791 protein-coding genes, 18 tRNA genes, 3 other RNA genes, 10 pseudogenes and 2 riboswitches (2 of these 824 cut by a window edge) are annotated in these 922,746 nt (G+C 66.1%); of the genes and pseudogenes, 512 read left to right on the forward strand and 310 right to left on the reverse strand.

Annotated features, from left to right (window positions below; genetic code table 11):
• The 5 genes from H7A86_RS03335 to H7A86_RS03355 all read left to right on the forward strand — a co-directional run.
• A protein-coding gene (locus tag H7A86_RS03335; RefSeq protein WP_119130668.1) for a quinoprotein dehydrogenase-associated putative ABC transporter substrate-binding protein crosses the window boundary here: on the forward strand, positions 1–1,535 show its 3' portion. 241 nt of this gene lie to the left of the window's left edge; 1,535 of the gene's 1,776 nt are visible here — the last part of the coding sequence; the start codon falls outside the window, past its left edge; its stop codon occupies positions 1,533–1,535.
• Between the two features lie 25 nt (positions 1,536–1,560).
• The gene (locus H7A86_RS03340) at positions 1,561–2,217 is read left to right on the forward strand and encodes a c-type cytochrome (RefSeq protein WP_166767622.1); all 657 of its coding nucleotides are present in this window, start codon (positions 1,561–1,563) and stop codon (positions 2,215–2,217) included.
• Positions 2,214–3,275 carry a beta-propeller fold lactonase family protein gene (locus H7A86_RS03345; protein WP_119130670.1) on the forward strand — a complete coding sequence of 354 codons (1,062 nt, stop codon included), beginning with the start codon at positions 2,214–2,216 and terminating at the stop codon, positions 3,273–3,275. The genes H7A86_RS03340 and H7A86_RS03345 overlap by 4 nt, the downstream gene beginning before the upstream one ends.
• A gap of 35 nt (positions 3,276–3,310) precedes the next feature.
• Positions 3,311–4,417 carry an S-(hydroxymethyl)glutathione dehydrogenase/class III alcohol dehydrogenase gene (locus H7A86_RS03350; protein WP_119130726.1) on the forward strand — a complete coding sequence of 369 codons (1,107 nt, stop codon included), beginning with the start codon at positions 3,311–3,313 and terminating at the stop codon, positions 4,415–4,417.
• Between the two features lie 151 nt (positions 4,418–4,568).
• The gene (locus tag H7A86_RS03355; protein WP_180708026.1) at positions 4,569–6,860 is read left to right on the forward strand and encodes a TonB-dependent receptor; all 2,292 of its coding nucleotides are present in this window, start codon (positions 4,569–4,571) and stop codon (positions 6,858–6,860) included.
• 69 nt (positions 6,861–6,929) lie between these two features.
• Here H7A86_RS03355 and H7A86_RS03360 read toward each other — a convergent pair whose 3' ends face one another.
• Together H7A86_RS03360 and H7A86_RS03365 are read right to left on the reverse strand one after the other, a co-directional pair.
• Positions 6,930–8,903, reverse strand: a complete 1,974-nt coding sequence (locus H7A86_RS03360; RefSeq protein WP_119130672.1) for a sigma-54-dependent Fis family transcriptional regulator — start codon at positions 8,901–8,903, stop codon at positions 6,930–6,932.
• A 447-nt stretch (positions 8,904–9,350) separates the two neighbouring features.
• Positions 9,351–10,283 carry a carbohydrate kinase family protein gene (locus H7A86_RS03365; RefSeq protein WP_104583767.1) on the reverse strand — a complete coding sequence of 311 codons (933 nt, stop codon included), beginning with the start codon at positions 10,281–10,283 and terminating at the stop codon, positions 9,351–9,353.
• A gap of 286 nt (positions 10,284–10,569) precedes the next feature.
• Between H7A86_RS03365 and H7A86_RS03370 the strand changes: the two genes are divergently transcribed.
• The 9 genes from H7A86_RS03370 (at position 10,570) to H7A86_RS03410 (ending at position 22,875) form a co-directional block, all read left to right on the forward strand.
• The gene (locus H7A86_RS03370) at positions 10,570–11,616 is read left to right on the forward strand and encodes a rod shape-determining protein (protein WP_006452025.1); all 1,047 of its coding nucleotides are present in this window, start codon (positions 10,570–10,572) and stop codon (positions 11,614–11,616) included.
• Positions 11,617–11,788: 172 nt separating this feature from the next.
• Positions 11,789–13,021 (forward strand): rod shape-determining protein MreC, encoded by a 1,233-nt coding sequence (mreC, locus tag H7A86_RS03375; RefSeq protein ID WP_119130673.1) that lies wholly within the window; start codon positions 11,789–11,791, stop codon positions 13,019–13,021.
• Positions 13,018–13,503 (forward strand): rod shape-determining protein MreD, encoded by a 486-nt coding sequence (gene mreD / locus H7A86_RS03380; RefSeq protein ID WP_104583769.1) that lies wholly within the window; start codon positions 13,018–13,020, stop codon positions 13,501–13,503. Before mreC ends, mreD begins: the two co-directional genes overlap by 4 nt.
• 3 nt (positions 13,504–13,506) lie before the next feature.
• Positions 13,507–15,567, forward strand: a complete 2,061-nt coding sequence (gene mrdA / locus H7A86_RS03385) for a penicillin-binding protein 2 (RefSeq protein ID WP_119129563.1) — start codon at positions 13,507–13,509, stop codon at positions 15,565–15,567.
• A complete protein-coding gene (gene rodA / locus H7A86_RS03390) occupies positions 15,564–16,682 on the forward strand; it encodes a rod shape-determining protein RodA (protein ID WP_104583771.1) in 1,119 nt (372 codons plus the stop codon). Before mrdA ends, rodA begins: the two co-directional genes overlap by 4 nt.
• 318 nt (positions 16,683–17,000) lie before the next feature.
• The gene (locus tag H7A86_RS03395; protein ID WP_119130674.1) at positions 17,001–18,401 is read left to right on the forward strand and encodes a glycoside hydrolase family 28 protein; all 1,401 of its coding nucleotides are present in this window, start codon (positions 17,001–17,003) and stop codon (positions 18,399–18,401) included.
• 418 nt (positions 18,402–18,819) lie between these two features.
• Complete coding sequence (mltB, locus tag H7A86_RS03400) at positions 18,820–20,007, forward strand: lytic murein transglycosylase B (protein WP_119130675.1); 1,188 nt, start codon at positions 18,820–18,822, stop codon at positions 20,005–20,007.
• Positions 20,004–21,410: a septal ring lytic transglycosylase RlpA family protein gene (locus tag H7A86_RS03405; RefSeq protein ID WP_119130676.1), complete on the forward strand. Its 1,407-nt coding sequence runs from the start codon at positions 20,004–20,006 to the stop codon at positions 21,408–21,410. Before mltB ends, H7A86_RS03405 begins: the two co-directional genes overlap by 4 nt.
• Positions 21,411–21,669: 259 nt before the next feature.
• Positions 21,670–22,875: a D-alanyl-D-alanine carboxypeptidase family protein gene (locus H7A86_RS03410; RefSeq protein WP_104583775.1), complete on the forward strand. Its 1,206-nt coding sequence runs from the start codon at positions 21,670–21,672 to the stop codon at positions 22,873–22,875.
• Between the two features lie 142 nt (positions 22,876–23,017).
• Here H7A86_RS03410 and H7A86_RS03415 read toward each other — a convergent pair whose 3' ends face one another.
• Positions 23,018–24,079, reverse strand: coding sequence for a lipid A deacylase LpxR family protein (locus H7A86_RS03415; RefSeq protein WP_104583776.1), 1,062 nt, complete (start codon positions 24,077–24,079; stop codon positions 23,018–23,020).
• A gap of 287 nt (positions 24,080–24,366) precedes the next feature.
• On the opposite strand from H7A86_RS03415, the gene H7A86_RS03420 reads away from it, so the two are divergent.
• From H7A86_RS03420 to H7A86_RS03440, 5 genes are all read left to right on the forward strand, one after another.
• Positions 24,367–25,350, forward strand: a complete 984-nt coding sequence (locus H7A86_RS03420) for a CsgG/HfaB family protein (protein WP_104583777.1) — start codon at positions 24,367–24,369, stop codon at positions 25,348–25,350.
• A 127-nt stretch (positions 25,351–25,477) separates the two neighbouring features.
• Entirely contained in the window at positions 25,478–25,756 is a 279-nt protein-coding gene (locus H7A86_RS03425) for a YbeD family protein (RefSeq protein WP_104583778.1), read from the forward strand.
• An 89-nt stretch (positions 25,757–25,845) separates the two neighbouring features.
• Entirely contained in the window at positions 25,846–26,442 is a 597-nt protein-coding gene (lipB, locus tag H7A86_RS03430; protein ID WP_243840453.1) for a lipoyl(octanoyl) transferase LipB, read from the forward strand.
• 15 nt (positions 26,443–26,457) lie between these two features.
• Positions 26,458–27,471, forward strand: a complete 1,014-nt coding sequence (gene lipA / locus H7A86_RS03435) for a lipoyl synthase (RefSeq protein WP_104583780.1) — start codon at positions 26,458–26,460, stop codon at positions 27,469–27,471.
• Between the two features lie 381 nt (positions 27,472–27,852).
• Positions 27,853–30,012, forward strand: a complete 2,160-nt coding sequence (locus H7A86_RS03440; RefSeq protein WP_180496985.1) for a carboxy terminal-processing peptidase — start codon at positions 27,853–27,855, stop codon at positions 30,010–30,012.
• 187 nt (positions 30,013–30,199) lie between these two features.
• On the opposite strand, the gene H7A86_RS03445 is transcribed toward H7A86_RS03440, so the two are convergent.
• Positions 30,200–30,943: a sulfite exporter TauE/SafE family protein gene (locus H7A86_RS03445; protein ID WP_119130677.1), complete on the reverse strand. Its 744-nt coding sequence runs from the start codon at positions 30,941–30,943 to the stop codon at positions 30,200–30,202.
• Positions 30,944–31,138: 195 nt separating this feature from the next.
• Here H7A86_RS03445 and H7A86_RS03450 point away from each other — a divergent pair, with 195 nt between their 5' ends.
• Positions 31,139–32,023, forward strand: a complete 885-nt coding sequence (locus H7A86_RS03450) for a LysR substrate-binding domain-containing protein (RefSeq protein ID WP_119130678.1) — start codon at positions 31,139–31,141, stop codon at positions 32,021–32,023.
• 54 nt (positions 32,024–32,077) lie between these two features.
• Here the strand turns inward: H7A86_RS03450 and H7A86_RS03455 are convergent, their stop codons facing one another.
• Positions 32,078–32,944, reverse strand: a complete 867-nt coding sequence (locus H7A86_RS03455; RefSeq protein WP_119130679.1) for an endonuclease/exonuclease/phosphatase family protein — start codon at positions 32,942–32,944, stop codon at positions 32,078–32,080.
• Between the two features lie 162 nt (positions 32,945–33,106).
• Between H7A86_RS03455 and H7A86_RS03460 the strand changes: the two genes are divergently transcribed.
• The 8 genes from H7A86_RS03460 (at position 33,107) to gnd (ending at position 41,719) form a co-directional block, all read left to right on the forward strand.
• Positions 33,107–34,162, forward strand: a complete 1,056-nt coding sequence (locus H7A86_RS03460) for a bifunctional nicotinamide-nucleotide adenylyltransferase/Nudix hydroxylase (RefSeq protein WP_119130680.1) — start codon at positions 33,107–33,109, stop codon at positions 34,160–34,162.
• 125 nt (positions 34,163–34,287) lie between these two features.
• On the forward strand, positions 34,288–35,691 hold the full coding sequence (locus H7A86_RS03465) for a nicotinate phosphoribosyltransferase (RefSeq protein WP_119130681.1): 1,404 nt from the start codon (positions 34,288–34,290) through the stop codon (positions 35,689–35,691).
• Between the two features lie 46 nt (positions 35,692–35,737).
• Positions 35,738–36,811: a hypothetical protein gene (locus H7A86_RS03470; protein WP_425509748.1), complete on the forward strand. Its 1,074-nt coding sequence runs from the start codon at positions 35,738–35,740 to the stop codon at positions 36,809–36,811.
• Positions 36,804–37,868 (forward strand): DNA methyltransferase, encoded by a 1,065-nt coding sequence (locus H7A86_RS03475; RefSeq protein ID WP_119130682.1) that lies wholly within the window; start codon positions 36,804–36,806, stop codon positions 37,866–37,868. Before H7A86_RS03470 ends, H7A86_RS03475 begins: the two co-directional genes overlap by 8 nt.
• Before the next feature lie 74 nt (positions 37,869–37,942).
• Positions 37,943–38,743 carry a DUF2242 domain-containing protein gene (locus tag H7A86_RS03480; protein ID WP_180708027.1) on the forward strand — a complete coding sequence of 267 codons (801 nt, stop codon included), beginning with the start codon at positions 37,943–37,945 and terminating at the stop codon, positions 38,741–38,743.
• 121 nt (positions 38,744–38,864) lie between these two features.
• Positions 38,865–39,245, forward strand: coding sequence for a glycine zipper 2TM domain-containing protein (locus H7A86_RS03485; protein ID WP_104583789.1), 381 nt, complete (start codon positions 38,865–38,867; stop codon positions 39,243–39,245).
• Positions 39,246–39,386: 141 nt separating this feature from the next.
• Positions 39,387–40,757 carry a hypothetical protein gene (locus H7A86_RS03490; RefSeq protein WP_119130684.1) on the forward strand — a complete coding sequence of 457 codons (1,371 nt, stop codon included), beginning with the start codon at positions 39,387–39,389 and terminating at the stop codon, positions 40,755–40,757.
• Positions 40,758–40,777: 20 nt separating this feature from the next.
• Positions 40,778–41,719, forward strand: a complete 942-nt coding sequence (gene gnd, locus H7A86_RS03495) for a phosphogluconate dehydrogenase (NAD(+)-dependent, decarboxylating) (protein ID WP_104649208.1) — start codon at positions 40,778–40,780, stop codon at positions 41,717–41,719.
• Positions 41,720–41,915: 196 nt separating this feature from the next.
• On the opposite strand, the gene H7A86_RS03500 is transcribed toward gnd, so the two are convergent.
• Entirely contained in the window at positions 41,916–42,983 is a 1,068-nt protein-coding gene (locus H7A86_RS03500) for an oxidoreductase (RefSeq protein WP_119130685.1), read from the reverse strand.
• Between the two features lie 151 nt (positions 42,984–43,134).
• On the opposite strand from H7A86_RS03500, the gene H7A86_RS03505 reads away from it, so the two are divergent.
• From H7A86_RS03505 to folK, 5 genes are all read left to right on the forward strand, one after another.
• Entirely contained in the window at positions 43,135–43,506 is a 372-nt protein-coding gene (locus H7A86_RS03505) for a BON domain-containing protein (RefSeq protein WP_180708028.1), read from the forward strand.
• 285 nt (positions 43,507–43,791) lie between these two features.
• Entirely contained in the window at positions 43,792–45,603 is a 1,812-nt protein-coding gene (locus H7A86_RS03510) for a sensor histidine kinase (protein WP_104649206.1), read from the forward strand.
• The gene (locus H7A86_RS03515) at positions 45,600–46,040 is read left to right on the forward strand and encodes a response regulator (RefSeq protein WP_104583792.1); all 441 of its coding nucleotides are present in this window, start codon (positions 45,600–45,602) and stop codon (positions 46,038–46,040) included. Before H7A86_RS03510 ends, H7A86_RS03515 begins: the two co-directional genes overlap by 4 nt.
• 3 nt (positions 46,041–46,043) lie before the next feature.
• The gene (locus H7A86_RS03520) at positions 46,044–47,546 is read left to right on the forward strand and encodes an ATP-binding response regulator (RefSeq protein ID WP_104583793.1); all 1,503 of its coding nucleotides are present in this window, start codon (positions 46,044–46,046) and stop codon (positions 47,544–47,546) included.
• A gap of 92 nt (positions 47,547–47,638) precedes the next feature.
• The gene (folK, locus tag H7A86_RS03525; RefSeq protein ID WP_119130686.1) at positions 47,639–48,151 is read left to right on the forward strand and encodes a 2-amino-4-hydroxy-6-hydroxymethyldihydropteridine diphosphokinase; all 513 of its coding nucleotides are present in this window, start codon (positions 47,639–47,641) and stop codon (positions 48,149–48,151) included.
• A 12-nt stretch (positions 48,152–48,163) separates the two neighbouring features.
• Here folK and H7A86_RS03530 read toward each other — a convergent pair whose 3' ends face one another.
• Entirely contained in the window at positions 48,164–48,901 is a 738-nt protein-coding gene (locus H7A86_RS03530; protein WP_119130687.1) for a pteridine reductase, read from the reverse strand.
• Here H7A86_RS03530 and H7A86_RS03535 point away from each other — a divergent pair.
• Both H7A86_RS03535 and H7A86_RS03540 read left to right on the forward strand, forming a co-directional pair.
• Entirely contained in the window at positions 48,900–50,153 is a 1,254-nt protein-coding gene (locus H7A86_RS03535) for a class I SAM-dependent methyltransferase (RefSeq protein ID WP_180496884.1), read from the forward strand. The two genes, H7A86_RS03530 and H7A86_RS03535, sit on opposite strands and share 2 nt — an antisense overlap.
• Complete coding sequence (locus H7A86_RS03540; protein ID WP_119130688.1) at positions 50,141–50,557, forward strand: VanZ family protein; 417 nt, start codon at positions 50,141–50,143, stop codon at positions 50,555–50,557. Before H7A86_RS03535 ends, H7A86_RS03540 begins: the two co-directional genes overlap by 13 nt.
• A 1,280-nt stretch (positions 50,558–51,837) precedes the next feature.
• On the opposite strand, the gene H7A86_RS03545 is transcribed toward H7A86_RS03540, so the two are convergent.
• Entirely contained in the window at positions 51,838–52,698 is an 861-nt protein-coding gene (locus H7A86_RS03545; RefSeq protein WP_119130690.1) for a 2OG-Fe(II) oxygenase, read from the reverse strand.
• 189 nt (positions 52,699–52,887) lie between these two features.
• Here H7A86_RS03545 and H7A86_RS03550 point away from each other — a divergent pair, with 189 nt between their 5' ends.
• The 25 genes from H7A86_RS03550 to H7A86_RS03670 all read left to right on the forward strand — a co-directional run bounded on the left by H7A86_RS03550 (position 52,888) and on the right by H7A86_RS03670 (position 88,769).
• Positions 52,888–54,366: a hypothetical protein gene (locus H7A86_RS03550; RefSeq protein WP_119130691.1), complete on the forward strand. Its 1,479-nt coding sequence runs from the start codon at positions 52,888–52,890 to the stop codon at positions 54,364–54,366.
• 78 nt (positions 54,367–54,444) lie between these two features.
• Positions 54,445–57,096 (forward strand): TonB-dependent receptor domain-containing protein, encoded by a 2,652-nt coding sequence (locus tag H7A86_RS03555; RefSeq protein WP_119130692.1) that lies wholly within the window; start codon positions 54,445–54,447, stop codon positions 57,094–57,096.
• A gap of 158 nt (positions 57,097–57,254) precedes the next feature.
• The gene (locus tag H7A86_RS03560) at positions 57,255–58,070 is read left to right on the forward strand and encodes a type II secretion system protein N (protein ID WP_119130693.1); all 816 of its coding nucleotides are present in this window, start codon (positions 57,255–57,257) and stop codon (positions 58,068–58,070) included.
• Entirely contained in the window at positions 58,067–60,148 is a 2,082-nt protein-coding gene (gene gspD, locus H7A86_RS03565; RefSeq protein ID WP_119130694.1) for a type II secretion system secretin GspD, read from the forward strand. Before H7A86_RS03560 ends, gspD begins: the two co-directional genes overlap by 4 nt.
• 4 nt (positions 60,149–60,152) lie before the next feature.
• Positions 60,153–61,640 (forward strand): type II secretion system ATPase GspE, encoded by a 1,488-nt coding sequence (gene gspE, locus H7A86_RS03570; RefSeq protein WP_104583803.1) that lies wholly within the window; start codon positions 60,153–60,155, stop codon positions 61,638–61,640.
• Complete coding sequence (gspF, locus tag H7A86_RS03575; RefSeq protein WP_119130695.1) at positions 61,627–62,823, forward strand: type II secretion system inner membrane protein GspF; 1,197 nt, start codon at positions 61,627–61,629, stop codon at positions 62,821–62,823. The genes gspE and gspF overlap by 14 nt, the downstream gene beginning before the upstream one ends.
• 28 nt (positions 62,824–62,851) lie before the next feature.
• Positions 62,852–63,316, forward strand: coding sequence for a type II secretion system major pseudopilin GspG (gspG, locus tag H7A86_RS03580; RefSeq protein WP_104649727.1), 465 nt, complete (start codon positions 62,852–62,854; stop codon positions 63,314–63,316).
• Positions 63,317–63,343: 27 nt separating this feature from the next.
• Complete coding sequence (locus H7A86_RS03585; protein WP_119130729.1) at positions 63,344–63,826, forward strand: GspH/FimT family pseudopilin; 483 nt, start codon at positions 63,344–63,346, stop codon at positions 63,824–63,826.
• Positions 63,810–64,190: a type II secretion system minor pseudopilin GspI gene (gspI, locus tag H7A86_RS03590; protein WP_119130696.1), complete on the forward strand. Its 381-nt coding sequence runs from the start codon at positions 63,810–63,812 to the stop codon at positions 64,188–64,190. Before H7A86_RS03585 ends, gspI begins: the two co-directional genes overlap by 17 nt.
• Positions 64,187–64,810 (forward strand): type II secretion system minor pseudopilin GspJ, encoded by a 624-nt coding sequence (gspJ, locus tag H7A86_RS03595; RefSeq protein ID WP_119130697.1) that lies wholly within the window; start codon positions 64,187–64,189, stop codon positions 64,808–64,810. Before gspI ends, gspJ begins: the two co-directional genes overlap by 4 nt.
• Entirely contained in the window at positions 64,807–65,799 is a 993-nt protein-coding gene (gene gspK, locus H7A86_RS03600) for a type II secretion system minor pseudopilin GspK (RefSeq protein WP_119130698.1), read from the forward strand. The genes gspJ and gspK overlap by 4 nt, the downstream gene beginning before the upstream one ends.
• Positions 65,796–66,884 carry a type II secretion system protein GspL gene (gene gspL / locus H7A86_RS03605; RefSeq protein WP_119130699.1) on the forward strand — a complete coding sequence of 363 codons (1,089 nt, stop codon included), beginning with the start codon at positions 65,796–65,798 and terminating at the stop codon, positions 66,882–66,884. Before gspK ends, gspL begins: the two co-directional genes overlap by 4 nt.
• Entirely contained in the window at positions 66,881–67,357 is a 477-nt protein-coding gene (gspM, locus tag H7A86_RS03610) for a type II secretion system protein GspM (RefSeq protein ID WP_104644878.1), read from the forward strand. Before gspL ends, gspM begins: the two co-directional genes overlap by 4 nt.
• A 32-nt stretch (positions 67,358–67,389) precedes the next feature.
• Positions 67,390–68,073, forward strand: a complete 684-nt coding sequence (gspN, locus tag H7A86_RS03615; protein ID WP_425509749.1) for a type II secretion system protein N — start codon at positions 67,390–67,392, stop codon at positions 68,071–68,073.
• A 724-nt stretch (positions 68,074–68,797) separates the two neighbouring features.
• On the forward strand, positions 68,798–71,506 hold the full coding sequence (locus tag H7A86_RS03620) for a TonB-dependent receptor (protein ID WP_119130700.1): 2,709 nt from the start codon (positions 68,798–68,800) through the stop codon (positions 71,504–71,506).
• A 168-nt stretch (positions 71,507–71,674) separates the two neighbouring features.
• A complete protein-coding gene (gene galA / locus H7A86_RS03625; RefSeq protein ID WP_119130701.1) occupies positions 71,675–74,569 on the forward strand; it encodes a beta-galactosidase GalA in 2,895 nt (964 codons plus the stop codon).
• Positions 74,566–77,001 carry an alpha-N-acetylglucosaminidase gene (locus tag H7A86_RS03630; RefSeq protein ID WP_119130702.1) on the forward strand — a complete coding sequence of 812 codons (2,436 nt, stop codon included), beginning with the start codon at positions 74,566–74,568 and terminating at the stop codon, positions 76,999–77,001. The genes galA (H7A86_RS03625) and H7A86_RS03630 overlap by 4 nt, the downstream gene beginning before the upstream one ends.
• Before the next feature lie 121 nt (positions 77,002–77,122).
• Positions 77,123–78,289, forward strand: coding sequence for an acyltransferase family protein (locus H7A86_RS03635; RefSeq protein ID WP_119130703.1), 1,167 nt, complete (start codon positions 77,123–77,125; stop codon positions 78,287–78,289).
• Positions 78,290–78,546: 257 nt separating this feature from the next.
• Positions 78,547–79,269: a GntR family transcriptional regulator gene (locus H7A86_RS03640; protein WP_164739039.1), complete on the forward strand. Its 723-nt coding sequence runs from the start codon at positions 78,547–78,549 to the stop codon at positions 79,267–79,269.
• Between the two features lie 47 nt (positions 79,270–79,316).
• Positions 79,317–80,594, forward strand: coding sequence for a sugar MFS transporter (locus H7A86_RS03645; RefSeq protein WP_104583815.1), 1,278 nt, complete (start codon positions 79,317–79,319; stop codon positions 80,592–80,594).
• Positions 80,595–80,634: 40 nt separating this feature from the next.
• Positions 80,635–81,702, forward strand: a complete 1,068-nt coding sequence (locus H7A86_RS03650) for a LacI family DNA-binding transcriptional regulator (protein WP_104583816.1) — start codon at positions 80,635–80,637, stop codon at positions 81,700–81,702.
• A gap of 5 nt (positions 81,703–81,707) precedes the next feature.
• Positions 81,708–82,736: an SIS domain-containing protein gene (locus H7A86_RS03655; protein ID WP_119130704.1), complete on the forward strand. Its 1,029-nt coding sequence runs from the start codon at positions 81,708–81,710 to the stop codon at positions 82,734–82,736.
• Positions 82,737–82,738: 2 nt separating this feature from the next.
• Positions 82,739–83,893, forward strand: a complete 1,155-nt coding sequence (nagA, locus tag H7A86_RS03660; protein WP_119130705.1) for an N-acetylglucosamine-6-phosphate deacetylase — start codon at positions 82,739–82,741, stop codon at positions 83,891–83,893.
• 221 nt (positions 83,894–84,114) lie between these two features.
• Positions 84,115–85,485 (forward strand): S41 family peptidase, encoded by a 1,371-nt coding sequence (locus H7A86_RS03665; RefSeq protein ID WP_180708029.1) that lies wholly within the window; start codon positions 84,115–84,117, stop codon positions 85,483–85,485.
• A gap of 752 nt (positions 85,486–86,237) precedes the next feature.
• The gene (locus H7A86_RS03670; protein ID WP_119130706.1) at positions 86,238–88,769 is read left to right on the forward strand and encodes a TonB-dependent receptor; all 2,532 of its coding nucleotides are present in this window, start codon (positions 86,238–86,240) and stop codon (positions 88,767–88,769) included.
• Positions 88,770–88,951: 182 nt separating this feature from the next.
• Here the strand turns inward: H7A86_RS03670 and H7A86_RS03675 are convergent, their stop codons facing one another.
• Entirely contained in the window at positions 88,952–90,184 is a 1,233-nt protein-coding gene (locus H7A86_RS03675; protein WP_119130707.1) for a multifunctional CCA addition/repair protein, read from the reverse strand.
• Between the two features lie 821 nt (positions 90,185–91,005).
• The gene (locus H7A86_RS03680) at positions 91,006–92,979 is read right to left on the reverse strand and encodes a transglycosylase SLT domain-containing protein (protein WP_180708030.1); all 1,974 of its coding nucleotides are present in this window, start codon (positions 92,977–92,979) and stop codon (positions 91,006–91,008) included.
• A gap of 265 nt (positions 92,980–93,244) precedes the next feature.
• Here H7A86_RS03680 and H7A86_RS03685 point away from each other — a divergent pair, with 265 nt between their 5' ends.
• Entirely contained in the window at positions 93,245–96,124 is a 2,880-nt protein-coding gene (locus H7A86_RS03685) for a TonB-dependent receptor (protein ID WP_119130708.1), read from the forward strand.
• Positions 96,125–96,955: 831 nt separating this feature from the next.
• On the opposite strand, the gene betA is transcribed toward H7A86_RS03685, so the two are convergent.
• From betA to H7A86_RS03720, 7 genes are all read right to left on the reverse strand, one after another.
• A complete protein-coding gene (gene betA / locus H7A86_RS03690) occupies positions 96,956–98,626 on the reverse strand; it encodes a choline dehydrogenase (protein ID WP_119130709.1) in 1,671 nt (556 codons plus the stop codon).
• Between the two features lie 172 nt (positions 98,627–98,798).
• A complete protein-coding gene (betB, locus tag H7A86_RS03695) occupies positions 98,799–100,271 on the reverse strand; it encodes a betaine-aldehyde dehydrogenase (RefSeq protein ID WP_119130710.1) in 1,473 nt (490 codons plus the stop codon).
• Positions 100,272–100,311: 40 nt separating this feature from the next.
• The gene (gene betT, locus H7A86_RS03700; protein ID WP_119129605.1) at positions 100,312–102,291 is read right to left on the reverse strand and encodes a choline BCCT transporter BetT; all 1,980 of its coding nucleotides are present in this window, start codon (positions 102,289–102,291) and stop codon (positions 100,312–100,314) included.
• A 136-nt stretch (positions 102,292–102,427) separates the two neighbouring features.
• Entirely contained in the window at positions 102,428–103,165 is a 738-nt protein-coding gene (locus tag H7A86_RS03705) for an endonuclease/exonuclease/phosphatase family protein (RefSeq protein WP_104533297.1), read from the reverse strand.
• A gap of 49 nt (positions 103,166–103,214) precedes the next feature.
• Complete coding sequence (locus tag H7A86_RS03710; RefSeq protein WP_016902612.1) at positions 103,215–104,030, reverse strand: thiol:disulfide interchange protein DsbA/DsbL; 816 nt, start codon at positions 104,028–104,030, stop codon at positions 103,215–103,217.
• A 91-nt stretch (positions 104,031–104,121) separates the two neighbouring features.
• Complete coding sequence (locus H7A86_RS03715; protein WP_104586010.1) at positions 104,122–104,772, reverse strand: thiol:disulfide interchange protein DsbA/DsbL; 651 nt, start codon at positions 104,770–104,772, stop codon at positions 104,122–104,124.
• Between the two features lie 96 nt (positions 104,773–104,868).
• Complete coding sequence (locus H7A86_RS03720) at positions 104,869–105,669, reverse strand: c-type cytochrome (RefSeq protein WP_180708031.1); 801 nt, start codon at positions 105,667–105,669, stop codon at positions 104,869–104,871.
• Positions 105,670–105,813: 144 nt separating this feature from the next.
• Between H7A86_RS03720 and yihA the strand changes: the two genes are divergently transcribed.
• The gene (gene yihA / locus H7A86_RS03725) at positions 105,814–106,437 is read left to right on the forward strand and encodes a ribosome biogenesis GTP-binding protein YihA/YsxC (RefSeq protein ID WP_024939454.1); all 624 of its coding nucleotides are present in this window, start codon (positions 105,814–105,816) and stop codon (positions 106,435–106,437) included.
• 72 nt (positions 106,438–106,509) lie between these two features.
• Here the strand turns inward: yihA and H7A86_RS03730 are convergent, their stop codons facing one another.
• Positions 106,510–107,484, reverse strand: coding sequence for an MBL fold metallo-hydrolase (locus H7A86_RS03730; RefSeq protein WP_119130733.1), 975 nt, complete (start codon positions 107,482–107,484; stop codon positions 106,510–106,512).
• Between the two features lie 104 nt (positions 107,485–107,588).
• On the reverse strand, positions 107,589–108,425 hold the full coding sequence (locus tag H7A86_RS03735; protein ID WP_104649709.1) for a helix-turn-helix transcriptional regulator: 837 nt from the start codon (positions 108,423–108,425) through the stop codon (positions 107,589–107,591).
• A 312-nt stretch (positions 108,426–108,737) separates the two neighbouring features.
• Between H7A86_RS03735 and H7A86_RS03740 the strand changes: the two genes are divergently transcribed.
• Positions 108,738–110,102 (forward strand): glutamate--cysteine ligase, encoded by a 1,365-nt coding sequence (locus H7A86_RS03740; RefSeq protein ID WP_104586009.1) that lies wholly within the window; start codon positions 108,738–108,740, stop codon positions 110,100–110,102.
• Between the two features lie 127 nt (positions 110,103–110,229).
• Here H7A86_RS03740 and H7A86_RS03745 read toward each other — a convergent pair whose 3' ends face one another.
• Entirely contained in the window at positions 110,230–111,753 is a 1,524-nt protein-coding gene (locus H7A86_RS03745) for an ATP-binding protein (RefSeq protein ID WP_119130711.1), read from the reverse strand.
• The gene (locus tag H7A86_RS03750) at positions 111,750–112,469 is read right to left on the reverse strand and encodes a response regulator (protein WP_104649706.1); all 720 of its coding nucleotides are present in this window, start codon (positions 112,467–112,469) and stop codon (positions 111,750–111,752) included. Before H7A86_RS03750 ends, H7A86_RS03745 begins: the two co-directional genes overlap by 4 nt.
• A gap of 137 nt (positions 112,470–112,606) precedes the next feature.
• Between H7A86_RS03750 and H7A86_RS03755 the strand changes: the two genes are divergently transcribed.
• The 7 genes from H7A86_RS03755 (at position 112,607) to fghA (ending at position 121,435) form a co-directional block, all read left to right on the forward strand.
• Complete coding sequence (locus H7A86_RS03755) at positions 112,607–113,707, forward strand: glycosyltransferase (protein ID WP_119130712.1); 1,101 nt, start codon at positions 112,607–112,609, stop codon at positions 113,705–113,707.
• Positions 113,708–113,941: 234 nt separating this feature from the next.
• Positions 113,942–114,241 carry a hypothetical protein gene (locus H7A86_RS03760; RefSeq protein WP_119130713.1) on the forward strand — a complete coding sequence of 100 codons (300 nt, stop codon included), beginning with the start codon at positions 113,942–113,944 and terminating at the stop codon, positions 114,239–114,241.
• Positions 114,242–114,605: 364 nt separating this feature from the next.
• Positions 114,606–118,175 (forward strand): PAS domain-containing sensor histidine kinase, encoded by a 3,570-nt coding sequence (locus H7A86_RS03765; protein WP_232099238.1) that lies wholly within the window; start codon positions 114,606–114,608, stop codon positions 118,173–118,175.
• A gap of 278 nt (positions 118,176–118,453) precedes the next feature.
• A complete protein-coding gene (frmR, locus tag H7A86_RS03770) occupies positions 118,454–118,729 on the forward strand; it encodes a formaldehyde-responsive transcriptional repressor FrmR (RefSeq protein ID WP_016902624.1) in 276 nt (91 codons plus the stop codon).
• A gap of 63 nt (positions 118,730–118,792) precedes the next feature.
• Positions 118,793–119,902, forward strand: coding sequence for an S-(hydroxymethyl)glutathione dehydrogenase/class III alcohol dehydrogenase (locus H7A86_RS03775; RefSeq protein ID WP_104585998.1), 1,110 nt, complete (start codon positions 118,793–118,795; stop codon positions 119,900–119,902).
• Positions 119,903–119,970: 68 nt separating this feature from the next.
• Positions 119,971–120,546, forward strand: coding sequence for an S-(hydroxymethyl)glutathione synthase (gene gfa, locus H7A86_RS03780; protein ID WP_104586020.1), 576 nt, complete (start codon positions 119,971–119,973; stop codon positions 120,544–120,546).
• A 58-nt stretch (positions 120,547–120,604) separates the two neighbouring features.
• Positions 120,605–121,435 (forward strand): S-formylglutathione hydrolase, encoded by an 831-nt coding sequence (gene fghA, locus H7A86_RS03785; protein WP_119130715.1) that lies wholly within the window; start codon positions 120,605–120,607, stop codon positions 121,433–121,435.
• A 577-nt stretch (positions 121,436–122,012) separates the two neighbouring features.
• Here the strand turns inward: fghA and H7A86_RS03790 are convergent.
• Entirely contained in the window at positions 122,013–123,422 is a 1,410-nt protein-coding gene (locus H7A86_RS03790; protein WP_104586018.1) for an aminotransferase-like domain-containing protein, read from the reverse strand.
• Between the two features lie 372 nt (positions 123,423–123,794).
• On the opposite strand from H7A86_RS03790, the gene H7A86_RS03795 reads away from it, so the two are divergent.
• The gene (locus tag H7A86_RS03795; protein ID WP_119130717.1) at positions 123,795–124,721 is read left to right on the forward strand and encodes a DMT family transporter; all 927 of its coding nucleotides are present in this window, start codon (positions 123,795–123,797) and stop codon (positions 124,719–124,721) included.
• 39 nt (positions 124,722–124,760) lie between these two features.
• Here H7A86_RS03795 and H7A86_RS03800 read toward each other — a convergent pair whose 3' ends face one another.
• Positions 124,761–125,099, reverse strand: a complete 339-nt coding sequence (locus H7A86_RS03800) for a hypothetical protein (RefSeq protein WP_166762394.1) — start codon at positions 125,097–125,099, stop codon at positions 124,761–124,763.
• A 1,094-nt stretch (positions 125,100–126,193) separates the two neighbouring features.
• Here H7A86_RS03800 and H7A86_RS03805 point away from each other — a divergent pair.
• The 6 genes from H7A86_RS03805 (at position 126,194) to H7A86_RS03830 (ending at position 134,261) form a co-directional block, all read left to right on the forward strand.
• Positions 126,194–126,286 carry a potassium-transporting ATPase subunit F gene (locus tag H7A86_RS03805; RefSeq protein WP_006452907.1) on the forward strand — a complete coding sequence of 31 codons (93 nt, stop codon included), beginning with the start codon at positions 126,194–126,196 and terminating at the stop codon, positions 126,284–126,286.
• A 15-nt stretch (positions 126,287–126,301) separates the two neighbouring features.
• Positions 126,302–128,116: a potassium-transporting ATPase subunit KdpA gene (gene kdpA, locus H7A86_RS03810; protein ID WP_119130719.1), complete on the forward strand. Its 1,815-nt coding sequence runs from the start codon at positions 126,302–126,304 to the stop codon at positions 128,114–128,116.
• 11 nt (positions 128,117–128,127) lie between these two features.
• The gene (gene kdpB, locus H7A86_RS03815; RefSeq protein WP_115676095.1) at positions 128,128–130,176 is read left to right on the forward strand and encodes a potassium-transporting ATPase subunit KdpB; all 2,049 of its coding nucleotides are present in this window, start codon (positions 128,128–128,130) and stop codon (positions 130,174–130,176) included.
• Positions 130,177–130,179: 3 nt separating this feature from the next.
• Positions 130,180–130,833: a potassium-transporting ATPase subunit KdpC gene (gene kdpC, locus H7A86_RS03820; protein WP_119130720.1), complete on the forward strand. Its 654-nt coding sequence runs from the start codon at positions 130,180–130,182 to the stop codon at positions 130,831–130,833.
• A gap of 61 nt (positions 130,834–130,894) precedes the next feature.
• Complete coding sequence (locus H7A86_RS03825; protein WP_119130721.1) at positions 130,895–133,555, forward strand: sensor histidine kinase; 2,661 nt, start codon at positions 130,895–130,897, stop codon at positions 133,553–133,555.
• Positions 133,545–134,261, forward strand: a complete 717-nt coding sequence (locus H7A86_RS03830; RefSeq protein ID WP_104584534.1) for a response regulator — start codon at positions 133,545–133,547, stop codon at positions 134,259–134,261. Before H7A86_RS03825 ends, H7A86_RS03830 begins: the two co-directional genes overlap by 11 nt.
• 10 nt (positions 134,262–134,271) lie before the next feature.
• Here H7A86_RS03830 and H7A86_RS03835 read toward each other — a convergent pair whose 3' ends face one another.
• Genes H7A86_RS03835 through H7A86_RS03850 form a run of 4 tightly spaced genes read right to left on the reverse strand, consistent with a single transcriptional unit; the run spans position 134,272 to position 138,316 of the window.
• The gene (locus H7A86_RS03835) at positions 134,272–135,660 is read right to left on the reverse strand and encodes an FAD-binding oxidoreductase (RefSeq protein WP_119130722.1); all 1,389 of its coding nucleotides are present in this window, start codon (positions 135,658–135,660) and stop codon (positions 134,272–134,274) included.
• A complete protein-coding gene (locus H7A86_RS03840) occupies positions 135,657–136,196 on the reverse strand; it encodes a metal-dependent hydrolase (protein WP_119130723.1) in 540 nt (179 codons plus the stop codon). The genes H7A86_RS03835 and H7A86_RS03840 overlap by 4 nt, the downstream gene beginning before the upstream one ends.
• Before the next feature lie 16 nt (positions 136,197–136,212).
• The gene (locus tag H7A86_RS03845; protein WP_104584541.1) at positions 136,213–136,581 is read right to left on the reverse strand and encodes a YraN family protein; all 369 of its coding nucleotides are present in this window, start codon (positions 136,579–136,581) and stop codon (positions 136,213–136,215) included.
• Positions 136,582–136,585: 4 nt separating this feature from the next.
• Entirely contained in the window at positions 136,586–138,316 is a 1,731-nt protein-coding gene (locus H7A86_RS03850) for a penicillin-binding protein activator (RefSeq protein ID WP_119130724.1), read from the reverse strand.
• Positions 138,317–138,398: 82 nt separating this feature from the next.
• Here H7A86_RS03850 and rsmI point away from each other — a divergent pair, with 82 nt between their 5' ends.
• Positions 138,399–139,220 (forward strand): 16S rRNA (cytidine(1402)-2'-O)-methyltransferase, encoded by an 822-nt coding sequence (gene rsmI, locus H7A86_RS03855; RefSeq protein WP_104649691.1) that lies wholly within the window; start codon positions 138,399–138,401, stop codon positions 139,218–139,220.
• A 163-nt stretch (positions 139,221–139,383) separates the two neighbouring features.
• An RNA gene (gene rnpB, locus H7A86_RS03860) (RNase P RNA component class A) lies at positions 139,384–139,810 on the forward strand.
• A 667-nt stretch (positions 139,811–140,477) separates the two neighbouring features.
• Here the strand turns inward: rnpB and H7A86_RS03865 are convergent.
• On the reverse strand, positions 140,478–141,233 hold the full coding sequence (locus H7A86_RS03865) for an NRDE family protein (protein ID WP_119130734.1): 756 nt from the start codon (positions 141,231–141,233) through the stop codon (positions 140,478–140,480).
• A gap of 313 nt (positions 141,234–141,546) precedes the next feature.
• Between H7A86_RS03865 and mraZ the strand changes: the two genes are divergently transcribed.
• The 15 genes from mraZ to lpxC all read left to right on the forward strand — a co-directional run bounded on the left by mraZ (position 141,547) and on the right by lpxC (position 159,204).
• On the forward strand, positions 141,547–142,002 hold the full coding sequence (gene mraZ / locus H7A86_RS03870) for a division/cell wall cluster transcriptional repressor MraZ (protein ID WP_016903087.1): 456 nt from the start codon (positions 141,547–141,549) through the stop codon (positions 142,000–142,002).
• Between the two features lie 14 nt (positions 142,003–142,016).
• On the forward strand, positions 142,017–143,072 hold the full coding sequence (gene rsmH / locus H7A86_RS03875; protein WP_180708032.1) for a 16S rRNA (cytosine(1402)-N(4))-methyltransferase RsmH: 1,056 nt from the start codon (positions 142,017–142,019) through the stop codon (positions 143,070–143,072).
• Positions 143,069–143,332 (forward strand): cell division protein FtsL, encoded by a 264-nt coding sequence (gene ftsL, locus H7A86_RS03880; RefSeq protein ID WP_005991913.1) that lies wholly within the window; start codon positions 143,069–143,071, stop codon positions 143,330–143,332. The genes rsmH and ftsL overlap by 4 nt, the downstream gene beginning before the upstream one ends.
• 79 nt (positions 143,333–143,411) lie before the next feature.
• Entirely contained in the window at positions 143,412–145,280 is a 1,869-nt protein-coding gene (locus tag H7A86_RS03885; RefSeq protein ID WP_119130736.1) for a peptidoglycan D,D-transpeptidase FtsI family protein, read from the forward strand.
• An 8-nt stretch (positions 145,281–145,288) separates the two neighbouring features.
• Positions 145,289–146,764 (forward strand): UDP-N-acetylmuramoyl-L-alanyl-D-glutamate--2,6-diaminopimelate ligase, encoded by a 1,476-nt coding sequence (locus tag H7A86_RS03890; protein ID WP_180708125.1) that lies wholly within the window; start codon positions 145,289–145,291, stop codon positions 146,762–146,764.
• Positions 146,761–148,254: a UDP-N-acetylmuramoyl-tripeptide--D-alanyl-D-alanine ligase gene (locus H7A86_RS03895; protein WP_119130738.1), complete on the forward strand. Its 1,494-nt coding sequence runs from the start codon at positions 146,761–146,763 to the stop codon at positions 148,252–148,254. The genes H7A86_RS03890 and H7A86_RS03895 overlap by 4 nt, the downstream gene beginning before the upstream one ends.
• Complete coding sequence (gene mraY, locus H7A86_RS03900) at positions 148,244–149,329, forward strand: phospho-N-acetylmuramoyl-pentapeptide-transferase (RefSeq protein WP_104538520.1); 1,086 nt, start codon at positions 148,244–148,246, stop codon at positions 149,327–149,329. Before H7A86_RS03895 ends, mraY begins: the two co-directional genes overlap by 11 nt.
• Positions 149,329–150,699 (forward strand): putative lipid II flippase FtsW, encoded by a 1,371-nt coding sequence (ftsW, locus tag H7A86_RS03905; protein ID WP_119130739.1) that lies wholly within the window; start codon positions 149,329–149,331, stop codon positions 150,697–150,699. Before mraY ends, ftsW begins: the two co-directional genes overlap by 1 nt.
• Complete coding sequence (murG, locus tag H7A86_RS03910; protein WP_119130740.1) at positions 150,696–151,967, forward strand: undecaprenyldiphospho-muramoylpentapeptide beta-N-acetylglucosaminyltransferase; 1,272 nt, start codon at positions 150,696–150,698, stop codon at positions 151,965–151,967. Before ftsW ends, murG begins: the two co-directional genes overlap by 4 nt.
• Entirely contained in the window at positions 151,964–153,397 is a 1,434-nt protein-coding gene (gene murC / locus H7A86_RS03915) for a UDP-N-acetylmuramate--L-alanine ligase (protein WP_104584564.1), read from the forward strand. The genes murG and murC overlap by 4 nt, the downstream gene beginning before the upstream one ends.
• Positions 153,394–154,350, forward strand: coding sequence for a D-alanine--D-alanine ligase (locus H7A86_RS03920; RefSeq protein ID WP_119130741.1), 957 nt, complete (start codon positions 153,394–153,396; stop codon positions 154,348–154,350). Before murC ends, H7A86_RS03920 begins: the two co-directional genes overlap by 4 nt.
• 106 nt (positions 154,351–154,456) lie before the next feature.
• Positions 154,457–155,293: a cell division protein FtsQ/DivIB gene (locus tag H7A86_RS03925; RefSeq protein WP_119130742.1), complete on the forward strand. Its 837-nt coding sequence runs from the start codon at positions 154,457–154,459 to the stop codon at positions 155,291–155,293.
• Entirely contained in the window at positions 155,290–156,525 is a 1,236-nt protein-coding gene (ftsA, locus tag H7A86_RS03930; RefSeq protein ID WP_003485272.1) for a cell division protein FtsA, read from the forward strand. Before H7A86_RS03925 ends, ftsA begins: the two co-directional genes overlap by 4 nt.
• A gap of 290 nt (positions 156,526–156,815) precedes the next feature.
• The gene (gene ftsZ, locus H7A86_RS03935; protein ID WP_115045533.1) at positions 156,816–158,060 is read left to right on the forward strand and encodes a cell division protein FtsZ; all 1,245 of its coding nucleotides are present in this window, start codon (positions 156,816–156,818) and stop codon (positions 158,058–158,060) included.
• Between the two features lie 232 nt (positions 158,061–158,292).
• Entirely contained in the window at positions 158,293–159,204 is a 912-nt protein-coding gene (lpxC, locus tag H7A86_RS03940; protein WP_104584571.1) for a UDP-3-O-acyl-N-acetylglucosamine deacetylase, read from the forward strand.
• A 186-nt stretch (positions 159,205–159,390) separates the two neighbouring features.
• Here the strand turns inward: lpxC and H7A86_RS03945 are convergent, their stop codons facing one another.
• A complete protein-coding gene (locus H7A86_RS03945; RefSeq protein ID WP_104543326.1) occupies positions 159,391–159,837 on the reverse strand; it encodes a DciA family protein in 447 nt (148 codons plus the stop codon).
• On the opposite strand from H7A86_RS03945, the gene H7A86_RS03950 reads away from it, so the two are divergent.
• From H7A86_RS03950 to H7A86_RS03970, 5 genes and pseudogenes are all read left to right on the forward strand, one after another.
• A complete protein-coding gene (locus H7A86_RS03950) occupies positions 159,838–160,782 on the forward strand; it encodes a M23 family metallopeptidase (RefSeq protein WP_104649684.1) in 945 nt (314 codons plus the stop codon). It begins immediately after the preceding gene.
• Between the two features lie 155 nt (positions 160,783–160,937).
• Positions 160,938–163,676 (forward strand): preprotein translocase subunit SecA, encoded by a 2,739-nt coding sequence (gene secA, locus H7A86_RS03955; protein WP_115676116.1) that lies wholly within the window; start codon positions 160,938–160,940, stop codon positions 163,674–163,676.
• Between the two features lie 470 nt (positions 163,677–164,146).
• Positions 164,147–164,514: pseudogene (locus tag H7A86_RS03960) on the forward strand (VOC family protein).
• A 138-nt stretch (positions 164,515–164,652) separates the two neighbouring features.
• Entirely contained in the window at positions 164,653–165,600 is a 948-nt protein-coding gene (locus H7A86_RS03965; RefSeq protein WP_119129629.1) for a Nudix family hydrolase, read from the forward strand.
• Complete coding sequence (locus tag H7A86_RS03970; RefSeq protein WP_119130932.1) at positions 165,597–166,115, forward strand: P-loop nucleotide/nucleoside kinase family protein; 519 nt, start codon at positions 165,597–165,599, stop codon at positions 166,113–166,115. The genes H7A86_RS03965 and H7A86_RS03970 overlap by 4 nt, the downstream gene beginning before the upstream one ends.
• A 119-nt stretch (positions 166,116–166,234) precedes the next feature.
• On the opposite strand, the gene H7A86_RS03975 is transcribed toward H7A86_RS03970, so the two are convergent.
• Together H7A86_RS03975 and metF are read right to left on the reverse strand one after the other, a co-directional pair.
• Positions 166,235–166,831, reverse strand: coding sequence for a hypothetical protein (locus tag H7A86_RS03975; protein WP_104584619.1), 597 nt, complete (start codon positions 166,829–166,831; stop codon positions 166,235–166,237).
• A gap of 144 nt (positions 166,832–166,975) precedes the next feature.
• Positions 166,976–167,803 carry a methylenetetrahydrofolate reductase [NAD(P)H] gene (metF, locus tag H7A86_RS03980; RefSeq protein ID WP_119129630.1) on the reverse strand — a complete coding sequence of 276 codons (828 nt, stop codon included), beginning with the start codon at positions 167,801–167,803 and terminating at the stop codon, positions 166,976–166,978.
• Positions 167,804–168,013: 210 nt separating this feature from the next.
• On the opposite strand from metF, the gene H7A86_RS03985 reads away from it, so the two are divergent.
• On the forward strand, positions 168,014–168,250 hold the full coding sequence (locus H7A86_RS03985; RefSeq protein ID WP_115676119.1) for a hypothetical protein: 237 nt from the start codon (positions 168,014–168,016) through the stop codon (positions 168,248–168,250).
• A 326-nt stretch (positions 168,251–168,576) separates the two neighbouring features.
• The gene (locus H7A86_RS03990) at positions 168,577–169,554 is read left to right on the forward strand and encodes an NAD(P)H-quinone oxidoreductase (RefSeq protein WP_119130744.1); all 978 of its coding nucleotides are present in this window, start codon (positions 168,577–168,579) and stop codon (positions 169,552–169,554) included.
• 135 nt (positions 169,555–169,689) lie between these two features.
• Here H7A86_RS03990 and H7A86_RS21155 read toward each other — a convergent pair.
• Positions 169,690–169,800: pseudogene (locus H7A86_RS21155) on the reverse strand (VOC family protein); the annotation flags it as partial.
• Between the two features lie 220 nt (positions 169,801–170,020).
• Between H7A86_RS21155 and H7A86_RS03995 the strand changes: the two are divergent.
• Positions 170,021–170,956 (forward strand): Gfo/Idh/MocA family protein, encoded by a 936-nt coding sequence (locus tag H7A86_RS03995; RefSeq protein WP_104584583.1) that lies wholly within the window; start codon positions 170,021–170,023, stop codon positions 170,954–170,956.
• A gap of 138 nt (positions 170,957–171,094) precedes the next feature.
• Here H7A86_RS03995 and H7A86_RS20890 read toward each other — a convergent pair whose 3' ends face one another.
• Both H7A86_RS20890 and H7A86_RS04010 read right to left on the reverse strand, forming a co-directional pair.
• Positions 171,095–172,765: a histidine phosphatase family protein gene (locus tag H7A86_RS20890; RefSeq protein ID WP_232099240.1), complete on the reverse strand. Its 1,671-nt coding sequence runs from the start codon at positions 172,763–172,765 to the stop codon at positions 171,095–171,097.
• A gap of 414 nt (positions 172,766–173,179) precedes the next feature.
• Positions 173,180–174,550 (reverse strand): alpha-amylase family protein, encoded by a 1,371-nt coding sequence (locus tag H7A86_RS04010; RefSeq protein ID WP_180708126.1) that lies wholly within the window; start codon positions 174,548–174,550, stop codon positions 173,180–173,182.
• 384 nt (positions 174,551–174,934) lie between these two features.
• Between H7A86_RS04010 and H7A86_RS04015 the strand changes: the two genes are divergently transcribed.
• Complete coding sequence (locus tag H7A86_RS04015; protein ID WP_115676123.1) at positions 174,935–175,480, forward strand: DUF2058 domain-containing protein; 546 nt, start codon at positions 174,935–174,937, stop codon at positions 175,478–175,480.
• 57 nt (positions 175,481–175,537) lie between these two features.
• The gene (locus H7A86_RS04020) at positions 175,538–176,095 is read left to right on the forward strand and encodes a DUF3228 family protein (protein WP_119130746.1); all 558 of its coding nucleotides are present in this window, start codon (positions 175,538–175,540) and stop codon (positions 176,093–176,095) included.
• Between the two features lie 232 nt (positions 176,096–176,327).
• Here H7A86_RS04020 and ahcY read toward each other — a convergent pair whose 3' ends face one another.
• Positions 176,328–177,770: an adenosylhomocysteinase gene (gene ahcY, locus H7A86_RS04025; RefSeq protein WP_115676125.1), complete on the reverse strand. Its 1,443-nt coding sequence runs from the start codon at positions 177,768–177,770 to the stop codon at positions 176,328–176,330.
• A gap of 31 nt (positions 177,771–177,801) precedes the next feature.
• Positions 177,802–177,916, reverse strand: a riboswitch (S-adenosyl-L-homocysteine riboswitch).
• Between the two features lie 174 nt (positions 177,917–178,090).
• Between ahcY and H7A86_RS04030 the strand changes: the two genes are divergently transcribed.
• The 6 genes from H7A86_RS04030 to H7A86_RS04055 all read left to right on the forward strand — a co-directional run bounded on the left by H7A86_RS04030 (position 178,091) and on the right by H7A86_RS04055 (position 189,183).
• Positions 178,091–180,568 carry a S9 family peptidase gene (locus H7A86_RS04030; protein WP_425509750.1) on the forward strand — a complete coding sequence of 826 codons (2,478 nt, stop codon included), beginning with the start codon at positions 178,091–178,093 and terminating at the stop codon, positions 180,566–180,568.
• Between the two features lie 436 nt (positions 180,569–181,004).
• Positions 181,005–183,719 (forward strand): phosphoenolpyruvate carboxylase, encoded by a 2,715-nt coding sequence (ppc, locus tag H7A86_RS04035; protein WP_119130748.1) that lies wholly within the window; start codon positions 181,005–181,007, stop codon positions 183,717–183,719.
• Positions 183,720–183,837: 118 nt separating this feature from the next.
• Positions 183,838–184,410 carry a TetR/AcrR family transcriptional regulator gene (locus tag H7A86_RS04040; RefSeq protein ID WP_119130749.1) on the forward strand — a complete coding sequence of 191 codons (573 nt, stop codon included), beginning with the start codon at positions 183,838–183,840 and terminating at the stop codon, positions 184,408–184,410.
• Entirely contained in the window at positions 184,407–185,444 is a 1,038-nt protein-coding gene (locus H7A86_RS04045; RefSeq protein WP_119130750.1) for a DUF4105 domain-containing protein, read from the forward strand. The genes H7A86_RS04040 and H7A86_RS04045 overlap by 4 nt, the downstream gene beginning before the upstream one ends.
• Positions 185,441–187,462 carry an esterase/lipase family protein gene (locus H7A86_RS04050; RefSeq protein ID WP_119130751.1) on the forward strand — a complete coding sequence of 674 codons (2,022 nt, stop codon included), beginning with the start codon at positions 185,441–185,443 and terminating at the stop codon, positions 187,460–187,462. The genes H7A86_RS04045 and H7A86_RS04050 overlap by 4 nt, the downstream gene beginning before the upstream one ends.
• Positions 187,463–187,776: 314 nt before the next feature.
• Positions 187,777–189,183, forward strand: coding sequence for a histidine-type phosphatase (locus H7A86_RS04055; protein ID WP_425509736.1), 1,407 nt, complete (start codon positions 187,777–187,779; stop codon positions 189,181–189,183).
• A 780-nt stretch (positions 189,184–189,963) separates the two neighbouring features.
• On the opposite strand, the gene metK is transcribed toward H7A86_RS04055, so the two are convergent.
• The gene (gene metK / locus H7A86_RS04060) at positions 189,964–191,175 is read right to left on the reverse strand and encodes a methionine adenosyltransferase (protein ID WP_104584603.1); all 1,212 of its coding nucleotides are present in this window, start codon (positions 191,173–191,175) and stop codon (positions 189,964–189,966) included.
• Positions 191,176–191,620: 445 nt separating this feature from the next.
• On the opposite strand from metK, the gene H7A86_RS04065 reads away from it, so the two are divergent.
• A complete protein-coding gene (locus H7A86_RS04065) occupies positions 191,621–192,427 on the forward strand; it encodes a UDP-2,3-diacylglucosamine diphosphatase (RefSeq protein WP_119129641.1) in 807 nt (268 codons plus the stop codon).
• A 223-nt stretch (positions 192,428–192,650) separates the two neighbouring features.
• The gene (locus tag H7A86_RS04070; RefSeq protein WP_119129642.1) at positions 192,651–193,739 is read left to right on the forward strand and encodes a metal-dependent hydrolase; all 1,089 of its coding nucleotides are present in this window, start codon (positions 192,651–192,653) and stop codon (positions 193,737–193,739) included.
• A gap of 58 nt (positions 193,740–193,797) precedes the next feature.
• On the opposite strand, the gene H7A86_RS04075 is transcribed toward H7A86_RS04070, so the two are convergent.
• The 4 genes from H7A86_RS04075 to H7A86_RS04090 all read right to left on the reverse strand — a co-directional run bounded on the left by H7A86_RS04075 (position 193,798) and on the right by H7A86_RS04090 (position 198,511).
• Positions 193,798–194,625: a methyltransferase domain-containing protein gene (locus tag H7A86_RS04075; protein WP_119130754.1), complete on the reverse strand. Its 828-nt coding sequence runs from the start codon at positions 194,623–194,625 to the stop codon at positions 193,798–193,800.
• Between the two features lie 28 nt (positions 194,626–194,653).
• Positions 194,654–195,652 (reverse strand): tRNA dihydrouridine synthase DusB, encoded by a 999-nt coding sequence (gene dusB, locus H7A86_RS04080; protein ID WP_119130755.1) that lies wholly within the window; start codon positions 195,650–195,652, stop codon positions 194,654–194,656.
• A gap of 526 nt (positions 195,653–196,178) precedes the next feature.
• Positions 196,179–197,135, reverse strand: a complete 957-nt coding sequence (locus tag H7A86_RS04085; RefSeq protein ID WP_104584613.1) for a ribokinase — start codon at positions 197,133–197,135, stop codon at positions 196,179–196,181.
• A gap of 77 nt (positions 197,136–197,212) precedes the next feature.
• Positions 197,213–198,511 (reverse strand): NupC/NupG family nucleoside CNT transporter, encoded by a 1,299-nt coding sequence (locus H7A86_RS04090; protein ID WP_016903833.1) that lies wholly within the window; start codon positions 198,509–198,511, stop codon positions 197,213–197,215.
• A gap of 1,351 nt (positions 198,512–199,862) precedes the next feature.
• Here H7A86_RS04090 and H7A86_RS04095 point away from each other — a divergent pair.
• The 5 genes from H7A86_RS04095 (at position 199,863) to H7A86_RS04115 (ending at position 205,357) form a co-directional block, all read left to right on the forward strand.
• A complete protein-coding gene (locus H7A86_RS04095; protein WP_115676145.1) occupies positions 199,863–200,831 on the forward strand; it encodes a potassium channel beta subunit family protein in 969 nt (322 codons plus the stop codon).
• Between the two features lie 312 nt (positions 200,832–201,143).
• Positions 201,144–201,383 (forward strand): hemin uptake protein HemP, encoded by a 240-nt coding sequence (hemP, locus tag H7A86_RS04100; RefSeq protein ID WP_024938306.1) that lies wholly within the window; start codon positions 201,144–201,146, stop codon positions 201,381–201,383.
• Positions 201,384–201,535: 152 nt separating this feature from the next.
• Complete coding sequence (locus H7A86_RS04105) at positions 201,536–203,767, forward strand: TonB-dependent hemoglobin/transferrin/lactoferrin family receptor (protein WP_119130756.1); 2,232 nt, start codon at positions 201,536–201,538, stop codon at positions 203,765–203,767.
• Between the two features lie 5 nt (positions 203,768–203,772).
• Positions 203,773–204,405: a ChuX/HutX family heme-like substrate-binding protein gene (locus tag H7A86_RS04110; RefSeq protein ID WP_119130757.1), complete on the forward strand. Its 633-nt coding sequence runs from the start codon at positions 203,773–203,775 to the stop codon at positions 204,403–204,405.
• 28 nt (positions 204,406–204,433) lie between these two features.
• Entirely contained in the window at positions 204,434–205,357 is a 924-nt protein-coding gene (locus tag H7A86_RS04115; protein WP_119130758.1) for a DUF6607 family protein, read from the forward strand.
• A gap of 403 nt (positions 205,358–205,760) precedes the next feature.
• Here H7A86_RS04115 and H7A86_RS04120 read toward each other — a convergent pair whose 3' ends face one another.
• From H7A86_RS04120 to H7A86_RS04150, 7 genes are all read right to left on the reverse strand, one after another.
• On the reverse strand, positions 205,761–206,114 hold the full coding sequence (locus tag H7A86_RS04120; RefSeq protein ID WP_024938302.1) for a DMT family protein: 354 nt from the start codon (positions 206,112–206,114) through the stop codon (positions 205,761–205,763).
• 186 nt (positions 206,115–206,300) lie between these two features.
• Positions 206,301–207,185, reverse strand: coding sequence for an ABC transporter permease (locus H7A86_RS04125; RefSeq protein WP_119129651.1), 885 nt, complete (start codon positions 207,183–207,185; stop codon positions 206,301–206,303).
• Positions 207,182–208,021, reverse strand: coding sequence for an ABC transporter ATP-binding protein (locus H7A86_RS04130; RefSeq protein ID WP_115676154.1), 840 nt, complete (start codon positions 208,019–208,021; stop codon positions 207,182–207,184). The genes H7A86_RS04125 and H7A86_RS04130 overlap by 4 nt, the downstream gene beginning before the upstream one ends.
• 3 nt (positions 208,022–208,024) lie before the next feature.
• Positions 208,025–209,071: an ABC transporter substrate-binding protein gene (locus H7A86_RS04135; RefSeq protein WP_119130759.1), complete on the reverse strand. Its 1,047-nt coding sequence runs from the start codon at positions 209,069–209,071 to the stop codon at positions 208,025–208,027.
• 85 nt (positions 209,072–209,156) lie between these two features.
• Entirely contained in the window at positions 209,157–210,074 is a 918-nt protein-coding gene (locus H7A86_RS04140) for a TauD/TfdA dioxygenase family protein (RefSeq protein WP_119130760.1), read from the reverse strand.
• Positions 210,075–210,269: 195 nt separating this feature from the next.
• Positions 210,270–212,753: an ABC transporter permease gene (locus tag H7A86_RS04145; RefSeq protein ID WP_119130761.1), complete on the reverse strand. Its 2,484-nt coding sequence runs from the start codon at positions 212,751–212,753 to the stop codon at positions 210,270–210,272.
• Positions 212,750–213,349, reverse strand: a complete 600-nt coding sequence (locus H7A86_RS04150) for an ABC transporter ATP-binding protein (RefSeq protein WP_119130762.1) — start codon at positions 213,347–213,349, stop codon at positions 212,750–212,752. The genes H7A86_RS04145 and H7A86_RS04150 overlap by 4 nt, the downstream gene beginning before the upstream one ends.
• Positions 213,350–213,458: 109 nt before the next feature.
• Here H7A86_RS04150 and H7A86_RS04155 point away from each other — a divergent pair, with 109 nt between their 5' ends.
• The 3 genes from H7A86_RS04155 to H7A86_RS04165 all read left to right on the forward strand — a co-directional run bounded on the left by H7A86_RS04155 (position 213,459) and on the right by H7A86_RS04165 (position 216,361).
• Positions 213,459–214,127: an arylesterase gene (locus tag H7A86_RS04155; RefSeq protein WP_180708127.1), complete on the forward strand. Its 669-nt coding sequence runs from the start codon at positions 213,459–213,461 to the stop codon at positions 214,125–214,127.
• 104 nt (positions 214,128–214,231) lie between these two features.
• Positions 214,232–214,945: a response regulator transcription factor gene (locus H7A86_RS04160; protein WP_002811889.1), complete on the forward strand. Its 714-nt coding sequence runs from the start codon at positions 214,232–214,234 to the stop codon at positions 214,943–214,945.
• A 144-nt stretch (positions 214,946–215,089) separates the two neighbouring features.
• The gene (locus H7A86_RS04165; protein ID WP_119130763.1) at positions 215,090–216,361 is read left to right on the forward strand and encodes a sensor histidine kinase; all 1,272 of its coding nucleotides are present in this window, start codon (positions 215,090–215,092) and stop codon (positions 216,359–216,361) included.
• Between the two features lie 230 nt (positions 216,362–216,591).
• Here the strand turns inward: H7A86_RS04165 and H7A86_RS04170 are convergent, their stop codons facing one another.
• Entirely contained in the window at positions 216,592–217,293 is a 702-nt protein-coding gene (locus H7A86_RS04170) for an SGNH/GDSL hydrolase family protein (protein ID WP_104649655.1), read from the reverse strand.
• A gap of 320 nt (positions 217,294–217,613) precedes the next feature.
• Between H7A86_RS04170 and H7A86_RS04175 the strand changes: the two genes are divergently transcribed.
• The 7 genes from H7A86_RS04175 to H7A86_RS04205 all read left to right on the forward strand — a co-directional run bounded on the left by H7A86_RS04175 (position 217,614) and on the right by H7A86_RS04205 (position 222,600).
• Positions 217,614–217,994 carry a diacylglycerol kinase gene (locus H7A86_RS04175; RefSeq protein ID WP_119130764.1) on the forward strand — a complete coding sequence of 127 codons (381 nt, stop codon included), beginning with the start codon at positions 217,614–217,616 and terminating at the stop codon, positions 217,992–217,994.
• 258 nt (positions 217,995–218,252) lie between these two features.
• Complete coding sequence (locus H7A86_RS04180) at positions 218,253–218,885, forward strand: LemA family protein (RefSeq protein ID WP_119130933.1); 633 nt, start codon at positions 218,253–218,255, stop codon at positions 218,883–218,885.
• Positions 218,886–218,912: 27 nt separating this feature from the next.
• Complete coding sequence (locus H7A86_RS04185; RefSeq protein WP_115676158.1) at positions 218,913–219,812, forward strand: TPM domain-containing protein; 900 nt, start codon at positions 218,913–218,915, stop codon at positions 219,810–219,812.
• A complete protein-coding gene (locus H7A86_RS04190) occupies positions 219,812–220,303 on the forward strand; it encodes a TPM domain-containing protein (protein WP_164739227.1) in 492 nt (163 codons plus the stop codon). Before H7A86_RS04185 ends, H7A86_RS04190 begins: the two co-directional genes overlap by 1 nt.
• Before the next feature lie 54 nt (positions 220,304–220,357).
• Entirely contained in the window at positions 220,358–221,248 is an 891-nt protein-coding gene (gene lgt, locus H7A86_RS04195; protein WP_119130767.1) for a prolipoprotein diacylglyceryl transferase, read from the forward strand.
• Positions 221,245–222,039, forward strand: a complete 795-nt coding sequence (locus H7A86_RS04200) for a thymidylate synthase (RefSeq protein ID WP_104649447.1) — start codon at positions 221,245–221,247, stop codon at positions 222,037–222,039. The genes lgt and H7A86_RS04200 overlap by 4 nt, the downstream gene beginning before the upstream one ends.
• Positions 222,040–222,105: 66 nt before the next feature.
• A complete protein-coding gene (locus H7A86_RS04205) occupies positions 222,106–222,600 on the forward strand; it encodes a dihydrofolate reductase (RefSeq protein ID WP_119130768.1) in 495 nt (164 codons plus the stop codon).
• A 73-nt stretch (positions 222,601–222,673) separates the two neighbouring features.
• Here H7A86_RS04205 and H7A86_RS04210 read toward each other — a convergent pair whose 3' ends face one another.
• The 9 genes from H7A86_RS04210 to H7A86_RS04250 form a co-directional block, all read right to left on the reverse strand.
• Positions 222,674–223,636 carry a symmetrical bis(5'-nucleosyl)-tetraphosphatase gene (locus tag H7A86_RS04210; RefSeq protein WP_104584972.1) on the reverse strand — a complete coding sequence of 321 codons (963 nt, stop codon included), beginning with the start codon at positions 223,634–223,636 and terminating at the stop codon, positions 222,674–222,676.
• Positions 223,637–223,664: 28 nt separating this feature from the next.
• Positions 223,665–224,048, reverse strand: coding sequence for a Co2+/Mg2+ efflux protein ApaG (gene apaG, locus H7A86_RS04215; protein ID WP_104532996.1), 384 nt, complete (start codon positions 224,046–224,048; stop codon positions 223,665–223,667).
• 36 nt (positions 224,049–224,084) lie between these two features.
• Positions 224,085–224,873: a 16S rRNA (adenine(1518)-N(6)/adenine(1519)-N(6))-dimethyltransferase RsmA gene (gene rsmA, locus H7A86_RS04220; protein WP_104584976.1), complete on the reverse strand. Its 789-nt coding sequence runs from the start codon at positions 224,871–224,873 to the stop codon at positions 224,085–224,087.
• Positions 224,874–224,986: 113 nt separating this feature from the next.
• Positions 224,987–225,955 (reverse strand): 4-hydroxythreonine-4-phosphate dehydrogenase PdxA, encoded by a 969-nt coding sequence (pdxA, locus tag H7A86_RS04225; RefSeq protein WP_119130769.1) that lies wholly within the window; start codon positions 225,953–225,955, stop codon positions 224,987–224,989.
• Positions 225,956–225,959: 4 nt separating this feature from the next.
• Positions 225,960–227,351, reverse strand: coding sequence for a peptidylprolyl isomerase (locus H7A86_RS04230; RefSeq protein ID WP_104584983.1), 1,392 nt, complete (start codon positions 227,349–227,351; stop codon positions 225,960–225,962).
• Complete coding sequence (lptD, locus tag H7A86_RS04235) at positions 227,348–229,780, reverse strand: LPS-assembly protein LptD (protein ID WP_104584987.1); 2,433 nt, start codon at positions 229,778–229,780, stop codon at positions 227,348–227,350. Before lptD ends, H7A86_RS04230 begins: the two co-directional genes overlap by 4 nt.
• A gap of 125 nt (positions 229,781–229,905) precedes the next feature.
• The gene (locus tag H7A86_RS04240) at positions 229,906–230,814 is read right to left on the reverse strand and encodes a histone deacetylase family protein (RefSeq protein WP_104584989.1); all 909 of its coding nucleotides are present in this window, start codon (positions 230,812–230,814) and stop codon (positions 229,906–229,908) included.
• A gap of 37 nt (positions 230,815–230,851) precedes the next feature.
• On the reverse strand, positions 230,852–231,409 hold the full coding sequence (locus H7A86_RS04245) for a cob(I)yrinic acid a,c-diamide adenosyltransferase (protein ID WP_119130770.1): 558 nt from the start codon (positions 231,407–231,409) through the stop codon (positions 230,852–230,854).
• Between the two features lies 1 nt (position 231,410).
• Positions 231,411–231,989, reverse strand: coding sequence for a hypothetical protein (locus tag H7A86_RS04250; protein ID WP_119130771.1), 579 nt, complete (start codon positions 231,987–231,989; stop codon positions 231,411–231,413).
• A 287-nt stretch (positions 231,990–232,276) separates the two neighbouring features.
• On the opposite strand from H7A86_RS04250, the gene ubiH reads away from it, so the two are divergent.
• The 5 genes from ubiH (at position 232,277) to H7A86_RS04275 (ending at position 237,178) form a co-directional block, all read left to right on the forward strand.
• Positions 232,277–233,485: a 2-octaprenyl-6-methoxyphenyl hydroxylase gene (gene ubiH / locus H7A86_RS04255; RefSeq protein ID WP_119130772.1), complete on the forward strand. Its 1,209-nt coding sequence runs from the start codon at positions 232,277–232,279 to the stop codon at positions 233,483–233,485.
• Positions 233,482–234,663: a UbiH/UbiF family hydroxylase gene (locus tag H7A86_RS04260; RefSeq protein WP_119130773.1), complete on the forward strand. Its 1,182-nt coding sequence runs from the start codon at positions 233,482–233,484 to the stop codon at positions 234,661–234,663. The genes ubiH and H7A86_RS04260 overlap by 4 nt, the downstream gene beginning before the upstream one ends.
• 115 nt (positions 234,664–234,778) lie before the next feature.
• On the forward strand, positions 234,779–235,501 hold the full coding sequence (locus H7A86_RS04265) for an alpha/beta fold hydrolase (RefSeq protein ID WP_104649456.1): 723 nt from the start codon (positions 234,779–234,781) through the stop codon (positions 235,499–235,501).
• A gap of 82 nt (positions 235,502–235,583) precedes the next feature.
• Complete coding sequence (locus H7A86_RS04270) at positions 235,584–236,015, forward strand: nuclear transport factor 2 family protein (RefSeq protein ID WP_119130774.1); 432 nt, start codon at positions 235,584–235,586, stop codon at positions 236,013–236,015.
• A 128-nt stretch (positions 236,016–236,143) separates the two neighbouring features.
• On the forward strand, positions 236,144–237,178 hold the full coding sequence (locus tag H7A86_RS04275) for a SphA family protein (protein WP_119130775.1): 1,035 nt from the start codon (positions 236,144–236,146) through the stop codon (positions 237,176–237,178).
• Between the two features lie 196 nt (positions 237,179–237,374).
• Here H7A86_RS04275 and H7A86_RS04280 read toward each other — a convergent pair whose 3' ends face one another.
• Positions 237,375–238,049, reverse strand: a complete 675-nt coding sequence (locus tag H7A86_RS04280; protein ID WP_104585007.1) for a GntR family transcriptional regulator — start codon at positions 238,047–238,049, stop codon at positions 237,375–237,377.
• 235 nt (positions 238,050–238,284) lie between these two features.
• Between H7A86_RS04280 and H7A86_RS04285 the strand changes: the two genes are divergently transcribed.
• From H7A86_RS04285 to H7A86_RS04295, 3 genes are all read left to right on the forward strand, one after another.
• A complete protein-coding gene (locus tag H7A86_RS04285) occupies positions 238,285–239,190 on the forward strand; it encodes a gallate dioxygenase (RefSeq protein ID WP_115676184.1) in 906 nt (301 codons plus the stop codon).
• Between the two features lie 10 nt (positions 239,191–239,200).
• Entirely contained in the window at positions 239,201–239,560 is a 360-nt protein-coding gene (locus H7A86_RS04290; RefSeq protein WP_039523676.1) for a protocatechuate 3,4-dioxygenase, read from the forward strand.
• Between the two features lie 66 nt (positions 239,561–239,626).
• Positions 239,627–240,628, forward strand: a complete 1,002-nt coding sequence (locus H7A86_RS04295; protein ID WP_104585011.1) for a LysR substrate-binding domain-containing protein — start codon at positions 239,627–239,629, stop codon at positions 240,626–240,628.
• A 186-nt stretch (positions 240,629–240,814) separates the two neighbouring features.
• Here H7A86_RS04295 and H7A86_RS04300 read toward each other — a convergent pair whose 3' ends face one another.
• The 7 genes from H7A86_RS04300 to H7A86_RS04330 form a co-directional block, all read right to left on the reverse strand.
• Entirely contained in the window at positions 240,815–242,293 is a 1,479-nt protein-coding gene (locus H7A86_RS04300; protein ID WP_119130776.1) for an AMP-binding protein, read from the reverse strand.
• A 206-nt stretch (positions 242,294–242,499) separates the two neighbouring features.
• A complete protein-coding gene (locus H7A86_RS04305) occupies positions 242,500–243,969 on the reverse strand; it encodes an aldehyde dehydrogenase (protein WP_119130777.1) in 1,470 nt (489 codons plus the stop codon).
• Positions 243,970–244,052: 83 nt separating this feature from the next.
• A complete protein-coding gene (locus tag H7A86_RS04310) occupies positions 244,053–244,880 on the reverse strand; it encodes a p-hydroxycinnamoyl CoA hydratase/lyase (RefSeq protein WP_016900748.1) in 828 nt (275 codons plus the stop codon).
• Between the two features lie 34 nt (positions 244,881–244,914).
• Complete coding sequence (locus tag H7A86_RS04315; RefSeq protein WP_104585082.1) at positions 244,915–245,388, reverse strand: MarR family winged helix-turn-helix transcriptional regulator; 474 nt, start codon at positions 245,386–245,388, stop codon at positions 244,915–244,917.
• A 133-nt stretch (positions 245,389–245,521) separates the two neighbouring features.
• Positions 245,522–245,917 carry an EF-hand domain-containing protein gene (locus tag H7A86_RS04320; protein ID WP_119130778.1) on the reverse strand — a complete coding sequence of 132 codons (396 nt, stop codon included), beginning with the start codon at positions 245,915–245,917 and terminating at the stop codon, positions 245,522–245,524.
• 208 nt (positions 245,918–246,125) lie between these two features.
• Positions 246,126–246,848, reverse strand: a complete 723-nt coding sequence (locus H7A86_RS04325; RefSeq protein ID WP_119130779.1) for a hypothetical protein — start codon at positions 246,846–246,848, stop codon at positions 246,126–246,128.
• 81 nt (positions 246,849–246,929) lie between these two features.
• The gene (locus tag H7A86_RS04330; RefSeq protein ID WP_119130780.1) at positions 246,930–247,832 is read right to left on the reverse strand and encodes an SMP-30/gluconolactonase/LRE family protein; all 903 of its coding nucleotides are present in this window, start codon (positions 247,830–247,832) and stop codon (positions 246,930–246,932) included.
• 262 nt (positions 247,833–248,094) lie between these two features.
• Between H7A86_RS04330 and H7A86_RS04335 the strand changes: the two genes are divergently transcribed.
• Positions 248,095–249,204: a Gfo/Idh/MocA family protein gene (locus tag H7A86_RS04335; RefSeq protein ID WP_115676190.1), complete on the forward strand. Its 1,110-nt coding sequence runs from the start codon at positions 248,095–248,097 to the stop codon at positions 249,202–249,204.
• Between the two features lie 351 nt (positions 249,205–249,555).
• On the opposite strand, the gene rlmM is transcribed toward H7A86_RS04335, so the two are convergent.
• From rlmM to H7A86_RS04365, 6 genes are all read right to left on the reverse strand, one after another.
• On the reverse strand, positions 249,556–250,599 hold the full coding sequence (gene rlmM / locus H7A86_RS04340; RefSeq protein WP_119130781.1) for a 23S rRNA (cytidine(2498)-2'-O)-methyltransferase RlmM: 1,044 nt from the start codon (positions 250,597–250,599) through the stop codon (positions 249,556–249,558).
• Positions 250,600–250,635: 36 nt separating this feature from the next.
• On the reverse strand, positions 250,636–251,196 hold the full coding sequence (locus tag H7A86_RS04345) for a nucleoside deaminase (RefSeq protein WP_104585025.1): 561 nt from the start codon (positions 251,194–251,196) through the stop codon (positions 250,636–250,638).
• Positions 251,196–251,609, reverse strand: coding sequence for a hypothetical protein (locus tag H7A86_RS04350; protein ID WP_104649466.1), 414 nt, complete (start codon positions 251,607–251,609; stop codon positions 251,196–251,198). The genes H7A86_RS04345 and H7A86_RS04350 overlap by 1 nt, the downstream gene beginning before the upstream one ends.
• Positions 251,610–251,781: 172 nt before the next feature.
• Positions 251,782–252,033 carry a hypothetical protein gene (locus tag H7A86_RS04355; RefSeq protein ID WP_126946864.1) on the reverse strand — a complete coding sequence of 84 codons (252 nt, stop codon included), beginning with the start codon at positions 252,031–252,033 and terminating at the stop codon, positions 251,782–251,784.
• Positions 252,034–252,094: 61 nt separating this feature from the next.
• Positions 252,095–253,024, reverse strand: coding sequence for a DMT family transporter (locus H7A86_RS04360; protein ID WP_119130782.1), 930 nt, complete (start codon positions 253,022–253,024; stop codon positions 252,095–252,097).
• Positions 253,025–253,242: 218 nt separating this feature from the next.
• Complete coding sequence (locus H7A86_RS04365) at positions 253,243–254,982, reverse strand: glutamine--tRNA ligase/YqeY domain fusion protein (RefSeq protein WP_119130783.1); 1,740 nt, start codon at positions 254,980–254,982, stop codon at positions 253,243–253,245.
• A 324-nt stretch (positions 254,983–255,306) separates the two neighbouring features.
• On the opposite strand from H7A86_RS04365, the gene H7A86_RS04370 reads away from it, so the two are divergent.
• Together H7A86_RS04370 and H7A86_RS04375 are read left to right on the forward strand one after the other, a co-directional pair.
• The gene (locus H7A86_RS04370; RefSeq protein ID WP_119130934.1) at positions 255,307–255,948 is read left to right on the forward strand and encodes a glutathione S-transferase family protein; all 642 of its coding nucleotides are present in this window, start codon (positions 255,307–255,309) and stop codon (positions 255,946–255,948) included.
• A gap of 1 nt (position 255,949) precedes the next feature.
• Positions 255,950–256,180, forward strand: a complete 231-nt coding sequence (locus H7A86_RS04375; protein WP_039409981.1) for a putative signal transducing protein — start codon at positions 255,950–255,952, stop codon at positions 256,178–256,180.
• 269 nt (positions 256,181–256,449) lie between these two features.
• Here H7A86_RS04375 and H7A86_RS04380 read toward each other — a convergent pair whose 3' ends face one another.
• The 3 genes from H7A86_RS04380 to H7A86_RS04390 are packed head-to-tail and all read right to left on the reverse strand — an operon-like array spanning position 256,450 to position 259,525.
• Positions 256,450–256,914 carry a response regulator gene (locus H7A86_RS04380; protein ID WP_104585035.1) on the reverse strand — a complete coding sequence of 155 codons (465 nt, stop codon included), beginning with the start codon at positions 256,912–256,914 and terminating at the stop codon, positions 256,450–256,452.
• On the reverse strand, positions 256,911–258,821 hold the full coding sequence (locus H7A86_RS04385; protein ID WP_119130784.1) for an ATP-binding protein: 1,911 nt from the start codon (positions 258,819–258,821) through the stop codon (positions 256,911–256,913). Before H7A86_RS04385 ends, H7A86_RS04380 begins: the two co-directional genes overlap by 4 nt.
• A complete protein-coding gene (locus tag H7A86_RS04390) occupies positions 258,818–259,525 on the reverse strand; it encodes a helix-turn-helix transcriptional regulator (RefSeq protein ID WP_119130785.1) in 708 nt (235 codons plus the stop codon). The genes H7A86_RS04385 and H7A86_RS04390 overlap by 4 nt, the downstream gene beginning before the upstream one ends.
• A gap of 124 nt (positions 259,526–259,649) precedes the next feature.
• On the opposite strand from H7A86_RS04390, the gene H7A86_RS04395 reads away from it, so the two are divergent.
• Complete coding sequence (locus H7A86_RS04395) at positions 259,650–260,165, forward strand: SgcJ/EcaC family oxidoreductase (protein WP_104649472.1); 516 nt, start codon at positions 259,650–259,652, stop codon at positions 260,163–260,165.
• A gap of 82 nt (positions 260,166–260,247) precedes the next feature.
• Positions 260,248–260,898, forward strand: a complete 651-nt coding sequence (gene msrA, locus H7A86_RS04400) for a peptide-methionine (S)-S-oxide reductase MsrA (RefSeq protein WP_104585043.1) — start codon at positions 260,248–260,250, stop codon at positions 260,896–260,898.
• A 352-nt stretch (positions 260,899–261,250) separates the two neighbouring features.
• Here the strand turns inward: msrA and H7A86_RS04405 are convergent, their stop codons facing one another.
• The 6 genes from H7A86_RS04405 to ahpC all read right to left on the reverse strand — a co-directional run bounded on the left by H7A86_RS04405 (position 261,251) and on the right by ahpC (position 267,494).
• Positions 261,251–261,820 carry a type 1 glutamine amidotransferase family protein gene (locus H7A86_RS04405; RefSeq protein ID WP_119130786.1) on the reverse strand — a complete coding sequence of 190 codons (570 nt, stop codon included), beginning with the start codon at positions 261,818–261,820 and terminating at the stop codon, positions 261,251–261,253.
• Positions 261,821–262,216: 396 nt separating this feature from the next.
• Entirely contained in the window at positions 262,217–263,185 is a 969-nt protein-coding gene (tal, locus tag H7A86_RS04410; protein ID WP_119130787.1) for a transaldolase, read from the reverse strand.
• A 75-nt stretch (positions 263,186–263,260) separates the two neighbouring features.
• Entirely contained in the window at positions 263,261–263,683 is a 423-nt protein-coding gene (gene rnk, locus H7A86_RS04415; protein ID WP_016900728.1) for a nucleoside diphosphate kinase regulator, read from the reverse strand.
• 416 nt (positions 263,684–264,099) lie between these two features.
• The gene (locus H7A86_RS04420; protein WP_104649474.1) at positions 264,100–265,041 is read right to left on the reverse strand and encodes a LysR substrate-binding domain-containing protein; all 942 of its coding nucleotides are present in this window, start codon (positions 265,039–265,041) and stop codon (positions 264,100–264,102) included.
• A gap of 79 nt (positions 265,042–265,120) precedes the next feature.
• Positions 265,121–266,713 carry an alkyl hydroperoxide reductase subunit F gene (gene ahpF, locus H7A86_RS04425; protein ID WP_104585049.1) on the reverse strand — a complete coding sequence of 531 codons (1,593 nt, stop codon included), beginning with the start codon at positions 266,711–266,713 and terminating at the stop codon, positions 265,121–265,123.
• A gap of 217 nt (positions 266,714–266,930) precedes the next feature.
• Positions 266,931–267,494: an alkyl hydroperoxide reductase subunit C gene (gene ahpC / locus H7A86_RS04430; RefSeq protein ID WP_003488826.1), complete on the reverse strand. Its 564-nt coding sequence runs from the start codon at positions 267,492–267,494 to the stop codon at positions 266,931–266,933.
• Positions 267,495–267,694: 200 nt separating this feature from the next.
• Between ahpC and prmC the strand changes: the two genes are divergently transcribed.
• Both prmC and pip read left to right on the forward strand, forming a co-directional pair.
• Positions 267,695–268,558 carry a peptide chain release factor N(5)-glutamine methyltransferase gene (prmC, locus tag H7A86_RS04435; protein ID WP_119130935.1) on the forward strand — a complete coding sequence of 288 codons (864 nt, stop codon included), beginning with the start codon at positions 267,695–267,697 and terminating at the stop codon, positions 268,556–268,558.
• Positions 268,559–268,814: 256 nt separating this feature from the next.
• A complete protein-coding gene (gene pip / locus H7A86_RS04440; RefSeq protein WP_104585053.1) occupies positions 268,815–269,756 on the forward strand; it encodes a prolyl aminopeptidase in 942 nt (313 codons plus the stop codon).
• A gap of 248 nt (positions 269,757–270,004) precedes the next feature.
• On the opposite strand, the gene H7A86_RS04445 is transcribed toward pip, so the two are convergent.
• Genes H7A86_RS04445 through H7A86_RS04460 form a run of 4 tightly spaced genes read right to left on the reverse strand, consistent with a single transcriptional unit; the run spans position 270,005 to position 272,889 of the window.
• Positions 270,005–270,790 (reverse strand): N-formylglutamate amidohydrolase, encoded by a 786-nt coding sequence (locus H7A86_RS04445; RefSeq protein WP_119130789.1) that lies wholly within the window; start codon positions 270,788–270,790, stop codon positions 270,005–270,007.
• A complete protein-coding gene (locus H7A86_RS04450; RefSeq protein ID WP_005988855.1) occupies positions 270,783–271,334 on the reverse strand; it encodes an NUDIX hydrolase in 552 nt (183 codons plus the stop codon). The genes H7A86_RS04445 and H7A86_RS04450 overlap by 8 nt, the downstream gene beginning before the upstream one ends.
• Complete coding sequence (locus H7A86_RS04455; RefSeq protein ID WP_119130790.1) at positions 271,331–272,317, reverse strand: 5'-3' exonuclease; 987 nt, start codon at positions 272,315–272,317, stop codon at positions 271,331–271,333. The genes H7A86_RS04450 and H7A86_RS04455 overlap by 4 nt, the downstream gene beginning before the upstream one ends.
• A complete protein-coding gene (locus H7A86_RS04460) occupies positions 272,314–272,889 on the reverse strand; it encodes a nitroreductase family protein (protein WP_119130791.1) in 576 nt (191 codons plus the stop codon). The genes H7A86_RS04455 and H7A86_RS04460 overlap by 4 nt, the downstream gene beginning before the upstream one ends.
• 130 nt (positions 272,890–273,019) lie before the next feature.
• Here H7A86_RS04460 and H7A86_RS04465 point away from each other — a divergent pair, with 130 nt between their 5' ends.
• Together H7A86_RS04465 and H7A86_RS04470 are read left to right on the forward strand one after the other, a co-directional pair.
• The gene (locus H7A86_RS04465; protein WP_119130792.1) at positions 273,020–275,272 is read left to right on the forward strand and encodes a DUF1631 domain-containing protein; all 2,253 of its coding nucleotides are present in this window, start codon (positions 273,020–273,022) and stop codon (positions 275,270–275,272) included.
• 221 nt (positions 275,273–275,493) lie between these two features.
• The gene (locus H7A86_RS04470; protein ID WP_119130793.1) at positions 275,494–277,851 is read left to right on the forward strand and encodes a DUF1631 domain-containing protein; all 2,358 of its coding nucleotides are present in this window, start codon (positions 275,494–275,496) and stop codon (positions 277,849–277,851) included.
• A gap of 159 nt (positions 277,852–278,010) precedes the next feature.
• Here H7A86_RS04470 and H7A86_RS04475 read toward each other — a convergent pair whose 3' ends face one another.
• On the reverse strand, positions 278,011–278,874 hold the full coding sequence (locus H7A86_RS04475) for an alpha/beta hydrolase (RefSeq protein ID WP_119130794.1): 864 nt from the start codon (positions 278,872–278,874) through the stop codon (positions 278,011–278,013).
• A gap of 125 nt (positions 278,875–278,999) precedes the next feature.
• Here H7A86_RS04475 and H7A86_RS04480 point away from each other — a divergent pair, with 125 nt between their 5' ends.
• Together H7A86_RS04480 and H7A86_RS04485 are read left to right on the forward strand one after the other, a co-directional pair.
• Positions 279,000–279,599 carry a TetR/AcrR family transcriptional regulator gene (locus H7A86_RS04480; protein WP_119130795.1) on the forward strand — a complete coding sequence of 200 codons (600 nt, stop codon included), beginning with the start codon at positions 279,000–279,002 and terminating at the stop codon, positions 279,597–279,599.
• A gap of 119 nt (positions 279,600–279,718) precedes the next feature.
• A complete protein-coding gene (locus H7A86_RS04485; protein WP_119130796.1) occupies positions 279,719–280,810 on the forward strand; it encodes an NAD(P) transhydrogenase subunit alpha in 1,092 nt (363 codons plus the stop codon).
• Between the two features lie 188 nt (positions 280,811–280,998).
• On the opposite strand, the gene H7A86_RS04490 is transcribed toward H7A86_RS04485, so the two are convergent.
• From H7A86_RS04490 to H7A86_RS04500, 3 genes are read right to left on the reverse strand one after another with little or no spacing between them, the layout of a single operon-like run.
• Positions 280,999–281,490 (reverse strand): DUF3106 domain-containing protein, encoded by a 492-nt coding sequence (locus H7A86_RS04490; RefSeq protein WP_119130797.1) that lies wholly within the window; start codon positions 281,488–281,490, stop codon positions 280,999–281,001.
• A 5-nt stretch (positions 281,491–281,495) separates the two neighbouring features.
• Positions 281,496–281,840 (reverse strand): hypothetical protein, encoded by a 345-nt coding sequence (locus H7A86_RS04495; RefSeq protein ID WP_119130798.1) that lies wholly within the window; start codon positions 281,838–281,840, stop codon positions 281,496–281,498.
• The gene (locus H7A86_RS04500; RefSeq protein WP_115676227.1) at positions 281,837–282,400 is read right to left on the reverse strand and encodes an RNA polymerase sigma factor; all 564 of its coding nucleotides are present in this window, start codon (positions 282,398–282,400) and stop codon (positions 281,837–281,839) included. Before H7A86_RS04500 ends, H7A86_RS04495 begins: the two co-directional genes overlap by 4 nt.
• Before the next feature lie 123 nt (positions 282,401–282,523).
• On the opposite strand from H7A86_RS04500, the gene H7A86_RS04505 reads away from it, so the two are divergent.
• Positions 282,524–282,829, forward strand: a complete 306-nt coding sequence (locus tag H7A86_RS04505) for an NAD(P) transhydrogenase subunit alpha part 2 (protein ID WP_115676228.1) — start codon at positions 282,524–282,526, stop codon at positions 282,827–282,829.
• Positions 282,826–284,283, forward strand: coding sequence for an NAD(P)(+) transhydrogenase (Re/Si-specific) subunit beta (locus H7A86_RS04510; RefSeq protein ID WP_119130799.1), 1,458 nt, complete (start codon positions 282,826–282,828; stop codon positions 284,281–284,283). The genes H7A86_RS04505 and H7A86_RS04510 overlap by 4 nt, the downstream gene beginning before the upstream one ends.
• A gap of 748 nt (positions 284,284–285,031) precedes the next feature.
• Here the strand turns inward: H7A86_RS04510 and H7A86_RS04515 are convergent.
• Positions 285,032–285,451 carry a hypothetical protein gene (locus tag H7A86_RS04515; RefSeq protein ID WP_119130801.1) on the reverse strand — a complete coding sequence of 140 codons (420 nt, stop codon included), beginning with the start codon at positions 285,449–285,451 and terminating at the stop codon, positions 285,032–285,034.
• Between the two features lie 174 nt (positions 285,452–285,625).
• Between H7A86_RS04515 and sufT the strand changes: the two genes are divergently transcribed.
• The 5 genes from sufT (at position 285,626) to H7A86_RS04540 (ending at position 293,128) form a co-directional block, all read left to right on the forward strand.
• Complete coding sequence (gene sufT / locus H7A86_RS04520; RefSeq protein ID WP_104649488.1) at positions 285,626–286,180, forward strand: putative Fe-S cluster assembly protein SufT; 555 nt, start codon at positions 285,626–285,628, stop codon at positions 286,178–286,180.
• 64 nt (positions 286,181–286,244) lie between these two features.
• The gene (locus H7A86_RS04525) at positions 286,245–287,330 is read left to right on the forward strand and encodes a branched-chain amino acid aminotransferase (protein WP_119130802.1); all 1,086 of its coding nucleotides are present in this window, start codon (positions 286,245–286,247) and stop codon (positions 287,328–287,330) included.
• 316 nt (positions 287,331–287,646) lie between these two features.
• Positions 287,647–289,392 (forward strand): S8 family peptidase, encoded by a 1,746-nt coding sequence (locus tag H7A86_RS04530; RefSeq protein WP_104582242.1) that lies wholly within the window; start codon positions 287,647–287,649, stop codon positions 289,390–289,392.
• Between the two features lie 261 nt (positions 289,393–289,653).
• Positions 289,654–291,063, forward strand: a complete 1,410-nt coding sequence (locus tag H7A86_RS04535) for a S8 family peptidase (RefSeq protein ID WP_180708033.1) — start codon at positions 289,654–289,656, stop codon at positions 291,061–291,063.
• Positions 291,064–291,427: 364 nt separating this feature from the next.
• Positions 291,428–293,128 (forward strand): S8 family peptidase, encoded by a 1,701-nt coding sequence (locus H7A86_RS04540; protein WP_119130803.1) that lies wholly within the window; start codon positions 291,428–291,430, stop codon positions 293,126–293,128.
• A gap of 202 nt (positions 293,129–293,330) precedes the next feature.
• Here the strand turns inward: H7A86_RS04540 and ybaK are convergent, their stop codons facing one another.
• From ybaK to wrbA, 4 genes are all read right to left on the reverse strand, one after another.
• Positions 293,331–293,804: a Cys-tRNA(Pro) deacylase gene (gene ybaK / locus H7A86_RS04545; protein WP_119130804.1), complete on the reverse strand. Its 474-nt coding sequence runs from the start codon at positions 293,802–293,804 to the stop codon at positions 293,331–293,333.
• A gap of 4 nt (positions 293,805–293,808) precedes the next feature.
• A complete protein-coding gene (locus tag H7A86_RS04550) occupies positions 293,809–294,294 on the reverse strand; it encodes an asparaginase domain-containing protein (protein WP_016900703.1) in 486 nt (161 codons plus the stop codon).
• A gap of 86 nt (positions 294,295–294,380) precedes the next feature.
• Positions 294,381–294,725, reverse strand: a complete 345-nt coding sequence (locus tag H7A86_RS04555) for a DUF2069 domain-containing protein (protein WP_119130805.1) — start codon at positions 294,723–294,725, stop codon at positions 294,381–294,383.
• Positions 294,722–295,318 carry an NAD(P)H:quinone oxidoreductase gene (gene wrbA, locus H7A86_RS04560; protein WP_119130806.1) on the reverse strand — a complete coding sequence of 199 codons (597 nt, stop codon included), beginning with the start codon at positions 295,316–295,318 and terminating at the stop codon, positions 294,722–294,724. The genes H7A86_RS04555 and wrbA overlap by 4 nt, the downstream gene beginning before the upstream one ends.
• Before the next feature lie 111 nt (positions 295,319–295,429).
• Here wrbA and H7A86_RS04565 point away from each other — a divergent pair, with 111 nt between their 5' ends.
• The 4 genes from H7A86_RS04565 (at position 295,430) to H7A86_RS04580 (ending at position 298,889) form a co-directional block, all read left to right on the forward strand.
• On the forward strand, positions 295,430–296,707 hold the full coding sequence (locus H7A86_RS04565) for a YihY family inner membrane protein (RefSeq protein WP_104582248.1): 1,278 nt from the start codon (positions 295,430–295,432) through the stop codon (positions 296,705–296,707).
• Positions 296,704–297,312: a TlpA family protein disulfide reductase gene (locus H7A86_RS04570; RefSeq protein ID WP_104582249.1), complete on the forward strand. Its 609-nt coding sequence runs from the start codon at positions 296,704–296,706 to the stop codon at positions 297,310–297,312. The genes H7A86_RS04565 and H7A86_RS04570 overlap by 4 nt, the downstream gene beginning before the upstream one ends.
• Positions 297,312–297,578, forward strand: a complete 267-nt coding sequence (locus tag H7A86_RS04575) for an acylphosphatase (RefSeq protein ID WP_119130807.1) — start codon at positions 297,312–297,314, stop codon at positions 297,576–297,578. The genes H7A86_RS04570 and H7A86_RS04575 overlap by 1 nt, the downstream gene beginning before the upstream one ends.
• Positions 297,579–297,662: 84 nt before the next feature.
• Positions 297,663–298,889 carry a hypothetical protein gene (locus H7A86_RS04580; protein ID WP_119130808.1) on the forward strand — a complete coding sequence of 409 codons (1,227 nt, stop codon included), beginning with the start codon at positions 297,663–297,665 and terminating at the stop codon, positions 298,887–298,889.
• Here H7A86_RS04580 and ppk2 read toward each other — a convergent pair.
• From ppk2 to hemA, 5 genes are all read right to left on the reverse strand, one after another.
• On the reverse strand, positions 298,871–299,653 hold the full coding sequence (gene ppk2, locus H7A86_RS04585) for a polyphosphate kinase 2 (protein ID WP_119130809.1): 783 nt from the start codon (positions 299,651–299,653) through the stop codon (positions 298,871–298,873). The two genes, H7A86_RS04580 and ppk2, sit on opposite strands and share 19 nt — an antisense overlap.
• A 30-nt stretch (positions 299,654–299,683) precedes the next feature.
• Positions 299,684–300,202: a molybdenum cofactor biosynthesis protein B gene (gene moaB / locus H7A86_RS04590; RefSeq protein WP_039530503.1), complete on the reverse strand. Its 519-nt coding sequence runs from the start codon at positions 300,200–300,202 to the stop codon at positions 299,684–299,686.
• 499 nt (positions 300,203–300,701) lie between these two features.
• Positions 300,702–302,408, reverse strand: coding sequence for an O-linked N-acetylglucosamine transferase, SPINDLY family protein (locus H7A86_RS04595; protein WP_119130811.1), 1,707 nt, complete (start codon positions 302,406–302,408; stop codon positions 300,702–300,704).
• Positions 302,405–303,490 (reverse strand): peptide chain release factor 1, encoded by a 1,086-nt coding sequence (gene prfA / locus H7A86_RS04600; protein WP_119130812.1) that lies wholly within the window; start codon positions 303,488–303,490, stop codon positions 302,405–302,407. Before prfA ends, H7A86_RS04595 begins: the two co-directional genes overlap by 4 nt.
• The gene (gene hemA, locus H7A86_RS04605; RefSeq protein ID WP_104582255.1) at positions 303,468–304,766 is read right to left on the reverse strand and encodes a glutamyl-tRNA reductase; all 1,299 of its coding nucleotides are present in this window, start codon (positions 304,764–304,766) and stop codon (positions 303,468–303,470) included. Before hemA ends, prfA begins: the two co-directional genes overlap by 23 nt.
• A 65-nt stretch (positions 304,767–304,831) precedes the next feature.
• Between hemA and H7A86_RS04610 the strand changes: the two genes are divergently transcribed.
• The 55 genes from H7A86_RS04610 (at position 304,832) to H7A86_RS04880 (ending at position 349,055) form a co-directional block, all read left to right on the forward strand.
• A complete protein-coding gene (locus H7A86_RS04610) occupies positions 304,832–306,520 on the forward strand; it encodes a tetratricopeptide repeat protein (RefSeq protein WP_104582256.1) in 1,689 nt (562 codons plus the stop codon).
• Entirely contained in the window at positions 306,517–307,170 is a 654-nt protein-coding gene (gene lolB / locus H7A86_RS04615) for a lipoprotein insertase outer membrane protein LolB (protein WP_104582257.1), read from the forward strand. The genes H7A86_RS04610 and lolB overlap by 4 nt, the downstream gene beginning before the upstream one ends.
• Positions 307,152–308,039 (forward strand): 4-(cytidine 5'-diphospho)-2-C-methyl-D-erythritol kinase, encoded by an 888-nt coding sequence (gene ispE, locus H7A86_RS04620; protein ID WP_119130936.1) that lies wholly within the window; start codon positions 307,152–307,154, stop codon positions 308,037–308,039. The genes lolB and ispE overlap by 19 nt, the downstream gene beginning before the upstream one ends.
• A gap of 3 nt (positions 308,040–308,042) precedes the next feature.
• Positions 308,043–308,119 (forward strand) — tRNA-Gln (locus H7A86_RS04625).
• Positions 308,120–308,272: 153 nt separating this feature from the next.
• Complete coding sequence (locus tag H7A86_RS04630; protein ID WP_104582258.1) at positions 308,273–309,232, forward strand: ribose-phosphate diphosphokinase; 960 nt, start codon at positions 308,273–308,275, stop codon at positions 309,230–309,232.
• A gap of 110 nt (positions 309,233–309,342) precedes the next feature.
• Positions 309,343–309,978 (forward strand): 50S ribosomal protein L25/general stress protein Ctc, encoded by a 636-nt coding sequence (locus H7A86_RS04635; protein ID WP_104582259.1) that lies wholly within the window; start codon positions 309,343–309,345, stop codon positions 309,976–309,978.
• A gap of 49 nt (positions 309,979–310,027) precedes the next feature.
• Positions 310,028–310,606 carry an aminoacyl-tRNA hydrolase gene (gene pth, locus H7A86_RS04640; protein WP_104582260.1) on the forward strand — a complete coding sequence of 193 codons (579 nt, stop codon included), beginning with the start codon at positions 310,028–310,030 and terminating at the stop codon, positions 310,604–310,606.
• 77 nt (positions 310,607–310,683) lie between these two features.
• Complete coding sequence (ychF, locus tag H7A86_RS04645; protein WP_104582261.1) at positions 310,684–311,775, forward strand: redox-regulated ATPase YchF; 1,092 nt, start codon at positions 310,684–310,686, stop codon at positions 311,773–311,775.
• Between the two features lie 154 nt (positions 311,776–311,929).
• Positions 311,930–312,015, forward strand: a tRNA-Tyr gene (locus H7A86_RS04650).
• A gap of 29 nt (positions 312,016–312,044) precedes the next feature.
• Positions 312,045–312,118, forward strand: a tRNA-Gly gene (locus H7A86_RS04655).
• A 33-nt stretch (positions 312,119–312,151) separates the two neighbouring features.
• Positions 312,152–312,227 (forward strand) — tRNA-Thr (locus H7A86_RS04660).
• Between the two features lie 46 nt (positions 312,228–312,273).
• Positions 312,274–313,464, forward strand: coding sequence for an elongation factor Tu (gene tuf, locus H7A86_RS04665; protein ID WP_104582262.1), 1,191 nt, complete (start codon positions 312,274–312,276; stop codon positions 313,462–313,464).
• 106 nt (positions 313,465–313,570) lie between these two features.
• Positions 313,571–313,646: transfer RNA gene (locus H7A86_RS04670), tRNA-Trp, on the forward strand.
• Positions 313,647–313,695: 49 nt separating this feature from the next.
• The gene (gene secE, locus H7A86_RS04675; RefSeq protein ID WP_104560438.1) at positions 313,696–314,106 is read left to right on the forward strand and encodes a preprotein translocase subunit SecE; all 411 of its coding nucleotides are present in this window, start codon (positions 313,696–313,698) and stop codon (positions 314,104–314,106) included.
• Positions 314,107–314,119: 13 nt separating this feature from the next.
• A complete protein-coding gene (nusG, locus tag H7A86_RS04680; protein WP_016900683.1) occupies positions 314,120–314,677 on the forward strand; it encodes a transcription termination/antitermination protein NusG in 558 nt (185 codons plus the stop codon).
• A 199-nt stretch (positions 314,678–314,876) separates the two neighbouring features.
• Positions 314,877–315,305: a 50S ribosomal protein L11 gene (rplK, locus tag H7A86_RS04685; RefSeq protein WP_016900682.1), complete on the forward strand. Its 429-nt coding sequence runs from the start codon at positions 314,877–314,879 to the stop codon at positions 315,303–315,305.
• 3 nt (positions 315,306–315,308) lie between these two features.
• On the forward strand, positions 315,309–316,007 hold the full coding sequence (gene rplA / locus H7A86_RS04690; RefSeq protein WP_104582263.1) for a 50S ribosomal protein L1: 699 nt from the start codon (positions 315,309–315,311) through the stop codon (positions 316,005–316,007).
• A gap of 549 nt (positions 316,008–316,556) precedes the next feature.
• Positions 316,557–317,090, forward strand: a complete 534-nt coding sequence (rplJ, locus tag H7A86_RS04695; protein ID WP_104582264.1) for a 50S ribosomal protein L10 — start codon at positions 316,557–316,559, stop codon at positions 317,088–317,090.
• Between the two features lie 54 nt (positions 317,091–317,144).
• The gene (rplL, locus tag H7A86_RS04700; protein WP_008574194.1) at positions 317,145–317,510 is read left to right on the forward strand and encodes a 50S ribosomal protein L7/L12; all 366 of its coding nucleotides are present in this window, start codon (positions 317,145–317,147) and stop codon (positions 317,508–317,510) included.
• Positions 317,511–317,804: 294 nt separating this feature from the next.
• Positions 317,805–321,956: a DNA-directed RNA polymerase subunit beta gene (rpoB, locus tag H7A86_RS04705; protein WP_104535790.1), complete on the forward strand. Its 4,152-nt coding sequence runs from the start codon at positions 317,805–317,807 to the stop codon at positions 321,954–321,956.
• Positions 321,957–322,056: 100 nt separating this feature from the next.
• Entirely contained in the window at positions 322,057–326,271 is a 4,215-nt protein-coding gene (rpoC, locus tag H7A86_RS04710; protein WP_104582265.1) for a DNA-directed RNA polymerase subunit beta', read from the forward strand.
• Positions 326,272–326,493: 222 nt separating this feature from the next.
• Positions 326,494–326,868 carry a 30S ribosomal protein S12 gene (gene rpsL / locus H7A86_RS04715; RefSeq protein ID WP_002811712.1) on the forward strand — a complete coding sequence of 125 codons (375 nt, stop codon included), beginning with the start codon at positions 326,494–326,496 and terminating at the stop codon, positions 326,866–326,868.
• A gap of 12 nt (positions 326,869–326,880) precedes the next feature.
• The gene (gene rpsG, locus H7A86_RS04720; protein ID WP_005993356.1) at positions 326,881–327,348 is read left to right on the forward strand and encodes a 30S ribosomal protein S7; all 468 of its coding nucleotides are present in this window, start codon (positions 326,881–326,883) and stop codon (positions 327,346–327,348) included.
• Between the two features lie 137 nt (positions 327,349–327,485).
• Entirely contained in the window at positions 327,486–329,603 is a 2,118-nt protein-coding gene (gene fusA, locus H7A86_RS04725) for an elongation factor G (RefSeq protein ID WP_046345811.1), read from the forward strand.
• 48 nt (positions 329,604–329,651) lie between these two features.
• Entirely contained in the window at positions 329,652–330,842 is a 1,191-nt protein-coding gene (gene tuf, locus H7A86_RS04730) for an elongation factor Tu (RefSeq protein WP_104582262.1), read from the forward strand.
• 463 nt (positions 330,843–331,305) lie between these two features.
• Entirely contained in the window at positions 331,306–331,617 is a 312-nt protein-coding gene (gene rpsJ / locus H7A86_RS04735) for a 30S ribosomal protein S10 (protein ID WP_003486723.1), read from the forward strand.
• Positions 331,618–331,628: 11 nt separating this feature from the next.
• On the forward strand, positions 331,629–332,279 hold the full coding sequence (gene rplC / locus H7A86_RS04740) for a 50S ribosomal protein L3 (RefSeq protein ID WP_006450633.1): 651 nt from the start codon (positions 331,629–331,631) through the stop codon (positions 332,277–332,279).
• Between the two features lie 12 nt (positions 332,280–332,291).
• A complete protein-coding gene (gene rplD / locus H7A86_RS04745; RefSeq protein WP_016900669.1) occupies positions 332,292–332,897 on the forward strand; it encodes a 50S ribosomal protein L4 in 606 nt (201 codons plus the stop codon).
• Complete coding sequence (gene rplW, locus H7A86_RS04750; protein WP_002811694.1) at positions 332,894–333,193, forward strand: 50S ribosomal protein L23; 300 nt, start codon at positions 332,894–332,896, stop codon at positions 333,191–333,193. Before rplD ends, rplW begins: the two co-directional genes overlap by 4 nt.
• A gap of 10 nt (positions 333,194–333,203) precedes the next feature.
• Positions 333,204–334,031, forward strand: coding sequence for a 50S ribosomal protein L2 (gene rplB / locus H7A86_RS04755; RefSeq protein ID WP_003486715.1), 828 nt, complete (start codon positions 333,204–333,206; stop codon positions 334,029–334,031).
• Positions 334,032–334,037: 6 nt separating this feature from the next.
• Entirely contained in the window at positions 334,038–334,307 is a 270-nt protein-coding gene (gene rpsS, locus H7A86_RS04760; RefSeq protein WP_005993369.1) for a 30S ribosomal protein S19, read from the forward strand.
• 13 nt (positions 334,308–334,320) lie between these two features.
• A complete protein-coding gene (rplV, locus tag H7A86_RS04765) occupies positions 334,321–334,656 on the forward strand; it encodes a 50S ribosomal protein L22 (RefSeq protein WP_002811686.1) in 336 nt (111 codons plus the stop codon).
• A 17-nt stretch (positions 334,657–334,673) separates the two neighbouring features.
• Positions 334,674–335,408 (forward strand): 30S ribosomal protein S3, encoded by a 735-nt coding sequence (gene rpsC, locus H7A86_RS04770; RefSeq protein WP_102252623.1) that lies wholly within the window; start codon positions 334,674–334,676, stop codon positions 335,406–335,408.
• Positions 335,409–335,413: 5 nt separating this feature from the next.
• Positions 335,414–335,827 (forward strand): 50S ribosomal protein L16, encoded by a 414-nt coding sequence (gene rplP / locus H7A86_RS04775; protein ID WP_011036127.1) that lies wholly within the window; start codon positions 335,414–335,416, stop codon positions 335,825–335,827.
• The gene (gene rpmC / locus H7A86_RS04780; RefSeq protein ID WP_006450638.1) at positions 335,827–336,012 is read left to right on the forward strand and encodes a 50S ribosomal protein L29; all 186 of its coding nucleotides are present in this window, start codon (positions 335,827–335,829) and stop codon (positions 336,010–336,012) included. Before rplP ends, rpmC begins: the two co-directional genes overlap by 1 nt.
• 11 nt (positions 336,013–336,023) lie before the next feature.
• Complete coding sequence (rpsQ, locus tag H7A86_RS04785) at positions 336,024–336,293, forward strand: 30S ribosomal protein S17 (protein WP_102252624.1); 270 nt, start codon at positions 336,024–336,026, stop codon at positions 336,291–336,293.
• 14 nt (positions 336,294–336,307) lie between these two features.
• A complete protein-coding gene (gene rplN, locus H7A86_RS04790) occupies positions 336,308–336,676 on the forward strand; it encodes a 50S ribosomal protein L14 (RefSeq protein ID WP_003486699.1) in 369 nt (122 codons plus the stop codon).
• 15 nt (positions 336,677–336,691) lie between these two features.
• On the forward strand, positions 336,692–337,009 hold the full coding sequence (gene rplX / locus H7A86_RS04795) for a 50S ribosomal protein L24 (RefSeq protein WP_003486696.1): 318 nt from the start codon (positions 336,692–336,694) through the stop codon (positions 337,007–337,009).
• Positions 337,010–337,020: 11 nt separating this feature from the next.
• Positions 337,021–337,563, forward strand: a complete 543-nt coding sequence (gene rplE, locus H7A86_RS04800) for a 50S ribosomal protein L5 (RefSeq protein WP_010371090.1) — start codon at positions 337,021–337,023, stop codon at positions 337,561–337,563.
• Positions 337,564–337,581: 18 nt separating this feature from the next.
• A complete protein-coding gene (gene rpsN, locus H7A86_RS04805) occupies positions 337,582–337,887 on the forward strand; it encodes a 30S ribosomal protein S14 (RefSeq protein ID WP_005917137.1) in 306 nt (101 codons plus the stop codon).
• A gap of 205 nt (positions 337,888–338,092) precedes the next feature.
• Positions 338,093–338,491: a 30S ribosomal protein S8 gene (gene rpsH, locus H7A86_RS04810; protein WP_010371096.1), complete on the forward strand. Its 399-nt coding sequence runs from the start codon at positions 338,093–338,095 to the stop codon at positions 338,489–338,491.
• Between the two features lie 15 nt (positions 338,492–338,506).
• Positions 338,507–339,034 carry a 50S ribosomal protein L6 gene (gene rplF, locus H7A86_RS04815; RefSeq protein WP_104608441.1) on the forward strand — a complete coding sequence of 176 codons (528 nt, stop codon included), beginning with the start codon at positions 338,507–338,509 and terminating at the stop codon, positions 339,032–339,034.
• A gap of 88 nt (positions 339,035–339,122) precedes the next feature.
• Complete coding sequence (gene rplR / locus H7A86_RS04820) at positions 339,123–339,482, forward strand: 50S ribosomal protein L18 (protein WP_016900655.1); 360 nt, start codon at positions 339,123–339,125, stop codon at positions 339,480–339,482.
• 158 nt (positions 339,483–339,640) lie between these two features.
• Positions 339,641–340,183, forward strand: coding sequence for a 30S ribosomal protein S5 (gene rpsE / locus H7A86_RS04825; protein ID WP_003486682.1), 543 nt, complete (start codon positions 339,641–339,643; stop codon positions 340,181–340,183).
• Positions 340,176–340,367, forward strand: coding sequence for a 50S ribosomal protein L30 (rpmD, locus tag H7A86_RS04830; RefSeq protein WP_104582267.1), 192 nt, complete (start codon positions 340,176–340,178; stop codon positions 340,365–340,367). The genes rpsE and rpmD overlap by 8 nt, the downstream gene beginning before the upstream one ends.
• Positions 340,368–340,371: 4 nt before the next feature.
• Entirely contained in the window at positions 340,372–340,815 is a 444-nt protein-coding gene (rplO, locus tag H7A86_RS04835) for a 50S ribosomal protein L15 (protein ID WP_016900650.1), read from the forward strand.
• 7 nt (positions 340,816–340,822) lie between these two features.
• Positions 340,823–342,190, forward strand: coding sequence for a preprotein translocase subunit SecY (gene secY, locus H7A86_RS04840; protein ID WP_016900648.1), 1,368 nt, complete (start codon positions 340,823–340,825; stop codon positions 342,188–342,190).
• A 349-nt stretch (positions 342,191–342,539) separates the two neighbouring features.
• Complete coding sequence (gene rpsM, locus H7A86_RS04845) at positions 342,540–342,896, forward strand: 30S ribosomal protein S13 (protein ID WP_003486672.1); 357 nt, start codon at positions 342,540–342,542, stop codon at positions 342,894–342,896.
• Between the two features lie 10 nt (positions 342,897–342,906).
• Complete coding sequence (rpsK, locus tag H7A86_RS04850; protein ID WP_003486671.1) at positions 342,907–343,299, forward strand: 30S ribosomal protein S11; 393 nt, start codon at positions 342,907–342,909, stop codon at positions 343,297–343,299.
• 15 nt (positions 343,300–343,314) lie between these two features.
• Positions 343,315–343,941: a 30S ribosomal protein S4 gene (gene rpsD / locus H7A86_RS04855; protein ID WP_002811641.1), complete on the forward strand. Its 627-nt coding sequence runs from the start codon at positions 343,315–343,317 to the stop codon at positions 343,939–343,941.
• A gap of 53 nt (positions 343,942–343,994) precedes the next feature.
• Positions 343,995–344,993 (forward strand): DNA-directed RNA polymerase subunit alpha, encoded by a 999-nt coding sequence (locus H7A86_RS04860; protein ID WP_002811635.1) that lies wholly within the window; start codon positions 343,995–343,997, stop codon positions 344,991–344,993.
• Between the two features lie 180 nt (positions 344,994–345,173).
• Positions 345,174–345,557 (forward strand): 50S ribosomal protein L17, encoded by a 384-nt coding sequence (gene rplQ / locus H7A86_RS04865; RefSeq protein WP_003486665.1) that lies wholly within the window; start codon positions 345,174–345,176, stop codon positions 345,555–345,557.
• A gap of 326 nt (positions 345,558–345,883) precedes the next feature.
• Complete coding sequence (locus H7A86_RS04870; protein WP_115676249.1) at positions 345,884–346,402, forward strand: disulfide bond formation protein B; 519 nt, start codon at positions 345,884–345,886, stop codon at positions 346,400–346,402.
• A gap of 48 nt (positions 346,403–346,450) precedes the next feature.
• Positions 346,451–347,842: a class II 3-deoxy-7-phosphoheptulonate synthase gene (locus tag H7A86_RS04875; protein ID WP_104582269.1), complete on the forward strand. Its 1,392-nt coding sequence runs from the start codon at positions 346,451–346,453 to the stop codon at positions 347,840–347,842.
• A gap of 85 nt (positions 347,843–347,927) precedes the next feature.
• A complete protein-coding gene (locus H7A86_RS04880) occupies positions 347,928–349,055 on the forward strand; it encodes a mechanosensitive ion channel family protein (RefSeq protein ID WP_104582270.1) in 1,128 nt (375 codons plus the stop codon).
• On the opposite strand, the gene H7A86_RS04885 is transcribed toward H7A86_RS04880, so the two are convergent.
• The 3 genes from H7A86_RS04885 to typA all read right to left on the reverse strand — a co-directional run bounded on the left by H7A86_RS04885 (position 349,045) and on the right by typA (position 353,081).
• On the reverse strand, positions 349,045–350,655 hold the full coding sequence (locus H7A86_RS04885; RefSeq protein ID WP_180708128.1) for an amidase: 1,611 nt from the start codon (positions 350,653–350,655) through the stop codon (positions 349,045–349,047). The two genes, H7A86_RS04880 and H7A86_RS04885, sit on opposite strands and share 11 nt — an antisense overlap.
• A 106-nt stretch (positions 350,656–350,761) precedes the next feature.
• Positions 350,762–351,181: a DUF2127 domain-containing protein gene (locus tag H7A86_RS04890; RefSeq protein ID WP_180708129.1), complete on the reverse strand. Its 420-nt coding sequence runs from the start codon at positions 351,179–351,181 to the stop codon at positions 350,762–350,764.
• A gap of 70 nt (positions 351,182–351,251) precedes the next feature.
• Positions 351,252–353,081 (reverse strand): translational GTPase TypA, encoded by a 1,830-nt coding sequence (gene typA, locus H7A86_RS04895; protein WP_104560414.1) that lies wholly within the window; start codon positions 353,079–353,081, stop codon positions 351,252–351,254.
• A 218-nt stretch (positions 353,082–353,299) separates the two neighbouring features.
• Here typA and H7A86_RS04900 point away from each other — a divergent pair, with 218 nt between their 5' ends.
• Together H7A86_RS04900 and H7A86_RS04905 are read left to right on the forward strand one after the other, a co-directional pair.
• Positions 353,300–353,794 carry a peptidylprolyl isomerase gene (locus tag H7A86_RS04900; protein WP_016904578.1) on the forward strand — a complete coding sequence of 165 codons (495 nt, stop codon included), beginning with the start codon at positions 353,300–353,302 and terminating at the stop codon, positions 353,792–353,794.
• Positions 353,795–353,910: 116 nt separating this feature from the next.
• Positions 353,911–354,897, forward strand: a complete 987-nt coding sequence (locus tag H7A86_RS04905; protein ID WP_104582273.1) for a malate dehydrogenase — start codon at positions 353,911–353,913, stop codon at positions 354,895–354,897.
• Between the two features lie 191 nt (positions 354,898–355,088).
• On the opposite strand, the gene H7A86_RS04910 is transcribed toward H7A86_RS04905, so the two are convergent.
• The 5 genes from H7A86_RS04910 to H7A86_RS04930 form a co-directional block, all read right to left on the reverse strand.
• Positions 355,089–355,703, reverse strand: a complete 615-nt coding sequence (locus H7A86_RS04910; RefSeq protein WP_119130814.1) for a glutathione S-transferase family protein — start codon at positions 355,701–355,703, stop codon at positions 355,089–355,091.
• Between the two features lie 63 nt (positions 355,704–355,766).
• Complete coding sequence (locus H7A86_RS04915; protein ID WP_104582275.1) at positions 355,767–356,228, reverse strand: cell wall hydrolase; 462 nt, start codon at positions 356,226–356,228, stop codon at positions 355,767–355,769.
• 1,054 nt (positions 356,229–357,282) lie between these two features.
• A complete protein-coding gene (locus H7A86_RS04920; RefSeq protein ID WP_232099324.1) occupies positions 357,283–358,581 on the reverse strand; it encodes an MFS transporter in 1,299 nt (432 codons plus the stop codon).
• 311 nt (positions 358,582–358,892) lie between these two features.
• Positions 358,893–360,932, reverse strand: coding sequence for an NADPH-dependent 2,4-dienoyl-CoA reductase (locus tag H7A86_RS04925; RefSeq protein ID WP_119130816.1), 2,040 nt, complete (start codon positions 360,930–360,932; stop codon positions 358,893–358,895).
• Between the two features lie 543 nt (positions 360,933–361,475).
• Complete coding sequence (locus H7A86_RS04930) at positions 361,476–362,498, reverse strand: zinc-binding alcohol dehydrogenase family protein (RefSeq protein WP_119130817.1); 1,023 nt, start codon at positions 362,496–362,498, stop codon at positions 361,476–361,478.
• A gap of 416 nt (positions 362,499–362,914) precedes the next feature.
• Between H7A86_RS04930 and H7A86_RS04935 the strand changes: the two genes are divergently transcribed.
• From H7A86_RS04935 to H7A86_RS04945, 3 genes are all read left to right on the forward strand, one after another.
• Complete coding sequence (locus H7A86_RS04935) at positions 362,915–364,012, forward strand: OmpA family protein (protein ID WP_104532906.1); 1,098 nt, start codon at positions 362,915–362,917, stop codon at positions 364,010–364,012.
• A gap of 189 nt (positions 364,013–364,201) precedes the next feature.
• Complete coding sequence (locus tag H7A86_RS04940; RefSeq protein WP_024938551.1) at positions 364,202–364,717, forward strand: hypothetical protein; 516 nt, start codon at positions 364,202–364,204, stop codon at positions 364,715–364,717.
• Between the two features lie 17 nt (positions 364,718–364,734).
• Complete coding sequence (locus H7A86_RS04945; protein WP_119130818.1) at positions 364,735–365,586, forward strand: pseudouridine synthase; 852 nt, start codon at positions 364,735–364,737, stop codon at positions 365,584–365,586.
• On the opposite strand, the gene H7A86_RS04950 is transcribed toward H7A86_RS04945, so the two are convergent.
• Positions 365,540–365,929 carry an HNH endonuclease gene (locus H7A86_RS04950; RefSeq protein ID WP_119130819.1) on the reverse strand — a complete coding sequence of 130 codons (390 nt, stop codon included), beginning with the start codon at positions 365,927–365,929 and terminating at the stop codon, positions 365,540–365,542. The genes H7A86_RS04945 and H7A86_RS04950 overlap by 47 nt on opposite strands.
• Positions 365,929–367,137 carry a glycine C-acetyltransferase gene (gene kbl, locus H7A86_RS04955; RefSeq protein WP_119130820.1) on the reverse strand — a complete coding sequence of 403 codons (1,209 nt, stop codon included), beginning with the start codon at positions 367,135–367,137 and terminating at the stop codon, positions 365,929–365,931. Before kbl ends, H7A86_RS04950 begins: the two co-directional genes overlap by 1 nt.
• A gap of 89 nt (positions 367,138–367,226) precedes the next feature.
• Here kbl and H7A86_RS04960 point away from each other — a divergent pair, with 89 nt between their 5' ends.
• The 5 genes from H7A86_RS04960 (at position 367,227) to H7A86_RS04980 (ending at position 372,189) form a co-directional block, all read left to right on the forward strand.
• Entirely contained in the window at positions 367,227–368,327 is a 1,101-nt protein-coding gene (locus H7A86_RS04960; protein ID WP_180708034.1) for a sulfate ABC transporter substrate-binding protein, read from the forward strand.
• A 3-nt stretch (positions 368,328–368,330) separates the two neighbouring features.
• Positions 368,331–369,191, forward strand: a complete 861-nt coding sequence (cysT, locus tag H7A86_RS04965; protein ID WP_119129705.1) for a sulfate ABC transporter permease subunit CysT — start codon at positions 368,331–368,333, stop codon at positions 369,189–369,191.
• Complete coding sequence (gene cysW / locus H7A86_RS04970; RefSeq protein ID WP_104649508.1) at positions 369,188–370,141, forward strand: sulfate ABC transporter permease subunit CysW; 954 nt, start codon at positions 369,188–369,190, stop codon at positions 370,139–370,141. The genes cysT and cysW overlap by 4 nt, the downstream gene beginning before the upstream one ends.
• A 7-nt stretch (positions 370,142–370,148) precedes the next feature.
• Positions 370,149–371,180 carry a sulfate/molybdate ABC transporter ATP-binding protein gene (locus H7A86_RS04975; RefSeq protein ID WP_119130939.1) on the forward strand — a complete coding sequence of 344 codons (1,032 nt, stop codon included), beginning with the start codon at positions 370,149–370,151 and terminating at the stop codon, positions 371,178–371,180.
• Between the two features lie 292 nt (positions 371,181–371,472).
• A complete protein-coding gene (locus H7A86_RS04980; protein ID WP_119130821.1) occupies positions 371,473–372,189 on the forward strand; it encodes a TorF family putative porin in 717 nt (238 codons plus the stop codon).
• Between the two features lie 613 nt (positions 372,190–372,802).
• Here the strand turns inward: H7A86_RS04980 and tdh are convergent.
• The gene (gene tdh / locus H7A86_RS04985) at positions 372,803–373,837 is read right to left on the reverse strand and encodes an L-threonine 3-dehydrogenase (protein ID WP_180496889.1); all 1,035 of its coding nucleotides are present in this window, start codon (positions 373,835–373,837) and stop codon (positions 372,803–372,805) included.
• 672 nt (positions 373,838–374,509) lie between these two features.
• Positions 374,510–376,843, reverse strand: a complete 2,334-nt coding sequence (locus H7A86_RS04990; protein ID WP_119130822.1) for a TonB-dependent receptor — start codon at positions 376,841–376,843, stop codon at positions 374,510–374,512.
• A gap of 194 nt (positions 376,844–377,037) precedes the next feature.
• Here H7A86_RS04990 and H7A86_RS04995 point away from each other — a divergent pair, with 194 nt between their 5' ends.
• From H7A86_RS04995 to H7A86_RS05045, 11 genes and pseudogenes are all read left to right on the forward strand, one after another.
• On the forward strand, positions 377,038–379,119 hold the full coding sequence (locus H7A86_RS04995) for a phosphocholine-specific phospholipase C (protein WP_119130823.1): 2,082 nt from the start codon (positions 377,038–377,040) through the stop codon (positions 379,117–379,119).
• 11 nt (positions 379,120–379,130) lie between these two features.
• Positions 379,131–379,325: pseudogene (locus tag H7A86_RS05000) on the forward strand (S46 family peptidase); the annotation flags it as partial.
• Between the two features lie 92 nt (positions 379,326–379,417).
• A complete protein-coding gene (locus H7A86_RS05005; protein WP_104582476.1) occupies positions 379,418–380,062 on the forward strand; it encodes a histidine phosphatase family protein in 645 nt (214 codons plus the stop codon).
• A gap of 88 nt (positions 380,063–380,150) precedes the next feature.
• Positions 380,151–380,660, forward strand: coding sequence for a hypothetical protein (locus tag H7A86_RS05010; RefSeq protein ID WP_104582288.1), 510 nt, complete (start codon positions 380,151–380,153; stop codon positions 380,658–380,660).
• Positions 380,661–380,794: 134 nt separating this feature from the next.
• Entirely contained in the window at positions 380,795–382,087 is a 1,293-nt protein-coding gene (folC, locus tag H7A86_RS05015) for a bifunctional tetrahydrofolate synthase/dihydrofolate synthase (protein WP_119130824.1), read from the forward strand.
• A gap of 59 nt (positions 382,088–382,146) precedes the next feature.
• The gene (locus H7A86_RS05020; RefSeq protein WP_119130825.1) at positions 382,147–383,205 is read left to right on the forward strand and encodes an SPOR domain-containing protein; all 1,059 of its coding nucleotides are present in this window, start codon (positions 382,147–382,149) and stop codon (positions 383,203–383,205) included.
• 221 nt (positions 383,206–383,426) lie between these two features.
• Positions 383,427–384,173 (forward strand): CvpA family protein, encoded by a 747-nt coding sequence (locus tag H7A86_RS05025; protein WP_119130940.1) that lies wholly within the window; start codon positions 383,427–383,429, stop codon positions 384,171–384,173.
• 30 nt (positions 384,174–384,203) lie between these two features.
• Positions 384,204–385,670: an amidophosphoribosyltransferase gene (purF, locus tag H7A86_RS05030; RefSeq protein ID WP_104582292.1), complete on the forward strand. Its 1,467-nt coding sequence runs from the start codon at positions 384,204–384,206 to the stop codon at positions 385,668–385,670.
• Between the two features lie 277 nt (positions 385,671–385,947).
• Entirely contained in the window at positions 385,948–386,751 is an 804-nt protein-coding gene (locus H7A86_RS05035) for a ferritin-like domain-containing protein (RefSeq protein ID WP_104582477.1), read from the forward strand.
• Positions 386,752–387,202: 451 nt separating this feature from the next.
• Positions 387,203–388,456 (forward strand): zinc-dependent metalloprotease, encoded by a 1,254-nt coding sequence (locus H7A86_RS05040; protein WP_104582293.1) that lies wholly within the window; start codon positions 387,203–387,205, stop codon positions 388,454–388,456.
• Between the two features lie 132 nt (positions 388,457–388,588).
• Positions 388,589–389,008 carry a hypothetical protein gene (locus tag H7A86_RS05045; protein ID WP_119130826.1) on the forward strand — a complete coding sequence of 140 codons (420 nt, stop codon included), beginning with the start codon at positions 388,589–388,591 and terminating at the stop codon, positions 389,006–389,008.
• Between the two features lie 248 nt (positions 389,009–389,256).
• Here the strand turns inward: H7A86_RS05045 and lpxH are convergent, their stop codons facing one another.
• The 8 genes from lpxH to H7A86_RS05085 form a co-directional block, all read right to left on the reverse strand.
• Positions 389,257–390,000 carry a UDP-2,3-diacylglucosamine diphosphatase gene (gene lpxH / locus H7A86_RS05050; RefSeq protein WP_119130827.1) on the reverse strand — a complete coding sequence of 248 codons (744 nt, stop codon included), beginning with the start codon at positions 389,998–390,000 and terminating at the stop codon, positions 389,257–389,259.
• Between the two features lie 188 nt (positions 390,001–390,188).
• Positions 390,189–390,731, reverse strand: coding sequence for a phosphatase PAP2 family protein (locus H7A86_RS05055; protein WP_016902233.1), 543 nt, complete (start codon positions 390,729–390,731; stop codon positions 390,189–390,191).
• Positions 390,712–391,848, reverse strand: a complete 1,137-nt coding sequence (locus H7A86_RS05060; RefSeq protein WP_119130828.1) for a glycosyltransferase family 4 protein — start codon at positions 391,846–391,848, stop codon at positions 390,712–390,714. Before H7A86_RS05060 ends, H7A86_RS05055 begins: the two co-directional genes overlap by 20 nt.
• A gap of 216 nt (positions 391,849–392,064) precedes the next feature.
• Entirely contained in the window at positions 392,065–393,585 is a 1,521-nt protein-coding gene (gene ppx / locus H7A86_RS05065; protein WP_026064255.1) for an exopolyphosphatase, read from the reverse strand.
• A gap of 62 nt (positions 393,586–393,647) precedes the next feature.
• The gene (gene ppk1 / locus H7A86_RS05070) at positions 393,648–395,750 is read right to left on the reverse strand and encodes a polyphosphate kinase 1 (protein ID WP_104582478.1); all 2,103 of its coding nucleotides are present in this window, start codon (positions 395,748–395,750) and stop codon (positions 393,648–393,650) included.
• 121 nt (positions 395,751–395,871) lie between these two features.
• Positions 395,872–397,200: a phosphate regulon sensor histidine kinase PhoR gene (gene phoR / locus H7A86_RS05075; RefSeq protein ID WP_164739231.1), complete on the reverse strand. Its 1,329-nt coding sequence runs from the start codon at positions 397,198–397,200 to the stop codon at positions 395,872–395,874.
• 77 nt (positions 397,201–397,277) lie between these two features.
• A complete protein-coding gene (phoB, locus tag H7A86_RS05080; protein ID WP_104582300.1) occupies positions 397,278–397,967 on the reverse strand; it encodes a phosphate regulon transcriptional regulator PhoB in 690 nt (229 codons plus the stop codon).
• A gap of 172 nt (positions 397,968–398,139) precedes the next feature.
• Positions 398,140–399,786 (reverse strand): M48 family metalloprotease, encoded by a 1,647-nt coding sequence (locus H7A86_RS05085; protein WP_119130942.1) that lies wholly within the window; start codon positions 399,784–399,786, stop codon positions 398,140–398,142.
• Positions 399,787–399,934: 148 nt separating this feature from the next.
• Between H7A86_RS05085 and grxC the strand changes: the two genes are divergently transcribed.
• The 3 genes from grxC (at position 399,935) to H7A86_RS05100 (ending at position 402,013) form a co-directional block, all read left to right on the forward strand.
• A complete protein-coding gene (grxC, locus tag H7A86_RS05090; protein ID WP_104582301.1) occupies positions 399,935–400,243 on the forward strand; it encodes a glutaredoxin 3 in 309 nt (102 codons plus the stop codon).
• The gene (locus tag H7A86_RS05095) at positions 400,240–400,635 is read left to right on the forward strand and encodes a carboxymuconolactone decarboxylase family protein (protein ID WP_104582302.1); all 396 of its coding nucleotides are present in this window, start codon (positions 400,240–400,242) and stop codon (positions 400,633–400,635) included. The genes grxC and H7A86_RS05095 overlap by 4 nt, the downstream gene beginning before the upstream one ends.
• Positions 400,636–401,005: 370 nt before the next feature.
• The gene (locus H7A86_RS05100) at positions 401,006–402,013 is read left to right on the forward strand and encodes an isocitrate dehydrogenase (RefSeq protein ID WP_104532882.1); all 1,008 of its coding nucleotides are present in this window, start codon (positions 401,006–401,008) and stop codon (positions 402,011–402,013) included.
• A gap of 143 nt (positions 402,014–402,156) precedes the next feature.
• Here H7A86_RS05100 and H7A86_RS05105 read toward each other — a convergent pair whose 3' ends face one another.
• Positions 402,157–402,918: a Bax inhibitor-1/YccA family protein gene (locus tag H7A86_RS05105; protein ID WP_104582303.1), complete on the reverse strand. Its 762-nt coding sequence runs from the start codon at positions 402,916–402,918 to the stop codon at positions 402,157–402,159.
• 152 nt (positions 402,919–403,070) lie between these two features.
• On the opposite strand from H7A86_RS05105, the gene H7A86_RS05110 reads away from it, so the two are divergent.
• The 4 genes from H7A86_RS05110 to H7A86_RS05125 all read left to right on the forward strand — a co-directional run bounded on the left by H7A86_RS05110 (position 403,071) and on the right by H7A86_RS05125 (position 405,551).
• Positions 403,071–403,147: transfer RNA gene (locus H7A86_RS05110), tRNA-Pro, on the forward strand.
• 42 nt (positions 403,148–403,189) lie between these two features.
• A tRNA-Arg gene (locus H7A86_RS05115) sits at positions 403,190–403,266 on the forward strand.
• A 165-nt stretch (positions 403,267–403,431) separates the two neighbouring features.
• On the forward strand, positions 403,432–404,544 hold the full coding sequence (locus H7A86_RS05120) for a ParB/Srx family N-terminal domain-containing protein (protein WP_232099243.1): 1,113 nt from the start codon (positions 403,432–403,434) through the stop codon (positions 404,542–404,544).
• Positions 404,541–405,551 (forward strand): hypothetical protein, encoded by a 1,011-nt coding sequence (locus H7A86_RS05125; RefSeq protein WP_180708036.1) that lies wholly within the window; start codon positions 404,541–404,543, stop codon positions 405,549–405,551. The genes H7A86_RS05120 and H7A86_RS05125 overlap by 4 nt, the downstream gene beginning before the upstream one ends.
• Here the strand turns inward: H7A86_RS05125 and H7A86_RS05130 are convergent.
• Positions 405,526–406,419 (reverse strand): DNA adenine methylase, encoded by an 894-nt coding sequence (locus H7A86_RS05130; RefSeq protein ID WP_119130830.1) that lies wholly within the window; start codon positions 406,417–406,419, stop codon positions 405,526–405,528. The two genes, H7A86_RS05125 and H7A86_RS05130, sit on opposite strands and share 26 nt — an antisense overlap.
• The gene (locus H7A86_RS05135; protein WP_232099245.1) at positions 406,416–407,654 is read right to left on the reverse strand and encodes a site-specific integrase; all 1,239 of its coding nucleotides are present in this window, start codon (positions 407,652–407,654) and stop codon (positions 406,416–406,418) included. The genes H7A86_RS05130 and H7A86_RS05135 overlap by 4 nt, the downstream gene beginning before the upstream one ends.
• Before the next feature lie 404 nt (positions 407,655–408,058).
• On the opposite strand from H7A86_RS05135, the gene H7A86_RS05140 reads away from it, so the two are divergent.
• The gene (locus H7A86_RS05140; protein WP_119130832.1) at positions 408,059–408,538 is read left to right on the forward strand and encodes a hypothetical protein; all 480 of its coding nucleotides are present in this window, start codon (positions 408,059–408,061) and stop codon (positions 408,536–408,538) included.
• Positions 408,539–408,548: 10 nt separating this feature from the next.
• On the opposite strand, the gene H7A86_RS05145 is transcribed toward H7A86_RS05140, so the two are convergent.
• The 10 genes from H7A86_RS05145 to H7A86_RS05190 all read right to left on the reverse strand — a co-directional run bounded on the left by H7A86_RS05145 (position 408,549) and on the right by H7A86_RS05190 (position 412,206).
• Entirely contained in the window at positions 408,549–408,725 is a 177-nt protein-coding gene (locus H7A86_RS05145) for a hypothetical protein (RefSeq protein ID WP_180708037.1), read from the reverse strand.
• A complete protein-coding gene (locus H7A86_RS05150) occupies positions 408,722–409,021 on the reverse strand; it encodes a hypothetical protein (protein WP_119130833.1) in 300 nt (99 codons plus the stop codon). Before H7A86_RS05150 ends, H7A86_RS05145 begins: the two co-directional genes overlap by 4 nt.
• Positions 409,022–409,032: 11 nt before the next feature.
• Complete coding sequence (locus H7A86_RS05155) at positions 409,033–409,332, reverse strand: hypothetical protein (RefSeq protein WP_119130834.1); 300 nt, start codon at positions 409,330–409,332, stop codon at positions 409,033–409,035.
• Position 409,333: 1 nt separating this feature from the next.
• Positions 409,334–409,522, reverse strand: coding sequence for a hypothetical protein (locus H7A86_RS05160; protein ID WP_119130835.1), 189 nt, complete (start codon positions 409,520–409,522; stop codon positions 409,334–409,336).
• Complete coding sequence (locus tag H7A86_RS05165; RefSeq protein WP_232099247.1) at positions 409,519–409,734, reverse strand: hypothetical protein; 216 nt, start codon at positions 409,732–409,734, stop codon at positions 409,519–409,521. Before H7A86_RS05165 ends, H7A86_RS05160 begins: the two co-directional genes overlap by 4 nt.
• A 59-nt stretch (positions 409,735–409,793) precedes the next feature.
• Positions 409,794–410,066 (reverse strand): hypothetical protein, encoded by a 273-nt coding sequence (locus H7A86_RS05170; RefSeq protein ID WP_119130837.1) that lies wholly within the window; start codon positions 410,064–410,066, stop codon positions 409,794–409,796.
• Entirely contained in the window at positions 410,063–410,275 is a 213-nt protein-coding gene (locus H7A86_RS05175) for a hypothetical protein (RefSeq protein WP_119130838.1), read from the reverse strand. Before H7A86_RS05175 ends, H7A86_RS05170 begins: the two co-directional genes overlap by 4 nt.
• A gap of 347 nt (positions 410,276–410,622) precedes the next feature.
• The gene (locus H7A86_RS05180) at positions 410,623–411,360 is read right to left on the reverse strand and encodes a DUF1828 domain-containing protein (protein ID WP_119130839.1); all 738 of its coding nucleotides are present in this window, start codon (positions 411,358–411,360) and stop codon (positions 410,623–410,625) included.
• Positions 411,357–411,860, reverse strand: coding sequence for a hypothetical protein (locus H7A86_RS05185; RefSeq protein WP_119130840.1), 504 nt, complete (start codon positions 411,858–411,860; stop codon positions 411,357–411,359). The genes H7A86_RS05180 and H7A86_RS05185 overlap by 4 nt, the downstream gene beginning before the upstream one ends.
• 16 nt (positions 411,861–411,876) lie before the next feature.
• Positions 411,877–412,206: a helix-turn-helix domain-containing protein gene (locus tag H7A86_RS05190; protein WP_119130841.1), complete on the reverse strand. Its 330-nt coding sequence runs from the start codon at positions 412,204–412,206 to the stop codon at positions 411,877–411,879.
• 488 nt (positions 412,207–412,694) lie between these two features.
• Here H7A86_RS05190 and H7A86_RS21220 point away from each other — a divergent pair.
• Positions 412,695–412,847: pseudogene (locus H7A86_RS21220) on the forward strand (hypothetical protein); the annotation flags it as partial.
• Here H7A86_RS21220 and H7A86_RS20900 read toward each other — a convergent pair.
• Entirely contained in the window at positions 412,810–413,049 is a 240-nt protein-coding gene (locus tag H7A86_RS20900; RefSeq protein ID WP_232099249.1) for a hypothetical protein, read from the reverse strand. The pseudogene H7A86_RS21220 and the gene H7A86_RS20900 overlap by 38 nt on opposite strands.
• Here H7A86_RS20900 and H7A86_RS05200 point away from each other — a divergent pair.
• Positions 413,048–413,311: a hypothetical protein gene (locus tag H7A86_RS05200; protein WP_119130943.1), complete on the forward strand. Its 264-nt coding sequence runs from the start codon at positions 413,048–413,050 to the stop codon at positions 413,309–413,311. The two genes, H7A86_RS20900 and H7A86_RS05200, sit on opposite strands and share 2 nt — an antisense overlap.
• A 170-nt stretch (positions 413,312–413,481) precedes the next feature.
• Here H7A86_RS05200 and H7A86_RS05205 read toward each other — a convergent pair whose 3' ends face one another.
• Positions 413,482–413,742, reverse strand: a complete 261-nt coding sequence (locus tag H7A86_RS05205; RefSeq protein ID WP_147421303.1) for a hypothetical protein — start codon at positions 413,740–413,742, stop codon at positions 413,482–413,484.
• Positions 413,743–413,888: 146 nt separating this feature from the next.
• Positions 413,889–414,068, reverse strand: a complete 180-nt coding sequence (locus H7A86_RS20905) for a hypothetical protein (RefSeq protein ID WP_232099252.1) — start codon at positions 414,066–414,068, stop codon at positions 413,889–413,891.
• 71 nt (positions 414,069–414,139) lie between these two features.
• Here H7A86_RS20905 and H7A86_RS05215 point away from each other — a divergent pair, with 71 nt between their 5' ends.
• The 7 genes from H7A86_RS05215 (at position 414,140) to H7A86_RS05245 (ending at position 420,965) form a co-directional block, all read left to right on the forward strand.
• Positions 414,140–414,670 carry a hypothetical protein gene (locus H7A86_RS05215; protein WP_119130844.1) on the forward strand — a complete coding sequence of 177 codons (531 nt, stop codon included), beginning with the start codon at positions 414,140–414,142 and terminating at the stop codon, positions 414,668–414,670.
• A gap of 1 nt (position 414,671) precedes the next feature.
• Positions 414,672–415,034: a hypothetical protein gene (locus H7A86_RS05220; protein WP_119130845.1), complete on the forward strand. Its 363-nt coding sequence runs from the start codon at positions 414,672–414,674 to the stop codon at positions 415,032–415,034.
• Positions 415,035–417,446, forward strand: coding sequence for a DUF5906 domain-containing protein (locus tag H7A86_RS05225; protein ID WP_119130846.1), 2,412 nt, complete (start codon positions 415,035–415,037; stop codon positions 417,444–417,446).
• Positions 417,447–417,783: 337 nt separating this feature from the next.
• Positions 417,784–418,365 carry a hypothetical protein gene (locus H7A86_RS05230; protein ID WP_119130847.1) on the forward strand — a complete coding sequence of 194 codons (582 nt, stop codon included), beginning with the start codon at positions 417,784–417,786 and terminating at the stop codon, positions 418,363–418,365.
• A 193-nt stretch (positions 418,366–418,558) separates the two neighbouring features.
• Positions 418,559–418,744 (forward strand): hypothetical protein, encoded by a 186-nt coding sequence (locus H7A86_RS05235; protein WP_119130849.1) that lies wholly within the window; start codon positions 418,559–418,561, stop codon positions 418,742–418,744.
• Positions 418,741–420,651: a phage terminase large subunit family protein gene (locus H7A86_RS05240; RefSeq protein WP_119130850.1), complete on the forward strand. Its 1,911-nt coding sequence runs from the start codon at positions 418,741–418,743 to the stop codon at positions 420,649–420,651. The genes H7A86_RS05235 and H7A86_RS05240 overlap by 4 nt, the downstream gene beginning before the upstream one ends.
• A complete protein-coding gene (locus tag H7A86_RS05245; RefSeq protein WP_147421304.1) occupies positions 420,651–420,965 on the forward strand; it encodes a hypothetical protein in 315 nt (104 codons plus the stop codon). The genes H7A86_RS05240 and H7A86_RS05245 overlap by 1 nt, the downstream gene beginning before the upstream one ends.
• Here the strand turns inward: H7A86_RS05245 and H7A86_RS05250 are convergent.
• A complete protein-coding gene (locus H7A86_RS05250; RefSeq protein WP_147421305.1) occupies positions 420,952–422,193 on the reverse strand; it encodes a HEPN domain-containing protein in 1,242 nt (413 codons plus the stop codon). The genes H7A86_RS05245 and H7A86_RS05250 overlap by 14 nt on opposite strands.
• 161 nt (positions 422,194–422,354) lie before the next feature.
• Here H7A86_RS05250 and H7A86_RS05255 point away from each other — a divergent pair, with 161 nt between their 5' ends.
• From H7A86_RS05255 to H7A86_RS05380, 26 genes are all read left to right on the forward strand, one after another.
• Positions 422,355–422,570: a primosomal replication protein PriB/PriC domain protein gene (locus H7A86_RS05255; RefSeq protein ID WP_119130851.1), complete on the forward strand. Its 216-nt coding sequence runs from the start codon at positions 422,355–422,357 to the stop codon at positions 422,568–422,570.
• Positions 422,570–424,159: a phage portal protein gene (locus tag H7A86_RS05260; RefSeq protein WP_119130852.1), complete on the forward strand. Its 1,590-nt coding sequence runs from the start codon at positions 422,570–422,572 to the stop codon at positions 424,157–424,159. Before H7A86_RS05255 ends, H7A86_RS05260 begins: the two co-directional genes overlap by 1 nt.
• 2 nt (positions 424,160–424,161) lie before the next feature.
• Positions 424,162–426,378 (forward strand): ClpP-like prohead protease/major capsid protein fusion protein, encoded by a 2,217-nt coding sequence (locus tag H7A86_RS05265; RefSeq protein WP_119130853.1) that lies wholly within the window; start codon positions 424,162–424,164, stop codon positions 426,376–426,378.
• Positions 426,379–426,435: 57 nt separating this feature from the next.
• On the forward strand, positions 426,436–426,792 hold the full coding sequence (locus H7A86_RS05270; RefSeq protein WP_119130854.1) for a DUF2190 family protein: 357 nt from the start codon (positions 426,436–426,438) through the stop codon (positions 426,790–426,792).
• An 80-nt stretch (positions 426,793–426,872) separates the two neighbouring features.
• Complete coding sequence (locus H7A86_RS05275; RefSeq protein WP_119130855.1) at positions 426,873–427,301, forward strand: structural protein P5; 429 nt, start codon at positions 426,873–426,875, stop codon at positions 427,299–427,301.
• The gene (locus H7A86_RS05280; protein WP_119130856.1) at positions 427,301–427,762 is read left to right on the forward strand and encodes a hypothetical protein; all 462 of its coding nucleotides are present in this window, start codon (positions 427,301–427,303) and stop codon (positions 427,760–427,762) included. The genes H7A86_RS05275 and H7A86_RS05280 overlap by 1 nt, the downstream gene beginning before the upstream one ends.
• Positions 427,759–428,037 (forward strand): hypothetical protein, encoded by a 279-nt coding sequence (locus H7A86_RS05285; RefSeq protein ID WP_119130857.1) that lies wholly within the window; start codon positions 427,759–427,761, stop codon positions 428,035–428,037. Before H7A86_RS05280 ends, H7A86_RS05285 begins: the two co-directional genes overlap by 4 nt.
• On the forward strand, positions 428,034–428,534 hold the full coding sequence (locus H7A86_RS05290) for a hypothetical protein (protein ID WP_119130858.1): 501 nt from the start codon (positions 428,034–428,036) through the stop codon (positions 428,532–428,534). Before H7A86_RS05285 ends, H7A86_RS05290 begins: the two co-directional genes overlap by 4 nt.
• On the forward strand, positions 428,534–428,842 hold the full coding sequence (locus H7A86_RS05295; protein ID WP_119130859.1) for a hypothetical protein: 309 nt from the start codon (positions 428,534–428,536) through the stop codon (positions 428,840–428,842). Before H7A86_RS05290 ends, H7A86_RS05295 begins: the two co-directional genes overlap by 1 nt.
• Positions 428,839–429,669, forward strand: coding sequence for a hypothetical protein (locus H7A86_RS05300; RefSeq protein WP_119130860.1), 831 nt, complete (start codon positions 428,839–428,841; stop codon positions 429,667–429,669). Before H7A86_RS05295 ends, H7A86_RS05300 begins: the two co-directional genes overlap by 4 nt.
• Positions 429,666–429,992 carry a hypothetical protein gene (locus H7A86_RS05305; RefSeq protein WP_119130861.1) on the forward strand — a complete coding sequence of 109 codons (327 nt, stop codon included), beginning with the start codon at positions 429,666–429,668 and terminating at the stop codon, positions 429,990–429,992. The genes H7A86_RS05300 and H7A86_RS05305 overlap by 4 nt, the downstream gene beginning before the upstream one ends.
• Positions 429,985–430,419, forward strand: a complete 435-nt coding sequence (locus tag H7A86_RS05310; RefSeq protein ID WP_119130862.1) for a hypothetical protein — start codon at positions 429,985–429,987, stop codon at positions 430,417–430,419. Before H7A86_RS05305 ends, H7A86_RS05310 begins: the two co-directional genes overlap by 8 nt.
• A 30-nt stretch (positions 430,420–430,449) precedes the next feature.
• Positions 430,450–431,205, forward strand: a complete 756-nt coding sequence (locus H7A86_RS05315) for a phage tail tube protein (RefSeq protein ID WP_119130863.1) — start codon at positions 430,450–430,452, stop codon at positions 431,203–431,205.
• Complete coding sequence (locus H7A86_RS05320; RefSeq protein ID WP_180708038.1) at positions 431,202–431,678, forward strand: hypothetical protein; 477 nt, start codon at positions 431,202–431,204, stop codon at positions 431,676–431,678. Before H7A86_RS05315 ends, H7A86_RS05320 begins: the two co-directional genes overlap by 4 nt.
• Positions 431,675–431,839: a hypothetical protein gene (locus tag H7A86_RS05325; protein WP_180707848.1), complete on the forward strand. Its 165-nt coding sequence runs from the start codon at positions 431,675–431,677 to the stop codon at positions 431,837–431,839. Before H7A86_RS05320 ends, H7A86_RS05325 begins: the two co-directional genes overlap by 4 nt.
• Positions 431,840–434,629 (forward strand): phage tail length tape measure family protein, encoded by a 2,790-nt coding sequence (locus H7A86_RS05330; RefSeq protein WP_119130864.1) that lies wholly within the window; start codon positions 431,840–431,842, stop codon positions 434,627–434,629.
• Entirely contained in the window at positions 434,629–434,985 is a 357-nt protein-coding gene (locus tag H7A86_RS05335; protein WP_119130865.1) for a hypothetical protein, read from the forward strand. Before H7A86_RS05330 ends, H7A86_RS05335 begins: the two co-directional genes overlap by 1 nt.
• Entirely contained in the window at positions 434,982–435,443 is a 462-nt protein-coding gene (locus H7A86_RS05340) for a DUF1833 family protein (protein ID WP_104582067.1), read from the forward strand. The genes H7A86_RS05335 and H7A86_RS05340 overlap by 4 nt, the downstream gene beginning before the upstream one ends.
• Positions 435,443–435,835 (forward strand): NlpC/P60 family protein, encoded by a 393-nt coding sequence (locus tag H7A86_RS05345; protein WP_119130866.1) that lies wholly within the window; start codon positions 435,443–435,445, stop codon positions 435,833–435,835. Before H7A86_RS05340 ends, H7A86_RS05345 begins: the two co-directional genes overlap by 1 nt.
• The gene (locus tag H7A86_RS05350; RefSeq protein ID WP_119130867.1) at positions 435,826–440,271 is read left to right on the forward strand and encodes a host specificity factor TipJ family phage tail protein; all 4,446 of its coding nucleotides are present in this window, start codon (positions 435,826–435,828) and stop codon (positions 440,269–440,271) included. Before H7A86_RS05345 ends, H7A86_RS05350 begins: the two co-directional genes overlap by 10 nt.
• Positions 440,268–440,579: a hypothetical protein gene (locus H7A86_RS05355; protein WP_119130868.1), complete on the forward strand. Its 312-nt coding sequence runs from the start codon at positions 440,268–440,270 to the stop codon at positions 440,577–440,579. Before H7A86_RS05350 ends, H7A86_RS05355 begins: the two co-directional genes overlap by 4 nt.
• Positions 440,579–441,256 carry a hypothetical protein gene (locus H7A86_RS05360; protein WP_119130869.1) on the forward strand — a complete coding sequence of 226 codons (678 nt, stop codon included), beginning with the start codon at positions 440,579–440,581 and terminating at the stop codon, positions 441,254–441,256. The genes H7A86_RS05355 and H7A86_RS05360 overlap by 1 nt, the downstream gene beginning before the upstream one ends.
• Positions 441,257–441,285: 29 nt before the next feature.
• The gene (locus H7A86_RS05365; protein ID WP_147421306.1) at positions 441,286–441,552 is read left to right on the forward strand and encodes a hypothetical protein; all 267 of its coding nucleotides are present in this window, start codon (positions 441,286–441,288) and stop codon (positions 441,550–441,552) included.
• Positions 441,549–442,202 (forward strand): hypothetical protein, encoded by a 654-nt coding sequence (locus tag H7A86_RS05370; protein ID WP_119130871.1) that lies wholly within the window; start codon positions 441,549–441,551, stop codon positions 442,200–442,202. The genes H7A86_RS05365 and H7A86_RS05370 overlap by 4 nt, the downstream gene beginning before the upstream one ends.
• A gap of 144 nt (positions 442,203–442,346) precedes the next feature.
• The gene (locus tag H7A86_RS05375) at positions 442,347–443,141 is read left to right on the forward strand and encodes a DNA adenine methylase (RefSeq protein WP_119130872.1); all 795 of its coding nucleotides are present in this window, start codon (positions 442,347–442,349) and stop codon (positions 443,139–443,141) included.
• Between the two features lie 143 nt (positions 443,142–443,284).
• A complete protein-coding gene (locus H7A86_RS05380; protein WP_119130873.1) occupies positions 443,285–443,641 on the forward strand; it encodes a hypothetical protein in 357 nt (118 codons plus the stop codon).
• Between the two features lie 286 nt (positions 443,642–443,927).
• Here H7A86_RS05380 and H7A86_RS05385 read toward each other — a convergent pair whose 3' ends face one another.
• Positions 443,928–444,131, reverse strand: coding sequence for a hypothetical protein (locus H7A86_RS05385; protein ID WP_119130874.1), 204 nt, complete (start codon positions 444,129–444,131; stop codon positions 443,928–443,930).
• Between the two features lie 60 nt (positions 444,132–444,191).
• Between H7A86_RS05385 and H7A86_RS05390 the strand changes: the two genes are divergently transcribed.
• Genes H7A86_RS05390 through H7A86_RS05400 form a run of 3 tightly spaced genes read left to right on the forward strand, consistent with a single transcriptional unit; the run spans position 444,192 to position 445,732 of the window.
• The gene (locus tag H7A86_RS05390) at positions 444,192–444,416 is read left to right on the forward strand and encodes a hypothetical protein (RefSeq protein WP_119130875.1); all 225 of its coding nucleotides are present in this window, start codon (positions 444,192–444,194) and stop codon (positions 444,414–444,416) included.
• A 9-nt stretch (positions 444,417–444,425) separates the two neighbouring features.
• Positions 444,426–445,364 (forward strand): SOS response-associated peptidase family protein, encoded by a 939-nt coding sequence (locus tag H7A86_RS05395; RefSeq protein ID WP_119130876.1) that lies wholly within the window; start codon positions 444,426–444,428, stop codon positions 445,362–445,364.
• Positions 445,361–445,732: a hypothetical protein gene (locus H7A86_RS05400; protein WP_119130877.1), complete on the forward strand. Its 372-nt coding sequence runs from the start codon at positions 445,361–445,363 to the stop codon at positions 445,730–445,732. The genes H7A86_RS05395 and H7A86_RS05400 overlap by 4 nt, the downstream gene beginning before the upstream one ends.
• 269 nt (positions 445,733–446,001) lie before the next feature.
• Here H7A86_RS05400 and H7A86_RS20910 read toward each other — a convergent pair whose 3' ends face one another.
• Entirely contained in the window at positions 446,002–446,256 is a 255-nt protein-coding gene (locus tag H7A86_RS20910; RefSeq protein WP_232099254.1) for a hypothetical protein, read from the reverse strand.
• A gap of 568 nt (positions 446,257–446,824) precedes the next feature.
• On the opposite strand from H7A86_RS20910, the gene H7A86_RS05410 reads away from it, so the two are divergent.
• The 3 genes from H7A86_RS05410 (at position 446,825) to H7A86_RS05420 (ending at position 447,717) form a co-directional block, all read left to right on the forward strand.
• Positions 446,825–446,901, forward strand: a tRNA-His gene (locus H7A86_RS05410).
• Between the two features lie 83 nt (positions 446,902–446,984).
• Positions 446,985–447,060 (forward strand) — tRNA-Lys (locus tag H7A86_RS05415).
• Between the two features lie 210 nt (positions 447,061–447,270).
• Positions 447,271–447,717 (forward strand): hypothetical protein, encoded by a 447-nt coding sequence (locus H7A86_RS05420; protein WP_232099256.1) that lies wholly within the window; start codon positions 447,271–447,273, stop codon positions 447,715–447,717.
• 125 nt (positions 447,718–447,842) lie between these two features.
• On the opposite strand, the gene H7A86_RS05425 is transcribed toward H7A86_RS05420, so the two are convergent.
• On the reverse strand, positions 447,843–449,138 hold the full coding sequence (locus H7A86_RS05425; RefSeq protein ID WP_119130879.1) for a sensor histidine kinase: 1,296 nt from the start codon (positions 449,136–449,138) through the stop codon (positions 447,843–447,845).
• A gap of 267 nt (positions 449,139–449,405) precedes the next feature.
• Between H7A86_RS05425 and H7A86_RS05430 the strand changes: the two genes are divergently transcribed.
• The 10 genes from H7A86_RS05430 to H7A86_RS05475 all read left to right on the forward strand — a co-directional run bounded on the left by H7A86_RS05430 (position 449,406) and on the right by H7A86_RS05475 (position 458,722).
• A tRNA-Leu gene (locus tag H7A86_RS05430) sits at positions 449,406–449,490 on the forward strand.
• A gap of 201 nt (positions 449,491–449,691) precedes the next feature.
• Positions 449,692–450,984, forward strand: a complete 1,293-nt coding sequence (gene tig / locus H7A86_RS05435; protein ID WP_119130946.1) for a trigger factor — start codon at positions 449,692–449,694, stop codon at positions 450,982–450,984.
• 98 nt (positions 450,985–451,082) lie between these two features.
• Positions 451,083–451,709 carry an ATP-dependent Clp endopeptidase proteolytic subunit ClpP gene (clpP, locus tag H7A86_RS05440; protein WP_002806026.1) on the forward strand — a complete coding sequence of 209 codons (627 nt, stop codon included), beginning with the start codon at positions 451,083–451,085 and terminating at the stop codon, positions 451,707–451,709.
• A 124-nt stretch (positions 451,710–451,833) separates the two neighbouring features.
• A complete protein-coding gene (gene clpX, locus H7A86_RS05445) occupies positions 451,834–453,120 on the forward strand; it encodes an ATP-dependent Clp protease ATP-binding subunit ClpX (protein WP_119130880.1) in 1,287 nt (428 codons plus the stop codon).
• 145 nt (positions 453,121–453,265) lie between these two features.
• Positions 453,266–455,737, forward strand: coding sequence for an endopeptidase La (gene lon, locus H7A86_RS05450; RefSeq protein WP_104582307.1), 2,472 nt, complete (start codon positions 453,266–453,268; stop codon positions 455,735–455,737).
• Between the two features lie 214 nt (positions 455,738–455,951).
• Entirely contained in the window at positions 455,952–456,224 is a 273-nt protein-coding gene (locus H7A86_RS05455) for an HU family DNA-binding protein (RefSeq protein ID WP_024938423.1), read from the forward strand.
• 11 nt (positions 456,225–456,235) lie between these two features.
• Positions 456,236–456,310: transfer RNA gene (locus tag H7A86_RS05460), tRNA-Val, on the forward strand.
• A 28-nt stretch (positions 456,311–456,338) separates the two neighbouring features.
• Positions 456,339–456,415, forward strand: a tRNA-Asp gene (locus H7A86_RS05465).
• 95 nt (positions 456,416–456,510) lie between these two features.
• Positions 456,511–456,587 (forward strand) — tRNA-Asp (locus H7A86_RS05470).
• A gap of 164 nt (positions 456,588–456,751) precedes the next feature.
• Positions 456,752–458,722, forward strand: coding sequence for a peptidyl-prolyl cis-trans isomerase (locus H7A86_RS05475; protein ID WP_119130881.1), 1,971 nt, complete (start codon positions 456,752–456,754; stop codon positions 458,720–458,722).
• 632 nt (positions 458,723–459,354) lie between these two features.
• On the opposite strand, the gene H7A86_RS05480 is transcribed toward H7A86_RS05475, so the two are convergent.
• Positions 459,355–460,539 carry a lytic transglycosylase domain-containing protein gene (locus tag H7A86_RS05480; RefSeq protein WP_119130882.1) on the reverse strand — a complete coding sequence of 395 codons (1,185 nt, stop codon included), beginning with the start codon at positions 460,537–460,539 and terminating at the stop codon, positions 459,355–459,357.
• Entirely contained in the window at positions 460,536–461,303 is a 768-nt protein-coding gene (gloB, locus tag H7A86_RS05485) for a hydroxyacylglutathione hydrolase (protein WP_119130883.1), read from the reverse strand. The genes H7A86_RS05480 and gloB overlap by 4 nt, the downstream gene beginning before the upstream one ends.
• Positions 461,304–461,315: 12 nt before the next feature.
• Between gloB and H7A86_RS05490 the strand changes: the two genes are divergently transcribed.
• From H7A86_RS05490 to dnaQ, 3 genes are read left to right on the forward strand one after another with little or no spacing between them, the layout of a single operon-like run.
• Entirely contained in the window at positions 461,316–461,972 is a 657-nt protein-coding gene (locus H7A86_RS05490) for a hypothetical protein (RefSeq protein WP_104582311.1), read from the forward strand.
• A 31-nt stretch (positions 461,973–462,003) separates the two neighbouring features.
• A complete protein-coding gene (rnhA, locus tag H7A86_RS05495; RefSeq protein ID WP_104560340.1) occupies positions 462,004–462,456 on the forward strand; it encodes a ribonuclease HI in 453 nt (150 codons plus the stop codon).
• A gap of 12 nt (positions 462,457–462,468) precedes the next feature.
• Positions 462,469–463,203 carry a DNA polymerase III subunit epsilon gene (dnaQ, locus tag H7A86_RS05500; RefSeq protein WP_119130884.1) on the forward strand — a complete coding sequence of 245 codons (735 nt, stop codon included), beginning with the start codon at positions 462,469–462,471 and terminating at the stop codon, positions 463,201–463,203.
• Between the two features lie 598 nt (positions 463,204–463,801).
• Here the strand turns inward: dnaQ and H7A86_RS05505 are convergent.
• Complete coding sequence (locus H7A86_RS05505) at positions 463,802–464,506, reverse strand: PP2C family protein-serine/threonine phosphatase (RefSeq protein ID WP_024938430.1); 705 nt, start codon at positions 464,504–464,506, stop codon at positions 463,802–463,804.
• 198 nt (positions 464,507–464,704) lie between these two features.
• On the opposite strand from H7A86_RS05505, the gene H7A86_RS05510 reads away from it, so the two are divergent.
• Positions 464,705–464,795, forward strand: a tRNA-Ser gene (locus H7A86_RS05510).
• Between the two features lie 256 nt (positions 464,796–465,051).
• Positions 465,052–465,456, forward strand: a complete 405-nt coding sequence (locus H7A86_RS05515) for a DUF6165 family protein (protein ID WP_104582314.1) — start codon at positions 465,052–465,054, stop codon at positions 465,454–465,456.
• Between the two features lie 226 nt (positions 465,457–465,682).
• Here the strand turns inward: H7A86_RS05515 and H7A86_RS05520 are convergent, their stop codons facing one another.
• Positions 465,683–466,732 (reverse strand): glycosyltransferase family 9 protein, encoded by a 1,050-nt coding sequence (locus H7A86_RS05520; protein ID WP_119130885.1) that lies wholly within the window; start codon positions 466,730–466,732, stop codon positions 465,683–465,685.
• Positions 466,733–466,752: 20 nt separating this feature from the next.
• Here H7A86_RS05520 and H7A86_RS05525 point away from each other — a divergent pair, with 20 nt between their 5' ends.
• The 6 genes from H7A86_RS05525 (at position 466,753) to H7A86_RS05550 (ending at position 470,543) form a co-directional block, all read left to right on the forward strand.
• Positions 466,753–467,502 (forward strand): 3-deoxy-D-manno-octulosonic acid kinase, encoded by a 750-nt coding sequence (locus H7A86_RS05525; protein WP_104582316.1) that lies wholly within the window; start codon positions 466,753–466,755, stop codon positions 467,500–467,502.
• Complete coding sequence (locus H7A86_RS05530; protein ID WP_119130886.1) at positions 467,502–468,251, forward strand: MBL fold metallo-hydrolase; 750 nt, start codon at positions 467,502–467,504, stop codon at positions 468,249–468,251. The genes H7A86_RS05525 and H7A86_RS05530 overlap by 1 nt, the downstream gene beginning before the upstream one ends.
• Complete coding sequence (gene moaA / locus H7A86_RS05535) at positions 468,251–469,282, forward strand: GTP 3',8-cyclase MoaA (protein WP_115676283.1); 1,032 nt, start codon at positions 468,251–468,253, stop codon at positions 469,280–469,282. The genes H7A86_RS05530 and moaA overlap by 1 nt, the downstream gene beginning before the upstream one ends.
• A gap of 75 nt (positions 469,283–469,357) precedes the next feature.
• Positions 469,358–469,855 (forward strand): cyclic pyranopterin monophosphate synthase MoaC, encoded by a 498-nt coding sequence (moaC, locus tag H7A86_RS05540; RefSeq protein WP_119130887.1) that lies wholly within the window; start codon positions 469,358–469,360, stop codon positions 469,853–469,855.
• A complete protein-coding gene (locus H7A86_RS05545; protein WP_104582320.1) occupies positions 469,852–470,097 on the forward strand; it encodes a MoaD/ThiS family protein in 246 nt (81 codons plus the stop codon). The genes moaC and H7A86_RS05545 overlap by 4 nt, the downstream gene beginning before the upstream one ends.
• Positions 470,094–470,543, forward strand: coding sequence for a molybdenum cofactor biosynthesis protein MoaE (locus H7A86_RS05550; protein WP_180708039.1), 450 nt, complete (start codon positions 470,094–470,096; stop codon positions 470,541–470,543). Before H7A86_RS05545 ends, H7A86_RS05550 begins: the two co-directional genes overlap by 4 nt.
• Before the next feature lie 48 nt (positions 470,544–470,591).
• Here the strand turns inward: H7A86_RS05550 and ffs are convergent.
• Positions 470,592–470,688, reverse strand: an RNA gene (ffs, locus tag H7A86_RS05555) — signal recognition particle sRNA small type.
• Positions 470,689–470,757: 69 nt separating this feature from the next.
• Positions 470,758–470,850, reverse strand: a tRNA-Ser gene (locus tag H7A86_RS05560).
• A gap of 235 nt (positions 470,851–471,085) precedes the next feature.
• On the opposite strand from H7A86_RS05560, the gene dnaX reads away from it, so the two are divergent.
• The 4 genes from dnaX to H7A86_RS05580 all read left to right on the forward strand — a co-directional run bounded on the left by dnaX (position 471,086) and on the right by H7A86_RS05580 (position 474,585).
• Positions 471,086–473,113 carry a DNA polymerase III subunit gamma/tau gene (gene dnaX, locus H7A86_RS05565; RefSeq protein WP_119130889.1) on the forward strand — a complete coding sequence of 676 codons (2,028 nt, stop codon included), beginning with the start codon at positions 471,086–471,088 and terminating at the stop codon, positions 473,111–473,113.
• 6 nt (positions 473,114–473,119) lie between these two features.
• Positions 473,120–473,440, forward strand: a complete 321-nt coding sequence (locus H7A86_RS05570; protein WP_005913896.1) for a YbaB/EbfC family nucleoid-associated protein — start codon at positions 473,120–473,122, stop codon at positions 473,438–473,440.
• Positions 473,441–473,537: 97 nt separating this feature from the next.
• Positions 473,538–474,131, forward strand: a complete 594-nt coding sequence (gene recR, locus H7A86_RS05575) for a recombination mediator RecR (protein WP_119130890.1) — start codon at positions 473,538–473,540, stop codon at positions 474,129–474,131.
• 103 nt (positions 474,132–474,234) lie between these two features.
• On the forward strand, positions 474,235–474,585 hold the full coding sequence (locus H7A86_RS05580) for a histidine triad nucleotide-binding protein (RefSeq protein WP_104582323.1): 351 nt from the start codon (positions 474,235–474,237) through the stop codon (positions 474,583–474,585).
• Positions 474,586–474,694: 109 nt separating this feature from the next.
• Here the strand turns inward: H7A86_RS05580 and H7A86_RS05585 are convergent, their stop codons facing one another.
• From H7A86_RS05585 to H7A86_RS05600, 4 genes are read right to left on the reverse strand one after another with little or no spacing between them, the layout of a single operon-like run.
• Complete coding sequence (locus tag H7A86_RS05585) at positions 474,695–475,228, reverse strand: Slp family lipoprotein (protein ID WP_024938444.1); 534 nt, start codon at positions 475,226–475,228, stop codon at positions 474,695–474,697.
• Positions 475,225–477,177 (reverse strand): transglutaminase TgpA family protein, encoded by a 1,953-nt coding sequence (locus H7A86_RS05590; protein ID WP_119130891.1) that lies wholly within the window; start codon positions 477,175–477,177, stop codon positions 475,225–475,227. Before H7A86_RS05590 ends, H7A86_RS05585 begins: the two co-directional genes overlap by 4 nt.
• Positions 477,170–478,126 (reverse strand): DUF58 domain-containing protein, encoded by a 957-nt coding sequence (locus tag H7A86_RS05595; protein WP_119130892.1) that lies wholly within the window; start codon positions 478,124–478,126, stop codon positions 477,170–477,172. The genes H7A86_RS05590 and H7A86_RS05595 overlap by 8 nt, the downstream gene beginning before the upstream one ends.
• A gap of 5 nt (positions 478,127–478,131) precedes the next feature.
• Positions 478,132–479,085, reverse strand: a complete 954-nt coding sequence (locus tag H7A86_RS05600; protein WP_115047984.1) for an AAA family ATPase — start codon at positions 479,083–479,085, stop codon at positions 478,132–478,134.
• A 36-nt stretch (positions 479,086–479,121) separates the two neighbouring features.
• Here H7A86_RS05600 and H7A86_RS05605 point away from each other — a divergent pair, with 36 nt between their 5' ends.
• The 3 genes from H7A86_RS05605 to H7A86_RS05615 all read left to right on the forward strand — a co-directional run bounded on the left by H7A86_RS05605 (position 479,122) and on the right by H7A86_RS05615 (position 483,799).
• The gene (locus H7A86_RS05605; RefSeq protein ID WP_180708040.1) at positions 479,122–480,963 is read left to right on the forward strand and encodes a glycosyltransferase family 39 protein; all 1,842 of its coding nucleotides are present in this window, start codon (positions 479,122–479,124) and stop codon (positions 480,961–480,963) included.
• 8 nt (positions 480,964–480,971) lie between these two features.
• Positions 480,972–481,946: a glycosyltransferase family 2 protein gene (locus H7A86_RS05610; protein ID WP_180708041.1), complete on the forward strand. Its 975-nt coding sequence runs from the start codon at positions 480,972–480,974 to the stop codon at positions 481,944–481,946.
• Between the two features lie 266 nt (positions 481,947–482,212).
• On the forward strand, positions 482,213–483,799 hold the full coding sequence (locus H7A86_RS05615) for a glycosyltransferase 87 family protein (RefSeq protein ID WP_119130948.1): 1,587 nt from the start codon (positions 482,213–482,215) through the stop codon (positions 483,797–483,799).
• A gap of 14 nt (positions 483,800–483,813) precedes the next feature.
• Here H7A86_RS05615 and H7A86_RS05620 read toward each other — a convergent pair whose 3' ends face one another.
• A complete protein-coding gene (locus tag H7A86_RS05620) occupies positions 483,814–484,389 on the reverse strand; it encodes a Maf family protein (RefSeq protein ID WP_104649815.1) in 576 nt (191 codons plus the stop codon).
• 110 nt (positions 484,390–484,499) lie between these two features.
• Here H7A86_RS05620 and H7A86_RS05625 point away from each other — a divergent pair, with 110 nt between their 5' ends.
• From H7A86_RS05625 to H7A86_RS05690, 14 genes are all read left to right on the forward strand, one after another.
• Positions 484,500–485,009, forward strand: a complete 510-nt coding sequence (locus H7A86_RS05625; RefSeq protein ID WP_047130404.1) for a YceD family protein — start codon at positions 484,500–484,502, stop codon at positions 485,007–485,009.
• A gap of 97 nt (positions 485,010–485,106) precedes the next feature.
• The gene (rpmF, locus tag H7A86_RS05630; protein WP_003483870.1) at positions 485,107–485,301 is read left to right on the forward strand and encodes a 50S ribosomal protein L32; all 195 of its coding nucleotides are present in this window, start codon (positions 485,107–485,109) and stop codon (positions 485,299–485,301) included.
• A gap of 90 nt (positions 485,302–485,391) precedes the next feature.
• Positions 485,392–486,369, forward strand: a complete 978-nt coding sequence (locus H7A86_RS05635) for a beta-ketoacyl-ACP synthase III (RefSeq protein ID WP_047130405.1) — start codon at positions 485,392–485,394, stop codon at positions 486,367–486,369.
• A gap of 60 nt (positions 486,370–486,429) precedes the next feature.
• The gene (locus tag H7A86_RS05640) at positions 486,430–487,212 is read left to right on the forward strand and encodes a BUD32 family EKC/KEOPS complex subunit (RefSeq protein ID WP_119130894.1); all 783 of its coding nucleotides are present in this window, start codon (positions 486,430–486,432) and stop codon (positions 487,210–487,212) included.
• A gap of 103 nt (positions 487,213–487,315) precedes the next feature.
• On the forward strand, positions 487,316–488,260 hold the full coding sequence (fabD, locus tag H7A86_RS05645) for an ACP S-malonyltransferase (RefSeq protein ID WP_119130895.1): 945 nt from the start codon (positions 487,316–487,318) through the stop codon (positions 488,258–488,260).
• 82 nt (positions 488,261–488,342) lie between these two features.
• A complete protein-coding gene (gene fabG, locus H7A86_RS05650) occupies positions 488,343–489,086 on the forward strand; it encodes a 3-oxoacyl-ACP reductase FabG (protein WP_047130408.1) in 744 nt (247 codons plus the stop codon).
• A 156-nt stretch (positions 489,087–489,242) separates the two neighbouring features.
• Positions 489,243–489,482 (forward strand): acyl carrier protein, encoded by a 240-nt coding sequence (gene acpP / locus H7A86_RS05655; RefSeq protein ID WP_002814322.1) that lies wholly within the window; start codon positions 489,243–489,245, stop codon positions 489,480–489,482.
• Positions 489,483–489,623: 141 nt separating this feature from the next.
• On the forward strand, positions 489,624–490,859 hold the full coding sequence (gene fabF / locus H7A86_RS05660; RefSeq protein ID WP_119130896.1) for a beta-ketoacyl-ACP synthase II: 1,236 nt from the start codon (positions 489,624–489,626) through the stop codon (positions 490,857–490,859).
• Between the two features lie 182 nt (positions 490,860–491,041).
• Positions 491,042–492,397, forward strand: a complete 1,356-nt coding sequence (locus tag H7A86_RS05665) for an aminodeoxychorismate synthase component I (protein WP_119130897.1) — start codon at positions 491,042–491,044, stop codon at positions 492,395–492,397.
• Positions 492,398–492,457: 60 nt separating this feature from the next.
• Complete coding sequence (gene mltG, locus H7A86_RS05670; RefSeq protein ID WP_119130898.1) at positions 492,458–493,522, forward strand: endolytic transglycosylase MltG; 1,065 nt, start codon at positions 492,458–492,460, stop codon at positions 493,520–493,522.
• The gene (locus H7A86_RS05675) at positions 493,519–494,478 is read left to right on the forward strand and encodes a DNA polymerase III subunit delta' (protein WP_119129162.1); all 960 of its coding nucleotides are present in this window, start codon (positions 493,519–493,521) and stop codon (positions 494,476–494,478) included. The genes mltG and H7A86_RS05675 overlap by 4 nt, the downstream gene beginning before the upstream one ends.
• Positions 494,475–494,828: a PilZ domain-containing protein gene (locus tag H7A86_RS05680; protein WP_026064467.1), complete on the forward strand. Its 354-nt coding sequence runs from the start codon at positions 494,475–494,477 to the stop codon at positions 494,826–494,828. Before H7A86_RS05675 ends, H7A86_RS05680 begins: the two co-directional genes overlap by 4 nt.
• 227 nt (positions 494,829–495,055) lie before the next feature.
• A tRNA-Val gene (locus H7A86_RS05685) sits at positions 495,056–495,130 on the forward strand.
• A gap of 308 nt (positions 495,131–495,438) precedes the next feature.
• Positions 495,439–495,765 carry a hypothetical protein gene (locus tag H7A86_RS05690; protein WP_119129163.1) on the forward strand — a complete coding sequence of 109 codons (327 nt, stop codon included), beginning with the start codon at positions 495,439–495,441 and terminating at the stop codon, positions 495,763–495,765.
• A gap of 187 nt (positions 495,766–495,952) precedes the next feature.
• On the opposite strand, the gene prpR is transcribed toward H7A86_RS05690, so the two are convergent.
• A complete protein-coding gene (prpR, locus tag H7A86_RS05695; protein ID WP_119130899.1) occupies positions 495,953–497,560 on the reverse strand; it encodes a propionate catabolism operon regulatory protein PrpR in 1,608 nt (535 codons plus the stop codon).
• A gap of 146 nt (positions 497,561–497,706) precedes the next feature.
• On the opposite strand from prpR, the gene prpB reads away from it, so the two are divergent.
• Together prpB and prpC are read left to right on the forward strand one after the other, a co-directional pair.
• The gene (gene prpB, locus H7A86_RS05700; RefSeq protein WP_104582336.1) at positions 497,707–498,603 is read left to right on the forward strand and encodes a methylisocitrate lyase; all 897 of its coding nucleotides are present in this window, start codon (positions 497,707–497,709) and stop codon (positions 498,601–498,603) included.
• Positions 498,604–498,678: 75 nt separating this feature from the next.
• A complete protein-coding gene (gene prpC, locus H7A86_RS05705) occupies positions 498,679–499,833 on the forward strand; it encodes a bifunctional 2-methylcitrate synthase/citrate synthase (RefSeq protein ID WP_119130900.1) in 1,155 nt (384 codons plus the stop codon).
• A 23-nt stretch (positions 499,834–499,856) separates the two neighbouring features.
• Here the strand turns inward: prpC and H7A86_RS05710 are convergent, their stop codons facing one another.
• On the reverse strand, positions 499,857–500,051 hold the full coding sequence (locus H7A86_RS05710) for a hypothetical protein (protein ID WP_180708042.1): 195 nt from the start codon (positions 500,049–500,051) through the stop codon (positions 499,857–499,859).
• A gap of 35 nt (positions 500,052–500,086) precedes the next feature.
• On the opposite strand from H7A86_RS05710, the gene acnD reads away from it, so the two are divergent.
• The 13 genes from acnD (at position 500,087) to pbpC (ending at position 523,516) form a co-directional block, all read left to right on the forward strand.
• The gene (gene acnD / locus H7A86_RS05715) at positions 500,087–502,678 is read left to right on the forward strand and encodes a Fe/S-dependent 2-methylisocitrate dehydratase AcnD (protein WP_119130901.1); all 2,592 of its coding nucleotides are present in this window, start codon (positions 500,087–500,089) and stop codon (positions 502,676–502,678) included.
• Positions 502,679–502,769: 91 nt separating this feature from the next.
• Complete coding sequence (locus H7A86_RS05720; RefSeq protein WP_065047537.1) at positions 502,770–503,012, forward strand: type II toxin-antitoxin system ParD family antitoxin; 243 nt, start codon at positions 502,770–502,772, stop codon at positions 503,010–503,012.
• Positions 503,013–503,032: 20 nt separating this feature from the next.
• On the forward strand, positions 503,033–503,326 hold the full coding sequence (locus tag H7A86_RS05725; RefSeq protein WP_202397434.1) for a type II toxin-antitoxin system RelE/ParE family toxin: 294 nt from the start codon (positions 503,033–503,035) through the stop codon (positions 503,324–503,326).
• Positions 503,327–503,419: 93 nt separating this feature from the next.
• Complete coding sequence (gene prpF / locus H7A86_RS05730) at positions 503,420–504,619, forward strand: 2-methylaconitate cis-trans isomerase PrpF (RefSeq protein ID WP_119130902.1); 1,200 nt, start codon at positions 503,420–503,422, stop codon at positions 504,617–504,619.
• Positions 504,620–504,807: 188 nt separating this feature from the next.
• Positions 504,808–507,024, forward strand: a complete 2,217-nt coding sequence (locus H7A86_RS05735; protein ID WP_104582343.1) for a TonB-dependent receptor — start codon at positions 504,808–504,810, stop codon at positions 507,022–507,024.
• 106 nt (positions 507,025–507,130) lie between these two features.
• Positions 507,131–508,102 (forward strand): nucleoside hydrolase, encoded by a 972-nt coding sequence (locus H7A86_RS05740; protein ID WP_119130903.1) that lies wholly within the window; start codon positions 507,131–507,133, stop codon positions 508,100–508,102.
• A 677-nt stretch (positions 508,103–508,779) separates the two neighbouring features.
• Complete coding sequence (locus H7A86_RS05745; RefSeq protein ID WP_180708043.1) at positions 508,780–513,681, forward strand: alpha-2-macroglobulin family protein; 4,902 nt, start codon at positions 508,780–508,782, stop codon at positions 513,679–513,681.
• A gap of 313 nt (positions 513,682–513,994) precedes the next feature.
• On the forward strand, positions 513,995–514,891 hold the full coding sequence (locus H7A86_RS05750) for a beta propeller repeat protein (RefSeq protein ID WP_119130905.1): 897 nt from the start codon (positions 513,995–513,997) through the stop codon (positions 514,889–514,891).
• 420 nt (positions 514,892–515,311) lie between these two features.
• On the forward strand, positions 515,312–515,788 hold the full coding sequence (locus H7A86_RS05755; RefSeq protein WP_119130906.1) for a DUF6795 domain-containing protein: 477 nt from the start codon (positions 515,312–515,314) through the stop codon (positions 515,786–515,788).
• A 212-nt stretch (positions 515,789–516,000) separates the two neighbouring features.
• A complete protein-coding gene (locus H7A86_RS05760; RefSeq protein WP_119130907.1) occupies positions 516,001–518,967 on the forward strand; it encodes a TonB-dependent receptor in 2,967 nt (988 codons plus the stop codon).
• Between the two features lie 157 nt (positions 518,968–519,124).
• Positions 519,125–520,072 (forward strand): glycerophosphodiester phosphodiesterase family protein, encoded by a 948-nt coding sequence (locus H7A86_RS05765; protein WP_180708044.1) that lies wholly within the window; start codon positions 519,125–519,127, stop codon positions 520,070–520,072.
• A gap of 136 nt (positions 520,073–520,208) precedes the next feature.
• On the forward strand, positions 520,209–520,985 hold the full coding sequence (locus H7A86_RS05770) for a CPBP family glutamic-type intramembrane protease (protein ID WP_232099325.1): 777 nt from the start codon (positions 520,209–520,211) through the stop codon (positions 520,983–520,985).
• A 110-nt stretch (positions 520,986–521,095) separates the two neighbouring features.
• Positions 521,096–523,516 carry a penicillin-binding protein 1C gene (pbpC, locus tag H7A86_RS05775; protein WP_119130908.1) on the forward strand — a complete coding sequence of 807 codons (2,421 nt, stop codon included), beginning with the start codon at positions 521,096–521,098 and terminating at the stop codon, positions 523,514–523,516.
• Between the two features lie 307 nt (positions 523,517–523,823).
• Here the strand turns inward: pbpC and H7A86_RS05780 are convergent, their stop codons facing one another.
• Together H7A86_RS05780 and H7A86_RS05785 are read right to left on the reverse strand one after the other, a co-directional pair.
• Complete coding sequence (locus H7A86_RS05780; RefSeq protein WP_104649799.1) at positions 523,824–524,381, reverse strand: ferritin-like domain-containing protein; 558 nt, start codon at positions 524,379–524,381, stop codon at positions 523,824–523,826.
• A gap of 43 nt (positions 524,382–524,424) precedes the next feature.
• Positions 524,425–524,907 carry a peroxiredoxin gene (locus tag H7A86_RS05785; protein ID WP_104582349.1) on the reverse strand — a complete coding sequence of 161 codons (483 nt, stop codon included), beginning with the start codon at positions 524,905–524,907 and terminating at the stop codon, positions 524,425–524,427.
• A gap of 162 nt (positions 524,908–525,069) precedes the next feature.
• Here H7A86_RS05785 and H7A86_RS05790 point away from each other — a divergent pair, with 162 nt between their 5' ends.
• The 9 genes from H7A86_RS05790 to H7A86_RS05830 all read left to right on the forward strand — a co-directional run bounded on the left by H7A86_RS05790 (position 525,070) and on the right by H7A86_RS05830 (position 535,870).
• Complete coding sequence (locus H7A86_RS05790; protein WP_104582350.1) at positions 525,070–525,546, forward strand: Hsp20/alpha crystallin family protein; 477 nt, start codon at positions 525,070–525,072, stop codon at positions 525,544–525,546.
• 140 nt (positions 525,547–525,686) lie between these two features.
• Positions 525,687–526,577, forward strand: a complete 891-nt coding sequence (locus H7A86_RS05795; RefSeq protein ID WP_115676307.1) for a DnaJ C-terminal domain-containing protein — start codon at positions 525,687–525,689, stop codon at positions 526,575–526,577.
• A 527-nt stretch (positions 526,578–527,104) separates the two neighbouring features.
• On the forward strand, positions 527,105–527,491 hold the full coding sequence (gene pilH / locus H7A86_RS05800) for a twitching motility response regulator PilH (RefSeq protein ID WP_115676308.1): 387 nt from the start codon (positions 527,105–527,107) through the stop codon (positions 527,489–527,491).
• 586 nt (positions 527,492–528,077) lie between these two features.
• A complete protein-coding gene (gene hflK / locus H7A86_RS05805; RefSeq protein WP_119130909.1) occupies positions 528,078–529,217 on the forward strand; it encodes an FtsH protease activity modulator HflK in 1,140 nt (379 codons plus the stop codon).
• Positions 529,217–530,080, forward strand: coding sequence for a protease modulator HflC (gene hflC, locus H7A86_RS05810; protein WP_039523939.1), 864 nt, complete (start codon positions 529,217–529,219; stop codon positions 530,078–530,080). Before hflK ends, hflC begins: the two co-directional genes overlap by 1 nt.
• A gap of 430 nt (positions 530,081–530,510) precedes the next feature.
• Complete coding sequence (locus tag H7A86_RS05815) at positions 530,511–530,975, forward strand: REP-associated tyrosine transposase (RefSeq protein WP_119130910.1); 465 nt, start codon at positions 530,511–530,513, stop codon at positions 530,973–530,975.
• 165 nt (positions 530,976–531,140) lie between these two features.
• Positions 531,141–531,326: a DUF2065 domain-containing protein gene (locus H7A86_RS05820; protein WP_039407247.1), complete on the forward strand. Its 186-nt coding sequence runs from the start codon at positions 531,141–531,143 to the stop codon at positions 531,324–531,326.
• 413 nt (positions 531,327–531,739) lie between these two features.
• A complete protein-coding gene (locus tag H7A86_RS05825) occupies positions 531,740–533,032 on the forward strand; it encodes an adenylosuccinate synthase (RefSeq protein WP_046341959.1) in 1,293 nt (430 codons plus the stop codon).
• Between the two features lie 174 nt (positions 533,033–533,206).
• Entirely contained in the window at positions 533,207–535,870 is a 2,664-nt protein-coding gene (locus H7A86_RS05830; protein WP_119130911.1) for a M1 family metallopeptidase, read from the forward strand.
• Positions 535,871–535,939: 69 nt separating this feature from the next.
• On the opposite strand, the gene H7A86_RS05835 is transcribed toward H7A86_RS05830, so the two are convergent.
• From H7A86_RS05835 to bdcA, 4 genes are all read right to left on the reverse strand, one after another.
• Complete coding sequence (locus tag H7A86_RS05835; protein ID WP_180708045.1) at positions 535,940–537,262, reverse strand: Smlt3024 family type IV secretion system effector; 1,323 nt, start codon at positions 537,260–537,262, stop codon at positions 535,940–535,942.
• Between the two features lie 23 nt (positions 537,263–537,285).
• Positions 537,286–538,149 carry a Smlt3025 familytype IV secretion system inhibitor gene (locus H7A86_RS05840; protein ID WP_119130912.1) on the reverse strand — a complete coding sequence of 288 codons (864 nt, stop codon included), beginning with the start codon at positions 538,147–538,149 and terminating at the stop codon, positions 537,286–537,288.
• A 201-nt stretch (positions 538,150–538,350) separates the two neighbouring features.
• A complete protein-coding gene (locus H7A86_RS05845) occupies positions 538,351–539,214 on the reverse strand; it encodes a Smlt3025 familytype IV secretion system inhibitor (RefSeq protein ID WP_119130913.1) in 864 nt (287 codons plus the stop codon).
• Positions 539,215–539,468: 254 nt separating this feature from the next.
• Positions 539,469–540,182, reverse strand: coding sequence for an SDR family oxidoreductase (gene bdcA / locus H7A86_RS05850; protein ID WP_119130914.1), 714 nt, complete (start codon positions 540,180–540,182; stop codon positions 539,469–539,471).
• A gap of 71 nt (positions 540,183–540,253) precedes the next feature.
• Between bdcA and H7A86_RS05855 the strand changes: the two genes are divergently transcribed.
• The 9 genes from H7A86_RS05855 (at position 540,254) to H7A86_RS05895 (ending at position 550,028) form a co-directional block, all read left to right on the forward strand.
• A complete protein-coding gene (locus H7A86_RS05855) occupies positions 540,254–540,850 on the forward strand; it encodes a TetR/AcrR family transcriptional regulator (protein WP_119130915.1) in 597 nt (198 codons plus the stop codon).
• Positions 540,851–540,980: 130 nt separating this feature from the next.
• Positions 540,981–541,517, forward strand: coding sequence for a MarR family transcriptional regulator (locus H7A86_RS05860; RefSeq protein ID WP_119130916.1), 537 nt, complete (start codon positions 540,981–540,983; stop codon positions 541,515–541,517).
• 109 nt (positions 541,518–541,626) lie between these two features.
• Positions 541,627–544,641 carry a type I restriction endonuclease subunit R gene (locus tag H7A86_RS05865; protein WP_119130917.1) on the forward strand — a complete coding sequence of 1,005 codons (3,015 nt, stop codon included), beginning with the start codon at positions 541,627–541,629 and terminating at the stop codon, positions 544,639–544,641.
• A 13-nt stretch (positions 544,642–544,654) separates the two neighbouring features.
• The gene (locus H7A86_RS05870; protein ID WP_182487929.1) at positions 544,655–545,986 is read left to right on the forward strand and encodes a restriction endonuclease subunit S; all 1,332 of its coding nucleotides are present in this window, start codon (positions 544,655–544,657) and stop codon (positions 545,984–545,986) included.
• Positions 545,983–547,101: an AAA family ATPase gene (locus H7A86_RS05875; RefSeq protein WP_119130919.1), complete on the forward strand. Its 1,119-nt coding sequence runs from the start codon at positions 545,983–545,985 to the stop codon at positions 547,099–547,101. Before H7A86_RS05870 ends, H7A86_RS05875 begins: the two co-directional genes overlap by 4 nt.
• 1 nt (position 547,102) lies before the next feature.
• On the forward strand, positions 547,103–547,627 hold the full coding sequence (locus tag H7A86_RS05880) for an ATPase (RefSeq protein WP_119130920.1): 525 nt from the start codon (positions 547,103–547,105) through the stop codon (positions 547,625–547,627).
• Positions 547,624–547,821: a hypothetical protein gene (locus H7A86_RS05885; RefSeq protein ID WP_119130921.1), complete on the forward strand. Its 198-nt coding sequence runs from the start codon at positions 547,624–547,626 to the stop codon at positions 547,819–547,821. The genes H7A86_RS05880 and H7A86_RS05885 overlap by 4 nt, the downstream gene beginning before the upstream one ends.
• Positions 547,818–549,425: a type I restriction-modification system subunit M gene (locus H7A86_RS05890; protein ID WP_119130922.1), complete on the forward strand. Its 1,608-nt coding sequence runs from the start codon at positions 547,818–547,820 to the stop codon at positions 549,423–549,425. The genes H7A86_RS05885 and H7A86_RS05890 overlap by 4 nt, the downstream gene beginning before the upstream one ends.
• A 333-nt stretch (positions 549,426–549,758) precedes the next feature.
• On the forward strand, positions 549,759–550,028 hold the full coding sequence (locus H7A86_RS05895) for an XAC0095 family protein (protein ID WP_119130923.1): 270 nt from the start codon (positions 549,759–549,761) through the stop codon (positions 550,026–550,028).
• A 5-nt stretch (positions 550,029–550,033) separates the two neighbouring features.
• On the opposite strand, the gene H7A86_RS05900 is transcribed toward H7A86_RS05895, so the two are convergent.
• Positions 550,034–550,663, reverse strand: coding sequence for a TetR/AcrR family transcriptional regulator (locus tag H7A86_RS05900; RefSeq protein WP_119130953.1), 630 nt, complete (start codon positions 550,661–550,663; stop codon positions 550,034–550,036).
• Positions 550,664–550,836: 173 nt separating this feature from the next.
• Between H7A86_RS05900 and H7A86_RS05905 the strand changes: the two genes are divergently transcribed.
• From H7A86_RS05905 to H7A86_RS05915, 3 genes are all read left to right on the forward strand, one after another.
• A complete protein-coding gene (locus H7A86_RS05905; RefSeq protein WP_119130924.1) occupies positions 550,837–551,625 on the forward strand; it encodes a histidine phosphatase family protein in 789 nt (262 codons plus the stop codon).
• A complete protein-coding gene (locus H7A86_RS05910) occupies positions 551,625–552,494 on the forward strand; it encodes an NAD(P)H-hydrate dehydratase (RefSeq protein WP_119130925.1) in 870 nt (289 codons plus the stop codon). Before H7A86_RS05905 ends, H7A86_RS05910 begins: the two co-directional genes overlap by 1 nt.
• Positions 552,495–552,938: 444 nt before the next feature.
• Positions 552,939–554,396: a glycoside hydrolase family 30 protein gene (locus tag H7A86_RS05915; protein ID WP_425509751.1), complete on the forward strand. Its 1,458-nt coding sequence runs from the start codon at positions 552,939–552,941 to the stop codon at positions 554,394–554,396.
• Positions 554,397–554,707: 311 nt separating this feature from the next.
• On the opposite strand, the gene H7A86_RS05920 is transcribed toward H7A86_RS05915, so the two are convergent.
• Positions 554,708–555,610, reverse strand: coding sequence for an SDR family oxidoreductase (locus tag H7A86_RS05920; RefSeq protein ID WP_119130928.1), 903 nt, complete (start codon positions 555,608–555,610; stop codon positions 554,708–554,710).
• 183 nt (positions 555,611–555,793) lie between these two features.
• On the opposite strand from H7A86_RS05920, the gene H7A86_RS05925 reads away from it, so the two are divergent.
• Complete coding sequence (locus H7A86_RS05925; RefSeq protein WP_119130929.1) at positions 555,794–556,501, forward strand: DUF429 domain-containing protein; 708 nt, start codon at positions 555,794–555,796, stop codon at positions 556,499–556,501.
• Between the two features lies 1 nt (position 556,502).
• Here the strand turns inward: H7A86_RS05925 and H7A86_RS05930 are convergent, their stop codons facing one another.
• On the reverse strand, positions 556,503–558,857 hold the full coding sequence (locus tag H7A86_RS05930; protein ID WP_119130954.1) for a GH92 family glycosyl hydrolase: 2,355 nt from the start codon (positions 558,855–558,857) through the stop codon (positions 556,503–556,505).
• 309 nt (positions 558,858–559,166) lie between these two features.
• Between H7A86_RS05930 and H7A86_RS05935 the strand changes: the two genes are divergently transcribed.
• Complete coding sequence (locus H7A86_RS05935) at positions 559,167–559,796, forward strand: alpha-ketoglutarate-dependent dioxygenase AlkB family protein (RefSeq protein ID WP_119130955.1); 630 nt, start codon at positions 559,167–559,169, stop codon at positions 559,794–559,796.
• A 440-nt stretch (positions 559,797–560,236) separates the two neighbouring features.
• Positions 560,237–561,931, forward strand: coding sequence for an FAD-dependent oxidoreductase (locus H7A86_RS05940; RefSeq protein WP_104649775.1), 1,695 nt, complete (start codon positions 560,237–560,239; stop codon positions 561,929–561,931).
• A 193-nt stretch (positions 561,932–562,124) separates the two neighbouring features.
• Here H7A86_RS05940 and H7A86_RS05945 read toward each other — a convergent pair whose 3' ends face one another.
• Positions 562,125–562,871 carry an EAL domain-containing protein gene (locus tag H7A86_RS05945; protein ID WP_115676327.1) on the reverse strand — a complete coding sequence of 249 codons (747 nt, stop codon included), beginning with the start codon at positions 562,869–562,871 and terminating at the stop codon, positions 562,125–562,127.
• A 148-nt stretch (positions 562,872–563,019) separates the two neighbouring features.
• Between H7A86_RS05945 and H7A86_RS05950 the strand changes: the two genes are divergently transcribed.
• Together H7A86_RS05950 and H7A86_RS05955 are read left to right on the forward strand one after the other, a co-directional pair.
• The gene (locus tag H7A86_RS05950; protein WP_119130930.1) at positions 563,020–563,658 is read left to right on the forward strand and encodes an HD domain-containing protein; all 639 of its coding nucleotides are present in this window, start codon (positions 563,020–563,022) and stop codon (positions 563,656–563,658) included.
• 1,109 nt (positions 563,659–564,767) lie between these two features.
• Positions 564,768–567,320: an excinuclease ABC subunit UvrA gene (locus tag H7A86_RS05955; protein ID WP_119132571.1), complete on the forward strand. Its 2,553-nt coding sequence runs from the start codon at positions 564,768–564,770 to the stop codon at positions 567,318–567,320.
• Between the two features lie 511 nt (positions 567,321–567,831).
• Here the strand turns inward: H7A86_RS05955 and H7A86_RS05960 are convergent.
• The gene (locus H7A86_RS05960) at positions 567,832–570,114 is read right to left on the reverse strand and encodes a glycoside hydrolase family 3 N-terminal domain-containing protein (protein WP_119132528.1); all 2,283 of its coding nucleotides are present in this window, start codon (positions 570,112–570,114) and stop codon (positions 567,832–567,834) included.
• A gap of 171 nt (positions 570,115–570,285) precedes the next feature.
• Here H7A86_RS05960 and H7A86_RS05965 point away from each other — a divergent pair, with 171 nt between their 5' ends.
• A complete protein-coding gene (locus H7A86_RS05965; RefSeq protein ID WP_119132529.1) occupies positions 570,286–570,792 on the forward strand; it encodes a DUF421 domain-containing protein in 507 nt (168 codons plus the stop codon).
• An 84-nt stretch (positions 570,793–570,876) separates the two neighbouring features.
• On the opposite strand, the gene H7A86_RS05970 is transcribed toward H7A86_RS05965, so the two are convergent.
• Genes H7A86_RS05970 through H7A86_RS05990 form a run of 5 tightly spaced genes read right to left on the reverse strand, consistent with a single transcriptional unit; the run spans position 570,877 to position 578,615 of the window.
• Entirely contained in the window at positions 570,877–572,040 is a 1,164-nt protein-coding gene (locus H7A86_RS05970) for an SGNH/GDSL hydrolase family protein (protein WP_119132530.1), read from the reverse strand.
• A 35-nt stretch (positions 572,041–572,075) separates the two neighbouring features.
• Complete coding sequence (locus H7A86_RS05975) at positions 572,076–572,828, reverse strand: SDR family NAD(P)-dependent oxidoreductase (RefSeq protein WP_104582383.1); 753 nt, start codon at positions 572,826–572,828, stop codon at positions 572,076–572,078.
• 50 nt (positions 572,829–572,878) lie between these two features.
• Positions 572,879–574,186, reverse strand: coding sequence for an MFS transporter (locus tag H7A86_RS05980; protein WP_119132531.1), 1,308 nt, complete (start codon positions 574,184–574,186; stop codon positions 572,879–572,881).
• Entirely contained in the window at positions 574,183–576,426 is a 2,244-nt protein-coding gene (locus H7A86_RS05985) for an oligoalginate lyase (protein ID WP_119132532.1), read from the reverse strand. Before H7A86_RS05985 ends, H7A86_RS05980 begins: the two co-directional genes overlap by 4 nt.
• On the reverse strand, positions 576,423–578,615 hold the full coding sequence (locus H7A86_RS05990; RefSeq protein WP_232099258.1) for a polysaccharide lyase 6 family protein: 2,193 nt from the start codon (positions 578,613–578,615) through the stop codon (positions 576,423–576,425). Before H7A86_RS05990 ends, H7A86_RS05985 begins: the two co-directional genes overlap by 4 nt.
• Before the next feature lie 364 nt (positions 578,616–578,979).
• Here H7A86_RS05990 and H7A86_RS05995 point away from each other — a divergent pair, with 364 nt between their 5' ends.
• The 3 genes from H7A86_RS05995 (at position 578,980) to H7A86_RS06005 (ending at position 582,777) form a co-directional block, all read left to right on the forward strand.
• Positions 578,980–581,763 carry a TonB-dependent receptor gene (locus H7A86_RS05995; RefSeq protein ID WP_232099260.1) on the forward strand — a complete coding sequence of 928 codons (2,784 nt, stop codon included), beginning with the start codon at positions 578,980–578,982 and terminating at the stop codon, positions 581,761–581,763.
• Between the two features lie 83 nt (positions 581,764–581,846).
• Positions 581,847–582,590: a FadR/GntR family transcriptional regulator gene (locus H7A86_RS06000; protein ID WP_104582388.1), complete on the forward strand. Its 744-nt coding sequence runs from the start codon at positions 581,847–581,849 to the stop codon at positions 582,588–582,590.
• Positions 582,591–582,594: 4 nt separating this feature from the next.
• Positions 582,595–582,777 carry a hypothetical protein gene (locus H7A86_RS06005; protein ID WP_119132535.1) on the forward strand — a complete coding sequence of 61 codons (183 nt, stop codon included), beginning with the start codon at positions 582,595–582,597 and terminating at the stop codon, positions 582,775–582,777.
• A gap of 75 nt (positions 582,778–582,852) precedes the next feature.
• Here H7A86_RS06005 and H7A86_RS06010 read toward each other — a convergent pair whose 3' ends face one another.
• The 3 genes from H7A86_RS06010 to H7A86_RS06020 are packed head-to-tail and all read right to left on the reverse strand — an operon-like array spanning position 582,853 to position 586,786.
• On the reverse strand, positions 582,853–585,150 hold the full coding sequence (locus H7A86_RS06010) for a xanthine dehydrogenase family protein molybdopterin-binding subunit (protein ID WP_119132536.1): 2,298 nt from the start codon (positions 585,148–585,150) through the stop codon (positions 582,853–582,855).
• On the reverse strand, positions 585,147–586,235 hold the full coding sequence (locus tag H7A86_RS06015; RefSeq protein WP_180708046.1) for an FAD binding domain-containing protein: 1,089 nt from the start codon (positions 586,233–586,235) through the stop codon (positions 585,147–585,149). Before H7A86_RS06015 ends, H7A86_RS06010 begins: the two co-directional genes overlap by 4 nt.
• On the reverse strand, positions 586,208–586,786 hold the full coding sequence (locus H7A86_RS06020) for a (2Fe-2S)-binding protein (RefSeq protein ID WP_115676337.1): 579 nt from the start codon (positions 586,784–586,786) through the stop codon (positions 586,208–586,210). The genes H7A86_RS06015 and H7A86_RS06020 overlap by 28 nt, the downstream gene beginning before the upstream one ends.
• Positions 586,787–587,060: 274 nt before the next feature.
• On the opposite strand from H7A86_RS06020, the gene H7A86_RS06025 reads away from it, so the two are divergent.
• From H7A86_RS06025 to H7A86_RS06040, 4 genes are all read left to right on the forward strand, one after another.
• Positions 587,061–588,392 (forward strand): DUF763 domain-containing protein, encoded by a 1,332-nt coding sequence (locus H7A86_RS06025; protein WP_119132538.1) that lies wholly within the window; start codon positions 587,061–587,063, stop codon positions 588,390–588,392.
• Complete coding sequence (locus H7A86_RS06030; RefSeq protein ID WP_104649762.1) at positions 588,389–588,979, forward strand: GIY-YIG nuclease family protein; 591 nt, start codon at positions 588,389–588,391, stop codon at positions 588,977–588,979. Before H7A86_RS06025 ends, H7A86_RS06030 begins: the two co-directional genes overlap by 4 nt.
• A 69-nt stretch (positions 588,980–589,048) precedes the next feature.
• Complete coding sequence (locus H7A86_RS06035) at positions 589,049–589,390, forward strand: cupin domain-containing protein (RefSeq protein WP_119132539.1); 342 nt, start codon at positions 589,049–589,051, stop codon at positions 589,388–589,390.
• Positions 589,391–589,524: 134 nt separating this feature from the next.
• Complete coding sequence (locus H7A86_RS06040; RefSeq protein WP_119132540.1) at positions 589,525–590,166, forward strand: DNA-binding protein; 642 nt, start codon at positions 589,525–589,527, stop codon at positions 590,164–590,166.
• An 80-nt stretch (positions 590,167–590,246) separates the two neighbouring features.
• Here H7A86_RS06040 and H7A86_RS20915 read toward each other — a convergent pair whose 3' ends face one another.
• Positions 590,247–590,630: a hypothetical protein gene (locus H7A86_RS20915; RefSeq protein ID WP_425509737.1), complete on the reverse strand. Its 384-nt coding sequence runs from the start codon at positions 590,628–590,630 to the stop codon at positions 590,247–590,249.
• 79 nt (positions 590,631–590,709) lie between these two features.
• Between H7A86_RS20915 and lexA the strand changes: the two genes are divergently transcribed.
• The 11 genes from lexA to H7A86_RS06100 all read left to right on the forward strand — a co-directional run bounded on the left by lexA (position 590,710) and on the right by H7A86_RS06100 (position 613,643).
• Complete coding sequence (gene lexA / locus H7A86_RS06050) at positions 590,710–591,315, forward strand: transcriptional repressor LexA (RefSeq protein WP_115676342.1); 606 nt, start codon at positions 590,710–590,712, stop codon at positions 591,313–591,315.
• Position 591,316: 1 nt separating this feature from the next.
• Positions 591,317–591,970 (forward strand): translesion DNA synthesis-associated protein ImuA, encoded by a 654-nt coding sequence (imuA, locus tag H7A86_RS06055; protein ID WP_180708047.1) that lies wholly within the window; start codon positions 591,317–591,319, stop codon positions 591,968–591,970.
• 9 nt (positions 591,971–591,979) lie between these two features.
• Positions 591,980–593,398, forward strand: coding sequence for a Y-family DNA polymerase (locus H7A86_RS06060; protein WP_119132541.1), 1,419 nt, complete (start codon positions 591,980–591,982; stop codon positions 593,396–593,398).
• 166 nt (positions 593,399–593,564) lie between these two features.
• Positions 593,565–596,816: an error-prone DNA polymerase gene (locus H7A86_RS06065; RefSeq protein WP_180708048.1), complete on the forward strand. Its 3,252-nt coding sequence runs from the start codon at positions 593,565–593,567 to the stop codon at positions 596,814–596,816.
• A 271-nt stretch (positions 596,817–597,087) separates the two neighbouring features.
• Positions 597,088–599,058 (forward strand): OPT family oligopeptide transporter, encoded by a 1,971-nt coding sequence (locus H7A86_RS06070; RefSeq protein WP_119132542.1) that lies wholly within the window; start codon positions 597,088–597,090, stop codon positions 599,056–599,058.
• A gap of 832 nt (positions 599,059–599,890) precedes the next feature.
• Complete coding sequence (locus tag H7A86_RS06075; RefSeq protein WP_425509738.1) at positions 599,891–600,736, forward strand: transporter; 846 nt, start codon at positions 599,891–599,893, stop codon at positions 600,734–600,736.
• Positions 600,737–601,037: 301 nt separating this feature from the next.
• Positions 601,038–603,464, forward strand: a complete 2,427-nt coding sequence (locus tag H7A86_RS06080) for a glucose/quinate/shikimate family membrane-bound PQQ-dependent dehydrogenase (RefSeq protein WP_232099262.1) — start codon at positions 601,038–601,040, stop codon at positions 603,462–603,464.
• Between the two features lie 233 nt (positions 603,465–603,697).
• Complete coding sequence (locus H7A86_RS06085) at positions 603,698–604,984, forward strand: carbohydrate porin (RefSeq protein ID WP_119132543.1); 1,287 nt, start codon at positions 603,698–603,700, stop codon at positions 604,982–604,984.
• 175 nt (positions 604,985–605,159) lie between these two features.
• Positions 605,160–607,280 (forward strand): alpha/beta hydrolase family protein, encoded by a 2,121-nt coding sequence (locus H7A86_RS06090; protein ID WP_119132544.1) that lies wholly within the window; start codon positions 605,160–605,162, stop codon positions 607,278–607,280.
• A 432-nt stretch (positions 607,281–607,712) separates the two neighbouring features.
• Entirely contained in the window at positions 607,713–610,454 is a 2,742-nt protein-coding gene (locus H7A86_RS06095; protein WP_119132545.1) for an RHS repeat domain-containing protein, read from the forward strand.
• Positions 610,455–610,541: 87 nt separating this feature from the next.
• On the forward strand, positions 610,542–613,643 hold the full coding sequence (locus H7A86_RS06100; RefSeq protein WP_180708049.1) for an RHS repeat domain-containing protein: 3,102 nt from the start codon (positions 610,542–610,544) through the stop codon (positions 613,641–613,643).
• A gap of 336 nt (positions 613,644–613,979) precedes the next feature.
• Here H7A86_RS06100 and H7A86_RS20920 read toward each other — a convergent pair.
• Positions 613,980–614,174, reverse strand: a pseudogene (locus H7A86_RS20920) (hypothetical protein); the annotation flags it as partial.
• Positions 614,175–614,448: 274 nt separating this feature from the next.
• Between H7A86_RS20920 and H7A86_RS06110 the strand changes: the two are divergent.
• Positions 614,449–614,916: a hypothetical protein gene (locus H7A86_RS06110; RefSeq protein ID WP_104582400.1), complete on the forward strand. Its 468-nt coding sequence runs from the start codon at positions 614,449–614,451 to the stop codon at positions 614,914–614,916.
• A gap of 130 nt (positions 614,917–615,046) precedes the next feature.
• Positions 615,047–615,772: an AraC family transcriptional regulator gene (locus tag H7A86_RS06115; RefSeq protein ID WP_104582401.1), complete on the forward strand. Its 726-nt coding sequence runs from the start codon at positions 615,047–615,049 to the stop codon at positions 615,770–615,772.
• Positions 615,773–616,310: 538 nt separating this feature from the next.
• Here the strand turns inward: H7A86_RS06115 and H7A86_RS06120 are convergent.
• The 4 genes from H7A86_RS06120 to gcvP all read right to left on the reverse strand — a co-directional run bounded on the left by H7A86_RS06120 (position 616,311) and on the right by gcvP (position 624,428).
• The gene (locus H7A86_RS06120; RefSeq protein WP_119132547.1) at positions 616,311–618,419 is read right to left on the reverse strand and encodes a catalase; all 2,109 of its coding nucleotides are present in this window, start codon (positions 618,417–618,419) and stop codon (positions 616,311–616,313) included.
• A gap of 206 nt (positions 618,420–618,625) precedes the next feature.
• Positions 618,626–619,480 (reverse strand): aldo/keto reductase, encoded by an 855-nt coding sequence (locus tag H7A86_RS06125; protein WP_119132548.1) that lies wholly within the window; start codon positions 619,478–619,480, stop codon positions 618,626–618,628.
• 21 nt (positions 619,481–619,501) lie between these two features.
• Positions 619,502–621,199, reverse strand: a complete 1,698-nt coding sequence (locus tag H7A86_RS06130) for a carboxylesterase/lipase family protein (protein WP_232099264.1) — start codon at positions 621,197–621,199, stop codon at positions 619,502–619,504.
• A 355-nt stretch (positions 621,200–621,554) separates the two neighbouring features.
• On the reverse strand, positions 621,555–624,428 hold the full coding sequence (gcvP, locus tag H7A86_RS06135) for an aminomethyl-transferring glycine dehydrogenase (RefSeq protein ID WP_180708050.1): 2,874 nt from the start codon (positions 624,426–624,428) through the stop codon (positions 621,555–621,557).
• 89 nt (positions 624,429–624,517) lie between these two features.
• Positions 624,518–624,632: riboswitch (glycine riboswitch) on the reverse strand.
• Positions 624,633–624,899: 267 nt separating this feature from the next.
• Between gcvP and H7A86_RS06140 the strand changes: the two genes are divergently transcribed.
• Positions 624,900–626,153 (forward strand): multidrug effflux MFS transporter, encoded by a 1,254-nt coding sequence (locus H7A86_RS06140; protein ID WP_119132551.1) that lies wholly within the window; start codon positions 624,900–624,902, stop codon positions 626,151–626,153.
• A gap of 16 nt (positions 626,154–626,169) precedes the next feature.
• The gene (locus H7A86_RS06145; protein WP_119132552.1) at positions 626,170–626,571 is read left to right on the forward strand and encodes a hypothetical protein; all 402 of its coding nucleotides are present in this window, start codon (positions 626,170–626,172) and stop codon (positions 626,569–626,571) included.
• 119 nt (positions 626,572–626,690) lie between these two features.
• On the opposite strand, the gene H7A86_RS06150 is transcribed toward H7A86_RS06145, so the two are convergent.
• From H7A86_RS06150 to H7A86_RS06170, 5 genes are all read right to left on the reverse strand, one after another.
• Positions 626,691–628,625, reverse strand: coding sequence for an XVIPCD domain-containing protein (locus H7A86_RS06150; protein ID WP_119132577.1), 1,935 nt, complete (start codon positions 628,623–628,625; stop codon positions 626,691–626,693).
• A gap of 131 nt (positions 628,626–628,756) precedes the next feature.
• The gene (locus H7A86_RS06155) at positions 628,757–630,775 is read right to left on the reverse strand and encodes a M2 family metallopeptidase (protein WP_119132553.1); all 2,019 of its coding nucleotides are present in this window, start codon (positions 630,773–630,775) and stop codon (positions 628,757–628,759) included.
• 895 nt (positions 630,776–631,670) lie between these two features.
• Positions 631,671–633,326, reverse strand: a complete 1,656-nt coding sequence (locus H7A86_RS06160; protein WP_119132555.1) for a phosphoethanolamine transferase — start codon at positions 633,324–633,326, stop codon at positions 631,671–631,673.
• Positions 633,323–634,087 carry a phosphatase PAP2 family protein gene (locus tag H7A86_RS06165; RefSeq protein WP_119132556.1) on the reverse strand — a complete coding sequence of 255 codons (765 nt, stop codon included), beginning with the start codon at positions 634,085–634,087 and terminating at the stop codon, positions 633,323–633,325. The genes H7A86_RS06160 and H7A86_RS06165 overlap by 4 nt, the downstream gene beginning before the upstream one ends.
• Positions 634,088–634,187: 100 nt before the next feature.
• Complete coding sequence (locus tag H7A86_RS06170; protein WP_180708051.1) at positions 634,188–635,933, reverse strand: ArnT family glycosyltransferase; 1,746 nt, start codon at positions 635,931–635,933, stop codon at positions 634,188–634,190.
• 136 nt (positions 635,934–636,069) lie between these two features.
• Between H7A86_RS06170 and H7A86_RS06175 the strand changes: the two genes are divergently transcribed.
• Together H7A86_RS06175 and H7A86_RS06180 are read left to right on the forward strand one after the other, a co-directional pair.
• Positions 636,070–636,786 (forward strand): response regulator transcription factor, encoded by a 717-nt coding sequence (locus H7A86_RS06175; RefSeq protein ID WP_119132557.1) that lies wholly within the window; start codon positions 636,070–636,072, stop codon positions 636,784–636,786.
• On the forward strand, positions 636,779–638,062 hold the full coding sequence (locus H7A86_RS06180) for a sensor histidine kinase (protein ID WP_119132558.1): 1,284 nt from the start codon (positions 636,779–636,781) through the stop codon (positions 638,060–638,062). The genes H7A86_RS06175 and H7A86_RS06180 overlap by 8 nt, the downstream gene beginning before the upstream one ends.
• On the opposite strand, the pseudogene H7A86_RS21160 reads toward H7A86_RS06180, so the two are convergent.
• The 6 genes and pseudogenes from H7A86_RS21160 to H7A86_RS06210 all read right to left on the reverse strand — a co-directional run bounded on the left by H7A86_RS21160 (position 638,059) and on the right by H7A86_RS06210 (position 642,204).
• A pseudogene (locus H7A86_RS21160) lies at positions 638,059–638,863 on the reverse strand (sugar phosphate isomerase/epimerase family protein). The gene H7A86_RS06180 and the pseudogene H7A86_RS21160 overlap by 4 nt on opposite strands.
• Positions 638,864–639,192: 329 nt before the next feature.
• On the reverse strand, positions 639,193–639,684 hold the full coding sequence (locus H7A86_RS06190; protein ID WP_119132559.1) for a hypothetical protein: 492 nt from the start codon (positions 639,682–639,684) through the stop codon (positions 639,193–639,195).
• A 67-nt stretch (positions 639,685–639,751) separates the two neighbouring features.
• Positions 639,752–640,009 (reverse strand): cell division topological specificity factor MinE, encoded by a 258-nt coding sequence (gene minE / locus H7A86_RS06195; protein ID WP_005994583.1) that lies wholly within the window; start codon positions 640,007–640,009, stop codon positions 639,752–639,754.
• Positions 640,010–640,011: 2 nt separating this feature from the next.
• Complete coding sequence (gene minD, locus H7A86_RS06200; RefSeq protein ID WP_046342008.1) at positions 640,012–640,821, reverse strand: septum site-determining protein MinD; 810 nt, start codon at positions 640,819–640,821, stop codon at positions 640,012–640,014.
• Between the two features lie 36 nt (positions 640,822–640,857).
• A complete protein-coding gene (minC, locus tag H7A86_RS06205) occupies positions 640,858–641,604 on the reverse strand; it encodes a septum site-determining protein MinC (RefSeq protein WP_104650286.1) in 747 nt (248 codons plus the stop codon).
• A gap of 3 nt (positions 641,605–641,607) precedes the next feature.
• Positions 641,608–642,204, reverse strand: coding sequence for a GNAT family N-acetyltransferase (locus H7A86_RS06210; RefSeq protein WP_104582421.1), 597 nt, complete (start codon positions 642,202–642,204; stop codon positions 641,608–641,610).
• A 224-nt stretch (positions 642,205–642,428) separates the two neighbouring features.
• Here H7A86_RS06210 and H7A86_RS06215 point away from each other — a divergent pair, with 224 nt between their 5' ends.
• The 5 genes from H7A86_RS06215 (at position 642,429) to H7A86_RS06235 (ending at position 646,965) form a co-directional block, all read left to right on the forward strand.
• Entirely contained in the window at positions 642,429–643,625 is a 1,197-nt protein-coding gene (locus tag H7A86_RS06215; RefSeq protein ID WP_104582422.1) for a sensor histidine kinase, read from the forward strand.
• Positions 643,625–644,266, forward strand: a complete 642-nt coding sequence (locus tag H7A86_RS06220) for a response regulator (protein WP_005990002.1) — start codon at positions 643,625–643,627, stop codon at positions 644,264–644,266. Before H7A86_RS06215 ends, H7A86_RS06220 begins: the two co-directional genes overlap by 1 nt.
• A gap of 373 nt (positions 644,267–644,639) precedes the next feature.
• Positions 644,640–645,821, forward strand: a complete 1,182-nt coding sequence (locus H7A86_RS06225) for a polyketide cyclase (protein ID WP_119132560.1) — start codon at positions 644,640–644,642, stop codon at positions 645,819–645,821.
• 95 nt (positions 645,822–645,916) lie between these two features.
• The gene (locus H7A86_RS06230) at positions 645,917–646,288 is read left to right on the forward strand and encodes a DUF423 domain-containing protein (RefSeq protein ID WP_104582424.1); all 372 of its coding nucleotides are present in this window, start codon (positions 645,917–645,919) and stop codon (positions 646,286–646,288) included.
• A 2-nt stretch (positions 646,289–646,290) separates the two neighbouring features.
• The gene (locus H7A86_RS06235) at positions 646,291–646,965 is read left to right on the forward strand and encodes a DNA-3-methyladenine glycosylase family protein (RefSeq protein ID WP_119128894.1); all 675 of its coding nucleotides are present in this window, start codon (positions 646,291–646,293) and stop codon (positions 646,963–646,965) included.
• A gap of 67 nt (positions 646,966–647,032) precedes the next feature.
• Here H7A86_RS06235 and H7A86_RS06240 read toward each other — a convergent pair whose 3' ends face one another.
• The 5 genes from H7A86_RS06240 to H7A86_RS06260 form a co-directional block, all read right to left on the reverse strand.
• Positions 647,033–647,833, reverse strand: coding sequence for a M15 family metallopeptidase (locus H7A86_RS06240; RefSeq protein WP_119132579.1), 801 nt, complete (start codon positions 647,831–647,833; stop codon positions 647,033–647,035).
• 173 nt (positions 647,834–648,006) lie between these two features.
• Complete coding sequence (locus tag H7A86_RS06245) at positions 648,007–648,186, reverse strand: DUF4177 domain-containing protein (protein ID WP_104582426.1); 180 nt, start codon at positions 648,184–648,186, stop codon at positions 648,007–648,009.
• The gene (locus H7A86_RS06250; protein ID WP_104582427.1) at positions 648,183–648,362 is read right to left on the reverse strand and encodes a type II toxin-antitoxin system antitoxin; all 180 of its coding nucleotides are present in this window, start codon (positions 648,360–648,362) and stop codon (positions 648,183–648,185) included. Before H7A86_RS06250 ends, H7A86_RS06245 begins: the two co-directional genes overlap by 4 nt.
• Complete coding sequence (locus H7A86_RS06255; protein ID WP_115676364.1) at positions 648,359–648,643, reverse strand: hypothetical protein; 285 nt, start codon at positions 648,641–648,643, stop codon at positions 648,359–648,361. The genes H7A86_RS06250 and H7A86_RS06255 overlap by 4 nt, the downstream gene beginning before the upstream one ends.
• 9 nt (positions 648,644–648,652) lie before the next feature.
• Entirely contained in the window at positions 648,653–649,510 is an 858-nt protein-coding gene (locus H7A86_RS06260) for an SPFH domain-containing protein (RefSeq protein WP_104582429.1), read from the reverse strand.
• Positions 649,511–649,639: 129 nt separating this feature from the next.
• Here H7A86_RS06260 and purT point away from each other — a divergent pair, with 129 nt between their 5' ends.
• Positions 649,640–650,842, forward strand: a complete 1,203-nt coding sequence (gene purT / locus H7A86_RS06265) for a formate-dependent phosphoribosylglycinamide formyltransferase (protein ID WP_119132580.1) — start codon at positions 649,640–649,642, stop codon at positions 650,840–650,842.
• A 107-nt stretch (positions 650,843–650,949) separates the two neighbouring features.
• Here the strand turns inward: purT and H7A86_RS06270 are convergent, their stop codons facing one another.
• Together H7A86_RS06270 and H7A86_RS06275 are read right to left on the reverse strand one after the other, a co-directional pair.
• Positions 650,950–652,179: an endonuclease/exonuclease/phosphatase family protein gene (locus H7A86_RS06270; protein ID WP_232099266.1), complete on the reverse strand. Its 1,230-nt coding sequence runs from the start codon at positions 652,177–652,179 to the stop codon at positions 650,950–650,952.
• Between the two features lie 52 nt (positions 652,180–652,231).
• The gene (locus tag H7A86_RS06275; protein ID WP_164740859.1) at positions 652,232–653,146 is read right to left on the reverse strand and encodes an arginyltransferase; all 915 of its coding nucleotides are present in this window, start codon (positions 653,144–653,146) and stop codon (positions 652,232–652,234) included.
• Between H7A86_RS06275 and H7A86_RS06280 the strand changes: the two genes are divergently transcribed.
• Positions 653,037–653,774 (forward strand): EF-hand domain-containing protein, encoded by a 738-nt coding sequence (locus tag H7A86_RS06280; protein ID WP_425509739.1) that lies wholly within the window; start codon positions 653,037–653,039, stop codon positions 653,772–653,774. The two genes, H7A86_RS06275 and H7A86_RS06280, sit on opposite strands and share 110 nt — an antisense overlap.
• 196 nt (positions 653,775–653,970) lie before the next feature.
• Here H7A86_RS06280 and H7A86_RS06285 read toward each other — a convergent pair whose 3' ends face one another.
• From H7A86_RS06285 to H7A86_RS06300, 4 genes are all read right to left on the reverse strand, one after another.
• Complete coding sequence (locus tag H7A86_RS06285) at positions 653,971–655,164, reverse strand: RNA polymerase sigma factor (RefSeq protein WP_119132563.1); 1,194 nt, start codon at positions 655,162–655,164, stop codon at positions 653,971–653,973.
• Positions 655,165–655,285: 121 nt separating this feature from the next.
• Positions 655,286–655,798, reverse strand: a complete 513-nt coding sequence (locus H7A86_RS06290) for a putative signal transducing protein (RefSeq protein WP_104650275.1) — start codon at positions 655,796–655,798, stop codon at positions 655,286–655,288.
• Between the two features lie 148 nt (positions 655,799–655,946).
• Positions 655,947–656,861, reverse strand: coding sequence for an acyl-CoA thioesterase II (gene tesB, locus H7A86_RS06295; RefSeq protein ID WP_104582435.1), 915 nt, complete (start codon positions 656,859–656,861; stop codon positions 655,947–655,949).
• 71 nt (positions 656,862–656,932) lie between these two features.
• Complete coding sequence (locus H7A86_RS06300) at positions 656,933–657,703, reverse strand: enoyl-CoA hydratase/isomerase family protein (RefSeq protein WP_104582436.1); 771 nt, start codon at positions 657,701–657,703, stop codon at positions 656,933–656,935.
• A 65-nt stretch (positions 657,704–657,768) separates the two neighbouring features.
• On the opposite strand from H7A86_RS06300, the gene H7A86_RS06305 reads away from it, so the two are divergent.
• Positions 657,769–658,197 (forward strand): copper chaperone PCu(A)C, encoded by a 429-nt coding sequence (locus tag H7A86_RS06305; RefSeq protein ID WP_119132581.1) that lies wholly within the window; start codon positions 657,769–657,771, stop codon positions 658,195–658,197.
• 262 nt (positions 658,198–658,459) lie between these two features.
• On the opposite strand, the gene H7A86_RS06310 is transcribed toward H7A86_RS06305, so the two are convergent.
• Together H7A86_RS06310 and uvrA are read right to left on the reverse strand one after the other, a co-directional pair.
• Positions 658,460–658,867 (reverse strand): acyl-CoA thioesterase, encoded by a 408-nt coding sequence (locus H7A86_RS06310; RefSeq protein ID WP_104582437.1) that lies wholly within the window; start codon positions 658,865–658,867, stop codon positions 658,460–658,462.
• Entirely contained in the window at positions 658,867–661,833 is a 2,967-nt protein-coding gene (uvrA, locus tag H7A86_RS06315) for an excinuclease ABC subunit UvrA (RefSeq protein ID WP_104650273.1), read from the reverse strand. The genes H7A86_RS06310 and uvrA overlap by 1 nt, the downstream gene beginning before the upstream one ends.
• Before the next feature lie 291 nt (positions 661,834–662,124).
• Here uvrA and rplU point away from each other — a divergent pair, with 291 nt between their 5' ends.
• The 3 genes from rplU (at position 662,125) to obgE (ending at position 664,018) form a co-directional block, all read left to right on the forward strand.
• Positions 662,125–662,445 (forward strand): 50S ribosomal protein L21, encoded by a 321-nt coding sequence (gene rplU, locus H7A86_RS06320; RefSeq protein ID WP_016901712.1) that lies wholly within the window; start codon positions 662,125–662,127, stop codon positions 662,443–662,445.
• A 12-nt stretch (positions 662,446–662,457) separates the two neighbouring features.
• Entirely contained in the window at positions 662,458–662,718 is a 261-nt protein-coding gene (gene rpmA / locus H7A86_RS06325) for a 50S ribosomal protein L27 (RefSeq protein WP_003484326.1), read from the forward strand.
• Positions 662,719–662,968: 250 nt separating this feature from the next.
• Positions 662,969–664,018 (forward strand): GTPase ObgE, encoded by a 1,050-nt coding sequence (gene obgE, locus H7A86_RS06330; RefSeq protein ID WP_104582439.1) that lies wholly within the window; start codon positions 662,969–662,971, stop codon positions 664,016–664,018.
• Positions 664,019–664,109: 91 nt separating this feature from the next.
• Here the strand turns inward: obgE and rpsT are convergent, their stop codons facing one another.
• Positions 664,110–664,379 (reverse strand): 30S ribosomal protein S20, encoded by a 270-nt coding sequence (gene rpsT / locus H7A86_RS06335; protein ID WP_002807888.1) that lies wholly within the window; start codon positions 664,377–664,379, stop codon positions 664,110–664,112.
• A 116-nt stretch (positions 664,380–664,495) separates the two neighbouring features.
• Here rpsT and murJ point away from each other — a divergent pair, with 116 nt between their 5' ends.
• The 13 genes from murJ to H7A86_RS06400 all read left to right on the forward strand — a co-directional run bounded on the left by murJ (position 664,496) and on the right by H7A86_RS06400 (position 681,071).
• The gene (gene murJ / locus H7A86_RS06340) at positions 664,496–666,100 is read left to right on the forward strand and encodes a murein biosynthesis integral membrane protein MurJ (RefSeq protein WP_119132564.1); all 1,605 of its coding nucleotides are present in this window, start codon (positions 664,496–664,498) and stop codon (positions 666,098–666,100) included.
• Positions 666,101–666,316: 216 nt separating this feature from the next.
• Positions 666,317–667,387 (forward strand): bifunctional riboflavin kinase/FAD synthetase, encoded by a 1,071-nt coding sequence (locus tag H7A86_RS06345; protein WP_119132565.1) that lies wholly within the window; start codon positions 666,317–666,319, stop codon positions 667,385–667,387.
• Positions 667,388–667,393: 6 nt separating this feature from the next.
• On the forward strand, positions 667,394–670,225 hold the full coding sequence (gene ileS / locus H7A86_RS06350; RefSeq protein WP_119132566.1) for an isoleucine--tRNA ligase: 2,832 nt from the start codon (positions 667,394–667,396) through the stop codon (positions 670,223–670,225).
• Between the two features lie 309 nt (positions 670,226–670,534).
• Positions 670,535–671,047 (forward strand): signal peptidase II, encoded by a 513-nt coding sequence (gene lspA / locus H7A86_RS06355; RefSeq protein ID WP_104582443.1) that lies wholly within the window; start codon positions 670,535–670,537, stop codon positions 671,045–671,047.
• Between the two features lie 77 nt (positions 671,048–671,124).
• Positions 671,125–672,075 (forward strand): 4-hydroxy-3-methylbut-2-enyl diphosphate reductase, encoded by a 951-nt coding sequence (gene ispH / locus H7A86_RS06360; RefSeq protein WP_115676372.1) that lies wholly within the window; start codon positions 671,125–671,127, stop codon positions 672,073–672,075.
• 177 nt (positions 672,076–672,252) lie between these two features.
• Positions 672,253–672,328: transfer RNA gene (locus H7A86_RS06365), tRNA-Thr, on the forward strand.
• A gap of 359 nt (positions 672,329–672,687) precedes the next feature.
• Positions 672,688–673,623, forward strand: a complete 936-nt coding sequence (cyoA, locus tag H7A86_RS06370) for a ubiquinol oxidase subunit II (RefSeq protein WP_104650267.1) — start codon at positions 672,688–672,690, stop codon at positions 673,621–673,623.
• The gene (gene cyoB, locus H7A86_RS06375) at positions 673,623–675,623 is read left to right on the forward strand and encodes a cytochrome o ubiquinol oxidase subunit I (RefSeq protein ID WP_119132567.1); all 2,001 of its coding nucleotides are present in this window, start codon (positions 673,623–673,625) and stop codon (positions 675,621–675,623) included. The genes cyoA and cyoB overlap by 1 nt, the downstream gene beginning before the upstream one ends.
• Positions 675,620–676,249, forward strand: a complete 630-nt coding sequence (gene cyoC, locus H7A86_RS06380) for a cytochrome o ubiquinol oxidase subunit III (protein WP_180496907.1) — start codon at positions 675,620–675,622, stop codon at positions 676,247–676,249. Before cyoB ends, cyoC begins: the two co-directional genes overlap by 4 nt.
• On the forward strand, positions 676,249–676,584 hold the full coding sequence (gene cyoD / locus H7A86_RS06385) for a cytochrome o ubiquinol oxidase subunit IV (protein ID WP_006450195.1): 336 nt from the start codon (positions 676,249–676,251) through the stop codon (positions 676,582–676,584). Before cyoC ends, cyoD begins: the two co-directional genes overlap by 1 nt.
• Before the next feature lie 188 nt (positions 676,585–676,772).
• The gene (locus H7A86_RS06390; RefSeq protein ID WP_180708052.1) at positions 676,773–678,653 is read left to right on the forward strand and encodes a M61 family metallopeptidase; all 1,881 of its coding nucleotides are present in this window, start codon (positions 676,773–676,775) and stop codon (positions 678,651–678,653) included.
• 342 nt (positions 678,654–678,995) lie between these two features.
• Entirely contained in the window at positions 678,996–680,387 is a 1,392-nt protein-coding gene (radA, locus tag H7A86_RS06395; RefSeq protein WP_104650266.1) for a DNA repair protein RadA, read from the forward strand.
• 297 nt (positions 680,388–680,684) lie between these two features.
• A complete protein-coding gene (locus H7A86_RS06400) occupies positions 680,685–681,071 on the forward strand; it encodes a DUF805 domain-containing protein (protein ID WP_104582448.1) in 387 nt (128 codons plus the stop codon).
• A gap of 410 nt (positions 681,072–681,481) precedes the next feature.
• Here H7A86_RS06400 and H7A86_RS06405 read toward each other — a convergent pair whose 3' ends face one another.
• Positions 681,482–682,261 (reverse strand): winged helix-turn-helix domain-containing protein, encoded by a 780-nt coding sequence (locus H7A86_RS06405; RefSeq protein ID WP_104582449.1) that lies wholly within the window; start codon positions 682,259–682,261, stop codon positions 681,482–681,484.
• A 911-nt stretch (positions 682,262–683,172) separates the two neighbouring features.
• On the opposite strand from H7A86_RS06405, the gene H7A86_RS06410 reads away from it, so the two are divergent.
• From H7A86_RS06410 to H7A86_RS06455, 10 genes are all read left to right on the forward strand, one after another.
• Positions 683,173–684,528 carry a helix-turn-helix transcriptional regulator gene (locus H7A86_RS06410; RefSeq protein ID WP_180708131.1) on the forward strand — a complete coding sequence of 452 codons (1,356 nt, stop codon included), beginning with the start codon at positions 683,173–683,175 and terminating at the stop codon, positions 684,526–684,528.
• 222 nt (positions 684,529–684,750) lie between these two features.
• Complete coding sequence (locus H7A86_RS06415; protein WP_180708053.1) at positions 684,751–686,619, forward strand: ATP-binding protein; 1,869 nt, start codon at positions 684,751–684,753, stop codon at positions 686,617–686,619.
• A gap of 24 nt (positions 686,620–686,643) precedes the next feature.
• Positions 686,644–688,968 (forward strand): tetratricopeptide repeat protein, encoded by a 2,325-nt coding sequence (locus H7A86_RS06420; RefSeq protein WP_119132569.1) that lies wholly within the window; start codon positions 686,644–686,646, stop codon positions 688,966–688,968.
• Between the two features lie 1,490 nt (positions 688,969–690,458).
• Complete coding sequence (locus H7A86_RS06425; RefSeq protein ID WP_104582453.1) at positions 690,459–691,301, forward strand: STAS domain-containing protein; 843 nt, start codon at positions 690,459–690,461, stop codon at positions 691,299–691,301.
• Position 691,302: 1 nt separating this feature from the next.
• Positions 691,303–691,665, forward strand: coding sequence for an STAS domain-containing protein (locus H7A86_RS06430; protein ID WP_104582454.1), 363 nt, complete (start codon positions 691,303–691,305; stop codon positions 691,663–691,665).
• Complete coding sequence (locus H7A86_RS06435) at positions 691,662–692,057, forward strand: ATP-binding protein (RefSeq protein ID WP_104538234.1); 396 nt, start codon at positions 691,662–691,664, stop codon at positions 692,055–692,057. The genes H7A86_RS06430 and H7A86_RS06435 overlap by 4 nt, the downstream gene beginning before the upstream one ends.
• Entirely contained in the window at positions 692,048–693,058 is a 1,011-nt protein-coding gene (locus H7A86_RS06440; RefSeq protein ID WP_104582455.1) for an ATP-binding protein, read from the forward strand. Before H7A86_RS06435 ends, H7A86_RS06440 begins: the two co-directional genes overlap by 10 nt.
• Positions 693,055–693,930 (forward strand): sensor histidine kinase, encoded by an 876-nt coding sequence (locus H7A86_RS06445; RefSeq protein WP_104582456.1) that lies wholly within the window; start codon positions 693,055–693,057, stop codon positions 693,928–693,930. The genes H7A86_RS06440 and H7A86_RS06445 overlap by 4 nt, the downstream gene beginning before the upstream one ends.
• Positions 693,920–695,878 (forward strand): response regulator, encoded by a 1,959-nt coding sequence (locus H7A86_RS06450; RefSeq protein ID WP_180708054.1) that lies wholly within the window; start codon positions 693,920–693,922, stop codon positions 695,876–695,878. Before H7A86_RS06445 ends, H7A86_RS06450 begins: the two co-directional genes overlap by 11 nt.
• Before the next feature lie 405 nt (positions 695,879–696,283).
• On the forward strand, positions 696,284–698,653 hold the full coding sequence (locus tag H7A86_RS06455; protein WP_119132584.1) for a TonB-dependent receptor: 2,370 nt from the start codon (positions 696,284–696,286) through the stop codon (positions 698,651–698,653).
• A 156-nt stretch (positions 698,654–698,809) separates the two neighbouring features.
• Here the strand turns inward: H7A86_RS06455 and trxC are convergent, their stop codons facing one another.
• From trxC to H7A86_RS06485, 6 genes are all read right to left on the reverse strand, one after another.
• Positions 698,810–699,256: a thioredoxin TrxC gene (trxC, locus tag H7A86_RS06460; RefSeq protein WP_104582459.1), complete on the reverse strand. Its 447-nt coding sequence runs from the start codon at positions 699,254–699,256 to the stop codon at positions 698,810–698,812.
• A gap of 181 nt (positions 699,257–699,437) precedes the next feature.
• Positions 699,438–699,803, reverse strand: coding sequence for a DUF1428 domain-containing protein (locus H7A86_RS06465; protein ID WP_104582460.1), 366 nt, complete (start codon positions 699,801–699,803; stop codon positions 699,438–699,440).
• A gap of 372 nt (positions 699,804–700,175) precedes the next feature.
• Complete coding sequence (locus H7A86_RS06470; protein WP_104582461.1) at positions 700,176–701,306, reverse strand: hybrid sensor histidine kinase/response regulator; 1,131 nt, start codon at positions 701,304–701,306, stop codon at positions 700,176–700,178.
• Positions 701,303–701,890, reverse strand: coding sequence for a chemotaxis protein CheB (locus tag H7A86_RS06475; RefSeq protein ID WP_119132585.1), 588 nt, complete (start codon positions 701,888–701,890; stop codon positions 701,303–701,305). The genes H7A86_RS06470 and H7A86_RS06475 overlap by 4 nt, the downstream gene beginning before the upstream one ends.
• The gene (locus H7A86_RS06480) at positions 701,887–702,738 is read right to left on the reverse strand and encodes a CheR family methyltransferase (RefSeq protein WP_180496911.1); all 852 of its coding nucleotides are present in this window, start codon (positions 702,736–702,738) and stop codon (positions 701,887–701,889) included. Before H7A86_RS06480 ends, H7A86_RS06475 begins: the two co-directional genes overlap by 4 nt.
• Positions 702,711–705,878, reverse strand: coding sequence for a response regulator (locus H7A86_RS06485; RefSeq protein ID WP_119132586.1), 3,168 nt, complete (start codon positions 705,876–705,878; stop codon positions 702,711–702,713). Before H7A86_RS06485 ends, H7A86_RS06480 begins: the two co-directional genes overlap by 28 nt.
• A 156-nt stretch (positions 705,879–706,034) precedes the next feature.
• Here H7A86_RS06485 and H7A86_RS06490 point away from each other — a divergent pair, with 156 nt between their 5' ends.
• Together H7A86_RS06490 and H7A86_RS06495 are read left to right on the forward strand one after the other, a co-directional pair.
• Positions 706,035–707,198 (forward strand): PAS domain S-box protein, encoded by a 1,164-nt coding sequence (locus H7A86_RS06490; RefSeq protein WP_119132587.1) that lies wholly within the window; start codon positions 706,035–706,037, stop codon positions 707,196–707,198.
• A complete protein-coding gene (locus H7A86_RS06495) occupies positions 707,191–707,559 on the forward strand; it encodes a response regulator (RefSeq protein WP_104582466.1) in 369 nt (122 codons plus the stop codon). The genes H7A86_RS06490 and H7A86_RS06495 overlap by 8 nt, the downstream gene beginning before the upstream one ends.
• A gap of 96 nt (positions 707,560–707,655) precedes the next feature.
• On the opposite strand, the pseudogene H7A86_RS06500 reads toward H7A86_RS06495, so the two are convergent.
• A pseudogene (locus H7A86_RS06500) lies at positions 707,656–709,005 on the reverse strand (glycoside hydrolase family 16 protein).
• A 414-nt stretch (positions 709,006–709,419) separates the two neighbouring features.
• Complete coding sequence (locus H7A86_RS06505) at positions 709,420–709,695, reverse strand: DUF2798 domain-containing protein (protein WP_104582468.1); 276 nt, start codon at positions 709,693–709,695, stop codon at positions 709,420–709,422.
• Between the two features lie 135 nt (positions 709,696–709,830).
• Between H7A86_RS06505 and H7A86_RS06510 the strand changes: the two genes are divergently transcribed.
• Entirely contained in the window at positions 709,831–710,802 is a 972-nt protein-coding gene (locus H7A86_RS06510) for a LysR family transcriptional regulator (protein ID WP_104650253.1), read from the forward strand.
• A gap of 171 nt (positions 710,803–710,973) precedes the next feature.
• Here H7A86_RS06510 and H7A86_RS06515 read toward each other — a convergent pair whose 3' ends face one another.
• Positions 710,974–712,557 (reverse strand): alpha-N-arabinofuranosidase, encoded by a 1,584-nt coding sequence (locus H7A86_RS06515; RefSeq protein ID WP_180708055.1) that lies wholly within the window; start codon positions 712,555–712,557, stop codon positions 710,974–710,976.
• A 241-nt stretch (positions 712,558–712,798) separates the two neighbouring features.
• Here H7A86_RS06515 and H7A86_RS06520 point away from each other — a divergent pair, with 241 nt between their 5' ends.
• Positions 712,799–713,848, forward strand: a complete 1,050-nt coding sequence (locus H7A86_RS06520; protein ID WP_119132588.1) for an aldose epimerase family protein — start codon at positions 712,799–712,801, stop codon at positions 713,846–713,848.
• 52 nt (positions 713,849–713,900) lie between these two features.
• On the opposite strand, the gene H7A86_RS06525 is transcribed toward H7A86_RS06520, so the two are convergent.
• Positions 713,901–714,692: a cytochrome C assembly family protein gene (locus tag H7A86_RS06525; RefSeq protein WP_104582471.1), complete on the reverse strand. Its 792-nt coding sequence runs from the start codon at positions 714,690–714,692 to the stop codon at positions 713,901–713,903.
• A 334-nt stretch (positions 714,693–715,026) separates the two neighbouring features.
• Here H7A86_RS06525 and ffh point away from each other — a divergent pair, with 334 nt between their 5' ends.
• The 7 genes from ffh to rplS all read left to right on the forward strand — a co-directional run bounded on the left by ffh (position 715,027) and on the right by rplS (position 720,725).
• Positions 715,027–716,403 carry a signal recognition particle protein gene (gene ffh / locus H7A86_RS06530; RefSeq protein ID WP_046342053.1) on the forward strand — a complete coding sequence of 459 codons (1,377 nt, stop codon included), beginning with the start codon at positions 715,027–715,029 and terminating at the stop codon, positions 716,401–716,403.
• 171 nt (positions 716,404–716,574) lie between these two features.
• The gene (locus H7A86_RS06535) at positions 716,575–717,645 is read left to right on the forward strand and encodes an NAD(P)H-dependent flavin oxidoreductase (protein ID WP_119132589.1); all 1,071 of its coding nucleotides are present in this window, start codon (positions 716,575–716,577) and stop codon (positions 717,643–717,645) included.
• Positions 717,636–718,433 carry an aminotransferase class IV family protein gene (locus H7A86_RS06540; protein WP_119132610.1) on the forward strand — a complete coding sequence of 266 codons (798 nt, stop codon included), beginning with the start codon at positions 717,636–717,638 and terminating at the stop codon, positions 718,431–718,433. The genes H7A86_RS06535 and H7A86_RS06540 overlap by 10 nt, the downstream gene beginning before the upstream one ends.
• Before the next feature lie 98 nt (positions 718,434–718,531).
• A complete protein-coding gene (rpsP, locus tag H7A86_RS06545) occupies positions 718,532–718,792 on the forward strand; it encodes a 30S ribosomal protein S16 (RefSeq protein WP_011036396.1) in 261 nt (86 codons plus the stop codon).
• Between the two features lie 43 nt (positions 718,793–718,835).
• Positions 718,836–719,348: a ribosome maturation factor RimM gene (rimM, locus tag H7A86_RS06550; RefSeq protein WP_104541368.1), complete on the forward strand. Its 513-nt coding sequence runs from the start codon at positions 718,836–718,838 to the stop codon at positions 719,346–719,348.
• A gap of 66 nt (positions 719,349–719,414) precedes the next feature.
• On the forward strand, positions 719,415–720,173 hold the full coding sequence (gene trmD / locus H7A86_RS06555) for a tRNA (guanosine(37)-N1)-methyltransferase TrmD (protein WP_104585470.1): 759 nt from the start codon (positions 719,415–719,417) through the stop codon (positions 720,171–720,173).
• Positions 720,174–720,317: 144 nt separating this feature from the next.
• Positions 720,318–720,725 (forward strand): 50S ribosomal protein L19, encoded by a 408-nt coding sequence (gene rplS / locus H7A86_RS06560; protein WP_005989873.1) that lies wholly within the window; start codon positions 720,318–720,320, stop codon positions 720,723–720,725.
• Between the two features lie 336 nt (positions 720,726–721,061).
• On the opposite strand, the gene H7A86_RS06565 is transcribed toward rplS, so the two are convergent.
• A complete protein-coding gene (locus H7A86_RS06565; RefSeq protein WP_104585472.1) occupies positions 721,062–722,546 on the reverse strand; it encodes an MATE family efflux transporter in 1,485 nt (494 codons plus the stop codon).
• A gap of 289 nt (positions 722,547–722,835) precedes the next feature.
• On the opposite strand from H7A86_RS06565, the gene H7A86_RS06570 reads away from it, so the two are divergent.
• A complete protein-coding gene (locus H7A86_RS06570; protein WP_104650531.1) occupies positions 722,836–723,243 on the forward strand; it encodes an RNA-binding S4 domain-containing protein in 408 nt (135 codons plus the stop codon).
• Between the two features lie 567 nt (positions 723,244–723,810).
• Here H7A86_RS06570 and katG read toward each other — a convergent pair.
• The 3 genes from katG to mutS all read right to left on the reverse strand — a co-directional run bounded on the left by katG (position 723,811) and on the right by mutS (position 729,812).
• Positions 723,811–726,057, reverse strand: a complete 2,247-nt coding sequence (gene katG, locus H7A86_RS06575; RefSeq protein ID WP_119132590.1) for a catalase/peroxidase HPI — start codon at positions 726,055–726,057, stop codon at positions 723,811–723,813.
• A gap of 360 nt (positions 726,058–726,417) precedes the next feature.
• Positions 726,418–727,032 carry a DUF937 domain-containing protein gene (locus H7A86_RS06580; protein ID WP_119132591.1) on the reverse strand — a complete coding sequence of 205 codons (615 nt, stop codon included), beginning with the start codon at positions 727,030–727,032 and terminating at the stop codon, positions 726,418–726,420.
• Between the two features lie 224 nt (positions 727,033–727,256).
• A complete protein-coding gene (mutS, locus tag H7A86_RS06585; protein ID WP_425509740.1) occupies positions 727,257–729,812 on the reverse strand; it encodes a DNA mismatch repair protein MutS in 2,556 nt (851 codons plus the stop codon).
• 814 nt (positions 729,813–730,626) lie between these two features.
• Here mutS and H7A86_RS06590 point away from each other — a divergent pair.
• The 4 genes and pseudogenes from H7A86_RS06590 (at position 730,627) to H7A86_RS20935 (ending at position 732,650) form a co-directional block, all read left to right on the forward strand.
• Entirely contained in the window at positions 730,627–731,196 is a 570-nt protein-coding gene (locus tag H7A86_RS06590; RefSeq protein WP_119132594.1) for a TetR/AcrR family transcriptional regulator, read from the forward strand.
• A 49-nt stretch (positions 731,197–731,245) separates the two neighbouring features.
• Positions 731,246–732,166, forward strand: coding sequence for an oxidoreductase (locus H7A86_RS06595; RefSeq protein WP_119132595.1), 921 nt, complete (start codon positions 731,246–731,248; stop codon positions 732,164–732,166).
• Positions 732,167–732,225: 59 nt separating this feature from the next.
• Positions 732,226–732,351 (forward strand): annotated as a pseudogene (locus H7A86_RS20930) (hypothetical protein); the annotation flags it as partial.
• A gap of 83 nt (positions 732,352–732,434) precedes the next feature.
• Positions 732,435–732,650 (forward strand): hypothetical protein, encoded by a 216-nt coding sequence (locus H7A86_RS20935; RefSeq protein ID WP_232099356.1) that lies wholly within the window; start codon positions 732,435–732,437, stop codon positions 732,648–732,650.
• A gap of 214 nt (positions 732,651–732,864) precedes the next feature.
• Here the strand turns inward: H7A86_RS20935 and H7A86_RS06605 are convergent, their stop codons facing one another.
• Positions 732,865–735,120, reverse strand: coding sequence for a methyl-accepting chemotaxis protein (locus H7A86_RS06605; protein ID WP_119132596.1), 2,256 nt, complete (start codon positions 735,118–735,120; stop codon positions 732,865–732,867).
• 298 nt (positions 735,121–735,418) lie between these two features.
• Between H7A86_RS06605 and H7A86_RS21165 the strand changes: the two genes are divergently transcribed.
• Positions 735,419–735,952 carry a hypothetical protein gene (locus tag H7A86_RS21165; RefSeq protein ID WP_321186582.1) on the forward strand — a complete coding sequence of 178 codons (534 nt, stop codon included), beginning with the start codon at positions 735,419–735,421 and terminating at the stop codon, positions 735,950–735,952.
• 215 nt (positions 735,953–736,167) lie between these two features.
• Here H7A86_RS21165 and H7A86_RS06615 read toward each other — a convergent pair whose 3' ends face one another.
• Positions 736,168–737,124 (reverse strand): GAF domain-containing protein, encoded by a 957-nt coding sequence (locus H7A86_RS06615; RefSeq protein ID WP_119132597.1) that lies wholly within the window; start codon positions 737,122–737,124, stop codon positions 736,168–736,170.
• Positions 737,125–737,540: 416 nt separating this feature from the next.
• Between H7A86_RS06615 and H7A86_RS20940 the strand changes: the two genes are divergently transcribed.
• From H7A86_RS20940 to H7A86_RS06625, 3 genes are all read left to right on the forward strand, one after another.
• Complete coding sequence (locus H7A86_RS20940; protein WP_232099270.1) at positions 737,541–738,542, forward strand: sensor histidine kinase; 1,002 nt, start codon at positions 737,541–737,543, stop codon at positions 738,540–738,542.
• Entirely contained in the window at positions 738,539–739,261 is a 723-nt protein-coding gene (locus H7A86_RS06620) for a LytR/AlgR family response regulator transcription factor (protein WP_232099273.1), read from the forward strand. Before H7A86_RS20940 ends, H7A86_RS06620 begins: the two co-directional genes overlap by 4 nt.
• 89 nt (positions 739,262–739,350) lie before the next feature.
• Complete coding sequence (locus H7A86_RS06625; protein ID WP_119132599.1) at positions 739,351–740,676, forward strand: acyl-CoA thioesterase/bile acid-CoA:amino acid N-acyltransferase family protein; 1,326 nt, start codon at positions 739,351–739,353, stop codon at positions 740,674–740,676.
• A 78-nt stretch (positions 740,677–740,754) separates the two neighbouring features.
• Here H7A86_RS06625 and H7A86_RS06630 read toward each other — a convergent pair whose 3' ends face one another.
• Entirely contained in the window at positions 740,755–741,672 is a 918-nt protein-coding gene (locus tag H7A86_RS06630; protein WP_232099274.1) for a LysR family transcriptional regulator, read from the reverse strand.
• 96 nt (positions 741,673–741,768) lie between these two features.
• On the opposite strand from H7A86_RS06630, the gene poxB reads away from it, so the two are divergent.
• The 4 genes from poxB (at position 741,769) to H7A86_RS06645 (ending at position 744,673) form a co-directional block, all read left to right on the forward strand.
• The gene (poxB, locus tag H7A86_RS06635; protein ID WP_197944265.1) at positions 741,769–743,481 is read left to right on the forward strand and encodes a ubiquinone-dependent pyruvate dehydrogenase; all 1,713 of its coding nucleotides are present in this window, start codon (positions 741,769–741,771) and stop codon (positions 743,479–743,481) included.
• 7 nt (positions 743,482–743,488) lie between these two features.
• On the forward strand, positions 743,489–744,025 hold the full coding sequence (locus H7A86_RS06640) for an FUSC family protein (protein WP_180708056.1): 537 nt from the start codon (positions 743,489–743,491) through the stop codon (positions 744,023–744,025).
• 45 nt (positions 744,026–744,070) lie between these two features.
• On the forward strand, positions 744,071–744,238 hold the full coding sequence (locus H7A86_RS20945) for a hypothetical protein (protein ID WP_232099275.1): 168 nt from the start codon (positions 744,071–744,073) through the stop codon (positions 744,236–744,238).
• Positions 744,239–744,367: 129 nt separating this feature from the next.
• Complete coding sequence (locus H7A86_RS06645; protein WP_166761659.1) at positions 744,368–744,673, forward strand: hypothetical protein; 306 nt, start codon at positions 744,368–744,370, stop codon at positions 744,671–744,673.
• 189 nt (positions 744,674–744,862) lie between these two features.
• Here the strand turns inward: H7A86_RS06645 and galA (H7A86_RS06650) are convergent, their stop codons facing one another.
• The 4 genes from galA (H7A86_RS06650) to H7A86_RS06665 all read right to left on the reverse strand — a co-directional run bounded on the left by galA (H7A86_RS06650) (position 744,863) and on the right by H7A86_RS06665 (position 753,235).
• On the reverse strand, positions 744,863–747,430 hold the full coding sequence (gene galA, locus H7A86_RS06650; protein WP_119132602.1) for a beta-galactosidase GalA: 2,568 nt from the start codon (positions 747,428–747,430) through the stop codon (positions 744,863–744,865).
• On the reverse strand, positions 747,427–748,638 hold the full coding sequence (locus H7A86_RS06655; RefSeq protein WP_119132603.1) for a glycoside hydrolase family 53 protein: 1,212 nt from the start codon (positions 748,636–748,638) through the stop codon (positions 747,427–747,429). Before H7A86_RS06655 ends, galA (H7A86_RS06650) begins: the two co-directional genes overlap by 4 nt.
• Before the next feature lie 157 nt (positions 748,639–748,795).
• Entirely contained in the window at positions 748,796–751,480 is a 2,685-nt protein-coding gene (locus H7A86_RS06660; protein ID WP_119132604.1) for a TonB-dependent receptor, read from the reverse strand.
• Between the two features lie 369 nt (positions 751,481–751,849).
• Positions 751,850–753,235, reverse strand: coding sequence for a short-chain fatty acyl-CoA regulator family protein (locus H7A86_RS06665; protein ID WP_119132605.1), 1,386 nt, complete (start codon positions 753,233–753,235; stop codon positions 751,850–751,852).
• A gap of 122 nt (positions 753,236–753,357) precedes the next feature.
• Between H7A86_RS06665 and H7A86_RS06670 the strand changes: the two genes are divergently transcribed.
• The 6 genes from H7A86_RS06670 to H7A86_RS06695 all read left to right on the forward strand — a co-directional run bounded on the left by H7A86_RS06670 (position 753,358) and on the right by H7A86_RS06695 (position 761,678).
• On the forward strand, positions 753,358–754,863 hold the full coding sequence (locus H7A86_RS06670) for a CoA-acylating methylmalonate-semialdehyde dehydrogenase (RefSeq protein WP_119132606.1): 1,506 nt from the start codon (positions 753,358–753,360) through the stop codon (positions 754,861–754,863).
• Positions 754,864–754,873: 10 nt separating this feature from the next.
• Entirely contained in the window at positions 754,874–756,055 is a 1,182-nt protein-coding gene (locus tag H7A86_RS06675; protein WP_104650514.1) for an acyl-CoA dehydrogenase family protein, read from the forward strand.
• Positions 756,052–756,849, forward strand: a complete 798-nt coding sequence (locus H7A86_RS06680) for an enoyl-CoA hydratase (protein ID WP_119128960.1) — start codon at positions 756,052–756,054, stop codon at positions 756,847–756,849. The genes H7A86_RS06675 and H7A86_RS06680 overlap by 4 nt, the downstream gene beginning before the upstream one ends.
• Positions 756,834–758,021: an enoyl-CoA hydratase/isomerase family protein gene (locus tag H7A86_RS06685; RefSeq protein WP_425509741.1), complete on the forward strand. Its 1,188-nt coding sequence runs from the start codon at positions 756,834–756,836 to the stop codon at positions 758,019–758,021. The genes H7A86_RS06680 and H7A86_RS06685 overlap by 16 nt, the downstream gene beginning before the upstream one ends.
• 173 nt (positions 758,022–758,194) lie before the next feature.
• Positions 758,195–759,082, forward strand: coding sequence for a 3-hydroxyisobutyrate dehydrogenase (gene mmsB, locus H7A86_RS06690; protein WP_119132607.1), 888 nt, complete (start codon positions 758,195–758,197; stop codon positions 759,080–759,082).
• Between the two features lie 1,627 nt (positions 759,083–760,709).
• Positions 760,710–761,678, forward strand: a complete 969-nt coding sequence (locus H7A86_RS06695; RefSeq protein WP_119132405.1) for a cation diffusion facilitator family transporter — start codon at positions 760,710–760,712, stop codon at positions 761,676–761,678.
• Positions 761,679–761,749: 71 nt separating this feature from the next.
• Here H7A86_RS06695 and H7A86_RS06700 read toward each other — a convergent pair whose 3' ends face one another.
• Entirely contained in the window at positions 761,750–763,831 is a 2,082-nt protein-coding gene (locus H7A86_RS06700; protein ID WP_119132404.1) for a 3-hydroxyacyl-CoA dehydrogenase NAD-binding domain-containing protein, read from the reverse strand.
• Positions 763,832–764,066: 235 nt separating this feature from the next.
• Here H7A86_RS06700 and rpoE point away from each other — a divergent pair, with 235 nt between their 5' ends.
• The 9 genes from rpoE (at position 764,067) to recO (ending at position 773,061) form a co-directional block, all read left to right on the forward strand.
• The gene (rpoE, locus tag H7A86_RS06705) at positions 764,067–764,687 is read left to right on the forward strand and encodes an RNA polymerase sigma factor RpoE (protein ID WP_043908138.1); all 621 of its coding nucleotides are present in this window, start codon (positions 764,067–764,069) and stop codon (positions 764,685–764,687) included.
• Positions 764,684–765,571 carry a sigma-E factor negative regulatory protein gene (locus tag H7A86_RS06710; protein WP_119132403.1) on the forward strand — a complete coding sequence of 296 codons (888 nt, stop codon included), beginning with the start codon at positions 764,684–764,686 and terminating at the stop codon, positions 765,569–765,571. The genes rpoE and H7A86_RS06710 overlap by 4 nt, the downstream gene beginning before the upstream one ends.
• 109 nt (positions 765,572–765,680) lie before the next feature.
• Entirely contained in the window at positions 765,681–767,261 is a 1,581-nt protein-coding gene (locus H7A86_RS06715) for a DegQ family serine endoprotease (protein ID WP_119132402.1), read from the forward strand.
• A 186-nt stretch (positions 767,262–767,447) separates the two neighbouring features.
• Positions 767,448–769,238: a translation elongation factor 4 gene (lepA, locus tag H7A86_RS06720; protein WP_161960003.1), complete on the forward strand. Its 1,791-nt coding sequence runs from the start codon at positions 767,448–767,450 to the stop codon at positions 769,236–769,238.
• A gap of 104 nt (positions 769,239–769,342) precedes the next feature.
• Positions 769,343–770,143, forward strand: a complete 801-nt coding sequence (gene lepB / locus H7A86_RS06725) for a signal peptidase I (protein WP_011036465.1) — start codon at positions 769,343–769,345, stop codon at positions 770,141–770,143.
• Positions 770,144–770,171: 28 nt separating this feature from the next.
• Positions 770,172–770,549, forward strand: a complete 378-nt coding sequence (locus H7A86_RS06730) for a DUF4845 domain-containing protein (RefSeq protein WP_119132401.1) — start codon at positions 770,172–770,174, stop codon at positions 770,547–770,549.
• Positions 770,539–771,219 (forward strand): ribonuclease III, encoded by a 681-nt coding sequence (gene rnc / locus H7A86_RS06735; RefSeq protein ID WP_104585872.1) that lies wholly within the window; start codon positions 770,539–770,541, stop codon positions 771,217–771,219. Before H7A86_RS06730 ends, rnc begins: the two co-directional genes overlap by 11 nt.
• Positions 771,216–772,115: a GTPase Era gene (gene era / locus H7A86_RS06740; protein ID WP_104585851.1), complete on the forward strand. Its 900-nt coding sequence runs from the start codon at positions 771,216–771,218 to the stop codon at positions 772,113–772,115. The genes rnc and era overlap by 4 nt, the downstream gene beginning before the upstream one ends.
• Before the next feature lie 223 nt (positions 772,116–772,338).
• A complete protein-coding gene (recO, locus tag H7A86_RS06745; protein ID WP_119132400.1) occupies positions 772,339–773,061 on the forward strand; it encodes a DNA repair protein RecO in 723 nt (240 codons plus the stop codon).
• A gap of 151 nt (positions 773,062–773,212) precedes the next feature.
• On the opposite strand, the gene H7A86_RS06750 is transcribed toward recO, so the two are convergent.
• Positions 773,213–773,935 carry a response regulator gene (locus H7A86_RS06750; protein WP_104585847.1) on the reverse strand — a complete coding sequence of 241 codons (723 nt, stop codon included), beginning with the start codon at positions 773,933–773,935 and terminating at the stop codon, positions 773,213–773,215.
• 157 nt (positions 773,936–774,092) lie between these two features.
• On the opposite strand from H7A86_RS06750, the gene rlmD reads away from it, so the two are divergent.
• The 10 genes from rlmD (at position 774,093) to H7A86_RS06800 (ending at position 783,645) form a co-directional block, all read left to right on the forward strand.
• Positions 774,093–775,427: a 23S rRNA (uracil(1939)-C(5))-methyltransferase RlmD gene (gene rlmD / locus H7A86_RS06755; protein WP_119132399.1), complete on the forward strand. Its 1,335-nt coding sequence runs from the start codon at positions 774,093–774,095 to the stop codon at positions 775,425–775,427.
• 87 nt (positions 775,428–775,514) lie between these two features.
• Complete coding sequence (locus H7A86_RS06760) at positions 775,515–776,012, forward strand: CYTH domain-containing protein (protein ID WP_119132398.1); 498 nt, start codon at positions 775,515–775,517, stop codon at positions 776,010–776,012.
• 142 nt (positions 776,013–776,154) lie between these two features.
• The gene (locus H7A86_RS06765) at positions 776,155–776,838 is read left to right on the forward strand and encodes a DsbA family oxidoreductase (protein ID WP_119132397.1); all 684 of its coding nucleotides are present in this window, start codon (positions 776,155–776,157) and stop codon (positions 776,836–776,838) included.
• A 38-nt stretch (positions 776,839–776,876) separates the two neighbouring features.
• On the forward strand, positions 776,877–777,884 hold the full coding sequence (locus H7A86_RS06770; protein WP_119132396.1) for an NAD(P)/FAD-dependent oxidoreductase: 1,008 nt from the start codon (positions 776,877–776,879) through the stop codon (positions 777,882–777,884).
• Between the two features lie 4 nt (positions 777,885–777,888).
• Complete coding sequence (locus H7A86_RS06775; RefSeq protein WP_180708058.1) at positions 777,889–779,454, forward strand: cryptochrome/photolyase family protein; 1,566 nt, start codon at positions 777,889–777,891, stop codon at positions 779,452–779,454.
• Between the two features lie 139 nt (positions 779,455–779,593).
• The gene (gene nagZ / locus H7A86_RS06780; protein ID WP_119132395.1) at positions 779,594–780,598 is read left to right on the forward strand and encodes a beta-N-acetylhexosaminidase; all 1,005 of its coding nucleotides are present in this window, start codon (positions 779,594–779,596) and stop codon (positions 780,596–780,598) included.
• Complete coding sequence (locus H7A86_RS06785; RefSeq protein WP_016903731.1) at positions 780,598–781,152, forward strand: hypoxanthine-guanine phosphoribosyltransferase; 555 nt, start codon at positions 780,598–780,600, stop codon at positions 781,150–781,152. Before nagZ ends, H7A86_RS06785 begins: the two co-directional genes overlap by 1 nt.
• An 86-nt stretch (positions 781,153–781,238) precedes the next feature.
• Complete coding sequence (locus H7A86_RS06790; protein ID WP_104585835.1) at positions 781,239–781,991, forward strand: S-methyl-5'-thioinosine phosphorylase; 753 nt, start codon at positions 781,239–781,241, stop codon at positions 781,989–781,991.
• 87 nt (positions 781,992–782,078) lie between these two features.
• Positions 782,079–782,285: a transcription antiterminator/RNA stability regulator CspE gene (gene cspE, locus H7A86_RS06795; RefSeq protein ID WP_003488188.1), complete on the forward strand. Its 207-nt coding sequence runs from the start codon at positions 782,079–782,081 to the stop codon at positions 782,283–782,285.
• 94 nt (positions 782,286–782,379) lie between these two features.
• Positions 782,380–783,645, forward strand: coding sequence for an FAD-dependent oxidoreductase (locus tag H7A86_RS06800; protein WP_119132394.1), 1,266 nt, complete (start codon positions 782,380–782,382; stop codon positions 783,643–783,645).
• Between the two features lie 32 nt (positions 783,646–783,677).
• On the opposite strand, the gene pdeM is transcribed toward H7A86_RS06800, so the two are convergent.
• The 9 genes from pdeM to H7A86_RS06845 form a co-directional block, all read right to left on the reverse strand.
• Positions 783,678–784,322 (reverse strand): ligase-associated DNA damage response endonuclease PdeM, encoded by a 645-nt coding sequence (gene pdeM, locus H7A86_RS06805; RefSeq protein ID WP_119132393.1) that lies wholly within the window; start codon positions 784,320–784,322, stop codon positions 783,678–783,680.
• A complete protein-coding gene (locus H7A86_RS06810) occupies positions 784,312–786,804 on the reverse strand; it encodes a ligase-associated DNA damage response DEXH box helicase (RefSeq protein WP_119132392.1) in 2,493 nt (830 codons plus the stop codon). Before H7A86_RS06810 ends, pdeM begins: the two co-directional genes overlap by 11 nt.
• Positions 786,801–788,405 carry an ATP-dependent DNA ligase gene (locus H7A86_RS06815; RefSeq protein ID WP_119132391.1) on the reverse strand — a complete coding sequence of 535 codons (1,605 nt, stop codon included), beginning with the start codon at positions 788,403–788,405 and terminating at the stop codon, positions 786,801–786,803. Before H7A86_RS06815 ends, H7A86_RS06810 begins: the two co-directional genes overlap by 4 nt.
• Positions 788,402–788,635: a hypothetical protein gene (locus tag H7A86_RS06820; protein WP_119132390.1), complete on the reverse strand. Its 234-nt coding sequence runs from the start codon at positions 788,633–788,635 to the stop codon at positions 788,402–788,404. The genes H7A86_RS06815 and H7A86_RS06820 overlap by 4 nt, the downstream gene beginning before the upstream one ends.
• Positions 788,632–789,642 (reverse strand): ligase-associated DNA damage response exonuclease, encoded by a 1,011-nt coding sequence (locus H7A86_RS06825; protein WP_119128982.1) that lies wholly within the window; start codon positions 789,640–789,642, stop codon positions 788,632–788,634. The genes H7A86_RS06820 and H7A86_RS06825 overlap by 4 nt, the downstream gene beginning before the upstream one ends.
• Before the next feature lie 361 nt (positions 789,643–790,003).
• Positions 790,004–790,369 (reverse strand): hypothetical protein, encoded by a 366-nt coding sequence (locus H7A86_RS06830; RefSeq protein WP_119128983.1) that lies wholly within the window; start codon positions 790,367–790,369, stop codon positions 790,004–790,006.
• Positions 790,366–790,923, reverse strand: a complete 558-nt coding sequence (locus tag H7A86_RS06835; RefSeq protein WP_104650541.1) for a bactofilin family protein — start codon at positions 790,921–790,923, stop codon at positions 790,366–790,368. The genes H7A86_RS06830 and H7A86_RS06835 overlap by 4 nt, the downstream gene beginning before the upstream one ends.
• 96 nt (positions 790,924–791,019) lie before the next feature.
• Positions 791,020–792,729, reverse strand: a complete 1,710-nt coding sequence (locus H7A86_RS06840) for a diguanylate cyclase (protein ID WP_119132389.1) — start codon at positions 792,727–792,729, stop codon at positions 791,020–791,022.
• 116 nt (positions 792,730–792,845) lie between these two features.
• Positions 792,846–793,172 carry an XAC1346 family secretion chaperone gene (locus H7A86_RS06845; protein WP_104585817.1) on the reverse strand — a complete coding sequence of 109 codons (327 nt, stop codon included), beginning with the start codon at positions 793,170–793,172 and terminating at the stop codon, positions 792,846–792,848.
• On the opposite strand from H7A86_RS06845, the gene H7A86_RS20950 reads away from it, so the two are divergent.
• On the forward strand, positions 793,156–793,404 hold the full coding sequence (locus H7A86_RS20950; RefSeq protein WP_232099279.1) for a hypothetical protein: 249 nt from the start codon (positions 793,156–793,158) through the stop codon (positions 793,402–793,404). The genes H7A86_RS06845 and H7A86_RS20950 overlap by 17 nt on opposite strands.
• Before the next feature lie 7 nt (positions 793,405–793,411).
• Here H7A86_RS20950 and H7A86_RS06850 read toward each other — a convergent pair whose 3' ends face one another.
• The gene (locus H7A86_RS06850; protein ID WP_104585815.1) at positions 793,412–793,753 is read right to left on the reverse strand and encodes a hypothetical protein; all 342 of its coding nucleotides are present in this window, start codon (positions 793,751–793,753) and stop codon (positions 793,412–793,414) included.
• Positions 793,754–793,875: 122 nt separating this feature from the next.
• Complete coding sequence (locus tag H7A86_RS06855) at positions 793,876–795,051, reverse strand: thiolase family protein (protein WP_119132388.1); 1,176 nt, start codon at positions 795,049–795,051, stop codon at positions 793,876–793,878.
• A 184-nt stretch (positions 795,052–795,235) separates the two neighbouring features.
• On the opposite strand from H7A86_RS06855, the gene H7A86_RS06860 reads away from it, so the two are divergent.
• Complete coding sequence (locus tag H7A86_RS06860; RefSeq protein ID WP_119132387.1) at positions 795,236–798,085, forward strand: S8 family serine peptidase; 2,850 nt, start codon at positions 795,236–795,238, stop codon at positions 798,083–798,085.
• 76 nt (positions 798,086–798,161) lie between these two features.
• On the opposite strand, the gene H7A86_RS06865 is transcribed toward H7A86_RS06860, so the two are convergent.
• The 3 genes from H7A86_RS06865 to H7A86_RS06875 all read right to left on the reverse strand — a co-directional run bounded on the left by H7A86_RS06865 (position 798,162) and on the right by H7A86_RS06875 (position 801,383).
• A complete protein-coding gene (locus tag H7A86_RS06865; protein WP_115676429.1) occupies positions 798,162–799,262 on the reverse strand; it encodes a Glu/Leu/Phe/Val dehydrogenase dimerization domain-containing protein in 1,101 nt (366 codons plus the stop codon).
• A 156-nt stretch (positions 799,263–799,418) separates the two neighbouring features.
• Positions 799,419–800,669: a 2OG-Fe(II) oxygenase gene (locus H7A86_RS06870; RefSeq protein WP_119132386.1), complete on the reverse strand. Its 1,251-nt coding sequence runs from the start codon at positions 800,667–800,669 to the stop codon at positions 799,419–799,421.
• Positions 800,670–800,855: 186 nt separating this feature from the next.
• Positions 800,856–801,383, reverse strand: coding sequence for a M48 family metallopeptidase (locus H7A86_RS06875; RefSeq protein WP_104583449.1), 528 nt, complete (start codon positions 801,381–801,383; stop codon positions 800,856–800,858).
• A 175-nt stretch (positions 801,384–801,558) separates the two neighbouring features.
• Here H7A86_RS06875 and H7A86_RS06880 point away from each other — a divergent pair, with 175 nt between their 5' ends.
• Positions 801,559–801,732, forward strand: a complete 174-nt coding sequence (locus H7A86_RS06880) for a DUF1328 domain-containing protein (protein WP_003489471.1) — start codon at positions 801,559–801,561, stop codon at positions 801,730–801,732.
• A gap of 174 nt (positions 801,733–801,906) precedes the next feature.
• Here the strand turns inward: H7A86_RS06880 and H7A86_RS06885 are convergent, their stop codons facing one another.
• Positions 801,907–802,161 (reverse strand): DUF2789 domain-containing protein, encoded by a 255-nt coding sequence (locus H7A86_RS06885; protein WP_115676431.1) that lies wholly within the window; start codon positions 802,159–802,161, stop codon positions 801,907–801,909.
• A 131-nt stretch (positions 802,162–802,292) separates the two neighbouring features.
• Between H7A86_RS06885 and H7A86_RS06890 the strand changes: the two genes are divergently transcribed.
• Positions 802,293–802,559 (forward strand): DksA/TraR family C4-type zinc finger protein, encoded by a 267-nt coding sequence (locus H7A86_RS06890; RefSeq protein WP_115676432.1) that lies wholly within the window; start codon positions 802,293–802,295, stop codon positions 802,557–802,559.
• Positions 802,560–802,732: 173 nt separating this feature from the next.
• Here H7A86_RS06890 and H7A86_RS06895 read toward each other — a convergent pair whose 3' ends face one another.
• From H7A86_RS06895 to H7A86_RS06915, 5 genes are all read right to left on the reverse strand, one after another.
• Positions 802,733–803,326 (reverse strand): mechanosensitive ion channel family protein, encoded by a 594-nt coding sequence (locus tag H7A86_RS06895; RefSeq protein ID WP_180708059.1) that lies wholly within the window; start codon positions 803,324–803,326, stop codon positions 802,733–802,735.
• 313 nt (positions 803,327–803,639) lie between these two features.
• The gene (locus H7A86_RS06900; RefSeq protein WP_010366034.1) at positions 803,640–803,825 is read right to left on the reverse strand and encodes a hypothetical protein; all 186 of its coding nucleotides are present in this window, start codon (positions 803,823–803,825) and stop codon (positions 803,640–803,642) included.
• A 189-nt stretch (positions 803,826–804,014) separates the two neighbouring features.
• Positions 804,015–805,391, reverse strand: coding sequence for an Hsp70 family protein (locus H7A86_RS06905; RefSeq protein ID WP_119132384.1), 1,377 nt, complete (start codon positions 805,389–805,391; stop codon positions 804,015–804,017).
• Between the two features lie 124 nt (positions 805,392–805,515).
• The gene (locus H7A86_RS06910; RefSeq protein ID WP_047130752.1) at positions 805,516–805,989 is read right to left on the reverse strand and encodes an FKBP-type peptidyl-prolyl cis-trans isomerase; all 474 of its coding nucleotides are present in this window, start codon (positions 805,987–805,989) and stop codon (positions 805,516–805,518) included.
• 284 nt (positions 805,990–806,273) lie between these two features.
• Positions 806,274–807,326, reverse strand: coding sequence for a cation diffusion facilitator family transporter (locus H7A86_RS06915; protein ID WP_104583444.1), 1,053 nt, complete (start codon positions 807,324–807,326; stop codon positions 806,274–806,276).
• A gap of 98 nt (positions 807,327–807,424) precedes the next feature.
• Between H7A86_RS06915 and H7A86_RS06920 the strand changes: the two genes are divergently transcribed.
• Positions 807,425–807,760, forward strand: coding sequence for a zinc ribbon domain-containing protein YjdM (locus H7A86_RS06920; RefSeq protein ID WP_047130753.1), 336 nt, complete (start codon positions 807,425–807,427; stop codon positions 807,758–807,760).
• Positions 807,761–807,871: 111 nt separating this feature from the next.
• On the opposite strand, the gene H7A86_RS06925 is transcribed toward H7A86_RS06920, so the two are convergent.
• The 4 genes from H7A86_RS06925 to H7A86_RS06940 all read right to left on the reverse strand — a co-directional run bounded on the left by H7A86_RS06925 (position 807,872) and on the right by H7A86_RS06940 (position 811,489).
• On the reverse strand, positions 807,872–808,660 hold the full coding sequence (locus H7A86_RS06925; RefSeq protein ID WP_232099280.1) for a hypothetical protein: 789 nt from the start codon (positions 808,658–808,660) through the stop codon (positions 807,872–807,874).
• A gap of 231 nt (positions 808,661–808,891) precedes the next feature.
• Entirely contained in the window at positions 808,892–809,947 is a 1,056-nt protein-coding gene (locus H7A86_RS06930) for a L,D-transpeptidase (protein ID WP_104648550.1), read from the reverse strand.
• 326 nt (positions 809,948–810,273) lie between these two features.
• A non-coding RNA gene (locus H7A86_RS06935) (sX9 sRNA) lies at positions 810,274–810,336 on the reverse strand.
• 58 nt (positions 810,337–810,394) lie between these two features.
• Complete coding sequence (locus H7A86_RS06940) at positions 810,395–811,489, reverse strand: alkene reductase (RefSeq protein ID WP_104583441.1); 1,095 nt, start codon at positions 811,487–811,489, stop codon at positions 810,395–810,397.
• A 246-nt stretch (positions 811,490–811,735) separates the two neighbouring features.
• Between H7A86_RS06940 and H7A86_RS06945 the strand changes: the two genes are divergently transcribed.
• The 6 genes from H7A86_RS06945 to H7A86_RS06970 all read left to right on the forward strand — a co-directional run bounded on the left by H7A86_RS06945 (position 811,736) and on the right by H7A86_RS06970 (position 817,188).
• Complete coding sequence (locus H7A86_RS06945; RefSeq protein WP_180708060.1) at positions 811,736–812,944, forward strand: MFS transporter; 1,209 nt, start codon at positions 811,736–811,738, stop codon at positions 812,942–812,944.
• A 600-nt stretch (positions 812,945–813,544) separates the two neighbouring features.
• Positions 813,545–814,000: a PA2169 family four-helix-bundle protein gene (locus tag H7A86_RS06950; RefSeq protein WP_016903501.1), complete on the forward strand. Its 456-nt coding sequence runs from the start codon at positions 813,545–813,547 to the stop codon at positions 813,998–814,000.
• 253 nt (positions 814,001–814,253) lie between these two features.
• A complete protein-coding gene (gene thpR, locus H7A86_RS06955) occupies positions 814,254–814,856 on the forward strand; it encodes an RNA 2',3'-cyclic phosphodiesterase (RefSeq protein WP_119132382.1) in 603 nt (200 codons plus the stop codon).
• Positions 814,857–814,891: 35 nt separating this feature from the next.
• Positions 814,892–815,500 carry an HD domain-containing protein gene (locus H7A86_RS06960; RefSeq protein WP_119132381.1) on the forward strand — a complete coding sequence of 203 codons (609 nt, stop codon included), beginning with the start codon at positions 814,892–814,894 and terminating at the stop codon, positions 815,498–815,500.
• Between the two features lie 62 nt (positions 815,501–815,562).
• Positions 815,563–815,745, forward strand: a complete 183-nt coding sequence (locus H7A86_RS06965) for an oxidoreductase-like domain-containing protein (protein WP_104648309.1) — start codon at positions 815,563–815,565, stop codon at positions 815,743–815,745.
• Positions 815,746–815,814: 69 nt separating this feature from the next.
• A complete protein-coding gene (locus tag H7A86_RS06970; protein ID WP_119132380.1) occupies positions 815,815–817,188 on the forward strand; it encodes a virulence factor in 1,374 nt (457 codons plus the stop codon).
• Between the two features lie 1,006 nt (positions 817,189–818,194).
• On the opposite strand, the gene mprF is transcribed toward H7A86_RS06970, so the two are convergent.
• Positions 818,195–820,759, reverse strand: coding sequence for a bifunctional lysylphosphatidylglycerol flippase/synthetase MprF (gene mprF, locus H7A86_RS06975; protein WP_119132378.1), 2,565 nt, complete (start codon positions 820,757–820,759; stop codon positions 818,195–818,197).
• A gap of 261 nt (positions 820,760–821,020) precedes the next feature.
• Here mprF and H7A86_RS06980 point away from each other — a divergent pair.
• Together H7A86_RS06980 and H7A86_RS06985 are read left to right on the forward strand one after the other, a co-directional pair.
• A pseudogene (locus H7A86_RS06980) lies at positions 821,021–821,727 on the forward strand (DUF998 domain-containing protein).
• A 10-nt stretch (positions 821,728–821,737) separates the two neighbouring features.
• Positions 821,738–822,085 (forward strand): RidA family protein, encoded by a 348-nt coding sequence (locus tag H7A86_RS06985; RefSeq protein ID WP_104583431.1) that lies wholly within the window; start codon positions 821,738–821,740, stop codon positions 822,083–822,085.
• A gap of 231 nt (positions 822,086–822,316) precedes the next feature.
• On the opposite strand, the gene H7A86_RS06990 is transcribed toward H7A86_RS06985, so the two are convergent.
• From H7A86_RS06990 to gloA2, 18 genes are all read right to left on the reverse strand, one after another.
• Positions 822,317–823,387, reverse strand: coding sequence for an SAM-dependent methyltransferase (locus H7A86_RS06990; protein ID WP_119132377.1), 1,071 nt, complete (start codon positions 823,385–823,387; stop codon positions 822,317–822,319).
• Positions 823,388–823,404: 17 nt separating this feature from the next.
• Complete coding sequence (locus H7A86_RS06995) at positions 823,405–824,187, reverse strand: DUF1295 domain-containing protein (protein WP_119132376.1); 783 nt, start codon at positions 824,185–824,187, stop codon at positions 823,405–823,407.
• Positions 824,184–824,729, reverse strand: coding sequence for a DUF2878 domain-containing protein (locus H7A86_RS07000; RefSeq protein WP_119132375.1), 546 nt, complete (start codon positions 824,727–824,729; stop codon positions 824,184–824,186). The genes H7A86_RS06995 and H7A86_RS07000 overlap by 4 nt, the downstream gene beginning before the upstream one ends.
• 8 nt (positions 824,730–824,737) lie before the next feature.
• A complete protein-coding gene (locus tag H7A86_RS07005; RefSeq protein ID WP_119132374.1) occupies positions 824,738–826,021 on the reverse strand; it encodes an SAM-dependent methyltransferase in 1,284 nt (427 codons plus the stop codon).
• Positions 826,018–826,923, reverse strand: a complete 906-nt coding sequence (locus H7A86_RS07010) for a DUF1365 domain-containing protein (protein ID WP_119132373.1) — start codon at positions 826,921–826,923, stop codon at positions 826,018–826,020. The genes H7A86_RS07005 and H7A86_RS07010 overlap by 4 nt, the downstream gene beginning before the upstream one ends.
• The gene (locus H7A86_RS07015) at positions 826,923–828,173 is read right to left on the reverse strand and encodes an NAD(P)/FAD-dependent oxidoreductase (protein WP_119132372.1); all 1,251 of its coding nucleotides are present in this window, start codon (positions 828,171–828,173) and stop codon (positions 826,923–826,925) included. Before H7A86_RS07015 ends, H7A86_RS07010 begins: the two co-directional genes overlap by 1 nt.
• Positions 828,170–829,168, reverse strand: coding sequence for an acyl-CoA desaturase (locus H7A86_RS07020; RefSeq protein ID WP_119132371.1), 999 nt, complete (start codon positions 829,166–829,168; stop codon positions 828,170–828,172). The genes H7A86_RS07015 and H7A86_RS07020 overlap by 4 nt, the downstream gene beginning before the upstream one ends.
• 226 nt (positions 829,169–829,394) lie before the next feature.
• Positions 829,395–830,225 carry an anti-sigma factor gene (locus H7A86_RS07025; RefSeq protein WP_180708061.1) on the reverse strand — a complete coding sequence of 277 codons (831 nt, stop codon included), beginning with the start codon at positions 830,223–830,225 and terminating at the stop codon, positions 829,395–829,397.
• Positions 830,222–830,785, reverse strand: a complete 564-nt coding sequence (locus H7A86_RS07030; RefSeq protein WP_104583421.1) for a sigma-70 family RNA polymerase sigma factor — start codon at positions 830,783–830,785, stop codon at positions 830,222–830,224. The genes H7A86_RS07025 and H7A86_RS07030 overlap by 4 nt, the downstream gene beginning before the upstream one ends.
• A 58-nt stretch (positions 830,786–830,843) precedes the next feature.
• Positions 830,844–831,215, reverse strand: coding sequence for a DUF4345 family protein (locus tag H7A86_RS07035; protein WP_104648322.1), 372 nt, complete (start codon positions 831,213–831,215; stop codon positions 830,844–830,846).
• A gap of 85 nt (positions 831,216–831,300) precedes the next feature.
• On the reverse strand, positions 831,301–832,089 hold the full coding sequence (locus H7A86_RS07040; RefSeq protein ID WP_119132369.1) for a hypothetical protein: 789 nt from the start codon (positions 832,087–832,089) through the stop codon (positions 831,301–831,303).
• A 378-nt stretch (positions 832,090–832,467) separates the two neighbouring features.
• Complete coding sequence (gene rnfB / locus H7A86_RS07045; RefSeq protein ID WP_119132368.1) at positions 832,468–832,899, reverse strand: Rnf electron transport complex subunit RnfB; 432 nt, start codon at positions 832,897–832,899, stop codon at positions 832,468–832,470.
• 1 nt (position 832,900) lies between these two features.
• A complete protein-coding gene (locus tag H7A86_RS07050) occupies positions 832,901–833,491 on the reverse strand; it encodes an HAD family hydrolase (RefSeq protein WP_119132367.1) in 591 nt (196 codons plus the stop codon).
• Positions 833,492–833,680: 189 nt separating this feature from the next.
• On the reverse strand, positions 833,681–835,765 hold the full coding sequence (gene metG / locus H7A86_RS07055) for a methionine--tRNA ligase (protein WP_119132366.1): 2,085 nt from the start codon (positions 835,763–835,765) through the stop codon (positions 833,681–833,683).
• Positions 835,766–836,030: 265 nt separating this feature from the next.
• Complete coding sequence (locus H7A86_RS07060; protein WP_104583415.1) at positions 836,031–836,480, reverse strand: DUF2147 domain-containing protein; 450 nt, start codon at positions 836,478–836,480, stop codon at positions 836,031–836,033.
• Between the two features lie 268 nt (positions 836,481–836,748).
• Complete coding sequence (locus tag H7A86_RS07065; protein ID WP_119132365.1) at positions 836,749–840,339, reverse strand: ABC transporter permease/M1 family aminopeptidase; 3,591 nt, start codon at positions 840,337–840,339, stop codon at positions 836,749–836,751.
• 12 nt (positions 840,340–840,351) lie between these two features.
• Positions 840,352–841,245, reverse strand: coding sequence for an ABC transporter ATP-binding protein (locus tag H7A86_RS07070; RefSeq protein WP_119132364.1), 894 nt, complete (start codon positions 841,243–841,245; stop codon positions 840,352–840,354).
• 143 nt (positions 841,246–841,388) lie between these two features.
• Positions 841,389–841,778 carry an SMU1112c/YaeR family gloxylase I-like metalloprotein gene (gloA2, locus tag H7A86_RS07075; protein WP_104648328.1) on the reverse strand — a complete coding sequence of 130 codons (390 nt, stop codon included), beginning with the start codon at positions 841,776–841,778 and terminating at the stop codon, positions 841,389–841,391.
• 379 nt (positions 841,779–842,157) lie between these two features.
• Here gloA2 and mmuP point away from each other — a divergent pair, with 379 nt between their 5' ends.
• Both mmuP and mmuM read left to right on the forward strand, forming a co-directional pair.
• Entirely contained in the window at positions 842,158–843,555 is a 1,398-nt protein-coding gene (gene mmuP / locus H7A86_RS07080; protein WP_119132363.1) for an S-methylmethionine permease, read from the forward strand.
• The gene (mmuM, locus tag H7A86_RS07085; RefSeq protein WP_119132362.1) at positions 843,552–844,514 is read left to right on the forward strand and encodes a homocysteine S-methyltransferase; all 963 of its coding nucleotides are present in this window, start codon (positions 843,552–843,554) and stop codon (positions 844,512–844,514) included. The genes mmuP and mmuM overlap by 4 nt, the downstream gene beginning before the upstream one ends.
• Before the next feature lie 187 nt (positions 844,515–844,701).
• Here mmuM and H7A86_RS07090 read toward each other — a convergent pair whose 3' ends face one another.
• On the reverse strand, positions 844,702–846,642 hold the full coding sequence (locus H7A86_RS07090; RefSeq protein WP_119132361.1) for a DUF885 domain-containing protein: 1,941 nt from the start codon (positions 846,640–846,642) through the stop codon (positions 844,702–844,704).
• 226 nt (positions 846,643–846,868) lie between these two features.
• Here H7A86_RS07090 and H7A86_RS07095 point away from each other — a divergent pair, with 226 nt between their 5' ends.
• Positions 846,869–847,666 (forward strand): AraC family transcriptional regulator, encoded by a 798-nt coding sequence (locus H7A86_RS07095; RefSeq protein WP_232099282.1) that lies wholly within the window; start codon positions 846,869–846,871, stop codon positions 847,664–847,666.
• Here H7A86_RS07095 and H7A86_RS07100 read toward each other — a convergent pair.
• The 3 genes from H7A86_RS07100 to H7A86_RS07110 form a co-directional block, all read right to left on the reverse strand.
• Entirely contained in the window at positions 847,630–848,232 is a 603-nt protein-coding gene (locus H7A86_RS07100; RefSeq protein ID WP_166761703.1) for a LysE family translocator, read from the reverse strand. The genes H7A86_RS07095 and H7A86_RS07100 overlap by 37 nt on opposite strands.
• A 220-nt stretch (positions 848,233–848,452) precedes the next feature.
• Entirely contained in the window at positions 848,453–849,229 is a 777-nt protein-coding gene (locus tag H7A86_RS07105; protein WP_104583407.1) for a queuosine precursor transporter, read from the reverse strand.
• Between the two features lie 4 nt (positions 849,230–849,233).
• Positions 849,234–849,908, reverse strand: a complete 675-nt coding sequence (locus H7A86_RS07110; protein ID WP_053046264.1) for a DUF502 domain-containing protein — start codon at positions 849,906–849,908, stop codon at positions 849,234–849,236.
• 449 nt (positions 849,909–850,357) lie between these two features.
• Between H7A86_RS07110 and H7A86_RS07115 the strand changes: the two are divergent.
• A pseudogene (locus H7A86_RS07115) lies at positions 850,358–851,718 on the forward strand (hypothetical protein).
• Positions 851,719–852,027: 309 nt separating this feature from the next.
• Here H7A86_RS07115 and H7A86_RS07120 read toward each other — a convergent pair.
• A complete protein-coding gene (locus tag H7A86_RS07120; protein WP_180708063.1) occupies positions 852,028–853,563 on the reverse strand; it encodes an alginate export family protein in 1,536 nt (511 codons plus the stop codon).
• Positions 853,564–853,909: 346 nt separating this feature from the next.
• Between H7A86_RS07120 and H7A86_RS07125 the strand changes: the two genes are divergently transcribed.
• Positions 853,910–854,269, forward strand: coding sequence for a PadR family transcriptional regulator (locus tag H7A86_RS07125; RefSeq protein ID WP_119132358.1), 360 nt, complete (start codon positions 853,910–853,912; stop codon positions 854,267–854,269).
• A 264-nt stretch (positions 854,270–854,533) separates the two neighbouring features.
• On the opposite strand, the gene H7A86_RS07130 is transcribed toward H7A86_RS07125, so the two are convergent.
• Together H7A86_RS07130 and H7A86_RS07135 are read right to left on the reverse strand one after the other, a co-directional pair.
• A complete protein-coding gene (locus H7A86_RS07130; protein ID WP_016904270.1) occupies positions 854,534–855,841 on the reverse strand; it encodes a polyhydroxyalkanoate depolymerase in 1,308 nt (435 codons plus the stop codon).
• A gap of 441 nt (positions 855,842–856,282) precedes the next feature.
• Positions 856,283–856,885: a methyltransferase gene (locus tag H7A86_RS07135; RefSeq protein ID WP_164739072.1), complete on the reverse strand. Its 603-nt coding sequence runs from the start codon at positions 856,883–856,885 to the stop codon at positions 856,283–856,285.
• 74 nt (positions 856,886–856,959) lie between these two features.
• On the opposite strand from H7A86_RS07135, the gene H7A86_RS07140 reads away from it, so the two are divergent.
• Complete coding sequence (locus H7A86_RS07140) at positions 856,960–857,406, forward strand: CopD family protein (protein ID WP_104583405.1); 447 nt, start codon at positions 856,960–856,962, stop codon at positions 857,404–857,406.
• 395 nt (positions 857,407–857,801) lie between these two features.
• Here H7A86_RS07140 and H7A86_RS07145 read toward each other — a convergent pair whose 3' ends face one another.
• From H7A86_RS07145 to lpxD, 7 genes are all read right to left on the reverse strand, one after another.
• Positions 857,802–858,761 carry an acetyl-CoA carboxylase carboxyltransferase subunit alpha gene (locus tag H7A86_RS07145; RefSeq protein WP_119132355.1) on the reverse strand — a complete coding sequence of 320 codons (960 nt, stop codon included), beginning with the start codon at positions 858,759–858,761 and terminating at the stop codon, positions 857,802–857,804.
• Between the two features lie 156 nt (positions 858,762–858,917).
• A complete protein-coding gene (gene dnaE / locus H7A86_RS07150) occupies positions 858,918–862,502 on the reverse strand; it encodes a DNA polymerase III subunit alpha (RefSeq protein WP_119132354.1) in 3,585 nt (1,194 codons plus the stop codon).
• 286 nt (positions 862,503–862,788) lie between these two features.
• The gene (locus H7A86_RS07155) at positions 862,789–863,514 is read right to left on the reverse strand and encodes a ribonuclease HII (protein ID WP_119132353.1); all 726 of its coding nucleotides are present in this window, start codon (positions 863,512–863,514) and stop codon (positions 862,789–862,791) included.
• Positions 863,511–864,830 carry a lipid-A-disaccharide synthase gene (gene lpxB / locus H7A86_RS07160; RefSeq protein WP_232099283.1) on the reverse strand — a complete coding sequence of 440 codons (1,320 nt, stop codon included), beginning with the start codon at positions 864,828–864,830 and terminating at the stop codon, positions 863,511–863,513. The genes H7A86_RS07155 and lpxB overlap by 4 nt, the downstream gene beginning before the upstream one ends.
• A complete protein-coding gene (gene lpxA / locus H7A86_RS07165) occupies positions 864,827–865,618 on the reverse strand; it encodes an acyl-ACP--UDP-N-acetylglucosamine O-acyltransferase (RefSeq protein WP_104583403.1) in 792 nt (263 codons plus the stop codon). Before lpxA ends, lpxB begins: the two co-directional genes overlap by 4 nt.
• A 23-nt stretch (positions 865,619–865,641) precedes the next feature.
• Positions 865,642–866,103: a 3-hydroxyacyl-ACP dehydratase FabZ gene (gene fabZ, locus H7A86_RS07170; RefSeq protein WP_053045245.1), complete on the reverse strand. Its 462-nt coding sequence runs from the start codon at positions 866,101–866,103 to the stop codon at positions 865,642–865,644.
• On the reverse strand, positions 866,100–867,113 hold the full coding sequence (lpxD, locus tag H7A86_RS07175; protein ID WP_053045244.1) for a UDP-3-O-(3-hydroxymyristoyl)glucosamine N-acyltransferase: 1,014 nt from the start codon (positions 867,111–867,113) through the stop codon (positions 866,100–866,102). The genes fabZ and lpxD overlap by 4 nt, the downstream gene beginning before the upstream one ends.
• 128 nt (positions 867,114–867,241) lie before the next feature.
• Between lpxD and H7A86_RS07180 the strand changes: the two genes are divergently transcribed.
• Positions 867,242–867,436, forward strand: coding sequence for a hypothetical protein (locus H7A86_RS07180; protein ID WP_104583401.1), 195 nt, complete (start codon positions 867,242–867,244; stop codon positions 867,434–867,436).
• 72 nt (positions 867,437–867,508) lie between these two features.
• Here H7A86_RS07180 and bamA read toward each other — a convergent pair whose 3' ends face one another.
• The 16 genes from bamA to H7A86_RS07260 form a co-directional block, all read right to left on the reverse strand.
• Positions 867,509–869,926, reverse strand: a complete 2,418-nt coding sequence (bamA, locus tag H7A86_RS07185) for an outer membrane protein assembly factor BamA (protein WP_180496925.1) — start codon at positions 869,924–869,926, stop codon at positions 867,509–867,511.
• Between the two features lie 83 nt (positions 869,927–870,009).
• Entirely contained in the window at positions 870,010–871,356 is a 1,347-nt protein-coding gene (gene rseP, locus H7A86_RS07190; protein ID WP_119132352.1) for an RIP metalloprotease RseP, read from the reverse strand.
• A 26-nt stretch (positions 871,357–871,382) separates the two neighbouring features.
• Complete coding sequence (locus H7A86_RS07195; RefSeq protein WP_104583398.1) at positions 871,383–872,573, reverse strand: 1-deoxy-D-xylulose-5-phosphate reductoisomerase; 1,191 nt, start codon at positions 872,571–872,573, stop codon at positions 871,383–871,385.
• A 2-nt stretch (positions 872,574–872,575) separates the two neighbouring features.
• A complete protein-coding gene (locus H7A86_RS07200; RefSeq protein WP_104648341.1) occupies positions 872,576–873,403 on the reverse strand; it encodes a phosphatidate cytidylyltransferase in 828 nt (275 codons plus the stop codon).
• A complete protein-coding gene (uppS, locus tag H7A86_RS07205; RefSeq protein WP_180708064.1) occupies positions 873,400–874,161 on the reverse strand; it encodes a polyprenyl diphosphate synthase in 762 nt (253 codons plus the stop codon). The genes H7A86_RS07200 and uppS overlap by 4 nt, the downstream gene beginning before the upstream one ends.
• A gap of 17 nt (positions 874,162–874,178) precedes the next feature.
• Positions 874,179–874,736, reverse strand: a complete 558-nt coding sequence (gene frr / locus H7A86_RS07210) for a ribosome recycling factor (protein ID WP_104532588.1) — start codon at positions 874,734–874,736, stop codon at positions 874,179–874,181.
• Positions 874,737–874,934: 198 nt separating this feature from the next.
• Positions 874,935–875,657 (reverse strand): UMP kinase, encoded by a 723-nt coding sequence (gene pyrH / locus H7A86_RS07215; RefSeq protein ID WP_024940374.1) that lies wholly within the window; start codon positions 875,655–875,657, stop codon positions 874,935–874,937.
• A 106-nt stretch (positions 875,658–875,763) separates the two neighbouring features.
• Positions 875,764–877,287 (reverse strand): sensor domain-containing diguanylate cyclase, encoded by a 1,524-nt coding sequence (locus H7A86_RS07220; RefSeq protein WP_119132350.1) that lies wholly within the window; start codon positions 877,285–877,287, stop codon positions 875,764–875,766.
• Positions 877,288–877,566: 279 nt separating this feature from the next.
• Positions 877,567–878,445, reverse strand: a complete 879-nt coding sequence (tsf, locus tag H7A86_RS07225; RefSeq protein ID WP_104583393.1) for a translation elongation factor Ts — start codon at positions 878,443–878,445, stop codon at positions 877,567–877,569.
• A 169-nt stretch (positions 878,446–878,614) separates the two neighbouring features.
• Entirely contained in the window at positions 878,615–879,436 is an 822-nt protein-coding gene (rpsB, locus tag H7A86_RS07230) for a 30S ribosomal protein S2 (protein WP_026064294.1), read from the reverse strand.
• A gap of 411 nt (positions 879,437–879,847) precedes the next feature.
• The gene (locus H7A86_RS07235; protein ID WP_119132349.1) at positions 879,848–880,555 is read right to left on the reverse strand and encodes a fimbrial biogenesis chaperone; all 708 of its coding nucleotides are present in this window, start codon (positions 880,553–880,555) and stop codon (positions 879,848–879,850) included.
• 2 nt (positions 880,556–880,557) lie between these two features.
• Positions 880,558–880,890 carry a hypothetical protein gene (locus H7A86_RS07240; RefSeq protein WP_104583391.1) on the reverse strand — a complete coding sequence of 111 codons (333 nt, stop codon included), beginning with the start codon at positions 880,888–880,890 and terminating at the stop codon, positions 880,558–880,560.
• 48 nt (positions 880,891–880,938) lie between these two features.
• Positions 880,939–881,973 (reverse strand): Csu type fimbrial protein, encoded by a 1,035-nt coding sequence (locus H7A86_RS07245; protein WP_164739658.1) that lies wholly within the window; start codon positions 881,971–881,973, stop codon positions 880,939–880,941.
• Positions 881,970–884,321 (reverse strand): fimbria/pilus outer membrane usher protein, encoded by a 2,352-nt coding sequence (locus tag H7A86_RS07250; protein WP_119132348.1) that lies wholly within the window; start codon positions 884,319–884,321, stop codon positions 881,970–881,972. Before H7A86_RS07250 ends, H7A86_RS07245 begins: the two co-directional genes overlap by 4 nt.
• Before the next feature lie 16 nt (positions 884,322–884,337).
• Positions 884,338–885,108: a fimbrial biogenesis chaperone gene (locus H7A86_RS07255; protein ID WP_104648346.1), complete on the reverse strand. Its 771-nt coding sequence runs from the start codon at positions 885,106–885,108 to the stop codon at positions 884,338–884,340.
• Between the two features lie 8 nt (positions 885,109–885,116).
• Positions 885,117–885,641: a Csu type fimbrial protein gene (locus H7A86_RS07260; RefSeq protein WP_164739076.1), complete on the reverse strand. Its 525-nt coding sequence runs from the start codon at positions 885,639–885,641 to the stop codon at positions 885,117–885,119.
• A gap of 318 nt (positions 885,642–885,959) precedes the next feature.
• Here H7A86_RS07260 and map point away from each other — a divergent pair, with 318 nt between their 5' ends.
• The 8 genes from map to asnB all read left to right on the forward strand — a co-directional run bounded on the left by map (position 885,960) and on the right by asnB (position 894,598).
• Positions 885,960–886,736, forward strand: a complete 777-nt coding sequence (gene map, locus H7A86_RS07265; protein WP_039520326.1) for a type I methionyl aminopeptidase — start codon at positions 885,960–885,962, stop codon at positions 886,734–886,736.
• Positions 886,733–889,342: a [protein-PII] uridylyltransferase gene (locus tag H7A86_RS07270; RefSeq protein ID WP_119132347.1), complete on the forward strand. Its 2,610-nt coding sequence runs from the start codon at positions 886,733–886,735 to the stop codon at positions 889,340–889,342. The genes map and H7A86_RS07270 overlap by 4 nt, the downstream gene beginning before the upstream one ends.
• Before the next feature lie 29 nt (positions 889,343–889,371).
• A complete protein-coding gene (gene dapD / locus H7A86_RS07275) occupies positions 889,372–890,541 on the forward strand; it encodes a 2,3,4,5-tetrahydropyridine-2,6-dicarboxylate N-succinyltransferase (RefSeq protein WP_180708065.1) in 1,170 nt (389 codons plus the stop codon).
• Positions 890,538–891,011 (forward strand): hypothetical protein, encoded by a 474-nt coding sequence (locus H7A86_RS07280; protein WP_119132346.1) that lies wholly within the window; start codon positions 890,538–890,540, stop codon positions 891,009–891,011. The genes dapD and H7A86_RS07280 overlap by 4 nt, the downstream gene beginning before the upstream one ends.
• The gene (locus tag H7A86_RS07285; protein WP_104583385.1) at positions 891,008–891,364 is read left to right on the forward strand and encodes an arsenate reductase; all 357 of its coding nucleotides are present in this window, start codon (positions 891,008–891,010) and stop codon (positions 891,362–891,364) included. Before H7A86_RS07280 ends, H7A86_RS07285 begins: the two co-directional genes overlap by 4 nt.
• A 111-nt stretch (positions 891,365–891,475) precedes the next feature.
• Positions 891,476–892,609 (forward strand): succinyl-diaminopimelate desuccinylase, encoded by a 1,134-nt coding sequence (dapE, locus tag H7A86_RS07290; protein WP_119132345.1) that lies wholly within the window; start codon positions 891,476–891,478, stop codon positions 892,607–892,609.
• Positions 892,606–892,770, forward strand: a complete 165-nt coding sequence (locus tag H7A86_RS07295) for a hypothetical protein (protein WP_166766015.1) — start codon at positions 892,606–892,608, stop codon at positions 892,768–892,770. Before dapE ends, H7A86_RS07295 begins: the two co-directional genes overlap by 4 nt.
• 133 nt (positions 892,771–892,903) lie before the next feature.
• Complete coding sequence (gene asnB / locus H7A86_RS07300; protein ID WP_119132344.1) at positions 892,904–894,598, forward strand: asparagine synthase B; 1,695 nt, start codon at positions 892,904–892,906, stop codon at positions 894,596–894,598.
• Positions 894,599–894,667: 69 nt separating this feature from the next.
• Here the strand turns inward: asnB and hpaM are convergent, their stop codons facing one another.
• From hpaM to H7A86_RS07315, 3 genes are all read right to left on the reverse strand, one after another.
• Positions 894,668–895,717, reverse strand: a complete 1,050-nt coding sequence (gene hpaM / locus H7A86_RS07305; protein WP_119132343.1) for a type III secretion-associated outer membrane-bound protein HpaM — start codon at positions 895,715–895,717, stop codon at positions 894,668–894,670.
• Between the two features lie 231 nt (positions 895,718–895,948).
• Positions 895,949–898,093, reverse strand: a complete 2,145-nt coding sequence (locus H7A86_RS07310) for a TonB-dependent siderophore receptor (protein ID WP_119132342.1) — start codon at positions 898,091–898,093, stop codon at positions 895,949–895,951.
• Positions 898,094–898,585: 492 nt separating this feature from the next.
• Positions 898,586–901,009 (reverse strand): penicillin acylase family protein, encoded by a 2,424-nt coding sequence (locus H7A86_RS07315; RefSeq protein ID WP_180708066.1) that lies wholly within the window; start codon positions 901,007–901,009, stop codon positions 898,586–898,588.
• A 149-nt stretch (positions 901,010–901,158) separates the two neighbouring features.
• Between H7A86_RS07315 and bfr the strand changes: the two genes are divergently transcribed.
• Positions 901,159–901,644 (forward strand): bacterioferritin, encoded by a 486-nt coding sequence (gene bfr, locus H7A86_RS07320; protein WP_039511630.1) that lies wholly within the window; start codon positions 901,159–901,161, stop codon positions 901,642–901,644.
• 285 nt (positions 901,645–901,929) lie between these two features.
• On the opposite strand, the gene H7A86_RS07325 is transcribed toward bfr, so the two are convergent.
• The 3 genes from H7A86_RS07325 to H7A86_RS07335 all read right to left on the reverse strand — a co-directional run bounded on the left by H7A86_RS07325 (position 901,930) and on the right by H7A86_RS07335 (position 906,346).
• Positions 901,930–902,586, reverse strand: a complete 657-nt coding sequence (locus H7A86_RS07325) for a thiopurine S-methyltransferase (RefSeq protein ID WP_119132340.1) — start codon at positions 902,584–902,586, stop codon at positions 901,930–901,932.
• A 604-nt stretch (positions 902,587–903,190) separates the two neighbouring features.
• The gene (gene parC, locus H7A86_RS07330; protein WP_119132339.1) at positions 903,191–905,434 is read right to left on the reverse strand and encodes a DNA topoisomerase IV subunit A; all 2,244 of its coding nucleotides are present in this window, start codon (positions 905,432–905,434) and stop codon (positions 903,191–903,193) included.
• Between the two features lie 60 nt (positions 905,435–905,494).
• The gene (locus H7A86_RS07335; protein ID WP_119132338.1) at positions 905,495–906,346 is read right to left on the reverse strand and encodes an AraC family transcriptional regulator; all 852 of its coding nucleotides are present in this window, start codon (positions 906,344–906,346) and stop codon (positions 905,495–905,497) included.
• A gap of 123 nt (positions 906,347–906,469) precedes the next feature.
• Here H7A86_RS07335 and H7A86_RS07340 point away from each other — a divergent pair, with 123 nt between their 5' ends.
• The 5 genes from H7A86_RS07340 (at position 906,470) to H7A86_RS07360 (ending at position 911,670) form a co-directional block, all read left to right on the forward strand.
• Complete coding sequence (locus H7A86_RS07340) at positions 906,470–906,910, forward strand: MarR family winged helix-turn-helix transcriptional regulator (RefSeq protein WP_104583375.1); 441 nt, start codon at positions 906,470–906,472, stop codon at positions 906,908–906,910.
• A 23-nt stretch (positions 906,911–906,933) separates the two neighbouring features.
• A complete protein-coding gene (locus tag H7A86_RS07345) occupies positions 906,934–908,421 on the forward strand; it encodes an AdeC/AdeK/OprM family multidrug efflux complex outer membrane factor (protein WP_164739082.1) in 1,488 nt (495 codons plus the stop codon).
• Between the two features lie 10 nt (positions 908,422–908,431).
• Complete coding sequence (locus tag H7A86_RS07350) at positions 908,432–909,625, forward strand: HlyD/EmrA/EmrK family protein (protein ID WP_104583373.1); 1,194 nt, start codon at positions 908,432–908,434, stop codon at positions 909,623–909,625.
• Positions 909,626–909,631: 6 nt separating this feature from the next.
• A complete protein-coding gene (locus H7A86_RS07355) occupies positions 909,632–911,212 on the forward strand; it encodes a DHA2 family efflux MFS transporter permease subunit (protein WP_104583372.1) in 1,581 nt (526 codons plus the stop codon).
• Between the two features lie 281 nt (positions 911,213–911,493).
• Entirely contained in the window at positions 911,494–911,670 is a 177-nt protein-coding gene (locus tag H7A86_RS07360) for a hypothetical protein (protein ID WP_180708067.1), read from the forward strand.
• 21 nt (positions 911,671–911,691) lie between these two features.
• Here the strand turns inward: H7A86_RS07360 and H7A86_RS07365 are convergent, their stop codons facing one another.
• From H7A86_RS07365 to H7A86_RS07380, 4 genes are all read right to left on the reverse strand, one after another.
• On the reverse strand, positions 911,692–912,597 hold the full coding sequence (locus tag H7A86_RS07365) for a DUF2884 family protein (protein ID WP_232099285.1): 906 nt from the start codon (positions 912,595–912,597) through the stop codon (positions 911,692–911,694).
• 170 nt (positions 912,598–912,767) lie between these two features.
• Positions 912,768–912,854: transfer RNA gene (locus tag H7A86_RS07370), tRNA-Leu, on the reverse strand.
• Positions 912,855–912,996: 142 nt separating this feature from the next.
• Positions 912,997–915,234 carry a beta-glucosidase family protein gene (locus tag H7A86_RS07375; protein WP_119132337.1) on the reverse strand — a complete coding sequence of 746 codons (2,238 nt, stop codon included), beginning with the start codon at positions 915,232–915,234 and terminating at the stop codon, positions 912,997–912,999.
• A 118-nt stretch (positions 915,235–915,352) separates the two neighbouring features.
• Positions 915,353–917,122, reverse strand: coding sequence for a M14 family metallopeptidase (locus H7A86_RS07380; protein WP_119132336.1), 1,770 nt, complete (start codon positions 917,120–917,122; stop codon positions 915,353–915,355).
• Between the two features lie 320 nt (positions 917,123–917,442).
• On the opposite strand from H7A86_RS07380, the gene H7A86_RS07385 reads away from it, so the two are divergent.
• Together H7A86_RS07385 and H7A86_RS07390 are read left to right on the forward strand one after the other, a co-directional pair.
• Positions 917,443–919,008: a POT-type proton-dependent oligopeptide transporter gene (locus H7A86_RS07385; protein ID WP_119132453.1), complete on the forward strand. Its 1,566-nt coding sequence runs from the start codon at positions 917,443–917,445 to the stop codon at positions 919,006–919,008.
• Positions 919,009–919,015: 7 nt separating this feature from the next.
• A complete protein-coding gene (locus tag H7A86_RS07390; RefSeq protein ID WP_104532558.1) occupies positions 919,016–919,624 on the forward strand; it encodes a rhomboid family intramembrane serine protease in 609 nt (202 codons plus the stop codon).
• A 141-nt stretch (positions 919,625–919,765) separates the two neighbouring features.
• Here H7A86_RS07390 and H7A86_RS07395 read toward each other — a convergent pair whose 3' ends face one another.
• Positions 919,766–919,966, reverse strand: coding sequence for a hypothetical protein (locus tag H7A86_RS07395; protein ID WP_119132335.1), 201 nt, complete (start codon positions 919,964–919,966; stop codon positions 919,766–919,768).
• 217 nt (positions 919,967–920,183) lie between these two features.
• Here H7A86_RS07395 and H7A86_RS07400 point away from each other — a divergent pair, with 217 nt between their 5' ends.
• The 3 genes from H7A86_RS07400 (at position 920,184) to H7A86_RS07410 (ending at position 921,928) form a co-directional block, all read left to right on the forward strand.
• Positions 920,184–920,468 carry a GNAT family N-acetyltransferase gene (locus H7A86_RS07400; protein ID WP_119132452.1) on the forward strand — a complete coding sequence of 95 codons (285 nt, stop codon included), beginning with the start codon at positions 920,184–920,186 and terminating at the stop codon, positions 920,466–920,468.
• Between the two features lie 47 nt (positions 920,469–920,515).
• On the forward strand, positions 920,516–921,361 hold the full coding sequence (locus H7A86_RS07405; protein WP_119132334.1) for a DUF3298 and DUF4163 domain-containing protein: 846 nt from the start codon (positions 920,516–920,518) through the stop codon (positions 921,359–921,361).
• Positions 921,362–921,427: 66 nt separating this feature from the next.
• Entirely contained in the window at positions 921,428–921,928 is a 501-nt protein-coding gene (locus tag H7A86_RS07410) for a MarR family winged helix-turn-helix transcriptional regulator (protein ID WP_104583365.1), read from the forward strand.
• 100 nt (positions 921,929–922,028) lie between these two features.
• Here H7A86_RS07410 and H7A86_RS07415 read toward each other — a convergent pair whose 3' ends face one another.
• Positions 922,029–922,746 carry the end of a M3 family metallopeptidase gene (locus H7A86_RS07415; RefSeq protein ID WP_180708068.1) on the reverse strand. It continues 1,481 nt past the right edge of the window, so only the last 718 of its 2,199 coding nucleotides appear in the window; the start codon falls outside the window, past its right edge — the gene reads right to left on this strand; the stop codon is at positions 922,029–922,031.

Genomic DNA, 922,746 nt, shown 5'->3' on the forward strand with positions numbered 1-922,746 from the left:
CTGCGCCCGATCCCGCGGTGCTGCGCGTGTGTGCCGACCCGGGCAACATGCCGTTGTCCAACAAGGCTGGCGAAGGCTTTCAAAACAAGATTGCGCAGGTGGTGGCCGAGGCCATGGGCCGTCGCCTGGAATACGAGTGGCGCACCTACTACCAGCGCGGGCTGGCGCGCAGCACCATCACTGCCGGCCGCTGCGACGTGCTGATGGACCTCAACAGCGACTTCGAGCAGGGCCTGACCACGCGCCCGCTGTATCGCTCGGCCTATGTGCTGGTGACGCGCAAGGGCCTGGATCTGCTGCCGACCTCGCTGGACGACCCGGCGCTGAAGAAGCTGCGGCTGGGCGTGTTCCAGAGTTCGCCCGCACGCCAGGCCCTGTACGAACACGGCATCAGCGGCGAGGTGCAGTACCTGTTCTACGACTCGGCTACCGCGCCGGAAGAACATCCCGGCAAGCTGGTCGAACGCGTCGCCGCCAATGAACTGGATGCGGCCGAATCCTGGGGCCCGGTGGCCGGCTACTACGCCCAGCGCCACGGCCTGGGCGTGGTGCCGCTCAATACCATCGACGATGCAGTGCTGGAGTATTCGATGGCGTGGGCGGTGTCACGCAAGAATGCGCAGCTGCGCGATGCCCTGAACACGGCGATGCAGCAGAGCGCGGCAAACATCGCGCAGATCCTGCGCAGCTATCACGTGCCGCTGGTGCGCTGCAGCGAGTGCGTGGTGAGCGGCGATCTGGCTGCGCATGGGCCGTATGCCACGCCGACGCCAGTGTCCAAGGCGCCAAGCCCGGCCGCATCCTCGCAGCAGCTGGCGCAGCTGCAACTGCGCATCGCCGACGGTGCCGACCCGAACCAGGAGCTGGCGCATGCGCTGGATGCTGGCGATGGCGTGCGTGCGGCGTGGTTGTTGCGGCATGGCGCCGATGTCAATCGGCCCAACCTGCTTGGCGAGCCGCCGTTGCACCAGGCCATCCGCAATCAGGAACCGGAGCTGGTCGGTCTGTTGCTCGATGCCGGTGCAGCCCTGGATGCACGCGATGCCAGTGGCTGGACCGCGTTGATGAAAGCCGCATGGGCCAACGATGCAGACAGTGTGGCCAGGTTGCTCGGCAAGCGTGCGTCGGTGGACACCGTCTCCGGCGACGGCTGGAGCGCGCTGGAGCTGGCGGTGGCCTACGCCGATGTCGGCGTGGTGCAGGCATTGCTGAAGGCAGGGGCGGACGTGCGGCGTTCCAATCCCGCCGGCTTCACCCCGGTGATGTTTGCGGTGGCGCGCGAGGACCCGGCGATTCTCGATGCGGTGCTGGCCGGCGGCGCCGAGGTCGGCCACGCGAATCAGGCTGGTGTCACTGCATTGATGCTGGCCGCCGCGGCCGGGCGCGAGGCGGTGGCCAGGCGCTTGCTGGCGGCCGGCGCAGACCCGTCCGCACGCAATCGCGACGGCAAGACCGCCGCCGCATTGGCGCAGGCACGCGGCGATGGCGCGCTGGCCGCGCTGCTCACCCAGGCCAGGCACCCGTCCCGGCAATGACTGTGTCACCCGCCGCGCGCACGGGGTGCGCGGTGTTCCCTCCGACCAGAAAGGTTCGTTCATGCGCAAGTCCACCGTGGGTTGTTCCGATCGTTCCGTCCGCGCGCCGTTGTGCGCGGTGATGCTCAGCATGCTGCTGGCCGCCTGCGGCAAGGACGCACCGCCGCCAGCGCCCGCGTCCGAGGCCGCCGCTCCGCCGGCTGCCAGCACGCCTGCGCCGGCCACCGGCGCCGCCGCGCCGGCGCCCGCAGCGACGCCCGCCGGGATGCCCAACCCGTCCGCCGGGCCTGCGCCGGATCCGGCCACCCCGCCCGCAGCGCCGGCTACCGTCGTGGCGATCCCGAAGGGGCCGGAGGTCAAGGTCACTCCCGAACTGATCGCCGAAGGCAAGAAGATCTATTTCTCGGCCGGCTGCAATGCCTGCCATGGCGGCACCGGTGGCGGCGGCATGTGCCCGCCGTTGACCAACGACATCTGGGTGTATGGCAGCGACGACGACACCTTGCGTACGCTGATCAGCGAGGGCACCGCCGCGATGATCACCCACGGCAAGACCCGCATCGGGCATGAGAAGGTGGTCGGGCAGATGCCGCCGTTCGCGCCGGTGCTCAAGCCGGGCGACACCGAGAAACTGCTCGCCTTCATCCACTCGATCAACAAGACCGCGGGCAAGGCGCAATGAGGCCAGCGCCCATCGGGTGGCAGCGCGTCCTGGCGACCACCGCGCTGGGCGTGCTGCTGGGCCTGGCCGGTTGCCGGCGCGATGCGCAGCCGCCCGCGGCAAACGCTGCGCCGGCGACAACGACGACTGCGGCTCCTGCAGCAACACCGGCGCCATCGATGCCGCCGGTGTTTGCGTATGTTCCCAATCAACGCAGCGGTACGGTATCGGTGATCGATACGCACAGCGATACGGTGGTGCGCACGCTCAGCGCGCAGGGGCAACTGGGCAAGCGCTTGCAGCAGGTGTTGCCGGGCCCGCACGGGCATCTGTACCTGATCGATGCCGAGCATCATCGCCTGATCGAACTGGATACCGAAAAGGACGCGGTGCTGCGCAGCGTGCAGATCGGCGAGAACGCCGAGGGCATCGCGCTGTCGCCGGACGGCAGGCAGTTCGCGGTGTGCGTGGAAGGGCAGAACCAGGTGATGCTGATCGATGCGGCGCAGTTCCGCGTGCAACAGGTGATCGCCACGCGCGGGCAGGCGCCGGAGCATTGCGCCTACACGCCGGACGGGCAGTGGTTGCTCACCAGCAACGAAGGTTCCAACGACATGGACGTGATCGAGCTGGCCACCCATCGATCGCGCGGTGTGGTCGCCACCAGCGGCCATCCGCGCGGCATGGCATTCGCACCGGACGGGCACAGCGTCTACATCGCGCAGGAGACCGCCAACGTGGTGGACGTGATCGACCTGCAGACGCGCCGACGCCGCGCCAGTCTGCCGGCCGGCGTACGCACGGCGGGCGTGGCGTTGTCGGCCGATGGCACGCGGCTGTATGCGTCCAACGGCGGTGCCGGCACGGTCAGCGTGATCGATACCCAAAGCGCGCGCAGGCTTGCCGAGATCACGGTGGGGCTGCGGCCGTGGAATCCGGCACTGACCCCGGCCGGCGACAAGCTGTATGTCGCCAACGGGCGCTCGAACACCGTGAGCGTGATCGACACCGTCGCATTGCGCGAGATCAAACAGATCCCCGTCGGCGACCTGCCGTGGGGCGTGGTCATCGCGCGCTGAGCGGCGGCCATGCCGACGCGCGCCAGGGGGGCCGGATGAAGACACGCGCTGCGGTGGCATGGGGTCCGCATCAGCCGCTGACCATCGAAGAGGTGGACCTGCAGCCGCCGCGGCCCGGCGAGGTGCTGGTGCGCCTGGTTGCCACCGGTATCTGTCACGGCGATGCGCATGCGTTGGCGCACGGGCAGGCGAGCAGCTTTCCGGCGATCCTGGGGCAGGAGGGCGCGGGCATCGTCGAGGCAATCGGCATCGGCGTCACCAGCGTGCGGCCCGGCGATCACGTCATCCCGCTGTACATGCCCGAATGCGGTGTGTGCAAGTTCTGCCGCTCCGGTCGCACCAACCTGTGCCAGGCGATCCGCAGCAGCCAGGAGCGCGGCCTGATGCCCGATGGCAGCAGCCGGTTCTCGTTGCACGGGCGGCCGATCCTGCACCACATGGGCACCAGCACGTTTTCCGAATACACCGTGGTGCCGGAGATCGCGGTCGCGCGGATCCCGCCGGATGCACCGCTGGATCAGGTCTGCCTGCTTGGCTGCACGGTCACCACCGGCGTCGGTGCGGTGCTCAACAGCACGCATGTGCGGCCCGGCGACTGCGTGGCGGTGTTCGGCCTGGGTGGCATCGGCCTGTCGGTGGTGCAGGGCGCGGTGCTGGCGCAGGCCGGGCGCATCATCGCGGTGGATATCGACCCGGCCAAGTTCGCGCTGGCGCGTGCCCTGGGCGCCACCGATTGCCTGGATCCGCGCGACTACGGCGCGCCGATCCAGCAGGTGATCGTGGACCTCACCGATGGCGGCGCCGACCACAGCTTCGAATGCGTGGGCGATGTCGGCGCGATGCGCGCGGCGCTGGAGTGCTGCCACAAGGGCTGGGGCGAGAGCGTCATCCTCGGCGTGGCCGACGACGCGCAGGAAATCAGCACGCGCCCGTTTCAGCTGGTGACCGGGCGGGTGTGGCGCGGCAGCGCGTTCGGTGGGGTGAAAGGGCGCAGCGAGCTGCCCGGCTATGTCGCGCGCTATCTGCATGGCGATCTGCAGCTGGCCCCGTTGATCACCCGCATCCTGGCGCTGGACGACATCAATCAGGCGCTGGCGGATCTGCGCGCGGCGCGTGGCATCAAATCGATCGTGCTTTATTGAGGGAGACGACATGAGGTCGACGCATCACTTACTGGGGTATCGCAGCACACCGCCGCTTCGCGTCGCACACCATGGCCGCGATGCATTGCAACGACATCGGCTTGCCTGCGCCTGCGCAGCGCTGCTGTGCGCTGGTACGATCGGCACTGCGATGGCCGAAGACGCGCCGCAGGTGACCTGGCTGGACCGCATCGAGGTCACCGCCACGCCGATTCCCGGCACCACCATCGACGCGGCGCAACTGCCTTACATGGTGCAGTCGGCCACCGACAGCGCGTTGTCGCGCGGGCGCAGCAACAACCTTGGCGACCTGCTGCAGCGGCGCTTCGTCGGCGTGGATGGCAACGACGTGCAGGGCAGCGCGTTCCAGAACGATCTCACCTTCCACGGGTTTCGCGCCTCCGCCTTGCCGGGCGCCTCGCAGGGCGTGTCGGTGTATCTGGATGGGGTGCGTTTCAACGAACCGTTTGCCGACATCGTCAGCTGGGACATGCTGCCCGAGTCGGCCATCAATGCGGTGACGCTGATGCCAGGCTCCAATCCCTTGTTCGGGCCGAACACGCTCGGTGGCGCGGTGGTGCTGTCCACCGCATCGGGCCTCACCGCGCCGGGATTGCAGGGCGAAGCGAGCATCGGCAGCGGTGCGCGCAAGCGACTGGATGCCAGTTACGGGCTCGCCAGCCAGGACGGCTGGCATGGGCTTGTCGCGGTCACCGGCTTCGACGAGAACGGCTGGCGTGATGCCTCCGAGGGCCGCCTGGGCACCGTGTTCGGCAAGGTCGGCAAGCAAGGCGAGCAGACCGACTGGAGCCTGTCGGTGCTGCACGGGCGCAGCCGCCTGATCGGCAATGGCCTGCTGCCGGATACGCGTTATACCGACGATGGCCCCGAGCCCGGCCTGTATCGCGCCGACCGCCGCGCGGTGTACACCTCGCCCGATCTCACCCGCAATCGCACTACGCTGTTCACCGCGCAACTGGACCATCGTTTCGATGCGGACACCGCATTGCATGCACTGGCTTATTCGCGGGTGGGCCGCCGCGACACCGTCAATGGCGATATCGGCGAGGACTACGAGGAATTCGTCGAGGAATGCGCCTCCGGTTACGCTGCCGACGGCAGTGCGCTGGATGCCGAGTGCGATGTCGCACGCGCCGATGCCGACGCCCTGCCCACCGGCGCGCTCAACACCACCCAGATGCGCCAGGAGGCGCAGGGGCTTGCGCTCAACCTGAGCAGGCAATGGGGCACGCATGCGCTCAGCACCGGCGTGACCTTCGATCGTGGTCATGTGCGCTATCGGCAATTCGCGCGCGATGGCTGGGTGCAGCCGGACCGCTCGGTCGCTGCCGATCCGGATGCCGGGCGTGCGTTCTTTTCCGGCGTGCGCGGCAGCACCAAGACGCTGGGCGTGTTCGTCGCCGACACCTGGGCGCTGGACGAGGCCACCCATCTCAGCGCCGCAGTGCGCTGGAACCATGTGGTGGTGGACAACATTCTCTCCACTGCCGACGACGGCGACCGCCCACGCGAGCGCTTCGTCTACGCCAAGGCCAACCCGTCGTTGGGGCTGACCCATCGGCTCGCTTCGGGGCTGACGCTGTACGGCTCGGTCGCACAGAACAGCCGTGCGCCTACCGCGATCGAACTGGGCTGCGCCGATCCCACCCAGCCGTGCCGATTGCCGACCGGCCTGCAGGCCGATCCGCGCCTGGAGCAGATCGTTTCGCGCACCTACGAACTGGGTGCGCGCTGGACACCGTCGACCGACAGCAGCGCGAGCGTGTCGGTGTACCGCGCCGACAATCGCGACGATATTTTGTTCCTGCGCGCACCGGATACGCAGCTGGGTTACTTCGACAATGTCGGCCGCACCCGTTACCAGGGCGCGGACCTGGCGCTGCGCCTGCACAGCGGCAACTGGCACTGGTCGGCCGGCTACAGCTTTCTGGAGGCGACCTACCGCAGCGATGGCGAGCTGCTGTCCGGCGAGCGCGTGATCGCCTTGCGGCCAGGCCTGCGCATCGCCGCGTTGCCGCGCCACAACCTCAAGCTCGGCGTGGAATGGCAGCGCGATGCGCTGACGCTGGGCGCCGGGGTGCGTGCGGTGTCTGGGCGCGTGGCCAGCGGCAACGAGGATGGCCAGGTCGACAACGCCGAAGACGGCGAGCCCGCGCCTGCGCGCATCGACATCGGCACCGCCGGCTATGCGCTGGTGGACATGCAGGCGCGTTGGCAAGTCAGTGCGCGGCTGTCGCTGTTCGCCCGCGTCGACAACGTCTTCAACCGCCGCTATGCAACCTACGCGGCAGTGGCCGAAGACGTGTTCCCCGATGGCGAACTGGCGCGCCCGCAGGATGCGCCGGTGGAAACCGGCCCGGCGCGGTTTCTCGCACCGGGCGTACCGCGGCAGTATCTGATCGGGGTGCGTTGGGCGCTCTGATCGCAGAGGAATTGGGAATCGGGAATAGGTGAGTGCAGGGCGTTAGCTCTACGATTCCCCATTCCCCATTCAACCGGTATCCAGGCCGTGCTTGCGCAGCTTGCGATACAGCGTATTACGGCTGATACCCAGGGCATCGGCGGTGCGGCTGACGTTCCAGCGGTGGCGTTCGAGTTGTTGCTGCAGCACCAGGCGTTCGGCCTGGTCGAGTGCGGCGCGGCCGGGCATGTCGTCGGCGGCCACCGCGCGGCCATCGACCAGGCACGGTGCGCTGCCGGCATCGACGATTTCCTGCGGCAGGTTGGGCAGGCGGATCACCCCGTCGCTGCACAACACCGCCGCCGTGCGCAGCACATTGCGCAACTGGCGCAGGTTGCCCGGCCATGCGTAGCTCAGCAGTTTGTGCATCGCTTCTTCGCTGATGCGCACGCTGTGCTCGCTGTTCTCCTCGCGCAGCAGGGTGCGGATCAGCTCGGCCTTGTCGCTGCGTTCGCGTAGCGGCGGCAGATGCAGCACCACGCCATTGAGCCGGTAATACAGGTCCTCGCGAAACTCGCCGGCCGCCACCCGCTGCGCCAGATCGCGGTGGCTGGCACTGATCACGTGCAGCTCCAGCGGCACCGCGCGTTCGCTGCCCAGCGGGGTGACGCATTGTTCTTCCAGGACACGCAGCAGGCGGCTCTGCAACGGCAGCGGCATGTCGCCGATTTCGTCCAGGAACAGCGTGCCGCCGCTGGCCTGCAGCAGCTTGCCGTGGCGGCCTTCGCGCGCGGCATCGGTGAATGCGCCGCGCGCATACCCGAACAATTCGCTCTCGATCAACGCCTCGGGAATCGCCGCGCAGTTGATCGCCACGAAGGCGCCGCCGGCCCATGGCGAGCCACGATGCACTGCCTTGGCGAATTCCTCCTTGCCGGTGCCGGTATCGCCACGCAGCAGGATCGATACGCGATGTGCGGCCAGCTTCAGCGCATTGGCCAGGTTGTGGCGCATGCGCGAATCCGAGCCGACGTGCTCGCCGGGTTGCAGCTCGGTATCGGGCGCCAGCTGCGCCGGCCCGCCCACCGCCGGCAGCGCGGGGCGCGCACGCGGCGGGCGCACCAGCGCGTAGAAGCGCCGCCCGTGGCAGGCGCAGCGGATCGACCACAAGGTGCCGGCATCGCTGCCGGCGCGGTGTTCGAGGGTGTCGAAATCCAGCTGCATCACCTGCGCGATGTTGCGGCCCACCAGCTGGCTGCGATCGAGCTTGCCCAGTTGCTCCAGCACCGCCTCGTTGACTGCCAGCACGCGACCGTCGGTGTCGATCGCAATCAGCGCCTCGTGCAGCAGGCCGGCGAACTCGGGCCGGCTATGGAAGCGCAGGATGAAGGCATGGCCGAACTGGTTGAGGAAGTGCGAGCGCGAGATCTGCGCCGCCGACATGCTCACCAGCGCCACGGTGTGGCGCTGGGTCTGCTTGCCGTCCTGCGCATTGGGGGTGGAGGCATCCAGCACCGCCAGCAGGCCGCCGTGCGGGTCCAGGATCGGCGCGCCGCTGCACGACAGCGGCAGATGGCGGGTCAGATAATGTTCGCCGCGATGCACGCTCACCGCAGTGCGCTCGGCCGCGCAGGTGCCCAGGCCGTTGGTGCCTTGATGGCACTCGGCCCAGCTGGCGCCGCAGAACAGACCGGCCTGGCGGAATTCGCGCAGCAGGGTCGGGTCGTGCACGCTGTGCAGCACGGTTGCCTCGGCGTCGGCAAAGATCACCGCATAGCCGCTGCCAGCGATCTGCTCGTAGAGATTTTCCATCTCCACCTTGGCAATGCGCAGCACATCGCCCAGGCGTTGCTGGCGCTCGCGCACGTGCAGCGCATCGTGCACCAGCGGCTCGGGGGCTGCCTCGGGCAACAAGGCGTAATCGTCCAGGCAGCGCCGCCACGAGCGCGACAGTGGTGCGGCAAGCGGCGCAATGTCGCGCAGCCGGCGGATCTGCCGGAGCGCATCCGGTTCGATCTCGGGCAGGGCGATGGACGTGGCGGCGACAACGCTTGGCTCTGACATGGGCCAGCGTTCCTCAGTGGGCGCGAAGCGTCAGTAGAGGCACAGATCGCTGCCATGCTCAAACTGCATTGCAGCAAATTGCGGTGCAGACGAGCCCCTTTCCTGCGGGAGAGGGGTTGGGGTGAGGGGACGGTGCGAAGCCTTGTGCCGTTCAAACTGCACGAGGCTTCGCTCGTACCCTCATCCGCCCCTGCGGGGCACCTTCTCCCGAGGGAGAAGGGGTGTGTGAGCTCGACGCTGCAGATCAGGCCAGCGTCAGAGCGCGTAGCCGAACTGCTGCTTGAACTGGTCGTTGAACTGCGCCAGGCGTCAACCCGGACAACCCAGATGTCCCGCCGTCGCCACGGCCCGCGATCTCAGGCGACCGACCTTTGCTGCGGCCTCAACACTCCAACGTCGATGCGCACCTGCGGCGCCGATGCCGTCTCAGAGGGCGCAGATGCCGTCTCAGAGCGCGTAGCCGAACTGCTGCTTGAACTGATCATTGAACTCGCTGAAATCGAACCGCTGATTCTGCGTGCCCGGATGCTCCACCTTCAGCGCACCCATCAGGTTGCCCATCCGCCCGATCGTCAGCCAGTCGTAGCCGCCCTGGATGCCGTAGATCAGCCCGGCGCGGAAGGCGTCGCCGCAGCCGGTCGGATCGACCACGCGGCGCTCGTGCGCCGGCGGGATGTCGTAGGTCTTTTCCGGCGTATGTACCAGCGCTCCCTTCGGGCCCTGGGTGGTGATGTAGGCCTGCACGCGCGAGACGATGTCCTTTTCGTTCCAGCCGGTGCGTTCCTGCAGCAGGTTGGACTCGTAGTCGTTGACCACCACGTAGTCGGCCTGTTCGATGAATTGGCGCAGTTCCGGGCCGTTGAACAACGGCATCGCCTGGCCGGGATCGAAGATGAAGGGAATGCCGGCGGCAGCGAACTCTTCCGCATTTTGGATCATGCCCTCGCGCCCGTCCGGGCCGACCAGGCCCAGGGTCACGCCCGGCACGTCCTTCACATGGTTTTCGTAGCTGCGCATCATCGCGCCCGGATGGAAGGCGGTGATCTGGTTGTTGTCGTGGTCGGTGGTGATGAAGGCCTGCGGGGTGAACAGCTCGTCGATGATCTTCACCCGCGACAGGTCGATGCCCAGCGCCTCGAAGTGTTCGCGATACGGGCCGAAATCCTGGCCGACGGTGCCCATCGGGATCGGCGCGCCGCCGAGCAGATGCAGGTTGTAGGCGATGTTGCCGGCGCAACCGCCGAACTCGCGGCGCATGCGCGGGACCAGGAACGACACATTCAGGATGTGCACCTTGTCCGGCAGGATGTGGTTCTTGAACTGGTCCGGAAACACCATGATGGTGTCGTAGGCGAGGGAACCACAGATCAGTGCGGACATCGAGTCGGGCCTTTGCGTTGGGAAATACCCGCCAGTTGCCGGCATGGCGGCGGGACGGCGCGAGCGCCGCGGCGCAAAGGGTAACGGCTGCGATCGATCAGGGCCACAACCGCATGCCATGCCCGGCGTGACCGGCACATGAAAACCACGCCGAAACGGCCGATTTTTCCTTGCCCGCACCGGGGGGGATTGCTAGGCTAGTGGACTTCGTTTTCTGCCCGCTTATCGACCAGTTGGTTCTGCATCGGCGACAGGGCAAGCGACTCTTTCAGGAACGGCTCCCTCGATGTTCAAGAAACTCCGCGGCATGTTCTCCAACGACCTGTCCATCGACCTGGGCACGGCCAATACGCTGATCTACGTGCGCGGACAGGGCATTGTGCTGAATGAACCTTCGGTGGTGGCGGTGCGTCAGGACCGCGCCATCGGCGGCACGCGCTCGGTGGCTGCCGTCGGCGCCGAGGCCAAGCAGATGCTCGGCCGCACCCCGGGCCACATCACCACGATCCGCCCGATGAAGGATGGCGTCATCGCCGATTTCACCTACACCGAGGCAATGCTGAAGCACTTCATCAAGAAGGTGCACAAGTCGCGCTTCCTGCGCCCGAGCCCGCGCGTGCTGGTGTGCGTGCCGGCCGGTTCCACCCAGGTCGAGCGCCGCGCCATCAAGGAATCGGCGGAAGAAGCCGGTGCACGCGACGTCTACCTGATCGAAGAACCCATGGCCGCGGCGATCGGTGCCGGCATGCCGGTGACCGAGGCGCGCGGTTCGATGGTCATCGACATCGGCGGCGGCACCACCGAGGTGGCGGTGATCTCGCTCAACGGCATCGTCTACTCGCAGTCGGTACGCGTGGGCGGCGACCGCTTCGACGAGTCGATCACCAACTACGTGCGCCGCAACCACGGCATGCTGATCGGTGAAGCCACCGCCGAGCGCATCAAGCTGCAGATCGGCTGCGCCTACCCGCAGGACGAGGTGCAGGAGATGGAAATCTCCGGCCGCAATCTTGCCGAAGGCGTGCCGAAGATGATCAAGATCAACTCCAACGAGGTGCTCGAGGCGTTGCACGAGCCGTTGTCGGGCATCATCTCGGCGGTCAAGCTGGCGCTGGAACAGACCCCGCCGGAACTGTGTGCCGACGTGGCCGAGCGCGGCATCGTGCTCACCGGCGGCGGCGCGCTGCTGCGTGACCTGGACCGCCTGATCTCCGAGGAAACCGGCCTGCACGTGCAGGTCGCCGACGACCCGCTCACCTGCGTGGCCCGCGGCGGCGGTCGCGCGCTGGAGCTGGTGGACATGCATGGCAACGAGTTCTTCGCGCCGGAGTGAGGCCTTCGGGAATCGGGAATCGGGAGTAGGGAATCGTGAAAGCATTCCCTGCCCGCGCTCCTGAGCGGTTGCGACGCGGTCCCGCCCATGTGAGTTTTCGCCTCAACCGTCTCGGGGGCAGCACACTGCTTCCCGATTCTCCATTCCCGATTCCCCATTCCCGGCCCTGACAGTGCCCTCCTACGCCGGTCCTCCCGTCGCCTCCCGTCCGGGCGAAGTCACCTCCACGCTGCGGCTGCTGGTCTATCTGGTGCTGGCGATCGTGCTGATCGCGCTCGATAGCCGGGGGGGCTGGCTGAGCCAGGTGCGCCTGCAGGCCAACCTGCTGATCCAGCCGATCTGGGCCGTGGCCGGGTTGCCGGGGCGGATCGGCTCGCAGGTGCGCGACAACGCCGCCACCCACGCGCAGCTGGTGGAAGAAACCCGCGACCTGCGCAACCAGCTGCTGGTGGCCAATGCGCGCCTGACCCGGCTGCAGACCGCCGCGCTGGACAATGCGCAGCTGCGCGAACTGCTCAACGTGGCCGAGCGCCGCGGCCTGGACGTGCAGCTGGCGCCGATCCTGGATATCGACCTGGACCCGACCCGGCAGCGCCTGCTGCTTGACGCCGGCAGCCGCGATGGTGTGCTGCTGGGCCAGGCGGTGATCGATGCCGGCGGGCTGATGGGCCAGGTGATCGAGGTGACCCCGCTGCATTCGACCGTGCTGCTGCTGACCGACCCCGACCACGCGGTGCCGGTCAGTGTGGCGCGCAACGGCGTGCGCCTGATCGTCTATGGCCGCGGCGACCGGCTGGAACTGCGCGACATCCCGCTCAGTGCCGGCGTGCAGGTGGGCGACGAGATCGTCACCTCCGGCCTCGGTGGCCGCTTCCCGGCCGGCTTTCCGGTCGGCAAGGTGTCCGAACTGCATCCGGACGATACCCACGCCTTCCTGGTCGGCGAACTGACCCCGGCCGCCAAGCTCGATCGCGGCCGCGATGTGCTGTTGCTGCGTGCCGGCAAGCCGCTACGCGTGGCGCCGGGAATCGGGAGTGGGGAATCGGGAATGGGGAGTGGCAACGGCGCCGGTGCTGCATCGGTGCCGGCCTCGACGCCGACCGGACAGGCCACTCCCGTTCCGCCGCAAGGAAGTGCGCCTGCCAAGCCGTCGGGAATGGGGAATGAGGGAGCGGGAATCGGCAACGGTGCTGCATCGATGCCGTCCTTGCGATTGACCAGGCAAGGCGCAGCATCTGCATCGTCGCAAGGGGCCGCTCCTACCGATTCCCGATTCCCGATTCCCAATTCCCGTCCCCGAAACAACCAGGGCGCAGCCACCGCAACGCCGCAGCGTGGCGCTCCTACCAATTCCCGATTCCCTATTCCCAATTCCCGTCCGTCTCCGAAGGAGACGGAGCAATGACCCGCATGCGCAACACCTGGATCCTGCCGGCGAGCATCCTCATCGCGCTGGTGCTGGGCCTGCTGCCGCTGCCGGTGGTGGTGCAGCCGCTGCGTCCGTACTGGCTGGCGCTGGTGCTGGCGTACTGGGTGATCGAGGAGCCGGACCGGGTCGGGCTGGGCATCGCCTTCGTGGCCGGTGTGCTGGCCGACCTGCTGTATGGCGGGCTGCTCGGCGAACAGGCGCTGCGGCTGGTGATCATGACCTTCATCCTGCAGCGCTTCCGCGCGCGGATGCGCTTCTTCCCGGTCTCGCAGCAGGCGCTGGCGATCGGCGGGCTGCTGCTCAACGACCGCATCGTCTCCTCGGCGGTGCATCTGGCGGTGGGCGAGCCGACCCTGCCGTGGAGCTACTGGTGGGCGCCGCTGCTGGGCATGGCGCTGTGGCCGCCGCTGTTCGTGTTGCTGGATGCGGTACGGTTGGGCAAGCGGAGCAAGAAGTAAGCCATGCACGGGCGTCGTCACCCCAAGAACCCGCACGCGGAGGCCGAGCAGTTCCGCCGGCGTGCGGTGCTGGGCTTTGTGATGGTGGTGATCTGCCTGGTCGGCCTGGGCGGCTGGTACTTCAAGCTGCAGGTGCTCGACCACGAGGTCTACGCCACCCGCTCGGAAGCCAACCGCATCAAGCCCAAGCCGGTGGTGCCCGGGCGCGGCATGATTTACGACCGCACCGGCCGGCTGCTGGCCGAGAACGTGCCGGCCTTCCGCCTGGACGTGACCCCGGACAAGGTCACCGACATGAACGCCATGCTGGCCGCGCTGGGCAAGGTGATCCCGATCGCGCCGGAGGACCTGGAACGTTTCAATCGCGAGCGGCGCGCGCGGCGCAGCTTCCTGCCGGTCACGCTCAAGCTGCGCATGAGCGATGAGGAAATGGCGCGCTTTGCGGTGGAGCGCTGGCGCTTTCCCGGCGTGGAGCTGGAGCCGTACCTGACCCGGCGCTACCCGTACGGCCCGCTGTTCGCGCACATCATCGGCTACGTCGGCCGCATCGACGAGAAGGACCTGGCGGTGCTGGGCGAGGGCAATGCCGCGCTCACCCACATGGGCAAGTCCGGGCTGGAGCGCTACTACGAGCAGGACCTGCGCGGCCAGGTCGGTTACGAGCAGGTCGAAACCAATGTGCAGGGGCGGGCGATCCGCACCGTCGGCCGGGTCGCGCCGCAGTCGGGCGCGGACCTGCGGCTGTCGGTGGATGCCGACCTGCAGCGCGCGATGGTGGCCGCGTTCGGCGAGCACGAAGGCGCGGCGATCGCGATGGACCCGCGCACCGGCGAGATCCTGGGTATGGTCAGCCTGCCCAGCTACGACCCCAACCTGTTCGTCAACGGCATCTCGCATACCGACTTCAAGATGCTCAACGACAACCCGTCGCGGCCGCAGTTCAATCGGCTGGTGCTGGGCGGGGTGGCGCCGGGCTCCACGCTCAAGCCGCTGATCGCGCTGGCCGGGCTGGACAGCGGCCTGCGCCGGCCGGAAGACCGGGTGCTGTCCACCGGCATGTTCTACCTGCCCGGGGTCAGCCGCGGCTGGGGCGACTCGCACCGCGGCGGCCATGGCTGGACCGATCTACGCAAGTCGATCGCCCAGTCGGTCAATACCTACTACTACCGCCTGGCGGTGGACATGGGCATCGACCGGTTCGACCACTACATGGGCGAGTACGGTTTCGGTCAACCGACCGGGGTGGACCTGCTCGGCGAGATCGGCGGCATCCTGCCGTCGCCGGCCTACAAGTACAAGACCCGCAAGGAACGCTGGTACCCCGGCGACACCGTCAACATCGCCATCGGCCAGGGTGACTGGAAGGTCACGCCGCTGCAGCTGGCGCGCGGGGTGTCGGCGATCGCCAGCGGGCTGCTGCTGCGCCCGCACCTGGTGCTGGAGGAGCGCACCGGCTTCGACCACCCCTGGCAGCCGATGATCCAGCCGCCGGGCAAGCCGATCAGCCCGAGCGCGGCGCACCTGCAGGTGGTGCGCGAGGGCATGATGGACACCATGCGTCCGGGCGGCACCGGCTATGCGATCACCCCCGGCGCGCCGTACCAGATGGCCGGCAAGACCGGCACCGCGCAGGTGGTCAGCCGCAAGGGCGTGGCCGCGGTGGATCCGCGCAGCCTGCCGCTGCATCTGCGTCACCGTGGCCTGTTCGTCGGCTTCGCCCCGGCCGACAACCCGGTCATCGCGGTGGCGGTGGCGGTGGAGGGCGGCGGGTTCGGCACCAGTTCGGCCGCGCCGATCGCACGCAAGATCTTCGACGCCTGGCTGCTCGGCAAGCTGCCCGCCGGCCTGGAGCCGCTGGACAGCGAGCTGGGCATGACCGCCGTGGGCGTCAACCAGTTCGAAGCCGGCGCCACCGATGCGCGCCAGGCCGGCGATGCGGCCGCGGCCACGCTGGACGAGCTGCCGGTGGTGATCGGCCAGACCGCGGTGGCCCTGGACCCCAATACGCCGGCGCAGCCGGTGGTGCCGGATGTGCCCGATGCGGTCCAGGAGACCGACCATTGAGTGACATCCTGCGCTGGCTGGTGGACATGGTGGCGCGCTTCACGCGCAGCCTGGACTGGGTGCTGTGCCTGGCGCTGGGTGCGCTGATGGTGATCGGGCTGTCGGTGCTCAAGAGCGCCGGCGGCGCCGCCAACGGCGATCACCTGGTGATGGCGCAAGCCGTGCGCTTTGTCATCGGCCTGGCTGCGATGTGGGGCATTTCGCGCATGTCGGTGCTGCGCCTGCGCGCCTGGACGCCGTGGGTGTACGGCCTGTCGATGCTGCCATTGCTGGCAGTGTTCGCGCTGGGCACCGGCAAATACGGCCGCCAGTGGCTGGATCTGAAACTGTTCTACCTGCAGCCGGCCGAGTTGCTCAAGATCAGCCTGCCGATGATGGCGGCCTGGTATCTGCACCGCATGCCGTTGCCGCCGCGCATCTCCACCGTGCTGGTGACCGGCGTGATCATCGGCGTGCCGACCGCCCTGATCATGCTGCAGCCGGACTTCGGCACCGGCGTGCTGATCGCCGCCAGCGGGGTGTTCGTGCTGCTGCTGGCCGGCCTGCCGTGGTGGTGGGTGGCGGTGGGCGTGGGTGGCGTCTCGGCGGCCGCGCCGGTGGCCTGGTTCTGGCTGCTGCGGCCGTACCAGAAGGACCGCATCATGATGTTCCTCAACCCGGAAAACGATGCGCTGGGCGCCGGCTGGAACATCATCCAGTCCAAGATCGCGATCGGTTCCGGCGGCTTCGACGGCAAGGGCTGGGGGCTGGGGTCGCAGTCGCACCTGAACTTCATCCCCGAACAGACCACCGACTTTGCGTTCTCGGTCCTCAGTGAAGAATTCGGCTGGATCGGCGTGGCGACCGTGCTCAGCCTGTACCTGATCGTGATCGCGCGCTGCCTGTGGATCGCCTCGCAGGCGCGCGACACCTATTCGCGCCTGGTCGCCGGTGCCACCGGGCTGGCGTTCTTCGTCTACGTGCTGGTCAACGGCGGCATGATTTCCGGCCTGCTGCCGGTGGTGGGCGTGCCGATGCCGCTGATGAGTTACGGCGGCACCTCGGCGGTGTCGCTGCTGGCCGGCCTGGGCCTGGTGATGGCGGTCAAGACGCACCGTCCGGTGCACGGGTACTGAGCCGGCGCGTGCTGCAGCCCAGAGTGGCAGGCGTACCCGCCTCGCCAGAACGAATCATGGCCAACCAGGTGCACCGCGCCGCGTGCGACAGGCGCATGACACGCCGCTGACACTGCGCAGGACGCGTGCGGTTGTGCGTGCTGCGTTGCAATGACGACACGCCGACGCAGGGCCGCTTCGCACGTGCGGCACCGGGTTCGCTCGCCTTCTGTGGGTGAGGGCGTTGCGCCGTAGAGTCCGATGCGCCGCTGTCTGCCCGCGGCTGCGTCGCGTTGCAGCTGCAGGCGCGCACCATTCCTCTTTCCGGTGACCTCTTCCATGAAATTGCTAAGCGCCGCCCTCGGCGGTGTCTGTCTGACGTTCGCTGCACACGCCGGCGCCATCACCCTTGCCAGCGGCGATGCGCGCGCCGTGTCCGAGCCGGCGATTCCTGCCACCTGCCAGGCGGTGAGCGCCAGCCACACGCCGAGCGGGCGCCTGTTCGATGCCGCGCTGGAAAGCGCGCCGCCTGATACCAAGACCATCCAGGCCGCGTTGACGGCCTGCACCGGCAAGAACGGCAGCGTGCTGCTCAAGGCCGGCACCGGCGACGCGTTTCTCAGCGGCCCGCTGACGATTCCCACCGGCGTCACCCTGGTCGTCGATCAGGGCGTGACCCTGTACGGCTCGCGCAATCCGGCCGATTACGGCAGCGGTTGCGGCGTTGCGGGCGCCAAGAGCGGTGGCTGCCTGCCGCTGATCGGCATCAAGGGCGCCAGGTCCGGCGTGATGGGCGTACGCACCGGCGGGCGGCAGGGCACGATCGATGGGCGTGGCGACCTGCCCATGCTCGGCAGGACCACCACCTGGTGGCAATTCGGCGAAAACGCCAAGACTGCCGGCCAGGTGCAGAACAGCCCGGACCTGATCAAGGTGCAGAACTCCACCACGTTCACCCTCTACCACGTCAATCTGATCAACGCGGCGTACTTTCATTTCTTCGCGCACATCGTCGATGGCCTGACCATCTGGGGCGTGCGGGTGAAATCGCCGGCCACCAGCCCCAACACCGACGGCCTGGACCTGGACAGCGTGGTCAACGCCAGCCTGGTCGACAACGATGTGATGGGCGGCGACGACTGCGTGGCGATCAAGACCATTGCGTCCAGGTCCGGCAACATCAGCGTGCGCGACAACCGCTGCTACGGCACCCACGGCATCTCGATCGGCAGCGAGGTGATGTCCGGGGTCAACAACGTGCTGGTCGACAACAACGCCATCACGGCCAGCGACGATGCCGGCAATCGCAGCACCGACAACACCGGGCTGCGCATCAAGACCAGCCTGGCCAAGGGCGGCCCGGTCAGCCTGGTGACCTATCGCAATACCTGCCTGTACGGGGTGACCAGCCCGCTGGTGATCAACCCGTTCTATGCGACCGGCGGCAGCGGCACCAAGCCCAGCTTCAGCGACATCGTCGTCAACGGCCTGCGCACCACCGGCGATGCCGGCCTCAAGGGCAAGGGCTGGATCCTGAGAGGTTTCGATGCGCAGACGCCGCTGGACCTGACACTGGCCAACGTGGCCACCGGCAATACCGCGGTCACCGCCAGCGACGCGCGGATCGGGCTCAGCAACAGCGCGCTCACCCCGACCGGCAGCAATGTCACCACGCCCACCGTGCAACTCGGCGGCAGCGTGCCCACCTGCTCGACCGCACCGCGCTTCCCGGCCCTGTAATCAACCAGGCGCGGCCACCCGGCCGCGCCTGACGGCCGGATCGACATCAAGGGACCAAAGCCGGCCGCTAATGCCCTCAGATGAAGAAGCCAGAAGCAGGCCCACGGCATGCCGCCAAACGCAAAGCCTCGCCAGCGCCTGGCCCGGTCCACCAGACAGCCCCGGTCGGCGCACGAGCACCCCGCACCCCCGCACCAATCCCGACTCCCCAATCCCCATTCCCCATTCCCCATTCCCCACTCCCCACTCCCCACTCCCCACTCCCCACTCCCCACTCCCCACTCCCCATTCCGCGCGGCACCGGCCAATCCCCAATCCCGAATCCCGAATCCCGAATCCCGAATCCCTGCCACTCAAAGCTCTTTCCTTTCATGGCCTTATTGCCAGAAGTTCATCTGTTCTCTGTTACCCTCGGCCGATGATTCGACGCACTTTGACCTGCCTGCTCACTCTCGGCCTTGTCGCCTGCGCGACCCAGCCCAGCCCTCCGACCCCGCCGCCGGCCGCCAGCGCGCCCCCGGCCAAGCCGCCGAGCACCCCGGTCGCGCTGGCCGCCAGCGCGCCCCCGGCCAAGCCGCCGAGCACCCCGGTCGCGCCCGTCAGTGCGGCTGCCGAAGCGCCCGCGCTGCCGCCGGTGGACCTGACCCCGGTGCCGTTCGAGATCGCCCGTGCCAACTTCGTGCGCGACACCGCTGCCAAGTACGGCATCGACGCCGCACAGATCGAAGCGGTGCTGGCGCAGGCGCAGTTCAAGGACGCCATCGTCACCGCGATGTCGCGCCCGGCCGAGCGGGTCAAGCCGTGGAACGAATACCGCCCGATGTTCATCACCCAGGCGCGCATCGATGGCGGCCGCAAGTTCCTAGCCGAACATCGTGCAGAGCTGAGCAAGGTCGAAGCAGCCACCGGCGTGCCGGCGCAGGTGATCGTGGCCATCATCGGGGTGGAAACCAGTTACGGCAGCAACGCCGGCAAGTACCGCGTGCTGGACGCGCTGTACACGCTGGCGTTCCGCTACCCGCGTAGCGGCGACCCGGCCAAGCTCGAACGCGAAGTGCGTCGCGAGCTGTTCTTCCGCGATGAACTCGGCCAGCTGTTCGCGCTCGGCAAGGAAGAGCAGCTCGATGTCACCACGCTGATCGGCAGCTATGCCGGCGCGATGGGCATGGGCCAGTTCATGCCGTCCAGCTACCGCCAGTTCGCCGTCGATGGCGATGCCGACGGCAAGCGCAACCTGTTCACCGACCACAACGACGTGTTCGCCTCGGTGGCCAACTACTTCGTCAAGAAGGGCGGCTGGGTGCGCGGTGGCCAGGTCGCGGTGCCGGCCACGCTGGCCGCAGGCCACGAGGAATTCAATCCCACCGACTGGTCGCCGGTGCACACGCTGGCCGATCTGTCCGCGCGCGGCTACCACCCCGATGCGCCGGTGGTGGCCGGCACTACCGCCACGCCGATCACCCTGGACGATGCCAACGGCAAGCAGTACTGGCTGGGCTTCCAGAATTTCTACGCGATCACCCGTTACAACATTTCCAAGATGTACGCGATGGCCGTGTTCCAGCTGTCCGAGGCCATCGCCGGCAAGGAGTTACCCCCGGCATGAACAGCACGACAGGCCCCAAGTGGCTGATCCCGATGGCGCTGATGCTCGGCCTGGCGGCCTGTAGCAGTGCACCGAAGAAGAGCGCCGGCACTGGCGGAAGCGGCGCCATCAAGGGCGTCAAGGTCGACGGCAAGGGGCCGGCGTATGTCGCCACCGGTTGCCCCTCGACCTCGCCGTACGCGGCCGCCAAGGAAGACCCGTCCACGCGCGGCGACTACACCGCCGGCGGCCTGTACAAGCCCGGCGTCAAGGACACCACGCCGGACCATGTGCCCAACGTGGCCTGCATCCCCGAACCGCTGGTCACCAACGAGCCGCGCTCGGCGGTGGGCAACCGCTCGCCGTATGAGGTGCTGGGCAAGCGCTACGTGGTGATGGACAGCCCCGGCGACTATGTCGAACGCGGAACCGCCTCGTATTACGGCAGCAAGTTCCACGGCCGGCTGACCTCCAACAAGGAGGTCTACGACATGTACGCCTTCACCGCCGCGCACAAGACCTTGCCGCTGCCCAGCTTTGCGTTGGTGACCAATACCGACACCGGCGATTCGGTGGTGGTGCGCGTCAACGACCGCGGCCCCTTCCACGACGGGCGCGTGATCGATCTGAGCTACGCCGCCGCGGTCAAGCTGGGCATCACCGGCAAGGGCACCGGCAACGTCGAGGTGCGTGGCCTGACCGAAGCCGACAACGGCAATCTGCTGGCCAAGCGCCGCAGCGGCAGCGCACCGGTCAGCACCGCGGTGGCCGCCGCACGGCCGGCCGCCAGCGCCAGCCAGATCGATGGCCTGGTGCAGCGTCTGCCTACCCGCACAGTGCCGTCCGCCGCTCCGCGCGCAGGGGCCGCCAGCGCCGCCGCTCCGGTCGCCGCCGCAGTGGCAAGCAGTGCCGGGACTGCTGCGGTTCCCGCGGGCGAGCGTTGGCGCTACCGCGTGGCCGACTCGCGCCAGCCCGGCAATGCCGACAATTTCGATGCCTGGATGAAGGCGCAGGGCGTGCGCGTGGCCACCGGCAAGCCGTCTGCCGCCGCGCCACGGCCGGCCTCGTCCGTTCCGGTGGCGGCCGCGCCGGTCGCGGTCGCGGCGGTCAAGCCCGCCGACAGCGCCCCGACACGTCCGCTCAGGAGCGAGCCGGCGCCAGCCAAGGCGCCGAGCGTGGCCGAGGCGGCATTGGGCGACATCCTGCTGCAGGTGGCCAGCTTCGCCAGCCGCGAAAACGCCAACCGCGCGCTGTCGCAGCTGGCCTCGGCCGGCATTGCCGGCGCCAGCGTCAGCGACATCGTCAGCGGCGGCCGTACCTTGTGGCGGCTGCGCGTCAACGCGCGTGACCACGCCAATGCCTCGGAAATCGCGCAGCGCATCGCCGGCCTGGGCTTCGGGCGTCCGCAGATCGTTGCCAACTAGGCCGGGTCGAACTGTCTGCCAAGGCGTCGGCGGAGGGTCCGGCGCCTGACTTCGCAAGCTGTCGTCGAGCAACCGTGATCCCTGCGCGCCCTGTTCGCGCGCCCGATGCCCGGGTGCTGTCAGCCGCACTCGGCACGCCACCTGCCACCATCGCTGAACTGCGCAGGCGCGCGCGGCCGCTGGCGCGTCGCCCTGATCGCCGCGGCGCCTTACAATTTCGCATTACCCAGCCTTCGGGCCCGTCAGGAGTCGTTCTTCAATGAAATTCCGCTTCGCCGCCGCTGCGGTGGCCACGTTCGCCTTTGGCCTGGTCTGCGCCCAGACGCCTGCGCCGCAGCCGACGCCTGCCGTTGCCGCTGCGCCGGCCGCCGTCCCGGTTCCGCCCGCACCCGCCCCGGCCGTGTCCAAGTCGTGGATCCTGATGGATTACGCCACCGGGCAGGTGCTGGCCGGTGAAAATATCCACCAGCAACTGGCGCCGGCCAGCATCACCAAGGTGATGACGTCCTACGTGGTCGCTGCCGAAATCAAGAACGGCAAGGTCAAGCGCGACGACCAGGTCATGATGAGCGAGCGCGCCTGGCGCGAGGGCGGCGCCGGCACCGACGGCAGCTACAGCGGTTTTCCGGTCAACCAGACCGCGCGTCTGGAAGACATGGAAAAGGGCATGGCGATCCAGTCCGGTAACGATGCCGCGATCGCATTGGCCGAGCATGTGGCCGGCAGCGAAGAGGCCTTCGCCTCGCTGATGAACAGCTACGCCGCCAAGATCGGCATGAAGGACTCCTACTTCGTCAACGCGCACGGCCTCAGCGCCGAAGGCCACCATTCCACCGCCTATGACCTGGCCATGCTGGGCCGGGCGATGGTGCGCGACTACCCGGAGACCTACGCCTACAACAAGATCAAGGAATTCCAGGTCGGCAGCATCAAGCAGAACAACCGCAACCTGCTGTTGTGGCGCGACCCGGCGGTGGACGGCATCAAGACCGGACACACCTCCGAGGCTGGCTACTGCCTGCTGAGTTCGGCCAAGCGCGGCGACCAGCGCCTGGTGGCGGTGGTGATGGGCGATTCGTCCGAGCGCCAGCGTGCCGACGACAGCCTGGCCCTGCTCAACTGGGGCTTCCGCTTCTTCGAAACCCACAGCCTGTACGCGCCCGGCAAGGTCGTGACCAAGCAGAAGGTCTGGAAGGGCGAGCAGGACGAAGTGCAGCTCGGCGTGGCCCAGCCGCTGCTGGTCAGCCTGCAGCGCGGCCGCTACAACGACCTCAAGCCCAGCATGGAAGTGGCCAAGAACCTGCAGGCCCCGATCAAGCAGGGCCAGCAGATCGGCACCGTCAAGGTCAGCCTGGACGGCAAGATCATCGCCCAGGCCCCGCTGGTCGCCATCAATGCCGTGGAAGAAGGCGGATTCTTCAAGCGCCTCTGGGATGCGTTCTGGATGTGGTGGGAATCGGAGTGATCCAAAGAAAAAGCCGGCGAAAGCCGGCTTTTTTCTTTTGAATCGGGAATCGGGAATCGGGAATCGGGAATCGGGAATCGGAGAGGCGGGGTGTCGCTCTTGTTCTACCTATTCCCTTTTCCCAATTCCCGATTCCCAGCCCTCAAAGCATCCGACTGATCGTGAAACTGCCATACACCGGCGTTTCGCGCTGGGTGTCGAATTCGCGGGTGCGGTGGTAGCGGGCGATGGCGAACTTCCAGCGGCCGTACATCACCGCCAGGCCGTAGCCGACATCGCCCACGAACGCACGCTTGTCCACGCTGTGGCTGTTGCGGAAGGTGTTGCCGTCCAGGGTGATGTCGCGCAACACCCAGCGCGCATCGGTGGTCACGAACAGATGGCCCGACCAGCCGCTGGCGCGCCCGAGCCGGCTGGGGGCGGTGTTCTCGCCGGCCGGGCGGGTCGGGGTGCTGCCGAAGTCGTCCGGCAGTTTCCAGCCAAAGCGTGCCTCGCCACCGGCATTCAGATGCGTGGCCATGTTGCCGACCGAGCCGCCCCAATGCGAAATGAAGTCCCAGCCGAAGCCGTCTGCATTGACCGCCGCATCGCCCGGCCAACGGCGCATGCGCTCGTGGACCAGGTTGATCAGCGGCTCGTTGTGCAGCTGGTTGTCCCAGCCCTGAAACTTCTCGTCGCCCAGGATGTCGTGGATGGCGTCCTGCGCTTCCTGCGCAAACGCCCATGGGCCGACCACGCCGATCTGCAGCTGGGTGGTGCGCAGCTGCGCATCGTTGCGCGCGTTGTAGCCGAAGCTCGCCAGCAGGATGCCCGCATACGGGCGATCGTCGGGGATCACATCGCGGCGGGTCGGATCGGTGGGGGTGAAAATCGCCTGCCCGATCGAGAACACCATGTTCTGCTGCTCGAACTCGCCCGGATGCAGGCGCTCCAGGTAGCCGTTGACCCAGCGCGCGGTGCGCGGCAGGCAGGGGTCGTCTGTGTAGTCGACCAGGTTGGGCGAGACCAGCGTCAGTACCGCACCATTGGAGTAGCCCTGATCCTGGTCCTCCCCACCGAACAGGTCATTGTCGACCCGGAAGTTCACCGCCGGCGGGGTCCGGCTCATTCTGCTGGAGTCGCACTGGTCGGCGGCCAGGGCCGGCATCGACAGCCCGGAAAGAGAAAGCAGCAGGGCAGCGGTCAACGCGCGCGGTCGAAGCATGGAGGGCCTGGGAAGGTAGGAAGGACGATGTGGGGCAAAGGTGCCTGCGGCCACGGCTGCGCCGCGTGAATGTGCAGGAGGGATCATGCCCGAGCCGCCTGGATGCAGCGGCGGGGTCTGGAACACCAGTCCGTTCCATTTGCGGTATGACGGCCATGAAAAGCTCGCGCGAATAGCATATGATCCGCCCCCGGGGAAACCAGCCCCAAGGAACGGCGGCCTTTTCAGGCCGTTTCATCACAACGGATCGCGTTTGCCGACGGCAGCGCAGGTGTCAGGGGAACAATATGAGCAAGACGATTTCTGTGAGCGCAGCGCTGTTGTCCGGCGTGGTGGGCATTGCACTGGCCAGCGTCAGCGCGCCGGCCCTGGCCGGACTGAAGGATGCCTTCAAGGGCTCCGCACAGGATCAGCGCAAGGATGCCGTCGCGCAGATCCCGGTGTGTGCCAAGCCGCTGGGCAGCCTGTCGGTGATCGAGCCGGAGGACGCAGTCAACTGGTGGTCCGGTCAGCAATTGCCGGCGCCATCCAAGTTGATCAAGGTCTTCGTCAACCGTTCCCGCTGCTTCACCCTGGTGGACCGTGGCGCGGGCATGGCGGCATCGCAGCGCGAGCGCGATATGGCGGCAAACGGCGATCTGCGCGCACGTTCCAACGTGGGCAAGGGCCAGATCCGCGCAGCCGATTATGTGATGACGCCGGACCTCATTTCGCAGAACCACAATGCCGGCGGCAGTGCCATTGCCGGCATGCTGGGCGGCCTGGTGGGTGGCAATGCCGGCAACCTGGTCGGTGGCCTGAACCTCAACAAGAAGACCGCTGACGTGGTGCTGACCATCACCGATGTGCGCTCCTCCGAACAGGTCGCCATGGCCGAAGGCAACGCCAAGAAGACCGACCTGGGCTGGGGCGCGCGTGGCAACGTCTTCACCGGCGGCGACTACGGCGCGGCCGGTGCCGGCGGTTATGCCAACACCGAGATCGGCCAAGTGATCACCCTGGCCTATCTGCAGGCTTACACCGACGTCGTCACCCAGCTCGGCGGTCTGTCCGGCAACGCGGCTGCATCCAATGTGCAGCAGGCTGTGACCGTGACCCGTGCGGGGCGTCTGTTGGGCAATGCCAAGGGCACTGGCGCAGCCGTGCGCACGCTGGAGCCGGGCATGATGCTGTACCCGACCGGCACCAAGGAAGGCGTCATGTGGGAAGTCGAAGACGAAATGGGCAATCGCGGCTGGGTCTCGTCGGCCATGCTGGAACTGTCCAAATAAGCAATTAGCGCCATCCATGCCGGGCGTGACGCGTCTGGCGTGAAACAACGGGGCCCCGGTGGCCCCGTCGTTCTTTCCCACGTACTGCGGGCTTGGGTTTGTCCGCCATCGTCCCGATAATGGGCGGATGGAAATCAGCACCGACAACCCCGATCACGGCTTCCAGTTTCCCGGCACCTTCGAGCTCAGCGCCATGGGCGCGGCCGAGCGCGGGCTGGAAAGCGAACTTCCGCGCCTGCTCGCCGCCACCGGCGTGGAGCTGCTGGAGGAAAGCATCAGCTGGAAGCATTCGTCCAGCGGCAAGTATGTCTCGGTCAAGATCGGCTTCCGCGCCGAAAGCCGCGCGCAGTTCGACGCTGCGCACCAGGCGCTGCGCGACCATCCGGAAGTGAAGTGGACGCTGTAGCGGTGCAGACGCTGGCGGGCCCGGTCCCCGCCCTGCCGGCGCAGTGGCGCGATCTCGGTCGACAGGAGTACGCGCCGGTGTGGCGCGCGATGCAGCGGTTCACCGATGCGCGTGATGACGCCACGGCCGACGAGGTCTGGGCGGTCGAACATGCGCCGGTGTTTACGCTGGGCCAGGCGGGCAAGCCCGAGCACGTGCTGGCGCCGGGCGAGATTCCGGTGCTGCAGGTCGATCGTGGTGGCCAGGTGACCTACCACGGCCCGGGCCAGCTGGTGGTCTATCCGCTGCTGGATCTGCGCCGGCTCAGGATCGGCGTACGCGATTACGTGTGCAAGATCGAGCAGGCGCTGATCGACACGCTGGAAGAGTGGAACATCGTCGCCGAGCGCCGCGACGGCGCGCCGGGCGTGTACGTGGGCGGGGCCAAGATTGCCGCGCTCGGCATCCGGGTGCGGCGCGGCTGCACCTTCCACGGCCTGTCGTTCAACGTGGCGATGGACCTGGAGCCGTTCCACCGCATCAATCCCTGCGGCTACCAGGGCCTGCAGGTGACCTCGGTGCTAGACTTGGGCGGCCCCTCCGGGATGGACGCCGTCAAGGCGGTGCTGCTCGATCAGCTGGCGCGCCAGTTCGGTCTCGTCCTGCAGCCCGCGTCCGCGTTGCCCGACCTTTCGCTTCCGGCCTGAGCGCCCGTTATTGCCATGACCCAGCCTATCGCCCGTTCCATCCCCTTGCAGGTCGTCTCCGGCGACTCCGCCGCACCTGCGCCGTTGCAGACCGGCGTCAAGCAGATCGGTGGCGACAAGATCAATCGCTCGCCGGTGCAGTTCGTCGATGCGCCGGTGCTGCGCAAGCCGTCGTGGATCCGCGTGCGGATTCCGTCCGGCAATGCAGTGCAGAACCTCAAGGCCAAGCTGCGCGAAAACCGCCTGGTCACGGTCTGCGAGGAAGCCAGCTGCCCGAACATCCACGAGTGCTTCAGCCACGGCACCGCGACCTTCATGATCCTGGGCGAGGTGTGCACGCGGCGCTGCTCGTTCTGCGATGTGGCGCACGGTCGGCCCAAGCCGCCGGATGCAAACGAGCCGGCCAGCCTGGCCACCACCGTGGCCGACATGGGCCTGAAGTACGTGGTGGTGACCAGCGTGGACCGCGACGACCTGCGCGACGGCGGTGCCCAGCATTTCGTCGACTGCATTGCGGCCATCCGGGTCAGTTCACCCAAGACCCGCATCGAGATCCTGACCCCGGACTTCCGTGGCAAGGGCCGCATGGACCGCGCGCTGGAGATCCTGGCGCTCAGCCCGCCGGACGTGTTCAACCACAACATCGAAACCGTGCCGGACCTGTATCCGAACGTGCGCCCCGGTGCCGACTACCAGTGGTCGCTGACCCTGCTGCAGCGCTTCAAGGCGCAGCATCCGTCCATCGCCACCAAGTCCGGCATCATGCTCGGCCTGGGCGAGACGATGGAACAGGTGCAGGCCACCTTGCGCGACCTGCGCGCGCACGATGTGGACATGATCACCATCGGCCAGTACCTGCAGCCGACGCCGCACCACCATCCGGTGATGCGCTACTGGACGCCGGAGGAATACAAGGCGCTGGAGGAGTACGGCAATGCGCTGGGCTTCAGCCACGTCGCCTCCGGACCGATGGTGCGCTCGTCGTACCACGCCGACCGGCAGGCGGCCGGCGCCGGCGTGGCTGCCTAAGGCAGGCGATCGCCCTGTGCCCGTGCTCGGGCGGCCGCGGTCGCCCGCCCGGGCGGATGCACCGTCTGGCACCGCAGCTGCGTGCTGGCCGGGCGCATCCCACGTGGCAACTGCGTGCGAGCGGTTGTAACGATTTCGATGCCGAGCGACGCACAAGACCCCGCCTCTTGCGGGGTCTCGTCGTATCCGGCCGTTGCGTTCTGGCCTGCAGGGTACGGTCGCGTTCACAATCCGCTACAGGCCCGGCGCTAGGCTGATTCAGCCAGCGGATGACAACGCCAGCAACTTTCGGCACTGTCATGCTGTCCGATCCGTTCACCGCCTTTCTTTCGTCGGCCCTGTGCCGAGAGCCATTCGATGACCTACAACGTTTCTGCGTCCATGAAGGCCGGCCTGCTGGCGCTGGTGTTGACCACCCCGATGGCATTGCTCGCACGCGCCGATACGGCGTTGCCGGCCGCAGCCACGCCCGACCAGGCCACCGCGACCAAGCTGGTCTATGGCCTGCTCTCCGATAGCCGTTACGCCTACCGTCCGCGCACGCTGGACGAGGCGATGACCAAGGACGTGTTCAAGCGTTATCTGGAAACCCTGGACGGCAGCAAACAGTTCTTCACCCAGACCGACATCACCGGCTTCGCGCCGCTGGAAGCGGGCGTAGGCGATGCGCTGCGCGGCGGCAAGCTGGATCCGGCGTTCCAGGTGTTTTCGGTCTACAAGAAGCGTGTCGATCAGCGCGTCAAGTACGCACGCGACCTGCTCAAGCAGGATTTCGATTTCACCGGCAGCGACAAGTTCGAGTACGACCGCAAGGACGTGCCGTGGGCCGCCGACGACAAGCAGCTGGACGTGCTGTGGCGCCAGTCGGTGATGAACGACTGGCTGCGCCTGAAGCTGGCCGGCAAGAAGCCTGAGGACATCCGCAAGACGCTGGACAAGCGCTATGCCGCGCTGGCCGATTCGGTCAATGAGTTGAAGGCCGAGGACGTGTTCCAGTTCTTCCTCAACGCCTACACCAATGCGGTCGATCCACACACCGATTACTTCACCCCGCGCACGGCCGAAAACTTCAATCAGCAGATGTCGCTGTCGCTGGAAGGCATCGGTGCGCAGCTGCAGAAGCAGGACGACATGGTGGTGATCCGCGAGGTGATCCCGGGTGGTCCGGCGGCGGTGGATGGCACGCTCAAGCCGGGCGATCGCATCGTCGGCGTGGGCCAGGCCAAGAACGGCGCGATCGAGGATGTGATCGGCTGGCGCATCGACGATGTGGTGGCCAAGATCCGCGGCAGCAAGGACACCCAGGTGCGCCTGGAGTACATCCCGGCCGAGTCGGGCATCGACGGCAAGCACCGCACGGTGACGCTGACCCGGCAGAAGGTGCGCCTGGCCGAACAGGCCGCCAAGGGCGAAACCATCACCCTGCCGGCCAAGGGCAGCGAGCCGGAGCGTCGCATCGGCATCATCAAGTTGCCGGGCTTCTATCAGGATTTCGAGGGCCGCCGGCGCAACGCGACCGACTATGCCTCGGCAACGCGCGACGTCGCCAAGCTGCTGGCCGGCTTCAAGACCGACAAGGTCGACGGCGTGGTGCTGGACCTGCGCAACAACGGCGGCGGTTCGCTGGACGAAGCGATCGAGCTCACCGGCCTGTTCATCGAGCAGGGTCCGGTGGTGCAGGTGCGCGAATCCGGCGGCCGCGTCACCGTCAATGGCGATAGCAATCCCAAGGTCGCCTGGGATGGTCCGCTGGGCGTGTTGATCAATCGCGGCTCGGCGTCGGCGTCGGAGATCTTTGCCGGCGCCATCCAGGATTACGGTCGCGGTCTGGTGATCGGTGAAACCAGCTTCGGCAAGGGCACGGTGCAGAACATCGTCGACCTGGACCGCTGGCCGGCTGCGGAAGGCCAGCGCTATGGGCAGGTCAAGCTGACGATCGCGCAGTTCTTCCGCGTCAGCGGCTCCAGTACCCAGCACAAGGGCGTGGTGCCGGACATCGCATTTCCCGCCAGCGTGGATGCCACCGAGTTCGGCGAGAGCACCTACGACAATGCGCTGCCGTGGACGCGCATTGCCGCCGCGCCGCATACCCAGTACGGCAACTTCGCGCCGCTGCTGCCCAAGTTGCAGGTCCTGCACACCGCGCGTATCGCCACCGACAAGGAGTTCCAGTGGTGGGAAGAGGACGTCAAGCAGTTCCGCGATGAGAAGGCCAAAAAGTACATCTCGTTGAACGAGGCCGAGCGCGTTGCCGAGCGTCAGAAGCAGGATCAGCAGCGCAAGGACCGCCAGCAGTTGCGCAAGCAGCTGGGCCTGCCGCTGGATCCGCTTGCCGAAGACAGCGATGACGGCCTGACCGGCAACGAGCGCGATATCGTCAAGGACACCGCACGCGAAAAGGCCGCGGAGAAGCGCCCGGACCCGTTGCTGCACGAATCGGCTGCCATCCTGGCCGATGCGCTGGGCCTGCTGTCGCAGGACCAGCCGCTGTCGGCGCAGGTGCTGCCGCAGTCGACCGCACCGGGACGTTGGGCCGACTGATCGTCTGCCGAGCACCCGGCGACTCCATCGGGTTGAAGGAATAAAAAAATGCCACCGCACTGCGGTGGCGTTTTTGTTGGCCGACCCTGCATATCGGTCTTGCCGGCGCGAGCGGGTGTGATTGCCGATCGATCTTTCGGCTGCCGTACCGGTATGCCTTGCAGTGCTCAGTGCGTCCGATGTGACCTTACGCCAGTGCCTGCCAGATGCCTTGCAGGCCCAGCACCAGCAGCGTGGTGAAAAAGAAGCGCCGGAACGTCTCGGCGGAAATGCGATGGCGTACCCAGGCACCCAGCCACATGCCGGTGGCGGTGGGCAGCAGCGCCCACAGTGATGGAGCGATCGCCGCACCCGGTAGCGCGCCGTGCCAGGCCAGGGCGATGGCCAGCGCCAGCGTCGCAACGCCGAAACACCAGCCCAGAGACCGGATCAACGACTCGCGCGGGAGCTGCAATGCGCTGAGGTAAGGCAGCGATGGCAGCACGAACACGCCGGTGGCGCCACTCAACAGGCCGGTGACCAGCCCGGCCACTGGTCCGGCCCAGGGTTCGTGACGCGCCTGCAGCGTCCACTGGCGGCGGGCCAGCCCAAGCAGGGCATACAGCGCCAGCAGCACACCCAACCCGGCGCGGACCAAAGTGGGATCGGCGCCTGTCATCACTCCTGCGCTCAGCCAGGTGCCGAGCGTCACGGTTGCCAGCAATGGCCACAGGCGCCGCAACAGGGCGAGCGTGTCTGGTCCCCAGGCTTGCTGCACATTCGTCACCAGCGAAGGCAGCGCCAGTAACGTCGCTGCCTCGGCAGGTGTCAGCCATAGACCCAGCAGCCCCATTGCCACGGTCGGCAAGCCCATCCCGGCCACGCCCTTGACCCAGCCAGCCAGCAAGAAAATACCTGCGATCAGATACCAATGGGTGTGCAAGGTCTCCATGCAGGCAAGGATCCGGGCTTGTTCCGCCGCGGACAATGCGGGATTGTTTGATGCAGGCTTCGGTACAGCCGAAGGCTGAGGCACGGGACGCGGGGGCGTGGAAGGATCCATGGCCAGCTAGGTGGCGGTTTGACCAAGCTGCCTTTTCGGCGGCCGGTGCACATCGATTGACGTACACGTGCCTGTGGAGCGCTCATGCATCTGGAATTTGTCGATCTACGCTTGTTCATCGCGGTGGTCGAGGCAGGCAGCATCACTGCCGGCGCGCAACGGGCGGCGTTGTCGTTGGCGGCTGCCAGCGCGCGGATTCGTGCGCTGGAGCTGCAAGTGGGCGCCGTCCTGCTGGAACGCGGGCGCCGCGGTGTCAGCCTGACCCCGGCTGGCGGTGTGTTGCTGCGGCACGCACGGCAGTTGCAGCGGCAGACCGAGGCGTTGCAGCTGGAGCTGGGCGGCTACGGTGGCGGCGGGCAGGTGACGCTGCGGCTGGCGGCCAATACCGCGGCGTTGTCGGCATGGCTGCCCGAACGGCTGGCGGATTTTCTCATCGCACACCCGCAGCTGGATCTGGCGTTGACCGAGCAGGGCAGCGACGAAGCCGCCGATGCGGTGCGCGAGGAACGCGCCGACATCGCCGTGGTCGCAAGCCATGCCGATGTCAGTGGCCTGCAGGTGCTGCCGTTCCGTGAGGATCGGCTGGTGCTAGTGATGGCTGCCACGCATCCACTGGCTGGCGCCTCGACGCTGCGATTGAACGAGCTGGCCGGAATGGACACGCTGGGCCTGGCCGGCGACAGCGCCCTGCAGCGGCACCTGCGCGTACACGTGAACCGCGCCGGCGTGCAGTTGCGCACCCGTGCAAAGGTGCAAGGCATCGACGCGTTGTGCCGCATGCTCGCACAAGGCATGGGCGTGGCGATTCTTCCGCACGCCGCAGTGCAACGCTCATGCGTGCGCGATCAGCTAGTGACGGTGCCCCTGGATGAAGCCTGGGCACCTCGGCAACTGTCGATCGTGCTGCGTCACGGGCCCGCGCCATCGACCATGCTGCAAGCGCTGGTCGATTGGCTGCAACGCGATTGACCTATGTGCTGTCAGACGGGCCGGCATCGTGACAGCGTCACCTCGCCGGCACGATCAATGCGGCCAGGCGAATTCGGCCAGCACCGGGTAGTGGTCGGAGGGCAACACACCGCCTGGGCGGGTATCCAGCGTGGAAAAGCGTGTTGGTGTCAGGCCACGGAACAGGATCCAGTCGATGCGTCGGGTCGGTTGCGTGGTGAAGTCCTGGAAGGTTTTTTCCGGGCCTTGCGGTGCCGAGACGCGGGCACGTGCATCGCCAAGCGTGGCGGTGAGGATGCGGTAGGTGCCTTGGTCAGGATCGCTGTTGAAGTCACCGGTCAGCACCACCGGAATGTCGGCCGGCAGCGACGCGATGCGCGACAGGATGACGCGCGCGCTGTGCTCGCGGGCGGCCTCGTCCTGGTCGCGGTGGGCGAAGTGCGTGTTGAGCAGATAGAAGCGGCGCTTGTCGCTGCGGCGCTCGAACAGGGCCCAGGTCACCATGCGTGGCAGGTCGGTATTCCAGCTGCGGCTGCCGGGCACCTGTGGCGTTTCCGATAGCCAGAAGTCGCCCGATTCCACAACCGACAACGTGCGGCTGTCGTAGAACACACCCATGTGTTCGCCGTTGCCGTCGGCGTCGCGGCCCTTGCCGAACCAGCGGTAATCAGGCAGCTGTGCAGCCAGATACTGCGCCTGTTCCTGCACCAGTTCCTGCATTCCGAAGACGTCCGGGTGCGCTTGTTCGATCGATGCCACCATCGCCGTGCGGCGCACGTCCCAGCGCTTGTCACCGTCGGTGTCCACCGGCACGCGCACGTTGAACGACATCACCCGCAAGGGCGCAGGCGCGGGTGCGGCCAATGCAGGCAGGGCGATGCACAGCAGCGCGAGTGCGGCGAGCAAGGAACGTGAGATAGCGCGAAAGGACAGGCGTGGCATGCAGGCGGATTCCTAAGGACCAATCGGCGAGTCTAATCGGCCTGCATGACCGAAAGATCATTGTCACACCGCGCCGGCTTGACGTCGTCGCGTATCGGCGTAGCATTTACAGCAAGCCAGCGGATAGACCGTTGGCTGCCTAATCAACCGTGAGGGATTCTCATGGCATTGCAGTACGATTATCTCGTGTTTATCGGGCGTTTCGAGCCCTTTCATAACGGCCACGCCGCCGTCGCCCGCCACGCGCTGGGCAAGGCGAACAAGCTCATCGTATTGATCGGTTCTGCCGACACGCCCCGCACCATTCGCAATCCGTGGACCGTCGCCGAACGCGCGGTGATGATCGAGTCCGCGTTGCCGGGCGAGAGCCCGCGGCTGATCCTGCGCCCGTTGCGCGACCATCTGTACAACGAAAGCCTGTGGATTGCCGAGGTGCAGCGGCAGGTTGCCGAGGCCGTGCAGGCTGATGGCGGCACGCTCGATGCACGCATCGGCCTGATCGGCATGGACAAGGACGCCAGCAGCTATTACCTGCGCGAGTTTCCGCAGTGGCCGCTGGAAGATGTGCAACATACCGCCACGCTGTCGGCGACCGAATTGCGCCGTTATCTGTTCGAGGCCGGCGAGATTGGTTTCCACGGTGGGCTGCTGATGCTGCGTGGCAATGTGCCGGCGCCGGTGTACGACATGCTGGACGCGTTCCGGCGCAATTCGCCGAGCTACGCACAGCTGGTGGCCGAATACCGCTTCATCGAGCAGTATCGCGCCGCGTGGAAGGACGCCCCGTATCCGCCGACCTTCGTCACCACCGATGCGGTAGTGGTGCATTCGGGCCACGTGCTGCTAGTGCGTCGACGTGCCGAGCCGGGCAAGGGCCTGTGGGCATTGCCGGGCGGTTTCGTCGGCCAGGACGAAGGCCTGCTGGACGGCTGCCTGCGCGAGCTGCGCGAGGAAACCCGGCTGAAAGTGCCGGTGCCGGTGCTCAAGGGGTCGTTGCGTGGGCGCCAGGTGTTCGATCACCCCGAGCGCAGCTTGCGCGGGCGCACCATCACCCATGCCTTCCACTTCGAGTTTCCGGCCGGCGAGTTGCCTGCGGTGCGCGGGGGCGACGATGCCGACAAGGCGCGCTGGATTCCGCTTGCCGAAGTGATGGCGATGGGGCCGCGCCTGTACGAAGATCATCTGCATATTCTCGAATTCTTTCTGGGTCGCGGCTGAGGGCGACAACGGGTGCGTGCCGTCGTCCACCAAAGGCATCCGCGCGCAATCCAAGATCGGCTCGAACCGTAGCCTCCCGCCGGCGGACAGACCGCCGGTTCACCCGACGCGAAGGAGCTTCCGTCATGCATTACCTCGATAACCTGCTGCTCAACACCGACAGCTACAAGGCCAGCCACTGGCTGCAGTATCCACCTGGCACCGATGCGGCGTTTTTCTATGTCGAATCGCGCGGTGGCGTCTACGACCAGACCGTGTTCTTCGGCCTGCAGTCGATCCTGAAGGAGGCGATCAACCGGCCGGTGACGCATGCCGACATCGACGATGCGAAGGCCTTGCTGGCCGCGCATGGCGAGCCGTTCAACGAAGCCGGCTGGCGCGACATCGTCGATCGTCTCGGCGGGCAACTGCCGATCCGCATCCGCGCCGTGCCCGAAGGTGCGGTCGTGCCCACGCACAATGTGTTGATGACGATCGAATCCACCGATGCCAAGGCGTTCTGGGTGCCGTCGTATCTGGAAACACTGCTGTTGCGCGTGTGGTACCCGGTGACGGTGGCAACGGTGAGCTGGCAGGTGAAGCAGGTCGTGCGCGATTACCTGCAGCGCACCAGCGACGATCCGGAAGGGCAGTTGCCGTTCAAGCTGCATGACTTCGGCGCGCGTGGTGTCTCCAGTCTTGGCTCGGCCGCGCTGGGTGGTGCGGCGCATCTGGTGAACTTCCTTGGTACCGATACCTTGTCGGCGTTGTTGCTGGCGCGTGCGCACTACCACACGCCGGTGGCGGGGTATTCGATTCCCGCCGCCGAGCACAGCACCATCACCAGCTGGGGCCGCGAGCGCGAGGCCGATGCGTACCGCAACATGCTGACGCAGTTCGCGCGTCCCGGCTCGCTGGTGGCGGTGGTGTCGGACAGCTACGACATCTACCACGCGATCCGCGAGCATTGGGGCACCACCTTGCGCGAGCAGGTGATCGCCTCCGGTGCGACGGTGGTGATCCGCCCGGATTCGGGCGACCCGGTGGACGTGGTCGAGCACTGCCTGGCGCTGCTGGACGAGGCCTTCGGCCATCGGCTCAACGGCAAGGGCTACAAGGTGCTCAACCATGTGCGGGTGATCCAGGGCGATGGCATCAATCCACAGTCGCTGCGCGCGATCCTCGAACGCATCACCGCTGCCGGGTATGCCGCCGACAACGTCGCCTTCGGCATGGGCGGTGCGCTGTTGCAGAAGGTGGATCGCGATACGCAGAAGTTCGCGCTGAAGTGCTCGGCCGTGCGCGTGGACGGGCAATGGGTCGATGTCTACAAGGACCCGGTCACCGACAAGGGCAAGCAGAGCAAGCGCGGTCGGCTGACCTTGCTGCGCAACCGCGGCGATGGCAGTTATCGCAGCGCGTTGCTGGACGACGTCGGCACACATGCAGACAGCGACGATGCGCTGGTGACGGTGTGGGAAAACGGCGTCATGCAGCAGGAGTGGACCCTGGAACAGGTGCGCGCACGTGCCGACGCCGCGCGCCGCTGACGTTCGCCACGCAGGCACCGCCATGCGCGCGATCGATGACAACGCGTTGCTGTCTGCCTCGCCGCTGCTGGCCGGATTGCGCGCCGCCGCACCCAGCCTGTGGCGGCGCGTGCCGGAGCAGGGCGAGAGCGGCCGATGGCATGCACTGCGCATCGGCGCGCGCGCGTACCGGGTAGCGCTGCCGATCACGTTCACTCCGTATGCGTCGGTACGGCCGTGCTCGGCGCGTTGCGGATTCTGCTCGGAAAACCTGCGCCAGCATCATGGTGGCGCGGCGGCAGCGATGTTGCGGCCAGGGCCGGACTACTTTGCGCAGTTGCGCGCTGCCTTGCAGCTGCTGCACGAGGTGCCGTTGTCGTATTCGTTGTCCGGCCTGGAGATGACCGACGATCCGGACTGGTTGCAGACCCTGCTGCAGACCCTGGCGACGACGCCCAACGGCCCGCGCGTGGAGCAGCGCGTGCTGTACAGCAATGGCGCAGGCTTTGCGCGCGCGCAGGGGGCACAGCTGATCGATGCCCTGGTCGAGTTCGGCCTGTCGTGGATCGAGCTGTCGCGCCACCACCCGCTGCAGGCCGGCAACGATGCGATCATGCGCTTTCGTCCCGGCGAACCCATTGCCGATGCAGCTACTTTCGCGCGCACGGCGCAACGCCTTGCAGCGCGCCTGCCGGTGCGGCTGGTCTGCATCGTGCAGCGGGGCGGGGTGGACACTGCCGATGCCGTGGCGCAGTACCTCGCGTGGGCGCGCAGCTGTGGCGCCACACAGGTGATCTTTCGCGAGTTGTCGCGTCTGGACGATGCGTACCGCAGCAACGGCACCTGGCGGTACATCGCGCAGCATCGCATCGGCATGGAGCGCTTGTTGGCGGACTGCATGCAGCAGCGGTGGTGGTCGCGCTGGCAGGCGGATGGCATGACCGAGGGCTATTACTTCTGGAATCTGCGCATGCGCAGCGACGACGGCCTGGACGTGGTGTTCGAAAGTGCCGACTACGCGGCCATGCACGCACGCCATGCCACCGGCGACCTCTACAAGCTGGTGTTCTTTGCCAATGGCCGCCTGTGTGCGGGCTGGGACCCGGATGCCGATGTGCTGTGGGAGCCGGCCGGTGGATGAGCTCGATCAGCGCAGCTGGTGGACGCCCACACCGGATGACCCGTCCTGGGCACTGCCCGAGGCGTTGCGCGCAGCCGATCCACTTGGCGGGCGCGACTGTGGCTGGGTCAACCAGATGCGCCCGTTCGTGCGGCACTTCAGCGCGCCGGGCGCGCAGGTGTTCGACCCGTTCTGCGGATTCGGCAGCACGCTGCTGGCGGCCACGCTGGAAGGGCGTGGCGCGCATGGCATGGAGATCGATGCCGCACGCGCGCAACTGGCACGCACGCGCCTGCAGCGGCACGGCGTGCAGGCGCCGGTGGTGGTCGGCACGCTGGTCGACACCGCGCCTGCCGCGGCGATCGACCTGTGCCTGACCAACGTGCCGTATTTCGGTTGCCGCTGGCACGGTGAGGCGCTGCCCGGGCAGCTGTACGCCAGTGCCGATTACGCGGGCTATCTGTCCGGCATGCGCGCGGTATTGCATGCGCTGCGCAAGCGGTTGCGACCGGGTGGGTTCGGTGTGGCGATGGTGGAGAACGTCGTCGTCGGCGGGCGGGTGATCCCGCAGGCCTGGGATCTGGGGCGGATCCTTGCCAGCCTGTTCACCCTGCGCGAGGAGCGGGTGCTGTGCTACCGGCGGCCGGGCGCAGCGCTGGCGCCTGCAGGCACGCAGAGCAATCGCAGCCACGAGTACGCACTGATCTTCCAGCACTGCCGTGCGCGGCTGGACCTGCAGCAGGCAGCGCAGCTGCTGCACGCGTTACGAGCAAACGGTCTGCCGGTGGAGGTACACGGCAGCTACGCGCGCTGGCTGGAGTCGCCGGCGTCGGTGCCGGAGGGGCCGGCGGATCTGGACCTGATCCTGCAGGCCGAGCAGCCGCTCTGGGACCGCCTCACCGTGTGGCTGCAGGCGCAGGGATTCGCCCTGAGCCTGTGGGGCGAGCCGTGCCGGGCGCCGGTCGCGCTGGCGGCGGTGCGTGCGCACCACTATCTGCGCGCCGAGCGCATCGGTGCAGACGGCAGCCGCCTGCAGCTGGACCTGCAACTGCCAGCGGATGAACCGCCGTTGCCCTGAGCCGGCCAGGCGACGCCGCGCGCACATGGGTTGCGACTATGCTCTGTGCCGGTTTTGGATGCCGGAATGTCTCCATGTCTCGTTCTTCCCTGATTGCGCACGGCGCCCTGCTTGGCGCGCTGGCAACCCTGGCTGGCTGCGGCGGCAGCAAGGGCGACACGATGCTGATGCGCGAGTCGTTCAATTCCGACGACACCTATTCGCGCAATGTGGCAGCCACCTCGCCGCAGGCCTGCGAGGCCGCGCGACGGGTGTTGTTGAGCCAGGGCTATGCGGTGACGCGTGCCGATGCCGCCGCGGTGGAGGGCAGCAAGAACTTCCAGCTCAAGGAAGCCGAGCAGAGCGAACAACTCAACCTGCGCATTTCCTGCGCCACGCAGGACGGCGGCAAGGCGCAGGTGTTCGTCAGCGCATTGCAGGACCGTTACGCGCTGAAGAAGAGTTCGACCTCGGCCAGCGTCGGGGTGGGCGTGCTCGGCTCGCTGTCGCTGCCGGTGGGCAGCAGCGGCGATTCGCTGGTGCGCGTATCCAGCACCACGGTGCAGGACGCGGCCTTCTACAAGCGGTTCTTCGATCGTCTGAATTCGTATCTGCCCAAGGTCACCGAGGCGGTGTCGGCGGCTGCAGCTGCGGTGCCGCCATCGCCTGCGCATGCAATGCCAGTGTCACCGGCGGCCCCCATGCCTGCGGCGACTGCGGCCGCTCAGACGGGCGAGGCGACCAACACGCCCGCTGCCGCGCCGTCACCGGTTGCAGCGCCGGTCGCTCAGCCCCCTGTCGCGCAGCCGCCGGTGGCACCGTTGCCGGTGGAAGCGCAAGACCCGCCACCGACGCCGGCCGAGGTGCCGCAAACCGAGCCGGCAACACAGCCGTGAGGACGTGATTCAGGCTCTGTGCCAAAGCCTGAATCGCTGGCCGCACGCTTCACGTTGCGTTCTCGACCAACTGGCGAAAGTGGAACCATGACTCGCCGAAGGGGCGAGATGGAGACAGACGATGAAGATGCGCAATTCCCTCGTGGGTATGTCCCTGATCGCGTTGATGGCAACGAGCACCTTGGCGCAGGCGCAGACGCGGTCGCATCAGCAGCGTTATACCGAAGCAGATGAAGGCCGCAAGTTCGGCGACGGAACGCGCGTGCGCTGCCGCAATGTCGAAGTGCAGAAGAACTCGACCGATCCCAACCGGATCGGCGGCACCGTCGCCGGCGCTGCCATCGGCGGACTGCTCGGCAATCAGGTCGGCGGCGGCAACGGCAAGAAGCTGGCCACCGTGGCTGGCGCGGTCGCCGGTGGTGCAGCGGGCCGCACCATCCAGGGCAACCGCCAGCAGACCAATGGCAATCGTCAGGTCGAGCGCGTTTGCGAACGTCGCTGAGAATGATGTATTGAATCCAGCGAGCCCCGGTCCTGCCGGGGCTTTCTACGTCTGAGGGTGCAGCGCCTTGCTGCCGATCCGCGTCACCGCAACTAGATGAGTGTTTTACGCAGCTCCCGCAAGCGATTGCAGGCAGGACGCATGCGGCTTGCGTTCGCAGCCGCACCTGCGGCTGCACCGCATGGACGGCGTGGTCGCCTTGGCGTGCGCCTGTGCGCTGCCGCGTTGCTCGCCGCGCAGCTGCTGCAGTCCGCCTTGGCCACGCCGAGCGAGGCCGCGCGCAAGGCCCCGGTGGACTGCGTCGATATCCTGTTGCGCCAGCTCGGTTGGGAGATCGGCAACGCGGCGGTGAGTGCGCCGGTGATCCAGCGCGGCAAGCCATGCACGCGCGCGTCGCTGGCGCAGGCGCGCGCGGCCGGCGATCTGCAGCTGACGCTGCCGGCCAGCTGGAACGCGCAACAACGCGCTGCCACGCTCGTGGCCTTGCTGGACGATACGGCGACCCAATGCGCGTACGCGTTCGAACTCGGTGCGGCCACGCGGCGCGCCGCCACACGGCTGCAGGACAACCCGGGCTACCGGTTTTCGGCGCTGCAACTGGGCTGGATCGGCTTCGGCTGGCGCGGCGCGGCGTCGCAGGGCTGGAGCGGCTTTCGCAGTTTCGGGCGCGGCTATCAACCGCGCGGCAGCAATGCGCAGGCGCTGGATGCGTTCTACCGCGGCCAGGTGCGTTCCGAATGCGGGGTGGGACGGCAGGTGGCCCAATTGGCCACGCAGCGCGAACTGTATGGCGATGCGGGATTCGATCAGGTGTTCAGCGCCGGCGAGTTGTCGATCGGCACCTTTTTGACCCTGCACGACACCGACAGCATCCTGCTGGGTGCGCATGCCGGCGACTTCTTCGCCGACGGCAAGGCGGTCAGGACCGCGCAGCTGGGGCGCCAGGCATTTGTCGGCGCGCCGGGGTTCATTGCGCATGTGTTCGACAAGTCGTCCCTGGACGACATCCACAACCAGGCCGAGAACTTCGTGGTGGTGGATGTGAGCGACGCAGCCGCGCAGGCGCTGGCCCAGCACGGCGGCTTTGCGCATTACGACGCGCGCAACCGGCAGATCTGGGAGCTGGCCAGGGAGCTGCGCGGGCCGGGCAAGCGGCGCTTCGAGCGGCTGCTGTACGAACGCGATGCGCAGCTGCGCGCCACGCTCGATGCGCAGCAGCAGGCACGCCTGCAAACGCTGCAAGGCCTGCTGGACGACCCGTTCTACCAGGGCTTTCTGGTGTACGTGCATCCCAAGGGCATCAAGCCGATCGGGTACCACGTGGCGCGCCTGCTCGATCGCAACCCGCGCACGCCGTATGCCATCGATCTGACCTTGCACAACCTGCGCAGCACCCTGTACTGGCGCTGGATCGACTGGCAGCTGCAGCAGTGCGGCGCCGGCACCGCCGCGGAACAATCCATTGAGAATTCCGCCACGCCGGCGTACGCCGGGCGTGGCACCCTGCACTGATCAGATCATGAGGAGCGATTATGGAACTGGGTATGGTGGGTTTGGGCCGCATGGGCGCCAACATGGCCGAGCGCCTGGTGCACGGCGGACACCGCGTGCATGGCTACGATCCGGGCGAAAGCGCGCGTCGCAGTGCGCAGGCCAAGGGCATTGTCACCGCTGATGCGCTGGCCGCGCTGGTGTCCGCGCTGCCGAGCCCGCGCGTGGTGTGGTTGATGGTGCCGGCGGGCAAGATCGTCGACGACACCCTGGCGCAGTTGCTGCCGCTGTTGCAGCCTGGCGACATCGTCATCGACGGCGGCAATTCGTACTACAAGGATTCGCAACGCCGCGCCGCGTTGTTGCAGGCCAGCGGTATCGCCTTTGTCGACTGCGGCACCAGTGGCGGCGTCTGGGGTCTGCAGGAAGGCTATAGCCTGATGGTGGGCGGCGACGAAGCGGCGGTGACCACGCTGCATCCGGTGCTGGCCACGCTGGCGCCGGCCGCGGACAAGGGCTGGGGCCGGGTCGGTCCGAGCGGTGCCGGCCACTTCACCAAGATGGTCCACAACGGCATCGAGTACGGAATGATGCAGGCCTATGCCGAGGGCTTCGCGCTGATGCAGCACAAGACCGACTTTGCGCTGGACCTGCACCAGGTCGCCGAGATCTGGCGCGACGGCAGCGTGGTGCGTTCGTGGTTGCTGGATCTCACCGCCGATGCGCTGGCGCACAATCCGACCATGGCGGGTATCGCACCGTTCGTGGCCGATTCGGGCGAAGGCCGCTGGACGGTGGCCGAGGCGATCGACCTGGAAGTGTCGGCGCCGATCATCACCTTGTCGCTGATGGAGCGCCTGCGCTCGCGCGACAAGGATTCGTTCACCGACAAGCTGCTGGCCGCAATGCGCAACCAGTTCGGTGGTCATGCGGTCAAGACCACCACGGAAGCCGCGCCGACGATCGGCAGCAAGGACGTCTGAGCGATCGCGCCGACGCCTGCACGGCGCGCAGTGCAGGTCTGTTCCATCGCGTCTGTGTCTGGCGACTGCCGGCGTGCCCGCTGACTGAGTGCGGTGCGCATTGATGCGGTGCCCGCACGTGGCACCGCAGGACGCGGGCGCGTCATTGCCGATGCCGAATATCGGCTGGGCGCCTGCACCGGCGCCCGGCCGTGCATCAGCCGCGCGAAGCCGCGCTCGCGTCTTCCAGCCATTGCACCTGGCCCGAGGCGGCACTGCGTTGCGCCAGCTCCAGCAGCTCCATCACCTGCACCGCGTCGGCGCCACTGACCGGCGCCTGGCCGGTGCCTGCCAGGGCATCGCGGAAGGCGGCGTAGCACTGCCGGTAGTCGCCCGGCGTGGTGTCGGGTTGATGGGTGTGCACGCGGCCTTCGTCGTCCACGCGGGTCAGCGTGCCCGGGAGTGGGTCCACCCCCCAACCGGCCGTTCCGGGGCGGCGTCCGGCGCGTAGCTGGTCTTCCTGCGTGTCCAGCCCGTGCTTGAGATAGCTGCCACGGGTGCCGTGCACGGCAAAGCGCAGGCCACTGTCGGCCACCAGCGAGCCGGCATGCAGGATCACGCGCAGCCGCGGATACCGCAGGGTGACGTGGAAGTAGTCGTCGCTGCGCGCCTGGTTGCGTTGACGCTGCAGATCCGCTCCGATCGCCTGCGGCGTACCGAACAACTGCAGCGCCTGATCGAGCAGATGCGGCCCCAGGTCGTACCAGAGACCGGCGCCGGGGATGTCGCTCTCGCGCCAGCGGTCGCGCACCTGCGGCCGGAAGCGGTCGAAGTGCGAATGGAATTCCACCACTTCGCCCAACTGGCCTTCCTCGATCAGCCGGCGCACGGTCAGGAAGTCCGCATCCCAGCGCCGGTTCTGGAACACGCTGACGATGCGTCCTGCCGCTGCGGCGGCAGCCACCACCGCACGCGCCTGCGCGGCGTCCAGCGCGAAGGGCTTGTCGACCAGCACATGCTTGCCGGCTGCCAGGGCCTGCAACGCGAACGGCGCATGGGTCTGGTTGGGAGTGGCCAGCACCACCGCATCCAGCGCGGGATCGGCCAGTGCCGTGTCCAGATCGGCAAGCACGGCGACCTCGGGAAAGTCGGCCTGTGCCTGCTGCGGCTTGGACGACACCACGCTGTGCAGTGTCAGGCCCGGAGTGCTGGCGATCAGCGGGGCATGGAAGGTGCGGCCGACATAGCCATAGCCGACGACGGCCAGATTGAACGGTTTAGGCATTGAAAACGGTTCATCGCAACGACGGAAGAGGCCTGCATGGTATTGCACACACCCGTGTGCGCCGGGTTCACAACCCCTGCATCCGGCAGTCACGTGTGCACGACGAGCGCCACTGCAGACTCCAGCCACATTCAACAGGAGGGACTATCCGATGAAGAACATCACACAGGTACGTAAGCTGCTGGCCGTGGCGCTGTCGCTGGGTCTGGCGCTGGGCGCCTCGCAGGCATTTGCCGCGCCGCAGGAACACGCCGACCACAAGGACCATGCCGCCGGCATGAACGACTCCAAGAAGCCGGTCACCGACACCTGGATCACCACCAAGGTGAAGGCCGACCTGCTGGCGACCGACAATGTGTCGGGCACCGACGTCAAGGTCGAGACCAAGAACGGCATCGTCACCCTGACCGGCACGGTTGCTACCAAGGCCGAGCACGACAAGGCCGTGGCAGTTGCCAAGGGCATCGAAGGCGTCAAGAGCGTCAAGTCCACCGGTCTGAAGGTGGTCGCTGCAAAGATGTAAGTGCAGCGGTAGCGAATGCCGGGCCAGCCGAGGCGAGGCGGCTGATCCGAGCACGAGGCGCACTCCCAGGAGTGCGCCTTTTTGTTGTCTGCGCCCGACGCAGGCAGGCCGACGGGCGGCGGGGCGCTCGCGCCATTTTCACGTTTACTGCACTTATCATATGCCCATTCAGCTATGTCGCCATCGGAGTGACCAGGCTGAATCGTTAATCTCATCTTTGGCCTGATCGGACACAATACCGACTTGCCTTCGGGGCCCTGGCAGCGAGCGGACACAGACCTAGCAATGCAGACAACGGTCCAAGCAGACAAATGGGATCGCTGGCGCCTGCCGTTACTGGCGGTTGCCGTGTTCCTGATTGTGGTGGTGCCGTCGTTGCTGCTGCAGCAGATGGCGCACAACGCCAACCAGGCCGCAGTGTGGGTCTCGCATAGCCAGGACGTGCAGGAGACTGCCCAGCGTCTGGAAGCGGCGATGCGCGACACCGAATCGGCGGCCTTGATGCGCTCGCATGGCGTGCAGCGCCCGGCCCTGCTGGAACGCATGCGGCGCGGCCGGCGCGAGTCAATGGACGCGGTGCAGCGGTTGATCGTGCTGACCAAGGACAACCCCGCGCAACAGGTGCGGATGGGGCGTATCCAGAGCACCATCGAGCGGCGCCTGTTGCTGGCCGAGCGGGTTGCGGTGACCACCGACCCGGAGCAGATCCGCGCGCTGATCAACGACATGACCCTGAACAACCCGATCCGCGTGCTGATCGACGAGTTGCAGGAGGCCGAGGGCAAGCTGCTGGAGTTGCGCAACGTGCGTGCCGAGACCGAGCGGGCGCATTACGCGGTGTTGAGCTGGGCCACGCTGGTGGTGCAGCTGCTGCTGCTGGGCACGGTGACCTGGTTGCTGCAGCGGCAGATCCGTCGCCGCCTGGCGGCCGAGCAGGAATACCTGCGCGCCAACGGCCGCGCCTCGTCGGTGTTGCAGACCGTGCGCGAGCCGATCGTGCTGCTGGATTCCAGTCAGCGCATCCTGCTGCACAACCCGGCGTTTGCCGAGCTGTACGGGCTGGAGGAGCGCGGCAACGAATCGATGGCGCTGGACGACGTGGGCGAAGGCGTGTGGCGCGATGCGCAGATCCATCAGCGGCTGGCCGACGTGCTGCTGCGCGGCCGCGAGTTGTGGGATTACGAACACGAGCAGCGCGCCGCCGATGGCGTGCTGCGCACCATGCTGATCAACGCGCGGCGCATGCCGCTGCCGGACACCAGCGATGAAGACGTGGTACTGATGACGGTCAGCGACATCAGCCTGCAGAAGGCCTCGCAGCTGCGCATCCAGGAGCTCAACCGGCAGATGGAAGGCAAGGTGGAGCAGGTGTCGGAGGTCAACCGCGAGCTGGAAGCCTTCAGCTATTCGGTCTCGCACGATCTGCGCGCGCCGCTGCGCCATGTGGCTGGATTCTCCGACAAGCTGGCGCGCCATCTGGGCGATGCGGCGGACGAGAAATCGCGTCACTACATGGAAGTGATCAGCAGCTCGGCGCGGCGCATGGCCTCGTTGATCGACGATCTGCTGGTGTACTCGCGCCTGGGCCGCAGCGCGCTGCGGCTGCAGGCGGTGGACATGCAGTCGCTGGTGTCGGAAACGCGCGCGATCCTGGATTCCAACGTGCAGAGCGAGAACACCGGCCACCGGGTGGACTGGCATATCGCGCCGTTGCCGGTGCTGGTGGCCGACGAAAACATGATGCGCCAGCTGTGGATGAACCTGCTTGGCAACGCGGTGAAATACAGCGCCAAGCGCACGGTGGCCAGGATCGAGGTCACCTACACGCCGATGGCCGACGGCGGCCATCAGTTCAGCGTGCGCGACAACGGCGCCGGCTTCGACATGGAGTACAGCGCCAAGTTGTTCGGTGTGTTCCAGCGCCTGCACAAGGCCAGCGAATACGCCGGCACCGGCATCGGCCTGGCCAGCGTGCGGCGCGTGCTGACGCGTCACGGCGGCCGGATCTGGGCCGAGGGCGCGGTCGATGAAGGCGCCACGTTCTATTTCGTGCTTCCCCCTGCGCTTGAAGCGCCCAACCAAGAGTTCACTGTATGACCGCCATCCGTACCATTCTTCTGGCAGAAGACAGCCCGGCCGATGCGGAAATGGCCGTCGATGCCTTGCGCGAAGCCCGCCTGGCCAATCCCATCGTGCACGTCGAGGACGGCGTGGAAACCATGGACTACCTGCTGCGCCGGGGCATCTTCGCCGATCGCGAGGAAGGCCTGCCGGCCGTGTTGCTGCTGGACATCAAGATGCCGCGCCTGGACGGGCTGGAAGTGCTCAAGCAGATCCGCAGCGAGGAGACGCTCAAGCGCCTGCCGGTGGTGATCCTGTCATCCTCGCGCGAAGAGAGCGACCTGGCCCGCAGCTGGGACCTGGGCGTCAATGCCTACGTGGTCAAGCCGGTGGACGTGGATCAGTTCTTCAACGCAGTCAAGACGCTCGGCACCTTCTGGGCGGTCATCAATCAGGCACCGGAGCTGGACTGACCCATGCTGCATGAGGGGGGCAAACTGGAGCAGCTGAAGATCCTTCTGGTGGAAGATTCACCGGAAGACGCCGAGCTGTTGTCCGACCAGTTGCTCGATGCCGGGCTGGATGCGGCATTCGAGCGCGTGGACAGCGAGCCGTCGCTGCGCGCTGCGCTGGATGCATTCCAGCCGGACATCGTGCTGTCGGACCTGAGCATGCCCGGTTTTTCCGGCCATCAGGCACTGCGCCTGGTGCGCCAGAACGGCGCCACGCCCTTCATTTTCGTCTCCGGCACCATGGGCGAGGAGACTGCGGTCAAGGCGCTGCAGGATGGCGCCAACGACTACATCATCAAGCACAACCCGACCCGCCTGCCGAGCGCGGTGATCCGTGCGATCCGCGAGGCGCGCGCCGACCTGGAACGCCAGCGCGTGGAAAGCGAGCTGATGCGCGCGCAGCGGCTGGAAAGCCTGGCGATGCTGGCGGCCGGCTTGAGCCACGACCTGCGCAATATCCTGCAGCCGTTGCTGATCGTGCCCGACCTGCTGGCCGGACGCACCGACGATCCGCAGCTGCGCCAGCTGGCCAACGTGGTGGCCGAATGCGGCCGGCGCGGGCATGAGATGGCCGAGTCGATGCTCTCGTTCGTGCGTGGCTCCAACAAGCCGCGCGAGCAGGTGTCGATCGCCAGCCTGTTCCAGGCGGTGCAGATGTTGCTCAAGAGCAGCCTGCCCGACGGCGTGCGCCTGCAGATGGAAACGATCCCGCTGGATCTGACCATCGAGGCCAACTACACCGAGTTGCAGCAGTGCCTGCTCAACCTGGGCCTGAACGCGATCCAGGCGATGCCCGGTGGCGGGATGTTGACCCTGTCGGCCGATCGCCACGATGGCACGCGGGTACGCATGAGCGTGGCCGATACCGGCGTGGGCATGAGCGATGACACCCGCGCGCGCCTGTTCAGTCCCTTCTTCACCACCAAGGCCGATGGCACCGGCCTGGGGCTGATTTCCTGCAAGCGCATCGTGGAAAGCTACGGCGGCAGCATCGTGGTCGACAGCCGCCTGGGCGAGGGCACGCGCTTTGACATGATCGTGCCGATGCGTGCGGCCGCAGTGACGGTTGCCGACACCGAGCCGCCGCTGGCGTTGGGGCATGGGCAGCGCGTGCTGCTGGTGGATGGCGAGGCCACGCGCCTGTCGCTGCTGGGCAATGCCTTGTCGAGCCAGGGCTACCAACCGCAGCTGGCCAGCGATGGCGCGGCGGCGCTGCAGCTGGTGCAGCAGCACGCGATGCCGGACCTGGTGATCATCGACAGCGACATCATCCAGCTGTCGGCGGTGAGCGTATTGCTGAGCATGCAGGAGCTGGGCTATCACGGCCCGGCGATCGTGCTCGAAGATGTCGGCGCGCCGCTGCAACGTTCGTACTTTCCGCCGGATATCCCGGTGCATGTGCTGCGCAAGCCGCTGGAGATGCGCCGGGTGTTCCGCGCTGTGGCGCACGCGCTCGAAGTGGCCTGAGGCCAGGGTTTGGCGCGTTGCGGGCGGGCATGGGCGCATGCGGCACGATGGCAACAGTTGACGCTGATGCGGGCTGCATGCGCGAATAACGCATGACCACCGTGCTTCTCAGCCTCGGCAGCAATGTCCAGCCGACTCACTACCTGCGCCTGGCCGTCGACGCCTTGCGCGCGCGCTTCGGCCCACTTGCCATCTCCCCGGCGTATCGCACGCCGGCGGTGGGCTTCGACGGGCCAGACTTCGTCAACAACGCCGTTGCGCTGGACACGGACATGGACCTACCGGCGCTGGACCACTGGCTGCATGCGCTGGAAGATGCGCACGGCCGTGATCGCAGCGGCCCGCGTTTCAGCGACCGCACCCTGGATGTGGACGTGGTGTTCTTCGGCGATTGCATCGTCCAAGGCCCCGGACATCTGCGCATCCCGCGGCCCGAGCTCAAGCATGCCTTCGTGTTGAAGCCGCTGGCCGATATCGCGCCGGACTTCGTCGACCCGCTGAGCGGGCAGACCCTGGCCGCGCTGTGGCAGGCGCATCCGCAGCACGGCGTCGCGTTCACGACGGTGCAGCTGGATCCGGCCCCGGCGCTGGATGTGGCGCGCTAGCGTCGTTGCAGCTCAACTGAGCTGGCGGCCGCCATCCACATGCAGGGTGTGGCCGGTGACGAAGCCGGCATCGTCCAGCAGCCAGCGCACCGCCTCGGCGATTTCCTCGGGCGTGCCGATGCGCGCCAGCGGCGTGCGCGCCAGCAGCGCCTGCCTGGCGTCTGCAGACTTGCCTTGCTCCGGCCACAGGATCGCACCGGGCGCGACCGCGTTGACGCGCACCTCTGGGGCCAGCTCCAGCGCGAGCGAGCGGGTGAGCATCTCCAGCGCGCTTTTGGACGCGCCATACAGCGGATGGTTGCGCATCGGCTGCTGCGCATGCAGGTCGGTGAGGTTGACGATGGCGCCGCGGTGCTGGCGCAGCTGCGCGGCGGCCGCCTGGGCGATGAAGAACGGCGCGCGTGCATTGACGGCGAACAACTCGTCCCATTGCGCGGCTGTCGCTGCGCCGAGCGCGGTGGGATAGAACGCGGAGGCATTGTTGACCACGCCATCCAGGCGGCCGAACGCGGCGATGCAGTCGGCAACCAGCTGCGCCGGCGCCTCCGGCAAGCGCAGGTCGGCGCGCAGGGCCTGCGCACTGCCGGCGCGCTGCGCGCAAAGCTCCGCTACACGCGCGCCGAGCGCCTCGCCGGAGCGGTGCGCATGCAGGGCGACGCGGTAGCCGGCCGCATGCAGCGTGGTGGCGATCTGCGCGCCGATACGGCGTGCTGCACCGGTGATCAACACCACCTTGGAACTGTCTGTCATGGCGTACTCGCTCGGCGTTGCAAAGGGCTCGGCTATCCTGTGCATTGTCCCCGCAACCGGTGCCCGCATGCACGCCGACCTTCCTATTCCCGATCCGGACGCCCTGGCGCACAGCGAGCAGCTGGCCGCGCATCTGCGCGCCGAGATTGCCGCCGCCGGTGGTGCGATTCCGTTTTCGCGTTTCATGGAGCTGGCGTTGTATGCGCCGGGCCTGGGCTATTACAGCGCCGGCTCCAGCAAGTTCGGCGAGGCCGGCGATTTCGTCACCGCGCCGGAGCTGGGACCCTTGTTCGCGGCCACTGTGTCCGGTGCGCTGGCGCCGGTGCTGCAGCAGCTCGGGCCGCAGGCGCGCGTGCTGGAAGTGGGCGGTGGCAGCGGCGCATTCGCCGAAGTCACGCTCAAGCGCCTGCTCGAGCTGGATGCGCTGCCGGAGCGTTACGCGATCCTGGAGCCAAGCGCCGACCTGCGCGAGCGTCAGCGTGAGCGTTTGGGACGCAGCCTGATCCCGCCGGTGTTCGACCTGGTCGAATGGCTGGACGGTCCGTTCCCGGACGATTGGGATGGGGTGCTGTTCGCCAACGAGGTGATCGACGCATTGCCCACGCCGCGCTTCACGCTGCGCGACGGCGAGGTGTATGAGGAAACCGTGGTGCTGGATGCGCAGCAGCAGTTCGCGCGCGGCGAGCAGCCGGCCGACGCATTGCTAGGCGCGGCGGTGCGGCATCTGGAACGCTATCTGGAGCAGCCCTTCGCCGATGGCTATCGCTCCGAGTTGCTGCCGCAGTTGCCATACTGGATCCAGGCCGTGGCCGGCGGGTTGAAGCGCGGCGCGATGCTGTTCGTCGACTACGGTTACCCGCGTGGCGAGTTCTATCGTGCGCAGCGCGAAGACGGCACCTTGCGCGCGTTCTATCGCCATCGCATGCATGAGGATCTGTATCGCTGGCCGGGCCTGCAGGATCTGACCGCGTCGGTGGACTTCACCGCGTTGGCCGAGGCCGGCACCGGGGCCGGTTTCGAGTTGGCTGGCTACTGCACGCAAGCCAGCTTCCTGCTCGGCAACGGCCTGGATGCGTTGCTGGCACAGGCCGATACGCGCACCGATGAAGTAGGGCGCATGCGCTTGCGCGAGCAGATCAAGCGGCTGACCTTGCCCAGCGAAATGGGCGAGCGCTTCCAGGTAATGGGGTTTGCGCGCGATGTCGATTTTGCGCCGGCATTTCTGGCGGGCGATCTCACATGGCGGTTGTAAGCCCGGCGCTGCGGCCGTTCCATCGACCACGGTTGTGGGTAGGCGTGTGGATCGCCGCAATCCTGGTGGTGATTGCAGTGTGCATGGGACCGCCGCCGGAGTTTCCGGAACTGCCGTCCAACAGCGACAAGGGCGAGCACTTCTTGACGTTCGCGTTGTTGTGCTGGGGGGCGGTGCAGCTGTTCGCCACCCGGCGCGCGCTGTTGTCTGCGGCATTCGGATTGGTACTGTTGGGGATCGGCATCGAGATCGCGCAAGGGGCACTGACCACCAACCGCAGCGCGGATCCTTATGATGCGTTGGCCGATACGCTGGGCATCCTCGCAGGCTTGTGCCTGGCGTGGACGCCGCTGCGGTGGGTGATGCTACGGATGGACAAGCGCATGTTCGGGCGGCGCGGATAGGTCTCGTGTAGAGCGGTTGATTCGTGGTTTTTCTGCAGGATCCTTGCCCGCCCAGCATCGCGGGACACGCTGCAAGGAGGAGTGGCCGATCGACGGCTCTGCGGATAGATCAGCTGTGGAGCGGGTGATGTGCGTTTTTTCTGCAGGGTCCTTGCCCGCCCACCCTCGCAGGACACGCCGCAAGTACGTCCGTGTAGGCTCTTACGCGGCATCCATGCCGCGTAAGGTCCCGCGACGGTGAGCGGGCAAGGACCTGTGGAGAGGGTCGGTATGCGCAGTTACAAGCAGGGCATGGCGTGCCTTGTTTCAATCACGTTGCGTCCGATCCGTTCCTCGCGCAGGCCGAGCGGCAGACAGGCTTCCAACACGCAACCTGCAAACGTCTTGTCTGCTCACCGCAAGCCCAGTAACACGCTTTCAAGAAAGCAGCCGATTAACCCTCTGGTGCGGTGCCCTCGCCGGTTGCGGGACCGTGTGGCGGCATGGATGCCGCCACCGAGCCCCCAGGGACGGGTTCACGGCGTGTCCCGCAAGCGGTGAGGGCGCCGCGCCCTCGACTCACCGTGCTTTTGATTCAAATATCCGATCGCGACTGAAGAACCATGCCGTTGCAGATCTCGGCTGCTTTGTACGTCGTGTATCTGAGGGCTTGGAACGTGCGGATGGATCAGCGGTAGAGCGGTCGATCTGACGCTTGGTTGCAGGGCCCTTGCCCGCCCACCCTCGCAGGACACGCTGCAAGTACGTCCTTGTAGGCTCTTACGCGGCATCCATGCCGCGTAAGGTCCCGCGACGGTGAGCGGGCAAGGACCTGTGGAGATGGTCGGTGTGCGCAGTTACAAGCAGGGCATGGCGTGCCTTGTTTGAATCATGTTGTGTCCGATCCGTTCCTCGCGCAGGCCGAGCGGCAGACAGGCTTCCAACACGCAACCTGCAAACGTCTTGTCTGCTCACCGCAAGCCCAGTAACACGCTTTCAAGAAAACAGCCGATTAACCCTCTGGTGCGGCGTCCTCGCCGGTTGCGGGACCGTGTGGCGGCATGGATGCCGCCACACGGTCCCAGGGATGGGTTCACGGCGTGTCCCGCAAGTGGTGAGGGCGCCGCGCCATCGACTCACCGTGCTTTTGATTCAAACATCCGATCGCGACTGAAGAACCATGCCGTTGCAGATCTCGGCTGCGTTGTACGTCGTGTATCTGAGTGGATCTGCATGGGGATAATCCGGTTGCATCACGATCATCGACGACCGGGCGATTACGTACGTCTGTGACGCCGCTCTCAGCCGGGCAGGCGGACTGCACGCTCGCGCAGCCACTTGGTCGCGACCCACTTTTCGCCGGCCAGTACCGGCGCGCCGGCGTGCAGGCTGCGTGTCATCGGATGCGGGCGGTCGTAGCTGAAGAACACTGCGTTGCCCTTGACGGCGGCCACGTCCAGGTGCGCATCGGGAAAGCGCGTGGCGCCGCCGCGTTCTGGCGTGTTGAGATACATCACCAACGATGCGACGCGCTGACCACCGGCCTGCAGCAACACCGGTGTGCCTGCGGCAGCAGGGTCGAAGTAATCGTAGTGCGGCTGATATTCGGCGCCGGTGGCATAGCGCAAGACCTGCAGTCCTTCGCCGTGGTCGACCGGCCAGTCGAGCAGGCGTGCGATGCGTGCTTCGACGCGTTGGCACAGCGCGTCCTGCCCCAGCTGCAGGCACATGCTGTGGCTGGTGCGCGCGGCATGCACGATCTGCGCGCCGTTGTCGTTGTCCACGGTGCGCGAACGCACCAGGCGTGGCTGCGCCAGCGCGATCAATGCATCGCATTCGGCATCGGACAGAAAATCGCCCAGCACCACCACGCGCGGCAGCAACAGGCTGACCAGCACGCGTACCTGGCGATCGCCCAGGTCCAGCAACGAGGCATCGTTGTCCCGTAGCACCGCCGGCACGCGCACCGGCACCGGCAGGCCATGTGTCTGCGCGTGGTGCTGGATGTGGTTACGCAGCAGGGCTTCGACTGCGTCGATGGCGTCCTGTTCGTTCCAGCCCTGATCCAGGAGCGGCTGTAGCGCCTGTTCGGGCGGTTGGCCGGCCATTGCCTGCGCAATGATCCAGTCGCCCAGTGCGGCGGGGATGGTGGTCGAGGTCATCCCGCTACAGTGCATGTCACTGTGTGGCAGGCATATGTCAATTGTGTCGTGGTAAGACAAATGACACAGACACCCCCTATAAAAGTGACGGGGATCTAGAACGTGCTCGCCACTGCAGTGGGCGGAACGCAGCCAATTCTTGACGACTCCTCTTCATACCGGACCTTTTTTGACCTGGAGATCAGCCGCATGTCCGTTCGCAATAGCAGCAAGACACTTCTCATGACGTTTGGTACCGCGCTGGCGTTGTCGGCCTGCGGTGGTGGTGCAGATCGTGTCGCCTCGCCCGGCGAGGGCGCATTTCCGCCGGCACCGACGCCGGCTCCCGCACCGACTCCGGCGCCCACGCCGGCACCGACGCCGGCTCCGGCACCGACCGGCCCGGCCGCCGATTGCCCGACCGGTTTTTCCAATGTCGGCACCATCGCCAACAACACGCTGCGCGCCTGCCAGCTGCCGGACACCATCAACGGCAATCTGGTGGTGCCGGCACGTGCGGGCACGGCGTATTCGATCAGCGGACGCGTCAACGTGGGCACCGACCGCGGCGGCAATGCCATCGCTCCGGCCGCCGGCAGCACGCAGGGCATCCTGACCATCGAACCGGGCGTGACCTTGTTCGGTTCGGCCGGTAGCGACTACATCGTGGTCAACCGCGGTTCGCAGATCTTTGCCGAAGGCAGCGCCACTGCCCCGATCGTGTTCACTGCACGCCAGGCCCTGGAGGGCCAGGTCAGCGCCAACACCATCGGCTTGTGGGGCGGCATCGTGGTGCTGGGCCGCGCGGCCATCAACAACTGCCCGGGCACCACGGTCTCCGGCACGCCGGAATGTCAGGCGCAGGTGGAAGGCACCAACGCCTTCTACGGCGGTAACAGCGCCACCGACAACAGCGGTTCCCTGCGCTACCTGCGGGTGATGTATTCGGGCTTCGAAATTTCGCCCAACAACGAGCTGCAGGGCATCACCCTGGCCGGCGTGGGCAGCGGCACGCGCCTGGATCATGTGCAGATCCACAATAGCTCCGACGACGGGATCGAATGGTTCGGTGGCACCGTCAACGGCAGCCACATCGTGATCACCGGCGCCGACGACGATTCGCTGGATACCGACGCCGGCTGGAGCGGCGCCCTGCAGTTCGGCATCGTGGTGCAGCGCGCCGGCGGTGGCGACCGCATGAACGAGTGGAGCAGCCTGCGTCGCCAGCCGTATTCGCGTCCGAAGGTGGCCAACTTCACCTACGTGGGCAATGCGCGTGCCGGTGCGGCGATCATGCTCAACCAGGGCACGCAGGCCGCGTTCTACAACTCGGTCGTCACGCGTCCGGCCGGTGGCAGCGGTGATGGCCTGGTGTGCTTCAACCTGGCCGATACCGACACGCTCGGGACCTTCAACTCGGTGTTCTTCGCCTGCCCGACCGCCTTCGGCACCGATGCGCGTGCGGCTACCCAGTTTGCGGCCGGCACCAACAATGTCGCCAATGGCGTATCCACGTTGCAGAACACCTTCGTCAATGGCGCCAACGAAAGCGCCGTGCCGGCCTTCCAGGGCTTGAACGGGGTGAGCAGCTTCTTCCAGCAGGTGAACTACATCGGTGGCGTGCGCGATGCCAACGACACCTGGTGGCAGGGCTGGACCTGCGGCCTGACCGCCGATCGTCCCTGCTGAGGCACAGCATCGCAAGGTGGCCATACGGCCGCCTTGCGACGCGTCCAGCTTCATCTTTCAGTTGCCAGGGCTCCCACGATGCGAACCTCCGCTGTCGCCCGTCTCTCGCGGACGGGCCTGTCTCTTTCCATTTCCACCTTGCTGTTTTCCGGTGCTGCGCTGGCGCAGTCGACCAGCACCGATGCCGGCTCCACCACTGGCACCAGCAGCACCACCAGTGCGCCCAAGCAACTCGACCAGGTCGTGGTGCGTGGCGAATACATTCCCGAACCGATGCTGCAGACCTCGGAGGTGGCCTCGTTCGTCACCCGCGAGGACATGGAGCGCACCGGCGACAGCAGCGCGGCGGTGGCGCTGACGCGTGTCACCGGCCTGAGCCTGTCGCGCGGCAAGTATGTGTATGTGCGCGGCCTGGGCGAGCGTTATTCCTCGGCGTTGTTCAATGGTTCGCCGTTGCCCAGCCCCGAGCCGATGCAGCGGGTGGTGCCGCTGGACCTGTTTCCCAGCGACGTGCTGGACAGCGTGACCGTGCAGAAAACCTATTCGGCCGATTATCCGGGCGAATTCGGCGGCGGCGTGATCGATCTGCAATCGATGGCGGTGCCGGACAAGCCGTTCCTGTCGCTGACCGTCGGCGGCGGGGTCAACAGTGTCAGCACCGGCGAAAAAGGCCTGACCTACTACGGCTCCGGCGATGACGAGTGGGGCTATGACGATGGCACCCGCAAGCAGCCCGGCGCGTTGCGCGATGCGATCCAGAGCGGCCGGCGCGTGGACCTGGGCAGTTTTTCGCGCGAGGACATCCGTAGCATCGGCCGTAGCTTGAACAACGCCAATCTGTACGTGCTGCAGGAAAAGGACAGCATCGCCCCGGACGTCAATGTCGGCGGCAGCGCTGGTTACAGCATGGACGTGGGCGAGGCCAAGCTGGGCATCATCGCGGTGGCCAGCTACGACAACGAGTGGCGCACGCGCACCGGCAAGCAGCAGGATGGCATCTTTGTCGGCGATACGGTCGAGTTCAATTCCAACTACGACTTCGCCACCACCCGCAACAACGTGCGCACCAACGGCATGCTGGGCCTGGGCTGGGAGTACGGCAGCCACACCATCGGCTGGACCACCTTGTATGTGCACGATGCGTTGAAGGTCGCGCGCAGCCGCGCCGGCCGCGACGAACTGGCCGGTTTCGATGTGCGCGACGACAACACCGAGTGGTACGAGCGCCAGCTGATCAACAACCAGCTACGCGGCACGCACGCGTTCGGCGAGTACGACGACTTGAAGATTGAATGGCGCGCAGCGGTGGCCAACGCCAGCCGCGATGTGCCGTACGAAACCGGCATCCGCTACGAGCTGCTGGATGGCTACTGGGCGCACGATGCTTCGCGCGTGCAGAACTACACCCGCTTCAGCAAGGTCGACGACACCGTGGCCAGCGGCGGGGTGGATGTGACCTGGCGTTTGCCGATCGAGCACGACTTCACCGTCAAGGGCGGTCTGGCCTATCTGGACAACGACCGCAGCGCATGGAGCCGTGAATTCCGCTTCCTGGCACTGGACGGCCCGTTGCCGTTCTACAACCAGTTCCAGCGTGTGGATTACCTGATCTCCGATTACAACCTCAGCAACGATCTGCTGCGCCTGCGCGAGACCACCGGCAGCTTCGGTGCGGCTGCGTACGATGCGACCCTGAAGGTCAAGGCGGCGTATCTGCAGGCCGAAGGCGAGATCGTGCCGACGCTGCGGGCCACCGTCGGTGTGCGTTACGAAGACGCCACGCAGGCGGTGCATCCGTACGACATCTTCACCGGCGTGCGCCAGGACAGCGTGGCGCCGCTGGAGAACAGCTACGCGCTGCCATCGGCCACGGTGACCTGGAATTTTGCCGAGAACCAGCAGCTGCGCTTTGGTGCGTCCAAGACCATCGCCCGCCCGCAGTTCCGCGAAATGGCGCCGCAGCAGTACCTGGACCCGGATATCGACCGCCAGTTCTTCGGCAACCCGTTCCTGGTCGATAGCGAGCTGGTCAACCTGGATGCGCGTTACGAGTGGTTCTTCGAGCCAGGTGAGTATTTCACCGTCGGCGCGTTCTACAAGAGCATCGACAAGCCGATCGAGGCCATCGTCAACGATGCACCGGGCGGCGGCATCGTGCAGAGCTTCATCAATGCGCCAGAAGCCACCTTGTACGGCATCGAGCTGGAAGCCAAGAAGTATCTGGACCTGCCGATCGCGGCCGACTGGTGGGGTGACAACCGGGTGTTCCTGTCCGGCAACTACACGCGCACCACGTCGGAAGTGAGTGCCAGCGATGGCGACACCGTGCAGCCGTTCGGCTTCACTGCGCCGGTGCAGGCGACCTTGTTCATCCGTGATGGCTCGGCCCTGCAGGGGCAGTCCGACGACATCGCCAACCTGCAGATCGGCGTGGAAAGCGAAAGCACCCACAGCCAGGCCACCTTGATCGCCAACTATGTCGGCGAGCGGGTGTCCGCGCGTGGTCGCCCCGGGCAACCGGATTACATCGACAAGCCGGGTACTTCGCTGGATCTGGTGATCAAGAAAGGCCTGGTGTGGTCGGGCAATACGCTGTCGCTGAACTTCGCCGCACGCAATCTGCTCAAGACCCGCTACCAGGAGTACCAGAGCCTGGGCAGCAACCGGGTGGACCTGTACGAGTACCAGCCCGGCGTGACATATGACCTGAGTGTGACAGCGCGCTTCTGATCCGGCGCCTGCCACCGATAACGAAAACGCCCGCCCTGCCTCGCATGGCGGGCGTTTTCGTCTGCGGGTGTGTTGCCGTGTGTCGGCCTGTGTCATCGCTTTCTTCGAACTGACACATTGCGGCCGCATTCTGTCATCCGACCGCAATCCTGAGACGGATGTCCGCTTTGCAGCGCGTTTTGCCCGCTTTGAAACCCTTGATGTCGGCGCGTGGCAGTCGCACCGCGGTGGCCTGCGTGCTGCTCGCGCTGCTGGCGCTGCAATGCGCGCGCGTGTTGTGGGTGGTGATCACCCCGATCGGGCCGCTGGGTACCGCCCAGGTCGCCACGCCTGCACAGGCGGAGCTGCCCGCACTGCGCCGCGATGTGTTCCATCGCAGCGTTCCGGAGGCCAGCAGCGACGGCATCGTGTTGCATGGTGTCCGCACAGGCGGCACGCAAGCGGCCGCGTTCCTGAGCAGTGGCGATGGCCGACAAGGCGCGTATCGCATCGGCGATGTCGTGGTAGCTGGCGTGACGGTGCAGGCGATCGCGAGCGATCACGTGCTGCTGCGTACCGGTGGTGGCGTGCGACGTCTGGCCTTGGTGGAATCCACAGCGTCGTCGGCACCCCCCTCGCCAGCAACGAGCGCGGCAGCAGCCACCAGCGCCGCACCTGCGGTGATGTCGAATGTCGGCGCAGCGGCTGGCGCGGCCACGGCAATGGCTGTCGACCCGCAACAGCTGCTCACCACCGCCGGCCTGCGTGCAAGCGAAGACGGCAGCGGGTTCACCGTGATGCCGCGCGGCGATGGGGCCTTGCTGCGCCAGGCCGGCCTGGCCCCAGGCGATGTGCTCACCCAACTCAATGGCCGCACGCTCGATGCCGAACACCTGCGCGAGCTGCAGGAAGAACTGCGCGATGGCCAGGCGGCCACGCTGACCTACCGCCGCGACGGCCAGACCCACACCATGACCTTGAAGCGCCCGCAATGACTGCTGCCCGCCCCGCATGGCTGCTTTCGGCCGCCTTGTTGCTCGCACTGCCGGCGGTGCCGATGGTGTCGCTGCATGCCGCCGACGCACCGGCCGTGCGCCTGCAGGACGTGGACCTGCGTGCCTTCATCCAGGACGTGTCGCGTGCCACCGGCATCACCTTCATCGTGGACACGCGCGTGCAGGGCACGGTCAACGTGGCGCGTGCGCAGGCGATGTCGGAACAGGACCTGCTCGGCATGCTGCTGGCGGTCTTGCGTGCCAATGGCTTGATCGCGGTGTCCAGCGGGCCGTCGACCTACCGCATCATTCCCGACGATACCGCTGCGCAGCAGCCCGGCAGCGCGGCCAACGGCAACCTGGGGTTCGCCACGCAGGTGTTCACCCTGCAGCGCGTGGATGCACGCAGCGCTGCGGAGATTCTCAAGCCGCTGATCGGCCGCGGCGGCGTGATCATGGCGATGCCGCAGGGCAATAGCCTGCTGATTGCCGACTACGCCGACAACCTGCGCCGCGTGCGTGGCCTGGTCGCGCAGATCGACACCGACCGCGCGGCAATCGACACGGTGAGCTTGCGCAATAGTTCCGCGCAGGAACTGGCGCGCACGCTGACCTCGCTGTTCGGGCAGGCCGGCGAACGCAGCAACGTGCTGTCGGTGTTGCCGGTGGACAGCAGCAATTCGCTGATCGTGCGTGGCGACCCGGCACTGGTGCAGCGCGTGGTGCGCACTGCGGTGGATCTGGATGGGCGCGCCGAACGTCGCGGCGATGTCAGCGTGGTGCGGCTGCAACACGCCAGCGCCGAGCAATTGCTGCCGGTGTTGCAGCAACTGGTCGGGCAGACCCCGGGCAACGAGGCGCAGCCCGGGCAGGACACGCGCTCCAGCGCGGTGGATGTGGCCGCCGCTGCTGCGGGCGCTGCGCAGACGCAGGTGATCACGCCGGCCGCCGGCAAGCGCCCGGTGATCGTGCGCTACCCCGGCTCCAACGCCTTGATCATCAATGCCGACCCGGAAACCCAGCGCGCCTTGATGGATGTGATCCGTCAGCTGGACGTGCATCGCGAGCAGGTGCTGGTCGAAGCGATCGTGGTGGAGATTTCCGATACCGCCGCCAAGCGCCTGGGCGTGCAGCTGCTGTTGGCCGGCCGCAATGGCACGGTGCCGTTGATCGCCACGCAGTACAGCGGCGCGTCGCCGGGCATCGTGCCATTGGCTGCGGCGGCGGCCGGCACGCGCAGCAACAACGGCGACGACGATTCGGTGCTGGAACAGGCGCGCAATGTGGCCGCGCAATCGCTGCTGGGCCTGAGCGGCGGCCTGATCGGGCTGGCCGGGCAGAGCAATGATGCGGTGTTCGGCATGATCATCGATGCGGTCAAGAGCGACACCGGATCCAACCTGTTGTCCACCCCGTCGATCATGACCCTGGACAACGAGCAGGCACGCATCCTGGTCGGCCAGGAAGTGCCGATCACCACCGGCGAAGTGCTGGGCGCGGCCAATGACAACCCGTTCCGCACCATTCAGCGCCAGGACGTGGGCGTGGAGCTGGAAGTGCGCCCGCAGATCAACACCGCCGGCGGCATCACCCTGGCGATCAAGCAGGAAGTCTCGGCCATTGCCGGGCCGGTCAGCGCGCAGTCGTCGGAGCTGGTGTTCAACAAGCGCCAGATCGAAACCCGCGTGGTGGTGGAAAACGGCGCCATCGTCGCGCTCGGTGGCCTGCTCGACCAGAACGACCGGCAGACCGTGGAGAAGGTGCCGCTGCTGGGCGATGTGCCCGGGCTGGGCGCGCTGTTCCGGCACAAGTCGCGCAACCGCGACAAGACCAACCTGATGGTGTTCATCCGCCCGACCATCATCCGCGACGCGGCCGATGCGCAGCGCATGACCGCACCGCGCTACAGCTACCTGCGCGATCGCCAGCTGGCCGATGGCGACCCGGAAGCCGCGCTCGATGCACTGGTGCGCGACTACCTGCGCGCACAACCGCCGCAGCTGCCGGCGGCGCCGTCGCCAGCCGTGCCGGCGCCGGCAACAACGCCTGCGCCCGGCGCGCGTCCCGTGCAGCGCTGATGCCATGAACACTGCGCGCGCCAGCATTTCCTATGCGTTCGCCAAGCGCCACGGCGTGGTGCTGCTCGGCAGCGACTGCGCCGCGCAGATCGGCCTGCGCGAAGGCGGCGATGTGCAGGCCCTGATCGAGCTGCGGCGTGCGCTGGGCCTGCCGTTGCAGGTCCGCACGCTGGCACCGTCGGTGTTCGACCGGCACGTGTCGGAGATCTATGCCGATGCCGGCATGGAGCAGGGTGTGCAGGTCGAGGCGCTGGACCTGCACGGCAGCCTGGATTCGTTGATCGACGACATCCCCACTGCCGATCTGCTCGACAGCCAGGACGATGCGCCGATCATCCGCCTGATCAACGGCATCATCGCCGAGGCCGCGCGCCTGGGCGCCTCGGACGTACATCTGGAATCCTACGAATCGCGGCTGCGCGTACGGCTGCGCGTGGATGGGGTGATGCGCGAAGCGGCCACCTTGCCCGGACGCATCGCGCCGTTGCTGGTGTCGCGCGTCAAGGTGATGGCACGGCTGGACATCGCCGAAAAACGCATCCCGCAGGATGGCCGCGTGTCGCTGGTGATGGGTGCCAAGGCACTGGACGTGCGCGTGTCCACGCTGCCCACGCGCAGCAGCGAGCGGGTGGTGCTGCGCATCCTGGACAAGGAGCAGGGCACCTTGTCGCTGGCCCAGCTCGGCATGCCCCCGGCGGTGATGCACACGGTGCAGCGCGCCCTGCAGGTGCCCAACGGCATCGTGCTGGTGACCGGGCCGACCGGCTCGGGCAAGACCACCACGCTGTATGCGGCGCTGAGCCTGCTCAACGATGGCTCGCGCAACATCCTCACGGTGGAGGACCCGGTGGAATACGCCATCGACGGCGTCGGCCAGACCCAGGTCAACGCGCGTGTGGGCATGACCTTCGCGGCCGGCTTGCGCGCCATCCTGCGCCAGGATCCGGACGTGGTGATGATCGGCGAGATCCGCGACACCGAGACCGCGCAGATCGCCGTGCAGGCCAGTCTGACCGGTCACCTGGTGCTGTCCACCGTGCACACCAACGATGCGGTGGGCGCGGTCACGCGCCTGCGCGACATGGGCATCGAACCGTTCCTGCTCGCATCGAGCCTGCGGCTGATCCTGGCCCAGCGGCTGGTGCGACGCCTGTGCACGCAGTGCCGCGCCCCGCGCCCGCTGGATGCCGGTACCCGCCAGATGCTGGAGGCGCCGGCCGATGCTACGCTCTACGGCGCGGTGGGCTGCGCGGCCTGCCATCACAGCGGTTACGCCGGGCGTGTGGGCGTCTACGAAGCCATTGCGGTGGATGATGCGATGCGTCGGCTGATCGGCGACAACGCCGATGAAGATGCCTTGGCGGCGGTGGCCTTCGCACGCGCACCGCGCCTGGGCGATGCCGCGCGTGCAGCGGTGCTGCAAGGCCTCACCACACTGGAAGAGGCGCTGCGGGTGACCCGCCAGCAGGACGATGCGCATGCCGCGGTTTGACTACACCGTGCTCGATCTGCACGGGCATCGCCGCCAGGGCGTGATCACCGCCGACTCGGCGCAGGGTGCACGCGCGCAACTGGAGCAGCGTCAGTGGGTGCCGGTACGCGTGGAGGCGGCGGTGGCGGCCAGCAGCGTGCGTCCGGCGCGTTTCAGCGGCAAGGATCTGGTGCTGTTCACCCGCCAGCTGGCCACGCTGGTGGAGACCGCGCCGCTGGAGGAAGCGCTGCGCACCATCGGCACGCAGTCCGAGCGTCGCGGCGTGCGCCGGGTCACCAGCCAGACGCATGGGCTGGTGGTCGAAGGCTTCCGCCTGTCGGATGCGATGGCGCGCCAGGGCAGTGCGTTTCCGCCGTTGTATCGGGCGATGGTGGCCGCCGGCGAAAGCGCCGGCGCGTTGCCGCAGGTGCTGGAGCGCCTGGCCGATCTGCTGGAGCGGCAGGCACAGGTGCGCAGCAAGCTGCAGTCTGCACTGGTCTATCCGGCTGCGTTGGCCCTGACCGCCGGTGCGGTGGTCATCGTGCTGATGACCTTCGTGGTGCCCAAGGTGGTGGATCAGTTCGATTCGATGGGCCGCGCATTGCCACTGCTGACGCGCGCGGTGATCGGCGTGTCGAACTTCCTGCTGCATGCAGGCATTCCGCTGCTGGCGGCACTGGTCATTGCGGTGATCGCCGCATTGCGCCTGCTCAAGCGCCCGCAGCTGCGCCTGGCGGCCGACCGTGCGGTGCTGCGTGCGCCTCTGCTCGGCCGGCTGATCCGCGACCTGCATGCCGCACGCATGGCCCGCACGCTGGCGATCATGGTCAACAGCGGGTTGCCGCTGATGGAAGGCCTGATGATCGCCGCGCGCACTGTCGACAACCGCGCCTTGCGGCTGGCCACCGACAGCATGGTCACGGCAATCCGCGAAGGCGGCAGCCTGGCCGCGGCGATGAAGCGCGCCGGCGTGTTTCCACCGACGCTGCTGTACATGGCCTCCAGCGGCGAAAACAGCGGGCGCCTGGCGCCGATGCTGGAACGTGCCGCCGATTATCTGGAGCGCGAGTTCGCCTCCTTCACCACCGCGGCGATGAGCCTGCTGGAGCCGGCCATCATCGTGCTGCTCGGCGGGGTGGTGGCGGTGATCGTGCTGTCGATCCTGCTGCCCATCCTGCAATTCAACACCCTCGCGCTTGGTTGAGCGCGGCCGCTTATTCCTGGAGATCCTCATGCAGTCCATCCGTCACCGCCAACGTCCTTGCTCGCTGTCCTCGCAAGCGCGAACGCGCGGCTTCACCCTGGTCGAGTTGATGGTGGTCATCGTCATCATCGGCCTGCTTGCCACGGTGGTGATGATCAACGTGATGCCCAGCCAGGACCGCGCCATGGTCGAGAAGGCGCGTGCCGACGTGGCGGTGCTGGAGCAGGCGCTGGAGACCTATCGCCTGGACAACCTCAGCTACCCGAGCACCGAACAGGGCCTGCAGGCCTTGCTCACCGCGCCGAGCGGCCTGACCCGGCCGGAGCGCTATCGCCAGGGCGGCTATATCCGCCGCCTGCCCGAAGATCCGTGGGGACACGCATACCAGTACCGTCGCCCGGGCCGCAACGGTGGCTTCGATGTGTACTCGTTCGGTGCCGATGGCGCCGAAGGCGGCGACGCCGACAATGCCGATATCGGCAACTGGCGCTGAGGCGCGGCAGTGTTCGCGCAAACGGCCATCGCAAGGCAAGCACGGACATGTGCGTCGCGGGCGCAGGCGCGCGGCTTCACCCTGCTCGAACTGCTCGCCGTCCTGGTGATCACCGCACTCGCCAGCACGCTGGTGGTGCTGACCTTGCCGGATACGCGGCGCGACCTGCACGACCAGGCCGATGCATTGGCCGGTGCCTTGGGCCATGCACACGACGAGGCGATCCTGAGCCTGCGCATGGTCGAGGTGAGCATCGATGCCGGTGGTTATGCATTCCGCCGCCAGGCGCAGCAACGCTGGGTGCCGCTGGATGAAAAACCTTTCGCCGCGATGCGCTGGCCTGCCGGCGTGCAGGCGCAGATGCCGGTGGGCGGTACGCAGGTGAGCGTGCGCTTCGACCCCACCGGTGCGGCCACGCCGCAACGCATCGCGCTGGCCGACGGCCAACAACAGCTGCAGGTGGTGGTGGACGCCGCCGGCGTGGTGCGGGTCGATGCGCCCCTACGGTAAGCCCGATGCCTGCGCCGGGTTCTCGCTGCTCGAACTGATGGTCGCGCTGGCGATCTTCGGCATGGCCGTGGTTGGCCTGCTGAACCTGTCCGGCGAAAGTACGCGTACCGCGGTGGTGCTGGAAGAGCGTGCGCTGGCCGCGGTGGTGGCGGAAAACCAGGCGATCGAAGCGATGCTCGCGCCCACGGCCGCAGCACTGATACCGGCCAACGGGCAGGAAACGCTGGGCGGACGCAGCTGGGACTGGCAGCGTCAGTCGATGCCGGCCGGCGCTGCGGGCATCGTGCGCATCCAGGTGCGGGTGCGGGCCGCAGCGCAGGCGCAGGAACTCGCCAGCCTGAGTGTGCTGCGGAGTGCCGAATGAGCCGCGCGCGTCGCAGTGCAGCGTGTGTCCGTGGCAGCGCGGGCTTCACCTTGATCGAGCTGCTGGTCGCCCTGGCGGTGTTCGCGCTGGCGGCAGTGGCGGCGGTGGTGGTGATGCGCCAGAGCATCGACCAGCGCGATGCCGTGCGTGCGCGCCTGCAGCAGGTGCGCGAGTTCCAGCTTGCCCATGGCCTGCTGCGCAGCGACCTGCAACAGGCCGCAGTGCGGCGCACGCGCAATAGCGAAGGCAGCGCTGCACGCACCGCGTTCGTCGCAAGCCCGCCCGGTGTGCCCGGGCCCCTGTTCGGTTTTGTGCGACGCGGCTGGAGCAATCCGGATCAGGCGCCGCGCGCATCCTTGCAATACGTGGAATACCGCCTGGTCGACGGACGCCTGGAGCGCAGTGCGCGTCCGGCCCTCGACGGTGCGGTCGCCGGCACGCCGCAGGTGGTGTTGCATGGCGTGCGCTCGGCGGTGGTGGGGTTCCACTATCGCGCGCAGTGGAGCGACGGCTGGAGCGGGGGGCTCGACGCGCTGCCGGATGCGATCTCGCTGGAGCTGGACCTGGAACAATGGGGCCGCGTACGCCAGTTGTTCCTGCTGCCGGAGGGGCGCGGATGACGGCCTTGAATGCACGCAGGCAGCAACGCGGCGTCGCACTGCTGACGGTGCTGTTACTGGTCGCGGTGATGACGCTGCTGATGGTCGCGGTGCTGGACGATCTGCGCTTTGGCCTGCGCCGCAGCGGCAACGGCGAAGCGATGACGCAGGCGCAGTGGTATGCGCTGGGCACCGAAACCATCGCCCGGCAACGCCTGCAGGCACTGGCCAGGCGCGACCCGATGCGCACCACGCTGGAGGGTGGCTGGAACGATCAACCGGTGACCTTTCCGCTGGACGACGGCGCAGTGAGCGTGCGGCTGCGCGACCGCGGCGGCTGCTTCAATCTCAACAGCGTGGTCGCCGGTGCGCCCGAGCAATGGCAGCGCAGCGACGACGGCGCAGGCCAGTACCGCGCATTGCTGGACGTGCTGGGCATCGCACCGCATCAGGCACAGGCGCTGACCGATGCGCTGGTGGACTGGATCGACAGCGACAGCCAACCCGGCACGCAGGGGGCCGAAGACGCACACTATCTGCAATTGGCAGTGCCGCGACGCACCGGTGCGACCCTGCTGGCGGGCGTCGGCGAGCTGCGCGCCATTGCCGGCTACACGCCGCAGGTGATCGCGCAGTTGCGGCCGTATGTGTGTGCATTGCCGGAAGCGCGCCTGTCGCCGATCAATATCAATACGCTGCGTCTGCAGGATGCGCCGGTGTTGGTGGCACTGACCGAAGGCGTGCTGGAACTGCCGGCCGCGCGCCGCGTCATCGCCGCGCGGCCCGCCGCGGGATGGCGCGAGGTCAGGACGTTTCTGAGCCAGCCTGCGCTGATCCAGGCCGAGCCTTCCAATGCGGTGCTGGAACAGATCGCACTGCGCACCAGTTACTTCTCGCTCTACAGCCAGGTCGACCATGCAGGCGCGCAGGTGATGCTGGATGCCTTGCTGCAACAAGACCCTGCAGGGCGCGTGCGGCTGGTGGCGCGTCAATGGAGTTCCGACGAATGAGTACCAGCTTGCTGTTGCTGCCCGCCGATGCCGCTGCGCCGGCGATTGCCGTGCGTGTGGATGCGCAGGGTCAGGTGCTGTCGCAGCGCCCGGCCAGCGCGCCGTGGGAACCGTCCGCACGTACCGTGCTGGTGGTGCCGGGCGTGGATGTACATCTGCGCTGGCTGCGCTTGCCCGGCCGCAGCATCGCGCAATCGGTCGCGGCTGCACGCCTGCAGCTGGCCGAGCACCTGGCGGTCGAGACGCCGGCCCTGCATGTGGTGATCGCCGATCATGTCGAGAACGATGGCACGCGTCTGGTCGCTGCGGTGGACAACGCGGTGATGCAGCAGTGGCTGGCGCGCGCAGCGCAACTTGGTGTCGTTCCCGACGCGGTGGTGCCCGATTGCCTGTTGCTGGAACCCGGCGCGGACGCTGCGGCAGCAGTGGTGGACTGGGATGGCCGCTGGCTGATCCGCGGCGCAGGGCTGGCCTGCAGCCTGGAGCCGGAGGCCGCGCGCATGCTGCTGGGCGAACGCGCGCCGGTACCGCCGCCGACACCTGACGCCGCGCAAGCCATTGCCGGCTTTGCGCGATGCGCCATGCGCGCGCCGATCAACCTGCTGCAACACGCATTCGCTGCAAGGCCGGCCGCTGCACAGACGGTCACTCCGCGCCGTCTTGCGGTGCTGGCCGCGCTGGTGCTGCTGTCGCCGCTGGTGCTGTTGCTGGCGCAGACACTGCGCTACGAACTCGGCGCGCGCCTGCTGCAATCACGCGCCGCCGCGCAGTTGGGCGTGCGCGATGCGGCGGCGGTGCCGGCCGCGCTGCAGGCACGCCGGCATACCGGGGCAGCGGCCGATCGCCTGGCCATGCAGCTCGGCGACTTGTTCGCAGCGGTCGATGCCATGCCGGCGGCGGAACTGGATCAGATCGACTATCACGCCACACAGCCGCTGCGCGGCACCCTGCTGCACGCCGATGGCGCCAGCCTGCAACAGTTGTCCACGCGGCTGGCCGGGGAGGGGTGGCAACTGCAGCCCGGCAGCAGCCAGGGCGAGGACGATCGCCTGCGGACGCCGTTTGCGCTGGAGCCATTGCGATGACTGCACCTGTGCAACGCGGCATGCAGTGGTGGCAGGCACGTGCGCCGCGCGAGCGGCTGATGCTGGGCGTGATGTGCGCTGCCGTGGCCGCGTTCGTCGCCTGGTATGCGCTCTACACCCCGTTGCGGCACTGGCGTGCCCAGGCGCAGGCGCGCTATGCCGCTGCGGCGCAGCTGGTACTCGATGCATCTGCGCAGGCATCGGCGAGCAGGCGTACCGCTGCACCTGGTACGGCGGCACTGGCTGAGCTCATCGCAAGCAGCGCACGCGATGCCGGTGTCGGCATCACCGCCCAGCAGCGCAACGCAGCGGGCGGGGTGGACGTACAGATCGATGCGGTCAGCGCCGCCAGCTTGTTCGGCTGGCTGGAGCGGCTGCGCCAGGCGCATGGTCTGGCGCCGACGCAGCTGAGCATCGTGCGCGACCAGGGCCAACTGCGGGTACGCTGCGGGTTTGCGGAGCCTGCACCGTGACGCGCCTGCGTTGGACCCTGGTTTTCCTGTTGATGGTGGGCGTTGCGCTGCTGGCATGGCTGCCCTTGCGCCTGGTGTTGCCACGCGACGGGCTGCCGTTCTCGGCGCTGGACGTGGAGGGGCCGGTATGGGCCGGCACCTTGCGGCAGGTGCAATGGCAAGGCATCGCCTTTGGCGATGTCATGGTGCGGCCGCGCATCTGGCCGCTGTTGCGTGGACAGCGGCAGGTGCACCTGCAGGCCCCGCAGCTGCAACTGCTGCTGGTGGATGGCGCGCAACACGGTATCGGCGATGCGCAGGGCCAGCTGCTGTTGCGTCAGCCGGCGGGCATGGCCTTGATCGATCTGGCGGTGGAGCTGCAGCAGGTGGATCTGCTGTTCGATGCCACCGGCTGCGTGCAGGCAGGTGGGCGGGTCGGCCTGCAACTGCTGGCGAGCGGGGCGGGCGAGCTGCCCGGTCTGCCGCCGTTGCGCTTGTCCGGGCAGCCGCGGTGCGTGGATGACAGCGCCGTGCTGAGTCTGCTGCCCGATGCACCGTTGCCTGCCGGCGTGCAGGCCGATGCACAGCTGCAAGTGTGGCGCGATGGGCGTTGGCAATTGCAGTCACGCATCGATCCGGGGCAGGACGCAGTGTTGGGCGTGGGCCTGCAGTTGCTGGGCTTCGCCGCCACCCCGGAGCGCAGCTTGTTGCGCATCGACCAGGGGCAATTGCGCTAGGACTGCTGTTACGCGCGGCGCGGCGAGAAATCTGTCGCCTGCACCATTAGCGTGCATGCCTGGAGGCTGGTGTCTTCATCGTGGCCGCTGCGAAGGCACAGTTCATTGATCCGTTGACAACGTTGTCGGCGTAGGACCCTGCGTAGTCATTGCGCCAGTTGCTGGGTTGCTTCGATAAGGCAGAAGTGCTGCTTCCGATACACGGGAGCGTGCGGTATGGACTGTGATCCAGCCCGCAACGCGTGCACTGCGGCCCACACATTCCGGATCGACCGGAATTGGTCTGGTTACCGGGGATTGGTCAGCGACTGGTCCTGTGACAACGATGCCCGCCACGCACCCGAATGATCCTTTCTGCACCGTCGAAGGTCTTGAAAAGCAGGGCTTAGGCGCGTTTGCAGCCGCCAGTCAAACGCTTTCGACAGTGACTGTTGACAGGATCTTTTAAAGACCATAAGAATCAAATCCACTGAATTGGTATTTGCCAGTCAGGGCCGTTGATCAGCAATGGCAGGCGATGACCGTCCTGGGAGGGAGACGGCATCGGCACCCACGGGGGGCCGTACGGGGTGCTCGCAGACAACAGATCGCAGGCGGTTCCGGACGTCCGGAACTGGTGGCCTGTGCGCGTGTGGGTGGGTTGCCCAACGCCGGGATCTGTCAGCGCTGATCGATCGGAATGCCAGCCGCGTCGTCGTCCAGCCATTCCACCTCAGGATCTCCCATGTCACCTGTCCCGCGTGCCGCGTTGCGTTGTTGTTCGCCCTCCTCGCTGTCCCTCGCCATTGCGCTGTCGCTGCTTGCCTGCGGCGCCAACGCGCGGGCGCAGGAATCGCCGCCAGCGGCATCGGCGCAGATTTCCCAGCTCGACACCGTCAAGGTCACCAGCTCCTACCAGAAGAGCCTGATCACCGCGATGGACAACAAGCGCGACGACGTGCGCATGACCGATGGCATCTCCGCGCAGGACATCGGCAAGTTTCCCGCCGAAAACATCGCCGAGGCGATCCAGCGCATCCCGGGCGTGCAGATCTCCACCATCAACGGGCGCGGCTCCACCATCAGCGTGCGTGGCCTGGGCCCGCAGTACTCGGCCACCACCATCAACGGCCAGGTGATCAAGAGCGCCGACTTCACCGATGGGTTCCGCTACGACATCATCCAGCCGGAAGTGGCCGCCGGGATCGAGGTGATCAAGTCGCCGTCGGCGGACATGGACGCCGGTGGCCTGTCCGGCACGGTCAACATCAACACCACCAAACCGCTGGATTACCAGCAGACCAAGCTGCTGTTCTCGGCCAAGACCCAGTATGCGGAATTCGCCGGTGGCTCGCCCACGCCCAAGGGCGTGCTGACCTATATCGACCAGTTCAAGGTCGGCGGCGGCGAGCTGGGCGTGTTCCTCAGCGCCGGCTACCAGAAGCTCAAGGACCGCGCCGATTATCTGTGGATCGACCGCTGGTACACGCAGGACACCGACGCCGGCAGCGTGTACATTCCGCGTCGCCCGCGCTATCGCTCGATCGAGCGCGAGACCACGCGCAAGATGTTCAACGGCGGCTTGCAGTGGAAGCCCAACGACCAGCTGGAGATGAACCTCACTGCGCTGTATTCGCAGGACAAGACCGCCAACGACATGAACCAGCTGGTGTACTCGTTCGAGCGCACCCCGCTGACGGTGCTGCAGACCAACGGCCTGACCGCCACGCAGGTGGCGGCATCGGACTACTGGTTGGAAAACAACCGCCAGATCGAACAGCACGACCTGTCCACGCAGTTGCTCACCTACGACTTCAAGTGGAAGGGCGATGCCTGGACGCTCAGTGGCGCGGCCAATTACACCCAGGGCAAGACCGACGAGAACGAACGTGCCGCGATCCTGGGCCGGATTCCGTCGGCGACGCTGCTGGACACCTCCAATCCCGACGCGATCTCGCTGACCACCGATGCCGACGCCACCGATGCCAGCGCCTGGGACAAGGCCAATCTGGTGCGTAGCGAGTATCCCAACGGTTCCATCCAGTCGCTCAGCAACAAGGAATGGTCGCTGCAGCTGGATGCCGAACGGTATCTGGAGCTGGGTGCGTTGAATGCGGTGCGCTTCGGTGCCAAATACCGCCGCGAGACCTTTGAGCGTGATGTGCGCCGGCGCGACTTCCTGTATCTGCTCAGGACCGGTGCGGTGTCGGGCTTCGACATGTTCCCGGAACTGTCGGCCGCCAACAGCACGGTAAGCAATTTCCTCGACGGGCAGCTCGCCTCGCAGGACAGCTGGGTCACTCCGGATATCGCCGCCTACGCGCGCTCGCTGGCGGCGGCCGGCATCAGCGTGCCGGTGCTGTTCGCGCCGCAAAGCAGCTACAGCATCGAGAACGACATTTCCTCGGCCTATGCGATGGCGCGCATCGACACCGACATCGGCAGCATGCGCCTGCGCGGCAACCTTGGCCTGCGCTACGAAAACACCAAGCGCACCACCGACACCTACCTGACCCAGGCACAGGCCGCCAGCGACGATGCCAATGTGGTGATCGGCACCGCGCGTGCGCCGTACGACTATTCCAACTGGTTGCCCAGCCTGAACCTGGTGCTGGACATGCGCGAGGACCTGCTGCTGCGCTTTGCCGCCGCCAAGGTACTGGTGCGGCCGATCCTGGACAGCAACACCGCCATCGCCTCGACCATTTCCACCGGCACCAATACCGGCGGCACGACGACCTATGTCGTCACCCAGGGCCAGACCGATCTGAAGGCGCTGACCGCCGACCAGGCCGATCTGAGCCTGGAGTGGTACTACGGAAACGGTGGCGCGCTCACCGTGGCCGGCTTCTGGAAGAACATCAAGAACGGCACCTTCAACAGCATCGTCTGCCCGGCCGCCTTCAACGGCACTGCGCTGTCCAGCAACGCGGCCGGCGACTGCGTGGACAGCGGTGGCGATATCTACGAGATCACCGCCACCACCAACGACCCGAGCAAGGTCAAGATCCGCGGCTACGAACTGGGCTGGACGCAATCGCTGGACGCCTGGTTGCCGATCGACGGCTTCGGGGTGACCACCAACTTCACCCGGGTGATTCCGCAGCGCGATACCGATTTCCAGATCCGCAACCTGTCCGAACAGACCTGGAACGCCACCGCGTACTGGGAGAGCACGCATTATTCGGCGCGCGTCTCGCTCAACCACCGCAGCGAGTACGAACAGGACAGCAGCGACAGTTTCTTCGCGCGCGAAGGCCACACCATGAAGGCGCGCACCCAGCTGGATGCGGTGCTTGGCTACCAGGTCAACGACACGCTGAGCTTCCAGCTGGGTGGCCTGAATCTCACCAACCGCACCGAGGAGGCCTACAAGGACATCGCCAGCCGCTGGCAGATGACCGGTGTCACCGGTCGCAGCTATTACCTGTCGATGCAGTGGGACATGCTGTGATGAGGCGCGAACAAGCGCTGTGCGGCCATGCGCCGCTGCGTGCGGCGGCGGCCAGGAGTGAGTGCAACGCCGCCGCCGTGATGAAAGCGCGTTATGCCGCGGCCGTGGGAGTGGCTGCGCCGCGCGCCCCTCATTGCATGCCTGCAGTGCAGTCGAGCGGGCGCTGTCATGCGCAGGCGTGAGTTCCTTGCCGGCAGCGTCTGCGCCTCGTCGCTGCTTGGCGTGCCGGCGCTGCTGCCTGGCGCGGCGAACGCTGTAGCGCCGCGCGCGGGCAGTGGCGGCACGCCGCGTCCCGCGCCACCGCCAGCGGGCACCGATGGCGCCGGGCAGTGGCTGGACCTGGACGAGGGCTGGCGCTTCCATGCCGGCGATCTGGCGTTGCCGCGCCTGCTTGCGCAAGACGAGACCTACGACAACGCCAAGGCCGGCCGCGCCTGGGGGGCGGCGGCACCGGACTTCGACGACACCGGCTGGCGGCAGCTGCAATTGCCGCACGACTTCGTGGTGGAGCAGGCGGTGCGCGCCGACGCCAATATCGCGCAGGGGTATCGCCCGCGCGGGATTGCCTGGTACCGACGCACGCTGCGGCTGGACGAGTCCGTGCGCGGCCAGGCGGTGGAGCTGCGTCTGGACGGCATCGCCAGCCATGCCACCGTGTGGGTCAACGGCATGCTGATGGCGCGCAGCTGGAGCGGCTACACCGGGCTGGTCATCGACCTCACGCCGGTCGCGCGCTACGGCAATGCCCTGAACAGCATTGCCATCCGCGTCGATGCCGAGGCCATGGATGGCTGGTGGTACGAGGGCGGCGGCATCTACCGGCACACCTGGCTGGTGCTGCGTGCGCCCTTGCATATCGCCGGCGACGGCCTGGCGGCGGTGCCGCGCGAAGGCGCTGGCGATGTCTGGCAGCTGCCGGCGCAGCTGGACCTGGTCAACAGCGGCGAACGGCCTGCCGAGGCGTGGGTGGATGTGGCGCTGCGCGACCCGAACGGTGCTGTCGTGGCGAGTGGCCAGACGCAGCTGCGCGTGGCTGCATTCGGCACCGCGCAGGCGACGGTCAGCGTCGCGGTGGCGCAACCGCAGCGCTGGAGCGTGGACACGCCGGTGCTGTATCGCCTGCAGGCCAGCGTGCGTGGCGCAGACGGCCGCAGCGACCGTACCGGGTGCGAAATCGGCTTTCGCAGCCTGCGCTTCGATGCCGACCACGGCTTCTTCCTCAATGGCCGCCCGCTCAAGATCAAGGGCGTCTGCCTGCATCAGGACCATGCCGGCGTCGGTGTGGCGCTGCCCGATGGCTTGCATGCATTTCGCCTGCAGCGCCTGAAAGCGATGGGCTGCAATGCCATCCGCCTGCATCACGCGGTGGCACCGGAACTGCTGCAGGCCTGCGACCGGCTCGGCATGCTGGTGATGGCCGAGAACCGGCTGTTCAATCCCGCACCCGAGTATGTGGCGCTGCTGCGCAGCATGGTGCGGCGCCAGCGCAACCATCCCAGCGTGTTCCTGTGGTCGCTGCTCAACGAGGAGCCGCTGCAGGGCACCGCCACCGGTTACGCGATCATGGCGCGCGCCGCCAGCGCGGTGCGTGCGCTCGATGACAGTCGCCCGATCACTGCCGGCATGAACGACGGCATGTTCGCCACCCGCGGCGCGGCCGATGCGGTGGACGTGCTCGGCTTCAACTACCGCCAGTCCAACTACGACCGGGTGCATGCGGCGCGGCCACGCACGCCGATGCTGTCCAGCGAGGACACCAGTGCATTCCAGACGCGCGGGGCGTGGTTCACCGACCTGGATGCGCACGTGGTGGCCGAAGACGACAGCCTGGCCGCGGACTGGGGCAATACCCACCGCCGCGCCTGGCAGCTAATTGCCGAACGCCCGTTCGTCGCCGGCAGCTTCGTGTGGACCGGCTTCGATTATCGCGGCGAACCCACGCCGTTCGAGTGGCCGTCGGTGGGGTCGTTCTTCGGCATCATGGACCAATGCGGATTTGCCAAGGGTGCCTACTGGTTGCGCCGCGCGTTGTGGATCGACGATGCGCCGGTGCTGCACCTGTTGCCGCACTGGAACTGGCCCGGCCGCGAAGGCCAGCCGATCAAGGTGATGGCGTTCTGCAATGCCGCGCAGGTGGAGCTGTGGCTCAACGGCCGCTCGCTGGGGAAGCAGGTGGTGGATCGGGCGCAGATGAATCAGTGGCAGGTGGACTATGCGCCGGGCGTACTCGAAGCGGTGGCCTGGCGCGATGGCCGCGAGGTGGCGCGAACGCGGGTGGAAACCACCGGCGCGGCGGTCGCGCTGCGGCTCACGCCGGACCGCACCCGGCTACGCGGCGATGGCCGCGATGCGCAACCGGTGACCCTGGAAGCGCTGGATACGCAAGGCCGCCACGTGCCCGATTGCAATGCACCACTGACGCTGCAGATCAGCGGTGGCCGCTTGCTGGGTGTCGGCAATGGCGACCCGAATGCGCATACGCCCGATCAGGGCATGCAAGTGGCCTTGTTCAACGGGTTGGCGCAGGCAATCGTGCAGGCCGGGCGTGGCGCAGGCGTGTTACGGCTGCAGGCGCGCAGCGCAGGCTTGCGCGATGCGGTGCTCGAGATCGCGTGCGCGGCGGTGCCGCTGCCAGCCACGGTGCCGATCGTGGCGCCGGCGATGGTGGTCGAAAGCTGGCGCCACACCGCCGCCTTCGCGCAGCCGCCGGCGCCGGATCTGCCGCGCCGCCCCAACGACAACAACAGCTGGAGCAATACGCTGCCCGGCACGCTGGAAACCGCACCCGAACGCGCCGGCTACGTGCTGTACCGCACCGAGTTCACGCCGTGGCAGGGCGTGCAGACCCACGGCGGCATGCTTGACCTGGGTCGTCTCAGCGGGCCGGCGCAGGTGTTTCTGGATGGCCGTGCAGTTGCCCAGGTACCTGCCGGCACGCCGATTCACGTGACGCTTGCACCCGCGACCGGCGCGCGCACGCTGGCGGTGATCCTGCAGGTCGCTGCCGATCAGCCGTTTGGATTCCACAACGTCGTCACCGTGCACTACCGGAACTCGCCATGATTGCCTCACCTTTTTTCCCGTCGACGCCTGTGCGCCTGTTTGCCGGTGCCGTGCTGGGCGCGTTGCTCGCCATTCCGCATCTGGTGCCGGCCGCACCGCCCGCGCAGGCGGTACTGCAACGCCTGATCGGCCCGCGCGCCGCACAGTTCGAGATGACGATGGCGCCGCGCGGCGACGGCGCGGACTGGTACCGCATCGACGCCGGTGGCGATGCGGTGCGCATTGCCGGCTCCTCGCAGGTGGCCTTGGCGCGTGGCGCCTATGCCTATCTCGGCCAGGCCGGTGCGGCCTCGATGAGTTGGGAGGGCGACCGCGTGGCGCTGCCGGCGCAATGGCCGGCCTACCGCAGCGGCCAGGTGCGCACGCCGTTTGCCCACCGCGCCTATCTCAACACCTGCACCTACGGCTACACCACGCCGTTCTGGGACTGGCCGCGCTGGCAGCGCGAGATCGACTGGATGGCGCTGCACGGCATCGACATGCCGCTGGCGATGGAAGGGCAGGAGGCGATCTGGCAGGCGCTGTGGCGCGAGTTCGGCGTGGGCGATGACGTGCTGGCGGAGTATTTCTCCGGCCCCGCATTCACCCCATGGCAGCGCATGGGCAATATCGAAGGCTATCGCGCACCGTTGCCGCAGCACTGGATCGACAGCAAGCGCGTGCTGCAGACGCAGATCCTCACCCGCATGCGCGAGCTGGGCATGCAGCCGGTGCTGCCGGCGTTTGCCGGCTACGTGCCCAAGGCATTCGCGCAGGCGCATCCCAACGCGCGCATCTACCGCATGCGCGCCTGGGAGGGCTTCCACGAAACCTATTGGCTGGATCCGCGTGATCCCTTGTTTGCCCAGGTCGCGCGGCGGTTCCTGCAGCTGTACACGCAGGCCTACGGTGCAGGCGAGTTCTATCTGGCCGACGCCTTCAACGAGATGCTGCCGCCGGTGGCCGACGACGGCAGCGACGTGGCCGCCGCCAGGTACGGCGACAGCATCGCCAACTCCGACGCTGCACGTGCCAAGGCCGTGCCGCCAGCGCAACGCGACGCACGCCTGGCCGAGTACGGGCAGGCATTGTATCGCTCGATCGCGCAGGTCAACCCGCAGGCCACCTGGGTGATGCAGGGCTGGCTGTTCGGTGCCGACAGAGCGTTCTGGCAACCGCAGGCGATCGCCGCGTTTCTCGGCAAGGTGCCCGACGCGCGGCTGATGGTGCTGGACATCGGCAACGACCGCTATCCCGGCACCTGGAAGGCTTCGCAGGCCTTCGACAACAAGCAGTGGATCTACGGCTACGTGCACAACTATGGCGCCAGCAATCCGCTGTATGGCGACTTCGCGTTCTATCGGCAGGATCTGCAGGCCTTGCTGGCCGATCCGGACAAACGCAATCTGCGCGGCTTCGGTGTGTTCCCGGAAGGGCTGCACAGCAACTCGGTGGTCTACGAGTATCTCTACGCGCTGGCCTGGGAAGGACCGCAGCAGTCCTGGTCGCAATGGCTCACCCAATACACCCGCGCGCGCTACGGCCGCAGCGATGCGGCCTTGCTGCAGGCCTGGTCGGATCTGGAAGCAGGCATCTACCAGACCCGCTACTGGTCGCCGCGCTGGTGGAACAAGCGTGCCGGTGCGTATCTGCTGTTCAAGCGGCCGACCGCCGACATCGTCGGCTTCGACGACCGCCCCGGCGACCCGCAACGCCTGCGCCGCGCCATCAATGCCTTGCTGCAGCAGGCCGACCGCTATGCCGACGCACCGCTGTACCGCTACGACCTGATCGAAGACGCGCGGCACTACCTGAGCCTGCATGCCGACCGTCAATTGCAGGCGGTGGTGCAGGCCTACGACGCCGGCGAGTTCGCGCGTGGCGATGCGCTGCTGGCGCGCACCACGCAACTGGTGCAGGGGCTGGATGCACTGGTCGGCGGCCAGCATGAAACCCTGGCCGACTGGACCGGCCAGGCCGCCGCGGCCGCCGGCAACGATGCCGCATTGCGTCGCGCCTATGTTGGCAATGCGCGTGCGCAGGTCAGCATCTGGGGCGGGGACGGCAACCTGTCCGATTACGCGTCCAAGGCGTGGCAGGGCATGTACGCGGATTTCTATCTGCAGCGCTGGACACGCTTTCTCGGCGCATACCGCGCCGCACGCAAGGCGGGCACACCGTTCGACGCAGCGGCAGTCAATGCGCAGCTTGCAGCCTGGGAAGGCCAATGGGCCGAGCAGGACGCGCTGCCGAAGCGACAGCCACCGCGCGATCCCTTGGCCTTGCTGCGTACGTTGCTGGCGCAGGTGGATGCGCAGGATGGTTTGCAAAGTGCCATGCAAGGCAATGTGCAAAGCAGTACGCACGCTGCAACGCGAGGCATCGCCCAAGGCGACGTGCACGCAATTGCGCACGTTGCCATTTACGGCACCATGCAAGGCACGGCCCAATGAGCAGATCCGTATTGCACGTCGCGGCCATACATGATCACTTTAGCGGCGATGCAATGACGCTCGCCACGGGCAGCACGTCTGCACGCCGCCTCTACGTGCAGTCCCTGGACAAGGAACTGTAATGAGCGCACAAACGCTTCCTGCTGCAGCCGGCACTGCAACCGCAACACCCAGGCGCGAACGCTTCCTGTCGCTGGACGTCTTCCGCGGCCTGACCATCTTCCTGATGATCCTGGTCAACACCGCCGGCCCGGGTGCACAGCCGTACGCGCAGCTGACCCACGCGGCCTGGTTCGGCGTCACGCTTGCCGATCTGGTGTTTCCCTCGTTCCTGTTCGCCGTCGGCAGCGCGATGAGTTTTGCGTTGGCCACCCGCATGCCGCATCGGCAGTTCCTCGGCCGTGTGGGCAGGCGCGCCGCGCTCATCTTCTTATGCGGCGTGCTGATGTACTGGTTTCCGTTCTTCCATCTGCAACCCGACGGTGGCTGGGCGTTCACGGCGGTCGATCAACTCCGCCTGACCGGCGTGCTGCAGCGGATCGGCCTGTGCTACCTGCTCGCGGCGCTGCTGGTGCGCTATCTGCCGCCACGCGGTATCGCGCCGGTCTGCGTGGCGCTGCTGCTGGGCTACTGGGCAGTGCTGTATGCGTTCGGCCAGCCCGGCGCGGAGTTGAGCAAGACCGGCAATGCCGGCACCCGGCTGGATCTGTGGCTGTACGGGCGCGCGCATCTGTATCGCAAGGATGACGGCTTCGACCCCGAGGGCCTGCTCGGCACGCTGGCGGCCACGGTCAACGTGCTGGCCGGCTATCTGAGCGGGCGCTTCCTGCAGCGGCACGGCAAGACCGCTGCCGCCACGCGCAGCATGCTGCTGGCGGGCGCGGGGCTGGTGCTGCTGGCGCTGCTCTGGCACCCGGCCTGGCCGCTGTCGAAGAAGCTCTGGAGCGGGTCCTTCGTCGCCTGCACGGTGGGCCTGGATCTGCTGGCGCTGGGCGTGCTGGTCTACCTGCTGGAGCTGCGCGGCTGGACTGGCGGCAGCGGGTTTTTCACCGTGCTCGGGCGCAACCCGCTGGCGATCTATCTGTTCTCGGAATTGTTCGTGGTGGTGTTGCGGCTGCTGCCGGCCGGCAGCTCCGGCCTGGACCTCTACGCCTGGGCCGGCATCCGCGTGTTCCAGACCATCGCGCCGGGCCCGCCCGGGTCGCTGCTGTGCGCGCTGAGCTACACGCTGCTGTGCTGGGGCGTGGGCTGGTGGATGGACCGGCGGCGCTGGTACCTGCGGCTGTGACGGCATCGTCAGCCAGGCGATGGCGCAGCCACTGGGACGCCTGCACGCGCCGGTGACAGGAAGCGGGCGTCTACCACGGCGTCGTGTCTGCGGGCCGCTGGACCGCGGGTCAGCGCCAGCCACGCTGCCGGGGCCGACTGCGGCTAATGCGCTGCAGGCAAATTGGTACTATATTGGACCTAACGAATCCAAGTCGGTCCGGAGGACAGGCAATGGCCAAACCGAAAACCGAAGCCAGGACGGACACCGACCCCCGGATGGACGCGCTGACGCTGGATGCCTCCGCGCCGACGCCACTGTATCTGCAACTGGCGAGCAAGCTGGACGAGCAGATCCGCGGCGCGCAGTGGAAGGCCGGCGAGGCGCTGCCGGCCGAGCGCCAGCTGTGCGAGCGGCTGCAGATCTCGCGGGTGACCCTGCGCCAGGCCGTGGACGTGCTGGTCGAACAGGGCCTGGTCTCGCGTCGGCAGGGCGCCGGCACCTTCGTCACGACGCAGATCCAGCATCAGCTCAGCGGCCTGACCAGTTTCAGCGAGACGCTGCGCATCAAGGGCTACGAGCCTGGCACGCGCTGGCTGGAGCGGCGGCTGCGCCCGGCGCATGGCGAAGAGATCCTGCGCCTGGGGCTGTCGCCGGACGCGGCGGTGGCCTCGCTGACCCGCCTGCGCAGCGCCGACGAGCGCGTCATGGCCTACGAGCACGCGGTGCTGCCGCAACGCATCGTCGCCGACCCGCAGCAGATCGGCGATTCGCTCTACAGCTACCTGGATGCGCAGGGCACCCCGGTGGTGCGCGCCCTGCAGTATTTCCGCGCGATCAATCTGCCTGCGCGGCTGGCCGAACACCTGCGCATGAAGACCGGCGAGGCGATCCTGCATGTGGTGCGCGTGGGCTATGCGCGCGACGGCAGTGCGATCGAATTGACCGACACCTATTGCCACAACGATTTCTACGATTTCGTCGCCGAACTGCGTCGCTGATCCAGCGCGGCGCCCCCCCAACCGACAACTCAAGAGCCCGCCGATCCATGACTACCGCCAGGCCCGCAAATCCCGTTGTCTCGATCGCCATCGTCGGCGTGCTGTTCTTCATCATCGGCTTCTTCACCTGGATCAACGGGCCGCTGATCACCTTCGTGCGGCTGGCGTTCGACCTCAACGAGGTCAATGCCTTCCTGGTGCTGATGGTGTTCTACCTGTCGTACTTCTTCCTGGCGCTGCCGGCGTCGTGGATCCTCAAGCGCACCGGCATGAAGAAGGGGCTGGCGCTGAGCCTGGTGGTGATGGCGGTGGGCGCGGCCGGCTTTGGCCAGTTCGCCACCCAGCGCTGGTATCCGGGCGCATTGGGCGGCCTGTTCGTGATCGGCAGCGGCCTGGCGCTGCTGCAGACGGCGATCAATCCGTACATCAGCATCCTCGGGCCGATCGAAAGCGCGGCGCGGCGGATCGCGCTGATGGGTATCTGCAACAAGATCGCCGGCATCCTGGCGCCGATCCTGATCGGTTCGCTGGTGCTGCACGGCATCGGCGATCTGTCTGCACAGGTGGCCAGCGCCGATGCCGGCACCAAGGAACAACTGCTCACCGCCTTCGCCGCCAAGATCCACGCACCGTATCTGGTGATGTCCGGCGTGCTGCTGTTGCTGGCGATCGGCGTGCTGTTCTCGCCACTGCCGGAGCTGCGGGCCTCCGAGGCCAATGCCACGCCCGGCAGCGCGGCCGGCGTGCAGAAGTCCAGCATCTTCCAGTTCCCGCATCTGTGGCTGGGCGTGCTGTGCCTGTTCGTCTATGTGGGCGTGGAAGTGATGGCCGGCGATGCGATCGGTACCTACGGCCACGGTTTCGATCTGCCGCTGGACAGCACCAAGATCTTCACCTCCTACACGCTGGGCGCGATGCTGCTGGGCTATCTCGCCGGCCTGGTGCTGATCCCGCGGGTGATCTCGCAGGCGCGCTACCTGAGCGTGTCGGCGGTGCTGGGCGTGCTGTTCTCGCTGGGCGCGCTGCTGACCCATGGTTATGTGTCGGTGGGCTTCGTGGCCGCGCTCGGTTTTGCCAACGCCATGATGTGGCCGGCGATCTTTCCGCTGGCCATTCGCGGGCTTGGCCGCTTCACCGAGATCGGCTCGGCACTGCTGGTCATGGGCATTGCCGGCGGCGCGATCATTCCGCAGCTGTTTGCCATTCTCAAACAGCACTACGACTTCCAGGTCGTGTTCGCTGCGCTGATGGTGCCGTGCTATCTGTACATCCTGTTCTATTCGCTGCGCGGTTACCGTGTGGGCCTGCCGGCCCAGGCCAAGTGAACCGGGCGGCATGATGCGTTCCGACGAACAAGGTACACCCATGCGCAGGCCCACCATCAAAGATGTCGCCGAGCGCGCCAAGGTCTCGTTGAAGACCGTGTCGCGCGTGATCAACAACGAACCTTCGGTGATGCAGGCCACGCGCGCGCGCGTGCTGCGCGCCATTGCCGATCTGGACTACGAACCCGATCCGTCCGCGCGCAACCTGCGCAGCGGCACGCCGTTCGTGATCGGCCTGGTCTACGACAACCCCAACCCGTACCACATCATCGGCATCCAGAATGGCGTGCTGGCCGCCTGTCGCGAGACCGGCTTCGGCCTGCAGATCCATCCCTGCGATTCCACCTCGCCATTGCTGGCCGAGGAACTGGCCGAATGGGTGCAGCGCTCGCGGCTGGCCGGCGTGGTGCTGACCGCACCGATGTCCGAACGCCCCGAGCTGATGGCCGGCCTGGCCGCGCGCGGCATCAAGAGCGTGCGCATCATCGCCGCCACCGACGATCCGGGCGATGGTCCCTGCGTGTATATCGACGACCGCGCTGCCGCCTACGAGATCACCGAGCATCTGGTGCAGCTGGGCCATCAGCGCATCGGCTTTTTGTGGGGCGGCCCGCAGCATCGCTCCAGTGGCGAGCGCTATGCCGGCTACGAAGCCGCGTTGAAGGACTACGGCATCACCCTGGACAAGCACCTGGTGATTCCCGGCGATTACACCTTCGACGACGGCTTCCGTGGCGCGCGCCGCCTGCTGTCGCTGCGCGAGCCGCCGACCGCCATCTTCGGCAGCAACGACGAAATCGCCGCCGGCGTGCTGGCCGCGGCCAAGTCCACCGGCATGAACGTGCCGTACCAATTGTCGATCGCCGGCTTCGAGGACAGCCCGTTCTCGCGCCAGTCCTGGCCGGCGCTGACCACCGCCAAGCAGGCCACCGACGACATCGCGCGGCATGCCGCACGCCTGTTGATCAGCCAGTTGCGCAGCGATGCCTACGACGACCAGCCCGCGCAACTGCAGAACCGCGGCTTCGTGCCGCAGCTGGTGGTGCGCGGTTCCACCGCACCGGCGCAGACGCCGGCCGCCAAATCCTTTCCCCCCGAATCCGCCTGAGCCTGATGAGCCTTCCCACCGAAACCGAGACCTTGATGTTCCGCGAGGCGGCGCAGACTGCCGACGTGGTCGCCGCACAGTTCGCCCGTAATGCCGACACCGTTGCCGCACTCGCGCAGTCGCTGCGCGATACGCCGCCGCCGTTCGTGGTGACCTGCGCGCGCGGCAGTTCCGATCACGCCGCAACCTACGCCAAGTATCTGTTCGAAACCCAGCTCGGCATCGTGACGGCCTCTGCATCGCCGTCGGTGGGCTCGGTCTATGCAGCGCCGCTGCAGTTGCGCGGCGCGCTGTACATCGTGATTTCGCAGTCGGGCAAGAGCCCGGACCTGTTGCGCAATGCCGAGGCCGCCAAGGCGGCCGGCGCGCGCGTGGTCGCCCTGGTCAACGTTGAGGATTCGCCGCTGGCGCAACTGGCCGAGGTGGTGATTCCGCTCGGCGCCGGCCCGGAAAAAAGCGTCGCCGCCACCAAGAGTTATCTCGCCTCGCTGGCCGCCGTGCTGCACCTGGGCGCGGTGTGGAAGAACGACCCGGCCCTGCTCGCGGCCGTGGATGCATTGCCGCAGCAGTTGCGCGCCGCCTGGCAGGCCGACTGGTCCGCACTCACCGCCGGCCTGGTGCCCGCGCACAACCTGTTCGTGCTCGGGCGTGGTCTGGGCCTGGGCGCGGCGCAGGAAGCGGCGCTGAAGTTCAAGGAAACCTGCGGCCTGCATGCCGAAGCGTATAGCTCGGCCGAGGTCAAGCATGGCCCGATGGCGCTGGTGGGGCCGGGCTTCCCGGTGCTGGTATTTGCGCAGCCGGATGAAACCGGCGCGGGCACGCGCGCGCTGGCCGAAGAGTTCCGCGCACGCGGCGCACAGGTGTGGCTGGCCGCGCCCGATGGCGATCTGCCGCTCGTCGATGCCGTGCATCCGGCCAGCGCACCGCTGCTGACCGTGCAGAGCTTCTACCGCGCGATCAACGCGCTGGCCCTGCAGCGCGGCCATAATCCCGATCTGCCGCCGCATTTGAACAAGGTCACGGAAACCGTTTGAACATGGATGCTTCCCCGATTCAGGCGTTATGCAATGCACGCGTGCTCACCGACGACGGCCTGCAGGATGGACTGGCCGTATTGCTGGCTGGCACGCAGATCCTGGCGATCGTGGCGGCCGACGATGCGCGTGTTGCGCAGGCGCACACGCGCGTGGATCTGGGTGGCGGCACCTTGCTGCCCGGGTTTATCGACATCCAGGTCAATGGCGGTGGCGGCGTGTTGTTCAACAACGCGCGCGACCCGCAGGCCCTGGCCACCATTGCCGCAGCCCATCGTCGCTACGGCACCACCGGCATGCTGCCGACGCTGATCAGCGACACCGCCGAGGTCATGGCCGAGGCGATCGACGCCACGCGCCAGGCCATCGCGCAAGGCGTGCCCGGCGTGCTCGGCATCCATCTGGAAGGCCCGTACCTGAGTCCGGCGCGCAAGGGCACCCACGATGCACACAAGTTCCGCCTGCCCGACGCGCACGAGATTGCCGTCGATACCTCGCTAGACAACGGCGTCACCCTGATCACGCTCGCGCCCGAGCGCGTGCCGCTGGACGACATCCGCGCCTTCGTCGCCGGTGGCGCGATCGTGTTTGCCGGCCACACTGCGGCCAGCTACGAGCAGGCGCGCGACGGCATTGCCGCCGGCGTCAGCGGTTTCACCCATCTGTACAACGCGATGTCGCAGCTGGCCGGGCGCGAGCCCAGCGCGGTGGGCGCCGCACTGGAAGACCCCGCTGTGTGGTGCGGCATCATCGTCGACGGCGTGCACGTGCACCCGGCCAGCCTGCGCCTGGCGCTGGCCGCCAAGCCGCGCGGCAAGCTGTTGCTGGTCACCGACGCCATGCCGATGGTCGGTGCCGACAGCCCCAGCTTCGACCTGTACGGCGAAACCATCACCGCGGTGGACGGCGTGGTGCGCAATGCCGACGGCGCCCTGGCCGGCTCGGCGCTGGACATGGCCACCGCGGTGCGCAACAGCGTGCAGTGGCTGGGCGTGGACCTGGCCGAAGCCGCACGCATGGCATCGACCTATCCTGCGCAATGCATCGGCCTGGGCGACCGGCTGGGGCGCATCGCACCGGGCTACCAGGCCGACCTGGTGCTGGTGGATGCCGATGTGCAGGTGCTCGGCACCTGGGTGGCCGGGCAGGGCACGTAAGCATATCGGCCGGGCCGCAGACGCCCGCGTCAAGCGGGCTTGATGACTGCGCGACGCCGCATGTGTTGTTCAACCACCGCGGTTGTTGCGCGCGATCTGCGGCCGCAGTGCCCCCCCGTCGCCACGTCCGGCGGGTTGGATGTCGCAGCTCGCGTACGGCATGCAGCGCATTCAGATGACTGCTAGAGTTGCGTCCGACCTCAGCTTGCGACGGGTGAAGGATGAACTACGCATGGACGCGATGGTGGCTGCTGCTGAGCCTGTTGTGCAGCGTGCATGCGGTGGCAGCGATTCCACACTGGTACGCGGCTGCCGGTGGCGCTGATTACCAACTGACTGCCGTGCAAGGCGACGTGCAGTCCGGTGAAGGGGCGCAATTGCGTCTGACCGCAGTTGCCGCGCGCACTGCGCCGTTCGGGGCTGCCTCCGCAGCGTTGGACGCGGTTTCCTTGCGCGGCCAGTGGTTGCTGTTGTCCGGTGTATTGGCAACCTCCAACGCATCGCAGGGCGCTACGTTGTGGATGCGCGCCGACGATGCGCATGGCAAACGCCTGGCGTTCGAAAGCTCACAAACCGACCCGGTCGTCGGTACGACGCGTGCAAGCCGCTCCATTGCGCTACAGGTACCGATGGGTGCGCAGAAGGTGTTGATCGGTGTTGTGCTGCGAGGCGATGGAGCGCTGGACGTAAGCCAGCTGCGTTTGATTGCAGAGCCGCTGGCCGATGCTGCATCGGCCAGCGCGATCCTGGATGTCGCCATCCCCGCGATCCGGGAGAACGCCTTGCACAGCGCCCGCATCGATTGGACCACGCGTGAGCCGCAGCTGCGTGCGCAGGCCGCGGACATGCGCGAAGTGGACGCCTATGTCGCCATCGATGCATTGGTCGCCCAGCTCGATGACGGCCATAGTTTCCTGATGCGTCCTTCCAGGCGATATGCCGTGGAAGCCGTTGCACAGCGCGAGCGGCCCACCATGCAGGCGCGTCTGCTGCCATCCGGCATCGCCTATCTCGACGTCCCCGGCCTGATGACGTCCTCCAAGGAAGTCAGCAATGCTTACGAGACATCGCTTACAACGGCGCTGGATCAAGTCGCCGCACAGGCCAGCTGTGGCTGGATCGTCGATGTACGCAATAACACCGGCGGCACGATGTGGCCAATGATCAACGGGCTGCATCCGCTACTGGGTGATGCAGTGCTCGGCAGCTTTGTCGATGCGGCAGGCAAGCAATCGCCCTGGCGGGCACGATCTTCGCCACGCGCGACTGCCTCGCTGCAAATAGATCGCCCGGTCGCGATCTTGATCGGCCCCAGCACCGCAAGTGCGGGCGAGATGGTCGCGATCTCCTTTCGCGGCCGTGCAAATACGCGTAGCTTCGGTCAGCCAAGCGCCGGCCAGACCACCGGCAATCGCTCTGTGGACCTGCCTGGCGGCGCTGTCCTTGCGATTGCCAGTAGCCACACGCAGGATCGCAACGGGCGTCGCACCGACGGCCGGCTGCAGCCGGATGTCCTGCTTGGCTCGCAGGTGGATATGATCGATGCTGCTGCACAGTGGCTGCGGACGCAGGCCTGCATCCGTTCCAGGTGATCGCCTGTTCGAGGGCTGACGTATCCGCCAGACATGTGACGATCGACCGGTGTCGGTGCGCTGTTAGCCGTATGGACCCGACGTGGTTGCAATGGCTTGCTTCGCCGCCGAGTGCCGCGATCGCAAGGCGATCTGCAGTGCGCGAACACTGCCTGCGGAACATTAAACGCTTGCACGCACCACATCGATGTCTGCAAACACGCTGCATTGCGGCATTCGGCCGCCCGGCCTATGGCGGCCGTCCTCTAACGGCAGTGGTCTATTCATCGAGGCGAAGGAATGCGGTCACGATTGCGTTGTCATTCCAATATCTGCACTCAAGGCGCGGTTTCAGGCATGAAAGTGGCTATTTGTGTCGTTGAGTTGACAGCGCCGCGTGGGGAAGGCACCTTCGCTGATAACGTTGTCAGCGATCAGGAGCGTGCTCCGACTTCATGAAAGACGTTGCCGGCCGGTTATGCATCGGCCTGGCGCCTTGCCCCGCACGCCACCGGCCTGCGGGAAGACGCTGCTCGCCGTCCGGTGTACAGGGGGACGGATCGCGGGTGTGGCGCGCGCTCTGCGCGTTCTCAAGCAACCGGACGGTTGCGACCCGACGCATCAGCCAAGAGGTCCACGCAATGCTGCAAGCCCGTGTGTGTGAGTTGTCCCGTAATTCCGCCAACGCTGCCGAGCGTGCACCATGTCGCGCGCGACTGAGCGTTGCCGTCCGTCGCCTGCTGCTGGGTGGCGCTGCCCTTGCCGGTGCCGGCATGCTTCCCGCGTTTGCGCAGGAGGCGGAACCCGCCCAGCAACAGCCGCCCGCGCAGACCAACCCATCGGTGTCCACGCTGGACGAGGTCAAGGTGGTCGGCTATCAGGCCAGCCTCGGCAAGGCACTCAACGTCAAGCGCAATGCCGATGCGATCGTCGATGCGATCAGCGCCGAAGACATCGGCAAATTCCCCGATACCAACGTCGCCGAGTCACTGTCGCGCCTGTCCGGCATCACCGTGGACCGGCAGTTCGGCGAAGGCGAGAAGGTCAGCATCCTCGGCACCGATCCGGCGCTCAACCGTGTGCTGCTCAACGGCCAGACCATTGCCTCCACCAGCTGGGGCGGCGACCCCAACGACCCGGACAGCCGCTCGTTCAACTACAGCACGCTGGCGCCGGAAGTGGTCGGCCTGATGGAGGTCTACAAGACACCGGAGGCGCGCATCGACGAAGGTTCGATCGGCGGCACCGTGATCGTGCACACGCGCAAGCCGCTGGAGCTCGAGCGCAATGCGCTGACCGGTACGGTGAGCTACGGTTACAACGACCGGTCCGACGAAGGCAAGCCGAACGCGTCAGCGCTGTACAGCTGGAAGAACCAGGATGAAACGTTCGGTGTCCTCACCTCGGTGATGCATTCGCAGCGCGTGCTGCGTCGCGATGGCGTGGAGATCTTCGGCTACGACGATGTCGCCAGCGCTGCGTTTCCGCCGGCCGTGGTCGGCAATAACACCGGCGTGTTTCCGACCTCAATCAACACCGCCTTGTTTCAGCAGACGCGCAAACGCGATGGTGTCAGCGCTGCATTGCAGTGGAAGCCGGATGCCGATTTCGAGCTCAACCTGACCGGCCTGTACGTCAAGGAAAGTTTCGACAACTACAACCAGAGCCGCTACGGGTACTGGGGCTCCAACCCTGGCGATGCGCAGGCGCTGGGCTTCGAGAACGGCGTGGCGACCTCGGGCACCTTCGGCGATCAGTCCACCACATTCCTGGATGGCTACCTGCGCAACAGCGATGTCAGCACCGGCAGCATCCATCTGCGCGCGGACTGGCATGGCGACGGCTGGAATGCATCCAGCCAGGTGGGGTATACCAGTTCGCAAGGCGGCGCCGAGCGCATCTACGGCATCCAGTTCCGTAATCTCGCAGGTTACAGCTACGACATCGACGGGCGCCGCACCGCGATGGACTACAGCACCGACCCCACCAACGCGGCGGCGATGCAACTCAACAATGCCTCGGCCAGCCACAGCCCGCAGTACGACAAGGAGCGCTACCTGCAGCTGGATTTCGACCATGCGGTGGAGTGGGGGCCGTTCACGCAGATCCTGACCGGCATCAAGCTCACCAATCACGCCACCGGGCAGTCGTCCTACAGCCGTACCTGGACACCGAACGACGGCAGCACGCTCGCAGATTTCTCGCCAGGCACCACGCCGTCCGGCTACCTGGACGGCCTGTCCACCAGCGCCGACATGCAACGCTGGTCCACCATCGGCCGCGGTGCGATCGGTCGCTACATCGGTGGCCTGGAAGGCGATGCCGGCCTGCCGATCAGCTACGCCGGCAACTACAGCATCGAGGAGCAGAACCGCGCCTGGTTCCTGCAGGGCAATTTTTCCGGCGAGCGCTATCGCGGCAACATCGGCGTGCGGTACGTGCACACGCGTGATTCCACCGATGGTTTCAGCTACGCGCCCGGTGGCGGCTACACACCGGTCAACTTCCTCAACAGCTACGGCAAGTGGCTGCCGTCGTTCAACATCGCCTACGACCTGCGCGATGACCTGATGCTGCGCCTGGCTGCCTCCAAGGTGATCGCGCGGCCGCGCTACACCAACATGACCCCGTACGTGGCCACCGACGACACCACGCTTACCGCGTCCACGGGCAATCCCGGCCTGAGCCCGTACGAGTCCACCAACCTGGGCGCATCGCTGGAGTGGTATTTCTCCGACAGCAGCCTGCTCAGCGGCGAGTTCTTCTCGCGCGATATCTCCAACTACATTCTCACCACGGTGGAAGACCGGGTGTTCTTCAACAACGCCACCGGCGGCTCAAGCACCTACCAGACCTCCGTGCCGACCAACGCCGGCGATGCCAAGGTGCAGGGCGTGGCGCTCAACCTGCAGCACAACTTCGGCAACGGGTTCGGCGTGGTGGCCAACTACACCTATTCCGATTCGAAAACCGATGGCGATTACAGCCTGCCGTACAACTCGCGCAACGCCTACAACATCAGCCCGTACTACGAGCAGGGCAAATGGAGCGCACGGGTGAACCTGGGCTGGCGCTCGGAATATTTCACCCAGATCGGTCGCCTCAACGGGCAGCAGATGACCGATGCGTTCACCCAGGTCGATGCATCGTTCGGCTACCAGGCCACCGAGCGGCTGCGCGTGGCGCTGGAAGCCACCAATCTGCTGGACGAAACCTACTTCAGCTACATCGGCAACAAGAACCAGCCGTACTACATCTACAAGAACGGCCGCTCCTTCATGCTGAGTCTGAACTTCAAGCTGTGACGCATGGCCAGGCGGCTGCTGTTCTGCAGCCGCCTGGTTGAATGGCGAACACGCTACGTGTGCCCCGCATCCCTGACGTCGACCGGGTTGGGTGGTCGCCAGCCCGGAGCGGTGCAGCCACGTCCTGCCTGGCGCGCTCGTATCTTTGTTGCGTTGCTACGACGGTATGCGCGATGCCCTGGCTATGCGCTGGTCTTGCGCGCCGCTGCAATCGCCGCAATCCGTGCCTTCGCCAACGCCTCGCCGATTTGCGGGCCTTGCAGGCCTTCTGCGGCCAGGTCGCGCGCATTGATGGCCAGCGCAGCAGCATGCAGGCGTTTGAGTTGGTCGCCCTGTGGATACGCGGCCTCTTCGCTGCCCAGCCGGCCACGCTTGTCGGCTTCGCACACCAGCGCGAGTTGTGCGATACGCTCGGGGCGGCGGAAGGCATCGCAGCGCACCAGCAGCTCATGCACGGTGCGGTCGCGCAGCTCGGCCAGGCGGTGCACGTTCAGATGTTCGCGGCAGGCGGTGATGGCGAGCTGGCGATAATCATGCGGCACCTTGAGGCGCTCGCACACTGCCTGCAGCGGGGCGACACCGCGCTGTTCGTGCATGATGTGGCGCGGCCATTCCTCCGGCGGTGTGAGCGCCTTGCCCAGGTCGTGGGTCAGTGCGGCAAAGCCCACCAGCGCATCGCCGGGCGCCAGTCGCGCGGCCATGTCGCTGACCATTTCCTGGTGAATGCCGGTATCCACCTCCGGATGAAACTCGGCACGTTGTGGCACGCCATACAGCGCATCGATCTCGGGCAGGATGACGCGCAGCGCATCGGTGTCGTGCAGCGTGCGCAGGAAGGCCGACGGCTGCGCACTCTCCAGCACGCGGCGTAATTCCTGCCACACGCGTTCGGGCACCAGGCTGTCCAGCTCGCCGCTGGCGGCCATCTCGCGCATCAAGGCGGCAGTTTCGGGCGCAAGAGTGAAACCGAGCGGCGCCAGCCGCGCCATGAAGCGGGCAGCGCGCAACACACGCACGGGATCTTCGACAAAGGCCGGCCCCACGTGCCGCAGCACGCGCGCTTGCAGATCGCGCGCGCCACCATATGGGTCGAACAACTCGCCGGTGTCTTCATCGCGTGCAATCGCGTTGATGGTGAAATCGCGGCGCAGCAGGTCTTCTTCCAGCGTTACCGACGGATCGGCATCCACCACAAAGCCGCGATAGCCGCGCCCGGATTTGCGCTCGGTACGCGCCAACGCATATTCCTCGCCGCTACGCGGATGCAGGAACACCGGGAAATCTTTCCCCACCGGTTTGAAACCCAGGCGTTCCATCTGCGCCTGATCGGCACCGACCACGACCCAGTCGCGGTCGCCAGCGGGCTGGCCAAGCAGGGCATCGCGGACTGCGCCGCCAACGAGATAGATCTTCATCGCGACATGATGCCCGATGCGGTGCGTGCGTCGTAGAGCGACTGATCTGCGAGTTTGCTGCAGGGCCCTTGCCCGCCCACCATCGCGGGACACGCCGCAAGTACGTCCATGTAGGCTCTGGCGCGGCATCCATGCCGCTCAAGGTCCCGCGACGGTGGGCGGGCAAGGACCTGTCGAGATGGTCGGTGTGCGTGGTCAAGGGTAGCGAGTGTGTATTTTGCAGAATGATTTATCAGCCGAAGTCCCAACGTCCGGCTGTCTGATGCACGTCGCGTGACAAGTGACCTTGACCCGACTGCCGGCCGTTTTTCTGGTGCGGTGTCCTCGACGACCTAAGCTTTCGACCTGAACTTTTGATACGTTCCCAAGGCAGACGTAGTGCTAGGCATTTTGATCCGACAACCGACCAACTTCCGGGTGCGGTGTCCTCGCCGGTTGCGGGACCGTGTGGCGGCATGGGTGCCGCCACCGAGCCCCCAGGGATGGGTTCACGGCGTGTCCCGCAAGCGGCGAGGGCACCGCGCGTTCGACGCTGCGAGTGTGCTGCAGGGCCCTCGCCCGCCCACCATCGCGGGACACGCCGCAAGTACGTCCTTGTAGGCTCTTACGCGGCATCCATGCCGCTCAAGGTCCCGCGGTGGTGAGCGGGCAAGGACCAGTCGAGATGGTCGGTGTGCATGGGGCAAACGCTGCCTGGGACGCGTTGTTCGGTAACGGCGCGCCCACCCAGCCCCCGTACCCGTGGCCGAGCAACAACCACCCGCAACCGCTCAAGCGTGACCACCTTATCCGGCGGTGGTGCTTGGCGGCTGACTTGAAGCTCAGTCCTGCGCCGCGTTGGTGGTCGCCTGGCCTGGCGTGCACACCGGCTTCAGGCGCTTGTCCACCAGTTTGCCCATCAGGCGATCACTCAGCGGCAGCATGTCGCCGTTGAGTTGCCAGTCGTAGATCACGCTGAAAGCCAGCACGCGTGCGACGTACTCGCGGGTTTCCTTGTAGCTGATGGTCTCGATCCAGAAATCCGGCTCGAAGTTGGGGCGTTGCGATTGCCAGCGCCCGGTCGGCCCCGGGCCGGCGTTGTAGGCGGCGATAGTGAGGTAGGGCCGGCCGTAGGTATTGAGCAACTGGCGCAGATAGGCGGTGCCGATGGCGATGTTGGTGTCCGGCTCGTACAGGCTGGTGGCGCCCGCGTAGCCGGGCAGGGCGATGCCCTTTGCCACCGCCGCGCCGGTGCCCGGCAAGACCTGCATCAGGCCCATCGCGTTGGCAGGCGAACGCGCGCGTGGATTGAAGATGCTCTCGGCACGGATCTCTGCTGCCACCCAGGCCGGGTCGATCGCGTTCTTGGCCGCTTCGCGGCGAATGCTGTCGTCGTGATGCAGCGGAAAGCGCAACGCGTACAGGCGTTGTTCGTCCGGCTGCTTGCCGAGCGCGAACACTGCGCGATCGAACCAGCCGTTTTCGCTGGCTACCTGCACCGCCAGCCGGCGCTGGGTGTCGTCGAAGCGGCTCGCGGCGTCGTTCCACTCGGCCACTGCCCAACCCGGCCGGTCGATCTGGAACAGGGCGATGGCGCGGATCAATGCCGGATCGCGTGCGACGGCGGCCTTGGCCTGCGGGTTGTCCTTGGGCTCCCACGGACACAGCCGATAGGGCTGCTGCAGGCGGTCGGCGGCCAGGAAGCCGTGGAAGGTCGGCGATTGCGCGGCTGCGCGATACAGCGGCTGTGCGGCTGCGGCCGCGCCGGTCTTCTCGGCCAGGCGCGCTTCGAAGTACTGCCAGCGCGAATCGCTGCGTTGGGTGGCGGGCATCTTGCGTATCGCGGCCAAGGCGGCCGGCCAGTCGCCGCGCGCCATCGCTTCGCGCGCGCGCCATTCGTGCAGGCGCTCGTCGTATGAGGCATCGGGGACTGCATTGAGGCGCCGTGCCGAATCCGGCAGGTAGGACGCCACCGTCCACAGCGCGATCTGGTACAGCACCTGGCCGCGCTGCGCCTCGCTGAAGCCGAGTGCGCTAGCCAGCTGTGGCAACTGCTGCTCGGCCGCGTCCGGATCGTTCTTGGCCAGTTTGGCCAGGCCGTCGACGGCGATGCGACGGCTGCGCTCGGTCTTTGGCCAACCGAGTGCACGCGGGTGCACCTTGTCCAGAAACGCGGCGTAATCGTTAGCCAATGCCAGATCGGCCGCCGGCAAGCCGCGCGCGGCCGTGCGCATCACCGCAGGCTGCTGTGCATCGGCCGCCGCCTCCACGCGCTCCCAGCGCAGCGCCGGGGTGAGTTCGCCCCGCGCTTCCAGCCCGGCAACCACCGGATCGCAGGCATCGGGCAGGCCCTTGCCGGTGCGCCACAGGGTCAACGCGTCGCGGCTCCACTGTGCATCCAGCTTGCCGGTCGCCTGGCGCGCGGTCAGCTGCGCGCAGCGCAGGCCCAGGTTGTCGGTGGGCTTCCAGTTGGCCAGCAGCGTGTTCCAGTCCTGGCGGCGTGCCACCGCCGGCAACCAGGTGCCACGGAAGCTCTCGGCCACCGGCTGGCCTGCATAACGCTGCAGGAATCCCTGCGCCTGTGCCGTGGAGACGTTGTCGATGTTGCGCTTGAGCGTGGCAAATTCCAGCCAGCCATAGAGCGGGTGGCGGTTCAACGCGGCCAGCTGACCGGCATCGGACTGGCCGCGCTCTGCAGCCGCGATGGCATCGCGCATGGCGGTCAATTGCGGGTCCAGGCTCTGGGCATGCAGCGCAGTACTGCCAAGGCACAGCAAACCGACGAAAACAGTGGCAAGACGGGGGGTATAGGTCATTGCGCGATGATACCGAAGCACGCCGGCGCGCCTGAGTGAATGCGCAGCAAGCCGGTGCCGACCGGCGCTGCCGGCAGCGATGGACGTGCGATGCCGGTGCGCACCGCGCATGTGCACCGTGGCCTGCCGCTGCGGAGCACTGCGGACCACTTCCCACTGCGTCACGGCTGGCTTGCGGGGCGTTAAGGTTTCGTTTAAAAGTGGGGGCGGACCGCAGGGCACGGGGGCGTGCGGACACTCAAGAATCCTTCTGGAGAGAGAAAGGATGAAGCGTCTGATTGGCCCCCGTCGGTCATGCCTGGCCGTGCCGTTGTCCTTGTGTCTGGTTCCCACACTCGCCTGGGCGCAACAGCCCGAGGCCGCCCCGAGCACGCGCACGCTCGACAGCGTGCAGGTCACCGGCACCCGCATCCGGACCGCAGAGTTGCAGGGCCAGGTGCCGATCCAGACGCTCAACCGCACCGATATCGAACGCACAGGCCTGACCTCCATCGGCGAGGTACTGCAGGAACTCACCGCCTCGGGGTCGGCGCTCAACGCCAAGTTCAACTCGTCGGGCAACTTCGGCTTTCCGCCCGATGGCGGTGGTGTGGGCGCCGGCTCGGCGCAGGTGGATCTGCGCCATCTCGGTTCCAAGCGCGTGCTGGTCCTGGTCGATGGCATCCGCTGGGTCAACGAATCCTCGGCCTCGGGCGTGGGCTCGTCGACCGATCTCAACACCATTCCGTTGGCGATCGTGGAGCGCATCGAGGTGCTCGAGGACGGCGCCTCGTCGCTATACGGCTCGGACGCGATTGCCGGCGTGGTCAACATCATCACCCGGCGCAGCTTCGACGGTGCGCAGGTCACGCTCAACTACGGGCAATACGGCAAGGGCGACGGCGCCAACCAGGGCATGGACCTGGCCTGGGGTACCAGCGGCGAGGACTTCAGCCTGTTTCTGGGGGTCAGCTACGTCAAGCAGGATCCGATCTACGCGCGCGATCGTGCGCAGGCCCGCTTCCCGATTCCGGGTACCGGGCTGACCTTCGCCAGTTCGGCAACGCCGGACGGCCGCTTCCAGTTCGTCGACCCCAACACCGGCGTGCGCCAGAACCTCACGCCCAACGCCGGCGTTGGCACGCCGCAATACGATGGCAGTGCCGGCTGTACGCGCAGCGACGATTACCACTGTTTCGGCACCGCTGACCGCTACAACTTTGCAGAGCAGAATCTGTTGCTGACGCCGTCCGAGCGCAAGGGCGTGTTCGCGCAATTTCGCTATTACTTCAACGACGACGTGCAGTGGTACGTCAAGGCGCTGGGCAACCGGCGCGAGTCGACCAACCAGGCCGCGCCCGAGCCGATCTTTCTCGGCCCCGATGCCGGCACCGGCAATCCGCTGGCCGACAACATCGTGATTTCCGCGCTCAATCCGTTCAATCCGTTCGGCTTCGCGTTGAACTCGGCCACCAACCTGATCCAGATTGGCCGCCGCCCGGTGGAAGGCGGCGCGCGCCGGTTCGAGCAGCAGGTCGACACGCAGTATTTCGGCACCGGCCTGGTGGGCACCTTCGAAGGCGCGGCGCGGACCTGGTACTGGGACGTCAACGGCATGTACAGCAAGAACAAGGCCGAACAGACCAACTACGGCAGCTACAACCTCTACAACATCAATCTGGGCCTGGGCGATCCGGCCGCGTGTGCGGCGGTGGCCGGCTGCGTGCCGCTGGATATCTTCGGCGGCGCCGGCAGCATCACGCCGGAGATGTTGCGCTGGATCCAGCCGGTGGTGCGCGACCGCAGCCAGAACGAGTTGAGCCTGTTCACCGCCAACCTCAGCAGCGAGTTGTTCCAGCTGCCCGGCGGCGCGGTGTCGTTCGCCACCGGCTACGAGTACCGCAAGTACGAAGGGTCCTACCAACCCGATCCGCTCACCGTGGCGGGGCGCTACAACGGTGTACCGTCATTGCCGACCTCGGGCAGCTACGACGTCAACGAGGCCTATCTCGAACTCAATATTCCGATCTTCGCCAACTCGTCGCTGGGCGACAAACTCGACCTGAACATCGCCGGCCGCTATTCGGATTACTCCACCTTCGGCGGTGAGTTCACACCAAAATACGGCTTGCGTTGGCAGGTCACCGATGAGTTGGTGTTGCGTACCAGTTACGCGGAAGGGTTCCGCGCGCCGACCATCGGCGAGCTGTTCGGTTCGGCCGCGCGCGCCGATCTGCAGCTGTCCGATCCATGCTCGATCGGGTTGGGCGGCACCGCGCCGCGCGGCAGCGCCGCGAACTGCGCATCGCTCGGCGTACCGGCCGGCTATCAACAGGCCAACCAGCAGATCTCGGTCACCACCGGCGGCAACGAGCAACTGGATCCGGAACGTTCGCGCAGCTTCAGTGCCGGCTTTGTGTTCAGCCCGGGCTTTGCCAGCAATGCCAGCTGGTCCGACCGCCTCGACCTGGAGATGACGTTCTATCGCCATCATGTCGATGGCGCGATCCAGGCGATCAATGCGCAAACGCAGCTGGACCTGTGTGTGGATACCCTGGACGCACTGTATTGCAATGGCATCGGGCGCGCCTCCACCGGCGGCATCAATGCGTTCAACAACCGGTTGACCAATCTGGGTTCGATCAAGACCGACGGTTGGGATGTGGACCTGTTCTGGACGCTGCCGGAAACCGGGTTGGGGCGATTCAAGTTGTCCTGGCAGAACACCTTTGTGGGCCGCTACGAGGCACTCGGTGCGGCAGGGCAGCGCCAGCCGCAGGGGCCGGGCATCGAAGTGGTGGACAGCGCGATCCCCGAGTGGACCAGCAACGCGGTACTGGACTGGTCGCTGGGCAACTGGACCGCATCGTGGACGGCGCGCCACATCTCCAAACTCACCGAGCAATGCGGCGATGCAGTGGAATTTGCGGTGTGTTCCGATCCTGCCACAGGCACCAATCGCCTGGATGCGATCACCTACCACGATGCACAGCTGGGTTATCGCGTCGATTGGCTCAAGGGGCTGCAACTTACGGCCGGCTTGAACAACGTCTTCGACAAGGACCCGCCGCTCTGCCTGTCGTGCTCACTCAATGGCTACGACGCCTCTACCTACGACATCCCCGGTGGACGCTTCTGGTATGCGCGGGTCGACTTGAAGTTTTAGTCCATCAGGTCGGGTCGGTCGTAAAGCGGAGAGCGGCTGATCTGCGGCTTGGCTGCAGGGCCCTTGCCCGCCCACCCTCGCGGGACACGCCGCAAGTGCGTCCCTGTAGGCTCTTACGCGGCATCCATGCCGCGTAAGGTCCCGCGACGGTGAGCGGGCAAGGACCAGTCGAGATAGTCGGTGTGCAGGGTAAGAGCGGTGCTGATGCGCCTCGTTCGATCATCAAGCATCGGCTCCACGTGATGCACGCCGCACCACAGACAGCTTTTCGAACAAGCGCCGACCAACTGTCTGGTGCGGTGTCCTCGCCGATTGCGGGACCGTGCGGCGGCATGGATGCCGCCACCGAGCCCCCATGGACGGGTTTACGGCGTGTCCCGCAAGCGGTGAGGGCGCCGCACCCTCGACGCTGCGCGTTGGCTGCAAGGCCCTTGCCCGCCCACCATCGCAGGACACGCCGCAAGTACGTCCGTGTAGGCTCTTACGCGGCATCCATGCCGCGTAAGGTCCCGCGACGGTGGGCGGGCAAGGACCAGTCGAGATGGTCGGTGTGCATGGTTGCAAGCAATGCATGACGTGCGCCGTTCGGAATGCATGACGTGCGCCGTTCGGTAAGGCGCATCCGATCAGCTTCGCAACGCAACGAGATCAGAAGACGGGCGTTTAGCAAACAACCTGCAAACTTTCTGGTGCGGTGTCCTCACCGATTGCAGGACCGTGTGGCGGCATGGATGCCGCCACCGAGCCTACAAGAACGTACTTCCGGCGTGTCCCGCGAGCGGTGAGGGCGCCGCGCACTTGACCCGAGGCGGTGCGCGGCGTTTTCCAGCGTCACCCGCGCACGGGCGCATCGCCGGCCACGTAGTAGTCGGCCGTGCTGCGCGGCAGTGGCGTGCGGCCACGCATGCGGTCGGCGATCTTCTCGGCGATCATGATGGTGGTGGCATTGAGGTTGCCGGTGATGATGCGCGGCATGATCGATGCATCGATCACGCGCAGGCCTTCCATGCCGTGCACGCGGCCCTGTCCATCGACCACCGCCATGTCATCGCTTCCCATCGCACAGGAGCAGGACGGGTGATACGCCGTCTCTGCGCGCGCGCGCACGAAGGCGTCCAGCTCGGCATCGGTCTTGCAGTCTGCGCTCGGGCTGATTTCGCGGCCGCGGTAGGCGTCCAGTGCGGGCTGGGCGATGATCTCGCGGGTGATGCGGATCGCATCGCGGAATTCCTGCCAGTCCTGATTGGTGGATTGGTAGTTGAACAGGATCGACGGATGCTGGCGCGGGTTGCGCGACTTGGCATGCACGCGCCCGCGGCTGGGAGTGCGCATCGAGCCTACATGCGCCTGGAAACCGTGTTCCTTCACCGCATTGCTGCCGTTGTAATTGATCGCGACGGGGAGGAAGTGGTACTGGATATTGGGCCAGTCGAATTCTTCGCGCGTGCGGATGAAACCGCCGGCTTCGAATTGATTGCTGGCGCCGGTGCCGGTACCGGCGAACAACCACTGCGCACCGATGGCCGGCTGGTTCCACCATTGCAATGCCGGATACAGCGACACCGGCTTGGTGCAGGCGTACTGGATGTAGACCTCCAGATGATCCTGCAGGTTCTGGCCGACGCCGGGCAGGTCGTGCACCAGTTGCACATCGAGTGCGCGCAGCAGGTCGGGCGCGCCGACGCCGGAGCGCTGCAGCAGCTGCGGCGAGGCAATTGCTCCGGCACACACCAGCACTTCGCGGCGCGCATGTGCGTCGATGCCTTCGCTGCTGTTGCCGACCAGGTAGTGCACGCCGATTGCGCGCTTGCCGGCAAACAGGATGCGGTCGGTGGTGGCATGGGTGACGATGTGCAGGCCCTCGCGCGGGCGCGCCATGTCCAGATAGCCGCGCGCCGTGCTGGCACGGCGCCCCTGTGGCGTCACCGTGCGGTCCATCGGCCCGAAGCCTTCCTGCTGATAGCCATTGAGATCGTCGGTGCGCGGGTAGCCGGCCTGCACGCCGGCATCGACCATGGCGTGGAACAGCACGTTGTTGTCGTTCTTCGGCGTGGCCACGCTGACCGGGCCTTCGCCGCCGTGATACGCGTTGGCGCCGATGTCGCGTGTTTCGGCCTTGCGGAAGTACGGCAGCACATCGCGGTAGCTCCAGTCCTCCAGGCCCGGGCGCCTGGCCCAGTGGTCGAAGTCCAGCGCGTTGCCGCGGATGTAGCACATGCCGTTGATCAACGATGAGCCGCCCAGCCCCTTGCCGCGCCCGCATTCCATGCGCCGGTTGTCCATATGCGGCTCCGGCTCGGTCTCGTAGGCCCAGTTGTAGCGGCGGCCCTGCAGCGGGAAGGCCAACGCCGCCGGCATCTGGGTGCGGAAGTCCAGCCGGTAATCCGGACCGCCCGCTTCCAGCAGCAACACGCTGACGCCCGGATCCTCGGTCAGGCGCGCAGCCAGCACGTTGCCTGCCGAGCCGGCGCCGATGATGATGTAGTCGTATTCGCGTTGCATGGGGTTCTCCTTGTTGCGGTGCCGGTGTGAAGCGGCTTTCAAAACGATTGCGCGGTGGACCGGCGGCCGCTGTTCGAAACGGCAGCGTTCAAGCCGGCAGCGCGGTCCGCAGGTTGCGGCTGGCGCATGGCGCGGTGCCGCCGGCGGCTGCCTGCCTGGTGGTGTCGGCCCGTCAGAACACCGACGCGTAGCGGTCCAGTTCGACCTGGATGGATTTGGTGCGGGTATAGGCCTGCAGCGTCGCCAGGCCGTTTTCGCGGCCCACGCCGGATTGCTTGTAGCCGCCCACCGGCATCGGTGCCGGCGATTCGCCCCAGGTGTTGATCCAGCAGATGCCCGCTTGCAGGCGATGGATCAGGCGATGCGCGCGCGCCAGATCCGGCGTCACCACGCCCGCGGCCAGGCCGTAGGTGGTGGCATTGGCGCGGGCGATCGCTTCGTCCTCGTCGTCGTAGGTGAGCAGGCTCAGTACCGGCCCGAAGATCTCCTCGCGCACGATGGTCATCACGTCGGTGCAATCGCTGAAGATGGTCGGTGCGACATAGCAGCCCTGTGCCAATGCGCCGTCGCGCAGACGTTCGCCACCGCACAGCAGGCGTGCGCCCTCGGCCTTGCCCTGTTCGATGTAGTCGAGCACCCGCTGCATGTGCGCGGCGCTGACCATCGGGCCGAAGGTGGTGCGTTCGTCCAGCGGGTCGCCGATGTGGATGCGTTGCACGCGTGCCAGCAGCCGCGCCTCGAAGGCGGTGCGCAGCGCGCGCGGCACGAACACGCGCGTGCCGTTGGTGCACACCTGCCCGGAGCTGTAAAAGTTGGCCATCATCGCGATGTCGGCGGCCAGATCCAGGTCCGCGTCGGCGCAGACGATCAACGGCGACTTGCCGCCCAGTTCCATGGTCACGTCTTTCAGCGACGAACTCGAGGCACTGGTCATCACCTTGCGTCCGGTCGCGGTGCCGCCGGTGAAGCTGATCTTTTCGATCTGTGGGTGTTCGGTGAGCGCGGTGCCCACGCTGGCGCCGTCGCCGGGCAGCACGTTGAACACGCCATCGGGCAGTCCGGCCTCGGTGAACAGTTCGGCCAGCTTGAGCGCGGTGAGCGGGGTCACCTCGCTGGGTTTGAAGATCATCGCATTGCCGGCCGCCAGCGCGGGCGCGGCTTTCCACAGTGCGATCTGGATCGGGTAATTCCATGCGCCGATCGCGCCGACCACGCCCAGCGGCTCGTGCCGCGTGTAGAAGAAGCTGCCTTCGCGTAACGGCACCTGTGCGCCTTGCAGCGCCTGCGCCACGCCAGCGTAGTACTCCAGCACGTCCGCGCCGGTAACGATGTCCACGCTGCGGGTCTCGCTCAGCGGCTTGCCGGTGTTGAGCGTTTCCAGTTCGGCCAGCGCGTCGTTGCGCTCACGCAACAGCGCCACTGCACGCAGCAGGATGCGCGAGCGTTCCACCGTGGTCAGTGCCGCCCATTGCTGCTGGCCGGCCTTGGCGCTGTCGACTGCAGCATCCAGGTCGTCGGCGCCGGCATTGTGCACATTGGCCAGCACCTCGCCGGTGGCGGGGTTGACCACCTCGAAGGTGTGGCCGCCGCGGGCGGGGACGTAGCGGCCGCCGATGTACAGCAACTGGTCGGGGAAACGTGGCATGGCAAACCTCCTGTGGGGCGCACGCGGCAGTGGCGGCACCTCAGCGCGTGAGATGCAGGAACTGCAGGTGACGCTCGTATTGATCGATGATGTCGTTGATGATCTGTTCGCGGCTGTAACCGACCAGGTCGTAATCCTGGCTGCCTTCGTACAGATACACTTCGGCGCGGTAATAGCGTTGGTTGCGCAGGCGCTGCGCGGCAAATGACGGTGTCAGGTAGCCGCGCATCACCACCTGGTAGCGGAAGTCCTGCTGCTCGCCGTGGTCGACGCTGATCTCCATGTCGTCGTCGTCGAGCCGGCTGCTGACCTGCCAGCCTTCTTCCTGCAACTGCGCGGTGACTGCTTCGATCGCCGGGCGCACCTGGTCGTGCATGAAACGATAGACCTCATCGCGCGCCGGGAAGTGCATCGCCTGGCCCAGGCGCTGACGCCAGCCGCGGTGGTGCCGCGATTGCCCGATCAGCGGGCTGGGGCTGTAGAGCTGCGCACGCTTGCGTTGCGATTCCTGGCTGAGCGCGCGCGACAGGCCCCAGGCCATCAACAGCAGCACCGCGGAGAACGGCAGCGAGGCCAGCACCACGGCCGATTTCAGCGCGTCCATGCTGCCGGCCAGCAACAGGCCGCCGGTCACCACCGCGGTGAGCACGCCCCAGAACACGCGCAGCCAGCGCGGGCCATCGTCGTGCGGTTCGCCGCCGTGGGAGGACAGCGTGGACAACACAACCGTGCCCGAATCGGCAGAGGTCACGAAGAACACGAAGCTGATCGCCACCGTCACCGTGATCACCGTGCGGCTCCACGGGTAGCCCTGCAGCAGCGTGTACAACACCGTCTCCGGTGCAGCGATGGCCTGTTGCGCCAGCGCACCCTGGCCGTGATGCAGCACCTGGTCCAGCGCGCTGTTGCCAAAGATCGACAGCCACGCCAGGGTGAAGCCGAGCGGGATCAGCAGCACGCCGAGCACGAACTCGCGAATGGTGCGACCGCGCGAAATGCGTGCGATGAACAGGCCCACGAACGGTGCCCAGCCGATCCACCATGCCCAGTAGAACACCGTCCAGTTGCCGAGCCAGTCGCTGCGGCCGCCGTAGGCGTACACATCGAAACTCTTGTTGACCACACTGCCAAGGTAGTCGCCCAGATTCTGCATCAGCGCGTTGAGCAGGTAGTGCGTGGGGCCGGCGAACAGCATGAACAGCAGCAGCGCGATCGCCAGCAGCATGTTGATGTCCGACATCCAGCGCACACCTTTTTCCACGCCGGACACCGCCACCACGATCGCCGCACCCATCATCGCCACGATCAGCGCCACCTGCACCCAATGGGCGTGCGGCACCTCCATCAAGGTGCTCAGGCCGGCGTTGAGATGCAGCACGCCAAAGCCCATGTCTGCGCCCAGGCCGAACACGGTGGCCACGATGCCCAGTGCATCCACGGTGTAGCCGATCGGCCCGTTGATGCGCTTGCCGATCAGCGGATACAGCGCCGAACGCAAGGCCAGTGGCAAATTGTGCCGGAACGCGAAATACGCCAGCGCCATCGCTGCCAGTGCGAACACGCCCCAGCCGTGCAGGCCCCAGTGCAGGAACAGCAACTGCATCGCCTGCCGCGCCGAGGCTTCACCGCTACCGGTGCCGCCTTGCGGCGGTTGCAGGTAATGGGTGAGCGGTTCGGAGACGCAGAAGAAGAACAGCGTGATGCTGATGCCCGCAGCGAACAGCATGCCGGCCCAGGAGAGATAGCTGAATTCCGGCTCGTCGTGATCGGCGCCGAGCTTGATGTTGCCGTAGCTGGACAAGGCCACGCCGAGCACGAACACCAGATACACCGTCATCGCCAGCAGGTAGTACCAGCCGACATTGCGCGAGGCCCAGGTCTGCGCGTCCAGCAGCACACGGCCTGCATCCAGCGGAAACAACGACACCAGCAACGCAAATGTGCAGACCACGGTTGCCGCCAGCACGAACACCGGGCGCAGGGTGCGCACCGGCAAGGGCTGCGGCGCTACCGCACTCATGCCGACACACTCATAAGATGCGTATCACGTGCTGTGTTCCCAACGAAAAACCGCCTGCGTTATCGCACAGGCGGCGTCGAGGGGGTGTCATCGGTCGAGTCCGCCAGTGCGAACCCGTAGCCACTTTGCGTGGCTGTCAGCGCAGCAGGTGCAGCGGCACGCGGATATCCATGCCGACCGCAAGATGGTCGGAGAACGCTGCGGGAATCGCTTCGATATGTTCGATCGTCAGGCTGTCGCTGACCAGGATATGGTCGATCGCCCGGTCCGGACGCCAGCTCGGAAACGTATGCACCTCGCAGCTGGGCGGTTGCAAGCGCGTGTGCCGATACAGCGCCTGCATTTCCGGCCGGTCGGCCATGCAGTTGAAATCGCCCATCAACATCGCGTTGGGATGCTCGGACAACAACTCGGCGATGAAGGCCAGCTGCGCCATGCGCGAATTGGCGCCCAGCGACAGGTGCGCCACTGCCACCGCCAGGCCTTCGCGGCCCTGCCCGAACTTGGCCAGCAGGATGCCGCGCCCGCCGATCCGGCCGGGCAGGGCATGGTCCTGCACTTCCAGCGGTTCCAGCTTGCTCAGCAAGCCGTTGGCGCTGGAGGCGACCCCGCCCATGCGGCGGTTGGGCTGGTGGCTCCAGTAATGGAAGCCGGCGCGCTCGGCCAGATAGTGGGTCTGGTTGGTGAAGCCCGAGCGCAGGCTGCCCGGGTCGGCCTCCTGCAGGCCGACGATGTCGCGCTCGCCGGCCAGTTTGGCGATGCTGTCCAGGCTGGTGCGCTTGCTGCCCAGCGGCAACGCATGCGACCAGCTGCGCGTGACGTAGTCGCTGTACCGGCGGGTGCTGGAGCCGGCCTGGATATTGGCCGTCAGCACCCGCAGGGTGCGCGAATCCGAAGCGTTCACAGGGCTGCGATCGACAGGATCACTTGGCCAGCGTGGCGCGTTCGCGCGCGATCAGGTGATCGGCGATGCGCAGCATGTCCGGGAAGCTCTGGCCCTTGACCAGGTACTTGCCGTTGACGATCAGCGACGGGGTGCCGGTGAGCTTGCTGCGGGTGGCGAACTGCTTGGCACGGTTGGTCTTGGCCGACACGCCGAAGCTGCTCATGGTGTCGATGAAGGTTTTCTGGTCCACGCCGTACTTGGCGTAGAACGCGGCGATGTCCTGCACCGAATCCTTGCCGCGCTCGCCCTTGAGGGTCTGCTCGGTGTGGATGGCCTTGTACAGCGCTTCGTGGGTCTTCTCCTGCACGCCCAGGGTTTCGGCGGCGTAGAACGCACGGCCGTAGTCGTCCCACGGGCCGCCGAACATCGCCGGCACGTAGACGAAATGCACGTCCGACGGCAGGCCGGCCTTCCACGGCCCGATCAGCGGCTGGAACGCGTTGCAGGCGGGGCAGACATAGCCGAAGACTTCGGCCACTTCGATCTTGCCGGCAGCCTGCTGGTAGGGCTGGCCGCCTTCGATATCCAGATAGTCGGTGCCGGCGACCGGCTCGGGGCCGTTCGGCGCCCGCGGTGCGGCGCTGGGGGCGGCGGCCGGCGGGGTGCTGGCGCTCTCGCCCACCGCAGGCGGTGCGGCGGGGTCGGCGGCCGGCGTGGCAGCGGCCGGAGCAGGCGCCGTTTCGGCAGCCGGCGTGGTGGCGGCAGGTGCGGTATCGGACGAGCCGTCCTGGGCCTTGCAGGCGACCAGGATCGGCAGCAGCGCCATCAGCGTCAGGGCGAAGCGGGTCTTCATCGGATTGGATCTCCAGCGTGGGGCGAGGAAAGGGCCGGACGGCCGCGGGGCGCATGATGCCACGGGCGGCCGTTGGTGGCGGTTACGCGGTTCAGCGCTTGGCAGGCGCGGCGTGTTCGCGGGCGATCAGGTAATCGGCCACGCGCAGCATGTCCGGGTAATTGCGCGCGCCGATCAGGTAGCGCCCGTTGATGATGATGGCCGGGGTGCCCGGGAGCTTGCTGCGCTTGGCGAATTCGCGCGCCGCATCGAGCCTGGCATCCACCGCCTGGCTCTTGTAGGTCTCGATGAAGCGCTGCTGCGGCACGCCGTAGCCGGCGTAGAACGCGGCCAGTTCCTCCGGGGCGACGTTCTGGGTCGGCACGGTCTGCTTTTCGTGGATGGCCTCGAACATGGCGCGATGGCTGCGCTTGGCCACGCCCAGGATGTCGGCGGCGAAGTAGGCACGTGCGAACGCATCCCAGAACCCGCCGAACGCCGCCGGCACCGGGGTGAAGCGCACATAGGACGGCTGCTTGGCCACCCAGGCCTCCAGGGTGGGCTCGAAGTGCGCGCAGTGCGGGCAGGTGTAGCCGAACACTTCGGTCACTTCGACCTTGCCGGCCAGCGGCGCGTACGGCTGGCCGCCGTCGATCACGATGTAGTCGTCGCCTTCCACCGGTGGGGCGTTCTTGTCGGCGGCGCAGGCCGCCAGCGGCAGCAGCACCAACAGCAGCAGGGACAGACGGGAAAGCAGATTCATGCGGGCTCCGTGGGGATGGGGAGGGGAGAGCGGGAAACGACGACGCCGGTCGCGGGACCGGCGTCGTGACACGGTGTGGCGGTTGCGGCAGTCAGTTCATGAGCGTGCGGGCGTTGCTGTGGGTGGTTGCTGCGCGGCGGCCGCATCGTCGGCGCGGTCGTGCAGACCCTGCAGATAGCTGGCCAGCGCCTGGATCTCCTGCTCGGTCAGCGGGTGCGCCACCTGCGCCATGATATTGAACAGCGCCGGGTTGCGCTCCTGGGTGGTGCCGGCCTGGTATTCCTTCAGGCGCCGCGCCACGTACTCGGCATGCTGGCCGCCCAGGCGCGGATACGCCGGGCCCGGATTGCCGCTGCCGGCCGGGCCATGGCAGGCCATGCAGGCCGGCACGCCGCGCGCGATGTCGCCGCCGCGGTAGAGCTTCTCGCCGACCTCGTAGAACTTCAGCCCCTGGTACGGCCCCTCGTTGACCACCGCGTCGTCGGCCACGCCGGCTGCGGATTTCTGCGTGGCGAAGTAGGCGCCCAGGTCGCGCATGTCTTGCGCGGTGAGGTCCTTGACGAACGGCACCATCACCGCCGACATGCCGGTATTGCGCTCGCCGCTGGCGATCAGGGCGACCTGGTGCGCCACGTAACGCTCGGTCTGGCCGGCGATGCGTGGGTACATGGCCACCGCCGGGTTGCCGTCCGGGCCGTGGCAGGCCGCGCAGGCGGCGGCCTTGGCCTGACCGGCCTTGGCATCGCCCCAGGTGGTCTTGGACAGGTCCACCTCCAGCGGGGCAATGCGCACCGGCGGCGGATCGGGGATCGGCGTGACCGCCGACTGCGCAAACGCCACGGCGGCAATGACCGGCACGGCGAGGGCGGCGAGGACTAGCACACGAGCATGGCGCATCAGCTAAAGCTCCGTATGGACCCGGCCCGCGCGCGTTGGGTGCTGGCTGTGGCAGGCGTGCTTCGATTATCGACACGCCTTTGCGCCAGGGTCAACGAACAGTGCAGCAAAACCGTCAGGCCCCGAACGTGCGATCCTAGGGCGATGTCGCTCCTTATCGAACAAGCCCGCTACCACCTGTCCGCCCATAACGCCCGGCAATTGCCCGACGATGGCGGCTACGAGGTCGCCTTCGCCGGCCGCTCCAACGCCGGGAAATCCAGCGCGCTCAATGCGCTGACCCGCCAGAACGCCCTGGCCCGCGTGTCCAAGACCCCTGGCCGCACCCAGCAGCTGGTGTTCTTCCAGATCCAGCCCGAGCGCTATCTGGTGGATCTGCCCGGTTACGGCTACGCCAAGGTGCCGCAGGACCTGCAGGCGCATTGGCAGGCCTTCATCGACCGCTATTTCCGCACCCGCGAGGCCTTGCGCGGGCTGGTGGTGGTGATGGACATCCGCCATCCGCTCAAGGATTACGACCTGCAGATGCTCGGCTATGCGGCCGAGCGCGGCCTGCCCGCGCATGGGTTGCTGACCAAGGCCGACAAGCTCGGCCGTGGCCAGCAGATGCAGACCCTGCAGAAGGTCAAGAAGGAAGTGACCTCGCGCTTCGGCGACAGCGTGACCGTGCAGACCTACTCGGGCGAGTCGCGCCAGGGCGTGGACGAGTTGCGCGGCATCGTCGGCGGCTGGCTGGGCCTGGACGTAGCGGCGCCTGCCGCAGAGTGAGCCGGGACGGGCTGGCGGATGACGCCTGGCCCTTCAGACCATTAGGACGGCGAGCCAGGGCTCGCTGTTTTTTCATTGTGGCACCGGGCCGAACTCGGTCGGCACCCAGGCGAACGCGGCGCCCTCGCGGCGGACATGGCCCAGGCCCGGGAACGGCAGATGCGCGCCGGCCACCCACCAGCGGCCGTCGGCGGCCTGCGCCAGCAGGCGACGCCGTGAGGCGATTGCCTTGGTGCGATCGCTGTCGGCCTCGAACGATGCGTCCGGCTGGGCAAACTGCACGGCGTGGTAGTGCAACACATCGCCCCACACCAGCAGGGTGCTTCCAGCGCCGCCGTCGAAGCGGTAGGAGACGTGGCCGGGCGTGTGGCCCTGGCTGTCCAGGGCGGTGATGCCGGCCGGCAATGTGGTTTTGCCCGGCTGGAAACGGCGCAGCCGACCCTGGGCTTGATAGGGCGCGACGGCCGCGCGCGCCAACGGGAAGGCGAACTGTAGCGTCGGCGCGGCAGCGGCCTCCGAGGCGGGATCCAGCCAGTACGCGGCATCGGCGTCGGACAGCCACACCGTGGCGTTGGCAAAGGCCGGTGTGCCCTGCGCATCGAGCAGGCCGCACAGGTGGTCCGGATGCGCGTGGGTGAGCAGCACATCGTCGACCTGGGCGGGGTCGACGCCGGCGGCGCGCAGGTTGGCCAGCACCTGGCCCAGGCCGGGCCCCAGGCACTGCGCGGTGCCGGTATCGACCAGGCTGAGGTGGCTGCCGTCCTGGATCAGGTAGGCGTTGACTGCGGTCTGCAGCCCCTTGGCGTCTTCAGGCACGTAGCCCCGCGCAAGCAGGCGGTCGCGCTCTGCCGGGTCCACATTGGACAGTTGTTGACGCGTCAGCCCCACGCGGCCGTCGAACAACGCGGTGACGCGCAGCGTGCCGATGTGCTGCAGGTAGAAGCCGGGAACCTGCGCGTGGGTGGATGCGGGCGCAGCGGCGTGCGCCAGCGTGGCGCTTGCGGCCAGTAGCAGCGGCACCAGCGCACGCAGGACGGAAACAGACATGAGCAACTCCAGGACAGGCGGCAACCGCCGCGGTGTCGCCATGCTGGCGGCAGCGAGCTGCGCGATTCGCTCAATGCGCTGCGCCAAGCGCTCGCGTTGGCGCCCTAGCGGCTATTGCCGATGCTGGCCGGGTCCAGCCCATAGCGCTGCTGGAAGCGCTGGCTGAAGCTGCGGGTGGAGCGATAGCCGGCGCGCGCGGCCACGGTCTTGAGCGGCCAGCGCGTGCTGTAGAGCAGGGCCATCGCGTGCGCCAGCCGCGCATCGGTGATCAGTTCGCGCAGCGAGCGTTGTTCGGCGGCCAGATGCCGGCGCAAGGTGGCGCCACTGATGCCCAGGCTGTCTTCGATATCGCGCGAGCGCCACGCCCGCTGCGGTTGCGCGACGATCAGCGTACGCACCTGCTCGGCGATGCTTGGCGCCGGCGGCAGCAGCAGGCCGCCATGGCCGCGACGGCACACGTGGATGACCAGTGAGGCCAGCGCCAGGCGTGCTTCGGTATACAGGCCGCGTTGCAGCGCATCGCGCCATTGCCGCAGCGGCAGTGCGACATCGATCGCCGGCAGCCGCGCGATGTCGGCGCCCGCCTCGGGCAGCGGCTCGTTCCACAACGCGCGCGCAGCGGCCAGTGCCTCCTCGCACAGGGGCACCACCGCGCTCATGTAGAGCCCGGTCTGCGGGTCGGGCGTGTTGATCAGATCGATCCGGCAACGGCGCGTCGCCAGGAACAGATCGCCCGGCACGAGTTGCAGCGACTGGGTCGCGCTGCGCACCTGTTGGCGGCCCTGCAGCACAATCGCGAACTGCGGCTGGGTCAGGTCCACCGAGCGCGCCCCGTGTTCGCGCCGTGCGCTCACGCAGGCGTAGCCGTCGGCGCGCTCGCAGTGCATCAGAGTGGTCATCTGCGCGAGCAGGGCGTCGGTGGGTGTGGGCGCAACGGTCATGGCCGGGCGATGCTACAGGATCGCGGGTGCGCGGCCTGGGTGATCGAACGCCGTGCATCCTGCCTGCGGGGATTTGCGGGTAGCCGCGTTCAGCGTGAACGGCTGCGGCCTGCCGCACCCTCCGTCATGCCTGCCCTCGGGCGGTGGGGTCGCGCTTGCTGCTGCGTCGGCCACGCCGTGCGCATGGATGGAAATCTCAGGCCCGGTCGATGGCAGCAATTCTTTCCATGCCCTGCGGTTATAGTGCGGGCCTTGCGGTGGCAGGGGAAGATCCCCACATCGTTCCCCTAAATTTTTCCTGCGAGCCTGCCCTTGTCGAGTCCCAGCCACGTTGCCGAAACGCCGATCACCGAACGCGCGGAACTGGTCCAGGTGCTGGCCTCCGGCGAGAAGCCCAGTGCTGACTGGCGGATCGGCACCGAGCACGAAAAGTTCGGCTTCCAGCTCGACGACCTGCGCGCGCCCACGTTCGAAGGCGCGCGCGGCATCCAGGCGCTGCTGACCGGCCTGACCCGCTTCGGCTGGGAGCCGGTGCAGGAAAACGGCCACACCATCGCGCTGCTGCGCGACGGCGCCTCGGTGACGCTGGAGCCGGCCGGCCAGCTGGAGCTCTCCGGCGCAGCGGTGGAAACCCTGCATCACACCTGCGTGGAAACCGGCACCCATCTGGACGAAGTGGCCCAGGTGGCCGGCGAGTTGCAGCTGGGGTTCCTGGGCATGGGTTTCCAGCCGAAGTGGCGCCGCGACCAAATGCCGTGGATGCCCAAGGGCCGCTACCAGATCATGAAGAACTACATGCCCAAGGTCGGCTCGCTCGGCCTGGACATGATGACCCGCACCTGCACCGTGCAGGTCAACCTGGATTACGCCACCGAAGCGGACATGGTGAAGAAGTTCCGCGTGTCGCTGGCGCTGCAACCGATCGCCACCGCGTTGTTCGCCGATTCGCCGTTCACCGAAGGCAAGCCGAACGGCTACCTGAGCTACCGCTCGCACATCTGGACAGACACCGATGCCGATCGCACCGGCATGCTGGATTTCGTGTTCGAAGACGGCTTCGGCTACGAGCGCTACGTCGATTACCTGCTCGATGTGCCGATGTATTTCTCCTACCGCGACGGCGTCTACGTCGATGCCAGCGGGCAGAGCTTCCGCGATTTCATGCAGGGCCGGTTGCCGGCACTGCCGGGCGCGTTGCCGACGCTGCGCGATTGGTCCGATCACATGACCACCGCGTTCCCGGAAGTGCGTCTGAAGAAGTACCTGGAAATGCGCGGCGCCGACGCCGGCCCGTGGGATCGGCTGTGTGCGCTGTCGGCATTCTGGGTCGGCTTGCTGTACGACGACACCGCGCTGGATGCGGCCTGGGATCTGGTCAAGGATTTCAGCACCGCCGAGCGTCACGCGCTGCGCGACGGGGTGCCCAGGCAGGCACTCGGCCTGCCGTTCCGCAACGGCACGCTGCGCGAGCTGGCGGTGGAAGCGGTCAAGATCGCCCGCGAGGGCCTGCGCCGGCGTGCGCGGCTGAATGCCGATGGCCAGGACGAGACCGGCTTTGTAGACGTAATCGCCGAGATCGCCGAGAGCGGTGTGACCGCCGCCGAGCGCAAGCTGGCGCTGTATCACGGCGCATGGAACGGCGACATCGATCGGGTGTTCCGCGAGTTCGCGTACTGAGTGCTTGCGGAGTGCCGCAGCCGTAGCGCCTCGCCGGGCTGTCGCGCGGCGCGTTGCTGGCAGGCATGGACCCGGGCGCGGCGGTACCGCCGAGCGCGCGTGCGCAAGACCGCATTCCCGCCCGGCTTTAGCGCCGCTCCGGCATGCACGGCAGGCGCACCGTCACGCGTAGGCCGCCACCTGCTGCACGGTTGTCCAGGCGCAGGTCGCCGCCATGCGCCAGCACGATGCTGTGCGCCACCGACAAGCCCAGCCCGATGCCGCCGGTGTCGCGATTGCGCGAGGACTCGCCGCGCACGAAGGGCAGCAGCAACTGGTCGCGCTGGGTCGGGTCGATGCCGGGGCCGTCGTCGTCGATCCACAGCACGCCGTCCTCGCCATCGCGCTGCAGCTGCAGGCGCGCGCGCTTGCCGTACTTCAGCGCGTTCTCCAGCAGATTCATCACCGCCCGACGCAATGCCAGCGGGTCGCCATCCAGGGTGATTTCCGGGCCGGGCAGCAGTTCGGCATCGGCGCCGATGTCGGTGGCATTGTCGACCACGCTTTCCACCAGCAGGCGCAGATCCAGCGGCGCGCGCTTGCCGCGGTGGCGATCGTTCTGGATGAAATCCAGCGCGGCGGAAATCATCGCCTTCATCTCGTCGATGTCGGCCAGCGCCTTGTCGCGCAACGGTGGCTGCAGGCCGTCCAGGCGGAACGACAGGCGTGCCAGCGGCGTGCGCAGGTCGTGCGCGATCGCCGCCACCATGTGGGTGCGCTCGTTGATCAGGCGATTCAGGCGTGCCTGCATTGCATTGAACGAGTCGGCCGCGCGCACGATCTCCGGCGGGCCGCTGCGTTGCAGTGCGGCCGCATCCGGATTGCGGCCCAGCCGGTCGGCGGCCTCGGCAAAGCGCTTGATCGGCGCTGACAGCGCACGCGAGAACCACCACGCCAGCGGCACGTTGGCCAGCAGGCCGGCCAGGAACAGCAGCACCACGTGGGTCTTGAACTCGGCCGACAGCTGCCGTGGCGGCGATTCGACCGTGCGCCAGCGGCCATCGGGCTGCTGCAGCGCGGCGGTGAAGCCATCCAGCAACGGCACGCCCGGGGTCAGCCGCTCGCTTTCCCAGGCGGCAGGGGGAGCGTCCGGACCCAGCCCGTTGCCGACCGGCGGGGTGCCGGGGGCACGATCGCCCGGCCAGGCGCCTGGCGCTGGCGGCGATCGCTGCGCGGCATCGCGGCGATTGCCGGCGGGGCTGGCATCGCCGCCAGCGGCCCGGGGGCGCTGCGGCTGGTCGGGCATGCGCGGCGGCCGCGCCATGCCGAGCTGCGGGCCCTGGCGATCGTCGGCGCTGCGGTAGAAGCGCACGCGCTGTTCGGGGACATCCAGCCAATGGGCCAGCAGCATTTCCGCAAACCCATCGCGCACATGGCCTGCCGGCGGCAGCGGGGCCTGGGCCGATTCGCGCACCGTCAGGGTCTGGGTGCCGGCCGGCATGCGGGTGGACAGCAGCGCCACCACCTCCGGCGGATGCACCGGCGGCTCGTAGACCGGGGTGCGCATCACCAGCAGCGCGATGCCGACCGCCTGGGCGGTGAGCAGCGCCACTGCCAGCAACACGAAGGTCCGGGCAAAGATCGACAGCCCGCGACGTGCCGGTTTGCTCACAGACGCGAAACGCCCGGCAGCAGCATGTAGCCCTCGTTGCGCACGGTGCGGATCAACTCGGTATGCACGCGCTCGTTGATCTTGCGGCGCAGGCGGCTGATCTGGCTGTCGATGGCGCGGTCGTAGACGTCGGTGTCCCGGCCACGGGCGTAGTCCAGCAACTGGTCGCGGCTCAGCACCCGCTGCGGATGCTCGACGAAGGTGCGCAGCAGCGCGAACTCGCCATCAGACAGATTGATGAAGATGCCGGTGGGGTCGCGCAGGTCGCGGCGGACCACGTCCAGCCGCCAGCCGGCAAACTCGTAGACGTTGCCGCGCTGGTCGGCCTGCTCGCTACTGGCCTGGCTGCGGCGCAGCAGGGCGCGCACCCGCGCCAGCAACTCGCGCGGATTGCAGGGTTTGGCCAGGTAATCGTCGGCACCCACTTCCAGACCGATGATGCGGTCGGTGTCGTTGCCCAGCGCGCTGAGCATGATGACCGCAGGTGAACCGCGCTCGCTGGCCAGCGCCCGCGCCGCGCTCAGGCCGTCTTCTCCCGGCATCATCACGTCGAGTACGATGAGGTCCGGGCGGCGCTGCGCGATGCGCTTGCGCATCTCCGCCACGTTTTCGGCAACCTCGACCTGGTAGCCGTGGGCGCTGAGGAACTCGCCGATCAGCTTGCGCAGGTCCGGGTCGTCGTCGACCACGAGAACGCAGGGTTGTTGCATGTCCATGGAGGTCATCGTCGGTGGCGCGGAGCTTGGCCCGCGCAGGGTGGTGGCTACCGGATACATGGTGCTCGCAGTTGCAAGGCTGGAGCACGCATCATAATGATTGAATTTGTCAACCTTTGGCACACGCGTGACGCACCATGACAGAACGGAATATCGTGCAGGAAACCGGGCAAACGACACTGCGCCGCTGCAATGGCGAGTGTACGCATGACAAGGCGTTTCCGATGATGCGGGTGATCAGCCGCGACAACGGCGTGGGCCTGACCCGGGACATGGTGCTGATGGCGCAGACGCTGCGGGCCGGCGGCATCCCGGTGCAGGAAGTGGGCTTCACCAGTCAGCGGCTGCAGGACACCGCGCGCGAAGCCCGTCTGTGGGCCAGTCGCGCGCTGTTCGGGCGGGTGCCTGTGCAGATCTTTTCCGAGCGTGTGTATGCGCGCTGCCTGCCGCTGGGCCAGACCAACCTGCTGGTGCCCAATCCGGAATGGTTGCTGCCCAAGTGGCTGCCACGGCTGCCGCAGTTCGACGCGGTGCTGTGCAAGACCCATCACGCGGAACGGATTTTTCGCAGCCTGGGCTGCACCACGCGCTTCATCGGCTTCACCAGCCCGGATCGCCACGATGCGCAGGTCCCGCGTCAGCGTGCGTTCTTCCACCTGGCCGGGCGCAGCACCGCCAAGGGCACGCAGGTGCTGCTGGAGACCTGGCAACGGCATCCGGAGTGGCCGCTGCTGACGGTGGTGCAGAGCCCGCGTACCGCCGGCAAGCCGGTGGTGGCGCCGAACATCGACCACCGCGTCCGCTATCTCGACGATGCCGAACTGCGGCGGCTGCAGAACGCGCATCTGTTCCATCTGTGTCCGTCCGAGGCCGAAGGCTTCGGGCATTACCTGATGGAAGCGCTGAGCGTGGGTGCGGTGACCCTGGCCACCGACGGTGAGCCGATGAACGAACTGGTCAGGCCCGAGCACGGCGTGCTGATCCCGGTGGCCGAGGTGCGCCAGCGGCGTCTGGCGTCGTACTACTACGTGGATGCGGCGGGCATCGCGCAGGCGGTGGAAACCGCGCTGGCGTTGCCGCAGGCGCAGCTGGATCGGTTGTCGGCCAATGCGCGCGCGTTCTACCAGGCCAACAATGCCGCATTCGCAGCGCGCTTTCGCACTGCGGTGCTGGCCTCGTTGCCCGCAGATGTGGCGGACGTCAGCGCGGGCGTGGCCCCGGCAATCGTCGAAAACTGACACGTTCGCCCGGCCTGGCCTTCAGCACGGTCCGGGCATATCGCCTGCAGCGCCCGGTGCCCGCGTGGTTGCAGGCCTTGTGCGCTGCGTGGCGGCGTACGCCAGCGGGCGGCGCGCAGCGGCAAATGCACGACATGGCGCGATGCGACGCTCTCCCTGACCAAGCGGGGACGTCCCGCAGTGCCATGTGCGTGCAGGACGCGCATGTGCGCCATCCAGCCAGGGAGATCGACGATGGTCCAGACACGCACCACAGCCGCCATCACCGCACTGCTGGCAGTGCTCGGCCTGGGCGGCTGCGCCAGTGTCTGCGGCGCGCCTGCCGGCGGGCCACCGCCGCCGCCTGCGCCGCCACAGGCACGTCGTGGCCCGCCACTCCATGATTCCGACTTCGACGCCGCGTTGCAGGCCTGTGCCACCGTGCAAGGCATCGCATGGGCTGCGCCTGACGCATCGTCCCTCGGCCCGCCATCGCCAGCGCTGCTGCAATGCCTGCAGGCCCAGGGTTTCGGGCCGCCGCCCCGGCATGGCTGATCCTGCTGGTCTTGGAGATCACGTCCACCGTCGCTGCCAGCTACCCGCGGCGATGCTGCAGCTGGTGAACTCCGCACGTGCGACAGTCGCCCTGCTCGCTGTAATGCGCAACCCGAGCGAAGCGGACGCTTGCCGCGCTTGGCGATCTCTGCACCGGAGGTCCGGCAGCCGGCAGGCCGAATTAAACGATTCCCCTCGGCTTCGCTTCAGCCGTCTTGTCCGCACGCGCGGCACCGGCAACAACCCGCTGTGTCGAGCACGCTACTGACAAGCCCTTCGCCATCGAGTGCGCACTGTGGGGGCTCACCCGGTACGAATGATCGATCGCGATGGGCGCAGGCCAGGGCCGGACACGATGAGTGCCATGCCCGACAACACCAGGCAGGACAACGCGGCACTGCAGGACGAACTCGCCGGCATGCGTCGCCTGCATGCCTTGCAGGTCAGCCTGGCGGCACAGGCCGACGCCCGTATCGCGCTGCAGGACATCACCGCGCTTGCCTGCGCCTTCGCGCGTACCGACTGCGGCTGCGTGCAACTGGTCAGCGCACACAGCAGCGAGATGGAGTTGCGCGTCTATCGCGGACATGACGAACGCAGCGCCTTCGTCCAGCAATTCCTGAAAGACGGTTTCCAGGCCACCTGCGACACCGTGCGGCGCGAACGCCGGCAGTTGGTGATCGAGGACATCGAAACCTTCACCCCGTTGAAGGGAACGCCCGATTACGAGGCAGCGCTGTGCAGCGGCATCCGTGCTGCCCAGTTCACCCCGTTGTTCAATCGTGCCGGTGGCCTGCTGGGATTGCTCGGAACCCAGTTCACCGTGCCGTATCGGCCCGCGGAACACGAACTCAGATTGCTCGAACTGCTCGCATGGACGGCCGCCGACTACATCGAGCGCTATCGGGCCGAGCTGGCATTGCGTACCAGCGAGTCGCGGCTGGCCGCGCTGTCGGCGGCAAGTTCCGAGGTGTATTACCGCATGAGTGCGGACTGGGACGAGATGCACCAGCTGACCGCCGGCACGCGCGCCGCCGTTGCGCCGGCGACCAGCCGTTCGTGGATCATGGATTACATTCCCGCAGAGGATCAGGCGCTGGTGCGCAGCAGGATCGATGCAGGAATCCGCTCGCGCAGCGCGATCGTGTTCGAGCACCGGGTACGACGCGCCGATGGCAGCATTGCGTGGATGGCGACCAAGGCGGTCCCGGCACTGGATGCGGAGGGACGCATCACCGAGTGGTTCGGTGCCGGAACCGACGTCACGGCGCGCAAGCAGGCCGAGGAATGCCTGCGCGATAGCGAGGCGCGGCTGACGTACGTACTCGACCAGGTCCCCATCGGGATCGGCCTGTTCGATCTGCAAGGTCGCTTCACCTACCGGAATCCACAACTGCGGGACCAGCTGGCTGCGCGGGTCCCCTCGTGCGCGCCGCCGCTGGAGCAGCCGCGCGCCGGTGTCGATCAGCAAGGGCAGGCGGTTGCGATCCAGGACTTTCCCTGCGCCCGCGCGCTGCGTGGCGAAGACACGATCGCGCCGGTGGACTTTCTCGACCCCCATGACGCTGCACAGCGCTGGTTGCGGATTACCGCAGTGGCGCTGCGCGAAGCCGGCCGCGTCACCGGGGGCGTTGCAGTGTTGCAGGATGTCACTGCGCAACGCCGGGTGCAGATGGAGGTGGGTGCGCTTGCCGAGCGCAATCGCGACATTCTCGAAAGTATTTCCGACGCGTTCTACGGCGTCGATGCGGACGGGCGCTTCACCTACATCAACCAGAAGGCCGAGTTGCTGTGGGGGCGCGCGCGCGATCAATTGCTCGGGACCTTGCTGTGGGAACAATTCCCCGACTCGATCGGGTCGCTGCCGTATCAGGCCTATGTGCAGGCGTCGCAGACCCGCCAGGTGGTCAGGCTGGAAACCGTGTCGCCGGCATTGGGGTACTGGGTGGATGTCAGCATCTACCCCACCAACGATGGCGGAATGTCGGTCTACTTTCGCGACATCTCCGACAAGCGCCGGGCCGACGAGCGGCTGCGTGCCAGCGAAGAACGCTTCCGCACCGCGTTGACGATCGAAACCGTCGGCGCGACGTATTTCGACATGGGTGGTCGCCTCACCGATGCCAACGACACGTTCTTGAAGATGAGCGGCTACAGCCGTGCCGACGTGGAAGCGGGCACGCTTTCCTGGCAGGCGCTGACGCCACCCGAATTCAGGGGCGTGTGCGAGCAGGCCTTCGAGGAGCTCAAGAGCAAGGGAAGTGCCACGCCTTACGAGCGCCAATATCTGTGCAAGGACGGAACCCGGCGCTGGGCCCTGTTTGCGTCCAAGTGCCTGCCGGATGGCACAGGCTTCGAGTTTGTACTCGACATCACCGACCGCAAGCTCACCGAGGCGGCGCTACGCGAGGTGCAGGACCGCAATGCCTTCCTGCTGAAACTCTCCGACGCCTTGCGGCCGCTGCCCGATCCGGCCGCCATCCAGGCCGAGGCCGCGCGCGTGCTCGGCGAGCATTTGAACGCCGGCCGCGCCTACTACGTGGACGTGGATGCCAGGGCGCACCAGTACGTGGTTGAACGCGACTGGCATCAACCCGATGAAACCAGTCATGCGCATCGCTTCGCGTCGACGGACTGGCCGATGCCCTGGCTGCTCGACGCGCAGACATGGGTGGTGCGCGATGCCGTCGCTGACCCTGCATTGCCCGACGATCGGCGCCCGGCCGATGCGGGCCACGAGATCGGCGCGCTGATCGTGGTGCCGCTGATCAAGTGCGGGCAGCTGGTGGCCACCTTCGTGGTCAATCAACGGACCGCGCGTAACTGGAGTGCGGCCGAGATCCGCCTGGCGGAGGAGACCGCCGAGCGCACCTGGGCGGCGCTGGAGCGCGCGCGCGCGCAGGCCGCGCTGCTCGAAAGCGAAGAGCGCTACCGGGTGATCGTGGAGAGCGCGCTCGACTACGCAATCTTTACCACCGATACGCGCGGACATATCCAGACCTGGCCGCCGGGTGCCGAAGCGGTCTTCGGCTGGACCGCCGAGGAGGCGATCGGCCAGCACATCGCAATGACCTTCGTGGCCGAGGACCGTCTCACCGGCGTGCCGCAGCGCGAGATCGAGCAGGCGCATTACACCGGCGGCGCGCCGAATGTTCGCTGGCATCAACGCAAGGATGGCCGGCGCGTGTTCATCGAAGGCGCGACGCGGCCGCTGCGCGACGGCCGCGCCGAGCCGCTGGGCTATCTCAAGATCGGCCAGGACGTGACCCGGCGACGGCAGTGGGAAGATCGCCAGCAGGTGCTGCTGGCCGAGCTGCAGCACCGCACCCGCAATCTGATGGGGGTGGTGCGCGTGGTCTTCAATCGCACGCAACGCAGCAGCACGACCATCGCCGAGCTGACACTGATCTATAACGACCGCCTGGACGCCCTGGCGCGTGTGCAGGGGCTGCTGTCGCGCCTGAACGAAGGCGATCGCATCCTGTTCGATGAATTGATCCGGGCCGAGCTGTCGGCGATGGGCGCGATCGATGCCCACGGCCATGGCGACCGCGTCACCCTGGACGGCCCGGACGGCGTGCGTCTGCGCTCCAGCACCGTGCAGACCTTCGCACTTGCCCTGCACGAGCTGGCCACCAACGCCACCAAATACGGCGCGCTTGCACAGGCCGGCGGACAGTTGCAGGTGCGTTGGCGCTTGCTGCGTCCGGCCCAGGGCACCCGCCTGCGCATCGAGTGGAGCGAGACCGGCGTGCACATGCCGGCGCCTGGCGAGGCGCCGCAAGGGTCCGGCTACGGCCGTGAGTTGATCGAACGTGCGCTGCCGTACCAATTGCAGGCCGAGACCACCTACGTGATGGGGCCGGACGGGGTGCGCTGCACCATCGAACTCCCGGTGTCGGAGAGCATGCGCCTGGACAGCGACGAGGGCTGACACTGCGTGCTGCGCCTGCACATGCCTGCCAGTGCCGTGCTGCAGTGCGACGACAGCGGCTGCCGGCGCGCGGAATCCACAGCACCCCGATACAACGCGTCGATCACCTGCATGCGCCTGGATGGACGTGCAGCGCCATGGCTGACGCGAAAAGTGTCGCAGCGGACGACCGGCCCCGGCTGCGGCCGCCCGGGCCTTGTTTGAGCAGGCGTGTTCGCAGGCGTGGCTTTTCTCGAGCAGATCCATATACTACCCCCCAGTATTTGACCGGGGGCGCCATGCCGCATTCGCCACAGGAGAAAAAGCGGGCGCTTGCGCGCGTGCGACGCCTGCGCGGGCAATGCGACGCGCTTGAGCGCGCGCTGGAGGCGGGCGCAGACTGTGCGCCTGTCCTGCAGCAGATCGCCGCGATCCGGGGGGCCGTCAATGGACTGATGTCGCAGGTGCTCGAAGCGCATATCCGCGAAGACTTCGGCCACGCCGCCGCTTCCGATGCGCAGCGTGCCGAGCGGGTGCAGGAATTGCTCGGGCTGGTCCGGTCCTACCTCAAATGAACTCCCACCGGGCCGGCGCATGCCGTGCCCGTCCTTGAATCTCATCGTCAGGAGCGCCATCACATGAAATCCCGTGCAGCAGTTGCATTCGGACCCGGCAAGCCGCTGGAAATCGTCGAGATCGACGTCGCACCGCCGAAGGCCGGCGAAGTGCTGGTCCGCATCACCCACACCGGTGTGTGCCACACCGATGCATTCACCCTGTCTGGCGACGACCCGGAAGGCATCTTCCCGTCCGTGCTGGGCCACGAAGGCGGCGGCATTGTCGAGCAAGTGGGCGAGGGCGTGACCAGCGTCAAGGTGGGCGATCACGTGATCCCGCTGTACACGGCCGAATGCCGCAAGTGCAAGTTCTGCCTGTCCGGCAAGACCAACCTCTGCCAAGCGGTGCGCGCCACCCAGGGCAAGGGGCTGATGCCCGACGGCACCACGCGCTTCTCCTACAACGGCGAGCCGATCTACCACTACATGGGCTGCAGCACCTTCAGCGAGTACACCGTGGTGCCGGAGATTTCGCTGGCCGTGGTGAACCCGGACGCGCCGCTGGAAAAGGTCTGCCTGCTCGGTTGCGGCGTCACCACGGGCATCGGTGCGGTGCACAACACCGCCAAGGTCAAGCCGGGCGAAAGCGTGGCGGTGTTCGGCCTGGGCGGCATCGGTCTGGCGGTGATCCAGGGCGCGGTGCAGGCCAAGGCCGGGCGCATCCTGGCCATCGACACCAACCCGGGCAAGTTCGACCTGGCGCGCAGCATGGGCGCCACCGACTGCATCAACCCCAAGGACTACGACAAGCCGATCCAGGAGGTCATCGTCGAGTTGACCGATGGCGGCGTGGACTTCAGCTTCGAGTGCATCGGCAACGTCAATGTGATGCGGTCGGCGCTGGAGTGCTGCCACAAGGGCTGGGGCGAGAGCGTCATCATCGGCGTGGCCGGTGCAGGCCAGGAAATCAGCACCCGTCCGTTCCAGCTGGTGACCGGCCGCGTGTGGCGCGGCTCGGCCTTCGGCGGTGTCAAGGGACGGACCCAGTTGCCGGGCATGGTGGAGCAGTCGATGACGGGCGAGATCGATCTCGACCCGTTCATCACCCACACCATGCCGCTGGAAGAGATCAACGAGGCCTTCCACCTGATGCACGAAGGCAAGTCGATCCGCACCGTGATTCATTTCTGACCGTACGGCCAGAATCGGCGCGCGGCCGCTTCCGCGCACGTGGTACCCGATACTCCGGGAGGGGCATGATGACCAGCGTCTCGATTCATCCTTCGGTAGACAGTGGTGTAGCGCGTGGAGGTGCGGAAAGTTTTCAGGGCGGAACCCTTGCGTGCCACTGCGCCAGCGACAAGGTGACCGTGGACGTGGCTGCGCAGACCGCGCACAACCACGCCTGCGGCTGCAGTAAATGCTGGAAGCCGGAAGGCGCGACATTTTCGGTGATTGCAGTGGTGCCGCGCGACAAGGTCACGGTGACCGCGCATGCGGAAAAGCTCAAGGTCGTCGACGAAACTGCGGCGATCCAGCGGCATGCATGCACCGGCTGCGGTGTGCACATGTTCGGTCGCATCGAAGACAAGGAACACGCGTTTTACGGTCTGGACTTCATCCATACCGAGTTGTCGCAGCAGTCGGGCTGGTCGCCGCCGGGCTTTGCGGCGTTCGTTTCCTCCATCATCGAAACCGGCACGCCGCCGGCTGCCATGGACGGCGTGCGCGCGCGTCTCAACGAGCTCGGGCTGACCCCGTACGACTGCCTGTCGCCGGGATTGATGGATGCACTGGCTGCCAACGTGGCACGCAAGAAGGGCCTGCTGCACTGATCGCCCAACCCCGCGGCCGGCACGCACGCCGGCCGCAGGTTCTTATCGAAGGAATCTCATGGAACGTATCGAACACCATGCCTGCTTCGGCGGCTGGCAAGATGTCTATCGGCATCAATCGCAGAGCTTGAACTGCAGCATGCAGGTGGGCATCTATCTGCCGCCGCAGGCCGCCGATGGCCCGCTACCGGTGCTGTACTGGCTCAGCGGCCTGACCTGCACCGAACAGAACTTCATCAGCAAGGCCGGCGCGCAGCGCTACGCGGCCGAGCATGGCGTGATCCTGGTCGCCCCCGACACCAGCCCGCGTGGCGACGATGTGGCCGACGCGGACGGCTACGATATCGGCAAGGGCGCCGGCTTCTACGTCGATGCCACCGAGCAACCGTGGGCGGCGCATTACCGCATGTACGACTATGTGGTGAACGAATTGCCGGCATTGATCGAAGCGCACGTTGCCACCACCGGTGCACGCGCGATCAGCGGCCACTCGATGGGCGGCCATGGCGCCCTGACCATCGCATTGAAGAATCCGGGCCGCTATCGCAGCGTGTCGGCGTTCTCGCCGATCGTCGCGCCCAGCCTGGTGCCATGGGGCGAGAAAGCGTTTGGCCAGTATCTGGGGCCGGACCGCGCAGCGTGGAAGGCGTACGACGCCACTGCGTTGATCGCACAGGCACAGGAGCGCCTGCCGCTGTTGATCGACCAGGGCGATGGCGATGAATTTCTCGAGAACCAGCTGAAAACATCACTGTTCGAAGAGGCCGCCACCGCGGCCGGCTACCCGGTCACGGTGCGGCTGCAGCCCGGTTACGACCACAGCTATTACTTCATCGCCAGCTTTATCGGCGAGCACATCGCACACCATGCCGCGGCGTTGCGTGGTTGATCGTTTTGGGCAAGCGGGTGGTGCTGCGTGCCATGAGACGGCGCATGGCGGTGGTGCGCATCGCGTTGCGTTGCCGCGCTGCCGTATTGCGCGCGCCGTGGCATGAGTAAGGTGTCGAGCTGAACTCCCTTCTCCCCCGAGAGAAGGAGCCCCGCAGGGGCGGATGAGGGGAGGGCCGAAGCCCGGCGGAGGAGATGCCAGCTGGTAAAACGGCTGACGTGCGGCCTGGCTCCCTTCTCCCATCGGGAGAAGGTGCCCCGCAGGGGCGGATGAGGGTATGGGCTCACTGGCGGATGAGGGACGGGCGACGCCCGGTGGAGCGGGTAGCTGGCCTTGTAGGGCAGCCGATCTGCGCGTGGCTGCGGGGCCCTTGCCCGCCCACCCTCGCAGGACACGCCGCAAGTACGTCCATGTAGGCTCTTACGCGGCATCCATGCCGCGTAAGGTCCCGCGACGGTGGACGGGCAAGGACCAGTCAGGATGGTCGCTGTGCATGGTGCAAGCAGGGCATGACGGCGTTGCCTGGATGACCGCGCGTCCAGCCGGCACGCAAGTTGATGCGAACCACCAGGAACGGCTAACGCGCCACCTGCGCCGCAAGCTTGCCCAGCCGCCGCATCGCGCGCTCCAGCGTATCGCTCCACGGCTGGCCACAGGTCAGGCGCAGGTGATCTGCGTAGTCGCCACGGCTGGAGTACAGATGGCCGGGCGAGGTGCCGATGCGTTCTGCCAGCGCGGCTTCGAACAGGGCCTGGCCGCTGCCGGCGTCGGGCAATTGCAGCCATAGCGATAACCCGCCGGCCGGGTCGCCCACGCGTGTGTCCTGCGGCCAATGCCGCACGATCGCATCGCGCAGCCGCTGCCCGTTGTCGGCCAGGGTGCGGCGCAGCTTGCGCAGGTGCCGTTCCAGATCGTGTTGCGCCAGATAATCGGCCAGTGCCAGTTGCGGCAGGCTGGCGCTGCCGACAGTGGAAAAATACTTGGCGCGCACCAGCGCGTCGGTCCAGTCGCCACCGAGCAACCAGCCCACACGCAAGCCGGGCGACAGCACCTTGGAGAACGAGCCGCAGGTGATCACGTTGGCATGGGTGTCGAAGTGGCGCAGCGGGCGCGGGCGCTGCCCCGACCAATCCAGTTCGCCATAGATGTCGTCTTCGATCACCACCGTGCCATGGCGGGCGCAGCTGTCGAGCAACGCGCGCTTGGCGCTGTCGGGAGTGAGGCTGCCGTTCGGATTGTTGAAGTTGGGGATCAGCACTGCCGCACGCACCGGGGTGCGCTGCAGCAGCGCATCCACACGTGCGACATCGATACCGTGACCGGGGCGATTGGGTACCTCCAGCACCTTGAGGCGCAGCGCAGCCACCGCCTGCAGGATGCCGTGATAGGTGGGTGTTTCGACCAGCACCACATCGCCTGGCGCGGTGAGCGTGCGCAGCGCCAGGCTGATCGCTTCCATCGCGCCGGCGGTGATCACCACTTCGTCGGCATCGACGGTGGTTGCGCAATGTGCATACCGCTGTGCGATCTGGCGGCGCAGTGCGGCGTGGCCCTGCGGCGGTGCGTAATCCAACGCAGCCGTGCGCTGGCGACGCAACTGCCGCGCCAGGGCTGCGGCCAGGTGCGCGGTGGGCAACAGCGCAGGCGCGGGCGTGGCAGTGTGCAGCGGCACCAGGTCGGTACGCGCCAGGGTCTCGAGCACGCGCTGCAAGGCCGGGTTGTCGACCATGCCCGGTTTGCGCCGACGCGGGAGGAGCGCTGCGGCCGGCAAGGCAGACGCCGTGCTGCGCACGAAGTAGCCCGAGCGCGGGCGCGCCTGCACGCGCCCTTCGCGTTCGAGTTGCAGGCAGGCCTGCACGGCGGTGGCGGTGCTGATGCCGTGGTTGGCAGCCAGTTGCCGGATCGAGGGCAGGCGCTCGCCGGCACGCAGGGTGCCACCTTCGATCTGCTGCCGCAGCTGCGTGGCCAGCGATTCATACAGCAGCATCTGCGGGCGCCTTCCATCTGTATTGGTCGATTTGCAGCGTATCTGAATCTGTCATGGTCGTGTGGCACGTTGCAGACTGGGCGTGCCCGGTGAGTACGCCGTGTATGTCTTCTCGTCCGTGAGGTTGGCCGTGCTGCTTGCTGCGTTTGCTGTTGCCCGCTATTTCCGCCCTTCCGATGGCGTTGGCGAAGGTCCGCTCACCCAATCGATCGATGCTGCGCATGCACCACGCTGGGCACAGCGGCTGGTCAGCACGTGGCTCACTGCGCTGCAGGGCCTTGCGCGGAGCGGCCAACTGCAGTGCCGGGTCGAACCGCGGCACGTCAACGTGCGCGGCAGTGCCATCCAATATCTGCAGGGAACCATTGCGCCATGAGCACGCCCGTGCCTGTGCAAGCGGTATCGGCCGGCGCTGGGCGACGTGCGATCTGGCAATTGCTGGTTGCCGAAGTGTTGATCGGATCGGTCGGCGTATTCGTGCACGAAAGCGGGCAGAATCCGGTGACGGCGGTGTTCTATCGCTGCCTGTTCGGCGCGCTGTTTCTCAGCGTGTGCGGGGTGATCGGTGGACAGCTGCGAGGACTATGGCGCGAGCGTGCGCTGTTGCGTGATGCCACCATCAGTGGCGTACTGCTGGTGTTGAACTGGGTGGCATTGTTCGCGGGGATGGCGCGCTCGTCGATCGGCGTGGCGACCATGGTCTACCACGTGTTCCCGTTCGTGATGCTGCTCCTGGCCGCATTGTTGCAGGGCGAGCGCACGCGGCGTGCCGATCTGGGCTGGACGCTGCTGGCATTCGTCGGCGTGGCCTGCTCGGCAGATCCGGCACGCTTGTGGCAGGCGGCCGATCGTGGCTACCTGATCGGCATTGCGCTCACGCTGTTGGCAGCGTTGCTGTGCGGTGCCTCGTTGCTGATGTCGCGTCGCATCAGCCGTGAGCGGCCGCTGGCGGTGGTGACCGTGCAGTGCTGGGTCGGCACGTTCCTGCTGGCCGGGTTTTCCAGCGGCGCGGCATTGCATCCGGGCCTGCATTGGCTGTGGCTGGTTGGCCTGGGCGTGATCCACAGCGGCATCGTCTATGTGCTGTTCTATTCGTCCTATCGCCATCTGCATGTGGCCACGATCGCGGTGCTGGCGTTCGTGTATCCGCTGGTGACGCTATTGCTGGACTATCTGCTCTACGGCCACGCATTGGTGCCGGTGCAGTGGTTGGGCCTGGCGCTGATCGTGGTCGGCACGCTGGCGGTGAATCTGAAATGGCGCTGGCCGCGGCGGGTGGCACACAGTACACCGACCTGAGGATGTTGCCGCCGCGCTGTACGCACGGCGGCAATACAGTCAACGCACGTCGCGCAGTTCCCAGTGGTGCCCGGCCAGGGCCTGCATGCGCTGCTTGAGCAGGTCGCCGGGGATGCTGGTGGTGGCAACCAAGTCGATCCGCAGGTCGCCCTGCTTGCCGGTCACTGTCGCCGAGGTATCGGTGACGCCCAGGCTGGGGTCCACCGCATCCGGGTCGGCCTGCAGCAGGCGCCAGCGATCGAACCAGGCCGGATCACGCAAGGCGGCCTGCAACTGTTCGGCAAAGGCCTCGGCACCATGGGCGGTGAAGCTCACGCTGGCATCGCCGCCACGGGCGAGCTTGGGGTCGGGCAGGCTGATCGAGTAGCTGACAGGCATGTGCAAGGACTCTGATGGATGACGCCGGCACGTTAGTGCAGCGGCAGTGAGCGTTCCGTCGACAGGCCGCATATGTGGGAGTCTTCAACTGCGGAGTTGCTGCCTGTTCCGCGAGTGGTAGGGCGCCGCGCCCCCTCGACGCTGTGAGTTTGCTGCAGGGCCCTTGCCCGCCCACCATCGCAGGACACGCCGCAAGTACGTCCATGTAGGCTCTTACGCGGCATCCATGCCGCGTAAGGTCCCGCGACGGTGGGCGGGCAAGGACCAGTCCAGATAGTCGGTGTGCATGGCTAAGAGCAGTGCTGGATGCGCCTTGTTCCACCATGAAGCATCGGCTCCGGGTCTGATGCACACCGCACGACAGACAGCTTTTCAGATGAGCGCCGAGCAACTGTCTGGTGCGGTGTCCTTGCCGCGCCCTTGACGCTGCGAGCTTGCTGCAGGGACCTTGCTGCAGGGACCTTGCCCGCCCACCATCGCAGGACACGCCGCAAGTACGTCCATGTAGGCTCTTACGCGGCATCCATGCCGCGTAAGGTCCCGCGACGGTGGGCGGGCAAGGACCAAGCGAGATGGTCGGTGTGCATGGCAAGAGCAGTGCTGGGTGTGCCTTGCTCGATCATGAAGCATCGGCTCCGGGTCTGATGCACACCGCATGACAGACAGCTTTTCAGATGAGCGCCGCGCCCTCGACCGGCAGAGCGTTGCTACAGCTTCATAACGCCCTGACTCAAAAGCTGGTCGTCCTGAGCTGGCGCCGGAGGGTGTGGACGAACTAGAAGTCGTGGTTGCCTGGAACGGCTGCATGGTCGGGATACCCGACTGCACACCGTCGCTGCGCAGCATTTATGCGGAATTTACGCGAGGGCTGTCGCAGGTCCATAGCGACTTTACGTAGCCGGGGAAGACACTGCGCAGGTTGGCGGAGCGGTTCCGCCCTGGACGATTCCGATGCATCCCTTGACCTGTCTGCTCCATCGCCGCTGCGCGTGCGGTGCGGCAGCGCTTTGCCTCGTTGGCCCGCAGATGCTGCATGCGCCGCCGCACACCGTCTCCATCGCGCCGCGTTGCGCGCGTCTCGGGGAGTAGCCGACATGCCTGCCTGGTTGTCCCTGCTGTGCGGCGTGGCCGTGCTCGTTGCCGCTGCGTACCTGTTGTACGTGGTCCTGCGCCCCGAAGACTTCTGATGCGAGTGCGCTCCAATGATTGAAACTCTCCTTGTCTATGCGCTGGCCATCGTGCTGGCCTGGCCGCTTGGCCGCTATCTGGCGGCGGTGATGCGCGGCGCCCCGATGCGTGGCGATGCGCTGTTCGGCTGGATCGAACGGCCGCTGTATGCACTGCTCGGCACCCGCCCGCAGCAGGGCATGTCGTGGCGCGGCTATGCGGTGGCGTTTTTGCTCAGCAACCTGGTGGTTGGCCTGCTCACCTGGGCAGTGTTCATGACCCAGGCGTGGCTGCCGTTCAACCCGGACGCCGTCCCGAACATGCGCTGGGATACCGCGCTGCACACCATGGTGTCGTTCGTCACCAACACCAACCAGCAGCATTACTCGGGCCAGGCGCAGTTGTCGTATCTGGCGCAGATGACCGGCATCGTCGGCCTGCAGGTGGTGACGCCGATGATGGGCCTGGCATTGGCGGTGGCGACCTTGCGTGCTTTGTTCGGTGGGCGAGTTGCCGCAACGGTGTCCGATGCCACGCTGCTGCCTCATGCGGCGGCGGGCGCCAAGTCACTGACGGCTGGGCCGGACGAGCCGGAAATGGGCATGCCGCGCCAGGGACGGCAGCCGTCGGGTTCCGGCGTGGAGGACCTGCCGGACGCGGATGTCGGCAATTACTGGGCCGATGTGATCCGCGCCAGCGTGCGCGTCCTGCTGCCGTTGTGCCTGCTGTGGACGGTGCTGCTTGGCTGGCAGGGCGTGCCCTCCACGTTGCAGGGTGCGGCCACTGCCGTACCGCTGGACAGCAGTGCCGGCATGCCCAAGCAGACCATACCGGTCGGGCCGGTTGCGGCGATGGTCGCGGTCAAGCAGCTCGGCACCAATGGCGGCGGCTGGTACGGCCCCAACAGTTCGGTGGCGCTGGAAAATCCCACGCCGCTGAGCAATCTGCTGGAGACGCTGGCGCTGGTGCTGTTGCCGATGAGCGTGGTGTTCATGGTCGGCTACCTGACCGGGCGCAAACGTCTCACCGCCCTGGTATTGGGCACCATGCTGACGATGTCGGCCGCGTCCACCGCGCTGTTGCTGTGGTCCGAAGCGCATTCGGCCAGCGCCAGCTCGCCTGCCCTGATGGAAGGCAAGGAGGTGCGCATCGGCGCGGATGCGTCCGCGTTATGGGCGGCGTTGACCACGCAGACCTCCAACGGCTCGGTCAACGCGATGCACGATTCGCTGGCGCCGTTGAGCGGCCTGGTCACGCTGGTGGACATGCTGATCAACGCGATCTGGGGCGGCGTCGGCTGCGGTCTGCAGCAGTTCGTGGTGTATCTGCTGCTGAGCGTGTTTCTGGCCGGGTTGATGACCGGGCGCACGCCGGAGTTGTTCGGCCGCAAGATCGAAGCGCGCGAGGTGCAGTTGCTTGCGCTGCTGATCCTGCTGCAGCCGTTGGTGGTGCTGGGCTTCACCGCGGTGGCGCTGGCGGTGCCTGCATGGACGGCCAATTCCAACCCCGGCTTCCACGCGATCAGCCAGGTGTTCTACGAGTACACCTCGGCCTTTGCCAACAATGGCTCCGGTTTCGAGGGGCTGGGTGATGCCACGTACTGGTGGAACCTGAGTTGCTCGGTGGTGTTGGCACTGGGGCGCTATCCGGCGTTGATCCTGCCGCTGATGGTGGCCGCGCGCATGGCCGTGAAGCGGCGTGCGCCCGAGTCGGCCGGCAGCCTGCAGGTCGAAACACCGACCTTCGCGCTGACCCTGATGGCGATCGTGCTGGTGCTCACCGTGCTGCAGTTCATGCCCGCGCTGGTGCTGGGTCCTATCGCTGAACACCTCGCCCTGGCGGCGTCCTGAGAGTTTGAGCAATGTCTACGATCGATACGACTGAAAAACGCGAGCGCGGTGACGCAGCGTTGTTCGATGCTGCCGTGCTGGTGGCGGCGATACGCGCAGCCTTCCGCAAGTTGGCGCCGCGGCATCTGCTGCGCAGCCCGGTGATGGCGGTGGTGATGGGCGGCACGGTGCTGGCGGCGGTGATCACCGCCAGCGGGCATGGCAATGCCGGGTTCGGCTGGGCGGTGACGGCGATCCTGTTCGTGACCGTGCTGTTCGGCAACTTTGCCGAGGCCATCGCCGAAGCGCGCGGGCGTGGGCAGGCCGCATCGCTGCGCCGTGCGCGCAAGGATCTGGTCGCGCGCCGGGTGGAAACCGCACTCGGTGGCCGCGAGACCCGCGTGCCGGCGGCCGAGCTGCGCCCGGGCGACTACGTGATGGTGTCCGAAGGCGAGTTCGTCCCGGCCGATGGCGAAATCGTGCGCGGTGTTGCAACGATCAACGAAGCGGCGGTGACCGGCGAATCGGCACCGGTGCTGCGCGAGGCCGGCACCGATCGCAGTGGCGTGATCGGCGGTACGCGTGTGCTTTCCGACGAGATCGTGTTCAAGGTCACCGCCGAACCGGGGCAGAGTTTTCTCGATCGCATGATCGCCCTGGTGGAAGGCGCCAACCGGCAGAAGACGCCAAACGAAATCGCGCTCACCTTGTTGCTGGCGGCGATGACGCTGACCTTCCTGATCGTGGTCGCCTCGTTGCCGGCAATTGCCGGTTTCGTCGGGGTCACGCTGGATCCGCTGTTGTTGATCGCGCTGCTGGTATGCCTGATTCCAACCACCATCGGCGGGCTGTTGCCGGCCATCGGCATCGCCGGCATGAACCGCGCGCTGTCGGCCAATGTGCTGGCCAAATCCGGCAAGGCGGTGGAAGTGGCCGGCGACGTGGACGTGCTGTTGCTCGACAAGACCGGCACCATCACCTACGGCGACCGCCAGGCCACCGCGTTCCATCCGCTGGCCGGTATCGACCGTGCGCAACTGCGCGATGCGGCCATGCTCGCCTCGCTGGCCGACCCGACGCCGGAAGGCAAGTCCATCGTCAAGCTGGCGCGCCAGCAGGGTGCCGTGGCTGTCGAGCCGGAGGGCGCGCATTTCATCGCCTTCACCGCGCAGACCCGCATGTCCGGCGTCGATCTGGCCGGGCGCAGCATCCGCAAGGGCGCTGGCGATTCGATCGTGGCGTATGTGCAGGGCATGGGCGCGACGGTGTCACCGGAATTGCAAGGACGTATCGAAGAGGTCGCACGCGGCGGCGCCACCCCGCTGGTGGTGGCCGAAGGCCGGCATGTGCTGGGCGTGGTCGAGCTGAGCGACGTGGTCAAGCAAGGCATCAAGGAGAAGTTCGCGCAGCTGCGTGCGATGGGTATCAAGACGGTGATGATCACCGGCGACAACCCGCTCACCGCCGCCGCGATTGCCGCCGAAGCCGGCGTGGACGATTACATCGCCCAGGCGCGGCCGGAAGACAAGCTGGCCCGCATCCGCGCCGAGCAGGCCGGCGGGCGGCTGGTGGCGATGGTGGGCGACGGCACCAACGATGCGCCGGCGCTGGCCCAGGCCGATGTGGGCCTGGCAATGAACTCCGGCACGCAGGCGGCCAAGGAGGCCGGCAACATGGTGGACCTGGATTCGGATCCGGCCAAGCTGCTGGCGGTGGTCGAAGTGGGCAAGCAGCAGCTGATCACGCGCGGTGCGCTGACCACGTTCTCGCTGGCCAACGACGTGTCCAAGTATTTCGCGATCCTGCCGGCGTTGTTTGCCGCGGCAATTCCGTCGATGGCCGCGCTCAACGTGATGCAGCTGTCCAACCCGCGGCATGCGGTGCTGGCGGCGTTGATCTTCAATGCGTTGATCATCCCGGCATTGATCCCGCTGGCCTTGCGCGGCGTGCGCTTTCGTCCGTCCAGCGCCACGGCCCTGCTGCGCCGGAACATGCTGATGTACGGCGTGGGCGGCGTGTTGCTGCCGTTTGCCGCCATCAAGTTGATCGACCTGGCGCTTGTCGCCACCCTGGGGAACTGAGTCATGACGATTTCTTCGAAAACCGGTACACCCGCTGCGCTGCCGTTGCGCGACGACGGCGCCCTGCGCGGGGCGGTGATGCTGGCGCTGTTCATCCTGCTGGGCCTGGGCCTGAGCTATTCGCTGGTCGCCACCGGCATCACTGGCGCGCTGTTCCCGGTGCAGGCGCATGGCTCGCTGCTGCGCGATGACGCGCGGGTGGTCGGCTCGGCCCTGGTGGCCCAGCCGTTTGCCGACGCGCGCTATTTCCAGCCACGCCCCTCGGCCGCCAAGTACGACCCGACCGCGGCGGCCGGCAGCAACCAGGCGCGTTCCAATCCAGACCTGCAGACCCGCATCGCCGCCACGCGCGCCGAGGTGGCGGCACGCGACGGCATCGCGCCGGAGGCAGTTCCCGGCGAATTGCTGACCCAGTCCGGCAGTGGCCTGGACCCGCACCTGAGTCCGGTCGCGGTGCAGGTGCAACTGCGCCGCGTCGCCACCGCGCGCGGCTGGCCGGAGCAACGGGTCGCCGCGCTGGTCCAGGCCGCCACCGAATCGCCACAGTTCGGCCTGCTCGGGCAGCCGCGGGTGAATGTGCTGGCGCTGAACCTGGCGCTGGATCGCGCCGGGAATGGGGAGTCGGGAATCGGGAATGGGTCAAAGCCACAACGCTAGATCTGTCAGCTCGCGGTAGGCTCCACACATCCCCAATCCCGACTCCCCAATCCCGGCCTCCATGATCGACGCCCGCACCCAACAAGCCGACGCGCTGATCGGCGAACTGCAGCGCGAACATGGCGGGCGCCTGACGGTTTTTCTGGGCGCCGCGCCGGGCGTGGGCAAGACCTACGCCATGTTGTCGCGCGCGCGCGAGCGCCTGCGCCAGGGCATGGACGTGGTGGCCGGAGTGGTGGAAACGCACGGCCGCAGCGAGACCGCCGCACTGCTGGATGGCCTGCCGTTGCTGGCGCGTACCCGCATCAGCTACCAGGGCCGGCAGCTGGAAGAGCTCGACCTGGATGCCTTGCTCGCGCGCAGGCCGAAGCTGGCCCTGATCGACGAGCTGGCGCATCGCAATGTACCGGGCAGCCGGCACGAGCGGCGCTGGCAGGACATCGTGGAACTGCTCGATGCCGGCATCGATGTCTACACCACGGTCAACATCCAGCATCTGGAAAGCCTCAACGACATCGTGCTGCGCATCACCGGGGTGCGCGTGTCCGAGACCGTGCCCGATGCGGTGTTCGATCGCCTGCGCGACATCGTGCTGGTGGATCTGCCGCCACGCGAACTGATCGAACGCCTGCAGCAGGGCAAGGTGTATCTGCCCGAACAGGCCACCCAGGCCCTGCAGGCGTTCTTCTCGCCCTCCAACCTCACCGCCCTGCGCGAGCTGGCGATGCAGACCGCGGCCGACCGCGTCGACAGCGATCTGCGCGACACCCAGGCCGCGCGCGGCCTGCCCGGCACCGCCGCCTTGCGTCGCCGCGTGGTGGTGGCCATCGATGGGCGTGGCGGCTCGGATTATCTGGTGCGGGTGGCGCGGCGGCTGTCCGAGCGGCGCGATGCGCCGTGGACGGTGGTCACCGTGCAGACACGCACCGTGGCCGATGCCGCCTGGCAGCTGGAGATCGACCGCGCGTTCGCACTGACACGTCGGTTGGGTGGCGATACCGCGCTGCTGCATGGCGCCAACGTCGCGCAGGCATTGCTGGATTTCGCTGCGCAAAACGGCGTGTCCACGCTGGTGCTGGGGCGTACGCGCGAACGCCCGCTGGCGCGCATGTTCAACCGCACGCTGACCCAGCAACTGCTGCAGCGTGGCGCGCATTACGAACTGGTCATCGTCAGCTCCGCCGATGCACGTGCACGCGCGCGCCAGCGTTGGCGCAATCCGCGCCAGTGGCTGCAGCGTTACGACCTGGCGTTTGCGGCGATCGCCGCCGCTGCAGCGGTCGCGGTGGCGTGGGTGATCCAGCGCTGGACCGACATCGACGACCTGTCGATGGTGTTCATCGTCGCGGTGGTGCTGGTGGCCTCGCGCACGCGCATGGCCGCGGCGGTGATCGCCGCGCTGCTGAGTTTTGTCGCCTACAACTTCTTCTTCATCGAACCGCGCTTCACCCTGCACATCAGCGCGCGCCAGGGCGTGGTGACGGTATGCCTGTTCCTGATCGCCGCGCTGGTCGCCGGCCGCCTGGCCTCGCGCCTGCGCAGCCAGGTGCTGGCCCTGCGCGCCGCCAACGCGCATGCCAATGCACTGCAGGCGCTGGCCCGCGAGCTCAGCACCGCCGCCGACCTGGGGCAGGTGCTGGAAGCCGGCCGCCGTGCGCTGGCCACTGCACTGGATGCCGAGGCCTGGTTGCGGCTGGAGCAACGCGAAAGCGATGCGCCGGCCAGCTTCGGCGCACTCGATCGCAGCGCGGCGGAGTGGACCCAGCGCCACGGGCAGCCGGCCGGCCACTTCACCGATACGCTGGCCGGCGCGCAGTGGTGGTGCCTGCCGGTGCGGCACGAACGTGGCAGCCTGGGCGTGGCCGCGTTGCGCTTTCGTCAGAGCGTGCAGCGGCCCGGCCTGGAGCAACGTCGGCTGGCCGAAGCGATGGTGGAGGACATCGGCCAGGCAGCGCTGCGCACGCGCCTGGTCGCCGATCTGGAGGGCGCGCGCGTCAGTGGCGAAACCGAGCGCCTGCGCTCGGCATTGCTGTCCTCGGTCTCGCACGATCTGCGCTCGCCGCTGGCCTCGATGATCGGCTCGGCCAGCAGCCTGGCCAGCTACGGCGATGCAATGGACGCGCAGGACCGCCACAGCCTGCTGGACACCATCCAGCTGGAAGGCGAGCGGCTGGATCGCTACATCCAGAACCTGCTCGACATGACCCGGCTCGGCCATACCGGGCTGACCTTGAAGCGCGACTGGATCGGCGTGGACGAGTTGATCGGCTCGGCCACGCGGCGGCTGCAGCGCTACCAGCCGGCGGTGCGCCTGCACCTGGAGCTGGCTACCGACCTGCCGGCGATCTGGGTGCACCCGGCGCTGGTGGAGCAGGCCATCTTCAACGTGCTGGAGAACGCGGCGAAATTTTCGCCAGCCGGCGTGGCCGTCACCGTACAGGCGCGGCTGCAGGCCGGCGCCCTGCAGATCGATATCGGCGACCAGGGCCCCGGCATTCCCGAGGACGAGCGCGCGCGCATCTTCGACATGTTCTACAGCGTGGAGCGTGGCGACCGCGGCCGCCATGGCACCGGGCTGGGCCTGACCATCTGCCAGGGCATGATCGGCGCGCATGGCGGCAGCGTGGAGGCGCTGGCCGGCGCCGATGGTCACGGCACCACGATCCGCATTACGCTGCCGTTGCTCGTTCCCGCCGCGCCACCTCGCCCCGATGCCGACTGACCCCACTGCCATCCCGCCTGCCCGCGTGCTGATCGTCGACGACGAGCCGCAGATCCGCCGGTTTCTCGACATCAGCCTGCGCGCACAGGGGTATCGCGTGCTGCAGGCCGGCACCGCCGAGGAAGGCCTGGCCATGCTGGCCGGGCAGGGCGCCGAACTGGTGGTGCTGGACATCGGCCTGCCCGATCGCGACGGCCACGAGGTGCTGCGCGAGATCCGCCAGTGGTCCAGCGTGCCGGTGATCATGCTCACCGTGCGCGCCGGCGAAACCGAAAAGGTCGCCGCGCTCGATGCCGGCGCCAACGACTACGTCACCAAGCCGTTCGGCGTGCAGGAACTGATGGCGCGCATCCGCGCGCTGCTGCGCCAGGCCGGCGCCGGCAGCACGGTGGAGGAGAGCGTGTTCGACGACGGCCGCCTGCACATCCACCTGGGCCTGCGCGAGGTCACCCTCGATGGCGAGGCGGTGCCCTTGAGTCGCAAGGAATACGCCCTGCTCGCGCTGCTGTTCAAGCACGCCGGCCGCGTGGTCACCCAGCCGCAGCTGCTGCGCGAGGTGTGGGGCCCCACCCATGAAGACGACACCCATTACCTGCGCATCCTGGTCGGCAAGCTGCGCCAGAAACTGCACGACGATGCCGCCGCCCCGCATTACATCGTCACCGAACCGGGCGTGGGGCTGCGCTTCATCGGGGTGACGCGCTGAGGCGGCAGCGTCACTCGAGCGGTGGCAGCACCTTGCCCGGATTCAGGATCCCGTCCGGATCCAGCGCGGCCTTGATCGCGCGCATCGCCGCCAGCGTCGGTGCGCTGAAGGCCTGGGCCATGAAGTCGCGCTTGGCCACGCCGATGCCGTGCTCGCCGGAGAGCGTGCCTTCCAGCGCCAGCACCAGCGCAAACAGGCGCGGCAATGCGGCATGGGCGCGTGCGTCTTCGTCGGCATTGGCCGGGTCGTACATGATGTTGACGTGCAGGTTGCCATTGCCGGCATGGCCGAAAGCCACAATCGGCAGCGCGAATTCCGCAGCCAATGCCTCCACGCCGGCCACCAAGTCGGGGATGCGCGACACCGGCACCACCACGTCTTCGTTGATCTTGCCGGGCTTGATCGTGCGCAGCGCCGGCGACAGTGCGCGGCGTGCCGCCCACAGCTTGTCGCGCGCGCTGCCATCGGCGGCCACGTCCAGGCTCACCACGCCCTCGCCCTCGGCTGCAGCGTGCAAGGCCTGCAGTGCGTAGGGCAGGGTGTCGTGATCGCCATCGGCTTCGATCAGCAGCATCGCGCCGGCCTCGGGGACATCGCTGCCGTTGCGGCGCAATAGCGCAATCGCACTGGCATCCATGAATTCCAGCATTGTCGGCGTGGTCGGTTGCGCCATGATGCGCGACACCGCTGCCGCGGCGCTGGCCGCGTCGCGATACAGCGCGCGCAAACCGGCTTGTGCGATCGCACGTGGTGTCAGCTTCAAGGTCGCCTCGACGATGATCGCCAGGGTGCCTTCGCTGCCGACCAGCAGATGCGTCAGGTCGTAACCGGTGGAATTCTTCGTGTATGCACCGCCGCAGCGGATCACCTCGCCGGTGCCGGTCACAGCGACCAGGCCGAGCACGTTGTCGCGGGTGGCGCCGTATTTCACCGCGCGCGGGCCGCCGGCATTGGTGGCCAGGTTGCCGCCGACGCTGCAGATGTCCGCGCTGGACGGATCCGGTGGCCAGAACAGGCCGTGCGGCTGCAGGGCCTGCTGCAGTTCGCCGTTGAGCAGGCCCGGTTGCACCACGGCGCAGCGGTCTTCCGGGCGCAAGGCCACGATGCGATTCATGCGCGCCATCGACACCACCACGCCGCCGGAAAACGGCACTGCCGCACCGGTGGTGCCGGTGCCCGCGCCACGCGCCACGATCGGCACGCCATGGGCGCGACAGGCCTGCACGATCGCCACCACCTCCTCGGTATCGCGCGGCAGGGCGACGGCGGCGGGCAAGGCCCAGCGGCGCGAATCGTCTTCGCCATGGCGGCGCCGCGCGTCGGCGCCGGTCAGCCAGCCATCGGGGCCAAGCCGCGCGGCCAGCAAGTCGGCCAGGGCAGTGGGAAGCACATCGGTCATGACAGGTGATCCTGTGGTGCCGCGCGCTGGATACATCTCCATCCCAGCGCGGCGGCGGTGAGCGGCAGCCAGACCCAGCGCAGCTCGGAGAGCAGCGTGGCCAGGCCGCGCGCATTGAAGAAACCATTGACGAAGGGCGACACGCGGATCGGCCGCCACGGTGCGAACCAGCGTGCCTCGCTCCATGGCCAGGCCAGCGCAACACCCAATCCGCCGGAGGTCATCGCATCCAGCAGCGGATGCGATGCGGCGCAGACGCACAAGAACGTTGCTGCCTGCAGCGCGTCCGCACGCAACAGGCGATGCGCAACACCCCCCAGCAGCGCGATCAGCCCGGCGTACAGCAACGAGTGGCTGGCGCCGCGATGGCCGAACGCATCGGCGTACGGAACATGCAACGCGAACGCCAGCACATCGGCGTCCGGCAACATCGCCGCGACGATGCCGGCAGCGAGCAGGCGTGGCGACAGGCGGCCGCGTTCACTGGCGCACCAGAGCGCCAGCGGCACGGCGGCGTGGGTGATGATGGTGGGCATCGCGCGTGGGTCGTTGTCAGCAGTCGTCGGCGCGGAAGGCGTCGCGGATCCAGTTCAGCACCGGCGGCTCGCCGCTGGCTTCCACCACGTCGAAGCGGCACGGCAGTGTCGCCAGTGCCGGGTGATAGGCAAGGAACAATTGCGCGGCCAGCACCAGCTTGCGGCGCTTGCGCGCATCCACCGATGCCGCGCCACCGCCGAAGCGGTTGTCGCGGCGATAACGCACCTCCACGAACACCAGCGCCTGTCCGTCGCGCATCACCAGATCCAGTTCGCCGCCGCGGTAGCTGGCATTGCCCACCACCAGCCGCAGCCCGGCTTGCTCCAGCAGTGCGCGGGCGGCCGCTTCCACCGCCGCACCACGTTGCTGACGCGCTGCCGGCATGGCGTCAGCGGCCGTCGGCGATCGGCACCGGGCGGCCACCGTTGAAGGTGGACCAGGCCGGGGTGCGCAGCACGTTGCCGAAGCCGTCCAGATGCAGGGTGCCGGTGGCGCCGCGCAGGCCGCCATCGGTGCCGGTGGCGAGCTTTTCCAGATACGCGCTGATCTTCCAGGCGTCGTAGCCGAAGGCGAACAGGCGCGCCCCCGGTCCGCGCGCGCTGGGCAACGTGCTGGCGACCTGGGTGGAAGCCGGCAGCCCGGACACGCCCAGCGCGGTCCAGGTCTCGCTCGGGTAGACGATGCCGTCCAGGGCCAGGTCGTCTTCGACCTTGCCGGTGCCGGCCACCAGCTGCGAGGTGCCCACGCGCGACTTGCCGGCGAACCCGCTCAAGGCCAGTTGCGGCGCCAGCGCGCGCGCGGTGTTGCCACGCACCGCCAGGAACACCGCATCGGCGGTGCCATAGTTGCGCAGCTGCGCACCGATGTCGCCCGGCACCTCGGCCACGCTGATGCTGCCGGCGATGGTGCCGCCGCGTTCGCTGAAGCGGTCGCGGAAGGCCTTGATGGTGCGCTTGCCGTTGTCGTCGCTGGTGCCGACGATCAGCACATTGCGGCGCTCGCGCGAGAGCAGGTATTCGGCGGCCATGATGCCGTCGTCTTCCGGCGCCAGCGAGAAGCCGGCGCTGCCGCTGGGCGGTGCCTTGTTGTCGGTGGGGCGGTTGAGCGCCAGCACCGGCACCGCCAGCTGGCCGCGTGCGAACACGGCGCTGACTTCGTCGCGCCCCAGCGGGCCGACCACGTAATCCACCCCGGCGCTCACTGCCTTGTCGTAGGCGGCATTGGCGCCGGCGGCAGTGCCGGCGGTGTCGAAGAAGCGCAGTTCCGGGCGGCGGCGGGTTTCGGCGTAGTAGCCGGCCAGCAGACCGTCGCGCACCGGCGCCGAGGCGGTGGCCAGGTTGCCGCTGAGCGGCAGCAACACGCCCAGCTTGATCGGCGGGCGATAGCCATCGCGTTCGGCCGGCGGGCGCTTGCTGGTGTCAAAGCCCCATTGCGCGTCGCGGTCGAACGCGCGCGGCAGCGCCAGGCCGCGGCTGATCAGGGCGCGGCCGGCGAAGTTGTACAGCGGATCGCCCGCCGGTAGCGCCGCGGTGCGGCCCTTCAGCGTGGCGTCGTCGAGTGCGGCCAGCAGGCGCACGATCGCGCGCTGGTTCTCGCTGCGCGGGGTGCCGGTCAGGCTGGCATCGGCGCGTGCGCGGTCGGCGGCAGCGCCGAACAGGTCGCCGGTGCCTTCCAGTGCGGCGGCGCGTGCCAGCAGCCAGCGGGTCTGCAGCGGCTGGGGCAGGCCTTGCGGGCTGTCGCCCAGGGCCTGCAGCGCCTGCGCGGCCTGCTTGTCGATCACCGCCAGCTCGCCGGTCAGCAGCGCGAAGCGGGCGCGGTCTTCGCCGCCGAGATGCCGCGCGGTGACCTGCGCCAGCAGCGTGCGCGCACGTGCGTCATCGCCGGCGTCGTGCCAGCCGAACGCGGACGCGGCCAGCAGGCGGCTGCGCTGCGCACCGCTGGCGCCGACGGCCTCGGCTTCCAGCTGCTGCGCCGCCTCGCGCGGCTTGCCCTGGTCCAGCAACGCCAGCGCCGCGCTCTGGGTCGGCGAGGCGGTCTGGGTGACGCTGCTGGTGGCGCAACCGGCGGCCAGCATCACCATCAGTGACAGGGCGGAGATCCTTGCAACACGCTTGTTCATTTCAGATCCATTGGACGGGGCCCGCCGGGGCGGACCGTTAAAAACGCTACGATTCTACCCTTTGCCCTACGGAATACCGTCGATGACCTCCCCTGGAACCCTGCACGTGGTCGCCACGCCGATCGGCAACCTGGCCGACCTGTCGCCGCGTGCGCAGGAGGTGCTGCGTGGCGTGGCCGCGATCTGCGCCGAAGACACCCGCCACACCCGCCAGCTGCTCGGCCACTTCGGCATCGACCGCCCGCTGCTGGCCCTGCACGACCACAACGAAGACGCCATGTCCGAGCGCATCGTCGCGCGCCTGCGCGAGGGCGAGTCGCTGGCCATCGTCAGCGATGCCGGCACCCCGCTGGTCAGCGACCCCGGCTTCAAGCTGGTGCGCGCCGCCCGCGCGGCCGGGATCCGGGTCAGCCCGGTTCCCGGCGCCTGCGCGGCGATCGCTGCGCTCAGCGTGGCCGGCCTGCCCAGCGACCGCTTCGGCTTTGAGGGCTTTTTGCCGGCCAAGAGCGCCGCGCGTCGCGAGCGCCTGGCGCACCTGGCCGGCGAAACCCGCACCCTGGTGTTCTACGAGTCCTCGCACCGCATCGTCGAATCGCTGGCCGACCTGCGCCTGGCCTTCGGCGACGAGCGCCCGGCGGTGATCGCCCGCGAGCTGACCAAGCTGTTCGAAACCGTGCTCGACGGCACCCTGGCGCAGTTGCAGGCCAAGGTCGAAGCCGACGACAACCAGCGCAAGGGCGAGTTCGTGGTGATGGTGCAGGGCGCCGCCGACGCCGCCGAAGGCCTGCTGGCCGAAGGCCGCCGCGTCTACGCCAAGCTTGCCGAGCACCTGCCGCCGTCCACGGCCGCCAAGCTGGCCGCCGAACTGACCGGTGCGCCGCGCAAGGCCTTGTATGGCGGCTAGCTGTGCTGTTGCAGGAGCGGGTTTACGTGCATTGGGATTTTTCTCGGTAAGGCCTTTCGCGCCCGGGTGCGCTCCTACGGGCAATTGCGGGCCTACCGGCGCTGGCGGGGGGAAGTCGCGGCGCCGTTGTGCACGGTGGCGATAGCGTATAGTGCGCCCCGGCGGAGTCGGCCAGACAGTCGCGTCACTCGCAAGAGTGCCGAGGAAAGTCCGGGCTCCATAGGGCAAGGTGCCAGGTAACGCCTGGGCGGCGCGAGCCGACGGAAAGTGCAACAGAAAGATACCGCCTACGTCCCTCGTCACCCCTCTGCCGCCACTGACGCGTGTCGGCGATGCGCAGCATCGCCAAGTGCGTTTAGAGGCTGCAGAGGGGTGGCGAGGGGCCGGTAAGGGTGAAATGGTGCGGTAAGAGCGCACCGCGAGTCCGGTAACGGACCGGCACGGCAAACCCCACCTGGAGCAAGACCAAATAGGGATCCATTGGCGTGGCCCGCGCTGGATCCGGGTAGGTTGCTTGAGCGCTGCGGTGACGTAGCGCCTAGACGAATGACTGTCCACGACAGAACCCGGCTTACCGGCCGGCTCCGCCACCTTCGTTCGGGCGTTCGCCCTTCTCGAAGGTGCCCACGCTTTGTACCGCCGTTGGCGGTACAAAACGCGGGTCCCGCTCCGGGCATGCCACACCCCTGCGGCTGTCGCCGCGCCCCCTTGACTCAAGGGGGCTTGCACTCGGGTGCACTGCTGGAGCGTCGGGTCGTCCGCCATCGATGGAACTGCTGTCGATGGAATTGCTTGGTAATGACTGCTGCTTTGTTCTCCCGGCTTACGGAGGGGGGGCGGGCGGGTCCAGACCTTTTTGCCTTCCACCGCTTGCGGGGGAAGGTGCCCGAAGGGCGGATGGGGGCAGCGCGGGAATGCGTGGCGGATCCCACCCTCATCCGGCGCTGCGCGCCACCTTCTCCCGCGAGCGGGAGAAGGAGAGCGATGCGGTCTGCTTCCTCCCGGCTTGCGGGAAGGGAAAGAGCGGTCCCGGAGATATCTGTCCTCCACCGCCTGCGGGGGAAGGTGCCCGAAGGGCGGGTGGGGGCGCCGTGGGGACGGGGTGCCCATTCCCTCATCCGGCGCTGCGCGCCACCTTCTCCCGCAGGCGGGGAGAAGGGGGGCTGGGCGATCTGCATTTGCCTGCCTACGGGGGCGATGCGTGGGCCAGGCCCTTTGTTTCTCGCCTCATCGTCCCGCCACGCAGTGCCGGTGTCTCTAAATCTCCAGCCGCGTCTCGCCCTGGAAGATGCCGTTCGGGCCGAAGCGCCGTTCGTGGATGAAGCCGTTGCCGTGGTGGTCCACCGCGACGATGGTGCTGGCGCGGGTGCCGTAGCTGGCGCCGCTGATGAAGGCGGCCGACAGCAGGCGTTCGGTGGGCAGGTCCACGCCGGTGTGGGGCAGGGCGTGGTCCGGCGCGATGGCGGGGTTGCCCAGGGCGGTCCACAGCGGTTGCAGGTCGTCGCTGCCTGCGGCGCACCAGTCGTGCAAGGCCGCGGTCAACGTAGCGGTCTTGGGCCAGTGCGCGTCCAGCGGGCCGTTGGACATGCCGTGGATGCCAGGCGCCAGCGTGCGTGCCAGGGGCGGGTGGTTACTGAGGTGTTCGCAGCGCTCGGCGTCGCACACCACCAGATTGAACGGCGGGAACTCGTGCGCGGCGGCCGCCAGGTCGCCTGCGTAGACGGCCGCGCCCAGGCTGCCGGCCAGGTAATCGGCAATCAGGTGACCGCGCGAGCGGCCGGACGCGCTGGCGAGCGGGTCACGCACGTTGGTCACCACCGCGGCGCGGCCGTCACTGCCCAGGCCCACCCAGCTGCCGCCCGAGCGCAGGTCGCGGCCCGCCAGCACCCCGTCGGCGGGTGCTGGCCAGCGCGCCAGCGCAGCGGTCGGGCGCTCGTGGAATTCATCGCGGTTGCCCACCAGCAGCAGGCGCCAGCGCGGGTGGGTTTTCCAGGCAAGAGCGACCAGGCACATGCCGCCGATTGTCGCCTGTTTGCGCATTGACCATGTGCAGCTGGCGCAGTGTGAAGTGAGACTGCGGTCGGGTTTACATGGCCTTCACGCCCCTGAATTTTTGTTCAATCTCAAAATCTGAGATGAAACAGCAACTTGTGGATAACCTTTGAACAAGTCTCTAAAGAGTGCCGCAACTCATTGATGCGACTGGCGATTTGTGGCCCTCAAAGTTGTTGACAACCTTTGACGCGCTGCTAAGGTGGGCAACGGAGGGAAAACCAGGTGTTTTGTGGTTTTTCGTGGTTCAATGATCCCCAGCGGGTATTCGAGGTTGTATTCGGTGTTTCAGGGCGAGACTGCCATCACGGTGGACGACAAGGGGCGTATGGCGGTGCCAACCGCGTACCGCGACCTGGTCACGCGCGTGAGCGGCAATCGCCTGGTGCTCACCTACAACCCGTTCGAAGCCGGCTGCCTGTGGCTGTATGCGGAAAAGGAGTGGGAGCGGGTGCGTGACGATGTGATGTCCAAGCCCAACACCCAGCGCGTGGTCCGCACGCTGCAGCAGAAACTGGTGGGTTCTTCCGCAGTGCTGGAGCTGGACGCCAATGGCCGTCTGAGCATCCCGGCCAGCCACCGCAACGCGGTCGGCATCGAGAAGAAGGCCGTGCTGCTGGGCATGGGCGACAAATTCGAACTCTGGAGCGAGCAGGCACATCGCGCACTGATCCAGCAGACATTGTCTGACGGGGATCTGGGCGATGAATTGCTCGATCTCAGGTTGTGAGCCGGGGTGCCCGGATGCGCGGTGAAGCGCAGCCCGGTCACCCGGTGTCGCAGCCGCCGGCGGCCCACGTGCCGGTGCTGTACACGCAGGTTCTGGACGGCCTGCAGGTGATCGAAAACGGAACTTATCTCGATGGCACGTTCGGACGTGGCGGACACGCCCGTGGCGTGCTGCAACACCTTGGCCCGGGAGGTCGACTGCTGGTGATGGACAAGGACCCCGACGCGATCGCCGTGGCCGAACAGTCGTTCGGTGGCGATGCGCGCGTGTCCATCCATCGCGGTAGCTTTGCCGGCCTCGGCCAGGTGGTCGCTGCGGCAACCGTCGACGGCATCCTGCTGGATCTGGGCGTGTCCTCGCCGCAGCTGGATGTGGCCGGGCGCGGTTTCAGTTTTGGCAAGGACGGCCCGTTGGACATGCGCATGGACCCGGATGCCGGCCAGAGCGCGGCCGAGTGGCTGACGCAGGCCAGCGAGCGCGACATCGCCGACGTGCTGTGGACCTATGGCGAAGAGCGCCAGAGCCGCCGCATCGCGCGCGCCGTCGTGGCGCGCCGCGCCGAACAGCCGCTGCTGCGCACCGCGCAGCTGGCCGAGCTGATCGCCTCGGTGATGCCGCGCGGCGACAGCAAGACCCATCCGGCCACGCGCAGCTTTCAGGCGATCCGCATCTATATCAACCGCGAGCTGGACGACCTGGAAGCCGGCCTGGATGCCGCCCTGGGCGCGCTCAAGCCCGGCGGCCGCCTGGCGGTGATCAGCTTCCACTCGCTGGAAGACCGCATCGTCAAGCAGTTCATGGCCCGCTACGCCAAGGCGCCGCCGAGCAACCGCCGCCTGCCCGAAGCCCAGCCTTTCGTGCCGACGCTGCAGCTGATCAGCGGCGCCATCAAGGCCGACGACGCCGAACTGAGCGTGAACCCGCGCGCCCGTAGCGCGGTGTTGCGGGTGGCCGAGAAGCTGGGAATGGGGAATGGGGAATCGGGAATGGGCAAAGGCGACAGTGCTGCTGCTTCACGAATCCCGAATCCCGAATCCCGATTCCCGGCTCCTCAAGGAGACGCCGCATGAGCCGCCTGCTGCTCATCGTGCTGCTGGCCTGCAGCATCGCCTCGGCGATCGGTGTGGTGTACATGCGTCACATGCATCGCAAGCTGTTCGTGCAGTTGTCCAAGCTCGAACACACGCGCGATGAATTGAATATCGAATTCGGCCGGCTGCAGCTGGAGCAGGCCACCTGGGCGGAAAGCAACCGCGTGGATCAGGTCGCGCGTGCGCGCATCGGGATGAAGTTCCCGGAAACCAACGACATCGTGGTCGTGCGCCCATGACACATCTGCACAACAGCCGTATTGCACGGCGAAGCCGCCCGCAGGGTGGCGCACTGGGTGGCGCACACGGAGGTGCGCCATGAAGGCCGGCCGCAACCGCGCGCGCAGCAACTTCAACCTGCGTGGCCGCCTGACGCTGGTCGGCATCGCGCTGGGCCTGTGCTCGGTGACGCTGATCGGCCGCGCGGCGTTCGTGCAGCTGGTCAACCGTGACTTCTACCAGCGCCAGGGCGAAGCGCGCTACCTGCGCGAGCTGCCGATCGCCACCTCGCGCGGCATGATCACCGACCGCAACGGCGAGCCGCTGGCGGTGTCCACGCCGGTGGAATCGATCTGGGTCAATCCGCAGGAGCTGTTGCGCAATCCGGACCGCATTCCCGAGCTGGCCAAGGCGCTCGGCCAGCCGCTGGACGAATTGAACGCCAAGCTGGCGCAGAAGGCCGGCAAGGAATTCATGTACCTGCAGCGCCGGATCAACCCGGACAAGGCGCATGCGATTGTCGATCTGAAGATTCCCGGCGTGTTCTCGCAGCGCGAGTTCCGGCGCTTCTATCCGCAAGGCGAGGCGATGGCCCACGTGCTGGGCTTCACCAATATCGACGACCGCGGCCAGGAAGGCCTGGAGCTGGCCTTCGACGAATGGCTGCGCGGCAAGCCGGGCTCCAAGAAGGTGGTGCGCGATGCGCGCGGCGCGATCGTGGAGAGCGTGGATCTGGTGCGTCCGGCGCAGCCGGGCAAGGACCTGACGCTGAGCATCGATCGCCGCATCCAGTTCCTGGCCTACAAGGAGCTGCGCAACGCGCTGGTCGAAAACAACGCTGCCGGCGGCTCGATGGTGGTGATGGATGTGGCCACCGGCGAAGTGCTGGCGATGGTCAACCTGCCGACCTACAACCCCAACGCGGTCACCGGCATCAACCCCTCGGCGCGCCGCAACCGTGCGGTCACCGATCTGGTCGAGCCGGGCTCGACGATGAAGCCGCTGACCGTGGCCACCGCGCTGACCGCCGGCGTGGTGACCAAGGACACCGTCATCGACACCAACCCCGGCTACATGTCGGTGGGGCGCTTCACCATCCGCGATGTGCCGCGCAACAACGGCGTGCTCAACGTCACCGGCGTGATCACGCGCAGCTCCAACATCGGCGCGGCCAAGATCGCGGCCAAGGTGCCGGACCAGACCTTCTATCAGTCGATCCGCAACTTCGGTTACGGCGCTGCGCCGCATAGCGGGTTTCCCGGCGAATCGGCCGGTGTGGTGCTGCAGCCGGCGCGCTGGAGCGGCCCGTCCAAGACCACGATGTCGTACGGCTACGGCCTGTCGGTGACGCCGCTGCAGATCGCGCAGGCGTACGCCACGCTGGGCAATGGCGGCAAGCTGACCCCGCCGACCTTCGTGCGCGGCCAGCACAACGAGACCCGCCAGGTGGTCACCCCCGAAGTGGCGCGCCAGGTCATCGACATGATGGAAACCGTGGTCACCCAGGGTGGCGCCAAGGGCGCGGCGATCCTGGGCTACCACGTGGCCGGCAAGACCGGTACCGCGCGCAAGAACGGCGCCAACGGATACGAGCGCGGGCATTACAACTCGCTGTTCGCCGGCCTGGTGCCGGCCACGCGTCCGCGCTTTGCCACCGTCATCGTGATCAACGATCCGCAGGGCAAGGTGTATTACGGCGGCCTGGTGTCGGCACCGGTGTTCCATCGGGTGATGGAAGGCGCGCTGCGGCTGATGGACGTGCCGCCGGACGACATCCAGTCGTGGCTGGCCGCGCAGGCTGCCGGCAAGACCGGGCAGCCGGTGGTCAAGCCGCAGCCGGCCGACCTGGACCCGGCATTGGTGCCGGATCCGGTGGACGAAGTGTCCGCCGGCATCCCGACCGCGATCGCACCGCCGGCCGCGCCCACCACCGCCCAGCCCGCGCCGTTGCAGGAGAGCCGCCAGTGAGCCGCGCCATGCCGCTGTCGCAGCTGTTGCCTGACCTGACGCTTGCGCACGACGTGCAGGTGTCGGGCCTGGTGATGGACAGCCGCGCGGTGCGTGCAGGCGATGCCTTCGTGGCGATCGCCGGTTTCGGCGCGCACGGCCTGGGCTTTGTCGACCAGGCGCGCGCCAATGGCGCGGTGGCGGTGTTGTTCGAGCCGCCGGCGCCGGCCGATCTGCCGGTACCGGTCGATGCGATCGCCGTGCCCGGTCTGCGTGCGCGCCTGGGCGCGATGGCCGATCAGTTCCACGGCCAGCCTTCGCAGGCGATGCGCATGGTCGGCGTCACCGGCACCAACGGCAAGACCTCGACGGTGCAATTGCTGGCACAGGCCCTGACGCTGCTCGGCACGCCCGCCGGCACGCTCGGTACCCTGGGCGTGGGCCTGTACGGCAGCGCCGTGCCGACCGGGTTCACCACACCGCTGGTGCTGCAGACGCATGCCTTGCTGGCGCAACTGCGCGACGAGGGCGCGCAGGCCGTGGCGATGGAAGTCAGCTCGCATGCGCTGGACCAGGGCCGCGTGGATGCGGTGCATTTCGACGTGGCGGTGTTCACCAATCTCACCCGCGACCATCTCGATTACCACGGCGACATGGCGCAGTACGGCGCGGCCAAGGCCAGGCTGTTCGCGCGCGCCGGATTGAAGGCCGCCGTGGTCAACCTGGACGATGACTTCGGCCGCATGCTGCTGGCCTCGCTCGACCCCGCGCTGCGCGCGATCGGCGTGAGTTCGCGCGCGCAGGCCCAGGCAAGCGTGCGTGCACAGGCGCTGCAGCTGGATCACAACGGGATCAATTTCGCGCTGCATATCGACGGTCACGTGCATCCGGTGCACTCGCCGCTGCTGGGCCGTTTCAACGTGGACAACCTGCTGGCCGTGGCCGGCGCGTTGTCTGCGCTGGACATCGCGCCGGCACGGATCGCCGAGGTGCTCGGTCGGCTGCAGCCGATCCACGGGCGCATGAACCGCCTCGGTGGCGCGCATGGCGCACCGTTGGTGGTCGTCGACTACGCACACACGCCCGATGCGCTGCAACAGGCACTGGCCAGCCTGCGCGCGCATGCGCAGGACCGGTTGATCTGCGTGTTCGGTTGCGGTGGCGAGCGCGACACCGGCAAGCGCCCGCAGATGGCGGCCATTGCCGAGGTCAACGCCGACGTGGCGATCGTCACCGACGACAACCCGCGGGGCGAAGATGGCGATGTGATCGTGGCCGACATCCTGCGCGGCTTCGCGCGTCCGGATGCGGCGATCGTGCAGCGCGACCGCGCCGCGGCGATCCATCAGGCCATCAGCATGGCCGGTGCCTCCGACATCGTGCTGATCGCCGGCAAGGGCCACGAGCCATATCAGGAAGTGGCCGGTGTGCGGCATGCCTTCGACGACGCCATCGTGGCGGCGCAGGCCTTGTTGCCGCGGACCGGGCTGGGAGTGCGCGCATGAAGCTCACTCCATTGTCGTTGATCGCCCACTGGGCCGGTGGCGAGCTGCATGGCGAGGACGCCATGATCGACACCGTCGGCAACGACACCCGCACGCTGGCCAACGGCAGCCTGTATGTGGCACTGCGCGGCGAGCGTTTCGACGGCCACGACTTTGCCGCAGACGCGGTGGCACATGGCGCCAGCGGCCTGCTGGTCGAGCGCCTGCTGCCGGCGCTGAGCGTGCCGCAGGTGCTGGTGGGCAATACCGAATTGGCGTTGGCGCGTATCGCCGCCGGCATGCAGCGCGACCGCGCCACGCGGGTGATCGCCTTGACCGGCTCCAACGGCAAGACCAGCGTCAAGGCCCTGCTGCTGGCCATCCTGAGCGAGGCCGGGCGTGTCGACGGCACCACCGTGTACGCCACGCCGGGCAACCGCAACAACGAAATCGGCCTGCCGCTGGCGGTGATCGCCGCCCCGGACGATGCGGATCTGGCGATCTACGAAATGGGCGCCGGCAAGCCGGGCGATATCGCCTATCTCACCGAGATCGCGCAGCCGCACGTGGCCCTGGTCAACAACATCGCACCCGCGCATCTGGAACGCCTGGGCAGCCTGCTCGTCGTCGCCCGCACCAAGGGCGCCATCTATGCCGCGTTGCCGGCCGATGGCGTGGCGGTGATCAATGCCGACGATGCCTTCGGTGCCTGGTTCGAGCAGCAACTGCAGGCGCAGCCGGTGCAGCGCCGCCGCGTGTTGCGTTACGGCCTGCAGGCCAGTGCCGAGATCACCGCGCATGGCCTGCGGCTGCAGGCGGGCGGGGCACAGTTCACGCTGGTGACCCCGCAGGGCCAGGCGCAGATCGCGCTGCCGTTGCCGGGCCGCCACAACGTGCTCAACGCGCTGGCTGCGGCCGGCCTGGCGTTGGGTGCGGGCATCGCCCTGCCGGTCATCGCCGCCGGTCTGGCGCAGGCGCGCCCGGTGGCCGGTCGTCAGATCACCCACACCCTGCCCGGCGGCGCTGTGCTGATCGACGACAGCTACAACGCCAATCCCGGTTCGCTGGACGCGGCCATCGACACGCTGGCCGCGGCATCTGGCCAGGGCTGGCTGGTGCTCGGCGACATGCGTGAACTCGGCCCGGAAGGCGCAGCCTTGCATGCGGCCGCCGGCCGTCGCGCGCGCGCGGCCAAGCTGCAGCGCCTGTACGCGCTGGGCGAGCTCAGTGCCGCCGCCGCGCAGGCGTTCGGCGAGGGCGGCCGCGTGTTCGCCACCCATGCCGCATTGATCGCGGCCTTGCAGGCGGATCTGGCGCAGCTCGCCGTTTCGCCGACTCAAACGCAGGAATCTTCTTCGATGTACGAACACACCGGTGCGGCGGCGCAGACTGCCGCCACCACGGCGCACACCCCGCCCACGCTGCTGGTGAAAGGCTCCCGTGGCAGCGCCATGGACCGCATCGTCACCGCGCTGCTGGCCCCGGCGGAGGACGCATCCCATGCTGCTTGAGCTGGCGCGTTGGCTGCAGCAACTGGAGAGCCTGTTCGGGCTGTTCAACTATCTGACCTTCCGCGGCATCCTGGCGGCGCTGACCGCGCTGTTCCTGTCGTTGTGGATGGGCCCGGCGGTGATCCGCAAGCTGGCCCAGTTCAAGGGCGGTCAGCCGATCCGCCAGGACGGCCCGCAGACGCATTTCTCCAAGGCCGGCACGCCCACCATGGGAGGCTCGCTGATCCTGCTGACGGTGACCCTGTCGGTGCTGCTGTGGGGCGACCTGCGCAACCGCTACGTGTGGCTGGTGCTGGCGGTGATGATCTGTTTCGGCGCGATCGGCTGGTACGACGACTGGATCAAGATCGTGCGCCGCGATCCCAACGGCCTGAAGTCGCGCTGGAAGTATCTGCTGCAGTCGATCTTCGGCCTGGCAGCGGGGCTGTTCCTGTACTACACCGCCGACGTGCCGGCCGCGATCACCTTCTACATTCCGATGTTCAAGTCGATCGCGCTGCCGCTGGCCGGCGTGAGCTTTGTGGTGATCGCCTATTTCTGGATCGTCGGCTTCTCCAATGCGGTGAACCTCACCGACGGCCTGGACGGTCTGGCGATCATGCCGACCGTGCTGGTGGCCTGCGCGCTGGGCGTGTTCGCCTATGCCTCGGGCAATGTGGTGTTTGCCGAATACCTGAAAATCCCGCTGATTCCGGGGGCTGGCGAGCTGATCATCATCTGCTCGGCGATCGCCGGTGCAGGCCTGGGCTTTCTGTGGTTCAACACCTATCCGGCCATGGTGTTCATGGGCGACATCGGCGCGCTGTCGCTGGGCGCGGTGCTCGGCACCATCGCGGTGATCGTGCGCCAGGAACTGGTGCTGGTGATCATGGGCGGCGTGTTCGTGATCGAGACGCTGTCGGTGATGATCCAGGTCGCCAGCTTCAAGCTGACCGGCAAGCGCGTGTTCCGCATGGCGCCGATCCATCATCACTTCGAACTCAAGGGCTGGCCGGAGCCGCGCGTGATCGTGCGCTTCTGGATCATTTCGGTGGTGCTGGTACTGATCGGCCTTGCCACGTTGAAGGTGCGCTGATGAACGACATGTCCCGCCAGGCCACGCGACTGGACGCCATCGGCGGCCGCTACGACCCGTGGCTGCTCGGGGCTGCGGCCACGCTCGCCTCGCTGGGCGTGGTGATGGTGGCGTCCAGCTCGATCGAGCTGTCCGACAACCCGTTCTATTACCTGACCCGCCACCTGCTGTTCCTGGGCATCGGCGTGGGCCTGGCGTTCTGGGCGATGCGTACCGAGCTCAAGACCATCGAGCAGTACAACCAGGTGCTGCTGCTGGCCTGCTTCGGCCTGCTGATGGTGGTGTTCGTGCCCGGCCTGGGCAGCAGCGTCAACGGCGCCAAACGCTGGATCAACCTGGGCGTGTCGAAGTTCCAGACCGTCGAAGCGGTCAAGGTGCTCTACATCGTGTGGCTGTCCAGCTATCTGGTGCGCTTTCGCGACGAGGTCAACGCGACCTGGCCGGCGATGCTCAAGCCGCTGGGCGTGGCGATCGCCCTGGTCGGCCTGCTGCTGATGCAGCCTGACTTCGGCTCGTCCACGCTGCTGCTGGCGATCACCGCCGGCATGCTGGTGCTGGGCGGGGTGAACCTGCCGCGCATGTCGATGCCGATCGTGTTCGGCCTGCCGGTGTTCGCCTTCATCGCGATCCTGGAGCCGTACCGGTTGCGCCGCATCACCTCGTTCCTGGACCCGTGGGCCGACCAGCTCGGCTCCGGCTACCAGCTGTCCAACGCCTTGATGGCGGTGGGCCGCGGCCAGTGGACCGGCGTGGGCCTGGGCGCCTCGGTGCAGAAGCTCAACTACCTGCCCGAAGCGCATACCGACTTCATCTTCTCGGTCATTGCCGAAGAACTCGGCTTTGTCGGCGTGTGCGGGGTGATCGCGCTGTACGCGCTGCTGGTCGGCCGCGCGTTCTGGCTGGGCATGCGCTGCGTGGAAATGAAGCGTCACTTCTCCGGCTACATCGCCTTCGGCATCGGCTTGTGGATCAGCCTGCAGAGCTTCGTCTCGGTGGGCGTGAACCTGGGCATCCTGCCGACCAAGGGCCTGACCCTGCCGCTGATTTCCTCCGGCGGTTCGTCGGTGCTGATGACCTGCGTGGCGATGGGCCTGCTGCTGCGCGTGTCCTACGAGATGGATCGTGCCGAGCGCCTGCGCAGCAAATTGTCGCCGCAGGGCGCGGGCGCGCCGTCGGCCGAGCCGGCCGAACCGGTGGTCGAATCGGTCGCGCCAGCCTATGCGCCGGCGCACAAGCCGCAGCGTGACCCGGTTGCCGCCGCACCAGCCGCACCGGTCGCTGCCGCATCGGTGGCACCGGCGTCGGCCATCCTGCGCGGCACCAGCCGCATGCAGCCGCGTGTGGAACCGACCTTCGGGAGGATTGCATGAGTGCCCATGCGAATCCCTCGCAAGCGCCCGCACATTCAGGTGCGGGGAGTCGACCAGTGATGATTCTGGCTGGCGGCACCGGCGGGCACATCTTCCCCGGTCTGGCCGTGGCCAAGGTGCTGCGCGCGCGTGGCGTGCCGGTGACCTGGCTGGGCGCCGATGGCGCGATGGAAACCCGGCTGGTGCCGCAGCACGCCATTCCACTGGACACGCTGGCCATCAGCGGCCTGCGCGGCAAGGGGCTGGTGAAGTTGCTCGGTGCACCGGTGCGGGTGATGCGCGCGGTGCGCGCCGCCGGTTTCGTGCTGCGCAAGCGCCAGCCGCGTGCGGTGATCAGTTTCGGCGGCTTCGCGGCCGGCCCGGGTGGCCTGGCAGCGCGGCTGCTCGGCGTGCCGTTGCTGGTGCACGAACAGAACCGCGCCCCCGGCATGACCAACAAGGTGTTGTCGCGGTTTGCGCGCCGCGTGCTGACCGGTTTCCCGGGCAGCTTCACTGGCGAGGAAGCGGTGGGCAATCCGGTGCGAGCGGAAATCGCAGCGCTTCCGGCGCCGGCCACGCGCCTGGTCGGCCGTGGCGGTGCCGTGCGTGTGCTGGTGCTCGGTGGCAGCCAGGGCGCGCGCGCATTGAATCAGGCCGTGCCGGCGGCACTGGCCGCGCTCGGCCACCCGGATGTGGACGTGCGCCACCAGTGCGGCGAGAAGTTGCGCGCCGAAGCCGAGGCGGCGTACGCGCAGGCGGGCGTCAACGCCAGCGTCGAACCGTTCATCGCCGACATGGCCGCCGCTTACGCCTGGGCCGACCTGGTCGTGTGCCGCGCCGGTGCATCGACGCTGGCCGAACTGTGCGCCGCCGGCATCGGCAGCGTGCTGGTGCCCTTTGCCGCAGCGGTGGACGACCACCAGACCCGCAATGCCGAATACCTGGTCGGCGCCGACGCCGCCGTGCTGCTCAAGCAGGACGACACCCTGGCCGTGCGCCTGCAGCAGGTCTTGCAGACCCTGCTCGTCGACCCCGCACGTCGCCTGTCGATGGCACAGGCCGCCCGCACCCTGGCCAAACCGGATGCGGCCGAACGCATCGCCGACATCATTCTGCAGGAAGCCGGGAGTGGGGATTCGGGATTGGGGATTCGTAAAGAGCAACAGCACAAGCAGGAAAGCATGCAGAAATCCGTTAATGGTCAATTTTCGGCGCGATCGATCGCCGCCGTTGCCAATCTCCAATCCCTAATCTCCAATCCCGGCACCTCCGCCGGAGGTGCCCAGTGATCCGCCGTCTGCAGGACAGTGGCGATCTGGTGCGTGCATTCCCGCGCGTGCATTTCGTCGGTATCGGCGGCACCGGCATGAGCGGCATTGCCGAGGTGATGCTGACGCTGGGCTACGAAGTCTCCGGTTCGGACAACTCCGATAACGTGGCGACGCGGCGGCTGGCCAAGCTGGGCGCGCGGGTGATGCGCGGGCATTCGGCGGCCAACGTGCTCGGCACCGATTGCGTGGTGGTGTCCAGTGCGATCCGCGAAGACAACCCCGAGCTGATGGAGGCGCGCAGCCAGCGCATTCCGATCATGCCGCGTGCGGCGATGCTGGCCGAGCTGATGCGCTTCCGTCGCGGCATCGCGGTGGCCGGCACGCATGGCAAGACCACCACCACCAGCCTGGCGGCGGCCGTGCTGAGCGAAGGCGGGCTGGATCCGACCTTCGTCATCGGCGGGCAGTTGCTGGCCGCCGGTGCCAACGCCAAGCTCGGTGGCGGCCAATGGCTGGTGGCCGAGGCCGACGAGAGCGATGGCAGCTTCCTGCGCCTGAATCCGTTGATGGCGGTGATCACCAACATCGATGCCGATCACCTGGAAAACTACGGCAACGATTTCGCACGCATTCAGGCCGCATTCGCCGAGTTCCTGCAGCGCCTGCCGTTCTACGGGCTGGCGTTGCTGTGCATCGACGACCCGGAAGTGGCCGCGTTGGCCGGCAAGACGCCGCGCCACGTGATGAGCTACGGCATGAGCGAGAACGCCGACGTGCGCGCCGAGGACGTGGTGCAGGACGGCCCGCGCATGCGCTTCACGCTGCGCCTGCCCGAAGGCACCACCACGCCGGTGACGCTGGCATTGCCGGGCCGTCACAACGTGCTCAACGCACTGGCCGCTGCCGCGATCGGCTGGCAGCTGGGCGTGGCGCCGGAGACCATTGCGCGTGCGCTGGAAAACTTTGCCGGCATCGGCCGCCGCTTCAACGACCTGGGCGAAGTCACCACCAGCACCGGTGCGCGCGTGCGTGTGGTCGACGACTACGGCCACCATCCGCGCGAGCTGGAAGCGGTGTTCGCCGCCGCCCGCGGTGGCTGGCCGGACAAGCGCCTGGTGGTGGCGTTCCAGCCACATCGCTACAGCCGTACCCGCGATCAGTTCGATGCCTTTGCCGCGGTGCTGAGCACCGTCGATGCGCTGGTATTGAGCGAGGTCTATCCGGCCGGTGAAGCGCCGATTCCGGGTGCCGATGCGCGTGCACTGGCGCGTGCGATCCGTGCGCGCGGCCGCAGCGAACCGGTGGTGGTCGGGCAGATTTCCGGCCTGGCCGAAGTGTTGCCGGACGTGCTGCAGGATGGCGACCTGCTGCTGATGATGGGGGCCGGCGATATCGGTTATGTCGCACAGCACATCATCAACAACGGCTTCACCGGAGCGACCGCATGAGCGCGGTGATTCCCAACGCACGCTTCAGCGATCCGGCCGCGTTCGGCCGCGTCGCCGTGTTGCTCGGCGGTACCTCGTCCGAGCGCGAGGTGTCGTTGAATTCCGGCGGCAACGTGCTCGAGGCATTGCGTGCGCGCGGCGTCGATGCGCAGCCGGTCGACGGCATTCCGGCCTTGGCGCAGGCCCTGGTCGAGCAGCGTTTTGATCGCGTCTTCAATGTGCTGCACGGCCATAACGGCGGCGGCGAAGACGGCATCGTGCAAGGCCTGATGGAAGCCTTCAAGGTGCCGTACACCGGCTCCAACGTGCTGGGCTCGGCGTTGAGCATGGACAAGATCCGCACCAAGCAGGTGTGGCTGTCACTGGGCCTGTCCACGCCGCGCTATGCGCGCCTGGCCGCCGGTGCCAGCGCCGACGACATCCATGCCGCCGCGCGGCAGATCGGCTTGCCGGTGATCGTCAAGCCGGCCAACGAAGGCTCCAGCGTCGGCATCAGCCGCGTGTTCGACCAGGCCCAGCTCGAACAAGCCGTGCTGCTGGCGGCGCGCTACGACGGCGCGCTGCTGATGGAGCAGCTGATCGAAGGCGACGAACTCACCGTGGCCGTGCTCGGCGAGGTCGCGCTGCCGTCGATCCGCATCGTGCCCAAGGGCCAGTGGTACGACTACAACGCCAAGTACCTGGCCGACGACACCCAGTACCTGTGCCCGGGCCTGGACGGCGATGCCGAGACGCAACTGCGCCAGCTCGCGCTCGATGCCTTCCGTGCCGCCGGTGCGCGCGGCTGGGGCCGCGTCGACGTGATGCGCGACCGTGCCAGCGGCCAGCTGTATCTGCTGGAGGTCAACACCGCCCCGGGCATGACCAGCCACTCGCTGGTGCCCAAGGCCGCGCGCCAGCTCGGCATCGATTTCGAAGAACTGGTCTGGCGCGTGCTGGAGCAGACGCTATGACGCCGGGAATCGGGAATCGGGAATCGGGAATCGTGAACAGCGGCTGCGCTGTTGCCGTTGCGATTCCCTATTCCCGATTCCCCATTCCCGCGCGCGGAGCGCGCGCATGAACGCCACCCTGCGCATCCTGGCGTGGTTGCTCGCGGTGGCGCTGGTCGCGTTGCCGGTGGTGGCTGTGCTCAATGGCTGGGTCGGTGCCGAGCGTTGGCCGTTGGCGCGCTTGCGGGTGTCGGGCGACTTCAAGCGGGTGCCGGCCGAGCAGTTGCGTGCGGTGGTCCTGCCGTATGCGCGCGCGGGCTTTTTCGCGGTGAAGCTGCAGAACGCGCAGGACGCCATCGCGCGCTTGCCGTGGGTGGAAAGTGCGCAGGTGCGCAAGCGCTGGCCGGACGTGCTGGAAGTGCACGTCACCGAGCACAAGCCGTTCGCGCGCTGGGGCACCGACCGCATGTTGTCCGAGCAGGGCCGGTTGTTCCGCACCCCGCCGTTGTTGAAGGATTTCAAGCTGCCGCAACTCGGTGGCCCCGACAGCAAAACCCAGGACGTGGTGGCGCTTTACAACGAATCGCGCGCGTTGTTCGCGCCAACCGGGCTGGATGTGGAGCGTCTGGAAATGGATGCGCGCGGCAGCTGGTCGCTGGGCCTGAGCAACGGCGTGCAGATCGTGATCGGCCGCGACGACGCCCGCGCGCGCCTGCAGCGCTTCGCCCGCGTGCTGCCGCAACTGGCCGACCCGCAACGCCCGATCGCCCGCGCCGACCTGCGCTACACCAACGGCTTCACGGTCGAGCGGCGAATGGAGAGTGGGGAATCGGGAATGGATAAAAAACCCAAGCCGGTGTCGCCCGCTGCGCCTCACGCACTTGTCCTCAATTCTCCTCGCCTCCGTGCACCGCTGTTGACCATTCCCCATTCGCTATTCCCTATTCCCGGCTTTAAGACATGAACCGCAAAGGCGACAAATCCCTCATCGTTGGACTGGACATCGGCACCTCCAAGGTCGTCGCGCTGGTCGGCGAGTACTCGCCCGGCAATCCGATCGAAGTGATCGGTATCGGTTCGCATGAATCGCGCGGTCTCAAGCGCGGCGTGGTGGTGGACATCGAATCCACCGTGCAGTCGATCCAGCGCGCGGTGGAAGAGGCCGAGCTGATGGCCGGCTGCGAAATCCGCTCGGTATATGCGTCGATTTCCGGCAACCACGTGCAGTGCAAGAACTCGCCCGGCATCGTGCCGATCCGCGACGGCGAAGTGACCTGGAGCGATCTGGAGCGCGTGCTGGATGCGGCCAAGGCCGTGGCCATTCCCGCCGACCAGCGCATCCTGCATGCGATCCCGCGCGAATACGTGCTGGACGATTCGCAGGAAGGCATCCGCAATCCGGTCGGCATGACCGGCGTGCGCCTGGAGGTGCACGCGCATCTGGTGGTGTGCGCGCAGTCGGCTGCGGCCAACATCACCAAGTGCGTGCAGAAGTGCGGCCTGCAGGTGGACGACCTGGTGCTGTCGTCGCTGGCTTCCAGCGTGGCGGTATTGACCGCCGACGAACGCGAACTGGGCGTGGTGCTGGTGGATATCGGCGCCGGCACCACCGACCTGGCGGTCTACGTGCAGGGCGCGATCTGCCACACCGCCTCGCTGCCGATCGCCGGCGACCACGTCACCAACGACATCGCGCACATGTTGCGCACGCCGACCCCGGAAGCCGAGCAGATCAAGGTGCGCTACGCCTGCGCGCTGGCGCAGCTGGCTACCGCCGAGGAAAGCATCCAGGTGCCGTCGGTGGGTGATCGCCCGCCGCGCCGCATGCCGCGGCATGCGCTGGCGCAGGCGGTGCAGGGCCGTTACGAGGAAATCTTCGAGATGGTGCAGGCCGAATTGCGCCGCTCCGGTTTCGAGGAAATGGTGCGCGCCGGCATGGTGCTCACCGGTGGCGCGTCGAAGATGGAAGGCGTGGTCGAACTGGCCGAAGAAATGTTGCAGATGCCGGTGCGCGTGGGCATTCCGCAGCACGTCACCGGCCTGGGCGAAGTCGTCGGCAACCCGGTGCACGCCTCCGGCGTGGGCCTGTTGCTGATGGGCAGCCAGATCGAACACCCGCGCCGCCCGTCGATCCCGACCGGACGGGCCGGCAGTTTGTTCAAGAAATTGAAGAATTGGTATCGCGGGGAATTCTGAAGAATCGGGAATCGGGATTCGAGAATTGGTTGAAGCAAAGGCAAAGCGGTTGCGGCAGATTTGAGTGGAGAGCGGTGAGAGCGGGCAGGGCGTAAATACTTTTGTGGTTCCGCTGAGAAAGTGAAGTTGGTGTGGAGATCGCTCGCAGTTGCGATTCCCCATTCCCAACTCCCCATTCCCGGCATTCAAACAACAACATTCGCCGACGTGCGGGTGTTGGGCTGGCGAACGGAGCAATCCGATTCCCCATTCCCGATTCCCCATTCACGGCATCTAAAGAGGACACTGACATGGCACATTTCGAACTGATTGAAAAAATGGCTCCCAACGCGGTCATCAAGGTCGTTGGCGTGGGCGGCGGCGGCGGCAACGCGGTCGCGCACATGGTCAACACCAATGTCGATGGCGTGGAATTCATCACCGCCAACACCGACTCGCAGGCGATCAAGAACTGCGGCGCCAAGCTGCAGCTGCAGCTCGGCACCAACGTGACCAAGGGCCTGGGCGCCGGCGCCAATCCGGAAGTCGGCCGCCAGGCCGCGCTGGAAGATCGCGAGCGCATCATGGACGCACTGCAGGGTGCGGACATGGTGTTCATCACCGCCGGCATGGGCGGCGGCACCGGCACCGGCGCGGCGCCAGTCGTTGCACAGCTGGCCAAGGAAATGGGCATCCTGACCGTTGCCGTGGTCACCAAGCCGTTCCCGTTCGAAGGCCGTCGCCGCATGCAGGTCGCGCTGAAGGGCATCGAGGAACTGAGCCAGCATTGCGACTCGCTGATCACCATCCCCAATGAAAAGCTGATCACCGTGCTCGGCCGCAACGCCACCATGATCCAGGCCTTCCGCGCTGCCAACGACGTGCTGCAGGGCGCCGTGCAGGGCATCGCCGACCTGATCGTGCGTCCGGGCCTGATCAACGTCGACTTCGCCGACGTGCGCACCGTGATGTCGGAAATGGGCCTGGCCATGATGGGCACCGGTTCGGCACGCGGCGACGATCGCGCGCAGGCCGCTGCCGAAGCCGCCATCCAGAACCCGCTGCTGGACGACGTCAACCTGGCCGGTGCCAACGGCATCCTGGTCAACATCACCGCCGGCCCGGACTTCACCATGTCCGAGTTCGACGAGATCGGCCGCACCATCGAGGCGTTCGCCTCGGAAGATGCGACCGTGGTCGTCGGCACCGTGCTTGACCCGGACATGCAGGACGAAGTGCGCGTCACCGTGGTGGCCACTGGCCTGAACCGTGCGGTTGCCCGCCAGACCCAGCGTCCGGACCAGCGCGCGCCGATCAAGCTGGTGCGCAACGCCACCACCGGCCAGCCGGAGTTCGGCGATTTCGACACCAGCGGCGGCGATGCGGTGTCCAAGGCCGTCGGCGGCAGCATGGGTCTGGGCCTGCGTCGTCCGAGCAGCGACTCGGTCGGCAGCAGCAGCGGTAGCAACAACGGCGGCGGTTCCGCTGCGCCGGCTGCAGACCTGCCCAACGACTACCTGGATATCCCGGCGTTCCTGCGCCGCCAGGCCGACTGAGGAGCGTCGGCCGCGTCGCTACGGCGGCGCGGTCCGTCCCGCCCCGGGGTTCGCCCCGGGGATGCTGTGCCATGTCCTTTCTGCCGGATCGGCCACGATCCGGCAGCTTTTGCAGTTGCGTGACCCGGAAATTACAGTTCCCGTCACGCGCGACTTGTTAAAATTCGGATAATCTCTACGGATTAGACAGCCGGTTCAGCGTCTGTCTGCATTGTTCATCCAGACTTCGCATATGACCCAGCAACGCACTCTCAAGAACACCATTCGCGCCACCGGCGTCGGCCTGCACAGTGGCGACAAGGTGTACATGACGCTGCGACCGGCCCCGGTCGATCATGGCGTGGTGTTCCGGCGTGTGGACCTGGAGCCGATCGTCGAAGTTCCTGCCGATGCCGAGCTGGTCACCGAGACCACGCTGTGCACCGGCCTGACCTGCAATGGCGCCAAGATCCAGACCGTCGAGCACCTGATGTCGGCGCTGGCCGGCCTGGGTGTAGACAACGTCATCGTCGAACTGTCCTCGGCCGAGTTGCCGATCATGGACGGTTCGTCCGGCCCGTTCGTGTTCCTGCTGCAGTCGGCAGGCATCGTCGAGCAAAACAAGGCCAAGCGCTTCATCCGCATCAAGCAGACGGTGGAAGTGCGCGAGGGCGACAAGGTCGCGCGCTTCGAGCCGTACGAGGGCTACAAGCTCGGCTTCACCATCGAATTCAACCACCCGATGATCCCGGCCAAGCAGTCGCGCCAGGAAATCGAGTTCTCCACCTCGGCCTACGTCAAGGAAATCTCGCGCGCCCGGACCTTCGGTTTCATGCGTGATCTCGAGTACATGCGCGAGCGCAATCTCGGCCTGGGCGGGTCGATGGACAATGCCATCGTGCTGGACGAGTTCCGCGTGCTCAACGAGGACGGCCTGCGCTACACCAACGAATTCGTGCGGCACAAGATCCTGGACGCGATCGGCGACCTGTATCTGGCCGGCGGCGCCATCCTGGGCGCCTACGAAGGCTTCAAATCCGGCCACGCACTCAACAACAAGCTGGTGCGCGCGCTGCTGGCGGATCAGGCCGCCTGGGAATGGGTCAGCTTCCCCGAGGGCAGCGTGCAGCCACCGGTCACCTACGCCAGCCCCGTCTACGCCTGATGTCGGGGAATGCCGTAATCGGCGTTCGAAGTGTGAACTGCGTCGGGTTTACGGCCCGTTCTTAACTTTTATTTAAGACTTCTCTAACTCCTGCGCGGCCCAGGCCCGCTAGGATGCGTCGGGTCGTGCGCGGCCTTCGCAACTCTTTCACGCCGCGATGGCCGTCGCGTAACAGGCGGCACCGACTCACCGTTTGGTGGGTGGAACGTCCTGCAGGGAAGCCAGCGCATCGCGCAGACCTCGGTGCGTGGCCTCCGACACAGGACGTGGACGCTCGCGATTCTGCTGCGTTGGGGAATGCAGCGGGGTGGTGGTGGTCTTGATGGTCACTGCGGTGGCCTTCAGTCCGATGGATCGGGCGGCATCCAGTAATTGGGTCTCGGCAAGTCGCAACTTGGCATGCCAGACAGGTGAATCAACCAGAAAAACCAGCTGTTCGTCTCTGACATTGGCCAGCCGGCAACGGGTGGCCAGATGAGGCGGTAACAGGGGGCGCAACTGCCGGTCCAGCGCATCGAGCCACAAGGCGCGGCGCAAGGGGTCGCCAGCCTTTTCACCCAACGCGGCCTCGATGGCAGGTTGTGGGACGGAAGGGTTGCGTGCGTTGGACTTGGGCTTGGACATGACACTCATATGGCGTTGAAGAAAGTTGTAATCAAATCTCGCGAAACCCGGGCGCAACGGTTGGCCCGGCAGTTCCAGGGCTTCGCTGCGGATCGACCGATGGTAGTCCTCGGTGCCGTGCTTGGGCTGGGCATGTTGATCGGCATCGGTGCCAGCACCGCCACCGGCATGGTGACCAATTCCGCGTTGCAGGCCAAGGTTGCCCGGCAGCAGGCCGAGCTGGCCCAGGCGCAGCGCGCCTCGCAGGCGCAGGTCAACGCACTGGCCGCGCGCATGGGCGAGCTGCAGGCGCAGGCCACCCGTCTCAATGCATTGGGCGAGCGGCTGACCGAAATGGGCAAGCTGAAGGACGGCGAGTTCGACTTCGATGCGCCGGTCGGCGTCGGTGGCGGCGATGAGCCGGTCAGCGACATGCCGGTCGAATCGCTCAAGCAGACGCTAGGGCAGGTCGAACAGCAGTTCTCCGCCTCCGGCCAGCAACTGAACGTGCTGGCCACGCTGATGTTCGATCATCAGCTCGAACAGAATTCGGTGCCCTCGCGGATGCCGATCCGCAACACCTACATCACCTCCGGCTTCGGCGGTCGTGCCGATCCGTTCGACGGCGGCTCGGCCTTCCACAAGGGGGTGGACTTCCACGCCAACGTGGGCGACCCGGTGATGTCGGTCGCCGATGGCGTGGTCAGCTACGCCGGCGTGCGCGGCGGCTACGGCAACGTGGTGGAAGTGGACCACGGCAACGGCTATGTGACCCGCTATGCACACAACTCGCGCCTGGTGGTGAAGGTGGGCGATCTGGTCCGCGCCGGCCAGCAGGTGGCCAGGGCCGGATCCAGTGGCCGCTCCACCGGTGCGCACGTGCATTTCGAAGTGTGGGCGGACGGGCGGGTGGTCAATCCGCGCAAGTTCCTCGGCGATACCAATACGCCGGTGGGCCGCCGCGGGCGCGGTTGACGACGGCGCGGGTGGTGCTTGATTCGTGAAGGCCCGCCCCAAGCTACAATAGGGTGTTGCCATCGACAGGGCGCAGTGCGCCCTGTTTCGTTTACGGCGGCCGGGTCTTGGGGACCGGCGTCGGTCAAACCGTTCCTTTTCAACCGGTTTCTTCAATGATCAACAGTCTGCTTACCCGTGTCTTTGGCAGTCGTAACGAACGCCAGCTGCGCCAGCTCAACCGCCTCGTCACCCAGATCAATGCGCTGGAGCCGACGATCGAGAAGCTCTCCGACGCCGAGCTGCAAGCCAAGACCCCGGAGTTCAAGCAGCGACTTGCCGCCGGCGAGTCCCTGGACAAGATTCTTCCCGAAGCCTTTGCGGTGTGCCGCGAGGCCAGCCGCCGCGTGCTCGGCATGCGCCATTACGATGTGCAGCTGATCGGCGGCATGGTGTTGCACCTGGGCAAGATCGCCGAGATGCGCACCGGTGAAGGCAAGACCCTGGTGGCCACGCTGCCGGTGTACCTCAACGCGCTGCAGGGCGAGGGCGTGCATGTGGTCACGGTCAACGACTACCTGGCCCGACGCGACGCCGCGCAGATGGGCAAGTTGTACAACTGGCTGGGCCTGAGCGTGGGCGTGGTGTATCCGGGCATGCCGCACAGCGACAAGCGCGAGGCCTATGGCAGCGACATCACCTACGGCACCAACAACGAGTTCGGCTTCGATTACCTGCGCGACAACATGGCGCTGTCCAGGGCCGACCGCTACCAGCGCAACCTGCATTACGCGATCGTCGACGAAGTCGACTCGATCCTGATCGATGAGGCGCGCACCCCGCTGATCATCTCCGGCCCGGCCGACGAATCGCCGGAGCTGTACATCCGCGTCAACCGCATCGTGCCGCAGCTGACCCGGCAGGAAAGCGAAGAGGGCGAGGGCGATTACTGGATCGACGAGAAGGGCAAGCAGGTGCATCTGTCCGAGGCGGGCATGGGCCACGCCGAAGAACTGCTGATGCAGGCCGGCATTCTCGAGAATGCCGAGGACGGCCTGTATGCCGCGCAGAACCTGAGCGTGGTGCATCACCTCAATGCCGCGCTGCGCGCGCATGCGATCTACCAGCGCGACGTGGACTACATCGTGCGCGATGGCGAAGTGGTCATCGTCGACGAATTCACCGGCCGCACCCTGTCCGGGCGTCGCTGGTCCGACGGCCTGCATCAGGCGGTCGAGGCCAAGGAAGGCGTGCCGGTGCAGCGCGAGAACCAGACGCTGGCCAGCATCACCTTCCAGAACCTGTTCCGCATGTACAAGAAGCTGTCCGGCATGACCGGTACGGCCGACACCGAAGCCTATGAATTCCAGAGCATCTACGGCCTGGAAGTGGTGGTGATCCCGACCAACCGCCCGACCGTGCGCAAGGACCATCCGGACCAGGTGTTCCTCAACCGCAAGGGCAAGTTCAACGCGGTGCTGGCCGATATCGAAGACTGCGCCAAGCGTGGCCAGCCGGTGCTGGTGGGTACCACCTCGATCGAGACCTCGGAGATGCTGTCCGAGCACCTGCGCAAGGCCGGGGTCAAGCACGAAGTGCTCAACGCCAAGCAGCACGAGCGCGAAGCCACCATCGTGGCCAACGCCGGCCAGCCGGGCGCGGTGACCATTGCCACCAACATGGCCGGTCGCGGTACCGACATCGTGCTGGGCGGTTCGCTGGAAACCGAACTGCATGGCCTGGGCGAGGACATCAGCGACGAGCAGCGCCTTGCGGCCAAGACCGAATGGCAGCGTCGCCACGACGCGGTCAAGGCAGCCGGCGGCCTGCACATCATCGGTACCGAGCGGCACGAATCGCGCCGTATCGACAACCAGCTGCGCGGCCGTGCCGGTCGTCAGGGCGACCCGGGTTCCTCGCGCTTCTACCTGTCGCTGGAAGACAACCTGATGCGCATCTTCGCCTCGGACTGGGTCCAGAAGGCGATGCGCATGATGGGCATGAAGGAAGACGACGTCATCGAAGACCGCCTGGTCAGCCGGCAGATCGAAAAGGCCCAGCGCAAGGTGGAAGCGCACAACTTCGACATCCGCAAGAACCTGCTGGATTTCGACGACGTCAACAACGATCAGCGCAAGGTGATCTACGCCCAGCGCGATGAATTGCTGGATGCCGAATCGGTCAAGGACAACGTCGACGGCATCCGTGGCGATGTGATCTACGACCTGGTCGCGCGCTTCGTGCCGCCCAATTCGGTCGACGAGCAGTGGGACCTGAAGGGGCTGGAAGCCACACTGGAATCGGAGCTGGGCATGCCGCTGGCGTTGAGCGAGATGGCACGCACGCAGGAAGAACTGGACGCCGAGCAGATTGCGGCCAAGGTGCAGGCGGCGGTGGATGCGCACTTTGCCGAGAAGGAAGTGGCGGTGGGCAGCGACACCATGCGCGCCTTGGAGAAGCACGTGATGCTGACCGTGCTGGACCAGGGCTGGAAGGAGCATCTGGCCAAGATGGATTACCTGCGCCAGGGCATCTATCTGCGCGGGTATGCGCAGAAGCAGCCCAAGCAGGAATACAAAAAGGAAGCCTTCGAGTTGTTCTCCGAGATGCTGGAGAACGTCAAGCGCGAAGTGATCAACCTGCTGGCGCGCGTGCGCATCCGCAGCGAGGAGGAAGTGGCCGAGCTGGAAGAGCAGGAACGCCTGCAGGCGCAGGCGCGGCTGATGGCCTCGCAGTTCCAGCATCAGGACGCCGGCGGCTACGGTGCCGATGAGGAAGTGGAACAGATGCAGGGCGGCAACGCCCCGGTGCCGGTGTCGCAGGTGACCCGCGACGAGCCCAAGGTGGGCCGTAACGATCCATGCCCCTGCGGCAGTGGCAAGAAGTACAAGCACTGTCACGGTCAACTCAGCTGAGCTGAGTTGACCGTGGCGCAGCCCGCCTGGCGGGCTGCACACCAGGCGTCCGCGTCGCGGACGCCTGGTGCACGGTCCTTGCTTCCGATCCCCGCGCCTTTGGCGCGCCCCCTTACCAAGGGGGCTCTGCTGACGGAGGGATTCGTTGGAGCTGCTGATACTCAGGCGTGGAATGTGGGTGGCGGGGTGCAATGACCCCACTGAATCTCACGCTTTTTCCAACTCTCCGCCTAGCCCCTGCCAACGGCTTGGCTTGCGTGGTTGCCAGGCACGGTCTGCAACCCGTGGCATAGACGCCAGGAGCGTTCGACCAGCTCGATGGGCGCTGTCCTGGTGAGCCTGGGCTTGGCGCGGTTCGCCCCACGCTTGTCCATCGCGCGCCGGTGGCAACCATGCCTGCTGCACGCAGGCTTTTCCGCCTGCGACACTGCGGGGCGTATGCTCGGTCCACGTCCTGCGGGGAGTGCGTCATGTCGCAGCTGTCGAGCCAGCAACTGAAGGTGTTCGTGCCTGCGCGCGACTACGCGCTGTCGCAGCGGTTCTATCGCGCGCTGGGCTCGTGCAGGAGGACGAGGTGGGCAATGTGACCTGCTTCCGGCATGGCACGCATTGCGCGTTTCTGCTGCAGGATTTCTACCTGCGCGAGCTGGCCGAGAACCTGATGCTGCACCTGTGGGTGGACGATGCCGACAGCTGGTGGCAGCACGTGCACGATGCCGGCCTGGACGCGCAGTTCGCAGTGACCTGCAGCGTGCCGGAAGACCGGCCATGGGGCGCACGCGATTTCACCCTGCACGATCCCAGCGGAGTGCTCTGGCGCATCGGCCATCCACTGTAGACGTGAATCGGGAATCGGGAATGGGGAATTGCAAAGGCGGGCATGGTGCGTGCTTCAAACGATTCCCGATTCCCGAATCTCCATTTCCCGCCCTCAAGCGATTGCGCTGAACCGCTCACTCGCGGCACTCTTGTGCCCATGCCCGATTCTCTGAGATCCATCCACGTCGTTGCCGGCGTGATCACCGACGCCCGCGGCCGCATCCTGCTGACCCGCCGCACCGAAACCCGCGACATGCCCGGCCTGTGGGAATTTCCGGGCGGCAAGCGCGAACCCGGCGAAACCTCCGAACAGGCCCTGGTGCGCGAACTCAACGAAGAGCTCGGTATCGAGGCGCAGGTCGGCGAGTGGTTGATGGACGTGCCGCAGCTGTACCCGGACAAGCGGCTGCGCCTGGAAGTGCGCCACATCACCGCCTGGAAGGGCAGCCCGCGCGGCCGCGAAGGCCAGGCAATGACCTGGGTGGCCGCGGACAAGCTGACCCGGTATTCGATGCCGCCGGCCGACGTGCCGGTGGTCGGCGTGCTGCGCCAGCCCGACCGCTATCTGATCACGCCCGAGCCGGACGATGACGCGTTGTGGCTGGAAGGCCTGGAGCGTGCGCTGCAGGACGGCATCACGCGCATCCAGCTACGTGCGCGGCAGGCCGAACCGGCACGCTGGCAGGCCTTGCTGCAACAGGTGCTGCGCCTGCGCGGCCGTACACGCGCGCAGCTGCTGCTCAACCGCGACATCGCACTGGCCGGCGAACTCGGCATCGGCGTGCACCTGGGCGCGGAGCAGTTGGCCAGCCTGCAGGAGCGCCCGTTGCCGGCCGAACAGCCGGTTGCCGCCTCGTGTCATGGGTTGGAGGATCTGCGCCACGCCCAGCGTCTGGGCTGCGATTTCGCGGTGCTGGGGCCGGTGCAGGCGACCGCATCGCATCCGGGTGCGACACCCCTGGGATGGGAGGGGTTCGAACGCTTGCGCGAGCAGGTCTCCTTGCCGATCTACGCACTCGGGGGCATGCAGGTCGACGACCTGCGCGCGGCACGTGCGCATGGCGCGCAGGGCATCGCGGCGATTCGCGCGCTGTGGCCGCAGTGACTGCGCCGTCAGCGACCTTGGTGGTGTTGGGCGGATTGCCCGGTGTCGGCAAGAGTTCCATTGCTCAGGCGCTGCTGACGCACTGCACTGCGTTTTATTTGCGTATCGATACGATCGAGCAGTCACTGCGCGAAAGTGGTGCACTCGCCAACGACGTCGGACCAGCCGGCTACATGACCGCCTATGCGCTTGCCGCGGCCAATCTGCACCAGGGTCACGTGGTGGTCGCCGATTGCGTGAACCCACTGCCGGTCACCCGTGAGGCGTGGCGTGATGTGGCGCGCCGCACACGCAGCCGCCTGTTGGAGATCGAAGTAGTGTGCAGCGATCGCAAGATGCATCGGCAACGCGTGGAATCGCGGCAGAGCGAGGTGCCCGGATTGCGCATGCCGGATTGGTCCTCCGTGCTCGCGCATGACTACGTGGCGTGGACCGAGCCGCATTGGATGATCGACAGCGCCGCGCTGAATCCGCAGCAGGCGGCTAGGCAGATCATGGACCGGCTCGCCGCGTAGCCTGCAGATGAGGCATGTGGTCCGAAGGGTTCTCGCAGCCGATGCGCTGCTTACCTTTGCAACCCACGCAGATACTTCGCCACTGCGATCTGCCGGCGTCCGTCAAGGCGGGCGCTGCGCTAGAACGTCACCCAGAAGCAGTTGTACTGCCGACGCAGCCGCAACACGCTGCGCGCGGGCGTGCCGCTGGCGAGATTCTGCTCCAGGCGCAGGCCCCAGGGGCGTGGGCGGCCCGGGGGTGCCGGGAGTGGGGTGTCGGTCGCACTGCCGTCCAGTGATGGAGCCGCCGCCGACGTGTTCGCATCGGCTTGCCAGGTTGGCGGATCGCGTTGCGGGTACATCGGGACGATATCCAGCAACGGGCGTTGCACGATGGCTTCCAGCCGGCTCAGTACCTGGCTGGCGGCCGCGTCGGACTGGCCGCTCCACAGGTACAGGCTGGAGAGCCGGTTGACGTCGCGGCTGTCCACCGCCAGTTGCAGCAACGAGACCAGTTCGCTCAACCGGCGCGGGCAGCCGTAGCCAGACAGGCCGGTAGTGCCCTGCGTGCGCGTGGCCGGCGGCGGGCGCGCCGCGGCGCCGACATCTTCGCAGCGGCGGTCGGTGAACATGGTCTGCCCGTCCGCTGTCACGCAGCGTCGGATCTCCTGCGCCTGCCCGCGCATGGCCGGGCAAAGGCAGGACAGCAGCAGCAACGGCAGCAGGAGGCGGGGCATCGACGCAGCGTAACGGGCCGTGCGTGAGCCGGCGCGCAACGTGCCAAGACAGCGATAGCCTGTACGGCGCTTGCGCATCACGCGCGCCTGCCGGTGCCGTGCCCGCACAGACAGCCAGCAACGGCATGGCATCGCTGGCGTGGCTCAGCGCCCGAGCAGCTGCAGCACCTGCGTGGTCGGCTTGGCCAGGTTGAGCGTGTAAAAGTGCAGCGCAGGCGCGCCACCGGCGATCAGGCGCTCGCAGACGGTGGCCACCACTTCCGCACCGAAGGCGCGCACCGCCTCGGCATCGTCGCCGAAGGACTGCATCTTCTTGCCGATCCAGCGCGGAATTTCCGCGCCGCATTGCTCGGAGAAACGTCGCAGCTGCGAGAAATTGGAGATCGGCATGATGCCGGGGATGATCGGGATCTCCACGCCCATGCGCTGCACCGCGTCGCGGAAATGAAAGTACGCATCGGCGTTGTAGAAATACTGGGTGATTGCGGCATCGGCACCGGCATCCACCTTGGCCTTGAAGTAACGCAGGTCGCTCAGTGCGTCGGTTGCCTGCGGGTGGGTTTCCGGATACGCACCGACCTCGATCCGGAACGCATCGCCATGCTCGGCGCGGATGAAGGCGATCAGGTCCGAGGCATAGCGCAGGTCGCCCGGATGGCCCATGCCCGAGGGCAGGTCGCCGCGCAGGGCGACGATGCGGGTACAGCCGATCGCGCGATACAGCTTGAGCAGCTCGCGGATCTCCTGGCGGCTGCCGCCGACGCAGGACAGGTGCGGGGCGGCCTCGAAACCGTGCTTCTGCTTGAGGTGGCGCACCGTCTCGGAGGTGTAGCTGAGCGTGGAGCCGCCGGCGCCGAAGGTGCACGAGACGTACTCCGGCGCGTAGCCCTTCAACCTGGCCGCCGTGCGGTCCAGCTGTGCGCGCTGGTCGTCGGTCTTGGGCGGGTAGAACTCGAAACTGAGAGGCGTCATCGCGGCGGGTCCGGCGGATCGTGCCGGCATAATATCGCTTCATCGCGATGAATGCATATTCGGTTGCGAGTGTCCTGGATGCGGCTGCCTCGGGGAACTCGTGCATGCCTGCGCAATGTGCGACAGGGTTGGGGCCGCTTCGGGCGCCAGTCTCGGGGTGCGGCGTACACGGTAAGCTCCAGTCCCCAGGCCACTTGATCGGAGCGCGACATGCAAGAGCAGGAAATGGATGTCATCGCCGAATCGCTGGGCCGCATCTGGGTTGCGTTGGCACGCAGCGTCGGTGATCTGGCGCTTGCCCTGGCCGAGCAACCCGGCGTGGATGGCGACAAGTTGCTGAGGGACTTCGCCGCCCGCTTGCCGTCGGATCAGGATGACGGCACCTCCAAGGTGTTCGAGGCGATTCGCCAGTACATCGACCAGGACGCCGCGCCCAGCGCGCAGTGATGTGTTGCCACGTGCGTCTGCAATGCAGGCGCGCGTGCTGATGCGGTGTGGTCTTGCGATGCGCTTGCCGGCAACGGATGACGGCCCGGCCTGCGGGCCTGCGGGCGATTGCCGCATAGTGGTGCGCCTGGACTGGCATCAGTGCGGTGGCGTGCGTCCGTTGCAGCACCGCTTCAACGCGTGCGCCGGCCATCGTGTAGTCGCTCGCCCTGCGTTGGTTGAGAGTGGGGTCACGCCGCGCGTGGGTGAGGTGTGGCGACCGGGCGTGCGCCATGCCTTGACGCAGGGATCCCTACACTGGGCGCACTTTCTACGGAGTGCTGCGCATGAGCGATACCACGATGACCGCAATCGCCATCCGCGATGGCAAGGGTGATGCGGATGCGCTTTACCCCGACGAGCAGCCGCGCCCGTGCCCCGCGCCGGGGCAGGTGCTGATCCGCGTGCATGCGGCCGGCATCAATCGTCCCGATCTGCTCCAGCGTGCCGGCCACTATCCGCCGCCGCCCGGCGCACCGCAGACGCTCGGGCTGGAAATCGCCGGGGAGATCGTGGAGCCGGCCGGCCGCTGGAAGGTGGGTGATCGCGTATGTGCACTGCTGGGCGGTGGCGGTTACGCGCAATACGCAGCGGTCGATGCGCGGCATGTGCTGCCGATTCCGGCCGGCATGGAGATGGCGCATGCCGCGGCGCTGCCGGAAACCGTCTTTACCGCGTACGCCAACCTGTTCGAGCATGGTCGGCTCGCCGCCGGGGAGTGGCTGCTGCTGCACGGCGCCACCTCCGGGATCGGGGTGACGGCGATCCAGATGGCCAAGGCCGCCGGTGCGCATGTGCTGGCCACCGCGCGTTCGGCGGGCAAGGCGGCGCAGGCACGCGAGCTGGGCGCCGATGTGGCGATCGACTCCACCACCGAATCCTTTGTCACCGTGGCCAAGGCGCACGGCGGGGTGGATGTGTCGCTGGACATGGTGGGCGCTGCAGTATTCGCCGACACCCTGGAAGCGCTCAATCCGCGCGGACGTATCGTCTACATCGCCTCGCAGGCCGGCTCGACCATCGAGGTGCCGATTCCGTTGCTGATGCGCAAGCAGGCCATCCTCACCGGCTCGACGCTGCGCCCGCGCAGTGCCGACGAGAAGGCGCGCCTGGCTGCGGAAGTGGAGCGCGTGGTGTGGCCGTGGATCGCGCAGGGCAAGCTGCGCGTGCTGCTCGACAAGCGCTTCCCGCTCAGCGAAGCCGCTGCAGCGCACCGCTATCTGGAGCAGGGCAGCCACCTGGGCAAGGTCGTGCTGGAGATGTGAGTGCATGCGGCCTGCCTGACAGGCGCGTGCGTGTCAGGCAGGTGGCGCGGACTGTCGCAGCGTGAGGTTGCCGGCCAGCGCATCGCACTGCGCGTCCAGGCAGCTGTCTGCAGTCGGCGGCGCCGCCACGGCAGGTCATGCAGGCGTGTCGACCCCCGCCTCGAGGTGGTGCCCATCGGGATCGATGACGAACGCGGCGTAGTAATCGTCGCCGTAACCCGGTCGCAGGCCGGGTGCGCCGTTGCAGCTCCGCTTGTTGCCGCAATGGCCGCCCTTGCACGGCCGCCGGGCGCCGCAGGTATAGCAAAACAAGCAGGAGCGATGTCTCGCAGCGAACCGTGGCCTGACCGTACACTGCGCCGTTGCGTGCGCTTGTGCATCGCGCCGCTGCCGCAGTGTCCGTGTACAAGCGCCTGAAACGGGCGATCGCGGGTCCCGCCACTTCACCATCAGCCCGAAGGTTTCGATGAAGCATCCAGACGCATTGCGCATTGCCCTTGTCGGCATCGGCAAGATCGCCCGCGACCAGCACGTGCCCACCATCGCCGCGCGCGCCGATGTGCAACTGGTGGCCACCGTGAGCCGGCATGGCACGGTCGACGGCGTGCCGGCCTATCACACCCTGGAAGAGGCCTTCGCTGCGCATCCACAGATTGAAGCGGTCGCGCTGTGCACGCCACCGGTGGGGCGGCATGCGCAGGCACAGGCCGCGCTGGCTGCCGGGCGCCATGTGTTCCTGGAAAAACCCCCGGCCGCCACCCTGGCCGAGATCGACGACCTGCGCGCATTGGCGCAGCGCGCGCAACGCAGCCTGTTCACCAGCTGGCATTCGCGCTGCGCCGCCGCAGTGGCGCCTGCGCGGGCGTGGCTGGCCGACAAGCAGATCCTGCGCGCGCATATCACCTGGAAGGAAGACATCCGCCATTGGCATCCGGGCCAGGACTGGATCCTGGAGCCGGGCGGCATGGGCGTGTTCGATCCCGGCATCAACGCGCTGTCCATCGTCACGCATCTGTTGCCGCGCCCCTTCGCGCTGCGCGAGGCGGAGCTGCACACACCGGAGAACCGTCAGGCACCGCTGTACGCCAGGCTCGGCTTTGTCGATACCGCGGGTGTGCCGGTGACTGCAGAATTCGACTTCCTGCAGACCGGCCATCAGCGCTGGGATATCGAAGTGGACACCACCGATGGCCTGCTCATGCTCAGCGAGGGCGGTGCCAGGCTGAGCATCAATGGCCAGCCGCAGCCAGTGGAGGCGGCAGGCGAGTACGACGGCTTGTACCGCCGTTTCGTGCAGTTGGTGCGCGCGGGTGAATCGGAGGTGGACGTCACCCCGTTCGTGCATGTGGCCGATGCGTTCATGCTCGGCGCGCGCAAGGTCACCGCGCCGTTTGCCTGGTAAATCGGCGCGGTATCGCTCGCGTTCCAGCATGGCGTGGAATGGAAGTGCGCTGTGCGCAACACCCCGACTGAGGTCTCGACGACCCGGGCACTGACACGGCACCAGGCGCATGCAGCGATGTGCCTGGTGCCTGCGCTCCTACCTGCTGTCCAGCGCCACGGTGCCAGCTGCCACGCCGCTCGCATCCAGCGGCCTGGCACGCGTCGCAGTGCGCGCAGCGTGCTGGCGCAGCGCGGAAGTGATCTGCGCACGGAAGCGCCGTACCACCCATGTCTCGTCCAGTAGCGCAAAGGCGAAAAAGCCCAGCAGCGTGCCGGCAACCAGCGTGGGTGCATGTGCGAACGTGCCGGGCAGCAACAGGCTCAGCCACAGGAAGATGTTCGGCGAGGTCTGCAGCAGGTGGATGTCCGAGGCGATCGCCGCGGACACGGCCTTGCCCGTCACGCGCTGGTAGGCGGACAGATACGCTGCGCTGCCCAGGCGGCAGGCCAGCAGCAGCGCAAACGGCAGCAGCAAGGCGGCCCATGCCTGCCAACCCCCATGCCCCAGGGCGTCTGCCAACGGCCTGCCACCCGCTTGCAGCCCCACCAGCAAGGCCAGCGGCACCATCGTCAGCGAGCCCGCCCAGCCCCAGTTGGTGGCCAGTTTGCCGGCTGCGATCGGCCGCGCACGTCGCCAGCCCTGTGCCAGCAGGGACGGCACCGCCAGCGCGATCAGCAACACCACGAAGAAGCGCTCCAGTGCATGCGCACTGCCCAGCACCTCGTGGTGATCCAGGAACAGCAACAGCAATGCAACCGGCAGCACGATCGACAGCACCAGCGTGTAGCGCGCCGCAAAGAAGTAATCGCCACCACGCGCAAGCGAGAAGGTGGGCACCGACAGCGCTGGTGGCACGATCAGCAGCAAGCCGAGGACATGCACCCATTCGTTATGCGACTGCGTGAGCAGCACCATGGCCAGCCCGGCGCGTGCCACACTGACCACGCTCAATGCGAGGTTCTCCGGTCCTCCGGTCAGGCGCAACGCACCCGGTTCGATACGGACCGACAGGAAGAACGCATTCACCGCCAGCAGCGCCACGATGGCGGTGGAGATCAGGCCATGCGGTAGTGCGAGGCCCATGCACGACAGCGCAAAGCCGGCCACGGCTGCGATCAGCATCCATTGCAGCAGATGGATTTCGGTCTGCTCGCCCAGATAGTTCAGACCTGAGGAACTGCGCGCGGTCATGCGCTTGAGCTCCTCCCACGACAACGGGCGCGAGTTGGGCAGCCGGAAGTCGATGTACTCGGCGGGCGGCAGGCCCGAGGCGATCAATGCGAACACTTCGACGATGTACTTGTGCGCCACCACCAGCACCTGCGTGCCTTGGCGGTCCAGCGGTGCCAGCACCGTGTCGTAGTAGTGCTTGCAACGCGCGTACATGTCCATCCAGTGCTCGCCGTCAGGCGGTGCACCACCGGCATCGTGAAAACAGGTATCGAAGAGGCGATGGCCGATCGACTTCTTGATCAGCGTCTTGTTCTTGCCGGCGAAAATGCCGAAGTCGCGTTCCTTCAGCGCATCGCTGGACAGCACCTGCGGTGCGTCGGGGACGCCTTCCAGGATGATCGCCGCTGTGGCCTGGGCGCGTTCAAGTGTCGAGACATGCACCTGGTCGAAACGTAGCCCGCGTTGTCGAATGAAGTCGGCTGCCTGCCCGGCCTGTCGCCGGCCCAGTGGCGTCAGCGGCGAATCCTGCGCACCGGCAAAATAGTTCTGCTCGTTGGCGAGCGACTCGCCATGGCGGACGAAGTACAGAGGCATCGGCTTGCTCCGGTTGCTCGATTGTTCGGCGATCGAGAGCGTTGTCCAGATGATCTGGCAACGCCCTTCGCTGCGCTCGGCACGCCTGCCTACAGACGACAACGGCATGCATCGGGCTGCCACATAGGTCCGGGGTACAGCAGGATTCGTTGCACCAAAAGACTTGGTTCTTGGTTTAGTTCAGTGTCTGTCCAAGTTTGTGTTGATGGCCACTGGATACAAAGGCGGCAGCCGCGGCACGACTGCCCGCCATGGCCGCATGCGGGTGCCTCAAAGCACGCAGCCTGCGCGCGCATGCTGCGGCAGGCCGCATATCGAGCGGCTGGTGACGCGGTGCTGCACCGGTGTGCGAATGCTTACCTGCCCGGTCAACGGTCACTTGCGTGCGGCCGATTCAACGACCGTGGTGATCGCTCAGCGACGCCACATGCGCGCGCCACGCGCCGGCAGCGTAAAGGTGTGGGAGCTGCCGGTGATGCGGACCACGCTGCCGGAGCCCAGCGCATCGGTGTAGTCGGCATTCCAGTACAACACGCTGTTGTTCATGCCCACCGTGGTGGTGACCGGATTGCCGCACTTGTTGATGCCGACGATGCCCAGGCTGCCACGACGGAACAGGATGTGGCAGGCGCTGGACGACAGCACCTGCATGTCGGTGCCCTGCATGCCGTTGTGGAAGCCGATCATGCGACGCAGATCCTCGCGTTGATAAGCGTTGACCCAGCGGTTGTCGCCGCTTTCGTTGTTGTCGGTGTAGATCATCGGCATGCCACCGTTGCGGCCGATCAGATACGCATATGCCAGCGTCTCATCGACCGGGTCGAGGATGGCGTAACGGAAGCCGGCATTGTTGGGGATGTCGTGGGTGACGGCGAAGGTCACCGCGCGATTGCCTGGCAAGGCCTGCCCGGTGGATGCCGGATCCACCAACTGCTGCAGGCTCGCGCCAATGCCGAATGCATTGCGGACCGCGTTGAACAGCGGGAAGTCGTAGGCCGCACGCGGTGTGGATTGCAGATACGGTGCCAGGAATTGATCGTAATCGCCGTTACCGGTGCCGCCGCCGGTGATGACTTCGCCAAACACGTACACGCCGGAGCGGATGCCAGCATCGAACACGCGGTTGAGGTGGTCGAAGGACATGTGCTTGGCCGCGTCGACCCGGAAGCCGGTAACGCCCAGGCCCTTGAGTGCCTGCAGATAGGCGCGCTGTTGTTGCACCACCCACTCATTGCCGAGCAGATCCGGCAGGCCCGGATCGCTGCCGCCGCCGCAGATACGGTAATTGCGCACCTGATAGGCGTCGTTGTAGTTGGTGATGCACTGCGCAGGGCCGAAATCGCTGGCGCTCAGCAAGTTCGATTGCAAGGTGCCGAACAGGCGCAACGTATCGTAACGGCCCGGATCTGCAGCATATTGCGCGAGCACGGCGCTGCCGGGGTAATTGAGGTCCGAACGTGTCGCCGCCTCGTTGGCCATGTGGTTGAGCACGACGTCGGCATAGGTTTCCACGCCGTTGTTGGCCAATGCCTGCACCATGCGCCTGAAGGCGATGGTGTCGCCGAGCGGGTTGTCGATCAGGCGGATGTCCTGCGGCTGGTAACGCGCCCACCAGGCGCTGCCTTCGGAGCGGTACGCCGGCGCAACCAGGACCTTGCGATACCCGGCATCGGCAATCTGCCTGGCGCGCGCTTCCACGGTGGCATACGGCCAGTTGAAGGCATGCAGGATGACATCGGCCTGGACGTTGGCTGTCACCAGCAGCAAGGCCAGCGCGGTGAGCAATGCGCGGGCGCCGCGCTGCAGGGCCGAGGTTGGAGAGTGGGCAGGTGTGGTGCGCATCGGGTGGTTCTCCAGTGGTAGGCGCAGGCCGGCGTGTGCATCACGCTGCCCGCGGCAAGGCCTCCGGCCCCTGTTCCGGAGAGCGCGCGCACGGCGTGCAGCGCGCGGTGATGCTAAGCGTGCATCGCGACGCAACATCGGTGTTGTGCATACGTATTCAATGCAATGGACCCCTGAACTGCGCACGGCGTTCGGCGGCAACAGGGTGGCCGGTCGCACAATGCAGCGCAGCGGCGAGCGGCGCCGCGCTTGGTTTCGCCCAGGGGCTCGCGGAAGCCGGGTGCCGGGCGCGCTAAACTAGCGGCCAGTTCATTGCCGATCCTTCCCATGCGTAATCCATTGCAAGAACAACTGCTCAAGGCCGGGCTGGTCAAGAAGGCCCAGGTGGACAAGGTGGCGCGTGAGCAGGTCAAGCAACGTCATGCCAAGGGCGGGGCGGCATTGCCCGCAGATGCCGACAAGGTGGATGCAGCGCGCCTGCAGGCCGAGCGCGCCGAGCGTGATCGCGCACTGGCCGAGGAGCGCAAGGTGCAGCTGCGGCGGCAGGAACTGCTGGCCCAGGTCCGGCAGATCGTGGAGACCAACAAGGTCAAGCGTGAGGGCGAGATCGACTACCGCTTCAACGACGGCAGCGTCATCCGCAGCGTGCTGGTCAACACTGCGCTCCGCAGCCAGCTGGCCAGCGGCGCGCTGGTGATCGTGCGGCATGGCGATGGCTTTGAGCTGATTCCGCGCGCCGCTGCCGACAAGGTCTACAGCCGCGATGCGGACGTTGTGGTGCTGGATCATGGCCGTAGCAGCACGCCATCGGCGCCGGACAGCGACGACGACTATTACAGCCAGTTCAAGGTACCGGACGATCTGATCTGGTAAGTGGTCGCATGGCAGGGCTGCAGGCTACCCTGGCGTTCTTTGCCACTTACCACCGTCATGTCCATCGTTCTCACACCGTTTGCCCGCACCCGTCTGTTTCCCCGCGACGGTCGTCGCAACGCCATCCAGGATTGTACGCCCGAGCAGTTCATCCAGCGGCTCAACGAAGAAACGCCGGTGCGCGTGATCGCAGGCTATGCGCCGTTCTGCCAGCTGCATGTGCACCGCAACTGGACCTCGACGCGCTGCCTCACTGCGCCGATCACCGACGACAACCGCCATCGGTTGCGTTCCGGCTATGAGGCACGCAGCACGCAGGAGTTGCCGGTGCTGGCGCGTTGGTTCGAAGGGGTGGAGCCGCCGGTGGCGACGTACTTGCTGCCGATCCTCTACAGCCGCGATCAACTGGCCAGGGAAGGCGCGCCGATCGACGCCGATTGGGGCGTGGTCGGTTGCCTCTACACCACCGAGCCGGAAGAAATTCCGATGGCGCCCATCACCATGCTGCGCAACGCACTGGGCGTGGACGAGGGCGGCTCCGGTGTGGCACTGGACCGCGACGCGTACCGGCGCAGCGTTGCGTTCTGGGAACGCAATGCGAACTGGCGGCCGTAGCAGGCCGCCAGCTGCAGCGCATCGTGCGATTTTTCACGCGGCAGGGAAAAGAGCGCTGCTGCTTAACTCGGGCCTGTCGATGTCGCCGCATGCGGCGAGCGGAGGTCGATCGCCGTGTGGGGCCGCTTCCACGCATGGCCATCACCATCCGGCATCCTGCAAAGAAAACGGGCGCCTCTCGGCGCCCGTCCTGTTCAAGCGGTGACATCCGGGCAATCAACCGCCCGGCTGATCAGTAGCGGTAATGATCCGGCTTGTACGGGCCGGCCACGTCCACGCCGAGGTACTCGGCCTGGTCCTTGGTCAGGGTGGTCAGCTTGACGCCGATCTTTTCCAGGTGCAGACGTGCCACTTCTTCGTCCAGGTGCTTGGGCAGGATGTAGACCTTCTTCTCGTAGCTGTCGCGCTTTTCCCACAGGTCGATCTGCGCCAGGGTCTGGTTGGCAAACGAGTTGGACATCACGAAGCTCGGGTGGCCGGTGGCGCAGCCCAGGTTCACCAGGCGGCCGTCGGCCAGCAGGAAGATCGCGTTGCCGTTGGCGAACACGTACTTGTCGACCTGCGGCTTGATGTTGATCTTCTCCACGCCCTTCAACGCATTCAGCGCATCGACCTGGATCTCGTTGTCGAAGTGGCCGATGTTGCAGACGATGGCCTGATCCTTCATCGCCTGCAGGTGCTCGACGGTGATGATGTCCTTGTTGCCGGTGGTGGTGACATAGATGTCGCCGCGGCCCAGGGTGGATTCGATGGTGTTGACCTCGAAGCCTTCCATCGACGCCTGCAGGGCGCAGATCGGGTCGATCTCGGTGACGATCACGCGGGCACCGTAGGCGCGCAGCGAGGCGGCACTGCCCTTGCCGACGTCGCCATAGCCGCAGACCACCGCAACCTTGCCGGCCAGCATCACGTCCATCGCGCGCTTGAGGCCATCGGCCAGCGACTCGCGGCAGCCGTAGAGGTTGTCGAACTTGCTCTTGGTGACCGAGTCGTTGACGTTGATGGCCGGGATCAGCAGCTTGCCGGCTTCGGCGATCTGGTACAGACGGTGCACGCCGGTGGTGGTCTCTTCGGAGACGCCCTTCCAGTCCTTGACCACGCGGGTCCAGTAACCCGGACGCTCGACGGCCACGCGCTTGAGCAGCGCCTTGATCACGCCTTCCTCGTGCGAGGAGGCCGGCTCGTCGACCCAGGTGCTGCCGTTTTCGAGCTCATAGCCCTTGTGGATCAGCAGGGTGACGTCGCCGCCGTCGTCCACCACCAGCTCCGGGCCGGTCTGGGTGCCGTCGGGCAGGGTGAAGGTCAGCGCGTCCAGGGTGCAGTCCCAGTACTCTTCCAGCGTCTCGCCCTTCCAGGCGAACACCGGCGTGCCGGAGGCGGCGATCGCGGCGGCCGCGTGGTCCTGGGTGGAGAAGATGTTGCACGAGGCCCAGCGCACGTTGGCGCCGATGTCCTTGAGCGTTTCGATCAGCACCGCGGTCTGGATGGTCATGTGCAGCGAGCCGGTGATGCGGACATCCTTCAGCGGCTTGGTCTGCGCATGCTTGCGGCGGATCGACATCAGGCCCGGCATCTCGTGCTCGGCGATGTCCAGTTCCTTGCGGCCCCAATCGGCCAGGGAAAGATCGGCGATCTTGTAGTCCGTCTGCGCGACGGTTTTTGCGACAGCGTTCATGCAATAGCTCCGGTAGGCAAACAAATGTCTGCAGTTCCGGGCGCCGTTGAACGATGAATGCTGGTCGAGCCTGGCCGTAGTTTCCTGCACCTGTGGTGCAGTTGGCAGATCAGTCCGCCATACCGGTCGCAGCGCCCCTCGACGAGAGCATCGATTATATCGGCAGCACCCCCCTCCGGCATGAATTGGTGTGCACCCAACCAACGGCAGGGGGAGCGGTGCGCGGGCGGCTGCTATGGTCCGGAGTCGATCGACACTGGGGACGGACAATGCAGGCGATACCCGATGCACGGCACGGCAGGCGGCGGCAGCGATGGGCGCTGGCAGGCGCACTGGCGCTGAGCGCAACACCACTGGCTGCAGCGGCAGCCGTCGCACCGGCCGCCCAGCCTGCCGCGGCGGCAAGCACCGGCTACCAGCTGCCCTCCAAGGCGCTGCAGGCGGTGGTGGATGCCCCGCGCGCACCGCTGCTGCACCTGTCGCCCAAACGCGACCTGGGCGCGATGGTGCAGTTGCCTGCATTGCCGGACATCGCCGAAGTGGCCCAGCCCGAGCTCAAGCTGGCCGGCCTGCGCATCCATCCCAAGACGGTTGCCAGCAGCCGGTTTGCCTTTGCCGACAAGCTGTGGCTGCTGTCGGTGGCCGATGGCAGCGAGCGGCAGATCACCGGGCTGCCGACGCCGTTGGCGCTGGCCACGGTGAGCTGGTCGCCGGATCAGCGTTATCTGGCGTTCCGCCGCGAGGACGCGGCCAGCGGGGCCAACGAACTGTGGCTGGTGGACGTGGCGGCCGGGCAGGCCAGGCGCCTGGTCGCCGGCTTGAACACCAGCGTCGACGACGCCTTGCACTGGTTGCCCGATGGCAGCGGCCTGCTGCTGCAACAGCAGGTGGCCGGGCAGGGCACGCCACCGGCGCGCGACGCGACCCCGGACGGCCCGGCGATCCAACAGACCAGTGCCGCGGCCGGCGTGCGCTCGCTGCCGACCTACCAGGACCTGCTGCGCAACGAGGCCGATGCGCGCGTGTTCGAGTACTACGCCACCGGCCAGCCGATCATCGTCGGCGTGACCGGGCAGGTGCGCCCGATCGCCACGCCCGGCATCTATCTCAACCTGTCGGTATCGCCGGATGGCCGCTACCTCCTGAGCGAACGCGCCGAGCGGCCGTTTTCATACGTGGTGCCGGTGGACAACTTCGCCCGCCGCATCGAGGTGCTGGACCTGCAGGGCAAGCTGGTGCGGCAGATCGCCCAGCTGCCGTTGGTCGAAGGCCTGCCGACCGGCAACGACGCGGTGCCCACCGGCGTGCGCGACATCGCCTGGCGCGCCGATGCGCCGGCCACGCTGGTCTGGGCCGAGGCGCAGGACGGCGGTGATCCGGCCCGCGCGAGCACGGTCCGCGATGCGGTGCTGATGCAGGCCGCGCCGTTCGCGCGCGCGCCGGTGACGCTGGCGCGGTTGGGCAGCCGGTATGAAGGCATCCAGTGGGGCCGCGGCGATCTGGCCATCCTCAGCGAAAGTTGGTGGAAGACCCGCCGCACCAAACAGTGGCGCATCGCACCGGACCAGCCACAGCGCGCACCCCAATTGCTCTGGGACCGCTCCTCGCAGGACCGCTACAACGATCCCGGCACGCCGGCGACCGTGGCCGACGGCAAGGGCCGCACGCTGCTGCAGACCGGCGCCGACGGCAACAGCCTGTTCCTGCTCGGCAAGGGCGCTTCGCCGGAAGGTGATCGCCCGTTCGTGGATCGCTTCGATCTGCGCAGCAAGCGTGCCACGCGTCTGTTCCATTCGCAGGCGCCGAGCTATTCCGCGCCGCTGGCGTTGCTGGACGCGCAGGGCACGCAGTTGCTGCTCAGCCGCGAATCGCCCGAGGAGCCAGCCAACTACGTCGTGCAGACGTTGGGCGACGCAGCGCCTGCACCGCGGGCGTTGACGCATTTCGCCCACCCGCTGCCGCAGTTGCGCGGCGTGCAGAAGGAGCAGATCCGCTACAAGCGCGCCGATGGCGTGGACCTCACCGCCACGCTGCTGCTGCCGCCCGGTTACGACCCCAAGCGCGACGGCCCGCGGCCGCTGCTGATGTGGGCCTACCCGGGCGAGTTCAAGAGCGCCGATACCGCCAGCCAGGTCACCGACTCGCCGTACCGTTTCAACGCGATCAGCTACTGGGGCCCGCAGGCGTTCCTGGCGATCGGCTATGTGGTGCTCAACAACCCGACCATGCCGATCGTCGGCGAGGGCGATGCCGAGCCCAACGACACCTACGTGCCGCAGCTGGTCGCCGATGCGCAGGCCGCGGTGGACGAAGTGGTGCGGCGCGGGGTCACCGACCGCGAACACATCGCCATCGGCGGGCATTCCTATGGCGCCTTCATGACCGCCAACCTGCTTGCGCGCACGCGGCTGTTCAAGGCCGGCATCGCGCGCAGCGGCGCCTACAACCGCTCGCTGACGCCGTTCGGCTTTCAGGCCGAGGAGCGCAACTACTGGCAGGCGCAATCGGTGTACCAGGCGATGTCGCCGTTCAACTATGCCGACAGGATCAAGGACCCGCTGCTGCTGATCCACGGCCAGGACGACAACAACACCGGCACCTTCCCGATCCAGAGCGAGCGCATGTTCGCCGCGATCAAGGGCCTGGGCGGCACGGCGCGGCTGGTGCTGCTGCCCAACGAATCGCATGCGTATCGCGCACGGCAGTCGATCCTGCAGATGCTGGCCGAGAGCGAGCAGTGGTTGAAGACCCATCTCGGCGAACCGGTGAAGGAGACCGGCGCGACGCGTACGCGTTGATCGATGGTGGGCCGGCACCGGCAGGAGCGCGCTTGCGCGCGATGCGGGGTTACCGGTGAAGCGTCGTCGCGCCCGGGTGCGCTCCTACGTGGATGCGGCCCGCGCGTCCCGGGACGCATCGCCGCGCCGCCGACACGATTGCCGCGATCACCCGTAGGAGCGCACCCGGGCGCGACGGGGCATGACCAGGACAACCCCACCCCGCAGGCGCGGCTTGTCCGCAATGGCGTTACCCGGACAGCCCCACCTCGCAGGAGCGGGCTTGCCCGCGATGGGGCATTACCGGGAAAGCCCTATCGCGCGCCAGCGCGCTCCTACGGAGTCGTCGGTAGGCGCACACGATGGTTGATGATGAAACCGTCGTGCCGGTCGCGATCATCTAATCCTTTTGGGTTAGTCTTCGACGACTTTGCGCTTGAGAGGGTGTGCGTTTCCGATGAACGAGTACCGCAGCAGTCTTGTGTTCGCTACCCCCGACCTGCCCTTGCGCGACGACGTGCGTCGGCTCGGCGCCCTGGTCGGTGACCTGCTCGCCGAGCAGGTCTCTGCGGAATTCCTCGAGGAAGTCGAACGCGTTCGCACCACCGCGATCGCGCGGCGCGAGGGCGATGCGCCGCCGTCCACGCTGAGCGCGCAACTGGCCGGGCGCGAGCCGCGCCAGGCCGAGGCGCTGGTGCGTGCCTTCAGTACCTATTTCCAGGTGGTCAACATCGCCGAGCGCGTGCACCGCATCCGCCGCCGCCGCGAGTACCAGCGCAGCGGCACCGACACGCCGCAGCCCGATGGCCTGCACGACGCATTGCGTCGGCTCAAGGCACAGGGCGTGAGCCTGGACGAACTCAGCGCGTGGTTGCCGCGCATCGACGTGGAGCCGGTGTTCACCGCGCACCCGACCGAAGCGGTGCGCCGCGCGCTGCTGGAAAAAGAACAGCTGATGGTCGCCAGCCTGGTCGACAACCTGGACGGCATGCGCACGCCCAACGAGCGCGCCACCGACGCGGCGCGCTTCCGCATGGCCCTGACCGCCTCCTGGCAGACCGCCGACTCCTCGCCGGTGCGTCCCACCGTGGAGGACGAGCGCGAGCATGTGGGGTTCTACCTCACCCAGGTGCTCTATCGCGTGGTGCCGGTGATGTACGAAACCCTCGAACACGCCATCGAAGAGACCTACGGCAGCGTGCCGACCCTGCCGCGGCTGCTGCGCTTCGGCACCTGGGTCGGCGGCGACATGGACGGCAACCCCAATGTGGATGCCACCACCATTGCCGGCACGCTGGATGCGCAACGGCGTGCGGTGCTGGACCGGTATCAGAAGGAACTCTGGCAACTGGCCAGCCTGCTCAGCCAGTCGACCACGCTGGTGGCGGTGAGCCCGGCGTTGAGCGAGCAACTGCAGCGCTACCGCGCGTTGTTGCCGGAAGACGCCGCACGCTCGCGTCCGCGCCATGGCGACATGCCGTACCGGCTGCTCAACGATCTGATGCGCGCGCGCCTGCAGGCCACGCTGGACGATGCCGAGGGCGCCTACACCAGTCCGTCCGAGCTGGAGCACGATCTGCAATTGATCCTGGACAGCCTGCAGGCCAACAAGGGCCTGCACGCCGGTTGGTTCGCGGTGCGCCGCCTGTTGTGGCGCGTGCGCAGCTTCGGCTTCCACCTGGCGCGTCTGGACGTGCGCCAGGAATCGAGCGTGCATGCGCGCGCGGTGGCCGACGCATTGGGTCAGGCAGACTGGGACGAACAGGACGCCACCCAGCGCGCCGCATTGCTCGGTCCGTATGCCTCCGGCGAACAGGCATTGCCGCGCGTGGATGACGAAGGCAATGCGCGGCTGGATGCGGTGTTCGCCGCGCTCGCCGACGCGCGCAGCCGCCATGGCGCCGATGCGCTGGGCAGCTACATCATCTCGATGGCGCACAACCGCGCCGACGTGCTGACCGTGCTGGCGCTGGCACGGCGCGGCGGTCTGGTCGACGACGCCGGCACGGTGCCGCTGGATATCGTGCCGCTGTTCGAAACCGTGGACGATCTGCGCGGCGGTACCGGCACTGTGCAGGACCTGCTCGCCGACCCGGTCTACCGCCAGCACCTGGCTGCGCGCGGCGATACGCAGATGGTGATGCTGGGGTATTCGGACAGCGGCAAGGACGGCGGCATCACCGCCTCGCGGTGGGGGCTGCAACGCGCGCAGGTCGAACTGCTGGAGGCTGCCGCCGAACTCGGCGTGCGGCTGACCTTCTTCCACGGCCGCGGTGGTTCGATCGCGCGTGGCGGCGGCAAGACCAGCCGCGCGCTGGATGCCGCGCCGCGCGGCAGTGTCGATGGCCGGCTGCGCGTGACCGAGCAAGGCGAGGTGATCCATCGCAAGTACGGCATCCGTGCCCTGGCGCTGCGCTCGCTGGAACAGATGACCGGCGCGGTGCTGCTGTCCAGCCTACGTCCGCGGGCGCCGGAGCCGCGCGAGGAGCGCTGGCGCCCGGTGATGGATCTGGTCGCCGAGCGCAGCACCGTGGCGTATCGCGCCTTCGTTGGCGCGCCGGATTTCATGCAGTACTTCCGGCTGGCCACGCCGATCGATGTGATCGAACGCATGACGCTGGGCTCGCGTCCGTCGCGCCGGCTCGGCCAGGACGCGGCCCTGTCCAACCTGCGCGCGATTCCGTGGGTGTTCGCCTGGAGCCAGGCGCGTGCGGTGATCCCGGGCTGGTACGGCGTGGGCAGCGGCCTGCAGGCGGCAGTGGATGCGGGGCACGAGGAGACCTTGCGCGAGATGGCGCAGGACTGGCCGTTCTTCCGCACCTTCCTCGACGACGTGGCGATGGTGCTGTCCAAGGGCGACCTCACCATCGCCGAGCTGTTTTCGCGCTTGTCGGGCGACCTGCACGCGCGGTTCTTCCCGGGCATCGGCGCCGAGCTGGCGCTGACCAAGGGCTGGGTGAAGGCGTTGACCGGCCAGCAGTCGCTGCTGCAGCACGACCCGCGGCTGGCCTTGTCGATCCGCCTGCGCAACCCCTACATCGACCCGATCAGCGTGCTGCAGGTGGACCTGCTGCAGCGCTGGCGCGCCACCGATGGCGAAGACGACGAATTGCTGCGCGCGCTGGTGGCCTGCGTCAACGGTGTCTCGCAAGGCGTGCAGAACACCGGCTGATCCGTTCGCTGCTCCGACCGTCGGAGGCGGCTGCCGGAGCAGACCGTTGGTCGGAGAGGGCGCGGATTGGTGAAGCGGGCTCTGGTGTTACCGGACAAATCTGTCCGATAATGCCGCGATGACGACTTCCCGCCCTGATGCCGCGCTGCGCCGCCGGCAGATACTCGATGCTGCCGACGAAGTGTTCAGCGAACACGGCGTCAACGCCCCGCTGGAACTGGTGGTCGAGCGTGCCGGCCTTGGCCGCGCCACGCTGTACCGCAATTTCCCCGACCGGCTCGCGCTGATGACGGCGCTGATGACCCGTGGCCTGGACGGCCTGGAACGGCTTGCTGCCGATCTGGGCGAGCGCCCGGACGGGCTGGCCGTGCTGCTGCACGACGTGGCCGAGCACATCGCCCAGTCCGCTCCGCTGGTGGATTTCTGGCGCTCGATCGAACGCGCGCACCCGGCGGTGGAAACCGCCGACCGGCGTGTAGTGCGCATCTTCCTGCCGTTCGTGCATCGCGCCCGCGACGCCGGCCTGTGCCGTGCCGATGTCGATGACGAGCAACTGCTGCTGGTGATCGACATGCTCGGCAGCTGCCTGCGCGGCAACGACGAATCCGAACGCAAACGGCTTGCCCATCGCTCGGCCGACCTGTTGATGCACGCACTGGGCATGCAGGTGCCGGAAGGCGGCACCCGATGAAACCGGCCACGCGTTCGCGCATCGGGCGCTGGGCGCTGCGGGGGGCGCTGGTGCTGGCCGCGCTCTGGGGCGGGCTGGCGATCTACTTCGCGCTGACCGGCAATGCGTTCGTGCGCGCGGCGTGGGTGGGCTCGTGGTGCGCGATGGCAATCGCGGCGTTGTGGGGATTGCGGCGTGGCCGCGAGAATTGGGCCTTGGTGGGCATCTTCAGTGCCGCCTTCGCGGTGCTGGCGCTGTCGTGGTGGATGATGCAGCCCAGCCAGGAGCGCGACTGGGCCGACGATGTCGCCCAGCGCCTGCAGCCGGAGGTGCACGGCAACATCGTCACGCTGCACAACGTGCGCAATTTCGACTGGCATGGCGAAACCGACTACCAGCCGCGCTGGGAAACCCGCCAGTACGACCTGGATCGCCTGGTCAGTGCCGATCTGGCGCTGTCGTACTGGATGGGTCCGGCGATCGCGCACACGTTGGTGTCGTTCGGTTTCGACGACGGCTCGCACGTGGTGTTCTCGCTGGAAATCCGCAAGGAGCGTGGCGAATCGTTCTCGGCATTGGGCGGGTTCTTCCGCAGCTTCGAAGAAACCCTGGTGGCCGCCGACGAGCGCGACATCCTGCGCGTGCGCACCAACGTGCGCGGCGAGGACATGTACCTGTACCGGCTGGCGCTTCCCAAGGCCGGGCTGCGCCGCATGTTCATGGGCTACGTGGGCCTGGCCAACGACCTGAATCGCGCGCCGGCGTTCTACAACACGCTCACCAGCAACTGCACCACGATCGTGTTTGCGTTGGCGCGCCAGTTGCAGCCCACCTTGCCGCTGGATCATCGCCTGTTGCTGTCCGGCTACGTCGACGAATACGCCTACGATCACGATGGGCTGATGCCCGGCTACGACTTCGCCACCCTGAAGCAGCGCGGGCATTTCACCGCACGTGCGATCGCCGCCGACAAGGCCGCGGATTTCTCCGAGCGCATCCGTGCCGGCATGCCGCAGGCGCCAGCACCAGCACCGGCCCGGAGCGCAGTGCGATGACGCCGCGGCTGCGTGGATGCCGCGCCGCTGCCGTGCTGGCAGGACTGCTGGCGAGCCTGTGGCTGAGCGGCTGCGCGATGGTCACGGTGCAATCGCACAGCAGCGGCGACTACATCGCGCGCACGCGCGGCGATGTGCTCAGTACCGGCGCATTGAGCCAGGCCAGCAGCGAGACGGTGCAGGTGGCCGGTCTGCAGCCCAAGGCCTGCCGCAGCGACCCGCTGCCCTGCCTGCAGCAGCTCACCACCCTCGCAGGCATCGGCAACGAGCGCCGGCTGGCGACGCAGGCCGAGCTCTGGACGGCGCAGGCGATTGCCCTGGGCGGGCGCGACCCGGCTACGATGAGCGATGCGGCAGTCGACGCCTGGCTGGAAGCGGCGCGGCATGCCTACGCCTACCTGTTCTTCACCGATCGGGCGCCCAGTGCGCGTGCGTTCGAGAATCGCCAGACGCAGGTACGCGACTACTACAACTATGCCGTGCAGCAGGTGATCGAACGCCTGTTCGCGCGCGCGCAGCAGACCGGCCAGACCGAGCGCGAACCCACCACCCTGGGGCGCTGGCAGGTCAGGATCGACATGTCTGCGTATCGCTTGCCGGGCGGTGGCAACACGCCGCGCGCGATCTTCGCCGCCTCGGCGTTGCGCTTCGATGGACTGCGCAGCACGTATCGACGCGATGGATTCGGGGCCGAACTGGTGGCCGAGGTGGACCCGCAAGTGGTCGGCGATCCGGCCGGGCTGGCCTTGCAACCAGCCGCCGCCGTCGCAGCACCGGAGCGTCCGCTGCCGACATTCAGCGAGATGCCGTACGCACCGGCAACGCTGCTGCTGCGTTTCGATGGACAGACGCTGGATGCGGTGCTGCGTGGCCATGCCGCCACCGTGGTGCCCTACGACCCCTATCGCCAGAACGAGGTGGTGCTGCATGGCCAGCGCGTGCCGCTGGCGGCCAATTTCACCGCCGCCTATGGGCTGTGGCTGGCCAGGTCCGGGTTTGCCGCGCAGTCGCTGCGGTCGATGCTGGGCCGCGCGCGCGGCATCGACCGCCCGCATCTGTATCTGATGCAGCCCTACGACCCGGACCGGCGCGTGCTGCTGATGCTGCACGGGCTGGCCAGCAGCCCGGAAGCCTGGGTCAATGTCGCCAACGAAGTGATGGGCGATGAAGCGCTGCGCCAGCGCTACCAGATCTGGCAGGTGTACTACCCCACCAATGCGCCGGTGGCGGTCAACCGCGCCGAAATCCAGGCCCTGGTGGAGCGCAGCCTGCAGCACTTCGATCCGGCCGGCACGGCGATCGCATCGCAGGACATGGTGTTGATCGGCCACAGCATGGGCGGGGTGATCGGCCGCCTGCTGGTGTCCTCGTCCGGCGAGCGCCTGTGGAATTCCCTGCTGGAAAACTACCGCCTGGACGGCGAGCGCGGCGCACGCATCCGCGCGAAGTTGTCGCCGCTGCTGCATTTTTCGCCAATGCCGCAGATCGACCGCGCCATCTTCATCGCCGCGCCGCATCGCGGCACGCCCCTGGCCGAGGGTGGGCTGGGGCGTTTCGTCGGCCGCCTGGTGCGTTTGCCGATCGCCTTGCTGGATCGCTTCGGCGATGTGTTTCAGGACCTGGCCAGCAGCGAGCGTGGCGGGCAGGGCGGCGACCCGCGCCGCAAGCGGCGCCTGCTGCCGCCGACCAGCATCGACAACCTGCGCGATACCGACCCGTTCGTGCGCGCCAGCATGGACCTGCCGATTTCCCCGCAGGTGCATTACCACACCATTGTCGGGCGCGAGAAACCGCAGGTGCCGCTGGCCGACTCCGACGATGGCCTGGTGCCGTATCGCAGCGCGCACCTGGACGGTGCCGAGTCCGAACTGGTGGTGACCTCCTGGCACAGCGTGCAGGAAACGCCGCAGGCGATTCTGGAGATCCGCCGCATCCTGCACGAGCAATTGCGCTCCGAGGCGGCGGGCGCAACGGATGCGCAGGGCAAGCCAGCGGCCGCAACGCCCGCGACATTCTGATCGCGCTGCAGCGCAATTGCGGGAAGGCGTGGCTTACAGGGCACGCACTCCCATCGCAAGTCATCGTGCCGCGGCCCTGTGCAGGGCGTCCTGATGGCCGGTGCGAAGGCTATCCACGCAAGGTGGCGCACCATGCGGCGCGGTGCGATTCGTAAGGACGCCTGCCGCGCCCGTTACCGTGGCCGCGCGGCTGATGCGCAGCATATCGTCACGTGGTGCCTGCCCGGACATGTTCGCGAAGTTTCGCCGGATGTCGTCTGCCTTGCATATTGGCAACGTAGATTCCGCCATGACCAACGGGATGACTACCAAGCATGTGTTCTGGGCACGCGATGACAACGGGGCAGGGTAGTGACCCGACGTCTGCAGGCGATGACGGCAGCGACGCGATGGGGGTTGCGTTGTTGCCATCATGCAAAGGCGTCGCGCCGTTGCGCGCAGGCATCAGGCCGGCATCGACGACCGCGTCTTGGCTGCGATGGCTGGTGCCGGCGCTCAGCTTCGGCGCGCTGCTGCTGATCGGCTGCACGCCGCGTCCGCCCGGACCGCCCGCAGTCGCAAAGACCGCGCAGGCCGCGCAACTGGAACGCGTGGTGGTTGTCTTTCGGCACGGCGTGCGCGCACCGCTGCAGGGCGAAGCCGCTGCGGCGCACTATGCCGACGCGCCATGGCCGCAATGGTCCACAGCGGCCAGCCTGCTGACGCCGCGTGGGCGCATCGGCGTGCACTTGAGCGGCGACTATTTGCGCCAATGGCTGGTGCAGCAGGGCGTGTTGCCACCGAGCGGGTGCCCGGTACCAGGCAGCGTGTCGGTCTGGGCCAATACCGACCAGCGCACCATCGACAGTGGCGCCCTGCTGGCCGCGGCGCTGGCACCGGGCTGCGGGATCGTCGCCGGGCATCGCCAGGCCGGCAGCAACGATCCGTTGTTCCGACCGATCGAAGCCGGCGCAGTGCCGTTCGATGGCGCAGCGGCAGTTGCGGCGATCGAGAGAGAAACCGGTGGCCCAGCCGCAGTGTTGCGGGAGCACGCGGCCGAGTTGCAGGCGATGCAGCAGATCCTGGGCTGCACGCGCACACCCTGCGACTTTGCGCAGATGCCGTCCACGCTGACGCCGTCGGCCAACGGGCGCGGCCTGGCGCTGGGTGGGCCGATCGATCTGACCTCCGGCACCGGCGAGGTGCTGCTGCTGCAATACGCCGAAGGGCTGCCGTTGGCGCAGGTCGGCTGGGGCCGTGCCACACCCGAGCGGCTGGCGCAGGTGTCCCGACTGCATGCCTTGTTGTTTGATATCTACGCACGTCCGCATTACATGGCCTCACGCTCGGGCGCACCGCTGGCGCGCAACGTGCTGCAGCGCTTCGGCAATATGCAGGCGCCAACGGTCTCTGTTTTCGTCGGCAGCGATACGCATATCGCCGCGTTGAGCAGTTTGCTGGGCCTGCACTTCCATCTGCCCGGCTACGGCGCCGACGATCCGCCGCCGGGTGGCGCGTTGGTGCTGGTCCTATGGCGCGAACCGAACGGGCAGCAGGTAGTGCGTGCGCAGTATCTGGCGCAATCGCTGGATCAACTGCGGACGCTGGCGCCGTTGGATCTGGCGCACCCGCCGTTGCAGCAGATGTTGGCGCTTGGCATTTGCACAGCTGGGCAACGCATGGCATGCCCGTTGCCGGAGTTTATGCACGCGCTTGAGAAACAGCTGCAGCTCGATCGGTAACCGTGCAGCAGCAATCCTGATCTGGAAAAGGCGACCACCGGTTGTTCCTTCTCCCACCGGGAGAAGGTGCCCCGCAGAAGCGGATGAGGGTACGCGCGACGCCTGGTGTCATCGAATATGCAAAGAGGCTACGCCCCGTACCCTCACCCCAACTCCTCTCCTGCAGGAGAGGGGCTTTTCTTTTTTCAGCCGCCGACGATGATCGGTGGTGCTTGCGCGCGTGCCGGTGTGGGACCTTGAGCGGCATGGATGCCGCGCCAGGGCCAACATGGATTTACTTGCGGCGTATCCCACACCGGTACGCGCCCAAGCGCCTTAAGCAAACCGAAGCAGTCGCATGGGAACACCAGATGTCGTGCGCAAAGTCGATCGGTGTGCGGAGTTGGTCGGCAGCGCGGCGCCGCATCCAGTGTCGGGACATGCCGTGAATCCGTCCCTGGAGGCTCGGTGGCGGCATCCATGCCGCCACACGGTCCCGCCCCCGGACGCGGCACCGCGCTCCCAGCGTTGCCACTGCTGATCGGCAGGCGATTACGCTTGCAAGCGCCTTCAGTGGCCGAAGCCTTCAGTCACAGAGCGTCAGTGACTGGAGCATTCGCATAAACCCACTAGATGTCCAACGCGCAGATTCTTCAGTAAGCGGTGCCGCATCAAAAATCGGACCGCAGTGAATCCAGCCGTGGGGTTCGGTTGGAAGCATCCATTCCACCAAAACGCACATGGGCCGCATCAGCGGCCCATGTGCAATTCACTGCATCCGCTCCCGCAGGAGCAGTCTGCTTACTTCAGCTTGGCGTCGGCGCGCAGCGCGTCGGCGCGGTCGGTCTTTTCCCACGAGAACGCGGTGGCGTTGTGCTGCTCCCCGGTTGCGTCGGTGTAGGAGAAGTCCTTCGGCTTGCGGCCGAAGTGGCCGTAGGAGGCGGTCTGCTGATACATCGGGTGGATCAGGTCGAGCATCTGGATGATGCCGAACGGACGCAGGTCGAAATGCTTGCGGATCAGCTTTTCGATCTGTTCGTCGGCGATCTTGCCGGTGCCGAAGGTGGTGACCGAAATCGAGGTCGGCTCGGCCACGCCGATGGCGTAGGAAACCTGCACTTCGCAACGGTCGGCCAGGCCGGCAGCCACCACGTTCTTGGCCACATAGCGCGCGGCGTAGGCTGCCGAGCGATCGACCTTGGACGGATCCTTGCCGGAGAACGCGCCGCCACCGTGGCGCGCCCAGCCGCCGTAGGTGTCGACGATGATCTTGCGGCCGGTCAGGCCGCAATCGCCCACCGGCCCGCCGATCACGAACTTGCCGGTCGGGTTGATGTGGAACTTGGTGCCCTTGTGCAGCCACTTGGCCGGCAGCACCGGCTTGAGGATTTCCTCGCGCACGGCCTCGACCAGATCCTTCTGCTTGATGCCCGGATCGTGCTGGGTCGACAGCACCACCGCGTCGATCGCGGTCGCAACGCCGTCTTCGTAGCGCAGGGTGACCTGCGACTTGGCGTCCGGACGCAGCCAGGACAGCGCCGAGTTCTTCTTCTTGCGGATCTTGGCCTGCTGCTCGACCAGGCGGTGCGCCAGATGGATCGCAGCCGGCATGTGGCTGTCGGTCTCGTTGGTCGCATAGCCGAACATCAGGCCCTGGTCGCCGGCGCCCTGCTGTTCCGGGTTCTTGCGATCCACGCCCTGGTTGATGTCCGGCGACTGCTTGCCGATCAGGTTGAGCACGCCACAGGTCTCGCCGTCGAAGCCGACGTCGGAGCTGTTGTAGCCGATGTCCAGAATGACCTTGCGGGTCAGCGCTTCCAAGTCGATCCAGGCACTGGTGGTCACTTCGCCGGCAACGATCGCCACGCCCGTCTTGACCATCGTCTCGCATGCCACGCGGGCGCGCTTGTCCTGGGCCAGGATGGCATCCAGCACTGCGTCGGAGATCTGGTCGGCGATCTTGTCCGGATGGCCTTCGGAGACCGATTCGGAGGTGAACAGGTAGCTGGACATCAGGCTTATATCCCTTGATTCGGATGAAAAGATGGGTGCGGATGATACACCGTCCGACAACCCTGTGCATTGTGCGCCTGAACAGCCCGGTGTGGCGTTAAACCCGTGTCGTGGCACGGGTTTGCACGGTCATCGGGGTGTCGTCAGCTTGCCATGCAGTGGTCGTATCGAGCGGTCAGCATGCGCGCGTACCTGGCGCCTTGGCTGCTTGCGGCCGGGGCGCCGCAGGGGAATAAGCGATGCCGTTGGACAGCGTGCCGGGGCGAGGGCGCATGGCTGCCATGGCGCCCACGACCCGCGATGCGGTGTTCGATGCAGTGCGTCGCGGCTTGCGGCGGGGTGTGCATCTACGCGCGTGCGCTGCCGGCGCCTGCGGGCGGCGCACGCACCCTGCCTGCGCCGCGCCCGATCGCAGCGCCGAGATTTCTGCCCCGGAGACGCCCGCATGCACTTGTCCACGTTGCATCCACCGGTCCGTGCCTTGTTCCTGTCCGACCTGCACCTGGGCTCGCGGCATTGCCATGCCGCCGAGATCGCCGCCTTCATTGGCCGCCAGCGGTGCCAGAGGCTGTATCTGGTGGGCGACATCATCGACCTGTGGTGGATTTCGCAGCGGCGCGCGGTCTGGGACGTGGCGCATCAGCAGGTGATCGCGGCCCTGCATGCGCAGGCCCGGCGTGGCACCGAGATCATCTACGTGCCCGGCAACCACGACCGTGCCATCCGCCGCTTCTGCGGCCTGGTGATGCCGGCCATGCAGGTGCGCCGACGCAGCGTCCACACCTTGCTGGACGGGCGCCGGCTGCTGGTCACCCATGGCGACGACTACGACGCGCAGACCCATTTCGGCGGCCTGCAGGAACGATTTGGCGACTGGCTCTACTACCGCATCCTCACCGGTAATCAGCTGACCAATCGTCTGCGGCGTCGGCTGGGCATGCGCTACTGGTCGCTGGCCGAGTTTCTCAAGCGACGCAGCGATGCAGCCGAGCGTTACATCGGCCGCTTCGTGGCGGCCGGCCTGGCCGATGTGGTGCGCCGCGATCTGGACGGCATCGTCTGTGGGCATATCCATCGCGCCGCACTGCGCATGCAGGCTGGCCATCTGTACGCCAACACCGGCGACTGGGTGGAGAGCCTGACGGCGCTGCGCGAGACGCAGTGCGGCGCACTGCAACTGGTCAACCATCACGGCGAGGTGCTGGCCGAGCTGGCGCCGCAACCCCACGCCGCGCAGCAGCGCGCGGCGTGAGGTCGTCATGCGTAGCGCATGTCGGCAGGCCGCGGCTGCCGGGAGCCGCCATCGGGCTGCAGCGTCCGCCATCCTGGTGCAGGGCATCCAGACGTCGGCAGCGGCCTCGTTTTTTGTCAGCGAACCGCAGCGCGATGCGGGCAACGCACCTGCTGGCTGACTGCCCCGCGGTCGTAACGCACGCGATGGCACTGAACGATGCCTGGCCTGCTAGCATCGGCCGATGGATTCATTGACCCAGATCGTTCTCGGCGGCGCCGTCGCCGCTGCCATCGCACCGGCTGGACAGCGCCGTGCGGCCCTGTTGGCCGGCGCCGCACTGGGCACCTTGCCCGATCTCGATGCGCTGGTGTTGCTGCCGTTGACCGACGATCCGGTCACGCTGATGACGGTGCATCGCAGCGCCAGCCATTCGTTGTTGGTGCTGCCGTTGCTGGGCTGGCTGATCTGGTGGCTGTTTCGCCGCTACGGCAATGGGCGCGTGGCCAGTGCGCCCAAGCGCTGGTTCTGGGCGATCCAGCTGGCCTTGATCACCCATCCCTTGCTCGATGCCTTCACCGTCTACGGCACCCAGCTGTGGTGGCCGCTGCAGCCGCATCCGGCGATGTGGTCGAGCGTCTTCATCATCGACCCGGCCTACACGCTATGGCTGTTGCTCGCCTGCGCGGTGGCATGGTTTGCACGCGCGCGGCCCGTCGCGCAGCACGCGCTGGTGATCGGGCTGGCGCTCAGCTCCGCCTATCTGGGTTGGTCGTTGCTGGCCAAGCACCTGGTCGACCAGGAAGCGGACCGTGCGCTGGCCGCACTCGGACTGAAGGATGCGCCGCGCTTCTCGGTGCCGATGCCGCTCAATACCCTGCTGTGGCGCGTGGTGGCGATGACGCCCAACGGCTATGTGATCGGCGAGCGCTCGCTGGTGGCCGACAAGGGCCCGATGCAGTTTCGTGGCTATTCCAGCAACACCCAGGCGCTGGGCGAAGTGGCCCGGTTCGATTCAGTGCGCCGGTTGACCTGGTTCAATCGCGGTTTCATGCGCGCACGCCTGGTCGATGACGAGCTGATGCTCAGCGACCTGCGCATGGGCCTGGAGCCGGACTACAACTTCAATTTCGTGGTGGCCCACCGCGAAGACGGGCAGTGGCAGCCGATCGCGCCGCGACAGATCCAGGCCGCCTACCGCGCGCCGGTGGCGCGCGATCAGATCGGCCAGGTGCTGGCGCAGATGTGGCGCCGCATCTGGCACGAACCCACCGGGACGGTGCTGACCGGTGATCTGGAACATGCCGCGATGCCTGCACCGGCGGCCCGGTAGGCGTGCCCAGGCGGTTGGCCAGCAATGCGCCTGCCGCAGCTCCGTGCAGCACGCCGGCTCAATACACCGTCGCGCGTGCCTGCACGAACGAGTAGAAGAACACCGCGTCCGGGTCGCTGTGCACCTGTGCCAGTTCGCGGCGCATGCCGTCCACGGTGTCTGCGTTCACCGCGCCGGCCGCAAGCAATTGGTCGGCCGCCGACAGCAGCACTTCTTCCCAGAATCCGATCATGGTCTTGCGCCGGCCCGGCTCGCGGTTGTCCAAATGCAGCGTCTTGATCTCGGTATGCACATCGCGAAAGCCGCCGGCCAGCAGCAGGTTGCCCAGCTTGGCGCCGACGAACGGGTCGCCGCCCTGGTCGTACTGGAAATCGTTGAAGGCCATCCAGTAGCGCCATAGGTTGGGCGAATACGGATGCAGCAGGAACGAGGCGTTCATCACCTCGGTGACATACACCGGCGAGCCCGGCAGCAGCACGCGCCGTACCTCGTTGAGCACGCGCGCAGGCGAGGGCACATGCTCGAGCACCCAGCACAGGAATGCCGCATCGAACTGACGCGCCTCGAACGGCAGGTCGCTCGCATCGGCCTGCTGCAGCGTGTAGCGCTCGCGGCACCATGCCAACCGTTCGAGATTGGCGCGTGCCGCGCCCAACTGGGCCTCGCTCAGGTCCACGCTGGTGACATGCAGGTCGGGAAAGCGGCGCAGCAGGATTTCGGTCTGCGCGCCCACGCCGCTGCCCACCTCCAGCAGCCGGCGCGCGCCGCTGTAGTCGATCTGGTTGAACAGCGTGGCTTCCAGCAGGCGCGCCTGTTTGAGCAGGCGTGCCTGTTCGGTGGACGAAAATCCATGCAGATAGGTCGGGGTGTCGCTCGGTGCGCTCATCGCTGCAGCTCCAACAACGCGGAAAAACTCAGGCGGCAACCGACAGTGCCGGTGGCACGCCGGCGATCAGGGCATCGAAATACGCGCCGGTCAGTTCCAGCTGCGCTTCCGGTGTTTCGGCGCGATTGACCACCGCGCGAAAGTCGGCACTCTGCGGGTGATCCTTCGCGTACCAGCCCAGATGCTTGCGCGCGATGCGCACGCCCTGCGGCTGCCCATAGAACGCATGCAAGGCTTCCAGGTGGCCGAGCAGGGTGTCGCGCACGAACGCCAACGACGGCGGCGGCAACAGCTCGCCGGTGGCCAGATAGTGCGCCACCTCGCCGAAGATCCACGGGCGCCCCTGCGCCGCACGCCCGATCATCACCGCATCCACGCCGGTGGCGTGCAGTACCTGCGCCGCCTTCTGCGGCGAATCGATATCGCCATTGGCGATCACCGGAATCTGCAGCGCGGCCTTGATCTGCGCAATCGTGGCGTACTCGGCAGTGCCGGTGTAGTGCTGGTCGCGGGTGCGCCCGTGCACCGCCAGCGCGGCGATGCCGCAGTCCTGCGCGATGCGCGCGATGGTCGGGCCGTTGCGGTGATCGCAATCCCAGCCGGTACGGATCTTCAAGGTTACCGGCACATCCACCGCCTGCACCACTGCGCGCAGGATGCGTGCCACCAGCTCTTCGTCGCGCATCAGCGCCGAGCCGGCCCAGGCGTTGCAGACCTTCTTGGCCGGGCAGCCCATGTTGATGTCGATCAGCTGCGCACCGTGGTCGACGTTGTAGCGCGCCGCCTCGGCCAGTTGCTGCGGCTCGGTGCCCGCAATCTGCACGCTGACCGGATCCGGCTCGCCGGCATGGTCCATGCGGTGCAGCGATTTGCGCGTGCCCCAGAAACGCGGATCGGAGATGGTCATCTCCGACACCGCCAGCCCGGCGCCCAGCCGCTTGCACAGCAGCCGGAACGGCTTGTCGGTGACGCCGGCCATCGGGGCCAGGATCACCTTGGGGTCGATGGAGTAGGGGCCGATCTGCATGGCGGCATTGTAGCTGGGTGGGGGAATCGGGATTCGGGAATCGAGAATCGGGAATCGGGAATTGGGAGTTGGGAGTTGGGAGTCGGGAGTCGGGAGTCGGGAGTCCCGATTCGGGAGTCGGAAGAGCGTTTTCGGCTTTCGGTCTTGCGCGGTTGCTGCGCGGGTCGCGTGACTGGTAGAGCGAGGGCAGCGGCAAGATTGCTGGTTGACCGTCCCCTCACCCCAACCCCTCTCCCGACGGGAGAGGGGCTTCTATTCCTTCTCCCGCCGGGAGAAGGTGGCGCGTCAGCGCCGGATGAGGGTAGGGCGCCCGACGCTGCATCACGCCTGGTGCCGCCGCCCAGCCTGCTATCAGATGAAGAAGATCGAAGCGCCGGCGCAGCGGGGCTCGCAGCCTCCGTCGATGGACAGGCCTCGACATGCCGGTCGCGGATCAAACCAGTCTGGTGGGCATGGCCGACGCCCTGAACGCAGAAGGCGACCGCATCGCTGCGGTCGCCTTCGTTGTTTGCCTGAAGCGCGCGGATCACACGGCCGGTTCGGGGGCCATGCGCGGCATCGAGGTGGCGGCGCCTTCCACTTCGGTGGAGCGCGCGGCGTAGCGGGTGGCAAAGCGCACGTGGGTGATGAAGCTGGCAGTCGGCGCTTGTGCCAGCGAGGCCACCAGCGCGCCGTTGAAGGCGTCACCGGCGCCGGTGGTGTCCACGGTCTGCGCGCTTTCCGCGCCCACCCGATAATGCGCGGCCGTGTCGCCGCGCAGCTGTTCTTCGGCGTGCGAGATGAAGGCGCCCACCGATCCCAGCGTCACCACCACGGTACCGCCCGGCAACAGCTTGCGGCACAGCGAATGCAGCGTGTTGCCGTCCAGCGCCGCCACATCGTCGGCATTGATGCGTTCGCCGACGTGGCGGCCGAGCAGGGCGGCAAACTCGGTTTCGTTGGGCGTCAGCACATCCGACAGCTTGAGCAGGCCGATCGAGGTCGGTGCATTGGCCGGTGCGGCGTTGAGCACGGTCAGCACGCCGCACTCGCGTGCCAGTGCCAGCGCCGACTCGATGGTTTCCGCCGGCGATTCCAGCTGCGCCAGCAACACGCTGGACGAGGCCACCAGTGCGCGTTGGTTGTCCACGAATGCAGCGCTCAGCACCGAATTGGCACCGGCACCGATCACGATGGTGTTGCGGCCGTGCGCGTCGACGTAGATCCCGCCGGTGCCGGTCGGCTCGTTGCTGGGCTCGGCGATCAGTGCGAAGCCGTCGTGCGCCGCCAGCGAGCGCGCCAGCGCACCGCCGGCATCGTCGCCCAGCGCGCACAGAAAGTGCGTCCTGGCGCCGGCACGTGCAGCCGCGACCGCCTGGTTGAAGCCCTTGCCCCCCGGGCCGGTGCTGTAGCGACCGGCGATGGTGGCGCCCGGCGCAGGCAGCACGTCGCAGCGCCACACGTGATCGACATTGAAGGACCCGACAACGACGACCGAACTCATAAATACCCTTGACTTGAATGACTGAATGAAACGTGGCGTGCGGCGATTAGACCGTCACACCGATGAACCCGCGCCCCTCAACCGAAATGCGAGAGCACACCGGCAATGGTAGCGGTCATGAACGTGGCGATCGAACCGCCCAGCACCGCGCGCAGCCCGAACTTGGCCAGATCGTGACGGCGTTCCGGTGCCAGCCCGCCGATGCCACCGATCTGGATCGCAATCGAGCTGAAGTTGGCAAAGCCGCACAACGCATACGTGGCAATCAGCCGACCCTCCGCGCTCAGGCCCACGCCCGGCACTTCGCCCTTCACGATACGCGACAGTTCGCTGTAGGCGACGAACTCGTTGATCACCACTTTCTGCCCGATCAGCGAGCCGACCGTGGTCGCGTCCACCCACGGGGTACCGATCACCCAGGCGATCGGCGCCAGCACGTAGCCGAAGATCGTCGACAGGTTGGTCGGCCGGCCCAGCAGCGCGGCAGCGCCGGTGATCTCGCCCAGCCAGGTCAGCGGTGCGTTGATCAGGGCGATCAGCGCAATGAAGGCCAGCAGCATCGCGCCGATGTTCAGCGCCAGCCGCAAGCCGTCGCCGGCGCCGGCCGCGGCCGCATCGATGACATTGCTGGTGGTCTTTTCCACTTCCATCTTGACCGTGCCACGCGTCAGCGGGGTGCCGGTTTCCGGCACCAGCAGCTTGGCCACCACCAGGGTGGCGGGCGCGGCCATGATGCTGGCGGCCAGCAGATGCTTGGCGTAGAACGCCTGCTGCGCGGGATCGCTGCCACCGAGCATGCCGACGTAGGCGGCCAGCACGCCGCCGGCGATATGCGCCATGCCGCCGATCATCATCGTCAGCAGCTCGGACTGGGTCATCTTGGGGATGTACGGGCGCACCGTCAGCGGCGCCTCGGTCTGGCCGATGAACACGCTGGCGCACACGCTGGTGGTTTCCGCGCCGGACACGCGCATCACCTTGGTGATCGCCCAGGCCATCGCGCGGACCACCACCTGCATCACGCCCAGGTGGTAGAGCACGCCCATCAGCGCCGAGAAGAAGATGATGGTGGGCAGCACCTGGAACGCGAAAATGAAGCCGTAGCTGTCGATGTTCATCAGGTTGCCGAAAATGAAGGTGGACCCTTCATTAACGAAGCTCAGCACCTTGACGAAGCCCTTGCCCAGCGAATCGAACACATCGCGTCCGCCCGGCACCAGCAGCACCAGCGCGGCGAACGAAATCTGCAGCGCCAGACCGGTGGCGACCAGCCTCCAGTCGATCGCGCGGCGGTTGCTCGAAAACAGCCAGGTGATGCCGATGAGCACCGCCAGACCGAACAGGCCGAAACCGATCCTTCCCAAACCTTCGACCATTCCAATCCCCGGGGCTGCTGACGGCAAAACGAGAAGCCTAGAGCAGGGGGTGACCGCGGGCAAGGCGAGCAGCATTCAGGCCCCGCCCGTTGACCCGCAGGCGAGCCAGGGCGGGCGCGGGCAGTTCCCTGCGCGCGGGCGGGCGAGCCGCGCTTGCGCAAGGTCATGGATCGGGGGCATCGATTCGCTGCCCGTGCGTCGCCCGCAAAGACCGCGCCCCGAAGCGCGATCATCCGACCGGCCGCCGCTTTTCCCCTCAGCCATCGACGAAAACCGGTGGTGCTTGCGCGCGTACCGGCGTGGGACCTTGAGCGGCATGGATGCCGCGCCAGCGCCTACATGGACGTACTTGCGGCGTGTCCCACGCCGGTACGCGCGCAATCGCCCGCAGCAGACCGAAGCATTCGCGTGGAACTCTAGATGTGGTGCACAAGAATGATCGGTATGCGGAGTCGGTCGGCGGCGCGGCGCCGCATCCAGTGTCGGGACACGCCGTGAATCCATCCCTGGAGGCTCGGTGGCGGCATCCATGCCGCCACACGGTCCCGCCCCCGGACACGGCACCACGCTCCCAACATTGCCGCCGCCGATAGGCAAGCAAGGCTTCAAGCACGTGTCGATGCCTGTGGACTCCGTGGCCGATGTAATCGGTAAGCCATCCATCTGCTGTCACGCCGCCAGGAATGGGCGCTCGGAAGAACGTGCAGCTCATCTGGCTGTTCGCATTTCTTTCCGGAACCGACAGCAACCGGTGGTGCTTGCGCGGGTGCCGGTGTGGGACCTTGAGCGGCATGGATGCCGCGCCAGAGCCTACATGGACGTACTTGCGGCGTGTCCCACGCCGGTACGCGTGCAAGCGCCCGCCGTAAACCGAAGCTTCCACGTAGCACCGGCAGACCTCATGCGCAGGGTCGGTCGGCGTCGCGGCGTCGCATCCGGTGTCGGGACACGCCATAAATCCGTCCCTGGAGACTCGGTGGCGGCATCCATGCCGGCACACGGTCCCGCCCCCGGACGCGACACCACGCTCCCAACATTGCCGCCGCTGATTGGCAAGCAATGCGTCAAGCAGGTGTTAATGCCCGTGGACTTCGTGGCCGATGTAGTCAGTAAGCCATCCATCTACTGTCATGTCGCCAGCGATGGTGACGCTCCGAAAGACTTGCAGACCACCGGGCCCTCGGCATTTTCTTTCCGCAACCGACAATAACTGGTGGTGCTTGCGCGGGTGTCGGCGTGGGACCTTGAGCGGCATGGATGCCGCGCAAGCCTGTCGCGCCGGCAGCACCACGTCCTACACTGCGCACGCCGATCCGGGGCAGGGCGCCGCGGAGGTTGTTGGAGTGTGCCAATGCATTACCGTCGTCTGGGGTCCACCGGGCTGCAGCTGTCGGCCCTGTCGTTCGGGGCCTGGGTCACCTTCGGCAAGCAGATCGGGCGCAGCGAAGCGCGCAACCTGATTGCCGCCGCCTGGGACAACGGCGTCACTTTCTTCGACAACGCCGAGGTCTACGCACGCGGCCGCGCCGAAGAGGTGATGGGCGATGTGATCGCCGACCTGCGCCTGCCGCGCGACGGGTACTGCGTGTCGAGCAAGGTGTTTTTCGGCGCGGTGGACAGCCCGCGCCCGACCCAGCGCGGGCTGTCGCGCAAGCATGTCACCGACGCCTGCCATGCCGCACTCAAGCGCCTGCGGGTGGACTATCTGGACCTGTACTTCTGCCATCGGCCCGATCCGGACACGCCGATCCGGGAGACCGTGCGCAGCATGGATGCCCTGATCCGCCAGGGTAAGGTGCTGTACTGGGGTACCTCCGAGTGGAGCGCCGAGCAGGTGCGCGAGGCCATCACCATCGCCGAGCAGGAACACCTGCACGCTCCGTCGATGGAGCAACCGCAGTACAACCTGCTGCACCGCGACCGGCTGGAACGCGAATACGCGCCGCTGTGCGAGGGCGGGCTGGGCACCACGATCTGGTCGCCGCTGGCCTCGGGCCTGCTGACCGGCAAGTACAACGCCGGTGTAGACGCCGATAGCCGCCTCGGCCAACCGGACAATCACTGGCTGCAGGACGAAGTGCTGGGCGCGCCGGAAGCGCGCCGCCTGGAACGCGCCCGCGCGTTCTGTGCACTGGCCGCCGAGCTGGGCCAGTCGCCCGCACGCCTGGCCATCGCCTGGTGCCTGCGCAACCCGCACGTATCCACGGTGATCCTGGGGGCCAGCCGGGTGGCCCAGCTGGAAGAAAATCTCGGCGCGCTGGACACCTTGACCCAGGTCGATGCCGCCGGCTGGGCGCAGGTGGAGGCGGTAACGCGCTAAGAGCACGCCACGCACTGGGGGTGGTGCGGCTGCAAGGTTGTCGGCTTTGTCTTGCTAGCCGACCGAGCCGGTGAGGCTGCGTCTTCCCTGTCGTGCACGCCGGCCAGGTCGCTGTGGCGTCAGGCGCTGGCTGCTTCTCGCTCGACCAGAAACGCATGCCAGAGCGATGTGATCGAGCCGCGATCATCGCGCAGAAGACAGCGCTGGATGGCTTGGCTGGAATACTCCGATAGGTTTTGTGAATCGAAAATGTTCAGTCCATGCAAAGATCGTGTGGCGAAGATGAGAATGGCTCTTGATCATTAAATGAGAATGGTTATTATTTGTCTGGCCAACCGACTGGAGATCCAGATCATGACCGCTCATCCCGTGCTGCTCCGCTCCGAACCGGTCAACCTGCGCGACCGCGCTGCTCCGCGTGCCGTCCCAGCAGAAGACCTCATCAGCAGCGAGGCGCTGCTCAAGGGCCGTCGCGAAGTGCTGATCCAGCATGGCGACCGCGTCTATCGCCTGCGCCATACCAGCAACGACAAGCTCATCCTGACCAAGTAAGCGCCTTGCTCCGATCCGCGCCTTGCGCAGGGTCGGACCGTCTGTCGCGGGCGTTGCCGCCGCCGTCCGCGCACCCCACGCTGTTCCCCGGCGGCCGGCCGCGGCCTTGTCTGCAGCACACGCTGCCGGGAATGTCCTTTCAAGGGTTCCCGATGAGTCGCCTGCATCCGCTGGTGGTCGCGCTGTCGCTTGCGCTGCCTGCCGTTTCGTCGTGTGCCCACGCTGCCGACCTCGCCGCCAGTGGTGACGCCGCGCGTGGTGTCCACGACTTCGGCCGGTTGCAGGTCACCGCCACCCGTACCCAGCGCGCCCTGGTCGATGTGCCGAGCACGGTGGATGTGATCGACCGCGAGCAACTGGACAATCAACTGGTGCGCGAGCTCAAGGATCTGTTCCGCTACACGCCGGGCGTGTCGGTCACCAGCACCAGCGGCCGCTTCAGCGGCGCCAACGGCATCCGCATCCGCGGGCTGGATGGCAACCGCGTGGCGATCCTGGTCGACAACGTGCCGGTGTCGGACACCTTCAGTTTCGGCAGCTACCTCAACGCCAACCGCAACTTTGTCGATCTGGAAACGCTCAAGCGCGTCGAAGTGGTGCGCGGGCCGGCCAGCTCCCTGTACGGCTCCGACGCCCTGGGCGGCGTGGTGGCCTTCGTCACCAAGGACCCCTCCGATTACCTGGGCGCCGACAGGCACAGCTATGTCGGCCTGAAGTTCGGCTACGAAGGCGACTGGAACGGCTTGTTCGCCGGTGCCACCGGTGCGTTCGGCGGCGAACGCTGGAGCGGCATGGTGGCGGTCAGCCACCGCCAGGGCCAGGAGGCGCAGAACCAGGGCGACATCCGCAGCCGCGATGTCAGCCGTACCGCGGCCAACCCGCAGCGCATCGATGGCCGCAGCGTGCTCGCCAAGCTGGTGTACGCGCCCAGCGCGCAGCAGCGCTTCAAGCTCACCGTGGAAGGCAACGAAGACTACGGCAGCATCGAGGCATTGACCGGCATCGACCCGCGTGTGACCACCCCATCGTTGCGCATCCTGTCGCAGGACGGGCGCGACCATCAGACCCGTGCGCGCGTTTCGCTGCGGCACGAACTGGATGCGCTGGGCTGGTCGCTGGCCGACGACCTGCAGTGGCAGCTGTATCGCCAGGACAGCGAGAGCCTGCAGCGCACCGACGAACTGCGTGGCAACAACACCCGCCGGCATAACGAACACAACTTCGATCAGCGCGTGTACGGCCTGCTGGTCAACGCCCACAAGGCCATCGACACCGGCACGCTCGGTCACGCCATCACCTATGGCCTGGACGGTACCTGGACCGACACCCGCGCCAAGCGCGATGGCTACTCGGTCAATCTGGCCAATGGCGCCATCACCAATCGCGTGGGGCAGGATGTGTTTCCGGTGCGCGACTTCCCCAAGAGCCAGACCACCAAGCTCGGGTTGTATGCGCAGGACGAGATCGGCCTGTTCGATGGCAAGCTGTCGCTGACGCCGGGCGTGCGCGTGGATTATTTCCGGCTGTCGCCGCAGGTGGACGACATCTTCCGCGAAGACAATCCCGGCGTTGCCGCCGAGACCATCGACCAGACCCAGGTCTCTCCCAAGTTCGGTGCACTGTGGCGGTTTTCGGACGCCTGGTCGGCCTATGCCAATTACGCGCACGGTTTCCGCGCGCCGCCGTACAACGACGTCAATATCGGCTTCACCAACCTGCAGGCGCGCTACACCGCCATCGCCAATCCGGACCTGAAATCGGAAACCAGCCGCGGTGGCGAGCTGGGGCTGCGCTTCAATGATGCCATCGGCTATCTGGGCGTCAGCGTGTACTACACCGACTACCGCAACTTCATCGAATCCTATGCGCCGGCCGGCTTCAACGCCGACGGGCTGATGCTGTTCCAGTCGCGCAACGTGGACGATGTGGTGATCAAGGGCGCCGAAGCGCGCGGCGGGATCGATCTGGGCGCCCTGGCCGGTTGGCAGGGCTGGTCGCTCAACAGCGCCGTGGCGTATTCGGAAGGCGACAACCTCACCGACGGCACCCCGCTCAACTCGGTCGACCCGCTGCGCGGCACGCTCGGCCTGGCCTTCGACAGCGATGGCTGGGGCGCGGAGCTGATCGGCACCTTCGTCGCACGCAAGCGTCGCCCGCAGCTGGACAGCTATTACACCCCGGCCGGCTACGCCACGCTGGACCTGATGGGGCATTGGGAGTTCGCACCCGGTGCCAAGGTCACCGCCGGCATCTTCAATCTCGCCGACCGCCGCTACGTGGACTGGAACGCGCTGCCCAACGGCACGCTGGCCAGCAGCACGGTGCTCGACCGCTTCACCGGCGCCGGGCGTACCGCCTCGGTCAGCCTGGCAGTGAGCTGGTAGCGGCCATGCCCATCGCCCGCCCGCTGCCGTCGTTGTCGCATGCACGTGCCACCCGCGCCGCGTTGCCGCGGCCGCAGCAGCTGGCCGCGCTGGGCACGGTGCTGTGTCTGTATCGGCCTGCCTTGGGCAACGAACTGGACGGCTGGCAGCACGCGGTGGATGCGGCGGCGTGTCGGCAGGTCGACAGCGACGGCGTGCGCGAAAGCATCTGGTTCTTCGATGCCGAAGGGCAGTGCTGCTGGCGGATCTGCCTGTTGCCTGACAGCGACTTCCTGGTCTGGGATCGCCTGGTCTCGCGCCTGCCGCCGCTGCCGGTGGAAACCCATGAGCTGGGCGTCGGGGAGCGGCTGTGGCGTCGCCTGGCCGGACGCATGCGGGGGCAGGCGTGGCGATTGAGCGCGCTGTGGCTGCAGACCGCCGCCACCGGCGAGCAACCGTTTGTCGCCAGCCTGGCGAGCGTGTCGGCGCTGGGCGCCGAGGTTGCCGCACGCCTGGCACGCGAGGAGGGCATCGACGGACGCGTGGCGGTGGACGATTGCTGCTGCGCACGCGCTGCCGCCTTGCGCACGGCCTCCGCCACATCCAGCAACACCAACCCATCCGACATGACGACGGCGCTGGTGCGCCTGCGCCGCTGACGGTCTCCAACACTCCCGAGAGTTCCGAATGAGCCGACTGTTTCCCCGTTGCATCGCAGTGACGCTGAGCCTGTTGCCGTTGATCGCCGCCGCCGACGTCCAGCGCGATCGCCAGAGCATCCTGGCGATGCAGGGCGAATACGCGGTGGACTTTGCCTTCGACGAAACGGTGCTGCTCAAGCCCGGCTACGAGCGTGCGTCGGCCATGCGCAGCGGCGCCAGCGAAGTGGTAATCGTGGTGGAGGATTCACCGCGCAAGCTGGTGCTGCAGCACCTGCTGGTGGATGAAAAAAGCAAGCATGTGACCAAGCACTGGCGGCAGGACTGGATCTACGAAGCGCCGCAGCGGTTCGAGTTCAGCGCCGATCAGACCTGGACGGTGCATGCGCTGCCGCCGGCAGTGACCACCGGCGCCTGGACTCAGTGCGTCTACGAGGTCAGCGACGCGCCGCGCTATTGCGGCACCGGTCGCTGGGACTACGCCGACGGCCATCCCACCTGGACCAGCGATCTGAGCTGGCGCCCGTTGCCGCGCCGCGAGTACACCAAGCGCAGCGACTACAACGCGCTCGCGGTGATCAATCGCCACACCCTCACGCCCAACGGCTGGACCCACGAACAGTTCAACACCAAGGTGCTGCGCAAACCCGACGGCAGCCAGGAAGCGATCGCGCGCGAGTTCGGCTTCAACGATTACCGCAAGACCACCGAGGTCGACTTCGCCCCGGCCTATGCGTACTGGAAGGGCACCCAGGGCTACTGGGCCAAGGTGCGCACGCGCTGGGCCAGGTTCCTCGACACGCCGCCGGGCGTGCATCTGAAGACCAAGCCGGACGGCATGGCGATGATCATGCCGATGTTCCAGCAGGCCGAGGCGGTGCAGGACGGCAAGCGGGTCAACGACGCGCAGCTGGACGCGGTGTTCGCGCAATGGGTCGAACCGGCGAATTAGGCGTCCGCATTCCCTAGGAGCGCCCCCGGGCGCGATGTGGCATTCCCGAGAAGGCCCGTCGCGCCGCAGGACGCTCTTGCGAGGTCGCGCCCGGGTGCGCTCCTACCAGCGAGACGGCTGGAAGGGCGCCCAGAGCGATGGGGCCAAGGTGCGCACGCGCTGGGCCAGGTTGCTCGACACGCCGCCCCGGCCTGCATCCGAAAACCAAGCATGACGCGGTGTTCGCGCAGTGGGTCGAACCCGCGAACTAGCCACCCGCATGCCGTAGGAGCGCACCCGGGCGCGACGTGGCATTCCCGAAAAGGCCCATCGCGCCGCGGGACGCTCACGCGAGGTCTCGAACGGGACGCTCCTGCGAGGTTGCGCCCTGGTGCGCTCCTACCGGCGAGACGGCGCTTGGTCGTTATTCCTTGAACATCAAAAATGCCGCGACCAGGATCAAGCCGAACGCGGCCCAGTGATTCCACTTCAACGACTGGCCCAGGTAGAACGTGGAGAAGCCCGCGAACACCAGCAGCGTGATCACCTCCTGCATGCCCTTGAGCTGTGGCGCCGAATACACCGCGCTGCCCAGCCGGTTGCCCGGCACCTGCAGGCAGTATTCGAAGAACGCAATGCCCCAGCTGACCAGGATGGCGATCATCAGCGGCGTGCTCTTGTACTTCAGGTGCCCGTACCAGGCGAAGGTCATGAACACATTGCTGGCGATCAGCAACAGCACCGGATACAGATAGGCAGTGAAAGGAGCGGTAGGCATGACGGCAGGCGGCAGGAAAGGGGCCGGCAGCATAAGCCAGGCCCGTTAAGCGCACGCGACCGTGCCGATGAGCCCGGCACGCGGGCTCAGGCCGTTGGTGGCCGGCGCGGCACGTTCATCTGCAGCGTGGCCAGGCAAAGCGACTGGCCAGGCATCGCGGCGCCCCGGGCTCCCGTGGTCATCCCGCTAGCGCTGCATGCCCCAGCGGCGCACGGTCAGCCGCTCGATGGCCTGAAACACCACGCCCTCCACCAGCAGGCCCAGCACGATCACCATCGCCAGGCCGGCGAACACCCGGTCGGTATACAGCTCGTTGCGGTTCTGGAAGATGTACCACCCCAGGCCGCCCTGGCCGGAGGTGGCGCCGAACACCAGTTCGGCCGCGATCAGGGTGCGCCAGGCGAAGGCCCAGCCGATCTTCAGCCCGGACAGGATCGCCGGCAGCGCGGCGGGAATCAGCAGTTGCGCCACGTAGCGCGGCCCGCGCAGCCCGTAATTGCGCCCGGCCATGCGCAGGGTTTCCGGCACCGCCTGGAAGCCGGCGTAGGTGGTGAGCGCCAGCGGCCACAGCACCGAATGCACCAGCACGAACACCAGGCTGCCGGTGCCCAGGCCGAACCACAGCAGGGCCAGCGGCAGCAGCGCGATGGCCGGCAGCGGATTGAACATGGCTGTCAGCGTGCCGAGCACGTCGCGGCCCCAGCGCGTGGAGGCGGCCAGCGCGGTCAGCACGAAGGCCAGCACCACGCCCAGCGCGTAGCCCTGCGCCAGCACGCGCAGCGACGCGCCCACGCGGCGCAACAACTCGCCCGAGAGCAGCCCGTCGTAGAACGCGCGTGCGGTCTGCAGCGCGCTGGGCAGCATCAGATCGTCGCCAACCACGCGTGCGGCGATCTCCCACACCGCAATCAGCACCACCAGCACCAGCGCCTTGCGCAGCCACGGTGGTGCCTGCCAGCGCGTCGGCGCGGCGGCTGCAACCAATGCGGGATCCAGCGGCTGCAGGGCCACTTCGTACTCGGCCCGCACCGGTGGCAATGGCGGCAGCGCGGTGGCGTTGCCGCCGCTCATGGCAGCACCTCGCGCTGGCGCTCGGCGGGGCGACGCAATGGCGCGACCTTGGCATCGTCCAGGGTGTCGTCGGGCAGGTCGAACAGTAGCCGATGGATCCGCTGCGCGGTCTGCTGGAACGCCACGCTGCCGGCGCTGTGCGGGCCGAACGCATGCGCGTTGAGCTCGGCACGTACCTGGCCCGGATGTGGCGACAACAACAGCACGCGGTTACCGACCACCAACGCCTCCTCGATCGAATGGGTGACGAACAACAGGGTGAAGCGCGATTGCTCCCACAGCTCCAGCACCTGCTCCTGCATGCGCGAACGCGTCAACGCATCGAGCGCGGCGAATGGTTCGTCCATCAACAACACGCGCGGCCGCATCGCCAACGCGCGCGCAATCGCCACGCGTTGCTTCATGCCGCCGGACAAGGTGTGCGGATACGCCTGCGCAAACGCGCTCAGCCCGACCTGCGCCAGGCTGTCGTCGGCACGTTCACGTGCTTCGGCACGCGACAGCTTGCGGGCGGCGCGCAAGCCGAACACCACGTTCTCGCGCACGGTCTTCCAGGGCGCCAACTGGTCGAATTCCTGGAACACCACCACCCGGTCCGGTCCGGGTCCGGTGACCGCGTTGCCATCCAGGCGGATCTGCCCCTCGCGCGGGGTGACGAAGCCGGCCACCGCCTTGAGCAAGGTGGATTTGCCGCAACCCGACGGCCCCAGCAGCACGAAGCGATCGGCCTCATGCACGTCGAAACGCACGCGGTGGGTGGCACGCACCACGCGCTGCGCGGAGGCGTATTCCAGGCTGACGTGGTCGACCTGCAGCAATGGTGTGGGCGTGGCCATCGCTCAGCTCCCGCCCGCGATCAGCGGATCGTCGAAGAAGTAGTCGCCCAGCTTGCCCGGCGTCTGCTTGATCGCGCCGCTGTGCTGCATGAACTTGCCCAGTCCCAGCGTGTTCTGCGGCACCACGGTGAACTGTACTTTCGGGTCCTTGAGGATCTGCAGCACCAGCGCGCGATCGATGCTCGAGCCATTGCGACGCAGGAAGATATCCGCCGCCTGCTCCGGATGGGCGGTGACAAAGCGCGCAGCCTGGTCCAGCGCCGCGACGAAGGCGCGGTAGGTCTTGGGATTGTCGCGGCGGAATTTCTCGGTGGCATACAGCACGGTGGCCGACGAGGGGCCGCCTTCGATCTCGTAGGAGCTGGTCACGATGTGCGCGGCCGGATTGCGCGCCAGCTCCTGCTCCTGGAATGGCGGGCTGGCGAAGTGGGCGGTGATCTCGGTGCGGCCGCGGATGATCGCTGCGGCCGCGTCCGGATGCGGCAAGGCGACCTGCAGCGGATCCAGCTGATGGGTGCCCTTGTCGCCCCAACGCTGTTGCGAGGCATGCTGCAGGAAACGCGACTGCACCGACACGCCGGTGGCCGGCACCGCAATGCGGTCCTGCGGGGTGAAATCGCCGATCGACTTGATGCGCGGATTGTTGCTGATCAGGTAGTACGGAAAGTTGCCCAGCGATGCCACGCCGCGCACGTTCTGGCGGCCATGGGTGCGGTCCCAGATGGTGAACAACGGCCCGACGCCGGCACCGGCGATATCGATCGAACCGGTCAGCAGGGCATCGTTGACGGCCGCGCCACCGGACAGCTGCAGAAACTGCACGTCGATGTCCACGCCGGCCGCCTGGCCCTGCTGCTCGATCAGCTTCTGATCCTGCGCCACGTCCAGCAGCAGGTAGACGATGCCGAACTGCTTGGCGATGCGCAGCTTTCCTTCGGCCTGTGCCTGTGCGGTGTGCAGCAACGGCAGTGCGGCCAGGAGCAGCAGCGCAATACGCCGGGAAACGCGTCGGCGCTGCGGACGCGCGTGAGAGGTGACGGTCAGACGCATGCGGCGCTCCAGTCGGGAGGGGGAGGGGATGGCGCGTTTCACAGCGCATCACGCGCTGTAAACCGTGCGCGAGGCGGCACCTTGGCTAGAACGGCGCATCGCCTTCGATGGTGGTGCGGTTGAGGCGGCGCCGCAGGTGATCGGGCGTGCCGGCGGCCAGATGCATGACCGAGCGGTTGTCCCAGAACACCATGTCGTGCGGCTGCCAGTGATGCCGGTACACCAAGGCATCGCGGGTGCTGTGGTCGAACAGGGCCTGCAGCAGCGCGGCACTCTCGTCGTCGGGCAGGCCGACGATGCGGGTGGTAAAATGCTCGCTGACAAACAGCGCTTTCCGGCCGGTTTCCGGGTGCGTGCGCACGACCGGATGCTGCACCGGTTTCACTTCGGCGATCTGTTCCGGCGTCAGCGCCGGGCGCCACGGATTGCGCGCACGCAGCTCCTCGTACTTGGCCAGGTAGCTGTGCTCGGCACGCAGGTCCTGCACCGTCTGCTTGAGCGCGTCGGGCAGGGTCTGCCAGGCCAGGTGCTGGTTGGCGAACAAGGTGTCGCCGCCTTCGCTGGGCAGTTCCTGCGCGTGCAGCAGCGATCCCAGGCTGGGGGTGTCCTTGTAGGACAGATCCGAGTGCCAGTAGTGGCCGGCGTCGCCCAGGCCGATCGGCTTGCCGTTTTCCTTGATGTTGGAGACCACCAGCACCTCCGGATGCCCGCGCAACTGGAAATTGCGCAACACATGGATCTGCAGCGGGCCGAAGCGACGGCTGAAAGCGACCTGCTGTGCCGGCGTGATGCGTTGCTCGCGAAACACCAGCACGTGGTAGTCCAGGTGCGCCTGGTGGATGCGCGCGAAGGTCCCCGCATCCAGCGGCTGCGACAGATCCAGGCCGATCACTTCGGCGCCCAGCGGGGCATCGAACGGCACGATCCGGACACTGGAAGCGTGTTCGGCGGAAACCGCATCGCGCGGCGGCTGCGCACGTGCAGCAGAAGGGACGCTGGCCATGACGGTGGCACCTCGACGGCAACGAAGGGCCGCCTGGGCCGGCGGCCGGACACACCACTGTAGGCAGTCCGCTCGCCGCTGCGAACGTACGATTGGCAAGGTGCTTATGCGCTGCCGGTATATGCACCGGTGCGACGGAATGCAAAAGGGCGACGCCTGCGCGCCGCCCTGCTCACGTGTCCAGCCAACCCGGCCTCAGTCGGTCCGCAGTGCCAGCGCCGGCGGCGTGGACAGGATGCGGCGCGTGCCCGACCAACCGGCCAGCAGGCTCAACGCCAGGCCAAACGCGCCGCCGAGCAGCAGGCGCGGCCAATCCGGCGTCAATGCAATCTCGAACGCCTTCTGTCCGACCACCGCCCCGATCACCGCCGCGGCGGTCACCGCCAGTGTCGCTGCCAGCAGGCCAAGCGCGCCGAACTCCACCAGCACCGCACCACGCAACTGGCCGCGCCGCGCGCCCAGCGTGCGCAGCACCGCACTGTCATAGCGACGCTCGCCGGCGGTGGCCTGCAGGGCTGCCAGCAGCACCAGCACACCGGCCAGCAGGCTGAAGCCCATCACCAGTTGCACCGCCTGCGCCACCTGGTCGATCACCTCGCGCACCCGGCCGAGGATGGCATCGATATCCAGCACCGAAATGTTGGGGTAGTCGCGGCTCAACGACGCCAGCCTGGGCGCATTGCCGGGCGGCAGATGGAAGCTGGAAATCAGGTTGTACGGCGCATCGCCGACCGCGCCCTGGTTGAGCAGCAGGAAGAAATTGACCCGGAATGAATCCCAGTCGGCCTTGCGGATGCTGGTGACGGTGAAACTGCGCTGCTGCTCGCCCAGCAGCAAGGTGATGCGATCGCCGAGTTTGAGCTGATACCGCTGCGCCCAGCCTTCTTCCACCGAGGCCTCCGGCGCAGTGCTGTCGGCCGCCCAGAATCTGCCTTCCAGCAAGGTGTTTGCCGGCGGGAATGCGTGCCGCCAGGAGAAGTTGACCGGGCGGTTGTCGCCGTCGCCATCGTCGGCCGGATCGCGGTCGCCGCGCAGCGGTGGCTTGTCGTTGATCGCCACCAGCCGCCCGGTCGAAAACGGCTCCACGGCCGCATCGTCCACGCCCAGGCCGCGCAGCGTCTGCAGCACCGGCCCGGTCTGCTCGGGCTGGATGTTCATCAGGAAATAGTTGGGCGTCTCCGCCGGCAGGCGATCGCGCCATTGCCCGAGCAGGCCGGGGCCGACCACCGCCAGCAGCAGCAGCGCGCACAACGACAGCGACAGCCCGACCAGCTGCACCACGCTCAGACCGCGGCGCCGCGTCAGCGAGGCCAGGCCCAGCTTCCAGGCGCCGCGCAGGCGGTGCTGGATCGGCCGCAGCAAGGCCAGCAGGCCAAGCCCCAGTGCCATCGCCACCAGCGCCAGTGCGGCCAGCCCGCCCAGCACCCAGCCGGCCAGCACCAGGTTGCCGGTCGCATACACGGTCAGCGCCAGCGTGGCCGCCAATGCCGCGGCGTAGACCAGCAGGGAACTCGGCGGCACCGCGGCAAAGCTGCGGTTGAGCACACGCATCGGCGGCACGTTGCGCAGCCGCAGCAGCGGCGGCAGGCCGAAGCCCAGCAACAGCACCAGGCCGATGCCTGCACCGGCCAGGGCCGGGGTGGCCTGCGGCAACGGCAGCCGGTCCGGGATCAGGCTGCCCAGCGCCTGCACCAGGCCTTCCTGCGCCAGCATGCCCAGCCCGATCCCGACCAGGCAGGCCGGAATCGCGGTCAGCAGCAATTGCAGCGACAGCATCGCCAGAATGTCGCGCTGGCGTGCGCCCAGGCAGCGCAGCACCGCCACCGTGTCGATCCGGCGCATCGCAAAGCGGTTCGCTGCCAATGCGGTCGCCACACCGGACAACAGCACCGCCAGCAAGGCCGACAAAGCCAAAAAGCGCCCCGCACGATCGAACGCTGCGCGCATGCCGCGCTGGGTGTCCTCGATGCCGACCAGGCGGAATTCGCTGGCGCGCGGTTTCAGCCAGGCGCGCAGTTCGGCGATGGCATCGGGCGCACCGGAGAACATCAGCCGGTACGAAGCGCGGCTGCCGGGGCCAAGCAATCCGGCACCGTCGATATCGGCGCGATTGACCAGCAGCGGTGGCGACAGCTGCATCAGCTCGCCGGACGCATCCGGTTCGGCCCGCAGCACGCCGGTGATGGTGAGGTGGCCGGCGCCGAACTCCAGCTGTTCGCCCACGCGCAGGCCCAGGGCCTCCAGCAGGCGGGGATCGGCATAGGCCTGGCCCGGCGGCGGTGCGCCCGCAGGCGTGCCCTGCATGCCGGCGCTGTCCCTGGACACCAGCAACTGCCCGCGCAACGGGTAGCCCGCGCCAACACCGCGGATATTGGCCATCTGGCTGGCCTCGCCGTGAAACAGCACGCTGGGGAAGCTGACCATGCGCGTGCTCTGCAGGCCGCGGCGTTGTGCCTCGGCAGCGAAGTCGGCCGGGATTTCCTGGCGGCCGGTCACGCCCATATCGCCACCGAGCACCTCGGCCGCGCTGGAGGTCAGCGCCAGGGTCACCCGATCGACCAGCGTGCCAACCGCCGTCATCACCGCCACGCCCAGCACCAGCGCGGCGAACACGGTCAGCAGGTCGCCGGCCAGGAACTCGCGGCGCACCGCGCGTGCGGCTTGGCGCAGCACGTTCATGCGGCCGGACCGGTCTGGGCGTGCAGGCGGCCGCTGTCGATGCGGTAGATATGCTTGCAACGCTGCGCCAGCGTCATGTCGTGGGTCACCAGCACCAGGGTGGTGTCGCTGGTGGCGTTGAGCGCGAACAACAGGTCGCTGATCTGCACGCCGGTGGTCTGGTCCAGGCTGCCGGTGGGCTCGTCGGCAAACAGGATGCGCGGTCTGGCCACGAATGCGCGTGCCAGCGCCACGCGTTGCTGCTCGCCACCGGACAGCTGGCGCGGGTAGTGGCGCGCACGCGCGCTCAGGCCGACTGCCTCCAGTACCTCGCGTACCCGCGCCGGGTCCTCGCGCCCGGCCAGTTCCAGCGGCAGCGCGATGTTTTCTTCGGCGGTCAGCGCCGGCAGCAGATGGAAGCTCTGGAATACGAAGCCCACCTCGCGCGCGCGCAAGGCGGCACGGGCCTCTTCGTCCAGCTGCCCCAACTCCTGGCCGGACAGCGCAATGCTGCCGCGGCTGGGCAGGTCCAGCCCGGCCAGCAGGCCGAGCAGGGTGGTCTTGCCCGAGCCGGATGCGCCGACGATGGCGATACTGTCGCCTTCACTGACCGTCAAGCTGACCTTGTCGAGGATGTGGAGTGTTCCCTCCGGTCCACTGACGGACTTGCCGACGTCGCGGACGTCGATGGCAATGCGGGTACTGGAGTGGGGGGCCAGACTGTCGATGAGGAATCTCCGAATGCGTGAAAGAACACTGCGATATGGCGTGCTGGTCCTGTGGCTGCTGACACTGTCCCTGCTCGCGCCGGGAATTGCCTCTGCCAAAAGTCCGGTGGCGACCGCCCCGATCCTGGTCGTCGGCGACAGCCTGAGCGCTGCGCACAACATCCCGGTGCAGTCTGGCTGGGTCACCTTGCTGGACCAACGCCTCAAGCGTGACATGGCGACGCCACCGGCGGTCGTCAATGCCAGCATCAGCGGTGAGACCACCTCCGGTGCATTGACGCGGCTGCCCGGCCTGCTGCAGAAGCACCACCCCGGCGTGGTGGTGATCGAACTCGGCGGCAACGATGCGCTGCGCGGCCTGACCCCGGCCCAGCTGAAGGGCAACCTGGAAAAGATGATCCAGCTCAGCCAGCAGGCCGGCGCGAAGGTGCTGCTGCTCGGCATCGATGTGCCGCCCAACTATGGCCCCGCCTATCGCGAACGCCTGAAGGCGACCTATGCCGACCTGTCCAGCCAGTACAAGACCGCATTGGTGCCGTTCTTCCTGGAAAAGGTCGCGCTGCAGCCAGGCCTGATGCAGGCAGACGGCCTGCATCCCACTGCCACGGCCCAGCCCAGGGTGCTGGAAACGGTGTGGCCCGCGCTGCGCCCCCTGCTCGGCCGTTGACGGCCGGCGGGCAACGCCCGCCGTCACAAAACGTTAGATGGTCTTCACGCCCTTTCCACTGCCGATCCGGCATGTTTCACAAAGCTGAAGACCGAGGAAAGTCCATGCGTCAGACCAAGGAAACGTCCGGCCTCGTGCTGGTCGTTGAAGACAACCGCAATATCTCTGAAATGATCGGCGAGTACCTGGAAGGCCGTGGCTTCGAGGTCGACTATGCGCAGGACGGACTCGACGGCTACCGTCTGGCCGCCGAGAACAGCTACGACGTGGTCGTGCTGGATCTCATGCTGCCACGTCTGGACGGCATCGAAGTGTGCCGCCGCCTGCGTAACGACGCACGCAAGTCCACCCCGGTGCTGATGCTGACCGCCCGCGATACGCTGGACGACAAGCTCACCGGCCTGGGTTTCGGCGCCGACGACTACCTGACCAAGCCGTTCGCGATCCAGGAACTGGAAGCGCGCCTGCGTGCCCTGATCCGTCGCGAGCGCCGCCAGGTCGGGTCGGAAGTGCTCAAGGTCGCCGACCTGGTGCTCGATCCGGTCAGCATGCGCGCCACCCGCGCCGGTACCGAGCTGCAGCTCTCGCCGATCGGTCTGCGGCTGCTCACCATCCTGATGCGCGAGTCGCCGCGGGTGGTGACCCGCCAGGAAATCGAGCGCGAGATCTGGGGCAACGGGTTGCCGGATTCGGACACCCTGCGCAGCCATCTGTACAACCTGCGCAAGATCATCGACAAGCCGTTCGATCGCCCGCTGCTGCACACCGTGCAGAGCGCCGGTTATCGCATTGCCGACATCGCCCAGCCGATGGCCTGATGTCGCCGGCCGGCCGCCATGCTGGCGGCCGGCCACCTCCTGTAGGCGCCCACGCGCCGCTCGTTTCCGCGCGCTGCCGTCTGGCTGCACGACGGGCTTACGGAAGCGTTGCCTATAATCCGGCGCTCTCCCCTGGATGCAGCAATGCCGCACGGGCTTCCACGAAAAATACGTCTGGCCTTCCTCCTGCAGGTCGCTCTGGCGAGCCTGGCGATCGTGCTGGGTGGCTATCTGCTGTCCTTCGTCATCAAGTACAGCCTGGTACGGACCGTGCTGGCCGACGAGGCGGTGCATTTCTGGCGCGTGCACAAGGACGCACCGAACAACCCGCCGCCGAATACACGCAATATCCAGGGCTATTTCTTGCCTGCCGGCCAGGGCCGCGACACGGCGCCGGCGGAGTTGCAGCGGTTGTCGCCAGGCTTCAGCGAAGTGGCTGCCGCCGATGCCCTGGTGTACGTCGATCAACGTCCGGAAGGGCGTTTGTACCTGGTGTTCCCACGCTCGCGTGCGGCCCATCTGACGCTCTGGTTCGGAATCGTGCCGGCGATGCTGGTGCTGCTGGCGATCTATGGCGTGTTCTGGGTGACCTACCGGATCTCCAAACGCCTGGTGTCGCCGATCAGCTGGCTGGCACGGCGCGTCTCGCAGTGGGACCCGCGCAACCCGGATGTCGACGAACTGGCACCGGAGCGGTTGCCCGCCGACCTGCAGGGTGAAACGCGGCAGCTGGCCGCTGCCCTGCATACGCTCGGGCAGAAGGTCAGCGACCATGTCGCGCGCGAGCGCAACTTCACCCGCGATGCCAGCCACGAACTGCGCACACCGCTGACGGTGATCCGGGTGGCCAGCGACATGGCGCTGGCCGACGACGAATTGTCGCAACGCACCCAGCGCAGCCTGCGCCGGATCCAGCGCGCCGGCCGTGACATGGAAGCGGTGATCGACGCCTTCCTGATCCTGGCGCGCGAAGCCGAGATCGACCCGCAAAGCGAGACCTTCGATGCCGCCGAACTGGCCAGCGAGGAACTCGATAGCGCCCGCCAGCTGCTGGGCGACAAGCCGGTGTCCCTGACGATGGTCGGTGACCGCAGCCTGCAGATGTTCGCCCCGCCGCGGGTGATGCGCGTGGTGCTCAGCAACCTGCTGCGCAATGCCTGCGCCTATACCGATACCGGCAGCATCGAGGTGGAAGTCACCCAGGACCGCATCATCGTGCGCGATACCGGGATCGGCATGAGCGAAGAGGCGCGCGCGCGCGCGTTCGAGCCGTTCTTCCGCGCCGATCCCACCCGCCCGCAGGGCACCGGGCTGGGCCTGTCGATCGTGCGCCGGCTGTGCGATCGCTTCGGCTGGCGGATCGAACTGCATAGCGAGTCCGGTGTCGGCACCTCGGTTGCGGTGGTGGTGGCCTGAGGGAGTAGTGGCCGTAGCGGCATATGGGTGCCTGCAATCTGCCACTGACCAGGGAGATGCGCCGCACGCGCCCAGGGCGCCGGTTGCGGCTACCGATGCTGCTGTTTTCCACCACATGGCAACGAGGCTGCGTGCCGTGCCGATCTGCCGCAGACGCCAGGTGCCTCTGCGGGATCGGTGACGCAATGGGTTGATCTGGCGAGTGCGACGCCAGATCGACCCGCCAAGCGTTACTTCTGCTCCAACACCGGTGCCACGGCCTTGCGCCAGATGGCATAGCCATCGGCGGTCATGTGCAGCATGTCATCGCGAAACAGCGCGGCACGTGGCTTGCCGGTGGCATCGAGCATCGGCGTGTAGACGTCCACGTAGTCCACCTGCGGCAGCGGCGCGAGTGCGTCCTTGATCAGGCGATTGGCGGTCACGATCGCCGGCAGCAGATGGGCGCGCGAGGGGCTGGGTTTGATCGACAGGTAGCTGATGCGCGCGCTGGGTAGATCGCGGCGGATGCGCGTCACGAATGCCAGCACGTCGTCGCGGACCTGCTGCGGCGTGCGGCCGCTGTTGAGATCGTTGTCGCCGGCATACAGCACCACCTGGCGCGGCGCATACGGGATCACGATGCGGTCGGCGTACCAGGTGCTGTCGCGCACTTCCGACCCGCCGAAGCCGCGATTGATCACCGGCATGCCGGGGAAATCCTGTGCCAGCGTGTCCCAGAAACGGATCGACGAGCTGCCGACGAAGACGATGCCGTGCCTGGGGGGCGGTTGCTGTGCGTCGCTGTCGGCGAAGCGCTGCATATCCGCTTCCCAGGCGGCATTGGACACCTGCGCCGGTATCTGCGGCGTGGTGTGCGGGGTCGCGGCGTGTAGCTGGCCGGACAACAGCACAAGGGCGCACAGCAGCGTGCGCAAGGGATGTTTGGTCATGCGAAGGAACCTGCAACAGTAAAACGGGCCATCATGGTGCGACAGGCTGGAAGCGCAGGGCAAACCCATGGGCTTCCAGCGCCTGCGATCGCCGTGCGTGCAGATCGCCTCGCCGTGCCTGCACCGACGCTGTGGCGAAGATTGCGCCATGCGGCAGCACCTGACGGCCCGGCAGGCCCAACGCCAGCTGTTCTGCCGCGTGGCAGCGCCCTGGCGGCGCGCTGCACGACGGTGCAAGATTCGCACTTTCCTCAGCAGTGACCCCGCCATGCGTTCGAGCCGTCCCCAGACATGCCCTTGCGGCCGGAAGCACTGACCGCATGGCCGATCAACTGGGACACGTGCCGCGCGGTCCGCGCCGCATGCTCAAGGCGGCGATCTGGTCATGGCAGGGATTGCGCGCGGCATGGCTGCATGAATCCTCGTTTCGGCTGGAGGTGTGTCTGGCGGCAGTGATGTCGCCGCTGGGGCTGTGGCTCGGCCAGTCCGGCCTGGAACGTATCGCGCTGGTGGCGCCATTGCTGATCGTGCTGGCGGCCGAATTGCTGAATTCGGCGATCGAGGCGGTGATCGAGCGCTACGGCCCCGAGCACCATGTGCTGGCCGGCCGCGCCAAGGACATGGGTTCGGCGGCGGTGTTCCTGCTGTTGATCAATGTGCTGCTCTGCTGGGGACTGATACTGCTGCCGCGGTGGCTCTGACGGCCCGTGCGTCTGCGCAGGCCACAGCCGCCGATCAGCTTCTGCAGGCGATTGGATCGGCGAAGGTGGAGACGTTCGTGCGAGCGACGCACCAGAGCGCGCCGGCGGTCGTGGCGGCCGCCACGGAGCCCGCGGTGACTGCCGCGGTTGCAGGCTTTCTCGCATCTGGCCGGGATCAGCTGCCTGGCGGGCGCATGTGCATGCCGGGTTGACTCGCCGCGTGGCATGCTGCGGCTCTCTTTCAACGGAATCGCCTGCATGCCCGTCCTGATTCGCGCCCTGGTGTTGCTGATGCTGACCGTCTCGCTGTCCGGTTGCGGCTACAACGCGATCCAGCAGAAGGAAGAAGGCGTCAAGGCAGGTTGGTCGGAGGTGCTGAACCAGTACCAGCGTCGTGCCGACCTGATTCCCAATCTGGTGCGCACCGTGCAGGGCTATGCCCAGCAGGAGCGTCAGGTGCTGACCGAAGTGACCAACGCGCGCTCGCGGGTCGGACAGATCCAGGTCAATGCCGATGACGAAGCCTCGCTGAAACGGTTCCAGCAGGCGCAGGGCGAGCTCGGCAGCGCGCTGTCGCGCCTGATGGTGGTCAGCGAAAACTATCCGCAGCTGAAATCCGACCAGTCGTTCCGCGATCTGCAGGTGCAACTGGAAGGCACCGAAAACCGCATCACCGTGGCGCGCGGTCGCTACATCCAGACGGTGCAGGACTACAACACCTACATCCGTTCGTTTCCGCAGGTGATCACCGCCAAGATCTTCGGCTACCAGCCCAAGCCCAACTTCAGCGTGGAAAACGAGGCGCAGATCTCACGCGCACCGCAGGTGGATTTCGGCAACCAGCAGGCGCCGCAGCAACAGCCCTCGCAGCAACCGCAGCCTGCGCAGTAACAGCGCTTACCAGGCAGGAGTCAGGCAATGCGGCAAACGCACAGCTGGGTGTTCTGGATGTTGGCGCTGTTGTTGCTGCCGGCCTCGCTGCTGGCGCAGGACCTTGCAGCCATTCCGCCACTGCGCTCGCCGGTGGTCGATACCACCGGCACATTGGACGCCACGCAGACCCGGCAACTCGAGCAGCAGGCGCTGGCCCTGCAGCAGCGCAAGGGCGCGCAGTTGCAGATCCTGATCGTGCCCACCACCCAGCCGGAGGCGATCGAGCAGTACACCCAGCGGGTGTTCGACCAGTGGAAGATCGGTCGCAAGGGCGTGGACGACGGCGTGCTGCTGCTGGTGGCCAAGGACGATCGCCGGGTGCGCATCCAGCCCGGTTACGGCCTGGAGGGCGCGATCCCCGACATTGCCGCCAACCGCATCATTCAGGAGTACCTGGCACCGCGCTTCCGTGAGGGCGACTACGCTGGCGGCATCGGCGCTGCGACTGCGACGCTGGCCGGCCTGATCGAGGGCGAGCCCTTGCCGGCGCCGGTCAGCGGGCACGCCGCTGCCGGCACGGGCAATGGTTCGGGCGGAGGCGGTGGCTGGATCATGGCCTTGTTCATCGGCTTTGTGGTCGCGATGGTGGCGCGTGGAATCCTCGGCGCCCTGCCGCGGCCGCTGCGTGCGTTGCTGACCGGCGTCGCGGCCGGCGGCGCTGCCTTGCTGTTTACCTCGCTGCTGTTTGCCAGCGCCGGCGCTGCGGTGATCGGGCTGCTGGCGGGCCTGGCGTCCGGTTCGCCGGGGCGCTTTGTCGGCGGCGGTGGCTGGGGCGGTGGTGGATTCGGCGGCTTTGGAGGCGGTGGCCGCGGCGGTTTCGGTGGCGGCGGCTGGGGTGGTGGTGGTGGATCATCGGGAGGCGGTGGCGCCTCGGGGAGCTGGTGATGCGGTGGCTCAGACACGTTTTCGCGCCCTCGGCGCAGCGCAGTTTCCCGGCCAGCTGCATGGATGCGATCGCCGCGGCAGTGGCCGCCAGCGAGCGCACCCACACCGGGCAGATCATGGTGGCGGTGGATGCCGACCTGCCGCTGGACGCGCTATGGCGTGGGCAGACCGCGCGCCAGCGCGCCGAACAGGTCTTCGCGCAATTGCGCACCTGGGACACCGAGGCCAATAACGGGGTACTGCTGTATCTGCTGCTGGCCGACCACGCCATCGAGGTGGTTGCCGACCGTGGCCTGCGCAGCCGGGTGCCGGAGGCGCACTGGGCCGAGGTGTGCCGGCGCATGCAGCAGTTCCTGCGCGATGGCGAGTACGAGGCAGCGGTGCTGGCCGGGATCGAGGCGGTGACCGCGCTGTTGACCGAGCATTTCCCCGCCGTCCCCGGCTCCCAGCATGAAGACGAGCTGCCCGATCGTCCCCAGCTCTTAGGCTGAGCGCGCGCGAGGTGTCAGAATAGACGCCTCGCTTTTTTGTGATCCGCGGTCCGCATGATCTATCTGCACGCCATCGACCCCATCGCCTTCTCGCTTGGACCGGTGCAGGTGCACTGGTACGGGTTGATGTACTTGGCCGCATTCTTCTCTGCCTGGGCACTGGGACGCTCGCGCATCCTGCGCGGCCGCCTGCCGGGTGTGGACATGGACGGATTTTCCGACCTGTTGTTCTACGGCATGCTCGGCGTGGTGCTGGGCGGGCGCATCGGCTACATGCTGTTCTATGCGTTCGACAGCTTGCTGGCCAACCCGTTGATCCTGTTCAAGGTATGGCAAGGCGGCATGAGCTTCCACGGCGGCCTGCTGGGCGTGCTGATCGCCTGCGGATTGTGGACGCGCAAGCATCGGCTGCACTTCTTCGACGTGATGGATTTCGTGGCGCCGCTGGTCCCGTTGGGGCTGGGCTTCGGGAGGCTGGGCAATTTCGTCGGCGGCGAGTTGTGGGGCAAGTTCACCCAGGCCGGTTGGGGCGTGATCTTTCCGCATGCGCCGGAGCTGGCCAATGTCGCACCAGCGCAAATCCAGGCGCAATACGTTGCCGGTGCGTTGACCCAGTTCGCGCGGCACCCGTCGCAGCTGTACGAAGCGGCGCTGGAAGGGGTGGTGATGTTCGTGGTGCTGTGGGCGTTCTCGATGCAGCCGCGCGCCCGCTATGCGGTGTCCGGGTTGTTTGCGCTGCTGTACGGCGTGTTCCGCTTCATCGTGGAATTCGTGCGGGTACCGGATGCGCCGATCGGCTACCTGGCCTTCAACTGGTTGACGATGGGGCAGATCCTGAGCCTGCCGTTGATTGCGGTGGGCCTGGTGCTGCTGGCGATGTCGCGCCGCGCGCCGGTGTTGCAGCCGGGGCGGGTGCAGGCCGTGGGCGTGGAGGCGGGCAAGTGAAGCCCTATCTGGACCTGCTGCAGCATGTGCTGGAACACGGCGCCGAGAAGTCCGATCGCACCGGCACCGGCACGCGCAGCGTGTTCGGCTGGCAGATGCGCTTCGACCTCAACGACGGCTTTCCGCTGGTCACCACCAAGAAATTGCATCTGCGCTCGATCATCCACGAGCTGCTGTGGTTCCTGCAGGGCGATACCAATATCGGGTATCTCAAGGACAACCAGGTCCGCATCTGGGACGAGTGGGCCGACGCCGATGGCAATCTCGGCCCGGTCTACGGCAAGCAGTGGCGGCGCTGGACCGGCCCGGACGGGGTGGAGATCGACCAGATGCAATGGCTGGTGGACGAGATCAAGCGCAACCCGGATTCGCGCCGGCTGGTGATCAGCGCCTGGAATGTCGGCGAACTGCCGCAGATGGCATTGATGCCATGCCACAGCCTGTTCCAGTTCTATGTGGTCGACGGCAAACTCAGCTGCCAGCTCTATCAGCGCAGCGGCGACATCTTTCTGGGCGTGCCGTTCAATATCGCCAGCTATGCGTTGCTGACGCATATGGTGGCGCAGGCGACCGGCCTGGGCGTGGGCGATTTCGTGCATACCCTCGGTGATGCGCACCTGTACTCGAACCACTTCGAGCAGGCACGCGAGCAACTGACACGCACCCCGCGCGCGCTGCCGACCTTGCGCCTGAATCCCGCCGTGACCGATCTGTTCGCATTCCGCTTCGACGACATCGCCATCGAGGGTTACGACCCGCATCCGGCGATCAAGGCACCGGTGGCGGTGTAGGCGGCGCTTCGCCGGCCGCGTGAGGCCACACGTTGCCTTGATGCTCGAAGGGATATCGTCTGCTGCATGAAACTGACCCTGATCGTTGCCTTCGACCGCAACAACGCCATCGGCCGCGATAACGAGCTGCCGTGGAAATTGCCGGACGACCTGAAGCGTTTCAAGACGCTGACCTTGGGCAAGCCGATCCTGATGGGGCGCAAGACTGCGCAGTCGTTGGGACGCGCCCTGCCGGGGCGTTTGAACCTGGTGCTGACACGTTCGGGGCAGGTGCCGTTCGCGGACATGCAGGCAGTGGCGTCGGTCGATGCCGCGATTGCGCAGGCCGAGGCGGCCGGCGCCCGGGAGTTGTGCGTCATCGGTGGCGGCGAGGTGTATCGCCTGACCATGGAGCGTGCCGACCTGCTGGCGGTGACCGACGTGGACACCAGCGTGGAGCGGGCCGACACCTACTTTCCGCCGATCGACCCGGCCGTGTGGGAAGCCGTGCAGCGCGAACCGCATGCGGCCGATGCCCGTCATGCCTTCGCATTCGATTACGTGGACTATCGGCGACGCTGAGGCGTGTGCTTCGACCGAAGCGCGGGTGGCTCAGCGCTTGGTTCGATTCATCTGACCAGACCCGTCTCTCACCTCAGTCAGCAGCAGGAGCGGGCGGGGCGGTATCGGGAGCAGTGGTGGAACCGGCGCTCGCGTTCGCATGGTCCCCGCCGCCACCGCGCTGGCGTTGCCGCCGGCGCGGTGGCCGGTTGCGCTGCGCGGCCTGCGCCGGCTGCGTGATCGGAATTCCCGGCACCTGCACCACGCGCAATTCGTCGGTATCCAGCTGCAGCGCAGTGAGCTTGCCGCCCCACACGGCGCCGGTATCGATGGCATGCACGCCCTGGGTGATGGTCAGCCCGAGCGCGGACCAATGCCCGCAGACGATCTTCAGGTCGCGCTCGACCCGGCCCGGCACTTCGAACCACGGGTACAGGCCCTGTGCCTGCGTCCCCGGCGTGCCCTTGTCATCGGTGGCGATGCGTCCACGTGGGGTGCAATAGCGCATGCGCGTGAACAGGTTGATGATCGCGCGGCTGCGGTCGTACCCGCTCAGGCCCGGCGACCAGCCCGGCTGGTCGCCGTACATGTTGCGCAGCAGTTTGCGGTAGCCGCCGCCCTGCAGTTGCTGCTCGACCTCGCGTGCATGTTTCTCGGCCATCTGCGTGGTCCACTTCGGCGCGAGCCCGGCATGGATCATCATCCAGCCCAGGTCGCGGTCCACGTGTGCCAGCTTCTGCATCCGCAGCCAGTCGAGCAGCAGGTCGCGGTCTTCGGCCAGCACGATGCGCAGCAGATCCGGATTGACCTTGCGCTGCTCTTCTTCCGAGCGCGCGCCGATCGCCAGCAGCGACAGATCATGGTTGCCCAGCACCACCACGCTATGTGCGCGCAGCGAATGCACCAGGCGCAGCGTTTCCAGCGATTGACCGCCGCGGTTGACCAGGTCCCCGCAGAACCACAAGGTGTCCTGCGCAGGATCGAAGTTGATTTTTTCCAGCAAGCGCTGGGTGATGTCGTAACACCCCTGCAGATCGCCAATTGCCCAGACGCTCATCGCGTGCGCTCCATCAGTCCAGCATCCATCAGTGCAGCGTCCTGGGTACGCTCAGCACGAAGGCGGCGATCGGGGCGGTGAATTCGGTGCCATCGTCGGCCACCATGTCGTAGTGGCCTTGCATCTGCCCCTGCTCGGTCTCCAGCAGCACGCCGGAGGTATAACTGAACGCCTCGCCGGGACGCAGCCAGGGTTGCTCGCCGACCACGCCTTCGCCATCCACCCGCTCGGTGCGTCCGTTGGCGTCGGTGATCTGCCAGTGACGCGCGACCAGGCGCGCGGGCACGGCGCCCGCGTTCTGGATGCGGATGCTGTAGGCGAAGGCATAGCGGCCTTCGTCGGGGGTCGACTGATGGGCGAGGAAGCGGGGCGACACCTCGACCTCGACCCGGTAGCGTGGATCATCGTGCATGCGGAAAGTCTAAAGAAAACCGTGTGGGAGCGGCGCTCAAGCCAGCTCGACATTGGCCAGACGGATGAAATCCGCGACCTCGAGTTGTTCGGCGCGTGCATCCGGGCGCACCTGCGCGGCCTCGAAATGGGCGGGCTCGCAGACGTTGGACAAGGCATTGCGCAGGGTCTTGCGACGCTGGCCGAAGCCGGCGCGCACCACGTCGGCAAAGCGCCGCCGATCCCTGATCAGCACCGTGGCCGGATCGCGCGGCACCAGCCTCACCACCGCCGAATCCACCTTCGGTGGCGGCCGGAATGCGCCCGGCGGCACCACGAACAGCGCGGTCACCTCGCAGTACGCCTGCAGCATCACGCTCAACCGCCCGTACACCTTGCTGCCGGGGCCGGCAGCCATGCGGTCGACCACTTCCTTTTGCAGCATGAAGTGCATGTCGGCCACCGCTGCGGCATGGTCCAGCGCATGGAACAGGATCGGCGAGGAGATGTTGTAGGGCAGGTTGCCGACCAAGCGGATCGGCGTGCCATCGGCCAGCGCAGTGAAATCCACACTGAGCACATCGCGATGGATGATGCTCAGCGCGCCGATCGGTGCGGCCGCCTCCGTCAATGGGGCGATCAGGTCGCGGTCGAATTCGATCACGGTCAGGGCGCCGTGCTTGCGCAGCAGCGGAAAGGTGATCGCGCCCTGACCAGGGCCGATTTCGACCAGGTGCTGGCCGGCGCGCGGGTCCACCGCCTGCACGATGCGGTCGATGTAATACCGGTCGGCAAGAAAGTGCTGGCCAAGCGACTTCTTGGCCGGTGCGCTGAAAGAATGATTCATGCGCGCAGTTTAACGTGGCAGCGCCTGCACGCGGTGCCGGTTCTGCGCCTGCAAGACGCGACAGACGGGCTGCGTGCACGCTGCGCACCGTTGAGCGCGGCAATCGCCGTTGCTCAGTCGCGTTTCGCCAGACGCGCGCACAGGTCGGTGGCCGCCATCAGGCTGGACGGGTCGGCAAGGCCGCGCCCGGCCAGCTCCAGCGCGGTGCCGTGATCGACCGCCACGCGCGGATACGGCAGGCCGAGCGTGATGTTGACCGCCTGCTCGAAACCGCTGTACTTGAGCACCGGCAGGCCTTGATCGTGATACATCGCCACCACCGCATCGAAACCGGTGAGCTTCTGCGGCAAGAATGCGGTATCGGCCGGCAGCGGGCCGATCAGCTGCATGCCGTCGCCGCGTAGCTGCTCCAGCACCGGAATGATGATGTCCAGTTCCTCGCGGCCCAGGTGCCCGTCTTCGCCGGCATGCGGGTTGAGGCCCAGCACCGCGATGCGCGGGCGTTCCAGGCCGAAGTCGCGTCGCAGTGCAGCGTCGGTGATGCGCAGGCAGCGCGTGACGGTGTCGGCGGTGATCGCATCGGCCACTGCGCGCAGCGGCAGATGGGTGGTCACCAGGGCGACGCGCACGATGGCATTGGCCAGCATCATCACCACCGGGCAGCCCGCCTGTTCGGCCAGCAGCTCGGTGGTGCCGGTATAGGGAATGCCGCCGGCATTGATCACCGCCTTGTGCACCGGGCCGGTGACCATGCCTTGCAGCCTGCCGGACAGGCAGGCGCCGGCGGCGCCACGCAGGCCGGCAATCACCGCTGCCGCGTTGGCGGGGTCGGGCGTGCCGAAGCGGGTCGCCACGGCCTGGCGGATCGGATGCAGCGGCAAGTCGCCGGGCGCACGCGCGCGCTGGTCCGGATCGAGCAACCGCACAGACAAGGACAGCGCCTTTGCGGCGCTGTGCAGGGTGTCCGGATCGGCGTAGGCGACCAGGTGGGCGTCCGAGCGCGGCCGCTGAGCGAGCCGGACGCATAGTTCCGGCCCGATCCCGGCCGGCTCGCCTGGCACCAGCGCGAGCGACGGGAGCATCGAATCAGCGCGTCGGCTGTGCCGGCGGCGGGGTCGGTGCGGCAGGGTCGGCCGGCTTGGCTGGTGCCGCAGTGGCATCGCCATCGGCGCGGTCGCCGGTGCGGAAGCTCACGTAGGCTTCGCCGCGCAGCTCCTGCAGGTAGCGGTTGTACTCTTCTTCCAGCTTGCGGCGGCCGATCGTTTCACGGATCTGCGCACGCTGGCTCTCGGCACTGACGTCGGTCTGACGACTGCCCACGCGCTGCACGATGTGCCAGCCCGCCTGGGTGCGGAACGGCTCGGACACCGCGCCATCGGCCAGGCCTTCGACCTGCTTGCCGAAGTCCGGGCCGAACGCATCGGCCGGGAACCAGCCCAGATCGCCACCCTGGCCACGGCTGTTGGTGTCCTCGGACGACTCCTTCGCAACCGCCTGGAAGTCGGCACCGCCGGTGATGCGCGCACGCAGTGTGTCGATCTTGGCCTTCGCCTGCGCTTCGGTCTGGTTGTCGCCGATGCGCACCAGAATGTGGCGGGCGTTGTACTCGGTGACCAGCTTCTTCTCGCCGCCGGCATTGGCGTCGCGCATTTCCACCAGCTTGAGCAGCTGGAAACCGCTCGGACCACGCAGCGGACCAGCCACCTGGCCAGGCTGCATGTCGCGGATCAACTGGGCGAATGCGTTCGGGATTTCGTCCAGGCTGCGCCATCCCAGATCGCCGCCTTCCAGCGCATTGGGGCTATCGGAATACCGTACCGCGGCTGCCGAGAAATCCAGCTCGCCCTTGTCGATCAATGCCTTGACGCCATCGACCTTCTTCTGGCCGGTGGCGATCTGATCGGCGGTTGCGCCTTCCGGCAGGCCCACCAGGATGTGCGCCAGGTGGTACTGGCTGCCGGTGGTGGCCTGCTGCGCCAGCGCGGTATCCACTTCGCCTTCGCTCACGCTGATGCGGCTCTGCGCAAAGCTCTGCCGCAACCGCTGCACGATGATTTCGTCGCGTACCGAGGCGCGGAAGTCGCCATAACCCATGCCGTCTGCCGCCAGCTTTTGCCGCAGGCCGTCCACGGTGGTGCCGTTCTGCTGGGCGATGCTGGCGATGGCGCGGTTGAGTTCCTCGTCGCTGACGCGGATGCCGCTGCCATCGGCGCGGCCGACCTGCAGCTTGACCAGGACCAGACGCTCGAGCACCTGACGCTGCAGGACATCGTCCGGCGGCAGCTGGTTCTCCCGGCCGGCGTACTGCGACTTGACGTTGCGCACGGCGCGATCAAGCTCGCTCTGCAGCACCACGTCTTCGTCGACGATGGCGGCAATGCGATCCAGCGGCTGGGATTGCTGCGCCGAGGCCAACGGCGAGAGCGTGCTGGTGAGTACCAGCAGCGAGGCGAGAACAACAGAGAAAGGCTTGGTCATGGAATCAAGTTCGGATCGTAATCGTCCGGATTAGTCGTGGTGTTGCTGGGCGGGACCAGGTAGAGGTCGTCGCGGTAATAGCCGAGAATAGCACGGCGCAAAGTGCGGTCCGTGTTCTGCCCGAACGAGCTCAGGCCCTTCAGCACGAACTCGAACTGGATGGAGTTGTCCATCTCGCCATCGCGGTTGCGCACGAACCGGCGCACCAGCGCGCGCACCGCCAGGCAGCAGCTGTCCCACTGCACGCCACCGATCATTTCCAGCGGTTTGCGGTCCAGCAGCGAGTAGTAGTAACGGCCGACCGCACTCCAGGTGGGGTTGATCGGATACAGGAACGAGAAATCGGCCTGCTCGAGCTGGTCGGTGTTGTTGGTCGGATTGCGGCGGTAGCGATAGGCCAGATTGATAATGCCGTCGTTGCCCAGCAGATAGCGCGTACGCAGGCTGGCCAGGTCTTCCTTGCGCGAGTTGGGGTTCCACTGGTAGGTGGCGCCCATCGACCAACGGTCGTTGATCATGTAGTTGGCATCGGCCACCCAGGCGGACTTGCCCTGCTCGATGGGTTGTTCGCTACCGGCGGCCGAATTGGTGCTGTTGTTGATGGTGACCAGCGAGTCGTTGAAATACAGGATCTGGCCTGCACTCAGCGACAGCTTCTCGCGGCCATCGTCCTGGCGCAGCCAGCGCGATGTCACCGCCAGGGTCAGCTGGTTGGCATCGTTCTGGCGGTCGGCACCGGTGTAGCGCGTGTCGCGGAACAACTGGCTGTAGCTGAAGGTGAACGGGCGGGTATCGAAGACCGGAAGATCGTCCTGGTCGCGGTACGGCACGTACAAATAGTACAGGCGCGGTTCCAGCGTATTGAGATAGTTGGTGCCGAACACCGAGGTCTCGCGGTCGAAATACAGCCCGGCATCCAGCGAGGCGATCGGCAGGCTGCGCGAGGGCGAACGATCACCGGTCAGTGGCGCGGTGTTGGCCAGCGTCGAATCCAGCTGGTACGTGGTGTAGCGCCATGCCACGGTCGGAGTGAAGAACCAGGCCGCGCCGGACAACGGCATGGAGATGTAGGGCTTGATGTCAAGGCGCGAACCGCTGCCATATTCCTTGTTGCGGATGTTGGTGCGGACATAGTCGTCATCATCGTCATCGCCGCTGGTGCTCCCGTTCAACGGGGGCCTGACGAAGTACGAATCGTCGTGAGTGAAGCGCACCGCTTCGGCATACACGCCGGCCTCGAAGATGCCGAACGGCTTGTCCCAGGTGAAATAGGCGCGCGGCTGGCGGTTGTACGGCAGCGACTGCTCGTCCAGCGTGTAGTCGGTGAGCTGCCAGCGGTCGGCCATCAGGCCGGCGGTCCAGGTCTCGCCGGTACCGTAGATGCCGATGGTGCTCTGCAGGCTGGAGGCCGAGCCCATGCCGTTCAGGCGGCTGGTGAAGTCCTCCACATAGCGCGTATCGCTGACCCAGGAGATGCTGCTGCGCGCCTGCCAGTGATCATTGATGTTGTGATAGCCGCTATAGAAGACGCTGCCGCGGTCTTTTTTCCGCAGGTCGTCGTTGGGCAGGTAGTTGCCGGTGATCTCGCCGCGGCCGCCTTCGTACAGGTAGCGGAACTCGGTGCCGAACATGAAACCGCGCTTGCTCATGTAGCGCGGCAGCAGGGTGGCGTCGTAGTTCGGCGCCAGGTTCAGGTAGATCGGCTGCAGGTAGTCGAAACCGTTGCGGCCGGACAGGCCGAACTGCGGAAACAGCAGGCCGGTCTGGCGGCGGTCGTCGATCGGGAACTTGAACCACGGGAAGTACAGCACCGGCACCTTGCCGATCTGCAGCACGGCGTTGCGTGCGGTGCCGAAGCCTTCTTCGTTGTCGACGTCGATCTCCGGCGCGCGCACGCGCCAGATCGGCTGCGAGGGATCGCAGGTGGTGTAGGTCGAACGGTGCATCTGCCCAACCTGGCCCTGCAGATCCACCGATTCGGCCGCACCATTGCCGCGCCGGTCCACCAACTGGTACTGGATGTTGGTGACCTTGTGGGCGTCGGTGTCCTGATTGCCTTCGGCGCGGTCGGCGACCATGCGGAAGGAGGTGTCCTGGTAGCGGACATTGCCTTCGGCGATGTAGTTGCCGGTCTCGGTGTCCATGCGCAGGTTGTCGGCACCCAGGAACTGGTCGCCGCGCTTGAGCGCCACGTTGCCCTGGTACTGCGGGGTGGTATCGGTACCGGAGAGCTGGTCGCCTTCGATGTCGGTCGGCAACTCCTGGCGCATTTCGGCGGCCTTGGCATCGGCGGCGGGGGCGCCGTCGAAGCCGGGCAGCGGATCCACCGCCGGGCACAGTCCCCAGTTCAACGGCTTGTCGGCAGCCATGGCCGGAAGGCAGATGGCGATGCTCAAAGGCAGGGGCAGCAGGCGGAGAACTCGGCGCACGCGTGATTCAACCAATAAAATGGCGACTAGCTTGCCGCATACCCCGCATAGGGGCAATGAAGAGCTCCCGGGTCGGGGGGGCGAGGTTCATCGCGATGGGGGCGCGAGCGACGCGCCGTCGGGGTTCACCGCAGCGCGGCCACGTGCGCCACGCTGCTCTCGCGCAAGGCCTGCAGGTCGTAGCCGCCCTCCAGCATGGACACCACCCGGCCACGCGCATGGCGGTCAGCCAGGGTGCGCAGTGCGCCGGTCAGCCAGGCGAAATCGTCGGCATCGAGCATCAGATCGGCCAGCGGATCGCGCAGATGCGCATCGAAGCCGGCAGAGATCAGGATCAGCTGCGGGCGGAAGGCGTCGATCAGCGGCAGCATCTCGTCTTCCCACACATTGCGGAAGCGCAGCCCGTCGCTGCCTGGCTGCAGCAGCAGGTTGTGGATGTTGCCGATGCCGCGCTCGTAAACGCTGCCCGAGTGAGGATAGAGCCCGGACTGGTGGGTGCTGAGATACTGCACGGCAGGGTCGCGCTCGAAGATCGCCTGCGTGCCGTTGCCGTGGTGGACGTCGAAATCCACGATGGTGATGCGTTCCAGCCCATGCCGGTCGCGCGCATGCGCGGCGGCCACGGCGACGTTGTTGAACAGGCAAAAGCCCATCGACACCTGCGCGGTGGCGTGGTGACCGGGTGGGCGCACTGCGCAAAAGGCGGTCCGGGTGGCATCCTGCATCACCGCGTCTACCGCGGCGACGCCGGCGCCGGCTGCGCGCAATGCCGCCGCGCGCGAGCCGGGCGACATCACGGTGTCCACGTCGAGCCGATGGTGGCCGTCGAAGGCGGTTTCCAGCACCGCATCCACCTGTTCGCGCTCGTGCACACGGCACAGGTCGCCGAGCTTGGCCAGCGGCGCCTCGCGCCAGTCCAGGTCCGGGAAGGCGTCGCGCAGCGCCTCCAGTACCGCTTCCAGACGGGCGGGGCGCTCGGGATGCTCGGGGCCGGCGTCGTGACCGAGGCAGGCGGGATGGGTAAAGACCAACATGGGGCAAATCTAGCCTGTCCGCCGTGCCATGTGCAGGTCAGCCGCGCCGGCGGTCGTGCCGCCACAGCACTTCCTGCTGGCCATCGGCACGCGCCAGCACGCGCGCCAGCACGAACAGCAGGTCCGACAACCGGTTCAGATAGCCGATCGCCTCGCTGCGCACGGTCTCCTGGCGCGACAGCGCAACGGTCTCGCGCTCGGCCCGGCGCACGATGGTGCGGGCCAGGTGGCAGCGCGCGGCGGCCTCGCCACCGGCCGGCAGGATGAATTCCTTCAGCGGGGGGAGCGTGTCGTTGAAAAGATCCAGCTGGCGCTCCAGTGCAGCGATATCGGCGCTATCGATCGCCGCATGGCCCGGGATGCACAGCTCGCCGCCCAGATCGAACAGCTGGTGCTGGAGGGTGGTCAGCAGCTCGGCAACCGGTTCCGGCACGCCGGGGGCGGCCAGCAGCACGCCGATGGCCGAATTGGCCTCGTCCACGCTGCCATAGGCGTTGACGCGCAACGCGTCCTTGTCGGTACGGCTGCCGTCGCCCAGGCCGGTGCTGCCGTCGTCGCCGGTGCGCGTATAGATCCGCGAGAGCCGGTTGCCCATCTCAGCCGGCCTGGATCTGGCCGGGCGCGCTGGTCAGGCGCTCGGCTGCCACCTGGATCGCCGCGGCGGCGGCCACATACAGCGCGGCACTGCGCAGATACGGCCCCAGCCAGTCGCTGTAGTTCCTGAACCAGCCGGCCACGGTCGGCTCGGCCACGCTGGCGCTGATCCAGTAGAAGCTGCCCTGGGCGATCAACTGGCACAGCGCCACGGAGAGCAACAGCGCCGGCACCAGCCTGGCCAGCGCGCTCCATTGCGCACCGTGGTACTGCCGGCGCAACCACATCCCACCGGCCCACAGCGCGAAATACGCCGGCACCAGGCACCAGTACGCCGGCGATACGCAGTAGTGCTGCCAGAAGCTCAGGCCCTGGCGGGTGATCACCAGCCAGTCCACCGCTACCGCCAGCAGCATCAGCAGCGGGAAGGCCAGCCTGGTGCGCGCGGTCAGGTGGAAGCCGCCAATGAAGAACACCGCCCAGGACGCGTCCGGGACCGGCGCGAAGTGATTGATCCGCGTGGCCGCCATCAGGACGGCAAGCAGGCTCAAAATCAGGGTGTCGTGCGAGCGAGGAGTCATGCGCGGAGGTGGCCGGATCACAGGCTGGCGAGTGTAGCGTGGAACCCGGCACGCCCGCGCCTCGGCGGTCCTGCGGGAGTGGCTGGCGCAAGCGACCGTGGCAGCGCTGCCGTTGCCGCCGCCCACCGCGGATGCAGACCGGTGGGCGCCTGGGTGTGCCCTGCAGCGGCAAGGGTCGGGCAGCGGGGCCTGGGTGAGCAGCCGGCCGCGCTACGCCGGCCCGGGCGCGGCAAGCTGTCCCACCCGGACGCGGCAACGGGTCATGGGCGAAGGCTTATCATGTGGCGATGACACATCCACATGACGTTCTGATCGTCGGCGGCGGCCTGGTCGGCTCCAGCCTGGCGATTGCGCTGGACCGCATCGGCCTGGATGTCGGGCTGGTGGAAGCCACCCCGGCCGGCACGCCGCCAGCGGTGTTCGACCAGCGCAACCTGAGTTTTGCCGCCGCCACTGTCAATGCGCTGGGTGTGCTGGGGGTGATGGCCAAGCTGCGCAGCGCCCCCGGCCCGATCCGGCGCATCCACGTCAGCCGCGCCGGCGACTTTGGCCGCGTGCAGCTGGACGCGGCCGATTACGGCCGCGACAGCTTCGGCCAGGTGGTGGTGGCGCGCGATTTCGGCGAGGCGTTGCAGGCCCGCCTGGACGAGCTGACCCGGCTGCGCCGCTATCGCCCGGCACGCTGCATCGGGGTCGAGCCGGTACAGGACGGTCTGCGCACGTTGCGGATCGTCACCGATGACGGCGAGCAGCGCGTGCAGGCACGGCTGGTGGTCGGCGCCGATGGCACCCACAGCGCAGTGCGCGAGCTGCTGCATATCGGCAGCGACGCGCACGACTTCCTGCAGACCTTGTTCGTGGCGCGGGTGCGCGCCTCCCGCCCACCGGATGGCACCGCGTGGGAGCGCTTCGGCGCGCATGGGCCAACCGCGCTGTTGCCGCGCGGCGACCGCCATTACGGCGCGATCCATTGCGTGGCGCGCGCCGAGGCCGAGGCGGTGGCCGCGCTCGACGAAGCCGGCTGGCTGGCCCGGTTGCAGCGGGCGGCCGGATGGCGCGCCGGGCGTTTTGTCGCCAGCGGCGAACGCAGCGCATATCCGCTGGTGCAGGTGCTGGCCAACGCGCTGGTCGCCGAGCGCGTGGTGCTGCTGGGCAACGCCGCGCAGACACTGCATCCGATCGGCGCGCAGGGCTTCAACCTCGGCTTGCGCGATGCGCTGACACTGGCCGAATTGATCGAGCACGATCGCCGCGATGCCGGTGCGGGCGCGTTGCTGGCCGAGTACCTGGCACGCCGATGCGTGGACCGCGAACAGACCATCGGGTTTTCCAGCGGGCTGGCGCGTCTCACCGGCAATCCGGCGCCGTTGTTGCGGCCGCTGCGCAGCCTCGGCCTGCTTGCGACCTCGCAGGCGGCGCCGCTGCAGTCGATGCTGGTCGGCGGGGCGATGGGGTTCCGTGGCGATGTGCCGCAGTTGTGCAGGGGCGTGGCATGAGCCGCCGTGGTAGCCGCGATGCGTTGATCGTCGGTGGCGGCGTGGTCGGGGCCGCCTGCGCGCTGGCCCTGGCCAATGCCGGCCTGAGCGTGGCCCTGGTCGAAGGCCGCGAGCCCGCGCGCTGGCGGGCCGACCAGCCCGATCTGCGCGTGTATGCCTTCGCTGCCGATAATGCCGCGCTGCTCGACAGCCTGGGCGTATGGGCCGCCGTGCGCGCTGCCCGCGTGCAGCCGTACCGGCGCATGCGGGTCTGGGACGCCGGCGGTGGCGGCGAACTGCGCTTCGACGCGGATACCCTGGGCCGCGAACAACTGGGCTGGATCATCGAACACGCGGTGCTGGTCGATCGCCTGTGGGCGGCGGTGCATGCGGCCGGCATCCATGTGCATTGCCCGGCACGCGTGGTCGAGCTGGAACAGGATGCACACGGCGTGCGCCTGCGCCTGGACGATGGCAGCCGCCTGGAAGCGGCGGTCGCCATCGCTGCCGATGGCGCCGCATCGACCTTGCGCGAGCTCGCCGGCCTGCCGGTGTCGCGGCATGCCTACGCGCAGCGTGGCGTGGTTGCCTTCGTGGAGACCGAGCAGCCGCATCAGGCCACTGCCTGGCAGCGCTTTCTGACTACCGGCCCGCTGGCATTCCTGCCGTTCGCCGATGGCCGCAGTTCGATCGTATGGACCTTGCCGGATGCCGAGGCCGGGCGCGTGCTGGCGCTGGACGATGCCGATTTCGCGCGCGAGCTGACCCAGGCCTTCGCGGCGCGGTTGGGGCAGGTGCGCGTGGTGTCTGCACGTGCAGCGTTTCCGCTGCAGCGGCAGTTGGTGGAGCAATACGTCAGCGGCCGCGTGCTGACCCTGGGCGATGCCGCGCACGTGGTGCATCCGCTGGCCGGGCAGGGCGTCAACCTGGGCCTGCGCGATGTCGCCGCGTTGCGCGCGGAGGTGCGCCATGCGCTGGCAAAGCGTGCGGACTGGGCCGCCCCGCATCGGCTGCAGCGCTGGGCACGCACCCGCCGCAGCGAGAACACCGTGGCCGCCTATGGCTTCGATGCGATCAACACGGTGTTCTCCAACGACGAGATTCACCTGACGCTGTTGCGCGGGTCGGTCCTCGGGCTGGCCGGCAGGTTGCCGCCGCTGGTGGATGTGCTGTGGAAGCGCGCCTCCGGCAGCGCGTGACCGACATGCCGGCCGACGCCACCGTCGTCGGCCCCGTCTTTGTATGTTGATGCGCTTATAGCGCAGGCAGCATGTTCCATACGACGGGCGCAGCCGGCGTGGCTACAGTCGAGCCATGTCATCTTTCGCCACCCGTTCGTCCAGGCCCAACGTGCTGCTGCTCTGCGGTTTGCTCTGCGATGCCACCATCTGGCAGCCGCAACGCGAGGCGCTGAGCGATCTCGCCGCGGTGCAGGTGCTGGACTTCGCCGGCTTCGACAGCATCGCGCGGATGGCCGCACACGTGCTGGCCGTCGCCCCGCCGCAGTTCGCCGTGGCCGGCCATTCGATGGGCGGGCGGGTGGCGCTGGAGATCATGCGCCAGGCGCCGCAACGCGTGCAGCGCCTGGCCTTGCTGGACACCGGCATTGCGCCACGCCGCGATGGCGAGCGTGAACAGCGCGCGGCACTGGTGCAGCTTGCCCACACGCAGGGCATGCAGGCGCTCGCACGGCAATGGCTGCCACCGATGCTGCATCCGGACCGGCACGACGATGCCGGTTTGATGAATCCCCTGATCGCGATGGTGCAGCGGCACAGCGTGCAGGCCTACGCCGGGCAGATCCATGCGTTGCTGGAGCGCCCCGACGCCGCGCCGGTGCTGGCGCAGATTCGCTGCCCGACCCTGCTGGGCGTGGGCCGGCAGGACGCCTGGAGTCCCCTGGCCCAGCACCAGCAGATGGCGCAGCAGATCCCGCACGCACGGCTGGTGGTCTTCGAAAACAGCGGGCATATGGCGCCGCTGGAAGCCCCCGCCGCCGTCAGCGCAGCAATGCGCGACTGGTTGCAGGAGGCGTGATGGCGATCCGGTCCGGCCGGCGACGCGCGCGCTGTCGTTGACCAGGCTTGCCGCTTTATCAGCAGCGACTTGAGGAGGCTGCATGCACGACGATGCATCGATCATCATTGCCTGCGAGCAGGTGATTCGCCAATTCGCATTGCTCAACGATCGGCATGACCATGAAGGCCTTGCCGCATTGTTCACTGCCGACGGCGTGTTCGCCCGGCCCAGCGCACCGGAGCTGCCGGTGCACGGCCGCGAGGCGATCCTGCACTCCTTCCGCGCGCGCCCGCCGCGCACCACTTGCCATCTGATGCTCAACACCCTGGTCAGCATCCAATCGCCGACCGTGGCGCACGCGCACAGCAAGGTCCTGCTCTATACCGCCGCGGACACCTCCACAGCACCGCCCTGGGCGGCCCAGTCGCCTGCGTTGCTCGGCAGTTTCGACGACGTGCTGGTGCGGGAGCAGGAGCGCTGGCTGTTCAAGCAGCGGCTTGGCGCCTTGCTGATGCGTATCGGCGCCGATTGATCAACTGCCTCGCATCCGTGCCTGGACGCACAGGCGGACGGCGCCCTCGTCGTCGCCTGCCGCAGCACCGCTTTCCTCCCCCACGTCGCGCCCGCAGTCATCCATCCATCGCATTGGAGAATCGCCTAGTGGAACGCGTGAGCTCATCTGCCCGTTGTGCCGTTGCACTGCCACGGTTGTCGTCGTATCGGCAGCGTGTCCTGACCCTGGTCACCCTGCTGGGTGCCGGCCTGCCCGTTGCGGCGTCCGCGCAAGCGGTGCCGGAAACCGCTGCACCGCCGCAGGGCATCAATCTGGGCGGGACGAGTTTTCTCGATGGCTTCGGCTCCTCGACGCCGGGCTGGACGGTGATCGAATATCTGCGCCATTACGACTTCGACGCGATCAAGGACGCGCGCGGCGACGATGCGGCCGCCTTCCGCGATCCCAAGGTCGGTGTCAGCGTCCTGCTGACCCAGCTGATCTACGTCACGCCCTATCGCTGGAAGCGCGCGTCGCTGAGCTTCAATACGATCGTGCCGCTGGTCAACTACGACACGTCCTTCGCTGCAGACAGCCCGGTGCAGCTACGCGGCAACGGGTTCGGGATCGGCGATATCTCCTTCGGGCCGGCGCTGCAGATCGACCCGGTGATGCGCAACGGACGTGTCCTGTTCTTCCAGCGCTTTGCGATCGATGCGTTCGCTCCGGTGGGCAAGTTCGATCGCGATGCCGCCATCAACCAGAGCACCGGATTCTGGTCGGTGGCGCCGCATTGGGCATTCACCGTGCAGCCCAGCGACACCTGGGAGATCAGCATGCGGGTCAACTATCTCTACAACTTCCGCACCGATCGCGCCGGCGGCGTACCGCCGATCCCGGGGTTCGGTTTTCGCAATGGTCAGGCCGGCGATCTGGTGTGGGCCAATCTGGCCAGCTCGGTGAAGGTGAGCGAACAGCTGCGCCTGGGCATCAACGGGTATTACCTGCAGCAGCTGCAGGACAACCGCACCAACGGGCAGCGTGTACCCGACAGCAAGCGCATGCAGTTCTATCTCGGGCCGGGGCTGTCCTGGCGGCTGGATGCCAACAACCTGCTGAATTTCAATGTCTACCTGCCGGTGGAGGTGAAGAACTCGGTGGCCGGCACCAGTGTCAATCTGATGTTCGTGCATTCCCTTTAACGTGGAAGCACGCACATATGCGCAGCATGCACGCCGGCGCGTCCGCGTGCGTGCTGCGGCGCAGACGGATGCAGCACGCTGCTGCAGGCAACGCTGCATGCAGCGCAAGCCCGGTTAGTCCTACGTTCGAGTTCTGAGCTGTGCAGGCTGCTGCGCCAGGCCAGTGCACGCTGTCCGCACCAAACCCCTGCGCGCGTCAGATGCCCATGCTGTGGCGCTGGGTATTGGCGTGCTCGCGGAACAACAGCTCCGCACGCGCGCCATCGCGTTGTTCGATGGCCGAGACGATGGTGCCGTGCTGCCGATGTCCGTAGTACAGATCGTCGTAGGCCAGCGTGGGCGAGCGTTGACCGAACACCACATTGACCGGGCTGACGAAGGGCACCACGGTGCATCGGTCCACGGTCTCGGTCAGGATCGGTTTGTCGGCGGCCACCACGATGGCGCGGTGGAAGCGGGCATTCATCGCGCCATAGGCCTGCTCGTCGTCGGCATTGAGGCTGCGCGTGGCCAGGATCCGGTCGCCTTCGGCGAGACAGGCATGCAAGGTGGCCAGCAGCGTGGCGGAAGCGCCCCGTTCGGCGACGGCGCGTGCGGCCATGCCTTCCATCAAGGCGCGCACCGCCAATGCGTCCAGGCTTTCCTGCTGGCTGAAGCGTCGCACTGCATAGCCGCGGTTGCCTGCCTGTACCAGCAGGCCTTCCTGGCACAGCGCGGGCAGGGCCTGACGGATGGGAGTGCGCGAGATGGCCAGTCGCTCGGCCAGGGCGGCCTCGGTGATGCGCTCACCCGGGGCGAAGGTGCCGCACAGGATCAGTTCGCGTAGCTGCTGGACCGCTTGCAATCGGTGGTTGTTCGCCATTGGCTCCATTCTCTCGCGCCGTACTGCGGCGCACGTTCCTTCGAAGGGGAAAACTCGCAATCCCGGTATAAAAAACCTTGCAGATCAGATCGCTTGGTGGCACTTTGGATCCCAAGGATACCGTTTTGGCGGTCCCGAGTGGCCAGTCGGCGCTGTTGGGATCCCGTGGCAGGACGATTTCGGCTCAATCAATGATGCGCAATCGGTCACTGCCAGTGGCCGGCACGTATCGCAGGAGTGCAGCATGGCAAGCATCATCGGCGGCATCGGAACCTCGCACGTTCCCACCATCGGGGTGGCCTACGACAAGGGCAAACAGCAGGATCCCTTGTGGAAGCCGTTGTTCGACGGCTACACACCGGTGGCTGCCTGGTTGGCCGAGCAGCAGGCAGACGTGCTGGTGTTCTTCTACAACGACCATTGCACGACGTTCTTCTTCGACCTGTACCCGACCTTCGCCTTGGGCATCGGCGAGCGCTTCCCGGTGGCCGATGAAGGCGCAGGGCTGCGCAATCTGCCGCCGATCCGCGGTGATGTGCAGCTGCAGGCGCATATCGCCGAATGCCTGGTCAACGACGAATTCGATCTGACCGTCTTTCAGGACAAGCCGATCGACCATGGCTGCGCGGCGCCGCTGCCCTTGCTGTGGCCGCACGTGCCGGACTGGCCGGGCACGGTGGTGCCGATCGCGATCAACGTGCTGCAGTACCCGCTGCCGACCGCGCGCCGCTGCTATCGCCTGGGCCAGGCAGTGCGGCGGGCGATCGAATCCTATCCGGAGGATCTCAGGGTGGTGGTGGTGGGCACCGGCGGGCTGTCGCATCAGATCCACGGCGAGCGCACCGGCTTCAACAACACCGAGTGGGACATGGAATTTCTGGACCGCTTCCAGCATGCGCCGGAAACGCTGACCGATCTGACCCACACCGATTACGTGCGCCTGGGCGGAGCCGAGAGCGTGGAGCAGATCATGTGGCTGGCGATGCGTGGCGCGCTGGGCGGGCCGATCCGCAAGCTGCACCAGAACTACTACCTGATGACCACCACCGCGATGACGGTGGTGTTGTACGAGCCGGGTGTCGAAGCTGCTGACGCGCCGTCTTCGGCGCAGTTGCTCGCACACACCGCGCATACCGCAAACGCGGCATGAGGGCCGACCCATGAATCCGCAAGTACAGGGCATGGACCAGATCGGCGGGACCTACCTGTTCGATCTGCGCACCAGCAACCGCGCGTTGCGCATCAACCGATTCTTCTGGCATATGATCCGCGCCCCGTGGCGCGATCGCTTTCTTGAGGATTCCGAAACCCTGATGCAGGAAGCCGGCCTCACCGAGCACGAAAAGGCGCTGATCCGTGCACGCGACTGGCTCGGCCTGGTGCAGTACGGCGCCAACTTCTTCGTCATCGAAAAATTCGCACGCGTGGTGCGCATGACGAATCTGCAGGTCTACGCCATCATGCGTGGCGAGTCCTTCGAAGACTTCATGCAGACACGGCGTGTGCCCGATGCACGCTGATCTGCAGGCGGCGGCCAGGTGCCGTCGCGCCGCATTACCCGACTTCCCAACGTAAGGTCTACCCCCATGACCATGTCCTCCGTGTTCTTCGAACACCGCATCAAGGTCCGGCATCTACGTGTCATCGAGGCGCTGGACCGGCAGAAAAGCCTGCTGCGCGCCTCACGCGTATTGAACGTCACCCAGCCCGCGTTGACGCGTGCCCTGCAGGAGATCGAGGAGATCGTCGGCGCGCCGCTGTTCGAGCGTCACTCGCGTGGCGTGCGCCCCAACGCGATGGGCGAGGTGCTGGTACAGACCGCGCACGTCGTGCTTGGCCAGTTGCGCCGCGCGCAGGACACCTTCGAGGGTCTGCTGCAGGATGACGCACTCACCATCACCGTGGGCGCGTTGCCGGTCGCGGCGAGCGGCCTGTTGCCGGCCGTGCTGGCTGCGTTGTATCGCGCCGAACCCACGCTGCGGGTGCGCCTGCTGCATGGGCGTACCGACGAGCTGCTGCCCAAGCTGGCCGGCAACGAGATCGACCTGGTGGTGGGCCGGCTGTATCCGCTGGCCCGCTACGACGCATTGATCCGCAAGGTGCTGTACCAGGATCCGATCGCGCTGGTGGCGCGCAGCGATCATCCGCTGTTTGCCAACGGCCAGGTGCGCATCGGCGAAGCCGCCGCGTATCGCCAGGTGCTGCCGACGCTGAGCCAGCATGTGGAGCGTGACGTGGCGCAGGTGATGCGCGAGCACGGGCTGGCCACGCGCGATCAGCTGCGTTCCAGTTCGGCCAGCTTTACCCGCGAGATCCTGCTCGGCACCGACAGCGTTGCCGTGATGCCAAGCATGATGGTGGCCGGGGATATCGCACGTGGCGAGCTGCGGGCCTTCCAGCTGCAACAGCCGTCGCAGGCGCGCGCAGGCGGGGTGATCTATCGCGATGGCAGTGCCATCCACAAGCCCGGCGTGCGCTTGCTGATGCGTGAGCTGGAGCGCCAGCTGGCGGTCATGGCCGGGCAGGGTGCGGTGTGGGTGGACGACCAGATCAGCGAGGACAACCTGTTGCTGGACGAGTCCGCGTGATCGATTGAGCGCTGCAACCGCGGCAGCAAGCTGCGGCTGCGTCGCACGCCGCAGCCGCGAGGGATGCACACGACGGGCAGCGCAGGCTGCCCGTCGTGCTGTCGGGGCGTTGGTCGCTGCCGCACCTGGGCAGTGCGAAAACGCGGGGCGTTGCCAGCTGCGCGCGGCGCGATCGCCCGGCATGCATCACGCCTCGCTGGCCAGGGCATCTTTCAGGCGCGCTTTCTGCAGCTTGCCGGTCGCGGTGCGCGGCAGCGCCTCGACCACGCGCAGATGCTTGGGCACCTTGTACTTGGCCAGTCGTTCGATCAGATAGGCGCGGATCTGCTCCAGATCCGGCGCGTCGTCGGCCGGCACGATCGCCAGGTAGCCCACTTCCCCCCATTGCGGGTCGGCGATCCCCACCACCGCGCATTCGCGTACCTGCGGATGGTCGGCAAGCACCGCCTCGATCTCGGCCGGATACACGTTCTCGCCGCCGGAGATGAACATGTCCTTCTTGCGATCGACGATCCAGAAAAATCCATCGGCATCGCGTCGCACGATGTCGCCGGTGTGGAACCAGCCGTGGGCGTCGCGCGCGTCGGCGCTTGCCTGCGGATCGCGCCAGTAGCCGGGGCTGAGGTTGGGGCCGCGCAACAACAGCTCGCCGGGCACGCCGAGCGGGCAGTCGTTGCCATCGCCATCGACCACGCGCGTCTGCACCGATGGCGCCGAAATGCCGACCGCGCCCAGCTTGTCGCGGATCACCGCGCAGTCCACCGACATGCCGAACACCGTGCCGGCCTCGCTCATGCCGAAGCCGCTGACCATCGGGATGCCATCGTCCAGCCAGCCGAGCAGGTCATCGCTGGCATGCGGCGCGCCGCCGCTGACCAGCGCAGTGAGATGCCGCAGCGCGGCTGCATCGAAACCGGGCTGGCTGCGGAAGGCCTGCATCATCTGCGGCACGCCGACGTAATGGGTGATGCCCAGCGACTGGTCGCTCAGCCAGCCCAGTGTGCGCCTGGGTTCGAAGCCGTTGGAGACCTGGATCGAGCCGCCCACCGCCAGCACCGGGCGCACGTTGGTGGCCAGGCCGATGATGTGGAACATCGGCGCTTCGCACAGGAAACTGCTGCCGGCCTCCACGCGCGTGGTGACGCCGAAGTTGTGTGCCACCTGCTGCAGGTTCTGCTCGCTCAGCATCACGCCTTTGGGCTGGCCGGAGGTGCCTGAGGTGAACAGGATCAGGGTGACGCGGTCGGGGGGAATCGCCGCCGTGTCTGCTGGTTCCAGCGTCTTCGCCGTATCGACGAAATCGGCCAGCGCCTCGACATCGACGCGCCCTGCAGCAACCTCGTCACCCAGCAGCAGGCGCGGCTCTGCGCGTTGCAGCAATGCATCCAGTTCGGTTGCACTCAGCCGCCAGTTGAGCGGTACGTAAATCGCGCCGACGCGTGCGCAGGCAAAATGCAGCGCCACCTGCCAGACCGAGTTGCGTGCCAGCACGGCGAGCCGTTCGCCATCGATGCAGCCGCGCCTCTGCAGCAACGCGGCCAGACGGCCGATCAAGGCGTCCAGCTCTGCGTACGTCCATTGCTGGTCCAGCAGCAGGTCGCGGGCGGCAAGCCGGTGCGGGGTGAGGCGGGCGTGGAAGGAGATCGAGTCGGTCGGCATGGTCATGGCGCTGTCTTCCGAATGCAGATGGGGGAGTGACTGGCGTGAGTGCGACGGCTACGGCTGAAGGTTGATACGTGCGCCCGATCCACCTGGCGAACGTTCACCAGAGAGTGCGGGTGTGCCGCGGGAGGCGATGGACGAGGCGGTGCCTGCCACCGCGTTGCGACCGCACTTGCTCTGGTATCTGTGCGGTCGCTGGGCTGAAGGGCCTAACTGAGATAGATGGTCTTGGTCTCGAGGAAGGCATGCAGTCCTTCGATGCCGCCTTCGCGGCCGATCCCGGAGTGCTTGACCCCGCCGAACGGCATGTCGAAGTCCACCCACATGCCATTGATCGCATGACTGCCGCTGCGCACGCGGCGGGCGATGCGGTAGGCGCGATCGGGATCCTCGCTGTAGACCGTGCCGTGCAGGCCGAAGTCGCTGGCATTGACCTTGGCGATCAGGTCGGCCTCGTCGTGATAATCGATAAAGCTCACCACCGGGCCGAAGATCTCCTCGCGGGCGATGGTCATGTCCGGGGTCACCCCGGCAAACACCGTCGGTTCGAGGAAGAAGCCGCGCGGCAGATGCGTCGGGCGGCCGCCACCCATGACCAGGCGCGCACCCTCGGCGCGGCCGTGTGCGATGTAGGACTGCACGCGTTCGAGCTGGCGGCCAAGCGCCAACGGACCCATACCGGTCTCGGCAGCGAACGGATCGCCGAGCTTGAGCGCGCCGATGGCCGCGCAATACGCCTGCAGGATGTCGTCGCGTCGCTGCGCCGGCACCAGCACGCGGGTGAGCGCGAAGCACACCTGGCCGGTGATCGGCATCGAGTAGGGCACCAGGCTGGGCAGCACCTTGGCGATGTCTGCATCGTCCAGCACGATCGCGGCGGACTTGCCGCCCAGCTCCAGCCCGACCCGCGCCAGACGCTCGGCGCAGGCCATCCCGATCAGCCGCCCGGCCTGGGTGGACCCGGTAAAACTCACCTTGTCCACCTGCGGATGGCGGATCAGGTGTTCACCGACCTCGCGACCACCCGGCAGCAGATTGAACACGCCATCGGGCACGCCGGCCGCGCTGATGCACTCGGCCAGGATGTAGGCATCGATCGGCGTTTCCGGCGAGGACTTGGCCACCACCGTGCAACCGGCCGCCAGGGCGGCAGCGACCTTGTAGCAGAGCAGCACCAGCGGGGCGTTCCAGGGGGTGATCGTGGCGACCACGCCCACCGGCTCCTGCACGATGTGCACGCGGCCGCCGTTGGCGCGTGCACGGGGCTCCACGAACGGATGGGTCGCGATCAGGTCGCCGTAATAGTCGAACAGGCCGGGCGCCTGTTGCGAGGCGCGGCGACTGAAGCCGATGGTGGCGCCGACCTGTCCGGTCCAGGCCTCGGCCAGTTCCGGTAGGCGCGCACGCAACTGCGCGGCCACGCGCTTGAGCACGACGCCACGCTCTTGTGGCGATAGCTGCGGCCAGGGGCCGGTGTCGAACGCGGCGCGCGCGGCGGCGATGGCCGCCTCGGTGTCGGCAGGCGCGGGCTCGGTGTAGCGCAGCAGGCGTTGCTCGGTGTGCGGTGCAATCACATCGACGTCGCGATCGCCGCTGCTTGCGCGCCACTGGCCGTCGATGAACAGGCCCAATGGTCCACGCGCAGCGATCCCGCGCAGGGTTGCGGACAAGGCTTCCATACTCCCTCCTCGGTGCAGAAAACCACTGGCAGCGCCAGCCATGCGTGGGGTGCACGCATCGCTTCAGGCGCCCTGGGAACTGCTCAGGCGCTGTTTTTGGTCAGGTCGTATTCGCCCAGGCCGGGCTTGTAGCTCTTCTCGTCGATGAACTGACGGATGCCTTCCTTGCGGGCGTTGTTGTCGAACGAATTGGCCGCTTCCTGCATGCGCACCAGATAATCTTCGGCTTCGTCGTAGGTCATCGTGCCGACGCGACGCACGGCATCCTTTGCATACTTCAGTGCGACAGGGTTCTTCTTGAGCAGCAACTGGGCCACTTCGCGGGTCCGTGCTTCCAGCCGTTCCAGCGGCACGCTTTCGTTGACCAGGCGCCATTCGGCGGCCTTCTTGCCGTCGACCATTTCGCCGGTCAGCGTCATCCACATCGCATCGCGCATGGACAGCAGCTCCACCGCGACCTTGGTGACGCCGCCGCCGGGCAGGATGCCCCAGTTGATCTCCGACAGGCCGAACTGCGCCTCGTCGGCGGCGATCGCCAGGTCGCAGGCGAACAAGGGCCCGAAGCCGCCGCCGAAACACCAGCCATTGACCATTGCGATGGTGGGTTTCTGATACCAGCGCAGGCGGCGGAACCATCCGTAGGACTCGCGCTGCGAGCGACGCACGCCACGCAGGCCCTGTGCCTCGGTCTCGCGGAAGTATTCCTTCAGATCCATGCCGGCCGACCAGGCCGTGCCTTCGCCGCCGAGCACCAGCACACCGACGTTGTCGTCGAATTCCAGCTCGTCCAGCACGTCCATCATGCGGCGGTTGAGCGCCGGGCTCATCGCGTTGCGTTTGTCGGGGCGTGCGAACTTCACCCAGGCAATGCGGTTTTCGATGCGGACCGATACCACGTCATGCTCGTTCAAGCGGCGTCTCCTTCGAGTCGGTACAAGGTGGGAATCACAGGTCTTCGGCAAGCGCGGTGTCCGCCACGTTTGCCCGTTCCAGCGTGGCGCTGGCGTTCAACTTGCAGAGCAGGCGCAGCAGGGTCTGCTGCTCGCTGGCTTGCAGGCCGGTGCAGGTACGCGCAACCGCCCGTGCCAGGCAGCCCTGGGCAGTGGCGAGCGTGCGCTCGCCAAGCGAGGTGAGATACAGGCCCTTGCTGCGTCGGTCGCGGCCGGCCAGGCGTTCGATCAGGCCCTGCTCGGCCAGCGCGTTGGCGATCTTCATGCCGGCAGCGCGATTGACCAGCAGGCGGTTGCCCAGTTCGGTCTGGTCGCAGCCAGGCTGGTCGCGGATGTGGATCAAGGCGGTGACGCGCGCCGGGGTCAGATGCAGTTCGGCCAGTTCCTGGCGCGCGGCGTGGCTGGAGGCCAGGGTCGCCAGTTGCAATTGATAGCCAAGGTCTGCGGCAAGGGCCAGGCGAGCAGTCATCGATCCGTCCAAATTGTATCCGTTAAATACAATCTAGCCGACCGAAGCGGGCACTGCAAGAGGTTGCCGCGGTCACAAACGAAGCAGCGTGCGCGCCTGCGTAGCGCAGCCGCGCACACTGCTGACCAATACCTTACTGAATCAGCCAGCCGGCCAGCTGCTCGCGGCTCAGGTGGCCGCTGTGACGCGTGTCGAGCGCGTCGAATTCCTCTGCCAGTGCCGGGTTGGCCTGGGCCTCGGCGCGACTGATGCGGCCGTCGCCATCGGTATCCAGCGCCTGGAAGTCGATGCGGTAGCTGCCGACCACGCTATTGGGCTGGATCGAGCGCACGATCACGCTGGCCTCGCCGCGTGGACGCTCCAGCTGGGCCTGATGGGTGACCTCGCCGCTGGACAGCGGCTGGGTGCGAATCACATTGGGAACCTCGATCAGCGGCACGCTGCTGGCCGGCGTCGGCGTCTGTTGCGCGAGCGCGTGGCCGGCGAACAGCAGCAGTACGGAAAACGAGGCAATACGAACGGTGGTCATCAGATCCCCCTGATGTGGAACAGCCCGCAAGCATAGAGGCTGGCGGGCGTGTTGAGGTGCGTGCACGCTGCGCCCGGCGTACGGCGACAGCGTCTGCGTGTGCCAGGCGACCGTCGGTGCGGCACGAAATGCGGCATCGGCCAACCGGGACCGGAGCCGGAACCCACCGCCGCACCGCAGCTTCGGACAGTGCACCCGGCTCCGCTGCTCAGCCCGGGATGAACGGAAACACGATCTTCAACAAGCCCTTCAGGCCACCCTCGGCAGTGCTGGTCACCGCCTTGGCGCCGAGGCTGTTGAGCGCGCGCCGGACATCTTCCCAACGCAGTTGCGCGATGTCCTTCTTCAGCAGATCCGCCACTTCCTCTGCCGTGGGCGTGAGCTTTTGCAGTTCGCGCACGGTGGCCTGCGGATCCGGCTGCAGATAGCCCCAGCGCTCGGCGACTTTCAGCAGCGTGTCGAAGCGCACCGCGACCACTTCGCGATTGCGCTCGTACACCGGCAAGGCACCGACATCCAGGATGGCCTGCTCAAATTGCTGCGCGTCATCGGGGTGTTCGATGCGCACCGCCAGAAACCCTTCCTTGCGGCTACGTTCGCTGACGTGCTTGGCACCGGAGCGCAGGTTGTCTTCGGTGAGCACGTTGGCGACGATGCGCTGCATCGCCGCGTCGCCTTCCTCGGGCACCAGCGAGCGCCAACGCGCATAGCCGTCGCGACGCAATGCCTTGACCTTGGCCGAGGTCACCCGCAGCTGCAGCGCGACCATCGCGTTGGAGCTGTTGCGCGAGATGGCGCCATCGCGTTCGAGCAGCACGAAGATCAGCAATTCCAGGTCGCGCTTGGTCAGCGACTGGAATCCCTGCAGCAGGGTCAGGCGCAGGAATTCGTTGCCGAAGGCGGCCGCGTCCTTGAGTTCGATCGGTTGCATGGGGAGTCCTCCACGGGTGACCTGCAGGATGCCAGGACGCTGTTGCGCGACCTGAGAACCGTTGCGACGCGCGCAGCAGTTTCAGCGTCCGGTTTCGCGCCCCGGGCGATCGGACCTGAACGTTTCAACTGCGCCACGATCCTGCAGGGTGACGAACACCTGTCTGCCATCGCTGCCGCCGAACGCCACATTGCTGGCCTTGCGGCCCTTCAACGCGACCGTGCGCAGCAACGCGCCCTGCGGCGAGACCACCGCGATCTGCCCGGCATCGTAGCGGGCGATGTAGAGATTGCCGTCGGCATCGCAACGCATGCCATCCATGCCGAAGTCCGGGAAGCTGATCAGCAGGCGTTTGTTGCGCAGGCCGCCATCGACGCGGTCGTACACCCAGACCTTGCGCGACATGCTTTCGTTGACGTAGAGATGCTTGCCGTCGGGGCTGACGTCCAGCCCGTTGGGCGTGGTCATGCCCGACTCCATCAACTGGACCACGCCCTCGCGGCTGATGTGCCACAGGCGGCCGCTGTTGTCCTTCCAGTTCGGGTCGCTTGCATAGAAGCTGCCATCGGGCGCAAGCGCCAGGTCATTGGGACCATCGGCGTCGGGCAGCGAGGCGAAGGTGCTGACCGCACGCGTGCGCAGGTTTACCTGCAGGATCTTGTGGCCGGTGAAATCGGCCACGTACATCGTCCCGTCGCGGAAGCGGATGCCATTGCCGGTGCTGCCGTCGGGCAAGGTCACGAAGACCTCTGCCTTCGCGCTGCCATCGGCGTGCAGGGCAATGCGCGCGATGGTGCCGTCCTTGCCCAGATTCACTGCATACAGCGCGCCATCCGGCCCTGCCGCAGGGCCTTCGGCATTGTGGGTGAAGGCGCCATCGCCGATCAGGTCGCGCGCAACGAATGGCGCATCGGCAGCGGTCGCCAGCGAGCTGGACAACAGTAAGGCCAATGGCAGGAAACGGCGGCGGGCGACAGCGGTCATGCGGCATGCTCCAGATGGGATCGTTGCCAGTGTGCCAGAACGTGCGCAGCGGCCATGGCGGTGATCACGCGCGATCAAGTAAGGTGCCCGGGCAGTATTGGCCGACCAGCGACCAACAGCACCACTGCGCCCATCTGCGGGCAGTGCGATTGGGACGTGGTGCGGCATGTATCCACTGACACTCCGGTGCGCGTGCGTCGTCATCGACTGATGACCGCATGCGATGGTGTCAGCCGCTCTCAATCTTGCGAAGGAGGTTTGCATGTCCGTGGAATCGATCACACGTCGCCGTCTGCTTGCCGCGTTCGGCGGTGCAGGCATCCTGCTGGCGGCGCCCGGCTGGGCATTGCCGAAGAAAAAGCCGGGCAAACCGCTGAATGTGGCGCTGGCCGGCCTGGGCAGTTATGCCAGCGAGCAACTCGCGCCAGGCCTGGCGTTGACCAAGCATTGCAAGCTGGCGGGCATCGTCACCGGCACGCCCTCGAAGATTCCGCAGTGGCAGGCCAAGTACGGCATCGCCGATCGCAACGTCTACAGCTACGAGAACTTCGACCGGATCGCCGACAACGACGACATCGACGTGGTGTACATCGTCACGCCCACCCACCTGCATGCGCCGCTGACCCTGCGCGCGGCGGCGGCCGGCAAGCATGTGTGGTGCGAAAAGCCGATGGCGATGCATGCCGGCGAATGCGAGGCCATGATCGCGGCGTGCAGGCGCAACAAGGTGGCGCTGGCGATCGGTTACCGCATGCAGCACGAACCCAATACGCGCCGCCTGATCGCGATGGCCAGCGAGAAGCCGTTCGGCGCGATGCAACGCGTGCGTGCCGAGGCCGGGTACAACGGCTATCACGATGCGACCAAGGCCGATCGTCCGTGGCGCTTGCGTTCCCAGTTCGGCGGCGGGGCGATGTACGACATGGGCGTGTATCCGCTCAATGCCGCGCGCTACACGGCGGGCAGCGAACCGTTGGCCGTGACCGCCAAGCGCTGGACCGATCGCCCGGAGCTGTTCGACGAAGTCGACGAGCATATGGACTTCACGCTGGAATTTCCGAATGCGGTGCGTGCCGAGTGCAAGACCAGCTTCGGCAAGAACATGAATGTGCTGCGCGCCGAGTGCGAGCGCGGCTGGTATGAGTTGTCGCCGTTCCAGAGCTACCAGGGCGTGACCGGCAAGGCCAGCGACGGGCGCGTGTTCGACGCCAAGGTGCCGCACCAGCAGGCACTGCAGATGGACGAGGACGCGCTGGCGATCATCAACGGCACTCCGCTGCGCGCACCCGGCGAAGAAGGCCTGCGCGACATCCGCATCGTCGATGCGATCTACCGCTCGGCCCGCGAGGGCAGCAAGCGGATCGTGCTGTGACCGCAGCCTGCTCCGTCGGGCGACGGAGCAGGCTGGCCCTGATCTGAGAGAGCGGACTGGCTCAAGCCAGCTTGCCGCCACCAAGAGCTAAAAAGGCCTTCGCGTACGAGGAGGCCTTTCAATCCGACGCTGGAGCACATGCCGTGCCACCGCGCGGGACCAGCGCCTGCTGCGAGCCGCACGCCTACTCAGGTGCTCTGCATGGGCCCCAGGAGTGGTGTCATGCACATCAGCACGCTGCCACTGGCCAGTACCCACAGCAATTCCGCCGCCAATCACCCGCCTTTACGATTCCCGAATCCCGAATCCCGGCTCTTACGATTCCCCAATCCCGATTCCCGATTCCCGCCCTCAGCCCCGCATCGCCAGCACCGTGATCTCCTCACGATCGTGATACAGCTGCTTGGCACGCACGATCAGCGATTTTTCGGCCTGCTGTTCGAACAGGTCCAGGCATAGCCGGGTTTCGTCCCAGCGCTTTTTCATCGGCAGCTTTAGGTTGAAGATGGTGTTGCGGCACCAGCCTTCGCGGATCCAGGTGGCCATGCGCTCGGCCACGCGGCGCGGTTGCTCGACCATGTCGCAGACCATCCAGTCCAGTGCCTGCGCAGGCTTCCAGTGAAAGCCGTCGGCACGCAGATGTTCGACCAGGCCGGTCTCCAGCACATGCTCGCGGAGCGGGCCGTTGTCGACGCTGGTGACATGCAGGTGCTGGCGGGTGAGCACCCAGGTCCAGCCGCCGGGCGCCGCGCCCAGATCGGCGGCGCGCATGCCGGGCTTGACCAGCGTCTCGCGTTCTTCCGGTGCGAGCAGGGTGAGCAGGGCTTCGTCGAGCTTGAGCGCCGAGCGCGATGGCGCCTCCGGCAACAGCTTCAGGCGCGGAATGCCCAACGGCCACGGCGCGCTGTCGGCACTGTCGGCCACCGCCAGCAAGGCATGGTCGCCATCGAGAAAACAGACATGCAGCCGCGCCAGGCGCGGCTGCGGTTTGTCGGTCAGCAGGCCGGCCTTGCGCAAGGCCGGACGCAAGGCATTGCCGAAACTGCGTGCCAGCCCGGCCAGCGGCTTGCCCGCGTCCGAATCCGGGTGTTCCACCCACAGGTCGCCGAAACGCGACTGGCCTTCCAGGGCGGCCAGGATCGGCGTGATGCGGTCCTTGGGGTCGATGCCCTTGAGTTCGGCGACCACCACCAGCTTCTGCCGCGCGAAGATCAGCTCGCGCCAGTGCAGCCTGGTGGCCAGTTGCGCGGCCTCATCGCAGACGAACAGCACATAGCCGTCGTTGCGCTGGGTCCGCGCATAGCCGGCGATGCCGACGAAGGCGGCGCGCGCGCTCAACTCGGCGGCCAGCTCCGGCTCGAAGCCCTGGCGGCAGTAACACAGCAGGCCGCTCATCGCAGGGCCTGGCGTGCGCGATCGCTGCGGGGCAGGTCAATAATGGTCACCGCCGCCCTCGCCATAGGTGCGCAGCACCGCGCAGGCCTGGTCGCGATGCACGTCGCGCACCACCTCGATGCCGCGACGGGTGAGCTCGCCCACCCAATCGGCCGGCAAGGGGCCTTCGTCGAATTCGGTCAGCGCCATCACGTCTTCGGCGCGTGCGCCGATCAGCAGGCGGTCGATGCCGGCCCACACCGTGGCGCCGTAGCACTGGCAGCACGGCTGCGCCGAGGTGGCCAGCGTCACCGGCGACAGCACATCGTTCAGGCGCGGCGTCTGCAGGCGTTGCTGGGCAAGCATGTAGGCCATGTTTTCGGCGTGCGCCAGCGAGGTGGTCTGCGGCACCACGCGGTTCACCGCCGCGGCGATGATGCGGTGGTCCGGGCCGAATACGACCGCCCCGAACGGGCCGCCGCTGCGCTCATGCACGTTCATCCGCGACAGGTCGATTGCCAGCGCCACCTTGTCCTCGTCGCTGGGATAGGCGCGGCTGTCGTCGACATGCGCGTGAATCCAGTCGGGCAGCGTGAGGTGGACTTGCGCGTAAAGCATCAGTGGACCATTTCTGTAGAGGGGGGAGCGGGGCGCAGTGTATCGGCCTGGGCGTCCTTTGCGGCACATTGCCCGGCCACGCACTGGCAGGCGCTGATCTCGCGGAAGCCGCACACGCTCATCATGCCGCTGGCCTGGCATTGCGCCTGCACGCCCTTGGGGTCGGTGGCACTGTTGACGTTGACGCAGGCCGGAAATGCGCCGCAGCAGTTGCCGACGTTCTTCACCGTGCAGTCGGCGTCGGTGCGACAGGTGGTGGTGACGGTGATCGGCTTGCCGCTTGCCGGACCGGTTGCCGAGCCGGTCGCTGGAGGCGGCGTGGCCGTATCGGCCGGCGGTGCGGCGCAGCCGACCGACACCAGACAGGCCAGCAACAGCATCGAACTCAGACACCGGGACAAAAGACGGGACATGCGGCCGCTCCGATCAGGACAGGTGAGCGGCCATGGTAAGCCCCTGTTGCGTGGAGTGCGGCTGGACCTGGGCCCCGGCACACCTCCGGGGCGCCGGGGTCTGCGCGCGTTGCGCCCGATGGGCCGGCTGTGGCTGGCGCGTGGCCGGAACACGCCTGCAGCGTCGGTGCAGTCAGCGCTGTCTGCGCAAGGCCCGGTTGCAGCGGGTGGCAAGGTCCAGTTGCTGCATGCTTTCGTCGCGGCGATCGCTGGGCAGATCGTCCTCAGACCGGCCCGGAAGCAGCGTGCAGAACACCTCGGCCGGGGTCACCGCGGTCGAGGCGGGTGGCTGCGGCGAGCAGGCCGCCAGGCCGATCGACAGCGAAAACACCGCGCTGCGCAGCGTGTTTGCAGGCGGGCGGGAACATGGTTGGGGGAGGCACATGGCGACGTTCCTGACGGACACAGCCTGCAATCTAGGCCGCTGCGCGCATCAGCCGCCGGCGTCATTTCGCTTCCGCATGCAGTGCTGCGCACCACAGCACGCCGACCAGCAGGCAGGCGATGGCGGCCAGCTCCAGCGGCGTGGGCAGGCGCATTTCCCAGGCAAAGCCGTACAGCAGCGCAAAGACCGTTTCGAACACGATCATCTGGCCCACCAGGGTCAGCGGCAGCACGCGGCTGGCCCGGTTCCACAAGGCGTTGCCGATCACCGAGGCCAGGATGCCCAGCAACAGCGAAATGCCCCAGAAACCCGCCCAGTCGATCGGCGCATGTGGTGCGCTGCCGAGCAGGGCGGCCGGCGCCAGCAGGAGTGCCAATGCGCCGGTGACCACGCCAGTCAGCAGCGACCAATCGCCCCCGGACAGGTCCGGCCGCCGTCGTAGCCAGCGCGCATTGCCGATGGAATAGGCCGACCACGACGCCAGCGCACCGAACGCACAAAGCAGGCCGGCGATGCGGGTGGCGCGATCGCTGGCGTGGTGACCGGCATCGTGCTGCAAGGTGTCCAGGGCGACCAGCGCCACGCCGATGACGCACAACACGCATGGCGCAGCCAGGCGTCGCAGCTGCACCGCGCCTGCGGCACGCGTGCCGATCACGGTGACCACCACCGGCAACAGGCCGATGATCAGCGCGGTCGCCGCGCTGCCGGCCCACTGCACCGCGCTGCCGAGCAGCACGTAATAGATCAGGTTGCCCAGCAGGCTCAGACGCACCAGCGCCCACCATTCGGCCCGCCCCAGCCGTGCAGCGGTCTGCCGCGCGCGCGGTGCCAGTACCAGGGCGGCGACCGCGCCATAGGACAGATAACGGGCAAGGGCCAGTTGCAACGGCGTAAATGCCGCAAGCAACTGCGGCGCCAGAAACACCAGTCCCCATAACGCGCCTGCACCGATGCCGCAGGCAACACCGACCATCAAGCGCTCACGCATCGTGCTGCTCCTTCATGCCATGCGCCATGCAATGAAGTGCGGCACGCAGTCTCCATTGCGCTTGTTCATTACTTCAAAAGACACCGCGCTGCGGTGGCTTCGCGCTGCTTGCCTGATCTGCGGTGACAGCCATCAGCGGCCGATCGCGCCAGCCACGCCGGCTTGGCTGCCTGACGCCATATCCGCGCCGGACGGCTGGCCCCCGGCGCGGTTCCGACTCACTTGGCCCAGGTGTCGCGCAGGGTCACGCTGCGGTTGAACACCGGCGTGGCAGCGCTGTGGTCGCGGCGATCGGCCACGAAGTAGCCGGTGCGCTCGAACTGGAACGACTGCTCGGGCGCCGCCTGCGCCGCGCTCGGCTCCACATAGCCGCGCACGCTGCGCTTGGACTCCGGGTTGAGATAGTCGCGGTAGGTCTTGCCTTCGGACTCGTCATCGGGCTTTTCCACCGAGAACAGACGGTCGTACAGGCGGATTTCCGCTTCCACCGCATGTGCGGCGCTGACCCAATGGATGGTGCCCTTGACCTTGCGGTTGGCGCCCTCCATGCCGGGACGCGATTCCGGATCCAGCCAGCCGCGCAGCTCGACGATCTCGCCCGCAGCGTTCTTGATCACCTCGTCCACGCGCGCAATGCCGGCGCCGCGCAGGCGGATCTCGCCACCGGGCACCAGGCGCTTCCAGCCCTTGGGCGGGACTTCGGCAAAATCCTCGCGCTCGATCCACAGCTCGCGTGCGAACGGCACCTCACGCGTGCCGAAGCTCTCGTCCTTGGGATGATTGGAAAACTGCAGCGTCTCGGCGTGGCCCTCGGGCAGGTTGGTCAGCACCAGCTTGAGCGGGTCGACCACCGCCATGCGGCGCGCCGCGGCCGCATCCAGATCCTCGCGCAGGCAGCCTTCCAGCACCGAGAAATCGATCAGCGAGTTCTGCTTGCTGATCCCCACACGATCCACGAACAGGCGCATCGCCGCCGGTGTATAGCCGCGCCGGCGCAGGCCCTGCAGCGTGTACATGCGCGGGTCGTCCCAGCCATCCACCAGCTGTTCTTCCACCAGCGCGGTGAGCTTGCGCTTGCTCATCACGGTGTAGTTGATGTTCAGGCGCGAGAACTCGATTTGGCGCGGCTTGGCGGCCTCGCGCGGCAGGCCCTTGTCCAGCAGCGGCTGCAGCAGCTCCGGATGTGCGGCCAGGTCCACCTTGTCCACGCACCAGTCGTAGAGCGGGCGGTGGTCTTCGAATTCCAGCGTGCACAGCGAATGGGTGATGCCTTCCACCGCATCGCCCAGCGAATGCGCGAAGTCGTACATCGGGTAGATCGGCCAGGCGTTGCCGGTGTTCTGGTGCTCGACATGCTTGATGCGGTACAGCGCCGGGTCGCGCAGGTTGATGTTGCCGCTGGCCATGTCGATCCTGGCGCGCAGGGTGCGCGCGCCATCGGGGAATTCGCCGGCACGCATGCGCCGGAACAGGTCCAGGTTTTCCTCGACGCTGCGCTCGCGAAACGGCGAATTGCGGCCGGGCTCGGTCAGCGTGCCGCGGTACTCGCGCACCTGTTCGGCGGACAGGTCGCAGACGAAGGCATGGCCGTCGCGGATCAGTTTTTCCGCAGCCAGGTAGTACACCTCGAAGTAGTCCGAGGCATGGCGCAGCTGCGCCCATTCGAACCCCAGCCAGCGCACGTCGTCCTGGATGGCGACCACGAACTCGGGGTCTTCCTTGGCCGGGTTGGTGTCGTCCAGGCGCAGGTTGCACAGCCCGCCGAATTCGGCCGCCAGGCCGAAATCCAGGCAGATCGCCTTGGCGTGGCCGATGTGCAGATAGCCGTTGGGCTCGGGCGGGAAGCGGGTGCGGATGACCGTGTGCTTGCCGCTGGCCAGATCCTCGCGGACGATCTGGCGGATGAAGTCTTTCTTCTCCGCCGGGGCGGTGGCGTCGGTGGCTAGGGTCTCGGACATGCGCGCATCAGCAATAGGTAAACCGCAAGTTTAGGCGGTGGCACCGGTTTAGGGGTAGGCGGCGGGGGATGTTGCGTGGTGGGCTGGTGCTTTCCGCTGTGGCGTGAAGCGCCAGCAGGCCCGTTGGCCAGTGCCACCAATGCCACCAATGCCACCCAGTGGGGCCACGGGCCTGCTCAAGGCCGCTATTGGCTGCGGCATGTGGCTGTCGGCGAGACGGTTGCGCCGGTGGGTAAAGGCGTGCCGGGAGCGCCCGATCGGCCACGGCTGGCGGTCGCCGGCCCCGACGCGTACGCTGCGCCGACCTTCTGCAGCGAGCAGCGCATGCCTTTGCCCCGCCTGGTGATCGGCGACAAGACCCTGTCTTCCTGGTCGCTGCGCCCGTGGCTGCTGCTGCGGCACTTCCAGGTACCGTTCGAAGAAGTCCGCCTGCCGCTGGACACGCCCGAGTTCCAGGCGCGCATTGCCGGTTATTCGCCGACGCGCAAGGTGCCGGTGCTGTGGGACGACGCCCTGCATGTCTGGGACTCGCTGGCGATCTGCGAGTACGTCAACGAGCGCTGGCTCGCCGGCCGCGGTTGGCCGGCCGAGCTGTCGGTGCGGGCGCAGGCGCGGGCGGCTGCGGCTGAAATGCATTCGGGCTTCGTCGCGTTGCGCACCCAGCTGCCAATGAATCTTGCTCGTCAGCCCGGCCCCGCCCACTGGGACGCGGCCGCCGAGCGCGACATCACCCGCATCCAGGCGCTATGGGCCAGCCTGCGCGCCGAGCACGGCCATGCTGGGCAGTTTCTGTGTGGCGACTTCGGCATCGTCGATGCCATGTTCGCCCCGGTCGCATTGCGTTTTGCCAGCTACGGCGTACCACTGTTCGAGACTGCCGGGGATTACCTGGCCGCGCTGGATGCGCTGCCGGCACTGCGCGAGTGGACGCAGGGCGCCGAGCGCGAACGTCTGGAGCGCGGCTGACATGCAGATCGCGTATCGCGCCAGCCACATCATCGACGCGCACCTGGCCAAGCACGCGCTGGAAGATGCCGGCATCACCGCCTTCGTGTTCGGCGAATCGCTATTGGGCGGTGCCGGCGAGCTGCCCGCCTTCGGCGTGCTGCAGGTCTGCGTGGCCGACCTGCACCTGAGCCAGGCGCAGGCGGTGCTGGCAGACATCGGCCTGTGCGGCGAGGTCACCCGCGCGCTGTAGCGCAGCACCAGTCGTAGGAGCGCACCGGGGCGCGACGGGCGTTACCGGTAAAGCCTCGTCGCGCCCGGGTGCGCTCCTACGCTGGTAGGCGCTCGGGATTGATGGCGCGCATCATCCCGGCTGATGCTACCCGTTGGCGGCCCTCGGTCAGTGCGGCGAGGCACCCGCGCGCTGTAGCGCAGTACCAGTCGTAGGAGCGCACCGGGGCGCGACGGGCGTTAGCGGTAAAGCCTCTTCGCGCCCCGGTGCGCTCCTACGACGTGCACCCATCATCCTGGCTGACGCCACCCGGGCGGCGCGGCCTCCGGCGCCGCCAGCGCCCGCAGGCGTTTGAACAGCACGGTGGTTTCGGCCACGTTCCAGACCCGTAGCGCGACCTCGAAGGTGTCCAGCGGTTTGGTCAGAAAGTCCTTGGCACCCAGGCCCAGGGCGCGGTGGCGCGCGCTGCGGCTGGGGTCGGCGGTGAGCACGATCACCGGCAGGAAGTGGCCCGGATCGGACAGCCGCGCCAGTTGTTCCAGCAGCGCGTAGCCGTCGAGTTCGGGCATCTTCAGGTCCAGCAGGATCAGGTCCGGCGCGAATGCCGACACCAGCCCCATCACCCGCAGCGGGTCGGTGGTGGCGATGACCTGCTGGAAGCCTTCGCGCTGCAGCAGGTCTTCGAGCAGCCGCACATTGGCCGGCTCGTCGTCGACGATGAGGATGCGCGAGCCGAGGATTTCGTCGCGTGTCATGCCAGTAGTCCGTCGATCACAGTGAAGAATTCCGCCACGTCGAGCGGCTTGGTCAGATACGCACGCACGCCCTGGTTGCCGACGCGCGCCAGGGTGGCGGTGGTGGCATCGGCACTGATCACCACCACCGGCACGCCGGCCGTGGCCGGCTGCGCCTGCAGCTCGTGCAGCAGGTCTTCGCCGCTGCCATCGCTCAGATGCAGGTCCAGCAGGATCAGGTCCGGGACACCGTGCTGCAGCAGTTCGCGCGCCTGCGCCAGGCTGGCCGCCTCCAGCAGCTGCCATTGCGGGCGACGTTCGCTGAGGGTGCGGATCAGGGCCTGGTTGGACGGGTTGTCCTCGATGCTCAGCAGCCGGCACACGCCGCTGCCCGTGTTACTGGGCGGCACGCTGGTGCGCGCCGGCTCGCGGCGCTGCGGTTCGCCCTGCGGCAGCGCGATCCAGAAGCGTGCGCCATCGCGGCTGCTGTCCACGCCGATGCGCCCACCCATCGCCTCGATCAGCCGCTTGCTCAGTGCCAGGCCCAACCCGGTGCCTTCCACCGCCGAGCGCTCTGCACCCAGCCGCTCGAACGGCGTGAACAGCCGCTCGATCTGCGCCGGCGTCAGGCCCGCGCCCTGGTCTGCGACCGTGATGCGCACCTGCTCGCCGTCCGGCTGCGCGCTCACCTGCACCTGGCCGCCGGTGCGGTTGAACTTGACCGCATTCGACAGCAGGTTGAGCAGCACCTGGCGCAGCCGCTGCGCATCGGCGCGCACCGTCCACGGCCCGTCGATGGCCGCCGGTTGCAGCGCGATGCCGTGCTTGTCCGCGTCCGGCGCGATCAGGCCCAGGGCCTCGTGGACGGCCGCGCGGACCGAGATCGGTTCCGGGCTCAGGTCCAGTTGATCGGCCTCGATGCGCGCGATGTCCAGCAGCTCGGTGATCAGCCCCAGCAGGTGCCGGCCGGCGCCGAGGATATGCTGCAGATGACGGCGGTGCCCGGGTTCGGGCAGATCCATTTCCAGCACCTGCGCATAGCCCAGGATCGCATTGAGCGGCGTGCGCAATTCGTGGCTGCTGCGCGACAGGAATTCGGTCTTTGCGCGGTTGGCGGTTTCCGCCTCGCGCCGCGCCAGTTGCGCTTCGGCCGCACGTGCGGCGAGCAGCTCGCTGGCCTGGGCCAGGCGCTGGCCGACCTGGCCCAGCTCATCGCCGGCACGTGGCTGTGGTGCCAGCGGCAGGCCTTCGCCCAGCCGGTCGGCGTTGGCGGCCAGCGTGCGCAGGCGCCCGGAGAGCGCCGAGGCAAACCACGCCACCGCAAACACCGCGCCCAGGCCGCCGAGCATTGCCGCACTCAGGGTGATGATCAGGTTGCGCTGGCGCAGCCCTTGCGCCTTGGCGGTACGCACCTGCAATTGCGCGGTTTCGTAATTGCGCAGTTCGCGCAGTTCGGCACGCAGGATGTCGAGCTTGTACTTGCCGTCCCACAGCTGGCGGATCTCTTCCTCGCGGCTCAGATCCGGCGCCAGCAGACGGCGCCAGCCCTGCATCTTTTCCGCAAACAAGGGCTTGATGCGCGCGAACCGCTGCGCCTGCCCCGGGTCGGTGATGCGTTGCGACAGCCGCTCTGCCACCCGTTGCAGGCGCGGCTCGGCATCGCGGTACGGGGTGAGGAATTCATCGCGGCGCACCAGCCGATAGCCGCGCACGCCGGCTGCGGTTTCGGCCAGTAGCGCATGGGCTTCGTACAGATCGCTCAGCACTTCCAGCGTCTGCCGCACATCGTTTTCGGCAGCGATGTTCTGCCGCTCCACGCTGTAGATCGCCATCAACGCGACCGCCAGCAGCAGCAAGGGCAGGGTCACCACCGCCAGGCTCTTGCGGGTGATCGGCCAATCGTTCCAACGCACCGCCACTGCATTCATAGCGCGAGTCCGGCTTGGACCGCGTACACCGCGGCCTGGGTGCGATCTTTTACCTCAAGTTTCTGCAGGATTCGCTCCACATGCACTTTGACCGTGCCGGGAGAAATCCCCAGTTCAGCTGCCAGGGTGGCATTGGTGAGGCCGCGCGGCAGCAGTGACAGCACCTGTTTCTCGCGCTTGCTGAGCGAGGCGAGGCGGTCGTCCTGCACCGGCTTGCGCCGACGCGTGGCGAGCGGTTTGGCCGGTTCGGCCACCATCGCCGGCAGCAGCAGTGCGAAGGCCTGCAGCGCCTGGACGTCATCGTTGCCGGGGGCGGGGCGGTTGTCGTTCCAGGCCACGCACAGCATGCCGAGGGTGCTGCCCAGCGCATGGATCGGCATCTTGGCCTCGCGGATATCGGCCGGGCGCGGCGGCATCAGCCATGCGGCCTCATGGCTGTCGCCGGCCGCGCTGGCTCCGGGCGGCAATGCGCGGCCGCGGCTGGCCAGCACCTGCGCGCGCGGCCCGCGCTGTGCCAGCACCGCGCCATGTTCCAGGCCCAGCAACAGCAGCACCCGGCCCAGCACCGCGTCGCAGGCCTGCTCCGGCGTCTGTGCCTGGCGCAGCGCCACCGCCGCCTCCCACAGCGCCTGCCAGCGTGCGCTGTCGGATGCCTCGCGTCGCAGCGTCAGGCGCCAATCGCCAGCGTTGGTAGGGGTTTCCATAGGTTCGCTCTAGGCCGATCAGCATATTTGAGTATATGCCACCCGGCAGAATTGTTGGGGCCGCTTGGTTTCGATACTGCGCTTGCCCGATGAGGCACCCCCATCCACCACACGGAGATTTCCCATGCGTCGCACTCTGTTCTCTCTGGTTCTGGCTCTGGCTGCCACCCCGGCGCTGGCTGGCGGCGTGATGCACTACACCGACAAGGCCACGTTGCCGGCAGGCGGCGAAGAACGCGAAGTCGCGTCCCTGTTCGACACCTGGAACGCGGCGCTGGCCACCGGCAATCCGGACAAGGTGGCCGATCTGTACGCCCCGGACGGCGTGTTGCTGCCGACCGTGTCCAATGAGGTACGCGCCTCGCGCGCGCAGATCGAAAAGTACTTCGAGATGTTCCTGACCAAGAAGCCGCAGGGCGTGGTCAACTACCGCACCGTGCGCGTGCTCGATGACGACAGCGCAGTGGATGCCGGCGTCTATACCTTCACGCTGACCGACAAGGACGGCAAGCAGAGCAAGGTGCAGGCGCGTTACACCTTCGTGTACGAAAAGCGCGACGGCAAGTGGCTGATCATCAACCACCACAGCTCGGCGATGCCGGAAGTGGACACCGCCACCGCCTCGTTGACCAGGAAGTGATGCCGCATCGGCCGTAGTGGCTTGAAAGCCGCTACGGCCGGCGCCATCCAGCAGGCAATCCTCACGATTGCGGAGTTGCACCATGCTGGGAATCGGCGCTTTCAAACAACGTATGCCACGTCCGGGCGAGGCGTTACCCGGACGCGAGCAGGCACTACCGCTCCACAACACCCACCTGATCAACGGCCATCCGTTGCGCGGGGAATTCACCGGCCTGGCCCAGGTGCAATTCGGGCTTGGCTGCTTCTGGGGTGCAGAACGCAAGTTCTGGAACCTGCCAGGGGTGTACACCACGGCAGTGGGCTATGCCGGCGGCGAAACACCCAACGCCACCTACGGCGAAGTGTGTTCCGGGCAGACCGGCCACACCGAGGCGGTGTTGGTGGTCTATGACGCAGAGAAGGTGTCGTTCGCGCAACTGCTGCGCACGTTCTGGGAAAGCCACGACCCCACCCAGGGCATGCAGCAGGGCAACGATGTGGGCACGCAGTACCGCTCGGCGATCTATTGCACGACACAGGCGCAATACGACGCCGCGCTAGCCAGCCGCGATGCGTACCAGCAGCAGCTGGACGCCGCCGGGTATGGCGCCATCACCACGGAGATCCGTTTCCCGGCGCCCACGTTCTATTACGCCGAAGACGATCACCAGCAGTATCTCGCCAAGCATCCCAACGGCTATTGCGGGCTTGGCGGAACGGGAGTGAGCTGCCCGATCGGGCTGGATGCCTGACGGAAAGGCGGGCCGGATTGAAGCGCTGTCATCCACGTGATCGTGGCGGCGTGCCGATGGCCAACAGTGACCGGCAGCGTTCTCACGATCAGGCAGCGCATGGGAGTGCATGCCAGGCAACTCGAATGGCTACGTCGGAGACGACGTGGCCATCTTTTTTGTGTGGGGCGTACGCAAGACGCGCCGGCGCCGCTGCGGGTGGCCGAGCGGCGAACCGGCCCGACGGATCATTGCGGTCAATCCCGACGGCCAATCGGTGCAATGGATCGGTGCGGCGACCCGCTCCACCCAGTCAGCGCAGCCAATGCGCCTCAGTGCAGCCAATGCGCCGGGTGCGACTGAATCCGCTGGATCAGACGAACTCGCCGGCGAACATGCCGCGCAGCTGGGCCAGCATGTCGGTGCGTTCCGGATGCAGCAGTCGCATGCAGGCAAGCGCGAAGCCGACCGGGCTGGTGCCGGGCGCGGTGATCACGCCGTCGGCGCTCACCACCTTTTCGTGCCGGTATTGCGCAGCACCGGCGTACGGCACCACGTGTTCCTGCAGGAAAGCCAGCGCGTTGCTGGTATGCGCGCGTTCGTCGAGCAGGCCGGCATAGGCCAGGGCGATGGTGGCACCGCAGATCGCGGCGACCGGGCGCTGGTGCTGCACGCGCTCGACCAGCAGGCCGCTCAGTCCGGGGATTTCGCCTGCTTGCCAACGCTCGCTGCCGGGCAGGATCCACAGATCGGCATCCAGCGGCGCCAGATCGGAGAGGGCGAAGTCCGGGGTGATGCGCAGCCCGCCGATCGACTGCACCGGCTGACCATCGATGCTGGCGATGGCGACCTGGTCGCCGAACCATTCGCGCGCCGCCGGCAGGACGATGCCAATTTCCCAGTCGGCCACGCCGTCGACCATCACCACTGCAATGTTTGCCATTGTCCGCTACGCCAGTTGAGGAACCCGGATTCTAGGCAGTGCGGGTCGGGCGGGTGTAAGCGATGTGTGGAGAGCGACGTCGATGTGCTCTTCGATCAGACCAAACAGACGCTTGGCAGCCCGGCGGCGGCCGCGCAGGCGTCAACATGCCCGCACGCTCAGCGATGCCCGGCAAGGCCACCCTTGGCCGGCTGCAGTTCCCGCGCCAGTCTCGCACGCCGAGCTGGGCGAGAATGGCCGCGGTGGAACGGGCGTATTCGCCTTGGAGAAAGCCATCGATCGGCCGGCATCGCCACGCGTCGTGGCGTCAGCATGTCGCGCAGCCAGACGATGCAAATCAAAACGCCTGCAGCCAGGAGGCTGCAGGCGTCGTCGGTGCGACCCGTGGCGCTGCAATCAGCCGGCGAGCTTGTCGGTGATGGTTTTGCGCAGTGCCTGCAGATCCTTGGCGAAGGCATCGATGCCGCTGGCCAGCTTTTCGGTGGCCATCGGGTCGGCCGCCAGATCGGTGGCGAAGCGGTCGCTGTCGATCGGGGTGATCTGCGTGTTGTTGGCCTGCGCAGGCGAGAGCTTGCGCGGCAGCTGGCCGTGTTCGGCATCGAGCTTTTCCAGCAGCTCCGGCGAGATGGTCAGGCGATCGCAACCGGCCAGCGCTTCGATCTGCGCGGTGGAGCGGAACGAGGCGCCCATCACCACGGTGGACGAGCCACGCTGCTTGAACTCGTTGTAGACCGTGCGCACGAACACCACGCCCGGGTCTTCGTCGATGCTGGCCGGGGTCTGGCCCTGGGCGACGTAGTAGTCCAGGATCCGGCCCACGAACGGCGAGATCAGGAACACGCCGGCCTCGGCACAGGCCAGCGCCTGCGAGCGGTTGAAGATCAGGGTCAGATTGCAGTCGATGCCTTCGCGCTGCAGCTGGCGGGCCGCTTCGATGCCTTCCCAGGTGGCCGCGATCTTGATCAGGATCTTGTCCTTGGACACGCCACGCTCGGCATACATCGCGATGAACTTGCGCGCCTTGGCGATGGTCGCCTCGGTGTCGTGCGCCAGGTCGGCATCGACCTCGGTGGAGACACGGCCCGGCACCAGTTCGGCCAGCTTGACGCCGACACCGATGGTGAGGCGGTCGGCCACTTCGTTGACGGTGGCGGTGCGGTCTTCGCCGCCATGTTCGCGGCCCCAGGCCAGTTCGCGCTCGATCAGATCGGCATAGACCGGCAGGTCCAGGGCCTTCTTGACCAGGGTGGGATTGGTGGTGCAGTCGACCGGCTTCAGACGCTTGATGGCGTCGTAGTCGCCGGTGTCGGCAACGACGACGGACAGGTCACGCAGCTGGGCAAGCTTGGAGGGAGATGCAGTCATGCGGGTTCTCTCGAATCGTGGAACGGGTCGTGGATAGGACGCAGCGCGCTACGGTAGCGCGCCTGGCGTGGGAAGTCAGGCGCCGGCCAGCGCATGTTGATCGTGCACGGCACTCACGCGCAGACGCAGGTCGCGCCCGTCGGGCGTGCGCCAGTCGATGCTCTGGCCGACCGACAGGCCGAGCAGCGCACTGCCGACCGGCGCAAGCACCGAGATGCGGCCGTGCTGCACATCGGCCTCGTGCGGATACACGAGGGTGAGCGTATGCCGTTCGCCATGCAGCTCATCTTCGCAATCGATGCGGGAGTGCATGGTGACGACATCGCCGGGAATCTGGTCGGGCGGCACGACGCGTGCACGGCCCAGTTCGTCACTCAGCGCGGTGGCGGCCGGGTGCTTGTTGAATGCGGGGGAATCGAGCAGGGCCTCAAGCCGGGCGAGGTCATGGCTGGAAACCAGGATGGACGGCGGCAAGCCGCTGTGGTGCTGCGAAGTCATGGCAATCTCCTTGACGACTACCGCTCGCCGACATGGTGAGCGTCACTCACCAGATGAGGGCGCCCCTGCCCGATCGCAATGCATGGCGAGATGGGGCAGCGCATGCCACCGTTGAGGCCGGCGCGGCACCGCGCGTTTCGGGCCGTGGCCAGGGATCAGGCAAGCGCGGCAATGCGTCAGCACACGCCGCGCGCGTCAGCGCCCTGCGACGGGATGGAGTCCGTCGCAGTCAATGACGCCGCAGCTGCCGGCCGTGTCCAGATGCATCGCACCGTCACCAGCGGCCAAACAAAAAACGACGCTTGCGCGTCGCTTATGTCCGAGAACAGGTGAAAAAACATCCTGCCAAGCAATCGCAGCCATGAAACGATCTTGCGATTCCCGATTCCCGATTCCCGATTCCCGATTCCCGATTCCTAGGCCGCAACCGCCTTGGGACCCGTCACCGGCTGGTCCAGCGTAAACAGGCTCTCCGGCAACTCCTTGAACAACTGCGCCAGCTGCTCCAGGAACGCTGTCATGGCCGAGCTGCGGCGCCAGGCCATGGCGATGCGGCGGCTGGGTTGCTTGTCCTCGCGGAAGCGGATCAGGCGGATGTTCTCCGAGCGTGCGACCGGTGGCTTGACCGCCAGCAGCGGCAGCAAGGTCACACCGACGTTGGCGGCCACCATCTGGCGCAGCGTCTCCAGGCTGGTGGCCTGGAACTCGGATTTTTCCAGGGCGCCGGCAAGATGGCAGACATCCAGCGCCTGCTCGCGCAGGCAGTGGCCATCTTCCAGCAGCAACAGCCGCTGCTCGGACAGATCGTCCAGCGTCATGCTGTCATGGCGCGACAGCGGATGACCTTCCGGCACGGCCAGCACGAAGGGTTCCTCGAACAGGAATTCGGCATGCAACTGCTCATCCTGCAACGGCAGTGCGAGCAGCGCCGCATCCAGGCGGCCTTCGCGCAGCTGGTGCACCAGCTGATCGCTCTTTTCCTCGATCAGCAGCAGTTCCAGGCGCGGGAAGCGCTCGCGGATCCGCGGCACCACATGCGGCAACAGGTACGGCGCCAGGGTGGGAAAGATGCCCAGCCGCACGGTGCCCGCTTCCGGATCCTGGCTGCGCCGCGCGGCTTCCTTCATCTGTTCCACTTCGGCCACGATGCCGCGTGCGCGCATCGCCGCCTCGCGGCCGGCCGGGGTCAGCATCACCTTGCGCGGCGCACGTTCCACCAGCGGCACGCCGAGCTCGTCCTCGAGTTTCTTGATCTGTGTGGACAGCGTCGGTTGACTGACGAAGCACGCCGTCGCGGCACGGCCAAAATGCTTGTGGTCGGCCAGGGCGACCAGATATTTCAGGTCACGCAGATTCATGTGCAGCAGCCCTCATTGCGGTGACGGGGGACGCCTGGAGCGTAGCGCCCGGCCGGGCCGGGCGCTGACTCGAGTGCGCTTACGCAGCCTGGGCGACGTTGTCGGCGCTGACCGGTGCGCTGGAGCGGATCAGGTGGTCGAACGCGCTCAACGCAGCCTTGGAACCTTCGCCCATCGCGATCACGATCTGCTTGTACGGCACCGTGGTGGCATCGCCGGCCGCGAACACGCCCGGAACATTGGTCTGGCCGCGATCGTCGACGATGATCTCGCCGCGTGGCGACAATGCAACCGAACCCTTGAGGAATTCGGTGTTGGGCAGCAGGCCGATCTGCACGAACACGCCTTCCAGATCGACGTGCTGGATGTCGCCGCCGGTGCGGTCCTTGTAGACTAGGCCGGTGACCTTCTGCCCATCGCCCAGCACTTCGGTGGTCTGCGCACTGGTGATGATGCGCACGTTGTGCAGGCTGCGCAGCTTGCGTTGCAGCACTTCGTCGGCGCGCAGCTTGTCGTCGAACTCCACCAGCGTGACATGCGCCACGATGCCGGCCAGATCGATCGCGGCCTCGACACCGGAATTGCCGCCGCCGATCACCGCCACGCGCTTGCCCTTGAACAGCGGGCCATCGCAATGCGGGCAATAGGCCACGCCCTTGTTCTTGTACTGGTCTTCGCCCGGTACGTTCATCTGCCTCCAGCGCGCGCCGGTGGACAGGATCACGGTCTTGCTCCTGAGCGAGGCGCCATTGGCCAGCTTGATCTCGATCAGGCCATCGGCACCGGCCGGGATCAGCTGCTCGGCGCGCTGCAGGTTCATGATGTCCACGTCGTACTGGCGCACATGCTGCTCGAGCGCGGCAGCCATCTTCGGGCCTTCGGTTTCCGGCACCGAGATGAAGTTTTCGATCGACATGGTGTCCAGCACCTGGCCACCGAAACGCTCGGCGGCCACGCCGGTGCGGATGCCCTTGCGTGCGGCGTACACGGCCGCTGCCGAGCCGGCCGGGCCACCGCCGACCACCAACACGTCGAACGCGTCCTTCGCAGCGATTTTTGCGGCATCGCGCTTGGCCGCATTGGTATCGAGCTTGGCGACGATCTGCTCCAGCGTCATGCGGCCCTGGTCGAACAGCTCGCCGTTCAAGTAGACGGTGGGCACCGACATGATCTGGCGGGTTTCCACTTCGTCCTGGAACCACGCACCATCGATGGCCACGTGCTTGATGCGCGGGTTGAGCACAGCGGCAAGGTTCAGCGCCTGCACCACGTCCGGGCAGTTCTGGCACGACAGCGAGAAATAGGTCTCGAACTGGTAGTCGCCATCCAGATGCTGCACCTGCTCGATCACGTCGGCGGCAGCCTTGGACGGGTGCCCGCCCACCTGCAGCAGCGCCAGCACCAGCGAGGTGAACTCGTGGCCCATCGGCAGGCCGGCAAAGCGCAGCGAGATGTCCTGGCCGGGCGTGGTCAGCGCGAACGAAGGCTTGCGCTGGTTGTCGTCGCGGTGGATGTCTAGGCTGATCTTGTCCGACAGCAGCACCAGGTCCTCGAGCAGGTCGAGCATTTCGCGCGAGCCGGCGCTGTCGTCGATCGAGGCATTGATCTGGATCGGCCGCGTGACCCGTTCCAGGTAGGCGGTCAGCTGGGTCTTGAGGTTGGCATCCAACATGGAGAACTCCTGGGAATGGGCAAGGGGAGGGCGTGGCGTCGCTGCGGTGGGGCAGGTCGCCGGGGAGGAGGGGATGAACCGCAGCCGGCGCGATGTCGGGAATGCGTGCTGGCGATGGCTGGCGGGCAGCCCGGCACCGGCTCCGGTTCACCCCCGGCCCAGTGCTGGGCCGGAGATGTCCTTGCGGCCTGAGGACAGGCCGCAAGGGATGGTCGATTTAGATCTTGCCGACCAGGTCCAGCGACGGAGCCAGGGTCTTGGCGCCTTCCTTCCACTTGGCCGGGCAGACCTGGCCAGGGTTGTTGGCGACGAACTGGGCAGCGGTCAGCTTGCGCAGCGTCTCGGTGACGTCGCGGGCAATGGAGTTGTCGTGGATTTCCAGAGTCTTGATGACGCCTTCCGGGTTGATGATGAAGGTGCCGCGCAGGGCCAGGCCTTCTTCTTCAATGTGCACACCGAAGGCACGGGTCAGCTTGTGGGTCGGGTCGCCGATCAGCGGGAACTGCGCCTTGCCCACGGCCGGCGAGGTTTCGTGCCACACCTTGTGCGAGAAGTGCGTATCGGTGGTGACGATGTAGACCTCGGCGCCTGCCTTCTGGAACGCGGCATAGTTGTCGGCGGCGTCTTCCACTTCGGTCGGGCAGTTGAAGGTGAAGGCGGCCGGCATGAAGATCAGCACCGACCACTTGCCCTTCAGGCTGGCCTCGGTGACTTCGATGAAGTTGCCGTTGTGGTACGCATTCGCCTTGAACGGCTGGACCTGGGTGTTGATGAGAGACATTGAGTTTCCTCGTGCGGTGAAGGGGACGGGGGATGGAACAGTCGCCATGGTAGGCAGGATCGATAGATTTCTCAAATCGATTGATGGAATTGTATAGATAGGCTGTGGCTATCGAGTGCGCAGACGGCGTCTGCCGCTGCAGGGGCAGATTCCATCTCCGATAATGGTCGGCCGATGTTGCGCATGAGTGAATGAACCGTATGAGCGAGGACCCGGACGGTCTTGCCGCCGAGCAACTGTTGCGACGGGCAGTGGAGCGAATCGACCGCAGCGATGCCGAGCCGCTGCTGCTGCACGCGCTGGGCCGCGAGCGTGCCTGGTTGTTCGCGCATGGCCGCGACCCGGTCGACCCGTCTGTGGCCCAGGCGTTCGAAGCGCTGGTGCAGCGGCGCCAGGCCGGCGAGCCGGTGGCGTATCTGACCGGCAGCCGTGGGTTCTGGACGCTGGAGCTGGCGGTCTCCACTGCCACGCTGATCCCGCGCGCCGACACCGAGCTGCTGGTCGAACTGGCACTCGAGCGCCTGGACGGCCTGCCTGGCCGCCGCGTTGCCGATCTGGGCACCGGCAGCGGGGCGATCGCGCTGGCGATCGCCAGCGAGCGGCCGCAGGCACAGGTGATTGCCACCGACGCCAGTGCGGCGGCGCTGGCGGTTGCCCAGCGTAATGCCGACAGCCACCGGTTGCGCAATGTCGACTGCCGGCAGGGCAGCTGGTTCGCGCCGCTGGCCGGCGAGCGCTTCGATTTGGTTGCCAGCAATCCGCCGTATATCGCCGCGCAGGATCCGCATCTGCGCCAGGGCGATCTGCGCTACGAGCCGGCCAGTGCGCTGGCCTCCGGCCCCGACGGCCTGGACGACATCCGCCTGATCGTTGCCGATGCGCCCGCGCATCTGCTGCCGGGCGGCTGGTTGCTGCTCGAACATGGCTGGGACCAGGGCGCGGCGGTGGCCGAGCTGCTGCGGGCGCGCGGCTTCGATGCGGTGGCGACCCATCAGGACCTGGAACAGCGCGATCGGGTGACGTCAGGGCGCTGGTCGCGCGCTGCGGACGGACTAGGCGGCTAGCCACAGTTAGGCTAGCCACGGTGAAAAGCGGTCGTCAGGTGGGTGCAGATGGCGCGCTCTGCCCCCGGCCAGGCGCAGGGGGCAGTCCGTTCCGGGCGGCGACCGCGCCTGCCTGACGGCGCCTGCGGGCGTCTTGGATCAGCTGCACCAGGCCTTCGTGTACCGCCGTGCACCTGGCCCTGGTCGATCGCGTGGGTGCGCCCGGCGTGGGTGCGCCGGCTGCCGATACACTAGTGGTTTCCCGCAGGACCGACGCATGCGCACGCTCTATCCCGAGATCACGCCGTACGACCACGGCACCCTCCAGGTCGACGACCGCCACACCCTGTATTTCGAGCAGTGCGGCAATCCGCAGGGCAAGCCGGTGGTGATGCTGCATGGCGGCCCCGGCGGCGGTTGCAACGACAAGATGCGGCGCTTCCATGACCCGGCCAAGTACCGCATCGTGCTGTTCGATCAGCGTGGCGCAGGCCGCTCCACCCCGCATGCCGATCTGGTGAACAACACCACCTGGGACCTGGTCGCCGATATCGAACGCTTGCGCACGCACCTGGGCATCGCGCGCTGGCAGGTGTTCGGCGGCAGCTGGGGCTCGACGCTGGCGCTGGCCTACGCGCAGACCCATCCGCAACAGGTCACCGAGCTGGTGTTGCGCGGCATCTTCCTGCTGCGCCGCTTCGAGCTGGAATGGTTCTACCAGCAAGGCGCCAGCCGGCTGTTCCCGGATGCCTGGGAGCACTACATCAACGCGATTCCGCTGGTGGAGCGCGCCGATCTGATCTCTGCCTTCCACCGCCGCCTCACCAGCGACGACGAAGCCACGCGTCTGGCCGCGGCCAAGGCGTGGAGCGTATGGGAAGGCGCCACCAGCTTCCTGCATGTGGACGATGATTTCGTCACCGGGCATGAGGACGCGCACTTTGCACTGGCGTTCGCGCGCATCGAGAACCACTACTTCGTCAACGGCGGTTTCTTCGAGGTCGAAGACCAGCTGCTGCGCGACGCGCACCGCATCGCCGATATCCCCGGCGTGATCGTGCAGGGGCGTTACGACGTGGTGTGCCCGATGCAAAGCGCCTGGGATCTGCACAAGGCCTGGCCGAAGGCGCAGCTGCAGGTCAGCCCGGCCGCCGGTCATTCGGCATTCGAGCCGGAAAACGTCGATGCGCTGGTGCGCGCGACCGATGGGTTTGCCTGAGCGCAACCGGGAGCGTGCACGGGAAGCTGCAGCAGCGCTCGCGCGCCAGCGGTAGGAGCCCACCCGGGCGCGACGTAGGGTAACGGGACGGCCTGTCGCGCCCGGGTGCGCTCCTACGAGGCAACCGTCGTCACCGAGGCTGCGGATCAGCGCCGCCGCATGCCCCGTAGGAGCGCGCCTGCGCGCGATAAGGCGTTACCGATGACGCCCCATCGCGCGCAAGCGCGCTCCTACCGTGATTGTCGGTTTCAGGGCGGCAGCAATGCCTGTGCCAGTGGCGGCAGGATGCGTGCCAGTCGCCGTGCCCAGGCCTGCTGGCCGGTCGCGTCGGCGATCAGGTCCTGGCGGATCTCCAGCTCCACATGCAGCAGGCCGCGGCCTTCGCCGTAGACCGGAATCGCGTAGTCGCTGCTGTCGCTGACCGCATACGGCTGGTTGTCGCCGACCACCAGATCCGGCTCCTCGCGCAAGGCCTGCAGCAGGCGGTGTGCCAGCCGGGTGTCGCGGTTGTACAGCACGCCGGCATGCCAGGGCCGCGCAGTGCCGGCCATGATCGGTGTGAAGCTGTGCATCGACACCAGCACGGTCGGTTGCCTGCGCTGTGCACGCGCATCCAGCTCCGCCGCGATGCGCGCGTGGTATGGCGCGAAGATCTCGTCGATGCGTTGCTGCCGCGCGTCGGCCGACAGCTGCAGGTTGCCCGGAATCGAGGTGCCGTCGCTGACCTCGGGCATCAGCGTGGCCGAACCGTGCGGGCGATTGCAGTCGATCACCAGGCGCGAATAGGTCTGCGCGATGGCGATGGCATCCAGCGCATCGGCCAGCAGGCGGGTGACCCCGGCAATGCCGATATCCCAGCCGATATGGCGGTCCAGCGCATGCTGCGGCAGGCCGAGATTGGCCAGCCGCGCCGGCACGCGTTGACCGGCGTGGTCGGCGATCAACAGCCACGGCGAGGCGGCCTGCGGGTTGTGCACGCTGAAGGCTGCCGGATCGTCGGCGCCCAGCAGGCGGTAAGCGGTCGCTTCAGCCACGCGGGGTGCCGTCCAGTGCGTGATCGACCAGATACAGCCCGGCCCACAGCTTGGGATCCATCTGGTAGCCCTCGGCCATCTTCTGCACCAGCCAGGCGCCGACCTGCGCGCGCGGGATCTCGTGCACGGTGATGTCCTCGCTGGCATCGCCGCCGCCCGCGCCGACCTTGCGCAGGCCGGTGGCGCGCACGAAGGCGATCTTCTCGCTGCTGGCGCCGGCCGAGGTGGGGCCGATCATCAGCACTTCGGCGTGCTCGGCGGTCCAGCCGGTTTCTTCTTCCAGCTCGCGAATGGCCGACAGCTCGATCGACTCGTCGGCATGCACGTCGCCGACCAGGCCGGCCGGCATTTCGATGGTGCGCGCCTGCAGCGGCACGCGGAACTGCTCGACGAACAACATCGCATCGTCCGGGGTCACCGCCACGATGATCGCGGCCAGGCCGCCGGCATGCACGCGCTCGGAATATTCCCAGGTGCCGCGCACGACCATGCGCTGGTACTTGCCTTCGTAGACCACGGTGGGCGGGGTGTCGTGTCGGTTCATGGATGCAGACCTTGTTCCAGGGAAACGGGAGTGCGCGGTGCCGGCGCGCCACTGCACGCGGCCAGCAACCGGCGCCGGGTGAGCGGGCCAAAGCGCAGGCTCTCGCACAATCCGCTCAGCATGTCCGTATCGGCTTGCGTGCGCGTGAAACCGGCAGCGGTCAGCGCCAATGGCGCGTCAAGGGCGATGGTGGTGAGCTGGCGCCACAGCAATGCGTGTTCGCGTTGCTCGCGCAGGCGCGCGGCCATCTGCGCCGCGCCGCGCAGGCGCAGGAACGGAATCTCGTCGATGCGTTCCAGTAACGCATCCAGGCTGCCGAAATGCGACAGCAGGACCGCCGCCGATTTGGCGCCGATGCCGGTGACGCCGGGAATGTTGTCGATCGCATCGCCGCACAGCGCCAGGTAGTCGGCGATCTGGTGCGCATGCACGCCGTGGCGCGCCTTGACCCCGTCCATGCCCCAGCGCAGGTTGCGCGCGTAATCCCACTGTTCGTCGTGCTCGAGCAGCAGCTGCGACAGGTCCTTGTCGGCCGACACGATCACCCCGCGCAGGCCGTGCGCACGCACGCTGTGCAGGGCACTGCCGATCAGATCGTCGGCCTCGTAATCGCGGTGCGCCAGCACGCTCAGGCCCAGCGCGGCGCACAGCGCCTTGCAATGTGCGAACTGGCGCCGCAACGCATCCGGTGCCGGGGTGCGATTGCCCTTGTAGGCCGGGTAGATCGCATGCCGAAAACAGCTGTCCAGCGCCTCGTCGAAGGCGATGGTGATGTGCGCGGGGTCCTCGCGCTCGAGCAGGTCGAGCAGGAAACGGGCAAAGCCGTGCACGGCATTGGTCGGCCAGCCCTGCGCATCCTGGAATTCATCCGGGATCGAATGCCAGGCGCGGAACACGTACAGGCTGGCATCGACCAGATACAGCGGGGTCGGGCGAGTGACCGCCAGGGGCACGCCTGCAAGCGTGGGGGTGTGCGTGGTCACGGGGTCCAGTCGCGCAGCAGCGCACGCGGGTGCGGGCGCTCGCGCTCGGGCACCTGCATGCGCGGGGTGCCGATATGGATGAAACCGGCGATGCGCTCGTTCTGCTCCAGGCCAAGATAGCCGGTCACCGCCGGGTCGTAGGCCATCCATGCGGTCAGCCACTGCGCGCCGAAGCCATGCGCCTGCGCGGCCTGCAGCAGCGCGAAACACACGCAGCCGGCGGTGAGCAGCTGTTCCTGCTCGGGCACCTTGTGCCCGGGGCGCAGTGTGGCGATCACCACGACCACCAGCGGCGCATCATTGAAGCGGTTGCGGTCTTTTTCCACTGCTGCGGGCGGCGCCAGCGGGTCGGCGGCCTGGGTGCGCTCGGCCAGGAAATCGCCCAGTGCCTGGCGTGCGTCACCGCTGATGCGCAGAAAGCGGAACGGCACCAGCTTGCCGTGGTCGGGCACGCGCACTGCCGAGGCGAGCATGCGCAGCAAGGTGTCGTCATCCGGGCCGGGTTCGCCCAGCTGTTTGGATGGGACCGAGCGGCGCGCGTCCAGCGCCTGGAGCGAATACGGTGCGTGCATAATTTCGGGTCGAGGCGAGGATGCGGGCAAGTATAGACGGGCCCTTCCCAACGTCCGCCGCATCATGGGCGGCGGGCCGAGGTCGGCCCGGTCGTGACATCCCTTCCGTGTTCGTCCTGTGCGCTGCCCGATGACCCAGTTCGTGTCCACCCCCGTGCTTCCCAGCCGCAACCCGCAGCTGCTCGATCAGGTACGCGAGATCGTGCTGGTGCCGCTGGCCGATGCCTTTGTCCAATTCCAGGATGCATTGGCCGAGGCACTGTTCCGGCTGGCGGCCGATGCCGGCACGGCCCAGAACGACTTTCTGGAAGCCATCCAGGCGGTGCGGCAGCAGCGCGAGCCGATCACTGCGCGTTTTCGCGGGCATCTGGCCAAGGCCTGGCAGGGACTGGAAGCCGGGCGGCCGTTGTCGGCCGATCGCAGCCTGGGGCGCGGTGCGGCCGGGCTGACCCTGCTGCCCGAGCAGGATCTGGAGGTGCGCCTGGCGGTACGCAATCTGGCCGGCGCGCTGCAGCACCAGTGGCGCCCGGAGCTGATGCGGCTCAATCGCTATCTCGGCTTCATTGCCGGCGGGCTGCGTATCGACGGCGACAGCAATCCGTTCGGGCCGGAGCATCTGGGCGTGGCCCTGTACGAGGCCTTTCAGGGAGTGCCGCTGGCGCCGAAGGCGCATCTGGCGGTGATCAAGGTCTGCGAGCAGCACCTGATGGAACGCATCGGCCAGCGCTATGGCGCGCTGGAACAGGCGCTGGTGCAGGTGGCGCGCTTGCGCGAGCTGCCGCAGCCACGCAGCCGGCGGCGTGGCATTCCGCGCCAGGACGACGGCGCAGGCGCGCAGGCCGCCGAGACGCCGGACTGGATTGCGCGCTTCTTTGCCGGCTGGTCGGGCGGGCAGGGCGCGTTGGCCGGCGGCGGGGCGATCGACGTGCATCTGCGCAGCGGCCGCGCGCTGCTGCCGGCGGGCCTGCACCAGTTGCTGCAGCATGCACGCCGCCAGCGCGAACCCGATGCGGATATCGATACGCCCGGCTTTGCCGCGCGGCGTCTGCTGTCGCCGCGCGAGGTGGTCTCGGCGCTGTCGCTGCTGCAGACCATGCCTGCGGCCGGTTTCGACGCCATCGACGGTGCCGGCCTGGGCCTGGCGCGTGGCCTGCGGCAGCAGCTCAGGCGTGCCGCTGCCGCGCTTGGCGTGGATCCGGCCACCACCTGCCTGAACCCCGACGACGACGACGCGCTGGATCTGGTGGCCCTGCTGTTCACCGCGATCCTGGTGCAAAGCCATCTGTCCGATGCGCAGCGCAGTGTGCTCGGCCAGTTGCTGGTGCCGATGGCCAAGCTGGCGATGCTGGACGGCCTCCTGTTCGTGCGCGATGGCCACCCGGCGCGTCGCCTGCTCAACCTGTTGGTGGAGGCCTGCGACGGCAATGCCGGCGAAACTGCGGCAGAACAGGCCTTGCTCGGCCAGGTGCAGGCGGTGGTCGATACGCTCGTGCGCGATTTCGACGAGCATCCGGGGGTGTTTCTGACGCTGGAAGCAGAGTTCGGTGCCAGTTACGCGCACTACCGTCGTCGGGTGGAGATCGCCGAGCGCCGTGCCAACGAATTGCAGCACGCCGAAGAGCGCCGCGAACGCGCACGCAGCACCGCCGCGCAGGCGCTGGCCGAACGCCTGGCGCGCGGGCCGCTGCCGCCGCTGGTGGCGCATTTTCTCGGCCGCGTCTGGCAGCCGTATGTGCAACAGGCGGCGTTGCGCGGCGACGGCGGCGGCCCGGCGCTGGAGGCCGCGGTGGCCCTGGGCGATGCGGTACTGGCGCAACTGACGGCTGCCCATGGCGACACGGCGCTGGAGGCGCAGCGTGCGCAGCTGCTGCAGGCCTTCACCCTGGCCGGGCTGGCGTCATGCGAGGCCGGGCGGGCCGTGCAGGAGTTGCAGCATGCGCTGGTGTCCACGCCCCCGGTCGCGGTGACCGGGCCGCCCGATCCGGTCCTGCGCGCGCCAACCCTGGCCGCGCTGCTCCCGAGCCCCGCTCCAGCCGACCCGGTCGGCGCGCCGCTGAACCCGATGCTGGACGCCAGCGCGCAGGTGGCATTCGATCGCGTCACCGCCGATTTCTTCCGTGCCATGCCGGTCGGCACCTGCCTGGACTTCATCGACCGGCAGGGCCGTGCGCAGGCCGGCAAGCTGTCGTGGATCAGCCCGATTTCCGGGCGGCTGATGTTCGTCAACCGGCGCGGCGGGCGGTTGTGCGTGTCCTGGCCGGAGGAGCTGGCGATGATGGCGCGGTTGGACCGGCTGCGCCTGCATCGCGACGACGATGCGTTCTACGGCGCGATGCAGGACGTGGTCGATGCGCTGGAGCGGCCGTACAGCCTGGAGGCTTAACCCCCGCAGGCGATGAACGCGCGTGGGCAAGCGCCACCGCAACGATGCAGCTAGGATGTTGGCTTGACACGCAAACCTTGGGCGGTCACGAGTAAAGTGCGAACGGTGTCACACTTAACAAACGAGCGAAACGCCTACCATGCGGTGGCGGAATTTGGGGCCGCGTCTGCTGTTTCTCGTTTGAATATTTTCACGCCTGCAGGGGCGGGGAGCCTTTGCGCATGACTTTTCAGCCCAGTCCGTCGGGACATCCGGGCCGTGACCAACGCTTGCTCGAACAGGCGCACGCCGTGTTCGTGCCCCCACTCGCGCAGGTGTTCGCAGCTGCCGTCGCACACTTTGACGATGTGCTGTTCGATCGCGCCGAGTCCGCCGGCGCATCGCAGTTGCTGTTTCTCGATGGCATGCGCGAGTTGCGCCGCAAGCGCGACGAGGTGGCCACGCAGTTCCGCCAGCAGCTGGACGACGGCTGGCAGGCGTTGCTGCTGGGCGAGCCCTTGTCGGCCGAGGTGGTCCTGGCAGGGGACATCGGCACCGGCCCGCTGAGCCTGGTGCCCGAACACGTGCTCGAGTCGCGGCTGGCGGTGCGCAATCTGGCCACCGTGCTGCTGCGCGACTTCAAGCAGGTGCTGGCGCGGGTGGACCGCCGCCTGGGCTGGATTGCCGGCGGCCTGGAGCTGGTGGCCGATACCAATCCGCTGGGTCCGGAACATCTGGGCGTGGCGATCCACGAAGCCTTCGCCACCTGCGACCTGGCGCCGGAAGTGCGCCTGGTGCTGATCAAGCTGTGCGAGCGCGACCTGGCCGAGTCGATCGGCAAGCTGTATGCGCGTCTGGACGAGACGCTGGCCAAGGCCGGCGTCATGCCGGAGATCTCCCAGCCCAAGCGCCCGCCGCCGCGCGCGCAGCCCCGGGGCGAGACGCCCGAAGAGCGCGTCCAGGCCGCGGCCCAGGGCGCTGCTGCGCAGATGGGCGGCGACGATCTCAATGACCAGTACGCACCGGCCTGGGCCAACCGTTTTCTGGACCGCTGGGCACATAGCCGCGGCCGCATGCAGGCTGCCGCCCAGCGCGGCCAGGCCGACGGCGGCGGTGCGGGCGGCATGGACGGTGGCGAGGCCGATCATCCCGGCGGGAGCCAGGGCATGCTGCTGGAGGCGCTGCACGAACTGCTGCAGCAAACCCGCAGCGTGCGCGACAACGCCGCCTCTGCCGCCTCGGTGGCGGTGGGCCAGCAACGCCCGCTGAGCCAGCGCGAAATGATGTCGGTGCTGTCGTTGCTGCAGGCCACGCCGAGCGCGACGCTGCAGGCGGCCATCGGCGACGACACCGAATCGCTGGCCCAGCGGCTGAAGAACGAAGTGCTGTCCAGCGCCACCCGGCTGGGCGTGGATCCGGCCACCGCGCGCCTGGACCCGATGGACGAGGATGCGATCGATCTGGTCGGCATGCTGTTCGACGTGATGCTGGACGAACGCGACCTGGAAAACCGCTCGCGCGAAATGATCGGCCGCCTGGTGGTGCCCTTCGTCAAGGTCGCGCTGCTGGACCGCAAGATGTTCGTGCAGAAGACCCATCCCGCGCGGCGCCTGCTCAACTCGCTGGCCGAGGCCTGCGAAGGCAACAACGGCGACAGCGCCGCCGAGCGCGTGTTGATGGGCAAGGTCGAGGAAATCGTCGACCGCCTGGTGGCCGAGTTCAACGAGAACCTGGCGATCTTCATGACCCTGGAAGAGGAATTCCGCGATTTCCTGTCCCAGCACCGGCGCCGGGTGGAGATCGCCGAGCGCCGCGCCACCGAAACCCAGCGTGGCCAGGAAAAGCTCGAGCTGGCGCGCAGCCGCGCGCTGTCGGAGCTGGAACAGCGCACCCAGGCCGGCACGCCGCTGCCCGGGGCGGTGGAGGATTTCCTGCGTCAGCCGTGGCTGCATCACCTGACCATGGCGATCCTGCGCGACGGCGACGAAGGTCCCGGCACCCTCGAGGCCCTCGCCCTGGCCGACGGCGTGCTCGAAGAACTGGCCGAGGCACGTCGCCACATCGTCGGCAAGCCGTGGCTGCAGGTCTGGCAGCCGGCCCTGCATCGCGTGTTCGCCAGCATCGGCCTGCACGGTGATGCGGTGGTGGTGGCGATCAGCGCGCTGCACGACACCCTGCAGGCGATCGCCGAAGCGCGTCCGGAGCTGGAAAAGGCCTTGCCGGAGCTGCCGCAGGTCAATCTGCCGCCGCCGGCTGCCGAAAGCGTCAGCGTGGTGCTCGGCGCCGAAGCGGTGGCGCAGAGCATCGACAGCGCCGATGCCGAGCGTTTCCGCGCGATGGATATCGGCACCTGGCTGGATTTCGTCGACAAGGACGGCAAGGTGCAGGCAGGCAAGCTGTCGTGGGTGAGTCCGATCTCGCAGCGGCTGCTGTTCGTCAATCGCCGCGGCGTGCGCTTCTGCGTCGCCTCGCCGGAGGAACTGGCGGTGATGGTGCGCCTGGGCCGGCTGCGCGAACACATCAACGATGGCGCGTTCGACAGCGCGATGCAGGGCGTGATCGATCGGCTGGATCCGCTGCATAACAGCACGGTGCACTGAGCGGCAGTCACCGCGTTGCCGCGTCGTGGTTGATCAGCACAGGGCCGTACGATTGCGATGCAGCGCACCGCAACCGGCGCAAGCGAGGCTTCGTCCAGCATGCGTGCCGGGGGGCATCGCACCACCGCAGCACGCGCCTGCGGCACAACGCGCGTGCAGTTACTGCGCTGCCGGGCCGATGAACTCCAGCGCCCGCGCCATTACCGAAGCGTGATCGACCAGGCGGTTATGGCCCAGGCCCTCGGTACTGAACAGCTGCGCGCCCGGCCACAATGCGGCAAAGCGCGCGCCTTCCTCCCACGGCGTCTCGCGGTCGCGGCGGTCGTGGATGACCAGCGCCGGGCGATCGAACTGTGGCAGGTGCAGGCTCGCGTCGAGATCGGCAAAACGCAGGCCGGTGAGCTGGCACAGCCAGTTTTCGAATGGCGCAAACGCGGCGGGTGCGATCCCCGAGGCACGAAACTGGCGGTGCGCACTGGCGCTGGGTTCGACCAGTGGCGCGATCAGCACGTAGCGCTCGGGCCGCCATGCCGGGTCGTTGGCAAACACCGCCGCTGCCGCGCCGATCGAGTGCCCGATGAAGGCGGCAGGGCGGCCGAAACGGCTGCCGATCTGGCGCAGGACCTGCACGAAATGCGGCATGTTGCTGATCTGTCCGCTGCTCAGGCCATGCGCGGCCTGATCGAACGCCAGCACCGCGTAGCCGAGTGCGCGCAGCTGCGGCACCCATGCAGCAAAACGCAGCCCGTAACTGGACCAGCCATGCGACAGCAGCACATACGGTTGCTGGCTTAGCTCGCCCCACTGGTACACCGCAATGTCGAACCCGTCGATGTGCAGCGTCTGGCGTTGCACGTCGGTCAAGGTTGCCGCGAGGGCAGCCGCCTGCTGCCGCCCTTTACGCGCAGGTGTCACGAAACGGCGCGCCAGATAGCGCCCGGTCGGGCCAGGGGCCAGGCAGCTGGCGCCGGCCAGCACACCGCGAAGCATCCGGAGACGCAGTTTGGCGATGGACGCGCTCATCGGAAGGATCCTTGTGGAAGAGGAGGCGCTATATCTTGCTGGTGACAAGATCAGCGAGTCTGCAGTTGGATCTTGTCATCGTCAAGATGATCTGCTCCACTGGAATCCCGAAAAACGAAGCCGCCATGTCGCGCACCGATGCGTCTGCTGCCTATCATCACGGCGACCTGCCGGCCACGCTGCGGCGCGCCGGCTGGGAGCTGCTGAGCGAATCCGGCGTGCGTGGGTTGAGCTTGCGCGAATGCGCGCGGCGCGCCGGCGTCTCGCACGCGGCTCCGGCGCATCACTTCGGTTCGCTGGACGGATTGCTCGCGGAGCTGGCGGCCGACGGCTACGAACGCATGCTCGCCTGCATTCGTGCCGCCCAGCAGGAACTGGCCGACCCCTTGCTCGGCTGTGGCCTGGGGTATGTGCGGTTTGCGCTGGACTACCCGCAGCAGTTTCGGCTGATGCTGGGGCTGGAGGTGAGCCCGCGCAGCCTGCCGCGGCTCGTGCAGGCCAGCGATGCGGCGATGGCGAGCCTGCGCGAGACAGTGCGGACGCAGTGGGTCGCCCGTCACGGCCATGCCCCGGCCACGGACGTGCTGCAGCAACGCACGCTGCTGGCCTGGAGCGCGGTGCATGGCTATGCCTCGCTTGCGATCGACCGCAAGCACACGGCCTTGCTGGCCTTCGCACCGGAGGTGGTGTTTGCGCCGTTGCTGCACGCCGTGCTCGAACCCTGAAACACGGGCCGGACCTGCGCGGGCATGGCCTGGCTGGCCGCGTGCCGGTCCGCACGCCCGGCGGCGGTGCGTGGCTCTGCTAGCATCGCCGCCACTGGAGCGCGAGACCGGAGCAACCCATGGCTGTGCAGGTGCTGGTGCTGAAAGAACGGGCGGCCGACGAGCGCCGCGTGGCGGCAACGCCGGAAACGATCAGGAAACTGGTCGCGCTTGGCGCCAGCGTGTGGATCGAGCCGGACGCCGGACGCGCCAGCAGCATGGACGATGCGGCCTACCAGCAGGCCGGCGCGCAACTGGCCGGCGCACACACACTGGGACAGGCCGACGTGGTGCTGTGCGTGCAGGGACCGCCGATCGATGTCCTGCTGCAGTGCAAGCCGCATACGGTGCTGATCGGCATGCTTTCGCCCGATGCCGACCCTGCCCGCGCGCAGGCCTTTTCCGGGCATGAATTGATCGCATTCCCGCTGGAGCGGCTGCCGCGCACCACGCGTGCGCAATCGATGGACGTCTTGAGTTCGCAGGCCGGCATGGCGGGCTACAAGGCGATGCTGATCGCCGCACAGCTGGCGCCACGCTTCTTTCCGATGCTGACCACGGCCGCCGGCACCATGCGCCCGTGCAAGGTGCTGGTGATCGGTGCGGGCGTGGCCGGGCTGCAGGCGATCGCCACTGCCAAACGGCTTGGCGCGCAGGTCGAAGGCTTCGATGTGCGCCCCGAAACCCGCGAACAGATCGCCTCGCTGGGCGCGCGCTTCCTGGACCTTGGCGTGAGCGCGGCCGGCGAGGGCGGTTATGCGCGCCAGCTCACTGACGAGGAGCGTGCCGAACAGCAACGCCGTCTTGCCGACCATCTCAAGGGCGTGGACGTGGTGGTCTGCACCGCCGCCCTGCCCGGCCGGCCGGCGCCGAAGATCCTGAGCATGCAGATGCTGCACGGCATGCGCGCCGGCAGCGTGATCGTCGATCTGGCCGCGGAGACCGGTGGCAATTGCGCCGCCACCCGGCCGGGCGAAACGTATGAGCTCGACGGCGTGGTGATCGCCGGCCCGCTCGATCTGCCCAGCCAGGGTGCGGTGCACGCCAGCGAGATGTTCGCGCGCAACGTCTACGCGTTCGCCGCATTGCTGATCAAGGATGGCGCGCTGTCGTTCGACTGGGACGACGAACTGCTGGCCAAGACACGCTGGTCGGCGACAGCGACTGCATAGCCCCGCCGCGTCCATGCGCCTTGCGCGTCGGCGTTTCCGGGTAGGAGCGCCCTGGCGCGCGATGGAGCGTTACCGATGAAGCTCCATCGCGGGCCAGCGCGCTCCTACAGTGGCCGCACGCACGTCCACCTGCGCCCGGGATGCCGCCCTAGCGATGGCGTGCCGCGCTCGCCGCGGCGACGCTGCCGTCAGTCGTCGGTTGGCGGATGCTCGCGCAACCAGGTGCTGCGCTCAGCCGGGCTCATCTTCTGCCAGCGTTGCTGCAGCTCGTTGCGTTGTTGCTGGTTGAGCGTGCGCATGCGGTCGAACAAGGCCTTGGCCTCGCGACGCTGCTCGGGGCTCATGTTGCGGAAGCGGTCCATGCCGGCCTTGGCCTGCTTGCGCTGCTCCGGGGTCATGTCCAGCCAGCGGCGCGCGTGGCGATACATGCGCGGGCGTTCTTCCGGCACATCGTTCCAGCGCTCGCGCAGCGCATCGATCAGCACCTGCCGCTGTTGCGGGGTGAGCTTGTCCCACTCGGGCATCGGCGTCTCTGCCGCGCGCGGTCCGGGTTCCCGCGGGCCGGGGCCATCCGGCAGTGGCGGTCCCGGCGGTCCCGGGGAGTGGGCCTGGGCCAGCAGGGAGGCGCAGGGCGCCGCGCATAGCAGCAGGGTCAACAACAGGCGGGTGGTGCGGGTCATCGTGCTTATTCCATGGCCAGGGCGGTGTCGGACCCCAGCCAGACGTACAGGTCCGGATTCTGGGTCAGCATGTCGTCGGTATCGGTGGTGGTGCCGGCCATTGCCTGGGTCGGGGTGGAGGCAGGCGAGGCAGTCTCGCCCGGACGCAGTTGCAGGCCGATGCCGACCGCCAGCAGCCCCGAACACGCGGTCGCCAGCAACCAGTAACCGCGTCGGGCACGCGTGGGAGCGGCCGCATGACGGGCCTGGCGCAGGCGCGCCAGGGTCTGCGGCGGCAGGCTGGTGAGGGCGGTGGCATGCAGCTGGCGCAGGTGCGCATCCAGCTTGGCCGGGTCGTGGGAGCGATTCACAGGAAATCCTCGAACTGTGTTTGCAACGCGTCGCGCGCACGCGACAGGTGGGTTTTGACCGAGCCTTCCGAGCAGCCCATCGCCTTGGCGGTGGTGGCCACGTCCAGGTCTTCCAGCACCCGCAGCGTGAACGCTTCGCGCTGGCGCGCCGGCAGGCTGCGCAAGGCCTCGACCAGCCGTTGGTAGGCCTGTTGATGCTGGTGTTCGTCCACCGGCCCGGTGCCGGGGTCGGCCCAGTCGATGGTGCCTTCGTCGTCGGCGCGCTCGGCCGGTGCCCAGAACTTCAGGCGGAAGCTGCGCCGCCGCTGCAGGTCGATGATGCGGCTGCGCAGGATGCTCCAGAACAGCGGCGTCCATTCGGCGGCCGGGCGCTCGCGGTAGCCGAGCAGCTTCACCATGGCGTCCTGCACCGCGTCCAGCGCATCCTCGCGGTGACGCAGGCCGGCCTCGGCAAAGCGGAACGCACGCGGGCCGATGCCGGCCAGGAAGGCGTCCAGCGAAACCGGCGCGGTGGCGGCCGGTGCGGCAGGTTGCGGATCGAAAGGGGTTCCCACCAGCACAGCGTAGCTTCCGCGGAGACGATACGACGTCAACGGACGAGCGCCGATTCGGTTGACACGCGCCCAGGCACGCATGGCGTGGGTATGATCGGCGGGCCACACCGGCCAGTGGAGCGAACGACGATGAGCGACGGATTCGTAGCGCTGTACATCTTCATGCTGGCGGCCATCGCCGGCCACGTGATCATCTCGCGGGTGCCGGTGATCCTGCATACCCCGCTGATGTCCGGTTCCAACTTCATCCATGGCATCGTGCTGATCGGCGCGATGGTGGTGCTCGGGCATGCCGACACCACACTGGAAAAGGCGCTGGGATTTGTCGCGGTGATGCTGGGTGCGGGCAATGCGGCCGGCGGTTACGTGGTGACCGAGCGGATGCTGGACATGTTCAGGCCCAGCAGGAAGCCGCCGGGCGGGGACGCGCCATGAACGTCTCCACCGCCGCGTTGCTGGCATGGCTGGTGAAGTCCAGCTATCTGGTCGCGGCGACCCTGTTCCTGCTCGGGCTGCAACGCATGGCCTCGCCGCTGACCGCGCGCAGCGGCATCCGCTGGGCCGGGCTGGGCATGCTGATCGCCACGGTGGCGACGTTCTTCCTGCCCGAACTGCATAACGTGCCGCTGATCCTGGCCGCGCTGGCGATCGGCACCGGGGTGGCGTGGTGGTCGGCCAGGAAGGTCGCCATCACCGACATGCCGCAGATGGTGGCCTTGTACAACGGCATGGGCGGCGGCTCGGCGGCGGCGATCGGGGCAGTGGAGTTGCTGCGCTTTGCCTTCTTCGCCAACCGCGACACCACCCACTGGAGCGCACAGGCCATCGCCGACCTGGCGGCGCGGCGGCCGGATACCACCACCGTGGTGCTGGCGGTGGTGGGCTCGGCGATCGGCGCGGTGTCGCTGTCCGGCTCGATCGTGGCCTGGGCCAAGCTGGATGGCCGGCTCGACCGCCGGGTGACATTTCCGGGCCAGCAGGCGGTCAATCTGCTGGTGGCACTGGCGGTGCTGGTGCTCGGCATCTGGGCGGCCAGCAGTCTGCAGCCGCTGGCGATCGTCGCCTTCTTCCTGGTCGCGCTGGCGCTGGGCGTGTTGATGACGCTGCCGATCGGCGGCGCCGACATGCCGGTGGTGATCTCGCTGTACAACGCCTTCACCGGCCTGGCGGTGGCGTTCGAGGGCTACGTGCTGGGCAACGAGGCGCTGATCATCGCCGGCATGATGGTCGGCGCGGCCGGCATCCTGCTGACCCGCTTGATGGCCAAGGCGATGAACCGGCCGATCAGCGGCGTGCTGTTTTCCAACTTCGGTGGCGGCGGCCAGGCGCAGGAGATCGGCGGTGCGCAGAAGCCGATCGAGGCCGGCGACGTGGCGGCGATGATGGCGTTCGCCGAGCGGGTGGTGATCGTGCCCGGCTACGGCATGGCGGTGGCGCAGGCGCAGCACAAGATCTGGGAGCTGGCGCAGCGGTTGATCGCGCGCGGGGTCAAGGTGAAGTTCGCGATCCACCCGGTCGCCGGGCGCATGCCCGGGCACATGAACGTGCTGCTGGCCGAAGCCGGCGTGCCCTACGACCTGATCGCCGACATGGACGACATCAACCCCGAGTTCGCCAGCACCGATGTGTCGCTGGTGATCGGCGCCAACGACGTGGTCAACCCGGTGGCCAGGACCGACCCGGCCAGTCCGATCTACGGCATGCCGATCCTGGACGTGGTCAATTCGAGGAACACGGTGGTGATCAAGCGCGGCAAGGGCACCGGCTTTGCCGGCATCGAAAACGCGCTGTTCTACGCCGACAACACCCGCATGCTGTACGGCGATGGCGCGGAAGCGGCCGGTGCGCTGGTCAGCGAGCTGAAGGCGCTGGACGGGGGCGGGCACTGAGGCCTCGTGCGACGGATCAGGTGGATGCGTCTGTGACGTCATGCGTGGAAGCGGCGCCGTCCTCAGCACCTGGCCCGTGTAGCGGAGCTGCAGGACAGCCGCGCCAAGTCGAATCTCTTCGCCGTGTCCAGCCAGTCCCGAGCAGGACGCGGAGCTTTCAGAAAAACACCGGGCTTTCGAGTCGCAGCGGTGTTTTTGCAGATAGTCAAAAGCCTGGCTAGTCGAGGGCGCGGCGCCCTCACCGCTTGCGGGACACGCCGTGAACACATCCATCGGGGGCTCGGTGGCGGCATCCATGCCGCCACACGGTCCCGCAACCGGCGAGGACACCGCACCAGGCAGTTGGCCGGCCCTCATCTGAAAAAGCTGTCTGCCGTGCGGTGTGTATCAGACCTGGAGCCGATGCTTCACGATCGAACAAGGTGCATCCGGATCCGGCACTGCTCTTCCATGCACACCGACCCTCTCGACTGGTCCTTGCCCGCTCACCGTCGCGGGACCCTGAGCGGCATGGATGCCGCGCCGGAGCCTACAAGGACGTACTTGCGGCGTGTCCCGCGATGGTGGGCGGACAAGGGCCCCGCAGCCAAGCTAAAGCGCCCTGCAGCCAAGTCGCACAGTTCTCCAGGCATCGCTGCGTCAGCGCAACAAAGCGCATAGCACCCAGTAGCAGTAGCGTTACCCGAAGCTGCGCGGCGGCCGCTTCAACGCATCTGAGCGCCGGCGATTGCGACAAAACGCGCCTGGCTCAGCGCGCCGTCCACCACGCCAGGACCAGTGCGGCGGCATAGCACAGCAGGTCGAAACCGTTGTTGGCCAGTTGCAGCAGGGTCCAGGCCAGCCCGGCGCCCATCTTCTGTGCCGAGGTCCACGGGTCCAGGCCCAGTGCGCCACCCAGCTGCGCCGAGGCGATGCCCCAGTTGGCGCCGACGATGACCAGCGCGGTCGCCACGACCGCGATGCCGATGCGCAACGGGCCGGCGCCCAGCGTGCCCAGGCGCAGCATCCAGACGATTTCCAGGGCCACCAGCACCGCCATCCAGCCGGCCTGGTTGCCCAGCGCGAGCGCGATGAGCATCCAGGCGATCAGGGCGGTGACGCATCCCAGCAGCAGGAGCGGGGGCCAGAGCCAGTGGGCGGTTCTGGCGGACGCGGTGGTAGGCGGCATTGGAGCTCCTGACAGTGCGCACATGATAAGGCGCGCGACGTGCTTTGCGCGGTGATGGATGCGCCGATGGAATGCAGCGTCGTCGCTGGCTCCATCCCGCAACGGCAGCGGCCTTGCCGTGGTCGGCTAGAATGGCGGACTTGCGCGCATCCGCCGCGGCCCCATATCCAGCCCATGTACTCCCGTAGCAGCGAACCCGTCCAGTTCGAACGCGATTGCGATGCCGTCATGGTGCCGCAGGGCGATTCGGTGACCCTGCCCGCTGGCAGTTACGGCTATATCACCCAGGCACTGGGTGGCAGCTATACCGTCTTTGTCGAAGGCAACCTGTTCCGCATTGCCGGCAAGGATGGCGATGCGATCGGCAAGGAGTCCCCGCCGGGGCTGGAACTGCCCGCCGATGCCAGCGACGAAGAGGTGGAGGCACTGGTGTGGCAGCAGCTGCGCACCTGTTTCGACCCCGAGATCCCGTTCAACATCGTCGATCTGGGCCTGGTCTACGAGGCGGTGGTCAGCCATCGCGAGGAAGACGATCAGCGCCGGGTGGACGTCAAGATGACCCTCACCGCGCCCGGTTGCGGCATGGGCGAGATCCTGGTCGACGACGTGCGCAGCAAGGTGGAGATGATTCCGACCATTGCCGAGGCCGACGTTGAGCTGGTCTTCGACCCGCCGTGGGGCCGGCATATGATGTCCGAAGCAGCCCGTCTCGAGACCGGCATGCTCTGACCGTCAGGCGCCATGTCCAAGAGGTGGCGCCGCGTCCTTTCGCCCGCCATACAGGAATCTTCCGGTGTCCGTGTCCTTCGCTTCCATCCGTTCCCCGTCGCCGCGCAGTGCCGACGAGCTGTCCGTGATCCTGGCCGCGCCCGGCTTCGGGCTGCATTTCACCGACCACATGGTCGCCATTTCCTGGACCAACGAGCTCGGTTGGCACGACGCGCAGGTACGCGCGTATGGCCCGCTGCAGCTGGATCCGGCCGCCTCGGTGCTGCATTACGGCCAGGAAATCTTCGAAGGCATCAAGGCCTACCGGCATGCCGACGGCTCGATCTGGACCTTCCGCCCGCAGGCCAATGGCGAGCGGCTGCAGCGCTCGGCGCGGCGGCTGGCGCTGCCGGAACTGCCGGTCGACCTGTTCGTCGAATCGCTGCGCCAGCTGGTGGCGGTGGATGCGAGCTGGGTGCCGTCGGCCCCGGAAACCAGCCTGTACTTCCGCCCGTTCATGATTGCCGACGAGGCGTTCCTGGGCGTGCGTGCGGCGCACAAGGCCTCGTACTACGTCATCGCAAGCCCCGCCGGTCCGTATTTCGCCAAGGGCGTGGCACCGGTGTCGATCTGGTTGTCCACCGAGTACGCACGTGCGGCCAAGGGCGGCACCGGTGCGGCCAAGTGCGGCGGTAACTATGCCGCCTCGCTGCTGCCGCAGCAGAAGGCCTATGCGCAAGGCTGCTCGCAGGTGCTGTTCCTGGACCCGGTGGAAGGCAAATACATCGAAGAACTGGGCGGCATGAACGTGTTCCTGGTCTACAAGGACGGCACGCTGGTGACGCCGGAACTGTCCGGCAGCATCCTGGAAGGCATCACCCGCGACAGCATCCTGCAACTGGCCCGCGACCGCGGCATGCAGGTGATCGAGCGCAAGGTCGCCATCGACGAGTGGAAGCAGGGCGTGGCGTCGGGCGAGATCACCGAGGTGTTCGCCTGCGGCACCGCCGCCGTGGTCACCCCGATCGGCGAATTGAAGGGCGATGGCTTTGCGGTCGGCGATCTGTCCGCCCCGGCTGGCGAGGTGACCATGTCGCTGCGCCAGGAGCTGACCGATATCCAATATGGGCGCATCCCGGATCGCCATGGTTGGCTGGTGCGTCTGTCCTGAGCCAACACATCGCGTCAAAAAAGGCCTCTGCGCAGTCGCGCAGGGGCCTTTTTTTTTGGGCGCAGCGCAGCAGGGGCGTGGCTATGCATGTCCGAACATGTCTTCAACTGACTGAACGGTGCCGTACGGTGTCACAAATCTGATATTTGATTTGTAGAAAGTGCGAACTTCTTATTGTCCAGTCTGGTTGTAGTGCGGTAGGTTCGCTGAACGGATCGATAACAGGGGGTCGATCCGGGACCTCGGTGCTGACCTATGGAAGGCGGCACCGGCTACCACCGCCACGGCGGTGCTCTTTGATCTAGAAGGGAATTCGATGTCGAACGAGTCTTTCCGCAAGTGCCCCCGCGCACTCACCATCCTGAGCGCGGCTGCGCTGACCTCGTTGCTGCTGGCGACCCCGGCCTTTGCCGGTGAGGTCTATCTGGATGGCCTGGCCACCGCCCAGACCCACCAGAAATTCATCGTGACCTACAAGGACGGCAGCACCGCGCTGGCCAGTCCCACCGCGTTGAGCACGTCGCTGCGCACCGCCGCGCGCGCTGTTCCGGCCAAGGCCGGCAAGGCGCTGGGCCTGAACTCGGTGCGCCGCCTGGCGCTGGGACCGGAGCTGGTCAGGACCGACCGCGCACTCGACCGCGCCGAAGCCGAAACCCTGATGCGCCAGTTGGCATCCGACCCCAACGTGCAGAGCGTGGAGGTGGACCAGATCCTGCACGCCACGCTGACCCCGAACGACACCCGGCTGTCCGAGCAGTGGGCCTTCGGCACCACCAACGCCGGTCTCAATATCCGCCCGGCCTGGGACAAGGCCACCGGCGCCAATGTGGTGGTGGCCGTGATCGATACCGGCATCACCACCCATGCCGATCTCAACGCCAACATCCTGCCGGGCTACGACTTCATCAGCGATGCCACCACGGCGCGCGACGGCAATGGACGCGACAGCAATCCCGCCGACGAAGGCGACTGGTACGCCGCCAACGAGTGCGGCACCGGCATTCCCGCCGCCACTTCCAGCTGGCATGGCACCCATGTGGCCGGCACGGTGGCCGCAGTGACCAACAACACCACCGGCGTGGCTGGCACTGCCTACAACGCCAAGGTGGTGCCGGTGCGCGTGCTCGGCAAGTGCGGCGGTTCGCTGTCGGATATCGCCGACGCCATCGTCTGGTCGTCCGGCGGCAGCGTCAGCGGCGTGCCGGCCAATGCCAACCCGGCCGAAGTGATCAACATGTCGCTGGGCGGCGGCGGCACCTGCTCGGCCACCATGCAGAACGCGATCAGCGGTGCGGTCTCGCGCGGCACCACGGTGGTGGTGGCGGCGGGCAACGATTCCGTCAACGTGTCCGGTTCGCTGCCGGCCAACTGCGCCAACGTGATCGCAGTGGCAGCCACCACCTCGGCCGGCGCCAAGGCCAGCTATTCCAACTTCGGCACCGGGATCGACGTGTCGGCGCCGGGCTCGGCGATCCTGTCCACGCTCAACAGCGGCACCACCACGCCGGGCAGCGCCAGCTACGCCTCCTACAACGGCACCTCGATGGCGGCGCCGCACGTGGCCGGCGTGGTGGCGCTGGTGCAGTCGGTCGCGCCGAGTGCACTCACGCCGGCCGCCGTGGAAACCCTGTTGAAGAACACCGCGCGTGCGCTGCCGGGGGCCTGCTCGGGCGGCTGCGGTGCCGGCATCGTCAATGCCGATGCGGCGGTGACCGCCGCCATCAGTGGCAGCAACGGTGGCGGCGGTGGCGGCACCGGCAACACCCTGACCAACGGCACGCCGGTCACCGGACTGGGTGCGGCCACGGGTGCGGAACTGAACTACACCATCGCGGTGCCGGCCGGTAGCGGCACGCTGACCGTGGCGATCAGCGGCGGCAGCGGCGATGCAGACCTGTACGTGCGTGCCGGCAGTGCGCCGACCGACACCACCTACACCTGCCGCCCGTACCGCAGCGGCAATGCCGAGACCTGCAGCATCAGCGCGCCGTCGGGCACGTACTACGTGCGCGTCAAGGCGTACAGCACGTTCTCCGGCGTGACCTTGCGCGCCAGCTACTGAGGCACGTCGGCACTGCCTGGCCATGGCCGGGCAGTGCCGATTCGCTGCCGCAGAGCGGCTTTACCCCATCAGCGACGTATCGCCCACGTCTGCCGCATCGGCAGGCGCCGGTGATGTGTTGCCGCTCGACCGGAATGGACATCGGTCAGTCGTCTTGCCGGGCGCACGCGCCCGTGCACTGCCCGACCCGATCCGCAGCACGCGGGGATGGTTCGGCCATCTCGCCGCACCTGCGGCACCCTCTCAAATAAGGAACGATCGATGTCCAATGTGTCGCAACGTCGTGCGCCCACGCGCGCGCTGGTGGTCCTGGGTGTGTCCGCGCTGACCTCGCTGCTGGCGGTGCCGGCGTTTGCCGGTCAGGTCAATCTTTCCGGCCTGGATTCGCAGCCCACCCTGGATCGCTTCATCGTCAAGTACAGGGACGGTTCCAGCGCCGCGGTGAGCCCGACCTCGATGCGTGCATCGCTCAGGTCGGTCGCCACCGCCGTGCCCGCACGCGCCGGCCGTGCGCTGGGCCTGAATCACGTGCGTCGCACCGCGCTGGGCTCGGAAGTGCTCAAGACCGACCGCGGCCTGGACCGCGCCGAGGCCGAGACGCTGATGCGCCGGATCGCCGCCGACCCGAGCGTGGAGTACGTGGAAGTCGACCAGATCATGTACCCGACGCTGACCCCCAACGACACCCGTCTGTCCGAGCAGTGGGGCTTCGGCACCACCGCCTCGAGCATCAACGTGCGTCCGGCCTGGGATACGGCCACTGGCACCGGCGTGGTGGTGGCGGTGATCGACACCGGCATCACCAGCCACCCGGACCTCAATGCCAACGTGCTGCCGGGCTACGACTTCATCAGCGACGCGGCACGCGCGCGCGACAACAACGGTCGCGACAACAATCCGGCCGACCAGGGCGACTGGCGCGCTGCCAACCAATGCGGCTCCGGCGTGGCAGCGGCCAACTCCAGCTGGCATGGCACCCACGTGGCCGGCACCATCGCCGCGGTCACCAACAACAGCACCGGCGTGGCCGGCACCGCGTTCAATGCGCGCATCGTGCCGGTGCGTGCGCTGGGCCTGTGCGGCGGCACCACCTCCGACATCGCCGATGCGATCGTCTGGGCGTCCGGCGGTACCGTGTCCGGGGTGCCGGCCAACGCCAACCCGGCCGAGGTGATCAACATGTCGCTGGGCGGCAACGGCACCTGCTCCAGCACCTACCAGAACGCCATCAACGGCGCGGTGTCGCGCGGCACCACGGTGGTGGTGGCGGCCGGCAACAGCAATGCCAACGTGGCCAACTTCACCCCGGCCAGCTGCGCCAACGTGATCTCGGTGGCGTCGATCACCTCGGCCGGGGCGCGTTCGAGCTTCTCCAACTTCGGCAGCACCATCGACATCTCCGGCCCCGGCTCGGCGATCCTGTCCACGCTCAACAGCGGCACCACCACCCCGGGAAGCGCCAGCTACGCTTCCTACAACGGCACCTCGATGGCGGCCCCGCACGTGGCCGGCGTGGTGGCGCTGGTGCAGTCGGCGGCGAGCCGTCCGTTGACCCCGGCGGCGGTGGAAACCCTGTTGAAGAACACCGCCCGTCCGCTGCCGGGCGCCTGCTCGGGTGGCTGCGGTGCCGGCATCGTCAACGCGGCCGGTGCCGTCAGCCAGACCCCGTAAGCCACGCGCGGTGCCAGCGGCCGGACCGTTGGCACCGCGTCGGTCTGCGTGATGCAGCGTGGCTGCAGCACGCTTGGTATCCCCATTGCCCCGCCAAAACGCGGGGCAATGGCGTTTTTGGGGTGTACTGGGAGGGCAGGTCGGCTCAGTTCCGGTCGCCGCCGGTATCTGCCGTTCAAGCGGCCGCCTTAACAGACCCCATGGCTCGCCACGTCTGGCCGGCGATCCCGGCTCAGGTCCGCTCGTACCGGGTCGATAGCGTGGGCAGGTGGGCAGCGACGCCAGTCGGCGCGCCTCACCACGATGCGAAGCGGCACACCTGTGCCCGCGTTTGCACCACGACATCTTGGGGAGGGGTCGATCCATGCACCATCTATCATTCAAAGGGTTACGCCATGTCGCGCTGGCCTGTGCACTGCTGTGCGGCACTGCGCCCGCGTTCGCCGGCGATGTCAGCCTGCAGGGGCTGGGGTCGGCGTCGGCCCATCAGCGTTTCATCGTCAGCTACAAGGACAGCAGCGCCGGCAACCGTGGCGGGCGTCTGAGCGGCTCGCTGCGCGAGATCGCCCGCGCAGTGCCGGCGCGGCGCGGGCGCGCGCTCGGCCTGTCGTCGTCGCGCTGGCTTGGCGTCGGGCCGCAACTGCTGGTGGCCGACCGCGCGCTGGACCGGGTCGACGCGGAAACGCTGATGCGGCGTCTGGCGGCCGACCCGTCGGTCAAGCGCGTGGAAGTGGACATGCTGATGCGCCCGATGCTGGTGCCGAATGACACCCGCCTGTCCGAGCAATGGGCGCTGGGCACCACGACCGCCGGCATCAACGTGCGGCCGGCCTGGGACAAGGCGACCGGCAAGGGCGCGGTGGTGGCCGTGATCGATACCGGCGTCACCACGCATCCGGAGCTGTCGGCCAATGTGCTGGCCGGCTACGACTTCATCAGCGACGCCTTCATCGCCCGCGACGGCAACGCACGCGACACCAGCGCCGCCGATGTGGGCGACTGGGCCGCGGCCAACGACTGCGGCAGCGGTGCCAGTGCGTCCAGCTCCAGCTGGCATGGCACCCATGTGGCCGGCATCGTCGCGGCCGCCGCCAACAATGGCACCGGCACGGCAGGCGTGGCATTCAATGCCAAGGTGCTGCCGGTGCGCGTACTGGGCCGTTGCGGCGGTTATCTGTCCGATATCGCCGATGCGATCGTGTGGGCCTCCGGCGGCACGGTATCCGGTGTGCCGGCCAATCCGACCCCGGCCAAGGTGATCAACCTGTCGCTGGGTGGCATCGGCACCTGTTCGACCACCTTGAGCAATGCGATCGCCAGCGCGGTATCACGCGGCACCAGCGTGGTGGTGGCCGCCGGCAACAGCAATGTCGATGTCTCCAACAGCGTGCCGGCCAATTGCTCGAACGTGATCGCGGTGGCCGCGACCACGTCGTCCGGGGCCAAGGCCAGTTTTTCCAACTTCGGCAAGGGCGTGGATATCGCCGCTCCCGGCCAGGCGATTCTGTCCACGCTCAACAGCGGCACCACCGCGGCGGGCAATCCCAGTTACGCGGTCTACAGCGGCACCTCGATGGCGGCGCCGCACGTGGCCGGCGTGGTGGCGTTGATGCAGTCGGTGGCGCTCAATCCGCTCAGTGCGGCCAGCGTCGAAGCCATGCTCAAGAGCACTGCGCGTGCATTGCCGGTGGCATGTCCGCAGGGGTGCGGGGCAGGGCTGGTCAATGCCGATGGTGCGGTGGCTGCGGTGATCGCCTCGACCACCCTGACCAGCAATGCAGCGCGCAGCGGCCTGGCCGCGGCGACCGGTGGTTCGCTGTATTACCAGGTCAATGTGCCCGCGGGCACGCGCAGCCTGCGGGTGGCGCTCAGCGGTGGCAGCGGCAATGCCGATCTGTCGCTGCGCGCCGGCGCATTGCCCAGCGATACCGCCTATGGCTGCCGTACCGCGGTGGTGGGCAACGCCGACAGCTGCACGCTGACCGCGCCTGCGGCAGGGGTGTATTACGTGCGGCTCAAGGCCACGCTGGCATTTTCGGCGGTCACGCTGGTGGCCACGTACTGAACGTGCGCGCGGCCCTGCGCCGGTGGGTGCAGGGCTGCGCCCGGCCTGTGCGCGTGATCGCGCGTCGGGCACGTGGCGCCGGCGCACCACTCACGTTTCCTGGCACGTGCGTGATCGCTGACGCAAGCAGGAGGCACTTTTTGCATGTCCCAGGTGCCGGCCGGCGCCAGCCGACATGCACGCGGCACGGGGATCGCCGCGTCTAGTCGCAGACACTGCAGGGCCGCGCCTGCAATGCGGCGACGATGCCGTCGCCCGGCAATTCCAGCAGCAAACCGCGTTGCCCGGCGTTGATCCACAGCGACGGGGCATCCAGTGCGCTGGCTTCGATCAGCACCGGCGCCTGGCGTTGTTGCCCGAGCGGGCTGATGCCGCCGACCTTGTAGCCGGTGCGACGCTCGGCATCGGCCACCTCCATCATGCGCGCCGACTTGCCGTTGTAGGCACTGGCCAGTTTCTTCAACGACACCCGGCGATCGCACGGGATCACCACGCATACGGCCTGGTCGTCGACCCAGGCCATCAGTGTCTTCAGCACCGTGTGCGGCGCCAGCCCCAGGGCGGTTGCCGCCTGCACGCCCTTGGCGTCCGCATCGGCCTGGTACACGTAGGGGTGCAACACATAGGCCACGCCGGCGGCATCCAGGGCCCTGGTCGCGCGGGTGGCCTTGCTCATGGCGTCAGAGCGACTCGAAGCGGTTGGCGGCGACGTTCTTGCGCACCTTTTCCGGATTCCAGATGCGCCCGTTCATGGCGATGTACACGCCGGCCGGCAGCGACTGCACCGCGCCGACCGCGCAGCCGATATTGAACTCGGCATCCGAGCCGCGGAAGCGCGCCGGATTGAGCGCGCCGGTCATCACGATGGTCTTGTCGGCGATCGACTGCAGCACCTTGCCGGTTTCCACCATCGAATCGGTGCCGTGGGTGATCAGCACGTGGCGCGTCGGCTGGGCGGCGATGGTGGCGCGCACCAGTTCGCGGTCGGCATCGGTGATGTGCAGCGAATCCTTGCGGATGATCGGGATCACCGAGAAGCGGAAGGTCACGCCCAGTTCCTTGAGGATCTGGCCGATCTGCGGGTCGCCGATCTGGTAGTCCGATTTGTCGTCGAAGTAGATCTTGTCGATCGTGCCACCGGTGGTGACGATCAGGAGGTCTTCCATTGCTGCCAGTCCTTCAAACGGGCGCGGTGCAGGCCGCGCGAGGGCCGTCATGATACGACCCCGGCGCATGCGCTGCCCAAGCCGGGTCAACGCGGAGGGCGAGGGCGGCCGAAGCGCGCCGCCATCCCGGGGCCACCCACCAGTGCCACCACGAGCAGGGCCAGCAGCACTTCCAGCCACGCCAGTGCACGCGCCTGCGGCTGGCTCCAGGCGGCCATCACGCCGTGACTGAACCAGCCCAGCGCGAACACGCCGGCCCAGAAACGCGCGCGCGCGCTCCGCAGCGCCAGCGCAGCCATCAGCGCCGGCGGCAGTGCAAACACCATCAGCGCCGCGGCGCGGTGGCGGTCGTCGTGAAACCAGGTCACGAACAACACCGTCAGCGCGAGTAGCGCGGCGGTCAGCAACCCATGCGTGGCGCGCAGGCTCACGGGCTGGCCAGGCGCCGGGCGATGTCGGCCACCCGCCGGCCCAGCGCACGCGCCAGCAGGGCTTCGTCCTCGCTCGGTTGCGGGTCGCCGCCGGCGCCGGAGACATGGCTGGCGCCATAGGGCGTGCCGCCGCTGGTGGTTTGGCTGAGCGCCGGCTCGGTGAACGGGATGCCGACGATCAGGCAGCCGTGGTGCAGCAGCGGCAGGTGCATCGACAGCAAGGTGGATTCCTGGCCGCCGTGCATCGCGGCGGTGGAGGTGAACACGCCTGCCGGCTTGCCGGCCAGGGTGCCGCTGGCCCATTCGGCGCCCAGGCTATCGAGGAAATGCTTCATCGGCGCGGCCATGTTGCCGAAGCGGGTCGGGCTGCCCAGCAGCAGCCCGCTGCACTCGGCCAGATCGGCCTTGTCCACATACGGCGCGCCCTCGTCCGGCACCGGCGGGGCGCTGGCCTGGGTCACTGCCGCCACCGGCGGTACCGTGCGCAGCCGCGCGCTCATGCCGGGCACTTCGCCGATGCCGCGCGCGATCTGCCGCGCCAGCCGCGCCACCGAACCGCCACGGCTGTAATACAGCACCAGAATCTCCGCCATCGCGCATCCACCGCCTATGTAAGTTGCCGCAGTATCGGCCAAGCCACCACCTCGCTGCACCCTGCGGCTGCGGCAAGGCCGCGATGACGGCGCATCGGGTACCCTTGCGCGATGTCGCGCGTGAACAAACTCCACCAATGGAAGGAACGGCTGCGCGACCGCGCGCGGACCGTGAGCTTCGGGCGCTTCCTGTGGCGCCGCTTTCTCGATGACCGCCTGTTCCAGGCGGCCGCCTCGCTCGCCTACACCACGGTGTTCGCGCTGGTGCCGCTGGCGATCGTGGTGTTCGGCGTGTTGTCGGCGTTTCCGGCCTTCAACGAATGGAAGGACGCGCTGACCGACTTCATCTTCAACAACTTCGTGCCCGGCGCGGCGCGTTCGGTGCAGAACTACCTCAACCGTTCGCTGGAAGATCTGGGCAAGTTCACCGTGGCCGGCATGGTCGCGCTGGTGGCCTCGCTGCTGATCACCCTGCACAGCATCGAGCAGACCTTCAACAGCATCTGGCGGGTGGCCGCCGCACGGCCGAAGGTGACCCGCTTCCTGATCTACTGGACGGTGCTGACCCTGGGCACGATGCTGGCGGCGGCTTCGATGGCGATGGCCGCCTACGTGTTCGCATTGCCGCTGTTCCGTACCACCGAAGGCCAGTGGCTGGCCGAATTCGCCTGGCGGCTGGCGCCGATGGCGGTGGAGTTCGTCTGCATCGTGCTGATCTACCGCGTGGTGCCGCAGCATGCGGTGCGCCTGCGGCACGCGCTGCCGGGCGCATTGCTGGCGGTGATCCTGATGGAGATCGTCAAATGGGGCTTCGGCTTCTATCTGGGCAACTTCCAGACCTATCAGCGCATCTACGGCGCACTGTCGGCACTGCCGATCCTGCTGCTGTGGATCTATCTGAGCTGGGTGTCGGTGCTGCTGGGCGCTTCGCTGGCCTCGTCGATGTCCGCGTTTCGCTACCAGCCCGAAGCGATGCGGCTGCCGCCCGGCTTTGAGATCTATGGCCTGCTGCGCCTGCTTGGTCGTTTCCGCCAGGCACGCATCCATGGCAACGGGCTGGACGAAGACCGTATCCTGGCGCTGGAGCCGATGCTCACCGACACGCTGATGCAGGAGTTGCTGTGCGAACTCAAACGCATCCGCCTGCTGCGCCGCGACGAGCGCGGCCAATGGCTGCTGGCGCGCGACCTGGACGTGGTGCCGCTGGCCGAACTCTACGAAAACTGCCAGCTGCGCGTGCCGATCGAAGACCGCCCCCTGCCGTGCCGCGACGATGCCTACGGCCAGGCCGCGTCCGCTGCGCTGGAACAACTGCGTCAACCCTTGCGCAGCGTGCTGGCGCAACCGGTCGGCGACCTCTACACCCACCTTCCCGGAGACCCCTCATGACCGTGCGCCTCGTGCGCGGCGCCTGTGCGCTGCTGTTGCCGCTGTTGCTGCTGACCGCCTGCAAGCCCGCCAGCGAGGGCACGCCCGCTGCGGGCGGTGCAGCGCCTGCGCCCACCGCGCAGACGCCGCAAACCCCTGCCGCCCCCGCCGACCCGGCAGGCGCGACCGACTCCTCGGTGGTGCAGCAGACCGCCGAGATGCCCAAGCTGTCGCTGCCGACCGTGACCGGCGAGGCCTACGACCTGGCCGCGCATCGCGGCAAGTGGGTGGTGGTCAATTTCTGGGCCACCTGGTGCGCGCCGTGCCTGAAGGAGATGCCCGAGCTGTCGGCGCTGCACACCATGCGCGACACCATCGAAGTGGTGGGCCTGGCCTATGAAGACATCAGCAGCGCCGACATGCAGGCGTTCCTGAAGGACCATCCGGTGTCGTACCCGATCGCCGTCCTCGACCCCTACCAGCCGCCCCAGGACTTCGCCACGCCGCGCGGGTTGCCGATGACGTATCTGATCGGTCCGGACGGCAAGGTCGCCAAGCAGTTCCTCGGCCCGGTCACCGCGCGCGACATCGAAACGGCGGTCGGCATCACCGGCAAGGCCGGCTGATGCAGGCGGCGCGCTTCCTCGTCACCGGCGTGGTGCAGGGTGTGTGGTTCCGTGCGGCCACCCGCGAGCGCGCGGTTGCGCTGGGCCTGCGTGGACACGCGCGCAACCTGCCCGACGGCAGTGTGGAGGTGCTCGCTGCCGGGACCGACGCCGCCCTGGATGCGCTGGAGACCTGGTTATGGCAAGGCCCGCCGGCGGCCCGGGTCGCGGCGGTGACACGCATGCCCTGCGCGCAGCCGCCGACTGAAGAATGTGTAACTGGCTGAGTCGCTGCCGCCGGCGCAGGCCAACAGACTTGCGATGCGTCGCCGATAACATTGTCAGCGCGATCAGGCGCGCAGGGGAACTATATGGCCGCTCCATCTCAAGATCACACCGACGGGCACGAACCGCCTGCCCACCATCGCAACCGCCGCCTGGCGCAGCTTGCGCCATGGCTGTACCTGGGCGTCGTGGCGGGCAGCGGCTGGTTGTTGTTCCTGCAGCCGCAGACCCGTGTGCTGCAGCCTGGGCAGGCGGCCACCAGCTGGCTGCTGGCCTGGATCTTCGGCGGCATCGCGATCGGTGCGGTGCTGTGGAGCCTGAAACTTGCTCGTCGCGGCCTGGGCCCGTCCGCTGCTGGCTATCCGCTGTCGGCGCGTCTGCCCGATTCCTGGGCAGATGCCTATGCTGCCCTGTTGCGCCCGGCCACCGCCGCGCCGATGACCGCGTCCAAGCCCGATCCTGCCGGCACCCAGCGCGGCGCAGCCTGGCACCGTTTCGGCGGCGGCATGCTCAGCGTGGAAAATTTCGATCCCAATGACGCCACCCGTGCGCCCTGGGACAACCTCGATGCCCAGGCCTGCATCGCGCGTCTGGACGATGTCCGTCCGGCCTGGCAGAACGCCACCGCCAACCGCGCACTGCAACAGGAGCGTCGCTACTGGCTGGATGTGGTGCTGTCGCTGCTCGACCATGGCGTGATGCGGCCGCTGCAGGACGGCTACCTGCCCGACACCGCCACGCTGCGCACCGAACGTTTCCTGCTCGGCGCCGATGCCGGCCCGGTCGTCCTGGCCGAGGTGCCTGCATTGTTCGCCCGCCGCCTGGCGCTGGCGATCGAAAGCCTGCCGGCCCCGCAACGCGAAGCCGCCGGCGTCCAATGGCGTCTGCTGCAGCAATTGCACGGCCTGGTTGCCGAAAGCCGCATGCTGGACGAGCGCTCGCAGGTCATCCAGGTGCTGGCGTGGAATCCGGACGTGGACCTGGATCAGGTCGAAGTGGCCTACATCCTGGCCGCCGAGTACCGCCAGGGCATGCGCGACTGGTTGCGCCGCGCCGCGCTGGTGCGTCTGCCCGACAGCGCGCTGCGCCTGGACGAAGTGCTGCTATCGTCCTGCAGCCCGCTCGGTCCGCAGGCTGACGATGTGGATTACATCGAAGCGATGCGCCCGCTGCACCGCGGGTTCATGCAGCTGTTCAGTCAGCGCCTGAGCCAGCTGGTCTTGCAGGCCGAACAGGCCGAACGCCAGTCCGGCCTGTATCCCCTGCCACGCGCCACGGCCAGCGACGAAATCTCTCAGGACTGGCCGGCGTAATCGTCGATCGGTTCCAGTACTCCGTAACGTTCCTTGTGCGGCTTGCCATCCAGCGGTGGCAGCTGCAGCGTGTCATCGGGCACCGCGATGTCCGGGAGCCGATCCAGCAGGTTGCGGATCAGACTCAGTCGGCCCCGCTTCTGGTCGTTGAAATCCACCAACGTCCACGGCGCGTCCGGCGTATGCGTCACCTCGAGCATGCGCTCGCGCGCGGTGGTGTAGTCCTCGTACTTGCTGCGTGACTGCAGGTCCACCGGCGACAACTTCCAGCCCTTGAGCGGATCTTCCTGGCGTTCGGCAAAGCGCTGTTCCTGCTCGGCCTGGTCCACGCACAGCCAGTACTTGAACAGCAGGATGCCGTCGTCGACCAGCAGTTGTTCAAAACGCGGCGCCTGATCGAGGAACGCTTCGTACTGGGCGTCGGTGCAATAGCCCATCACCCGTTCCACGCCGGCGCGGTTGTACCAGCTGCGATCCATCAGCACCAACTCGCCCGCCGCGGGCAGGTGCGCCACATAGCGCTGGAAATACCATTGCGTGCTTTCGCGGTCGTTGGGTGTCGGCAATGCCACCACCCGGCACTGGCGCGGGTTCAGATGGCTGGCGATGGCCTGGATCACGCCGCCCTTGCCGGCGGTGTCGCGGCCTTCCACCAGCACCAGCGCGCGCTGGTTGGTGTGGCGCAGCCAGCGGGCCATGTTGACCAGTTCCAGCTGCAGCGGTGCCAACAGCTTCTTGTAGGCCTTGCGTTTCAGGTGCGACATGCGCGTTCCGACAGCGATGAAGCGCGCAGGCTATTCGCCCAGGCGTGGACGCAGTGTCGCCAGATTGCAGGGCTTGGTACGTGCATCCAGCTGCGCACGCACGATCTTTTCCCAGGCCGTACGGCAGGCCGAGGTGGAGCCGGGCAGGCAGAACACGAAGCTGTGGTTGGCCAGCCCCGCAAACGCGCGCGACTGCAGCGACGAGGTGCCGATTTCGTCGACGCTGACCGCGCGGAACAATTCGCCGAAACCGGGCATGGTCTTGTCCAGCAATGGCGTGATTGCCTCCGGCGTGCTGTCACGGCCGGTAAAGCCGGTGCCGCCGGTGATCAGGATGCCGTCGACCTGCGCGTCGGCGATCCACGCAGAGACGATCGCGCGCATGCGGTAACGGTCGTCCGGACACAGGGCGCGCTCGTGCAGCACGTGACCATCGTGAGTCAGGGCATCGACCAGATAGTCGCCGGAGCGATCATCGGCCAGCGTGCGGCTGTCGGACACCGTCAGCACGCACAGGTGCAAGGGAATGAAGTCGAGATTGGAAGGCATGCCGCAAGCCTAGCGAGCCGGGACGCGCGGGTACAGCGCTACGGCGTGAAGCCGCACGACGTTAGTTGCAGGCGGGTGGTCCCCAACGCGGGTGATACATGGCTGACAGCTCGCGCGAAGCCGATACGTCCGAGACAGGCGAGGGTGGATCCAGCGCCATCTTTCAGTTGCCGGCTTCGGTGAGGGCGGCAGCGCGGCCGGGGATCGGCTCCTCGGCTCGGCAGACATCCTGTCTGACTCGCCGCCGCGGCACATCCGTGTGCCGCTCTCCGCCAATCCCCGGCCACGCTGCCGCTCTGCACGTTGTTTCCATGACCTGAAAAGGTCTCGAAGAAATCAATGACGCTTTTAAGCACCTCTCCCGCAGGGGCGAGGAGGCACAGCTGGGCGCGCGTGCCTTGGAGCGCCCGCGCCGCAAGCGCGGGCCGGGGCACGGAGCGGGAGTTGGATTGGGGTACAGCAGAAGACAGCCATCTACCTTGGAAAGGCAAGCAGGCCGCTAGTTACCTGGCCAACCATGTTGGCGCGCGAGTGCTTGCATCAGGTCGGCGAACCCGTCGGCAAATCCATCCATATCGAACACGCCCGACTCGCGCCGACGCTCCGCCACCCGCGCACGCAACGCACTCAATGCCGCTGGATCACTCGCCAACGCCGCCGCCTTGGCCACAAACGCGGCGTCGTCGGCCACATTCATCTCATCCAGCCCCAGGTGATGATTCAGGCTGCCGGCCACGCGCGCGGCAAACGTCTCGCCGGGCGTCGTCAGCACCGGGCAACCCGCCCATAACGCATCCGAGGCGGTGGTGTGCGCGTTGTACGGATGCGTATCCAGGAACAGGTCGGCATGCCGGTAGCGCGCCAGATACTGCGCATGCGGCAGCTTCGGCATGAACACCAGGCGCTGCGCATCCACGCCTTGCGCCTGCGCCACCGCACGCAGGCGCGCGTCGGCCTCGCCCGGCCCGGACAACAGCCACAGCACGCTGCCCGGCACCGCACGCAACACCGCCAGCATGCGCGCCATGCTGCGTGGATTGAGCTTGTAGCTATTGTTGAAGCAGCACAGCACCACGCCATGCTCGGGCAAGCCGCACTGCGCCCGCGATGGTGGTTCGGCGACCACGCGCGAGGTATCCGACGGCTGGAACGCACCGTTCAGGCGCAGCACGCGCTCGCGATAGAACGGCTCCAGCGACGGCGGCAGCGCAAAGGCATCGCCCAGCACGTAGTCCATCCACGGCGCGCCCGATGTGCCCGGGTAGGCCAACCAGTTCAGCTGCACCGGCGCCGGCCGCAGCGCGAACACTTCCGGGCGCCCGCCGCCACCCCAGCCGCGCAGGTCGAACAGCAGATCGATGCCCTGGTCGCGGATGTGCTGCGCGGTGGCCAGGTGCCCGAGCGTGGTGACATCGTGCAGCGTGGTGGCGTGCGCCAGGCGCGTGCGGATCGCGCTGCGGTCGTCGTGGCTGGTGGCGAACAAATGCAGTTGCAGCGCCGGCTGCCGGCGCTTCAGCGCTTCGAACAACGCCACCGTCAGCAAGCCGGTGGGATGCGCGCCAAACCCGTTGGAAACGAAGCCGAGCCGCAACGCGCCCTGGCTGCGCACGGCAGTCGGCGCCAGCGGGCGCAGCATCGCGGCGACGGCCTGCGCGCGTGTCCGTGCACACGCCAGCTGTTCGGCTGCGCTGGCGTCCTCGCTCAGGAAGGCGAACGGTTCCACCGCCGCAGCGCCCCGCGCCACGGCATTGCGCACCTGCGCAGCAAGTGCGTCCAGCGCGCGCCAATCGCACAGGCGGCGCCGCCAGTTGAGCAGTTGCGCAGTGATATACGGCTCGTCGGGCAGCAACTGATGCGCACGCGTATACGCGGCCGCCGCAGCTTCGGCCTGGCCCGCATCTTCCAATGCATGCCCAAGCCATAACGCGATGCCCGGATGCTGGGGCACCAGGTCCGATGCCTGCTGCAGCAACGCTGCCGCCTCGGCATGCCGTTGCTGGGTCCAGCGCACCCGGCCAAGCCGGGCCACGGCTTCCGGGTGGCCCGGCTGCAGCGCGAGCGCGCGTTGCACCGCGGCCTCGCCCGCAACGATCGCGCCCATGCCGAGTTCTGCATCGGCCAGCATCAGCCAGGCGATGAAATCGCCCGGCTGGCGCCGCACCGCCTCGCGCAGCTGCAGCAGCTCGCGCGGGACCTGCGCACTCACGGGCCGTCGCTCAACCGTGCCAGTTCGTCGGCCTGATGCTCGTGGAGCAGGCGTGCGATCAGTGCATCCAGGTCGCCTTCGATGATGTTGGGCAGGTCGTACAGCGTCAGGCCTTCCACGCGGTGGTCGGTGATGCGCCCCTGCGGGAAGCTGTAGGTGCGGATGCGCTGGCTGCGGTCACCACTGCCGACCTGCAACTTGCGCGTCTGCGCTTCGGCGGCGGCCGCCTTGCTGCGTTCGGCTTCCACCAATTGCGCCTTCAGCCGCTTCATCGCCTTGTCGCGGTTGGCGTGCTGGCTGCGTTCGGTCTGGCATTCCACCACCACCCCGCTGGGCACGTGGGTGATGCGGATCGCCGACTCGGTCTTGTTGACGTGCTGGCCGCCGGCCCCGGAGGAGCGGAAGGTGTCCACTTTCAGGTCGGCCGGGTTGATCACGATCTCTTCCACGTCGTCGGCTTCGGGAATGATCGCCACCGTGGCCGCCGAGGTGTGGATGCGGCCCTGTGATTCGGTCGCCGGCACGCGCTGCACACGGTGGGTGCCGGATTCGAACTTCAACCGCGAATACGCGCCGCGTCCGACCACCCGTGCCACCACCTCCTTGTAGCCGCCGTGCTCGCCGGGGCTGTCGGACTCGATCTCCACCTTCCAGCCCTGGCGCTCGGCATAGCGCGCATACATGCGAAACAGGTCGCCAGCAAAGATCGCCGCCTCGTCGCCACCGGTGCCGGCGCGCACTTCCAGGAACAGGTTGCCGTCGTCGCGCGGGTCGCGCGGCACCAGCAGCAACGCCAGTTGCGCATCCAGTTCTTCCAGGCGCGCCTGGGCGGCGGCGATCTCCTCCTCGGCCAGTTCGCGCATTTCCGGATCGTTGCGCATCGCTTCGGCCGCGCTCAGGTCGGCCTTGGCACGCGCCTCGTCTTCCAGGGCCACGGCCACCGGCTCCAGCTGCGACAGTTCGCGCGACAGCGTGCGGAACCTGTCGTTGTTGCTGACCACATCGGGGTCGGAGAGCAGGTGCTGCAGTTCTTCGCGGCGCTCGGCCAGCGCTTCGAGCTTACGGCGCAGGGTCGGCGTCATCGGTCCTCGCGATCGGGGTAGTGACAGGGGGATGTTGGTAACCGGGCTTTTCCGGGAACAGCCGGTCGGCCGCGCTGGTCAATTCCAGGTCGTTGTTGAGCGCAGCATCGCGCAGCGCGGCGGTGGGCGGATGCAGCAGCCGATTGGTCAGCGCGTGCGCCAGCTGTTCCAGCACCTCGTCGGCCGGCTTGCCGTTGTGCAATTGCTGGCGCGCCTTGGCCAGCAGCTCGTCACGGGTGCTGTCGCCGAACGCGCGCAAGCGCTTGAGCGGCGCCTGGCGCGCATTGGCCTGCACCGTTTCGACATAGCGTGCCACCTGCAGGTCGATGATGGCCTCGGCCTGGTCGGCGGCTTCCCGGCGGCCACGGCGGTTGTCTTCCACCGCGCGTTCCAGGTCGTCCACGGTGTACAGGTAGGCATCGCCCAGCTCGGCCACCGAGGCTTCGATATCGCGCGGCACCGCCAGGTCGAACAGCAGCATCGGCTTGCGTTTGCGCGCGCGCAGCGCCTGGTCCACCTGCGCGCGCGTGACGATCGGCTCGCGCGCGGCGGTGGCCGAGAACACCACGTCGGCCTCGGCCAGGTGGCGGTCCAGATCGGTCAGCGGCAGTGCGTAGCCGCCGTGCTGGCTGGCCAGCGCCTGCGCATGGGCGAGCGTGCGATTGGCGATCAACAGGCGGCGCACCCGGCCTTCGCTCAGATGCTTGGCGGCCAGCTCGATGGTTTCGCCTGCGCCGATCAACAGCACGGTGGATTCGTTGAGCCGTGCGAAGGATTCCTGTGCCAGCCGCACCGCGGTGGAGGCCACCGACACCGGGTTGGCGCCAACGCGGGTATCGGTGCGTGCCCGCTTGGCCACCGAGAAGGTCTGCTGGAACAAGCGGTCCAGTCCGCTTCCCAGCGCGCCGTGCGCACGCGCCACTGCCCAGGCATCCTTCACCTGGCCCAGGATCTGCGGCTCGCCCAGCACCATCGAGTCCAGCCCGGTGGCGACGCGGAACAGGTGGCGTACCGCCTGCTCCTCCTGATGCTGATACAGATAGCCGCTCAAGCCAGGGGCGTGGGTTTCCAGCCAGCTCACCAGGCTGTGCGGGTCGTCGGCCATCGCATACAGCTCGGTACGGTTGCAGGTGGACAGCAACGCGGCCTCGCGCACCTGCGGCAACGCGCGCAGGGATTCGAGCGCGCGCGGCAACGCGTCACCTGCGAACGCCGCGCGTTCGCGCAGGTCCACAGGTGCGGTCTGGTGATTCAGTCCGAGCACCCACAACGTCATTGTTCAGTTGCTTGCGATAAGCTGGCGGCCATTCAGGGCCCCATTTTACGGCCCGGTTGCCCCCGATGCCTGTACCGATTCGCATCCTGTGTGTTCTTCTGCTGGTCGCAGTCTCCACCAGTGCCACCGCAGTACCCAAGAAAGCACCGCCCGCGCCGCCGCCCAAGGGTGCCGGCACCACCTCGCTGGAGCCGGTGCTCGCCGGCGAATTCGCCTTGCAGGCCGGGCAGTTGGACGAGGCCGCCCGCGCCTATCTGGACGCTGCCAAGGCCGAGGCCGGCGACGCCGGGCTGGCCGAGCGCGCCGCCCGCATCGCCATGTTGGCCAACGACGACCCGCGTGCGATCGAGGCCCTGGCGTTGTGGCGCGCCCGCGCACCGTCGTCGATGTCCATGCGCAGTACCGAAGCCTCGCTGGCCTTGCGCCGCAACGACTTGCGGACCGCCCGCCGTGATCTGCTCGGCCTGCTCAAGGAATCCGACCCGCGCGGCTGGCGCTTCGCCCTGATCGCCCTGGCCAATGGCGGACGCGAGCCGGAAGCCTCGGCCGACGTGCTCGAGGACCTGGTCAAGGCCGGCGCCATTCCCAACCAGATCGAAGCCTGGCAGGAGTTCGGCCGGCTCGCCCTGCGCATGGAGCGCCCGGCGCTGGCCAAGCGCATCGTCGACGAAGTGGTGCGCCGTTTCCCCGAGGAGCCGCGCGTGGCCTTGTTGCACGCCACCCAGCTGCAGCAGGAGGGCAAGAACGACGAGGCGCTGGCGCTGCTGAAGACTGTCGAGCCGCAGGCGGTCAAGGATTCCGAGCTGCGTGGCGCGCTGGCCTTTGCCTACGATGCCATGGGGCAGACCGAAGCCGCCGCGCGGGTGCTGTCGACCGGGCCGCAGGACACCCAGACCTACGGGCTGCGCGCCTCCATGCTGGCCAAGGAAAAGGATCGCACTGCGCTGGAGGCGCTGTACGGCGAGCTCAAGAGCACTGCCGCCAAGCCAGACCCGGACCGCCGCCTGCTGCTCGGCAAGATCGCCGAATTCCTCAAGCGCTACGACGAGGCGGTGGAGTGGTATCGCGGCGTACCCGGCGGCCCGCAGCTGAGCGAAGCGCGTCTGCGCGCCGCCAGTGCGCTGTACGAGTTGGGCCGCAAGCCCGAGGCGCTGGCCGAGGTCCGCGCCTTGCAGAGCGATGCCACTGCCGACGACGACGCACGTCGCGACGCCTATGTGCTCGAGGCCGAGCTGCACCAGCGCGCCGGCGACGCACCGGGCGAACTGGATGCCTTCGAGCGCGGCCTGGCCGCCTATCCGGACGACGGAGCCTTGCTGTATGCCCGCGGCCTGGCCTGGGAGCGCCGCGACGATGTCGCACGTGCCGAGGCCGACCTGCGCAAGATCCTGGTCGCCGAGCCGGAAAACGTGGCGGCGCTGAATGCGTTGGGCTACACCCTGGCCGACCGCACCACCCGCTACAAGGAAGCGCTGGCGTTGATCGACCGCGCCCGCACCGCCGACCCGGACAACCCGGCCATCGTCGACAGCTACGGCTGGGTGCTGTACCGCATGGGCCGCGCCAAGGAGGCCCTGGTGCAGCTGCGCCGTGCCTGGGCACTGGTCAAGGACCCGGAAATCGCCGCGCATGTGGGCGAGGTGCTGTGGGTCAGCGGCAAGCAGGACGAAGCGCGGCGCTACTTCGATGAAGCGCGGCGTCTGGACCCGGACAACCGCGCGCTGCAACGCGCCGTGGAAAAGTTCGGCCTATGAGCACGGCGATCCGAACACTGGCCCTGAGCGGGCTGGTGCTGGTCGGGCTGTCGGCCTGCGTCAGCGTGCCGCGCGGGCAGGGCAATGGCGCGGCCGTGGTGGAGCAGGTGTCCGAGCGCGCGCGCCAGGCCGAAGCTGCGCGCCAGGCCTGGCTGCAGGCGCATCCGGCCTGGTCGTTCCAGGGCCGGGTGGCGATCAGCAAGGGCAGTCAGGGCGGGAGCGGCCGTATCGACTGGCAGCAGGACGGTGCGCAATACCGCGTGCAGCTCAGCGCGCCGGTGACCCGGCAGAGCTGGGTGCTCACCGGCGACACCACCACTGGCGCCGGACGCCTGGAAGGACTGGAGGGTGGCCCGCGCAGCGGCCCCGATGCCGAGCAGGTACTGCTGGAAGCAACCGGCTGGACCATCCCGGTCAACCAGATGCCGGACTGGGTCCGTGCGCTGCGCATCGCCGACGCGGGCGCCGAACGCGTGGACCTGGATGCAGCCGGTCGGCCGCGGACCGTACAGCAGGATGGCTGGACGATCGATTTTCTCGCCTGGGCGCCGGCTGGCGAAGGCCAACCCGAGCTGCCGCAGCGCATCGAAGCCCGCAATGGCGAGGCCAAGGTGCGCCTGCTGGTCGACCACTGGGCGGTGTCGCCCTGATGCCTGCGGCGCAAGCGGGCTGGTCGGCGTGGCCTGCGCCGGCCAAGCTCAACCTGTTCCTGCGGATCGTCGGGCGCCGCGCCGATGGTTACCACCTGCTGCAGACCGTGTTCCGGCTGCTGGACTGGGGGGACACCATTCATCTTCGCCTGCGCGATGACGGGCTGATCCGGCGTATCGGCGACAGCCTGCCCGGCGTGGCGGAAGACGACGACCTGGTGATCCGTGCCGCGCGCCTGCTGCAGTCCAGCGCGGGCACGCAGGCCGGCGCCGACATCCGGGTCGACAAATGCATCCCCGCCGGCGGTGGTTTCGGGGGGGGCTCGTCGGATGCCGCCACCGTACTGGTCGCGCTGAACGCCTTGTGGGGCCTGGGTTTGCCGGTCGATACGCTGGCCGGGCTGGGATTGCGGCTGGGTGCCGACGTGCCAGTGTTCGTGCGCGGGCACAATGCCTGGGCCGAGGGTGTCGGCGAGCAACTGACGCCAATCAGCCTCCCGGCAGCGTCCTATGTGCTGGTCGATCCGGGAATCCACGTGCCCACCCCGGCCTTATTTCAGTCACGGGAATTGACGCGGGATGCTGCGCCCGTGAAAATAGCGGACTTCGCTTCGGGTTCTCTGCTCGACAATGCGTTCGAGCCGGTCCTGCGGCGCCGTGAACCCGCCATCGAGGCAGTGTTCCAGGCGCTGTCCAGGATCGGGACGCCGCGTTTGACCGGGTCAGGGGGCGGGTGTTTCGTCGAATTCGCCACGCGCGCTGCTGCAGAGCAGGCCATGGCGCAGTTGCCGGGCAGCCTGAGGGCGTGGGTCGTGGAAGGTGCAGCGCACTCGCCACTGCTCGACGCACTGGACGCGAGACAGGTTTGATGCAGGGGCGTCGCCAAGAGGCCCAAGGCACCAGGTTTTGATCCTGGCATTCGTAGGTTCGAATCCTACCGCCCCTGCCAATATGCAGATCCCTCTGCAACAGTCGTATATGCAGATCCTTCTGCAACAGCCCGCACCTCCATGTGCGGGGATTCAAGGAAAGCCCGGCATTTGGTCGGTTTGTCCAGCTCAACCATCGCCCGCACGCTCTTTGCCGCCGCCCGAGAGACCTCATGCAAGACCAACGTAATCTGCTGGTGTTCTCCGGCAATGCCAACAAGCCGCTTGCCCTGAGCATCTGCAAGGAGCTCGGTGTTCGCATGGGCAAGGCGCTGGTCACGCGCTTTTCCGATGGCGAGGTGCAGGTCGAAATCGAAGAGAGCGTGCGCCGGCAGGAAGTGTTCGTGATCCAGCCGACCTGCGCGCCGAGTGCGGAAAACCTGATGGAGCTGCTGGTGCTGATCGACGCGCTCAAGCGCGCCAGCGCCGCCTCGGTGACTGCGGTCATCCCGTACTTCGGCTACTCGCGTCAGGACCGCCGCATGCGTTCCTCGCGCGTGCCGATCACCGCCAAGGTTGCCGCCAAGATGATCTGCGCGATGGAGGCCGACCGCGTGCTGACGGTCGATCTGCACGCCGACCAGATCCAGGGCTTCTTCGACGTGCCGGTGGACAACGTCTACGCCTCGCCGCTGCTGCTGGCCGACATCTGGCGCGCCTATGGCACCGACAACCTGATCGTGGTGTCGCCTGACGTGGGTGGCGTGGTGCGTGCGCGCGCCGTCGCCAAGCGCCTGGACGATGCGGATCTGGCCATCATCGACAAGCGTCGTCCGCGCGCCAATGTGGCCACGGTGATGAACATCATCGGCGACGTGCAGGGCAAGACCTGCGTGCTGGTCGACGACCTGGTCGATACCGCCGGTACCCTGTGCGCAGCCGCCGCAGCGCTGAAGCAGCGCGGCGCGCTCAAGGTCGTGGCCTACATCACCCACCCGGTGCTGTCCGGCCCGGCGGTGGACAACATCAACAATTCGCAGCTCGACGAGCTGGTGGTCACCGACACGATCCCGCTGACCGAAGCTGCGCGCACCTGCGCCAAGATTCGTCAGCTGAGCGTGGCCGAACTGCTGGCCGAGACCATTCGCCGCATCGCCTTCGGCGAATCGGTGAGTTCGCTCTACGTCGACTGAACCCCATTCGGTGCCCGCAGTGTGCGGGTGCCGGTACCACGTCTCTCCTGGTCGCGGGTGAGACGCTTTATCGCCGCGAGGCGGTATTCCAATCTAGGTAGTGAAACAACATGGCAAAGACTCACGAAATCAAGGTCGAGCGCCGCGCAGACGAGGGGAAGGGTGCGAGCCGCCGCCTGCGTCACGCTGGCGTCATTCCGGCCATCGTCTACGGTGGCGAACTCGAGCCGGTCAGTATCCAGCTCAACCACGAGCAGATCTGGCTTGCCCAGCAGAACGAGTGGTTCTACTCGTCGATCCTGGACCTGAACCTCAATGGCGACGTGCAGCAGGTGCTGCTGCGTGACATGCAGCGCCATCCGTTCAAGCAGCTGATCATGCACATCGACTTCCAGCGCGTCAGCGCCAACGAGAAGCTCAGTGCCGCTGTGCCGCTGCACTTCGTCAACGAGGCAACCTCGCCGGCCGGCAAGTCCAGCGAAGTGGTCGTCACCCACGAGCTCAACGAAGTCCAGGTGGTCTGCCTGCCGAAGGACCTGCCGGAGTTCATCGAGGTCGACCTCGGTGCCCTGGAAGTGGGCAACGTGATCCACTTGTCCGAGATCAAGCTGCCGGCCGGCGTAGAAATTCCGGAGCTGAAGCTGGGCAAGGAGCACGACGTGGCGGTGGTTGCTGCCAAGCACGTGCGGGTCGAGGAAGAAGACGCTGCTGGTGAAGAAGGCAGCGACGGCGCCGAGACCAAGTAAGCCGTTGGCCGATCCTTCGCACTGCGTGGGATCGGCCGCGGTCGCTGGCATGTCTGCACTCCGCCTGATTGTCGGACTCGGGAATCCCGGTCCGGAACACGCGCAAACCCGGCACAACGCCGGGTTTCGTTTCGTCGATGCCCTTGTCCAGCGCCATGGCGCGCGTTGGGGGCTGGATGCCAAGTTGTTCGGCGAGACCGCCAAGGTCGAGATCGCCGGCCAGCCGGTCTGGCTACTCAAGCCGGCCACCTTCATGAATCTCAGCGGCAAATCGATCACCGCCGCGTTGCGGTTCTGGAAGATCGAGCCGGAGCAGTTGCTCGTTGCGCATGACGAACTGGATCTGGCGCCAGGCGTCGCACGGCTCAAGTTCGATGGCGGCCACGGTGGCCAGAACGGCCTGCGCGATACCATCCGCCTGCTGGGGCACGGCAAATTCCACCGCTTGCGGGTTGGCATCGGCCATCCCGGCCACAAGGACCGCGTGGTGCCCTGGGTGCTGGGACGGGCAGGGCGCGACGACGACGCGGCAATCGGGACTGCAGTGGACGCCGCCATCGACGTGCTGCCGCTGGCAATGCAAGGTAATTTCAACGAGGCGATGAAGCGCCTGCATACGGAAAAATAGAGAATGGGGAATCGGGAATGGGAGGAGCGCTGCTCTTGCCATTCTCGATTCCCGATTCTCCATTCACTGGAAAACCCATGGGTATCAAATGCGGCATCGTCGGCCTGCCCAACGTCGGCAAGTCGACCCTGTTCAATGCGCTGACCAAGGCGGGCATCGCTGCGGCCAATTTCCCGTTCTGCACCATCGAGCCGAATGTCGGCATCGTGCCGGTGCCGGACCCGCGCCTCAATCAGCTGGCTGAGATCGTCAAGCCGCAGAAGTTGATTCCGACCGCGGTCGAGTTCGTCGACATCGCCGGCCTGGTGGCGGGCGCGGCAAGCGGCGAAGGGCTGGGCAACAAGTTCCTCGCGCACATTCGCGAGGTCGATGCCATCACCCACGTGGTGCGGTGCTTCGAAAACGACGACGTCATCCACGTCAACAACAAGGTCGACCCGATCGCCGATATTGAAACCATCGATACCGAGCTGGCGCTGGCCGACCTGGACAGCGTGGAAAAGGCACTCAACCGTGCCGAGCGCAGCGCCAAGGGCGGCGACAAGGACGCAGCGGCGCGCAAGCCGGTGCTGGCCAAGTTGCAGGCCGCGCTGGCCGACGGCAAGGCCGGGCGTGCAGCCGGTCTGGACGAGGATGAAAAGGCGCTGGTGCGCGACCTGTTCCTGCTGACGCTCAAGCCGGTGATGTACATCGCCAACGTGCTTGAGGACGGCTTCGAGAACAATCCGCACCTGGAGGCAGTGCGCAAGCATGCGTTGACCGAGGGTGCGGAAGTGGTGCCGGTCTCGGCAGCGATCGAAGAAGAGCTGTCGCAGCTCGACGACGAGGACCGCGACACCTTCCTGGCCGATCTGGGGTTGGACGAGCCGGGCCTGAATCGCGTCATCCGCGCCGCCTACAAGCTGCTCGGCCTGCAGACCTACTTCACGGCCGGCGTCAAGGAAGTGCGCGCGTGGACGGTCAAGGCTGGCTCGACCGCGCCGCAGGCCGCGGCGGTGATCCATACCGATTTCGAGAAGGGCTTCATTCGCGCCGAGACGATCGGCTTTGACGACTTCATCAAGCACCGCGGCGAAGCCGGTGCGCGCGATGCCGGGCGTCTGCGCCTGGAAGGCAAGGAATATCGCGTGCAGGAAGGCGACGTATTGCACTTCCGTTTCAACGTCTGATCCCGTGCGCGCGGCGCTGGTCCTCGCGCGCTTTCGGGAGTGGCGAAGAGTTCAAAATTTTTGTTGACACCGGGTGCGTCCCACAACAAAATAACGGGCTGCTTCACCCCGAACCGAATTCGCTTCATTGCGCACCGGTCCGGTAGTAAAAGCTGGAGGGATACCCAAGCGGCCAACGGGGGCAGACTGTAAATCTGCTGGCTTACGCCTTCGGTGGTTCGAATCCACCTCCCTCCACCAGTTTCACGTTGTGGCATGCAGTTCCCGGCGCGGGAGTAGTTCAACGGTAGAACCTCAGCCTTCCAAGCTGATGGTGCGGGTTCGATTCCCGTCTCCCGCTCCATTGAACGCAAATGCATGGCATAATGCAAAACTCGCTCACGTAGCTCAGTCGGTAGAGCACCTCCTTGGTAAGGAGGAGGTCGAAGGTTCGATTCCTTTCGTGAGCACCATTACTCAATCGTCTTCAACTCCAAACGATTACCGAGACACGCACCCATGGCAAAAGCTAAATTTGAGCGCACCAAGCCGCACGTGAACGTCGGCACCATCGGTCACGTCGACCATGGCAAGACCACGTTGACAGCCGCGCTGACCAAGATCGGTGCTGAGCGTTTCGGTGGCGAGTTCAAGGCGTATGACGCGATCGACGCGGCGCCGGAAGAGAAGGCGCGCGGCATCACGATTTCGACCGCACACGTCGAATACGAATCCCCGACCCGTCACTACGCGCACGTCGATTGCCCCGGCCACGCCGACTACGTCAAGAACATGATCACCGGTGCGGCGCAGATGGACGGCGCGATCCTGGTGTGTTCGGCCGCCGACGGCCCGATGCCGCAGACCCGCGAGCACATCCTGCTCTCGCGTCAGGTCGGTGTGCCGCACATCGTCGTGTTCCTGAACAAGGCCGACATGGTCGACGACGCCGAGCTGCTCGAGCTGGTCGAGATGGAAGTGCGCGAGCTGCTCAGCAAGTACGACTTCCCGGGCGATGACACGCCGATCATCCACGGTTCGGCGCGTCTGGCGCTGGACGGCGACCAGAGCGACATCGGCGTGCCGGCGATCCTGAAGCTGGTCGAGGCGCTGGATTCGTTCATTCCGGAGCCGACCCGCGACGTCGACCGCCCGTTCCTGATGCCGGTCGAAGACGTGTTCTCGATCTCCGGCCGCGGCACCGTGGTGACCGGTCGTATCGAGCGCGGCATCATCAAGGTTGGCGACGAAATCGAAATCGTCGGTATCCGCGACACCCAGAAGACCACCGTCACCGGCGTGGAAATGTTCCGCAAGCTGCTGGACCAGGGTCAGGCAGGCGACAACGCCGGTCTGCTGCTGCGCGGCACCAAGCGTGACGACGTCGAGCGCGGCCAGGTGCTGTGCAAGCCGGGTTCGATCAAGCCGCATACCGAGTTCGAAGCCGAAGTCTATGTGCTGTCGAAGGACGAGGGTGGCCGTCATACCCCGTTCTTCAAGGGCTACCGTCCGCAGTTCTACTTCCGCACCACCGACATCACTGGCGCCTGCCAGCTGCCGGAAGGCGTGGAGATGGTGATGCCGGGCGATAACGTGAAGATGGTCGTGACCCTGATCAATCCGGTCGCGATGGACGAAGGTCTGCGCTTCGCCATCCGTGAAGGCGGTCGTACCGTCGGCGCCGGCGTGGTTGCCAAGATCGTCAAGTAAGTGCCTGCGTCCAGTCGCCTTGCGGCGGCTGGATTCAAACGAATGGCGGGCCGGCTAAACCGCGGTCCGCCTTCGTTGTCTTAGGGTTTGCGGTAAACGAGTACATACGCCAGTAGCTCAATTGGCAGAGCAGCGGTCTCCAAAACCGCAGGTTGGGGGTTCGAGTCCCTCCTGGCGTGCCACTCCTCTTTCCGGCCCAGCGATTCGGGTCAGATCGGTAACTAGAGCCGGATGAATAGCAAAATCGAGCCTTCCAAAAGCGCGTCTGCTGCCAGCGCCGATATCGTGAAATACGTCATCTCCGCGCTCCTGGTGATCGCGGGGTTGTTTGTGTGGTTCTGGTTTTCTGCACCCGAGCGTGCCACGCAGTTTGGAGCCTGGACGCCGCAGTTGCGCGCGCTGGCTGTGATCGTGGGGTTGGTGGCCGGTGCGTTTGTGTTTCTGGGGACCGGCAAAGGTCGGGAAGCCCGTGAATTCATGTCCGAATCCAGGTTCGAGTTGCGCAAGGTGGTCTGGCCGACGCGCCAGGAAGCCATTCGCACGACCTGGGTCGTGATTGTTGTTGTGATCATTCTGAGTTTGCTGTTGGGCGGCTTCGACTTTGTCATCCAGAAGCTCACGCAGTGGTTCCTGGCTCGTTGAGGAGAATCAAGCAGTGAAGCGTTGGTATGTCGTTCACGCCTATTCAGGCTTCGAAAAATCCGTTGCGCAGGCATTGCGCGACCGTATCGCGCGCACCGAAATGGAAGATCGCTTCGGCGACGTCCTGGTGCCGACCGAAGAAGTCATCGAAATGCGCGCCGGCCAGAAGCGCCGGTCCGAGCGCAAGTTCTTCCCCGGCTACGTGCTGGTGCAGATCGAGACCCACGAAGAAGCCGGTATTCCGCGCATCGACAATGAAAGCTGGCACCTGGTGAAGGAAACTTCCAAGGTGATGGGCTTCATCGGCGGCACCGCCGACCGTCCGTTGCCGATCCGCGACGAAGAGGCGGATGCGATCCTGCAGCGTGTGCAGGATGGCGTCGAGAAGCCGCGTCCGAAGGTGCTGTTCGAGCCGGGCCAGATGGTGCGCGTCACCGACGGTCCGTTCAACGACTTCAACGGCGTCGTGGAAGAAGTCAATTACGAGAAGAGCCGGTTGCGGGTTGCCGTGCTCATCTTCGGCCGCTCCACGCCGGTCGAGCTCGAGTTCGGTCAGGTCGAGAAGGGCTGAGGTCGGTTGGGCGCTGTCTAGGCGCCCGCCTCGAATGCTGCTATAGTGCGCGGCTCGCTCACCTGGCGAACCGCCGGGAATCAATGGCTGCCGCATGGCAGCCATCTGCGTGTGGTCAGAAACGTGAAGCCGGGACACGTGATTTCCCGGTCCGATGGGGAGCCTGCAGTCAAGGCGCTAGCACCCGGAGAGTATCGAAATGGCAAAGAAGATAACTGCTTACATCAAGTTGCAGGTCAAGGCCGGTCAGGCCAATCCTGCGCCGCCGGTCGGCCCTGCACTGGGTCAGCGCGGTCTGAACATCATGGAGTTCTGCAAGGCGTTCAATGCAGCGACCTCCAAGCTGGAGCCGGGTCTGCCGACGCCGGTGGTGATCACCGCGTATTCCGACCGTACCTTCACCTTCATCACCAAGAGCACCCCGGCCAGCGTGCTGCTCAAGAAGGCCGCAGGCGTGACCTCCGGTTCCAAGCGCCCCAACACCGACAAGGTGGGCAAGGTGACGCGCAAGCAGCTGGAAGAGATCGCCAAGGTCAAGGAAGCCGATTTGACGGCGGCCGAGCTGGAAGCGGCAGTGCGCACGATTGCGGGTTCTGCCCGCAGCATGGGTTTGACGGTGGAGGGCTAAGACATGGCACAGAGCAAGCGCGTTAAGGCCATTGCGGCCGCTGTCGTTCCGGGCAAGACCTATGCCTTCGAAGACGCAATCAAGATCCTGAAGACCGTTGCCAAGGCCAAGTTCGTCGAGTCGATCGACGTTGCCGTGCGCCTGGGCGTGGACGCCAAGAAGTCCGACCAGCAGGTGCGCGGTTCGACCGTGCTGCCGGCCGGTACCGGCAAGAGCGTGCGCGTTGCGGTGTTCGCACCGGCCGGCGCCAAGGCTGACGAAGCCCTGGCCGCTGGTGCCGAGGCGGTGGGCATGGACGACCTGGCCGAGAAGATGCAGGCCGGCGACCTGAGCTACGACGTGGTCATCGCGACCCCGGACGCGATGCGCGTCGTCGGTAAGCTCGGCACCCTGCTGGGCCCGCGTGGCCTGATGCCGAACCCGAAGGTCGGCACCGTGTCGGCCAACCCGGGCGAAGCGGTCAAGAATGCCAAGTCGGGTCAGGTGCGTTACCGCACCGACAAGGCCGGCATCATCCACTGCACCATCGGCAAGGCCAGCTTCGATGACGAAGCGCTGAAGTCGAACCTGCAGGCACTGCTGGTCGATCTGATCAAGGCCAAGCCGGCCACCTCCAAGGGGACCTACCTGCAGAAGGTGTCGGTCAGCTCGACGATGGGTCCTGGCGTGACGGTCGACCAGTCGAGCCTTGCACTGAAGTGAGTTGAGGGGTCGGGCCTGTCATGGGCCTGAGCCGTCGATGGAGTACAGCATTGTTTTTCCGGCCCGGGTCACCGTGTGCTGGGAGTCCGTTCCCTCCTTTGGGGTAACGGACATTTTGAAGGCGATCGCCGGCTTGTCCGGCGGTAGCCGTCAAAGACCGCAGGCGCGGTCAGCGCAGATCGACGACGGGCACGGATGCTCGCACTGGCAAGGAGTCGCCGTCGATGCAGCGGGATCGCTTAATCAGGTTCGCAAGAGCCGGCCGGCGTAGATGGTGTCGCCCTTCTGGAGCTTTCTGGTTTACGCGCGTCTGGGACATCCCGGATCGAGCCCACTCCAGGTCTAGAACGGCCACCAAAGGAACATCGGTCGATGTTCCCGGCTTCCAGGAAGGAGGCTGCCCTGGACCGCAACCGGCAGGAGCCGCGAGCGGAGTAGTTTGAAGCGGGGATTAGGGATTCGGCATTGGGGATTTGCAGGAGCGGCTTCATGGCTTTCGACGAATCACCAATCGCCAATCACCCATCCCGGCTTTAACGGAGGAGTGCAATGGCTCTCAATCTGTCTCAGAAGCAAGAAGTAGTCGCCGAGCTGGCAGACATCGCCGCCAAGGCTCACTCCTTGATCGCCGCCGAATACGCTGGCATCACGGTCTCCCAGATGACCGCGATGCGCAAGCAGGCCCGCGAAACCGGTGTGTTCTTGAAAGTTGTCAAGAACACCCTGGCTGCGCGCGCCGTTGAAGGTACCGAGTTCGCTGTCGTCGCTGACAAGCTGGTCGGTCCTTTGCTGTATGCGTTTTCGATGGAGGAGCCCGGCGCTGCCGGTCGCCTGATCAAGGAATTCGCCAAGGGCAACGACAAGTTGCAGGCCAAGGTCGTGTCCATCGGCGGGGAACTGTTCCCGGCGGGCCACGTCGACGTGTTGGCTTCGCTGCCGACCCGCGACCAGGCCCTGGCCATGCTGGCCCGCGTGCTGTCCGAACCGGCTGCCATGTTTGCCCGTGCCGTCAAGGCCGTGGGCGACAAGCAGGGTGGTGGCGACGAAGCCGCCGCGCCGGTCGCCGAGACTGCCGAAGCTTGATGTCCTAGCATTCGCTAGAACCCCAATCCAGAAAATCATTTAAAGGTAATCACAATGTCCCTTACCAACGAACAGATCGTCGACGCCATCGCCGAGAAGTCCCTGATGGAAGTGATGGAGCTGGTCAAGGCCATCGAAGAGAAGTTCGGCGTCTCCGCCGCCGCTCCGGTCGCTGCTGCTGCAGCTGGCCCGGCCGCCGTGGTCGAAGAGCAGACCGAGTTCAACGTGGTGCTGACCAACTGTGGCGCCAACAAGGTCGGCGTCATCAAGGCCGTCCGCGCCGTGACCGGCCTGGGTCTGAAGGAAGCCAAGGACCTGACCGAAGCCGGTGGCATGCTGAAGGAAGGCGCTTCGAAGGACGAAGCCGAGAAGATCAAGAAGGAACTGACCGAAGCTGGCGCGACTGTCGAAATCAAGTAAGCAGTACCTTGCATCGCCAGCGTTTCATGGTGATGCACTGAAGGCTGGGAGCGTAAAGCTCCCGGCCTTTGGCCGTTGATGGAAGGCCGGGATTTGAGAGTCGGCATTCGGGATTCGAAGGCAATCTTCGCGTATTCCCAATCTCGTCATCCCCAATCCCTGCTTCACCGAGTTGGTAGTTGGAAGTAGCGGGAGAAGGCGTGCTGGTGCCGGCAATACCAGCGACTTCCAACTGACAATTTTGTTATTTCAGGGCCGCCGCGACGCGGCCCCCGCAGCCTAGGGTGAAGACTCATGACGTCTTATTCGTTCACCGAAAAAAAGCGTATCCGCAAGGACTTCGGCAAGCAGCGCTCGATTCTCGAAGTGCCGTTCCTGCTTGCGATCCAGGTGGATTCCTACCGCGAATTCCTGCAGGAAGACGTGGAGCCGACCAAGCGTAAGGACCTCGGTCTGCACGCGGCACTGAAGTCGGTGTTCCCGATTTCCAGCTACAGCGGCAACGCCGCGCTGGAATACGTCGGCTACAAGTTGGGTCAGCCGGTGTTTGACGAGCGTGAATGCCGTCAGCGCGGCATGAGCTATGGCGCGCCGCTGCGCGTGACCGTGCGTCTGGTGATCTACGACCGCGAGTCATCGACCAAGGCCATCAAGTACGTGAAGGAGCAGGAGGTCTATCTTGGCGAAATCCCGCTGATGACCGACAACGGTACCTTCATCGTCAACGGCACCGAGCGCGTCATCGTCTCGCAGCTGCACCGCTCGCCGGGTGTGTTCTTCGACCACGACCGTGGCAAGACCCACAGCTCGGGCAAGCTGCTGTACAGCGCCCGCATCATTCCGTACCGCGGTTCCTGGCTGGACTTCGAGTTCGACCCGAAGGATGCGCTGTTCACCCGTATCGACCGCCGCCGCAAGCTGCCGGTGTCGATCCTGCTGCGTGCGCTCGGCTACAGCAACGAAGAGATGCTGGCCGAGTTCTTCGAGATCAACACCTTCCACATCAACCCGGACGAAGGCGTGCAGCTGGAGCTGGTGCCGGAGCGTCTGCGCGGTGAAACGCTGAACTTCGACCTGGCCGATGGCGACAAGGTCATCGTGGAAGCGGGCAAGCGCATCACCGCCCGTCACGTCAAGCAGCTCGAAGCCGCCGGCGTTGCCGCGCTGGCCGTGCCGGACGACTATCTGCTCACCCGCATCCTGTCGCACGACGTGGTCGATGGCTCGACCGGCGAACTGCTGGCCAACGCCAACGACGAGATCACCGAAGACCAGCTGGCGGCCTTCCGCAAGGCCGGCGTGGATGCGGTCGGCACCCTGTGGGTGAACGATCTGGACCGAGGTCCGTACCTGTCCAACACCCTGCGCATCGATCCGACCAAGACCCAGCTCGAAGCGCTGGTCGAAATCTACCGCATGATGCGCCCGGGCGAGCCGCCGACCAAGGAAGCCGCACAGAACCTGTTCCACAACCTGTTCTTCACCTTCGAGCGCTACGACCTGTCCACGGTCGGCCGCATGAAGTTCAACCGCCGCGTCGGCCGCAAGGACGTGCTGGGCGAGTCGGTGCTGTACGACAAGAAGTACTTTGCCGAGCGCAACGACGAAGAATCCAAGCGCCTGGTCGCCGAGCACACCGATACCTCCGACATCCTGGAAGTGATCAAGGTGCTCACCGAGATCCGCAACGGTCGCGGCGTGGTCGATGACATCGATCACCTGGGCAACCGTCGCGTGCGTTCGGTCGGCGAAATGGCCGAGAACGTGTTCCGCGTGGGCCTGGTCCGCGTCGAGCGCGCGGTCAAGGAACGCCTGTCGATGGCCGAGTCCGAGGGTCTGACTCCGCAGGAACTGATCAACGCCAAGCCGGTGGCTGCCGCGATCAAGGAATTCTTCGGTTCCTCGCAGCTGTCGCAGTTCATGGACCAGAACAACCCGCTGTCGGAAGTGACGCACAAGCGTCGCGTCTCCGCGCTGGGCCCGGGCGGCCTGACCCGCGAGCGCGCCGGCTTCGAAGTGCGCGACGTGCATCCGACCCATTACGGCCGCGTCTGCACCATCGAAACCCCGGAAGGCCCGAACATCGGCCTGATCAACTCGCTGGCCGTGTTTGCCCGCACCAACCAGTACGGCTTCCTCGAGACGCCGTACCGCAAGGTGCTGGACGGCAAGGTCTCCGACGACGTCGAATACCTGTCGGCGATCGAAGAGAACGAGTACGTGATCGCCCAGGCGAACGCGCTGACCGATGCCAAGAACATGCTCACCGAGCAGTTCGTGCCGTGCCGGTTCCAGGGCGAGTCGCTGCTGAAGCCGCCGGCCGAAGTGCACTTCATGGACGTCTCGCCGATGCAGACCGTGTCGGTCGCCGCGGCGCTGGTGCCGTTCCTGGAGCACGATGACGCCAACCGCGCACTGATGGGCGCCAACATGCAGCGCCAGGCCGTGCCGACGCTGCGTTCGCAGAAGCCGCTGGTTGGTACCGGCATCGAGCGTGCGGTTGCGCGCGACTCGGGCGTGACCGTCAATGCCTTGCGTGGTGGCGTGATCGAGCAGATCGACGCGGCCCGCATCGTGGTCAAGGTCAACGAGGCGGAAATCGGCGGCGGCACCGATGCCGGCGTGGATATCTACAACCTGATCAAGTACACCCGCTCCAACCAGAACACCTGCATCAACCAGCGTCCGCTGGTGAACGTGGGTGACGTGATCGCGCGCGGCGACGTGCTGGCCGACGGTCCGTCCACCGACATCGGTGAACTGGCGCTGGGCCAGAACATGCTGATCGCGTTCATGCCGTGGAACGGCTACAACTTCGAAGACTCCATCCTGCTCTCCGAGCGCGTGGTGGAAGAGGATCGTTACACCACGATCCACATCGAGGAACTGACCTGCGTTGCACGCGACACCAAGCTGGGGCCGGAGGAAATTTCCGCCGACATCCCGAACGTGTCCGAGCAGGCGCTGAACCGTCTGGACGAGAGCGGCGTGGTGTACATCGGTGCGGAAGTACGCGCCGGCGACATCATGGTCGGCAAGGTCACGCCGAAGGGCGAGAGCCAGCTGACCCCGGAAGAAAAGCTGCTGCGTGCGATCTTCGGTGAGAAGGCGTCCGACGTGAAGGACAGCTCGCTGCGCGTGCCCCCGGGCATGGACGGCACCGTCATCGACGTGCAGGTCTTCACCCGCGACGGCATCGAGAAGGACAAGCGTGCGCGTCAGATCGAAGAGTCCGAGATCAAGCGCGTTAAGAAGGACTTCGACGACCAGTTCCGCATCCTGGAAGCGGCCATCTACGCACGTCTGCGTTCGCAGATCGTGGGCAAGGTTGCCAACGGCGGTCCGAACCTGAAGAAGGGCGACAACGTCACCGACGCGTATCTGGACGGGCTGAAGAAATCCGATTGGTTCCAGCTGCGCATGAAGGACGAAGACGCCGCCGACGCCATCGAACGCGCACAGAAGCAGATCCAGGCGCACGAGAAGGAATTTGAAGCACGCTTTGCCGACAAGCGCGGCAAGATCACCCAGGGCGATGACCTCGCACCGGGCGTGCTGAAGATGGTCAAGGTGTTCCTGGCAGTGAAGCGCCGCATCCAGCCGGGCGACAAGATGGCAGGCCGCCACGGCAACAAGGGTGTGGTCTCCAATGTCGTGCCGGTCGAGGACATGCCGTACATGGCTACCGGCGAGCCGGTCGACATCGTGCTGAATCCGCTCGGCGTGCCGTCGCGTATGAACATCGGCCAGATTCTGGAAGTGCATCTGGGCTGGGCCGCCAAGGGCCTGGGTCGCAAGATCCAGCGCATGCTGGAAGCCCAGGCGGCGGTCAGCGAGCTGCGCAAGTTCCTGGACGACATCTACAACCACGACAGCGCGATCAATGCACAGCGCGTGGACCTGTCGCAGTTCAGCGATGAGGAATTGCTCAACCTGGGCAAGAACCTGATCGATGGCGTGCCGATGGCCACCCCGGTGTTCGACGGCGCCAGCGAAGCGGAAATCAAGCGCATGCTGGAACTGGCCGAGCTGCCGCAGAGCGGTCAGACCCAGTTGTACGACGGTCGTACCGGCGAAGCGTTCGATCGCAAGACCACGGTCGGCTACATGCACTACCTGAAGTTGAACCACCTGGTCGACGACAAGATGCATGCGCGCTCGACCGGCCCGTACTCGCTCGTCACCCAGCAGCCGCTGGGCGGCAAGGCGCAGTTCGGTGGTCAGCGCTTCGGTGAGATGGAAGTCTGGGCGCTGGAAGCCTACGGCGCGGCCTACACCCTGCAGGAAATGCTGACGGTGAAGTCCGACGACGTGCAGGGCCGCAACCAGATGTACAAGAACATCGTCGATGGTGAGCACGAGATGGTCGCGGGCATGCCGGAATCCTTCAACGTGTTGGTGAAGGAAATCCGCTCGCTGGCGATCAACATGGAACTGGAAGAGTGATCGCGCCGGATCCCGGCGCCGCAACGCGGTGCCGGGAGCCGGAACGTAAGTCCCTCGGTTTCATCTCAGATACGAAATTCCTCCGACCCGGAGATATCAAATGAAAGACCTGCTCAACCTCTTCAATCAACAGCGCCAGACGCTGGATTTCGACGCGATCAAGATCGCGCTGGCATCGCCGGACCTGATCCGTTCGTGGTCCTACGGCGAAGTGAAGAAGCCCGAAACCATCAACTACCGGACCTTCAAGCCCGAGCGTGACGGCCTGTTCTGCGCCGCCATCTTCGGACCGATCAAGGACTATGAGTGCCTGTGCGGCAAGTACAAGCGCATGAAGCACCGCGGCGTGGTCTGCGAAAAGTGCGGCACCGAAGTCACCCTGGCCAAGGTGCGTCGCGAGCGCATGGGTCACATCGACCTGGCCTCGCCGGTCGCGCACATCTGGTTCCTCAAGTCGCTGCCCTCGCGCATCGGCCTGATGTTGGACATGACCCTGCGTGACATCGAGCGCGTGCTGTACTTCGAAGCCTACGTGGTCACCGAGCCGGGCCTGACCCCGCTCGAGCGCCGCCAGCTGCTGACCGAAGAGCAGTACCTGACCGCACGCCAGGAGTACAACGACGACTTCGACGCCGCCATGGGCGCCGAGGCCGTGTACGAATTGCTGCGCACGATCGACCTGCAGTCGGAAATGACCCGCCTGCGCGAGGAAATCGCCAGCACCGGTTCGGAAACCAAGCTCAAGCGCCTCACCAAGCGCATCAAGCTGATCGAAGCCTTCCTGGAATCGGGCAACCGTCCGGAGTGGATGGTCATGACCGTGCTGCCGGTGCTGCCGCCGGACCTGCGTCCGCTGGTGCCGCTGGATGGCGGCCGCTTCGCGACCTCGGATCTGAACGATCTGTACCGCCGCGTGATCAACCGCAACAACCGTCTGCGTCGTCTGCTCGAGCTCAATGCGCCGGACATCATCGTGCGCAACGAGAAGCGCATGCTGCAGGAATCGGTCGATGCGCTGCTGGACAACGGCCGTCGCGGCCGTGCCATCACCGGCACCAACAAGCGTCCGCTGAAGTCGCTGGCCGACATGATCAAGGGCAAGCAGGGCCGGTTCCGTCAGAACCTGCTCGGCAAGCGCGTGGACTACTCCGGTCGTTCGGTCATCACCGTCGGTCCTTACCTCAAGCTGCACCAGTGCGGCCTGCCGAAGAAGATGGCGCTGGAGCTGTTCAAGCCGTTCGTGTTCGCCAAGCTGCAGCGTCGCGGCCTGGCCACCACCATCAAGGCCGCCAAGAAGCTGGTCGAGCGCGAAGAAGCCGAAGTCTGGGACATCCTGGAAGAAGTGATCCGCGAGCATCCGGTGCTGCTGAACCGTGCGCCGACCCTGCACCGCCTGGGCATCCAGGCGTTCGAGCCGGTGTTGATCGAAGGCAAGGCCATCCAGCTGCATCCGCTGGTGTGTACTGCGTTCAACGCCGACTTCGACGGTGACCAGATGGCCGTCCACGTGCCGCTCTCGCTGGAAGCCCAGCTGGAAGCGCGTGCGCTGATGATGTCCACCAACAACATCCTGTCGCCGGCCAACGGCGAGCCGATCATCGTGCCGTCGCAGGACGTGGTGTTGGGCCTGTACTACATGAGCCGCGCCCTGGAGAACAAGAAGGGCGAAGGCATGGTGTTCGCCAACACCAGCGAAGTGAAGCGCGCCTACGACAACCGCGTGGTGGAACTGCACGCCAAGGTCAAGGTCCGCATCACCCAGGTGGACGTGGAAGCCGACGGCAAGCGCAGCAGCGGCACCTCGATCGTGGACACCACGGTCGGTCGTGCGCTGCTGAGCGAAATCCTGCCCGAAGGCCTGCCGTTCCAGCTGGCCAACACCGAGATGACCAAGAAGAACATCTCGCGCCTGATCAACTCCAGCTACCGTCTGCTGGGCTTGAAGGACACCGTCGTGTTCGCCGACAAGCTGATGTACACCGGCTATGCCTACGCAACCCGCGCAGGCGTGTCGATCGGCATCGACGACATGCTGATCCCGGACGAGAAGAAGGGCATCCTCACCGAGGCCGAAGCCGAAGTGCTGGAGATCCAGGAACAGTACCAGTCCGGTCTGGTCACCGCCGGCGAGCGCTACAACAAGGTCGTGGACATCTGGTCGCGCACCAGCGAGCGCATCGCCAAGGCGATGATGGACACCATCGGTACCGAGAAGGTCGAAAATGCCAAGGGCGAAACCATCGATCAGAAGTCGATGAACTCGCTGTACATCATGGCCGACTCCGGTGCGCGTGGTAGCCAGGCGCAGATCCGTCAGCTGGCCGGCATGCGCGGCCTGATGGCGCGTCCAGATGGCTCGATCATCGAGACGCCGATCAAGGCGAACTTCCGCGAAGGCCTGAACGTGCAGGAGTACTTCAACTCCACCCACGGTGCCCGTAAGGGTCTGGCCGATACCGCGCTCAAGACCGCGAACTCGGGGTATCTGACCCGTCGTCTGGTCGACGTGGCGCAGGACGTGGTGATCACCGAGGTCGATTGCGGCACCACCGAAGGGTTGATCATGACCCCGATCGTGGAAGGCGGCGACGTGGTGGAACCGTTGCGCGAGCGCGTGCTGGGCCGTGTGGTGGCCGAGGACGTGTACCTGCCGGGCAACGACGAAGAGCCGATCGTCACCCGCAACACGCTGCTGGACGAAGCCTGGGTTGCCAAGCTGGAAGACGCCAGCGTGCAGTCGGTGAAGGTGCGTTCGACCATCAGCTGCGAATCCTCGTTCGGCGTGTGCGCACGCTGCTACGGTCGCGATCTCGCTCGCGGTCACCAGGTCAACATCGGTGAGGCGGTCGGCGTCATTGCGGCGCAGTCGATCGGTGAGCCGGGTACCCAGCTGACCATGCGTACGTTCCACATCGGTGGCGCGGCATCGCGTGCGGCGGCGGTGGACAACATCACCGTCAAGACCACCGGTTCGGTGAAGTTCAACAACCTCAAGTCGGTGGCGCACGCCAGCGGCGCGCTGGTCGCTGTCTCGCGTTCGGGCGAACTGTCCGTGCTCGACGGCCATGGCCGCGAGCGCGAGCGTTACAAGCTGCCGTACGGCGCCACCATCACCGCCAAGGATGGTGATGCGGTCAAGGCCGGGCAGGGCGTGGCGAACTGGGATCCGCATAACCACCCGATCGTGTCGGAAGTGGCCGGTTTCATCCGCTTCATCGACTTCGTCGACGGCGTCACCGTCATCGAGAAGACCGACGAACTGACCGGTCTGGCCTCGCGCGAAATCACCGACCCGAAGCGTCGCGGTGCACATGCCAAGGAGCTGCGCCCGATCGTGCGCATCGTCGACGGCAAGGGCAACGACCTGACGATCCCGAATACGGATCTGCCGGCGCAGTACCTGTTGCCGCCGCGCTCCATCGTCAACCTGCAGGACGGCGCCGCCGTCGGCGTGGGCGACGTGGTCGCCAAGATCCCGCAGGAAGCGTCCAAGACCCGCGACATCACCGGTGGTCTGCCGCGCGTTGCCGACCTGTTCGAAGCGCGCAAGCCGAAGGATCCGGCGATCCTGGCCGAGCGCTCGGGCATCATCAGCTTCGGTAAGGACACCAAGGGCAAGCAGCGCCTGATCATCAAGGATACCGATGGGTCGGAACACGAAGAGCTGATCCCCAAGTACCGCCAGATCATCGTGTTCGAAGGCGAGCATGTGACCAAGGGCGAGACCGTGGTGGACGGCGAGCCGAGCCCGCAGGACATCCTGCGTCTGCTGGGTGTCGAGCCGCTGGCCGCGTATCTGGTCAAGGAAATCCAGGACGTGTATCGCCTGCAGGGCGTGAAGATCAACGACAAGCACATCGAGGTGATCACCCGCCAGATGCTGCGCAAGGTCGAGATCACCGACCAGGGCACCAGCAAGTTCCTCAACGGCGAGCAGGTCGAGCGCCAGCGCGTCATCGAGGAAAATGCCCGCCTGGTCAAGCGCAACGAGCTGCCGGCGAAGTACGATCCGGTGCTGCTGGGTATCACCAAGGCCTCGTTGGCCACCGAGTCGTTCATCTCGGCGGCCTCGTTCCAGGAGACCACCCGCGTGTTGACCGAGGCTGCCGTGCGCGGCACCCGCGACAACCTGCGCGGTCTGAAGGAAAACGTGATCGTGGGTCGTCTGATCCCGGCCGGTACCGGTCTGGCGTATCACGCCGGACGTCGCAAGTCGTCGGGTCTGACCGACTCGGAAATGGAAACGCTGTCGGGCAAGCCGACGGTTGCCGAACCGGTCGCAGCCGTGGCCGACGCTGGCGCGGACGAGGAGTAAGCGCTCCGACGGCGGTTGCAAGATCGCCGTAAGCCAAGCGAAAAGGAGGGCAGGAGGCCCTCCGTTTTCCGGCCTTTGGATGGGCCAGCAGGGTTAGATTTCCGTGAAGTTGACGGAGTTTCGTCCTGCCAGCTATACTTCCCTGTCTCGGCGGGCCGTTTTTCGGCCTGCCTTTGTTTTCGTGCAAGGCCGTCTCGGCCTCTCAATCAGAAGAATCAACTGATGACGACGATCAATCAGCTGGTCCGCAAGCCTCGGCAAGCGACCACCTACAAGAGTGCCTCTCCGGCACTGGACAAGTGTCCGCAGCGCCGTGGCGTCTGCACACGCGTCTATACCACTACCCCGAAGAAGCCGAACTCGGCCCTGCGTAAGGTTGCCAAGGTGCGCCTGACGAACCAGGAAGAGGTCATCAGCTACATCGGTGGTGAAGGCCACAACCTGCAGGAGCACTCCGTGGTCCTGATTCGCGGTGGCCGCGTCAAGGATCTTCCCGGTGTGCGTTATCACACCGTCCGTGGTTCGCTGGACGCCGCCGGCGTCGCAAAGCGCCGTCAAGGTCGTTCCAAGTACGGCGCCAAGCGCCCGAAGAGCTAAGGAAACACTCCAATGTCCCGTAAAGGTTCTACTCCGCAGCGCACCGTCCTGCCTGATCCAAAGCATGGCAGCGAAACCATTGCCCGCTTCATCAATATGGTGATGCAAAGTGGCAAGAAGTCGGTTGCTGAGAAAATTGTCTATGGCGCGATGGACGTCATTGGCGAAAAGAATCCGAATGCCGTCGAGCTGGTGCAGAAAGCACTGGACAACGTGGCCCCGGCTGTCGAAGTTAAATCGCGTCGCGTCGGTGGTGCTACCTATCAGGTGCCCGTCGAAGTGCGCTCCTCCCGTCGCATGGCGCTGGCAATGCGCTGGTTGATCGATTCCGCGCGCAAGCGTGGCGAGAACACCATGCCGCGCAAGCTGGCTGCAGAACTGTTGGACGCCTCGGAAAGCCGTGGCGGCGCGATCAAGAAGCGCGAAGAGACGCACCGTATGGCGGAGGCGAACAAGGCGTTCGCACATTACCGCTGGTGACCTCGTGGGCCTTGGTAACGGGGCCCTTCAGCACCATCTGAGTGCTGTTTGCGACGCCTTTGGCGTCGCATCCAATCCGAAGGCCGCCGAAAGGCGGCGTTCGGCCATCCGAAATCCAAGAAATTGAGAGGCTCCCCGTGGCCCGCACCACCCCTATCGAGCGTTACCGCAACTTCGGCATCATGGCCCACATCGATGCCGGCAAGACCACCACCTCCGAGCGCATCCTGTTCTACACCGGTGTCAGTCACAAGATCGGCGAAGTCCATGACGGCGCTGCAGTGATGGACTGGATGGAGCAGGAGCAGGAGCGTGGTATCACCATCACCTCCGCTGCGACCACTGCATTCTGGTCGGGCATGGACAAGTCCATGCCGCAGCACCGCTTCAACATCATCGATACCCCCGGGCACGTCGACTTCACCATCGAGGTGGAGCGCTCCTTGCGCGTGCTTGACGGTGCGGTGTTCGTGCTGTGCGCCGTTGGTGGCGTGCAGCCGCAGTCCGAGACCGTGTGGCGCCAGGCCAACAAGTATTCCGTGCCGCGCATGGCCTTCGTCAACAAGATGGACCGTACCGGTGCCAACTTCGACAAGGTCGTCGAGCAGTTGAAGGCCCGTCTGGGTGCCTACGCCGTGCCGATGCAGGTGCCGATCGGCGCCGAAGACGGTTTCGAGGGCGTGGTCGACCTGCTCAAGATGAAGGCGATCCATTGGGATACCGCATCGCAGGGCACCACCTTCGAATACCGCGACATCCCGGCCGACCTGGTCGAGATCGCGACCGAGGCGCGTTCGTTCATGGTCGAGGCGGCTGCCGAAGCCAGCGAAGACCTGATGGATAAGTACCTCAACGAGGGCGACCTGAGCGAAGAGGAGATCCTGGTGGGTCTGCGCGAGCGCACCCTGAAGGTTGAAATCGTGCCGGTGTTCTGCGGCTCGGCGTTCAAGAACAAGGGCGTGCAGGCCATGCTCGACGGCGTCGTGCACCTGCTGCCGTCGCCGGCCGACCGTCCGCCGGTCCAGGGTATCGACGAGGACGAGAAGGAAGACACCCGTCCTGCCACCGATACCGCGCCGTTCTCGGCGTTGGCGTTCAAGATCATGACCGACCCGTTCGTGGGCTCGCTGACGTTCTTCCGTGTCTATTCGGGCACGTTGAACTCCGGCGACCAGGTCTACAACCCGGTCAAGTCGAAGAAAGAGCGCGTGGGCCGCATCCTGCAGATGCACTCCAACAATCGCGAAGAGATCAAGGAAGTGCGCGCTGGTGACATCGCCGCTGCCGTGGGTCTGAAGGACGTCACCACCGGCGACACGCTGTGTGCGCAGGACAAGGTCATCACCCTGGAGCGCATGGTGTTCCCGGAGCCGGTGATCTCGATGGCGGTGGAACCCAAGACCAAGTCGGACCAGGAAAAGATGGGCATGGCCCTGGGCCGTCTGGCGCAGGAAGATCCCTCGTTCCGCGTCAAGACCGACGAAGAATCCGGCCAGACCATCATCTCGGGCATGGGCGAGTTGCACCTGGACATCATCGTCGACCGTATGCGTCGCGAGTTCAATGTCGAGGCCAACGTCGGCAAGCCGCAGGTGGCCTACCGCGAAACGATCCGCAAGTCCGACGTCAAGTCCGACTACAAGCACGCCAAGCAGTCCGGTGGTAAGGGTCAGTACGGTCACGTGGTGATCGAGCTGTCGCCGATGACCGAGGAAGATCGCAAGAGCGACAACGTCAAGGACGATTTCCTCTTCATCAACGACATCACCGGCGGCATCATCCCGAAGGAATTCATCCCCTCGGTCGAAAAGGGTCTGCGCGAGACGATCACCAGTGGTCCGATCGCCGGCTTCCCGGTGGTGGGTGTGAAGGTCAAGCTGGTGTTCGGCTCGTACCACGACGTCGACTCCTCGGAAATGGCGTTCAAGCTGGCCGCGTCGATGGCGTTCAAGCAGGGCTTTGCGAAAGCCAGCCCGGTGTTGCTGGAGCCGATCATGAAGGTCGAGATCGTCAGCCCGGAGGATTACCTGGGTGACGTGATGGGCGACGTGAGCCGCCGTCGTGGCGTGCTGCAGGGTCAGGACGACAGCCCGTCGGGCAAGATCATCAACGCGATGATTCCGCTGGGCGAGATGTTCGGTTATGCGACCTCGCTGCGCTCGATGAGCCAGGGCCGTGCGACGTTCTCGATGGAATTCGACCACTACGAAGAGGCACCGGCCAACATCGCCGACGCCGTCACCAAGAAGGGCTGAGTTCGCTCAGCCGCTTCTCACAAATTTTTCAATTAGAGGTAGTTAGTCATGGCAAAAGCTAAATTTGAGCGCACCAAGCCGCACGTGAACGTCGGCACCATCGGTCACGTCGACCATGGCAAGACCACGTTGACAGCCGCGCTGACTAAGATCGGTGCTGAGCGTTTCGGTGGCGAGTTCAAGGCGTATGACGCGATCGATGCGGCGCCGGAAGAGAAGGCGCGCGGCATCACGATTTCGACCGCACACGTCGAATACGAATCCCCGACCCGTCACTACGCGCATGTCGATTGCCCCGGCCACGCCGACTACGTCAAGAACATGATCACCGGTGCGGCGCAGATGGACGGCGCGATCCTGGTGTGTTCGGCCGCCGACGGCCCGATGCCGCAGACCCGCGAGCACATCCTGCTCTCGCGTCAGGTCGGTGTGCCGCACATCGTCGTGTTCCTGAACAAGGCCGACATGGTCGACGACGCCGAGCTGCTCGAGCTGGTCGAGATGGAAGTGCGCGAGCTGCTCAGCAAGTACGACTTCCCGGGCGATGACACGCCGATCATCCACGGTTCGGCGCGTCTGGCGCTGGACGGCGACCAGAGCGACATCGGCGTGCCGGCGATCCTCAAGCTGGTCGAGGCGCTGGATTCGTTCATTCCGGAGCCGACCCGCGACGTCGACCGTCCGTTCCTGATGCCGGTCGAAGACGTGTTCTCGATCTCCGGCCGCGGCACCGTGGTGACCGGTCGTATCGAGCGCGGCATCATCAAGGTTGGCGACGAAATCGAAATCGTCGGTATCCGTGATACCCAGAAGACCACCGTTACCGGCGTGGAAATGTTCCGCAAGCTGCTGGACCAGGGTCAGGCAGGCGACAACGCCGGTCTGCTGCTGCGCGGCACCAAGCGTGACGACGTCGAGCGTGGCCAGGTGCTGTGCAAGCCGGGTTCGATCAAGCCGCACACCGAGTTCGAAGCCGAAGTCTACGTGCTGTCGAAGGACGAGGGTGGCCGTCATACCCCGTTCTTCAAGGGCTACCGTCCGCAGTTCTACTTCCGCACCACCGACATCACTGGCGCCTGCCAGCTGCCGGAAGGCGTGGAGATGGTGATGCCGGGCGACAACGTGAAGATGGTCGTGACCCTGATCAACCCGGTCGCGATGGACGAAGGTCTGCGCTTCGCCATCCGTGAAGGCGGTCGTACCGTCGGCGCCGGCGTGGTTGCCAAGATCGTCAAGTAAGTCCTGCAATCCGGCGGCTTCGGTCGCTGGATCCGCACGAACAAGGGTCGGCGCAAGCTGGCCCTTTTTCGTGGGCCGCGTCGGAGGCGCGCGCGTGGCCGGCGTCCTCATCGGGTAGGGCGCTTGCGCATGTAAAAGTGCCCCGCTATAATGCGCGGCTCGGTGTCCCTGGGTAGGGCGCTGAGTTACAGCGAAAAGAACGGCAGGATGCCGCTCGTGTTCGCCAGACCGGGAAGGTCGCGTTGCATGGAGCACTCAACAACTCACCTGTTGTTGACCGTGCTCTTGTTGCGCATTATACTTTTCCGTCTGGGCAGGCCGGTTTACCGGTCTGCCTCAGTTTTTGGGCGGAGGAAATGCCCTCGTCAGCAGGATGCATGGCGATTTCATCTACGTCAGGAATATCGGGGCAGGTATCCCAGAGGCCTTGCCCGTCGCTCTTTTAACGAAGGAAGCTTCCGTCATGTCGGAACAAAAGATCCGGATTCGGTTGAAGGCGTTCGATCATCGTTTGATCGACCGTTCGGCCAGCGAGATCGTCGAAACGGCTAAGCGGACCGGCGCGCAAGTGCGTGGCCCGATCCCGTTGCCGACCAAGATCGAACGTTACACCATCCTCGTATCCCCGCATGCCGACAAGGATGCGCGTGACCAGTACGAAACCCGCACGCACAAGCGTGTGCTCGATATCGTCGACCCGAACGACAAGACCGTGGACGCGCTGATGAAGCTCGAACTTGCGGCTGGCGTCGACGTTCAGATCAAGTTGACCTGAGGACTACGACCATGACGAAGAAATATTCGTTGGGCTTCGTAGGCCGCAAGGCTGGTATGAGCCGCGTCTTCACCGAAGACGGCCGCTCGGTACCGGTCACGCTGATCGAAGCAACTCCAAACCGCATCGCGCAGATCAAGACCGTCGAAGCTGACGGCTACAGCGCCGTGCAGATTACCGTTGGTGCCCGTCGTGCCGCGCTGGTCAACAAGCCGGCTGCTGGCCACTTCGCCAAGGCGAAGGTGGAAGCGGGTCGCGGCCTGTGGGAATTCCGCGTTGAAGATGCCCAACTCGGCGATTTCGCCGTCGGCGGCGAAATCAAGGCGGACATCTTCGAGGTCGGCCAGAAGGTCGACGTCCAGGGCGTCACCAAGGGTAAGGGTTTCCAGGGCACCATCAAGCGCTACAACTTCCGTATGGGCGATGCAACTCACGGTAACTCGCTGTCGCATCGCGCGCCGGGTTCGTTGGGTCAGCGCCAGACCCCGGGTCGCGTTTTCCCGGGCAAGAAGATGTCGGGCCACATGGGCGCCGTGCAGCAAAGCACGCAGAACCTGGAAGTGGTCAAGGTCGACGTCGAGCGTGGTCTGATTGCTATCCGCGGCGCCGTGCCTGGCGCAGCTGGTGGCGACGTGATCGTCCGTCCGGCGAGCAAGGCATAAGGAGAGATGACGATGGAACTCGTTATCACGGGTAGCAACAACAAGGTCTCGGTCTCCGATGCCGTGTTCGGTCGCGAATTCAGCGAAGATCTGGTTCACCAGGTCGTCGTCGCTTATCGCAATGCCGGTCGCGCTGGTACCAAGGCACAGAAGACGCGTTCGGAAGTTGCGGGCACGACCAAGAAGTCGAAGAAGCAGAAGGGCGGCGGTGCGCGTCATGGCGCGCTGACGGCTCCGATCTTCGTCGGCGGCGGCGTGACCTTCGCGGCCAAGCCACGCAGCTTCGAACAGAAAGTCAACCGCAAGATGTACCGTGCGGCCATCTGCGCGATCTTCTCTGAGCTTAATCGCCAGGGTCGCCTGATGATCGTCGATGCATTCGACGTCGAAACCACCAAGACCCAGGGTCTGATCGAGAAGCTGAAGGGACTGGATGTGGGCAAGCGCCCGCTGATCGTCACCGAGGAAGCCTCCGAGCACCTGTATCTGTCCGCTCGCAATCTGCCGTATGTGCAGGTGCGTGATGTGCAGGGTCTGGATCCGGTCGCTCTGGTCGGGGCCGATACGGTCGTGATCACCGCCGATGCGGTCAAGAAGGTCGAGGAGTGGCTGGCATGAGCAGCAACGAAAAAATCTTCAGCGTGCTGCGTGCTCCGCGAGTCTCCGAAAAGACCGCGCGCCTGCAGGAAATCTCCAACCAGTATGTCTTCGAAGTTTCGAACGAAGCCACCAAGGCCGATGTAAAGGCCGCGGTTGAGCAGCTGTTCGACGTCAAGGTCAAAGCGGTCAACGTGGTCAACGTCAAGGGCAAGAGCAAGTCCTTCCGTAACCGTGCTGGCAGCCGTGGCAATTGGCGCAAGGCGTACGTCCGCCTGGTTGATGGTCAGTCCATCGACGTAACGGCCAAGGCCTGAGGTCCATCCCATGCCATTGATGAAGTTCAAACCCACCTCTCCCGGCCGTCGTTCCGCCGTGCGCGTGGTTACTCCCGATCTGCACAAGGGCGCACCGCACGCGGCGCTGCTCGATTCGCAGAGCAAGTCCGGTGGTCGTAACCACCATGGCCGCATCACCGTGCGTCACGTCGGTGGTGGTCATAAGCAGCACTACCGCATCATCGACTTCAAGCGCAACAAGGAAGGTATTCCGGCGCGTGTGGAGCGGATCGAATACGATCCGAACCGTACCGCTCATATCGCCCTGCTGTGCTATGTCGACGGCGAGCGTCGCTACATCATCGCCCCCAAGGGCTTGAAGGCTGGCGATCAGGTCATTGCCGGTGCCAACGCACCGATCAAGACCGGCAACACGCTGCCGCTGCGCAACATCCCGGTCGGTACGACGGTCCACGGTATCGAGCTGAAGCCGGGTAAGGGCGCTCAGATCGCACGTGCTGCCGGTGCAGCCGTCCAGCTGGTCGCTCGCGAAGGCATCTATGCCACGCTGCGTCTGCGCTCGGGCGAAATGCGCAAGGTGCCGGTCGAGTGCCGCGCCACCATCGGCGAAGTCGGCAACGACGAGCACAACCTCGAGAAGCTGGGCAAGGCTGGCGCCAAGCGCTGGCGCGGCGTTCGCCCGACCGTTCGCGGTGCGGCCATGAACCCGGTCGATCACCCGCATGGTGGTGGTGAGGCCAAGGCTGGCCAGGGTAATCCGCATCCGGTCACCCCGTGGGGTGTTCCGACCAAGGGTTACAAGACGCGCAAGAACAAGCGCACCCAGCAATTCATCGTCCGCGATCGTAGGGGCTAATCGACCATGGCACGTTCACTCAAGAAGGGCCCGTTCGTCGATCACCACCTTGCAAAGAAGGTGGAGTCCGCTGCGGGTAGCAAGAAGCCGATCAAGACCTGGTCGCGCCGTTCGATGATCCTGCCGGAAATGGTAGGCATCACCATCGCCGTGCATAACGGCAAGAACCACATTCCGGTGCTCGTCAACGAGAATATGGTCGGCCACAAGCTCGGCGAATTTGCCGTCACCCGGACCTTCAAGGGTCACGGTGGCGACAAGAAGTCGAGCAGGTAAGGGAGAGATGACGATGGAAGCGAAAGCAATCCTGCGCACCGCGCGCATCTCCCCGCAGAAGGCCCGCCTGGTCGCTGACCAGGTGCGTGGTTTGTCCGCCGAACGTGCGGTCAATCTGCTGAAGTTCTCGGATAAAAAGGCTGCGCACCTGATCAAGAAGGTTGTGGAGTCGGCGATTGCCAATGCCGAGAACAATCAGGGCGCGGATGTCGACGAGCTGAAGGTCAAGACCATCATGGTTGATGAAGGTCCGTCCCTGAAGCGTTTCATGGCGCGGGCGAAAGGCCGCGGTACCCGCATCCTCAAGCGCACCAGTCACATCACTGTGATTGTCGGCGCCGCCAAGTAAGCGGAAAGGAAAAGACCATGGGTCATAAAGTTCATCCGACTGGAATTCGCCTTGGCATTGCCAAGGACTGGAATTCCAAGTGGTACGCAAACAAGGCCGACTTCGCCGCCTATCTGGCAGCCGACCTGAAAGTGCGTGAAATGCTGCGCAAGAAGCTCGCGCAGGCAGGTATCAGCAAGATCTTGATCGAGCGCCCTGCCAAAACCGCCCGCGTGACCATTCACACCGCCCGCCCGGGCGTGGTGATCGGCAAGCGTGGCGAGGACATCGAAAAGCTGCGCAAGGAAGTGAGCGCGATGATGGGTGTTCCTGCCCACATCAACGTCACCGAAGTGCGCAAGCCGGAGCTGGATGCGCAGCTGGTCGCCGAGTCGATCGCGCAGCAGCTTGAGCGTCGCATCATGTTCCGCCGTGCAATGAAGCGCTCGGTCGGCAACGCGATGCGCCTGGGTGCCCTGGGCATCAAGGTCAACGTGGCTGGCCGCCTCAACGGTGCAGAAATCGCCCGTTCGGAGTGGTACCGCGAAGGCCGCGTGCCGCTGCACACGCTACGTGCCGACATTGATTACGGTTTTGCCGAGGCGTCCACGACGTACGGCATCATCGGCATCAAGGTCTGGATCTATAAGGGTGAGGTCTTCGACTTCTCCCAGGTTGGCCAGGAGAAGCAGGACGACAGCCCGCGCAACGATCGTAACGATCGCGGCGACCGTGGTGACCGTCCTTCGCGCCCGGCTCGTGAAGCGAGGTAACGGCAATGTTGCAACCCAAGCGAACCAAATACCGCAAGATGCACAAGGGCCGTAACGACGGCCTGGCATGGAGCGGAAACGCCGTCAGCTTCGGCGAGTACGGCCTCAAGGCAACCGCGCACGGTCAGCTGACCGCGCGTCAGATTGAAGCAGCACGTCGTACGATCAGCCGCCACGTCAAGAAGGGCGGCAAGATGTGGATCCGTGTGTTCCCCGACAAGCCGATCACGAAGAAGCCGATCGAAGTCCGCATGGGCTCCGGTAAGGGCAACGTGGAGTACTGGGTCGCGCAGATTCAGCCGGGCCGCATGATCTATGAAATCGAGGGGATTCCCGAAGATATCGCACGTGAGGCGTTCCGCCTTGCCGCCGCGAAATTGTCGGTGACCACCACTTTCGTGACCCGGACGGTGCGCTGATGGATATCAAACAACTCCGCGAGAAGTCGGCTGACGAACTGAAGGCCCACCTGACCGATCTGCGTAAGGAGCAGTTCTCGCTCCGTATGCAGCAGGTCACCGGCCAGCTGCCGAAGACCCACGATACCCGCCGGGTGCGCCGCGAGATTGCTCGCGTCAAGTACCTGCTCGGCAGCACCAAGTAAGGACGGCCGCGATGAGCGACAACAACGAAAAGCAAACGCTGCGCACGGTCGAAGGCCGTGTCGTCAGCAACAAGATGGACAAGACGGTCACCGTGTTGGTGGAGCGCCAGGTCAAGCACCCGTTGTACGGTAAGTACATCAAGCGCTCGTCCAAGCTCCACGCACACGACGCCGACAATGCCTGCAACGAAGGCGACGTCGTGCGTGTGACCGAGATTGCTCCAATGTCCAAGACCAAGAACTGGCGGGTGGTCGAAATCGTCACCCGTTCGGCCGAATAAGGGAGATCTGAATCATGATCCAGATGCAGAGCTACCTCGATGTCGCCGACAATTCGGGTGCCAAGGAAGTGATGTGCATCAAGGTGCTGGGCGGCTCCAAGCGCCGCTACGCACACATTGGCGACATCATCAAGGTGACCGTCAAGGACGCCATTCCGCGTGGCAAGGTCAAGAAGGGCGAAGTCTACGACGCCGTCGTGGTGCGTACCCGCAAGGGTGTGCGCCGTCCCGACGGTTCGCTGATCCGCTTCGATGGCAACGCCGCTGTGCTGTTGAACAATAAGCAGGAGCCGATCGGGACCCGCATCTTCGGGCCGGTGACGCGCGAGCTGCGTTCCGAGAAGTTCATGAAGATCGTCTCGCTCGCTCCCGAAGTGCTGTGAGCGGAGGACATATACATGGCTAACCGTATCAAGAAGGGCGACCAGGTCGTCATCAACACCGGCAAGGACAAGGGTAAGCAGGGTGAAGTTGTGCGTGTGGACGGCGATCGCGTGATCGTCTCCAATGCCAACGTCATCAAGCGCCACACCAAGCCGAACCCGCAGGCGGGTGTCGCCGGCGGCGTGGTCGAGCGTGAAGCGTCGATCCATATCTCCAACGTCAATATCGTCAACCCGGCAACGGGCAAGGGCGAGCGCGTTGGCTTCAAGGTGCTGGAGGATGGACGCAAATTGCGTGTGTTCCGCTCCAGCGGTGAGGCGCTCGACGCCTGAGGAATGCGATCATGAACACTCGTCTCGAAAAGTTTTACAAGGAAAACGTGGTGCCGGCCCTGATGAAGGAATTCGGCTACACCAATCCGATGGAAGTGCCGAAGCTGGTCAAGGTCACGCTCAACATGGGCGTGGGCGAGGCGGCTACCAACAAGAAGATTCTGGAAAATGCGGTCGCCGACATGTCCAAGATCTCCGGCCAGAAGCCGGTGGTCACCAAGTCGCGCGTTTCGGTCGCATCCTTCAAGATTCGTGACGGTTGGCCGATCGGCTGCAAGACCACCTTGCGTCGCGCCAAGATGTACGAGTTTCTGGATCGTCTGATCAACATCTCGCTGCCGCGCGTGCGCGACTTCCGTGGTGTTTCCGGTCGCTCCTTTGACGGTCGTGGCAACTTCAACATGGGTGTGAAGGAACAGATCATCTTCCCGGAAATCGACTTCGACGCCGTCGACGCGATTCGCGGTATGGATATCGCCATCACCACCACCGCCAAGACGGATGCGGAAGCGAAGGCGCTGCTGGCAGCGTTCAAGTTCCCGTTCCGTAACTGACCGTCGAGGACATCCGAAATGGCAAAGACCTCCATGATCCACCGCGACATCAAGCGTGCAAAGCTGGCGAAGAAATTCGCCGGCAAGCGTGATGCGCTGAAGAAGATCCTCTCCAGTCAGGATGCGTCCTACGAAGAGAAGATCGATGCGTCGACCAAGTTGCAGAAGCTGCCGCGCGATTCGTCGCCGAGCCGCCACCGCAACCGTTGCGAGCTGTCCGGCCGTCCGCGCGGTGTCTACCGCAAGTTCGGTCTGGGTCGCAACATGCTGCGCAAGGCCACGATGAACGGTGACGTTCCGGGCCTGCGCAAGGCAAGCTGGTAACAGCATTGCCGGCCGTTTGCGGCCGGCTTGAACAGGATCGTTCTGTTCAACAGGGGAGTCCGACGCAAGTCGGGCTCTTTTGTCGTATACTTCCGCTTCTGTCTTGCCTGCATGGGCGCGGCATGGCGTAAAGGGTCCTGGCCCATCCCCAGGAAAACACAAGATTTTCGCGAAAGCGGATATCGGTGCACTCAAAGGTACTCATATGAGCATGACTGATCCCATCGCCGACCTGCTGGTACGCATCAAGAATGCGGCCGCGGTTGGTAAGCAGACGGTGAAATTGCCGTCGTCCAAGATCAAGGTTGCGATCGCCCAGGTCCTGAAGGACGAGGGTTACATCACCGACCTGCGCGTGACAGCGACCGAGAACAACAAGTCGGAGCTGGAAATCGTGCTGAAGTATTTCGAAGGCCGTCCGGTCATCGAGACCCTGAAGCGTTTCTCGCGCTCGGGTCTGCGCCAGTACCGCGGCAAGACCGAGCTGCCCAAGGTCCTGGGTGGCCTGGGTATCGCCATCATCTCCACGTCGAAGGGCATCATGACCGATGCGCAGGCTCGCGAAGCCGGCGTTGGTGGTGAAGTCCTGTGCTTCGTGGCCTAAGGGAAGGAATCGATCATGTCCCGTGTAGCCAAGAAGCCTGTTTCCCTTCCGAAGGGTGTTGAACTCAACGTCCAGCCCGAGCTGGTCAGCGTCAAGGGCCCGAAGGGCACCCTGACCCTGCCGAAGCCGACTGGCGTCGAAATCGCCATCGACGGCGACGTTGCCACGCTGTCGGCCAATGACCCGTCGCAGATCGCCATCACCGGTACCGTGCGCGCCATCCTGGCCAACATGGTCAAGGGTGTGTCCGAAGGCTTCGAGCGCAAGCTCGAGCTGGTCGGCGTCGGTTACCGCGCCGCCATGCAGGGCAAGGATCTGAGCCTGGCGCTCGGTTTCTCGCATCCGCTGGTGTTCGTGGCGCCGGAAGGCATCACGCTGTCGACCCCGACCCAGACCGAGATCGTGGTCCAGGGCGCCGACAAGCAGCGCGTCGGCGAAGTCGCCGCCAAGATTCGCGGTTTCCGTCCGCCGGAGCCCTACAAGGGCAAGGGTGTGAAGTACGCCGGTGAAGTCATCATTCGCAAGGAAGCCAAGAAGGCTTAATGGCGAGTCCCTCGCAAGAGCCCGCACATCCCTGTGCGGACTTTTGATAGGAGCGCGCTTTCCCTTCAGCTTCCGTAGGATAAATATCATGAGCATCAACAAGAACATCGCCCGTCTGCGTCGCGCCAAGTCCACCCGTTCGCACATCCGTGAGCTGGGCGTCGCTCGCCTGTCGGTGCTGCGTACCGGCCAGCATCTGTATGCGCAGGTCTTCACCGCCGACGGTTCCAAGGTGATCGCCGCGGCGAACACCCTGCAGGCCGACGTCAAGGAAGGCCTGAAGAACGGCAAGAACAGCGATGCGGCCGTCAAGGTCGGCAAGCTGATCGCCGAGCGCGCCAAGGCTGCGGGCATCGAGAAGGTCGCGTTCGACCGCTCGGGCTATCGCTACCATGGCCGTATCAAGGCGCTGGCCGATGCAGCTCGCGAAGGCGGCCTGCAGTTCTAAGCACTGCCGCGGATGTGGCCATCGGTCACGTCCGCGATACCGCCGGCAGGGAGATGCCGGACCGTCCCGTTCTTTTGCAACGGAGCCGGGAACACTGCGTGACTTCACAACCATAAGCGGCTTCGAGCCGTACATACTCAATCAATCAAGGAATCAAGATGGCAGAAGAACGTGCACCGCGGGGTCGTGATCGCGACCGTAACCGCGAAGAGAAAGTCGACGATGGCATGATCGAAAAGCTGGTCGCGGTTAATCGCGTCAGCAAGACGGTCAAGGGCGGTCGCCAGTTCACCTTCACCGCGCTGACCGTGGTCGGCGATGGTCTGGGCAAGGTCGGTTTCGGTTATGGCAAGGCGCGCGAAGTGCCGGTCGCCATCCAGAAGTCGATGGAGCAGGCGCGCAAGAACCTGGCCACCGTCGATCTGAACAACGGTACCTTGTGGCATGCCGTCAAGTCCGGCCATGGCGCGGCACGCGTCTACATGCAGCCGGCCTCGGAAGGTACGGGCGTCATCGCCGGCGGCGCCATGCGCGCTGTGCTGGAAGCGGTTGGCGTCAAGAACGTGCTGGCCAAGGCGGTTGGTTCGCGTAACCCGATCAACCTGGTCCGTGCAACCCTGAAGGGTCTGTCGGAAGTGCAGTCGCCGGCGCGTGTTGCGGCCAAGCGCGGCAAGAAGGTGGAGGAGCTCAACCATGGCTAAGGACACCAACAAGACCGTGACGGTGCGCCTGGTGCGTGGCCTGCGTGGAACCCAGTCGCGTCACCGCCTGTCGGTGCGTGCGTTGGGCCTGAATAAGCTCAACGATGTGCGTGAACTGAAGGACAGCCCGCAGGTTCGCGGCCTGATCAACACCGTTCACTACCTCGTCAAGGTTGAGGACTAATCCCATGACTTTGCATCTCAATGACCTCAAGCCCGCCGACGGCGCCCGCACCGAGCGCACCCGCGTCGGCCGTGGCATCGGCTCCGGCCTTGGCAAGACCTGTGGCCGCGGCCACAAGGGTTCGTTCGCGCGCAAGGGCGGCGGCAAGATCAAGGCCGGCTTCGAAGGCGGCCAGACCCCGATGCAGCGCCGTCTGCCGAAGATCGGTTTCCGTTCCAAGATGGCGCGTGACAGTGCCGAAGTGTTGTCCTACCAGCTGGACAAGCTGGAAGCCGGTGAGATCGACTTTGCAGCGCTGCGTGCGGCCAATCTGGTCCCGAGCCGCGCCAAGAAGGCGAAGATCGTGCTGAAGGGCGAGCTGAGCAAGAAGTTCGTGCTGAAGGGCGTGGCTGCAAGTGCAGGCGCCAAGGCAGCAATCGAAGCTGCCGGCGGCAGCGTAGAGGAGTAATCGGCAGATGGCGCAGGCTGGCATTGGTAACCTCGGTGGCGGGCTCGGCAAGTTCACGGAACTTCGCCAGCGGCTGCTGTTCGTCCTCGGGGCATTGATCGTCTATCGCATCGGCTGCTATGTGCCGGTGCCTGGCGTGAATCCCGATGCCATGCTTTCGTTGATGCAGGCGCAGGGCGGCGGCATCGTGGACATGTTCAACATGTTCTCGGGCGGCGCCCTGCACCGTTTCAGTATTTTTGCGTTGAACGTGATGCCGTACATCTCGGCATCGATCGTGATCCAGTTGGCCACGCACATCTTTCCCGCCCTCAAGGCGATGCAGAAGGAAGGCGAATCCGGCCGACGCAAGATCACCCAGTATTCGCGCATCGGTGCGGTGCTTCTGGCAGTGGTGCAGGGCGGTAGTATCGCGCTGGCACTGCAGAATCAGACCGCGCCCGGTGGTGCTCCGGTGGTGTATGCGCCGGGCATGGGCTTCGTGCTCACCGCAGTGATCGCGCTGACCGCCGGCACCATCTTCCTGATGTGGGTGGGCGAGCAGGTCACCGAGCGTGGCATCGGCAACGGCGTGTCGCTGATCATCTTCGCCGGCATCGTGGCAGGCCTTCCGTCGGCGGCGATCCAGACCGTCGAGGCCTTCCGCGAAGGCAATCTAAGCTTCATTTCACTGCTGCTGATCGTCATCACCATTCTGGCCTTCACGCTGTTTGTGGTGTTCGTCGAACGCGGGCAGCGACGTATCACGGTCAACTACGCGCGCCGCCAGGGCGGTCGCAATGCGTACATGAACCAGACCTCGTTCCTGCCGCTGAAGCTCAACATGGCAGGCGTGATTCCGCCGATCTTCGCCTCCAGCATCCTCGCCTTCCCGGCGACGCTGTCGATGTGGTCCGGTCAGGCGGCGTCCGGCAGCGGCGTGGGCTCCTGGCTGCAGAAGATCGCCAATGCGCTCGGGCCGGGCGAGCCGGTGCACATGCTGGTGTTTGCGGCACTGATCATCGGCTTTGCGTTCTTCTACACAGCGCTGGTGTTCAACTCGCAGGAAACCGCTGACAACCTCAAGAAGTCGGGCGCGCTGATTCCAGGCATCCGTCCTGGCAAGGCGACGGCGGATTATGTGGACGGCGTTCTGACACGTCTGACCGCAGCGGGTTCGCTGTACCTGGTGATCGTCTGCCTGCTGCCGGAAATCATGCGTACGCAGCTGGGCACCTCGTTCCACTTCGGTGGTACGTCGTTGCTGATCGCCGTGGTGGTGGTGATGGACTTCATTGCGCAGATCCAGGCGCATCTGATGTCGCATCAGTACGAGAGCCTGCTGAAGAAGGCCAACCTCAAGGGTGGCTCGCGCGGCGGTCTGGCGCGCAGTTAAGTCTCGCGGGCGGTTAGGTGGTACACTAGATCTTCATTGCGTGAAGACGGCCTGGTTCCCGGGCCACGATCTTCCGATCAGAAGGGCGGCTCGCGCGACGTCTCGCGCGCGGGTGTGACGAGGTGGTCCTGTGCGGGAGTAGTACAGGCGATTCGGAGAAGTTTTCTGGATCAACATCGTCCGGCGCCGGAGCGAGGGCACACTCCCCACGCCGGGTCCATGGAACTTTTGGTTCCACGGGCTTCAAAGCAATCCGAGGCCTTGCTACAATTCCGAGTTCACTTTTGATCCATCCTGCCGGATGGCGCCTGGGCGCTGTCGGGCCATCACTCAGTTGGAGAATCGCGTCATGGCGCGTATTGCAGGCGTCAACCTGCCAGCCCAGAAGCACGTCTGGGTCGGGTTGCAAAGCATCTACGGCATCGGCCGTACCCGTTCGAAGAAGCTCTGCGAATCCGCAGGCGTTACCTCGACCACGAAGATTCGTGATCTGTCCGAACCCGAAATCGAGCGCCTGCGCGCCGAAGTCGGCAAGTATGTCGTCGAAGGCGACCTGCGCCGCGAAATCGGTATCGCGATCAAGCGACTGATGGACCTGGGCTGCTATCGCGGTCTGCGTCATCGCCGTGGTCTCCCGCTGCGTGGTCAGCGCACCCGTACCAACGCCCGCACCCGTAAGGGTCCGCGCAAGGCGATCAGGAAGTAAGGGATAGATCATGGCAAAGCCAGCAGAAAAGAAAACGAAGAAGAAGATCAAGCGCGTCATCACTGATGGCGTCGCCCACGTCCACGCTTCGTTCAACAACACCATCGTCACCATCACCGATCGCCAGGGCAATGCGCTGTCGTGGGCTACGTCCGGCGGCGCCGGCTTCCGTGGTTCGCGCAAGTCGACCCCGTTCGCTGCTCAGGTTGCCGCCGAAAAGGCTGGCCGCGCTGCGCTCGACTACGGCGTGAAGTCGCTGGAAGTACGTATCAAGGGTCCGGGTCCGGGCCGTGAGTCGGCCGTGCGTTCGTTGAACAACGTGGGCTACAAGATCACCAACATCATCGACGTGACGCCAATCCCGCACAACGGGTGCCGTCCGCCGAAGAAGCGTCGCGTCTAAAGGGAGCGATAAGAAATGGCTCGTTATATCGGTCCTACCTGTAAGCTCGCCCGCCGCGAAGGCGCCGATCTTTCCCTCAAGAGCCCGGCGCGTGCGCTGGACTCCAAGTGCAAGCTTGAGCAGAAGCCCGGCCAACACGGCGCGGCTCGCAAAGGCAAGCTCTCCGACTACGCTACCCAGCTGCGTGAGAAGCAGAAGGTCAAGCGCATCTACGGGTTGCTGGAGCGCCAGTTCCGCAACTACTACAAGAAGGCCTCGACCAAGAAGGGCAACACCGGCGAGAACCTGCTGCAGTTGCTGGAAACCCGTCTGGACAACGTCTGCTACCGCATGGGCTTTGCCGTCACCCGTCCGGCCGCGCGCCAGCTGGTGTCGCACCGTGGCGTGCTGGTCAATGGCAAGTCGGTGAATCTGGCGTCGTACCAGATCAAGGCTGGCGATGCGATCACGCTGTCGGAAAAGGCACAGAAGCAGCTCCGCGTGCAGGAAGCCCTGACCGTGGCTGAGCAGCACGACATGACGCCGTCGTGGGTCGAAGTCGATTCGAAGAAGTTCAGCGGCGTGTTCAAGGCCGTTCCGGATCGCGCTGACCTGCCTTCGGATATCAACGAAGCGCTGATCGTCGAGTTGTATTCGAAGTAATTCACATTGGAGAGCCTCCGGCACCGCCGGAGGTTCGCAGGAGACCCCGCAACATGACGGTTACCGCCAACCAGGTTCTGCGCCCCCGTGGTCCGCAGATCGAACGTCTTACCGACAATCGCGCAAAGGTCGTGATCGAGCCCTTGGAGCGCGGTTACGGGCACACGCTGGGCAATGCCCTGCGTCGTGTGCTGTTGTCGTCGATCCCGGGTTTTGCGATCACCGAGGTCGAGATCGACGGCGTGCTGCACGAGTACACCACGGTCGAAGGGCTGCAGGAAGACGTGCTTGACGTCCTGCTCAACCTGAAAGACGTGGCGATTCGTATGCATAGTGGCGACAGCGCGACGCTGTCGTTGTCCAAGCAGGGTCCGGGTACGGTCACTGCGGCCGACATCAGGACCGATCACAACGTCGAGATCATCAACGGCGACCACGTGATCTGCCACCTGACCAAGGACACGGCGCTGAACATGCGCCTGAAGATCGAGCGTGGTTTCGGCTATCAGCCGGCTGCCGCGCGTCGTCGTCCGGACGAAGAGACCCGCACCATCGGTCGTCTGATGCTGGATGCGTCGTTCTCGCCGGTGCGTCGCGTTGCCTATGCCGTGGAAGCTGCGCGCGTTGAACAGCGCACCGACCTCGACAAGCTGGTGATCGATATCGAGACCAACGGCACGATCGATGCCGAGGAAGCCGTGCGCACCGCCGCCGACATCCTCAGCGATCAGCTGTCGGTGTTCGGCGATTTCACCCACCGCGATCGCGGTGCGGCCAAGCCGGCTGCCAGCGGCGTGGATCCGGTGCTGCTGCGCCCGATCGACGACCTCGAGCTGACCGTGCGTTCGGCCAACTGCCTGAAGGCCGAGAGCATCTACTACATCGGCGATCTGATCCAGAAGACCGAAGTGGAACTGCTCAAGACCCCGAATCTTGGCAAGAAGTCGCTGACCGAAATCAAGGAAGTGCTGGCACAGCGCGGCCTTGCACTGGGCATGAAGCTGGAGAACTGGCCGCCGGCCGGTGTCGCCCAGCACGGCATGCTTGGTTAATGCATCACCCGCATGGGCGTCTTCGGGCGCCCATGCTGTTTTTACATCGACGGGCCAAAGCCCGCGGTGACATCCGGTCAAAGGACGGCCGGCTCGGACCAACCGCAGTCCATTCAACAGCGCCAGGATGGCGACAACGTCTCTCAAAGCAGTCTCAACATTCCTTAGGAAATCACACTCATGCGTCACCAGAAATCTGGCCGTAAGTTCAACCGCACCAGCGCGCACCGCGAAGCCATGTTCCGCAATATGGCCGCCTCGCTGTTCAAGCACGAGCTGATCAAGACCACCTTGCCGAAGGCCAAGGAACTGCGTCGCGTCGCCGAGCCGCTGATCACCATCGGCAAGGTCGATGGCGTTGCCAACCGTCGTCTGGCGTTTGCCCGCCTGCGCGACAAGGAAGCCGTGGGCAAGCTGTTCGTCGAACTGGGCCCGCGTTATGCGACCCGTCCCGGCGGCTACCTGCGCATCCTGAAGGCCGGCTTCCGTGCCGGTGACAATGCGCCGATGGCGTATGTCGAGCTGGTCGACCGTCCGGTCGTCGCCGAGGAAGTGGCCGAGTAATCGGTTCGCCCTTCGCAAGGATCTTGAAAAGCCCGGCTAGCGCCGGGCTTTTTCATTGCAGGCCCCCGAGCCGGGTCTGTCGCCTTGGCGTCGGTGTTACAGCCGCAATGCAGTGCAGCGACCTGCAGGGTTCAACCATCGCCAAGCAGCCTGCTGCGACGGTGGCTGCGTCAGGGTTGCATCGCCAGCATGCAGGGTGGCGCGTGGCGGGCGATAGGCATGGCTGGACGGGACTTCGCGCTGCAACCTGCCCGATGCAGGCATCCGTGGTCACCGCGGCGGCGATGGCTGATAATCGGACATTCGGTCCTAGGCAAGCGGTAGCGATGAATCCATTTCGTTGGGGTTTCCGGGCGCAGTTTTTGCTGGGCTTTCTTGGATGCGCAGGATTGCTTGCCTATGCGATCTATGTGCAGCTGCATCTTGGTCTGGAGCCATGCCCGCTCTGCATCTTCCAGCGGATCGCCTTTGCGGCGCTGGCGGTGTTGTTTTTGCTGGGCGCGTTGCATGGGCCGCGCGCCGCGGGCACGCGTAAGGTCTATGGCGTGCTGAGTTTCCTCGCTGCCGGTGTGGGCATGGGCATCGCGGCGCGGCATGTCTGGGTGCAGATCCGGCCCAAGGACATGATGTCGTCGTGCGGGCCGCCGTTGAGCTTCCTGAGCGAGACGATGGGGCCGTTCGAAGTGTTCCGCACGGTACTGACCGGCACCGGCGACTGCGGCAACATCGATTGGCGCTTCCTGGGCCTGAGCATGCCGATGTGGAGCATGCTCTGGTTCGTGGGCCTGGCACTGTGGGCGCTGTATGCCGGGTTCAGGCAGCGTGGTCCGCGCAAACTGTTCTGATCGTTCCGTTCCGGCACTGGCCGGCGCCCACGCTTTCTGGAGTTCACGATGTCCGCTTCCCCTCATTCGTCCGTCAACCAGGCAGACCAGTGGTCGCCGCAGAGTTGGCGGCAGCGGCCGGCGCTGCAGATGCCGGTGTACCCGGATGCCGTTGCGTTGGAGCACACCCTGGGTGAGTTGCGGCAGTTGCCGCCGCTGGTGACCTCCTGGGAAATCTTCGCGCTCAAGCGCCAGCTGGCCGAGGCGCAGGAGGGCAAGCGCTTCCTGCTGCAGGGCGGAGATTGCGCCGAAAATTTCAGCGATTGCGAATCGGGCACGATCTCCAATCGCCTGAAGGTGCTGCTGCAAATGAGCCTGGTGCTGGTGCACGGCCTGCACCTGCCGGTGGTGCGGGTCGGGCGCTTTGCCGGGCAGTACGCCAAGCCGCGCTCGGCCGATACCGAGACCCGCGATGGGGTGACCTTGCCGAGCTACCGCGGCGATGTGATCAACGCACCCGCCTTCACAGAAGCGGCACGCGTGCCGGATCCGCAGCGCATGATCACCGCGCATTCGCGCTCGGCGATGACGATGAATTTCGTGCGGGCCCTGATCGACGGCGGCTTTGCCGACCTGCACCATCCCGAATACTGGAATCTGGACTGGGTGGGCTATTCGCCGCTGGCTGCGGACTACCAGAAGATGGTGGCGTCGATCGGCGATGCGGTGCGCTTCATGGAAACCCTGTCCGGCGCCGAGGTCTACAACCTCAATCGCATCGACTTCTACACCTCGCACGAGGCGTTGTTGCTGCCGTACGAGGAGGGCCTGACCCGCCAGGTGCCGCGTCAGTGGGGCTGGTTCAACCTGAGCACGCATTACCCGTGGATCGGCATGCGCACCGCCGCGCTGGATGGCGCGCATGTGGAATATCTGCGTGGGGTACGCAACCCGATTGCAATCAAGGTGGGGCCGTCGGTGCAGCCGGATCAGCTGCTGCGTCTGATCGATGTGCTCAATCCGGAAGACGAACCTGGCCGCCTGAGCTTCATCCACCGCATGGGGGCGGCGCAGATCGCCGAAAAGTTGCCGCCGCTGCTGGAGGCGGTCCGGCGCGACGGGCGTCGGGTGTTGTGGGTGTGCGATGCGATGCACGGCAATACCGAAAGCACCGGCAATGGCTACAAGACACGCCGTTTCGACAATATCCGCAGCGAGGTCGAGTTGTCGTTCGATCTGCACGCGGCAGCCGGGACGCGGCTCGGCGGGGTGCATCTGGAACTCACCGGCGAAGATGTCACCGAATGTACCGGTGGCGCGCGCGAGTTGACCGAGCGCGATCTGGAACGCGCCTACCGGTCCAGCGTGGATCCACGCCTGAACTACGAGCAGTCGCTGGAAATCGCAATGGCAATCGTGCGCAAGCAACAGCAGGTGGCGGCGCAGCCGCTGGGCGGGTGAGGTCCCCGTGCGCATGACGTGATGCTCATGCCGCGTGCGGCATGCTGTTGCAGCCATCCCTCTTTCCCCCCACAGGAGGAACGGTTTGACTGCCGATTGGAACGTCATCCGCGAATACGCAATCCCGCTTGGTGCCTCGCTGCTGGCGGGCATCGTCACCTGGTCGCTGATGCTGTGGCTGTTTCGCCGCATGCAGGGCCGCGACTACCGCCGCGCACGCATCATCCGCGTGGTCACGTTGCCGGCTGCCTTCATCCTGCCGCTGCTGTTTCTGGGCATCGCCACCGAAGCGACGCCACTGGCCGGCAAGACGCTGGCAGCGGTACAGCACCTGCTGCACGTCGGCATCGTCGGTTGCGTGACCTGGTTGTTCGTGCGTGCGGTCGCCGCTGGCGAGATGGCGATCCTGCGCAGCAATCCGATCGAGGTGTCCGACAACCTCACCGCCCGGCGCATCCAGACCCAGACACGCGTGCTGAGCCGGGTGGTGATGGGCGCGGTGATCCTGCTCGGCATCTCGGTGGTGCTGCTTGGCTTCGAACAGGTACGCCAGATCGGCAAGACGCTGCTGGCCTCGGCCGGCATCATCGGGCTGGTGGCCGGTATCGCGGCCAAGCCGGTGTTCGGCAACCTGATCGCCGGCCTGCAGATCGCCCTGACCCAGCCGATCCGGCTGGACGATGTGGTGATCGTGGAAGGCGAATGGGGCCGCATCGAGGAGATCGGCAGCTCGTACGTGGTGGTGCGGATCTGGGACGAGCGACGGATGGTGGTGCCGCTCACCTGGTTCATCGAAAACCCGTTCCAGAACTGGACACGCAGCAGCGCCGACCTGCTCGGCACCGCATTCCTGTGGCTGGACTACCGCACCCCGATCGCGGCGGTGCGTGCCGAGCTGGAGCGCATCTGCAAGAGCGAGCCGCTCTGGGATGGGCGGGTCTGCGTGACCCAGGTGACCGAAACCAGCGAGAGCACGATCCAGGTGCGTCTGCTGGTGAGTGCGCGCAATTCCGGCGATGCGTTCGACCTGCGCTGCATCAGCCGCGAGCGCATGATCGACTTCCTGACCCGCGAGCACCCGTACGCCTTGCCGAGAATCCGTGCCGAAATCGCCGCGCAGGAAAAGCCGCCCCTGCGCGCCGCCGCGCCGATCGCCCCGGAGAGCGTGCGCTCGCCCGGTGCCGAAGACGGCGAGCCTGCGACTACGGTGTAGCTGCAGGCGGTGCTGCCGGTGACGCGCCTGGTGCCGCTGGCGCATAGCTGGGCGCAAACCGCGCCTTGCTGCGCTGCTCGTACGCGTAGGCCAGTTCGATCAGGCGTGGCTCGCTCCAGGCGCTGCCCATGAACAACAGGCCCAGCGGCAGGCCCTGGGTCTGGCCCATCGGCACGCTCAGGCTGGGATAACCGGCCACCGCGGCCGCACCGTAGCCGGCACCGGGAAAGGTGTCGCCCTTGACCAGGTCGGTGACCCAGGCGGCACCGGTGGTGGGCACGATCAGCGCATCCAGGCGATCGGCCTGCAACGCGGCATCGATGCCTTCCGGCCCGGCCAGCCGTTTGGCCGTGGCGCGGGCGGTGAGATACGCGGCATCGTCGAGCCCGGGCGCGGCCTGTGCCTGCTCGAACAGTTCCTGCCCGAAGTAGGGCATCTCGCGCTGCGCGTGGCTGCGGTTGAAGGCGATCACCTGTTCCAGGCTCGACACCGGGGCGGCGTGTCCGCGCAGATACGCGTTCAGGCCGGCCTTGAACTCGACCAGCAAGACCGTCTGTTCGGCAGCATCCCACTGGCCATCGGTCACCAGGCGGGTTTCGATCACGGTGGCACCGGCCGCGCGCAGGGTCTGCACGGCGCGGTCCAAGGTGGCGGCGATCGCGGGATCCTCGCGCAGTGGATTGCGCAGCAGGCCCAGGCGCGCCCCGCGCAGGCCATCGGGCTTGAGGTGTGCCAGGTAGTTCGGGGTGGGCGCAGGCGCAGTGCGCGTGGCCGGATCCTGCGGGTCGGGCGCGGCGATCGCCTGCAGCACGGCGGCAGCATCGGCGACGCTGCGCGTCATCGGGCCGGCGGTGTCCTGGCTGGCCGAGATTGGAATGATGCCATCGCGGCTGACTAGGCCCACGGTCGGCTTGAGCCCGACCAGACCGTTCACCGAGGCCGGGCAGGTGATGCTGCCGTCGGTCTCGGTGCCGATACCGACGGTGGCCAGGCTGGCGGCGATCGCCGCGCCGGTGCCGGCGCTGGAGCCGCAGGGGTTGCGATCCAGCGCGTAAGGGTTGCGGGTCAGACCACCGCGTGCACTCCAGCCGGAACTCGACTTGGTGGAGCGGAAATTGGCCCATTCGCTCAGGTTGGTCTTACCCAGGATCACTGCGCCGGCCGTGCGCAGGCGTTGCACCACAAAGGCGTCGCGGCCTGGCCTGAAATCGGCAAGCGCCAGCGAACCGGCGCTGTTGACCATCGGCAGCGCATCGATGTTGTCCTTGAGCAACACCGGAATGCCGTGCAGGGGCCCGCGCACATGGCCGGCGCGGCGTTCGGCGTCCAGTGCGCGTGCGTCGGCTTCGGCTTGCGGGTTGAGTTCGATCACCGCATTGAGGGTGGGGCCGGCGCGATCGATGGTCGCTACGCGGCGCAGGTACGCGCGGGTCAGATCCAGGCTGCTGGTCTTGCCGGACGCCATGCGTGCCTGCAGGCCAACGACGTCGGCATCGCTCAGAGCGTCTTGCCTGGCAGCGGCTGCATGGGCATCGGCAGGCGCCAGGCCGTCGTCGGCATGCGCACAGCCGCACAGCGCCAGCAGTAGCGCGAAGGACAAGGTGGTGGATCGCATGGGTGGTCTTCCCCGGAGGACTGTTTGCAGGCTAACGGCGCTGCGTCGGGGTGACAACGTGTATGAGGTGTCCGCAGACGGGCAGGGTGCGTCAGTGCCGCCGGCGCTTGATCAGGTCGCGTGCCAGCACGCCGACCACGATCAGATTGATTGCCAGCACGCCCCAGGCAGTCCAGCCGGGATGGCGGACGATGGCGTAGATATCGAAAGGCAGATAGATGGCCGCCGACAGGCAGCCCAGCAGCGACGCCCAGGCCTTGGCACGCCACAGACCCCAGGCTTCCACGACGTGCAGCAGGCCGTAGGCCAACATTGCGGCTGCGGCCAGATGGACGGCGTCGGGGCTGATGGTCTTGAGCAACGACGGCAGTGCGCCGTGGTCGGGATCCAGATTGAAGCGGCGGATCAGCGTGCTGACCGCGTTCTGCAGCGGGAGCGGGCCCAGAATTTCCAGGCCCGTCGCCGCCAACAGCGCAAGCGCCCCCTTGACCGTCTCCAGCAAGGCGATCACATGCAGTCCCGGATGCGCGCGCGGATCCGGGCTGTAGGGCGTGTTGCGCACGATGATGGACCGGTCGTGCTTAGCCGGAACGGCCAGCGCGCTTGCGGTCGCTTTCGGTGAGGAACTTCTTGCGCAGGCGGATTTCCTTCGGGGTGACTTCGACCAGCTCGTCGTCCTCGATGAAGTCCAGCGCCTGTTCCAGCGTGTACTTGATCGCCGGGGTCAGTTTGATCGCATCGTCCTTGCCCGAGGCGCGCATGTTGGTCAGCGGCTTGGTCTTGATCGCGTTGACGGTCAGATCGTTGTCCTTGGAGTGGATACCGATCAGCTGACCTTCGTACACGTTGTCGCCTTCTGCAGCGAACAGACGGCCACGCTCTTCCAACGGCCCCAGTGCATAGGCAGGGGTGGCGCCGGCGGCATTGGCGATCATCACGCCGTTCTGGCGCTTGGCGATGGCGCCCTGTTCCTTCGGGCCGTAATGGTCAAACACGTGGAACAGCAGACCCGAGCCCTGGGTCAGGGTGCGGAACTCGTTCTGGAAGCCGATCAGGCCACGCGCCGGGATCATGTAATCCAGGCGCACGCGGCCCTTGCCGTCCGGCTCCATGTTCTTCAGCTGGCCCTTGCGGGTGCCCAGCTTTTCCATCACGCCGCCCTGGTGCTGTTCTTCAATGTCCACCACGAGCTGTTCGATCGGCTCCATCTGCTTGCCGTCGATCTCCTTGATGATCACTTCCGGACGCGACACGGCCAGCTCGTAGCCTTCACGACGCATGTTCTCGATCAGCACCGACAGATGCAGCTCGCCACGGCCGGAGACCAGGAACTTGTCGGCGTCGGAGCCTTCCTCGACCTTCAGTGCCACGTTGTGCACCTTCTCGCGGTCCAGACGGTCGCGCAGCTGGCGGCTGGTCAGGAACTTGCCGCCGGACAGGTCCTTGTTGCCGGCGAACGGCGAGTTGTTGACCTGGAAGGTCATCGAGATGGTGGGCTCGTCCACGGTCAGCGCCGGCAGCGCTTCCGGCGCGTCGAGCGCGCACACGGTGTCGGAAATGGTCAGCTCGGCCACGCCGGAGATGGCGACGATGTCGCCGGCCTCGGCGGTGTCCTGCTCGATGCGCTCCAGGCCCAAAAAGCCCAGCACCTGCAGCACCTTGCCCTGGCGCTTCTTGCCTTCGCGGTCGATCACGCTGACCGGCATGTTCTTCTTCAGCACGCCGCGCTGGATGCGGCCGATGCCGATCACGCCAACGAAGTTGTTGTAGTCCAGCTGGCTGATGCGCATCTGGAACGGGCCGTCCGGATCCACGTCCGGTGCCGACACGTGCTGCATGATCGCTTCGTACAGCGGGGTCATGTCGCCGTCGCGCACGCTCGAATCCAGGCTGGCGTAGCCGTTCAGGGCCGAGGTGTAGACGATCGGGAAGTCCAGCTGCTCATCGGTGGCGCCGAGCTTGTCGAACAGGTCGAACACCTGGTCGATCACCCAGTCCGGGCGTGCGCCGGGACGGTCGATCTTGTTGACCACCACGATCGGCTTGAAGCCCATCGCAAACGCCTTCTGGGTCACGAAGCGGGTCTGCGGCATCGGGCCGTCCATCGCGTCGACCAGGATCAGCACCGAGTCCACCATCGACAGCACGCGCTCGACCTCGCCACCGAAGTCGGCGTGTCCCGGGGTGTCGACGATGTTGATGCGGTTGCCGTTCCAGGTGATGGCCGTGTTCTTGGCCAGGATCGTGATGCCACGCTCCTTTTCCTGGTCGTTGCTGTCCATCACGCGCTCAGCCAGCACGGTGCGCTCGGACAGGGTGCCGGACTGCTTCAGCAGGCAGTCGACGAGGGTGGTCTTGCCATGGTCGACGTGCGCGACGATGGCGATATTGCGGAGTTTTTCGATAGACATGCGGAAAGGGCCCCTGTCTGGCGCCAGTCTTGAGATGAGGTAAGCCCGACATTATAGCGGTTTCGTTGCCGTGCCGTTGCGTTCGGCCGTCGAGCGGTTCAAAACGCCCATTCAGCTTGCTGTGAGACCCCCGACGATGGTCCAACCTGCACGGCCGCCTGCACGGCCGGGTGTATTCTAATGGGCTGTCATACACCCTGAAACCTGCAAGGATTTCCATGTCCCTGATCGCCCATTTCGATACCACCCGCGGCCCGATCGTGGTCGAGCTGTTCGCCGACAAGGCCCCGCTGACCGTCGCCAACTTCGTCAACCTGGTCCAGCGCGGCTTCTACGACGGCCTGAGCTTCCACCGCGTCATCGCCGACTTCATGATCCAGGGCGGCTGCCCGGAAGGTTCCGGCCGCGGCGGCCCGGGCTACCGGTTCGAGGATGAAGCCAACAACGGCGTCGGCCACGAGCGCGGCGTGCTGTCCATGGCCAATGCCGGCCCCAACACCAACGGCAGCCAGTTCTTCATCACCCACACCGCCACCCCGTGGCTGGACGGCAAGCACACCGTGTTCGGCAAGGTCACCCAGGGCCTGGACGTGGTCGATGCCGTCGCCCAGGGCGATGTGATCAACAAGGTGACGATCGAAGGCGATACCGACGCCGTGCTGGCCGCCAAGGCCGACCGCGTCGCGGAGTGGAACAAGATCCTCGCCGCCTGACGGCTTTTCCCGAACGGCCGCCGTGTGCGGCCGTTCGTCTGTCACTGCGCGCCGCCAGGCCTCGCGCCACGCCAGCGTGCACCTCCACCCATGTTTTTTAGCAGAGGAAACTCCCCATGAAAGCACCTGTTCGTGTTGCCGTGACCGGCGCTGCCGGCCAGATCGGCTATGCCCTGCTGTTCCGCATCGCCTCCGGCGAAATGCTGGGCAAGGATCAGCCGGTGATCCTGCAATTGCTGGAACTGTCCAATGAAAAGGCCCAGGCCGCGCTCAAGGGCGTGATCATGGAGCTGGAAGACTGCGCATTCCCGTTGCTGGCCGGTGTGGTCGGCACCGACGACGCCGAAGTGGCGTTCAAGGACATCGATGTCGCCCTGCTGGTCGGTGCGCGCCCGCGCGGCCCGGGCATGGAGCGCAAGGACCTGCTGCTGGAGAACGCCAAGATCTTCACCGCGCAGGGCGCGGCGTTGAACAAGGTGGCCAAGCGTGACGTCAAGGTGCTGGTGGTCGGCAACCCTGCCAACACCAATGCCTACATCGCAATGAAGTCGGCGCCGGATCTGAACCCGAAGAACTTCACCGCCATGCTGCGTCTGGACCACAACCGTGCGCTCAGCCAGCTGTCGCAGAAGCTCGGCAAGCCGGTCGGCGGCATCGAGAAGCTGGTGGTGTGGGGCAACCACAGCCCGACCATGTATCCGGACTACCGTTTCGCCACCGCCGATGGTGCGTCCATCGGTGATGCGATCAACGACCAGGAATGGAATGCGTCCACCTTCATTCCGACCGTGGGCAAGCGCGGCGCGGCGATCATCGAAGCGCGCGGCCTGTCCTCGGCAGCGTCGGCCGCCAATGCCGCCATCGATCACGTGCGTGATTGGGTGCTGGGCAGCAATGGCAAGTGGGTGACGATGGGCGTGCCGTCCGACGGCTCCTACGGCATTCCGGAAGGCGTGATCTTCGGCTTCCCGGTCACCACCGAAAACGGCGAGTACACCCTGGTCAAGGATCTGCCGATCGACGACTTCAGCCAGAAGTACATCGACAAGACCCTGGCCGAGCTGGAAGAAGAGCGCAGCGGCGTGTCGCATCTGCTGGGCTGAGTTTCCCGGCTTGGCAGTAAAAAAAAACGCCGGGCACTGCCCGGCGTTTTTTTATGCGTCGCTTCCGTGATGCGTTGCGTTACATGCGCCGGTCGGTGGCGCGGGAAGCGCGCCATCACGCCCATCGATCCTGCAAGGCCGATGCGATACGCGTTGCCGCCGCATCGATCACATCACGCGGTGCGCTCGGCTCAGGCCAGGCCTTCGGCCTTTAGCGCGGCCTGCACATCGGCATCGTCGAGCATGCGCTGCACGAAAGCAGCCACGGCGCTCAGCCCGCTCAGGTCCACGCCCGCCTTCTGCGCCCATCGCAGCGTCACGAACAGATACGCATCGGCGCCGGTGTGGGTGTCGCCGGCCAGCCAGTTGCGCCCCTGCAGATGCGCGTCGACACGTTCGTACAGGGCGCGCAGCTTGTTGCGTGCGTCGTCATGGCTGCGCGCAATCAGCGCCTCGTCCTGCAGATAGGCGGTACTACCGAAAATCGGCTTGAAGGTCGGATGCACATCGGCATTGGCGAAGGCGATCCAGCGATTGATTTCCGCACGGCTGCGCGCGCTGCCATCGCCGGACAGCCCGGTGAGGGGTGCAACGTCGGCGATGTAGTTCAGGATGGCCGCGTTCTGGGTCAGCGCCCAGTCGTCGACGACCAGCAACGGCACCGCCCCGGCCGGATTGAGGCGCAGATACCCGGGCGACTTCATCGTGGCGGCGTCGACCACTTCCAGCTCGAAGGGCAGCCCCGACCAGCGCAGCACGATGTGATCTGCCAGCGAACATGCGCCCGGCTTGGTATACAGCTTCATGAGAATTCCCGCACAAAGACGAAGACGCAAGCTTAGCGGCAACACGTGAGTGCGCGGGTGACGTCAGGATGCGGTGCGCGGACGCAGCTTCTGCACGCGATAGAACGTGTGGTCGCCGATGGTGGCCACCTGGTATGCATTGCGCCAGCTCGGGCTGGCGATCGCGCTTGCGGCAAAGTGGCTGGCGCCCGGCACGATTTCCTTGCGCTGACCCACCGGTAGCGCCCAGTTGCGCTCTGCAGCCAGCGCCACATGCAGCGCCTTGTTCCAGGCATCGTCATTTTTCAGCTGCGTTCCCGGGGCCACGATGGTGGGCGCGAACTGCTTGCGCGCGGTGACCACCTGGCACATCGAATCGCCCCACAAACCGCTGTCCAGGCGACGCAACGCAACTTCCGCGACGGCTTGCTGGCCGCGCAAGGTCTGATCACGCGCTTCCAGGTACACGGTGGTGCTCAAGCACAACGAATCTGCAGCTGGCTGCGGCAACAACTGCGACAGCCAAAGTATCCAAACCAGTTTCATAGAACTCCTTGCTCCGTATGGGCCGATCCGCAGAGCATCCAAGGTGGATGCACCAGTACAGAGGGCTTGGCGTCATGGGGAGGCGGCCTGCCACGGGTCGCCCGGTCTCCGGCGAAACAAGGATCTACCGGAGGTGCCCACCAAATGCGGTGGGTCAAAAAGTTGGCGCAAGGTAGGCGTCGATCACAGAATCGCGGCTGAATAGGCGGGGTTGACGCGTGTGAGTGCTTGCTACATCTACCGCTTGGCTCGAGCACAACAGCGCGCTGCATCCGTCGTGTGCGTCGCATCGTGGTGGCGACAGCGGATGTGGCAATCAACATCGGCGCAATGCGCATGCGGTGTTGCGCGTCTGCGTGTTTTTTGCGACACGCAACGCCTCATGCGCAGGCTACGCATGCAGTGCCATCGGCATGGTGCGCTACACATCATCGTCACTGATGAATGTGCTTGTACGCCGGCGTCTTGCCGCAGCAGCGGTTGGACATCCACATGCGAACGCAGGGTGCAGGAAAGAACTGTCAGTGCAGATGCCGTGCTGCCGGGATCATGCATCGTGCGATTGCTCATGCAGCGTATAACCCTATGTTGCAGTCGCTAAAGCCAGAGAAGGCGGTGGCGTGTTCGATGCGAATTGATGGGGATGGGTATCCACGACGCGTCATGACAGCTATTGCTGTCGCATCGCATCCCCAGGTCGCTCGCCACGCCTGCACCTGCATCACGCAAGGATGCGCCGCAGTGGCAGCACTCAGATATGCCGCCGAAATCGCCAGACCCCGTCGCACGATTTCTTGACGGTGGAAGCGGCGCATCGTCGTTGACGATATTGCGACTGCATCGTGCGCTTGCTGCCGCCTTGCGTACGCGCACTGTTTATTTCCAGAAGAACTAGGCACGTTGAACCACGCGCATCAAGTTCGACTTGATGAAAAAAAAGAACCTGCAGAACCTGCAAGCGTGCAGACGTGCATGGCGATCGCCGAAGCACGTGATTGCGGTCGGCACAGCACCTTGCGCGTAAGCGTTACGTTATTGTGGCCTAATCGGGATTTCATGCCTGACTTGTTGGCAGCGCTGTTGCAACAGGTCTGCGTTTTTCAGACCTCGCCAACGCGCTGCCGATCCAGGCGATCAGTATGCATGACACGCCGCAGAGTATCGGCCCCAGGGCCATCGCCCACGCCAGCTGCGCAGCGTGCCCATGCGGATAGCCGGAGACGTTCAGCAGCAGTCCGATCACGCCACTGCCGGCCGCCAGTGCGAGTTGGGCTGTCGCAGTGAGTGCGGCACATGCGCGGGCCTGCCGTGCGGGGCCATGGCGCGAGGCGAGTTCTGCGTGGCGCGCCCAGACCCATTGCCCGGCACTTCCCGCCGCCACACCCATGCCGAAGGCCAGGCCGGCATCCAGCACGCAGTGTCGAGCCATGGTGATGGCAAAGATCAACCCCAGCCCGGACAGTGCAACTCCACTCAGGCCCAATCGACGCAGCGCCACGGTCGGCCAACGCGCTGCCAAGGGCTGTATGCAGACGCTGCCCAACGCGTACGCAATCAACACCGCGCTGCCCCATCCGGCCGAGCCGATGCGCGATTGCGCCAGATACGGCGCCAATTTGGTGAACGTCGGCAACGCCAACGCCAGTGCTGCGATGACCGCCACGGGCAGCAACTGATTGCGCTGCCACTCCGACGTGGCTGGCGGTAACGGAGCGGCGGCAACTGCGTGCGCGTAAGGCTGCAGCGTGTTGCGTAACCACCATGCCGACAGCAGTGCGATGCTGCTGACCAGCGCGACGACCATCAACGCTGTCGATGCGCCGGCATATGCCCCAGCCTTCAGCACCAGGCCGATCGCTGCGCTGACCGATAGCGCGGCCAGCCCGCTGCCGATCAGGCGCAGCGCACTGACGCCGCGCGCACCGCGCCAGGGCCAGTGGCCCAACCCCAACAAGGTGTTCTGTGCCACGTCGCCGATCGCATAGGCCGCGCGGAAGGGCAGGCTGAGCAGCAACACGCTGATCAGCCTGGCACCGGCAGGAAGCGCTGGCGTCACGAACACCAGTGCCAGGGCGAGGGCTGCCAACGCAATGCCACGCCATTGCGAACGCCCGGCCCAGGCCAGGCTGGCGTGGGCACTCCAGCGTCGCGCGGCGACCATGCCCATCACTGCACTGATCACCAATCCGCCGGCGACCGACGCGCCAGCCGCCACCGCGCTCAATCCAACGTATTCGGTCAACGCAAAAATCAGCAGCAATTCGCCGGTGTACCACAGCAGGCTTTTGCCGAAATGCGCCGCAACATAGGCCCGCAATGCTGCCGGCGGCAGCATGTGGGGCGGTGCAGTCAGGGTGGAGCGCATCGCCGGTTTATAGCCGAGCTGCACGACAGGAAAAAGAATCTACCGGTGCCGCGCCAATCGGTGGCGCTTGTACCGCCTGGCGCGATCGCCAACGGCGCCGGAGTCCACACCGATCCGGCGCATCGGACTTCGCTAGAGAACCCTGCGGCGGCATCTGACGCGCAGACCGGTCATCGCCCTGCCGCTGCCACCCGCAGCGGTGACGGTGCGCCCATCCGGCGCACACCTGCGCTCGTACACGTGTTCGAGTGGCGCCGTGAGCAGGCCGCCGTGGCTTTCAGCGCGCTGCCAAGCGCGCGTTACAAGGTCGCCGCCAAGCGGCAGGCCTGATTGATCGCACGCTTGGCATCCAGTTCGGCGGCAACATCCGCGCCGCCGATCAGATGCGGTTGCCGGCCATCCGCCTGCAGCGCGGCAAGCAGGTCGCGGCGTGGTTCCTGCCCGGCGCAGACCACCACCGTGCCGACATCGAGCAGTTGCTCGTTACCTTCCACGCGGATCCGCAGGCCGGCGTCGTCCACACCCAGATACTCCACACCGCCGAGCATCTTGACGCCCTTGGCCTTGAGCGTGGCACGGTGGATCCAGCCGGTGGTCTTGCCCAGGCGCGCGCCGGGTTTGCCGGGGCTGCGCTGCAGCAGCCAGACCTGGCGGGCGGGGGGCTCGGGCTGCGGCCTGGCCAATGCGCCGGGGGTCTCGAAGCTGGGGTCCACGCCCCATTCGGCCATCCAGCGCGCCGGGTCCAGCGACGGCGATTGCCCTGTGTGCACGAGAAATTCGCCCACATCGAAGCCGATCCCGCCGGCCCCGATGATCGCGACTTTCTCGGCAGCCACATGACGGCCCAGCACCACGTCCAGATAGCTCACGACCATCGGGTGATCGGCGCCGGGGAAATCCACCTTGCGCGGCTCGATGCCGGTGGCCAGCACGATCTCGTCGAAGTCCTTCAGATCGGCCGCTTGCACGCGGGTATTCAGATGCAACTGCACCCCGGTTGCGTCGATGCGGTGACCGAAGTAACGCAGCGTCTCGGTGAATTCTTCCTTGCCCGGGATGCGCCTGGCGACGTTGAATTGCCCGCCGATTGCATCGCCTGCATCGAACAGGGTGACGCGGTGGCCGCGCTCGGCCGCCACCGTGGCGCAGGCCAGACCGGCCGGGCCGGCACCGACCACTGCAATGCGCTTGGGGTCAGGGGTCGGTGCGTAGATCAGTTCGGTTTCGTGCGCTGCGCGTGGGTTGACCAGGCAACTCGCCAGCTTGTTGTCGAACACATGATCCAGGCAGGCCTGGTTGCAGGCGATGCAGGTATTGATGGCCTGCGACTGGCCGGCGCGGGCCTTGTTGGCCCACTGCGGATCGGCCAGCAGCGGGCGTGCCAGCGACACCATGTCGGCCGCGCCGTCGGCGAGGATGCGTTCGGCCACCTCCGGCATGTTGATGCGGTTGGTCGCCACCACCGGGATGTGCAGGTGCGGCCTGAGCTTGGCGGTCACACCGGCAAATGCCGCGCGCGGCACCGAGGTGGCGATGGTCGGGATGCGTGCCTCGTGCCAGCCGATGCCGGAATTGATGATGGTTGCGCCGGCCGCCTCGATCGCCTGCGCCTGGGTCAGGATGTCCTGCCACTGGTTGCCGCCGTCGACCAGGTCCACCAGCGACAGCCGGTAGATGATGATGAAGTCCGGCCCGCAGGCGTCGCGGATGCGTTGCACGATCTCCACCGCAAAGCGCATGCGTTTTGCCGCATCGCCACCCCAGGCATCGCTGCGCTGGTTGGTGCGCGCAGCGGTGAATTCGTTGATCAGGTAGCCTTCCGATCCCATCACCTCCACGCCGTCGTAGCCGGCGTCGCGCGCCAGCCGCGCCGCACGCGCGTAGGCTGCGATCTGCCGATCCACCGCACGTGCCGAGAGCGCGCGTGGAGTGAACGGGTTGATCGGCGCCTTGAGCCGGGACGGGGCCACCGACAGCGGGTGATAGGCGTAGCGCCCCGCGTGCAGCAGCTGCAGGCAGATCTTGGCGCCGTGTGCATGTACCGCCTGGGTGACCTGACGATGCGGGCGCACCTCCCACGGCCACGACAGCTTGCCGCCGAACGGCTTGAGCCAGCCCACCACGTTCGGCGAAAACCCGCCGGTGACGATCAACCCGACACCGCCGGCAGCACGCTCGGCGAAATACGCGGCCAATCTGGGGAAATCGCGCGCACGGTCTTCCAGGCCGGTGTGCATCGAGCCCATCAGGACGCGGTTGCGCAGTTGCGTGAACCCCAGATCGAGCGGTGTGAACAGGTGCGGATAGGGCGAGACGGACGGGCCGGTGGCGGGCGACATGGTATGGATACGCTGGCGTACGGAGTGCGCACGATGCCGGCAAACGGGCGTGGCGGCAAGTCCTGACGCGCACAGCGGGTGCAGTCGGCCGCTCGGGCAGGGGCAGGACAGGGCGGGTGGCGTCCGCAGCAGGCCGCGTACCCGTTGGCAGCACGGCACGTCCCTGGTGCGATCCCGCTTGCTGGATGAGACCGTCTGGGAGACCTGGCGTTCAATCCGGCTTGCCGGCTTCCCGATCAACGGCCCTGATCGGCAGCCGCATCCGACGCGTCACGCGGGTCGCCATGGCCGCAATGGCGACTCTCTATAGAGCAAAAGGCCGATCCATCCGCGCGTTGCTGCGGAACAGATTGCCTTGCGCGCACTGCGACTCACATGGCTGCGAGTGCGCAGACGCCACAGCAGCAACGCTGCCTGCGATCCGGATGCCGGTCCCGCATTGCTGCTGATTCACGTGCGCGCGCCGTGGTCCTGCTGCCTTCTAATGTGCAAGCCAACCGGCCCGTGCACCACGCAACAGCCGAACTCAAGCGCGCAGGCCGATCACCAACCCGCCAGCACCAGCTTGCCGATCGTGCTGCCGCTTTCCAGGCGCCGATGCGCCTCGCGCAAGTGCTGCGCATTGATCGGCGACAGCGTTTCGGTGTGGGTGGTACGCAACTCGCCCGCATCGATCAGGCTGGCGGCGCGGTTGAGGATGCGGTGTTGCTCGACCATGTCCTCGGTTGCGTAGCGGGCGCGGGTGAACATCAGTTCCCAGTGGATGCCGATGCACTTGGCCTTGTAGGGATCGCCGATCGACAGCGGGCCGCGCGGCTCCACGATCAGGCCCACATGCCCCTGCGGCGCCAGGATCTCGCCCAGCTGCTGCCAGTAGCGATCGGTGTCGGCCAGGTTGAGGGCGGCGTCCACGCTCTGCATTCCCAAGGCCTGCAACTGCGGCTGCAGCGGCTGGTGATGGTCGATCACATGCTGGGCGCCCATCTGCCGCGTCCATTCGATGGTCTCCGGCCGCGAGGCCGTGGCGATCACGCTGAAGCCGGCATGCCGCGCCAGCTGGATCGCGATCGAGCCCACGCCGCCCGCGCCACCGATGATCAGCAGGTGCTTGCCGCGATTGCGGGCGCCGTCGAAAGAGAACGGCATGCGCTGGAACAGCAGCTCCCATGCGGTCAAGGTGGTCAGCGGCAGGGCCGCGGCCTGGGCGAAGCTGAGCGAGGTGGGCTTGCAGCCGGCGATGCGCGCATCGACCAGCTGATATTGCGCATTGCTGCCCGGTCGCCCGATGTCGCCCGCGTAATACACCTCGTCGCCGACTGCGAACGCGGTGACATCGGGGCCCACCGCTTCGACGACGCCGGCCGCGTCGTAGCCCAGGATCTTCGGCGCATCCAGTGTCTGCGGCTTGGGCGCGCGCACCTTGGTGTCGACCGGATTGACCGAGACCGCCTCGACACGCACCAATAAGTCATACCCCGACGGGGCTGACGGGGCTGGAAGTTCCATGTCAAGCAATGCCGCGGGATCGTCGATCGGCAGGTGACGGGTGATGACGACAGCTTTCATCGGGTCGCTCCAGGTGGGGGGTTCAGGGTGCGTTGTGTCGCCGTCGCGCCGCAACCACCGACCCCACAATTCAGCTCGGACAGGGCCTGGCGTTCACCAATGTGGTTGACGCATCAGTGCGCAGCGGGCCGGAAGGCTGGATCCGCCAGCGTATTCAACTGGCTTAATTGGGCTGCGGTTCATGCAGCCGGGATGTGCAAACTGCGTGCGCGGTCCTTCCCTTCATGAAACTGTATACGTAGTATTGAAAGGGATCGCCGGCCCTGGTGATTGCTTTCACATGTTATATGACCGTTAACGCGATCTTCACTGAAGCCGGCTTAATCTGCGCCCCGATGGCTCTGGATGTGACGAGCATCTTTACCAAGAACAACGCCTCTATCGGTTTTATCTCCCAAAGAAGGAGCTGTATACACATGAACAAGAAAATTCTCACTGCCGCGTTGCTCGGCGGTCTGGCGGTTGCCCAGGCTGCTTCCGCGCAGGAGTTCGATGACCGTTGGTACCTGACCGGTAGCGCTGGCTTCAACTTCCAGGACAGCGATCGTCTGACCAATGACGCCCCGTTCGTCACCCTGGGTCTGGGCAAGTTCGTTAGCCCGAACTGGTCGATCGACGGCGAGCTGAACTATCAGAACCCGAACTTCGATGCCAACCAGGACCAGAACTGGAGCCAGTACGGCATCTCGTTCGACCTGCGTCGCCACTTCATCCAGGAAGGCCGCGGCTGGAACCCCTACCTGCTGTTCGGTCTGGGCTACCAGCGTTCGGAAGAAGAGTTCGACGCCACCCCGAACCCGGTTTCGCCGGGCCAGCAGAAGGACGGCAACTTTGCCGCCAAGGCTGGTGTCGGTCTGCAGACCACCTTCGACAAGCGCGTCGCCGTGCGTGCCGAGTTGGCCTACCGCGCTGACTTCAACGACCAGAGCGTTGCTGCTCCGCAGGAAGACTGGTTCGGCGACGTGCTGGCTTCGGTCGGCGTCGTGATCCCGCTGGGACCGGCTCCGTCGACCGCTCCGCCGCCGGCTCCGGCTCCGGTTGCTCCGAGCTGCGCAGACCTGGATGACGACGGTGACGGCGTCAACAACTGCGACGACAAGTGCCCGGCTTCGCAGCCTGGCCAGACCATCGGTCCGGACGGTTGCCCGGTGCCTGTGTCGATCGACCTGAAGGGCGTGAACTTCGACTTCAACAAGTCGACCCTGCGTCCGGACGCCGTCTCGATCCTGAGCGAAGCGACCGAGATCCTGAAGCGTTACCCCGACCTGAAGGTCGAGGTTGCCGGTCACACCGACTCGAAGGGTACCGACGCGTACAACCAGAAGCTGTCCGAGCGTCGTGCGACCACCGTGTACGACTACCTGACCAAGAACGGCGTCGATGCGTCGCGTCTGGTTGGTCCGATCGGCTACGGCGAGAGCCGTCCGATTGCTCCGAACGCCAACCCGGATGGTTCCGACAATCCGGAAGGCCGTGCGAAGAACCGTCGTACCGAGCTGAACGTCCAGAACTAATTGGACAGTTAGCTGTTGCATACAAAACCCGGCCTTGCGCCGGGTTTTGTCTTTGTGGGAACCGGAAATCTGTACCCGGACAGTGCAAATCCTGTCTGCGTTGCCATCCAGGCACGCTTCCGGTTGAAACAGCGTTCATCGCTGCCTACACTCGCCGCGTCAACACCACACTCATACTGGAAGAACCCGATGCTGCGTACCGCTACGGCTGGATTGCTCTGTCTCGCCCTGATTCCCGCCGCATACGCCGCTCCGAACTGTGCCGGCAGCACGGTGTCCCAGCCGCTGCCGTTGCCCGCCACCGTCATTGCGCCGGCGGCCGCCGAGTTCTACACCCGTAGCGTGCAGCTGGGCATGCCCACCGGCGTGCTGGCACAGCCTTACACCACCGAGCAGTCGGTGGACCGCGTGTTGCTGCGTCTGCGCGTGGAAGGCTGCCAGGACCTGGCCAAGGTCATTCCGCCCGGCGGCACCGTCAATCCGAACGATCCGGCCGCCTACAAGGCCACCACCGCATTCGACAACACGCCGTGGCGCTTTGACATGAGCCAGAACGGCAAGCGCATGACCGCCGAAGAATTCGACGCCTGGATGAAGGCGCGCGGCGTGCGCGTGGTCAAGGCGCGTCCGGTGGCTGCGCCGGCGCCGGCTGCTGCGGCAACCGCAACGCCCGCGGCCGACGCCAAGTCGGTCGAAAACAAATAAGTCGCGGTCGGGACGGCATGACCCGGCGGCCTGCGCCGGCGACGTCCCGGCAGCGCACGCGTGGTCCGGCGGGCGCGTCACGCGCCTCCGGCATGACCACGGCGAGCAGCGCGCCACGCCACGGGCTGGCGCGCGTGCTGTCCAAACTGGGCGTGTGTTCGCGTACCGAAGCGGCGCGCTGGATCGCTGCAGGGCGGGTCAGCGTGGCGGCACGCGTGGTGCACGATCCCGAATATCCGGTCCGTGCCGACCAGCACTCCGCCATCCGCATCGACGGACAACCGTTGGCCGGGCCGGCGCGGTGCTACCTGATGCTCAACAAGCCGCGCGGCGTGGTCACCACTGTGCGCGACGAGCAGGGCAGGGACACGGTGTATCGCTGCTTCGATGGCGCCGGTTTGCCATGGATCGCCCCGGTCGGGCGATTGGACAAGGCCAGCGAAGGCCTGCTGCTCTTCAGCAACGACCCGCAATGGGCAGCGGCCGTGACCGACCCGGCAACCGGGCCGGACAAGACCTATCACGTGCAGATCGATTGCCGCCCGAGCGCTGCGCAACTGGCGCAGCTGCAGGCCGGCGTGGTCGATCCCGACCCGGACGGCGAGGGCGTGCTGCTGCGTGCCGGGCGGGTCGGCGTACTGCGCGAGGGCGAGCGCAATGCGTGGCTGGAGATCGTGCTGGACGAAGGCCGCAATCGGCAGATACGCCGCTTGCTGGCGGCGGTGGAGATCGGCGTGCTGCGGCTAGTGCGGGTGGCAATCGGCTCGCTGGCGATGGGCGAGTTGGGTAAGGGGGCGTGGCGGATGCTCAGTCCGGAGGAAGTCAGCGCGCTGACGGCGGCTCCCGCCAACGCACCAGGCGCGCGCTGAGCAAGGCGCTGACCACCTCCACGGCGCGGGCGTCGCCGGCACCGTTGGCATCGTGGCGACGGCCCTTGGCGTGGTTGCAGCCGGCACAGGCCAGGGCGAGATTACGCGCTGCATTGGCATCGTCGTCGACCAGCGCGCACAGCGCTGCCGCCGCGCGACGGCCAAACCAGGCCTGCGGGACCACGTGTTCCAGCGTGGTGTGCCCGAGCGGTTCGCCATCGGCGCGCAGCTGCAGGCGCCGACGGCAATGCAGGCAACGGGTTTCCCAGTTGCCGTCCAGCAGCTGCGCCTGGGTATCGGTCTGCGCCGCCAGCAGCAGCCGTTGGCGCAGTACCGTGCGCATCAGTCCTTGATGACGTCGAGTTCGCGGCCGATCTTGATGAACGCGTCGATCGCCTGATCCAGCTGCGCGCGGGTATGCGCGGCACTGATCTGGGTGCGGATGCGCGCCTGCCCCTTGGGCACCACCGGGAAGAAGAAGCCGATTGCGTAGATGCCTTCTTCCAGCAGGCGCTCGGCGAACTTCTGCGCCAGCGGTGCGTCGTAGAGCATCACCGGGCTGATCGGATGCACGCCGGGCTTGAGGTCGAAGCCGGCGGCGGTCATGCGCTCGCGGAAATAGCGGGTGTTGTCGACCAGTTGCGTGCGCAGCTCGCCGGCGGCTTCCAGCATCTCGAAGGCCTTGATGCCGGCGGCCACCACATGCGGCGGCAGCGAGTTGGAGAACAGATACGGGCGCGAGCGCTGGCGCAGCAGTTCGATGACTTCGCGCCTGGCGGTGGTGAAGCCGCCCAACGCACCGCCCATCGCCTTGCCCAGCGTGCCGGTGATGATGTCGATCCGGTCCAGTACGCCCTTGACCTCGGCCGAGCCGCGGCCGGTGGCGCCAAGAAAGCCGGTGGCATGGCATTCGTCGATATGCACCAGCGCGTTGTATTTGCGGGCGAGGGCGGTGATCTCGTCGAGCGGGGCGATGAAGCCGTCCATCGAGAACACGCCGTCGCTGGTGATCAGCTTGGTCTTGCAGCCAGCCGCATCGGCGGCCTGCAGCTGCGCTTCCAGATCGGCCATGTCGCAATTGGCGTAGCGGAAGCGCTTGGCCTTGCACAGGCGCACGCCGTCGATGATGGAGGCGTGGTTGAGCGCATCGGAGATGATCGCGTCCGCTTCGCCGAGCAGCGGTTCGAACAGGCCACCGTTGGCATCGAAACAGGCCGCGTAGAGGATGGTGTCCTCGGTACCGAAGAAGTCGGCGATGGTGCGCTCGAGCTGCTTGTGCAGATCCTGGGTGCCGCAGATGAAGCGCACCGAGGCCATGCCGAAACCGTGCGTGTCCAGCGCGTCCTTGGCGGCCTGGATGATGTCCGGGTGGTCGGCCAGACCCAGATAGTTGTTGGCGCAGAAGTTGAGTACGCTGCGGCCATCGGCCAGGGTGATCCGGGCCGACTGCGGGCCGGTGATGATGCGCTCGGACTTGAACAAGCCCTGGGCCTGGATGGTGTCCAGTTCGGCGGCGTAATGGGCGGTCAGCGCGGCGTGAGCGTGGGTCATGGCGATCGCAGTGGCAAGAGACGCATGATTTTAACGATCACGGTGGCATACCACTACGTCATGCAAAATCGGCATAAGGCGCGGCCTTGATGTCATTTCACCGCCTGCGTGCCGCTGCGCAGCATGGCATGCTTGCTGTTCAGCTGCGCCCCAACGGTTTGGAGATTGCTGTGACCCACCCCCGCTTCCGTCTTGTATCGACCGTGTTGTGCAGCCTGCTGGTCCTGGCCGGCCAGGCGGGCGCGCGCGACATCGGCTTGCTCAATGTCAGTTACGACCCCACCCGCGAGTTCTACCGCGACTACAACAGCGCCTTCGCCGCGCAGTGGAAGCAGCAGCATCCGCAGGACACCGTCACGGTGGAGACCTCGCACGGCGGCTCCGGCAAACAGGCGCGCGCGGTGATCGATGGCATCGAAGCCGACGTGGTGACGCTGGCACTGGCTTACGACGTCGATGCGATCGCCGAAAAGGCCAAGCTGATCGACAGCGGCTGGGAAAAGCGCCTGCCGGACAACAGCGCGCCGTACACCTCGACGATCGTGTTCCTGGTGCGCAAGGGCAACCCGAAGAACATCCACGATTGGCCGGACCTGCTGCGCTCGGGCGTGGCGGTGGTGACGCCCAACCCCAAGACCTCCGGCGGCGCGCGCTGGAACTACCTGGCTGCCTGGGCCTACGCCGACCACATCTTCAAGGGCGACCGCGAGCGCATCATGCGCTACATGCAGGCGTTGTTCCGCAACGTCCCGGTGCTCGATACCGGCGCGCGCGGCGCCACCACCACGTTCGTGCAGCGTGGCATCGGCGATGTGCTGCTGGCCTGGGAAAACGAGGCGCTGCTGGCGCGCGAGGAGCTGGGCAAGGACAAGTTCGAGATCGTGGTGCCGAAGCTGTCGATCCTGGCCGAGCCGTCGGTGGCGCTGGTCGACAAGAACGTCGACAAGCACGGCACCCGCGATGTGGCCGAGGCGTATCTGCGCTATCTGTATGCACCGGAAGGGCAAAAGCTGGCGGCCAAGCATTTCTATCGCCCACGCCACCCGGAATTTGCCGACCCCGCCGATCTGGCACGGTTCCCGGACATCAAGCTGGTGACCATCCAGGACGCGTTCGGGTCGTGGGACAAGGCCCAGCAGGAACACTTCGCCGACGGTGGCGTGTTCGACCAGATCCAGGCAAAAAAGTAGGCGATGCAGATGTCGGTTGCACCCCACCCAGCGCCGGCACCGCGCCGACGCGTCATGCCCGGGCTGGGCTTGAGTCTTGGAATCACGCTGACCTGGCTGGGACTGATCGTGCTGATTCCGCTGCTGGGCATCTTCATCAAGACCAGCGGATTGGGCTGGGACGGCCTGTGGCGGGTGTGGAGCGAGCCGCGCGTGCTGTCGGCGTTGCGGGTGAGCTTCGGCACCGCGTTTGCGGCCGGCGCCTTCAATGCGGTGATGGGCACCTGGGTGGCCTGGGTGTTCGTGCGCTACAACTTTCCGGGCAAGCGCCTGTTCGATGCGGTGATCGACCTGCCGTTCGCGTTGCCGACCGCGGTGGCCGGCATCGCGCTGACCGCCTTGTACGGCGGCAACGGCTGGGTCGGGCGCTGGCTGGAAGCGGTCGGCATCAAGGTGGCCTACACCCAGCTGGGCATCGTGCTGGCACTGGTGTTCGTGGGGTTGCCGTTCGTGGTGCGGGTGGTGCAGCCGGTGCTGGCCGAGAGCGAGCGCGAACTGGAAGCGGCCGCCGCCACGTTGGGCGCATCGCGCTGGCAGACCGTGTGGCGGGTGGTGCTGCCGGGGCTCTGGCCGGCGGTCCTGACCGGGTTCGCGCTGGCATTCGCGCGCGGCGTGGGTGAGTACGGTTCGGTGATCTTCATCGCCGGCAACCTGCCCAATTCCACCGAGATCGCGCCGCTGCTGATCACCATCCGGCTGGAGGAATTCGATTATGCCGGCGCCACCGCGATTGCCGCGGCGATGCTGCTGCTGTCGTTCGTGATCCTGCTGGTGGTCAATACGCTGCAGGCACGCCTGCTGCGCTACCAACGGAGGACTGCATGAACGATGCTGTCTCGCCGCTGCCCGCCATGGTGCAGACCCGCCAGATGACCGAACAGGCGCGCCGGATCACCGACTCGGCCACCAACGAGCCGCGCTGGGTGCAGTGGCTGATGATTGTGGGTGCGCTGCTGTTCCTGCTGGCGTTTCTGCTGCTGCCGCTGGTGCTGGTGTTCGCCGAGGCGCTGCGCGGCGGCTGGGAGACCTTCCTGCGTGCGATCGTCGACCCGGATGCGCTGTCGGCAATCAAGCTCACCCTGATCGTCACTGCCATCGTGCTGCCGCTGAACCTGGTGTTCGGCGTGGCGGCAGCGTGGGCTGTCAGCAAGCACCAGTTCCCCGGCAAGCGCTTGCTGATCAGCCTGATCGACCTGCCGTTCTCGGTATCGCCGGTGGTGGCCGGCCTGATCTTCGTGCTGATCTTCGGCCGCAGCGGCTGGGCGTGGCCATTGATCGACGAAGGCTGGCGGCTGCAGCTGCCGTTTTTTGGCGAGCTGCTGGTCCAGTTGCCGCGCATCGTGTTTGCGCTGCCCGGCATCGTGCTGGCGACGACGTTTGTCACTTTCCCGTTCATCGCGCGCGAGCTGATGCCGCTGATGGAGCAGCAGGGCAGCGATGAGGAGCTGGCCGCACTGAGCCTGGGCGCGAATGGTTGGCAGATGTTCTGGCGGGTGACCCTGCCCAACATCCGCTGGGGCCTGATGTATGGCGTGTTGCTGTGCGCGGCGCGTGCGATGGGCGAGTTCGGTGCGGTGTCGGTGGTGTCCGGGCATATCCGCGGGCGCACCAACACGCTGCCCCTGCACGTGGAAATCCTCTACAACGAATACGCCTACAGCGCCGCGTTTGCGTGTGCCTCGTTGCTGGCATTGACTGCGCTGCTGACGCTGGCGCTGAAGACGTACCTGGAATGGCGGCACGGCGATTCGCTCGCCGCCAACCACCGACATTGAGGTGAACATGGGCATCCGCATCCACCGCCTGCGCAAGCAGTTCGACACGTTCACCGCGCTGGACGACATCACCCTGGACGTGCGTCAGGGTGAGTTGCTGGCCTTGCTGGGGCCGTCCGGCTCCGGCAAGACCACCTTGCTGCGGATCATGGCCGGGCTGGAGCATGCCGATGGCGGCCAGGTGCTGTTCGGCGACGAAGATGCCACCCGCATGAGCGTGCAGTCGCGCCGGGTCGGTTTCGTGTTCCAGCACTATGCACTGTTCAAGCATATGGACGTGTTCGAGAACATCGCCTTCGGCCTGCGGGTGCGGCGCGGTCCCGAGCGCTGGGCCGAAGCACGCATCCGCGCACGCGTGGAAGAGTTGCTGGCGCTGGTGCAGTTGCAGGGCCTGGAGCGACGCTATCCCACCCAGCTGTCCGGCGGCCAGCGGCAGCGCGTGGCGCTGGCGCGTGCACTGGCGATCGAGCCGCGCGTGTTGCTGCTGGACGAGCCCTTCGGTGCGCTGGATGCGCAGGTGCGCCGCGACCTGCGCCGCTGGCTGCGCGAGCTGCACGAGCGCACCGGCCTGACCACGGTATTCGTCACCCACGACCAGGAAGAAGCGCTGGAGCTGGCCGACCGGGTGGCGATCCTCAATCGCGGCCGCATCGAGCAGCTCGACACGCCGGCGATGATCTACGACAAGCCGGCCTCGCCGTTCGTGTATTCGTTCGTGGGCGCGGTGAACCGCATTCCGGGTGTGCTGGTGCAAGGCCAGATCCAGGTCGCCGGGCATGCCTTGCCGGCAGCCAATGCCGCGTTGGCGGCCGGCCCGGTAGAAGTCTACGTGCGGCCGGAAGATCTGGTGCCGGACGATGCCGGTTGGCCGGCCACGGTGGCCTGGTCGCAGCGCAGCGGGGCGCGTCTGCGGCTGCGCGCCACGCTGGAGCCGGCAGGCAACGAGGTGGAAGTGGAGCTGCCGGCATCGGCGGGCAGCTTCCAGCCTGGGCAGCAGCTGCGGCTGGCAGCGCGGCATTACGGTGTGTTTCCGGTCTGATTTGGGCCGGGATTCGGGATTCGGGATTCGGGATTGGAATTGGGAATTGGGAATTCGCAAAAGCGAAGCGAATCCCTGCTATCCCCAATCTCCAATCTCCACTCCCGGCCCATCAAGATTCCGCGCGGGCGGTCGATGAGACAGAACCCTGACCGGCGTCATCTGCTCTCAAGCTTGTGCGCCAGGTCAAGCGAGCGCGACTTGTCTGTTGCGCTGCAATGACGGTTGGACTAATAAGGCATGGCAGTCCCGCCTCGCGCAATCCGACCGCCCATCGCTCCAGGAGATGTCCATGAAGCCGTCCTCGCTCGCGTGTTGTCTGTCGTTGCTGCTGCTTGGTGTCGCGCCGTTGGCACAGGCCCAGGATGAGGAGGCGCCCGCCTCGCCGTTCACCGGTACCTTCGCGGTGACCAGCGACTACCTGTTCCGCGGTATTTCGCAGACCAATGAGGAGCCCGCCTTCCAGGCCGGGCTCACCTACAAGACGCCGTTCGGCCTGTACATCGGCACCTGGACCTCCAACGTCGACTACGGTGCAGGCGACCCGGATTGGGAAGTGGATGGCTTTGTCGGCTACAACACCGATCTGGGCAACAACTTCAATTTCGATGTGATGGTCAATCGCTACCAGTATCTGGGAGCGGGCGCGTCCAATTACGCCGAGCTGATCACCAAGACCACGTTCCTGAAGACCTATAGCCTCACCGTTGCCTATACCAACGATCTCTATGGCACCAAGACCGATGGCTACTACTACGCGCTGGATGCCAACTGGTCGCTGCCACACGACTTCACCTTCGGCGCGCATGCGGGGCACAGCGTCTATACCTCCTCGCTGAGCCAGGTGGACCACGACTACAACGACTTTGGCGTGAATGTCGGCAAGGTGTTCGGTCCACTGGGTCTGAGCGTGGGCTATTACGACACCAGCGAAGCGGCGGAATTCGGCTTCGGGCGGCAGAATTCGCAGAACCATCTGGTGGCGACTGCGACAGTCACCTGGCCGTGAGGGCAATCGCCTGAACAGCGGTTTTGACGATCTGGCTATGGGGTGATGAGGCGGGAAGGTCGATGCTCGCACTCCTAGGTGCCCTGAAGTTGAAAGACCCCAAGACTCAAATTGCGTTTGTCTTGTCTTTAAGTGATTGCAACGTGCGGATGGATCACTTGCAGATGCAGAGCCGCTGATCTGCTGCCTGGCTGCAGGGCCCTTGCCCGCCGACCATCGCAGGACACGCCGCAAGTACGTCCATGTAGGCTCTTACGCGGCATCCATGCCGCGTAAGGTCCCGCGACGGTAGGCGGGCAAGGACCAGTCGAGATGGTCGGTGCGTGGTTGCAAGCAGACCATGGCGTGCATCGTCCGGATCACCTTGCGTCCGACAATTTTCCCGTCGCGCGCTGAGCAACGGGCGGACTGCCAACAAGCAATCTATGGAACTCTGGGCGTCTCAGCGCCTAGCAATAAGCGTGTTTTTTTACCTGACCACCGACTAACTTATTGGTGCAGTGAGGCCGCCGCGCCCTCGACCCACTAAGCGTTGCGTGCGTTGCCTGCGCTCTGAAAACGGACATGCAAAAGGCGCCTCGCGGCGCCTTTTGCGTTGAAACGTATTGGCCGGTCAGTTCCAGCTCAACACGACCTTGCCGGCCTTGCCTTCTTCCATCAGGTCGAAGCCCTTCTGGAAGTCGTCGATCGGCAACTGATGGGTCAGCACCTTGTGCAGCGGGAAGCCCGACAGCACCAGTTGCGTCATCTTGTACCAGGTCTCGTACATCTTGCGGCCGTAGATGCCCTGCACGGTCAGGCCCTTGAAGATGATCTTGTCCCAGTCGCAACCGGCGCCGCGCGGCATGATGCCGAGCATGGCGATCTTGCCGCCGTGGTACATGCAGTCGAGCATGTCGTTGAAGGCGCGCGGGTTGCCGCTCATTTCCAGGCCCACGTCGAAGCCTTCCATATGCAGGTCGGCCATGACGTCCTTGAGCGAGGTCTTGGACACGTTGACCACACGCGTGGCGCCCATGTCGGCGGCCAGCTTGAGGCGGAAGTCGTTGACATCGGTGACCACCACATTGCGCGCACCGATGTGCTTGCAGATGCCGGCGGCGATGATGCCGATCGGACCGGCGCCGGTGATCAGCACGTCCTCGCCGATGACATCGAACTCCAGCGCGCAGTGCGCGGCGTTGCCGTAGGGGTCGAAGAACGCGGCCAGCTCGGAAGGAATCTGGTCGGGGATCGGCCACAGGTTGCTGGCCGGCATCACCATGTACTCGGCGAAGGCGCCATTGACGTTGACGCCGATGCCGACCGTGTTGGGGCACAGGTGCGGACGGCCGCCGCGGCAGTTGCGGCAATGTCCGCAGACGATGTGGCCTTCGGCCGACACGCGCTGGCCGACCTGGTAGCCGGTTACCGCCGAACCGAGCTCGGCCACGCGGCCGACGAACTCATGGCCGATGGTCAGGCCGGGGGTGATGGTGCGCTGGCTCCACTCGTCCCACAGGTAAATATGCAGGTCGGTGCCGCAGATCGCGGTCTTTTCCAGCTTGATCAGCACCTCGTTGGGGCCAGGGCTGGGAACGGCGACCTGTTCCAGCCAGATGCCCTTGTTTGCTTCGCGCTTGACCAGCGCCTTCATCGTCTGCGCCATCTGGCGGGACCTGCTGAGTGAAAGTAAGGCGGCGATTATATGCGGCGCGCGGTGAGTGCATGTGGCGGTGCAACAGCAATGGTCCCCGTGCGGTCGGGGGCAGCGGTGGCGCTGGGTTGGTTGGCAGACAGCATGTGTTTGTTGCGGGGCGGTTGCCCCCATCCGCCCTTCGGGCCCCTTCCCCCGCAAGCGGGGGAAGGGCGGGGAAGTCGAGAAACAGGGAGCACAACAAACAGGGAATTCGAGAAGCGGGGAATTCGAGAAGCAGGGAGGCAACAAGTAAGGAATTCCAGGCAGGGAAGCCAACAAGCACGTAAGTCAGCAAGCAGGCAAGTTGCAGTGCAGGAAGGGCCACCGCAGCGGGCCGATGCGATCGACGCCTTGCGTGAATGCGTCGGTGTCCATGCAGGGAGGGCAGACACGCAGGGAAGGCAGAAAGGAAAAGCGGGGAAGACAGAAGAGAATTAGGAAAAACAAGGAAAAGCTGGGGAGACAACAAGCAGATGAGGCCGAGATACGGAGCGGCCAAGCAGGCGTGAAGGCGTGAAGGCCCGGAAAAGAAACTTGCCGACCTGCTCGAGGTATCGGGGAGTGTCGGCATGCCTTCTCCCGCATGCGGGAGAAGGTGGCGCGTAGCGCCGGATGAGGGCGCCTTAGGTGGTGCAAAGCTGCTTAGAACTTCACATCCAGGCTCATGAAGTACTGGCGCGGCGCGCCGACCACCATGGTCTGGTTGTAGCCCTGCGGATCGGAGGCCACGTAGCCGTTGGTGCCGGTGCTGGCGAAATAGCGCTTGTCGGTGAGGTTGGTGATGTTGAGCGCCAACGCCACATCGGCCACCCCGCCCACGCGACCGAAGTCGTAACGCGCGCCCGCATTGAACAGCCAGTACGAGGGCACCTGCGAATCGTTGAGGAAGGTGATGTAGCGCTTGTCGACATACTTGCCGTCCAGATCCAGGCGCAGGTTGCCGAGTTGGTAGCTGGCGCTGGAGGAGAACATCAACGCGGGGATGCCGACCACGTCCTTGCCGGAGGTGGCGACCACGCCGTTGTTGAGGTAATCGTCCTGGTAGCGCGAGCGATTCCACGACAGCGAATTCAACCAGCTCAGGCCTTCCATCGGACGCCACATCAAGGCCAGATCCGCACCTGCGCTATGCACGGCACCCACATTGCTCAGGATCGCCGCGCAGGTCTGCACCGCGCTACATGGCGAGGTGGTCAACAAGCGGTTGGAGAACTTGGTGAAGTAGGCGTCGGCCGACAGCTGGAACTGCGCATCCTGCACGCGGTAACCCACCTGCACGGTCTGCGATTCTTCCGGCTCCAGCGTGGAGCGGCTGCGGTCGAACGCCGCCTGCGAGGTGCCGAACGGGGTGAAGCCGAATGCGGCGATGTTCTTGCTGTAGGAGGCGTAGATGTCCTGGCGTTCGTCCAGCTTGTAGTTGATGCCAACCTGCGGCAGGAAGTTGTCCTCGGCGCGGATGCGGCCCTGTGCCAGCGCGGTGGTCGGCACCAGGGACTGCGCACGCGTGGTGGTGCTGAGCGCCTTTGCACCGTAGTTGATGGTCAGGCGGTCGTCGAGCAGGCGCACGCTGTCCTGCAGGTACAGCATGCGGGTCTGGGTGGTGTAGCGCTGCAGGAAATCGCGGCGGAACGGCGTCTGCACTTCGTACACGTTGTACAGCGAGGTATAGCCCTCGTTGCCGAGCGCGAAGTAGTTGCGCTGCTGCGTGGTACGTGCGTTTTCCGCCCACAGGCCCACTTCCAGATCGTGGTTGCCCCACGACCATTTCAATGCGCTGGTGCCGCCGTAACGATCCAGGCCGTAGTCGGTGGTGCGCATCGACAGCGGAACCTGCGCAGACGTCGGCACATAGGGCGTCACCCACTGACCTTCACCACGGTTGGCATGGTAGTAGCCCGTGGCATCCAGCGTGGCGCCGCCGAACACGAACGTGCCCGACAAACCGGCCAGGTTGTCGCGGCGCAGACCGCCGCCGGCGTAGTAGCTGGCGTCGAGCCAGCTGTAATCGTCGGGCAGACCGGCCAGCGATTGCGGATAGCCGTTGGCCACGCCGCTGGTGGCACCGGTGGTTTGATACGCACGTGCCATCTGCACCGCGGTGGCCCAATCCGGCTGCAGATAGTCGTGGTCCCAGCCCAGCGCACGCTGGCTGGTCAACGACAGGTCCATGTAGTCGTATTCCTTGCGCCGCGAGGTATCCACGAACAGGCTCAGACGGTTGCCATCGCCCCACTGGTAGACGGTCTTGAGGTTGGCCTGCTCGGATTGCTGGTCGCCGAAGCCTTTCCACTTGTCGGTGCTGGCATTGGCGTAGGACAGATACGCCGACAGGCCATTGCGGTCGCCGGTGTCGCCACGCACGAAGGTGCGCCGCGTGGCATCGCTGCCGACCGTCTGCACCAGGCGCAGGCCGGGCGTGGTCTGTGGATCGGCCGAGTAGAACTGCATGGTGCCGCCGAGGTTGGTGTTGGACGCCGTCCCGAGCGCACCGGCGCCTTGCGCGATCTCCACCGAGCCGAGGTTCTCCGAAATGATGGCGCGGGTGATGTGCAGGCCGTTGGTGACGCCGTAGCTCATGTTGCCGAGCGGAATGCCATCGAGCGTGTAGCCCAGCCGGCTCTGGTCGAAGCCATGCAGGGTGACCTGCGTGGACCACTCGTAGGTGCCGAACGGATCGGCCGACTGGAACTGCACGCCCGGCAATTTTTCCACCGCCTTGAAGGCGCTGCTGCCCGGTGTCAGCTGCTCGATGTCCTGCCGGCTGATGCGCTGGACCTGGCGGGTGCTGCCTTGCGACACCACATTGATCGCGTCCAGCTGGGTGGCATTGGCGGCGGCATCGGCCACGGTGGCCGGGGTATCGGCTACCGGCGCCTCTGCAACGGCAACCGGTGTGGCCGCAGATGCGATGACCGGAAGCAGCGCGGCCAGGGCAAGCGCCAGCGGAGTGACATGAAAACGGCGAGCGGAAGTCATGGGGGAATCCTGTTCGAGCACGGCTGAGGGCGACGCACGGTGCAAGACCGGCGTTTCGCGACGCAGGGTGTCAACGACGTGTGAAACATTGATGACGATGGCTGTCGCAAAACTGTCGTGCTTGCCCGCTATACGTGTCGTACCCAGCCGCACTGCGCGGCGACGTACACGTATTTCCTGCAGGTTCCGTAGCCATGACGTCCTCCCCCTCGCGCCGCGATTTCCTCAAGCGCGTCGCCGCGCTGACCGCCGCCGGCGCCCTGCCGTCCTCGATCGGCCGCGCACTCGCGCTGCCGGCCAACTCGCGCACCGGCACGCTGCGCGACATCGAACACGTGGTGATCTTGATGCAGGAAAACCGCTCCTTCGATCATTACTTCGGTGCGCTGCGCGGCGTGCGCGGCTTCGGCGATCCGCGTCCGTTGCAGCTGCGCGACGGTCACCCGGTATGGAGCCAGCCGGCCGCCGATGGTCGTCGCCTGCTGCCGTTCGCCTTCGATTCGCAAAACACCTGCGCACCGTTGATCAAGAGCCTGGATCACTCGTGGAAAGCCGGCCACGGGCAGGACCCGGCGCGCTGGGCCGAGTACGACGCCTGGGTGCCGTACAAGGGCGAATTGACGATGGGATATTTCCAGCGTCACGACATCCCGTACTACCACGCACTGGCCGATGCCTTCACCATCTGCGACGGGTATTTCTGTTCGTTGCACGGGCCGACCAATCCCAATCGCATGTATCTGTTCACCGGCACCAGCGGCACCAGCGTGGGCAATCTCGGCGCGCAGGTGGTGACCAACGCCGACGACGGCAACTGGACCGCCGACATGGCACGCGACAAGCCCGGGTATGCGGCGATGGACTGGACCACCTACGCGCAGCGCCTGCAGGCCGCAGGCGTGGATTGGCGCGTGTACCAGGAGTACGACAACTTCGGCTGCAACTCGCTGGCGTATTTTTCGCACTATCGTGATCTGCACCCCGACGACGAACGCTATCGACGCGCGCGTGCCTGCGTGCCCGGTTCCACCGCCGACAACGCCGCCACCACGCAGGCCGAGCATCTCATCGCCGCGATCGCCGCCGACGTGCAGGCCGACCGCTTGCCGCAGGTGTCCTGGATCGTGCCGCCCACCGCGTACTGCGAACATCCGGAAGCGCCGCCGGCCTATGGCGAGTCGCTGGTGGCGCGCCTGATCGATGCGCTCACCGCCAACCCACAGGTGTGGGCCAAGACCGCGTTGATCATCAACTACGACGAAAACGACGGCTTCTTCGATCACGTGCCCGCAGCGTTGCCGGCGCTGGATGCGCGCATGGGGCGCAGCAACGTCGATACGCGCGGGGAGGTCTACGCGGGCGTGCCGATGGGCTTGGGCATCCGCGTGCCGATGCTGGTGATCTCGCCCTGGACGCGCGGCGGCTGGGTCAATTCGCAGGTGTTCGATCACACCTCGGTACTGCGGCTGCTGGAACGTCGTTTCGGTGTGGCCGAACCCAACATCAGCCCGTGGCGCCGGGCGGTCAGTGGCGATCTGACCAGCGTGTTCGATTTCCGCAAGCCGGACGATTCGGCAGTGAGTGCTCTGCCGTCGGTCGATGACTACCGCGCGCGCACCGCCGCGGTGCGCGACAAGCCGCTACCGGTGCCGCCGACCAGGGCCAGCATGCCGCGCCAGGAGCCGGGACAACGTCCGGCACGTGCATTGCCGTACGCCTTGCAGGTGCATGCGCGCGTGCAGGGCGAAGGTGGCGTGCAACTGCAGTTCGTCAACAGCGGCGCTGCGGCGGCTGCGTTCAATGTCTACACCAGCGCTGCAAGCGGCGGCCCGTGGTACTACACCGTATTGCCTGGCACCCAGCTGGACGATGTGCCGGTCGGCGCTGCGCACAACGGCGCCTATGCGCTGAGCGTGTATGGGCCCAACGGTTTCCTGCGCGAATTTGCTGGCGACCTCGCTGCAGCCGGGACGCAATCGGCAGCGCCGTGGTTGGAGGCCCGGCAGGACGGCGAGATGCTGGTGCTGGACATCGGCAACGCCGGGCGGCAACCGTGCACGCTGCAGCTGCGCGCGCTGGACTATGCAGACCCGGCCGTGCGGTCGATGCACCTGGCCGCAGGTCAGCGCCAGACCGTGCGGCTGGCGCTTGCAGCCAGTGATCACTGGTACGACGTCGTGCTGGAACAGCCCGGAACCGCGTTCCGCCGCCGGCTGGCCGGGCATCTGGAAACCGGCAGGCCCAGCCGCAGTGATCCGGCATTCGGGCGCGCCTGAGCCGGTGTCGTGGTTCGCCGGTGATTGAGGCGCAGGGCAGGCTGGTTGCCCCGGCCTTTGATGGCAACCGGAAGTCGGTGAGCGGCAGCTGGATCTCCGATCCGGCGATGACTCGCATCGTCGCCGTGGATCGCGGTGGTTGCGCTGGGTCATGACGGAAGTGGCCCCCGGCACCGCCACCGCTGCAGCAACCCGGCCTGCGCTGACGCGGGCGGCCGGCACCGCAGCGGGAGGGGTTATCATGCGCTCCCGTTTCGCTGCGGCGAGCCGGCCCCTTCCCCCAAGGAATCTCTCGCGCATGCGCATCCTGCTTGCCCGTCACGGCGAGACGCCGTGGAACGCCGAAGGCCGCTACCAGGGCCAGATCGATATCCCGCTGTCGCCGGTCGGCGAAGGCCAGGCCGCCGCGCTCGGCGCGCGTCTGCAGTCGTTGGAGATCACCCGCGCGGTGGCCTCGCCGCTGTCACGCGCGCAGGCCACCGCCAGGCTGGCGCTGGGCAGCGCGCGCGAAAACCTGCTGCAGACCGATGCAGACCTGCAGGAAATCGCCCACGGCGAATGGGAAGGCCTGCTGGCCAGCGAGATCAACGACAAGGATCCGGCACGTCTGCGCGCCTGGCGCGACGAGCCCGATACCGTGCTGATGCCCGGCGGCGAATCCCTGCGTCAGGTGCTGGACCGCAGCTGGCGCGGCCTGGCGCGCGCGGCCGATGGCCTGGGCGCGGCCGACACCTTGCTGGTGGTCGCGCACGATGCGGTCAACCGCGTGATCCTGTGCAAGATCCTGGGCCTGCCGCTGTCCCGGCTATGGACCTTCCGCCAGGCGCCGACCACGCTCAACCTGCTCGAAGGCGAGGACGTGGATCACCTGGAAGTGGTGCGCCTGAACGACTGCGCGCACCACACGCCGTTCTTTGGTGAAGCCAAGCATCGGGCGCTGTAAGGCAACGCCTGGCAAGCATGCAGGACACGCTGTGGCGCGTCATCCCGGGATCATCGCCAACTGGCCTAAGGTGCTTCGGTGCGCTGTCTTGGGCAGTGTGTGCGGCCTGTTGGCGCTAGCGGTGTTTTCCGACTTCATTCCCGCACCGTTTCTTTCTGGTCGGAACTGGGTAGCGCCGATGGTGCTGCTGGGAGGCGCATTGACGGTGCTGATCTTTGCGCCGGCCTATCGCATCGGCGGATGGAAGGCAGTCTTCGGTACGCAGCCGCTGAACACGGTTCTGGCGATCTGCCTGGCGCCGCCGCTGTTGGGATTTCTGTGCTGGCTCGTACTGGCTCTAGGGGCGCCGTGGGTGTACACGCGTATGGCCGGTGTCGATTTCAAGGAAACGCATGTGATGCAGGTCGAGTACTTTCAAAGCGGGCGTTCGTGCAAATACCGATTGCGTGGCGGGCCGCTGGAAAATCGGTTTCCCGGCCATCTGTGCGTCAGCGAGGCGCTCTATCGTCGGCATCTCGATCAGCAGGTGACCGTGGTGTTGACCGGTCAGCGCTCGCTGTTGGGAATGCGGGTTGCAGCGATCGAAGACGCCCGGTGATCGGGACGTCCGACACAGACAATTGGAGTCGGCAACGACAGGCGCATGCGCCTGGACAAGATGGCGTCGTTTGTCCGACGACGTGAGGGCCTGAAAATTCGCGATAATGCGGTTCTTCCTGCGCAGTCCCCGCCGTGAACGCAACCGACTCCCTCTCCGACTGGCTCGTCTATATCGAGCAGCAGCATCCAAGCACCATTGCCATGGGCCTGGAGCGCGTGCGCGAGGTGGCGGCACGTCTGCAGCTTGCCGCGCCTGCCAGGCACGTCATCGTGGTCGGTGGCACCAATGGCAAGGGGTCCACCGTGGCCTTCATCGAGGCGATCGGGCGCGCCGCCGGCTGGAAGGTGGGCAGCTACACCTCGCCGCATCTGCTGCGCTACAACGAGCGTGTGCGCATCGATGGCGTCGATGCGAGCGATGCCGCGCTGGTCGAGGCATTTGCGGCGGTCGAGGCAGTGCGCGGCGACACCACGTTGACCTATTTCGAATACGGCACACTGGCGGCACTGTGGCTGCTGCAGCGCTCCGCGCTGGACCTGGCGGTGCTGGAAATCGGCCTGGGCGGGCGCCTGGATGCAGTCAATATCGTCGATTCGGATGTGGCGGTGATCACCACCGTGGATATCGACCATACCGATTGGCTGGGCGAAGACCGCGAAGCGATCGGCGCCGAGAAGGCCGGCATCATCCGCGCCTGGAAGCCGGTGGTGCTGGGCGAAATCGACCCGCCATCGAGCGTACTGCGGCGTGCCTACCAGCTGGGCGCCAACGCGATCCGCGCCGGCAGCGATTATTTCTTCGAGCCGATCGAGGCGCAGCATCCGGAAGCGCCGCAGTGGCGCTGGCGCGATGTCGCGGTGACGCTGGAACTACCGATGCCGGCCCTGCACGCGCCGGTGCAGCTGGCCAATGCGGCCGCGGCAATTGCCGCGCTGCAGGCCTTGCCGGAAGCGCTGCCCGATGCCGCGTGGGCGCAGGGAATTTCCAGCGCGCAGGTGGTCGGGCGATTGCAGCGCTGTGACGTCGATGGCGTGCAGGTGCTGCTGGACGTCGGCCACAACCCGCAGGCCGCGCGCGCGCTGGCTGATGCACTGGGCGCGCAGGCGCATACGGGCAGCACGCATGCCATCTACGCCGCACTGGCGGACAAGGACGTGCTGGGCGTGGTGGAGGCGGTGGCCACGCAGGTCGACCAATGGAGCCTGGCCGGGCTGGACGGCGCGCGTGGGCAGTCGGCGCAGGCCTTGCAGGCCCGTCTGCAGGGCAGTGCGGCAGCGCAGGCGGTATGTCACGGCGACGTGGCGGGCGCATTGGCCGCAGTGCTGGCGCAGGCCGCCCCCGGTGATCGGGTGCTGGTGTTCGGCTCGTTTCATACCGTTGCCGACGCGCTAAACGCACTTCGTTCAGTCCACCCGGGGCGGTAGCCCGGCTGCGGCCTTATAATCGCCGCGGCACCCCGCCACGCCGCCTTTCGTCTCTCTACGTGGATACTGCTCTGAAACAGCGACTGATTGGCGCCATCGTCCTGGTGGCGCTCGCCGTGATCTTCCTGCCGATGCTGGTCAAGGGCCCTGCGCCATCGAGCGGCGTGGCCGACGTGCCGCTGGAGGCACCTGCCGCACCGGCCAATGGCGAGTTCGAGACCCGCGAATTGCCGCTGGTCACCCCGGGCGATGCGCCGGCCGGTGGCGCGCTGGGCATGCGCGGTGCCGCCACCGCGCCGGCCGCGGTACAGGACAACCCCGATGCAGCCGATCTGGCCAACCCGGCCAGTACGCCATCGGCACCCGAGGTGGCGGCCGGCAACTACGCGGTCAACTTCGGTGCCTACGCCACCAGCGCCGATGCCGACGCGGTACTGGCGCGGCTCAAGCAGGCGCAGCTGCCCGGCTTCAGCGAAAAAACCCAGATCAACGGCCGCCCGGCCTGGCGCGTGCGCGTGGGGCCGTATGTCGATCAGGCCCAGGCCGAAGCGGCGCGCCTGCAGGCGGTGAAGGTGCGCAGCGATGTCAACGCCCAGGTGGTGACGCTGGCTGCCAACGCCGCCGCGCCGGCGCCGGCAGCCAGCACGCCGGCGCCCGCAACGGCCGCCAAGCCGACCAGCAGCGTGGCCGCCGCCGGCACGACCGCCCCGACCAAGACCGAAAGCCTGCCTCCGGAGCCGGCCAAGCCGGTGGCCACCGCGCCCAAGCCGGCCGAAGCGCCCAAGCCTGCCCCGGCCAAGCCGGAGGTGGCGAAAACGGAGCCGGCCAAGCCCGAGCCCGCCAAGCCGGTCGTCTCGGCGCCCGCCGCGCCGGCAGCCAGCTCGGTCGGCTTTGCGGTGCAGCTGGGCGCCTTCGGCCGGGCCGAAGACGCCGACGCCTTGCGCGACCGCGTGCGCGCCGCCGGCTTCAGCGCCTTCGTCGAACAGGTGCGCACCGACAAGGGCGCGCTCAACCGCGTGCGCGTCGGCCCGGTCGCCAATCGCGGCGATGCCGAACAGCTGCGCGCGCAGGTGGCGGCCAAGGTCGGCATTTCCGGCATGGTGCGTCCGCATCCGTAAGCCACTGCGCCGCCGTCGGGCGGGCGCGGTCAGTGCCGAGGATCGGCAGTCGGGTGGTTCGCTGCGTGGTGCGGCTCGCCCGCAGCACGCCGGGTCACCGTTTCGCGTGGTATCGCCGGCGGCGAGCGGATTCCTGATCGCCTCACACCCATGGAGGGGAGCGCAATGAACACCGAGCCAGGTTGGACCAGCGGCGTGCGCGCCGCGCGGAGAAGTGGGCAATGATCGACATGGTGCTGGGCGTCATCATCCTGGTGTCGGCCCTGTTGGGCTTGCTGCGCGGGTTTGTCGCCATCGTGGTCGGCACGCTGTCGTGGTTGCTGGCCGGCTGGGCGACGTTCCAGTTCGGCGGCCCGGCCGCGCGCTGGATTGCCGATGGCAAGCATCCGTCGGCCACCGAGTCGTTCGGCGGCTACGCGATGGTGTTCGTCGGCGTGCTGATCACCGTGGCGGTGATCGGCATGGTGATCCGCGCCGGCGTGGATGCGGTGCGCCTGGGCGGGATGGACCGCATGCTCGGCTTCGGCCTAGGCCTGGTGCGCGGCGGCTTTCTGGCCAGCGTGCTGGTGCTGCTGATGAGCTTCACGCCGCTGCCGCGCGAGCCGGCCTGGCGCCAGTCGATGCTGATGCCGATGCTGTCGCCGGGCGCGAGCTGGATGCGGGCGCAACTGCCGGCCTGGCGGATGCCGTCGATGGACATGCCAACGATGGAACTCGGCAACCTGCCAACGGAGTTGGGGAAGTTGCCCTCGGCAGGCGATAATGCGGACCTGGGCAAGGCGCTGTCCGGGTCCGGTCTGAGCGACACCATCACGCGTGCGCTTGGACAACCCGGCAAAGCTGCCAGCGACGGACGCAATCCGGCGCAGGCGATGCCGGCCAATATCGATCCGGCGCAGGTTCGCGGCGGAGAAAGCGACCCGGCTCGGGTCGAGCCCCAAGGCCAGGCACGGCCCCCTTCACAGTAACGGCGCAAGCCGTAGCGGAGAACGCGCACCATGTGTGGCATCGTCGGTATTGTCGGCAACCAGAACGTCGCCGGGCAGCTGTATGACGGCCTGACCGTCCTGCAGCATCGTGGGCAGGACGCCGCAGGCATCGCCACCGCAGACGGCACGCGCCTGCGCGTGCAAAAGGCCAACGGGCTGGTGCGCGATGTCTTCGACGAAAAGAAGATGGCGGTGCTGGAAGGCCGTGTCGGCATCGCGCATTGCCGCTATCCGACCGCAGGCTCGGAAGGCATGGACGAGGCGCAGCCGTTCTACGTCAACTCGCCCTACGGCATCGCGCTGGCGCACAACGGCAACCTGATCAACACCGAGGCCTTGCGCCAGCAGGTGTTCGAGGCCGACCGCCGCAACATCAACACCGATTCGGACAGCGAAGTGCTGCTGAACGTGTTCGCCTACGAGCTGGACGCGCAGCGCATGCTCACCCCCGAGGCGGCGATCCGCGCGGTGGCCGGCGTGCACCGCCGCTGCAAGGGCGGCTATGCGGTGGTCAGCGTGGTGCTGGGCCTGGGACTGGTGGCCTTCCGCGACCCGCACGGCATCCGTCCGCTGGTGCTGGGCAAGCGCGAGCACGCCGAAGGCACCGAATACATCGTCTCCTCCGAATCGGCTGCCTTGGACATCCTCGGCTACCAGCGCGTGCGCGACCTGCGCCCCGGCGAGGCGATGGTGATCACCGCGCGCGGCGAGCTGTTTTCGGAAGTCTGCGCGGCGCCGACCGTCAACGCGCCGTGCATCTTCGAGTATGTGTACTTCGCGCGCCCGGATTCGATGATCGACAACATCTCGGTGCACAAGGCGCGCATGCGCATGGGTCTGAAACTGGGCGAGAAGATCCTGCGGCTGCGCCCGGATCACGATATCGACACCATCATCCCGATCCCGGACACCTCGCGCGATGTGGCGCTGGAGATGTCCAACGTGCTCGGGGTGAAGTACCGCGAGGGCTTCGTCAAGAATCGCTACGTGGGCCGGACCTTCATCATGCCGGGGCAGGGCGAGCGGCAGAAATCGGTGCGGCGCAAGCTCAATCCGATCCACCTGGAATTCCGCAACCGTGTGGTGCTGCTGGTCGACGATTCGATCGTGCGCGGCACCACCAGCCGGCAGATCGTGCAGATGGCGCGCGATGCCGGTGCACGCAAGGTGTATCTGGCCTCGGCCGCGCCGCCTGTGCGTTACCCCAATATCTACGGCATCGACATGCCGGCAGCCGAAGAGCTGATCGCGCATGGCCGCAGCGAGCTGGAAATCCAGGAATTCCTCGGCTGCGACTGGCTGATCTACCAGGATCTGGAAGACCTGGAAGTGGCGGTGCGCGAAGGCAACCCGGACATCCAGCAGTTCGATTCCTCGTGCTTCAACGGCGAGTACATCACCGGCATCGAGCCGGGCTATTTCGAACGCATCCAGCAGCTGCGCTCGGACGATGCCAAGAAGCGTCGCCGCGCGTAAGGGTCTGCGCTAGCGCTGCAGGCCGGCGTTCCCCAGGGATGGCATGGCGTCCCTGTGCCATGCGGACCGGCTGCGTGGTGATCGCGTCAGCTGGCTGCAGTCGGGTGCGAAACGACGTGCGCTGCGGTGGTGCGGCAGTGTCGCCAGCCGCTGTGGATGTGCGCAGACCGAACCTGCGATGGCGGCGTCGGGATGGCGATCGCCGCTGCAGCGTGAAGCGCCAACTGCCGGTGTTGTCGGCCCTGCGGTTTATCGCAAAAACGGAGTGATGGACACGATGGATCTTCTGCAAGCCGCACATGCCTGCCTGCAGGCGGCCGATCCGCTGGAGAAGGTCGCATTGACGCAGCGGCATGCGGCCGCGTTCCGCGCCGGCAGCTTGCCGCTGCCATCGCCGCAGGCGGCGCCACCGCAGCCGATCCGCATGCCGGGCCGGCCTGCCAGGCCGGTGCTGGTGCATCCGCGGCAGGTGCCGCGGCGTGGGCTGGGCAGCCTGGAAGGGCGCGCCGCCTTTATCCACGCCATCGCGCATATCGAGCTCAACGCCATCGATCTGGCCTGGGATGCGGTGTATCGCTTCCGTGGGCTGCCGGAGGCGTTCTATGCCGACTGGGTTGGCGTGGCCGATGACGAATCGCGCCACTTCATGCTGCTGCGCGCGCGGTTGCACGCACACGACCACGACTACGGCGACTTCGCCGCGCACAACGGCCTGTGGGAAATGTGCGAGAAAACCGCGCACGACGGCCTGGCGCGCATGGCGCTGGTGCCGCGCGTGCTGGAAGCGCGCGGGCTGGATGTGACGCCGGCGATGATCGTCAAACTGCGTTCGCTCGGCGATACCGCCACTGCCGAGGTGCTGGACACCATCCTGCGCGAGGAAGTGGCGCACGTGGCGGCCGGCTCGCGCTGGTACCGCTGGTATTGCGCGCAGGCCGGCATCGAGCCGCGCGCGCGCTTCAAGGCGCTGCTGCACGAGTACGCCGGCGGTTACCTGCACGGGCCGTTCAATCTGCAGGCGCGGCTGCTTGCCGGCTTCGACGAGGACGAACTGGCCGACCTGGTGGAGCAGGCCGGCTGAGCAGCCGGTGGTGGGAGGCGTGGGCCGTAGTTGCACGCTTGCTCGAGCGCCGTAGGCGGGCAGATCGAATCGGCCAGTACCGTTGCCGCGCTGCCTGAAACGTGCCCGCCGTGTCGTGCATGCAGCACCGGGCGCACTGCGTGCGGAACGCGCGCAACGCGCCGCATCAGTGCGTGCCGCCACCGGTCGCCCCCGGCAGTCACGCGGACTCGATGTCGCCGGATGCCGCAGGCGACGTGCGTCGCAATGCGCCTTCGACTGCCGGACTGTGCGCTGGGTCCTTCCATGCAGCCGCCGGAATCGCATCCATTCAACGGTAGACATCACAAAAACGTAATTTTCTTTTGTAACAACTTGCAATCCGGACGGCACGGCGCGCCTTAATGGCGTCCCGGGGGCAGGGGCCCGGTGTTTCACATCCGTTACTTCCATGTCTAAGGAGAGAGAGACGATGAAGTCGAAGTCGATGTGCACCACGGTGGGTCTGATCGCCATGTGCCTGGCCGGTTCGGCCGCCGCTGCCGGCAAGCCGCTGTATCAATCGGGCCCGGCGTTGAGCCGCAGCGCGGCCGCCACCGCCACTGCCGAACCCTCGTTGCAGCGCCTGCTCAGCGCACCGTCCACGGCCAACGCGCAGGTGGTCCAGCTCGACGCCGGTGCGGTCACCGCCTCGGAAAAGCTGCTGGAGCTGCAGTTGGACGGCCAGACCATCACCGCCACCCAGGCCAAGGTCGATGCCCTGGAAGGCGGCGATAGCGTGTGGTACGGCAACCTCGGCCCGCGCGCCGGGACCCGCGCACGCACGCTGTCTGGGGTGGATCCGCTGAACTCGGCCATCCTGGTGCGCAGCGGCGATACCGTCACCGGCACCATCCGCTACGCCGGCAAGCTGTATCGGCTGCGCCCGCTCGCCGATGGCCGCCACGTTCTGGTGCAGGTGGAGGAAAGCCGCTTGCCGCAGGAGCACCCGGCCGAATACAGCCTGTTGCCGAAGATCGACATGCCCAGCGACGGGCGCGTCACCGCGGCCGCCGCATCGTCGGGCAGCCCGGCGACCATCCGCGTGCTGGTGGTGGCGACCAATCAGGCGGTGACCGCCTACGGCGGCAACATGCAGTCGCTGGTGCAACTGGCAGTGGCCGAGGCCAACCAGGGCTACATCAACAGCAATGTCGGCATCACCCTGCAACTGGCGCGCTACGAGACCACCAGCTATAGCGAAACCGGCAATTTCACCACCGACCTGCAGCGCTTCCGCGTGACCAACGATGGTTACATGGACAGCATCCACACCAGCCGCAACACCTACACCGCCGATGTGGGCGTGATCGTGTTGAACAACAGCAGCTACTGCGGCCTGGCATCGGGGATCGGCTCTACCGCCGCGACCGCGTTCGCCTCGGTGTACTGGGATTGCGCCACCGGTTATTACAGCTTCGCGCATGAAATCGGCCATCTGCAGAGCGCCCGTCATGACGCCACCAACGACCCGAGCACCTCGCCGTACGCCTACGGGCATGGTTATCGCTATGGCAACAGCTGGCGCACCATCATGGCCTACGACTGCAGCAGCGGCTGCCCGCGCCTGAACTACTGGTCCAACCCCAACATCAGCTACAACGGCGTGCCGATGGGCAATGCCAGCACCGCCGACAATCAGCGCGTGCTGGTCAATACCAAGGCCACCATCGCCGGCTTCCGCTGAGGACCACGCGTCTACCGCTGTCGGCCCGGCACCGCAGGTGCCGGGCCTTTGCCGCTACACGCAGGCGCAGTGATCGCGCAGACTAGAGGCACTGCCGGTTGTCGCCGGCGTGTCCTGCGGAGCGGAGCACCCATGTCCAAGTCCCTGCGTTACGCGGCGCTGTGCCTGGCCGCGCTGGCAGTTGCCGGCTGCAAACAGCAACCTGCCGACCCAGCCCCTGCGCCACCCACACCGGCCGTGTCCGCGCAGGCCGCGCCGACCGGCAACGATGCCCGCGCCCGTGCGCTGGATGTGCTGGAGACCCGGCTGCAGGCTGACCATTTCTATCCGGACAACTGCATCAGCATCGTCGAGGAAGACGACGTTGAGTCCGCAGCGGATGCGTTCGACTTCGCAGTGCGCGAGCGGCACGGCAACGAGTGCCCCGGCGACCCGCAGACCAACCCGGTGCGCGATCGTTTCCGCGTGCAGGCCGATGGCACGGTGCTCTGGTACGACGTGGTCAACGCCGACTTTGTCGACTACGCCGAGCATGCGCGCAGCATGCAGTGATGCTTCTGGATACTGCATGACCGTGCGGTTACGTATCAGCAGGCTGTCGCGAGCAGGCGTGCCGACAGCGCGTCAAGCTGCATTCCAGCACGGATGAGCAGCACGCCGAGGGTGCGCATGCCTGATCTCGAAGCAAGACGCTCGCCTGCAGACGGCGCGGCCTGTGCCCATCGCGGTCTGTCGCTTGCAAACGGGTTCCGGACGAGCGGCCTGTCGAGCTGGCCGCTCGCTAGCTGCTGACAGCCACGTTAAAGACTCAGCTGCTCCAGCGACACGCCGTCGGCATCCACATGCAGTACCGAGCCTTGTTCGTACCAGTCGCCCAGCACGATGCGGGTGCAGGTCTGGCCGCCGGCCTGCAGGGTATGGATCGCAGGGCGATGGGTGTGGCCATGGATCAGACGGTCCAGGCCATACCGCACGAAGGTGGTTTCCACCTCGGCCGGGGTGACATCGGTGACGGTCTCGAAGCGCGACTGGTCGCCTTGCTTGAGTTCTGCATGACGCGCCTGGCTGGCAGCGCGTGCCTGCTGCGCGAAGGCGACCCGCGCGGCCAGCGGCTGCGCCAGGAACTGCGCCTGGAAGACCGGATCGCGCGTCTGTGCACGGAACGCCTGGTAGGCGGTGTCGTCGGTACACAGCAGGTCGCCATGCATCAGCAGGGTCGGGTGTCCGTACAAGTCGACCACCGTGGGATCGGGCAGGATACGGAAGCCGGCGCGTTGCGCGTATGCCTCGCCCACCAGGAAGTCGCGATTGCCCGGCATGAAGAACACCGGCACGCCGCTATCGGCCACCGCATGCAGCGCCACGGCCACCGCATCGGCAGCGGTCGATGGCGTGTCATCGCCGATCCAGGCTTCGAACAGATCGCCGAGGATGTAGAGCGCGTCGCTGCCCGGCAGCTGCGTGCGCAGGAAGTCCAGAAACAGCTCGGTGATCGCCGGCCGGGCCGGATCCAGGTGCAGGTCGGAAATGAACAGGGTCGTCATTGCGCCATTGTACGGCGGCAGCGCGGGACGGGAATCGGGAATGGAGAATCGGGGGTGGGGAATCGAGAATGGGGAATCGGGAATCGCTGGAGCGTTGCATCGCGGCGCGAGTGCCGGGTGAACGGCCGGCTGGGCGACGAGGGGCCTCGGCTTGGTCAGGCAAGCGCGGTGATGGCAGATCTCACGCTTTAGCCGAGCAACACCGGCAATCCCCACAGCGACAGGCTGGCCAGCACTACGCCGATCGCGGTGGCAGCGAGGACATCGCTGGGATAGTGCAGGCCCAGCACCACGCGCGACAGCGCCACGCCGGCCGAGAACGGCACCAGCAGGGGCGCCAGCCACGGGTAGTAGGCCAGTGCCACGATGCTGAAGGACACCGCATGCAAGGTATGGCCAGACGGAAAACTGAACTCGTCCAGCGGCGCCACCCAGGCGCGGATGCGCACGTCGGCCGCATACGGGCGTGGCCGACGCGTCCAGCGCTTGAGCGATTTGTACAAGGTCAACGCGAGCACGCCGGTGGCGGCCATGTGCGCAGATGCACGCACGCCGTCCATGCCGTCGAGCAGCACCAGCAAGCCCATCAGGCTGTACCAGAACACCCCATCGCCGAGCCGGCTGATGGTGGCGAACGCGCGCCGCACCGGGTGGCGCCGGCACCAGTGGTTGGCGCGCCGGCACCAGCGCGCTTCGTGACCGCGCAGAAGTTCAAGCCGCGTTGCCGACATAACGCCCCCGTGCCGCAGTGATGCCCATCAGCAAGGCCTCGAAGTCGGAGACCACGTTGTCCGGATGCAGTTTCTTCATCGCCTGTGCGGCCGCCGCACCCTGGCGCTGGCGCATCGCATCGTCCTCGGTGAGTGCGACGGCGGCCTGGATGAACGCCTCGTCGTTCTCCACAGCCGCACCGCTGTGGCCGTTGCGCAGATACTCGCGCGCGGCGCCGTAGTCGAAGGCGACCGTGGCCACACCGCTGGCCATTGCCTCCAGGGTCACGTTGCCGAAGGTCTCGCTGCGGCTGGGGAACAGGAACAGATCGCCGCTGGCGAAGTGGCGTGCCAACGCCGCGCCGCGCTGGACGCCGCAGAAGAGGAAGTCCGGATTTTCATGCGCGATCTTTTCGCGTGCCGGGCCATCGCCGACCCAGACGAAGCGCGCCTTCGGGCGGATCTGCTGCAACTTGCGGAAGGCGCGGATCGCCAACGGCAGGTTCTTTTCATTGGCGATGCGTCCGACGTAGATCGCGGCGAAGCCTTCGCCTTCGATGCCCCATTCGGCACGCAGGGCCGGATCGCGTCGGGCCGGATCGAACTGCTGGCTGTCCACCGCGCGCGCCAGCAGTTGCACCCGCTCGAAGCCGCCGTCGCGCAGGAACTGCTGCAGCTCGCGCGTGGGCACCAGCGTGGCCTCGGCCTGATTATGGAAGCGGCGCATCCAGCGCAACGCGGTGCCCTGCAGCCAGGCGGCACCGTAGTCGGGCAGGTACTCGTCGAAACGCGTGTGGAAGCCGGTGGCGACCGGGATGCCCAGTCGGCGTGCCGCACGCATCGCCGACCAGCCCAAGGGGCCTTCCGTGGCCACATAGACCGCATCCGGTTGCGTGATCTGCCAATGACGCACGAGGCGTTGTGTTGCCGGTAGCCCGAATTTCAGTCCCGGATAGCGCGGCAGCGATGCGCCGCGCACCAGCAGGGCCGTGGCCGCATCCGTATCGCCGCTCTGCCGTGGACGCACCACGTCCACCTGGTGTCCGCGTGCGCGCAGGCCGGTCTCCAGCCCGTGCACGGTCAGCGCAACACCGTTGACTTCAGGGGGATAGGTTTCGGTAACGATCGCGTAGCGCATGCCCGTTCTCCGGTTTTCGCTAGCTTCCGGGAGGGCGATGGCATGGATGTTGCGCCCACAAGTCGCGGCGGTGACAAGCGCGACGGGATTGGGGATTCGAGATTGGAAATTCGCAAAAGCGGCCTTTGCGCATCTCGGTAAGCACGCAATACATCACGTGCCGAGGTCAACACATCCCCAATCCCGAATCCCCAATCCCGCCTGAGGCCGCAGGCCTCAGGTCACAAACGGTTTGAACGCAATCCCCAGCCCGGCCATGCTTTCGACTTCGCCGATCAGGTCGGCGCGCAGCAGCGGGCGCGAGTCGATCCAGCTTTGCGACAGGATCAATGACAGGCGGGTGTCATCGGCGGTGAGTTCCAGGGTCGGAATCGGGTCGGATTCGTGCGCGCGATGCAGCAGCACCGCCAGCCGCAGCAGTGCGGCCTTGCGTCGGGTTGGCAGCAGCAACCGATCCGGCAGCGCATCGAACGCGGTCTTGGGCACATTGCGCCGATGCGTGCGCACCAGCGATGCCAGTACCTGCTGCTCCTGCCGCGAGAAACCGGCGATATCCGAGTGCTCCAGGATGTAGCTGCCGTGCACGTGATACTGGCTGTGCGCGATGATCAGCCCCAGCTCGTGCAGGCGGGCGGCGCGGCGCAACACCTGCGCGTCGTCGCCATCCAGCTGCCAGGATTCGCAGACCTGGTCGAACAGGCGGCACGCCGTGGCCTCCACGCGCTGCGCCTGCACTTCGTCGATGCCGTAACGCTGCACCAGCGAGGCCACCGAGCTGTCGCGCGGGTCGTTTTCGCCGCCGCGGCCGAGCATGTCGTAGAGGATGCCTTCGCGCATCGCCGCCTTGCTGACCATCAGCTTTTCCAGCCCCAGGGCCTGGAACGCCGCTTCCAGCACCAGAATGCCGCCGGCGATGATCGGCCGGCGTTCGGCAGCCAGGCCGGGCAACTGGATGTCCTCGATGCGCTTGGCCTTGAGCAGTTCGTCGCGCAGCGCCGGCAGCGCCTCGGCAGTGATCGCGCCCTTGGTGAGCTTCATCGCCGCACAGATCTCGCCGATGGCCTTGTGCGTGCCCGACGAGCCGATCGCCTCGTGCCAGCCCAGTGCCTTGTACTGATTGGCGAACTGCTGGAACTCGGCGCCGATCTCGGTCAGCGCATCCTTCCATTTCTTCTTCGACAGCTTGCCGCCGGGAAAGAAGCGCCGCGTGCTGGCGATGCAGCCGGCCTGCAGGGACTCGCGTTCCAGGGTCTGGAACCCGCGGCCGATGATGAACTCGGTCGAGCCGCCGCCGATATCGATCACCAGCCGGCGTTGATCGGGCTTGGGCGGTTGCGCATGCGCAACGCCGAGATAGATCAGGCGCGCTTCCTCGCGTCCGCTGACCACTTCGATCGCATGCCCGAGCGCGGTTTCGGCCGGCATCAGAAACGCCTGCGGCGAGCGCAGCTGGCGCACCGTGTTGGTGGCCAGCGCGCGCACGCGCAACGATGGCACTTCGCGGATGCGCTGGCCGAAACGCGCCAGACATTCGAGCGCGCGCTGGCGCGCTTCGTTGGAGATGCCACCTTTGCCATCCAGGCCGTCGGCCATGCGCACGGTTTCGCGCAGGCGATCGACCACACGCAGCTGACCCATCAGGTAGCGCGCAATGACCATGTGGAAGCTGTTGGACCCTAAGTCGATGGCGGCAAGGAAATCGCCATCGCGCAGGGGCGGGATCGTGGGGGAGGGCATTGGCATGGGCGCATGGTAGCCGATGGGCCGTTGGCCCCGTGAGGGGCCGCGCCCGCGCCCCCTCAGATCCGCTCGAGCAAGGTCATCTGCGCCGAATGTGCCGGCTCGCCAGGGCCGGGGACGCGCTTGTGATAGACGCCTTCGGCATCCAGTTCCCAGGCATTGACGTTGTCGTCCAGGTAGTTCTGCAGCACTTCGCGGTAGACGCGCTTGGCCAGATCCGGATCCAGGATCGGGAAGCAGGTCTCCACGCGGCGCAGCAGGTTGCGTTCCAGCCAGTCGGCGCTGGCGCAGTACAGCTCTGCCGCGCCATCGTTGCCGAACCAGTACACGCGGCTATGTTCCAGGAAGCGCCCCACGATCGAGCGCACGCGGATATTGTCGGAGACGCCGGGCACGCCCGGGCGCAGCGTGCACGCGCCGCGCACGATCAGGTCGATCTGCACACCGGCCTGCGAGGCGGTATACAGCGCGCGCACCACCTGCGGCTCGTTGAGGGCATTCATCTTGGCGATGATGCGGCCCGGGCGGCCGTTACGGGCCAGCCGCGTTTCGCGCTCGATCCGCTTCAACACGCCGGCATGCAGGGTAAAGGGCGACTGCAGCAACTGCTCCAGTTTCATGCGCGGCGCGAGCCCGGACAATTGCTGGAACAGCATGTGCACATCGTTGCCGATTTCCACATCCGCCGTGATCAGGCTGATGTCGGTGTACAGGCGCGCGGTGCCGCTGTGGTAGTTGCCGGTGCCCAGGTGCACATAGCGTTTGAGCTTGCGTCCCTCGCGGCGCACGATCAGCAGCATCTTGGCGTGCGTCTTGAAGCCGACCACGCCGTACACCACCTGCACGCCGGCTTCCTGCAGCTTGTCGGCCAGGCCCAGGTTGGCCTCTTCGTCGAAGCGCGCGCGCAGCTCCACCACCACGGTGACGTCCTTGCCGTTGCGCGCGGCCAGGATCAGCGCATCGACGATCAACGAATCCTTGCCGGTGCGGTACAGCGTCTGCTTGATCGCCAGCACGTTCGGGTCGACCGCGGCCTGACGGATCACGTCCAGTACCGCGGTGAACGCATCGAAGGGGTGGTGCAACAGCACATCGCCCTTGCTGACGATCTGGAAGATGCCGTCGGTGTCGCGCAAGGTGCGCGGATTGAACAACGGATATTTCAGTTCGGGGCGCTGCACCAGGTCGTAGACCTGGATGACGCGGCTCAGATTGACCGGCCCGACAATGCGATACACCGCGTTCTCGTTCAGGCCGAAGTTCTGCAGCAGGGTGCGCATGATCGGTGCCGGGCAGTCGTGCGCGATCTCCAGGCGCACCGCCGGGCGGTAGCCGCGCGTAACCAGTTCGTCGCGCAAGGCCAGCGCCAGGTTCTCGACTTCTTCCTCGTCCACCACCAGTTCGGAGTTGCGGGTGACGCGGAACTGATACGAGCCCTTGACCTGCATGCCCGGGAACAGCTCGTCGACGAACTCGGACAGCACCGAGGACAGGAACACGAAGCTCTGCGCGCCCTCCGGCGACAGGCTCGCCGGCAGCTGGATGATGCGCGGCAACGACCGCGGCGCACGCACGATGGCCAGATGACCGGCGCGCCCGAATGCGTCCTGGCCCTCCAGCACCACCACGATGTTCAAAGTCTTGTTGAGGATCTTGGGAAACGGATGCGCCGGGTCCAAACCCAGCGGCGACAGCACCGGCATGATCTCGTTGCGGAAGTAGGCCCGTAGCCAGCGTTTCTGACGCGAATTCCAGGTCGAGCGCCCAAGTACCGCCACGCCGGCCGTCTCCATCGCCGGGCGCAGCACCTCGTTCCACACGTGGTACTGCTGCTCGACCAATTTGGCCGCGCGATCGTGCACCGCGTTGAGGATGGCCGTCGGGCTTAACCCGTCCGGTGCCGGCGGCAGGCCGAATTCCTGCGCATGCCGCACGGTGGCCGCGCGGATTTCGAAGAACTCATCCAGATTGGTGCAGGAAATGCACAGGAAGCGCAGCCGTTCCAGCAACGGCACCTGGTCGTCCATCGCCTGTGCCAGCACCCGGAAGTTGAAGTCCAGCTGCGACAGTTCCCGGTTGATGTACAGCGACGGATCGCGCAGCGGATCGGTGGCGACGTCTTCGGAAGGGGTGATGTCGTGCAAGTGTTTGGCGTGGCCCATGGAATCGGTCATCAAGACGGAGATGGTGTGCGGCGTGACAGCGCGCCGGTCGCAGCGCAGGCAATGCAGCGCGTCCGGCGCGCGGGCATCGCACCGCGTTGCGGCGCGCACCCCCTACATATCACGCTGAACGTGACAGTGGCAGGGACTGATCGCGCTGTACGACGCGCGCAGCGACAAAATGACATGAGAATTCGCTGCCGCGTCCGACTTCGCTTTCGATTTCCAGGCGCGCCTGGTGCAGTCCCAGGATGTGCTTGACGATCGACAGCCCCAGCCCGGTGCCGCCGCTCTCGCGCGAGCGGCTGCTGGACACGCGATAGAAGCGCTCGGTGATGCGTGGCAGGTGCGAGGCGGGAATGCCGTAGCCGGTGTCGCGTACCGCCAGGGCTGCGCCATCGCCCTCGCGCACGAAGCGGATCGTCACCGTGCCACCGCCGGGCGTGTAGCGCACCGCATTGGTGACCAGGTTGGAGAAGGCGCTATGCAGTTCCTTGTTGGAGCCGAGCAGGTCCACGCCGGCCTCGTCCAGCACATGCACCGTGTGGCGACCCTGGCTGTGGGCTTCGGCCTCGCGACGCAGGGTCGACAGCATCGGCGCCATCGCCACGTGCTCCTCGCCGAGTTCTTCCTGCGATTCCAGCCGCGACAGCGTCAGCAGGTCCTCGACCAGCTGCGCCATGCGCTGCGACTGCTTGCGCATCTCGGCCAGCATCGGGCCGGCATCGGGAAAGTCTTCCGGGTCGAGCATGTCCAGGTAGCCATGCACCACCGTCAATGGCGTACGCAGTTCGTGCGAGACGTTGGCCACGAAGTCGCGGCGCACCTGCTCCAGCCGCAGCAGCTTGCTGACATCGCGCGCCACCAGCAGCCAGTAATCGTCGGAGTAGGGAATCAGGCGCAGGTTCAGGCGCAGGTCCGGATCCACCGGCGAGGCGGCGTCGAGCATGGGTTCGGCATTGCGGCCGGCCGCCAGCCAGTGCGCCAGCGGCAACGGCTGCAGCCGCTCCACCACCGACACGCCCATGTCGCCCGGATGATGCAGGCCGAGCAGTCCGCCCGCGGCCCGGTTGAACCACTGCACGCGCTGGCTGTTGCGATCCACCACCACCACCGCATCCGGCAGCGCCTGTGCGGCGGCGCGATAAGTTCGCAACATTTCGATCAGGCGACGCTTGCGCCCGCGCATCTCGGCCTGGCTGCGATACAGCAGGCGGTCCAGTTCGTTCCAGGCCCCGATCCCGGCGGCGGGTTCGGCGCGCTGCCGGGCGGTCAGGCGACGCAGCACCTGGCGCAGCCGCCAGTAATGCCAGGCCAGCACGCCCAGGGCGGTCAGCGTCAGCGCCATCCACACATGCTCGATCAGCACGCCGACCAGCACGGCAGCGCCCAGCAACAGCGCGAGGGTGCCGAGCGTCTTGAGCCAGGCGGAACGGATATGTCGAGGCATGGAAGGCGTTACCACCGGGCGTCAGATGGGCGTGCGAGCCGGCCGGCCTGCGTGGCCGGCCGGCTGTGCGGCAACCACTAGGTTGCCGAAGAGAAACGGTAGCCCGAGCCACGCACGGTCTGCACCATGTTTTCCAGGCCGAACGGTTCCAGCGTCTTGCGCAGGCGGCGGATATGCACGTCGATGGTGCGCTCTTCCACGTACACGCTGCCGCCCCAGACATGATCCAGCAGCTGGGTGCGCGTGTACACGCGCTCGGGATGTGTCATGAAAAAGTGCAGCAGGCGGTATTCGGTCGGGCCGATCGGCACCGGCGCGTCGCCGGCAAACACCCGGTGCGCGGCGCCGTCGATGCGCAGGCGGCCCACCGACACGCTGCCGTCTTCGTCGTCCTCGCGGGTGCGCCGCATCACCGCACGGATGCGCGCCAGCAACTCGCGCGCCGAGAACGGCTTGACCACGTAATCGTCGACCCCGGCTTCCAGGCCACCGACGCGGTCGTTCTCTTCGCCGCGCGCGGTCAGCATGATGATCGGAATCTCGCGGGTCAGCTGTTCCTTGCGCCAGCGCCGCGCCAGATCCAGCCCGCTGGTGCCCGGCAGCATCCAGTCCAGCAGGATCAGGTCCGGCACACGGTCGGCAATGGCGGTCTGCGCCTCGCGGGCATCGCCGGCATGGATGGGTTCGAACTCGCCTTTGCGCAGCGCGAACGCCACCATGTCGCGAATCGCGGGTTCGTCATCGACGATCAGAATGCGTTTTTGCACGCGGGGCTTACCGTCTGGCTTTGGTGATCGCCAGTAGACTACGGTTTTGTGACTCTAATGTGACATGCGCGGTGACCAGGCCCTCGGCGACAGCGGCTTGCACCGGGGGCCGGCGCAGTGCGGGACGTCTAGGCACACGCCGGGATGACCGTTGCGCCAACCGTCACAAGCGCTAGCGGGTCGACAGATCCGGGTCGCGAATCCCTTGCCGGCGCAGTTCCAGCACGCTCGGGGTGATCGCCGCGATGCGCGCATCCACCCGAGCCCGTGTCACATAGTCGAGATCTTTCTTCTTCAGCGCTTCCAGCTGGATCAGCGCCTGTTCCGGGCGTCCGTTCAGATACGCAGATTCGGCATAGGCCTCGCTGGCGCGCAGATGGTCGCCGGACAGCTCGCAGGCGCGTGCGTAAGTCTGTTGCAACAAGGCATCCTCGCTACTGCGATGCAGCAGCGGCTCCAGCACCTGACGCGCGCGCTGGCCGGACTCCTTGCTGGCCTGCTCGTTGAGCGCGCCGGCGTAGGTCAGCGCCACCGCGCGGTTGTTCGGCAGTTGCTTGAGCAGCGCGTCGAAGCGGGCATTGGCCACCTCGCGCTGGCCCACCCGCGCCTGCGCCTCGCTCAGGCCCAGCGTCAGCCATAAATTATCCGGATGCGCCTCCAGCAGGCTGGTCAGTTCGGCCACCGGTTCGCTCGGCCGGCCGCCGCTATTGCGCAGGCGCGCCAGCGCCAGGCCGTAGCGCTGGGCATCGGTCAGGCCGTGCTTGTTGCTGCGACGCAGGGTCTCGTATTCGCGGATCGCCGCATCCGGCGTGGTCGCGCTGAGCACGCGCAGGCGCTCCTTGGCCCAGTCGAAGTTCTGCTGGTCGTCGCCGCGGCTCAGTGCATCCACCGGCAGCCGCAGCGCATACGGAAGGATCGCGTTGCCGTTGCGGCTCAGCGGTTCGGACAGCGACGGGTCGGCCGGGTCCACCCGTTCCTGGCGCGTTCCGCCCGGTACCGAGGTGGTCAGCACCACGGTGTTCTTCTTCATCTGTTCGGCGCGCGCCTTGGCCTCGCTGATGCGCGTGACCGTGACCGGGTGGGTCTGCAGGAAGTCGGGCGCGCTGTAGCCGCCCTCGTTGGCGCGCATTGCCACCGACATGCGTTCGAAGAAGCCGGCCATTGCATCCACGTCGTAGCCGCTGCGCACCAGCGTGCGGATACCCAGCCGGTCAGCCTCCGATTCGTTGGAGCGGGTGTAGTCGATCTGGCGTTGCTGCATCAGGCCCATCGCGCTGGTAATGCCGGCCATGGTGGCATCGCCCTTGGAATTGCCGCCGGCCTGTTGCGCGGCGACCACCGCTGCCAGCATGCCCAGCAGGATCGGGATCTGGTCGCGCTGGGCCCGCTCCACCCCACGCAGCACGTGCTGCTGGGTGACGTGGGCGATTTCGTGCGACAGCACCGCGGCCACTTCGTCCTCGCGCTCGGCGGTCAACACCAGCCCCGCATTGACCGCGATATAGCCGCCCAGCGTGGCGAAGGCGTTGATCTGGCGGTCGCGCAGCATGAAGAACGTAAACGGCTGCTGCGGCTGGTCGCTGTTGGCGCCGAGCCGGGTCCCCATGGTCTGCAGCCAGTCGGTGATCAGCGGGTCGTCCAGCACGTAGTCGTAGTTGCGCAACTCGGCCAGCATCATCTTGCCGTACTCGGCCTGGCGCGCCGGGGTCAGCAGCTCGCCGGCGGACGAGCCGATGTCGGGCAGGCGGTTTTCCTGCGCGGGTGCCACGCCCATGGCAACGGCCAGCGTGAGGGCAATGGCGAGCGGTAGCAGGCGCAAGTGGAACTCCCAGGTAATGCGCGGAGCATGCGGGCAGCACGGCGCGATGGCGTGAATCATCGGTTAATCCACAGTGTTGCGGTGACGACATGGAAATTCCAGTCGCCCGGTACCATTGTCAGACCTCAGACCAACCGCGGAGTTTCCCGTGAGCCAAGACCCCAATGTGCAGGATGCGGCCGCCGGCCCGCAGATCACCCTGTATTCCTCTGCGATCTGCCCGTACTGCGTGGCGGCCAAGAACTTCCTCAAGAGCAAGGGCCGGACCTGGACCGAGGTGCGCATCGACCTGGACCCGGCCGAGCGCAACAAGATGGTCGCGCTGGCCAAGCGCACCAGCGTGCCGCAGATTTTCGTCGGCGACGTCCATGTGGGCGGCTACGACGACATGATGGCCATGCACCGGGCCGGCAAGCTCGAACCGTTGCTGGCCGGCACTGCAGGCGGCCAGGCATGAGTGAGCATGACGGCAGCAGCGACGACCGTTTGCGCGAGTTCACCGAATTTCGTCAGCGCATGAACCAGCGCATCTTGGCCGAGCCCAACCAGGTGGTGCGCCGGTTCTTTGCGCTGGACACCCAGACTTACCAGGCCGGCGCGCTGGACGTGAAGACCAAGGAGCTGCTCGGTCTGGTCGCCTCGATGGTGCTGCGCTGCGACGACTGCATCAGCTACCACGTCGCCCAGTGCAAGGAAGCCGGCGTGACCCGCGAAGAGTTCTTCGAGACCTTCTCGGTCGGCCTGGTGGTTGGCGGCTCCATCGTCATCCCGCATCTGCGTCGCGCGGTGGATTTCCTCGACCAGCTCGAGGGCGGCGCCCAGGCACCGGCGCAGCACGCGCACGATTGATGTGTCGAGCGGGAGTCGGGAGTGGTGATTCGGGATTCGTAAAAGCGGGCGCGCGCGTGCTGCCCTAGTCGGCGGCACAGACTTTGTGCGCTCTGGTTGTCCGGTGCCGGCCGTAGGCTAGGGCGGTGCGTCCAGAGCGCCTCCACACGCTGGGTCCTGGTGCGCCTGGAGGCTGCGGGCGCGCACTGCGGTTGTCTGATGCCACTGACTGCACCGGGTTTCCGCAACAGTCATCCGGGCCGCTCTTAGACCAAGGTCGGTTTGGGCGCCTTCACCGGCATCGGGCATAATTGCCTGTGAAACCTCCTTGCGCCGCTCTGCCGGGTATTGCGGCTGGCGCTCCCCCCTTCAAGTTCGGAAACCCAACGTTATGACGCAGACAATCACGGTCATCCGCGGCGACGGTATTGGCCCGGAGATCATGGATGCCACGCTGTTCGTGCTCGACGCGCTGCAGGCTGGCCTGACCTACGAGTACGCCGACGCTGGCCTGGTCGCGCTGGAAAAGCACGGCGATCTGCTGCCCGAGTCCACCCTGGCCTCGATCACCAAGAACAAGGTGGCCCTGAAGAGCCCGCTGACCACGCCGGTCGGCGAGGGCTTCAGCTCGATCAACGTGGCCATGCGTCGCAAGTTCGACCTGTATGCCAACGTGCGTCCGGCCAAGTCGTTCCCCAACACCAAGTCGCGTTTCGCCGATGGCGTGGACCTGATCACGGTGCGCGAGAACACCGAGGGTGCCTACCTGAGCGAAGGCCAGACCGTATCCGAGGATGGCGAGACCGCGTTCTCCGGCGCCCGCGTCACCCGCAAGGGCTCCGAGCGCATCGTGCGCTACGCCTTCGACCTGGCGCGCGCCACCGGCCGCAAGAAGGTCACCGCGGTGCACAAGGCCAACATCATCAAGTCGACCTCGGGCCTGTTCCTGAAGGTGGCACGCGACGTGGCCGCGCAGTACCCGGAAATCGAGTTCCAGGAAATGATCGTCGACAACACCTGCATGCAGCTGGTGATGCGTCCGGAACAGTTCGACATCATCGTGACCACCAACCTGTTTGGCGACATCATCTCCGACCTGTGTGCCGGCCTGGTCGGCGGCCTGGGCCTGGCCCCGGGCGCCAACATCGGTGTGGACGCGGCGATCTTCGAAGCCGTGCACGGCTCGGCGCCGGACATCGCAGGGCAGGGCAAGGCCAACCCGTGCGCATTGCTGCTGGGTGCCGCGCAGATGCTGGACCACATCGGTCAGCCGCAGAACGCCGAGCGCCTGCGCGAAGCGATCGTGGCCACCCTGGAAGCCAAGGATGCGCTGACCCCCGACCTGGGCGGCACCGGCAACACCATGGGCTTCGCCAAGGCCATCGCCAGCCGCCTCTGAGCGCGCCGGTAGGTCGCACAAGAGAAAGGGCGCCGACGGCGCCCTTTCTTTTTGCTGGAAGCGGGTTGCTTGAAGCCAGTGTCACGCCATCAGGCGAAGGGGTCGCTGTTGCGATTCCCCACTCCCGATTCCCGATTCTCCACTCAGTTACGCGACTGCAGCTTCGACAGCAAGCGCAGGAACTCGATGTACAGCCACACCAGCGTGACCATCAGGCCGAACGCGCCGTACCACTCCATGTGCTTGGGCGCGCCGTGTTCGACGCCGCTTTCGATGAAGTCGAAGTCCAGCACCAGGTTCAGCGCGGCCACCACGACCACGAACAGGCTGAAGCCGATCCCGATCAGGCCAGAGTCGTGGATGAAGGGAATGCGCACGCCGAAAAAGCCCAGCACGATGGTCGCCAGATACACCAGCGCAATGCCGCCGGTGGCCGCCACCACGCCCAGCTTGAAGTTCTCGGTGGCCTTGATCATGCCGCTGCGGTAGGCGAACAGCAGCGCGAACATGGTGCCGAAGGTCAGCAACACCGCCTGGAACACGATGCCGTTGAAACGCGCCTCGTACACCGCCGAGATCGAACCCAGGAAGAAGCCTTCCACCAGCGCATACAGCGGCGCGGTGACCGGGGCCCAGGTCGGCTTGAAGCTGGTCGCCAGTGCGAATACCAGTCCGCCGATCGCGCCGGCGATCATGTACAGGCGTGCTGCCGGTAGCGGCATGCCATCGGCGCCGATCGATTGCGACCAGGCGAAGGCGGCAGTGAGTACCGCCATCAGCAATAGCAGGCCGGTCTTGTTGACGGTGCCGTTGAGGGTCATCGCCTGACCGTCGCGCGTGACCACCGCGCCGGAGCCAAGGTCGAGGAAGGTGGATTCCCGAAGGGCGGGATTGCCGCTACGCATGCGTATTCTCCATGAATGTAGGTGCCTGCCGACTTGGCGAGCAATGGGTGTGAGGATACCGGATCGTCCAATTTACACAGAGTGATTGACAGCAAGGCCAATCATTCCCAAAATAGCCGACCTTTCCAGCCTTCGGGATTGAAAGGTCCCGCCGGGGTATAGCGCAGTCTGGTAGCGCGCCTGCTTTGGGAGCAGGATGTCGGGGGTTCGAATCCCTCTACCCCGACCATTCCGAGCTCTTGACGGCGTGGGAATGCGAAGTTCGGTCCGGGCGCCCGTAGCTCAACCGGATAGAGCACCGGCCTTCTAAGCCGGCGGTTACAGGTTCGAGTCCTGTCGGGCGCGCCATATAGATCAATGACTTAGCTTCGCATCTGTCAGTTTTCCCTAAAAATCTCCTGAATTTTTAGATGTGGAGCGGCCTTGTGTCATTGGGGCTGTTCATCTGGTGGCTGCTCGCGTAACAATAGCCGTGAATCCGTCCGGCTGTGAGTTATGCCCTCCAAGAATGTTGTGTTCGAGCAAATTGAAGACATTGCGCCTGAGGGCTTGGTCTTCGATATCCAAAATCCGCGTCTGGAGGACGGCGTAGACGGCAATGAGCCGACCAGTGAAAAGGAGATCATTCAATGGCTGCGCAACTTGGCAGCTTTGGATGAGTTGATATCTTCCATCACGCATAACGGTTTCAAGCGGATTGAGCCACTAGTGATCCATGGCCCTGACGGCGGGCCTTATACGGTACTGGAAGGCAACCGGCGCCTTGCGTGCATCAGATTGCTCAAAAATACTGCTTTGGCTGACGAATTAGGTGTCTCAGTACCAAGGCCGGTACCACCATCAGTTCTTGATTCAATCCAGACGGTTCCTGTCTATCGGGTACATAACCCCTCTGACGCAAGGGCATTCATTGGCTTCAAGCACATCAATGGCCCGCATCGCTGGGAATCGTTTGCAAAAGCGAAGTACGTTACCAGTTGGTGGCTTGATGAGCGAGAGACCGGGCTCACCATTAATGAAATAGCGGATAGGCTTGGGGACGATAACAACACCATACGTAACATGATTGCCGGCATGTTGGTGCTCGAGCAGGGAAAGAGAATCGGCTTCGAGATATCGGATAGAGCTAACAAGGGGCGTTTCGCGTTCTCGCATTTGTACACTGCCCTGTCCCGAGCAGAGTATATGGATCATCTTGGCCTCAGGAAGGGGTGGGCACAGAAGCTTGAGGTTGATCCTATTCCTGTTGAAAAGTCGGAGGAGCTTTCAGAGGTTCTGCTTTATTTGTACGGTAGCAAGTCGCAAAAAAAACCGTCGTTAATCAAATCGCAAAACCCTGATCTTGCGCATCTCGGTGAGGCGCTGAGGAACAATATTGCTCTGCACGTGCTGCGTGGTGGCGCAAGTTTGCAAGAGGCTCGGCAGGAATTTAGGCCTCCGGAAACAATGCTCAACGAGCTTTTGGTGACAATTAATCTGCGTTTGAGAGAGGCTACCCAGTTGGCTGCTCGCGCCGAAACGTTACCGGAAGCACTAGCTGAAATTGCAAAGGAAATTCACACGCAAGCAAAAGGCCTTACGTTACTTGTAAGTGCAGCCATGAAAGGTAAGCAGGGTCAAGAATGAGGCTGCAAGCTGTTCCATTTGACGCCGACACGCACACGGCCGCGGACTGGATGGAAATGAAAGCGATCTTAGGTCCTAAGGATCGGCTTTCGTTTACCGATATAGAAAGGGCTTGGGAAGCAAATCGCGAATCAGAGGATCAAGACCCGGGGGGCGGTTTTGAACAGTTTGACGAGTGGCTCAACGCTAGAGTTATGATTATTCAACGACGCATCGAGCTACTTGGAGAGTCGTATCCATTCGAATTCTCCGATGATGACACTGCTCTTAGGTTTAAAGGTGATGCAGAAATTGCTGATGGTGAGGCAGTTTACTTGCTCTGTCTCTTTTTATCAGTGGCCAGAGATACTTCCGTCTTCGTAGATCCAATTCCCATCACGCCATGGATGAGAGATGCCTTTCAGGCATGCTCAGGCTGGGCCGCAGCCGGGTCGATTGATGGTTCATCGTATGTGTTTGGATGGCCGCGAGTTGACGGAAGCGACTTCCAAGTTGCTTTGCATGATGTATTCGTCACGCTCATGGCTGATGGTGAGATTGTCCCGCATAGCAATGCCCCCGCTGGTTCAGCCGGTCGCGAAAAAGATGCAGGGATTGACGTTATCGCATGGAAAGAAAGAATAGATAAGTCTAGTGGAAAATTAAATCTATTTGGGCAGGTGGCAAGTGGCGCAAATTGGCGCGATAAGCCTATTTCGCCATATATAGATGCACTGCAGAAGAATTGGCTGGCGAGTCCATGGATAATTCCCCCTCAACCAGCAATGTTTATTCCATTTTCTATCGTCCCTCTCTTCGGAGCTACCTATAGAGAGCAGGTTCGATATTTCTCAGCGATGTACGGATCAATATTTTATCGAGAGATTCTTCCTGCATATGCCGCGCGCGGTTTGTTGTTAGAACGCTCGGGTTCAATCTTTTGTCACCGCTCTAATGAATTGCCCCGACTAATAGCGCGTGAGAAGGCATTTATTAAAGTGCTCAGACGAACGCAAGATTATTCATAGGCATGACGCGCATAGGTTTCACTGGAGCTGGGACGACCAGGCCTGGTGAGTAAAATATAACCTCTGTGCCGCGCCCTCTTTCCTGGGCTGTATAATTGAGAGTGTAAGTGAGTTCTTCGTATCCGGAGTACAGGCCTCTGATTACGGGATGGTCGTCGTATGAAACCATCCAATTGCAGTTTTTGGGGAGATTGCCGACTGTTTTTGCTACATCAGCGTGATCTGACGGGTTGTAGTGATGCATATAAAGCCCCTGGCCCTTGGTGAAATAAGGTGGGTCAAAATAAATCAGATTTTTCTTTGCAATTTTCGGCGCAAGCCTCTTCACGAGAGTCTGAGCATCCTCGTTATGCAGGCGGATGCCCTCGCTTCTCTCTGCGATTCTTTCGATCCGCCAGATCAAATCTTCAACGTTGAAGCGGGCATCAATCTTCCAAGGACCAGTCTGTTCTTTGCCGCCAATGACTCCACCCAGCAAAATTCCTGAACGGTTAGTTCGATTTAGGAAGAATGTCGAAAAAGCTAAATCTAATGTGTCTGGCGAAGCCTCTTGCTGGACAGTTCTGGCCCATTGCCAGGTGTCCATATCCACCTTGCATTTTTGAATTCGGCGAATTAGCCGTTCAGCATCTGTCAGAACTGCCGACCAAAAGGCATGCACCGCTGGATTGAGGTCATTGATATGTATCCGCTTGACAAGTCCACGGATCAGCAATTCCATAGCCACAGCAGCACCGCCAGCATATGGCTCGACATAGGTTCCACCGAAGAGACCGTTCAGCTCCAGGACCTTCTCAACGTAGTCGGCCAGCTTTCCCTTGCCTCCTGGGTAGCGAAGAGGGGTGTAGAAGCCATGCGATTGGGTCATTTGTCGGGTTCCATGATGCGGTTAGCAGTATAAGCCGCCACGGGGTGGATGCTCCCACTTGTGGAGGAAACGACAGGCAGTGAGTGGTCATACACGTGGAGCATCGCGTCGGTCTTGTGCCCGCTGGCCAGCTTCTTGTCGCCGTCTGTATCCGTGACGCCGCGGTGCTTCAGCCCGTGCAGTGCAAAGCGATCTGTCTCAACTAGCACCCCATCTCGTAGCGCGTTCTTCATGAGACGTTGCCACGAGGTGTTGAAGCCTGACCTGGTGAGTGGGCCACCGTCTTCGCCGACGAACAGATAGCGCTCCGACGCATCTAGTGGCACAGGCCGTTTCTGACGCTGCCAGACGTTGAAGCGATAGGTTTGCAAGGCCTGAATTGCTTCAGTGAGGGGCCCGCCTTTTCGGACAAGATTGTCGCGGCTTCCTTTGCGTCTGTTAGTCATCAGTTCTTGCCCAACATCATGAGCGTCCGTGAGGGTGAGAACCTCGATGCCCCTGAGCCTTGCTTGATATGCGAGCTCCATGGCAGCCCAAAGATAGAGAGGTACTGCACCCTTTTCTCTTGGACCCCGGGTACTGCATTCTCGGGCATAGGCTTGCACCGCTCTGAACACCTCTGGCTTCGGCATTCGGTGGGCACGCCTTTCCTTTACCTGCTTCACGCCGCTGGCCGGGTTGGTCTGGACATGGTCGTGTTCACGTGCCCAGCCGAAGACTCGGCGTAGATAGCGCAGCCAGTGATTTGCCTTGGTGGGGTACCCAGGCACATCCTTCTGCCCAGGTTTTTCGGCTGGTCTCCCGTGGGCGATCACGTCCACCAGCCGACGAATGACGCCTGGGGTAAGGCGATCCACGACAGCGTCGCCCAGCATTGTTCCGTTCTTCAAGGGGTACAGCCTGATCGCTTTGGCATAGTCCCGATAGTGCTGCTGGGTTGTGCTCGCCAACTGAGCAAATGTCAGGCTGCCTTCGAACAGATCAATCACAAATGAGATCGTTCCTCGCACAGCCACTCCGCTGCGTTGTTCTGCGATCACATGCAGATCGGAGAGGCGCGCGGTCGCTTGTGCAACGGTCTTTGCTTTGTAGCCTCGCCCTTCCGGGTGCGGATTCAGTACGTACCAGCGCCCTCTGCCACTGTTATCCCAGTAGATGCCTTTGGGTACCTTGCTGTAGTCGATATGACCCGGAAGGTTTGCTGGTTCTTTCCTTGGGCGGCCGCGTGTAGCCATGCTGATTGACACCGAAAAATGAGTAGGCCGGACTCGTGTGGCGAGTCGGTTCGAGCGATGGTTCTCAGAGCAGATCGCTAGCGCTGTAACAGTCAGCGTTTGGCGCGTTTGGCGTAAGCCCGATTGCGGCGTTCAGGGCATCAGTCGTGGTCCAGATGCCTCCCTTGCCATCGTAGTGATAGCGAATGCCGCAGCGACGTGCCCATTGCTCGACGGTCGATAGACGCGGGCGCTCGCCCGGTCGGCACAGGGACTGCATATCCTCAAACTGCAATACGGTTCCAATCATGTTGCGGACCTGATTGCGATTTCTTTAAGCAGCAGAAAGGTAATGCTGCCAGTGCCAATGTTCGCTGTGGCTGCTTGTCTTACCATTGCGCGCCTGCTATCTCGATGGAACGCTTATGTCGGACACTTGTACTTGCAGTTGCCACAACGAGGATATTCCTGCTGAGCAACGCGTACAGCAGCTGAAGGATGCTGACGCAGATACTTTTGACCAATCGCTCAAACGGTTCGTGGAGCTGATGAAATGCATGGCTCTTGGGGTGTCGTTCGGCATTGGTGGGTCGGCAGTAGCAGCGTCTGGGATTGCATACCGTGCGAAGGTTGTGGGAGTAGCTGGTTGCGCGATCGGCGGCGCCCTGACAGTTACTTGTGCTGTCTTGATCTTTGTGAAGCCATATATGCACAACGTTCCCTCCGAGTGGCGTGCGAGGGCTAAGGGCGTTAGCGTCTTTTCGGCTCTTGTGTTGGCGGCATCCTTCACGTTCTTCATCACGATGGACGTGATCAAAGATGCTCGTAGAGACCGACCTTTTCCTGAGTCCTGCGTTGGCTCTGACAGCAAGTTCAATCGGTCCGGCTTGATAGTGAAATATTGACCGCATACAACTAGACCTTGATCACTCGCGCATCGGTTGCCTCGCGCCGCGATAGGCTCTTACGCACCGGCGTAGCACCCAACTTCTGCACCTTGCCGCCGCGCTTAGCGAATGCCTTGAGGTGTGCCGCCAGGTCGGCGCGTTCGCGGTCTTTGTGGCGGACGGTGGAGAGGGCGAAGGCGCTCATTGCGCACCTGCCTTGCCACGCGCAGCGGGTTCGTCGCGCAGCAGCTGCTCGGCGTAGGCGACGCCGCGCTGGTTTAGGGTGATGGTGTTGGGGAACTGCGGGTCGTCGAGCTGCACCAGGCCGGCGTTGTCGAGCCAGTTGATGCAGCGGCGGGTGAATGCCTGGATCTGCACGGGGCCGCTGGTCTGCACCTGGGCGGGCATGGCGGCGAAGCCGCCGCGGGTGCGGCGCAGGGTGCGGCCCTGTGCGGTGTATGCCGCCTTGAGCGCGGCCTGTGCTTTGGGTTGTAGATGCATGGTGACCTCGATCAGGCGGCGTGTGCCGCGGTGGCCAGGTGCGCGAACAGCTGTTCGCGGGCGCGGCTCAGGTGGGACAGCGGGATGCGGTGCTGGCCGGTGGGTTCGGTCCAGCGGCCTTCGGTGAGTGCGCGGCTGGTGCTCGGCGTGGTGGCCTTGCCGCAGCGGCAGCACTCGATGTGGAACGTGGCCGGCGCCGGCCCGCCGATGCGGTAGCGGTGTGGTGCGCCGTGTGTGGTGACCAGCTGCGGGCGGTGGCCTGGCTGGCACGCGGGAATGCTGAGCGGCAGTGGCGTGGCTTCCTGGCGCATGTCAGTCCTGGGCCCGCGCTAGCCGAACGTGGGGGAGGGCGGGCCGCTGTTCGTCGGCATACGTGCGGTGGGTGCCGCCGCTGCGGTGGGCAGAGTGGATCTCTGCCAGCCGCAGCGGGATGCAGACGGCCGCCAGGATCGCCACCACCGCCCAGCCGGCGGCCAGGGTGCGTTGGTAGGTGCGGCTCATGCGCGTGGCTCCTGTACCTGCACGCCGTGCTGCCGGAGCCAGCGCGTGGCCCGTTGCAGCACGCGCGGGGCCAGCGCATACGTGTCGCGGCCGATGCACAGTTGGCGCGTGGTGGTGCGCGCGCGCAGGCGCGGCGCCACCGCGCAGCCATCCAGCGATGGCGTGACCTTGCCGTCGTACAGGCCGGCCCAGATCCAATCTGTGCAGATCATGAGCGCGAGCGTTTGGCCTGCATGGCCGGTGGGGAAAATTGCTTCGACTGGGCGCGTGCTCATGGCGTCACCCGTACCGGGACGCCGTGCGCGGCCATCCATTCGCACATGGCCTGAAGCGCATCGTCGCTTGCGGTGTAGGCGGTCTGGCCCAGCTGCAATGCGCCCTCCATGCGACGCACATCGGTGAGGCGGCAGACAGTCACCGCGACCTCGCTGCTGCGGTCGGTGCCGTACAGCGCGGCACTCACCGACTCGTGTTTGATGGATAGACGCAGCAAGGTGCCCTGACCGCGGCCCGGACGAAAGTTGGCAGAGGGAAAGTCGCTCATGCGCCGCGCACCTGGATGAGGGCGGACCGAAAACGCTCTATCTGCTCCCTACGCTTGGCGATCCTTTTCTGCAGGCAGGAGGCATAGCTGGCAGAGGCGCAATCGCCCAGCATGTTGAGGGTGTGCTGATCCTCGCGGATCGCGTCCTCTGCCCAGATAATTGCGGACGTCAGATCTTCAGCAGTCAACGAAGCGGCAATGGCGCTCATGCACGCAGCTCCCGGACGAAGTCGCGGCTAGCCGCCTCAGCTCGAAGGCCCGCTAATTCGATACGATCGTTACGCTTCGGGTAGCGTTTCGTTCCCTTCGACATGCCGCGCTGCTGCAGTGCCTTGGCGCGAGTACGGTCGTCGGCAGCGCAGATGCGAAAGCACCGCGTAGTTGCTCGGTCCGGCTCTTCTTGCCTGACTGAGCGATGTTCCGTGATCAGCAAACGCATAGCTTCTCCAGCCAGAACCGGTACCTACCGGCTGCAGAACTATGCGTTATGCATAGCTAGAGCGCAATGCAAAACGCATAACTTGCTGCGCACTATGCGTAATGATTTATTATGGGTTCAGTTAACCGTCCGCAGCGAGGACAGAAATGCCTCCTGCATCCGCCATGCATTGCCCTTAAAAGACAGCACCTTGGATGTGTAGAAGGGAGCCCTGTCAGCTTCTAATTTCCCGACCTTTTCAGGGCTTTCAATTACCGCTATGACATCGACATTGTCGTTTCGTCGTTGGACAGTGGACCACATCAGCTCCGCTTCTAGCAGGCGCTCCTTCGTACTTGCGAGGACGATAGCGATGGGGCGAGAAGCGTGAAAAACCGCGTCTGCTGCGAAGTCATTGATCTTCTGGTTGTAGGCCACGCCCACCCCGGACTCTATTGCCACCTCTCTCAGGATCGCTAGCATCTCGATCTTGAAGGAAGACTCGGATCGTTGTGCCCGAGTCGCAGTGAGTGCTTGGACTTGGACGGCCGCTTCAGCGATACGGAAAACGGCTAACGAGACATCCGACTCGCTGCATAGCACCTCAATGCTTTGATCGTTGTGATTCCAACTCACATTGAGCGATACCGTCATCTCGTGAAGCCAGCGTGTTATGCGCTCACTGTCGACCTCAACACCATCGAAAGAGAGCCGCTCAGCTGCTTCTCCGTTTTCAGTAAGCAGGTAGGTCCCGTCTTGGTTGCGCTTCGCATAGACGATTACGTGATCATGGTCGTAGTAGCAAAAAGGCGTCTCTACAAGAAAGCCTTCCTGTGTAATGCGCGTGTTGAGGTGGCGGCAAAGATCAATTTTCATGACAACAGGCCAGCCTCCCCAGCGCTGATGTTGCAAACATCGCAGAAGATACGGATGAATTCCTTCCGATGGTCCTCGATGTCAGGATCAAGGCCTGAGACTGGCGAGTCTTTCAGTGCAAGCTCTTTGCAGCCTGCAAGGTTTCGTCCAGAAAGATCACGCTCTTGCTCGCAGTTCACGATGCAGTGCATGCCTTTATGGGAGGGATGCCAGTCTAAGCGGAGAAGGCAGGTCAACTCCGCTTCCTTGTCGCCTCTTAGGAGAAAGCCGTACATGGCTTTCTTTTCGTATGTATCGGCGGTACGGGCTACAAATGCTGCGTAGAAATCACCTCCAAGGGAGATGAGGTTGGTGGAGGAGCGACGGCTTGGCTGCACCTTGTGAAGCGGGGGCGGGAATCTACGCTTCTGATGTGCAGTAAACGCAGCGGCAATCAGCCGCTTCGGTTGCGCCTTAATTTTCAACAGCTCCGTCCGGGGAAATAGACCCGTGCCCTTCATCCTTGCCCCTTATGTACTAGCCGCCCTTCATTGCCCGAATAGTCGCAAGCACCGCTTCTTGCTGAGTCTGACTCAATCCGGCTAGCTCGCGAACGATCGACGTTGGCAAGGGGCCTTCTGCAACCTCCGCCTCGTCTCCTGTCAGGGAGTTCAGATCTGTCTGCAAGACCTCGCAAAGCGCCTTCAGGTGTTCCATTTTCCGCACGCTCCTACTGCCGTTAAACCAGCCGTAGACGGTCGACTCGGCCACGTTAACGCCTTGCAGTGTCAGAGCTGCACAGACTTGAGGAACGTTGAGGCCCAGTGATTCTCTACGGGCCGTGAGATTGTCGGATAGCGTGCTCATATGGTGAGACGGAGCCTAAAGATATCGCTTGCGCTGCGGCTATGCGTTATGCATAATTTGCCACTACGCGTAACGCATAGAGCCGATGAGCGCACGTAGCTACTGGAACGAGTACATGGATAGGCACGGTGGCCCGATCGGTGTCGCTGCCCGCCTGGGTATCCCTTATTCGACGATCGCTGGAATCTGTAACGGGAATCGGGGAATTGGCCGGGCACTTGCGCTGCGAATGTCTCGGGCAGATCCCGAGCTTGATCAAAGAATCTTGATCTGGGTTGAGTCTGAAAAAGGCGTAGGAGAGACAGCACCCTTGATGCCCAACAAGGCGCGGAATTCGATTTCGGAAGTGATTCGTGGAGAGAAAGCTTAGGGCGACAAGTTGGCATCCCAATTAGCGACCCTAGCGGCAAAAGGGGCGGCTGAGCGCATCGACCGCCTCCGCATCTTGGGCCGCCGCTGGCGCAAGTCGACTATGAAAGGAATATCGAATGATTGGCACTGACCACCTGGAAAGCCTTAGGGCAAAAGTAGTCGCCGGGCTTTCCAGCAGGAAAGAACAGATCCAGCTGGCGCACGCAATGGGCCCGTCGGGCGTAGCGTTCGTCAAAGAGGCGATGCGTCGTTGTCGGGGCAAGCTGGCTCGATCGCATCTACCAGCAGAGGCAGCGCCGTGTTGTCCGACATGTGGGCAGGCGGTGCATCGGCCAGTTCCAACAATCGCCGTCGGATCTGGCGTTGATTCGGAGCGTTGCTGATGAGCATGGGCAGCACGACTTCCAGCACCAATTCGATCGCGTCGAGGCGCTGGTCGCTGACTTCCTTCTCGGACAATTTGTTCGGCATGCCTGTGGCCTCTGTAGGTGAGATTGGGTCTGACGTTGGATCGTACATCGCCGCAGGCTGCTCGCAGGACGGCAGATACATCACGCCGCTCAGCGAGCGCCTGGACGCGGGCGAGCTTGCGTCGCTGGTGGGGCTTCCTCTCCACAACAACGGCGACACCGCCGACCTGTCGCTGACCGCCGACGAATGGGCAGCGCTCATAGAGCGCCGGCGTCGCGTGGGTTGGCCTCTCAATTTTTTGGAGGTTGCTGATGGTGTCTGATCGCTGGAATCCACGGCTCTGGATTCGTGACTGGCTTAACCGCCAGACTGCAAAAGAGAAGGCAAGCTGGAAAGCAATTGATACCGAAATTGCTGCTCTCAGAGCGTCGATACACCACCCGGAGGCGTCCAACACAATTGTGCTAGACGCCAATGGCAAAGCGAGCGGCTTTACTCGTGTCTGTAAAGGGCGCGACGAGTGATTTCCGCAATCTGCTTTTTTGCCCCAGGTTGGATCGTACCCGCTTCGATTTCCGAAATCGTGCGCTCTACATTTTCTTTGAATCCTGGCGTGTCTGCGAATGCCCGAATGATGCCGATTAGTAAGACATGTGCTGCGGCAATTTGGTCTTTGAACTCCGCTTGCACATTGTTCTGCGATTGCATGATTGCCAAGATTTCGTTCAATCGCTGTTGTACTTCTGCGTCCATGTCGCCCTCCTTGCGGGCTCTTGTTGGTGCCGTGGGGGTTCCAGCATATCGCGGGGAGGGTGGCACCCATGCGTAGGCCGAGCCAAGAGGTGGCGCTCAATGCCGTGCTTCGGCGATGGGAGCGGGGCGCGCGGGCGCCGGCGGGCTCAGCCATTCCGGGGCTTGTGCGCAACGGCGCTGCGATCGCCTTGACTGTGGCGGGCTTGGTCGCGTTCTGCTCCGGTTTGCTCGGCAACAAAGAAGACAGCCACGACATCGCCGACGCCGGTGCGCACGTCGTAGCGCCGCAAGGCAGTGAATCGCAGGAATGGGGTGGTGGTGTGCATGACGCACATGGTGCGTCGGCCGGCCAACCCGCCACCACGATGAACTGCACGACGTTTCAGGGTGGCGCGCGATGACGTGTCAACGCTCAGACATCTACTGGCGCGACGCGCTGTACAACGCGGTGTCGCAGATGCCGGGCAATGTGCGCGCGGCTGCTACTTACCTGAAAGAGCGCCGCGGCAAAACCATCGCGGCGGAATCGCTGCGCAAGAAGCTGCGCGGCCTGGAGGGCGAGTCGCTGTCGATGGAGATGGCGGAGATGCTGACCGAGTGGATGCAGGAGCTGAGTGCCGGCCAGGCGCAGGCGACGTGCTGGATTCAATCACTGGGGGCGCAGTTCGATTTGGCGATGGACTTCGTACCGCCGGCGCCCGACAACGGCTGGCCGGACGAGGTGGCGGCGATGCAAGCAAAGCTGCTGCATGTGGCTAAGCACGCGGGGCGCCTGTCTGGTGTGGCGTTGGAAGCGCTGGACGATGCGCATCTTTCGCTGCAGGAAGCCGACCTGATGGTGGACGAGCTGCAGGCGATCCGCACCATGTGCCACCGCCTGGAGCGCAACGTGCGCCGGGCGGCCGCCAAAGGCCGGAAACGTGCTTGAGATGACCATCGACCGCGCGCCACGCACCCGCACGCTGAGCGCCACCGCGCAGCGTTACGTGGCTGAGGCGTTGCAGCTGCTGTATGGCGATGCGCCTGGACTTGCGGGCGATGACGCACTGGCAGAGCGCGAGCGCTTGCGCTGCGCAGACGCTGCTGACGAGCACGCGCAAGGCGTGTTGCCGTTGCCTTGCGCCCCATCTCCCCGGGAGGCGACGGAAAGCACGCGCGGGCAGGGCGGGGCACTGAATCTGAATGCAGCAACGAGCGGTTCAGCTCCGGGCGATGGGTCCTCCTGGCCGACCCCCGATGCGGGCAATTCGGACCCCGTTTCCTTGGTAGATAGCGCGGTTGGAAGTTACTGAATGTTGGCGAATTACGATGATGTGCTTGGCCAGCTGCGCGATGCGGGCCTGACCCTCGACAGCCTGGATGCGAGCGGCCGCATGGTCCGCTGCAAGGTGGAGGGCTCACGGGAGCGGCGCGGCTGGTATGTGCTGCACGAGCTCCAGACCAATGGCAGCGATGTGCTGATTGTTGGCACCTACGGGATCTGGCGCGGCAACGACAATGGCGCGATCAAGGTAGATCTGCGCAAGCGCGACAGCGAGTTCACCACCGAGCAGCGCGAAGCACTTAAACGCCGCTTGGCGGAAGACCGCCGCCGCGCAGAAGCCGCACGCCAGGAAGAAAACCGCCGCGCCGCCGAGCGCGCCACGCGCGCGTGGGGCAAGGCGCTGCACGATGGCGAATCGGACTACCTGACCGCCAAGGGCGTGCAGGGCTTTGGCCTGCGCTACGGCGGCTCGGGCATTGCGGTGGTGCCGCTGCTCGACGGCAATGGCGCTATCCATGGGCTGCAGCTGCTGCGCACGGCCAAGCAGGCCGACCAGCAACGCAAGCCGGTGAAGGAATTCTGGCCGGCGGGCCTCGCGAAGCGTGGGCACTTCCACCTGATTGGAGGCACGCCGCAGTGGATCTTGTTGGTGGCAGAGGGATACGCCACTGCCGCCAGTCTGCACATGGCCACCGGCTACCCGGTAGCGGTGGCCTTCGACGCCGGCAATCTGATGCCAGTGGCCAGCGCTCTGGCAAAGCGTTACCGCAGCACCAAAGTGCTGATCTGCGGTGATGACGACACGCTGCAGAAGTGCCGCGCGTGCAAGTCGCGCCTGGTGCTCACTGAGCATCCGAAAACATGTCCCACCTGTGGCGAAGACCACAAGGCCGAGAACGCCGGCATGCTCGGCGCGAGCGCGGCCGCACTCGATGTGCACGGCGCGACCTTGCTGCCGGTCTTCGCAGAAGAGATCGCGCGGCGCGCGGTATTCATCGAGCACGGTCGCAAGGTTAGCGACTTCAACGACCTGCACCTGGCCGAAGGGCTGCACGTGGTGCGTGCGCAGGTGGAGGCTCGCATCACGGAGCTGTCGTGGCGTGCGCCGGTAGAGAAGCGCGCCGCTTCCATCCCCAGCACCGGGGGCGCGGGGAAGGCCCTCCTCAAGCCGATCGACAGCATCGACACACTGCTCAGCCGCTTTGCGCTGGTGTACGGGCAGGGCGGCACGGTGTTCGATCACCAAGAGCACATGCTGGTGGCGCTGGGCGACATGCGCGATGCGTGCGTGCGGCGCGAGTTGCACCGTGCCTGGCTGGAGAGCCCGCAGCGCGCCATCGTGCGCGTGCAAGAGGTGGACTTCGATCCGTCGGGCTGCAAGCCGGGCATCACTTGCAACCTGTTTGCCGGCTGGCCGACGGTGCCGCAAGAGGGCACCTGCGACAAACTGCTGCAGCTGCTGTGGCACATGTGCGGTAACGAAGCCAACCAGCGGATGCTCTACGACTGGGTGATCAAGTGGCTGGCGTACCCGTTACAGCACCCGGGCGCAAAGATGAAATCGACGATCGTCATCCACGGGCCGCAGGGCACCGGCAAGAACATGTTCTTCGACGAGTACATGAAGCTGTTCGGCGAATACGGGCGCGTGCTGGACCAGTCGGCGCTGGAGGACAAGTTCAACGACTGGGCCAGCCGCAAGCTGTTCCTGCTGGCCGACGAAGTGGTGGCCCGCACCGAGGTGTACCACCTCAAGAACAAGCTGAAGGCCCTGATCACGGGCGACCGCATCCGGATCAATCCGAAGAATATCCAGGCCTACGAGGAAGACAACCACGCCAATCTGGTGTTCCTCTCGAACGAGGCGATGCCGGTCGTGCTCGAGGAAGACGATCGCCGGCACGCGGTGATCTGGACGCCGGACAAGCTGCCGGCCGAGTTCTACCAGGAGGTGCTGGCAGAGATCCGCGCCGGTGGCACCGCAGCGCTGCACCACTACTTGCTGCAGGTCGACCTGGGCGACTTCACCAATGGCACCAATCCACCGATGACGGCGGCAAAGGCCGAGTTGATCAACCTGGGGCAGGACAGCCCGCAGCGGTTCCTCGACGAGCTGTATGGCCAGGACATCCCCGGGCTCAAGCCGCGGCCGGCGCCCTCGAAGGAGTGGTATGAGGTCTACAAGGTCTGGTGCGGCCGCGAAGGCGTGAAGCCTGCACCGTCACCCAAGTTCATCAACGCGCTGGTGCGCAAGCGCGGCATCACGCATCCCGATCGCGCGCGCAAGCGCTACCTCATCGAGCAGACCAGCCACGGCCCGCACGGGTTCCTGCTGCTGGGCAACGCCAATTGCCCGGACGAACAGACCGAATCGGCCTGGCTGGGTACCGAGGTGGTGGGCTTTCGCGGCGCCTTCAACGAATACAAGGGGCGTGCATGAGTAGTGCGCCTGTTGATGTGCGGGACGTGCGGGACGGTGTGCGGGCACCTGTGCGCGCGCAAATGCTTGGGGCAGTAGCGATGTGCGGGATGTGCGGGCGTTTTTCTTCCTACGGGGGCGCGGGCGCGTGGGGCGTGCGCTCATCGCAGGCGTGCGAGTCCTCTCCCGCGTGTGTGTGCCCGCACATCCCGCACATCCCGCACATCGCTACTGCCACGGGCGTTTCAGGCGATGCGCGTCCCGCACACGTTCCCGCACAGGCCGCACACGCTCACGCGCGCGCGTTTTTTCCTGTCTTGCTGGCCTTGAAAGAAATGGAAGAAGTGGAGCACTGGGTATGACGGACAACGATGTGGTAGTGACGGGCAAGGAGCTGGCGGCCTACATCGGCTGCCGGCCGTCTTACATCGTGGAGCTCAAGCGCAACGGCCGGCTGGTGCAGGCCGACGGCGGCAAGGGCTATCTCAAGAGCGCTTCCCTGGCGCTTTACGAGCAGACCCGCGACCCGTCGCGGGCTGGCGTTGCTGCGCGCCACACCGAGGCCCGCGGCGCGGCGCTGGTGGGCGAGGGCAGCGACGAGCAGGACGAGAGCGACGAGCCACAGACCAGCGACGCTAAACGCAAGGCCAAGGCGCTGGCGGACAAGGCCGAGACGGATGCTCAGATGGCGCAGATCGAGCTGGCCGAGAAGCTGGGCGAACTGCTGCCGCGCGCCGACGTGGAGCAGGCTATCTCCGAAGCGGGAACGGGCCTGCGCGTGGCGCTGGAGCGCATCCCTGACACGCTAGCCCCGCAGCTGGCCGCGGCGACCGATGAGGCCAAGGTGCGGCAGCTGCTGTGGGACGAGTTGACCCATGCGCTGGAAGAGATGAGCCGCGGTTTTCGATCAGCTACCAAACCGGCGGAGGTAGAGGGGTGAGGTCGGACAACAACCAACGCCACCTCATCCGCGAGTGCGACCCAGAGTTGGCCAGGGCGTATCGCGAGGCTGCAGAGATCGCGGCAGTGGATCCGCACTTTTACGGCGCAGTACGGGAGCAGCGGGTGCGGCATTACCTCGACCAGGCGGCCTTTCACGAAACAGGCGTTCGCCAAGACCAAGGAGCAGCGCGATGAACAAGCAGCGATATACGATGATGGTGCGGGTGGCCTGGTGGTGGACCTATCTGTACACGCCTGCCGTCGTGCTGATGATTTGCTGCGGCGTCGTTCCGAGCCAGCACCGACTCGAGGCCGATGCAGTGCGTGCCATCCGCATCGTGTTGAAGCCGGTGCGTCGCTACGAGGTTGCCCTTTGAACACATCGGCATCCCTCCGCATCAATGCGGTGCTCGCGCGTGCATTGCAGCCGCGCCGCCCGCTTACCGTGTCGCAGTGGTGCGATGAGCATATGCGCTTGTCGAGCAAGGGCAGCAGCAAGCCGGGGCGTTGGGTCACCGACCGCAATCCGCCATTGCGCGAGCCGATGGACGCGATGTCTGCGCGCAGCTCGGTGCACCAGCTGGTAGCGATGTTCCCGATCCAGTTCGGCAAGAGCCAGCTGGCCACCAACGCCATTGCTTACTGGATGGACTACGCACCGGCGCCGATCATGTACGCGCTGCCGGGCGAGGCCTCCATGAACAAATGGATCGCCCAAAAGTTGAACCCGATGATCGAAGTGTGCCCGGCGGTGCGTCGCGCGCTTAGCAGCACCGCCAGCCGCGACAGCGCCAACCAGCGCACGTTCAAAGACTTCGCCGGCGGCCAGCTCTACGTGGAGCATATGGGCAGCCCGCAGCGCCTGAAATCCACGACGGTGAAATACCTGGGCGTCGATGAGATCGATGAGGCGCCGCAGCAGCTGATTACCGGCGACGACCCGGTCAAGATGCTGGACGGGCGCACTTCGGCATTCCCGTCCACCTACAAGCGCCTTTACATCAGCACCCCCGGGATCGCGGGGCTGAGCCGCATTGCCAAGCTCTACGAAAAGAGCGATCAGCGCCGGTTCCACGTGCCATGCCCGCATTGCGGCCATTACCAGGCGTTGAGCTGGAGCGGCCTGGTGTGGTCACCCGATGCCAAGCACGCCTGGTACGGGTGCAGCGAGTGCGGCTCCGCAATCGAAGAGCACCACAAGACCGACATGATCGCTGCCGGCCGCTGGGTGGCGGCAAACCCGGATTCGGACGTGCGCGGTTACACGATCAACTGCCTCTACTATCAGTTCGGCCTGGGGCCGCGGTGGGCGGACTTGGCGCGCGAGTGGATGGACGCGCAGAACGACCCGGCATCGCTCAAGACTTTCATCAACGACCGGTTGGCGGAGACGTGGGAGGACCCATCGATGCGGGCGGTGAAGCACAACGTCATCGCCGATCGTGCCGAGCCATACCGCCTGCGGCACGCGCCGCGCGGCGTGCTTGCCATCACCGTAGGTGTAGACACCCAGGACAATCGCCTGGCGGTGCATATCGTCGGTTGGGGCAGGGGAATGGCCGCCTGGACGCTGGACTACGTGGAACTGCCCGGCGACCCAGCGGAGGAAGCGGTGTGGGTAGCGCTGACCGATCTGCTCAACCGACCGATCGAACGCGAAGACGGTGCCCAACTTCGGCCGCTGGCCACCGCCATCGACGCTGGTGGTCATCGCACTGAGGCGGTGAAGCATTACGTGCGCCAGCGACTCATCACCCGGCCGATGTGCATCTTCGGTGCCGTGCCGAACAACGCGCCCATCCTGTCGAAGGGCAAGCTGGCGGATGTGACCTGGCGCGGGCGCACCGACAAGCGCGGCATTACGATCTACCACGTGGGCGGCGTGGCGGCGAAGCACTACCTCTACAGTCGACTGTCAGCCGACGCCGAGCGGCAGGCCGACGGGCGGCTTGTGCACTTCAGCGACCAGTTGCCGCCGGAGTTTTTTCCAGGGCTTGTGTCCGAGGTCTACAACCCGGTGAAGAACCGATTTGAGAAGCGGGTCGTACGTAATGAGCCATTGGATACCTGGGTGTATGCATATGCAGCAAGCCATCACCCTGAAATGCGATTGCATCGCTACAACAAAGCGGATTGGGATGCGCTCTCGGAACGGCAGGGGCGAAATGAAGGTGGTGAGCCTGATTCCCGTGAAACACCGCGCGCCCGCGCGCAGTCGCAACATCAAGACACTTCGCTGCCGCAGCGCTCGACCGGACTCGTGTCTGGCGACTGGAGCTTCTAATGACTAAACGTGTCGGTACCACCATCGAATTGAGGCGGCGAATGCTTGAGGCGATGCGTCGCGAAACAGGGATAAACGAAAAAACAGCAGTTCCGTTCGTGGATGTAATCATGGCCTGCTTTGCTGGAGAGAGACTCTATTTCCCCGCAGAACATCGGCGCTATCCGGTCGAGAAAATAGCCGCTGCTATTCATGACGGGGCAAGCGTCAAGGAGGTCGTGTGCAGATTCCAGCTATCCCGTACCAAATTGTATGAACTTTTTCCAGGCGGTCTGCCGAGGCCCGCAAAGTCGCAAGGCATCAAGTCTCGCTGAGTTCGGTGCGAGGAGTAGTGAATTTAACGGCCTTCTTGAGTAATTTGAGTTGCCAGGCAAGCTGTGACCTGTCAGCAGGGAGGTCTAAAAATCCATTGGCTTCGTCTAGGGTGGAGAATGTCTTTCGCTGCGACACATAGAATCTGACGGCTCCTCGGAAATAATCTTGCAATAAATAGCAATTGGTTCGAGCGCTTTCGGACTCACTTTCAGAATGCACAGAGCGATTCCTAAAGTCCCGAAGATGCTCCAGCATTTGCTTGTGATAGTCGCTCTCGGTGAAAATGAAACTGCAGCGCCGAATCAGGTCATCGTATTTTGCTTGGTTGGGAGTCGTGAGCGATTCAAGTGCAGACCATAGTTTTACAAAGGCCGTGGTGTGATCGCGTTGGTCTAACGAGCGAGCATATGATGTAACGGCCTTTCTTATCGAGCTTTCATATTTACATTGGCTAATGCATTTTTCATCGTTAATAACTGCTTTTCCCATCTTAGCTCCTTCTTTGAACCGATAAATCTTAGCCGGTTTGAAGTTTGGCTCGTACCACAATGGTCCGTTCGAATCGGTCCCATCGGGCAAATGAAGTGTGTGAACGCCGCCGGTGCGAATCCTGTTTATGGGGCTGAATGAGGAATGGCCGTCTAATGACCATTCCATGTTGAAATTGCAGCGCATAGCGAGCAGTCCTCGCAAGTAATCTAGCAGCTCAATAGCTTTCTCGCCGGCGGTTTCCGGGGACCGCTCGGTTACGTCGACCTGCACGAAGCAATAATTTTCCGGTGTTGGCGGGATGTCAATCTTTGCGTCACTTAAGTGCGTATTCCTTACGCTGAATTTTCGGGGGAGTCTAAGGTCATGGAACGTAATCTTGCAATCCGCCAATTTGATGGTTTTAGGAAAGCCTTTTCTTTCGATTGAAAGGCTGGTAATGAGCGAGTACATCTTTTGTTTTTGGGCTAGCGTTTTACTCAGTTCTTCGTTTAATGCGATCAGGAAAGATTCCGGGGTAAGGCGGTCGCGAGTCCGTCGGATTGCACCCCAGATTAGCGCTATTTTATTTTGGCGAAGCGCGGCCGTTGGGAATTCAATCATTGAAGCAAGAACCGGTAAGTGCTCCTGATAATCGAATCCTGTAAAGCTAATTCCGGTTGAACTGTAATTAATGGACCTATTTATCCGCGAAATGATTAGATCCGGACGATATTTTTTTTTCCAATGAGCCGGCATTTGTTTCCTCAGATTTGCGATTTCCGCTAATGATGAGTCCTGAAGTTGGGAAAATTCAAGGACTTTGGCGATCTGTCTGCATTAAAAATCAAGAGCTTATGGTTTGCGGAGTCCCGATGTTTCAAGGTTTCCGGACGATGTAACGCCTACCCTGATCTCTCATGAAGACGGCTCAGGAAATGCTCACCACGTACCAGCAGGCAGAGGTTGCCGTGCTGCAGGGGCAGAGCTTCCGATTCGGTGAGCGCATGCTCACCCGTGCGGATCTGGCAGAGATCCGCAAGGGCCGCCAGGAGTGGCAGGGCGCGGTAGATCGCGAGGCCGGCGCCGGCCGTCGTGCTCGCTGGGCCACTGCCGATTTCGGTGGTCGGACCTGATGGCTTCCGCACTGATTGCCCGCGAGCGCCTCAGCGCCGCCGTTTCCCAAGACCGCAGCGTGCGTGTCATTGAAGCACGCGCTGCCGATGTCATCGCCGCTAAGGAAACCGAGCTAGCTCAGGGTAACGAGCACCTGCGCGTGTTGGCGCGGGCGCACGAAGTCACCCGCCCATCGCGCAGCCGCAAGCTAGCGCGCGACTGGGGCAGCGGTAATGCCATTGCCGGCATGGATGCGCGCCAGCTACGTGACCAAGCGCGCCACCTTGAGCGCGACCTGGACCTGGCCGACAACGCGCTCAACGTGCTGGTGCAAAACACCGTGGGCTCCGGCATCGACGTGCTCTCTGCGCCGCGTTTGGCGGGCCAGCCGATCAATCGCGAGCTGGCCCTGCAGCTGGATGAGCTGTGGGACGTGTGGTGGGACGCGCCCGAAGTCACCCGTGCGCACGACTACGGTGCGTGCCAGCAGTTGCTGGCGCGCAGCTGGCTGCGTGACGGCGAGGCGTTCTACCAGGATCTGGTCGGCACTGTGCCGTACCTGGAGCATGGCGGCGGCGTTCCGTACAGCATCGAGATGCTGGAGGCCGACCTGGTGCCGCTGGACTTCAATGACCCGGCGCGCAACATCCTGCAGGGCGTGGAGCGCAACGCGTGGGGCCGCCCGGTGGCTTACCACGTGTACAAGCAGCACCCTGGCGACCCGCTCGGCTGGACTACGGAAACCAAGCGCGTCAGCTCAGAGGTGATGCACTGCATTGCCAACCTCAAGCGGCTCCACCAGGTGCGCGGCTTGAGCGTGTTTGCCAGCGCGATGTCGCGCTTTGAAGACGTCAAGGACTACGAGGAATCCGAACGCATCGCGGCCAAGGTGGCTGCCTCAATGACGTTCCAGATCAAGAAGGGCTCGGGCGAGCTCTACCAGCCGGCCGGCGAAGGCCTGGGCGGCGTCGCATTGATGCAGCAAGGCGTACCGGTGCGCGAACTGCGCATGGCGCCCGGCGCCATCTTCGACGACCTGCTGCCGGGCGAATCCATCGAAAGCCTGGGCACCGACCGCCCGAACCCGAATGCGGCAACCTGGCGCAAGGAACAATTGCGCGCTGCGGCCGGCGGTATCGGCGTGAGCTTCTCAAGCCTGTCGCTTGACTACAACGGCACGTACTCCGCGCAGCGGCAGGAGCTGGTCGAGAAGTGGGGCAGCTACCTGATGCTGGCCGAGCGCTTCATTGCGATGTCGGTGCGGCCGCAACGACAGCGCTTCGTAGAGGCGGCGGTGCTCGCCGGCAAGGTGCGCCTGCCGCGCGGCTGGTCGCTGCGCCATTTGGCGGCGTCTACGTATGTGCGCCCGATCATGCCGTGGATTGATCCGCTCAAAGAGGCCTACGCCAAGGGCGAGGCCGAGGACCGTGGCTGGGTGAGCCCGCAGCAAAACACGCTGCAGTACGGCAACAACCCCGACGAGGTGCTGCGCCAGCGCCAGGACTGGCAACAACAGCAGCAGCAATTGCAGCCGGCAACGCCGGCACCAGCGGAAGCACGGGCGCAGCTGCGCGCCGACCTTTCGCGCGACATGTTGAGGGACATCTAACTATGCGACCCCATGCACTCACTGCGGCGCTGGGCCGCGTGCTTGCCGATGCCGGCCAGGCGCTCGGCCCTTGCCTGCTCAAGATCGAGGCCCGCGCCAACGACGTCGCCGAGGTGATGATCTACGGGACCATCGGCGACAGCCTGTGGTCTGAATCGGTCTCCGCACTGGAGCTTGCCGAGCAGATCAACCAGATCACCGCCGGCACGATCCACGTGCGCATCAACAGCGGCGGCGGAGTGGTGGCCGATGGCATGGCCATCTACAACGCACTGAGCCAGCACGCCGCGCACAAGGTGGTGTTTGTAGACGGCCAGGCGGCATCGATTGCCTCGCTGATCGCCATGGCCGGCAATGAGGTGGTGATGTATGCCAGCTCGCTGCTGATGGTGCATGCGCCACACACGATTGCCGCCGGCAACGCGTCCTCTTTCCGCCAGTACGCCACCGCGCTCGACGCGCATGCCGGCGCGATGTTGGAGGCCTATGCCACCAAGACAGGCAAGCGCAGCGAAGTAGAGCAACTGCTCACCGACGGCGCCGACCACTGGTACACCGGCGCGCAGGCGGTGGAGTTCGGCTTTGCCGACCGCGTGGCAGACACCGCGGCCGCCGCCCGCGCTGAGGGAGCCTGCGTTGTGGCGCTCACCGGCTATCTGCAGGCCATCACCCAAGCGCCCGGCCCGGTTGCCGCGCAGCTGCGCGGGCACATTGCCGCCGCGCTCAGCCCCAGCGTTTTCGCCTCACTTCCCGAGGTCACCCAAACGGCCGTTGTTGGCCACATCGAGGATCCTATGACCCAGCAAACCTATCTCCGCATCCTCGCCAACGCCGGTGGCGGGCAGGGTGCAACCACGACCACCACCGTGACGCCGCCGCCGGCTGCGTCCGCACCCGTGCCGGTAGTTGCCGCCGCGCCGGACGCTGCCGCTGCGGTGCAGGCAGCGCTCGTTGCCATGCGCGGGCGCAACACCGACATCATGGCGATGGCCGAGCCGCACATGGGCAATGCGGAGATCCGCGCCTATGTGGATGGCGTCATTGCCGCAGCCGACCCTAACGTCACTGCCGACAATGTTGGCCGCCACATCCTGGCGTTGATGGGCCGCAACGGCGAGCCACTCAACGGCCGCGCCGGCGTGGTCGCAGGCGGCGACCAGCGCGACAACGTGCGAGCGGCGATGACCAACGCCATCCAGGCGCGCGTGGGCATGGCGCAGGCGGCTGCGGACAATCCGTACCGTGGCCACTCGCTGGCCGAGATGGCGCGCGAATGCCTGGTGCAGGCGGGCGTCAATCCGCGCGGCATGGACCGACGCGAGATCGTGGGGATGGCGTTTACCCATTCCACTTCGGACTTCCCGGCGCTGCTGGGCGATGCCGCGCGTCGGTCGGTGCTGCAGGGCTACCAGGAAGTGGAAGAGCGCTTCAGCGAGTTCACCCGCGCGGTGAGCGTGCCGGACTTCAAGCCGACCAACCTGGTGGGCCTGGGCGCATTCTCCGATCTGCTGCCCGTTCGCGAGGGCGGTGAGTACAAGCAGGGCACCTTCAGCGAGCAGTCGCAGTCGATGCAGATCGTGACCTGGGGCCGGCTGTACACCATCACCCGACAGGCCGTCATCAATGACGACCTGGGCATCTTCAGCGATGTGCCGCGCAAGATGGGCCAGGCTGCCAAGCGCACGCTGGCCAAGGCGGTGTTCGAACTGATCACCAAGAACCCGAAGCTGGCCGACGGCAAGACGCTGTTCCATGCCGACCACGGCAACCTGCTGCCGTCCGCGACGATCACCACCGAAAGCGTCAGCGCCATGCAGGCGCGCATGGCGCTGCAGAAGGATGCCGACGGCAACGTCATCCGCGTGCCGATGAAGACCCTGCTGACGCCGGTGGCGCTCTCCGGCGCCGCACTGACCGTGCGTGCCGCCGAGTACGCGGTTGGCGGGGCCAACAACCAGACCACGCCCAACATCGTGCGCAACACCTTCGAAGTGGAGAGCGATGGCCGCCTGGATGGGGCAGACCCGAAGGCGTGGTATGGCCTGGCCAACTCGGCCTACGTGGATGCGTTGGTGGTGGGCTACCTGGACGGCAACCAGACGCCGTACCTGGAGCAGCACGAGGGATTCACCGTGGACGGTGTGGCCTGGAAGGTGCGCATGGATGCGGCGCCGGCCATCGCCGATTACCGCGGCATCTACAAGAACCCCGGCCAGTAAGCCGCCTGCCGCACCGCAGGCGCGGTGCGGAGTCTCTTCGTATCTGGAGTACTCCCAATGAAAAATGCATATCAAGACGGCCGCGTGCTGGACGTCACCCTGACCGCTGCGGTCACCAGCGGCGGTGTGATCGCCGCCGGCAAGCTCGTCGGCATTGCCGTCACCGACGGCGCAATTGGCGACACCATCGCCGCGCACGTCGAAGGCGTGTTTGCACTGCCCAAGTTGTCTGCCGCCGTGTTTGCCGTCGGCGCCGCGGTCAACTGGGACGTCGACGCCAAGCAGGCCATTGCCGCTGCCGGTGGTGCCGGCGACACCAACAGCATCGGTTACGCGATCGAGGCGGCTGGTAACGGCGTCGCCACGGTGCTGGTGCGCTTGACCCCGGGTACTGCCACGCCGGTGGCCGCCTAAGCCTTACCCACCACCGCACGCAGATGCCCGGGTGGCGCGTGCGGTGGTGGCTCTTTTCGACTTGACCCAAGGATCAGCACATGGCCCCGCCGCGCGGCGTCCGCAACAACAATCCAGGCAACATCGATCGCACGGGCGTGGCCTGGCAGGGCGAAGATCGCACCGCGGCCGTACGCGCACGTGAGGCGCGCTTTGCCGTGTTCGATACTCCCGAATACGGTTTCCGTGCACTGGTCAAAACGCTGCTGACCTACCAGCGCAAGCATGGCCTGCGCACAGTGCGCGGCATCATCAACCGTTGGGCGCCACCGGTGGAGAACGACACCGGCGCCTACGCGCGCCAGGTCGCCGCCGCGCTGGGTGTGGACGTGGACCAGCGCATCAACGTGGAAGCGCCGGCTACGGCGTTTCAGCTGGCCAAGTCCATCGCCAAGCACGAGAACGGCGGCAACTTCTGGGGCGATGCCGTCATCTGGGACGGCGTGGAGCTGGCGGGGATCGCCCGGTGATGGACGGCGGCGCCACGGTGCTGCTCAAGACGGCCGCGTTGCTGGTGGCCACCAGCGCAGGCAGTGCAGTGGTCACCGAGGTGATCACCGGCAGCGAGCACCTGTTCCTGGGTATCCCGCAGTCGTGGTTTCTGGCGGCGGTGGTGGGCGCGTTGGTGGGCCTACTGCTGCTCAGCGAGATCGACGTGGGCAAGGTGTCCGCGCCCAGTGGCGGCCCGGGCGTGCGGTGGCTGACGTTGCTGCTGCGCGTGGGCTTGCTGGGGCTGTTCGTGCTGGGGTTTGCGCTGGCGGCCGGCTGGATCGTGGTGGCGCTGGCCAACTACTTTCCCTCGGTGCATCGCATCGGCATTGCAGTGAGCGGGCTGAGCGGTTTCATCATCAAGCCGATGTTGCCGCACTACCTGGGCGCACTGCAGAAGTGGTCCGACCGGCTGGCTGGCCGGGCAGGAGGCGCCGCGTGAGCATCTACCTCCTGAGCCTGGTCAGCACGCTGGCGGTGTTTTGCGCCACGACCTGGCAACTGCTGCACACCTTTCATGGCGGTGAGCGCGTGCGCGATCGCGCCGCCTGGGCGCTGCGGGGCGCCTGCTTCATCGGCCTGGCGGTCGGGATGCTGGGCATCTTCCTGCGCGACTTGGCGCAGCACACACCCGCACCCTGGTACGTGCTGCTCGTGCGCGTGTGCCTGACGGTACTGCTGATCTACCCGTGGCGTCGCCGGGAGAGCGAACGATGAATATTCTGGCCTTCCTTAAGGCGCTGGTGGCGCTGGTCTTCGGATGGGCTGCCGATGCACTGACCTGGCTGCGCAAGCCAGGCAGCCGGCTGAAGGTGGTCTGTGCGCTCCTGGCCGCGCTGCTATCGATTGCTGCACTCACGTCCTACCGCAAGGGCCAGCAGGTCATCGTGGTGACGCGCCAGGTGGCGCAGTGCCAGAGCGATCGCACATCGGCCCTGGAAGCGGCACAGCTCAAGCGCGCCGAGTTGGAGCGTAACAACGCCGACAAGGATGCCGCACTGGCGACCATCGCCGCCAAGTTGCAGGCCGAGGCCGAGAAGCTGCGTGTACTGCAGGAGCGCAACGCCGGCCTGCGCGACAAGACCGAAGCCGCCAAGGCCGCTGCCGACCGCAGCGCGAAGGCGTTCAAGCAGGAATACGACCAACGCCCGGCCGAGTGCACCGCCGCACTGCAGGCGCTGGCCGCGGCATGCCCCAGCCTGGGAGGCTACTGATGCGCGCACTGCTTACTGCTGCGCTGCTGGCCGCGCTGCTGGCTGGATGTGGCAACAAGGCCGCCCGGCCAGATCCGGCGCGCCCGATTGTGGTGACACCGGCGCCGGCCGTGGTTGCGGTGCCGGTGCGTACCTATGTGGAAATCGATCGGCGCCTGACTCAGCGCTGCCCCTGGGTAAAGAACGGCACGCTGGAGCAGGTGCTGGACGTCTCGCGTGGGCGCAAGCGCTGCTTGGAATTCTACGAAGCCAACCTGGGCGAGATCGAGCAGGTGCAGGGCACACCGGCCGCAGAGGCTTCGCCGTGAGCCAGATCCGCATCGCCGTGGATGCCGACAACCTGCTGGGCCGTCAGTTCAGTGCGCTGGAGCGCGAGCAGCTGCCGTTTGCCATCGTGCAGGCGTGCAACGCCACCGCATACGAGATCCGCGAAGTGTGGAAGCGGACCGCGCCGCGCGTGTTCGACCGGCCGACCGCGCTGACTATCAATGCGGCGATGTACCGCAAGGCGACCAAAGCCCGCCTGTTTGCCGAGATTTTCCTGCGCGATGAGGCCTTCAAGGGCACGCCGCCGGCCAAGTACCTGCGCACGGAAGTGGACGGCGGGCAGCGGCGCAAGAAGGGTTTCGAGGTGCTGCTGCAGGCCAAGGGCCTGATGCCGGCCGGGCAGTTCGCGGTCACCGGCCGCGGGACACGCACTGACCAGTATGGCAATGTGCCCGGCGGCCAGGTGACTGCGATCCTGTCGCAGCTGGGCGCGCAACGCGACGCCTACCAAAACGCCAACACCGAAGAGCCCAAGCGTCGCAGCAACGAGCGTAGCCGCTCCGATTACCTCGGCCGCACGCGGCTGAACACCGTAGCGGTCATGCAGCGCACCGTTCGCCGCGGTGGGCGCTACTTCGCACTGCAGCGCCAGCGCGGCAAATTGGCGCCGGGCATCTACGAGCGCATCGGCACCGGTTTCGGCAGCGCGGTACGCAGCGTGTTTGTGTTCACCACGCGCGCCAGCTACACGCCGCGCTACGACATCTACGGCCTGGCCCAGCGCACCTGGGACAAGCTGATGCCGTTCTATTTCAACCGCGAGCTGGACAAGGCCATCCAAAGTGCGATCGCCCGGGTGCGTGCATGAGCCAGCGCGAGTTCTTGCAAGCCTTCGATGCGGCCGCTTTTTCGGCCTTCGCTGAGGTAGGCCTGGCTGATGGCGAGGCACGCTACCAGGCCCCCGATACCGCGGAATCAGTTCCGTGCACCGTGCAGATTGACCGCGACGTGCGCGACTTTGGTGGCGACCTGGCGCCGGTGAGCACCGGCTACATGCTGGTGACCTTCCAGCGCGCACAGGTGCAGCCGGCCAAGCGCGGCCGGCTGATGCTACCCGGCGAGACGCTGGTGCTGGCGGAGCGCGTGCGGCAGGACGAGTCCATCAGCCAATGGGTGGCTGACCATGTCTAGCCCACGCGAGAGCCTGCGCGCAGCGGTCGGCGCTTGTCTGCAGCGCATCAGCCGCGCGGGCGGCTACCAGACTGACGCCGGCAATAGCCTGACGTTGGAGCCGGGCCAGGTCGACGAAGACGCAACTGCCGTGCTGACCGTGCTGGTGGCCAAGCAACAGCGCGCCAGCGAGAGCGCGCTGACGCGCACTCATCGGCTCACCACGCTGGTGATCGTCGCCAAAGTGCCCGCGCCGCTGGACACCGCGCAGAGCCAGCTGGACGCCCTGGTGTCCGACATCGAACTGGCCATGGCCGACCAGCAGTTTCGCTACCCGCACGGCATCCAGTTTCCGCAGTACGTGTCCATGGAGCCGGTGAAGCCGGAGGCCGGCATGAGCTGGATCGGCGCGCTGCTCACCTACCAAACCCACATCCCCATCACCTGACGCCGCCCGCGGCACCTACGAGGAGCATCCATGCCCATCAATTCCCCCGATTACAGCTACCTGGGTAGCGGCGAGCTGCACCTGCGTAAGCGTGGTGCGGCCAAGCCGTTCCGCGGCGTCGGCAACTGCTCGGCGTTTAGCTTTTCGCCGCAGACCAATCGCATCAACCTGCTCGACAGCACGCAGCCCGGTGGCGGCAACCGCAACTCGGTGGACCGCATCACCGAGGTGCAGGTGAGTTTCACCATGCATGACTTCAGCGCGGAAAACTTTGCCGACGTGCTGCGCGGTACCGCCACGACCATCGTGGCCGGTAATGCGGTGGATGAGGCCGTGGTGGCCTACAAAGACGGCGTGACGCCGTTAGCCAATCTGGCCGCCGAGATCACCGCGGTGAAGCCGACCACCGGCGCTGCGGTGTACGCCAAGGGCAAGGATTGGGACATCAAGAACGGCGCGCTCTATGTGCCGGCGGATTCGGCCATCACCGACCCGGTGGACGGTGGGGCCAACATCAAGGTGACCTACAGTTTCGGCGCAGCCGAGCGCCTGCAGGCCTTGGTCAAACCCAACGAAGAGTACGAGCTGCTGTTTCTGGGCTTCAACGAAGCGCGTAGCGGCAAGAAGGTGCGCGCCCAGGCTTACCGCGTTTCCGGTGGCGTGATCGGCGAACTAGCGTTGATCGGTGAGCAGTACGGCGCCGGCACGGTTACCGGCACCCTCAGCAAGGACACCAGCAAGCCGGCCGGCGTGTCGCAGTACTTCACCTGGGATGCCGAGAAGTGAGCGACGACATTGATGTGCTGATGCCACCCACACGCTCCATTACCTTCCGCGGCGAGCAGGTCGAAGTGACGCCGCTGACACTCGCGCAGATCGGCCCCTTCATCAAGGCAACCCGGCCGATCATCGGCCGGGTCATCGTCGCCGCAAGCCTGGTCAGTGCAGGCGCCACCATTGAGGTGGCTGCGCTGATGATGGACGTGCTCGAGCAGGATGCCGATGCCTTCGCAAAGGGCGGTGCCATCGTGGCCGGCAAGCCGGAAGCATGGGTTGGCGGCGCTTCACTGGCAGATGCCGCTGCTCTGGCCGAGGCGGTGGTGGAGCTCAACGAAGATTTTTTTGGCCAGCGCCTGCCGAGCCTGATGCGAGCCGCCGGCAAGGCGATCGATGCGGTGGGAGTGACGCAGGCGCAATCGGTTGGGCCGACCTTATCCACTTCCTCGTCGCCCGAGGTCACCAGCGCCGAGATGTCTTGACCTACACCTGGGCGCAAGCAAAGGCATTTGTGGCGGCTGCTATACGCGATGACCGCGAGCAGCTGCTGATGCGCGAGGCGTCCACGGCGCAGGCCGTGCGGATGGCGATGGGTGCTGAGCCTGCCGCCTTTACGAAGTACCTCAACGATCTGACCCGGTAAATGGCCGACCAATCAGCAAACCTGCGTGTTCGCATCAGTGCGGACGTCAACGACATCAAGCAGGGCCTCGCGTTACTGCGGGGCCAGCTGACTGACCTGCGCAAGCAGGCAGGTACCCCGCTTCCTGCGAACGATCCGATCAAGCAGCTGGGCATCTCCGCTGGGCAGACGCGTCAGGCGATGGCCCAGCTGCCGATGCAGTTCACTGACATCTTCACTAGCCTACAAGGTGGCATGCCGTGGTTCACGGTGCTGGTGCAACAGGGTGGGCAGATCAAGGACAGCTTCGGCGGCGTCGGGCCGGCGCTTTCGGGTGTTTCCTCCGCGCTGCTCGGGATGGTTAATCCGCTGACGATCACAGCCGCCGCCGTGGCAGCGGTAGCTCTGGCCTGGAAGCAGGGCGAGGATCGATCCTTCGCCTTCAGCAAGGCGCTGTTAGACACAGGTAACTACGCAGCTGCGTCTACTGGGCAGCTGGAGGGCTTGGTTTCGAATCTTGACAAGCTGGACGGGATTTCGTTGGGTACAGCTCGAGAGGCTGTGCTCAAGGTCGCGGAGACTGGCAAGTTCACCGGGCAGCAGTTTGAGCAAGTTGCTGCCAGTGCCGCGATGATGAAGACGGCCACGGGGCAGGCGATCGACGAAACCATTGCGAAGTTTGTTGAGATCCGCAAGGACCCGGTAAAGGCGCTCCTGGAGCTCAACGAAAAAGAGCACTTTCTGACCCAGACACAGCTGGAGCGGATCAACACGCTGGTCGAGGAAGGCAACAAGCAACAAGCTGTCGCTGAGGCGGTCAAGCTCTATGACGAGCAAGTGGAGAGCGTGGCGCGGCGCGCGCTTACCGACATGCCTGCAATGTCTAAAGCATGGACGGGTGTTAAGGATGAGGCGTCTGGCGCTTGGGGCGAGGTGGAGAAGTACGCCGATCTGCTGGACCGCGTGATCTCCAAGCAGGACGCGCTTGGCAACAGTGTCGTCTGGAAAAGGCTGAGCGCCGCATTGGCCAACTCAGGTGGCGTCGTCGGCGGCCTTGCTCGTTACTCGGGGCTGTTGGACGAGATCGCCCAAAAGCAGGATCAGGCCGATAAGAGCACCGCTGGCCAGACGATCGGCGGCGGCATGCTCAATTCGCTGGGTGCGCTGGGCAGCCTCATCAAGGCATCCAAGGGCGCGCTGGAGAGCGCGGCCGGGCCGGACTTTTCCAACGTGGTCGCAACGGTCGATCGAGGACCCGCTATCGACTCTGAGCAAGCGCGGGCTAGCCTTAAGTTCCAGGATGACACCAATAGTCGCTTGGCGAAGACGCTTGACCTGGAGGGTCAGATCAAGCAGATGAAGGAGGATGCGGCGAAGGCGGGAGTTACCGACGCAAAGCTGCTCGCCGAGCGTGAAAAGGTAATGCGTGCCGAAGCGGCAGCCAAAGGAGCGAAAGGTGCGACAAGTCTTGCGACCGCTGCCCGCTCTGCAGGCCTGCAGAGCATCAAGGATGCGTTCACCGCCGAGCAGGCGCAGATCGCCACCAGCACCAAGATTCTGCAGGCGCAATACCAGGCGCGCGAGGTATCGGCCGAAACCTACTACCAGCGCATGCGGGGGCTGGCCGAGCGGGGCACTGCCGCCGAGGCGCAGTCGCTACAGAAGCAGATCGATTACCTGAATAGCCGCAACGTCAGCGGCAAACAGTCGATCGACGTCAATAAGCAGGTCGGCGAGTTGGAGGCGCAGCTGGCAAAGGTGCGCACCGAGGGCGCCGCGGCTCTTGAGGTGTTGTCCACCGAAGAGGGCAAGCTGAAGAAGCAGCGCGAGGACGCGCTTGCCTCCTACAAGGCGGCGCTCAACGCCAGCACCGATGCGCTACAGGAAGACATGGACGCCATGATCGCCCGTGTCGGCGCGGGCGATCGCGAATTCGAGATCCAGCAGCGCCTCAACGGCGTCTACCGGGAGCAAGCGCAGCGCCTCACCGAGCTTGCCCTGCAGAAGAACACCGGGCGCATTGACGAAGCCACTGCCGCTGCAGAGGAGCAGGCCGTGCGCGATGCAACCGAGCGCCGTGTGCAGGTCATTCGCGACGGCTACGTGCGCATGTCCGAGGCGCAGGCTGACTGGGGCAGGGGCGCAGCCGCCGCCTGGGCCAACTACCGCGATGAGGCGAGCAACGCAGCCGGCGCGGTAGAGAGCGCCACCACGTCTGCGCTGACCTCATTCGAGGACATGGTGGTCAAGGCCACGACCAACAGCAAAGTCAGCTTTAGGGACATGGCGAACTCGATCATCGCTGACTTCGCGCGGATCACAGTGCGCAAGGGAATGACCAGCTTGCTGGGCGGCGTGTTCGGTGGCAGCCAGGTGGGAGCCGTGCAGCGCGAAACGATCCCGCTGCAGGGCTGGGACACCGGCGGCTACACCGGGCCGGGCGGCAAGTTCGAGCCGGCGGGCATTGTGCACAAGGGCGAGGGCGTGCTGAGCCAGCTCGATATCGCTGCGATCGGCGGGCCGCGCGGGTTCGCTTCGCTACTGAGCACGATCCGCAGGGGGCGCGGTTATGCCGCCGGCGGGCTCGTTGGTAGCACTGCAAGGCCATCCGTTGCAGGTGCTGGTGGCATGAGCGTCGAGATCAACAACTACTCCGGAAGCCAGGTCACTGCCCGCGAAGAAAAACAGCGGATGCCTGACGGCTCGGAGATGAAGAAACTTGTACTGAGCATCGTCGACAATGAGATTGCCCGAGGTGGTAGCACGGCCGGCATGATTCGCGGCCGCTTCGATGTCAAGGATCGCCGCTGATGGCAAGCCTTCCCGCCTACGTAGGCGTGCTCTACGACGCAATTCGCGAACGGCCCGTGCCCTCGGTCAAGCGCACGGAGATGGAGCGTGGCCTCGCCAAGCAGGAGCGGATCAATTCGCGGACGGTGGTGAATCTGCCGCTGTCCTTCGACTTTTCCAGCGTGGATGACGCTACGGCGTTTTTGGACTGGTACTTCGATGTGATCAAGGTGGTTGGCACTTTCACCATGGCACACCCGCGAACTGGCAAGCAGATCACCGCGCAATTCGTCGGTGGAGATATCGGGGAGCTGCGCACCGTGGAAGGGGTGGATCGGCCTTACCAGTGTGATGTGCAGATCGAGTACCTGCGATGAGCACGTTCCAGGAACGCCGCCAGCGCGTCACCGACACGGACGGTCCGCTGGAGCTGTTGGAGATGACCGCGCCATCGTTTGCTGCCGTGTTGCGCATCGTCAACGACACGCAGGACTGGACCAGCAACGGCAACCTCTATATTCGTTGCCCATTCCGGTTCACGCCGCCCGCCGACCAGGCCGGGCAGACACCACGCGCGCAGCTGGAAGTGGACAACGTAGGGCGCGGCATCACCGAGGATCTAGAGCGGGTCCAGCCCAACGAGTTGGTGATGTGTCGCTACCTGATCACCGATCGCACCGCGCCTAACGTCATCGCGCGCCGCTTTTATCTGCCTTTGACGCAGGTACGCGCCGGCGGTCCGCTGATCACCGCGCAGATCGGCGTGGACTTCTTCATGCGCCAGCAGGCCGTGAAGCTGCGCGGTAACCCGCACACGTTGCCAGGTATCCACTGATGCGGGCGAATGAGATCGAGCGGTATCTGGGCATTCCCTACGACAACGACAGCTACGACTGCGCCGACCTGGTTGTGCAAGTGCAACGCGAGCTGTTTGGTCGCGAGGTACAGATGCCCGCACGCAGACCGCGCGGTGCTGCGGGGCAGGTGGCGCTGGGCGAGTTGTCGCGTGCCTATGCGGTGCCGACCACCACTCCAGTCGACGGCGACCTGGTGCTGATGTTCGACAAGGGCCAGACGCGGCCCGGGCATGTCGGGCTGTTCTTTCACCTCGCCCATGAGGGCTGGGTGCTTCATACAACACATGCGCTGGGCAGCAGCTGGCTTCACCGGGTGCGCGAGCTGCCGGACTACGGCGCAAGGATTGAGGGTTACTACGCATGGGTCTGATGACTGCGCCTGCGATTGAAGGCCAGCTGGTGCTGACGCCGCATCCGCTCACGCAGGACGGCCAGCGGCACATCCCGATGGATCTGAAGCCCGGCGAACGGCTGTGCGAGTTCCTGCACCGCCATGTGCTGGACCTGGACCGGGGCCAGTGGACGGTGTCGATCGGTGGGCGTGTGGTGCCGCGTCACATGTGGCCGCATGTCTTTCCCAAGGACCGCCAGGTCATTGAGGTGCGTGGCGCCGTCGGTAAGAACGCGCTGTACATCGTGGCAATGGCAGCGCTGATCTATTTCACCGGTGGCGCGGGTGCTACCTGGGCCGCTGGCCTGGGCACGACAGGTGCGGCAGTGGCCTATAGCGCGGCGTTTGTTGCCGGCTCGATCCTGATCAACAAGGTGCTCGGGCCTAAGGTCGAGAATCCGGCCGCCAGCACGGCTGGCACGGTCTTCAGCCTTGGGGCGCCACGCAATCGCATGCGCCCCTACGAGCCGCTCGGCCTGTTGTTCGGCCGCGTGCCGATTGCTCCCGACATCGCCAGCAAGCCCTACACCTTCTACGAAGGCGACGACCAGTACCTCGGGATGGTGCTGACACCAGGCATCGGCGTGGGACGCGTGGGCGCGTTCTCCAATGGCGACACACCGCTGGCCAACTACGAGGGCGTGAGCGTCTTTCATGCCGGCTACAGCCAGATGCCAGACCAGGCCATCCCGCTGTACAGCAATGTCGACACCATCGACGGTGGCGAACTGCCGGACACGGCCGACTTCGTCGCGCGAACCACCAGCGCCGACACCGTGCGCATCCAGATCAACCTGGAATACGTGCTGGGCGGCGTCGGCACCTCTGGAAAGACCTACAACGTCTCCGAAACCGTGCAGGTGCAGTATGCGCCCGCTGGCACCGGTATCTGGGCCACGCTGGCCACCCAGACGTACACCGGTGACAAGCTGGACGTCAGCAAGCGCGCGACGCTGTCGGCGGATGTGGCCAAGGGCCAGTACGACGTGCGGGTACGCATCCTCGGTCAAGGTAACTACGAAGGCCCGAACAACCAGCGCAACGACTTCCAGTGGTCGACCATGGGAAGCGTCCAGGCCGATACCGCGACATACGACGGGATCTCGCGCAGCGGCATCCTGATGAAGGCCACCGGACAGCTCAACGGCCAGCCCGACGAGCTGCGTGCCGAGCACATCGCTGCGCCGATTCCGGTCTGGCGTAATGGTAGTTGGGTAACAGAGGAGACCAGCAACAACGGCGCGCATATCCTCAAGTACGCCCGCGGCTACTTCAATAAGAAGGGCCAGCTGATTGCCGGCATGGGCAAGTCGGACGAAGAGATCGACATCGAGTCGTTGCAGGGCTTCATGGCCCACTGCGAGGCCAACGGCTACACGTACGACTACTGGCTGACCGAGGAGCGCAACCACGAGGAAGTGCTGCAGGCGATTGCGCTGGCGGGCATGGGGCAGGTGAGCTGGGCCGGCGGCCGGCTGTCGGTGGTGTGGGCCGCCGACGAGCAGCCGGTGTCGGGCGTGGTGAACATGGCCACGATGAAAAAGGGTAGCTTCGCAGTCGACTACACGCTGGCCAGCGCTGCCGACGGCATCGAATACAGCTACTTCGACAGCACGACCAACAAGGTTGAGACCTTGCGGGTGCCGGCGCCCGGCGTGGAGACGATGCTCAACCCGGCGCGCCTCACCGGCGAAGGGATCCGGCGTGAGTCCCATGCGGTCGAAATGGCGCGCTACCACCTGGCCCAGAGCCTGTTCCAGTACAAAGACATCAGCTTTGATCAGGACCTGGAGTATCTGAGTTATCGCCGGCTGAGCAAGCTGGCCATCTCCCACGACCTCACGCAGTGGGGCTTCGGTGGCCGCATCGTTGCTGCCGAGCGCAGCCCGCTGCTGGGCACCATTACCCTGACGCTGGACGAGCCGGTGCCGCCGCCCACAGCGGGCAATGCGTTCATCGGCTTGCGTATTCCTGGGGAGTCGGTCTACCGCACGTTCCGCGTGCGGGGCTTCACCGAGGCGACCGACGTCATCCAGTTGGTGGAGGAGTGGCCGGATGATGCGCCGCTGCCAGGCGAGGGCTATGCGGACTCAATGGTCGACGGCGGCTGGCAGGACAACCCGACGCACGACACGATCTGGATCTATGACTTTAAGGCAACGCCGGGATATAGCGTTCGCGTTACCAGCATCGCGCCCGAAAGTGACTTGAAGGGTGCCGGCATCACCGTGGTGCCCGAGTCGCCGCAGTTCTGGATCTTCGTCAAGACCGGCCAGTACATCCGGCCGGAGAACGGTTCTTCACTGGCCACCCGGCCGATCCTCAACAACCTGGCGATCAACGAGGACCAGATCACCACTGGCGACGTCACTGCGACGGATCTGGTGGCGACCTTCGACATCACTGGCCCGTTCGATCACGCGGTGGTCTATGCCTCGGCGTCGGACGGCAATAGCGAACTGCAGGAAGTGGCGCAGACGCGCACCCGCACCGCGCGGTGGCGGATCCCGCGCGCCGGCACCTACACGATCAACGTGCGCCCGTTCGGCCCGGAGGGGCAGATGGGTATCGGTGCCTCGCTGATCTTCACGACCGTAGGCGCCGACGCGCCGCCGGTGAACTACGACCTGTTCGACGTGGAGGAGATCTCCGGCGGCATCCGGCGCTACACCTGGGGTTTCTGGACCGACACCATCCAGTCGGCCAACCTGGCCGGCGCGGAGATTCGCTACGCCCAGGCCCCGGAGCAGGGCGCGCCGATGCCTGCGTGGGACACCATGACGCCGGTCGGAGACAGCGGCTACCACACCGGTGCATTCGACTCGCCCATCCCGTCCTCGGGCAAGTGGACGTTTGCCATCCGCGCGCGCAACACCAACGGCACGCTGTCGGTGGCAGCCAAGTACATCACCAAGACGCTGGGCAAAAACCTGGGCGAGCTGCAGGGGGAGATGCAGCAGGCGATCGACCAGACCACCGAGGAGATCCGGCAGGGCTTCCTCGAAGCGATCGCGCGCGATCAGGAACTCGCCGACAAGCTGCAGCAGCAGGCTCGGGATCTGGCCAATCTGCAGGCGCTGGTGGAAGCACCCGAATGGGTGGACCAAGCATGGCCGTCTGGCTCGATCGTCAAGCACGACGGCGGGCTGTACGTGGCCAGGCAGGACGTGCCGGTGGGCACTGCCATCACCAATACCGCCTATTGGTCATTGATCGGGCAGTACGCGAGCCTTGCCGAGGCAGTGGGCGCCATTGGCGTGGCGATGCAGCAGGTCACCACCGACGTGCAGCAGGTCGAGCAGGAGCTGCAGGTCCTCGCGCAGGACGTGAGCGGGGTGCGGTCCAGCCTCGCCGGCAAGGCGGATGCATCGGCGGTGCAGGCGATGAACACGCGTCTGACGCAGGCCGAGAACAACATCTCGTCGCTGTCGCAGCTGATCAGCACCGTGCAGTCCACATTGTCGGGCAAGGCAGACGCCAGCGCGGTGCAGGCGCTCCAGACGCAGGTCACCCAAATCGGCAACGAAGTCACGAGCCAGGGCACAGCATTGACGGCGGTCCGCTCGCAACTCGGCGGAAGCGGAAATCTGCTACCAAACGCAGGGTTCGAGATAGATTCGTCGTACTGGTCGGCCTATCAAAACTCCGGATCTGGCTGGGCAATAGGTCGAGATATCATTTTTGACAGCCGTACGCCGGGGGCTATGCATGCGTTGGTCATGCACAATCCTGGAACAACGACACCAGGGTCAACCTCGGCTTCTGTGAGTTGTGGATTGCTGGCGGCAAGGCCTGGGGCCCGGTACATCGCATCTGCATGGCTAGCAATGGCGACAATGCAGAGCTGGGTCTCGATGTACTTCTACGATGTCAATGGCAATCAAATCTCGTTCGTAGACGGAACAAGACACACTTCGCCAGGAGGCGGTTCCAATCTCAACGGCTACGTTCGCGCAACTGCAGTGCTGCAAGCGCCCAGTAACGCAGCGTATGTGAGGTTTGTCGTTTGGGCAGTGGCGCAGGCTAATGGTCCGGCCACTTGGGTGGTGCGGCCCATGCTGGAAGAGGCACGTGCAGACCAAACTGTTCCTTCCCCGTGGCAGCCCGGCTCCTATGGCATTGAAAGCAAATACGCTCTTGTTACCCAATCGATCTCCACGCGGGTCACGAGCACCGAGAATGGGGTAGCCAGCTACCTAGCCTCATACACGTGGGCGCTGGACGTAAACGGCAAAGTCATCGGCATGCAGTCGGTGAATAACGGCCGGATCGGCAAGATCACGTTCTCGGCGGACGTGGTGGAGATCATCGGAGCCACGCCGGGTGGCGGCCGAAACGAGTTCGTAGGTGGCAAGTTCTACGCCTACGCGCCCAACGGTCGCCGTGTGGTTGCCCTCGGGTATGGAGTGACATGACCAACGTCCTGATCATCAACGACGCCGACACCGGCGTCGTGCTGCTGCAGATCACCGATCAGGCCGACTCGGACCTGTTGACGCAGCACATGGGTGCAATCGGAATCGCGAGCGGCAGCAACGGCTCGGTGCCGGTGCCGGTCACAGGCAGCGCCAACCAGCTCTACTACTGGTTTGTGGCTGACACCGGGGCCGGTAACAGCCTGCTGCCTTACTTCAGTGACGACGGCAACACCATCAGTTGGGTATCGCCCTCGGCAACACTCACGGCACGCGCCGGCGGCACGCTGTTCTACGGGAGGTTTTGATGGCCTATGCGATCTTCGAGGCCGGTCCCAATCGCGTTGTCATCTCTGAGACATGGAAGAACCTGGCGCTAGCGTCGAAGCAGACCATCACGCCAACCGGCAGCGGGACGCTCAGAACCTGGAGCCTGACTGTCACCGGCACCAATCCGGCCCTCGCTTTTCTGGGTGAGAGCAACGCCGTGCTCGCAACGCGCACTCAGACCGGAAATAGTTTCACGTTCACCGGCTTCACGACCAGCGGCAGCTTTGCCGCCTACGTGTTTGACGAGCCGAACTTCGGGCGACGGGACTATCTGGTGGTCACTAATCCCGATACGGATCAGGTGCACTTCGACGCCACACTGAAGTACATGAAGGTGCGGGCGCTGCTGCAGGGCAATGCCAATCAGGGCGGGTCGATCACCTTGCCGGCCGGGCGAACCTATGCCGCGTTGGCCGGCTCCACCGGCAACATCATGCTGGCCATCGGCGGCCTGATTGGTGGCGGCCCGCAGTGGCAGGTGCAGGTGCTGTGGCGCAAGGGCGTGGTCAACATCAATGGCAACGTCGCATCCATATCCGCCATCGACACCGCTCAGGATCTGCGCACCGGTACTGACCGCAATCCACAGCCGCCCCCTGGCAACTACGGCCAGGCCTGGGTGCGCGCTCCCATCCTCGACGTCACCGGATACTAAACATGATCACGTGTCACACTGGAAATAGCATGAAGATTCGACCTCACCGTGGCGCCTTGGCCGAAGCCATGGCCAACTGCCGAAACATCGAGCCGACCCTCGGTGCCGTCGTAGAATTTCTGCGCGGCGACGGGGGTGGGGCTTTCGTGGTCACGCCAGACATGGTCAGTGTGAAGAAGTACGGCAGTGGTTTGGATGAGCGAATCGGCTGGGATACCTATGCAGTGTCCGTGCACGGCATGGGGATCATGGCGTGGATCGACGGCCCGCTGGAAGGCATGGAGCTCGCCAAATGATCATCAGCGAAAACTCTACCTTTGGCACGCAGACCCGAATCGTGTCGCCGCGTATCGAGATCCGGTGGGACCCGGCCACCAATGACGGGCCGGTCGAGTTCCACCTCGAGCAGATGACCACCAAGCCACACCCCGACGGTTGGACCCAGACGCTGGAGCGTTTCTTCCTGCGCGTGCTGACCGTGCAGATCAGCGACCTTATTGGCCGCAGCTACGACATCACCGCACCAGCGACGACCCAGCCAGACCCGGCGACAGGCGAATTGATCAAGGTGCCCGGCGACACGGTGACCGAACCCGGCGTGCATCTGCTGCTGGGCATCAAGGCGGCCACGCGCGCCGCCTACGATTCCAATGTCGCCGCGCCCGACGCAGATGCTGACCCGATTGCGCGGCAGATCACCATCATCTGGAATCCGACCAACAACGCGGGAAATGTGACCTTCCAGGTTGAAGACCGAGGCGCTACCCTGGGGGTGCTGGCTGAGTCGATCGCTGATCTGGTTGCCCCTGCTTATCTGATTCGTTTTCCCGGGGCGTCAGCGGCGCAGACACTTGAAGGCTGGAAGCTGCAAGCCTTGATCAAGGCCGCGACCAACACCGCCATTTCGGCCAGCTTGGCACCAGCCGACCCAATGGCCGAAGCCTGAAACAGGGCGCCGTGCATGAAGCTGACACTGCATGCACGACACCGCAACACAGGTGTTCTCACCACCTGGCATTGGCCTAGACCCTGCGCCCTCGCGAGAGCGGGTGCAGTGTCGGCCACCGACATCGCAAATGCTGAGAACCGAATGACCCGACCCATGATTCCCTGGCCGGGCGGCAAGCGCCGCCTGATCAAGCACCTCTATCCCCACTTCCCCGCACACGAGACCTACGTCGAAGCCTTCGCCGGTGGCGCAGCTGCCCTATTAATGCGGCCTCGTCCAGCACCGCTGGAGGTGCTCAACGATATCAACAGCGACCTAGTGTGCCTGTACCGCTGCGTGCGGCACCACCTCGACGAGTTTGTCCGCATGTTCCGGTGGTCGCTGGTATCCCGCCAAATGTTCGAGTGGGCGCAGATGGAGCGTCCAGAGACCCTGACCGACATCCAGCGCGCTGCCAGGTTCTACTACCTGCAGAAGTTGGCCTTCGGTGGCAAGGTCGAAGGGCAGACCTTCGGCGTGGTGGCCAGCGGCATGGGGCCGCGACTGAATCTGCTGCGGATCGAAGAGGAGCTAAGTGCCGTGCACCTGCGCCTCGCGAACGTCGTCATTGAGCGGCTGCCGTGGCACGAATGCATCACCCGGTACGACCGCCCCGAAACGCTGTTCTATCTCGATCCGCCTTACTGGCAAACCGAAGGCTATGGGATTGAATTTCCGTTTTCGGCATATGAACGGATCGCGGAGCTGATGCGCTCATGCCGCGGCAAGATTGTCGTATCGCTGAACGACCATGTCGATATCCGGCAAATATTTGCAGGCTTCGAGATGGTCCCTCTACAGCTGAACTACACAATCGGGAGCGCGGGCACTCGCGATAAGCAGTGTGGCGAGCTGATCATCAAGTCGTGGGACGACAGCGGTACCACGCTGTTTTGATGGATGCATGTCGGCTGCTTGAACTACGGAAAGGTGCGACTTGCAACGGACCGCGTCTTTACTGGGGGAGCCAAGATGCGGGATTGCTTGCTTTTCGGCGCCCGCTGAGCGTTACGATGACTCTTTAACGTACTGGAGCTTCAATGAAAGCACTCCTGATGACCACGGTTGTCCTTACCCTGGCTGGCTGCGCGTCTTACTCTGAGAGACAGGCGGAAGCTCCCTGGTTCACTATGACTAGTGATCGATCAGCCATTGAACTTGAGCAGTGCGTTGCCCCCAAACTACGGGAAATTGCACCGCGAATAACAGGTGCACCCGATGGTGATTCGGTGGTCTATGCAGTCGTAGCCGACCCCGCCGTTCTAGGCACTATTACGTTGAAACCCTCAACGCAAGGCTCCATCGCCGAAATCAGAAGCGTAATTAAGGGTGGGAATTTTAAAAAAATAAGGATTGCACTTGAGGAGTGTAAGTCGGAATACATCTTACTTCGCTAAAAGCGACTCGCGTTGAATCTATGGCTGGAGAAGGCGGGTGGACGCATCGAAGACGGGTGCTTGCGTCGAAGTCTGTAACTTACTCGGGCGGAAGCTCTGTCGATCAAGTCATAACGTGGAATTCCTACCGGTGGAGTCCTACAAGTAATGAGGTGCGTTCCTACAGGGTCCCGTTACTTTTTCCTATTTTTAGCAGCCGCACCTCGATACAAACTTAAGTTGCCGGACGCGGCGCCATGATGGCCGCTCAACCCGCGTGGCGCCTGAGCAGCGCCCAGCCGGCGCCCTATACGTAACCCTTAAGGTCATCGCGTGTGAGCACGCCCAGGCGATGACCCCACGACGCAACCAGCTCGACAATGAGGGCCGCCTCAAACGGGAACGCATGCAGCAGCTCCGCTTCGAACTGGTTGAGGACTTCCAGCGGTTCGGACGTGATCGCCAGGCGCTGCTGCAGCTGTTCGAAGAGGCTAAGGGTTCGGGTGTACATGCATCGCAGTCTACGAGGCCACGTCTCAAGCGATGAGACGGCCCTGCCGATACTGCGGGCATGGACAGATCCGAGCTTCGAACCCACCTCGACAACCTGGACGCCGCCGTGCCGGCACTCCTCGCCAACAGCCCCGACCGTTGTCACTTCTGGCAGGCCTTCGCAGGCATGGCGGACGTCGTCGGCGACGGTGCCGTCACGGGGGCGGATGCCCAATTCGTGTCCCGGCGGCTCGACGAGATCCTGGCTTGGCATGGCCTAGAAAACGGCGACCGCGACTGCTGAGGGACCGCCATGTGCTACTCCGCGGAGATCCAGGCCGACTACCGGAAGCTGGTCCGCCACTACGGCGCCACCATGTCGCTGAAGGAATTCGCGAAGCTGTGGTTGCGGGAGAACGAGGGCGAGAAGCGGCCCAAGACCGCGAAGGCGATGGATGATGCATTTCGCGTGGGCGGGGAGGGTGAGCTGGCCGCAATCGCTGCGGATCTGGCCGCGTGGGACGCCGAGGATATGCAGGGCCTGGAGCAGGAGCTTTTTAAGCAGGCTCGGCGCCTTGCTGATGCGGAGCGGGTCCTGGCCAGCGCCAAGCCGACCAAGAAGGCGGCCAACGACCAGCGCATCGCAACCACCAAGATCGAGCAGATCAAAGGCCGCATAGCAGACCTGCAGCGGACCGAGCCCAAGGCACGGGATTACCGCATCTTTCCCGGCTACTACGTTCCCGTGATCATCTCCGAGGGTGGGCGCCGCGTCATCAAGCCGATGCGCTACCAGTGCCGCCCGGCCGGTAAGCCGCCGATCTACGACGCGAAGTACCCCGGCACCTACAACGCTCGCCGGGACAACCTTCAGGGCTTCTGGCGCGAGCAGTTCGGCTATACCCACGGGCTGATCGTTGTCGGACGCTTTTACGAGAACGTGCAGGGGCCGGACGGCAAGAATCGCATCGTGCAGTTCCAGCCCAGCGATCGCGAGCCGATGCTGGTGGCCTGCCTGTGGTCGCGCTGGACGGATCCGAGCGGCGAGCAGCCTGATCTGCTGAGCTTCGCCGCGATTACCGACGAGCCGGAGCCCGAGGTCGCCGCGGTGGGGCACGACCGGACCATCATCAACATCAAGCCTGAGCATGTCGACGCTTGGCTCAACCCGGATCCGGCCAATCTGCAGGCGTTGCAGGCGATCTTCGACGATAAGCGCCATCCGTTCTACGAGCACCGAATTGCGGCATGAGCGCGCCGTGTGACAGCGTGCCGGCGTCATCGGACCCCGAGATGCAGTGGCGGCGATGGGCAGAATTTCTGGATCTTGTCTATCGCGAATCGCCAGTGATCAGGATCTGCGCGCTTGAGGATGGGACAGTCAGCATTCGGACACGCGCGTACAGCAAAGGGCCGACCGTCACACGGCACATGGCTACGGAGGCCGGCGCCCTCCTTTACGTTGGCGCTTGGCTGTTGAAGTGGCGCGGCCAGGCCAAGTCTGAGATCGACAACGCCATCAGGTCCGTACAGCTGCAGGATGAGTCGGCCGCCGCCGCACGCGCCGAATACCCCGATTTGGATCCGGCAACCTTCACCAAACGGCGGCGCCGTCGTTGATCTGCCGATACGCTGTCTGCCTACGGCGTGCCTTCGTGGGTAGTCAGGATCTCGACCTTGGCAATCTCGATTTCAGGCTCGTTGTTTGTGTCCCAGGTGAAGGCCAACCCTTCCTGTGTGGCTTCCCCTGGCTTCGTTGGGACCTGAAGTCTGATAGCAGTAGGCACGAAGCCGTTGGCCACCGAGCTCACGAGATTCCGCATGGCATCTGTCGTCAACGTGACGAACGCGGCGAGCTCGGCGCCTGGCTCGGTTCCACCGGCAAGCGGCTAGCAGGACATCATTCCCACGGTATGCGGTGGCGGCGGCAGGCCAATCGCTAGGCGGTCGGTGATCGACACGTTCCAGGTGAAATGGGCTAGGTCGAGGCCGTCCGTGGTGACTAGGGCGTACATGCTGGCGACAGCTGTCATCTGCATGGAGCCGACCGTTACAGCAGATCCTTGAGAAGCCTCGGCGCCGACGGCAAGCGTCCAGGTCAGCGGCTTCAGCTCTATGTGCGCAATTTGTTCCGTCACGTGCATGTTTCTTGTGTCCAGGCGTCGTCGGATAGTACGTGGGGCGGCAGGTGAGACCCTCCCATGCCATCACCTGAACCTGGCTGATGCCCTGCTAACGGAGAGTGGAACACGGGACTACAGTGTGCGCCGGGATCAGGCATGCAGAGCCCGACGTTGTCAGGGCAAGCCCTGCGGATCTTCCCCGGGGTCCGTCAGTCCGGCGGGTGCCGCGAATCCAGCGAAGCTTACGTTCCGGGCAGACCTAGGACTATGGCCACATTGGCTGTTCACGCCCGCTGTTCGTGAGCTACTTCCCCATAAGGGCTGGCGGCCGGTTCACACGGCAAAAGAGGGTTAGCGAGGCTGTTCGACCAAGGACATGGAAACGAACACTTGCAATCCGCGCTCAGCTCCTGAAAAATAGCGGACTTGCCTCGGCGTGGTGCGGCTTTCAAGTTACCCACTCCTGAAAAAGAAATGAGGCAAGTTGTTGATCTTTCGGCTTAGTTGTCCTGACTTCTAAGCCGGCGGTTACAGGTTCGAGTCCTGTCGGGCGCGCCATCGGCGGTGCGGTAGGAAGTAGGTTTCAGTGGTGGCTGTAGCTCAGCTGGTTAGAGTACTGGATTGTGATTCCAGATGTCGGGGGTTCGAGTCCCCTCAGCCACCCCACTGATTGCAGGAAAAGTTGGACCCGATGCATCGCGGGTGTTGCAACGAGGCAAAAACGCGCATACAATGTGCGACCAGTTTCAGGGCCGTTAGCTCAGTTGGTAGAGCAGTTGACTCTTAATCAATAGGTCCAAGGTTCGAATCCTTGACGGCCCACCAAACAAAAGCACTTAGGCAGCAGCCTAGGTGCTTTTCTTTTTGTGCTGAGGAAAAGATGACGCAAGGAATCGGCTGCAGCTTCGCTGTCGTCTCGGTCGGCGGCCGCGGCAACGCAGTGCCGATTTCGGCCCGGCACGATGTATGGCCTGCGTCAGGTGCGCAATCGCCGCCGACCGTCGCTCGGATGAGCGGATGCCAGTGAGGTCTGAGGTGTCCGGAGCATTGCGGCATTCGATCCTGGGTCAGGTTGGCGTCTTCGCGATCGTCGGTCCTCCGCTCGGCGGGCTGCTGGGCCTGGCGCGATTGACCCGTTTCGACCTACAGACCGCGTTGTTGATCGTTGCCTGGTCCTACGGCCTGGTGTTGCCGGTGATTGCCTGCGCCGCGGCGGGATGGCTGTGCGCGCGCATCTGCGCCTGGTGGTATCGCGGGCGCCGGCCCAACCTGCTGGTCCACGTTGGCATCGGTGCGTTGAGCGGTCTGCTCTCGGCCGGGGTGATCGTGCTGCTGCTGGCGATCATCGGCGGCTGGTCGATGATGTCTGATCGCGCAGTGATGCTGACGCTGCTGCAATGTGGGCTGGCGGCAGGTGGCGCCTGCGCCGTGCTTGTCTGGCTGATGTGGTCGCGCCTGGCAGTGTTGCCTCGCGCCGGGTGACGGGCCGCCAGGCAACGTCCATCCGCATGCGCAGGAAGAGGTTCTTTGCTGCACTGGACGGCGCTTACAGTCCTGGGGCAATGCGCTACGCCTGATCGGCGACGGGCAACTGCAGCCGTGGTCGCTTACGGCGATGCGGCGGGCGCCGGCGCTGCGCTCTGCTGCATGCGTGGGAACGCCAGCGTAAAGCACGCGCCCTTGCCAGGCGCCGAGGTCACTTCGACAAAGCCGCCCGCCTGGCAGACCGCGCTGTACACCTGTGCCAGCCCCAGGCCCGCGCCTTTGTCGGCATCCTTGGTGGTGAAATACGCTTCGAACAGATGCGCCTGCACGTGTGCATCCATGCCATGCCCGTTGTCGGCCACGGCAATGGTGACGTAGTGCCCGGCCGGCCTGGCCAGGTTGGCCTGTTCCTCGGCGACCACGGTGTCGCCGGTCTCCACGCGGATGACGTCGCCCCGTCGGCAGGCATCGCGGGAGTTGATCACCAGGTTCAAGATGGCGCGTTCCACCGTGTGGCGATCGACCATGGCGCAGCATCCACCTTCGGCGGTGCGCAGCTGCAGCTGCAGGTCTGCGCCGATCACCTGTTCGAGCAGGGGGCCGAGCTGTTCGGTCAGGGCGGCCAGATCCACCGATTCCGGGCTATACGGATACTGCCGGGAAAAGCCGACCAGGCGCTGGGCCATGACCGAGCCATGTTGAAGCGCCGCATCGGCCACGCCCAACAGCTTGGCGTCGTGCGCGTCGATCCTGGCGCGCCGTACCACCAGGTCGATGGCCGAGGTGGCCGCCTGCAGGACGTTGTTCAAATCGTGCACGACGCCGGCCAGCAGCTGTCCCACCGCTTCGCCTTTTTGCGCCTGCTCGGAAATCTTTTCGGCAGCGCCTTGCGCGGCGCGCGCGATGTCCAGATCGCCTTCGATGCGCTCTTGCAGGTCGCGCAGGCTGTGCAGCTCGGTCGACAGCGAATGTTCGCGCGCGCGTGCCAGCCGCAGCGCGCCGTTGGAGAACGCGCGCTCTGCTGCCAGGGTCGAATCCAGCGTGCGGAAGGCGATCTCCAGCGCTCGGCGGTCGGAGATGTTCTTGCTCACGGCCAGGATCGCTTCGACCTTGCCAAGCGCATCGAACAGCGGGCTGGTGACAACCTGCCAGATCTGGCGCACGCCGGCGAAGTTCACGCTGGCAGCTTCGAATTCCTGGATCGAACCGGCGCGGGAGCCGGCGATCGCCGCGTCCACCAGCTCGGCCGCCTCCGGTGGCCACAGCTCGCGCCATGGCCGCGCGATCAGCTGATCCTGGTGGCTGGCACCCAATTCGGTCAGGCCATTGACGTTGATCGCGGTAATCCGCCCGTCGAGGTCGATCTCCTTGATGCAATCGCGGGACAACGCCACGATTTGCCGATACCGATCTCTCATCGTGATGACTGCCTCTCAGGTGTTAACGGAATTTTAGCTAATCTCAGCTTTACCCAACGCTAGCGGAGCAAACCAGGGGCGCGCGCAGGTGATGCCTCGCATGATGAATGCGTTTACCGTCGGCGCGCCGGGTGGGGCATCGGCAGGGGGCAGTTTGCCTGCACCGGCAGGCGGCATCCATTCGCGGCCAATGGGCGGCAGCATTACGCCCGCGATGCTTTTTCTTTCCCGGCATCCCTGCAACAATGGCCGGGCAACTGCAGCATCGCGAAAGTGGCGGAATTGGTAGACGCACCAGATTTAGGTTCTGACGCCGCAAGGCGTGGGGGTTCGAGTCCCCCCTTTCGCACCAATGCAGTGCGGCCGTGTGTCATCCGGCCGCTTTCAGCCATAGGCTTGGCGCCTCTGCCTTGCGTGCTGCGGTGACGCGTATTCCGCTGGCAGCGGCCGCCATTATCGGCGAAACTACAAGGCTCGGCGGCTTTCTCGCCATCCGTCAACCCGCATCTTCCATCTCGTGCCGACGCTTGTGCAGTCGGTGGCAGGAGTCAACATGCAAGCATCGATCGAATCCACCGGCAATCTGGAACGCCGCCTGACCTTCACCCTGCCGCAGGAGCGCCTGGAGACGCACGTCGGTGGCCGCCTGCGCGAACTCGCGCGCACCACGCGCATCAAGGGTTTCCGCCCGGGCAAGGTGCCCACCAAGGTCATCGAGCAGCGCTTCGGTCAGCAGGTGCGTGCCGAGGCGATGGAAGGCCTGCTGCGTGAGACCTTCGATTCGGCAGTGCGCGAGCATTCGCTGCGTCTGGCCGGCAACCCGCGTATCGACCAGGGCGAGAGCGATTTCGACTTCGTCGCCACCTTCGAAGTGGTGCCGGATTTCGGTGATATCGATGTGGCCAAGCTGTCGGTGGTGCGTCATACCGCCGAAGTGACCGATGCCGACATCGATCAGATGATCGAGAACCTGCGTCTGCAGCGCCGCACCTGGAACCCGGTCGAGCGCGGCGCGCAGGTCGGTGACCTGGTGGCGCTGGAGACCTGGTCGCAGGCCGGCGACGAGCGTCTGCCCGCCGAAGGCGTGGAGACCGGCAGCAGCGTGCTGGGCTCGGGCGTGATGTTCGACCAGATTGAAAAGGGCCTGGAAGGCCTGGCCAAGGGCGAGGACAAGACCCTGACCATCGACTTCCCGGCCGAGTGGCGCGTGCCGCAGCTGGCCGGCAAGACCGTGCAGGTGCACGTCAAGGCGGTCGAGGTCTCCGAGCCGGTGCTGCCGGTGGTGGACAAGGAGTTCATCAAGAGCTTCGGCGTGAAGAGTGGCGATGCCGAGCAGTTCCGCGCCGACATCCGCACCAACCTGGAGCGCGAGCTCAAGGGCGCGCTGATGAACCGCCTGCGTCGCGAAGTGGGCGAGCAGCTGATCGCCGCCTATGCGCACGTGGAGATGCCGCCGCGTCTGGTCGAGAACGAAGCCCGTTCGATGCTGGCACAGCAGGTCGAGCAGGTCCGCCGCAGCGGCCGCGACCCGGGCGAGATCCCCGCCGATGCCCATCAGGGGTTCATGGATGCGGCGGCCAAGCGCGTGCTGGTCGGTCTGCTGGTGGGTGAGGTGGCCCGTCGCAACGAGCTGCGCCTGGAATCCAAGCGCGTCAGCGAAACGCTGCGTCTGATCGCCTCGACCTACGAAGAGCCGGAACAGGTCATTGAGATGTACCGCAACGACCCCCAACTGATGAGTGGACTGCAGAGCCGTGTCATGGAAGAGCAGGTGATCGACTGGATCGCCGAGCGCGCCCAGCACACCGAGCAGTCGCTGTCGTTCCAGGACGCCATTCGGGTCTAAGGTAAGCGACCGCGTGACACCAACCCGCATCCCGATGGCTGGGATGCGGATGTCAAACCCGGGCATCGGCGCACGCCGCTGCCACTACAGGAAGACTGATGAGCATTGTGACCAAAGCCCTGAACCTGGTGCCGATGGTGGTCGAACAGACCAGCCGCGGCGAGCGTGCGTATGACATCTACTCGCGTCTGCTGAAGGAGCGTCTGATCTTCCTGGTCGGTCCGATCGACGACCACATGGCCAACGTGATCGTGGCCCAGTTGCTGTTCCTGGAAGCCGACAACCCGGAAAAGGACATCAGCATCTACATCAACTCGCCAGGCGGTGTGGTCACTGCCGGCATGGCGATCTACGACACCATGCAATACATCAAGCCGGACGTGAGCACCATCTGCGTCGGCCAGGCCGCCTCGATGGGCGCGCTGCTGCTGGCATCGGGTGCGGCCGGCAAGCGCTATGCGCTGCCGAATTCGCGCGTGATGATCCACCAGCCGCTGGGCGGCTTCCAGGGCCAGGCCACCGATATCGACATCCACGCGCGCGAGATCCTGACCTTGCGTTCGCGCCTGAACGAGATCCTGGCCAAGCACACCGGCCAGTCCCTGGAGACCATTGCGCGCGACACCGAGCGCGACAACTTCAAGAGCGCGGTCGATGCGCAGGCCTATGGCCTGGTCGACCAGGTGCTGGAACGCCGTCCGGAAGAGTCGATCCAGCCGTCTTGATCGCCAGATTGCTGAAATTGCAGGAAAAACCGGCAGGGTCGGGGTGGCGGATGTCCTCCCGACCCTGTGCTATTCTCGAAATCGAACCCCCGTGCATCGGGTGGGGTAACTGGGTAACAGAAGCATGAGCGAAGACCGCCAAGGTCGTTCCGGCGACAGCAACAAGATTCTCTACTGCTCGTTCTGCGGTAAGAGTCAGCATGAAGTCCGCAAGCTGATTGCCGGTCCCAGCGTATTCATCTGCGATGAGTGCGTGGAGCTGTGCAACGACATCATCCGCGAGGAACTCGAAGAGAAGGCGCAGTCGGCACGTTCCAGCCTGCCCAAGCCGCGCGAGATCCTCGAGGTGCTGGATCAATACGTGATTGGGCAGTTGCGCGCCAAGCGCACGCTCGCCGTGGCGGTGTACAACCACTACAAGCGTATCGAGAGCCGCAGCCGCAACGATGACGTCGAGCTGGCGAAATCCAACATCCTGCTGGTCGGCCCGACCGGTTCGGGCAAGACGCTGCTGGCCGAAACGCTGGCGCGGCTGCTCAATGTGCCGTTCACGATCGCCGATGCCACCACGCTGACCGAAGCCGGCTATGTCGGCGAGGACGTGGAAAACATCATCCAGAAGCTGCTGCAGAAGTGCGATTACGATGTTGAAAAGGCCCAGCAGGGCATTGTCTACATCGATGAAATCGACAAGATCTCGCGCAAGAGCGAAAACCCGTCGATCACCCGCGACGTGTCCGGCGAAGGCGTGCAGCAGGCGCTGTTGAAGCTGATCGAAGGCACGGTGGCCTCGGTACCGCCGCAGGGCGGCCGCAAGCATCCGCAGCAGGAATTCCTGCAGGTCGACACCAAGAACATCCTGTTCATCTGCGGCGGTGCATTCGCCGGACTGGACAAGGTGATTCAGCAGCGCTCCAACGATGCCGGCGGCATTGGCTTCGGTGCCAAGGTCAAGAGCAGCGAGCGCAAGCAGGAAGTCGGCAAGATCCTGGCCGACGTCGAGCCGGAAGATCTGATCAAGTTCGGCCTGATTCCCGAGTTCGTCGGTCGCCTGCCGGTGGTCGCCACGCTCGAGGAACTGGACGAGCCGGCGCTGATCAAGATCCTGACCGAGCCGAAGAACGCCATCACCAAGCAGTTCAAGAAGTTGTTCGACATGGAAGGCGTGGAACTGGAGTTCCGCCCGGACGCCCTGTCTGCGATCGCCAAGAAGGCGCTCAAGCGCAAGACCGGCGCGCGTGGTTTGCGCACCATCGTCGAATCGGTGCTGCTGGACACGATGTACGAGCTTCCCTCGCAGGAAAATGTCAGCAAGGTGGTGGTGGACGAGTCGGTGATCGAGCACAAATCCGAGCCGTACCTGATCTACCAGGCGCAGCCGGCTCCGGCCAAGGCAGCGTCCGGCGATTGAGTCCCTGAGGCCGCTTCGCCGGGCCCTGGCCTCGCTCGCGGATAAAGGGTTTCCGAACGCTACTTGCAACACCTCGCCGATGGCCCCATAACGGGGCCATCGGCTTTTTTTACGCCCCAAAACCCCCATTCCTGCGGAGCGCCCCATGGCCCAGTCCCAATCAGAAGTTCTCGATCTGCCGGTGTTGCCGCTACGCGACGTGGTGGTGTTTCCGCACATGGTGATTCCGCTGTTCGTCGGCCGTGACAAGTCGATGCGCGCGCTGGAAAAAGCCATGGAAGCGGACAAGCGCATCCTGCTGGTCGCGCAGAAGTCGGCCGAAACCGACGACCCGGCCGCCAGCGACCTGTATACCGTCGGCACGCTCGCGCAGGTGCTGCAGCTGCTAAAGCTGCCCGACGGCACCATCAAGGTGCTGGTCGAAGGCCTGTCGCGGGTCACTGTCGACAAGGTCGTCGAGCTGGATGGTGCGCTGCAGGGTCAGGGCATCGAAATCGAAGCCAGCGACGCGCGTGAGCCGCGCGAAGTGGAGGCCATTGCGCGTTCGCTGATGTCGCTGTTCGAGCAGTACGTCAAGACCAATCGCAAGCTGCCGCCGGAGTTGCTGCAGACCCTGGCCGGTATCGACGAGCCGGGCCGTCTGGCCGACACCATCGCCGCGCACATCGGCGTGCGCCTGGCCGACAAGCAGCGCCTGCTGGAAATCACAGAGATCGGCGAGCGGCTGGAGTTGCTGGTCGGGCTGGTGGACGGCGAGATCGATGTGCAGCAGCTGGAAAAGCGCATCCGCGGCCGCGTCAAGTCGCAGATGGAAAAGAGTCAGCGCGAGTACTACCTCAACGAGCAGATGAAGGCGATCCAGAAGGAGCTGGGCGATCTGGACGATGCGCCGGGCGAGCTGGAAGAACTGGCGCGCAAGATCGCCGAGGCGGGCATGCCCAAGCCGGTCGAGACCAAGGCCAAGGCCGAGCTCAACAAGCTCAAGCAGATGTCGCCGATGTCTGCCGAAGCGGCCGTGGTTCGCAACTATCTGGACTGGCTGCTGGGTGTGCCGTGGAAGAAGCGCACCAAGGTCCGCAAGGACCTGAAGGTCGCCGAGGACACGCTGGATGCCGACCACTATGGCCTGGACAAGGTCAAGGAGCGCATCCTCGAGTACCTGGCGGTGCAGTCGCGCGTGAAGCAGATGAAGGGGCCGATCCTGTGCCTGGTCGGGCCGCCGGGCGTGGGCAAGACCTCGCTGGGCCAGTCGATCGCCAAGGCGACCAACCGCAAGTTCGTACGCATGAGCCTGGGCGGTATCCGCGACGAGGCCGAGATCCGTGGCCATCGCCGGACCTACGTCGGTTCGATGCCCGGCCGCCTGGTGCAGAACCTCAACAAGGTCGGCAGCAAGAACCCGCTGTTCCTGCTCGACGAGATCGACAAGATGTCGATGGATTTCCGTGGCGATCCGTCCTCGGCGCTGCTGGAGGTGCTCGATCCGGAACAGAACAACTCCTTCAACGACCACTACCTGGAAGTGGACCTGGACCTGTCGGAGGTGATGTTCGTCGCCACCTCCAACTCGCTCAATATTCCGGGGCCGTTGCTGGACCGCATGGAAGTCATCCGCATCCCCGGTTACACCGAGGATGAGAAGCTCAACATCGCCATGCGCTACCTGGTGCCCAAGCAGATCAAGGCCAACGGCCTGAAGCCGGAAGAGATCGAGATCGGCAGCGACGCGATCCAGGACATTGTGCGTTACTACACGCGCGAATCCGGTGTGCGTAACCTCGAGCGCGAAGTGGCCAAGATCTGCCGCAAGGTGGTCAAGGAAATTGCCCTTGCCGGTCCGCAGCTCGTTGCCAAGAAGGTGCCTGCCAAGAAGGGCACGCCCAAGGCGCTGGTCACGGTCAATGCGAAGAACCTCGACAAGTACCTGGGTGTGCGTCGCTTCGATTTCGGCCGTGCCGAAGAGGAAAACGAAATCGGCCTGGTGACCGGCCTGGCCTGGACCGAGGTCGGCGGCGAATTGCTGCAGGTCGAGTCCACGCTGGTGCCGGGCAAGGGCAACCTGATCCTGACCGGTCAGCTTGGCAATGTCATGAAGGAATCGGCATCGGCTGCGCTGTCGGTGGTGCGTTCGCGCGCCGAGCGCCTGGGCATCGATGTGGATTTCCTGCAGAAGCAGGACGTGCACGTGCACGTGCCCGATGGCGCGACGCCGAAGGACGGCCCGAGCGCCGGTATCGCGATGGTGACCTCGCTGGTGTCGGTGTTGACCAAGGTGCCGATCCGCGCCGATGTGGCAATGACCGGCGAGATCACCTTGCGCGGTCGCGTGTCGGCCATCGGTGGCTTGAAGGAAAAGTTGCTGGCCGCGTTGCGCGGCGGCATCCGCACCGTGCTGATCCCCGACGAGAACCGCAAGGATCTTGCCGACATCCCGGCCAACGTCACGCGTGACCTGGAGATCGTGCCGGTCAAGTGGATCGACGAAGTGCTGGACCTTGCATTGGAGCGTCCGTTGGCACCGAAGAAGGCGAGCAAGGAAAAGGTCCGCAAGACCGCCTCGCGGGTTGCGGTTCGCGGCAAGTCACGCACTACTCCGGGTGCCCGCGTCAAGCACTAAAACCGCTTGTCTAAACCCAGGCGAAACAAGCCAAAACCCGCGTCGTTATTGGGTTTTGGCTTGCGTGCGGTTGGGGGCGCTGGTATAAATGCACGACTCGTGGGCGCGGCAAATTGTGATGCGTCACGCGATACCACTTGTGTCGGGTTCTTCGCTAACGGCAAGAGCGCCGATTGTCGATTCCGCGGCATCTGCCGCAAAGGGAGTTTCAAGAATGAATAAAACCGAATTGATCGATGGCGTTGCCGCTGCCGCTGACATCTCCAAGGCTGAGGCCGGCCGTGCTGTTGACGCGGTTGTGAGCGAAATCACCAAGGCGCTGAAGAAGGGCGATGCCGTCACCCTCGTTGGCTTTGGCACCTTCCAGGTCCGCGCGCGCGCTGAGCGTACCGGCCGCAATCCGAAGACCGGCGACAGCATCAAGATCGCTGCTTCGAAGAATCCTGCGTTCAAGGCTGGCAAAGCCCTGAAGGATGCAGTAAACTAATCGACTCGCTAGGGTGCTTAGCTCAGCGGTAGAGCGTCTCCCTTACACGGAGAGGGTCGGGGGTTCGAAACCCTCAGCACCCACCATTAAGCACCAGGCAACTGTTTCAAGCGCGGAGCGGTAGTTCAGCTGGTTAGAATGCTGGCCTGTCACGCCGGAGGTCGCGGGTTCGAGTCCCGTCCGCTCCGCCAGTTACACCGAAACCCCTGAGCGATTGGGGGCTTCGTCTTCTTCACCGCATTCGCAATGCGGTTGCGGTGAAGAAGCAGAAGTCCAAGTTTAAAGCGGAGCGGTAGTTCAGCTGGTTAGAATGCTGGCCTGTCACGCCGGAGGTCGCGGGTTCGAGTCCCGTCCGCTCCGCCAGTTATACAAGGCCCCCGGCGTCATGCCGGGGGCTTTTTTTTGCGGCCATGGCGGTCATTACGCATCGAAAGCCATGCCGAACCCGGTGCAGTGCGGGATTGGGCTGGGTGCCCGGCGTCAGGCGCGTTACACTGCGCGGCTCGCCCACAGGCCGTGATTTGCCAATGCTGCAGAAACTTCGCGACAAGACGTCAGGCTGGATCGCTACCGCCATCCTGGGGTTGCTGATGATTCCGTTCCTGTTCGTCATCGACAACAGCTACCTCGGCGGCATTGGCGCCAATAACGTGGCCAAGGTACAGGCACCACCGACATGGTGGAAATCGGCACCGTCCTGGTGGCCGGTGTCGCTGCTGTGGCAGCACCATGAAATCAGTACGCAGGATTTTCGCGCACGCTTCGAGCAGGCGCGCATGCAGGAGCGGCAGCGCCAGGGCGAGAAATTCGATCCGCGCACGTTCGAGTCCCGCGAGAACAAGTTGCAGGTGCTCGACCAGCTGGTCGACGAGCAAGTCGTGCGTCTGGGTGCAGAAGATGCCGGCATCGTGATCGGCGATGCGACGGTACGCGATTACATCGCCGGCATTCAGGCGTTCCAGGTCGATGGCAAGTTCAGCCCCGACCAGTACCGCGCGGCCCTTGCGCAAGGCACGCCGCCGCGCACGCCGGCGCAGTTCGACGCACTGGTGCGCGACAGCTTGCAGCAGTCGGTGATTCCGCAGGCGATTGCCGAGTCGGGCTTTGCGACCAAGGCCGAGTTCGAGCGCCTGCTCAAGCTCATGGGCGAAACGCGTGACGTGCAACTGGCGATGCTGCCGCCGCCGGCCGCCGATACCGCCCCGGTCAGCGATGCGCAGATCAAGCAGTGGTACGACGGGCATACCCAGGATTTCCGTCAGCCGGAGACGGTGACGATCGAGTATGTCGAGCTCGATGCCGCCAAGTTGCCGCCGGCAACCGCCGCTGACGAGGCGACGCTGCGCAAGCGCTACGACGAAGAGAAGGCACGCTTTGTGGAGCCGGATCAGCGTCTGGCATCGCACATCCTGATCAGCGCCGGCAGCGATCCCGCCGCGCAGAAGGCCGCTGAGGAAAAGGCGGCCAAGTTGGCCGCACAAGCCAAGCAGCCGGGTGCCGATTTCGCCGCGTTGGCCAAGGCCAATTCGCAGGACCCCGGTTCCAAGGGTGCCGGTGGCGACCTGGGATGGGTCGAGAAGGGAACGATGGTCAAGCCGTTCGAAGACGCCTTGTTCGCGATGAAGGCTGGCGAGGTGGTCGGCCCGATCAAGAGCGAGTTCGGCTACCACGTGATCCAGTTGCGCGAGGTCAAGGGCGGCCAGGGCAAGTCGTTCGAGCAGGTGCGCGACCAGCTCGCCGCCGAGCAGCTCAAGGCCGATGCCGACAAGGCGTTTGCGGATGTGAGCGGCAAGCTGGTGGATCAGGTCTACAAGAATCCCACCGCGCTGGAGCCTGCAGCCAAGCAGGTCGGTCTGCCGGTGCAGACGCTGGGCCCGTTCTCGCGCGCCGATGCCAGTGGTATCGCGGCCAACCCGGCGGTGCTGCGCGCGGCATTTTCCGAGACACTGGTACAGGACGGCACGGTGAGTGATCCGATCACCATCGCGCCGAACCACAGCGTGGTGTTGCGCGTGACCAACCACACCGCCGAGGCGGCCTTGCCGCTGGACAAGGTGCGCGACAACGTGATCGCGGCGGTCCATGCGGACCGCACCGAAAAGGCGGCCGCGGCGGCTGCCGATGCCTTGCTGGCACGGGTGCAGAAAGGCGAGACCCTGCAGGCGCTGGCCGCGAGCGAAAAGTTGCAGGTGCAGCCGATCCCGGGCTTGCCGCGCACTGCGCCGATTCCGACGCCGGCGGCAAACCGCGCAATCTTCAGCGCGCCGCGTCCGAGCGAAGGCAAGCCGTCGGTGGGCAAGGTGGAACTGGATGGAGGGCGCTTTGCGGTCTTCGTCATCAGCAAGGCGACTCCGGGCGATCTGAAGCAGATGCCGGCCGAGCAGCAGACCATGCTGCGCGAGCAGCTGAGCCAGATCGACGGCAACAACGCGGCGCAGGCCTACGTCAAGGAAATGCGCAAGCGCTACAAGATCCAGATCGAAGAGGCGCAGCTGTAACAGCTGCTCTTGGACTGGAGGAGAAAGAGCCCGGGTGACCGGGCTTTTTCTTTGGCCGGTGCCGCAGGCCGCCGCCCGCTTTCCCTGCGGGGTGCTGCGTCATCCGGCTGCCGGCGTGACTGCGAGGCCGTGGTCGCATGGAGCCGGGCGGCGGGCGCATGGCGGCAACCGAGCTCAGGTTCTGCGCAGCGTTACCGGTTGGCTGCATGTCTGCCGGACGTGCGCGCTGGCTAGGTCGGGACTGCGGGTGGCAGCCGCGACGACGTGCGTGATTCAGTGTGCTGATCTGCCAGACCAGGAAGTGCCGGGGGTCGGTTTGCGCAGTTGGCGCCGTGGCGGAAGACTACCTGCGTGGGGTTGGCAACTGGCACTGCAGGCGCGAAATCACGGCGATGTCTGGTTGGCTTGCAGCGATGACGTGGCCAGTCGGCCGGGAGCATGCCGCGTCCGGGTTTTCTATCCCGCTAGGCGTCGCTGTAGCCATGCAAGCGACGGGCAAGTGTCAGAGGTTCGGTTCGCATCCGGCCTCCGTCCGGGCAGCGCGGCATGGGTCTTCCGCGTGTGCAATGTCGAATCAAGCGGGCATCGCTGGGGCGGTAGCCGTCAGCGGCGCGGTAGGCAGGCCGGTCGCGTCAGCGTGCGTCGTCGAACGACAACACCATGCCGGGCTTCAGCACGGCGCGCTTGTCCAGGCCATTGCTGGTGAGCAAGGTGGTGACGGTGACGCCGTAGCGACGCGCGATGGCCCAGGCGGATTCGCCATTGCGCACCGTATGCGTGGTGCGCGCTTGCGGCCTGGATGCCTTCGTCGCTGCGGTGGCAACGACCGTGGGAGCGTCAGTGCTCTGGTCGGCAAGGCTGTCCGTTTCGGCGGATGCGACCACAGTGCCTGTCGCGCCCGGCTGTGCGGGCGCGATCGGGGCGAGCACGTGCACGCCGCGCGGTGCGGCGCGCGCGCCGGCCAGCGCCGGATTCAGGCGGGCCAGCAGTTGCGGCTCGATGGCACGTTGTCCCGCAAAGGCGTTGAGGCTGGTGCCGGCCGGCAACGCGTGTTCGGTGAGTACCGGCACCGGACGGTCGAGCGAGCTCAGCAGATTGCCTTGCTGCTGTGCATGGTCGAGCACACATGCGAGTGCGTGCAGCTTTTCCACATACTCGTAGGTGACCTTGGACATGCCGGGCAACTCGGACGGGCGGGCATTCTGCGCGTTCATGCCGGCACTGCGCATGGCCTGCAGCACGCGATACTCGCCGGCGTTGTAGGCCATCAGGGCCAGGCGCCAATCGCCACCGAACATGCCATACAGCGTCTTGAGATAGCGCACCGCCGCCGTGGTGGAATCCACTGCCGAGAGGCGACCGTCGTACTGCGCGCCGACCGGGACATGGTGGTTGCGGGCAGTGGTGGCGATGAACTGCCAGAGGCCGGCGGGGCCGCTGCCGTTGCGCGCTCCCGGGCGATAACCGCTTTCGACGAACGGAATCAGTGCAAATTCGGTCGGCATATCCGCTTCGCGCAGTTCATCGACCACGTAGCCGAACAGTGGCAACACATCCTGCGCATCGTCGGCCAGACGGGCCGGTGCGCGCGAGAAATGTTGTTCCCAGCGCGTATCGCTATGCGCGCTGTCGCAGCCAGGGTCGGCGCGGCCGTCCAGAAACGAGGAAAAGATCTCCCGGCCATTGCGCACTTCGGGTGCGACGGTCTGGGTGATCGAGCTCTGTGCGGGGGTGAGGCGGCTTGCGTCGTTGGACGATGCGGCTGCAGGTGCTATGACCGCCGATGCGGCCAGCACTGCCAAAAGCAGGCGCCTCATGCGCGAAATTCGTCTTTCCAGCGCCGAAGTTCGGCGAAAACGTCAACTTCAGAGGAAAGTGCGCCGGCTGCACGCGATGCTACTGCGGCACGGATTTCAGGACTGCTGGTACGTAGGAAAGGATTGGTGGCCAGTTCACTCTTGAGCGAAATCGGCAGGGTAGGACGGGCTGCTTGACGCATGGCCTGGGCTTCCTGTTGACGGCGCTGCAAGGCAGCGTTGGTGGGATCGACGTGTAGCGCAAAGGTCGCGTTGGCCAACGTGTATTCGTGGCCGCAACACACAAGCGTTTCTCCGGGCAGGGAGGCCAGGCGCTGTAACGCGTCGAACATCTGAGGAGCGGTACCTTCGAACATCCGCCCACAGCCTAGGCTGAACAGGGTATCACCGCTGAACAGATGGCGGTCGGTGACGAAGGCGATGTGGCTGCGGGTATGGCCCGGCACGTCCAGCACATCGAAATGGGTGCCAAGCAGGTTCAAGCGCTCGCCCTGGCCCACGCGGCGGGCGTCTGCGGGGATGCGTTCGTCGGCCGGGCCGTACAGCGCAAGGTCCGGCCAACGCTGCTGCAGCGCTGCCACGCCGCCGATATGGTCGGCATGGTGGTGGGTCAACAGGACCGCGCTGGGACGGAAGCCGTCGCGCTCCGCGGCGGCGAACACCGGCTCGGCCTGGCCCGGATCGACGATGACCGCGCGGCCATCGGTGGCGACCAGCGCCCAGATGTAGTTGTCGTCGAATGCGGGCAGGGCGGTCAGTCGCATAGAATTGGGACCATGCCTGTCACGCCATTCTCCCGTCAAGCTGGCGTCTCATCCTGGTTTGAAACAGGTGCAGGGCGCAGCCTGCTCCAGCTGGAGCGCCGATTGGCGCTTGCAGCGCTGCAGACGCGCCCGTCGCAGCCCTGGCTGTGGCTGACGCCGACTACCGAGTTGCCGCCGCGCGAGGTCCTGCAGGGGCGCGGGCTGCGGCTGTCTCGCAGCGCTGGCCGCTTTGTCGGCGACGCATGTTGCGCCATGCCGTTTCCGTTGCCGACCGAAAGCCTGCAGGCCATCGTGGTGCAGCATGCAGTGGTGGGCGGCGCGGCGGACTTCCTGGCCGAATGCGAGCGGTTGCTGATGCCGGGCGGGCGGCTATGGCTGTTTGCGCTCAATCCGCTGAGCCCGTACCGCTTTCGCTGGGCGCGGCGTGGTCCGGTGGCGCTGCGGCCGGATCGCTGGCGGTTGCTGGCGCAGCGTGCGGGCTTGCAATGCGTGCAGACCGAGCGCTATCTGGGACCGATCTGGCGCACCGGGCGTGGCGCGGCCGACATCGATGGCGCACCCTGGCGCGCGGTGTATCTGCTCGAGGTGGAAAAGCGTGCCGCAGCGTCGATCGGGCCGACCCCGATCGCGATGCCCTCACGCTGGCCGCAGCCCGTGGCCACGATCTGACTACCGACCACTTTCCAACCACCAGAACCTGATGAAATCCATTGAAGTGCATACCGACGGCTCCTGCCTCGGCAATCCCGGGCCGGGCGGTTGGGCGGCCTTGTTGCGTTACAACGGCCGCGAGAAGGAACTGTCCGGCGGCGAAGCCACCTCCACCAACAACCGCATGGAATTGATGGCGGCGATCATGGCGCTGGAAACGCTCACCGAGCCGTGCCAGATCGTGCTGCATACCGACTCGCAATACGTGCGCCAGGGCATTACCGAGTGGATGTCCGGCTGGGTGCGCCGCGGCTGGAAGACGGCCGGCGGCGACCCGGTCAAGAACCGTGAACTGTGGGAGCGGCTGCATGCGGCCACGCAACGTCACCGCATCGATTGGCGCTGGGTGAAAGGCCACAATGGCGACCCGGACAACGAGCGCGTCGACGTGCTCGCCCGCAATCAGGCCATCGCCCAGCGCGGTGGCAGCGCAACCGCGTAAGCAAGAGGATTCATGCGTCAGATCATTCTCGATACCGAAACCACCGGCCTGGAGTGGCGCAAGGGCAACCGCGTCGTCGAAATTGGTGCGGTGGAGCTGCTGGAGCGGCGCCCGAGCGGCAACAACTTCCATCGCTACCTGAAGCCCGATTGCGACTTCGAACCCGGTGCGCAGGAAGTGACCGGGTTGACCCTGGAGTTCCTGGCCGACAAGCCGCTGTTTGCCGATGTGGTCGAGGAGTTCCTGGCCTACATCGACGGCGCGGAGCTGATCATCCACAACGCCGCGTTCGATCTGGGATTCCTGGACAACGAGCTGTCGCTGCTGGGCGACAACTACGGCCGTATCGTCGATCGCACCACCGTGGTGGATACCTTGATGATGGCGCGCGAGCGCTATCCGGGGCAGCGCAACTCGCTGGATGCCTTGTGCAAGCGCCTGGGCGTGGACAACTCGCATCGCCAGTTGCATGGCGCCTTGCTCGATGCGCAGATCCTGGCCGATGTGTATATCGCACTGACCTCGGGCCAGGAAGAAATCGGCTTTGCCAGTGCCGATACCGGCCAGCGCAGCGAGCACGGCGAGGGCATGATCACCTTCGATCCGGCGCTGCTGTTGCCGCGCGCACGGGTGGTGGTGACCGCCTCCGAGTCGCAGGCGCACGAGGCGCGCCTGGCGTATCTGCGCAAGAAGGCTGGGCGCGCGTTGTGGGATGCGCCGGTCGAAGAGGTGACTGCTGCCGGGTAGTGCGGCTTTCGGCAACTGGTGTCCTGCTGTCGCGCGGCGGGCGATGTGGTGGGAGTGCAGTGCGCAGTTGGTGCCCGGCGAGGCCGCGAAGTACGCGCCCGGAATGGCTACCGCGCGGGTTCGATGTCCGTGCCTGGCTCTACCAACAAAGCTGATGTCTCTCTGGTCTAGTGCGGAGCGGGATGATGTTGCTCTTCGCTGCAGGCCGGTGATCTGCGGCTTTGCCGAGGGGCCCTTGCCCGCCCACCATCGCGGGACACGCCGTGAATCCATCCATGGAGGCTCTTACGCGGCATCCATGCCGCGTAAGGTCCCGCGACGGTGGGCGGGCAAGGACCGGTTGAGATGGTCGGTGTGCAGGGTATTCGACCAGGCAGCCCAATCATGCTCTGGTGCAGTGCTCTCGGCGGTTCCGGGACACTTGGCGGCATGGATGCCGCCAGGGAGTTTTTAGGCTTAGATTCACGGCGTGGCCCGCAGGCGGTGAGGACGTTGCGCCCTCGACCGACCAGGCATTTGTCTGCATCGCACAAGGTGCGGCCGACGAAACTCCCGTGCTCACCGCCTGCCAGCGCTCGCTAAGCTTCGTTGGCCGTTTTCAGTAGCTGCGCACCAATATCGCGGTGATGTTGTCCGAGCCGCCGCCATCGAGCGCGGCGGCGACCAGGCACTCGACACACTCCTGGGCGCTGCAATCGGCCTGCGACAGGGTTGCGGCGATCGCGGCGTCGTCGACTTCTTCGGTGAGGCCGTCGCTGCACAGCAGCAACTGCATGCCGGATTTGAGTTCGCCCTGCATGGTGGCGACATTGAGGTGGACCGGATCGGTGACGCCCAGCGCCTGGGTCACCACGTTGCGATGCGGATGTGCACGCGCCTGCTCGCTGGTCAGGGTGCCCTGGGCGATGAGTTCCTGCACATAGCTATGGTCCTGGCTCAGTTGCGCCAGCCGCCCGTCGCGCCACAGGTACGCACGGCTGTCGCCGACCCAGGCCACTTCGAAGCGCTGGCCGAGTACGCGCGCAGCGACGACCGTGGTGCCCATCGGCAAGGTGTCGTTGCAGCGGCGCGAGGTCTTGATGATCTCTTCGTCGGCGATGCGTACCGCCTGCGCCAGCGGGGTGCCGGCGCGCACCTCGCGCACGATGGTTTCGCGCGCCAGCGCGCTGGCCACTTCGCCGCAGGCGTGCCCGCCCATGCCGTCGGCCACCAGCCACAGCCCCAATTCGCTGTCGCCGTAGTACGTGTCCTCATTGAGGTCACGGCGCAGGCCGACATGGGTAAGGTGTCCGAATTCGAGCATGGGGGCGGGTCGCCAAAGAGAGGAGGTGCGTGACCATCATCGCGGGGCGGCCGGCCAGCAGCAACACGCCGATCGCCGATGCCGCAGGGCGGGTTCACGCCCGGAGCCGCGATCGTGCCGGCGATGCCGGCCCGGGCCGCTTGTGGCCGGGCGCCCGTGCCCGTATGATGCACGGCCCCGGGACACTGGGGACCATCTGGAGAGGTGGCAGAGCGGTTGAATGTACCTGACTCGAAATCAGGCAGGCGTTTATAGCGCCTCGGGGGTTCGAATCCCCCCCTCTCCGCCAGATTGAGGCGAGCAGTTGTGCCAGTGCCGCGTGCGTTTCGCCGGCGTCATTGGGGGGTGAGAAGCCCCGGGTTCGACAGACAGCATCGCTGTCTGCACGGCGAAGCCGCCCGCAGGGCGAAGGCACGCAGTGCCGAGTGAATCCCCCCCTCTCCGCCAGATTCGCATCAGCCCCCGCAAGGGGGCTTTTGTTTATGTGTCGCCGCCGCGCGCTGCTGCGCTGGCTACAATCGCCCGATATCCGTTGGAGGCCTGTCATGTCCGAGATCCTGGTACCCGTGTCCTTTGGCGAGCTGCTCGACAAGATCGCGATCCTGCAGATCAAGTCCGAGCGCATGCGCGACCCCGCCAAGCTGGCCAATGTGCGCAGCGAGCTGTCCGCGCTGGAGACCAGCTGGATGGCGCATCCGGCCGCCGGCCACGACATCGTGCGTCTGCGCGCCGCGCTCAAGGCCGTCAACGAGCGGCTATGGGTGATCGAGGACGACATCCGGCTCAAGGAGCAGGCGCAGAGCTTCGACGACGGATTCGTACAGCTGGCGCGCAGCGTCTATATCGAAAACGACGAGCGCGCGCGCATCAAGAAAGAGATCAACCTGGCGCTGGGTTCGTCGTACGTGGAAGAGAAGTCGTACCAGGACTATCGCGCCACCGGTGCCTGATGGCCGCTGATCGCAGGCCTGCGTGACCGGAGGCATGACGGCGGCCGGTCCGTGAGCCGCGCACCCTGGCGTGCCGCCAGGGTGTACGTCATCGGGTACCGCAGTGGTTGGCTGCCGCGCGCGTGCCGGGTCGGGACTTCGCCGTTGTTCCCGGCAAACGGGCCATGGCGTGGACCGTCCGGCAGCGACTGACTAGCCGTTACAGCGACGGTCCGCCGCCGGTCTTCTAGCGCGGATGATCACCACGATAACGCTCGAATGCGGCGATCGCATCGTCCACGGTGATCAGGGCCATCACCTCGTCGAACTCGATCTTGGTGCCCCATTTCAGCTGGTCGGCCGGCTTGCCCAGGAACTTGCGGGCGGCCGCGTCGTACCGGTCCACGCAATAGCGCACGTCCGAATACGGGCCGCTGCGCAGTGGATTGCTGGCCGCATGCAGGCCCAGCACCTTGGTGCCCATCGCGTTTGCGATGTGCATCGGCCCGGAATCGGGGGTGACCACCAGATCGGCGCGGGCGAGCAGGGCGGGGAGTTGCTTGAGCGTGTCCTTGCCGACCAGGTCCAGCACCGGCGCGCGCGTGGCCGCGACGATGGCATCGGCGGTGCTGCGTTCCAGCTCACTGCGGCCACCGCACAGCACGACCCGCCAGCCCTGGGCTGCGGCATGGTCGGCCAGCGCGGCATGCCGGTCGGGATACCAGTTGCGGCGTGCGTGGCTGGAGCACGGCGAAATCATCAGCACCGGGCGGCCGTCGTCGTCCCATTGTGCGCGTGCCCAGTGATGGGCCTCGTCGGGAACCGGCAGATCCCAGCGCACCTGGCGCTGGGTCAGGCCGAGCGGCTGGGCGAAGCTGCCGATGGCGTCAAGCACGTGGATGCCGGGGCGGTCGGCGATGCGTTCGTTGACGAACAGGCCGTGCAGGTCCTTGGAACGGCTGCGGTCATAGCCGATCCGCCGCCGCGCCGGCACGAAGGCCGACAGCACGTTGGCGCGCAAGGCCACCTGCATCTGCAGCAGCGCATCGAAGCGGCCCAATGGCGCCAGCGACTGGCGTAGCGCGCGCATGCCGGCCACGCCGGTGCGCTTGTCGTAGGCGTGGAACTGCACGCCGGGCAGGCCGTCGAGCAATTTCAACCCGGCCTTGTCGATGATCCAATGCAGCTGGCTTGCCGGAAATCCCGCCTGCAAGGTGCGCACCAGCGGCACCACATGGGTGACGTCACCCAGGGCGGACAGGCGCAGCAGGCATAACGAAGCGGGCGTAGAAGCCATGGTGTTGTTAGACTCGATGGATGGTTGCTTTCGACGCCACTGAAGCGCTGACGCCGTACCGCGAAGGCCGCGGCTATGGCGCCATTCTGTTCGACCGCGAACGGCTGCGGCAAGCCGATGCCGGGCTGTTTTCGCCGCAACGCTGGGGTGACAGGGCACGGCCGGTCGACGAAGGCGGGCGGGGTGGGGCCTGGTTCGTGGATGCGCCGTTCGGTCGTAGCGTGTTGCGGCAGTACCTGCGCGGCGGCATGGCCGCGCGCGTGAGTCGCGATCACTATCTGTGGAAGGGAGCGGGACGCACGCGCAGCTTTGCCGAGTTCCGGCTGATGCGCGAACTGGTCCAGCGCAAGTTGCCGGTGCCGCGTCCGTTGGCGGCCTGCTACCTGCGCGAAGGGCTGAGCTATCGCGCTGCCTTGTTGATGGAACGCCTGGAGAACGTGCGTTCGCTTGCCGATCACGCGCAGGTGGCCGGGCGCGGTGCGCCGTGGGAAGAGACCGGGCGGCTGATTGCGCGCTTTCATCGCGCCGGCCTGGATCATGCCGACCTCAACGCGCACAACATCCTGTTCGATGCCGGCGGGCATGGCTGGCTGATCGATTTCGACCGTGGCGTGTTGCGGATTCCGGCCACGCGCTGGCGCGAACGCAATCTCAAGCGCCTGCACCGCTCGCTGCTGAAGTTGCGCGGCAGCCGCAGCCGCGAAGAGGTCGACAAGGATTACGAGCGCCTGCATCGCGCTTACGAATTGGCCTGGGGCCGGGGCTACTGATGAACTGGGCGTTGCGTGTGCAGGGGGTCGGCAATGCGTCGGCGGTCGCGCTTGGTTCGCCGATGGCCACCATCGAGCGCGCCGGCGCGCCGTGGCTGACCATCGACTGCGGCAGCGAAGGGCTCACCGCTTATCAGGCCCATTACGGTCAGCTGCCGCAGGCGGTGTTCATCACCCACGTGCATCTGGACCACGTGGGCGGGCTGGAACGGCTGTTCGTGGACAGCTATTTCTCCGAACGCCGCGGGCGCACACGCCTGTACGTGCCGGCGCTGGTGGTGCCGTTGCTGCAGCGGCGGATCGCCGACTACCCGAACGTGCTGGCCGAGGGCGGTGCGAACTTCTGGGACGCGTTCCAGCTGGTACCGGTCGGCGAGGCGTTCTGGCACGACGGGGTGCGGCTGGAGGTGTTCCCGGCGCGCCACCATTGGCCGGAGACCGCCTACGGGCTGCGGCTGAAAGGGGCCCTGGTCTGGAGCGGCGACACCCGGCCGATCCCGGAGATCCTGGCCCGCTACGCCGATGACAGCGAGCTCATCGCGCATGACTGCGGCGTTCACGGCAACCCGTCGCATACTGGGGTGGACGATTTGGAGCGGGAATACCCGCAGGACCTGTTGAGCCGCATGCTGCTGTACCACTACGCCAGCGACGCCGACGGCGACGTGCTGCGCGCACGCGGCCATCGCGTGGCCGTGCCCGGCCAACATCTGCCGCTGGCGGAGCCGACTGCCGCCATGGTGCCCTGATGGCGGCCTTGCTGTTGCCGAACCTGACCGCCGCGCCGATGCAGGACCGCTACGGCAGGCCGCTGCGCGATCTGCGCCTGTCGGTCATCGAGGCCTGCAACTTCCGTTGCGGCTACTGCATGCCGGCCGACCGCGTGCCCGACGATTACGGCTTCGATGCGCAGCAGCGCCTGAGTTTCGACCAGCTGGAAACGCTGGTGCGTGCCTTCGTCGCGGTCGGGGTCACCAAGGTGCGCCTGACCGGCGGCGAGCCGCTGTTGCGTCGCGATCTGCCCAGCCTGATTGCGCGCCTGACCACCATCGAGGGCATCGAGGATCTGGCGCTCACCACCAATGGCACCTTGCTCGCGCGGCAGGCGGTGGCGCTGCGCCAGGCCGGGCTGCGCCGCATCACCGTGAGCATGGACGCCCTGGAGCCGGAGCTGTTCAGGCGCATGAGTGGCAACCGCGGCGAGATTGCGCAGGTGCTGGCCGGCATCGCCGCCGCCGAGCAGGCCGGCTTCCAGCGCCTGAAGATCAACTGCGTGGTGCAGCGCGGCGTCAACGAAGATCAGGTGCTGCCCCTGGTGGAGCACTTCCGTGGCAGCGGCCATGTGCTGCGCTTCATCGAGTTCATGGATGTGGGCAGCTGCAATGGCTGGACGGCCGATGCGGTGGTGACCTCCGCGCAACTGCACGCGCGCATCCACGCGCGCTGGCCACTGGTGCCGCTGGATGCCAATTACACCGGCGAAGTGGCGCAGCGGCATGCATTTGCCGATGGCGCGGGCGAGGTGGGTTTTGTCAGTTCGGTCAGCGTGCCGTTCTGCGGCGATTGCCAGCGTGCACGCGTGTCGGCCGATGGGCAGTTGTATACCTGCCTGTTCGCCAGCCAGGGACATGACCTCAAGCCGGCCCTGGCCGAGGGCGAGCATGGACTGTCCGAGCATCTGCGCGCGCGCTGGAGCGTGCGTGGCGATCGCTACAGCGAAGTGCGTGCATCGACGCCACGGCGCGGCAAGCCGGTCGAAATGTTTTTGATCGGCGGGTAGGGAATGCGGTTCCATCGAGGCGCCGCGTTCACCGAGAATGCCGCATCCTGAGCGCCTGTCATCGTGTCGTTTCCCATGCCCGCAAACTCCCGTTCCGCACGCCTGACCCACCTGGACGCTTCCGGACTGCCCACGATGGTGGATGTCTCGGACAAGGCGGTCACCGCGCGCAGCGCCACCGCCCAGAGCCGGGTGCGTTTTCCGGCCGCTGTCGCCGCGCAGCTGCGCGCCAATGGCTTGCGCAGCGCCAAGGGCGGCATCGTGGAAACGGCGGTGATCGCCGGCACCATGGCGGTCAAGCGCACCCACGAGTTGATTCCGTTCTGCCATCCATTGCCGATCGACGCGTGCCGCTTCGAGATCGAGTGGGAGGGCGAGCAGGTGCTGGACATCCGCTGCACGGTGCGTTGCGTGCATCGCACCGGCGTGGAAATGGAAGCGCTCACCGGTGCCAGCGTGGCGGCCTTGACGGTCTATGACATGTGCAAGGCGTTGTCGCACAGCATGAGCATCGGCCCGACCAAGTTGGTGTCCAAGCGCGGCGGCAAGCGCGATATCGGAGCAAGACAATGAGCGCCACGGTGACGGTGCTGTATTTCGCCAGCCTGCGTGAGGCGGCGGGCATTGCCAGCGAGCAGGTGCAATCAGCGGCGCAGGACCTGCGCGCGCTGTATGCCGAACTCGAGACGCGTCACGGCCTGCGCTGGACGCCGGCGCAGCTGCGCGTGGCGGTGGATGGCGCATTCGCGCGCTGGGAGGATGGCGTGCGCGATGGCAGTGAAATCGTGTTTATTCCGCCGGTGTCGGGAGGTTGAGCATGAGCCAGCAGACAACCGCCCTCTTCGCGCTGTCCGATGTGCCATTGCCGGTCGACAGCTTGCGTGCCGCGCTGGAGCACCCGCACGCCGGCGCGTTCGCCAGTTTCGAAGGCTGGGTACGCAATCACAATGAAGGCCGCAGCGTGGCCGGGCTGCGCTACGAAGCCTATGCCGCACTTGCCCAGGCCGAAGGCCAGCGCGTGCTCGACGAGGGGATGCGCCGGTTTGCCATCGTCAACGCCTACTGCGTGCATCGCGTGGGCGAGCTGCGCATCGGCGACATGGCGGTGTGGGTCGGGGTCAGCGCGGCGCATCGCGGCGCCGCATTCGATGCCTGCCGCTTCATCATCGACGAGGTCAAGGCACGCGTGCCGATCTGGAAGCACGAGCATTATCTTGAAGGCGACGCGGGCTGGCTGCATCCGGAATCGCAGGCACAGTAGACGCTCGCAGCTCAAACGCTGCGGGGAACCCAGGGAGTTGGGGTGGTGTCCCCGCCGGTTGACCTCGGCGCCCGCATCAATCGATACCGTTGCTGCCTTCCGGCCCTGGCGGGATTTTCGATCTAGCGTCGCGAGGGACCGACGGGGCCACCATAAGACGTGGGCCACTGGCGCGGCCCTGGATCCATGCAAGCGCGTTGCAGGATCATGAAACTGGCGGAGAGAGGGGGATTCGAACCCCCGAAGCGCGGTTTAGACGCTTACACACTTTCCAGGCGTGCTCCTTCAACCACTCGGACACCTCTCCGTACCTGCCGTGCGACCGGGTCGACGGCAGGAGCGGGATTCTAGCCGCCGCGGGCGCCATTAACAAGGTAAGTGATCCGCCGGGCCGGCACGACGCTGCCAGCGCGGCTGTCTGGCCGGTCACCGACCCTGCTGCGGGGGTCCGCCGGTCCGGGAGGCGGCGGGCACGACGGCCGCTGAACGACCCACTTGACGCGCCGTGGCACAATATCGGTTCAGAGGAAGCTGGTTGCCCGATGTCTTATCTCGTTCTCGCCCGCAAGTGGCGCCCGAAGCGTTTTGCCGAACTCGTAGGCCAGGAACACGTGGTCCGCGCGCTCAGTAACGCGCTCGACAGTGGGCGGGTGCACCACGCGTTCTTGTTCACCGGCACCCGCGGCGTGGGCAAGACCACGATTGCGCGCATTTTCGCCAAATCGCTGAACTGCGAGACCGGCACCAGTGCCGATCCGTGCGGCCAGTGCCCGGCCTGCCTGGATATCGACGCCGGCCGCTATATCGACCTGCTGGAAATCGACGCCGCGTCCAACACCGGCGTGGACGATGTGCGCGAGGTGATCGAGAACGCGCAGTACATGCCCTCGCGCGGCAAGTTCAAGGTCTATCTGATCGACGAAGTGCACATGCTCTCCAAGGCGGCGTTCAATGCGCTGCTGAAGACGCTGGAAGAGCCGCCGGAGCACGTGAAGTTCCTGCTGGCCACCACCGATCCGCAGAAGCTGCCGGTGACCGTGCTGTCGCGCTGCCTGCAGTTCAACCTCAAGCGGCTGGACGAGGACCAGATCCAGGGCCAGATGACCCGGATCCTGGCCGCCGAGCAGATCGAGTCGGATCCGTCGGCGATCGTGCAGCTGTCCAAGGCCGCCGACGGCTCGCTGCGCGATGGCCTGTCGCTGCTCGACCAGGCCATTGCCTATGCCGGCGGCGCACTGCGCGAGGAGGTGGTGCGCACCATGCTCGGCACGGTCGATCGCACCCAGGTCGGGGCGATGCTGCAGTCGCTGGCCGATGGCGATGGCGCGCGCCTGATGCAGGTGGTTGCGGCGCTGGCCGAATTCTCGCCCGACTGGAGCGGCGTGCTGGAGGCGCTGGCCGAGGCCTTGCACCGCATCCAGGTGCAGCAGTTGGTGCCGTCGGTGGCCTTTGTCGGCGATGGCATCGACCCGACCGCCTATGCCGCGCAGCTGCGTCCGGAAGTGGTGCAGCTGTGGTACCAGATGGCGCTCAACGGCCGCCGCGATCTGTATCTGGCGCCGAGTCCGCGCGCCGGGTTCGAGATGGCGGTGCTGCGCATGCTGGCCTTCCGCCCTGCGGCGGCGGTGCCGGCTGGCGGCAGTGACGATGGACGTGGTGCCAATGCCGGCGGTCACGCGCGTTCTGCGGCAACTGGCGTGCAGGCCGCCGCACCGGTGGCAGCCGCGCCCGCGCCTGCAGCCGTGGGACAGCCGGCAGGGTTGAAGGAAGCCGTACCTGCTGCCGTGGCTGCGGTCGTCGCACCGGCACCGGCCACTGCTGCGCCAGCCCCCGTCGTGGTATTGCCCGCTGTGGAAGCGGCGACCGACAGCCGTCCGTCCACAGCTCCCGCGCGCAGCGACGACACGCCGCCTTGGGCGATGGACGATGCCCCGGTGCGCGCCAACGCTGCCCCCGTCGCTGCGACGACGCCTGTGCTGGCGCCGGAAGCGGCAATGGCGCCACCCGTGGCAGCCGATACGGCATTGCCCGCTGCGGTTGCGCCCGACGCTGCCGTGGCAGTTCCTGCCGCCGCCGTGGCCCCTGCATCTGCAGCGCCGGTGCTGCAGATGCCACCGGCGGCTGCGCCTTCCGTGCCGGCGCCGGCAACCGAGCCGTCGGTCCTGCTCTGCGACGGCCGCATCGCCGACGCCGAGCAGTGGCTGGAGCTGGTTACCCGCAGTGGCCTGAACGGTCCCTCGCGACAGCTCGCTGCCAATGCCGCCTTCCTCGGCCATCGCGACGGCGTACTGCGTCTGGCGCTGGCGCCGGGCTTCGAATACCTCAATTCCGAGCGTTCCATCGCCAACCTTGCGCAGGCACTCGCGCCCGAGTTGGGAAACACGCCGCGCATCGTCATCGAAACCGGCAACGCCGATGTCGAGACCCTGCACGAGCGGGCCAATCGCCAGAAAGGCGAGCGCCAGAGCGCGGCCGAAACAGCATTCATGAACGACCCGAATGTGCAGCAGCTGATCCAGCAGCAAGGCGCGCGGGTCGTCCCCGATTCCATCCGCCCTTACGACGAGTAACGACACATGCGTGGGAACATTGCCCAATTGATGCAGCAGGCGCAGAAGATGCAGGAAAACCTGCAGCGCGCCCAGGAAGAACTGGCCAAGCTGGAAGTCACCGGCACCGCCGGCGGCGGCATGGTCAGCGTGACGCTGACCGGCGCCAAGGAGTGCCGCAAGGTCCGCATCGACCCGAGCATCCTCTCCGACCAGGAAATGGCCGAGGACCTGATCGCCGCCGCCTTCAACGACGCCTCCAACAAGATCGATGCCGAGTCCAAGGACCGCATGGGCTCGGCCACCGCCGGCATGCAGCTGCCGCCGGGCATGAAGTTGCCGTTCTGAGAGGCGGGGAATCGGGAGTGGGGAATCGGGAATCGTAAGAGCGAGATTATCTTTCGCTTTTGCCATTCCCCAATCCCGATTCCCGATTCCCAACCCAATGTCCTCTCTTCTCGAACAACTGATCGAGGCCTTCCGGGTGTTGCCGGGTGTGGGCCAGAAATCGGCGCAGCGCATGGCCTACCACGTGCTCGAACGCGAGCGCGAGGGTGGGCGTCGGCTGGCTGCCGCGTTGGCCAATGCGGTGGAGAAGGTCGGCCATTGTGTGCAATGCCGCGACTTCACCGAGTCGGAGATCTGCGCGATCTGTGCCAGCAGCAGTCGCGACCGGCAGCAGCTGTGCGTGGTGGAATCGCCGGCCGATCGCCTGGCGATCGAACACGCCACCGGCTACCGCGGGCTGTACTTCATCCTGCAGGGCCGGCTGTCGCCGCTGGATGGCATCGGCCCGCGCGAGCTGGGGCTGGACCGGCTCGGCGAGCGTCTGGCTACCGGTGAAGTCACCGAAATGATCATCGCCACCAATGCCACCGTGGAAGGCGAGGCGACCGCGCATTACCTGGCGCAGCTGGCTCGCCAGCATGCGGTGCGCCCGAGCCGGCTCGCGCAGGGCATGCCGCTGGGGGGCGAGCTGGAGTACGTGGATCGCGGCACCTTGTCGCATGCCTTTGGCACCCGCAGTGAGGTGCTTTGAGCGCCGGGAATCGGGAGTGGGGAATCGGGAATTGGAAAAGCGAAAACAGTAGCGCACGCGGTAAGCTCTTGCGATTCCCCATTCCCCATTCCCCATTCCCACCATGTCCGACACCATCTTCGGCAAGATCATTCGTCGCGAAATCCCGGCCAGCATCGTCTATGAAGATGAGGAGGTGCTGGGCTTTCAGGACATCGCACCGCAGGCGCCGGTGCATGTGCTGTTCATTCCCAAACAGCACGCCATTCCCACGCTGGACGATGTGCCGCCCGAGCAGGCGGTGCTGGTGGGCAAGCTCGCACTTGCCGCAGCGTCATACGCCCGCGCGCAGGGACTGGCGCAGGACGGCTATCGCATCGTGATGAACTGTCGCGAGCATGCCGGCCAGACCGTGTTCCATATCCATCTGCATCTGCTGGCCGGTGCGCCGCTGGGACGTTTCGGCACGCCCTGACCTCACTGCGCGAGCGAGCGCATGCGCCTGTTCGAGCAGCCGAGACGCACACGCAAAAACGCCGCTCCCTGGGAGCGGCGTTTTTGCGTGTCACTGACTCAGCAGCCGGTTACCACCAGCCGCGGCCCCAGCCCCAGCCACCGCCCCAGCGCGGACCCCACGGGTCGCCCCACGGGCCGTACGGGTAGGCCGGCACCACGTCCACTTCGCGCACGACCGGCCACAGATAGACCACGTCGGCATTGACCTTGGGCAGCTTGTAGTCGTACTCGCCGATCTTGGTGGTTTCATACCCTTCGATCTTGCCAATGAAGGTCACCTCGCGGCCCGGCTCGAACACGGCCGGATCGTAGAAGCCCGAGCGGCACGCCAGGAAGCGGCCATCGCTGGCGTCCACCGCATTGCGGTCCGGGCGGCCGCTGGCATTGAGTGGCCGCGAGATCAGCTCGAAGCAGGTCTGGCCCTGGCCGGGTTTGGTCTGGATGATCTTGCCGCCCCAGCGCACCGACGTGCCGACCTGGGCGCTGGCGGTGGAATCGCTCGGACTGACCGTAGGGAACTGCCCCTGCAGCGGCTTGGGCGCGGTGGCACAGGCGGCGAGCCCGAGCACGGCGACAATGGGAAGGAGAAAGCGGGTACTCATGAGGAAGCTCCGGTTCGCGGGCGATGCTGCTGCAGATCTTTGAGGAGTGAGGCGCTGTCCGAATCAGCGCCAGCGTAGCGCGCGGCAGCGAAACGTTGGCTGAGCGCCAACAATGCCGGATTCGGGTGTGAACGGGCGACACGCTGCGCCCAGGCGATGGCCGGTTCGTGCGGTTCGCGGGCCAGGCCGAGCTTGCCGTAGCGGCGGCCCAGGCGATGCCAGGCGCGCAGTAGCGGGTCGCGCTCACGCTCGCCGCGCGCCAGCAGCCAGCCCATCCATGCAAGTGCGCTGACCGCGAAGATGCCGAAGATGGCGGCCAGTTGCGAGGTGTCCAGGCGATCGATGCCGAACGGCTGCAACAGCCGTTGCTGGCGGTCCGCATCGAAGGACAGCACCAGGTCGTTCCAGCCCCGGCGCAGCAGGTCGCTGACCTGACCGAGGCTGGCCCACATCCCGAGCTGGGCAAAATTGTTGCCCGCGCCGACCTGTACGCGGTCTTCCAGCGTGTCGTAGATGCGTTCCGGCGCCACCGCGGCGGTGGGGTCCACCCGCACCCAGCCGCGCCCGGCCAGCCAGACTTCGGTCCAGGCATGCGCATCCATGCGCCGCACCACCCAGTAATTGCCAAAGCCGTTGTAGGTGCCGCCGGCGTAGCCGGTGACCACGCGCGCCGGAATGCCGGCCGCGCGCATCAGCACCACGAACGAAGAACTGAAGTGCTCGCAGAAACCGGCTTTCTGCTGGAACAGGAATTCATCCACGCTGTTGCGGCCGAGCAGCGGCGTGTCCAGGGTGTAGGCAAACTCGCGGGTGATCCACTGCAGCGCCCGCTGCACCACGGCATCGTCGTTGCCGCCGGCCTCGCTGCGCCATTGCCGTGCCAGCATGAGCGTGCGTGGATTGAAACCCGGCGGCAGCGCGAGGGCGCGCTTGCGCAGCGGGTCGGGCAGGTCGGTGTCGAAGCGGGCCGGTGGTGCCGACTGCAGCTCCCAGCGGGTCAACGCACTCAAGGGCCGCCGTGCGAACAGTTCGTAGTCGGGCGACAGATCGGCATTGGCCACCGCCTGCGTGGGCAGGTCCAGCGATACCAGTTGGCGACGATCGGTGGGCTCGTAGTCCAGGCGATAGCGATAAGTCTGCGGCCCGGCAGTGACCGATGCCGGTTGGCTGCGGCCGGTCCAGCGCGCGCGCTGCCAGGTGCGCCCGTCGAAGTCCCACATCACCGGCCCGCGCCAGTAGCGTTGTTGCGGCGGTGGCGCCGTGCCGGTGAACTGCACGCGCAGCGCCGGGCTGTCGTCGGCCATCAGGTCGATCCATTCGCCCGGCGACATGTCGTCCGACAGGCCGGGCCGCGACAGCGCGCGCTCGGGCACGCCCCACAGCGGGGAACTCAGGCGCGGCAGCAGCCAGAACGTGGCCAGGGTCAACGGCACGCCGATGGCGACCAGCTTGCCGATGCTGCGCAATTGCATCCGAAGCGCAGGCGTGCCGGTGCGGTGCTCCTCGTCGGCCAGCCGCTGCATGCTCAGCAGTGCGCTCACCACCGCCAGCAGTGCCAAGCCCATCGTCGCCGGCCCCTGGTCGAGCAGAAACGCCGCGAACGGGGCGAACAACGCAAAGCCGAGCAGGCTGCGCGCATCGCGCAGGGTGCGCAGCTCGGAGGCCTTGATCGCCAGCATCGACGCCAGTACTGCGCAACCGGTGTCGCGGCCGAAGCGCATGCCGATCTGCCAGTACACCGCGCCCAGCATCGCCACCACCAGCAACACCCGCACCGGTGCCATCAGGGTGGCGCGCCAGCTCAGCACGCCGACCAGCACGGCGGCCACGGCAATGGTGCCGGCGAGCAGGCCAGGCAGCTGCAGCAGCAACGGCGCCAGTGCCAGCCAGCTGGTGACCAGCACCCAGCCGCGGCTGGCCTGGGTGATCGGGACGGATGGCTCAGTCATGGGGAAGCAGGGCCAGGGCGCGCAGACACAGGTGATGGTGGGAGCTGCCTTGTGCGGGCCCCAGCGGCGGCTGGCCCGGCAGCAGCAGGCGGTAGCGCCGTCCGTCGCGTTCGGCCAGGTTGACCCAGCGCGCCAGCCGCGCGATGCGGCGCTCGTACGGCAGCGCGTTGAGCGTGCGCCAGTCCAGCGTGACTTCGATGCCCAGGGGTTGCTCGTACTCGCGCACCAGCAGGCTGTCGCGGCGCGCCGAGTGCTTCCAGGAAATCGTGCGTGGCGCATCGCCGGCGCGATACGGGCGCAGCTGGTGCAACTCCTCGCCTTGCGGGTGCAGGCGGGTCTGGTTGGGCGAACCGGCGCCCTCGGGCAATGCCGGCCCCTGTTCTTCGGGCCTGGGATAGGCCAGCAGTGGCGTTTCCGGCCAGACCCATGACCAGGCGCGCACCAGCCCCAGTGGCTGGGTGCTGGACAGGCGGATGCGTTCGATGTCCTGCCAGCCGCGCCGTTCGGTGGGCACCAGCAGGTCGACCTCGGCCATGTCGTGCGCGTGCAACGCACAGAAGCCGCTGCTGTCCCGATGATCCAGGCGCAGCCCACGCCGTGCGCGGGTGTCGCGACGTGCCAGCGACACCCGCATGCGCAACGGCTCGCCGGCGACCACCGGTTCGGCCGAGACCGCCTCGATGCGCAGCGCCGACAGCTGCAGGTGCGCCATGATGCTGCTGGCAATCCCGGCGGTGGCCAGCAACAGGGCCAGCAGCAGGGCCGGGTTGTTGTTGTAGTTCAACGCGCCCAGCAGCATTGCCAGCAGCAAGGCGGTGACGAACAGCCCGAAGCGCGTCGGCAGCACGTAGATGCGCCGCCGGTCCAGCACGATCGGCAAGGCCTCCGCGCCCCGCGGGCGCGCCAGCAGGCTGAGTCGGCGGCCGATGCCGCGCACGTGCGCACGCACCGGGATCAGTCCACCGGCACGCTGTGCAGCAGCGCCTTGGCCAGCGCTGGCCCGGACGATGATTCGGCCTCCGGCACCAGCCGGTGCCCGGCCACGGCCACGAACAGCGCCTGCACGTCTTCCGGCAGCACGTGCTCACGCCCGAGCAGCAGCGCATAGGCCTTGGCCGCACGCAGCAGCGCGATGCCGGCACGCGGCGACAGCCCCACGCGCACCCCGGCGTGCTGGCGGCTGCGCAGCAGCAAGGCCTGCACATAGCCGATCAGCGCATCGCTGGTATGGATCTGGCCCACCACCGTGCGCAGCGCCACCACGTCGGTGTCGCTGAGTTGCGGCGCCGCCTGGGCGATCAATTCGCGCCGGTCCACGCCCGACAGCAGCGCGCGCTCGGCATCGGCGCTGGGGTAGCCCAGGCTGAGCCGCAGCAGGAAGCGATCCAGTTGCGAATCCGGCAGCGGGAAGGTGCCGGACAGATCGACCGGGTTCTGCGTGGCGATCACGAAGAACGGCTCCGGCAACGCATGGGTGACGCCATCGAGCGTGACCTGCTGTTCGGCCATGGCCTCCAGCAGCGAGCTTTGCGTGCGTGGCGGGGCGCGATTGATTTCATCGGCCAGCAGCACGTTGGTGAACACCGGGCCCGGATGGAACTGGAACTGGCGTGAGGCGGCGTCGTAGACCGACACGCCCAGCACGTCTGCCGGCAGCAGGTCGGAGGTGAACTGCACGCGCTGGAAGCCCAGCCCCAGGCTGGAGGCCATCGCGTGGGCGAGGGTGGTCTTGCCCAGGCCGGGCAGATCCTCGATCAGCAGATGGCCGCCGGACAGCAGCGCCACGAACGCCAGACGCACTTCCTGCGCCTTGCCCAACAGCAGCGAATTGACCTGGTCTTGTGCGCGCCGCAGCGATTGGCGCAGCGCATCGGTTAGCATTTCCGTGGAACGCAGCGGTATCGACATCACAATTCCGTAGGTGGAAGAAGAGTGCATAGGGCAATGCAGGGGGACCAACGCGCACATCGCACCTTCGTGATCCTGTGGACACTGGCGACGGCCGTCAAGCTGTTGATTGCCGCGCGGCTGCCGCTGTTCGTCGACGAGGCGTTCTACTGGCAGGAAGGCCAGCATCTGGCCGCTGCGTACTCGGATCTGCCGGGCATGACGGCCTGGCTGGCGCGGCTGGGCGTTGAACTGGGCGGGCATCACCTGCTGGCCCTGCGCCTGCCGTTTCTGGCCATTTCCGCGCTGATTCCTTGGTTGATCGCGCATATCGCCACGCGCTGGTTCGGCTCCACGCTGGGCTGGCAGGCCGGCAGCCTGACCTTGCTGATGCCGCTGTCGGCCACGCTGGGCATCCTGGCGGTGCCGGATGTGCCAATGGCGCTGGCGGCGGTGCTGTGCATGGATGCCGGTGCGCGGCTGCTGCGCGAGGTCGATGCCACCAGTGCGCTCGAGCTCGCCATCGGCCTGGTGATCGGCGCGCTCAGTCACTACCGTTTTGCCGGCGTGATCGGGGTGGGCTGCATCGCGCTGCTGTGCATCCCGCAGGGGCGCGCGGTCATGCGCGACCCGCGCATCTGGATGGCGCTGACGGTGGGCGCGGTGAGCTGGCTGCCGCTGCTGTTCTGGAATACCGAGCACGACGAGGCCGGGCTGCGCTTCCAGCTGGTCGACCGGCATCCGTGGCGTTTCCAGGTCACCGGGCTGTGGTTCTTGCTGATACAGGCGGTGCTGGTGACACCGCCGCTGGCCTGGGCGATGCTCAAGGTCGGTCTGGCCGGCACGCGCGCCGGCGGTGGTTCGCGGGCGCAATGGCGCTATTTCGGCCTGCTGGGCGGGATTTCGACGGTGGCGATCTTCGTGCTCGGTTTCTTCAGCGATGCCGAGCGGATCAGTTTCCACTGGCCGCTGCCGGGCTACCTGGCCTTGCTGGTTGCGGTGCCGGTGATCCTGATGCGTTGGCCGCATACGCTGCGTCGCGCGGCCTGGGTGATCGCGCTGCTCGGCACCCTGGGGGCGTATGGCTACTACCTGGCGGTGTCGGTGCCGTCGCTTCGCGCGCATGCGGCCGGCGAAAAATACTATCCGCGCAACTTCGCCGGGTGGCAGGACCTGGCGCGCGCGGTCAAGACCCGGCTGGCGCAGATGCCGCCGGGTACGCGCGTGCTGGCGGAAAATTTCAAGGTCGGTGCCGAGCTGGGCTTCCAGTTGCACGATGCCAATGTCGAGGTGCTGCGTGCAGAGTTGAACGACAAGCACGGGCGCAGCGCGCAGTTGTTGCAATGGGGGCTGCTCAGCGACGGCACGCGCAACGGGCCGCGGCTGCTGGTGCTCTCGCCCAGCGATCAGCGTTATCGCGACTTGCTGAAGCGCTATCACGCCATCTGCGAGATGGTCGGGCCGCTGCCGCCGCCCACCGTGGTGTCCACCGATCACGGCTACCAGCGCTTCCTGCTGTTCGCGCTGCCGGCGCAGCGCCAGCCTGGGTCGTGCATCGCCCCGGCGATGGCCTGGATCGATACGCCGCTGCCGGACGTGCAGGTGTCCGGGCAGGTGCAGGTGCGTGGCTGGGCATTCAAGGACGGCGTCGGCCTGTCGAATGTGGAGCTGCTGCTGGACGGGCGTCCGGTCGCGCAGGCCGAGTACGGCACGCTGCTGGATGTGCGCCCGTACTGGAAGATCTCCACCGACCCGCAGCACCCCAATGTCGGTTTCAGCGCCACCTTCGACACGCATGCGCTGCCGCCGGGCACGCATTGGCTGGGACTGCGCCTGCACGGCCACGACGGCAGCGTCGAGGACTGGTGGGAACAGCCCATTACCATTTCCACACCTTAGATCACGCAATGACCGATGCCATGACTGTTGTCCCTTCCGTGCCTGTGCCCGGGATCCGAATCGCCGTGCTGGTGCCCTGCCATAACGAGGCGGCCACGGTCGCCTTGGTGGTCGGCGCGTTTGCTGCTGCCTTGCCGGGCGCGGCGATCCATGTGCTGGACAACAATTCCAGCGATGCCACCGCGACAGTCGCGGCGGCGGCGGGCGCGCAGGTCAATCGCGTGGCATTGCAGGGCAAGGGCAATGTGGTGCGGCGTGGATTCGCCGATGTGGAGGCCGACATCTACGTGCTGGTCGATGGTGATGCGACGTACGATGCGGCTGCGGCACCGGTGCTGGTGCGCAAGCTGATCGACGAGCGCCTGGACATGGTGGTCGGGGCGCGGCGCGATCAGCAGCAGGCCGCGTATCGGCCCGGTCATCGCGTTGGCAACGTGTTGCTGACGCGTTGCGCGGGGCTGCTGTTCGGTCGCAGCTTCGACGACATGCTGTCCGGCTATCGCGTGTTCTCCCGGCGCTACGTCAAATCCTTCGCTGCGCATGCGCACGGATTCGAAACCGAAACCGAACTGGCCGTGCACGCATTGCAGCTGCGCATGCCGGTGGCCGAGGTCGAAACCGCCTACGGCGTGCGCCCGGAAGGCTCGCAAAGCAAGTTGAACACCTGGCGCGACGGCTGGCGCATCCTCACCACCATCGCCAAGCTGTTCAAGGCTGAGCGGCCGTTGTTGTTCTTCTCGATGGGCTTTATTGCCTGTGCCCTGGCTTCGGTGGGGTTGGCGATCCCCTTGTTTGAAACCTACGCCCAGACTGGCCTGGTTCCGCGCTTTCCCACCGCCATCCTGTGCGTGGCGCTGATGCTGTTGGGGTTCTTGCTGCTGGCCTGCGGGTTGATCCTGGATACCGTCACCCGTGGACGCATCGAGGCCAAGCATCTGGCCTATCTTGCCGAGCCCTTGCTGGGGCCGGAGGGGCGTCGATGAGTGCCCTGCTCGCGCGCGTCTACGCCGGTGCTGCGGCCTCCGGACCGGGGCGCGGGATCTCCCGCTTGTTGCACTGGGCCGATCACCGCTTCGCGTTTCGGCGTCCAGCCAACGTGGTCGCGGCGGTGACCGTCGTTGCGCTGTTGGGTGGCCTGGTGGCGCTGTGTCTCGGACAGGATGCGAACTGGGACCTGCGCAATTACCACGTCTATAACGGCTATGCGTGGTGGCACGGCCGTCTGACCCAGGATCTGGCCCCGGCGCAGTTGCAGAGCTACTTCAATCCGGCGCTGGATATCGTCCAGTATGGGCTGCTGACACGCTGGCCCGGGCCGTTGGCCGGCGCGTTGATGGGCGTGCTGCATGCAATGGTGTTCGTGCCGGTGGCGGCAATTGCCTGGTATGTGCTGGACGCAGACTCCCAGCGCGCCCGCCTGGCCCCGCTGTTGGCGCTGGCTGGCCTGTGCAGCGCGGCATTCCTTTCCGAATTTGCCAACACCATGGGCGATGCGAGTACCGCGCTCCCGTTGCTGGCGGCGCTGGCACTGGTGATGCGCGCGCAGCGCCGACAACAGGCCGGTAGCGCGCTGGCCGCCCGTCATTGGCTGCTCGCCGGGCTTTTGCTTGGTCTCGCCGTGGCGTGCAAGTTGACCAATGCGCCCTATGCAGTGGCGTTGGCCTGTGCGGGGCTCTGCGCCGGTGGGCGCCCGCGCGCACGGGTGCTTGGTGTGGTGAGCATGGCGCTGGCGGCGTTGCTGGTCTTTGCCCTGATCGCCGCACCCTGGTATCTGCGGGTCTGGGAGCAGTTCGGCAATCCCTTGTTTCCGCAGTTCAATGGCGTGTTTCGCGCGCCGCTCGCGCAACCTGTCTCGCTCGGTGATACCCGTTGGCTGCCGCGTGGTGTGGGCGAATGGTTGGCGTGGCCGCTGGTACTGACCTTCAACCCCTGGCGGGTCAGTGAAATTGGGCTGTTTCAATGCATCTGGGCGCTGCTTTATCTGGCCGTGCTGGGAATCGTGGGGCGTGCGCTATGGCGCAGGTCTTTGCCCGTTCCTGGCTGGAATGCACAGGCCACGACGCTGCTGGTGTTTGTCGGCGTGGGTTATCTGCTCTGGCAGGGCATGTTTTCGATTCACCGCTACCTCGCGGCGCTGGAACTGCTGGCGCCGTTGGCGCTCTGGCTCTGCTGCCAGCGGCTGTTCGCCGCCGCCCGAGCCCGCACGGTGGCGGCCTGCCTGGTGCTCTTCAGTGCGGTGATCGCGCTCGGAGGCTGGAACGACTGGGGCCATGAATCCTGGGCACGGCATAGCATCCAGGTGCAGCCACCACCGATCGATGCGCCAGCGTCCAGTACCGTGTTGCTGGTCGGAAACCAGCCGCAGGCATGGCGGATTGCGTTGCTTGCGCCAGCGGCGCGTTATGTCGGTGTAGCCAGCAACCTTGCCGAATCGGATGCCTATCGCGCCCGCGTGCGCGCGCTGGTGGCCGAGCGGCCGCAGCTGTATGCGTTATGGGATGCTACGCAGGACAAGCAGAGTCCGCGGGTAGAGCGGATGAATCGGTGGGCGCGGCGTCTGGGATGGAGCACTCGACCGGAATGCCCCCAATTGCGCTGGCTGACGGCGCATGGCTTGCGCGCCGAACTCGATGCATCCCGGCCCGGACTGTGTCAGTTGCGCGTTCCCGAGCACAAGGCGATGGAACTGGTCGCTGCCGATCGCCGTCTGCTGGAGCAGGCGCAACAACAGCTGCTTGCCTATGGGGTGACGCTGAATCCGGCCAGCTGCCGCAGGCTTTCCTCGCGAATCGGGCAGGGGGAGTATCCCTACCAGTTCTGCAGGCTCGATCGATGAAACCCGATGGCAGCTCAGGGCAGTTGAAACCCCGCCTGCCGCAGTAATCGCGCCAGCGCGATCAGTGGCAGGCCGACCAGGGCGGTGGGGTCCTGCGAGCGAATGGCGTCGAACAGGCTGATGCCGAAGCCCTCGCACTTGAAGCTGCCGGCGCAATCCAGTGCGGGCTCGGCGGCCAGGTAGCGATCGATTTCGGTGCGCGTCAGCGGGCGCAACTGCACCTCGGTCAGGTCCAGCGCGTGTGCCGTGCGTCCAGGGCCGACCAGGCTCACTGCCGTATGGAAGCGCACCACGCGCCCGGACATCGCCGTCAGCTGCGCATGCGCCCGCTCCAGCGTGCCCGGTTTGCCCAGGGCCTGGCCGTCCAGGTCGGCGACCTGGTCCGAACCGATCACCCAGGCGTCGGGCGCCTGCGCGGCCACCGCCGCCGCCTTTTCCGCGGCCAGCCGGCTGGCCAGCGCGTCCGGGGCCTCCCCGGGGTGCGCCTGCTCGTCGACCTCCGGCCGGGCGGTGGTGAAGTCCAGGCGCAGCCGGCCAAGCAGCTCGCGCCGATAGACTGAGGTGGAGGCAAGAATCAGGCGTGGCATCATGGGGCGCTGCGTCGGACGGGTAGGGGAGTCTGCCAGCCTTGGCGCCGCGCCATGTGCGTGAATAGGGGCATTTGACAGGGCGTCGGCGGATCTTTAACATTCTGCGGCTTATGTCCGCGAACGTACCCGAAATGCTGGATGCTTGGCGGATGGTCGCAGCGCGCAGGCGCTTCGATGGCCGCATCCCGCTCTCTGCGATGACCCGCCTGCAAGGCAGCCTGGTCGATACCGAGGGCGAGTGTGTCTACTCGCTCCAGTTCGATCAGGACAGCCTGTTGAAGGTCGCCTACGTCGAGCTCAGTGTCGATGTCGAGCTTCCGCTGGCCTGCCAGCGCAGCCTGCAGCGTTTTCTGTATCCGGTGCAAATCAGGCAGCGTCTTGGTTTGATCCGTGACGAAGCCGACGAAGCGGCGTTGCCGGCCGAGTACGAAGCCTTGCTGGTGCCGGAAGATGGCATGCTGCGGGCCGCAGACCTGGTCGAGGACGAGCTGGTCCTGTCGATCCCGGTGGTGCCGATGGCGCCGGGCAGCGAGGCCGTCGAGGCCGAGTGGGTTCCGACCCAGGAAGAGCAAGACAAGGCCAGTCCGTTCGCGGCGCTGGCAGCGTTCAAAAAACAGTAACCGCCGCTGTGAAGGGCGGAAAGACAGGTCGGCGCGGGCGTGAAGCGTCCAGTTCGACTCGACAGACAAGTTATCGAACTTAAGTTGGAGCAATCCCATGGCTGTGCAGAAATCCCGAGTTACCCCGTCGCGTCGCGGCCAGCGTCGTTCGCACGATGCCCTGACCGCCAAGCAGCTGTCGACCGATCCGACCAGCGGCGAGATCCATCTGCGCCACCACATCACCGCTGACGGTTACTACCGCGGCAAGAAGGTGATTGCGACCAAGTCGTCGGCCGTCCAAGAAGATTGATTCGTGGCACCCGGCGCGTTCGACGCCGCCGGGTGACCCTCGCTTCTTCCGGAGCCGCCGATCACCGCGGCTCTTGCAACAGGGAACAGTATGAGCAAGCGGATCTATTCCAGAATCGCGGGCACGGGTAGCTATTTGCCCGAAAAGGTGTTGACCAACGACGACATGTCCAAGATCGTCGACACCAGCGATGAATGGATCTTCTCGCGCACTGGTATCCGTGAGCGTCACATCGTCGCCGACGACCAGACCACCAGCGACCTGGCGTATTTCGCGTCGTTGAAGGCGATGGAAGCGGCCGGCGTGACCGCCGACGAGATCGACTTGATCGTTGTCGGCACCACCACCCCAGACCTGATTTTCCCGTCCACTGCCTGCCTGCTGCAGGCGCGGCTGGGCAATGTCGGCTGCGGTGCCTTCGACGTCAACGCGGCGTGCTCGGGCTTTGTCTATGCGCTCAGCGTGGCCGACAAGTTCGTGCGCAGTGGCGACGCCAAGACCGTGCTGGTGGTGGGCGCCGAAACCCTGACCCGCATCGTCGACTGGACCGATCGCACCACCTGCGTGCTGTTCGGCGACGGCGCTGGCGCGGTCGTGCTCAAGGCCGACGAAGAAACCGGCATCCTCAGCACCCATCTGCATGCCGACGGCAGCAAGAAGGAACTGCTGTGGGATCCGGTTGGCGTATCGGTGGGCTTCGGCGAGGGCAAGAACGGCGGCGGCGCGTTGCTGATGAAGGGCAACGACGTGTTCAAGTACGCAGTCAAGGCCCTGGATTCGGTGGTCGACGAGGCCCTGGCCGCCAATGGCTACGACAAGCACGACCTGGACTGGCTGATCCCGCATCAGGCCAACCTGCGCATCATCGAGGCCACCGCCAAGCGGCTGGATCTGCCGATGGAGCAGGTGGTCGTCACCGTGGACCGCCACGGCAATACCTCCTCGGCCTCGGTGCCGCTGGCGCTGGACGAAGCGGTGCGCTCCGGCCGCGTGCAGCGTGGTCAATTGCTGCTGCTGGAAGCATTCGGTGGCGGATTTACCTGGGGCTCGGCGCTGCTGCGCTACTGAGTCCGGCAGGCAGCGCCGCGTCCGCCGGCGCTGCCTGACAGCGTCAGGGACGGGCCCGTCATGGCAGAACCCATCGTCATCGCCGGACAGCGCGTCTGGCTGAAGCAGTACCGCCGCCACAGCCGCGCGGTCTCGCTTGGAGCACTCAACTTCGTTGCCCGCCGCTGGGGCCTGGATGCCTTGCGTCCACCGCCGCACCGTGGCGGCGATGCTGCGCGCGATCTGGAGGCACGCCGGCTCGGCGAGCTGCAGGCGCAAGCGGTCAATGTGCCGCGCGTGGTCGGTTGCGGACAGGCGGCCCTGGTGCTCAGCGACAACGGGCGTTCCTTTGCCAGCTGCCTGCGCGAGGCCGATGCGCCCGAGCGCGACCGGCTGATTGCGCTGGCGGTGGCGGCCATTGCCGATGCCCATCGCGATGGCGCCTATTTCGGCCAACCGCTTCCGCGCAACATGACCTTCGACGGGCAGGCGGTCGGCTTCATCGATTTCGAGGAAGACCCGCTGGAAGTGATGGACCTGGCGCAGGCCCAGGCGCGCGACTGGCTGGTGTTCGGCTACGGGGTGGCCAAGTACTACCGCGGCCGCCGCGCGGTGCTGCAGCGGTTGATGACGTGCGCCTTCGATGCGGCCGGCCCGGCGGTGGCGGCGCATGCGCATGTGGTGACCGGGCGATTGCAGCGGTTTGCGCAGCTCACCGGCCGCCTGGGCCGCTCTGCCGGGGCGCTGGCGCGTGCCATCCTGGCCATCCACGCGGCAACCTCGCTCGGCGTCTTGCTGGTGCTGGTGATGTGCGTGGACTGGCTGGCCGATGGCGACATGGATCTGCTCAACGCCTTGCTGTAGGCGTGCCGGCGGCCCCGCTGGCGGGGCTTGCATACGCGGCAGTACAGACGCCGGGACGATTTCGCACGTATCATCCCGGCTCGATTTTTGTAGGCAGCAACGCGTGACCGAATCCACTCTCGCCTTCGTGTTTCCCGGCCAGGGCTCGCAGTCCTTAGGGATGCTGGCCGAACTGTCCGAACTGCACCCGCAGATCCGCGAAACATTTGCCGAAGCCTCCGATGGCGCCGGCGTCGACCTGTGGGCCCTGTCCCAGGGCGGCCCGGAAGAGATGCTCAACCGCACCGAATACACTCAGCCGGCCCTGCTGGCTGCGGGTGTGGCGGTCTGGCGGCTGTGGAATGCGCAGCGCGGGCAGCGCCCGGCGGTCCTGGCCGGGCACAGCCTGGGCGAATACACCGCGCTGGTCGCTGCCGGCGCGCTGTCGCTGCACGACGGCGCGCACCTGGTCCGGCTGCGCGGCCAGTTCATGCAGGCCGCCGCGCCGGCCGGTGTCGGCGCAATGGCGGCGGTACTGGGCGCCGAGGATGCGCTGGTGCACGAAGTCTGTGCCGAGGCGGCAGGCAGCCAGGTGGTGGTGCCGGCCAATTTCAATTCGCCCGGTCAGATCGTGATCGGTGGCGATGCGGCGGCGGTGGACCGCGCGCTGGCCTTGCTGGCCGAACGCGGCGTACGCAAGGCGGTCAAGCTGGCGGTGAGCGTGCCCTCGCACACCCCGTTGATGCGCGATGCGGCCAACCAGCTCGCCGAAGCGATGGCCGGCCTGAGCTGGCACGCCCCGCAGATTCCGGTGGTGCAGAACGTCGATGCACGCGTGCACACCGGCAGCGAGGCGATTCGCCAGGCGCTGGCCGAGCAGTTGTACCTGCCGGTGCAATGGACCGGCTGCGTGCAGGCATTGGCCGCCCAGGGCATCAGCCGGATCGCCGAATGCGGCCCCGGCAAGGTGCTGAGCGGGCTGATCAAGCGCATCGACAAGCGCCTGGACGCCCGCCCGCTGGCCACGCCTGCCGATTATGCCGGCGCGCTCGAGGCGTGGACCCATTGATTCGACGCACCTGCCGGTCCTGCCGGCAGCCCTCACCGCTCGCGGCTGCGGTCGCGCGCTTCCCACTCGAGGAACAGCATTCATGAGCAAGCCTCTGCAGGGCGAGATCGCCCTCGTCACCGGTGCCAGTCGCGGGATCGGCGCGGCCATCGCCGCGACGCTGGCCGCCCAGGGCGCCACCGTGATCGGCACCGCGACCTCGGCCTCCGGCGCTGCGGCGATCGGCGAGCGCCTGGCTGCCGAAGGCGGCCACGGCCGTGAGCTCGATGTCACCGACGCTGCGGCGGTCGATGGCCTGATCGATGCGATCGGCAAGGAGTTCGGCGCGATCTCGATCCTGGTCAACAATGCCGGCATCACCCGCGACAACCTGCTGATGCGGATGAAGGACGACGACTGGCAGGCGATCATCGACACCAATCTGACCAGCGTGTTCCGCACCTCCAAGGCGGTGATGCGCGGCATGATGAAGGCGCGCAAGGGCCGTATCGTCAACATCGCCTCGGTGGTGGGCGTGACCGGCAATCCCGGCCAGACCAACTACGCCGCGGCCAAGGCCGGCATCATTGCGTTTTCCAAGTCGCTGGCCAAGGAGATCGGCTCGCGCGGGGTCACCGTGAATGTGGTGGCGCCCGGCTTCATCGATACCGACATGACCAAGGCGCTGCCGGACGAGGCCAAGGCTGCCTTGCTGCAGCAGATCGCGCTCGGCCACCTGGGCCAGCCGGACGACATCGCCAACGCGGTGGCGTTCCTGGCCGGCCCGAGTGCCGGCTACATCACCGGTGAGACCCTGCACGTCAACGGCGGCATGTACATGCCGTGAGCGTGCGGCGCCGGGAGGCGCTAAGTGGCTGATTGGCGGGGACTTGTGATGCAATGCAAGGCTCGGTCGCTTCCACTACACTATCCAACGCGGCCATCGCAGCGGCGATGGCGTTTTTTTCGTACCACCACTACTCCATCTGGAGCGATATCCCCAATGAGCACCATCGAAGAACGCGTCAAGAAAATCGTCGTCGAACAACTCGGCGTCAAGGAAGAGGAAGTCACCACCAGCGCATCGTTCGTCGATGACCTGGGTGCCGACTCGCTGGACACCGTCGAGCTGGTGATGGCGCTGGAAGAAGAGTTCGAGTGCGAGATCCCGGACGAAGAGGCTGAGAAGATCACCTCGGTCCAGCAGGCGATCGACTACGTCAAGGCTCACGTCAAGAGCTGATGCGTTGTTCCTGACTGCGGCGGCGTGCGTCAAGCCGTTGCTGCGTCAGACATTCCATGGGGCCGCTGATGCGGCCCTGTGTTTTTCAAGCGTCATCCGCAAACCGCAAGCACCGTCCGTTCCGTGGTGAGGAGATCTGCAATGAGTCGTCGTGTTGTCGTTACCGGCATGGGCATGGTGTCGCCGCTGGGCAATGATCTGGCCACCAGCTGGGATGGAATCATCCACGGGCGCTCAGGCATCGGCCCGATCACGCAGATCGATGCCTCGCAGTTCACCACCAAGATTGCCGGCGAGATCAAGAATTTCGATCCCACGCTGTTCGTGTCCGCCAAGGACGTCAAGAAGATGGATTCGTTCATCCATTACGGCGTCGGCGCCTCGTTCATGGCGCTGGACGATTCCGGCCTGGAAATCGACGAAAGCAATGCCGAACGCATTGGCGCCATTCTCGGCTCCGGCATCGGCGGGCTGCTCGGTATCGAAGAGCAGACCATCAAATTCCACGAGGGCGGCGCGCGCAAGATTTCGCCGTTCTATGTGCCCAGCACCATCATCAACATGCTGCCGGGCCAGGTGAGCCTGATCAAGGGCCTCAAGGGCCCGACCTTCTCGGCGGTGTCGGCCTGCGCCACCTCCAACCATTCGATCGGCACCGCGATGCGCATGATCCAGCACGGCGACGCCGACGTGATGCTGGCCGGTGGCGCCGAGCGCGGCTCCTCGCCGAGTTCGGTGGGCGGCTTCTGCGCAATGAAGGCGATGTCCACCCGCAACGACGATCCGACCGGCGCCTCGCGTCCGTGGGACAAGCAGCGCGACGGCTTCGTGCTGGGCGACGGTGCCGGCGTGCTGGTGCTGGAAGAGTACGAACACGCCAAGGCGCGTGGCGCGCGCATCTATGCAGAACTGGTCGGCTTTGGCGCCAGCTCCGATGCCTTCCACATGACCGCGCCCAGCGAAGACGGCGAGGGCGCGGCGCGCAGCATGGCCGCGGCAATGCGCGATGCCAAGCTCAATCCCGAGCAGATCGGCTACCTCAATGCGCACGGCACCTCCACGCCGTTGGGCGATCTGGCCGAGACCCTGGCGATGAAGCGCGCGCTGGGCGACCACGCCTACAAGACCATGGTCAGCTCGACCAAGTCGATGACCGGCCATCTGCTCGGTGCGGCTGGCGGCGTGGAAGCGATCTTCTCGGTGATGGCGCTGCACACCGGCATCATTCCGCCGACCATCAACCTGGAAGAGCCCAGCGAAGGCTGCGACCTGGATTACGTGCCGAACGTGGCGCGCGAAGTGCAGGTGGACGCGGTGATGTCCAACGGCTTCGGCTTCGGCGGCACCAACGGCACGCTGGTGTTCAAGCGCATCTGAGATCACTGTGCGTGTGTACCGCGAGCGATGTCTCGCGGTACATGACGCATGGGATTCCGCCCGCCACACAGCCGGACAGTGGCGCTGCCAAACGTCGCTGCGCGACCTGATCCCTCTCATCATGCGTGCCCTGCCTCCATCGCAGGGTGGCGCGTCTTAGCACCCCACGCCACACCAGGCCGATGACGCTCACCAGACCCCTGCACGCGGACATCGACCTGCTGGCGCTGCATCGGCTGGCGCCGCAGCGCTATCCGGCACTGCTCGAATCCACTGCTTCCGGCACCGCCCACGGCCGCTGGGATGTGTTGTTGCTGGCAGACGGTGCAAGCCTGCGGCTGGACGCCGACGGGCGCACGCGTGACGGCGATGGACGGGTGCTGGACGGCGGATTTCTGCAGGCACTGGATGCGGCCTGGCAGGCCGAGCGCCTGCCGCACGCTGCGGCCAGCCCGTGGCCGTTTCGCGGTGGCTGGGCGGTGCTGCTGGATTACGAGCTGGCCGCGCAGGTCGAACCGATTCTGCAGCTACCCACGCGCAGCGATGGCTTGCCGAGCGCGCTGGCGCTGCGTGCACCGGCCGCGGTGCTGCGCGATCGGGTGCAGGGCCGCTGCATCGCGCTGGCCGAGCCGGGCCGCGCCGATCTGCTGACCCGCATCGTCGAGGACATCGCCGCCTGCGCCGCGCTGCCGCCGTTGCCAGCGTGGGCCGGGCCGGCGGCTGTCGAAGAAGATGCGCCGGAGCGCTTTACCGCTGCCGTGGAGCGTGTGCTCGATTACCTGCGCGCCGGCGACGTATTCCAGGCCAATATCTCGCGCGCCTGGCATGCGGCATTCGCCGCTGCGGTCGATCCGGCGGCGTTGCATGCGCGCCTGCGCGCGGCCAATCCCGCCCCGTTTGCCGGCCTGTTCGTCGCGGCAGGCCGCGCGGTGGTGAGTTCCTCGCCGGAGCGGCTGGTGTCGGTGCAGGGCGATGTGGTGCAGACGCGCCCGATCGCCGGTACCCGCGCGCGCTTTGCCGGCGACGACGATGCCGCGCGCATCCGCGAGCTGGTCGGCCATCCGAAGGAGCGCGCCGAGCACGTCATGCTGATCGACCTGGAACGCAACGACCTGGGGCGCATCTGCGCACCGGGCACGGTGGAGGTGGACGAGCTGATGGGCGTGGAAAGCTACGCGCATGTGCACCATATCGTCAGCAACGTGCGTGGCCGTCTGCGCCCCGACGTCACCCCGGGCGAGGTGGTTGCCGCGGTATTTCCCGGCGGCACCATCACCGGTTGCCCGAAGGTGCGCTGCATGCAGATCATCGCCGAGCTCGAAGGTACCGCGCGTGGCGCCTATACCGGCGCCTTCGGCTGGCTCAATCGCGACGGCGACATGGATCTGAACATCCTGATCCGCACCGCCGAGGTGGCCGGGGACCAGGTGCATTTCCGCACCGGCGCCGGGATCGTGGTGGATTCGGACCCGCAGCGCGAACTGGACGAAACCCGCGCCAAGGCGCGCGGCGTGCTGCGCGCCTTCGACCAGGCATGAGCGCTTCAACGGGACATCACCGGCGCGCGGTATCCTGCGCGGCGCTGGGGCAATGACGAGGTGCGTGTGGCGGTGACTGGCAAACGTGGATGTCTGGCCGTGCTGGGCACGGTGCTGTTGCTTGCAGCGCTGCTGGCGATTGCGGCGGTGGTGGCGTGGCGGCATTACCTGCACTTTGCCCAGACGCCGATGAGCGCGAGTGCGCCCAGCGTGGTGATCGCGCCCGGCGATTCACTCAAGGCCACGCTGCGCAAGTTGCGCGCCGCCGGCGTGGCACAGGGCACCGATCTGGAATGGCAGCTGCTCGCGCGCCAGGTCGATGCGGCCGGCAAGCTCAAGGTGGGCGAATACGCGCTGGCCCCGGCGCTGTCGCCGCGCGAGCTGCTCGAACGCATGCGCCAGGGCCGGGTGATCCAGTACCGCTTCACGATCGTGGAAGGCTGGAACTTCCGCCAGCTGCGCGCCGCGATCGCCACCGCCACGCCGCTGCAGCAATCCATCGCTGCGCTGGACGATGCGGCAGTGATGGCGCGGCTGGGTTTTGCCAACCAGCACCCGGAAGGCCGTTTTCTGCCGGAAACCTATCTCTACCAGCGCGGCGACAGCGATCTGGACGTGCTCAAGCGCGCTCACCTCGCCATGGACAAAGCGCTGGCGCAGGCCTGGGCGCAGCGCGCTGCCGATCTGCCGCTCGGCTCGCCGGAACAGGCGTTGATCCTGGCCTCCATCATCGAAAAGGAAACCGCGCTGGGTGCGGAGCGTCCGCTGATTGCCGGCGTGTTCCTGCGCCGCCTGCAGCTGGGCATGAAGCTGCAGACCGACCCCACCGTGATCTACGGCATCGGCAGCAGCTACGACGGCAATATCCGCCGCCGCGACCTGACCACCGATACGCCGTACAACACCTACACCCGCACCGGCCTGACCCCGACCCCGATCGCCATGCCCGGCCGCGAGGCCTTGCTGGCGGCAGTGCGTCCGGCACCGGGGAATGCCTTGTACTTCGTGGCGGTCGGCGACGGCACCGGCGCGCACGTGTTCTCGGCCACCCTGGCCGAACACAATGCGGCGGTGGCGCGTTACCTGCAGCGTCGCCGCCTGCCGCAACCGGAGCCCACTCCATGACCACTGCATTTTCGCCCTGGCAGCAGCGCGCCTACGACCAGACGCTGGCGGCGCTGGACGCCGGCCGGCTTGGCCACGGCTTGCTGATCTGCGGGCCGGATGGCCTGGGCAAGCGTGCGGTGGCCCTGGCGCTGGCCGAGCACGTGCTGGCCAGCGCGCCGGACCCGGCGCTGGCGCAGCGCAGCCGGCAGCTGATCGCCGCCGGAACCCACCCCGATCTGCAGCTGATCTCGTTCATTCCCAACCGCACCGGCGACAAGCTGCGCACCGAGATCGTGATCGAGCAGGTGCGCGAGATTTCGCAAAAGCTCTCGTTGACCCCGCAGTACGGCATCGCCCAGATCGTGATCGTCGACCCGGCCGATGCGATCAATCGCGCTGCCTGCAACGCGCTGCTCAAGACGCTGGAAGAACCCTCGCCGGGGCGCTACCTGTGGCTGATCAGCGCGCAGCCGGCACGCTTGCCGGCGACCATCCGCAGCCGCTGCCAGCGCCTGGAATTCAAGCTGCCGCCCGCGCACGAGGCGCTGGCCTGGCTGCTGTCGCAGGGCGTCGACGAGCGGGCTGCGCAGGAAGCGCTGGACGCCGCGCGCGGTCATCCGGGGCTTGCGGCGCAGTGGCTGCGCGAGGACGGCCTGGCGGTGCGGCGCGCGGTGGCGCAGGACCTGGAGCAGATCGCCGCTGGGCGCGCCGGCGCAGTGGAGGTTGCGCAGCGCTGGACCAACGACGGCCAGGCCGACCAACGGCTGCGCCACGCGGCGGACCTTGCGCTGGCACAGGCATCGGCCGGCTTGACCGATCCATCGCGGTTGCACAAGCTGGCGACCTGGTTCGACGCCGCCAATCGCACCCGCGACCTGCTGCGCACCACCGTCCGCGCCGATCTGGCGGTGACGGAATTGTTGCTGGCCTGGCGCGAGGGAGAGCGTCCGGCACGTTCTAGGGGAACTCGATGAGTGCAATGAATGCACGCCAGGGCATTTTGTCGCTGGCGTTGAAGGACAAGCCGGCGCTCTACAGCGCCTACATGCCGTTCGTGAAAGGTGGCGGCATCTTCGTGCCCACGCCCAAGCGCTACATGCTCGGCGACGAAGTCTTCCTGCTGCTGACCCTGCCGGACTCCAGCGAACGCCTGCCGGTTGCCGGCAAGGTCATCTGGACCACCCCGGCCGGTGCGCAGGGCAACCGCGCCGCCGGCATTGGCGTGCAGTTCCCTGACGGCCAGGAAGGCGAGAGCGTGCGCAACAAGATCGAGACGCTGCTGGCGGGATTGACGACCTCCGACAAGCCGACGCACACGATGTGATGCGGCGCGCTGCGGTCGCGCGCGTGATCGCCGTTGTCTGGCGCGGGGCATCGACGGGCGTATCGGGCATCTGACGGCGCCGAATCGATTGCCACAGCGTCGCGCCAGGGAGTCATGGCGCCACGCCCAGCCACCGGAATGGGGCGTTTTCGAGCGCATTGCCGCCGTCGCCGATGAACCTGTTGACGATCGCCGCAGCTGCCCTATAATGTGCGGCTCGCGTCACCGGGCGGTTAGCTCAGCGGTAGAGCATTGCCTTCACACGGCAAGGGTCACAAGTTCGAACCTTGTACCGCCCACCATCGAAATCCAGCAACAACAAGGGTTTCAACGCGAGAAGAAGAGCCGGCCATGCGCCGGCTTTTTTGTTGTCCTAAAGGCGCTCCTGCAACCGCCTTGGGCGTCTGGCTCGGTTGAAGTGGTGTGGACCACAGCCGATGCCGTCAAAACGCAGGTGTCGCCGCTATCTGTGCGAGTGGGATGCAGAGCCCGTTGATCCAACGACTTGTTCAAGTCGCTGACAGGCCTGTTCATCCGGTTGTGCCTGCTTGTTGCAGGCGCAGGAACGAATCGCCATCCTGCAGTCCCCCGCGTTGAAGAAGGAGTGGCGATGAAGGCGCTGCTTGGAAGTGCTCTGGTTGCGATGGCGTTGCTGGCCGGCTGTGCACGCGATGTGGGCGAGCAGTACGTGGGCAGGTGGGTCAACACGACGTCGGAGAAGAACGTGCTCAGCATCGAGCACAACGGCGAGAGCTTCATCATTCGCGATACCACGCCGGAGCGGCTCGGCGGCGGCGTCAGGACGAAGAATCATCCGGCGATCTTGAACAAGGGCGTGCTGCAGGTGTCCGGCGCCGATGGCACCGTCAACTATGCGATCGACCAGGCGACCGGGCACCTGAGTACGGGCGATACCGAGTACATGCGGGTCAAGTGATCGCTGCGCACTCGTTCAATGGGCGGGTGCTGGATAGCGGCGCTGCGTGTGATCACATCACCAATGGGGCAGCACCCCTGGCGTGAGGAACGCGGCGCATGACCTGTTGCCGCGAGCGCGCGGCTGGCGTTGTAAAGATTCGCGAAACAGGTCTGCGCGTGCAGCCCGGCCAGGCGAGGCCTGTATCTCAATCCCGCGATGCTGCCGCGTGTGCCTGCATCCAGCGCCACAGCGTTGTGCGCGAGACGCCCAGTGCCTGTGCGGCGAGGGCGCGATTGCCGTTTGCGCGATCGAGCGCTGCGCGAACGGCCGCTGCGGTGAGTTGCAGGCGCGAGCTCGCAAGATCGGTGTGCCCGGGTGCTGCTGTGCCATCGCCATCGCCAATGCGCATCTCGAACAGCTCAGGTGCCCAGCGTTCCAGTTGATCCAGGTCAAGGCTGTGGCGCGGTTGTGCCTTCCAATGAATGCACAGGCGCTCGACCAGATTGCGTAATTCGCGCACATTGCCCGGCCATACGTGCTGTTGCAGCCGCTGCAGTGCTATCGATGACAGCGGGGAAGGCATGCCGCCGAGGTGCTGGAAGTAATGCGCCAGCAACAAGGCGATCTCGTCGGGGCGGTTGCGCAGTGGCGGCAGGGCGATGCGTAGCGCTGCCAGGCGATAGAAGAGGTCGCGGCGGAAGCGTCCTTGCTCGACCAGTGCCTGCAGCGGTTGCAGGCTGGCGGCGACCACGCGCACGTCCACGGCGACCGGCAGGGTGGCGCCAACCCGCAGCACTTCGCGCTCTTCCAGCACGCGTAGCAGGCGTGTCTGCAGCGGCATCGGCAGTTCGCCGATTTCGTCGAGAAACAGCGTGCCGTCCTGCGCGGCTTCGATCAGGCCGACATGGCCGCCGCGGCGTGCGCCGGTAAAGGCGCCGTCGCTGTAGCCGAACAATTCCGCCTCCAGCAACGACTCGCTGATGGCGCCGCAGTTGATGGCGACGAAGCGGCCACGCCGGCGGCTGCCGGCATGCAACTGGCGTGCGACCAGTTCCTTGCCGGTGCCGGTCTCGCCGCTGATCAGCACGGTGCCCGGATGCGGGGCGTACAGCTGCACCAACTCGCGCACCTGGGTGATTGCAGCATCGTCGCCCAGCAATGCGTCGGTGCGCCGCACCCGTCGGGTGACGGTGCGGCTGGCGGAGTGATCGTTGCCGGGTGCGCTCCCCAGCGCGATGGCGTGTTCGAGTGCCAGGCGGACCGAATCTGCCGAATACAGCAGTACCCCGGGCAAGCCGGCCTGCTCGGCGAAATCGATCGCCATGCCGGTGCCGACGATGACCTGGATGCCGCTGGCACGCAGGTCGGCGATGCAGTCACGCGCGTCCTCGGCGGTGACGAAGCGACGGTGCTCGATGTCCAGGTCGAAGCTGTCCTGAAACGCGCGGAACGAGGGCACGTCGGTGGCATGGGTGACCACGCCGATGCGCGGTGCGATGCGGCGTGCGCGCGCCAGCGCTTCCATCAGATCGAATCCGGTGGCCTGGATCGGTGCCAGTGGCAGTGCGAGCCGGCTGCGCAGATAGGCGGCATTGGAGCCGCCGGCGACCAGCACGTCGCAGCGCTCGCGGCGCAGGCGCTGGCCGATGACCTCCACCGCCTCGGCAAAGCCGAGGTTGACCTGCTCGATGCGCGCGCGCTGGTCGAACTCGGGGATGACGTCGGCCAGCAGGCCGGTCAGGCGAGAGACGCTGACGGTCCAGATGACGGGGGCAGAGGTCTCCGTCGGCTCGATAAATCGGGGGCTGCGCATCGGTGGTGTCGCGTTGCAGTGACGTTGCATCGTGCTTGGCGCGTTGCAGTATTGCAACATTCGGCGCTGGCTGGTTCAGTCGAATCAATGGCTTGGCGTTGGCATGCCATTTGCGCTCTATCCCGCATCCCACCCCAGGAACCACCATGACGTCCTCGCCCACTGCTTCCGCCGGCACGCGCTTCCGCGCCGCGCTGGCCGCCGAATCGCCGCTGCAGGTGATCGGCGCGATCAATGCCAACCACGCGCTGCTGGCGCAGCGCGCCGGCTATCAGGCCATCTACCTGTCCGGCGGTGGCGTTGCGGCCGGTTCGCTGGGGTTGCCGGACCTGGGCATCAATACGTTGGAAGACGTGCTGATCGACGTGCGCCGCATCACCGATGTCTGCGCGCTGCCGCTGCTGGTGGACGTGGATACCGGCTTCGGGCCGAGCGCGTTCAATATCGAGCGCACCATCAAGTCGCTGATCAAGGCGGGCGCGGCCGGCTGCCATATCGAAGACCAGGTCGGCGCCAAGCGCTGCGGGCATCGGCCGGGCAAGGAGATCGTCAGCCAGGCCGAGATGGTGGACCGGGTCAAGGCGGCGGCCGATGCCAAGACCGATGCGGCGTTCTTCTTGATCGCACGCACCGATGCGATCCAGATGGAGGGCGTGGATGCGGCGATCGAGCGTGCGATCGCCTGCGTGGAGGCCGGTGCCGACGGCATCTTTGCCGAGGCCGCGTACGACCTGGAGACCTACACGCGGTTTGTCGATGCGGTGCGCGTGCCGGTGCTGGCCAACATCACCGAATTCGGCAAGACGCCGCTGTTCACGCGCGACCAGCTCGCGCAGGCCGGCGTGGCGATCCAGCTGTTTCCGCTGTCGGCGTTCCGTGCGGCCAACAAGGCGGCCGAAGCGGTCTACACCGCAATCCGGCGCGATGGGCATCAGCAGGCCGTGCTGGACACCATGCAGACGCGTGAAGAGCTGTACGAGCGCATCGGCTACCACGACTACGAGCAGCGCCTGGACGGCTTGTTTGCACGCAAAGGCGCATGATCGCGCCTTGCTGCGTGCAGGTTCGGCCATTTCATCCGTGACACCGCAACACGACACCGTTTGGGAGCGCATCGCATGAACGACACCGTCAATCCCGGCTTCAAGCCGAAGAAATCCGTCGCCTTGTCCGGCACCGCTGCGGGCAACACCGCGCTGTGCACGGTGGGGCGCAGCGGCAACGACCTGCATTACCGCGGCTACGACATCCTGGACCTGGCCACCACCAGCGAGTTCGAGGAAATCGCCTATCTGCTGGTGCATGGCAAGTTGCCCAATAGTGGCGAACTGCGCGGTTACAAGGCCAAGTTGCGTTCGCTGCGCGGCGTGCCGGCGGCAGTGAAAACCGCACTGGAGCAGCTGCCGCCGTCGTCGCATCCGATGGATGTGATGCGCAGCGGCGTGTCGGTGCTGGGCTGCCTGCAGCCGGAAAAGGACGACCACAATCATCCTGGCGCACGCGATATCGCCGACAAGCTGATGGCCTCGCTGGGGTCGATGCTGCTGTACTGGTATCACTACAGCCACAACGGCAAGCGCATCGAGGTGGAAACCGACGACGACTCGATCGGCGGGCACTTCCTGCACCTGCTGCACGGGTTTGCGCCGAAGGACGCGTGGGTGCGTGCGATGCACACCAGCCTGATCCTGTACGCCGAGCACGAGTTCAACGCGTCGACGTTTGCGAGCCGCGTCATTGCCGGCACCGGCAGCGACATGTACAGCGCCATCGCCGGTGGCATCGGCGCACTGCGCGGGCCCAAGCATGGCGGCGCCAACGAAGTGGCCTTCGAGGTGCAAAAGCGCTACGACACGCCGGACGAGGCCGAGGCCGACATCAAGGCGCGTGTGGAGCGCAAGGAAGTGGTGATCGGCTTCGGGCATCCGGTCTATACCGTGTCCGACCCGCGCAACAAGGTGATCAAGGAGGTGGCGCGCGAGCTTTCCGAGGCACAGGGAAGCCGCAAGATGTACGACATCGCCGAGCGCCTGGAGAGCGTGATGTGGGACATCAAGAAGATGTTCCCGAACCTGGACTGGTTCAGTGCGGTCAGCTACCACATGATGGGCGTGCCGACGGCGATGTTTACGCCGCTGTTCGTGCTGGCGCGTACGGCTGGCTGGAGCGCGCACGTCATCGAGCAACGCATGGACGGCAAGATCATTCGGCCTTCTGCGAATTACACGGGTCCAGAGGATCAGGTGTTCGTGCCGCTGGATCAGCGCTCCTGAAAGCTGCTGCCTGCGAGCGGCCCTCATCCGCCCTTCGGGCACCTTCTCCCGCGTTGCGGGAGAAGGGAGAGTGGCGAGCAGCAGGTGGTGACTAGCAGCACGAGCGCCTGTAACAACAGCCGCAGCCACAGCAGCCACAGCAGCAGCAACAGAAGCAACAGAAGCAACAGAAGCAACAGAAGCAACAGAAGCAACAGCAACAGCAACAGCACCAGCACCAGCAGACCCCGCCCGCTTTGTGATATCGCCAGCCATGAACAGCCAGTACCGCAAGCCCTTGCCGGGCACCTCGTTGGACTATTTCGATGCACGCGCCGCCGTGGATGCGCTGCAACCCGGCGCCTACGCAACGTTGCCGTATACCGCGCGCGTGCATGCCGAAAACCTGGTGCGGCGCGCCCAGTCACAGATGCTGGAGGCCTACCTGCGTCAGCTGATCGAGCGCAGGCGCGACCTGGATTTTCCCTGGTTTCCGGCGCGTGTGGTCTGTCACGACATCCTGGGGCAGACCGCGCTGGTCGACCTGGCCGGACTGCGCGATGCAATCGCCGAGCAGGGGGGCGATCCGGCGCAGGTCAACCCGGTGGTGCCGGTGCAATTGATCGTCGATCACTCGCTGGCAGTGGAATACGCCGGCTTCGACAAACAGGCCTTCGCCAAGAACCGCAGCGTGGAAGATCGCCGCAACGCCGACCGCTTCCACTTCATCGAGTGGACCAAGCGCGCGTTCGAGAACATGGAGGTGATTCCGCCGGGCAACGGCATCATGCATCAGATCAATCTGGAGAAGATGTCGCCGGTGATCTACACGCTCGACGGCGTGGCCTTTCCCGATACCTGCGTGGGTACCGACAGCCACACCCCGCATGTGGATGCGCTGGGTGTGATCGCGGTGGGTGTGGGTGGGCTGGAAGCGGAGAACGTGATGCTCGGCCGTGCCTCGTGGATGCGCCTGCCCGACATCATCGGCGTGGAATTGCTGGGCCGGCCGGCGCCCGGCATCACCGCCACCGACATCGTGCTGGCCTTGACCGAATTCCTGCGCCAGCAACGCGTGGTCGGTGCCTATCTCGAGTTTTATGGAGCCGGCGCCAGCGCGCTGACCATCGGCGACCGCGCGACCATTTCCAATATGACGCCGGAGTTCGGTGCCACCGCGGCGATGTTCTATATCGACCAGCAGACGCTGGATTACCTGCGTCTGACCGGGCGCGAAGAGACGCAGATTGCGTTGGTGGACACCTACGCCCGCCAGACCGGCCTGTGGGCGGACGACCTGGTCACCGCGCACTACGAGCGCGTGCTGCAGTTCGACCTGTCGAGCGTGGTGCGCAACATGGCCGGGCCGTCCAATCCGCACAAGCGCGTGGCCACCAGCGCGCTGGCCGAGCGCGGCATTGCCGGTGTCTGGGACGACGTGCCGGGGCAGATGCCCGATGGCGCGGTGATCATCGCCGCGATCACCTCGTGCACCAATACCTCCAACCCGCGCAATGTCATTGCCGCCGGCTTGCTGGCGCGCAACGCGAACGCGCGTGGACTGACCCGCAAGCCGTGGGTCAAGAGTTCGCTGGCGCCGGGCTCCAAGGCGGTGCAGTTGTATCTGGAAGACGCCGGCCTGTTGGGCGAGCTGGAACAACTGGGCTTCGGCATCGTCGCGTTTGCCTGCACCACCTGCAACGGCATGAGTGGCGCACTGGATCCGGCGATCCAGCAGGAGATCATCGACCGCGATCTGTACGCGACAGCGGTGTTGTCGGGCAACCGCAATTTCGACGGGCGCATCCATCCCTACGCCAAGCAGGCGTTCCTTGCATCGCCACCGTTGGTGATCGCCTATGCCATTGCCGGGACGGTGCGCTTCGATATCGAAAAGGATGTGCTGGGCATCGACGCCGATGGCGTGGCGGTGACGCTCAAGGATCTGTGGCCAAGCGATGCGGAGATCGATGCGGTGGTGGCGCGCAGCGTCAAGCCGGAACACTTCCGCAGCGTCTACGATCCGATGTTCAAGCGCAGCGTGGGCCAGGGCATCCAGGTGAGCCCGTTGTACGACTGGCGGCCGACCAGCACCTACATCCGTCGCCCGCCGTATTGGGAAGGCGCGCTCGCCGGTGCACGCAGTTTGCGCGGACTGCGCCCGCTGGCGGTGCTGGGCGACAACATCACCACCGATCATCTGTCGCCGTCGAACGCGATCCTGGCCGGCAGCGCGGCCGGCGAATACCTGGCGCAGATGGGCGTGCCGGAGGAGGACTTCAATTCCTACGCCACCCATCGCGGCGACCACCTCACCGCGCAGCGCGCCACCTTCGCCAATCCCAAGCTGGTCAACGAAATGGCGGTGGTCGATGGACAGGTCAAGGCAGGCTCGCTGGCGCGGCTGGAACCGGAAGGGCAGGTGCTGCGCATGTGGGAGGCGATCGAAATCTACATGACGCGCAAGCAGCCGCTGATCATCGTTGCCGGTGCCGATTACGGCCAGGGCTCCTCGCGCGACTGGGCCGCCAAGGGCGTGCGTCTGGCCGGCGTGGAGGTGATCGTGGCCGAAGGCTTCGAGCGGATTCACCGCACCAACCTGATCGGCATGGGCGTGTTGCCGCTGGAGTTCAAGCCGGGCAGCGATCGCAAGACGCTGGGCATCGACGGCAGCGAAACCTTCGATGTGGTCGGCGAGCGCACGCCGGGTGCCACGCTGACGCTGTCGATCCATCGCCGTAATGGCGAGCAGTTGCAGGTGCCGGTGACCTGCCGGCTGGATACCGCCGAAGAAGTGTCGATCTACGAAGCGGGCGGCGTATTGCAACGGTTTGCGCAGGATTTTCTTGAGGCCTCGGCAGTCTGATGGCTTCCACGCCCGAGGACGCCAGGTCGCGCGCTTGCACTCACCCGTGCAGGCGCGCACACTTTGGCAATCTTTGCCATCAGGAGGTCGTATGGCCACGATGAATATCTCTTTGCCCGACGAGCTCAAGCAGTTCGTCGATCAGCAAGTTCAGGAGCATGCCTACGGGTCCAGCAGTGAGTACCTACGCGAACTGATCCGTAAGCAACGCGATGTGGAACAGCTGCGTGGGTTGCTGCTGGATGGGGCCAACTCCGGGCCGGCCGTGGCAATGGAGCCTGATTTTTTCGACAAGATGCGTGAGCGCGCGCAGGCACGCGCTGCCAGCAAGTGAAGCCGGCGCGCTGGCGCCCGTTGGCGCTGCGCGACGTCGACGAAGCCGCTGCGTGGTATGGCGAACAAGCCGGGCTCGCGCTGGAACTGGCGTTTGCCGACGCGCTGGAGTCGGCGGTCAAGATGCTGATGCAGCACCCGGGTGTCGGTTCCAGCCGACATGCGGTGCTGTTGAAGCTGCAGGACCTGCGGGTGTGGCCACTGAAGGGGTTTCCCTATTTGATTTTCTACATCGAACGCGACACGGACATCGTCATCTGGCGTGTGCTGCAGATGCAGCGCGACATTCCTGCGTGGATGAGCGGCGACGCCTGAGCGGTTCGACGCGAGTTTTGCCTCAACTCTCCGGCAGCGCCGCAGTCGATGCGTCTTCGCCGCGATCACGATCAACCGAGATACACCAAGCCCATGACCCCTCTCTCCCAACTCCGCATCCCGGCCACCTACATGCGTGGCGGCACCAGCAAGGGCGTGTTCTTTCGCTTGCAGGACCTGCCCGCTGCCGCCCAATTGCCCGGGCCTGCGCGCGATGCGTTGTTGCTACGGGTGGTCGGCAGTCCCGACCCGTACGGCAAGCAGATCGACGGCATGGGTGGGGCGACCTCCAGCACCAGCAAGGGCGTGATCGTGTCGGCCAGCACGCGCGCCGGACACGATGTGGACTACCTGTTCGGGCAGGTATCCATCGATAGCGCGTTCGTGGACTGGAGCGGCAACTGCGGCAACCTGTCGGCGGCGGTGGGGCCGTTTGCGATTGCCAATGGCCTGGTCGATGCCGCGCGGGTGCCGCGCGACGGTGTGGCGACGGTGCGGATCTGGCAGGCCAATATCGGCAAGACCATCGTGGCGCATGTGCCGATGACCGATGGCCAGGTGCAGGAAACCGGCGACTTCGAACTGGATGGGGTGACCTTTCCGGCCGCCGAGGTGCAGCTGGAATTCCTCGACCCGGCCGACGCTGCCGAAGGCGAGGGGGGGGCGATGTTTCCCACCGGCAGGCTGATCGATCAGCTGGAGGTTCCCGGCCTGGGCACGATCGCCGCGACGCTGATCAATGCCGGCATTCCGACCATCTTCGTCAATGCACGCGACCTGGGCTACACCGGCACCGAGCTGCAGGAGGCGATCAATGGCGACCCGCGTGCACTGACGATGTTCGAGACCTTGCGTGCACACGGCGCGTTGCGGATGGGCTTGATTGCGAAGGTGGAAGAGGCAGCCACGCGGCAGCACACCCCGAAGGTGGCCTTCGTGGCGCCACCGGCCGATTACACCGCGTCCAGCGGCAAGCCGGTGCGCGCGGCCGAGATCGATCTGCTGGTGCGCGCGCTGTCGATGGGCAAGTTGCACCACGCCATGATGGGCACCGCGGCCGTGGCCATCGGGACAGCCGCGGCTGTGCCTGGCACGCTGGTCAATCTGGCCGCCGGCGGCGTGACGCGCACGGCGGTGCGCTTCGGGCATCCGTCCGGCACCTTGCGCGTCGGCGCCGAGGCGCAGCTGGTGGACGGCCAGTGGCAGGTGACCAAGGCGCTGATGAGCCGCAGTGCGCGGGTGCTGATGGAAGGCTGGGTGCGGGTGCCGGTCGACTCTGCCGGGGGCGGCTGATCGCCCATTGAGACCGGGCACGCCCCGGCACACAAATTGCACGCGGGTGTTGCATTAATTCGAACGCCTTTTCGAATTCGGAAAACTTTTTCGCACGCGCTCTGCCAAATTTGTGTAAATCGTGTTAATTCTGTTGCAACGCGGCATGCAGATCAGGCCGCTCCGCCAACCGAATTCGGAGTCTTCCCATGTCCGCCAGCCGGTCGCTCAAGATCAGCGCGCTCGCCGTTGCCGTCGCTTCCCTTCTTCCGCTTCATGCCGCCGCCCAGCAGGCGCCCAGCGACGACGGTGTCGTGCGCCTGGACGCGGTCAAGGTCACGGTCGAGCGCCGCTCGGAAGATTCCAAGGACGTGCCGGTCTCGGCATCGGTGCTGCGTCCGGAATTTCTGGATGCCATCTCCACCAGCGGCTCGGATATCCGCGTGCTCGCGGGCAAGGCGCCCAGCCTCAACATCGAATCGTCCAACGGCCGTGTGTTCCCGCGCGTGTACATCCGCGGCTACGGCAACACCGACTTCAACACCTACGCCTCGCAGCCGGTGTCGCTGATCTATGACGACGTGGTGCAGGAAAACGCGTTCCTGAAGGGCTTCCCGATCTTCGATCTGGAAGGCCTGGAAGTGCTGCGCGGCCCGCAGGGCACGCTGTTCGGCCGCAACACGCCGGCCGGCGTGGTCAAGTTCAACTCGGTCAAGCCGACCATTGGCGCCAATGACGGCTACGCTAGCCTGTCCTACGGCACCTACGGCACGATGACGCTGGAAAGCGGCCTGAGCATCGCCATGGGCGAGCATTGGGCGGCGCGTCTGTCCACGCTGGGCCAGCGTCGCGACGACTGGGTGGAAAACCGCGATGGCCGCGACCTGGAAGGCTATACCGATTCGGCCGTGCGCCTGCAGCTGCTGTACCAGGCCAGCGACGACTTCAGCGCCTTGTTCAACGCGCATGCGCGTCACCTGGACGGCACCGCGCGGCTGTTCCGCGCCAACGTCATCCAGCCCGGCACCAACCAGCTGGTGGACGGCTTCGACGAAGAGAAGTCCTTCATCGACGGCGCCAACAACCAGGAACTGCAGACCTATGGCGGCAGCGCCAACCTGACCTGGGACCTGGGCGACATCGCGCTGCACTCGATCACCGCCTACGAAGGCATCGGCAAGTACTACAGCCGCGGCGACATCGACGGCGGCTTCGGCGCGGTGTTCGCACCGCCGTCCGGCCCGGGCGTGATTCCGTTCCCGGTGGAAACCGCCGGCGGCATCAAGAGCCTGGACCAGTACAGCCAGGAACTGCGCGCCGAATCGCAGTACGAGGGCCCGCTCAACTGGCAGGCCGGCCTGTACTACTTCCACGACGATGTGGAAGGCGAAAACTACACCTACAACACCTTCAGCGGCGGCGATCTGGCCAGCTACCAGCTGACCCGCCAGCGCAACACCTCGTGGGCGGCGTTCGGCTCGTTGAACTATGCGGCCACCGACCGCCTGAACCTGCGCGCCGGCATCCGCTACACCTACGACAAGAAGACCTTCGACGTGCTGGCGCTGGATCGCGTCACGCTGGTCGAGCCGTCCAGCGGCGAGACCGACAACTCCAAGGTCACCGGCGATCTGGCGGCCACCTTCGCCATCAACGACGACGTCAACGTATACGCCCGTGCGGCACGCGGCTTCCGCGGCGCCAGCTTCGGCGTGCCCTCGGGTACCGCGCCGCTGACCGTGGCCGAGCCGGAGACGGTGGATTCGTTCGAGATCGGCATCAAGTCGGATCTGTTCGACAACCGCGCGCGCCTGAGCTTCGACATCTACGATTTCCGCGTCAAGAACCAGCAGCTCACCGCGGTGGGCGGCGTCTCCAACGACGTGCGCCTGCTCAACGCCGACAAGACCAAGGCGCGCGGCGCCGAGTTCGACTTCGAAGCGCTGCTCACCCAGAACCTGCGCGTCACCGCCGGCGGCGCCTACAACTGGACCCGCATCGACGACCCGGCGCTGTCGGTGGGCGTGTGCCGCACCTGCACCGTGACCGACCCGCTCAACGCGGCCGGCAACGCCATCATCGACGGCAACGACCTGCCGCAGGCTGCCAAGTGGATGGCCAACGCCACCCTGCGTTACGGCATCCCGATGGGCAACGACGGCGAGCTGTTCTTCTACACCGACTGGTCCTACCGCAGCGAAGTGAACTTCTTCCTGTACGACTCCAAGGAGTTCACCGGCCAGCCGCTGGTCGAAGGCGGCGCCAAGATCGGCTACAACTGGGGCGCGGGCGCGTACGAGGTGTCGGTGTTCTGCCGCAACTGCACCAACCAGATCCGCGTGACCGGTGCGATCGACTTCAACAACCTCACCGGCTTCATCAACGACCCGCGCATCGTCGGTGCGCAGTTCCGCGCCAACTTCTGATCGGCGTGGTGGTGTAGCACGATTGAACCGCCGGCCAACACGCCGGCGGTTTTTTTATGGTCGCAGGAGCAGATACATGCAGCAGAGATGGCCAAACGCGTGGTGGATGCTCGGGCTGTGGTGCGCATTGGCAGTGGCATGGGGGCAGACGCCTGCCGTGACCGCAGCGCAGGCGCCGCCAACACCCACATCCACCGAGTTGCTGGTGGTCTCCACCGATATCGGCGACGACATCGACGATGCATTTGCGCTGGGGTTGTTGCTGCGCAGCCCGCAGCTGCGGGTGCTGGGCATCGCATCGGCCTGGGGCGACACCGGCTTGCGCGCGCAGTTGCTGCAGCGCCTGTTGCAGCAGGCCGGGCGCAGCGAGATCCCGTTGGCGGTGGGGGCACGCACCACCAGCGCGATCCCCTTCAGCCAGGCGCGCTGGGCCGCCAGGGGACAGGCGGCAGGCAAGCTGCCGGATGCGGCGGCGATGATCCTGCAGCAGGCGCGCCTGCATCCCGGCGAGGTGACCTTGCTGGTGTTGGGGCCGATGACTGACGCGGCACTGGCGCAGCGGCGCGACCCGGCCGGCTTTGCCAAGCTCAAGCGCATCGTGGCGATGGGCGGCTCGGTCCGGGTTGGCTATGGCAAGTCGGCGTATCGGCCGGCCAGTGCGCCGGCGGCGGAGTACAACATCCTGGCCGATGTGCCGGCGGCGCAGCGGGTGTTCGCGGCCGGCGTGCCGATCGTGTTGCTGCCCCTGGACGCCACCCAGGTTCCGCTGGAAGAGCCCGAGCGCGTCGCGCTGTTTGCACACGGCGACGGGCTCACCGATGCGCTCACCCAGCTGTATTACCAGTGGCGCAACACCGACCAGCCCTGGGCCAGCGCCACGCCGACCTTGTTCGACGCTGTGCCGGTGGCCTGGCTGCTGCGCCCCGCACTGTGCCCGACCACGCCGTTGCACCTGGACGTCGATGCGCAGGGGTACACCCGCGAAGGCACAGGCACGCCGAACGTGCAGGCCTGCCTGCGCGCGGACAAGCCGGCGTTGATCGACCTGTACATGCGCACGGTGCTGCAGTTGCGCTAGGAGTGGCTTTCAAAGTGTGGTGAGCGCCCGCTTGGTGGCGAGCGCAGTGGTTTTATTGGCCGCACTTTGGGATGCAGTCAAAAGCCTGGTTGGTCGTGCGCGCGGTGCCTCACCGCTCGCGGGACACGCCGCAAGTACGTCCGTGTAGGCTCGGTGGCGGCTTCCATGCCGCCACACGGTCCCGCAAGCGGTGAGGACACCGCACCAGAAAATGCGTCGGTTGCTTTGTTGAAAGCCTGCTTGCTGCTCTGCTTGTGATGGAACGTTTGTTGGACGCACCATCATCCGAACAATGCACGCCACGCCCTGTTTGCGCCCCTGCACACCGACCATCTCGACGGGTCCTTGCCCGCCCACCGTCGCGGGACCTTACGCGGCATGGATGCCGCGTAAGAGCCTACAGGGACGTACTTGCGGCGTGTCCCGCGATGGTGGGCGGGCAAGGACCCTGCAGCCAAGCGGCAACTCAGCGACCTGCCATGGACCGGCGTCAAACCACTGCGCTTACCGTCGGTCGGGCACGCAGGTGCCATCGCAGCGCTGGCCAGGTGGCGCATCATCGCCGCCCATCGGCAAGTCCCTGCGTCGCCTCATGCCGCCATCGGTGACGTGAACGGCATCGCTATACTTACGTCCTCAGTCATGGGGTAGCGCGAATGGACAGCAGGGAATCAGGGATGAGGTGGTCGGGCACGCGGCGGATGTTGCTGTGGGTGGTATTGCTGTGCGTGGCGATCGGCGCGGTGGCGTGCAAGCGCAACGAAAGCGGCCAGTTGCCTGCCGCCAGCGGCGAGGCGATCAAGGCCGACAAGCAGGCGATCACCGGTTTTGCGCTGGCGCGCGCCTATCCCGACCAGACCAGCGACGGGCTGTCGCTGGCGCTGGAATTCTCGCGGCCGCTGGTCGGCACGCAAGACTTCGATGCGCTGGTGCGCTTCGAGGAAAAGGTCGGCACCGGCGACAGCAGCTGGACGCTGTCCGACGATGGCAAGACGTTGCGCTACCCGTACGTGGAAGCGGCCAAGGACTACACCGTGCTGGTCGACGCCAACCTGCTGGCGGCCGATGGCAGTCGCCTGGGCAAGCCGCTCAAGCAGAAGGTCTACACCGGCGCGCTCAAGCCGGTGGCCGGGTTCGCCTCGCAAGGCAGCGTGCTGCCGGCGCGCGAAAGCCGCGGCCTGCCGGTGGTGTCGGTCAACGTGCCGGAAGTGGACGTGGAGTTCCTGCGTGTGCGCGAGAAGTCTTTGCCGGCGTTCTTCCAGCAGTTCCAGCGCGGCGGCCGTCGCGGCAGCTGGGAGCTGGAGAGCGAATACAACGACAAACAACCGCTGTCCAGGCTGGCCGAGCCGGTGTACGTCAATCGTTTCATTCTCGGCGGCAAGCAGAACGAGCGCGTGCTGACCTACCTGCCGACGCAGGACATCAAGGAGCTGCAGGAGCCGGGCCTGTACTTTGCGGTAATGAAGCGCGCCGGCAGCTTCGAGAACGAACAGGAGACGGCGTTCTTCACCGTCAGCGACATCGGCCTGCATACGCGCGCCTACAAGGACAAGCTGTTCGTGCACACCGCCTCGTTGCAGAGCGGCGAGCCGATCAAGAACGTGGAAGTGCGCATCCTCGATGCCAAGGGCGAGCTGTTCCTCAAGGGCGCCACCGACGGCAACGGCAATGCGCTGCTCAACTACACGCTCGATGCCGGCCACGTGCTGGTGGCGCGCAGCAAGACCGATATCTCGGTGCTGCCGTTCAACCAGCCGGCGCTGGACCTGAGCGAATTCGCGGTGGCCGGGCGCGAAAGCGCCTGGTTCGATGTGTTCGCCTGGGCCGGCCGCGACCTGTATCGCCCCGGCGAGACCATGCGCGTGTCGGCGATCCTGCGCGACAACGACGGCAAGCCCACCAAGCCGCAGCCGGTGTTCCTGCGACTCAAGCAGCCGGACGGCAAGACCTTCCGCGAGACCCGGCTGCAGCCGGGCGAGCAGGGCTATTTCGAGTTCAGCCAGCAGATTCCGGCCGATGCGCCGACCGGTCGCTGGCAGGTGGAATTCCGCACCGATCCGGCCAGCAAGGACGCCGTGCAGGGCATGAGCGTGCGCGTGGAAGAGTTCCTGCCCGAACGCATGAAGCTGGATCTGGACAGCACACAAAAGACCCTGAGCGCCGGCCAGCCGTTCACGCTGCTCGCCAATGCCGCGTACCTGTACGGCGCGCCGGCCGACGGCAACCGCTTCACCGCCAAGCTGGCGGTCAGCGTCGAGCAGCATCCGCTCGCGTCCTTGCCGGGCTGGTTCTTCGGCGACCCCACGCTGGAACTGCCGCGCGAAGCCAAGGACGTGATCGATACCACGTTCGGCAGCGACGGCATCCTGCGCGAAGACATCGCGCTGCCGGCCGAAGCCAGGCCGGTCAGCACGATCGCCGCAGTGGTCTCCGGCAGCGTCTACGAGACCGGCGGGCGCACCGTCACCCGCACCGTCAAGCGCGTGCTGTGGCCGGCCAAGGCGCTGGTCGGCGTGCGCCCCTTGTTCGACGACAAGGACGGCACCGATGCCAATGGCACCGCACGCTTCGAACTCACCCGCGTGGACGCCGATGGCAAGCCGCAACCGGCCAAGGGCCTGAAGGCCACGCTGGTGCGCGAGCTGCGCGACTACCACTGGAACTACACCGACGACCATTGGGATTACGACTTCACCCGTCGCTTCGAGAACAAGGACACGCGCACGCTCGACATCGCCGGCGGCAACGCCAAGCTCGAGTTTCCGGTGGAGTGGGGCGAGTACCGCCTGGACGTGTTCGACCCGGCCACCGGGCTGACCACGCGCTACCCATTCCGCGCCGGCTGGAGCTGGAACGACGAAAACCGCGGCCTGGACGCGCGCCCGGACAAGGTCAAGCTGGCGCTGGACAAGACCGGCTACCGCGCCGGCGACACGCTCACCGTCACGCTGACCCCGCCGCATGCCGGCAAGGGCGTGTTGCTGGTGGAAAGCGACAAGCTGCTGTACGTGCAGGACATCGACGTTAAGCCGGGGAGCACGTTCGACATTCCGGTCACCGAGGCCTGGGAACGCCACGATGTGTACGTCACCGCGTTGGTGTTCCGCGGCGGCAGCGCGCCGAGCAAGATCACGCCGGCGCGCGCAGTGGGCGTGGCGTATGTGCCGATGGACCGCAAGGCGCGGCGTGTGGCGGTGGGCCTGGCGGCACCCAAGCAGATGCGCCCGGAGCAGGCCTTGCCGGTGACGGTGAGCGTGCCGGAGCTGGCCGGCAAGGCGGCGCACGTGACCATCTCGGCGGTGGACGTGGGCATCCTCAACATCACGCGCTTCCCGGTGCCCGATGCCAATGCGCAGTTCTTCGCGCAGCGACGCCTGGGTACCGATGCCTACGATATCTACGGGCGGGTGATCGAAAGCTTCGAAGGCGCCAGCGGCAAGCTCAAGTTCGGCGGCGACATGGCGCTGGAAGCCTTGCCGCAAGCCAAGCGCCCGACCGCGCGCGTGCAGACCGTGGACCTGTTCTCCGGCTCGGTGAAACTCGATGCCCGGGGCAATGCGCGCGTGCAACTGCCGGTGCCGGATTTCAACGGCACCTTGCGGGTCTCGGCATTGGTGTATTCGGAGACGCGGTTCGGCAATCAGTCCATGGAAACCGTGGTGCGCGCGCCGATCCTGGCCGAGGCCAGCATGCCGCGCGTGATGGCGCCGGGTGACCGCAGCACGGTGACGCTGGACGTGCAGAACTTCACCGGCAAGCCGGGCGAGTTCAACGTGCGCGTGGACGGGATCGGCCCACTGGCCATTGCCGAGGCGGCGCGCAGCGTCAAGCTCGGTGTGGATGCCAAGCAGACGCTGAGCTTCCCGCTGAGCGCCACCGAAGGCTATAGCGTGGCCAAGGTGCGTGTGCGCGTGGACGGCAACGGCTTCAAGGCCGACCGCAGCTACGACCTGCCGGTGCGTGCCGGTTGGCCGCAGGTGTTGCGTGCGCAGACGCGCGTGCTCGATCCGCTGGCGCCGATCAGCCTGGACAGCGGCTTTGCCGATGGCCTGATGGCCGGCTCGGTGACCGCGCGCATGGTGGTCAGCCCGCTGCCGCCGATTCCGTTCGCCAGCGCCCTGCAGGGTGCGTTGGACTACCCGTACGGCTGCGCCGAGCAGACCACCAGCAAGGGCTACGCCGCGCTGCTGCTCGACGACGCCACCGCCCGGGCGCTGGGCACCAAGGGGCTGGAGGCGGCCAAGCGCCGCGAGCGCATGGAAGGCGCGTTCGGTCGCCTGGCCTCGATGCAGATCGCCAGCGGGCATTTTTCGATGTGGGGCGACGACGGCTACGTCAATCCGGGCCTGACCCCGTACATCGCCGAGTTCCTGCTCGATGCCAAGGACGCCGGTTTTGCGGTGCCCGACAACGTGCTCCAGAAGGCGCTCAATCGGCTCAGCGAGGACCTGCTGTCCGGTGGCAACGAGTTCTACGGGCAGGATCGCCGCGATAGCCTGAAGTTCGCCAACCAGGCCTGGTCCGGCTACGTGCTGGCACGCGTCAACCGCGCCCCGTTGGGCACGCTGCGTGCGCTGTACGACAACCAGCGCGACAAGGCGCTGACCGGTCTGTCGCTGGTGCATCTGGGGGCGGCATTGTCGCTGCAGGGCGACACCAAGCGTGGGCAGGCGGCGATCAAGGCCGGTTTTGCCAAGGACAGCAGCGAACGCCCGTCGTACTTCGCCGATTACGGCAGCGCGATCCGCGACGATGCCTTGATGATGGCGCTGCTGCACGAGCGTGGCCTGTCCAGGCCCGAGTACGACACCCGCGCTGTCGCGCTGGGCCGTGCACTGGATGCACGACGCGCCACCGGCTGGCTGTGGCTGAGCACGCAGGAGCAGGTGGCTCTGGCGCGCTTGGGCAAGGCCTTGATGGTCGGGCAGGGCAAGCAGGTCTCCGGCACCTTGAGCGTGGGCGGCGAAACGCAGCAGATCGCGCCGGCGCGCCTGTTCGGGCGCAGTTTCGACAGCGCCGCCTTGGCGCGCGGCGTGCAGTTCGCGCCGCAGGGCGAGGCCCCGATGTACGCCAGCCTGGAAGTGGCCGGCATCCCGCGCAGCGCGCCGGAGCCGGACGCGCGCACCCTCAGCGTGGAGCGCAGCTGGTACACCACCGACGGCAAACCGTGGACGCCGCGTGCATTGAAGGAAGGCGAGGCGTTGATCGTGCGCGTGGCCATCACCGCCAACAGCGACATGCCCGACGCACTGCTGACCGACCTGTTGCCGGCCGGGCTGGAGATCGAGAACTTCAATCTCGGCGATGCCAAACAGTGGGCCGACGTGGTGGTGGAGGGCATCGGCATCAGCGAGCGTTCCAGCGCCGCCGATGTCAAGCACGAAGAGTTCCGCGACGACCGTTATGTGGCCGCGCTGGCGCTCTCCCCGGGCAGCAAGGCGCAGCTGTATTACCTGGTGCGCGCGGTGACGCCGGGCACCTACACGGTGCCGCCGTCGCTGGTGGAAGACATGTATCGACCGGAGTTGCGCGGCGTGGGCCGCGCCACTCCGGCAACGATCACGGTGGTGCAGCCCTGACGCGCCTGATGGCACACGTCCTCGAGAGCGCGGGCGTGTGCCATCCAAGGAGACGGGAGATAGCGCATCTGTCTGCGCGATCGCGCTTTGGCACGAGATGCCTGCGGCACGATGGAGCGTTGTCCTGTATCGGATCCGGTGCGGGACATTGATCTACTTATCCTCGCGCAGGTTAGCGAAGCGGGCGGCAAGTCCATCGTTCTGCAGAAGAAGCGGAGCCAGCAGCGGCGATTCGGATGACCCGGATCGCAATGCATCCGGCGCGTGGGGCGTAGGCATGTGAAATGCCAAACGATCTAGAGGAAGACACATCATGCTGTTCAAGGACATCGGCTATCGCTACCGCAACGGAGTCGTGCGCTATGGCGACCTCGCTTACGTGCTGTGTATCGATCCCGACCTGGAGGCAGACGGCCTGCCGCACACCGCCTTTTACGCATGGGATGGCGGCGGATGGGGGATGTATGAGATAGGTCGCTGGAACGCCCACTCGATCTGTGTCACCCAACGCCCCAAAGACCAGGCGATCGCGCTAGGCGAGCATGGCACCGTGCGCGTGATGGGCAACGACGACGACTATGACGAGCAAATCGCCTGCCCTGGCGTATCGCTCAGCGTCATGCGAGAGATCCGTAATGTCGGCGGTTTTGCCTACGTCTGCGGAATGGATCGCCAGGTCTTCAAGCGGGAAAGTCCAGGCAACTGGATTGCGCTGCACGGCGACATGCCGAGCCAGCCAGCCAAGGATATGGTGTTCGGGTTTGAGTCCATTCACGGCTACAGCGAGGTGGATGTCTATACCGTGGGCTGGCATGGCGAAATCTGGCATTTCGATGGTGCTGCCTGGACGCGCTGCGCCAGTCCCACCGCCATCAACCTTACCCGGGTCTGCTGCGCGGAAGATGGCTGGGTGTATGCCTGCGGAATGCACGGTACCTTGCTGAGAGGGCGAGGCGCTCGCTGGGAAACCGTCGAGCATGCAACCACCGATGTGGATCTATGGGGCCTGGAGTGGTTCGACGGAAAGCTCTATGTCGCGACGCTCGGTGCCTTGTACTGGTTAAGGGACGGCGTACTTGAGCTGGTGGATTTTGGTGGCGTGATGCCCAACAGCTGCCACAGTTTGAGCAGTGCGGATGGATTGCTTTGGTCTGTGGGTCAACGCGATATCCTGGCCTTTGACGGTGTCGCGTGGAAACGCGTGGAGTGATGTCATGGTGGGCTCGCTCTGGTGCTCCAGGCCTCCGCTCCCACGCCTCGGTCTTCGCAATCATCACCAGGTGCGTGGCGTCTCGCTAGATTCGTGGTTGCGAGGGAGTCCGTGCAGCGCAACCGCGACGCGGGGATAAGCGTGCGTGAATGATTCAAGCTGCATGAAACGTCCACGCAGGTTAGCCGTACAGCGGCATTTGGATACTGGGAGCAGTCGTAGAGGAAATGCTGTCCTCTACATGCAAATTACGCGAGGTTCAGTGGGTACGATCTTGCAGGCGAGCCTGCGCCGCGCGTTTACATCGGGAGCTTCGGTATCTGTGTTTGATAGTCAGAGCGTTGATTCGACAGCCGCGGCAGATCCTGCAGATGCGGATCCGGTCGCCTTTCCCATGTATTGGCCTCAGTTGGCAGCGACATGATCATCAATCGCAAATTACCGATCTTCGTCGGGCTGCTGCTTGCCTGCTTATTCCTTCAAGGTAACGCCATGCCTTTTTCAAACGTCCTCTACCTGTTTTCGGAAGTTCAGGGCAGCGTGCTGCTCGATGGTGAGCCGGTCGAGGGTGTGGACATCGAGCAGGAATATCACTGGCACTGGAGCAACGAGCGCCAGACACATTCTGTCAAGACCGATGCGCAAGGCCGCTTTCAATTTCGCGCCGTCACTACGACGTCCTGGTTGGCACGATTCATGCCGCATGAGCCGGTCATCGGCCAGCGCATCACGCTGCGATATCAGGGCAAGGAGCACAAGGGATGGGTATTCACCAAACACAATTACAGCAACCATGGTGAGGTGCATGGGCGGCCCCTGAACTTCGTCTGTGAATTGACCGCCAAGCCAGTCGCCAACCCCGAGACGGAAACGTTTGGTATCTGCGTGCTTCGGTAACGTATCCCTGCTCCCGGAGGGGGCTCGCCACTTCTCGCAATCGGCAAATCGGGTTTTCTATGATCGTCGGCTTATTGCTTCGCTGAGGGCGCAACTGCTTCGCGTTGTCTTCTCGGTGCGATGCGCGCGACACGCAAGGGTCATTTTTGGCGGCTACGGTGGCGTGCTTTCGTACAAGCGCAGCATTTCCTGCTGCGCAACTCCGGGATTCCATGCAGCGCTCCAATTCGTACCGTTTTCAGCTGTCCGTTCTCGCCGTCGCCATCGCGGCATGTTCACCGGCGGTGCAGGCGCAGACCAACGCGACTTCTGCTAGTGCAGAGCGCACCGTTGCATCGTCGCCTGCATCATCCGTAAATCCCGCAGGCGCTAGCGCAGCACCGGGCGACGCAGTCGGCGCCGAATCGGTGGCGTCTTCAGATGAAATATCCAACGCAGACGCATCGCCCGCCGTCACCAAGACCGGCGTGCGAACCCTCGATGCCATGCAAGTCACCGGCGTGCGTCGTGCCAACGCAGCGGCGGTGGAAAGCAAGCGCGCGGCGACCAACATCACCGATGTGATCAGCGCCACCGATGTGCGCGCCTTGCCCGACAGCACCATCGTCGAAGCACTGCGCCGCGTGCCCGGCCTGTCGGTATTGCCGGCCACCGACAACGAGCATCCGCGCGACGAGGCTGCCACACCGGTGCTGCGCGGCCTGGGCCCGTCCTACAACAACGTCACCATCGACGGGCTGACCATCGCCTCGCCCGGCACGCCGAACGGCACGCTCGGTTCGATCACGCGCGGCGTGCGGCTGGATCTGCTGCCGGCATCGATGGTCAGCGAGTTGCAGGTGGTCAAGACCTTCACGCCCGACCTGGATCCCAATGCGACCGGCGGGGCGATCAACCTCAAGACACGCAGCGCATTCGAAAACGGCGGCAAGCCGTTCTTCAGCGCCGAAGCCACACTCGGCCACGCCAACGATGTCGGCAAGCCGCGTGATCAGGACGACCCCGGCTATCGTTTGAACGCCACCGGCAGCCGCACCTTCGGCAGCGAGCAGCAGTACGGTTTTACGCTATCGGCCAACTACCAGACGCTGAGCAGCTACACCGAAACCCACATGACCACCGACACGGTGCATTACGGGTTCTACGACAGCAACGGCGTGCTGCAGACCGGCGCCAATCTCGGCAATGGCTGGGCGGTGCCGCAGCAGGACAAGTACTGGTACGTGCAGAACCAGCGCGACCGTTACGGTGTCACCGGCAAGTTCGAAGTACATCCCAGTGCCGCGCTCGAGGCCTATGCAACGGCCGGTTACTATTATTTCAAGGACAACATGGAGCGCAACGAGGTCATCATCGACCCGCGCAACCGTGGCCAGGTGTTCAACCAGACCGCCACCTCCGGCAGCTACCCCGGTGGCGATATCGAAGTGGGCTATTCGAACCAGATCGTCACCACGCGCACCAAGGTCGCGCAACTGGGCACGATCTGGCGGCCCACCGACCGGCAGCAGTTCTCCGCGCGCGGTGCGTGGTCGGATGCGACCTACGACGAGCCGATCCGCATGATCAAGTACGCCACCGGCATCACCCGCGCCGCGCCGGTACCGGTGGGCCAGACCGGCAGCGGCGTGACCGTCAATGCCACGCCCGATTACGCGTTCAACTACGACACCTCCGGCTTCGACCAGCGCTTCGGCGTGTCGCCGCGGGGCTATAACGATCTGGGCAACTACAGCCTGTCGTACTGGCGCCCGGACTACAAACGCACCGCCGCCGATCGCATTCTCACCGGTCGGCTCGATTACGGGTTCAATCAGAGCGAGAGCGACCAGGGCATCGGCTTTGCGGCAGGCGTGTCGTATACCACCGACAAACCGTCCTACGATATCTATCGCGTCGAGTACCAGCCCAATACCAGTGCGCCGGCGTTGGGCCTGGCCGATGTGGCGGGCACCGGCAGGGCGCCGATGCGCTATGCCGGCCTGAACCTGATCACCATCGATCCCGACAAGGCCAATCGCGCGTTGGCTGCCACGCCGCTGAGCGCGTTCAACAGCACCGACCAGCAGGCCTTCAGCAACCAGGACAACTTCACCCATACCGAAAAGACCGTCGGCAGCTATGGGCTGGTCAGCTACCGCAGCGAACGTTTCAACGTGCAGGGCGGCCTGCATTTCGACAGCACCAGGCTCAACACGGTCGGCCGCCAGCGCCAGCTGGATACCGCGACCAATCGCTATGTGTATGTCGATAACCCGACCAACGCGGACTACGATTATCTGCTGCCCTCGGCCATCATGACCTACCACCTGAGCGATGCATTGGACCTGCGCGCCGGCGCAAGCCGCACGCTCGGCCGTCCGCCATACGATGCGTATGCGGCGCGCACTTCGATCGGCTTCGTCAACACCGCCGATGCCGGCAACCCGAATGCGCAAGGCGTCACCGTCACCATCGGCAACCCGGACATCAAGCCGCGCGTGTCCAATAACCTGGATCTGTCGCTGGAATGGCGTTTACCCGGCGATTTCGATGCGTTCGCCTCCACCGCCGTGTTCGACAAGCGCATCCAGGACGAGATCTTTACGCTCTCGCGCACCGACAGCTTCAGCTTCGACGGCATCACCTATGCCAACGCACTGATCAGCACCCCGGCCAATGCTGCCAAGGCGCGCATCCGCGGTGTGGAATTCAACGGCATCGTCAACACCCTGGCGCCGATTGCACCGTGGTTGAGTGGTGTGGGTTTCAGTGCGAACTTCGCGGTGCTCGATGGCAGCCTGGATGTGCCCTACAGCGTCGGCAGCGGCAGCAACGTGCGCCAGCGCGAGCGCAAGCTCGACAACCTGGTCGGCCAGCCGGACTACACCGCCAATGCCACGCTGTTCTACAACACCGGCGGGCTGGAGCTGCGTGCGGCCTACAATCGCCAGGGCAAGGCCTTGCGCGCCATCGTCAGCAACATCGACTGGCAGGATCTGTACTGGTCGCCGCGTTCGCAGCTGGATTTCACCGCCACCTATGCCATCAGCAAGCAGCTCAGCCTGATCGGCCAGGTCAGCAACCTCACCCACAGCCGCATCACCAGCGTGACTGGGCCCGGGCAGAATCTGCTCAAGGACAGTTATTCGGTGCCAACGACCTACTGGTTCGGCCTGCGCTTTACGCCGACGTTCTAGGCGCGGCGAAGCTGGCATGGCGAGCAGAGCTCAGGCAAGTGCGCGCGGTGCGTGGAACTCAAGATGTGCACGTGGCAGATGCCATGCCCTGTGCCGACCGCGTTCACCTGACGGTAGCGCAATGGTTCTGTTAACCCCTTCATAGTGGAGTTGTTCGATGACCTTACGTTCTGTCGCCGCCGTCGCGGCCATGCTGGGCGCGGCACTTGCCACCCCTGCCAGCGCAGCACCTGGCGGCGTCGCCGCGATCCAGGCCCGGCTGACCAATCCCGGCGGCGGTATCGTGGTGGTGGCCCATCGCGGCTGCCATGCACCGGCACCGGAGCATGGTTTCAAGGACAGCGCACCGGAGAATTCGCTGGCCGCACTGGAGCGCTGCATCGCCATCGGCGCCGACGTGATGGAGACCGACGTGCGCCGCGCCGCCGATGGCACCCTGGTGATGCTGCACGACGCCACCGTGGACCGCACCACCGACGGCACCGGCAAACTGTCAGAGCTGACCCTGGCCGACCTGCAAAAATTGCGGCTGCGCAGCGACGAAGGTGGCGCGCAGGCGCCGCTGACCGACCAACGCGTGGTCACGCTGGAGCAGATGCTGGCCGCCTCCAAGGGCCACATCCTGCTCAACCTGGACGTCAAGGACGCGATCTACGTGCAGGTGGTCGATGCGGTTGCCCGTGCCGGCATGCAGCACCAGGTGATCGTCAAGGCCGAAGCCGGCATCGCCACGCCGCCACTGGCCGCGATGCTGCCGTTCGACACCGTGTATTTCTTCCCGATCCTGATCAACGCACATGGCACTGCCGATCTGGCGGCGATTGCCACTGCGCAGACACGCAACGCACATCCGGCTGCGTTCGAGCTGCCCAGGATGTCGCCAGCCCAGTTGCCGGCGTTGGTTGCAGTGAGCAAGGCGCACAGGGTGCGGCTGATGGTCAACTCGTTGTGGGACGGCTTCATTGCCGGCTACGGTGGCGATGCCGATGCGGTGCGCGACCCGGACAAGGTCTGGGGCCGCCTGTACCGCGATGGCGTGTCGATCATCCAGACCGACGCGCCGGAAGCCTTGCTGCGTTATCGCGCCGCGCTGGAGCAGCAGTAGGCCGCCCATTGCATTGCGGCAGGCAGCTGGCGCGCGATGCGAACCGAATCTGGTCGCGCCACATCAACCCCAGACGCTGCGCCGATGTCGCCGCCAGCGGTATAGTCACCCGCTGTTTGCACGCAAGGATGTCTGCATGCCGCTCGATACACCCCTGCGCCGCGTCGGTCGGCATGTGGTCTGGTTGGTGGTGCTGCTGGTCGCGCTGCAGGTGCGTGATGTGGCCAAGGCCCTTGGTTTTCCAATCCCGAAAATTCCGGTGCCCTACGGCGGCGGGATTGCCGACAATCTGCTCAGCGTGGTGGTCGTGCTGGTCGCAGCGGCATTGCTGCGTCCTGGGATGCCAGGCGAACTCGCGGCGCGTCTGGGGCTGCGCTGGAACGGCATACGTGGCCCTGCGCTGACGTTGCTGGCCACGCTGCCGTGCTGGGTTGGGCTGTGGACGCAGTCCAGCTCGGTCGGTACCGACGATCTGCTTGGCCTGCTGTGGCTGGCACTGCTGTTTCCGCTGGCCGAAGAAATCGTTTTTCGCGGTTTCGGCTTCGTCTTTGCCTGCCGTGCGCTGGCCTGGCGCCCGGCGATCGCCGCGCTGGTGCAGGCGCTTGTGTTTGGCGGTGTGCATTGGCTCGGGGCCGGCGGTGGAGGTGGCGAGGCGTTGTTGATCTTCGCCATAACCGGTATCGGTGCGCTGCTGTTTGCCATCGTGGACGCGCAGGATGGCTACACGATCTGGAGCGGCTGGGTGTTGCATGTCTCGCTCAACGCGGCCTGGACCGTCTTTGCAGTCTCCGATTCGGCGGCCAGTGGCTGGCTCGGCATTGCGTTGCGCCTGTCTGCGGTGTTCCTGGCGATGGGCTTGTTGCGGTTGTTCGCACGGCCGCCTCACCCGCTGCGCGCGGCGGTCGTGGGCTAGCGCGCGTGTCCTCGCCTAAGGCAGCAGCGTGCAGCAACGTTGATCGCGCGTTGCCACAGCATGCCGCGCGATAGTGGCCGAAATGCGTTTTGCCCTGCATCCTTGGCAGGATGGATGAGCAGCAGCACGTGCAGGCAAGGACCGACCGGACGCAGGAACGCGCCGCTGGCGACGATGGTGTGGCCCGGCATGGCCGCCGCTGGTTGACGGGGCTACGCTGGGGCGCTGTAGCACTGCTGTCTGCCGTGTTGCTGCTGGACCTGGCCTTCCCGCTGCCACTGCCCAAGTCGCGTGACACCTCCACGCTGGTGGTGGCACGCGATGGTACGCCGTTGCGCGCCTTCGCCGACCGCAACGGGGTGTGGCGCTATCCGGCCAGCCCGCAGAGTGTGTCGCCGCTGTACCTGCAGGCGTTGCTGAACTACGAGGACCGCTGGTTCTGGCGCCATCCCGGGGTCAATCCGTGGGGCCTGCTGCGTGCCGGCGGGCAGTGGATCGGGCAGGGGCGCATCGTCTCCGGCGGCTCGACGCTGACCATGCAGGTGGCGCGCATCCTGGACCCGCACACGCGCACACCGTGGGGCAAGGCCAAGCAGTTGTTGCGCGCGCTGCAGCTGGAAGCGCACCTGAGCAAGCGCGAGATTCTGACGCTGTACCTGGAGCGCGCGCCCTACGGCGGCACCATCGAAGGCGTGGAAGCGGCGAGCTGGGCGTATCTGGGCAAGCCGGCCAAGGCTCTGTCGCAGGCCGAAGCCGCATTGCTGGCGGTATTGCCGCAATCGCCCAGCCGCCTGCGCCCGGATCGCCATCCCGAGGCCGCGCAACGCGCGCGCGACAAGGTGCTCGATCGCATGGTGGAGCTGGGGGTGTGGTCGCGCGCGCAGGTGGACGATGCGCGGATCGAGCCGGTGGTGACGCGCTCGCTCACACCGCCATTGCATGCGGCCTTGCTCGCGCAGCGGCTGCACGGCGCGCAACCGCGTGCAGCGCGCATCGTCACGACGCTGGATGTCGAACTGCAGCGCACCCTGGAGGAGCGCGTGGCCACCTATTTCTCGCAGCTGCCCGAGCGCACCTCGGCCGCCTTGCTGGTGGTGGACAACGCCAGCATGGAAGCGCGCGCGTATGTGGGTTCGGCCAGCTTCGGCGACCGCAAGCGGCTGGGGCATGTGGACATGGTGCAGGCCTGGCGCTCGCCCGGGTCCACCCTCAAGCCGTTCCTGTATGGCATGGCCCTGGACGATGGGGTGATCCATTCCGAAAGCCTGTTGGTGGATGCCCCGCAGAGCTTTGGCAGCTACCGGCCCGGCAATTTCGATGCGGCCTTCAATGGCCCGGTGAGCGCGGCGACGGCGTTGCGGTTGTCGTTGAACGTGCCGGCGGTGGACCTGCTCGACCGGATCGGCCCGGCGCGGTTTGCCGCACGGCTGTCCAATGCCGGCATCGGCCTGCGTTTCGCACATGGCAGCACGCCGTCGCTTGCATTGATATTGGGCGGCACCGGTGCGCAACTGCAGGAGCTGGTCGGTGCCTTTGCGGCGCTCAATCGCGGCGGCATCGCCGGGCGCGTGCGCTACACGCCGGCCGATCCGCGTATCGAGCGCCGGCTGATGTCGCCGGGTGCGGCCTGGATCGTGCGCGAGATCCTGCAGAGCAATCCGCGCCCCGGGTATGGCGGCGGGACCTTCGACACCGCTGCGCGCCCGGGCGTGGCCTGGAAGACCGGCACCAGCTACGGCTACCGCGATGCGTGGGCGATCGGCGGCACGCGCCGCTACACGGTCGGGGTGTGGGTGGGGCGGCCGGACGGCACGCCGCTGCCCGGCCAGTACGGCGCCGTCACCGCGTTGCCGTTGATGTTCGAAGTCATCGACGCCTTGCCCCGCAGCGCCGGCGACAGCGCGCCGGTGCCGATGCCGCCCACCGTGCAGGCGCTGGCCATCTGCTGGCCGCTCGGCGGCGCGGCCGATCAGACACCACCGGCGCAATGCGCACGCCGCGCCGACGCCTACGTGCTCGATGGCGCCGTGCCGCCCACCTTTGCCGAACGCGATGCGCGGCTATGGAACGGCGGGCAGCTGCATTTCGATGTGGATGCGCGCAGCGGGCAGCAGTTGTCGCAGGAGTGCAGCCAGCCGCATCAGCGCGTGGCGCAGGCCGTGGCACGCTGGCCGGCGTTGGTGTCGCCCTGGCTCAGTGCGGCCGAGCGCAAGGCCGCGCAATTGCCACCACTGGCCGCGGACTGTCTGCCGGATGGACGCATGACCGGTGGCGGTGTGCTGCGGATCGACGGGCTGAGCGATCGCGCCACGCTGGCGCGTGCCAACGCCGCATCGCGCCCGGTGCGCCTGCACCTGCGTGCGCTGGGCAGCGACGCGCGCATCGACTGGTTGCTGGACGGCCGCTGGATCGCACAGACCAACGGACGCCAGGGATTTCAGCGCGATTTCGCGGAAGTCGGCACGCATACGCTCACCGCAATGGCCAGCGACGGTGCCTGGACACAGCTGCGCTTTCGCGTATTGCGCTGACCGGGTCGGTAACGGGCATGTGCGGTGGCCGGCAACCCCCGTAGGAGCGCACCCGGGCGCGACAGGGCATTCCCGGTAACGCCCAGTCGCGCCCGGGTGCGCTCCTACGCGGCGCTTGGGCGGCGCGAAAACAGACAGGGCGCTCTAGGCGCCCTGTCTGTTGCATCATCGAGTCGACTTCGACTTCGACTTCGACTTCAACTTCAACTTCAACTTCAACTTATCTTCGACTTCGACGTCGTTGTCGATGCGACGCCACCATCGATCGCAACGCATCGCTACGTTGCAATCACGCGGCTCGCTCAACTCACTCGCCGATCCAGCCTTCCAGCAGGTCCGCAAACTCGTCGGCATGCTCTTCTTCCTGGGCCAGGATGCTTTCCAGGATGCGCTTGGTGGTGGTGTCCTTGTCGCCGATGAAGTCGATCATCTCGCGGTAGCTGTCGATGGCGATGCGTTCGGCGATTAGGTTCTCCCTGACCATGTCGCGCAGGTCGGTGCCTTCCTTGTATTCGGCATGCGAGCGCTTGGTCAGCGTGTCCGGGTTGAGGTCCGGTTCACCGCCCAGTTGCACGATGCGCTCGGCAAGCTTGTGCGCGTGTTCCTGTTCCTGCTGCGCATGCTCCAGAAACTCGCCCTTGACCGCGTCGGCAAGCATGCCCTTGGCCATGAAGTAGTGGCGGTAGTAGCGCAGGGTGCACACGTACTCGGTGGCCAGTGCGGTGTTGAGCAGGTCGATCACCGCCTCGCGGTCGGCGTGGTAGCTCTCGGTGATGGCACCGTCTTCGATGCTCTGGCGTGCGCGGCTGCGCAAGGTGGCGGTATCGGTAATGCCGGGGAGTTGCTTGGCTGGCTGGGTAGACATGGCTGGCCGGTTTCCTTCTGAGTGGACGGGGGGAATCAATGCATCAATCGGGTAGGTGCTGCAGCACGTAATCGGCGGCAGACACCTTGAATTCGCCAGGTTCTTCGACAAACAAGGCCTTGACCACGGCATCGTCGGCATACAGCGCGTAGCGGCGCGAGCGCAGGCCCATGCCCGAGCCGCTGGCGTCGATCTCCAGGCCCAGCGCGCGGGCCAGTTCGGCGTTGCCGTCGGGCAGCAGGTGCAGGCCGTCGGGAATCAGCTGGCTGCGGCCCCAGGCCTGCATCACGAACGGGTCGTTGACCGCGGTGCACAGCACTTCGATGCCGCGTTTACGGAATTCATCGAAATGCTCCACATAGCCGGGCAGGTGCTTGGCCGAGCAGGTCGGGGTGAAGGCGCCCGGTACCGCGAACAGCAGCACCTTGCGCCCCGCGAACAGGCTGTGGGTGTCGACCGCCTCGATGCCCTCACGCAGGCGCTTGAGCACGACTTCGGGAATGCGGTCACCAACGTGGATGGTCATGGGGCGGGCTCCTGTGGCTGAACGAATTCTAGAAAGGGGCAGGGGAAAAGCGCGTCAACGCGCTTGAAATCCGCAGCCGCACGCCTATCTGACGCACATGGCCGGCGCAACGTGCGCACGCCGCGGCAGCCGGCCCCTCACCCAACCTTTTGGAGGCTCGCAATGAACATCGTTCGTTATCCCCAGTGGCCCACCCACGCGCTGCAAAACGAGATCAAGCACGTGTTCGACCGTTTCTTCGAGCACAACGGCGACACCGACGAATCGGCGGTGGTGACCGCGCAGTGGGTGCCACGCGTGGACATCAAGGAAGAGCCCAATCACTTCGTGCTGTATGCCGACCTGCCGGGCATCGACCCCAGCCAGATCGAGGTGCAGATGGACAAGGGCATCCTGTCGATCAAGGGCGAGCGCAACAGCGAGTCCAGCACCGAGACCGAGCGTTTCTCGCGCATCGAGCGCCGTTACGGCAGCTTCCACCGCCGCTTCGCGCTGCCCGACAGTGCCGACCCCGACGGCATCACCGCCGCCGGCCATAACGGCGTGCTGGAAATCCGCATCCCCAAGCGCCCGGCGGCCACCCCGCGCCGCATCCAGGTCGGCACCGGCCAGGACACCAGCGGCGGCACGGTGCAGTAAGGCCGCAAAACCTGGAGCGAAGCGGCCTGCTTCGCTTCCCGGCGGCAACCGCACCGTAGAATAGGTGCGGTTGCCCGCCCGGCTGCGATATGACTGGCTCGTGGCCTCGGCTGCGGGCCGTTTTTTTCAGAGGTGATTAGATGGAATTCAAGGATTACTACGCAACGCTGGGCGTGGAGCCCAGCGCAGGCGATGCGGAAATCAAGACCGCCTACCGCCGGCTCGCGCGCAAGTACCACCCCGACGTCAGCAAGGAAGCCGGCGCCGAAGACAAATTCAAGGCCATCAACGAAGCCTACGAGGCGCTGCGCGACCCGGCCAAGCGCAAGGCCTACGACCAGCTCAAGGCACAGGGCTTCCGCCCGGGCGACGAGTTCCAGGCCCCGCCCAGCTACGGCGGCGGGCAGGGCTACGACTTCGAGGAAGTGTTCGGCAATGGTGGCGCCGGTGGCGGCTTCAGCGATTTCTTCGAAAGCCTGTTTGCCGGCCAGCGCGGCGGCCGGCCGCGCGGCCCGGGGGCTGGTGCCGGCGCAGGGCCGCAGGCGCGCGGCGATACCCGCGCCAAGCTGGCGGTGCCGTTGGAAGCGGTGTATGCGGGCGACAGCGTGCGCATCACCATCAACGGCAAGCAGCTGGACGTGCGCGTGCCCAAGGGCGTGCAGCCTGGCCAGGTGATCCGCCTGAGCGGGCAGGGCAATGGCGGCGGCAACCTGCTGCTGGAGATCGAATACGCCGCGCACCCGCAGTTCGAGGTGGACGGGCGCAACATCCTGTACACCCTGCAGGTCATGCCCTGGCAGGCGGCACTGGGCACCACGATCAGCGTGCCGACCCTGGGCGGGGCGGTGGAATTGAAGGTGCCGGCCGACTCCGACGCCGGCCGCAAGCTACGCCTGCGCGGCCGCGGCCTGCCGGGCGCCACCCCGGGCGACCAGATCGTGGAGCTGGAAATCCTGGCCCCGGCTCCCACCGACGATGCGCAGAAGAAGGCCTACCGCAACCTGGCCAAGGCGTTCGGCGAGTCGGTGTAGGCGGCGTGGGGTGACGCGGAAAATGGATGGGGGGTCGGCAGGCAGGTGGTGCGCCAGTGAACGTCGATCTGCGCGGTTGAATCTCCGCCGTCCCTCGTCCGGCGCTGTGCGCCCCCTTCTCCCGATGGGAGAAGGGAGCAATCGTCCTTCTTCGTCTAGGGATTGGGGTAAGGGCTCGGTGGGCAGGGGCGTAATGGTGAACGTCGATCTGCGCGGTTGAATCGCCGCCGTCCCCTCATCCAGCGCTGTACGCCCTCCTCTCCCGATGGGAGAAGGGACCCGTCGTCCCCCTCGTATCGATGAGGGATTGAGGGCAGGGCAGCATGCACGTAATACGTGGGCGAGTGGCCTGCTGCGACGTTGTTGCATCCAGCTGCGTCCTGTCCAACGTAGTAAGTGTTGGCTGAGGCGATCGCGCCGCGCCACCGGATCACGCCTCGTAACGGCATCGCCGGGCGCACCGCCTGGCCCAGCTACCGCAAGCGCGGCCGGCGCACTACACTCGCCGCGCACACTAGGGGAAACACATGGCACGCATTCTGATCGTCGACGACTCGCCGTCGCAGCTGCTGGGGATTCAGCGCATCGTCGAGAAGCTGGGGCACGAGACCATCACTGCAACCGATGGTGCCGCCGGCGTGGAAGCGGCCAAGTCTTCGCTGCCGGATCTGGTGTTGATGGATGTGGTGATGCCCAACCTCAACGGCTTCCAGGCCACCCGCACGCTCAAGCGCGAGCCGACCACCCAGCACATCCCGGTGATCCTGGTGACCACCAAGGACCAGGACACCGATCGCATGTGGGGCATGCGCCAGGGTGCACGCGCCTACATCACCAAGCCGTTCTCCGAAGACGAGTTGCTGGAAGTGATGGAGCGCGTGTTCAACCAGAAAGACGAACCGCCGATGGCGTGAGTGCGGCGACGAGGGGGGAGCAGGGTTGGCGGACGCGTTCCGGACTGCGTTGTGCCAGCGCAGCATCGCCCCAGCCGCATGCCCCTCAGCGCTGATGCCAACGTCAGCTGCGCCGCCAGTGCCGTTTGGACACCGATGCCCGCCTGCCATCGGCGGCATCCTGCGCCGCAACCCGGGGTCGGCAAAGCGCAGCGGTTGCTTGGCCTGACCGCGACCCTGGGCTATCCAGCCAGGCCAGACGCCGGATCGGTCGACTGACAATGGCCACGCGTCAGCGAGCAGCACGATGTCGTCGGCGTCATCGTGCAGCGCATCGCAGGCCGGGTCCGCGTCCAGTCTCGGCGTGATCCCCATTGGCCAACTCCAGAACGCGCGCCCGGTGCTTGCCCCCAGATCGCGCTGACACCGTGTCCTTCCCCGTCTGCGAACCCGGCCATCGGCTCGATCCACCCCAGCGGCTAAACCGGGACGCACCAATTGGGGCCTTTCAAAACGGTCGGTCTGCCCCATCTAGTAGAATCAGCGAATCAACAACACGGCGGCACTGCGGGACTGGCCCGCACAGCCCCTCGATCATGGAGCGTGCATGGCCTGGAACACACCCGGCAACAAGGGCGGAGACGGCCCGGACCCCAACCGTCGCAGGTCCTGGGGCCCGCGTGGTGGTGGCAACGGTGGTGGCTGGGGCAATCTGCCCGCCCCGTTGAAAGAGCTGTTCGATGGTGGCGTGGGGCGCTGGATCCTGGTCGCGGTGGTGCTGATGGTGCTGTTCTCCAGCTTCCAGCTCATCGGCGAACAGCAGCGCGGCGTGGTGCTGCGCTTCGGCCAGTTCTCGCGCATCCTGCAGCCCGGCCCGAACTTCAAGCTGCCCTGGCCGGTCGAGTCGGTGCGCAAGGTCAACGCCACCGAGATCAAGACCTTCAGCAACCAGGTGCCGGTGCTGACACGCGACGAGAACATCGTCAACGTCTCGCTCAACGTGCAGTACCAGATCAGCGACCCGCGCAAGTACCTGTTCGGTTCGCGCAATGCCGATCTGGTGCTGGAGCAGGCCGCGCAGAGTGCCGTGCGTGAGCAGGTCGGCCGTTCCGACCTCAATACCGTGCTCAACAACCGCGGCCCGCTGGCCATTGCCTCCAAGGATCGCCTGCAGGCGGCACTGGACGCCTACAACACCGGCCTGGCCGTCACCGGCGTGACCCTGCCCGACGCCCGCCCGCCGGAAGAAGTGAAGCCGGCCTTCGACGAGGTCAACGGTGCCCAGCAGGTGCGCGAGCGCCTGATCAACGAAGCCCAGGCCTACGCCGCCAAGGTGGTGCCCGAGGCACGCGGCCAGGGTGCGCGCACCCGCACCGGCGCCGAAGGCTACAAGCAGGCGGTGATCTCCAAGGCCGAAGGCGACGCCGATCGCTTCACGCTGTTGCAGGAGCAGTACGCCAACGCCCCCGAGGTCACGCGCAAGCGCCTGTGGCTGGAAACCGTGCAGAAGGTGCTGTCGGAGAACCGCAAGGTGATCGGCAGCGATGGCCGCCAGGTCATCTACGTGCCGTTGCCGGCCGACGCAGGCAAGTCCGCCAGCAACAGCGGCACTACGGGCAACAGCGGCATGCCGTCGATGGTGCCGCAGGATGTGCTGTTGAATCCGCCGCAAACCAGTAGCGGCAGCGAGGGCATCCGCAATCCGGAGCGCGGCCCGCGCCCGACCGGCCGTGAGGGAACCGAATAATGAAGAATTCGCTAGTCATCGGCCTGATCGTCGCCGTGTTGCTGACCCTGATGGGCTCGGTGTTCGTGGTGCGCGAGGACCAGACCGCCATGGTGCTCAACCTGGGCCGTGTGGTGCGTGCCGACCTCAAGCCCGGCCTGCACTTCAAGATCCCGGTGGTGGAATCGGTGCGCGTGTTCGATCGCCGCTTCCAGGTGCTGGACACCGCCCCGGCGCGCTACTTCACCGCCGAGCAGAAAGACGTCAGCGTGGACTTCTTCGCCATCGGTTACATCTCCGACGTGCGGGCGTTCTATCGCGCCACCGGTGGTGAGGAGTCGGTCGCCAATTCGCGCCTGGCCCCGATCATCACCGACTCGCTGCGCAACCAGATCAACTCGCGCACCCTGCAGCAGCTGGTCTCCGGCGACCGCAGCGAATTGATCGCCAACCAGCTCAAGGGCATCAACGGCGCCATCAAGGGCTTAGGGATGCAGATCACCGACCTGCGCATCAAGCAGATCGACCTGCCGACCGACAGCCAGGTGATCACCGACGTCTACGAGCGCATGCGCGCCCAGCGCAAGCAGGAAGCCAGCAAGCTGCGTGCCGAAGGCGAAGAGCAGGCCCTGACCATCCGCGCCCAGGCCGACCGCGAGTCCACCGTGATCGTGGCCGACGCCGAGCGCGATGCGCAGAAGCTGCGCGGCGAAGGCGATGCCGACGCCGCCCGCATCTACGGCCAGGCCGGTGCCAAGGATCCGTCGTTCTACGCGTTTTATCGCAGCCTGGAGGCATACCGCGGCTCCATGACCGACGGCAACGGCGTGGTGGTGCTGGACAAGAACGACCCGTTCCTGCAATACCTCAAGAGCGATCGTTGATCGCTGGCTGATCGCTATGCCTTGAAACGACAACGCCCGCCTAACGCGGGCGTTGTCGTATGTGCCTCTCACTGCCGGGCAGGCAGACGCGCGCCCACCGTAGGAGCGCACCCGGGCGCGACTGCTTTACCGGGAATGCCCGTCGCGCCCAGGTGCGCTCCTACGCGTGGCGCGTGTGGGCCGATGGATCGGGCAGATGGCGTTTCGTGGACTGCGATGGTGGTGGGTATGTCCGGAGTCCGCAGCTGCCTGGCGCGCCTTCCCCGTCGGGTTGGCCAGACTCGACCCGGTAGGAGCGCACCCGGGCGCGACGGGCCTTGCCGGCCGACCCCGCTGATTGCCTTTGACAGGCAGCCGCCACATGGATCCCTAGCGCAGAACGCGGCAACTGCCGATATCTCGCGTGGTCCAAGGCCGTCAGCATCGTGCCATGGCCAACATCGACACTCCCGGGCATCGCGCGCTGCGCCGTGGCAGGCAGTCTTCGCCCAACAGCGCTTACCTGCTGACCACCACGACATGGCAGCGTCGCCCTGTGTTCGCAGATGTTCTGCTGGCCGCAGCGGCCTGCCGCGCGTTCACCGCGGCAACGCCCTCCGACGCCAGGCTGCTGGCCTGGGTATTGATGCCGGATCATGTGCATTGGTTATTGCAGCTTGGAAGCACCACCGGGTTGGCCAACGCCGTCTCATGCATGAAAGCGTGTGCAGCGCGCGCGGTGAACGATCAGCGCCAGCATCACGCACCGGTCTGGAGCCGCAGCTACCACGACCACGCGTTGCGCAAGGACGAGGACCTGCACGCAGCCGCGCGCTACCTCATCGCCAATCCCCTCCGTGCCGGGCTGGTCAGCCGCGTGGGCGATTACCCGTTCTGGGACGCAATCTGGCTTTGAGAGGTGATTAATGCGCATCCAAACCCCGGCATCCTCGTAGGAGCGCACCCGGGCGCGACTGCTTTACCGGCAATGCCCGTCGTGCCCGGGTGCGCTCCTACGGTGGGGCGTGGCGGGGCGCCGAACCGGGCACACTGCAGTTTCCACGTTGTCCTGGTGTTGCTGATGCACGAGTTCCTGTCCGCGTTATGCCTGATCGCCGTCATCGAAGGCCTGCTGCTGTTCGCCGCGCCCGCCGCCTGGAAGCGGATGGTCGAGCAACTGTTCAGCCTGCCCACGGCCCAACTGCGTGCCATCGGCGGTGTGACCCTGGTGCTGGGCGCGATCGCGCTGTGGATCGTGCGTCACTGAGTGGGTGGTTCCGACCGCAACGGGCAGCGTAGGAGCGCACCGGGGCGCGACAGGCATTACCGGTGAAGCAGTCGCGCCCGGGTGCGCTCCTACGACCCGCGATGGGGGCTTGGGATTGCCAGGGACCGGCAGCGCCCGGAACACCGCGCAACCGATGGCCAGCCGCAATCCGACCAGCTCCCCGATCCGCCGTTCGCCGGGGGTAGTGCACGTCACCGGAAACCCGGATAATGCACAAAAGCCGGCCGGGCACGCTCACATAGAGCACCTCGTTCGGCTTTTTCCGTGTCAGGGCTTTACGCGCCGCTGCAAGGCTCTCCGATGGAGCCGCGCGCCAGGCGACGCCGCCAGCCGTGAACCGGTCCCATCCCGCGGCCCCGATGGCCGCAGCAAAACTCAGGAGTTCACCCGTCATGGGTCAGTCAGTTGTCGTGCTCGGTGCCCAGTGGGGCGATGAAGGCAAAGGCAAGATCGTCGATCTGCTCACCGAAGAGATCGGTGCGGTGGTCCGCTTCCAGGGTGGCCACAACGCCGGCCACACGCTCGTCATCAATGGCAAGAAGACCGTCTTGCACCTGATTCCGTCCGGCATCCTGCGCGACGACGCGCTGTGCCTGATCGGCAATGGCGTGGTGATCTCCCCGGCCGCGCTGATCAAGGAGATCAGCGAGCTTGAAGGCGCCGGCGTGGAAGTGCGCTCGCGCCTGAAGATCTCTCCGGCTGCGCCGCTGATCATGCCGTACCACATCGCCCTGGACCAGGCGCGCGAGAAGGCCGCCGGCGGCAAGGCCATCGGCACCACCGGCCGCGGCATCGGCCCGGCATACGAAGACAAGGTGGCCCGCCGCGGTATCCGCATCGCCGACCTGCACTACCCGCCGCAGCTGGAAGAGCTGCTGCGCACCGCGCTGGATTACCACAACTTCGTGCTGACCAAGTACCTGGGTGTGGAAGCGGTGGACTTTCAGAAGACCTTCGACGAGGCACTGGCCTTCGGCGACTACGTGCAGCCGATGAAGTCGGACGTGGCCGGCATCCTGCACGACCTGCGCAAGCAGGGCAAACGCGTGCTGTTCGAAGGCGCGCAGGGCGCGCTGCTGGACATCGACCACGGCACCTATCCGTACGTCACCAGCTCCAACACCACCGTCGGCGGCGCACTGGCCGGGACCGGCGTGGGCGCTGACGCCATCGACTACGTGCTGGGCATCGCCAAGGCCTACGCCACGCGTGTGGGCGGCGGCCCGTTCCCGACCGAGCTGGACGACGCAGTGGGGCAGGGCATCCGCGACCGCGGCGCCGAGTACGGCGCCTCCACCGGCCGCCCGCGTCGCTGCGGCTGGATGGACATCGTCGCGCTCAAGCGTGCGGTGGCTATCAACGGCATCTCCGGCCTGTGCATCACCAAGCTCGACGTGCTCGATGGCATGGAAAAGCTCAAGGTCTGCATCGCGTACGAATACCGCGGCAAGCGCACCGAATACGCCCCGCTGGACGCGCAGGGCTGGGAAGAGTGCACCCCGGTGTACCTGGAGTTCCCGGGCTGGACCGAGAACACCCACGGCATCACCGAGTGGGACAAGCTGCCAGTGGCCGCACGTGCCTACCTGCGCGCGCTGGAAGAACTGGCCGGCTGCCCGATCAGCATCGTCTCCACCGGCCCGGACCGTGACCACACGATGGTGCTGCAGGACCCGTTCGCCTGATCGGCTGAGGCCTATCGCGGCATCGTCCAACGGCCCGGCTTGTCCGGGCCGTTGGCGTTTGAGGATTACTGAGATTTGGCATGACTTTTGGCGGTGCCTGCGTGCCCGGTTCCGGCGGATCATCCGCGGTCTGGCGCCGTTGCGTGCCCACTTCGTCCCCATCGAGAATCTCCCATGCGTCTTCCCCTGGTGACCGCCATCGCACTGGCCCTGGTCGGTACAAGCCCGGCTGTCTCCGCCTTCGCAGCTGCGCCGGTGCCGCCGAGCGCCGAGGCTTCGTCCATCACCACCCAGTTGCCGCGCACAGCCAAGCCCACGCACTACGCAGTGGAGATCACTCCGCATGCTGACAAGATGCGCTTCGACGGCAAGGTCGCCATCGATATCAGTGTGCTGCAGCCCACCGACCAGATCGTGTTGCAAGCGGCCAGCTTGAGCTTCGCGCGCGGCACGCTCACGCAAAAAGGCGGCAAGCCGCAATCGGCCAAGATCAGCACCGATGCCGAGGCGCAGACCGCCACGTTCGCGTTCGGCAAGTCGCTGGCAGCGGGCGAGTACGTGCTGTCCATCGATTACAGCGGCGTGATCAACACGCAGGCCAATGGCTTGTTCGCGCTGGATTACACCACCGCGCAAGGTGCGCGCCGCGCGTTGTTCACCCAGTTCGAAAACTCCGATGCGCGCCGCTTCATTCCTTCCTGGGACGAGCCCAACTTCAAGGCCACTTTCGACCTGGCGATCAATGCGCCGGCCGGGCAGATGGCGGTGAGCAACATGCCGGTGGCCTCGTCGCGGCCGAGCGCAAACGGGCGCACCCGCATCGCGTTCCAGACCTCGCCCAAGATGTCCACGTACCTGCTGTTCGTCAGCGTGGGCGATTTCGAGCGCGCCACCGTCACCGCCGACAATGGCACCGAGATCGGTGTCATCGCGCAGAAGGGCAAGGTGGGTCAAGCGCAATTCGCGCTGGAATCCGGCCGCGATGTGTTGCACGAGTACAACGCCTACTTCGGCATCCCATACCCGCTGCCCAAGCTGGACAACATCGCCGCGCCCGGGCGCAGCCAGTTCTTCAGCGCCATGGAAAACTGGGGCGCGATCTTCACGTTCGAATACTCGTTGTTGCTGGATCCGGCGGTGGCCAACATCGATACCAAGCAAGGCGTGTTCACCGTCGCCGCGCACGAGATCGCGCACCAGTGGTTCGGCAATCTGGTGACCATGGCGTGGTGGGATGACCTGTGGCTCAACGAAGGCTTCGCCAACTGGATGGAAGCGCGCACCACGGCAAAACTGCATCCGGAATGGGACATCGACAAGACCGGTCCGGCCAAGAAGAGCCGCCTGGCCATGTGGCGCGATGCGTATGTGACCACCCACCCGGTGGTGCAGCACGTGGCCACCGTGGAGCAGGCCAGCCAGGCCTTCGACGCCATCACCTACGCCAAGGGGGAGGCAGTGATTGCCATGCTGGAAGACTATGTCGGCTCGGATCACTGGCGCGACGGCGTGCGCAGTTACATCAAGCAGCATCAGTACGGCAATGCGGTGACCGACCAGTTGTGGCAGCAGATCGACGCCGTGGCCCCGGGCAAGCAATTCACCCAGGTGGCACACGATTTCACCCTGCAGCCGGGCGTGCCGTTGATCAAGGCCAGCACCCGCTGCGTGGGTGGCCAGACCACGGTGACGCTGGAGCAGGGCGAGTTGACGCTGGACCGCCCCGACAAGCAGCCGTTGCGCTGGCATGTGCCGGTGGTCGTGCGCAGCGGCGACGCCACGCCGGTACGTGTGCTGGTAGACGGCACCGCCCAGGTGCAGGTGCCGAGCTGCGACGCACCGGTGGTGGTCAACGCCGGGCAAAAAGGCTACTTCCGCACCTTGTATGCGCCCGCACAGTTCAAGGCGCTGACCAGCAGGTTTGGCGCGCTGCCGGTGGTGGATCAATTGGGCGTTTTGAACGACACCGACGCACTGGCCGACGCGGGCATGCAGACAGAGGCCGATGTCTTGGATCTCACCGCACAGGTGGTAGTCGGCGCATCGCCCGACGTCTGGGACATGGTGGCCGGCATCTACGATGGTGTGGATGGCAGCTTCGAGCATGACCCGGCAGGGCGCGCCGCGTGGCGTGCCTATGCAGTGCCGCGCCTGTCGGCCGAATTCGCAACGCTGGGTTGGGACAACCGCGATGGCGACTCGGCGCAGATCCAGCAGTTGCGTACCCGCCTGATCGCCAGCCTCAGCGACATGGGCGATGCCGCCGTGATCGCCGAGGCGCGCCGGCGCTTTGCCGCTTTCCAGGCCACTCCCGCATCGCTGTCGCCGGCGCTGCGTGACAGCGTGCTGGGTGCGGTTGCGCGCAATGCCGACACCGCCACCTGGGACGCCTTGCATGCCTTGGCCAAGCAGGAAACCTCGTCAATGGTGCGCGACGCCTATTACGATTTCCTCTCCATGCCCATCGACGAGGCGCTGGCCAAGCGCGCGCTGGCACTGGCGTTGACACCAGAGCCGGGCGCCACCACCGGCGCAAGCATGATCGACCGGGTCGCCTCCCAGCATCCGGAGCTTGCCTTCGATTTCGCCGTGGCGCATCGCACGCAGGTGGACACACTGGTGGACTCCACCTCGCGTGCCCGCTACTACCCCGGCCTGGGCATCGACTCGGCCGAGCTTGCCACCGCCGACCGGATCAAGGCCTATGCCGAGCAGTACATCGCGCCCACCTCGCGGCAGGCCGCAGACAACGCCATCAACACGATCCAGACGCGGGTGAAGCTGCGGGCGGCCTCGCTGCCGCAGATCAAGGCGTGGTTGAAGGCACGCAAGCGCTGAGCGTTGCGGCCATCGCAGCACAGGAAACAGCCCGGCCTTGCCGGGCTTTTCTTTGCCGCGCTGCCGGCCTTATCCCATGCGCATCGACGCATTCTCGCGCTGCCGGTCCGCCTCCTGCTGCTGGCTCTGCGCCAACGCCTGCTGGCGGTCGGTACTGGCCACCTCCAGCTGCTGCAGCGACTGCGCCACCGGCGTCTGCACAGCCACATCGGTCGGCATATGGGCGCGCAGGTGCGCCGGGTTGTTCAACTCGCCCTGCACCACAAACACGTGGCGGCCGGCCGGGCTGTCGGCGGTCTGTTGGCTCAGCACCACATGGTCGGCCCGGTCCAGGTTGTTCTGGCGGGCGAGGGTCATCACGCTGGCGATGAGGCGCTCGCTGCTCTCGTCCGGCGTGCGCCCGGCGTGCGCATCGATGGCGCTTACACCCGCACGCACCTGCTGCAGCAGTGCGTAGTCCCGGTGGTCAGGGCCGATATCGGTCAGTTTGGTGGGCGCCTGCGTCCGATCCGGCAGGCCGTCGGCCGACGCCGTGAACGGGCTGCGGGTGATGGAGCGATACGGGTCGTCTTCGTGGAACTGCGTGGCTTTCTGCTGCCGCTCCAGGCGCACGGCGCGGGCATCATCGAGTTCGGCGATACGGCCGGCATTGGTTTCTTCGCGCATGGACAGATGCCCGCCGCCAGCGCTGACGTTCACCCACTTCTGTTCTTTCTCGAAGTACATCGCGTAAAAGCTGTTGCTGCCGATGACGTTGGGGTCGACGGCGGAGCGGCCCTCCAGCATCTGGATCGCCTCGGTGGTGCCGAGCTTGGCCAGGTACTGGCTGCCGGCCGCCAGTCCCATCTGCGCAAAGGTCTCGTAGCCCGTGTTCCCGATACGAGTGGCACCGGCAGCTTCGTTGTCGAGCATGTTGACCCAGATCTGTTCCAGCTTCTGGGAGCCGCTTTTTTGCTCGGCTGCTTCTAAAAGGACGCGAGGTGTCCAGCAGTTGGGGTCGAGTTGGTGAAATTCGAATGCTCGATCATGTGCAGTCATCACATCCTTGCCAGGAAGGTTCAAGGCCAGGTCCGGGCGGCGCTGTTCCATCCAATGCATCCGCTGCGCCAAATCCTGTTTGACCAGCGTCTGCCCGAATACCTCCCATTGGCGCTCACTCAGTTCGGCATTGGCAAAGCGCGATCCGTTGTCGTGTTGCTGCCTGGCGTAATCCTGCGCATAACTGTTTGCCACTTGGCCGGGCAAGCTGTCATTGCGAACGACACCCAGTGCCAACGTTCCGTAGCCATCGGCACCTGGCAACTGGGAAAGATAGTTCCAGTAGAGTTCGCGGTTGCCATCTCTGGCATAGCTGGTCAGGACAGCCAAATCCTTCTTAGTCAATCCACTCATGATTCACTCCTGTAATGGGCGGATTACTGCACTTTGGTTCGCGCCAGTACATCCCGTACTGCGTCTTCCATGCGCTTCCAATCCTTCAGGAACGCCCTTTTGTAGGTCAACCTGATTGACAGCTTATTCTCGATATCCGAGAAATAATGAAAGCAACCGGCGGAAACTGCGCCATCCTCGTCGATGACCTGATCACCCTCCAGGCGCACGCCATCTCCTCGAAACTTTTTGCTGTCGCATTTGATAAATGTCGTCAGGTTGCCCTTTGGTCCGCGCGCGACATACCAGTCGTCTTCGTAGCCGGGGTTACGTGTTGGTGGTTTGCCATAGCGTGCTTCGTATTCTTTCGAAAACCCTGCCATCTTTGCTTCGTCAATGGTGTATAGCATTAGCCCCATGGTCTCGGTTTGGGCAATGCGTAAGTCCAGGCGATCTCTTGGATCTCGGCGTTCCACCGAACCGTCTTCAGTGATGGCCTCGTTGGACGACAGCCTCTCCAGCGATGTTTCGATGGGTGCGCGGTCGATGTAGTCGATCGACACGGAAATTTCTTTCCGGAAATCATTCGTACGCGGGTTGGCCCGTGCCCCGGGCGGGGTGGGGGTCATGCCTGGCCACTCGATGACAAGCGTGACGCCTTCGCCCGGCCATGGCGCGATCTGGCTGTCCAGGTAGTTGGCGGGGATGCGGAAGGTGTTCGGCCCCAGCTTTACGTCAACCGGAGCGTCCGAATAGGTGTGCCCGTTGATGGTGCGGCCTGTGGTGACGTTGTCTGGCATGGGGGAAGTCCTTTTCTGTTCGGGTGATGGCGTCCGTGCACAGGCACTGCCGGTCACAGCGACGGCGAGTGCAAGGGCCAGGCACCGGCCGGATGACATCATGTGCATTGGTCAATCCATTGCGGGGTTCGCCGCAAACTATAGACAAATCAGCATTAACGCGACAGCCAAGGTCGAGCCAGCGATTGCGTGTGCAATACCCCGGAAGAATGGGAGAGCGATCACTTGCGGCCAATAGGAGCATACGCGTGGATCATGATTTTTGGCGATGTAACAGCAGCTCGCCATGCGTGTTGACCAAAGTGTGGATTACCCAACTTTGGTGCGTTCCAAAACGTCCCGAATCGCTTTTTCCATACGTTTCCAGTCCCTTAGAAACGCGCGATGGTAGTTGAGCGTGATGGATAGTTTGTTCTCGACATCTACAAGGTAGTGCGTACATCCGGCGATAACTGGTTCTTCTTCGTCAATGACTTGGTCGCCCTCAAGCAGGATGCCGTCCTTACGAAACTTGGCGCTATCGCACTTGATGAAAGTGGTGAGATTGCCGCTGGAGTCGCGCGCGACGTACCAATCGTCCTCAAACGCGGGGTTGCGCGTCGGAGGTTTGCTGTAGCGGGCCTCGTACGCTTTAACGTACACCGCCATCTTTTCTTCATCGATAGCATACGGCGTCAATCCGAGTGTTTCAGGCTGTGCAATACGCAGATCGAGTCTGTCGACGGGATCACCCCGTTCGACCGAGTCAGGCTCGGTAAGCGCTTCGTTAGACGAATAACGTGCCAGCAATCCCTCGATGGGGACACGGTCAACATAATTCATGGAGGCATGGATCTCCTTGCGGAAATCATTCGTGCGCGGGTTCGCCCGCGCACCGGGCGGGGTGGGGGTCATATCTGGCCACTCGATAACCAGCGTCACCACCTCGATGGACCACGGCGCGATCTGGCTGTCCAGGTAGTTGGCGGGGATGCGGAAGGTGTTCGGCCCCAGCTTTACGTCAACCGGAGCGTCCGAATAGGTGTGCCCGTTGATGGTGCGGCCTGTGGTGACGTTGGCTGGCATGGGGAAGGTCCTTTTCTGTTCGGGTGATGGCGTCCGTGCACAGGCACTGCCGGTCACAGCAACGGCGAGTGCAAGGGCCAGGCACCGGCCGGATGACATCATGTGCATTGGTCAATCCATTGCAGGGTTCGCCACAACTATAGGCAACCTGGGTTCAGCGCGACAGCAAGGACCAAGCCTGCGATGACCCGTGCCATGCGCCGCATGGCATGGGAATGCGATCACGCGCTGCCGGCAGGAGATGCCGGTGAGTCAAGATGCTGGCGGTGCAACGTCAGCTCGCCATGTGTGTTGACGGAGGGCGTTTGCCGCCATCGGTCGCACGTGTCTAGCTGCAGTGCCATCAACGCAGCGTTGCCGCGTCACGCCCCAAACGCACCGTCGATCGTATGCATCGCCCCGGTGACAAAGCCCGCCTCCGGGCCAGCCAGCCAGGCCACCATGCCGGCCACTTCCTCAGCGCGGCCGTGGCGCTTGATCGCCATGAAGCTGTGCATCAGGTCTTTCATCGGCCCGTTTTCCGGGTTGGCGTCGGTATCGATCGGGCCTGGTTGCACCACGTTGATGGTGATGCCGCGCGGCCCGAAGTCGCGGGCCAGCCCGCGCGCCAGCCCTTGCAGCGCGGATTTGCTCAGCGCGTAGGACGCCATGCCGGGCAGCGGCATGCGGTCGCCGTTGACCGAGCCGATCACGATGATCCGCCCGCCGGGCGGCATCTGCCGCGCGGCCTCTACGGCGGCGTAGTAGGGCGCGTGCACGTTGATGCGGAACAGCCGGTCCACCGCGTCCGGATCCTGGTCCAGGGCATCGCCGAACAAGGCGATGCCGGAGTTGACCACCAGCACATCCAGCGGCCCGCTGCGGCGCACCGTATCGATGACCGCATCGCGGTCGGCGCTGTCGGCCAGTACCGCGGTGCTGCCGGTGTCGCTGGCCAGGCGCTGCGCCGCCTCGGCAGAGCCGGCGTAGGTAAACGTCACCCGTGCGCCCTCGGCCACGAAGCGCCGCACGATGGCGGCCCCAATTCCCCGGCTGCCACCGAGCACCAGTACCGACTTGTCTTTGAACGCTGACATGCACTCACCTCGCAATTAATGTAACGAGTAATACATAATAGATTTCGTCTGCCGTCAAGAATTTTGTAATAATGACTACAGAAAACTCCCGAGCCCGCGGGCGGCCGCGGGCGTTCGACCCGGATCAAGCGGTCGCCACTGCGCAGCAGTTGTTTCATGCGCGCGGCTACGACGCACTAAGCGTGGCCGACCTCACCCAGGCGCTGGGCATCAACCCGCCCAGTTTCTACGCCGCCTTCGGCAGCAAGGCCGGCCTGTATGCGCGCATCCTCGACCGCTACGCGCAGACCGGGGCCATCCCGCTGCCACAGATTCTGGACACCGAGCGCCCGCTGGCCGACGCGCTGGCAGACGTACTGGAGCAGGCTGCGCGCTGCTACGCCGCAGACCCCGTCGCCACCGGTTGCCTGGTGCTGGAAGGCACGCGCAGCAACGACGCGCAGGCGCGCGAGGCGGCCTGCGGTTTTCATGTCGCCGCCCAGGCGTTGATCCGCTCCCACATCGCCAAGCAGTGCCCGCACGACGCAGACCGGCTGGCCGATTTCGTCAGCACCACCATGGCCGGGCTGTCGGCCAGCGCCCGGCATGGGCAGAGCCTAGAGCGTCTGCTGGCGAGCGCGCGGTTGGCGGGGGAGGCGCTTCGGGCAGCGCTGCGAGGAATTGGGTGAGCGTGTCTGGCTTTCGCCGTTGAGCAGTAGACCCTCGCTTAGTCAGAGTGCTTAGCGAAGACTGCTTGCAAAAACAGCTCTCTCGCTGGATATTCCATATTCCGGAATATGGAATAAGGCGGGCTCGGCTGTGGAACTAAAGCCTCAGGATCTGGTGGTGCTCTACAAACAGGTCGCCCAGGCGAGCCAGGCCTGGACGTATGCATCGCTTGGAGAGGCGCTGGGCATGAGCGCCTCCCAGGTGCATCGCAGCGTCAAGCGCGCGGTGGCATCCGGCTTGGCGTTGGAAAAAAGCCGCGGCGAGTGGGAGACAGTGCGCACGGCGCTGCACGAGTTTGCGGTTCACGGCGTGCGTTACGCCTTTCCTGCGGTCATCGGGCCGTTAAGGCGTGGCATTCCTACGGCCTTTGGTATGCCCCCACTGTCCATTGCCATTGCCAGCTCCCCAGGGGATGCACCGGTGTGGCCAAGCGCGCAGGGCACAGCCAAAGGCCCCAGCTTGTTGCCGTTGTCGGCCGGTGCGCCCAACGCTGCGCTGGCAGACCCTGCCTTGCATGAGCTGCTGGCGCTGCAGGACGCCCTGCGCAGCGGGCGGGCCCGCGAGCGCACGCTGGCAGCGCGCTATCTCAAGCAATTGCTGGGGATTGGCGATGCGGCTGGGTCGTAGCTCTGGTTCTTTGGTCAGAACCAGCACCACCTGTAGTCAGCAGCTAAAATGCTCCGCATGACCATGCTCTATGTCCAAGAGGGGCTGGCCGCCAGATCAAGAGGTTTTCATGTACGTCAAGGAAAGTGATATCGAGCGGGATCTCATCGCCAAGCTCGACGAGCTGAAGTACACGCTGCGCCCGGATTTGCGGGATCGCTCGGCACTTGAGCGCAACTTCCTAAGGAAGTTCGAGGTGCTCAACCGCGTCTACCTGACGCAGACCGAATCCCAGCGGCTTCTTGAAGACATCGTGACCAGCGATGTCTACAGCGCGTCCCAACGTTTGCGCGAGACCTCAACATTCATCCGCGACGACGGCACGCCACTGCATTACACGTTGGTCAACACCCGCGATTGGTGCAAGAACACCTTCGAGGTGGTTAACCAGCTACGGATCAACAGCGACAACAGCCATCATCGCTACGACGTGATCCTGTTGATCAACGGCGTGCCGGTCGTGCAGATCGAGCTGAAGACGTTGGGCATCAACCCACGTCGGGCCATGCAGCAGATCGTCGACTACAAAGCCGACCCGGGCAATGGCTATACCCGCACGCTGCTGTGCTTCATGCAAGTGTTCATCGTCAGCAACCGGACGGAAACGTATTACTTTGCCAACAATAACCCGCGCCACTTCAATTTCAGTGCGCAGGAACAGTTTCTGCCCATCTACCAGTTTGCCAACGAGGCCAACCGCAAGATTGGCCGCCTTGACGCGTTCGCCGATGCCTTCCTGCCCAAGTGCACGCTAGGGCAGATGCTCAGCCGCTACATGGTATTGGTGGCGAGCGAACAGAAGCTGATGATGATGCGTCCTTATCAGATCTATGCGGTCAAGGCGATTGTCGATTGCATCGAGAAGAACGGCGGCAACGGCTATGTCTGGCACACCACTGGCAGCGGCAAGACGCTCACCTCATTCAAAGCATCCACCCTGCTCAAGGACAACCCGGACATCGAGAAGTGTCTGTTCGTGGTGGACCGCAAGGATCTGGACCGCCAGACACGGGAAGAGTTCAACCGCTTCCAGGAAGGGTGCGTCGAGGAGAACACCAATACCGAAGCGCTGGTGCGCCGGCTGGTGTCCGACGATAAGGCCGACAAGGTCATCGTTACCACCATCCAGAAGCTTGGCTTGGCGCTGGATGGCAACAATCGGCGCAACTATGCGCAACGGTTGGAACCACTGCGTGACAAGCGCCTGGTCTTCATCTTCGATGAGTGCCACCGCTCCCAGTTCGGTGACAACCACCAGGCCATCAAGGAGTTCTTCCCGCGCGCCCAGTTGTTTGGTTTCACCGGCACGCCGATCTTCGACAAGAACGCCGCCAGCGTTCAGCGCGAGGGCCAGAGCGGACGCTATCGCACGACTGTGGATCTGTTCCAGCGCGAGTTGCATGCGTACACCATCACCCACGCCATCGATGACCGGAATGTGCTGAAGTTCCATGTGGACCACTTCAAGCCCGAGGGCAAACACCCGCCCAAGCCGGGCGAGGCTATCCTCAAGCAAAAAGTGATCGAGACGATCCTGAGTAAACATGACGCGGCGACGTCCCAGCGCCGGTTCAATGCCGTATTTGCCACCGCATCGATCAACGACGCGATCGAGTACTACGACCAGTTCGGCAAGATGCAAGCCGAGCGCCAGGCACAAGAGGCCGACTATCGTCCGCTGAAAATCGCCTGTGTGTTTTCCCCGCCGGCGCAAGCAGTGGCGGCCGAGGGTGGTGAAGACGCCAGCAAGAACGCCGCAGACGTGCGCCAGCTGCAGGAAGATCTGCCGCAAGAGCAAGCCGACAACCGCGAAGACCCGGAAGGCAAATACGCCGCGCTCAAACAGATCATCGCCGACTACAACGCCCAGTACGGTGGCAACTTCCGTATCGGCGAATTCGACGGGTATTACAAGGACGTGCAACAGCGCATCAAGCTGCAGCAAATCCCCGACAGCGATCTGCCTGGCAAGGGTGCTGAGAAGATCGACATCACCATCGTGGTGGATATGCTGCTGACCGGCTTCGACTCCAAATACCTCAACACCTTGTATGTGGACAAGAATCTGAAGTATCACGGCCTGATCCAGGCGTTTTCGCGCACCAATCGCGTCCTCAACGATGCCAAGCCTTACGGCAGCATTCTTGATTTCCGTCAGCAGCAGGACCCGGTGAACGAGGCCATCAAGCTGTTCTCCGGCGAAGGCAATGAAGCGCCCGCGCGCATCTGGCTGGTGGACCCGGCGCCTGAGGTCATCGATCAGCTTGCGGGCGCCATGCAGCGGCTAGACGAGTTCATGCAGTCGCAAGGGTTGCAGAACGCGCCCGATGAAGTGGCCAACCTGCGCGGCGACACCGCACGCAGCCGCTTCGTGGAGCTATTCAAGGAAGTGCAGCGGCTCAAGACCCAGGTGGACCAGTACACCGACATCACGCCCGAGCAACAGGCGCAGGTAGACAAGGTGATCAGCCCGGACGACCTGCGCGCCTGGCGCGGCACCTACCTGGAGACCGCGCAGCGGCTCAAGGCCCAGCAGCAGGCCCAAGGCAGCACCGCGTCGCAGGAGGTGCAGAATCTGGAATTCGAGTTCGTGCTGTTTGCCTCCAACCTGATCGACTACGACTACATCATGGCGCTGGTGGCGCGCGACAGTGGCAAGCCACCGGCCGAGCGCAGCATGACCCGCGAGCAGCTAATTGGCCTGATCCAGGCCGATGCCAAGTTCCTGGATGAGCGCGACCTGATTGCCGACTACCTGCGAAGCCTGCCCATGGACCAGCCGCTGGAGGAAGCCGCTATCCGCAAAGGATACGAGACCTTCAAGGCGCACCGCCGAACCGACGAGCTTAACGCCATCGCGCAGGCGCACGGGCTGGAGCCTGATGCGTTCAAGGCCTTTGTGGACGACATCCTGCGCCGCTGTGTGTTCGACGGTGAGGCACTGAGTGTATTGATGGCGCCGCTGGGGCTGGGCTGGAAGGACCGCACGCGCCGCGAGCTGGAACTGATGGAGCACCTGACGCCAGTGCTTGAACGGTTGGCGCAGGGACGAGAGATTGCAGGGTTGAGTGCGTATGCGCAGTAAGTATGGCGGGACAATGAAAGCGAATTTGAATGGCGTTATACCAAGATTGCGGTTTCCAGATTTCGATGAAGCGTGGCTATCGGCTTCGATCCGCGATCTCTATGAATTTAAATCAACCAATACCTTGTCGCGTGACAAGTTGAATTATAACGGGAGCGGGATCCGTAACATTCACTACGGTGATATCCATACAAAGTTTTCCCCGCGTTTTATCCTGGCTAAAGAGAAAGTTCCCTTTGTCAACGATGGCGAACTTTCAGTTCGGTTGAATGTCGATAGTTTTTGCGTGGCTGGAGACATGGTGCTTGCGGATGCATCTGAGGATGTCGATGATGTCGGCAAAAGCATCGAGATCATCGATTTGCTTGGTGAGCGTGTCGTAGCCGGTCTTCATACGATCTTAGCGCGTCGGATTGGAGATGAGCTTATAGTCGGATTTGGTGCATGCCTTTTCAGATCGCCTGCGGTTCGAGAACAAATCAAGCGGGAATCGCAGGGGGCTAAGGTTCTTGGCATATCTCCAACACGACTTGCAGGCGTGCTTCTGCCCTATCCACGCAAGCCAGACGAACAAAGAAAAATTTCAGACTGCCTGTCCTCCCTTGATGACTGCATTGGTGCGGAAATCCGTAAGTTCGACGCCCTCAAGACCCACAAGCAAGGCCTGATGGATCAGCTTTTTCCCGCTGAAGGCCAGCGCTTGCCGCGCCTTCGCCTCCCCGAATTTCGGGGCTCGCCTGATTGGGTGGTAAGGCCCTTAGGTGAGCTTGTTGATCTTCTGTCCGGCTATCCGTTCGAGGGAAGGCAGATAGTCGCGGACAATACTGGTGAGCGGTTGATGCGTGGTGTTAACATCACAGAAGGGGCGATTCGGCATAACGATGAGATAGATCGCTACTATCAAGGTCCTACCGAAAGTCTGGAAAAATACCGCCTTCATCCTGGTGATCTGGTTATCGGTATGGACGGCTCAAAAGTTGGGAAAAACTCGGCCTTAATCACTAAGAATGATGCTGGCGCGCTACTGGTTCAGCGTGTTGCGCGACTAAGGGCGACATCGTTGCCGAAGATTAATTTTATTTTTCATCAGATCCATGCTCCTCGTTTTCATGCTTACGTGGATCGAATAAACACCAGTTCCGGGATTCCTCACGTCAGCGCAAAGCAAATCAAGGAGTATCCAATTCATTCTGCGGGAGAGCTAGAGGAGCAACGCATTGCTGGCTGCTTATCCTCCCTCGATGCACAGATCGCTGCTCAGTCCAAAAAGATTGCCGTACTTAAGAGGCATAAGCAGGGATTGATGCAGGGGCTGTTCCCAGCCATCGAGTTGAAGTCCCCATGAGTCCGCCGCCGAATTTCACCGACCTGCCAGCGCTGGCCAGCCATGTCCGCACGACGCTGGACGGCTCGGCTGATGCCCCGGACAAGGCAAAGCGCTTCGTGCTCCTCTACGGCCACAACGGCGTCGGCAAGACCCAGCTATCCATGGCATTCAAGAACATCGGTCGGCAGGGCGAAGCGCGCGACACCCTGTACTTCAATGCGTACACCGAGGATTTATTCAGCTGGGACAACGACCTGACCGGCGACAGCGACCGCAAGCTGGTGCTCAATACCGCTTCCCGCTTCTTTGCGGGTCTGGCGGAACTGGAGATGGATACCCGTATCCGGCCGCTGCTGCAGCGCTACGCGGATTTCGATTTCCAGATCGATGCTGACGCAGGACTGGTGCGCTTCTACCCGAAAGGTGATGCCGAGCAGCCGATCAAGATCTCCCGTGGCGAGGAGACTATGTTTATCTGGTGTTTTTTCCTGGCCATCGTGCAACTGGCAATGGACGGTGCCGAGGCCTACCGGTGGGTGAAATATATCGTCATTGACGACCCTATCTCCTCGCTGGACGAACACAATGCCATTGTCGTGGCCAATCACCTGGGCCAGTTCCTGGCGCGCAAAGACCACGCCATCAAGACGGTGATCTCGACGCATCACGCCTTGTTCTTCAACGTGCTATGGAACGAGATCAGACTGATCGACCGCAGCAGGTTCCAGCCATGGCTGTTGTCACGCGCACGCGGGACGGGCGAGTTCATGCTGACCTATAGCGACGACACCCCGTTCTTCCATCATTTAGCCTTGCTGGAAGACCTGTGCCGTGCCCGTGACTCAGGCCAGATCTATACGCATCACTTCAACGCGCTGCGTGGCCTGTTGGAGAAAGCGCAGATCTTCCACGGTCACGACCGGTGGTCGGTGTGCATCCAGCAGGATGCGCAGAATGATCCGGACGCCACTTTGTACGGGCGCGTGGTGAACATCATGAGCCACGGCAACTACTCGTTCTATGACCCGGTAGAAATGCTGCAGGAAAACAAGGAGCACTTCGAGAAAGTGCTCGATGACTTCCTCGCTTTCTATCCCTTCAATCGGGTCGCGCTAGCAGACGGGGGTGGCTGACATGGCGGTCAACAAACGCATCATCATGCTTGCTGGCCCCAACGGCGCCGGAAAAACTACCTTTGCCAGGGTCTTCCTGCCAGAGGAGGCGCATTGCCCGCGCTTCATCAATGCAGATCTGATTGCGGCAGGGCTGTCTCCTTTCGCGCCCGAGGCTGAGGCGGTCAAGGCCGGCCGCCTGATGCTGGAGGAGATCGCCCAGTGCGTTCAACGCGGCGAGAGCTTTGCGTTCGAGACCACGTTGTCCGGCCTGGGCTATAGGAAGCACATCGATCACTGGCGGTCGCTGGGTTACCACGTCAGCTTGTATTTCCTGTCCCTGCCCAATGCCGAGGCTGCCATCGCGCGGGTCGCCGCGCGGGTCAAGCAGGGCGGGCACAATATTCCCGAATCGGTGATCCGGCGCCGCTTTGCTGCAGGCTTGCACCACCTCAATCACCATTACAAAGCCCGGGTGGATACGTGGGCTTTGTACGACAATGCCGGTCCAGAACCGGTGCTACTGGAATTTGGAGAAAACACATGAATGCCCATGACCTTGCCCAGGCGAAGAGCCCCGAGCTGCGCGCCTCGCTCGCTGCGCTACGCCGGGCTGCGGCGCTGGCGCGCAAGACCGCCATACAGACCGACACCGAACTGGTCATCGTCAGGGATGGGCAGTTGATCAGCATTTCAGCAGATCAGCTTCGCCAGGAAGCGCAGGATCAGAAAGCGGTATGACCCACGACGAGAAAAACAAGCTTGGCAAGCTGCTCTGGGCCATCGCCGACACCCTGCGCGGGGCGATGGACGCGGATGATTTCCGCGACTACATGCTCGCCTTCCTGTTTCTGAAGTATCTGTCGGACAACTACGAGGCGGCTGCGGCACGCGAGCTGGGCGATGAATGCCCGGAGCTGGAACCGGGCGACCGCCTGGCGCCGCTGTCGTTCTGGTATGCCGACAACCCAGGCGACGTGCCCGCTTTCGAGACGCAGATGCGGCGCAAGGTGCATTACGTGATCCCGCCGGATTACCTATGGACCAACATCGTCGAGCTGGCGCGCGAGCAGAGCGATGATTTGCTGACCACTGTGCAGGAGACGTTCAAGCACATCGAAGAGGACTCATTCGAGAGCGCCTTCGTTGGCTTGTTCTCCGAGATCAACCTCAACTCGGACAAGCTGGGCAAGACGCGCAAGGCACGCAACGATCAGTTGGTCAAGATTGTCAGTGAGATTGCCAAGGGGCTGACCCAGTTCTCAACCGACAGCGACACCCTGGGCGATGCCTACGAGTACTTGATCGGCCAGTTCGCGGCCGGGTCTGGCAAGAAGGCAGGTGAGTTCTACACCCCGCAGCCTATCTCCAGCATTCTTTCGGCCATCGTCATCCTGGACAGCCAGAACCCGGCCGCCGGTCCACGGGCGCACCTGGATCAGGTGCTGGATTTCGCCTGCGGGTCGGGGTCGCTGCTGCTCAACGTGCGCAAGCGCATGGGGACGCACGCCATCGGCAAACTGGTAGGGCAGGAGAAGAACGTCACCACCTTCAACCTTGCACGCATGAACATGCTGCTGCACGGGATGAAGGACACGGAATTCGAGATTCACCACGGCGACACGCTGAAGAACGAGTGGGACTGGCTGCGCGAATCCAACCCCGCCCGCATGCCGCGCTTCGATGCGGTGGTGGCCAACCCCCCCTTCAGCTACCGCTGGGAGCCGAACGAGGCGCTGAGCGAAGACATGCGCTTCCGCAGCCATGGTCTGGCGCCCAAATCGGCGGCGGATTTTGCGTTCCTGCTTCACGGCTTCCATTACCTGAAGGACGACGGCGTGATGGCCATCATCCTGCCGCACGGTGTGTTGTTTCGTGGCGGTGCTGAAGCGCGCATCCGGACGAAACTGCTCAAGGATGGGCATATCGATACGGTGATCGGGTTACCGCCAAATCTGTTCTACTCCACCGGCATCCCCGTGTGCATCTTGGTGCTGAAGAAGTGCAAGCAGCCTGATGACGTGCTCTTCATCAATGCGGCTGAGCATTTTGAGAAGGGCAAGCGCCAGAACCGCTTGTTGCCCGAGCATATCGACAACATTGTCGATACCTACCGCGACCGCAAGGAGGCACCACGCTACGCACGTCGCGTAGAGATGGCGGAGATCGAGAAGAATGATTTCAATCTCAATATCTCGCGCTATGTCAGCACCGCACAGGCCGCAGAGGAGGTCGATCTGCATGCCGTGCATGCGCAACTCAAGCAGATCGAAGAGGAAATTGGCGAGAGCAAGGCGCGGCACAACGCCTTCCTGTTGGAGTTGGGACTTCCGCCGTTGCCTTGATGCTGATGTTCGCCATGGCTGCAATCAGGGAGACAAGTGCGCAGACGCACGTGAGACACCCTCTTGACGCGCCGCGTCTGCGGTAGCACGCTTGCGTTACGGAGCCTCGAAACTCCGCAAACAGCGGTACCCACCTCCGACAAACCGGTGGGTTTTTTGTGTCTGCAGGTTTTCTGCAGATGCAACCGACGTGCTGCTCTGCGTCGGGAGGGCGGTGAATACAACACCCGCAAGGGGAATAAGCCCGCCGACTGTTTGCGGTTTCGAGCCTCCCGACTTCCCGTCCGTCGCCTTGCGGCGGGCGGGCTGATTCCATGGAATGAGGAGCAGGCCATGTCGGACGTTCTACGCGATGCGCAGTCATACCCGGGCTACTACCTGCCAGAAGGCGCGCAGTACCGCTTGCAGCAGCTGCGCGACCATATGCGCTTTCTCGCGCGCTTGGCGCAGCCATGCACGCAGGCCGAAGAGCAGGCGCGGCAGCCGGCCATCTGTATGGACGAACTGGCGTCTTGTCTGGAGCTGCTTGCCGATCAGATGACCCATGCGCTGAAGCAGGTGCAGTGGCCGGCGAGTCTGGAAGGGTCAGGCGGAAAGAAGTAGCGCTGCTACACCGGCGCGGACTTCAAAATCCCCGACAAGCTCTCCCGCAGGATCAGCTGCAGATGCATGCGGTTGAGTTCCATGCCGCTGGTCATCACGCTGTGCAGGCCGCCGCACATGGCGGCAACGGCGAAGACGCGGGCCTGGAATTCCTGCTCGCTGCTGGCCGGGTCGGCGTGGCCGCGCAGCAGGCGCTTGAGCAGGGCGCTGAGGTGTTCGATCAGCGATGCGCTCTGCCGGCGCATGAAGGCGGCCAGCACCGGGTCGCGCAGGGTGGCCAGGTGCAGTTCCAGGTCGATGCGGGTGCGCTTGATGTTGATTTCCTGCAGCAGCCATTCTTCGAGCAGGCCGGCGATGAAATCCACCACGTGCACGTTGGCCGGGCGTTCCACCAGCCACATCTGGCGGATGGCGCGCGTGTAGTTGCGCTCCAGCAGTGCGCGCACCAGCGCGTCCTTGTCTTCGAAACGTTGCAACAGGCTGCCGCAGCTGACCCTGGCGCGCTCGGCGATCAGTTCGAAACTGGTGGCGCCCAGGCCGATGGCGTCGATGCATTGCTCGGTGGCGTCCAGCACCTCTTCCAGCAGCAGTTCTTCGCGCTCTTTTGCCGTGCGCAGCAACAGGACGTTGGACATGGGCGGCGGGCTGGTGGGGGGCTGCAGTATAGCGGCGCGGCGTTCGTCGGCCGTTGCGTTCGCTTGTTGCTGTGCCATCAGTCATGGATGCGCGTGCGTATTGAAACGCCGGTCACGGATGCGCTGGTCGACCATGTTTTCACGGCGGCTGTGCGACATGTGAGGCCGACGTTGTGCAGGAGAAGCGTGTGAGTGAGAACAGTGCGGTAGCCGGTGTCTCGGCGCAGTGGCCGGCGCGGTTGTGGGTGGTGCGGCATGGGCAGAGCGCGGGCAATGTGGCGCGTGATCTGGCCGAGTCCAATGGCTCGGCCTTGATCGACCTGGAGCACCGCGATGCGGATGTGCCGTTGTCGGACCTTGGCGAGCGCCAGGCCGAGGCGCTGGGGGCGTGGATGGCCGGCTTGCCCGAGCAGGAGCGCCCGACGCTGATCCTGAGTTCCACCTACATACGTGCGCGCCAGACCGCCGCTGCGGTGGCGCGTGCGCTGGGCCAGCCCGCCGAGTCGGTCAGCGTGGACGAGCGTTTGCGCGAGAAGGAATTCGGCGTGCTCGACCGCTACACCACGGCCGGCATTCTTGCGACCTTTCCGGAGCTGGCCGAGCAGCGCAAGCTGGTGGGCAAGTTCTACTTCCGCCCGCCCGGTGGCGAGAGCTGGTGCGATGTGATCTTCCGCCTGCGTGGGGTGGTGGGCGACCTGCAGCGCAACCATGTGGGCGCGCGGGTGCTGATCGTGGGGCACCAGGTGATCGTCAATTGCTTCCGCTATCTGATCGAGCGGATGGACGAGGCCACCATTCTGGGCATCGACCGCGAGGGCGATGTGCCCAATTGCGGCGTCACCGAATATGCGGCTGCGGCCGATGGGCAATCGCTGGAGTTGCTGCGCACCAAGTTCGTGCCGCCGGAGCTGGCCGACGAGCCGGTGACCACCGAGTCCGACCGCCCGGCCGGGGCGCGCTGATGGCCGCCCCGCGCATGCGCATGCTCACCGCCGCGGCCTTGCGGTCGATGCCGCTGCCGGCCCCGGGGGGCGACAAGGAGCAGCGCGGGCGCGTGTTGATCGTGGGTGGCTCGATGCGTGTGCCCGGTGCGGTGCTGCTGGCCGGCGAGGCGGCGCTGCGCACCGGTGCCGGCAAGCTGCAGATTGCCACCGCCGCCAGTGTGGCGCCGGGCATGGCCTTGGCGGTGCCGGAGGCGCTGGTGTTGGGGCTGGCGCAGAACGGGCAGGGCGAGATTGTGCGCGGGCACCGCGCGCTGGACGGGGCGATGGCGGCCTGCGATGCGGCAGTGATCGGGCCGGGCATGGCGTCGTCGGCCACCACCACGGCGATGGTCAGGCGCGCTGCCGAACAGGCGGTTTGCACCTTGGTGCTGGATGCCGGCGCGTTGTCGCGTGGCCTGCGGGCGCCGATCGGGCGGCCGTTCGTGCTGACGCCGCACGCGGGCGAGATGGCGACCCTGGCCGGCGACGACAAGGCCGCGGTGGAAGCGGCGCCGGGGGAGTACGCGCTGAAGTTTGCGCAGAAGCTGCGCAGCGTGGTGATCGTCAAGGGCGCGGACAGTTTTATTGCCGGGCCGGATGGTGCGCTGTGGATGCATCGCGGGGGCGCATCCGGGTTGGGCACCTCCGGGTCTGGCGATGTCCTGGCGGGATTGATTGCGGGTTTTGCCGCGCGCGGCTGCGATGCGTTGGGCGCTGCGTTATGGGGCGTGTTTGTGCATGCGGCGGCGGGCAGGCAGTTGGCCAAGCGGATCGGGCCGGTGGGGTTTCTGGCGCGGGAGCTTGGGCTGGAAGTGCCTGGGATTCTGGATCGGTTGGCGCGCGGGTGATCGACGCTCGTCGCGGCGATGCCGCGCGCTGACCAAAGCCCCTCTCCAGCGGGAGAGGGTTGGGGTGAGGGTACGTTTGCTGAAGGCGTGGGGCTGTCTTTCCAGTTGGGGTTTAGGTTGTTGCCTTGATTGCAGGGGGCGGGTTGCACTCTTGGCAGGCGTACCCTCATCCGGCCTTTCGGGCCACCTTCTCCCGAGGGGAGAAGGGAAAGTCCGGCGATGGAAGGATGCATGGTTGCGCTCGTTTGTAGCGCGATGTTGCGCCGCGTTGGTCGGTTAGGCTTGGTCACCAACCTGGGAGGGTGCACGGTGAAGCGAACGATTGCCTGGTCGATGGTGGGGGTTCTGGGAGTTTGGGGTGCTGCGACTGAAAGGGTGTTGGCATCTGCAGCAACAACAGCAACAGCAACAGCAACAGCAACAGCAACAGCAACGCCGATTCCGATGCCGGCATCGACGGCACCGTCTGCGTCCACGCCCGCATCGACGGCGGTAGACGCTGCGGTTGCGGATGCTGCTGTTCCGCCAGCAGCACCCGCCGGCGCACTACGCGTCTACACCTCTGCCCAAGGTGCAACGCAGCAGATGCGCGCCAGCATCGCCGAGGCACCCAGGGCCGGGCATGCGTTGACCGAGAAGGAGAACTCCATCTTCGTCAATCCGCAGCGGCGCTTTCAGGAAGTGCTGGGCATTGGCGGGGCGATCACCGATGCCAGTGCGGAGACCTTTGCCAGGCTGCCCAAGCCCGCGCAGCGCGCCTTGCTCACTGCCTACTACGACCCGCAAAAGGGCATCGGCTATACGCTGGCGCGCACCACCATCCACAGCTCGGATTTCAGCAGCGGCAGCTATACCTACATCAAGGACGGCGATGCGGCGCTGAAGAGCTTTTCGGTCAGGCACGATGAGCGGTATCGCATTCCGATGCTGCGCCAGGCCATCGCGGCGGCCGGCGGCACATTGACGACATTTGCCAGCCCGTGGAGCGCGCCGGCCTTCATGAAAGACAGCAACAACATGCTCAAGGGCGGGAAGTTGCTGCCCGCGTATGCGCAGGCCTGGGCAACCTACTACACGCGCTTCATTGCGGCCTACGAAAAGGCCGGCATCCCGATCTGGGGCATCAGCCTGCAGAACGAGCCGATGGCGGTACAGACCTGGGAGTCGATGGTGTTTTCCGCCGAGGAAGAGCGCGACTTTCTGAAAAATCATCTTGGTCCGACGATGGAGCAGGCCGGCTATGGCGACCGCAAGATCATCGTGTGGGACCACAACCGCGACATGATGCTGCACCGCGCGCACGTGATCTTCGACGACCCGGACGCGGCGAAATACGCGTGGGGCATGGGCTTCCATTGGTACGAGACCTGGGCCGGGTTCGCGCCGATGGTGGAGAACGTGGCGGCGGTGGCGCAGGCGTACCCGGACAAGCCGCTATTGCTGACCGAAGCGGCGGTGGAGAAGTTCGACCCGGCAAAGCTGCAGCATTGGCCCAACGGCGAGCGCTATGGCACTGCCATCATCAACGATCTCAATCATGGGGCGGTGGGCTGGACGGACTGGAACATCCTGCTCGACGAACATGGCGGGCCGAACCATGTGGGCAACTACTGCTTTGCGCCGGTGCATGCCGATACACGCACCGGCGAGGTGATCTACACGCCGAGCTATTGGTATATCGGCCACTTTTCCAAGTTCATCCGCCCCGGCGCGCGGCGGGTGAGTGCAGCCAGCAGCCGCAGCAATCTGGCAACGACGTCCTTTCTCAACACCGATGGCAGCCTGGCGACGGTGGTGATGAATGCCAGCGATGTGGCGATCCGTTACAACCTGTATGTGGGCGCCGCGTCCAGTGAGTTGGAGATCCCGGCGCATGCGATCCAGACGGTGGTGATGCAGTAAGCGCGGACTGTGGGCGGAGTTTTAGTAGAGATTGCGTACCCTCATCCGCCCTTCGGGCACCTTCTCCCGGGGGAGAAGGGGGCTTACGGGTGCTCGTAGCCAGCGTTGCGTCGCCGGTCGGACCACCGTGCGTGTACGTCCCACTGATGCGTCACCCGTCGATACCGTCGCTGGTACCAAAAACGCCACCGAAGAGACGCCGTCAAAGAAACCCGCCGAAGAAATGCCACCGAAGAAATGCCGATCGCTGCGCACGCAGCGATCGGCGGGGCCCTGGTGGCGCTAGGCTGGAAACGCGTTCGCTGGGCTGCTCAGGACAGCAACAAGCCGCCGGTGGCGCCGAACACTTCGCCGGTGACGTAGCTGGATTCCTGCGAGGCCAGGATCACGTACAGCGGCGCCATTTCCACCGGCTGGCCGGCACGCTTGAGCGGGGTTTCCGAGCCGAACTCGGGAATCTTTTCCGGCGGCTGGCCGCCGCTGGGCTGCAGCGGGGTCCACACCGGGCCGGGTGCGACCGCGTTGACGCGGATGCCCTTGTCGGCGACCTGCTGGGCCAGGCCCTTGGTGAAGTTGACGATGGCGGCCTTGGTGGAGGCATAGTCCAGCAGCGTCGGTGAGGGCTGGTAGGACTGGATCGAGCCGGTGTTGATGATGGATGCCCCCGGCGGCAGATGCGGGATGGCCGCCTTGCACAGCCAGAACATCGCGTACACGTTGGTCTTGTAGGTGGCGTCGAACTGCTCGGTGGTGATGTCGGCGATGTCCTTCATCGCAGTCTGCTTGCCGGCGATGTTGACCAGCAGATCCAGCCCGCCAAGTTCCTTGACCGCGCGTGCCACCAATTCATTGCAGAAGGCTTCGTCCCTCAGGTCGCCGGGGATGCTGATGGCCTTGCGGCCTTCGGCCTGGATCAACTTCACCACTTCCGCGGCGTCCTGCTCTTCTTCCGGCAGGTAATTCAGCACGATGTCGGCGCCTTCGCGTGCGTAGGCAATCGCGGTGGCGCGGCCGATGCCGGAGTCGGCGCCGGTGATCAGCGCCTTGCGGCCCTTCAGGCGGCCGAAGCCCTGGTAGCTCTGCTCGCCATGGTCGGCCTTGGGCTGCAATGCATGGATGGTGCCTGGCGCTTCCTGGGTCTGCTCGGGGAACTTGGGCTGCGGAAACTGGGTGAGCGGGTTCTGCATTTCGTACTGGTTCTTGGTGCTGGACATGCACTGGCTCCTGCATTGGGGGACGACAAGGCCGCAGCGTGCTACGGCCGATGCGGAGCAGTCTGGAAACCATCGCGATGCGTGCGGGTGAACGAATGTTGTGCATGATGTGAACGCGTCACGCAGCTAGCGTGCGGGCGATGCCGTAGCGCCGTGCACGCACGGCAGACCGGGAGGACAGCAATGCAGTGTGTAGGGATCGATGGCGCCGGCAGCGGCTGGCTGGCGGTGTGGCAGGCCGGCGATGGATTGCAGTTTGACGGCTACCCCAGTGTTGCCGCGCTGGCGAGCGCATTGGGCGGCGTCGCTGTGCTGGGCGTGGACATTCCGATCGGCTTGAGCGAGCACGCACCCCGCGTTGCGGATGCGCAGGCGCGGCGCTTTGTCGGTGGGCGCCGCGCATGCAGCATCTTTGCTGCGCCCCTGCGGGGCATGTTGCATGCGCGTACGCAGGCGGAAGCCTCTGCGCTGCATCGGGTGCTGGACCACGACGGCCAGCGTGGCTTTGGCGTGCAGTCGTTTGCGCTGCTGTCGAAGATTCGCGCCTGGGACGATGCCTTGCGCGCCGACCCGGCATGGGCGCAGCGCGTGTTCGAGGTGCACCCGGAAGTTTCCTTCGCCGTGCTCGCCGGCGGGCAGGGCCTGGCGGCGGGCAAGAAGAGCCGTGCGGGCCATCAGCAGCGCGCCGCCTTGCTGGGCCAGTGCTACGGCGCCAGGCAGGTGGCTGCGTTACTGGAGCGTGTGCCGCGTGCGCTGGCCAAGCCGGACGATGTGCTGGATGCCCTGGTGGCCTGCTGGAGTGCGCAGCGCATTGCCGCGGGCACCGCCGGCAGCCTGCCGGCGGTGGTGGAGCGCGACGCCTGCGGGCTACGCATGGGCATCCACTACTGACTCAGCGCGTCTGCGTCGACATCGAATACGGCCGCTGCGCCGGATCGGTGGCCCATTGCGTGTTCGGCGTGGCCTGCATGCGGAAGCGCAGTTCGCCGCCGGCCTGGATTTCCTCGTGGGTGAGGTAGGCGCGATTCAATGCCTGGCCGTTGAGGGTGGCGCTGCCGATGTAGCTGCGCGCCTTGCTCAGGCCATCGGCAATCACGCTGAAGCGCTTGCCATTGGGCAGCTTGAGCGTGGCGCGCGGCAGGAACGGGCGGCCGATGATGTACTGGTTGCTGCCCGGTGCCACCGGATAGAAGCCCAGCGTGGTGAACACGTACCAGGCCGACATCTGGCCGAGATCGTCGTTGCCGGCCAGGCCTTCGGGGCCGGCGTGGTACTGGGTGTCCATGATCTGGGTCAGCCGTGCCTGGCTGCGCCAGGGCTGGCCGGCGTAGGCGTACAGATAGGCGACATGGTGGCTGGGTTCGTTGCCGTGCGCGTACCAGCCGATCAGGCCGGTGATGTCTTCCATGTGCGCGAACACCTTGGGATCGACCTTGGCATCGAACACCGCATCCAGGCGCGCGAGCAGTTGGTCGTCGCCGCCATGCGCGGCTGCAAGCCCCGCGACGTCCTGCGGCACATACCAGGAGTACTGCCAGGCATTGCCTTCGGTGTAGTCGCTGCCGTAGCCGCTGGCCGAGGGGTCGAACGGCGCGCGGAAGTCGCCGGCACGGGTGCGCGCGCGCATGTAGCCGGTGGCCGGGTCGAAGGCGTGCTTCCAGTTGCCGGCGCGCTTGTTGAATTCCGCAGCGATGGCGGGCTTGCCGAGCTTGTCGGCCATGCGCGCGATGGTCCAGTCGTCGAAGGCGTATTCCAGCGTCTTGGAGGCCGCTTCGCCTTCTTCGTCGATGGGCACGTAGCCCAGCGCGCGGTACTGCGCGATGCCGTCGTAGGGGCCGTAGTTGGCGCTGGCGACCATGGCGTCCAATGCTTCGTTGGCATCGAAGCCGCCGATGCCCTTCATGTAGGCGTCGGCGATCACCGGCACGGCGTGGTAGCCGATCATGCACCAGGTTTCCAGGCCGTGGAACGCCCAGACCGGCAGGATGCCGTAGGCGCTCTCACGGCGCGAGGCGAGCAGGGAATTGACCATGTCGCTGCTGCGTTGCGGCGGCTGCACCAGGGTCAGCAGCGGATGCAGGGCGCGGTAGGTATCCCACAGCGAGAAGGTGGAGTAGTTGGTCCAGCCACGCGCCTGATGCACGGCATTATCCGGCCCGCGGTACTGGCCGTCGCTGTCCATGAACAGCGTGGGGCCGAGCAGGGTGTGGTACAGCGCGGTGTAGAGCTGGGTGCGTTGTTGCGGCGTGCCTTGCGCGTCGATCGCCGACAGCGCCTGCGTCCATTGCGCGCGTGCCTCGGCGCGCGCGCGGTCGAAATCGAAGCCGGGCACCTCCGCATCGAGATTGGCAATGGCGCCGGCCTCGCTGACCGGCGACAGCGCAACCTTGACCACCAGCGGCGTGCCATCGTTGGCGACATCGAAAACGCCGACCAGCTGCCGGCCTTCGATCTGTGCGCGCTGCGCGGGGTTTTTCTCGCCTGGCGGCGGAAAGCCCTTGTACGGGATGTCCTGCTCGGTGTCGTGCAACTGCGTGGCGGTGAGCGGGCGCGAAAAGCGCATGGCGAAGTACAGCTGGCGGCCGGGTGCCCAGCCGCGGGTTTCACGAAAGCCGGTGACGGTGCCGTCGCCGCGCACGCGCAGCCGCGACCACTGCACCTTGCCGGGGTAGTCGTACAGGCTGGTGCGCAGGTCCACCAGCACATGCGCCGGTACGCCCTTGGGGAACTGATAGCGATGCACACCCACGCGCGCACTGGCGGTGAGTTCTGCGCGGATGTTGCGGTCCTTCAAGGTCACCGCGTAGTAGCCGGGCTGCGCCTGCTCGCTGGCATGGTCGAACTGCGCGGTATAGCCGCTGCCCGGTGTGGCGGCATCGCCGCGTTCGAGCTTGACTTGGCCGGTTTGCGGCATCAGCAGGACATCGCCCAGGTCCGAATGCCCGGAGCCGGAAAAGTGCGTATGCGAGAAGCCGACAATCGTGCTGTCGCCATGCCGGTAACCGGCGGCCCAGCCGTAGGCCTCCTTGCGCGGCTTGATCTGCGTGTCCGGGCTCAGCTGCACCATGCCGAACGGCACCGTGGCGCCGGGATAGGTGTGGCCTTCGCCACCGGTGCCGATGAACGGGTCCACCGCGCTGAAGCCCGCGTCGTCCGCGCGTGGCGCCGCGCTGCCGGCGAAGCTGACGCAGGCGGCAAGCAACGCCAGCCAACGCAGGGGAGAGAAGGCGATTGAGCGATGCTGCATGCGAACGGTTCCAGGCGGATGCAGCGCCGGACCGTAGCACAGCTGTCGGGCCTGATCGCATGGCATCCATGCCTGCATCGTTGAGCTCGCTAATGCATGCGTGGGCCGCGGTGGGCGCTGGACGCGTGTGGTCGCCATGGGTTGCCGACCTTGCGCGCCGGAGGCTGCGGGTGTGCAGGTCGATTGCCCCGATACACGCAGCAAGGCCTCGCAGCAGATGCGAGACAGCGTGCACCTGCACTGCTCCGGTCGCAGGCAAGCGCAACGCCCGGCTGCTGAAATCGCGCAAACCGCCCGCATATGATCCTGATGGATCTGTTCGATGCTCCCACCGCGCCGGTGCAGCTGCTGCACGATGCGCAAGGCGGCGTGCGCTATTGGCCGCAGCTGCTGGCGCCTGCCGTGGCGCAGCAGTGCTTTGCCGCGCTGCGCCAGGCGACCGACTGGCGCAGCCAGCGCCGCGAGATGTATGACCGTGTGGTGGAGGTGCCGCGCCTGCTGGCCTCGTATCGGCTGGATGCACCGCTGCCGCCCGGGCTGCCGCTGCAGGCGCTGCTCGCTGCGGTGCAGGCGGTGTTGCCTGCGCCGTACAACGCGGCGGGCCTGAATCTGTATCGCGATGGCCGCGACAGCGTGGCGATGCATCACGACAAGCTGCAGACGTTGCTGGCGCCGTATCCGATCGCATTGGTGTCGCTGGGCGCGACGCGGCGGATGCAGCTGCGCGCAAAGGACGGCAACACGCGTGCGATCGCTGTGGAACTGGCGCCGGGCAGCCTGCTGGCGATGAGCCATGCCTCGCAACTGAGCCACGAGCACGGCATTGCCAAGACCGCACGTGCGGTGGGTGAGCGCATCAGCGTGGTGTTTCGCGTGCGCCCGGCCGAGCGCATGGCGGCCGGGCAGCACGGGCCGCACTGGGAGCCGGTACAAGCGTAGCGTGGCTGACAAGGCGTGGTGCACGTTTGTCGGCATGCTGCGGAGCAAGCGGAGTAACCAGAGCAGCCCGAGCAACAGCAGCAACAGCAGCAACAGCAGCAACAGTAGCGACAGGTAACCGGAGCAATCGAAGCGTTCGAGCGCGGCGTACCGGCAGCGGCTCCAGGGCCGTGTTCGCTTGGCGGCCAGCGCAGCGGCCGCGTCAGCTACGTTCTGCGCGCACGGTTGCGGCTGGTCGTGCCGATCGCCGCTGGTGAGCGTGCGATGCGCTGACACCTGCGTGATGCGTTGTGCCTGCGCGAACACCGCACTGACGTACCCACCCGTGCTGGTCGTGCATGCGCGCTCTGTCGCGCCCGGCATGGCCCATTCGGGTGATTGCCATCGCCCTCACGGCTGGCCATGCTTGCATGCACTCCCCCCCTCAGCGTCGCCCCTCCATGTCCCTGGCCGATACCCGCCACCATCAGATGTTTCCCGAGCTGGACTCGGGCCAATTGGCGATCACGCGGCGTTTTGCCAGCGGGCCGGCGCAGCGTTTTGCTGCCGGCGAGATCGTCTTCGACGTGGGCGATGCGCACGCGCCGGTGTGGGTGGTGCTGGAAGGCGCCATCGAAGTGGTCCGGCGCGACGGACTGGGCAATGAAAAGCCGGTCACCTCGCACACGCCCGGGCAGTTCACCGGTGAGGTGAGTCAACTCGCCGGGCGCGCGTCGCTGGCCGGCGGACGTGCCGGGCCGCAGGGCTGCCTGGCGCTGCCGTTCGACACCGCGCATCTGCGCGCGCTGATGATCAGCTCGGCCGAAGTGGGCGAGGTGGTGATGCGTGCGTTGATCCTGCGCCGGGTCGGCCTGATCGAAGGCGATGCCTCGGGCTCGGTGCTGATCGGCGAGCCGGACGATCCGCACCTGACCCGCTTGCAGGGCTTTCTGACCCGCAATGGGTACCCGAACACGGTGATCGATGCCTCCGACGAGGAAGGCCGCGCGTTGGTGCAGCGCTTCGGCATCCAGGAGCAGGAATTGCCGGTGATGGTGTGCCCCAGCGGGCGGGTGCTGCGCCAGCCCAGCGATGCCGAAGCGGCGCATTGCCTGGGCATGACCCCGGATATCGACCCGGACAAGCGCTACGACGTGGCGATTGTCGGTGCCGGCCCGGCCGGCCTGGCGACGGCGGTGTACGCCGCGTCCGAAGGCCTGTCGGTGCTGGTGCTGGACCAGCGCGCCATCGGCGGGCAGGCCGGCGCCTCGGCACGGATCGAGAACTACCTGGGCTTTCCGACCGGTATTTCCGGCCAGGCGCTGGCCGGGCGCGCCTACAACCAGGCGTTGAAATTCGGCGCCGAGCTGGCGATTCCGATCGAGGCCGGCACGCTGGAATGCGGGCGCGACGATGGCGCGCTGAAGCTGGATCTGGCCGACGGCAAGCAGCTGCTAGCCAGCACCGTGGTGATCGCTTCGGGTGCGCGTTACCGGCGTCCGGAGATCGACGGGCTGGAGCGTTTCGAAGGCCATGGCGTGTCGTACTGGGCCTCGCCGGTGGAAGCGCGGCTGTGCGAGGGCGGGGTGGTGGCGCTGGTGGGCGGCGGCAATTCCGCCGGCCAGGCGGTGGCGTTCCTGGCACCGCGGGTGAAGGAACTGCACCTGATCATTCGCGGCGAAGGGCTGGAATCGTCGATGTCGCAATATCTGATCGACCGCATCGCCGTGCTGCCGAACGTGCAGCTGCATGCCGGCACCGAGGTGTCTGCGCTGGAGGGCGATCCGGAGCGTGGTCTGCAGGCGGCGGTGTTGCGCACGCGCGCCGACGGGCAGACCACGCGGGTGGAGTTGCGGCATCTGTTCCTGTTCGTCGGCGCCGACCCCAACACCGGTTGGCTGCAGCAATGCGTCGAGATGGACAAGCGCGGTTTCGTCGTCACCGGCAACGCGCGTGGGGATGGCGTGCCGGCCTGCCTGCCGCTGGAAACCAACCGCCCCGGCGTGTTCGCCATCGGCGATGTGCGGGCCGGCTCGGTCAAGCGGGTGGCCGCTGCGGTGGGCGAAGGCGCGGCGGTGGTGGCACAGATCCATCAGTACCTGGCACATCAGGCCAATCCGGTGCCGGCTTCCGAGCTGGCCAGTGCTGGGGAATAGGGAATTGGGAATTGGGAATCGGAAGGGCGAGTGCTTTTGGCGGCTCGATTCCTCCATTCCTTGACCATCAGGCTGTTACCACTCGGTACGCGCGATCTGAGGTCGCTGGCCCGACACATCGTCACACTGCGTGCGCCGGCAGCTGCCGGGGCCGTAGCGGAGCTACACGCTGGCGTGGTGGCGCGCCTGATGCCTATTCCGGCCAATGCACCTGCGGCAGTTCGCCGATCTGCGGGCGGGCGAACAGGTAGCCTTGCTGCAGGTGGATGCCCATGTCGCGCAGGGCGCGGCATTCGTCCGGGTGTTCGATGCCTTCGGCGATGACGGCGATCCCGAGTTCTTCGCACATGCGGGTGGTGTGGCGGACGATGGCCTGGCGGCTGCGGTCGGCGTCGATGCCGCGCACCAGGGCGATGTCCAGCTTGAGCAGGTCCGGCTGGAAGTCGGCCAGCAGGCCGAGGCCGGAATAGCCGGCGCCGAAGTCGTCGATGGCGGTCTTCAGGCCGCGTGCCTGGTAGGTGCGCATGATGTCGAGCAGATGCGCCGGTTCGGCCAGGTGTTCCTGTTCGCTGACCTCGAAGATGATGGCGTCCAGCGGCCAGCCGTACTGCGCGGTGGCCGAGAGCGTGGCGCGCAGGCAGTGTTCGGGGTTGTAGACCGCATTGGGCATGAAGTTGATCGACAGCAAGGCCGGCAGCGGGATCTGCGCGGCGCATTCGATCGCCTTGATGCGGCAGGCCTGGTCGAAGGCGTAGCGGTTGCGCTCATCCACGGCGGCCAGGATGCTGCCGGCCGATTCGCCATTGACCCCGCGCACCAGCGCTTCGCCGGCGTAGATGCTGCGGGTGGACACGTCCACGATCGGCTGGAACGCCATGGTGATGGCGGTGGGAAAGTCCTGGCCGTCGCGGCAGGCGTTGCAAACGGGAAGCGTGGGCATGGCTGGGCAATCGTGCGGCGTGGGGTGAGCCTAGCGGTATCGGCCGCAACGCCGCGTCATTGAGTCTGCACATGCACCCTCGCGCCATCCTCACCCGGCGCGTCACCGCGCTCGGCGATAATGCCTCCTCGCTCGCATCGGACGCCCCATGACCGCTCTCACCGAACGTTACGCCCTGGCCGTGGATTACGCGCGCATCGCCCATGCCGGGCAGGTCCGCAAGGGCACGCAGATTCCGTATCTGAGCCACTTGCTGGGGGTGTCCACGCTGGTGCTGGAATGCGGCGGCGACGAAGAACAGGCCATTGCCGGGCTGCTGCACGATGTGGTGGAAGATTGCGGCGGCGGCCATGAGGCCTCGATCCGCGCGCAGTTCGGCGATGCGGTGGCCGACATCGTGATGGCATGTACCGATGCCACCGCCGAAGACAAGGCCGAGGTGGACAACACCGCCAGCGCGCGCAAACGCGACTGGCGCGAGCGCAAGCTGGCCTATCTGGACCACCTGCGCAACACGCCCGAGCGCGCCTTGCTGGTGTCCGGCTGCGACAAGCTCTATAACGCGCGCACCATCGTGCAGGACCTGGAAAACCCGGACGTGGGCCAGGACATCTTCAATGTATTCACCGCCGGGCGCGCCGGCACCTTGTGGTACTACGGCGAGCTTGAGGAGATCTTCCGCACGCGTGGCGCGGCAACTGCACGGCTGTTCAGTGGTGTGGTGGCGCGCATGCAGGCGCTGGCCGAGACCGGCGAGCAGCCGGTGCCGGCGCACGCGCTGGGGTGATTGTGTTGTAGAGCGGCTGGTTTGTGAGTTGGCTGCAGGGCCCTTACCCGCCCACCGTCGCGGGACACGCCGCAAGTACGTCCATGTAGGCTCTTACGCGGCATCCATGCCGCGTAAGGTCCCGCGACGGTGGGCGGGCAAGGACCTGTCGAGATGGCCGGTGTGTGTGGTTTTCGATAAGGCAACCGACTGACTTTCTGGTGAGGTGTTCTCGCCGCGCTCTTGACGCTGTGGGTTTGCTGCAGGGCCCTTGCCCGCCCACCCTCGCAGGACACGCCGCAAGTACGTCCGTGTAGGCTCTTACGCGGCATCCATGCCGCGTAAGGTCCCGCGACGGTGAGCGGGCAAGGACCCGTCGAGATGGTCGGTGTGCATGGAAGAGCAGTGCTGGATGCGTATCGTTCGATCATGAAGCATCGGTTGCACGTCTGATGCACGCCGCACGAAAAACAGCTTTCCGAACGAGCGCCGACCAACTGTCTGGTGCGGTGTCCTTGCCGGTTGCGGGACCGTGTGGCGGCGTGGATGCCGCCACCGAGTCCCCAGGGACGGGTTCAGGGCGTGTCCCGCAAGCGGTGAGGGCGCCGCACTCTCGACGCTGCGCGTTGGCTGCAGGGCCCTTGCCCGCCCACCATCGCGGGACACGCCGCAAGTACGTCCGTGTAGGCTCTTACGCGGCATCCATGCCGCGTAAGGTCCCGCGACGGTGAGCGGGCAAGGACCCGTCGAGATGGTCGGTGTGCATGGAAGAGCAGTGCTGGATGCGTCTCGTTCGATCATGAAGCATCGGTTGCACGTCTGATGCACGCCGCACGAAAAACAGCTTTCCGAACGAGCGCCGACCAACTGTCTGGTGCAGTGTCCTTGCCGGTTGCGGGACCGTGTGGCGGCGTGGATGCCGCCACCGAGTCCCCAGGGACGGGTTCACGGCGTGTCCCGCAAGCGGTGAGGGCGCCGCACTCTCGACGCTGAGAGTTGGCTGCAGGGCCCTCGATTGACGCATTTCAAGGCGATCAGCGTCAGGCGCCGCATGGCAGCCGTTGCCCCTGACATCGGCTGCATGCGTCCCGCGCTAGGCTAGTGCGTTGTCGAATGTCGGTCTGGTGGTCATGTCCAACGCAATCTCGTCATCCTCCGGCCTGGTGCGCGTGCGCGGTGCGCGCGAGCACAACCTCAAGAACGTGGACGTGGACATCCCGCGCGATGCGCTGGTGGTGTTCACCGGTGTGTCCGGCTCGGGCAAGTCGTCGCTGGCGTTCGGTACCGTGTTCGCCGAAGCGCAGCGGCGCTACCTGGATTCGATCTCGCCATATGCGCGGCGCCTGATCGACCAGGTCGGCGTGCCGGAGGTGGATTCCATCGAGGGCCTGCCGCCGGCGGTAGCCTTGCAGCAGGCACGCGGCGCGCCGAGTGCGCGCTCGTCGGTGGGCAGCGTCACCACCATCTCCAATTCCCTGCGCATGCTGTATTCGCGTGCGGGCAGCTATCCGCCGGGGCAGGAGATCATCTATGCCGACGGCTTTTCGCCCAATACCCCGGCCGGTGCCTGCCCGACCTGCCACGGCCTGGGGCGCATCTACGATGCGACCGAAGCGACCATGGTGCTGGATCCCACGCTGAGCATTCGCGATCGCGCGGTCGCCGCCTGGCCCGGTGCCTGGCATGGCCAGAACCTGCGCGACATCCTCACCACGCTCGGCCACGACGTTGACCTGCCGTGGCACAAGTTGCCGAAGAAGACCCGCGACTGGATCCTCTACACCGACGAGCAACCGGTGGTGCCGGTGTATGCCGGCTACAGCCTGGACGAGGTCAGGCGCGCGCTGCGCCGCAAGGAGGAGCCCAGCTACATGGGCACCTTCACCAGTGCGCGGCGCTATGTGCTGCATACCTTTGCCACCACGCAGAGCGCGCAGATGAAAAAGCGCGCGGCGCAGTACCTGATCAGCACGCAGTGCCCGCAGTGCGACGGCAAGCGGCTGCGGCGCGAAGCGCTGTCGGTGACCTTTGCGGGCCTGGACATCGGCGAGCTGTCGCGGCGGCCGCTGGACGAGGTGGCCGACTTGCTGCGCCCGGCTGCCGAAGCTGCCGATGGCCAGCGCAAGCGCAACGGCAAGCGCAGGCAGGCCGACACGCACCCGGAACAGGCGATCGCCGCGCAACGCATCGCCGCCGACCTGCGCGCGCGGATCGCCGTGGTGCAGGCGCTGGGCCTGGGCTATCTCAGCCTGGAGCGCAGCACGCCGACGCTGTCGCCGGGCGAACTGCAACGGCTGCGGCTGGCCACGCAGATCCGCTCGCAGCTGTTCGGCGTGGTGTATGTGATGGACGAGCCATCGGCCGGCCTGCACCCGGCCGATGCGCAGGCCTTGCTGGGCGCGCTGGATCAGCTCAAGGCGGCCGGCAATTCGGTGTTCGTGGTCGAACACGAGGTGGATGTGATCCGCCACGCCGACTGGATCGTCGATGTCGGCCCGGCGGCCGGCGTGCACGGCGGGCAGGTGCTGTACAGCGGCCCGCCGGCGGGACTGGAGCAGGTGGAAGCCTCGTCCACGCGCCGCTACCTGTTCGGCACCCCGCCGCAGGTGCACAGCCACGCGCGTGCGGCCACCGGTTGGCTGCAGCTGCGCGGCATCACCCGCAACAATGTGCGCGACCTGGATGTGGACCTGCCGCTGGGTGTGTTCACCACCGTGACCGGTGTGTCCGGCTCGGGCAAGTCGTCGCTGGTGAGCCAGGCGTTGGTGGAATTGCTCGGCGCGCATCTTGGACAGGCGCAGGCAGAGGACGACGAAGCGCTGGATCCGCTGGAGCGCGGCACGCAGGTGCCGCTGGGTGGCGCGATCGTCGGCGGGCTCGACCAGGTGCGGCGTCTGGTGCGTGTGGATCAAAAGCCGATCGGCCGCACGCCACGCTCCAATCTGGCCACCTACACCGGCCTGTTCGACCCGGTGCGCAAGTTGTTTGCGGCCACACCGGCCGCGCGCCGCCGCCGTTACGACCCGGGGCAGTTTTCGTTCAATGTCGCCAAGGGCCGCTGCGCCACCTGCGAGGGCGAGGGCTCGGTGCACGTGGAATTGCTGTTCATGCCCAGCGTCTATGCGCCATGCCCCACCTGCCACGGCGCGCGCTACAACGCCAAGACCCTGGAGATCGCGCTGCGTGGCCACACCATTGCGCAGGTGCTGGAGATGACGGTGGACCAGGCCGCCACATTCTTTGCCGACGATGCCAGCGTGTTGCGCCCGCTGCAGGTGTTGCGCGAAGTGGGGCTGGGCTATCTGCGGCTTGGCCAGCCGGCCACCGAACTGTCCGGTGGCGAGGCGCAGCGCATCAAGCTGGCGACCGAACTGCAACGCGCGCAGCGACGCGACACCGTGTACGTGCTGGACGAGCCGACCACCGGCCTGCATCCGGCCGACGTGGATACCTTGATGCGGCAGCTGCAAGGCCTGGTGGAAGCCGGCAATACGGTGATCGTGGTCGAACACGACATGCGCGTGGCCGCCAGCAGCGATTGGGTGCTGGACATGGGGCCGGGCGCGGGCGGGGCGGGTGGCGCTGTCGTGGTGGCCGGTGCGCCGGAGACGGTTGCGCGGCAGCGTGACAGCCGCACTGCGCCGTTCCTGGCAGAGGTGTTGCGCGGAAATACGATCGGCTAACAAAGCTTTCGAAGGTTGTAGCGATGGCGTCAGCATGTTGGCTAGACGTGCCCTTGATGACGAGTGAATCGATGTCGGCATGGCAGCGAGTTGCTCGCGTCGAAGGACGCCGATCACATCGCACTGCGTCTCATCACATCGCAGGGCACGGCATCACTGCTCCTGACCATGCACACCGACCATCCCGACGGGTCCTTGCCCACCCACCATCGCAGGACCTTACGCGGCATGGATGCCGCGTAAGAGCCTACAAGGACGTACTTGCGGCGTGTCCTGCGATGGTGGGCGGGCAAGGGCCCTGCAGCAAACCCGCAGATCGTCCGCTGTAAACCGAGGCACACGCACCGTCCAATCTCTCAAGACCCAGTCCCCCTCTCAAGGCGACCGAGAGCGTGAGCGTCAGCGCAATGGGGATATGTTCCCGAGCCAACCTGGGCACGATGCCCTCTGCGTGAGCGAGACACGCCCCGTATCCATCCCCTGAGCTGAGCCATCCGATTGCGGCTGGCGCTCAGCCCATCAATTCAAAACTCGCAGACACGCCCTCGGCTTCTGCAGAGGGCGCTACCCAGAGATCGAATACGCCAGGCTCTACCGTCGGCTGCAATGCCTGGCCGATAAACAGCAGGTCCTCACGGCGCAGCACGAACTCCACCACCGCGCTGCCGCCCGCCGGCACCGCCAGCTTGCGAAAGTCCTTCAACTCGCGCACCGGGCGGGTGACGCTGGCGCTGCGGTCGCGGATGTAGAGCTGCGCCACTTCCTCGGCATCGCGGGTGCCGCGGTTGTGGATGCGCGCGCTGATGCGCAGGCTGCCGGTCGCCGCCAGCCGTGCATCGCTCAGGCGCAGCTCGCCGTATTCGATGCGGCCATAGGTCAGCCCATGCCCGAACGGAAACAACGCGGCATTGGGCGCGGTGCGGTAGCGCGTCTTGAACGGCTGCAAGGCATCCGGGCGCGGGTCGGCACGGCCGCTGGGCTTGTGGGCATAGCTGTAGGGCAGCTGCCCGGACGCGTGCGGAAAACTCACCGGCAAGCGCCCGGACGGACCGTGCGCGCCGAACAAAATATCCGCCAGCGCGGCGCCCGATGCCGAGCCCAGGAACCAGCCGACCAGGATCGCCGGCGCCTTGAGTACCGGGCCATCGATCACCAGCGCACGGCCGTTGCTGAGCACCACCACCACCGGCGTGCCGGTGGCCGCCACCGCCGCCAGCAGCGCTTGCTGCCCGGAGGGTATGACGATCTCGCTGCGCGACTGCGCTTCGCCGGAGTAGCGCATCGGCTCGCCGATCGCCAGCACCGCCACATCCGCGGATGCCGCTGCGGTGACGGCTGCCTGCACGCCGCCGGGCAGGCCATGTTCGAAGTCGCAGCCTTGCACCACCTGCAGGCTGCCCGGGTCGCGCAGCCGCGCGTGCAGTGCGGTGGCCAGGTCGTTGCCGCTGTCGTCGCCGCCGAACAGGCTCCATGGGCCGGCGGTGTCGGTCCAGTTGCGTGCCATCGGCCCGATCAACGCGATGCGTTGGCCTTGTGTCTTCAATGGCAGCAGCTCGTCATCGTTCTTGAGCAGCACGATGGATTTGCGTGCCGCCTCGCGTGCCAGCGCCAGTGTTTCGGGGCGCCGCTGCCGCGCCTGTGCGCGTGCCGGCACGATGCGCAGGAACGGATCGTCGAACAATCCAAGCGCGGCCTTGAACTGCAGCACGCGGCGTACCGAGGCATCCAGTTGCGCCATGGTCACCTCGCCGGCGGCCACCAGCGCCGGCAGATGCTGCAGGTACAGCCCGCTCTGCATGCTGATGTCCACACCGGCCAGGAACGCAAGCTTGGCTGCCTCGCGCGCATCGCTGGCGACCCCGTGCCCGATCAGCTCCAGATCGCCGGTGTAGTCGGACACCACCAGGCCGCGGTAGTCCCACTCGCCGCGCAGCACCTCGCCCAGCAACCAGCGATTGGCCGTGGCAGGGATGCCGGCGATCTCGTTGAACGCCGCCATCGTGGTCACTGCGCCGGCATCGAACGCGGCCTGGAACGGCGGGAAGTAGACCTCGCGCAGGCTGCGCTCGGAGATGTCGACGGTGTTGTAGTCCAGCCCCGCTTCGGCGGCGCCGTAGGCGGCAAAATGCTTGGGGCAGGCCGCCAGTGCATCGGCATGATCCAGTCCTTCGCCCTGGAAGCCGCGCACGCGCGCCTGCGCAAACCGCTGGCCAAGCAGCACGTCCTCGCCACTGCCTTCCACGCCGCGCCCCCAGCGCGCATCGCGTGCGATATCCACCATCGGTGCGAACGTCCAGTCGATGCCGACTGCGCTGGCTTCCAGTGCGGCGGCACGCGCGGTGCGTTGCGCCAGCGCCGGCTCGAAGCTGGCGGCCTCGGCCAGCGGCACCGGAAACACCGTGGTGAACCCGTGGATCACATCGGCGGCGAACAGCAGCGGAATCTGCAGCCGGCTCTGCAGCGCGGCCTGCTGCAGTTGCCGGTGCCACAGCACATTGGAGCCATTGAAGATGCCGCCCACCCGCCCGGCACGCGCGGCGGCAAGCTGGCCCTCGGCGGTGGGCACGGTGTTGACCGGATTGGCCGCCGCCGCCGCATCGGTCTGTTGCGCCGAACCGGACAGCGTCAGCTGGCCGGCCTTTTCCTCCACACTCATGCGCGCAATCAACGCATCGATAAAGGCCGGCGCCGCGGCCGCACGTCGCGGCAACGCAAACCCTACCGGCAGCTGTGCCGACAACGCTGCCGACGCGGCACCCAGCAGCAACCCGCGACGTGTGATTCCAGTCCCCATGCCCGCCATCCCCGTGTGTCCAGGCCAGACGCTAACGGATCGCCAGCGAAAAGCCGTGCTGCGGTGCACGAGGGGTGCCGAGTGGTCCGCCACGGTAACGCTGCGACAGCACGGCCCCTTCACCGTTTGCGCACTAGCGTGCGCCATCGATCAAACCGGTCAGGACACACGATGCTGGACGTGGAAACACGCGTGCGCTTCTACGAAATGATGCACCTGGGCATGCCGTGGTGGGAGTTCGTGCTGCGCGCGATTGCGGTCTATAGCGTGGTCCTGCTGTTGACGCGCCTGACCGGCAAACGCGCGCTGGGCCAATCCACGCCATTCGACGTGCTGCTGATCGTGCTGCTGGGAACCGCGGTGCAGAACTCGCTGATCGGCAAGGACGTCTCGTTGCTGGGCGGCATGATCCTGGCGGCCACCCTGTTGGTACTGAACTGGCTGGTGGGCATGGCGACCGCGCGCAGCCGGCGGATCGATACCTGGGTGCAGGGCACCCCGGCGCTGCTGGCGCGGGGCGGGCAGATCTACTGGAAGGAACTGGTCCGCCACAACGTCAGCTATGCCGACTTCGAGGTGGCAAAACGCAAGGCCGATTGCCGCGACGATGCCGATATCGACATGGCGATCCTGGAGACCTCCGGGGAGATCAGCATCCTGAAAAAGCGCCGGGGCTGAAGGCAGGCAAGCCTGCATGCGGCCGCACCGCCGTATCGCTGTGGCAGCGCGCCTGGCGCAGGCGCGTCACCGTGGCAAGGCGCCTTAGCGGGCCTTGCAGAACAACGACAGGTCCACCGACTCGGCCATGCGCTGGTAACCGGCATCGTTGGGATGCAGGAAGTCGCGGGTCAGCGCGGCAGGCAGCCACTCCGGCCTGGCCGGGTCGCGCAGCGCGGCGTCGAAGTCGATCACCGCATCGAATGCCTGCCCATCGCGGATGAAGCCGTTGAGCGTCTGGCGCGTGGCCGCCGCCACCGGCTCGTAGCGATCGGAGTTGCCGAACGGGGTCAGCGTGGCACCGATCACGGCGATGCCGTGTTGCTGCAGCCGGGTCACGATCTGGCGATAGCCCAGCACCATGTCGGCGGCAGTACGGCCGGGAATCGCATCCGGCGGACCGCTGTGGCGAATGTCGTTGATGCCTTCGAACAGGATCACCTGGTCCACGCCGGGCAGTGCCAGCACGTCGCGATCCAGACGCGCCAGCGCGCTGGGGCTGCGGCCATCGTCGAGCAGCTTGTTGCCGCTGATGCCGGCGTTGAGCACCACCACGCTGCCGGGGCAACGCTGCTCCAGCCGCCTGGCCAGCAGGGCCGGCCAATCGCCATTGGCGCCGCGCGTGGCGGTGGCGCCTTCGGTGATCGAATCGCCCAGCGCCACCACCACCGTCTGGCGTGGGTGCGGCGGTTGGACGTAGAGGGCGGAGATGACGTTCTGGCGATACGCCAACGCCTTGCTGTCCGGCACCTCGGCCTGGCCCTTGACCACCCGCACGGCCGTGCGGCGTACCGCCGGGCGCGCCGGCGTGGGGAAATACAGGCTGACCGCCACCTCGCCCAATGCCGGTGCACGCAGCGGCACCGGGTCGCTAAGCAGCACGCCACCGGGCGGCACGGTCACGCTGGCGCGTCCGTCGAAGCGCAGCGGGTGCGTGTCCCCGGCGCCGCCGAGCAGGCGCGCCGTGCCAGCACCGATCGTCAGCGGGGTGGTGCCCAGTTCGTTGCTGATGCGCACGCGCAGGGCCACCGCCGCACTGCCCAGGCGCATGTCCTGGCGCACCGTTTCATCGGCAAATTGCAGCGGCGTGTCGGCGCCGCCGTCGAGCCGGTCCGGCGTCGCCGAGGCGATCCAGGCCGGCACCCAGCGGGGTGCCGGGTGCGCAGTGGCCGGGCCTGCCAGCACCACACTCAGTGTCGCAGTCATCATCCATCGCCAGACCATGCGCAGAACTCCTTTTTCGATCAGGAAAAGAACACGCCGCCGTTGACGTCCAGGTTGGCGCCGTTGATGAAGCTGGCCGCATCCGATGCCAGGTACAACGCCGCATCGGCGGCTTCCTCCGGGCGGCCTTCGCGCCGCAGCGGGGTGGCATTGGCGACGAAGGCGCGTACTTCCGGCTTGGTGAAGTCGTCATGGAAGCGGGTGGCGATCATGCCGCAGCACAGTGCGTTGACGCGGATGCCGCGCGGGCCCAGTTCCTTGGCCATTGCGCGCGAGAAGGTCATTACCGCCGCCTTGGCGGTGGCATAGATGGCTGCGCCCGGCCCGCCGCCATCGCGCCCGGCAAGCGAGGCGAAATTGACGATCGCGCCGCCTTCGCGCATATGCGGCGCCACCGCCTGGGTGGTCAGGTAGACCGATTTGAGGTTGAGGTCCATCACCTGATGGAAGAAGGCCTCGTCGATATCGGCCAGCGGCTTGCGCGCCAGCATGCCGCCGGCCACGTTGATCAGCACATCGATGTGCTGGCCGAAGGCGGTGCGCGTGGCGGTCAGCAGGCCGGCCACGGCGGTGGCATCGGTGACGTCGGCGCGGTGCAGGATGCCCTGGCCGCCGGCGGCCTGCAGCTGTGCCAGCGTGTCGCGCGCGCTGGCGTCGTCGTTGGCGTAGTTGATGCAGACCTTGGCGCCGGCCGCGGCCAGCTTGAGCGAGATGGCGCGGCCGATATCGCGGCCGCCGCCGGTGACGATGGCGACCTTGTCGTGGAAATGCATGCGGGTATGTCCTGTTGGTGTGGGGAAAGCGGAGTAGGCGGCGGGCACGGTCAGGTGCCCGGTGCGTCGAGTCGGTGGATGCGGCCGGTGACCAGCCACAGCGCGGCCAGCGAGGCCGGCACCAGCGCGGCGACCAGGATGAACATCGGTGCGTAGGAGGTTGCGGTCATCACCGGGACCAGCCAGGTGGTGATCAGGGTGCCAGCCACCGCGGCCATGCCGCCGATGCCGGCCAGCGAGCCAACCGATTTACCGGCGAACAGATCGCCGGGCAGGGTCTGGATATTGCCGATGGCGATCTGGAAGCCGAACAGCACGGCGGCAATCGTCAGCACCGCCATGCGCGGGTCGGCCGCCTGCACGGCGCCCAGCAGCGCCGGCGCCATGATGGCCCCCCCCAGGGTGATGGTCCATTTGCGCGCGCGGTCCACGCTCCAGCCGGCCGCGATCAGGCGCCCGGACAGCCAGCCGCCGCACAGGCTGCCCAGCATCGCGCCGACGAATGGCACCCAGGCGAACGCACCGATCTGCTTGATGTCGAAGTGGAAGGTCTCGGCCAGGTAGATCGGCAGCCACGACACGAACAGCCACCAGATCGGATCCAGGAAGAACCGCGCCAGCACGATGCCCCAGCTTTGCCGGTGCGACATCAGCTGGCGCAGCGTGGGCAGGTAGGCCGGCGGCGCGCTGCCGGCCTCGGGTGCATCCAGGATCAACGCCCGCTCGGCCGCGTTGACCCAGGGATGCCGGTCCGGCCCGGCACGGTAGATCACCAGCCACGGCAGCAACCAGAGCATGCCCAGCACGCCGACCAGCACGAACGTGCCCTTCCAGCCGAACGACAGGAACAGCAGCGCGATCAGCGGCGCCGAGACGATCGCGCCGATGGAGGCGCCGGCATTGAAGATGCCCTGCGCCAGCGCACGCTCGCGGGCGGGAAACCATTCCGCATTGGCCTTGACCGCGCCCGGCCAGGCGCCGGCTTCGCTGATGCCCAGCAGCGCGCGCACCACCGAGAACGCCATGATGGAGTGGGTGACGGCATGCAGCGCAATGGAGAGCGACCACACCGCGATGGACAAGGCAAAGCCGAGCCGGGTGCCGATGATGTCGAACAGCCGCCCGAACACGAACTGCCCGGCGGCATAGAACAGCATGAAGATGGTGACCAGCAGCGCGTAGTCTTCCTTGGTGGCGCCGATGTCGCGCGAGATCGCCGGCCACATCACCGCCAGCGCGTTGCGGTCGATGTAGTTGATCACCGTGGCCACCGCGATCAGCGCCACGATCAGCCAGCGCACCGCCGAGCGTTTGCCCGCCGTGCGCGTGCGGGTGGTGGAGGTGGAGTGGGTGCTCATTTTTCACCTGCAGCGCGATCGAAGCGCGCGTAACCGCCGCGCCAGCGGTAGTGCTGGCCTCCGGCCTGCACCTGGTGGGCGCGTTGTGCATCGGCGTCGTCGGCCACCGCCAGCGCGATGCGCTGGCCGCCGACCAGGGTGAGCACGATCACCTCGGCATCGTCGCCGCGCACGCGCTCGATGGCGCGGATGCGGCTGTCGGCGCCATGCACGTATTCGGCGGTGCCGTTGTATTCGCCATGCGGTTCCAGCACGCCGAAGAAGCTGACGTTCGCCTGCCCATCGACACGCTGGATCAGCGCCGGTTCGCGGCGCAGGTTGAAGTCCGGATCGTTGGCGCCGCTTTCCACCAGCAGCGCACGCGCAGGCGCGCTGCTGCCGAAGCGGTAGCTGTAGAAGCGGCCGGCGAGCAGCCAGCTCAGGCTGCGCGTGTCGGCGCTCGCATCGCTTGAGGCATCCACCCATAGATGCTGATAGCCGTTGGCCTTGCCCAGCACCGGGCGTTGCGTCAGTGCGCGCTCTGCGGTGAAGCCGACCTGCATGATCTGCCCGTTGAAGTGCAGCGGCAGGTCGTAGCGTGCCGGCGCGCTGCCGCTGACGCGCAGCAGGTCGACCACCACCGGCAGGCGCAGCTGCGGGTGCGACAGCAGCGCCTGGGTGCGGGTGAAGCTGACCCCGTCGTAGGCCTGCTGCATGCGCGCCGAGGCGATCCGGGTGTCGGCACTGCTGGCGAACAGCAGCTGCGTCGGCGCATGCTGCTCGCCCACCTTCCAGTCGCCGTTGAAGTGGCTGGTCTCGTTCACCACCAGCGTGTTGTGCGCAATGGTCTGCTTGGCCCAGCTGCTGTTTTCCGGCAGATAGATGCCGCCGGCCTTGGCTTCCACGTTCAGGAAACGCGCCGCGCCGTAGTCGGTGACCACGCGCTGGCCGTTGTCGTAGAACAGCCAGTTCAACTTGTCGAAATGGCCGTGGCCCATGCCTTGCGAGGTGTTCTTCATCACCAGCGTCTGGCCGTCGTCGCCGCCGCTGCGCAGGATCGCCAGCGCGCCCTGGTCGCCCTGTGCGCCATCGCGCAGCAACACGCTGCCGAAGGCGAACGGTTGGGCGCGGTCCTGCGCGAGCGCGCTGGCCACGGCCAGGCCTTCGGGGGTGAGCAGCACGCGGCGCTGGCGTTGTGCGATGGACAGCAGTTGCGCATCGTGGGTCTGCGCGTAGGCGATGCCGATGCCGGCCACCAGTTCCTCGGTGTCCAGGCCCTTGTCGAGGATGGCGTCGTTGATCGGGAAGAAATAGACGCCGTAGCTGCTCTGCACCAGGCTGTTTACGGCCTTCAGCAGCACGCCGTCGCGGCGCTGGAAGATGCGTTGCTGCGGCTGGTTGCGCGCGATCGCGCTGGCGAACAGCACGAACGGCGCCAGGGCATAGCGTTGGTAATACGGGCCTTCGGCGTAGTAGCCGTCCGGCGAGAACAGCTGGTCCACCTGCGCCAGGAAGCCGGCCTTGCCATCGCGCCCGCTGCCGCGCAGCGCCTTGTCCACCAGCGCCTGGTCGCGCAGCACATAGCCGGTCATGCCCACGGCGGCTACCGCCCAGGTGGCGTGGTTGTGGATCTTGTCGAAGTTGTCTGCGCTTTCGTCGCACAAAAAGTGCGCCATGCGCGCGAACACGTCGCGGTCGATGGTGGCGCGGTCCTGCGCGCTGAGCGTGTCGCGGATGGCGTCGTAGCCCTGGCTTGCGTAGACCAGCCACACCGAGTCGTTCAAGGACTGCCAGAACAGTCGCCCCGGCACCTGGCCGCGCCCGGCCGGGTGTGCGCCCAGCGTGGGATACAGGCGCGCGTAGGCCAGCAGCACGTCGCGCGCATAGTCGGCATAGGCGCGATCGCCGGTGAGCCGGTACAGCGCGCCGGCGGCCTGGATGGCCTGGTAGTTGCGTTTGTGCTGCTCGTGGCTGGCGCCGCCGCCGGGATCGCTGGGCACCGGCACGTCCACCCCGGCCCGCATTGCCGCGCGCACGCTGGCTTCTGCGCGTGCCTGTTCGCGGGCGAACACCGGCAGCCTGGCGCCAGCGCTGGCCATTTCGCGCCACTGCTGGGCGGTGACCAGCACCGGCGCGGCGTCGGTGGCGCGCGGTTGCGGCTGCGCCGCTTGTTCGGCCGCGGGTGACGGGGCGGCGCTGCAGGGCAGGGCGCTGCCGGCGCCGACCAGGACCAGCAGCAACAGGCGGGTGGAACGGGTCATAGCAGGGGCTCCGCTGCGTCGGCATGCAACGCCGGGGTGCGGACGAACTGGTTGCCGCTGGCGATCAGGTGGGGCGTGCCGGTGGTGGGCTGCGCCAGGATCGCGGCGCTGTCGACGAAGCGGTTGTTGCGCAGCGCGACGCGCTGCACGCCGTGCAGGCGCAGCGACGCATCCGCAGCGCGGCCGACCTGCGTGAAGTGCGAGTCGCTCACCTGCAGCACCGGGCCGAAGGTGCTTTCATCGCGGCCACCGCGATACAGGTCCAGCACCGGCCCGGCGACGCGGTGGAACTGCGACTGCTGCACCGTCACCTGTTCGACGTTGTAGGTGCCACGGTCGTCGGTCTCGGCGCGTGCGGACAGCACCCGGCCGGAGACGTCTTCGACCAGCAGCCGGTCCAGCAGGATGTGATCGGCCAGGCTGCCCTTGCCGAGTGCGATCACATCGAAGCCGGGTTGCGCATCCAGATGATGCAGGTGGGTGTCGCGCAACGTGAGCTGGTATTGCGCCACCGCGGTGCCGGGGCTGGTGCGGATCACCGCGTTGCCTGGCTGTGCGGGCGCGGCGCGGCCGTCGATCTCGAGCCGGGCCAGGCTGAGTGTGCCGCCGGGCGCGATCTGGAACAGCGCCGGCTGCGAAAAGCGGATCCGCGCACGCCCGTGTTGCGGGCCTTCCAGCGTCAATGGCCGGTCCACGTCGAGGATGTCATCGACCTGGTAGCGCCCTGCATCCAGTTGCAGGCGATCGCCGGGGCTGGCGTGCGCCACGGCGTCGGTCAGGCTGGCCGGGCCTGGCCGCACGCGCGTACGGCGGCCGCTGTCGGTCACCGCCTGCGGCGCCTGCTTGGGATACCAGCTCACGCCCACCTGGTCGCGTGCGATGTAGCTCAGCGCCGGGTCGGCGCCGACGCCGGTGGCGTTGTCGGCAACCAGCAAGCCGGTGCTGGCACGGGTCATCGTCACCTGGCGGCTGTCGACGCCGCCGGGCAGGCGGGTGGAGGCCAGCGGGCTTTGCAGGTTGCTGGCAAACGCGATGCCGGACAGATCGCCCAGCACGCGCACCGGGTCGGACGCGGCCACGATCAGGTTGCCGGCAAAGCGGCTGTTGATCGGCGCGGCGGTGCGTTCGGCATCCATGCCGGCACCGAAGAACAGCTGGTTGACGCTGACGAAGGTATTGCGCTCGATGCGCGCCTGGTCCACCTGCACGTAGCGGTTGGCGGGCGAATTGGGCACCCCGTACATGATGCTCAGCGCCGACGAATAGCCATCCCCGGCCAGGTTTTCCAGGTAGTTGTGGCGCACGGTCTGCTTGCGGTTGATCACGCGGATGCCGCCGGTGTTGGCCTTGCCGTCGCCGAAGAACACGTTGCGCTCGACCAGGTTGCCATCGCCATGCCGCAGCACCAGCGCGCCGCGCGATTGCTTGAACACATTGCCGCGGTAGGTGTTGCCGCCGGACTTGTTGGAGACCACCTCCACCTCGCCGTCGCAGCCTTCGAACCAGTTGTTGTCCACCACCGAGTTGGAGGCGCTGTCGGCGTCGCTGCTGGTGCCGATGCGCAGCGTCTCGCCGCCATTGGCGCCCAGGTTGGGGCGTGGCCCGAACCAGTTGTGGTCGATGCGATGGCGATTGTCCAGGCCCTGGGTGGCGTCGCGCACCACCACCAGGGTGGGGCCGGCATTGGTCTTGCCGACCAGCTGGTTGTGGTCGAAGCGGTTGTCGCTGTCGTACAGCGCCACCCAGTTGTCCGAATCGTTGCGGGTGGGCTTGCTGAAGCCGTCCACCACCACCCGGGTGATGCGGCTGTGGCGCGCGCGTTCCTTGCTGGAGATGCGGTACGACAGCACCGCGTCGCCCGGGCCGTGGCCGTCGCGGAACACCAGGTCCGACACCACCAGGTAGGTGCCGGCCATGCGCAGGTCGGAGGTGCCGCTGATGATCACCTTGCCGGGCGTCTGCGCGGTGAGGGTGATCGGCTGCTCGGCGGTGCCTTGCCCGCGCAGCACGATGGCGAAATCCCGCCACTGCCCATCGGCCAGCACGATGCGATCGCCGGCACGCAGCGCGGCCGCTGCCACGGCGTATTCGCTCTGGTCGTGCACCAGGTACGAGGTGGCCTGGGCCGAGCCGATCCAGGCGGGCGCGCACAGCAGCAACAGGCAGGCAAGGGAAACGGGGGATCGCATCGGGATGCTCCTGGACGCTGGCGCGTCGGTGATGGCCGAGGGTAACAGTGCAGGCTGGATCGTCAACCAAAAGAGTAGTCCAGTTGGTTGCTATTGAAGCTCGGGAAACGCCGGATGTCATGCTGCGTACGCACAAAAATGGACTCGAAATTGGCCTAGATAGGTGGCTCGATCGGTAAATGAAAGAAATGATTGACTTGCCGTGTATCCCCGTGGAATCTCCATCGCGCTCGGTTTCGAGCATCCTTTGGGAGGAGGAATTGTGCGATACACAGAAATAGTCCAATTGCGTATACCAGTTAGTCGGACCCTCTTGGCGCAGGCACTGCTGGGCGCTGTTGCGCTGGCCGGCACACACGTGGCCATGGCCCAGCAGACCGATGCTGCCCAGTCGCCGCCGCAGCAGGCGCCCACCACGCTGGACCAGGTCAAGGTCACCGGCATCCGCAGCTCGATCCAGTCATCCATCGACAGCAAGCGCGAGCAGACGGTGGTGGCCGACGTGCTGTCGGCCGAGGACATCGGCGACCTGCCGGCGCTGTCGATCGGCGAGGCGATCGAGACCATCACCGGAGCGGCCACGCACCGCGAAAAGGGCGGCGCGTCGGAGATCTCCATCCGTGGCCTGGGGCCGTTCCTGGGCTCGGCCACCTTCAACGGGCGCGAGGCCAGCAACGGCAGCGGCGACCGCTCGGTGAACTTCAACCAGTTCCCCTCCGAACTCATCAACACCGTGGCGATCTACAAGACCCAGCGCGCCGACTTCGTCGAAGGCGGCATCGCCGGCACGGTCAACATGCAGACCGTGCGGCCGCTGGAATTCGGCAAGCGCCGCGTGCAGCTGGACGGGCGGGCGACCTATGCCGATGGCGACAGCAAGTTGCGAAACGCCGATGGCGTGGGTTGGCGCGGCACCGTCAGCTACCTGGACCAGTTCGACCTGCGCGGGGCCGGCAAGCTGGGGGTCTCGCTCGGCCTGCAGCGGCTGGAAGGCACCAACCCGGAAGAGGTGATGAGCAGCAGCTCCACCTGGACGGCCTGCAACGCCAACGAGGTGGTGGGCGCCAGCCGCAACTGCACAGCCGTGACCCCGGCGCAGGTGCAGGCGGGCACGCCGTATTACCTGGCGCCCGGCAGTCGCGTGTACCGCCAGATCAGCGAACACGATCAACGCGATGCCGCCTTCGCCGCGCTGCAATGGCGGCCGTTTGACGGCCTGGACGTGGCCCTGGATTACCAGGATTCGCAGCGCACCGTCACCGAAGATCGCGCCGAGCTCAATTTCTCCGAGACCTTGCGCAACCTCAACAACCGCCAGGTGGGCGACAACGGCGCCTTGCTCGGCCATACCGGCAGCAGCACGGTGGAATCCTCCACCGACTATAAGGTGCGCGACGAGCAGTATCGCGGTGGCGGGCTGCGCGTGGAATGGCGCCCGAACGCGGCCTGGATGCTGTCCACCGACCTGTCGTATTCGCGCACCGAGCGCAGCGAGATCGACCGCATGATGCGGCTGCGCTCCAATGCCACCGACATCAACGGCAACCGCGTGCCCGGGATCAACGGGCAGCGCGTGGACTACACCTATACCTATGCCGGCGATGTGCCGGGGATCGTGGTCGATCCTGCGTTCGACCTGAACAACCCGGACAATTTCAGCGCGGCCGCGCGTGCGCGCCGCGACGAGCTGCGCCGCGAGCACACCATCCGGGCCTGGCGCTTCGATGGCGCCTTCACCCCGGAAAGCGGGCTGCTGACCTCCATCAAGGGCGGCGTGCGCCTGTCCGAGGCGACCTACCGCGACCTGGACGACCGCGTCGAACGCAACGTCACCGATGCGGCCACGATCCGCGCCGCCAACCTGGCCTGCCGGCAACCGTTCCCGCAGGAGGATTTCCTCTCCGGCGCCAGCGGCAACACCATCCAGCAATGGGCCACCTTCGACAGCCGCTGTCTGTTCGGCGCCATTACCGGCGTGGACGACACCGGCCGCAATGCCGACCCGCGCGGCACCGCCGACTCCGACGTGGAAGAAAAGACCCGCGCGCTGTACGTGATGGGCGAATTCGCCAGCACGCTGTTCGGGTTGCCGCTGGATGGCAACCTGGGCGTGCGCTGGGTGCGCACCGATGTGAGCTCGGTGGGATTGCGCGGCGAGCTGGACGTCATCGACAACCCCGACGGCACCATCCAGCTGGTGGAAACCGGACGCTTCGCCGCGCAGACGGTGCGCGCGTCCAACCGCGTGTTCCTGCCCAGCTTCAACGCCAACATCGGCCTGACCGACCAGACCCAGCTGCGCTTGGGGCTGTACCGGGCCATGGCCCGCCCGGATCTGGTGGCGCTGTCTGCCGGGCGCACCTTCATCCTGGAACCGGGAACCGAGTTCACGACCGTCGGCGAGGCGATCGGCAGCATCACCGCCACCGGCAACCCGCGCACGCGGCCGCTGCTGTCGTCCAATGCAGACGTGTCGCTGGAGTGGTACCCCAATGCCGATTCCCTGCTCAGCGCCGCGGTCTACTACAAGCAGTTCACCGGGGGCGCGGTGCCCACGGTGGTGGACGAACGCTTCGTCATCGACGGCACGTCGGTGGTGGTGCCGGTGGTGCAGGACGTCACCACCCGGCAGAAGAGCGATCTCACCGGGCTGGAGCTGACCGGCACCCACCGCTTCTCCTACCCGCCGGCACCATTCGACGGCCTGGGTGTCAAGCTGAGCTACAACTACGCCGATTCCAACTACAAGACCCAGGATCTGCGCCTGGGCGACCAGATCGATCCGGCCACCGGGCTGGTGAGCGGCGGCATCGTCGCGCCGGCCAATATCTTCGGCCTGTCGCGGCACGTGTTCTCCGGCCAGCTGTATTACGCCATCGGCGCGGTCGACCTGCAGGCCATCTACAAGTACCGCTCGGAGTATTTCCAGAAGTTCGTCGGTGCCCCGGCGCAGAACCGCTACGTGCGCGACAGCGGCACCCTGGACCTGCGTGCCAGCTACCGTTTCAATGCGCAGCTGTCGGTGTCGCTGGAGGCGTCCAACCTGACCAACGAGCCGCGGATCTCCGACATGCCGGTGCCCGGCAGCTTCCGTGAGTACAACACCTACGGGCGACGCTATTATTTGGGGGTGCGCTACCGGTTCTAGCGTCGCCACCGGCGCGGTTTCCGCCGCGCCACCTGTCCGGCACCCGCGTGCCGGGCCGATCACCTTGAGGGTTTGAGTCGCCGATGTCCGAAAACCGCCTGTACCACTCCGTTGCCGCCAAGATCCGCGCGCTGATCGATACGGGCGAATTCCCGGTCGGCTCGCGCCTGCCGGGCGAACGCGAGTTGGCCGAGCGCTTCGGCGTCAGCCGCGTGACCGTGCGCGAGGCCGAGATCGCCCTGGAGGCGCAGGGCCGCATCGTGATCAAGATCGGCTCGGGCGTGTACGTCAAGCCACGCCTGGCCTCGGACGAAGGCGCCTTGCCGGATGTCAGCGCGTTCGAGCTGACCGCCGCGCGCGCGGTGATCGAGGCGGAAGCGGCCGCGTTGGCGGCCAGCCACATCACCGATGCGGAGCTGGATGAATTGAATGGCATGATCCAGGCGCTGTCCGCACCAGGGCTCAGCGATGCGGCCGCCGCCGACTACGACCGCGCCTTCCATCTGGCGATCGCGCGGATCAGCGGCAACCCGGTGGTGGCGCACTGCGTGCAGCTGATCTGGCGCATGCGCAACGAGTTGCCGCGCGTGCGCGAGGTGTACGCGCGGGTCTGCCACGACGACGGCGCCACCCGTGTGGACGAACACACCGCCATCCTGCAGGCCCTGCAGCAACGCGACCCGATGGCGGCACGCACGGCCATGCGCAACCACTTCCAGCGCCTGTTCGAATCCATGCTGGAAGCGACCGAGAGCGATGCCCTGGCGGAGATCCGCCGCCGCACCCAGCAGGACCGCGCGCATTTTCTGGCGGCCACGCGCACCTGAGTGCATGGCATGGTCGGTTGGGCGCGATGCGTCGACCGTCAGCGGCACTTTTGTGCCGCTGACGCTGGATCCTCCGAAAGACCCATCCTCCAATCAGCTGGACGCGCCGTCTGTCCTGTTCGGCACCACCGACGCGCGGCTGACCGGATTGTTGCGCCTGCGGTTGCCGCAGACGCTGCAGCGATAACACGCTGCTGGCGCGTCCGCCCTCAAGCAGATGGCTCTACCTGACGGGCGCGCGCGGGCACCTGCAGTGCAGGCCTCAGTCCGCCATCACCTTGTCCGGCGTCATCGGGGTACTGCGGATGCGCTTGCCGGTGGCATGGAAGATCGCATTGCAGATCGCCGCCGAGACGCCGACCAGGCCGATCTCGCCCACGCCCTTGGCACCCAGGCTGCTGACGATGCGGTCGTCCTCGTCGGCGAAGATCACATCGATGTCGTGGATGTCGGCATTGGCCGAGACGTGATACATCGCAAAATCGTGATTCATGAAACGGCCGAAGCGGTGATCGGACTGGGTGTGTTCGTGCAGCGCCTGGCCGATGCCCCAGACCACGCCGCCGACGATCTGGCTGCGCGCGGTGATCGGGTTGAGGATGCGCCCGGCCGCCACGGCGCTGACCACGCGGGTGACCCGCACCGTGCCGAGCTCCTCGTCCACCCGTACTTCCACGAACACCGCGCCATGGGTGGCACGGGTGTAGTTGCGTTGCTTGAGCACATTGGGCAGCAGCAGGAACTTGTCTTCGATCTGTTCCAGCTGGGAAGCACGCAACAGCTCGGTCAGGCCCATGGTGGTGCCGGCGTCGGCGCGCAACGCCAGCATGCCATCGGCAAAGACCACCTCGTCCAGCTTGGCCTTGGTGAAGCGCGAATTCGGTAACGCCTGCGCCAGCCGCAGCAGCCGCGCGCGCAATTTGCCGCACACGCCATCCACCGCCGAGCCCACCGTGGTCACGTGCGAGGAGCCGCCTTCGATCGGTGCCACCGGCAGCGTCGAATCGCCCAGCTGGAAGGTGACCTGTTCCAGCGGCAGGCCCAGTGCTTCGGCCGCAATCATCGCCATCACCGTATAGGTGCCTGTGCCGATATCACTGGCTGCGCTGCTCACCACCAGCCGGCCATCGGCGTGCAGCACCGCGTGCGCGCGCGCAAACATCTGCATCGCATCCCATTGCCCCGTGGCCATGCCCCAGCCCACCCATTCGTTGCCTTCCTTGCGTGCGCGCGGCTGCAACGGGCGCTGCGCCCAGCCGAAGCGCTCGGCGCCTTGCTGGTAGCACGCGCGCAGTGCCTTGGTGGAGTAGGGCTTGTCGTCAGCCGGGTTGACCTCGGCGTAGTTCTTCAGGCGCAGCGCCAGCGGATCCATGCCCAATTCATAGGACAGCTCGTCCATTGCCACTTCCAGCGCATGCACGCCGTGTGCGGCGCCGGGGGCGCGCATGTCCATCGGGCTGAACTGGTCCAGGCTCACCAGGTTGTAGCCCAGATGCACGTTGTCGCAGGCATACAGCTGCCCGCTCCAGTTGACCACCACCTCGACGTAATCTTCGATCCGCGAGGTCTCGGCGATGGCCTCGTGCCAGATCGCCTGCAGGCGGCCATCGCGGTCGGCACCGAGCTTGAGCCGCTGCAGTGTCTCCGGGCGATGGCCGAAGGTGAACATCTGTTGCCGCGTCAGTACCACGCGTACCGAGCGGTCCAGCAGGATCGAGGCCATCACCGCCAGCGGCAACTGGTACTGCGGGCGCAACCCGGAGCCAAAGGCGCCGCCCACGTAGGGGTTGCGCACGGTGACCTTGCGCTTGCTCAGGCCGAACACATGCGAGACGTACCAGCGGCTGTTCTGCGAGCCCTGGGTCTTGTCGTAGATGGTGAAGTGGCCATCGGCGTCGCGGATCACCGTGGAGGCGAACAGCTCCATCGGATTGTGGTGCTCCACGCCGCTGTAATAGTCGGCCTGCACCTGGACGGCGGCATTGGCGAAGGCGCTGTCCGGCTCACCCTTGTCCTTGGGTGGCGGCGAAAAACCGGCCTTCATGGCCTTGGGCTTGTGCGCACGGTCCAGGTTGGTCATCAGGTTGGTGTCGTGCGGGTCCTGCAGCAGTTCCACCTCCACCAGATGCGCAGCATGGCGCGCCGCTTCGAAGGTGTCGGCCACCACCAGCGCGATCGGCTGGCCGCTGTACAGGATCTTGTTGTCGTACAAGGGACGGAACGGCGAACCGGCCGGTGCGGTCATGTCCTTGTAGAACACGTCCATGCCGCGCATATGCGGGCGGTTTTCATGGGTGACGATCTCCAGCACGCCGGGTACCGCACGCGCGGCGTCGAGATGGAAGGCGACGATCTCGCCCTTGGCGATGCTGCTGTTGACCACCACGCCGTAGGCCAGGTCGGGCACCGGCCATTCGGCGGCATAACGCGCCTGGCCGGTGACCTTGGCGCGCCCGTCGATGCGGGTGACGCCGGTGCCGGTGGGGCGATAGCCGGTGCCGCTGTCGGCAACCGGTGGGCTCAGGTCGTTGTCGAGTGCATCGGTGCTGCGTGCGTTCATGGCGCTTCCTCCAGCGCGCTGGTTCGCCCGCGGTTGTCGATGGTGCCCTCGCGGGCGACGTCCAGCGCACGCACGATCGCGCGGCGTGCCAGCGGCAGCTTGAAGGCGTTCTTGCCTTGCGGTTGCGCACCCTGCAGCAGGGCATCGGCCAGGATGCCGAAGCTGTCGGCCGTGGCCGGTTTGCCCACCAGCTGCGCTTCGGCGTCGGGATTGCGCCAGGGCTTGTGCGCCACGCCGCCCAGGGCCACGCGCACCTCGCGGATGCTGCCGTCCTCGGCCAGGTCCAGCGCGGCGGCCACCGACACCAGCGCGAAGGCGTACGACAGCCGCTCACGGATCTTCAGGTAGGCGCTATGCGCGACGAAGCGCTGCGCATCGGGCAGGTCGATATGCACGATCAGCTCGTCCGGGGCCAGCGTGCTGTCCAGCTCCGGGTGCTCGCCGGGCAGGCGGTGGAACTGCGCGAACGGGATGTCGCGCTCGCCATTGGGGCCTTGCACGTGCACCACCGCGTCCAGCGCAGCCAGCGCGACGCACATGTCCGACGGGTGCGTGGCAATGCACTGCGCGCTGGCGCCGAGGATGGCGTTGTAGGTGGTGAGCCCGCCGATGGCCGAGCAGCCGGTACCGGGCTCGCGCTTGTTGCACGGAGTGGCGTGGTCGTAGAAATACAGGCAGCGCGTGCGCTGCAGCAGGTTGCCGCCATTGCTGGCCATGTTGCGGATCTGCGGCGAGGCGCCAGCGAGGATCGCCGCGCTCAGCAGGGGGTAACGCGTTTCCACCTCCGGGTGGTAAGCGGTGTCGGCGTTGCGCGCGAGCGCGCCCAGGCGCAGGCCGCCATCGGGTTGGCTGGTGATGCCATCCAGCGGCAGACGATTGATGTCGACAAGGCTACCCGGCCGCATCAGCTGCAGCTTCATCAGGTCGGTGAGATTGGTGCCGCCGGCGATCAGGCGCACCGGGGCTTCGGCGGGCACCGGGTGCGGGTCGCTGCCACGCACCGCCAACGCAGTGAGGGCCGCATCGACGGAGTCCGCGCGCGTGTAGGTGAGCGGAATCATGCCGGCACCGTCCCTGGGGTCCATGGCGTGGCGGCGCTGTCGCTGCTGTCGCTGGGCTTGCCCATGACCTGCATCACCGCATCGGTGATCTGCGGGTAGGCACCGCAGCGGCACAGGTTGCCGCTCATCAGCTCGCGCACCTGGTCGCGGTCGTGTGCCTTGCCTTCCTTGATCAGGCCCACCGCCGAACACAACTGCCCGGGCGTGCAATAGCCGCACTGGAAGGCGTCGTTGTCGATGAAGGCGCGCTGCAGCGGATGCAGCTGGTCACCCTCGGCCAGGCCTTCGACGGTGGTGATCTCGGCGCCGTCCTGCATGACGGCAAGCGTCAGGCAGCTGTTGATGCGGCGCCCATCGACCAGCACCGTGCAGGCACCGCACTGGCCGTGGTCGCAGCCTTTCTTGGTGCCGGTGAGGTCGAGCCGGTCGCGCAACAGGTCGAGCAGGCTGACCCAGGCTTCGAGCTGCAATTGGTAAGGCTGACCATTGATGCGCAGGTTGACCGGGTAGGTCGGCGCGGCAGTGGTGGCGGTGGCCGGCGCCGTGTCACGGGCTGCGGCGGGAGTGGCATTCATGCGAGCCCCGTGGCGATGGCTGAGAGGGCCTTCACCTTGACCACGCGACGGTCAACGCAGGGTGTAGGCAATGCGGTGATGGTGTTCACATCGGTACGTGGGTGATGCCCGGACATGTGCGGCACTGCGCGATGGCAATGGGCCGAGCTCGCCGCGCCGGCGCCAGCGGCCAGCTGGAACTGAACTCGTCAGTTGCGCGTTATTGCGGTCCACGCCAATCGCACGGCGTGCGACGGCGGTCTCGGTATCCTGTGCAGATGACGACGAGGTTGCAATGAGCCGGCGCGGCGGCAGTGCCGATCTTCCGCTGCATGGCGGGCGCGTACCGCGCTGGTTGGGTGAGCGGATGACGCGCCTGGGCACGGTGATGTGCGAGGCGATCGTGCACACCTATGGGCGCGATGAATTGTTGCGGCGGCTTGCGCATCCGTTCTGGTTCCAGTCCTTTGGCGCGGTGATGGGGATGGACTGGCATTCCTCCGGCATCACCACCAGCGTGATGGGCGCACTCAAGCGCGGGCTCACGCCGTTGTCCGGCGAACTCGGCATCCATGTCTGCGGTGGGCGCGGGCGGCATTCGCGCGCAACGCCGGCCGAATTGCTTGCGGTAGGCGATGGGGTCGGGCTGGATGGCGCTGCGCTGGCGCAGGCCAGTCGCCTGGTGGCCAAGGTGGACAGCGCCGCGGTGCAGGATGGCTTCGACCTGTATCTGCACAGTTTCATCGTCAGCGACGACGGGCGCTGGGTGGTGGTGCAGCAGGGCATGAACGGGCAACGCAAGCAGGCGCGCCGCTATCACTGGTTGTCGGAAGGGCTGAGCAGTTTTGTGGATGCGCCGCATGCGGCCATCGACGGGCCGCAGCAGGGCAATATCGTCAACCTGGCCGACCATCGTGCCGCTGCCGCGCGTGCGGCGCAGGTGGCGTTGTTGCAGACGCTGCCGCCGGATCGCCTTGCCCGTGAGTGGCAACGCATCGACGCCGCGCAGGCACCGGTTGCGCCTGCTGTGGCGCAGGCGCCGGTCACCGGTGACCTGTTTGCAGGCCAGGGCTGGGACCCCGCGCAGCAACCGCATCTGAGCATGCCCGGCCATCACGACGTGCGCAGCGAAAACGTGATCACCCGCCGGCTGCACGCCAGCCTGGCGGCTGCGGCCGAGTGCGGCCCCGCCGATTTCACCGCGCTGTTGCAGGTGCCGGGCGTGGGCGCGCGCACCGTGCGTTCGCTGGCGATGGTGGCCGAGGTGTTGCATGGCACCCCGTGTCGTTTCAGCGACCCGGCGCGCTTTTCGCTTGCCCACGGCGGCAAGGACCGGCATCCGTTCCCGGTGCCCACGCGCGTGTTGGATCACACCATCGGCGTGCTCAAGCAGGCGATGCAGCAGGCCCGGCTCGGCAACGAGGAGCGGCTGCAGGCCATTGCGCGGCTGGATGCGCAGGCACGTCGGCTGGAGGCCGGCGCACGCGGTCCGTCGGTGGAGGCGTATATCGCGCAGGAACGCGTGGATGCGCACCGCTATGGCGGGCGCAGCGTGTTCGGTTGGGAGCCGCCGGTCGAGGCTCATCAACCGCGTGAGTCGCAGGCGCAGCGCAAGGCAGGCCAATGAGCGCGCAACTGCGCCGTGGCAAGGTGGCCATCGACGGCCGCTGCTTCACCTATGTGTTCCCGTGCCAGTGGGAAGACCATTGCAAGATCGGCTTTTCGCGCGACCCGCTGGGCCGCATCGGCAGCCTGCATCCGCGCTGGTTTGCGTTCTTCGACCTGGAGCGCGGCGTGCTGGTGGAAGCCGAGCGCGAACGCGATGCGCGGGATCTGGAACTGCAACTGCGCCGGCCCCTGGGTGAGCACAACGCACCGGCCCCATTGGCGATTCGCAGTGCGGCGGGCGGGCACACCGAATGGTTTCGTGGTGTGGGGGAGGTGCTCGAGGTGGCAGTGGCGCAGCTGGAGCAGCAGGGATATCGCGTGTTCGCACTCCAGGCCTGGCTGCAGGCGGCAATGGCCCAGCGGATCGATCGCCTGTACGACTGGTCGCTGCTGCAGTTGAGCCAGGATGAACTCGACGGCGTCACCGGGCCCACCGCAGCGCAACAGATGCTGCGCGATGTGCTGGATGGCTACCGCGCACTGGAGCTGCCACTGCAGGCGCATCTGCCCGATGTGATCTGGGACTGGTACTGCCGCAGCCAATAGCCAAGTGCATTGCCGCCGCCTTGACGTGTGCGGCGACAGCATCGGCGCAACCGATGAGGAGACGCGCGCATGCAGTACGCAACGCTGGAATTGAGCAACCCCTTCAAGGTGCTGTTTTCGCTGCGCCAGGTGCAGGCGGCGGAAATGGTGATGGCACCGGGCGATCGCGAGGGTGGCCCGGACAATCGCCATCGCGGCGCCGACCAATGGCTGTTCGTGGTGGACGGCGCGGGCGAGGCCATCATGGATGGCCACACGCAGGCATTGCAGGCCGGCAGCCTGATCGCGATCGAGCGTGGCCAGGCGCACGAGATTCGCAATACCGGTGACACGCCGCTGAAGACGGTCAACTTCTATCACCCGCCAGCCTACGATGCGCAGGGCGAGCCATTGCCGGCAGGCGAAGGCTGACAAGCAACGCGCTGGATGCAGGCTGGCAGCGTGCTGTTCAACGGCGTGTTGTTCAACCGCAAGCGCGTTGTCGACCATGCGTTGACGTGGCGGTTGCTTACATCGGCACGTCACAACGCACCGGGAGCATCCCCATGCCAGAAGCCAAGACGCGGCGCGCGGCCGCCCAGGACAAGCGCGAGGGCAAGTCGGCCAGTACCCAGGCCGGCGAATACGTCAAAGAAGAAATCGACCACGTGCGCGAAGGCAAGCATGGTGCCAAGAGCACCAGGCAGGCAATTGCGATTGGCCTGTCCAAGGCGCGCCGCGATGGCGTGGATGCCAAGCCGTCCAAGAGCGCCTCCAGGAGCACCAGGAAAAAGGCGGCGCAGGACAGTGAGGCGGCCAAGAAGACCACCGCCAAGACCGCAAACAAGACCACCCGCAAAGCGACCAAGCAGACGGCGAAAAAGGCCACCAAGAAGGCCACCAAGAAGGCCACCAAGAAGACGACGAAACAGGCCGCCAAGAACGCCACCAAGAAGACCTCGCCAACGCGGTCGGCAGGCGCCAAGAAAGCCTTGAAGACGGCCAGCAAGAAGACCACCGCCAAGCAGGTTGCCGGCACCCAGGCGCTGTCGCGCCAGGCCAGGAGTACAGCGGCCAAACGCAGTTCCAGCAGCCGCTCGGCAGCGGCCAAGAAAGCTGCCAAGACCAAGGGGCCTGGCGTGCGCAAGGCTGCCGCCAGGAAAGCGGCGGCGACGCGGAAGCGGCCGGCGAGCACGCGCGAGAGCTGATCGATGCTGCTGCCGTCTTGGGCGCCCGACGAGAGGGCGGGCGCCTGGTCACACGCGATGTCCCAGCGCCCCGAGGTTCTTCAGAGCAAGGTTCTTGAGAGCAAGGTTCTTGAGAGTGAGCCTGCGCCGTGATCTCGGCGGTAGTCCGCCGCAGGTGGGTGGACCCGCTCCTGCTGCCGGGGGTGCAGGGGCTGCCGCAAGCAATCGGCAAAGGCAGGTGCTTCAATCACGCCGTCGGCCAGCCCAATGTAGCTGCCGTAGAGCTCCGGATCGTCGGCTGACAGCGCAGCGCCATTGAGCACGATGACGGTTTTGCCGGCGACCGCAGCCGTGCGCTTGTTGCCATCCCAGACGGATGCGTGCGCGATAAACCAGGCGCAAGCGCAGCGGCCCGCGCGGCCAGATTCGGCGGTGGATCGGATCCGGCCGGGCGCAGGCCGGTCCTGGCTGAAGCGGCTCAGCAACCTGCACGGGCCAATCTCGCCTGCTGCGACCGATAGGTGTACAAATGTACACCTTGCCCCGTCCGGCCGCTGCACTCCCATGGAACCTCTCTCTCCCAAACGTCTGGCCGTGCTGGCTTTCCTGCAGGAGCAGGCCCACGCAGGGGTGTCTCCCAGCCTGGCCGAGATTGCGCAGGCATTCGGGTTCGCCTCGCGCAATGCCGCGCAAAAGCACGTGCAGGCGCTGGCCGAGGCCGGCTTGATCGAGTTGCTGCCCAATCAGAAGCGGGGCATCCGCATGCCGGGCGGCGCCGCGCGCGATGCGTTGCTGGCCTTGCCGGTGCTGGGGCGGGTGGCGGCCGGCGTGCCGATCGGGGCGGATATCGGCCTGGACCGGCAGCTGTGGCTGGACCGTGCGCTGTTTTCGTTGCGGCCGGACTATCTGCTGCAGGTGCAAGGCGATTCGATGATCGACGACGGCATCCTGGACGGCGATCTGGTCGGCGTGCATCGCAGCAGCGAGGCGCGCGATGGGCAGATCGTGGTGGCGCGGGTGGATGGCGAAATCACCATCAAGCGGCTGGAGCGTGGTGCCGAACGCATCCGCCTGCTGCCGCGCAACCGCGCGCATGCGCCGATCGTGGTGGCCGCCGATGCCGACTTCGCGATCGAAGGGCTGTACTGCGGTCTGATCCGGCAGGGTTGAGATGAGCCAGGAGCCCGCGCGCATCAGGCAGGACGGCAACGCGGCAGTCGCCCTGCCGCTGGACGCCTTGCTGGCCGCACGCACGGTGTGGCGCGCAGGTCACGGCACCGCCATCGCCCATGGTGGCGAATCCACCGGGCATGCGGCACTGGACGCATTGCTGCCCGATGGCGGCTGGCCGCGGCGGGCACTGACCGAGTTGCTGCTGCCCGCGCACGGCGTGGGCGAGATCGCGCTGCTGTTGCCCACGCTGGCGCGCATGACCGGCGGCAGCAGCCGGGTGGTGCTGGTGGCGCCGCCGTTCATTCCCTATGCGCCGGCCTGGCAGGCGGGCGGGGTGGTGCTGGACCATCTGGAAGTGGTGCAGGCCGAGCCGCGCGATGCCTTGTGGGCGTTCGAGCAATGCCTGCGCAGCGGGGCCTGCGCGGCGGTACTGGGCTGGCCGCAGACCGGCGATGCACGCGCATTGCGGCGGCTGCAAGTGGCCGCCGACAGCGGCAACTGTTGCGCGTTCGCGCTGCGCGATCGCAAGCATGCGGTCAATGCATCGCCGGCCGCGTTGCGGCTGGAATTTCTGCCAGAGCGCGATGCCTGGCAGGTGCGCAAGTGCCGCGGCGGGCAGGTCCCGTCGCAGCCGTTGCGGCTGGCGCATTGAGGCGCGCGCATGTTGTGGGCCTGCATCTTGCTGCCGCAGCTGGCGCTGGACGCCGTCCTTCGGCGCCTGGAAGAGCCTGACGCACCGCTGGTGCTGGTGGAAGGGCCGGCACAGTTGCGCAGCCTGCATTCGGTCAATCCAGCGGCGTCCGCCGCCGGCCTGAAAGCCGGCATGCGGCTGTCGGCGGCGCATGCGCTGATGGCCACCGTGCGCACCATCGACTACGAGGCGCAGGCCGAGGCGCGCACCCAGCGGTTTCTTGCGGCGTGGGCGTACCGGCACAGTTCGCTGGTGAGCCAGCAATGGTCGCGTGCCATCGTGCTGGAGGCCGGCGCCAGTTTTCAATTGTTCGGGCCGTGGCCGCGTTTCGAGCGTCGGCTGCGCGATGAACTGCAGGCCTTGGGCTTCCAGCACCGGCTTGCCCTGGCACCGACACCGCGCGCCGCGCGTGTGCTGGCCGGTTTGCGCGATGGCATGGTGGTGACGCAGTTGCCGGCCTTGCACGCCACGCTGGACCAGGTGCCGGTACGCCGCGCCGCGTTGCCGGGCGATGCCGGCGAGCGCCTGCAGCACATGGGCGTGCGCACGCTGGCGGCGGTGCGCGCGTTGCCGCGCGATGGGTTGCGCCGGCGGTTCGGTGCGGGCCTGCTCGAGCATCTGGACCGCCTCTACGGCCAGGTCGACGACCCCCTGGAGTGTTACGCACCACCGGATCACTTCGACCAGCGGGTGGAACTCGGCTACGAGGTGGAAATGCATCCGGCGCTGTTGTTCCCGCTACGGCGCCTGATCGGCGATCTGTGCACCTACCTGTCCATCCGCGATGGCGGCGTGCAACGGTTCCTGCTGCGGCTGGAACACGAAGAAGGCGCCACCGATGTCGAGATCGGCCTGCTCACCCCGGAACGGGCGCCGACGCTGTTGTTCGAGCTTGCGCGCAACCGGCTGGAGCGGGTGGAGATCCCGCGGCCGGTGGTGGCGATGCGCCTGCTGGCGCGGCAGCTGCCGCCGTTCGTGCCGGCCATGCGCGATCTGTTCGATCAGCGTGCGCAGCAATCGGTGGAGTGGCCGCAACTGCGCGAGCGCCTGCGTGCGCGGCTCGGCGACGAGGCGGTGTATCGCGTACTGCCGGCCGACGACCCGCGCCCGGAACGCGCCTGGCGGCGCGCCATTGGCGATGCGGTGCGCGAAACCGGTGCGCCGACACGTCCGCCGCGCCCGACCTGGCTGCTGCCGCAACCGGTGCCCCTGCACGAGACCCAGCTGCGCATCGTCTCCGGGCCGGAGCGGCTGGAAAGCGGCTGGTGGGACGACGACGAGGCGCGTCGCGATTACTACGTGGTGGAAACCGCACGCGGGCGGCAGGCCTGGGTGTTTGCCGCACCAGGCCGTGTCGATGGCTGGATGCTGCACGGGTGGTTTGCATGATCCGCCCCATCCCCTTGCAGCACCGGCGCACTGCCTGCCGGGCCGGTCGCCGCAGCGGTAGCGCAGGCGTTCGATGCCGCGCAGCGAAGCGGCAACGGCAACGCATCGACCTGCAGCGCACTGGAAAACCCGTGCACTGGCAGCGCGAGGCTGACGGTGTGCGCGCATGAGCTGGGATGACGCCGTCGATGGCGTGGACCGCGATACGCCCGGTGGGCGCATGCCACGCGGCTGGACGGTCGCCGCGCGGTTGCGCGCGGCAAACGACGATATCGCCCATGCCATGGTTGCCGATGGGCTGCCCGCGTATGCCGAGCTGCACTGCCTGTCGGACTTCTCGTTCCTGCGTGGCGCCTCCAGCGCGGAGCAGTTGTTCGCGCGCGCGCAACACTGCGGCTACAGCGCCCTGGCGATCACCGACGAGTGCTCGCTGGCCGGCATCGTGCGCGGCCTGGAAGCCTCGCGCGCCACCGGCGTGCGCCTGATCGTCGGCAGCGAGTTCACCCTGGTCGATGGCACCCGCTTCGTCCTGCTGGTGGAAAACGCGCACGGCTATCCGCAGCTGTGCGCGCTGATCACCACCGCGCGGCGTGCGGCAAGCAAGGGCGCCTATCGATTGGGGCGTGCCGAGGTGGAGGCACAGTTTCGCGGCGTGGAGCCCGGCGTGTTCGCAGTGTGGTTGCCCGGTGCGCAGCCGCAGCCCGGGCAGGGCACCTGGTTGCAGCAGGTGTTCGGCGCGCGTGCATTCCTGGCGGTGGAGCTGCATCGCGAACAGGACGATGCAGCGCGCTTGCTTGCCCTGCAGGTGCTGGCGCAGCAACTGGGCATGAGCGCACTGGCCAGCGGCGATGTGCACATGGCGCAGCGGCGCGAGCGCATCGTGCAGGACACCCTGACCGCCATCCGCCACGGCTTGCCGTTGGCCGAGTGCGGCGCGCATCTGTTCCGCAACGGCGAGCGCCATCTGCGCACGCGGCGGGCCTTGGGCAACATCTACCCGGATGCGTTGTTGCAGGCCGCCGTGGACCTGGCGCAGCGCTGCAGCTTCGATATTTCCAGGCTTGAATACACCTATCCGCGCGAGCTGGTGCCGGAAGGACATACGCCGGCCAGTTATCTGCGACAGCTCACCGAAGAGGGGATGCGTGAGCGGTGGCCGGATGGAACGCCGGCAAAGGTACGCGCCGTCATCGAGAAGGAACTGGCGCTGATCGCGCACAAGAAGTATGAGGCGTTCTTTCTCACCGTGCAGGACGTGGTGCAGTTCGCACGGTCGAAGACGATTCTCTGCCAGGGCCGTGGCTCATCGGCCAATTCGGCGGTGTGCTATGCATTGGGCATCACGGCGGTCAACCCGGATGAAACGCGTCTGTTGATGGCGCGCTTCCTGTCCGAACAACGCAACGAACCACCGGACATCGACGTCGATTTCGAGCACGAACGCCGCGAGGAGGTGCTGCAGTACGTCTACAACAAATACGGGCGTGAACGCGCGGCGTTGGCCGCCACCGTGATCTGCTATCGCGGCAAGAGCGCCGTGCGCGACGTGGCCAAGGCCTTCGGCCTGCCGCCGGACCAGATCGCGCTGCTGGCCAATTGCTACGGCTGGGGCAATGGCGAAACGCCCATGGAACAGCGCATCGAAGAGGCCGGGTTCGATCTGGCCAACCCGCTGATCAACAAGATCCTCGTCGTGACCGAACACCTGCGCGATCACCCGCGCCATCTGTCGCAGCATGTGGGCGGATTCGTCATCTCCGATGAACCCTTGTCGCTGCTGGTGCCGGTGGAAAACGCGGCCATGGCCGACCGCACCATCATCCAGTGGGACAAGGACGACCTGGAAACGATGAAGCTGCTCAAGGTCGATTGCCTGGCGCTGGGCATGCTGACCTGCATCCGCAAGACGCTGGAGCTGGTGCGCGGGCATCGTGGGCGCGATTACAGCATCGCAACGTTGCCGGGCGAGGATACGCCGACCTACAGGATGATCCAGCGCGCCGATACCGTGGGCGTATTCCAGATCGAATCGCGCGCGCAGATGGCGATGCTGCCGCGGCTCAAGCCTGCGGTGTTCTACGACCTGGTGATCGAAGTGGCGATCGTGCGCCCCGGCCCAATCCAGGGCGATATGGTGCACCCGTATCTGCGCAGGCGGCAGGGCCGCGAGGAGGTGAACTATCCCTCGCCGGAAGTGGAGGACATCCTCAAGCCAACACTAGGTGTGCCGCTGTTCCAGGAACAGGTGATGGAACTGCTGATGCACGCTGCCGATTACACCGAGAGCGAAGCGGACAATCTACGTCGCTCGATGGCGGCCTGGCGGCGCGGCGGCGATATGGAACAGCACCGTGCGCGGATGCGTGAGCGCATGCAGGGCAAAGGCTACGCCTCCACCTTCATCGACCAGATCTTCGAGCAGATCAAGGGCTTCGGTTCCTACGGCTTCCCGCAAAGCCACGCCGCCTCGTTCGCCAAGCTTGTCTACGCCAGCTGCTGGCTCAAGCGCCACGAGCCGGCGGCCTTCGCCTGCGGGCTGCTCAATGCGCAGCCGATGGGTTTCTACTCGGCCAGCCAGATCGTGCAGGACGCGCGCCGCGGCAGTCCCGAGCGCGCGCGCGTGGAGGTGTTGCCGGTGGATGTGCTGCACAGCGATTGGGACAACACGCTGGTCGGTGGCCGGCCCTGGCGCAGCGATCAAGACCCCGGCGAACAACCGGCGATCCGGCTGGGCATGCGCCAGGTCGCCGGGTTATCGGAGGTGGTGGCCAATCGCATTGTCGCCGCGCGCGCGCAGCGGGCCTTCGCCGATATCGGCGATCTGTGCCTGCGCGCCGCACTCGACGAAAAGGCACGCCTGGCATTGGCCGAAGCTGGCGCCTTGCAGGGCATGGTGGGCAACCGCAATGCCGCGCGCTGGGCGATGGCCGGCGTGGAAGCACGCCGGCCGCTGCTGCCGGGCAGCCCGCAGGAACGCGAGGTGGAGTTTGAAGCACCGCGCGCAGGCGAGGAGATCCTGGCCGATTACCGTTCGGTCGGCCTGAGTCTGCGCCAGCATCCGATGGCGCTGCTGCGCCCGCAGATGCGGCAACGGCGCATCCTCGGCCTGCGCGAATTGCAGGGACGCCGCCACGGCAGCGGCGTGCATGTCGCCGGCCTGGTCACCCAGCGCCAGCGCCCGGCCACTGCCAAGGGCACCATCTTCGTCACCCTGGAAGACGAGCACGGCATGATCAACGTCATCGTCTGGTCGCACCTGGCGCTGCGCCGCCGCCGCGCACTGCTGGAATCGCGCCTGCTGGCCGTGCGTGGCCGCTGGGAACGCGTGGACGGCGTGGAGCACCTGATCGCCGGCGACCTGCACGACCTCAGCGACCTGCTCGGCGACATGCAGCTGCCCTCGCGCGATTTTCATTGAGCCAGTGTGGCTGGCGCGCCTGCTGCGGCAAACGGCCGCGCCAACGCTGCCAGCGTCGGTGCAGCAGCCGACGCATCGTCACCGGTAGAAGATCCCCGAGATGACGATGCAGCCGCTGGCACACGTTGATGCACGCCTGCCGCCCTGGTGGACACACCTTCAGGCATTCCAGTCGCCACATCACGCACACTGTCACGCCGCGGCGCAGCTGGACGGAACCCCGCGTAGGCGCTAGCGTGGTGCGGATTTTTTGCCACAGGGGAACTGCCCAATGAGCCATGACGCGCAACCGCGCCAGCTCACCTTCCGCGCCGTCGTGCTGGCCATCGTGCTGGCGGTGGTGCTTTCGGCCGCCAATGCCTATCTGGGCCTGTTTGCCGGCCTGACCATCGCCACCGCCATTCCGGCCGCGGTCGTCTCGATGGGCGTGCTGCGCCTGCTCGGCGGCGGCACCATTCTGGAAAACAACATCGTCCAGACCGGTGCCTCGGCCGGTTCGTCGATCGCGGCCGGGGTGATCTTCACCATTCCCGCGCTGGTGATCATGGGCTATTGGCCGGACTTCAAGTACTGGTGGGTGCTCGGTATCGCCGGCATGGGCGGGTTGCTCGGGGTGCTGTTCTCGGTGCCGCTGCGGCGCTCGATGATCGTCGAAGACCCGCTGCCGTTCCCCGAAGGCAAGGCCGCGGCCGAGGTGCTCAAGGCCGGCGAGAATCCCGGCCCGGGCCTGAAGATCCTGGCCATGTCCGGCGCCATCGGTGCGCTGGTCAAGCTGGGTGCGGCCAGCGGCCTGCGGGTGATCCCGGACACCTGGGCGCAGGCCACCTACCTGGGCAGCAGCCGCCTGGTCGGCTATCTGGGTACCAACCTGTCGCCGGCGCTGCTGGGCGTGGGCTACATCGTCGGGCTGAATGTCGGCATCGTGGTGCTGTCCGGGTCGATCCTGTCCTGGCATATCGCCATTCCGCTGTACCAGCAGTTCTTCATGGGCAGCGACCCGGCACTGGCGCAGAGCCTGGTCGGCGCGCCGGCGGCCGATACGGCATTCGGCATCTGGGGCGCGAAGATCCGTTACCTCGGTGTCGGCGCGATGCTGATCGGCGGCGTGTGGACGCTGTTCTCGCTGCGTAAATCGCTGTTGTCCGGGGTCAAGAGCGGCTTTTCCGCTGCGCGCAAGAGCGGTGGCGGTGTGGTTGCCGAGACCGAACGCGACCTGCCGATGAAGTGGATGCTGGTGGCGCTGGTGCTGTGCACCCTGCCGCTGCTGGGCCTGTACCAGGCAATCGTGCAGCAGTGGCACGTGTCGATCCCGATGACCATCATCATGATCGTGGCCGGCTTCCTGTTCGTGTCGGTGTCCGGCTATCTGGCCGGCCTGATCGGTTCGTCCAACAACCCGGTCTCGGGTATCACCATCTCCACCATCCTGTTCGCCTCGGCAGTGCTGGTGCTGCTGCTGGGCAAGGATGGCCTGGTGCCGGTCGGCATCGGCGCCGCGCCTCTGGGTGCGGTGGCGGCGATCATGATCGGCGCGGTGGTGTGCTGCGCGGCAGCGGTGGGCGGCGACAACCTGCAGGATCTCAAGGCCGGTTATCTGGTCGGCGCCACGCCGTGGAAGCAGCAACTGATGCTGGGCATCGGCGCGTTTTCCTGCGCGCTGATCATGGCGCCGGTGCTGAACCTGCTCGCGCAGGCCTACGGCATCGGCCCGGCTACCCCGCAGCATCCAAATTCGCTCGCTGCGCCGCAGGCCACGCTGATGGCTTCGGTCGCCAAGGGCCTGTTCGGTGGGCAGCTGCCGTGGTCGATGATTGCCATCGGTGCCGGCGTGGGCGCGGCGATCATCGCGCTGGACGAATGGCTGAAGAAGACCGGCAAGCGCTTCCGCGTGCCGGTGCTGGCGGCGGCGATCGGTATCTACCTGCCGCTGGAGCTGATGGTGCCGATCTTCATTGGCGGCCTGATCGCGCATCTGGTGGAACGCTTCCACAAGATCCGCGCCGACGACGAGGAAGGCCGCGACCGCGTGCACCGCCCGGGCGTGCTGTTCGCCGCCGGCCTGATCACCGGCGAGGCGTTGATGGGGATCGCCATCGCGGTGCCGATCGTGCTGTCCAGCCGTGCCGATGTGCTGGCGTTGCCGGCCAGCCTGCAGCTCAACCAATGGTTCGGCCTGGCGATCCTCGCCCTGGTCGGCTGGCTGCTGTACCGCGTTGGCAAGCGCGGCGAACAGGCCGCCTGAGGGTGACGCTTCACTAAGGCATGCGCCTGCGCGCTGCCTCTGGACGGACACGCATCGCTGGATGCGTGTCCGTTTTTTGTTGGGGCATTGCGGTCGAATTGCCGCTGTGCCGGGTGCATCGCAGGACGCGCGGTTCGGATGCGGCCCCATGACGAACGCGGCAAGCGGAGCCGCATTTCCGGCACGCACGGCCCATCGAATCGGCGATGCCACGCCGTGGCGGGCACGTCCCATTCCGCACGTTTCCGCAAGATCGTATGTTGCCCCCGTGAGCAGATCTGCCTTGTCGATGCAGGGCAACGACATCGGCGCGCCCGGCTGACCTGCTGATCGGCCGACACGCGCGCAGCTGCAATCCGGCGACGCCTTACGCGCCTGCGCTCAGGCAACGCACGCCCAACGCCCAGGCCATCGCGTCTGCACCACTGCAGCGCCTTTGCGCCGGCTTTACGCCCTGCGCAGGCCGCGTGCATAGCGACTTTATGCCGCTGCTCCGTATCGTGCCGTCTCCCGCACCGATGGGTGCACCACGGCGACCGCATGCCTCGATCGATCCCGATGACGCGCCACCGCGCACGTCCTCGCACCGCGTAACCCCATCCACGATGGGCGTGGAAAAGCGACTCGCATCACGCTGTGCGACATCCGCACACTGTTGAGGCCGCTTTTGTCACCGACGGCGTCTTCAGGCCCGCCGACGCCTATAAGATCGATTGGCAACACGCCGCCAGACTGGCGGCCATGCAGTCGTTCGACATCCACGCGCATTCCCCCTCCCCAACGCTGACCGTTCACGCGAGCTGTCCAGCGTCTTGCCATGGAAACCACTGCAATGCTGACTGCCATCTCCCACCGCTCCACCCGCGCACGACGCGTCCCCTTGTTGAGCCTCGCCCTGGCCGGCGTGCTGAGCAGCCTCGCGCTGCAGGCACAGGCACAAGAGGCCACCGAAGCGGCGCTGTGTACCGATCGCCCGACCAAGGCCAATTCCACCTGTACCGTGCCAACCGGCGCCTGGCAGCTGGAGACCGATATCGGCAGCTACACCCGCGACAGCCAGCCCGCCACCCGCGTCGAAACGGCGTACTTCACCAATCCCACGCTCAAATACGGCGTCAGCGACCGCATCGATCTGCAGCTGAACTGGGCACCGCAGCTGCAGGTCAAGACCACCGACCGCGCCACCGGCGCGCGCAGCAGCCTGAGCGGCGGCGGAGATATCTTCCTGCGCATGAAGGCGCGTTTCTACGAAAGCGATACCGCCAGCGTGGCGTTGCTGCCGTTCGTCAAGGCACCGACCGCGCGCACCGGCCTGGGCAACGACGAGTGGGAAGGCGGCGTCGCCTTGCCGATCAATTTCGCGCTGCCCAACAGTTTCTCGCTGACCTTCGGGCCCGAGGTGGATTGGTTGGCCGACAGCGATGGCAGCGGCAAGCATGTCGCCATCGTCAACGCGATCAACCTGGCGCATCCGCTCACCGCAAAGTTGTCGATGGCGGTGGAAGTGTGGTCGTCGATCAACCGCGACCCGGCGCAGACCATCGAGCAGTATTCGGCCGACATCGCCGCTGCGTATCTGCTCAATCCGCTGCTGCAGCTGGATGTGGGCGCCAACTTCGGCCTCAACGACCGCACCCCGGACGCGCAGGTGTATGTGGGCATGTCGCACCGCTTCTGAGGCGCGCAGCGCGCGCTGCGCACACAAAAGCCGCTGCGGTCCGCGCCTGTGCGGACTGCAGTGTTCTGCAGGCAACCGCTTCAGATATGTAATAAATGCCCGGTGCGGTGCGACACTATGTCGTCAGTCTGCCGGGCATGCCGGTGCCGGTCCCACCAGCGGTACGTGGGCCGGGGAGGGGAGTGACGGAAAGTGGGCAGTGATGCTGCCTCTACTGGCCGCCGTGCGGGCACCTTGCAGCATCCAGATCGGAATGCCGGGCGCGGTGCAGGGCGGAATCTCCTGATCGAGGTGTTGCAACGTGGAAACGAAATCGAAGTTGCCGGTCCCGGGCCGGGCATTGCTGCTGGTGCTGGGCATGCTGATTGCGCTGGTGGGGCTGATTTTTCTGCTGGGTGGCGCGAGGTTGGCCAGCCTGGGCGGCAGCTGGTACTTCCTGCTGATGGGCCTGGCGACCGCCGTGGCCGGCGTGCTGATCGTGCTGCGTCGGCCGGCCGGTGCGCTGGTGTACGGCGCCGCCTTCGTGCTGACGCTGGTCTGGGCGCTGTGGGATGCGGGGCTGGAGTTCTGGCCGCTGATCTCGCGGCTGATGCTGCCTGCGGCGTTCGCCGTGCTGGTGGCGCTGGCCTGGCCGGCGCTGCGGCGTAGCCGGGCCTTGCCGGCCGGGCGTACTGCCTATGGCGTGGCAACGGTGCTGGCGCTGGCGGTCGTGGCCGGTATCGGCGGCATGTTCGTGCCGCATCCGCCGGTGGCAGGCGAGCACGGGCCCGGCATGACGGCGGTGCAGCCGGCAAGCGCGCAACGGAACTGGTCCGCCTACGGCAATACCGATGGCGGCAGCCGCTTCGCTGCGCTGGACCAGATCAACCGCAGTAATGTCGACCAGCTGCAGGTCGCCTGGACTTACCACACCGGCGAGATCGCCAACAGCGACGGCAACGGTGCCGAAGACCAGTTGACCCCGCTGCAGGTGGGCGAGACCGTGTTCCTGTGCACACCGCACAACAATCTGATTGCGCTCGACGCCAGCACCGGCAAGCAGCTGTGGCGGCGCGAGATCAATGCGACCTCGTCGGTGTGGCAGCGCTGCCGTGGCCTGGGCTACTTCGATGCCGATGCGGCGTTGCCGACGCCGAGCGTGGCCAATCCCTCGCCGATCACCGCAGTGGCGGTGGCGCAGGATGCCAACTGCCGTCGCCGCCTGTTCACCAACACCATCGATGGTCGCCTGATCGCGGTGGATGCGGACACCGGTGCGTTCTGCCAGGGTTTCGGCAGCAACGGCCAGATCGATCTCAAGGCCGGCCTGGGCGCTGCGCCGGATCCGTTCTACCAACTGACCTCGCCGCCACTGGTGGCCGGCACCACCGTGGTGGTGGGCGGACGCGTGGCCGACAACGTGCAGACCGACATGCCCGGTGGCGTGGTGCGCGGTTTCGATGTGGTCACCGGCGCGCAGCGCTGGGCCTTCGACCCGGGCAATCCGCATGATCGCCAGGCGCCGGCCGCCGGCAGCAGCTATGTGCGCAGCACGCCGAACGTGTGGGCACCGATGTCCTACGACGCGGCGATGAACACCGTGTTCCTGCCGCTGGGCGGGCCATCGACCGATCTGTACGGCGCCGAGCGCACCGCGCTCGATCACCGTTACGGCGCCTCGGTGCTGGCGCTGGATGCCACCACCGGTGCGGAGAAGTGGGTCTACCAGACCGTGCACAACGATCTGTGGGACTTCGACCTGCCGATGCAGCCCAGCCTGATCGACTTCCCCAACCAGGACGGCAGCCACACCCCGGCCGTGGTCATCGGCACCAAGGCCGGGCAGATCTACGTGCTCGATCGCGCCACCGGCAAGCCGCTGACCGAGGTCAGGGAGGTGCCGGTGAAAGGCTCGGATATTGCGCACGAGCAGTACGCGCCGACCCAGCCGCTGTCGGTGGGCATGCCGCAGATCGGCACCCGGCACCTGACCGAATCGGACATGTGGGGGGCCACCGCGATCGACCAGATGCTGTGCCGCATCGCGTTCAAGCAGATGCGGTATGAAGGCCTGTACACCGCGCCGGGCACCGATGTGTCGCTGAGCTTTCCCGGCTCGCTGGGCGGCATGAACTGGGGTGGCCTGTCGACCGACCCGGTGCATGACGTCATCTTCGCCAACGACATGCGCCTGGGCTTGTGGGTGCAGATGATTCCCGCCGACACCCGCAAGGCCGAGGCGTCCGGTGGTGGCGAGGCAGTCAATACCGGCATGGGCGCCGTGCCGCTGAAGGGCACGCCGTATGCGGTCAACAAGAACCGCTTCCTGTCGGCGCTGGGCATTCCATGCCAGGCGCCGCCGTACGGCACGCTCAGCGCAATCGACCTCAAGACGCGCAGCATCACCTGGCAGGTGCCGGTGGGGACGGTGCAGGACACCGGCCCGTTCGGCATCAAGATGCATCTGCCGATCCCGATCGGCATGCCGACGCTGGGTGGCACGCTGTCCACGCAGGGCGGGCTCGTGTTCATCGCCGGCACCCAGGACTACTACCTGCGCGCGTTCGACAACGGCACCGGCAAGGAACTCTGGAAGGGCCGCCTGCCGGTCGGCAGTCAGGGCGGGCCGATGACCTACGTCTCGCACAAGACCGGCAAACAGTACGTGGTGATCAGTGCCGGCGGTGCGCGGCAGTCGCCCGATCGTGGCGATAACGTCATCGCCTACAGCTTGCCCGACGCGCACTGACCCACCGCCCACGCAGGACCACGCCGGCATCTGCTCGCGTGGTCCTGGAGCGGCCAACACACCGCGCGCGCCTGACGGCTGCGCACCGGCGTGTCAGCCGCGCTTGGCGCAACCCGACGGCCGGGTGCCTGGCGCATCCGGCCAACGGTCCCGTTACCGCAGCGGCGCCTGGGCATCACCGCCCTGCATCGCCACCGCCGGCGGTGCACGCTGCCCCGACTCAGAGAACCACGATGCATCGTCTGACTTTTTTCCCGCGCCGCAGTGCGCTGGGCTACGCCTTGCTGCTGGCACTGCCGGCCACCGCAGTCGCCGCGGGCGACACCACGCTGACCGGCGACTGGGGCGGGCGTCGGTCAGCCTGGGCCGAGCACGGAGTGAGCGTTCGCGGCGACTACGTGTCCGAGACGTTCGGCGTGGTGGACGGCGGCTACGAAAAAAACAGTGCGCGCTATGCGCAGCAACTGCGGGTGGGCGTGGATCTGGACATGGCCAAACTCGCCGGCTGGGACGGTGGCAGCCTGCATGTCACCATCAACGACCGCCGCGGCCGCAGCACTTCCGCCGACCTGGTGGGCAACCGCTTCCCCATCCAGGAAGTGTACGGCGGCCAGTACACCCGCCTGAGCGAGTTCAGCTACGACCGCAGCTTCCACCAGGGCGGCACGTATCTGAAACTGGGCTTCTATGCGATGGGCAACCAGTTCGCCTCGCACACGCTGCTGGTGAACTTCGTCAATGCCGCGTTCTGCGCGCATCCGCTGGCGTTTTCGGCCAACAGTGGCTGGTACAACTACCCGGCCGCGCGCTGGGGCATCGAAGGGGCGCAGCAGCTGACTCCGCAGCTCAACCTGCATGCCGGCTGGTTCCAGGTCAATCCGAATCTGGGCTTCGGCGCCCGCGACACCTACGCGTTCAAGCCGTTCGCCAGCGGCACCACCGGTGCGATCTTCCCGCTCGAATTCACCTGGAAGCCGGCCGCCTCGCGCTATCCGGGCGTGTACAAGTTCGGTGGCTATTACGACTCCTCGACGGTCGCCAGGCGTGGGCTGGATACCAGCCGCAGCACCGGACGCGACGGCGCCTATCTGCTGGTCGAACAGAAGCTGGTCACTCCCGGAGCGGACGCCAGCATCGGCCTGACCGGATTCGCCCAGTTCATGGCCAGCGACCACGACAGTGCGCTGATGACACGCTGGTATTCGGTCGGTGGGGTGTACCAGGGCATTGGCGCACGCACGCAGGACCGCATCGCCCTGGGTTATGTGGCCGGCCGGATCAATCATCGGCTGCTCGATGCACGCCGCGCCGAGTCGATCGATGCCGGCGTGCCGGCCGATTCGCCACTGGTCGGCCTGAGCGCTGCCGAGGAGCTCTACGAGCTCGCCTATAGCGCGCAGCTCACGCCGTGGCTGATGCTGCGGCCGGACGTGCAATACATCGTCAACCCCGGAACCTACGCCTATACCCGCACGCACAACGCACTGGTGGTCGGGCTGCAGGCCAAGCTCACGTTCTGAGCACCACCTGCGCTGCAGCGTGGGGCGCCGTTGCCGACCTCCAATGCGCATGGCGCGCATCGGGCCGGTACCGGGCGCAGCAACGTGCGGCACCTGCGCGCGCATGACCTCCTACCTTTGCGCGTGCGCTGCAGCAACGCCTACCATCGACGTTTTGCCGTTGCGGGAACTCTCGATGAAGCTGCGTCACGCCGTATTGCCCCTGTGTTTGCTGGCTACCTTGCCAAGTCTTGCCGCCGCGCGCGGATTCGATGTGCGCGACATGGTCGCGCTGGACCGGGTGTCCTCGCCCACGCTCAGCCCCGACGGCAGCGTGCTGGTGTTTGCCAAGCGGCAGGCCAAGAGCAGCAACGGCAAGCCGTCCACCGGCCTGTGGACGCGCAACCTGCGTACCCGCGATGCAGCGCCGCCCAGGCGGCTCACGCCCGACGGCTGGAATGTCAACAGCCCGGCGCTGTCGCCGGACGGCAAGACGGTGTATTTCCTCAGCAGTAAATCCGGCACGCAGCAGTTGTACGCACAACCGCTGGCTGGCGGCACGCCGCAGCAAGTGACCGCGTTCGCAGTGGACGTGGACAGCTACAAGCTCTCGCCCGATGGCAAGCGCATCGCCTTCAGTGCCGGCGTGTTCCAGGACTGCGGCTCGGACCTGGCGTGCACCAAGACCAAACTCGCCAGCGTCAAGAACGCCAAGGCCAGCGGCGTGGTCTACGACCAGTTGTTCGTGCGGCACTGGGATACCTGGAACGACGGCCGCCGCAATACGCTGTTCGTCGCCGAGCTGCCGGCTGCCGGCGCCAACGCCGTGGTCGGCGCCTCGGCGATCAGCGCCACGCTGGCCGGCGATGCGCCGTCCAAGCCGTTCGGCGGCAACGACGACTACACCTGGTCGCCCGATGGTGCCAGCGTGGTGGCCAGCGTGCGCATCCCGCAGCCACATGGCCCGGAAGCGGGCAAGAACGCCAAGGCCGCCGCCAAGCCCACCGGCAACGACGAGCCGTGGCAGACCAACTTCGACCTGTACCGGCTGGATGCGGCCGGCAAGGCGGCGCCGGTCAACCTGACCGCGGCCAACCCGGCCTGGGATGCCGGCCCGGTGTTCAGCAGCGACGGCAGGACGCTGTACTACCGCGCGATGAAGCGCCCCGGTTTCGAAGCCGACCGTTTCGGCCTGATGGCGATGGACGTGGCCAGCGGCAAGACGCGCGAGATCGCGCCCAAGTGGGACCGCTCGGCCGGCGAGATCGTGTTGAGCGATGACGGCGCCAGCATCTACACTAGCGCCGACGACCTCGGCGAGCATCCGTTGTTCAAGATCGACATCGCCACCGGCACCCCGACCAAACTGGTCGGCGAGGGCGTTGTGCATGCACCGACGCTGGCCGGCACCACGCTGGCGTTCACCCGCAACTCGCTCAAGAGCGGCGACCAGGTGTTTGTCAGCGACGTGCAGGGCCAGGGCCTGCGTGCGATCACCCAGAGCGCCGGCGAGCTGCTGCCGGACGTGCAGTTCGGCGACTATGAGCAGTTCCAGTTCAAGGGCTGGAACAACGACACCGTGCACGGCTACGTGGTCAAGCCGTACAACTACCAGGAAGGCAAGACCTACCCGGTGGCATTCCTGATCCACGGCGGGCCGCAGGGCAGCTTCGGCAACGGCTGGAGCAACCGCTGGAATCCGCAGACCTATGCCGGGCAGGGCTACGCGGTGGTGATGATCGACTTCCACGGCTCTACCGGCTACGGCCAGGAATTCACCGACGCAATCAGCCAGCATTGGGGCGACCGCCCGCTGGAAGACCTGCAGAAGGGCTGGGCCGCCGCGCAGAAGCAATACGGCTTCCTCAACGGCGACAAGGCCTGCGCGCTGGGCGCCAGCTACGGCGGCTACATGGTCTACTGGATGGCAGGCAACTGGAACCAGCCGTGGAAGTGCCTGGTCGACCACGACGGCGTGTTCGACAACCGCACCATGGGCTATGCCACCGAGGAGCTGTGGTTCAGCGAATGGGAAAACGGCGGCACGCCGTGGCAGAACCCGGCCGGCTACGAGAAGTTCAACCCGGTGCTGCACGTGGACAAGTGGAAAGTGCCGATGCTGGTCATCCACGGCCAGCAGGATTTCCGCATCCCGGTCGAGCAGGGCCTGGCCGCGTTCACCGCGCTGCAGCGCAAGGGCATCGACTCCAAGTTCCTGTACTTCCCGGACGAGAACCATTGGGTGCTCAAGCCGGACAACAGCGTGCTGTGGCACGACACCGTCAACAGCTGGCTGAAGCAGCATATCGGCCAGTGAGGGGGCGACCGGCACGCCGCCTGGAGCGGCGTGCCGGTTGGTGGGAGCAACCCTGGGGTCAGACTGATCGGGAGCGACTGAAAAGAGTGGAGTACGTTTGGTTTGCTGTACGCCCAAAGCGAGTGAGGGCTGGTGCAGCGCCATCTGGCGTACCCGTGGATGTGTCCATCGTGCGCAAGTAAAGCCTGTCATAGGACCTGGTAGGTCTAGATAAACAAGAAAAACCACTGCGCGGCAAATTCAGCTGAAATAGCGGAATTCTCTTGGTGTCGCAGTGATTAAGATATTCCCTGTCCGCAGTTGGAGTGTTTTCCGGCATTTTTTGGTTTCTGCGGCGGCGCGATAAAGATTAAGGTCTATCTGCAATGCCTTGACAGCGTGCATCTTTCGCTTGGATGATCGGGAAAAAAGGGATGCCGTCAGAGGCTCGTAATGAATGTCAGCCGGGCAGGGATTGCGCTGGTCATGGGAATTTTCTTCTCTGGATGGGCAAGCGCCCAATCCAATGCCAAAGCGCCTTGGGAAGAGTACGACAAGCTGATTCACAACCGTCAGGCAGTGACCGCGCTGGGGCCAACGCTGTTCGGCGACCAAGTCGATCTCTACAGCGGGGCGCTGAGCTTTTCCACCGTCGATGTCAGCTTGCCGGGAAATGCGTTGGATCTAAGCTTGGGCCGCAGCCTGGCGATTACCAATCGGCAAGGCTATGTCATCAACGATCTGCCATTTGCCGACTGGGACCTCGAAGTTCCACGTCTGTCTGGTGTCTTCGCCAACACAACGGGCTGGGCGAGTGCATGTACCCATAACGGAAACGGTCAACCGGCCACGGCAACGTCGGACAACGGCGCTCTGTTCCTTGCCAGCGAGTACTGGCACGGCAATCAGCTGATCATTCCTGGCCGTGGAAGGCAGGACATGCTTGTGGCGGATAACACCAGTTTACCCAGGCCGACCAATGGGGGGCCTTATACCTGGATAGCACCTGATTTCACCTATTTTTCCTGTATCGCCGCACAGAAGAATGCATCTGGCGAGGGATTCCTGGCGATCACGCAGGATGGTGTGAAGTATTGGTTCGACTGGCAATCACAATATAGTGAACCGGTCCTGCTGCGTCCCGATTCGAGCGGCAGCCCCGACACATTGGGACGGCGGCAGGCAGTCCTGTACGCCACCCGTGTCGAAGACCGGTTCGGTAACTGGGTCAGTTATAGCTATAGCAATGCGGCGAACGCGCCGGCAAGGCTTGATGCTGTCTCAAGTAGCGATGGACGATCGATTGCATTGGCCTACAACGAGCGTGGGCATATTTCCCGCATCACCAGTGGAACTCAAACGTGGACGTACCACTACACGTATCCGTCGGCTCAAGCCGGCCATCTGAGCGCGATCGATCTTCCGGATGGTAGTCGTTGGTCTCTCGACATGGCAGCACTGGCGTCGGCAGCGATCTGGTACGAGCAGGCTGTCTCTCCTGAAGATATCGTGCGTACCTGCGGCTACCCCGGATTTATCGTCAGCCCTCCGGACGCGAAGGGAACAATGACTCACCCTTCAGGTGCGGTCGGCGAATTCACGGTATCGGTGGTCGGTAGGGGGCGTTCGAATGTGCCGCGTGTCTGCAACAACTACGCCACCCCGAACAACAATCCCAACGACGACATCGCGCGCTATGCGATGACTTACGACGGTTTCGCGCTTACCCAAAAGCGCTTGTCCGGCCCTGGTATCGATCCGGCGGAATGGAGCTACGCATATGGCGGTGTCGCATCGTTTGCCGCTGGCACCGGTCCCACCTGCACCAGTGGCGATTGTGCAGCCGTGGTCTGCAAGTCGGAGAGCTGTTCCGGCACCCAGGTGACCGAAGTCAGCGAGCCGGAAAACATTTGGGTTCGCTACACCTTCGGCAATAGCTACCGCTACAACGAAGGAAAGCTTCTCAAGGTGGAGCGCGGCTCGGGACCTGCAGCCATCCAGCAGGTCGAAACGACCAGCTACCTGTGGCCGTTCGAAGGGCAACCCTTCGCTGCCAGAATCGGAAGCACGCAGCAAGACCGGGGCGACGGTTTCTCTTCCGAGTACTTGCGGCCGGAAAATGCAGCGAGCGTGTCCTTGGATGGCGTGGTCTTCAATCGTAGGGTGGACACGTTCGATGTGATGGCTCGCCCATTGACGATAACTCAATGGAGTAGCTTGGGATACAGTCGCCAGGACACGGTGACTTACCAGGATCAACCCTCGCTCTGGGTCATGGGTCAAGTGCTGAGCCAACGCTATGACGGTACCGGAAGAGTCACCAGCAATACGGACTACGACACCGCCACTGCGCTGCCCTTACGACAGTACGTCTTCGGCAAGCTCCAGCAGACGTTTGCCTACCACCCCAACGGCATGGTGGCGAGCGTGGCCGATGGTGCAGGTAACACGACAGCGATTCCGTCGTGGAAGCGCGGTATTCCAGAATCCATTCGCTACGCAGACGGTACAATCGAGTCGGCGGCAGTTGACGACATGGGTTGGATCAATTCAACCACCGATGAAAACGGCTACTCGGCCTCTTACAGCTATGACGCGATGGGTCGATTGACACGTCTCGGCTATCCTGCTGGCGATGATATCGAGTGGAATCCGGTGGCGTCGGATTTCCGCAGTGTCGGCAGCGTCGAGCTGGGACTTCCTGCCGGGCACTGGCGCGTCATCACGACGCAGGGAAATAAACGTGTCACCAGCTATCTTGATGCGCTCTGGCGTCCGGTGTTGGAGGAGACGGTCGATCAGGCCGATCCGGCCGGGACATCGGTGCAGGTCGTCAAGCGCTACGACCGCGCGGGCCGCCTGGCCTTCCAGTCCTATCCGCAACGCGGCATCTCCGCCTACAACCAGTCCGTCCTAGGCACGCGAACCCAGTACGACGCATTGGGACGGGCGGTACGTGTGGAGCACGATGCCGAAGGCGGTGTGCTGGCAACCACCACCGAATACCTCTCAGGATTTCAGCGCAAAACCACGAATCCGCGCGGCAACGCGACTACCGAACGCTTCCAGGTCTTCGGTCAACCCAGCTATGCAGCACCTGTAGGGATCGACGAGCCGGAAGGCGTTTCGACCACGATCACCCGTGACGTCTTCGGCAAACCTCTGGAGCTGGTGCGCTCGGGGCCCGGTCTTTAGTCAGGCTGCAATCGAAATGAATCAGGATGCCGTTAGGCCTGGATGGGCGTAACGGTGCGCGTTGGCCATACATTGAAGGCGAGCCGAATGTTGCGTTTTCTCTATACCCTGTGCGGCTGGATGCTGCTGTCCTCGGCCGTCCATGCGCAAGAAGCAAATCCCTATGTCTGGGTGCAACTGGATGCTCCATCAGCAGGCACGACGCTGACTGCGCCCGCAAGCATCTTGGTCAGCGCTTCTGCCGGCACCATCGACGACGGTGTCAGTGTTTCCAGCATCACGCTTTATCAGAATGGAGGCGTCATCGCGAGCGTCAATGGCCAGGAGAGTGCTTCTTTTGTCGTCGATGGAGCACAGGCCGGCACACATCAGTTCTCAGCACGCGCCACCAGCAATCTTGGGGGAACCGCGACGACCCCGATAACTGCGGTCACGGTCGTGGCTGCGGGGGATAATCCACCGAGTATCAGCCTGAATGATGCGAACGGCGCACCATTTTTTGCGCCGGCCACGGTAGGTCTTTCCGCCAACGCGTCTGATAGCGATGGCAGCGTCACCCAGGTCGAGTACTTCGCCAATGGTGCTGCGATCGGAAGCAGTGGCACTGCGCCTTACGCAATCGCCTGGGCAGAAGCGCCAGTGGGCAACCACAGCATCACCGCGCGGGCGACCGACAACAACGGCAAGCAGGCCACCTCCGCGCCGCTGACGGTCACTGTCGAACAATCCGTCATCGTGGGCAATATCGAGGCGGTGGCGTCCGGCGAGGGCAGCACCTATCTCATTACCGGTTGGGCGTGCTCGACCGGGCGTAACGCATCGATTGACGTACACGCCTATCTTGGCGGACCTTCAGGCAGCGGTAGCTTCTTCGCTGCATCCACTGCTAACCAGGCCAGTGAAGCTGGAGTGGCCAGCACGTGTCGTGCCCAGGGAGCTGCCTACCGCTTTTCGATTCCACTGGATGCTGCAGCACGCCAGCGCTATGCCAATCAATTGATCTACATCCACGGGATTTCGCCAGTCGGTGCGGAAAGCGATCTGATCTCCAACTCCGGCACGTTCCGCGTTCCGCCGCCGGTGTCGATCGCGCGTCGCTATGTCTATGACGAGTATCAGCGGCTATGCAAGACCATCGAACCGGAAACAGGCGCCACGGTGGTCGACTACGACGCGGCTGGCAACATCAGCTGGACCGCCAGTGGTCTGTCGCTACCGGATGCGCAGAGCTGCAACCGCGAAGAGGCACTGGCTTCGGGGCGCGTGGTGTTGCGGACCTACGATGTACGCAACCGGCTGTCCTGGCTTTCCTTCCCCGACAGTAATGGAGACCAGCGCTGGACCTATACGCCCGACGGCCTGCCCGCCAGGATCGAGACCACCACGACCGACGGTGGCGGCAACACGGTGGTCAACACCTACGAGTACAACCGCCGTCGTCTGCTGACCAGTGAAGGAACGGCGGGCTGGACAAGCTGGAGCGTCGGCTACAGCTACGACGCCAACGGCGCCTTGGCGAGCCAGCTGTATCCAAGTAGCCTGTCGGTGGACTACGCCCCGAATGCGCTTGGGCAGCCGACCAGAGTCGGCAGCTATGCCACAGGAATCAGCTATCACCCCAATGGGGCAATTGCGCAGTTCAGCTATGGCAATGGGGTTGTACACAGCATGGCCATGAACGCGCGGCAGCTGCCGGCGATGGTGTCGGACTCGGGCGCGCAGCAGTACCAGTACCAATACGACGCCAACGGCAACGTCAGCACAATTCTCGACCAGACCCTGGGCGATGCTTACAGCCGCACCATGGAGTACGACGCGCGCGACCGGTTGCGGGTGGCCGCATCGCCCAGTTTCGGCGGCAGCGGCGCGCATCGTTATACCTACGACGCACAAGACAACCTGCGCACGCATGTCACTGGCGATACCAGCTACGAGTACTACTACGACGGCGCCAACCGCCTGACCAACCTGATGAACGTCGCTACCGGCGCCAGCGTGGTGGGGCTGAGCTACGACGTGCAGGGCAACCTGTCCAACAAGAACGGCCAGGCCTACACCTTCTCGCAGGGTAACCGGCTGCGCTCGGTGGCGAACAAGGAGTGGTACGCCTACGACGGCTACGGCCGGCGGGTGATCGCCTGCGGCAGTGCGGCCTGCAATTACCAGCTGTACAGCCAGCTGGGCCAGCTGCTCTACACGCAAGACGCCCGAAACGGCATCAACACCGACTACATCTATCTGGCCGGCAGCGTCGTGGCCCTGCGCACCCGCCCGGCCGCGGGCGGCGCCGAGACCGTGACCTACCAGCACACCGATGCGCTGGGCAGCCCGGTGGCAACGACCAACGCGGCAGGCGAGGTCGTCGAGCGCACCCATTACGAGCCCTACGGCGCGGCGATCGGCAAGACGGTTGATGGCGTGGGTTATACCGGCCACGCAATGGATGGCGGGACCGGACTGATTTATATGCAGCAGCGGTATTATGATCCAACGATCCCGCGATTCTTGTCCGTTGATCCGATCGCAGCAAATGCAGATAGTGGGGCAGGCTTTAATCGCTACGCGTACGCGGCTGAGAATCCTTTTCGCTTCATTGATCCAGATGGGAGGGAGGAGCGAGAGCCAAAGGACTCACGCTCGCTAGCATCGCATTCAAGTAACTTGGGTAGGATGACGACGTCGACTAGGTCGTTTGCATCTGTGCTAGGGCAACGAGCGAAAACGCCGTCGAGTCAAGCTAGGCTTATTGAAGGTGTTGGCGGAGACGTAAATGTTTTAGCGCAAGCGCGATCGACTCACGAGGAATTTGTCGGTGCGATCATTGGGTTAGCTACTGGCGGGGGCTTGGGTAGTGGAACCAGAACAACATCTCTATTCCGCGCAGTCGGTCCAGATGAGCTTGCTGACATTAAAGCAATGTCGGCGTTTAGAAACCTGGGTTCAGCAGAAGGTAAGTACTTTACGACATCTGCGAGCGAGGCATCGGCTTATGCGAAGCAGGCGGTTAAGGCATTTGGCGACCAGCCTTACACAATCGTCAGTACGAAAGTCCCTACCAGCATTTTTAAAGGATTGTCTCCTGTGACCGTTGATCGCGGTATACCAGCCTGGGTGATACCAACGGAGCGGTTACCTGGATTGGTTCCTCGTATAATGAATAATTCGCCTCTACCTCCCACTGGGTTTTGAAAATGAAGCCGGATGCCATAATCAAGGTTTGTTTCCTCACGGCTGAGAAAGGTGGTCGTAAAACGGCCGTCGAAGGAGAGTCGTACGCTTGTCCGATTTTTGTCAACAATGAAGCGTTCGACTGTCGGCTCTTACTAGGTGGCAGGCGCATTGAGTTGGGGCAGACTTATGAGGTGCCAATTAGGTTCCTTTATAGTGAACTAGCGATTCCAAGGCTGGCCGTCGGGGCGGAAATATATTTGTGGGAGGGGCGAAAAGTTGCAGTGGGTGAAGTGGTTGCCATCATTAGGGATTGAAGGCCTATTAAGAATTTTCTGGTCTCGATCAAAATGGCTTGTCGCTGATACTCACGTGCAGGATCTGGCCGCCGTGAGGATGCACGTCGATCTGGTTGATCAGCAGCAACGGCGTCTCCGTCGCGGTGCGCCCACGGCAGCGCCACAGCTGGCCAACCGCATAAGCGGGAGAGGTGGTGTCGGGCATCGGGTACTCCACGCGCAAACCGCAATGATGCAACGCGCTCGCAAGGATGGCGACCGAGCGCGGTGCCCGCCCTGGATGGGATGGTTCGATCTCCCACCCGTCGCAAGTGCAGTCGCGCGTTGCCTGCCGGACGATATTCACAGGTAGGCGTCAAGGTCGATGACGCCTGAAGGATGAGTCCGCTTGTGGCTAATAGACTTGGCCTGGATCACTGCGCCCGGCTGAATGGCCGGCGCCAGCAGTGCCGCAGCGCAGGCGCGCCATGTCAAAATAGCGATTCTTTAACTTCCCCAGTTCCCTGCAGGCCGCAAGGACCGTTCGCATGCGCACGCTGTTCCGCCCCTCATTGTGGGCGCTCGCCCTAGTCTGTAGTCCTGCCCTGAATGCCGCATCGCGGCCCACGGTGCCCGCGCGTGCGCCCGTTTCGGCACCCGCGACTGTCGCCGGTACCGACGCGGCCAGCGACCCGAGCGTGCCGCTGCCGGCCACGCTGAAGTCCGGCATGGGCTACCGCGCATTCGCACAGGCGGTGATGGAGCAGGGCTGGCAGCTGGTGGATCCGCTTGCCGCCGACAGCTGCATGGCCGCCGGCGATTGCGCCGTCGAGTTCATCGCGCCCGGCGGCAGTGCACGCCTGCAGGTGCAGGTCGGCTCGCAGTCCGGTGCGGCGGTGGTCAGTGGCTGGCGCGCGCAGCAGGTGCCGTTGGATCGCATCGGCAATCCCACGGCTGCGGCGGTGGACAGCAAGGCCGCGCCGGCCGCGGCCAACGTGGCCGACAACCCGCGCTGAGCGCGGGCGGCGGCGGCTGATGCGCGCGGCGTATCATGGCGCTGCATGCGCTGCGGCCTGCATCGGCGGCAGGTGCCATCGCCAGCTGCGTCTTCCCTGATTCCGAGTCCAGTCCTGCATGACGTCCTGCATGAAGAGCATCGATCCTGCCGATCTGGAAGCGTTGTTCGATGCCGTGCCGGACGTGCTGTTCTTCGTCAAGGATCGCGAGGGCCGCTATACCCACGTCAACCAGACCATGCTGCGGCGGTTGGGGCTGAAGTCGCGCAAGGACCTGATCGGCAAGCGCGTTGCCGAGGTCTATCCCAGCGGTCTGGGCACCAACTACGCCAACCAGGACGAGCAGGTGCTGGCCGGCGAAGTGATCGACAACCTGCTGGAACTGCATCTGTTCGCCAATCGCGAACCGGGCTGGTGCCTGACCTGCAAACGTCCGCTGCTGGTCGACGGCAAGGTGCAGGGCATCATCGGCATCTCGCGTGATCTGGGACCGCAGGACGGGCACGAATCGCAGTACGAAAAACTGCGGCTCGCGCTGGCGTACCTCAACGCCAACTACGCGCAGAACGTGCGCATGCAGGCACTGGTGGAGATCACCGGTTTTTCGATGTCCAAGCTGCAGCGCTCGTTCCGCAAGGTGTTCCAACTCACTCCGCAACAGGTGCTGGCCAAGCTGCGTTTGCAGATGGCGATGCATCTGCTGCACGGAAACAAGAGCCTGACCGAAATCGGGCATGCCTGCGGCTTCAGCGATCAAAGCGCCTTTGCGCGGCAATTCAAGCTGGCGGTGGGCATGACGCCACGCGAGTACCGCGCGCTGGCGAACGCTGCGCAGTTTCCCGCCGAACCGGCTTAGTGCATCCGACAGGACGACTGCTCAGTTGCTGAGTTGGTCGAGCATGGCTCCTCTGTATTGCTTGCGGGGAACTGATGCACCAGACGTGGAACCGACGCTTCATGATCAAACGAGGTGCATCCAGCACCGCTCTTACCATGCACACCGACTAACTCGACTGGTCCTTGCCCGCTCACCATCGCGGGACCTTACGCGGCATGGATGCCGCGTAAGAGCCTACACGGACGTACTTGCGGCGTGTCCCGCGATGGTGGGCGGGCAAGGGCCTTGCAGCCAAACCGCAGCCCGCGGCTCTATGCCGACCTGGCCGCGCGCGCCGACATCCCAAAGACACGGCCGCGCAACGACGTAAAGACAGCCGGATTCCAAATCGCTGCGTCGTTTATGAGACGCGGCCAAAAGACGGGTTGAAGGCTGGCCGTTGCAGAGGATGCGCTGGTTTTCCGTTGAGGATACTGTGCTGCCCGCATAAACGCCTTGGGCGCGAACGACGTAGAAGTCGTTCGCGCCCAAGTCTGTGCAGCCTATGCGGATGCGGTTACGCCAGCATGCGCACCTTCGGTTCGCGTGCCCACTGGCGGGTCTTGGCGGCAGTGATGAAGGCCTTGGTATCTGTTGCCGCGATCACGCCGGCGTCCTTGCCGACATTGCCGGCCTTCAGCAGCAGCTGCGCGCCGTCGTCGAAGGCGATCGCCTTCAGATGGGCCCAGGCATTGCTGACGAAATCCAGCGCTGCCGATTCGCGTGTCAGCGCCTTGGCTGCTTCTGACGACAGCAGCACCGCCACCGCATCGAACATCACCGACGGCGTGCCGGCCAGCTGACCATCGGCGGCCAGTTGCTTGCCGTCGCTGAGCTTGGCGCCGCCCAGTTTCGGCGCGACGATCTTGACCGTGGCACCGGCGGCTTCGGCAGCCTTGCGCACCGCCTTGATCGTCGCTGCATCGGAGCCGTCGTGAATCAGGATACCGACCGTGCGGCCCTGCAAGGTGTCCTTCATCTTGCCGATCAGCTGCAAGGCAGGCGACAGCGGCATGTCGGTCGGTGCGACCGCAGCCGGCGGTGCCGGCGGCAACGTGGTCATGCCCATGCCATCGGCCACACGCTGTGCCAGCGTCGGGTCGATGTGACGCAGGTGACCGACGATGGCTTCGCGTACGTGCGGGGTTTCCACCTTGGACAGCTCGAACACCAGCGCCGATGCCATGTGCGCCTGTTCCGGTGCGGTCTGGCTGCGGAAGAACATGCGCGCCTGGCTGTAGTGATCGGCAAAACTTGCTGCGCGTACGCGGCCCTTGGCGCCGTCTTCGGCCGGTGTCGCATGGCTGGGGAATCCACGCAGCGCCTCACGCGGCGCATCGGCCTGCAATGAGCTGGGCTCGTAGGCGACACGGCCCTTGGGGACGCCCATCTGCATATGGCCGTCGCGCTGGTTGTTGGCGAACGGGCACTTGGGCGCATTGACCGGGATCTGGTGGAAGTTCGGTCCACCCAGGCGGCTTAGCTGCGTGTCCAGATACGAGAAAAGGCGGCCCTGCAGCAGCGGATCGTTGCTGAAGTCGATGCCGGGCACGATGTTGGCCGGGCAGTACGCCACCTGCTCGGTCTCTGCGAAGAAGTTGTCCGGCCAGCGGTCGAGCACCATGCGGCCGACAATCTGCAGCGGCACCAGTTCTTCCGGAATGACCTTGGTCGAATCCAGGTGATCGAACGGGAATGCATCGGCTTCCGCCTCGGTGAACAGCTGCACGCCCAGCTCCCACTCGGGGAAGTCGCCGCTCTGGATCGATTCGAACAGATCGCGACGATGGAAGTCCTGGTCGGCGCCGGCGATCTTCACCGCCTCGTCCCAGATCGTGGACTGAAGGCCGAGCTTGGGGCGCCAATGAAACTTGACGAAGGTGCTGTCGCCATTTTTATTGAGGAAACGGAAGCTGTGGATGCCGAAGCCTTCGATCATGCGCAGCGAGCGCGGGATCGTGCGGTCGCTCATCGCCCACATGATCATGTGCATCGATTCCGGGCTCAGCGAGATGAAATCCCAGAAGGTGTCGTGCGCACTGGCGGCCTGCGGGAAACCACGGTCCGGCTCCATCTTCACCGCGTGGATCAGGTCGGGGAACTTCATCGAATCCTGGATGAAGAACACCGGGATGTTGTTGCCCACCAGATCCCAGTTGCCTTCCTTGGTGTAGAACTTCACCGCGAACCCGCGCACGTCGCGCGGCGTGTCCACCGAGCCGGCGCCGCCGGCGACGGTGGAAAAACGCGTGAACAACGGGGTCTTTTCGCCGACCTCGGTAAAGATCTTGGCGGTGGTGTACTGGCTCAACGACTTGGTCAGCTCGAAATAGCCGTGCGCCGCGCTACCGCGCGCATGCACGATGCGCTCGGGAATGCGCTCGTGGTCGAAGTGGGTGATCTTCTCGCGCAGGATGAAGTCTTCCAGCAACGTCGGCCCGCGCGGCGTGGCGCGCAGCGAGTTCTGGTTGTCGCCAACCGGAATGCCCTGGTTGGTGGTCAGCTGCGGATGCGTGCCGCCCGCCTTCTGGTGCAATTCGTCGCCCGTACCGCGCAGCGTCTCGGGAGTTGCGCTGACAGCAGCGGTGGATGGAAGTTGCGCGGGCTTGCTGGGGGACTTGGCCATGGGGACTCCACTCTGGCGGGCTGGGATGCGGGCTGATCCGTTCAGCGTGGGAGTGGCGCTGTTAAATGCACGTGTCTGCATGCGAACGAATACTCACATGCAGCCGAAAGCTTGCGTTGGATCGCAGCGGGCTGATGCGCAGGTCACGCAATGATCCGACGCGCTGTCTGCGAACGCATGTAGCGGACCCAAGCGTTACATGTGGGCTACAGCAGATCCAATGGCTGTTTGCGTGTCGGCGGCGGGAATGCGCGGTCCAGGTCGGCAAGATCCTGCGCGTCCAGCTGCAGCGTGCACGCTGCTGCATTCTCGCGCACATGGGCAGGCGTTCCCGATTCGGGAATGGCAATGACCTGCCCGCTGCGGATCGCCCACGCCAGCGCCACGGCGGTTGCAGCCACGCCGCGTCGCTCGCCGATCGCGTGCAGCACCGGATGGTCCAGTAATGCGCGGCTGCCCAATGGCGAATACGCCATCACCGTTACCTCGTGCTGTGCACACCACGGCAGCAGATCGAACTCGATGCCGCGGCTACCGGCGTGATACAGCACCTGATTGACCAGGCAGTGTTGCCCGCCATCGATGCGCCACAAATCCTGCAGATCATCGACATCGAAGTTCGATACGCCCCAGTCGCGGATCTTGCCGGCATCGCGCAACGCCTCGAAGGCATCGACCACTTCGTGCAGATCGCTGCCGCCGCGCCAATGCAGCAGATACAGGTCCAGTGTACGCACGCCGAGCCGCTGCAGGCTGGCCTCGCAGGCACGCGCGATACCGCGCGCGCTGGCATTGCTCGGCAGGACCTTGGACACCAGATAAGGCCGCTGCACGCTGTCCATCGCCTGGCCGATCAGTTGCTCCGACCGGCCATTGCCGTACATCTCGGCGGTGTCGATCAGGCGCATGCCCAGTTGCTGGCCCGTCTGCAGCGCATCGATCTCCTGCTGCGGCGCGTGGCGGCCCTGGCCCAGGTTCCATGAGCCGAGCCCGAGTGCCGGCACGCTGCGTCCGTTGCGCAGGCGCACCGTGGGGCAGGGGGATGAAGTGGAAACGGGCATGGGTGGCTCCTGATGATGCGATCAATGCGAGGGTGACTGTGCCGGCGTTGCGGTCGCGTGCGGTGGCGTCAGCGTTGCCTGTGCATCCCAGAACGCGCAGCGATGCCGTTGCGCGAAGTCGGGCGTTGCGCCGATCCTGCCGGGCGACAGCGTCAACGGAGCGTCGCCATCGAAGCGTGGCCACGGCGGACGCCCAGCTCCATTTGGATCGCCGGTGCGCGCGAACGCGCCCCAGTAATCCTGCAGCGTATCGGCCAAGGCCTGTTGCGCCGGAGTGAACGCCGGCTCGCCGCTGAGCACCCACGGCCGCTGGAACAGGTACACCAGTTCGGAGGCGTGATACGCGCCCAGCGGATGCGAGAACGGCAGGCGCCACAGACCGTACGGCGCCTGGGGGTCGTCGAATTCGTATGCATACACCGGCGCGCGGGTACGCAAGGCCTGGCCCAGCCGACGCGTCGGGCAGGCGAATCCGCCATCGGTGACGATGTCGGCGAATGCATCCCAGCGCGATTGCCCGGCAACGTCGGCGTAGTGCGCCATGATCGCTGTCGGGTCGGCATGCATGCGCTGCAGGCGTGCCTCATAGCCGCTGCGCAGGTTGAGCTTGCCGACGTAGGACAGCAACTGCGCAAACAGCCGCCCCTCGTTGCGGTTGGTGCCGATCAGTACCGGCACCTGCACATGGTGCAGGTTGGCGATCGCCTCGGCGGGCGGCAACGGCAAGACGTCACCGCCAGACATCGGCGCCCAGGCATCGCTGCCGGTCAGGCCACGTCGCTGGGATTTCGCATCGGCCACGGTATCGGCAGGCAATGCGCGCAGGCACGCGCCCACATCGCCTGCGTGCTCGCAGCCAAGCGTCTGCGCCATGCGCGCACCGCCGCGCTCGGCCTCGGCGCGCGGCACGCTGGAATCGCTGGCCAGGCAGCTGCCGCTCTGCAGGATTGCGCGTTGGAACAGACCGGCCGCGCCCGGCGAGGCGAGCTGATAGCAGATGCTCCAGGCGCCGGCCGATTCACCGAACACGGTGACGTTGTGGGCATCGCCACCGAAGGCGGCGATATTGCGTTGCACCCAGCGCAACGCGGCCTGTTGGTCGAGCAATGCATAGGCCCCTTCGCCTTCGCCACGCAGCGCCGGATGCGCGAAGAAACCGAACACCCCCAGCCGGTAATTGGGCGCCACCACGATGACGTCCTGCCGCGCCGCCAAGGCACTCAGGTCGTAGTCGACATTGCTGCCCAGCTCCAGCGCGCCACCGTAGATCCACACCATCACCGGGCGCGGATGCGCCGGCGCCGGGCCGGGCGGCGCATAGATGTTGAGGGTGAGGCAATCCTCCGATATCTGCTTCTGCCCGAAGCGATACCGCGGCAGGCAGGCCGGCCCGGCCTGGGTGGCATCGCGGACGCCCTTCCAGGCTGGCACAGCTTGCGGGGCGCGAAAGCGCAACGCGCCCACCGGCGGCGCGGCGAACGGCACGCCCAAAAACACCCGCCCCTGCGCGCCGGCGACACCGCGGACTGCACCGGCATCGGTCTGCACCACCTCGGCCTGCGCATCGGCCGCATGCACCAGCGCCGGCACCTCGCCAGGGCGGCGTGGCGCGCACGCGGTCAACGCAAGGCCTGCAAGCAGCAGGCAGGCCAGGTTGCGTTTCAATGAATCTCTGTCGCGCTTGATCACGGTCTGTCGTGTCCTATCCCGGACACCCATCATCGCGAGTGCACGTGTAGGGAAGGAAAACGCGCAGGCCGCCCGACCAAGGGCGGCTGACACACGCTTTCTAACGCCGTGGATGGTGAGCGGCAAGAACCTGCAGCCAGGCCGCAGATCAGCCGCCCTTGCCGCTGACGCTTCTGCCGTTCAATCACCTTTCGCAGTGACCGCGACGGTGAGTCTTGGCGTCGCTTGATGGCCCCACCCAAGCCGTGCCCGGCTACGGCGCAGGCGCTTGCCAGCAACGCGCGATGTGGCCAGACACTGACTGCTGCCGCCAGAAACGAAAAACCCAGCCCGGCAATTCCCGGGCTGGGTTTGAATGCCACACGTCAGCGCGACAGGGCGGCGCTTACGCCTCCACATCGTCCTTGTAGGCATCCACCGGGATGCAGGCGCACATCACGTTCTTGTCGCCGTAGACGTTGTCCACGCGCGCGACCGGCGGCCAGTACTTCTGCTGCTTGAGGCTGGGCAGCGGGAAGGCGGCCAGTTCGCGCGGGTAGGCGTGGGTCCACTCGCTGGCCGATACCTGCGTGGCGGTGTGCGGGGCATGCTTGAGCGGGTTGTCGTCGCGGTCCAGGCGGCCGTCTTCGATGGCGCGGATTTCCTCGCGGATCTGGATCATCGCGTCGATGAAGCGGTCCAGCTCATGCTGCGATTCGCTTTCGGTCGGTTCCACCATCAAGGTGCCGGCGACCGGGAAGCTCAAGGTCGGTGCGTGGAAGCCGAAGTCGATCAGGCGCTTGGCGATGTCCTCGGCGCCGATGCCGCTGGTCTTTTCCAGCGGGCGGATGTCCAGGATGCACTCGTGCGCCACCAGGCCGTTGCGGCCGGTGTACAGCGTCTTGTAGTGCGGCGCCAGGCGCTTGGCGATGTAGTTGGCGTTGAGCAGGGCCACCTGGGTTGCCTTGCGCAGGCCGGCGCTGCCCATCATGGTCACGTACATCCAGCTGATCGGCAGGATCGAGGCCGAGCCGTAGCTGGCGGCGCTGACCATGCCGACGTCGCCTTCGCCGCCCAGCGTGCGCGGTAAAAACGGCGCCAGGTGCGACTTCACTGCGCACGGACCCACTCCCGGACCGCCGCCGCCATGCGGAATGCAGAAGGTCTTGTGCAGGTTCAGATGCGACACGTCCGAGCCCCACTTGCCGGGCTTGGCCACGCCGACCAGGGCATTCATGTTGGCGCCGTCGGTATAGACCTGGCCGCCATGCGCATGCACCGCTTCGCAGATCGCCACCACGTCCTCTTCGAACACGCCGTGGGTGGACGGGTAGGTGATCATCAACGCGGCCAGGCGCCCGGAGTACTTCTCTGCCTTGGCGCGGATGTCGTCGACATCGACATTGCCGTTGGCATCGCACTTGGTCACGACCACGGTCATGCCGCACATCTGCGCCGAGGCCGGGTTGGTGCCGTGCGCCGATTCGGGAATCAGGCAGATATCGCGGTGCGCCTCACCGCGCGAGCGGTGATAGGCACGGATCGCCAGCAGGCCGGCGTACTCGCCCTGTGCACCGGAGTTGGGCTGCAGGCTCACCGCGTCGTAGCCGGTGCATTCGACCAGCATCGCTTCCAGCTCATCGATCAGCTGCGCGTAGCCGGCCGATTGCTCGGCCGGTGCCAGCGGATGGATCGCGCCGAACTCGGGCCAGGTCACCGGGATCATCTCGGCGGTGGCATTGAGCTTCATCGTGCAGCTGCCCAGCGGGATCATGGTGCGATCCATCGCCAGGTCCTTGTCGGCCAGCGAGCGCATGTAGCGCAGCAGTTCGTGCTCGCTGTGGTGGGTGTTGAACACCGGGTGGGTCAGGAAGGGCGTGCTGCGCAGCAGGCCCTGCGGCAACGCGTCGGCGGTGGCGGCATCGAGCGCATCCACATCTGCCTGCGCGCCGAACAACGCGGCCAGTGCGACCACGTCGGCGCGCGTGCTGGTTTCATCCAGGCTGATGCCGACCGCTTCGCTGTCGATCGCGCGCAGGTTGATGCCGGCCGCACGGGCCTTGGCGTGGATGGCATCGGCATCGATCGCCTTGACGTGCAGGGTGTCGAAGAAATGCTCGCCCACCGTGACGCCGGCACCGCGCAAGGCGGCGGCCAGGATCGCGGCCAGGCGATGGGTACGCCGCGCGATGCGGGTCAGGCCCGCGGGGCCGTGGTAGACCGCGTACATCGAGGCCATCACCGCCAGCAGCACCTGCGCGGTGCAGATGTTGGAGGTGGCCTTCTCGCGGCGGATATGTTGTTCGCGCGTCTGCAAGGTGAGGCGGTAGGCCGGGTTGCCGGCGGCATCGATCGACACGCCGATCAGCCGGCCCGGCATCGAGCGCTTGTAGGCATCGCGGCAGGCCATGAAGGCCGCATGCGGGCCGCCGAAACCGAACGGCACGCCGAAGCGCTGCGAATTGCCGACCACGATATCCGCGCCCCATTCGCCGGGCGCGGCGATCAGCGTCAGCGCCAGCAGATCGGTCGCCACCGCGACCAGCCCGCCTTGCGCGTGCACTGCCTCGGCCAGCGCGGCGTGATCGCCGATATGCCCGAAGCTGTCCGGGTACTGCAGCAGCACGCCGAAGCACTCGGCCTGCAGCGCTTCCTCCGGCGTGCCGACGCGCAGCACGATGCCCAGCGGCTCGGCGCGGGTGCGCAGCAGTTCCTGGGTCTGCGGATGCACCGCGTCGTGCACGAAGAAGGTCTCCGACTTCGACTTGGCCGAGCGCTTGGCCAGCGTCATCGCTTCGGCCGCGGCGGTGGCCTCGTCCAGCAGCGAGGCGTTGGCGATCTGCATGCCGGTGAGATCGGCGCACAGGGTCTGGAAGTTGATCAGCGCTTCCATGCGGCCTTGCGAAATCTCCGCCTGGTACGGCGTATAGGCGGTGTACCAGGCCGGGTTTTCCAGGATGTTGCGCAGGATCACCTTCGGGGTATGGGTGCCGTAGTAGCCCTGGCCGATGAAGCTGCGCTGCACCTGGTTCTTGCCGGCAATGGCGCGGATCTTGGCCAGCGCTTCTTCTTCGGTGATCGCCTCGGGCAGCGCCAGCGCCGCCGGCGACTTGATGTTGCCCGGCACGATCGCATCGGTCATCGCATCTAGCGAGGCGTGGCCGACCACGTCCAGCATCTGTGCGATTTCTGCGTCGTTGGGGCCGATATGGCGTTCGACGAACGCGCTGTGGTGTTCGAGGTCGCGCAAGGAAGACGTGGTCTGGGACATGGCGGGCATCCGGGGCAGGGGGCAGACGAATGGTCGACAACCACCGGACCGGCGTGACGCGCGCAGCGCATCACCTCCTGTCGCAGCGACAGTCTTCCTCGCGCCCCTCTGTCCTTTTGCCTGAGAGTTTAAGAGCGCGGCATGGCGCTGGGCCTGCCTGCGTTCCGTGCCCCTTCGGCGCCGGCATCGGCCGGTCTCTCCAGAGTTGTACTGCGGATGGTATCGGGCCTGAGCGATTACGGGCTGTTGCGCCTTCGGCAGCGGCAGTGCCGCTTCTCCCACCGTGTTGCCGGCCGATTATAGCCTGCGTGCGCAGCGGCGGGCGCGTCCGCCAGGGCGGGCGCACGCCCCATGCACTCGGGCCTGCTTAACCTTGCAACGGCGAGCGCCTATCATCGACGCCCTTGTGCCCATCCCGACGCGCCCCCCCAGGCCAGCGTCGGCGTGCGTCCCCCGGTGCACCACGTTTCGGATCCCTGCATGCCCCCCACCACGCCTTCCACCCGTCGCATGGCGCTGCTGCTCGCCGGGCTGGCGATGTTTGGTCCGTTTTCCATCGACACCATCTTTCCGGCGTTTTCGCGGCTCAGCCGCAGCCTGGCGGTGGACGAGGTGGCGATCCAGCAGACCATCAGCGTCTATCTGCTCGCCTACGGGCTGATGAGCATCGCGCACGGCCCGCTGTCCGATGCCTGGGGCCGCAAGCGGGTGATCCTGGGCGGGTTGGTGCTGTTCATCGCCGGCTCGGTGGGCTGCGCGCTGTCGCAAGACCTGCCCACCCTGCTGGCGTTCCGCGCGTTGCAGGGCCTGTCGGCCGGGGTCGGCATGATCGTCGGGCGGGCGGTGATCCGCGACCTGTTCCAGGGCCCGGATGCGCAACGGCTGATGAGCCAGGTGTCGATGATCTTCGGCATCGCCCCGGCGATCGCGCCGATCATCGGCGGCTGGATCCTGCTCAGCGGCGCCGGCTGGCCGCTGATCTTCTGGTTTCTGGTGGCGTTCGGGCTGGTGCTGCTGGTGGCCACGCTGACCTGGCTGCCGGAGACTCACCTGGTGGAGGCGCGCACGCCGCTGCAGCTCAAGCGCCTGCTGCACGACTACGTGCGGATCGGCTTCAACCCGCGTTTCCAGCGCCTGGCCGCGGCCGGTGCGTTCAACTTCGCCGGCATCTTCCTGTACATCGCCTCGGCGCCGGTGCTGATCATGCGCCACCTGCACCTGGGCGAAGGCGATTTCGCCTGGCTGTTCATTCCCACCATCGGCGGCATGACGCTGGGCTCGTTCCTGTCCGGGCGCATGGCCGGCAGCATGGACCCGGTGCGGCAGATCCGCATCGGCTTCATCTGCTGCGGCGTGGCGGCGCTGGCGAACCTGGGCTACACCATGACGGCAGCGCAGATCGCGCTGCCATGGGCGGTGCTGCCGATCTTCCTGGCCGGTGTGGGCATGGCGCTGATCTTTCCGATCCTGGCGCTGGCGGTGCTGGACATGTACCCGCACCAGCGCGGCCTGGCGTCCTCGCTGCAGGCCTTCACCCAGTTGATGACCAATACGCTGGTAGCCGGGGTGCTGTCGCCGCTGCTGAGTGAACACCCGCGCCACCTGGCGATCGGCATGACCGGTTTTTTCCTGCTGGGCTGGCTATTCTGGCGCTGGGAGCGCCGCAGCGGCCGCCGTCTACGCCGCCGCCAGGCCGAAGAGGCCGTGCCTCTGGAGCCGGCCGACCATCTCTGACCTCACAGGAGCCTGCATGTCCACCGATTCCAAGCTGCGCCGCGACGCCCGCAAGCGCGCCGCCGAGCGCCTGCGCAACCAGGCCGCCGCCAATCCCGTGCCGGTTTCGCCGATCGAGCCGCATGCCGAACTGCGCGACCAGCAGCGCACGCTACTGGCCGGCATCGTCCGCCGCGACGGCGAATGGGTGCTGGGCATGGACGGCCGCATCGTCGGCGAGAGCACCAGTGCCGCCCAGGTGCTGGCCCTGATCATGCGCGCGGCCGAGTTGCACGAACGCCAGGGCACGCCGGTACGGCTGACCTACTCGGACGCGCTCAAGGATGCGGCGCATGCCGAGGCCGCTGCCGACGGCAGGGATTTCGAGGCGTTCCGGATCGAGTTCGCGCAGAAGCTGGTGCCCGCGCGTCCCAACTGAGGCCATACACGCAGCGGTGTCGGCGAAGCCGATTCCGACCACTGCCCATTCCGCGTAGATGGGCAGTGGTCGGGCTGAACTGCGCCAGCGCCTGGCTGCGGATCAGCCAGTGCGCCGGATCAGCGCGCCGGTGCCTGTCGCTGCAGGTCCTGTTGCTGCGTCTGTTCCTGCGCGGCGGCGTTGCGATCCTGCCCGGCGCCCAGCGCCTGCGCGCGCTGCAGACTGTGGTCCACCGGCGTCTGCTGCGCGGCCTGCGCATCGAAGGGTCCGCGCAAGTGGGCCGGCGAATCCAGCGCCCCCTGGACCACGAAGCCCTGTGCCGGGTCGCGCCCCAGCACCACGTGATCCACGCGCTGCAGCCCATGCTCGCGCGCGGCCACCAGCGCTCCGGCTGCCAGGCGCTCGCTGTCCGCATCGGGCACGCGGCCACGCGCGGTCTCCAGCTGCTCCACCGCTGCGGTGCATTGGTTCAGCAGCGCATGGTCCGGATTGGCCGGATGGCGCGCATCCGAGGCGGCGGCCGCCGTCGCTGCCTGGCGCGGAACGACCTCGGCATCGATGCGCTGCAACTGGCCGTCGTATGTCCCATCGGCACCGTCGGCGATGCGCTGCAGCCGCTCGACGAATGGATACGGCGTGCTGCCCACATTGCGGGCCATCGCGATCGCGAAGCGTTCGGGTGACTGCGGCGCGGCGCCGCGGTCGCCGACCAGCGAGCTCAGCGAGCTGCCGCCGATCCTGCTGGCCTCGACGCTGGCCTGGGTCTGCTCCATCAGCGCCTGCATCTGCGCCTCGCTGAAGGCCAGCGTGGTCTTCTGCCCTGGCGCGATCGCACCGGTGCCCGCCATCTCGCCGCTCAGCGCACTGTTGAGATTCTGCGCGATCGCCTTTTCCTCGCTGGCCTCGTTGCGCCCGCCCAGGCGTTGCAGCAGCCCCGGCGTGGCAACGTCGCCATCGATCTCGAAGCGGTAGCTGCGGTCCTGCACGCGTTCGGTGTCGTTGCCGTCGTACTGGCGCACGATCGTCAGCGGCACGTTGTCTCCGTATTGCAGCTGTTGCACCACCGTGTAGCCGTCCTGGCCCGGTGTGCTGATGCGCACCTGGCTGCCCTGGTTGCGGTTGCCGGCCACATCGGCGCTGAGCGGGCCCAATTCCAGCTGCAGCCGCTGCTGCGAGCTGAAGTTGATGCGCTCCAGCGTCTGTTGTTCGTCGACGCCGGGCACGCCTGATTCCAGCGTGCCCTCGCGCACGAACTGGCCCATGGCCGCGAGCGCACGCGGATCGGCCAGGTCGAACTGCGCACTCTCCACCCGCGACTGGCCCAGGGAGTCGGCGCGCCCGAGCAGAGCCTGCGCCGGTCCCACCTTGAAGCCAGCTGCGTTCACCGCCTCGATGGCTGCGTTGGGTCCAGTCACCACCCGCACGTGGCGCTCGTCCACACGCTCGATCAGGTAGCTGCGGCCGCTGGCTTCGGTGATCTCGCTCTGCATGCTGAGGTGTTGCAGGCTCGCCGAGGAATCGCGCTGGGTGTAGGTCTGCGTGTCCATCACCGCACGCGCGCCGACCGGAAGGCTCTCCGGCTGTAGCGGATTGACGCGCGCGGCAGCCTCTGCAGGCTGGTCGGCACCGGGCAGCGTCAGTGCGTAGCGCATGCGCTGCCCGCCACTGACACCAGCTTCGATGTTCAATTTGCCGTCGCCGAGCTTGGTCTGCAGGCTTTGCTGCTGGCCGGTACGCGCGTCGGCCTCCAGATTGAAGGTGGTGGCCTTCGCGTCGGCATCGCTGAGCTTGCCCAGGCCCAGCGAGGTGCTGGTCTGCAGGCTGTTCTCGCCCAGTGGCCGGGCCTGGCTGCCGTTGCTCTGCTCACTGGTATGGGAATACTTGACCGACTGATCTTCGGGGTTGAGCTCCACGGTGCTGCTGCCCAGTTCCACCGAATAGTCGCTGTTCTTGCTGCTGTAGGTCGGGTCGAACGCGCGGTCGTTCGCGTCGTCGATGAGCTGCTTGTTGGTGTCCGCGTCGCGCGGGTCCGGGCCGGTGGAGGCGTTGTTCATTGGATGCATCCTGCATGCTGCGCCGGTGCAGCGGGCGCGCAGTATATCGCCGGCGTTTTTGGCATTTATCAAATCAATGTTATGCGGCGGCCAGGGCGGCGGCCGCCGCATGCCGCAGGGAAAGCGGCGCGTCAGTGCATCGCGGCAGGCGGCGGCGCGTTGCCGGCGGCAGCGGGCGCGGTCGCCTGCCAGCCGCACAATTTCCCCTGGTTCTGCTGCTTCAGCCACTCGTTCATCGGTGCGAAATATTCCAGCATCGGGCCGGCATCCAGGCGCTCGTTGCCGGTAAGTTCCTTCAGCGTGGTCTGCCAGGGTTGGCTGGCGCCACGTTGCAGCATCGACCAGAACTTCTGCCCGGCGTCCTTGTTGCCGTAGAAGCTGCACTCGTACAACGGGCCTTGATGGCCTGCGGCTTCGCACAGGCCCTTGTAGAACTGGAACTGCAGGATATGCGCCAGAAAATACCGGGTGTACGGCGTATTGCCCGGCACGTGGTACTTGGCGCCTGCATCGAAGAACTCCTCGCCGCGCGGGGTCACCGGCGCCACGCCCTGGTATTTGGCTTTCAGCTCCCACCAGGCCTGGTTGTAGTGCTCGGGGGTGATCGAGCCATCGAATACTCCCCAGCGCCAGCGGTCGATCATCAAACCGAATGGCAGGAAGGCAACCTTGCTCAGCGCCATGCGCATCTGCGAATTGATCAGCGCCTCGCGGCCGGCCTGTTGTTCGCCCACCATGCCGATCGACTGCAGATACTTGGGCGTCATCGCCAGCACGATGGTGTCGCCGATCGCTTCGTGGAAGCCATCGTTGGCGCCGTTCTGGAACAGCGGCGGCAGCGGGTTATAGGCCAGGTCGTAATAGATGTGGCCGAGCTCGTGGTAGATGGTGGTGAAATCCTCTTCGGTTGGCTTGATGCACATCTTGGTGCGCACGTCCGCGCCGATGTTCTGGTTTGGCTCGCCGCCCATGTTCATGTCCCACGCGCTGGCATGGCAGACCACGTCGCGGTCCAGGGGCTTGATGAACTGCGACCGCTGCCAATAGGTGTCGGGAAGCTTGGGCATGCCGAGCGAGGTGTAGAAGTCCTGCGCACGCTCGGTCATCTGTCTTGCGGTGCGCAGTTGCGCTTCACGTTCGGCCTGGAAGCGGGCGCCGCTGCCGCCTTCGGTGCCCGTGGTGCGTGCCAGCACCGCACTCAGGTTGCCCTGGTATTGTTTTTCCAGCGCGGCGGTGATGTCCAGATCGCCGGCACCTGGATACGGCTGCAGCAGGTCCCACAGATTGCTCCAGTCCTGCTGCCACATATTGCCCATCAGATGTGCGGGCAACATGCCGCCGGCAAGCTCGCCCTTGTCCTTGCCGTATTGCGTATCGAGCTTGCCGCGCGCATAGCACTGCAGTTGTGCGTACAGCGGTTTGACCTGCTCCCAGAGACGGTCGGTTTCGCTGGCCAGTTGCGCCGGCGGCATGTCGTAGCCGCTGCGCCATAGCACGCCGACATCGGCAAAGCCCAGTCCGCGCGCGCCCTCGTTGGCGAGCTCGACAAATCGCTGGTAGTCCTTGCGCATGGGGATTGCGGTGCCATGCCAGCCCTGCCAGGCATCCAGTTGCTCTGCGTAATCGCGGCTGCTGGCCAGCACCTGCTCCAGCTCGCCGAGCTGGCGGCAGCGGCGTTGCTCGCCATCGCCCACGCAATAACTGCCCGCGCCGTAGTCGCCTTCCATCTTGGCGGCGATCCGGGTGAGCTCCGCCAGCTTGGCTGGGTCGCGTGGCGCGGGCAGGGCGCTCATCAGTTTCAGCAGTTGCAATGCACGCGCGCTGTCGGCCGACATCGGGGTACCTGCGTACTGCTTGGATTGTTCGATCCAGCGGTCCAGCTGCGCCAGCGAGCGCTCGTTGGCCTTGGCGGCCAGCAACTGGGAATCGCCATTGATGTAGGTCGAAGACAACCACTGCCCGGCAGTGACTTCCGGGTACGCGGCCTTGTACTCGGCGCTGATGCGAGCAACAAACTGGTCGGCGCTTTCCTGCGGGGCGGTTTTGGCCGCTGCGGGCCTGGCGGGTTCTGCCGTATCCCGACGGCAGGCCGACAACGACAGCGTGCCGGCGGCCACGGCCAGTGCCAGCCACAACAAACGAGGATTCACGGGTGGTCCTTGCGGTGAAGTCCGACGCAGGCTAGAACGCAGCGCGATCTACCGCAAGCATTGTCACTGCGCACGCGACGCGGACGTCTGCAGGTGCATATCTGCTGATCAGGGGAGACGAAGGTCCCGCGACGATGGGTGGCAAGGACCCGTCGAGATGGTCGGTGTGCATGGTTTTCAACAACGCAACTGTCTGGTGCGGTGAGGGCGCCGCGCCCTCGACACTGCGGGTTTGCTGCAGGGCCCTTGCCCACCCACCATCGCAGGACACGCCGCAAGTACGTCCGTGTAGGCTCTGGCGCGGCATCCATGCCGCTCAAGGTCCCGCGACGGTGAGCGGGCAAGGACCCGTCGAGGTGGTCGGTGTGCATGGTTTTCAGTAAAACAATCAGCACACTGTCTGGTGCGGTGTCCTCGCCGATTGCGGGACCGTGTGGCGGCATGGATGCCGCCACCGAGCCCCCAGGGATAGGTTCACGGCGTGTCCCGCGAGCGGTGAGGACGCCGCGCCCTCTACTGACTAAGCTTTTGACTCAAGCATTTGATCGCACTTAAACGATGCCAGTGTTCTAAGTCCCGATTGCTTTGGATGTCGTGCTTTAAGGGCTTGGATAGCATGGATAGATTAGTTGCATGGCGGCTGATCTGCGACTTGGCTGCAGGGCCCTTGCCCGCCCACCATCGCAGGACACGCCGCAAGTACGTCCTTGTAGGCTCTTACGCGGCATCCATGCCGCGTAAGGTCCCGCGACGGTGGGCGGGCAAGGACCAGTCGAGATGGTCGGTGCGCATAGAAGAGCAGTGCTGGATGCGCCCTGTTCGATCATGACGTATTGGCTCCATGTCTGAGGGGCGCTGCGCACTCGATAACCAAGTTCGGAGTATCCAACCGCGTTTATCCCGTGCATTGCGCAAATAGATCGCGTTCGCGTGCATAGGCGCTGGTCTTGACCTGCATCAGCCCGAGCACCGATGGGAACAGCGCGTCCTGGTCGGTGTACTGGCCGGCACGGTGGCGCAGGCAGGTTTCGTCCAGGCCGCGGTCGCGTGCGAACTCCGGCGAGAACCACATCACCATCGGGACATGGGTCTGTTCCTTGGGCGCGATCGCGTACGGCACACCATGCAGGTAGAGGCCTTTTTCGCCCAGCGATTCGCCGTGATCGGAGAGGTAGATCATCGCGGTGTCGTAATCCTGCAACCCGCGCAGTGCGTGGATGGCCTGGTTGAGGAAGTGATCGGTGTAGGCGATGGAATTATCGTAGGCGTTGACGATGTCCTGGCGGCTGCAACTGCCCAGGTCGGCGGTCTTGCATACCGGCTTGAAGCGCTCGAACCGTGCCGGGTAGCGCTCGAAATAACTCGGTCCATGGCTGCCGAGTTGATGCAGCACCACCACGCGGTCGCCGGGCTTTGCCCGCACTTGTGCAGCCAGATCGCTCAGCAGGATCTCGTCCATGCAACGGCCGTCGGCGCACAGCCCTGGCGTGGTGGCATCGTCCAGCTTCTGGATCTCCAGTCCGTCGCAGACGCCCTTGCAGCCGGATTGGTTATCGCGCCACAGCGTGGAAATGCCGGCATGTTCGAGCACATGCAGCAGCGACTGGTGGCTGCGGATCATGTCCTCGTTGTAATCGCGGCGGCCGAATGGCGAAAACATGCACGGCACCGAGACCTCGGTGCTGGTGCCGCACGAATGCATGTCGGGGAAATTGATCACCCCGGCCTGCGCCAGCTCGGGTGTGGTCTGGCGCGCATAGCCGTTGAGGCCCCAGTTCTGCGCACGCGCGGTTTCGCCCAGTACCACCAGCAGCAGGCGCGGACGACTTCCCGGTGCGCGTGGCGTGGCCATGGCATCGTGCTCGACCGGTTGCCTGGGCGCGTGCTTGATCGGCGAATCGGACTTGAGGTTCTGCCGCAGCGCAACGATGTAATTGATCGGCGTGGCCAGGTAACGCACCTCGCGGTGGTTGCGCATCAACGCGGAGACGTCTTGCGAGGACAGCATCGCGCCGGCCGCGCCGAGCACTGCCACCACCAGCAAAAAGCCGGCGCGGGTTGCCAGCGATCTGCCGATGCTGCGCGCGTGCAGGCGAATGCGCCACAACAGCGTGGTCGGAATCAGGAAGTAGCACAGCAGCGGCAGGATCAAGCCGGGTGTGAGCAGCTCGCGCGATTCCTTGTGGTCGGTATGCAGCACGTTGCGCAGCATGTCCGCATCCAGATAGACGTTGTAGCTGTCCATGTAGTGCGCGGCCAGCGCTGTGGTGAACAGCAGCAGCGTCAGCAGTGGCTTGGCGTTCCAGCGCCAGACCAGCAGGCCCAGCAACAACGCATGCACGGCCACCAGCAGCGCCATCAGCGAGATGGCAAACCCGAGGCTGCCCGGATGCGTGGCCATGGCCGTGTGCCAGAACAGCTGATTGCACACCAGTGCAAAGAACACGCTCGATAACAGCACCAGCGTCTCGGTCGAGACCGTGGGGCGCGTTGTCCAGGTCAGTGCGCGCAGGCGTTTGCGCCCACGCGATTGCGGTAGATAGGTGCTCATGCTGCATCCCCCGATTGCAACACCACTTCATTGGCGCGATGCGGTCGAGCCAGCATCCCCCAGTACAGTGCAAGTGCGGTTCCCCAACACACCGCCAGCGACCACAGGTCGTGCGACAGGAAATGCGCGCCGCGCAGTTGCTGCGCAATCCCGAACAACAGCCCTGCCGCGATGCCCAGCCACAATGCAGGAACACGCCATGCAGGACGCAGTGCCAGCGCACAGAAATACAACGCCACCCACGCATAACCGGCACTGGCGTGACCTGCCGGAAAACAACCGGACGCGGCAATGCCATGGCGCGATTCGAACAGCCCGATCATCGGCTGGGTGCCGCCATAACGGCTCAAATCCCAGGGGCAATCCATCGCCGTCCACGACTTGAGCAAGGACACCAGCGAGGTCGACAGTGCGATCGATGCAGCCAGATAGGTCAGCGGCCAGCGCAGCACACGCAGGCGTGGCCGGCACCAGGCAACCAGCGCCAGCACCAGCACGCTGACAGCGGCTGCGGTGCTCAGCCATTTGCCGACGCGGTGAATCACGCCACTGGTGAACCAGTGGTCCTTGAGCAGCCAATGCCCGCCTTCCAGCCGGTACAGCGCATCGGCAATCCACTGGTCGCCACCGGCACCCATCAACAACGCGCTGAGCACCAGCACGCCGGCCAGCGGTAGCCACAGATGCCGAACCAGGAAGCGGGTTTGCGCAGCAGTGGCTGTGCGCGTCAGGGCAGGTGCGTATACGGGAAACGTGGTCATCGAAGCATCGGCCGGTGGTCTATGCCCGGCATCTTCGAAAGCGGCTTGTCGGAAAGCGGTCGGACCGGGGTTGCTCGGCCGTTAACACGCTATCCGGCGTTCAGTCTGTCTCGCTGTCGCCGGCACCAGGATCGGTAGCGGTATCGGTATCGGTATCAGCGGCAACACAGCCGGCATGCCATGCCGTGCCCGGCACCAACTGCCATTGATTGCGATTGGATTCGCCAACATCGAAACGTTGCGCCGGATCGATGCAGGCCGGTACTGCCTGCTTGAGGACGAACAACCAACGACGCTCGGGGGCGTGTGCAAGCCAGGGGCATGCCTTGGCCCATTGCTGCTGCCAGCTTGCCTTGAAGCCGAAGTCGGTCACCGGCCGGTCCGCCTGCAGCATGTTCTGTTCGCGCCAGGCCAGCATGCCCAGCTCGGCATCCGGGCCGATGTGCTGCCCCACGCGCTGCATCACCCGCGCAGCAGAGCTGTAGGGATCCAGTGCAGGCATCAAGCCCAGGCCGTAGACGATCCATAGCGCGGCGGTCACCACCACCACCGCGGTGCCGGTGCGCTTGCCGCGCGACCAGGCAAGTGCCGCCAGGCCGACCACGCCCAGGCCGATCAACCACATGCCGACCGACTGCAGCGAGGCCAACGCCATGCCACGCTTCAATGCAGTGTTTTCCGCCCAGTGCAGATGCAGTGCGATGCCGCTGCCCAATGCAAGAGCGGCCAGCGCAAGCAGCAGCAGGTAGCCGGTCAGCAACATGCGGACGCCACGCTTGCGCAGCAGCCCGGCCAGCAGCGGTGCGGCGGCGATGCACAGGGCCGGCAGCATCGGAAAGATGTAGACCTCGCGCTTGCCCGGGCTGGCACTGAAAAACACCAGCACCAGCAGGCTCCAGGCAAGCAGCAACAGATAGCGCGGGTCGCCGCGCCGCAGCCGTCGCCACCACGCCGGCAGCAACCATGGCAACACCAGGCAGCCCGGCAACCACAGCGTGGCGATCACCTGCAGGTAGTACCAGGCCGGTTTGAGGTGATGCCAGGCGTGCGCGTAGCGGGTGCCGGTCTGCTTGAACAACAACTCGTGCGCGTAGGCGTGCAGCGCCGGGTCGTTGCTCTGCCATAACGCGATGCCGAGCGGACCAAGCCATACCGCAGTGCCGGCCAGAAACGCCGGCAGCACCAGCAACCAGCTGCGCCCGGCCTGTGCGCGTGCCGGCAGCACGCTCCAGCGCCTGCGCGGCAGCGCCATCCACGGCAGCAACAGCAGCAATGGCAGAAAGCCCACGCCCTTGGTGACCGTGCCCACGCCGGCTGCGAACACCCCCAGCGTCCATGCGCGCCAGTCCGGCCCGCGTAGCAGATGCCGCAGCATCCCCCACAACGACAGCGTGGTCAGCGCGACCAGCACCATGTCGATCTGCGCACGCTTGGCCATCAGGCCGAACTGCAGCACCGCAAACAACGCCAGCACCGCATGACGCGCCACGCGCCGGTTCCATAGGCGCCGCGCGATGTCCCAGGTCAGCCACAAGGTGGCGAGCGCAGCCAGCAGCGAAGGCAGCAGGAAGGCGACGGTCCAGTGCGGCACCAACTTGTAGCTGGCCGCCTGCAACCACATGAACACCGGCGGCTTTTCGGCATACAGGTCGCGGCCGCGATGCGGCAGCAACCACTGGCCGGTCTCGATCATGCTGCGTGCGGCCAGCACAAAGCGCGGCTCATCCGGTGGGTTGGGCTGGCGCAGGCCCAGGCCGGCCAGCAGGCTGACGATGATCAGCACCACGGCGGCAAGCAGTGCGCGCTGGCGGGAAGTGGCGGCGGAGATGGCAGGCGACACGCGCACGCCCCGAGCGGTGGGGCGCCACACTATCCGGCTGGCAGGTCGGAATTTTGTCGGAACCCTCCAGAGCGGCCGTGTTCGGCCAGGCTCGGTTAGGATGCGCACATCGTCCCTGCCGGGCCGCCCTGGAAACGCGCTCATGCGGCTGCTGGTCATCGAAGACAACCGCAACATGGTTGCCAACCTGTTCGACTATTTCGAAGCGCGCGGGCACACCCTGGACGCCGCGCCCGATGGCGTCACCGGCCTGCACCTGGCCACCACCCAGCACTACGACGTGCTGGTGCTGGACTGGATGATGCCGCGCATGGACGGCCCGGAAGTACTGCGCCGCCTGCGCGAGCAGCACCAGTCCGAATTGCCGGTGATCATGCTCACCGCCCGCGACGAGTTGCCCGACAAGATCGCCGGGTTTCGCGCCGGTGCCGACGACTACCTGACCAAGCCGTTCGCGCTGCCGGAACTGGAGGTTCGCATCGAGGCCCTGCTGGCGCGTGCGCATGGGCGCCGACGCGGCAAGTTGCTGCAGGTGGCCGATCTGCGTCTGGACCTGTCCACCCTGGAAGCCACCCGCGCCGGCCAGGTGCTGCACCTGTATCCAGCCTGCCGCAAGTTGCTGGAAGTGCTGATGCAGGCCAGCCCCGCCGCCGTCACCCGGCAGCGTCTTGAGCAATCGCTCTGGGGCGACGATCCGCCCGATGGCGACATGCTGCGCTCGCATATCTACGAGTTGCGCCGCAGCGTGGATGGCCCGTTCGCGCAGAAACTGATCCATACGCTGCCGCGGCTGGGCTATCGCCTGGCGCCGTTGGAAGGCGTCGGCGATCTGGCCACGGGCGAGTGCAGCGATGCTTAGGCAGCGCCCGTTGGGCCGCCGCGTGCTGGTGTGGTTGTTCGGCTACACGCTGCTGATGGTGCTGGCGGTGTTCGGCACCGCGCAGTATCTGCACGAGCGCGCGGAACACGGCGTGTGGCGCTCGTTGTTGAATTCGGAGCTGGACAGCATCCTGGACCGCAGTGCGCAGAATCCGGATTACCGCTGGCAGGACTCGGACACCTTGCGGCTGTATCGTGTCGACGGCAGCGCGACGGTGCCGCCGGTCCTGCGTACGCTGCATCCCGGCCTGCACGACGAGCTGGAGATCGCCGGCCGCCAGAGCGCGGTGATGGTGCGCGACACCCCGCATGCCGGGCGCCTGGCGCTGGTGCTGGATATCACCGACTTCGAAGCGCTGGAGCAGTTCATCACCCGCTGGATGCTGGCCGCCGGCGTCGCGCTGATCGGCATCACCCTGCTGATGGGCACGTATGCGATGGCGCGGTTGGTGCGCCCGCTGGTGGAGCTGGCGCGCGACATCGGCGCGCTGCGTCCGGAGCGGCGTGCACAACGCATTGCTGTTGGCCCGCAGGGCAGCGCCGAGCTGTACGTGATTGCCGATGCGCTCAACGATTATCTCGATCGCAACGGCCAGTTCGTCGAACGCGAACGCGCCTTCATCGACAGTGCCAGCCACGAGTTGCGCACTCCGCTGGCGGTGATCGGCAACGCTGCCGAACTGGCACTGGAACAACCCGGCACACCGCCGGCGGTGCGCCACCAGCTGGAGCGCATCGCGCAGACCAGCGCCGCGGTAGAGCAGTTGATCACCTTATTGCTGGTGCTGGCCAAGGACCCCGGCCGGCTGACGCGCAGCAGCGATACGCTGCGCCTGGATCTGTTGCTGCCGGAGATCGTCGCCGACCACGCGCATCTGCTCGCCGACAAGGATCTGCAGGTGCTCACCGACCCGCTTCCGCCATGCAGCCTCACCGCACCGGTGGCGATCGTGCACACCGCCATCGGCAATCTGTTGCGCAACGCGATCGAGAACAGCGACCGTGGCATCATCCGCGTTTCGCTATCGGCACCAGGGGTAGTGCGCATTGCCGACCCGGGCCACGGCATGACGCCGGAGGAGATCAGCGCGATCTACGCGCGCCTGGCGCGCGACAACGCACGCCAGGGCAACGGCATCGGGCTTGAGCTGATCGGACGGCTCTGCGAGCATCTGGGCTGGCATCTGCACCTGGATTCCAGCGCGGGGCAGGGCACGGTGGTGACGCTGGATCTCAGCGGCGCGCAGCGCGGCTAAGCGCCGGCACGCTCGAGGCAGCTGCGCAGTGCGGCCATCGCCGCCGCCGCGGTGGCCGGAGCAGCGGCAGCCTTGCGGACATCGTTGAAGACCTCGATGCCGATCGGCCCTGTGTAGCCCATGCCGGCCAGGCGCCGCAATAGCGCCGACAGCGGAAAGCAGCCTTCGCCCGGCAGCAGGCGCGCATGCCGCGCCACCGCGGCCAGCGCACCTGGCGCCACCGGCTGGGCCACATCGCATAACTGCACGTTGGCGATGCGCGTGGCCGGGATGGCGTCCAGGTCGTCCTGGCGCGAACACATGGTAGGCATCCACCACCAGATCGATGTTGTCCGCACCGCTGGCACGCACGCTTGCCCACGCGGCAGGCAGGGTGTGATTGACCGTGCTCCACGCCATCGGTTCGTAGGCGATGCGCAGGCCGTGCTCGGCCGCGGCACGGCCCAGCCAGCGTAGATCCTCGACGATCCGTGCAGGCACGACGTCGGTACGCGTGTTGGCCGGTGCCTGCACCACGCCCGCGCCCAACGCGGCGGCGGTTTCCAGCATCTGCAGCGCGTGCGCGCGGCACTGGTCGCGTTGCCCGTCAGCGGCACCGTCCACATCGCGCAGCACCTGGTAGTCGGTCAGTCCAAGCCCGAGCTGGTGGAGGGCGCCGCGCACCTGCGCCGGCGATCGCGCCAACTGCTGCAGATCCTGTTCCCACAATTCGACCGCATCGAAGCCGGCCGCCTGCGCGGCCGACAATTTATCGGCTGCGGTGCCGCCCAGCAGCACCGTGTTGAGAAACAGGCTATGCATGCGCTGCAGCCTACGCGGCGTGGCGTTGAGGAGATGTCTGCGCCGTCGTGATGCTGCGCGGCGTGACCTGCAGTGCTACGAAACACCGCGCCTGGCGATGGCGCGCGACCTGCACGGAGACGGCAGCCGGCATGTTTTACACGCGAGCATTCGGCATGGTCTATGCGGATGCTGACGACCCCGTCGTCTGTAGCCTGCTTGTGCCACACAGTGAAGCGGCACTGCAGCGCGTGGCCACTGGCTCGATTCGGGGGCTGCATGCTGGCAGCCTGTGCATGCCGGCCTGCAGGTACGCCACGGCCTGACGATCAGGTAGCGGCGATCCGGCGTTATTGCGGCAACAGGTTGCGCGCGAGCAGCCAGCTGCGCGCATTGTCCGCATCCTGCTCGAACCAGGCGCGCGTGGATCCGAGCCGGTAGGTGTAGCCCCAGGTATCCATGTCGGCCATCAGGCGCGCGCTGCCCACGCCCGGCAATTGCTCGGCCAGCAGGATCTGCAGGTAACAGGTGGCGTCTTCTTCATCCACCGAATCGGTCGCGTCGGTATGCACGGCCGCGCGTTTGTCGGCCGGCAGGACGATCAGGTGCCCGGCCTCGTGCAGCAGCGAATGCACCGGCGTGTCGTCGCGCACATAGACATCGCAGCCGATGATGCCGGCCTCCGGTTCGCCCCAGAAACTGCCGGGGATCGGCGCACCGGCGTCCACCCGATGCAGACGCAAACCATAACCTGAGAGCAGGGCAGTGGGTGCATCCAGGCCGATATCGCCCACGCACAACACGCGGGCTGGCTCGGGGCTGGAGGAAGAATCGATGGTCACGCAAGGGCTCGCGGTCGGTTCGGGCCGTCACCGCGGCACCGTGCAGGCACGGTGCCGCGGCGATCGCTTACTTGTCGCCGTCTTCGGGCAAGGCGACAGAAATATCGAGCACGTCATGCTCGCCATCCTTGACCAGGTCCACCCGCACCGCATCGGCGTCGATGTTGACGTACTTCTTGATCACTTCCAGCAATTCACGCTGCAGCAGCGGCAGGTAGTCCGGACCGCCGCGGTGGTTGCGCTCCTGCGCAATGATGATCTGCAGGCGGTTCTTGGCCGTCTCGGCGGTGTTCTTCTTGCTCTTGAGAAAATCGAGCAGGCCCATGCTTACCCTCCGAACAGCTTGCTGAAGAAGCCTTTCTTCTCCACGGATGTGAATCGCATCGGGCGCTCTTCGCCCATGATGCGGGCGACCGCGTCGTCGTAGGCCTGGCCGGCCGGGGACTCGGCATCCAGGATCACCGGCTCGCCCTTGTTGGAGGCATTGAGCACGTCGCCGGATTCGGGGATCACGCCGATGGCCTTCAGGCCGAGCACTTCTTCCACGTCGGTGATGCTGAGCATCTCGCCGCCTTCCACGCGGCCCGGGCTATAGCGGGTCAGCAGCAGGAAGGCCGGCACGGTCTGGCCTTGCTCGGCCTTGCGGGTCTTGGAATCGAGCAGGCCGATGATGCGGTCCGAGTCGCGGACCGAGGAGACTTCCGGATTGACCACCACCACCGCGCGGTCGGCGAAGTACATCGCCAGGAATGCGCCTTTCTCGATACCGGCCGGCGAATCGCAGACGATGTAGTCGAAGCCGTCGGCGGCCAGGTCCTTGAGCACCTTCTCCACGCCTTCCTGGGTCAGCGCGTCCTTGTCGCGGGTCTGCGAGGCAGCCAGCACGTACAGGTTGTCGAAGCGCTTGTCCTTGATCAGCGACTGCTTGAGCGTGGCTTCGCCATGCACGACGTTGACGAAGTCGTACACCACGCGCCGCTCGCAGCCCATGATCAGGTCCAGGTTGCGCAGACCGACGTCGAAGTCGATGACGGCGACCTTCTTGCCGCGCCGTGCCAGCCCGCAGGCTAGGCTCGCGCTGGTGGTGGTCTTGCCGACGCCGCCCTTGCCGGAGGTGACTACGATGATTTCAGCCAAAGGATTTCTCCGAAATATTTCTGTGGTTGGGCTGCGTCAATCCAGCGCAGCGATCTTGATCTGATCCTGCTCCAGCCAGACCTGGACGGCCTTGCCACGCAGGTCCATGGGAACATCGTCCAGCACCTTGTAGTGGCCAGCGATGGCAACCAGTTCGGCGTGGAAGTCGCGGCAGAAGATGCGCGCGTCAGGGTTGCCCTGGGCGCCGGCCAACGCGCGGCCACGCAGGGTACCGTAGATATGGATGCTGCCGTCGGCGATGACCTCCGCTCCGGCACCGACCGTACTGAGGACAGTCAGGTCGCAGTTCTCCGCATACAGCTGCTGGCCCGAGCGCACCGCGTTGCGTTGCATGCGTCCAGGTGCCGGCCGCGCGGCAGGCGCTGCGGGTTCGGCACGCGGCGGGGGAGGCGGGGGCGGCGGCGGGCTCACCGCGGTCGGCTCGTATTGCGCCCGGAACTTGGCCAGCAGCGGCACGCCGAGCTGCTGCGAGAGCAGGTCGATCTCGCTGGTGCCGTAGGCCAGTGCCACCGGCAATACGCCGGCATCGCGCAGACCGTCCAGCAGCGCCTTGGCCGTGTCCAGGTCCGGCAACTGCGACAGCCCGCCGAAATCCAGGATCACCGCCGCGCGTCCGAACAACTTCGGCGCGCGGGTCACGCGTTCGCGCATCTCGCGCACCAGGCGCGGGACGTCCAGCGTGCGCACGCGCAGGTTGGCGATGCCCACCTGGCCGATCTTCAGTTCGCCGGCCTGTTCGAAATCCACATTCACGCTTGCCACGCCTCAGCTCCCCGTCGACGGGTTGTCGGTGGCGGCATGCCGCGGCCGGCCGACCCACGGCAGATGGTCCGGCAACTTGCCGGCATAGGTCTCCTTGACCCACGGATAGCTGCACATGTCTTTCATCAGCATGCTGGCGCGCACCTCGACATCGGCCATGGTGTTCTGGCCGACCTCGCGAAAGCCGAAGCTGCCATGGAACAGCAACGCCGCATCGGCGCCATGGTCCAGGAACACTTCGCAGGCCAGTTGCGGGTAGCGCAACTCGGTGTAGCTCTGCACATCGGCATAGAACGCACGCCCGACGCCGCCGCCGCGACGGCGGCTGGCGACCACGATGCGGTCGATATAGAAGAATTCCGGGTGACGGTCCCGGAACCAGGCGAAATTGCTGCTGTCATGCGCACTGCCGCTGCCGAACCCGACCAGGAACCCGGCCAGGTTGCCGTCGCGCTCGGCGACGCGGAAATATTCGGCCTGCTCGTAGAAACGTTGCAGCTTGGTTGAATCCAGCGGCAGGATTGCCAGTCCGGCATTGTTGTTCAGGGCCAGGACGGAATCGAGCTCGTGCTCGCGCACGTCGCGGATAACGATCGACATTGGGACTCCGTGGGGTAACGCTCTCGACCCGAAATCGGATCTGCGTCGGATTATTGCATGCGTGGCCTGAAGCGGCGACCCGCCGTGTGCCGGCCCTGTGCGTACGAGGCGGCCGCACCACGCCGACGCCGGGAGGTCTTGCTGCCGGGACCGTCCGTCCGTGCAAGCACATGCATGACTTCCGGCAAGAGGGCAGCCGCCCGGCGAGCGCCTAAGATGCCTGCATGTTGGGATACCTCAGTCATACGCGCGTCCTGCGCTTCGCCGGCCTGTTCACCTGGGCGATGATCGCCATGCCGTTGGTGTACACCTACTGGCCGGCCGCCGAGGAGGGCGACCACCGCAGCGTGGCCGAGGGCCTGCTGATGTCGGCGTTCTTCGTCGGTTTCGGCGCCAGCTACTTCTGGCTGACCCGCGGCCTGAGTAGCGGCGGCCACGCCCATTGGTACGACCGGCTGATCCTGCTGCTGCTGACCATCTTCGCGCTGGCGGTGAGCTATCTGAGCGGAACCGGGCTGGGCAGCATCCTGATGATGGTGGCGGCCGGGGTGATCCCCTGGTTGCTGCCGCTGCGCATCGGCGTGGCCTGGCTGGTACTCAGCCAGCTGGCGGTGCTGCCGGTGTTCTATTACCTGCGCCCGGACTTCACCCTGTTCGCCGCGCTGATGCAGTCGTTGCTGTACGGCGGCTTCTCGATGTTCATTTTCGTGACCAGCCTGGTCGCGCGCCAGCAGACCGATGCCCGCGAAGAACAGCGCCGGCTCAATGCCGAACTGCGCGCCACCCGCGCGCTGCTGGCCGAAAGCGCCCGCGTCAACGAGCGCACCCGCATCTCGCGCGAACTGCACGACCTGCTCGGCCACCACCTCACCGCGCTGAGCCTGAACCTGGAAGTGGCCGGCCACATCACCGACGGCCAGGCCCAGGAGCATGTGCGCCAGGCGCATACGCTGGCCAAGCTGCTGCTCACCGATGTGCGCGAAGCGGTCAGCCAGCTGCGCGACAGCGGCGCGATCGACCTGGAAGCGGCCCTGCGCCCGCTGGTGACCCAGGTGCCGTCGCTGGACATCCATCTGGACATCGCCCAGCCGCTGACCCTGGACGACCCCGAACGCGCGCATGTGCTGCTGCGCTGTACCCAGGAAATCATCACCAATGCGGTGCGCCACGCCGGTGCGCGCAACCTGTGGATCCAGGTGCGCCGGGACGGAGACAGCGTGCTGATCGACGCGCGCGACGACGGCCACGGCGCCGAGACGGTGGCGCCCGGTAACGGGCTGCGCGGCATGCGCGAACGGCTGAACCAGTATGGTGGCCAGTTGGAGATCCAGACCCGGCGGGGTGACGGCTTCGGCCTGCGCATCTCCGTTCCAGGCGCGCCGGCACTGATGCCTGCGGCCGTTACTCAAGGAGTGTTTTGATGATCCGTGTGTGCCTGGTCGACGACCAAACCCTGGTACGCCAGGGCATCCGCTCGCTGCTGGCGCTGGACAACGGCATCGAAGTGGTGGCCGAGGCCTCCGACGGCAAGCAGGCGGTTGAGCAGATCCCGCAGATCCAGCCCGACGTGGTGCTGATGGACATGCGCATGCCGGTGATGTCCGGCCTGGAAGCGCTGCAGATGCTCTCGCGCAACGGCACGCTGCCGCCGACCATCATCCTGACCACCTTCGACGACGACCAGCTGGTGCTGGCCGGACTCAAGGCCGGCGCCAAGGGCTATCTGCTCAAGGACGTCTCGCTGGAGCAGCTGGTCGGCGCGATCCGCACCGTGGCCGACGGCGGCTCGCTGGTGCAGCCGGCGGTGACCCAGCGCCTGCTGTCGGGCCTGGAGCACATGCGCAACGAGTTCGTCAGCCTGGACCGGCCCGATCCGCTGACCGACCGCGAGACCGAGATCCTGCGGCTGATGGCCAGCGGCTTTTCCAACAAGGAGATCGCCAACTCGCTGGGCGTGGCCGAGGGCACCATCAAGAACCACGTCTCCAACATCCTGTCCAAGCTCGGCGTGCGTGACCGCACCCGCGCGGTGCTGAAGGCCTTCGAACTGCAATTGGTCTGATCGGCAACGCAGGTGGCGCTGCTTCCGGCCTGCGGCGGTGCGTGCGCTCCGCCGCGCGTGCGCCAGCGGGCGCGGCGGGGTGGTCTGGTCGTTTCCGGACCGGATCCAGCGCGCTGCCGGAGGCCGAAAACGGCGCCGGCAGCCATCGCATCACACACAGGCATCGCGCGATGTGCATGATAGCTGCGCGCACTCTGCCCAAACCCTTGTGCAGGTTGGGATTGCGCAGTCATGGACCGCGCGGTTGCGCGGTGGATGACACCGCAAGACCGCGCTACCCGTCGCACAACTGAACATCTTTCTCGAAGCCTGCTAGGATGGCGGCTTCGCTTCACTCAACCCGGCCGTGGGATCGGCCCCGGAGACCTCCTGAATGACCCGTATTATCGAGTTCCTGATCGCCTTGGGGATCGTGGCTGGCTTGTTTGTCGTGGTGGGCTTGGTGTTGCCCTCGGAGCGGCAGATGTCCGAGAGTGTTGAGACCAACCGCAGGATGACGATTGTTTACGACACCGTGAACAGCTTCCGTCGTTTCAAGGATTGGAACCCGCTTGTGCTGCGTGACCCGAAGATCCAGCTGAAGCTGGTCGGCCCGGAAGAGGGCAAGGGTGCACGCGTCGAATACAGCTCCACCGAAGGCTACATCGGCGACGGCAGCTGGGAGATCACCAACAGCGTCAAGAACGAGCGTGTTGAGATTTCGATCGACGATCCCACCAAGGGCTACGACAAAGTCACCAACTTCACCCTTGCGCCGACTGGCAAGAACAACAAGAACGTCAAGATCACCCAGGACTACAGCGTCAAGTACGGCTGGAACCTGTTTGGTCGTTATGCCGGCCTGTATGTCAGCCGCCACGTGGGCGACGACCTGAAGCTGGGTCTGTCGCGTCTGGCGACCGCACTGGCCACCGTGCCGAATTTCGACTACCGCGCCCAGCTCGACGGCAAGCCGGTGTTGAGCGATCTCAAGATCGTCGATGTGCCGGCCGAGGACCTGTTGGTCGTCAACGCAGGCAACATCGATCGTGACAACGAGACGATCAAGAAGTCGATCAAGGACAACCAGGAGTGGATCAAGCGCGTGATGGACGCCAACGGCCTCGAGGCTGCTGGTCCGGTCCGCATCGTGACCACCGACTTTGCCTCCGACAAGTACGCCTTCGACGTGGTGCAGCCGGTCCGCAAGCGTGCCGGTGGCGCGCCGAAGACCGATGCCAAGGCCGACACCGCCAAGGCTGATGCCAAGAAGGATGACGCCGCGGCTGCCGCACCTGTGGATGCAACGCCGGTTGCTGCCACGGGCGAGGAGTTGAAGGTCAACATCCCGTCGGAAGCACCGGTCAAGTACGAGCGCACCAAGGCACACCGTTCCGCATTTGCGACCTATGCAGGCCACATGGCCGGCCTGGATGCAGTGCGTAGCTCCCTGCGTGCCTGGGCTGCCACCAACGGCAACGACGTGACCGAGCGTCCGTACGAGTCGTGGAAGGGCGGCGTGGACAAGTCGTTTACGCAGGACGGTACCTACGACGTCTACTGGGCCATCAAGTAATCGTTTCGCCACGATGACCTGATCCAGACCAAAACGCGCCGCAGTCCTGCGGCGCGTTTTTTTTTGCGCCACGGCGCTGCAATGGAACCGCCTTCATGTCCCTGCTCGAACGTCGCAAGAAACATCCTTCGCTGCTGGCGTGTTGCGGCGCCTTGCTGGCCGCCATCGCGGTGGGCCTGTCGGCCTATGCCTCGCATGGCGTGACCGATGCGCTGGTGCAATCGCGGCTGCAACTGGCGGCGCTGTATGCCTTCGGCCATGGCGCCGTGCTGGCGGTGCTCGGCGCCACCGAGACGCGTGCGCTTGGCCGGATCGGCCTGTATCTGCTGTTGCTCGGCACGCTGCTGTTTGCCGGCAGCCTGGCCGGTGGCGCGGTGTTGCACTGGCCGACCAGCCTGGCGCCGGTTGGCGGGGTCAGCCTGATGCTGGGCTGGGTGGTGCTGGCGATCGGCGCGTTGAGGCGCTGAGCATGCCGCGCCACGCCCGCGGATTCGATGTGGAGGCCGCATTCGCGCACCTGGCCCGGCGCGATCGCGCGCTGGGTGCATGGATGAAGCGCATCGGCCCGATTGCCGCGCAGCCGGGTTGGCGCAAGCCGTTCGACCCGGTGGATGCCTTGGCGCGCGCGATCCTGTTTCAGCAGCTCAGCGGCAAGGCCGCGTCGACGATCGTGGCACGGGTGGAAGTGGCCATCGGTGCGTCGCGCCTGCATGCAGACACGCTTGGTCGCATCGACGATGCGGCACTGCGTGCGTGCGGTGTCTCCGGCAACAAGTCGCTGGCCTTGCGCGATCTGGCGCGCCGTGAGCGCGATGGCGAGATTCCTTCCCTGCGCAAGCTCGCCTTCATGGACGAGGAAGCGATTGTCCAGGCCCTGGTGCCGGTGCGTGGCATCGGCCGCTGGACGGTGGAAATGATGCTGATGTTCCGGCTGGGTCGCCCGGACCTGCTGCCCGTCGACGACCTTGGCGTGCGCAAGGGCGCCCAGCGCGTGGACAGGCAGGAGCAGATGCCGACGCCGAAGGAACTGGCCATCCGCGGCGAACGCTGGGGCCCGTACCGCAGCTATGCCGCGTTCTATCTGTGGAAGATCGCCGACTTCAGCGTGGCCGCCAAGGTGCCGACACCGCGCTCGCAGGAGTAGCTTGCTTGGAAGGCTGCGGACGAGATGGGAGGGCGTGTCGCGCTGCGTCGCGTGACGCGCGGCCAGCTTACGCCGCCGACCACCGCCAGTGCCACGGCTCGTAGACGATGCCATGCGGGTTATCGCGCGGATAGCTGAGGCGAAAACCGAACTGCGCGGCATGCGTACGCAACCACGCGAACGTCGGCGTCGCTTCGAAGGCGTCTTCGGCCGGCGGCTCGCCTGGTGTGCCGATATCCAGTGCATCGCCGCTGTGGTGTTCGCTGAAGCCTGGCGCTGCGTTGACGGCCAGAATCTGGGCAAGCGTGAGGCCGCGCGCAAACTTGCGTTCGAAGATGCCAAGTTGATAGTCGTGACTGCGATAGCCCGAGATCGCATCGAGCAGGATGCCCGTGCGCGCCGCATCGATGCGCATGTGGTACCAGGCGCGGGCCGCGCCGTGGCTGAGCCAGAGCGGCCGACCGAAGCGGTCGCGGCCGGCATGCTGCAGCACGGACGGCTCCGCGATCAGCATCAGGCCGGTCTGGCTGACGTAATCGTCTTGAGCAATGCCCAACTGCGCCAGACGGCGTTGCAGGCCGTCGATCGGGAGCGTGGTGGCGCCAGGCGGCGAGCGAGGCGTGTCGGCATCCAGCCGATCCAGCGCCTCATCCAGGCCGGGCTCGCGTGCCAGCCGCGGCACCAGCGGCATCAGCCCTTGCGTCAGCTGCGCGGCCAGATAACGCCCGTCGCGCTTGCGCCTCAGCAGCCAGTCGGCCTGCGCCAACACGCGCGCGTCGGCATTGCTACGTGCCTGCAGAAGGGCGGCTGGCACCAGTTCGATAGAGGGGGTATTGAGCAGCAGGGTCGGCAAGGGGCGTCTTTGCATCGACACAGAGTAGGCCGAAGTGGTCAGCGCGGCCAGCGCAGGCACATCCTGGTCCGACGGCGGTTGACTGTGGCTGCAAGCGCTTTGCGACGACCGCTGCCGAGCTACTTCACTAACGCGGCGGACGAGAGGCCGCTGCGCGTTAGCTGCCGAGGCTCGCTGGCGCGCCGACGTCAAAGTTCCTTCTTGAATACCAGCAGCGCTGCGCTCAGCGGCGTTTGCATGAGGACGTTGACTAGCTCCCAGCCGAGGCTGCCCTGCTTGACTAGTTCGGCCTGGATGTCCTCGCGCTTGATCGTGCCGATAAACGACGGTTTCAACTCAATGGTCAGATAGTTCCAACGTTTGCTCATGCTTGTGGTTCCTTGTCATCGCGCGGCTTTGGCAGGCGCCCGGCCTTGCGCAGGGCATCGCGCAGCAGGTATTCGATCTGCGCGTTGAGGCTGCGCAGTTCATCGTCGGCCCAGCGCTGCGCGGCGGCCAGTACATCGGCGTTGATGCGCAGCGGATAGGCCTTCTTCTCGCTCATTCGCGCTCCCCGCGGCCGCTGTGGCGGCGCAGGTGCATGACCATCGAGACGATCAACACGTTCACGCCGACCAGCATGCCGATCACCACCGCGTAGATGCCGGCGCGGTTGTCGCCGGCCCAGTACAGGCAGGCGGCACCGACCAGGATGACCAGGCTGATCAAGGCCCAGCGCAGCCCCAGGCCGCGCGCACGCTCGTCGTCGTCCGCACCGATGGAGGCGGCGATTGCCAGTGCAGGCAAGCCGGACAGCGCGACGACCAACGGCACCATGACATTCATTGCATCACCTCAATACAGCGAGCCGGCGTTGACCACCGGTTGGGTCCCGCGATCAGAACACAGCACAGTGAGCAGGTTGCTGACCATGTGCGCCTTGCGCTCTTCGTCCAGCTGCACCACGCCGTTTTTCTGCAGCTCGGACAAGGCCATTTCCACCATGCCCACTGCACCGGCGACGATGCGCGTGCGTGCGGCGATCACCGCATTGGCTTGCTGACGCTGCAACATGGCCTGGGCGATTTCCGGCGCGTAGGCGAGGTGGCTGATGCGCGCCTCGATCACGTCCACGCCGGCCTGGGTCAGGCGTTCGTCCAGATGGCGCTTGAGCTGCTCGCTGATCTCGGCCGGATGGCTGCGCAGCGAGATCTGATCGTCTTCGTGCTGGTCGTAGGGGTAGCTGGTGGCCATCGCGCGCAGCGCCGCTTCGGACTGGATATGCACGAAGCTCTCATAGTCGTCGACGTTGTAGACCGCCTCGGAGGCATCCAGCACCTGCCACACGATCACCGCGGCGATCTCGATCGGGCTGCCGTCCAGTTCGTTGACCTTGAGCCGGCCGCTTTCGAAGTTGCGTACGCGCTGGCTGACCCGGCGCTTGGCGTAGAAGGGGCTGTTCCAGCGCAGGCCCGCATCCTTGACCGTGCCGACGTACTTGCCGAACAGGCTCAACACCGCCGCCTGGTTCGGTTCCAGGGTGTACAGGCCGGCCAGGAAGAAGATGCCAGCCGCCCCGACCACGCCGGTGGTGATCAGTGCTGCAGGCTTGGCGTCGCCGGTGAGCAGCATCCAGACAGCGGCGGCGAATGCCGCAGCCGCGACGAGAACGACGGGGATGCCCGGCAGTGAGCTGATCGGCTTCTCTTTCATGAGGGCGGTGTCCTTTGGGAAGTGAAAAAAAGATATCAAAGTGATATCAGTCGATGCAAGGCCTTCGGTCGTCGGTCGTGATGGCGGCCCGTTAGAATGGCGGCCCCCCATCCGATCTGGACCGCGCTCATGACTACTCTCGGCACGCCGTTGTCGCCTTCCGCCACCCGCGTGTTGTTGCTGGGCTCGGGTGAGCTGGGCAAGGAAGTGGCGATCGAATTGCAGCGCTTCGGGGTGGAAGTGATCGCCGCCGATCGCTACGCCAACGCGCCGGCGATGCAGGTTGCGCACCGCTCGCACGTGCTGGACATGCTCGATCCGCAGGCGCTGCGCGCGCTGATCGCCCAGGAGCAACCGCACCTGATCGTGCCGGAGATCGAGGCGATCCATACCGAAACGCTGGTCGCGCTGGAACGCGAGCAGGGCCAGCGGGTCATCCCGACCGCGCGCGCCGCACGGCTGACCATGGACCGCGAAGGCATCCGTCGCCTGGCAGCCGAGACGCTGGGCCTGCCGACCTCGCCGTATCGCTTTGTCGACACGGCCGCCGAGTACCGCGAGGCGATCGCCGCGGTCGGCCTGCCGTGCGTGGTCAAGCCGGTGATGTCGTCCTCGGGCAAGGGCCAGAGCACCGTGCGTAGCGAAGCGGACATCGATGCGGCCTGGGAGTACGCGCAGACCGGCGGGCGCGCCGGTGCCGGCCGCTGCATCGTCGAGGGCTTCATCGACTTCGATTACGAGATCACCCTGCTGACCGTGCGGCATGCTGGCGGCACGTCGTTCTGCGACCCGATCGGGCATTGGCAGAAGGATGGCGACTACCGCGAAAGCTGGCAGCCGCAGCCGATGTCAGCGGCCGCCCTGCAACGCGCGCAGCAGATCGCGCAAGCCATCACCGACGACCTGGGCGGCCTGGGCCTGTTCGGCGTGGAGTTGTTCGTCAAGGGCGACGAGGTCTGGTTCAGCGAAGTCTCGCCGCGCCCGCACGACACCGGCCTGGTCACGCTGGTGTCGCAGGACCTGAGCGAGTTCGCACTGCATGCCCGTGCGATTCTCGGCCTGCCGGTCGGTGCGCAGGACGGTGGCGTGATCCGTCAGAGCGGCCCGTCGGCCTCGTGCGCGCTGCTTGCCCATGGCCATGGCGTCCCGGTGTTCGACGATGTCGCGCAGGCCCTGCGCGACCCGGACGCCGCGTTGCGTCTATTCGGCAAACCGCGCGTGGACGGCCACCGCCGCGTCGGCGTCACCCTGGCACGCGCGGACAGCATCGACGCCGCGCGCGCGAAGGCGCGTACGGCCGCCGAGGCATTACAGGTTCAACTGGACGCCTGAGTGCGGTGATCTGCATGGCGCGATTGCGGCGACAAGCTGCATTCGCGTCACGCCACAAGCAACAGCCCAACGCTTCGAATCCCCAATCCCCAATCCCCAATCCCCAATCACGGCTCCCCAGCCACATCCACCCACACCGCATGATGATCGCTGCCGTCGGCAATGGCCGCTTCGGGCGCGGTGCTGGCGGGCCAGAAGATGCCGCTGCCGATCAAGCTGAACTGGCGCGAAGGCAGCACGTAGTCCAGGCGCATCGTGCCCGCCTGCGGCCCGAAGTCGCCGGTGACCTGGTGCGCATCGCCCTTGTGCGCGATGCCTTGCGCGGCGTACTCGGCGGTTTTTTCCGGGCCGCCTGCACTGTGCGGCGCGGGGTACTGCAGCACCCGCGGGTGCGTGACCAACGCGCGGATCGCATCGTGCCGGCCGGCGCCATCGACCGGGTCGTTATTGAGGTCGCCGAGAATGACGAAGCGCGCATCGGCGGGCAGCCCGCCGCAGCGGCCCTGGTCGTCGCACAGCCAGCCGGCGTCCTTGGGATTGTCCAGGTACTCGCGCCATAGCCGCAGTTCGTCATGGTTGCGTGCGACGTTGCGCTTTTCGGCGCCATCGAACACCGGCGGGGTGGGGTGCGAGACCAGCGCATGCACCACACCGAGCGGCGTGCGCACCGGCACGTCCCAATGCGATTTGGACGACAGCCGCAGCTGCGCCCAGATCGCATCGCGATAGAACGATCGTTTGCTGGATGGGTCGGTTGGCCGCAGCGCGCCCGGCAGTGCGCTCCATTTCAACAACTGGAAACTGCGCACCGCCTGCGCATCGATCGGGTAGCGCGACAGCACCAGCATGCCGTACTGGCCGGGGTGCAGTCCGTAGCCCCAGGCATCGTTGCCGCGGGTGCGGCCGTCGCCACCGATGCTGCCGTTGTTGTCCAGATCCAGGCCGCTCGGCACGCCGGTGTTGACCGGGGCCAGATAGCGGTACGGATAGCGCAGCGCCTCGCCGCCTCCCGCCTGGGCAACCTGCAGATAGCGCTGCTGGAACAGGTCGGCGGCGCGGTGCTCGGGGTCGAAATCGAACTCGTTGAGCAGCACCAGATCCGGGCGTACCCGCTGCAGCACTGCGGCGATCTTGCGCGCATGTGCGCTGTCGCCTTGCAGCTCGCGCACCAGGCCGCCGGCCTGGTCGGAATACAGCGAGGTGTTGTAGGTGGCGATGCGCAGCCGGGCCGGCGCGGAGGCGGCAGTTGCCTTGGCGCCTGTATCCGGAGAGGTCGCCTGATGTGCGCAGGCGGCGCAGAGCGCAGTCAGCGCAAGCAGGAAAAGAGGTTTGATCATCGCGACATTCTCGCATGTGCAAGACGACAGGCCGATGTCGTCCCGGCGTGGTTCAACCTTCCGGTGCAGTGGCAGGAAGCCCGCGCCATTGGCGGCCGTCGTAGGCCTCCAGCGCGCTGAAGCGGCGCTTGTAGTTCATCTTGGCATGGCCGTCGATCCAGTAGCCCAGATACACATGCGCGCGGCGCTCGCGTTGCGCCCACTGGATCTGCTGCAGGATCGCGAATGTGCCCAGGCTGCGCGCAGTGGCATCCGGTGCGTAGAACGTATACACCGCCGACAACGCATGCTCGGTGACATCGGTGACCGCAACGGCGAGCAGTCGCCCCGGCGCGTGCGCCACTGCGGGTTCGCGAATTTCCAGGAAGCGTCCATGCGACCAGCCGCCGATCAGGAACTGGTCGAATTCGGTGGCGCCATGTTCGTCCATGCCGCCGCCGGGATGGCGGTGCTGGAGGTACTGCCGATACAACGCGAGTTGTTCGTCGGTGCGTTCGGCGGCGACCACGCGCACCACCAGGTCCGTGTTGCGCGCCAGGCAACGGCGCTGGCTGCGATCGGGGCGGAACGCATCCACCGCGATGCGCACCGGCACGCAGGCGCGGCAATGTTCGCAATGCGGCCGGTAGACCAGATCGCCGGAGCGACGGAATCCCCATGCCAGGGCCTGCGGATAGATCGCGCCCAGCCGCGGATCGTGCGGATCCAGCACCAGGTCGCGTGCGCGGCGGTCGGGCCAGTAGCCACAGGCATGCTCGCCCGTCTGGAACAGGCGCAGGTCGTCATGGGTGTCGGCGTGGATGGCCATGGCGTCAGGATAGCGCCTGCGCGTCGCAACAGCGGCGACTGTCCGCCGGATGAATACGCCTGGTCGCCGCGTCAACGCGCGCGCCGATGGCTCGTTGATGTGGGTGTTGGTGGCAGCGCACGGTGGATCCGGATGCGCCACCCACGCGATGCGGCCCATGCAGGTGCCGCGTGTGGTTCCCACATCCCAGGAGTTTCCCATGACGTCTCGCAAACCGTTTCTCGCACTGGCCGTGCTGGCTGCCCTGTCCACCGGCGCGGTGTTCGCCGCCCCGCCTGCCGCCGGCGATGCGCCGCGTCCTGCCAGGCTGGACAAGAATGGCGATGGCGTGATCGACCGCAGCGAAGCCGCTGCCGACCCCAAGCTGGCCGCACAGTTCGACACCCTGGACACCAACAAGGACGGCAAGCTGTCGCGCGACGAGCGCCCGCATCACCGCGGCCCGGGGCGTAGTGGACGTGGTGAATGGATGAGCAAGCTCGATACCAACAAGGACGGCCGCATCAGCCGCGAAGAAGCCAAGGCCGAGCCCAAGTTCGCTGCGCGTTTCGATGAGATGGACGTCAACAAGGACGGCTTTGTCGATCGCGCCGACCGTGAACTGCGCATGCAGCAGCATCGCGACGCGTGGTTTGCCAAGGCCGACACCGACAAGGACGGCAAGCTGAGCAAGGCCGAGTTCGATGCCGCATCCAAGCAGCGTGGCGAGCATGGCCCGCGTGGTCCGGGCGAGCATGGCGAGCACGGCAAGCGTCCGATGCCGGCCAAGCCTGCTGCGGGCAACTGAGTTCCTCCCGTCGCGGCAGCGTTATCCGGTCGCAGTGCTGCGACCGGGGGCAGGCCCCGCGTCATCTGTAGCATGTAAACAGCACTACGCAACAAGGCGCCGATCGACCGACGGCCTCCTGCGCAAGCAGGGGGCCGTTTTTTGTCGATTGGACATGTTCGCCGTTGCTGCCTGCGGCGGTGACGTCACGCCGGGATCAGAGCATCCCCAGCTTCATGTAGTGCCGCAGGATGGGCAGCATGACTGCCGCCGTGCTCACCAGCGTCGCACCCGGGCTGAACATGCAGCGATACAGCAGCGGTGCCTGCGTGCTGCCGCGTCGTTGCGCATCGCGTTCCAGCATCGGGCGCATGACGCGGGGCAGCACTCGGATGGATTGATAGTTGAGCACTGCCATGCCTGCGCAGAGCATCAGCAACGACGCCCACGCGCCCGCATCCAGATGTTTCAACAGCAGCGTGCTGCCCACCACCAGCACCGATGTCAGCGTGGTGGCGTGCAGGAAACGACGAATCGCGGCGGCCTCGGCGGCGGTCTGCGCAAAGCGCAGCAGATACCAGCACGACCAGTACGTGCCGACTCCAGCAACCAGCACGGCGCCAGCGGCGAACAGCGCCGGCATGCCGAGCCAGAGGCTCAGCGCACCCGCGGCGCCGCCCCCACCCAGTGCCGAGCCGGTCAGCCCGCTCACGCCTAACTTGCCCGCGCCACCCATGCCCGTCAGCACGATGGCCGCGCTCGCCGTCCCGGGCGCAGCCAGCAGGGTTGCCGAGGTCACCGCAGTGGCAAAGGCCACGCTGGGCGCGCTGCCACGCGCGAATTCGCCGAACCGGCGCAACAGCTCGCCGCGCACGCTGGCCCGCGCCCGCGACAGGCGCTTGCGCACGGCCGCGTCGCTGAGGCCGAGCAGTGCGGCGACCTGCCGTGAACTCTGGCCTTCGCGGTAGTACAGCAGCAGCGTCTCGCGGCTTTCCTCGGGCAATGCCGAAATGATGTCGAGCGCGGCGATTTCTTCTTCCACCTGCAGCAGATGGTCGGCGGGCGAGGGGGCCGGGTCGGCGGCCATGGCGATCGCAAGCTCGGCCGCCTCGCCGCTGAGGGCACGATGCCGGTTGGCGCGCAGCCAGTCGCGCGCCAGGTTGCGGGTGATCTGCCGCAGCCAGGGCAGGAAGCTGGCCGGCTGATGCAATTGTGCAAGTCGCTGCCAGGCGCGCAGGAAGGCTTCCTGTGCGATGTCTTCGCTGGCAGCGATATCGCGGGTGATCGCCAGCGCGATGGCGGTCACCGTGTTCTGGCAGGCGCGCACGATGCGGCCATACGCCTGCTGGCAGCCGGCGGCAGCGACCGGCAATTCGTGTTGCAGCATCAGCTCCAGCGTGTCGGTGTGCATCGGCGTGATCCATGTCCTGGTCCCAGCATGACGCATGCGAGCGCCGGATGTGACCGGAGGGATGGTGGTGGCGCGCCGACCGCAGCGGCTGGTGGCCGCGTTGCACCCTGGCTGGCCGCGCTCAGCGCGCCGGCTGGATCCGCACGCGCACTTCTTCGTCCTCTGCGGCTGGCGGCGCCGTGGTGCCGGCAGGCGCCTGCCGCGCTGCCGGCTGTGCCGCCGGCCCGACTGCGTCGGGCGCATTGCGATGGCGCAGCACCACGAACATGGCCACCGCGCCGATCACCAGCAGCAGTACCAGCCGGATGCGCCAGGCCCAGCTGCGCGCGTTGGTGCTGGAGCCGTTTTCGCCGTCGCGGAAGGTGTATTCCACATTCGGCAGATCGCGGCGGGTGGTGTCGAGCAGGCGTGCGTCGCGCAGCAGGTCGCGTGCGCGCGGCTGGTCGTCGGCGTGCACGATCCACACCGTGGGGTAGGCCTGCGCGTTGCCCTGTTCGAGGTAGCTGAACTGGCCGCTGCGTTTGCTCTCGTAGGAGCGGCCGTTGCTCATGCGCACGTCGATGCCGGCGTTGCGCAGGAGATCGGCCACGCCTTCGGCGGTTTCGATACGTTGACTGCTGAAGATCTTGCGCATGCTTAAGGGGTGCCGGCGATTGCCGAACAGAGCGCATGGCGAGGGCGCGTGTCCGAGCTGAAGAAGAGGAAAGCCAGGGGCATCGATCCGCGCGGCAAGGTGGACGCGGCAACCGGCATGCCGATGCACGGCCAACGCAGTGGAGACATCAACATGGCACGTCGTTTGCCGGCACGGCGATCGTACTGCCGTCGGGCACCACGCGGATCAGGCCTTCCTGCGTGGTGCTGGCGACCAGCACGCCATCGCGGGTAAAGAACTGCCCGCGCGCCAGGCCACGCGAACCCTGCGCGGTGGGGCTGTCGAGCGAATACAGCAGCCAGTCGTCGGTGCGGAACGGGCGGTGGAACCACAGCGCGTGATCGAGCGAGGCCATCTGCACGTTCGGCGTGTAGTAGCTGATGCCGTGCGGAAACGTGGAGGTGCCCAGCAGCTGAAAATCCGAGGCATATGCCAGCAAGGCCTGGTGCAGGCCCACGTCGTCGCCGACCGGGTCGCTCAGGCGCAGCCACATCTGCTGGAACGGCGGGCGCTTGGGCGGCCTGAGTTCGTCGCGCGGGAAGACATGGCGAAACTCGAACGGGCCGCCACGCGACAGCCAGCGCTGCACCTTGGCAGGCAGTTTCTCCAGCACCTCCGCTGCCAATGGCGGAGTGGGTTCGATGTCTTCGGGCGGCGGCACCACCGGCATCACCGACTGATGCTCGGCGCCGTCCTCGCGCTGCTGGAACGAGGCCGCGCAGAAGAAGATCACCTTGCCGTGCTGGATCGCGGTGACCCGGCGCACCGAAAAACTGCCGCCATCGCGGGTGCGATCGACGTCGTAGACGATCGGGTGGTCGATATTGCCGGCGCGCAAAAAATAGGCATGCAGGGAGTGCGCCTGGCGGCCGTTGTCCACGGTGGCCTGCGCGGCCGCCAGCGCCTGGCCCAGCACCTGCCCGCCGAACACGTACTTGGTGCCGATATCGCGGCTCTGGCCGCGGAACAGGTTGTCTTCCAGGCGCTCCAGCGACAGCAGGCTGATCAGTTCGGAGACGACGGGTTCAGCAGTGGCGGACAAGGGGCTGGCCTGGGCGTGCGACGGACCGCGATTATAGCGGGCCACCCGTGCGCGCCGTGCCGGGAGCCGGCTCAGGCCTTCTGCAGCCGCGCGACCAAGCCGTGCAAGGCAGCCTGTGCATCGGGCGCGTACCAGCCGTCGACAAAGCGCTCCAGCTGGATCAGCTCCGGTGCCAGCGCCGCGCGCAGATCGGCGCGCGCAATCGCGCGCGTGGTCAGCATCGGCTGGCGTGGCAGCTGCTGCAGCTCCTGCAGCCAGGCCACCGCGCGGGCGGTGACCAGGTCGCCATCGACCAGTTCGTCGACCAGGCCGATCGTGACCGCCTGTTCGGCAGGCAGCAACTGGCCGGAGATCAGCAGGCGCTCGGCGCGGTGCGCACCGACCACACGGCGCAACAGGCGCTGGATGCCTTCCGGTGCGGCCAGGCCCACCTGCACCTCGTTCAAGCCGATCGCATAGGGCCTGGCGGTATCGGCGCTGCGCGCCATCACCCGGTAGTCGCAGCACAGCGCCAGCACGCAGCCGCCGGCCGGCGCATGCCCGCCGATGGCCGCCACCACCGGCACGCGGCTGTTGGCCAGCGCCTGTGCGGCCTCGAAGAAGGCCGTCCAGCTGGCCAGCAACGCGGCACGGTCGGTGCCGTGCGCCAGCAGGTGCGGCACGTCCATGCCACCGGAAAAGATCCGCTCGCTGCCCGACAACACGATGCCGTCGGTCTCCTCGCCGGCCTGCTGCACCGCAACGCTCAGCGCCTGGCACAACGCGCTGTCCAGTGCATTGACCGGCGGGCGCGCCAGACGGATTTCGCGAAGACGGCCATGGTCTAAGATCTGGATGCTCATTCGGGGCTCCTGGAGGTTGGGTCATGATAGACGGCAGTCGAAGCAGGCGGCGCATGCAGGGACGCCTGCTGCTGGGTGCGTTGGTGATGCTGGCAAGTGCAGGCGCTGGCGCGCAGTGCCTGCCCGAGTTCAAGGATGGCTGGATCCGCATTCCGCCGCCTGGTGGCATGGGCATGGCAGCGGGATTCGGGCAGTTCCACAACGGCTGTGCGCAGCCGTCGAAGGTCACTGCGGCCAGGAGCAGTGCGTTTGCCGATGTGTCCATCCACGAGACCACGCAGACCAACGGTGTCAGCCGCATGCGCGCGGTGCCGGAGCTGGCGTTGCCGGCCGGCAGGTCGGTGCCGCTTGCGCCGGGCGGCCTGCATCTGATGCTGATGGAAGCGCGTGCGCCGCTGCAGGAAGGCGCGCAGGTGCCGGTGACCTTCACCCTGCAGGATGGCCGCCAGATCAAGACCACGCTGCAGGCGCGCAAGCGCGCGCCGGGGGCGTAACCGCGCGCAGGCGTGGCTGAGCGAGGCTGTAGCCTCGCAGGCTGCAGTCCTTGCAGAGCCCACTGCGCGATGTAGCCGATCAAACGCGATGCGTGGTGGCGAGCAGGCTGTCACTTCATTGTGTCGGTCCGTTCCCGATCACGCGGCCTGTCGGTGATATCGCGCAGCGGCATGACAGGATCGCTGCAAACAAAAACGGCGGCTCCCGGGAGAGCCGCCGTCGTCTTATGGCGCTGGAGATCCAGCGCACAACTGGCAAATCTCAGCTGCTGGCAGCGCGTACCGCGTCCGGCAGCGATGCGCTCTTGCCGGTCTGCGTATCGATCCACACCACCACCACGTTGCCATCGGAATACAGCACGCTCGCGTCCTTCTGGTCGAGGATGCGGTGGCCGATGGTGATGCTGCTGCTGCCCAGGCGTTCGACGAACAGTTCCACCAGGATGTCGTTCGGCCATACCAGCGGGCGCTTGTAGTTGACGTTGGTGGCGGCGACCACCGGCGCGATACGGTCGGTCATCGCCACGCCTTGCACGCCCAGCATCCAGCGCACGCGCGCTTCTTCCAGATACGAAATGTACTTGGCGTTGTTGACATGGCCCATGCTATCCATGTCGCGCCAGCGCACGCTGATCGGGATGCGTGCCAACACCTTGTGCTCTTCGCTCATCAGCTTGCCTTCTTCTTCGCGGTTTTCTTGGTGGCGGACTTGGCGACTTTCGCCACCTTCTCCGGTTTGACCTTGCGTGGCGGACGCGCGTCGGGCTTGTTGGCCATCGCCGCCGGCCGGGTCTCGCGCGCCTTCACCGACGGCAGCATCTTGGCCAGGAACTGTCCGGTGTAGGACGCCTTGTGCGCAGCCACATCTTCCGGCGTGCCGGAGACCAGGATGCTGCCGCCACGATGGCCGCCTTCCGGGCCCAGGTCCACGATCCAGTCGGCGGTCTTGATCACGTCCAGGTTGTGTTCGATCACCACCACCGTGTTGCCCTCGTCGCGCAGCTTGTGCAGCACGCCGAGCAGCGCTTCGATGTCGTGGAAGTGCAGGCCGGTGGTCGGCTCGTCGAGGATGTACAGGGTGCGTCCGGTATCGCGACGCGACAGCTCCTTGGACAACTTGACGCGTTGCGCCTCACCGCCGGACAGCGTGGTCGCGCTCTGGCCCAGCTTGATGTAGCTCAGGCCCACATCCACCAGCGTTTCCAGCTTGCGCGCGATCGACGGCACCGGCTCGAACAGCCGCAGCGCGTCCTCGACGGTCATCTGCAGCACGTCGCTGATGTTGAAACCCTTGTAGCGGATCTCCAGCGTCTCGCGGTTGTAGCGCTTGCCGTGGCAGACATCGCAGGGCACGTAGACGTCGGGCAGGAAGTGCATCTCCACCTTGATCAGGCCATCGCCCTGGCAGGCCTCGCAGCGTCCGCCGCGCACGTTGAAGCTGAAACGGCCCGGCGAATACCCGCGCGCGCGCGCTTCCGGCACCTGCGCGAACAACTCGCGCAACGGCGTGAACATGCCGGTATAGGTGGCCGGATTGGAGCGCGGGGTGCGCCCGATCGGCGACTGGTCGATATCCACGACCTTGTCGAACAGATCCAGGTTCTCGACCTCGCGATGCGCGGCCACCGGATGCGAGGCACCGTTGATCTCGTTGGCGGCCAGCGAAAACAGGGTGTCGTTGATCAGCGTGGACTTGCCCGAGCCGGACACGCCGGTGATGCAGGTCAGCAGGCCGGCCGGAATGTCCAGATCGACATTCTTCAGGTTGTTGCCGGTGGCCCCACGCAGGTGCAGCATCATCTTCGGGTTGGGCTTGTGGCGCTGCTTGGGAATCTCGATGCGGCGCTTGCCGGACAGGTACTGGCCGGTCAGCGAGCCGGGCGCATCCAGGATGTCCTGCAGCGTGCCCTGCGCGCAGATTTCGCCGCCGTGCACGCCGGCGCCGGGGCCGATATCCAGCACGTAGTCGGCCAGGCGGATCGCATCTTCGTCATGCTCGACGACGATGACGGTGTTGCCCAGGTCGCGCAGCCGCGTCAGCGTGCCGAGCAGGCGTTCGTTGTCGCGCTGATGCAGGCCGATCGACGGCTCGTCCAGCACGTACATCACCCCGACCAGGCCGGCACCGATCTGGCTGGCCAGCCGGATGCGCTGCGCCTCGCCGCCGGACAGGGTGTCGGCCTTGCGCTCCAGCGTCAGGTAGTCCAGGCCGACATCGACCAGGAAGCCCAGCCGCTCGCCGATCTCCTTGACGATCTTGCTGGCGATCTCGCCGCGCCAGCCCGGCAGCGACAAACCACGGAAAAAGCTCAGTGCCTCGTTGACCGGCAGCACCACCAGTTCGGGCAGCGGCCGGTCGGCGACGAACACGTTGCGCGCGGCACGATTCAGTCGCGTGCCGTTGCAGGCCGGGCAGGGCTGCTGGCTGACGTACTTGCTCAGCTCCTCGCGCACGGCCGGCGATTCGGTTTCGCGGTAACGGCGTTCCAGGTTCGGCAGGATGCCTTCGAACCGGTGCTTGCGCGTCGTGCGACCGCCCGCATCGGTGAAGTAGGTGAAGCTGATCACCTCATCGCCGCTGCCGAACAGCACCGCCTGGCGCACCTTGGCCGGCAGCGAATTCCACACCGCATCCACGTCGAACTTGTAGTGCTTGGCCAGCGAGGCGATCAGCTGGAAGTAATAGGCGTTGCGCCGATCCCAGCCACGCACCGCGCCGGCCGACAGCGACAGCTCCGGATGCACCACGACGCGATCCGGGTCGAAGAACTCGGCCACGCCCAGGCCGTCGCAGCTCGGGCAGGCGCCCACCGGTGCGTTGAACGAAAACAGCCGCGGCTCCAGCTCCGGCAGCGAGTAATCGCAGACCGGGCAGCTGTACTTGGACGAGAACAGGTGCGGCGCGGCGGCCGGGTCGTCCAGCGACTGCACCGCGACCATGCCTTCGCCGAGCTTGAGCGCGGTCTCGAAGCTTTCCGCCAGCCGTTGCTTGATGTCCTCGCGCGGCCGGAAGCGGTCGATCACCGCCTCGATGGTGTGCTTCTGGCGCAGCGCCAATGGCGGCACCGCGTCGATCTCGTACAACTCGCCATCCACGCGCACGCGCACGAAGCCCTGCGCGCGCAGTTGCTCGAAGACCTGCGCATGTTCGCCCTTGCGCTCGCGGATCACCGGCGCCAGCAGCATGTAACGCTGCTCCTGGTCCTGCGTGAGCATGTGGTCGACCATCTGGCTGACGGTCTGCGCCTCCAGCGGGAAACCATGATCGGGGCAACGCGGCTGGCCGACACGCGCGTACAGCAGGCGCAGGTAGTCGTAGATCTCGGTGATGGTGCCGACCGTGGAACGGGGGTTGTGCGAGGTCGATTTCTGTTCGATCGAGATCGCCGGGGACAGGCCTTCGATGTGGTCCAGGTCCGGCTTTTCCATCACGCTGAGGAACTGGCGCGCATACGCCGACAGCGACTCGACGTAGCGGCGCTGACCCTCCGCATAGATGGTGTCGAACGCCAGCGACGACTTGCCCGAGCCGGACAGGCCGGTGATCACGATCAGCTTGTCGCGAGGCAGGTCGAGGTCGATGTTCTTGAGGTTGTGCGTCCGCGCGCCGCGGATGCGGATGAAATCCATCGCCATGGGGGATCCGATGTCGGGCCGGCGAACCGGCAGTGGTGCGAGCGTGCTCAGCAGGAATGAGTGGCAGTCGATCAGCCTACCCGCCGACCTAGGTGAGGGCAATTGCCCCAAATGCCAGTCTGACCGGGCCGCTGTGGCGGCCGGATGATGCGTTGCACGGGTGGATCGGGCATGGCTGCGGCCCGGCGCCCGGCAGGTTGACCCCAAACCCCGTCAGCCCGTACAATCCCGCTCCTGTCTGCCCTAGGGCACGTCAGTGCGACCATAATAACTACAGAGGAAAACCTGGTCATGTACGCAGTTCTGGTAACCGGCGGTAAGCAATACCGCGTCGCGCAGGGCGAAACGCTCCGCGTGGAAAAGCTCGAAGTCGAAGCTGGCAACGAGATCAAGTTCGACACCGTCCTGATGCTGGGCGATAGCGATGGCATCAAGCTGGGCGATGCGCTGAAGGGCGCCTCGGTCACCGCCAAGGTCGTGGCCCATGGCCGCGCCGACAAGGTGCGCATCATCAAGTTCCGTCGCCGCAAGCACCACATGAAGCGTCAGGGACACCGTCAGTACTATACCGAAATCGAGATCACCGGCATTGCCGGTGGCGATAAGAAGTAAGGAGAACCAGTCATGGCACATAAAAAAGGCGTAGGTTCCTCGCGCAACGGTCGCGATTCCAACCCGAAGTACCTGGGTGTGAAGATCTTCGGTGGCCAGGCCATCGATGCCGGCAACATCATCGTGCGTCAGCGCGGCACCCAGTTCCATCCGGGCGCCGGCGTCGGCCTCGGCCGTGACCACACGCTGTTCGCGCTGGTCGACGGCAAGGTGGAGTTCTCCACCAAGGGCCCGAAGAAGCGTCGTACCGTCAGCGTGGTTGCCGAGGCGTAATCGCCCGCTCCATGCAGGCCAGTCCGCCAGGCATCGCTGCCCGGTGGACGAGACGGAAAGCCCCGCTTTTGCGGGGTTTTTCGTTTGACGGCCGGGAGTGGGGAATAGGGAATCGGGAATCGGAAAAGCCGGCTCCAGGTTTCTTCTCGCTCTTTGCTGTCTTGCTGGTGAGTGCGCTCGCCGGCAGGGGGTAGGCTGGTTTCTTTGGCCGATTCCCTATTCCCCATTCCCAATTCCCGGTTGCAAGCTCATGAAGTTAGTCGACGAAGCAGAAATCCTGGTCAGTGCCGGCAATGGCGGCAATGGCTGTGTCGGCTTTCGCCGCGAGAAGTTCATCCCGCTCGGCGGGCCCGACGGCGGTGATGGCGGCAACGGCGGCAGCGTGTGGATCGTGGCCGACGAGAACGTCAATACGCTGGTCGACTTCCGGCATGAGCGCACCTTCAAGGCGCAGCGCGGCGAGAACGGCATGGGTCGCCAGGCCTACGGCAAGGGTGGCGAAGACCGCATCATCGTGGTGCCGGTCGGCACCGTGGTGATGAACGTGCAGACCGACGAAGTCATCGGCGACCTGACCCAGCATGGCGATCGCCTGCTGGTGGCCAAGGGCGGCAAGGGCGGCCTGGGCAACATGCATTTCAAAAGCTCGGTCAACCGTGCGCCGCGCCAGTCCACCACCGGTGAAGAGGGCGAGGAGCGCTTGCTCAAGCTGGAGCTGAAGCTGCTGGCCGACGTCGGCCTGCTGGGCTTTCCCAACGCGGGCAAGAGCACGCTGATCCGCGCGGTGTCCTCGGCGACCCCGAAGGTGGCCGACTATCCGTTCACCACCCTGTATCCGAATCTGGGCGTGGTCAGTGTCGAGGCTTATCGCAGCTTCGTCATCGCCGACGTGCCGGGCCTGATCGAGGGCGCGGCCGACGGTGCCGGGCTGGGCACGCAGTTCCTGCGCCATCTGCAGCGCACCCGCCTGCTGCTGCATCTGGTGGACATTTCGCCGATGGATGGTGGCGTGGAGGCGTCGCCGGTGGACCAGGTGCGCACCATCGAGCGCGAACTGGAACGTCACGATCCCGAATTGCTGAAGAAGCCGCGCTGGCTGGTGCTCAACAAGGCCGACCTGATGTTCGAGGACGAGGCGCGGGCTGCGGCCGAGACGATCGTGGCCGAACTGGGCTGGACCGCGCCGTGGTATCTGGTCTCGGCGCTGGGCCGCGATGGCACCTTCCCGATCATGAAGGACGTCATGGCGTTCTTCGACCGTCAGCGCGAGGACGAGCTCGAGGCACGCAATGCCGGCTGAGCGCATGCGCAGGCACACAAAAAACCCGGCCAAGGCCGGGTTTTTCTATGCCACCGCAGGCCAGGCCTGCGGTGATGCCGACACGGCGCGCTTACGCGGCCTTGATGGCCTTGATGCGAGCGGTCAGACGGCTCTTGTGACGCGCAGCCTTGTTCTTGTGAATCAGGCCACGGGCACTGAAACGGTCGAGGATGGGCTGAGCGACGGCGAAAGCAGCTTCGGCGCCTGCAGCATCGTTGGCGTCAAGGGCCTTGATCACCTTCTTGACGGCGGTGCGCAGCATCGAACGCTGGCCCGTGTTGCGCTCATTGCGCACAACGGTCTGCTTGGCGCGCTTCTTGGCGGACTTGATATTGGCCACGGTGGTGGGTTCCTGAAAAATCGGTGTAGTGGAAAAAGCAAGCGGGAAAGTATGATGGGCTTAGTTATGTACGTCAAGTCAGTTGTCAAGAGGGAGGCTGCGTGAGCAAGCCCGGCATGTTGAGAGGCCTGCTCTCATTCAGCAGTATGACCATGGTGTCGCGGGTGCTGGGGCTGGTGCGCGACCAAGTCATCACCACCACCTTCGGCACCAATGCGATCACCGATGCGTTCTGGACGGCCTTCCGGGTCCCCAATTTCCTGCGGCGGCTGTTTGCCGAAGGCTCCTTCGCCACGGCGTTCGTGCCGGTGTTCACCGAGGTCAAGGAAACCCGCCCGCATGCCGAGCTGCGCGAGCTGATGGCGTGCGTGGCGGGCACCCTGGGCGGGGTGCTGCTGCTGGTCACTGCGCTGGCGCTGATCTTTGCGCCGCAGTTGGCCACGCTGTTCTCCAGCGGGGTGGATACCGATCCGGCCAAGCATGGCCTGCTGGTGGATCTGTTTCGTCTGACCTTCCCGTTCCTGCTGTTCGTCTCGCTGACTGCGCTGGCCGGCGGGGCGCTGAACAGTTTCCAGAAGTTCGCCATGCCGGCGCTGACCCCGGTGATCCTCAACCTATGCATGATCGCCGGCGCCGTGTGGCTGGCGCCGAAGCTGGGCGGCACTCCGGAAAAGCAGATCATCGCGCTGGGCTGGGCGGTGCTGGCGGCAGGCATGCTGCAGTTGCTGTTCCAGCTGCCTTCGCTGAAAGGCATCAACCTGCTGACCCTGCCGCGCTGGGGCTGGCAACATCCAGGCGTGCGCAAGGTGCTGACCCTGATGGTGCCGACCCTATTCGGCTCTTCTATCGCGCAGATCAACCTGCTGCTGGACACCGTCATCGCCGCCAGGCTGACCGATGGCTCGCAGTCGTGGCTGTCGCTGGCCGACCGCTTTCTGGAGCTGCCGCTGGGCGTGTTCGGGGTGGCACTGGGCACGGTGATCCTGCCGGCGCTGGCGCGCCATCACGTCAAGACCGACCGCAGTGCGTTCTCCGGCGCGCTGGACTGGGGGTTCCGCACCACGCTGTTGATCGCAGTGCCGGCAATGCTCGGCTTGCTGCTGCTGGCCGAGCCGCTGGTGGCGACCTTGTTCCAGTACCGCCAGTTCACTGCCTTCGATACGCGGATGACCGCGATGTCGGTCTATGGCCTGAGCTTTGGCCTGCCGGCGTACGCCATGCTCAAGGTGCTGCTGCCGGCCTTCTACGCCCGCCAGGACACCCGTACCCCGGTGCGGGCCGGCGTGGCGGCGTTGATCGCCAACATGGTGTTCAACTTCGCCTTGCTGGCGGTGGTCTACCAGGTCATGGTGCCGCCCGAGCTCAAGGCGCAGGGCGTGATGCAGGCGCTGGGCAAGCAGCCGGGTCTGCATCTGGCGCTGGGCATTGCCAGCGCGCTGTCGAGTTACCTCAACCTGGGCTTGCTGTGGTACTGGCTGGGCAAGTCCGGCGTCTACCAGCGCCGGCCGGGTTGGGCAGGCTATGCGCTGCGCCTGCTGCTGGCGTGCGCGGCGATGGTGGCGGTGCTGTTGAGCCTGCTGTGGTGGCTGCCATCGTTCACCGTGATGGGCAAGTGGGATCGCATCGGCTGGCTGGCAGTGCTGGTCGGTAGCGGCGGGGCGACTTATCTGGTGGCGCAGGTGGCGCTCGGTTTGCGGCCGCGGCATCTGCGCGAAGGCTAGTCGCCTGCCAAGTCGGCCGCGGGTGCAGAGCCATCGGTCAGACGGTGGGGGTTGATGCCGGGCCAGGCGGGCGCGCAATCGCCTGCCCGCTTCCGGGACGCAGCTCGCGCGGCACCGGCCGGGCGGCGCCCATGCGGGTTGACAGGCACGGCTATACTTGCGGGTTATGCATCAACGAGGGTCGGCCGGCAGGCCGGCATCTGTTTGGATCGAGGAATGAGCAGGCTGTTTAGAGACGTCGAGGGCGGGACGCTGTTCCCGCACGGAAGCGTGGTCTGCATCGGCGCCTTTGATGGCCTGCACCTGGGGCATCGGGCATTGGTGCAGCACGCAGTCGCGCGCGCGCGCGCGCTGGGCGTGCCGGCGGTGGCGGTGAGCTTCGAGCCGCTGCCGCGCGAATTTTTCGCCCCGGCCGCGCCGCCGCCCCGGCTGACCCTGGCCCGCGCCAAGATCGAAGGGCTGCACGGCTTCGGTGCCGACAGCGTGGGCATGATCCGTTTCGACGGCCGCCTGTCGGCGATGAGCGCCGAGGATTTCGTGCGGCTGGCCCTGGTCGGCCGGCTATGCGCCAAGGAGGTCTGGATCGGCCCGGAGTTCCGTTTCGGCCATCGGCGTGGTGGCGATATCGGCCTGCTGCGCGCGCTCGGTGCGCACTACGGATTTGAGGCGGGCGAAATCGCGCCGGTGCATCTGCACGGCGAGCGCATCTCGGCCACGCGCATCCGCGAGCTGCTGGGTGCAGGCGAGTTCGCGCACGCCGGGCAATTGCTTGGCCGGCCGTATGCCATTGGCGGGCGGGTGGTGCGCGGCAAGCAGCTTGGACGCACGTTGGGCTATCCGACCGCCAATCTGCGATTTCCGCGCACGCCGGCGCTGTCGGGTATTTACGCAACCTGGGTGCATGGTGTGGCCGAGCGGCCGTGGCCGTCGGTCTCCAGCTTCGGCACGCGGCCGACGGTGGCCGGCGTGGAGCCGCTGCTGGAAGCGCACCTGTTCGATTTCCAGGGCGATCTGTATGGCCGGCATATCGCCGTCGAATTCGTCGCCAAGCTGCGCGACGAAGAGAAGTTCGACGGCCTGGACGCGCTGACGGTGCAGATGCACCACGATGCCGAGCAGGCGCGTGCGGTGCTGGACAGGCATGCAGTTTCTGCGACACACGCGAATTCCTCGCAACAGCCCGCCTATGATGCGAGTCCCTCGCAGGAGCCGACCTATGATGCGAGTCCCTCGCAAGAGCCCGCACATCCATGTGCGGACTTATCAAAAAATCCAGCGCAACGGTAGAGACCTGTGACCCAAGACTACAAAGCCACTCTCCATCTGCCCGCGACGGAATTCCCGATGCGCGGCGACCTGCCCAAGCGCGAGCCGGCGATGCTGGAGCGCTGGGAGCGCGAGGGGCTGTACGCGCAACTGCGCGCCAATGCGGCCGGGCGCCCGCTGTTCGTGCTGCACGACGGCCCGCCGTATGCCAATGGCCAGATCCATCTGGGCCACGCGGTCAACAAGATCCTCAAGGACATCATCGTCAAGTCGAAATACCTGGCTGGCTTCGATGCGCCCTACATCCCGGGTTGGGACTGCCACGGCCTGCCAATCGAGATCGCGATCGAGAAAAAGTACGGCAAGGTCGGCGTGAAGCTGGATGCGGCGCAATTCCGCCAGAAGTGCCGTGAATACGCCACCGAGCAGATCGACCTGCAGCGGCGCGACTTCAAGCGCCTGGGCGTGATCGGCGACTGGGACAACCCGTACAAGACGCTGGATTTCCGCTTCGAGGCCAACGAGATCCGTGCGCTGGCCAAGGTGGTCGACAACGGCCATCTGACCCGCGGCGTCAAGCCGGTGCATTGGTGCTTCGACTGTGGCTCGGCGCTGGCCGAGGCCGAGATCGAATACGCCGACAAGGTGTCGCCGACGGTGGATATCGCCTATCCGGCGCGCGATCCGGCGGCCGTGGCTGCTGCATTCGGCGCGAGCCTGCCGGCGGGCGTGGGCGTGGCGGTGCCGATCTGGACCACCACCCCGTGGACGCTGCCGGCGTCGCTGGCGGTGAGCCTGGGCGCGGACCTGGACTACGTGCTGGTCGAAGGCCCCGCCGATCGCGGCCAGCCGCGCTGGCTGGTGGTCGCCGAAGCCCTGGCCGGCAAGGCGCTGGCGCGCTACGGCGTGGACACGGTGGTGGTGCACGGGCATGCCAAGGGTGCGGCGCTGGAGCAGATGCTGCTGAACCACCCGTTCTATGCCGAGCGCGAAATCCCGGTGTTGCTGGGCGACCACGTGTCGGCCGAGGACGGTACCGGCGCGGTGCACACCGCACCGGGACATGGCCAGGAGGACTACCAGGTCTCCAAGCAGTACGGCCTGCTCGAGCGTTATGGCGCTGCGCAGATCAACCCGGTGGACGGGCGCGGCGTGTACCTGCCGTCCACGCCGCCGCTGGGCGAGACCGTGCTGGCCGGGCTGCACATCTGGAAGGCCAACGACATCCTCATCGAGGCGCTGCGCGACACCGGCGTGCTGCTGGCGGCCAGCAAGATGGAACACAGCTATCCGCATTGCTGGCGCCACAAGACGCCGATCGCATTCCGCGCCACGCCGCAGTGGTTCATCTCGATGGAGCAGGCCAACCTGCGCGCCGATGCGCTGGCGGCCATCGACAACGTGCATTGGTATCCGTCCTGGGGCCAGGCACGCATCGCCGGCATGGTCGACGGGCGTCCGGACTGGACGATTTCGCGCCAGCGCACCTGGGGCGTGCCGATCGCCTTGTTCGTGCATCGCGAAACCGGCGAGCCGCATCCGCGCAGCACCGAGTTGCTGCGCCAGGTCGCCGACCGCGTGGAGCTGGGCGGCGTGGACGTGTGGTACACGCTGGACGCGGCCGAACTGCTGGGCGATGAGGCCGCCGACTACGACAAGATCACCGACATCCTGGATGTGTGGTTCGACTCCGGCGTGACCCATGAAGCGGTGCTGGTGGACCGCGGTCTGCCCAAGCCGGCCGACCTGTACCTGGAAGGCTCCGATCAGCACCGTGGCTGGTTCCAGTCCTCGCTGCTGACCGGCGTGGCGATGGACAGGGCGGCGCCGTACAAGCAGTGCCTGACCCACGGCTTCACGGTGGACGAGCACGGCCGCAAGATGTCCAAGTCGCTGGGCAACGGCATCGAGCCGCAGGACATCATGAAGACCCTGGGCGCGGACATCCTGCGCCTGTGGATCGCCTCGGCCGATTACAGCAACGAGATGTCGCTGTCGCAGGAGATCCTCAAGCGCAATGCCGACGCGTACCGTCGCCTGCGCAATACCGCGCGCTTCCTGCTCGGCAACCTGCATGGCTTCGATCCGTTGCAGCATCTGGTGGCGCTGGACGACATGGTGCTGCTGGACCGCTGGATCGTGCATCGCGCGCACGAGCTGCAGGAGAAGATCGTCGCCGCGTATGCGCGCTACGACTTTGCCGAGATCGTGCAGGCGCTGCTGAATTTCTGCAGCGTGGATCTGGGCTCGCTGTATCTGGACGTGACCAAGGACCGTCTGTACACGATGGCCGAGGATGCACGCGGCCGCCGTTCGGCGCAGAGCGCGATGTATCACGTGGCCGAGGCGTTCGTGCGCTGGATCGCACCGGTGCTGAGCTTCACCGCCGAAGAGCTGTGGGGCTACCTGCCGGGCAAGCACACCGATAACGTGCTGTTCGCCACCTGGTACGACGGCCTGGCGCCGCTGCCGGCCGATGCTGCATTGACCGGTGCGGATGTCGACAAGTTGCTGGCCTTGCGCGAGCAGGTGGCCAAGGTGCTGGAGCCGATGCGTGCCAATGGCGCGATCGGTGCGGCGCTGGAGGCGGAGATCACCGTGGCTGCCGATGCACAGACTGCCGCGCGTTGGCAGCCGCTGGCCGAGGAGCTGCGCTTCCTGTTCATCAGTGGCGATGTCACCGTCACCGCGGCCAGCACCGACGACATCTTCGTCAGCGCGCAGCCGACCAGCAAGGCCAAGTGCGTGCGCTGCTGGCACCACCAGGCCAGCGTGGGCAGCGATCCGCGTCACCCGGAACTGTGCAGCCGCTGCGTCAGCAATATCGAAGGCCCCGGCGAGGAGCGTCGCTGGTTCTGATGGGGTGCGCATGATTGCGCGTGGCGGGCCGATCCTGCCACGCGTGATCGAGACCCGGATGGGCCGGGCGTGCGCCTGCGCGCGAGCTCATCGGCAGCCACCGCTGCCGTCGATGGCCCCGGTGCCGCAGTCCCTCGCTTGCTGAAGCGTGGCGCACGCGGCAATGCGGGGCAGGGCGGCTGGCTCGGGCGTCCATGCCATCCTTGCCCGCCTGTCTTCCAGCTTTTGTTCTGCTCACCGCCATCCCCAACGCCATCCAGGCATCTTCTCCGGCGTCGGAGAAGTCACCACCAACTGCGATCTTTCGACATGAGTCAACGCCCCAAACCCTCCGCCCTGATCTGGTTGCTGCTGTCGGCACTGGTGGTCGGGCTGGACCAGTGGAGCAAGGCCTGGGTGCTGTCCAGCCTGCCCGAGTACACCCCGGTGCCGGTGATCGACGGCTTCTGGAACTGGTACCGCACCTACAACACCGGTGCTGCCTTCAGCTTCCTGAGCGATGCCGGCGGCTGGCAGCTGTGGTTCTTCACTGCGCTGGCAGTGGGCATCAGCGGGCTGCTGGCATTCTGGCTGTCGCGCACCGCGCGCGGCGAATGGCGCAGCGCGTTGCCGTATGCGCTGGTGATCGGTGGGGCGATCGGCAACGTGATCGACCGCCTGATGCACGGCCACGTGGTCGATTTCATCCAGTGGTATATCGGCAGCCATACCTGGCCTGCGTTCAACATCGCCGACTCGGCGATCGTGGGCGGCGCCATCGGCATCGCGGTATTCGGCCTGTTCGACAGGTCCGGCAAGCGGGAGGCGGGGATCCGGAAGTAGGAATCGTCGCTGAAGTCGCGGCGTACCGGCATCGCCCGGTTCCATCCTCCATTCCCCATTCCCGTAGAATGCCCGCCATGGATGTCCTGCTCGCCAATCCCCGTGGTTTCTGTGCCGGTGTCGACCGTGCGATCGAGATCGTCAAGCGCGCGATCGAAACGCTGGGCGCGCCGATCTATGTGCGCCATGAAGTGGTGCACAATCGCTTCGTGGTCGACGACCTCAAGCAGCGCGGCGCGGTCTTCGTCGAAGAGCTGGACGAGGTGCCGGACAACGCCACGGTGATCTTCAGCGCACACGGCGTCTCGCAGGCGGTGCGGCAGGAAGCCGAGCGCCGCGGGCTGAAGGTGTTCGACGCGACCTGCCCGTTGGTGACCAAGGTGCATTTCGAGGTGGCGCGGCATTGCCGGGCCGGTCGCGACGTGGTGCTGATCGGCCACGCCGGACACCCGGAGGTTGAGGGCACGATGGGGCAGTGGAGCCGCGAACGCGGCGCGGGCACGATCTATCTGGTCGAGGACATCGAGCAGGTTTCCACGCTGCAGATCCGCCAGCCGGAGAACATTGCCTACACCACCCAGACCACGCTGTCGGTGGACGACACCATGGGCATCATCGAGGCCCTGCGTGCGCGCTACCCGGCCATGCAGGGGCCGCGCCACGACGATATCTGCTACGCCACCCAGAACCGCCAGGACGCGGTGCGCGATCTCGCGCGCCAATGCGATCTGGTGCTGGTGGTCGGTTCGCCCAACAGCTCCAATTCCAATCGCCTCAGCGAGCTGGCCCGGCGCGACGGGGTGGAGTCCTACCTGATCGACAACGCCAGCGAGATCGACCCGGCCTGGATCGTCGGCAAGCAACACATCGGCCTGACCGCCGGCGCCTCCGCGCCGCAGGTGCTGGTCGATGGCGTGCTGGCGCGGTTGCGCGAGCTGGGCGCCAGCAGTGTGTCGGAGCTGGAAGGCGAGCCGGAATCGATGGTGTTCGCGCTGCCCAAGGAATTGCGGTTGCGCCTGGTCAGCTGACAGCTGGCGCTCCGGGCTGCTTGCGGTGGCGGGTCCTCGCGGCTAGCCCGGCTGCTTCGCAGCTGCAGGTGGTCGCCCTCCGCCGGCCATGGCCAACAGGTCCGGGCCCGGGATACGTAGTGCGCCGCCTGGCGGCGATTGACCGGGCACCGGCTCCGCTCCTACAATGCACGGCTCGCCGGAATAGCTCAGTTGGTAGAGCGGCGCATTCGTAATGCGTAGGTCGTAGGTTCGATTCCTATTTCCGGCACCATTGCTTCAACACTGGGTCGACCATTGGTCGGCCCAGCTGCGTTTGGGCCGAAGCACGCGCATCTTGCCGCTGGCCCGGCCATATACGCGGCACGTCGTGCCGGCCGCAATCGATGGTCGCGGCTGCATCTTTGTCGTCCTGCGCAGCGCTGCGACAACATGTCGCACAGTTTTGCGCGCATTAATTGCGACAGATCATTGCCGATGGGTTTCGTGCAGGTGCAGCAAAGTCTAAAATCAGGGAGCTAACTCGTGTCTTCGGTCTGCGTGGCCACCTTCCTTCAGGAAGCGTGCCGTCAGGACAAGTCCCACCTGGATACGACGAACGAGGCTGGCGTTCCTTCGCACTTGGATCGACCGATGATTCCGTTGAAACATCTCGGGCGTGTACTTCGTCCAGGCCTGATGCTGCCGTTCCTGCTGTTGGCAGGCTGCAGTTCGGCCATTCTCAATCCGAAAGGCCAGATCGGCCACGACGAGAAGCAGCTGCTGATCACCTCGGTCGTGCTGATGCTGATCGTGGTCATCCCGGTGATCGTGATGACGATTGCGTTCGCGTGGAAATACCGCGCATCCAACACGAAGGCACGCTACGAGCCGGACTGGTCGCACTCCACCGCGATCGAGGTGGTGGTGTGGTCGATCCCGTGCGTGATCATCCTGGTGCTGGCGGTGCTGACCTGGCGCTCCTCGCACGCGCTGGACCCGTACCGGCCGCTGGATTCGGACGTCAAGCCGATCACCATCGAAGCGGTGTCGCTGGACTGGAAGTGGATGTTCATCTACCCGGACCAGAACATCGCCACAGTCAACGAAATCGCGTTCCCGGTGCATACGCCGCTGAACTTCAAGATCACCTCCGACACGGTGATGAATTCGTTCTTCATCCCGCACCTGGGCACGATGATCTACGCGATGGCCGGCATGGAAACTAAGCTGCACCTGGTGGCCAACGAGCCGGGCGAATACTTCGGCCTGTCGACCAACTACAGCGGTCACGGTTTCTCGAAGATGAGCTTCAAGGCGCATGCCGTCGATCAGGCCGGCTTCGATGCATGGGTGGCCAAGGTCAAGGCATCGCCGACCGCGTTGAACGCCGCCGAGTACCAGGTGCTGGCAGCCAATCGCAACGACAAGGAACAGTATCCGGTCACCTACTACTCGTCGGTGCAGGACGGCATGTTCCGCTCGCTCGTCGACAAATACATGAATGGTCCGGGCCATAACAAAGGCCATGGCGACCATCAGGCAGCGGCTGCAGAGCCGGTTGCCATGTGCACTTCTGGAGACAAGTGATGCTAGGCAAACTTACGATCGAGGCGGTTCCGTACCACGAGCCGATCATCATGGTCGCACTCGGTGGTGCAGGCCTGCTCGGCCTGCTCATCGCGGGCGCCATCACCAAGTACAAGCTGTGGGGCTACCTGTGGAACGAGTGGTTCACCTCGGTTGACCACAAGCGCATCGGCGTGATGTACATCATCGTGGCGCTGGTCATGTTGCTGCGCGGCTTCGCCGATGCGGCGATGATGCGCACCCAGCAGGCGCTGGCGGGTAACGGCGGCGAAGGCGTGCTGCCGCCGCATCACTACGACCAGATCTTCACCGCGCACGGCGTGATCATGATCTTCTTCATGGCCATGCCGTTCATGACCGGCCTGTTGAACCTGATCGTGCCGCTGCAGATCGGTGCGCGCGACGTGGCGTTCCCGTTCCTGAACTCGCTGAGCTTCTGGCTGTTCGTGGCCGGTGCGGCGCTGATCAACATCTCGCTGGGTGTCGGCGAATTCGCCCAGACCGGCTGGCTGGCGTATCCGCCGTTGTCGGGGCTGGAATACAGTCCGGGGGTCGGCGTCGACTACTACATCTGGGCGCTGCAGGTCTCAGGCCTGGGCACCTTGCTGACCGGCATCAACTTCTTCGTGACGATCATGCGGATGCGCGCGCCGGGCATGACCCTGATGCGCATGCCGATCTTCACCTGGACCGCGCTGATCACCAACATCCTGATCATCGCCGCATTCCCGATCCTGACCGTGGCGCTGGCGCTGCTGGGCGCCGACCGTTACCTGGGCACGCACTTCTTCACCAATGACGGTGGCGGCAACGCCATGATGTACGTCAACCTGATCTGGATCTGGGGTCACCCGGAAGTCTATATCCTGATCCTGCCGGCGTTCGGCATCTTCTCCGAGTTGATCGCCACCTACAGCCGCAAGCGCCTGTTCGGCTACACCTCGATGGTCTACGCCACCTCGTGCATCGGCGTGCTGTCGTTCGTGGTGTGGTTGCACCACTTCTTCACCATGGGCTCGGGTGCCAACGTCAATGCCTTCTTCGGCATCACGACGATGATCATCTCGATCCCGACCGGCGTGAAGATCTTCAACTGGCTGTTCACCATGTTCCGCGGTCGTGTGCACATGACCTCGCCGGTGCTGTGGACGATCGGCTTCATCATCACTTTCACCATCGGCGGCATGACCGGCGTGATGCTGGCGATCCCGGCAGTGGACTTCGTGCTGCACAACAGCCTGTTCCTGATCGCGCACTTCCATAACGTGATCATCGGCGGCGTGGTGTTCGGCTACCTGGCCGGCCTGACCTATTGGTTCCCGAAGGCGTTCGGCTTCAAGCTCAACGAGAAGATCGGCAAGGCCTCGTTCTGGTGCTGGATCATCGGCTTCTTCGTGGCCTTCATGCCGCTGTACGTGCTCGGCTTCATGGGCATGACCCGTCGCATGAACACCTACAACCACCCCGAGTGGGCGCCGTGGCTGTATGTCGCCGCGGCCGGTGCTGCGATCATCGGCCTGGGTATCTTCCTGAACCTGGTGCAGATCGGTTACAGCGTGTGGAAGCGCAAGGAGCACATGGACTACACGGGCGATCCGTGGGATGGCCGTACGCTGGAGTGGGCCACCTCCTCGCCGCCGCCGTTCTACAACTTCGCCGTGCTGCCGCACATCGACGACCGCGATCAGTTCTGGGCCGACAAGCAGAACGGCAAGGGCTGGGTGCGTCCGTCCAAGTACGAGGCCATCCACATGCCGCGCAACACCGGTGCAGGCGTGTATATCGGCGCCTTCAGCGTGCTGATGGGCTTCGGTCTGATCTGGCACATCTGGTGGCTGGCCATCGTCGGCCTGGTCGGCATGATCGGCAGCTTCATCGCCCGTACCTTCGATGACGACATCGATTACTGGGTGCCGGCCGACGAAGTGGAGCGTATCGAAAACGCGCGCTTTGCCCTGCTCGAACAGCAACATGCGGCGCAGGCCGCGAAGGTGGTATGACCATGTCTTCCTCGACCACGCTAGACCACGCCGCCCACGCGGGCGGCCACGACGACCACGAACATCACGATGCCGGTGGCAACACCGTCTTCGGATTCTGGGTCTACCTGATGAGCGACTGCCTGCTGTTCGCCGGCCTGTTCGCCACCTATGCGGTGCTCTCCGGCGCCACGGTGGACGGACCGACCGCCAAGGAGCTGTTCGACCTGAAGTTCGTGCTGGTGGAAACCTTCCTGCTGTTGTTCAGCAGCCTGAGCTTCGGCGTTGCGATGATTTCCGCGCACAAGCGCAACATGACCGGGCTGTACGCCTGGCTGGGCGTCACCGCGCTGCTGGGCATCGGCTTTCTGTGCATGGAAGTCTGGGAGTTCAACCATCTGATCCACGAAGGGGCGGGTCCGGGACGCAGCGCGTTCCTGTCGGCCTTCTTCACCCTGGTGGGGACGCACGGCCTGCACGTGGCTTCCGGCCTGTTGTGGATGGCAGTGCTGGTGATCCAGATCTCCAAGAACGGCCTGACCCCGCGCAACAGCACGCGTCTGGCCTGCCTGAGCCTGTTCTGGCATTTCCTGGACATCATCTGGATCGGTGTGTTCACCGTCGTCTACCTGCTGGGAGCGCTGTAATGGCCAATCACCACGCGCATGAAACCGCTGCCGACGCACATGCCGGCGGCCTGAAGTCCTACCTGATCGGCTTTGTGATGGCCGTGATCCTCACCGTCATCCCGTTTGCGATGGTGATGAGCGGAGCGTTCTCCAAGGGCGTCACCGTCATCGTGATCTCGCTGATGGCCGCGGTGCAGATGCTGGTGCACATGGTGTACTTCCTGCACATGGACCGCTCGCCCGAGCAGCGTTCCAACGTGCAGGTGGGCCTGTTCTCGCTGCTGATCATCGGCATCGTGATCGTGGGTTCGCTGTGGGTGCTGCACAACATGAACGTCAACATGATGCATTGAGACGGCATGGCGCCCGATCCCGGCACGCCGGATCGACGCATACCGGACAGAACGAAGCCGCCAGGTCACTGGCGGCTTTTTTTTTTGCGTGCGAATCGGCGCGCAGCATGACCTATGGCATACGGGGGAAGCGCAGGCAGGCGCTTAGCATCGTGGGCTTGCCTGTTCCAGGTCCCTGCGGAGTTGCGATGAAGATCCCCACCTTGTTGTCCGTGTCGCTGCTGGCGGCACTGTCGTTGCCTGCGGCCGCACAAACCGCTGCGCCGCAGGACGTGCCGTTCGACGGCACCTTGAAGATCGACGTCGATGCCACCGATCTGGCCCACCGCATCTTCAAGGTCAAAACCACCATGCCGGCCAAGCCCGGCCCGATGACGCTGCTGTATCCGCAGTGGATTCCCGGCAATCACTCGCCGACCGGGCCGATCGACAAGCTGGCCGGTCTGGTGATCAAGGTCGATGGCAAGGTGGTGCCGTGGAAGCGCGACCAGTTCGATGTGTACGCCTTCACCGTGGACGTGCCCCAGGGCGCCACCGAGCTGGTGGCCGAGTTCAAGTTCCTCTCGCCGCAGGCCCCCAACCAGGGCCGGGTGATGATGACCCCGGAGATGCTCAACCTGCAGTGGAACACCACCGCGCTGTATCCGGCCGGCGTGTTCGCACGCAACATCAAGGCCCAGGCCAGCGTCACCTTGCCAGCCGGCTGGAGCTATGCCACGGCACTGGAAACCGACCGCCGCGTCGGCGACACGGTGACCTTCAAGCCGATCGATTTCGACGACCTGGTCGATTCGCCGATGTTCGCCGGCAAGTACTACAAGCGCGTTGAGCTGAGCGTCGGCAAGCAGCCGGTCTACCTCAACGTGTTCGCCGACGAAGCCAAGTCGCTGGAGGCCAAGCCCGAGCAGATCAAGGCGCATGCAGCGCTGGTGCAGCAGATGGACAAGCTCTACGGCGCGCGCCATTTCGATCATTACGAATTCCTGCTGGCGCTGACCAAGAAACTGGGTGGCATCGGCCTGGAGCATCACCGCTCCAGCGAAAACAGCGGCGTGCCGACGTACTTCACCGAGTGGGACAAGAGCTGGACCGGGCGCGACCTGCTCGCGCACGAGTTCAACCACTCCTGGAACGGCAAGTACCGCCGTGGCGCCGACCTGGCCACGCCCAACTTCAACGTGCCGATGGGCGACAGCCTGCTGTGGCTGTACGAGGGCCAGACCCAGTTCTGGGGCGAAGTGATGGCCGCGCGTTCGGGCCTGTGGACGCAGGACCAGGCGCGCGAGATGCTGGCCGGCGTGGCGGCGAGCTATGAGCGCGGGCGCCCCGGCATGGCCTGGCGCACCGTGCAGGACACCACCAACGACCCGACCATGTCGATGCGCCGGCCCAAGGCGTACCGCAGCTATCAGATGAGCGAGGACTACTATTCCGGCGGCCAGATGATGTGGCTGGAAGTGGACAGCAAGTTGCGCGCGCTGACCAACAACAAGCGCTCCATCGACGATTTCGGCAAGGCGTTCTTCGGCATGAACAACGGCGACTGGGACGTCAACCCGTACACCTTCGACGACATCGTCGCCACGCTCAACGGCATTGCCGCCTACGACTGGGCCAGCCTGTTGCGCAGCCGCATGGACGGGCATGGTTCCTTGAACGGCGGTATCGAAGCCAATGGCTGGAAGCTGGTCTACAACGACGAGCCCAATCTGGCCACCAAGGCCGACGAGAGCGACGACAAGGACGCCAACCTGGCCTATTCGCTTGGCGTGTCCTTGAAAGCCTCTGGCGACATCGGTGATGTGCTGTGGGACGGCCCGGCCTTCAATGCCGGCCTGATCGCCGGCAACACCATCGTGGCGGTCAACGGCCGCGCCTTCAGCAGCGAGGTGATCAAGGACGCGATCAAGGCGGCCAAGGGCACCACCGCGCCGATCGAACTGCTGGTCAAGCGCCTGGACCGCTACGACACCGTGCGCATCGATTACCACGGCGGCCTGCTGTATCCGCATCTGGAACGTATCCCCGGCAAGCCGGACCGCCTGAGCGAGTTGTACAAGCCGCGCTGAGCGGCGGTTGCCTGCGAGCAGCCGTTCGAGCGGGCAATGGAAAAACCTGGCGGTGCGTGCCCGGGAGCGATCGATCATGCAGTGCCAGGCGCCGGTCTTCGTCGGTACCGATGCCGGTGCCGACCGATCGAAAGACAGCGCGCCAGCCGACTGGTCCGCTCATCAATGCGGCCAGGTGAAAACGCCGCCGCAGGAATGGGTGCTTGCATCCCTTCCTGCGGCGGCGTCAGCTGTTCGATTCCCGATTCCCGATTCCCGATTCCCGACTCCCGAGCCAACGTCGCGCATCCTGAGACTGACGCCGACTATCCTGTCGCTCCAGAAGCGATGGGTTAACTGACGATGGCGAAGGCGAAAACGGCCTATGTCTGCGGCGAGTGCGGCGCCGAGTACAACAAGTGGCAGGGGCAGTGCACCGAATGCGGGGTCTGGAACACGCTCAGCGAGATCGTGCTCGAAAGCGCCACGCCCGGCGGCAAGGCCTCGCCTGCGGCCTCGCGGCGTAGCGGCTGGGCCGGCAAGGCCGAGGCGCCAAAGATCACCGCGCTCAAGGATGTGCAGCAGTCCGAGCAGGCGCGTGTGTCCACGGGCATCGGCGAGTTCGATCGGGTACTGGGGGGCGGGCTGGTCGAGGGCGCGGTGGTGCTGATCGGTGGCGACCCGGGCATCGGCAAGTCGACATTGTTGCTGCAGGCGCTGGCGAGCATGGCCAGCACGCTGCCGGTGCTGTACGTGACCGGTGAGGAATCGCTGGCACAGGTGGCCGGGCGCGCGGTGCGGCTGGATCTGCCGCTGGAAGGCTTGAATGCGCTGGCCGAAACCGGCATCGAAAACATCCTGCAGCATGCCAGCGTGGCGCGGCCGAAGCTGATCGTGGCCGACTCGGTCCAGACGCTGTGGACCGAGTCGCTGACCGCGGCGCCGGGCTCGGTCAGCCAGGTGCGCGAGAGCGCGGCGCGGCTGGTGCGCTATGCCAAGGAGACCGGCACCGCCGTGTTCCTGGTCGGCCATGTGACCAAGGAGGGCGGCATCGCCGGCCCGCGCGTGCTGGAACACATGGTCGATGCGGTGCTGTACTTCGAAGGCGAGAGCGGTAGCCGGTTTCGCCTGTTGCGCGCGTTCAAGAACCGCTTCGGGGCGGTCAACGAGCTGGGCGTGTTCGCGATGGGCGAGAAGGGCCTCAAGGAGGTCTCCAACCCGTCGGCGATCTTCCTGTCCGGCGGCAGCACCCAGCAGCCGGGCAGTTGCGTGATGGTCACCCGCGAAGGCACCCGGCCGCTGATGGTGGAGGTGCAGGCACTGGTGGACGCCTCGCCGCTGTCCAATCCGCGGCGCGTGGCGGTGGGGCTGGAGCAGAACCGGTTGGCGATGCTGCTGGCGGTGCTGCATCGCCACGGCGGCATCGTGGTGGGCGACCAGGACGTGTTCGTCAATGTGGTCGGCGGCATCCGCGTGCAGGAAACCGCTGCCGATCTGCCGGTGCTGCTGGCAGTGCTGTCCTCGCTGCGCGACCGGCCGCTGTCGGAGAAGACGATTGCCTTTGGCGAAGTGGGGCTGTCGGGCGAGATCCGGCCGGTGCCCAACGGCGAGGATCGTCTGAAAGAAGCCGCCACCCATGGCTTCAAGCGCGCGATCGTGCCCAAGGCCAACGCGCCCAAGGTTGCCAGCATCAAGGGCATGGAGATCGTCGCGGTGGAGCGGCTGAGCCAGGCGCTGGAAGCGGCGGCCGAGTGATGCCGGCGTGGGATGGAGCGCGCGTGCGCGGGGCATCGCGCTGCACGCGGTGAGCTGATCGCGCGCGCCGGTGCAGGGCCGCACACATTGCGCCGCGCGATGGCGGAATTGCAGCAGTGACGTTGTCGGGTTGGCCGCCGGCAACTGCGGCGACCGTTGGTCGGCCAGCAGTCGCGAGATGCCGCCAGCCGGTAAGAAACCGTTTTCAGCAGAGGGCGGCTATGGCAACATGCGCGGCCCGTTGCACGGTGCACCGGATCACAGACAGCGCCCACTGCGCGTCACCAGGAGAACACGATGGAATGGATGTTGTTGCCACTCAAGCGCTACGCCGACTTCAATGGCCGCTCGCGCCGCAAGGAATATTGGATGTTCATGCTGCTGCAGGCGATCGTCCTGCTGGTATTGGGTGGCTTGTTCGGCATCGCGGCGGCAGTGATGGGCGGCGAGAACGGTCCCGGCGCACTGGCATGGCTGGTGCTTGCCATCATGGGGATCTTCGTACTGGCACTGATCGTGCCGAGCATTGCGGTGACCGTGCGTCGCCTGCATGACCAGGGCAAGTCCGGCTGGTTCTATCTGATCAGCCTGGTGCCCTACGTCGGTGGCTTCATCGTGCTGGTCTTCATGTGCCTGGAAGGCACGCCCGGCCCGAACGAGTACGGCGAGAATCCCAAGCAGTAACCGGGTGCAATGCCTGATCGAACAATGGCGCGGGGAGTCCTCCGCGCCATTGTCGTTTCTGGAGAGCCGCCGGCGGAGGTTGCCAAAGGGCACGCACCTGTTCGAGTGCGGCACTGGGTGCGATAGGGGCATTTGAGCCGACCGCAAAAACGTATCCGTCTTGCCAGGGCGTGGGAAGCGGTCGAGCGGCAATAGGCCAAGAGCCTGCTCGTGTGTTCACTACATGATTGAACTACCAGGTGGACAGGTTTTCCGCCCGGCGTGGCAGCAGGCGAAAAGCAGTCCAGCCAATGCCCGACCAGATCAACGCATCACAGCGGACGGCTCACTGCACTGCAGGCGCCGATGGCATGCAGCAAGCGCGGCTCGCCGCCGTTCGCCGCGCTGCCGCTGTTGCGAGCCCGCGTTGATCAACAGGCCGCGGCGTGATGGGCGGTGCTGGGGCTGACGGCCTTGCTGGGCGCGTGCTTGTCGGGCGTAGCAAGTTCCAATTTGTACCCATGCGAATACACGGTTCTGATGCGCACCACGCCGCTGTGGTTGCATAGCTGCAGCTTCTTGCGCAGCTTGTAGATGTGCTGCTCCATCGTGCGGTCGGTGAACTCGGTGTGGCTACCCCACACCGCCTTGGCCAACTGGCAGCGGCGGAAACATACGCCGGGGCTGGAAAACAACAGCCAGGCGATCGAGAACTCGCGTGCGGTCAGCACGATCGGCTTGCCGTGCAGGTACACGGTATTTTCGTCGCGAATCAGGTGGTAGGGACCAACACTCAGCTGCTGGCTCTCGGAGCACGCCTCGGCCACCGGCGAAAGCGCCAATGCCGCGCGTACATGCAGTTCGTGGGAATTGAACGGCAGGGCGAGCACATCGTGTGCGCCGGCGCGGTACCAGGCCAGAATGTCGTGCGCACAGTCGAAACGCCCCAGCACGATCAGCGGCGTGGGATGACCGCTGTGGCAGCGTTGCCAGGCCAGCAGCGAGCTGTCGTCTGACGCGACGCAGGTCGCGTCGAAGACCAGCAGCTCGCAGGGGGAATGCCGCAGCGAGCGCAGGAGTTCGAGTTCGTCGGAAAACACCGCAAAACTCGGGGCCAGCGGTGCAAGGCTCGCATTGACCTGCGATGCCAGACGCGCGTCCTGCGTCAACAGGAAAGCCGATCCTTGCTTGCCGGTAGGGTTGCCGTGCATCAGCCGGCCTTCCCATGTCTGCCCACGTACCAGTCATGTGCTGGATGCCTGTTGTGGGCAGCAGGCGCCAATACAAAACCCACATGTATAGATAAGTGCATCGCCATCGCCTTTGGCTGCCAGGGGATCCGGCCTGAGGCCGGACGAATGGTATGTACCATTGCGGAGCCAGAAAGTTTCACTGCTGCGTACTTTTCTTCGGCTTCGGGCGGGCCGGCTTTAACGTACGCTCATTTAGGCGCAACGCAGCTCTTACATCCAGGGCATGCGTCGACGGCGACTAACAAAATTCCGACATCGCGCGGTACGCGGGCCGATGGTTCCGGCGGAAAACAATACGCACGATCGCCAGGTCGTTGAATGCAATGCCGGGTCTATACCACGGTATTGCGATTTGCACGTGCACGAAGCGCGCATGGAATATGTGGGCCATCGGTTGATGTCATGGAACGCGGCAGCATTCGTTTGAAGTGCATCTTTCATTTACTGAAATACCTTGCACGCGGCCATCGCCGCGACATGCCAGGACAATGGTCCAGCTGCGCACGGGCTCAGGTGCTCGAATGGCCGACGATTGCTTTTTTGGCTGGCGTCCTGTCTTCAATACGGCTTCGCATGGCGCGGAATGTCCTATGCACGCATGCGGTGGCGGTATGCAAAAAGTGCCCTTTATCTGCACGCCGCTTAACTGGTTCGCCGACAGACAGAGTGAGGATTTTTGATTTTCTTAGTGCCTTGGAGTGAGAAATTCCATTGGATCCGCTGCATACAATCGTTTGCGCCAGCCAGACCGGCGCATTGTTGTTTTTGCTCGTCCCCCTATGAGAGAGCCCGGCATGATCCTTTCAACCTACTTCGCGGCAATCTCTGCGTTGTCGTACGCAGACCGTCTTCCTATCTATACAAGCAGGATGCTGGTTGGTGCCTGGCCGCAAGGTCTGCAACATCTTCAACAACGCCGCGACGGCCAGGCCGCCCCGGATGGTGCAGAGGATGAAGTCAGCCTGCTCGGTGCCAGCGGCGATGCCTTGTTGATCCTCGAATACCAGGAGGAGGCCGAAGATGCCTACCGCCACGCCTTGAAGGCGATGCGCGGGCATCAGCGCCAACTGCGGCTGCTGTCCTGCCGCAACACCGCCTGGTTGATGCTGAGCCAGCGCCGCCTGAGCGCTGCATTGAATTGCTTCGCACAGCTGGCGATGGACCGCGAAACGCCGCCCTGCCTATGCGGGGAGAGTCTGCTGGGCAAGGCGCTGACCCACTTCCATCTGGGCCAGAGCACGCTGGCGCTGCAGACGCTGGAGCGTGCCAACGAAGCGCTGGGGGAACTGGACAGCGGCGCAACCGAGTGGCAGCGCATCGCCAACGCGCTGCGTCTGGACATGATCGCGCAGCTGCGCATCCGGCGTGCCGACCGGATGAGCGACCACGTGTTCTGGCAGGCCACGCTGCGCCAGGAGGATGCGGCGCATGCGTTCGAGCCCAACGAGTTGCGCGCCTGCATCGCCGACCTGGCCGAGAGCATGCCGGTGCTCGCCCAGCGCATGCGCCACGTGCGCAACCTGCTGCGCATTGCCGGTGGCGACACCTTCGGTTTCGATGCGCAGATCGATGCGCTGCCGGCCGCTGCCACCGGGTGCCCGCCATGCGCCCGGCAGGATGCGCAGGTGGAACTGGCGCTTGCCGCATTGGCGGTGGGGCGCGCGGATCTGGCAGAGCGCGCCCTGGCCGGTGCCGGGCGGCACCACGCGCCGCGCTGGAATCTGGAGTTCGAGTATTGCCAGGCCAAGATCAGCCAGGCGCTGGGCAAGACCGAGCAGGCGCTGTTGCTGTACAACCGGTATGCGCTGGGCGCGGTGCAGTGCCTGCGCAGCGAGGTGCAGGCGCCGCGGCTGCTGGAAAGCGGCACGCCGGCACATGTCAGCGACGACATCTCCGCGCGGCTGCCGGCCAAGTATCGGCGCGCCTACGCCTACATGATCACCAATGCGCACCGTTCGGACCTGTCCATCAACGAGGTGGCCGCGCAGATCGGCGTGACCGGGCGCGCCTTGCAGCAGGCGTTCAAGTCCGCCACCGGGCTGTCGCCGACCCAGGTGCTGCGGCGTTACCGGATGCAGAGCATCCGCGACGAACTGCTGGCCGAAGGCGGCTGCGGCAGCGTGCTGCAGGCGGCGAGCCGCTGGGGCGTGGGCAGCCGGTCGGCCTTGGCCAAGGGCTATCGCCAGCATTTCAATGAGGCGCCGATGGAAACCTTGCAGCGGTAAGCCGTTGCGCGCCACGGCCATGCGTCGACGCAGGCCGTGGCGCGTCGTTTCTGCAAGGGGGGCGCTGCCATGGCGGCCGCGCGCCGGCCACGCGCGAGACGCCGTCATAGTGTGACGTGCGTGCGTGTGGGGCGGCTTGCGGCTATCCTGTGCGGCTCGCACTGCCACCCAGGAAGGCGCGTCCGAGGATGGGCGTGGCCGCCAAGGAAACGACGAACGATCATGCAAGATCACACCTCCGAGGCGACGGACGCCTCCCAGATCCGCCGCGCAGGCGTCGATCTCAACGGATTGATGTCCGTTCTCAGCAAGCATCTGTATTCCACGCCGGTGGTCGCGCTGCGCGAGCTGGTGCAGAACGCGCACGACTCGATCCTGCGGCGCCGCTTGGAACAACCCGACTGGCAAGGCCAATCGCGCATCGAAGTGCATGCCGATGGTGCCCAGGGCATCGTGCGCATCGTCGATACCGGCGCCGGACTGACCCAGCAGGAAATCCACGATTACCTGGCCACCGTCGGCGTGGGGTATACGCGTGGCCTGCGTCAGGGCGGGCATGAGGACAGCGGCCTGATCGGCATGTTCGGGCTGGGCTTTTTGTCGGCCTTCGTGCTGGCGCGCCGCGTCACCGTTCGCACCACCTCCTACCAGAGCCCGACGCTGGGGCATTGCTATATCTCCAGCAATGCCGAGCAATACACGGTGAGTCCGATCCCGGCACGTACCCAGGTCGGAACGGAAGTGGTGCTGGAGCTGCACGAGGACTATCTGCCGTTGGCCCAGGAAGCACGGCTGCGCGAGATCCTGTCGCGCTATTGCGCGCTGTTGCGCGAGCCGATCTGGATCGGCGGCGATACCCAGGCGATCAATCCCGAACCGCCGCCGTGGCGCATGCACGATGCGGTGCCGTTGCATCCGGTGCAGGCCTGGCGGCGTCAGCGCGAGTTTGCCGCGCGTTTCGAGCGCAACTTCGAGCCCTTGTGCTGCATGCCGGTGCGCGCGGAGGAGGGCAGCGATGCGGTCGGCCTGCTGTGGGTGCAGGACGGAGCCACCTACGGCACCAGCGACAACCGCAACCTGTCGGTGTTCCTGCGCGGCATGCTGCTGGACGACAACGCGCGCGAACTGCTGCCACCGTGGGCGGGCTTTATCGGGGGCGTGATCGAGTCCAATCGCTTGACGCCCACCGCCAGCCGCGAAGATCTGCAGCGCGATGCCACCTACACGGCCGTGCAGCACGCGCTGTCCGAAGCGCTGGTGCAAGGCCTGGCCGATGTGGCGCGCCAGCAGCCGGAAGCCTGGCGGCGCATCCTGCTGCGGCACAACGAGGCATTGCTGGGCGCGGCGCTGTGCGACGAGCGTTTGTTCGCGCTGCTGATGGAACACGTGCGGGTGCCGACCTCGCAGGGCGACCTGCCCGCGCAGCAGTTGCCGGCGCGTGGCGCGGTACATGTGATCCTGGACAGCGACAGCGGTTTCGAGGAAATGCTGTTCCGCGCGATGGGCGTGCCGGTGGCCTACGGAAACCGCTATGCGGTGGTGCCGTTCCTGCGCCGCTGGGCGCAGGCCAAGGGCGTGCGCCTGGTCGAGCTGGGCACCGAGCAGGGCAACCGGCAGTTGTTCCAGCTGGATACGTTGCCGGCCGACGAACTGGCCTGGCTGGAACAGCACCTGGGCGATGGCGAGGCGCTGGTGCCGGCACGTTTCAGTCCCGAGGCATTGCCGCTGGTGGTGGTGCCCGACCGCGAGGCCGAACTCAAGCGCCGGCTGGAGCAGGACGAGAACGACAAGCGCGTGTCCACCGCCGCGTTGCGGCTGGCCCGGCAATTCACGGCGGGGATCCAGGCGCGGCAGACCCAGCGGCTGTATCTGAATCTCGACAACCCGGCCTTGCAGGCACTGCTGGCGGCGCAGCGCGCCGGCAATCCGCAGGCGGCGGTGGCGGCGCGGTTGCTGCGCTCACTCAAGGTGATCGTGTCGACGCAGGGGCGCAGCCAGCCGCAGCCCGGTGCCAACGCATCGGGCGGATCGGATTTGAACCGGGCCTTTGGCGATCTTGCCGAGGCCGTGACCCAACTGCTGGCGCGCTGAGCGCCGCATCGAAGGAGCAACACGATGGAAATCTGGAACTGGGTGGAGAAGCTGCAGGACGATCTGGGCGAAGCCGGGCAGCCGCAGAATGCGCAGCTGCTGACACGCCTGACCGACCATATCTGCGATCTGCAGATCGAACGCGCCGAAGCGCTGTTGCCCGAGGCGCGTGCGCTGGGCAAGACGCTGGCCAATCCGTGGTTGGAGGTGTTCGTCGGGCATTGGGAAATGCGCAACCGCGTCGGCAATCTCTGCGAGGGTGAGCGTGCGCTCAGCGACGCGGTGGCGTTGTTCGAACGCGCGCATCGCGCCGATGCGGTGGAGTGCCCGCAGTCGGTGTGCGTGACCCAGGACCTGGCCGCCTGCTACGCCAATATCGACGGTCCGGGCTGGGTGGAAGAGCGCATCGAGGTGTGCGAGGAGACGCTGGGCCGCATCGATCCGAGCTGGTCGTGCTACCAGTGCCTGAGCTGCGAAAAAGCCGATGCCCTGCTCGACGATGGACGCGGCGAGGCGGCACTGAGTTATCTGGAACAGCAGTCGCAGACCATCGTTGCGCATGGCGGGCAGATCTACGACGGCGTGCCGGACATGCGCATCTCGATCCTGCTCTCGCTGGGCCGCGCGCAAGAGGCGCTGGCGCTGATCGAACAGCGCGAACGCGAAGCCGCGCGCGAAGGGGCCGAATGGGCCAACTGCAGTCAGCCGCGGCGCCTGCAGAAAGCCCGTGCCTTGGCAATGTTGAATCGCGACGACGAAGCACTGGAAGCCTTTTTGCCGTGGCGCGAGGTTGCGCCGCGCTACCGCCTGCACTGGTTGCGTGCGGTGGTGGTGCTGGTATCGCGCCAGCCCGAGCGCAACACCTGGGATCTGGGCAGCCGCCTGCAGGTGATGCTCGATCATTACGCGCAGGTGGGTGCGCATCGCATCCTGATCGAAGCGGCCGAGATGGCGATCGCGCTGGCGTTGCAGCGTGGTGCGGTGTGGACCGCGCGCCGGCACCTGGCGCTTGCGCGTGCGCATGTGCCCAAGTTGCGCCAGGACCGTGGCGCCACGCAACTGGCGGACGGCCTGGCTGCGCGCATCGAGGCCGCACCGGCGGGCGAGCCGGCACCGGTGCCCGCTGAGCAGTTGCTGCAGTGGCTGGATGCACAAGCCGAAGACGTGGCGCGGAATCCCGAGCGCGAGGCGCAGTGGTTGCTGCAGGCAGTGGCCGAGCGTCCCGACGACGCCGAGTTGGTGGACACCACGGCGTCGGCATTGAGCGCGTGTGCGGCCGACGACGAGGCGATCGCGCTGCTGTGGGCATTCGTGCAGCGGCATGCCGACCGCGAGACCAGCCCGACCTTCCGGCTGATGAACCTGTTGCTGGGCCGCGGCGACGAAACCGGCCTGCGGCGGCTGGCGCAGCTGTATCGCCCGCTGGTGCCGGTGGCGGCGCTGTGGTGCGAGGCGCAGCTGGCCCAGCGGCTTGCCGATTGGCCGGCGCTGGAGCAGGCCTGCACCGCGTTGCTGGAATTGTCGCCCGGCTCGCATGGCGCGCGCGGCTTGCTGGGGCGCATGTATCTCAACACCGGCCGCTTCGCCGAAGCCACCGAGGTGTATCGCCAGCTGACCGAGTTGATGCAGGAGCCGCGCTCCGCACATTGGGATCACATGACCGCGGCCAGCGCGGCGCAGCAGTGGGACGCGGTGCGCGCCTCGGCGCTGGCGCTCGGCATGGAGCTGAGCAGCACCAGTGGCGTGGTCGAAGAAACCTGGGGGTGGGTGATCGTGCGTTGCGTGGACGACGGCGAGGCAGCCGAGTACTACGCACGGCGCACCGGCCCGGTCACCGCGCGTATCGTCGAAAATGCACCGGCACATCGGCGCCAGCATGTCGGCGACTGGGTGGTGTTCGACGCGGAGTTGCTGTATCCGCCACCGGACGACGAGGCCGAGCGCGAGCGGTTCGTGCCGACCTATGCGCAGGTGCATGTGCTGGAGCCAGGCGGTTACGGCAGCAGCTGGCTGGTGGATGGCGTGCATCCTGGCGAGGAGGCGATCGAGGCCTTGCGGCAGGACGTCGAAGCGCGCGGCTGGAAGCTGTGGTTGCACAGCCGCGACGACTATCGCGTGGTCGATCCGGCACACGCGGACGCATTCGACCCGGAAGATGCAAGCACGGGTCTGCCGGGCGTGCTGTTCACCGTGGCGCTGCCGGAAGCGGCGGCGCCGCTGGAACTGCATCGCGTCCTGCTGGCCACAACCGCGCAGTGGGCGCACCCGATGTGCTGGCTGCGCCTGGCCGAGGCCTGCGATCAGGACCCGCGCCCGCATCTGGACGCAGTGGAGCGTTACGGGCTGTAGGGCGGCGATCAGGCTCGTCGCGCAGCGGCTGCTGATGCGGTCGCCGCTGCCGCCGGGATTGGGGAGCGGGCATTCGGGATTGGCATGTGTGGTTTGCATGCCAACTGCTGGTATGTCGTCAGCAATGGTGACGCTCGGAAGAACGTGCAGCCCGTCTGGCTGTTCGCATTTCTTTCCGCAACCGATAGCAATCGGTGGTGCTTGCGCGGGTGCCGGCGTGGGACCTTGAGCGGCATGGATGCCGCGCCAGAGCCTACACGGACGTACTTGCGGCGTGTCCCACGCCGGTACGCGTGCAAGCGCCCGCAGCAGACCGAAGCATTCACGTTGAACTCTAGATGTGGTGCACAAGATTGATCGGTGTGCGGAGTCGGTCGGCGGCGCGGCGCCGCATCCGGTGTCGGGACACGCCGCAAGTACGTCCTTGTAGGCTCGGTGGCGGCATCCATGCCGCCACACGGTCCCGCCCCCGGACGCGGCACCACGCTCCCAATATGGCTAGTGCTGATCGGCGAGCACTGGTTTCAGGCAGTCATCGTGCCTGCGGAGTTGGCGCTTCATGTCGTTGAGATCGCCTCAACATTTGATCTTTGCAGTGGCAACTGAAAACTCGATCCGAGCCACGACCACTCAACCAAGCAGTGCTTTTCCTTCCGCAACCGATAGCAACCGGTGGTGCTTGCGCGCGTGCCGGTGTGGGACCTTGAGCGGCATGGATGCCGCGCCAGAGCCTACACGGACGTACTTGCGGCGTGTCCCACGCCGGTACGCGTGCAAGCGCCCGCAGCAGACCGAAGCATTCGCATGGAAACAACAGATGCGGTGCGCACGATTGATCGGTGTGCGGAGTCGGTCGGCGGCGCGGCGCCGCATCCGGTGTCGGGACACGCCGCAAGTACGTCCATGTAGGCTCGGTGGCGGCATCCATGCCGCCACACGGTCCCGCCCCCGGACGCGGCACCATGCTCCCGATATCGCTAGTGCCGATCGGCAAGCGATGACTTCAGTACGCACTGCAGGCTGACCCCGCAGTGGCGAGATCCGGCGCGTGCATGCGGTGCCGGGCGTGGGCAAACCGGCCTGCCGGCACATCGAGCGCGTCCGCCGCCATGGGAGGGGCGTTGCGATCGGTCCGGGCCGGCGTCAGGCGGTCTTCCCGCAAGTTGGACCACCTTCGCGCAGCGGTCGGTGGCCACATCACGGCCGGTCCGGCGGCGGTCCGTGACCGGCCGCCGTTGCGCCGAGAGCAGGGTGGCGCAACGGCGGCAAGCGCATCTGTCCAGGCGTGGTCGCGCTCACGTTCGCGGCGTGCGCGGCAATGTCAAACTCCGTACGGATTTTCCTCTGACCGCTACAGGTTCGTCGCTGGTTGCCGAAACTGAATTGCTTTACTCTGCAGCGCTTCGGCGTGGGGGCGCCGCGCCAGTCAGGGGGGCGCAATCGCCCCGCATGCCCAGCCTTCTCTCTTCTAACTCTTGGCGGGTGATCTCATGGTGGCATTGCAGCAGCGCTCGATCGATGCGATTCGTGGCCAGGAAGCTGCGTTGTTGGCGGCATGGCTGGGCTCCAGCCTGGGCAGCGATGGACGCATTTCCCGACAGGACGTCGAAACCCAGAGCGCGGATTTCCTGCACCTGCTGGTCGCCTCCCTGAAGGACGGTGGCAGCAGCCTGGACAGCGCCGACTGGAGCGAGGTGCGTCGCTTCCTGGAAAACCTGTCGCGCGATCGCGCCACCCGTGGCTTCGATTCGCAGGAAACCGCCAATTTCATCTTCTCGCTGAAGCGGGTGCTGTTCGCGCTGGTGCAGCGCGAATACGCCGACACGCCGGAGGATCTGGGCCAGCAGCTGTGGGCGCTGTCCGAGCTGCTGGACCGTCTGGGCCTGTACACCGTCAAGGCGTTCCAGAAGACCCGCGAAGACATCATCGTGCGCCAGCAGGAAGAAATGCTGGAGCTGTCCACCCCTGTGGTCAAACTGTGGGACGGCGTGCTGGCACTGCCGATGATCGGCACGCTGGATTCGCAGCGCACCCAGGTGGTGATGGAGTCGCTGCTGCAGCGCATCGTCGATACCGGCTCGGAAATCGCCATCATCGACATCACCGGGGTACCCACCGTGGACACGCTGGTCGCGCAGCACCTGCTCAAGACCGTCACCGCGATCCGCCTGATGGGCGCCGATGCCATCATCAGCGGCGTGCGCCCGCAGATCGCGCAGACCATCGTGCATCTGGGGCTGGACCTGCAGGGCATCGTCACCAAGGCCAACCTGTCCGATGCGCTGGCGCTGGCGCTCAAGCGCATCGGCGTGACCGTGAACAAGGCAGGCTGACATGGAGCGCATCCCGATCCTGCGGATGGGCGACCTGCTGCTGGTCACCATCCAGGTGGACATGCACGATCAATTGGCGATGACGCTGCAGGAGGACCTGTCGGAAAAGATCAGCGCCACCTCCGCGCGTGGCGTGCTGATCGACATTTCCGCACTGGACATCGTCGACTCCTTCATCGGCCGCATGATCAGCACCATCTCCGGGCTGGCGGCGATCATGGATGCCAGGACCGTGGTGGTGGGCATGCAGCCGGCCGTGGCGATCACGCTGGTCGAGCTGGGGCTGACCCTGCCATCGGTGCGCACCGCGCTCGATGTCGAACGCGGCATGCGCCTGCTGCTACAGCCCGATCGCACTTCATGACGACCGGTTCGCAATCGGTGCGTACCGAACAGGATGTGGTGCTGGCCCGGCAGACGGTACGCAAGCTGGTGGTGCAGTGCGGCCTGCGTCTGGTCGACCAGACCAAGCTGGTCACCGCAGCCAGCGAACTGGCGCGCAACACCGTGATCTATGGCGGTGGCGGCGAGATGGATTGGGCCCTGGTGGAAAGCGGCATCCGCAAGGGCGTGCAGCTGACCTTCCGCGACGAAGGTCCTGGCATTCCCGACCTGGACCTGGCGCTCACCGATGGCTGGACCTCCGGCAGCGGGCTGGGACTGGGCCTGTCCGGAAGCCGGCGGCTGGTGGATGACTTCGTCCTGGATACCGCAGCCGGCAAGGGCACGCGCATCACCATCACCAAATGGAAGTGACGCTCGCCGGCGAGGTCACGCGCGCGTTTCGTGTGGACGAAATCAGCCAAGTCGGGCAGGCACGTCGCGAAGCGACGGTTTTGGCACAGACACTGGGTTTCGACGAGGCCGCCTGCGGCCGCGTGGCACTGGTGGCCACCGAGCTGGCCACCAACATGGTCAAGCATGGACGTGGCGGCTGCCTGCAGTTGTCCACGGTGGCCACACGCCAGGGCATGGGCGTGGAAATCTGCGCCATCGACGGCGGGCCGGGCTTCGCACTCGTGGACGGCCTGCGCGATGGCTATTCAACCGCCGGGACGCCGGGCACCGGGCTGGGCGCGATCCAGCGCCAGGCGCAGGTGCTGGACGCGTATTCCGATGCCAAGGGCGCGGTGGTGATGGCACGGCTGTTTGCGCAGCAACGCGCCGAACTGGACCTGCCGTACGGCGCGATCCGCCTGCCGCTGCACAACGAAACGGTGTGCGGTGATGCCTGGCATCTGGCCGTTGGCGAGCAGCGCGTAACCGTCACCGTGATCGATGGCCTGGGCCACGGTCCAGGCGCCGCCGACGCTGCCGATGCCGGCACGCGCGCTGCAGCCGCGGCCAGCGGCGAGCCCGGCGAGCGCATCGCGCAGCTGCATGCGGGCATGTCCGGCACCCGCGGCGGCGCGGCGGCGGTGATGCAATTCGACAGCAGCACCGGCCGGGTACGCTTTGCCGGCGTGGGCAATATCGTCGCGTCGCTGTGCGATGGCGACGGCGTGCGTGGCATGCCCTCGCATCCGGGCATCGTCGGGGTGCAGTTCCGCAAGGCGCAGCCGTTCGATTTTCCGGATGCCGCCGGCAAACTGCTGGTCATGCACAGTGATGGTCTGCAATCACGCTGGAGCCTGCGCGATCATCCGGGTCTGCTGTCGCGCCATCCGCGCCTGATTGCGGCCGTGCTGCTGCGCGATTACACGCGGGGCCGCGACGATTGCGGCGTGTTCGTCATGCGGCTGGGAGGCCTGCAATGAATGCTTCCGGTGAGACATCGCCCATCGATCCGCTGGCCGAACTGGACGCGCTGCGGCAGCAGAACCAGGCCCTGCGCGAAGAGTTGGAAGAAACCAACCAGGGAGTGCTGGCGCTGTATGCCGAGCTCGATCAGCAGGCCGAGCAGCTGCGTGACGTGTCCGAGCTCAAGAGCCGCTTCCTGTCCTACATGAGCCACGAGTTCCGCACCCCGCTCAGCTCGATCCTGAGCATCACGCGGCTGCTCGAGGACGGCATGGACGGGCCGCTCACTGCCGAGCAGTCCAAGCAGGTGCGCTTTGTCAGCGCCTCTGCGCGCGAACTCACCGAGATGGTCGACGACCTGCTGGATCTGGCCAAGATCGAAGCCGGGCGCATCACCATCTCGCCGGGCTGGTTCGATCTGATGGACCTGTTTGCGGCCTTGCGCGGCATGTTCCGCCCGCTCACCGATGTCAGCAGCACCACCTTGATCTTCGAGGATCCGCCGGTGCTGCCGATGCTCTATACCGACGACAAGAAGCTGGCGCAGATCCTGCGCAACTTCATTTCCAACGCGCTCAAGTTCACCCCACAAGGCCATGTGCGCGTGTTCGCGCAGCTGGAAGGCGAGAGCCATGTGCGCTTCGGCGTGCAGGACACCGGCATCGGCATCCCGGCCGAGCTTCACGACGCCTTGTTCGAGGATTTTGTACAGGTGGATTCACCGTTGCAGAAACGCCTCACTGGCACCGGTCTGGGGCTGTCGATCTGCAAGCGTTTCGCCGAGCTGCTGGGCGGCAGGGTGGGAATCAACAGCGTGGTCGGGCAGGGCTCGGAGTTTTTCGTGGTGCTGCCGGTCACGCTGGCAGCGGAGGATGCACTTGGGCAGTAAGCCGCACATTCTGGTCGTCGACGACAACGCGGTGACGCGTTATTCGGTGCGGCGCGTACTCGAACACCATCAGTTCGTGGTCGAAGAAGCCGGCACCGGCACCGACGGCCTGGCCAGGCTGGCCGAGCAGGCGTTTGCTGCGGTGGTGCTGGACGTCAATCTGCCGGACATGAGCGGCTTCGACATCGTGCGCACGCTACGCGCCGAGCCGCGCACCGCGTTGCTGCCGGTGGTGCATGTATCGGCCGCCTCGATCGCCACCGGCGACATGATCACCGGCCTGGAAGCCGGCGCCGATGCCTACCTGATTCACCCGGTCGACCCCAGCGTGCTGGTCGCCACGTTGCGCACCCTGCTGCGCGCGCGCCAGGCCGAGGACGCCTTGCGCATCAGCGAGGCCCGCTTCCGCGAGATCTTCGAGCACATCAGCGCACCGATTGCGGTGGTCGACGCCAGGCTGCACACGCATGAGGCCAATGCGGCGTTCCAGCGCCTGATCGGCACCGCCACACCCGGCGAGGCGCTGGCCGTGCCCGGCGTGGACCAGGCCGCCACCGTGCACGCGCTGATCGACGCGCTGGCGCAGCGCGAGCGCTGGAGCGGTGCCTTGTCGATCCTGCGCGAGGGCAAGGTGTGCGAAACCGAGTGGCGCGTGTCGCCGTATCGCGAACCGGACCTGGGCCTGCTGCTGGTCGAGGATGTCACCGAACAACGCATGCGCGAGCGTGAGCAGCGCCAGGAACTGGATACCGCCACCACCGAGCTGGCCCACCAGATCGCCGAGCGCCAACGCACCGAGATCCAGTTGCTGCAGGCACAGAAGATGGAAGCGCTGGGCAAGCTCACCGGCGGCATCGCGCACGATTTCAACAACCTGCTGACCAGCATCATTTCCGGCCTGGACATGATCCAGCTGGCGGTCGAGTCCAATCGCATCGAGCGTGTGCCGCGGCTGGCCGAGATCGCCACCGGCTCGGCGCATCGCGCTGCCGCGCTGACCCAGCGCATGCTTGCCTTCGCACGCAAGCAATCGCTGGATGCGCAGGCCTTCGACATCAACGCACGCGTGCGCTCGCTGGAAGACATGCTGCACCGCTCGATCGGCGAGAACATCGTGCTGGAGCTGGACCTGGCGGACACGCCGCTGGTGGCGGTGGCCGATGCCAACCAGCTCGAAAACGTGGTGCTCAATCTGGTGATCAATGCGCGCGACGCGTTGAAGGGCAGGGGCACCATCCGCATCCAGAGCGCGGCCCATACCGCGCAGGGCGATCCGGAACTGGACGATGGCGAGTACGTGGCGGTGAACGTCATCGACAACGGCAGCGGCATCGAGCCGGCCATTCTCAACCAGGTCTTCGAGCCGTTCTTCACCACCAAGCCGATCGGCGAGGGCACCGGCCTGGGCCTGTCGATGACCTACGGCTTTGCGCGCCAGTCCGGCGGCACCGCACGCATCACCAGCACGGTGGGGCGCGGTACCACGGTGGCCTTGCTGCTGCCGCGCGGCCTCACTGCCAGCGCATTGCCGCCGGCACCGGTACCGAATTCGCCCCGTACCCGCAGCGAGCGCATCTTGCTGGTGGACGACACCGACGTGGTGCGCATGATGGTGAGCGAGGTGCTCAGCGACGCCGGCTACCACGTGGTCGAAGCCGAAGATGCCAACGGCGCGCTGGATCAATTGCGTGCCGGCGTGGAGATCGATCTGGTGGTGTCCGATGTCGGCCTGCCCGGCATGAACGGGCGCGACATGGCAGACGTGGCGCGCGCGCTGCGGCCTGGCCTGCCGATCCTGTTCATCACCGGCTACGCCGAAAACGCCGCCACCCGCCAGGAATTCCTGGCCGACGGCATGGCGTTGCTGCCCAAGCCCTTCAGCCTCAACGATCTGTTGAACATGGTCGGGCAAATGCTCGACAGCAGCGTGCTGGCCGCCCGCTCCTGACGCGGGGGTTGCGCGCCTGGGGCCTGCTTTCGACGCCTGCCGATCGCACAACGATGGTGTGGCGACCCGCTTATGCGTTGAACACGCCACGGCGACCGTGGCTCTGCGGCGGCCGCCATGTGCGTGGCGGCACGTTTGCCATAGAGCTGCAACATTGCTGACATATCGTGCGCGCGGCGCCACGTTGCGCCTCCGGCCGGCATGTTCGATGCCGACGGATGTTGGTGGGGAAAACAAAACGTAGCGCGGCTGTCAGATGGCGCGGATGGCGCAGAGGAACCGGGTGCCGGTGGTGCAGCCGGTTCCGAGCGCCGGCCGCGCGCGCCTGATGGCTGCGCAGTCATGTTGATCGCCGCTATTGCCCCTGTCTCACCCCTCGCGTCACCTACCCAAGGATCATCTCGCATGTCGTTGTCCTCGTCTGTCTCCGCGTCGCTGACGCCCGCCGCCACGCACGTAACCGCACCCCGTCGCGCCGCATTGCAGCGCACGCCGCTGGCGCGCGCCTGCGCCGGCCTGCTGCTCGCCTCGCTGGCGGCAGCGGCCGCTGCGCAGCAGGTGCCGGCGCGCCAGGGCGAGGGCAGCCCGACGGCGCTGGATGCAGTCACCGTCACTGCCGAGCACCGCGAGCAAAACCTGCAGGAGGTGCCGGTGTCGGTGGGCGTGGTGCAGGGCGCGGCGATGCGCGAGTTCACCGCCGGTGGCGACGACACGCTGCTGGCGCTGTCCGGCCGCGTGCCGGGCTTCTACGCCGAGACCACCACCGGGCGTATCTTCCCGCGCTTCTATATCCGCGGCCTGGGCAATATCGACTTCTACCTCGGCGCCTCGCAGCCGGTGTCCATCATCCAGGACGACGTGGTACTGGAACACGTGGTGCTCAAGTCCAACCCGGTGTACGACGTGGACCAGGTCGAAGTGCTGCGCGGCCCGCAGGGCACCTTGTTCGGCCGCAACACCACCGCCGGCATCGTCAAGTTCGACACGGTCAAGCCCAGCGAGACCTATACCGGCCGTGTCGATGCCAGCTACGGCAGCTACAACACGGTGTCGCTGGATGGCGGCTTCGGCGGGCCGATCAACGAGGTGCTGTCGTTCCGCGTGTCGGCGCTGTACCAGCACCGCGACGACTGGGTGGACAACACCTTCGTCGGCAGCAGTGCCGACGGGACGCGCACGCCGCGCAAGGATGCGATGGGCGGCTACAACGACCGCAATGCGCGCCTGCAGCTGCTTCTCAAGCCCAACGACGCATTCTCGCTGCTGGGCTCGGTGCATACGCGCGACTACGACGGCACCTCCACGTTGTTCCTGCGCAATGCAGTGACGCGCGGCAGCGACAAGGTCGACGTACCGCGCGATCGCGTGGCCTATGACGAGGCACACGACAACCCGCAGGCGTATCAGACCGATGGCGGCTCGATCAAGGCGATCTACGATTTCGGTGGCGTGTCGCTGACCTCCATCACCGCCTACGAAACCACCTCCGGCTATAGCCGTGGCGACACCGATGGCGGTGCGGCGGCGAACTACCCGGTCAACGGCGTGCCGAACGGCTTCGGCCAGTCGATGGGGCAGATCCGCGACCTGGATCAGTACACCCAGGAACTGCGCCTGGCCAGCGAAGGCGACGATGCCTTGCAATGGCAGGTCGGCGCGTTCTACTTCGACGGGCGCGACACCACCGATTTCTATCAGCGTGCGTATTTCCTGCAGACCGCCGCGCGCAATCCCAACAACTGGGTGCGCCTGCGCAACACCAACACCTCCTGGGCCGGTTTCGGGCAGCTCAGCTACAAGGCCACCGACGCGCTCACCCTGACCGCCGGTCTGCGCCAGACCAAGGACACCAAGCAAACCCGCCTGCTCAAGACCGCCGATACCGCCGCTGGCGCGGTGACCTATCGCGGCCGTCGCGACGTGCGCCTGTCCGACACCCAGCCCAGCTGGGATCTCAGCGCGATGTATGAAATCAATCCGGAGCTGAGCGTCTATGCGCGCGTGGCACGCGGCTTCCGTGGCCCGACCATCCAGGGCCGCAGCGCGGTGTTCAATTCGGATTTCACCACCGCCGATTCGGAAACCATCCTGTCGTGGGAAGCCGGCATCAAGAGCAGCCTGTTCGACAATCGCCTGCGTCTGAATGTCAGCGGCTTCACCTACACGGTGGACGACATCCAGCTCAACGGTAACGATTCGGACGGCAACGGCGTACTGTTCAATGCCGACAAGGCCAAGGCCTACGGCCTGGAAGCAGACCTGGACTGGCGCCCGATCTCCAACCTGTCGCTGACCGCCGGCCTGAGCCTGCTGCATAGCGAAATCCACGACAATCGCGTCTACGCGCAGGCCTGTGCGCTCAATGGCGTGGTGGTGTGCACGGTCAACGACCCGACCATCCGCGTCGGTGCCAACACCTTTGCGCAGATCGACGGCAACCCGCTGCCCAACGCGCCCAAGTACAACCTCAACCTGGCGGCGCGCTACGACATTCCGGTGGGCACCGATGGCGCGTTCTTCGTTTCCACCGACTGGAACAAGCAGGGCGAAACCAGCTTCGTGCTGTACGACTCCACCGAGTTCCGCGCCGACGGCAATGTCGAAGGCGGCCTCAAGCTCGGTTACACCGGCGGCTATGGCGCGTGGGAGGTGGCGGCGTTCGCGCGCAACATCACCAACGAGAAGAACGTCAAGGGCGTGATCGAGAACTACATGGCGGCGGTGTACAACGAGCCGCGCGTGGTGGGTGTGTCGGTCAACGTCAACTGGCAGTAAGAGCGACTGAAAAGTAGCGAGCGGCTGCACAGTGCTCTGGTCAGCCGCTCCCGGTGCTTGATCGATCGACTGCATCACTGCGCGTGTGCCGCAGTGATGCCGATCGTAGAACGTAGAACAGACCCGCTGCGTGCATCATGCCGCGGGTTTTTTGTATCAACGGCTGCGCAACACCGACTGCACCCAGCTGACGATCTGCGCGCTGCTCACCGCGCCGGAGTGACGGCCCAGCTCACTGCCGCCGCGGATGACCAGCAAGGTCGGGATGCTGCGGATGCCAAAGCGCGTGCCCAGCGCCGGATGCAGATCGGTATCGACCTTGGCCAGCCGCACCTGCGGTTCGAGCATCGCCGCGGCGGCGGCAAAGTGTGGTGCCATGCTCAGGCACGGCCCGCACCACGGCGCCCAGAAATCCACCACCAACGGCAGCGCGCTGCGTACCGCATGCTTGTCGAAGTCGACCGCCGACAACGCCACCGGCGTGCCCAGGAACAATGGTTTATGGCAACTGCCGCAGTTGGGCGCATCGCGCAGACGCGCGTGTGCGACACGATTCATCGCCGCGCAGCTCGGGCAGGCGATCAGGAGCGGTGCGTCGGGCATCTGGCGGTCTCCGGTGGCAGGCAATGCAGTCGCCGCGCCCGCATCCCATGGGCGGCGGGCGCGGCGGCATGCGGCCAGTGTAACGGCCATCGCCAAGGACCCGATGCCGAAGGCTGCCGCCGCCTCACCGGGTGTGCCGCAATGCCGCGACAGAGAAGTGCGCCGCAGCGCGCTGCGGTGGTCAGCCCGCTTGCCCCAGGCTCAGGATCGGGACGAAGCCACCGTAGATCAGGCGCTTGCCATCGAACGGCATCGGGTTGACCGACGGGTCCATGCGCGGGTCGTCCATCATCTTGCGCATGCCCGCATCGCGGGTCGCCTTGTCCGGCCATTCGATCCAGGAGAACACCACGGTTTCGTCCTCTCCGGCAGCGACCGCGCGATGGAAGTCGGTCAGTTGTCCATGCTGGACGTCGTCACCCCAGCACTCCACCACGCGCAGTGCGCCGTATTCGATGATGATGGCATCGCCCATGCGGGCATGTTCCAGAAACGCGGCCTTGTTGGCCGTGGGCACCGCGAGTGCAAACCCATCCACATACGACATAAGCACCTCCTCAGACATGGCGCACGGCGTGCACCTGATGACGGCGAACAGATGTTGGTGCGATCGGAACACGCTGGAAAGCAGCGCCAGGGTGCGTGTTGCCCGCGCGTGGATTGCGAGCATACGGTGCATCTGGATGGCAAGCACTGCTCGCGCCCGCATGGCGATCCACACTGGCGTTGTGCCCGGTTTTCTTTGCCGGATCGCAGCCGCAGGCACGCCGCGTGACGCGTCCTGGATGAGTTCGTCAGGGAGGGGTATCCCGTCGCGATGGGCCGGCGTTGCGGAAGGCCGGCGGCATCGGCATTGCGCGGGCCTGGATCAGACCGCAGGCCCCGCCGCGGCGGACGCTCGGTGGGCGGTCCGGTGCAATTACGCGGCCAGGTTGTGGCGCCGCAGGATCGCTTCGAACACCACGTCGCCGTCTTCGTTGCGTGCCTGCAGCGTGCCGCCGTGCGCCTTGACGAACTGGTCGGCGATGAACAGACCGAGCCCCAGGCCCTGGCTGGCATGGAAGCTGGCCTTGAACGGCTCGAACAGCCGCGGCATCAGGCTGTCGGGGATGCGCCCGACGTTGCGCACCGACAGCCGCAGCGTGTCGCGTTCGCGTCCGTCCAGGTGCACCCGCACCGGCTCGCTGCCACCGTGCAGCACCGCGTTGCCGACCAGATTGGACACCACCTGTGCCAGGCGATCGCCATCGCCATCGCCGTGCAGGTCGCCCTCGGTACGCAGGTCGATCGGGGTGTGCGGATTGGCCTGTGCCACTTCGCCCACCACGCTGTGGGTGACGTCGCCGAGATTGCAGGGGCCGAACTGCATCGACAGCCCGTCGCTGCGCAGGCGCGAGAAATCCAGCAGCTGCTCGACCATCCGCGCCATCCGCCGCGCGCTGTTTTCCAGGTGATCGAGCGTGCGCGCGGCCGAGCCATCGGCGTCCACATCCAGGCTGAGCTTGTCGGCGCACAGCAGAATCACCGACAGCGGTGTGCGCAGGTCGTGGGTGAGTACGGCCATCATGGTTTCGTTGAGCGTGAGCGCGCGCTCCAGCGAGGCGTTGCGTGCCTTGAGCAGGCGCCGCTGCTGGTACAGCTCGATGAACACATTGACCTTGCTCAGGATCACGTGCGGCTCGATCGGCTTGTGCAGGAAATCCACCGCGCCGGTTTCGTAGCCCTGGAACGCGCGCATCGGATCGTTCGGCGAGGCGGTCAGGAAAATGATCGGCACATGCCGGCTGCGCTGCGAGCCGCGCATCAGCTCGGCCAGCGAAAAGCCGTCCATTTCCGGCATGTGCACATCCAGCAATGCCAGCGCCACATCGTGTTCGAGCAACAGCTCCAGCGCCTGCGCACCGGAGGCGGCGCACAGCACCTGGATGCCGTCGCGCTGCAGCAGCGCTTCCATCGCCACCAGGTTCTGCGGCACGTCGTCGACGATCAGCAGCTTGGCCGGTTCGTCATCGTTGCTGGTTGTCGCCAGGCCGGTCGCGGTGAGGTTCATGGGTGAAAGGTTTCCAGTCGGCTGCAGATCGCCTGCAGGGTGAGCACCGCATCGGCGCCGGCGTGGGCGAGCGCGGAGGCGGGCATCAGCGGTGAGGCGGCATCGTCGGGGCGCTGGATCCAGGCGCTGCCGCCGACCGCGCGCACCGCCGCCACCCCGGCGCTGCCATCGCTGCTGGCGCCGGTGAGCAGGATCGCCAGCAGGCGCTGCCCGAACACGTCGGCAGCCGATTCGAACAAGGGGTCGATCGCCGGACGCGAGAACAGCACCGGTGCATCCATCGACAACGCCAGGCTGTCGCGCGTTTCCACCAGCAGATGGTAGTCGGGCGGGGCGATGGTCACGCTGCCGGCGAGCAGCGGCTGCTTGTCTTCGGCCTCGCGCACCGGCAAGGCGCAGCGTGCATCCATCAGCTCGGCAAGGTGGCTGGTGCGGTCGCGCGGCAGATGCAGCACCACCAGCACCGGCATCGGCAGATCCGCAGGCAGGCTGGACAACAGCGCCTGCAAGGCCACGACACCGCCGGCCGAGGCCCCGATCACCATCGCGTCGAACTGAGTTGCCGCCGTGTGCAAGACGTTCATGCGGCCGCCTTGCGGAACAGGCGCTGCTCGCGCGCCACGGTTTCGAACGCCTGCGCATGCGCGCCGAACTGCAGCGACTCCTTGCTGCCCAGGCCCAGGAAGCCTCGATGCACCAACGCATCGTAAAACAGGCCCACTGCACGGTCCTGCAGGCTGCGGTTGAAATAGATCAGCACGTTACGGCACGACACCAGGTGCACTTCGGAGAACACCGTATCGGTGGCCAGGCTGTGATCGGCGAATACGATATTGCGCTTCAGACGGCGGTCGAACACCGCGCCATCGTAGGCGGTGGTGTAGTAGTCGGACAGCGAGCTGCGGCCGCCGGCGTCCAGATAATTGCGGCTGAACTGCGCAATGCGGTCGATGCCGAAGGCGCCGGCTTCGGCCATGCCCAAGGCTTCGGGATTGATGTCGGTGGCGTAGATCACCGCCTTTTCCAGCAAGCCTTCTTCGTGCAGCAGGATGGCCAGCGACCAGACTTCCTCGCCGGTGCTGCAGCCGGCCACCCACAGCTTGATCGACGGATAGGTACGCAACACCGGCACCACATGTTCGCGCAGGACGCGAAAGTAGGCCGGGTCACGGAACATCTCCGACACCTGCACGGTGAAGAACTGCATCGCCTGCGCGAAGGTGTCAGGTTCGTGCAGCAGGCGGTGCTGCAGGTCGGCCACGCGCGTGCACTCCATGCGCGCCATCGCGTGGCGCATGCGCCGGCGCAGCGAGGACACCGCGTAATCGCGGAAGTCGTAGTGATAGCGCTGGTAGACCGCTTCCAGCAGCACCCGCAGCTCCAGATCGAACAGCTCCACCGCGTTCATTGCCGCGAGCACCACACACGGCACAGCGACACCAGCTTGTCCACGTCGATGGGCTTGGCGATGTAGTCGTTGGCGCCGGCCTCCAGGCAGCGTTCGCGATCGTCGGCCATGGCCTTGGCGGTCAGCGCGATGATCGGCAGATCCTGCCACTGGCGATTGGCGCGGATCTGGCGCATCGCGGTCAGCCCGTCCATCTCCGGCATCATGATGTCCATCAACACCAGGTCCACCTCGTGCTTGGCCAGATGTTCCAGCGCCTCGCGGCCGTTGCGGGCGATCTGCAGCGTCACGCCGAGCGGTTCGAGCACGCTGGAGAGCGCGAAGATGTTGCGCACATCGTCTTCGGCCAGCAGCACGGTGGCGCCGTCCAGTACCGCGTCGCGGCGGCGCGCTTCGCGCAGCAGGCGTTGCTGGTCGCTGGGCAGCGAGGCTTCCACGCTGTGCAGGAACAGCGTCACCTCATCGAGCAGACGCTCGGGCGAGCGCACCCCCTTGATGATGATGCTCTTGGAATACCGGCGCAGGCGCTGTTCCTCGTCGCGGGTGAGCGCGCGCCCGGTGTATACGATGACTGGCGGAAACGCCACCGCGTCGTTGCCGGCCATGCGTTCGAGCAGGTCGTAGCCACTGCCGTCGGGCAGCGCCAGATCGGTGACCATGCAGTCGAAGGTCGAGCCGGCCAGCTGCTGCATCGCGTCGGCAATGCTGCCCACCGCGATGATGTCCAGCTGGTCGCGCGCCAGCAACAATTGCAGATTCGCACGCAGGGCGCTGTCGTCTTCGACGATCAACAGGCGGCGTACCGCGCGGGCATTGGTGTCTTCCAGTTGCCGGATCGCACCTGCCAGCAGCTCGCGCGTGGCCGGCTTGATCAAATAGCCCACCGCGCCCAGTTCCAGCGCGATCTGGCTGCGCTCCAGCGCCGATACCACATGCACCGGAATATGGCGCGTGGCCGGATCGCGCTTGAGGCGTTCGAGCACGCTCAGCCCGGACGCATCCGGCAGGCCGAGGTCGAGCAGGATGCCGCTGGGGCGCAGTTCGGCTGCCAGGCGCAGCGCTTCTTCGGCGCTGGGCGCCACCACGCAGTCGAAATCCAGTTCGTGCGCCAGGTCGACCAGCGCTTGCGCAAAGCGTGCTTCGTCTTCCACTGCCAGAATCAGCCGGCCGGGGCGGGTGCGTTGGTCGCGATCGTCGTCGGCGCGCTGCAGCGGCGCAGTGGCGGTTGCCGGAATCGGCAGCGGCAGCGGCATCCCGGTGGACGCCACCGTGGCGCGCCCATCAAGCCGCGAGGCCATGGCCGTGCCGCTGGCGAACCGCGGCGACGGCGTGCCGCCGAGTGCCGCGCCCGCGTTTGCCGGCGCGGCCATCGCCAGCTCGGCCGGGGCGCCGTCGATCGGCAATTCCAGCGTAAAACAGCTGCCGCGCCCCGGCTGGCTGTCCACGCGGATGCTGCCGCCCATGCGCTGGGCCAGATCGCGCGAGATCGACAAGCCCAGGCCGGTGCCGCCATAGCGACGGCGGGTGCTGCCATCGGCCTGACGGAACGCTTCGAAGATGATCTCGGTCTGTTCGTGCGCGATGCCGATGCCGGTGTCGTTGACCTTGAACAGCACCCGGCCCGGCGTATGCGCCTGGATCGACAGGCTGACGCTGCCGTGCTCGGTGAACTTGATCGCATTGGCCAGCAGGTTCTTGAGGATCTGCTGCAGGCGTTGGCTGTCGACGACCAGTTGCGTCGGTGCATCGGATTCGGCAGCCAGCTGCAGGGCCAGGCCTTTCTGGCGCGCCAGCGGCTCGAAGGTTTCGCGCAGGCGCTGTACCACCGAGCTGGTGGCGATGGTTTCGTCGGCCAGTTCCACATGCCCGGCCTCGATCTTGGACAGGTCGAGAATGTCGTTGATCAACGCCAGCAGATCGTTGTTGGACGACAGGATCGCCTGTGCGTACTTCACCTGCTCGGGGCTGAGCGTGCCGTCCTTGTTGTCCGCCAGCAGCTTGGCCAGGATCAACGCGCTGTTGAGCGGCGTGCGCAACTCGTGCGACATGTTGGCCAGAAACTCGGATTTGTAGCGCGAGGCGGTGGACAGCTCGTTGCTGTTGCGCACCAGCTGATTCTGCGCCACCAGCAAGGCCTGCTTCTGCGCTTCCAGTGCCTGGGTGCGTTCTTCCAGCTGCACATTGGTCTGTTCGAGTTCGGCTTGCTGCATCTCCAGATCGCTCTGCGATTGCTGCAGGCTGCGGCTTTGTTCCTCCAGCTCCTCGTTGGCCACGCGCAGCTCTTCCTGCTGGGTCTGCAGTTCTTCGCTTTGACGCTGGGTTTCTTCCAGCAGGGCCACCAGCTGCGCGCGCAGCAATGCCGTGCGCAAGGCCAGGCCGATGTTTTCGCCGCAGCGTGCGAGCAGCTCTTCTTCGCGCGTGCGGGCGATGCCCGGTGCGGCGGCGCGGCCCAGCTCGAGAATGCCGATCACCCGCCCATCGGCGATGACCGGCGCCAGCAGCAGCTCCTGGCAGGCGCTGCGGCCCAGGCCGGAGGCGATCTGCAGATGTCCGGCGTCCACGCCGCGCACCCGGCGTACCGTGCCGCCACGCAAGGCCTCGCCGAGTTGGCCGGCATCGGTCGGCAGCGTCCTGGATGCATCGGCCGGCAGCGCGGTGCCGCCGGTCAGCCGCAAGCGGTCGCCTTCGATGCGATACAACGCGCCGACCTGGGCATCCAGCGTGTCGCACAGTGCCTGCACGGCCGCATTGGCCAGATCGTCCGGGCTGTGGTCGCCGCGCAGACTGGCTTCGACGGTGTTTTCGGCCTGCTGCAGCCATAACGCCAATTCGGCCTGACGGCGCGCGCGGATGGCCTGCATCACCACCAGCGCCATTGCCAGGAACGAGACCCCGCCGATGCTGCGGTTGATCGAGGAGAAACTCGAACTGGTACTGGCCGGCGCCAGCTTGAAGCCGACCGCCAGCAGCATGCACGACAGCGCGGCGACCACCAGTGGCGCCTGCACGCGATTCTGGAAGACCGTCACGCCCACTGCGACGAAGTAGGTCAGCCACACTGCATAGCCGAGTGGGGTGACCAACTCCACGCCGAGTGTCCCCGCCATCAGGGCCCCCGCGATCACCCACACCCAGCGGTCGCGTGTGGTCGAGATGTTCTGCATGACGGCGCGGACCTGACTGGGGGGGCGGTCATGGTAGCCGATAAGTTTCACGCGAAAATCGCCGGTATTTTGACGCTTTGCAGTCGGGTCGGCTTGCACGCAGCCTTCACGCGTCCGTCACTATGGTCGCGCGCTTTTCCGGGGAAAAGTCGCGCGATGGATGCGGAGACGGCCGTCGACAGTGCGGGGCCGCTTTCTCACGACAGCCGGCAGTGCCAGCTGTTGGTGCAGAGCGTGTCCAATTACGCGATCTACATGCTCGATACGGGCGGCCATGTGTGCAGCTGGAATCCCGGTGTCGAGCGCATCAAGGGCTATACCGCCGCCGAGGTCATTGGCTCGCACTTCTCGCGTTTCTACCTGCCCGAGGACGTGCAACGCGGCGAGCCGGCGCAGAATCTGGACACCGCCAAGCGCGAAGGGCGCTTTGCCACCGAAGGCTGGCGGCTGCGCAAGGACGGCAGCCGCTTCTGGGCGAGCGTGGCGATCGAACCGGTGCTGGAGTTCGGCGTCCTGGTCGGGTTTGCCAAGGTCACCTGCGACATCGACCAGCGACACCAGGCGCAGCAGCTGTTGCAGCAGGCGCAGCACGCCCTGCTGCAGTCGCAGAAGGTGGATGCGCTGGGCCGCCTGACGCTCGGCATGGCGCACGATTTCAACAATCTGCTGACCGTGATGGTGACCAGCCTGGATCTGATCGCGCTGCGTGCCGGCGACGATGCGCGCACGCGCATGCTGGTGGAAGCAGCGCAGACCGCAGTCGATCGTGGCACCTTGCTGACGCGCCAACTGCTGTCCTTCGCACGCGGGCAGCGGCTGATTCCCGAGCGCCATGGCGCCAACGCGGTGGTGACGCGCTCGCTGGAGCTGCTGCGGCGTGCCTGCCCGGCCGGGATCGTGCTGTCGCTGGCGTTCGCCGAGCAGTTGCCCGATATCCGCGTGGACCCTGGCCAACTGGAAGCGGCCTTGCTCAATCTGGTGTTCAATAGCTGCGATGCCATGCCCGGCGGCGGCAACATCGTGCTGGAAACGGCCGTACAGCAGCGTGCTGCGCCGTCCGATCCGCATGGCCAGCCGTGCAATTACGTCAGTATCGCCGTGCGCGATGACGGCCCCGGCATGTCCGCGCACGTGGCGCGATGCGCCAGTGAGCCGTTTTTCACCACCAAGGACGTGGGCAAGGGCTCGGGCCTGGGATTGAGCCAGATGTATGGCTTCGCCTCACAGTCCGGCGGCTTCGTCGAGCTGGACACCGCTCCCGCCCGCGGCACCACCGTTACCCTGTTTCTCCCGGCCATCGAGGAGGCTGAGCATGACTGAACCCCTGCGTCTGTTGATGGTGGAAGATCAGCAGGAATTGCGCGAACTGATCGGCGAGGCGCTGCGCGATGCAGGCATCACCGTCGAGACCGCCGACGACGGCCATAGCGCCTTGCGCATGCTGCGCGAGAATGGCCCCTATGATGTGGTCTTCAGCGATGTGCGCATGCCCAACGGCATGTCGGGCATCGAACTGAGCGAACACGTAGCGCAACTGCTGCCGCAGGCGCGGGTGATCCTGGCCTCGGGATTCGCAAAGGCGCAGTTGCCACCGCTGCCGGCGCGGGTGGATTTCCTGCCCAAGCCGTATCGCCTGCGTCAGCTGATCGACGTGTTGAAAGGCGTTGCAGCCAACGCCTGAGCACTGGCTGCGCCGGTCGCGCGCTGCCGAAGCCGCTGCATGGAATTGCGCGGCCATCGTGCAGCGCCTTCGCCGGGACTGCTGCATGGATGCCGCTCAACGGCTCTGGTAATACACCTTGTCGATGGCGATCTCCACCGGCGCGGCGGGTGGATCGGCCACCAGCATGAACATCTGTTTGACCGCCTGCAGGTCCAGATCGTAGAACGCACTGAAGGGAATGCTCACCTCGTGCCAGGCGCCGTCGCGCACCAGGCCGTACTGATTGCCGCCAGTGGCAAAATCCACCCAGCTGTCGCCGAAGCTGGTGTTGATGCCGATCTTGAACGTCGACGGCGTGGTGGTTTTCAGCTGCAGCTTCAGCGCGCCGCCGGCGTAGGCGGCCATGTTGCGATAGTCGGTCTGGATGCCCAGGCCATACCAGGCACCGGCGTTGGCGCGGTACGCCATCACGTTGCTGCCTTCGAACGGCGCCTCCGCAATCGGGGTGAGGTTGTTCCACAGATACAGCTAGGCATCCTGGCCGAACTGCAGCCGCCCGCTGGTGTCGGCCTGCTCGGTGAACACGCCAAAGCGCCCTGCCGGCGCGGCATGTTGCGCGCCCACGTACAGCTGCGAACCGGGATTTTGATACAGGCGGATGTAGTCGACCTCCATCCTGCCCGGCAGCGGCGCGGTCACCGCCGCAGGCGAGGTGATACCGGTATAGCTGCCGCCCACGGCGAGGTTGAGCAGCAGATACTGCTGCTGGTGGAATTCGTGCAGCGAGGCGCCCTCGATATTGGAGATCGCAAATTCGAAGTATTGCTGGCCGTCGATGGACACGCGGATGAACTGCGGGTCCCAGGTCATGCGGTACACATGGAAGTCGGCATGCAGATCCACCGGGCTGGTGTAGCTGGTGTCGTAGTCTGCTTGCTGGCCGTTGTAGTCCCAGTGCACGGCGGCGCCGATACGGCGATTGGCGGTGCCATTGGCGATCGCCGCGGCCATGCCGGCTTCCATCAGGTCGATCTCGCCACGGCCTGGCCACACGCCGATGGTGCCCAGCATCCAGTATGCCGGCCACAGCCCGTTGCCCACCACCGGCGTCTTGATGCGCGCTTCCAGCGTGCCGTACTTGAAATGCATGCGGCCTTCGGTCTTCAGGCGCGCCGAGGTGAACGGCATGCCCTGGAACGCTTCGCGCCGCGCTTCGATCACCAGCCGGCCATTCTCGATGCGCGCGTTTTCGGCGCGGCTGGTGTAGTACTGCATCTCGCCATTGCCCCAGCCGCACAAGCCGATCTGGCAGCCGTTGCCGACATCGTAGGTCCACTTGTTGCCATCGATGCCGGGCCCATTGAAGTTGTCCTCCCACACCAGGGTTTGCGCATGCGCGCCTGGTGGCATCGCCACGGCCCAGAGCAGGGCGAGCTGCACAGCGGCACTGCGTCGCGTGTTCATGCGTGCTTCTCCAGAAAGTGGACCGATGTCCATGGAGACGTGACGCTGCGCAGCGGCTACTTCAGTGTCAAAGCAATTGTGTGGCGCGTTTCAGTTCCGTGGTGTTCATTCCGGAATAGTCCATCATTGGCATGACGGCGGTCGCAGACCGCATGCACCGGATGTTGCGCGGCAGCAGCTGGCTGCGAATGTCCGCTGCCGGCAGGTGGCATGCGCAGCGTCCAGGTCGGAACATTCAAGCGGGGGGATGGCGGGTCGACGATGCATGCGAGCGCGTGCAGCACCTGCCGCAATGCCCCGTCCTGGATGCCACTGCGTCAGGCAAGGCGCATGCTGCTGCGCATCGATGGCTGCGCAGACGCATCGGTACGCTTGCCGTACGGCCGTTTCCGGGAATGCTCGCGCACGCCTGACTCAATGCCCGGCGTGCACCGTCCACGCCACCAGTCGTATCACCAGCGGGCGCACCACCAGCACGCAGCAGAATGCGGTAGGCATCGCAATGCGGTAGGCGTCCAGCACGCGCCACAGGTAGCCGGGGGCCAGGCCGGTATTGGCGCCCGTGATCACCAGGCACATCAGCAGGGCCATGATCGCGGCCATGTAGAACGCGAACACGAACGGGGTGGTGCGCACGCCGAGTTTCCAGCGTGGGCGCATCAACGGGGAGGAAGGGGGAGATGTCGACATGCAATGGCCTCGGTTGCCGCGGATCGGCACGATGGGCAGCACTGTAGGGACGCCACCGCGGCCGGGGTAGATCGCGTAGCCTTGCGGCTTACGTAAGAAAAACTTACGAATCGTTTGGTAATACTTGCCTATTCAATGAACATTCTTCAGTCCATCCGCAGCTTTGTCAGCACTGTCGATGCCGGCAGCATTGCCGGAGGCGCCAAGTTGCTGGGGATCAGTGCCGCCGCGGTCAGCCAGAACATCGCGCGTCTGGAACAGCATCTGGGCGTGCGTCTGCTGCACCGGACCACGCGCAGCCTGGCGCTGACCGAGCGCGGCACGCTGTACTTCGAACAGGTGCGGCAGCTGGAGCGCGATCTGGAGCGCGCGCGGCAATCGGTGGCCGGGCCGCAGCAGGCGCCGGCGGGGCGATTGCGGGTGGCCAGCACCGCGGCCTTCGCGCGGCACGTGCTCGCTCCGATGCTGCCGGCCCTGCGTCAGCAGTATCCGCAGCTGGAGATCGAGCTGCTGTGTACCGACCGGGCTGTGCAGCACGCCCAGGAAAGCGTGGATGTCAGCCTGCGCATCGAAGCGCAGCTGGAAGACGGCCTGGTGGCGCGCTGCATCGCCCAGGTGCCGCTGGTGGTCTGCGCAGCGCCCGAGTATCTGGCGCGCTGCGGGACGCCGCAAACCGCGGACGACTTGAAGTATCACGATTGCCTGCTGCTGCGTTACCCGGTCGACGGACGCTGCCTGCCATGGAATTTCGTGCGCAATGGCGTGCGCTTCCAGCCGGAGCTGGGCAAGGCGATGGTCAGCGACGATATCGATGCGCTCGCCACCATGGCCACCGCCGGCGGCGGCATCGCGCGCCTGGCCGCCTATGTGGTGCAGCCTTATCTGCAGCGCGGCCAGCTGCAGCCGCTGTTTGTCTCAGCTCTCGGCAGCACCGCCCAGGCATTGCCGGAACCGCTGCGGATCTACCTCTGCGTCGCCGACCGCCGCGACTTCACCCCCAAGGTGCGTGCCTTCATGCAGCACGTGCTCGAACGCCTGCCCGTGCAATGGCGTATCGCCGAACCCACGCTGGCGCCTGCGCCCGCCCAGGCGGCAACCGGGGTATAGCCGGCATTCGACATCTGGAGACCGCCCGGTTGCGTGCCCTGGTCCACCAGGCGCACGCAGGCGTCCTGCGCGGGCGCGCGATGCGTCGAGAGCATTCGCCTTGCAACACCGTTTGCGCAGCCATCGCTCGCCAGCCACTGCGGCGACGGCAGCTGGTGCCGCCGCCATCACTCACTCCAGCTTGAGCATCACGATCGAACGCGCCGGCAAGGCCAACGTCAAGGCCTTGCCTCGTACCCGTGCGCCCTTAAACGCCTTCGGCTCCACCGCATGCGGCTGGGCAAAGGTGTTGTGCGTGGTGATCGCCGGCGCAGTGAGGATCTGCCCATCCACGCTGCTCGCTGACAGGCCTTCTACCTGCACGCTCACGCTCGCCGCTGCGTTGGCCGCCAGATTGGTCAGCGCGATGTAGACGTGTCCGTCCTTGGCCCTGACCGCCGAGCCGTGCACCGCGGGCACGTGGACATCGCCGTGGCGATACTCGGGTGTGCGTAGTTGCAGCGGCAGCTGGGTGGCGTCCTGGTAGGGCTTGTACAGCGCGAACACATGGTAGGTCGGCGTCAGCACCATCTTGTCGCCGTCGGTGAGGATCATCGCCTGCAGCACATTGACCATCTGCGCGATGTTGGCCATGCGCACGCGTTCGGCATGTGCGCTGAAGATGTCGATGTTCAACGACGCCACCAGTGCATCGCGCAGGCTGTTTTGTTGATGCAGAAAGCCCGGGTTCGCATCCGGCAGCCCGGCGTACCAGGTGCCCCATTCGTCCACCACCAGCGCGACCTTCTTGCCCGGGTCGTAGCGGTCCATGATCGCGCTGTGTTTGCTGATCAGCTCGTCCATCACCAGCGTGCGCGACAGCGTGTCGATCCAGGCGGTTTCGTCGAAGTCGGTGGAGGAGGCGCGCGGCGGCCAGCCACCGGGCACGGTGTAGTAGTGCAGGCTCAGGCCGTCCATCAGCGTGCCGGCCTCGCGCATCATCACTTCGGTCCAGTGGTAGTCGTCGTTGTTGGGGCCGGGCGCGATCTTGAGGATCTTCTGGTTGGCCGGTGCCTTGACGAAGGTCTGGTAGCGCCGATAGACGTCGGCCGCGTATTCCACGCGCATGTTGCCGCCGCAGCCCCACAACTCGTTGCCCACGCCGAAGTAGGGCACCTGCCACGGCGCGTCGCGGCCATTGGCGCGGCGCGCGTTGGCCAGGCTGGAGCGGGTGGGTGCGGTCATGTATTCGGCCCACTGCGCGATTTCGTCCGGCGCCGCATTGCCCACGTTGCCGGCGATATAGGCCTGGGTGCCCAGCAGTTCGGTGAAGTCCATGAACTCGTGCGTGCCGAAGCGATTGGATTCTTCCACGCCGCCCCAGTGCGTGTTGACGCTGACCGGGCGCCGGGCCGGCGCGCCGACGCCATCGCGCCAATGGTATTCGTCGGCGAAGCAGCCGCCGGGCCAGCGGATGTTGGGCACGGCAATCGCCTTCAGCGCGGCCAGCACATCGTTGCGATAGCCACGCGTGTTGGCAATCGCCGAGTCCTCGCCGACCCACACCCCGCCATAGATGCCGGTTCCCAGATGCTCGGCGAACTGGCCGAACAGCTGCCGCGACACCTGCGCGCCGGGCTGGTCCGCGCGCAGCGTGCCGGTCACCTCGACCTCGGCAGCAGAGGCGGCGAGCGCGCTGGCGACCACGGCCGCGCCAACGACAGCCTGCAACAGCCGTCTGGGCGATATCCGCAAGGCGGGAAGAATCCACTGCATCGGCTTGGCGCTCCTGTGCTGATCGATCGAGGTGGTCGCACGCCGCAGCGTGGGCGGGCGCGTCGCTAGCCTAGTGCCTGCAACCTCGGCTTGTATTGCTGCATCGCGATCAAGCCGCCGAACGCTGGTGCATGCCTTGCCGACCTCGCCATCGCTGCGCGCCGGGATGTGCGCCGGGGCATGGTCGTCGACCGCGCTCCCCCGCTATGCTCGCCAGCTTCCAGTATCGGCGGGACGATCCATGCAGCGAGTGTTCGGGCAGTTGCCAGGCGGTGTCGAAGTCCATGCGCTCACGCTGCGCAGCGATGCCGGACTGGAGGCGGAAGTGCTCACTTACGGCGGCATCCTGCATGCGCTGCGGCTGACCACCGCGCGCGGGGTAGTGCCGCTGCTGCTGGCATTGCCGGATCTGCCGGCGTACGCCGCCGATGGCGACAGCCTCAACATCCTGGTCGGCCGCTTCGGCAACCGCATCGCCGGTGCGCGCTACACGCTGGACGGCGTCACCCACACGCTGGTCGCCAACGAAGGGCGTAACCAGTTGCACGGCGGCCTGCGCGGCTTCGGGCGGCGCGTGTGGAACGTGCTGGAGCAGGCGCCGGACCAGCTGCTGCTCGGTTACCACTCGCCCGATGGCGAAGAAGGCTATCCCGGCAATCTGCAGGTGCGCGCGCGGCTGCAGCTGCGAGGACGCCGCCTGCAGCTGGACTTCGAGGCGCAATGCGATGCCGCCACCCCGTTGAACCTGACCCATCACCCCTACTTCAATCTCTCCGGCAACCCGCATCAGCGGGCCGCGCTGCAGGTGCTGCGCGTGCCGGCCGATCGCTATCTGCCGGTGGATGCCGAATCGATCCCGACCGGCGAGATCGCCTCGGTCGCCGGCACGCCGTTCGATTTCCGCCATGCGGCGGCGCTGGCCGACAACATCATTCCGTCGCACCCGCAAGTGGTGCTGGGCAAGGGCTACGACCAATGCCTGGTGCTGGCCGCCGGGGCCGAGTGCGTTGCCGAGCTGTACTCGCCACACAGTGGCGTGGCGCTGCGCATCAGCAGCGACGCGCCGGCGGTGCAACTCTACGAAGGCCAGCATCTGGACGACCACCACCCCGGCCTTGGCCGCGGCGTCTGCCTGGAGCCGCAGGACTACCCGGATGCGCCCAATCACCCCCACTTCCCGTCGACGATCCTGCGGCCCGGGCAGGTCTACCACCGCCGCATCGCCTATCACTTCGCCGACCCGGGGCCGGATCAGCCCTGGGCGGTGGTGAGCGCTGCGCTGGACGCCTGAGCGCGGGGATCGCAGTTACGGTGAGGCCGCGGCGCGCCTGAAGCCGGGCCGATCAGCGCGGCCCCAGCACCAGTTCGATCACGAACTTGCTGCCGAAGAACGACAACACCAGCAGCGCCATCGCGGTCAGCGTCCAGTGCACCGCCTTGGTGCCGCGCCAGCCGTTGCGCCAGCGGCCGATCAGCAGCGCACCGAACACGATCCACGACAGGATGCTGAGCACGGTCTTGTGCAGCAGCCGCTGCGCCAGGAAGTCCTGCACGAACAGCAGGCCGGTCAGCAGGGTCAGGCTCAACAGCACGAAGCCCACCGTGATGGTGCGGAACAGCAGCGTCTCCAGCTCGGTCAACGGCGGCAGCGCGCGCAGCCAGGTGTGGAAATCGCGCCGGCGCAGGGCCCGCTCCTGCAGCCACAGCATGATCGCCAGCAACGCGGCGATACCCAGCGTGGCATAGGCCAGCAGTGCCATCCACGCATGCAGTTCCAGCCGCCAGCCCAGGTCCGAGCTCGGTTCGTGGCCGTAGGCGTGGTAGCAGGCCAGCAGGATCGCCGACAGCGGGAACACCACCACGCCCACCGCCGCCATGCGCCCGCGCGCGCCGAACACCGCCGTCAGCGCGGCCATGCCCAGGCCACTCAGCGAGAGGGCTGCGAAGAAATGCATGTCCGGCCCGCCGGCGGTGCGCAGTGCCACCAGCACGTGATACCCGGCGTGCACCGCCACGGCCGCCAGCGCCGGGATCAGCCAGCGTGCGGGCGCCTGGTTGCCATCACGCAGCACCGACCGGGTGAGCAGCGCCGTGGCCAGCAGATACAAGGCGAACGCGATGAGAACGATTGTCATCGTGTCAGTTTCGCATATTGGTGGGGCGGGGAATCGGGAATCGGGAATCGGGAATCGGGAAAAGCGGGTTGCGAGCTGCGGGCTGGCGCTGGGCGGCTTGCGGGGGCCCGGCGCGAGTGGGTGGGGCGGGCCTGGGATGGGGCGGCCACTGGTCCGGCGGCTGCGGTTTCTGTCCATCGCGGCGCCGGCGCTGGCTGGCTGCGCGCATGGACGGGCGGTGGTGCGGCGGCGTCCCGGGCTGGCTTGACCGGCCGGGCAGCGGGGCCGCCGGGGCGGCGCATTGGCCGGTGCCGCTATAATCGACGCCCGTTTCCCCTCACGCGGTCCCTTGCGCATGTTCGAGTCCCTTACCCAACGTCTCTCCGGCACCATGGAGCGCCTGCGCGGCCGCGGCCGCCTGACCGAGGAGAACATCCGCGAAGCCACCCGTGAAGTGCGCATCGCCTTGCTCGAAGCCGACGTGGCGCTGCCGGTGGTGCAGGCGCTGATCGAGCGCATCAAGGTGCGCGCGGTCGGCCAGGAAGTGCTCAAGTCGCTGACCCCGGGCCAGGCGCTGATCAAGATCGTCCGCGACGAGCTGACCGCGGTGATGGGCGCGGCCGCCACCGACCTCAACCTCAACGTGCCGGCGCCGGCGATCATCCTGATGGCCGGCCTGCAGGGCGCGGGCAAGACCACCACGGTCGGCAAGCTCGCCAAGCACCTGAAGGAAAAGCGCAAGAAGAAGGTCATGGTGGTCTCGGCCGACGTCTATCGCCCGGCCGCGATCGAGCAGCTCAAGACCCTGGCCGAGCAGGTCGGCGTGCTGTTCTTCCCGTCCGATGCCTCGCAGAAGCCGGTCGACATCGTGCGCGCCGCCATCAGCGATGCGCGCAAGTCGTTCGCCGACGTGCTGCTGGTCGATACCGCCGGCCGCCTGGCGATCGATGCGGCGATGATGGACGAGATCAAGGCGCTGCACGCCGCGGTCAACCCCACCGAAACCCTGTTCGTGGTCGATGCGATGACCGGCCAGGACGCGGCCAACACCGCCAAGGCCTTCGGCGAGGCGCTGCCGCTGACCGGCGTGGTGCTGACCAAGACCGACGGCGACGCCCGTGGTGGTGCCGCACTGAGCGTGCGCTACATCACCGGCAAGCCGATCAAGTTCGTCGGTACCGGCGAAAAGACCGACGGCCTGGACGTGTTCCACCCTGACCGCGTCGCCAGCCGCATCCTGGACATGGGCGACGTGCTCTCGCTGGTGGAGCAGGTCGAGCACAGCGTCGACCAGGAAAAGGCCGCCAAGCTCGCCGCCAAGGTCGCCAAGGGCAAGAAGTTCGACCTCAACGACATGAAGGAACAGCTCGAGCAGATGCAGAACATGGGCGGCATCCATGGGCTGATGGACAAGCTGCCGGGCATGGGCCAGATCCCGGACAACGTCAAGCAGCAGGTCACCGGCAAGGAAGTGCCGCGCATGATCGCGATCATCAACTCGATGACCAAGAAGGAGCGGCGCAACCCGGCCCTGCTCAACGGCTCGCGCCGCGCCCGCATCGCCCGCGGCTCCGGCATGCAGCCGGCCGACGTCAACAAGCTGATGAAGCAGTACCAGCAGATGGAAAAGATGATGGGCAAGCTGGCCGGCGGCGGCATGAAGGGCCTGATGCGCAACATGAAGGGCATGATGGGCGCCATGGGCGGCCGCGGCGGCATGCCGTTCCGCTGAGTTTCAAGCAGCAACACGCGCAGTGCGTGCCGCGACACGCATGCGTTGGGTCGAAAATGTCGGGCCGACGTTGATCGCCCCACTGCGCACGCGCGCCACCTGCAGGCGGCGCGCGGACGTCCGGATGCACGGGCGGTTACCATGAAGTCTCATGATTTCAGGCCACGCACGATGGGTTCGTTTTCGCATGTCGACGCCTTCCAGCAGCGTTTTGGTTTAGGACTTCCGATCCTGCTCAGCCCCATGGCCGGCGCCTGCCCGGTGGCGTTGTCGGCGGCGGTCGCTGCGGCCGGCGGCATGGGTGCGATGGGCGCGGTGTTGTCGCAGCCGCAGGACATCGTGGCGTGGATGGCGGCCTTCCGTGACGCAAGCGCCGGGCCTGCACAGGTCAATCTATGGATTCCCGATCCGGCACCGGTGCGCGACGCCGCTGCGGAGGCGCGCGTACGTAAGTTTCTGTCGCACTGGGGGCCGCCGGTTCCCGAGGATGCGGGCGATGCGGCGCCTGCCGACTTCGATGCCCAGTTCGAGGCCTTGCTCACCGCGCGGCCTGCGGTGGCCTCGTCGATCATGGGCGTGTTTCGGCCTGACCAGGTTGCACGCCTGAAGCACGCCGGCATCGCCTGGTTCGCCTGCGCCACCACGCTGGACGAAGCACGCGCGGCTCAGGCGGCCGGTGCCGATGCGGTGGTTGCGCAGGGGGCCGAGGCCGGTGGGCATCGCGGCGCGTTCGACGCCGGCCGTGCCGAGCGGCAGATGACCGGGCTGTTCGCCTTGTTGCCGCGACTGGTCGATCACCTCGATCTCCCGGTGATCGCCGCAGGCGGCATCGCCGACGCGCGCGGCATTGCCGCGGCGCTGACGCTGGGCGCAAGCGCGGTGCAGATCGGCACCGGCCTGCTGCGCACCCCCGAGGCGGCGCTGCCAAGCGCCTGGGCCGATGCCCTGGCCCAGGCCGAACCGGAACAGACCCAGCCGACCCGCGCATTTTCCGGCCGGCTGGGGCGTGCGCTCGCCACGTCGTATGTGCATGCGTCCGCCGCCGCAGAGGCACCGGTGCCGGCGCCGTATCCGGTGCAGCGCGCGCTGACCGCGCCGATGCGTCAGGCCGCGGCGCGCGACAACCGCCTGGACACCATGCAGGCCTGGGCCGGCCAATCGGCCTGGATGGCACCGGCCCAGCCTGCCGCGCAACTGGTGACCCAGTGGTGGGCGCAGGCGCAGGCGCTGGTGTGCCGCTGATCTTCTGCAACGGTGCAGTGGCGACAGCGCAGCAACTGGGCGCCGCCGCACTGATCAACTACGGCCACTTCACCACGTTGCAGGTGCGCGCCGGTGCGGTACGCGGGCTGGACCTGCATCTGCAGCGGCTGCAACACGACGGCGCTGCCTTGTTCGGTGCAGCGATCGATGAGGCATCCCTGCGCGCCCAGTTGCGCGCTGCGTTGTCGGCTGCGGACTGCGCCGATGCCAGCGTGCGCATCACTGTGTTTGCGCAGGATTTCGACCTGCGCGATCCATCGCGGCAGCTTGCGCTCGATGTGCTGATCTCCATCGCGCCCGCCGCCCGGATGCCGGCCACCGCACTACGCGTGCAGCCGGTCTGCCACGTGCGCGAGCAACCCCGGCACAAGCATGTCGGCACCTTCGCGCTGCTGCACCTGCGTCGCCAGGCCCTGGTGGCCGGCTACGACGATGCCCTGCTGGTCGACGCCCAGGAGCATCTGCTGGAAGGTGCCTTCTGGAATCTGGGCCTGTGGCAGCAGGGCAGGGTGGTGTGGCCGCAAGGACCGGCGCTGCTAGGCACCCAGCAGCGTCTGCTGCAGGCAGGCCTGCAAATGCTCGGGATCCAGCAGGAGTCGCGCCCGGTCACGCTGGGCGAACTGGACGGGTTCGATGGGGTGTTCAGCTGCAATGCGCGTGGTCAGCAGGCGATCGTGCAAGCCGGAGCGGCGTCGTGGCCGGCGCAGGCCGCGCAACTGCCATTGCTGGAGCAGGCCCTGCAGACCCAGGCCTGGCAAGGGATCTGAGCGAATTGGGGGTGGCTTGGCTTCGCCGCCGGAGCCCGCTATAATCGCCGGCTTACCGCGCCATTCTGGCGACTGGGCAACTTTAGGAAAACGACACCATGGTCAAGATTCGACTGACCCGCGGCGGCGCCAAGAAGCGTCCGTTCTACCACATCATCGTGACCGACGTGCGCAGCGCGCGCGATGGCCGCAATATCGAGCGTCTGGGTTACTACAACCCGGTTGCACAGGGCGCAGAACCGCGCGTCGTGCTGGACGTCGCACGCGTCGACCATTGGGTCGGCCAGGGCGCCCAGCTGACCGATAAGGTGCGTAACCTGTATCGCGAAGCCTCCAAGTCCCAGGCCGCTGCGGCCTGATCTTGATGGCCGGGCGTCACCGTCCGGCCCAGAGTCGACGCAGATGAAGCCGACCGAGCGCCGCATCCTGTTAGGCAGGATTGTCGGCGCTTTTGGTGTCAAGGGCGAGCTCAAGCTCGAATCCTGGACCGAGCCGCGCAGTGCGATCTTCCGGTATCAACCGTGGATTGTGCGGACGCCCTCGGGGCAGGAGTCGGTCGTGAGTGGCGTCCGTGGACGCGATCAGGGCAAGAATCTGATCGCAGTGTTCCCGGACGTCAGCGACCGTGACACCGTCGAAGCCATGCACGGGACCGAGATCTATGTCTCGCGCAGCGTGCTGCCGCCGCCCAAGCCCGATGAATACTATTGGGTGGATCTGGAAGAGCTGCAGGTGGAAACCGTCGAGGGCGTCAAGCTCGGCACGGTGTCGCACCTGTTCTCCACCGGCTCCAACGACGTGATGGTGGTGCGCGGCGATCGCGAGCGGCTGGTGCCGTTCGTGCTGCCGGATTTCGTCAAGTCGGTCGACTTCGACGCCAACCTGATCGTGGTGGACTGGGATCCGGATTTCTGATCAAGGCGATGCCCCGGCTCCGCGCTTGCTCTATCCATTCCCAATCCCGATTTCCGACTCCCGCTAGTGCGCATTGACGTCATCAGCCTGTTCCCCGAGTTCATTGCGCAATGCGCAGCGTTCGGCGTGGTCGGGCGGGCGCAGGAGCGTGGCCTGCTGGAATTGCAGGGCTGGAATCCGCGCGAGCATGCGCAGGGCAATTACCGCCGCGTGGACGACCGTCCGTTCGGTGGTGGGCCCGGCATGGTGATGTTGATCGAACCGTTGCGGGCCTGTCTGGACGCGGTGCAAGCGGCAGACCCGCGTCCGGGGCCGGTGATCTATCTCAGCCCGCAGGGGCGGCCGCTCACCCAGCCGCTTGCCCGCGAGCTGGCGCAGTTGCCACGCATGGTGTTGTTGTGCGGGCGCTACGAAGGCGTGGACGAGCGTTTTCTGGCGCAGGCGGTGGATATGGAAATCTCCATCGGCGACTACGTGTTGTCCGGTGGCGAGCTTGGCGCGGCGGTGCTGGTGGATGTGGTGACGCGGTTGCAGGAAGGGGTGTTGAACGACGCCGAATCCGCAGCCCAGGACAGTTTCGAAGGCCCGCAAGGCCTGCTCGACTGCCCGCACTACAGCCATCCGTCGACCCATGACTGGGGCGATGTACCGGAGGTATTGCGCTCGGGCAATCACGCTGCAATTGCGCGCTGGCGTCGGCAGCAGTCGCTGGGCCGGACCTGGTTGCGTCGCCCGGACCTGCTCGACGAGGCCGGGTTGGACAAGAACGATCGCCGTCTGCTGGACGAGTTTCGCCGCGAACTCGCCCAAGGCGACGAGAAATAAGGGCGCACCCCTAGCTCTTGCAATATCGATTGGGGTACAATATGCGGCTTGCTGGCCAGCCTTGCGTCTGGCCCTCCTACGAACCTCGAGCAATCGCCGTGCGGCGACTGCCGGTCCAATATCACCAGACACGCGGTGCCCATCATGAGCAAACTCAACAAGACCATCCTGGCTGACTTCGAAGCCGCCCAGATTCAGCGCAAGCTTCCCGAGTTCAACCAGGGCGACACCGTCGTGGTGAACGTCAAGGTGAAGGAAGGCAACCGCGAGCGCGTGCAGGCCTATGAGGGCGTCGTGATCGGTACCAAGAACGCCGGCCTGAATTCCGCCTTCACCGTGCGCAAGATCTCGCACGGCTTCGGTGTCGAGCGCGTGTTCCAGACCCACAGCGCCATCATCGACTCGGTCGAAGTGAAGCGTCGCGGTAAGGTTCGCGCCGGCAAGCTGTACTACCTGCGTGGTCTGGAAGGCAAGGCCGCCCGCATCAAGGAAGATTTGGCCGCCGCTGCACAGGCCAAGGCTGCTCGCCAGGCTGCTGCCAAGGCTGAGTAAGTCACCGGCAGGCTTGTCCTGCTGATGCCAGACGGCCGCCTTCGGGCGGCCGTTTGCGTTGTGGGAATCGGGAATCGAGATTGGGGAATCGGGATTGGGGATTGGGCGGTGGGGCATGCGTTGAGGTTCGCGGGGTAGGCGCGCGTGCTGCGTTGGTCGAGGGAAAGACGTCCTGGCAGCTGCCCGCTAGGTGTTCCGTGGACTTGGTCGAGTGGATCACTCACCAGGCGGCCATGCGCTGGATCGATCATCCCAACAGGGCATCCGGCTGCTGGGTTCGACTTGGCTTGATTTCAGTCGCTGTTGCCGCCCGCTGCCCGGTGATGCCGGCCGACATCAGCGCTGGCGGTGCTGCGGCAATGCTGCGATCGGCGCGGTATCGGCGACCGGCGAGGCCGGATGCGCCGGTACTTCGGCGGCGGCGGCCAGCTCCGCAGGATTCGCCGGATGCGCTGGCGTGGTCAGCATGCGTGCCTTGCGCCAGCCGCCCCAGCGGTAGTACGCCAGCGACAGCAGCATCGAACACACCGAGCTGATCGGAAGGCTCCACCAGATGCCATCGGCTCCCAGGTGCGGAATCAAGGCGTTCGCCAGGGGCACGCGCACGCCCCACAGACCGAAGGCCAGGATCAGTAGCGGCGGGATCACCGCGCCAGTGGCCCGCACCACGCCGGAAATCACAAAGCTCACGCCAAACAGCAGGAACGACCAGATACCGATGTGATTGAGATGCCGCGCAACCTCCAGTGTCGGGCTGTCGCTCGGCAGGAACAGCGCCAGCGTCCAGCGGTCGAACACGATCAGCAGCCCGATCAACACGCCGGTCATCAGGAAGTTGGCGACGATGCCGGTGCGTGCGGTTGCATCCACACGCGTCCACAATCCGGCGCCCACGTTCTGCGCCGCCATCGTCGAACACGCCGCGCCCAGCGCCATCGCCGGCATCTGGACATAGGTCCATAGCTGCAACGCAGCGCCGTAGGCGGCGGCGGTGTCGGTGCCGAAGCCGTTGACCAACGTCATCATCGCGATCATGGCCAGCGAAATCAGCACCATCTGCAGGCCCATCGGCACGCCCTTGACGATGAGCGCGCGCAGGATCGTGGGCGCGATGCGGAACAGGTGCAGGTCGCCGCGTCCCAGCCACAACACATGACGCTGACTGCGCAGGTACAGCAGCAGACCGCCCAGCGCCACTGCCTGCGCCAGCAACGTGGCCCAGGCCGCGCCGGCGATGCCCAATGCCGGAAACGGCCCCAGACCGAAGATCAGCAACGGGTTGAACACGATGTCCAGCACCACCGACACCAGCAGAAAGCGGAACGGCGTGCGGGCATCGCCGGTGCCGCGCAGTGCCGCCGACAGGAACGCGAACACATAGATCAGCGGCATGGCCAGGAAGATCACCCGCAGGTACTGCTCGGCCAGCGTCTGCGATGCCGGCGGCGTGCCCATTGCGGTCAACAGGTGCGGCGCCAGAAACCAGCCCAGCACCGCGATCAGCGCCGACAGCCCGCCGAAGAAACTGGCGCTGGTGCCCATGACCTTGCGCGCCTGCGCAATGTCGCGCGCGCCCATCGCCTGGCCGATCAGGATGGTCGAAGCCATGCCGATGCCGAACACCGAGCCGATCAGGAAGAACATGATGCTGTTGGCATTGGCTGCCGCAGTCAGCGCTGCCTCGCCGAGGTAGCGACCTACCCAGATCGCGTTGATCGAGCCATTGAGCGATTGCGCGATGTTCCCCGCAAGGATCGGCATCGCGAACAGCAGCAGATTCTTGCCGATCGGGCCTTCGGTCAGGACAGCGGATTTGGGCATCGCAGACGCGCCGTGGGACGGAAGCTGCGAACACTAGCATTGGCTTGTGTGAGGCATGCGGTTGCCCGGCGTTTCGAGGACGCGGGGCAGGCACCCGTTCTGCGGTTCTGCCTGTATCGGTCAGCCAGGGCGTGGTCGGCGTGCCAGGTCCTGCAGCTCGCCATGCTTGAGTTCCGGCGAAGGTGCCCAAATGTTTTTTGTTCAACGCAGCCCGTTGCGAGGCGCCGCAGCAGCGGCGATCACGACGGCGGCCTGTGGCCCCATTGGACCCGACGGCAAGCACAACCCGATGACTCAACTGGTGGAACAAGCGACGACGGTCAGGCTGGATGTCTGGCTGTGGGCGGCGCGCTTCTTCAAGACGCGCAGCCTGGCCAAGACGGCGGTGGACAACGGCAAAGTGGATGTGGCCGGCCAGCGGCCCAAGCCCTCGCGCACGCTGCGCACCGGCGAGCAACTGCGCATCGACCGCGGCGGCGAAATCTTCGAAATCACCGTTGCCGCGCTGAGTGATGTACGTGGTCCGGCACCGGTCGCACAGACGCTGTACCTGGAAAGCGATGCCTCACGCGAGGCGCGTGCACAATGGCGGCTGCAGCGTGCCGCCGAACGCACCGGCTACCGCGCACCCGAGGGCAAGCCGGACAAGCGTGCACGCCGGCTGATCAACGCACTGGGCGATATCGACGCGTTGTAGCAGTGCGTGGTTGTCCGCTGCGAATTGGGTGATGGACATAAAACACCCAGAGCGTTGTTGTTGACGCAAGAGGAAACGGCGCTTCCCAGCTGAGTCGAGTGTGCGGCGCCCTCACCAATTGCGGGACACGCGGTGAATCCGTCCCTGTAGGCTCGGTGGCGGCCTCCATGCCGCCCCACGGTTCCGCAATTGGCGAGGACACCGCACCAGATAGCTGATCGGTTGTTTGCTTAAACGCTTGTCGTTGATCGGCTTGCGTTAGGAAATTGGCTGACGCTTCTTTGTCAGAACGGCAGGGCACCGTGCCTGCTCTTACCAAGCACACCGACCATCCCGCCTGGTCCTTGCCCGCCCATCGTCGCGGGGCCTTACGCGGCATGGAGGCCGCGTAAGAGCCTACAAGGAGGTACTTGCGGCGTGTCCCGCGAGGGTGGGCGGGCAAGGGCCTTGCAGCCAAGCCGCAGAACAGCCGCTCCACGGACGTCTTCAGTGTGCCGAGTCGAGCTCTTGCGTGTATTTCAACACCGCTGCAGGCGCACGCACGAAGGCGTGCGTGCGCCTTGCGCCTCAGGCCAGATCGAAACGATCCAGCTGCATCACCTTGGTCCAGGCGGCAACGAAGTCGTGCACGAACTTCTCCTGCGCATCGGCACTGGCGTAGACCTCGGCCACCGCACGCAGGATCGAGTTGGAACCGAACACCAGGTCCACGCGCGTGCCGGTCCACTTCTGTTCGCCGGTGCTGCGGTCGCGGCCTTCGTACACCTCTTTCGCTTCGGAGGTGGCTTTCCATTCGGTGCGCATGTCGAGCAGGTTGGCGAAGAAGTCGTTGCTCAGCACGCCGGGGCGGGTGGTGAACACGCCGTGCCTGGAGTCGCCGACATTGGCGCCGAGCACGCGCAGGCCGCCGACCAGCACGGTCAATTCGGGCGCGGTCAGCGTCAGCAGCTGTGCCTTGTCGATCAGCAGTGCCTCTGCCGGCACTGCGTAGCGCTGCTTGGCGTAGTTGCGGAAGCCATCGGCCACCGGCTCCAGCACCGCGAAGGACTCGACATCGGTCTGCTCCTGCGAGGCATCGGTGCGGCCGGGTGCGAACGGCACGGTGACGCTGTGGCCCGCGGCCTGTGCGGCATGTTCGACCGCGGCATTACCGGCCAGCACGATCAGGTCGGCCAGCGAGATCTGCTTGCCGCCCGCCTGCGCGCCGTTGAAGTCGGCCCGGATGCGCTCCAGCGTGCCCAGCACCTGCGCCAGCTGCTCGGGCTGGTTGGCCTGCCAATCCTTCTGCGGTGCCAGCCGGATGCGTGCGCCGTTGGCGCCGCCGCGCTTGTCCGAGCCGCGGAAGGTCGACGCCGATGCCCACGCCGTGGACACCAGCTGCGCCACGCTCAGGCCGGAGTCGAGGATGGCCTGCTTGAGGGCGGCGGCGTCCTGCGCATCGACCAGCGGGTGGTCGACGGCCGGCACCGGGTCCTGCCACAGCAGTTCTTCGCTCGGCACCTCCGCCCCCAGGTAACGCGAGCGCGGCCCCATGTCGCGGTGGGTGAGCTTGAACCAGGCGCGGGCGAAGGCATCGGCGAACTGGTCGGGGTGTTCGTGGAAGCGACGCGAGATGGCCTCGTAAGCGGGGTCGAAACGCAGCGCCAGATCGGTGGTGAGCATGGTCGGCCGATGCTTCTTCGACGCATCGTGCGCATCGGGGATGATGGCGTCGGCATTCTTGGCCACCCACTGGTGCGCACCGGCCGGGCTCTTGCTCAGCTCCCACTCGAACTTGAACAGGTGGTCGAAGAAGTCGTTGCTCCACTGCGCCGGGGTGGTGGTCCAGGTGACTTCCAGGCCGCTGGTGATGGTGTCGGCACCCTTGCCGCTGCCGTAGCGGTTGTGCCAGCCCAGGCCCTGGCTTTCCAGCTCGCCGGCTTCCGGCTCGGCACCGACGTTGTCGGCCGGGCCGGCGCCATGGGTCTTGCCGAAGGTATGGCCGCCGGCGATCAGCGCCACGGTCTCTTCGTCGTTCATGGCCATGCGCGCGAAGGTGTCGCGGATGTCGCGCGCGGCGGCAACCGGGTCGGGCTTGCCGTCCGGGCCTTCCGGGTTGACGTAGATCAGGCCCATCTGCACGGCGGCCAGCGGGTTTTCCAGGTCGCGGGTATGCGGCACTTCGCTGTCGTCGTCCTTCACCAGCACGCCGTGCGCCTCGTCCACGCCGGGCGAGCCGCGCGAGTAGCGCTCGTCGCCACCCAGCCACTTGGTTTCCCGGCCCCAGTACAGATCCTGATCCGGCTCCCAGGTGTCCTCGCGGCCACCGGCAAAGCCGAAGGTCGTAAAGCCCATGCTTTCCAGCGCGACGTTGCCGGTGAGGATCATCAGGTCGGCCCAGGAGATCGCCTGGCCGTACTTCTGCTTGATCGGCCACAGCAGCCGGCGCGCCTTGTCCAGGCTGACGTTGTCCGGCCAGCTGTTGAGCGGTGCGAAGCGCTGCTGGCCGCGACCGCCGCCGCCGCGCCCGTCGCCGATGCGATAGGTGCCGGCGCTATGCCAGGCCATGCGCACGAACAGGGGGCCGTAATGGCCGAAGTCGGCCGGCCACCAGTCCTGCGAGTCGGTCATCAGCGCACGCAGTTCCTGCTTGAGCGCGGCCAGATCGATGCGCTTGAACGCCTCGGCGTAGTTGAAGGTCTGGCCCAGCGGGTTGGACTTGCTCGAATGCTGGCTGAGCAGGTCCACGCGTAACTGCTTGGGCCACCAATCGCGGTTGGTGGTTCCGGTACCGACGACGGCGTGGTTGAACGGGCACTTTGCTTCGGTTGTCATGGCAATACCTGTGTGCGTGAGCACCTGGGGAGCTGTGTGCCGAAACTGCGGACACGTGCTGGTGGAATCGAAACGGTGGGCAATGCGTCAGCGGTGGTCATCGATCGAAGGCGCAGATGCGGCCGTGGGGTTATCGAGAATCGTCGCCGGGTGTGCCGATGCTAGCGCCTGCCTGCAGGCGCCGGTATAGGTCGATATGCAGACTGTGACTGGCAGACAGGCGCATCAGGCGGACTCATCGTGGTGGCGTGCGCACACGATAAGCAGCATCGATCGCTTGGGGAATTCGAATTATTCAACCATATCGATAGCGAGACGCTATGGATGGTATGCCGATGTTCCCAACCTGCGCGCGCGATGTCAGCGCTTGCCGAACAGGCTGCCACCCAGCTTCATGACATCGCCCAGCCCAAGCTTCCCGTCGCCGTCCTGATCCAGCACGCTGCCCAGCAGGCCGTTGACCCCGGTGTTGCTGCCGGCGCGTTGCTGTTCCTGCGCCAGGGCCGGGCCGAGCTGGCTGCTGGCCGCGGCATTGCCGCCGAGGAAGCGCTTGGCCAGATATGCCATCACGATGGGTGCCAGCAATTGCAGCAGCTGATTGGCCTTGCCGGTTTCCAGCCCGGTGGCCTGGCCCAGGCCTGCGGCAGCCTGCGGTGCCTTGTCGCCGAATAGATGCCCCACGATGCCGGCGCCATTGCCTTGCGCACCGCTGGCCGAGCCGCCCAGCAACGCACCGAGCAGGCTGCCGATGTCCGGGCTGCCGGCATGATCGCGCTGCAAGGCACCCAGCAACGCATCGGTGCCACCGGCCTGCTGGCTGTTACGGCCCAGCGCGCCCATCAATAGCGGCAGCGCGGTCTGCACCGCCGATTGCGCCTGCTCGGGCGCGATGCCGAGCCGGCTGGCGAGCTGCTGCAACTGCGGGCCCTGCAATTGCGCGGCAAGTTGATCGGTCAACGAGGCGGACGTGGTCATCGGTGTCTCCGGTTGGACAAAACGTTGCGGCAGCGTGCGCCCGTCGCGCCATCAGGGCAACACGGCACGCGTCGCAATGCAGGGCGAGGGCAGCGATACCGCACAGTGGCAATCAAGCCACTTCAATCGACAACAACACGGCAAGGTTGACCAACCCCGCAAAGCGTAGAGCCAGGCAACTACGCTTTTACGATTCCCGATTCCCGATTCCCCAATCCCCGCACTCAAAGCAACGCCTTCAACCGATACAAGGCTTCCAGTGCCTGCTTGGGCGTGAGTTCGTCCGGGTCCAGCGCCTGCAGTGCTTCCTGCGCAGCGGAAGAAGGTGCAGTGAACAAACCGAACTGTTGCGGCGCATCCAGTGCCGCCGGGGCCATCTGTGCGACCTGGCTTTCGCCGCCGCGTTGTTCCAGTTCGGCCAGGCGATGACGCGCCTGGGTCACGGCGGCCTTGGGCAAGCCGGCGAGCGCGGCCACCTGCAGGCCGAAGCTGCGATTGGCCGGGCCGTCCTTGACCGCATGCATGAACACCAGGCGCTCGCCGTGTTCGACCGCGTCCAGATGCACGTTGGCGATGCCGCTGGTCCCGCCGGCATGCGATTCGTCGGCCAGTGCGGTGAGCTCGAAATAATGCGTGGCGAACAGCGTGTAGCAGCGATTGCTATGCGCCAGATGGCGTGCAACCGCATCGGCCAATGCCAGGCCATCGTAGGTGGAGGTGCCGCGGCCGATCTCGTCCATCAGTACCAGCGATTGCGGCGTGGCGTGGTGCAGGATATAGCTGGTCTCGGCCATTTCCACCATGAAGGTGGATTGCCCGCGCGCAAGGTCATCGCCGGCGCCGATGCGGGTGAGGATGCGGTCGATCGGCCCGATCACCGCGCGGCTGGCCGGCACATAGCTGCCGATATGCGCCAGCAACACGATCAGCGCGTTCTGGCGCATGTAGGTCGATTTACCGCCCATGTTCGGGCCGGTGATGACCAGCATGCGGCGGTCGGCGTGCAGCTCCAGATCGTTGGGTTCAAACGGCTGGTCGCGCACCGCTTCCACCACCGGGTGGCGGCCGCGTTCGATGCGCAGGCACGGTGCGTTGTCCAGTTCCGGCCGCGACCAATCCAGTGCTTGCGCGCGTTCTGCGAAGCCGGCCAGCACGTCGAGTTCGCTCAATGCGCTCGCGCAGCGCTTGAGGCCTTCCAGCTCGCCGCCGAGTGCATCGAGCAGGCCTTCATACAGCAGCTTTTCGCGCGACAACGCGCGCTCGCGCGCCGACAGCACCTTGTCCTCGAAACTCTTGAGTTCTTCGGTGATGTAGCGCTCGGCATTGGTCAGCGTCTGCCGGCGGCTGTAGTGCAGCGGAGCTTTGTCGGCCTGGCCCTTGCTGATCTCGATGTAGTAGCCGTGCACGCGGTTGTAGCCGACCTTGAGCGTGGCGATGCCGCTGCTGGCGCGTTCGCGTTGTTCCAGGTCGATCAGGAATTGATCGGCGTTGGTGGACAGGCGGCGCAACTCATCCAGATCGGCGTCGTACCCGGTGGCGATCACGCCACCGTCGCTGAGCTTGAGCGGCGGTTGTTCGGCCACCGCGCTGAGCAGCAGATGCGCGGTGGCATCGTGTTCGCCGAGTTCGGCATGCAGCGTCTGCAGGCGCGGCGAATCCAGCGGCGCCAGGATCGTGCGGACCTTCGGCAGCAGCGCCAGACCATCGCGCAAGGTGGAAAAATCGCGCGGGCGCGCCGAGCGCAGTGCCACGCGGGTGAGGATGCGTTCCAGATCGCCAAGCGCGCGGAAGGCCTCGCGCACGTCGGCGTCGGCGCCGCTGTCGATCAGCGTGCCGACGGCGTGGTGGCGCTGCACCAAAACCTCGCGCAGGCGCAGCGGGCGGTGCAGCCAGCGCCGTAGCAGGCGCCCGCCCATCGGCGTGACCGTGCTGTCGAGCACCCCGAGCAAGGTGTTGCGGGTGTCGCCATCCACGCGCGTATCCAGTTCCAGATGCCGGCGCGTGGCCGCGTTCATCGAGATCGCCTCGCTGGCCACTTCCATCGCGATGGAGGTCAGATGCGGCAGGCGCTGTTTCTGGGTCTCCTCGACATAACCCAGCAGCGCGCCGGCGGCCGCGGTGGCGCAGGGTTTGTCGTCGATGCCGAAGCCGGACAGGTCGTGCAACTTGAAGAAGGCCAGCAGCTGGCGCCGGCCGCTGTCGGCGTCGAACAACCACGGTGGCCGCCGCCGTACACCGACGCGGCCGCGCAGGAACTCCGGCCAGTTGTCCTCGTCGGGTACCAACAGCTCGGCCGGTTCCAGGCGCGCGATCTCCGCTTCCAGCGCATCCACGCTGTCCACTTCATTGACCAGAAAACGCCCGCCGGCCAGATCGGCCCAGGCCAGGCCATAGCCTTGCTTGCTGCGCGCGATCGCCATCAGCAGCGTGTCGCGGCGCTCGTCCAGCAGCGCCTCGTCGGTGACCGTGCCCGGTGTGACGATGCGCACCACCTTGCGTTCGACCAGGCCCTTGGCCAGCGCCGGGTCGCCGATCTGCTCGCAGATCGCCACCGACTCGCCCAACGCCACCAACCGGGCCAGGTAGCCCTCGTAGGCATGCACCGGCACGCCGGCCATCGGGATCGGCGCGCCACCGGAACTGCCGCGCTGGGTCAGGGTGATGTCGAGCAGCCGCGCCGCCTTGCACGCGTCGTCGTAGAACAGCTCGTAGAAATCGCCCATGCGGAAGAACAGCAGCAGGTCGGGATAGTCCGACTTGGCGGCGAAGAATTGCTTCATGAGCGGGGTGTGCTCTGCAGCCCCGCCGGTGTTCTTGGTTTTTTCTTTTGTGTCAGTGCTTTGCAAGAAATGTTCTTCCGGGATGTGGCGGTCAATCAGGGTCGGTAGCGGCGAGTGACGGTGAGTTTTGTCGCGACGCCGTTGCGGCGACCCTCCGAACGAGATCGGATCGATATGCGACGAAACGGACGAGGCCTTGGAGTGGCGCAGATGTTGCGACGGAACCAGGGGCCGCCTCAAGTCTGCATGGCTCAAGTTTAAGCTCACCCACCGGCAAATCCTTGAGCTGTCTGTCGAGAAGGCGCCGGCCATGGGCCCCAGCGGGCGATTGACCATCGGTCCGAGACCGTCAGACGAAGAACGCAAGCCCTACCGAATCTTGGATGGCAACCAAGAGGCCCCGACAGGGTTTGGCTTCTACATAGGAAAGCGGACAACGACCTATGAAGTGGTCCGGCGTGGCCCGCAGGGCGTGCGTCGCTTCTTGCTGGATCACGTTACTGACATCGGCCTGGAGGGGCGCCTGTGCCGTCGCCAGGGATGAGTTGGCGGTGTTGAGAAGCACCGGGGAGAACCGCCTATCTGCCGACATGGGATCCCATTAGCGATGGGGTGTCCGAGGATCAGGTGCATGTTGAGAATGACGTATCGCCTCTGGATGACGGCGGTGAGAGAACCTCCTGAGTTTTGTACGACGCGCATCACTTCGGTGAGCGCAGACGTGATCGTGAACGGGCACCGGTCGAGGTAAGCCTTGACAGAAATGTGTCATTCTAAGATGATTGAGTGATCACTCATTACACGGTGGCAGATCATGGCGCGTCCCCTGAGCGAAGAAAAGCGCGATGCGCTTCTTCGAGCCGCATGTGCGCTCATCGCGCAGTTGGGCATTGGGGCGCCCACCTCGAAGATTGCCAAGGCCGCAGGTGTGTCCGAAGGAACCCTGTTTACCTACTTTCCCACGAAGGATGACCTTCTCAATGCGCTGTTCCTGGCATTGGAAGGCGAACTTGCCGAATCGATGGCGGGGCCGTACCCGGCGGACGCATCCGCCCACGACCGGCTTTTCGTGGTGTGGAGTCGGCTGATCGATTGGGGGCTGAAGCATGCGGCGGCACGTAACGCCTTACGGCAGTTGAAGGTCTCGGACCGTGTAACGACCGAGAGCCGCCTGCGCTGCCACTCGATTTTTCTGGACGCGCGCTCACTCGTGGAGCGGTGTCTTGCGGAGCATTCGGCGCCTGACAGGCTCACGTTCTACATCGACACCGTGTTGTTCGAGCTTGCCGACATCACCATGAACGCCATCGTGGCAAACCCCGCCGAGCGCGAGGCGATTCAACGGGCCGGATTCGACCTTTTCTGGAAGGGGTCTGCCGCCTAATTTTTTTGCCAGTTAAATGCGTAAGCACTCACTCAAAAAGGAGCGACCCATGTTGCTTGATCAAAGCGGCTTTACCGAAACAGATGTGCCGAACCAGGCAGGAAAATGCTTCGTCGTCACGGGCGCCAACGCAGGCGTGGGCTTTGAGATCTCCCGGGTGCTCGCCGCGCGGGGCGCGCGGGTGTTGCTGGGCTGTCGCGAGCAGGGCAGGGCCGATGCGGCGATTGCGCGCATCAAGCGGCTGACACCCGGTGCCGATCTTGCATGGTTGCCATTGGATCTGGGCGATCTCGATAGCGTCCGTGCAGCCGCCGCACATGTTTTGAAGGAGCCACGCATCAATGTGCTCATCAACAACGCCGGCATCATGAATCCGCCGCTGATGCGCACCAAGCAGGGCTTCGAATCGCAGTTCGGCGTCAACCATCTCGGGGTGTTTGCGCTGACCTCGTTGCTGCTGCCCAAGCTGGCCGAGACACCCGGCTCGCGCGTCGTGGTCACGTCCAGCATCGCGCATTTGAAGGCAACCCTCGATTGGGATGATCTCAACGCCGAGCGGAGCTACTCCAAGGGCGATCGCTATGGAGCGAGCAAACTGGCGAATGCGTTGTTCTTTTTCGAACTGGACCGGCGCCTACGCGCGACCCGGTCGCCCACCATGGCTGTCGGTGCCCACCCCGGCGTGGCCAGCACCAGCCTGGGACGGCACATGGGCCCCATCCAGGTGATGGGCCCACTTGTCGGCCTGCTGCTCAACAGTGCTGCGAAGGGCGCGTGGCCGGCCCTGCTGGCAGCGACCGGGCCCGTGAAGCCCGGCGGCTATTACGGCCCCACCGGCTTCCGCGGGATCAGGGGTGTGGCCGGAGAGGCCAGACGCGCCCCGCAGGCTGAAGACCCGGCGCTTGCCAGGCGGTTGTGGGACATCTCTGTCGCCATGACCGGAATCGACCCTGGCCTGCCTGCGATCTGACCTCACACCCCGTCAATCCCGCCCGGGGGCATTGCGTCGGGCAATACATCGGGTGACCGATGACTGCACACTGTGGAGCCACATCGACATGCGACGACGTCCTTGCGGGAGGCGACCTGGAAGGCAAGCGTGTCCTTGTCACGGGAGCATCGTCTGGTCTGGGTCGCGAGACGGCGCGGGTGCTCGTTGCACACGGTGCCGAGGTCGTAGGCACCGTGAGGGATATGAAAAAACGCCTGGTGCCAGCGCGGCACGACGCGATGCGGCCGTGCGTCGTGGCCGGTTCGAGCTGGTCGAGCTGGACCTGGGAGTTCTTGCCAGCGTCAGGGCCAGCAGATACTGCGAAGATTGCCAGGTTTCTACCGAGTTCAACGCCGCGCAGGACGATGGCTTGTCGGAAGGCTATCGTCCCTATGCGATGGATGCAGCACGCGCGGCTGAACCATGGCGCAGGAGCGAGGACCTTGTCGGCGAACGCTATTAACCAATGGAGTCAACGGGATGCTTTTTGCCCGCAAGCGCGCCGGAAACTCGATAAGGCCGGATGATGCGGATGCGCGATTCGGCGCAAGGCATCCATCATTGAAGGCTGGCGCCGGGGACGCTTGCGCTGCGTTTTCGGTGGAAAAAAGGAATCGCAAAGGAGCATGTTTCTGAGTGGCAGAGGCCCGGCAGTGCCGGGCCTCCTGAGACGGTGGCTAGAATTCCTGCCAATCCGTGGCGACAGCTGTCGAGGAAACAGCCTGTTGCGGGGCACTGATGTTCGCCTTCGCACGTGCAACCGAAGGCAGCGACCTGGGGCCCGCTGGCTTCCTGCTGGAGACGAGTGCAGCGGTTTGAACAAATGGCGACATCGCGGTGGTGTCAATCTTGAACACCGCAACGGCCTCGGTGAGCTGGACGGCCTGTTCTTCCATGGAGCGTGCAGCGGCAGTGGCTTCTTCCACCAGGGCCGCGTTCTGCTGCGTGGTTTCATCCATCTGCGTTACCGTGATGTTGACCTGCTCGATGCCGGCCGACTGTTCCTGCGAGGCCGCAGAGATTTCACCCATGATGTCGGTGACGCGCTGCACGCTGGAGACGATCTCGGCCATCGTGGTGCCCGCCGTATGCACCAGCGTGGAGCCTTCGGTGACGCGCTCGACAGAGTCGTCGATCAGGGTCTTGATTTCCTTGGCCGCAGCGGTGGAACGCTGTGCCAGCGTCCGCACTTCCGATGCGACCACCGCAAACCCACGGCCTTGCTCACCAGCCCGCGCCGCTTCCACGGCAGCATTCAAGGCCAGGATATTGGTCTGGAACGAGATGCCGTCAATCACGGAGATGATGTCGGCAATTTTCTTGGACGAGGCCTCGATGCCGGCCATGGTCCCCACCACCTTGCTGACGATTTCCCCGCCCTGTGAGGCGACGCCTGCGGCACCGATGGCCAACTGGTTGGCCTGGCGTGCGTGCTCCGCATTCTGGCGAACGGTGGAGGTGAGTTCTTCCATCGAGGCGGCGGTTTCTTCCAGGTTGGCCGCCTGTTGTTCGGTGCGCTGCGACAGGTCCTGGTTGCCGGCAGCAATCTCGCTGGCCGCCGAGTTGATCGACACCGCCGATTGCTGGATGCGTCCGACGATCTCTGCAAGCTGCGCGGCGGTGGCGTTGGCGTCGTCGCGCATCTGCGCGAAGACCCCCTTGAACTCGCCCGTCATGCGCGCGGTGAGGTCGCCTGCAGCGATGGATTGCAGCAGCGACGACAGCGATTGCAGGTTGCCGTCCGCGGTGGCCATGAGCAGGTTCAAGCTCTCCACCATGACGCGGAAATCATATTGGAAGCGATCGGCATCGCCGCGCGCGGTGAAGTCACCGTTGGCCGCGGACTGCGCCAGCTGCTTGATCTCGATGTTCATGGCAGACAGGTTCGCCTTGACCTCGTCCATGGTCTGCGTCAGCACGGCTTTCTCACCGGGCAAGCGCTCCATGCTCTCGCTCAGGTCGCCGATGGCGTAATGCCCCATGATCCGTGCAAGGTTCGACTGCACGGCCAGGTGCGAGGCCACCAGGGCATTGGTGTCCTCGGCCATGCGGCCGTAGTCACCCGGGAAGGCCTGGGCATCCATGCGAAAGCTGGTCTGGCCTTCATCGTGGCGCTTTGCCATGTCGCCCTGCGCGGTCAACAGGGCCTGGAGCTGCGTTTGCATGCCTTGCATGGCGCGTAACAGCCGGCCGGTTTCGTCCTTGGCCTGCGTGTGCACGTCGTTGCCGAGCTGACCATTGGCAATGGCTTCAGCCGCTTTCGTGGCGCGTGCCAGCGGCTGGGTCAGGCTTCGGGTGATGAGCCACGCCAGCAGGCTGCTGACCAGCACGACCGCGGCACCGCCAAGGATGAGCAGGAGCTTGCCCCGGTCCATCGATTTGACTGCTTCTGCGTAGGCCTGCCTGCTCTGTCCTTCCTGGCGGGTGACCAGTTCGCGGATCTTGTCCTGCCAGGCGAGGGTAGCGGGCCGCCCTTGCTCGCTGAGGATGTCCTGGGCCTGCGCGTTCTCGTTCCTGGCTGCCAGCGCGATGACTTCGTCGTTGAACTTCATGGACGCTGCCCGACGCTCGTCCATCTCGGCACGAATCTTCCGCCCTTCCTCCGAGCTGGACAGCGCGTCCAGCTTGGTGCGCAGCTCCTGGTAGCGCTGGCGTTGCGCGTTGATCGTGTTGAGTGCTTCGGTGTTGAGCTCTTCGCTTGTCGCCATGGCATACGTGCCCAATGCGATCAGCAGCGAGGAGTTGGCATCCAGCATGCCGTTGCCGACCTGGATCTTGGCGGTGCGGTCGAGGACGATGAAGTCCAGCTGCGCTCGCGCGTTCGCCATGGTGCCCAGGCCGGTGGCCACGAGCAGGCCTGAGAGGAGAATCAAGATTCCAAATGCAACGGCCAGGCGGTGGCCGACGTTGAAGCGTTGGAGAAAAGCGATCATGGACGTCCCAGAAGAGATCAGTAGAGGCATCGATGCTCACGCGGTTAGCGAGCCTGGCATCGGTTTCCCAATAACGGCGCTCTGCTCAAAAACTGGAATATCTGTCACTAAACGATAATCTAACCCTTCAGAAAACGTCCGCGCTGCCGGGGTACGCCTGACGCATGTCAGGCGGAGCGGTTGCGCGCGTGGGAAGGCAATGCAGTTGAGGGTTCGGCAGTTGTCGATGGCTGATGCGCGATAACACCGATGGCAGGGCTATCCACTTCCGACTAGGCACTGTGGAAGAGGTGGAGCAGTGAACGCGCAATGGATGGCAGCAGTGGCGGATGCACTGAGTGACCTGCAGGCGGCAAGAGCGGCTCAAGGCGCGGTGCTCGAGGCGGTGCGCGCCTCGCATCCGGCCCCCGCATCGCTGACTGGCTGCCAGGACCGCCTGTCGTCATCCCTGATGGCGACGGTTGCCCAACGCAAAGCCTTGTCGGCAGCGGCGAAGCCGGTCGAGGTTTACACGCTCGAACAGTTGGCGGCATGGAACGATCGCATCGAGCGCTGCGTCCCGCAGGCGAGGACGCAGTCGCAGGCCTGCTCGTTGCTAGGCTGCGCTGACCGAGCCCGTGCTCGACACCTGGCAGGTCGCCATCCAGCGTTTGGCGTAGTCATACGCGGCGCGTTGATCGGCAAAGGCGATGCTTCCAGGTTGGCAGCGGTGCAAGGTGATGCCGCCGGGCCTGGAAATCAGAAGCTCCGGCAGGAACTTTCCATCGCACGGAACGCTGTGGGCAGTGAGCAGATAATCGCCCACGTGCCGAATTGCGGTGACGCCCAATAGCAATCCTCCTTGATGGGCAGGCACCTACCTTCGTCCAACATCAGTGTCAGACGATTGGCTGTCGATGCTCGCCGGGTGACACGCCATCATTGAAGAAAACAGCGCAATCCACTATCGGCAATAGACGAACGTGACTGTAAGTATTTTCCTGACCCGCCGATGGCGGTGCCGCTGCCAACGCTCCGTGCCCGCGGCCTGTAAGGCTTGGCCCGGTCCTATTGGGCGGCCGACGGGATCGGATGCGCATTGCTTCCAGCCGGATTCGCGCTTGGCAGGGGACCCACCTTGATGAGCTGATCGATATTGTCGAGCTGCTGCATTTCCTTGAACCAGCTGGCTCCCCATCGCGCGCTGAGCCCCTCTGCGTTCAAGGACGACTGGATACGCCGGGCGACCGACACCAACCCGGCTTCGCTGCTGCCAGGCAGGAACAGGGCGAACTCTCCGCGCGCCAGCTGCGCCAGGCTGTCCTGGGGGCGGGTGGCCTGCTTCAGCAGGGCAATGGCCTTTGCTACGTTCTGCTCTGGCCCGACGCCGCCTACCGAGCTGTTGGCGTCCACGTCAAAGCGCAATACGCCGCCTTGCTCGTTGCGATGGCGATGATCCGCCGCTGCCTGCAGGACATCACGGAACGTCCCGAGATCGTAGAGGCCGGCCAACGTTTGTGCATTTTCCATGGCCTGCGGATCAGCCGGCAGCCGTTGCACCTCGGCCAGGTGCTGGGCCCACGATCCGGCCAGGACCCGTCCAAAGGTTTCAACCAGCGGCAGGAGGTGCTCGAGTTTGTCGTCGACGACCCGGTTGTCCAGCCCGCAGAGCATCCCCTCGACCTTGCCAGGGATTCGAATCGGCACGCCCAGGTAGCTTGCGATACCCAGCCGTGTCGCCACGGCGGATTGGGCCAGGTGTTCGACTTTCTGCAGGTCTGGGGCGAACTGGGGGCCGCCCATGACGATCATGCTGCGGCACACCGACTCGGGCCAGCTCAAGGACTGGTCGACCTTCAACCCGAAGGAGGCGTCGGTGCAGCCACGGATGATCCAATGATCGTTTTTGACCTCGGCAAGCACCCAGGTTTTCAGCGGCGTCAGCTCGGCAAGCCGCTCAAGCAGCTCGCTCGCGGTGTCTGCCATGCCGGAGAAGGGGACTTGGGTTCTGAGTTCGGTCGACATGGAGCGGCAGCGTTTGGGATGCATCTGATATCGGCAGTAAAGGATCTCCCTATAGCGAGACCTCGCGCCATTTTCTGAACGGCGGAAGGCCGCCACAGGGCAGGCGTAGGTTGGCCTGAAGTCGACATTCGGCAGGACCGCTGTCCCCACGAAACCGTGAACCGCGGAGGCGAGCGGGCGAGCCAGGCCGCTGCCGCATAGGCGCAAGCGAGGCGTGGCAGGGAACATCGACGCCGACGGTAGAGGCGCCGGGCAGGCGAAGGCGCCAGGTGCGCCATGTCGTGGATATCGGTGATGTGGGGTAATCTGCGCTGTCCCGAGCATGACCGTCCATGCGGACACACACTTCTTCGATTCCCAAGCGTCCCTTGGTTCCGGTAGGCCTCCACTGGGCGGGCATCGCCGTGCCATGGCTCGTGCTCGCCCTGGCCTACGCTCCCGCGGTGGCCCTGACATCGCTGGCCGACAAGCCGCGCGGTGCTCTGGGCCTGCTCGGTGCCTTCCTGTTTCTGGTGGGAAGCTACGTGCCTTGGGCAGCGCTCACGCCGACGCTTCTCTGGCTGTCCAGACGATGGATCATTGGAACAGGGCGAAGCGCGCGTCATCTGGCATTGATCGCCTTGACCGGCCTGGTGGCCATACCGGTGTTGACGGTGCTGGGTTGGCTGCTTGGCCATGGTCTCTTGCACCTGGCAGGGTTCGAGGGCATGGGGTGGCGTGATCTTCAAGACGGCCAGGGCGCCCTCACCGCGACGACCCTGTTCGCTATTCCCCTTTATTTGGTCGTCATGGGGGCAGGGCAGCTCTGGGGCCACCTGGTCTTGAGAAGTGAGCGAGAGCTGCTGCTGGCCCGAGTGAACGAACAGGCGCTTCGGTCCAGGTTGCATCAGCACTTCATCTTCAATGCGCTCAATGCGATCGGAGAGCTTGGCTATCGTGACGCTGCTCGGGCGGACCTTGCGCTTGGCCATGTAGCAAATCTTCTTCGCGCGATGCTGGAAAGCGCGCCCGTGGTATCGCTAAGGGAAGAGATAGGCGCAAGCGCGGAGTTCATCGAGTTGCACCAGGTGCTGTCTGGTGACATCACGTTCAATATCGACATAGAGCCGCGGGCATGGAATGCCCCGGTGTCCTCGATGGCATTGCAGCCGTTGCTCGAAAACGCCATCCAGCATGGAGCACGGGTGGGTGGCTTTGTTCGTATCGAAGTCAAAGCCATTGTCGAAAACGCCGAGCTCATGATCACTGTGCTGAACCCGATCGGTGGCGATCAGCCCAGGGGGCTGGGCATAGGGTTGGATCACCTGAGGAGGCGATTGGCTCTCACCCATGGCGCAGCGGCATCGTTGTCCACCGAGCGGCAGGCGACCTGCTTTGTCGCAGCGCTCCGTCTCCCGGTAGGGACGGAGGCAGCGTGATTCGTACACTGGTCGTCGATGACGTGGCGCTTGCGCGCGACCGGCTTGTGCGTTTTCTTGCGTCCGAGCCCGATGTTCTCGTGGTCGGTGAAGCGGCCACCCTCGAAGCCGCGCTTGCGCGGGCCAGGCTTGGAGATGTCGACCTGGTCCTGCTGGACATCGGTCTGCCCGATGGCAGTGGCCTGGACCTGGTGCGTCACCTGGAAATGCTCGTGCCACATGTCGTCTTCGTCACCGCCTACAGCGTGCACGCGGTGCGCGCGTTCGACGCCGGGGCACTGGATTATCTTCTCAAGCCGGTGGATCCCAAACGCCTGCAGCTTGCGATACGCCGCGTGCGGCAACGCATCGACGGCAAGGGTGCGCAGACAGCCCGCCTGGCCGTTGACGTGGGGGATCGCACCGTCTACCTGGAACCGGCGCAGATTGACTATGTCGAGGTGGCGGGCCATTACGTCTGTATCCACGCCGGAAAGGACACGTATCTGCGCCGCGATAGCCTGGCAAACCTGGCCGATTGCCTTGAGCCACATGGATTTGTCCGTATCCATCGATCGTCCCTGGTGAATGTGACGCGTGTCGTGGCGCTCCGTCCGGCGCGGAACCAGGATGCTCAACTGGAGCTTCTAGGCGGCGCAACGCTGCGGGTGAGCCGACAGTTTCGAGGACAACTCCAAGCGCGCCTGCCCACCTTGTCTCAGCCGCTGTTGCACGACTGAGGTCGTCGGACGCACGAGTCGCGCCACACGCAGCCAAAGCCGAGTGCGGCGGGCGCATCGTCCCGGTGTCCTTTCCCGATTTTTCCGTCATGCGCCGACTCGCCATCGCCCTTGTTGCACTGCTGGGCTGCAACACCGCCTCTGCGGCAGATCTTCGCGTCTGGTCATTGGACAGCGGCGCAGATGCGCCTCTGGGTGTGTACGTCTCAGGCATGCAGCCCACCGAGCTTGTGGAACTCAGGCTCTCCATGAGGGATGCCAAGGGCAACCTCTGGCGCTCGAGCGCGCTGTACCGTGCGGATCTGGACGGCAGGGTGGATCCATCGAGCACGGCGTCGGAAGCGGGAACCTACGTCGGAGTCGATGAGGCGGGATTGTTTTGGTCGATGCGGCCGGAGGGGCCCTCCAGGCCTTCGCCGTTTCCCATCAGGAGGAGGAACGCGGATCTCAGGTTTGCACCGGCTCAGTTCACGGTGGAGATGGTGCTGGCCGGGCGGGTAGTTGATACCGTCGAGATGCGACGATGGATCGATGGTGAAGGCGTCTCGGCATTCGCGGTGCATTCCCCCGGACTCGTTGCCCACGTTTACGCGCCCAGAAGTGCGTTGGTGGACGGACGCCGCCATCCCGCCGTCATTACCCTGGGTGGTTCCGAGGGGGGTATCGACAGTGCAGACATGTATGCCGCCTGGCTGGCATCGCATGGGTTTGTGGCGATGTCCGTCGGCTACTATCGCTTGCCTGGATTGCCCAAGGATCTCGTGCGGGTGCCGATCGATCCTGTCTCGGTGGCCGTGGATTGGCTACACAAGCAACGCTACGTCGACCCATCCGGGATTGGAGTGCTGGGCGGCTCATGGGGCGGCACCATTGCGATGGCGGCGGCATCGCATGATCAGCGACTCCACGCCGTGGTTTCGCTGGTGGGAAGCCCGGCGCCCTTTCGGGGCATCCAGCGAGACGTCGAGCCGGCTGACTTCCGCGCCGTCGACAAGCCCGGCTTGACCCTTGCAGGGAAGGACCTGCCATTCCTGCCCTACCGTGCGGGCGCCTCCTGGCTGGACGACACGGATTTGCAGGCCCAATCGGCATTGAAGGCCGCAATGTTGCCCCTTGAGAGGATCAATGGCCCGCTGATGCTTGTCGCGGCAGGGGACGACCAACTGGGTCTTTCCGGCCAGATGGCGGCGGTGGCAAAGCGATACCTGGCCCAGCACGCGCGCAAGCAGCCCGATCAGATCCTCTATTTCAGCGATGCGGGGCATCTGATCTCGCCGCTGTGGCAGCCAACAACCTACCGGCATGAGTTGGGTCCCCATCTTCAGGTCGGAGGCAGCCCTCAGGGGTATGCAAGAGCCGACCGGGAAAGCGGCGCGGCTGTGATTCGTTTCCTACGCGCTGCCCTGGAGCGATGAGTGATGGGCACACGTGTGCGATGCAATCGCAAATCAGGCCATGCGATCTGACAAATCAGCGCAGCGTCCAGGCTGGCCTCACGCTGTCGTCCGGATTCCGGCCTGCTGGATCAATTGCACTGCGGCCACAAAACCGGACACCAGCGGAGAAAGGTCGTCTGCACGGGTGGCCAGTGCGATAGGCGCGTGTAGCGTCTGGCCAGCGATCCTTCGGTAGGTGACGCCTTCGTTTTGAATGCGGCTGACCGATTGCGGAATGACCGATACGCCGAACCCCGCCGCCACCATGGGAATGATGGACGCGATCTGGGACGCCGCCTGTCCCAGGCGAGGGGTGAACCCCGCATCGCGGCAGGCGGACATCACGGTGTCGTAAAGCCCCGTGCCGATGGTGCGAGGAAACAGGATCAAGGTCTCGCCCGCTGTGGCAGACAGGGGGAGCGGCGTTTCACCGTCGAGCGGATGGCCGCTTGGAACGGCGATGACCATCTCCTCGTCCACGAAGGGGCGCACCGTCACGCGATCATCCTGGTCAACCGGCGGGCGGATGAATGCCACATCCAGTCTGTTGTCACGCAAGCCCGCCAGCAGCGCGGGCGTATTGCTCTGTTCGGGCGACAGCACGACATCGGGGTGCCGGGTGCGAAAAGCCTGGATCGCTGCAGGAATGGCGGGGTTGAAATAGGTTGCGCCAGCAAAGCCGACACGCAACTGCCCGGCTTGCCCTTCGCCATGACGCCGCGCGTCGGCCAGGGCAGCGTCCAGCCGCGCAAAGATTTCGGTTGCCGACAGTTGCAGACTTCGCCCCGCAGCCGTGAGCTCCACGCCGCGTGACCGGCGACGAAAGAGCCGCGCACCGACGATGTCTTCCAGCTGTTGGATCTGCATGCTCAGCGGCGGTTGCCGGATTCCAATCTTCTGGGCCGCACGCGTGAAATGGAGTTCGTGCGCGAGAACGAGGAAGTAGCGCAGATGCCGGAGGTCGATGTTATTCATATCAGGATATCAAAAACGCGATTTTAATATATTGAAAGCTTAGCTACGATGCGTGCACTTCGAAACGCAAGGAACCACGCCGTCATGTCCCTCACAATCGCCGACCTGATCGCCAATACCCTCGCGGATGCGGGCGTGAAACGGATCTGGGGCGTCACAGGTGACAGCCTCAACGGCCTCAATGACAGCCTGCGCCGGCTCGGCAAGATCGACTGGATGCATGTCCGCCATGAGGAAACCGCTGCATTTGCCGCTGGCGCGGAAGCGGCGATCACCGGACAACTCTCGGTCTGTGCCGGCAGTTGCGGGCCGGGCAACCTGCATCTGATCAACGGCCTGTTTGACTGCAAGCGCAATCATGTTCCCGTGCTGGCGATCGCCGCGCACATCCCATCGTCGGAGGTCGGATCGGGCTATTTCCAGGAAACCCATCCGCAGGAACTGTTTCGCGAGTGTGCCGACTTCATCGAGCTGGTCTCCAACCCCGCGCAGATGCCCGGACTGCTGCATCGGGCGCTAAACACCGCCATCGGCCGTCACGGTGTCTCCGTGCTCGTCATCCCCGGCGATGTGGCGCTGCTGCCCGCCCCGGCGATCGCCCCTTGGAATGCCGCACTGCCCAAGCCCGCGCGCACACTTCCCGCCGTCAGCGAAATCGAAACACTGGCGGAGCGATTGAATGCCGCCAGGACCGTCACCATCCTCGCCGGCAGCGGATGCGCGGGCAGTCACGATGCCCTGGTTGCGCTGGCGGCCAAGCTGAACGCGCCAATCGTGCATGCGCTCCGCGGCAAGGAACATGTCGAGTGGGACAATCCCTACGATGTCGGCATGACGGGGCTGATCGGCTTCTCCTCCGGCTATCACGCGATGCTGTCCAGCGACACGCTGTTGATGCTGGGCACGGACTTTCCCTATCGCGCCTTTTATCCCAACGACACGCAGGTGCTTCAGATCGATCGTGACCCCGGCGCCCTCGGTAAGCGCGTTGCGCTGACGCAAGGGCTGGTCGGCGATGTGGGGGAGACGCTCGCAGCCCTCCTGCCGCTGTTGAACCAGCGCACGGATCGTGCCTTCCTGGAGTCGGCGCGCCAGCACTACGCGCAGGCGCGCAAGGGACTGGACGATCTTGCCGTTGCATCGCCGCCAGGAAGGCCGATCCATCCCCAGTATCTTGTTCGCCGTATCAGCGAGCTCGCAGCGCAAGATGCCATCTTCACCGCGGACGTCGGCACGCCGACGGTTTGGGCGGCACGCTATCTGGCCATGAACGGCAAGCGCCGCCTGCTCGGTTCATTCAACCATGGATCAATGGCCAATGCGTTGCTCCAGGCCATCGGGGCACAGGCGGCCGCGCTGGAGCGGCAGGTGGTGTCGCTCTCAGGCGACGGCGGATTTTCCATGATGATGGGCGACTTCATTTCCCTGTCTCAGCTCGGGCTGCCGGTGAAAGTGATCGTCATCAATAACGGCTCGCTGGGCTTTGTGGCAATGGAAATGAAGGCCGGCGGGTATCTGGACACGGGCACAGACCTGAAGAATCCCGATTTCGCCGCCATGGCGACGGCGATGGGTGTCAAGGGCATACGGGTGGAGCAATCGGACGATGTCGACGATGCGCTGCGCACGGCCTTTGCCCACCCCGGGCCGGTGCTGGTGGACGTGGTGACTGCCAAGCAGGAACTCGTGATGCCGCCAAAGATCCAGCTCGAGCAGGCCAAAGGCTTCAGCCTCTTCATGCTGAAAGCGCTCATCAACGGACGTGGTGACGAGGTGGTCGATCTTGCCCGCACCAACCTGAGGTTCTGATCGGATGATGGGCCTGGCAGATCCAGACGACCGAGCCGAAATCGTCCAGTCGCGGGCCGAGAAGCACGCCCGCGATGTCGCCTTCGTGCTGCGCTGCTCGGGGGCGGCGACCGTGTCCTTCATGCTCGGGCAGGCTGTCGGGCTCCCCCATCCGGTTTGGGCGGCAATGTCCGGCATCATCGTCTCCCAGGAGAGGCTGGGTGAAACACGCGACGCAACGGTGAGCCGTCTGCTCGGCACGCTGGTTGGCGTGGCCATCGCGGTGACGGTCGGGACGTTGACCACACCATTGGGGATCGCCATCGCCGCCAAAGTCGCCATGTCCGTCGGGCTTGCGGCAGCGGTCGCGCGTCTTTATCCGCCTTTGCGGGTGTGCATGTGGACGTGCCCCATCGTGTTTCTGACTGGAGACCCGGAAAGCTCCTATCTTCTGGTCGGTGTCTATCGCGGCACCGAGGTTCTTCTCGGGGGCATCACCGGTGCGCTGCTGCATGTCATGGCCGAGGCCGTTATCCGCCGGATCTTCGATCATGGTCGGCAATGACGGCGTGCGCGCAGCGCCCCCCATGGTCCGGGCAATGAGCGCGGGATGTCGAGCGGCATCGTCTCCGACAATGGCCGCGCCTGTGATGCGGACGTCGGGCGCTGCCTGGAGACCGAGGGATTGCGTTTATCGTCGCTGCTGGCGGAAGTGAACGTGACGTTGTCGCGTTGGGTCCTGCTTGCGCGTTCGTCTCGATATGCAAGACCTGCGTGAGGCGGGCCCGCGCGCGCCGCGACACCGGGGAGACGTGTTCGCCGGCACCGGGTCGATGATGGCTGCACATGGCCGTGCCAGCGGAGGCGCTACCGTGTGGGGCACATCACGCAGGCGGTCCGGTCGGGTATGGAACAGAAACAACATGAGTGGATGCAGGCCGTGACCGAGGCGCTCAGCGACCTGCTGGCCGCACGCGTGGCCCAGGCCACGCTGCTGGAAGCGATGATGGTCTCGCATCCCGACCCGGTGATGCTGCGCAAGGCATGGGACGAGTTGTCGTCCCAGCGCATCGCATATGTCGCGCAGAAAAAAGCGGTGGCCGCCGATCCACGGCCGATGGATGCCTACACGCTCGAGCAGTTCCAGGCCTGGGAAGAAAAACTCAGCCGCTACTTTCCGCGTGCGCCGGATGCGGGGAGCGCGGATGCGTAAACCCGTCGGCCAACTGTCCATTCGCGCGACGCAGTGGCGATGGGCCGGGCGGGTGTGGCCACTCTGCATGACGCTTGCGCAGGCGGGCGCCAGTGACTGTGGCGGGAGCCGGTCATGGCTCCCGGGCCTGCGGTCAGTTGGTGCTGACGTGGTTTTTGGTGATCAACGCAGCCGCTGCTCCTGCTAGCGTCAGGCCACCGATGCGCGCTGCCTGGCCTTGTCGGCATCCAGGCGCAGGGCGGCAGCGGCGAGGCCGGGCGCGGTGGCCTGCAGGACGATGCTGCCGGTGCTGCGCGTGCTCTGCAGCAGGGCCGCACAGAGTCCATTGAAGGCCTTGCGTTGCGGCGCCTTGTCGTCCTCGTGGCTGGCAGGGTCGCCGTTGCCCACGCCGATCAACCGCGCCGGGCCGCGCAATGCGAACTGCACCAGCGTATCGGCGGTGGGAACGACGCGGCCCTGTGCATCGACGACTTCCACCTTGACCACCGCCACGTCTTCGGCATCGGCGCGCACTGCCTTGCGGTCGCAGCTCAGGCGGATCGCTGCCGGCGTGCCGGCCGTCTCGCGGCGTTCGCTGCGCACCAGTTTGCCGCCGCGGTAACCCCGGGCCTCGATCACGCCGGGTGCGTAGACCACGCGCCATTCGACATGGCCGTAGGCCGGGACCTGCTGCAGGCCCTGGCTGACGCCGTTGACCAGCAGTTCCACCGCTTCGAGATTGCTGTGGCACCAGACTGCGACGCGGCCCTTGTCGTCGGGCTGCAGCAGGCCGTCCCAGTTCCAGTGCGGGAACAGATGCAGCACCGGTTCACCGGTCCATTGCGCGCGGTAGTACCAGTAGTTGTCCTTGGGGAAGCCGCAGCTGTCGAGCACGCCGAACTGCGAGGCGACATTCGGCCAGCGGTTGTAGGGCGTGGGTTCGCCGCGGTAATCGAAGCCGGTCCAGATGAAGCCACCTGCGATAAACGGGCGCTGGGCGACATAGCTCCACCAGGCTTCGGCGGTACTGGCCCACCAGGGGTGGTCGGTGTCGTAGGCGCGGGTGTAGCCGCGCGTGTCGTCGCGCTGGTAGTTGCCGCGCACCGACACGGTGCTGCCGGTTTCGCTGCCATAGATCGGAATGTGGGGGTACTGCGCATGGAAGCCGTCCATCTGGCTGGTGCGGTAGTTGAAGCCGACCACATCCACGACCTGGCCGACGCCATCGCCAAAGCCCTTGTCCATGGCGAAGGTGGTGGGGCGGGTGGGATCGAGCTGACGCACGCGTTGCTGCATGCGGCTGACGATGCGCGCGCCACGCTCGGTGACCTGCTGCGGCTCTTCGTTGCCGAGCGACCACAGGATCACGCTGGGATGATTGCGCCCGCGCCGCACCATCGTCTCCAACTCGCCCATCGCTTCGGGGTCGGTGGACATGCGGCGGGTCTCTTCGATCACCAACATGCCGAGCCGATCGCAGAGTGCGAGCAGTTCGGGCGTGGCCGGATTGTGCGAGCTGCGGTAGGCGTTGCAGCCCATCGACTTGAGCTGGCGCAGGCGCCATTCGTGCAGGCTGTCCGGGATGGCGGTGCCGACGCCGGCGTGATCCTGGTGGTTGTTGGTGCCATGCAGCTTGAGTGGTGCGCCGTTCAACAGGAAGCCGCGTTGTGCGTCGAAGACCGCCGTGCGCACGCCGAACGGCGTGACCAGCGCATCGACCGCCTTGCCATCGCTGTGCACGCTGGTGGTCAGGTGGTAGAGCTGCGGGGTGTCGATCGACCACAACGCAGCCTGGCCAAGCGGCAGGGTCTGCTCGACGCGCTGTACCTGGCCGGGTGCAACGGTGACCGTGGCGCTGGCTGCCTGTGCGACGACGCGCCCATCCGGCGCGGTCACGTGCGCCTGCACCGTGCATTGGCGCGCGGCGCCGCCATCGTTGCGCACTTCGGTGGACAGCTGCGCGGTGGCGTTGTCGCCGTGCACGGTGCTGCGCACGAACACGCCGTCCTGCGGCAGATGCAGCGGGTCGGTCTTGTGCAGCCACAGATGGCGGTAGATGCCGGCGCCTTCGTAGAACCAGCCTTCGCCCAGCGTGGCATCCACGCGCACGGCGATGAGGTTGGGCTTGCCGTAGTCGAGCACTTCGCTGAGATCGACCTCGAAGCCGCAATAGCCGCTGGCGTTGCGCCCGACGATGTGGCCGTTGCAGAACACGATGCAGTCGCGGAACACACCGTCGAACACCAGGCTGATGCGCCTGCCCAGATCGCTTGCGGGAATCTGCAGCGTGCGCCGATACCAGCCCACGCTGGTTTCCGGAAAGCTGGTGCCCAGCGGCTTGTAGCCGTGCGCAGCGGCCGGGTCCTCTTCGGTGATGGTGGCCGAGATCGGTTCCTGCCGGAAGGGCAGGGTGACCGCCCAGTCGTGCGGCAGATCCAGCAGTTCCCAGCCACTGTCGTCGAAGGCGAGTTGCGCGGCTGTGGCGGTGTCCTTGCCCGCCTTGGCGAAGCTGCGCTGGAAGGTGCCGAACTCGAAGTCGCGCGACGGGTCGCTGGCGTGGCCAAGATGGAAACGCCAACCGAAGTCGAACAGCAGCCGTTCGCGCGGTGCCAGGGCTGCATCGCCGAGTGCGGCAAGCGGCGTGGCGTTGTCGGCTGCAGCTGGCGCTGCAGCGGCGATGGCGGGCAGCAATGCACCGGCCGTACCGACCGGAAGTGCGGCGCCCACGCCGCTGGCGAGCATGCCGCGCAGCAGCTCGCGGCGATTGATGCCGGTCATGGCTGGGTCCTCCTGCGGGCGTCGGTGGGCTTGCCTGGGGTGATCGGCGCAGGCTTGGCTGCCGCAGGCTGACCGGACGCCGGCACGCCGGTATACGGGTGACGCATGAAGTCGATCGCCGGCAGCACTTCATTGGCGTGCTTGAAGTCGAAGAAGCTGGCGTTTTCCCACGACGAGCCGGTGCCCCAGCGCGTCTTGCAGCTGCTGCTGGTCCATGCCGGCTCCCAGTACACGACGCCGGCGCCGCCGGTGTCGATCACCAGCTGGGTGAGGTCGACCATGTAGCGGAACTGGCCCTGCGGTGTGGCCGGGTAGCCGGCAATCAGCGAATCCTCGCCGAGCAGGTTGTGCGAGGTGTCGCCGGACTCCAGCGTCCACGGATAGGCGGTTTCCACCACCACCACATCGGCATCAAAGCGGCCGCGCAGGCGCTTGATGGTCTTGCCCAGCTCGGCCATCGACTGGGTCGACCATTTGCGGTAGTAGCTGATGCCGATCAGGTCGTAGTCGGTGACGCCGGCCTTGGTGGCGGCGGCAAACCACGGCTCCACATTCTCCGGCTGGGCGATATGCAGCATCACCCGTGGCTTGATCGTGGAGCGTGCGCCGATGTCGCGCACTGCCTTGATGCCGGCGTTGAACAGCTTGGCGTTGCGCTGCCAGTCGATGGGGCGCTGCTTGTCCCACGGCTGGCTGTCCATCAGATCGGAATTGCTTTCGTTGCCCACCTGCACCAGCTCCGGCATCAGGCCGGCACGGTCGAGCGCGCTGAGCGTGTCATAGGTGAAACCGTACAGCGTGCGCGCCAGTTCATCGGTATCGGTGATGCTGGCCCAGGCCTTGGGAATCAGCTGTTTTTCGCCATCGGCCCAGTCGTCGGAATAGTGCAGGTCCAGCAGCACCTGCATACCCTGCGCACGTGCGCGCGCGATGGTCTTCTTGACGTCGGACAGGTCGCTGTAGCGGGTCCAGCGGGCATCGTTCCACAACCGCACGCGCACCAGGTTGGCGCCATGCGCATGGAACAGTTCGAATGGGTCCTTGACCACGCCGTTCTCGCGGTATTGCACGCCGCATTCCTCCATCTCGTTGACGTAGGACAGGTCCGCGCCCAGATACAGCGTGGCGGGGGCCGGGGCGGCGTGTGCGAAGGTGGAGATGGCCAGCGCGAGCAGCGCGGGTGTCCAGAGGCGACGGGTGGAGCGCATGCAATTCCTCGACAGATAGAGCGCGGAGCGGGTGACAGCCTGCCGCAGGCGGCGGTGCCGTCGTGCGGTCGGTGCGCAATCGCACCGCTGCTGACGGAGACGGTTGCGCACCGACCGCAGCTGTGGAGCGGTCGTAAAGCAGCGGTGTCGGTGGCGCCTAGAACTTGTAGGTCGCTTCCAGCGAGTAGCGACGGCCAAACACCTGGTAGCCGCCGTCGTCCTGGTTGGCCAAGCGGTTGGGCTTGTTGTCGGTATAGGCGCGCAGCGGTTCGTTGGTGAGGTTGCCGGCCTGGAAGCGGAAGCCGAGCTGCTTGCTGTACTGCCAGTTCAGGCTCAGATCCACCGTGCCTTCGCTCTGCAGCCGTGCCAGGCGCGCCGCATTCCAGCCATACACCACGGTGTAGGGGCTGTGGTACTTGTAACCCACGCGGGCTTCGAAGCTGCCGTTGCTGTACCACAGGTCGAAGGTGCCGGTCTTGCGTGCCAGCCCGCTCAGCGGCAGCGGGTTGTTCTCCGGCGAGAACTCCTTGAGGTTGGAATCGACCAGCGAGAAGTTGGAGTAGACGCCGAAGTTTTCCATGTGCGGAATGAAGTAGAACGGCGTCTGGAAGGTGAGTTCCACACCGTTGATATGCCCGCCACCGCCATTGAACGGCGCGCTGACCAGGTAGTCCAGGCCGTTGATGATTTCGCGGTCGGTACGGTAGCCGATGCTGGAATCCACTTCCTTGCGGTACACGGCCAGTGCGGCAAGCGCTTCCTTGTGGAAGTACCACTCGTAGGACAGGTCGACCTGGGTGGCCTTGAACGGATCCAGCTGCGGGTTGCCTCCGCTGCCGGTGAGCTGGCCGATGGTGACGTTGGGGTCGTCCAGGCGCCGGCCGGTGCGTAACTCGTCCAGCGGCGGACGCGCGATGACCTTGGCCACCGCAAAGCGCAGGATGCGTTGATCGTCGATCAGGAAGTTGACGGTGGCACTGGGCAACACGTCGGTGTATTCCTTGCGGTCGCTGCTTGCCTGCACGGTGGTGCCGACCGAATCGAAGCCATCGCTGGTGGTCTTGGTGTTGACCAGGCGCACGCCGATATTGCCGGTGACATCGGTGCCGAACAGATGCGAGCTGAAGACCGCCTTGGCGAAGGCTTCGCGCACGTCTTCCTTGACGTTCCAGTGGTCCAGCAACTGCTCGTTGAGCGTGGCCGGGTCGAATCCGCCGAAGCCGATCTCGGCGATGGCATCCATGTTGCCGCCGGTCAGCGTGGGCACGTTCAAGTCCGGCATGGTGACCGGGTAGATCAGGCCCTGATAGGCCGAGATCGGCTGGTCATAGCCGGACTGGTTGCTGATGAAGCGGCGGTTCTGCTTCTCACGGCGCGCGGCGCGTGCGCCGAACTCCAGCGAAGTGAAGGCGGCTGCATCGATCGAGCGGCTGGCGTTGAGCGCCAGCGCGGCGATCTTGTCGCGTAGCCCCTGCGGCTCGGTCTGGCCGGCGATGCCCCACTCGGGCGTGTCCGAGCTGGTGCTGATGGTGGGGGTGACGCTGCGGCGGAAATCGAACGAGACGGTGTCCGGGTTGCTGCCGAAGCGCACCGCCTGCCAGGTGTTGTCACGCTTGGCCTGCGAGAACGACAGGTCGCTGCCCAGCGTCCACACGTCGCCGCTCCACTTGGCGTTGAGGCCGCCGGCGGTGAGCGTCTTGACCTCGTTGTAGTGGCTGACCACATGGTCGACCTGCAGGTTCGAGTTGGCCAGCGTGCCGGCCACCACGTCACCATCGACGATGGTGTAGGACGAGCCCGGCGTGGTGTACGGATTGGCGCCGGTCGAGAAGGTGCTGTAGGCCAGGCCGTTGAACCAGTTCTGCAACTGGTCCTCGTCGATTTCGATACGCGAATACAGGCCGTCGAACTTCAATTCGAAGTTGCCCGAGCGCCATTGCACGGTGCCCATCGCACCGGTGCGGGTCTGGTCGGTCAGCTTGAGCTGGTCGGCCGCGCCGAACGGAGTCGGGTCCACGGTCCCGTCGCCATCCACATCGCGCGAGGTGGTGGCATCGGTATAGCCCCAGCTGCCGATCGAGGAGTTGGAATTCTTCTGCTTCTGGTAGGTCGCGCCCAGCGCAACGGCCAGGTTGTCGTTGATCTGGTGCACCCAGCTGGCGCCGAAGCGGCTGCCCCACGGGGTGTAGCCATCCACGTCCTTGGCGTGGTCGTAGAACACCGGGCCGGCGGTGCCGACAAAGCCCGGGCCGGTGTAGTCCAGCGGGCTGATGGTGGAGATGTCCACCGTTGCCGCGAGACCGCCGGCGACCAGGTCCGCCGACTGGGTCTTGTAGACCTTGACGGTGGAGACGATCTCGGTGGGAAACACTTCCCAGCGCACCGCGCGATTGGGCTCGGAGGAGGCGATCTCGCGCCCGTTGACGGTCCCCATGGTCATGCGCGGGCCAAGGCCGCGCACGGTGGCCAGGCTCTCGTTGCCGCGGTCGCGGGTGCCGTTGACGCCGGGCAGGCGCACCAGCGCTTCGGCCACGGTGACGTTGGGCATCTGCCCCATGTTGTCTGCGGAGATCACTTCCATGACGTGATCGGACATCTGCTTGGCCTGCACCGCCTGATTCAGGCTGGCGCGCTGGCCGATCACGGTGACGTTGTCGAGCGTGACCGGCGGCGCAGCCGCGGTGGTGGCATCGGTGGCCGGCGCTGCGGCAGGCGCGCTGTCCTGCGCGTGCGCACTGAAGGCGGTGGCCAGCACGCAGGCGATGGTGGTGCAGAGGACGTCGCGCACGGGTGTGCGGCGCAGGCGCCGGCTGGCCGGGTGGCCGGTGTGGTGAACGGGCATCGTTTGATCCCTCCCAGGACAAAGTTACCGAATGAAATAGTGGCCGCTGGTGCGGCGCTCTGGCGCGGCTGCGCGCGGGTGCGTCCGGCGCGGGCATGGCGGTTGCTGCGGTACTGCGGTGTGGAGCCGATTGGTCGTTTGCGTGACGCTGTGACGATCGTCGATCGCCCTGGCGTCCCCCTGTCCTGCATGTGTCCGCTTCAGGGTAGAAGCGCAAGTCATTCCATTCCAATGAAGCATTTTGCGTGAGCTATCTCGCGTTGGAATGCTGCACTGCAGCGGTAGCGTCTGGTTCGTCACCGTTGCGGCGTGAGTTGCAGGCGCCGGGCAATGACGTGCCTGGTCGATGCGACGGACCCCGGTCCCGGGTCAGCGCGCGCTGGTAGACAACCGCGGCAATGCCGGAAATGCGCGCTGCACGCAGTCGTTGCGTTCGCAGGTCAGGCAGCCGGGGCCGATCGGTACCGCATCGTCCACCGCATCCAGGTCCCAGCCGCGCGCATACACCAGCTGATCGGCATGGCGCAGGTCGCACCCCATCGCCAGCGCAAAGGTCTTGCGCGGGCGCCCATAGCCCGGCGCGCCGCTGCTGACCTGGCGCGCCAGCCAGAAATAGCGCCGGCCATCGGGCATGCGCGCGATCTGGGTGAGGATGCGGTCGGGCTGGTTGAAGGCCTCGTAGACGATCCACAACGGGCAGGCGCCGCCGACATGCGAGAAATGGAAGTCGGTGGCCGAATGGCGCTTGGACACGTTGCCGGCACGATCGACCCGCATGAAGAAGATCGGCAACCCGGCCGCGCCGCGCCGCTGCAAGGTGCTGAGCCGGTGGCAGACCGCCTCGAAGCCGACGCCGAAGCGATCAGCCAGCCATTCGATGTCGTAGCGCGAGCGCTGGGCGCTGCGCAGGAATTCGCCGTACGGCATCACCAGCGCGCCGGCGAAATAGTTCGACAAGCCAATGCGCGAGAGTGCAATGCGCTCGGCATCCTCGAAGCCGGCATCGGCGATGCGTGCGTCCAGCAGCGGTGCGCATTCCAGCAAGGCCAGTTGCGCGGCCATCTGGAAGGCCTGCTGGCCGGGGCGCAGATGCGCCGGCAGCCACAGCACGCGCGCCTGCGTATCCACGCTGCGCTTGTCGCTGTGCAGATCGGGCGCGTCCTGCACCAGCAGGCCGTGGCGGTCGGCCAGGCGTTGGCTCAGCCGCAGCGGCAGGTTGTCCGAGGTCAGGCCGAGTTCGGCATATAGCGCCTCGGCGCGCTCATCCAGTTCCGGCAGATAGTTGTGCGCGCGATTGAAGTAGTCGCGCACCTGCTCGCCCGGCGACAGCGAGGGCAGCGCGGCGTGGTCGGCGCCGATCTGTATTTCCAGCGCGGCGTTGCGCTCGAGCAGGTGCTGGTGGGCGCGGTGCAGGTCCAGCAGGGCCTGGGCCACCTGCGGCAGATTGCCGGTGAGCACACGCAGCTCGGCGGCCGACAGGCTGTGGCCCAGGCTGCGCAGCGATTCGTCCAGCGGCTCGACCAGCGCGGCCGGGTCGTCCAGGTCGAGCAGGCCATCGAGATCGCCCAGGGTGGCCTTGAGCCGTTGCTGGATCGCCAGGGTCAAGGGGCGCTGGTTGCGCTCGATCTGGTTGAGGTAGCTCGGCGACAGGCCGAGCCGGCGCGCCAGCTCGGCCTGGGTCAGGCCGTGGCGCTGGCGCAGCCGTTGCAGGCGCAGGCCGAGCTGGTGACGGAGCGGGAGCTGCGACTGGGGCATTCGCAAGATTCGCAAAAGAGTGGCGGCAGCTTAGCGCGATTAAGCAGTCTCGGGCTGGGAAAGCCAGCTCGCGCTGCGAACAATGCGAAGCATCTGCACTGCCTTCTGCGAGCGAACCTGCAATGAGTGATTCCGTCCCGCGCGTGTCCCTGTTGATCGACGGCCAGTTCGTCACCTCCGCCAGCACCCAGTGGCAGGAGGTGGTCAACCCGGCCGATCAATCCGTGCTGGCGCAGGTGCCGTTTGCCACCACCGGCGAAGTGGACGCGGCGGTGGCTGCGGCCAGCCAGGCGTTCGTGAGCTGGCGCAAGACCCCGATCGGCACGCGCGCGCGCATCTTTCTGAAGTACCAGCAGTTGATCCGCGAGCACCTGCCCGAGCTGGCCGCGTTGCTGAGTGCCGAGCAGGGCAAGACCCTGGCCGATGCCGAGGGCGATGTGTTCCGTGGGCTGGAAGTGGTGGAACACGCTGCGGCGATCGGAAACCTGCAGCTGGGCGAGCTGGCCAACAACGTCGCCAACGGCGTGGACACCTATAGCCTGCTGCAGCCGCTGGGCGTGTGCGCGGGCATCACCCCGTTCAACTTCCCGGCGATGATTCCGTTGTGGATGTTTCCGATGGCCATTGCCACCGGCAACACCTTCGTGCTCAAGCCATCCGAGCAGGACCCGATGGTGACGATGCGGCTGGTGGAACTGGCGCTGGAGGCGGGCATTCCCAAGGGCGTGCTCAATGTCGTGCATGGCGGCGAGGACGTGGTCAACGCGCTGTGCGACCACCCGGACATCAAGGCGCTGTCGTTCGTGGGCTCCACCAAGGTGGGCACGCACGTCTATCAACGCGCCGCGCTGGCAGGCAAGCGCGTGCAATGCATGATGGGTGCGAAGAATCATGCCGTGGTGCTGCCGGACGCCAATCAGGAACAGACGCTCAACGCGATGGTCGGTGCGGCCTTCGGTGCGGCCGGCCAGCGCTGCATGGCGGCCTCCACGCTGGTGCTGGTGGGCGAGGCGCGGCAGTGGATTCCGGCGCTGGTGGCCAAGGCCAAGGGCCTGAAGCTGGGCGCGGGCAATGCGCCGGGCACGGAGGTCGGGCCGTTGATCTCCTGCGCGGCGCGCGCGCGCGTGGATGGCCTGATCGCCTCCGGCGTGGAGCAGGGCGCCACGCTGGAACTGGATGGTCGCGCGCCCAGCGTGCCGGGGTTCGAGCAAGGCAACTTCGTCGGCCCGACGATCTTTTCCGGGGTCAGACCCGGCATGCGCATCTACGACGAGGAAATCTTCGGCCCGGTGCTGGTGATCCTGGAGGCCGCCACGCTGGATGACGCCATCGCCCTGGTCAATGCCAATCCCAACGGCAATGGCACCGCGTTGTTCACCCAGTCCGGCGCGGCGGCGCGGCGTTTCCAAGAGGACATCGATGTGGGCCAGGTCGGTATCAACGTGCCGATTCCGGTGCCGGTGCCGCTGTTTTCCTTCACCGGCTCGCGTGCCTCCAAGCTCGGCGACCTGGGCCCGTACGGCAAGCAGGTGGTGATGTTCTACACCCAGACCAAGACCGTGACCGCGCGCTGGTTCGACGACGAGACGCTGGGCCACGGCGTCAACACCACCATCTCCCTCAAGTGACCTGATCGCCATGAATGCAGCCATCCAGCTACACGCCAATACGGCCGATTTGAATGACGAGCAGGAAGCGTTCCGCGCCGCTGCGCGCGACTTCGCCGACAAGGAACTCGCCCCGCACGCCGCGCGCTGGGATGCGGAAAGCCACTTCCCGCGCGAGGCCATCGCCAAGGCGGCCGAGCTGGGCTTTTGCGGGCTGTATACCGATGAAGGCGTGGGCGGCCTGGGCATGCGCCGTCTCGATGCTGCGGTGGTGTTCGAAGAACTGGCCACGGTCGATCCGTCCACGTCGGCGTTCATCAGCATCCACAACATGGCCACCTGGTTGATCGCCAGCTACGGTAATGACGCGGTGCGCGCGCAATGGGGCGAGGCGATGACCAGCGGCGTCAAGCTGGGTTCGTACTGCCTGACCGAGCCGGGCGCCGGCTCGGACGCGGCCTCGCTCAAGACCCGCGCACAGCGCGATGGCGACAGCTACGTGCTCAACGGCAGCAAGGCCTTCATTTCCGGCGCGGGCGCCACCGATGTGCTGGTGGTGATGGCCCGCACCGGCGACGACGGCGCCCGTGGCATCAGCGCCTTCGTGGTGCCTGCCGATGCGCCCGGCATCAGCTACGGCCGCAAGGAAGAGAAGATGGGTTGGAACAGCCAGCCCACGCGCGGGGTGAGCTTCGAGAATGTGCGCATTCCGGCCGGCAATCTTCTCGGCAGGGAGGGCGAGGGCTTCAAGATGGCGATGAAGGCGCTGGACGGTGGCCGCATCAATATCGCGGCCTGTTCGTTGGGCGCGGCGCAAGGCGCGCTGGATGCCGCGCGTCGCTACATGGGCGAGCGCCGTCAGTTCGGCAAGAAGCTGGCCGATTTCCAGGCCCTGCAGTTCAAGCTGGCCGACATGGCCACGCAGTTGGTTGCCGCCCGGCAGATGGTGCACACCGCTGCGCGCAAGCTCGATGCCGGCAGCCACGATGCCACAGTGTGGTGCGCGATGGCCAAGCGCTTCGCCACCGATGCCGGTTTTGCGATCTGCGACGATGCCCTGCAGATCCACGGCGGCTACGGCTATATCCGCGAGTATCCGATCGAGCGCCTGCTGCGCGACAGCCGCGTGCACCGTATCCTGGAAGGCACCAACGAGGTGATGCGCATGATCATTGCGCGCCACCTGCTCAATGGCGAGGAGGAACTGCGATGAGCGATTGGGAAACACGCGCGCATACCGGCTTGCAGGTCGAACGCGATGGCCATGTCGCCATCGTCACCTTGCGCAATCCGCCGGCCAATACCTGGACCGTGCACAGCCTTGCAGCCTTGCGCGATCTGGTGCACGCGCTGGATGCGGACCGCAGCATCTACGCGCTGGTGATCACCGGCGACGGCGAGAAGTTCTTCAGCGCCGGCGCTGATCTCAAGCAGTTTGCCGATGGCGACAAGGCCAATGCGCGCGCCGCGGCGCGGCGGTTCGGCGAAGCCTTCGAAGCGCTGAGCGCGTTTCGCGGCGTGTCGATCGCGGCCATCAACGGCTATGCGATGGGCGGTGGCCTGGAGTGCGCACTGGCCTGCGATCTGCGCATTGCCGAGCAACACGCGCAACTGGCCTTGCCGGAAGCCAGCGTCGGGTTGCTGCCGTGCGCCGGCGGTACCCAGAACCTGCCGCGCCTGGTTGGCGAGGGCTGGGCCAAGCGCATGATCCTGCTCGGCGAACGTCTGGATGCCGCCACTGCACAGCGGATCGGCCTGGTGGAAGAGGTGGTCGGCAAGGGCGAGTCACGTGCGCATGCCATCGCCTGGGCACAGCGCGCCGGCAAGCAGAGTCCGGCCAGTGTCGCAGCGTGCAAGCGCCTGGTGCAGTCCACCCGCCATGGCACCCATGCCGCCGCGCTGGTGGCAGAGCGCGAGGCCTTCGTCGACCTGTTCGAGCAGCCCGATCAGGCCGAGGGAGTGGCAGCCTTTCTGGAAAAGCGTGCACCGCAGTGGAGCAATGGCTGATGCTGGATGTGCGCCCAACCGAAGAAGCGCCGGTGCTGTTCGAGCAACGTCATTGCGCCGACGGGCACCGCATCGGCATCGCCACCTTGAATGCGCCCAGGACGCTCAACGGCCTGTCGTTGCAGATGACGCGCCTGCTGGATGCACAGCTGCGCGCCTGGGCCGACGATGCGCAAATTGCCTGCGTGGTGTTGCGTGGCGCAGGCGAGAAAGCGTTCTGCGCGGGCGGCGACCTGCATGGGCTGTACCAGAGCATGCGTGCGCATCGCGAGGCGGTGCCGGATGCGCAGGAGCGTCGCGCGCAGCCGCAAGCCAATGCGCATGCCGCTGCGTTCTTCGAAGAGGAATATCGGCTCGACCATCGCATCCACACCTATCCCAAGCCGCTGCTGTGCTGGGGCCACGGCATCGTGATGGGCGGCGGCATCGGCTTGATGTCCGGTGCCAGCCATCGCGTGGTCACCGAGCGCTCGCGGCTGGCGATGCCGGAGATCAGTATCGGCCTGTTTCCCGATGTCGGTGGCAGCTGGTTGCTGCGCCGGGTGCCGCACGCTGCCGGGTTGTTTCTGGCACTGACCGGTGCGCCGCTGGATGCCAGCGATGCCATCTACGCCGGGCTTGCGGATGTCCGGCTGGAGCATGCGCAATACGGGCCAGTGCTGGAAGCCTTGAGCGCACATGCCTGGACAGGCGATGCAGACGAGGATCGCGCCCAGCTCGGCGCGTTCCTGCACGGGATTGCGCAACCGCTGGAGCCGGGCCCACTGCAGGTGCATGCGGCCTTGATCGCGCAATTGGTGGCAGGCCGGACGCTACAGGAGGTGGTCGCTGCAATCCTGGCACTGCAAAGCGAGGACGCCTGGCTGCAGGCCGCGCGCGCAACGCTGGCAGCCGGTGCCCCCGGCTCGGCGCGACTGGCCTGGGAGCTGCGCCATCATCCGGAAACCGGCACGTTGGCGGACACCTTTCGCACCGAGTACGTGGTGGCGCTGCATGTGGCCGCCCACGGCGATTTTGCCGAAGGCATTCGCGCGCTGTTGATCGACAAGGACCGCACGCCACAGTGGCAGCCTGCCGAACTGGAACAGGCCGATGCGCAATGGGCGGCTGCATTCCTGCAATCGCCCTGGCCGGCTGCTCGGCATCCGCTTGCCGATCTTGGTGCAAGTTGAGTCGCTGACACGCCGCTGCGAACGGTCTTTGGCGGATGCGGACAATGAGCCGCATCCGCACTGCAGGACCAAGGGATGCCATTGCACCCGTTTGCCGCGCTGCGCTGCGGCCGGGCACACCATTCAACGGCCGCGCCAATCGGTGATGGCCACCCAACCCTGGAAACCACACCATGAGCAAGATCGCTTTTATCGGCCTGGGCAACATGGGCGGGCCGATGGCCGCCAACCTGAGCAAGGCCGGGCACCAGCTGCGGGTGTTCGATCTGGTGCCCGCCGCGCTGGACGCCGCGGTCGCCGCCGGCGCGCATGCAGCCAGCTCCGCGCACGACACCCTGGCCGACGCCGAGATCGTGATCTCGATGCTGCCGGCCAGCCGCCATGTCGAAGCGCTGTACCTGGGCGAGGGCGGGATTCTGGCGCAGATTCCCGCCGCTGCCCTGGTGATCGACTGCAGCACCATCGCACCGGCCAGCGCACGCAAGCTCGCCGCCGAGGCGCAGGCGCGTGGCCTGGCGATGCTGGATGCGCCGGTCTCCGGCGGTACCGCTGGCGCGGCGGCCGGCAGCCTGACGTTCATCGTCGGTGGCGCTGCAGAGGTGCTGGAGCGTGCGCGGCCGGTGTTGCAGGCGATGGGCAAGAACATCTTCCACGTCGGCGACAACGGTGCCGGCCAGGTCGCCAAGCTATGCAACAACATGGCACTGGGCGTGATCATGGCCGCCACCGGCGAGGCGCTGGCGCTCGGCGTTGCACAGGGCCTGGACCCGGCGGTGCTGTCGCAGATGATGGCGGTCAGCACCGGGCGCAGCTGGGCCACCGAAGTCTGCAATCCGTGGCCGGGCGTGCTGCCCAACGCACCAGCATCGCGCGGTTACAGCGGTGGATTCGGCAACGATCTGATGCTCAAGGACCTGGGGCTGGTCGCCGAATCCGCAGTGCAGGCGGGCGTGTCGATTCCGCTCGGCGAACTGGCGCGCAATCTGTATGCGATGAACCGCCAAGCCGGCAACGGCGCGCTGGATTTTTCCAGCGTGATCAAGCTGGTGGCCAAGGTTTGAGAGCGGCTGACAAAGCGTCTACGCTGGTGCGGTGTCCTTGCCGGTGCGGGACCGTGTGACGGCATGGATGCCGCACCGAGCCCCCAGGGATGGGTTTACGGTGTGTCCCGCGAGCGGTGAGGGCGCCGCGCCCTCGACGCTGTGGTTTTGCCGCAGGGTCCTTGCCCGCCCACCATCGCGGGACACGCCGCAAGTACGTCCTTGTAGGCTCCGGCGCGGCATCCATGCCGCTCAGGGTCCCGCGACGGTAGGCGGGCAAGGGCCAGTGGAGAGGGTCGGTGTGCATGGAAGAGCAGTGCCGGATGTGCCTTTGCTTGATCATGAGGCATAGGCTCCAGGTCCGATGCACACCGCACGACAGGCAGTTTTTCAGATGAGCATCGACCAACTGTCTGGTGCGGTGTCCTTGCCGGTTGCGGGACCGTGTGGCGGCATGGATGCCGCCACCGAGCCCCCAGGGATGGGTTTACGGCGTGTCCCGCGAGCGGTAAGGGCACCGCGCACTCGACGCTGCGAGCTGGCTGCACGGCCCTTGCCCGCCCCCCTCGCGGGACACGCCGCAAGTACGTCCATGTAGGCTCCGGCGCGGCATCCATGCCGCTCAGGGTCCCGCGACGGTGAGCGGGCAAGGGCCAGTGGAGAGGGTCGGTGTGCATGGAAGAGCAGTGCCGGATGTGCCTTTGCTTGATCATGAGGCATAGGCTCCAGGTCTGATGCGCACCGCACGACAGGCAGTTTTTCAGATGAGCATCGACCAACTGTCTGGTGCGGTGTCCTTGCCGGTTGCGGGACCGTGTGGCGGCATGGATGCCGCCACCGAGCCCCCAGGGATGGGTTTACGGCGTGTCCCGCGAGCGGTAAGGGCACCGCGCACTCGACGCTGCGAGCTGGCTGCACGGCCCTTGCCCGCCCCCCTCGCGGGACACGCCGCAAGTACGTCCATGTAGGCTCCGGCGCGGCATCCATGCCGCTCAGGGTCCCGCGACGGTGAGCGGGCAAGGGCCAGTGGAGAGGGTCGGTGTGCATGGAAGAGCAGTGCCGGATGTGCCTTTGCTTGATCATGAGGCATAGGCTCCAGGTCTGATGCGCACCGCACGACAGGCAGCTTTTCAGATGAGCGTCGACCAACTGTCTGGAGCGGTGAGGGCACCGCGCACTCGACGCTGTGGTTTTGCCGCAGGGCCCTTGCCCGCCCACCATCGCGGGACAGGCCGCAAGTAAGTCCTTGTAGGCTCTTACGCGGCATCCATGCCGCGTAAGGTCCCGCGACGGTGGGCGGGCAAGGACCAGTCACGATGGTCGGTACGCATGGTTGCAAGCAGGGGCAGGCAGTGCATGCAGCGCAGCTGTCCGATGAGGTGCGGTCTGATCAGGCTCTTTCTATCCGAGCAATCTCACTGCCAATACGACATCACTCCACACGCTAACGAAAGCGAGGGCGGCCGACGCGTTGCCGCGATCGCTGCGGCGTTCGAGAGGTTCTGTTGGCCGCTCCAAGTTGCTGCCCGGCCTGGGCAACAAGGCGCAGCACCACGCCCACGTGATGTGATGTCATCACGCCCGGGTGTAATAGTCTCCGCCATCGCGTGCGCCTAAGGTGCGCGCATCGCACGAGGCTAACGCATCCATGGGACACGACCACAACCACGCACCCAGCGAAATCCGCCACGAGACACCGCTATGGTGGGCGCTGGGGCTCACCGCCACGTTCCTGTTGGCGGAAGTCATTGGTGCGTTCATCACCAACAGCCTGGCGCTATTGTCTGACGCCGCACATATGGCCACCGACACCGTGGGCCTGATGATCGCCCTGCTTGCCGTGCGCCTGAGCCGTCGCCCTGCCGATGCGCGCCGCACCTATGGCTATGTGCGGCTGGAAGCGCTCGGCGCGCTGGCGAACGGTGCACTGCTGTTCGCGGTCGGCGCTTACATCCTGTGGGAGGCCGCGCAGCGCTTTCGCGCACCGCAGGATATTTCCTCCAGCGGCATGCTGCTGATCGCCGGCTTCGGCCTGGTGATCAATCTGATCGCCATGAAGCTGCTGCACGCCGGCAGCGGCGAGAGCCTGAACGTCAAGGGCGCCTACCTGGAAGTCTGGAGCGACATGCTCGGCTCGGTGGCGGTGATCATCGGCGCGCTGCTGATCCGCTGGACCGGCTGGCAGTGGATCGACCCGGTGCTGGCCGTGCTGATCGGCCTGTGGGTGCTGCCACGCGCCTGGGTGCTGCTGCGCGAGGCGATCAACGTGCTGCTGGAAGGTGTTCCCAAAGGTATCGATCTGCCGCAGGTGCAGCAGGCGCTGGCCAGCTACCCCGGCGTCGAGGACGTGCACGACCTGCACGTCTGGGCACTGGCCTCCAGCACGCCTGCGCTCACCGCACACGTGGTGGTCGGCGAGACCATCGACCGCGACCGCCTGCGCGACGCCCTCGCCGAGCTGCTGCACGAGCGCTTCGAGATCTCCCACGTCACCTTGCAGGTGGAGAGCGGCGACTGCGGCACCGAGCCGTGTGGCACGCTCCTGGCCACGCAAGGCTCTGCGGACGATAACCCTCAAGAACACCCGCATGCGCATGGCGCGCATCATCATCACTGATGGGTGAGTCTGGTGCTCCAAACAAGAAGGCCGCCAATGGCGGCCTTCTTGTTATCGGGGCTGCGAAAAAGTCACGCCACCGGCTCACGCAGCAACGGCGACTCCCAGCCCGGGCGCGGTGCGAAACGCTCGCCATGGCGCGCCTGCAGAGCCAGCAGGCGTTCCAGCAACGCGTCGGCGCCGACACTGCGGATGTGCTGGATCGGGCCGCCTCGGAACGGCGCAAAGCCGGTGCCGAAGATCACACCCGCATCGAGCAGGTCCGCATCGGCCACCACGCCGTCGTGCAGGCAGGCGACCGCTTCGTTGAGCAACGGCAGGATCAGGCGATCTTCCAGGTCTGCCGGCACCGCGTAGCCGCTGGCCACCTCGGGCTTGACCGCGCGCCCGTTCTCCCACTTGTACAAACCCTGGCCGTCCTTCTTGCCGCGCTTGCCCGGCTCCACGGTGGCCAGTGCCGCGGGAATCGGCAGGTGCAGGAAGGGCGCGAGCTCTGCGCCCACACCGGCGGCGACATCCAGCCCCACCGTATCGATCAGTTCGATCGGCCCCATCGGCATGCCGAACTTGACCGCCGTCTTGTCCAGCACCGGGCCCGGCACGCCCTCGGCATACGCGGTGGCCGCTTCGAGCAGGTACGGGAACAGCACGCGATTGACCAGGAAGCCCGGTGTGCCGGCCACCGGTACCGGGAACTTGTCCAGCGCCTTGCAGAATGCCGCCAGGCGCGCGACGTTGGCCGGATCCAGCCCGTCGTGCTGCACGATCTCCACCAGCGGCATCATCGCTACCGGGTTGAAGTAGTGCAGGCCGGCAAACTGCGCCGGGCGCTGGAGATGCCCGCGCAACTCGGTCAACGGAATCGACGAGGTATTGGTGGTCAGCAACGCATCGGGCTTGAGCTGCGGCTCGACGGACTGGTACAGCTCGCGCTTGGCCTGCGGGTTCTCGATGATCGCTTCGATCACCAGGTCCGCCTGCGCCACGCCCGCACCGGCCAGGTCGCCGCGCAGGCGCGCGGCCACTGCCGGCCGCTTGGCCTCGTCCTTGACACGCTTGGCGAACAACTCGCCACCACGGCCCAGTGCGGTGTCGATGAAGCGCTGCTCACGATCCTGCAGCGTCACCTCGAAGCCCTTGTAGGCCGCCCAGGCCGCGATATCGCCGCCCATCACGCCAGCACCGACCACATGCACATGGCGAATCGGGGGCAAGGCCGCAGCGCCGGCGTCCTTGCCACCCAGCGCCTTCAGGCGCTCGGTGAGAAAGAAGATGCGGATCAGGTTGCGTGCGGTCGGCGTACTGGCGAGCTTGACCACCGCCTTGCGCTCGGCCGCCAGGCGCGCCTGGATGCCGCTGCCGCCGGCACGTTCCCACACGTTGATCAAGGCGTAGGGCGCCGGGTAATGCTCCTTGCGCGCCTTGCGTGCGACCTGCTTGCGCATCTGCGGCGCCAGCAACTTGCGCGCGAGCAGGGTATTGGTGGCCCATGCGGTGGCGCGCTGCTTGAACCGACGTTTGCTGCCGGTGAGCGCCAGCGCGGCGGCGACATCGACCAGCACCGCCGGCGCGGCGACCTTGTCGACCAGGCCCATGGCGCGTGCGGCCTTGGCCGCGACGGTGCGGCCGGTCAGCATCAAATCCATCGCTGCCGGCGCACCGATCAGGCGCGGCAGGCGGGCGCTGCCGCCCCAGCCGGGAAAGATGCCGAGCTTGGTTTCCGGCAGGCCGATGCGGGTGCCGGCATCGTCGGAGGCCACGCGATACCGGCACGCCAGCGCGATCTCGGTGCCGCCGCCCATGCAGAAGCCATGGATCGCCGCGACCGTGGGGCAGGGCAGTTCGGCCAGCTTCTGGAAGACGCTCTGGCCGCGATGGATCGCATCGTTGACGGTGCCCTTGCGGTCGAACTCCTGGAATTCCTTCAGGTCGGCGCCGGCGATGAAGCCGTTGGGCTTGCCCGAGCGCAGCACCACGCCCTTGGGCGGGTCCAGCGCCAGGCGTTCGACCAGCGCGCCCAGTTCGAGCAGCACCTCCTGCGAAAATGCGTTGACCGGTGCGCCCTGGCGATCAAGGCTGAGCACGACCACGCCGTCCTCGCGCAGGTCGGCCTGCCAATGGCTGAATCGGAGCCCGTCGAAACCTGGAAGCATGCGTCTGGCCGTCCGGAGATATAAGGAAAGGTCGTTATCATCCAGAGGTTGTTTCCTTCACGTCAAATACCCATACCTGTTGGCAGGGCGACGCGCGCCTGGTGCGAGGCGTCGCCAGTGGCGCATCGGTGCAGCTAGCCTGTTGCGTGACGATCGTACGGATCGGTATGAACTTTTCCCTTCAATGGTTGTCTCATTGCCCGACTTCGGTGGGCTGACAGGAGTGCGGCCCGACATGGCCGAAGTCGATACACCTCAGGAGCTTGACCTGGAACTGGTCCGGCGTGTGCAGCGCGGCGAGAGCGCAGCGTTCGATGTGCTGGTGCGCAAATACCAGCACCGCATCGTTGCGTTGATCGGGCGCTACATCGCCGACTGGAGCGAATGCCAGGACGTGGCCCAGGATACGTTTGTGCGCGCCTACCGGGCGATCAACAGTTTCCGCGGCGACTCGCAGTTCTATACCTGGCTACACCGCATTGCCGTCAACACTGCCAAGAACCATCTGGTTGCGCACAACCGCCGTCCGCCCACCGACGATATCGAGATCAGCGATGCCGAACAGTTCGATGGTGCCACCCGCTTGCGCGATACCGACACCCCGGAGCGTGAACTGATGCGACAGGAGCTGGAACAAACGGTGATGCGCGCGGTCCAAGCCCTGCCGGAAGAGCTCCGGTCGGCCATCACCCTGCGCGAGGTGGATGGGCTGAGCTACGACGAAATCGCGCGAAAGATGGATTGCCCGATCGGAACGGTGCGCTCGCGCATCTTCCGGGCGCGCGAGGCCATCGACATCGAGCTGCGGCCTCTGCTGGAGACCGAAAGCGCTACCCGTGAGCGACACCGTGTATGAGCCATAACCCTGCCATGTCCACGACCGACAAGTTCGAGCGTCACTACCGCCAGCAGCTGTCTGCGCTGGTGGATGGCGAATTGAGCGCCGACGAGTCGCGCTTTTTGCTGCGCCGCCTGGCCCACGACGAAGAACTGGCCGGCTGCCACGAACGCTGGCAGCTGTGCGGCGATGTGCTGCGTGGTGCGGCGAGCGCGCCGGCACCGCTGGATTTTGCCGCGCGCGTGCGCAGTGCCATCGCCGATGAGCCGGTGCCGCAGGCGCAGCCATCCACGCGTCCGGCGGCGCGCTGGCGCTGGGGTGGTGGCGCGGCGATTGCGGCATCGGTTGCGGCGATCGCCTTGTTCATGGCGCGCGAGCGCTTGCCGGAGACGGCAGCGCCTGCCACGCAGGTCCCGGTGTTCGCCACCGTGGCACAGCTGCCTGCCACCGCGCAGGCTCCCACCACGCCCGTGGTGCCGAAGGGGCCGGCCGAGCCTGGCCCGGCAGCCCCCGACGAGGTCGCCGCGCTGGCCGCAGCGGTGCCGGCTGCCGCGCTGGCATCCACGCGCCGTGGCGCGGCCACGCGCAACCAACAGGTCGCCCGCAGCATCGCTGCGCGGCAGCAGCAGGCTCCAGCCCGCGCGCTGGCATCCGCTGCTCCCGCCCCGGCGGCCGCCACGGCCGTTGCGGCGCCATCGAATCCGTTCACGCATCCGGATACCACCCTGCAGGCGCGCCCGTGGCCGCGTGCGGCGCTGTCCGGTGCCGGCGACAGTCCGCTCAATGCCAGCTTCCGCCAAAGCGGCCAAGGCACCGCGTTCTATCCGTTCGAGCCCGCGCCGCAGGGTGTTGCTAGCCCTGCGCCAAGCCGGCCGCTGCCGGTGCAGCCGCCGCAGGATTGATACCGCCGCCGCTCTTCATCCGTTCGGCGCTTCCCCTTCCGTTATCGTGCCGGACCCCTGCAACGGCAGGGGCTTTGGCCCCTGTCGCCCTGCCATCGGAGGCAACCTGATGAACCACCGCATTCGCACCCAGATGTTCGGCCTGATCGCCATGACCTTGCCGCTGGCCGCCTGCGCGCAGCAGCCCGCGCCCGCTGCCAAGGACGTTGCCCCGATTGCCGCCAACCGCAGCGCCACGCCGGCGCCGCAGCTGGTGGCCGGGTTGCCGGACTTCACCAATCTGGTCGAGCAGGTCGGCCCGGGTGTGGTCAATATCGAAACCACCATCACCCGCAAGGACGCCATGGCGCGCCAGCGGCGCGGTGGTCCGGGTGGGCAGGACGGCGGCGCGATGCCCGGCGACGAGCAGATGCCGGAATTCTTCCGTCGCTTCTTCGGTCCGGATTTCCAGATGCCGGGCGGGCCGCGCCAGGGGCCGGGACAGGGCGGCGATGACGATGGCGGCATCGCCGGCAAGTCGATGGGTTCGGGCTTCATCATTTCGGCCGACGGCTATGTGCTGACCAATCACCACGTGGTCGATGGCGCCAGCGAGGTCACCGTCAAGCTGACCGACCGCCGCGAGTTCAAGGCCAAGGTGGTCGGCAGCGACGAGCAGTTCGACGTGGCGTTGCTCAAGATCGACGCCAAGGGCCTGCCGACGGTGCGCCTGGGTGATTCCAACACGCTCAAGCCGGGCCAGTGGGTGGTGGCGATCGGCTCGCCGTTCGGCCTGGACCACTCGGTCACCGCCGGCATCGTCAGCGCTACCGGGCGCAGCAATCCGTATGCGGACCAGCGCTACGTGCCCTTCATCCAGACCGACGTGGCGATCAACCAGGGCAACTCCGGTGGCCCGTTGCTCAATACGCGCGGCGAGGTGGTCGGCATCAATTCGCAGATCTTCTCCGCCTCCGGCGGCTACATGGGCATCAGTTTCGCGATCCCGATCGATCTGGCCTTCAGCGCCGCCGAGCAGATCAAGGCCACCGGCCACGTGAGCCGCGGCATGCTGGGCGTGGCGGTCGGCCCGATCGACTCGCTCAAGGCGCAGGGCCTGGGCCTGCCGGATACGCGCGGCGCGCTGGTCAACGACATCCCGCCCGGTAGCCCCGCCGCCAAGGCCGGGATCGAGGTGGGCGATGTGATCCGCGCGGTCAACGGCAAGCCGATCGATGTCGCCAGCGACCTGCCGCCGATGATCGGGCTGATGGCGCCGGGTACCAAGGTCAACCTGGACGTGCTGCGCGATGGCAAGCCGCGCAAGGTGGCGGTCACCCTGACGACGCTGGACAACCCAGCCGGCAACGCCGCACCGCGCACCGCTGCCGACGACGCCAAGCCCGGCGCCCCCGCCAGCGTGGAGCTGCTCGGCCTGCAGGTGGCCGATCTGACCGCCGTCGAGCGCAGCCGCCTGGGCCTGGAAGCAGGCGAGGGCGTGCGCATCGCCGCGGTGACCGGCGCGGCAGCACGCAGCACCCAGCCGCCGTTGTCGCCGGGTCTGGTCATCGCCCGCGTCGGCCGCACCAAGGTCGGCAGCGTCGCCGACCTTAACCGCGCCCTGTCTAGCTACAAGAAGGGCGACGTGGTCATGCTGCTGGTCACCGATGGCAAGGCGACCAGCTATGTGGCCTTGAAGGCCGGCGGCTGAGGGAGGAATCGGGAATCGGGAATCGGGAATGGCAAGAGCGGCTCTGCGAGGTGAGAGCTCGCCTGGCTTTTCCGATTCCCCACTCCCGATTCCCAATTCTCGGCCCCGCGGGGCCGTGGCGTGCGATAATGCTGCGTTACCCTGACGACGGCACCGCCGGCGCCCACCTCAATGTCCTCTGATTCAATGCGGAATATCCGCAACTTCTCCATCATCGCCCACGTCGACCACGGCAAATCCACCCTGGCCGACCGGATCATCCAGCTGTGCGGCGGCCTGCAGGCGCGCGAGATGGAGGCCCAGGTGCTCGACTCCAACCCGATCGAGCGCGAACGCGGCATCACCATCAAGGCGCAGTCGGTGTCCCTGCCGTATACGGCCAAGGACGGGCAGGTCTACCACCTGAACTTCATCGACACCCCCGGGCATGTGGACTTCTCCTACGAGGTCAGCCGCTCGCTGGCCGCGTGCGAAGGCGCGCTGCTGGTGGTGGATGCGGCCCAGGGCGTGGAAGCGCAGTCGGTGGCCAACTGCTACACCGCGGTGGAGCAGGGCCTGGAAGTGGTGCCGGTGCTCAACAAGATCGACCTGCCCACCGCCGACATCGAGCGGGCCAAGGCCGAGATCGAGGCGGTGATCGGCATCGATGCCGAGGACGCGGTGGCGGTCAGCGCCAAGACCGGTCTGAACATCGACCTGGTGCTGGAAGCGATCGTGCAGCGGATTCCGCCGCCCACCCCCCGCGACACCGACAAGCTGCAGGCGCTGATCATCGACTCGTGGTTCGACAACTACCTGGGCGTGGTCTCGCTGGTGCGCGTGATGCAGGGCGAGATCAAGCCGGGCAGCAAGATCCTGGTGATGTCCACCGGCCGCACCCATCTGGTCGACAAGGTCGGCGTGTTCACGCCCAAGCGCAAGGAGCTTGCCGCGCTGGGCGCGGGCGAAGTGGGCTGGATCAACGCCTCGATCAAGGATGTGCACGGCGCGCCGGTCGGCGACACCCTGACCCTGGCGGCCGACCCGGCGCCGCATGCATTGCCCGGTTTCCAGGAAATGCAGCCGCGCGTGTTCGCCGGCCTGTTTCCGGTCGATGCCGAGGACTACCCGGATCTGCGCGAGGCGCTGGACAAGCTGCGCCTGAACGATGCGGCGCTGCGCTTCGAGCCGGAAAGCTCCGAAGCGATGGGCTTCGGCTTCCGTTGCGGCTTCCTCGGCATGCTGCACATGGAGATCGTGCAGGAGCGGCTGGAGCGCGAGTACAACCTCAACCTGATCTCGACCGCGCCGACCGTGGTCTACGAAGTGCTCAAGACCGACGGCAGCATCGTCCCGATGGACAATCCATCCAAGCTGCCGCCGCTCAACAACGTCGAAGAGATTCGCGAGCCGATCATCCGCGCCAACATCCTCACCCCGCCCGATTACGTCGGCAACATCATCACCTTGTGCGAAGAAAAGCGCGGCACCCAGATCGGCATCAACTACCTGGGCAGCCAGGTGCAGATCAGCTATGAGCTGCCGATGGCCGAAGTGGTGCTGGATTTCTTCGACAAGCTCAAGTCGGTCTCGCGCGGCTACGCCTCGCTGGATTACCACTTCCTGCGTTTCGATGCCGGCCCGTTCGTGCGCGTGGATACGCTGATCAATGGCGACAAGGTCGATGCGCTGTCGATCATCGTGCACCGCAGCTACGCCGACCGGCGCGGCCGCGAACTGTGCGAAAAGATGAAGGACCTGATCCCGCGGCAGATGTTCGATGTGGCGATCCAGGCCGCCGTGGGCTCGCAAATCATCTCGCGCTCCACGGTCAAGGCGATGCGCAAGAACGTGCTGGCCAAGTGCTATGGTGGCGACGTTTCGCGCAAGAAAAAGCTGCTCGAAAAGCAGAAGGAAGGCAAGAAGCGCATGAAGCAGGTCGGCCGCGTGGAGATTCCGCAGGAAGCCTTCCTGGCTGTCTTGCAGATGGATAAGTAGCTGGGAATGGTAAATCGGGAATCGGGAATCGTAAGGGCGCGAGTGCTCCTGCTGTTCCTATTCCCCATTCTCGATTCTCGATTCCCTTTCCGAAAGGAACATCAATGAAATGGTTTGAAATCGCCCTGGTTGTGCTGACGCTGGGCACCGGCTTCATCTGGCTGCTGGACAAGCTGTTCCTGGCCAAGCGCCGCGCGGCACGTGCAGGTCTGCTGGACAGCGAGCCGGCGATCATCGACTACTCGCGCGCCTTCTTTCCGGTGCTGGCGGTGGTGTTGATCCTGCGCAGTTTCGTGGCCGAGCCGTACAAGATTCCGTCCAGCTCGATGATGCCCAACCTGCTGATCGGCGACTTCATCCTGGTCAACAAGTTCGCCTACGGCTTCCGTCTGCCGATCACCAATACCAAGTTCATTCCGACCGGCGAGCCCAAGCGCGGCGACGTGGTGGTGTTCAAGCCGCCGCATGCGCCCGACCAGAACTGGATCAAGCGCGTGGTGGGTCTGCCGGGCGACAAGATCGGCTTCCACGGCGATACGCTGTACATCAACGACAAGCCGATGCGTTACACGGTCAAGGGCGAGTACATCGGCAAGGGCAAGGGCGCCGAGATGACCGGCACCACCTTGCTGGTCGAGGACTTGCCGGGCCGCACCCACACCGTGCTGGAGTGGGTCGACCGCAACATGCCGGCCGGGCAGGGCGACTGGACCGTGCCGGCGGACAGCTATTTCGTGATGGGGGATAATCGCGACAACAGCGAAGACAGCCGATTCTGGACCCAGACGCACTTCCTGCCGGAGGCCAACCTGCGCGGCAAGGCGTTCCTGATCTGGCTCAATTGCGAAGGATGGTTCTGCAAGGGGAGTTTCGATCCGTCGCGGATCGGGACCGGAATCCAGTAATGCACGCACGGCGTGCCGGGGAAGCACAATGAAGCGCAAGCAAAGCGGTATGACGTTGACGTCGTTCGTGGTGGTGCTGGCGGTGGTGGGCTTTGCCCTGTACATCGGGATGAAGCTGTTTCCGATGTACCAGGAATACTACTCCGTGCGCACGGCCATGAAGAGCCTGGCCAATGAGCCCGATAGCGCCAACATGGACCCGTCCAAGTTGCAGGACCTGTTCTTTCGTCGGCTGTACATCAACTACTCGGAAAACGTCAAGAAGGAAGACGTCAAGTTCGAGCGCGTGGACGGTGGCTGGCGCATGAAGGTCAACTATGAAGTCCGCCGCGAATTGATCGGCAATCTTGATGTCGTCGGCAAGTTCGAGACGTCCCAGGACATGACGGGACGTGGTGGCGAATAGGACATTCCAGCGTGGCGATCCGATCGGGCATGCGTTCGCCGATCCGGGTCTGCTCGCCCAGGCGCTGCGGCATCGCAGCGCCGGTACTCCGCATAACGAACGACTGGAATTCCTTGGCGACGGCATCGTCAATCTGCTGATCGCCGAGGCGCTGTATCAGCGCTGGCCCAAGGCCGACGAAGGCGCATTGACCCGCGCGCGCGCTGAACTCGTGCGCGAAGGGGCGCTGGCGGTGATCGGCCGCGCCCTCAACCTGGGCGAGCGGCTGACGCTGGGCCCGGGCGAGCTGAAGTCCGGCGGCCATCGACGCGATTCGATTCTGGCCGATGCGGTCGAGGCGATCGTGGCGGCGATCTATCTGGACTGCGGCTTCGAACGCTGCCGCGCGGTGGTGCTGCCCTGGTTCGAGCCCTCGCTGGCGGCGCTGCCGGTGGGCAAGGCGGAAAAAGACCCCAAGACCCGGCTGCAGGAATGGCTGCAGGCGCGGCAGCTGCCGCTGCCCAATTACGCGCTGATCAGCGAAAGCGGCGACGAACATGCCAAGCAGTTCCATGTCGCCTGCATCCTGGAGCAGCCCGTCGCCCGCGCCGAAGGCCAGGGCACCTCGCGTCGCCTCGCCGAGCAACAGGCGGCCACCCTCGTCATCGCACAACTGGATTCGAACACGTGAGCGCAACCTCTTCCCCCCACCGTAGCGGCAGCGTTGCGGTGATCGGCCGGCCCAACGTCGGCAAGTCCACCCTGACCAACGCTCTGGTCGGCGCGAAGGTCAGCATCGTGTCCAACCGGCCGCAGACCACGCGCCATCGGTTGCTGGGCATTGCCACCTTCCCCGAAGGGCAACTGGTGCTGGTCGACACGCCCGGGCTGCATCGCGAGCAGAAGCGCGCGATGAACCGGGTGATGAACCGCGCCGCGCGCGGCTCGCTGGAAGGCGTGGACGCGGCGGTGCTGGTGATCGAAGCCGGTCGCTGGGACGACGAGGACACCCTGGCCTTCAAGGTCCTGAGCGACGCCGAGGTACCGGTGGTGCTGGTGGTCAACAAGGTCGACCGGCTCAAGGACAAGACCGCGCTGTTCCCGTTCCTGGCCCAGGTCAGCGAGGGGCGGACGTTCGCGGCGGTGCATCCGGTGTCGGCGCTCAAGCGCAAGGGCCTGGAGGCGCTGGTCGGCGACCTGCTCAAGCTGGTGCCGGAAGCCGACGCGATGTTCGGCGAGGACGAGATCACCGACCGCAGTCAGCGCTTCCTGGCCGGGGAGCTGGTGCGCGAGCAATTGATGCGTCAGCTCGGCGAAGAACTGCCCTATGCCACCACCGTGGAGATCGAACGCTTCGCCGAAGATGGCGCGCTGCTGCGCATCGGCGCGGTGATCTGGGTCGAGCGCGAAGGCCAGAAGGCGATCGTGATCGGCAAGGGCGGTACCCGCCTGAAGGACATCGGCGGCAAGGCGCGGCTGCAGATGGAGCGGCTATTCGGTGCAAAAGTGTTCCTGGAAACGTGGGTGCGCGTGCGCGAAGGCTGGTCGGACGACGAAGCGGCATTGAAGGCGTTCGGATACGAATGAAGCCGGGACCTGGGACCAAGGACCCGGGACCCGAGAGCAGCGCCGGATCGGCCGTCGCAAGGCGGGGTGGACCGGTGCTGCGCAGCCAGCCATGTGCTGGTCACGCCGCACGCGGGGCTGGCGAATGCGATGACGCGCCGCTTCGGCGGCATGTGGATCGAATGCCTGCCCTGGCATTTCCCGCGCCCCGGATTTCCGGACGTCGCTCAGGGCTCTGCAGCGCATGCTGATCGAACACGAACGCGGGTTCGTCCTGCATGTGCGCGCCTGGCGCGAGACCAGCCTGCTGGTGGAAGTGCTGAGCGAGCAGCATGGGAGGGTCGGGCTGTTGGCGCGCGGGGTGCAAGGCCCGCGCAAGCAGGCCCTGCGGGCCGCGCTGCAGCCATTGCAGCTGATTCAGTTCACCGCGGTGCAACGCGGCGAACTGGCGCAGTTGCGTCAGGCCGAGGCGCTGGATACCGCCCCCCGCCTGGCGGGCGAATCCATGTTGGCCGGTTTCTATATCAGCGAGCTGCTGCTGCGCCTGGCGCCGCGCAACGATCCGGTGCCGGAGTTGTTCGATTGCTATGCGCAGGTGCGCGCGCACCTGGCCTCTGGCCTGCCGCTGGCCTGGGGCCTGCGCCAGTTCGAGCGCGATGTGCTCGATGGCCTGGGCTTTGCGTTCGATCTGCAGCACGACCGCGACGGCCAGGCGATCGACCCGGCGGCGCGCTACCGGCTCGATCCACAGGAAGGCGCCTTGCGCGTATTGAGCGAGGCGATGGCGCAGGATCGGCGCGACACCGTGACCGGCGCGGCGCTGCTGGCCTTGGGCCAGGACGTCATGCCCGCGGCCGACGACATGCCGGGCCTGCGTCGCAGCATGCGTGGCGTGCTGCTGCATCATCTGAGCGGACGCGGGCTGAAATCCTGGGAAATGCTCGAGGATCTGGCGCGGCGGCGTTGAGGGGCGCAAGGCTGCTCGACCAGGCCTGGCGAGCAGTGCGCGGACGCGCGGCAGGGTCCGGGTGGACCCGCCGCGCACCCATGATGCTCGGTGTCGCGCGTCCCGACTGCCGACGCTGCGCCGCGTCCAAGAGCATCGGCGCCGTCATCCTTCAGTGCAGCAGCGCAGCCACCGCCGCGTGGAACTGCGTCTGCGCCGTGCTGGAATGCGGGTCGCCGCGCAGCAGGCGCACTGCGCCGGCAAGCCGCGCCGCGCCGACAAATCCGCAGCTGGCCTGCAGCCGATGCAGATGGCTGCGCAGCGCCTGATCGTCGCTGACCTGCAGGGCCGAATCCACCGCATCGCGGGTGCCCGGCAACTCGGCCAGGAACAACTCGCGTAGCGCGTTGAGATGGTGTTGCTGGCCGTTGAGCGCGCTGAGCGCGGCCGCTTCGTCCCAATCGCTGGCAGCGATGTCGACCACACCCACCGGTGCCATGCTGTAGCGGCCACGCGCCAGTCCGCGACGGACCGCCTGCAGCAGGCGCTCGGAGGTCAGCGGCTTGACCAGCATTTCCAGGAAGCCATCGGACTGCAGGCTGCGTTGCATCGCCAGATTGGTGTCCGCGGTGTGGGCCAGTGCGGGCACGTCCGGGTGCAGCAGGCGCAGTGCCCGCAACAGGCCGCTGCCGGTGCCATCGGGAAGATTGACGTCGATCAGCCACAGGTCGTGGCGACGTGCGCGCGCGCGGTCCAGTGCCGACGACAAGGAGTCTGCGCAGTCCACGTGGGCGGGAAGACCGTCCAGCACCGCCTGCAGAAAGCCACGGCTGATCGGGTCGTCCTCTACCAGCAAGAGTCGTGGTTGGGGTTCCTGGCGTGTCGCCATGTTCATGCTGCCTCCTTGTCAGCGATGCCGCGTCCTAGCAGCCGCGTGCAGCGGAAGTGTGCCTGTGTTTGCGGGGCGCGACAATTGTTCTACGGCGCGAGGCGGCCGCGATCGATCGCATCTGCGACAATACGCACCCTTTTTGCCCGCAGCTCGTCGCCACGTGGCCAGAACCCGAAACCGCTTCGACCGTACGCCGTTCCAGACCGCGATCACCGACCTCAGCCACGACGGGCGCGGTGTGGCCCGCCGCGACGGCGAGGGCGGCAAAGTCACCTTCATCAGTGGCGCCTTGCCGGGTGAGCTGGTGCGTGCCGAACCCACCGCGCGCAGCCGGCATTTCGACGAGGCCCGGACGATCGAGGTGCTGGAGGCATCGCCGCAGCGGGTGACCCCGCGCTGCCCGCATTTCGGCGTCTGCGCCGGCTGCGTCCTGCAGCATCTGGAAGAGTCGCAGCAGATCGTGGCCAAGCAGCGCGTGTTGCTGGACAACCTGGAGCGCATCGGCCACGTCACGCCGCAGGCGGTGTTGCCGGCCCTGGTCGGCGATAACTGGGGCTACCGGCGCAAGGGCCGCTTTTCGGTCCGTCGCGTCGAGAAGAAGGACAAGACCCTGGTGGGGTTTCGCGAGCTGGATCCGCGTTTCGTGGCCGATCTGTCGGTCTGTTACACGGTGATCCCGCAGATCGGCGAGAAGATCCCGCAGCTGGCGGCGCTGGTCGAAGGCCTGGACGGCAAGCGCGACATCCCGCAGATCGAATTCATTGCCGGCGACGAGGCGGTGGCATTGACCATCCGCCACATGCAGCCGCTCAGCGAGCGCGATCTGCAGGCGCTGACGGCGTTCGCGCAGGCGCAGGGCTTTGCGATCTTCCTGCAGCCGGGCGGCGTGGATAGCGTGCATCCGCTGTGGCCGCAGCAGGTGCCGCTGTCGTTCCGCTTGCCGCAGTGGGATGTGGAGCTGGCGTTCCGGCCGCTGGATTTCATCCAGGTCAACGCCTCGCTCAACCAGAAGATGATCGCGCACGCACTGGCGCTGCTCGATGCCAGGCCCGACGACCGCGTGCTGGACCTGTTCTGCGGGCTGGGCAATTTCACCCTGCCGCTGGCGCGCGGCGTGCGCGAAGTGGTCGGCGTGGAGGGCGATGCCGGGCTGGTGGCGCGCGCCCGGGACAACGCGCAGCGCAATGGGCTGGCCAATGCGCAGTTCCATGCGGCCGATCTGACCGAGGACCAGCGCAATGCTGCGTGGATGCGGCAGGGCTTCGACAAGCTGCTGCTGGACCCGCCGCGCTCGGGCGCGCTGGAAGTGCTGCAGCAGTTGCCGCTGAAAACGTTCGAGCGCATCGTCTATGTAAGCTGTCACCCCGGCTCGCTGGCGCGCGACGCCGGCTACCTGGTCAACGAGCAGGGCTTCACGCTCAAGGCCGCCGGCGCGATGGACATGTTTCCGCATACCGCGCATGTGGAGAGCATTGCGGTGTTTGAACGGCGGTGAATCGGGAATAGTGAATCGGGAATCGTAGGTGCGGTTCGCCGTATGCTGTTGCGATTCCCGATTCCCGATTCCCGATTCCCGATTCCCATGCCCATCGAAATCGAACGCAAATTCCTGGTGACCGGCGATGGCTGGCGCGCTGCCGCGCATGCGGTGATCCCGATGGCACAGGGCTATATCAACGACCAGGCCGCCTTGCGCAGTGGTACGCAGAACGCGTCGGTGCGGGTGCGTATCCAGGGCGAGAGCGCGTTCCTCAATCTGAAATCGCGCGAGGTGGGGCACACGCGGCAGGAGTTCGAGTATCCGATTCCGGTGGTCGAGGCGCGTGCGCTGCTGGCGCTGTGCGTCGGCGGTTTGATCGACAAACGCCGGCATCTGGTCCAGTACCAGGGGCAGGTGTGGGAAGTGGACGAATTCCTTGGCGACAATGCCGGGCTGGTGGTGGCCGAGATCGAACTGGAACATGCCGACCAGGCCTTCGCCAGGCCTGTGTGGGTCGGCGCGGAAGTCACCGACGACGTGCGCTATTACAATCTGGCGCTGGCCTCGCATCCGTTCAAGAACTGGAGCGGGGATGCGTGATTCGGGATTGGGCATTCGGGATTCGTAAACGCTAACGCGATGCGTCGGACTTGGGCTGATTGCGTTGCGACTCCCCAATCCCTGCCTTGGTATTGGGTTTATGCTTTGCGCATCCCCAATGACGCATCTCCAATCCCCGCCCATGCGCATCGATATCTGGTCTGACGTGGTCTGTCCCTGGTGCTGGATCGGCAAGCGCCGTTTCGAGCAGGCGGTGGCCGCGCTTGGTGCGCAGGCGCCGGCGTTGGACATCCATTACCACGCGTTCCAGCTCGATCCCGAGGCCGGCCTGGAGCCGACGCCGCTGCGTGATGCGCTGGCGCAAAAGTTCGGCGGTGCCGCGCGCGTGGAGCAGATGCTGGCGCAGACCCAGGCCACCGCGCGCGCCGAAGGCCTGCCGTTCGACTTCGGGCGCGGGCAGGTGCAGGTCAGTACCCTGCGCGCGCATCGGCTGATCTGGCTGGCCAGCCGCGAGGGCGATGTCGAGGCCGTGATCGAAGCGCTGTTCCATGCGTATTTTGCCGAAGGCCAAAACGTCGGCGCGACCGAAACGCTGGTGGCCGCCGGCGCCGCCGGCGGCCTGGACGAGGCGCGCGTGCGCGCGTTGCTTGACTCCGACGAAGGCGTCGTTGCCGTCCAGGCGCAACTGGCGCAAGCCGCTGCGCTGGGAATCCGTGCGGTGCCCAGTTTCGTCATCGACGGACGCAGCCTGATCCAGGGCGCGCAGCCGCCGGAGAGCTTCGCGCAGGCGTTGTTGCAGCTGGCGGCCGAATCGACGCCGATCGGTGGTCCCGATGCCTGCGGGCCGGACGGCTGCGCGGTATGAACGGCCGGCGGCGCGATGCGACTGCCGGCAGCTGAGAGATGACGCCCACCCGCTCGAAGACGGTTGCGGTGATCGGTGCCGGGTTGGCCGGGCTTGCCTGCGCGCAACGGCTGCAGGCGGCGGGTTTGGCGGTGACGCTGTTCGAGCAGGACGCTCTGCCCGGCGGACGCATGCGCAGCTGTGGCGGCGATGGCTGGCAGTGCGATCACGGCGCGCAGTATTTCACCGCACGCGCCCCGGCGTTTGCCGCCCTGGTGGATGCGTGGATCGCGCGCGGCGCGGCGGCGGCCTGGTCTGCGCGCGTCGCCAGTTGGGATGGCACCGCCCTGCGTGCGTCGCACAGCGGGTTGACGCGCTTTGTCGGGGTGCCGGACATGGCCGCACCGGCGCGTGCGCTTGCGGCCGACCTCGATGTTCGGTTGGGCACCTGCGTGCGGTCACTGCAGCGCAATGGCGACGCCTGGCAGCTGGAGCTGGCGGAGGACGCGACGACACACGCCTTCGATACCGTGCTGCTGGCGGTTCCGGCACCGCGTGCGGCTGCCTTGCTGGCGGGCTTCGCCCCCACGCTGGCGACGCTTGCCGCCACTGCACGGATGCAGCCGGCCTGGGCGGTGGTGCTGCGTTTCGACCTGGCGGTCGATCCCGGCTACGACGCCTTGTTCGTCAACGCCGGCCCGGTGCGCTGGGTGGCACGCAACTCCAGCAAGCCGGGGAGGGCGGGCGTGGAAACCTGGCTGCTGCATGCCACTGCCGATTGGAGTCAGGCGCATCTGGACGCAACGCCTGAGGCCGTGATCGCCAGCCTGTTGCCGGCGCTGGCCGCGCTCGGCCTGCCACCACCGCACTCCTGCGATGCATACCGCTGGACGGTGGCCAGCACCGAGCCTGCGCTGCAGATCGGCTGTGCCTGGGAGGCGCGGCCGGGCATCGGCATCTGCGGCGACTGGCTGGCCGGCGGCAAGGTCGAGGGGGCCTGGCAAAGCGGTGTGGCGTTGGCAGCGCGGGCGTGTGCCGGCGACGCCGCGGGCAGCGGTCAGGATTGATGTGGTGGCAGGCACAGCTGGCCACACCCCGCAGGCTGCCGCGCACACAGTGCGCCTGATCCTGGGCGATCAACTCAATCGGCAGCACAGCTGGTTCGATGCGATCGATGCGGGCGTGGTCTACGTGCTGATGGAAGTGCGCGAGGAAACCGACTACGTGCTGCACCACGCGCAGAAGATCCTGGCGATCTTCGCGGCGATGCGCGCGTTCGCCGCGCACTTGCGGCAGGCCGGTCACCGGGTGCGTTATGTGGCCATCGACAACCCCAGCAATCGGCATGCGATCCCCGCCAATCTGGACGCGCTGATGGCGCATTACCGCGCCAGCCGGATGGAGTACCAGGCGCCGGACGAATGGCGGCTGGATCAGGCATTGCAGCACTGGTGCGCGCGCCAGCCGTTCGCCACGCGCATGGTCGGCAGCGAGCATTTCCTGACCGAACGCGATGAGGTCGCCGGCTGTTTTCGCGCCGGTAGCCCATGGCGCATGGAAATGTTCTACCGAAAGATGCGCCGTCGCCACCGGATCCTGCTCGATGCCGCGGGCGAGCCGGAAGGCGGGCGCTGGAATTTCGATCACGACAACCGTGCGCCATGGCCGGGCGATCCGCCCGCGCCGCAGGAATGGCGCGCAGCGCACGATCACCGCGCGCTGTGGAGCGCTATCGAGGCAGCCGGCGTCCGCAGCTTCGGCGCACCGAACGCCGACGCGCTGCCGTGGCCGCTGGACCGCGACGAAGCCTTGCAGCACCTGGATGCCTTCATGACGCATGCGTTGCCGCACTTCGGTCGCTACGAGGATGCGATGAGCACGCGCAGCCCGCGGCTGTTCCATTCGCTGCTGTCGTTCGCGCTCAACGTCAAGCTGCTGCATCCGCGCGAGGTGATCGCGCGCGCGGAGGCGGCGTTGCACGACGGGCATGCGTCGCTGGCATCGGTGGAGGGCTTCATCCGCCAGATCCTGGGCTGGCGCGAATACGTACGCGGCGTGTACTGGTCGCAGATGCCCGCCTATGCGCAGTCCAACCAGCTCGACCAGCATGCACCGCTACCGCACTGGTTCTGGGACGGGCAGATCGGCATGCGCTGCATGGCCGATGCGATCGGCAATTCGCTGGCCAACGCGCACGCGCACCATATCCAGCGGCTGATGGTGATCGGCAATTTCGCGCTGCTGGCGGGGCTGGAGCCGCAGGCGCTGCATCGCTGGTACCTGGGGGTCTATGTCGATGCGTTCGAATGGGTGGAACTGCCCAATACGGTCGGCATGAGCCAGTTCGCCGATGGCGGCCTGCTCGGCAGCAAGCCGTACATCAGCGGCGCGGCCTATATCGACCGCATGAGCGATTACTGCGGCGGCTGCCGTTACCAGCGCAAGGCGCGGGTTGGCGCGCAGGCCTGCCCGTACAACGCCCTGTACTGGGATTTCCTGACGCGGCAGCGCACGCTGCTGGGTGCCAACGAGCGCCTGGCGCTGCCGTACCGGCAGCTCGATGCCATGGCACCGGAGGTGCTGGACCAGGTGCAGGCGCAGGCCGCGCACTGGCGAGCGAATCTGGAGGTGCTCTGAGGCACGGCCGGCGGGCCGCGGCGGGGCCCAGACGGCAGCAAACGCGCGCCTGCCTGAATGCGCGATCTGACGCTGCAACGCGCATCTGCGACAATGCCGCGCTGCGCCAACCTGGCGCCTGGCCCGGGAGTCCCCCAACATGCTTCTGATCGGCGTTGCCGGTACCGAACTCAGCGCACAGGAACGCGACTGGCTGCAGCACGACGCGGTCGCCGGCGTAGTGCTGTTCACGCGCAACTTCGCCTCGCGCACGCAGGTGGCCGAGCTGTCTGCGTCCATCCGCGCGGCCGCACCGCGCCCGGTGCTGATCTGCGTGGACCAGGAAGGCGGGCGCATACAGCGCTTTCGCGACGGCTACAGCGCGCTGGCGCCGCTGCAGAGCTTCGGCGTGCAGTACGCGCAGGGCCCCGAGGCCGCGCTCGCCGCTGCGCGCGCGCATGCGCAGCTGATGGCCAGCGAGGTGCGTGCCAGCGGCGTGGACCTGAGCTTCGCGCCGGTGGTGGATCTGGGCCGTGGCAACCGCGCCATCGGCGACCGTGCCTTCAGCGACGACCCGCAGGTCGTGGCCAGCTTCACCCGCGCCTATGTGCAGGCGCTGCACGGCGCCGGCATGGCCGCCACGCTCAAGCATTTCCCCGGCCACGGCACCGTGCTGGAAGACACCCACGTCGACCATGCCAGCGACCCGCGGCCGCTGGAGGTCCTGCTGGCCGAGGATCTGGTGCCGTTCGTGGCCGGCATCGAGGCCGGCGCCGATGCGGTGATGATGGCGCACGTGGTCTACCCGCAGATCGCCCCGGAACCGGCCGGCTATTCGCAGCGCTGGATCGAGCAGATCCTGCGCGGGCAACTGGGCTTCCGTGGCGTGGTGTTCTCCGACGACATCGGCATGGCCGCCTCGTTCAGCGCCGGCGGCGTGGCGGGCCGGGTGCATGCGCATCTGGATGCCGGCTGCGACGTGGTGCTGGTCTGCCACCCGGAACTGGTCGATGAATCGCTGCAGGCCGTGGCCGGCCGCAGCCTCAACACCGCAGCATTGATCGGCCTGATCGGCCGCGGCGCGCTGGGCTGGGATGGCCTGCTCGCCGGCTCCGACGCCGCATTCACCACTCCCCTTTCCGCCTCTTTCGGAACAACTGCCTGATGTCCACGCTCACCATTTCCCAGGCCCTGGCCCAAGCCGACCTGCTGGTCGACCGCCCTGCCATCGATGCGGCCGTTGCCAGCATCGCCGACGCGATTGCGCGCGACTATGCCGGCGAAGTGCCGGTGTATCTCACCATCATGCACGGCGCGCTGCCGTTCTCCGGCCAGCTGGCGCTGGAGCTGGGCGCACGCGGCCAGGACCTGCAGTTCGATTACCTGCACGCCACCCGGTATCGCGGCGAAACCACCGGCGGCGAGCTGGTGTGGAAGCACCGTCCGGCCACTGCGCTGTTCGGCCGCCGGGTGATCCTGGTCGATGACATCCTCGACGAGGGCTACACGCTGCAGGGCGTGCGCCAGTGGTGCCTGGAGCAGGGCGCCACCGACGTGCGCGTGGCGGTGCTGACCGTCAAGCGTCACGACCGCTGCGTGCCCGGCGTGGCCGCCGATTATGTCGGCGTGGAAGTGGCCGACCGTTACGTGTTCGGTTTCGGCATGGACGTCAACGAGCAGCTGCGCGGCATTCCCGCCATCTACGCGATGAAGCAGTAACTGCCGCAGCGTGCCCGCATTGCCGCGGGCAGCCCGGCGCGCACGCGGGCGCGCACCGTCATGTCTTTTTGTAGCAGAGGTTGCTTGTGTCCCCCAATTCCATCGCATTGGCCGTCATCGGCGGCACTGGCGTCTACAAGCTCGCCCAGCTGGACGAGGTGCAGACGCACGCTATCGAAACGCCGTATGGCGCGCCCTCCGGCCCGATCCACGTCGGCATGTTGCTGGGCCACCGCGTGGCGTTCCTGGCGCGCCATGGCGAAGGCCATTCGCTGCCGCCGCACAAGGTCAATTACCGCGCAAACATCGCTGCGCTGCAGCAAATCGGCGCTGCGCGCGTGCTGGCGCTCAACACCGTCGGCGGCATCACCGAGCAGTTCGGTCCGCGCGTGCTGGCCTGCCCGGATCAGCTGATCGATTACACCTGGGGCCGCGTGTCCACCTTCTGCGAAGAGCCGGGCAGCGAGGTGCAGCACGTGGATTTCGGCCATCCGTATTCGCCGATGTTCCGCAGCAAGGTCATCGCCGCGGCCAAGGTGACCGGCGTCACGATGGTTGCCGGCGGATGCTACGGAGCCACCCAGGGACCGCGGCTGGAAACGATTGCAGAGATCGCCCGCATGCGTCGCGACGGCTGCGATCTGGTCGGCATGACCGGCATGCCCGAAGCTGGTCTTGCACGCGAAAAAGGCCTGGAATATGCGTGTTTGGCGATCGTGGCCAACTGGGCGGCCGGCTGCGGCGACGCGCAGGAAATCACCATGGCAGAGGTGTTGGCCAACGTCGATGCCGCCTCGTCCGGATTGCCGGAGCTGATTGGCGAACTTGCACGCGGGTGATTGTCATCGGGGCATAAGCTTTGCATACTCGGCGCGTACGCATTGCCGTACACCACCCATTAATTATTGCAAAGGTCTCGCATCACCATGCCGAACGGTACCGTCAAGTGGTTCAACGACGCCAAGGGATTTGGCTTCATCTCACCGGAGGACGGCAGCGCCGATGTCTTCGCGCACTTCTCCGCGATCAACTCCAAGGGCTTCCGCAGCCTGCAGGAAGGCCAGCGCGTCAGTTATGACGTGACCCAGGGCCCCAAGGGTGCCCAGGCTTCGAACATCACGCCGGTCGAGTGATGTGACTCGATTGTGCGGTTGAAGAACCCCGCCACGGCGGGGTTTTTTTTGCACCGGTCCATGCGGGGTCGGTGAGCTTCAAAGAGCGAAGGACATGCAGCGAACATTGCGGATTGCGGTAGTGGGCTATGGCACGGCAGGGCAGGCACTGGCCGCGCTGCTGGGCGCCGACGGGCATCGACTGGACGTGTTCGAACGCGCTGCCGCGCCCGGGCCGGTCGGCGCAGGGTTCCTGCTGCAGCCCAGCGGCCTGCAGGTGCTGTGGACGATGGGATTGCTGCCGCAGGCGCTTGCGCATGGCGCGCCGGTGCGCCGGCTGTATGGCGAAACGCCGTGCGGACGCGCGGTGATGGACATGCAATATCGCGACCTGGATGCGCGGCTGATGGGCCTGGGGATGCAGCGCGGCGCCTTGTTCACGCTGTTGCGCGAGGCCTGGCCGGAGCACGCGCAACTGCATGTGGATACGCAGATCACCGCCATCGATCACGACGGCGTGCGCGTGCAGGACCAGCGTGGGCACTGGCATGGCCCGTATGATCTGATCATCGCCGCCGATGGTTCCGCATCGACCTTGCGCGCGCAGGCGCAGGGCACGCGGCTGGATCGGATGTATCCGTGGGGGGCGTTGTGGTGTCTGCTGCCGCGCGAGGACTGGCCGTTTGTCGACGAGTTACGCCAGCGCTATATCGGCGCGCGCAAGATGATCGGCCTGCTGCCGGTGGGCACGCGCCCGGGCGACGACACCCCGCGGCTGAGTTTTTTCTGGAGCCTGCCGTGCAGCGACTTTGCCGCATGGGAGCAGCGCGGCATTGCCGCATGGCGCGAGGAGATCGCGCAGATGTGGCCGCAGGCGCATGCGCGTCTGGACAGCGTGCAGGTGCATGGCGCACTGGCGCGTGCCAGTTACCGCGACGCGGTGGTCAAACGCTGGCATCGCGGCCGTTTCGTGCTGGCCGGCGACGCTGCGCATGCGATGAGTCCGCAGCTGGGGCAGGGCGTCAACATGGCGCTGCTGGACGCATTGGCGCTGCGCGATGCCTTGCGGGCCGGTGCCGATCTGGATGCGGCTTTGCAGCGCTACCAGCGCGAGCGCCAGGCGCATGTGGCGATCTACCACCGCTGGAGCCGTTGGCTGACGCCGCTGTTCCAGTCCGAACGCGATCTGTGGGCGCACGGGCGCGACCTGCTGCTGCACCCGATGGGGCGCGTGCCCGGCGGGCGCGGACACATGTTGCGCGTGCTCAGCGGCACCCAGCACGGCTGGTTCGGCAAACTGGCATTGGCGCCGGAGTTCGTGGAGGTCTTGTCGCAACCGGTGCCGCGTGTGGCCGTCGACAAGACCGGAGCGGCCGCATAGAGGCCGTCGCGGCTCACGCACGGCCGCGCCCGCTAGCGTACCGGCAACGCCAGCGCATCGTCTTCCACGCAGGCAACCAGGCGTTCGCCTTCGACCAGCGTCGGCACGATGCCGGCGGTGAAATGCGAGAACGCCGGCAGGATGGTGACGCGCTCGCGCAACCAGAACGCCGGCCAGCGACGCGCCATGCCGGGCAGTGCGGCCAGCGGATGCAGATGCCCGCACAGCACGTGCCCGGTCGGATGCGGCAGCGGATCGTGGCGCAGCACGAAGGGGCCATCTTCCACCTGTTCGCCGGCCGGCTCGATATGCAGATCGGCGCCTGCCAAGGCGCGGTCGTGATTGCCGCGGATGGCGATCACGCGCAATGCGCAATGCCGCTCGCGCCATGCGCTCCAGCGGCGGTGCCAGGCTGCGCGCGGTGCGGGGCCATGCAGCAGGTCGCCGAGTATCCACAACGCGTCCACCGTGCGCTGTTCCAGCAGCGCATCCAGCCGTTCCAGATCGTGCGCGGTGCCGCCGGCCGGCATCCCGATGCCGGCGCGACGGAACACATCGGCCTTGCCCAGATGCAGGTCGGCGATCAACAAGGCGCGTTGTGCCGGCCGATACAGTGCGCGTTCGCCGAGCAGTTCCACCGTTTCGCCGGCCAGCTGCAGCTGCACGCTATCGCCCATGTTTGCGCTCCAGTTGTTCGGCAGCACGCAACACGCGGGCCTTCCAGTCTTCGGTACTGAGTTGGCCGCGCACACGTTCGGCCCACAGCGGAAACGACAACGGGGTGAGGCTGCGCGGTTTGCACAGGCGCAGGTCGCGCCGCGCGCAATCTTCCAGCGCATGTGCAAGCCGTGCCAGTTCGAGCTGGCCTTCGAATACTTCGCGCTCGGCCTGCGCGAGCAGCAGATGATCCGGATCGAAACGTTGCAACACGTCGTACAGCAATCCGCTGGAGGCCTGCAGCTGACGCAGGCTGCGTGGTGCACGGCCGGGCAACGATGGCGACAGCAAACCGGCCACGCGCGCAATCTCGCGGAACTGGCGGCGTGCCAGCTCGCCCAGGTTGAGGCTGTCGCGCAGATCGGCAAACAGGCCCTCCGGCGACAGCAAGGCCTGCAAGACGCCCGCATCGAGGTCCACATCCTGCGCCGGCGACAGCACAAAGCCGTAATCGTTGGCAGCAAAACTGAAGGTATTGCGCTGGCGCCGGCCCCAGCGCGCCGCCAGCAACGCGGCCAGCCCTTCGTTGACCTGGCGGCCGGCGAACGGATACACGAACACGTGCCGGCCATCGCGCGCCTTGATGCTTTCCACCAGCAGATGGTCAGGGCCGGGCAACGAGGACAGTGACGATTGCAGGCGCAGCAACGGTGCCAGCGCCTGCATCTCCGGCGCGTCGCCGGGATCGGCGAACACCGCTTCGACCTCGCGGCCCAGGGCCGACGACAACGGCATGCGTCCGCCCATCCATTTGGGCACCACGCCGCTGCCGCCCTTGGCCACGCGCACATAGGCGGTCATGTCTTCCAGCCGCACCAGCTCCAGCAAACGGCCGGCAAACTGAAACCGGTCGCCACGGCGCAGACGGCCGACGAACTGTTCCTCCACCGCGCCCAGGCGCCCGCCGCGCAGGAACTGCACGCGCACGCTGCCGTCGCTGGTGATCGTGCCGATGGACAGGCGATGCCGCAGCGCCACGCGCCGATCGATGACGCGATACACGCCCTGTTCGTCGCGCACGACCTTGTGGAAATCCGGGTAATGCGCCAGCGCGCTGCCGCCTTGCACGATGAAGTCCAGCACCGCCTGCCAGGTGGCATGATCCAGTGCTGCAAACGCATCGGTGCCGCGCACCTGCTCGAACACTGCATCGGCCTGAAAGCCGCCACCCAGTGCCAGGGTCACGCAGTGCTGCGCCAACACATCCAGCGACAGCCGCGGCGGCGGCCGCGCTTCGATCTGGCCCTGCTCAATGGCGCGCCGCGCGGCGGCATACTCCACCAGCTCCAGCGCATGCGAGGGCACGCACACCACATGCCCGGATTCGCCCGGACGGTGGCGCGCGCGGCCGGCGCGTTGCAGCAGGCGCGCAATGCCCTTGGGGCTGCCGACCTGCAGCACCTGATCGACGGCGGGGAAATCCACGCCCAGGTCCAGGCTGGAGGTGGCGACCACGCAGCGCAGGCTGCCATCGCGCAAGCCCTGTTCGGCGGCCGCACGCAAGGACGGGTCCAGCGAGCCGTGATGCAACGCGAGTGTGGCCAGGTCGTCCGGCCACACCGCACTCAAGGCCTGATGCCACAACTCGGCCTGCGCGCGCGTATTGGTGAACACCAGGCTGGTGCGCTGCTGCATGATCTTCTGCAGCACGCGCGCCAGCTGCGCCAGGCCCAGATGTCCGGCCCACGGAAAGCGCTCGCCGCTGTCGGGCAGCAGCGTCTCCAGGGTCATCGCGCGGGGTTTGACACCCGAGACCAGCGCAGCATCGGGAAGATGCGGCAGCAGCACGTCGCGTGCCTGCGCCAGGTTGCCCAGCGTCGCCGACAGGCCCCAGATGCGCAGCGCCGGCGCCCAGCCGCGCAGCCGCGCCAGGCACAGCTGCAGCAACACGCCGCGCTTGTTGCCGAGCAGCTCATGCCATTCGTCGACGATCACGCAGCGCAACGCCGACAACTGCGGCGCGGTGTCGGGATAGGACAACAGCAAGGCCAGCGATTCGGGCGTGGTGACCAGCACATCGAGCTTGCCGCTGCGCGCCAGCCGCTTGTCGCGCGCGCTGGCGTCGCCGGTGCGCAGGCCCACCTGCCAATCCAGCCCCAAGGCCTCCACCGGCTCGCGCAGGGCGCGTGCGGTATCGGCGGCGAGTGCGCGCAGGGGCGTGATCCACAGCACCTGCAGCGTGCGTTGCTGTTGGCGCCGCGCGGCCGGCACCGGCTTGCTCGCCGGCTTGCGTCCACGCGTGGACAAGGCCTCCAGCAATGGCCCGCCGAAGGCAGCCAGCGTCTTGCCGCTGCCGGTGGGCGTATGCAGCAAGCCGGACTCGCCGGCGAGATAGCGCTTCCACACATCGCGTTGAAACGGCAACGGCGCCCAGCCGCGCTGCGCGAACCAGGCACGCCATTGCTGCAAGGGCGTACCGCGCGTCTGCTGCGCGGCACTCACCGTGCCAGCGCCTGCAGGCTGCTCAGGTGATCGGCTTCGCTCATCGGCTTGTCCTGCCGCCAGCGCAGGATGCGTGGGAAACGCACCGCAATGCCGGACTTGTGCCGCGCGCTGCGGTTGACCGCTTCGAACCCCAGCTCGAAGACATGATGGGCGGTGACTGCACGCACCGGGCCGAAGCGCTCGGTGGTGTTGGCGCGGATCCAGCGATCCAGCTGCAGGATCTCCTTGTCGTCCAGACCCGAGTAGGCCTTGGCGATCGGCACCAGCTGGCCCTCGTGCCATAGCCCGAAGGTGTAGTCGGTATACAGCGTGCTGCGGCGGCCGTGGCCGGCCTGCGCATACAGCAGCACCGCGTCGATGGTGAGCGGGTCGATCTTCCATTTCCACCAGTCGCCGCGGCGGCGGCCTGACTGGTAGACCGAGCTGGCGCGCTTGAGCATCAGCCCTTCCACACCGCGCTCGCGTGCATCCAGGCGCACCTGCGCCGCCGCCTGCCAGTCGCCGACCTGCACCAACGGCGAGGCGACGATGCGCGGGTCGGCGAGCGTGCCCAGCACCCCTTCCAGCAACGCGCGGCGCTCCTGCAAGGGGCGCTCGCGCAAGTCCTCGCCGCCGAGCTCAAGCAGATCGTAGGCCACCACCCGCGCCGGCGCCGCCGCCAAGGTCTTTGGCCCGGGCTTGAGCCGCTGGATGCGCGTCTGCAACGCGGTGAACGGCATCGGCAAGGGCTGCTCCGGTTGCCAGGCCAGCAGCTCGCCGTCGATGACGGTGCCATCGGGCAACTGCAGCGCGGCCTGTTCGATTTCCGGGAAGCGGCCATCCAGGCGTTCTTCGCCACGCGACCACAGCGCCGCTTCGCCCGCGCGTCGAATCAGCTGCAGGCGGATGCCGTCCCACTTCCATTCCAGCAACCAGTCATCGACCGCGCCCAGCGTTTCGACCTCGGCTTCGAGTGGCGATGCGAGAAAGAACGGGTAGGGCTGTTGACGATCGCCGGGCAGTTCTTCGGCAGTCAGCAGATTGGCCAGGTAGGTCGGATGCGGCCGCCAGCTGCCGAGCATGCGCTGCGCGATACGTGCGATCTCGATTCCGGACATCTCCGCCAGCGCCTGCTGCACCAGGCGCTGCGACACGCCCACGCGCAAGGCGCCGGTCAGCAGCTTGTTGAACACCAGGCGCTCGTCGAAGGCCAGGCTGCGCCACGCCTGCACGATGCAGGCCTTGCGCACCTCGACATCTTGATTGGCGATTGGCAGCAACCGCTGCTCGATCCAGTCGGCCAACGGCAGATCGGCCGCTTCGGTGATCGGGTCGTCCAGCAACAAGGCCAAGGTCTCGGCCAGGTCGCCGACATGGTCGTAGCTGTCGGCCACCAGCCAGTCGGCGATGCCGGCAGCTTCGGTGATCCATTCGCGCAATTCGCCACTGCTGGCAATGCGCATGCGCGTGCCGGCCACCTTGCCGCCGGCCAGCAGGTACAGCGCCCACGCCGCATCCAGCGGCGGTGCGCTGCTGAAGTAGGCAACCAAGGCCGCACGCTTGTCGAGCGTGCCGGTGCTGCGATCCAGGGTGCGGTACAACGCGGCAAATCGCTTCACGCCGGGCCCTGCAGGTATGCGCGGTGGTCGGCAGCACGCAGCTTCAGTGCGCGGCGCGTAAATGCGCTCAGGCAGCGTGGACGCCGGTAGGGCCGCGGCGGCCCGATCACCGCGGCCGGCACTGCGCGATGTAGGCGAAATGCCAATGCGTGCCGGCGGAACGCGAGGGCGCCGGTCAGTCGCAGACGTGGGCGCGCGCGCGCATAGCGGCGTGCAGGCAAGGGGTTCATTCCTCGGCTCCGAAATCGGTACGGAAGGCTTCGGCAGCGACGCCGCGCTCCAGCAGGTGCTGGATCAAGGCATCGGTGTTGCCGTGGGTGGCGATCACCCGCCGTGCGCCGGTGTCTTCGATGGTGCGCAGCAGGTCCGGCCAGTCGGCATGATCGGACACCACGAAGCCGCGGTCGTAATTGCGCCGACGGCGGTTGCCGCGAATACGCATCCAGCCCGACGCAAAACCTTGTTGCGCATGCCGGAAGCGACGGATCCAGGCGCTGCCGGCCGCCGATGGCGGCGCCAGCACCAGTTGCCCGGCATAGTCGGCGCCACGCGCATGTTCGCTGACCGGTTGGGTATCCAGCATCGGGATGCCGGCCTGGCGATACACCTCCACGCCCACGGCGATGGCGCCATGCAGCAACGCCGGTTGCGTATCCCAGGCGCGCAATTCGGCCAGCACGCGTTGCGCCTTGCCCAGGGCATAGCAGTACAGAATGGCGGCCTCGCCACGTTCGGCGCATTCGTGGCGCCAGGCGACGATGTCGGCCGCGACATCGGAAGTGTCCGGCCAGCGATACACCGGCAGCCCGAAGGTCGCCTCGGTGATGAAGGTGTCGCAGGGCACCACTTCGAATGGCTTGCAGGTGGGATCGTGCTGGCGCTTGTAGTCGCCCGAGGCGACCCAGACCTCGCCGTCCACTTCGATGCGCACCTGCGCCGAGCCGAGCACATGCCCGGCCGGATGCAACGACACCCGCGCGCGTCCCAGATCGAACGCTTCGCCGTCGGCATGCGTGTGATAGACCTGCTCGCCGAGGCGCCATTGCAGGATCGGCAGGCTCTCGTGCGTGCAGTGGTACTCGCCCATGCCGCTGCGTGCGTGGTCGCCGTGTCCGTGGGTGATCACCGCGCGTGGCACCGGCCGCCAGGGATCGATATGGAAATCACCCTGCGGGCAATACAGGCCTTCGGGCCCGAGCACCACCAGATCACCAGATTGTTCGTTGCCGTTGCGCATGCGGCAACTCTGGCCAAGCCGGTGTGCAGATCCTGAGAATGGGAATGGCACGCATCGGTGCACCGATGCGGCAAGCCTGCAGAACGCAATCGCTAATCGAGCCAGTGCACGATCAATGCGAGGTCAGTGAATCGATCAGGCGGGTGGCGTGAACTGGCCTTCAATGCAGCACGCACGCCGCCAGCTCGCGCCATTGCTCATCGGAACAATTAGTCAGAACTTGGAAATCGAACACCCACGCATGCGCTGTCCAGCATCCTCCTCGCCGATTCCCGATTCCCGATTCCCAATCCCCAATCCCCAATCCCCAATCCCCAATCCCCAATCCCCAATCCCCAATCCCCAATCCCCGCCCCAACCCCTAATGCCGCACCCGCCGTCCAGGCGCGCGCACGGCGGTCGCCTCCACCGCCAGCGTAAAGCCGCGCTCTTCGCCGCCCTGCATCGCGCCCACGTCCACGACCTGGCGCCTGATCTCCTCGCCCTTGCCGTTGCGCACCACCACCACCACGGTGTATTCCCACGGATCACCATCGGCGGGATGGCGGATGGTGCCGTCCACCTTGAGCGGCACGATCGGGGCCGGCTGTGCGTGCTGCACCGCCGCCGAGTCGAAGCGCAGGTGGTGCTTGCACGCAGGGCAGACGCTGGCGCTTTCCAGGATCGTCGCCTTGCAATGCGGGCAGCTGCGCGTGGCACCGGGCGTGCCCGGGCGGAGCGCGGTCATGTGGCGTCGCTGTCTCCGCTGACAACCGGCTTGGCCGTCCCGACCGGTTTGCCGGTGTCCTCGCCCCAGCCGAAATCGGCCTGGCCGCGCATGCGCGCACCCGAGGCCACGGTCAGGCTGCCGGCCTTGACGTCGCCGACCAGCACGCCGGAGGTCTGCAGTTCCACCTGCGCGGCCGATTCGATATTGCCCTCCAGCTCGCCGGCGATGATCACCTTGTTGGCACGGACGCCGCCGTTGAGCTTGGCGCCACGCTCGATGGTGAGATCGCCCTTGACGTTGACATCGCCCTTGAAGCGGCCAGCCAGGCGGACGTGCCCGGCGCCCTCGATCTTGCCTTCGATGCTGATGTCGGCGGCGATCAGCGACTCCTTGGCCTCGCCGTGGCGCTGTGGTGCAGGCGCTGCGGGCGCGGCACTGGGGGAAGCGGGGGCAGGGACCGGCGGCGCCGGGCTGGCCTCGGCAGTGAACAGCCGCCCATCGGCCGCGGGGACCTCGGCTGCTGCGGGAACGCCGTCTTTCTTGTTGGGACCTTGATCGCGCCACATCGACATCGGACTGCCTCGCCAGGGGATCAAAGCCGACTATCGCCGCGTGGACCGATCTTTTGTGTGACGGATTGCGCAAACCAAGGTCGATGGCGCGCGTGCTCAGTCCAGTGCGGGCCTGGCCGCGCCGTGCCGCTCGACCCGGTTACGGCCGCCGCGCTTGGCCACGTACAAGGCCGCATCGGCCTTCTGGAGCAGGCTGGCTCCCAGTTCGCCATCGACCGGGAAGCTGGCCACGCCGATCGAGGCCGTCACCCGCGGCAACGCGCGCTGGCCGTCGCTGACTGCCAGCGCCGCGATATGGCCGCGAATGGCCTCGGCCACACGCGCTGCCTCGGCGCCGTCGGCCTCGGGAAGAATGACCGTGAATTCTTCGCCGCCGTAGCGGCAGGCCACGTCTTCGGCGCGCAACCGGGTCAGCAGCAACTCGCCCAGTGCCGCCAGCAGCAGATCGCCGCCGGCGTGGCCCTGGCTGTCGTTGAATTGCTTGAAGTGGTCCACGTCCAGCATCAGCACCGACAACGGCAGGCCGCGGCGTGCGCAGCGCGCCAGCTCGTGGCTGAGCGATTCTTCCAGATAGCGGCGGTTGTACAGCCCGGTCAGCGGGTCGCGAATCGACTGCCGGCGCAGCGATTCGCGCAGGCGCAGGTTGCTCAGCGCCAACGACAGCTGTTCGGCGGCCGCCTCGGCGATTTCCAGCCGCGGCATCGGCCCCGGGCCCAGCGAAGACAGGAACAGGAAGCCGAGCTGGGTGCCTTGCGCAGACATCGGCAGGCATGCGGTGGTGACGGCGCTGCCGTGCTCGGGCGCGCCGATATGCGCGCATGGCGCATCCCGTGCCAGGTCTTCGATGATGTGCGGTTGACCACGGCGCAGTGCCCAGCACTCTTCAGGCAACAGATGCGGCGCGCTGTGCACCAGCGGCTCGCCCCAGTGGCTGATCGCCTCGGCGCGATCCTGCGAGGCACGCAGCAGATAGACGCTTCCTGCAACGCCTGGCAGCAGGCTGGCCAGGGTGCGGCTGGTCACCATCAGCGCCTCTTCTGCGCTGATGCAGCCCTGCAGCAGGCCGGTGTAGCGGCTGAGCAGATTCAGATCGGCGGTACTGCGTTGCAGCGCCACGACGCTGTCGGCCAACTCGCGATTGGCCTGCGCCGCCTCTTTCTCGGCCTGCGAGCGATGCCGCAGCTCGCGCATCAGCAGGGCATAGACAAGGCCGACCACCGCCAGCCCGAACGGGATGCCGGCCAGTGCCAGCACCAGCAACAAGGCCGCACTCTGCCGGCTGCTTTCGGCGCGTTGCGTCAACAGTTCCTGCTCGCGTTGCACCATGGTCAGCGCTTGCTCGCGGATCGCGCTGGTGGTGCGGAAGGCGGTCTGGCGGATGCCGGCACGCGCCGGCTCCAGACCGTCCTGCGCGTACACGTCCAGGACATGCTGGATCTGCTGCAGTCGCGTTTCCACCAGTCGCCGCAAGCTGTCCAGGTGCTGTACCTGGTCGGAGTTGTCGGCAATCAGGCGACGCAGGTTGTCGAGCAGGATCGGCAGGCGCTCGACGCTGGTCTGATAGTCGAGCAGATAGGCATCGTTGCCGGTCAGCAGAAAGCCGCGCTGCGCCGATTCGGCGTCCAGCACACGCGCCTGGATCTCGTCGACCCGGCCGATCACTTCATGCGTATGCGAGACCAGTGCCGCGTCGGCCAGTGAGCGGCGGGCACCGACAAAGATGCCGACACCGATGGCGATGAAGATCAGGGCGGAAAACGCCAGCGCCAGCTGGTTGCGGCGGCGCGCAGTAAAAGAGAAGGGCATGGACGGATGCTAGCCCGCCAGACTGGACAACACGAGGTTGCCGTTGGCAGGACGCAGATGCGCCGGCGCAATCTGGCCGGCACATCTGCAAACTGTTGAGACGGTCACACGGTCGATCAGTGCTGCGGATGTTCGGCGTCGTGCTTGTCGGCGTTCTGCTCGGCCTTGTTGGCCATCTCGCGGGTCTTGTCGGCGGTGGCATCTGCGGCGTTGGCGGTTGCGCGGCTCGCATCGGCGGCCAGTTCACGTGCTGCCACGCGTGCATCGGCGGTGGCGGCCTTGGCCTGCACGGCTGCGCGATCGGCAGCCTGTTCGGTCGCAGCTGCCGCGTGCTTGGCAGCGGAGGCGGCATCGCGTTGCGCCTGCTCTGCGTCAGGGCCCTGGCAAGCGGCGAGAGTGAAAGCGGCGATGGCGCTCAACGACAGCATGCGGATCGTCTTCATGGGTGGTCCTGTTCCTGTTCCGGTGTTGGAAGGCGGAGCTTATGCACCCACCGATGCAGCCGGCGTCAATGCGCTGCCGGCCATTCAGCCGGTAGGCGGCATGCGCCATCCACGCCGCGACATGGCGCGCGTTCGACGGTTTGGACAGCGACGCAACCCGCTCACGGCCAATCGCAGGCAAAGAAAAAGCCGCTGGAAACCAGCGGCTTTCTCCGAACTCGCTTGGAGCTAAGAAGTGATTACTTCTTGGCTTCTTCGGCGGTGTCCTTGGCAGCTTCGGCGGTGTCTTCAGCCGTCTTGGCAGCGTCGGCAGCCTGGTCAGCAGCAGCGTCGGTGGCGGCGCCGGAAGCAGCCTGAGCAGCGTCAGCAGCGGTGTCAGCCGAAGCAGCGGCGGTGTTGGCAGCAGCCTGAGCGGCGTCAGCCGACTGCGAGCCCGAGGCGGAAGCCTGGTCAGCAGCGGTCTGAGCGTCGGCAGCGGCTTCGTTAGCCGAAGCAGCAGCGTCCTGAGCCTGTTCCGGCTTCGAGCAAGCGGTCAGGGCCAGGCCCAGAGCCATTGCGATCAGCAGCTTGTTAATGGTCATTGTTTCAATCCTCGTCGTTAGATTAGGCAACGCGCTATTGCGCGCCCCCGACATGATGACGGTCCAAAGACCAGTGTCAAGCGTACGCGCATTCAGTTTTGCAAAATCGCCGTTAAAAACAATTAAATCAATTCGATAGCGATGGCAGTCGCCTCGCCGCCGCCGATGCACAAGGTCGCGATTCCGCGCTTGCCACCGCGCGTGCGCAACGCATTCACCAATGTCACCACCAAGCGGGCGCCGGATGCGCCGATCGGATGCCCCAATGCGCAGGCACCGCCGTTGACGTTGACCTTGTCGTGCGAAATGCCCAGCTCGGCGATCGGCGTCATCGCCACCACCGCGAATGCTTCGTTGATTTCGAACAGATCCACCTCGTCCAGTTGCCAGCCGATCTTGCCGATCAAGGTCTTGATCGCAGCGACCGGGGCGGTGGTGAACCACTCAGGTTCCTGCGAGTGGGTGACATGCCCCACGATGCGTGCCAATGGCGCGATGCCACGCCGTTGCGCCTCGTCTGCGCGCATCAGCACGGTGATCGCCGCGCCATCGGAGATGCTCGACGAACTGGCGGCGGTGACACTGCCGTCCTTCTTGAAGGCCGGCTTCAGGGTCGGGATCTTGGCGATGTCGGATTTGCCGGGTTGCTCGTCGCTGTCGACGACCACCTCGCCCTTGCGCGTGGCCACCGTGACCGGAACGATTTCATCGGCGAACGCGCCGTTGCGCTGCGCCGCCTGCGCGCGTTCGACCGAGGCGATCGCAAACGCATCCTGATCGGCACGGCTGAAACCGAACTTCTCGGCGGTGGCCTCGCCGAACACGCCCATCGCCTGGCCGTCGTAGGGATTGGTCAGGCCGTCCCAGGCCATGTGGTCGACCGCCTGGAAGTTGCCGTAGCGGTTGCCGGTGCGCGAGTTGGGCAGCAGATGCGGCGCGTTGCTCATCGACTCCATGCCGCCGGCGACCACGATGCTGGCCGAACCGGCCTTGATCAGGTCGTGGCCGAACATGATCGCCTTCATGCCCGAGCCGCACACCTTGTTGATGGTGGTGGCGCCGGTCGAGGTGGGGATGCCTGCGGCAATCGCCGCCTGCCGTGCCGGTGCCTGGCCCAGGTTGGCCGGCAGGACGCAGCCGACGATGACTTCTGAAATGTCGGCCGGCGCGACGCCGGACTGCGCCAGCGCACCTTCGATCGCGGCGGCGGCGAGTGTCGGCGCCGGCACACCGTTGAATTGACCAAGGAACGAGCCGATGGCAGTGCGTTTGGCAGCAACGATGACGATGTCGGACATGAGGAGATACCGTTGAAAGTGAAACGATTATCTGCCTCGCGCCCGGTTCGCGCCAGCACGTGCCGATGCGGCGCCATGCACTACGCACTCAGCTGCGACAGGGGTGTGAGGATGCAGTATAAAGACGGCGTTCGGGCCCGGGACTGGGCCCCATCCATGGAATGGGTTCGGGGAGAACATCCAAATGCAGAAGAGAGACGTCGCCAGGACTGTCCTGGCCTCGGCGTTGGCCGTGGCATTGACCGCGTGTGGCGGCGGTGGCGGGGGCGGTGGTATCCGGCCGAGCACGCCGACGGCACCGCCACCGACCTCGCCACCACCCCCGCCGCCGCCGACTTCACCGCCGCCCCCGCCTCCGCCGGTGGTGGCACCGCCGACCACGCCGGAGCCTGCAATCGATGCGCATTTGACGCTGACCAACGCACGCGCCGCGCAGGCATTGGGGTTCACCGGTGCGGGATATCGCATCGGCGTGATCGATACCGGCATCAATACCAATCATCCGGCCCTGCAGGGGCGGGTCAGCGACAGCTTCATCTATGTGGATCCGCGCACGAACAATGTCGCCGCAGGCGATGTGGTGGGCCACGGCACCGTCGTGGCGCAATTGGCAGCCGGGCGCGCAGTGGGCCAGTGGCCGGGCGGCATCGCCAGCGGCGCCGGCCTGGTATCGGCACGCATCATCAGCGACGAAGCACCGGACGATGACGGCAGCGGCGAAGGCAACCAGGTCGATGGTCCGCTTGGCCTGGCGCCGGTGCATGCCGATCTGGTCAATGCAGGCGTGCGCATCATGAACAACTCGTGGGGCGGGCTGTATTGGAACGACCCGGCCGTCACCAACCAGATCGCGCAGGAATACCGGCCGTTCGTCATCGGCAACGATGGGCTGGTGGTGTTCGCGTCGGGTAACGAATCCAGATCGCAACCGTCCGATACCGCCGCGCTGCCCAGTCAGGTGGGCCCGAACGGCACGCTGCCGGCCGCCGATCTGGAGCGCGGCTGGCTGGTCGTCGGTGCACTGGATACCGCCAATCCCACGCAGCTGGCGTCGTATTCCAATGCCTGCGGCGTGGCGATGCGCTATTGCCTGGTGGCGCCGGGCACCTCGATGTTCCTCGACCCAGATGCCACCGCCAGCAATCTCCGTTATTTCTATGGCAGCGGCACCTCGTTTGCCGCACCGCTGGTGTCCGGTGCGGCTGCGCTGGTGTGGCAGGCGTTTCCCTACTTCGACAACGACCTGGTGCGGCAGACGCTATTGGGAACGGCGACCGATCTCGGCGCGGCCGGTGTCGACCCGACCTTCGGCTACGGCCTGCTCAATGTCGGCAAGGCGGTGCTGGGGCCGGCGCGCTTCGATTGGGGCACGGTGGATGTCACCGTCAACACCTTGCGTTCCACCTGGGCCAACGACATCAGTGGCACAGGTGGCCTGACCAAACGCGGCACCGGCACGCTGGTGTTGAGCAGTGGCGCCAATACGTTCAACGGCGACACCCAGGTGCTGGAGGGCACCTTGCAGACGGCCAGCCTGCAGAGTGCGCGCGTGGGCATTGCCAATGGCGCGGCGTTGATCGGCGCGGGCAGGATCGGCGGACGCGTCGATAATGCCGGCACGTTGCAGGTCAACAGTGCGACGCTGTCGATCGCAGGCAACTACACCCAGGCCAGCGACGGTCGCCTGGCGCTGAACGTGGGCGACCGGGTGAACGTGACCGGGACCGCGACGATTGCCGGCGATCTGCAGGTGCTCGGTCGCCGCGATTACGTGGTCGACAACACCACCTACACGCTGTTGCAGGCCAGCGGCGGGCTGCAGGGCACCTTCGATACGCTCAGCCGCGGCGCGGCCGTCACCTTTCTGGATGCCTCGCTGACCTACGACAGCAATACGGCCTACCTTGCCCTGCGCAGTTTGAATGCCACCGCCGTTGCCGCCACGCTGGGCATGACCGGCACGGCGGCGATGGATTCGGCAATCCGTGTCGAGCAGGCATTCCAGCAGGTGGATGCGCAGCAGCTGCAGGGCGCTGGCGGCATCAGCAGCGGCTTTATCCGCGCCGCAGCGGCCTTGCAGCAGTCACCGGATGCCAGGGCTGCCGCCGATTCGCTGCGGAGTCTGTCCGGGCGTGCGCATGCCGAGTCGGCAGCGATGACCTTCGACACCATCGATCTGGGCAGGCGTGCGTTGGCCGCGCATTTCGATGGGGTATCGCAGCAGCCGCGCCTGCTGGGCGTCTGGCAGCGTGCGCTGGGCGGGCCGGGCGAGGGTGGGGTGACCACCGCGGGATTCGCCACTTCGGGGTGGATGATGGGCAACGACCTGCGCCTGGCGTCCGGCGCAGTCACCGGTTTTGCCTTCGGCGAAACGCGCTCCAGCAGCCTGGGCGATCTGGACGGTGCACGCGGGCGCGACCGGCAGGTGCAGGGGCAGCTGTACTGGGGCACCACGCTGGGGGCGGCGTACACGCTGGGTCAGCTGGGTTTCGGCAACGTCAACCGGCAGATCGAGCGCAGCCTGCAACTGGGCGAAGAGCGCAGCAATGCCTTCAGCGACTACAGCGGCAGTCACCTCAGCGGCAACCTGGAAACCGGATATCGCCTGGGCGGCGCGCGCGCCAGCCTGACGCCCTACATGGGCGTGGATTACGTGCGCCTGCGCAGCGAAGGGTTCCGCGAAAGCGGTGGCGACGGCTTCGGCTTGCGTGCCGATGCCAGCACGTCCTCGCGCACCCAGGTGCTGGCCGGTGTGCGTTCGGCCTATCGCTGGCGCGGCGTGCAACTCGGCGGTTATGCCGAATGGCAGCAGGCGTTGAGCAGCGAAGGTCTGATGCTCGATGCCAGCTTCATCGGCGTGGATGCATGGGCACCATTGCGCGGCATGCAGCCGGCGCGCTCGGGTGGGCTGTTCGGCATCACCGCGGCCGCGCCGTTGGGACAGCAGAGCCAGTTGCGATTCGGCTATGACCAGCGGGTGGGCGAGCGCGGTGACGATCGCGCGCTGAGCCTGCGCTACAGCGCCGATTTCTGATCGGCGCGTTGCATGGGTGAGCGTTGGTGTGTGATCGGTGGTGCACCTGTCCAGGCAAGGTGCCTGGGCAGGTGGATCACTCGCCGCGCAGCTTGTGCAGAAAACGCGGTGCGGTGCGGCCCAGCGGCAGTTTGAGCTTGCTGATGGCCTCGATCCGCGCCTCGGCAATCTGGTCGGCTGCCTGCTGCGGCGCGACGCCCAAGCGGGTGGACAGGTCGAACACCTTTTCCAGGTTGTGATAGATGCTGCGGATCAGGCGCATCGCGCGTTCGCGGTTGTAGCCGTCGATCTCCAGCGACACATTCATCACGCCGCCGGCATTGACCACGTAATCGGGCGCATACAGGATGCCGCGCTTGTGCAGTTCTTCGCCGATGGCAGCACTGGCAAGCTGGTTATTGGCGGTGCCACAGATGATCTTGGCCTTCAGCCGCGGCAGTGTGTCTTCGTTGATCGCCCCTTCCAGCGCGCACGGTGCGAACACATCGGCCGGCACCTGGTAGATCTCCTCGATGCTCACCGCTTCGGCGCCGTATTCGGCCACCGCGCGGTCCACCAACGCCGGGTTCAGGTCGGCCACATAGAGTTTGGCGCCGCGTTCCTTGAGCAGTTTCACCAGCTCCATGCCGATATGGCCCAGGCCCTGGATCGCGATGCTGGCCTTGCCGACTTCCTCGTGGCCGAGCCTGCGATTGAGCGAGGCCATCAGTGCCTGCAACGCGCCATAGGCGGTGAACGGGGCCGGGTCGCCGGAGCCGCGGTGCACCTGATGGACGCCGGTGACGTACTCGCTCTCCAGATAGATCTGTTCCATATCGTTGACGTCGGTGCCGACGTCCTCGGAGGTGATATAGCGTCCGCCCAGGGTGTCGACAAAGCGGCCGAACGCGCGAAACAGCGCTTCGCTCTTGTCGCTTCTGGGGTCGCCGATGATCACCGCCTTGCCGCCGCCCACATTCAATCCGGCCAGCGCGTTCTTGTAGGTCATGGTGCGGCTGAGCCGCAGCGCATCGTTGAGCGCCGCCTCGCTATTGGGGTACGGGCGCATGCGCACGCCACCCAGCGCAGGCCCGAGACGGGTGCTGTGCAAGGCGATGATCGCTTTCAGGCCGGCGTCGCGGTTGTGACAGAAGATCACCTGCTCGTGGCCGGTGGTGTCGAGGGTTTCGAAAAGCATCGAAGGCTCCGCGGGGGCTGCGTGATGTGCCTTCCCTGAGGCCGGGCCGGAACCCGTGCAATGGGAAACAAAAACGCGACGTCTGCAGACCCTGTCCGATCACGTCGCGCTGCAACATTTTAAACCACGTCGGCGGGGGCTGGTGTATGAATCTGTTCACCAATGCCGATAGCGCCGCTGCCGAAACCACAGGGTTCCCAGCCATTTCGTCCCTGCGCTGACCGGCAGGCCGGCGTGCAGCGAGTCGGGGTCGGGGCGGCCATCGGCGTGCAGGTTGTCAAAGCACACCACCGACCCGGCACGTGGACGCACGCGCACGCCCGCGACCGGGAAGTCGGTGTCGCCACCTGCGTCGACGTCGTTGAGGTAGACGCAGGCGGTGCGAAGGCGATTGCCGGCAGTGGGGCGGTCGGCGGCGATCGTGCCGGGCGGCAGATAGTCGCGATGCGCACGATACTGCTCACCCGGCGCGTAGCACAGCACCGACAGCGCTTCGGCATGGGTCAACGGCAGCTGCGCGCAGGCCGCCACGCGCGCCTGCGCCGCACGCGCGGCAAAGTCTTCGAGGATCGGGTCCAGCGTGGCGCCGCGGCTGGTGCGGATCGGCGCGCGGCGTGTGCTCGCATCGTCGGGGTCGACCACCTCGGAGGCGCGCAGGTGCGGCCGCGCCAGCAACATCAGCAAGCGGCACTCGTCGGCAGACAGCACGCCGGAGATTTCTTCGATCATGGGCGCGTCATGGCGGCGCGCGGCGATGTGTCGGGCAGCGAAACCGATGCGCTGATCGTCGCCGCCCGGATCCGGTGGCGTGATCCGCACGGCAGGCGGCGCGGCAATGCCCAGCGGTTGCAATTGCCGCAGCAGCTGGGCCGCGGCGTCGGGCTGCGGCGGGACACCTTCGCCACGCAGCAGGCGCTCGGCCAGCAGCGCGGCCGCCACTGCATCGCCGGCTGCGGCCGCGCGCTCCAGCAAGGTAACGCAGCGGCGTTGCTGCGCGGGGTGATCGATCCGGCCGTGCTGGATGGCCAGCGCGCGCAGCGCAGGCGGATGGTCGGCAGCGGCTGCGGCCCGTAGGCGAGAGGCCGCCTGCACGTCCAGCGCTACAGGGTTGTCGGTGACGGCCAGGGTCGCCAACAGATAGCGCGCTGCCGCCACATCCTGGCGTTCGGCCTGCTGCCAGTGGGTCAGCGCCTGGGCCACGTCCACCTCGCACCCGACACCGTAGGCCAGCATGCGGCCGGCTTCGATCTGCGCGCTGGCATCGCCTGCGGCCGCACTCCGCGTGTACCAGTCCAGCGCCTGCTCGGCCTGCCCCATGCGCACCAATGCATGTGCCAACGCCGTCATTGCTGCAGGTTGCGCGGTCTGCGCGGCATCGGTGAGCTGCTGGAGGGACGGTGCCTGCATGGCCGCATTCTAGGAGAGGCCAGCCCCCCTGTCGTATCTGACCTCGGGCGGGCACGGATGCCGCCCGAGGCCAGGTGGAGGGCAGCAGTGCCGGTGATCGGTGCAGATGGTGCTTGCCGGCCTTGCAACCGGCCGCCACGGACGGGCGGCGACCTGGCCGCGCTGCCTTCGCCTGCCGGTGCGCGATCAGGCGTCCGTGGACAGCGCCAGCTGGGTCAGATACAGGCGCAGGTCGAACTCCAGTTGGTGGTAGTCCGGGCGCATGTGGTTGCACAGCTGGTAGAAGGCCTTGTTGTGGTCGGCTTCTTTCAGGTGGGCCAGCTCGTGGGCGACGATCATCTGCAGGAACGGTTCGGGCGCGTCGCGGAAGACCGAGGCGATGCGGATCTCGCGGCTGGCCTTGAGGCGGCTGCCGTGGACGCGCGAGATCGCCGTGTGCGTGCCCAGTGCATGCTTCACCACCTGCAGATGGTTGTCGTAGAGTGCCTTGTGCACGGTGGGCGAGGAGCGCATGTAGCGCTCCTTCATGGCCTTGACGTAGTCGTACAACTGCCGGTCGCTGCGGATCGTGTGGCGATCCGGGTAGCGGCGTGCCAGCACCAGGGCGAGTTTGTCCTGCGCGATCAGCTCGCGCACCTGATCCAGCACGGCGGGCGGGTAACCGGCGAGGTAGCGAAGAGTGTCCATGCCAATCGATTGCTGCGAAGTGCGCATGATCGCCGATGCGGGTGCTGCTGGCGACGGTGCATGCACGAATGTGGCGTCGTGTGTCAGGCGTATTCACGAATGCGGCACATCCGGATGCGTAGCGTGCAGCGCATGTTTTGCGGCACGACCGCGCAAGCACACGACTGAACACGGCACCGTGCCGGATGAGGAGACAACAAACATGATCAAGTGGGCCATTATTTTCGCCATCATCGGACTGATTGCCGGTGCGCTCGGATTTGGCGGCATGGCAGGCGCTGCGATGGGGATTGCCAAGTTCCTGTTCTGGGCCGGCATCATCATCGCCATCGTGCTGTTCGTGCTCGGCATGACGATCGCCAAGAAGGTGACCTGACCCGCAGGGCGTGGCTGCGGCGTGCGCTTTGCAGGCCGGCCGCATCACCCGGAAAGCAGAAGGAGCAGCCATTGGCCGCTCCTTTTTTGTTCCTGCCATCTGCTGAACCGAGACAACGACAGCGGGGCCGCGAGCGAGGTCGAGCGCAGGGCGATCGCTGCCCGCGTGCGCAGATCAGACGCCGGTGTTCTCGGCAGTGGTATGCAGCGCAATATTGAGTTGATCGATGGTCACGATCCAGTCGGCATCGTCGAGGCGTTCTTCACGCAACAGCTGCGCCTGTGCCGGCGTCCAGAAGGGCGCCTCTTCCAGACGCATGTCGCCCGGCAGCGGCGAGTGTTCATCGATGAAGCCGCGAATGCTGACTTCGTCCGATGGCAGGCCCAACTGGGAAAATAGTTCGGAGAACGGGTGGACGGGTTGTTCCATTGCGACTTCCTCGAAGAGTGCGGATGAGCGGATGCTAAAGCACCTGGTTTGAGCGCACTGTGCACGTGTGGCTTGGATTTGCCCGTGCGCATGCCCATATTCCAATTCTGAGCAGACAAGCCGAGGCGATCATGGCGACCGGATGGGCAGGTGATGGGGCGGTGCAGGACCAGATCGATGCGACCGTCGAGGATGCGATCAAGCGCGCGCGGAGCCAGCTGCCGCAAGGCCCGAGCCTGACGCATTGCGAAGAATGCGATGCCCCCATTCCCGAGGCACGCCGCAAGGCGGTGCCGGGGGTGCATTTATGCGTGAACTGTCAGCAGGCGCACGACCAGGAGCAGGCCGCGCAAGGCGGCTACAACCGTCGTGGCAGCAAGGACAGCCAGCTGCGTTGATCGCCATGCGGGGCGTTCCAGCGCGGCCAACCGACGACTGGGCTAGGCGCAAAAGCGGGCGCGGCCGGTGCGCGTGACGGCCTGTGCCGATGGTACGCCGCAGCGGCCGATGCGCCGACCGCACCTCTGAAAGCCGCCGGCCAGGTGTTATCGGGCACTGCTGGCGCCTACGCTCAGTTGGGGGTGAAGTGGCTGGTCTCGCGCCAGCGCCGCGTGGTGCGCTGGAAGAACAGGCTGTTGGGAACCTGCAGCACGCTACCGGCGTGGTCGCCGGTTTCTTCCAGGGTCGTGTAAATCACGTTGATGTCGATCACCCGGCCCTTCAGGCCGGGCTTGTCGCCGCCTTCCAGCAGTTCGATATGGTCGTGCAGGCGGAACGGGCGCGTGGTGATGATCAGGAAGGTGCAGAAGATATTGGACAGCACGCTCCATGCCGCGAAGAACGCCACTGCACCAACTGCCGCAAATCCGGTGAACGCCGTCCACAAGGTGCCGCTGGAGACGCCCAGCACGTTCAGTACCGTCAGCACCGCAGTGACGGAAATGACGAAGCTGCCCACGCGACGGATGCCGATCATCATTTCCGCCGGCAGGCTGTAGCGCGTACACAGGCGTCGCAGCACTTGCCGCAGCAGCAGCCGAACCAGTGCGGCAACGCTGAGGATCAACACGATCTGCACCGTCACTACGGCGACGGTCAGCCACTGCGGGTTCCAGTGCGGCAGCAGGCTACGGATCATCGTGGGCAAAGCGTCGGACGCGGACATCACATCGTGCAGGTTCGTGGAGAACCCTCATTGTAACGGGGCCGTCGTTGCGCGGCCGGTGCGCGGGGTGAATGTGCGCGCAGCGGTGGCGACGGCAGGGCGCGCTCATGGCTGCTGCGATGGCTTGCGGGATCGCGCATATCGCCGCGGCGTTGCCGCTGGGGACCGGCGATGGCGCCACTGGGCCGGCATCGCATGTTGGTCGGGGGCGCATCGATGACGATGCCGGACGCCCGCAACGCCCAGGGCCGGAAACGAACGTGCCACCTTGCGGTGGCACGTCGGTTCAACGCTTTTCGATTGCGGGTAACGCTTAAGCGATCTTGTCGCCGTCGTTTCGCGCAGGGCCGAAGTTGGTGGTGAGCACTTCGATCCGGCCGCCGGTCTTGCGGAACGCGGCGATGTCGGCAGCGATGCGCTCACGACTGAGCGGCTGCGACTTGCCTTCGCTGCGAGCGATGCTGGGCTGGGATTTCTGCTTGGTCGCGGGACGTGCCATGTGGCCTCCTGTAGCGGGGAAGTGCAATGACACCGCGTGCGGCTAGGGTGGCGCGCGCGGAAGCGGTGTCGAGAGGTGCGGTCGCGTTCGGTGCGCAATCGCGGTGGCACGGCAAGCGTGCCTTGCTGACAAGACGGCTAAGCATCATGCAGCAACCGTGCATTATAAGGGATGCGAGCGCGGGTTGCCTTAACCGCCCGACGGGCGGGCCCCGGCGGCCGCTGCCCAGGCCAGGCCCTGCACCACGCCGAAGGACGGGTCGCCCTGCACCAGGCGCGATTCCGGGAACGCGGCTGCCACCGTGTCGCGGATATAGCCGGCGCGCGACATGCCGCCGGTCAGGAACAGTGTCGCGGGCGGCGCAGCCAGGTCGGCACGAACCTGTGCGAGCAGGCCTTCAAGTTCGCCCAGATAGTTGGAAGCGGACGCGACCAGCGCGCTGGCCTGCACCTCCACGTCCAGCCCGCGTTCGATGAAGTCCAGTGCGGCCTGATGCCGGTCGCGCTCGCTGAGTGCGATCTTGCAGGCTTCCACGCCGCGGTACAGGCGCGCGGTGTTGCCGGTGTCCTGCAGCGCCTGCAGGCGCTTGTCGAACGGGGCGGGGACGTCCTGGTACTTGTGCAGGCGGAATTCGCGCTGGCGGGTCATGTCCTGCACCATCGCCGCTTCCACGTAGTGGTGGGTGGGCACGCGGGTGATGCCGCGGCCGAACAGCGGCATGTAGGCGGCCAGACTGAGCGCCAGATCGATGTCGGTACCGCCGCGCGCGATGCCCCAGGCGCGGTGGACCTGCGGCGCGGCGCTGCCGCCGACGCTGGCATGGGCGATGTCGGTGGTGCCGCCGCCGATGTCCACTACCACGGTGTCATGACGGCTGTCGTGACTGACGTGGTAGTGCATCGCGGCCGCTGCGGGTTCTTCGAGGAAATCCACTTGGTCGAAGCCGGCGGCGATCGCGGCGGTCTGCAGGATTTCCAATGCCTGCGCGTTGCCGGCCTCGCCGATGGAACTGCGGAACTGCACCGGGCGGCCCAGCGTGGCGCTGCGGATGTTGATGTCGAACTGGCGCGAGGCGGTGAGCCGGATGTGCTCCAGCACGTGCGTGGCGATGCCGGTGATTGTCTGGCGCGCGCGCGGATGCAGGTTGTAGCCCAGCATCGATTTGGGGCTCTGCACCAGGCTGCCTTCGCCTTCCAGGAAGTACGCATCCAGCGCTTCGTCGCCGTAGACCGCGTTCTGCAGCAGGGCGGCCGAGCTGCGCGGCTCGCGCACCTGCTCTTCCATCCATTGGCGGCGCACGATGCGGATCGCGTCGCGGCGCAGGCTCTCGGTGCTGGAGGCGCGGCCGGCGGCGGCGGCGTCGCGACGGCCGGAGTCGATCAGCCGTTCGACCTCGTATTCCAGCGCCGGGGTCAGGCTGAAATCGTCCGGGTCGCGCATCGTGTCGGGGAAATACACCGTGGTGCGGAACTGCAGGGCCTCGCCGAAGCGCACCGGCACCACCTGGCCATCGACGATCGCCGCAGCGGCGGAATTGCTGGTACCGAAGTCGATGCCGAGTTTCATGCGGACGGGCCTGTGAGCGGGCCGCGCACTTTACTACTTCTGCCGCCGGCGACGCCCATCGCCCCGCGTTCGGACGTCGCAGCAAGCGACGTGCCGCATGCCCGCCGGCACGCGGCACGCAGGGTCAGGCAGCGACGCTGGCGACCTGGCCTTCGTTCAGTTCCTCGGTGGTGGCTTCGCGCACGTCGACGACTTCGACCGCAAAGTGCAGGGTCTGCCCGGCCAGCGGATGGTTGCCGTCGACGGTGACCTGTTCCGGGCCGACCTCGGTGACGGTGACCAGCACCGGGCCCTGCTGCGTGCGCGCCTCGAACTGCACGCCCGGCACGACCTCGACATCGGTCGGGAATGCCGCGCGCGGCACCTGCTGGATCAGCTGCGCGTGGCGCGGCCCGTAGCCTTGTTCGGGCACCACGTCGGCAGTGAGCGTCTCGCCGCTGCGCTTGCCGTCCAGCGCCTGTTCCAGGCCGGGCACGATGTTGCCGGCGCCGTGCAGATAGCTCAACGGCGTGTCTGGCGTCGAACGGTCCAGGACCTGGCCGCTGTCGTCGGAAAGGGTGTAATGAATGGTCGCAACGCGACCCTGGCTGATTTCCATCGGAAACCTCCATGCTGATGATCGAGTGGGATGCGTCGGCTGACTCACGACGCCAGGAGTTGGTGCCCGCCTACCGTAGGCAATCGCCCCGGGCGATGCAACCGCAGCCGCGGCGGCGGTTATGGCGAGGATCAGCTTGGTGGTGACGCTGTCAGCTCTGCGATGCGGCCCATTCCTGGCGCTGCATCGGTGCTCGAACGTCAGCAGCGCCATGCGCAACACTGTGCAGCGGTTGGCCGTATCGCAGCGGATCGCATCGCGCGCAATCCACGGCCTGCAGCGCGCTATTCCTTCTCGGCACCCTGTTCCATCTGGACACGCCGCGCATGCCAGGTTTCCGGTGTCTGCGGCTTGATGAACAGCGCGGTGAGTTCGGGGTGCTGGCGCTTCGCGGCCGCTTCGATGCGCCCGACGCAGGCCTCGATCTGCGGGGTGGTGCGGCTGTCCTCGAACTCGGCGCTCAGGGCGGCGACCACCTGGTTCGGGCCCATCTGCATGGTCAATACGCCATTGGCGGCACGCACGTCCGGATCGCTGGCGGCAATGCGCAGCAGCGATTCGGTGACGTGCGCATGCGCGGGTTCGCCGATCAGCAGGCCCTTGGTTTCGCGCGCCAACAGGAATGCGGTGAAGGCCAGCACGCAGGCAATGCCGATCGAGGCGATGCCATCGAGCTCGGGCATGTCCAGCAATTGCGCGCCGGCCAGGCCCAGTACCGCCATGAACAAGCCGATCAAGGCGGCACTGTCTTCCAGCAGCACGGTGAACGTGCTGGGGTCCTTGCTCTGCCGGAATGCCTGGAAATACCCCATGCGGCCCTTCTTGGCGCGGAATTCGCGCAGCGCCACCACCCAGGAAATGCCTTCGAACACGATCGACACGCCGAGCACGATGTAGGCGACCAGATGGCTCTTGGCCGGCTCGGGGTTGCGCAGATGCACGATGCCTTCGTACAGCGACACGCCTGCGCCCATCGCGAACACCAGCAGCGCAACGATGAAACTCCAGAAGTACAGCTCGCGCCCGTAACCGAACGGATGGGTCGGCGTCGGTGCCTGCGCTGCGCGGCGCAGGCCGTACAGCAGCAGGACTTCGTTGACGGTATCCACCAGCGAGTGCACGCCTTCGCTGAGCATCGCCGAGCTGCCCGAAATCCCTGCGGCAATGAATTTTGCGACCGCGATGGCAAGGTTGCCGGCCAGCGCGACGTAGACCACCAGATGCGAGCCGGTCTTTTTTGCCGCGCCCGGTTCGCCAGCCGCGGGCTCGGTGGGTCCTGGCGCAGCGCCGGGGGCTTGGGGAACCGATGGGTTGGACACGCGCGACCTGCAGGGCATTCGACAAGCGCCGCACTATCGCGCTGGTGCCGTGCCGGAGACGTGATCGCGCGGCAGGGAGGCTACAATTCACACCCGTTTCAACTCTCAGGAATCGCATGTCTCCCGTTCCCGCCTGCCCGCAATGTGGCCTGGACAATACCTATGCCGATGGCGCGCTGTGGATTTGCGCAGACTGCGGCTTCGAATGGAGCGCCGGCGAATCCGCCGCGACCACGACGGTGGTGCGCGACAGCAACGGCAACCTGCTGCAGGCCGGCGACACGGTGACCGTGATCAAGGACCTGAAGGTCAAGGGTTCGTCGATTCCGCTTAAGCAGGGCACGCTGATCCGCAACATCCGCCTGGTCGAAGACGATGCCGAGCACATCGAAGGCAATTCGGAAAAGATCAAGGGCCTGGTGTTGAAGACCTGTTTCCTGCGCAAGGCCTGAGGCTGTTGCGGGGGCGCCGCATGTAGCGTGTGTAGGAGCGCGCTAGCGCGCGATGGGGCGTCATCGCTAATGCTCCCTCGCGCGCAAGCGCGCTCCTACGTTGCGGCACGCTCAGTCGCGCGGATACACCGCCGCGACCATGCAACTCTGGCGCATCCGCGCAGCCAGGCCGCCGCGGGTGGTGCTCAGGTCGCCCTGCTGGCCGGATCCGGCAGCTGCGCCGGCAAGTGCCATTTCGTCGAGCACATCGACCTTGTCGCCGGGATTGCCGCAGATCGCGTTCAAGCCCATGCCGGAGACGAAGCGAATCGGCGGCGCGCCGCTGAGTTCGCGGCAGCTGTCCATCAGTTCGACGCGGTAGTGGCGATGCGTGCCGGGGTGACGAGGCGACACTTCCACCACCAGCCCCTGGCCGTCTTCCGACCACGAACGCAGCATGCTGGGGTTGAAGCAGTAGCTGGACGAGCCGGCGAAATTGCGCCGGCGCGCTTCGCGCACGCTGACCCCGTCCAGGGTCGGGATAATGCCGTCGCGTTGCCGCGCCGCGCTGGCGTACTCGCGCGCACTCAGGCTTGCGATCTGGCTGACCGCGCAACGCTGCTGGCCCGAGCTCACGTATGCCGGCGCACCGTTGCAGACCCAGCCGTGCGCCGCCAGCAGGCTGGCATCGGCTTGTGCGGCCAGTTGCGGGCAGTCCTGCGCCAGGCTGATGCGGAACAGCCGTCCGCCTTGTTCGGCCACCGCCAGCGTGCGCGGATCGGCTTGATGCAGTTCCGTCACCTTGCGCGCATCCAGGCACTCGGCGTTCGGTGCGGCAGGGCGCAGCGGCTCGGTCGCTGCCGTGGAGGACGCGTAACCGAATAGCGTGCTGCCGAGCAGAACCGCAGTGAGTAAACGCATCACGCACATCCTTGGCAATGAGGGATGTCTGCATCATCTGCCAGGCAGGTCGCGCTGACAATCGCAGCAACGCGCGTCGGGTCGCGCGCTCAACAACGCCGGGCGGGCGGCCAGCGCTCTGCACCGCCAGCGCATACGAGTGCCTGCCGATGCTGGGTTGCAAGCATGTGCGCGCGCAACCTCACGCGCAGCTTGCAACTCGCCGGCGCGATAACGCGGCGCAGCCTGCGCTCACGGCGCCTCGGGCGGATCCGAATCCAGCACCTGCAGCTTGCCGCCGGTGGTTTCGGGAAGGATGCGTTGATCGGTGGCGACCAACACCACACCCGGCGTCAGCAGCGGCAGCAGGCCGGCCAGGAATGCCGGCGGCACCTGCAGCCGGGCGATGGTGTCGGCATCCAGCGGCTGTCCTGCCGCGGCATTGCTGCCGGGGATGCCGATGCGCATCCAGTTGGGCATGCGTTGACCGGGCAGGCCAGGCACCTCGCCAGGCAGGAAGCCCTGGCCGACGATGAACGCCTGCGTGCCCAGCGGCGCGGCACCGGTCTGTGCGCGCAATGCCACCTGCGCGCGTCCGATTTCCACGCCGTTGCGATACACCACCAGTTGCTGATCGCTGCTGCTGACCAGCATCGAGATCGGGCCGGTGGGCGCCAGTTCCGGTTGCCACGCAAAGGTCTGGCCGTTGGGCAGCGGCAGCAACGCACGCTGCGCGCCGGTGGTGGGGTCGATCGGGCTGAGCGCGCGTGGATGCACCACCGCGTCGGCATCCACGCCGGCCTGCGCAACCACTACCACCATGCCCATGTTGGAGTTGTCGAACAGCAGCCGCGCGAATTCCGACGGCAGATGCACGCAGCCATGCGATTCCGGATACCCGGGCAGGCCGCCTGCGTGCAGGGCCACGCCGTCCCAGGTCAGGCGTTGCTGATACGGCATCGGCGCGGCGTTGTAGAGATTGGAGCGGTGGTCCTTGTCCTTCTGCAGGATGGTGAACACACCGGTCGGTGTCTCGTGCCCGGGCTTGCCGGAGCTGATGGTGGAAATGCCGATCAGGATGCCGTTGCGATACGCATAGGCGCGTTGCTCGGTGAGGCTGACGATCACCGCCATCGGTCCCCAGCCCTTGCTGACGCCGCCCCAGATCCATTCGCCCGGCTTGAGGTCGGCCGGCGCCGTTTCCGCAGGGCTTGACTGGCGCGCGCCCCAGAACGGCACGGCGGAGGCTTGCCCGCAGATCAGCAACGTGCAGAAGAGAACAGCAGTGAGCAGGGGCCGCATCGGCAGTCCAGAAATCAGTGTCGGCATGATCCTAGCGGGGCCGGGTGCGCGCGTCATGTGGTTGCTGCCGATAGTGCGACGGTGCGAAGGCATCGGCGTTGCAAGCACGGTGCCATGGATACGTATGCGTCGTCGCCAACCTGTTGCGTAACACGCACAAGCGCGTGGTGTTGCGCGCTGGTTCAACGATTGAGTGGGCAGCAGGGCGCTTGGCGCATGCAAGACGCACGGGGCTGCCCGAGGCCTGGGGCCGCGCTGCGTGCATGGACGGACCGATCTGCTGCAGCGGCTGCGCTCGCTTGATGCCGAGCGCAGCCGGTGTGCCTTACAGCGGCTGATGAACATAGCGAGCCGTTGTCAGATGGGTGCGGATGGCGCGGAGGAACCGACGTGATGCCGATTCCACGCACCGGCCGCGCCCGCCTGACCGCGGCGCGGTAGTGCGCAGCGCTCTTAGTCCGGCAGGGCGGGGTAGTCGATATAGCCCTTGGCACCGCCGCCGTACAGCGTGGCCTGGTCGACATCGGCCAGCGGGGCGTTCTCGCGCAGGCGACGCACCAGGTCCGGGTTGGCGATGAAGGGCCGGCCGAAGGCGATCGCATCGGCGTAGCCGCTGTCGAGGGCTTTCTCGGACAGTGCCTTGTCGTAGCTGTTGTTGGCGATCCAGGCGCCGTCGAACCTGGCGCGCAGCGCGGCGTAGTCGAAGGCGACGTTGTCGCGTGCACCGCCGGTTGCGCCCTCGATCACGTGCACGAAGGCCAGCCCGCCGATCAGGTTGAGACGCTCCACCGCACGTTCGAACAAGGGCTGCGGATCGGAGTCGTGCATGCCGTATACCGGCGTGACCGGCGACAGCCGCACGCCGGTCCGCTCGGCACCGATCTCGTCGGCAATGGCCTGCATCACTTCGGTCAGCAGGCGGGTCCGGTTTTCGATGTCGCCGCCGTACGCGTCGGTGCGCTGGTTGGAGCCGTCACGCAGGAACTGGTCGAGCAGGTAGCCGTTGGCCGCATGGACTTCCACGCCGTCGAAGCCGGCGTCGATGGCATTGCGCGCGGCGATGCGGTAGTCCTCGATCAAGGCGGGAATTTCGTCCAGCGCCAGCGCGCGCGGCTCGGAGACATCCTGGAAGCCATCCTTGGTGTAGGTCTTGCCCTCGGCGCGGATGGCGCTGGGCGCCACCGGCGATTCGCCTGGCGGCAGCACGCTGGTGTGCGAGACGCGGCCCACATGCCACAGCTGCAACACGATCTTGCCGCCACGACGATGCACTTCATCGGTGACCGCACGCCAGCCCTGGACCTGCGCGGCGGTGTGGATGCCGGGCGTATCCAGATAGCCCTGGCCCAGCGGGCTGATCTGCGTGCCTTCGGCCACGATCAATCCGGCACTGGCGCGTTGGCCGTAGTACTCGGCGGCGAGCGGCGAGGGCACCTGCCCGGCGACGGCGCGATTGCGCGTCAGCGGCGCCATGATCACGCGGTTGGCAAGATCCAGCGCGCCCAGGCGCACCGGTGAGAACAATGGGGATTCAGTGGATGTGGACATCAGCAACCAATTGGGTGTGGATCACGCGCCGTGCGCGACACCGCGCCGATCGCGAGTGCCCCCTAGCGATGGTGGCGGACCAAAGCGGATTCGAGCGATAGCGATAGGACACAGCGTCTTCTGTCGCGACGGGATCGGCCAAACTGTGATGTGCTGGGGCCTGGCGCTGAATCGCAGCAGGCGCCGCGCTTTCGTCGATTGCTGCGTTGCACAATAATAAGCCGCCCCGTCATCCTGGAGTCGGGCATGTCCGATACCGATCTTTCAACGCCGCGTGTGTCCCGGCGCGATTACGTGCTGATCCTGTTTGCGTTGGCGATGGGTGGCTTTGCGATCGGCATCAGCGAATTTTCCACCATGGGGCTGATGACCCAGATCGCGCAGGGCCTGCAGATCAGCGAGCCGCAGGTCGGCCATGTGATCAGCGCCTATGCATTGGGTGTGGTGGTCGGTGCGCCGTTGCTGGCGATTGTCGGCGCCCGCTGGCCGCGGCGCACCTTGTTGCTGCTGTTGATGGTGTTCTACGCGCTGGGCAATCTCGCCAGTGCGCTGGCGCCGAGCTACCACACGATGTTGCTGTGCCGGTTTATCGCCGGCTTGCCGCATGGCGCCTACTTCGGCGTTGCTTCATTGGTCGCCGCGTCGATCAGCCCGCCCAATCAGCGCGCCACTGCGGTGGGCCGGGTGTTGCTGGGCCTGAGCATCGCCTTGCTGGTGGGCAATCCGTTGGCGACCTGGCTGGGCCAGATCGTGAGCTGGCGTTGGGCCTACGCGGCGGTATCGGTGCTTGCGTTGTGCACGGTCGCCGCAGTGGCATCACGCTTGCCGCCCGCGCCGGACGAGCCGCGCCAACAGCCGCTGCGCGAGCTGCGGGCCTTCAACCAGCCGCAGGTGTGGCTGGCCCTGGCGATCGGCGCGGTGGGTTTTTCCGGCATGTTCTGCGTCTTCAGTTATCTGGCGCCCACCTTGACCGCAGTGACCGGCGTGGCGCCGGCGCGGATTCCGCTGGCCATGGTGGCGTTCGGTGTCGGCGGCGTGCTCGGCAGCATCCTGGGCGGCTGGCTGTTCGATCGCATGCAGTTCCGTGCGGTACCGGTGTTGCTGGTGTGGTCGGTGCTGGTGATGTTGACCTTTCCGTTGGCCGCGCAGTCGGGCCTGTGGGTATTCGTGTCGATCGTGGCGGTCGGCACCATGGGTGCGCTGGCACCTGCACTGCAGACGCGGCTGATGGATGTGGCCGCAGAGGCGCAGACCCTGGCGGCGGCGTCCAACCATGCCGCGTTCAATACCGCCAACGCGCTGGGCCCATGGTTGGGTGGCATGGCGATCATGGCCGGGTGGGGCTGGACCTCGACCGGCTACGTGGGCGCGGCCACTGCGCTGGGCGGCTTGCTGGTGTACGCCCTGGCGGTCTGGCAGGAACGCCGGCAGCGGACGGCGCTGGCGAGCTGCTGAAGCGCAGCGGCTGGGGCGCGGTGGCACAGGCGGTTATCCAGCCGGCTCTGCCGCATGCGGCCGTTGCCGTGATGAGTGGCAGCATGGATAGCGGTCCTACCCGCGATGCAGTTGCACATCCGGGATGCATGGCTCCATCCACGGCCGACTCACGGCCCGACATCGAGACTGCATGCTTCATTGCGAGCGGACCATACAGCGCCATGACCGACTTCACCCCACCTCCATGGAAGCGCCCGAAGCCCAAGGGCAGGTCCGCGTCCACGCCGCTGACCGCTGCCCAGAAAACCGCTGCCAGACAGCGTGCGGAGGAGGCTGGTCGGCCGTATCCCAACCTGGTCGACAACATGTGGGCGAGCCGGCAGCCGAAATAGCTTGACCCGGTCTTGGCATCGATGAATCGCCATTCATTGCCTGCATGATCGCGTGAGGACAATCGCCACCGCACTCACATCTCGATTATGGGTGGCCCGCCAAGCTAAGGCCGTACACAACGTCAAGGCATGCAATCAGCACATCGATTGCCTCATCCCCCGAAAGCCAGCGCAAGCGCCTTTTCGACTTCGCGCAGAGCTGGCCCATCGTAACCAGGAGCCACACATGAGCATTCAGAGCAAGACCGAGCACAGCCTCAACGACCTCATCGCCATTTCCCGCGACGGCAAAGACTTCTACGAAGAAGCTGCTGCCAAGGTGGGCGATGCGGAACTTGCAACGCTGTTCCGCCGCATCGCCGGTGTGAAGTCCGACATCGTCAGCAACCTGAGCAGCGTCGTCGCCTCGGTCGGTGGCAAGCCGGAAACCAGCGGCACCATGGTCGGCAGCATGCAGCAGTTCTACGGCAAGGTGCGCGCAACCCTGGGCGACACCAAGTATGGCTATGTGGCCGAACTGGAAGAGTCCGAAGATCGTTTGCTGAAGGCATTCGATGAAACCATCGCCGATCAGGACACCCCGGCCGCCGCACGCGACGCCGCACTGCGTCTGCTGCCGGAAGTGCGCGCCTGTCATGACGTGATGCGTAACCGCAAGCATGCGATGAAGAGCGCCGCCTAACCTGCGCGCGTGACCCAGGCGCATCCCTGTGATGCAGCTTGTGGAGTGAACCGATAAAGGCGGAAACGGGCAGCGCGAGCTGCCCGTTTCTTTTTGTGCCACGCGCAGCCAGTGACACTGTTCTTGTTCCACGCATTGCGCGCGTTCCACGTCGTGGCGTGGATGTTGAAGGCGTGTCACGCACGCAGTTGGTCTGCTAGTATCCGCCGCCCTTCTTCCGGCAGGTCCGCGTACGCGGTCGTGGAATCAGCCCATGAAACAGAAGTTCCTGTACCTGTCCTCGGCCGAGGCGCAACTGTCGCTTGGCCTTGGCGAGGAGAAGACCACCGAGCGCCTGTTCTTCGCGGTGATGGCCGATGCATCGACTGCCCAGCGCGCCGCGGCGATTGCCGATGGGCTGCTGCATGCTGGCCAGGTCGATGGCAGGCCGCTGGCGCGCGAACGCTTGCATGTGACCCTGCATCATCTGGGTGATTACGCGGGCGGCTTGCCGCCGTCGTTGGTGAGCCGTGCCAGTCAGGCGGCCGAGCGCGTGGCAATGGACGCGTTCGCGGTGGAGTTCGATCGGGTGGGCACCTTCGGGGGACGACGTTCGCAGCTGCCGTGCGTGCTGCGTGGCGAAGACAAGGTGCGCGGGCTGTACGAACTGCAAGGCGCGTTGGGCCGGCAACTGGCGCATGCGGGCATTGCCGGCGATGCGCAGTACACGCCGCATATGACGCTGCTGTATTGCAACCAGTCGTTGCCGCAACGGCGCTGCGAGGCGCTGGCGTGGACGGTGCGGGAGTTCGCGCTGGTGCGCAGCTTTCTTGGCCAGTCGCGTTACCAGCTCGAAGGGCGGTGGTCGCTGCGCTGATGCGCGGGCAGGTGCGTCCGCGGTAGCCTGCGTGCATGGACGCCACCACCACACCACTGCCATTGCAGCCCGAGCACCTGGCCGCGCTCGAACAGGCCTATGCCACGCCGCCGCGCGCCTATCACCACTTCGGTCATGTGCGCGCGCTGCTGCAGCATTACGCCGAGGTCGCCGCAGGGCCGGGCTGGCAGCAGCCGGTCGAAGTCTGGTTGGCGGTGCTGTTCCACGATGCGGTGTATCAACCCGGGCGCAGCGACAACGAGGCGGAATCGGCCAGGTGGGCGGCGGACTGCATCCCGCGCTGGTGGCCGCAGGTGTCGGTGGATCTGCAGCGCGTGCAGCACCTGATCCTGCTGACCGCACGCCATGGACAACTGCAGCCGGCGGATGTGGATGCCGAAGCGGCGTTGTTCCTGGATTGCGACATGGCGATCCTGGCCGCACCGGCGGCGGTGTTCGATGCCTACGACCAGGCCATTGCCGTCGAATACCGCGGGCATGTGCCCAGCCTGTTGTTCCGGCTCAACCGCAGGCGGTTCCTGGCCGGCCTGCTGGAGCGTCCGCGCATCTTTCTGAGCGACGACTTCCATGCGCGCTACGACGCTGCGGCACGGGCCAATCTGCGGCGGCGGCTGGGGCGCTGACCCGGCACACGGGGCCAGGCGGTTCATCCGGGCGCGCTGGTGGCGCACGCTACAATGCGCACATGCACGACCGCGTCGCTCCCGATCATGATCCACGCCCGCAGCCGCCCGAGCCGCCTGCACCCAACGAGTGCTGCGAGAGCGGTTGCCCGTTGTGCGTGCACGATCTGTACGCGGAGGAACTGGCGCGCTACCGGCAGGCGTTGGCCGCCTGGGAAGCGCGGCAGCAGGCACATGCGCGATAAGCGAAGCGCCGCGCTTCGCGTGGCCGCCCGGAGCGATTATCTTTGAACCACTCTTTCCGATGGTGCGACATGCGACGACTTGAGATGTGGAGCGCGCTCTGCGGCGCGGCGATGTTGACGCTATCGGGCATGGCGGCTGCGCAGACGACGCAGCCAGTGAGCCACGGCCGCTTCGAGCAGGTGCCGGTGCTGATGCCCAAGGGCGAGCCGCAGCGCGTGGTGATCTGGCTGACCGGCACCGGCAACAACGTCAAGCGGCAGACGCAGGCGGAAAGCCTGCGTGCCGATGGCGCGATGGTGGCGATGGTGGATACCGCGCATCTGTATGCGGTGCTGCGCAAGGCCGGCGGCACCTGCGCGTTCTCAGTCGGCGATGTGGAGAATTTCTCGCGCTACGTACAGGCCTTCTACCACGTGCCCACCTACCGCCTGCCGCTGCTGGTCGGCGACGGCGAGGGGGCCGCGCTGGCCTATGCGATCGGGGCGCAAGCCAAGCCGCATGTGCTGGCCGGCGTGCTGACCGATGGGCTGTGCCCGGCCACGGTATCCGATCAGGCGATCTGCCAGCCGGGCGTGCGCCCGGGCAGCAACACGCTGCTGCCGGTGCCGTTGCAGATTCCCTGGGTGCTTGCCGGGAGCCAGGACAAGCGTTGCCCGGCCGCCGCCGAAGACAGCTTCCTCAAGCAGGTGCCGCAGGCACGCACTTTTACGCGTTCGGCGCGAGGCGACATCCTGCCGGGCCTGCGCGCTGCGGCACGCTCGCTGGGCGAGCAGAAGGGCGTGGCCTTGCCGCCACCGCCGGGCGGCCTGGAAGATCTGCCGGTGGTGGAAGTGCCGGCCAAGCCGGACGGCGACAGCGACGACGACACCTTCGTGATCTTCGTCTCCGGCGATGGCGGCTGGGCAGGCCTGGACGAAGAGGTGGCCGATGCGCTGGCCGCGCAAGGCATCCCGGTGGTCGGCCTGGATTCGCTGCGTTACTTCTGGACCGAGCGTACACCGCAGGGCTTTGCGACCGACCTGGATCGCATCGCGCGTTTCTATGCGCAGCGCTGGCAACGCCAGCGGGTGGTGCTGATCGGCTTCTCGCAGGGCGCGGACGTATTGCCGGCCGCGATCAACACGCTGCCGGCGCAGACCAAGCAGAACCTGCGCATGACCGCGCTGTTGTCGGTAGGTAAGCTGGCCGATTACGAATTCCACGTCAGCAACTGGCTGGGTTCGGACGACGATGGCCTGCCGATTGCGCCGGAAGTGCAGCGACTGCCCGCCGGCACCACCGTCTGCATCTACGGCCAGGACGACCAGGATGCGCTCTGCCCGAGCCTGCCGGCACAGGCCGCCAGGCGGGTCGCGCTGCCGGGCGATCATCACTTCAAGGGCGATTACGCGACCCTGGCCAAGGTGATCATGGAGCAGTTGCACGCTCTGTCGAAGCCATAAGCGAGCAGTGCATTTTTGCCCATGCGTCAGCCGACTTCCGGCTGACGCATGTCAACAACCTGGTCGTCGCCGTTCGGTTCGGCCGCCAGCAGCCTGGCGGGCGCTTGGCATTTTTCTCCGCGACCGACAGCAACCGGCGGTGCTTGCGCGCGTGTCGGCGTGGGACCTTGAGCGGCATGGATGCCGCGCCAGAGCCTACACGGACGTACTTGCGGCGTGTCCCACGCCGGTACGCGTGCAAGCGCCCGCGGCAGACCGAAGCATTCGCATGAAGCGGACGGATTTAGTGCGCAATTGATCGGTGTACGGAGTCGGCCGGTGGCGCGGCGCCGCATCCGGTGTCGGGACACGCCGCAAGTACGTCCATGTAGGCTCGGTGGCGGCATCCATGCCGCCACACGGTCCCGCCCCCGGACGCGACACCACGCTTCCAACATTGCTACCGCTGATCGGCAAGCAATGCGCTCAACACGTGTAAATGCCTGCGGACTCCGTCGCCAACGCACATGGTGAGTTATCTATCTGCTGCTACGGCCAGGATGGGCACTCGAAGGACGTGTAGCCCAGCAATCCGTTCGCTTTTCGTTTCGCAACCGACAGCAACCGGAGGTGCCTGCGCGCGTGCCGGTGTGGGACCTTGAGCGGCATGGATGCCGCGCCAGAGCCTACACGGACGTACTTGCGGCGTGTCCCACGCCGGTACGCGTGCAGGCGCCTGCCGCAGACCGAAGCATTCGCATGGAAACAACAGATGCGGTGCGCACGATTGATCGGTAAGCGGAGTCGGTCGGCAGCGCGGCGCCGCATCCGGTGTCGGGACACGCCGCAAGTACGTCCATGTAGGCTCGGTGGCGGCATCCATGCCGCCACACGGTCCCGCCCCCGGACGCGGCACCACGCTCCCAATCTCGCTACCGCTCTCCAACAAGCATTGCCATCAGGCACACGTGCAGGCGCCCGCCATAGACCGACGCATTCGCATGAAAACCGCAGGCCCTGTGTGGTGTTACTCCTGGCGGCCGGGATCCACCGAGATCAATCGGGTGACATCCAGCAATGCGGCCGGCAGATGCATGCCGCCCGGCGCGACCAGGTAGCGCGGGCGCCAGGTCGGGGCGAACTTCGATTTGAAGCGACGCAAGCCGCTGAAGCCATAGAAGCGCTCGCCGTGACGCGCGACCAGGCTGGCAAAGCGATTCCAGCGGCCGGCCAGGCGATGCTCGGCCAGGCCCGACAGCGGCGCCATGCCCAACGAGAAGCGCGTATAGCCGTTGGCTTGCCCCCACAGGAACAGCTCGATGAACAGGAAATCCATCGTGCCCTTGGGGGCCTGCGCGCTGTGCCGCATCAGGTCCACCGACAGCTCGCCGCCAGCCGGCGCTTGCCACACGTTGGCGAAGGCCACGATCTGGCCTTCCGCCTCGGCCACCGCCACCGGGAAGCGGCGCAGATAGTCCGCATCGAAGCTGCCCAGCGAGAAGCCCTTCTCTTCGCCGGATTTTTCTTCCAGCCATTGCTCGGACACTTCGGTCAGGCGCGGCAGTACCGCATCCACCTGCTCGGGCTGCAGCATGCGGAAGGTCAGGCCGCCGCGCTTGCCGCGGTTCCAGGCCTGGCGCAGATCGGCGCGGTCGCGGCCTTCCAGGGTGAAGCCTTCCAGCGGCACGATCGCCTCTTCGCCCAGTTTGACCAGGGTCAGGCCCATGTCCAGATAGGTCTGCCAGTATTTTTCGCCTACCTGGTAGAACACCGGGCGCAGGCCCATATGGTCGGCCTCTTCGCGGAAGCGCCAGATCAGTGCGCGTGCGACCTCGGGCGCGCCGACTGGGTCGCCCATCGAGATCAGCGAGCCGCCGTAACGCTGCATCATCACAAACCCACGTCCCTGCTCGTCGAGCAGGAAGGCCTTGTCGCCGGTCAGCGCCAGGCAGGCCTGGGTGTCGGTACTGCTGGCCAGGATCGGCGCCAGCGTCTGCAGGGTCTGGGCATCGGCGGCCGGCATCGGGCGGCGGCCGCCACGCAGCAGGCGCGCCATGCCGAACACGATCACGCCCACGCACAGGATCAACGCCGCGCGCAGCGCACGTGGCGCGTTGGCCGAGGTGGCGAATTCCCACCACAGGTCGTTGCTGTATTCGACATGGCTGTAGACGAAGAACAACAGCCAGAACGTGGCCACCAGCACCAGGCCAAGGTTGCTCAGCCAGCGCCACGACCAGGCTTCGTCCAGCAGCGCGCCCTGGCGGTAGAACTCGCGCCGTGCCGCCCACAGCGCGACCGCGGCCAGCGCCGCCGACAGCGACACCGAGATATGACTGCCGCGCAACAGCGACAGCGGCGGCAGCAGGATGCACACGCCCAGTGCCAGCACCCAGGCCGCATGGCTGCGGCGTTGCAGGCCCTGGCCGATCAGCAGCAGCACCATGCCGCCCAGGCTGACCAGCAGATGCGAGGTCTCGATCAGCGGCAGCGGCGCCACTTCCTGGCGCGCGCGCGGGGTCGGCAAGGTGCCGTCGATGACCAGCGCCGCGCCCACCGCAAACACTGCCAACGCCAGGATCTGCGGCAACCAGGGGCGCAGGGCCTTCCACACGGTGCGTGCGGTGCTGGCGCTGGCGCGCACCGGTGCGCCCAGGCCGGAGGCTGCCGCCATCGCCACCGAGATCAGCAGCGGCACGATGTAGTAGGTGACCCGGTAGGCCAGCGCGGCGGCCAGCACCGCAGCCGGGGTGACATGCGGCAGCAGCTTGAGCAGGCTCCACTCGAACACGCCCAAGCCGGCCGGCACCGTGGAGATCAGCCCGGCGACCACCGCCACCAGCCAGATCCCGATGAAACCGAAGTAGCCGGTACCCGGGTCCGGCGGCAGCAGCACGTAGAACGCGGCAGCCGCCAGGCCCAGCTCGACCACGCTCAGCGCGGTGACGCCGAGCACCGTGGTGCGGTCGGGCAACCAGAAGCGATGACGGCCAATCCCGAATTCGCGGCCCTGCCTGCCAACCAGTCCCAGCATTGCAACGTAGCCCACCAGCAAGGCGATACCGGCGATGCGGATGCCTTCTGCGGTGATCGGCAGTGCGCGCGCGGCCGCTTCCGGTTCCAGCATCAGCGCCAGGCCAAGCAACACCCAGGCGCCGAAGACGAAGCCCAGTGTGCTCATCAGCACCACCTGGCCGATCTCGGCCAGGGTCAGCCCGACGCTGCCATAGCCGCGCAGGCGGACCGCGCCGCCGGTGAGTGCGGCAAAGCCCAGCGTCTGCCCCACCGCATGCGCCATGAAGGCGGTGATGCCCACGCGCGCCGGGTGCAGCCGCTTGCCGGTGCGCTTGAGCCCGACCCAGTCAAAGCCCACCAGGCAGGCGTAGCTGCTCAAGCCCAGCAGCAAGGTGAGCGCGATCTGGCCGGCACCCAAGGCACGGAACGCCTGGCGGATCTGCCGATAGCCGTGGTCGGTGAATTGTCCCGACAGCGCGTGCAGCGCCATCGCCAGGATCGCCAGGCTGATGATCACCGGCAAGGCGCGGCGCCAGCCGCTGGCCGGCGCTTGGGAAGACACTGGGGTATCCGTCATGAGGGAAACGGGATCTGCTGGAGGGGAAGAAGGGCACATGCATGGTGCGTGCCGTGCGGGCGTTTGGTCTGCATGGGCCGGTCGGTGTCAAGGTACATGCAGGGTGATCGCGTGGATGCCCAATGAGGTGAACGCAGGCTTCGGTCGCGCCGACAGGTGTCGGCTCGGGACGGCCGCGCGCATCATAGGGCATCGCCGCGACCACGTGCCGCAGGCGACCCACTTGGACACGATGACCGTTGCACCACAGACAGGCAATTGATGGACGATCGACACCACACCGGCACCGCGATGCCGCCCGGGCCGTCGTGCCCGCCACGCTGGGCCGTGCAGGCCGGCGCAGTCGCCGCCTGCACGGGCATGGCCTTCATTGGATTGATTCTGCTGTTGCAATGGCTGCGTGGGGATCTGGACTGGATCGACGCACAGCTCAGCGCCTATCTGCACGGCGACCACGGCCTGCTGTTACGCACGGCCTATTGCGTGCTGGCTGCCACGATGGCGTGGATGGCGCCGGGCCTGCAGGCGGCACTTGCGTCGCCCGCGCGCAGCCGCACGGTGGTGGCGCTGTTCTGGAGCGCGGCGCTGGGCCTGAGCATGGTGTCGATCGGCGATAGCTGGATGCCGGAGCTGGCGCCCGACGCGGCCATGCTGGTGCATCTGCTCTCGGCCGACATGACGTTTCTGTGCGTGATCGCGGCGGTGTTGCTGCAATCGTGGTATTTCCGCCGCGACCGGGTGTGGCGGGGCCGCTTCACCACCGCGTTTGGCCTGGGGCTGAGTGCATTTGCGGTACTGCTGGTGCACGTCACGGTCAGCAGTGTGCCGCTGGCATCAGCCAGAAGAGCGCCATCGTGCTGATCGTGGCCTGGATGGTGCGGGTGGGGGCGTGGTTGGCGCAGCACCCGCGCGCCGGGGCTGCACGTTTGCCGCATTCGCGGGACAATGCCCGGGTCAATCAACCGTAGGAAGTCTGAAATGTTGCAGCGATTCGAAACGGGTCCGCGGATGTCGGAAATGACCGTCCATGGCGGCGTGTGCTATCTGGCCGGCCAGGTTGCCGAAGACACCAGCGAAGACATCACCGGGCAGACCCGCCAGGTGCTGGGCGAAATCGACAAGCTGCTCGCGCAGGCGGCCAGCGACAAGACCAAGATCCTGCGTGCGGAAATCTTCCTGGCCGACATCGCCGATTTCGACGGCATGAACGCGGCCTGGGACGAATGGGTGCCGCACGGCTTCACCCCCGCGCGCGCCACGGTCGAAGCCAAGTTGGCGCGGCCGGAATGGAAGGTGGAAATCGTGATCACCGCTGCGGCGAGCTGACCGCAGGGCGGCGCGCGGTCGCGGGGCGATCGCGCGCGCCGATGGCATCGTCTGCGCGCATGCGTTGCGCATCGCATCGCAGCGTTGTCAGCAGACAGTGCAAACCCCGGACGGCGCGCTGGCATGGCCATGGTGCCAACCCGCCTGCCGGTGCGCCGGCACGAACGGAAAGCCGGGATATTCGCGTTCACCCAGGCGGCCCGCGATGGCGTCCCGGGCCGCGCGCGGTAATCAGCGTTTGACGAAGCGATAGTGCGCCACACCCCACTCGCGACCCTGGTCGTAACCGAACAACTCGGCGCAGGCCAGCCAGAACATCCGCCAGCGCTGCCACCAGCGCTGTGCATCCTCGCCATAGGTCTGCTTCAGCAGCGGCATGATCTGCGCGCGGTGGCGGTCCTGGTTCTCCAGCCAGGCGTTGGCGGTTTTTTCGTAATGCTCGCCCGACAGCACCCAGCGCTGTTCGATGATTACGTCCTGCTGGAAATGCAGCAGGGTATCGGCCGCCGGCATCAGCCCGCCGGTGAAGAAATGCCGCCCCATCCAGTTGTCTTCGCCGGCCACCTCGAACGGGTAGGCCAGGTCGCGATGGCAGAAGATATGCACGAACAGCTTGCCGCCCGGCGCCAGCCAGCTGCCGACGCGCGCCAGCAGCTCGCGGTAATTGCGCATGTGCTCGAACATCTCCACCGACACCACGCGGTCGAAGTTGCCCGGCGGCAGCGCCAGCGCGTTGACGTCGGCGGTGATGACCTGCACGTTGCTCAATCCGCGCACCCGGCACTGCTCCAGGATGTGCGCGCGCTGCGGACGCGAGTTGGACACCGCGGTGATGGTGGCGCCGGGATAGCGCTCGGCCATCCACAAGGTCAGCGAGCCCCAGCCGCAGCCCAGCTCCAGGATGCGTTGGCCGTCGGCCAGTTCGGCGCGCTCACCGTACAGCGCCAGCATGCGTTCTTCGGCCGCATCCAGATCCGGCGTGGTGGCGTCCCAGTAGCAGCTGCTGTACTTGAGCCGGCGGCCCAGGCACAGGGTGAAGAACTGCGGCGGCAATTCGTAGTGCTGGCGATTGGCCGCATCGGTTTCGATGGCGATCGCGCTGGCACGCAGGCTGTCGATGAAGGCGCGCTGGCGCTCGCCGCTGGCATCGGCACCGCCGGTGCGCTCATCGCGCAGGCGCTGCGCGCACAACCGGCGGATGCCGTAACGCAATGCGGCGTCGGGGAGCACGCCGGATTCGGCCAGCCGGGTGGCGACGGATTCTTCGGGCAGCGAGGAGGGCGGAACGGTGATGGTGGACATACGACTCTCCAGGCGACTCAGGACGAAGGGGGAAGCGGGAAAAACGCGCTGGTGCTGCGCTGGTATTGCGCATAGTCCTCACCACGCGAGCGCAGCGCCTGCTGCTCGGTGTAGGGAATGCCGGTGAAGCGATACAGGAACACGAACATCACCACCGGCCCCAGCGCGGCCAGGGCGAGCGGCCATGGCCCGGCACCGATGGCCAGCGCCAGGTAAGCGAACCAGTGCACGAACTCGAAGAAGTAATTGGGATGGCGCGAATACCGCCACAACCCGCTGCGGCAGGTGACGCCGCGATTGGCCGGGTTGGCCTTGTGCGCAGACAGTTGCCGGTCGGCCAGGGCTTCGCCACCGACCGCGATCAACCACACCGCGATCGCCAGCGTGCTCCACACGCTCCAGGCCGGCTCCGGGTTGCTGGCAGCGGCCACAAACGGCACACAAAACAGCACCACCACGACCGCCTGCGCCAGGAAAAAGCCCAGGAACTTGCGTTGGTCGCCGTTCCAGTGCTCGCGCAAGGCACGATAACGGCCATCTTCATGCGGGTCGCCGAACACACGCACGCCCAGATGCAGCGCCAGGCGCGCGCCCCAGACACCGCCGAGCACGGCGACCAGCACGCGCGGCAGCAGCGCGCCATCGGACATCCACGCGCAATACGGCGCAGCCAGCGCCAGGCACGCGGCCCACAGCACATCGACCGGGCCGGCATTGCCGCTGCGGCGTTGCCACAGCCAGCCGACCACCATCACCACACTCGCAAACACGCCCACATGCAGCAGCGGCCAGGCATTCATTGCAGTTCTCCCCTCAGGTGTTCAGGCGATGGTCGCGCCAGGCGGCGTGCATACAGCGACAACACGCCGCAGGCCAGGCCCCAGCCGATGCCGACTGCGACCACCGCCTGCAACTGTGGCGGCCGGAATTCCACCGCCTGCCAGCCGCGTTGTGCCAGCCAGTACGAAAACGGACCGAAAATCGCGCCCAGCAGCACCGCCAGCCATGGCCGCTGCATCACCGATGCCAGCGAATGGTTGAGCGTGAGCGCAAAGCCCAGCCACAACGCCAGGATCCAGGCCGGCGCCAGCAACGTGCCCGGCCACGGCGCGGCGTAACGCACCCAGCCGCCCGCCGCCAGCGTGGTGTCCAGCAGCAGGCCCAGCGACAGCGCGGCGACCAGCAGCTGCGGATCGCCCGGCGCACGCCGCGACGGCCACAGCTGATACAGCGCGAACAGCACCAGCACCAGCAGGGTAGGCCAGATGCGCGCCTGCGCGGCCGCGCTGACGGCCACCAGCCACAGCACCTGCAGGCCCAGATAGTTGCCGAGCTGCCGCATGCGTCCGCTCAAAGGCCAGGCACGAACTGCGGCGGACGTGCGCCCGGCTTGCTCAGCCACAGATGCACATCGCCGATCGAGCGCTCCAGGAAACCGGCCTCGCAATAGGCCAGGTAAAACTCCCACATGCGGATGAAGCGCTCGTCATAGCCGAGCGCACGCACCTGCGGCAGCTGCGCCATGAAGCGCTGGCGCCAGGCGCGCAGCGTCAACGCATAGCTCGGCCCGATGTCTTCCAGGTTGAACAGGCGCAGGTCGCTGGCGCGTGCGATCGCGCCGGTCATCGCCGCCACCGATGGAATGAAGCTGCCGGGGAAGATATGCCGCTTGATGAAGTCCACTGAGCGCAAGGCCTGCGCATAGCGATGGTCTTCGATGGTGATGGCCTGGATCAGCGCCTGGCCGTCGTCGGCCAGCAAGCTGCCGACCTTGGCGAAATAGGTGTCCAGATACTGATGGCCGATGGCCTCGATCATCTCGATCGACACCACCCGATCATAGCGGCCGTCCAGATCGCGATAGTCGCGCAACAACACCGTGACCCGGTCGCTCAGGCCGGCCGCGGCGATGCGCTGGGTGGCCAGTTCGAACTGCTCGCGCGAGATGGTGGTGGTGGTGACGCGGCAGCCGTGCGCGCGTGCGGCGTGCAGCGCGAAGCCGCCCCAGCCGGTGCCGATTTCCACCACGTGGTGCTGCGGGCCAAGCTGCAGTTTCTGGCAGATGCGTTCGAGCTTGCGCGTGGCTGCGCGCTCCAGGGCCGCCTCGCCCTGGGCCTCTTCGCCATCGACGAAGATCGCCGAGGAATACATCAGGTTCTCGTCGAGAAACAGGCGGAACAACGGGTTGCCCAGGTCGTAGTGCGCGGCGATGTTGCGCCGGCTGCCGCTGCGGGTATTGCGTGCGAACGCATGCAGGCTGCGCATTGCCCAGCCGCCCAGCCGCGCGGTGCCGGTTTCCATCGCATCCAGGCGGTCGCGATTGCGCAGCAGCAGGCGCATCAACGCGACCAGGTCGTCGCAGTGCCACTGCCCATCCATGTACGACTCGCCGGCACCGACGCTGCCGTTGAGCGCGGCCTGGCGATAGAAGCCGGGGTCGATGACACGCAACTGCACCTGCAGCGCATCGGCACCATTGGCGTTGCCGAGGGTGGTGACGCCGTCGGCTTCGTGCAGCTGCAACTGTCCATCGCGCAGCTCGCCGAGCGTGGCCAGCAGGCGCTTGCGCAACAGGCGGTCCGTCCAGGAAGCCGCGCGCGGCGCAGCGGTGTCGGGCAGGGACGTGGCGTTCATCGGGGTTCTCGCACAGGCGGATGAGGGTGATCGTGGACCGGGTTGCCGCGCAGCCACAGGCGCAGGGCCTGCCAGTGGATGGCCAGCACCACCTGCACGGTCATCAAGGGATAGGCCAGCAGCGTGCGCGCCAGGGTGCGCGCGTTGAGCGGCTGGCGCTGCAGGACCAGGGTGGCATCGAAGCGGCGTGCACCGCTGCCTGCGCCATCGGCCTCGGCCGCGGGGCTGCCGCCCGGCGCGTCGCCACCAGGCGCATCCAGCACGTCCATATGCACGCGCAACTGCGCCTCGGGCACGCTGAAACGCCAGTCGTACTGGTGCTGCATGCCCATGAAGGGGGAGACGTGGAAGCGCTTGTCGAAGCGCCAGGCATGCACCTGGCGATGCGTGCGCGCCTGCGCGACCGGCAGCACGTAGGTGTGGCGCTGCTGCCACGGCGTATTGGTGATTTCCGCAACGACCCAGCGCAGGCCCCCGTGGCGATCGAAGCAGTAGTAGAAGCTGACCGGATTGAACACATGGCCGAAGTAGCGCAGATGCGTGAGCAGGCGGATCGCGCCATCGGGGCGCTCGCCGGTCTGGGCCTGCACGCAGTCGCGCACCGCCTGGTCCAGCGGAATGTCCGGGTCACCGAGATAATCGCTGCGCCGGAACTGCGCCAGATTGGCGCGCCCCACCGACCATAGCCAGCGCCGCGCAAACACCACATCGAGCTCGGACAGGTCCAGGTACATCAGGAACAGCCGGTAGCGAAACGCCAGCGGCCTGGGCGCAAACCGGCGGTGCCGCACCCAACCGGTATAGATCGCGCTGCGCATCGCGCCCACCCCGCTGACGGCACCGCTGTCCTCGCCGGGAGGCAGCGGTACCGCATCGGGGCTGGCGTCGCGCAGCAGCTGCATCACCAGTCCACTCCCAGGCCATGGGCCACATCCACGCCGCTGCGCAGGCCGTCTTCATGGAAGCCGAAGCCCCAGGCCGCGCCGGCAAACCAGGTGTGCTGCACGCCCTGGATCTCGGCCTTGCGCGTCTGCGCGGCGAGGGCGGCCGCGTTCTGCACCGGGTGGCGGTAGCGCATGCGCCGCAGCACCTTGTCCGGGGCGATGTCGTGGTTGCGATTGAGGCTGACGATGAACGGCTGCGGCGCGTTGAGCGACTGCAGGGCGTTCATCCAGTAACTCACCGTGCACGGCGCCTGCGGGTCGGCCGGCACATGCGCATTCCACGCCGCCCAGGCGCGGCGATCGCGTGGCAGCACGCTGGCGTCGGTGTGCAGGACGGTGTCGTTGTCCTGGTAGGTGATGCCGCCCAGGACCTGCCGCTCGGCTGCGGTGGCGTCGCTGAGCAAGGCCAGCGCGTCGTCGGCATGGCAGGCCAGCACCACGTTGTCGAAGTGCTCTTCGCCACGCAGGGAACTGAGCACCACACCGTTGGGCGCGCGGCGGATCGCATGCACGGGCGTGGACATGCGCTCGAGCACCTGCCAGCGCCGGCGCAGCGCACGCACGTAGCTGCTGGATCCACCACGCACCACCTGCCACTGCGGACGCCCGCTGAGCTGCAGCATGTGGTGGTTGGCCATGAAGCCGATCAGCTGGCCCATCGGGAATTCGAGGATGCGCTGCGAGGGCGATGACCACAGTGCCGAGGCCATCGGCACCAGATGCTGGTCGCGAAACGCCGCCGAATACCCATGCCGCTGCAGATACGCGCCCAGCGTGCTGAAGCGCTCCTGGCTGTGCAGCACCGCCGGCGCCTGCCGATAGAAGCGACGCAGGTCGGCCAGCATGCCCCAGAAGCGCGGGCTGAGCAGATTGCTGCGCTGGCAGAACAGCCCGCCCAGGCTGCCGGCGTTGTATTCGAGCCCGCTGCGCGCGTCGTGCACCGAGAAGCTCATCGTGGTCGGCTGCGCGGCCACGTCCAGCTCGGCGAACATGCGCGTGAGCAGCGGATAGTGCTGCGGGTTGAACACGATGAAGCCGCTGTCCACCGCATAGCGCTGGCCGTCCAGCTGGATGTCGTGGGTGTGCGTATGTCCACCCAGATAATCGGCGGCCTCGAACAAGGTGACCTCGTAGCGGCGCGACAGCAGCCACGCCGCGCCCAGGCCGGCGATCCCGCTGCCGACCACGGCAATCCTGCCCTCGCTCATCGGCTCACCCGCTCGGCACGTTGCGTGAGCGATGTCGGCATCGGCTTGAGGTCCCAGACCAGGCCCACCCACGACATCACGGTGAGCCCGTACCAGGTGACGTCGTACTCCCACCAGCGCAGCCCCTGGCGCGCCGAGCCGGGAAAGAAGTGGTGATTGTTGTGCCAGCCTTCGCCGAAGGTGAGCAGCGCCAGCAGCCAGTTGTTGCGGCTGTCGTCGCGGGTGTCGAAACGCCGGCTGCCGAAGCGATGTGCCAGCGAATTGATGGTGAAGGTGGCATGGAACAGCGCCACGGTGGAGATCACAAAGCCCCATACCAGCAGTTGCGCGCCATTGGTCTTCAATGCGGGCGCGGCAACCGCCAGCCAGTCGCCGAGCAGGTATAGCCCGGTTGCCAGCAACACCGGCATCACGATGTCGAAGCGGTCCAGAAAACGCAGCTCGGCAAAGCGGCGCAGGTCCGGGATGACCTCCCAGTCGGTGCGGAAGTTGCGCGGGGTCAGGAACCAGCCGGTATGGCTCCACCAGAAGCCGTGCTGCGCCGGCGAATGCGGATCGCGGCCGGTGTCGGTGTGGCGGTGATGATTGCGATGATGCGCGGCCCACCACAGCGGCCCGCGCTGCACGCAGGTGGCGCCGATGGCCGCGAACACGAACTGCAGCACGCGCGAGGTCTTGAACGCGCGGTGCGAGAAGTAGCGGTGGTAGAACCCGGTCAGCGCAAACATGCGCAGCGCGTACAACGCCACCGCCATGCCGACCGCGAACCAGGACGCACCGACCCACAGGACCGCCAGGCAGGCCAGGTGCAGCGCGATGAAGGGCAGGGCACGCAGCCAGTCGATACGGTCTGCGCGTGCTTCGTCCAGCGGTTCGTCGGTTTGCGAATCCACCCAACGACGCAGGCTGCCGGTACGCGCTGCGATCCACCCACGCCGGCGGGTGTCGGCAGGCTGCGGCGGCGCGGCATGTGGGTCAAAGCCAGTACTCGGCACGCGTGGTTCTCCGTGTGTAGTGGTGACCCTTTACGGACGCTGCCGGTAAACAGATGCACCAGCGCGTTCGATCGTCGCATGCGTGCGCGCGCTTGGCGTGCCGGTGCGAACGAATCGCGCAATTGCGCACACATTGAATCGCGCCAGCCAGGGGTGACGCAGATGAGGCTGTTGCGCGCCTGACGCCGCCTGCAACGTGGTCGCAGGCGGCGTCAGGCGCGCCGGATCAGGGCGCCATTGCCAGCGTGCTGATGCCGCCCTTGGCCACCACGGTACCGGTGGCGACGCCGCCCGGTGCACCGCCCGGCGGCTCCAGCGTCACTGCCAGGATGGCCTCGTTGCTGAGCATGGGCATCAGCTGGTCGGGAATCTGCGCGCGGCGTGCACGCTGGTCGTCGAAGGTGCCCATCGAATGCGCCTTGCCGTCCGGCGTGATCAGCCACAGCTCGGGTACCTTGTCGGCGGTGGCGGTGCGATCCAGCGGCGTCACCGTGATGGTGTGCTTGTCGGCATCCATCAATGCGACATAGCCGGGGCGGCCGTCTTCGGTGGCCAGCGTGGAGGTCATCGCAATGCCGGTCGCCGGCGCGGTGGTGGCCGCCGGCGGCGTGACCGGAGTCTGTACCACCGGGCCGGTGGCCTGCGGCGGCGATACCAGTGCCGGTTGCGTGCGCAGGTTCAACAATGCCAGCAGGCACACGGCCGCGGTGGCCAGGCCGCCGGCGCTTGCCCAGCGCCAGAACCGCACACTGTTCCACACCGCTGTCGTGGGCGCGCTCGCCGACGGCGCGGGGGGCACTGCGTGCAATGGCGTGTCGAAGCCGAGGGTCTGGCGGATGCGTGCCCAGACCTGGCCGGGCGGCGTCACGGCGGCGATCTCGTCCAGCAACGGCGCCAGATGTTCCTGCCACTGCGTCACTGCCTGCGCAAACTGGCCGTCGGTGGCGACGCGTTGTTCGGCAGCCAGGCGCTCGTCGGCGCTCAACAGGCCCAGCACGTATTCGCCTGCAAGCACGTCGCGCGGCGGTTCCTGGTCGATGGGAAAGGGCGTGCTCATCGTTCCAGACATGCCTTGAGTTTGGCCAGGCCGCGGCGGATCCAGCTCTTGACCGTGCCGATCGGGGTGTCGGTGCGCGCGGCGAGCTCTTCGTAGGTGATGCCGTCGAAGAACGCGGTGCGGATCAATTCGCTGCGCGGCGGTTCCAGCTCCGCCAGGCAGTGGTCGATGCGTCGGCGCGTGCTGGCGCGCTCGGTGCGCTCCAGCGGCGAGGCATCGCTGGCGCGCAATTCGCCGGCATCGTCCAGCGCCACGTTGCGGCGTTGCGGGGCATTGGCGCGCAGATGGTCGATGGCCTTGTTGCGCGCGATCATCGCCAGCCAGGTGAGCCCGCGTGCACGGGTGGGGTCGAACTGCCCGGCCTTGTGCCAGATCAGCGTGAACACGTCCTGCAGCACCTCTTCGGCTTCGGCACGGTGCGGGATCATGCGCAGGCACACCCCGAACAGTTTGGGCGAGGTCTGCCGGTACAGCGCTTCGAAGGCATGCCGGTCGCCACCCGCGGTCGCGGTCAGCAGTCGTCCGGTTTCATCGTCGTCGTGGCCAGGGATGGCACTCATGCGGTCGGGCGTTTTTTGAGGTGGGGGCGATGCTACCGGACTGGGCGGACGCTGTCCTTCACTTGCGCTGCTGAAACCACAGCAGGACGGCAGCGAGCAGCAGCAGGATCTCGACGCCGGCCAATGCCACCGTGGGCGCGGAGACCGGCCACAGGCGCGCCAGGGAGACGCTGCGGAACAGCACGATCGGCACGTAGAACGCGAGTGCGACCAGCAGGCCGGTGCGCGGTTGATCGATCCACGCGAAGTAGCCGAACAGGAACGCCATGCCCAGCTGCAGGCCGCCATAGATGACCAGGTATTCCGATTGCCCGGCCGGCGAGAGCTGGGTGTAGCCCACGGCATTGGCGGTCTTGGCCGGCGAGAGCGTGCACCAGATCGCCAGCACGACGTAGAGCACTGCGTTGATCCAGAGGTAGGCCTTGGCCATGGCGATGGTCCTGTATGGGGAAGAGGTGACCGGGCCGTTGTCCGCAACCGCGCGTGGTCGAACGTGAAGATGGCGCGGACCTGGTTCACGGGGCGCTGCAGCTCTTGACCAGCGGCTGCTCGCGCGCCTGGCGCAGCTCATCGGCGCTGACCGCACGCGCACCGGTGTCCGGAAAAACGATGCGCACATGCGGATAGCGGCCGCGCTCGTCGCGCAGATTGCCCACGCCGCGGAATTGCAGCAGACGTTTGTCGGCGATCGAATAACGCACTTCGAGCGCTGGCACTGCCGCGCCGTACCACGCATCCAGGCTCAGGCGAAAACGGCGCTGGCCGCCGGTATCGTCGATGCGCTCGACACGGAATGCCAGCTGGCGTTGCAGGCTTGGCAGTACGAAGTCCACGCGCTGCGGCGTGCCGGCAAGCGCCTCCCAGTGGCTGCGCAGGTATGCATCGAAGCCGGCATCGATCACGCGCGGGCCGTCGTCGGCCGGCAGTGGCGTGCGTTGCTCGGCCTTGCCGGGTTCCTGCTGGAACATCTCGCGCACGCCGTCGCGCTGACGCACGCCCTGGCGATAGCCGTCGCGGCCGTCGATCAGGCTGAAGTCGGGCGAGCTGCCGCCGCCATCGACCTGCTTGCGCGCAAACGGGCGTCCGTCCGCGCAGCGATACAGCACGACGCGCCCGCCATCGTCGAGCAACCAGTGCGACTCGCGATAGCGCAGCGCGCCGCTGTCGCCATCGAAGGCATCGCCATCCACACGGGTGACTGCCGCCGCACTCAGCGGCAAGCCGCCCAACACCAGCAGCAGCAACGGCGGAACCGGCCGGCATACGGTGGCGAGCGCGGCAAGGGCAGCGGCGAGTGGACGCATCGGCGGATTCCTCGATGGGAGTGGCTACCAATACGAGCGCATCCGCAGTGCGGATGCGCCGGATGCGTCAGGACGTTCCTGACGCGGCGTAGTACCTGGAGGCCAGTGCCACGGGTTGGGGCGTTGGGCGCTGCCCAGAGTGCAGGTGCGTGCATGGGATTGCCCATGCCGCGCCGGTCACGCGCGAGCGGCCAGGGCGAGGGCGAAGCCAGGTGCGGAAGCCGGGGCGTGGACACAAGTCTGCCGGCTCAGGGGGCCGGCCGCGAGCACGCACGCGTCGTGCAGGCACGGATGGCGTGCAGACATCGCGGTGCAGGTGGCACCTCCCGTTCCGGGCGTGGCGCGCCTGGCACCTGCGCCACGCGTCCGGCCAGCGGTCTAGCCGCTTGCGCGCAGCACGATGCAATCCACCGGGCAGGCCGGCAGGCATAGCGCGCACCCGGTGCACAGCGGCGCGATCACCGTATGCATGTGCTTGGCGCCGCCGATGATCGCATCCACCGGGCAGGCCTGGATGCACTTGGTGCAGCCGATGCAGTCGGCTTCGACGATCCACGCCACCTGCGCCGGTGTCTGCAGGCCACGCGTGCGGTCGTAAGGGCGCGCGGGCACCTGCAGGACATGCGCCAGCGCACGCGCACCCGCATCGCCGCCGGGCGGGCAATGATCGACATCCGCTTTGCCGTCTGCCATCGCTTGCGCATACGGGCGACAGCCGTCGTAACCGCACTGGCCGCACTGGGTCTGCGGCAGCAGGCGGTCGAGGCGTTCGACCAGGTCGGGCGATGCGGCGGGCGTTGCGGTGTGCATGTCAGTGCAGCAGCTTGCCGCGATACCAGCGCTGCTGTGCCAGCGCCAGCATCGGCTTGTCTTCACGGCTGTCGCCGTAGGCATGCACGCATTCGTATTGCGACAGGTCATGGCGCAGGCGGATCTGCGCGGCCTTGCGTGGGCCGCAATCGCCTTCCGCATAGCGCCCGCTCAGCACGCCGGCGTGGTGTTCCAGCTTGTTGCAGATCAACGACAGGTCATGCTGCGCGCACCACGGCTGCAGGTACAGGTCCAGCGAGGCCGACACCAGCACCACTTCATGCCCCTGCGCCTGATGCCAGTCGATGCGCTGCATCACCTCGGCGCGCAGCACGCCCGGCAATGCCGTGCGCGCGAAATCGGCGCCGTGCGCGGCCACCTCGTCCAGCCGGCGATCACTGAACACGATGCGGGTGACCCGCGCGCGCAGCGCCGCAGCCGACACCATGCCCAACCGATACCCCAGCAGCCACGGGCCCACCTGCCATTTCGCCGTCGCCAGCTGCGCGGGCGTGGCCACCTTGCGCAGGAAGCGCGCATAGCTGTCGCAGGTGGTGATGGTGTGGTCGAAGTCGAACAGGGCCAGGTGCATGAGGGGCGGGGATTGGGCAGTCGGGAGTGGGGATTGGTTGAAGGCGCAGCATCTGCTTTCCCTTCTCCCACAGGGAGAAGGTGCCCCGCAGGGGCGGATGAGGGGACGGGCCAGGCACTGGTGTCAGGTCTCCCTCAACAATCAGCTCTGGCTCCTACGATTCCCGACTCCCGATTCCCCATTCCCGCTTCACCGAACAGGCATGCCCGGCTGCGCACCAGCATCGGCGTCCAGCAGTGCCAGCGTGCCGCCGTCGAAGCCGGCCGACAGGATCATGCCTTCGCTGATGCCGAAGCGCATCTTGCGTGGAGCCAGGTTGGCGATGAACACCACGCTGCGGCCGACCAGCGTTTCCGGTTCGCCATAGCTGGCGCGGATGCCCGAGAAGATCTGGCGCTTGCCCAGCTCGCCGGCATCCAGCTCGAAGCGCAGCAGCTTGTCCGAGCCTTCCACAAATTCGCACACCAGCACCTTGCCGATGCGCAGGTCGAGCTTGGCGAAATCGTCGATGCCGATGAGGCTGGGAGTGGCGGTTGGGGACTGGGGAGTCGCAACGGCCGCCGGTTTCGTCTCGGCCTTGGCCGGTGCGGGCTTGGTGGTCGCAGCGGGTGCCGCAGGTGCGGCCATGGTGTCTTTTGAAGCGTCGGTCATGGCGTCGATCAGTTTGGGGTCGATACGGGTGAACAGGGCGGTGTAGGGCTGGATCACGTGCGCGGTCAGCGGGCGCGCGACGTCGTCCCAGCTGGTCATCGGTGCCGACAGGAAGGCTTCGGCCTCGGCACAGGTGCGCGGCAGGATCGGCTTGAGTGCGGCCACCAGGATCCGGAACAGGTTCAGGCCCTGCGTGCACACCGATTGCAGCTGCGCATCGGCACCGTCCTGCTTGGCGATCACCCACGGCTTGGTGTCGTCGATGTACTTGTTGGCCTCGTCGGCCAGCGCCATGGTCTGGCGGATCGCGCTGGCCGCATCGTTGCGCTCGTAGGCCTCACGGATCGGCGCCAGTGCGGCGACGAAGCGGTCGTACTGCGCCGGGTCGGGCAGGGCGTCGGCCAGCTTGCCGTCGAAGCGCTTGCCGATGAAGCCGGCGCAGCGGCTGGCCAGGTTGACGAACTTGCCGACCAGATCCGCATTCACCCGCGCGATGAAATCGCCCAGGTTCAGGTCCAGATCGTCCACGCCGCCGGATGACTTGGCCGCGAAGTAGTAGCGCAGCGCCTCCGGTTCCAGGCCCACGTCCAGGAAGGTCCGCGCCATCACGAAGGTGCCGCGCGACTTGGACATCTTGGCGCCGTCCACGGTGAGGTAGCCGTTGACGTGCAGCCGGGTCGGCGCGCGATGGCCGGTGCCGTGCAGCACCGCCGGCCAGAACAGGCCGTGGAAGTTGACGATGTCCTTGCCGATGAAGTGATGCAGCTCGGTCTGCGTGCCGGCGACCAGATGGGCCTCGAAATCCTCGCCCATCTGCGCGCACAGGGTCTTGAAGCTGCACAGGTAGCCGATCGGCGCGTCCAGCCACACGTAGAAATACTTGCCCGGCTGGCCCGGAATCTGGAAGCCGAAATACGGCGCATCGCGCGAGATGTCCCAGGCGCGCAGGCCGCCTTCGGTGTCCAGCCATTCCTTGAGCTTGGCCTTGACGCCGGGCAGTGCCACATCGCCGGCCAGCCACTCACGCAAGAAGCCGTCGAAATGGCCCACTTCGAAGAAGAAATGCTCCGAGTCGCGCAACTCCGGTGTGGCACCGGAAATCACCGACCTGGGCTCCTTCAGCTCGGTCGGCGCGTAGGTGGCGCCGCAGACCTCGCAGTTGTCGCCATATTGATCGGCGCTGCCGCAATTGGGGCAGATGCCCTTGATGTAGCGATCCGGCAGGAACATGCCTTTGGCCGGGTCGTAGAACTGCGCCACCGAGCGGCGGCTGATGTGACCGGCGGCCTCCAGCCTGGTGTAGAAGGCCTCGGTGAGTTCGCGATTGACCGGCGAATTGGTCGAATCGTAATGATCGAAGGTCACCCCGAACGCGGCAAAGTCGCGCTCATGGCTGGCCTGAATGCTGGCGATGAAGGCCTCCGGGGTGACCCCGGACTTTTCGGCCGCAAGCATGATCGGCGTGCCATGGGTGTCGTCGGCGCAGACGAACCAGGTCTTGTCGCCGCGCAGGCGGCGCGCGCGCACCCAGATGTCGGCCTGGATGTAGCCGACCAGATGGCCAAGATGCAGCGGGCCGTTGGCATAGGGCAGGGCGGTGGTGACGAGTGCGGTGCGGGTCATGGCAGGCGTAATGCGGGGGACAGCCGATTATCGCATTAGTCGGGAATGGTGGCGGGAATCGGGAATCGGTCAAAGCAGGGCTAGGCGACCGTGTTGTTGAGGCGCGCAGGCACTTGGCTGGCCCTGGAGCGCTATGGATCGACGATGGTCGCCTGCCAGGACTCGCTGCACAGCTACGCGCAGATGGACACGCACAAAAAAGGCGCCCTCGCGGGCGCCTGCTTTTACGATTCCCGATTCCCGATTCCCGATTCCCCAATCCCAGCTATTCACGAATCCAGGTCTGGGTGCGGCCCAATGCCTCAACGCCCACATAGCCGCGCATCTGCAGCTTCTTGCCGCCGTCGGTCAGGGTGACCTTGGCCTTGTAGGTCTTGCCCTTGGCCGGGTCGAGCACCGAGCCGCCGCTCCACACCGCGGTACCGTCGGGCTTGAGGCCCCACAGGATGGTCATGCCCTTGATCGGCTTGCCCTTCTGGTTGCCATCGCACTTGTCGCAGGTCGGGTTGGGCCCATGGTTGGACTGCAGGATGTCGACCACCTTGCCGCTCAGCGTACCGTTGCCGAGCTGCTCGATCTGCACCACCGACTTGGGCTTGCCGGTTTCGTCGTCGATGGTCTTCCAGCGGCCCACCGGCGAATCGGCGGCCTGGGCCAGCAGCGAGGCGGCGGCCAGCGGCAGGGCCAGCATCAGGGTCTTGAAGGTCTTGCGCATGTGTCCCCTCCCAGGGATTGCTGTGGCCACCGTCGGCGGCCTTACCGGAATGTATACCGTCGAGTATGGTGGCGGAAAGACGCGCTGCGGAATGCGTTCATGCCACGCGCGCCCGCTGCCGTTGCCGGTCCACGTCCGCTGACGGGGCCGGGTATGTCTCATGTCGGGGTCATGGCGCTGTTCGGCTTGCTTGCGCTGCCGGCTGTGTGTCCCGCATGCCCTCGCCGATCACCGATCACCGATCAGCAGCCACGGCAGCAACCACCCGCTATTGCAGCGTCACCTGCTTGCGGTTGTCCGCCGGCACGCGATCGATCAGCTTGTTGTCCGGATCGAAGCCGGCCTCGATCGGCAGGCGGTCGACGGTCATGCTGAAACTGGGCGCGGCGCTGGTGACATGCTGCCGTTGCAAGGCCAGTACCGGCGCCTGTGCGTTCTTGCCGGCCGGAGCACCGTAGATCGCCACCTCGATCCAGTCGTCCAGCGGCACCGCATGCTCCTTGCCCGTGCCGTCGGCCTGCAACTTGGCCGCCTGCGTTTGCACGGTCACCTCGAAACGGCCATCGGGGCGCCTGCGCGCCTGCGCGCTGACCACGCGGTTGTCGTAGAAGGTGATCTTCTCGAACAGGTCGGTGATCAGTTCTTGCTGGTCCGGGCGTGCCTGGGCCCGAATGGCCTGCAGCAGCTCGGCCGAGGTGGTGTAGGGCGGCTGCTGGAATGCCTCGGCCGCCAGGAAGCGCTGCAATGCACGATTGAGCGCCTGCTCGCCGAGCTCCTCGCGCAGCCGGTAGAACGCCAGCGAGCCCTTGCGGTAGTGGATGTATTGCTGATCCTCCACGCGATACAGCGGCAACTCCTCGATGGTTTCGCCACCACGCCCTTCCAGATAGCGGTCCAGTTCGTAGCGGAGGAAGCGGCGCATATGGGCGCGTCCGTACTCGCGCTCCATCACCATCAACGCCGAATACTGCGCCAGCGATTCGGACAGCAAGGTGGCGCCCTGCACGTTCGCCCCGATCACCTGATGCGCCCACCACTGGTGCGCCACTTCGTGCGCGGTGACATAGAACACGTAGTCGATTTCGTCTTTGTCGCGCAGGTCGGCGATGAAGCCGATCGACTCGGAATAGGGGATGGTATTGGCGAATGACTGCGCAAAGCGCGCGTAGCCGGGGAACTCGATGATGCGCACCTGACGATGCTGATACGGGCTGAAGTTGGCTTCGTAATAGGTCAGCGACTTCTGCACGCTTTCGATCATGCGCTGCACGTTGTACGGGTGCTTGGGGTCGTAATAGACCTCGATCGGGATGTTCTTGTAACGCGCCTTGCGCACTTGCCAACGTGCCGACAGGTAGGCGTAGAAATTGAGCATCGGCCGGTCCATCACGTAGCGGAAGCAGCGCCTGCCATCGCGTTGGAATTCCTGTTGCAGATAGCCCGGTGCCAGGGCGATCTGATCCGGCGCGGTGCAGACGGTGCTGGCAAAGTCGAGCCAGTCGGCATCGTCGCTGACGTAGGTGTTGGCGCGCGCGGCCTGGTCCTCGAGCTTGGGCATACGCGTGGGTTCGCCCAGGCCGCGCTTGCGGCGGTCGTTGCGGTCGCTGGTCTCGGTGTGGGTGTTGTAGCCGAACCAGGGCAGCAAGGTGTTGTTGAAAAAGCTGCCATTGGCGACCAGTTCGGTCTGTGCCTGCTCGGCGGTGAGGCCATGTGGATGCTGGTCCACGCGGAAACGGAATACGCGCTCTTCGCCGGGCTGCAGCGGCCGCTGTAGTCGATAGATGCGGTAGCCGGCCGGCACGTCGTGCAGGGTCAGCGTTTGCCCGCCCAGGTCCACCTTTACCAGGCTGCGGTCCCCCGTGCGGCCCTGCATGCCGATGTGCACCTCGCTGATCGGCGTGGGGTGGGTGTTGCGCACCGTCCAGGTGGCATCGATGACCACCGACTGGGTTTCCGGATGCAGGTCGACATGGTTGTCGACGGCGATGATGCGCGGCTGCGGCAGATCCTTGTACTTGCGGTAATCGCGCTCGTAGCGCGCCTGCAGGTCCAGCCGCTGTTCCGGCGACAGGAAGCTGTTGTAGACGTTGGTGTTCCAGTACAGCCAGCCGCCGACCGCCACGAAGCCGAGCAGGGTGACCGCCAGGGCCGCACCGGTCGGGCTGCGCAGGCGCTGCAGCGCCTGCCGCACACGCTGGCGCAGGCCATGGCCCACGCCACGTGGCCAGAACGCCGAAGACAGCAACAGCAGGGCCAGCAGGAACACGCCCCAATAGCCCTGGAACCACAACTGGCCGGGCAGGAAGTGCCCGTAGCCGTTCATGTCCGAATAGGGCGCATTGGGCCAGCCGCCGAAGGTGTAGAGGTTCTGGGTGTAGTCGAGCATCGACAGCGCCGATTGCCCGATCAGCACCAGCATCAGCAACGCATAGCCGACGAACTTGTTGTTGCTCAGCACCTGCAGCGCCAGCGCCATGCCGCCCATCAGCACATACAGTACCGAGCCCAGCGCCAGCGTCTTGAGATACAGCAGCGGCTCGATGCTGGTGTAGCCGTGGCCCAGCTGCAGCGCGATCGCGGTCGCCGCACCGGCGGCCTGGAAGCTGGCGATCACCGCCAGCAAGGCGACGAACTTGCCCAGCAGGGGAACCCAGTCCGGCACCGGCATGGCATCGGTGATGCCGTCGATACGGTTGCTGCGCTCCTTCCACACCAGTTCGCCGGCATAGAACAGCACCACGATGATCAGCAAAAAGCTGTAGCTGTTCTGCAGCGCCTGCAGCATCAAGGAGGTGACCGGCAGCACGGCGGTACCGTAAAGGCGCGCAGTGAACAGTGCGGTCGGAATGAAATTGGCCAGGCCCAGCATCAGCAGCACCACGAACGGCGCACTGCGCAGCACGCCGAGCGTGTCGAAGCGGATCTGGCGCAGCAGTTGCCGCCATGCGGTGGCCGCGCCGAAGCTGGGCGTGACCGTCAGGCGTGTCGTGGTGACGCGCGCGCTGGCGGGAGGTGCATCAGCAGGCGCAACCGACGCCGCACCACGGCGCCGCCGCGTCCCGCTGCGCTCGGTACGGAACAGCGCGAACGTGGCGGCAAACAACATACCGCTCATGCCCAGCCACAGCGCGCGATTGGCGAGCAGGTAACCGGTCAGCGGCGGCAGCTGGTGATTGCGCTGCTCCACCGACCAGTAGCGCAGCGTCTGCGACAACGCGCGAATGCCGAGCGGGTCGGACAGCGTGGCGATCCATACATTGTCCAGGTCGGCCATCAGCGCACGGCTCACGCCGTACAGCACGAAGAACACGATCACGCCGATATAGACCCACAGGATGCTGCGCGTGGTCACCGCCAGCACCGACAGCAGCGCAGTGGTGAACAGCAGGTTGGGCAGCACCAGCACCAGCAGCGACCACAGATAAGGCAGTACGGCGACCGGCCCGAGCCGCGCCTGATCGATCCACGGCATGAACTGGGCGGCGAACATGCCCAGCGCGATCACCACATACATCAGCATGCCGGCGATCAGCGCCGCGCCGATACGGCCGAGCAGATAGTCGCGCCGCCGTACCGGCGTGGAAAACACCAGCTCGGCGGTGCCCAGGTCGAAGTCGCGCAGCAAGGCATTGCTGACGAACAGGGTGGTCACCAGCAGGCCGAGCAGGCTGAAAAGCCCGAGCAGTGTGGCGATCACCGTAGGCGCATTGCGCAGCACGTTGCCGATGCCACCGCCGATCTGCACCGCGTCGCTGGACAGCGCGGCAAACGCAAGCAGCGCATACAACGCAGCCAGCAGCCACAGCAGGGGCGAGCGCAGTTGTTCGCGCAGCTCGAAGCGCAGGAACGCCAGGATCATCGCCGCGCTCCGTCAGGCGGCCAGCGCTTGCGTGCGCAGGCGCTGGAAATAGACGTCCTCCAGATCGGGAGCGACCTGTTCGAAACCCGGCTCCGGGCAATCGGTACTGAACACGTGGATCACCGGGTGGCCGGCAATCAGGCGCGTGGACAGCACGGTGAAGCGTGCCTCGTAATCGGGCAATGCCTGCTTGCTGACCTGTTTGCGCCAGACCTGCTGCTGCAGCATGTCGATCGCATTGGCGGGCCGTCCGGTCAGCAGCACCTGGCCCCTGTTCATGATGGCCATCGTCGGGCACAGGTCGGTGACATCTTCGACGATGTGGGTGGACAGGATCACCACGACGTTTTCGCCGATTTCGGCCAGCAGATTGAGAAAGCGATTGCGCTCTTCCGGATCCAGCCCGGCGGTGGGCTCGTCGACGATGACCAGCTGCGGGTTGCCCAGCAGCGCCTGCGCGATGCCGAAGCGCTGGCGCATGCCGCCGGAATAGGTGCCGAGCTTGCGCTTGCGCGCATCCCACAGATTGACCTGCTGCAACAGCCGCTCGACAACCTCCTTGCGTTGGCCGCGATCGGTGAGCCCCTTGAGCACGGCGAAGTGATCCAGCATGTCCAGCGCGCTCACCTTCGGGTATACGCCGAAATCCTGTGGCAGGTAGCCCAGCCGGCGCCGCAACGCGTCCTTGTCGGTGAGCACGTCGATGCTGCTGCCATCGGCGCCGGTCAGGCTGACGCTGCCCGAATCGGGCTCCTGCAGCGTGGCCAGCGTGCGCATCAGCGACGACTTGCCGGCGCCGTTTGGCCCCAGCAGTCCGAACATGCCGCGAGGGATGTCGAGCGTGACGCCTTGCAGCGCATGTACGCCATTGGCGTAGGTCTTGGACAGCGCGCGGATCTGCAGCATGGACGGTTCCTGTGTCCTGGGGTGGTTGGATCTTCACGACGTTGCGGTATCGCCGCATCCGCCGGAAGTCACAGCGACGATCGACTACGCCTGTTCGACGTGACCGTGCGGCGGATGTGACCGGACCCTGCTGGCCGCGGCGCTCAACCGACCTCGTACAGCTCCAGCGGCAAGTCATCCGGGTCGGCGAAGAAGGTAAAGCGGCGGCCGGTGTATTCGTCGATGCGGATGTCCTCGGTGCTCACCTCGTGCGCAGCGAGATGCGCCACGGCCGCGTCCAGATCCTCGACGCGGAAGGCGAGATGGCGCAGGCCGCGGGCTTCCGGGCGGCTGGGGCGCAGCGGTGCGTCGGGAAACGAAAACAGCTCGATCTGGCCGCCATCGGGCAGCGCCAGGTCCAGCTTCCAGGAATCGCGCGCCTGCCGGTAATGCTCATCGAGCACCCGCAGGCCCAGGATGTCGCAGTAGAACCGCTTGGAGACCGCGTAGTCGCCGGCGATGATCGCCACGTGGTGGATGCCGGAAAGCTTCATGCGGCGCCTCGCACGCGTTGCGGGCGCTGGCGCTGCTGCGGGGCCGGCACGGATGCGCGAGGCGCGGCGACAGCGATCCGGGCTGCCAGACGTGCCGGCAGCCGGGATGCGCTCCAGCGCTGCGTCTGCGCCGCCGTGCGTGTGTGCAGATGGTATGGCATGGCAACAGTCCGGATGAGCAGTCGCGAGGATACCCCCGGTAGCGCCAGGGCGTGTCGTGCCGGCCGGGCCGAGCGCGAAGCGTACGTGGGCCGATCGTGGGCGCGACATGCCGCATGGCATCCCGCAATACCTGGTTGCGCGTCACGCCTGGCCACTGCATGGCTGTGCTCGCCTGCGCGCGCATGGCAGGATGCGCTGCCACCGATCAGACACGCCGATGCCCGAGCCGTCGTCCAATGCCGCACCGCAATTCCAGCGCAGCATGCAGGTGCGCCATCTGGTGATGCTCTCGCTGGGCGGGGTCATCGGCACCGGGCTGTTCTTCAGTACCGGCTACATCATCGCCAGCACCGGCGCGTTGGGCACGGTGATCGCGTATCTGATCGGCGCGCTGGTGGTGTACCTGGTGATGCAATGCCTGGGCGAGCTGGCGGTGGCGATGCCGCAGACCGGCGCCTTTCATGTGTATGCCGCGCGGTATCTCGGCCCGGCCACCGGGTACGTGGTGGCGTGGCTGTACTGGCTGACCTGGACGGTGGCATTGGGCTCGAGCCTGACCGCGGCGGCGTTCTGCATGCAGTACTGGTTCCCGCACATACCGGCATGGCCGTGGTGCCTATTGTTCTGCGCGCTGATCTTCGCCCTGAACACGGTGTCGGCGCGCTGGTTTGCCGAAGGCGAATTCTGGTTCTCGCTGATCAAGGTGATCACGATCGTGCTGTTCATCGTGCTCGGTGGCGCGGCGGTGATCGGCGTGCTGCCGTTGGCCGATGGGTCGCCGGCGCCGGGATTGCGCCACCTGCGCGCCGACGGCTGGTTTGCGCAAGGCACGCTGCCGATCCTGATGACGATGGTGGCGGTGAACTTTGCCTTTTCCGGCACCGAGTTGATCGGCGTGGCCGCGGGCGAAACCGCACAACCGGCGCGTGCGATTCCGCTGGCGATCCGCACCACGCTGGTACGGCTGGTGGTGTTGTTCGTCGGCACCGTGCTGGTGCTTGCCGCGTTGCTGCCGGCCGAGCAGGCGGCAGTGGACACCAGCCCGTTCGTGCGCGCGTTCGAGTTGCTGGGCATCCCGTATGCGGCCGATGTGTTGAATGCGGTGATCCTGACCGCGATCCTGTCGGCGGCCAATTCCGGCCTGTATGCGGCCGCGCGCATGCTGTGGTCGCTGGCCAACGAGGGCACGCTGCCGGCGCGGCTGGCACGCCTGACAAGACGCGGCATTCCCCTGCCGGCCTTGCTGTTGAGCATGTTGGGCGGCCTGTTGGCGCTGCTCACCGGCGTCTACGCCGCCGATACCGTGTTCGTGGCGATTTCGGCGGTGTCCGGTTTTGCGGTGGTGGTGGTGTGGCTGAGCATCTGCGCCTCGCACTACGTCTTTCGACGCCAGTTGCTGCGCGACGGCATCGCGCCGGAGAGCCTGGCCTACCGCGCGCCGTGGTATCCGTGGACGCCGCTGCTGGGGTTTGCGCTCTGCCTGCTGGCCTGCATCGGCCTGGCCTTCGATCCGCAGCAGCGCATTGCGCTGTGGTGCGGCATCCCGTTCGTGGCGCTGTGCTACGGCGCCCATGCACTCACCCAATGGCTTGCCAGCAGGAGGCCACACCCATGACGATTCTTCCCCGCCAGCCGCGCGCCGGGGCGCCTTTCAGCCAGGCGCTGCAGCACGACGGCTACGTGCTGCTCGACGGTGCGCTTGCCACCGAACTGGAACAACGCGGCTGCGATCTCAACGATGCGCTGTGGTCGGCGCGCGTGCTGATGGAGCAGCCGGAGCTGATCTACCAGGTGCATCGCGACTATTTCGCTGCCGGCGCGCAGTGCGCCATCACCGCCAGCTACCAGGCCACGCCGTTGGGCTTTGCCGCGCGCGGGCTGGACCTGGCGCAGTCGCAGGCGCTGATCGCACGCAGCGTGGCGCTGGCTGCACAGGCGCGCGCCGATCATCTGCAGGCGCAACCGCAGGACGCGCCGTTATGGGTGGCCGGGTCGGTCGGGCCGTATGGTGCGTACCTGGCCGATGGTTCGGAATACCGCGGCGACTATGCCCTGCCGCTGGCGCAACTGATGGACTTCCATCGCCCGCGCATCGCCGCGCTGGCCGCAGCGGGCGTGGATGTGCTGGCCTGCGAGACGCTGCCGTCGGCCAGCGAGATCGTCGCGCTGCGGCTGCTGCTGGAGGAATTCCCGCAGCTGCCTGCGTGGTTCTCGTTCACCTTGCGTGATGCGGCGCATTTGAGCGATGGCACGCCGCTGGCGCAGGTCGTGCCGGCGCTGGATGCCTGCGCGCAGGTGATCGCGGTGGGCATCAACTGCATTGCGCTGGAAGACGTCACCGCCGCGCTGCAAAGCCTGTCCGCGCTGACCACGCTGCCGCTGGTGGTGTATCCAAATTCAGGCGAACACTACGACGCCAGCGACAAGCGCTGGCACGCCGGCGCCGCGCAGGCGTGCACCCTGGCCGATCAGCATGCGCAGTGGCTGGCCGCAGGTGCGCGGTTGATCGGCGGCTGCTGCCGCACCACGCCGCGCGACATCGCCGCGCTGGCGGCCGCACGCGTGGCGGGTTGAAACGCAGCCGGTAGAGCAGCGGCGTTGATCGCAGGGCAGGGCCTCGGACGAGCCTGTCAGTCGCGTGTGTGCCACTGGCAGACGCGTCAGGTCGCCTGCGCTTCGGGCCACGCCCGCAGGTGACGCGCCTGGTCCGGAGCGCGTTACCTGCGGTTGCTTGACGACCGTGATGCCGCGCCAGCTCGCCTCACCCCTTCTGCGTGGCGATCCAGCGCTGGATCTTCTCCTGCAGGATATCCAGCGGCACCGAGCCGTCCTTGAGCACCTCGGTGTGGAAGGCGCGCACATCGAAGCGTGGGCCCAGCTCGCGTTGCGCCTGTTCGCGCAACTGCGCGATCTTCATCTCGCCGACCTTGTACGCCAGCGCCTGGCCGGGGATGGCCATGTAGCGGTCCACCTCGGCCTCGGCATCGGTGCGGGTCATGGCCGAGTTGTTGAGCATGTAGTCGATCGCCTGCGTGCGGGTCCAGCCCTTGCTGTGCAGGCCGGTGTCGGTGACCAGGCGGATCGAGCGCCACAGCGCGTTCTGCAGATAGCCGTAGTAGTTGTACGGGTCCTGATACAGGCCCAGTTCGCGGCCCAGCGATTCGGCGTACAGCCCCCAGCCCTCGATGTAGGCGGTCTCGCCACCCAGGCGGCGGAACTTGGGCAGGTCGGTCAGCTGCTGCTGCAGCCCGAGCTGGAAGTGGTGGCCGGGGATGGCTTCGTGCAGATACAGGCTTTCGGTTTCCCAGGTCCTGCGCGCGTCCAGGTCGGAGGTGTTGACGTAGAACACCCCTGGCGTGCTGCCGTCGCCGCTGGGGCGCATGTACGAGCCGCTGGCGGCCGACTGCGCACGCTGCGGTTCCACCACGCGCACTTCCAGCGCCGGCATGCCCTGGGTATTGAACAGGCGCGGCACCGCCGCTTGCACGCGTCCCTGCAGGCCACGGTAATAGCCCAGCAATTCGGTCTCGTTGCGGAACGCGAAGCGCTTGTCGGTCTGCATGAACTTGTAGAACTTGGGCAGGTTGCCGCGGAACCGGACCTGCTTGGCCAGCGCGGCGATCTCGCCCTGCAGCCGCGCCACCTCGTCCAGCCCGATCTGGTGGATCTGCTCCGGGGTCAGGTCGGAGGTGGTGCTCTGGCGCACGTCGTAGGCGTACCAGGCCGCGCCATTGGGCAGCGCGGTCAGGCCGTCGGTGTCACGGCAGGCCGGCAGGTACTCGGTGGCGATGAAGCCGCGTAGCGCCCGGTACGCCGGCATGATCCGCACTTCGATCAGGCGCTTGTATTCGGCGGTGATGCGCTGCTTGTCGGCCTCGGGCATGTCTGCCGGCAGGTTGCGCACCGGGCCCCAGAACAGGCTGTCTTCGGCATTGCGCGCGATGATCGCATCCAGCTGCGGCAGCACCTTCTGCATCAGCACCTTCGGCTGCACCACGCCGGCCTGCATGCCGGCCCGCATGTTGGTGATGGCCTGGTCGAACAGGTCCGGGATGCCCACCGCACGCCGCGACCAGTTGTCGTAGTCCTTGACGGTCTTGAACGGCTGCGCGCCGGTGCCCGAGCCCAGCACCACCGCGATGCTGGCGATGTTGTAGAACTGGTTGATCGGCAGCATCCAGCTGGGGAACTGCTCGGCCGCCAGTGCGCTGCGCGCATCGCGCACGAAGATCTGGTAGCTGAGCAGGTCCTGCCCGCTCAGGCCGTCCGGCCCCAGCGCCTCGGCCTTGCCCAACCACAGCACGGTGAAGTCGTGCGACTGCTGCCGGAACGCCGGCGACAGGAAGTTGGGCAGCTGGTCGTTGTAGCGGGTCTCGCCCTGGAAGGTGGCCTGCAGCGGGTTGAGCTTGAGCGAGGCATCCCAGTACTGGTCGTAGAGCAGGTTGAGTTGCTGCGCCTTGGTCAGCACCACCGGGGCGGCCACCGCACGTGGTCTGGGCCTGGCGGCCTTGCCACCCTTGGCGGCCTTGCTGGTTCTGGCCGCCGGCTTGGCGGTCTTCTTGCCCTTGCTCGCCTTCGCGCGCGTTTGCGTGGTCTGCGCCTTGGCGGTCTTCTTCTTGGCCGCATCGGCGGGCGCTGCCACTGACAGGCTCAGTACGGCGGCCAGGGCCAGGGACAGCAGGCGGGAAAAGCTGAGGGGCATTACCGGCTCCGGGAACAAGCGAGCGGGGAGCTTGCCCGATCCGCACCGTTCCGGCCACCCATCGGGCGCACGGGGCGCGCCTGGAATTCATGAAGCCCGCTGCGCATGCCTGCGGCGCGCAGGCATGCTGCAGTGCGATAGGCTTGCGCTCATGCCAAGCGATGAATCGACATGCGGGACCCAGGTGCCCGTGCAGGGTGGGCAGGGTTTCTGGCGCGATCCGGCGTTGCCCTTTGTCGAACTGCGCCAGGTGATCAACAGCCGCAGCCTGTGTTATGCCGCGCATACGCACGAGCAATGGTCGGTGGGCGCGGTCGACCGCGGGCTTGCACGTTATCGCAATGGACGCATGAGGGCGCAGGTGGGCGCGCGGTCGCTGACCCTGATCAACCCGGGCGAGGTGCATGCCTGCAATCCGGATCAGCAGCAGGACTGGTCGTTCCGCATGCTGTATCTGGACGTGGCGTGGCTGCGCGAACAACAGCGCGCACTCGGCCTGGCCACCAACGCCGATGTGCACCTGCTGGCGGCACCGCTGTGCCAGACCCCGGCAGCCTATGCCGCCTTCGACCGCATGCATGCGGTATTGACCGATGGCAATGCCGACGCGCTTGCACGCGAGAGTGCATTGATCGCGTTCGTGGCGCGGCTGCATCTGCATGTGGAGCCGATGAGTCGCGCGCTTGCGGTCGATACCGGGCCGATGCGACAGGTGGCCGAGTATCTGCAGACCCATCACGCGCGTGCGGTATCGCTGCGCGAACTGTGCACGCTGGCCGGGATGCCGGCGCCGCGGCTGATTCGCGGCTTTCGCCAGGCCCATGGGATGACCCCGCATGCGTATCTGCTGGATTGCCGTTTCCAGCGTGCACGCGAGGCCTTGCGGCGTGGCGGAGAGATCGCCGAAGTTGCCTATGCGCATGGCTATGCCGATCAGGCGCATCTGCAGCGCAGCTTCAAACGCGCCTGGGCGGTGACACCGGGGCGTTATCGCAATGCGGTCCCTAGTTCCATCAGCAGATAGACCGCGCTCAGTACAAGCAGCGCGGCCAACACCCGGTTCAAGCGCCGCAGCTGTTTGGGCACCTGCACATGCCGCCGCAGCGCTGCGCCGGCCAGCAACCAGCACGCCAGCGAGGGGTAGCAGACCAGCGCATACACCGCCGCAAAGCCCGCCAGCTGCGTGGTGCCTGCCGTTGCATACAGCGCAACGCCGGAGGTCGCCGCCAACCAGGCCTTGGGGTTGAGCCATTGCATCGCCGCACCGGTCCAGAACGAGGCGGCCGGGCGCGGCCTGGCCGTTTCGATGACGCCATCGTCGCGCAGCAGGCGCCAGGCCATGTAGAGCAGGAACCCCACCCCTGCCAGATGCAAGGCACGGCCGAGCAGCGGCCAGCGCAGCAACACCTGCTGCAGTCCCAGGCCCACCAACAGCAGCAGCGCGACGAAGCCGACGGTGGCGCCGATCACGTGGCCATGCCCGGCACGCGCGCCGGCACTGGCGCCGGTGCTCAGGGCGACCAGGTTGACCGGGCCGGGCGAAATCGAGCACACCAGCGCAAAGCTGGCCATTGCGACAAGATGGTCCATGGCGCGGAATCCGTAGCGGGGCGCACCAGCATGGCTGGCGACCGCAGCCGCGGATTGAACAAAATTTCGATGGGCGGCCGCTGCGGCCGTCGCATGATCGGCAAGCGCAGCGAGCAGTCGTCAGGCGGGCTACGCACAAGGCCGATGCGCCAGCTTGACGCCGCCGCTCCGGGCACCGGTCGTGGCCTGGCAGCGATGCGGCCGGCAGGCTTCCGCGTTGTCAGCCGGAGGCGGCTTCTTCGCGCAGCTGCTCGGCGCGCTCGGCGCCCAGGTATGCGCCGATGGCGCGGCGCGCCAGATACAGCAGCGGGATCAATGCGATCGCAAACCCCATCTTGTAGACGTAGTTGAGCGTGCTCACCGCCAGGAACTGGTCGATGGACCAGTGCTGCGGTCCGAGCACGAAGGCGATGTAGATCACCACGAAGCTGTCCACCAGTTGCGACACTGCCGTGGAGCCGGTGGCACGCAGCCACACGTGCTTTTCGCCGGTGGCGCGGCGGATGCGATGGAATACCGACACGTCGATCAACTGGCCGAACAGGAACGCCACCAGCGAGCCGCCGATCGTCCACAGGCCCTGGCCGAACACCGCCGCAAAGGCCGCCTGGTAGTCGGGCACGCCCTGGCCCTGCGCCGCAGTGACCCACCAGGCTGCCGGCGCCAATGCGATCGCGGCAAACGCGAACACGAAGCCGTAGCCGATCAGCACCACCGCCACCCACGAGATGAAACGCACCCCGCGGCTGCCGAAGAACTCGTTGATGGTGTCGGTCATGATGAACACCACCGGCCACAACAAGGTGCCGGCGGTGAAGCTGAGCGAGCCGGTCTGGCCGAACAGGTTCCAGTTCAACGGCGCGATGCCGAGCGTGTCTTCCAGCGCGAAGATCTTGACGCCGATGAACTCGGCCAATGCCGCGTTGACGCAAAAGAACGCGGCCAGTGCAATGAACAGGCGGACCGCACGATCGTCGAGAGTACGCGGCCGTGTCATTGCGTCAGCGATCCGCCGTGCGGGTGAAGGGAACCGAGTCGGGCGCCACTGCGCCGCCGGAGATGATGAAGCTCATGGCCTGATCCACGCTCCAGTCGGTGGGCGTGAGCAGCTCCACCGGCACGATCTCCAGATAGCCGGAAGTCGGGTTGGGCGTGGTCGGCACATACACCGCCGCCAGCTCGCGGCCGGTGCCCTGTTCCTTGATCACCCGCGTGACCAGGCCGATCGACTTCATGTCGCGATGGGGGAAGTCGATCAGCACCACGCGCTGGGTGCTGCCGGGCTGGGTCTGCAGGATGTCGAGCAATTTGCGCGCGCTGTCGTAGACCACGCTGGCCAGCGGGATGCGCCGCATGATCGCCTCGAACCAGCGCAGCAGGCGCTGGCCGATCACGCGCCGGCTCAGGATGCCGACGAACAGGATCACGCCCACGGTGGCGATCAGCGCGATGGTGTTCTGCACCCACAGCGCCTTGATCCAGCCCAGATAATCGGGGAACGAGGCGGCGATGCGTTCGGACAGCGGCACCACCCACGGGCTGCTGATGCCCGACAACAGTGAGAACACGAACTTCACCACCACCCAGGTCAACCAGACCGGCAGCAGGGTGAGCAAGCCGGTCAGGAAGACCCGTTGCAGGGAAGGGCGGGAATGCGGAGTGGGAGATTCGGACATGCGCGCATTGTAGGCATTCGGCCGTGCCCGGTGCAGGTGAGGCGGGGATTTGGGATTGGGCATTGGGGATGCGTAAAAGATGCACTGCTGCGTGCTGAAAGGTCGCCCTCAGGCAGTGACACGTTGCGTGCGCAAGGCGGTAGCAGGTCGCTTCCTCATCCCGCCGGAGAGAAGGGACACACGGCACTGGATGCGCGTATGACAACCGCGACTGCCTGGGCGACTGGGCTGGTGCTGCCGGGCTCAAGCCAAACATGGCTTTCGGTTGGGGGGGCGGTGGTGTGGTGTCTCGGCCAGGCGGGGGCGCGGTTGTCCGTCGAACGGCTGCCGATGTTTGTTGCATCCTGAAATATCTCGCTCAGGGTGGCGTCGATGCGCGTTCGCTCAGGATGTCGTTTGCGCACGCTGTCGCACTAAGATGTGCCCTCTCCAGGGAAGGTTGAACGCGCATGCTTGGCAGATTCCTCAAGTCGGCTTTGTTGGGTGTGTGCATCCTGCTGGCAGCGTTGGTGGCGCTGTATGCTGTTTCCAGGCGCTGGCCGATTTCCGAGCCGCAACGCCAGGCACTGGCGCAGCTGCGGCAACCGCAGCGCCGTTGCGCGGAACCAACATGTTCGTCGCGCTCTGGTCGCTGTCGTATGCCATGCCGGAGGCACGGCGAGAGAGCTTGCTGGCCCAGGATGTGGAACGGTTCAACAGCATGCCGGCAGGGACTCCCTTTCAGAGTGCGTTGGCGCTTGTCCCGGGCCTGCCGCACTGGCCATCGTCTGCCCCTGCGCTATGCAGCGCCAGCGCCGACGGCTGCCTGGAGCGGGTGCGGCAGAATCCGCAGGCCTATGCCGATGCGCTGGCTACCCAGGCGCCACTGTTGGCCAGGCTGCGCGCGCTGGCCACGTACGCCGATTACCGCAGCCCGTTCCGCGCAGACATCACCGCACCGCTGCCGGAGCCGCCACGGTTGCCGTTGTCGATGACCGGCAACGCAGTGGACTTCGCGCACGGACGCACCCAGCAGGCGTTGTCGGGTGTCTGCGCCGATGCGCAGACAGCGCGGGTGCTGCTGCGCAGCGGCGATAACCTGGTGATGCCCTTGATTGGCGCGGCCATGTTGCGCGGCAATGCGCACCTGTTCGCCGACATGCTGGCCGAACTGCCGGCGCAGCACCCGTTGCCGGCACAGTGCGCCACTGCCTTTGCGCCGCTGGCGGTGGATGAGATCACGCTGTGCAACGCCTTGCACGGCGAGTCGCGCATGGCGTTTTCGCTTCTGCAGGAGAGGGTGCTGACGCAAAACGGCGACCTGTCCTGGGAAGAGCGCCTGTCGCTACGCGTGTTCGATCGCGAACGCACCCAGGCGTTGCTCGCGCCGACCTATACCTGGGCCTGCAGCGCACCGGTGCGCGCCCTGCTGGCACAGGATCGGCCGGTGCCGCAGGCATTGATCCCGGCGCCTCAAACGGCGTCGGTGGCCTGCGTCGCCAATGCGATGGGCTGTCTGCTGGCAAGTGCAGGGCAGCCGGACTACGCCAATTACCAGCACAAGATGCAGGACGCTGCCGCTGCCCTGCGTGCGTTGTCGGCGGTGCAGTGGCTGCGCGATCGCCCGACCGATGCGAGGCCGCTCGCGCAGCGGGTTGCCGACCTGCCACCTGCGCTACGCGGGCCGGCACGCGCCCTGCAGCCTGGCTCCGACGGCAACAGCCTGCTGCTGCGGCAGTACGCAAGGCCGGAAGGAAGTGCGCCTGACGACCGCTGGCCGCTGGCCGGCAGTGCGCTTGCGGCGGCGCACCGTGCTGCGCCGATTGAGTAAAGCAAGGCGCCTTTTCGACGTACCTGGTACAGTCAGGCCGATTGCGGATGCGTAAGCGTTTGCATGTGCAAGGCAGCCAGTGGCGGCATCGGCCGAACGCCGGAGCAGCGCGGCAATCGGTCGTACAAGTAGGCGAAGGCCTCGCTTGCCAGATGCATGCAGCCTGCGAAAAACGCATGCTCATCAGATGGGCCAAGGCTTAGAAACCAACATGCCGCGCCCTTGCGGGACGCGGCATGTGATCGAGTACGCGTTAAAACAAAACGCTCGCACATCGAGTCAGCAGATTGCAGTGCCGACAAACGGCATTCAGAACCGGAAGTTCAGCCAGCCCATGACGAAGGTCGAATCGCCGTAGCCGGCTTTTTCCAGCGCGGGCCCTGCCATCAGGTGTTCGGCGCGGAAGGTCACCGACCAGTTGGGGTCGATGTTCCAGGTGGCGTTGATGCGCGGCATGGTGCCGATGCGGCGCTCGCCGGTGTTCTGCGTGCGTGCGTAGGCGCGTGCCTGGTTGTTGTAGATCGCATCGCTGGTGGTCTGGCGCCACAGGGTTTCCCATTCCAGGTTCACGGTGAGCTTGGACGTGGGCGAGAAGGTGAACGTGGGCGCGGCGGTGACCAGGTTGACCGGGCCGAAGAACGTCGCCCAGCTGAAGTAGATCGTATTGCCGTACAGGAAGTTGTTGTTGCGCAGCGTGCCGGTGCCGGAGGTGCCGCCGCCACCGGAGGCGATTTCGCTATGGAAGCCCAGGCGCGGCTTCCAGCCGTTGTCGCTCAGCGTCCACGCATTGGAGGTGCTGGCCATGTAGGCACGCAGGTCGCGCCCGCCGTAGCTGCCGCGCTGCACGGTCACGAACGAATCGGTGCGCAGCTTGCCCACATTGCCCCACAGGCGCAGCCCGTAGTAGTTGCGGTTTTCTTCGGCGGTCTGCCGGCCCCAGACCTGGTTGTCGTTGCGGAACTGGTAGAAGAACGGCTCCAGATACATCGGCTTGGCGGTCGGCATGCGCCAGCCGCCGACCACGCCGCGGAAGTGCCGCGAGCGGTCGATGCGGTCGTCGCCCAGGCCCTCGGTGCCATCCAGGTTGAAGTTGAAATCGAACAGGTCCACGCGGGTCTTTTCGCCGATCGCCCAGGCGCGCACACCGTTGAAGGTCACGAAGATGTCGGTGTTGTCGCGCAGGGCCATCAGCGTGGTGGGGCCATCGACAAACACCTGGCGGCCCACGCGCAGGCCGAGGTCGGCATCGTTGACGCGTCCTTTCACGTCGAAGAACACCTGCTGCAGGATCGCGTTGTTTTCCTGCGTACCGGTCTTGGCGCCCTCGTTGCGTCCATCCAGGCTGCCGTGCGCCAGTTCCGTATACAGACGGAAGTGCTCGCCAATATGGAAGTCGGCACCGAAGAACGCGCGCAACAGGTACTGCTGCTGCGAGTGGCTGCCGGGAATCAGACCGGGATTGGTGATGGTGTTGCTGCGCACGCGCAGTTCGTTGCTGAGCGAGACATACACATCGCCCGATTCATTGAACGGAATGTACTTGAGCGGATCGAACGGGCTCTTGCGCTTGGACGGATCCTTCAGATACGACCAGTCCTCGGCCCAACGCACCTGCCACATGTTGCCGCCCTGCTTGGCTCCCCAGCCCTGCGCTTCGAGCGGATACCCCTTGGCGGGCGCGGCCTTCGCCGGTTCCGGCTGGGTCTGCTCGGCATTGACCGGCGCGGTCTGCGCCTGCGCAAACCCCAGTGCCGGCAGAGACAACCCGATCGCCAAGCACAGGCACCGGGTGGCGCCAAAGGAAGTTTCAGCCATGGCCGGCTGTGCCAAGCGTGCTAGTCGCATCGTGTCGCCCTATCGAAAAAGTGAGTCGTCTGAGCAAGTGGTATCGGCCCAGTGGGCAATGACTGTAGTGGAGCGCTGCCGCAAAGGGAGTAACCCAATGGTTCTAAGTACATGAGCGGGGATTGGGGAGTCGGGATTGGGGATTCGCAAAAGCGGGCCTGCAAATAACGCGCCAAGTATTCTTCAGTTCGCTTGAGTCGTGTACGGAAATTCTCGGTTGCTTGCCTTGCAAATCCCTAATCCCGATTCCCCAATCCCGATTTTCCTATCCCGGCCCGTGACTACCGACATATTCGCTATTCCTAACTTCGCAATAGCATTGCCTTCGACCTGGTGGAGCTGGCCGATGAGCGAATCCGATGCCTGCCTGCGGAAATTCCAGAAGGAGCTGAGTGCCGGCACGGTGTCGCTGGCCTTGCTGGCAGTGCTGGCGCAGGCCGATGCGCCGCTGTACGGCTATCTGATCGCCAAGCGGCTGGAGCGGCTGGGCGGCGTGCTCAGCGGCACGCACAGCGCGCTGTATCCGGTGCTGCGCAATCTGGACGGCGCAGGGCTGCCGCACAGCCATGTCGAGCCCTCCGCGTCCGGGCCGCCGCGGCGCTACTACCGCATCACCCAAACCGGGCGTGATTGCCTGCGCGACTGGAGCGCCGCCTGGCGCGCCCCCCGCGATTCGGTTGACGCAGTGCTGGAGGGGACCCACTGATGACAGGCACGTCCGTTGCCGACCACCAGTCCCGATGACCTTGTGCAAGTGCGCCAGCCCGGGCCTGCGCGGACCCGGCGACGCTCCAGGATGCGCTCCACGATGCCGAACCGGGGAGGGTTCAGGGCACTCCTGCGGGCGGTGAGGGCGGTGAGGGCACCGCGCACGCGACCACGCAGTCCTCAGGGTTGGCGCGAACCAGGAATCTGCGCATAAAAAACGCCCCTCGATCGGTCTCGATCGAGGGGCGTTTTTTGTTGCCGGTCAAGCGCGTTTGCCGCGCTTGCGGATCGGGGTGACGGTGGCCGGATCGCGGCTGCCCACCGGGTCGGCATCGTAGCGAGCGATGAATTCGCGCACCTGCGGGTACACCACTTCGCGCCAGCGGCGGCCGCTGAAGATGCCGTAGTGGCCGGCACCTTCCACCACCAGATGACGGCGATGCGCCGCGTCGATCCCGGTGCACAGATCGTGCACCGCTTCGGTCTGGCCGAGGCCGGCGATATCGTCCAGTTCACCTTCGATGCTGAGCAGTGCGGTGTTGCGGATCGCCGAGGGCTTGACCAGCTGGCCATCCACTTTCCACTTGCCCTGCGGCAGCAGGAAGTCCTGGAACACCACGCGAATGGTGTCCAGGTAATACTCGGCCGGCATGTCGAGCACGGCGTTGTATTCGTCGTAGAACTGCCGATGCGCCTGCGCGTCCTGCAGATCGCCCTTGACCAGGTCGGTGTAGAAATCCCAATGCGACATCACGTGCCGATTGGGGTTCATCGACAGGAAGCCGGCGTGCTGCAGGAAGCCCGGATACACCTGCCGGCCATGGCCCGGATACGGGAACGGCACGGTGTGGATCAGGTTGTTCTGGAACCACTCGATGCCGTTCTCGGTAGCCAGGTTGTTGACCTGGGTCGGGCTGCGGCGCGCATCGATCGGCCCGCCCATCATCACCAGCGAGCGCGGCGTGGGCTCGTCGTTGGTGGCCATCAACGACACCGCCGCAAGCACCGGCACGGTGGGCTGGCACACGCTCACCACGTGCAGGCGCTCGGCGCCGATGTGACGGATGAACTCCTGGATGTAGCTGATGTAGTCCTCGAGCCGGAAGGCACCGGCTTCCAGCGGCACCATGCGCGCGTCCACCCAGTCAGTCACGTAGACCTTGTGGTTGCGCAGCAGCGTGCGCACGGTGTCGCGCAGCAGGGTGGCGTGGTGGCCGGACAACGGCGCCACCACCAGCACGGCCGGCTGCTGCTTCATCGTGCCGATCAACTCGACATGGTCGCTGAAACGCTTGAAGCGCAGCAGGCGGCAGAACGGCTTGCTCAGCACTTCACGTTCGATGATCGGCAGCGAGTGGCCGTCGACCTCGACATCGTCCAGCGCCCAGGCCGGCTTTTCGTACTCCTTGCCCAGTCGATGGAACAGCTCGTTGCCGGCCGCCATGCGTTCGGCGCCAGGGAGCGAGGCCCACAGACTGTCGGGGTCGGAGAACATCTTGGCGTTCGCCTGGGCTTGGTGCACCCAAGGGGCTAGCAGATTGCGGGTCAGCTCGTGCAGTTGATAAAGCATTCCACCCATCCGTGCGGCTCTTTGCTGCCGCGCAGCATACCCCCTTTGGCGCATTTGCACCTTAATGGGGCTGCGGACGGTAGAGGCTGTCATCCAAGCTGTGGCAGGCGCGAGCGCCCTGATTTGCCGCGATTTTGCGTTGCCGCCATCGGAGATACGTCGGACGACGGCGCCGGGATGGAAGTGCGCGTTCTCGCAGAGCCGTGCGGACTGCCTGGCAGGCTCCTCTGCGTGCGGGGAGGGGCGAGTAAGGCAAGGGGTGTGGCCCACACGCACTCAACTTCCACCAGGCTTCCTGCTTTCCCTCATCCGCCCCTGCGGGGATACCTTCTCCCGCCGGGAGAAGGGAGTAAGGCCGCTTTCCCGCGGGCGAGGGTGGCGGGAGGGCGCGCGGCGAGCCACTCGCCTCGCCATGTGTGCCTCAGCCGGCCAACGTCCTGCTCAGCCGCGCTCCAACGCAGACGCCTCATCGGCCAATTGCGGCGACAACCAGCAGTGCGAACCGAGTGCAGCAAACCCCACGCTGGCAAAGCGGCGCCGATACCAGCGCGCCGGGCGCGCCTGAAAACCCTCGTGGTCGCCCTCGAAGGCGTCTTCTTCGGCAAATGTCTCCAGAAACGCCACACCCGCGCACATCTCGGCCAGCCCCGGCAGCCCCTGGTTGAACTCGCGGGTGGGCACGTAATGCAGCACGTCCGAGCAGATCAGCAGATCCACCGGCGCGCAGGGGCGCAGCCAGGCGAAATCGCCGAAGCGGGCAGGATGGATCTGCCGGCTGCGCCCGTAACGCTGTACCGCATAGGCGCTGCTGTCGAAGCCCAGATAGCTCAGCCTGGGGCGCAAGGCCAACAATGGCGCGCGCCAGGCCGCCTCGCCACAACCGATATCCAGCACGCTGCGGATCGGGCGCTCCAGGTAGTACTCGGCCTGACTCACCGCCAGTGCGACCTTGCGTCGCAGGCGCGCAGGGTCGGCCAGCCCCGCATCCCTGTACCAGCGGCGGAAATAGTGGGCGTCGTACTGCTTGTCGTCGGGTTCGGACATGGACTTCAGGTGCTTTCGCATGAGCGGATGGGTGAAAATGCGGGCCATCCTACGCCAGCCAGCGAAGCCAGCACATGACCCTGTACCTGTGGATCAAGACCTTCCATCTGTTGTTCGTCACTGCGTGGATGGCGGCGGTGTTCTACCTGCCACGCATCCTGGTCAATATCGCCGAAGCCGGTGCCGAGCCTGCGGTACGCACACGCCTGGTGCTGATGGGGCGCCGCCTCTACAGATTCGGCCACAGCATGCTGGGCCTGGCGCTGCTGCTGGGCGCGGTGCTGTGGCAGGGCTACCGGGTGATTCCGGATTTTCCGACGATGGTGGCCGGTGGCTGGCTGCACGCAAAACTGTTTGCGGTGGCCTTGATCCTGGCGCATTACATCGTGGCCGGGCGCTGGTTGAAGGGCGTGGATCAGGGCCGCAGCCTGCCCAGCGGCCGCGCGCTGCGGCTGTTCAATGAAGTGCCGGTGGTGTTGCTGGTCGCGGTAATCTGGCTGGTGCTGGCCAAGCCGTTCTGAGCGTTGTTGAAGTACAGGCAGCGCGTGCGTTTGCCTGACGCTGTCGATGCGCAGCGACGATGGCGATGCGATCCCGCGGGGTGCAGGCCGGCACCGCGTGCCGACGGCGGACATCCCCTGGGCGCGCAGTGGCCGACACGCATGGGAGACAAGCCGGGATCCGGCCACGTCTGCAGCCGCACACCTGGATCAACACCGCCAGGAACGCGAACGCGACCAGGATGAAGATCCAGTACAGCGGCCGCCTGCTGAGTACGACATGCGCGCAGCAGGCGGCCTGCAACACCTGTGACAGGAGAGGCAGGGCTTATTGCGACCAGGTCCTTCCTCGATGACCAATCGTCTCGCTGGCTGGCGATGGTGCACGCAGCACCATCGCCTCGACGTATCGCCGATCAGTTGCCTTCGTAGGCACCGTAGCTGCGCAGGCGCTCGTAACGACGCTGCAGCAGGCCTTCGACCGGCAGCTTTTCCAGCGCTTCCAGCTCGTTGAGCAACACGGCCTTGAGGCGCTTGCCCATCTGTTCGGGATTGCGATGCGCGCCGCCGGTGGGTTCGCGGATCACCTTGTCGACCAGGCCCAGGCCCTTCAGGCGCTTGGCGGTCAGGCCGAGCTGCTCGGCGGCGTCCTTGGCCTTGGCCGCGTCCTTCCACAGGATCGAAGCGCAGCCTTCGGGCGAGATCACCGAATAGGTGCCGTATTCCAGCATCAAGGTGCGGTCGCCCACGCCGATCGCCAGCGCGCCGCCGGAGCCGCCTTCGCCGATCACGGTGCAGATCACCGGCACTTTCAGTTCGGCCATCTCCAGCAGGTTGCGGGCGATCGCTTCGGACTGGCCGCGTTCCTCGGCGCCGATACCGGGGTAGGCGCCCGGGGTGTCGATGAAGGTCAGCAGCGGCAGGCGGAAACGCTCGGCCAGCTTCATCAGGCGCAGCGCCTTGCGGTAGCCCTCCGGACGCGGCATGCCGAAGTTGCGGGCGACCTTGCTCTTGGTGTCGCGGCCCTTCTGGTGGCCGATGATCACCACCGTGCGGCCATCGATGCGGCCCAGGCCCCCGACAATCGCCTTGTCGTCGGCATAGGCGCGGTCGCCGGCCAGTTCCTGGAATTCGTCGCAGATGGTGTTGATGTAGTCCAGCGTGTACGGGCGCTGCGGGTGGCGCGCCAGCTGCGAGACCTGCCAGGCCGACAGGTCGCGGAAGATCTGTGCGGTACGCACGCGCAGCTTGTCGCGCAGCGCACGCACCTCGGTGTCCACGTTGACTGCAGGGCCGGTGCTGGCCTTGCGCAGTTCCTGGATCTTGGCTTCCAGATCGGCGATGGGTTGCTCGAAGTCGAGGTAGTTGGGATTCATGCAGTGGTGTCGTCAACGTAAGGCGGGGAGTGTAGCCGAATGCGTTCGATGAACCCGTACGGTGGGGTTAGGAGAATCGGGAATCGGGAATGGGGAATCAAAGCAGGGCGGATGGCGGCCTCGCTTTTGCGATTCCCCATTCCCGACTCCCCATTCTCACGCCCACGGAGGGCTGTACTTGATCTTCAGGGTCCGCACCGCGGGATCGGCGCGCAGGCTGTCCATCAACTGCTGGTCGATGCGCACCGAGTGGCTGCCGTTGAGGTCGAGCATGCCGGCCACCCCGCCGGTCGGGGCGCGCAGCAGCAGGTCCAGGCGCAGGGGAGTCTTGCCGGGGCGGTGCTTGGTCAGCAGGGCGTCGATGCGCTTCCAGGCCTGCTTCTCGCGCAGGTCCAGGCGCAATGACAGGCGTTGCGCATGGTCGGCGCAGATCTGCTCGTAGTCCCAGCATTGGCGGATCCGCAGGCTGTAGCCGCCGTTGAATTCGTCCTCGCGCAGGCCGCCCTTGACGATCAGGATGCGGTCGCGGGTGAGCAGGTGCCCGAACTCGGCCATCGCATCGGAGAACGCGCTGCATTCGACCCGGCCACGGCCGTCTTCGAGCTGCACGAACACCTGGCTGTCGCCCTTGCGCCGCACGCCGATCACCTGGCCGGCCAGGATGGCGCTGACTTCCGGGCGCCAGGCGCGTTTTTCGCCATCGCCACCACCGCCGCCGCGTTGTTGCGAGGCGAGGATCTTCTCCAGCGACCCCAGGTCGCAGCCGACCAGCTCGCGCACCTCGTCGCGGTGCGGGTCGAACGGATGGCCGCTGAGATAGAAGCCCAGCGTTTCGCGCTCGCCGGTGAGCAGCTGGCCCAGCGGCCATTCCTCGCTTTCGGGCAGGTCCAGGCGCAGCGCCGGCGCGCTCGGGTCCGGCCCACCGAACAGCGAGTTCTGGCCCGAGGCGCGCTCGCGCGCCAGCTGCTCGGTGGCCTTGACCACTTCCGGCAACTGCAGCATCAGCGAGGCGCGGTTCTTGCCCAGCCCGTCCATCGCGCCGGCATTGATCATCGCTTCGAGCGTGCGGCGGTTGAGCTTGGCGGTGCCCACGCGCGTGCAGAAATCCAGCAACGTGGTGTAGGGGCCGCCGCGCTGGCGTTCTTCGACGATCGCCTCGCAGGCGCCCTGGCCGACACCCTTGATCGCGCCCAGGCCGTATTGAATCGTGTCCGGGCTGGCAGCTTCGAACATGTAGGCCGACTCGTTGACGCGTGGCGGCTTGACGGTCAGGCCGAGATTGCGCACCTCATCGAGAAAGCCGACCACCTTGTCGGTGTTGTCCATGTCCGAGGACAGCGTCGCGGCCATGAATTCGGCCGGGTAATGCCGCTTCAGCCACGCGGTCTGGTAGCTGACCAGCGCGTAGGCGGCGGCGTGCGACTTGTTGAAGCCGTAGCCGGCGAACTTCTCCATCAGGTCGAAGATTTCGTCGGCCTTGGCCGCGCCCACCCCGCCCTTGGCCGCGCCCTCGCGGAAGATCTCGCGGTGCTTGGCCATTTCGGCCGGCACCTTCTTGCCCATCGCACGGCGCAGCAGGTCGGCGCCGCCCAGCGAATAATCGCCGACGATCTGCGCCATCTGCATCACCTGCTCCTGGTACACCATGATGCCGTAGGTGTCCTTGAGGATGGCTTCGGTGCGCGGATCCGGGTAGATGATCTCCTGCTGGCCGTGCTTACGCGCGTTGAAGTCCGGGATCAGGTCCATCGGGCCGGGGCGGTACAGCGATACCAGCGCGATCAGGTCTTCGAAACGGTCCGGGCGCGCGTCCTTGAGCAGGCGGCGCATGCCCGAGGATTCGAACTGGAACACCGCGCCGGTATTGCCCGAGGCGAACACGCCCTTGTAGGTGGGCACGTCGTCGAGCGGAATGGTGGTGATGTCGACCGGGTCGATGCCGGCGCGCGCATGGCGCACGTTGATCGCCTTGACCGCCCAGTCGATGATGGTCAGCGTGCGCAGGCCGAGGAAGTCGAACTTCACCAGGCCGACCGCTTCGACGTCGTCCTTGTCGAACTGGGTGACCGGATTCTTGCCGCGCCCGTCCTCGTCGTGTTCGGCGAACAGCGGGCAGAATTCGGACAGCGGCTCGGGCGCGATCACCACGCCACCGGCGTGCTTGCCGGCATTGCGGGTGAGGTCCTCGAGCTGACGGGCCAGATCCATCAGGTCGCGCACGTCGTCTTCGACCTGGTAGCGCTGGATCAGGTCCGGCGAGGCCATCTCCGAGTCCTTGCCTTCGCCCATCGCATCCTTGAGCGTGATGCCCAGGATGTTGGGGATCAGCTTGGCCACGCTGTCGACCAGCCCGTAGCTGAAGCCGAGCACGCGCCCGGCGTCGCGCACCACCGCCTTGGCCGCCATGGTGCCGTAGGTGATGATCTGGCTGACCCGTTCGCGCCCGTACTTGCGCGCCACGTAGTCGATCACCTCGTCGCGGCGATCCATGCAGAAGTCGATGTCGAAGTCGGGCATCGACACGCGTTCGGGGTTGAGGAAGCGCTCGAACAGCAGGTTGTACGGCAGCGGGTCCAGGTCGGTGATCTGCAGTGCCCAGGCCACCAGCGAACCGGCACCGGAACCGCGCCCCGGGCCGATCGGAATGCCCTGGTTCTTGCCCCACTGGATGAAGTCGGCCACGATCAGGAAGTAGCCGGGGAAGCCCATCTTGATGATGGTATCCAGCTCGAATTCCAGCCGGTCGACATAGTCCTGGCGGGTCTTGCCGGGCGCGATCGGGCTCTTTTCCAGGCGTGCGGCCAGACCGTCGCGCGACTGGCTGCGGATCCAGCTGTCCAGCGTCTCGTCTTCGGGCACCGGATAGGCGGGCAGGAAGTAGGTGCCCAGGCGCATCTCGATGTTGCAGCGCTGCGCCAGCGCCAGCGTGTTGTCGATTGCATCGGGCACGTCGGCGAACAGCGCGGCCATTTCGTCGCCGGACTTCAGGTACTGCTGGTCGCTGTACTCGCGCGGGCGCTTGGGGTCGTCGAGCACGCGGCCGGAGGAAATGCACACCCGCGCCTCGTGCGCATTGAAGTCGCTGGCATACAGGAAGCGCACATCGTTGCTGGCCACCACCGGCAGGCCGCGCACACCGGCCGCATGCAGCGCGAACTGGTTGAAGCGTTCTTCGCCCTGGCGCCCGGTACGGGTGAGTTCCAGATGCAGGCCGTCGCCGAACACGCGCTGCCAGTCGGCCAGCTGCTGCTCGGCCAGGTCGGCGCGGCCCTCGCCGAACAGGCGCCCGGCCAGGCTGTCGCGGCCGGCCAGGGCGAACAGGTTGGCATGGCCGCTCTGCAGCCATTCGGGGTGGATCGCCACGCCGCCTTCGGGGCGGTGGCCTTCCATCCAGGCGCGGGTCAGCAGGCGCGACAGGCTCAGGTAGCCTTCGCGGTCGCGGCACAGCAGGGTCATGCGCCAGGGCGTCATGTCCGGGGTGGCGATCATCACGTCGGCGCCGGCGATCGGCTTGATGCCTACGCCCTCGGCGGCCTTGTAGAACTTGACCAGCGCGAACAGGTTGTTGAGGTCGGTGACCGCCAGCGCGGGCATGTCGAGTTCGACCGCGCGGCTCAGCAGGTTGGCCTGCTTGGCCTTTTTCGGGTCAGCCTGATCCGGTTTCTCGGGCACACGGATGGTGGAATCCGCCAGCGAGAACTCGGTGTGGACGTGCAGATGGACGAAGCGGGAAGTGGACATGCGAGACCGGAATAATGCGGGGTCAGGGTAGCGAGCGTGGTCGGGTCGGACAAGGCTTGACAGCACCGGCGCGGCGCCTCGGCCAGCTGCCACGGGGGCTGGGCGGTGTGGCCGATTCAGGCTGTGGCTAGCTGGATGCAGCGCAGCGGTGGCGATTGCGCGGATCGGGGGGCGTGCGGGGCTGGGCGTGCGTGACGTGCTGCGCGAAGCCCTGGCTGCACCGGCCGTTTCCGCGCCACTGGTGGGTGGCCCCGGGACCGGGCCAGGTCAGCCTGGAAGGGGGCGCTCAGTCGACCAGCAGCAGCGCATCGGCCGGGGGCGCGCAGGGCACGTCCCACGGCGACTGCGCCGCCTCGATGCCCAATGCACGCCGCACCGGGGCGAAGCTGCGACGGTGCTGCGGGCACGGCCCATGGCTGCGCAGCGCGGCCAGGTGCACCGGCGTGGCGTAGCCCTTGTGCTGGTCGAAGCGGTATTCGGGGTGCTGGACGTGCAGGTCGTGCATCAGGCGGTCGCGGGTGACCTTGGCCACGATCGAGGCTGCCATGATGGCGCGATCGAGCGCATCGCCGCCGATCAAGGCCTCGGCCGGGCAGGGCAGGCCCTTGGGCACCCGGTTGCCATCGATGCGGGCAAACCCGGCCACATGTGCCACCCCTTCCACCGCACGCCGCATGCCGAGCATGGTCGCCTGGTAGATATTGATGCGGTCGATCTCCTCGCTGTCGATCAGCACCACCGACCACGCCAGCGCCCGCTCGACGATGCGCGCATACAACTGCTCGCGCCGCTGCGCGCTCAGCTGCTTGGAATCGTCCAGCCCGTTGATGCGCGGCTTGCCGGGATCGAACACCACCGCCGCCACCGCCACCGGCCCGGCCAGCGGGCCGCGCCCGGCTTCGTCGACACCGGCGATCAATCGGGAATCGGGAATCGGGATTGGGGAATCGTGGAAGAGCGCGTCCTGCGTCGTCGCAACGACAACGGCACTGTGGGAGCTCGAGCGCTTCATGGCCCAGCTCCTGCCGATTCCCCATTCCCGATTCCCGAATCCCCGCCTTCCAGCAGCTCCGCCACCGCATCGGCCGCGCGTGCCGATGCGTCGCGGCGTAGTTCCGCGTGCAGGGCGAGATAGCGTGGTTGCAGGGCGGCGACCTTTTCCGGGTGCTTGAACCAGTCCAGCAGGGCCGCGCACAGGCGCTCCGGGGTGCAGTCGTCCTGCATCAGCTCCGGGGCGAGGTCGTCGTTGGCCAGGATGTTGGGCAGCGCGTAGCGGTTGACCTTGAGCAGGCCCAGCGTCTTGACGATGCGGTAGGTGAGCGGGGCGACCTTGTAGCCGACCACCATCGGGCGCTTGACCAGCATCGCCTCCAGCGTCGCGGTACCCGACGCCAGCAGCACCACGTCGGCGGCCAGCATCGCGGTGCGCGCCTGGCCATCGAGCAGGTGCGACCGCAGCACCGGTAGCGACGAGCGCGACAACTGCTCGGCCAGCAGCTGCTTGCAGCCAGGATTGGCCGCCGGGACCAGTACGTGCAGGTTGGGCAACTGCTCGGACACCAGCCAGGCGGCCTGGAAGAACGTCTCGCCCAGCTTGCCGATCTCGCCATGCCGGCTACCGGGCAACACCGCCAGCACGGTGCTGGAAGCAGACAGGCCCAGCTTGGCGCGCGCGGCGGCGCGATCGGCCTGGTAGGCGATGTCGTCGGCCATCGGGTGGCCGACAAAGCGCGCATCGATGCCGTGCCTGGCGTAGATCGGCGGCTCCATCGGAAACAGGCACAGCACCAGGTCGGCGCTGGCGCCGATCTTTTCCGCACGCTTCTCGCGCCAGGCCCACACCGAGGGGCTGACGTAATGCACGGTGCGCACACCGCGCTGCTTGAGCCAGCGCTCGACCGACAGATTGAAATCGGGTGCATCGATGCCGATGAACACGTCCGGTTTCCATGCCAGCACACGCTCACGAAACGCGCGGCGCAGCTTCAGCAGCCGCGGCAGATGCTGCAGCACTTCGGTCAGCCCCATCACCGCCAGTTCGCTGGCATCGAACCAGGTCTGGCAGCCGGCGCCACGCATCGCATCGCCACCGATGCCGACGAACTCGGCAGCCGGATAGCGGCGCCGCAGCTGCTCGATCAAGCCGGCACCCAAGATGTCGCCGGAAGCTTCGCCGGCGATCAGCGCGATGCGTGGGGCGCGCGTTTGCGCGCCGGGAATCGGGAGTGGGGAATGGGGAATCGGAAGTGCCGGCGGTGGGCCGGCGGCAGGCGTGTCAGCGTGCGCGCCTGCATCGATTCCCGATTCCCGATTCCCGATTCCCTTCATCGCAACAACGGCCTTTCCGCCGCCTCGATGAACTCGAGCAGCCCGCGCACGTCTTCGCTGCTCTTGGCCTGTTCGGCCAGCTGCAGCTTGGCCTCGGCCAGCGGCAGCCCGGCGACGTAGAGCGTGCGGTAGGCGCGCTTGATCGCGGTGATGCGCTCGGCATCGAAGCCGCGACGCTTGAGTCCTTCGCTGTTGATGCCGCGCGGGCGGCCCAGCGATTCGCTGCCGACCATGGTGAACGGCGGCACGTCGCCGTTGGTCAGCGCGCCCATGCCCAGGAAGGCGTGCGCGCCGATCCGGCAGAACTGATGGGCACCGGCAAAGCCGCTGATGATCACGTAGTCGCCCACGGTGACATGGCCGGCCAGCGTGGTGTTGTTGGAGAACACGCAGTGGTTGCCGACATGGCAGTCGTGCGCCACGTGGGTGTAGGCCAGCATCCAGTTGTCGTCGCCGACCACGGTGATGCCGCCACCGCCGCCGGTGCCGCGATTGATGGTGACGAATTCGCGGATCACGTTGCCGTTGCCGATCACCAGTTCGGTGCGCTCGCCGGCGTATTTCTTGTCCTGCGGTTCGCCGCCGATCGCGGCATGGCCGATGAAGCGGTTGTTGCGGCCGATCCGGGTCGGGCCGTGGATCGAGCAATGCGGCCCCACCTCGGTGCCCGCATCGATCTGCACATCGGCGCCGATCAACGAGAACGCGCCCACGCGCACATCGCTGGCCAGTTGCGCCGACGGATCGATGACGGCGGTGGGATGAATCAAGGGTGCTTGATCACGCATCGTGTCTCACCTCCAAAAACGGGTTATTCCTTGGCGCCGGCGCACATGATTTCGGCGCTGGCCACGACTTCGCCGTTGACCTTGGCCTCGCCGTAATAGCATCCCATGTTGCGGATCAGGCGCTTCATCTGCACTTCCAGCATCAGCACGTCACCCGGCACCACCTGCTTGTTGAAGCGGGCGTTGTCGACCTTGACCATGTAGAACAGCTTGGACAGCGCGTCGCGCCCCAGCCCGAGCTGGGTCATCACGCCACCGGCCTGCGCCAGTGCCTCGATGATCAGCACCCCGGGCATCACCGGGCGGGTGGGGAAATGGCCCTGGAAAAATGGCTCGTTGATGCTGACGTTCTTCTGCCCAACGATGCGCTTGGCTTCCAGGTCGAGCTCGACAACCCGGTCGATCAGCAGAAACGGATAGCGGTGCGGGATCAGCGTCTGGATCTGGTTGACGTCGATCGGCAGCTCGTAAGTGGGGTGACTCATTCTTTCTCCTTGCCCACAGCCAGGATGCGCCTTGCCAGCACATCGAGTTGTTTGAAGCGCGCGGCATTCTTGCGCCACGTGCGATTGTCGGTGAGAGGGGTGCCGGACGAATACTCGCCCGGCTCATGGATGGAATTGCGCACCACCGACTTGCCGGTGATCACGACCTTGTCGCAGATCTCCAGGTGCCCGACCACGCCGACATGCCCGCCAAGCAGGCAGTAACGGCCGATCTTGGCGCTGCCGGCGATTCCGGTGCAGCCGGCGATGGCGCTATGTGCGCCGATGTGGCAGTTGTGCGCGATCTGCACCAGGTTGTCCACGCGCACGTCTTCTTCCAGCACGGTGTCTTCCAGTGCACCGCGGTCGATGCAGGTGTTGGCGCCGATCTCGCAATCGTCGCCGATCACCACACCGCCCAGCTGCGGCACCTTGATCCAGTGGCCGGCATCCATCGCCAGGCCGAAGCCGTCGGCGCCGATCACCGCACCGGGATGGATGCGCACGCGCTTGCCCAGGCGCACCCGGGTGACCAGGGTGACGCGGGCGAGCAGCTCGCTGCCGTCATCGACCACGCAATCCTCGCCGATGATGCTGCCGGTGCCGATCACGCAGCCATCGCCCACGCGGCTGCGCGCACCGATGCTGACGAACGGGCCGACATGCGCGCTCGGCGAGACCTGGGCACTGGGATCGATCACCGCCGACGGGTGAATGCCCGGTTCGCGCACCGGCGCCACATCGAACAAGGCGGCGATCTTGGCGAAGGCGGTGTAGGGATCCTTGGCGACCAGCGCGGTGCCGCGTGCGTCCTGCGCATCGTCGGCGCGCAGCACCACCACGGCGGCCTGGCTCTGGCCCAGCTGCGGCCGGTAGCGCGGATTGGACAGGAAGCTCAGTTGCCCGGCGCCGGCATGCGCCAGGGTGGCGACCCCACTGACTTCGATGGCGCCATCACCGATGACGGTCAGACCAAATTGTTCGGCAATCGCACTGGCGGTCAAGCGCATCAGGGTAAACCTCTTGTAAGTGTGGGAGAGCCGCTTTAACGGGGAGAAAACACCATTAAACAGTTCCCAACAAAGCCTGCGTATCTAGGGTCCTGTCGCAATCAAGCGGCCAATCCAGGAACACGCATATGAAAACCGTTCTTTCCATCCTTGGTGGTCTGGTCATGATGGGCGCGGTCGCAGGTGCATCGGCCCAATCCTTCGATGTCGAGCAGGGCAGGGCAACCGGTGAGCAGCAGCTGCAGTGTCTCAGCCTGCCTGCCGGCGACATCGCCAGCTGTCTGTCCAACACCGTCTCCACATGGTTGGACAGCTGGTTCTGACCGGCCCACATCCAACCGGTGATACACGGGCGGCCCGCTTGCGCGGGCCGCCTTCTTTGTTGCCGTTCGCTATTAGAACTGGCCGCCGAAGGTGAACTGCAGACGTTCGATCTCGTCGTTGTCTTCCTTTTTCAGCGGGAATGCGTAGCTGATCGAAATGGGACCGACCGGGGCGCGCCACAACAGCGCCACACCGGTGGACGCACGCAGCTCGTTGGCCTTGAAGTTGTCCACGCCGTCGTAGACGTTACCGAAGTCGAAGAACGCCGACACGCGTGCCGACGGGCTGTCGAACAGTTTGGGGAAGTACATTTCCACCGAACCGACGGTCTTGAACGAGCCACCCAGCGGCTGGCCGCGCGTGTAGTTGAAGGTGCTTTCCGAACGCGGACCCAGCGTGTTGTCTTCGAAGCCGCGCACCGAGTTGGTACCGCCGGCGTAGAAGTTCTCGTAGAACGGCAGCCCGGTCGCAGTGACAGTACGGATCAGGTTGCTGCCGTTGCAGCCTTGCTCTGTGTAGGTGGGGCTGTTGTTAATGTTGGTGACTACGCCGCATATGTCGCGGCGGCTGTCATTGCCATAGCTGTCGCCGTAACCCAGCTCGAAGCGGGTGTTCAACACGATCGCCGGGATGATCGGCCAGTAGTTGGAGATCTGGTAGTTGAACTTGTAGTACTCAACCGTGGAGCCAGGCAGGGTGGTCTCCAGGCCGACGCGCTGGTACATGCCACGGGTAGGCATGAAGAAGTCGTTGCGGGTATCGCGTGCCCAGCCCAGCTCTGTGCGCCAGGCATGGAAGGTGCTAGTACCGATTGCATCGATGTAATTGATGATCGCCTGCGGGGTCTGGCCCTGGAACGTATTGATCTGGTTGCTGTCGATGCCGACCATCGCCGAGACGGTATCGTTCTCGGTGATCGGCACGCCGAACACCACCTGCGCCGAACCATTCTTGCTGTTGTACTGGGCGGTGTTGAAGTCCGAGTAGTCCAGCGAGCGCCAGGACAGGTTGTAGCCCAGCGACACGCCGTCGTCGGTAAAGAACGGGTTGGTGTAGGAGAACGCGTAGCGCTGCTGGTAGCTGCTGCGCGAGGCTTCCACCGCCACCCGGTTGCCGCCGCCCAGGAAGTTGTTCTGCGACAACTGCACGGAGGTGGTCACACCGAAGCTCTGCGAGTAGCCCAGGCCGAACACGAAGCTGCCGGAGGTGGTCTCCTTGACGTTGTAGACCACGTCGACCTGGTCGTTGCTGCCCGGCACGGCCGGCGTTTCCACATCCACGCTCTCGAAGTAGCCCAGGCGCTGCAGGCGGATCTTGGAACGGTCGATCGCCGCCTGCGAATACCAGGTGTTTTCGAACTGGCGCATCTCGCGGCGCAGGACTTCGTCCGAGGTGCGGCTGTTGCCCTTGTACAGGATGCGGCGCACGGTCACGCGCGGGCCCGGCACCACCTGCAGGTTCACCGCGACAGTGCGGTCCTCGCGGTTCGGGGTGGGGATCGGGTTGACCTTGGCGAAGGCGTAACCGACGTTGCTCAGCGTATTGGTGATCGCATCGGAGGTGTACTCCAGCAGCGCACGCGAGAAGATGTCGCCGGCCTTGGGGATGACCAGGCGCTCGATGTCGGCCTGCGGCAGCACGGTGTCGCCGGTGACCTTGATCTCGGAAATCTTGTACTGCTCGCCCTCGGTGACGCCGGCGCTGACGAACATGTCGCGCTTGTCCGGGCTGATCGACACCTGGGTGGAATCGATGCTGAAGTCCACGTAGCCGCGGTCCAGGTACCAGGAGTTGAGCTTCTCCAGGTCGCCGGACATCTTTTCCTTGGAGTACTGGTCGTCGCGGCGATACCACGAGGCCCAGTTGTGCTCCTTGGATTCCCAGTTCTCCAGGATGTCCTCGTTGGCAAACTTCTCGGTGCCGATCAGGTTGACGTGGCGGATCTTGGCTGCCTTGCCTTCCTTGATCGCAATCGCCACGTCCACGCGGTTACGGTCCAGCGGGCTGACCGTCGGGGTGATCTCGACGTTGTACTTGCCGCGGTTGTTGTACTGGCGGGTCAGCTCCTGGGTCACGCGGTCCAGGCTCAGGCGGTCGAAGGTGCCCCCCTCGGTCAGGCCGATGTCGCCCAGGCCCTTGAGCAGTTCCTCGGACTTGATGTCCTTGTTGCCGGTCACGGTGAGCTTGTTGATCGCCGGGCGCTCCTTCACGGTGATCACCAGGATGTTGCCCTGGCGATCCAGCTGCACGTCCTCGAAGAAGCCGGTGCGGTACAGCGCACGGATCGAGTCGGCGACCTTGCCATCGTCCACGGTGTCGCCGCGGTTCACCGGCAGATAGGTGAACACGGTGCCGGAGGCGATGCGCTGCAGGCCGTCGACGCGGATGTCGCTGGCAACGAACGGCTCTGCGGCCAGGGCAACAACTGGCAGGCTGAGGCCGGCGGCGAGAGCGAGGGCAAGCAGGCGGCGAGTGGGAAGACGCGTCATGTCACATCCGGTTGGAGTCGATTTCGGGTGTTGCTGGATGCCGACGTATGACGACGACAACAGGCGGAAAGAGTGGAGCAGCTTCATCGTGGAACCAGGCCGAGGATGTCGTTGTAGAACGCCAGTCCCATCAGCCCGGCCAGGACCGCCAGGCCGACATATTGCCCGGCAATCATGGCCCGTTCGCTGATCGGGCTGCCCTTGACCAACTCGATAAGGTAATACAGCAGATGCCCACCGTCCAAGATCGGGATCGGCATCAGGTTGATGATCGCCAGGCTGAGCGACAGCAAGCCCAGGAAATACAGGAACCAGTCGAGCCCGCGTTCGGCCGAGGCGTTGGCGGCGCGCGCAATGGTGACCGGGCCGGAGATGTTCTTGACCGAGGCCTGGCCGGTCAGCATGCGCTTCATCATGCCCAGCGAGTCGGCGGTCATCCGGCCGGTCTCACGGATCGCGGCAGGCACCGCGGCGAACATGCCGTACTGCTGGCGGCTGTCGTAGGCCGGCGCCTGCGCTGGCGCAAACCCCACGCCGAGCAGCCATTGCCCCTGCGGCGACCGGCGCGGGGCGATTTCCAGCGCCAGCCGGTCGTCGCCGCGCGCGACCTCGATCATGCCGGTCCCGCCCTGCGCGCCCAGTGCCTGCAGCTGGGCGGGAATCTCGTCGGCCGACCGGATCGGCTGGCCGTCGATGGCCACGATGCGGTCGCCCGGCTGCAGCAGCCCCTGCGCCGCCGAGCCGGCGACCACCTGGCCCACCACCGGCGGCTGCAGCATGAACTGCCAGCCGATGCCGGCCAGCGACGCCACGCGGCGCTCGTCAAAGCCGGCCGGCAGCTGCGACAGGCGCAGCGTGTGCTCGCGGTTGCCGGCGCCTTCGGTGGCGGTCAGCACGCGGATGTCGCGCCGGTCCATCGCCGCCGTGGTGAGCTGCATGCTGGCATCGCTCCAGCTGCTGACACTGCGCCCATCGATGCGCACGATGCGCTCGCCCGGGCTCAGGCCGGCTTCGGCGGCCAGACCGTCGGCGCGGCCGATGGTGGCCGAGTAATCCTGCTTGCCGACCACGAACATCGCCCACAGCATCGCCATGCACAGCAACAGGTTGGCGATCGGGCCGGCGGCGACGATGGCGATGCGCTGCCATACCGTCTTGCGGTTGAAGGCCTGGTCCTGCTCGGCCGGATGCACGTCGCCTTCGCGTTCGTCGAGCATCCTGACGTAGCCGCCCAGCGGAATGGCCGCCACCACGAACTCGGTGCCGTGGCGGTCACGACGCATCCACAACGGCTTGCCGAAGCCCACCGAAAAGCGCAGCACCTTGACGCCGCAGCGGCGCGCGACCCAGAAGTGCCCGAATTCGTGGAAGGTCACCAACACGCCCAGGCTGACGATCATCCACCAGACCGAACCGATGAAATCACCCATGGATGCAACTCGGTTGCGTAAATCGATCAGGCATGAAGGCGGTGATTGGCGAGGGCGCGTTCGGTGATCTGCCGCGCTTGCGCATCGGCAGACAGCAGGGTGTCGAGGGAGTCGGCATTGTGCCGTGCGAGCGTTGTCAGTGTGTGTTCGACCAACGCGGGAATCGCTAGGAAACCCACCTGGCCCTGAAGAAACGCTGAAACAGCCACTTCATTGGCCGCGTTCAGGATCGCAGGCGCGGTCCCGCCGGCCTCCAGCGCCTCCCAGGCCAGGCGCAGGCACGGAAATGCGGCCGTGTCCGGCGCCTCGAAATCCAGCCGTCCCTGGGTCAGCAGGTCCAGCCCGCCAACGCCGGACTCGACCCGCTCCGGCCACGCCAGGCCGACCGCCAGCGTGGTGCGCATGTCGGGCAGGCCGAGCTGGGCCAGGGTGGAGCCATCGACGAATTCCACCAGCGAGTGCACTAGGCTCTGTGGGTGCACCAGCACATCGATCCGGGCGCCGGGCAGGCCGAACAGGTGATGCGCCTCGATCACCTCCAGGCCCTTGTTCATCAGCGTCGCCGAATCCACCGAAATCTTCGGGCCCATCGACCATTTGGGATGGGCGACCGCCTGCGCGGGCGTGACCGCACCGAGCGCGGCGCGGTCCCAGCCACGGAACGGACCGCCGGACGCGGTCAGGATGACCCGGCGCACGCCGCGGCTGGCGTCGCAGGAGCGCAGGCACTGGAAGATGGCGCTGTGCTCGCTGTCGATCGGGATGATCTCGGCGCCGGCCGCAGTCGCGGTGCGGGTCAGCAATTCGCCGGCCAGCACCAGCGATTCCTTGTTGGCCAGCAACAGGCGCTTGCCGGCGCCGGCCGCGGCCAGCGTGGACGGCAGGCCGGCCGCCCCCACGATCGCCGCCACCACGGTATCGCAGGCATCGCTGGCGGCCAGCGCGTCCAGGGCCTCGCTGCCGGCGTGGGCCTGGGTGGCCAGGCCGGCCGCGCGCAAACCGTCGCGCAGTGCCGGGTACAGGGAGTGGTCGGCGATCACTGCGTGCGCAGGGCGATGGGTGACGCACAGCGCCAGCAGCGCGTCGACCTTGCTGCCGGCCGACAGCACGCTGGCACGCAGCCGCTGCGGATGACGGGCGATCACATCCAGTGCCGATGCACCGATCGAGCCGGTGGCGCCGAAGACGGCGACGTGACGGAGAGCAGAGCCAGCCATATCTAGAACCCGAGAATTTCCTTGCCGAGTGCGAACACCGGCAGGGCGGCGAGCACGCCGTCGATGCGATCCAGCACGCCGCCGTGGCCCGGAATCACCGCGCCCGAGTCCTTGGCGCCGGCATGACGCTTGAGCAGGCTCTCGAACAGATCGCCCAGCACCGAGGCCAGCACCGCCACCGCCGCCACCAGGATCAGCTGCGGCACGTGCGCCAGGGTGAGCCCGGCCAGCCAGCCGAACGCGCAGGCGACCACGATGCCGGCGACCATGCCGCCGAGCAGGCCTTCGATGGTCTTGTTGGGGCTGACCCGCGGTGCCAGCTTGTGCTTGCCGAACGCGCGGCCGGCGAAATAGGCGCCCGAATCGGCCGCCCACACCATGGTCAGCGCGGTCAGCAGCCACAGGTTGCCCTTGTCCGGGTTGGCATGCAGCAGCACCAGCGCGGCCCAGGCCGGCAATACCGCCAGCGTGCCGGCGGCGAGCTTGAGCGCGCGCGCCTGGCCGTTGCCGTGATCGGCACCGAAGGTGAAAAAGCGCAGCCACAGCAGCGCCAGCAGCCACCAGACCACCCCCACCAGGGCGGCGATCTGGAACAGCACCATGGAGCCGGCCGAGGCCCACACCATCAGCACCATCAGCAGCAGATTGAGCATCAGCAGCACGGTGCGCGGCAGGCTGTCGTCGATGCCGGAGAGCTTGAGCCACTCCCACAGACCGGTCAGGAACAGGATCGCCGCCAGCGCCGCCAGCCATTGCGTGGGCAGCAGCACGATCGCGCAGATGGCGAGCGGCGCCATGATCAGCGCGGCAATCACGCGGGTCTTGGTCATGCGGAGGAGCTCTCCGTCGCCTTCTCGGCGATCTGGGCACTGGTCAGGCCGTAGCGGCGTTCGCGCCCGGCGTAGTCATCCAGCGCCTGCTGCAGCACGCCGGCATCGAACTCCGGCCACAGGGTTTCGGTGAACCACAGTTCGGTATAGGCCAGCTGCCACAGCAGGAAATTGCTGATGCGGGTGTCGCCACCGGTGCGGATGAACAGGTCCGGCGCCGGCAGGTCGGCCAATGCGACGCGGCTGGCCAGCAGCGCTTCGTCGATCTGCTGCGGTTGCAGGCGACCGGCCGCCACTTCTTCGGCCAGGGCCCGCGCGGCCAGCGCAATGTCCTGGCGGCCGCCATAGCTGGCGGCAATGCTCAGCACCAGGCGCGAATTGGCCGCGGTGATGCGTTCGGCACCGGCCATGCGCTCGCGCAGCGGCGCCGCGAAGCGGCCGCGATCGCCGATGAAGCGCACTTGCACGCCGCGGCGCTGCAGCTCGTCGACCTCGCGGTCGAGTGCATGCAGGAACAGTTTCATCAGCGCATCGACTTCCTCCTGCGGGCGCCCCCAGTTTTCACTGGAGAACGCGAACAGGGTGAGCGCCGAGACGCCTTTTTCCAGGCAGAAATCGATGGTGCGATTGACCGCGCGCGCGCCGGCGCGATGACCGATCATGCGCGGACGCCGCCGACGCTGCGCCCAACGCCCATTGCCATCCATGATGATGGCAATGTGGCGCGGCACGGCGGCAGCGGAAGGTGCTGGATGCATGGCAGGCGATGCCACGATCAGACCGTCATCAGTTCCTGTTCCTTGGCCTTGACGACCTCATCCACATCCTTGATGGCCTTGTCGGTCAGCTTCTGGATGTCGTCCTCGGCGCTGCGCGCCTCGTCTTCGGTGACCGCCTTGTCCTTGAGCAGATCCTTGACCTGCTGGTTGGCATCGCGACGGATGTTGCGGATGGCCACCTTGCTGTCCTCGCCCTCGCCATGCACGGACTTGCTGAGCTCCTTGCGGCGCTCCTCGGTCAGCGGCGGCAGGTTCAGACGGATCACGGTGCCGACCACGGTCGGGGTCAGGCCCAGATCCGAGGCATAGATCGCCTTCTCGACGTCCTTGATCATGCCCTTGTCGAACAGGCTGATGACCAGCGAGCGGCCTTCTGAGACGCTGATGCTGGCAACCTGGTTGAGGGGGGTGTCGGTGCCGTAGGCCTTGACCTTGATGCCGTCCAGCAGCGCCGGAGAGGCGCGGCCGGTGCGCACCGTGGTCAGGGAATGGCGCAGAGCATCGATGCTCTTGGTCATGCGCGTCTGCGCGTCTTGTTTGATCTGGTTGAGCATCGCCGGAATCCGTGTGGAGCTGAATCCGGAGATTATAGCCGGGACTGGGGTTTCACGACTCGCGGGTCGTCAGGACCCGCGCAGCCGGTTCACTTGCCGGCGCCGCTTGCCGCTGGAGGCGCGCGACGGACAGGCGTCAACGCAGGCGTCAGCACTGCGCTTTGACGAATCCCCAATCCCGATTCCCGATTCCCGCCCTCAGCTCCGACCCTGCACCAACGTGCCGATCTGCTCGCCATGCAGGATGCGCAGCAGCACCCCGGGCTCGCTCATGCCGAAGATGCGCAGCGGCAGGTCGCTGTCGCGCGCCAGGGCGAAGGCGGCGGTGTCCATCACTTCCAGGCCCTGCAGGATGACCTGGTCGTAGGTCAGGCTGTCGTAACGCACTGCGTCAGAATGCTTCTTCGGGTCCTTGTCGTAGACGCCGTCGACCTTGGTTGCCTTGAGCAGCAGGTCGGCGCCGATCTCGATCGCGCGCAGTGCCGCGCCCGAGTCGGTGGTGAAGAACGGGTTGCCGGTGCCGGCGGCGAAGATCGCGATGCGGCCCTTTTCCAGATGGCGGATCGCGCGCCGGCGGATGAAGTCCTCGCAGACATCGTTGATCTTGATCGCGCTCATCACGCGCACCTTGGCGCCGAGCTTTTCCAGCGCGTCCTGCATCGCCAGCGCGTTGATCACGGTGGCCAGCATGCCCATGTGGTCGCCGGTGACGCGGTCCATGCCGCTGGCGGCCAGGCCGGCGCCCCGGAAGATGTTGCCGCCGCCGATCACCAGGGCGACCTGCGCGCCGGCCTGCTGGGCTTCGATCACTTCATGGGCGAGGCGGTTGATGACCTTGGGATCGATGCCGTAATCCCCGTCTCCCATCAGCGCCTCCCCGGAAAGTTTGAGAAGAATGCGGCGATAGGCAAGTTCGGACATGGGGGAAACCTCGGTGTGGGGGATCGGCAAACGCCGGCAAGTCTAGCGGAAGCCTGTCACCGGGCGTGGTAAAAATTCGGTAGTTGGCGATGACGTGACACGTTGCTCAGTGCGCGCGCGGCGGCTGCGGTGTCGGCACGTCGGTCGCATCGTAGGCGGTGACGCGGTTGCGGCCGCGATGTTTGGAGCGGTACAGCGTGCTGTCGGCGGCCTGCAGCAGATGCTCGATGCTCTCGAACTGGCGGTCGTCGCCGCCGTGGGTGGCCAGCCCCGCCGAGAAGGTGATGTGCAGCGGGCCGCCCTGCAGTTGCGCCATCGGCGTGCGTGCGGTTTCGGCCAGGATGCGCTCGACCACCATCAATGCCGCTTCGGCCGCGGTGTTGGGCAGGATCACCAGGAATTCCTCGCCGCCATAGCGGGCGACCAAGTCGCTGGTGCGCACCATGCGCTGCAGCGTCTGCGCGAAGTTGCGCAGTACCTCGTCGCCGACCAGGTGACCATGCGCATCGTTGACGCGCTTGAAGTCGTCCAGGTCGATGAAGGCGATCGACAGCGGCCAGTTCTGGCGCGATGCCAGCTCGAACTCGTGCGCGAGCGCAGTGCCGAGCTGATGGCGATTGAACACGCCGGTCAACGCATCGCGGCTGGCCTGTTCGGCCAGATGGCGCATGCGGTTTTCCGATTCGTCGGCATGCCGGCGCGCTTCGGCCACGTCCTGCAATTCGCGCAGGCTGCGCAGCATCGCCAGTTCGCGCGCCTGCTCGAAGATCATCTGGATGTGCTCGGGCTGCGGCACGCGAATGTCGAACAGGGCTTCCAGTTCGGGCAGCGATTCGGCGATGCGTTCGATCACCTTCTCGAAGCGTTCGGCGTCCAGGTCCAGCACCTCCTGCGCCTGTTGTTGCGCGCGTTCGGTGGCCGCCACGGCGCTGGCCGACAGCCAGATGTCGGCCAGGCGCCCGGACAGCGCGACACAGGCCATGAACGGCTCCAGGCCGGCGGGCTCTTGCTCGCTTTGCGCGATGGCGTTCTGCAGGTACGGCGGCAACTGCCATTGATGCGCGAGCCAGGCGCCGACTTCGGCATGGGTGGCGCCCAGCTGCTCGCGTTCGGCCTCGAGCAGCGCGGCGTTGTCCGGCGCCTGCTCCAGCAGCGGCGCATACAGCTCCGGCGCGCCCTGCAGCAGGGCCAGCTTGCCGATGTCCTGCAGCAGGCCGGCCAGCATGAGTTCTTCGGGTTTGCGGATGCCATAGGCCTGCCCGAGGATGCGGCTGGCCAGCGCACACAGCCCGGCACGGCGCCAGATGCGCTCATGCAGCGGATGCGCGGCGAAGGTGCTGCGCACGCCGTGCACCATCGAAAACCCCAGTGCCAGGCTCAGGGTCGCGTTGAGGCCGAGCATGGTCAGCGCCTGGCCGAGGTTGTCGATACGGCGGCGGCTGGCGTACAGCGGCGAATTGGCAACCCGCAGCATGCGCGCGCTCAATGCCATGTCCATGCCGATGACGTTGGCCGTGGTGGTCATGTCCACGTCGGGGTCCTGCGCCAGCTCGATGACGCGCAGCGCCACACCCGGAGGCGACGGCAGGTTGCGGCAATAGTGCAGGGCGGCCTGTAGATCTGGTTGCATGGGTCATCGCCGACGGTGAACGCAAGCATACCGCTGCGTTCGTTAATGGGGCACGCCACGCTTGGCCGCCGCCGCGCTGCAGCGCGTGCGTGATGGACGCGGAAAGCCTGGTCGGCATCCAGCTGTAGCGGCCACCGCCACGACATCTGTAGATGTTGAGGCCGGTTGCGGGCCTGGCGGATGCGTTCGCTTCAGTTTCGCGCGTTGCTGGCGCGCGCGCCAGCGCCGGGCAAAAAAAAGCCGCGGCAAGCCGCGGCTTTTTCTACGGTGCGGCGAGGATCAGGCCAGTCCGGCCTGCTTCATCACTTCGGCGGCGTAGTCTTCCACCACCTTCTCGATGCCTTCGCCAACGGCCAGGCGCTGGAAGCCGACCACGTCGGCACCGGCGGCCTTGACCGCCTGCTCGACGGTCTGGTCGGTGTTCAGCACGTACGGCTGGCCGTACAGCGTCACTTCGTTGACGATCTTGCTGATCTTGCCGCTGATGATCTTTTCCAGGATCTCGGCCGGCTTGGCCTTGTCCTTCTCGGACATCTTGGCCAGTTCGATTTCCTTTTCCTTGGCGATGAACTCGGCCGGGACGTCGGAGGCCTTGACGTGCGGCGGGTTCATCGCGGCGATGTGCATGGCGATGCCGCGAGCCAGCTCGATGTCGCCACCCTTCAGCTCGACCAGCACGCCGATGCGGCCGCCGTGCACGTAGGCTGCGACGTTGTTGGCGCTGTCGATACGGACCAGGCGACGCACCTGCAGGTTCTCGCCGACCTTGGCGATGACCGCGGCGCGACGCTCTTCGATGGTCTCGCCGCTGTCGAGCTTGACGCTCTTGAGCGCTTCGGCATCGGCTGCGTCCGCGTTCAGCGCGGCGGTGGCCACGGTCTCGGTGAAGGCCAGGAAGTTCTCGTCCTTGGCGACGAAGTCGGTCTCGGAGTTGACTTCGACCAGCACGGCCTTGCCGCCGGCCTGTGCGGTGGCGATGCGGCCTTCGGCGGCGACGCGGTCAGCCTTCTTGTCGGCCTTGGCCAGGCCGGACTTGCGCAGCCATTCGGCAGCGGCGTCGATGTCGCCTGCGTTTTCGACGAGTGCCTTCTTGCACTCCATCATGCCGGCGCCGGTGCGCTCGCGCAGTTCCTTGACCAGGGAAGCAGTGATTTCCATGGAATTACCTCATATGGACGAATGCGTGCGGCGGAATGTTCCGCCAGTAGGAGACGACGCAGCCATGCCGGCCGCCCCCGTAGAGATGTTCAGTGGCCTCGGCGACGGGCCGCGGTGGACCCGTCGGGGCTGCGGCCGCACAGCATGGTGCGGCCGCATTGCAGGCCGATTACTCGGCAGCCGGAGCGGCCGCGTCGGCCGGCGCGTCAGCCTTCTTGTCGCCCTTCTTGGCCGGAGCGCGACGGCCCTTGCCTTCGTCGGCGGACTCGGCGGAGAACTCTTCCTCGCGCACCGACGCGGAATTCGGCGCAGCGGCCTTGCCTTCCAGCACGGCGTCGGCAGCGGCGCGTGCATACAGCTGCACGGCACGGATGGCGTCGTCGTTACCCGGGATGGCGTAGTCGACCAGGGCCGGATCGTAGTTGGTGTCGACCACCGCGATCACCGGAATGCCGAGCTTCTTGGCTTCCTTGATGGCGATGTCTTCATGGCCGATGTCGATCACGAAGATCGCGTCGGGCAGGCGGTTCATTTCCTTGATGCCGCCCAGCGAGGCGTCCAGTTTCTCGCGCTCGCGACGCAGGCCCAGCACTTCGTGCTTGACCAGCTTGTCGAAGGTGCCGTCGGTCTCGGCCGACTCCAGTTCCTTCAGGCGGGCAACCGACTGCTTGACGGTACGGAAGTTGGTCAGGGTGCCGCCCAGCCAGCGCTGGGTCATGAACGGCATGCCGCAACGCTCGGCTTCTTCCTTGATGGACTCGCGCGCGCTGCGCTTGGTGCCCAGGAACAGCACGGTGCCGCGCTTCTGCGCGATCGAGGAGAGGAAGTTCATCGCGTCATTGAAGAGCGGAACGGTCTTCTCGAGGTTGATGATGTGGATCTTGCCGCGCGCGCCGAAGATGTACGGCGCCATCTTGGGGTTCCAGTAGCGGGTCTGGTGACCGAAATGGACGCCGGCTTCCAGCATCTGACGCATGGTGACTTGGGGCATTGAAGTAACTCCTGATAGCGGAATCACCGTGCGCGGCCTTGACTTTGAGGAGTCCGCACATGGATGTGCGGGCTGTTGCGAGGGACTCGCATCAAAACGCACATGATTCCGGGGTTGGGCTTCCCTGTCGCCTCCGTGTCGAACCCCCTGTTGGGGGCACCCCGGCACGGATGGCGGCGGCAGGTGTGAATTCGTCGGTGACGTCCGACGTGAACGACGCACTGCGTGCAATACGCAAAACAGCCGGCGGAGTATAGCCGGCGGGGCGGGGTGGTGCAATCGACGGGAATCGGGAATCGGGAATCGGGAATCGGGAATCGGGAATCGGGAGCCTAGCTGCTTGAGCATCCGCACGCGAAACGATCAGCTATGGCGATGCGCCGTACCGATTCCCCATTCCCGACTCACGATTCACGGCTCCAGTGCCAGCGTAGTCTCGGTATCGCTGTTGATGCGTGCCACGAAGCGGCCGTTGCCGGCGGGCAGGTTGGCCGGTAGCGGCCATTGGCGGGTCTGGCCGGGCAGCACGTAACCGGCCAGGTCGTCGCGGATGCTGCGGCGGGTACCGCCGGCATCGATGTAGGCCAGGTCGGCCAGCCGGGCATGGCTCGGCCCGGCATTGTGGACCTGCAGGGCGCGGCCGCTGCCGTGGCCGGACACGCTGGCCTGCAGCACCGGGTGCTGTTCGCCGGGTTGGCTGGGCAGGGCGAACACCGGCGTGGAATACCGCAGCAGCTCGGTATCGCTGCCGGCGGCATGCTGGGTCACCACCAACCGGTAGCTGTCCTCGGCCTGTGCCGGGCTGGGGCCCAGCCGGATCACCCGCAGCAGCTGCCGGCCTTGCGACGGAATTTCGAACTGCGCCGGGCTGACGGTGGCCGCGGTAGCCGGTTCGAGCAGCTCGCGGTCGCCGTCCTGGCGCCAGCGGTAGAGTTTGGCTTCGGCGCGCCATGGCAGCGCGGCCTGGTTGTAAAGCCAGACGGCCGCCTGGTCGCTGTCGGCGGGAATGCGTGCAGTGGTCGGGGCGATGGCGATCTCGGCGCCAGCGGCGGTGCCGACGATGGCCAGGCCGGCCAGTGCAAGCGCCAGCAGGCAGCAGCGGGAGCGAGGCGTGGCCATGCTCAGAACGCGATCGTGGTCATGCGCGCACTGCCGGCAGGCGCAGGCCCGGCGAGTGCACTGGCATCCTGCCCGGTGCTGGTGACGGCGGGGTCTTCGGCGGTGCTGGCCGGCGGGGCGATCGCCATCGGCGTGCCTCTGGAACAACTGGCGCGCGGGGGCGCAGTACGCAGCTCGCAGCCGCTGAGCAGGCGCAATCCGATGTGCAGGGTGAAGTTTTCCGGGCCGCGCGCAGCAGCCGCGTTGGCCGCGGTCGAGGTCGCGGTGCAGACGAGGGCGACCAGCGTCAGGCGCTTCAGGAGAGTGACCAGCGTCATGAAGGCAATCGTTTGCATTGGAGACGTAACAAATAGCGACGCCCCCGATGCGAACTTTATTAACTGTCAGTAAGTGATGGAGACTGTCACCGTGTCGTTGTAGGCCCCTGCAATGGGCTGCTGCGGTGCCGGCGCGCGCCCATAGACGGTCACCGTCTGCGCGACGCCGTTGCCGGTGCCGCTGAGCGTATCGACGCCGATGCTGGTGCCCCAGCGGTTGCCGCGGCCGGCGTCCCGATACAGCTCGTAGGCGATGTAGTTGGCACTGCTGGCATGGCGCATGCGCCGGACGCTGCCGGTGGCATTGATGCCATCGCCCAGCCCGATATTCCAGGCGGTGCGGTTGGTGCACGACAGGCTGATGGTGGAAGTGCGATCGATGGCGGTATCGATGGTGCCGGCGATGCTGCCGAAATCCAGGTCGGTGGTGACGTAGGTATTGCAGCGTGCCGGCACGTTGGCCGAGGCAATGAAGGGGAACGCATTGCTGGCGGTCTTGGCGCCGCTGCCGCCGGCCGTGCAACTGCTCGGCGCCGCCGGGACGCCGATGATGCTCTCGTTGTAGGAGTAGCGCAGCACGGTGTCGGCGCCGCCGAAACTGCTGGTGTGGTTGCCGACCGACAGGGTCTGGCTGGCCGGAATCCGCCCGTACAGGGTGAGGGTGGTCGTCTGCGAGCCGCCGGTGATCACCGGAACGCCGTAGGACAGCGTCAGCAGGCGCGGCGAAGGCGTCGTCGATCCGGTGGAGCCCCAGACCTGGGTGCGCGTGGCCTCGCTGTAGATCTGGAAGTCCAGGCTGTCGCCGGTGGGGTTGAGCATGCGGCGCGGCGCATACAGGCCGTTGCTGGCGCTGCCCGGCCCAAGGTCCAGGCAAAGACTCACCTGGGCATAGCCCAGCACGCTGAGCGCGGCGGTCGCGCAGGTGACATTGAGCGTTGCCACCGCATCGGTGGTGCCGTTGGCCGCCACATTGCCGAATGCCAGCGGGGTGCCGAGGGTGACGCTGCAGGTGGTGTCGGCGCGCGCGTCCTGGCCGGGGGCAAGCCACAACACGGCGATCGCCAGCGCAAGCAGCAGGCGCCAGGGTGCGGGCAGGCTCATGGGGTCTCCTGCTCGAGCACGCAGGGCAGCGGGCCGACCCGCGGAATGCCGCCGGGGTTGGCCGGGTAGGTGAACCGAGCGCTGCAGCGGCCAGCGGGCAGCTCGACCAGGATGCGGTTGTCGATCTGCAGGTTGTCCAGATAGGTTTCGCCGTCGTAGCCGACCACCACGCGTTCGGCATCGCCTTCGCGCTGCACCACGCTGCCGACCGGCAACGGCACACCCTGGGCGTCGTGCAGCACGATCATGGCCGCGCGCACCCGGGTGATGCCGAAGCGCACCGCCACCCCGGACTGCTGGCGCGGTGTCACTGCGGTATCGACGCGGTCCACGCGCAGGTCCGCCGGCAGGTTCAGGGTGTCGATGGACAACTGGTTGCGCTGCCACGACTGCAGCGGGGTGACCAGCAGCATCCCGCGGGCGTCGGTGACGCCGATCAGGCGATTCTCCAGCCGCACCGGAATGCCGGGCTGGCCGTCGGTGGACACCACCGCGAAGGCATCCTGGATGTCGCGCGCGGCAAAGCCGCGGCCGTTCATCCACACCAGGCTGCCGCTGGCACTGGCATAGCCGAAGTTGTTGCCATCCTGGTTGGCGACGCCCAGGTTGTAGCGGCCGATGCGGTTCAACCACCCCAGTTCGGCCAGGCCGCCGCTGGCATCGTCGCCGGCCCGCCCCTGCAGGCGCCAGCCGATCCCGCCCAGGTCGCCGTCGCCGGGCAGCGGCTGGCTGAGGTCGGCCACAAAGCCGGTGCGGTTGCCGTTGCGCTGCATCGATGCGCTGGCCTGGCGCAACTCGCCGAACGTGGTCGACAACGACAGGTACAGGCTGCGGTCGCTGCGCACATCCAGGTTCTGGTTGCCGGACAGGTTGGCCGCCCAGTTGCGCCCGAAGTTGCGCGACCAGAACAGGCTCGCGTAACGCGAGGTGTCGCCTTGCGGGTAGCTCAGGCGCACATAGCTGGTGCCCAGCGAGCCGATCGGATTGACGTTGATGCCGAATGCCACGCGGTCGCTGATGCGCGCCGGTAACGCGCCCTGCAGCGCGCCCAGGTCGCGATAGTCGCCGTGGGTGCGCTGGGTGCCGGCGGTGACGTTGAAGCGACGGTTGTTCCAGGCATAGCCCAGCACGTACTGGCCACCGCGCAGCGCATCCATCCGGCTGTGCGCATAGGCGGCGTTGGCCACGCCGCCGACGCCGAGCAGCCACACACCGCCCGCACCGGCATTGACCACGCCGCCGCCGGCCTCGGCGTGCGCCTCGATGGTGAAGTCTTCGCGCAGGCCTTTGCGCAGCGTGGCGCTGGCAACCGTACGCGAAGCGTAGGAAAACGAGCGCACGCCGTAGTCCTGGCGCAGATGGCCGATGCCGGCCGACCACTCGGAAATGCCGCGGGCCAACAGCTGCGGCGTGCCATAGAACGCGAAGTCCAGCCGGCGCACCTGGCCGAACGCATCGGTCACCACGATCTGCGCCTGTCCGGTCCCGCTGATGCCTGGTTGCGCGGCCAGCTGGAACGGGCCGGCCGGCACCTGGCCGCTGTACTGGCGCAGGCCATCGACGTAGAGCTCCACGGTCGAGGGCACCACCGCCTCGCCCAGGAAGCTTGGCGTGGGGGTCAGCACGCGATACGGCTGCAAGGCGTAATTGCGCCCGATCTGCACCCCGCCCAGGCGGATCGAGCGGCTCCAGTCGACAAAGCCGCTGTAGAAATCGCCGACCGTCAGGCTGGTGGCGCTGTCGGGGAAGTCCATCTGCCAGGCGCTGTCCAGGCGCACCGCTTCGCTGCGCCAGCGCTGGTCCTGCGGGCGGTCGTAGGCCAGGAACACCGCAGTGGTATCGACCATGCCGCGGCCGATGCCGAAGCCGCGCACTTCGGTCGCCAGCGACACGCTGCTGGCCCCGGCATTGCGCGTGGCATAGAAGTCGTAGTTGAGCAGCATGCCCGGCGAGGCGGTGGCGCTGGGCGGTGCGACCTGTTCGGCCTTCAGCACCGTGGTGGAGAGCGACAGCTGCGCCAGCGGTACCTGCAGCGCCAGCCGTTGCAGCGCGGCGTCGTAGCGCACTTCCACGTCGGGCAGGCGATCAAGGTCGACCAGTTCGCTGGCGGCGCGGTCGGCCAGGATGAAGCCCAGCTTGCGCAGCGTGTCGACCGAGCCGCGCAGGTGACCGTCCACCAGCTCGAACGGTGCCAGGCCGCGGTCGGCCTGATTGAGGGTGACATCCAGGTACAGCGTCTGCGGCAGGGCCGCCACGCTCTGCGGGGCCTGATCGGGCAGTGGCGCCATATCGGCCAGGTCGCCGGAGCCGGCATGCGCCAGGCAGGTGGCGGTCGCAAGCAGCGTCATCGCCAGCCGGCCCGCATCACGGCGCTGTCGGCGCTGCCAACAAGGTGCGTTCGTCCGCCTCACCATTGATCCTTGCGATGATGGTGCCGCGGCCGAACTGGGCCAGCGGTGCACCCAGTGACCAGCGCATGGTCTGGCCGGGCAGGACATAGCCCACCAGCCCGTTCAATGCGGTCTTGGTCGTGCCGTCGACCCGATGCTGCAGGTCGGCGACCTGGGCGTGCCCATTGCCGGTGTTGCTGATCTGGATCTGCGCAGTGCCGTCGCTGCCGGCGATCACCTGCGTGTTCAAGGTCGGCGCGGATTCGGTCCTGCCCGGCGGCAGCAGGAAGATCGGCACCGAGTAGCGCAGCACGAACTGCATGCCCTTGCGATCGGCATCGGCATTGGGCAATTCGTCGACGATGATGCGGTAGCAGGCTTCCTCGCTGGTGGGCGCGGGTCCGGCGCGAATGACCCGGATCAGCTGGCGCTCGCCGGCGGCCAGCGTGCGCATCGGCGGGCTGATCAGCAGTTCCTGGGTCGGGTCCAGCTGATCCTTGCCGTCGCGCTGGGTCCAGCGATAGGCCCGGGTCTGCACCTGCACCGGCGCGCTGCCGCTGTTGCTCAGCCACAGCCCGTCGGCGGACTGCTGCGCGTTCAGCGTCAGCGAGGTCGGTGCCAGCTGCAGGCTGGCCGCATGGGCCGGTTGCAGCGGCCAGCCGCTGCCAAGCGCCAGCATCAGTGCCAGCCCGGCCGTGACCAGCCGGCCCGGCATCCGGTAGGACAGGGGGTGGTGCAATGGCATGCGCGCGCTCAATAGACGATCGTGGCGGTGATGGTGTCTTGGTAGGTACCGGTGGCGGGATTGTTGGCCGACGGGTTGGTCACGCGGCCGTAGACCGGATAGACCTGGTTGATGCCGGTGGCGGTGCGGCTCAGCGTATTGGTGCCGGTGGTGCTGCCCCAGACCGTGCTGCGGCCCAGATCCTGGTACAGCTGGTAGGCGATGAAGTTGTTGGTGGTGACCAGCGCATCGGTGTTCTTCATGCGGCGGGTGGTGACGTCGTTGGCGGTGCCGGCATTGCTGCCCGCGCTCAACGCAATGTTGTAGGGGGTCAGCGCGGTGCACTGTGCGGTCACGCTGCCGTTGGCGTCGGCATTGGCGGTGGAGGTGGACAACACCGAGCCGAAGTCGACGTCCGTCGCGGAGGCGGCGGTGATGGTGCAGGCCTTGGTGACGGCGATCTTGACGTTGAATGTGGTGGTATCTGCTGCAGTGGCAGCGCCAATGGTCGAGAGCAGGCCAAGGGACAGCAGGACAGGGCGGACAGTACGCATGGACATTTCCTTGACCGGTCTGGTCATTGGTGACGCGACGACTCGTCGCCCCTGACCCAATGCATCAGCCATGCCAAAGATTACCCTGAATGATTTGGCTATCTCACTGTTTAACCTCAGGGTTTTTCCCGAAAGTGCGATGTCTTTCGGATGACTCCGCTGACAGGCTTTTTGACGCGCGCGGTAGTGCGTCACACATGAATACGTGGCGCCGCCAGTTTCCTGCTGCCCCGTCCGTTTCTGCGGTTCTGCCTCCGCAACGCAAAAACGCGCGCGCAGGCCGTTCAGATTTAGCCCGAATCGGCGATAATCGTGGCCATGAGCGTCAATCTGAAAACCAAAGAAGAAATCGAACTGATGCGCGTCGCCGGCCGTCTGGCCGCCGAGGTGCTCGATGTCGTGGCTCCGTACGTGCAGGCGGGCGTGACCACGGCCGAGCTGGACCGCATCTGCCATGACCACATCGTCAACGTGCAGGGCACCATTCCTGCCAATGTCGGCTATCGCGGCTTTCCCAAGAGCGTGTGCACCTCGGTCAACAACGTGATCTGTCACGGCATCCCGAGCGCGGCCAAGGTCCTGAAGGACGGCGACATCGTCAATATCGATGTCACCGTCATCAAGGATGGCTGGCACGGCGACACCAGCCGCATGTACTACGTCGGCACGCCATCGGTGATGGCCAAGCGGCTGGTGGAAACCACCTACGAAGCGATGTGGCGCGGCATCCGCGCGGTCAAGCCGGGCGCGACGCTGGGCGATGTCGGTCACGCGATCCAGAAGTTTGCCGAGGCCGAGCGCTTCAGCGTGGTGCGCGACTACTGCGGCCACGGCATCGGCAAGGTCTACCACGACGAGCCGCAGGTGATGCATTACGGCCGCCCCGGCGAAGGCCTGGTGCTCAAGCCCGGCATGACCTTCACCATCGAACCGATGATCAACGAAGGCACCTACCACCATAAGACGCTGCCGGACGGCTGGACCGTGGTGACCAAGGACCGCAAGTTGTCCGCCCAGTGGGAACACATGGTCGCGGTGACCGAAGACGGCGTGGATGTGCTGACGCTGTCGCCGAACGCTCCCGCGCCGGTATGACGGCCACGCCGGCGGACCGACCCGACCCGGGTGCCGCCGGCGATGCCGAGTGGGCCGCGCAGGCGCGCCCGCTGCTGGTGCACGCCGACATGCGGCTGTGCAAGCGCTTCGACCAGGGCGAGCCGATCGAGCGCCTGGTGGCCTTGCGCGCACGCGCGGTCGATCAATTGATGCGCAATGCGTGGACGCGCTGCATCCCGGCCGATGCCGAACTGTCGTTGCATGCGGTCGGTGGCTACGGGCGCGGCGAACTGTTCCCGCGTTCGGACGTGGATGTGCTGGTGCTGGGCGAGACCGGCGTGCAGCAACAGCACGAGCAGGCCCTGGCGCGGTTGTTTGCCTTGCTGTGGGATGTGGGCCTGCCGATCAGCCACGCGGTGCGCTCGCCGGCGCAGTGCACCGCCGCGGCCGCCGACCAGACAGTGCTGACCGCCTTGATCGAGTCGCGCCCGCTGATGGCTGGCAGCCAGGCGCGTGCGGCCCTGGCGGCCGCGATTTCGCCGCAGCAGGTCTGGCCGGCGCGCGAATTCTTCCAGGCCAAGCGCGAAGAGCTGCTGGCGCGGCACCAGCGCTTCGGCGATACCGCCGACAATCTCGAACCGGATATCAAGGACGGCCCCGGTGGTCTGCGCGACCTGCAGACACTGGGCTGGATGGCGCTGCGCGCGTTCGGGGTCAAGGATCTGGAAGCGCTGGTCGGGCTCGGCCATGTCGGCTTCGACGAGGCCGCAGCGCTGCGGCGCGAACGCGAGGAGCTGGCGCGCTTGCGCTTCGGCCTGCATCTGGTCGCCAAACGGCCGGAAGAGCGGCTGGGGTTCGATTACCAGAAGACGCTTGCCCAGCGGCTGGGCTTTGCCGACGACCCGGAGAGCCTGGGCGTGGAAAAGATGATGCAGCGCTTCTACCGCAGCGCTGCGTTGATCCGCCGCATCAGTGACCGCTTGCTGCAGCGCTTCGAAGAACAATTCGATGGCGAAGCGGTGCCGGAGCCGCTCGGCGAGGGCTTCAGTCTGCGTCGCGGCTATCTGGCCGCGGATGCGGAGGACTGGCCGGCCGGCGATGTGCTGCAGGTCTTTGCGCTGTTTGCGCAGTGGGCGGCGCACCGCGAGGTGCGTGGGCTGCATTCGCTGACCGCGCGCGCGCTGGCCGAGGTGTTGCGCGAGTTGCCGGCCTACGACGTGGCCGATGCGACCGCACGCGACCGCTTCATGGCGCTGCTGCGCGGCCCGCGGGCGGTGGAGTCGCTCAACCGCATGGCGCGCCTGGGCGTGCTGGGTCAGTGGATCCCGGCATTCGCCAGCGTGTCCGGGCGCATGCAGTTCGACCTGTTCCATGTCTACACGGTGGACCAGCACACCTTGATGGTGCTGCGGAACATCGCGTTGTTCGCCGCCGGTCGCGCCGACGAGCGTTTTTCGATCACCCACGAAGTCTGGCCGCGCCTGCGCAAGCCGGAATTGCTGCTGCTGGCCGGGCTGTTCCACGATATCGCCAAGGGCCGTGGCGGCGACCATTCCGAGCTGGGCGCGGTGGATGCGCGCGCGTTCTGCCAGGCGCATCGGCTCAGCGACGGCGATACCGCGCTGGTGGCCTGGCTGGTGGAGCAGCACCTGCGCATGTCGGTGACCGCGCAGAAGCAGGACATCTCCGACCCGGAGGTGATCCACCGTTTTGCCACCCTGGTCGGCACGCGCGAGCGCCTGGACTATCTGTATCTGCTGACCTGCGCCGATATCGCCGGCACCAGCCCCAAATTGTGGAACGCGTGGAAGGACCGGCTGCTGGCCGACCTGTACTTCGCCGCGCGGCGCGCGCTGCGCGAGGGCCTGGAACATCCGCCGCCGCGCGAGGAGCGCCTGCGCGAAGCGCGCGAGTCCGCACGCGCGCTGATGCAGGCGCAAGGCCACGACGATGCCACCATCGACCGCCAGTTTGCCGGCATGCCGGATGAAAACTTCCTGCGCTTCCGTCCCGAGCAACTGGCCTGGCAGGCGGTGTCGCTGATTGAAGTGCAGATCGGGCAGACCCTGGTCAAGGCGCGTCGCGCGGTGCCGGACAACGACGCGCTGGAAGTGTTCGTGTATTCGCCCGATCGCGATGGCCTGTTCTCGGCGATCGTCGCCACGCTGGATCGCAAGGGCTACGGCATCCATCGCGCCCGCGTGCTGGATGCGCCGCACGATGCGATCCTCGACGTGTTCGAGGTGCTGCCGCAGGACAGCTCCGCCGATGGCGACCCGCAGCGTCTGGCCGCGGCCTTGCGCCAGGTGCTGGCCGGCGACCTGCACAAGGTGCGGCCCTCCCGGCGGGCGGTGCCGCGCCAGCTGCGCCACTTCCGCTTTGCGCCGCGCGTGGAATTCAGCGAAAGCGCCGGTGGCCGCCGTACCCGCATCAGCCTGGTTGCGCCCGATCGCCCCGGCTTGCTGGCCGATGTGGCCAACGTGCTGCGCCTGCAACACCTGCGTGTGCACGATGCGCGCATCGCCACCTTCGGCGAGCGTGCCGAAGACCAGTTCCAGATCACCGACGAGCACGACCGCCCGTTGCCCGAATCCGCACGGCAGGCGCTGCGCGATGCGCTGTGCGCCTGCCTCGATCCCACCTAAGTAGTCCGTCAGTCCGTTCGGAGACCCCCATGGCCACCAGCAAGAAGACCACGCGCAAGCAGGGCGCGACCACCACCAGCGCAGCGCCCAAGCGCGTCACGCGCGACAGCGGCAAGGCGCGTCAGGCACCGGCCGTCGACAAGACCAAGGTCACCGCGGCGGCCGGCAAGGCCGTTGGCGCCGGCAAACGTGTCGTCAAGAAAAGCGTTGCCAAGAAAAGCGCGGCCAAGCCGGCCGCCAGTGCGGCCCCGCGCGTGGCCAAGCAGCCGACCAGCGTGGTGTCGGCACCAGCTGCCAAGAAGGCTGCCGCTGCAAAGAAACTGCCGATCGCCGAAAAGGCGGTGCAGGGTGCTGCAACGCAGGTGGGCAATGACGAACTCAGGTTCGGCATCGAGAGTGCGTTCGAGCGCCGCGCCAGCCTGACCGTCGATGAGATCGACGGCTCCACCCGCGCCATCGTCACCCGCGTCATCGACGGCCTGGAGCGCGGCGAGTTCCGCGTTGCCGAGCCGGACGGGAAGGGCGGCTGGACCGTCAACGAATGGTTGAAGAAAGCCGTGCTGCTGTATTTCCGCGTCAACGAGATGGCGGTGATCGACGCGCAGCCGGCGCCGTTCTGGGACAAGGTGGAGTCGCGTTTTGCCGGCTTCGGCGAGGCCGAGTTCCGCAAGGCCGGCGTGCGCGTGGTGCCGGGCGCGGTGGCGCGGCGCGGCAGCTACTTCGGCAAGGACGTGGTGCTGATGCCGAGCTTCACCAACATCGGCGCCTATGTGGGCGAAGGCACCATGGTCGATACCTGGGCCACGGTGGGGTCGTGCGCGCAGATCGGCGCGCATTGCCACCTGTCCGGCGGCGCCGGCATCGGCGGCGTGCTCGAACCGCTGCAGGCCAGCCCGACCATCATCGAAGATCATTGCTTCATCGGTGCGCGTTCGGAAGTGGTCGAAGGCGTGGTGATCGGTCACCACAGCGTGATCGGCATGGGCGTGTTCATCGGCCAGAGCACGCGCATCTACAACCGCGCCACCGGCGAGATTTCCTACGGTTACGTGCCGCCTTACAGCGTGGTGGTGTCCGGCCAGCTGCCGTCGAAGGACGGCTCGCACTCGCTGTATTGCGCGGTGATCGTCAAGCAGGTGGATGCCAAGACGCGCAGCAAGACCAGCGTCAACGAGCTGCTGCGCGGTCTGGCCGATTGAGTAGCGCGCAGCCGGTGCTCGGCGCCATGGTGTCGCGTCCGGCCAGTGGCTGGATCCGTTGGGGCATCCCGGCCATGTGGTTGGGATGGGTGACGCTCTACGTGGCCGGCGCGCTGGTGCGCGATGGCGTGCCGCAGCAGCTGGAGGTCCTGCGTTGGCTGGCGCCTGCACTGGTGGTGCTGATGACGCTGCGTCTGGCATGGGCATCCACCCGCTGGGCGCAGGTCCGCGATGCGGGCGATGCACTGGTGATCGTCCAGCGTGGACGCTCGCAGTGCGTGGATCTTGCCGAGTTGCGCTCGGTCGATGCCGCATGGCTGATTCCGCCACGGCGGATGGCGCTGAGATTCCACGGCACACGCGCCGATGTGGTGTTCCTGCCCGCACACGGGCAGGAACACGATCAACTGGTAACCACTTTGTTGGCGCGTGCAAACGCGCGCCGCGGGGTCGAGAAGGAGACGAGATGACCACGCTCTACGGATTGAAGAACTGCGACACCTGCAAGAAGGCGACCAAGTGGCTGGACCGCTTCGGCGTGGCCTACAGCTTCGTCGATTACCGCGAGCACGCACCCGCGCCGGAGACGTTGCTGGATTGGGCCGGCAAGGCCGGCGGATTCGAGGCGATGATCAACAAGTCCTCGACCACCTGGCGGCAGCTGCCCGACAACAAGAAGACGCCGGGTTCGGACGCCGAATGGAAGCTGCTGCTGCGCGAATACCCGCAATTGATCCGCCGCCCGGTGGTGGTGAGCGACGATGGTGCGTTCAGTCAGGGCTTCTCCGACAACGGCTTCAAGGCCAGGTTCAACATCGCCTGATGGCGCCATCGCGTCATCGGCTCGCGCACATGTGTGCGTGGCGGGCGTGTGGAAGCCAGGCTGCCTGCTGCTGCGACGGCCCGGGTGCATCTTTTTATCGGAAGGACGAGCATGACCAGTGACGTACTGCAACTGACCTGCGAGCTGATCGCACGCGCCTCGGTGACACCGGACGATGCCGGCTGCCAGGCGCTGATTGCGCAACGCCTGGAGGCCGCCGGATTCACTTGCGAGCATCTGCACCTGGGCCAGGTCGACAATCTGTGGGCCACGCATGGCAGCGGTGCGCCGGTGCTGGTGCTGCTCGGCCACACCGATGTGGTGCCGCCGGGACCGCGCGAGGCCTGGACCAGCGATCCGTTCGATCCGCAGATCCGCGATGGTGTGCTGTACGGGCGCGGCACGGCCGACATGAAGGGCAGCGTGGCCGCCTTCGCGGTCGCCGCCGAACAGGTCGTCGCCGCCCATCCGCAGCACGCCGGTACGCTGGCGGTGTTGCTGACTTCCGATGAGGAAGGCGATGCCATCGACGGCGTGCGGCGCGTGGCCGAGCTGTTGCGCACGCGCGGGCAGGCGATCGACTGGTGCATCACCGGCGAGCCCTCGTCCACCGAGCGGCTGGGCGACCTGCTGCGCGTGGGCCGTCGCGGCAGTCTGTCCGGCACGCTGGTCGTCAAGGGCGTGCAGGGGCATGTGGCGTATCCGCACAAGGCGCGCAATCCGATCCATCTGGCCGCGCCGGCATTGGCCGAGCTGGTGGCACGGCAGTGGGACGAGGGTTTCGAGAGTTTTCCGCCGACCAGTCTGCAAATTTCCAACATCCATGCCGGCACCGGCGCCAATAACGTGATTCCGGGCGAGCTGCAGGTGGCCTTCAATCTGCGCTACACCCCGCTGTGGGATGCGCCGCGGCTGGAAGCGGAGATCGTCGCATTGCTGGATCGCCACGGGCTGGACTATGCGCTGCGCTGGCATCGCAGCGGCGAGCCGTTCTATACCCCGGAAGGGCGCCTGCGCAGCGTCGCACGTGAGGTGCTGGGCCAGTTTGCCGGCGCGCCCCCGGAAGAAAGCACCGGCGGCGGCACCTCCGATGCACGCTTCATTGCACCGTTGGGCGCGCAGTGCATCGAATTCGGCCCGGTCAACGCCAGCATCCATCAGGTCGACGAGCATGTACGCGTGGCCGATCTGCAGGCCTTGCCGGCGCTGTACCGCAGCCTGATCGAGCGGCTGCTGGTCGATTGACGGAGCAGTTGCCGCCGTCGTTGCCGCTGAAACAGTTGCGCCAGCGAAAACGAACGGTTAGCGTCGGTCACATGGTCTTCCAGCTCGCCAACATCAATAACGCCAACCGCAACAATCTGCGCGCGAACAATCGTGCGCGGCCGATGCGGGTCTGCGACTAGGCGACGTCTACCAAACGCCCAGGAATCAGAGAACCCGCATCGGCCGATGCGGGTTTTTTTATGGGTGTCATTCTCGCGCAGCACGCTCTTCCACCGGCCGCCAACCCCCGCAGTTTCATCCAGGAGTGTTTCCATGTGTTCCATCTTCGGTATTTTCGGCCTGCAACCCGGTGACGATCTGCAGGCTTTGCGCCGGCAGGCACTGGAATGTTCGCAGCGGCAGCGCCATCGCGGACCCGACTGGAGCGGGGTGTATGTCGACACCGGCGCGATCCTGGTGCACGAGCGCCTGGCCATCGTCGACCCGGCCGGCGGCTCGCAGCCCTTGTTGTCCGACGATGGCGAGCTTGCGCTGGCAGTGAATGGCGAGATCTACAACCATCGCGAGCTCAAGCAGGAACTGGTGCAGCCGTACGCCTTCCAGACCGGCTCCGATTGCGAGGTGATCAACGCGCTGTACCGCGAGGATGCGCCGGCCTCCTACCTCAACCGCCTCAACGGCATCTTCGCGTTCGCGCTATGGGACAAGGCAGCCGGGCGGGTGATCATCGCGCGCGATCCGATCGGCGTGGTGCCGCTGTACTGGGGCCACGATCGCGAGGGCCGGCTGCGGGTAGCCTCGGAACTGAAGTCGCTGGTGGACGATTGCGCCGACGCGGCGCAGTTCCCGCCGGGTCACTGGTACGACAGTGCCACCGGCGCATTGAGTCGCTATTACGAGCGCGCCTGGCGCGAATACGCCGAGGTGGAAGGCGTGCAGGTGCAGTTGCAGGAATTGCGCGAGGCCTTCGAGCGCGCGGTGCATCGTCAGTTGATGACCGATGTGCCGTATGGCGTGCTGCTGTCCGGCGGGCTGGATTCGTCGTTGGTCGCCGCGGTCGCTGCACGCTACGCGCGCCATCGCATTGAAGAGAACGACACCACCGAAGCCTGGTGGCCGCGCCTGCATTCGTTCGCGATCGGCTTGAAAGGCTCGCCGGACCTGGCCGCTGCCGAAGTCGCCGCCGCCGCGCTGGGCACCGTGCATCACGGCTTCGAGTACAGCTTCGAAGAAGGCCTGGATGCGCTGCCCGAGGTGATCCGCCATATCGAGACCTACGACGTCACCACCATTCGCGCCTCCACGCCGATGTTCCTGCTGGCGCGCCGCATCAAGGCGATGGGCGTGAAGATGGTGCTGTCGGGCGAAGGCAGCGACGAGATCTTCGGTGGCTATCTGTATTTCCACAAGGCACCGAACGCGCGCGAATTCCATGAGGAACTGGTACGCAAGCTGGATGCGCTCAACAACTACGATTGCCTGCGCGCCAACAAGTCGATGATGGCCTGGGGCGTGGAGCCGCGCGTGCCATTCCTGGATCGCGAGTTCCTGGACGTGGCCATGCGCATGGACGCCAGCTTCAAGATGATCGACAAGACCAGCAGCGGCGCCACGCGGATGGAAAAAGGCGTGTTGCGCGAGGCGTTTGCCGGGTATCTGCCCGAATCCATCCTGTGGCGGCAGAAGGAGCAGTTCAGCGATGGCGTGGGCTATGGCTGGATCGATGGACTCAAGGCACATGCCGCCGCGCAGGTGAGCGACCGCGAGCTGGCTGCCGCTTCCAGGCGTTTTCCGGTCAATCCGCCGCAGACCAAGGAAGCGTATTTTTATCGCACGCTGTTCGAACAGTTCTTCCCCAGCCAGGCGGCCGCGGAGACGGTGCCGGGCGGCAAGTCGATCGCGTGTTCGTCGCCGACCGCGATCGCCTGGGATGCCAGCTTCGCCGCGATGGCCGATCCCTCCGGCCGTGCGATTGCCGGCGTGCACGAACAGGCGTTGGCGTCGTAACGCTGCTGCATCCCAAGTTGCAACTGCAGCGGCCGGCATGCGCGCACGCGCTGCCGGCCGCTGCTGCGCTCACTCGTGGCGCACGCAGTAGCCGTAGCGCTGCGGCTCGATATCCACACCTGCCACATCGGCCTGGTTGTTGCGCCACAGGTTAGGCTTGAAGTCGGCCGCAGTGCAGTTGGCAGCGCGGTCCACGCCGATGGTGTAGGTGAACGGCGTATTGGAGAAGCGGTTGTTCTCGAACACGTTGTCCTGGCTCATGCTGTTGTCCCAGCACAGGATTTCCGGCGTGCGATAGCGGATGGCGCAGGCCAGGAAGACGCCGGCGACCTTGTTGCCGTCGAACTGATTGTTGCTGAAGCGGTTGCGGCGCGCGTCGGACAGATAGATACCCTGGCTGCCGTTGCGCTCGAAGCGGTTGTTGCGGATCTCGCTGTCTTCCAGATGTTCGGTGGTCAGGCCTGCGGCCACGTTGTCGTGGATGTAGTTGTTGACCATCGTGACCTTGGCGGTGCGGTTGAACGACACCCCGTCCCAGATCGCGCCGGAGACATCATTGTTTTCGATGGTGATCTCGCGCGTGTCGTACTCGCTCAGCAGGCAGGCGCTGCGGCACTTGTTGACCTGCAGGCCGGCCAGGCGAATCCCCTGGCCGGAACGCACGACCACCGCGCTATTGCTCAGGTACGGGCGCTCGGGCATGAATTCCTTGTCGCCGGTGCTGGCGACGATCTGCATGTCCTCGATGCTGACATTGCGGATCACGCCGGTAGGCTGCTGGTTTTCATAGTCGCCGACCACCAGCGCCGGTTGCTGCACGCCATCGGCCATGCGCAGCACCGTGGTCGGACCCGTGCCACGCAGGGTGAGATTGCCGCGGTGGATCGAGACCAGGCCATTGAGCGGAAATTCGCCTTTTTCCAGGCACAACACCGCACGCGTATCGCTTTGCGGAAGCTTGTCGATGGCTTTTTGCAGATCCTGCCCGGGGCGCACCCTGGCGGTGCAGGCCGCGACCGGCGCGTCCGGTGGGCCGGACTTGGCGGGCGGCGCTGCCGAGCAGGCAGTGGCAACGAGCAGGGGCAACAGGGCGGAAACGGAGCGGGCAAGCTGAGGCATGCGGATTCCGGTCAGTGGGGGGAAGAGGGCGATCGTGTGGAAACACGTTCCAGATCGCGACGGCCTCTAGTGTGTCCCACCGGACGTTAAAGTCTGGCTGATTCCGGCCGGCCTGATTCGGCGCAGGTTCATTGCACTGTCGTGGTCGAGGCCGCAATCGTGCATGCGGTGGCCGACGAACGTCACACTTGGGCAACGTTCGAGATTTGCACAGACGCGTGCTCGCCCTGCTCAGAAATCGTAAGCCAGCTGCGCGTAGATGCGGCGCGGTTCGCCAGGAAAGTGGCCGGTGCGCTCAGTGAACCCGCTGACGGCGTACACCTTGTCGAACAGGTTCTTGACGTTGACCTGCAGCTTCCAGGCATCCCACTGCGTCTGCCAGCTGATGTCGAAGATGGCATACGGCTTGACGCGCTGGCCTTCCAGGCTGACCCGCTCGCCCACGTAGTCGGCACCGAAGGCAATTGCCGAGTTCCAGGCCGGCAGGTCGTAGCGCGTCCACAGGCCGAAGGTGTTGCGCGGTGCATTGGCGAAGCGGTCGCCGGACGCGTTGGTGATGCCGTTGGTGCCCGCATCCAGCACGCGTGCATCGTTGTAGGCGTAGGTCAGGTTGAGCACCCAACGCTCGGTGAGGTCGGCCAGCAGATCCACTTCCAGGCCTTCGCTGCGCACCAGGCCGAGCGCGGCGAGTTGATTGACCCCAGCGACGATGCTGCCGTCGGCCTGCACGATGTTGCTGCGTTCGATGCGATACAGCGCGGTGTTGAGCGTCAGCCCGCCGTCGTTGAGCGCGGTCTTCAGGCCTACTTCCCACTGCGTGCTGCGCTCGGGATCGAACGGGCCACCGACGCTGCTGTCCTGATTGGCCGCATCCTGCGGCAGGAAGCCGCTGGCATAACTGGCGTACGCGTTGACGCCATCGCGCAGCACGAACGTGCTGCCCACACGCCAGCTCAGATCGTTGCCGGTGACGCGCGAGCCGTCCAGCCGGTTGTCGTCCTTGAAGCCGTCCCAACGCAGTCCGGCCATCGCAAACCAGCGCGGCGTCAGCGTGAGTTCGTCCTGCAGATACGCGCCGTAGCGCTGGCTGCGCGTGCTGGTGGCGCGCCAGGGTAGGCTGTCCAGACCGTAGTCGTAAAAGCCGCTGCGCCCGTACACCGGGTTGAACAGATCGATACCCGGCACCGGCCCGCGCACGCGGCCGGTGTCGGCGGTGTTGGCGGTCTGCGCGCGGAAATCCGCATCCAGCCGATAGTAGTCCGCGCCCATCAGCAGCTTGTGCTCGATCGCGCCGATGTGGGTGCGGAACACGGCGTTGACGTTGCTGGAGATCGCATCGTTGTCGCGGAACTGGTTGCGCAACTGCCGCGTCATCCATTCGGCGGTGCCGTCGCCATCGCGGTCGATCAGGCCCATCGGCTCGTGATAGATCTGATGCTCGTCGTTCTTGAACCAGCGCAGCGCCATGTCCACGTCCCACGCATCCGACGGCGCGAAGCGGTACTGCGCGAATGCGACCTTGGCGCGCATGTCGAGGAAATCGGTGGGTTCGTTGTGGTTCCAGCGCCGGTCGGTGAGGAAGTTGCCGTCGTCATCCACCGGCACGCCACGCAGGCGATTGCCGCCCAGGTTCTGGGTGATGTCGGTGTACTGCAAGGTGAGCTCGCCGGTCTGGCCGATATCGAACGCCACCGACGCATCGCCGATCTGGCTCTGGCTATCGGTGTTGCGGCGAAAACCGTCCTCGCCATCGGCATAGGCGCCGATGCGGTAGCGAATGCGTCCGTCGTCGCGTGCCGGCCCGGTAGCTTCGAACGAGGCGGCTCCGAAGGATTGATTGCCCGCCTGCAGCTCCACCCGACGCGCAGCCTGATGGCCGGGCTTGCGGGTGACGTAATTGATGACGCCGCCGGGTTCGCCGCCACCGTACAGCGCACCGGCCGGACCCTTGAGCACTTCCACGCGTTCGATATTGAACAACTGCGGCACCGAGAAGCCGGCATACGGATCGCCGCGCAATCCGTCGTACAGCACGTTTTCCTGGCGGAATCCGCGCAGGGTGACGCCGGCATAGCTGAAGAAGCTGATGCCGCTGATGCTGCGATACAGGTCGGTGATCTGGCGTGCGGCCTGGTCGTCGATCAGTTCGCGCGGCAGTACCTGGACCGACTGCGGAACCAGCGACAACGGCGTGTCGGTGCGTGTGGCCACTGCGGCGTCGTCGGATTTGTACAGCGTCTGCGCACGGCCGACGACCTCGACGCCATCCAGGTCGGTGACGGCTGCCGAGGTGCTGGTGTGTTGTTGGGCGAAGGCGCGGGGCGAGGGCAAAGCCAAGACAGCGGCGAGCGCGGTGACAAGGAGCGTGGGGCGCATTGGTCACTAATGGGAATGGTTATCAAATGCATCTTAGCATGTTGTGCTCGCTTGATTGCGCAGGTCGGCGGGTAGGCGTTGCGGCACAGACTGCGGCGTGCGCGTGCGCGTGCGCACGCGAGGTGCGAGGTGCGAGGTGCGAGGTGCGAGGGTGCGAGACGCCGCATGCGGCATGCGAGGCGCGAGCTGCGGTCTGAGATCTGCGAGTACCGGGACGCGCAATGCCCCCGGTCGCACGGCGTGTGCCCGTACCCTCACGCCAATCCCTTTCCCGACGAGAGAGGGTTCGCGGCTGTCCTACTCCCTCCCGGAGAGGTGCTCGCGGCTGACCTTCTCCCCCCCGGAGAGGTGCTCGTGGCCGTCCTTCTCCCTTCCCTGAGAGGCGCTCGCGGCTGTCCTTCTCCCCCTCCCGGAGAGGTGCTCGCGGCTGTCCTTCTCCCTCCGGGAGAAGGTGCCCGGAGGGCGGATGAGGGCCCGCGCGAAGCCTCGTGCCTACTTCGGCTGCAGTCGCAGCGTGTAGCGGGTAGCGGTCGGCAGGAAGGGGGTCGGCCGGCCGTGCACCCAATCCTCGTGCCCCGCGCCCCAGAACGGCGACAACGGATGTCCGCTCTGGCCGCCCGGCATGTGCACGATGCCGTCCTGCTCGTGGCCGGGCGACACCACCATGCGTTCGGAGGCGCCGAAGGCCGGGCCTTGCACGCGCGGCATGTCGCGATCGCCGGGCAGCTGGTCGGGCGGCATGCACAGCCAGCGCTTGGCGAGCGCTGGCAATGCCCGCGCGATCGGGTGACAGATGGCAGCGGTATTGCGTTCGCCCCAGCTGCGTTCACTCAAGGGGCTATCCGGCGAGGCGCCGTCCTGCGCAGCGAGCTCCGCCTGCGCGTTGCGTGCCGCTTCGGCAAGCAACTGGTCCCAGTTCGCATAGGTCGGCGGCAGCAGATGCGCCGGGCGTTGCTGCAGCAATGGCCAGACGATGCCTTCCAGTTGCGCGCGACGCGGCGGTAAAAAGTCCTTGCCAAGCGCGGCTTTTGCCGGGGCCAGCAGGCCGGCTTCCACTGCGTCGATGGTCATGCCGCGAAAGCCGCGCACGATGCGATAGCTGGCCGAGCGGGTGGAGGCGTGCCCGTCCCACTGCCGTGTGGCGGCTTCGATCTGCTGCAAGGCCGGGTCCTGGCTGTGTTCGACCACGCTGCGCAACAACTGCCACCAGCGCGTGAGCAGCACGGCGCGATCGTCGAGCTGGATGGCGAGCAGATCCAACTCGTTGAAACGCTGCCTGGCGAACAAGTCGTCGCGGATCTGCTGCGCTCGCGCGCCCAGGTCGTAGCCGGCATTGCCGAGCGTGGTCAATTGCTGCGCATCGACGACGCGGCTGTTGGCGGTCCAGAGCCGGTGCGAGGGGGGATCGATCAGCGCAGGGGCGTCGTCGCTGCGCACCGGCCAGGGCAGGCAGCCGGTCGGCGCGGGTGCCGAGGCTGTGGTGACCGCAGCCGACGGCAATGCCGCGTCCGCGTGCTGCGCCGAACCCGCCAGTTCGGCGATGCCGCTCGGGCCACACCCGGCATTGCGCACCGGGCGCGCGCCGATCAACCGCCAGGCGATGCGCCCGCTGCGATCGGCCAGCAACAGATTCTGTGCCGGAATGCCCGAACGATCCGCCACCGCAAAGGCGGCCTGCAGATCGGCCGCGGTGCTCATCTGCGCAAAGTCCAGGCGGATCGCGCCGGGCAGCTGCGCGGCCCAGCGCAGCGCCAGCACGCTGCCATCGGGGTTGTCGTGCAGGATCGGTCCCCACGCACTCTCGCGGACCGCAAAACGCACCGGTGCGGCGCCGGCCACGCGAATCGTTTCGACATGGGTGGTGAGCGCCTGCGGATGGCCCGGCGTGGCCGGCGCAATCCGCGCAAAGTCGGCGGTGTCGATATAGCTGTTGGTGAAGGCCCAGGCCACATGCCCATTGCTGCCGACGACCACCGCCGGCAAACCGGGCAGGGTGAAGCCGGTGACATCCACCTTGCCGTCGGGCGCGCCGGTGTCCGGGTAACGCAGGCGTGCACGGAACCAGATGTTGGGCGCGCGCAGGCCCAGGTGCATGTCGTCGGCGACGATGGCGCGGCCGTCGCTGGTGAGGCTGCCGTCCACGGCGAAGTTGTTGCTGCCCGGCGTCGGCGGCTCGGCGCCGGGCGCGGCGGCCGGATGCGGCAGGCGGCGCAGGTCCAGTGCGGCGGCATCGGGCAGCACGGCATCGCCTTGCGCGGCGCCGAGCAGCGGGGCATCCCAGCTGGAACCTTGATGATCGAGCAAGGCCGCCAGCGCCGCCGGCACCACCGCGCGGATGCGTGCGGCTGCCAGTTCGGTCTGGTTGTCGTTGTCCTGCAGGTCGGCATACATCGCCATGCCGGTGAGGATGGAATCGTCCAGCGTCCACGGCCGCGGCGTCTGCCGCAGCAACAGGTACGGCCACGGGCGCACGCGCAGGGCGGCCAGCCCGGCATTGACGCCCTCGGTATAGGCCTGCAGCGCCGCGCGCTGGCTACCGACGGCGATATCCAGGCTGGCCTGCACGCGGGCGCGCAGCCGGTGCACGCGATTGCGCTTGTCCAGGTCCAGCGCCGCGGCGCCGAAGAGCTCGGACAACTCGCCGGCCGGTGCACGGCGCATCAGGTCCATCTCGAAGTAGCGCTCCTGCGCATGCACATAGCCGAGTGCGCGCATGGCATCGACCTGGCTGGCCGCATCGATGGTGACCACGCCACGCCGGTCGCGTTGCACGCTGACCGGTGCCGCCAGGCCCGTCAGTGCGCTGTTGCCGTCCAGCTGCGGCAGGCTGCCACGCATCAGCAGGTACACGGCCAACAGGGCCGCCACGGCCAATACCACGATTGCCAGCAGCAGCCGGCCCAGCCATTTGCGCATTGTTGTCGGGTCCTTGAGTTCGGTCACAGTGTGGCCGCCGGTCATGACCGTGGCGGGTCCGGCCGCAAGCGCAACTGAAAGTGATTCCGATTAGATCATTGCCCGGCGGGTTAGGGCACCATGCGCGCATTGCGTTGCTGGAGCACATCATGAAAGGCCATCCCGAAGTCGTCGACTACCTCAAACAGCTGCTGCGCGGCGAACTGGCGGCACGCGACCAGTATTTCCTGCACTCGCGCCGTTACGAGGACCAGGGCCTGATGGCGCTGTACGAGCGCATCAATCACGAAATGGAAGAGGAGACCGAGCACGCCGACGCGTTGCTGCGGCGCATCCTGTTCCTGGAAGGCGACCCGGACATGCGGCCGGCCGAGTTTGCGCCCGGCAAGACCGTGGTCGAAATGCTCGAGCGCGATCTGGTCGTGGAATACGAAGTCCGCGCCAATCTCGCCGCCGGCATGAAGCTGTGCGAAGAGCACGGCGATTACGTCAGCCGCGACATCCTGCTCAAGCAGCTGCAGGACACCGAGGAAGACCACGCCTGGTGGCTGGAGCAGCAGCTCGGCCTGATCAAGCGCATCGGTCTGGAGCTGTATCAGACCTCGAAGATCGACAAGGGGCATGTCGCCGGCTGAGCCCGGTGACCGGCGCTGCGCAGCCGCTGAGCGGGCGCAGCGCAGGTATGCAGTCGCGGGTGCCGGGTTGTGCTGTGCATTGCCATCGCCGCGTGGTCTGGGCCGGCTGCCGGCTGTCTACTGCAGCATGCCGCCTGGCGCGTCACACCGTTCGGCAACACCGCTGCGTGGCGCAATGCCGCGCGGTTGGTGATCGGCTCGCAAGGCGCCGATCGTGCGGCGCATGCGGCGGCCGACTGCCGTGAAGGCATGGTCTGGCTACGACGGAGCGTTTGCCAGGGACAATCAGTTGCGCTGCAGGCGATACACGCCGGTCGACAGGGCAGTGACGCCGTCGGCACGGAAGCGCGGCTCCTGGTCGAGGATGTCGCGGTGTTCCAGTTGCTGCACCTGCCATTGCGTGCCGAACAGGGCGTGCACCTCGGCAGCGTCCACCGAAAACGGCGGGCCGGCCTTTTCGGCCTGCGGATAGTCCAGGGTGATCAACAGGCCGCGGCATCCCGCAGGCAGCTGCGCGTACACGCTGTGCAGATAGCGTTGGCGCAGGCCGGCAGGCAGGGCGATCAACGCGGCGCGGTCGTAGACGGCGCTGCAATCGGCCAGCACGCCTGGCTCCAGTGCAAATGCGTCGCCGCAGATGATTTCGATCGGGCCGGCGATGAAGTGCTCGCCCGCGCGGCTGGTGTGACGCTGCGGTTGCAGGCCGGCGTCATCGAAGAAGTGCGTCACCGCCAGCGGCGACAGCTCCACACCGAGCACACGATGCCCCTGGGCGGCCAACCAGTGCAGGTCCAGCGTCTTGCCGCACAACGGCACCAGCACGCGGGCAGCTGTCGGCAATTGCAAGGCCGGCCAATGTTTTTGCAGCAGCGGCATCACCTCGTCCTGATGGAAGCCGGTCTGACCGTTCTGCCAGCGTTGCAACCAGAATGCTGTGTCCATGATGGTGTCTTGCCGGTTTGCGTTGACGAGTGACGTGTTGTCGGAATGACGGTGGCACTGCAGATCGAAATGAGCCGCTCAGACCATACCGCACCGCCGCGCGACATTTACTGCGCTTACCATGCACACCGGCCCTCTCGACTGGTCCTTGCCCGCCCCGCACCGCGGGACCTTACGCGGCATGGATGCCGAGTAAGAGCTTACAAGGACGTACTTGCGGCGTGTCCTGCGATGGTGGGCGGACAAGGGCACTGCAGCCAAGCCGCAGATCAGCCGCTCCACAACCGACGCATCCGCATCGTTCGCTCAACCTCTCGAAGCGACCGAGAGCTTGAACTTCAGCGTGTTTGGAGATCCCCAAGCCGAGCAGGTCGAGGGCGCGGCGCCCTCATCGCTTGCGGGAAACGCCGTAAATCCATTACTGGAGGGGCGGCGGCATCCATGCCGCGACAAGGCCGCGCAGGCGATGAGGACATCGCAGCTGCCAAATTCGCCGTGTGCTGATAGGAACAACAAAGCCTGCCGCGTCCATCTGGCAGTGCTTTTCTGGTCGCTAGAACCGCACGGCCCACGTGACATTGCGCTGCGCGTCAGCGAATCACCATTACTGCACTTCCAACCCGTCCACCTTTTGCCAGCCACGCGGCAACAACGCCCCGCGACTTGCACGCGCGCCCACATAGGTATCCAGATCCTTGAACGACAGGCTCATGGTGCGTGCGCCGCTGCGTACCAGCAGCGTGTTGCCCGGTGCCACCGCCACCACCGCGACCACGCGCTCGGTGCCGAGCTTGGCCTTGGGGATGTCGATGATCTTGTTGCCTTTGCCCTTGTCCAGCTCGGGCACATCGCTGGCGGTCACCGCCAGCAGATTGCCGGCACTGGTGACGGCCACGATGCGGTCGCTCTGCGGGTTGGTCACCTGCGCAGGCGTCAGCACGTGCGCGCCGGTGGTCAGGTTGAGCATCGCCTTGCCGGCCTTGTTGCGACCGGTGAGGTTTTCGAAGCGGGTGACGAAGCCGTAGCCATGCGAGGACGCCAGCACGAAGCGGGTGGCGTTGTCGGCACTGGCCATGACCTGGAATGCCGCGCCCGAGGCCGGCGAGAAACGGCCGGTCAACGGTTCGCCGTTGCCGCGTGCCGAGGGCAGGGTGTGCACCGCAGTCGAATAGGCACGGCCTTCCGAATCCAGGAACGCCACCTGATGCGTGCTGCGGCTGCGCACCGCCGCCAGCAGGCTGTCGCCTTCGCGATACGACATGCCGGCCGGATCGACCTCGTGGCCCTTGGCCGCGCGTACCCAGCCCTTTTCCGACAGCACCACGGTCATCGGTTCGCTGGCGACCATCTCGGTTTCATCGATCGCCTGGGCGGCGCCACGCTGCACCAGCGGCGAGCGACGCGCGTCGCCGAACTTCTTGGCGTCGGCGGTCAGTTCGTCCTTGATCAGCTTCTTCAGCTTGGTCTTGCTTTCCAGGATGGCCAGGATCTGTGCGCGTTCCTTGGCCAGTGCTTCCTGCTCGCCGCGGATCTTCATTTCTTCCAGGCGCGCCAGCTGGCGCAGCTTGGTTTCCAGGATGTATTCGGCCTGCTCTTCGCTGAGCGCGAAGCGCGCGATCAGGACCGGCTTGGGCTCGTCCTCGCTGCGGACGATACGGATCACTTCATCCAGGTTGAGGAAGGCGATCAACAAGCCTTCCAACAGGTGCAGGCGGCGCTCGACCTTCTGCAGGCGATGGTTGAGGCGGCGGGTGACGGTGTCGCTGCGGAAGGTCAGCCACTCGCTCAGCAACTGGCGCAGGTTCTTCACCTGCGGGCGGCCGTCCAGGCCGATCACGTTGAGGTTGACGCGGTAACTGCGCTCAAGATCGGTGGTGACGAACAGGTGGCCCATCAACTGTTCGGCGTCGACACGGTTGGAGCGCGGCACCAGCACCACCCGCACCGGGCTGGTGTGGTCGGACTCGTCGCGGATGTCTTCCAGCCACGGCAGCTTCTTGGCGCGCATCTGCTGGGCGATCTGCTCGATCACCTTGGACGGCGAGACCTGGTACGGCAGCGCGTCGATGACGATGTTGGCGTGTTCTTTCTTGTAGGTGGCACGTGCGCGCACGCTGCCGTGGCCGGTCTCGTAGATTGCGCGCAGGTCGGCCACCGGGGTGATGATTTCGGCGGTGGTCGGGTAGTCCGGGCCGAGCACGTGTTCGCACAATTCGGCAACCGTGGCATCGGGATTGTCGAGCAGGCGCAGCAGCGCGCTGACGATCTCGTTGAGGTTGTGCGGCGGCACATCGGTGGCCATGCCGACGGCAATACCGGTGGTGCCGTTGAGCAACAGGTGCGGCAGGCGCGCCGGCAGCCAGGTCGGCTCCTCCAGCGTGCCGTCGAAGTTGGGCGCCCAATCGGTGGTGCCCTGGCTGATCTCGCCCAGCAGCACCTCGGCGATCGGGGTCAGCTTGGATTCGGTGTAACGCATCGCCGCGAACGACTTGGGGTCGTCGGTGGAGCCGAAGTTGCCTTGGCCCTCGATCAGCGGGTAACGGTAGGAGAACGGCTGCGCCATCAGCACCAGCGCTTCGTAGCAGGCGCTGTCGCCGTGCGGATGGTACTTACCGATCACATCGCCCACGGTACGCGCGGATTTCTTCGGCTTGGCCGCGGCATTCAGGCCCAGCTCGCTCATCGCGAAGATGATGCGCCGCTGCACCGGCTTCAGGCCGTCACCCAGGAACGGCAGGGCGCGGTCGAGCACCACGTACATCGAATAGTCGAGATAGGCGCGTTCGGCGTACTCGCGCAGCGGCAGCTGCTCGAAGCCGTGGAAGGTGGGGCGGGTCAGATCGGTCATGTAAAGCCAGGTCCTACGAAAGAGGAGCCCGCGCCGTGGCGCGCGCTCGAAGAGCGCCGATTATCCGGATGCGGCGGGGGATGCCAAGCCGCGCGCATGCGTGCCGGCCAGATAACGCGTGGGTGGGGCGCCGAAATGGCGGTGAAACACACTGACGAAGGCGCTGGGGCTGCTGTATCCGAGCTGGTCGGCGACCTGGGCGACCGGGCTGCCCTGGCCGAGCCGCCGGAGTGCTTCCGCCAGCCGCGCCTGCTGCCGCCATTGCGCGAAACTCAACCCGGTCTCGCTGCGGAAATGCCGGCTCAGGCTGCGCGCCGACAGCCCGCCCCAGTCAGCCCAGGCGTCCAGCGGGCGCGGGTCGGCCGGCGTTTCCAGCAACTGCCGGGCGATGCGCAGCAGCCGGCGGTCGGCCGGCATCGGCAGGTGCAGGTGGTCGATCTGCACCTGCCGCAGCTCGTCCAGCAGCACCGCGGCCAGGCGTTGCCGCGCGGGGTCCAATGGCTGACCCAGGGGCCAGTCCGCTGCGCGCATGATCACCTCGCGGGCGAGTGCAGTCAGGCGGATCACCCCGCCTTGCGCGGGCAGCGCAGCGCAGGCATCCGGCCGGACCACCACGCCCCAGCCGCGCAGCGGCCCGGCCAGCTCCACGGTGTGCTGCTGCCCGGGCGGCATCCAGCCGGCGCAGCCCGGCGGCAGCGACAGGGTTCCCTGCGCGGTATGCACCGTCAGCACGCCGTGCTCCACGTACATCAATTGCCCGCGGACATGGGCGTGCCGGACCGCCTCCGGCGCCCATACCGCGCGCAGATTGGCCAGGAACGCGATCACCTCCGGTCCGTCGGCCCACTCGAAGCTGTCCCGCACACCGGGCGGCAGCGCATCGACCGTGGTTGGCGGGTTTTCGACAGTCATTGGCGCAATTGTATTACCAGGCCAGACATGTAGCCGCGTAAGGTGGCGATCCTTGCTGGCGGTTTAATACCTTCCGGGATATTTGCGTTGACAAATATATTTTTCGGAAGAAAATAGCCCGCCATGAATGACCTCTCCACCACCTCGCCGTCGTTCGGGCTGCTGTTGCGCCAGGTGCGTGACGCGCTGATGCGCCAGCTCGATGCCGAAATGAAGGGCGAGCTGCCGGACTTCGGCTTCAGCCACTACGTCGGCCTGAAGATCCTGGCGGTGCGCTCGCCCTGCACGGCCAACGAACTGGCGCTGGCGCTGGACCAGACCCCGAGCGCGGTCACCCGCCTGCTCGACAAGCTCGAAGCGCTCGGTGCGGTGCGACGCGAGCCGCATGCGCAGGACCGGCGTGCGCTGCAGATCGTCATGACCGAACAGGGCGTGGCGCTGTGGGAGCGCCTGAAGCTGCGCGGCGAACGCGCCATCGAGCATGGCCTGCGCGATCTGGCCCCGCCCGAGCGCGAGCAACTCACCTCTCTCCTCATCCGTGTCCGCGATGCACTCAACTCATGAACGCTGCTAGTTCCCCGATTCAGATGCTGCGCCTGCGCTCCACGCAGCTTGCGCGGCCGCTCGTCCTCACTGCGCTGACGCTGGCGCTGGCTGCCTGCGCCAGCAGCCGCGGGCTTGCCCCGCAGGGCACCGTGCTGGAGCCGGGCGCGCTGCATGCCGAGCGCACCCTCGCCCAGGCCAACCTGAGCCCGGCCGCCTGGCCGACCAGCGACTGGTGGCGCGCCTTGGGCGATGCGCAATTGAATGCGCTGATTGCCGAAGGCCTGCAGCACAGCCCCAGCCTGGCCGCGGCCGACGCACGCCTGCGCCAGGCGCAGGCACGCATCGGTACCGCCCAGGCCGATCGCGGCCCCAGCCTGTCGGTCTCCGGCGGCTACACCGGCCTGCAATTGCCCGAATCGATGGTGGGCGAGGAGCGCGGCGGCAGCTATGCCGGCAGCGCGCAGGTGGTGCTGGACTTCCGCTACGGCGTGGACCTGTGGGGCGGCAAGCGCGCCACCTGGGAAGCGGCGGTGGACCAGGCGCATGCGGCCGACGTGGATGCACAGGCGGCACGCCTGAACCTGTCGGCGGCGATCGCCGAGGCCTATGCGCAGCTCGACTATGCATGGCGCCTGCATGACGTGGCCAACGATGAATTGACCCGCGCGCAGAAGACCCTGGACCTCACCCGGCAACGCCGCAGCGCCGGCATCGACAGCGATCTGCAGGTGCGCCAGGCGCAGGCCCGCGTGCCGTCGGCGCAGCAGCAGCTGCAGTCGGCGCAGCAGCAGATCGACCAGGCGCGCAACGCGCTGGCCGCCCTGGTCGGGCAGGGCCCGGATCGCGGGCTGGAGATCGCGCGCCCGACGCTGGGCGCGGCCATCGCCGCGCAGCTGCCCAGCAACCTGCCGGCCGACCTGCTGGGCCGCCGTCCCGATGTGGTCGCCGCGCGCTGGCGCGTGGAGGCGGCCAATCAGGACATCGCCGCGGCCAAGACCCGCTTCTACCCCAGCTTCAACATCACTGCACTGGGCGGGGTGGTGAATCGCGACGTCGGCCAGTTGCTGGAAAGCGCCTCGGTACTTGGCGTGGTTGCGCCGGCGCTGAGCCTGCCGATCTTCGATGGCGGCAAGCTGCGCGCCAATCTGGCCGGCAGCGATGCGCAGTACGACCTGGCGGTGGCCGATTACAACCAGAAGGTGATCGACGCCCTGCGCGAGGTGGCCGACCAGGTCAACGCAGTGCGTTCGCTGGAGCAGCGCACACGCGCGCAGGACGACGCCGTGCAGACTGTGTCGGCCGCCTTCGCGCTTGCCCAACAGCGCTACCACGCCGGCATCGGCAGCTATCTGGAAGTGCTCAGCGTGCAGGAGCAATTGCTCACCGCGCGCGAGCGCATGGCCAGCCTGCAATCGCAACAACTGTTGGCCTCGGTGAGGTTGCAGCGTGCCCTGGGCGGCGGATTCACGCCGGAACCTGCGCGCGATACCGCACACGCCGAGACCACTTCCGCACAACCGAATTCCTGAGACAGCGACGATGAGCCAGACGACTCCAACTTCTTCCCAACCTGCGCCGGCCGCGCCCAGCAAGCGCCGCGCGGCGCTGCGCATCGTGGCCATTGTGGTGATCCTGGCGATCATCGGTCTTGTGGTGTGGTACTTCCTGGTCGGCCGCTGGCACGAAGACACCGACGACGCCTACGTGCAAGGCAACCAGGTGCAGATCACCCCGATGGTTGGCGGCACCGTGGTCAGCATCGGCGCCGAAGACGGCATGCGCGTGGAGCGCGGCCAGTTGCTGGTGCAGCTGGACCCGGCCGACACCGCGGTCGCGTTGCAGCAGGCCGAGGCCAACCTGGCCAAGACCGTGCGCCAGGTGCGTGGTCTGTACCGCAGCGTGGAAGGCGCGCAGGCCGACCTGTCTTCGCGCGAGGTGAGCCTGCGCAGCGCGCGTGCCGACTTCGCGCGCCGCAAGGATCTGGCCGCCAGCGGCGCGATCTCCAGCGAAGAACTGGCGCATGCCCGCGAAGAGCTGGCCGCTGCCGAAGCGGCAGTGAGCGGTTCGCGCGAGAGCTTCGAACGCAACCGCGCGCTGGTGGACGATAGCGCGGTGGCCAACCAGCCCGACGTGCAGACCGCCGCCGCACAGCTGCGCCAGGCCTATCTCAACCATGCCCGCACCGGGGTGATTGCGCCGGTGTCCGGCTACGTGGCACGCCGTTCGGCGCAACTGGGCCAGCGCGTGCAGCCCGGCAGCGTGCTGATGGCGGTGGTGCCGCTGGAACAGGTGTGGGTGGAAGCCAACTTCAAGGAAACCCAGCTCAAGCACATGCGCCTGGGCCAGGAAGTGGAACTGCATTCGGATCTGTACGGCGGCGGCGTGAACTACACCGGCCGCATCGAGAGCCTGGGCCTGGGCACCGGCAGCGCGTTCTCGCTGTTGCCGGCGCAAAACGCCAGCGGCAACTGGATCAAGATCGTGCAGCGCGTGCCCGTGCGCATCGCGGTGGATGCCAAGCAACTGGCCGGCAATCCGCTGCGCATCGGCTTGTCGATGAAGGTCGACGTCAACCTGCACGACCAGCAGGGCAGCGTGTTGCCGACCAAGTTCGCCAATGGCGCGGTGTTCTCCACCGACGTGTATGCGCAGCAGTTGCAGGCCGCCGACGCGGACATCCAACGCATCATCCAGGACAACCTGCCTGCGCAGGCTGCGTCCAAGGCGGGCTGAGCCAGCATGTCCTCGCAAGCTCCCACCGCGCCAGGCGGTCCCTCGGCACCTGCGCCCGCCGCCGGCTTTCGCCCGGCGAGCGTGGCGCTGTGCACCGTGGGCCTGGCGATGGCCTCGTTCATGCAGGTGCTGGACACCACCATCGCCAACGTCTCGTTGCCGACCATCGCCGGCAATCTCGGCGCCAGCTCGCAGCAGGCGACCTGGGTCATCACCTCGTTCGCGGTCAGTACCGCGATCGCCCTGCCGTTGACCGGCTGGCTGAGCCGGCGCTTCGGCGAGACCAAGCTGTTCGTGTGGTCGACGCTGGCCTTCACCATTGCCTCGTTGTTGTGCGGCCTGGCCCAGAGCATGGGCATGCTGGTGGTATCGCGTGCGCTGCAGGGGTTTGTTGCCGGGCCGATGTACCCGATCACCCAGAGCCTGCTGGTGTCGATCTACCCGCGCGAAAAACGCGGGCAGGCGCTCGCCCTGCTGGCGATGATCACCGTGGTGGCACCGATTGCCGGGCCGATCCTGGGCGGCTGGATCACCGACAACTACAGCTGGGAATGGATCTTCCTGATCAACGTGCCGCTGGGCATCATCGCCAGCAGCATCGTCGGCTCGCAGCTGCGGCATCGTCCCGAGCAGCTGGAAAAACCGCGCATGGACTACATCGGCCTGATCCTGCTGGTGGTCGGCGTCGGTGCGCTGCAACTGGTGCTGGACCTGGGCAACGACGAGGACTGGTTCTCCTCCGACAAGATCGTGGTGCTGGCCTGCGTTGCCGCGGTAGCGCTGGTGGTGTTCGTGATCTGGGAACTCACCGACAAGGACCCCATCGTCGATCTCAAGCTGTTCCGGCACCGCAACTTCCGTGCCGGCACCCTGGCGATGGTGGTGGCGTATGCAGCGTTCTTCAGCGTGAGCCTGCTGATCCCGCAATGGCTGCAACGCGACATGGGCTACACCGCGATCTGGGCAGGCCTTGCCACCGCGCCGATCGGCATCCTGCCGGTGTTGATGACCCCATTCGTGGGCAAGTACGCGCTGCGGTTCGACCTGCGCATGCTCGCCACCGTTGCCTTCATCTTCCTGTCGTTCACCAGCTTCCTGCGCTCGAACTTCAACCTGCAGGTGGACTTCGGCCATGTGGCCACGGTCCAGTTGGTGATGGGCGTGGGCGTGGCCCTGTTCTTCATGCCGGTGCTGCAGATTCTGCTCTCGGACCTGGACGGTCGCGAGATCGCGGCAGGGTCAGGCCTGGCCACCTTCCTGCGCACCCTGGGCGGCAGTTTTGCCGCATCGTTGACCACCTATCTGTGGGCACGCCGCACCCAGGTGCACCACGCGCACATCACCGAACACATTTCGGTGTACACCCCGGGCATGCAGGAGCAGGTCACCGCGATGGGGCAGGGCGACCTGCAACGCGGCGCAGCATCGCTGAACAACATGATCAATCACCAGGCCTCGCAGATGGGCTTCAACGACATCTTCTACCTGCTCGGCTGGACCTTCCTGGCGATCATCTTCTTCCTGTGGCTGGCCAAGCCGCCGTTCGGTGCAGGTGCGGGCGGCGCAGCGGCGGCCGGGGGGCATTAGGCGCCGGCTAACAAGGCGCTTGGCCGTTCTGACATCGGCTAAGACAACGACCTCACGTCGGTCCAGTGCAGAGCGAATGATCTGCGACTTGGCTGCGGGGCCCTTGCCCGCCCACCATCGCGGGACACGCCGCAAGTACGTCCGTGTAGGCGCTTACGCGGCATCCATGCCGCGTAAGGTCCCGCGACGGTGGGCGGGCAAGAGCCAGTCGGGATGGTCGGTTGCGTAGCGCTTCGCAAAGCAACCAACGAACCGTTTGGGGCGGTGAGGGCGCTGCAGCCTTGATCGACGCAGATGCGGCGATTCGTGTGTTTGCGCTCAACGTGTTGCTGTTTCCGGCGTCCCGCAATGCGCTGGACAGCCTTGCCGAGGCGTATGAGGCAAGCGGAGATCTCGCCCGTTCGAGCGCCATCCGGCAGCGCATCAAGGGCATGCCCGCCCCGCCAGGGAAACAATGATCCGACCGAGGGCGTGAGGCCTCAGCTGTTTGTTACTGGTTGCAGCTTGACTGCGCGGTTTGGTGGTGCGTCGCCGTTGTCAGACTTCTGTTCGGCATGCTCGGCGTCATGGCGCGGCGTGTCGTCCTGCAGGGGCGCGAGCAGTTGCAGCCGCTTGCCCTGGTAGCGGAACTCAAGCGCGTCCTGTAACTGACGCAGTGCTTGCACCTGGGTGCACAGCGCGTTGGCGTTGGCCTCGATGGTGAACGCCTGGGCGTCCAGCCTTGCATCCAGTTGGCCCTCCATCTGTTGGGCGCGTTTGTCGATTCCGTCCGAACGCCCGGTGACGATCTGCCAGAGCATGTGGCGCGCGATGCTGCCCTTGAACTGCTCGGCTTCGTGTTCGACGTAATTTGCGAAGTTGCCGCCGAAGGCCTTCTGCTCCCAACGCCCCTTGCCCAGGGTGCCGTCGACATACGCACGTGCGCGTTTACGCAGCCGTTCGATCTTGCGGGCGTTGAGCGCACTGCCTGTCATGACCTCGATGACACCGCCGAGTGCGTCGTAACTGAGGTCGATTACCTGATGTGCAATGCCGGCAACCTGCGGCATCAGTGCGCGGGTGCGCTGTTCCATCTCCCAGAGGCGTCGTGCATCGGCCGTGCTGGTCTGCTGCAGCTTGTGGTCGATGCTCAGTTCGCCGCCGTGGAAGAAAATTTCGCGTGGCCAATCGCTGTCGCGGTAAAGCCAGATGCCGCCGCTGTCGGCGAGCACGTTGAATGGTGTGCCGAGACCGCATTGCTGCGAAGACACCTGCGCGCGATGGCGCGGGGCATCCTGTTTGTCGGTCTGCTGTGCCTGTGCATGCAGACTGGCAACGGCCGGCAGCAGGGCAAGCCAGAGGAGGATGCGCATGGGGCGTGCTGCCGTCGTGGAGGCGTCGTACATGGTCGCCACAGCGACAACAGCTGGTCGCGTGTCGAAAGTCACTGGCGCCGCAGCCTTGCGACGCTGCCGATCTGCAGACATCACCGATGCCGCACACTATCGTCCCATAGCACGGCCCAGACGCAAAAAACCCCGCCTGCGCGGGGTTTTTTGCGATCTACCGTGAGTCGTGGTGCCCAGGAGAGGACTCGAACCTCCACGAAGTTGCCCCCGCTAGCACCTGAAGCTAGTGCGTCTACCAATTCCGCCACCTGGGCGACTCAGGAGGCGAATTGTGCAAGTTACGCGCGACGCTGTCAACGCATCTGGCACAAATTCTTCGTGGTGGCGGGTGCATGCCGGCCACGGGAGAAGACGGCGCGGCAGACACGCGCACTGCATACCCGCCGCGGCACGCGATCACGGCAGCTGCGCCGCCTGCAAGGTGACCTCCGCACTCTGCACTGGTTCGCCTGCCGAACGCGCCAGTTGCACGCGATAGGTACCGGCGGCAATCGTCCAGTGGCGTGTCTTGGCATCGAAGTCGGCCAGTGTCTTGGGTTCGGCGATCACCTGCACGTTGCGCTTTTCGCCCGGCTTGAGCGTGAGCTTCTGCCAGCCGATCAGGCGCAGCGGGGTGGCGTGGCCGCTGGGCAGGGTGACGTAGAGCTGCGGCACGGCGGCGCCTTCGCGCGGGCCGATGTTTTCCACCTCGAAGTTCGCCGTGAGCTGGCTGCCGTTGGCGTCCACGCGCAGCCCGCCCATGCGGAACTGGGTGTACGACAGGCCATGGCCAAACGGGTAGCGAGGGGTCAGCTTGCGCGCGGCGAACCATTTGTAGCCGACGTTGGCGCCTTCGATGGCGTAGTCGATCGTGTCTTCGCCCGGCTTGGCCGGCTTGAAGCCCAGGCCCGGAATCGACGGGCGCGGCAGCTGCGATTCGTCCACCGGCCAGGTCACCGGCAGATGGCCGGAGGGATTGACCTTGCCGGTCAGCAGGTTGGCGATCGCCTCGCCGCCGCCGATGCCCGGATACCACGCCTGCAGCACCGCCGGCACGCGCTCGGCCCAGGGCATGCGCACCGGGCCGTTGGTTTCCAGCACCACGGTGGTCCTGGGGTTGGCCCTGGCCACCGCCTCGATCAAGGCATCCTGGTTGTCGGGCAATTGCATGTCCGGCAGGTCCACCGATTCGGCCGACCATTGGGTGGCGAACACGATCGCCATATCGGCGGCCTTGGCCGCGCGTGCCGCGGCAGCGCGGTCCTTGCCGTCGACATAATCGATCTGCACGTTCGGCAACGCGGCGCGCAGTGCCTGCAGCGGCGAGGACGGATGGATGATCACCGGGCCCGGCCAGGTGGTCGGGGTGATGCCGGGCACGGCGTTGCCGCCGTTGATGGTGTAGTCCACCCGCGAGGAACCGCCGCCGGACATCACGCCCTTGTCGGCGTAGCCACCGATCACCGCGATGCGGCGCACGTCCGTGGACAGCGGCAAGGTGGCCCGCTCGTTACGCAGCAGCACGCTGCCTTCTTCGGCGACATGCTGCGCCGACAGCAGCCCGGCCTTGCCATCGATCGGCTGGCGCTGGGTCGGATGATCGAACGCGCCATGCGCGAACAGGCTGCGCAGCACGCGCTTGACCATGTCGTCGAAGCGCGCGCGCGGCACCACGCCGGCCGACACCGCCATGCGCAACGGCGCGTCGAAGAACACCGCCGCATCGAACACTTCGCCGGCCGATTGCTGATCCAGTCCGGCCAGGGCCGCCTTGGAGCCGCTGTGCACGCCACCCCAGTCGGACATCACATAGCCGGGGTATTTCCATTCCTGCTTGAGCACCTGGTTGAGCAGGTAATCGTGCTCGCAGCCGTAGATGCCGTTGATCTTGTTGTAGGAGCACATCACCGAGGCGGGGTCGCCGATCTTCAGCGCAATCTCGAACGCCAGCAGGTCCGATTCGTGCATCGCCTGCTCGCCGATCTCCGCGCTATGGAAATTGCGGCGCGTCTCCATGTCGTTGAGCGCGTAGTGCTTCATCGTCGACAGCACGTGCTCGCTCTGCACGCCGCGGATCGACTCGCCGACCATGGTGCCGGCCAGCAGCGGGTCTTCGCCGGCATATTCGAAATTGCGCCCGTTGCGCGGGTCGCGCTGCAGGTTGACGCTGCCGGCCAGCAGCACATTGAAGCCCTGCTGCCAGGATTCGCGGCCCATGGTCTTGCCGCCGGCATACGCCAGCTGCGGATTCCAGCTCGATGCCGTGGAAGGGCCGGACGGCATGGCGGTGGCGAAGTCGCCCTTGCGGATGCCGCCGGGATTGGTCACGCCCACGCCCGCATCGGCCAGTTGCTGCGCCGGGACGCCCAGGCGCGGGATGCCGGGGACATAGCCGGCCGAGCCCAGTGCGCCTTCGGGCTTGGGAATCTTGTCGGTGCCCAGGCCGAAGTAGCTGCGCAGCATCTGGAATTTTTCGTCGTCGCTCATCTGCGCGAGCAGGCGGTCGGCACGCTGGTCCGCGGTCAGGGCGGTGTCCATCCACGGCTGCGCTGCAGCGGCGGTCTGTGCGCCGAGCGGGGCGGCAAACGCGACGCTGGCGCCAACGGCGATGGCGAGCGCGAGACGGCGTGGTCGGGAATTTGTAAACGGTTTCATATCGGGATGTGGCACGAGTGGTCCTTGTGGTGCGGTTGCAATCAGGGGAGGGCAGCGCACTGCCCGTGTTCAAAGCGGGCGCGTGCGCGCCAAGGTGTTGGCCGGAATCGGTGCCGCGTCAGAACTGCGTCTGCGCGGTGCGTAACACCGGATACAAGCGGTAGCGCTCGTCCCAGGAGGCATGCAGGCGAGCGAAGAATTCCAGGCGTGCCTTCGGGTCGGCCGCGAAGGCCGCGTCGCTGGCCAGGCGCTGTTCGAATTGCGCCTTCACTGCCGGGTCGCGTTCGAGCATGTCGCGCGCGACCTCTTCGGCCACGTAATCCTCCATGTATTCCTTGCGCTCGAATGCGGTGTTGAACTGGCCCCATTGCAGCAGCGAATCCGGCGCCTGCGGTTCCAGCATTGCCATCACCAGGCGCGACCTGGGCTGGGCGATCGGCACGAACAAGGAGCCGGCCGGCACGGTGCGGGTGTCGTCGCGCCACTGCCCGGTGATTGCCAGGTTCTGGTGGCCTTCGTTGGAGCGCGCGGCAAACGTGGCGGTGTCGGCACGGAAGCTCTGTACCGGATGGGTGCCGGTGGTGGCGATGGTGTCGAAGGCGATGCCGTGCAGGCGCAGTTTCTCCGCCACCAGGGCCGCTTGCGCGGCAGGCACCAGGTAGCCGCCGCGTGGCGCATCGACCACCACGTCGGGCTTGATCTGGTCGCGTAACGGCACCTTCCACACCTGTGGCCTGGTCTCGTCGTAGCGCGTCATCAACGCCCCGGAAATCGGCGAGGGCGTGCGCGTGTAGGCGTAGCCACGGAAGGCCACGGTGCGTGCGGCCGGGCCGGCAGCGAAGCTCAACGGCTCCATCTCGCCAGCCAATTTGGTTGCACGCTGATCGGCCGCCAGTGCATCGGCGCGCCATCTGGCACCGTTGCGCGCGGCCTGCTGCAGCACCGACACGATCGCGTTGCGGGTGACGCGCACACGTACCGGGTAGGTCTTCCACGAATGCGTTTCCACCAGCATGCCGAAGCGGTTGCGCAGCAGGAAATAGCCATGCGAAAAACGCGGCGGCGACACGTCATCGGCAAAGCCCGAAGCCGGGTCGTCCTCGTGCACGAACGAGGGGTAATACGGCAGCGGCAGCGAGCCCTGCTTGGCCAGGTCGGCAATCACCGCATCGCGCCAGCGCGTGCCGTCGCGTTGCAGCGTGGCATCGCCGGCGTGCACGGGCTCCACCTGCACCGACACGTCGTGTTCGAACTTGGCGCCATCGGTGACGTGCAGGTCCACATACATCAGCGGATCCCATTGCTGGACCAGCCGCAGCATCGCCTGCATTTCCGGTGCGTCTGCCTTGAGGTAGTCGCGATTGAGGTTGAGGTTCTGCGCGGTGGTACGCCAGCCCATCTGTGCGGGGCCGCGCTGATTGGGCCGGTTCCAGGCGCCGAAGCGCTCGTGCCCGTCGACGTTGAACACCGGCACGAACACCCAGACCAGTTTGTCGAGCACGCCTTTGCCGATCTTGCCGTCCAGCAATTCGCGCAGGGCCAGAAACCCCGCGTCCTTGCCGTCGATCTCGCCGGCATGGATGCCGCCTTGCACCAGCACCACCGGCAACGTGCGTTGCGCAGCGCTGCCGGCATCCAGTGCCCCGCTGGTGGAGACGACCAGCGCCTTCATCGGCCGGCCTTCCGGGGTGGTGCCGAATTCGATGCAGCGCACCGCCTGCGGGTAGCGCTGTGCAAAGGCATCGCAGAGTGCGATGACTTCATCGTAGCGTCCGGTTTGCGCGAACCCGCTGCGCTCGGCCTGGGTGGTCAGCGGTTCGGCGGCCAGTGCGGCGGGGCAGGTGGTCAGCAGCAGCAGGCTCAGGGCCAGGCGGGTGAAGCGGGGCATCCAGCGGTCCAGTGTTCCAGGAAAACGTTTGCAATGTAGCCGAGCCGGCGCAGCAGGCCAATCTGCACTGCGTCATGACTTGCGTGTGATCGGCGTGGTTGCGGTGTATCGACGGCGGGACGGCACGCCTGGGCCGAGTCACTGGCCAGGTGTGCCGCAACGGCAGCCACCCGCCCGCCGGGTCCGCAATCAACGCCTGCCAGGTGCGGCGCTCGACGCATGCAGCGGCGCGCCCGTGGCCTTATCCCATGGTCGCGATGGCGGCCAACCGGCAGCCGCCGGTACGATAGCGCGTGTTTTTTCGCTCGACCGGACTGCCCTTGACCACTTCCACCTTGCCGGGCGCCACTGCCGGTGCACGGCTGCCGCGCCAGATTCCCTTCATCATCGGCAACGAAGCCTGCGAGCGTTTCAGCTTCTACGGGATGCGCAACATCCTGGTGCAGTTCCTGATCACCTCGCTGCTGTTGCAGGAAGTCAGCGGGCCCGGCCGTGAGGCCGAGGCCAAGCACATCCTGCACAGTTTCATGATCGGGGTGTTTTTCTTCCCGCTACTCGGCGGTTGGCTGGCCGATCGCTTCTTCGGCAAGTACAACACCATCCTGTGGTTCAGCCTAGTGTATTGCGCCGGCCATGCCTGCCTGGCGCTGTTCGAAGGCAGCCGCAGCGGATTCTTTGTCGGGCTGGGCTTGATCGCGCTGGGTGCGGGCGGCATCAAGCCGCTGGTGGCCTCGTTCATGGGCGACCAGTTCGACCAGTCCAACAAGCACCTGGCCAAGGTGGTGTTCGACGGCTTCTACTGGATCATCAACTTCGGCTCGTTGTTTGCCTCGTTGTTGATCCCGCTGGCGCTGAAGCATCTCGGCCCGGCGTGGGCGTTCGGCATTCCCGGCATCCTGATGTTCGTGGCCACGCTGGTGTTCTGGCTGGGCCGCAGGCGCTATGTGCGGGTGCCGTTGCCGCCGAAGGATCCGCACGGCTTCGGTACGGTGGTGCGCACTGCATTGCTGGCCCAGGCGCCGGGGCAGGGCCGTCCGGGCCTGATGCTGGCAATCGTCTCGGTGCTGCTGGCGCTGGCCTGCGTCGCGCTGGTCGACCAGCTCGGCATCGTCATCTGCCTGTGCATGGCGCTGGTGCTGTTGCTGGCCGGTATCGGTGGCGGCACCTGGTGGCAGCTGGAGCGTGCGCGTGGCGTCCATCCCGATACCGCGGTCGAAGGCGTGCGCGCGCTGCTGCGGGTGCTGGTGATCTTCGCGCTGGTGACGCCGTTCTTCTCGCTGTTCGACCAGAAGGCCTCCACCTGGGTGCTGCAGGGGCGCGAGATGACGATGCCGGCCTGGTTCACCGCCTCGCAGATGCAGGCGCTCAATCCGCTGCTGGTGATGCTGCTGATCCCGTTCAACAATCTGGTGTTGTATCCGCTGCTGCGGCGTGGCGGCTGGGAGCCGACAGCGCTGCGCCGTATGACCTGTGGCATCGCTTTCGGCGGCCTGGCCTGGATCACGGTCGGTGCCATCCAGATCAGCATGGACGGCGGCGAGCCGATGCATATCGCCTGGCAGATCCTGCCCTATGCGCTGCTGACCTTCGGCGAGGTGCTGGTGTCGGCCACCGGGATCGAGTTCGCCTACAGCCAGGCACCGCCGTCGATGAAGGGCGTGGTGATGAGCTTCTGGTACCTGACCACCACGGTGGGCAATCTATGGGTGCTGCTGTCGAACGTGGCGGTACGCAATGCGACGGTGACCTCCCACATCGCCGATACTGGGCTCAGTGAGGCGGCATTTCTGATGTTCTTCTTCGCGGCCTTCGCGTTTCTGGCGGCACTGGCCTTCGGCCTGTACGCGCGCCGGTATCGCATGGTCGACAATTACCGTTCTGCCTGAGGTCCGCATGATTACCCTGATCCTGATCGCCATCACCGGCATCGTCTCGTGGATGGCGTTCAACAACCGCAAGCTGGCCGACCGGCTGGTGCTGTGGCCGCCGGCGCTGGACAAGCACAAGCAGTACGACCGCCTGGTCACCTACGGCTTCATCCATGCCGACCTGGGCCACCTGGTCTTCAACATGATCACGCTGTTCTTCTTCGGCCGGGTGATCGAAAACGTGATGACCCAGCTGACCGGCAGCGTGCTGACCTATCCGCTGTTCTATCTGGCGGCGCTGGTGGTCTCGATCCTGCCCAGCTATCTGAAGAACCAGAACAACCCGAACTATCTCAGCCTGGGCGCCTCCGGCGCGGTGTCGGCGGTGTTGTTCGCCTTCATCCTGCTGCAGCCGTGGACCATCATCCTGGTGCTGTTCATTCCGGCGCCGGCGATCATCTACGCGGTGTTCTACGTCGGCTACAGCCTGTGGATGGACCGCCGCGGCGGCGACCGCATCAACCACAGCGCGCACCTGGCCGGTGCCGCGTTCGGCGTGATGTTCATGCTGATCATGGAGCCGCGCGTGCTGCAGGTATTCCTGGAGCAGCTGTCCAACCCGCGCTTCGGCTGATAGCGGCGGGCACACGCGCCGCTGGCCGCAGGCGGGCATGCGCGCTAGGTCGAAGTGGTGGCAATAGCGGGTCGCCTTGGGCGACCGGGCCAGGACCAGCGCCAACGCGCGATGGGTCCTGGCGAGTGATGCGATGCCGGCTCAGGCCGCGTCGCGCTTCTGCCCGTTACCGACGCTGCTGGTGGGCACCGCGCCGTAGGCCTGCTGCAGGCGCTGGTACACCGTGTCGTTGAGCTGCGCGAAGTCGGGGTTGTGGGTGTCGCCCTTGATGGCGAACTGGAACAGGCCTTCCAGCAGCGAGCTATCGCTGTCTGCGCTGTGTCCTGCCGAATCGGTGTTCATGCGGTGACTCCTCGTAGGTAAGGCGAAGGCCTTGGCAGGTCGTACCGCCCCCAGTGGCAACGGGCGCCTTCGGCTGAGCTATCGGCGCGGCGCGAGCGAACTTAAGTGCCTGCTCGGCAGGCTGCGCGGGCAGTCACGGCATCGATTCATTTTCACGCAGGCGCGGCGCCGCGCTGGTCACACTGATCGTCATCGTCACTGCCTCGTGCAGACCACCATGGAGGCAGCGAAAGTGCAGGCAGATCACGATTCCGCGCAGCAGCTTTTCAGCGTAGACACCGATGGACAACGCGCCGAGCTGGCGTACCGTCTGGAAGGCGAGCGCATGACCATCACCCACACGCAGGTGCCGGACGCGATCGCCGGGCGTGGCATTGCCGCAGCGCTGGTCGAGGCGGCCCTGGCCCATGCACGGCAGCAGGGCTACACGGTCGTGCCTGCCTGCAGTTACGCGCAGGCGTATATCCGGCGGCACCAACAGTTTCAGGATCTGCTGGCCTGAGCGGCGGCGGCGAGTCTTTGCAGATGTATCGAAGGGAGCAGGCGGGAATGGGGCGGTTGTCAGGAGTGAACGCAGTCGGGGGCTTGCTGATGCTGGCCGTGCTGGCAGGCTGTAGCCAGCGCGCGCCGACGACGGCCGAATCGGCAGAGCCGGCCGCTGAGGCGAGCGTTGCGACGGCACCGCCGGCAGAGCCGGTGCTTGTGCAAAGCGGACCGCTGGAAGACGTGATTGAGCACGCGCCCGCCTATATGGTGGGTATCAGTTATCCGCGCGGGCTGGACGCATTTCCCGAACTGAGCGCGCTGATCCGCAGCTATGCGCAGGCAGCGCGTGCCGAACTCATGCAGGCGGTGTCCGGGCTCGGCAACGACAAGCCGGCTGCGCCCTACGAATTGTCGCTGGCGTTCGAGACCGTGTTGCAGACCCCGGACCTGATCGTCGTGTCCGCCGACGGCAGCCGCTACACCGGTGGTGCGCATGGCGAACCGTTGGTGGCGCGCTTCGTCTGGCTGGTCAAGGAGCGCAGGCAATTGACTGCGCAGGCCCTGATTCCGGACCCGGCAGGCTGGGAGGCGATCGGGCGCGAGGTGGCGGTGCAATTGCACAACGCCGCCGCCCAACGCGTGGAAGCCGAGCGTGTGCCGGTCGAAGAGCAGGCCGCGCAAGTGGCCTCGGCCGATCGCATGATTGCCGAAGGCACTGCGGCGCAGGTCGACAACTTTGCCCAGTTCGTGCCGGTGCTCAATGCTGCCGGGCAGATCACCGCGCTTCGGTTCGTGTTTCCGCCGTATCAGGTGGGGCCATACTCGGATGGCACGCAGACGGCCGAGGTCGCTGCCTCGACGTTGTTGGCGTGGGTCGCGCCGGAATATGTACATCTCTTCGCACGCTGAGGTGTCACCCGGCAGACGATGTGATTGAATGGCTTGGCCATTCAGTAATGTAATCAAACGGGTGATATGAGTAGTTTCGATCCAACCGCACGTCGCGTGGACCACACCTGTGTGCGCTATCCGGCGTTTCCGCGGGAACCGGCCGTCCTGGTGAGGCTGATCAAGCATCTCTACAAGCGGCTGCACACGCAAGGGTGTGTGCGGTTGAAGCCCTACGGCATCAGCCCGCCGGAGTACGAGATTCTGATGATGCTCTACGGCACCCCGGAGCAGGCGATCACGCCCACCGAGGTGGCCGAGGCTGCCAGCGAGAAGCCGGCCAACATCACCCGCCTCACCGATCAGTTGTGCGAGAAGGGATTGATCGCGCGGGGCAGCAGTCCGGACGATCGACGCAAGATCATGCTGACCTTGCAGCCTGCGGGGTTGGCGTTGATCAACAGTCTGCTGCCCGATGCCTGCACGCTGCTCAATGCAGAGACGTCCGGCATCAGCGATGCCGAGCAGGTGCGGCTGGAAAAGCTGTTGAGGAAACTGCTCGACGGCGTGGATTCGGTCGAGCTCTGAGCGCGGCGTTTGCGCTGACTGCAGCAGGTCTTCTGATGGCGACCAACAAAAACGCCGCCCGGATCGCTCCGGGCGGCGTCTTCATTTCACTGCAGTGCGATTACGGCTTGGACTGCGGCGCTTCCGGTGTGGCGCCATCGCCACCTTGCGCGCTCAGGCCGCGCTTCTCGAGCAGCGGCTCGATCTGCGGTGCATGGCTGGCAAAGTTCTGGAACAGCTCCATCGCATCGACGCTGCCGCCGCGCGAGAGCAGGGTCTGACGGAACCGGTCGCCGTTGGCGCGGCTCAACCCGCCGTGCTGCTTGAACCACTGCTGGGTGTTGGCGTCGAGCACTTCCGACCAGATGTAGGCGTAATAGCCAGCCGCGTAACCGCCCATGATGTGGCTGAAATACGGGGTCTTGTAGCGTGGCGGCACCGGCGCGTAGGCGATGCCGTCCTGCTGCAGGGCCTTGGCTTCGAAGGCCATCACGCCGGCGGCGTCGGGCACCTGGCTGGCGCTGATCTGGTGCCAGTTCTGATCGAGCATGGCCGCACCCAGGTACTCGGTGGTGGCAAAGCCCTGGTTGAACTTGGACGCGGCAATCACCTTGTCCAGCAAGGCCTGCGGCATCGGCGTGCCGTTCTGGTAATGCTTGGCGTAGTTCTTCAGGATCGACGGCTCGTCGGCCCACATCTCGTTGACCTGCGAGGGGAACTCGACGAAGTCGCGCGGCACGCTGGTGCCGGAGAAATACGGGTATTTGACGTCCGAGAACATGCCGTGCAGCGCATGGCCGAACTCATGGAACATGGTGGTCACTTCATCCCAGGTCAGC

Origin of the sequence: Xanthomonas euroxanthea (assembly GCF_903989455.1) — a bacterium.
GTDB lineage: Bacteria > Pseudomonadota > Gammaproteobacteria > Xanthomonadales > Xanthomonadaceae > Xanthomonas > Xanthomonas euroxanthea.

Excerpts from the sequence above, each read along its gene's own strand:
- H7A86_RS06065 (WP_180708048.1), top strand. The coding sequence starts at position 593,565 with ATGAGCTGGGATGACGCCGTCGATGGCGTGGACCGCGATACGCCCGGT.
- H7A86_RS06505 (WP_104582468.1), bottom strand. The coding sequence starts at position 709,695 with ATGTCGACATCTCCCCCTTCCTCCCCGTTGATGCGCCCACGCTGGAAA.
- H7A86_RS04290 (WP_039523676.1), top strand. The coding sequence starts at position 239,201 with ATGAATCCGCAAGTACAGGGCATGGACCAGATCGGCGGGACCTACCTG.
- H7A86_RS20900 (WP_232099249.1), bottom strand. The coding sequence starts at position 413,049 with ATGCCGAACAAATTGTCCGAGAAGGAAGTCAGCGACCAGCGCCTCGAC.
- H7A86_RS05135 (WP_232099245.1), bottom strand. The coding sequence starts at position 407,654 with ATGGCTACACGCGGCCGCCCAAGGAAAGAACCAGCAAACCTTCCGGGT.
- H7A86_RS05290 (WP_119130858.1), top strand. The coding sequence starts at position 428,034 with ATGAATATTCTGGCCTTCCTTAAGGCGCTGGTGGCGCTGGTCTTCGGA.
- map (WP_039520326.1), top strand. The coding sequence starts at position 885,960 with ATGAGCGTCAATCTGAAAACCAAAGAAGAAATCGAACTGATGCGCGTC.
- ftsA (WP_003485272.1), top strand. The coding sequence starts at position 155,290 with ATGAACCGCAAAGGCGACAAATCCCTCATCGTTGGACTGGACATCGGC.
- H7A86_RS06820 (WP_119132390.1), bottom strand. The coding sequence starts at position 788,635 with ATGAACCCCTTGCCTGCACGCCGCTATGCGCGCGCGCGCCCACGTCTG.
- H7A86_RS04570 (WP_104582249.1), top strand. The coding sequence starts at position 296,704 with ATGACCGTGCGCCTCGTGCGCGGCGCCTGTGCGCTGCTGTTGCCGCTG.
- H7A86_RS06115 (WP_104582401.1), top strand. The coding sequence starts at position 615,047 with ATGAAGAGCATCGATCCTGCCGATCTGGAAGCGTTGTTCGATGCCGTG.
- H7A86_RS05255 (WP_119130851.1), top strand. The coding sequence starts at position 422,355 with ATGAAGACGGCTCAGGAAATGCTCACCACGTACCAGCAGGCAGAGGTT.
- H7A86_RS04975 (WP_119130939.1), top strand. The coding sequence starts at position 370,149 with ATGGGCATCCGCATCCACCGCCTGCGCAAGCAGTTCGACACGTTCACC.
- H7A86_RS06310 (WP_104582437.1), bottom strand. The coding sequence starts at position 658,867 with ATGAGCGAAGAGCACAAGGTGTTGGCACGCATCCCGATCAGCGTGCGC.
- dapE (WP_119132345.1), top strand. The coding sequence starts at position 891,476 with ATGACCAGTGACGTACTGCAACTGACCTGCGAGCTGATCGCACGCGCC.
- rpmA (WP_003484326.1), top strand. The coding sequence starts at position 662,458 with ATGGCACATAAAAAAGGCGTAGGTTCCTCGCGCAACGGTCGCGATTCC.
- recO (WP_119132400.1), top strand. The coding sequence starts at position 772,339 with ATGCTGATCGAACACGAACGCGGGTTCGTCCTGCATGTGCGCGCCTGG.
- H7A86_RS04575 (WP_119130807.1), top strand. The coding sequence starts at position 297,312 with ATGCAGGCGGCGCGCTTCCTCGTCACCGGCGTGGTGCAGGGTGTGTGG.
- H7A86_RS03490 (WP_119130684.1), top strand. The coding sequence starts at position 39,387 with ATGCGGCTTGCGTTCGCAGCCGCACCTGCGGCTGCACCGCATGGACGG.
- lpxH (WP_119130827.1), bottom strand. The coding sequence starts at position 390,000 with ATGACGACCCTGTTCATTTCCGACCTGCACCTGGATCCGGCCCGGCCG.
- rnk (WP_016900728.1), bottom strand. The coding sequence starts at position 263,683 with ATGACTTCGCAGCACCACAGCGGCTTGCCGCCGTCCATCCTGGTTTCC.
- H7A86_RS05790 (WP_104582350.1), top strand. The coding sequence starts at position 525,070 with ATGAACATCGTTCGTTATCCCCAGTGGCCCACCCACGCGCTGCAAAAC.
- H7A86_RS06645 (WP_166761659.1), top strand. The coding sequence starts at position 744,368 with ATGGAACAGAAACAACATGAGTGGATGCAGGCCGTGACCGAGGCGCTC.
- H7A86_RS03975 (WP_104584619.1), bottom strand. The coding sequence starts at position 166,831 with ATGCCCCGCCTCCTGCTGCCGTTGCTGCTGCTGTCCTGCCTTTGCCCG.
- H7A86_RS05745 (WP_180708043.1), top strand. The coding sequence starts at position 508,780 with ATGAGGTGGTCGGGCACGCGGCGGATGTTGCTGTGGGTGGTATTGCTG.
- H7A86_RS04580 (WP_119130808.1), top strand. The coding sequence starts at position 297,663 with ATGGCCGCTCCATCTCAAGATCACACCGACGGGCACGAACCGCCTGCC.
- hemA (WP_104582255.1), bottom strand. The coding sequence starts at position 304,766 with ATGACGTTGTGGGTGCTCGGACTGAATCACCAGACCGCACCTGTGGAC.
- H7A86_RS05640 (WP_119130894.1), top strand. The coding sequence starts at position 486,430 with ATGGCAGAACCCATCGTCATCGCCGGACAGCGCGTCTGGCTGAAGCAG.
- H7A86_RS04305 (WP_119130777.1), bottom strand. The coding sequence starts at position 243,969 with ATGGAAGCCTTGTCCGCAACCCTGCGCGGGATCGCTGCGCGTGGACCA.
- H7A86_RS05475 (WP_119130881.1), top strand. The coding sequence starts at position 456,752 with ATGCTGCAGAAACTTCGCGACAAGACGTCAGGCTGGATCGCTACCGCC.
- H7A86_RS03450 (WP_119130678.1), top strand. The coding sequence starts at position 31,139 with ATGCATCTGGAATTTGTCGATCTACGCTTGTTCATCGCGGTGGTCGAG.
- rplB (WP_003486715.1), top strand. The coding sequence starts at position 333,204 with ATGCCATTGATGAAGTTCAAACCCACCTCTCCCGGCCGTCGTTCCGCC.
- H7A86_RS04300 (WP_119130776.1), bottom strand. The coding sequence starts at position 242,293 with ATGACCATGCCGACCGACTCGATCTCCTTCCACGCCCGCCTCACCCCG.
- H7A86_RS04925 (WP_119130816.1), bottom strand. The coding sequence starts at position 360,932 with ATGTCGCCCGCCACCGGCCCGTCCGTCTCGCCCTATCCGCACCTGTTC.
- H7A86_RS07015 (WP_119132372.1), bottom strand. The coding sequence starts at position 828,173 with ATGAGCGAGGGCAGGATTGCCGTGGTCGGCAGCGGGATCGCCGGCCTG.
- dapD (WP_180708065.1), top strand. The coding sequence starts at position 889,372 with ATGGCCACCAGCAAGAAGACCACGCGCAAGCAGGGCGCGACCACCACC.
- H7A86_RS07375 (WP_119132337.1), bottom strand. The coding sequence starts at position 915,234 with ATGAAACCGTTTACAAATTCCCGACCACGCCGTCTCGCGCTCGCCATC.
- H7A86_RS04190 (WP_164739227.1), top strand. The coding sequence starts at position 219,812 with ATGCGGTGGCTCAGACACGTTTTCGCGCCCTCGGCGCAGCGCAGTTTC.
- lexA (WP_115676342.1), top strand. The coding sequence starts at position 590,710 with ATGGAACCTCTCTCTCCCAAACGTCTGGCCGTGCTGGCTTTCCTGCAG.
- H7A86_RS04375 (WP_039409981.1), top strand. The coding sequence starts at position 255,950 with ATGCAGATCGCGTATCGCGCCAGCCACATCATCGACGCGCACCTGGCC.
- H7A86_RS05945 (WP_115676327.1), bottom strand. The coding sequence starts at position 562,871 with ATGCCCACGCTTCCCGTTTGCAACGCCTGCCGCGACGGCCAGGACTTT.
- H7A86_RS05130 (WP_119130830.1), bottom strand. The coding sequence starts at position 406,419 with ATGACCCAATCGCATGGCTTCTACACCCCTCTTCGCTACCCAGGAGGC.
- H7A86_RS06595 (WP_119132595.1), top strand. The coding sequence starts at position 731,246 with ATGTTGCTTGATCAAAGCGGCTTTACCGAAACAGATGTGCCGAACCAG.
- H7A86_RS06660 (WP_119132604.1), bottom strand. The coding sequence starts at position 751,480 with ATGCCCGTTCACCACACCGGCCACCCGGCCAGCCGGCGCCTGCGCCGC.
- H7A86_RS03715 (WP_104586010.1), bottom strand. The coding sequence starts at position 104,772 with ATGAATCTGCTTTCCCGTCTGTCCCTGCTGCTGTTGGTGCTGCTGCCG.
- metK (WP_104584603.1), bottom strand. The coding sequence starts at position 191,175 with ATGTCCAGCTACCTGTTCACCTCCGAATCGGTCTCCGAAGGCCATCCG.
- H7A86_RS04530 (WP_104582242.1), top strand. The coding sequence starts at position 287,647 with ATGTCGAACGAGTCTTTCCGCAAGTGCCCCCGCGCACTCACCATCCTG.
- mutS (WP_425509740.1), bottom strand. The coding sequence starts at position 729,812 with ATGAAGCAATTCTTCGCCGCCAAGTCGGACTATCCCGACCTGCTGCTG.
- bamA (WP_180496925.1), bottom strand. The coding sequence starts at position 869,926 with ATGACGCGTCTTCCCACTCGCCGCCTGCTTGCCCTCGCTCTCGCCGCC.
- H7A86_RS05205 (WP_147421303.1), bottom strand. The coding sequence starts at position 413,742 with ATGGACGCAGAAGTACAACAGCGATTGAACGAAATCTTGGCAATCATG.
- H7A86_RS06965 (WP_104648309.1), top strand. The coding sequence starts at position 815,563 with ATGCACGACCGCGTCGCTCCCGATCATGATCCACGCCCGCAGCCGCCC.
- tal (WP_119130787.1), bottom strand. The coding sequence starts at position 263,185 with ATGACTGCATCTCCCTCCAAGCTTGCCCAGCTGCGTGACCTGTCCGTC.
- H7A86_RS05620 (WP_104649815.1), bottom strand. The coding sequence starts at position 484,389 with ATGATGCCACGCCTGATTCTTGCCTCCACCTCAGTCTATCGGCGCGAG.
- tig (WP_119130946.1), top strand. The coding sequence starts at position 449,692 with ATGCAAGCATCGATCGAATCCACCGGCAATCTGGAACGCCGCCTGACC.
- H7A86_RS06410 (WP_180708131.1), top strand. The coding sequence starts at position 683,173 with ATGCTGGTTGGTGCCTGGCCGCAAGGTCTGCAACATCTTCAACAACGC.
- H7A86_RS06435 (WP_104538234.1), top strand. The coding sequence starts at position 691,662 with ATGACGACCGGTTCGCAATCGGTGCGTACCGAACAGGATGTGGTGCTG.
- parC (WP_119132339.1), bottom strand. The coding sequence starts at position 905,434 with ATGACCGATCTGACCCGCCCCACCTTCCACGGCTTCGAGCAGCTGCCG.
- H7A86_RS06695 (WP_119132405.1), top strand. The coding sequence starts at position 760,710 with ATGGGACACGACCACAACCACGCACCCAGCGAAATCCGCCACGAGACA.
- H7A86_RS05400 (WP_119130877.1), top strand. The coding sequence starts at position 445,361 with ATGAGCGCGCCGTGTGACAGCGTGCCGGCGTCATCGGACCCCGAGATG.
- H7A86_RS06400 (WP_104582448.1), top strand. The coding sequence starts at position 680,685 with ATGGAATGGATGTTGTTGCCACTCAAGCGCTACGCCGACTTCAATGGC.
- H7A86_RS05990 (WP_232099258.1), bottom strand. The coding sequence starts at position 578,615 with ATGCGATCCCCCGTTTCCCTTGCCTGCCTGTTGCTGCTGTGCGCGCCC.
- lipB (WP_243840453.1), top strand. The coding sequence starts at position 25,846 with ATGCAGCGGTTCACCGATGCGCGTGATGACGCCACGGCCGACGAGGTC.
- H7A86_RS05915 (WP_425509751.1), top strand. The coding sequence starts at position 552,939 with ATGCCGGCATCGACGGCACCGTCTGCGTCCACGCCCGCATCGACGGCG.
- rplL (WP_008574194.1), top strand. The coding sequence starts at position 317,145 with ATGTCCCTTACCAACGAACAGATCGTCGACGCCATCGCCGAGAAGTCC.
- H7A86_RS06150 (WP_119132577.1), bottom strand. The coding sequence starts at position 628,625 with ATGAACAACGCCTCCACCGGCCCGGACCCGCGCGACGCGGACACCAAC.
- H7A86_RS06490 (WP_119132587.1), top strand. The coding sequence starts at position 706,035 with ATGGATGCGGAGACGGCCGTCGACAGTGCGGGGCCGCTTTCTCACGAC.
- H7A86_RS06985 (WP_104583431.1), top strand. The coding sequence starts at position 821,738 with ATGTTGCAGCGATTCGAAACGGGTCCGCGGATGTCGGAAATGACCGTC.
- H7A86_RS04320 (WP_119130778.1), bottom strand. The coding sequence starts at position 245,917 with ATGACCACCGTTCGTATTGCCTCGTTTTCCGTACTGCTGCTGTTCGCC.
- ahpC (WP_003488826.1), bottom strand. The coding sequence starts at position 267,494 with ATGTCTCTCATCAACACCCAGGTCCAGCCGTTCAAGGCGAATGCGTAC.
- H7A86_RS07355 (WP_104583372.1), top strand. The coding sequence starts at position 909,632 with ATGTCCTCGCAAGCTCCCACCGCGCCAGGCGGTCCCTCGGCACCTGCG.
- hpaM (WP_119132343.1), bottom strand. The coding sequence starts at position 895,717 with ATGCCTCAGCTTGCCCGCTCCGTTTCCGCCCTGTTGCCCCTGCTCGTT.
- H7A86_RS20905 (WP_232099252.1), bottom strand. The coding sequence starts at position 414,068 with ATGCACACCACCACCCCATTCCTGCGATTCACTGCCTTGCGGCGCTAC.
- rplE (WP_010371090.1), top strand. The coding sequence starts at position 337,021 with ATGAACACTCGTCTCGAAAAGTTTTACAAGGAAAACGTGGTGCCGGCC.
- H7A86_RS05760 (WP_119130907.1), top strand. The coding sequence starts at position 516,001 with ATGCAGCGCTCCAATTCGTACCGTTTTCAGCTGTCCGTTCTCGCCGTC.
- H7A86_RS06525 (WP_104582471.1), bottom strand. The coding sequence starts at position 714,692 with ATGACAATCGTTCTCATCGCGTTCGCCTTGTATCTGCTGGCCACGGCG.
- H7A86_RS05245 (WP_147421304.1), top strand. The coding sequence starts at position 420,651 with ATGACTAAACGTGTCGGTACCACCATCGAATTGAGGCGGCGAATGCTT.
- H7A86_RS05095 (WP_104582302.1), top strand. The coding sequence starts at position 400,240 with ATGAGTGAGCATGACGGCAGCAGCGACGACCGTTTGCGCGAGTTCACC.
- rplR (WP_016900655.1), top strand. The coding sequence starts at position 339,123 with ATGAGCATCAACAAGAACATCGCCCGTCTGCGTCGCGCCAAGTCCACC.
- H7A86_RS03945 (WP_104543326.1), bottom strand. The coding sequence starts at position 159,837 with ATGAGTGTCATGTCCAAGCCCAAGTCCAACGCACGCAACCCTTCCGTC.
- H7A86_RS06275 (WP_164740859.1), bottom strand. The coding sequence starts at position 653,146 with ATGGGCCGCATCGCGTGGGTGGCGCATCCGGATCCACCGTGCGCTGCC.
- H7A86_RS06300 (WP_104582436.1), bottom strand. The coding sequence starts at position 657,703 with ATGAGCATCCAGATCTTAGACCATGGCCGTCTTCGCGAAATCCGTCTG.
- prpB (WP_104582336.1), top strand. The coding sequence starts at position 497,707 with ATGACGTCCTCGCCCACTGCTTCCGCCGGCACGCGCTTCCGCGCCGCG.
- H7A86_RS04945 (WP_119130818.1), top strand. The coding sequence starts at position 364,735 with ATGACCCGGCGGCCTGCGCCGGCGACGTCCCGGCAGCGCACGCGTGGT.
- H7A86_RS07145 (WP_119132355.1), bottom strand. The coding sequence starts at position 858,761 with ATGAATCCCAACTACCTCGACTTCGAGCAACCCATCGCCGATCTGGAA.
- pdeM (WP_119132393.1), bottom strand. The coding sequence starts at position 784,322 with ATGGGCGATAGCGTGCAGCTGCAGCTGGCCGGCGAAACGGTGGAACTG.
- H7A86_RS03620 (WP_119130700.1), top strand. The coding sequence starts at position 68,798 with ATGTCACCTGTCCCGCGTGCCGCGTTGCGTTGTTGTTCGCCCTCCTCG.
- cyoA (WP_104650267.1), top strand. The coding sequence starts at position 672,688 with ATGATTCCGTTGAAACATCTCGGGCGTGTACTTCGTCCAGGCCTGATG.
- H7A86_RS03665 (WP_180708029.1), top strand. The coding sequence starts at position 84,115 with ATGAACTACGCATGGACGCGATGGTGGCTGCTGCTGAGCCTGTTGTGC.
- H7A86_RS05545 (WP_104582320.1), top strand. The coding sequence starts at position 469,852 with ATGAGCGCCACGGTGACGGTGCTGTATTTCGCCAGCCTGCGTGAGGCG.
- katG (WP_119132590.1), bottom strand. The coding sequence starts at position 726,057 with ATGACAACCGAAGCAAAGTGCCCGTTCAACCACGCCGTCGTCGGTACC.
- galA (WP_119130701.1), top strand. The coding sequence starts at position 71,675 with ATGCGCAGGCGTGAGTTCCTTGCCGGCAGCGTCTGCGCCTCGTCGCTG.
- rsmI (WP_104649691.1), top strand. The coding sequence starts at position 138,399 with ATGACCTCCCCTGGAACCCTGCACGTGGTCGCCACGCCGATCGGCAAC.
- betA (WP_119130709.1), bottom strand. The coding sequence starts at position 98,626 with ATGCAACGCGAATACGACTACATCATCATCGGCGCCGGCTCGGCAGGC.
- rpsH (WP_010371096.1), top strand. The coding sequence starts at position 338,093 with ATGAGCATGACTGATCCCATCGCCGACCTGCTGGTACGCATCAAGAAT.
- rplD (WP_016900669.1), top strand. The coding sequence starts at position 332,292 with ATGGAACTCGTTATCACGGGTAGCAACAACAAGGTCTCGGTCTCCGAT.
- kdpC (WP_119130720.1), top strand. The coding sequence starts at position 130,180 with ATGACGATTTCTTCGAAAACCGGTACACCCGCTGCGCTGCCGTTGCGC.
- H7A86_RS03920 (WP_119130741.1), top strand. The coding sequence starts at position 153,394 with ATGAGCGCGGTGATTCCCAACGCACGCTTCAGCGATCCGGCCGCGTTC.
- H7A86_RS05515 (WP_104582314.1), top strand. The coding sequence starts at position 465,052 with ATGTCCGAGATCCTGGTACCCGTGTCCTTTGGCGAGCTGCTCGACAAG.
- H7A86_RS04055 (WP_425509736.1), top strand. The coding sequence starts at position 187,777 with ATGTGTTCTGGGCACGCGATGACAACGGGGCAGGGTAGTGACCCGACG.
- H7A86_RS06915 (WP_104583444.1), bottom strand. The coding sequence starts at position 807,326 with ATGCCCTGCAGGTCGCGCGTGTCCAACCCATCGGTTCCCCAAGCCCCC.
- secA (WP_115676116.1), top strand. The coding sequence starts at position 160,938 with ATGATCAACAGTCTGCTTACCCGTGTCTTTGGCAGTCGTAACGAACGC.
- H7A86_RS06835 (WP_104650541.1), bottom strand. The coding sequence starts at position 790,923 with ATGTCGATGTGGCGCGATCAAGGTCCCAACAAGAAAGACGGCGTTCCC.
- H7A86_RS05925 (WP_119130929.1), top strand. The coding sequence starts at position 555,794 with ATGCAGTGTGTAGGGATCGATGGCGCCGGCAGCGGCTGGCTGGCGGTG.
- H7A86_RS07240 (WP_104583391.1), bottom strand. The coding sequence starts at position 880,890 with ATGCAAACGATTGCCTTCATGACGCTGGTCACTCTCCTGAAGCGCCTG.
- rplF (WP_104608441.1), top strand. The coding sequence starts at position 338,507 with ATGTCCCGTGTAGCCAAGAAGCCTGTTTCCCTTCCGAAGGGTGTTGAA.
- H7A86_RS06895 (WP_180708059.1), bottom strand. The coding sequence starts at position 803,326 with ATGTCCGCGTCCGACGCTTTGCCCACGATGATCCGTAGCCTGCTGCCG.
- H7A86_RS06075 (WP_425509738.1), top strand. The coding sequence starts at position 599,891 with ATGCTGACTGCCATCTCCCACCGCTCCACCCGCGCACGACGCGTCCCC.
- ppk2 (WP_119130809.1), bottom strand. The coding sequence starts at position 299,653 with ATGTCGCACCTGAAACGCAAGGCCTACAAGAAGCTGTTGGCACCGCTG.
- hflK (WP_119130909.1), top strand. The coding sequence starts at position 528,078 with ATGGCCTGGAACACACCCGGCAACAAGGGCGGAGACGGCCCGGACCCC.
- H7A86_RS06995 (WP_119132376.1), bottom strand. The coding sequence starts at position 824,187 with ATGAATGCCTGGCCGCTGCTGCATGTGGGCGTGTTTGCGAGTGTGGTG.
- H7A86_RS05570 (WP_005913896.1), top strand. The coding sequence starts at position 473,120 with ATGCGTGGGAACATTGCCCAATTGATGCAGCAGGCGCAGAAGATGCAG.
- H7A86_RS04230 (WP_104584983.1), bottom strand. The coding sequence starts at position 227,351 with ATGACCAAGCCTTTCTCTGTTGTTCTCGCCTCGCTGCTGGTACTCACC.
- H7A86_RS05585 (WP_024938444.1), bottom strand. The coding sequence starts at position 475,228 with ATGAGTACCCGCTTTCTCCTTCCCATTGTCGCCGTGCTCGGGCTCGCC.
- H7A86_RS04405 (WP_119130786.1), bottom strand. The coding sequence starts at position 261,820 with ATGGCAAACATTGCAGTGGTGATGGTCGACGGCGTGGCCGACTGGGAA.
- rplA (WP_104582263.1), top strand. The coding sequence starts at position 315,309 with ATGGCACAGAGCAAGCGCGTTAAGGCCATTGCGGCCGCTGTCGTTCCG.
- H7A86_RS04335 (WP_115676190.1), top strand. The coding sequence starts at position 248,095 with ATGTCCGTGGAATCGATCACACGTCGCCGTCTGCTTGCCGCGTTCGGC.
- H7A86_RS07395 (WP_119132335.1), bottom strand. The coding sequence starts at position 919,966 with ATGAACACCGATTCGGCAGGACACAGCGCAGACAGCGATAGCTCGCTG.
- H7A86_RS03670 (WP_119130706.1), top strand. The coding sequence starts at position 86,238 with ATGCTTCCCGCGTTTGCGCAGGAGGCGGAACCCGCCCAGCAACAGCCG.
- H7A86_RS04065 (WP_119129641.1), top strand. The coding sequence starts at position 191,621 with ATGCACTTGTCCACGTTGCATCCACCGGTCCGTGCCTTGTTCCTGTCC.
- H7A86_RS06520 (WP_119132588.1), top strand. The coding sequence starts at position 712,799 with ATGCAGCGAGTGTTCGGGCAGTTGCCAGGCGGTGTCGAAGTCCATGCG.
- H7A86_RS06640 (WP_180708056.1), top strand. The coding sequence starts at position 743,489 with ATGGGCCTGGCAGATCCAGACGACCGAGCCGAAATCGTCCAGTCGCGG.
- H7A86_RS04330 (WP_119130780.1), bottom strand. The coding sequence starts at position 247,832 with ATGACCGCTGTCGCCCGCCGCCGTTTCCTGCCATTGGCCTTACTGTTG.
- thpR (WP_119132382.1), top strand. The coding sequence starts at position 814,254 with ATGAAACAGAAGTTCCTGTACCTGTCCTCGGCCGAGGCGCAACTGTCG.
- H7A86_RS05880 (WP_119130920.1), top strand. The coding sequence starts at position 547,103 with ATGGCGGTCAACAAACGCATCATCATGCTTGCTGGCCCCAACGGCGCC.
- H7A86_RS05060 (WP_119130828.1), bottom strand. The coding sequence starts at position 391,848 with ATGCGCTACGCGATCGTTACCGAAACCTATCCCCCTGAAGTCAACGGT.
- H7A86_RS07245 (WP_164739658.1), bottom strand. The coding sequence starts at position 881,973 with ATGAGCCTGCCCGCACCCTGGCGCCTGCTGCTTGCGCTGGCGATCGCC.
- H7A86_RS05370 (WP_119130871.1), top strand. The coding sequence starts at position 441,549 with ATGATCATCAGCGAAAACTCTACCTTTGGCACGCAGACCCGAATCGTG.
- H7A86_RS05895 (WP_119130923.1), top strand. The coding sequence starts at position 549,759 with ATGTCGGACGTTCTACGCGATGCGCAGTCATACCCGGGCTACTACCTG.
- H7A86_RS04345 (WP_104585025.1), bottom strand. The coding sequence starts at position 251,196 with ATGCTTTACGCGCAAGTCCACCTCACGCTGCCCGACTGGATTCACGCG.
- H7A86_RS05975 (WP_104582383.1), bottom strand. The coding sequence starts at position 572,828 with ATGCATTTCCACGACAAGGTCGCCATCGTCACCGGCGGCGGCCGCGAT.
- H7A86_RS07315 (WP_180708066.1), bottom strand. The coding sequence starts at position 901,009 with ATGCGCAAATGGCTGGGCCGGCTGCTGCTGGCAATCGTGGTATTGGCC.
- H7A86_RS05305 (WP_119130861.1), top strand. The coding sequence starts at position 429,666 with ATGAGCCAGCGCGAGTTCTTGCAAGCCTTCGATGCGGCCGCTTTTTCG.
- betT (WP_119129605.1), bottom strand. The coding sequence starts at position 102,291 with ATGAGTGCGGTAGCGCCGCAGCCCTTGCCGGTGCGCACCCTGCGCCCG.
- asnB (WP_119132344.1), top strand. The coding sequence starts at position 892,904 with ATGTGTTCCATCTTCGGTATTTTCGGCCTGCAACCCGGTGACGATCTG.
- H7A86_RS06830 (WP_119128983.1), bottom strand. The coding sequence starts at position 790,369 with ATGACCGCGCTCCGCCCGGGCACGCCCGGTGCCACGCGCAGCTGCCCG.
- H7A86_RS06245 (WP_104582426.1), bottom strand. The coding sequence starts at position 648,186 with ATGAGCAAACGTTGGAACTATCTGACCATTGAGTTGAAACCGTCGTTT.
- H7A86_RS06880 (WP_003489471.1), top strand. The coding sequence starts at position 801,559 with ATGATCAAGTGGGCCATTATTTTCGCCATCATCGGACTGATTGCCGGT.
- H7A86_RS04350 (WP_104649466.1), bottom strand. The coding sequence starts at position 251,609 with ATGTCCCGTCTTTTGTCCCGGTGTCTGAGTTCGATGCTGTTGCTGGCC.
- H7A86_RS05490 (WP_104582311.1), top strand. The coding sequence starts at position 461,316 with ATGCCTGTCACGCCATTCTCCCGTCAAGCTGGCGTCTCATCCTGGTTT.
- H7A86_RS05385 (WP_119130874.1), bottom strand. The coding sequence starts at position 444,131 with ATGTACACCCGAACCCTTAGCCTCTTCGAACAGCTGCAGCAGCGCCTG.
- H7A86_RS03890 (WP_180708125.1), top strand. The coding sequence starts at position 145,289 with ATGCCGCTGTCGCAGCTGTTGCCTGACCTGACGCTTGCGCACGACGTG.
- H7A86_RS06870 (WP_119132386.1), bottom strand. The coding sequence starts at position 800,669 with ATGCAGGCACCGTCCCTCCAGCAGCTCACCGATGCCGCGCAGACCGCG.
- gspJ (WP_119130697.1), top strand. The coding sequence starts at position 64,187 with ATGAGCCGCGCGCGTCGCAGTGCAGCGTGTGTCCGTGGCAGCGCGGGC.
- H7A86_RS05480 (WP_119130882.1), bottom strand. The coding sequence starts at position 460,539 with ATGAGGCGCCTGCTTTTGGCAGTGCTGGCCGCATCGGCGGTCATAGCA.
- H7A86_RS06825 (WP_119128982.1), bottom strand. The coding sequence starts at position 789,642 with ATGCGCAACGGCAACGAACAATCTGGTGATCTGGTGGTGCTCGGGCCC.
- rpoC (WP_104582265.1), top strand. The coding sequence starts at position 322,057 with ATGAAAGACCTGCTCAACCTCTTCAATCAACAGCGCCAGACGCTGGAT.
- H7A86_RS06010 (WP_119132536.1), bottom strand. The coding sequence starts at position 585,150 with ATGAACGCACGCAGCACCGATGCACTCGACAACGACCTGAGCCCACCG.
- H7A86_RS05355 (WP_119130868.1), top strand. The coding sequence starts at position 440,268 with ATGACCAACGTCCTGATCATCAACGACGCCGACACCGGCGTCGTGCTG.
- ubiH (WP_119130772.1), top strand. The coding sequence starts at position 232,277 with ATGACACATCCACATGACGTTCTGATCGTCGGCGGCGGCCTGGTCGGC.
- H7A86_RS05190 (WP_119130841.1), bottom strand. The coding sequence starts at position 412,206 with ATGAGCACGCTATCCGACAATCTCACGGCCCGTAGAGAATCACTGGGC.
- kdpA (WP_119130719.1), top strand. The coding sequence starts at position 126,302 with ATGATTGAAACTCTCCTTGTCTATGCGCTGGCCATCGTGCTGGCCTGG.
- H7A86_RS05310 (WP_119130862.1), top strand. The coding sequence starts at position 429,985 with ATGTCTAGCCCACGCGAGAGCCTGCGCGCAGCGGTCGGCGCTTGTCTG.
- H7A86_RS06890 (WP_115676432.1), top strand. The coding sequence starts at position 802,293 with ATGGCGACCGGATGGGCAGGTGATGGGGCGGTGCAGGACCAGATCGAT.
- H7A86_RS06845 (WP_104585817.1), bottom strand. The coding sequence starts at position 793,172 with ATGAAGACGATCCGCATGCTGTCGTTGAGCGCCATCGCCGCTTTCACT.
- H7A86_RS04260 (WP_119130773.1), top strand. The coding sequence starts at position 233,482 with ATGAGCCGCCGTGGTAGCCGCGATGCGTTGATCGTCGGTGGCGGCGTG.
- rplC (WP_006450633.1), top strand. The coding sequence starts at position 331,629 with ATGACGAAGAAATATTCGTTGGGCTTCGTAGGCCGCAAGGCTGGTATG.
- metF (WP_119129630.1), bottom strand. The coding sequence starts at position 167,803 with ATGACGCCTCTCAGTTTCGAGTTCTACCCGCCCAAGACCGACGACCAG.
- lpxD (WP_053045244.1), bottom strand. The coding sequence starts at position 867,113 with ATGCGCTTGACCGCCAGTGCGATTGCCGAACAATTTGGTCTGACCGTC.
- H7A86_RS06920 (WP_047130753.1), top strand. The coding sequence starts at position 807,425 with ATGTCTCCCGTTCCCGCCTGCCCGCAATGTGGCCTGGACAATACCTAT.
- H7A86_RS03545 (WP_119130690.1), bottom strand. The coding sequence starts at position 52,698 with ATGACCTCGACCACCATCCCCGCCGCACTGGGCGACTGGATCATTGCG.
- H7A86_RS04050 (WP_119130751.1), top strand. The coding sequence starts at position 185,441 with ATGACGCCGCGGCTGCGTGGATGCCGCGCCGCTGCCGTGCTGGCAGGA.
- H7A86_RS07380 (WP_119132336.1), bottom strand. The coding sequence starts at position 917,122 with ATGCCCCGCTTCACCCGCCTGGCCCTGAGCCTGCTGCTGCTGACCACC.
- H7A86_RS05830 (WP_119130911.1), top strand. The coding sequence starts at position 533,207 with ATGCGTCTTCCCCTGGTGACCGCCATCGCACTGGCCCTGGTCGGTACA.
- H7A86_RS06750 (WP_104585847.1), bottom strand. The coding sequence starts at position 773,935 with ATGAACATGGCGACACGCCAGGAACCCCAACCACGACTCTTGCTGGTA.
- purT (WP_119132580.1), top strand. The coding sequence starts at position 649,640 with ATGACTACTCTCGGCACGCCGTTGTCGCCTTCCGCCACCCGCGTGTTG.
- gspD (WP_119130694.1), top strand. The coding sequence starts at position 58,067 with ATGACTGCTGCCCGCCCCGCATGGCTGCTTTCGGCCGCCTTGTTGCTC.
- H7A86_RS06840 (WP_119132389.1), bottom strand. The coding sequence starts at position 792,729 with ATGCCCTTCTCTTTTACTGCGCGCCGCCGCAACCAGCTGGCGCTGGCG.
- rpmD (WP_104582267.1), top strand. The coding sequence starts at position 340,176 with ATGGCTAAGGACACCAACAAGACCGTGACGGTGCGCCTGGTGCGTGGC.
- H7A86_RS07030 (WP_104583421.1), bottom strand. The coding sequence starts at position 830,785 with ATGAGTGCCATCCCTGGCCACGACGACGATGAAACCGGACGACTGCTG.
- H7A86_RS05125 (WP_180708036.1), top strand. The coding sequence starts at position 404,541 with ATGAGGCTGCAAGCTGTTCCATTTGACGCCGACACGCACACGGCCGCG.
- H7A86_RS03950 (WP_104649684.1), top strand. The coding sequence starts at position 159,838 with ATGGCGTTGAAGAAAGTTGTAATCAAATCTCGCGAAACCCGGGCGCAA.
- H7A86_RS03730 (WP_119130733.1), bottom strand. The coding sequence starts at position 107,484 with ATGTCTGTTTCCGTCCTGCGTGCGCTGGTGCCGCTGCTACTGGCCGCA.
- rplJ (WP_104582264.1), top strand. The coding sequence starts at position 316,557 with ATGGCTCTCAATCTGTCTCAGAAGCAAGAAGTAGTCGCCGAGCTGGCA.
- H7A86_RS06900 (WP_010366034.1), bottom strand. The coding sequence starts at position 803,825 with ATGGCACGTCCCGCGACCAAGCAGAAATCCCAGCCCAGCATCGCTCGC.
- H7A86_RS04360 (WP_119130782.1), bottom strand. The coding sequence starts at position 253,024 with ATGCGTGAGCGCTTGATGGTCGGTGTTGCCTGCGGCATCGGTGCAGGC.
- H7A86_RS04490 (WP_119130797.1), bottom strand. The coding sequence starts at position 281,490 with ATGACCCGCACCACCCGCCTGTTGTTGACCCTGCTGCTATGCGCGGCG.
- H7A86_RS03360 (WP_119130672.1), bottom strand. The coding sequence starts at position 8,903 with ATGTCAGAGCCAAGCGTTGTCGCCGCCACGTCCATCGCCCTGCCCGAG.
- ftsW (WP_119130739.1), top strand. The coding sequence starts at position 149,329 with ATGAACGACATGTCCCGCCAGGCCACGCGACTGGACGCCATCGGCGGC.
- H7A86_RS06990 (WP_119132377.1), bottom strand. The coding sequence starts at position 823,387 with ATGTCCACCATCACCGTTCCGCCCTCCTCGCTGCCCGAAGAATCCGTC.
- H7A86_RS04365 (WP_119130783.1), bottom strand. The coding sequence starts at position 254,982 with ATGTCCGAGACCCTAGCCACCGACGCCACCGCCCCGGCGGAGAAGAAA.
- H7A86_RS03805 (WP_006452907.1), top strand. The coding sequence starts at position 126,194 with ATGCCTGCCTGGTTGTCCCTGCTGTGCGGCGTGGCCGTGCTCGTTGCC.
- H7A86_RS04390 (WP_119130785.1), bottom strand. The coding sequence starts at position 259,525 with ATGGAAACCCCTACCAACGCTGGCGATTGGCGCCTGACGCTGCGACGC.
- H7A86_RS07090 (WP_119132361.1), bottom strand. The coding sequence starts at position 846,642 with ATGCCCCTCAGCTTTTCCCGCCTGCTGTCCCTGGCCCTGGCCGCCGTA.
- mreD (WP_104583769.1), top strand. The coding sequence starts at position 13,018 with ATGACCCGCATGCGCAACACCTGGATCCTGCCGGCGAGCATCCTCATC.
- H7A86_RS03985 (WP_115676119.1), top strand. The coding sequence starts at position 168,014 with ATGCAAGAGCAGGAAATGGATGTCATCGCCGAATCGCTGGGCCGCATC.
- cspE (WP_003488188.1), top strand. The coding sequence starts at position 782,079 with ATGCCGAACGGTACCGTCAAGTGGTTCAACGACGCCAAGGGATTTGGC.
- H7A86_RS07100 (WP_166761703.1), bottom strand. The coding sequence starts at position 848,232 with ATGGACCATCTTGTCGCAATGGCCAGCTTTGCGCTGGTGTGCTCGATT.
- H7A86_RS05185 (WP_119130840.1), bottom strand. The coding sequence starts at position 411,860 with ATGAAGGGCACGGGTCTATTTCCCCGGACGGAGCTGTTGAAAATTAAG.
- rpsP (WP_011036396.1), top strand. The coding sequence starts at position 718,532 with ATGGTCAAGATTCGACTGACCCGCGGCGGCGCCAAGAAGCGTCCGTTC.
- H7A86_RS06475 (WP_119132585.1), bottom strand. The coding sequence starts at position 701,890 with ATGAACGTCTTGCACACGGCGGCAACTCAGTTCGACGCGATGGTGATC.
- gspN (WP_425509749.1), top strand. The coding sequence starts at position 67,390 with ATGGTGGGCGTTGCGCTGCTGGCATGGCTGCCCTTGCGCCTGGTGTTG.
- H7A86_RS06875 (WP_104583449.1), bottom strand. The coding sequence starts at position 801,383 with ATGCGCACTTCGCAGCAATCGATTGGCATGGACACTCTTCGCTACCTC.
- H7A86_RS06665 (WP_119132605.1), bottom strand. The coding sequence starts at position 753,235 with ATGCCCCAGTCGCAGCTCCCGCTCCGTCACCAGCTCGGCCTGCGCCTG.
- rplS (WP_005989873.1), top strand. The coding sequence starts at position 720,318 with ATGAGCAAACTCAACAAGACCATCCTGGCTGACTTCGAAGCCGCCCAG.
- H7A86_RS03425 (WP_104583778.1), top strand. The coding sequence starts at position 25,478 with ATGGAAATCAGCACCGACAACCCCGATCACGGCTTCCAGTTTCCCGGC.
- H7A86_RS03445 (WP_119130677.1), bottom strand. The coding sequence starts at position 30,943 with ATGGAGACCTTGCACACCCATTGGTATCTGATCGCAGGTATTTTCTTG.
- H7A86_RS07335 (WP_119132338.1), bottom strand. The coding sequence starts at position 906,346 with ATGACTGTCGAAAACCCGCCAACCACGGTCGATGCGCTGCCGCCCGGT.
- H7A86_RS05170 (WP_119130837.1), bottom strand. The coding sequence starts at position 410,066 with ATGAGCGACTTTCCCTCTGCCAACTTTCGTCCGGGCCGCGGTCAGGGC.
- ffh (WP_046342053.1), top strand. The coding sequence starts at position 715,027 with ATGTTCGAGTCCCTTACCCAACGTCTCTCCGGCACCATGGAGCGCCTG.
- H7A86_RS04950 (WP_119130819.1), bottom strand. The coding sequence starts at position 365,929 with ATGCGCACGGTACTGCGCCAACGGCTGCTGCTGGCGGCGCAGACCGAT.
- H7A86_RS06715 (WP_119132402.1), top strand. The coding sequence starts at position 765,681 with ATGAACCACCGCATTCGCACCCAGATGTTCGGCCTGATCGCCATGACC.
- H7A86_RS05040 (WP_104582293.1), top strand. The coding sequence starts at position 387,203 with ATGAAGTCGAAGTCGATGTGCACCACGGTGGGTCTGATCGCCATGTGC.
- dnaX (WP_119130889.1), top strand. The coding sequence starts at position 471,086 with ATGTCTTATCTCGTTCTCGCCCGCAAGTGGCGCCCGAAGCGTTTTGCC.
- gspI (WP_119130696.1), top strand. The coding sequence starts at position 63,810 with ATGCGCCCCTACGGTAAGCCCGATGCCTGCGCCGGGTTCTCGCTGCTC.
- H7A86_RS03520 (WP_104583793.1), top strand. The coding sequence starts at position 46,044 with ATGCTGCATGAGGGGGGCAAACTGGAGCAGCTGAAGATCCTTCTGGTG.
- H7A86_RS05960 (WP_119132528.1), bottom strand. The coding sequence starts at position 570,114 with ATGGGGACTGGAATCACACGTCGCGGGTTGCTGCTGGGTGCCGCGTCG.
- H7A86_RS06230 (WP_104582424.1), top strand. The coding sequence starts at position 645,917 with ATGTCCCTGCTCGAACGTCGCAAGAAACATCCTTCGCTGCTGGCGTGT.
- H7A86_RS04940 (WP_024938551.1), top strand. The coding sequence starts at position 364,202 with ATGCTGCGTACCGCTACGGCTGGATTGCTCTGTCTCGCCCTGATTCCC.
- H7A86_RS05910 (WP_119130925.1), top strand. The coding sequence starts at position 551,625 with ATGGCCGCCCCGCGCATGCGCATGCTCACCGCCGCGGCCTTGCGGTCG.
- H7A86_RS06860 (WP_119132387.1), top strand. The coding sequence starts at position 795,236 with ATGCAGAAGAGAGACGTCGCCAGGACTGTCCTGGCCTCGGCGTTGGCC.
- H7A86_RS06885 (WP_115676431.1), bottom strand. The coding sequence starts at position 802,161 with ATGGAACAACCCGTCCACCCGTTCTCCGAACTATTTTCCCAGTTGGGC.
- tdh (WP_180496889.1), bottom strand. The coding sequence starts at position 373,837 with ATGGCGCAGACGATGAAGGCGCTGGTCAAGCGCGAAGCAAACAAGGGC.
- kdpB (WP_115676095.1), top strand. The coding sequence starts at position 128,128 with ATGTCTACGATCGATACGACTGAAAAACGCGAGCGCGGTGACGCAGCG.
- H7A86_RS04900 (WP_016904578.1), top strand. The coding sequence starts at position 353,300 with ATGTCCCTGATCGCCCATTTCGATACCACCCGCGGCCCGATCGTGGTC.
- H7A86_RS06570 (WP_104650531.1), top strand. The coding sequence starts at position 722,836 with ATGACTCAACTGGTGGAACAAGCGACGACGGTCAGGCTGGATGTCTGG.
- H7A86_RS04015 (WP_115676123.1), top strand. The coding sequence starts at position 174,935 with ATGCGTAATCCATTGCAAGAACAACTGCTCAAGGCCGGGCTGGTCAAG.
- H7A86_RS06625 (WP_119132599.1), top strand. The coding sequence starts at position 739,351 with ATGCGCCGACTCGCCATCGCCCTTGTTGCACTGCTGGGCTGCAACACC.
- H7A86_RS05335 (WP_119130865.1), top strand. The coding sequence starts at position 434,629 with ATGGCAAGCCTTCCCGCCTACGTAGGCGTGCTCTACGACGCAATTCGC.
- H7A86_RS03895 (WP_119130738.1), top strand. The coding sequence starts at position 146,761 with ATGAAGCTCACTCCATTGTCGTTGATCGCCCACTGGGCCGGTGGCGAG.
- H7A86_RS04020 (WP_119130746.1), top strand. The coding sequence starts at position 175,538 with ATGTCCATCGTTCTCACACCGTTTGCCCGCACCCGTCTGTTTCCCCGC.
- H7A86_RS06255 (WP_115676364.1), bottom strand. The coding sequence starts at position 648,643 with ATGAATGTCATGGTGCCGTTGGTCGTCGCGCTGTCCGGCTTGCCTGCA.
- rplO (WP_016900650.1), top strand. The coding sequence starts at position 340,372 with ATGACTTTGCATCTCAATGACCTCAAGCCCGCCGACGGCGCCCGCACC.
- fabZ (WP_053045245.1), bottom strand. The coding sequence starts at position 866,103 with ATGAGTCACCCCACTTACGAGCTGCCGATCGACGTCAACCAGATCCAG.
- H7A86_RS05270 (WP_119130854.1), top strand. The coding sequence starts at position 426,436 with ATGAAAAATGCATATCAAGACGGCCGCGTGCTGGACGTCACCCTGACC.
- H7A86_RS20890 (WP_232099240.1), bottom strand. The coding sequence starts at position 172,765 with ATGCCTCTGTACTTCGTCCGCCATGGCGAGTCGCTCGCCAACGAGCAG.
- H7A86_RS04165 (WP_119130763.1), top strand. The coding sequence starts at position 215,090 with ATGCCGCACGGGCTTCCACGAAAAATACGTCTGGCCTTCCTCCTGCAG.
- H7A86_RS03840 (WP_119130723.1), bottom strand. The coding sequence starts at position 136,196 with ATGCCCACCATCATCACCCACGCCGCCGTGCCGCTGGCGCTCTGGTGC.
- H7A86_RS03735 (WP_104649709.1), bottom strand. The coding sequence starts at position 108,425 with ATGACCGTTGCGCCCACACCCACCGACGCCCTGCTCGCGCAGATGACC.
- rpsL (WP_002811712.1), top strand. The coding sequence starts at position 326,494 with ATGACGACGATCAATCAGCTGGTCCGCAAGCCTCGGCAAGCGACCACC.
- H7A86_RS06515 (WP_180708055.1), bottom strand. The coding sequence starts at position 712,557 with ATGCAGTGGATTCTTCCCGCCTTGCGGATATCGCCCAGACGGCTGTTG.
- H7A86_RS06130 (WP_232099264.1), bottom strand. The coding sequence starts at position 621,199 with ATGGGTGTCCGGGATAGGACACGACAGACCGTGATCAAGCGCGACAGA.
- H7A86_RS03750 (WP_104649706.1), bottom strand. The coding sequence starts at position 112,469 with ATGGACATGCAACAACCCTGCGTTCTCGTGGTCGACGACGACCCGGAC.
- H7A86_RS07070 (WP_119132364.1), bottom strand. The coding sequence starts at position 841,245 with ATGCTGCAGATCCGCGCGCTGTCCAAGACCTACGCCAATGGCGTACAT.
- lpxB (WP_232099283.1), bottom strand. The coding sequence starts at position 864,830 with ATGAAGGGAATCGGGAATCGGGAATCGGGAATCGATGCAGGCGCGCAC.
- H7A86_RS04505 (WP_115676228.1), top strand. The coding sequence starts at position 282,524 with ATGAGCGACGGATTCGTAGCGCTGTACATCTTCATGCTGGCGGCCATC.
- rpsC (WP_102252623.1), top strand. The coding sequence starts at position 334,674 with ATGGGTCATAAAGTTCATCCGACTGGAATTCGCCTTGGCATTGCCAAG.
- H7A86_RS03480 (WP_180708027.1), top strand. The coding sequence starts at position 37,943 with ATGTCTCGTTCTTCCCTGATTGCGCACGGCGCCCTGCTTGGCGCGCTG.
- acpP (WP_002814322.1), top strand. The coding sequence starts at position 489,243 with ATGAGCACCATCGAAGAACGCGTCAAGAAAATCGTCGTCGAACAACTC.
- H7A86_RS05720 (WP_065047537.1), top strand. The coding sequence starts at position 502,770 with ATGGCCACGATGAATATCTCTTTGCCCGACGAGCTCAAGCAGTTCGTC.
- H7A86_RS06390 (WP_180708052.1), top strand. The coding sequence starts at position 676,773 with ATGAAGATCCCCACCTTGTTGTCCGTGTCGCTGCTGGCGGCACTGTCG.
- H7A86_RS05780 (WP_104649799.1), bottom strand. The coding sequence starts at position 524,381 with ATGTCTACCCAGCCAGCCAAGCAACTCCCCGGCATTACCGATACCGCC.
- H7A86_RS04130 (WP_115676154.1), bottom strand. The coding sequence starts at position 208,021 with ATGGCCACGCCCACACCATTGCTGCAGGTCGACCACGTCAGCCTGGAA.
- imuA (WP_180708047.1), top strand. The coding sequence starts at position 591,317 with ATGAGCCAGGAGCCCGCGCGCATCAGGCAGGACGGCAACGCGGCAGTC.
- H7A86_RS06700 (WP_119132404.1), bottom strand. The coding sequence starts at position 763,831 with ATGCTTCCAGGTTTCGACGGGCTCCGATTCAGCCATTGGCAGGCCGAC.
- rpsS (WP_005993369.1), top strand. The coding sequence starts at position 334,038 with ATGGCACGTTCACTCAAGAAGGGCCCGTTCGTCGATCACCACCTTGCA.
- clpP (WP_002806026.1), top strand. The coding sequence starts at position 451,083 with ATGAGCATTGTGACCAAAGCCCTGAACCTGGTGCCGATGGTGGTCGAA.
- H7A86_RS03510 (WP_104649206.1), top strand. The coding sequence starts at position 43,792 with ATGCAGACAACGGTCCAAGCAGACAAATGGGATCGCTGGCGCCTGCCG.
- H7A86_RS05970 (WP_119132530.1), bottom strand. The coding sequence starts at position 572,040 with ATGATGACTGCGACACTGAGTGTGGTGCTGGCAGGCCCGGCCACTGCG.
- H7A86_RS05315 (WP_119130863.1), top strand. The coding sequence starts at position 430,450 with ATGCCCATCAATTCCCCCGATTACAGCTACCTGGGTAGCGGCGAGCTG.
- H7A86_RS05160 (WP_119130835.1), bottom strand. The coding sequence starts at position 409,522 with ATGAGCCGCACCTACCAACGCACCCTGGCCGCCGGCTGGGCGGTGGTG.
- H7A86_RS06180 (WP_119132558.1), top strand. The coding sequence starts at position 636,779 with ATGCTTAGGCAGCGCCCGTTGGGCCGCCGCGTGCTGGTGTGGTTGTTC.
- H7A86_RS05875 (WP_119130919.1), top strand. The coding sequence starts at position 545,983 with ATGAGTCCGCCGCCGAATTTCACCGACCTGCCAGCGCTGGCCAGCCAT.
- H7A86_RS04090 (WP_016903833.1), bottom strand. The coding sequence starts at position 198,511 with ATGGTCGAAGGTTTGGGAAGGATCGGTTTCGGCCTGTTCGGTCTGGCG.
- H7A86_RS04960 (WP_180708034.1), top strand. The coding sequence starts at position 367,227 with ATGTCATTTCACCGCCTGCGTGCCGCTGCGCAGCATGGCATGCTTGCT.
- H7A86_RS05955 (WP_119132571.1), top strand. The coding sequence starts at position 564,768 with ATGTCCAACGCAATCTCGTCATCCTCCGGCCTGGTGCGCGTGCGCGGT.
- H7A86_RS07035 (WP_104648322.1), bottom strand. The coding sequence starts at position 831,215 with ATGGCCAAGGCCTACCTCTGGATCAACGCAGTGCTCTACGTCGTGCTG.
- H7A86_RS06680 (WP_119128960.1), top strand. The coding sequence starts at position 756,052 with ATGAGCGATTGGGAAACACGCGCGCATACCGGCTTGCAGGTCGAACGC.
- H7A86_RS06000 (WP_104582388.1), top strand. The coding sequence starts at position 581,847 with ATGTCCGAAAACCGCCTGTACCACTCCGTTGCCGCCAAGATCCGCGCG.
- H7A86_RS06225 (WP_119132560.1), top strand. The coding sequence starts at position 644,640 with ATGACCCGTATTATCGAGTTCCTGATCGCCTTGGGGATCGTGGCTGGC.
- tuf (WP_104582262.1), top strand. The coding sequence starts at position 329,652 with ATGGCAAAAGCTAAATTTGAGCGCACCAAGCCGCACGTGAACGTCGGC.
- H7A86_RS05940 (WP_104649775.1), top strand. The coding sequence starts at position 560,237 with ATGTCCCTGGCCGATACCCGCCACCATCAGATGTTTCCCGAGCTGGAC.
- lolB (WP_104582257.1), top strand. The coding sequence starts at position 306,517 with ATGAGCACGGCGATCCGAACACTGGCCCTGAGCGGGCTGGTGCTGGTC.
- mltB (WP_119130675.1), top strand. The coding sequence starts at position 18,820 with ATGATTCGACGCACTTTGACCTGCCTGCTCACTCTCGGCCTTGTCGCC.
- lpxA (WP_104583403.1), bottom strand. The coding sequence starts at position 865,618 with ATGCGTGATCAAGCACCCTTGATTCATCCCACCGCCGTCATCGATCCG.
- H7A86_RS06415 (WP_180708053.1), top strand. The coding sequence starts at position 684,751 with ATGCAAGATCACACCTCCGAGGCGACGGACGCCTCCCAGATCCGCCGC.
- lpxC (WP_104584571.1), top strand. The coding sequence starts at position 158,293 with ATGACCCAGCAACGCACTCTCAAGAACACCATTCGCGCCACCGGCGTC.
- H7A86_RS05845 (WP_119130913.1), bottom strand. The coding sequence starts at position 539,214 with ATGCACATGATGTCATCCGGCCGGTGCCTGGCCCTTGCACTCGCCGTT.
- bdcA (WP_119130914.1), bottom strand. The coding sequence starts at position 540,182 with ATGTCAGCGTTCAAAGACAAGTCGGTACTGGTGCTCGGTGGCAGCCGG.
- H7A86_RS07155 (WP_119132353.1), bottom strand. The coding sequence starts at position 863,514 with ATGAAGCGCTCGAGCTCCCACAGTGCCGTTGTCGTTGCGACGACGCAG.
- rplQ (WP_003486665.1), top strand. The coding sequence starts at position 345,174 with ATGCGTCACCAGAAATCTGGCCGTAAGTTCAACCGCACCAGCGCGCAC.
- H7A86_RS05035 (WP_104582477.1), top strand. The coding sequence starts at position 385,948 with ATGGATCTTCTGCAAGCCGCACATGCCTGCCTGCAGGCGGCCGATCCG.
- H7A86_RS07400 (WP_119132452.1), top strand. The coding sequence starts at position 920,184 with ATGGAGGCAGCGAAAGTGCAGGCAGATCACGATTCCGCGCAGCAGCTT.
- H7A86_RS04450 (WP_005988855.1), bottom strand. The coding sequence starts at position 271,334 with ATGAACCGACACGACACCCCGCCCACCGTGGTCTACGAAGGCAAGTAC.
- metG (WP_119132366.1), bottom strand. The coding sequence starts at position 835,765 with ATGACCCGCACCGCACTCGTCACCACCGCCCTGCCCTATGCCAACGGC.
- H7A86_RS05635 (WP_047130405.1), top strand. The coding sequence starts at position 485,392 with ATGAGCAAGCGGATCTATTCCAGAATCGCGGGCACGGGTAGCTATTTG.
- uvrA (WP_104650273.1), bottom strand. The coding sequence starts at position 661,833 with ATGGCGATGGATTTCATCCGCATCCGCGGCGCGCGGACGCACAACCTC.
- H7A86_RS04205 (WP_119130768.1), top strand. The coding sequence starts at position 222,106 with ATGAAACTGACCCTGATCGTTGCCTTCGACCGCAACAACGCCATCGGC.
- rpsK (WP_003486671.1), top strand. The coding sequence starts at position 342,907 with ATGGCAAAGCCAGCAGAAAAGAAAACGAAGAAGAAGATCAAGCGCGTC.
- prfA (WP_119130812.1), bottom strand. The coding sequence starts at position 303,490 with ATGACGCCGACCCTGCGCCGTAAGCTCGAAGCGCTGGCCGAGCGCCGC.
- H7A86_RS05220 (WP_119130845.1), top strand. The coding sequence starts at position 414,672 with ATGACCATCGACCGCGCGCCACGCACCCGCACGCTGAGCGCCACCGCG.
- H7A86_RS06630 (WP_232099274.1), bottom strand. The coding sequence starts at position 741,672 with ATGAATAACATCGACCTCCGGCATCTGCGCTACTTCCTCGTTCTCGCG.
- H7A86_RS04125 (WP_119129651.1), bottom strand. The coding sequence starts at position 207,185 with ATGAGCGGCGGCAACGCCACCGCGCTGCCGCCATTGCCACCGGTGCGG.
- H7A86_RS06730 (WP_119132401.1), top strand. The coding sequence starts at position 770,172 with ATGAAGCGCAAGCAAAGCGGTATGACGTTGACGTCGTTCGTGGTGGTG.
- H7A86_RS04380 (WP_104585035.1), bottom strand. The coding sequence starts at position 256,914 with ATGACACGCGACGAAATCCTCGGCTCGCGCATCCTCATCGTCGACGAC.
- H7A86_RS05025 (WP_119130940.1), top strand. The coding sequence starts at position 383,427 with ATGATCGACATGGTGCTGGGCGTCATCATCCTGGTGTCGGCCCTGTTG.
- rnfB (WP_119132368.1), bottom strand. The coding sequence starts at position 832,899 with ATGCACACCGCAACGCCCGCCGCATCGCCCGACCTGGTCGAACGCCTC.
- H7A86_RS03345 (WP_119130670.1), top strand. The coding sequence starts at position 2,214 with ATGAGGCCAGCGCCCATCGGGTGGCAGCGCGTCCTGGCGACCACCGCG.
- minE (WP_005994583.1), bottom strand. The coding sequence starts at position 640,009 with ATGGGCCTGCTCGATTTTCTCAAGAGCAAGAAGAACACCGCCGAGACG.
- H7A86_RS03835 (WP_119130722.1), bottom strand. The coding sequence starts at position 135,660 with ATGACCGATGTGCTTCCCACTGCCCTGGCCGACTTGCTGGCCGCGCGG.
- ppx (WP_026064255.1), bottom strand. The coding sequence starts at position 393,585 with ATGCCCTCCCCCACGATCCCGCCCCTGCGCGATGGCGATTTCCTTGCC.
- H7A86_RS07365 (WP_232099285.1), bottom strand. The coding sequence starts at position 912,597 with ATGTACGACGCCTCCACGACGGCAGCACGCCCCATGCGCATCCTCCTC.
- gspK (WP_119130698.1), top strand. The coding sequence starts at position 64,807 with ATGACGGCCTTGAATGCACGCAGGCAGCAACGCGGCGTCGCACTGCTG.
- H7A86_RS05610 (WP_180708041.1), top strand. The coding sequence starts at position 480,972 with ATGACCGATGCCATGACTGTTGTCCCTTCCGTGCCTGTGCCCGGGATC.
- H7A86_RS06470 (WP_104582461.1), bottom strand. The coding sequence starts at position 701,306 with ATGAACCTCACCGCGACCGGCCTGGCGACAACCAGCAACGATGACGAA.
- H7A86_RS04110 (WP_119130757.1), top strand. The coding sequence starts at position 203,773 with ATGCCCATCGCCCGCCCGCTGCCGTCGTTGTCGCATGCACGTGCCACC.
- dnaQ (WP_119130884.1), top strand. The coding sequence starts at position 462,469 with ATGCGTCAGATCATTCTCGATACCGAAACCACCGGCCTGGAGTGGCGC.
- H7A86_RS05980 (WP_119132531.1), bottom strand. The coding sequence starts at position 574,186 with ATGAGCACCCACTCCACCTCCACCACCCGCACGCGCACGGCGGGCAAA.
- H7A86_RS03515 (WP_104583792.1), top strand. The coding sequence starts at position 45,600 with ATGACCGCCATCCGTACCATTCTTCTGGCAGAAGACAGCCCGGCCGAT.
- H7A86_RS07310 (WP_119132342.1), bottom strand. The coding sequence starts at position 898,093 with ATGCGCCCCACGCTCCTTGTCACCGCGCTCGCCGCTGTCTTGGCTTTG.
- H7A86_RS05985 (WP_119132532.1), bottom strand. The coding sequence starts at position 576,426 with ATGACCCGTTCCACCCGCCTGTTGCTGCTGGTCCTGGTCGGCGCCGGC.
- rnhA (WP_104560340.1), top strand. The coding sequence starts at position 462,004 with ATGAAATCCATTGAAGTGCATACCGACGGCTCCTGCCTCGGCAATCCC.
- H7A86_RS06850 (WP_104585815.1), bottom strand. The coding sequence starts at position 793,753 with ATGACCATTAACAAGCTGCTGATCGCAATGGCTCTGGGCCTGGCCCTG.
- H7A86_RS07270 (WP_119132347.1), top strand. The coding sequence starts at position 886,733 with ATGACGGCCACGCCGGCGGACCGACCCGACCCGGGTGCCGCCGGCGAT.
- cyoC (WP_180496907.1), top strand. The coding sequence starts at position 675,620 with ATGACCATGTCTTCCTCGACCACGCTAGACCACGCCGCCCACGCGGGC.
- H7A86_RS06060 (WP_119132541.1), top strand. The coding sequence starts at position 591,980 with ATGTTGTGGGCCTGCATCTTGCTGCCGCAGCTGGCGCTGGACGCCGTC.
- H7A86_RS04355 (WP_126946864.1), bottom strand. The coding sequence starts at position 252,033 with ATGTGCCTCCCCCAACCATGTTCCCGCCCGCCTGCAAACACGCTGCGC.
- nagZ (WP_119132395.1), top strand. The coding sequence starts at position 779,594 with ATGCTTCTGATCGGCGTTGCCGGTACCGAACTCAGCGCACAGGAACGC.
- H7A86_RS03775 (WP_104585998.1), top strand. The coding sequence starts at position 118,793 with ATGAAATCCCGTGCAGCAGTTGCATTCGGACCCGGCAAGCCGCTGGAA.
- H7A86_RS03710 (WP_016902612.1), bottom strand. The coding sequence starts at position 104,030 with ATGAAGACCCGCTTCGCCCTGACGCTGATGGCGCTGCTGCCGATCCTG.
- H7A86_RS06865 (WP_115676429.1), bottom strand. The coding sequence starts at position 799,262 with ATGCTTTTCGAAACCCTCGACACCACCGGCCACGAGCAGGTGATCTTC.
- H7A86_RS07005 (WP_119132374.1), bottom strand. The coding sequence starts at position 826,021 with ATGAACGCCACGTCCCTGCCCGACACCGCTGCGCCGCGCGCGGCTTCC.
- H7A86_RS03415 (WP_104583776.1), bottom strand. The coding sequence starts at position 24,079 with ATGCTTCGACCGCGCGCGTTGACCGCTGCCCTGCTGCTTTCTCTTTCC.
- H7A86_RS04370 (WP_119130934.1), top strand. The coding sequence starts at position 255,307 with ATGCCTTTGCCCCGCCTGGTGATCGGCGACAAGACCCTGTCTTCCTGG.
- H7A86_RS05215 (WP_119130844.1), top strand. The coding sequence starts at position 414,140 with ATGACGTGTCAACGCTCAGACATCTACTGGCGCGACGCGCTGTACAAC.
- H7A86_RS04905 (WP_104582273.1), top strand. The coding sequence starts at position 353,911 with ATGAAAGCACCTGTTCGTGTTGCCGTGACCGGCGCTGCCGGCCAGATC.
- nagA (WP_119130705.1), top strand. The coding sequence starts at position 82,739 with ATGGATGCTTCCCCGATTCAGGCGTTATGCAATGCACGCGTGCTCACC.
- H7A86_RS04540 (WP_119130803.1), top strand. The coding sequence starts at position 291,428 with ATGCACCATCTATCATTCAAAGGGTTACGCCATGTCGCGCTGGCCTGT.
- H7A86_RS05580 (WP_104582323.1), top strand. The coding sequence starts at position 474,235 with ATGTCCGACACCATCTTCGGCAAGATCATTCGTCGCGAAATCCCGGCC.
- H7A86_RS06100 (WP_180708049.1), top strand. The coding sequence starts at position 610,542 with ATGTTGCGTTTTCTCTATACCCTGTGCGGCTGGATGCTGCTGTCCTCG.
- mprF (WP_119132378.1), bottom strand. The coding sequence starts at position 820,759 with ATGACGGATACCCCAGTGTCTTCCCAAGCGCCGGCCAGCGGCTGGCGC.
- H7A86_RS04245 (WP_119130770.1), bottom strand. The coding sequence starts at position 231,409 with ATGGGCAACCGGCTCTCGCGGATCTATACGCGCACCGGCGACGACGGC.
- prpF (WP_119130902.1), top strand. The coding sequence starts at position 503,420 with ATGACCCCTCTCTCCCAACTCCGCATCCCGGCCACCTACATGCGTGGC.
- H7A86_RS05150 (WP_119130833.1), bottom strand. The coding sequence starts at position 409,021 with ATGCATCTACAACCCAAAGCACAGGCCGCGCTCAAGGCGGCATACACC.
- H7A86_RS05680 (WP_026064467.1), top strand. The coding sequence starts at position 494,475 with ATGAGTGCAATGAATGCACGCCAGGGCATTTTGTCGCTGGCGTTGAAG.
- ftsL (WP_005991913.1), top strand. The coding sequence starts at position 143,069 with ATGAGCCGCCTGCTGCTCATCGTGCTGCTGGCCTGCAGCATCGCCTCG.
- H7A86_RS06095 (WP_119132545.1), top strand. The coding sequence starts at position 607,713 with ATGAATGTCAGCCGGGCAGGGATTGCGCTGGTCATGGGAATTTTCTTC.
- H7A86_RS04170 (WP_104649655.1), bottom strand. The coding sequence starts at position 217,293 with ATGACCAAACATCCCTTGCGCACGCTGCTGTGCGCCCTTGTGCTGTTG.
- H7A86_RS03370 (WP_006452025.1), top strand. The coding sequence starts at position 10,570 with ATGTTCAAGAAACTCCGCGGCATGTTCTCCAACGACCTGTCCATCGAC.
- pdxA (WP_119130769.1), bottom strand. The coding sequence starts at position 225,955 with ATGCTCCCGTCGCTCGCGCTGGTGCCAGGCGAGCCGGCCGGGATCGGG.
- rpsE (WP_003486682.1), top strand. The coding sequence starts at position 339,641 with ATGGCAGAAGAACGTGCACCGCGGGGTCGTGATCGCGACCGTAACCGC.
- tsf (WP_104583393.1), bottom strand. The coding sequence starts at position 878,445 with ATGGAAATCACTGCTTCCCTGGTCAAGGAACTGCGCGAGCGCACCGGC.
- H7A86_RS06945 (WP_180708060.1), top strand. The coding sequence starts at position 811,736 with ATGTCCGATACCGATCTTTCAACGCCGCGTGTGTCCCGGCGCGATTAC.
- H7A86_RS06430 (WP_104582454.1), top strand. The coding sequence starts at position 691,303 with ATGGAGCGCATCCCGATCCTGCGGATGGGCGACCTGCTGCTGGTCACC.
- H7A86_RS05425 (WP_119130879.1), bottom strand. The coding sequence starts at position 449,138 with ATGAGAGATCGGTATCGGCAAATCGTGGCGTTGTCCCGCGATTGCATC.
- gspL (WP_119130699.1), top strand. The coding sequence starts at position 65,796 with ATGAGTACCAGCTTGCTGTTGCTGCCCGCCGATGCCGCTGCGCCGGCG.
- H7A86_RS05005 (WP_104582476.1), top strand. The coding sequence starts at position 379,418 with ATGCGCATCCTGCTTGCCCGTCACGGCGAGACGCCGTGGAACGCCGAA.
- H7A86_RS04470 (WP_119130793.1), top strand. The coding sequence starts at position 275,494 with ATGACTTTTCAGCCCAGTCCGTCGGGACATCCGGGCCGTGACCAACGC.
- ychF (WP_104582261.1), top strand. The coding sequence starts at position 310,684 with ATGGGTATCAAATGCGGCATCGTCGGCCTGCCCAACGTCGGCAAGTCG.
- moaC (WP_119130887.1), top strand. The coding sequence starts at position 469,358 with ATGCCCGCAAACTCCCGTTCCGCACGCCTGACCCACCTGGACGCTTCC.
- kbl (WP_119130820.1), bottom strand. The coding sequence starts at position 367,137 with ATGACCCACGCTCACGCCGCGCTGACCGCCCATTACGCCGCCGAACTG.
- H7A86_RS03995 (WP_104584583.1), top strand. The coding sequence starts at position 170,021 with ATGAAGCATCCAGACGCATTGCGCATTGCCCTTGTCGGCATCGGCAAG.
- H7A86_RS04460 (WP_119130791.1), bottom strand. The coding sequence starts at position 272,889 with ATGCACGCACCGTATTCGCTCCAGGCGCTGGACGCGCGCCGCTCGGTC.
- H7A86_RS05665 (WP_119130897.1), top strand. The coding sequence starts at position 491,042 with ATGACGCTCACCAGACCCCTGCACGCGGACATCGACCTGCTGGCGCTG.
- H7A86_RS03760 (WP_119130713.1), top strand. The coding sequence starts at position 113,942 with ATGGTCCAGACACGCACCACAGCCGCCATCACCGCACTGCTGGCAGTG.
- rimM (WP_104541368.1), top strand. The coding sequence starts at position 718,836 with ATGAAGCCGACCGAGCGCCGCATCCTGTTAGGCAGGATTGTCGGCGCT.
- ftsZ (WP_115045533.1), top strand. The coding sequence starts at position 156,816 with ATGGCACATTTCGAACTGATTGAAAAAATGGCTCCCAACGCGGTCATC.
- H7A86_RS05920 (WP_119130928.1), bottom strand. The coding sequence starts at position 555,610 with ATGTCCAGCACCAAGAACCAGTACGAAATGCAGAACCCGCTCACCCAG.
- H7A86_RS06110 (WP_104582400.1), top strand. The coding sequence starts at position 614,449 with ATGCGCACGCTGTTCCGCCCCTCATTGTGGGCGCTCGCCCTAGTCTGT.
- H7A86_RS04935 (WP_104532906.1), top strand. The coding sequence starts at position 362,915 with ATGAACAAGAAAATTCTCACTGCCGCGTTGCTCGGCGGTCTGGCGGTT.
- H7A86_RS05935 (WP_119130955.1), top strand. The coding sequence starts at position 559,167 with ATGGATCTGTTCGATGCTCCCACCGCGCCGGTGCAGCTGCTGCACGAT.
- H7A86_RS05600 (WP_115047984.1), bottom strand. The coding sequence starts at position 479,085 with ATGTCGATACCGCTGCGTTCCACGGAAATGCTAACCGATGCGCTGCGC.
- H7A86_RS04535 (WP_180708033.1), top strand. The coding sequence starts at position 289,654 with ATGTCCAATGTGTCGCAACGTCGTGCGCCCACGCGCGCGCTGGTGGTC.
- H7A86_RS04875 (WP_104582269.1), top strand. The coding sequence starts at position 346,451 with ATGTCCGCTTCCCCTCATTCGTCCGTCAACCAGGCAGACCAGTGGTCG.
- cyoB (WP_119132567.1), top strand. The coding sequence starts at position 673,623 with ATGCTAGGCAAACTTACGATCGAGGCGGTTCCGTACCACGAGCCGATC.
- lgt (WP_119130767.1), top strand. The coding sequence starts at position 220,358 with ATGATCTATCTGCACGCCATCGACCCCATCGCCTTCTCGCTTGGACCG.
- H7A86_RS05375 (WP_119130872.1), top strand. The coding sequence starts at position 442,347 with ATGACCCGACCCATGATTCCCTGGCCGGGCGGCAAGCGCCGCCTGATC.
- cysW (WP_104649508.1), top strand. The coding sequence starts at position 369,188 with ATGAACGATGCTGTCTCGCCGCTGCCCGCCATGGTGCAGACCCGCCAG.
- H7A86_RS06280 (WP_425509739.1), top strand. The coding sequence starts at position 653,037 with ATGAATACGCCTGGTCGCCGCGTCAACGCGCGCGCCGATGGCTCGTTG.
- H7A86_RS04295 (WP_104585011.1), top strand. The coding sequence starts at position 239,627 with ATGACCATGTCCTCCGTGTTCTTCGAACACCGCATCAAGGTCCGGCAT.
- H7A86_RS05835 (WP_180708045.1), bottom strand. The coding sequence starts at position 537,262 with ATGAGTGGATTGACTAAGAAGGATTTGGCTGTCCTGACCAGCTATGCC.
- H7A86_RS06260 (WP_104582429.1), bottom strand. The coding sequence starts at position 649,510 with ATGAAAGAGAAGCCGATCAGCTCACTGCCGGGCATCCCCGTCGTTCTC.
- H7A86_RS04485 (WP_119130796.1), top strand. The coding sequence starts at position 279,719 with ATGGCTGTGCAGGTGCTGGTGCTGAAAGAACGGGCGGCCGACGAGCGC.
- cyoD (WP_006450195.1), top strand. The coding sequence starts at position 676,249 with ATGGCCAATCACCACGCGCATGAAACCGCTGCCGACGCACATGCCGGC.
- H7A86_RS04510 (WP_119130799.1), top strand. The coding sequence starts at position 282,826 with ATGAACGTCTCCACCGCCGCGTTGCTGGCATGGCTGGTGAAGTCCAGC.
- H7A86_RS06270 (WP_232099266.1), bottom strand. The coding sequence starts at position 652,179 with ATGATCAAACCTCTTTTCCTGCTTGCGCTGACTGCGCTCTGCGCCGCC.
- H7A86_RS07350 (WP_104583373.1), top strand. The coding sequence starts at position 908,432 with ATGAGCCAGACGACTCCAACTTCTTCCCAACCTGCGCCGGCCGCGCCC.
- H7A86_RS06030 (WP_104649762.1), top strand. The coding sequence starts at position 588,389 with ATGAGCGCGCAACTGCGCCGTGGCAAGGTGGCCATCGACGGCCGCTGC.
- H7A86_RS04095 (WP_115676145.1), top strand. The coding sequence starts at position 199,863 with ATGCATTACCGTCGTCTGGGGTCCACCGGGCTGCAGCTGTCGGCCCTG.
- acnD (WP_119130901.1), top strand. The coding sequence starts at position 500,087 with ATGAACAGCCAGTACCGCAAGCCCTTGCCGGGCACCTCGTTGGACTAT.
- H7A86_RS03800 (WP_166762394.1), bottom strand. The coding sequence starts at position 125,099 with ATGCCTGTCAGCTACTCGATCAGCCTGCCCGACCCCAAGCTCGCCCGT.
- H7A86_RS07120 (WP_180708063.1), bottom strand. The coding sequence starts at position 853,563 with ATGCGACTAGCACGCTTGGCACAGCCGGCCATGGCTGAAACTTCCTTT.
- hemP (WP_024938306.1), top strand. The coding sequence starts at position 201,144 with ATGGTTATTATTTGTCTGGCCAACCGACTGGAGATCCAGATCATGACC.
- H7A86_RS06940 (WP_104583441.1), bottom strand. The coding sequence starts at position 811,489 with ATGTCCACATCCACTGAATCCCCATTGTTCTCACCGGTGCGCCTGGGC.
- H7A86_RS03685 (WP_119130708.1), top strand. The coding sequence starts at position 93,245 with ATGAAGCGTCTGATTGGCCCCCGTCGGTCATGCCTGGCCGTGCCGTTG.
- H7A86_RS03395 (WP_119130674.1), top strand. The coding sequence starts at position 17,001 with ATGAAATTGCTAAGCGCCGCCCTCGGCGGTGTCTGTCTGACGTTCGCT.
- rplX (WP_003486696.1), top strand. The coding sequence starts at position 336,692 with ATGGCTAACCGTATCAAGAAGGGCGACCAGGTCGTCATCAACACCGGC.
- H7A86_RS05900 (WP_119130953.1), bottom strand. The coding sequence starts at position 550,663 with ATGTCCAACGTCCTGTTGCTGCGCACGGCAAAAGAGCGCGAAGAACTG.
- H7A86_RS04140 (WP_119130760.1), bottom strand. The coding sequence starts at position 210,074 with ATGGCCAGCGTCCCTTCTGCTGCACGTGCGCAGCCGCCGCGCGATGCG.
- H7A86_RS06240 (WP_119132579.1), bottom strand. The coding sequence starts at position 647,833 with ATGCAAAGACGCCCCTTGCCGACCCTGCTGCTCAATACCCCCTCTATC.
- lepB (WP_011036465.1), top strand. The coding sequence starts at position 769,343 with ATGAAATGGTTTGAAATCGCCCTGGTTGTGCTGACGCTGGGCACCGGC.
- H7A86_RS05275 (WP_119130855.1), top strand. The coding sequence starts at position 426,873 with ATGGCCCCGCCGCGCGGCGTCCGCAACAACAATCCAGGCAACATCGAT.
- H7A86_RS04990 (WP_119130822.1), bottom strand. The coding sequence starts at position 376,843 with ATGACTTCCGCTCGCCGTTTTCATGTCACTCCGCTGGCGCTTGCCCTG.
- H7A86_RS06855 (WP_119132388.1), bottom strand. The coding sequence starts at position 795,051 with ATGTCCGACATCGTCATCGTTGCTGCCAAACGCACTGCCATCGGCTCG.
- H7A86_RS03535 (WP_180496884.1), top strand. The coding sequence starts at position 48,900 with ATGGCGTACTCGCTCGGCGTTGCAAAGGGCTCGGCTATCCTGTGCATT.
- ppc (WP_119130748.1), top strand. The coding sequence starts at position 181,005 with ATGAACGAGTACCGCAGCAGTCTTGTGTTCGCTACCCCCGACCTGCCC.
- H7A86_RS03645 (WP_104583815.1), top strand. The coding sequence starts at position 79,317 with ATGACTACCGCCAGGCCCGCAAATCCCGTTGTCTCGATCGCCATCGTC.
- H7A86_RS07050 (WP_119132367.1), bottom strand. The coding sequence starts at position 833,491 with ATGCACCTGGCCCTGTTCGACTTCGACCACACCATCACCACCTGCGAC.
- ahpF (WP_104585049.1), bottom strand. The coding sequence starts at position 266,713 with ATGTTGGATGCCAACCTCAAGACCCAGCTGACCGCCTACCTGGAACGG.
- recR (WP_119130890.1), top strand. The coding sequence starts at position 473,538 with ATGTCCTCTCTTCTCGAACAACTGATCGAGGCCTTCCGGGTGTTGCCG.
- bfr (WP_039511630.1), top strand. The coding sequence starts at position 901,159 with ATGAAAGGCCATCCCGAAGTCGTCGACTACCTCAAACAGCTGCTGCGC.
- H7A86_RS03455 (WP_119130679.1), bottom strand. The coding sequence starts at position 32,944 with ATGCCACGCCTGTCCTTTCGCGCTATCTCACGTTCCTTGCTCGCCGCA.
- betB (WP_119130710.1), bottom strand. The coding sequence starts at position 100,271 with ATGCCACGTTTCCCCGACCAGTTGCTGTACATCGGCGGCCGCTACGTC.
- H7A86_RS03720 (WP_180708031.1), bottom strand. The coding sequence starts at position 105,669 with ATGCGCCATGCTCGTGTGCTAGTCCTCGCCGCCCTCGCCGTGCCGGTC.
- H7A86_RS03540 (WP_119130688.1), top strand. The coding sequence starts at position 50,141 with ATGGCGGTTGTAAGCCCGGCGCTGCGGCCGTTCCATCGACCACGGTTG.
- H7A86_RS05950 (WP_119130930.1), top strand. The coding sequence starts at position 563,020 with ATGACCGCTCTCACCGAACGTTACGCCCTGGCCGTGGATTACGCGCGC.
- H7A86_RS07250 (WP_119132348.1), bottom strand. The coding sequence starts at position 884,321 with ATGACGCTGCTTGCGACCGCCACCTGCCTGGCGCATGCCGGCTCCGGC.
- H7A86_RS03885 (WP_119130736.1), top strand. The coding sequence starts at position 143,412 with ATGAAGGCCGGCCGCAACCGCGCGCGCAGCAACTTCAACCTGCGTGGC.
- H7A86_RS07345 (WP_164739082.1), top strand. The coding sequence starts at position 906,934 with ATGCTGCGCCTGCGCTCCACGCAGCTTGCGCGGCCGCTCGTCCTCACT.
- H7A86_RS06005 (WP_119132535.1), top strand. The coding sequence starts at position 582,595 with ATGGCATGGTCGGTTGGGCGCGATGCGTCGACCGTCAGCGGCACTTTT.
- H7A86_RS05995 (WP_232099260.1), top strand. The coding sequence starts at position 578,980 with ATGGCCCAGCAGACCGATGCTGCCCAGTCGCCGCCGCAGCAGGCGCCC.
- dusB (WP_119130755.1), bottom strand. The coding sequence starts at position 195,652 with ATGCAGATCGGCCCCTACTCCATCGACCCCAAGGTGATCCTGGCCCCG.
- wrbA (WP_119130806.1), bottom strand. The coding sequence starts at position 295,318 with ATGGCGGAGATTCTGGTGCTGTATTACAGCCGTGGCGGTTCGGTGGCG.
- rsmH (WP_180708032.1), top strand. The coding sequence starts at position 142,017 with ATGCGCGGTGAAGCGCAGCCCGGTCACCCGGTGTCGCAGCCGCCGGCG.
- rpoE (WP_043908138.1), top strand. The coding sequence starts at position 764,067 with ATGGCCGAAGTCGATACACCTCAGGAGCTTGACCTGGAACTGGTCCGG.
- H7A86_RS06970 (WP_119132380.1), top strand. The coding sequence starts at position 815,815 with ATGCGACGACTTGAGATGTGGAGCGCGCTCTGCGGCGCGGCGATGTTG.
- H7A86_RS03755 (WP_119130712.1), top strand. The coding sequence starts at position 112,607 with ATGACAGAACGGAATATCGTGCAGGAAACCGGGCAAACGACACTGCGC.
- rpsJ (WP_003486723.1), top strand. The coding sequence starts at position 331,306 with ATGTCGGAACAAAAGATCCGGATTCGGTTGAAGGCGTTCGATCATCGT.
- H7A86_RS04270 (WP_119130774.1), top strand. The coding sequence starts at position 235,584 with ATGCACGACGATGCATCGATCATCATTGCCTGCGAGCAGGTGATTCGC.
- H7A86_RS05840 (WP_119130912.1), bottom strand. The coding sequence starts at position 538,149 with ATGCACATGATGTCATCCGGCCGGTGCCTGGCCCTTGCACTCGCCGTC.
- H7A86_RS06445 (WP_104582456.1), top strand. The coding sequence starts at position 693,055 with ATGAATGCTTCCGGTGAGACATCGCCCATCGATCCGCTGGCCGAACTG.
- H7A86_RS04980 (WP_119130821.1), top strand. The coding sequence starts at position 371,473 with ATGAAGCCGTCCTCGCTCGCGTGTTGTCTGTCGTTGCTGCTGCTTGGT.
- H7A86_RS05785 (WP_104582349.1), bottom strand. The coding sequence starts at position 524,907 with ATGACCATCCACGTTGGTGACCGCATTCCCGAAGTCGTGCTCAAGCGC.
- H7A86_RS07010 (WP_119132373.1), bottom strand. The coding sequence starts at position 826,923 with ATGCAGCTGCTGCGCGACGCCAGCCCCGATGCGGTACCGCTGCCTCCC.
- H7A86_RS05590 (WP_119130891.1), bottom strand. The coding sequence starts at position 477,177 with ATGACTGAGCCATCCGTCCCGATCACCCAGGCCAGCCGCGGCTGGGTG.
- H7A86_RS03410 (WP_104583775.1), top strand. The coding sequence starts at position 21,670 with ATGAAATTCCGCTTCGCCGCCGCTGCGGTGGCCACGTTCGCCTTTGGC.
- H7A86_RS03630 (WP_119130702.1), top strand. The coding sequence starts at position 74,566 with ATGATTGCCTCACCTTTTTTCCCGTCGACGCCTGTGCGCCTGTTTGCC.
- H7A86_RS05755 (WP_119130906.1), top strand. The coding sequence starts at position 515,312 with ATGATCATCAATCGCAAATTACCGATCTTCGTCGGGCTGCTGCTTGCC.
- H7A86_RS04480 (WP_119130795.1), top strand. The coding sequence starts at position 279,000 with ATGTCGCGCACCGATGCGTCTGCTGCCTATCATCACGGCGACCTGCCG.
- H7A86_RS06160 (WP_119132555.1), bottom strand. The coding sequence starts at position 633,326 with ATGAGCACCTATCTACCGCAATCGCGTGGGCGCAAACGCCTGCGCGCA.
- H7A86_RS06675 (WP_104650514.1), top strand. The coding sequence starts at position 754,874 with ATGAATGCAGCCATCCAGCTACACGCCAATACGGCCGATTTGAATGAC.
- H7A86_RS04915 (WP_104582275.1), bottom strand. The coding sequence starts at position 356,228 with ATGAAACTGGTTTGGATACTTTGGCTGTCGCAGTTGTTGCCGCAGCCA.
- rplW (WP_002811694.1), top strand. The coding sequence starts at position 332,894 with ATGAGCAGCAACGAAAAAATCTTCAGCGTGCTGCGTGCTCCGCGAGTC.
- H7A86_RS05250 (WP_147421305.1), bottom strand. The coding sequence starts at position 422,193 with ATGCCGGCTCATTGGAAAAAAAAATATCGTCCGGATCTAATCATTTCG.
- H7A86_RS04870 (WP_115676249.1), top strand. The coding sequence starts at position 345,884 with ATGAATCCATTTCGTTGGGGTTTCCGGGCGCAGTTTTTGCTGGGCTTT.
- radA (WP_104650266.1), top strand. The coding sequence starts at position 678,996 with ATGGCGAAGGCGAAAACGGCCTATGTCTGCGGCGAGTGCGGCGCCGAG.
- H7A86_RS05690 (WP_119129163.1), top strand. The coding sequence starts at position 495,439 with ATGAAGGCGCTGCTTGGAAGTGCTCTGGTTGCGATGGCGTTGCTGGCC.
- H7A86_RS04210 (WP_104584972.1), bottom strand. The coding sequence starts at position 223,636 with ATGAGCGTCTGGGCAATTGGCGATCTGCAGGGGTGTTACGACATCACC.
- H7A86_RS03560 (WP_119130693.1), top strand. The coding sequence starts at position 57,255 with ATGTCCGCTTTGCAGCGCGTTTTGCCCGCTTTGAAACCCTTGATGTCG.
- pbpC (WP_119130908.1), top strand. The coding sequence starts at position 521,096 with ATGGATGAGCAGCAGCACGTGCAGGCAAGGACCGACCGGACGCAGGAA.
- H7A86_RS03850 (WP_119130724.1), bottom strand. The coding sequence starts at position 138,316 with ATGAACAAGCGTGTTGCAAGGATCTCCGCCCTGTCACTGATGGTGATG.
- H7A86_RS04085 (WP_104584613.1), bottom strand. The coding sequence starts at position 197,135 with ATGAGTTCGGTCGTCGTTGTCGGGTCCTTCAATGTCGATCACGTGTGG.
- H7A86_RS05140 (WP_119130832.1), top strand. The coding sequence starts at position 408,059 with ATGTCGGACACTTGTACTTGCAGTTGCCACAACGAGGATATTCCTGCT.
- H7A86_RS03675 (WP_119130707.1), bottom strand. The coding sequence starts at position 90,184 with ATGAAGATCTATCTCGTTGGCGGCGCAGTCCGCGATGCCCTGCTTGGC.
- H7A86_RS05360 (WP_119130869.1), top strand. The coding sequence starts at position 440,579 with ATGGCCTATGCGATCTTCGAGGCCGGTCCCAATCGCGTTGTCATCTCT.
- rpsB (WP_026064294.1), bottom strand. The coding sequence starts at position 879,436 with ATGCCCCAAGTCACCATGCGTCAGATGCTGGAAGCCGGCGTCCATTTC.
- H7A86_RS06250 (WP_104582427.1), bottom strand. The coding sequence starts at position 648,362 with ATGAGCGAGAAGAAGGCCTATCCGCTGCGCATCAACGCCGATGTACTG.
- H7A86_RS04930 (WP_119130817.1), bottom strand. The coding sequence starts at position 362,498 with ATGAAAGCTGTCGTCATCACCCGTCACCTGCCGATCGACGATCCCGCG.
- H7A86_RS07340 (WP_104583375.1), top strand. The coding sequence starts at position 906,470 with ATGAATGACCTCTCCACCACCTCGCCGTCGTTCGGGCTGCTGTTGCGC.
- uppS (WP_180708064.1), bottom strand. The coding sequence starts at position 874,161 with ATGCATCCAGCACCTTCCGCTGCCGCCGTGCCGCGCCACATTGCCATC.
- H7A86_RS07220 (WP_119132350.1), bottom strand. The coding sequence starts at position 877,287 with ATGCAACCAGATCTACAGGCCGCCCTGCACTATTGCCGCAACCTGCCG.
- murG (WP_119130740.1), top strand. The coding sequence starts at position 150,696 with ATGAGTGCCCATGCGAATCCCTCGCAAGCGCCCGCACATTCAGGTGCG.
- H7A86_RS06785 (WP_016903731.1), top strand. The coding sequence starts at position 780,598 with ATGTCCACGCTCACCATTTCCCAGGCCCTGGCCCAAGCCGACCTGCTG.
- mmuP (WP_119132363.1), top strand. The coding sequence starts at position 842,158 with ATGCCCGAGCCGTCGTCCAATGCCGCACCGCAATTCCAGCGCAGCATG.
- H7A86_RS07180 (WP_104583401.1), top strand. The coding sequence starts at position 867,242 with ATGAAAACCGTTCTTTCCATCCTTGGTGGTCTGGTCATGATGGGCGCG.
- H7A86_RS06960 (WP_119132381.1), top strand. The coding sequence starts at position 814,892 with ATGGACGCCACCACCACACCACTGCCATTGCAGCCCGAGCACCTGGCC.
- H7A86_RS04250 (WP_119130771.1), bottom strand. The coding sequence starts at position 231,989 with ATGACTCCTCGCTCGCACGACACCCTGATTTTGAGCCTGCTTGCCGTC.
- H7A86_RS04280 (WP_104585007.1), bottom strand. The coding sequence starts at position 238,049 with ATGGAGCCAATGGCGAACAACCACCGATTGCAAGCGGTCCAGCAGCTA.
- H7A86_RS03795 (WP_119130717.1), top strand. The coding sequence starts at position 123,795 with ATGAGCACGCCCGTGCCTGTGCAAGCGGTATCGGCCGGCGCTGGGCGA.
- fabG (WP_047130408.1), top strand. The coding sequence starts at position 488,343 with ATGAGCAAGCCTCTGCAGGGCGAGATCGCCCTCGTCACCGGTGCCAGT.
- H7A86_RS04045 (WP_119130750.1), top strand. The coding sequence starts at position 184,407 with ATGAAACCGGCCACGCGTTCGCGCATCGGGCGCTGGGCGCTGCGGGGG.
- H7A86_RS04115 (WP_119130758.1), top strand. The coding sequence starts at position 204,434 with ATGAGCCGACTGTTTCCCCGTTGCATCGCAGTGACGCTGAGCCTGTTG.
- H7A86_RS06215 (WP_104582422.1), top strand. The coding sequence starts at position 642,429 with ATGTTGGGATACCTCAGTCATACGCGCGTCCTGCGCTTCGCCGGCCTG.
- H7A86_RS04160 (WP_002811889.1), top strand. The coding sequence starts at position 214,232 with ATGCGTCAGACCAAGGAAACGTCCGGCCTCGTGCTGGTCGTTGAAGAC.
- H7A86_RS04120 (WP_024938302.1), bottom strand. The coding sequence starts at position 206,114 with ATGCCTACCGCTCCTTTCACTGCCTATCTGTATCCGGTGCTGTTGCTG.
- H7A86_RS03990 (WP_119130744.1), top strand. The coding sequence starts at position 168,577 with ATGAGCGATACCACGATGACCGCAATCGCCATCCGCGATGGCAAGGGT.
- obgE (WP_104582439.1), top strand. The coding sequence starts at position 662,969 with ATGAAGTTAGTCGACGAAGCAGAAATCCTGGTCAGTGCCGGCAATGGC.
- H7A86_RS06345 (WP_119132565.1), top strand. The coding sequence starts at position 666,317 with ATGAGCAGGCTGTTTAGAGACGTCGAGGGCGGGACGCTGTTCCCGCAC.
- mraY (WP_104538520.1), top strand. The coding sequence starts at position 148,244 with ATGCTGCTTGAGCTGGCGCGTTGGCTGCAGCAACTGGAGAGCCTGTTC.
- H7A86_RS05735 (WP_104582343.1), top strand. The coding sequence starts at position 504,808 with ATGTCCGCCAGCCGGTCGCTCAAGATCAGCGCGCTCGCCGTTGCCGTC.
- lipA (WP_104583780.1), top strand. The coding sequence starts at position 26,458 with ATGACCCAGCCTATCGCCCGTTCCATCCCCTTGCAGGTCGTCTCCGGC.
- gspG (WP_104649727.1), top strand. The coding sequence starts at position 62,852 with ATGCAGTCCATCCGTCACCGCCAACGTCCTTGCTCGCTGTCCTCGCAA.
- H7A86_RS05280 (WP_119130856.1), top strand. The coding sequence starts at position 427,301 with ATGGACGGCGGCGCCACGGTGCTGCTCAAGACGGCCGCGTTGCTGGTG.
- H7A86_RS05675 (WP_119129162.1), top strand. The coding sequence starts at position 493,519 with ATGACCACTGCATTTTCGCCCTGGCAGCAGCGCGCCTACGACCAGACG.
- frmR (WP_016902624.1), top strand. The coding sequence starts at position 118,454 with ATGCCGCATTCGCCACAGGAGAAAAAGCGGGCGCTTGCGCGCGTGCGA.
- H7A86_RS07040 (WP_119132369.1), bottom strand. The coding sequence starts at position 832,089 with ATGCGTCCACTCGCCGCTGCCCTTGCCGCGCTCGCCACCGTATGCCGG.
- H7A86_RS05155 (WP_119130834.1), bottom strand. The coding sequence starts at position 409,332 with ATGCGCCAGGAAGCCACGCCACTGCCGCTCAGCATTCCCGCGTGCCAG.
- H7A86_RS05930 (WP_119130954.1), bottom strand. The coding sequence starts at position 558,857 with ATGCAGCATCGCTCAATCGCCTTCTCTCCCCTGCGTTGGCTGGCGTTG.
- prpR (WP_119130899.1), bottom strand. The coding sequence starts at position 497,560 with ATGCGCAGCCCCCGATTTATCGAGCCGACGGAGACCTCTGCCCCCGTC.
- murJ (WP_119132564.1), top strand. The coding sequence starts at position 664,496 with ATGTTGAGAGGCCTGCTCTCATTCAGCAGTATGACCATGGTGTCGCGG.
- rplK (WP_016900682.1), top strand. The coding sequence starts at position 314,877 with ATGGCAAAGAAGATAACTGCTTACATCAAGTTGCAGGTCAAGGCCGGT.
- H7A86_RS04385 (WP_119130784.1), bottom strand. The coding sequence starts at position 258,821 with ATGAATGCAGTGGCGGTGCGTTGGAACGATTGGCCGATCACCCGCAAG.
- H7A86_RS05230 (WP_119130847.1), top strand. The coding sequence starts at position 417,784 with ATGACGGACAACGATGTGGTAGTGACGGGCAAGGAGCTGGCGGCCTAC.
- cysT (WP_119129705.1), top strand. The coding sequence starts at position 368,331 with ATGCAGATGTCGGTTGCACCCCACCCAGCGCCGGCACCGCGCCGACGC.
- H7A86_RS04070 (WP_119129642.1), top strand. The coding sequence starts at position 192,651 with ATGGATTCATTGACCCAGATCGTTCTCGGCGGCGCCGTCGCCGCTGCC.
- mmuM (WP_119132362.1), top strand. The coding sequence starts at position 843,552 with ATGACGATTCTTCCCCGCCAGCCGCGCGCCGGGGCGCCTTTCAGCCAG.
- H7A86_RS04465 (WP_119130792.1), top strand. The coding sequence starts at position 273,020 with ATGACCCAGTTCGTGTCCACCCCCGTGCTTCCCAGCCGCAACCCGCAG.
- fabF (WP_119130896.1), top strand. The coding sequence starts at position 489,624 with ATGAGTCGTCGTGTTGTCGTTACCGGCATGGGCATGGTGTCGCCGCTG.
- H7A86_RS06420 (WP_119132569.1), top strand. The coding sequence starts at position 686,644 with ATGGAAATCTGGAACTGGGTGGAGAAGCTGCAGGACGATCTGGGCGAA.
- H7A86_RS07105 (WP_104583407.1), bottom strand. The coding sequence starts at position 849,229 with ATGACACGGCCGCGTACTCTCGACGATCGTGCGGTCCGCCTGTTCATT.
- H7A86_RS06580 (WP_119132591.1), bottom strand. The coding sequence starts at position 727,032 with ATGACCACGTCCGCCTCGTTGACCGATCAACTTGCCGCGCAATTGCAG.
- gcvP (WP_180708050.1), bottom strand. The coding sequence starts at position 624,428 with ATGCCCGCCATGTCCCAGACCACGTCTTCCTTGCGCGACCTCGAACAC.
- yihA (WP_024939454.1), top strand. The coding sequence starts at position 105,814 with ATGTCGCTCCTTATCGAACAAGCCCGCTACCACCTGTCCGCCCATAAC.
- H7A86_RS06465 (WP_104582460.1), bottom strand. The coding sequence starts at position 699,803 with ATGTCGTATGTGGATGGGTTTGCACTCGCGGTGCCCACGGCCAACAAG.
- H7A86_RS04040 (WP_119130749.1), top strand. The coding sequence starts at position 183,838 with ATGACGACTTCCCGCCCTGATGCCGCGCTGCGCCGCCGGCAGATACTC.
- H7A86_RS05235 (WP_119130849.1), top strand. The coding sequence starts at position 418,559 with ATGAACAAGCAGCGATATACGATGATGGTGCGGGTGGCCTGGTGGTGG.
- H7A86_RS04185 (WP_115676158.1), top strand. The coding sequence starts at position 218,913 with ATGCGGCAAACGCACAGCTGGGTGTTCTGGATGTTGGCGCTGTTGTTG.
- H7A86_RS06950 (WP_016903501.1), top strand. The coding sequence starts at position 813,545 with ATGAGCATTCAGAGCAAGACCGAGCACAGCCTCAACGACCTCATCGCC.
- sufT (WP_104649488.1), top strand. The coding sequence starts at position 285,626 with ATGTACTCCCGTAGCAGCGAACCCGTCCAGTTCGAACGCGATTGCGAT.
- H7A86_RS03420 (WP_104583777.1), top strand. The coding sequence starts at position 24,367 with ATGAGCAAGACGATTTCTGTGAGCGCAGCGCTGTTGTCCGGCGTGGTG.
- rpsD (WP_002811641.1), top strand. The coding sequence starts at position 343,315 with ATGGCTCGTTATATCGGTCCTACCTGTAAGCTCGCCCGCCGCGAAGGC.
- H7A86_RS06125 (WP_119132548.1), bottom strand. The coding sequence starts at position 619,480 with ATGCCCGTTTCCACTTCATCCCCCTGCCCCACGGTGCGCCTGCGCAAC.
- H7A86_RS03965 (WP_119129629.1), top strand. The coding sequence starts at position 164,653 with ATGCCCGATTCTCTGAGATCCATCCACGTCGTTGCCGGCGTGATCACC.
- H7A86_RS05855 (WP_119130915.1), top strand. The coding sequence starts at position 540,254 with ATGACTACAGAAAACTCCCGAGCCCGCGGGCGGCCGCGGGCGTTCGAC.
- H7A86_RS07025 (WP_180708061.1), bottom strand. The coding sequence starts at position 830,225 with ATGAGCACGCCCTTTCCCATCGACCAGGAACCGCCGCGCGACGTGCTT.
- H7A86_RS05265 (WP_119130853.1), top strand. The coding sequence starts at position 424,162 with ATGCGACCCCATGCACTCACTGCGGCGCTGGGCCGCGTGCTTGCCGAT.
- H7A86_RS06605 (WP_119132596.1), bottom strand. The coding sequence starts at position 735,120 with ATGATCGCTTTTCTCCAACGCTTCAACGTCGGCCACCGCCTGGCCGTT.
- H7A86_RS05770 (WP_232099325.1), top strand. The coding sequence starts at position 520,209 with ATGCCGCTCGATACACCCCTGCGCCGCGTCGGTCGGCATGTGGTCTGG.
- moaB (WP_039530503.1), bottom strand. The coding sequence starts at position 300,202 with ATGCCTTCCAATCTCGACTTCATTCCCTTGCACCTGTGCGTGCTGACG.
- H7A86_RS03825 (WP_119130721.1), top strand. The coding sequence starts at position 130,895 with ATGATCGACGCCCGCACCCAACAAGCCGACGCGCTGATCGGCGAACTG.
- secE (WP_104560438.1), top strand. The coding sequence starts at position 313,696 with ATGAATAGCAAAATCGAGCCTTCCAAAAGCGCGTCTGCTGCCAGCGCC.
- H7A86_RS05105 (WP_104582303.1), bottom strand. The coding sequence starts at position 402,918 with ATGCGTAGCGGCAATCCCGCCCTTCGGGAATCCACCTTCCTCGACCTT.
- H7A86_RS07390 (WP_104532558.1), top strand. The coding sequence starts at position 919,016 with ATGATTACCCTGATCCTGATCGCCATCACCGGCATCGTCTCGTGGATG.
- H7A86_RS04395 (WP_104649472.1), top strand. The coding sequence starts at position 259,650 with ATGCGTCGCACTCTGTTCTCTCTGGTTCTGGCTCTGGCTGCCACCCCG.
- rplV (WP_002811686.1), top strand. The coding sequence starts at position 334,321 with ATGGAAGCGAAAGCAATCCTGCGCACCGCGCGCATCTCCCCGCAGAAG.
- H7A86_RS04315 (WP_104585082.1), bottom strand. The coding sequence starts at position 245,388 with ATGACTGCTCGCCTGGCCCTTGCCGCAGACCTTGGCTATCAATTGCAA.
- H7A86_RS06565 (WP_104585472.1), bottom strand. The coding sequence starts at position 722,546 with ATGCCCAAATCCGCTGTCCTGACCGAAGGCCCGATCGGCAAGAATCTG.
- H7A86_RS05295 (WP_119130859.1), top strand. The coding sequence starts at position 428,534 with ATGCGCGCACTGCTTACTGCTGCGCTGCTGGCCGCGCTGCTGGCTGGA.
- H7A86_RS20910 (WP_232099254.1), bottom strand. The coding sequence starts at position 446,256 with ATGCACGTGACGGAACAAATTGCGCACATAGAGCTGAAGCCGCTGACC.
- rseP (WP_119132352.1), bottom strand. The coding sequence starts at position 871,356 with ATGGGTGATTTCATCGGTTCGGTCTGGTGGATGATCGTCAGCCTGGGC.
- H7A86_RS03405 (WP_119130676.1), top strand. The coding sequence starts at position 20,004 with ATGAACAGCACGACAGGCCCCAAGTGGCTGATCCCGATGGCGCTGATG.
- H7A86_RS03830 (WP_104584534.1), top strand. The coding sequence starts at position 133,545 with ATGCCGACTGACCCCACTGCCATCCCGCCTGCCCGCGTGCTGATCGTC.
- H7A86_RS05345 (WP_119130866.1), top strand. The coding sequence starts at position 435,443 with ATGCGGGCGAATGAGATCGAGCGGTATCTGGGCATTCCCTACGACAAC.
- gspF (WP_119130695.1), top strand. The coding sequence starts at position 61,627 with ATGCCGCGGTTTGACTACACCGTGCTCGATCTGCACGGGCATCGCCGC.
- H7A86_RS06655 (WP_119132603.1), bottom strand. The coding sequence starts at position 748,638 with ATGCGCTCCACCCGTCGCCTCTGGACACCCGCGCTGCTCGCGCTGGCC.
- H7A86_RS05765 (WP_180708044.1), top strand. The coding sequence starts at position 519,125 with ATGACCTTACGTTCTGTCGCCGCCGTCGCGGCCATGCTGGGCGCGGCA.
- ybaK (WP_119130804.1), bottom strand. The coding sequence starts at position 293,804 with ATGAGCAAGGCCACCCGCGCGACCAGGGCCCTGGATGCCGCCGGCGTG.
- H7A86_RS05505 (WP_024938430.1), bottom strand. The coding sequence starts at position 464,506 with ATGCTCGAATTCGGACACCTTACCCATGTCGGCCTGCGCCGTGACCTC.
- H7A86_RS05200 (WP_119130943.1), top strand. The coding sequence starts at position 413,048 with ATGCCTGTGGCCTCTGTAGGTGAGATTGGGTCTGACGTTGGATCGTAC.
- H7A86_RS06070 (WP_119132542.1), top strand. The coding sequence starts at position 597,088 with ATGAGCCATGACGCGCAACCGCGCCAGCTCACCTTCCGCGCCGTCGTG.
- H7A86_RS07110 (WP_053046264.1), bottom strand. The coding sequence starts at position 849,908 with ATGTCCGAATCTCCCACTCCGCATTCCCGCCCTTCCCTGCAACGGGTC.
- rpsN (WP_005917137.1), top strand. The coding sequence starts at position 337,582 with ATGGCAAAGACCTCCATGATCCACCGCGACATCAAGCGTGCAAAGCTG.
- H7A86_RS04860 (WP_002811635.1), top strand. The coding sequence starts at position 343,995 with ATGACGGTTACCGCCAACCAGGTTCTGCGCCCCCGTGGTCCGCAGATC.
- H7A86_RS06925 (WP_232099280.1), bottom strand. The coding sequence starts at position 808,660 with ATGCGTTTACTCACTGCGGTTCTGCTCGGCAGCACGCTATTCGGTTAC.
- apaG (WP_104532996.1), bottom strand. The coding sequence starts at position 224,048 with ATGCACGATGATCCACGCTACCGGGTCGAGGTCGAGGTGTCGCCCCGC.
- H7A86_RS04515 (WP_119130801.1), bottom strand. The coding sequence starts at position 285,451 with ATGCCGCCTACCACCGCGTCCGCCAGAACCGCCCACTGGCTCTGGCCC.
- H7A86_RS07255 (WP_104648346.1), bottom strand. The coding sequence starts at position 885,108 with ATGCCATTGCACCACCCCCTGTCCTACCGGATGCCGGGCCGGCTGGTC.
- H7A86_RS07200 (WP_104648341.1), bottom strand. The coding sequence starts at position 873,403 with ATGACCAAGACCCGCGTGATTGCCGCGCTGATCATGGCGCCGCTCGCC.
- gnd (WP_104649208.1), top strand. The coding sequence starts at position 40,778 with ATGGAACTGGGTATGGTGGGTTTGGGCCGCATGGGCGCCAACATGGCC.
- H7A86_RS07410 (WP_104583365.1), top strand. The coding sequence starts at position 921,428 with ATGAGTAGTTTCGATCCAACCGCACGTCGCGTGGACCACACCTGTGTG.
- H7A86_RS06175 (WP_119132557.1), top strand. The coding sequence starts at position 636,070 with ATGCGGCTGCTGGTCATCGAAGACAACCGCAACATGGTTGCCAACCTG.
- pip (WP_104585053.1), top strand. The coding sequence starts at position 268,815 with ATGCGCACGCTCTATCCCGAGATCACGCCGTACGACCACGGCACCCTC.
- H7A86_RS05045 (WP_119130826.1), top strand. The coding sequence starts at position 388,589 with ATGTCCAAGTCCCTGCGTTACGCGGCGCTGTGCCTGGCCGCGCTGGCA.
- H7A86_RS06035 (WP_119132539.1), top strand. The coding sequence starts at position 589,049 with ATGCAGTACGCAACGCTGGAATTGAGCAACCCCTTCAAGGTGCTGTTT.
- rpsQ (WP_102252624.1), top strand. The coding sequence starts at position 336,024 with ATGAGCGACAACAACGAAAAGCAAACGCTGCGCACGGTCGAAGGCCGT.
- H7A86_RS20950 (WP_232099279.1), top strand. The coding sequence starts at position 793,156 with ATGCGGATCGTCTTCATGGGTGGTCCTGTTCCTGTTCCGGTGTTGGAA.
- secY (WP_016900648.1), top strand. The coding sequence starts at position 340,823 with ATGGCGCAGGCTGGCATTGGTAACCTCGGTGGCGGGCTCGGCAAGTTC.
- H7A86_RS04105 (WP_119130756.1), top strand. The coding sequence starts at position 201,536 with ATGAGTCGCCTGCATCCGCTGGTGGTCGCGCTGTCGCTTGCGCTGCCT.
- lon (WP_104582307.1), top strand. The coding sequence starts at position 453,266 with ATGGCCCAGTCCCAATCAGAAGTTCTCGATCTGCCGGTGTTGCCGCTA.
- H7A86_RS04155 (WP_180708127.1), top strand. The coding sequence starts at position 213,459 with ATGAGGAATCTCCGAATGCGTGAAAGAACACTGCGATATGGCGTGCTG.
- H7A86_RS04145 (WP_119130761.1), bottom strand. The coding sequence starts at position 212,753 with ATGAACGTGCTGCGCCAAGCCGCACGCGCGGTGCGCCGCGAGTTCCTG.
- H7A86_RS03530 (WP_119130687.1), bottom strand. The coding sequence starts at position 48,901 with ATGACAGACAGTTCCAAGGTGGTGTTGATCACCGGTGCAGCACGCCGT.
- H7A86_RS06220 (WP_005990002.1), top strand. The coding sequence starts at position 643,625 with ATGATCCGTGTGTGCCTGGTCGACGACCAAACCCTGGTACGCCAGGGC.
- H7A86_RS05180 (WP_119130839.1), bottom strand. The coding sequence starts at position 411,360 with ATGAAAATTGATCTTTGCCGCCACCTCAACACGCGCATTACACAGGAA.
- H7A86_RS05530 (WP_119130886.1), top strand. The coding sequence starts at position 467,502 with ATGAACTGGGCGTTGCGTGTGCAGGGGGTCGGCAATGCGTCGGCGGTC.
- H7A86_RS05340 (WP_104582067.1), top strand. The coding sequence starts at position 434,982 with ATGAGCACGTTCCAGGAACGCCGCCAGCGCGTCACCGACACGGACGGT.
- H7A86_RS06405 (WP_104582449.1), bottom strand. The coding sequence starts at position 682,261 with ATGCACGGCAACCCTACCGGCAAGCAAGGATCGGCTTTCCTGTTGACG.
- H7A86_RS05330 (WP_119130864.1), top strand. The coding sequence starts at position 431,840 with ATGGCCGACCAATCAGCAAACCTGCGTGTTCGCATCAGTGCGGACGTC.
- H7A86_RS03350 (WP_119130726.1), top strand. The coding sequence starts at position 3,311 with ATGAAGACACGCGCTGCGGTGGCATGGGGTCCGCATCAGCCGCTGACC.
- H7A86_RS07065 (WP_119132365.1), bottom strand. The coding sequence starts at position 840,339 with ATGATCCTGGCGTTCCTGCGCTTCGAGCTGCGCGAACAACTGCGCTCG.
- H7A86_RS06590 (WP_119132594.1), top strand. The coding sequence starts at position 730,627 with ATGGCGCGTCCCCTGAGCGAAGAAAAGCGCGATGCGCTTCTTCGAGCC.
- H7A86_RS05885 (WP_119130921.1), top strand. The coding sequence starts at position 547,624 with ATGAATGCCCATGACCTTGCCCAGGCGAAGAGCCCCGAGCTGCGCGCC.
- H7A86_RS07125 (WP_119132358.1), top strand. The coding sequence starts at position 853,910 with ATGAGCGAATCCGATGCCTGCCTGCGGAAATTCCAGAAGGAGCTGAGT.
- mmsB (WP_119132607.1), top strand. The coding sequence starts at position 758,195 with ATGAGCAAGATCGCTTTTATCGGCCTGGGCAACATGGGCGGGCCGATG.
- H7A86_RS05145 (WP_180708037.1), bottom strand. The coding sequence starts at position 408,725 with ATGAGCGCCTTCGCCCTCTCCACCGTCCGCCACAAAGACCGCGAACGC.
- mrdA (WP_119129563.1), top strand. The coding sequence starts at position 13,507 with ATGCACGGGCGTCGTCACCCCAAGAACCCGCACGCGGAGGCCGAGCAG.
- H7A86_RS05365 (WP_147421306.1), top strand. The coding sequence starts at position 441,286 with ATGAAGATTCGACCTCACCGTGGCGCCTTGGCCGAAGCCATGGCCAAC.
- H7A86_RS06120 (WP_119132547.1), bottom strand. The coding sequence starts at position 618,419 with ATGGCCAAGTCCCCCAGCAAGCCCGCGCAACTTCCATCCACCGCTGCT.
- H7A86_RS05055 (WP_016902233.1), bottom strand. The coding sequence starts at position 390,731 with ATGTCGGCAACGCGGCTTGAACTTCTGCGCGGTCACGAAGCGCGCTGG.
- H7A86_RS03655 (WP_119130704.1), top strand. The coding sequence starts at position 81,708 with ATGAGCCTTCCCACCGAAACCGAGACCTTGATGTTCCGCGAGGCGGCG.
- moaA (WP_115676283.1), top strand. The coding sequence starts at position 468,251 with ATGGCGGCCTTGCTGTTGCCGAACCTGACCGCCGCGCCGATGCAGGAC.
- H7A86_RS06290 (WP_104650275.1), bottom strand. The coding sequence starts at position 655,798 with ATGCGCAAGATCTTCAGCAGTCAACGTATCGAAACCGCCGAAGGCGTG.
- H7A86_RS07195 (WP_104583398.1), bottom strand. The coding sequence starts at position 872,573 with ATGGCTGGCTCTGCTCTCCGTCACGTCGCCGTCTTCGGCGCCACCGGC.
- H7A86_RS05870 (WP_182487929.1), top strand. The coding sequence starts at position 544,655 with ATGAAAGCGAATTTGAATGGCGTTATACCAAGATTGCGGTTTCCAGAT.
- H7A86_RS07260 (WP_164739076.1), bottom strand. The coding sequence starts at position 885,641 with ATGCGTACTGTCCGCCCTGTCCTGCTGTCCCTTGGCCTGCTCTCGACC.
- H7A86_RS03440 (WP_180496985.1), top strand. The coding sequence starts at position 27,853 with ATGAAGGCCGGCCTGCTGGCGCTGGTGTTGACCACCCCGATGGCATTG.
- rplU (WP_016901712.1), top strand. The coding sequence starts at position 662,125 with ATGTACGCAGTTCTGGTAACCGGCGGTAAGCAATACCGCGTCGCGCAG.
- H7A86_RS04240 (WP_104584989.1), bottom strand. The coding sequence starts at position 230,814 with ATGTTGGTCTTTACCCATCCCGCCTGCCTCGGTCACGACGCCGGCCCC.
- H7A86_RS04420 (WP_104649474.1), bottom strand. The coding sequence starts at position 265,041 with ATGAATCTGCGTGACCTGAAATATCTGGTCGCCCTGGCCGACCACAAG.
- H7A86_RS05350 (WP_119130867.1), top strand. The coding sequence starts at position 435,826 with ATGGGTCTGATGACTGCGCCTGCGATTGAAGGCCAGCTGGTGCTGACG.
- H7A86_RS03925 (WP_119130742.1), top strand. The coding sequence starts at position 154,457 with ATGAACGCCACCCTGCGCATCCTGGCGTGGTTGCTCGCGGTGGCGCTG.
- pth (WP_104582260.1), top strand. The coding sequence starts at position 310,028 with ATGTCTGCACTCCGCCTGATTGTCGGACTCGGGAATCCCGGTCCGGAA.
- H7A86_RS04565 (WP_104582248.1), top strand. The coding sequence starts at position 295,430 with ATGTCGCGCGTGAACAAACTCCACCAATGGAAGGAACGGCTGCGCGAC.
- H7A86_RS04180 (WP_119130933.1), top strand. The coding sequence starts at position 218,253 with ATGCCCGTCCTGATTCGCGCCCTGGTGTTGCTGATGCTGACCGTCTCG.
- H7A86_RS06905 (WP_119132384.1), bottom strand. The coding sequence starts at position 805,391 with ATGAAACTCGGCATCGACTTCGGTACCAGCAATTCCGCCGCTGCGGCG.
- H7A86_RS06145 (WP_119132552.1), top strand. The coding sequence starts at position 626,170 with ATGTCCACCGATTCCAAGCTGCGCCGCGACGCCCGCAAGCGCGCCGCC.
- ppk1 (WP_104582478.1), bottom strand. The coding sequence starts at position 395,750 with ATGGGCCACGCCAAACACTTGCACGACATCACCCCTTCCGAAGACGTC.
- ispH (WP_115676372.1), top strand. The coding sequence starts at position 671,125 with ATGGATGTCCTGCTCGCCAATCCCCGTGGTTTCTGTGCCGGTGTCGAC.
- trxC (WP_104582459.1), bottom strand. The coding sequence starts at position 699,256 with ATGCCCGACGCACCGCTCCTGATCGCCTGCCCGAGCTGCGCGGCGATG.
- folK (WP_119130686.1), top strand. The coding sequence starts at position 47,639 with ATGACCACCGTGCTTCTCAGCCTCGGCAGCAATGTCCAGCCGACTCAC.
- H7A86_RS06140 (WP_119132551.1), top strand. The coding sequence starts at position 624,900 with ATGCCCCCCACCACGCCTTCCACCCGTCGCATGGCGCTGCTGCTCGCC.
- frr (WP_104532588.1), bottom strand. The coding sequence starts at position 874,736 with ATGCTCAACCAGATCAAACAAGACGCGCAGACGCGCATGACCAAGAGC.
- H7A86_RS06495 (WP_104582466.1), top strand. The coding sequence starts at position 707,191 with ATGACTGAACCCCTGCGTCTGTTGATGGTGGAAGATCAGCAGGAATTG.
- gspE (WP_104583803.1), top strand. The coding sequence starts at position 60,153 with ATGAACACTGCGCGCGCCAGCATTTCCTATGCGTTCGCCAAGCGCCAC.
- H7A86_RS03555 (WP_119130692.1), top strand. The coding sequence starts at position 54,445 with ATGCGAACCTCCGCTGTCGCCCGTCTCTCGCGGACGGGCCTGTCTCTT.
- H7A86_RS06040 (WP_119132540.1), top strand. The coding sequence starts at position 589,525 with ATGCCAGAAGCCAAGACGCGGCGCGCGGCCGCCCAGGACAAGCGCGAG.
- H7A86_RS06670 (WP_119132606.1), top strand. The coding sequence starts at position 753,358 with ATGAGTGATTCCGTCCCGCGCGTGTCCCTGTTGATCGACGGCCAGTTC.
- H7A86_RS06535 (WP_119132589.1), top strand. The coding sequence starts at position 716,575 with ATGGGTTCGTTTTCGCATGTCGACGCCTTCCAGCAGCGTTTTGGTTTA.
- H7A86_RS04610 (WP_104582256.1), top strand. The coding sequence starts at position 304,832 with ATGCCTGTACCGATTCGCATCCTGTGTGTTCTTCTGCTGGTCGCAGTC.
- H7A86_RS05165 (WP_232099247.1), bottom strand. The coding sequence starts at position 409,734 with ATGATCTGCACAGATTGGATCTGGGCCGGCCTGTACGACGGCAAGGTC.
- H7A86_RS05740 (WP_119130903.1), top strand. The coding sequence starts at position 507,131 with ATGCTCGGGCTGTGGTGCGCATTGGCAGTGGCATGGGGGCAGACGCCT.
- H7A86_RS03465 (WP_119130681.1), top strand. The coding sequence starts at position 34,288 with ATGCATTACCTCGATAACCTGCTGCTCAACACCGACAGCTACAAGGCC.
- H7A86_RS05520 (WP_119130885.1), bottom strand. The coding sequence starts at position 466,732 with ATGGCTTCTACGCCCGCTTCGTTATGCCTGCTGCGCCTGTCCGCCCTG.
- H7A86_RS04325 (WP_119130779.1), bottom strand. The coding sequence starts at position 246,848 with ATGCAACCGATCGAACTCAAGGACGCGGCCGCCTTCGGCAACGAATTC.
- gspM (WP_104644878.1), top strand. The coding sequence starts at position 66,881 with ATGACTGCACCTGTGCAACGCGGCATGCAGTGGTGGCAGGCACGTGCG.
- H7A86_RS05455 (WP_024938423.1), top strand. The coding sequence starts at position 455,952 with ATGAATAAAACCGAATTGATCGATGGCGTTGCCGCTGCCGCTGACATC.
- H7A86_RS06235 (WP_119128894.1), top strand. The coding sequence starts at position 646,291 with ATGCCGCGCCACGCCCGCGGATTCGATGTGGAGGCCGCATTCGCGCAC.
- H7A86_RS05605 (WP_180708040.1), top strand. The coding sequence starts at position 479,122 with ATGCAGGGGGACCAACGCGCACATCGCACCTTCGTGATCCTGTGGACA.
- H7A86_RS03500 (WP_119130685.1), bottom strand. The coding sequence starts at position 42,983 with ATGCCTAAACCGTTCAATCTGGCCGTCGTCGGCTATGGCTATGTCGGC.
- H7A86_RS04285 (WP_115676184.1), top strand. The coding sequence starts at position 238,285 with ATGGCAAGCATCATCGGCGGCATCGGAACCTCGCACGTTCCCACCATC.
- H7A86_RS03845 (WP_104584541.1), bottom strand. The coding sequence starts at position 136,581 with ATGCCGGCAGCGCGTCAGCAACGTGGTGCGGCGGTGGAAGCGGCCGCC.
- H7A86_RS04995 (WP_119130823.1), top strand. The coding sequence starts at position 377,038 with ATGACGTCCTCCCCCTCGCGCCGCGATTTCCTCAAGCGCGTCGCCGCG.
- fghA (WP_119130715.1), top strand. The coding sequence starts at position 120,605 with ATGGAACGTATCGAACACCATGCCTGCTTCGGCGGCTGGCAAGATGTC.
- H7A86_RS05815 (WP_119130910.1), top strand. The coding sequence starts at position 530,511 with ATGGCCAACATCGACACTCCCGGGCATCGCGCGCTGCGCCGTGGCAGG.
- H7A86_RS03550 (WP_119130691.1), top strand. The coding sequence starts at position 52,888 with ATGTCCGTTCGCAATAGCAGCAAGACACTTCTCATGACGTTTGGTACC.
- galA (WP_119132602.1), bottom strand. The coding sequence starts at position 747,430 with ATGACCGGCATCAATCGCCGCGAGCTGCTGCGCGGCATGCTCGCCAGC.
- gloA2 (WP_104648328.1), bottom strand. The coding sequence starts at position 841,778 with ATGAAGCTTTCCGGCATCCACCACGTGGCGATCATCGCCGGCGACTAC.
- rplP (WP_011036127.1), top strand. The coding sequence starts at position 335,414 with ATGTTGCAACCCAAGCGAACCAAATACCGCAAGATGCACAAGGGCCGT.
- H7A86_RS04550 (WP_016900703.1), bottom strand. The coding sequence starts at position 294,294 with ATGGAAGACCTCCTGATCGTCACCACCGGTGGCACGATCGACAAGATC.
- H7A86_RS03505 (WP_180708028.1), top strand. The coding sequence starts at position 43,135 with ATGAAGAACATCACACAGGTACGTAAGCTGCTGGCCGTGGCGCTGTCG.
- purF (WP_104582292.1), top strand. The coding sequence starts at position 384,204 with ATGTGTGGCATCGTCGGTATTGTCGGCAACCAGAACGTCGCCGGGCAG.
- H7A86_RS06085 (WP_119132543.1), top strand. The coding sequence starts at position 603,698 with ATGCATCGTCTGACTTTTTTCCCGCGCCGCAGTGCGCTGGGCTACGCC.
- H7A86_RS06710 (WP_119132403.1), top strand. The coding sequence starts at position 764,684 with ATGAGCCATAACCCTGCCATGTCCACGACCGACAAGTTCGAGCGTCAC.
- H7A86_RS03365 (WP_104583767.1), bottom strand. The coding sequence starts at position 10,283 with ATGTCCGCACTGATCTGTGGTTCCCTCGCCTACGACACCATCATGGTG.
- rlmM (WP_119130781.1), bottom strand. The coding sequence starts at position 250,599 with ATGAGCGGCCTGCTGTGTTACTGCCGCCAGGGCTTCGAGCCGGAGCTG.
- H7A86_RS06765 (WP_119132397.1), top strand. The coding sequence starts at position 776,155 with ATGCGCATCGATATCTGGTCTGACGTGGTCTGTCCCTGGTGCTGGATC.
- pyrH (WP_024940374.1), bottom strand. The coding sequence starts at position 875,657 with ATGTCCGAACTTGCCTATCGCCGCATTCTTCTCAAACTTTCCGGGGAG.
- clpX (WP_119130880.1), top strand. The coding sequence starts at position 451,834 with ATGAGCGAAGACCGCCAAGGTCGTTCCGGCGACAGCAACAAGATTCTC.
- H7A86_RS03635 (WP_119130703.1), top strand. The coding sequence starts at position 77,123 with ATGAGCGCACAAACGCTTCCTGCTGCAGCCGGCACTGCAACCGCAACA.
- H7A86_RS06800 (WP_119132394.1), top strand. The coding sequence starts at position 782,380 with ATGCAGCGAACATTGCGGATTGCGGTAGTGGGCTATGGCACGGCAGGG.
- tuf (WP_104582262.1), top strand. The coding sequence starts at position 312,274 with ATGGCAAAAGCTAAATTTGAGCGCACCAAGCCGCACGTGAACGTCGGC.
- rplN (WP_003486699.1), top strand. The coding sequence starts at position 336,308 with ATGATCCAGATGCAGAGCTACCTCGATGTCGCCGACAATTCGGGTGCC.
- H7A86_RS03355 (WP_180708026.1), top strand. The coding sequence starts at position 4,569 with ATGGCCGAAGACGCGCCGCAGGTGACCTGGCTGGACCGCATCGAGGTC.
- H7A86_RS07325 (WP_119132340.1), bottom strand. The coding sequence starts at position 902,586 with ATGGACACAGCATTCTGGTTGCAACGCTGGCAGAACGGTCAGACCGGC.
- rsmA (WP_104584976.1), bottom strand. The coding sequence starts at position 224,873 with ATGAATCATTCTTTCAGCGCACCGGCCAAGAAGTCGCTTGGCCAGCAC.
- H7A86_RS05750 (WP_119130905.1), top strand. The coding sequence starts at position 513,995 with ATGCTGTTCAAGGACATCGGCTATCGCTACCGCAACGGAGTCGTGCGC.
- H7A86_RS06165 (WP_119132556.1), bottom strand. The coding sequence starts at position 634,087 with ATGACCACGTTTCCCGTATACGCACCTGCCCTGACGCGCACAGCCACT.
- ahcY (WP_115676125.1), bottom strand. The coding sequence starts at position 177,770 with ATGAACGCTGTCGCAAAAACCGTCGCGCAGACGGACTACAAGATCGCC.
- rpmF (WP_003483870.1), top strand. The coding sequence starts at position 485,107 with ATGGCTGTGCAGAAATCCCGAGTTACCCCGTCGCGTCGCGGCCAGCGT.
- H7A86_RS06485 (WP_119132586.1), bottom strand. The coding sequence starts at position 705,878 with ATGCAGAACATCTCGACCACACGCGACCGCTGGGTGTGGGTGATCGCG.
- H7A86_RS04630 (WP_104582258.1), top strand. The coding sequence starts at position 308,273 with ATGCAAGACCAACGTAATCTGCTGGTGTTCTCCGGCAATGCCAACAAG.
- H7A86_RS03680 (WP_180708030.1), bottom strand. The coding sequence starts at position 92,979 with ATGACCTATACCCCCCGTCTTGCCACTGTTTTCGTCGGTTTGCTGTGC.
- H7A86_RS03865 (WP_119130734.1), bottom strand. The coding sequence starts at position 141,233 with ATGTGCCTGGTCGCTCTTGCCTGGAAAACCCACCCGCGCTGGCGCCTG.
- msrA (WP_104585043.1), top strand. The coding sequence starts at position 260,248 with ATGCTGGGAATCGGCGCTTTCAAACAACGTATGCCACGTCCGGGCGAG.
- H7A86_RS05625 (WP_047130404.1), top strand. The coding sequence starts at position 484,500 with ATGTCCGCGAACGTACCCGAAATGCTGGATGCTTGGCGGATGGTCGCA.
- H7A86_RS04635 (WP_104582259.1), top strand. The coding sequence starts at position 309,343 with ATGGCAAAGACTCACGAAATCAAGGTCGAGCGCCGCGCAGACGAGGGG.
- phoR (WP_164739231.1), bottom strand. The coding sequence starts at position 397,200 with ATGCCTCGACATATCCGTTCCGCCTGGCTCAAGACGCTCGGCACCCTC.
- H7A86_RS05525 (WP_104582316.1), top strand. The coding sequence starts at position 466,753 with ATGGTTGCTTTCGACGCCACTGAAGCGCTGACGCCGTACCGCGAAGGC.
- H7A86_RS05175 (WP_119130838.1), bottom strand. The coding sequence starts at position 410,275 with ATGAGCGCCATTGCCGCTTCGTTGACTGCTGAAGATCTGACGTCCGCA.
- dnaE (WP_119132354.1), bottom strand. The coding sequence starts at position 862,502 with ATGTCCACTTCCCGCTTCGTCCATCTGCACGTCCACACCGAGTTCTCG.
- prpC (WP_119130900.1), top strand. The coding sequence starts at position 498,679 with ATGAACGACACCGTCAATCCCGGCTTCAAGCCGAAGAAATCCGTCGCC.
- H7A86_RS05825 (WP_046341959.1), top strand. The coding sequence starts at position 531,740 with ATGGGTCAGTCAGTTGTCGTGCTCGGTGCCCAGTGGGGCGATGAAGGC.
- H7A86_RS05965 (WP_119132529.1), top strand. The coding sequence starts at position 570,286 with ATGCTGGACGTGGAAACACGCGTGCGCTTCTACGAAATGATGCACCTG.
- H7A86_RS06025 (WP_119132538.1), top strand. The coding sequence starts at position 587,061 with ATGAGCCGGCGCGGCGGCAGTGCCGATCTTCCGCTGCATGGCGGGCGC.
- typA (WP_104560414.1), bottom strand. The coding sequence starts at position 353,081 with ATGTCTATCGAAAAACTCCGCAATATCGCCATCGTCGCGCACGTCGAC.
- H7A86_RS06015 (WP_180708046.1), bottom strand. The coding sequence starts at position 586,235 with ATGGACCCCAGGGACGGTGCCGGCATGATTCCGCTCACCTACACGCGC.
- H7A86_RS06285 (WP_119132563.1), bottom strand. The coding sequence starts at position 655,164 with ATGCACACCGACACGCTGGAGCTGATGCTGCAACACGAATTGCCGGTC.
- H7A86_RS05380 (WP_119130873.1), top strand. The coding sequence starts at position 443,285 with ATGAAAGCACTCCTGATGACCACGGTTGTCCTTACCCTGGCTGGCTGC.
- H7A86_RS03485 (WP_104583789.1), top strand. The coding sequence starts at position 38,865 with ATGAAGATGCGCAATTCCCTCGTGGGTATGTCCCTGATCGCGTTGATG.
- pilH (WP_115676308.1), top strand. The coding sequence starts at position 527,105 with ATGGCACGCATTCTGATCGTCGACGACTCGCCGTCGCAGCTGCTGGGG.
- H7A86_RS05260 (WP_119130852.1), top strand. The coding sequence starts at position 422,570 with ATGGCTTCCGCACTGATTGCCCGCGAGCGCCTCAGCGCCGCCGTTTCC.
- H7A86_RS06090 (WP_119132544.1), top strand. The coding sequence starts at position 605,160 with ATGAAGCTGCGTCACGCCGTATTGCCCCTGTGTTTGCTGGCTACCTTG.
- H7A86_RS05395 (WP_119130876.1), top strand. The coding sequence starts at position 444,426 with ATGTGCTACTCCGCGGAGATCCAGGCCGACTACCGGAAGCTGGTCCGC.
- H7A86_RS05795 (WP_115676307.1), top strand. The coding sequence starts at position 525,687 with ATGGAATTCAAGGATTACTACGCAACGCTGGGCGTGGAGCCCAGCGCA.
- H7A86_RS06910 (WP_047130752.1), bottom strand. The coding sequence starts at position 805,989 with ATGGAAATCAGCCAGGGTCGCGTTGCGACCATTCATTACACCCTTTCC.
- H7A86_RS04075 (WP_119130754.1), bottom strand. The coding sequence starts at position 194,625 with ATGAGCGCACCGAGCGACACCCCGACCTATCTGCATGGATTTTCGTCC.
- H7A86_RS06760 (WP_119132398.1), top strand. The coding sequence starts at position 775,515 with ATGCCCATCGAAATCGAACGCAAATTCCTGGTGACCGGCGATGGCTGG.
- H7A86_RS06020 (WP_115676337.1), bottom strand. The coding sequence starts at position 586,786 with ATGAATGCCACTCCCGCCGCAGCCCGTGACACGGCGCCGGCCACCGCC.
- H7A86_RS03460 (WP_119130680.1), top strand. The coding sequence starts at position 33,107 with ATGGCATTGCAGTACGATTATCTCGTGTTTATCGGGCGTTTCGAGCCC.
- H7A86_RS06425 (WP_104582453.1), top strand. The coding sequence starts at position 690,459 with ATGGTGGCATTGCAGCAGCGCTCGATCGATGCGATTCGTGGCCAGGAA.
- prmC (WP_119130935.1), top strand. The coding sequence starts at position 267,695 with ATGAGCGAGGACCCGGACGGTCTTGCCGCCGAGCAACTGTTGCGACGG.
- H7A86_RS07140 (WP_104583405.1), top strand. The coding sequence starts at position 856,960 with ATGACCCTGTACCTGTGGATCAAGACCTTCCATCTGTTGTTCGTCACT.
- lspA (WP_104582443.1), top strand. The coding sequence starts at position 670,535 with ATGAGTCAACGCCCCAAACCCTCCGCCCTGATCTGGTTGCTGCTGTCG.
- H7A86_RS04175 (WP_119130764.1), top strand. The coding sequence starts at position 217,614 with ATGGCCGATCAACTGGGACACGTGCCGCGCGGTCCGCGCCGCATGCTC.
- H7A86_RS03790 (WP_104586018.1), bottom strand. The coding sequence starts at position 123,422 with ATGCTGCTGTATGAATCGCTGGCCACGCAGCTGCGGCAGCAGATCGAA.
- gloB (WP_119130883.1), bottom strand. The coding sequence starts at position 461,303 with ATGCGACTGACCGCCCTGCCCGCATTCGACGACAACTACATCTGGGCG.
- rpoB (WP_104535790.1), top strand. The coding sequence starts at position 317,805 with ATGACGTCTTATTCGTTCACCGAAAAAAAGCGTATCCGCAAGGACTTC.
- H7A86_RS06615 (WP_119132597.1), bottom strand. The coding sequence starts at position 737,124 with ATGTCGACCGAACTCAGAACCCAAGTCCCCTTCTCCGGCATGGCAGAC.
- H7A86_RS05225 (WP_119130846.1), top strand. The coding sequence starts at position 415,035 with ATGTTGGCGAATTACGATGATGTGCTTGGCCAGCTGCGCGATGCGGGC.
- H7A86_RS07235 (WP_119132349.1), bottom strand. The coding sequence starts at position 880,555 with ATGGCCACGCCTCGCTCCCGCTGCTGCCTGCTGGCGCTTGCACTGGCC.
- H7A86_RS07060 (WP_104583415.1), bottom strand. The coding sequence starts at position 836,480 with ATGCGCAAGACCTTCAAGACCCTGATGCTGGCCCTGCCGCTGGCCGCC.
- H7A86_RS07405 (WP_119132334.1), top strand. The coding sequence starts at position 920,516 with ATGGGGCGGTTGTCAGGAGTGAACGCAGTCGGGGGCTTGCTGATGCTG.
- gfa (WP_104586020.1), top strand. The coding sequence starts at position 119,971 with ATGACCAGCGTCTCGATTCATCCTTCGGTAGACAGTGGTGTAGCGCGT.
- H7A86_RS05100 (WP_104532882.1), top strand. The coding sequence starts at position 401,006 with ATGACGCAGACAATCACGGTCATCCGCGGCGACGGTATTGGCCCGGAG.
- H7A86_RS20945 (WP_232099275.1), top strand. The coding sequence starts at position 744,071 with ATGTCGAGCGGCATCGTCTCCGACAATGGCCGCGCCTGTGATGCGGAC.
- rpmC (WP_006450638.1), top strand. The coding sequence starts at position 335,827 with ATGGATATCAAACAACTCCGCGAGAAGTCGGCTGACGAACTGAAGGCC.
- H7A86_RS04265 (WP_104649456.1), top strand. The coding sequence starts at position 234,779 with ATGTCATCTTTCGCCACCCGTTCGTCCAGGCCCAACGTGCTGCTGCTC.
- H7A86_RS07285 (WP_104583385.1), top strand. The coding sequence starts at position 891,008 with ATGACCACGCTCTACGGATTGAAGAACTGCGACACCTGCAAGAAGGCG.
- H7A86_RS06455 (WP_119132584.1), top strand. The coding sequence starts at position 696,284 with ATGTCGTTGTCCTCGTCTGTCTCCGCGTCGCTGACGCCCGCCGCCACG.
- H7A86_RS05390 (WP_119130875.1), top strand. The coding sequence starts at position 444,192 with ATGGACAGATCCGAGCTTCGAACCCACCTCGACAACCTGGACGCCGCC.
- H7A86_RS07130 (WP_016904270.1), bottom strand. The coding sequence starts at position 855,841 with ATGCTTTATCAACTGCACGAGCTGACCCGCAATCTGCTAGCCCCTTGG.
- H7A86_RS06210 (WP_104582421.1), bottom strand. The coding sequence starts at position 642,204 with ATGTCGATCGTTATCCGCGACGTGCGCGAGCACGAGCTCGATTCCGTC.
- H7A86_RS03650 (WP_104583816.1), top strand. The coding sequence starts at position 80,635 with ATGCGCAGGCCCACCATCAAAGATGTCGCCGAGCGCGCCAAGGTCTCG.
- lepA (WP_161960003.1), top strand. The coding sequence starts at position 767,448 with ATGCGGAATATCCGCAACTTCTCCATCATCGCCCACGTCGACCACGGC.
- H7A86_RS07135 (WP_164739072.1), bottom strand. The coding sequence starts at position 856,885 with ATGTCCGAACCCGACGACAAGCAGTACGACGCCCACTATTTCCGCCGC.
- H7A86_RS06770 (WP_119132396.1), top strand. The coding sequence starts at position 776,877 with ATGACGCCCACCCGCTCGAAGACGGTTGCGGTGATCGGTGCCGGGTTG.
- H7A86_RS07000 (WP_119132375.1), bottom strand. The coding sequence starts at position 824,729 with ATGCGGCAGCTCGGCAACTATCTGGGCCTGCAGGTGCTGTGGCTGGTG.
- rpsM (WP_003486672.1), top strand. The coding sequence starts at position 342,540 with ATGGCGCGTATTGCAGGCGTCAACCTGCCAGCCCAGAAGCACGTCTGG.
- H7A86_RS03765 (WP_232099238.1), top strand. The coding sequence starts at position 114,606 with ATGCCCGACAACACCAGGCAGGACAACGCGGCACTGCAGGACGAACTC.
- H7A86_RS05865 (WP_119130917.1), top strand. The coding sequence starts at position 541,627 with ATGTACGTCAAGGAAAGTGATATCGAGCGGGATCTCATCGCCAAGCTC.
- hflC (WP_039523939.1), top strand. The coding sequence starts at position 529,217 with ATGAAGAATTCGCTAGTCATCGGCCTGATCGTCGCCGTGTTGCTGACC.
- H7A86_RS04475 (WP_119130794.1), bottom strand. The coding sequence starts at position 278,874 with ATGAGCGCGTCCATCGCCAAACTGCGTCTCCGGATGCTTCGCGGTGTG.
- H7A86_RS04135 (WP_119130759.1), bottom strand. The coding sequence starts at position 209,071 with ATGCGTCTGACCGTCACCTCTCACGCGCGTCCGCAGCGCCGACGCGTT.
- H7A86_RS04910 (WP_119130814.1), bottom strand. The coding sequence starts at position 355,703 with ATGAAGCTGTATACCAAGCCGGGCGCATGTTCGCTGGCAGATCACATC.
- H7A86_RS06510 (WP_104650253.1), top strand. The coding sequence starts at position 709,831 with ATGAACATTCTTCAGTCCATCCGCAGCTTTGTCAGCACTGTCGATGCC.
- H7A86_RS05890 (WP_119130922.1), top strand. The coding sequence starts at position 547,818 with ATGACCCACGACGAGAAAAACAAGCTTGGCAAGCTGCTCTGGGCCATC.
- H7A86_RS03640 (WP_164739039.1), top strand. The coding sequence starts at position 78,547 with ATGGACGCGCTGACGCTGGATGCCTCCGCGCCGACGCCACTGTATCTG.
- rpsG (WP_005993356.1), top strand. The coding sequence starts at position 326,881 with ATGTCCCGTAAAGGTTCTACTCCGCAGCGCACCGTCCTGCCTGATCCA.
- H7A86_RS05820 (WP_039407247.1), top strand. The coding sequence starts at position 531,141 with ATGCACGAGTTCCTGTCCGCGTTATGCCTGATCGCCGTCATCGAAGGC.
- H7A86_RS06440 (WP_104582455.1), top strand. The coding sequence starts at position 692,048 with ATGGAAGTGACGCTCGCCGGCGAGGTCACGCGCGCGTTTCGTGTGGAC.